The following is a 922,746-nucleotide window of genomic DNA, read 5'->3' as shown; positions in this document are numbered from 1 at the left end:
AAAGACGGCAAACTGACTGTCGTTTGTGGAAGTACCTGGCCAAAAGACGAAATCCAATTGGTTAATTTTATAAACACCAATCCTTTTGGCGTCAAATTTATCATCGCTCCTCATAATGTAAAACCCGAACAGATTAGCGAACTGAAAAACAGCATTTCAAAAAAGACTATACTGTTTTCTGAACTAAAGAATAAAACCCTGGCAGATTATGATGTTTTTATCATAGACACAATTGGCATCCTGACAAAAATCTACAGTTATGCGGACATTGCTTATGTAGGAGGCGGTTTTGGAACCTCCGGTTTACATAATATTTTAGAGCCCGCCACTTTTGGCATACCCATCATTATCGGACCAAATTACGTTAAATTTTCAGAAGCTGTTGCCTTAGTAGGAATGGGCGGCTGCATTTCGGTAAAAAGCAAAAAAGAATTAGAAGAAACCCTTTCCTTCTTAATCCAAAACGAAGACGAACGTTCTGAAAAAGGGCATATTGCCAGCACTTTTGTCCAGATGAATAAAAACGCCACAGAAATAATCCTGAAGAATTTATAAAACTACAATCCAAAAAAACATGACAACTTTCAGACCTATACAAACTTCAGACATTGATATCATCGTACCCATGATGCAGGAATTTTACAGCATCGACAATTACCCCATTGATATTGCTATTTCCAAAGCCTTATTTTTGGAATTCATAGAAAATCCGCACCTGGGAAAAGCCTGGCTGATTTATTCCGATGAAGAAATAGTAGGCTATATAATACTGACATTTGTTTTTAGCTTTGAATACAAAGGAACTATCGCTTTTTTGGATGAATTATACATTTCGGATAAAGCACGTGGCAAAGGGATAGGCAAAAAGGCATTGGACTTCATCCATCAGGAAGCCCTTTCTCTGTCACTTAAAATCATCTACCTCGAAATAGAGAATCACAACGAGATTGCCCAAAAATTATACCTCTCCAAAGATTTTGTAGTCCATAACCGAAGTCTGATGAAACTGACGCTAAAATAGCTTCCTAATAACACTTAAAAATTTCAGAAACCGTTAAATAGTTCGGTTTTGGAGCAAAAAATTGTAAATTGCGACCTCTAAACTTCAATTTTTACCTATGAAATTTTTAAGACTTATTGTCCTTTTACTGGTTCTTCCTGCCTATTCGCAGCAAGGCGGAATGTGGATTCCATCCCTTTTAAAAGGGATGAATGAAACAGAAATGAAAAATCTGGGAATGAAAATGTCGGCTTCAGACATTTATGACGTAAACAAATCGAGCCTTAAAGATGCAGTACCTCAATTTAACGGTGGCTGTACTTCCGAAGTTATCTCTCCAAAAGGATTACTTCTTACCAACCACCACTGTGGTTTTGGCGAAATCCAATCCCACTCCACTGTAGACCATGATTATTTGACAGATGGCTTTTGGGCCATGAGTCTGGAAGAAGAACTTCCAAATCCAGACCTTGAGGTGACCTTTATCGTAAAAATTGAGGACGTAACTGCCAAAATTTTAGATGGAGTTGCAGCTATTTCTTCAGAAGCTGATAAACAGAAAAAAATTCAGGAAAACATCGCCTCCCTGACAAAGTCTTCTCCAAAGGAAGCCTGGCAGGAAAACCGTATCCGTACTTTTTATGAAGGAAACCAATACATCCTTTTTGTAGTTGAAAGCTACAAAGACGTACGTTTGGTTGGTGCTCCGCCATCATCTATCGGAAAATTCGGTTCCGATACAGACAACTGGGTATGGCCAAGACACACAGGAGATTTCTCTTTGTTCAGAATTTATGCAGACAAAAACAATCGTCCGGCGGCCTATTCAAAAGACAATGTGCCTTATACCCCGAAACACTATCTTCCGGTTTCTATAAAAGGTGTAGAAGAAAATGATTTTACACTTGTGTTCGGATATCCGGGCAGAACCACGGAATATCTTCCATCTGTTGCTGTAGAACAGATTGTAAACGAATTAAATCCTGCTAAAATTGAAATCAGAGACAAAGCCTTAAAAGTAGCCGATGGCTTCATGAGAAAAGACAAGGCAATCAAAATCCAATACGCTTCCAAATATGCCAGCATTGCCAACTATTGGAAAAAATGGATTGGCGAAACCCAGGGCTTGAAAAAATCAAATGCCATTGAAGCAAAAAAGAAATTTGAAAAAGACTTTCTTGAAAAAGTAAACAAAGCCGGAAAACAGGCTGAATATGGGAATCTGTTTACAGACTTTGAAAAGAATTATAAAGAAATTGCTCCGTATGCTTTAAGCAGAGACTATTTTACTGAGGTCGTTTTAAGAAATACGGAAATGTTAACTATAGGCTACCGTCTTTACCAATTGGAACAGATATACAATAACAGAGGTGAACAATCCTTTAAAGACAGAAAAGAAGCAACCATCAAAGCTTTGGAAGAAACTTATAAAGATTTCAACGCTACTGTAGACGAAAAAGTTTTTGAACAGTTAATCGAATTGTATGCTACCAAAGTACCAAAGCAGTTTTTGCCGGCCAGCATGAAAAATTCAGATTATAAAAAACTGACCGACAAAATTTACGACCAATCAAAACTGACAACATACAAAGGCCTGAAAGAATTATTGAGCGGCGATACAAAAAGCATTCTGGCTAAGATTAATGCAGACAAAGGTTATCAGTTTGTAAAATCGATGGCAGATGTTTACCTAAAAGAGGTGGCTCCAAAATATGACGAAATCAATCTTAGGATTGCGGCATTACAAAGAACCTACATGAAAGGTATTTTAGAGTTAAGCCCTAAAGAAGCAAGAATTTTCCCGGATGCTAACAGCACCTTAAGAGTAACCTATGGAAAAGTAAAAGGCTATTCCCCAAGCGATGCAGTTACCTATAACCATACTACCTATCTTGATGGTGTAATGGAAAAATATATTCCCGGCGATTATGAATTTGACGTACCTGCCAAACTGATTGACCTTTATAATAAAAAAGATTACGGACAATATGGCAAAAACGGGAAGATGCCGGTTTGTTTTATTGGAACTAACCACACTACTGGAGGAAATTCAGGAAGCCCTGCTATAGATGCTAAAGGAAATCTTATCGGATTAAACTTTGACCGTGTATGGGAAGGAACAATGAGTGATATTTACTATGACCCTGCAATTTGCAGAAACATTATGGTTGATATGAGGTATGTGCTTTTTATTATTGACAAATTTGCCGGCGCAAAACACCTAATCAACGAAATGAAAGTCGTTGGAGGAAAGAAATAATTGATAATTTACGTCCTGTTTTTTTAAAGATTGACAAAAAATAGGACGGCAAATTTGAAAATTTGACGAATCGGAACTTCAATCAGGGTTTTTAACAAGCATTGAATGACAAAGATCCCATTTAAAGCCTTGTAATTCAAGGAATTTATTTTTAAAAAAAATCTTTAAAAAAAAGTTCAATAAATATTTTAAGATATTAAAAAATTTATATCTTTGCTCCGAATTAATAATTAACCTTTATAATTTAGTAAGATGAAAAAAGTTGTATTAAGCTTAGCATTAGTTGCTACTATGGCATTTGTTTCTTGCAAAGAAACTGAAAAACCAGCTGAAGAGGCTGCTGTTGAAGCTACAGAAGTTGAGGCTACTCAAGCTGTTGAAAACGCTGAAGTAAACGCTGAAGCTACTGTTGATAGCACTAAAGTTGCTGAAGAAGCTAAAGTTGAAGAAGCTAAAGCTGAAGCTGCTGCTCCTGCTAAACAATAATTAGCACACAGTAAAAAAAATAACCCTGCTTTTAGCAGGGTTTTTTTTATGCCTTATAGCTAAATAGCCATGAGGAAGTTTATAACAGACAGGCATTATTCTACATCTATATTATCCAGAAACTTTGCGGCTCTGCGCCTTTGCGAGCAATTATTTCACGCAAAGGCGCAGAGCCGCAAACAAGAAAACACAAACTTACTGGTTTCCGTTAATCATTTAAATTAAGGCAAATCTGCAAAAATATCGGCTCCGGTAAAATCCAACACCTCGGCTTTAGGCACATACAAAGCCACTTCGGCTATTCCTTTTGCTAAACGTAATTCTGTATTGAATTTCCGGCTAACCGCATAAATTTTACTGTCTATAATCAATTTATAGAAATACTTGCCACTGGAGGCCTTAAATTTCAAACAGAGCGCTGTTTCTGCTTTTGCCTTGATAATTTCAATGTCGCTCTCGCAATCCATTTTCAATTCATACGTCATACTGGTAAAGACAATCTTACCTTTTCGCGAAGTATAAACAAATTTGTAGTGATCTTCATCTTTTTTACTGATAACGAATGCGCCCATATAAAACCAAAAATAGTTAAAGACAAAAAAGCCTCCCAATTGAGAGGCTTTTTCATTAATTGATTATTCCTTAATGATAGTAGTCCAAATATAAAAATAAATTTCAGTCTTCACAAGAAGACATTAATAACACAAAGGCTAAATATTACAAATTCCTCAGAACACTAACACCCTGTAATATCTCCTGTTTTAAAAATTAATTTGAAGCAATTCTTCGTATTGACTTCGTAAGAGTTCTTATCAGATTTTCGTTATAAGAATTCCCATATTACACATACAACACTAAAATAAAAAAGCCCCTAAAAAGGGGCTTTTGAGTACTCAGAGCGGGACTTGAACCCGCACGAACATTGCTGTTCACTGGATTTTAAGTCCAGCGTGTCTACCAATTTCACCATCCGAGCATGGACTTTAATTTGAGCGAAAAACGGGGCTCGAACCCGCGACCTCGACCTTGGCAAGGTCGCGCTCTACCAACTGAGCTATTTTCGCATTGTGTATTTGATAAGAACTGCAACACTTGAACCATATTGCGGATGCAAATTTAATACATTAATTCAATTATACAAGAACTTTTTTCAAAAAAACATCAAGAAAAACATAACTTTCTGATAACGTAATCTTTAAAATCCCATTACTTCTTTCTTAACATTCGTTTGATTTCATTGAGCTTCATCAGGGCTTCAACCGGAGTCAGCGTATTAATATCCAAATTGAGTATTTCGTCTTTTATTTCTTCTAAAAGCGGGTCATCCAAATTAAAAATACTCAACTGCATTTCGTCATTTGAAGATTTAGTGCCATTCAATGCTTCGCCGGAATGGTCTTTTTCCAGTTTTTTAAGCAGTTTCTGCGCTTTCTGGATGACTGTTTGCGGCATTCCTGCCATCTTTGCCACATGAATTCCAAAACTATGGGCACTTCCACCTTTTATAAGTTTTCGGATAAAAAGAACCGTATCCTTTAATTCTTTTACAGACACATTATAATTTTGGATACGCTCCAGAATTTCGGTCATTTCATTAAGTTCATGGTAGTGCGTCGCAAATAAGGTTTTTGGCCTTCCGGGATGTTCATGCAGATACTCCGCAATTGCCCAGGCGATTGAGATTCCATCATACGTACTCGTTCCTCTTCCTATCTCATCCAAAAGCACCAAACTTCTGTCTGAAAGGTTGTTAAGAATGGAAGCGGTCTCATTCATCTCCACCATAAAAGTAGATTCGCCCATCGAAATATTATCCGACGCTCCTACTCTTGTAAAAATCTTATCGACAATACCCATTCTAACGCTTTCTGCCGGAACAAAGCTTCCCATCTGGGCCAATAGTACAATCAGTGCCGTTTGGCGCAAAATAGCCGACTTACCGGACATGTTAGGACCTGTAATCATGATTATCTGCTGGGTTTCCCTGTCCAAATAAACATCATTGGCAATATAAGGAACTCCCACCGGAAGCTGTTTTTCAATCACCGGATGGCGACCGTTCTTTATTTCAAGTTCAAATGTATCATCCAGAACCGGACATATGTAATTGTTCTCGATTGCCAACTGCGTAAATGAAGACAGGCAGTCCAATTGCGCAATTAAATTTGCATTGAGCTGTACCGGTTTTATATAAGTGGAAATCCAAACCACCAGCTGTTCAAAAAGCTGGCTTTCCAGTTGGTGGATTTTCTCTTCTGCACCCAGAATCTTGGTTTCATATTCTTTTAATTCTTCCGTAATGTAACGCTCGGCATTGACCAAGGTCTGCTTGCGAATCCATTCGACCGGCACCTTATCTTTATGCGTATTTCTTACTTCTATATAATAACCAAAAACATTATTAAAAGATATTTTTAAAGAAGAAATTCCTGTTCTCTCCGATTCACGAGTTTCGATTCCCTCAAGATATTCTTTGCCGGAAGTAGATATACTTCTTAACTCGTCCAATTCAGCATGCACACCTTTGGCAATCGCATTTCCCTTGTTGATCGAAACGGGAGCATCCGGATTTAAGGTCTCTTTAATTTTTTCTCTTAGGAGGTCACAACTATGAAGGCTGTCTCCTATCGTTTTGACAGCCGTATTCTTACTGTCAAGTGCCAATGTTTTTATTGGAATAATGGCATCCAACGATTCCTTCAGGTTTACAACTTCCCTTGGCGACACTTTTCCGGTAGCGATTTTTGAAATCAACCGTTCCAAATCCGAAATCTGCTTGATTTGGTATTGGATGCTTTTCAGCACCTCATTATTTTCCTTCAGATAAGAAACCACTTCATGACGTCCTTTAACCTTATCTGCATCTTTTAACGGCAAGGCCAGCCAACGCTTTAAGAGGCGACCACCCATAGGGGAAAGCGTCCTGTCAATAACATCCAACAGTGTTACCGCATTCGGGTTATAACTATGGTATAATTCTAAATTCCGGATAGTGAATCGGTCCATCCAAACATAAGCATCTTCCGCAATTCGCTGTATTGAAGTAATATGCTGTACTTTGTTATGCTGTGTTTCGGACAGATAATACAATATCGCTCCTGACGCAATAATTCCCTCCGGCAATTCTTCAATTCCAAATCCTTTTAAGGAATTGGTCTGAAAATGTCCCGTTAGCGTTTCAAAAGCATAATCTTCTTTATACACCCAGTCTTCAAGATAAAAGTTATGGAAGTCTTCACCAAAAACCTCTTTAAAGTTGGCCTTGTTCTGTTTTGGAACCAGCACTTCGCTTGGGCTAAAGTTCTGGAGCAGCTTGTCTATATATTCTTCATTACCCTGTGCTGCTAAAAATTCTCCCGTAGAAACATCCAAAAATGAAATACCTATAATCCTTTTCCCAAAATAAATCGAAGCCAGGAAGTTATTCGATTTAGACTGCAACACCTCATCATTCATAGAAACGCCGGGAGTCACCAATTCAGTAACACCACGCTTCACGATAGTTTTTGTCATTTTCGGGTCTTCAAGCTGGTCGCAAATCGCTACGCGAAGTCCGGCTTTAACCAGTTTAGGCAGATAAGTATTCAGGGAATGGTGCGGGAATCCGGCCAAAGCCGTTTCCGTATCGGAACCTGCGCCTCTTTTTGTCAGGACGATTCCCAGTATTTTTGAAGCGCGTATTGCATCTTCTCCAAAAGTTTCATAAAAATCCCCTACTCTGAACAACAAACAGGCGTCCGGATATTTCGCCTTAATCTCATTGTATTGCTTCATTAACGGAGTTTCTTTCGGAGTTTTGTCTTTCGTGGCCAAGAGTATTCAGATTTTTAAATTATTTTTGCTAAAATAGAAAAACTAACAATATTGCATCCGCATTTATGAGAAAACTTGCCAACAGCGAATTAGAAAGAAAAAGCATTGAAGATTTTAAACAGGCAGAAAAAACACCAATTACAATCATCCTGGACGACATCCGAAGCCTGCACAATATCGGTTCTGTTTTCAGAACAGCCGATGCTTTTTTGATTGAAAAAATCTATCTCTGCGGTATCACGGCAACTCCACCCAATAAAGAAATCCATAAAACAGCTTTAGGCGCTACCGAAACCGTTGCCTGGGAATATGCAAAAGACGTTTTGGAAGTTATTGATACGTTACAAAAAGAAAACGTTTCGGTCATGGCAATAGAACAAGTAGAAAACTCTATTTCACTTCAGGAATTCGAACCAAAAAGCGGACAGAAATATGCTCTGGTTTTTGGAAACGAAGTAAAAGGTGTTTCGCAGGAAGCCATCAAAAAGTGTGAGGGAACAATAGAAATTCCACAATTGGGAACCAAACATTCGCTAAACATTTCTGTAAGTGCCGGAATTGTAGTATGGGATTTGTTCCAGAAACTGAATTACTAGCTTATACAGCCAAAGCCTTGCTTTCGATTTCGTTTAAAATCTGAAGATAATCACTTTGGTTTTTGACAAAATCTTTATCCGAAACATCAATGATCAGGACATTCAAATCTTTTTGAGATTTTATATAGTCCAGGTATCCCCTGCTGATTTTATCCAGATATTCTGCCGGGATTTCCTGCTCATAGGAACGTCCTCTTTTTTTGATGTTCTCCAATAGCCGCTCCGTGTTCTGATAAAGATACACATACAAATCGGGCTTTTTCATTTCCTTGTAGATGATATCGAAAAGCGTTTTATACAAACGGTATTCGTCTTCTCCTAAAGTAACTTTGGCAAAAATCAGGGATTTAAAAATATGGTAGTCTGCAACAATAAAATCCTTAAACAGGTCAAATTGTGCCAAATCCTGTGACAACTGCTGGTATCTGTCGGCCAAAAATGACATTTCTAACGGAAAAGCATACCTCGCCTGGTCTTTATAAAATTTTGGCAAAAAAGGATTGTCTGCAAAACCTTCCAAAACTGTCTTGGCATTAAAATCTTCAGCAATTTTGTGAGCCAATGTTGTTTTTCCGGCGCCAATATTTCCTTCAATGGCTATATAATTGAATCGGTCAAAATGATAATCTGTTACCGGAGATTTCAAATTGGAAACCACCTTACAATCCGAATCATCCTGGCACTCTCTCAACAATTCGGTCACATTCTTCTGCAATACAGGATGCACAAAATCCGATTTCAGGTCGTCCATCGGCAGCAACACAAATTTCCTGTCGGCCATGCGTGGATGTGGTACTTTCAGGTTTTCGGTATCGATTATTTCTTCATCAAAACTGATGACATCTATATCAATAGTCCGGGACTGATAACCCATTGCCTTGTTTCTGATTCTTCCTAAACGAAGTTCGGCGTTTAAGATTTCATCCAAAAGCACCGCAGACTCTTTGCAGGTATGAACCAATAGGGCACAATTATAAAATGCATCGCCTTCAAAACCCCAGGCCGGCGTTTCATACAACCTGGAAACTTTCACAACAGTCGCAACCTCGCTGTGAATCAAATCAATAGCTTCCTGAATATTGCGAAGCCTGTCGCCTTGATTGCTTCCGATAGATAATATGGCCTGGTGCTGCATTTTCATAGACTGCAAATTAAGGAAAAGTATTTCACACAAAAGCACATTTTTAAGTTGCAACCTGAAATTATTCCTCCGAAATTTGTAACTTTTCTATTATGTATGTGACCTATAAAGAAATAACAATACTATGAATTTTTTAAAGAATGTATTTTCAACCGTACTCGGCTTATTTGTTTTCCTGTTTATCCTTTTCTTCGGATTTATAATTATTGCCGCTTTGTTTGGCAATAACGAAAAAACCGTCACCGTAAAAGATAACTCCGTAATTGAACTCAATCTCGAAGAAGTAACCAACGACTATGCCGGAAAATTTTTATACGAGGATTTCGAGTTCCTGAATGAAGAAAAAACAAACGGGCTTTCTGACGTTATCAATGCTATTGATGCGGCAAAAACAGACAGCAAAATCAAAGGAATTTCAATACTGAATAACATTTCATTATTAGGAATGGCACAAAGCAAGGCACTTCGTGACAAACTGGAAGACTTTAAGAAGTCCGGAAAATTTGTCGTGGCCTATGCGAATTCTTACAGCCAGAAAGAATATTACTTAAATTCTGTTGCCGACACCATTTATCTTAACCCGGTTGGAGAAATGGATTTCAAGGGACTTTCTTCCGAAGTTATGTTCTACAAAGACTTCCAGGAAAAAACCGGCATTAAAATGGAAGTTATCCGTCATGGAAAATACAAAAGCGCCGTGGAACCTTATTTGGCTAACGAAATGAGTGAGGCCAACCGGGAGCAGATTTCTGTTTTATTAAATTCTGTGTGGAATTCTGTAGTTGCCGACATTTCAAAAAGCCGAAACATTTCTGTTGACCGACTGAATGAAATCGCAAATGGCCTGCTGGCAAGAACTCCTGAAATGGCAAAAGCAGAGAAGCTTATTGATAAGATTGCTTATGAAGACGAATATCATGACGGTATCCGTAAAGCTCTAAAAGTCAAAAAAGATGAAGAATACAATACGGTAAGCATTATTGACTATGCCCATAAAAACTCAACAACAGGAAAAAAACCTGCCACTGACAACACTATTGCTATTATCTACGCACAGGGAACCATACTTAGCGGAGAAGGTGATGTAAATATTATAGGCGAAGGCTCAATGAGACGTTCTTTGCAAAAAGCCAGAAAAGACAAAAATGTTAAAGCCATTGTCTTGAGAATTGACAGTCCGGGTGGTAGCGCCTTGACTTCCGACCTGATTTGGAGAGAAATTGAACTGACCAAAAAAGTAAAACCGGTAGTTGTTTCTATGGGTAATGTTGCTGCTTCCGGAGGTTATTATATAGCTTGCAATGCCAGCAAAATCTTCGCTGAAGAAACAACAATCACTGGCTCAATTGGAGTTTTTGGAACATTGCCAAACATTACAAAACTGACCAACAATATCGGTATTCATACCGAACAGGTAAAAACACATCAGAACGCAGCCGGATACAGCATCTTCCTGCCATTGGATGAAGGAACAAAAGGCACCCTTCAGGAAAGTGTAGAAAATATCTACAAAGTTTTTGTAGGCCGCGTTGCCCAGGGGAGAAATATGAAATTTGAAGCTGTTGATTCTATCGCACAGGGAAGAGTCTGGACCGGTACCGATGCCCTGAAAATTGGATTGGTAGACAAAATTGGCGGCATGGATGATGCCTTGAAGGAAGCTGCAAAACTGGCAAATATTAAGGAATATAAAACAGCTGATTTCCCTTCTTATGAGAAAAAATTTGGAGATTTATTTGGCGGAATGCCTTTTATGAAGTCGAAAGAAAGCTTTATCAAAGAAGAAGTTGGCGAGGAAAACTACCAGATGATTGAGCAAATCAGAAGAATGAGCGCTCAAAAAGGAATGCAGGCACTGCTCCCTTATGAAATCAATATAAAATAGCGACCAAAAATAAATTACAATTAAATCAGGGCTAGTCCCTGATTTTTTTTATTCAGACATTTCCTAATTGTTTTTTATTTAAAAAATTCATTTTTTATACTTTTATTAAGCTATTTGGTTTAATTTTTGTTATAAATTCGCTAAACAAATGATTTTATTATGTTAAAAAAGATTTTAAAAGGTATTGGTATATTCCTTCTGGTAGTGATAATTGCATTAGCTGCGGCTCCATTCTTGTTTAAAGATAAAATTCAGCAGTTGGTGCTGAAATCAATTAATGAGAAGGTAGACGCGAAAGTAGCGTTTGATGATGTGCATTTGAGCCTGTTCAAAAGCTTCCCGCGTGCTAATGTCACTATTGACAAGCTGGCTATTATCAACAAAGCTCCTTTTGAAGGCGACACCCTGCTTTATGCCGGAGAAGTAAACCTGAAAATGTCTGTCAGGGAACTTTTCAAAGGCGATGGTGAACCAATGAATATCGAATCATTTTCTTCTACTAATGGTGTGGTCAATATTCTTTTTGACAAGAATGGTGTTGGCAATTTCGATATTGCCATAAAAGACGATAAAGAAAAAAAGGACGATTCTGAAAGTAAGCCCTTTGCCATGAACATCCAGAACTATGAAATAGAAAATCTGCGTTTTACTTACTTTGACGAACGTTCAAAGGTGAAAATGGTGATTGACAGCCTGAACCATACTGGAAAAGGAAATTTTGCAGCTTCAAAATTAGACCTGACTACAAAAACTACAGCCAAAGTTTCATTGGACATGGACAAGACCAATTATATGAAAAACGTCAAATTGGATTTGGATGCCGTATTGGGTATTGACCTCGAAAACAGCAAATATACTTTCAAAGACAACAAGGCACTAATTAACCAATTACCTTTGGAATTTGATGGTTTTATCCAGATTGTGGATGCCGGACAGGAATACGACCTGACTTTTAAAACACCAACCTCATCATTCAAGAATTTCCTGGGTGTCATTCCTGAGGCTTATGCCGGAAATCTGAATACCGTAAAAACAACAGGTGACTTTAAAGTTTCCGGTTTTGCAAAAGGACTATACAGCGACAAAACCATTCCTAAATTCAATCTGGCCATTGCGTCAAATAATGCTTCATTCAAATATCCTGACCTGCCAAAATCTGTAGAGAACATTGTAATTGATACCAAAATCATCAATGAATCCGGAAACCTGAATGATACTTATATCAATTTGGACAAGCTTTCTTTCAGAATCGACCAGGACGTTTTCAATGTTCAGGCCAATGTAAAAAACATCGTTGAGAATCCTTTGGTTGATGCCAAGCTAAAAGGAACAATCAATTTGGGGAATGTTTCTAAAGCTTATCCGGTAAAGCTGGACACGCCGCTTTCCGGAATATTAAAAGCCGATGTTGAAACGAAGTTTGACATGAAATCTGTGGAAGCCAATCAATACCAGAACATACAGGCTATGGGTAACGCAAGTATTACCGGATTCAAATATGTTGATGCAGACAAAAAAACCTATACAATCAATACGGCCGCTGCCCAATTCTCAAACCAAAAAATCAATCTGCAGCAGTTAGACATGACTACCGGAAAAACCGACCTGAAAGTGAATGGAACTCTGGAAAACTTCCTGGGTTATGCTTTCAAAAACCAGGAATTAAGAGGAAACTTTACCATGAAATCTAACCAGTTTTTAGTTTCGGACTTTATGTCGAAAACAGAAACTACGGTTAACAACAAAACAGTTACTACAGAGGCTGTCAAGATTCCTAAACTTTTAAACGTTACGCTGAATGCTTCTGCAAACACTGTAGTTTATGACAACCTGAATCTTAAAGACGTATCCGGAAAAATTGTAGTAAAGGACGAAGCCGTTTCATTGCAAAACCTGAAAACTTCAATCTTTAACGGATTGATAACCGCTACCGGTGATGTTTCTACCAAAGGTAAAGTACCTACATTTGATATGAATCTTGGGTTAACGACAGTTGACATCAACCAGACATTTACACAATTGGACATGATGAAAAAGATTGCTCCAATTGCCGAGGCGATTAACGGAAAATTAAATTCGACCATCAAATTGTCCGGTAATCTGGATGCCAAAACCATGTCGCCAGATTTGAATACACTTTCAGGTGACCTTTTTGGGCAGCTGTTATCGACTACTGTAAATGCCAAGAATTCTGCTGTATTGAACAAGCTTGATGAAAAGGTAAAGTTTATCGATTTACAAAAATTAAACCTGAACGACTTAAAAGCCAATCTTACTTTTAAAGATGGGAAAGTCAACGTAAAACCTTTTGACATCAAGTATCAGGATATTAAGATTAATGTTGGTGGACAGCACGGCTTTGACCAATCGATGAATTACAACCTGAAATTTGATGTTCCTGCAAAATACTTAGGAAACGATGCCAATAAGCTAATTGCAAAACTGACTCCTGCCGAAGCCAACAAATTGGAGAATATTCCGGTTACGGCAATACTTACCGGTAATTTCAAAAACCCTAAAGTTTCTACTGATATTGAGCAGGCCGTTACTAAACTGGCCAACCAACTGATTAAATCAGAAAAAGATAAATTGGTTACTAAAGGGACCAGTGCACTGGAAAATCTTTTGGGAGGCAACAAAAAAGATACTACAAAAACACAGACGTCAACGCCTAAAGAAGATGTAAAGACAAAAGTCTCTGAAGGAATTAAAGGGCTTTTTAATAAGAAGAAAAAAGAATAGACATTTTCTAAAATAAAAAGAAACACCCTGCCAGCGTTTTGAACCCTGGCAGGGTGTTTCTTTTAAGAAATATTCATTCCAATAACATAACCTTCATAACTGCGGACATTTAAAACGGTTCCGTCTTCAAAAATCAGGTATTGTCCTTTTACACCTATTAATCGGCCTTCATAGTTTGGGATTTTTTCCAGATTTAATCCGGTGACTTTCTTTGGAAATCTTAAAACCGGATATTTGAGTATGAAATGTTCATTCAAATCGGTATTGAAATAAGGCCGGACTTCCTCCGGAAGCCTTTCAAAAATACGCATTCTTTCGGCCATCAAGTCCAACGAAACCACTTCATTCTGCAACATTTTTCGCCAATTGGTTTTATCTACAAAATGATTTTTAAGAGCTACTTCTGTAATTCCTGCCAAATAACGATTGGGAACCTCAACAATTGAAACGGCCTCATCAGCACCCTGATCGATCCAACGGGTAGGCACTTGTGTTTTTCTCGTCACTCCTACTTTTATTTCACTCGACAAAGCCAGATATACAATATGCGGTTGCAGCTGAACCCTGGTTTCATAGTCCAGATCCCTGTCTGCAATACCCAGATGCGCCGTACTGAGTTCGGGTCTCATAATCCAGTCTCCCACAGCCGGACTGCTATAAAAACAGTCATAGCAGAAACCCTGACGAAATATTTTTTTCTTTTTTGAACAGTTCAGGCATTGGTAGCCCAAAAAACTTATTTCTATATTCTTATCGAGAGCCTGATTTACGTTCAGGAAGCTGTTTTCAAAAGTCATATAATATTGAATCGGACTTGCAAATTCCGTTTCCATCTTAGTAAGAACACCTTCGTATTGCATTATAATTTCGGATTTAAGTTGAGGCGATTGCTTTATAGTCAGAAATACTTGACTTTCGACTATTTTTTTTATTTTTGGTAAAGTTAGAATTCATAACTCATAAATCATAACTCAAACCTAAAAAATGGCGTTACCCATAATCAATTCAGTAGCAACATGGATTTTAAAAAAAAGAATCCATCAAATTGAATTATTCCTGAAATACCCCAATGAAGTCCAGGAAGAATTGCTTCTGAACCTGATACGGACTGCCGAACAAACCGTCATTGGCAAACAATATGATTTTTCTTCTGTAAAATCTTATCAGGAATTTACTGAAAGGGTTCCGGTTTCCACTTATGAAGATCTGGAGCCTTTGATTGAAAGAACACGAAAAGGGGAACAAAACGTTTTCTGGAGCACACCTATAAAATGGTTTGCCAAATCAAGCGGAACAACCAATGCCAAAAGCAAATTCATTCCGGTAAGTACCGAAGCTTTAGAAAATTGCCATTATAAGGCCGGAAAAGATTTATTGAGCTTGTACCTCAACAACAATGAAGAATCACAATTGTTTACCGGCAAAAGCCTGCGTTTGGGTGGCAGTAAGCAATTGTATGAAGACAACAATACTTTTTTTGGAGACCTGTCAGCCATCCTGATTGACAATATGCCAATTTGGGCCGAGTTTAGCAGTACGCCAAGTAATAAAGTTTCCTTAATGAGCGAATGGGAAACCAAAATTCCGGCAATTATCAATGAAACCATCCATGAAAATGTGACCAGTTTTGCCGGGGTTCCTTCCTGGATGCTGGTACTGATGAACAAAACCCTGGAAGCTACCGGAAAATCAAATCTGCTCGAAATCTGGCCTAATCTGGAAGTTTATTTTCATGGCGGTGTGAGTTTTGAACCTTACCGTGAGCAATACAAAAAAATACTTCCCAGTTCAGAATTCCAATATTACGAAATCTACAATGCGTCTGAAGGTTTTTTTGCCATTCAGGACCTCAACAATTCAAGCGACCTTTTGTTAATGTTGGATTACGGAATATTCTATGAATTTATTCCGATGGATACTTTTGGAACACCGGAACAAAAAACCATCAGGCTATCTGAAGTAGAATTAGGCAAAAATTATGCTATTGTAATCACTACCAATGCCGGACTATGGCGCTATATGGTAGGCGACACCGTGCGATTTACTTCTTTAAATCCCTACAGAATTCGAGTGAGCGGCAGAACCAAACATCATATTAATGTTTTTGGAGAAGAGCTTATCGTCGAAAATACAGACAAAGCAATTGCCAAAGCCTGTAAGATTACCAATACCGAGGTTATTGACTATACTGTAGCGCCGGTTTTTATGGAAGGAAAGGAAAAAGGCGCACACGAATGGATGATTGAATTTAAAAATGCTCCTGAAAACATTTCCCATTTCAGGCAGGTTTTAGACGATACGCTACAGTCTCTAAATTCAGACTACGAGGCAAAACGCCACAACAACATGACCTTAAACCCGTTAATCATTAACGTAGCCAGAACAAACTTATTCTATGATTGGCTAAAGGAACAGGACAAGTTAGGCGGACAACACAAAATCCCCCGACTTTCTAACCAGAGGAATTATTTGGAGGAATTAAAGTCGATGCAACATTCTGTAAGTACCTAATTAGGGCTTCTTGCTTATTGAAAACCAGAGAAAAGTGTTAAAGTTGTTTTATCTCAAATAAAAACTAAGTTTTTTCTGTAACAAATTTTATTTTGAAAAGTCTGATGGGTATCATCATCAATCAAACTAATCAAAATGAAATCATTATTTGTTATGCTTGTCTTAAGCATAAGTAGTATCGTATCTGCACAACAATCACCCACCTATCTTGAGCTTAACAGCCCTAAAAATGGCACTCCTTGTGAAAACGATTCGTCTGAAAGAGAAATTCTTCTGGAGAAAATCGAAGGAAACAGCAAGACTAAAATCGGCGCTTACAGGGCCAATGGCTGTAAATTCACACTTACCAAAAAAATTGAATTAGGGAATTATATTTTCACTATTTCAGGATTAGACATTCAGGAAACTGTCCTTCCATTTGAAGTGACAGCACAAAATCGGGAAAAAATCGTCCAGAATATTGAGCTGAAAGACAAGACAAATGAATTGAGTGAAGTAACCGTTTATGGAAACCAGCGCCAATACATGAAAGTTGAGTCTGATAAGACCATCATCAGCATTAAAGAAAACGGAATGCTAAATAGCGGCACTACTTTAGAAGCCATTAAAAAGCTTCCCGGCGTAGTAGCATCACCTGTTGGCGGACTGACTTTAAACGGAAAAGGTGTTACCGTTTATATTGATGGCGCTCCAAGCAATCTGACCGGAACCGACCTTCAGAATTACCTGAACAGCCTTCCTGCCAATGCCATAGAAAAAATAGAGCTTATTTATGATCCGGGCGCTTCCTATGATGCTAATGCCAGCGGTTCTATTATCAATATTGTAACGAACAGCAAAAAGATGAAAGGCGTGAATGCCAGCTTTAACATCAACTACAATTTCAACAAATACCAAAAGCCAAGCCCACAGATTCTTCTCAATGGAAAGAAAAACAACCTGAGCTGGCAGACAATGTTTGGCGTAAACTATATTGAACGTGAAAACAGAAACAAAAACGGACAGGAATTTACCTACTTCAATCCACCGGTAAAACTACAGCAGGAAAATTTTGAGACCATGATTTTCAGAAACGTATATTGGAGAACGGGACTCAATTATAAGTTATCCGAGAAATCGAATATTCTTTTCAATTACAACATGAGTCTTTCTAACGACAGTAATGACAACACAAGTACGGCTTTTGGCAATACGATTGATTTCAGCAACCACGGTATTGCTAAAACAAAAGCAAACAATCAGGAACTGAGTTTGCAGTTTAAGACAAAACTCGACACCTTAGGCAGGACATTGGACGTAATAGCTTACACCAATATGTTTGACCGAAATCCGTTGAACCGTTCCACTTCTTTTGAAAACAACAAATACACCTACAACAACTCTGATATTGATTTTGGGTTGACCAATTATTATTTGAAATATGATTTTTCATTTCCTTTTGAGAAATATGCCTTTACCATTAATACGGGAGGTAAATACAATACGACAAAAGTAACGGACTTAGGAAAATATAATTTTGAAGAAGATAGCGATGCTATATTCAATTCAAACATTTACGAATCGGTTATTGATTTTGATTATACAGAACACAATCTCGCCTTTTATGTAGAAGCCCGAAAAAAGTATAAAAAATTCAATTTCACAGCCGGTCTTCGTTTTGAAAATTTCGAAATTGAGCGAGAAGCAAGTACGGTTGCCGATAAGATCAAATTCAACAACAATCGTTTTTTCCCAAATGCCAGTATTTTGTTTGAGGCAACAGAAAACATCAACATGAGTACTTCTTACTCCAAAAAGATTTCCCAACCGGGGTATTTTACGATTGACCCGAATAACGGCTCGAACTTTAACCGATACAATACTTCTACCGGAAATATAGCACTACAGCCTATATTTTTTGACAATTATGGATTTAAGATTACAGCTTTTCAATATGTGAGCCTTAGCACCAATTACGCCGTTGCCAAAAACGACACTCAATTCATTTTCAGTGCAAAAGATGGCGAATTGGTAAGCAACAGGACATTTGCAGCCTTTGATAAAATCAAAACATTTAGTACTTCTTTGTCTTTCCCGATTCCGTTAGACTATTTTTTCAAAAGCAGTGAAGAATTTTCAAAACGACTGAATGAGATTGACAAGATGAACTATATCTATGCTAATATCAACTATATAAAAACAGATATCGAAGGCTATGATTTTACATTCAAGAACAAAGGAATGGTAAACTTTAGTTTAGAAGCTCAAACTCATCTTCCGTGGGGAATTACCAATAATATGTCTTATTTTTTCCTTCCAAAAGGAAACTGGGAAATTTACCGAATCGAAAAGCCTATCCAGCAATTTGACATTTCTTTCAACAAGGAATTTTTGGATAAAAAATTAAAAGTAGGACTTCACTGCTTTGATGTCTTCAATGCGAATGAAGTGAATGCATTGGTAGAAGGGAAAAACCTAAGGACCTTATTTTACGAAAAAAATGACTCCAGGACATTCCGAATTTCATTGACCTACAACTTTGGAAACTTGAAATTACAGACCGAAAACACCAACATTCAGGTAGAGAAAGCCAACGAAGGCAGTAGAGGACTTTAATTGAAATCAGACAAAAAAAATCCCGATGATAGGCTCATCGGGATTTTTATTTTTCAATAATTATATTTTTTTAAGATGCTGCTTTCAAACGCTGCAAAAGGTTTTTGTCCAAGGCATTTTCTGCATACGATTTATCAATCACCAAAGTCTTATCGTCTGAACTTGGCAGGTCATACATCGCATCAGTCAGGATGGCTTCACACAAAGAACGCAGACCACGTGCTCCCAGCTTGTATTCAAGAGCTTTATCAACTACATAATCCAATGCTTCGCCAGAAACCGAAAGTTCTACATCGTCCATAGCAAAGAGCTTTTGGTATTGCTTGATTAATGCATTTTTTGGCTCTGTAAGAATGGCTCTTAAAGTTTCTCTGTCAAGAGGATCCATATGTGTCAAAACCGGAAGACGTCCAATGATTTCAGGAATCAATCCGAAATCTTTTATGTCTTTTGGAATAACATACTGCAACAGATTATCCTTGTCAATATTGTCTGTATTTTTTGAAGAACTGTATCCAACAGCCTGACGGTTCAAACGTTTAGAAATAATTCTTTCTATTCCGTCAAAAGCACCGCCGGCAATAAACAGGATGTTTTGCGTATTTACTTCGACAAATTTTTGGTCCGGGTGTTTTCTTCCTCCTTTTGGCGGCACATTGACTACGGTTCCTTCCAAAAGTTTCAATAACGCCTGTTGAACACCTTCTCCGGAAACATCCCTTGTGATGGATGGGTTATCGCTTTTTCTGGCAATTTTATCAATCTCATCAATAAAAACGATTCCACGTTCAGCTTTTGCCACATCATAGTCAGCAGCCTGAAGCAACCTCGTAAGAATACTTTCAACATCCTCACCCACATAACCCGCTTCGGTCAATACAGTTGCATCTACTATTGCCAAAGGCACATCCAACATCTTGGCAATGGTTTTTGCCACCAATGTTTTTCCTGTACCCGTTTGTCCAACCATAATGATGTTGCTCTTTTCAATTTCAACCTCATCGTCGGATTGCTGTTGCATCAGACGCTTGTAGTGGTTGTAAACAGCAACAGACATAACTTTTTTCGTCTGGTCCTGTCCAATAACATATTTATCCAAAAAAGCTCTAATCTCTTTTGGTTTTTGCAAAATCAGATCCGAAGCCATTGCCCCGTTTCTTTTGTTCTGCTTTAGTTCTTCGATGACGATTCCGTGTGCCTGTTCGATGCACCTGTCGCAAATATGCGCGTCAATTCCTGCAATCAGCAGATTTGTTTCTGGCTTTTTCCTTCCACAAAAAGAACACTCTAATACTTCTTTAGCCATATTTATTAATTGATAGTGTATAGTGTATAGTTGATAGTTGCTTTGTATAAACTATCAACTATACACTAAAAACTAATTTTATTAACTTCTTCTCAAAACCTCATCAATCATTCCGTATTCTTTTGCCTCATCAGCTTTCATCCAGTAATCTCTTTCGCTGTCTTTATGAACTCTGTCAAAAGGTTGTCCTGAATGCTTAGAGATGATTTCATACAATTCATCTTTCAGCTTCAACATTTCGCGAAGATTGATTTCCATATCGGTAGCGACACCTTGTGCTCCTCCTGATGGTTGGTGAATCATAACCCTTGAATGTGGCAAAGCCGAACGTTTTCCTGCTGCTCCCGCACAAAGTAAAACTGCTCCCATAGAAGCGGCCATTCCCGTACAGATAGTAGCCACATCCGGTTTGATGTACTGCATCGTATCATAAATTCCCAACCCGGCATATACACTTCCGCCAGGAGAGTTGATATAGATTTGAACATCTTTTGATGAATCAACACTTTCCAAAAACAGCAATTGTGCCTGAATAATGTTGGCTACATGATCATCAACTCCTGTTCCAAGGAAAATGATTCTGTCCATCATCAAACGCGAAAACACATCCAATTGCGATACGTTTAATTGTCTTTCTTCAATAATATATGGCGTCATGCTATTAACGATTTTATCGTAATACATGCTGTTAACGCCCTGGTGCTTTATAGCAAATTTTTTAAATTCTTTACCGTAATCCATTTTTTTAAATTAAGTTAAAAGTTACGAGTTATAAAAACAGTTCTTGTTATATTCTTTGACTATGCAAAGTTCGTGCTAAGGGCAAATCTCACCTGATTGGCATGAAAAGCATTTACACAATCGGACAATCCGTCAGTATCTGAGTATAAAATCCGAGGAAGCATAAAACAAAGAGCGCCAAAAAATACTTTGGCGCCTTAAAGATAACGATTTTTTCAAGAATTTATTCTCCGTACATTTCTTTGATAAACTGCTCGTAAGAAACCTCTTTTGTCTTTGCTTTTACTTTTTCTTTGAACAGGTTTAGCATTTTTTCATTCATTACCTGTTCCGAAAGTCTTTTTACTTCTTCCTGGTTCGAAAGTACTCTAGCCACAATTCCATCTACATCTTCATCAGTTGGATTCATTTGTCCGAATTGTGCCATTTGCTTTTTGATAACATCAGCAGTATACGCTTTCAAATCATCAAAAGTAATCTGAAGGTTATTTTGAGCCATCACTTTACCTTCAATCAATTGGTAGCGAAGTCCGTTTTCAGATCTTGCATATTCTTCTTCTGCCTGCTCTGCTGTCAAAGGTGTTTCACCAACAGTCTGAATCCATTTTTTAAGGAAAGCAGCCGGCAAATCGAATTTAGTATTTTCCAATAACGAAGTTGTTACATCGTTTATGAATTTCTGGTCAGCCTGAGAAGCGAATTGCTTTTCAGCATCTTCTTTGATTTTTTCTTTTACCTGCTCAACAGAAGTTACATTTCCTTCTCCAAACAATTTATCGAAAAGCTCCTGATTTAATTCAGCCAATTCTGTAGCGTTGATTTCTTCAATTTTGAAATCTACTTCAATATCAAGACCATGAACATTATCGTGGCTTACTTTAAGGTAATCCATTAATTTATGATCGTCATCAAAAAGACCTTTTGTTTTTAAAGTAACAACATCGCCTACTTTCTTTCCGATGAATTTTTTAGCTGTCTTTTTATCTTTAAAAATATCAAGAGAAATTGTAACCGTATTGTTGATTCCGTTTTCTTCGTTAGTAAAAGTACCGGTCACGTCAAAACCTTCTTCTACCGTATCTTTAGAAATCAATTTACCATATTGCTTCTGGATGCGTTTTACCTGATCATCAAGCATTTTGTCATCGGCAGTAATCTTGTAGTAAGTGATTTTATTTTTAGCCTCTAAATCTACCGTAAACTCAGGTGCAAGACCCAATTCGAATTCAAAAGAATAATCATCTGCATCCCAATTGAAGTCTTCATTGATTTTTGGAAGCGGGTTCCCAAGTATATCCAATTTTTCAGAAGCCAGGTAGTTGTTAAGGTTTTCCTGTAACACCTTGTTTACTTCTTCCAGTAAAACTGCCTTTCCGTATTGTTTCTGGATCAGGCTCATTGGAACTGCACCTTTTCTAAAACCAGGAACACTAGCATTTTTTGAGTAGTTTTTTAAAACTTTGTCAACTTGAGGAGCATAATCTGCCTTTGATACTTCAACTGTTACAACCGCATTTAATGCGTCAACATTATTTCTTGTAATATTCATTTTTTTACATACTAAAATTGGGTTGCAAAATTATAACATTTTTACAACCCAACCAAGTTTTACATTCATGTATTAATATAGGATTAACAAATAGTATAACTATCTGCTATCAAATAGACTATATTAGTTATCTCCTCCTGTGAGCGAGAACACCACAGACTGCAAAATAGACAGGATTAAACTAAACAAAAGTGCCGTCCAAAAGCTCGAAACCGCGAAGCCGTCAACCAGATTGGCACAAAGCATAATTATCAGCGCATTAATTACAAGAAGGAATAATCCGAAAGTAATGACGGTTACCGGAAGCGTAAGCAAAACCAAAAGAGGCTTTACAAATAAATTAAGGAGCCCTAAAACCACCGCAACAATTATTGCAGTCACAAAATTTTCTGATGAGATTCCATGAGCTCCTTTCAGGGCAACTCCGGGCATAAAATGTGCTATTATCATTACTAAAACAGCCGTGATAAGAATTCTGATAATTAAATTCATAATATATCGATTTATGTTTAATCAAATATAATGATTTTTTACAATATGTTAATTTTATCATCTCTTGAATTCAAAATTTATATCTTTGATTACCAATTAAAAAATTTAACAATGAGACAAAAACTACTTTTAACGGCACTATTAGCTGCTAGTTGGACAATGCACTCACAATGGGCCGTCCAAAACACAGGATTTACTGCAAACAGTCGTGGATTAGACGAAATTCATATTGTTGATGCCAATACCGTTTGGGCAAAAGCCTATGACGGAAGCGCTTCTAATGCCAATGTGCAAGCTTTCACAAAAACAACAAATGGGGGTGCAATATGGACTCCGGGAACAATTAACGTAGGAAGCAGCTTGCTGGAAATAACCAATCTTATGCCTATCAGCGCTACAACCGCATGGGCAGGCGCTGTTCACCCAACCAATGGACTTGGCGGCGTTTGGAAAACAACTGACGGTGGTGCTACCTGGACCAAGCAAAACACGACCGCTTACTCCACACCCGGAGCATCTTTCTTCAATGTAGTTCACTTTTTCGATGCTAACAATGGCGTTACACAAGGCGATCCTGTAGCAGGGGAGTTCGAGGTTTACACAACTTCAAATGGAGGCACCACATGGACAGCTGTTCCGGCTGCTTCGCTACCAGACCCGGCAAGCGACGAATATGGCTACAACGGAGGAAATGTGGCAGCAGGCAATTCTTTTTGGTTTGTCACCAATAAGGGAAAACTATACAGAACTACTGACATGGGCGCAACCTGGACAAAATTGAACACTCCAATCTCAGACTTTTCAGCAACAGCAGTTGGAGGTCAGATTTTCTTCAGTGATAACAATAATGGAATCTTATTAGCAAGAAGCACCACGGGAAGCGGTTCTTCTGCCATCAACACCTATACTCTTTACAAAACTTCTAACGGAGGAACGTCCTGGGATTCTGGCGCAAGCTATACAGCTCCTTACACTAATCTGGCTTATATTAAAGGGACCAATATTCTTGTTGGTAATGGTAAAGATGAAAACGATAATTTCTTTACAGGATATAGCAACAACAACGGAACAACCTGGACACAAATTGACACAGGGGTTCAAAGAATCTCTATTGCATTCTTAAACGGAACTACAGGTTGGGCAAGTGGATTCACAACTGTAACAGGCGGAGTATCAACCGGAGGAATTTATAAATACACCGGTTCAACTTTAGGAATGGAAGATTTCGCTTCCGGCAAGACTTTCAAAGCTTATCCAAATCCGGCAAATGACCAATTAAACCTGAGCGGAACTTCTATCAATGAAGTTGCTATCTACGATCTGTTAGGAAAGCAGGTTTTAAATCAGAAATTCTCTGCACAAGACCAAGTAAACCTAAATGTTTCAGGTCTTGGAACAGGAATGTATATTTTGACAGCGACTAACGATAGCGGAGCTCTAGAAACTATCAAATTCGCAAAACAATAATTTTTCATCCTTACAAAAATCCCTTTCTGATATCAGAAAGGGATTTTTTTATTGTAAAAGATACTGAATCGATTCGCTATAAAAATCTTTGGGATTTTCTGCATGCAGCCAATGTCCGGCATTAGGTATGGTCTTGATTTCAGAATTTGGAAAATGGTGCCTTATCATTTCAAAATCCTCATCTTTGATGTAATTGGAATTTCCTCCTCTTAGAAACAGTGTCGGTTTTTCGAATACCGCATTATCCGGAAGCGCTTTCCCTATATTATCAATGTACTCATTGAAAACAGGCAGATTAAAACGGAAAGCAAGTTGTCCCGGCTCAATCCAATAAAGGCTTTTCATTAAAAATTGACGTGTACCAAAATCCGAAACATATCCTTTCAGGATTTCTTCAACCTGAGCGCGATCCGGCTTTTGTGATAAATCTACCGCATTTAATCCCGCCAATATATCCTGGTGATGTGGCCTGTAATATTTCGGACCAATATCAGCCACAATTAATTTCTCCACTTTTTCCGGATAGGTAGTTGCAAAAAACATCGCCACCTTGCCTCCCATTGAATGCCCCAAAATTGAAACCTTATCCAAACCGTGTCCTTCGCAATATTCAAGCACATCCTGAACCATTGCTTCATAAGTAAAAACGTCCGAATGGAAACTTCTTCCATGATTGCGGAGGTCCAAAATATGCAGTTGAAATCCTTCGGTAGCTATCTGCCCTGCAAAGGTCTTCCAATTGTCTGACATCCCTAAAAAACCGTGAAGAATAAGCAATGGCCTTCCTTCACCTTCTATTCTTGAATATAACATAATTCTGTTTTTATTTAGGGTTATTTCAATTTTTGAAGATACATATTCACAACATTCTCAAGCCCTAAGTAAATAGATTCTGAAATCAGAGCATGTCCTATAGAAACCTCAAGAAGATTAGGGATATTTTGCCTAAAAAACTGTATGTTATCCAAACTAAGGTCATGACCTGCATTGATTCCCAAATCCAATTCGTTTGCCAATTTTGCAGCCTCAACATAAGGCAATATACCTTCTTTATTTCCCAGACCATATTGATGGGCAAAAGCTTCCGTATACAGTTCGATTCTTTCAGTTCCTGTTTTTTTGGCACCTTCAATCATTTCAAGCACCGGATCCACAAAAATAGAAGTCCTGATACCGTTACGTTGAAATTCCTGTATAATCTCTTTCAGGTAATCCTGATGTATAACCGTATCCCAACCTGCATTAGAAGTAATGGCATCAACAGCATCCGGCACCAGAGTTACCTGCGTAGGCTTCACTTCAAGCACCAGGTCAATAAACTTCTGTTCCGGGTTCCCTTCAATATTGTATTCCGTATAAACTATCGGTTTCAGGTCGCGTGCATCCTGATAACGAATATGGCGCTCATCCGGTCTTGGATGAATCGTGATTCCTTGCCCGCCAAAACGCTGTATGTCTTTAGCAACCTGCAATAAATCAGGAACATTGCCTCCCCGGGCGTTTCTTAAAGTAGCTATTTTATTTATGTTTACGCTTAATTTTGTCATTGGAATGCTTTTTGTGAAAAATTACTAAATACAAAAATACAAAGTTAAACACGGTGTTTTGTGCTATTTTTTGATTATTTTGCAACGATTATTGACTTTGGGCTATGACTGAAATTACAGACTACATTAATAATGATATTAAGGCGATAACAGTAGACGATACCATTGAGTCCGTTCAGGATTTTTTTGCAGACCTGTCTTTTTCCCATTTTCCGGTTTTGGAAAATGGCATATACATTGGCAGTATTTCAGGAGATGATGTAGAAACTTTCGACGCTGAAAAAAAGATACTGGACTACCGCTATACCCTAGAAGGTTTTTATGCCAGAAAAAATATGATCTGGCTGGATTTGTTAGAAATTTTTGCCCGAAACCATACAAGTATAGTCCCGGTTTTGGATGAGAAAAACAACTATATTGGCTACTACGACATTACAGATATTATCAAATTTTTCCACGAAACTCCTTTCCTTAAAGAAATGGGAGGAATTATAATAGTTGAAAAAAACATCAACGATTATTCCATGAGCCAGATTTCGCAGATTGTAGAAAGCAATAACGGAAAATTACTCGGCATGTTTGTCTCAAGTGCGGAAGCCGGCAAAATACAGATTACCGTAAAAATCGCTTTAGGCTCCCTGAATGACATTATTCAGACCTTCAGACGCTACAATTATGAAATTATCTCCGAGCACCAGGAAGACAATTACCTGAATGCCTTAAAGGAACGCTCAGATTACCTGGACAAATATTTGAACATATAAACCAAATTCAGATTTATCAGAAATGAAAGTAGCCATTTACGGTCAATATTACCAAAATAGCACGGAACCAATCATACGGGATATCTTTGTTTTCTTCAACAAGAACAATGTAGATCTGGTCATCCAGGACGATTTTCTGGCAATCTTACACCAAAAAGAAATTATCAAGAAGGAATACAATACTTTTCATGACTACAACGATCTCGACAGAAATATCGACATTCTGGTAAGTATTGGCGGAGACGGAACGATTTTGCGCGCTGCCACACTCGTAAGAGATTCCGGAATTCCGATATTGGGAATTAATGCAGGAAGACTTGGCTTTTTAGCAACGGTGCAAAAAGAAAATATTGATGAACTGATGCAGTATATCATTGATAAAAACTATTCCCTTTCGCCAAGAACCCTACTCAGCCTTGAAAGCACAGAGAGTATCCCGGAAATTGAGAGGCTGAACTTTGCCATGAATGAGATTTCCATCAACAGAAAAGACACCACTTCGATGATTACTGTCGAAACCTACCTGAATGGAGAATACCTGAATGCCTATTGGGCCGACGGTTTAATTATTTCAACACCAACAGGATCAACCGGATATTCCTTAAGCTGCGGCGGACCAATACTGATGCCTGCGGTTGAAAGCTTTGTAATTACCCCTATTGCTCCCCATAATTTGAATGCAAGACCTTTTGTGATTCCTGACAATGTTGAAATCAAGCTAAAAGTTTCAGGCAGGGAAGAACATTATCTGGTTTCACTGGATTCCAGAGTTGCCTCTATGAGTAATAACACCATCCTGACCATCAAAAAAACACCTTTCCAAATCAATATGGTCGAACTTCCTGAAAAAAGTTTCTTAAAAACATTGCGTACAAAATTGCTTTGGGGTGAGGACAAGAGAAACTAAAATTCCCTTTCTTCTTATACTATCGGCACATAAGTTTCGTTTACTTTAAATCGAAAAGCCTGTCATTTGTCTAAAATTAAGGATATTTAATTATTAGACAGTTGATAAGTGCTCATAATTATTATATTTGCACCCTTATTTTTTACTAAATGAATCGGATAATAATCACTTTGTTCTGCATTTTTAGTTATGCTGCCTCCAATGCCCAAATCCATGAAATTGGAATTTTTGCCGGCGGGAATAACTACATAGGAGATGTGGGTCCGACAAACTATGTCAAACCCAATGAATTTGCCTTCGGACTACTTTATAAATGGAATAAAAGCCCGAGACATTCATGGAGAATTTCCTATATGCAGGGAAAAGTTACTTCCAACGATCACGATTCCGACATGCCTGCCAGAAAACAAAGAGGATTAAACTTTGAAAATAGCGTAAAAGAATTATCTTTAGGGCTTGAATTCAATTTTTTTGATTTTAATTTGCATGAATCAGGCTTTTTGCTGACACCATACGTATATTCCGGTATCAGTTATTTCAGATATACAGAACTATATCACGTAAATAACCAATATGAGGAAGATGAGGATAAAAACACCTTTGCTATCCCTATGACAGTCGGCATAAAAACCAGGATTGCAGAAAAACTGATCTTAGGATTTGAAGTCGGAGCCAGATATACCTTTACGGATAATCTGGACGGCAGCAATCCAAAAAATGACAGTTTTAAAACATTGCGATTTGGAAATTTAAACAGCAACGACTGGTATGTTTTCACAGGCTTTACACTAACATATACCTTTGGAAACAAACCTTGCTACTGTGCAGAATAACGAATGGACTTACTTAACACTATAAACAAAGACAACCTCCCAAAGCATCTGGCCATCATTATGGATGGCAATGGCCGTTGGGCTAAACAAAAAGGTATGCTCAGAGCCTTTGGCCATGAAAACGGAACCAAGGCTGTAAGGACTACAGTAGAGACCTGCGCTAAGTTAGGCATTGAAAACCTGACGCTCTATGCTTTTTCTACCGAAAACTGGAACCGTCCAAAACTGGAAGTTGACACTTTAATGAAACTTCTTATAAACTCATTAAAAAATGAGCTTAAAACGCTTACCGAAAACAATATAAAACTCAACACTATAGGTAATTTTGAAAAATTGCCGGCTTCTGCTCAAAAAGAATTATCGCAGGTCATTTCCAAAACAAAAGACAACACCAGAATGACGCTGACTCTTGCGCTAAGCTACGGTTCCCGTGAGGAAATCGTCTCAGCGGTAAAGAGCATAAGCAGTATAGTTAAAAATAATATAATTTCAATAGACGCTATTGACGAATCAATTATTAATCAGCATCTTTACACGCAAAATTTACCAGACGTTGATTTATTAATAAGAACCAGTGGCGAACATAGAATCAGCAATTTCTTACTTTGGCAGATAGCTTATGCAGAATTGTACTTTACAGACGTATTGTGGCCTGACTTTAGGGAAAAAGATTTGTATGAAGCTATAATTAGCTATCAAAAAAGAGAACGTAGATTTGGAAAAACAAGTGAACAAATTAAATAAATTTTTAATGTTAAATAAAAGCATTAAACTATTCTTAACCGTATTAGTTTTAGGAAATATTTTCCAAGCAAAAGCCCAAGAGAGAGTCCCATTTGATCAAGGAAGAGAATATATTCTAGCCGGTGTAAGCGTCATCGGAAAAATCAGCTATAACGAACAAACAGTTGTTACATTTGCCGGTCTTGAAAAAGGCCAAAGAATCACAGTTCCCGGAGAAGAAATCAGTAGTGCCATTAAAAAATTATGGAAACTTGGATTATTCAACGAAATAGACACCTATATCAATAGAATTGACGGCGACAGTATCTTTATTGACATGCACATCAGCGAGTTACCAAAACTTAGCGAAGTAAAAATCAATGGTGTCAAAAAATCCAAGGTAGACGGACTTATCAAAGACAATTCACTCACAAAAGGTAAAATTGTCAATGAAAACCTTATCACTACTACCAAAAACTACATCGAAAACAAATACAAAAAAGACGGTTTCTATAACACCAAAGTCGTCATCAATACCTATCCGGACACTACATCCGGCAATGAGGTTAAAATGCTAATAAACATTGACAAAGGCAAAAAAGTAAAAGTAAGCTCTATAGTTGTTGACGGTAATGACAAACTTTCTGACGGAAGAATCAGAAAGGCGATGAAAAACACCAAAACAAGATTTCCATTGCGTTTTTGGAAAGGATCTAAATATATTAAGGAAAAATACAATGAGGATTTAGAGAACATCGTATCCGTTTATAAAGAAAAAGGATACCGCGATGCCCGTGTCGTATCTGATTCCATATCTTATAACAAAGATAAAAATACGGTTGACATAAAATTAAAAGTTGAAGAAGGTAACAAATACTATTTCGGAAACATCAAATTCTTAGGAAACTCTGTATACTCTGATCAAGGTTTGACAAAAATGCTGGGGATCAAAAAAGGAGATGTTTACAATGGTGTATTGCTTCAAAAAAGAATTGAAGACAAGACAAAACCTGACGCTAACGACATCAAAAACCTGTACCAAAACAGTGGTTATTTATTTTCAACCGTAAATGCGGTAGAAGTAAAAACAGCCAATGACACCATTGATTTCGAAATCCGAATCATGGAAGGACCGATGGCATATTTCAATAAAATTACTGTAGTTGGAAACGACAAAACCAACGACAAGGTAATCTATCGTGAATTAAGAACACTTCCGGGACAAAAATACAGCAAGGAGCTTTTGATGAGAACGCTTCGTGAACTTGGGCAGTTAGGGTTTTTCGATCCTCAGGCATTGGAGCCAAAATTCAAAAACGTTGACCCGGCGGCAGGTACAGTTGATATTGAATATAATGTTGTTGAAAAAGGTTCCAGCCAAATCGAACTTCAGGGAGGTTATGGCGGCGGTGGCTTCATCGGAACCCTGGGTCTTTCTTTCAATAACTTCTCCATACGAAATATTTTCAAAAAAGACGCCTATACTCCACTTCCAATGGGTGACGGACAGAAATTGGCATTGAGGCTTCAGGGGAGTTCTTACTTCCAAACCTACAGCCTTTCCTTTACTGAACCATGGCTTGGAGGGAAAAAACCGGTACAGTTCTCCGGATCTATTTCGCACAGTAAGCAGTTCTTATACACAGGAAGAACCAGTGATGTTGACAGAGACAAGAGTTTTAACATCACATCGATATCGTTGGGTATTGCCAAGAAGCTTAATGTTCCTGATGATTACTTCATCCTTTCGCAAGGAATCAGTTTCCAGTATTATGACCTGAACAATTATAACACCGGATTATTTACATTCGGAAATGGTAACTCACGAAACCTGGCTTACACTATAGGATTAAGAAGAGACAGCCGAGGTATAGACCCAATCTTCCCTACTTTTGGATCGGAGTTTAGTATTAGTGCAAAATTCACTTTGCCGTACTCTCTTTTCAATGGGGTTGACTATGCGAACTTAAAAAATGACCCTAATTATCAAACTACCGACAGCCAAGGAAATGTTGTTGCTGACCAATCAAAAATCGACCAAAAGAAATTTAATTGGCTGGAATATTACAAAATTAAATTCAAAGCAGATTGGTATACAAAAATTTATGGTAAATTCGTACTTCGTTCATTGGGTGAATTTGGTTTCTTAGGCGCTTATAATAACGACAGAGGTTTGGTTCCATTTGAAAGATTCTTCCTTGGTGGAGATGGTTTGGCGAACTATTCGTTAGACGGCCGTGAGGTGATACAGTTGAGAGGTTATCCTAACCAGTCCCTGACACCACTGGACAACAAAGGAAACCAAAACGGAGCAACAATTTATAATAAGTTCTCGTTAGAATTGAGATATCCGATTACATTGAAAGGAGCAGCATCGATTTATGCCTTAACTTTCCTTGAAGCCGGAGCAGCTTACGACAATTTTAGAGATTATAATCCGTTTGTATTACAACGTTCAGCAGGATTTGGTTTAAGAGTATTCATGCCGGCATTCGGATTATTGGGTATTGACTTTGGTCACGGATTCGATCCGGTTCCTGGCAGTACGCAGAAAAATGGATGGGAAACCCATTTCATTATTGGACAACAGTTTTAAAAACTTAAATTTGGCACGATATTTTCTAATATAACATTAAGAATATGAGAAAACATTTTTTTATACTATTGCTAGCAGCTACATTTTCAACTGCCATCAATGCGCAGACAAGAGGTATTCGTATTGGATACATCGACATGGAATATATTCTGGAAAAAGTTCCTGACTATGCCGAGGCAAAAAACCAACTCGAACTGAAAGCCCAGAAATGGAAGCAGGAAGCAGAAGTAAAAAGAAATGAAATCAACAAGCTTAAAGAAAATCTAAAAACGGAAAGAGTTTTATTGACCAAAGAGCTTATTGAGGAAAGAGAAGAAGAAATCTCATTTCTTGAAAATGAATTATTAGAATTTCAGCAAAAAAGATTCGGTTCAACCGGTGATTTGATTACACAGAAAGCTGTTTTGGTAAAACCAATCCAGGATCAGGTTTTTACAATTGTACAGGATATTGCTGAAGCAAAAAAATATGACTTTATTTTTGACAAGTCCTCTGATTTGACCATGTTATTTGGTGCCCAAAGACACAATATCAGCGACCAGGTTGTACGTCAACTTACGAGAGCAGAAAAAAGAGAACAGTTGAGCAAAAAACAACTGAAAGATGAAGCAGAAAAAGAGCGCAAGCAAGATATGATTGATGCTAATCCTGAATTGGCTGAAAGACAGAAAGTGCTGGAAGACAAAAAAGCTGCCAGAGAAAAAATGATTGAAGACAGAAAACTTGCTGCCGAAGAAAAAAGAAAGGCTTTTGAAGAAAAAAGAGCGCAACTGTTAGCGGAAAGAGAAGAAAAAAGAAATGCGGCTAAAACAAAAACAGAAGACACTAAAAAAGAAGAAAAGCCAGCTGCAGAGAAAAAGACCACTTCTACTGAAAATGTAACCGAAGAAGGCAAAGGCAAAACAGAAGAAAAAGCCGGACAAACTGCTGAAGAAAGGAAAGCAGCAATGGAACAGGCTAAAAAAGAAGCTGCCGAAGAAAGACAGAGAAAATTAGACGAACGTAAAAAAGCACTCGAAGAAAAAAGAAAGAAATTAATAGAAGAAAGAGAAGCTGCTAAAAAAGAAAAAGAAGAAAAGAAAAATTCTGAAGAAAACAATAAAGGGAACTAAAACTAAATTAATATTTAATACTTGAAAATGATGAAACAACTGAAAACTTTACTAATCGCCGCAGCGCTTTTCATTGGTGCAAGCCAGACTATGAATGCTCAAGCAAAGACAGCACATGTTGACGTTAGTGAAATTATGGCTAAGATGCCTGCAATGATAGAAGGGCAAAAGCAACTTGAAAAATTGAACCAGACTTATAACGCTGATTACAAAACGATGGTTGACGAGTATCAGGCCAAACTAAAAAAATATGATGCGGAATCAAGTACAGTTGCTGAAAAAGTAAATCAGGACAGAGCTGTTGAAATTCAGGACATGCAAAAAAGAATCAGAGATTACGGCGAAAATGCTCAAAAAGAATTACAACAAAAAGAGCAGGATTTATTTAAGCCTATCCAGGAAAAAATCAAAGCTGCTATCCAAAAAGTAGGAAAAGCTAAAGGATATCAGTATGTTTTGGATTCAGCTATGGTTTTACTTGCTGACGGACCAAACATTACAGCTGATGTAAAAAAAGAACTTGGGTTCTAATCCAAAACCCGAATATTTTAGAAACTGCTCAAATTTATTGAGCAGTTTTTTTTTACTTTTGTTTTTATGATAAACTCAAACCCAATAGGACTTTTTGACTCCGGAATAGGTGGAACATCCATCTGGAAGGAAATTCACCAATTAATGCCCAACGAAAACACTATCTATCTTGCCGATAGTAAAAATGCGCCTTATGGCCAAAAAACAAAAGATGAGATTATTGCTTTGAGCATTAAAAATACCGAATACCTTTTAAATCAGAATGCCAAGATTATTGTAGTAGCATGCAATACGGCCACTACAAATGCAATTAAGGAATTAAGGGCCAAATACGACGTTCCATTTATTGGAATAGAACCGGCCATAAAACCGGCTGCCAATAATTCCCGAACACAAACCATAGGAATTCTAGCTACCAAAGGAACGCTTAACAGCGAGCTTTTCAATAAAACCGCAGAACAGTTCCAGGACACCAATATCATCGAACAGGTGGGCTATAATTTAGTCAAGCTGATTGAAGACGGTGAAATGCATTCTGACGAAATGACTTCGCTATTAAAAACCTATCTAACGCCAATGATTGAAGCCAACATTGATTATCTGGTTTTAGGCTGCAGCCACTATCCTTACCTTATTCCTCAAATCAAGGAAATCCTGCCGCAACATATCAAAATTATTGATTCGGGTGAAGCGGTAGCCCGCCAAACCTATAAAGTGCTTGAGGAAAAAATTGGGCTAAATACGGCTGTGGGAGAACACAGCACATTGTTTTACACCAACTCAGACCCAAAAGTTTTGAAAAGTATTTTGGAAAACAAATATCCTGTTATCCAGAAAGACTTTTAAACCTGAAAAGGCTACTCGTCCTTCAGCCAACCTGAATACATCACGTAATTATTGGAAATACGCTCAATTTCACCAGCGAAGTCAGACTTATTAATGTCTTTTACTTTCTTAGCAGGCACTCCGGCATAGATGGTTCCGGATTCAACTACTGTATTTTGTGTTACTACTGCTCCGGCTGCAATAATAGAATTGCTTTCAATAATGCAATTATCCATTACAATGGCGCCCATTCCAATCAAAACGTTGTCATGCACTTTGCAGCCATGCACGATGGCATTATGTCCAATTGACACATTATTACCTATTTCCGTCGGATGCTTTTGATAGGTACAATGTATGACTGCCCCGTCCTGGATATTTACTTTATTTCCAATTTTGATATAATGCACATCGCCTCTCACCACAGCATTAAACCAAACACTGCAGGAAGCTCCAAAAGTCACGTCTCCAATAATTGTTGCATTTTCAGCCACATAACAGTCCTCAGGAATGGAAGGGCTTTTACCATTTACAGTTTTTATCAGCATAGCATATAAAAAAGAGTCCCGATAAAGCATCGCAATTATCGGGACAGAATTAATATCAACTTTAAAATAATTAATTAACAGCAGGACAGTTACAATCCCATTTCTCTCTCTTACAGAATAAATTCAGACCTAAAGTGATTTGGTGAAAACCTCCGTTATCAAACTTCACATCACCTGTTAAATGAGAATAGGTGTAAGCAACCATAAAGTTTTTATAATTTAAGCCCACGATTGGGGTAATGTATTGTAGTTTTTGATCTGAAACACTGTTACCATCAAGATATTGTGCTCCGTCAAAGCTTCTTCTATAGGATAAACCTCCCCAAAGCTTTCCAAAATCTAAATCTTTGTATACTTTTAAGTTTACATCGATTGATTTCTCTTTCGTTTCATCAACATATTGGAACAGGAAAGATGGTTCCCATTGAAGTCTGTCCGGATCTCCAAAAACATATCCGGCACTGAATAAATATTTTCTTAAGTTATCCGATTCGTAATCTGTATAGATTTCTCTTCTGATATTTGCAACCGCATTTTTAACGGTGAAGTGCGCATAAAAATCCAAATAGTTATAGGAAACTCCGAAATCAACATTGAAATAAGAATCTTTTTGGTAAACCCCTCCTACAACAATAGGATCGAATCCTTCAAATTCTGATTCATCCAATTTACTCTGCACTAATCCGGCACTCATACCAAAAGACAACTGGTTCAAATCATAATCACCTCTTGAAAACATGATATGGTGTGCGTAAGTAATCTTTCCTCCTACCTGTGAGTGGTAACCGTTTTTATCATTAAAAAGTATGATTCCCACACCCGATTGTTCTCCTAGCCTTCCGTTAAAACTCAAAGTCTGCAAAGCCGGAGCATCATCCTGGCCAAACCATTGCTGACGAGCTGTTAAACGTAATTTAGCACAATTTGCAGCACCCGCCATAGAAGGGTGAATCAAGTAATAGTTATCGGATAAATAATCTGAATAAACGGCAATTCCTTCTTGTGAAAACGATATTTGTGACAATAACAATAATAATGCTAAATACCTCTTTTTAAAATTCATGGGGTCTATCTTTATTAATGAAAAACGCTCTTAATTATTATTCAAAAAAAACTGCTAATCCTAGATTACCTTATTAAACAGGCGTGCTGATTTGATTGAGTAATTTTTCGTAGCGGTCAAATATATAAATTTTTGTGTTAGGTTCGTATACTAATTCGTTAATATTATAATCACTTTTTATAAAAACTTTAAGAAAAAAATCAAGAAGCTCTTAAAAAAACTATTGGTCTCAATAATGTCTGGGTGTTAAACAAAAACGAAAGAACTGTTAATTTATTCTATAAAAAATCAAATATAACATTTCGCCGAAAATTTCTTTGTTAAATTTGCTCAAAATAAGATTCCCATGATAAATGTTACTATAAAAGAGACCCAAAATCCGACAATTCTAAAGTTTGAATTGCCTGATTTTATTACACAAAATGAAAATTTTGAATTCAAAAATATAGATGAGGCAAAAGACTCTCCCCTTGCCCAACAATTATTTTACCTTCCTTTTGTAAAGGCTGTATATATTTCCGGAAATTTCATCGCCATTCAACGCTATAATATAGTAGAATGGGATGACGTAAAAGAAGCCGTAGCAGAGCAAATCGAAAATTTTGTCAACAAAGGCGGACAAATCTTAAACGTTACTGAGAAAAAAGTAACCAAACAGCCCCTGACCGTTTATGCAGAAAGCACACCAAACCCCTCTGTACAAAAATTTGTTGGCAGCCGAATGATGACCAAAACCGCAATGGAATTCAAAAACATTGACGAGGCGGCTGCTTCTCCTTTAGCGTTAGAACTGTTCAAGTTTCCTTATATTAAGGAAGTTTTCATTGATGAAAATTATATTTCAGTAACTAAATATGCCGTAAAAGAATGGCAGGATATTACTTATGAATTAAGAAGCTTCATCAAGGAATTTATTGAAAACGGAGGTACTGTTATCGATGAAAGCATTGCCGCTCTAAACCCGAAAGTGGAAAAACAGAAGATTGAGAATTTTGACAATCTGGATACTACCTCACAGCAAATCATAAACATTCTTGAAGAATATGTAAAACCGGCTGTCGCTGCCGACGGCGGTAATATTCTTTTCGATTCTTACGATGAAAATGACAAGCGTGTAAAAGTGGTATTGCAAGGTGCCTGCAGCGGATGTCCGTCCTCAACCTTCACGCTTAAAAGCGGCATTGAAAACATGTTGAAGGACATGCTAAACGATCAGGATATAAAAGTAGAGGCGTTAAACGGCTAGAAATGACAATTATTTGCTATCTTTATTGGATAAACAATTTAAAACTAGCAAATTATGTCTGTATTAAAAGTAATCGAGATTCTTTCAAGCTCGGATACAAGCTGGGAAGATGCGACTAGGAAGGCCGTTTCAAAAGCATCAAAAACTTTAAAAAACATAAAATCGGTTTATGTCCAGGACCAAAGTGCTACCGTGGAAAACGGATCGGTTAAAGAATTTAGGGTAACTTTAAAACTTACCTTCGAGTTAGAATAAACACTCAAATCATTGTACATTTAAGCGTTTCGAAATCGGAACGCTTTTTTTATAATTTAGAATCTTACCATGAATGAACTGCAATTTGAAACCAGCCCTTACCTGCTGCAACATGCCAACAATCCCGTACATTGGAAAGCCTGGAACCCAAAATCTTTAGAACTGGCCAAAGAAACCAACAAACTGATAATTGTTAGCGTAGGCTATTCGGCCTGCCATTGGTGCCATGTCATGGAACACGAAACTTTTGAAGATACGGCGGCGGCGGCGGTAATGAACAGAAGTTTCATCAATATCAAAGTCGACAGAGAAGAAAGACCGGATATTGATGCGGTTTATATGAAAGCCGTCCAGATTATGACCGGTCGCGGAGGCTGGCCCATGAACGTAGTGTGTCTGCCTGATGGCAGACCTGTATGGGGAGGAACCTATTTCAGAAAAGAAGAATGGATGGACACACTCGAACAACTGCAGCAGCTTTATTTGTCTGCCCCTGAAAAAATGCTGGACTATGCAGAAAAATTGCATCAGGGAATCAATGCCATCAGCCTGGTGCAGCAACCCGACAATAATGCCAACTTTGACGCTGATAATCTTAAAGCACTTGTTGAAAAATGGAAAAAAAGCTTTGATTGGGAATTTGGCGGATACAGTAGAGCTCCAAAATTCATGATGCCATGCAATTATTCTTTCCTGTTGCGTTATGCCTATCAGGAAAAAGATTCCGAATTATCTGAATTTGTGAACCTGACACTTACAAGAATGGCTTACGGAGGATTATTCGACACAGTGGGCGGTGGTTTTTCACGCTATTCTGTCGATATGAAATGGCATGTACCGCACTTTGAAAAAATGCTTTATGATAACGGACAGCTGGTTTCTTTATATTCAGAAGCTTACAGACTTACCCATAATCCTTTATATAAGAAAACCATCGAAAAAACATTATCCTTTATTTCAAAAGAGCTCACTGCTCCAAACGGTGGTTTTTATTCGGCATTGGATGCAGATAGCCTTACCACACAAGGACATTTGGAAGAAGGTGCTTACTATGTCTGGAATAAAGAAGAACTGAGAACTATAGTAGGAGAAGATTTTGAACTGTTTGCTATTGTTTTCAATATAAATGATTTTGGCTATTGGGAAAACGGCAACTATGTTTTGATTCAATCCGAGTCATTGGAAACAATCGCTCAACGCTTCAATTTAGAGGTTATTGAATTACAAAACAAAAAAGAAAACTGGGAAAAATTGCTCTACGCTTCAAGGAAAAAAAGAAAAAAACCCCGATTGGACGACAAATGCCTTACTTCATGGAACGCATTAATGCTAAAAGGATTCGTTGATGCCTATAAAGCGATAGGAAACGAAAGCTATTTAAACATTGCCCTGAAAAATGCTGATTTTATCATTGAGAATCTTTGGACGTCCGAAGGAAATCTGCTTCACAACCATAAAAATGAGAAAAACACCATTAATGGCTATCTTGAAGATTATTGCTTCGTAATTGAAGCCTTTATCAGCCTCTATGAAACTACCCTTGATGGAAAATGGCTCCAAAATTCCAGGCAGCTGACAGATTATTGCTTTGACCATTTTTATGAACCGGCCAGTGGCTTTTTCACCTTTACTTCTGATATAGATACTGCACTGATTACAAAACATTACGAACTGGAAGACAATGTGATTGTAGCCTCCAATTCTGCCATGGCTAATAACCTTTACAAACTGGGCATTTATTTTGAAAATTCATACTATGAAGCCGTAGCTCAAAAAATGCTGAACCATATTCTTCCAAACATAGACTATCCATCTGCTTTCTCAAATTGGCTGCATGCTTTCTTAAACTTTTCAGACAGCAACAAGGAACTAGCTGTCTGTGGAGAAAACGCCTTGGAAAATATTCTTTTACTACAAAAAGAATACCTCCCCAATGTTGTGTTGGCAGGAACTCACAAACCGTCAGAACTTCCTTTCTTAAAAGCTCGATTTGAAAAAGGAAAAGATTTATTCTACTTATGCCAAAATAAAACCTGTGAACAGCCGTTAGAAGACATAATTTCCATACTAAATGCCATAAAATGTTAATACGTATCATAAAATTGTATAGCAAAAACTATTAATTGTTTAAAATTTAACAAAAATTTATTTTTTAAATTATTAGATTTGACTCTTTAAAAAAATTGTGTCTGAGGATGTTGATTGACGCCCAAAAAATAGAAACTTTTACAGATCGCATTATTACAATTTTGGTGGACTATTCCCCTAAACTGGTATCCGCTTTCTTACTACTTTTTGCAGGTTTGTGGGGAATACGGCTTTTAAACCGCCTAGCCACAAAAATAATGATCAGTCGAAATCTTGAACCGACACTGACTACGTTCTTAGCAAATATCTTGATTTGGGTATTGAGAGTATTGCTATTTGTGGCATTTATCTCACAGCTTGGAGTCGAAACATCGTCATTTGTTGCTATTCTGGGAGCGGCCGGTCTTGCCATTGGATTATCCTTACAAGGTTCTCTTTCTAATTTCGCAGGAGGCGTGCTTATCATATTATTCAAGCCTTTTAGGGTTGGGGATACGATTGAGGCGCAGGGAGAAACAGCGAAAGTTTTGGAAATTCAGATTTTTACGACCAAGCTGCTGACGGCATCCAATCAGATAGTCTATATACCAAACGGGATACTTTCAAATAATAAAATCAAGAATTTTTCCCAAAACAATAACAGAAGGGCTGATTTAATTGTCAAGATAAACTATGAAGCCGATATAAAACAGGTAAAAGACACGATAATGGATATTATGAAAAAACATCCGCAAGTGTTAAAAAATCCGGCTCCTGCTATAGTTGTCAGTGATTTAACAGACAATGGCATAAATTTGGTAGCAAGACCATGGGCCAAGAATGAAAATTTTGGAAATATGAGTTCTGATGTATTGGAGCAAATATTGACCGAGTTAGAAAAGACAGAAAAAAATCCGTTTATTAAAGCAACTACATAATAAAAACTAAAAACTAGAATTAATAATTTAAAAACATGAAAAAAATACTTTTTTTAAGCATTTCTCTCACAGCATTATTTTCAAATTTTGCTGAAGCGCAAGTTCTTTCGGCGCAACAGACTGTTAATGACATCGCCACAAATGAAAGAAGATTTAACAATAAAAATGCGGTTGATAAAACAGCCGGTTCAAAGTACTTTAACGAAACTTTCTTACCTGCCAAAATTGTAGGTTCTAATGAAATCATTCTGGTAAGACACAATGCCTATACAGATGATATGGAAGTGAGCGTTAATGATGATATTAAAATTGTACCTGCTGAAACAAACATGGTAATCAATATGGTAAATGGCGGTATTTCTTATGAGTATGTGCCTTACACCAATGAAAAAGGAGTAAAGAAAGAAGGTTATTTAAAATTAGTGAGCAACAATCCGAAAGTAAAGATTTACAAATCTGAAACGGTATATCTTAAACCAGAAGTACACCCTGCTTCCGGATATGACACTTACAAGCCAGCAGCCTATACAAAAATGAAAGACGAATATTTCATCAAAATAGGTGACTCAGAAATAAAAACTTTGCCTTTAAAGAAGAAAGCAATCGTTTCTATAGTACCGGAAAAAGAAAAAGAAATTGCTTCTTTCATCAAGGAAAATAAAATTTCATTTTCTGAAGATGCTGACCTTAATCAGCTAGGGAGATTCATAAATTCACTTATGTAATATAAAATCTTTCAGATAGAAAGGTTCAAAGTAAGCGACATCTACGATGTCGCTTTTTTTATGCTTATCAAAGGAAAGGCTGCTCATTTCTTTAGCAGAAGGATAGATGGCCTCCGGATGATACAAAAATCTGCTGTCGTTTAATATTTCTGCACATTTCATTGCACCATCACCCAAAAGATGGATGGTTCCTTCAAAATCTGTAAAGACATCTTCAGTAATGATTTCTGCTTTGGTTTCGCGTATTTTAGTATGCTGGCTGTCAAAAATGGCATCATAAACCTCCATTCTTCTCGCATCAATCATAGGGATAATTAATCCCTCAGAAACCGTAAGCTGTCTGGTTAGTATTTCTAAAGTATCAATTGCTATTAGTGGAATATTCAGGGCATAGCATAAGCCTTTTGCCGCAGAAACACCTATTCTTAGTCCCGTATAGGAACCCGGTCCCTGACTTACAGCTATGGCAGCCAAATCTGAAAAATCAATCTTTAATGCCTCCAGAGAGTCCGCAATAAAAACATGTAGTTTCTCTGCATGTGAAAAACCCTGTTCTGACATTTCTTTGCAAAAAAGCGTTTTCCCTTCTTTGGCAATACTTACCGAACAGTTTTTTGTAGCTGTTTCAATATTGAGTATATAGGACATTATTTTTTAGGCTTATCTTTTTTAGCTTTATCATCTTTCTTCACATATACCAAATCTCCGGAATTCAAATCTTTGGTTACTGTAGCATAAGGACCTACAATAACAACATCCCCTTTTTTCAAACCTGATGAAACCTCAATATTAGTATCATCCTGAATTCCCGTTTTTATAACCCTAAGCTTGGCCTTATCTCCTTCTTTTACAAAAACGCATTCAAACTTCTTGTCTGATTTTGGAGCCTTTTGGTTATTGTTCTGGCCATCTTTTGATTTTACGACCACTGGCTTTGCAGTAGCGGAAGTATCTGATTTTACTACGACAGAACTAATAGGGACCGATAAGACATTCTCTTTTCTTTTTGTGATAATATCTACCGTTGCTGTCATTCCTGGTCTGAAAGGAGAAAAATTAGCCGGTTTACCTTCCAGCAAATCTGCATATGATTCTTTCAGGATTCTTACTTTTACTTTGAAATTGGTTACCTGATCAGCAGTCAGAGCCGTACTGGCAGAATTTGAAATACTGGTCACAATTCCCCTGAATTCTTTTTTAAGATAGGCATCAACTTCTACTTTTGCAGAATCGCCCACATTAATCTTAACAATATCATTTTCGTTTACATCTACTTCCACTTCCATATTGTTAAGGTTTGCCACCCTTAAAAGTTCTGTACCGGTCATTTGTTGTGTTCCCAATACTCTTTCTCCCAATTCTACACCTAATGAAGAAATAGTACCGTCGGCTGGCGAATAAATTGTTGTTCTTCCTAAATTATCTCTGGCTTCATTTACCGTTGCCGAAGCACTCTGAACATTGTAATAGGCCGATTGTTTTGTAGCCTGGGCTACTTCATAAGAAGAAACGGCCTTGTCCCAATCCGATTTTGAGATTATTCCTTTTTCAAAAAGCGTCTTATTTCTTTCGTAATTTGCCTTTGCTTCTTTGAACTGCGCATCGGCCTGGCTTAATCCGGCTTTAGTTCCGGAAAGGCTCGCTACAGAACGGTTAAGTCCCGAAGTGTACAAATCCGGATTGATTCGAACCAAGAGGTCACCTTTTTTCACTACCTGACCTTCTTTTACAGGCAGGTCAATAATTTCTCCTGATACTTCAGAAGATATCTTTACTTCAATTTCGGGCTGGATTTTTCCTGTTGCAGAAACTGTTTCAATAATCGTCATGGCATCTACCTGGGCAACCTCTATCTCTTTCCCTTTTTCTTTATTTCCCAGAATGCCTGCTTTTGAAAGCACTAACAAAACAATTATCAGAAGAATAGCTCCTCCTAACATATAATAAACAGTCTTCTTTTTCATAATAACTTATTGTTTTTGGATAGGTATGCCGAAATAAAATTCTAAAACTTTCACTCTGAAGATATAATCGAATTTTGTCCTCAGGACTTCCGATTGCGCATTCACATACAGTGTCTGGGCCTGGTTCAGCTCAAAAGCATTCATTAATCCGACTTCAAACTTTTCTTTTGCGTAATTAAACGCTTCTGTTCTTGCTTCTAATGCCACCAATGCTGATTCATATGATTTCAAGGCACCTTTGGCATCTGTAAAAGCAGTATAAACATTTCGTTCCAAATCCAGTTCCTGCTGGCTGTATAATGTTCTTGAGCGTTCCAAAGCCACCTTTGAACGTTCTACATTGTTTCTTGCAGATAATCCGTTTAATATTGGGATATTCAATTGGAAACCGAAAGAATGTCCTTTATTATCGCTAAACTGGTCAAAAATAGGCGCCGGTTTTCCTAAAATGGGAGAAAGATTTTGTGTAACCACATTCTGGTTCGTACCTTCAACAACCCCTATCACCCTTGTAGGGTTTTGTGCATTAAGATTATAATCAACAATCCTGTCTGAATAGGAAGCCCTGGTACTAAAGCTATAAAAACCTTGCAGACTTGGCTGATAGGCACCTCTTGCAATCTGTACATCTTTTTCTGCTATATCCAGATTTGCTTTGGCGATTTTAAGTTCGGCTCTTTCTTCCTTTGCCTTTTCAAAGATGGCAGAAGGCGATTGCAGCATTACTTCACTTTCTCTTACTTCATAGTCGTTGTCCTGAATATCAAAATTCTGGAAATCTTCAATCTGCAGCAACTGCGCCAGACTCAATTTAGAGATAAGCAGTGTGTTTTCAGCCACGATTACAGCCTGCTGACTGCTGGCTACTGTAGCATCTATATCCAACAAATCACCTCTTGGAACAGAACCTGCATCAACCAATGCTTTGGTTCTTTCTTTTTGCTTTTCGTTGTTTTGTAGTTGTTCTTTCTGAACTTTCAGGTTTTCCTTATTGAAAAGAATCTGTAAAAAGGCATTGGCTACATTCAGGGAAACATCGTCTTTCATCTTAGACAGCTTGTATTGCGCTGCAATGATAGAAAGCCTGGCTTTCTTCATCCTGTTTATGTTTTGAAGGCCTCTGTAAATATCAATGTTGGCATTTAGTCCGGCAGAAGTAAACTGCACCGTCTGGTTTTCAAGCAAACCGGTTGTAATGTTCTGGTTCAGACCAATGTTCCAGGAATGGACAGCACTACCGTTAATGCTTGGCAAAAAATTCCCAAAGGCATCTTTCTTGTCAATTTCAGCAACCTGACTGTCTAAATCGGCTTGTTTGATAGAAATATTATTATCTAATGCATATTGCACGCACTCCTGCAAAGTCCATTTTTTTGCCTGAGCATTTGATGCGAGCCCTGAGAACAAGGCAAAAATCAAAATAATTTTACTGACGAATGTTTTTTTCATAAATAATTACGTACAATATGGGCAAGTTATTGCAATACAAATTTAGCCTTTTTACTCACTTAATAAAATTATTAGACTTTTAAATAGGGAAACTGTTACAGATTTTTTTAGAAAAGATATTAAAAAATAAATTTACATTTACTTCGAAATTAAATCGTTAAAGACATGGGTAAATATTTTAGCCTATCAATCTCATTACTAACCTTACTACTGGTGAGCAGCTGTGCCACCACAAAGAAAATAGAGGCTTTAAAACCGGAACCTGACGATGCTTCGCCTCTGGTTTATGAAAACTCGACATCATTTATCAACCTTCCAGTAAAAATAAAGCTGAAGGACATCGAAAGTCAGACGAATAAGCTGCTGAATGATGTTATCTATGAAGATAAAAACATTGAAGACGACGACATACAGATGAAAGTCTGGAAACTTGCCGACATAAAAATTTCCGAAGAGAAAGGAAAAATAAAGACCGTACTTCCTTTAAAAATCAACATCCATTACCGATACGGTATTGACAGGTTAGGAATTAAACTATACGACACGCGCGAAATCAACATGAATGGTGTTATTACACTGATAAGCGACGTTGGGCTTACCAACTGGAAGATGAACACCGATACTTCTATAAAGTCATTGGAATGGAACGAAAGCCCTACTATTGTAATTGCAGGTAAAAACGTAGCCATTACCTACCTGATAAATCCCGCCATTCGCCTTTTCAAATCCAAAATAGAGAATAATCTGGACGAAGCGATTAAAAAGTCAATGGATTTTAAGCCTAACGTGTTAGACGCTTTGGAAAAAATATGTACGCCATTTCAAATGAGCGAAACCTATGATTCCTGGCTACGTATTGTGCCGATAGAACTATACGCGACCAATTCCAAGCTCCAGAAAGACATGGTTTCTTTTGAGATGGGATTGAAGTGCAACATGGAAACCATCGTAGGACAGCAACCAAAAAACAAACTCGACAGGGATAAAATCGTATTAAAACCGGTAACCAAAATGCCGGATTATATCTCTGCCAATATTGCTGCCATCTCAACCTATCAGGATGCTTCAAAATTGATGACAAAAAATTTCCAGGGACAGGAGTTTGGTTCCGGAAAAAGAAAAGTGACCGTAAAAAAGGTAGATATCTGGCAAAAAAACAACAAAATGATTATTGCCCTGGATTTATTAGGTTCGGTTACGGGAACCATTTATCTTTCCGGCTATCCGCAATATAACGACGCGACCAAAGAAATCTATTTTGACCAGCTGGATTATGTACTGGACACTAAAGACAAGCTTATCAGAACAGCGAACTGGCTGGCTTCCGGAATGGTGTTGAGAAAGATGCAGGAAAGCTGCCGCTACTCTATCAAACCTAATCTTGAAGAAGGCAAAAAGAATATGATGAATTATCTGAAGAATTATTCTCCTATGCCGGGTGTTTTTGTGAACGGGAATATTGAAGGAATCGAATTCAAAAAGATTCAGCTCACAAACAAGGCCATCATTGCATTTATTACCGTGAATGGAAAAGTGGATGTCAGTATAGACGGATTGAAATAAAAAAAAGCCTGATTATTCAGGCTTTTTTTTTGTTTTCATTCTATAAATGGCAAATCCCAAAATACCAACCAGAATATAAGGAATCACCATCAAATATACTATTCCGTCATTGACCGCTTCGGCCTTGATTCCTCCTTCTTCCGTTTCCAAAACGGCACGACACATGGCACATTGCGCATTAGCATCTAAAGAAAGCAGAAACAGTGCTAAAAACGGAAACACCCATTTCATCGAAAGAGTTTTATTCAGGCAGTTTTTAATGCGCATAATAAGGAGAAATCATTAGATAGACTATAACTCCGGTGACAGCCACATAGAGCCACATAGGATAGGTTATTCTTGCCAGTTTTCTGTGTTTATCAAATCGTTCTGCCAAAGCTCTTACATAGGTTATAAGAACAAAAGGAATAATGATTATCGACAAAAGAATATGTGTGAGCAATATAAAAAAGTAAATGTATCTGGATATTCCTTCTCCGCCGTAAGGAGTACTTTCTGCAGTCATATGATAGGCTACATACATCCCTAAAAACGCTACCGAACACGCAATAGCCGTTTTCATTAAATTTTCATGCAATTTTCTTTTTCCGTTCTTAACTGCCATAACAGCCGAAACCAAAAGGATTGCGGTAATTCCGTTGATAGCAGCATAAATTGGCGGCAGGAATGATAATGGTTTGACGTCATATCCGAAATCCTTTAGCTTTACACCAAAAAGGATAGCTACAACAAGAGGGATGGCTATTGACAAAACAATAATCCACTTTCTATATTTCAGTTCAACAGCATTCAGATTGTTATCCATAATTATTCTTCTAATAAAATTGCAATATCTTCTTTGATGGCATGAATGCCCGGTTTGTATTTCCCTTGCAGGTCATCCTGAAAACCTTCCTTGTCTTTATAGTTGAGTCCCGTATAGAATATGATAGGATTTCCTGATTTATCTTTTCTGCTTCGGATGTTTCCTTTTTTATCAACCAAGGCAAAGTAACCCGAATGTTCAAATCCGGCATCGCCCTCTTTTTTACTTTCGCCGGCATAAATATTGAATCCTTTATTGGCAATTTTATAAATATACTCCTGGTCGCCGGTTAGGAAATGCCAGTTAGGAGAAGTTACTCCTAATTGTTTTGCATGCTCCTTTAAAACTTCCGGCGTATCGTTTACAGGGTTTATAGTAAAGGAAGCAATTCCGAAATTTTCATTCTTTCCAAACTCATCTTCTATCATGCGCATGTTCTGATTCATCACCGGACAGATAGTCGGACAGGTAGAGAAGAAAAATTCTACCACATAAACCTTTCCTTCATAATCTTTGTTGGATATGGTTTTTCCGTTTTGGTCTGTGAGGCTAAATTGCGGAGCGTTTCCAATCTTAACCAGATTTTTAGCTTCTTCCGATTTTTTTTCCTTTGCCGGAACGTTTAATCTGTCCTGTACAGAAACATCATTATTTTTTACCCTGTCAATGATTTTCGGAATGGCATAGATTCCAAAAACCAGAATAATAAACGAAATTCCGATGTATGATTTATTTTTCATCGTATTAAATTTTTCTTTTCATTTCCGTTTTAGGGTTGTTCTTTTTCAAGGCAGCCCTGTATTCGTACAGGATGATTTTCACATCATCACTCATTTCGTTATGTAAATCGGCCGCAGAAATAGTATTGTAGCCTTCTTTATATTCTTCTTTACCTTCCAGGTTCTTTCCTTTTCTGCCTCTCAGGTTCCTTGCCTTATCAACGATATAGACATTTGCTGTTCCGGCATTATCATCAAGCTGTCCTACCAGATTCAATTTCGAATAATATTCCCTGATTTCTTCCGGAGCAGCAAATACGAAAATCCATTTTGAAATATCTTTATCTTCAGCAATCGGCTTGAGTTTCTCCATCAGTTCCTTCACTTCGCCTTCGCTCCCTTTTGGGGCGATCATGACAAACTGAAAATCCTTGAAGTTTTTATTCTTATTGTAAATTTTTTGGTTCAGGTTAAAAAAATTCCCTTCGTTGTAAAGCACCTTACTTCCTGTAAAACCTAAAATGGTAATTTTATTATCAAGAGTGATGCTTTGACCGTCGGCAGTTTTCCATTTCAAGTCCGGAATTTTTTCAGTTATAGTCGGAAGTTTTGCGAAACTGTTAATACCGGAAGCAAAGAAAAGATAAGCTACGATTGGAAGTATAAACAGCACGAAAAGGACTATATTTTTTTTCATTGTAATGTAGAAGTTATTGCAGTGCAAAAATAAAAAAAGACGGTGTAATACCGTCTTTTTTTGTGATTTAATATGCTGTTAAAAATTCCATTTTATCTGAGAACTCTTGAACACATCAAAAACATAATTACCTTCAACTAGTAAGATGAACACTAAATAGATAATTAAGAATACTAAAGGTGCCACAATACTCCACCTAAGATTACTTTTCTCGCCTTCAAGGTGCATGAATGCCCAAACGATATAATATGCCTTATATATTGTCAATCCAATGAACAACCAATTAAGCAGATTCATCTGAAGAAACAAAGTATCGTGCAAAATAGCCGGTTTGTATATACCAAATGCAACTTCTATAATAGTTACAACAGATAGTAATATAAAAACCTTCCAAATTCTTTTCGTATTAGAAACGTGCTCGTGTGCGTGTGCCATAATAATAATCTCTAAAAAATTAAACTAAGTAGAAGAATGTAAATACAAATACCCAAACTAAATCGACAAAGTGCCAGTAAAGTCCAACTTTCTCAACCATTTCGTAGCTTCTTCTTTTTTCATAAGTTCCTAATACCACATTAAGGAAAATCAACACGTTGATTAAAACTCCTGTAAATACGTGGAAACCGTGGAAACCTGTGATAAAGAAAAAGAAGTTCGCAAATAATTTTTGACCGTATTCGTTTCTAATCAGGTTAGCTCCTTCAACAACATAGTGAACATCAGCTAATCTTTTCAGAGACTCTTCTCTTGTTAAGATTGTTTTGTGTTTGTGAGTTGATTTGTTCAATTCAGGGTGAACTCCAACATTTTTCGCCATAGACGGGTGGTAAATCGCTTCAGTTCTAACCAATATATTAGGGTTAGCCTTGAATCCTTCTACTACTTCGTTTACAGAATAAGTTGGCAATGTGCTTTCTTTTGAAAACCAGAATCCTTTATTTCTTGACAACTGCTCTCTTTCTTCGTGAAGCGGAATTGCCACATCAGAAAGCTTTACTCTTTTTCCGGTAGTTGCATCTACAAATTGCAGGATGCTTCCTCCTTTAGTTTCAACAGCTCCATATTCTCCTTTGATGAAGTTTTTCCATTCCCAAGCCTGAGAACCCAAGAAGATTCCACCACCAATAATGGTAAGGAACATATAGATTGCAACTTTTTGTTTTTTCATCTGGTGGCCTGCATCAACTGCCAATACCATCGTTACGGATGAGAAAATAAGAATAAAAGTCATTAATGCCACATAGTACATCGGAGCATCCACACCGTGCATAAATGGAAAGTGATTGAAAACTTCATCCGCCAAAGGCCAAGTTTCAATGAATTTATATCTTGAAAAACCGTATGCAGCAAGAAATCCAGAGAATGTTAAGGCATCAGACACGATGAAAAACCACATCATCATTTTGCCATAATTAATTCCCATAGGCTCGTTGCCGCCTCCCCAAATTTTACCTTCACTATTTGCAGTAGTAACAGTAGATCCCATAAAGTTATTTAGTTAAAAAGTTCCCAAATTTACGTTTTTTTCTTATTTAAAGAAATATAAAAATAAAAACAAATACAACCACAGAAAGTCCAGAAAGTGCCAAAACATCGCACCTAGCTCTATTCCAAGGGTTTGACCTGAATTGTATTTTTGTTTAAAATGATTATAAATTATGATTAAAAGCGATATCAGACCCCCAAAAAGGTGGGCAAAGTGAACCAATACGACTACATAGATAAAAGAAGTAGTTACTGTACTTGTTGGTCCTGTAGGATTAAGCCCCATAGCAATCATTTGGTTAAAACCTTCAAACTGCAGAAAAACGAAAAGTAATCCCAGCGCCAAAGTCACCAGTAAAAGCGAAGTCGTCAGGCTTCTGTTATCTTTTTGAATTGCTTTTTTTGCAAAATGAAATGTCAGACTGCTGATTACAATTACAACCGTACTGGCATAAAATGCACTTGGCAGGTCAAAATCTTTTAACCAGTCCGGTCTTGAAGCACTCACAACATAAGCACTGGTTAATCCGGCAAACATCATTGTCATGCTAATCATTGCAAACCACAAAATCAGTTTGTATGATCTTGCTTTTCTTTCCTTATGCTCGTTAGCTGTCATTCCTTTTATCGTCATTTCCATTATCGTAAAAATTTATCTGCTATATATACAATCTGCAGCAGGGTAATGTAAGACACGCTCACCAACATTAGTGTTCGTGCCGCTTTTGCTTCACGGGACTTATACAATTTCACTGCATAAACCAACATCCAAATCCCTAACAGCAATACAACAACCGCTGCAATTGGACTTAGTTGCAATTTACTTCCAACAAGACCTATCACCGGGAAGAATGCCGGAAGCAATGAGGCCACAATCACCCAGACTGTATACAATATAATTTGGGTTGCTGTGGTTTTATCTTTTTTCCCTGTTGGCAGCATAAAGAATCCTGCTTTTTTGTAGTCATCAAACAAAAACCATCCAATAGCCCAAAAATGAGGGAATTGCCAGAAAAACTGAATCAGGAAAAGTGTTCCTGCTTCGATTCCGAAATCATCTGTAGCCGCAACCCATCCTAACATAAAAGGGATGGCTCCGGGAAAAGCTCCCACAAAAACAGATAATGGGGTTTTGGTTTTTAACGGCGTGTAGACGCTCGTATAAAGAAAAATAGAAATTGCGCCAAACATGGCGGTTTTAGGATTGATATTGTAAAGGATTACCAAACCGATTATTGTCAGGACACAAGCAATAATAAAGGCCGTGTTTACTGACATTCTTCCGGACGGCACAGGACGATTTTTGGTCCTATCCATCAAAACATCCAGATCTTTTTCTATAATTTGATTGAAAGCATTTGACGCCCCCACCATGCAGTAGCCTCCAACGGCAAGCATAAACAAAGTGAGCCATTTGAATGGATGCGCATCATCAAAGCCCAGCAGGTAGCCGGCTATAGAAGAAAAAACTACGCTAACCGCCAATCTTGCCTTGGTGATTTCTCTGAAATCAATATACAGGGATTTTAAAGAGAAGTTATTTGCTGTAGTGCTCAATGCTGCTTTCATTTGGATTTTGAAATCTTGCGCAAAGATACTGGTTCGGAAAGAAAATCACAAAAAACAAATCACAAAAAACGCAGGTTTTGCGAAAACCGAATTAATAATCAAAATACCAGTTAAAAAGATCGGCTCTTAAACCTATTGAAAACCATGTCGTATCTTCTTTAAAAGCTGTTGGGGTATCTACATTCGGATTAAAGTTTCTGTAAATCAGTCCCGCAAAAAATTTCAGGTTTGTGGCCGGATTAACCAGGTAGCCTCCCTGTAAATCGGCAATAAGAATTGTGGTTTCATTTCCCTGACCCGTTTTAACACCGGTATCAAAAGGTCTTCCTTCCCCATAATTTTTATAGATATTGCCTCCGTAATTAAACCTATTTTCTTCCGTATCGAAATCAAGCCCTCTTTTTCCGTAGGTAAGTTTCGCATCGGCAAACCATCTTCCTTTAAAATATCTGGCTACGGCTATAAATTCTTTAAAGTTACCACCCCATTGGTGCCCCATACTCTGGTTGCTATGAGCATAATTGGTTAAAGGATTGCTATGAGCATAAACGTATGGATGCACATGATTGTACTCCAATTGCAACAACAGGTTATCAATATTAAAAGCATCAAAATATTTTGCTCCAAGCTGGTATCCGAATTTATTTTTCCAGCTTTGATCCCCGGCTTTCATATCGGCAATGGAAAATTCATCCAATAAGAATTGCCCATACAACTGGATCTGGTTGCTGAATTTATACTTTGAAGTAAGACCCAAAAGAGCATTACCACTTTTTGAAGATGATGAAAATTCTACAGCTCTGTAAAATATAATCGGATTAATGAAACTGGCATCAAAACCGCGATTGTTCTGGTTAGCCCATACTACAGATTCGAAAAAACCGAGATTCCATCTTTTTGTGACATTCCAGCTCAGGTAGTGGTTTGCCATGAATTTTGTAGCGTAGGTATTGTCTTCTGTAACTTCCGGCCTTACGTCTTTCAGCCACATATAAGTATTTGTGTATTTAATTTTCCAGAAATTGGTATTGATTTTAAAGAAGGGATACGGACTTGTTCCATCGCCTTGCAATAAAGAGCGGTATCCATCACCTAAAAAATTCCTTCCATAGCCCAATTGCAGGTTAATGAATTGACTCGGAGTATAGGATATATTAGCCTCTGCCATTGGAAAATCATAAGCATCTTCCTTAAATCGCTTCGCAATTCCTATCCCGGGAATAACTGCCGGATTACCGCCTGACGGCTTGATGGATTCGGCATATCTGTTGTAGTAATCTGCAAAACGCCCCTGACTTTCATATATGGATGCAGTAAAGCTTAGCTCTTTACCAATTTCTCCCTGAACCTGAACACCCCGGGTATTCTGATAAGTATAATCTGCCTTGCCCGGATCACTTTTCCCCATTCGCAAATCCAAAATCGGGTTCATCGTGAACCAATAGCCATCTCCCTGAATTGCCACAAGATTTTCGTTCCAGAGTTTTCGTCCCCACCAACCCTGTTTGTTTTTCTGAATCATTTTGTTGGCTTGTTCCAAATCATAATATCTGGACACTTCCGCATAAGTATAAGGTTTGGAAGCTGTATGATTATTGCTTCCCACCTGATTCAAAGCTCTGTCAAACTGAGCATAAAGGCTGTGTGAAAATGGAATATTCAGATGGCTTTTAAGCTGGGGATTATCAAACTTTTTGTAAACAATGCTATCAAATTCCGTCAGTTCCCTGCTTCTGTCTTTTATAACAGCATTTGTTTTTTCCTTTTTAGCTTCTGCCACAACAGCCGCCTGTTTTTCCAAAGGAATATTAATGCTGATTGTGTATTTCGCATAGGTTGGATTACCATTATAAGTGGCTGGTTTTATCTTTGGCAAGAAACCAAAAACCCGTTTACTTTCTTCAGCCAGTGAAGCATCAACAGCATCCACATACTGTACTTTAAAAACTCCGGCCGTATCGACTTCAAAAAGTACGATTACCCTGCCTTTGTAATTTTTATCTGTTGTTTCCTGCGGCACTTTGAAATTAGCAAACACGAAATCCTGAAGCTCGTTATAAAAACAGGCTTCCAGATTTTCAGACTGTTGTCTTTCGCATTTAGGAAAAACAGGAAATTGCTCTCTTTCCCGGTTACTCTGCGCCCATGAATGTACAGACAAAAGCAAGATGGCAATTTTTAGGAGTTTTTTCATGTATTGACCTGCTGATTTTAGTAATCGTTATTTGCCGCTTCTCCGTTTGCAATTGCTTTAGCGGAAGAAGTTCCGATTCTTCTAACTCCTAAGCGAATCATTTCCTTTGCTTCCTCAAAAGTCCTGACACCGCCTGCCGCCTTTACCGGAAGTGGCGATGCATTTTCCAACATCATGATTATTGATGGAACTGTAGCGCCGTTTGGAAGCCCATCCTCCGTTTTATAAAACCCGGTAGACGATTTAACAAAAACCGACGCGTAATTGTCTTCAGCAAAATTAGAGATGACCACATTTTTCACAAGACAGGACAGGTGCATGATCTGCTGGCTATTCAGGGCCGCAACCTCTATGATCCATTTTACCACTTTATGATTGGACAATCCCAATTGGGTTCCTTTCATGATTTCTTTTTTTACCAAATCCAGATCGCCGCTTTTAAACGCTTCATAATCGCAAACAAAATCCAGTTCATCAGCACCGTCTTTGATTGCTTTCTCGGCCTCTTCTAATTTATGCTCCAAAGAATAATTCCCTTCCGGAAATCCGATAACGGTTCCTACCAAAACTTTTGAGCCTGCTTTCAGAATCATTTGTTTTGCCATATGCACCATATCCGGACGGATCATAATCAGTTTAAAACCTTCATCAATGGCTTCCTGAACAAAGCTTCTGACGATTTTTTCGTTTTCTGCCTCACTGATTCCTGCCTGTTGCGGCGTCTTTAAATAGGTCGAATCTAAATATTGCTTGATATCCATATGATAAAAATAAAAAAATCCCACCGAAGCGGGATATTTTCAGATTAATTTTTAAATCTTTTATTGTAAACTGCCATTAGTGCCAATCCCAGGAGTGCGCCAATCGTATTAGCAATAACATCTTTCAAGTCTGCCTGCCGGCTTTCCGTAAAAAGCGACTGGCATATTTCAATCAGGATTCCAAACAGAACCGAAAGAAAAAACACAACCAGAAAGAGTTTTTTTGTATTTCTGATTTTCGTCCTTAGGTACAAAAACCAAAGAATTGAAAAAACAGCATAAAAACACAAATGCACAATCTTATCGACCTGGTCTACATTAACGACAGGAACTTCTGACATGCTTACCAAACAGGCAATCGTAATGGAAATCGTCCAAAAAACCGCCAGGGCAAGAAACAGTATTCTTTTTTTGTTAGGCTCCAATTAGGTTTTTATAAGCTTCGCTATCCAATAATCCTTCTACTTCAGAAGCATCAGCTATTTTTACTTTCACCATCCATCCTTCACCATACGGATCTGTATTTACTTTTTCCGGAGATGATTCGAGAGTATCATTGAATTCAATAATTTCACCTGAAAGCGGCAAGAATAAATCTGATACTGTTTTTACGGCTTCTACTGTACCAAACACTTCATCTTTATCAAGAGTCTGGTCTAAAGTTTCAACTTCTACATAAACGATATCTCCTAATTCTTTTTGTGCAAAATCTGTAATTCCTACAGTTGCAACATCGCCATCTATGCTAACCCATTCGTGGTCTTTCGTATACTTTAAATTTGCTGGTATATTCATTGTTTGTTGTTTTGGGCAAATGTATTATTAACTTATATATTTTTAAAATGTTTTCCGAATTAATTTCCAAAGTTATAGCGCAGCGTGAAACCGGTACGGATATTCGTCAATGGGAATGATGTGGAGATCACTGCTTTAGAGAAAGAATGATCGTAATAGAATATTGCTGTCAGGTTTTTGCTGAATGCATAATCTGCCGTCAACTTTACAGACCAGATGTTCTGACCACCTGCCAACTGATTGTTATCATAATCCAGATATCTCACAATTGTGTTTGCCTTTCTCAAAGAAAAATCTGCTTTAAGGTTGATATCGCTTCGGATAGTGTTTGTTGGGTTGTCTGCCAATCTGGATGTGATTACAACATCTTTGAATCGGTAGCCCAAACCTACGATATACTCCATTCCTCTTACTTCTGTAAGAAGGTTGTTGTCAAAACTCATCGATAGCGTTCTGTCTTTCTTAACCTCAGCCAATACCTTGAATGAATTTTTCATCTCAAAGTCTACTCTAACCAAAGGATTGAATTGCTCTACAAGGTTAACGTTTGAGATAATTGTCTTACTTAACAGGTTACCGCTTGCATCAACCGCATCACGGTTTTGGTCGTATTCAAAATTAGAACGGAATGAGTTGATCGTATAGGACGCTCTATATCCGTGCTGTAATGAGAAACGTTTGAATCGGTCTTTAAAGAACTTATAGCGCATCAAACCGTTATATTTTACATTCCAGTTTGGAATTGGCACATCTCTAAAAGGCCCTAATTTAACTCCTCCTGCATCTGCTCCCGTATAGGCTGCAAGGAACGATGGCAATAATACTGACTGGCTGTTTTTTCCGAATCCAACAGGGAAACCGTCAGAAGTTCTAGGGAATTCTGTAGTTCCGTAATAGCTGGTCGCCAAACGATCTGCTACGGTCAATCTGTTACTTCTGAAATCATCAAAAGCTGCCGATGAGTTTTCATCACTTTTGCCAAATGCCGTTTTAATCATTACCGTCGAAATCGAGAAGTTTCCATAGTTGTATGGCGAACGCGAATGGTAAATTCCATCAGCCGCATCAAATTGTTCTGAGAAGTTTTCGGTATAAGAACGGTCTGCCGTCAAATCAATCTTAAAGTCAGGAAACAAATCCACGTTAGCAGTCATGTTCAACACTTTTGAAGAAGTCTGTGTAAAGTTCTGGTTGAAATCCTCATAGTTTGTCAACCAACCTCTTTTTGCCGCTTCATAACGTATGTCTGCCTGGCTTCCCAAAACGAATCCTAAAGATGGTTTTGTAGTTCCAAAGAAACCTACACCCGGTATGAATCCCGGCAAGACCGTACCTTCATTTTGGGTATAATTAATCTGAACGTTTTTAACGCTGGTAAGAACTCCTACCAATCCATCCAGGAATACATTACTTCCTGAAGTTTGCGGTTTGTTGGCATTCGTAATTTTTTCTCCTGGCTTTGGTGGCGCCTGAGTCGTTGGTCTTGTCGCTACTTTTGGTTTTTTGCCCAATCCTATATACTTATAAAGAACATCCATGTTCAATGATGTATTTAATCGGTGCGAACCATTGTTTTGAATTGTATTTCCAAGACTGAATGTACCATCTTCTGTAGTTACAGATGCTAATGCATCTGTTGCACGCTGCCAGCTGTAGTCGCCCGTATAGGAATAGGTCGACTTAATAAATCCTAACGCCGGAATCTTGTTCAATGGCAGGTCGTAGTTAACAACAAGCTGCTGCATGTGCTGGTTTGCTTCTCCAATATTCCAGAAATCATCCCAAATCGTAAAGTCTTCCATTGGAACACCAAATTCATCCAGATAGTTTCTTACAATGTTATTGGTAGATGCCGTATAATTTATTTTTAATGCTCTTGTCAGATTATAGTTGAAACCGTATTGGTAGTTGAACATATAATTTCTTCTGTATAATGGTGACAATCCAATTCCCTGAATATCCACGTCACGATATTCCTGTCTGTTGTATTGCCTCATAATATTGGAACTGAAAGAAATCGAAGATGGCAGGTAGTTGAAGTTGAAATCACTCAACAGTTTCCAATACTGGCTTTTCTTCATAAACTTCGTGTTTTTGAATGGTTCTACCGCTTTAGGCTGGAACGCAAAAGTATAATCCACGGAAGCTTTTACCTGCTGGTCAAGCAAGCTTTCAATTTCATAATTATGGTGTTCTGTTTCATTAAACGAATAGGACAAAGTAAGGTTTTCCGGGTCATAGAAATGCGGTTTCTGTTCTGCACCTCTTTCTTTTTTGACTCCTATAAAGTTGATACTTTTTCTCTTCGTATAGTCTACTGCCCTGCTTTCAATATTATTTCTTGCAGCGGCATCGGCCGTATTGTCTAACAATTGGTCCAAACGGATATCCTGGTTGAACGGATCGTATTCAGGAGTAATTTTTTCTTCGCCAATAGCATAATTGAACGGAAGGTTAACTCCCCATTTTTTAGGCAATAATTTTCCTAAGTTGACATTGGTTACGATGTCATATTGCTTGATATCTTCGCGGCTTCTTTCATTAGGTCCCTGCTCTAAAGAACCAAAGCCCTGCGTACTCATTCTTCCGGTTGCAGAAACCGTTGCAAAATCAGCCAGGTTACTATCCAAGCTGGCAATGGCTGCCATTCCGCCTTTATTATCCATATCGGCAAGACGAAGTTCGTTGAACCAAACCTCACCACGAATATCATCTGTATGGCGGTTTTTCAAACCTACCATCAGGGTTCTTACCAAACCAAAGTTCGGATTACCTTTGATACCCAATCTTAACGGATTGATTCTTCCTGCCAATGACGGATCTAAAACGAAATCATCTACATATTTTACACCCAAAGCATCTTCCACCAGCAATGCATTGTTAGGATCCATAGCTAAAATCTTCAGCTTGGTCAGCAATGACAATGCCAGGTCTATCTGGTTTGCTTCCGGCCACACCTGCTCTGCTGTCACAGCTGCGCTTTGTTGTGTTACCTTTAACGGAATCTCTACCTGATAGAAGTTTTGCGTAAAGTCATTACCAAACCGGATGAATGCAACCATCTGGTCGTCTGCCAAAGGCTGTATGTCTGTAGGTACCGGCAATGCTTCTGCGTGCAGGAACATTTTCAGTTTCTTGAACTGACGCATATCCACACTTACATTCTTAAATACCGCTCTTGAATCACCAGGCTCCAGACCTCCAAGTCCCGGAAGTGACGGATTCGCTTTTGTAACTCTCAAAGAAAGTGACTGCTCGTTTTGGTTTATAATCGTATTACTGTTGTACAATTGCTCTCTAACAACTCCCGGAGGTGTTACGTACTTAATCGGTGAACGGTCTCCGTTTTCCTGAACGTTAACTGCCAATACATCCAAAGCCGTATCATCTGCATTGTTAATATCGTCATCCTGTTCGTTCGGATCAAGACTTTTCACATATCTTCTCCATTCGCCACGCACTAATTCCAATGCTCCGAAACGAAGTGTAATCTGATCGTTGAAACCAGTTACGAACATTCTCATAAAACGAATCGATCTGAAATCGGAAATACTTCCAACTGTATTCTGCGGTTGTGAAACCGGAATCTTGAATTGAATCCAACGAGCCCCTGTAGTCTCCTGTCCAGGTATGCTTGCTATTGTTTCTCTGATATCAGTAATATACGGGTTTGACCCAACTACCATGTTTGGTCTTATGTCAATGCCATATTCATAATAAGCATTGATTTCGTTCATTGTATTATCTCTGTTGATATCTTCTGTATCCGGCAAAGTTGTTGCTCCTCTGTTAGTATCACCTACATCAACAGGAGAGTTTCCTTGCAAACCGTTATAATTTTTATAACGCTGAATAACATCTCCGGATGCGCTAAGGAAATACTGGTAGTTATCTGCAGCAGGGTCAGGTTGTGAAGCAAAGCCAGGGAACTGTGCGGCTTCTTCAGCATCATTCAGACCATCAAGACCCACATCCTGAAACTGCCTGTTACCTCCATTGGTATCAAATGCATAAATCAAAGATTGCGAGATTGGAATTTTACCCCAGATAGTTGTAAATGTAGGCTGTGTTGAACCTGCGCCCGGAAGTCCGTTTTCGTATTGTTTTCTTCCGTCTTTCAGGACATCTTCTGAAATTTCCCCAAGGTTAAAATATAGTTTTCCTGTATTTGCTGCATTGGCAGAACCTCTTTGGTCATTGTAATACGGGTCCAACATCCAGAACTGAATGTATTCTACGTTTGACTGTTCGAAGTTGGTGGAGTTGATAGCTCTCATGATACCACCAAAGTTGTCAACCGCCTGTTCCGGTGTAAAGCTGTTTGTAGCCTGTGCCAACGGGTTGAAGTTATACGGACCTCTTTCACGAGGGAAATAAGTCAAATCTAAAGTATTGATAACCGTTTGCTGACCTACGGCAATATCTGTAACAGGAAATAATTCTCTGCTATAGATTCTTCTCGTGCTGTAAAGCTTCAGGTCGTCTTCAGAAACACCGCCCGGCCTTTGCACATAGAAAGTAGGATCAATAGAATACCAGGCTAGTTTTGCTCGCTTGTAACCATAGTTCAATGTAGTCAAAGAACCTCCAAAGTCATTATAATCACTTACCGTTGGTTTTTCCGGTACGCTGGAAAGGCTCCAGGCAAACGGAGAACGCATATCGATAGTGGTCTGTGAACCTTCAAAGTCGTCTACATAAACCGTAGATTCACCCTGGAATCTATCCGCTTTTGGGGTATCCGGCTTTAAGTAAGCCACTTCTCCCCTGAAAGAAATATTAGAAGGAACGTCAGTATCAATATTAGGAAGTTTGTTTACCAACCTTGTTAAGAAAGGAACTTCTGTTGAGAAGTTGGTATTCAAACCTATGATGGTATTATTTACCGATTCCTGTCCGTAATTTGATTTTTGGGTAAATGGCCTTTCGCTCATTTTTAACAATGTAGCCCCAACGATAAACTTATCATTAAATTTGTGTTCAACGTTAACCCCGAAAAATCTTCGCGTTTGTTGTCCGAAAACCGAGTTATTTTCCAACGAGATTTCGATTGGTGTTCCGGAAGCCTGTAAGGAAGCATCCATAATATTAACTCTTCCTAGCTGATAATTGACGGTATAATCAACACCTTCTACCAAAACTCGTCCACCGGCAGTTACCGTAACCGAACCTTGAGGAACGTTAAATGCACCAATAGCAATTCCGTCTCCGCTTGTTGATTTGAATTTTCCTTTTAACTGGAACTTGTTTTTATCACTATCCTGAAGTGCCGCCGCTTGTGTGCTGCGATACATCGTTCTGTAAACGTATTTATTCTGGTTTCCGTTATAGTTACCTGCAGCCGGGGCATCATAGTCCTGAGTCGGGCTTGTTCTTAATTTGTTGAAAAGGTGTTCTCCGAAAGGTTCTACGGTTGTAAAGATGATTCTTCCGTTTTGTTTATCTACCGTTAATCCCGGTATAAAATCGAAGAAACCGTCACCGTTAGGCTGCGGGTCATTGGTATAATTCAGCCTGTCCATATTGAAAACACGCAATAAAGGTGTTTGTTCCACATCAGGCGGTAATGGGTTGGCAGCAGAAGGTGCAGCCGGTGTAATATAATTTAATGGCGACGGATCCGTGTACATGATGTTCAGCTTGAAATCTTCCTGCTCCAATTGATAGGCTCCAGGCAAAGCATAAACGTTTTTCATCATCAGGTTCCAAACCGGCTTATTGACATTGGTCAGGTTACTTTTCAGCATTTTCAGGATTAAGCTTTGGGTAGTTGGAATACCGTTGCTTACTTGTGTTGCATCGACTCCATCAGTTCCAAATTCCCCCACCTGATACACCTGGTCACCTATAGTATACTGGTAGGCAACTGCCAATACCTCGTCATTGGTAAGACGCTGTGTCAGGGAAATATATCCTAACTGCGGATGGTAGGAATAGTCGCTTGGCCATGATAATTTTCTGGCATTTTCCAATTTAGAGTAGTCCGTTCCTTCACTTACCGTAATGCCTGTAAACCCGGAGCTTGCCGTTGCAATTTCACGAATTGACGGATTCAGTACACCGGTTGTTCCTATTTTGGCAGGATCATATCGGTTGTTTGAGTTTTTTGAAGGCGTATTGGCCGGAGCTGTAAAGAAGCCTCCCGGAATAGGGTTCGCCGATACTACTTCATTATCATCCTGACCCGTGAGTTGTGCTTCTCCCAAATCCTGAATTGCAATAATATTTCTTAGGTTATTGTCTGTTGTGCTGACCCTGTTCTGGCGATTGGTTACCCAAACCTCTATTCTGGTAATCTGAACACGGCTATCAATCAACGGATAGTTTCGAAGCGACCTGTCGTATTGGTTTCTGAAGTACTGTGAAAGGAAGAAATGCCTGTCTGCATCATAATCCAATGCAAACAATTCAAATTCCTGCACCGTTCCTCCGCCCTGGGCCGTAACTGTTTTGGTTTGGGATTTCTGCTCTGAGAAGATTCCCGTAATGGTTGTTTTTCCAAACTGGAATTGCGCCTTAACCCCAAAAAGGCTTTGCGCACCACGAATCAGCGTACTGTTTAACGGCAAGCTTACGTTTCCGACTTCAATCTTCTGAATGATATCATCTTCCGTAGGCGTATATTCCAACTTTATCAGGTTTTGGAAAGCAAAGGTAGACTCGGTGTCATAGTTAGCATTGACATTCAGCCTCGTTCCAACTTTCCCCATAAGGCTCATACTGATTCTCTGGTCAAAATCAAAAGTGGTTGTACTTCTGTTTCTTGGCGATAACGCAGGGTTGTCTTGTTTTGTATGTCGGATTCCCAAATCCATTTCGACAGAACCTGTTGGTTTGATGTCGATGGTATTACTACCAAAAATGGTTTCAAAGAAACTGGAATTGACATAATATCGCGGCAAAAGGTCTTTTTTCTTGGCATCACTACCATCTTTTTTACCTTCTATCGCATCTGATTTTTCCTTAAAATACTTTCGCATTGATTCCCTAAGCACCAATTCCTCATATTCTTGCGGTGTAAGAACTACAGGATAATTTATATTAAAACCATTTACGGTATTCGTATAAATATAACGGTCTGTTATGGGGTCATAGGTATATGCCTCTATAATACTAGGGGGATTTTTCAATTCTACTCTTCCAACGGAATATCCTGTTTTGGTAGTATCCTGAACTTCCTCGTCTTCTTGTGCTTGTATCGTTACACTAAAAAAAATCGAAATCAGCCAAAAGCTAATTTTCAAGTTACAGGCAATGCCTTTAGTATAGTTAGTTTTCAAGTATTATAAGGTTTTTAAGGCTAGTTTAATAATGTTTTCAATGCTTGCATTTGGATTTTCCTTAACAATTTTTTCTACAGTTTTTTCCGCCAATTTTCTGTTAAATCCAAGAACTTCCAAAGCAGATAACGCTTCGTCTTTGTTTGTATTGTCCTGCGAAATAGAAACTTCGTCTAAATCATACACTTTTAACACTTTATCTTTCAAATCCAATATAGCCCTTTGCGCTGTTTTACTGCCAATTCCTTTAATGGATTGGATGGTTGCCACATCGCCCGAAGCTATAGACTGGATGATTTGCTTTGGTTCCAGCGAAGACAGCATAGTCCGCGCAATACCTGCTCCGATACCGGAAACAGACAAAAGCAATTTGAAGATTTCTCTTTCAGATTTTTCGGCAAATCCAAACAGTACATGTGCATCTTCCTTAATCTGGAGATAAGTAAAAAGTTTAATGTTTTCGGAGTCAGGAATCAAAGAATAAGTATGAAGTGAAATATTAATATGATACCCTACTCCGTTGCAGTCAATCACAACTTCTGTAGGGTTTTTTTCCACTAATTTTCCTTGTAAATGCGCTATCATGAATTGTTAAATAAATCCCAAATGTAACGAAAAACTTTTATTGAGCCTCATCTAATTGTTCATCAACAAAAAAATACGTTAAAAATTGACTTTTATGGATTTTTGCTTTTTTTCTTTTTCTTGTGCATCAACAACTGCAACAGCGGCCATATTTACCATTTCTTCTACACTTGCGCCCAATTGGAAGATGTGAACAGGCTTGTCCATTCCCATCATGATTGGTCCGATTGAAACCGACTTATCCAATTCTTTCAGCATCTTATAATTGATATTAGCCGATTCCAGATTAGGGAATATAAGCGTATTTACTTTTTTGCCTGCCAGTTTAGAGAATGGGAATTTTTGCTGCAACATTTCAGAATTCAAAGCAAAATCGGCCTGGATTTCTCCATCAACAACCAAATCCGGATAGTATTTGTGAAGATAGGCAACGGCTTCGGCAACTTTTCTTGCTCCTTCATCATTAGAGGAACCAAAGTTTGAGAAAGACACCATGGCAATGACCGGTTCCATTCCAAACATACGTACAGTTTTGGCTGTCATCAATGCGATTTTTGCCAGCTCATCAGCCGTTGGATTTGGATTTATAGCGGTATCCGACAGAAAAATCGGGCCTCTCTTTGTCATCATCATATTGGTTGTCGCAATCTTAGAAACACCCGGTGCTTTGTCAATAAGTTGCATCATTGGTTTTACGACAGACGGATAACTTCTGGAATAGCCCGAAACCAAAGCATCTGCTTCACCTTCATTCACCATCATTGCAGCAAAATAATTTCTTTCGCGCATCCATTTCTGAGCATCCAGCAAACTGGTTCCTTTTCTTCTTCTGGCTTCCCAGAATGAATTGGCATAACGCAATCTTCTTTCGTCCTCTTCAGGCGTTTTCGGGTCGATGATAAGAACATCAGCATCAAAGCCTAATTCTTCTTTCAGTTCCTGGATGATTTCACGATTTCCAAGAAGAATCGGAGTTCCGATTTTTTCTTCCAGAACAATCTGCGCTGCTTTTAATACGTCTAAATGGTCTGCTTCTGCGAAAACCACACGTTTCGGGTCAGTTTTGGCGCGGTTGGCCAACAAACGAACCATTTTATTATCGGAACCAAGACGTTCCATCAATTCTTCTCTGTATTTATCCCAATCCTGAATTGGATTTGCCGCAACTCCGGAATCCATCGCTGCCTTGGCAACTGCAGGAGCCACTACGGAAATCAATCTCGGGTCAAATGGTTTCGGGATGATATAATCTCTTCCAAATACCAGTTTGGTTTCTCCATACGCAATATTTACCTGCTCCGGAACGGTTTCTTTTGCCAATAAAGCCAGTGCTTTTACGGCAGCCATCTTCATTTCTTCATTAATTTTTGAAGCCCTGACGTCAATTGCTCCTCTAAAAATATACGGGAAGCCCAATACGTTGTTTACCTGATTAGGAAAATCCGAACGGCCGGTAGCCATAATAATGTCCTTACGGGTTGCAATGGCAAGGTGATAGTCAATTTCCGGGATTGGATTCGCCATCGCAAAAACTATCGGGTTTTCTGCCATTTGCATCAGCATTTCTGCCGACATTACATTTCCGGAAGAAAGCCCAAGGAAAATATCGGCACCAACCAATGCTTCTTCCAGCGTTATGCTTTTTTCTCCATTGGCATATTTTCTTTGCATTTCTGATATGTCGGTCCTGTTTTTAGAAAGAGAACCTTTTCTATCAAACATGATAACATTTTCAGGATTAATTCCAAGCAATACGTATAGATTAGCGCAAGCCAAAGCCGCAGAACCGGCACCGGAAACCACCACTTTTACGTCTTCAATTTTCTTTCCGGCCAATTCCAAAGCATTAAGCAAGGCGGCTGATGAAATAATTGCAGTTCCGTGCTGGTCATCATGCATTACAGGAATATTCAACTCTTCAACCAATCTTCTTTCTATCTCGAATGATTCCGGAGCTTTGATATCCTCCAGGTTGATTCCTCCAAAAGTTGGAGCTATATTTTTTACCGTCTCAATAAACTTTTCGACGTCTTTAGTATCTACTTCAATATCAAAAACATCAATATCGGCAAAGATTTTAAACAATAAAGCTTTCCCTTCCATTACCGGTTTTGATGCTTCCGGACCAATATCTCCCAATCCTAAAACGGCAGTTCCGTTTGAGATTACGGCTACCAGGTTTCCTTTTGCTGTATATTTATAAACATTATTTACATCCTTCGCAATTTCAAGACAAGGCTCGGCTACACCCGGCGAATAGGCTAACGACAGATCTCTCTGTGTTGCGTATGCTTTGGTTGGAACGACTTCAATTTTCCCAGGCGATGGTTTCGCATGATATAACAGCGCTTCTCTTCTTTTACTGTACTTGTTCATTTTTGTATATTTTATTCGGACTTACAAAGGTAAAAGTCTGATTGGAACTGAGAAACTTTTAATGCTATTCTTTTCTTTATATTATGTTTAAGAGTATTTTGCCAAATAAACAATCATTTTAACGAATGTATTTTATGTTCTATTATTTTTTGTACATTTCGTTATCATCAACAATACTTCATAAATTTTACAAATTCATTGCAACTATGAAAAAACTGCTTTTAATGCTATGCATTATTACCGCCGGCCTTCAATCTTGCCAAAAAGAAAAAGGCGAAGTTTCTAAAAAAGAAGATGGAAAGCTAAAAACCATATTGGAAAACTATTATCAGGAAAGGCTGAAACTTTTCCCTCTGGAAGCGACCAGTGCAGGCGACAATCGCTATAACAACCTGCTTCCGAATGACCTTAGTGATGACTATATCGCTAAAATAAAAGCGTTTTTTACAAAATATAAAGAGGAACTCGCAAAATTTGACGATTCTACTTTATCTGAAAATGACAAGCTAAGTAAAGCAATACTGGCTTGGGAATGCGATGCAAATCTGGAAGCTCTCACATTCAGAAAAGACCTGATGCCTATCAACCAGTTTGAAGGAATGCCTTTGATGATAGGTCAATATGCCAGCGGTTCAAGCGCACAGCCATTCAAAACTGTAGAAGACTATAACAACTGGCTGGAAAGACTAAATGGTTTTAACGATTGGGTTATTACTGCTGAAGCCAAGATGAAAGAAGGCGTTTCAAAAGGATATGTGCTGCCAAAAGCACTGACCTTAAAAGTAATTCCTCAATTAAAAGATTTGGCCAAAGAAGACAAGACCCATATATTTTATGCTCCGCTAAATGCTTTTCCAAAAACATTTACAGAGGATGAAAAGAAAACGATTACAGACAACTACACAAAGCTGATTACTGAAAAATTAGTACCGTCTCTTAAAAACTTATACAATTATGTGAGCACAGACTATCTGGCAAAAAGCAGGACTACAAGTGGCATTAATGCTATTCCGCAAGGTGACGCTTATTACAAGCACCTTATTAAACGTTATACGACTACCGACCTTACGGCAGATGAAATCCATAAGTTAGGTCTGAATGAAGTGGCGCGTATTTCTGCCGAAATGGAAAAAGTCAAAAACCAGGTGGGATTCAAAGGAAACCTGAAGGATTTCTTTAATTATGTTCGTGACAAAAAAGAGCTGATGCCATTTACTGAACCACAACAGGTCATCGACAACTTCAATGCGATTCATGAAAAGATGAAGCCAAATCTGGATAAGCTTTTTGATTTAAAACCTAAAACGCCTTTTGTTGTGAAACGAACCGAAGCTTTTAGGGAAAAATCAGCCAGTGCGGAATACAATCCGGGTTCGGTTGACGGAACGAGACCGGGTATTTTCTACGTTCCAATTCCAGACGTTAAGAAATACAACTTCTATGCTGATGAAGATTTGTTCCTACATGAAGCAATACCGGGACATCATTATCAAATTTCATTGCAGCAGGAAAACACCAGCCTTCCGGAATTTAGAAAAACGATATGGTTTAATGCTTATGGTGAAGGCTGGGCACTGTATACCGAATCCTTAGGAAAAGAATTAGGACTTTATCAGGACCCGTATCAATATTTTGGAATGTTGAGTGCTGAAATGCACCGCGCCATCCGTCTTGTAGTAGATACCGGATTGCATACCAAAGGCTGGACCCGTGAACAGGCTATTCAATATTCTATGGAAAATGAAGCAGAACCTGCCGAAAGTATCGTTGCCGAAATCGAACGTTATATGGCGATTCCGGGACAGGCTTTGTCTTATAAAATAGGGCAATTGAAAATACGCGAGCTTCGCACTAAAGCTGAAAAGGAATTGGGAGCCAAATTCTCTATAAAGGAATTCCACAATCAGGTTCTGGAATCGGGTTGTTTGCCTTTAAAAATACTGGAAGACAAGATTAATAATTGGATTCAAAGCAAGAAATAACAATAATAAAAGCCTCATTAGTGAGGCTTTTTTATTTAAAGTTTTGTCTATTGGAAAGTTTAGACCATATAAAGGAATCTGTTTTGAAAGGCTTGTTTTTTTTATTTTTAGACGCGGATTATCACGGATTAATTACGCGGATTTGGGAAATCTATACCACATAATGAATGTGACTCTAATGATTTCCTTCATAAACTTTGCGGCTCAGCGTCTTTGCGAGCAGCTTTTTTCAACCTAGAGTCGCAAATAAAAAATCTGATTTTAAAAGGTTTCCATTCAATTCTTTTTTTATTTTAAGCTCGGATTATCACGGATTAATTACGCGGATTTGGAAAGTCTATACCACATAATGAATGCAACTCTAATAAATTCCCTTCATAAACCTTGCGGCTCAGCGTCTTTGCGAGCAGCCTATTTTCACGCAGAGTCGCAAAATAAAAATATAAACCCAGAATACTTTTTCTAATTTTTCATCTATTTTAAAAAATCAAGATTCCGTTTCAAGCCATAATATTTGGCACGTTTAACAGCGGAGTTTTTAAAAACGGCCCGAAATGTTTCTTCTGTGATTTCTTCCCAGTCTTTTTTGGTCATGGAAAGTAATTCCGGATTCGGGTTGAATAGGGGTTCATTATGAGGTTTGGAGAACCGGTTCCACGGACACACATCCTGACAGACGTCACACCCAAAAGCCCAATCATCAAATTTGCCTTTCATTTCCTGAGGAATGTTGTCTTTTAATTCTATAGTGAAATAGGATATGCATTTACTTCCGTCAACTACATAGGGAGCAATAATCGCACCTGTAGGACAGGCATCGATGCATTTTGTACAGGAGCCACAATGGTCTGTTACAGCGGTATCATATTCCAGTTCCAAATCGACAATCAGTTCCGCAATAAAGAAAAAAGAGCCTACCTGTTTGCTCAGCAGGTTACTGTTTTTCCCTATCCAGCCTAAGCCGCTTTTCGCCGCCCAGGCTTTATCCAAAACCGGAGCCGAGTCTACAAACGCCCGTCCCGAAACTTCACCGATATTTTCCTGAATCGAAAAAAGCAACTCTTTTAGTTTTTCCTTTATGACAAAATGATAGTCCTGTCCGTAGGCATATTTTGAAATCTTATAGCTGTCTGCTATCTGGGTTTGTTCCGGATAATAATTCAACAATAACGAAATGACGCTTTTTGAATCGTCAACCAAAAGCGTGGGGTTTAATCTTTTGTCAAAATGATTTTCCATATAACCCATCTGTCCGTGGGCATTATTCTTTAGCCATGCCTCCAATCTTGGAGCTTCTTCTTCCAAAAATCCTGCTTTAGATATGCCACAAGAAATAAATCCGAGGCGCTGGGCTTCGGATTTTATAAATTGCGTGTATTTGGATTTTTGATTTATGATTTGGGATTTATGATTTTAGACTTGTGACTTTATACTTTAGACTTGTGACTTTACACTTTTAGACTTAAGATTTGTTTAGGCGTGATTTCATTGATTTGACTGTGCTGACAAAGATTGCTGTTAGTTCGTTTCCTTCTTTCCAGATTTGGTTTAGTTGTGTGTAATCAATCCATTTTTTCTCTTGAAGAATTTCTATCCAAAAAACGTTTCATCAGCTTCTTCAATGACAATTGACATTTTGGAAATAAATTCCCTGTCACTTCTTGCCCTACAAACAGCCCTGTAATTTGCTCCTACCGAACTACCACTTCTAACTATCTGATTGGCAATTGCCCTTCCTGAAATTGTATTTGGCAGTTTTTCTACCACATCAATTACCATTAACGAGAACTTTTTTGTTCTTGCTTTTAATTCTTCCGAGGTCATGCATAATTATTTTAAATGGCTTATATCTTATTCTCTTCAACCCCACAACACAAATCAAAAATCTTAAATCCTAAATTTCAGAAGTCAGAAATCTTAAATTTTAAATTTAAAAAAGCCCTCCCTGGATATTTGTCCTGATTTTCCCTAAATGCTTATAGGCTTTTTCAGTAACTTCTCTTCCTCTAGGGGTTCTTATAATAAAACCTTCCTGAATCAAAAACGGTTCGTAGACTTCTTCAATCGTTTCGCCGCTTTCTGAAACTGCTGTTGCCAAGGTCGATAATCCTACCGGCCCTCCTTTAAACTTATCGATAATTGTTGTCAGGATTTTGTTGTCCATTTCGTCCAATCCATGGGCATCGACATGCAAGGCTTTCAATGAAAACTTTGCAATTTCTATGTCAATCTTCCCATTTCCTTTGATTTGGGCAAAATCACGTACTCTTCGTAATAATGCGTTGGCAATTCTAGGAGTTCCACGGCTTCTTCCAGCAATTTCGATCGCTGCTTCCATTGTAATTGGCATTTTTAAGATTGCCGAGCTGCGTTCAACTATTGAAGTCAGAAGTTCTGTCGTGTAATATTGCAAGCGACTCTGGATTCCGAAACGGGCACGCATAGGTGCTGTCAGTAATCCGGATCGTGTGGTAGCCCCAACAAGTGTAAACGGATTCAGATTTAATTGGACAGTTCTGGCGTTTGGACCTGATTCTATCATGATGTCAATTTTGAAATCTTCCATTGCAGAATATAAATATTCTTCCACAATAGGACTCAAACGGTGGATTTCATCAATAAAAAGCACATCGCGTTCTTCAAGATTGGTGAGCAGTCCCGCCAAATCTCCGGGTTTATCCAAAACAGGACCAGATGTAATCTTGATACCGGCACCCAATTCGTTTGCCAAAATATTGGCAAGCGTCGTCTTTCCCAGACCCGGAGGTCCGTGAAACAACGTATGGTCTAATGCTTCGTTCCTAAGATTAGCTGCCTGGACAAATACTTTCAGATTCTCCAATACCTGATCTTGCCCTGTGAAATCATCAAAGGACAAAGGCCTTAATCTTTTTTCAAAATCAAGTTCTTCTGAATTGTAATTGTTGCTTGTTGGATCTAGATTTGCATTCATCTGGCAAAGATAGAGAAAATGTTGATTTCCTGTCCGGGCTAATTACCCTACATTATAGCCTTTGGCCAAAATAGATTGCCATTCCGGATGCCTTTTCAGATAGGCCGCAACAAACGGGCAAAGTGGCGCTAAAGTATATCCGTTATCCTTAATGAAATTCAGGGCTTTCTCAACCATGCTTCCTCCTACGCCTTTACCTTCCAAAGCTTTTGGCACTTCGGTATGTGTAAGATACATGATATTGTCTTTGTTGATGATGTATTCAATAAAGGCTATATGATTTTCAACTTCCATTTCGAATCTTCTCTTGTCCTGATTTTGAACCAATGGAATGTCAGCATATTTATCGCTCATAGCAAAAAAAATTAAAAGTTAGGGAATGAGGAAAGGTACAGAAAAAATCGACACAAGTCAAAATAAGGTTTTTTTAATATCTTTAACACAAATTAACAAACAACCTTAAAAAATTATATGAAAGACCAACAAGAAGACAATCATTTAAAGCGTGAATTAGGATTATTGGATGGAACGATGCTCGTTGTGGGTTCCATGATTGGTTCCGGAATTTTTATTGTGAGTGCCGATATTGCCAGACAGGTCGGTTCTGCCGGATGGCTGACGCTAATCTGGATCATTTCCGGATTGATAACCGTTATTGCCGCAGTGAGTTACGGAGAGTTGAGCTCCATGTTCCCAAAAGCGGGCGGACAATATGTTTATCTTAAAGAAGCTTACAACAAACTGATTGCTTTTTTATATGGTTGGAGCTTTTTTGCCGTTATACAAACCGGCACGATTGCAGCGGTTGGTGTTGCCTTTTCAAAATTCGCGGCTTATTTGTATGAGCCTTTGAGCGATGAAAATATTTTATTTACGATTGGTTCTTTTAAATTAAATGCGGCACAGATTGTTTCTATCATTACGATTATACTGCTGACCTATATCAACAGCCGCGGTGTTAAAAACAGCAAAACGCTTCAGACTGTTTTGACTATTATTAAAATTCTTTCGCTTCTTGGCCTTGTTGTTTTTGGATTGTTTATGGCTGCAAAAGCAGATATCTGGAATGCCAATTGGGCAGATGCCTGGAATACAAAATCCTATAATGCCGATACCAAATCATGGTTGCCTATTAGCGGTACGGCATTGATAACCGGAATTTCAGCCGCTATGGTGGGTTCGTTATTTTCCAGTGATGCCTGGAATGGCGTGACTTTTATTGCCGGAGAAATGAAGAATCCAAAACGTAATGTGGGATTGAGTTTATTTTTGGGAACTTTTATTGTGACTGTTCTTTATATCCTTGCCAACCTGATGTATCTGGCTGTTGTGCCGTTTGAAGAAATTGCTCTTGCCAAATCAGACCGGGTGGCTGTAGTTGCCTCCAACTATATTTTCGGTAATATTGGTACTTTGATTATTGCCATTATGATTATGATTTCCACTTTTGCCTGCAACAATGGGCTGATTATGGCCGGAGCAAGAGTGTATTACACAATGGCAAAAGACGGATTGTTTTTCAAAAAAGCTGCCGCACTCAATACCGCCAGCGTTCCGGCCTGGGCTTTATGGGCACAATGCATCTGGACTTCGGTTTTATGCCTTACCGGAAAATACGGAGCCCTGCTGGATTATGTGATGATTATTGTTATTATCTTTTACATTTTGACCATTTACGGCATATTTATACTTCGAAAAAAAATGCCTGATGCTGAACGCCCTTATAAAGCTTTTGGCTATCCTGTACTACCAATACTTTATATCATTACTGCTTCTGCCTTGTGTATTTCGCTTTTGATTACAAGACTTGAAACGTGTGGCTGGGGAGTTGCCATTATGCTGGCAGGAATTCCTGTTTATTATTTTACAAAGCCCAAATCTGAGGAGAATCAATCCTAATAAACAAGTTTTTTAATATTTTCTGTAATGGTTTTTCTGTCTGTTTCCAATTTTGCCAATTTGAAAGCAGTATTAAAATGTGCCAACGCTGTTTGGTTGTCAAAATCAGTATACAGATGTCCTAACAGTGAAAAGTAAAAATGGTTATCTTTTAAATTTAGCTTTTCTGCTTCCTGAATTGCCTTTTCTTTACCATGAACTTTGGCTAATGCAAAAGTACGGTTGAGTGCTGCAATTGGTGAATATTCTAATATGAGCAGACTGTTGTAAAGTTGGAGAATATTGTCCCACTTTTCATCGGTGTCTTCTTTCTGCGTATGCCAATAGGCAATTCCGGCTTCAAGATGATACCTCGTTATTCTGTCTCCGGTTGACGCCTGGTTTAAGAAATAGGTTCCCTGGATAATTAATTCCTGGTTCCATTTTGTTTCGTCCTGGTCGTCATATAAGACGATTTCGCCCTTTTCATTGGTTCTGGCATCAAATCGTGACGAATGGAAGCTCATTAGGGAAAATAGCGCATTTACGGATGGCTTATTGGTCGCTTTGTTCTCCATTAGCAGATGCACCAGCCGCATGGCTTCGGCACAAAGATCTTTTCGCAAGATGGTATTTTGTGAAGAAGAATAATATCCTTCCGAAAACAACAGGTATAAGGTTGTGAGAACCGGTTCCAGCCTGTCATTGATCTCCAGTATAGTAGGCTGTTGTATTTTTATGTTTTCTGCTTTCAGCTTTTCCTTGGCTCGGTTGATTCTTTTGTAAATGACTTCTTTGTTCGTCAAAAAAGCATCAGCAATTTCCTGAATTCCGAAACCACAAAGCAGATTCAAAGCCAAAGCCACCTGCGATTCTGTCGAAATACATGGGTCACAGACCGTGAAAATCATGGCTAACTGGCTATCTGCAATATTTCTGGCAGATAAGTCTATTACTATTTCTTCCGATTTCTGGGCAGCATATTTAAACTCGGGGGATAATTTCTGCTCAAAGAAGACATTACGTTTAAGATGGTTTTTGGTTTTATTTTTGGCGACGGTATACAACCATGCCGTTGGATTATCCGGTATGCCTTTTAAACTCCATGTTTCTGTAGCAGCAAGAAATGTATCGCTAACAATATCTTCTGCAATTTCTATGTGTTTAATGCCAAACAGGTAACAGAGTACCGAAACCAATTTCCGATACTCTGTCCTGAATAAATTGTGCAACAGTTGGCTGTCTTCCATCTTTTAAACTACTCAGTTGGAACAGCCATTCTCACTTCAACACTGGCACCCCATTTTAAAATAGGACATCCTTTGGCAATTTCAACGGCTTCCTCATAATTCTCTGCCCTGATTAAGAACAAACCTCCTACCGATTCTTTTATCTCGACATAAGGTCCGTTTGTCACGACATTATCTTCTTTTACAACCCTACCGTCTGAATCCCATCTTTTGGGTGGCGCAACTAATTTGTTTTGGGCCGCTATACCGCCAATCCAATCCTGGAATGGTTTGATTGCTGCCTGCATTTGTTCCGGTGATGGTGTTGCATCCTTACTGATCATATCTCTGCGGATTATTAATGCGAACTCGTTCATGTTATACTGTTTTTGAAATTATTAAATGTAGTGAAAGTTTCCAATTTAAAAATCAGCCAAACTGGCCAACTTTATAGGTTCCGATTGCATGAGGAAAAGCAATGTTGATTCGGTTCCAAGTATTGATGGTCGTAATTGCCAAAGTCAGATCAATTAATTCCTGTTCCGAAAATTGCGATGCTGCTTCTGCATAGACGGCATCACTAACTTCACATTTAGTCAGTGCTTCTGCCCAGGCAAATGCGGCTCTTTCTCTTTCGGTGTAGTAAGGTGCTTCTCTCCAGGCACTCAAACCATATAAACGCTGTTCTGTTTCGCCTTTGGCACGGGCATCTTTTGAATGCATATCCAAACAATAGGCACAACCGTTAATTTGAGATACACGAAAATAAACCAATTCTAAAAGTGCCAATTCTACTGGTGATTTTTTCAGGTAGGCCCCAATCCCGAAAAGTGTTTTCATGGCTTCCTGTCCTTTTACATGAATGTTGATTCTTTGTTCCATTTTATTTGAAGTTTTAATTGTTATATACTATAATGACAATCGGGATTTTGAAATTGGACAAAAACCTAATTTTTTTTTCAAAAAAAAAAAAATCCGTTTCAATTTCTTGAAACGGATTTTTTTATTCTTTTTATAATTTATGAATGGTGAAGTTCTTCTTCGCCTTCTTTCATTGGCACTGTTTGCGGAACGAAATCATCATCAAAGCCAGGCTTGCTGTAATCGTATGGCCATCTGTGAACTTCAGGAAGTTCTCCAGGCCAGTTTCCGTGAATGTGTTCTACCGGAGCTGTCCATTCCAAAGTATTGGATCTCCATGGGTTTTGAACTGCTTTCTTTCCGTAGAAGATACTTACGAAGAAGTTCCAAAGGAATACCAACTGGAAAGCTCCTCCAACTAAAGCAAATACAGTAATCAATACGTTTACGTTTTGCAAGTCATCAAATAACGGGAAAGCTGTGTTTGTATAGTAACGTCTTGGAAGACCTGCCATACCAATAAAGTGCATTGGGAAGAATACTCCGTAAGCACAGATAGCAGTTACCCAGAAGTGAATATAACCTAAGTTTTTGTTTAGCATTCTACCGAACATTCTTGGGAACCAGTGGTAGATTCCGGCAAACATTCCGTAAAGTGCAGAGATACCCATTACCAGGTGGAAGTGCGCTACCACGAAATACGTATCGTGAACGTTGATATCCAAAGTACTATCTCCAAGGATGATACCTGTCAAACCACCAGTAATGAACGTAGAAACCAATCCGATTGAGAAAAGCATCGCAGGGTTCATCTGCAGATTTCCTTTCCACAAGGTCGTGATGTAGTTAAATGCTTTTACAGCAGAAGGAATTGCAATCAACAATGTTGTGAAGGTAAACACCGATCCAAGGAATGGATTCATACCCGAGATGAACATGTGGTGACCCCAAACGATAGTTGAAAGGAATGCAATCGCTAATATAGAAGCAATCATCGCTCTGTAACCAAAGATTGGCTTACGAGAGTTTGTTGCAATAATTTCAGATGTAATACCAAGAGCCGGTAATAATACGATATATACTTCAGGGTGTCCTAAGAACCAGAACAAGTGCTCGAACAATACCGGAGAACCTCCCTGGTAGTGTAATACTTCTCCAGCGATATAGATATCGGAAAGGAAGAATGAAGTACCAAAGCTTCTATCGAAAATCAATAATAATGCAGCTGATAAAAGAACCGGGAAAGATACGATACCAATGATAGCAGTAATAAAGAAAGCCCAGATTGTAAGTGGCAATCTTGTCATTGACATCCCTTTAGTTCTTAAGTTGATAACAGTTACTACGTAGTTCAACGATCCCATCAAAGAAGAAGCGATGAAAATAGCCATAGATACTAACCATAATGTCATACCTGTACCTGAACCTGGAATTGCCTGAGGTAATGCAGAAAGAGGAGGATAAATTGTCCAACCTGCAGATGCTGGTCCTGACTCTACGAAAAGAGAAATAACCATAATCAAACTTGAAAGGAAGAACAACCAGTATGAAATCATGTTCATAAATCCGGAAGCCATATCACGTGCACCAATCTGCAATGGAATCAAGAGGTTACTGAAGGTACCGCTCAATCCGGCAGTCAAAACGAAGAATACCATGATTGTTCCGTGAATTGTAACCAAAGCAAGGTAAGCATCGTTTCGCATTACTCCTCCCGGAGCGAATTTCTCTCCAAGGAAAAATTTGAACACGCCAAAAGATTCTTCTGGCCAGGCCAATTGCATTCTGAAAAGCATTGACATTCCCACACCAATAATACCCATGATGATACCTGTAATCAAATACTGCTTGGCAATCATCTTGTGATCGATACTAAAGATATACTTCGTGATGAAGGTATCTTTATGGTGGTGTTCGTGTTCGTGATCGTGTCCGTGATCGATATCGTGACCTACTGCTGACATATATTATAATTTAAATTTTATTTAAAAGATATACTAATTATTAATTGGCTGCTACAACTTTAGTTGTATCTGCTACTGGAGCTTTTGTCGTATCTGCCGGTGCTGCTGCACCTTCTTCTGCTTTAGGCTCTTTTTCAGCTTTAACTGCAGAAACCAATGTTGGCTTGTCGCTTAACCATTTTTTGAAATCAGCTTCACTTTCTACAACAATCTTCATTTGCATGTTGTAGTGAGAAGGTCCGCAAATTTTGTTGCATAGCAATAGGAAATCAAAATTGTAAGGATCTAATCCCTGCTCCCCTTTTTTCACTAATTCAACGCTCTTCTTAGCTCTTAGCTCGTTGATGTGTGCTACTTTTTCAACAATATCCGGATGCTGACGCATTTCAGCCGTAGTCTTAGTAGGAACAAATGCAAACTGAGTAACCATACCAGGAACACAGTTCATCTGAGCTCTAAAGTGTGGCATGTAAGCAGAGTGCAACACGTCCTGAGAACGCATCTTGAACAATACTTTTTTACCTTTTGGCAAGTGTAACTCTGTTACTACTTTGTCATCCTGAGCATTAGGGTCAGACACATCAACACCTAAAGTGTTAACTCCTTCAATATATCTTACGTTTGCTTTTCCAAGCACGTTATCTTCACCTGCATATCTGGCTTCCCATGAGAATTGTTTTGCATATAGTTCAACTACGATAACATCTTCATCTTCGTCAACAAACATAATGTTTGTCCATGCATACAATCCGTATAAGATTAAACCAGCCAATACGATTACCGGAATAATAGTCCATATGAACTCTAATTTATCATTATCTGCAAAGTATAATGCCTTTTTTCCCTGCTTACCTCTGTATTTGAATGCGAAGTAGTGCAAAAGAGCCTGAGTAATGAATTGAACAGTGAAGATCAAAATCATCGAAATCCACATCAGGTTATCTACATCCTGCCCGTGTTCAGAAGCAGAGTTGCTCATTAATGGGAAGTGACCAAATTTAATTATGCAATAAATTGTCGTAACATATATGAAACCCAGAAAGGCAAACATCATATATCCATTAATATTATTGTCTCTGTCATTGGCAACTTGTGAGTTATCACTTAGACCGCCAATTTGAGTCAAATCGAAAATTTTAGTTAATTGCCAAATCGCAACAGCTAATAAAACTAAAACTATAATTACCAACAAACTTGTCATCTGTTTTTTTCTTTAAATATTAATAATGAAAATGTTTACTTTCCTCAATAAATGGATTTCTCTTAGCCAATAGAGGAGATTTAGATAGCGCTGTAAAGACTACGAAGATAAATAACCCAAGGAAGAAGAATATCGCTCCAATTTCACCTGCACCAATGAACCAACGGTCACCTACAGTAGCCGGCATAATCATATTATAAAAATCAATGTAGTGACCTGCCAGGATAACAACACCAGCCATAACAACAATCCAGGTCAAACGTTTGAAGTCTGTATTAATCAAAATCAATACCGGGAAAAGGAAGTTCATGGCAACCATTCCAAAGAAAGGCAGGTTGTATTGCTCGATTCTTGTAATGAAGTAAGTTACTTCTTCAGGAATATTCGCATACCAGATCAACATGAATTGTGAGAACCATAAGTAAGTCCAGAATACACTGATACCAAACATGAATTTAGCTAAATCGTGGATATGGCTTGTGTTTACATATTCCAAGTATCCTCTTGATTTCAGGTACAATGTAACCATAGCGATTACTGTAATACCGCTTACGAAGAAACTTGCGAAAACGTACCATCCGAACAATGTACTGAACCAGTGAGGGTCAACAGACATAATCCAGTCCCAGGACATGATAGATTCTGTTACGATAAAGAATACCAGGAATCCTGCTGATATTTTGAAGTTCTTTTTGTAGAAAGCGTTGTCGCTTGCCTGATCCTGAGCCAAACAGTTCTTTCTTGAGAAATATCTGTAAAGGTTCCATCCGATGATGAAAACAGCTGCTCTGATTAACCAGAAATATTCGTTTAGGTAGCCTGATTTGTTTGCAATCAATTTGTCAAAATCTGGACTTGTAGGGTCCACTAATTTTGGATCCATCCATACGAACAAGTGGTGTACGTGGAAAGCTCCAAGTGCCAAAAGAACAAATACAATAATAGAACCCCAAGGCAAATAAGCCGTGATTCCCTGCATTACTCTAAATAAAACCGGAGACCATCCTGCCTGAGCAACTTGTTGGATTGCGTAGAATGCTAATGCACCTAATGAAATCAACATGAAAAACAATGCTGCTACATAAACGGCTGCCCAAGGCTTGTTTTTTAATTGGTGGAAAACGTGCTCTACGTGTTTTGCGTGTTCTGCTGCATGAGCATCATCATGACCGCCTTCTGCTTTGTCATGACCGTGAGCCGCAACAGCAGCATGATCATCATGGTGTTCTTCTGTTGCTGCAACTGCGTGAGCTGTATCTTTAGTAACTGAAATTGTATCTACATGAACTGAATCTGCCATTGAAGCTTCAGGTTTAGCTTCTGCGGCTGCTACTGTCTCATGAGCTTCTGTAGCAGTTCCATGAGCTTCGTGCTTGTCATGGCCAGCCACTGCTTCATGATGTCCGCCATGTCCGCCGTGCTCTTCTGCTTCTTTCTTAAGGATTTCCTCTACTTCAGCTGTATTTTTTGGTGCAGTTAAAAAACTATATCCTACCCCAAGGATACCTACAACCATAAGGATAATAGAAAAGGTTTTTAATTTGCTTGAAAATGTGTACATATCTATTAAGATCAGTTTGTTCTACAATTATAATTCACTTTTTAGTTTCATCACATAAGCTGCAACCATCCAACGCTCTTCAACAGATAATTGATTCGCATGAGAACCCATTGCATTCAATCCGTAAGTCTCTACGTGAAAAACACTTCCTTCAGTGATAACTCTATCAGCATAGCTAGGAACACCTAAGAATTTCTCTCTTTTAACCAGGTTACCTTTTCCGTCTCCTTTTTCTCCGTGGCAGATTGCACAATAGATTCCGAATAGCTTCGCTCCCTTGTCAGAATTTCTTGCAATTGAATCTAATGGAGATTTCAAATTAGCTTTTGCCAATTCATAACCGGCTGTTGAATTTTCATATTCATAAGGCTGGAAACCTCTTGGAATTGAACCTTTTGCAGGTAATTGCCCTTCTTTTCCATCTTTAAAAGCACCAGACTCAGAATAGGTTTCATAACCTACTGATTCATACATATTAGGAAAGTATTGATAATTTGGCTTTCTCTTGTTGTGACAAGAAACTGCTGTTATCGCGATTCCTACTAAAAGTGTTATTTTATATAAACTTTTCATATCTACTCTTAATGCTTTTCTATTACTTTAACTTCTACTGCTCCAGTATTTTGAAAGAATGCAACTAATTCATTCTCGTCTCCATGAACTGCAACTTCCATCAAAAAGTGATCGTCTGTAGTTCTTACATCCGGGTTTTCTGCTTTTTTGAATGGCCACAATCTACTTCTCATGTAGAATGTGATTACCATTAAGTGGGCAGCAAAGAAAACAGTCATCTCGAACATAACCGGGACGAAAGCCGGCATGTTTTCGATATAGCTGAAACTTGGCTTTCCACCGATATCCTGAGGCCAGTCAGAAATCATGATGTAGTTCATCATTGTTGTTGCCACAGAAAGACCTACTAATCCGTATAAGAAAGCACAGATTGCTAATCGGGTTGGAGATATTCCCATTGCTTTGTCCAATCCGTGAACTGGAAAAGGCGTGAAAACTTCTTCAATATGGTGATGAGCTGCACGTGTTTTCTTAACGGCATCCATAAGCACGTCATCATCATTATAAATAGCGTATATAACTTTATTACTCATGGTGTGAATGTTTATTTTCTTCTCTTTGTTTTTTATAGTTTTCTCCAGAAGATTTCAAGATTGTCTTAACCTCTGCTTGAGCAATCACAGGGAAAGATCTAGCATATAACAAGAATAATACAAAGAAGAAACCGATTGTTCCGACAAATATTCCAATATCAACGAATGTTGGTGAGAACATTGTCCAAGAAGATGGAAGGTAATCTCTGTGCAATGAAGTTACGATAATTACGAAACGCTCAAACCACATACCGATGTTTACCACAATCGAGATAACGAAAGAGAACATGATACTTGTTCTTAATTTTTTGAACCACATGAACTGAGGAGAGAATACGTTACATGTCATCATCGCCCAGTAAGCCCAAGCGTAAGGACCTGTAGCTCTGTTCAGGAATGCATATTGTTCGTATTCAACACCTGAATACCATGCAACGAACAACTCAGTGATATAAGCCACACCTACGATAGAACCTGTAATCATGATTACAATGTTCATCAATTCGATATGTTGTAGTGTGATATAAGCTTCAAGGTTAGAAACTTTTCTCATGATGATAAGCAGGGTGTTTACCATTGCGAATCCTGAGAATACCGCTCCTGCAACGAAGTACGGAGGGAAGATTGTAGTATGCCATCCTGGAATTACGGATGTTGCGAAGTCAAAAGATACGATTGTGTGTACAGAAAGTACAAGTGGCGTTGCCAAACCTGCAAGAACCAAAGAAACTTCTTCGAAACGTTGCCAGTCTTTTGCTCTACCGCTCCAACCGAAGCTCAGGATAGAATAAATTCTTTTTGTGAAAGGAGTGATTGCTCTGTCTCTAAGCATTGCGAAATCCGGAAGTAAACCTGTCCACCAGAAAACCAATGATACAGAAAGATACGTAGAAATCGCGAATACGTCCCAAAGCAACGGTGAGTTAAAGTTAACCCAAAGTGACCCGAACTGGTTTGGAATTGGCAATACCCAGTATCCTAACCATGGACGACCCATGTGGATGATTGGGAAAAGACCCGCCTGAACAACCGAGAAGATGGTCATTGCTTCTGCAGAACGGTTAATCGCCATTCTCCATTTTTGACGGAATAATAAAAGTACTGCGGAAATCAGCGTTCCAGCGTGACCGATACCAACCCACCAAACGAAGTTAGTGATATCCCAAGCCCATCCAATTGTTTTATTTAATCCCCATGAACCGATACCAGTAGAGATAGTATATATGATACAGCCTAATCCCCAAAGGAATGCGACTAGGGAGATTGAAAATACAATCCACCATTGTTTGTTGGCTTTCCCTTCAACAGGTGCAGCTACATCTACTGTTACATCGTGATAAGATTTATCACCTATAACTAAAGGTTTTCTAATGGGTGCTTCGTAATGAGACGACATAATCCTTTATCTTGTTTCTTAATTAATTATTTATGACTAGGTATTTCTAACTTTTACGTGATAGAATACATTAGGTTTTGTTCCAACATGTTCTAGCAAATGATACATTCTTGGGTCTTGCTCTAATTTAGCAACAGGACTTTCTTTCTCATTTACATCTCCAAACACCATCGAACCTGAAGTACATGCTGCAGAACAAGCACAAGCATCATTGAATTCACCTTCTTTAACCGGTCTTCCTTCTCTCTTCGCTTTCAAGATGACAGCTTGAGTTGACTGGATACAGAATGAACATTTTTCCATAACCCCTCTTGAACGAACAACTACATCCGGGTTCAATACCATACGACCTAAATCGTCATTCATGTGGAAATCAAATTCAGAGTTTTTGTTGTACAGGAACCAGTTGAAACGACGTACTTTGTACGGACAGTTGTTAGCACAGTAACGGGTTCCAACACATCTGTTGTAAGCCATGTGGTTTTGTCCCTGACGACCGTGTGATGTTGCAGCAACCGGACAAACAGTCTCACAAGGAGCGTGGTTACAGTGCTGACACATTACCGGCTGGAATGCTACCTGAGGGTTATCTGAAGGGTGTTCCATTTCTCCAAATCCTCCAAGAGAACCTTTATCTCCGAACAATCCTTCGAATCCTTCTTTTTTCTCGTTGTCTTTTGCGAAAGTCTCTTCAGAAGAATAGTATCTGTCAATACGCAACCAGTGCATATCACGGCTTCTTCTAACTTCAGCTTTTCCTACAACAGGAACGTTATTTTCAGCATGACAAGCAATGACGCAAGCACCACAACCTGTACATGAATTTAAGTCAATAGATAATTTAAAGTGGTGTCCGATTGTTCTGTCAAACGAATCCCATAAGTCAACTGTATTTGCCTTAACAGGATTGTGGTCTAACGAAACCATTGGAGCCGGGTTCCATACGCTGGCATCCACTTTAGGGTCATTGAATACGCTAAGAGTCGTTTCTTTAAGAATATCTCCTCTTCCCATCAATGTTCTTTGCAACTGAACGCAGGCAAATTCGTGATCACCGCTAACTTTAGCAACTTTCGCGCCTTGATTTGCATTTGAGCCTGCATATAATGTGTAGGCATTAACACCTACCTGCATTTCTTCTTTTAATGATTCTTTACGGCCATAACCTAAAGCAACACCAATTGTTCCTACTGCCTGACCTGGCTGGATGATAACAGGAACTTTTTCCAGTTTCGCTCCACCAACTTCGATAGAAACATAACTTCCGTTCAAACCTCCGTTTGCCACGTTGTAGTTTTCTACCCCTAATTTTTCAGCATCAGCTCTTGAAACAGTTACATAGTTATCCCATGAAACACGCGTAATCGGATCCGGGAATTCCTGTAACCATGGGTTGTTAGCCTGCTGGCCGTCTCCCATTCCTGTTTTAGTATAAAGAACCAATTCAAATTCACCTAGTTTTTTAGCCTGAGCCAAATCAGAAGCTGCTTTAGCATAATCTGCATTACCACCAGAAACGGCAGTTACAGGCGTAGCATAAACACCATCGTGAACCAGTTTGTTCCAGGTTGTTCCTGAAGCAATTGAAGAACCGACAGCTTTTAGGTAATCGTAGTAAGAAGTTGAATTATCAGACCAAAGCAAAATAGCTTCCTGGAATTGTCTTGAATCGAATAATGGACGAATCGTTGGTTGCATGATGCTGTAATTCCCTTTAGAAATTGTAACATCTCCCCAAGATTCCAGGTAGTGAGGAGCCGGAGCGGCAATTGTTGAAAGAACAGCAGTTTCGTCTTCTTTCAAAGAGAAGGCTACTGATAATTTTACTTTCTTCAAGCCTTCAGCAAAATCTTTTGAAGCCGCAAGTGTGTAAACCGGGTTTACACCATTCATAATCAATGTATGAACATTACCTGCTTTCATATCAGCTACTAATTGAGCAACTGCTTTAGCATCACCTTTTCTGGTCAATCTTGCACCGGAAGGATTGAATGCTTCCGATTTTAATGCATTGTTGATAGCAAACACAAGCAATTGTGCATTCAAATCATCCAAACCAGAAACCAAAACTCCTTTTGATCCTGCCGATTTAAGCTGCTGCGCCGCTTTTACCACTTCTTCTTCTCTTGCAATTTTTTGAGTTCCAACAGAAGCACCTGTGATGATATTATAAATTTTAACCAAAGCATGTTTTTGGTCTGTAATTGTCAATGGTATACGCTTATCAGCATTTGCTCCTGATAAAGACATATTTGACTCCAACTGGATGTGCTTAGACATTTTTCCGTTTTTCGGAACACGTCCTTTTGCATATCCTGAGTCGAATCCTCCACCTTGCCAGTCTCCCAGAAAATCAGCACCAACAGAAACGATTACTTCTGATTTAGAGAAATCATAATCTGCCAAAGCTCTTTCTCCATATGCCATTTGGAAAGCATCCAAAGCATTGGATTCAGAAACCGCATCATAAACTACATGTTTTGCAGAAGGATTCTTTGCAATGAATTCAGCAATCAGCTTATCAGTAGATGGACTCGCCATTGTTCCTGTAAGCAATACTACCTGACCTCCATTTGCTTTTGCATCGTTTAAGCTAGCTTTAACTTTTGCATCAACATCAGACCATGAAGCGGCCTTTTTTGCAATTTTAGGCTGTTTTAGACGAGTACTGTCGTATAAAGAAAGAACGGAAGCATGAACCCTTGCATTAGCACTAAGTTTTACTCCGTCAACAATATTGTTTTCAACTTTAATTGGACGACCTTCACGGGTTTTGATCAAGATGTTAGCAAAATCAAATCCGTCAGCCATAGTTGTCGCATAATAATCTGCAACACCAGGAATAATTTCTTCCGGCTGTACTACGTAAGGAATCGACTTAATTACCGGACCTTCGCAAGCCGCTAAAGATGCTGCTGCTGTACTAAATCCTACATATTTTAAGAAATCACGACGTGATGTTGATGTTGCTGATAATGATTCTTTGTCTCCTAAAAACTCTTCCACAGGAATTGGTTCTGCGAATTCGTTATTTCTGAGCGTCTCAACAATAGAACTATTATCGTTTAGTTCTTCAACACTTTTCCAGTATTTTTTGTTTGATGACATCGTATATATATATTAGCTTCTTAATAATTGATTAATAGTGACACTTACCGCATTCCAATCCGCCCATTTCAGCGGCAGTAAGTTTGTCTTTACCATACTTCTTAGCAAGCTCAGCATGGATTTTTTCGTAGTATGCATTACCTTCCATCTTAACATCTGTCTTGCGGTGGCAATCTACACACCAACCCATTGTAAGCGGTGAGTGTTGTTCCATAAGTTCAAATGTTTCAACCGGACCGTGGCAAGTCTGACATTCAACACCAGCAACAGAAACGTGCTGAGAGTGGTTGAAGTAAACAAAGTCAGGAAGATTATGAATTCTAACCCATTTTACAGGCTGTGTTTTTCCAGTATATTTTTGAGTTGTCTTATCCCAACCCACCGCATCGTATAGCTTTTGGATTTCTCCATCATAGAAAGCTTTACTGTGTTCCGGAGTTGCAGTAGTCTCAGCAACTTCTGAGATATTCTTGTGACAGTTCATACAAACATTCAAAGAAGGAATACCTGCCGTTTTACTAACTCTTGCAGAAGAGTGGCAATATTTACAGTCGATACCGTTATCACCGGCGTGGATTTTGTGAGAATAGTGGATTGGCTGGATTGGCTGATAACCCTGATCAACACCAACCTGCATTAAATAACCATATACGAAGTATCCGCTGGCTAGCATCAGGAAGATTACAGTAACCAAAACCAGGAATTGGTTTCTGGCAAAAGCAATCCAGATTGGAATAGTAGGCTCTTTCTTAATTGGCTCAACACCGTTTGCTTTAGCAATCTTGCCAAGAACATTGTTCACTAAGAACAACATCACAACCAACATTGCCATAACAAGAGCTAACGCACCAAGGATTACATTGTTGGAAACACCAACACCGCCTTGCTCCATTCCACCATCAGTAGAAAGACCACCAGCAGCAGCTTTAGGCTCAGCTTTTGGCTCAGATGTATATGCCAGGATATTATCAATATCAGCATCAGACAACTGAGGGAATGCAGTCATTACCGACTTGTTGTTTTCGTTAAAAACTTTTACCGCAGCAGCATCACCAGCCTTAATCATCGCCTGGCTATCTTTAATCCAGGCATGAAGCCATTTTTTGTCATGTCTTTCAGTCACGCCTCTCAAAGCCGGACCTGTCATCTTCGCGTCTAATTTGTGACACGCAGCACAGTTGGCATTAAAAAGCGCTTTACCGGCAGCAACATCGCCAGCACCTGCAGCAGGAGCCGCGGCTTCGGCAGCTGGAGCAGCTGGATCTTGAGCAAAAGATGAAACGGAAAATGTTAGCATTAGCGCTAAACTGAACAGTAATATTCTTGAAATCGAATTATGGTTACCCACCTTTTTCATATTTAAAAATGATTATCGACTAATTTTGGTATGATTTTTTCTCATAAGAAAATAACGAGAAAATTCAATACGTTCTTTAAAACTTGCACAAAAATACGACTTATGAACTATTCTCAAAACCTTAAATAAGTCTTAAATACCAATTTATATTAATTCTAAATAATTTTTTTAGATTTGGTTAAAAACAGAAATATTACATTTGTACAAAATTAACTTCATTATGAGAATTTTAAGTCCGAAATCCCTATTCTTAAACGCTTCTTTCATAGCATTTTTAACAGTTTCAGCCCATTCACAAGAAAAAAACATTAAGGTCACACAAGACCCAAAATTTGAACAATTGCTAAACGAAAAGCGTAAAATCAACTCTTCTTTAACCGTAAATGAAAGGTATAAAATTCAGATTTTTAATGGCGATAGTGAGAACGCCAAGAAAATGCTGCAGGATTTCAAGAAAGAGTTCAAAACCCTGGATGGCACCATTGTTTTCAATACGCCAACCTACAAGGTATGGATTGGAAATTTTAAGACCAAAATTGAAGCCGAACGCAATCTGGCCGATTTAAAGAAAAAGTATCCGAACGCACTGCTTATAAAGCCCGGCAAATAGATTAAACGATAAAAACAAAAAACCCGATGCTTTCGCATCGGGTTTTTTTATCTAATTATTTCAGTTTCTTCTTAACTGCAACTTCCTGGAAGGCTTCGATAATATCCATCTGTTCGATGTCATTATAACCTTTAATCTGGATACCGCAATCATAACCTTTCGACACTTCTTTAACGTCGTCTTTGAAACGTTTCAAGGTTGCCAGTTCGCCGGTGTAGATAACTACTCCGTCACGGATTAAGCGGATTTTAGAACTTCTGAAGATTTTCCCGTCTGTAACCATACATCCGGCAATTGTACCCACTTTAGAAATCTTGAACGTTTCACGAATTTCAGCAGTTCCGGTGATTTCTTCCTTCATTTCAGGAGAAAGCATTCCTTCCATCGCATCTTTCAGGTCATCAATTGCATCATAGATGATAGAGTAGTTACGGATATCGATTTCTTCTTTCTCTGCCAATTGTTTTGCATTTCCGGAAGGTCTGACGTTAAATCCGATAATAATCGCATCTGACGCAGAAGCCAGGTTGACATCGGTCTCAGTAATCGCACCAACACCTTTATGAATGATCTTGATTTCGATTTCTTCCGTAGACAGTTTAGAGAACGAATCTGCCAATGCTTCAACAGAACCGTCAACGTCTCCTTTAATAATAATATTCAATTCTTTAAACTGACCTAAAGCAATTCTTCTTCCAAGTTCTGCCAGGGTAGTATGTTTCTTGGTTCTTGCAGACTGCTCACGGATTAACTGTGTTCTCTTAGCCGCGATTTGCTTCGCTTCTCTTTCGTCTTCAAAAACATTGAACTTGTCACCCGCTGTTGGCGCTCCGTCCAAACCAAGAATAGAGATTGGTGTTGAAGGTCCCGCTTCTTTAACGGCATTTCCTCTTTCATCATACATAGCCTTAACCTTACCGTGGTTTTTACCGGCCAATACATAATCACCTACTCTTAATGTTCCGGCCTGAACCAGAATTGTAGTCACATAACCTCTACCTTTATCCAACTGTGCTTCAACAACAGTTCCGACTGCGGCTTTAGAAGGATTGGCTTTCAAGTCAAGAATTTCTGCTTCAAGCAATACTTTTTCCAAAAGCTCCTTAACTCCGGTACCAATTTTAGCCGAAATATCATGCGATTGGTATTTTCCACCCCAATCTTCCACCAATAAGTTCATTCCTGCCAATTGTTCCTTAATTTTTTCAGGATTAGCAGCCGGCTTATCAATCTTGTTAATCGCAAAAATCATTGGAACACCAGCTGCCTGAGCATGGCTGATTGCTTCTTTGGTTTGCGGCATAATATCGTCATCGGCAGCAGCCACAATAATGGCGATATCGGTTACCTGAGCTCCTCTGGCACGCATCGCCGTAAACGCCTCGTGACCCGGAGTATCAAGGAATGTAATTTTTTGTCCGTTATCCAGAGTTACCGCATAGGCTCCAATGTGCTGTGTAATTCCTCCCGATTCACCCGCAATTACGTTTTCTTTACGGATATAATCCAAAAGGGAAGTTTTACCGTGGTCAACGTGACCCATCACCGTTACTATCGGAGCTCTTGTTACCAAGTCCTCTTCTTTATCTTCGATAATTTCCTGAGCTTCTTCGATGTCAGTTGTAATAAATTCAACATCATAGCCAAATTCATCAGCCACGATTGACAATGTTTCTGCATCCAGACGCTGGTTCATGGTCACCATGATACCCAAAGCCATACAAGTACCGATAACTTTAGTAATTGGCACATCCATCATCGTAGCAACTTCACCAACAGTAACGAATTCAGTTACCTTGATTGTTTTGCTTCCTTCTTCCAGTGCTCTTTGCTCATCATCAGATTTCTGACGGTGCGTATCTCTTTTATCTCTTCTGTATTTGGCAGCCTTAGATTTATTTCCTTTACCCTGAAGTTTTTCCAGGGTTTCTCTGATTTGGTTTTTAACCTCTTCTTCTGTTGGCTCAACTTTTGCCACAACAGCAGGTCTGTTACCTTTATTGAAACCAGGTCTGGCATTTCTATTGGCGTTGTTACCGCCTGCATTATTGCCTCCCGGACGCGGACCATTTCCGGTCTGCTGACCTTGACCACCTCCTTGCGGAGTTCCAGGCTTACCAGGAATTCTCTTCCTTTTATTCTTGTTATTGTTGTTGGCATTAGCACCCGCAGCACCAGGAGTACCCGGCTTATTTGGAGCCGCCTTCGGATCTTCCTTCTTCTTTTTAGGCTTGTTAAATTGAGACAAGTCAATTGTCTGGCCCGTGAAAGTAGTTCCTGATAATTTTTGATATTGTGTTGCTATCGCTTCTTCAGCAACAGGCTGGTCATTTTCAGCCTTTGGCGCAACTGTTTCTTTTTTAACTTCCTTCACAACCTCAGGCTTCACCTCTTCTTTTGAAACTTCAACAGGCTTTGGCGTTTCAACCGGAGCCGCTTGTTTTTCAACAACTTCCTGTACAGGCTCAGCAGGTTTTTCTGGAGCAAGAGTTGGCTCAGTGGCTTTTGGAGCTGGTTCTGTCGCCGGAGCTTTTTGCTCCAAATCGATTTTCCCCACTTGCTTAGGACCGCTCAATACAGCCTTAGCTTTGATGACTTCCTGACGTTGGCGTTCTTCTTCCTGTTTGCGTTTTTCCTCTATCTCACGCTCTCTTTCAATACGCAATGCCTCTTTCTCTTTTCTTTTTTCTTCCCCAACTTCTTTAGAAGCCTCTTTTCTCCCCTTATCGCCAGCAAATTGACTTTGCAGAATGTCATACTCCTTATCAGATATTTTTGCGTTTGGGTTAGCATCAATAGCAATACCCCTATCCTTAAGATAGTCAACGGCTCTATCTAACGAAATATTCAATTCCCTTAAAACCTTGTTTATTCTTATTACTCTTTCTTCAGACATAAAATCTTTTTATTATTACCTTTTTTGTTGTGTTGTTGCTGAGTTTAGTCTTCGAACTCTTCTTTTAGAATCCTTATTACATCAAGAATTGTTTCTTCTTCCAAATCTGTTCTTCTAACTAAATCATTAACATCTTGTTTCAAGATACTTCTTGCAGTATCAAGGCCAATTTTTGCAAATTCCTCGATTACCCAAGCATCGATTTCATCAGAGAATTCTGTTAATTCAACATCATCTTCTTCTTCAGCGATATTACCCTCACGGATAACATCCAATTCATATCCGGTCAAAAGACCAGCCAGCTTGATATTGTGTCCGCCTCTACCAATTGCTTTTGATACTTCTTCCAATTTCAGGAACACATCAGCTCTTTTAGTTTCTTCGTTTATTTTAATTGAAGAAACTTTTGCCGGGCTTAATGCTCTTGTAATAAACAATTGCGTATTGGTTGTATAATTAATAACATCAATATTCTCATTTCCTAATTCACGAACAATACCGTGAATTCTTGAACCTTTCATACCAACGCAAGCTCCAACAGGGTCAATTCTATCATCATAAGAATCTACAGCTACTTTTGCTTTTTCGCCCGGAATCCTAACCACTCCTTTAATAGTAATTAGCCCGTCAAATACTTCCGGGATTTCCTGCTCAAACAATTTTTCCAGGAACTTTTCAGATGTTCTGGACATAACAATCTGAGGCTTATTTCCTTTTAGCTCCACATTCTCGATTATACCTCGAACGTTATCTCCTTTTCTGAAAAAGTCTGACGGAATCTGTTTTTCTTTAGGAAGCACAATTTCATTTCCTTCATCATCCACCAAAATTACGGCTCTTGGACGAACATGGTGCACTTCTGCAGTATAAATATCGCCAATTAAATCTTTAAATTGCTTATACAGGTTCGTATTATCGTGTTCGTGTATTTTTGAAATCAGATTTTGGCGCAAAGCAAGAATAGCTCTTCTTCCCAGATCAATTAACTTTACTTCTTCAGAAACTTCTTCGCCAATTTCGAAATCCGGCTCGATCTTTCTTGCTTCCGTCAATGTAATTTCTTCATTTTCGAAATCCAGATCTTCATCGGCAACAATAACTCTTCTTCTCCAAATTTCCATATCGCCTTTATCAGGATTGATAATGATATCGAAATTATCGTCAGAACCATACTTCTTCTTCAATGCATTTCTAAACACATCTTCCAAAATCGCCATAAGCGTTACACGATCAATCAGCTTGTCGTCTTTAAACTCTGAAAATGACTCGATTAATGCAATATTCTCCATGCCTATTCTTTAAATTAAAATGTTATTGTAACAATTGCTTCTTTTATGTCAGTATACGGAATCTCCTGTCTTTTTTCAACAGTTTCTTTTCCTTTACCTATTTTTTTAGGTTCTCTTGCAGTCCATACCAATGTGATGAATTCCTCATTTGCATCAGCAAGTTCTGCAGTTATAATATCGGTCGCAGTCTTTACCTGTAGTGTCCTACCTATGTTTTTCTTATACTGCCTTACCAGTTTCAGCGGAGCCGAAACACCTCCCGATGCCACTTCCAAAGAAAAATCCTGTTCTTCCCGGTCGAGATTATGCTCTATAGCACGACTGATGTCGATACAGTCTTGCAAAGTTACACCATTATCACCATCTAAAGTAACAATAATTTTGAAAGCATCGGTTATCGTAAGATCGATAAGAAAAATGGATGGTTTTTCTTCCAGGCCCGCTTTTAATAACTCACTAACTTTTTCCTTAAATGTCATATTTTTATAAAAAGAGGGGACTATTTGTCCCCTCATTATTTAAGTTTTAATAAATAACGCTGCAAATATAGTGTTTTTTTTTCTATATTGAAAATCATTGTAGTATATTGTGCCATATTAAATTAAATTCTTACCTTTATGTAAGAAAAAACAAACTGTATAATCACATACTTATACTTAAAATTATGAAAAAAATTTTAGTTCCAACCGATTTTTCTGACCACGCAGAATATGCCCTGAAAGTTGCCGCCCAGATTGCTAAAAAAAATAACGGAGAAATCGTGCTTCTCCATATGCTGGAACTTCCGGGACAAGGAAGTGATGCGATAGGCTCCGGAAGCGACATTCCTGAAATCATGTTTTTCAAAAACAAGGCCATCGAAAAACTGGAAAGCCTGATGGACATCAGCTATCTTGAAGGGATTCCGGTATCAGAAATTATACAGTTCGAAAAAACATTCGAAGGAATTATCAACATCAGCAAAAAAAACAATATAGACCTTATTGTTATGGGTTCTCATGGAGCCAGCGGTTTCCAGGAAATGTTTATCGGGTCTAACACAGAAAAAGTGGTTCGTTCTTCAGATATTCCTGTACTGGTCATCAAAAAAGAAGAAGGAGAATTTAGCGTAGAAAAATTTGTTTTCGCATCTGATTTTACAGACGAAATAAAAGGTTCTTTTGCCAAAGTCGTAGAATTTGCAAAAAAATTCAACGCACATCTCAATCTGGTAATGATAAATACTCCGAACAGCTTCAAGTCTACTGAAGTTTCCAATAAAATCATGCAGGATTTCGTTTCCAATTTTGACATTAGCGACTATACTTTCCATATCTACAATGATACGAATGTGGAAAAAGGCGTTCTGAACTTTGCAAAAAGCATTAATGCCGATTTAATTGGAATGAGCACTCACGGAAGAAAAGGACTTTCCCACTTCTTCAACGGAAGCATCAGCGAAGACTTAGTCAACCATGCACAAAGACCGGTCGTTACTTTCAAAATTTAATAAAAACCGATTATAAACAAAAAAACCTCTCAAAATTTGAGAGGTTTTTTGTTGGCCTACTAGGACTCGAACCTAGAACGACTGAACCAAAATCAGCTGTGTTACCATTACACCATAGGCCAGCAGTGCTTGATTGCGGGTGCAAATTTAGCACAAAAAACATATTGCGCAAATTTTTATTCAATTTTTATTGAATATTTTTTTTTTAGCTTTTCGTTACATAAAAAAGCATTTTCTTTGCAAGTATAAATTTTATTAGTTCTGTATGGTATCTTTCAACTTTAAAAAATGGAATACAATTTTGGGATGGACAGCTTTTGCTATTGCATTGGTGACTTACTCCCTGACTGTTGAACCCACATTAAGTTTCTGGGATTGCGGCGAATACATCTCTACAGCCGCCAAGCTCGAAGTAGGCCACCCACCGGGAGCCCCGCTTTATCAGATGATGGGCGCATTCTTCGCCATGTTTGCGACAGATGCCTCAAAAGTGGCTTTAATGGTTAACATGATGTCTGTTTTTTCAAGTGCATTTACCATTCTTTTTATGTTTTGGTCGCTGACCTTATTATTAAAAAAGCTGGTTTCAAGATTCTCCGAAATCGACAAAAATACCTCAATCGCAATTTTAGGCAGTGCATTTGTAGGTTCAATGGCTTATACTTTCTCAGACAGTTTCTGGTTTAATGCCGTAGAAGCAGAAGTTTACGCTATGGCCAGTTTGCTTATAGCCGTATTGTTCTGGTTGGGATTACGATGGGAACAGGATATGGACACGCCTCGCGGAAACAGATGGCTGCTGCTTATTTCATTGATTGTGGGACTTTCTTTCGGGGTTCACTTCATGGCATTGCTTACTATTCCTTCTATCGGATTCTTATACTATTTCAAGCATTACAAAACCGTTACCGTCAAGAATTTCATTATTGCCAACATAGTAGTCGTTTCAATATTACTTTTCATCTTCAAACTGCTTTTGCCTTTAACAATGGGATTCTTTGGAAAAACCGAAGTTTTCATGGTCAACAGCTTAGGAATGCCTTTTGATTCAGGAACTATTTTTGTTGCATTGCTGTTTGTAGTTTTATTCTACTTCGGATTAAAATACACCAAACAAAAAGGCTATATACAGTACAACACTATGATTTTGTGTGTCCTTTTCATCCTGATTGGATTCTCTACCTGGATGATGCTTCCAATACGCGCCAATGCCAATACGGTTATCAACGAAAACAAGCCATCAGACGCGAGAGAAGTTCTTGCTTACTACAACAGGGAGCAGTATGGTGTAAACCCATTATTCTACGGTCCGCAATTTTCGGACACCTATGCCGGATTAGACAAGGACAACCCTTATCTTGACAAGGCTCCAAACTACGAAAGAGACTATAAAACCGGAAAATATGTAATCGTAAACAATTACAAAAACGCCGAACAAAATACAGACGACAATCACAAGGCTTTCCTGCCAAGAATGTGGAGCCCTGAACATGCTGAAAACTACATGACATTTACCCATGTATTGAATTTCAGAATGAATCCTAATTACGAATACGAAGAAGAACTTCCAAGATACGGCATTAATCCAAACGATTTGTCTGAAGAGGAATTGGCACACTACACCTCACAATTGCGTGCCGAAATGGAGAAAAATGTGGATGAGTTCCGCAAAGCCTATGCTTCGGGACAGATTGACACTGAAGGATACCATAAATTCCTTAAATCCTATGGTGATTACCTAATCATTGACAAACCTACAACAGCAGACAACTTTAAGTTCATGTTCGAATACCAGTTCGGATATATGTACTGGAGATATCTGATGTGGAATTTCACAGGAAGACAGAACGATAACCAGGGGAAATATGACAACCTGGACGGAAACTGGATGAGCGGAATCAATTTTATTGACGAAGCGCGTCTGGGCTCTCAGCAAAACCTTCCATCGGACGTTTTGAATAACAAAGGACGTAACCTGTATTATTTCCTTCCTTTCATTCTGGGAATCATAGGATTAATCTATCATGCAAATAAAGACCTGAAAAGTTTTTACGTATTGCTTGCCTTATTCTTATTTACCGGGCTGGCATTAAAAATCTACCTGAATGAAAGGCCGTTTGAGCCACGCGAAAGAGATTATGCTTTGGTAGGTTCTTTCTATGTATTTGCCATCTGGATTGGATTTGGTGTCTATGCGATATTTGATTTTATCAAAAAATGGCTCAACCCTAAAATTGCTGGGCCGGTTGTTATTGCAACTACCTTATTGGCTGCTCCGGTTTTAATGGCTTCTCAAAACTGGGACGACCATGACCGTTCCGGCAAATATACAGCAATTGCAATGGCAAAAGCGTATCTGAATTCCTGCGAACCAAACGCCATTCTATTTACTATTGGAGACAATGACACCTTCCCGCTTTGGTATGCTCAGGAAATCGAAAACATCAGAACCGATGTTCGTATTGTAAACACCAGCTTATTTATGACGGATTGGTACATCGACCAGATGAAGGCAAAAGCCTACAGCTCTGAGCCATTACCAATAACCTTTAAGCACGAGCAATATGTGGGAGATAAACTGGATTACTCAATACACAGGCCACAAACAGACAAGAGATGGAACATTAACGATTTTATGAATTTCCTTTCTCTGAATGACCCAAGAGCGCTGTATGAGCTTCCAAACGGACAAAAAATCCACTATTTCCCGACTAACAAAATCAGGATTCCTATCAATAAGGAGGAAATTATTGCCAACAAGGTAGTTTCTCCTAAATATTATGACTCGATTGTTCCTTATATTGATATTGACATCAAGGACAGGGCACTTTACAAAAACCGCTTGATGATGTTAAATGTCGTGGCCAACAATAACTGGAAACGTCCTATTTATTTCACCGGAGGAAGCTTTGGAGATGATGACTACTTATGGATGAAAGATTATTTACAGCTGGACGGAATGGTTTACAAACTGGTTCCTGTAAAAACAGCGCTTTCAAAAGCTCCTAGCCCAATGGATATGGGTCAGATTGATTCTGATAAGATGTATGATATTGTCATGAAATGGGATTGGGGCAATGGCGGAAGTACCAAGATTTACCATGACCCTGAAACGCGCAAAAACAGCATCAGCTACAGAACAAATCTTGCCCGACTGATGGAACAGCTAATCAATGAAGGCAAGCCTAAAAAGGCAAAAGACATTATTGATTTGGCGATGAAACAAATGCCAATAGACCAATACGGATACTATGCTTTTGTTGAGCCATTTGCCGGAGGTTATTATGAAGTGGGTGAAAAAGAAAAAGCAAGGGAAATTCTGAAGAAACTAATGAAAAAGTACCAGGAAAGCCTGACTTACTTCAAAACCTTCTCCGCTACAGAACAGAACGATTATTATGTTGACATTGTTACCGACATTGAGCGTTACAGAGGACTACTTGAAGTCATGAAAGACCGCGGTGATAAGGAATTCTATGAAGCAAACAAAAAAGACTTCAATTCTTACAACGCAATGTTTAAACGTTTTGAACGAGATAACGAATAAATAAAATTCCCTGCATGGGATTCCCGATGTGCCAATTTGAATTTCAAATTGGCACATCTACTTTAAAAAGACTTGAGATGGGTTTATGGGTAAAAACAAATCGGTTAATTAAATGGGCTTTTCCAAAATACACCTGGGACATTCCTAATAACGCCAATACAATTTATCTTACGTTTGATGACGGCCCAATTCCCGAAATCACAGAATGGGTGCTTGATGTATTAAAAGAACACGGCATAAAAGCCACTTTCTTTTGCATTGGCGACAATATTGAAAAGCATCCTGACATCTTCCATAGAGTAATCCGGGAAGACCATGCGATTGGCAACCATACCTTCAACCATCTGAAAGGTTGGTCGACACCTAAAAAAGACTACATTGAAAACAGCATGTTATGCGAAAAAGCCATCCAACAACACGTTAAAGGCGACGGACAGGGAACAAAACTTTTTCGCCCTCCGTACGGAAAAATAAGTCCCTCCCAATCCAGATTATTGAGAAGGCTTGGCTATAAAATTGTTATGTGGGATGTTATAAGTATGGATTTTGATAAAAACACCACGCCGGAGAAATGCCTTGAAAATGTAATGAAGAATACGGCAAGCGGAAGCGTAATTGTTTTCCACGACAGCATAAAGGCTTTCGGAAACCTTCAATTTGTATTGCCTGAAGCGATACGCCGTCTAAAAGAGAAAGGATTTGTTTTTGGCAAGATTAGCTAAAGCTGCTCCTGCACCAAACCAATTATAGTATTAGCATCCAGCTCTCCGGATTGTCTCCAAACCATCTGACCTTCCTTATATATCATAAGCGTCGGGAGCCCTTTAATACGCAAAGCATCAGCCAATTCCTGGTTTTTGTCTACATCAATCTTAATCACTTTTGCCTTGTCTCCCAAAGCAGCGGCCACATCTCTAATCACGGGATGCATTGATACAGACTGTTCATTCCAATCTGTATAAAAATCAATTAAGACTGGTACAGAGGCGTTGATAAGTTCTCCAAATTTTGACATAATTGAAAATTTACTTTGACTTTATTTCTAAATTACAACAATTTTTTATACAAATGTAGCATATTTGCTGAATTATGCTACATTTTCACCTTTTTTTAGTGTAATGACTGTAATTTCCGGCCAAATACCCACCCTGCCCGGATAGGCATGGAATCCAAAGCCCCTGTTTACGTAAATATAACGCCCCACATTTTCATATAATCCGGCCCATTGTTTGTAAATATATTGCACCGGGCTCCACTTGAAAAAACCGGGAATTTCAATTCCAAACTGCAAACCGTGCGTATGCCCGCTTAATGTAAGGTGGTATTTTGTCTGGTGATTTTTTATCTCATATTCCCAATGCGAAGGGTCATGGCTCATCAATATCTTAAAATCGGAATCTGTCAAACCTTCCGACGCTTTTGTTAAGTCGCCTGCTTTTTTAAAATTATGCCCCCAGTTTTCAACTCCAATCAAAGCAATTTCATCGGTCCCGTTACTGATTTTCACATTCTGGTTGAGCAATAACTTAAAATCAATCTGCCTGTGCAAATCTTTAATAGCTTCAAAATTTTCTGATTTCGCCTTGTCGGATGGCCATTCCACATACTCGCCATAATCATGGTTTCCTAAAACAGAATATTTTCCAAGTTTCGGGTTGTGTATTTTTTTAAATGTATCAATCCAGGGATGCATTTCTGTAGCATGTGTATTCACTATATCGCCCGTAAACAGAACCAAATCCGACTGCTGTTCATTAATCAAATCAACTGCATATTGGATTTTCTCGGGGTTATCAAAACTGCCACTATGCACATCAGATATCTGGGTGATTGTCGTTCCGTCAAAACTATCTGGCAGGTCCAGAAAAAACAAAGTCTGCCTTATAACCTTAAAATTGTACTTCCCTACCGTCATACCATACAAAAGAGAAACAAAAGGAACCGCGGCAATTCCAAGTGCCACCTGGCTTATAAACTTTCTTCTGTCCGGAAGAAAATGTCCCCTGTCATTATTACCCAAAAAATGAGTAATGATTCCTGAAAAAACACGATAAATATCTTCTCCAAACAAAATAAAAGTCAGAACCAATTTTGGCAAAAAGGTCAACAAAACAAGTCCGATAGTTATTAATGATTGCCGGTTCTGCCCCACAGTCCTGTCAAACTGGGTAAACGAATAAATGACAAAAATAATGATGGCAAGTGAAATAAGTTGGTACGGAATCAGAATCCATTTTGCTCTTGTAATTGTCTTGAATGCCTGAAATGCATATAGTTCTACCAAAACAACAAAAGCAATAAAAAATATCCAGCGAAGCATTAGTTTGATTTAGAATTTAAGCAAAGTAAATAAATAATGCTACTGCTCCGGATTTAATTGGATAAATTTTAACTATAACAGGATTTAACTACCCGAATTGGCTTCCTATTTTATAACCGAATTATCACATAATAAAATTTGTATGTTAAAATATTTAGAAATCGTAAATACGGAAAGCCGTAAAAAGAATATTTGACAAAACTAAATTTCATCTTATTTTTATTTAATCTAAATAAATAACTTTGTGGTGTTTAGAAATTCACAAATTATGAAAAAAATATACTTAGTAGTAACAACAATCTTTACCTGCAGTCTTTTACAGGGTCAAATATTTCAGGAAGTCACCAACCAGACGTTTCAAGGCGTGTTTTATGGCGATGCTGCTATAGGCGATTTTGACAGCAACGGAAGAACCGATTTTATCATTTCGGGTGCCAGGCCGGGCTATACAGGATATTCCGGACTCTATAAAAACAATAATGGTGCTTTTACTGAAAACCTAAATGCTGCCATTAGCCAGATAATGTATTCCTCAATAGCTGTTGGTGACCTCAACGGCGATAACAAACCGGATTTCATCATTACGGGAACCAAAACAGGAGAAAATGCTTCTGTCGTTTTCGAAATTTATTATAACAATGGCGACGGTACATTTACTAAAAACACAACTTCCGGAATTCCGGGTGTGAACTTTGGTTCGGTAGCAATTGCAGACCTGACAAATGATGGTGTGGCAGACATTGTTGTGAACGGAAACTTAGGCACCGAATACATTACAAAAGTTTTCCAACAAAATTCTGACGGTACTTTTTCTGACCTGAATGCCGGACTGATGGGCACTTACTTTAGTGCTATAAAAGTTTTTGATGCCAATGCAGACGGATATCCGGATATTCTGGTAACCGGATTCAGCACCAATTATATCCCTGAAACCAAATTATATACCAATTCAGGAAGCGGTTCTTTTACAGAAAAGCCGATAACCATACCAGGCATTTATTTTTCATCTATTGATGCTTTAGACATCAACAATGATGGACATTTGGATTTGTTGATTTCCGGAACCGACTATACGCCAACTCCAAGCCTTACTATATACACGAATGACGGTTTCGGAAATTTCATTCTCCAGGAAAACAACTTTACAGGAACCTATAACGGGAACTCAAAATTTGTAGACTATAACAATGATGGACTAATTGACATTTTTTCAATTGGGAGTAATGCAGCTGGTACAAACACAGTAGTATTATACAAGCAGAACCTTGACGGCAGTTATACGTTAGACACAGAAAATAGCGCTCCCATTGTTGGTGTGAATATGTCAAAAGGTCTATGGCTGGATTTTGACAACGATGGCGATTTGGATTTGCTTACCATTGGTTTTGAAGGTGGCAATGTGGCGCAAACAAGGTTATACAAAAACAAAACAATCAATCAGGAAACTTGCGGTGAGCCGGGTAACAATACCGGAGATTTAGGTTGCGTGACTTTCACCTATGAAGGAACAAGCGTAACTTATACTACCGTTCGTGGTAGCGACGGCAATATCTGGCTGCAACAAAATCTTGGAAGTGTCAGCGTTGCCACTGCTCAAAACGATGAAGCTTCTTACGGCGATTTGTTCCAATGGGGAAGATGGGACGACGGACACCAAAAAAGAAATTCAGTTACAGGAACAGTTCCAACACCAAACAATCCGTCCGGGCTAGCTGCAGGAAGCGAAACCTATTATACAGGTTGGTGGACACCAAACGCTTTAAGCGACAAATGGGAAGCTGCCACTCCTTCAGCTGCAACAGAAGTAAACGGTTGCGACCCATGTAAGGCATTAGGAAACGGATGGAAACTTCCAACAGAAGCAGAATGGACCGCAATCAAGGAATCGCAAAACATACAAAACCCTGCGACAGCTTTCCAAAGCGTTTTAAAACTTCCTGCATCAGGATACAGGGCTGCATCGGGGTCATTTAGTTTCGTTGGAACAAGAGGTTATTTCTGGAGCTCTACAACAAGTTCATCAGGAGCTAAATATATGTATGTAGGCAGTACAATAGCCAACCCATCTGCAGGTGGTCCGAGAGCTCAGGCTGCAGCCATCAGATGTATGAAATATCCGCAAACCACATCAACCTATTGCACTGTTTCGGTAGATTATGATGTAGAACCCATCACAATGGTTAATTTCTCTGACATCAACAACCTGACTTCAGAAGTTGTAAATACGACTCCGGCTTATGAAGATTTCACTTCAATTGTAGGAAACGTAGTCAGAGGCAATACCTATCAATTAACTGTAAAAGGAAACACAGTTGGCCAATTCGAACATGACATAAGAGCATTCTTTGACTGGAACAAAGACGGGGTTTTCGATATGCAGACAGAATACTATCATGCCGTACTGATGCCTTCAACCGGAGTTGATGCCATAGAAGCAACCGTAAGTATTACTATTCCGGCTACAGCAGTTATAGGTGATACAAGAATGAGAATCATCAAAGACCAATGGAATATTTATGAAGAGGGAGAATTTGATGCCTGTCTGAATGCCTATTACGGTCAGGTAGAAGATTACACTATAAACATTCAGGAAAGCCTGGGTACAATTGATTTCAGCAAAAATGATTTCATAGTATATCCAAACCCAACCAATGGCATAGTGAATATCCAGACAAAAGAAGCTATTAAGAATATTAGCCTATACAATCATTTGGGGCAGCTTATTGTTACACAAAAACAGGAACAGCTAAACCTGACAAATCTTGCCAGCGGCATCTATATGGTTCGCGTCGATTTTGAAAACGGACAAACCGCCAACAAAAAGATTATCAAAAAATAAAACCCAATAAATAGCGCTGGTCCCATTTTTTGAGGCTGGCGCTATAATTACAATACGGAAAGCAGTAAGGAATAATATCTGCAAAACTAAACTTCCGGTTATTATATTATTGAGAAAATTATAAACCATATACAAATACTATACACCATGAAAAAAACATTCTTTCTATTCATCACAATTTTAAATGGCGGTTTTATGTACAGCCAAATTTTTCAAGCAGTTACTAACCAGACATTCCAGGGCGTATTTTATGGTGATAGCGCCGTGGCAGATTTTGACAACGACGGAAAAACCGATTTTATCATTTCAGGAGCCAAACCGGGATATACAGGATACACTGGAATATTTAAAAACAACAACGGAATATTTACAGAAAACACCAATACTGCCCTCAGCCAGATAATGTATTCTGCCATTGCTGTGGGTGACCTTAATGGCGATAATAAACAGGATTTCATTGTCACAGGAACAAAAACCGGGGAAAATTCACCGATAGTTTTTGAAATCTATTACAATAACGGCGACGGTAGTTTTACCAAAAACACAACATCAGGCATTCCGGGTGTAAAATACGGTTCGGTTGCTATTGCCGATTTGACAAATGATGGTTTACCAGACATTGTTGTCAACGGAAATCTGGGTTCACAATACATCACAAAAGTTTTCAAACAAAACCAGGACGGTACTTTTTCAGACCTGAATGCAGGACTGTTGGGGACCTATTTTAGTGCGATAAAGGTTTTTGATGCCAATGCAGACGGATATCCCGACATTCTGGTAACGGGATTAAGCACAAACTATATCCCTGAAACCAAGCTTTACATCAACTCTGGAAGAGAAACTTTTACAGAGAAACCTACAACCCTACCGGGTATCTATATTTCTTCAATTGACAATATGGATATCAATGGCGACGGTTATCCTGACCTACTGATTTCAGGAACTAACTACTCTCGCATTCCAACATTAACAATATACACAAATGATGGTTCCGGAAACTTTACGATTCAGGAAAATGGCTTTACAGGTATCTATAATGGAAATTCAAAATTTATAGATTACAACAACGATGGTCTCATTGATATTTTCTCAATTGGACGTAATGCTAACAACGAAAATACAATACTGTTATATAAGAAAAACAGTAATGGAACCTATACTTTAGACACTGAAAACAGTGCTCCCATTATAGCCGTATATATGTCTAAAGGTCAATGGCTTGATTATGATAATGATGGGGATATGGATTTACTAACCATTGGCTTTGAAAGCGATGGTGTAGCACAAACAAGGCTTTACGAAAACAAGATAATCAATGAGGGGAATTTAAACACCCTTAGTTTCAACAAAAACGATTTCAAATTATATCCAAACCCAACAGAAGGCTTAATCAATATCCTGACCAGAGAAGCCATCAGAAACATTAGTCTTTACAACCATTTAGGACAGCTTATCGCCACACAAAAACAATCTCAGTTCAATTTGGAAAATCTTGCCAACGGGATCTACATGGTTCGTGTCGATTTTGAAAACGGACAAACTGCCAACAAAAAAATTATTAAAAAATAGTACAATAACCTGGTCCTGATTTAGGGCTAGCGCAATAATTAATCATTTATACTTTTACATGCAAACAAATTACACAAAAACATTTACCCTGATGCTTCTGATGCTTATTTATGGAACAGCATCAGCACAGATTGTCAATTATGGATTCTCACAAAGTGCCGGAACCTTTACAGATTTGACTAACCCAACCTTAATTGCGGAGCCTACCTCATTAACAGGAACAGGTGCAATTGACGACAATAAATACAATGCCGTTGCGATTCCGTTCAGTTTTCCATTTAACGGAACCACTTTTACAGCATTAAACATCCATGCTGATGGTTTTGTAAGTTTTGGAGCAACATCCCCAAGCGGCAATACTCCTATTTCGAATAGTGCAACTACATTTGACGGCGCGATTGCAGCCGTTGCCACAGATATGCATGCCTTATACAATATCGACGGAAGAACGGGAAGCATCAGTACTCAGGAAGTAGGAACGGCACCTAACAGGGAATTTGTCATTCAATGGATGCATTTCAGGCCCTATTTAAGTTCTACCTCAATCACCAGTTATTTTGACTGGAGTTTTCAAATTCGCCTGAAAGAAAACGGAGAAATCAATATTGTTTATGACCTGAAAGTAACCGGAACACCAACTTCGGCAACGGCACAGGTTGGACTTCGCGGAGCTACAAATTCCGATTTCAACAACAGATATTCCAGCGGAGTTGCCACAAGCAACTGGATACTTTCCGCTGCCGGTTCGTCAAACACTTCATCCATGACCTGTAATTCCACTTCCTTGCCAGGTTCAGGTTACACCTTCACATGGGTGCCGCCTTCACCATGCGTGGTTCCGGCATCGCAACCTACTACCCTGACATTTGATATACAGGGTATTATCATAAACGGAAGCTTTACGGCAGCAAGTCCGAGAGCAGACAAATATCTGGTATTAAGAACTCCGCAAGGAACTGTTCCAAACCCTCCGCAAAACGGAACAAACTATGCCACAGGCAACAATACCGCACTTAACGCTTACGTTAGTTATAGTGGCAGCAATACAAACTTCACAGACAATAGCTCTAGCGGCATTCAGGGAAATACTGCCTACACCTATACAGTTTATGCAATAAATACTGCCTGCACAGGAGGACCTGTTTATAACACAACAGCTCCATTGACTTCAGATGCGGTAAATTGTCCGGCTCCTGTTAATCAGATAACTTCAACGAACGCTACAATGAACAGCTTTGTCCTTAACTGGGCTGCTCCGGCAAGCGGAAATGCAGCTACTTTCAATTATGTTATTGAAGTGGCTACCAACAGCGACTTTTCAAGCCCTGTTGCCGGTTCTCCATTTACACAAACTTCTTCACAGACAACATTCCTGGTAACCGGATTATCAAGCAACACCAAATATTTTTATAAGATAAAAGCGGTAAGCAATTGCAGTGGCGTTTACTCTTCAACCGGAAATATTTCTACTTTATGCGAATCTGTTACGGCTCTTCCTTATACAGAAAGCTTTAATGCGACCGACCTTTCCTGCTGGGCAACAACTATGATTACCGGAACTGCGAATTGGGCTGTATCAACAGGGACTTCCGAAGTTCCGACAAGAATAAGCGGTGAAAGACAAATGATTAAAGCTTACAACAATTCAAGTGCCTTGCTTATCAGCCCTCTATTCGACTTCTCTGCACAAACACATGAGTTGATTCGCATGAAAGTCTGGATTTACAGAAACACAAACGGACATGCTACAGATGTCGTAAAATTCCATGTGAACACAACAAATTCATTAAGCGGTGCTACAGAACTACTTTCTGTATCGCTTAAAACAACTCTTGAACCTGCAGTTACAGCAGCCGGTTGGTACAATTATACTGTTGCCATTCCACAATCGTATTATGCAGCACCTTTCTTTGTAATTGCACAAGGAATAACCAATGGAGGTACCTCATCTTATGGATTAGGAATTGATGAATTTTCTTTAGAAGCCATTGCCAACGCAACTCCGCCAACTTCTATTACAGTTACGACACAAAACAGTACTCCGGCAGAAATCACAACTTCAGGAGGAACATTGCAATTAGCCGCAAACATCCTGCCTTTAGAAGCAAACCAAAGTGTAACCTGGTCAATCACAGAAGGCAATACCCTGGCAACAATCAGCTCAACCGGATTACTGACAGCAATTATGAATGGTCAGGTAAAAGTGCGCGCTACTTCAGTTATAGACAATACTATTTTTGGAGAAATCCAGATACAACTTAGCAATCAGCCTCTGGTCTATTGTACGCCAAATTTCTCACAAGGAACAGAACCTATCACACTGGTTGAATTTGCCGGTATCAGCAATACTTCGCCAGCTTCAACATCAGGTCCGGCTTATGAAAATTTCACTTCAATAGTTGGAAATGTTAGAGTTGGAAACACCTATCCAATCCGATTAAAAGGAAATACAAACGGTTCCTATTCCGGTTATTTCAAAGTCTATATCGACTGGAACAACAACGGAACTTTTGAAGATAGCGAAGGCCAATCGTTAGGCTACCTTTCCAATTCATCTGGCGAAGACGCTGTAGAATTAAACGCCGAAATTACAGTTCCAGCAACAGCAACTATCGGAAGTGTTCGAATGAGAGTATTGAAAAAATACCAATCATCAACTATTCCTGCATGCAATACGGACAGTTACGGACAGGCAGAAGATTACACCCTGAATATTGAAGAAAACCTTAGCGTTGGCGGTTTTGACAAAACCAATTTCAAACTATATCCAAACCCAACAAACGGTATTGTCAACTTATTAACCGATTTAGAAATCAAGGAGGTAAAAATCTACAATCAGCTTGGTCAGTTAGTTTCCATCCAAAAAACATCACAGATAAGCCTGTCTGATGTGGCCAACGGAATTTATATTTTCCATATTGATTTTATAAACGGACAGACAGCCAAACAGAAAGTCATTAAAAAATAAATTACATGTTAGTTCCATATCCTTATTAGTTAGTTTTTTGTTTTTTTATGAAGAACCGGTGCTGATTATTTAGCATCGGTTTTTCTATTTTTACACCTTAAGTTTTGTATTTTTGAAAGCTATAGAAACCATTTTTTATGTCACAGCAAAAACGCCTATTTCTTCTTGATGCCTACGCTTTAATCTTCCGAGGCTATTACGCATTTATTAAAAACCCAAGAATCAACTCTAAAGGAATGGATACCTCAGCCATTATGGGGTTTATGAATTCCCTTTTAGATTTGATTAAAAGGGAAAAGCCAGACCATCTGGCAGTAGCATTCGATAAGGAAGGGAGCCATGTAAGAAGTGAAATGTTTGCCGATTATAAAGCCAATCGTGATGCTACACCTGAAGCCATCCAGATTGCGATTCCTTATATTCATGAATTGCTAAAAGCAATGCATATTCCTATTATTGAATATGCCGGATGCGAAGCCGACGACTTAATAGGAACTATTGCAAAACAGGCCGAAAAACAAAACTACAAAGTGTTTATGGTGACGCCTGATAAGGATTTTGCACAATTGGTTTCTGAAAACATCTTCATGTACCGTCCGGCCCGAATGGGGAACGGTATTGAAATCTGGGGTGTTCCGGAAGTCTTGGCAAAATTTGAAATTGAAAGACCGGAGCAGGTAATTGATTTTCTGGGAATGATGGGTGATGCCGTTGATAATATTCCCGGACTTCCCGGCGTAGGAGAAGTAACCGCCAAAAAACTGTTGAAGGAATTTGGCACAATGGAAAACCTTCTCGAAAATACGCATTTGCTGAAAGGCAAAATGAAAGAAAATATAGAAGCCAATAAGGAAAAGGGAATCCTGTCCAAAAAACTGGCAACTATTATTACAGATTGTGATGTGACATTTAATGAAACGGATTACGAGCTTACACGCCCGGACATTGAAAAAACCGAAGCGATTTTCCAGGAACTTGAATTCAGGAGAATGGCAGAGCAATTTGATGCGATTTTCAGACCCGGTAGCTCTTTACCGGCGGCAAACAATCAGCCGGATGCCAAGCTATATAAAAAACCGCAGGCAAAAAATGAAGAGCAGTTTGACCTTTTTGCTACCACAACAGACGAAACAACGGGAGAAGTTAAAACCAGTTTTTATAAGACACTAAAAGACACCGAGCACTTCTATCAATTGGTTGAAGGCGACATGGCGGTAAAATTCCTCATGCAAAACCTGCTCAAACAAACAAGCGTTTGTTTCGACACAGAAACAACCGGAATCGACCCGTTGACTGCTGAATTGGTCGGAATGTCATTTTCATGGGAAAAAGGCAAGGGTTTCTATGTTCCTTTCCCTGAAAACCAAACCGAGGCTCAAACTCTTGTCAACAAATTTATCCCGTTTTTTGAAGCAGAAGGAATCGAAAAAATAGGCCAAAACCTAAAGTATGACCTGAAAGTCCTGGCCAACTATAATATTGAAGTCAAAGGAAAAATATTTGACACCATGATTGCCCATTATCTGATTAACCCGGATATGCGCCACAATATGGATATTTTATCCGAGACCTATCTTCAATATTCTCCGCAGTCTATCGAAGAACTGATTGGAAAAAAAGGGAAAAACCAAAAAAACATGCGGGAAGTGCCTGTTGAAGATGTCAAGGAATATGCGGTAGAAGACGCAGATGTGACCCTCCAGCTAAAAGACATTTTCAGCAAAGAGCTGGACAGCACTAATACAAAAAAATTATTTGAGGAAATAGAAGTACCTCTGGTTCCTGTTCTTGCAGATATGGAAAGAGAAGGTGTCAATCTGGATGTCGAATTCCTGCACAACCTGTCTAAAGAACTAAAGGACGATATACAAAAACTGGAAAATCAGATTTATGAAAATGCCGGAGAAAAGTTCAATCTGGCCTCTCCAAAACAATTGGGAGAGATTTTATTTGACAAGTTAAAGATTGGCGGAACCAAACAAAAAAAGACCAAAACCGGACAATATGCTACCGGTGAGGAAGTTCTTTCTTATTTAGCATTATCAAGTCCGTTTGTTCAGGACATTCTGGATTGGCGACAATTGGTAAAACTGCTTAACACGTATGTGGATGCCTTGCCTTTACAGGTATGCTCAAAAACCGGAAGAGTTCACACGGATTATATGCAGACTGTAGCCGCAACAGGGCGTCTTAGCTCCAACAATCCGAACCTGCAGAATATCCCAATCCGTACGGAAAGAGGCCGTCTAATCCGAAAAGCATTTATTGCAAGAGACGAAAACTACACTTTGGTTTCTGCCGATTATTCTCAAATTGAATTGCGAATTATTGCAGCACTGAGTGGCGATCCGGAAATGGTAAAATCTTTCCAAAACGGTGAAGACATTCACGCTTCTACCGCTGCGAAAGTTTTTAATGTTTCTCTGGAAGAAGTCACCCGTGAGCAACGAAGCCACGCCAAAACCGTAAACTTCGGGATTGTCTACGGAGTCTCTGCTTTTGGATTAAGCAACCAGACATCGCTTTCGCGTTCCGAATCTAAAGACCTGATTGATGCCTATTACCTGACCTATCCAAGATTGAAAGCCTACATTCAGGAACAGATTGAATATGCCAGACAGCACGGTTATGTTCAGACCATTCTGGGAAGAAGACGTTATTTAAAAGATATTAATTCACAAAATGCTGTTGTTCGCGGTGCTGCTGAACGAAACGCTGTCAATGCCCCAATACAGGGAAGCGCGGCAGACATTATCAAAATAGCCATGATTAATATCCACAAACGCTTAAATGAAGAAAACTGGAAGAGTAAAATGTTGCTCCAGGTACACGATGAACTTGTTTTTGACGTTCATAATAGTGAACTTGAAAAAATACAGCCAATGATTAAGCAGGAAATGGAAAATGCATTTAAACTGGATGTACCCTTAATTGTAGATTTGGGCAAAGGACATAATTGGCTGGAAGCACATTAAAATAGCAAGGTGTAACAGAAACAGACAAATTGCGTCATATAAATAACCACTCAAAACCCTACAATGAAAAAAACTGCTTTATTTCTATGCCTGCTTTTATGCCTGAATTCTTTTGGACAGGAACAAATCAATAAAACAATCTCCATTCCCTTTACGCTGCTTGGAAGTGGTCATATTTTAGTAAAAGCAAAAATAAATAATGTAGAAGGAAATTTTATTTTTGACACCGGTGCCGGACTTAATTTATTGACAAAGAAATTTGCGGACAACGTGAAAGACCTGAAAAAAACGGATGGATTTTATACCGGTCACAGGGCTACAGGCGAAGAGATTGTAGCGGATCTTTGGGATACGAAAAGTTTAGAAATTGGCAACCAAAAGTTAAACGCTGAAAAATTTACTGTTATTGATTTGGATTTCCCTGTTGATGGCCTGATATCGTTATTGCCTTTCAGAAACATTCCCATCACCATCGATTACAAGAATAAAGTATTGGTTTTAGAAACAGAAAAATCAGTCAAAGAACTCGCAAAAAAAGGTATTTCTATCCCTATCCAGATTTCAGATGATTTAGGAAAAACCTTAGGGATAGCCACCTATGTTCAACTCAACGACAAACTTGTTGTACAAATGAATTTAGACAGTGGCGCCGGCTTCAATGTATTCAGATTCAATTCGAGATACATGCAATCGTTAGGAATCGACCCTTCAAAAACAGAAATGAAACATCAGAAAAGCGATTTCAAGCCGACTGAAGGAAACAATTATTATTACACCAACCTTTCCAAAATAAATACTGAATCGAGCAACAAAATTTCAGCCACTAATTTTAAGGCTACTTTTATTGACGGGTTGATTTATGAAGCGATTGGAAGTATAAACTGGCTTGGCGATAAGATTACAATTGATATCCGAAATAAAAATATGATTATTAATAATTAGGACACTGTTTTTATCATGAAAAAAATATTCTTATTCCTATCCATCTCCTTATCCTTAAACGCATTTGGACAAAGTGAGACCCGATTTGACAAAATCGACAGCCTGTTGAATTATCTTAGTTCGAATAATAAATTCATGGGAAGCGTTGCCATTCGAAATAACGACGAGATTATTTTTGAAAACACCTATGGTTATGCCGATGTGAAAAACAAAATCAAGGCAGACAACCAAACCCGATATAAAATTGGTTCTATTACAAAAACATTCACGTCGGTTGTCATTTTACAGCTTATTGAAGAAAAAAAACTGACACTCGACACCAAACTGTCCAGATTCTTCCCGACAATACAAAATTCAGAACACATCACTATCGACAATCTTCTCAGCCATTCCAGCGGTATTTACAGCTTTACAAATGATTTGGATTATCCAACCTATGCAAAACTGCCAAAAACACGTAGCGAACTGATGAAGAAAATCAAAGCAGGCAAGCCTGTTTTTGAACCGGGAGAAAAGGCAGAATACAGTAATTCCAACTACGTCATTCTGGGCTGGATTATTGAAGACCTGACGAAAAAAAGTTATGCGGACAATATTAGCACCCGAATCATCCAAAAATTAGGGCTAAAAAACACAGGGTTTGCCACCGGAGCAAAAAATGAAGCCCTTTCTTATGAATGGGATGGAAAAAACTGGAAAGACGCTTCAAAAGAAGATATGTCTATTCCGGGTGGTGCCGGTGCTATCTTATCATCTGCTTCCGACCTGACTGCCTTTATCAACGCATTATTTTCCGGAAAATTATTAAAGCAGCCTTCCCTGGACACTATGATTACTATCGAAAAAGGATATGGAAAAGGAATATTCGCCATGCCTTTTGCAGAAAGGAGATTTTACGGCCATTCAGGCGGAATCGAAAGTTTTACGTCTTCTTTGATTCATTATCCAAAAGAAAAACTCAGCATTGCATTGCTTGACAACGGGCAAGGTTATGACACAGACGGAATAATGATTGGAATTTTGAGTATTTATTATAAAATGCCTTACCGATTCCCTAATCTGAAAACGGCTACCGTTGATGTTGCCATTCTTAAAAAATATGTGGGCATCTACTCCGACCCTAATTTTCCTTTAAAAATTTCAATCAAGGAAGAAAACGGCGTGTTAATTTGTCAGGCAACCGGTCAGGAATCTTTTCCGCTTAATCCTTTAAGCGACACCAAATTCAATTTTGACCCTGCCGGTTTAGAATTGGTCTTTTCGCCAAATGCAATGACGATACTGCAAGGTGGGCATGAATTCAAGCTCACTAAAGAAAAATAAACCTATAAAAAACAAAACCCGCTAATCGCGGGTTTTGTTTTATGGTAACTTTCGGGTAGAATCTCTTTGGCGCAGTTCGGTTTTGATAACCGTTGTACGGTAAGCATATTCTTCCTCCTTACTTTCCAGTTTTTCAATAAGCATCTTGGCCGCTTCTTCTCCTATTTCAATTCCGTGCTGGCTGATAGTAGAAAGACTTGGTGTTAATCTTCGGGACCAAACACCGTCTGCAAAACCAATTACACAGAGTTCATCAGGGATTTTAATTCCTTTTTTGATAGCCATTTTCATTGCCATAGTCGAAGCATGCTCGTCTAACGCAAAAATACCGTCAATTTTTTGAGTATTGATAAGCTCATTCAATCGGAAATCAAACTCATCCGGATTATCAGTACGGATAATCAAATTTTTATTGATTGCAATATCATTATCAGTTAAAGCCTTTGCATAGCCTTGCGCCCTTAACTTCGCTACGCTCAGGTTGTCAATCGCTGTTAGCAGCGCTATATCTTTACAACCCAGTTGTATCATATGATTCACAGCATTTACCGAAGAATCGAAATCATCAACAATCACCTTATCGCAATTTACTTCATCAGAAATCCTATCGAACATAACAATAGGAATACCATCTGAAATTGCATCCTTGAAATGCTTAAATTCCTGCTGTTTCTGCGTCTCTTCCGCAATTGACAAGATAAACCCATCAATTGTTCCGTTGCTAAGCATATCCATCGTATGGATTTCTTTTTTTAGAGATTCATTAGTAATACAGGTAATCACATTATAGCCTTTTTCATTTGCCTTCTTTTCAATTCCGCTAAACACTTTGGCAAAAAACGGATTCAGGATATTCGGAATAATAACCCCGATGGTCTTTGTGCTTCGGTTTTTCAGGTTGATGGCAATATTATTCGGCTTGTAATTTTTAAGCTTCGCAAATTCCTGAATTTTAATTTTTGTAGGCTCGCTGATTTCCGGGCTGTTGCTCAATGCTTTAGAAACAGTAGAGACAGACACATTCAATTCTTTGGCTATTTGCTTTAAGGTTGCTTTTGGTTTCATCGCTGTTCATATAATTAAGGAAATGTAAAGTAAGTGAAAAAATAGAAATTACACTTAAAATTCGTATTAAACCTTACAATAAGTAAACTAGCAACTATATCCTATTCTTCCGGTTTTTTAAAAAAGTAATATGCTTCCTGATGAATAGCACACTTTTGACGCAGGTTAAATAAAAAAAACAAACATTTCCACTCCTGACAAATAAAAACACAAAATAATACCGGTATAAATGGTAATTATATAACGTTTTATGAAAACCACTAACACAATTACTACGTAAATGACTCAATCAGGCTCTTGTTGAAGCCTAAAATCAACCAATGAATTATTAACCTTTAAATGTCTAACTTTATGAAAAACGTAGTAACTGTAAAAGAACAGCTAACTTCGGGAACCAATCGAAGAAGTTTCTTAAAGATTAGCGGACTCACTATGGCAGCCACAGGATTGCTCTTAACCGGCTGTAATAATGACGATGATTCCATGAACAATGGCCCTTATGCTCCCGGAGTACGAAACGGCAAATTTGATCTTGGAAGCGGCGACCTGGGTGTTTTGACTTATGCCTATGCACTGGAACAACTTGAAGCCGATTTTTATACGCGTGTTGTCAACCTGAATAATTTTGGGGCACTTTTTAACAGCGAAGAACAACAGATACTCTCTGATTTATACGCCCACGAAGTAATCCACAGAGAATTCTTCAAGGCTGCTTTAACCGGAGCCTTGCCTAATCCTTCTACTCAACTGCTTCCTGCATTGCAATTTGATTTCAGCACCGTAAACTTTAGCAGCAGGAGTTCTATTCTGGGGACAGCAAAAGCATTAGAAGATACAGGTGTTGCAGCTTATAACGGAGCAGGAAAATTAATTACAAGTACTGATTATTTATTGCTGGCTGGTAAAATTGTTTCTGTTGAAGCAAGGCACGCCTCCGCTATAAGGAGTTTGATTAATCCTAATTCGAATGATTTTGCAGGCGATGATGTTGTCAACGCCTCAAATGGTCTGGATGCCGCCAAAAATCCATCGCAGATACTTCCCATAGCCGGCAGTTTTATCACAACGGAGTTCACGGCTACCTATTTACCTTAAACACTAACCAAAAAAATTAGAAATTATGAATCTATTAAAATTTATAGAGTCCTTTACTGATGACCATTTAATGAACAGTAAAGGTTCCCGAAGAGATAGTTTCGGGCAATTTGGACAACTAGGTAAAAATTTAGCACTGGCTTCAATACCATTAGGATTGGCAGCATTTACCAACAAAGCTTTTGCATCAGATATAGGGCCTACGCCAAGCACACCTATTGGAGCCTTACAGCTTGCGTTAACATTAGAATATCTTGAAGACGAATTCTATCGATTAGGATTGGAATCTGGAGTTATTCCAACCGGCGGAAGAGACGAAAAAGTATTCATGCAGATTGCAAAGCACGAAGCCAGCCATGTGGAGTTCCTGATTGCAGGGCTCGGAGCCAGTGCGGTTGCAAAACCAACGTTTGACTTTACAGTCGGAGGCGCTTTTGATCCTTTCAATACTACAGGAATAGGCGCCACCGCCGCATACCAGCAATTTTTAGTATTGGCACAGGCTTTTGAAGATACGGGAGTAAGAGCCTATAAAGGACAAGCCGGCAATTTGATATCGACACCCGATTTACTGACAGCCGCCTTGCAGATTCATTCTGTAGAAGCCCGCCATGCCTCGGAAGTACGAAGATTGCGAGGACTTAAAGGATGGATTACGGGAAACCAAAGAGGCGCCGGAATGCCATCTGCAACACAAGCGGTTTATGACGGAGAAGAAAATGTAACCCAGGCAGGATTTAATACCAGCACCGTAAACAACGGATCGTTAGGACCTGCAATTCCCGGATTGGCCGGATCAGAATCCTATGACGAACCGCTAACCACACAACAATCTGTGAACATAGCCAATTTGTTTATTGTATAAAATCACTTATTCATACATCCAGTAAACCATCTAAGCCTTTTAGATGGTTTTTTATTTTTTAAAACCAACCACCCTTCCTTATTGAATCAGTAAATTAAAAATAATGCTTACATTTGCCCTTCTTCATTTACAGATTTTCAATCTGATAATCAGCCTCTAAAATAATCTTTTATAGGTGTTTGCATTTAAAAATAATTATTGTACTTTTGCAACCCCTTTATTGGGGATGGAATGTTTAATTAAAATAAATTATTGTGAACACATTAAGCTACAAGACAATTTCAGCAAACAAAGCCACTGTAAAGAAAGAGTGGATTGTTGTTGATGCTGAAGGTCATAACTTGGGCCGTCTTGCTTCAAAGGTCGCTATGATCCTTAGAGGTAAATACAAGCCGAGTTATACACCGCACGTGGACTGTGGAGATAACGTAATTGTTATTAACGCAGAAAAAATCAACCTTACAGGTAACAAATTGGATGACAAAATCTATATGCGTCATACAGGTTACCCAGGAGGACAAAGAACTTTGACTGCTAAAGTATTACAGACAAAAAACCCTGCATCTTTAGTGGAAAAAGCAGTAAAAGGAATGCTACCTAAAAACAAATTAGGCGCACAACTTTTCAGAAATTTAAATGTTGTTGTAGGTCCTGAGCACTCTCACGAAGCTCAAAAACCTAAAACTGTTAACCTTAACGATCTTAAGTAATGGCTACAATTCACAAAATCGGTAGAAGAAAAACCGCTGTTGCCCGTGTTTATGTTACAGAAGGAACTGGAAACATCACGGTAAACAAAAAAGAATTTACAACTTACTTCCCGACTGCAACTTTACAGTACAAAGTTTTGCAACCTCTTTCAATGACTGAGAATGCTTCAAGCTTTGACGTAAAAGTAAACGTTTATGGTGGTGGTTCAACTGGTCAGGCAGAAGCTGTAAGAATGGCAATCGCTCGCGCAATGTGCGAAGTAAATGCTGAAAACAGAGCTATCCTGAAACCAGAAGGTTTATTAACAAGAGACCCTAGAATGGTTGAACGTAAGAAATTCGGTCAGAAGAAAGCTCGTAAGAGATTCCAGTTCTCTAAACGTTAATATTACCGTCTTTTCGGTAACAGAAAAGACACCGTTCATTTATTATTCAAAACAATGTTGTTATTCCCTGTCGAGGCAGGAAATTAGTTTAGCATCTAAATGTATTCAGCCGGTAATCCGCCATTTATACATTGCTAATCAACAGAACGTAAACTATTTATTAAAATGGCAAACAAAGTAGAAGTTAAAGAATTACTAGAAGCAGGTGTTCACTTCGGACACATGACTAGAAAGTGGGATCCAAACATGGCTCCTTACATCTATATGGAGCGTAATGGAATCCACATTATCAATCTATATAAAACTGCAGCTAAAATCGAAGAAGCTAATGAAGCTTTGAAAAAAATCGCTGCATCAGGTAGAAAAATATTATTCGTTGCTACCAAAAAACAAGCAAAAGATATCGTAGCTGAAAAAGCAGCTGCAGCAAACATGCCTTACATCACTGAAAGATGGCCAGGTGGTATGTTGACTAACTTCGTAACTATCAGAAAAGCGGTTAAGAAAATGGCTTCTATTGATAGAATGAAGAAAGACGGTACTTTCATGACATTATCTAAAAAAGAACGTTTACAGGTTGATCGTCTTCGTGCAAAATTAGAGAAGAACTTAGGTTCTATTGCTGATATGTCAAGACTTCCTGCTGCATTGTTCGTTGTAGACATTAAAGCTGAACACATCGCGATTAAAGAAGCTCAAAAATTAAACATTCCAGTTTTCGCAATGGTAGATACAAACTCTGACCCAAGAGAGGTAGATTATGTAATACCTGCAAATGACGATGCTTCTAAATCAATTGAGAAAATTTTATCTTTAGTAACTGCTGCTGTTATCGAAGGTCTTTCTGACAGAAACACTACTTCTGACAAAGAAGTTGAACAGCCAGTTGACGAAGCTACTGACGCTCCAAACGAGACTGTAGAAGCTTCTACTGAAGAATAAATTAAATTAGATTCCAAATATTTAAATTCCAATTTCCAGATAAATTACAATACGTTGATAATTTAATAAACTTGGGATTTGGAATTTAGACTTTGGAATTTTTTATTTTTAACCCTTAAAAAAACACACTAAAATGGCAACTATAACTGCTGCAGATGTAAATAAATTAAGAACCCTGACTGGTGCCGGGATGATGGACTGCAAAAAAGCGCTTGTTGAGGCTGACGGAAATTTCGAACTAGCTATCGAAAACCTACGTAAAAAAGGCCAAAAAGTAGCTGCTAACAGATCTGATAGAGAATCTACTGAAGGTGCTGCTATCGCTGTTGTAAATGCAGACAAAACTTCTGGTGTTGTAATCTCATTGAACTGTGAGACTGACTTCGTTGGAAAAAATGAAGGTTTCGTAAAGTTGGCTACAGATTTGGCTAACCTTGCTTTAAACTTCCAGACTAAAGAAGAATTTTTAGCAGCTGATTTCAACGGAATCACTGTTGCTGATAAATTAATCGAGCAAACCGGAGTTATCGGAGAGAAAATCGAAATCGGTTCTTTCGAAAGATTAGAAGGTGCTTTCGTTGGATCTTACATCCACGCAGGTAACAAAATCGCTACTCTAGTTTCTCTTTCTGCTAATGTTCCTGGTGCTGAAGAAGCTGCCAGAAACGTTGCTATGCAGGCTGCTGCTATGAACCCAATCGCGTTAGACGAGGCTGGTGTTGATGCATCTATCATTGAAAAAGAAGTAGAAATCGCTAAAGATCAATTGCGTCAGGAAGGAAAACCAGAAGCTATGCTAGATAACATCGCTAAAGGTAAAATCCAACGTTTCTACAAAGACAATACATTGGTAAACCAGGATTACATTAAAGACGGTGCTGTTAGCGTTTCCGGATATGTAAAATCTGTTGACCCAAGCTTGACTGTTACTGGTTTCAAAAGAGCTGCTTTAGGATAATCTCCTGAACACTATCTTATATACTGATCCCGCTTCTTCCGAAGCGGGATTTTTATTTATATTTGGAGTAAAATCGAAGCAATGGAAAAAATCAGATGCAGATGGTGTGTTGGCGACAGCCTATATGAAAAATACCATGACGAAGAATGGGGCGTTCCTGTTTATGAGGACCAAAAACTATTCGAATTCCTTACCTTAGAAACTTTTCAGGCCGGTTTGAGCTGGATTACCATACTTCGAAAGAGAGAAAACTTCAAAAAAGCCTTCGATAATTTTGATTATAAAAAGGTAGCTCAATATACCGAAGAAAAAATTCAGGAACTTTTACAGGACACAGGAATTATCAGGAATCAGCTAAAAATACGTGCTGCCGTGACCAACGCCCAAGCTTTTATGGAAACACAAAAAGAATTCGGAAGTTTCTCAGATTATATCTGGAAATTTACCGGAGGCAAGCCCATTATAAACAATCCAAAAACATTGGCTGATGTTCCCGCTACAACTCCACTTTCTGACGAAATCAGCAAAGATTTAAAAAAAAGAGGATTTAAATTCGTTGGTTCTACCGTTATTTATGCACACATGCAGGCTACAGGAATGGTAAACGACCATGTTGGTGAATGCTGGACCAAAAAGTAAGGCCACAGCATTCTCATCATTTTTTTACGACATCTCCGGGTTTTAAACTTCCACTTTTGTAATTCTCTGCAAAGTCAATCTCTATAGGTTCAGATTTCCAATCTGTATTTCTGAAATAGGCAACAAAATGCAAATGAGGAGTTGTAGTCCAACCTGTCATTCCGCATAAGGCAATAGGCTGTCCTGCTTTCACAAAATCACCTACTGCTACCTTTGCACCATTCTCTTTTAAATGTACATATTCTGTAAACAGACCCGTTTCCGGATGGTAAAGCGTGATAAAATTGGCATAATCTTTCCATGAGCTGTTTTTGCCATAATATTTATACTTATCGACAAGACCCACAACATAACCGTTGGCAGCCGCACATACAGTATCACCAACTTTTAAATCAAAATCCAGGGCTAGTTTTGACAATCCTTCATTATGGGAAAAGTTCCCGTTATGTCCCTGTACTATCTTATATTGTTTACCTTTCCGAAACGGTAAGGACAGCTTATTATCTTTTGGATAGCTGATGGCGTTACCCAGCATATAATTTGCCCCGGCAGTATATTCTTTACGCTCTAAAAAAACACCAGTCCTTCTCTTTTCTTTGGGTTCCAGCACTACAATTCCTTTGTTTTCAAAACGCTTATTTAAAGAAGAATCATTTAAGACTACCCGCACCGGACATTCCAACCTGTTGTCCAGCGTAATAATCAGGCTGTCACCTTCTATTTTCTGAGAATAGCCTAATGGATATGCATTAACCTTTACATCTGGCAGTTTAACCGAATTACAAGCGTATAAAACAGATAGCAGCAACCCAATAATTATAGTGTTTTTTCTCATCAATATTCTTTTTTAAGAATCGCCATAAAATCTTCTCTCGAAATTTCCCTGGCTCCCAAACTTTCCAAATGGCTATTATGAACCTGGCAATCCAAAAGTTTATAATTTTCCTCCTTTAATTTCCTGACCAACGAAACAAAAGCTACTTTAGAGGCATTGGAAACCTTGGAAAACATACTTTCACCACAGAAAACATGTCCCAAATCAATACCATAAAGCCCTCCAACCAGTACTTCATCCTGCCAGACTTCTACAGACTTTGCAATTCCCATTTCATGGAGTTTCACATAGGCTTCAATCATCTGTTCAGAAATCCACGTTCCCTGCTGACCGTCTCTGCTGATTGTGCTGCAGTTGGAAATAACATCCCTGAAATTTTGGTTGAATGTTACTCTGAAAATACCACGGTTCAATATATTCCTCATGCTTTTAGAAACTTTAAACTCATCAGGAAACAAAACCATTCTTTCCGGCGGCGACCACCAAAGAATAGGCTCATCATCATCAAACCATGGAAAAATCCCGCTCCTGTAAGCCAATACAAGCCTTTCTGGCGACAAATCACCGCCAATTGCCAATGTACCATCCGGATTAGCTTCTTCCACCGGAGGAAAAAACAATTCTTTGCTAAGGAAATACAATCTCATTTTTTCTTAAAGTCACAAAAAAACCGCAATAGTTGCGGTTTTTACAATTTTCTATTTTTTAATTAGAAAGGCAGGTCGTCGTGCTCTTCTTCTTTATAGTCATTTGCCGGCTCAAAAGCCTCTCTGGCTGGCATTGGCGGTGCTTGTTGAGCAGAAGGTGCTTCAGGCTGCAATTTTTCAATTCTCCAGCCTTGGATGCTGTTAAAATATTTGGTTTCACCTTGTGGATTTACCCACTCTCTTCCTCTTAGGTTGATTGAAACCTTTACAGGTTCACCTGGCGTATAATTATTCAACAAATCGCATTTATCCTGCGTAAACTCAATCATGATATGTTGCGGATACTGTTCGTCTGTTGTAACGACCAATTCTCTCTTTTTAAATGACGCACTAATTTGCTGTTCGGCATTTATTACCTTAACTCTTCCTGTAACTTCCATAATCTTCTATTGTTTTTGTTATTTATATGGCTTGTAAATTCAGCCGTCTCATTATATTTTTTCAGACAACAGCACTTTCCATGCCGCCATCACTTCATTATTGTCAAGATATTCCTTTGCCTTTAAATGCACTTTTTCCTGATCGTCAGAACTTAACACTCCTTTTACGGCAAAATTCTGGTCTACAAATATAGCAACTTCTTCGCTTGTAGGCAATGCTTCAACATTCCCCAATTTGCCTAGATCATTACCATCAAAAACCGGGCTTTCTTTTATAAAATCCGGAATCTGGTCTACTCCAATACCCAAGGTTGTCAATGGTTTTTCAACTTCAAACAATCCCATATTCGAACGTGAATACCAATTTCCTCCCAAACGCGAAACCAAATCGATTTTATGCTGGTCCACACTTCCGTTTTCATCTAAAATCTTCTCATCAATATGCATCTTAACGATTTCACAGATAATCAGATTTCCGGCTCCGCCTTCTGTTCCAAGGCTGATAATTTCCTGTATCTTGCATTCAAACTGTACGGGAGATTCCTTTACGCGATAAGGCTTTACCAAATCCGAAGGAATAGCCGTAAATCCGGCTTTTAAGAACTCATTTACTCCATCTCCATATTCTGTACTTGCCAAAGATGCTTGTTGTACCATATCATAAGTAACAACATTGATGACTACTTCACGGGTAGCTTCGGCATTAATCAGCGTATGTTTTATAGTATTGTCCCGGACTCTCCTTGAGGGCGAAAAAATCAAAATTGGCGGATTCGCACTGAAAAGATTAAAAAAACTAAACGGTGACAAATTCGGTTTTCCGTTATGGTCCATCGTGCTGGCAAAGGCTATTGGCCTTGGTCCTACTGACCCCTGAAGATATCCCTGCAATTTTGCTGTCGGGATTTCCTTCGGTATTATACTAATCATAAAATTCTGCGTTTAAACAAAAGTAATAAATTGCATCAAGAAGAATAAGCGAAGTGTTTATGATTTATAAACAGTTTCAAAATTTGACTTTATATCTTTTGCTTATATTTATACCTCAAAATAAAATTTATGCAGTTTTCTGAAAAACGAAATGTCACTCGCTGGATTATTATCATAATCTCTTTTATTATCATTTCCCTGATTCTTTGGAACACTTACACTTTCTTCCAGATTTTTAAAAACGAGGAACATGTCAAAATGCAAATTTGGGCTACTTCCTTAAAAACCATCAATAACGCTGATTTGGAAAATGATGATATTGAACTTCCAAGACAGATTGTTGATAAAAACACAACTATCCCGATTGTATGGACAGACCAGAATGGAAATATCAGAGGGATGAGAAATATTGATGACGAAATTGCCAATGATTCTATTAAGGCCAAGGCTTTCTTTGAAAATTTCAAAAATGAAAACGAGCCAATAGCTCTTGAATTACCCGGAGAAACCCAATATGTCTATTATGGAAATTCATCACTTTTAAACAACCTGAAATATTATCCTATAGCCCTGTTTCTGATTCTGGTTTTATTCGGGCTTTTAATTTTTAATTTCTACCGCGCCAGCAGAATGGCTACCCAAAACAAGCTGTGGGCGGGTATGGCAAAAGAAACGGCCCATCAAATTGGAACGCCACTTTCCTCATTGCTTGGATGGATTGAAATCATGAAAGCAGACAATGTTGACGAAACTACCGTTACGGAAGTGGAAAAAGATATTGTAAGGTTACAGACCATAGCAGACCGGTTTTCAAAAATAGGGTCAGAACCGGTTTTGGAGGAAAAAGATATTATTGCAGAAACAGAACAGTCGTATGACTACTTGAAATCAAGATTTTCTAACCAGATTAATTTTTCGTTTAAGGCGCCAAACCATCCTATCATGACTTCAATCAACCCGATATTGCATAGCTGGACGATTGAAAATCTGGTCAAGAATGCCATTGATGCCATGAAAGGTCGCGGCGATTTATCGATTGTTATTGAAGAAGACAGCCGTTTTGTAAAGATAAAAGTGAGTGATTCCGGAAAAGGAATTCCTAAAAAAGAATTCAAACAAATTTTCGAACCCGGATTTACGACCAAAAAACGCGGTTGGGGACTGGGACTTTCCTTGACAAAGAGAATTGTTGAAGAATACCACGATGGAAGAATCAAAGTATTTTCATCAGAATTAGGAAAGGGAACCTGTATGCTGGTTAGCTTAAGAAAGCTATAAAAAAAGCCGCAAATTCAAATTGAATTTGCGGCTTTTATACTTTTTAAAAAGAATTTACAAATTGGCCTGGATTTCCTTAGCCAATGCTTCAAATTCTTCTTTAGTCAGTTTTACTTTGTTTTGGAAACGCATTTCATCCATTTCGTTAAGCGGAATCAAATGCACGTGCGTATGAGGCACTTCAAGTCCTATTACGGCCATACCTATTCTTTTGCATACCACAGTTTTTTCCAATGCTTTTGCTACTTTTCTGGAAAATTTCATCAATCCCAAATAATGGTCTTCATCCATATCAAAGATTTTGTCGATTTCCTTTTTCGGAATGCACAAAGTATGACCTTTGGCATTTGGATTCACATCCAAAAACGCAAGATAGTCTGCATCTTCGGTAATTTTATAGGCAGGAATTTCTCCGTTGACTATTTTAGTGAAAATCGAGCTCATTCTTTTTAGATTTAGGATTAAACTTTAAATGATTAGTATTAGTCTCTGGTGATTTCTAAAATCTCAAATTTCAGGATACCGTTTGGCACCGTAATTTCTGCAATTTCGCCTACCGATTTACCAAGCAGTCCTTTTCCGATTGGTGATGTCACGGAAATTTTTCCCGATTTCAGGTCGGCTTCGCTTTCTGCAACAAGCGTATATTTCATTTCCATACCATTGGACTGGTTCTTGATTTTCACATTGGACAATACCAAAACTTTAGACACGTCAAGCTGCGACTCGTCAATCAAACGTGCATTAGCATAGACTTCTTCCAGTTTTGAAATTCTCATTTCGAGCAAACCCTGAGCTTCTTTAGCCGCATCATATTCTGCATTTTCAGACAAGTCTCCCTTATCTCTAGCTTCAGCAATAGCCTGTGACGCTTTTGGGCGTTCAATACTTTTTAGCTGTTCCAGTTCCTCTTTCAATTTTTTTAAGCCTTCCGCTGTATAATAAGATACGTTACTCATAATTTCGTCGTTTATATAAAATAGAAAAAATCCCATCACGACGGGATTTCTTTTCACAAAGATAGTATTTTTAATTCAATTTAATATTTAATACTGCTAGTATATAAAACCAAAGTTAATTAAATTAAATTTGTTTCAACAAATTTATAGAACAGAAATTTTTGCTATGAAAAAGATTATTGTCCTTTTGCTTATCGGCATTGCGATTTCAGCATGCTCCGACAGCAAAATCAACAACCGGAATCCTTATATCCCCAACTATTCTTTTAGCGTCGATATCAATTTAAATCTTCCGCTTTACAGCGACCTGCAATATACAGGAAACGGCAAGCTGATTACGCTTAATGGCGCCGGTGCCAACGGTATTATTGTTTTTAATGCCGGAGCCGGAAATTTCAAAGCTTATGATGCCAGCTGCCCCAATCAATACGCCAGTAGCTGTTCGAGACTTGTAGTTGAAGGAATCAATGCTGTTTGCCCATGTGATGATGTGATGTACAGTCTGTTCACCGGACTTCCGAATGCCGATGTTGAATATCCGCTAAAGCCTTACCGAATCCAGGTTACGGGAAACGTTATCCGGGTGTATAATTAAAATGCCCAGAATCTGTTTAAAAACTGCAATTACAGCTCCGCTGCATATCGTTTTTGACCTATCCAGGAGTATAGACCTGCATACCATTTCGACAGAACAAACTCAGGAGAAAGCCGTGTCTGGCAAAACTTCAGGGTTAATCGGATTAAACGATACTGTGACATGGCGTGCAAAACATTTAGGATTCACGCAACATCTGACTTCCAAAATAACCGACTATAATCGTCCTTCTTTTTTTGCCGATGAAATGATTAAAGGTGCTTTCAAAAAATTCCGGCACGAACATCATTTTGAAACTGATGGCAATCAAACCCTGATGACCGATATTTTTGAATATGAATCGCCTTGGGGTATTTTGGGAAAATTAGCCGATTTTATTTTTTTGGAAAACTATTTGCGTTCCTTTTTAGCTCAAAGAAATAAGGTTATAAAAGAATTTGCCGAATCGGGCGAATGGAAAAATATCCTGAAATAAAAAAACCTGACAGGTTATAGATCCTGCCAGGCTTCGGGAAATAATTAAAAAACTAATTTTTAAAACTTCAATGTCATTCCTGCCAGGAAATTAATCCCTGCCTGTGGAAAATATCCGGCTCCTTCGATTGTTTTTATAGTACCCGGATTGGAATAATCGTCATCATAAGTATAGAAATAACCATTTGATTCATATTCATAATCAAAAATATTATTCACCAGCCCTGAAAAGATAATCGATTTAAAAACCGTATTGGTTTTAATTTCATAAGAAATATTCAAATCGTTCACAGCATAGCTTTTCAATTTTGAGGCTTTTGAATCAATATTACCCATATATTGGTCTCCTACAAATTTTGTCAGAAGTGAAACCTGCATGTTTTTTACAGGCAAAAACGTAATGGCATTACCAAAGATTACATTTGGTGAAAAGGCGATGTCCGTATTCCCCAATTTTTCCAGGATTCCATCACGCTGAAAAACAAAATCTTCATTTTTGTTAGTACTTATGGTAAGATTTGGACGGAAAATCCATTTCTCTGCTATAAAAAGAGTAGCATCGATTTCCAATCCAAGCCTGTAACTTTCTCCGCTATTTTGGCGTATTGGCGCTCCAACATCGTTTAAAGCACCTGTCAGGACAAGCTGGTCCTTATATCTCATGTAATATCCGTTGACATTGATTTTTGTCTTAGGCGAGCTGTATCTCCAGCCCAATTCAAAATCATTCAGCTTTTCAGGTTTTGGATTTCCGGATTCGTAGTCGCTTCGGTTTGGTTCGCGGTTCGCACGGGCATAGGAGAAATAAATATTGTTTTCGTCATTGACAAGATAAGTAATACCTGCTTTAGGGTTAAAGAAATTAAAGTTGTCATCCACAAGACCGGTGTCTGCCCCATTGGCTTTATATCCTACATTTCTGTATTGCAGGTCTCCAAAAAGACTCCAGTTTTCATTCAGCCTGTAATTGATTTTTGCAAAAACATTAAAATCGGTTTTGGTCGAAAAATCGTCATAGTATTTAAAATCATATTCCGGAAGGATAACACTTCGCGTCCACAAAACATTCCCAAAATGGCTTCCTTCATACTTATTCCAGCCACCACCTAAGATAAAATCTATTTTTTCCTTTTTATAGTTTGCAGAAAATGTAGTTCCGTAAAAATCATTATCCAGCCATTTTCTTCGAATCAGGTCGCTTTTCTTTATTTCTACACCATCAATTATCTGTGGTTCAATTCCATATTCTGATAAATCCTGCTTCTTTTTGTAGTTTTCATAATACCCTTTTCCTTTTGTATAGTGAAAGGCAAGGTTTGTGCTCCAATTGTCTGAAAAACGCTCGTTCCAGTGCAACTGATAATGGTCCTGGTCGTAGTTATCCGTCTCATTATCGTAGAAACGCGTTACACCGTTATCATCAACATATTCTCCTGCCGTATTGTAAGTCCTGTCATTTTTAAGCTTTTCCGGATCTTCGAGTCCGTTCCAGGCCTGATATGTTTTTTCTTTTCCTCCAAACACCAATGCTTTTATTAATGTCGAGTTGCCTACATATGTTCCCTGAAAGAAATAGGATTTCAAATCTGATGATGCCCTGTCAATATAGCCATCAGATTTAATATTAGAAACGCGTCCGGCCAGCTCAAAATGGTCTTTAATCAATCCGCTGCTGAATTTCAGTGTATGCTTTCTGGAATTAAAACTTCCAAAAGAGTTGGAAATTTCGCCATTGGCTTCGGTTGCATACGAATCGGTAAGCAGGTTCAAACTGGCACCAAAAGCTCCGGCTCCATTGGTAGAGGTTCCTACCCCGCGCTGCAATTGTATGTTTTGAACGGATGATGTGAAATCGGGCATATTGACCCAGAAAGTACCTTGCGATTCAGAATCATTGTAAGGAATTCCGTTGAGTGTTACGTTAACTCTTCTGGAATCAGAACCTCTGACACTGATTGCTGAATATCCAATTCCGTTACCGGCATCGGAAGTCACTACCACAGATGGCAGATAATTCAACAAGGCCGGAATATCCTGCCCTAAATTTCTGGATTCCAATTCTTTTTTGCTAATGTTACTGAAAGTAACGGGAGTCTGCGCCGTAACTCGTACGGCAGAAACCAGAACCTCATCCAGATTCCTGGTTTTTGTAGTGTCGGAAACCGTTTTTTCCTGTGCAAAAAGAGAGGCTGAAGCAAAAATTGCAATTCCGGCCATTGTTTTGGCATCAAGAAATGATTCCGGCAAGCTTAGGCTCTTTTTCTTTTTTGGCCCAAACTCATTTTTTTTGAATAAAGTTTTCATTCGTAAATTTTCTTACGAATAAAAGGGGTAATTATTCTTTGTTTAAATTAATTGATTGTACTTAACGACAAGTTTTAAGCGTGCACTCTAAAAAGTTGTCATTCTCCCTTGGCAGCATTACCCGCCCAGGTTCGTTGGGTATAATCTCAGCTCGTTATTTAGAGCACCCCTTTGAGACAGGGCAAAGATAGAAAAGTATTAAGATAAAGCAGGCTTGAATCGGGATTTTTTAATCAAAAGTCAGGTTTTCTTCTGGACTCCTTTTTTTCAGACAGTTTTCTTTTGTTCTGGATTCGTTTTTTAATAACAGCTTTGGGCACTTTTGTGGCCTTTCTTTCCTTTGGGACAATAAGATTCTGCTGTAGTAAATGGAGCAGTCTTTTTATAGCAATCTCCTTATTTTTTAACTGGCTTCTGTCTTCGTCGCTATTCAGGATAAGTATTTTATCATTGGTAAGCCGTGGTGCCAGTTTTTCTTCCAAAATCGCAATTTCTTCTACCGAAAGTGCTTTTGAGTTTCCCAAATCAAAAGACAGGACAATTTTGGAGGAAACCTTATTGACATTCTGTCCTCCTGCCCCGCTGCTTCTGACAGCCTTAAACTTAAGCTCTGATATTATTTTTTCCGTATCCAAAATTATTGCGGCTGATGTGCCGGTTTTAGTAAATCGTTTACTGTTTTTACCGGATTAAAAGTAATGAGGGGCACTTCTACAAAAATGGTAATCCATTTTGCCATAGCTCCGTTCCAAAGCCCCGGCAATTCATAGGCCTTGATTGGTTTTCCGTTTTTATTTTTTTCTACAATAAAACCGCTTTCATTATCAATAAACTCTTTCAAATCAAATTTTTCACCTCTGTAATCTTTTGTACCACAAATGAGGTCGACAGGATTAAAATGTGTTGCGCTTGACAATATTTTAGCCTGCGCAGGATTTTGCATATCGACTTGTGAGGATTCTACTATCTGCAAAGAAGCATTTCCTTTTGCATCTCTCACCCAAAACGGACCGCCGCCAGGTTCTCCTTCATTTTTGACCATTCCGCAAACACGAATTGGCCTGTTCAGGATTTCCTGAAGATGACTCACTTTATTTTCACGTGTATATTTCTGGAAATCGGCATTGATAACAATCTGAAGTTTTGACTTTACAAATTCTACGATTTCGTCAATTGTTTCTTTTTGGATATTTTCCGTTGACAGCACCTTGAGAAAAGCAAAAATCCTGTCCTGAAATTCCAGCAGGATACCCGCCAATGCTTTTTTATACAAACTGATAATATGGATGTGGTTCTGGATTACATTGTCAATATTTTTTATAAAAATAACATCCGCAAACAGTTGATTAAGATTTTCTATCAGGGCACCATGTCCACCCGGCCTAAAAAACAAACTGCCATCATCCAGACGGAACGGATTGTTTTGAAGGTCGACTGCTAGAGTATCTGTTGTTTTATGCTGATAAGAATAATCCACATGAATCTGCACATTTGTATTGGCTTCTACCTTTGGCTTGACGTCATTTATAATTTTATCAAAGGAGTCCTGATGTTCTTCAGAAATTGTAAAATGCAAACCGGAAATGCCTGACGAAAACGCATACGAACCGCTTTCATTCAAATGTTCTTCTATTGGCGTGGCAATATAATCGCCATATTGATGAAAAGGCAATACTGCTTTAGGTTTGGAGGCAAAATCAAAATGATTGGATGAGAGCAATGATTTTACAAAATAGAAAAAACGCATGTCTTTGTCCCATTGTTTATACTCGGGATATTTCACCTGCGTATATTCCAAAACCGTTTTATGGAACGGAAATTTTTCTATACCAATCAGGAAAACCGGCATAGCCCCACAACGTTTTCTGTTGATATAGGCATTTATGGTTTCACCGCCCAATTTGTATTCATTGACAAATTCATTCAGGAATTTAAACATTCTGCTGGCCGCCCCTGAGGCAGGTACAAACTTCTGAATTTTCAGCCTTCCTTTTTTAGATTCAAATAGATTGGCATAATAAACCGCTTCTTCTTCAGAAAGTGGCATAATTCCATCTGTTAATGAAGCCGGCCTTTCTAAAACTGCTTTTGGAATGCCCGTATTAAATACTTTAAGATAATTCGCTACGGTATCAATTTTTATTCCCTGATTGTATATCTGCACAAAATCGTAAGAATCAAATCCCAATGCTTTTGATTTTTCCAAATCTTCCAGAATAGCAATTGCCTTTTGCAATCTTTCTTCTTTATTCCCGGAAAGCAGTATATAGGGTTTTTTATTTTCAATCAGGGCTTCTTCAAATTTCCGGATAAGCATTTCTCTTTCATCAGGCTTATCCCGCAAATCGTCCTTTTCAAAAGGAACGTCAATGTCTGTTAAGAAAAAAAGGTCGTATTTGTGCTTTCGGGCAGCCTTATCCAAAGCAGAATCACAGAAACTGTAATAGATTTCCGAAAAGACTTTGGTACACATCAGATTCGTATCGGCAAAAAGATATTTACCGGTTTCAGACAGGGCTTTATTTTCGAGTTGCATTTGCCCGATTGCAATAGGAAGCAAATCTTCCGGTTGGCAAATTTCTTTGGAACGATTCCATTTTTCCTGTAAATAGGCACGGGCAAATTCGGGAATCCATACCGACTCAAAATGTTCTGCCAATTGTTTTGCTAATGTAGTTTTTCCGGTAGATTCCGGTCCATACAATGCTATTCTGATTTTATCTGTGGGCTGCTGTTTAAGATTTTCCTCCATTCTATGTAAGCTAAAATAGCCAAAATTGTAAAAATTACATATTGCAATGACAACATCCCCAATCCTCTATAGGCATACAACGGAACCGCTATGAAATCTGCAATAATCCATAGTGTCCAATTTTCAATCTTTTTCATTGCCATATACCACATTCCCGTAAAAAACAATCCTGACGTAAATATGTCGATATAATTCTCTGGTTTGATTTCCTTACCGAACAGGTGATATACCAAATATGTTACAACAATAGTAAGAAAAAATAACAACATCCCAATAATTTTCTGCTTTGTATTTGTCCTTGAAATCTTGACAACATAGTCATCTTCTTTCTTCCTTGACCAGTTAATCCAACCATATATACTCATAACGGAGAAATAAATATTAAGCGTCATATCGGCAAAATAGCCTGCTTTATAAAGCAGATATACCGTGATTACTGTCGCAATAATACCCGTAGGATAGACCCATATATTTTCTTTTTTGGCAAAATAAACACTTAGGATTCCGGTAATAAAAACTATAGCTTCCAGGATAATATCAATAACCGGCGTATTTTTATAGGCATTGAGGAAAAAATCAATCATGAAGCATCAGGTTAGAATTTATAAAAAAATTGGAGTCATTTTCAAAAGCAGTCCCTATCACTACCAAATCTGCTCCGGCGGCATAGGCATCTTCAATTCCCTGGATGTCTTTTATGCCTCCACCTACAATTAATGGTATTTCTATGTTTTTTGAAACCAGAGAAATTGTTTCTAAAGGAACTGAAAGTTTTGCGCCGCTTCCTGCTTCCAGATAAACCAACTTGTTTCCTAAAAATTCGCCCGCCAATGCTGTAGCTACTGCAATATCTGAATTGTGCCTAGGCAATGGTATTGTCTTACTCACTGAAGCTACCGCAGTCTGGTTGCCACCATCAATCAATATATAACCTGTAGAAATAATTTCCAGATTGGTTTTTTTTAAAATTGGTGCTGCCTTGACCTGATGTTCAATTAAAAAATCCGGATTTCTGCCCGACAGCAAAGTAAGGAATAAAATGCCATGGGCTTCAATGGAGATTTGCGACGGGTTGCCCGGAAAAAGCAAAACAGGAAGTGCCGTTTTCTGTTTTAATTCCCGGATGATTCCATCAATAGTATTGGTAAGCACCAGGCTTCCACCAATAAAAATATGCGTAGCCGGGGACTGATTTATCTTAGGAATGATGTTTTGTAATGAATCCTTAGAAATCTTATCGGGATCGAGAAGAATGGCCAGAAGCTTTTTTTTCTCTTTTTTGGACTTTAGTATTTCGTTATAGATGTTTTGCATTGGGCTTACTGATTTCCTTTTTGAAAGGCATATACAAGCGTATAATTTTCGATTTCTTCAAAACAGATATCAAATTCTATATTTAGGTTTCCAAAAGTCAGAAGTGCTTTTGCTTTTTTTTCTGTCATTTCAAAAGGTGCCACAAAAATATGGTCTTTGAAGCTGATTCCTTTTTCATTACGGATTTTAAAAATGGCTTCCTTTACGCCCCAGATTACGGTTAATCTGGAAACATAATCGTCTTTTTTTTCTTTATCCAGAAATCTGAATTCGCTTTCGTCAACAAATTTTTCTGCGATAAGCATTACTTTTTCGCGGCGAAGCTCAATATCTATCCCCACATTTTCATCACTTAGGATAATTGCAGAAAAATCAAACGAATGGGTAATAGAAATATGGGTTTCATTTTCGAGATGTGGCTTGCCAAATTCGTCATAATGAAGTTGTAAGTCATTATGTCCTGCCTCCTGAAGCAATTTCCTGACGCTCAGGAAAGCCCTTTGGTGTACTTCTGATTTCATGGATTGCAGTCTGCCAAGCGTTTTTTCTTTCAATAGGACTTGAGAAAAAAGCTCGTCAAAAGGTTCCGTGATTTTCCAAATCAGGACTTTTATGGACGGACTAAAATGTATGACTTTATATAAGGGCATTTCTAATTATAAAATAAATCAACCTTGCGGTTTTATATGAGAACCTCAGAAGCAAAATTCGTGGCAGGCTTTAATAATCAAACAATTACCTCTTATTAAACAAACCTTAAATAATTTTTTCCGATTATTTTAATAAAAAGTAATTCCGTAAATTTGCAAAAAATTTGATAATACAAATATATACAAATAGATGAGTACAACGACATTACCTTTTGTGGCTTACAAAGTGAAAGATATTTCTCTTGCAGCTTGGGGAAGAAAAGAAATTGAATTAGCAGAAGCTGAAATGCCAGGATTGATGGCGCTTCGCAGAGAATATAAGGACGAACAGCCTTTAAAAGGTGCCAGAATTGCAGGTTGTCTTCACATGACAATCCAGACTGCGGTGTTGATTGAAACATTGGTTGCTCTTGGAGCTGAAGTAACCTGGTCATCATGTAACATCTTCTCTACGCAAGACCAGGCCGCTGCTGCAATTGCTGCTGCAGGAATTCAGGTTTATGCCTGGAAAGGACTAAACGAAGAAGAGTTTGACTGGTGTATTGAGCAAACTTTATTCTTTGGTGAAGACAGAAAACCATTGAACATGATTTTGGATGATGGTGGTGACCTGACTAATATGGTTATTGACCGTTACCCTGAATTGGTTGCCGGAATCAAAGGTCTTTCTGAAGAAACTACAACAGGAGTTCACAGACTTTACGAAAGAATGAAAAACGGTACATTGCCAATGCCTGCAATTAACGTAAACGATTCTGTTACTAAATCTAAATTTGATAACAAATACGGTTGTAAAGAATCTGCTGTTGACGCAATTCGTCGTGCAACTGATTTGATGTTGGCCGGAAAAAGAGTTGTAGTTTGTGGTTATGGTGACGTTGGTAAAGGAACTGCTGCTTCTTTCAGAGGTGCAGGTTCTATTGTAACTGTTACTGAAATTGACCCAATCTGTGCTTTACAGGCTGCTATGGACGGATATGAAGTTAAAAAACTGGATACTGTTATTGCTAATGCTGATATTATCATCACTACAACAGGAAACAAAGATATCGTGGTAGGTAAGCATTTCGAAAAAATGAAAGACAAGACTGTTGTTTGTAACATTGGTCACTTTGATAACGAAATCGATATGGCCTGGTTAAACAAAAACCACGGTGCTTCAAAAATCGAAATTAAGCCACAGGTAGATAAATATACTATCAACGGAAAAGATATTATCATCCTGGCTGAAGGACGTCTTGTAAACTTAGGATGTGCTACAGGTCACCCAAGTTTTGTAATGAGTAACTCTTTCACAAACCAGACTTTGGCTCAAATTGAGTTATGGAAAAACAGTGCTGCCTACAAAAATGAAGTATACATGCTTCCTAAGCACCTGGATGAAAAAGTAGCTGCCCTTCACCTGGCAAAACTAGGTGTTGAGTTGGAAACTTTAAACGAAGAACAAGCTGCTTACATTGGAGTAGAAGTTCAAGGTCCGTTTAAGCCTGAATATTACAGATATTAATCTATTTTAGATTTCTGATTTAAGATTTTGGAATAACGAAATCATCTTTTATCTATCGTCTATTATCTTTTATCTTACTTAATATTCTGAATTTAGATTTAACATAAAAAAACCTCGCCTAAAGCGGGGTTTTTTAGTTATTATAGTTTGGCAAATTTGCCGTCAGGCGTGATTTTATATTTGAGGTATTCGGCAAAAGTAACACCTTCTTCATCCGACTTAAAATCTTTGAGATGGATTATCCTGTCAGAATCAATATAAAAATATCTTGCTGACTGCCCTAAATCGCTTCCGTTAAGGTAGGACACAGGTAATTTGTCAATCACTTTTCCGTCTTTAATGCTCAATAATACATTCTGGGTTTGACTTTCGGGATATTCGCAGGTCTTACAGTCTATTTTACCTTCATAGAGTACGGAAACTATTTTGAAGTTTTTGCCATCAAAAACCTGAGCGCTTTTGATTTCTATTTTTGACTTCCCGTTTTTTATTTCATTTGAGGGAATGAAGTCTTTAGCTATAAAAGTTTTTGCTTCAGTATAATTTATTGCAATTGTGCTTCTGGCGGGATTGTCCTTATCCTGAAATAAAAAAAAGCTCATCTTATTATATAAAGAATCCTGTAAGGCATCACCTCTTGACCAATCGGCAGGGAATTCATGAAGTACATCTTTGTCTCCATAAGGCAGATTTACTTTAGCAGATTCACTTATTTTTTTGACAGTACTGACCTGACTGATACTTTTACTACAGGAAAGAGTGGCTATAAAAACGAGTATGGGAACTATTTTTCTCATTGGTAGATGTTATGAATCGAGTTACTGTCAAAATCTCCGGAATGCAAATGGTCATTGTGGTCTCCCGCATATCTGTGCGCATTTCGTAGCCAGGCCTGCTGTGTTGTTCCGGCAATTACCTGGGCAAAATTCCAGTCTACGAAAGCATTTAATAAATCCTGTTCGTTTTGTCGGTTGGCCAGATAGCTCGTGTCTACGCTATCTCCATTGGGGTGTGCCAAACTAGGATAGCTGGTTGCATCGCCAAAACACATCCCTGTTGAATTTACACCTGCTAATCCGTATTGCGATAAAACACCTACAAAAGCTGCGAAACAATCCGGATTACAGAATCGTCTTTGCGTATTGGAAAATCCATAGGCAATAACCCTACCGTTTACAGTAACATTAAGCGTATCCGGCATTCTGACCAAAGGCACATTGGTTCCGGAAGCCGTATAGCGGACAATCCTGAGTGCGCCCGGAAAGGCTCTGGCATTTCTGTCGTTTCTGTGCGTTCCGGTTGTGACGATAGCATTTGCAAAAATATGGTTGGTTTGGGCCGCACCTCCGGCAGGAGCATTTTCTGTACGAAGCGCCCCAGGCGGCACTGCTCCAAGTTGCTGTCCGTTATTCCTGCCCATGACTGATGTTTTGTCACAGGTAGCAATAAATACTTCATTGCCATAAATATCGTAATGGTAATAGGTAACCTGTGTCGAACTTGGATTTTCAAGCTTGCTGATTTTCCTCCTGACCGTGCCGTTCATAGGAAGGAAATTATAGGTGCCATCTGTGTAGGTATTTCTGTTGTTGGTTCTTCCAGATAAAACTCTGGCGTAGATTTCATAAAAATTCCTGTTGCCAACCCGAAATCTTCCCTGAGCATCACTATTGAGGAAAATACCCGCTTCTTTAACTTCTTCTGTACTGTCAGGACCGTAAGCGCAAGCCTCATTGTCTGTTCTTTCCACGACTACTTCCAGATTAGCCGTATGTGTAGCAGCAGCCGCTATATTGGCTGCCCAGGTGTTGAAATCGGTTCGTAAGGATGGCCTTAGCTGCAGTTTTATAATGGCTTTGTTTTCATGGTCTGCCAGATTGGTATAATGGTCGTGTGAACCGGATGGATTTTCGGTTGTTCCCTTATTGTTCAGGGCATCAAAATTGCCAACAACAGCAGTCATTTTCCTTCTTACCTCAAAATTCTGGGTTGCCGGATTGAACCACATCAGATTCAGTGTTTCTGTATTTCCTGTCAATGTATTGTCTGCCGGACGAATCACAGCATCTATAGACAAGGTTGCCATATTTTCGGTTTCGATAACCAGATAAACAGTCTTACCCAAAACAGAATCATATGGCAGGTTTTGTCCGCCTTCCTGCTGTGCATGGAGGGAATCTATTCGCGTAAATGCCACATTTGCTCCTTCTCTCGTAACAGTCTTTTTTGCAAAATAAACACGGGTTATCTTTTGCAGGCTATCGTCTGGCGTAACTGGCGAATACGGCGGATTCAGCGTTACTGTTTGTCCTGTATCATCAATTGTTATCGGCATCGTTTAATTCATTTAATTGATAGCTTATTGTTTTCCTATAATTGTTACCGAGTGAAAACTCAATCTCGATACTCGCTTTTTTAACCGTTCCGGTATTCATATTAAAAATAAAACTGCCTTCATATTTGTCAAGGCTGGGTTTGTCTTTTTCAGAATCAAATGAAATTTCTTTCTTTTTTATTGACTTAAAAATCATGTCGTTGTAGAATGGCGCAATCATTTTTCCCTTTACTCCAACTTCGAGTTCCCGTTCTTTTAATTTTATTTTTTTTACCCGGGCTTCTTCCCCAATATTAACGACCGCATTTTCAACAAAATTCAAATACCTTACACTTCTTTTTTTCACCGATAAAGGCGTATATCTGTCATAAAACGGATTCAGAAGCAGACCATGCTGTCTGTAGTTTTTTATATCTAAAAGAATCCTTCTATCGTTGCTGTAAAACTCCCTGAGATATTGAAACATTTCTTCTACTTTAGGCCCAACATTACTTTTGGCTAATCTTTCTATTTTTTCTTCCAGCCTTTTTTGAATCTGATGCTGGTTTACTAATTTATTGATATTTAAATGCTCGTCTGTTTCTAGAATTATATCATCATTTACCTCAGCAATACGTCCTAAAAAATCTTTCTCAGTCAGTGAAACGGTTCTGTTTTTATACTCGATATCAAAGACTTCCAATTGGATTAGATAGGTTTCAAAATCTTTTTTTAATATTGTTGAGTGTATTGTTTTATTAACTTCACTTTTTAAAACATTGCCGTTTTCTGTGGTTATTTCCATCATTGAAAATTTATAAAACTGCAAATGCTCTTCAAGATACAAGCTGATATCTAATTCTTTTATGCCTTCAACTGTATCGGTAATATTTCGCATAGTAAGACTTTTGCTTTTGAATTATGAAATTTAAAAACGATTACTCCCAATTCATTTTAACACCTTTTTTTCTGTTGGCTATGCATTCTTCAATTGTATATTTTACCGGGCAATCAAAACAATCTTTAGTTGCAAAAACATAGCCGTCATTTAGTGTAATTGTATCTTTAATTTTAATCTTCTTTTCGCTTTGGCATATTGAGTTGGCCTGAAATGATTCATAGTCATTTTCTCCAATTTTTATATCCTTTGAACCATAACTGTAAGTCAGCATTCTAACAATATAATCTTTGTTCACCTCTAGTTCATAAGCTTTGGAAGAGGATGTGCTTGAATATTTAATGACCGTATTATTACCATTTTTGACGACTTTGTCAATGGCAAAATCCTGTTCTAACACGGATTGATTATTGATAACCTTATTTGAAACCGGAACTTTAATTTTTATGTCTCCAATTTTGTTTATTGTATAACATGCTTTGCAATTATAGGTTGTTGGTTGGGAAATTTTACCAATGACCTTGTTGTTTTCATATATCAAAGTTGAATCTGCAACAAGAGTGTTTTTCTCTGTTATATTGTGATTTTGGGCCTTGCATGAAAGCAAAATCATACAAGTAATCAATAAACTGATTGTTATCTTCTTACGCATTCGGTATCGTATTTAAAAAATTCTCTAGTCCATTTCGTATAATTCTTTCTTTCAGCCAAATTATTTTCACCACCATTAATAGCCACAGTAACTAACCTTATATTTTCATCTTCTAGTCCTTTATCCATTTCGGTCAGGGTAGTTGGCTTATAAACCGTAGAAAACCATCCCGCAGAATTAAATGCATGGAATAATTCCTGAGATATTTTTTTTGCAAACGTTTTTAAACCATCATAAAAAGCGGTATCTAATCCTGCAGTAGTAGCGGCCGGCCTCTTTGCAACACAATCGCCAACACTTTCATAACCGCTCCTTGTGGCTATATAGGTATCATAAAAGGTGGTTGTATTGATATAATCATAGTAAGCCAGGTAATTGTAATCATGCGTTATTTGCTTCATACCTCTACCCTGGAAATCCACTCCTCCTTTATAATTGTCAGGTACAGAAGTTCTGCTTTCATAAGTGTATGTAAAACTTATCGTTTCTAAATACATCTGCCCTATAAAATGAATTTTTCTTTTGCATGTATTAATGTTGAATTTTTTAAACATAGCATTCATTTCATTGACGAATAATTGAATTTTATCTCTATTGTCTGAAATTTTACCGGTAGAAATAGAAATCTCGGTTATTTTTTCACTTCCGTTATTAAAGAAATGGTCTCGTTTGCTTACATAATTTTGTTTGTCTCTGAGATGATAAATCAGATTTATCATTTCATCCACGGTGATATCCCTATTACAATAACATGGCGTTCCTAAAACTTCAAATCGTTCCTGTTCTTTATTTAAGAACTCATGTGTTTCATCAGGAAATTTTATTTCGTCTGAGGTTTCTGTCACTTCCCCTTTTAAATATACAAAAGCATTTTTACCGGTTCTCTTATCAAATTTTTCTACCAGCTTTTTTAAATCTGCATCCGTTTTGGGCCGTAACGTAATTTCCTGCTCGTATTCACTTTTATCTTTTGTAATTGAAAATTCAACCTTGTCTTTTTCCTGATCTCCAATCAAAAATTTAACCGGGGCATCATAAACAGCTTCCGGATTGGCCAATTTGTTTTCATTGATTTGAACCGTCAGTTTTGCCTTATCACCATGACAATTTGCTACGATGTAAACCTTTTTCCCAATCGTTGCTTTTGGAATTTTTACCATTTCAAATCCATCTTCCTCTTGTTCTTCCCAGGTTACTTTTATCTGATCATTTGGTTTTAAAGCCGCTGTATGATCAGGATCTGTCGCCAGATTCCGAATGGTCTTTTTTTCGGCTTTAAAGGTATCTGTATATTTTTTTTTGACATCGGCAATTTTTCCACCTTTATTTACCGTATAGGTTTCTTCTTTGGGTGTCCATTTAAATTTCTTCTTTTTTTCGGCAAAATAAATGGCAATAACATCCACTAAATGATCAACAACATGTGGCGTATCATATACTTTTTGATTCGGATTTGCTGAATACGATTCGTTATTTTGTTCTTCACTTTGTGCCATTGCAATTTGGTTTTTTAGTTGAAGTCACTTCCTTTTTTATAGTGGGATTTAATTTTCTTTATGAGTTCCGTCCTTATTTTAGGATTCAAATCACTCATGGATTTATTTAAATCTGCATTCAGAACACAATCGTCTTCTTCTGTGCATTTAAAAGGAATGTGATACAAATATTTTTTGTCGTTATATAAAATAATATAAGAGAGCTTTTTCTCCGAATCAGAATTACTGCAATAGGAGAACGGAATAAAAACTACCCTGGCTTTTTTTAAGTTATAAAACCAAATGTTTTTCTCACTAAAAGCAATCATTTCCATTTGATAATCCGGATCATCGAATTGCACATTTAAGGAATGCTTTTTGTTTTTGAGGCTTACATCAATCATTGTTTTATGACCATCAAAAGGAGGCTCATCAGGATTACATAAAGCATTTACGTTTACTGTCAACCTGTTCATTCCGTTGCAATCTTTCCATTCTTTAGAAATTGAAATCGAATCAACTTTTACGACTTGTGATACAACTTCATTTGGAAGAAAAGCAACCAGTAATAAAAGCCTAAGTAACACTTTCGCCTTTAAGTTCTCTATAATAGATTGGTAATTCATAATCTTCTTCGTTAATTGTATACTCTATTGGATAAACACTTGAATTTCTTACACTGTAAGCACTAACTTTAACGGCATCTCCCTGATTCCCGCCTAATCCAAAAAAATGGGTTCCTTCCTTATTTTTAGCTACGGCAAAAGTGACATGTTTTTTATTGTTTACGACACATATGGAGCCCAAAGCTAATTTGCCGCCATTAGTAGTTTTAGCCCAAACCGGATCATCAAAATGGTCTGGCAATGTGACCGTTTTTCCGTCTTTTACCACTTTCTTATTTCGGTATCTCGTATTTGTGTGTCCATAACTGTAAGCTCCGGGATCACATTGGGCAGAAAAACTGTTTTGGGTCAAGCACCAGCCCACAAATGAAGCGCACCATGCATTGGTAATCGTTGCACAGCCGGAAGGTTTGTGTTCCCTGTTTACCTGATGGTAATCATTAATGATAGTATTGCAATGAGTGGCTTCTGTTACTCCTTTTTCCATCTCTTTTCTGGCTGTTGTAAGCCATGCCTGTTCTTTGTTTTTTATTTTGAAATACTTGCCCTCTTCTTTTAAGAAGGCATTTTTGGTACCTGAACCACTGTCAACTCCCATGTATTCCACATTAGGTTCTGAGCAATTTATTTCTACATAAACCAACGCTTCTTTACTGGCATCGGCTGCAATGAGTTTTGCCAAATCAAATGACAAATCATCCGGTTTTTGGTTGAGCATTAATTTTAAAATGCCTTTATCTTTAAAAGTATCTTTATTTGATAATGTAGCATCAGACGCTAATTTTCCTATTTCCACTTCAAATTCATCTTTTGCTTTTACATTTTTATAGTTTTCAGGTTTTGTAATGGCATCAATATCTTTTAAATCAATAAAGCTTATTGCGGTATCCACATCTGAAAGTACTTTTCTGACACCGCTTTTTATTTTTACTTTCAATTTTTTTCCAGCTAACCCAACGGTTTCTATAACTAAGGCAACACCATAACTTAATCCGCGTTCATCTACTTTTGTTAAATTGAAAGTGGTGACATTCTTTTCCGTTTTTAGCTCAAATTTTGCGAAATAGGCATTTATGATTAGTGGAGATGGCTTAATCGCAATACTTTCAACATTGGGTATTGGGCTTGCTACTGCCGTATTAAATTCAGGATTGCAGGTTATCGTTGATTCTTTGACCAGCACTTTCTGGTTCTGTACCTCAGTAGTTCCCAGATTTTCCCATGGACTTAATTTTATCACGCTCATACAGGGTGGCGGCTGCATGTTTCTTGCAGGCCATTTGGGATGTCCACAGGTTCCTTTAAATTGAAGGTTGATCATATTGTTGCCATCGCCTTGTGTAGCCCATAATTGATCCTGAAGCCTCAATTCGTTCGAAGTTACTTTTAATTCGCCCAACTGTTGTGCATATTCACATTTTAGCTTGGCGCCATGCATGACTACTTCTCGCTTTTCTGAAGGAGAATCTCCGGAATCCTTTTCTTTTCGTTCCGCTCTTTTCTTTTCGAGTTGAGCCTTGTGTTGTTCTGTAGCCATAACTTATACTATAAATAAGATTATCCTTTACTAACTTTCACATCTTTACCGCCCTGGATTACCGTTAGCGTAGTTCCTCTCAATTTTAAATCACCTTTAGAAGTCTGGATATCCGAATTTCCTGTAATCTGCCTGTAACTTTCTCCAACATTGTCGGTTTTATTATTTTTAACCGTAACATTTTTATTTTCAGAAGATTGAACATAGTTTTTCCCAATAGTTTCTGTTTTATTGCTACCAACAGAGATATTTTCGTTGGCACCTATTGTGGTGGCCATGTTTTCTCCAACATTGATATCCAGATTTTTGCCCACCGTTATTTTCATGTTATTGGGCGCATTGACATCAATATTGCCTTGCCCGTCCATAAGCCAGGTATTTCCGCTCGGGTCTTCAATAAATACACTTCCGGCCGCATCGTCCATGATAATTTTTGTTCCTGAACGGGTCTGGATTACTTTTTTGTCGTTTCCTGACGTGCTGTATCCGCTGGAAGCGCTTCCGTTATACATTGCTCCCAATACAAAAGGTTTTTCTGCATTGCCGCCTTCAAAAGCCACCAATACTTCTTCGCCAACTTCAGGCACAAAATAAAATCCTTTGCCACCACCGGAATGTGAGTTTACCATTCGTATCCAAGGCGTACTTTTACCAGCATCTTTCTGCCAGGCGAAGGCTACTTTAACGCGTCCGAGTCCGGCAGGATCAGCATTAGAAATCACGGTTGCCGGTTGTGATTCAGCTGTTGGAAAACTATGTACATTTCCATAAGGCGGAGCAACAACACTTTCCGGAACAGCATCAAAAGTATTATGATAGGTGCCCGACTCATCACAAACATGCATGATATCGGTAATGATATAATTTCCAAAATTCTGCTCCTGCAGACCATCCAGAATATTTCCAGTCAGGGAAAAAGCAGGTTCCTTAATCGATACTACATCACCAATACGCAAACCGGTCTCATCGGATTCACCTTTGGCCGTAACCATATCTGCGGTTCGCGATTGCAACTGCGTGGTAACACGGTCGATCAGATGCGTTCTGGAATTCCCTTCTTCTAAAGAATGGGAATACAGCATGGTAGAAGTGTTTGTAAAAAGTTTTTTGGAGGACTCAAAAATCGCTTTTGAATAGCCATCCTGAGGTTGGTAATCTACTTCGGCCGAGCTGGCTTTCTGAGTATCTCCATTGGATGGGTCATAACCAAGGTATTCAAATCCGAGTGATTTTGCCCTCATCTCAATATTGAAAGAATGCAGGCTTCTTCCGTAGTCCAATGTGAAGTTTTTAGATTTCGGTTTGCCAAACTGTAGCTCTTCACCATTAAAAAAGAACCATTGTCCTTTTTTTTGCGCTATCCTGCAAAGGAATGAGAAATCACTTTCCGCATATTGAACGGTATAAGGCAGTGCTGTGTCTTTTGAAATTTCTACAGTCGGTTTCAGACTGTCTCCTGAATAATCTTTCAATATTTCCTTAACTATTCCTGATAAGGTTTCGTCATTGAAGGAACGGGTGTTTGGCGGACCTTCCAGTAAAATTGTAGGGCTATAACCATTAATAATGATACCGCCTGAAGCTCCGGACGTCCTGATCATTTGGGCTTCTGTGATGATTCCGTTAAAAATCAACGGAGAATTTGTCATCATGTTAGAGGGCTTGATATTGATAGTGACTGACTGCCCTACATATTTTTGAGCCTTGTCTATAGCCTGACTTACAAATTCTTTTGGAAGTGGCTGCAAAATAGAAAAATGATGGTGCGAATGCACCTTCTGATTGATGACAAGTTTAGAAAAGCGGGTCAGGTTTTCTCCCCCAATCTGAATCTGAATCTGAGTGCTGATCGACATAGCATTAGATTTTAATGGTTAATAGATTTCGAGGGGGAAGTTTGTCGAATTATGTGTAGTGAATTTACTGTTTTTATGGCTTAAAATTGATTTCTTTAACTTTTTATTAAGAAAAAATACTATCGTAACATTCTGGATATAAATTCTTAACGCTATTTAAAACAAAAAAACTTTTTTTAAAAAAACTTCGTAAAATCGCTATCTGGTTTTGGCTTTTGGCTTATTATTTTTTTTTGCAATTTGGATTGGTATTTTATAAAACTGTATTCTTTGGCTGTTGAAAATTGTTCCCATCTGACAGACACAGAATCTGAAAGTGTCTTTTTATTTTGGTACAATTCAATCTCAGAAGACGATCTTTCATTGGTTTCTGAAATGTCATATTTAAGATATTTCTGATTGGCTTTGGCCTTTGTCTTCTTATAATTTTCCCCTTCTGCTTTTAAGAAATCACCTTGCTTGCCATAAGAAAAAGTGACTTTTTGCTGAAAAAACTGAGAATCGGTCTGGTTGTTTTTGTTTTTGGTGGCAATTTCCAAAAGTTTAAATCCTTTTTCTGATTTAGTTTGTCCCCAGTTTTTACTTAACGGCTCAAATAGTGGCTGATAATCGCCTAGACCATCTTTTGTCAAGGCTGCTAATTCAAGAACCGAATTTTCCTGTAATACTTTTTGCATCAGGAATTTATAGTAGGATTCATTTACGGTATAGCTATCATCATTAACAAACACCTTATTTTTTTCAAACCGAACCCTTAAGGTTTCTTCAGGCTGGGTATCTTCTTTGTAATAAAAATCAATTGCGTTTGTATTTTTTGGTGTTTTTTTAAAAGTATACCGGTATTGCTTTTCGATTCGTTTTGGGTCATCTTCAGCAGCTTTGTAAATAAAGATTGTGTCATTATTTTTAGGGAAAATACCATAAAAATTATCGGTTGTTTTCTCTCCATTTTCAACCGTAATCTGCTGTACCCATGCTATAGTATAGTTTTCTGAGGTCATTTTTGAGACACAGAAAGACAACAGCAGTGTACTGAAAGAAAGGATTACCGTTGTAATAATTTTATTTTTTAACTTCAGTTGCATTGGTTAATCTTGTTGGGGTTAGTTTCCAAAAAACACTTTTTCCGGCAGCAATAGTTCCGGATATTCCATTTGTGGTTTTGACACCTGTATCATAATAAAAATTACCACTTGTCCAATTGTTCGTATCTGTAAAGTCAGAAGCCGGGATGGCGTATTTTATTCTATCGGCAACTTCTACTTCCTGGAATAGTGGTTTGCCGTCTTTTCCTTTTTCCTGTTTGCCATCTTTTCCTATAACAGGTTTTTTGACTTTCTTTTTAGTGTGTTCGTGGGTTCCTTTATCTGTTTTGGCATCGTGATTTTCTTTATCCTTGTATCGGGCAGAAGTTCCGTTAGCTTTCAAAAACTCATCGTAAACATCTTTTGGAATCTCAACAAACTTATATTCATCGAATTTATTCTGTCCTAATTTGTTATACGGATTGGTTTCAGAATTTCCCCAGGCTAAAAAGTCGGTTCCATCCCAAAACTCAGCTCCTTTTGTCAGGTCATCTTTACCTTGTAAAACATAAAAAAGTGCCTGTCTGGTTAATTTTGATTTGTTGTCTTTTTTGGTCTGTGACAATTCTGTTTTATTTGGAACAGATGAATATCCTGTGGAAAGCAATTTTTTCCATGTTGTTTTTGTATTTTTTGCCCGATTAAAGCTGGCATAAGCAATACATTTCAATTCTTTCAGATCTTCTTCACCTGCTTCATGGCTGACAATGTATGCTACATAACAAAAATCAGAATGTGTAATATTTGTCCCGTTTTCTTTCAGAAGCTCAGCATTTTTGAATACCTCAACCGGTTTTCCCTTGGAATCATTTTTAGTTTCTTTTCCGGAGCATACATATACGTCGTTTACACTTCCTTTATATTCTTTCTTATCGGCCTTTCCTTCAAAAGTGCCATCTGTATTGTAGAAATGTCCGTTTACCAAAACTTCTTCCTCCTGAGGAACAGGTGCTGCGACAGCGGCAACTTCAGCCGGGGCGCTCCTTTGTCCGCTATCAGTAATTTCTATGGTGCTTCCACCATAATTGCACGGAATCGTACTTTTTTTCAACAGCGGAAATTGATCCTGAACTTTAAGTGTTCCCACATCTTTCCAGTCTCCGAGTTGCATTACTGAGGCACATGGAGCGGCACTGTTGGGGCTTTTGATACAGGTTCCCATAAAAATAAGGCTTCGCATGTCTTTTTCAACAACCGTAGCAGTCAATTTATCCTGGGTTGTAGGCGTGTCAAAATTGACCTTCAGGATTCCCTGCGGATTTGTACAAAGCGTACATTGTATTTTTGCCATATCAATGACAAGCTTCAGATCTTCAGAGACTTTATCCTCTTTTTCGCGCTCTTCCCGCTTTTCGGCTATTTCTTTTTTATTATTTTCTTTGACATCTTCCATGGCAACATATTTTGTGCTTTTCTAACCTAAAAAAAGCGTGGCATATTTTACAGATTGCGTATCATCTTCAATTTCGATCAAAGCTTCCTGCAATTGATAATCTTTGTATAGCAGTTCTCCTTCGTATTTATTTATGTTTTCCGACCTGCCTTCTATTTGATATCTGACCCATTCTTTCTTTTCCGGATGGATCTTTTCTTCCGCTTCACAATTTTTAAAATCATCAACTATTTTTTTTCTGACTATCGGCATTTCCCATAAAAGATAATTGCCAAACAAACCATGAAAATAAAGTCCGAACATTTTATAGGTCGACAAAAATTCGATTAGTCTGGTTTCATCATTCAGAATTTTGGAAATCTGACTAAAATAGTTTTGTACAAATTTCCCTTCATATTCAACTTCAAGCCTTTCCTTTGTTTTATCCCATCTGGAACTCAATTCTTCCTTATTAAAGATACGTACAATTTTTCCTGTATAATCTACTCCGGCTTCAATTTCATCAAAGGCATAGCCAATTTGTTTTATCAAATATTCATCAGCTACTGCTACATTACTTTTGATAGAAATTCTGGCCGTAAAAATCTGATAAACGTCCAAATACCCTTCTTTACCAATTGGCATAATCTGTACTTCCCTAATATACGATTTGTGAACCGGACTTCTCTTATTCGAAAAATCGTCAACTATTGTTTCAAACCGATAGCTATATCGTGCTCCAACCTTAGGCTCGAGATGGTATTCTCTTAATCCGTGAACTATTGAAATCATTCTTTATAATCTTAATATTCACCTCTAATTCTATTCTTTGCAGGTTCCATACCAAACCAGTCTCTTGATGCCGACCAATGGAAATATTGGTTGCGCAATTTTCTCAGGAGCGTCTGCGGATGATAGGCTGTCACCACAACTTCTTCTATGTTTATAACATTTGGATCGGGATCCGGTTCCGGTTCCTGCCCCAATCCAGGAGGCATGGTTGGCCAGTATTGCTTTTGCCCGTCAAATCCCGTTGTATTTTGTTCTTCGTAAACTTTGCTTTTTTCCAGTTCTTCCAACAGTTTTTCCAGATTTTCTCTGTTGATTCTTTCCTGTTTCCTTCTTGCCAATTCTTCGTCACTGACAAAATCCCATTCCGGAATTTCATCTTTCATATAGCCTTCCAGATATGTTTTTGCCTGTTTTAATATCTGATTACCTTCAACGCTGTATTGGATTGTAAGGTCATCAATCAGTGCATTACTTTTTGCCTGGGTTTTCATGATGTCCTTGCCAAATTCTTCCATGAAATGTAATGGCAAATAGCTGTATTCTTTTCTGACATATCGTGTTCCGCTCAGCTTTCTGTATACAATTCCACTCGTTAAAAAATTCCAGAACTTGTTGTTTATTTCTATCTGGTCATCATGATACCAACCTCCGGCTATTAATTCCTGCCTGTATTTTTCGAGCTGCCACAATGGTTTGTGGTTTGATGTTTCTATTTCGTCTTTATACTCCGTTTCATTTTCATAGGCGCCGCCAATGTCACAATGCACACCCGGGAGGTTTTTTTCAATCGCCCTGTCCTTGATTTGTCGGATTCGGGTCAGCGAGAAATTTTTCCGGTGCTCGTCTTTTGCTGTGAAATGCACCATCTTTTGGAAATAGCCCAAATTATTCAGTTGCAATTCTTCCACGTCATTATCAAAATGAGTGGAGAATACTTCTTTTGCCGCTTTCTTAAAAAAGCTGTCATCTTTCAATTCACCATTAACATCATATTCTCCCAATCTTCCTCCTCCTTCACCATAGGAAGAAACCGTATCATAAATCCCGATGAATCGTACTACAAGCGTTATATCTTCCAGTTCTTCAGCGGTTATATCTGTATTTTTCAGGATGCTATACCCCAAATGTCCCATTCTTGGCAGTTTTCCTTCCACCAAAACTTCAGAATTTACTTCCAATCCATCTGCATCGCCAATGGTTCTCCTGTATTTTCTAACCGGCATTCCTTCAGAATACGGGTCTATAGGATAATAACCGTCAGGCATATTGAATGGCTTGGGTTCATATGCTTTTTTGACATTTACTTCATGTACAAAATTTCGTGCTGAAGCAGCACCACGGCTAAAACCAAAAGCATCGACCGTTATTTTGGTCAGTACCTTGTTTCTGTTATTACCTTTTCTTTTTTCTTCATTAATCTTATTGGCCATGATTTCGCAAGCCTTTCTTACTTTGGCCCTGACTCCGGTTAATCCTGCTCCAAAAGCAAAACCATCCTGGCTGTCTTTTTGCTTGTCATCTGTTCCCATACCTTCAACATAGATACGGTATTCCTTGTCACAATACTTCCACATCCGGGCTACGTTTGTGTAGTCGTTACTGTAGCTGTTGTCGGTTCCCATTTTGTCCATATAGGTTCTGTGGGAACCGATTAAGTATTGTTCATATTCTGTAGGATTTGCAGGAACGCCTTTTTTCATCAGCCTTTTATAAGCTGCTTCATCTCTTTTTACCGATTCCGCTATCTGCTCATCGGTCAAATTTTCGACACCGCCGTTCCTGTATTTCCTTCTAAGTTCCGTGTTTGTTTTATTGTTTAAAGTTCCATCAATAAAGACGCCAAAAGTCATTTCCAGCTCTTCTTCAGGACCTTTTGATTCACCGGTGTTATATACAAAACTCTTACCCATGGCTATTCTATTAATCTGTCAAAAATTTCAAATCTATTTCTTACGCGATTTGAAAATATTGATGTTGTTTTCTTTTAATGCTATTGTTTTATCATCTGTTTTCAGCGTAACCGTCAGATATGTGTTTGTTTTATTTACCGTAAGTACCAGCGTTGCTTTGGCATTCGGGTCTTTTTCATAGATAGCAGCAAATGCATTAAAGATTTCTTTTTCATTAAAATCGAGAGAACCTCCATAAAGCTGTCCTTGCTGGTCGTGCCATCCCAAACTCAACTGCTTTGGTATAGCTCTTTTGGTATATGTTTTTTCCGGAAGATTTTCAGGAAAGATTTCATCTCGTTCTCCATTAAATAAAGTATAGCTGAAATCGGCTACTTTTCCGCCGTTATCTACAACAAAGTCAATTTTCCAATCGTACTGTTTTCTATAGGTATCCCATAACCCGAACGGAATCGGTTTGTTTTGATTTGCTTTCTGAACTTCCAGCGGCACAAAACTTTCTTTCGACATGATTCTCTTGACATTGGCTTCATCAAAAAGAAGTTTGTCATGGCTATCCAGTTTGTCAATTTCTTCTTGCGGAATCGTAATTTTCTCTGCCTGATATCTGCCTATTTCTACTTGCTTCCCGGCTCCGGCCAACCAGATTACGGCTACTCCGCCCGGTGCAAAACCTACAATTATGGTTCTATAATTTTCTTTTCTTCTGCCCCATTTTTTATTGTTCTCTTCGTAACCTTCCTTAAAAAGCTTTACCATTTTATCATGGTCAATTTCGGTATCGATGTCGTAGAAAATATTTTCTGCATATGAAATCCAGGTTACATTAAGCCGGTTTGGAACAGGTTTCTCGCCTGAGCTCATTCCGCTTCCTAATTCTCCCCAGTTACCTGCATCAGGACCAAGACTCAAACTCACATAGCTCCCGTCTTTGGCTTCTAGTCCACCTCTGTAGACCTCAACGGGATACCCTAACGGGCTATTGATGTTTTCTTCCCAGTAAAATTTTTCTACATTCATTGTTTTTGTACTATTGTCTTTAAGTGCTTTGTCTTTATCGTTTTTACTTGTGTTGTTTTCTTTGCAGGAACTACTGAAGGCCAGCAAGAGCAACAAGAAGAAAAAATAAGATTTCGCGATTTTCATTTGTATGATTTTGGCCTCAATGTTTTATCCTTTATTCACTTTAGCATCTATAGCTCCCAACACTTTGGCAACACCGGCACTTTGGAAGAATATATCTCCCTGTTCTGCCTTGTGTGTCGTCGTTCCGGTACTTTCTTTCAGGTCACCACTTACTTTGACAGTTTTATTCTGATCAATCGTTTCAAATGCTTCCTGAGCCTGCAGCTTATCTTTTAATGTGACATTGGTAGTCCTGTTTTCGCCAATGTTTGTAATCATGTCCTTACCTACAGAAATATTAAAGTTTTCGCCAATGGTAAACGTCATGTTTTTTGGAGCATTTACATTGATATTTCCTTTTCCATCCATAAGCCATGTATTGCCACTTGGGTCTTCAATAAAGATACTTCCTTCGGCATCATTCATGATTACTTTCGTACCAGAACGGGTTTGGATTACTTTTTTATCATTCCCAGAAGTGTGATATTCGCTCAAGGCAGAACCATTATACATAGCGCCCAATACAAAAGGTTTTTCAGCATTTCCTCCTTCAAAACCAACCAGGACTTCCTCACCTACTTCCGGAATAAAATAAAATCCTTTTCCTCCTCCGGAATGCGGATTGGTCATACGAATCCATGGTGTATTGGCACCCGAATCTTTTTGCCAGGCAAAAGCAACCTGAATTCTTCCCAGTCCGGCCGGATCATCATTTGAAATTACAGTAGCCGGCTGTGATTCTGCAACCGGAAAACTGTGTACGTTGCCATAGGGTGGTGAAACGACCGTATCAGGCACAGCATCAAAAGTGTTGTGATAATTTCCCGACTCATCGCAGATATGCATAATATCAGTAATGATATAACTGCCAAAATTTTGTTCCTGCAATCCGTCCAAAAGATTTCCCGTCAGCGAAAAAGCCGGCTCCTTGATGTTTATTACGTCGCCTATTCTTAATCCTGTTTCATCAGAATCGCCTTTTGCAGTTACGAGATCCGCAGCACGAGACTGCAATTGGGTCGTTACACGGTCTGTCAAATGGGTTTTTGAATTTCCTTCTTCCAAAGAATGGAAATACAGCATTGTTGACGAATTTGGAAATAGTTTTTTTGACGATTCGAATACGGATTTTGAGTAACCTTCGGGCTGATAATTCGCTTCTGAAGAGCTTGCTCTTTGGGTTTCACCATTGGATGGATCGTAACCCACATATTCAAATCCAAGAGATTTGGCCCTCATTTCAATATTAAAGGAATGAAGTGACCTGCCATATTCTAAAGTAAAGTTTTTAGATTTCGGTTTACCAAATACCAGTTCTTCTCCATTGAAATAAAACCACTGTCCTTTTTTCTGTGCAATCCTGCATAAAAAAGAAAAATCACTTTCCGAATATTGTACCGTATAGGGTAAAGAGGCATCTTTTTGTACGGAAACGGCCGGTTTAAGACTATCAGCGGAATAATTACCTGTCACTTCCTGAACGATATCCGCAAGCGACTTATCAGTATATGATTTCGTATTAGGTGTACCTTCCAATAAAATAGTCGGACTAAAACCATTAATAATTATACCTCCGGAAGCTCCATCTGTACGAACCATCTGAGCTTCGGTAATAATACCATTGAAAGTTAATGGAGAGGCCGTCATCATATTGGACGGATTGATTGTTATTTTTATGGCTTGCCCAATATAACCTTGAGCCTTATCAATGGCCTGGCTTACAAATTCTTTAGGTAATGGCTGCAGTAGTGAAAATCTATGGTGCGTATGCACTTTTTGATCGATCACTAATTTTGAAAAACGGGTAAGTGTTTCTCCTGCTATTTCTATTTTTATCTGAGTACTGATTGGCATGACTCTACTTTTTTTAATAAACTGTTTTTATTTCTTATCGGAAACCGTCTTTGGAATTGATTTTAGTTTTTCCTTCGCTCTAGCATAATCCGGCTGGATTTCCAATGCTTTTTTATAATCTGCAATTGCCTGTTCTTCTCTGCTTAATTCCAAGTAAAAGTCCCCCCTGTTTGTCAGTATCTGAGCGCTTGGAGGTGCTGCATTTAGAGCCTGTTCATAAGCTTTCAGAGCTTCATTCTGCTGATTCAGTTCTCTGAATAAGGACGCTTTAAAATTATAGCCGATACTCCAATTTGGATAGGCCGAATTGAGCTTTTCTATTGTTTTTAGCGCTTCCTCAATTTTGTTATTTTCCGCCAAAGCTGTTGCTTTGTTTATGTAAAACCATTTGTTACCCGGATTGATAGCCAAAGCTTCATCAAAAAGCAGTACGGCTTCATCATATTTTGCTTCTTTGGTTTTCAGCTTCCCGATAAAATTCTTGATGTCGGCATTTTTCGGATATTTTTTATCCATTTCAACAGCCAGTTCCAATGCTTTTGAAGCATTATTTTCACGAATAGCCTGACTGACTTTCTTGTTGATGTCTTGTATTTCCTGAGGAAAGGTTTTAATCCTTGCAGAAAGTTCCGCATTTTCAGCTTTCATTTCCTGAAGATAGGCATTATCAAGATCAGAAACGGCATATTTTTTTTCTTGACCATGTAACTGCATAGCCAAGAAAAAAAACAGGAGTATGTATTTTTTCCCAATCTTCATCTTATTCTGATTACCATCCGGGCTTCAGATTACTGAGCCCTGATTTTTCCAAAGGCACAAAAACATAGGTTGCCTTATAATTATCTGTGAAATGCTTGTCGCTAAACTTTCCTTTTCCTTCAATAGTTTCTGTAACAATTACCAGCTTTCCGCTCTCTACATATCCATAGCTGTAAACTGCCACATCACGAGGTATGGTAATACGTTCTATCACTATTTTATTGCCCTGAAGACGATAATATCCTTCTAAATGGGTTTTAAATCCAGCTTTATTGGTTGAAGCAATATGTTCTTTAATGCTTTCGAGATAGTCCTCTTCCGTTTTTATTTTGCTATCCAAATCAACAGTAAGATTTGCTTGCCCGGTATTGTAAAATTTATAGAAAATATGCTCATCAGCCTTACGTTCTCCCGTATCCTTATTCCAGATAGATTCTAAAACATAAACTCCGTCTGTTCTCAAAAGCGCATCCGGAGCAAGGGTGAAATTTTCCTCAAACAAATGATAGTCATTCTTGACGTATACCTTTTTGGAACAGGAAAAAAAAAGAGCCGCCAGAAGCATCATAATCCATAAATTATTTTTCATTAAAATCCTGTATTAATATTAGGTCCTGTCTGTACTTCCCAATAGTTTGGCCTTTCAGACGGGATCAGGTGAAAATTTATAAATCGGTGTATCATATCCTGCGAATACATATGGCCCTGGCCAATTCCATTAATTCCTATACTACCTTGTGGCGTTCTTGCATGAAAAGAAGTTCTTCCCTGGTTTAGGTCAAATGAATGTGCATTAGGATTCCACGCAACTCCATCTCTTTTAAAATTTAAAAAATCCTGACCAACTTCAGTAGCTGTAGTAGGTGTATAGTTGAATGCCTTATCCTTGAATTTTTCAAATCCGCTGCTTCCAGTATGTCGCTGTTCAAAATCAGCAAGACTTCGTTTAGCAGCTTCAGAATCAGTAACACTTTCAGAATCAGTGTCGGCTGTGAAAACATCACTGGCAATAATCATCTGATAGTTGCTTCTGTTGTTTCCCAGGATCACCTTTCCACCTCCGGTCCACCAACGATCGTGTCCATCGGCAATACCAATTTTCTTAAAACCTCCAAAGTCATTGTAGAACTGGAAACCGAAATTACCGGCTCTTAGCTGTACAAAACCTACCTGCTGATTCCTGTCGTTATTGTTCAGGACCATGCTGGTTCCGAGTGTTCCTGAATATTTATAGGTGTCTTCCATTCCGGTTCCGCTATCCATATGTAAAGGATAGACAGACATTGGATTGGTACGACCCCCACCAACTGTCAGTTTACCGGTCATGACAACATCAAAATTCATGGCATTACTGCCTGAAAGCGCTCCCATACCTCCATTATAGGCATTGATGGCGATGTTAACACCCGGATCAACCGGACCAAATCTTCTGCTGACACCCACGCCGGCTGTACCGCTAAAATATGATTTTGGACCTCCGCCGAAATGCCAACTCAACCCTATAAAAAATTTAGTATTAAGTTCGTCCATAAAATTTATTTTAGAATTTCAACGGCCAGTTTCTTACAAATTGAGAACCGTTCATATTAATTTCTTTTGCTGAAATCACGATTTCAATTCTCATGGACATAGTATTATAGGCAACAAAAGCCTCATCATATCGGATACAATAGGCTTCTTTAAATTGAAGCTCCCTCATTTTCGATATGGCATCACGCCTGTAAAAAGTCAGTTTACCGTTTTTAGTCTGGGAATTGCTTACCATCCAATCAAACAGCATGGTACTTTTTGTAGATTCTACAACGATTCGGATTTTTCCGCCAGCCGGATCAGCAGACGGCTTTCCGCTTTTATCTGTATCTTGACCAAGAGTGCATTGAAATTCCAAAACATTCAATACCTCTCCATCAATTTCAAGCTTTGCTAAAAATGACATAAGTAGATAGATTTAAATAATTAAAAAAACTGCAAATAGTACGATATAATGATAAAGGGAATGTAACAGCACAAACCCTTTATCATTAAAAACTTGAAAGTAATTCTAATTGAATTAAACCCATTCGTTAATGTGCTCACCGCCACCCATAGAAATTTCTTTTGCAGAAATTGTGAAGGTTTCAGTTAAAGGATTTCCATCCTGAGCATCGAAAGACTCTCTGTATTTTACAAGATATCCTTCTTTGAAGTTCATTTCTTTAAGTTTAGCGTCGGTATCGCGCTTAACATACTGGATTGATCCGTCTTTTCTCTCGAAGTTGTTAGTCATCCATTCAAAGAAGAATGAATCTCCGGTTGATTCGACAGTTAAATTGATTGTTCCTCCGCGTGTAACAGAAGATGGGCGACCACTAGCATCTACTTCTTGATGCAAATCATACGAAGCGTTCAAAATGTTTAATTCCTTTCCGCCAACTTTTAGTTTTGATTTGAATGACATAATAAAAAAATTTAAAGATTAAAATTTATTAATTGTGATAGAAGTTGGGGGGATTTTCTATTCTACTATTCTGATTTTCAGTTACTCTAAGATATTAATTTTTTAAATTCCCTGCAATTAATTTGAGGTTAAATTATCAAGAAATTAATGCTAATACATTGTTTTTTAACATTATAAGGATGTTTCAGCCCAATCTTATTTTGATTCAGCATATTCAGTATCCCAATCATTACCGTCATCTCCTTTTTGGCCATCCATTTTGATAAGGAAATTCTTAGCCGGGAAATACGGTTTCAATCGGATGTCCAAAAATATTCTGTCTTTCTGATTCGGATCCTGTTCAAATCTCTTGATTTCAAAATCTTCGATAAGCTTGTCTGGTCCGGCAACATTGTCTAAGAATTTGACAATCTGGTTCAGGATTTCCTTTCTTGTTTTGGCATTGAAGTTTTCAAAAGCTCTTCTGTTTAGGAAATCCATCAGCACTTTGGTCACATAGTCAAAAACCCTTACAACAGAATATGTCTGAAGTCCAAGGTTGTCACCGTTGAAAAGCGTTTTGCCCGAAAAAGCCATAACTTTTCCATACTCGTTTACCATCGGAATCAATCCTAAATTTTCAAGGTTGGCAATTTCGCTCTTCTTTAAGTCGAATTTTACTCCGTCAACCTCGTTGATTCCTCCGTATTTCTTACCGGCAGTTACCTGAGACATCAAAGTGTTGTATACTTTTCCTGCCAGCGCAGTCGATGGCGGAATAAATAAATGATCGTCTTCTTCGATTTCATCGTGTTTTCCACGACCTACCAGCCAGTTACATGCCATCATTACATTAGAACGATAGGTATCACCTCCTGTCAGGTTAGCGGATTCAAACATTTCCATAACATCATCCGGTTCATCCAAATGCTGGAAATCTGTAATCAGCATTACTTTATTATCATAAGCAATCTTTGCCCATTTTTCAATAACCTTGTTCGAGCCCAAATAGCCCGGGATTACTAAAAGCGAGTAATTTTGGCGTAAATCCAAACGGTCAAATCCGTTTACTAATTCTTCCTGAATGTTATCGATAAAACGAGAATTGTCAAGATCTTTCAACTGGTCCAATTCTGCATTCATGATGGACACATTCTTAACCTTACTTTCTTCAGTATTTTTATAGAAAAGCGAAAGTGTTCTGTAGTTTTCTTCCAGTTCTTTTGACTCTGCAACAGCAATAGCAAGGTTTTTCTTTAGCGTCTGTTCAGCTATATCTGATTTTTTAGCACTTTCAGAAACCAAATCCAACAGATTGTCTGTGGTCTTTAATGATTCTGCCCAAAGCTTAAGCACTGTTTTTAATGCCTGGCGCTCTGCTTTTTTGCTGCTTTCGCTTAAGAAAATATTTTTACGTGCTTTACGCTCAGGGTTTAGGTTCTGGACACCTTCAATAGCGCCTTCCAATAAATCAAAGCCTCCGTACTGTATAAAAGATTCAACATTTTGTTCCAGTGTTCTGGTTGAACGTTCCTGATTCGCCAATGTTGTATTTGTTGCTTTAGTGTTTTCTTGATTTGCCATGGCTTAATTATTTATCAGATTGTTCAATTTCTTTTATTAATGCTTCAATAGTATCAATGATCGACTGTCTGGCATCAGGGTCCTGAAGCGCCAATTTTAAAACCTTATTGGTTTTTAATTGTTTGATCATTTTTTGATATTGTTCGTTTTTAGTTTTTAAATCTGTCAGAAACGGACTTTGGGCAATAAGACCATTGATAGAAAAGTCTCCAATATTTTTAAATCCTAATTCTTCACGGGTAACTTTACCGTCTTCATCTTCGAAAGCCACATTGATTTTTGGATCAAAATGTTCGAAAACCTCATCCATATTTTTTAAACCTGTAACGATTTCCGGACGCACAGGCGTATTAGGCGTTAATTTTTGGGCGATTAAAGTTTTATTTTGTGGGATTTCGAGAATGCTTTCCTGACCTTCCTGTCTGACTTCGTTACCCCCGATTCCATAACTGTTTGAAAATGAATTTGCCATGCTGTCTAGTATTAAATATTAATTTTATAGTATAGAGAAAGAGCTTAAAAAATTGTTTTGTATCTGTAGTTCAGATTGATAACTGTCACGCAACCATCCTGGTCTCTTTGCAGTTCGATCTTTTTGATGTTGATATTTCTATCACGAATTGCATCATCAAGCTCTTTCAGTGAAATTGTTTTCCCATTGCGAAGCTTAACCAGTGGCAGATCGTCCTCGCAGAAATAACGTTTTACATTATCAAAAGAAAGTTTGTCTTCACAGATACCCATCAATATGGCCTTGAATTTCTCTTCATTAATTCCGGCAATTTCGGCACTTCGTTTTGGCGCTTCCGGTAATTGCTTGAAATATTCATCAACGATATCGGCTCTTGAACTGCTTCTTCTTGCCAATCTTTCAGAAACAACATCTTTAGTTTCTTTTTTGGCAGGAAGTACTGTTATTTTTTTCTGCTTTACATATTTAATATCGCCATTTACAACCAGCGATACTATTTTTTCTCCCGGAATCCTGTATACATAGGTAGGATTCTGATCAATCGCATCAATCTTGATTCCGTCTCCAAATCTCCACTCCCATGATTTGGCATGTGCTGTTGAGTCTCTGAAACGTACCTGTTCGCCTTCATATACTACTGTAGGAGCGAAAAATTTAGGCAATAGACTTTCATCAATCACATCATTCTTTGGAAGAATGGTAATCGTTTTTTCAATTGTACAGCTATTGTTTACCAAAAGCTTTATGGTGTATTTGCCTGGCTTAGAAAATGAGTGTGCTACTTTTGAACGGTACGAAATTTTACTTCCGTCACCAAAATACCATCTCCACTCATAGGAATTAGGGGTAATATCCGAAAAAGTGATTAACTCTCCTGCTTTAAATGTAGGAGCATCGATTTTGAATTCCTTAACGGTGCAAATCGCTTTATTATTTATTTTAAAGGCCAGCAGCCCACATGACATGACAAAAATTATAAAGAAGAACAATATAATTTTTCCATCAAAATGGGTTTTTATTTGATTACTCTTATTCATTTTATAATTATTAATTATAAATTGCTGGGGGCGATAAATAAGCGAAATTTGTCTTATTCCAAATTTATAAAAATTTCCTTTGGTTTTTCAAGTTAAAATAGTTTATCAAAAAAATTATTGTTAAAGTCACAAGGAATTAACATACGCTTAAAGCGTCAGCGCTTGATTTTCCTGCCTTCCTAATTAATGATAATATTTTGTTAAATTCACTTTGTCTAAGTGTTAATTGTGAATTTAATGGGTAAAAAGTATTAATTTAACATCATGGAAATGGATATTAAATCCTAAATGTATAAATTAGTTCCCAAAATTTTTATATTTAGATAATCAGCTTCCCCCTTCAAAAGCTCAACGAATATTTATCTATCTAGTTAAGAGTTGCAGAACTAAAACGCCATTTAATATGTTTAAAAAGTTTATTTTTTTAAGCCTTATGAGTGTATGTTTTGTCTCTTGCCTGCCTAAAAAAGACTTTGTCATTACCGATGATTTTGTTAAATCGCAAGCTGGAAACAATAAGAAAAACTCAAATGCAAAATATTCCTACAGTACTACTTTGAGCGACGATGACCGAAAGTATTTTGCAAAAAAATTGGAAGTAAGTGAAACAGAAATAATAAACGAAAAACTGTACATTTTTATAAAAAGCTGGGAAGGCACGAAATATATTTACGGGGGAGAAACACGAGCTGGTATTGATTGCTCTGCTTTGATGCAGGAGCTTTATTCACATGTATATAAAAAAGAACTCCCGAGGACTGCTTCAGAAATGAGCATGGACAACAGGATTGAATTGTTTAAGTCAGACGAAAAATTACGGGAGGGAGATTTAGTTTTCTTCAGGATTACCGATGAAAAAATTATCTCTCATGTTGGAATTTATCTCAAGAACAATAAGTTTTTTTCAGCAAACCTGGTCGGAGGTGTCGAAATCTCAAGCTTAAAAAAAGCATATTGGAAAAAAAATTTCGTAGCCGCTGGCAGATTTAAGCAATAATTAGCTATGACAAAAAATCGATTTTTTATAGAAAATCATAGAAACCTGACACCTTTCGACCTGAAGGCCGAACTGTTATTTGATGCGCTTCTGAAAAACAAAACAGACGACCTGGATATTGTCCTGAAGGCAAATGGCGTTTTTTACAGAAAATTCAGTAAGGATACGATGAGCATCACAACAGATGTGAACGATTCGGACATCCTGCACATCAATACCAGCCGCGATGGTTTTTATGATATATTGCCGGAAAGCATCACGCATAATTACAGAAACCGTGATCAAAGGCACGACCCTTCGCAGGAATTTAAAATTCGCAAAAAAGAAGAAAAAGAAGCCCGTCATTTCTATAATCCTTTAGAAAACGAGCTTTTCCGGTTTCGCCATCAGATAGAAAGGCATGAATCTGATTTTTTCTCCAAATTAAGCACTAACGGAATTGCCGACATCATCCGAATGATTTTAGGCATCGAAAAGAACATTCCGGATGTATTGACCGTAAAAATGTTTTATGCGCTGATGAAACTCAAAGGAAATTCAGGTCAAAACATTTCCGATATCAGCAAAATGCTGGAAAAAATATTGGGTGAAGAAGTGAGTTATACGTCTAAAAATATCCAATTGGAAAACGGCCATGATATTGAGGAAAATTCAGGCGAAATGATTATGGGCATCACCACAACATTGCAAAGCAACCAGGAAATCTTTTTGAAAAAATATAATTTCATCGTTGGACCGTTAAAAAATCCTGACAATCTTCCCGATTATTTTGACGACCACGTATTAGAGAATTTTTTGACTACGTTCTTCAACCTTTTTCTTCCTTTCCAAATGCAGTACTCTTTTGAAATCCAATTGAATTCAGAAGACGAACTTTTTGCAATGGACGATACGATTTATAAATCAAGACTCGGAATATCAACAGTAATATGAGAAAATATCTAAACCACATCGGAGGAACCGAAACCTTAGTCTATATCTTTTTAGCCATTGCGGTAGCGATGATTATCAGTATGTTTATTGGGATGAAAACGCCCAAATTCAGGCAAGAGAAAAAAAGCTATTTTATCTATATACTCTGTCAGGGGCTAATGCTTCTTGTTTTTGGGGCCATATTATTTAATTTAAAAGACACAACGGTAAACATCCGTTTTATTTCGTTTCAGGTCTATTTATTAATTGCCGGTGCCATTCACCTGACATTTTTCCATCTCTATTTCAAGCAGTTTGATGCAAAGGAAATCTACAAGGAAATTTTTATTGCTATTGTGTCCGGAATTTTCATGGAAGCCTTTGTAATTATGCTGGTAGGACATTTCCAGGAACTGCCGTATATGTATTATTATTTGGGAGCCATGCTCTTTTTCCTGATTCCGACACTTTGTTTTTGTCTTTTCAGAACGGCTATTTCAATCCCGGCCAAACTTCATAAAAGATGGTTCTATCCGGTAAATTCAAAATATCCGGCACCGCATATTTCTGAAATGAGAAATATAATTATCGTAAATTTAGTGTTTACGAAAAAGGCAAACGATTCAACGATTATCAATTTTAAGGTGAAAGCACCTCGTGCCTTTGACTTTGGCAAACTGTTTTATTATTTCATAAACGATTACAATGAGAAGAACCCTAATAGCCAGGTCCGCTATCTGGATGATAAAAACCAGCCTTATGGATGGTATTTTTACACGAAGCCGAAATGGTTCAGCTCATCCAATTACATAGACCCCGAACTAGCAATAGACACTAACAATATTAAAGACGGAGCAACGATAATTTGTCAACGAATATAATTTCATTTAGTTATGGCTGAAAATATAAAACACTTTCCGGTAAACTGGATCGATGGAATGAAGATCAACAAAAACCATTTCATCACTTTACAGGACAACATTGAGGATCTGGTTCGGGATGCACGCAATCTGGGCGTGAATGAGCTGAATTACGGCTTATTGTCGACTCATTTGTCAAGACCATTCCAGTATTCAATTTCTATCGATGCTCACAACGAACTAAGCGTTAGCATTAAACTTCTCAAGGCAGTAACTCCGGGTGGAGGAAGAATTGAGATTACCGACTATACCGGAGAATTTAACGAGAAAATTGAGTTAAAGGATTTCGACCTTAAAGAAAACAATTACTTTCTTTTACTGAATGTCGATCCTTTCCAAAGAATACCAACTGGCGAGCAAAACATGGAGGAAGTGCCACCACGTTTTCCAAATGCCATGTCGCGTTATTTCCTGACCAGCGTTATTGAAAGCGAAGTCAACCAAAATAATATTGGCGCTTTACAATTTCCTTTGGCTAAATTCAAGACTTCGGCTAACAACTATGAAATCCTGACCGATTTTATTCCGCCAAGTCTTACAATCAACAGCCACCCTACCCTGATTACCTTATTTGAAAACTACGAATCTTTCTTCAAGCAGCTGGAGTTCAATTCGGTTCAGATTTCCCAAAAAATCAGGTTCAGGAACAGTACAGAAGATGAAAACCTGATTGCCAATATGGTTTTTGAAGCCTGCGAAAAGATTTTGAGTTATGTGGCCCAAAACATCACAAGAAGCAAATGGGTGAATTTCTCCATGAAACCGATGGAAGTATTGGAAAACACGGTCAGTCTGGCGCGAATCATCAAAAACAGCTTTGATTCTTTTTCGGGAGACGGAAAAGAAATGCTTTTCAACTATTTCTCGGAATGGACAGAAATCTCCAGTGGCGACTATGAAAGGCTGTTTTCTGAAACTATAAACACCAAATACAAAGCTTATGATATTGAGCCAACCGTAAACCAGGTCAATACTTTTATTTCAAAAATCGACTATCTGTTTACTATTTTAAACCAGCTCGATTATATCGGCAAAAAACGCGATACTGGAATCTTTGTCAACGAAAACATTGTCAGAAACGAAAAGCCAAGTTTCTTTGGCAATAGCGACAAAGACAATAATTCTCCTAATTCATCGCCAACCTTTTTAGCAGAATAAACCAACCCAAAATCGACACCAAACATGGATATTTTAAATAGAAAAGAACGAACTTCCGCTTTCCTCCTGTTCCTATTGATGTTTATCATCACGACAGGAGTATTGTTTTTTGCGATATTTTTCAATTACAAGCTGCCTTTGAAAGAAAATGAGGTCCTCAAAAGCGAAAATGACAAAATCATGACCGAGTTTAACTTTCAGAAACAATTCTCTGACAGGTTGGAACACATTGGCGTTTTGATTGACTCATTAGACAAGGCTCCTGAAAGCTTCCAGTTCATTGAACAGAACATCAGCTTTGAATTGGTAGACTTGAAAGAAAAAATCCCTGCCGATTCTGACCAGGGGCTAAAACTATATGACAATGTCATTCTGACGATTAACGATTTGGTTAAAACAAAGAAACTGTTGTTGCAAGTCAATGATTCTAAAAAGGAAATTGACCTGCTCAACAAGCAATTAAAAGAATACGAAGAAGAGAATAAGGAATTGCTCCGCGACCTGAGATTAACGCAGCAATTGAACAGAAGGACGAACTAAATCAGAAAATCATGGTCACAGAAGATATTTTGCAGGCAATTCATATTGCAAAACAATATGCGAAGGATAATTTCAACCAAAAGTATGCTCCTGCTCATTTGCTAAAGGCGCTTTTGAATCCGCAATTCAATTTCATGCGTGAGTTGGATGCCAAAGGAATAGACGTGTTTTATTTGGATGAATGGGCCGATATCCGAATCAGCGAGTATCCAAAATCTTCTAAACCAAGCGATGACCCGGCTCCGGACAGCGGTATGAATGCCGTGCTGACAGAAGCCGAAGATATTGCAAAGAAGACGGGTGACGAAACCAGCTTTGTTCCCATCCTAAAAGCACTGGTAACTCCCGGCGTGGGATTTTCACACGACCAGCTAAAGTCATTGCCTTTGACCCCTGCTGATTTATCATCAATGTTTGATTCAGGAACTGCAACACCACAAAACAATTCTGAAAAAACAAAAATCGCCCCAACAGGAAGCTCTACCTTAGACAAATACTGTACGGACAAAATAAAACATCTGAAGTCAAAGCAATCTATCCCGATGATTGGACGTGATGAAGAACTAAAGACCATTACAGAAATATTAAACCGAAAACTGAAACCACACGTTATCGTTATCGGAGAATCCGGTGTCGGGAAATCGACACTAATTGAAGGCTTTTGCCATAAAATTGGAGACAAGTCTATTTTGGCAGCCTTTAATAATGCTTCGGTTTTTGAAATCAATATCGGGCCTTTATTCGCCGGTGCTTCCTACAAAGGCGAAGTAGAAGACCGTTTACAGAAAATCTTCAATGAAGTAAAGGGCTATGAAAAGCCGATACTTTTTATAGACGATATCCACGAACTGTTTGATTCCAATCAGGGCAATGGTATTGGCAGCATTATAAAATCTGAACTTTCTAAAGGCTACATTACTTTTATTGGAGCCACAACTACAGAAAAATTCAGAAAATCGCTTGGTAAGGATGATGCCCTTTCCAGACGTTTTGAAACTTTGGAAATCCACGAGCCTAATCAGGAATTGGCCTTACGAATGATTAAAAATGTGATTTCGCATTACCAGACACATCATGATTTTAGCATTGATGAAGAAGGACTTAAAGAATCTATCCGACTTTCAAAACGCTATCTGAAGGAAAAATCGCTTCCGGATTCTGCCCTGGATTTGATTGACAGAACCATGTCATCTTTAAAAGTGGCCAAAGAAACTATCAAAAAAGAACTGCCGGAATTGAAAAAACAGCTTTCGGCCATCAATGATAGTATTGAGGAAATTGAAAAAGAAGAAAAGATGCTTTGGCTTCATTCTGATATCCAAAATAAAACCGGTAAGCTTTTCAGCGAAGACGAGGACAATTTCTCTTCTGTTGCCAGCGATAAGAAAATAGCGCATCTGGAAAGTCTTTTAGAAAGCCTGGAGCGCTTGAATGAAGAAGAAAACATTGTTTCCCCATCACACCTGTCGCACGTGGTTTCGGGTATTACCGGAATCCCGGCAGGAAAAGTAAAATCTGATGAACGCGAACGATTACTCGATATAGAAAATACCCTAAAAAAGAGAGTTATTGGTCAGGACCATGCCGTGAAAGTAGTTTCTGATGCCATACTGGAATCCCGTTCCGGACTCACAAAACCAGGACAGCCAATAGGTTCCTTTTTCTTTTTGGGACCAACAGGAACCGGAAAAACAGAATTGGCAAAATCATTGGCTGACTTCCTTTTTGGTGACGAGAATGCCATTATCCGGTTGGACATGTCAGAGTTTAAAGAAGAACATTCTGCAGCACTTTTATACGGGGCACCTCCGGGATATGTAGGCTATGAAGAAGGCGGACTTCTTGTTAACAAAATCAGGCAAAAACCATATTCCATTGTATTATTCGACGAAATTGAAAAGGCCCATAAATCAGTTTTTGACGTATTTCTACAAATACTGGATGAAGGAAAACTCCATGACCGTTTAGGCAAGGAAGGTGATTTTTCAAACTCGGTGATTCTTTTTACCTCAAATATTGGTTCTGATTTTATTGTAAAATCATTTGAAAAAGACATCATCCCAAAATCAAACGACCTTATTCAATTGATGACAGGCTATTTCAGGCCCGAGTTTTTAGGACGTCTTACGGAAATCATCCCATTTGCACCAATCAGCAGAAAAAGTGTTTCGAGAATTTTTGATATCCATTTAAAGAAAGAACTTTTGCAGCTTCTGGAAAAGCTGGACATCACGCTGCATATAGACGAAAAAGACAAAGAACAGATTGCCCTGATGGGTTTCACGCCGGAATATGGCGCACGACCAATCAAAGGAACTATCCGCAATCAGTTAAAAAGGCCATTGTCACGCATGATTATTTCCAACGAAATCAAAAAAGGCGATTCGTTGAAAGTCACATTAAATGAAGAAGGAGCCATTAAATTTACGATAGAACATGAAAGACCTATACTACAAGATTCCAATTGATTTTAAGCGGCTGTCAAGCGGTGAAGATATAAGGAAAGTCACTATCGAAGAATCTTTAGCACAGTATATTTCCCTGATAATCACTACGATTTTCGGAGAATATAAATATGATGACGATTTTGGCACCATTATCTGGGAAACCGATTTTAACCTGTTGTCTAATGCCAACCAGCTCAAAGACATGATTAAAGAATCTGTACATGAAAAGGTGAAAAAATATGAAAAGCGACTGACAGTTACCGATGTAACGCTTGGCGTAAGTGAAGATACGGTAAGCTACGAAACCAATATTCGCGTCAAAAAACGTCTTGACATTGTGGTTTACGGAGTAATCAAAAAAACAAACCAGCCTTATTATTACAAGAGTTCTTATTTTCTAGCGCCATTTTCATTTAAATAAAAGCATCATCAATGAATTCATTATCAAAAGATCAGATTAAAGACCGACTACTCAAACGTGCCGCCAAACAATGGGGCTATTCTGACGTGGAACTGGAAAATGTCTTTGACCCTATTGTCAATTTGCTTTTTGATGTATGCGCCAAAGAATTGGAAAAAATTTCCAACGAAATCTATTCCAGCCGAAGAAGGATTACAGAACGGCTGGTCGATATCCTTACACCAACAGCATCGGCTAAAGCAACACCGGCAAGAGCCATTGTGAGGGCCTATCCTGTAGAAAATGAAGTGATACTAAATGACCATCATCAGTTTTACTTCCAGAAAAAAGAGGCAAATCCGTACAATCCGACAGAAAACATAATCAAAAACTATTTTTTCGGGCCAACAAAGCCTGTAAAATTGAACCGCAATAAACTCAACTATGTAATCCTTCCAAGCGGAGTACAGCAGATTGTGAAAGAACAGTTCCGGGAAACGGTCAGCAGTAATAATTACATTAAGCCGGCACCTCACGGAACCATCTGGCTTGGACTAAAACACCAGGGCGACGGAATCATCAAAGACCTGATGTTTTATTTTTATCTGAAAAATATCCACAACAGGAATACCTTTTTCCATTTCCTGCCACGTGCCAAATGGTATTTGAACGACCATTTGTTGCAGACTGTGCAGGGATACAACAACGATGAAAATTATTCCAACAATTACGGTGAACTCATTCAGGAAGAATTCTATCATATTGAACGGACACAGGAACACGCAAACGACTATTTCCGCAAGAATTTTATCACTATAAAAGACATTATCAATATTGATAATAACTATTCCTTGCCTTCAGAATTGAGTAGTTTTATTCCTGCTGAAGAATTAAAAGTTCTGGCTGACGAAAAACTGATTTGGATTCGTATTGAGTTTCCTAATGTTATCGGGAAAGATATTCTTTCTGAAATCTTTTGCGCCAACAATTGTTTTCCTGTCATCAATAAAAAACTGAATGAGGTACAGGGAAATATCAAAAACCTCCTGAATATTTATCCGCTGAACCTGAACAACGAGTTTTTTCTTGAGCTTTTCTCGGTTACTGATGACAAGAACAACGAGTTTGACGTTATCAAAAACGATGATGAAAAGGGCGACAACGACTATGCCTACCTGCGTTTTGGAGGCATTGCCCGTTTTGACGAAAGAAATGCGACGGAAGAAATAAACTATCTCATTGACCTGATTCGGGATGAAGCCGCGGCATTTTCCAGACTCGGACATGATTTTACAGACAATAACCTGAAAGAAATCAACCAGATTATTTCACGTTTCAGAAATAAGATGTCACAGGTAGGTATGCAAAATATCAATAACCCGTATTTAATACTCAATACTACCAGCAATTCCAACAAAGGAACCTTATTCGCCAAATATTGGACAACCAATGGCGAAAGCGCCAACAAGATTAATACCTTTTCAAGATTGGTCGCCCATAAAGGTTCCGATTTTGAAAGAGACAACATTATGTTTCTGTCTACAACCCAGGGCGGAAAAGACGAACTTTCCAATTCGGAGAAAATCTATGCCTATCGTGAAAACCTGGTTTCTAACCAGAGAGTGGTAACACGTCAGGACATTATCATTCTCTGCAAAAATCATTTTGGTGATGCTATTACAAAAGTGGAAGTAAAAAATGGTATTCAGACCAGCCTGGACAGCAATGTGGGCTATACTCCCACTATTGACATCTATCTCGAAAGAAAGGACAAAGAATATTATAATGAGGAAGAATGGTATTTCCTAAGTGAAGATTTAAAATTGATGATTGAAAACCGGGCCATCAACATTGTTCCTTTCCGAATTATCTATTCTTAAATTCCAATCCGGAAGTTTATATCAAATGAAAGAAGACGCAAAACAGGAGTTCTCTCCCTTTACAATCTCTGCGACTCTGCGCCTTTGCGAGCAACTATTTTCACGCAAAGGCGCAGAGACGTAAAGTATTAAGTGCCTATCGGAATAGATTTTAATATAGATTCTCGATAATCAACCCTACTTAATGTTGTATATTCTTCTTTTTTGTTATTTTTATAAGAACTAAATAACAACCTCATGAAAAAAGTAATTTTTACGATGGCGATAGGCGGTATGTTTCTCGCTACATCCTGCAAGAAAGAAGAAACAGTTACAACAACAACTGAAGACGGAAAAACGACCGTGACCACCACGACAACGAAAAGCGGCCTGAACCTAGAATTAAGTGAAAAGGCGAAAGCCAATCTGGACGAGGCTGAAAAAAAATTAGCAGAAGCTAAGGCAAAAGGCGACAAGGAAGCCGAAAGATTAGCCCAGATTGCGGTTGACAAAGCAAAAAGTGCCTGGGAAGCAACCAAAGATGGCATAAAAGAAACTTCTGAAGATATCAAAGAAGGAGCACAAAAAGCCAAAGAAGACATGAAGGAAGGTTATAATGAAACCTTAGAAAAAGCAAAAATCAAATAAAACAAAAAAGCCCATTCTTTCGAATGGGCTTTTTGTATCTAAAAATCTTGGTTTTCTTATGCTTCAAACGGAACAACAGAAACGAAAGATTTGTTATCAGATTTTTTCTGGAACTTAACAACTCCGTCAACTTTTGCATGTAAAGTATGATCTTTACCCATGTAAACGTTTTCTCCCGGGTTGTGCTTAGAACCTCTTTGTCTAACGATGATGTTTCCAGCAATAGCAGCTTGACCACCATAAATCTTAACACCTAAACGTTTCGATTCTGATTCTCTACCATTCTTGGAACTACCGACACCTTTCTTATGAGCCATGACGTACTGGTTTTAAATGTTAATTATTCTTGAGTATCTTCTTTTTTAGCCTTAGCTACTTTTTTCTTTGGAGCTTCTACCGCTTCTTCAGTTGCAGGAGCAGCTTCTTTCTTAGCAGCAGCTTTTTTAGCACCTGAAACAGTAATTCCGGAAATTTGGATTTGAGTCAAATATTGACGGTGTCCGTTTTTCTTTTTGTAACCTTTTCTTCTTTTCTTTTTGAAAACGATTACTTTGTCTCCTTTTAAGTGTTGTAACACTTTGGCTTCTACTGAAGCACCTTCTACAGCCGGGGCGCCTAAAGTGATTGTTCCGTTATCATCCAACAAAAGAACTTTTGCAAAAGAAACTGCATCTCCTTCTTTGTTAGCTAAACGGTGAACATAAACCTTTAAGTCTTTGCTTACTTTGAATTGTTGCCCTGCTATCTCTACGATTGCGTACATAACAATAATGTTTAGTTAAATTTTAAGGTTGCAAATATACGATTAAATATTAATCCTGCAATTGTTCTTATAAAAAAATTCAACCTTCAAAGAGACAGCATTTTAACCCCGGGAAAGAACATTCCGAAAAGTAAAAACATTCAGCCGTTAAAAAGTTATATTTACATGAATAAATCTTAAAAAAAAACTACATTTGGCGTAACAAAACACATATTTGGCATACTAATGTCAAAATCAATAACAAATTTATTAATCGTTATGAAAAAATCATTAATGGCTTTGGGTTCAGTTCTCATGCTCGGGAGTGTTGCTTCAGCTCAAAAAGTAGCTTTTGAAGAATATACACTAGAAAATGGTCTTCATGTGATCTTGCATCAAGACAAATCAGCTCCAGTTGTAATTACTTCGGTAATGTATCACGTTGGAGCCAAAGACGAAAATCCGGAAAGAACTGGTTTTGCTCACTTTTTTGAACACCTTTTATTTGAAGGAACAAAAAATATAGGTCGTGGAGAATGGTTCAAAATTGTTTCCGGAAACGGAGGAACCAATAACGCAAATACTTCAGATGACAGGACTTACTACTATGAAATCTTCCCTTCTAACAGCCTTGAATTAGGTTTATGGATGGAATCTGAAAGATTAATGCACCCTGTAATCAACCAGATTGGAGTTGATACGCAAAACGAAGTTGTTAAGGAAGAAAAAAGATTACGTGTAGACAACCAGCCTTACGGAAATCTTATTACTGCCGTAAAACAAAACATGTTCAAAAAACACCCTTACCGTTGGGCTCCAATTGGTTCTATGGAACATTTAGATGCTGCAACTCTGGAAGAATTCCAGGCATTCAACAAAAAGTTCTACGTTCCTAACAACGCAGTTCTTGTTGTAGCAGGTGATATTGAGTACGACAAAACCATCAAATGGGTAAAACAATATTTCGGGTCAATTCCAAAAGGAAAAACAGACCTTACAAAACAGACTTTTACTGAAGACCCAATCACTCAAACCATTAAGGCTACTTATGAAGACCCAAACATCCAGATTCCGATGTTGGTAACGGCATACAGAACGCCTTCAATGAAAACCCGTGATGCAAAAGTTTTGGATATGATTTCTTCTATCCTTAGCGATGGAAAGAGTTCAAGACTTTACAAAAAAATCGTTGACCAGAAGAAAATGGCTTTAGAAATTGGCGCTTTTAACTACAGCCAGGAAGACTACGGCGTTTACTTCATCTATGGTTTGCCAATGGGAGATACTTCTCTTGATGCACTTACAAAAGAAATCGACGAAGAAGTTACTAAGCTTCAAACAGAATTAATTTCTGAGAAAGATTTCCAGAAATTACAGAATAAATTTGAGAACCAATATGTAAACAGCAATGCTTCAGTAGAAGGAATTGCAGAAAACCTGGCTACATATTACATGCTGTACGGCGATATCAACCTTATCAACACCGAAATTGAAATCTATCGCTCTATCACTCGTGAGGAAATCAGAGATATTGCAAAAAAATACCTGAACCCGAACCAAAGATTGATTTTGGATTACGTACCAGCAAAAGACAAAGCTCAAAACTAAGATATACATCATGAAAAAGACAATATTCATTTTATCAAGCTTGTTCTTAACAGTAATTATGCAAGCACAAGACAGACCACAGCCAAAACCAGGTCCTGCTCCGGTTATCAATATCGGGAAGCCTGAAACCTTTGAATTAAAAAACGGACTGAAAGTAATGGTTGTTGAAAACCATAAACTTCCAAGAGTTTCCTACAATCTGACATTAGACAATGCTCCTTACGCAGAAGGCGATAAAAAAGGTGTTGCTGAAATTACCAGCGCATTAATTGGAAGCGGTACTAAAAAGATGTCAAAAGATGCTTTCAACGAAGAAATTGATTTCCTTGGGGCTAACATCGGATTTAGCGCTAACGGAGCTTATGCTTCAGGTCTTTCAAAATATTCTGACAGAATTCTTGAATTGATGGCTGACGGAGCTTTAAACTCTGTTTTCACTCAGGAAGAACTTGACAAAGAAAAAACAAAACTGATTGAAGGCTTAAAAACTCAGGAGAAAAGCGTTCAGGCTGTAGCTTCACGTGTTGAAGATGTATTGGTTTTCGGAAAAAATCATCCAAACGGAGAATATCTTACTGAAGAAAGCATCAACAAAGTTACTTTGAATGATGCCATCATGAACTATACTACTTACTTTGTTCCTGCTAACGCTTACCTTGTTATTACAGGTGATGTAAAATTCAAAGACGTTAAAAAGGCTGTTGAGAAATATTTTGGTTCATGGAAAAAAGCTACCGCTCCGGTAATCACTTATGCTGACCCAAAAGATGTTCAATACACACAGATTAACTTTGTGGACATGCCAAACGCTGTTCAGTCTGAAATTTCTTTGGTTAACGTTTCTAACCTAAAGATGACTGATAAAGATTATTTCGCTGTTCTTTTGGCTAATCAAATTATTGGTGGTGACTTCAACAGCTACCTAAACATGAACCTGAGAGAAGCTCACGGATGGACATATGGTGCCCGTTCAAACATTAGAGGTGACAAATATGTTGGAAAATTCAAGTCTAACACTCAGGTTAGAAATGCCGTGACTGATAGTGCTGTAGTTGAATTCTTCAAAGAATTGAAAAGAATCAGAACTGAAAAAGTAGCTCCGGACATGTTGAAAAACGTAAAGGCTGGATACATTGGAAACTTCGTAATGCAAATCCAAAAACCGGGAACTGTTGCCCGTTATGCTTTATTGACCAAAACACAGAACCTTCCTGCTGATTTCTACGAAAACTACATCAAGAACATCAACGCAGTAACTGCTGATGATATCATGAGAGTAGCAAACAAGTATTTCCTAGCTGACAATACAAGAGTTATCATTACAGGTAAAGGAAGTGACGTATTGCCGGGTCTTGAAAAACTTGGAATCCCGATGTTCTATTTCGACAAATTCGGAAACCAGGTGGATAAGCCTGTTGCTAAAAAAGCGGTTCCTGCCGGTGTAACAGCAAAAACTGTATTTGACAACTACATCAAAGCAATTGGTGGAGACAAAAATGCGAAGTCAGTAAAAACTGTATTTTCTACATTAAACGGAAAAGTTCAGGGAATTGATGTTACCATGACAAGAAAATCTTCTGCAGCCGGAAAAAAAGTTGACGAAGTTAAAGGTATGGGCCAAACATTAAGCAAAGAAGTTTTTGACGGAACTAAAGGATATGAGTCGGCTCAAGGTCAAAAAGAAGACTACAGCGCAGATAAAATTGCTAACGCAAAATTCTATTCTCTTCCTTTCCCGGAATTGACTTTGGCTACAAAACCTGGAATCACTTTATCCGGAATCGAGTCTATTGACGGAAAAGAGGCATATGCTATCAAAGACGGTAAAAAGACGCTTTACTATGATGTAACTACTGGATTGAAACTGGCAGAAGCAAACACTGAGGAAATGCAGGGACAGCAAATGACTCAGGTAGTTTCTTTCTCTGACTACAAAGATGTAAAAGGCGTAAAAGTTCCTTTCAAAACTACATTAAACGTGGGTATCGAAATCGAATTAACAGCTTCTGATGTAAAAATCAACGAAGGTGTTTCTGATGCAGATTTCAAATAATCCGAATCAAACATAAAATTAAAAAGACTGTCAACAATGGCAGTCTTTTTTTATGCGGTAAATTTCATCCAAAAGAGAAACACGAAATATTTTCATGCAGAAGTATTATAAACTTGGCGGCTCTGCGGCTTTGCGAGCAACTGTTTCACGCAAAGTCGCAAAGACGCAAAGCTTAAAATAAAATAGAGTTGCGAGTTTATTTTTTAGCAGACAGATAAATCCCAATCAGCACAATGAAAGCACCTAAAGCCTGAACCAGAGTAAGGCTTTCGCCATCCAGAATACCCCAAAAGCAAGCCACAATTGGCAACATATAGGTTACGGATGAAGCAAAAATCGGGGAAGAAATCTGTATCAGTTTAAAATACAACACATTCGCCACACAGGTTCCAAATACGGCCAGGACACTTATAAACAGCATCGACGTTTTTACATTTGGCAAATGGGCCACTTCATGAAAATTTGTAGTAAACAGAATAATAAGAGCCGGAACCAATAAAACGGCGAAATTGCCTACCGTTATACTCAAAGGGTTTACATCCGAAAGATATTTTTTAATCAGGTTGACATTCACAGCATAACAAATAGCACCACAGACAGCCAGGGTCGCAAACCAGTAATTCTGTCCGGGATGGTTTACAGCTCCGCTCAAAATCAACAAAACACTCCCAAACAAGCCAATCGTCACACCAAAAATCTGTCTTCTCTGAAAGTTCAGTCCAAAAACCAACGCCCCTAAAACCAATGCCGCCAAAGGCGTGAGTGAATTTAAAACAGCACTGATAGAACTGTCAATTTGTGTTTGGGCAATCGAAAAAAGAAATGCCGGAAAAAAAGTCCCCATCATTGCCGTCAGTGCAATATATTTCCATTGGTGTTGCTTGATATTTTTAAGGCTTTTAAAGCCTATTGCCAAAAGAAAAACAGCCGCAAAAATCATCCGCAACGAGCCCAGCTGAAATGGCGTAAGCCCCACCAAACCTTTTTTTATCAGAATAAAGGAACTCCCCCAAATCAAGGAAAGGAAGAATAAGAAAATCCATTTGGACTGCACTGCTTTCATAACTCATTTTTTACAGTCCAAAATTCTGTCATTTTAACGAATTTCCCGTTTCTTTTTTTATTAATTTTGTAAACCTTTAAAATTCAAAGGGATTGTTAATTCAAATTTAAATACAACATTATGAATTTTTCAAAATCATTACTTATCCTTGCGCTTTCAGGAATGTTATTCGTAAGCTGCAAAAACGAGCCAAAAGCAACAGAAACCGGAGAACCGACAGAAACTGCTACAGACACGACTGCAACGAAACCAACTGCTGAAAACTTTCAAACCGCAAGTTTCCAAATCGACGGAATGTCATGTGCTGTTGGATGCGCAAAAACCATTGAGAAAAAATTAGCCAGCCTGGACGGCGTACAGGAAGCCAAAGTTGATTTCGAAAAGAAAACAGCTACCGTAGCTTATGATGCTGCAAAACAAACTCCTGAAACATTAGTTGAAACAGTAGAAGCTGTTGCAGGCGGAACCACTTACAAAGTTTCTAATGTAAAATCATCTGCTGACAAAGCAATGCTTTACAAAGAGAAAGAAAAGGAAAAAGAGAAAAAGAAAAAAGACGACAAGAAAGCTTCTTGCCACGATGATAAAGCTAAAGATGCAAAAGCAGGCGGATGCTGTTCAGGTAAGAAATCTTGTGGTACAGATGAGAAAAAAGCAAAAAGCGCTTAATGCTTCTTCAAAACAAGATAAAACAAAAAAGAGAACCAAATTGGTTCTCTTTTTTTATTTCCATTTTAATGTTTCCATCAATACCTGCATATCATTTTTGACATAGCTTGAAGCCGGCATAATTGAGTCAAAATTGGGTTTCGCATAAAAATATACAGAACCGGTAACAAAATGCCTCAGGCTGTCTGTAGCATAAAACTGGGCATTGGTTGCCGCATTACCGCCAACCCTGTAGAACATACCGTAAACCTTGCTCTTTTCATTCACGAAAGGCTGTTCCACAATATCATCTGCCTTAATAGTATGCTTGTAAGTCAGATTTTGGGCATCTCTTAAATGTGCCTCAATATCATTCTTAACAGGTTTATAAGTCAGATAAATTGTGGCTTTCATTTTTGGATAGCTGATTGTAAAATCGCAATCTCCTTTTTGCGAAATAATTGCGTCTTCGTTTATATCAAACGTATAAGGGCAATTATTTTCAAAGTGTACATATTGGGCTTTTGGATATTCCAGTCTTAATTGTCCTGCCGGTTTTGGAACTGTGTCGTTCTGGCAACCCCATACAGAAGCAAGAATACATCCGGAAATAAAAAGGCCTATACTTTTTCTAAACATTATTAGTACAAATCTTCTTCAGGTGAGTTAGAATCAAAATTGGCAGATTTTACATCAACCGATGACCCTTGCTTACCAGCTTCAATATCTTTTTTCGTTGTCAGGAAAGTAAATTCTGTCACCTGGATTTCGGTAGTATATTTTGTAACACCTTCTTCTGTTTGCCATTGACGGGATTTTATCCTTCCTTCAACATATATCTTGTCGCCTTTTGACAGATATTTTTCACAGATTTCGGCTGCTTTATTCCGGACAACAAGATTGTGCCATTCCGTAGAAGCAATCTTTTCGTTTGTCTGCTTGTTAATATAAATTTCATTCGTAGCCAGTGGAAATCTGCCAATGCAGTTACCACCTTCAAAATAGTGCATCTTGACATCATCGCCTAGGTGCCCAATTAAAATCACTTTATTTAGCGTACCATTCATTTTTCGTGGGGAGTTAGTAAACCTTCAAATATAATAATTTCTGATAAACCTTATAAATTATGGCAAATCTTTTTCTATAAAATTATAAATTACAATTGGAAACGGCAATGAAATCATTGATTCATAAGACATTGCATTTTCCACCTCGCCTTGAACAGACACCCGAAAAAAGCGAATATGCAAATGCTGATGTGATAATTTATGCAAAATAACGTCATTTTTTAACGGCTTTATTGAAAAAATTTCAAACTTTGAACCATATTCTTCAAAAATTAATTTTGAAATCGTATCAAAATCGACTTCAGCTGCCGTCTCGATTAATGGGAATTCATACAGGTTATGCCAGATTCCTTTTTCGGTTCGTTTTCTTACAATATGATTCTGGTTGTCATCTGAAAAAACAAGATAGTTAAAATAGCGATTGCGCACTTTTGTCTTCTTCAACTTGACGGGAAGTTCGTTTACTTTATTCTTTTGCAGTGCCAGACAGCCCGAATTCAGCACACATGTTCCACAATCCGGATTTTTAGGTACGCATTGCAGCGCCCCAAACTCCATAATGGCCTGATTGAACAAAGCAGGATTGTCGTGTGGAATGAGTTCGCTTGCCAACTCTGTAAATTCCTTTTTGGCTCCACTGGAAGCAATATCCGTTTCAATGTCAAAATATCGCGACAGTACGCGAAAAACATTTCCATCAACCACCGGAACCACTTCATTATAGGAAAAAGAAGCAATGGCCGCAGCAGTATATTCACCTACTCCTTTTAGCTGTAACAGTTCTTTATAATTATCCGGAAAAACACCGCCCCTTTCAAATGCTACCAATTTCGCCGTATTGTGAAGGTTTCTGGCTCTTGAATAATAGCCCAAACCCTGCCAAAGCTTCAACACCTGCTCCTCGTCAGCATTTGCCAAATCTAAAACGGTTGGAAATGAACTGGTAAATGACAAAAAATAAGGCAAACCCTGCGCCACACGCGTCTGCTGGAGCATAATTTCTGACAGCCAAATATGGTACGGATTGACCGTATTTCGCCAGGGTAAATCGCGTTTATTTTGTAAATACCATTGGATTAATAAGTTAGAAAATTCCATCAGATAAAATTGGTTAGCAAAAGTAAAAGTTTATGTTATTAAATTTTAATCGTTTATGGTTGAAATATTGTTTTTTTAATTCATATATTTGCAACCTCAAAATTTTACACAATAAATTTAAAATAGAAAGAAAATGACGAAAGCAGATATCGTTGCGAAAATTTCAGAAAAATTAGGTCTTGAAAAAGGAGATGTTCAAGCAACAGTTGAATCTTTTATGGACGAAGTAAAAAACTCTTTGGAAACGGGTGATAATGTTTACTTAAGAGGTTTTGGTAGTTTCATCATCAAAACAAGAGCTGAAAAAACAGGTAGAAATATCTCTAAAAACACTACAATTAAAATTCCTGCACACAATATTCCTGCATTCAAACCGGCAAAAGTTTTTGTTGAAGGAGTTAAAACGAATACCGAAGCTAAAGTAAACTAATTTATTAATCACTAAATTTTCAAAATATGCCAAGTGGTAAAAAAAGAAAAAGACATAAGGTAGCGACTCACAAACGTAAAAAGAGAGCGAGAGCTAACCGTCATAAGAAGAAAAAGTAGTCTGACTACTTTTTTCTTTTTTAAGAATATTTATAGTTCATTGAAATTTGAAAATAGAATTATTGAAGAAAGAATAAAAAATGAGGCGCTGTTATGCCTTTGATTTTTTCTTTTGTGACTCTATTTTCTCCGGGTACAATACCTGTTAAATTATTGTTTAATCCATCTGTAGATAAGATTTTAGGCTTTAGACTTTAGATTTTAGATTTTAAATCTACACTCTTTTCTCTATCTTCTATTTTCTGAAAAAACAGATAAAAATTTACAGTGTGAATAAAGAACTGATCATCAGATCTGGTTCGGATGCCGTAGATTTTGCCTTATTAAAAGATGGAAAACTAATTGAATTACACAAAGAAGAAGAAAAAAGCAACTTTCAGGTAGGCGATATTTTTATTGCCAAAATCAGAAAACCCGTTGCGGGACTAAATGCTGCTTTTGTAAATGTAGGCTTTGAAAAAGATGCCTTTTTACATTATCACGATTTGGGTCCTAATCTGACTTCTCAGTTGAAATTCATAAAACTTGTAAGCGCAGGTAAATTAAAAGATTTCTCCCTAAAAAGCTTTCCTTTTGAAAAAGAGATTGATAAGGACGGAGTTATTACTGATGTAATCAGTGCCAACCAGTCCATTTTAGTACAAGTTGTCAAAGAACCTATATCGACCAAAGGTCCGAGAATTAGCTCAGAGCTTTCTCTTGCCGGCCGATTTATTGTTCTCGTTCCTTTTTCTGACAGAGTTTCTATATCGCAAAAAATAGAATCCAAAGAAGAAAAAGATCGTCTTAAACGACTCGTACAGTCAATCCGTCCAAAAGGATTTGGTGTTATTGTGAGAACAGTAGCAGAAGGCAAAAAAGTAGCCGAACTAGACAAAGATTTGCAGAATCTGCTCAGCAGATGGACTGCAATGTGCAAAAAATTACCAACTGCTCATCATCCGTCTAAAGTATTAGGAGAGCTCAACAGGGCTTCCTCGATCTTACGGGACGTATTCAATGATACCTTCACGGGAATTCATATAGATGACGAAGAGTTGTACAATGAAACGAAGGATTATCTGCAAGAAATTGCCCCTTCAAAACAATCAATAGTAAAGTTTTATCAATCCAAAGACACGCCTATCTTCGAAAAATATAACATAGAGAGACAAATCAAAACTTCCTTCGGAAAAACAGTATCCATGAGCAAAGGAGCTTACCTGATTATTGAACACACTGAAGCTTTGCACGTTATAGACGTCAACAGCGGAAACCGTTCAAACAAAGCTTCCAATCAAGAAGATACAGCCTTAGAAGTAAACCTCATCGCCGCTGCTGAAGTGGCACGACAGCTCCGCCTGCGAGATATGGGCGGCATCATTGTTGTCGATTTTATTGATATGTCTAATCCGGAAAATCGTAAAGTCCTTTTCGATTTCCTGAGAGAAGAAATGAGCGATGATAAAGCCAAACACAAAATCTTGCCGCCTAGTAAATTTGGTTTGATCCAGATTACACGGCAAAGAGTACGACCTGAAGTGAATATTAAGACCAGAGAAGAAGACCCTAACAATGAACATGGGGAAATTGATGCTCCGATCTCGATTGTAGATAAAATTACTTCAGATGTCGAACGACTATTGAAAGCCCACAAAAAAATCGTGCTGAATGCACACCCTTTTGTGGCAGCATACCTTACTAAAGGTTTTCCATCATTACGTTCAAAATGGTTTTTTGAACATAAAAAATGGGTGAAAATAATACCTCGTGACGCTTACACGTTTTTAGAATATCATTTCTATGATAAAAATGGAAATGAAATTAAAGATTAGATAAAAGAACCGCCTCTCGCGAGATTGGCGGTTTTTTTTTGTTTTTAACATTGACAAAATACTGATTACACATTGACCCGGACACTTACTAAACACACACCTTTCCTATTAACCATCATCCTTCTGGTTATTCACAATAACCGGCCTTTTCGAAAACCTAACTTTTTATTAATAATGAGTATTACAATAAAAATATAATATCTACAAATATATTTATAACAAAAAGTTAAATTGTTAATAACTTGCTAAACTGCAAGTAAAAAGCAATTAAAAGTTTTATAATTTCACTGTCCATATTAACCTGACGGAATACCAGAGATTGAATTAATTTTTTTTACTATGCAAAAAACAAAACTTTGCTTAGCATTGCCCTGTGCAATGCTATTTGGAGGTGTTTTGCAAGCGCAAGACATCCTCTGGGAGAAATCTTATGGCGGGAAACATTCTGACTACCTGTTCGACGCCCAGCCTACCCCCGACTACGGCTTCATCCTCGCGGGAAGCTCACTTTCAAAAAAAACGGGAAACAAGACTGATGATGGTAACGGCGACCTCGACTACTTCCTCTGGAAGATGGACGAAAAAGGCGAGTTGGATTGGCAGAAATCTTTCGGCGGTTCAGGAGCAGACCTGCTTCAGTCCGTAAGGCTCACACGCGACGGCGGTTTCATTCTTGCGGGTACCTCCGACTCGCCAAAGGGAGACTACAAAAAAGACGAAGGCTTTGGAAAGGAAGACTTCTGGATTATCAAGCTCAACGCCAGGGGAGGCGAACAGTGGCAACGCACCATAGGCGGCTCCGGGCAGGAACTGCTGCAGAGCGTTGTGCCAACTTCAGACGGCGGCTACCTAATTGCGGGGACTTCCAGCTCTGCCAAAAGCGCAAAACTCACCGCAGGCCAGCCTGACCCGTTCGGAAAATCGGAAGCGGGATTTGGGAATCTTGATTATTGGGCAGTAAAGCTCGATTCGGAAGGAAAAATTGAGTGGCAAAAGACCTATGGCGGCATTTATGCCGACCAGCTCCGAAGCGCAGTGCAGATGCGCGATGGAGGTTATTTATTAGGCGGTTCATCTAACTCGCCGGAATCCGGAAACAAGTCCGAGAAGTGCTACGGCATGTCAGATTATTGGGTCATTAAACTTGACCAAAAAGGAGAACTGAAATGGCAGAAAGCCTATGGTGGCGATGGTGATGACCAGCTACAGGCTCTACTGCAAACAAAGGACAACAATTTTCTTTTGGCAGGAAGTTCTTCTTCCGCAACTACAGGCAACAAAAATGCATCCAACGGAAAGGGAACCGACTTCTGGTTACTGAAAATAGACCCGTCTGGTGAAATTCTATGGCAGAAGACCTACGACATCGGGCAGACCGACCTGCTCACCTCCATAGAAGAAAACAGGGACGGCTCGCTGCTTCTGGGCGGACACGCACAGAGCGAGAAGCACGTAACCAATAAAAAAGACCGGGAAGGAATCAACGATTATATTGCCATCAAAATAGATGAAAAAGGCGAGGAACAGTGGACGCAGACCGTTGGCAGCAATGGTGAGGACATTCTACGAAAAGTAATAGAAACCCGTGACGGCGGCTATATACTTGCCGGTACTTCAATGGGCGCACCTTCGCGCGACCGTTATTCGGGACAGGGCCGCAACGATTTCTGGGTCGTAAAGCTAAAGGACAAGCGCAAGAAGGAAGAAAAGAAAAACCCGATTGAAGCCTATCCAAACCCTACCCTGCACTATACCAACGTTCTTGTGGGCTACGAATTCCAAAAGGGAACGGCTACCGTTTATGACCTATCGGGAAGGCAGTTACAGCATTTTGAAATTACCGACCGTACCGTTCCCGTTGACCTTGGGGGAATGCCTGAAGGAATCTACATCATTGAGATACGTACCAATATACAGAACGACTCCGTAAAAGTTGTGAAGGCAAGCAACAAACAATAAAGATTTCATTATGAGAAAATTATTAACAATCATATTTCTAGCCACAAATTTGCTAGTGGATGCACAAGTACAGCCAATGACCACGGAATATGGTCAAGGCTCAATCGCAAACACAGCCGCTAGCGTTTTCAGATTCGATAACGTTCCTGTTAATCTTTCTACTGGCGTGCCTGATATTAGCATACCCTTGCTATCCTTACCTACTCGTAGTAAGGATATTGGTGTAAATATGGAAATATCCTATCATCCAACAAGTATAGCTGCAGACGGTGCAGTGCATGACGACATCAGACAGCCTGGCTGGTCAATTAACAGGGGTGGCAGCATCGTAAGGACTATTGAAAATGCCTGGTACAGTTACGTAAGTGAAGAGACTGCCACCGAGACTAGATATTACAGTGACCGCTACCAGTTCAATTTTATGGGACATTCAGGAATCTTCTATCTTATTACGGATGCCAACAACAATCTCGTCCCTTCCCTTTATTCGGGAAAGGGAGAAACACTTAAGGTAACACTTGATTACGAACCTTCGACTTTCAGGGTAAATTCCTTTACTATTTATGATTCTAATAATTATAAATATGTCTTCGATGTGGTTGACAGAACTCTCGGATATATTAACCCAGGCTCCATTACCAAAAACGTACCAAAGAGTTTCAACCTTTCGGCCGTCTATGACAGCAATGGTAAGAAACTGCTCACCTTTGCCTACAATGAATTGAGTACCTTGGAACGGCAAACCGTAGCAATGCGCGAATACTCAACCATTAACAAGCTGACCTCCATCCAATCCGAAGGTTTAGGAAAAATAAACTTTTCCCATACTTTTGGAGCTAGCTCGGCAAATTCTGTGTCGGCAACCCTGGACGAAATTACGTTAACAGACCTCAACTCGAATATTCTAAAACGAATCGACCTCAGACAATGGGACAAGCTGACCTTTCGCGATGCGGCACAAACAAAAGGAGATGAGTACCATTTCAGCTACAGCGACGGAACCTACGGGGATTACAGTACAGACTATGGTATTTTTGGAATCGACCCCTACGGATACCCGACATTTATCCGTTCAGAACAGCACGAGGACCTTCAAGTACTCGTAGACTACGCGGTGAATCCAAAGTTCTGCACCAAGGGAGTGCTTGAGAAAATCCTGCTCCCTACGGGAGGAACCGTCTTGTATGAATACGAATCAAACACTTACTCGTACTTCAAAGGAAGCTCAATTTCTGAAAATTCCGTTCCAGGTGGGGGCCACGTTGAAGACCCTGAAAGCTATTATACCTACTACGGGGGAGAAACTACCTATCCGTACAACCATATTGTGGAAGAACTTTACAACGGCAGGATATCGAACCATTCCTTCTTCACTATCAGCGGCGCTCCAAAGGAGGTGTGCATCTTCATACGTGAGGACCCATATTTCAGCGAACTGAGCAATACTTGGGTAACTCCTTCAATCACAATAGCAGGACAACAACTGCCTCAAACAGAAAAACAGTTTCCCTTTTACAGGACGTACAATCCCGAAAACTTCGGCTACGGTAGAAGCTATACCCTTAATCCTGGAACCTACACCATTCAGCTTGGCCATATTTCTCAAAGCAATATTCCAATGACTGCAACCAGAGTTATACATTCTATACGAAGGAACCCAGACCTGAAAAAATGGAAATACGGCGGGGGGATACGTATCAAGAGGATTGCCCACTTTGATGCCGACGTACCTGCCGATTATTTTAGGAAGAAAGATTATTACGGATATCCTGAATATACGCCAGTAAAGGAAACGCGGTATGATTACAATCTGTTTGATGAACCGAATCGTAGCAGTGGCAACCTGGTTTCCAGTGACAGGCACAACTTTAGGGAATCATACGGGCATCTTGAGTTCGTAAGTTACCGAAACGTAACGGTAACCGATAGCGGAAACAACGGGAAATCGCAATATACCTTTACCACATCGGCCGATTACCCTGGAATGGACCTCGATTACGATGGCCATATCAGCCTATCTCAGGATTTCAGGAGAGGCCTGCTCAAAAACAGGAAAGACTATGACAGAAACAACGTCCTTGTCAAGAACACAGACTATACCTACCGTTTTTATGACGGTACACGTTGGCAGAATTATTACATGGACAGGACTGTCGTTGACCGTACTGCCAAGGTAAGGACCGAAAGTGAGACCGTAACCGTATATTCCACAGGTTCCGCCCCTATTACCCAGACAACGCAATACAAGTACCACCGCGATGCCAACCGTAGCCTTGAATCGGAAGAGACTACCAACTCCGCAGGAGAGGCAATCAAGAGCGTCTACTATTACAATACGATGGGCCTACCTCTGAACGAGTACAAATTTGCACTGCTCGAAAAGAGTGAGGATTACTACAACGGCAGCCTTGTGGCCACAAAATGGACAAAGCACTCAAACAACTGGTCGGGAAATACTGCATGGCTCCCATCCGAGCTTTCTTATTCAAAAGCAGGCGAGCAGGAAATTGTAGAAATGAGGTACAATCTCTATGACGAATATGGCAACCTGCTGCAGAGCGAACAGCCTAACGGAAAAAAGACGAGCTATATCTGGGGCTATAATAAAACGGTCTTGGTAGCACAGATAGAGAATATGCCCTATACAGCTATAACTGCTAGTCTAATCACCGATATACAAACGGCTACAGACAGCGGAAATGAAACTACAGTATTGCAGAAACTCGATCTGCTACGAAATAGTACGATACTTGCCAATGCGATGCCTACCACCTATACCTACAAACCACTTATTGGCATCTCAACCGTGACTGACCCAAAAGGCGACAGGATTTCGTACGAATATGATTCCTTCGGAAGAACCAAGGCGATAAGGGACAGAAACGGGAAGCTGATTTCAGAAACCAGCTATAAACTGACAAACCAAAACTAGGCCAAAATGAAAAAAATAGCAATAATCATAATACTCCTGCTGTCTACCATAGGACAGGCACAGGAACAGAGCCATATAAAGACCATCATTTACAAGACGGAAACTGCTACCTCAGTAGCGGACCCTTCCGTTTCGCAGGCTATCCAGAATTTCTCCTACTTTGACAAGTTAGGAAGACCCATACAGCACCGGGCATACATGCAATCAAACACCGGTAAGGATATAGTGACCCATATCGAATACGACGCTTCGGGACGCCAGTCAAAAGGATTCTTGCCCTATGTAAGTACTTCGGCCACGAAACAGTATGATGCCAATGCAGCTACCGAAAGCCTTTCCTTTTATGCTTCGCCAACAATGGCAAGAACTGGAAATCCTGATTTTGAAGCTACAGGAAACCCATATTCTGAAAAGCAATTTGAGACCTCCCCTTTTGGAAGAGTAGCGAAACAGGCTTCACCCGGAAGCAAATGGATTCTTCCCTCAACTCCTGCCGATAGCGATCATACGGTAAGGATGGAATACCTCACAAATAGCACGGCTGATCAAATAAAGGTATACAAAGCTGTTGCAGGAACCCCTAGCGGAGGATATTATCCTGCCACTCTGACACAAGACGGCTTCTACACCGAAGGCACGCTTTACAAGTACCTGATGAAAGACGAGAACTGGACTTCCGGAAATGACAATACGGTACAAGAATACAAGAATAAGAAAGGACAGGTAATCCTGAAACGCAAGTACGGCACATCAACTGTAAACGGGATACATACGGAAAGCTGGCATGACACCTATTATGTTTATGACCAATTCGGAAATCTAACCTTCGTATTGCCCCCAATGTCAGACGGCAGCGGTTCAACAGCCGATTTGGAGGGGCTCTGCTACCAATATCGCTATGACGGCCGTAACAGGCTAGTTGAGAAGAAAGAACCTGGTAAGACATGGGAGTTTATCATCTATGACAACTTAGATAGGCCGATTGCCACCGGACCTGCCTTTTCCCCATTTAGCAACAGTGTCGAGCCCAATAATATAGGTTGGCTGTTTTCCAAATATGATGTGTATGGTCGAGTAGCCTACACCGGATGGATGCAGGCCCGCGTCACTTCAGGTAACAGGAACACTCTACAGATGGCGCGCGATACCCAAATCGCAAACCTCAATGAGAATAAAACGGCTACAGACAGCAACGTAAATGGCGTGACATTCCGCTACTCCAACCAGACATGGCCGACTGGTCCGGCATGCCATATCCTTTCTGTCAATTACTACGATGATTACGATTTCCCTGGAGCACCAACCAGCTTCCCTAACATTGAAGGTCAGCCCGTATTCTACAACCTGTCGGTCAAGCCAAAGGGGCTTCCAACCGGTTCGTGGATAAGGGTGATTGAAACTACCACTGCAACCGCGGGCGAACTAGCTTATATATTGTACGATTATAAAGCAAGGGCTATCCGCACATGGTCGTCCAACTACCTGGGAGGATACACCCAACAAGATGCCAAATTCGACTTTTCGGGCAAAACATTGTACACCGTTCTGGAGCATAAGCGGACTGCTTCAAGCAGTGCCATAAGCATAAGGGAAGACTTTACCTATAGCGACCAGGACCGCCTACTCACCCATACACATAAAATTGGCAGCAGGGCAACTGAATTATTAACCATGAACAGCTATGACGAACTGGGTCAGCTTATTTCAAAAAGGACTGGCGGAACCGACCTGACGGGAGGTTCTCCGTTGCAGAAAATTGACTATTCCTATACCGTAAGAGGCTGGCTCAAGGAAATCAACAAAGTCGCTTCCCTGACACAACCGGGCGAGCCTGCGGACCTTTTTGCCTTCAAAATCGTGTATGATAACCCACAGGCAACTCAGGCACAGTTCAACGGTAACATATCAGAAACCTATTGGAGAACGGCAAACGACAACATCCTGCGCAGGCATGCCTATCAGTTCGACAGTATGGGCCGCCTTACGTCTACTTCCTATCATAAACCAGAAAGCGTATCGGCACCAAATTCCTATAAGGAAAGCCAGGAGTATGACAAAAACGGCAATATCAGGAAACTGGAACGTTATGGCGAATTTGATGATGTGGTTACGGCAATGATGATTGATGACCTGGAATATGCTTACGAACCCAATTCAAACCGTATTTCCAAGGTAACAGATTATACCGGAAAGCCCGCAGGCTTCATGGATGACGGCGATGGGTTCAATGACAATGCAGATGATTACAGCTATGACATCAACGGTAATATAAAATCCGACCAGAACAAACTTATAGAGAAAATTATCTACAATCATCTCAACCAGCCCCTAAAGATTTATTTCAATTGGGGGGCTGCAACGGGAGCTACCATCGAATATACGTATAATGCTTTAGGGGAAAAGCTCAAAAAGACGGTTACAGAAGTTCCCCGTCCAGTCAAGGTGATAGAATATCTTGACGGTTTTGATTACGTAAATGGCATATTGGAAGCCATAGCCACTACTGAAGGATATGTAAAATACTCCGCTGCCGGTGGTTCAAGGCCTGCCACGTTCAACTATGTGTACAATTACACAGACCACCTGGGCAACATCAGGCTAAGCTATACTATGAACCCGGCTACACAGCAGGTAGCCATCATGGAGGAAAATAACTACTACTCTTTAGGCCTATCACACAAGAACTATAACATGACCAAAAGGATGTATGACAGGGAAATTGGTGGCCTGATAGAATTTTGCCCAGCCTGTCCCATCCCTTACGTATACAATTACAAATTCAACGGGCAGGAGTTTCAGGAAGAATTTAATCTAAACCTTTTCGATATGCCTTCAAGGGACTACGACCCTGCCATAGGACGCTGGACTGGAATTGACCCTGTGGTGCACTATGAAAGGTCGCCCTACAACGGTCATGACAATAATCCTGCCTACTGGTCTGACCCTAGCGGAGCAGACGTTTACAATTATGGTTGGGGCTTTGAAGCCAACGGTGATGAAGCGAAAGATATCTACAAATTCATTAACGCATTGCTTAGTGGAAATTCTGCCCAATTAAAGATAAAAAAAGCCAAGATACATGACTTTACGATCTCCATAAACCTTCCTGAAGTAGAAGTTTACGGAAACAGTGCCGGTCTTTCATGGGGCACATTCGGTGCGCAATACATCATGCAGGACTGGGTGTACAGAAAAAGCGGCTTATATGAATATCATTTCAAGGAACTGCGTGAAAAACGATGGGATGACTTTCAAACCAGTATGGACCTTATAGGTGTCTTAGACCCTACAGGTATTGTCGACGGGCTTAATGCCATTGGTTACTTAGCACGAGGACAAAACACTAATGCAATGATTGCAGCAGTGGGAATAGTTCCTTATATTGGTGACCTCGGAAAACTCACCAAATATACCAAGTCTTCCCTTAAGATGGGACAGGAAATGCACAAGGCTTATAAGGTTGCGGAAGAAGCTGCGGGTCTTGGAATCAAAGAGTTTAGAGAAATTCCAGGAATCCGACCTGATTTTGTTGACATGGTAAACAGAACCATTTACGAGCTCAAACCTTTTAATCCAAGGGCCATGAAAGCAGGTGAAAAACAATTAGCCAAATACAAGGCCGCCTTTGAAGCAGCGTATCCTGGCACAATATGGAAAACAGTATTAGATACATATTAATTTATAATAATGGAAAAGAAAGATCTTGAGAGAATTCTTAGCGAAATCTTGAAACCAGCTGATTTTAAAAAAAAGGGCAGCTATTGGACTTTAAATAATAATGAAATTACTAAAATAATTGATTTGCAAAAGTCTCAATATAGCAATAGATTCTACATCAATTATGGATATATTATTAATGCTATTCCATTAGGAAATCTTAAAAGACATATTTATAATAGACTCGGAGCATCAAATAAAAGCACTAATGAGGAAATTATAAATATGCTAGACTTGGAATATCAAATAATTGATAGTGAGCGAGAAATTAGATTAAAAGATTTATTGTATGAAAATTTAATGCTTAATATCATAAGTATTAATAATGAGTCGGATATTTTGGAAGAATTAAAAAGGAGACCACATTTAAATGATATTACATTGTCGGTGAAAAAACATTTCAATTTACCGATAGATTAGGTTTCATTACAGAAGCCATTTAAAAGTGGCTTCTGTAATATTCAAAAATCCAAAACTGAAGCCTTTTAATGCTCGTGCAATGAAAGCAGACGAAAAGCAATTATCAAAATATATGGCTACGTTCGAGGCAGAATATCCCGGCACAATATGGAAAACAGTATTAGATACATATTAAAATGGAAAAAAACTGAATTATTAAACCTATTAAACAATATATTCCTTCCATTGGGTTTTAAAAGGAAAGGAAATAGTTGGGTTTTGAACGGTAATGAGATTAATAAGATTATTAATCTTCAGAAGTCACAATATGGAAATGTTTACTATTTACATTATAATTATGTAATAAATAGTCTACCTCTTAATAATAGAAAAGTTCATATCGATAATCAGTTAGGGTCAATCGACAAAGAAGAGCAAGCTATGATACAAGGTTTGCTTGATCTCGAAAGTGATATTGATACAGCAGATCGACTCATCAAATTATTTGAAGTAATTAATAAAAAGATAGTACCTGAATTAAATCAATACAGACGGAAAATGATTTGTTACAAGTCCTTAAAAGACGTGAGTTCATACATACAATACCTCCACACGTATTGAAACATTTTAATCTGAGTACAGATTGGTAACTATTTTTATTCAAGTTAAACACAGAAGTTCAAAATCTTGACTTCTGTGTTTTCTACACTCTTAATACCTATTTTAAACGATTTTAATTTATGAAATACTACCAAGTTGATTTAGATGTTGATGTTACCGGCGTAAAGAATGGACTATATCAGATAGATATTGGCTTGCCACTATTGGAAAAAGATAGCAGATATGACGAATTACTTAAATTCTTTAAGAGCAGTAATACAGATTTTTGGCAGCAACAAAATGAAATAAAAAACATTATGTCACCTGCAATAAATGCAAAATTGCTAAAGAACGCAAATGTTACTGACGTCATGGGATACACACAGAATATTTCCTTTCTTAATTTAGTGTACAGCAGGAAATTTATAGACATTATAAAATCATTTAATATTGGCAACTATAATACATTTGAAGTTGATATTGAAAATGTAGAAGAAAAATATTTCATGCTGTTTTTTGAAACTATTTTATCAAGAGATATAAATTTCGAACATTCTTCAATTTATACTGGACACAAAGCACTTAATAACGTAGAATATTTTAATTTTTTTAGTTATGATGAATATTGGGAGTTTAAACAACAAAATCCTCTTGCTAAATTCGAAAAAATATGTATTTCAAAAAAACATGCAGAGTTGAATATTATTTCAATACAACCAACATCATTATTATTTTATTCCGAAAAGCTTATCGATTTTTTGTTTGATTGTAAAATTACTGGATTAGAAGTGAATTATAACAATTCAATCCAGTTGGAATTTGTATAATTTAATGTAAGGCATTCCTAATAGGGATGCTTTATTTCTTTACCTATGAAATATTATGAAGTTAATAGGTCTTTTGAACCTAAAGTCATCGGGGTAAAACATGGTGTATACCAGTTGGAAATAGATGAAAAAGCAATCGGCCATAGTCCTTCTTATGAAGAATTTAAATCATTTTTCTCAAGTAAAAACAGTGATTTTTGGAAATCCCAGGATAAACTGTATACCTTAAATCCACCAACAATTTATGGGAAAATGCTAAAAAATGCTAAAATAACTGATGTCATGGGTTATGCACCTAGTTTTCGTTTTTTAGATAATGTTTACAGTCAAAAATTTATAGATATTATAAAAACTTTTGATATCGGAGTCCATCAAACATTTGATTTTAAAATGAATGATGTCCCGTCAAAGTATTTTTTGTTATTTATTGAGACAATTTCGAATGAAAAAATTGATTTTGAAAAATCATCTGTTATTACAGGTCATAAGGCTTTAAATAATGTTAAGCATCATAGTATATCTGATAGTAAAGAATATGTTCAATTCTTAAATTCCAACCCTTTAGCCACATTTGAAAAAATAGCTATTGACAAAGAACATTTTGGAAAAGATATTATATCTGTTCAAGCTATTTCCAACAATTTTTATTCTGAAAAGCTAGTTGATTTCTTGTTAGATTGCGGGATTACGGGCTTACAGGTTGGTTATAACAATTCTGTTCAGTTAGAATTTGTATAATTTAATTCAAGGCATTCCTAATGGGATGCCTTATTTCTTTACCTATGAAATATTATGAAATAATTTTGTCTTGTGAGCCGAGAGTTATTGGAGTGAAAAATGGTATATATCAAATAAATATTAATGAAAACCATATGGAAACCGATAATGGTAACTACTTAGCTTTCAAAAATTTCTTCAATTATAACAATAAGGATTTTTGGAAAAATCAAGATGAAATAAAATTGTTGAACCCTCCTCTTATTAAAGGAAATTTGCTAAAGAATGCCAAAGTAACGGATATTATGGGGTATGCGCCAGAATATACTTTTCTTACTTATGTTTTTAGTGAAAAATATTTTGAAATAATAAAAGGCTTTAAAACAATTGATTTTAAAGAATTTGAATTTGAAATCATTAATTTGAACACGAAATTTTACCTTGTTTATTTCAAGAAAGTAACTTTACAGGAGATTAATTTTAATAAATCGATAATTTTTACTGGTCGTAAGGTTTTGAAAAATGAAAAATATCATTCAATTGAAAATTTTGATGAATATTCTCAGTTTATCAAAACAAATCCAATTAATAGTTTTGAAAAAATAGCCATCCCAAAAAAGTATTATGGCAAAGATATAATCCCAATACAAGCCGCCGGAGGCGATTTCTATTCTGAACGATTAATAGACTTTCTGTTTGACTGTAAAATCACTGGATTAGAAGTGAATTATAACAATTCAATCCAGTTGGAATTTGTATAATTTAATGTAAGGCATCCCTATTCGGAATGCCTTATTTTTCTCTAAAGAATACTACCAAAATTTTATTAACCAAAAGGGAACTGCATCCTTAGCAGAAATAATTATGAACAAAATGATTTATAGTTTTATATTTTTATTTTCAATTGCGGCTTTTTCGCAAGATTACAAATTCGCTTTTTCAAGTCGTTTTCCTGTAACAGTTGACAGCAAAGGAGATTACATCAGAGGTACTGAGGAAAAGGCTGAAGGACTATTTTTCTTTGGTTTGACTACGGTAGACTTTGAACTCAAAGGAACTCCAGCAGAAAAATTTACTATTTACAAAACAGGTTATGATGACAAACACACTGACCTGTATGATCTGGCTACTATTTATTCATTTCAAAATGCTAATGGCAATTTCGAAATCATATTGTACCAGTTTCTTGACCGAAAAATACAGGTTTTCTGTTCTTATGGAGGCAAAAAATATCTTTATATTATTGATAAAGCTATTGCCGAAGATGGTACTGTATATGCAGTGAAGACAAAATAACAGTAAGCCATACTATGAGTAAAAAAGCCAATCATAATGATTGGCTTCTTATTTTCCGTAATTTCCTTATTCTTTTACAATTTCAATCCTCCTGCTGATTTCATTTCCGGCTTCATCTGTTACCGTAATGTAATATTTTCCGGTTTTTGCTTCTACAGACATCTCATGAAAAGTTTGTGTTGTACCTAAAAACTTATCATTCAGATACCAGAATAGTTTTGCCTTTTGGTCGGAATGGGCCACTTTTATGATAAAGGGCTGGATTTCTCCGTTAAAATTTTTGGTAAGATAGACTTTGCCATTCTCTTTTGGGTAAATAAAATCCATTGAATAAGAAGAAGCTCCGAGACAATCTGGCCTAAACGGAGGCAGTGGAACATAATTGATGTGCTTGGTCTTATAATACAATTCCATAACCGGAGGCAATACAAACCAGGGTTTTGCTACCATCCGGTCTACTTCTTCACAATTGCTGTTTACCTGATATTCTCCCGAAGCATCGAGATGTATCAGTTTATGATAAGGACAAACCGTGGTCTGTTTGCTTTTTAGCGGAATCCACTGTTTGATTTTAGGGCAATATTCGCCTGCAATATGGCCGCTCAACTGGCAAACTTCGGCTTCTTCCAAATCATCATACGGAGTCGTAAACCATTTTTTTCTGGGCAAAAGATTGAACACATCAAACAAAACAGGCGCCGCACTTCCTACTCCGGTCAAAGAAGGACGTCCTTCACCGGAAGCATTTCCAACCCACACTCCTACTACATATCTTGAATTTGTCCCGATGGCCCATCCGTCGCGGTTGCCAAAACTGGTTCCTGTTTTCCAGGCCACTTCCAGTGATGAGTCATAGAATTTCCAGGCTTCATCACCTTCCGGACGGTTGACTTCTTTCATGGCGTTATACGTCAGCCAGATAGACGCCGCCCCTAAGTTTTTCTTATCATAAGATTCCTTTCCGAAATCCAATTTTGCTCCGTGCAACCAGTTCAGTTCCTTGAATTCATCCGTACGGTATTTTGCCGAATGCGTCGTAAAGTAATTTAAAGTAGATGTAAGTCCGGCATAGGTTTTCGTCAAATCCCAAAGATTGCTTTCTGCTCCACCAAGAATGAGTGAAAGTCCGTAATGGTTTGGATGCTTGTTGATGTCCCGCAACTTTAACTGCTGTAATTGGTCGTAAAAACGATAAACGCCATGGTCTTTAAGCATCAGTACTGAAGGAATATTCAACGAACGCGACAGGGCTCGATGTGCCGGAACAGCTCCGTCATAAGTCAAATCGAAGTTTTTAGGGCTATAACCCGCAATTTGTGTTGGAATATCCGGAACCAGAGTATTAGGAAGTATTTCTCCTGCATCAAGCATCGAAGCATAGAGCAAGGGTTTTAATATACTACCTGTACTTCTTGGAGCCGTAATAATGTCAACATCTTTTTGATGGTCTTTGTCTGTTGGAGAATTACCTACATAACTCAGGATATTTCTTGTTTCGACATCTACAACAATGATGGCCAGGTTATAAATTTCCGACTGTCTGTATTGATTATAATATTGCGTGGCGATTTGGTTCACGCGATTTTGAAGTGCAAATTTGACCGTTGTCTTTACTCTTGTGCCTTCTTGTCTTCTGGCAACATTTTGAAGCAAATGCGGCGCTATTTGGGGCAAGTCATAAGGCTTTTGAGGCAACTCTTCCAATACGGAAAGCTCATAGGTAGTTTTATCGATTATTTTTTCCTGATATAATTTTTTTAGCAAACCATTACGCTTATTCAGAAGTTTTTGTTGGTTTTTACCCGGATAAATCAGACTGGGCGCGTTGGGAAGTACCGCCAATGTTGCCGTTTCGGCCCAGGATAATTGATGCGGCTGTACTCCAAAATAACGCCAGGAAGCCATTTCCAGACCTACAACATTTCCTCCATAGGGAGCGTGGGCGGCATACAATTCTAATATTTTTTCTTTGGAATAGCGAAATTCCAAACGGGTTGCCAATACCAACTCGACCAGCTTTTCGAAATAGTTTCTTTTCTTTTCACCTCTTGAAAGTCGGATAACCTGTTGTGTCAACGTACTTCCGCCACGAACTACCCTACCCGCATCGTGATTTTGTTTTGCGGCTTTGACCATCGCAATCGGGTTGAATCCGGGATGTTGGTAAAAATGTTCATCTTCAAAATAGACGATACATTTTTTGAATTTTTCAGGTATGGAATCCTGTGCCGGAAACCGCCATTGTCCGTCACGGGCAATTTTAGCACCTAAAAGCTCGCCTTCTTCACTTTCAATTACGGTAGAATAAGGCTGCTCAAAAAGTGTTCTCGGCAGGCAAAAATAGTAGACAATAAAAAGCAACCCGAAGAAAACAGATTTCTTCGGATTGCGTTTTATCCTATCCAATATGCGTTTAAAAAACGCTTTTATCTTACTTTTCAATTCCTACTCCAATTAGGCTTCTTCACAGAAGACTTTCCTTTCAAGGTGTTATTTCACGACATTAACCCACTGTCCCTGCGTTCTGGCATAATAGGAATTGTCATACATTGCTTCACATTGTACTCCCGGCAAATAATATTTCCCGAGGTAGGATGCATTCAGCAGAATCCTGAAGGTTTTGGTTTCATTTGACTTGAGCGTAAAATAAAAATTCGTACGGTCGTCACGAATATCCGTATAATCTACCTTGTTGTCCGCAAAACTTCCATAATCCGTGAAACGCGTATTTACAATTTCCCAACCCGATGGAATAATCTGCGTCAGGGCAACATTTTCAACCGTTTCGCCTTTAGTATTGGAAACCGTAACTTCTGCTACAAATTCCGTTCCTTGTGCCAGTGAAGCAACATTGATGGCATTTCCTTTTCGGTCACGGAAAGTAATATCTGTAGACAAGCCTCTCTGTTCTGTCTGTTCCTGTCCGATAGGCAGGATGCCGCTCGTAATCACTTTTATGTAAAGTGTCGTATTTTTATTATTTTTAACCGTAACCGAATTGCCACTTCCGGTTACCTGCAGGCTTCTGTCAGCAAATGCTTTTGCCGTTTTAATCGTTTCCGATTTGCCTCTGCTGGTAAAGCTTACATCAATTCCCTTCGTTCCGTTCTGCTGTGCGAATTTCGACATCGCATATAAGCAATAAGCAGTAGTTTGTGTTGACATCCATCGGTTGGAAGACATTTCTTTTGCCAATTTCGTTGCCATAGTAAAGGCTTCTGTTTTTCTTCCTAACAACAGTAAAGTCTCCAAAGCCATGGCTCGGTTTCTTTCGCTGGAACCATAATAATAGTAGTAACCATACATTGAATCTTCGTCTACTTTGCTCTGTCCAAGCAATGTCATTCCTACATTTTTCTGTCCGGCCAATGCATACGTAGCCGCAAGCCTTAGTTTGGTATCGTTCGTAATTCCTGAAGTTTCTCTAAGCCTGTTCATCGACGACAAATCCGGATTACCCGCCAAAGCCAATACATACAATCTATAGGATTGTGCAAAATCATTACGGTAGCCTTCGTTGTAGCGCCATTGTTTTGCCGTTTTTGACTGATAGGCAAGCCATTGCTTTTTCAGGTTGGCAGGAAGCGCATAGCCTTTTCTCTCTGCTTCAATCAGGAAATGCCCAACATAGGTCGTACTCCAATCGTCCGGAGTCTGATTGCCTTGCCAATAAGCAAATCCTCCATTCGCTAACTGGAATTGCGCCAGTTTTTGGATTCCGGCCGTAATATTCTTTTGGATTTTGGATTTTCTGGCCGTATCCAAATCAGCAATATCGCCCAAATACAATTGTGGGAATACGCTTGATGTGGTCTGCTCCAGACATCCGTGCGGATATTGGATTAAGTAATCCAATCGCTTGTTAAAATCCATTGAAGGGAATGCCGAAACTTCCAGTTTAGCCGTATTTGTTCCGGCTACTCCAAAGGCATCCCAGTTGATGGTTCCGGAACTGTTTGGTTCCAATATCAGTTCTTTATAATCCTGCGTTACCGGATTCGGATTCAGGATATCCAGTTCTACATCAAAGCTGGCTTTTTCTTTTCCGGAAGTCGCTACTACCGTAACTTTTCCGATTCCTGTCAAATCGCCAACATTTAAATCAAAATAGGCTATTTTTTCGTCTGGCTGTGCAAACGACAAGGTCTGTTTTGAGTTTCCAATGACACGGAAGCCATTATTGGTTTTCAATTGTAGGGTAACATTTTTAACATGCTTTTCCATTGCAAAAACCGTAACCGGCAAGGTTACCTTCTCTCCCGGAGAAACTTTTCTTGGCAATGATGCCAATATCATCAGCGGATTTCTGACCGGAGTTGTTTTCTCCACACTTCCATAAGCACTGGTTTGGGTATCACCTGCCACCACCATTGTCCTTACCGAACCTACATATTTTGGAAGTGTAATTTCATGAGATTTTGTTTGCCCTTTTGACAACGAATAAGGCCCGAGATAGATTACAACCGGTTTAAATCGGTTGGCTTTTTTAGCCTGTCCACCACCTAAATCCTCATCACCTCCAATACTGAAAATCTGATTTACCTTACCACCATAGGCTCCTATAACTTCATCATAAATATCCCACGTTTTCACACCAAGGGCTTCTCTTGAATAGAAACTGTTCCATGCATTTGGAGTCTTGAATCGGGTAAGGTCCAGCAATCCTTCATCAACAATTGCTATAGTGTACGTCATTGCCTTTCCATTCTTCTCACTTACTTTTATTGTCGTTTTCTGCTCCGGTTTTAAAACTTCCGGCATGGCTATCTGTGGTTCCAGAACCGTATTTTTATCGACCACTTCAATCGGGATAATTCCGTACAGACGAATTGGCGAGTCATTTTTTGTAGAAGCATGGGGTTGCAGTAATGTGATATGGATATACACATTAGGCGCCATCTTCGAGGTAATCGGTATTTCAACCTGTGTTTCCCCTTTTTTGCTTTCTGCCCATAATGTCTGGACTACCTGCGCACCACTTTCAAGTGAAATCAGGGCACGTCCACCTTCACTTGACGGGAAAGAAACGATAGCTTTTTCTCCAACATTGTATTTTTCCTTGTCTGCCGAGAATACCAGCATTTTTGCTTCTGCACCGTTGGTATTTCTTGTTTTTCCGGACCAGATTGGCCAATCAATCATTACAGTTTCACCAGAAGAATGTCCTCCGTTAGGGTCTGTTACCCGCACAAGATAGCGCCCCCATTCATCGTCGGTTGTCTTAAACTGGAATCGGGCCTTACCGGAACCGTCTGTATTCAATACCTGAGAATAGAACGGAGTATTTGTTGTGGAACTGCTGTAATTTGACAAATCATCTGAAGCGTCCCACCACCAGCGCCAATCTACTTTGTAGACTCTTACTTCCAGATTTCTAACCGCTTTTGGTCTTCCGTTTTCATCAACCGTTACTACATCAAATGCATTGCTTTTTCCGGTTTCAAGCATTCCGTATTTGTTTGGTTCCGGAGTTTTTACACCCACATAAGTTTGGAAAGGCGAATAAGTTGCCGAGATAACATCTGTACTAAAGTCACCTCCGTTTTCATACACTTTAGTAATAAACGATGCTTTTAGCATTCCCGGTGCCTGCGACTGTAATCTTGGCTGGATGCTGACATTGGCTTTTCCGGTTTCGTCAATTTTTCCTGAATAAATATTTACTTCTTCCGTAGAAAATTTACGTGCCGGGTCGTCAAAAACATATTTACTATAATTCTTGAATGTAGTTTTTTGCTGCGTAAATTTCGCCTGCATTTCGAGTTTCAAATCTTTTGCAACGGCTCCATGCAACCAGGCTACATCAACCCTGGCATCATTTTTATGGAAAGCCGACAGCATTTTTCCATCAAACCCATTTTTGATTTTCAATCGGTTTGGCTTAATGGTTTCAATTTTTACGGCTTTATAGAAACGGGCTCCACCCACAGAAACAACCGCTTCGTAGTTTCCTGTTGGCGCATTTGGCTGTGTTTTGAAAGCGAATTTGTAATGATTCTTATCTGTATATTTCTGAACTTTCTGATAAACTACCTTTCCATTCGGGTCAGATAGTTTTAATTTAATTGGATGCGTATTAGGCAATCTGCTTGATTTATCATTGAGAATGAACGACAAATAGATTGTATCGCCAGGACGCCACACGCCCCGCTCTCCATAAATAAATCCTTTCAGTCCTTTTTGGAGTGCTTCTCCGTCTACATTAAAATTACTCACTGATTGTGAGTTTCCATCATCCAGTTTGACGTAGGTAGTGTTTTTGTCTTTTTTGATTATGGCAAAAAATGCTTTTTTATCGGTACTAAAATTCACTATACCATCACCATCAGTAGTTTCTGATACCAGTTTTTGTTTTTGGTAATTATACAATTCTACTGTTGCACCTGAAACCGGTTCTGTAGTTACGATATTATTGACAGCGAAGAAATAGGAGCCGTTTTCGCCTCGTTTTGCAATAACACCCAAATCTGTAGCCAATATATTTGTAGCTACCTTATTGTTGGAATAATACGATTTATGGCAAGGGTTATCCCTTTCATTCCAATTATAATCATAATCATAGTAGTCGTAATCAAAAGAATCGTAGCTGGAAAAATCTTCCGGTTCCTCATCTTCTTCAGCAACCGGCTCTTCTTCCGCAGGAGTATCGCAGGTATACAGAGAATAAGACCTTTTGATGGTAAATTCTACACGGTAAATAGCTCCTTGCTCCGGTTTGATTAAGGTCGACAAATCCAGAGAATAGCTGTTCCACTTTTTATAATTGGCAAGCTTGTTTGTGGTTAGTTCTAAAGTTTTTTTGGCAATTGGAAGTGCTACTTTTCTCAAATCATAGTTGCCATTCAGTTCATTATCCTGTAAAAACTGGAGTACGTTGTTTTCAAAAATACGGTATACTTTTACATCCACTTTTTTCAGATTGGCAGCTTCGAAATTTACTTTCAGGTTGTGAGAACTTGGCAAAATTGTACCGCTTTTCACAAATCTTACTTCCGGTTTGATTTGTTCAAAAGTAATTTTTGCGGCATAGCCTTTTTTCATTTTATAGCCGTCTGTATTTTCAATTCCCTGAAAAACCTCCAGCAGCAATTTACCATCAAGGGCCACATCTGAAAAGGCTTTCAATACATTTCCATCTACCGCATAACGAAGATTACCTACTGTTTCAAGAGCTACCAAACCACTAAAATTCTGGTCTTTTTTTAGCGGGTCTGAAAAATTGATTCGGACAGACTGGTTGTTTTCATCTCCAATTCTTACATCTACAATGGTAAAATTATTTTTGCCCGGAATCGTAAATTCCTTTTCTCCCTTTTGGTTGATATCCGCCGGGTCGCCATCCCATTTGATTAGGACTTTACTATCATCTTCACCTCTTTGTATCTGGTCAATAACAAAAGAAAACTCTGTTGGAGAACTGCCTTTTTCATTAAATTTTATTGGCAATTCTTTACCGTTCTGCGTAGCAGACACCAGTTTTTTTGCTGTTGCCAAATCCATATTATCTGCAGATTTCAGTATCATGTTCAGGAATTGGGTGTCTTTTGTATACGACTGTAAATCCTGGACTTCAACTTTGAAATCCTGTTCGATTGTTTTAACCGTAAAATTAAAATCGGACAATTCTTTCGGAACTTCAATCAACTTATCCAAATGGAGCGTAACCTGGTATTGTTCACCCTGTTTTAGTTTTTTCTTTGGTTGGAATGCCAGGATGTTATTTGGCAATACGACCACTTTACCGTCAACACTTGGAGAAATATCAAAAATATCTTCATCCAATTCCTGGTTGGGTTTCCATTCTGCCTTTGAAAATGCCAGACCCACCTGAATATCAGAATTGGCGGAAATCGTTCCCGACGAGAAGCTGGTAACATAATCGCGAAAAAGCGAAAAATCCGAATCAAAATCTTCAGGCGAAGATTTTCTACATGCATTTAATAAAAAAAACACCGAAACCAATAGTATTAGTTCTCCAGTTCTCATAGAATGATTGATTTGAAGTTGAACGTAGGTTTTGTCCTTTGTGACATTTTCAGCATAACTGAATAAGCCATGTCTTTATTGTAATAAATATAGGATTAATTTTTAAATTTTTAACAAGAAAAAATCATGCCTAACTTTTTCTTTGGGGGAAAGAAATTTTAATTGATTATTTAAAACCTTATATCAAACCAATTTCAATAAGTTTATATTTTCCTTGTTTTGCGACTTAGCGCCTTTGCGAGCTACTATTTCACACAAAGCCGCAGAGCCGCAAAGTTCATGTTGAGCATTATCTGATGTAAACTTCCCGATAGCCATTACATTTTATTTGCGTTTTTCCAGAAAAAAACGCTTCATCAAACTGGAAGCTTCTTCTTCTAAAACACCGTATTCTACAACAGTTTTTGGATGCAGCTTTGTCCCTAAAGCCATGTATCCTCTCTGTTCATCTCTCGCTCCAAAAACAATTCTGGAAATCTGGCTCCAATACAAAGCTCCGGCACACATCTGGCATGGTTCTAAGGTAACATATAATGTGCAGTTTTTAAGATATTTCCCTCCCAAGAAATTGGCTGCCGCCGTAATCGACTGCATTTCGGCATGTGCCGTTACATCGTTCAGCATTTCCGTAAGGTTATGGCTTCTGGCAATGATGCGATTTTCAACAACAATAACAGCCCCAACAGGGATTTCTCCTTTTTCAAAAGCGACTTCTGCTTCCTGCAGGGCCTTTTTCATGAAATATTCGTCGGTGTTGCTGTTTTCCATAACCCAAAAATAGAAAACAATATCGTAAATTTGATTTTTAATCCGGAAATGAGCTATACTATCCTTCGAAATATAAATTCTCCTGAAGACCTGAGGAAACTAACTGAAGCTGAATTGCCAGTTTTGGCGGGCGAACTTCGCGATTTCATTATTGATATTGTTTCTGTCAAAGAAGGCCATTTGGGTGCCAGTTTGGGCGTAATTGAATTGACAATTGCCCTTCATTATGTTTTCAACACGCCCGATGATTTATTGGTATGGGATGTGGGTCATCAGGCATACGGACATAAAATCCTTACCGGCAGAAAAGATAATTTTGACACTAACAGACAATGGGGCGGTATTTCCGGATTTCCAAAAAGGAGCGAAAGTCCGTATGATACTTTTGGCACAGGACATTCTTCTACCGCAATTTCTGCTGCATTGGGAATGGCAATTGCCTCGAATCTTAACGGTGATTTTGAAAAACACCATATTGCCGTTGTAGGAGACGCTTCTATTGCTTCAGGAATGGCTTTTGAAGGATTAAATCATGCCGGTATGACAGATGCCAACCTATTGGTCATACTCAATGACAATGCTATAGGAATTGACCCTAGCGTAGGTGCTTTAAAAAACTATCTAACCGCTGTAAAAGACGGAAAAAACCCGAGACAGAATAACATGATAAAATCACTGAATTTTGATTATTCGGGTCCGATTGACGGTCATGACATTGCTGCTGTTATCAAAGAATTAAAACGGCTAAAAAGTATAAAAGGCCCAAAATTTCTCCATATCATCACCACAAAAGGAAAAGGACTGGAACAGGCCGAAAAAGACCAGGTAAAATATCATGCACCCGGTAAATTTGACAAGCTCACCGGAGAAATTATTTCAAAATCAGAAGAAAATCTGCCTCCAAAATTTCAGGATGTTTTTGGACTGACGCTATTGGAACTGGCCGAAAAAAATGAAAAGATTGTAGGAATTACACCTGCAATGCCAACCGGAAGTTCCTTAAAATTTATGATGGATGCCTTTCCAAAACGTGCCTTTGACGTAGGAATTGCAGAACAGCATGCAGTGACTCTGGCCGCCGGAATGGCAACACAGGGCATGATTGTATATTGCACTATTTATTCTACATTTTTGCAACGGGCCTATGACCAGGTGATTCATGATGTAGCCTTACAGAATCTTCCGGTGATTTTTTGTCTTGACCGCGCGGGATTGGTTGGCGAAGACGGCGCTACCCATCATGGCGTTTTTGACTTAGCCTATTTGAGATGTATTCCAAATATGATTATTTATGCGCCTATGAATGAAACCGCTTTTCGGAACATGTTATATACCGCACAACTTGGACTGGAACATCCTATTGCTATCCGGTATCCAAGAGGCCGAGGAGTGATTGTCGACTGGAAAAAACCTTTCGAAAAGATTGAGATAGGGAAAGCCCGGCTTTTAAAAGAAGGCAATAGAATTGCTATTCTTTCTACCGGATTCATTGGCAACAACGTTATTCCCGCTTTAGCCAATATTGACGGTCCAAAAGACTTTTCGCATTATGATTTTCCGTTTGTAAAACCGTTAGATGAAACCATGCTTCATACAATTTTTAAGAAATATGACGTTATTATTACTTTAGAGGACGGAGCGGCAAAAGGAGGTTTCGGTAGCGCTATAACAGAATTTGCAGCTCAAAACAATTATACCAAAAGGATAAAGACTTTAGGAATTCCGGATGAATTCATCGAGCACGGAAGTATTGGCGAACTACAACGTTATAGCAAAATAGATGCAAAAAACTTGCAAATAATTTTTGAAACCTGTCGAAATTATTGACTTTTGCACTGTCCTAAAATTTAATATGCCTGTTATGAGATTATCTCCTTTAGCCTTAGGGTTATTCTTATTTTTTTCTGTATCGTCTTTTGCCCAATCTGTAGATACTATTCAATCCAAAAAACTAGATTCGGCTATTGTTAAAAAAGTTGTTACCCATTGGGAAAAGAAAAATGTGGTTGGATTTGACTTAAACGAAATTGCATTTGTCAATTGGAGTGCCGGGGGAAACAGTGCTATTTCCGGACTATTAAAAGGTACATTTACACGAAAATACGAGAATGGTAACCTAAAATGGCTTAACGAATTAATCGTACGTTACGGGGTAAGCAAGCAGGATGGTGTGGAATTGAGAAAAACAGACGATGCTTTCCAGTTCAACTCTACTTTTGGTTATAGAAAAGATACTACTTCCAACTGGTTTCATAGTGCGAAGTTTAATTTTAACACGCAGTTTACCAGCGGTTATGCCTATCCGAATACTGAGAAGGCAATTTCCAAGCCATTTGCAACAGCCTACACCTTTTTAGGGGTCGGAGCTGAATACAACAATAAGAAATATAACCTGCAGCTTTACATTTCTCCTCTTACTTTAAAGAACACTTTGGTTTTAGACCAACGACTGGCAGACCAGGGAGCCTTTGGGGTTCAGAAGGCGGTTTATGATGCCGTTACCGGAGAAAAGATTGAAGATGGTAAGAATTCTCGAACGGAACTCGGTTTCCTTTTTACCAGCGGCTATAAGAAGGAACTGTTCAAAAACATCAACTTAGAAAACAAGCTGAATCTCTACACGGATTATATCAACAATTTTGGGAACATAGACGTTGACTGGCAGGTCCAACTGGATTTTATTGTCAACAAATATGTGCGTGCCAATATCAACACCCACCTGATTTACGACCACGACATCAAGGCTAAAGAAGAAATCAATGGCCAGCAGGTTACCGTAGGACCAAAAGTACAGTTCAAGCAGATGCTTGGTGTGGGCTTGATTTACAGCTTCTAGGCTTATTACAGTTTCTTACGCCCGTTTATCGTATTAAATAATTCCAATGCATTCCCATCAGTCAGAAGTGATACGTAATGGCAAATGTGCAATAACCTTTTGTAAAGGTCATTTTTCTCATCATGGAATTTTTCCGGAAGCATTTTCAGCAATAGTCGGTCATAATTCGACGCTTCTCCATGAAACTGGTTGTTAAATGCCGTAATAAATTTGTCCAGTAAAGTCTGGATAATCTGATAGCCTACCAATTCCTTTTCGATGACTTCGCGGCTTTGGTAGATGTTTTTTATGCTCAATTTGATGATGTCATTCATCTGGGCTACATATTTGCTCTTTTCCGTCAAGGCATGATGAAATTTACCCTGAAGTATCAGTTCTTCATTTTCAATGAATACTTTTACGACATCACTAATCAAACTGCCAATGGCCAATGCTCTCAGGTAGCTTATCCTGTCTTCTTTAGTAATTAAGGAATTGAATTTTTTGGTATCGATGCTGTCTTTTACCAGATTGATAAGGTATTCCAGTGCAAAATCTTCCGAAACCAGGCCCAAATTGATTCCGTCTTCGAAGTCGATAATCGTATAGCAGATATCGTCAGCCGCTTCGACTAAAAAGGCTAACGGATGTCTTTCATAACCAATGTCATTTCCTGATTTGTTAGGTATCATACCCAACTCTTCCGCAACTTCTTTGAAAAACTCCTTATCGGTTTGGAAAAAGCCGTATTTCTTATCCGAAATATGGCTTGTCGGTTTCTTAGGAAGTGATTCTTTTGGGTATTTCATAAAAGCACCCAAAGTAGCATATGAAATCCTGAGACCGCCGTCAATACCCGGTCGCGAAGCCGTCAATAATGAAAAACCGTTGGCATTACCTTCAAAATCGATTAAATCCTGCCATTCTTTTTCAGAAAGCTGGCCTTGGAACTGTTTTCCGTTTCCGGTCTTAAAATACTCGCCTATGGCTTTTTCTCCCGAATGCCCAAACGGCGGATTTCCTATATCATGAGCCAGAGAAGCTGCCGCAACAATTGCCCCGAAATCGTTTGGCTGATAGCCGTGAACTTCTCTCAAATGCGGGTATTTTTCAATAATCTGTTTCCCAACCAATCTTCCGATGGAACGGCCAACAACAGAAACTTCAAGACTATGTGTGAGCCTTGTGTGAACAAAATCTGTTTTGGAAAGTGGGATTACCTGTGTCTTATCCTGAAGACTTCTAAAAGCGGAAGAAAATATAATCCTGTCATAATCGACTTCAAAGCCAAGACGTGTATCGTCCTGTTCTTTTCGCAATCTTTTCCCTTTATCGCCTTGCTTTTTTAAAGACAAAAGCTGTTCCCAGTTCATCATAATTCGTTGGTATTATTTCCTATTTCATCAACAGAATAAAACAGTTCTTTTTTCTTTTCTAATAGTTCTTTATTAACAACATAGGTTTTGGAAATACTGTCATGCCAGCCTTTGTTTGGCGCACCCAAAAAAGAAAAAGTTTCAAAAGGGATAAGCCTGCAAAGTGAGCGCACTAATATTTCCTGAGTATCGGGTTTTTCACCATTTATATTGACAACTACTGTTTTGGTAATAAATTTCCCGATGGTTCTTGAAAAAAAGATTTCGAATATATTGTAATAAAGCAGTATGGACACAATTGCCACACCATATTCTTCTATCTTATTCATATTCCCGATACGGTCAAGAAGTTCCTGACTTCCAATAATAGCCGCAAATATCATCAACCCTATCAGGATAGCAAACATGAGCACTATTACACACACATAGTCTATCAAATAATTTGCAAGTCGGGTACCCAGACTTACGTTCAAATCTTTATCCAGCTTAAACTGCCTTGAAGTTCTATAATCCATTTGTTTTTTAAAATTATTCTTTCAGGTTTGCCAAAAAGAAATTCTTGGATTTCTTTGGGTATTGGTTATGGGTCTTATCGCTCGGATTTTCAATTACCGATTTGATATTTACTTCATCCCCAATCTTAAAATTGGCTTCAGTATATTGGTAATCCAGAAGGTAAGGACCGCAGAAATAATTTCCGTTTTCATCTTTTTCTATGATTCCGGTATAAACTCCTTTTTTTTGTTTTGACATTGGTTTATGATTAAAGTAAATAATTAGTTTGTTTTATGACAGTTTTGCCATTTCGTCAAGGATAATATTGTTTTTCACCTGCCTGAAAACAAAATCTTTTGCTTCAGAAAAAGAGATACCGTATTTCCTTTCCACATGTTGATATTTCACAGGATAGCGCGCCAGCAATTTATCATAATAGCCATCCAAAACCTGTTCTGATGGTGATATAAATTCCAGTTTAAGTTCAAAACGTCGCAACAGCGCCTCATCAATCATTTGAATCTGATTGGTTGCGGCAATCAATATCGCGTTTCTTGGAAAATTATCTATAAGTTGCAACAGGGCATTTACGACGCGTTTCATTTCGCTGCTGTCTTTATTATCATAATCCCTGACTTGTCCCAAAGAATCAAACTCATCAAAAAACAATACGGAATTCTCGTAATTGGCTTCCTTAAAAATGTTATTGATGTTCTTTGCCGTTTCTCCTAATTTGGAAGACACTATTGTTGACAGGTTTACGATAAAAATCTTTTTGTCCAGTTCTTTTGCAATCGCTTTGGCTGTCATGGTCTTGCCACAACCGGTCTTGCCATAAAGAAAAATTTTATTGGCGACAGGAAGTTCATACTGATGAAGGATTTCTGAAAAACGGTGTTCTTTCAAAAACTGCTCCACCTGTCCGGCAACAGAAGCTTCAAAGACAACATCTTCTAAATTTACATTTTCCCTATCTCTGAAATATAGTGTGCTCAAGCTATTCTGATTTTGTAAGCAAATATACTAAGACTAAAACTATTGGTATAAAAAAACAGCCATCATTTGACGGCTGTTTTTTATAGATATTACGTTTATTATTAAGAACCGCACATTTCGCAATCGTCTGGTTCTGCATTTTTGGAACGCTCCAGCATAGCACGGAATTCGTCAACAGCAATTGCCGGTTCTGCCACAGTTTCTACCGCTACAGGTTCTGCTTTTTTATCATTGTTAAGTGTAAACTTAATTGCGTCTACTGCCGACTTGGTTCTCAGATAGTACATTCCTGTTTTTAATCCGGACTGCCATGCATAGAAGTGCATTGAAGTCAGTTTGGCAAAATTCGCATCCTGCATGAACAGGTTTAACGACTGTGACTGGTCAATAAAATAACCTCTTTGGCGTGACATATCGATGATGTCTTTCATTGACATTTCCCAAACAGTCTTATATAGTTCTTTCAAATCCTGCGGAATGATATCAATGTTTTGGATTGACCCGTTATGACGCATGATTTCCTGTTTCAGGTCTTCATTCCAAAGACCCAATTCTACTAAATCTTCTAACAGGTGCTTGTTTACCACGATAAATTCTCCTGAAAGCACTCGTCTTGTATAAATATTTGAAGTATAAGGCTCAAAAGCTTCGTTGTTTCCAAGAATCTGAGATGTAGAAGCTGTTGGCATAGGAGCTACAAGCAATGAGTTTCTCACCCCATTTTCCATTACTTCTTTTCTTAAAGATGCCCAATCCCAACGACCAGACAAGTCTTCGTCTTTTAATCCCCAAAGATTGTATTGGAATTCTCCCTGTGAAATAGGCGAACCTTCAAAAGTAGAATAAGCTCCTTCTTCTTTTGCCATTTCCATCGAAGCCGTAACGGCAGCAAAGTATAGCGTTTCGAAAATTTCCTGGTTTAATTTTTTAGCTTCATCCGAAGTAAAAGGCATTCTCAAAAGAATGAAGGCATCTGCCAGACCCTGAACCCCTAATCCAACCGGACGGTGACGCATATTTGAATTTTCTGCTTCCGGAACCGGATAATAGTTTCTGTCAATGACCTTGTTCAGGTTTCTTGTCACACGTTTTGTTACGTTGAAAAGTAACTCATGGTTGAACTGTCCGTTTTCCACAAACATTGGCAATGAGATAGAAGCCAGGTTACATACCGCAATTTCATCTTTAGAAGTGTACTCCATGATTTCTGTACACAGGTTAGAAGAGCGGATTGTTCCCAGGTTTTTCTGGTTTGATTTGCGGTTTGCCGCATCTTTATACAGCATGTATGGCGTTCCGGTTTCGATTTGAGATTCCAGAATTTTTTCCCATAGTTCTCTTGCCTTAATGGTTTTTCTTCCTCTGCCCTGTTCTTCGTAAGAAGTATACAGCGCTTCAAATTCTTCACCATATACGTCGTAAAGTCCCGGACATTCGTTTGGACACATCAACGTCCATGTAGAATCTTCCTGAACACGTTTCATGAACAAGTCCGAAGTCCACATGGCAAAGAATAAATCACGCGCACGCATTTCTTCTTTTCCATGGTTTTTCTTCAGGTCAAGGAAATCAAAAATATCAGCGTGCCATGTTTCGATATAGATAGCAAAACTTCCTTTGCGTTTTCCTCCTCCCTGGTCTACATAACGGGCGGTATCATTGAAAACACGCAACATCGGAACAATTCCGTTTGACGTTCCGTTTGTTCCGCGGATATAGGAACCCGTGGCACGAACATTATGGATTGAAAGCCCGATTCCTCCAGCCGATTGTGAAATTTTGGCTGTTTGTTTTAGCGTATCGTAAATTCCGTCGATACTATCGTCCTGCATTGCCAAAAGGAAGCAGGAAGACATTTGCGGTTTTGGAGTTCCTGCATTGAATAACGTTGGCGTTGCATGCGTAAAGAACTTCTTGGACATCAGGTCATAAGTTTCCAATACTGCATCCAGGTCATTCAAATGGATTCCAACTGCAACACGCATCAACATGTGTTGTGGCCTTTCCACAATTTTTCCGTTTATTTTTAGCAGATACGAACGCTCCAACGTCTTAAATCCGAAATAATCGTAGTTGAAATCTCTATTGTAAATTACATGGGAATCCAAAAAAGCCGCATTTTCCTGAATCACATTGTATACTTCTTCTGAAAGAAGCGGAGATTCCTGATTGGTTCTTGGATTCACATAGAAATACATTTCTTTCATCGTTTCTGAGAACGATTTTTTGGTATTCTTGTGAAGGTTTGAAATTGCTATCCTTGCTGCCAACTGGGCATAATCCGGATGGGCAATTGTCATTGCTGCTGCGGTTTCTGCTGCAAGATTGTCCAACTCTGAAGTTGTAACACCATCATACAACCCCTCAATAACGCGCATTGCTACTTTTACCGGATCTACAAGATCGTTCAAGCCGTAGCATAATTTTTTAATTCTATCCGTAATCTTATCAAACATTACCGGCTCTCTGTGACCGTCTCTTTTAACTACATACATAAGTTTACAAATTTGGTTAGGGAATGGAAGACCATTCGGGATTATTAAAAAGATTAAAACAATCCGCAAAAGCGGGAATAGTACTGATACCAAAGAAATCCTTTTCTTTCCATCTATAGAAAGAAAAACAATTCTGTATTATCAGGAAATGGTTTAAAAGACAAAAGGGGTGTCTGGCTTCTAAAAAAATCTAGAAATCGGCGTCGAAACTAATTTTTTGCGATTCGCTGTCGTTTCCTGTTCCGCTGTTTAAAACTCCAGCTTTCTGATATTCTGAAACTCTTTTTTCGAAGAAATTTGTTTTACCCTGCAAAGAGATCATATCCATAAAATCAAACGGATTCGCAGAGTTATACACTCTTGCACATCCTAATTCTACTAATAATCTGTCGGTTACAAATTCTAAGTATTGTGTCATTAAGTTTGCGTTCATTCCAATTAAGCTCACCGGAAGAGATTCTGTTATAAATTCTCTTTCAATATCAAGAGCCTGTACCAGGATTTCTGTAATTCTGGTTTTTGAAACTTTGTTAACGAGGTGGTGGTTGTGCAAATGCACTGCAAAATCACAATGTACGCCTTCATCACGTGAAATCAATTCATTTGAAAAAGTAAGACCCGGCATCAATCCACGTTTTTTCAACCAATAGATAGAACAGAATGCTCCTGAGAAAAAGATTCCTTCTACGGCTGCAAAAGCAATCAGTCTTTCAGCAAATGAATCCGATTCAATCCATTTTAAAGCCCAGTCTGCTTTTTTCTTAATTGCCGGAAATACTTCCAAAGCGTGGAAAAGCTGATCTTTTTCTGCTTCATCTTTTACATACGTATCAATCAAAAGAGAATAGGTTTCGCTGTGGATATTCTCCATCATGATTTGGAATCCGTAGAAAAATTTAGCTTCCGGATACTGAACTTCGTTTACAAAATTCTCTGCCAGATTTTCATTCACAATACCGTCTGATGCAGCAAAAAAAGCTAAAATATGTTTGATAAAATATTTCTCATCATTATTCAGCTTATTGTTCCAGTCTGATAAATCCTGGTGCAAATCAATTTCTTCGGCAGTCCAAAAACTTGCTTCCATTTTCTTATACCACTCCCAAATATCATGGTGTTTTATAGGGAAAATCACGAAACGGTCTTTGTTCTCTTGTAAAATTGGTTCTATCGCTGCCATACTATCTTGACTTTTATTGTGTTATCGGAATTTATTCTTTGATTTCTTGACACTACAAAGATTGTCATTTGTATTCGTAAATGAAAGCCAAACTTATCCACAATTGGACATAGTTTTTAACAAGAGGTAAATTAATTCTTACTTTTTTAGATTTATTTAAAAAACTGTAAATCAGTTATTTACAAATTAAAAAACAACGCTAACTCCCATAAAACAAAGGAATTTAGAGTCGAAGAAAATTAAAATTTTGAAATAAAAAGTTTATTGATTTTTAAGTTCCTGAGCCACCTTTTCAAGTTCGGCATACCAGTCTTCTCCAAAACGACGAATGAGCGCTTCTTTTACAAATTTATACACCGGCACTTCAAGTTCTTTACCTAAGGAACAGGCGTCGTCACAAATCTCCCATCTGTCATAGTTTACTGCTGCAAATTCCGTAAAATCTTTAATACGTATTGGATACAAATGACAAGATACCGGTTTTTTCCAATCTACAATACCTTGATTATAGGCTTGTTCGATACCGCAAAGTGCAGTTTTCCCGTCAAAAATTACATAAGCGCAATCCTTATTGTCAATCAGTGGCGTTTCCAAATCGCCATCTGTTCCTTTTATCCAGGTGCCCTGCGCTTCAATGGCATCAATCCCTTCTTTACGAAGGAACGGCTTTACTTTTGGATAGATTGCTTCCAGGATTTTTGTCTCTTCTTCATTTAAAGGAGCACCCGCATCACCATCTACACAACAAGCCCCCTTGCAAGCTGAAAGGTTGCAAACAAATTCTTTTTCTAAAATGTCTTCTGAGACAATTGTTTTTCCTAGTTGAAACATGCTGCAAAGATAGTTTTCAAATGTGAAATAGCGTGTTAATTTTTGAATTTCCGGCTTTACAGAAACAATTAGCTTATTTTCAATAACTTAATTAAAAAAAAATCATTAAAAAATTAACGAATCATTAATGATTTTTCATTTTTAATGAAATAATTTTGCAGCTTCAAAAAAGCATCGTTATGGGATTCGATTGGAGAGAAATTTTTACGGCCAGTATGGTTTTGTTTGCCGTTATCGACATCGTTGGTAGCATACCTATTATTGTCGATTTACGCTCAAAGGTAGGACACATCCAGTCTGAAAAAGCTTCTATTGTTGCCTGTGTCATTATGATTGCTTTTCTTTTTGTGGGCGAAGAAATCCTAAAGTTAATCGGCATTAACGCCAGTTCGTTTGCCGTTGCCGGTTCTTTTGTCTTGTTTTTCCTTGCTCTGGAAATGATTTTAGGAATCCGTCTTTATAAAGAAGACAACCCAAGTACAGCTTCTATTGTTCCAATTGCTTTTCCATTGATTGCAGGTGCCGGAACCATGACCACGATCCTGTCTTTGAGAGCAGAGTACGAAAAAATCAACATCATATTCGCCATAATCATTAATATCATTGTAGTTTTTGCCGTCCTGAAGTCGTCTTCCAAGATAGAAAAGCTGCTTGGAGATAACGGGCTAAGTGTCATCCGAAAGATATTTGGCGTTATTCTGCTGGCCATTGCTGTTAAATTATTTGGCGCCAATGTTAAAGGGCTTTTTATCTAACATAGATTTTATTAATTTCACCATTCATAATCAGAGAACCCCTTCTTATAATGAAAATTTTCACTTACATATTAATCTTCCTTGCGTTAGCATTAATCATTTTCAACATTACTATTTTAGACTTCGACCACTTATTCGAAGGAGACAGTGTTGTTGGATTGATAGGAATTGCCGCTTCATTCTGCGCCATTTTCATTCTTCTGATTTTCAGAATGTCAAAAATGATCGAAGAAAAAACAAAAGACAAATAAGACCATGTTTGACGTTTTAATTATTGGCGGAGGCGTTTCAGGAATGTCCTGTGCCCTTGTTTTAGGGTCTGCTCAAAACAAAGCTTTTGCTGCCGACAAGAAAATTGGAATTTTTACACACCAGAAAGCTTCTAATCTTCAGGATGCCGTTTTCAATAATGCCTATGGAATTCCTGCAGGAAAATTAGGCTCGGAACTGTTGGAGGAAAGCAAAGAACAGCTTGCTTCTCTTTACCCACATGTCCAGCAAATTGAAAACGAAAAGGTCATGAAAATTGAAGGAGCCTACCCTAACTTTACGGTTGTAACCAATAAAGGTTCTTATCAAACCAAAATCATTGTAGTGGCGATCAACGCTACTAACACTTTCGCCATCGAAGGATTGATGGAATATGTAATTCCTCACAAAAAAGCGATTGCAGAAAAAAACAGAATCCAGCTAAAAAATGAAGACCATTTCGTTGCTGACGGAATTTACGTGGCCGGAACATTGGCAGGCTTGAGAAGCCAATTGTCAATCGCAGCAGGAAGCGGCGCTTCAGTTGCTACGGACATTTTGACTTTATGGAATAATGGTACGCATTCGCAAGTACACGATAGCATCAGAAAATAATTCTTGAAATAGTCGCTAAGTTACTGAGGTGCTGAGGCGCTAAGGTTTTGCCTTTTTGTACGAAAAGAAGTTTTACATAAAATAAAAAAAGCATCCCGAAAAGGATGCTTTTTTTATTTTATTTCTTGTTTGTTTTCCAGAACGGCCTTAATCATGGCATCTTCTTTTAATACAATTTCATAGTATTTGTCGTCTCCGTATAATTGTCTGGCAAATTCAGCAGCCAAGTAGCGCTTAACCAGATTTTTGGTGTGCTTCAGGTCGAGAAGCACTCCGTTTTTGATTAAATATTTTTGGAAAGTATTGAAATAGCTGTCTGTCTGTTGCATTTTTGTCAAAAATTGCTGAAAGGTCAGATTTTTAAAATCATTACGGTTTTTATCCAACTCTTCAAAAGCAAAATAGCCTACGAGTCCGGATTGCATCATGTAGGCAATGCTTTCTTCGCCGTGTTCTACTTCCAGAGGCACAAAAATATCCGGAACGATTCCTCCTCCGCCATATACAATGCGTCCTTTTGGCGTCCTGAATTTTAGCGTATCGGCTACTTTTATACTGTCCGACTTGTATAATTCGCCAGACTCAAAACGTTTTTCAAATTCCTTAAAGTATTCTTCACTCCCTTTTTCATAAGATTTCTGGATGGAACGTCCTGTTGGCGTATAATAACGCGCTACGGTTAATCTTACAGCCGATCCGTCACCCAAAGGCATTTCACGTTGTACCAGTCCTTTTCCGAAAGAGCGCCTTCCTACTATGAGTCCGCGGTCATTATCCTGAATAGCTCCAGCTAAAATTTCACTGGCCGAAGCACTGTTTTCGTTAATCAGTATATATACTTTGCCGGTTTCAAAACTTCCATCGTTGGTAGCATAGGTTTTGTCTACTCTGCCTTTTTTGTTTTTGGTAAAGACAATAAGTGCGTTATCTTTGAGAAAATCGTCAGCTATTTCAATTGCCTTGTCCAGATAACCTCCGCCATTGTCACGCACATCAATTATAAGCGTTTTTGCTCCTTGTTTTTTAAGACTAAGAAGTCCGCTTTCAAATTCGTCATAGGTAGTTTCTGCGAAACGGTTTATTTTTATATATCCCACGCTTGGATTGACCATCACGGCAATGTCTACACTTTTGATAGGAATCACATCACGTCTTACCTTGACTTTTAGCTTTTTATTTTCATTTTTTCTGTAGATGGTAAGCTCCACATCAGAACCTACACTTCCTTTTAGTTTGGAAAAAAGCGTGTCATTGGTAATCTTACGACCAAAAAGCTTGTAATTGTCTGCGAAAAGAATTCGGTCACCTGATTTGATACCTGCTTTTTCTGAAGGTCCGCCTTCAACCGGTTTTATGACCGCTACCGTATCATTATACATATAAAAATTAACGCCAATACCCACAAAATCACCTTTCATGCTTTGTGAAACCTGCTCAAATTCATTCTTGGCAATATAGACGGAGTGTGGATCCAATTTATCCAATATTCCGGTAACAGTCAGGTCGACAATAGAGTCCGTATTGACATTGTCTACATATTCCCTGTCAATAAAATCGAGAAGTTTGTTGAGCTTGTTTTTGGGGCTGGTTTTGGAGAAAGCAACACCCTGGGTTGGAAAATTAAGCATTCCTCCCAAGACTACTCCTATTGCCAGGGCAGCAAAAATAACAAGTGGTAGATATATTTTATTGTTTTTCATTCATTTCGGTTTCAGAAATATGAACTACCTCAACGCCGGCATCTTTTAAAAATTGTATACCGGAATCATCCTTATAGCCTTCCTGATATACAACCCGTTTTATTCCCGACTGATGAATCAGCTTGCTGCATTCTTTACAGGGCGACAATGTAATATACAAAGTGGCTCCTTCACAAGATTGCGTCGAACCGGCAACTTTTAGTATGGCATTGGCCTCTGCATGAAGCACATACCACAACGTTAACCCATCAGCTCCTTCGCAGGAATTTTCAAATCCGGATGGCGTTCCGTTATAACCGTCAGAGATAATCATCCTGTCTTTCACAATAATTGCGCCAACCTGTTTTCTTTTGCAATATGACAACCGGCTCCATTCTTTTGCTATGCGAAGGTAGGCCTTATCATATTTGTTTAGTTTATTCAAATTCATACGTTTACGAAGAAATTTTTACGGCGATTGCCCCAAAGCCTAGTTGTCGCTTTGAAACCATTCTGCATAGGATGTTTCTGTTTCCTGTAGTCTCAAAGAATGCAGGGCTATGTTCTCCGGCAATCTGCTTTTGATTTTTTCAGCGAAATCAATCACCATGTTTTCGCTTGTTGGCTGATAACCGACTAAAATCACATGATGCCCCCTATTTCTTAATTGCTCTGCCAATTCAACATGGGGCGTATTTTTATTAAAAACGGTTGCATGGTCAAAAACATCTACAACTTCTTCGCGGACTATTTTTTTCAGGTCCGAAAAATCAATCACCATTCCAAATTTCACGTTGGCAGTATCTGAAATCGGGGTCCCTATTACTGTTACCGACAATTTATAGCTATGCCCGTGCACATTTTTACATTTTCCGTCATAGCCATACAATGCATGTCCTGTTTCGAAACTAAATTGCTTGGTAATTCTGATTTTGCTCATTCTTTTTTATTTCTGCAAATTTAGTTACTTTTTGAATTGGTTCAGGGCATTTCTGCTAAAATCTGACAAAACCAACTTCCCTGAAATTGAAGCTCTTTCATACAAAAGCGTATCCCAATTTTCGGTTCCTTCCCACAGTACTTTTTTCATTTCAGACAAGGCTTCCGGATTATAGGATGCTAGTTTTGAAGTAAAAATTTCCAACTCTTTATCCAAATCTTCTTTTGTTTCAAAAACTTTGGCGTACAGCCCTTTTTCCTGAGCCCAATAGGCATTTTTCCATTCGTGTGCTGCCAAAGTCATTTCGCCTAAAGCGCCCTTACCTATTTTTCTTGAAACGGCCGGTTCAATCACAAAAGGCCCGATTCCGATAGCCAGTTCTGATAGTTTAATAGCGCTGTCTACTGTTGCAAAAGCATAATCGCATGCCGCAGCCAGTCCTACACCACCCCCAACGGCTTTGCCATGAATGCGTCCAACAATCAGTTTGGAGCATTTGCGCATAGCATTGATTACGTTTGCAAAACCCGAAAAGAAGCTGGTTCCTTCCATAAGGTTCGACACGGCCAAAAGCTCATCAAAAGAAGCTCCGGCACAAAATGCCCCATCGCCTTCGCTTTTTAGAATAATCAGATTTACGTCCGGATTGCTGCTCAAATTGTTTAATTCGTCTGTCAGTCTTTGTAATAATTCACTTGGGAAGGAATTACTTGCGGGATGTCCGAATTCAACGGTTGCTATTTTGTTTTCGATAACGGTATATAGTGACCCGTTTAATCTTTGTGTGGTCATAAAAAAATATTTGCAGGTAAAGTTACGCTTTTGCAAAATAAATTCATCGGAAGGTATTTGCTTTTTGAAAATTAATTCCCTTAATTTGCCACATGCTTTGGGGATGTAGCTCACTTGGCTAGAGCGCTTGGCTGGCAGCCAAGAGGTAGTGGGTTCGAATCCCATCTTCTCCACCTGATAGGACAAATCGATATTTTTATTGGTTTGTCCTTTTTTATTTTCATAAAAATTAATCTTCAACAATAAAATGATAATTAAAAAACACGAATTAATCAGGATTATTGAAAGACTTTCGAAAGAGATAGAATTAAATTGTAATGATGATATGTTAATTGACAGTGAAGATTATTACTGGGATATTCAGTCCAAACAACTATACAATCCTAATGAGAAACCTGAGTTAATGCTCGGACAATTGTCAGACGATTGGAATGACCTTAGAAGATTATTGGATAAAGAAAATGTCTCTCTTTCTTATGATTTGAAAAGACTATCATCAATTTTACATTTACTCGAATTTAAACTGGGCAGTGATTGGATTTTACAAGATAATGACAAAATATAATGGATAAGGACACCCAAAACTTAGTACCAAAAAACAAAGAAGACTTAAATTTCATCAATAATTTAAAGCTGAAATCTATTTCTGAAATAAGAGATTTTATTCCACAATTATTAGAGTGGATGCAGGATATGAATTGGCCTCAAGCTCCGTTAATAGCCGATTATTTCTCTCCTTATATTAATGAAATTCAAGAGGAATTGATATCGATTTTGAAAAGTAATGATGAAATATGGAAATATTGGATTCTTCATGGCCTCATATTACATTCTGAGATTACACCTAGTCGGAAAATATTACTCGAAGTAAAAAATATTTACTTAAATGCAACCCCACACGACAAAGAAGCCGAGGTTGATATAATCGCAAGTGAAATATTAGAAAAATACAAGTTGTCTTTTTAATTTTCAATCGATTTAGCCTTAAAAGCTTATTTTACAGCTTATTTCGTAGCTTTGTATAATCCACTCCAAAAAGACAAAAATGGCAATTTTAGTAATAGAAGACGACCAAAGGGTAGCCGAACTCATACAGAGAGGACTTGAAGAACAGGGTTTTACTGTTACTTTAGCCTATGACGGCCTTTCAGGAAAGAAGCTAGGGTTACAAAATAACTACAAGCTGATTATTACAGATATTATTTTGCCAAAAATGGATGGAATTGACGTATGCAGGCAAATACGGGAAACCAAACCCGATATTCCCATTATCATGTTGACAGCACTTGGCACGACAGACGATAAGGTAGAAGGATTTGATGCCGGAGCAGACGATTACCTGGTCAAGCCTTTTGAAATGCGTGAACTGTTGGTGCGTGTCCGGGCTTTGCTAAAACGCAATACCAAAACCGCAAACAGTGTTGGTTTTATTATACGTTTTGCTGACCTTGAAATGAACCTACACACCAAAATTGTGAAACGGGACGGACAGGAAATTAGCCTTACACCAAAAGAATTTAAACTTTTGGAATATCTGATGCACAATCCGGAACGGGTGTTATCTCGTATTGAAATTGCAGAAAAAGTATGGGATACCCATTTTGATACCGGCACCAATTTTATTGATGTCTACATCAATTATCTGAGAAAAAAAATCGACCGGGATTTTGAAAAGAAACTCATACACACCAAATCAGGAATGGGATTTATTTTGAAGGCAGAATAATGAAAATCAGAACGCGTCTCACTTTACTATTCACCCTAATTACAGCAACAATTCTACTGGTCTTTGCTGCGGTTATTTATTTTACTGCCAAGGAAAACAGGGAAAAGGAGTTTTATTCCTTATTAAAAAAAGAAGCCATTACCAAAGCCAATCTTTTTTTAAATGCCCGAGTTGACAAACAAACCTTGCAGGAAATCTACCATAGCAACCGAAAGATATTAAATGAAGTAGAAGTTGCTATTTATGACCCTTCCTTTGATTTGCTTTATCATGATGCTGTTGACATTGATTATGTGAAAGAAACCAGGCAGATGATAAATGAAATTAATCAAAAAGGAGAAATCAGCTTTTACCAGCAGGATTGGCAGGTTATCGGGCTTCGGTATGAATTTCAGAATAGCTATTATATAGTTACCGCCACAGCTTATGACCAAAATGGTTATGTCAAACTTAATAATCTGTTTAAGACTATCGTTGTTGTTTTTATCATTTCTGTCCTGTTTATCTACATTGCCGGGCGTTTCTTTTCAAAAAAAGCATTTGGCCCTGTAAAGGAAATGACCGAAAAGGCAGCAAACATTTCTGCCACCAATCTTGACTTGCGCCTAATGAGCAACGGAAGCAAAGACGAACTTTCAGAACTGGCCAACACATTCAACGAAATGCTTGACAGATTAGAAAATTCTTTTGAAGCACAAAAACACTTTGTTTCCAATATTTCCCATGAATTAAGAACGCCACTTGCGGCCATTATTGCCGAACTGGAACTGTCAACCCATAAAGACCGCACTATCAATGAATATAAAAATGCCATAACCAATGCGCTGTCTGACGCCCAAAAATTGGTACGCCTTTCCAACAGCCTGTTGGATTTGGCAAAAGCGAGTTACGACCCATCCGAAATTACTTTTAAGCCTGTCCGTATAGATGAAATATTATTGGATGCCCGATTACAGGTACAGCAGGCAAATCCTGATTACAGAATTGATATCCACTTTGAAAGTGATTTTGAGAATGATGACCAGATATCTGTAAACGGCAATGAATATCTTTTAAAAGTGGCTTTTGCCAACCTGTTTGAAAACGGCTGCAAATTTTCAAATGACAAACAGAGTACCGTTTCTTTTTCTTATGGCGATGGAAAAATCCTGTTACGATTCGCAGACAAAGGCATTGGTATTTCGAAAAAAGACATTGAGAATATCTTTACTCCGTTTTATAGAGGCGAAAATAAAAAATATGCCGACGGAAACGGCATTGGCCTTTCGCTTACACAAAAAATCATAACACTTCATAAAGGCACTATCAGCGTAAAGTCTGAAAATCCCGGAACTGCCTTTACGATTGAACTGGCCCACATTTAGCCTTTCTAATAAAATTCTAATTTTTTTCTATTGATTCTCTAACGGCTCTTTCCATTGAGAATGAAGATTTTTGTGTCAGCAAAAAGCACAATGATTTTTCATCTTAAACCGGAATAGCCGCGGCACCTCTTTTTGTACCCGACTTCGTTTGAGGGATTGATTTTTTGCTTGCAGATAAGTAAATATACGCCAATGACCCTTTTAAGTTTTTCTATACGCCTGTTATTTGCGCTTGTATTTGGCGCCTCCATCGGCATTGAACGACAGTGGCGTCAAAAAAGCGCAGGACTTCGCACCAATACTTTGGTGTCATTAGGTTCTGCTGCCTTTATCCTGCTTTCGGTTTCGCTGACAGATGTGGCGGGTGACCCAAGCCGTATTGCGGCGCAAATTGTAACCGGTATTGGTTTTCTGGGCGCAGGTGTAATAATGAAAGACGGTCTGAGCGTACAAGGTTTAAACACAGCCGCCACTATTTGGTGTTCTGCAGCTGTAGGTTCACTTTGTGGTTTGGGATTATTTGCACAGGCAGGTATTGTTACGGCTGCGATTATGCTTACGCATATGCTTCTCCGCCCGCTTGGACAAAAGTTGAGCTTGCTCACATTCATAAAATCAAACAATATACAAACGGACTATCTGTTCACTATTAAATGCAAAACTGAAGTAGAAAATCAGATTCGCGTATTGCTGATGCAGATGCTCGGAAACGAGGACAAACTATTATTAAAATCATTAACCAGTAATGACACAGAGGATATAAACCAGGTAACAATAACCGCAGAGATTAAATCTGCCACACCCCAGGACAACCTGATAGAAAAAACGGCAAGCCGTCTCACTATCGAGGAAAAAGTAATTAAAGTAAGTTGGGAGATTACGGGAACACAATCAGACCTATAGCAATAGTTTCAGCCATGCAGAGATATCCTTCTCCCAACTTTTTTACTTCAATATTTAGCAATACCACAATACTTATTCATCAAACAAATAAAAAGCCCAATGATGACAAGTTTAAAAAAGAAGATAAAAAACCCGCTTCATTCCGTAATCAATTCAAACGGAATGAATATGGGAACCGTCACTAAACTGCAAAATGCATCCAGCCAGGACGACAAGTTTGTTTATGCCATGCTGGAAACCAGTGAAAAAGGAATAACAGATACTACTGCGGAGGAACGTAGACTGAAATTCGGAATCAATGAATTACAGCACCAGAAAGCACCAAAGCGGCTTATGCAGCTATTGAAAGCATTTGCCAATCCTTTTATTTACATACTACTGGTCATTGCTGTTGTTTCCTTTGTTATTGATGTTTGGTTGCCGTCTGTAGAAGACCGCGATTTCAAAACTGTCATCGTAGTTTCCGTTATGATTCTGGTAAGTGCTCTTTTACGTTTCGTACAGGAATACCGAAGCAATTCAGCAGCCGAAAAACTAAAGAGTATGGTAAAGACCACTGCTACCGTATTCAGAAAGTTTACAGGTAAAAAAGAAATCCCTATCAGTGAATTGGTTCCCGGAGATATTGTATACCTGTCTGCCGGTGATATGATTCCTGCCGACTGCCGCATCATACAGAGCAAAGACCTTTTTGTAAGCGAAAGTATGCTTACAGGCGAGGCACTGCCTGTTGAAAAAAGTCATTTCCCTATACGGAATGCAGAAAAAAAGCAGCCTACAGAGCTCAATAATGTCTGTTTTATGGGTACAAATGTAGTAAGCGGTTCTGCTACAGCAATTGTTGTTGCCACCGGCAGCTATACTTTTTTTGGAAGCATTAGCAGGTCTATTGTGGGAGAACGTCCCGAAACCAGCTTTGACAAAGGGATTAACAAGGTCAGTTTCTTACTTATCCGCTTTATGCTCGTGATGGTTCCGCTTATTTTTTTAATCAACGGATTACTGAAAAATGATTGGGCAGAAGCTTTGCTTTTTGCTATTGCCATAGCGGTAGGTCTCACACCTGAAATGCTGCCTATGATAGTGACAGCCAACCTTGCAAAAGGCGCTGTAACCATGAGCAGACATAAGGTAATTGTAAAACGTCTGAACTCCATCCAAAACATTGGAGCTATGGATATTCTTTGTACAGACAAAACCGGAACCCTGACATTGGATAAAATCGTACTGGAAAAACACCTGAATGTTTACGGAATAGAAGACGATGAAGTCCTGAAATGGGCCTATCTCAACAGCTATCATCAAACAGGCCTTAAAAACCTGATGGATGAAGCCGTATTGGAACACGCCGATTTGCATGACTATCTGAAGGTAGAAGAACAATATATTAAAGTTGACGAAATTCCTTTCGATTTTCAACGCAGACGAATGTCTGTCGTATTGAAAACGCACAATGGCAAACACCTTCTTATTACCAAAGGAGCCGTTGAAGAAATGCTGGAGCTATGCACGAATGCTTTTGACCCCGGAGATGACCGCAGCCTTCACATAGAAAACGACTCTGTCGTGCCTATGGACGATATGATGCGAAAAACCGTATTGAACACTTCTAAAAAAATGAATGAAGAAGGATTGCGGGTTTTGCTGGTTGCTATTCGTGAATTTGACAGTTCTCATCCTCTCACCTATTCCGTTCAGGATGAGAACCAGCTTACCTTAACAGGTTTTATTGGCTTCCTTGACCCCGCAAAACCATCTGCAAAACCTGCAATTGAAGCCCTGCAGAAATTAGGTGTAGGCATAAAAGTACTTACGGGCGACAATGAAATCGTGGCAAAAAAGATTTGCAATGATGTGGGCATTCCTGTCCAACACGTCGTCAACGGTATTGATTTGGAAAAAATGACTGATGATGAACTATTACAGCAAATTGATACGGTTTCTGTATTCGCCAAACTAAATCCTTTGCAAAAAGTAAGAGTCGTAAAAGCCTTGCGGGGCAAAGGACATACAGTTGGTTTTATGGGTGATGGTATTAATGATGCCGCAGCGTTAAAAGAATCAGATGTGGGTATCAGTGTAGATACAGCCGTGGACATTACGAAAGAAAGTGCCGATATTATTTTGCTCGAAAAAGATTTGATGGTATTGCGCAAAGGTGTAATCTATGGAAGGCGGACCTTTGGAAATATCATTAAATACATCAAGATGACGGCCAGTAGTAATTTTGGTAATATGTTCAGTATGTTGGGAGCAAGTATGTTCTTACCATTCCTGCCTATGTTACCCGTACACCTGCTGGTTCAAAACCTGCTTTATGATATTTCACAAATTTCGATTCCGTGGGACAAAATGGATGAAGAATTTATCCGGAAACCCAAAAAATGGGATGCCGGTAGCGTATCCAGATTTATGCTTTTTATTGGCCCGATAAGCTCCATCTTCGATTTTGCCACGTTTGCCGTTATGTTTTTCGTTTTTAAGGCCAATATTCCGGAACATCAGACGCTTTTCCAAAGCGGCTGGTTTGTAGAAGGCCTGCTTTCACAAACACTTATCATACACATGATACGTACAAGAAAGGTTCCTTTTATACAAAGCTGGGCGGCAACTCCGGTAGTAGCCTTAACTTCTCTGATTATGGTTATAGGCATCCTTATTCCTTTTTCACCTTTTGCAGCAGCATTAAAAATGCAGCCTCTGCCATTAAGCTATTTTCCATGGCTTATAGGCATCCTGACGTGCTATTGCCTGCTTACGCAATTAGTAAAAAACTGGTTCATTAAAAAATTCAATTCCTGGCTTTAATACAGGTATTTATAGCAAAAACACCAAAAGTCATCGAAATGGCTTTTGGTGTTTTGCATTTTATTTTACCGGTTCCCTTAAAATAGTTTTGAGTTTGCTCTGTTCGGTCTTATTGAAATCTGACAGGTATATTTCGTGGTGCAGTCCATTTTTTTGAAAGCCATTTTCTTCTATAACTTTTCTCATTTCCTGTAGTGTTTCAATTTCTTTCGAAAATGGCCCAACATGCAACATCTGGACAGATTTTCCCTCATTCATCCGAAAAAACTCGATTTCTTTTACAAGTTCCATTTTCTTTTTCGCGAAAGCCGCCTGAATTGCCTGGTCAATATCATTTTCTGACACATATTCCGGCATCCGTATTAGCAAGCGATATTCCCATTCGCTCCTGGCAATTGCTTTTGGTGCTTCATCCATAGTAATCCCTACAAATTTTCTTTCGTCATACCACCACAGTCCTTCCAGTTTTGAAACCGTAAAATCCTTGCCCTGCTGTTTGAACATAAATTTGATGGTATAGGCAGTTGTATAAAGCGCCTGTATCTTTTCTGAAAAACTTTTTTCGGAAGGGTCGCCCTTGCCGGTTAATGAAATAAATTGAGCCGGTTCTATCTCAACAATTTCAGGTTTGGTTTTAGAAGCAAAATAGGTTTTATACTTCTTTGTTAAATCTAACTTTTCCATTTTGGCTGTCGTTTTTTGATTAGTATTCCACAAAATAAAACTACACCAGTGACAACCCTATGGCAACAGGTTTTCAGTTTAACAATTAATTGCAATAATCCTAAAAACTAAAAGTCCCTAATCTTTCGAAAAGGGACTTTTTTAAACTAATTGTAAATCATTTATTTCTTCACAAACTTTGCAGTTGCTCCGGATTCGGAACGAATAAAATACATTCCTGAAGCCAGTGAGCTTACGTCAATACTATTGTTTCCAGACTTTAAAGTCTCCTTTTGTATTGTTTTTCCTGTCATATCAGCAATTGTAACATCTGTTGCTTCATTCAATTGGATAAACAGACGGTCTGTTACCGGATTCGGATAAATTTTCAATCCGTCTTTTATGAATGTGTCCACACCTAAATTCGTTATCTGAACACAATTTGAAGTTGCGGAGCATCCGTTTTGAGTCACGATTACCGCATACGAACCATTTCCACTTGCCGTGTAAGAAGCATTGGTTGCTCCGTTTATAGGTTGATTGTTCACACAATTAATCCACTGATAGGTAGCTCCCGTTGCAGATGCGGTTATCGTACTTCCCTGTAATGTTGTTGCAGTATTTACCAAATTAACAACAACTGTCATCGTCGCTGTCGTAACACATTGACCCGTTGTAGGTGTAAAAGTATACGTTGTGGTTGCTGTATTGTTTATTGCCGGACTCCACACACCTCCAATTCCGTTATTGGAAACTGTTGGCAGTGTGAATGTATTACCGGAACAAACCGGTGCAATCTGCGTAAATGCAGGAACAGTTGGAGCAGTAACATTCATGGTAATTGTATTGCTCGTAACGTTAGTTGGGGAAGCACAGGCCGCATTACTTACCATTACACAAGAAACAGTACTTCCGTTTGCAAGTGTAGTAGTTGTATAAGTTGGGCTATTTGTACCAACGTTATTGCCATTGACTTTCCATTGGTAAGAAGGCGTTGTTCCTCCATTAACAGGTGTTGCCGTAAAAGTAACGCTTGTTCCCTGGCAAATGGAAGTCTGTGATGCATCAATTGTTACTGCTGGAGTACAAGCTACCGGAGGCGGTCCTACCAAACAGATAGTAAAAGGAAGCGTAGTTATAGCTGTATTAGGATTTAATACGCGAACATAATAGGTTCTGCCTATAACAAGATTGTTATTCGTAAAAGTTGTAAAATTCGTGCCTGATGGAAGACACTGAAGCCTATTTCCGGTACAGCTTTCCTCATAAATTTCCATGGCGAAATACATCGTTGAATTTGTTGTTGCTCTTGACACCGTAACAGTCATCGTCTGACCTGTAGCAGTAAATTTATACCATACGTCCTGGCTACTGGTGTTAGCACAGGAAGGAACTGCTCCATCCAATAAGGCTCCCCTGAATGTACCGGAAACGTTTACGCAGGTATTATTTGGTGTAAGTTCTATGGCTGTGGCACAACTGTCATTTGCAGGTTTTGGGAAAGACTGGACACAGATATTGAAAGCCAAAGTAGTCAGTTGAGTACCCGGATTCAGTACGCGCACATAATACGTCCTGCCAACCACGAAGTCCGTATTGAAATAGCCTACACCATTCGTACTCGATTCGATACACTTGAAACGGTTGCCCGTGCAGCCGTCCTCATAGATTTCCATCGCAAAATACATCGTAGCGTTTGCCGTTGCCCTATTAACGGAAACGGACATGGTCTGTTCCGTTGCCGTAAAACGGTACCAAACGTCCTGGCTGCTGTTGGCCGCACAGGAAGAAACCGGTCCGTCAAACATAGACCCGCTAAAAGTGCCAACGGTATCTACACAATTAGCATTAGGCGTAAGCTGTGTGGCCGTAGCGCAACTGTCGTTCGCAGGTTTTGGGAAAGAACGGACACAGATATTGAAGGCCAACGTAGTCAGCTGAACACCCGGATTCAGTACGCGCACATAATACGTCCGGCCAACCACAAAGTCATTATTGAAATAGCCGACACCGTTGGTACTCGGTTCGATACACTTGAAACGGTTGCCCGTGCAGCCGTCCTCATAGATTTCCATCGCAAAATACATCGTAGCGTTTACCGTTGCCCTATTAACGGAAACGGACATGGTCTGTTCCGTTGCCGTAAAACGGTACCAAACGTCCTGGCTGCTGGTGTTAGCGCAGGAAGAAACCGGTCCGTCAAACATAGACCCGCTAAAAGTGCCAACGGTGTCTACACAATTAGCATTAGGCGTAAGCTGCGTGGCCGCAGCGCAACTGTCATTTGCAGGTTTTGGGAAAGAACGGACACAGATATTAAAGCCGAGCGTACTAAGGTCAGAACTCGCGTTAAGGACACGCACGTAATAGGTCCTGCCTATAACAAAGTCATTATTGAAATAGGTAGACACATTCGTGGTCCATGCCACACACTTGAATAAGTTTCCAGTGCAACCGTCCTCGTAGATTTCCATCGCAAGATACATCGTAGCGTTTGCCGTTGCCCTATTAACGGAAACGGACATGGTCTGTTCCGTTGCCGTAAAACGGTACCAAACGTCCTGGCTGCTGGTGTTAGCGCATGCAGGAGCTGCTCCGTTCAAAAGCGATCCGCTAAAAGTGCCAACGGTATCCACGCAGGAAGTACCCGGCGTGAGCTGTACTGCCGCAGCACAACTGTCGTTTGCAGGTTTTGGGAAAGAACGGACGCAGATATTGAAACCTTGCGTACTAAGGTCGGAGCTCGCGTTAAGGACACGCACGTAATAGGTCCTGCCTATAACAAAGTCATTATTGAAATAGGTAGACACATTCGTGGTCCATGCCACACACTTGAATAAGTTTCCAGTGCAACCGTCCTCGTAGAGTTCCATTGCAAGATACATTGTCGAGTTCGTTGACGCCCTGGACAGGTTAACGGACATGGTCTGTTCCGTTGCCGTAAAACGGTACCAAACGTCCTGGCTGCTGGTGTTAGCGCATGCAGGAGCTGCACCACTAAGAGTTGCACCGTTAAATGTGCCACTTACATTGACACAATTAGCGTTTGGAGTTAATTGTATTGCATTCACACATTCATCATTGGCTTTGGAGGAAACGTGCCAAAAAAGAATAAAAAACAGTAAAAGGTGTTTCATAAAAGTATATTGATTTTGATTGTTGATTCACGTCGGTAAATTTAGATTTCCAGTCTTAATCGGCTATGCAACCATGTTGCTATATTGTGTACTATTGTTGCATCTGCAAAAAAATTATTGATTTTTAAGCACTTGGCTCGGACTTTTCCCAAAGTACTCCGTAAAGGATTTTGTAAAATAGGACTGGCTGTTGAAACCGCATTTGTAGGCAATTTCAGTAATGTTTCCCTCGTTATTAAGCAACAGATCTTTGGCTTTTTCAAGTCGGATCATGCTGATAAAATTAGTTGTGGAGAACCCTGTCAGCGCAACTAATTTTCGGTGGAGCTGGCTTCTGCTGACAGACATATTATCAGAAAGCTCATTAACGGAATAGTTTTGATTATCTATATTATCCAAAATATGACCAATGACTTTATTGACATAGGAATTTGGACTTTTAACTCTTTCTTCAAATACTTTTTCCGAATGTATGGCTTCTTTATAGGCTTCTTTATTCCTTTGTACGGTATTGAAAAGGTTTTTTATCGTCAGCTTCAGCTCATCTGGCGAAAACGGTTTTGAAATATACGCATCGGCTCCATGCTGCAATCCTTCCAAACGGCTTTCCAATGATGCTTTTGCAGAAAATAATACAAACGGCAAATGATTTGTCAATTCTTCAGACCTGATTGTCGAAAGCAATTCGATACCGTCTTTTTCCGGCATCATAACATCCGAAAGAACAATATCGGGCAAATTCTTGCGAATTAAATCAAGAGCCTCTTGTCCGTTTTTAGCATGGATTATTTGAAAGTTTTCTTTTAAGACAGCTATGCTGAAAGCTGCCGTATCCGCGTCATCTTCAGCGAGAAGAAGGATTGGCATGCTCTCATTCGCAATTCCGGCATCTGTATGATTTACAGCTTCCTGTATTGGAAGGGAAACAAGGAATGTAGTTCCCGAAGAATCGCTTTGAAGATGAATAGTTCCTTGAGCCAATTCTACCAATTCTTTAACAAGAGAAAGGCCTATTCCCGTTCCATTGGTGTCTGAAGTCTGATTTCCTCTGAAAAAACGACGAAATACTTTTTTCTGTTCTCCTTTCGGAATTCCAGGACCCGTATCGCTTACACGAATGTTTAATCTGCCTCCTTCTATCTGTGATGCCACTTGAATTTTTGCTTTTGGAGGGCAGTATTTCACAGCATTCCCGATAAGATTGGAAAGGATTTTTTCCAAAGCATTAGATGGAAGCGAATAATGTTTTTCTACATTATTCTTAGCATGCGTAATTTGTATGTCTTTAGATTTTGCTTCATTAGCAAAAGTGTCAATCGTATTTTCGATAAAATCATCAACCGCACCGTTGGTATAATGTAGTTGGAAACTGCCTCTGCCCAATTTTGACGCATCAAGCAATTCGGTAACCAGACTCATTAATTTTTTAGAATTTCGTTCCATCAGACTAAGCTGTTCTTCATTCGAACTATCAGAACGCTGTTTCATAACCTGGATAGGGCCATCAATAAGCGTAAGAGGTGTCTTGATTTCATGCAGGATATTTTCAAACATCCTAAGTTTTTCCTTTTCAAATTTTTGGGTAATCTTTCTTCTTTGGAAAATCAAATAGGTAATAAATCCGCCAATCAAAAACAGCAAAGCAGAACCATATAACAAAGCGGTTTGTTGATTCTTTGCTTTTTCCGCCTCATGTTTGTGCAGTTGGATTGCCTTTTCTTTTTTCTCGCTTTGGTACTTGATTTCGAGTTCTTCAATCTCTTTTTGTTTTGCTACCGAAAAAAGGCGTTGGCGGGTTTCATTTTCCAGTTTTTTATAGTGGTAGGCATTTTTAAAATCTCCCATCGATTCATACAAAATGCCAATTCTTTCATATAATGCAGGTTTATATTGGTCTTCCGGCCGCAGATCATTTACCGCAATTGCACGCTTCATGTACTCAACAGCTTTAGCATTATTTTTCTTATCCATATAATAATCTCCCAAATTCTGGTAGGTAGTCATCATATTGAGATAGTCTTTGTTTTTTTGAGAAATTTCGAGACCTTTTTCAAAATAATAAACGCATGAGTCTGATTTTGTCCCTTGATAAGCTGCCCCAAGAGAATTATAAACAGTGCTCAAATACTTTTCCTGCTTATTTTTGAGTAGTATTTTTTCTGCGTCCTTAAGCGTGTGTATCGCTTCGCCAAACGATTGGTTTATAATCTGCAAAGCGGCAAGATTAGCCGCTATAAAGGAATAATAATGATAATCATTTGCCTCTTTTTTAGCCTGGGCAGCCTGCTGAAGATAGTATTCTGCTTTTTTGAGGTCATTCATCGCAAAATAACAGGTTCCAATACCGTTGTAGATATTTCCAGCTAATGATTTTTCGTTATGTTTTTCTGCCAGTTTAAGCCCCTCCTGATAGGTAGCAATCGCTTCCTTCATTTTGTTTTGCTTTTGGTAGGATTCCGCGATAAGGGCAAAAGAACGGATTACAATCGCATGATTATTTATCTTTTTGCCTATTTTTTGGGCAACCTGACTGTAATAAAGACAAGAATCCTGATTGGTTGGTAAAAAATATTTTGCAAGTTCAAGATTCAGTTCACTTTTGCGCAGCCCATCTGCTTTTTTAATTAATGTGTGTAAAGAATCTGCAGTATTCTGGCTTTTCATCTGTTGGGGGAAAACAATAGAAAAGACAATGATAAAGTAAAAAGCAAACTTTGCCATAGGGTTGGGGGCTTGATTAAGTTTTTGAATTGTCTACAAATGTATAGAAATTCATCATATTTCCTATTTTTCAAGCGTTAAAGCAGCAGTATCGTTAGAAATTTTAATAAAAAATGACCTTAGAAGAAATGAATCACAAAATATTTACGCCTCTCTTTCGATTCTAATTATATCTATTATTTCTTAGCCCTTAATGACAGGTAATAATGCCATAACAGCATAGTTGCAACCGTGCGGAAAGGTTGCCAATTGGCCGCCTTTTCTATTAGAATCTCCCGGGAAGTTTCTTTGGGCATGTTTTTCAATTGCTTAAGGGCGTTTACTGCCGCCAGGTCTCCTATTGGAAAAATATCGGAACGTTTCAGTACAAAAATCAGGTAAATATCAATCGTCCAGTTGCCAATACCTTTTAACTGGCTCAATATAGTCCGAATGGTTTCGTCAGACTGTGTTTCCAACAGCTGCAAATCAATTTGTTTATCCAGAAGTGCCTGAGCCAAATGTTTGACATAAGCTGTTTTTTGTCGGCTAAAATAACAAGCCCTGAGTTCTTCATCAGACAAAGACAGGATGCGTTCGGGTGTAATTTCACCCACATACGCTCTCAACTTGTTAAGGGCTGCCAATGCCGAAGTGATTGAAACCTGCTGTTCCAGTATGATGTGCACCAACGTTTCAAAAGTATTGGGCCGCGACCAAAATGGCGGATAATCGTATTGGTCGAGAATATTTTTGATATCCTGATCTTTTGCGGCAAGACTGTCGCATAGGCTCCGGAATTCGGAGGGTGTAAACTGGCTGAACTCCATAACAACTACTACTGTAATAAAGTATAAAGCTAATCACTTTTAGAATAGCTTGCCACATAAATACCGGAAACAGAGTCAATGCCTGGATATCAGGCAACACCACTGGCAACCAACGGCACCCCTTTAATGGCTGTCCCGGCCTTGGCATTGATGTTTAATTCGATGATTTCGGAAGTATAAAAGTCAAAAAGGAATATTTTTTCAAAACCGGATGAAAAGGCAGCTGTTTTTATAGTTTCATCAATCAGAAACGACCTGCAGTTGTTATCAACAGCACTCAATACTATTACCAGCCATTGCCTTTGGTCTGATTGCAACAAATAGTTCTGGTCTATGGCCCTCTGTATGTCTTCATAACTGCATTCTAAAATCCTGAAATCCCGATTTACAATTCGGAATTCGGACGAAGGTAGTTTTCGGATGCGTTCGACATATTTGTACAATATGACATCTCCTTTGATTCCTGAAATAATCTCGCTTTTGAGTTTCAGGATTTCTGCAGCATCAAAATTGGCTTCCGGATTGCGGAACTCCACATTATAGAGCGCTCTGTAACGGTCTCCAAGTTCCGAAAATTCTGTTTCGATTTCTGAAAGAATTTTTGAGATGGCGTTTTCTTTTGGTGTAAGAAATAAATCCGACGTCGCCACACTGATTTTATCAATCCTGCCATCAGAATCTTCCAATTGGAGTTCCCCTTTTTGTGTAATGGTAGTTCCCTGGTCATACAGGTCTGCAAATTTCCACAAATCGACAATTGCTTTGATTTGTTGTTCTTTGGCGCAGGCTTCCTGTTTTGAACTCTCGATGGCTGTAATCCAGCGCTCTATTGCTTGGACCGATTTCATAACTTTTTTATTTCAAAAGTAGAAGGAACATAAAAGCTCCCCGGTTTTTTTATACCAACACAAACTTATTTTATACAAAAACCGTTATTTAATAGATTTATGGCTAAAACAGGCAAAAAACCTTTTCGTATAATTAAAATGGGGGTTGGTATAAATTAATTGGGTAGTGTCCTTTTTTAGTCTTATTTCGTACCGTTAAAATATAGAACCTTGAAAGACAATTGTTTTCAAAATAATTTCATCAAATTCCTGATTGACCCCAAGTATAGGGTATGGAGGCATCTGTCTATTATTATATACATTATTGCATTTTCATACGATTCGGGAGAAATCAAAGAGTATAGTGGCGATTTTCACTATTATGTAAAATGGTTGTGGATTGCCTACTTCTTGGCAATGGTCTACATCAATATGTATGTACTGATTCCGAAGCTTTTATTTAAAGGGGAATATGTTACTTATCTGGTCTGTCTGGTACTGCTGATAGTATGCAGTTTTATACTCGTAAAAAACGGCCTGAATTATTTTGAGCAATACCGCATTACGCCCCGAAAGGTTTTTACCAGTTTCTTCCGGGAAATCCTGGCCACCTCCAACCTGCTTACTATTTTGGTTTTTTCATCCACTTCCATCAAACTGTTTCAGCAATGGGCCCGTGATACGGAACGTATTATTGAACTGGAAACCAATTCCCTTCAACTGGAACTCAAGGAATTAAAAAACCAAATCAATCCGCACTTTCTTTTCAATATGCTGAACAATGTCAACGTACTCGTTAAAAAAAATCCGGAAAAGGCTTCAACCGTTATTATGAAACTGTCCGATTTTCTTCGTTATCAACTGTATGACAACAACCAGCCTTCGGTTTTGCTTTTATCGGAAATACAATTCCTGAACGATTTTATGGAACTTGAAAAAATTCGTCGTGACGACTTTAATTTCAGGCTCACAATTGAAAACGAAGACAGTAACAGCAACATGATTTCACAGTTGGTACTTCCTCCCAACCTCTTCACGACATTTATAGAGAATGCCATTAAACATAGTGCCGATTTGGACCATCCTTCCAAAATAGACATTACTTTCAAAATTTATAAAAAAGAACTTGTTTTTACGTGTTCCAACACTAAACCTGCAGAGCCCATCGACGAACAGCATAAAGGAGGATTGGGGCTTGCAAATATCAAACGCAGGTTAGATTTGCTCTATGCGAAGGATTATAAACTGGATATTAATGACGACGATAAACAATATACCGTAACCTTAACACTGCCAATATGAACTGTATAATCGTTGATGACGAACCTCTTGCCAGAGAGGGCATGCTCCTGCTTCTGCAGGATATTCCTGAATTGAATGTGATTGGGTGTTTCAATGGCCCTAAAAAAGCGCGGGAATTCATGCTGGAAAATACAGTTGACCTGATTTTTCTCGACATACAGATGCCGGGAATCAACGGATTGGAGTTTGCAGAATCGATTCCGGAACAAACCCTCATTATATTTACTACAGCCTATTCGCAATATGCTTTGAAAAGTTATGAGGTTGACGCCATTGATTATCTGGTAAAGCCAATCATTAAAACCCGTTTGGAGAAATCGATTAAAAAAGCATTTGCTTATCGCGAATTGCTGTCCGGAAAGGAGGAAAAAAGCACGCTGGAAAGTCTCGAAACCGACTTTATGCTCATAAAATCAGAACGCAAATTCCACAAATTACTTTTTAGGGATATACTTTATATCGAAGGACTAAAGGATTATGTCGTGATTTATGTCAACGACAGCAAGATTATCACTGCCATGAACCTTAAAACCATCTCACAGCACCTTCCGGAAGTGCAGTTCATCCGCGTCAGCAAATCGTATATGGTCAATGTACAGCATATTGATTCTTTTGACAACCATACTATTTATATCAAAACTTCTGAAATTCCGATTGGCGAAGTATTCCGAAAAAAATTCCTGGAACAGTATCTCGGAAAGAACATTTCGGACAGATTATAACAACAACCGTTAAAAACATGCTATGAAATCAAAAATTTTGCCTTTTGCAATACTGCTATGCGTATTTGCCAAAGCACAAGAAAAAGAACAATTAAAAGAAAACGTCAAAGCGGCCGTAACCGAGAGGTTTCCGTCTACCCGCTTTCTGGACTTCCAGTACCAGCAATACCTGCCAACCGATTTTGATTCCGAATTATTCGACAGTGCTTTCGAGGAAGGAGAAATCAAAAACCATTATCGATTCAACGCCAATTCCAATTTTGTCGTGTTTTCAAAACCCAGATGGAGTATTACTACTTCGCTCAATTACAAATACGAAGCCTTTGAATTGAATGATGTGGAAAACGTAGCCGGTGATGCTATTGCTCCTTATGACAAAAAAATAGATTTTCACTACCTGTCTGCAACACTAAGTTTTACTTATTTCGCCCGATTATTTAATAAACCTTTTATTTATAATGCCAGCCTTACTGCAGATGGTAGCGAAAAAGATATTGAGCGGTTAAAAGGTTTTATTGGTGCAACAATTATTCTGAAAAAAACAGAAAGAACCACGATTGGAGTTGGAGCACTTGTTTTTATAGACCCGGCTTCTCCGGTTCCGGTTGCTCCTACTTTTATGATGGAGCACCGATTCCAAAACTCACCCTGGATATTGGACCTGATTTTACCGCAAAGGCTGTTATTCCACAGGCCGGTATCTGAAAACGGAAAATTTTCTATAGGAACAGAACTCAACGGTGATGGTTTTTATGTCTACAACAATAATGTGCCGAGCTTTGCAGACGTGTACGATTACCGTATTTTAGAACTTCGTTCCGGCCTGACCTATGAGCATCATATCAACAAGACAATCATCGCAACATTCAAGACCGGATTGTCTACCGTTTTTAATTCAAGACTATCCGAAAGAGGAGAAAACACAAACGATTATATTTTTTCGACCAAACAAGACGGCACGGGTTATTTCAACATAGGAATTTCTTTTATGCCTGACTTCAAAAAGAAGAAAAACTAGGTTTATTTCATCACTTTCATAAATATTTCTTTGATTAGGGCAATCTCGTCTGCGTAGATTGTCTTTTTTCTTGTAGCAAAATGAAGCGTGTTTTTGAGAGGTACTTTTCCCTCCCATATCATCTTGATTTGGCCGCTATCAATATCTTTCTTACACAAAAAATCCGGTATTACTGCCAATCCCTGACCACTGCTAAGACAACGCACGATAGAATTTAAGTTGGGCACGATATAGTTCGGGCGAAAGTCAGGATATTTATTGAAGTTCAATTGCCAGAACCTTCTCAAATGTTCCATATCTCCGGTTGTACCATACCACTTTTGCTGCTTCAGCCATAATTCAACGGCTTCAAAATCACCTGCTTCTTCCAAGGCCTGAAATGTCTGTACGTCTGTTTCATTGCCACCCACCAGCACTATGGTTTCAGATGAAAAAGGCTGGTAATCGATTCCGCTTTTTGGAACCATTTGCGGCGTGATGATAATGTCCAAGATTCCTTTTTCAAGATTTTCTACCATTTCGGGGTATTCTCCAAATTGAATGATTACATTAAATGGTAAGGTCGCAATATATTGCTCCAACGTAATCTGGAACGTTTCGAAACACATCCCCACACTAATAGTAGGTGTGTGCTTTTCCGTGCTGCGTTGGAAATTCTTTTCGGCCTCTTCCAGTTTTGTCAACGCTTCTATAATAAAATTATAAAGCACTTTCCCTCTTTCCGTTGGAACCATTTTACGTCCCGTACGGTCAAACAGCTTATATCCGACATAGTTTTCCAGCGAACTCAAATGCAGACTCACTCCGGGCTGTGAAATAAACAGTACTTCGGCAGCTCCGGTTAGTGTTCCTGATTTATATACGGCTTTAAATGTCCTGTACCATTCCAGATTTACCATGATTTAACTATTATAATTATGATACAAAGGTATGAATTATGTTATTTTAATAATAGATAATATCACCCTAAATTTGCATCATCAAATGAATTACTACAATCATGAAAAAGATATTTATAATCAATGGCGGTCAAAAATTTGGCCATTCCGGTGGTAGATTCAACGAAACTATTGCACAGGAAACCTTTAATTTTTTTAAAAACAATCCCCATTTTGAAGTGCGTATGACCAATATCAACGACAACTATAACCCAGCCGAAGAAGTAGAGAAATTTGTCTGGGCCGATGTTGTCATCTACCACACTCCTATCTGGTGGTTCCAGCTTCCACACACTTTTAAGCAATACATCGATGTTGTATTTACAGAAGGCCATGCTACCGGAATTTACCATAGCGACGGCCGTTCTTCAACAAATCCAACTGTCAATTATGGAACTGGCGGAATGCTTCATGGCAGAAAGTACATGCTCACCACTTCCTGGAACGCTCCAAAAGAAGCCTTTACACTTCCTGACGAATTTTTCCAGCAGAAAAATGTAGATGAAGGTGTTATGTTTGGTTTCCACCGCATGAATGCTTTTACAGGAATGGTTCCTTTGGAAGGCATACATTTTCACGACATCGAAAAAAATGCCGACGTAGAAAGGGACATCGCATTGTATAATGAACACCTGAACAACATCTTTTTAAACTAATCCTCATGATATATCTGACAGCAATAGTAAAAAGCAAACCGGAACATAATGATGCCGTAAAATCATTACTGATGAACATGGCGGTTCATTCCAAAAAGGAAACAGCCTGTCTTCAATATGACCTGCACCAAAACAGCACAGAGCCTAATATTTTTGTTTTCCATGAAATCTGGAACGATGAAAAAGGACTCGAAGCACACAACAGCCAGCCCTATATTCAGGAGTTTGTCAAAGCATCTGAAACTCTTTTGGAAGACAATGTCATTATATATAAAACACAAAAAATAGGATAAAAATGGAATATAGAAAACTGGGAAATTCTGATTTGGAGCTTTCAGCCATCACGTATGGTGCCTTTGCAATTGGCGGCACCATGTGGGGAGGCAATGAAAAACAGGATTCCATCAAAGCCGTGCATGCTTCATTAGACCATGGAGTTACTTCATTAGATACCGCTCCATTTTACGGAATGGGACTAAGTGAAGAATTAATAGGCGAAGCTATCAAAGGAAAGAGCCGTGATAAAATACAGCTTCTTACCAAATTCGGATTGGTTTGGGACGGAAGTAACAACGGAAAAGGAGATTATTTTTTTGATGCTGAAAGCAACGGAAAAACCTTTCCGGTATATAAATATGCTTCAAAGGCAAATATTGTTAAAGAGTTGGAAGAAAGCTTAAAACGTTTGGGCACAGATTATATCGACCTGCTCCAAATTCACTGGCCGGATTCAACAACTCCTATTGATGAAACGATGGAAACACTGAATCTTCTTATCGAACAGGGAAAAATTCGTGCCGCCGGTGTCTGCAATTATGACCTCACCCAACTAAAAGAAGCCCAAAAAACAATCCGATTAGCATCAAATCAGGTTCCTTTTAGCATGCTGAATCGCGCTATCGAAAATGAAATCGTTCCATATGTGCTCGAAAACAATATTGGTATTATTGCTTACAGTCCAATGGAAAGAGGTCTGTTGACAGGGAAGTATTTCAAGGAGGCCAAGCTGAAAGCTGACGACCACAGAAATGGCTATTTTGGACAATTTTCTGCCGGTAATGTCAAAGCATTTCTCGACAAAATCGAACCGATTGCTCAAAGCAAAAATGTTTCCTTATCGCAGCTTGTTTTACGCTGGACGACATTGCAACAAGGAATCAGCGTGGTTTTGGCCGGAGCCAGAAACGCAACCCAGGCCATCGAAAATGCAAAATCTGTTGATGTATCCATTCATCCAACAGAGATGCAATTCATTAACGATGCCATCAGTCAGATTTAATATTCTAAACCTGAAACATTCCATTGTAATACTATAATGGAAATGCCTCTTCAGAGTTGTAAATTTACCTGTCTTACTCTATTGTAAGATGGGTAATTTTATTTTTATAAAACATGATTTTTATCATAAAAGGCTGATACAATGTATACTTACCTTTACAGTATAAATTTTAAAGCATCTTATCATGAAAACATACAATGATTATCTGACAGGTTATAAAAGAGGTTTTATTGGCTTTACCACATTGAGTGTTCTTGCTCAAAGTTGTCTTGGTGCTATTGCTGCCATGTTTATTCTTATGGGCGGTACATCAATCTGGCACATGATACAGTTATTCTTCGTAACCATATTCTGTATGGGATTTAACGCAGCAGTATTGTCACAGCAAAAACCAAAATTTGTATTCGCATTTCTTATTGTCAGCGTTTCTTTTAGTATTTTCTTTTCTCTTCTGAATATACATTACCTATTTGCATAAACTAAGAATAGCGAAGTTAATTACATTTCGTATATTTGTCCTCTCAAATCAATAGAAGATAACGTGTAAAAAATAATTTCTTTCCGATAATTAAAAATGACGAGCCTCATCGGGGTCTGTCTTTTCATTAATCTTTAAAGAAAGAAATTATGCTGATTTTACAGAATATTTCCTATACACACTCCAACAAAGAGGTACTGTTCAGCAATATCAATCTGACAGTAAACAATCACAATAAAATAGCAGTAACAGGCAGTAACGGAACCGGAAAATCTACGTTGCTCAAAATTATTGCCGGCGAATTGCAGCCCGTAAGCGGACAACGAATTATTGATGCCCAACCTTATTATATTCCGCAAATATTCGGACAATACAATCATCTGACCATTGCACAGGCGCTGCAAATTGAAACCAAACTCAGTGCCCTGCAGGAAATCCTGAGTGGAAATGTTACGGAAGAAAATTACACCTTGCTGGATGATGACTGGACAATTGAAGACCGTTGTAACGAAGCTTTACAACATTGGCAGCTCACCAACCTGGACTTGTCGCAAAAAATGGAAACATTGAGTGGCGGACAAAAAACAAAAGTTTTTTTGGCAGGAATTTCAATCCATCAGCCAGAATTGGTTTTGCTGGACGAACCCAGTAACCATCTTGATATTTTGGGAAGACAGCTCTTATACGACTTTATCCAGTCTGCAAAAAGCACCTTGATTGTAGTGAGCCATGACCGGAAATTGCTAAATCTTTTAGACACGATTTGCGAACTGAGCAAACACGGAATTAAAGTATATGGCGGTAATTACGAATTTTTCACAGCCCAAAAGGAAATAGAAAACAATGCTTTGAATCAGGATATACAAAGCAAGGAAAAAGCATTGCGGAAAGCCAGAGAGAAGGAACGCGAAACAGTAGAACGACAGCAAAAATTAGACAGTCGCGGAAAGGGAAAACAGGAAAAAGCCGGCGTTGCCAAAATTATGATGAATACGCTACGAAACAATGCCGAAAACAGCACTTCAAAACTCAAAAATGTGCATGCAGAAAAGATTGGCGGCATTTCAAAAGACCTGCAGGAACTCCGTTCTTCCTTGCCCGACATGGATAAGATGCGATTTGGTTTCGACAATTCTTCTTTACATCAGGGAAAAATTTTGTTCACGGCCACAAATATCAATTTTACTTACAGCACACAACCGCTTTGGAACGAAAACCTGAGTTTTCAAATTATCAGCGGAGAACGTATTGCCTTAAAAGGAACAAACGGTTCCGGGAAAACGACTTTAATAAAATTGATTTTAGGGAGCTTTGAACCTCAAACGGGAACCGTTTACAGGGCAGACAACAAATCCGTTTATATTGACCAGGATTATTCTTTGCTTGACAACAAGCTCAAAGTTTATGAACAGGCCCAGCAATTTAATTCTTCTTCCTTGCAGGAACACGAAATAAAAATCAGGCTGAACCGCTTTTTGTTTACAAGAGAAGATTGGGATAAACCGTGCAGTACTTTAAGTGGTGGCGAAAGGATGCGCCTGTTGCTTTGCTGCCTGACCATTAGCAGTCAATCTCCGGATATTATCCTGCTGGACGAACCAACCAATAATTTAGACATCAAAAACGTGGAAATATTAACTGCCGCCATTAACGAATATCAGGGCACTCTGATAGTTGTTTCGCACGATGAATATTTTTTAGAGGAAGTTAAAGTGAATCGGGTTATTGAGGTTATTAGGGGCTGAAGCGCTAAGGTTCTCAGGCACTAAGGAAATATATTGGGGTATGAACTGGTTATCCTTTATAGTTGGGAATTTTCTATTCTGATACTAATTATAATGCAACACAGCGCCTTTGCGAGAAAAATTGCACGCAAAGACGCTGTGTCTTATTGGTTTAATATTGAAGTTAATTCTCCCTTATGCTTTTGGCAAAGGCTGTCCAACGGCAATATCACAACGGTGTCCCGGCTGTCCGTGTGGCGGATTCATCCCCGGTGCGGTAACAACATCAGCATTATTAACCGGAGTTATTTTATTAGGAGTCACTGTAGGCTGGGCTACCGGTTGCGGTTGTGCTACCGCAGTTGGTGCCGGTTTTTGGCCCGGAGGCGAATTTAACGGAGCACCTACCTGAATATCACAACGGTGTCCTGGCTGTCCGTGTGGCGGATTCATTCCCGGAGCTGTTGCCACCGGCTGTGGTTGTACTTGTGGCCGTACCTGTGGTTGAGCCTGCATTTGTTGTGGCTGCACGCTCACCGGTTGTCCTTCAGCAGGAGTTGCTGCTCCATCTGCCGCAACCGCTTCCGTTGGTTCCGCACTTTCCTGTGGCTGTAACTCTTTTTTGCATGAGGTCATGAATAATGAAACTGCCAAAAGTGAGCCTGCTATTATTTTTGTTTTCATGGGTCATTTTTTAGATTAAGATTCCAAATATAAACGTTTCAGCGGATTATCCATGTTAAAAATAAGCCCTAAGCTGTACGCTTCCGGTATGGATAGCTTTGCTTTCTTCACTTTTTCTTCCTTCATAATTCACATTAACATCCAAAAACTGTGTCAGGTTTTTTTGCAGCAGCAAACGCCAGGTCAAATTTTGCCCCGGTTGTAATCCTTCCAGCATCTGATAAGCTACCGGTGACAGCGCATCGCCGCTGAAATCATTCTTGTACAATGAGAATTCGCCATTCATTGTAAATTTTTTCTCTGATGAATAGGTAAATGATGTCCCTACCCGATGTTGTTGTAAGGCTTCCTTATCATTAATTTTATTGTCCTTATCCTGATATTCATAAAATAAATCCCAGCTTGCATTTCTTGAAAACAGATAAGAAATTTTTGGTGCCAGTTGGTAGCCCTTTAATTCAAAATTTTTACTCACATAATTTTCCGAATACAATTCTGATTCGATTGTTTTGCCCATAAATCCTAAAAGCCAGCTTTTTTTGACCAGATGGGCATATTGAATCTGATGTGAACGGTTATTGCTTTCCTGCGAACCTACAGAAAGTAATGTCTTTGCCCTATTTCTCAAATAAGTATAGGTCAGGGAATGGTCTTGTTTCCCCCGGTTATAAAATAAGCTGTTTCTGAAACTGGAATTTAAGCCCAATAAATTTTTCTCGCCCGAAGAAAACGGATTCAGGTCAAAATTATCGCTATCGCGGACAATCTTTCGGTCCACAAGAAAAGAAGTCTGGTTATAGAAATAGGATAAAAATTTTCTGAATCCTTTTTCGTTTTGCCATTGGTTGGCATTCAGTATCACAGACTGTGAAAATTTGTTCTGGTGCGTTTTGATAAAAATCTGGTTGGGAAGAAAAATCCTTACGTATTCTGCCTGGTCTGCAAACTTGGCAACTTCAAACTCTTCCAATTCCTGAATTCCGTTATTGTTATAATCAATCCAGGTGTAAACGCCCCGTCCCGGTTCTACTTTCAGATAGGTAAATTCCTGTTGCGGAATGGTTCCTGAGGTGGTTTCATAGGTTGTGGTAACCTGAATTAACTGGTCAAAATAACGGTCATTATAGAGTAATCTCGAATTTAAGGATGGTTCATTTTTTCTCGTGGGGTCTTCAAATTTCAAATTCCTGTAGTTGACAAACAATGAAAGGTCGCTTTTTTCGGTTTTCATCAATCTTGACTTCAGATAATACGAATTGGACGTATTGACCTTTTTTACAAATCCGTTAACCAAACTGTCATTGGAACGTTGCAGATAGCCCAATTCCACATATACTTTTGTACTATCGCCGCGTCCGGTAAAAAATCCAAACTCATTAAACTTTTGGCTCAAGGCAGAAAACTGTCCGGTTTCCTTAATCTTTTCTTCATTGTCTTCCAGCCTGAAAGTGCCTCCTACCCAGTTCTTACCAAAATGGTAACGCGCCTGTGTCTGGTTTCTGATAAATTTTGATTCGGAGTAATTGCTATCACTTTTTAATATACTCCCGTTGTTCTGAAAAGTAAAATTTTTAAATCGGAAAGAACCGTCAACAACATGTCTGGTACCCGAAAAACTTTCCGAAAAATCAAGTTTTTCCAATTGGTATCTTGCATTTCCTTTATTGGGAAGGATAAAATTCAAACCGGAAATAAGCAGGCTCTGGTTTCCAATCGGATTGGTCAGGTTCCAGTCGCGGTCAAACTCAATCGTAAATAAACGCTCAATGGTTCGGAACTGCTTTTGCACAAATTGATAGTTGGCAAAAGCATCCAGTTGCCATTTTTTTGAAAACAGTCTTTGCTTGGCATAAATTTTTCCGGCCAATCCCTGGTTATCGTTATCGTCTTTTGAAGAAAACAGGTTCAAATCGTTGTTGCTTACGCCTAATTCAAAATCGACCAGTGTTTTTTCGCTTGGCTTGTATTTCCCCAAAATGGTAGCAATCTGGATTTTGGTTGGTGCAACCAATCGGATTATAGGCTCATAATTTCCTTGAGGAATACCGTTTACGGGCGGAACATATTCATATACTCTTCCTATTGTGGCCGTATTCGAAAGCCTGTAATTTCCCTGATTAGCACCTACGAGAGAAAACCGCACATTGTACAACTCATCAGTGGGGTTGTTTGAGAATTCAAAGACCTCAACACCACCAATGGTTGTTTTTCTGTACAATATCTTATTTTCGGAATAGCTGTCTACATAAGCCGATGGTGCTGTCATTGCAGCAGAATTGTCGCCTGCTTCTTTCAACACTTCCACCTGTTCTGCAGAAAGGTTTTGTTGCAGTGGCTGGTTTTTCACGTCATTCTCTGAATATAAATATCCACCCAAGCTCCACTTTTCCTGCTCGTGCATGGCTCCCGCATAGGTCACGAAACGCGTATAGTTTCTATCCGAATATTGATATTCGACATTAATCCTCATTTCGGAAGTAATTGGAAACAGCGAAGTAAAGATAATTTCACCTGCATTGTAATCTATCGTATAATCGTTGTTTTCACCTCGTGTCAACAGGATTCCGTTGACAAAAACACGTTCTGAACCGGAAATAACCAGAATATACAATTCGCCATTAGGTCCTTGCAGCTTGTAGGGTCCCTGGTTTCCTTCTTGTCCTGTAAACGAACTTCGGGCGTATTGTCCCCGAACCAGAGCAGCCGATGCAAAAACATTGGTTTTATTTTCGGGTGTTCCAAAAGTGAAATTAGCCGAAAGCCCTTGTACTTTTTTGTTGAAATTCAGAAATCGGGATTGCCTGTTTTCCAAAAACAAATCACCGGCCCGAATATTCCATTTATCGCTGAAAAGCTCAATAAAAATCTGGTCGAATTCATCCAGTTTTTGCGAATAGCCGCCTTCCTGCAAAGGAATATTACTGTCCTGAATGGAGGCTCTCAAACTCACCTTGTCCGAAATCTTTCCGGTAATCTGCAAATCCAGATTGGAATTGACTACAGAATTCTGGTTATTACCAATCGTAATGCCTCTCGTAATGCTTCCTGATGTGTTTAATCCGTCAAAAGGTTTAAAAGTGCTTATCGGGTCCCGGGAAACTTTATAAAGATTCCCTTTTCCGGCTTCATTACTGACGACACGGCTGTCGTCATAAATGCTGTATTTCCGGGTAAGATATTCAGGATAGCTGAAATAGCGTAGTGTCAGCGTGTCTTCAGATTTGAAATCATTCTTAAAAACAAGTATACTTTTCTGGAAATCAACCTTATAATAAGTTGTATCGATATCATTTCCTTCCCTGTCCTGTAGCTTGAAAAACGAACTGCTAATGCTTACGCTGTCAATACGTACCGTATCTTTTGAAGCCGTAATCTTCCGGTTTTTATACGGCGATTTGACTTCCTGGGCAGAAAGTCCGGAAACAAAGCCTGTTAAAACCAGAAAAAGCAATTTTTTCAACATAAATACTATAACTCCGAAAGCTCAAAAGTAGTATTTATAAACCAATAATTTCAAGAGCCGGGTTCTTCAGAGGCAAGCAAATAAAAATCGGGAGTATCGTAATCCGTTACTCCCGATGACGCGTGGTTTATAAAAAAATTAGTTGGTGGTTTCTTTGGTAACAATCTGCATAGTTTCCCTGCTCACCTGCTTAAGCAATACCTGTTTTCCTTTTTCAACCATTTCTGAAGCTTTTTCATTGAAATGGCGAATGGTATAAAGCGAAACATTTTCATTATAGGAAACTTTGAATTTCTTTGAAAGCACATTTTTCAGGTCGTTGAAATTACCGAATTTGTCTTCAATACAAACCGAGAAACTGATTGCCGAGTTCTGAATCAGGCTCACTTTCATTTTGTATTGGTGCAAAAGCCCGAAAATTTCGCTGATATTTTCTTCCATGATAAATGAGAAATCTATAGAAGAAAGCGAAATAAGCAGCTGTTCTTTTTTTACGATAAAACAAGGCAGGTGCGGTTCCAAATCAGCCCCTTTGCTTACGCTGGTTCCCGGCAATGACGGATTCAGGAATGATTTTACAAACAACGGGATTTCTTTTCGCTGTAGCGGCTGCAATGTTTTAGGGTGGATGACGGTAGCTCCGTAAAAGGCAAGTTCTATAGCTTCGCGATATGAAATCTGGTTTAGGAGTGTCGCATTTTCAAAATATCTCGGGTCGGCATTCATAACACCTGGCACATCTTTCCAGATGGTAACGCTTTCCGCATTCAGGCAATAGGCAAAAATCGCTGCCGTATAATCTGAACCTTCACGTCCTAAAGTCGTTGTAAAGTTATTTTCATCAGAGCCTAAAAATCCCTGGGTAATATTGAGTACTTTTTTCTTTACGTTTTTAGAAATCAGTTTTTGCGTTTGCTCCCAATCTACAATGGCATCACGATAGGTCGTGTCTGTTTTTATAAAATTACGCACATCAAGCCATTGGTTTTTCAATCCCCTGTAATTGAAATAGTGGCTGATGATAGTCGTCGAAATTATCTCCCCAAAGCTGACAATCTGGTCGTAAACAAAATTATAGTTTGGCGATTTGTTGCTTTTCAGGAAGCCTTCCAAATCCGAAAAAAGCTGATTGATGGCTGTGAATACGGCATTTTTATCATCTTCAAACAAATCAAGCAAAATCTGGTTGTGGTATTTCTTGACATCCTGTAGGGACGATTGCAGCTCGGCCGACCTTTCAAAGTAGTTCTTTATGACGACTTCCAAAGCATTTGTTGTTTTTCCCATAGCCGAAACAACAAGCAAGACATCATCATAGCCAACCTGTTGCAAGACATCGTATACATTTTTAATGCCATTGGCATCTTTTACTGAAGCACCTCCAAATTTAAATACTCTCATTGATTTTTGATTTCAGATTTTTGACCTTTGATTTATGATTTTAGATTTCTGATTTTAGATTTTTGACTTACTGCTTATGGCCTATCGCTTTCAGCTTCGCATTCGACTTTTAACTTTCGACCTTAAACTTTTGACGTTCGACTTTCAACCTTAGACTTTTGACCTTTTAAAAAATCATCAATTCCTTGTTCATCCATATGGACAACGCGCCAGTCTGATAAGACTTTTGCTCCGGATTTCTCATAAAATTCGATAGCGGGCGTATTCCAGTTCAGGACATTCCATTCGATGCGGCGTACATTTTCTCTTTCTCCTTCTTTTATAATTTCAGAATACAGTGCCATTCCGGCTCCTGTACCTCTGCTTTTTTCAGTAACAATCAAATCTTCGAGATGGATAGTCTTTCCTTTCCATGTAGAAAATCGGTAATAGTACAACGCCATGCCTATAATTTCACCGTCCAGTTCTGCTACAAAAGTATGGAACAGCGGATTGCTCCCAAAACCATCCCGGATTAAATCTTCTTTTGTCACTACCACAGCTTCCGGCTCTTTTTCAAAAACTGCGAGTTCCTGAATCAGGGCTAAAACGGCTTTCATATCGTTTTCAGTTCCTCTTCTGATTATCATTTCTTTATTCTTTTCTCTGTTTCGATTTTTACAGCGAATATATTAAAAGCTTGTCCAACTGCACAATTCAGGACATTTCTTTTCTCAAAATTCTTTAAATAATCCAATCTTACCGCCTCTTTTAAAGTTGTGCAAAAATAACATTTATTTATATTTATAACATTTGTTTATAATATTTTTTTACTGCCTACTCTAAAATTATAGAATTTATGAACGATATTTGCACCACAACTACAACGATATAGTAATGGAGGAACGCAATAAAACATTAGGGGAATTTATTATTGAAAAACAGGAAGATTTCCAATATTCTTCCGGAGAATTATCCAGATTAATCAACTCCATCCGATTGGCCGCTAAGGTCGTTAACTACAAAGTGAACAAGGCCGGATTGGTAGATATTGTGGGCGCTGCCGGCGAACAGAATATACAGGGAGAGGACCAGCAAAAATTGGACGTTTTTGCCAACGAAACTTTCATACAGACGCTTATCAACCGTGAAATCGTATGTGGTATTGCTTCAGAAGAAAGTGATGATTTCATTACGATTAAAGGTAAGGACGAATGCCACAATAACAAATATGTCGTATTGATGGACCCACTTGATGGTTCATCCAATATTGATGTGAATGTTTCTGTTGGAACCATTTTTTCGGTTTACAGAAGAATAACACCAATAGGGACGCCTGTAACTATAGAAGATTTTCTTCAGCCGGGTGTTAATCAGGTAGCTGCCGGATATGTAATTTATGGCACATCAACCATGCTGGTGTACACTACCGGACGTGGTGTCAACGGATTTACACTGAATCCTGCCATTGGTACTTTCTATCTTTCACACCCAAACATGAAATTTCCAAAAGACGGTAAGATTTATTCTATCAACGAAGGAAATTATGTGCACTTTCCACAAGGCGTAAAAGATTACATCAAATACTGCCAGTTAGAAGAAGGTGACAGACCGTATACTTCCCGTTATATAGGAAGTCTGGTTTCTGACATCCACAGGAATATGATTAAGGGAGGAATTTACATTTATCCGACAAGCTCTAAAGCTCCTAGCGGAAAATTACGTCTTCTGTATGAATGCAACCCGATGGCGTTCCTGGCAGAACAGGCAGGCGGTAAGGCTTCTGACGGTTTTGGAAGGATTATGGAAATCCAGCCAACAGAATTGCACCAGCGTGTTCCATTCTTTTGTGGCAGCTACAACATGGTAGAAAAGGCAGAAGAATTTATGAGAATAGCAAGCGAAAAATAAAAAGCACAGGCATAAAAAAAAGCTCCGATTGGAGCTTTTTTTTATTTATTCATGTGAGTCATTTCGAAAAGGAAAGTGTCCAAATCTACACCCAGGACAAGCAATGAAAGTGCTTTGTCAACAATGTAATGTACGTTTCCTGGAGTAAATCCTAATGCCAGAGCAAATCGGGTAAGGATTTCTTTTTGTTTTGGACCTAAAACGTGGTCGGCATATACCATCCTTGAAAGGTCATACAAACGCTCCAGTCTTTGCGTGTGCAAGTAAGGAGGATTGATTGGGTATTTCATCGGATTGGCAAGAATTTCAGCATACTCTTCAGAAGAAATCTCCAATTGCATGGCCAGTTTGTCCAAGAAGTGTCTTTCTTCCTCGCTTAAGTGCCCGTTTTCCATTGCAACTCTCACGATAGAAGCGAAATGTCCTTTATTTCTATTTTTAAATCCGCTATCAAATAAATCTGAAATTGACATAATTATATATTTTTTGCAAATATAATTCTATTTCTATTTTAACGGCATAAATTGCTGACTTTTCTTAACAGAAATAAACTCTTTCCAAAATATATCGTATGTTTGAAATCCCAATCAAAAATATCTATATATGTCTGAGTTTTGGATTTACTTCAACACAGGATTACGTCATGTTTTAGACATCAACGCCTACGACCATGTCTTGTTTTTAATCGCATTGACAATTCCTTATGCTTTTAAGGACTGGAAAAGAGTATTGCTTCTGGTCACTCTTTTTACTGTGGGGCATACCATGTCATTATTGCTTTCTGTATATGGCTTTGTACAAATCAAGGTCAATCTTGTTGAGTTTCTAATTCCAATCACCATATTAATCACGGCCGTTTTCCATCTTTTTACTGCCGGAAAAAATTCAAAAAAGGAAAGTATCAGCTTTATCGCTATCGTAACGCTTTTCTTCGGAATCATTCACGGATTGGGATTCTCAAATTATTTCAACACCATCCTTCCGGGAAATTCTTCTGACAAATTGCTTCCGTTACTGGAATTTGCATTAGGTATTGAAGCCGCACAGATTATTGTGGTTCTTATCGTGCTGATTCTGTCCTACATTGTACAGACTGTTTTCCGTTTTTCCAAACGCGACTGGACGCTCGTCATGTCTTCTTTTGTTATAGGTGTCGTTATCCCGATGGTTATTGAAAGTGAAATCTGGGGAAGGTAAAAGAAGAAAGCGCCATATCCTGTTAAGTGCGCAATCTTTCTTATCTTTGGATTTTAATTGAATAAACGTGGCAGACACTAAAATATATTTTGCTTCCGACCAGCATTTTGGAGCGCCAACGCCTGAATTAAGTTTTCCAAGAGAGCAGAAATTTGTAGCCTGGCTTGATGAAATCAAAAAAGATGCAACTGCATTATTCCTATTAGGTGACTTGTTTGATTTTTGGTTTGAATACAAAACCGTAGTTCCGAAAGGATTTGTTCGCGTTTTGGGCAAATTAGCTGAAATTCGCGACAGCGGCATTCCGGTTTATTTTTTTGTAGGCAATCACGATTTATGGATGAGTGACTATTTTGAGAAAGAACTTAATATTCCTGTTTACCATACTACAAAAGAATTCACATTCAACGACAAACATTTTTTGATTGGCCACGGTGACGGATTAGGCCCCGGCGACAAGGGCTATAAAAGAATGAAAAAAGTGTTTACCAATCCTTTTTCAAAATGGCTTTTCAGATGGCTTCATCCCGATTTGGGTGTGAAACTGGCACAACATCTTTCTGTAAAAAACAAATTGATTTCCGGAGCAGAAGACGTTCGTTTTTTAGGCGAGGATAATGAATGGCTGGTACAATACTCCAAACGAAAACTGGAAACCAAACATTACGATTATTTTGTATTTGGACACCGGCATCTTCCTATGACTATAAAAGTTGGCGAAAATGCTACCTATATAAATCTGGGGGATTGGATTGGCTATTTTACCTACGGCGTATTTGACGGAACTACTTTCGAACTAAAAGAATACAAATCTTAATTCTGGCAGATTTCATCCAGATAATCTTTTAATTGGATTTGGAACAGGGTGCCTTCTACCAGGTCTTTAATCTGCATCAATTCATTGACGGAAACGGCCAAATCAATCTGTTGCACGGGTGTTTTCAGTAAAAATTTGTGGCATTTTCTTTTGAACTCGCAGGTGTCACAATTAGCATTGACCTCATAGCAAGTCGCATCAATCGTTTCCGCAAAATAATTCAGTTCTTCTTTTGAAAGATAGAAGCCTGTTTCCTTAAAAACCAGTTGTATTTTGTTTTTCAACACCTTCTGCTCTTTTTTCCAATGGAAAGCGACACCAAAGTCATTAAAATAGATTTGCTCGATTTCTTTCATAACTGAATTGTTTCGAACAAATATAAGAATTATTTAAAATCGTTCTAAATTAAATTTTCATAAAATTTTTTCTTGGCGTCTTTGTCTCTTTGCGAGAAAATAATGGCACGCAAAGGCGCAGAGGCGCAAAGTTTCTAATATGCTTACCGTATAGTCTATTCTTTGCCTTTGATATCCCGAAGCCTTAGCTGCAGGCTGACGTTTCCATTAAATTCGTTTTCTTCAAGTGAGTAGACTGCATCGAATGGTTGCTGATTTTGAGTAAGTTCAAACTTATTCCCCATTCCAAATCCTATGGCACCATAACCTTCTGAATCGTCTTGCTTTACAAAAAGCCTCAAGTGGCTTTCATCACTGCCAATTCTTTTTCCGTAACCGGTATCTCTCAAATTTTCCGTCATAAAAACCGGCATCATGTTCATAGGCCCGAAAGGCTCAAATTGATTTAAAATGCGGACAAATTTTTCGGTAATATCGTTCAGGTTGATTATGGCATCAATCAGAATTTCAGGAGTCCTTAACTCTTCCGAAATAGTTTCCGAAATCACTTTTTCAAACTGTGCCTTAAAATTCTCGAATTGTGCTTCTTCCAAAGTCAATCCGGCGGCATACATGTGCCCGCCAAACTGCAACAAATATTCAGAACAGGCTTCCAATGCATTGTAAACATCAAAATCTTTGACAGAACGGGCAGATGCGGCCAGCTTATTGCCACTTTTGGTAAATACTAAAGTCGGACGGTAATAGGTTTCAATCAGGCGTGAAGCCACAATCCCAATAACTCCTTTGTGCCAGTCTTCCTTGTATACCACTGTGGAATATCTGTGTTCTTCCTGATTTTCTATAATCTGGAGTAAGGCTTCTGAAGTAATCTGTTTGTCTAATTCTTTTCTATCAGCGTTAAAAACTTCCAGTTCTTTTGCAAAGGCTTCTGCTTCTTCAATTCCGAATTCTGTGAGTAATTTAACGGCATAATTGCCATGTTTTATTCTGCCTGCTGCATTGATTCGTGGCGCCAATATAAAAACGACATCCGTAATGGTAAGGTTTTTTTTCTTGAGGTTTTGGGTGATTGCCTTAAAACCCGGTCGTGGATTTGAATTAATAACTTCCAACCCGAATTTGGCCAAAACTCTGTTTTCACCCGTTATCGGAACAATATCAGCGCCAATAGCCGTTGCCACCAAATCCAGATACGGACGCAAATCATCTATAGTCTGGTTTCTGTTTTTGGCCAATGCCTGCAATAGCTTAAAACCGATACCGCAACCGCACAATTCGTCATACGGATAATGGCAATCTTCGCGTTTCGGGTCTAAAACAGCAACCGCGTCCGGCAATGTATCTCCCGGCCTGTGGTGGTCGCATATGATAAAATCGATGTTTTTTTCTTTGGCATACGCTACATGGTCTATAGACTTGATGCCACAATCCAGTGCAATAATCAGCGTAATCCCATTATCATCCGCATAATCGATACCTTTAAAAGAAACGCCATAACCTTCGTCATAACGGTCCGGAATATAAGTATCGACATTAGGATAAAAACTTTTCAAATAGGAAGAGACCAATGATACTGCCGTAGTACCATCAACATCATAATCTCCAAAAACCAGAATATTTTCCTGTTTTTCAATGGCCTTTTCAATACGAGCCACTGCCTTATCCATATCTTTCATGAGATACGGGTCGTGCAGGTCTTCTAACTTTGGCCGGAAAAACTGCCGGGCCTGTTCAAAGGTTTCAATACCTCGTTGCAGGAGCAACGTTGCAATAAGTTCATCAATGTTTAAGGAATCCTGCAGGCTTTTAATTTTTTCTGAATCGGGTGTAGGTTTAAGGTTCCAGCGCATGTTTTAAGGTGCTAAGGTGCTAAGGCGCTAAGGTGCTAAGGTCTTAGAACCTTAGCAGCTTAGCAACTCTATTAATGATACAATATTCTAACTTCTACCTTTGCAAAATGACGGAACATTTCCATCACGCCACAATATTTTTCAACGGATAGGTCTACAATTTTCTGAAGTTTGGTTTGGTCGAGATTCAATCCGTAAAAATGGTAATCGACACGAACCGTATGGTAAAATTTCGGATGTTCTTCCGTCAGGTCGCCTTCCACTTCAATCGTGAAGGTATCAATATCCACCTTCATCTTTTTTACCAGAGAAGCAATATCAATTCCGGTACAGCCTGCCAAAGAAGCCAGCATCATGGCTTTTGGGCGAAGTCCGTCGTCATGTCCGCCATATTCCGGATCTGAATCCATTTTTATTGTTCCTCCGGGATTGGTGGCTTCAAAAGCCATGTCGCCCAGCCATTTTGTAGTTACGTGGTGTGTTGCCATAGTTTTATCCAAAATTATTGCTTGTCTGATTTAAAAGAAAATAAATCAACAGATTATCTATATAAATAAAATTTTCATCTTTCAACTGTAGAGAAAATTGCCGGATAGTCATAAATCTCTTTAAATTGACTCTCGCTATTTCTTTCTCTTCATAATATATTTTAGCAAAAGGGTTTAACAAAATAATCCAAGTTTGAGAAAGTTTAAATTTGATATTCCCCGAAAACATAATTTCGTTACGTGATAGAAACAATATAGTTGCTAAAAGATCTTTATTCTGATAACGTATCAGATACTTATCATCCCACATTCCACTTTCAGATACTTCAATCAACAGATTATCGTCTTTATCAAAAACAGAAATCAAATCTCCCCTAAACCATCGATGATTAAATTTTGAATACAGGAGCAGCTCATTATTTTTATAGACATTTAACCCGCTGTAAAATTCACCTTTTATTGTAAACTCCATATTTTAAAGGCTAAAATACTTTCTTAAGAAATATTTTTGACGAGTATTATTTATTGCTTTTTCCTCCAACAATAACAACAATTTCGCCTTTTGGAGGTTTGGCTTCAAAATGTTTCAAAACTTCTGTAGCTGTGCCGCGAACCGTTTCTTCATGCAATTTGGTCAATTCGCGTGAAACCGAAACCGGCCGGTCAGCGCCAAAATATTGGATAAATTCTGCCAAAGTCTTAACCAATTTATGAGGTGAAACGTATAAAATCATGGTTCGGGTTTCTTCTGCCAAAGCCAGAAAACGTGTCTGCCTTCCTTTCTTGTCCGGCAAAAAACCTTCAAAAACAAATTTGTCATTTGGCAGGCCGCTGTTGACCAAAGCCGGAACAAAAGCAGTTGCTCCGGGTAGACATTCTACTTCAATATTATTTTCTACACAAGCCCGTGTCAGCAGAAAGCCCGGATCAGAAATAGCAGGCGTACCAGCATCCGAAATCAGGGCAATCGTTTCACCTGACTTTAGTCTTGCAATCAGATTTTCCACCGTTTTATGCTCGTTGTGCATATGATGGCTCTGCATGTGCGTTCCAATCTCGAAATGTTTTAGCAGCTTGCCGCTGTTGCGGGTATCTTCTGCCAGAATCAGGTCGACTTCCTTCAGGACTTTTATAGCCCTGAATGTCATATCTTCAAGATTCCCGATAGGTGTTGGAACTAAATATAATTTTGACATCCGGATTATTTAAACTTGTTCTCTACCACTTCAAGGAAACGCTCGGCATAATCTTCCTTGCCTTTCCATTCGTTATAGTCCGGCTTTACTAAATCTTCGATAAAATTCTTAGCATCCTGGAAAGTATCAAAGGTGTTCAACTGTGACAGTACCCTGTTGAAATCTTCATTACTACCGCCAAAAAGATGGTTTACAAAACCAACCCTGTCGTTTAGCCCAATCGTAATTCCTTTGGTTACTTTTTCAACAGCCGGTTTTGGAGTTTCCGCAACAGGCTCTTCTATCTTTTGAGGCTCTTCTGCTTTGACTTCTTCTACAATTTCTTCTTTTACTTCTTCCTTGGTTTCTTCTGCGACAGGCTCTTCATCGTGGTCATGCCTGTGCTTTTCTTCGATTTCCGCCTTTACAAATTCAAGGTCTTTATAATCCGAACCTAAGAAATCCTCAAAAATTATCTGGTGTCCTGACTCTTTTGCTACTTCTTCAACATCCTCCTTTTTATCAAAAGCCAATTCAAAAGCCGGTTCTGCCAATTCTTCTTTTGCTTCTTCTTTTATTTCTTCAGAAGCTTTTTCTTCCTCCTCTTCTTCAGGTTCTTCTATTGCGGGTTCTTCTTCCTCTTCTTTCTCAACAGGTTCCTCCTCTTCCATTTCTTCATCAGAAAGTTCAATTTCGCCCACTACCACTTTTTCCTGTTCAGATTCCGGTTCATTAGCCACTTCCTCTTCTGCCTCTTTTATTTTTTCAGCAGTTGTTTTTTCTTCTTCAGGCGCTTTTTCTTCCTGTATTTCTTCTTTTGGTGCTTCTTCTATTGTTTTTTCAGCTTCCAAAGCAATTTCTTCCTGTACATCCATTTCAATTTTTCCAGGAACCTCATCATTATCAAAAGCGGTTTCCAAAACTTCATAAGCCTCAGACCTGCCAATTGTTGGCTGCGACCCTGTAAAATTCTCTTCTACAAACAGCAATACAGATAGTTTTTCATACAATTTTTGGCTTTCCTGATGGAGCTGAATCAATTCAGATTTATTTTTCAGCTTCAAAATCCTGTGTGCTATGCTGATTAACTCGGCCTCTAATTTTTTCTTCATAACTTTTGATATTATATTGAGTAAAGCAAGGGTTTTTTAATAAATTTGTTTTCAGCACAAAGTAAAAAAAACTAATCCTTTTTAAGGCTGAAAAATACAAAATGTTTCTCGAAAATACAGTAAATCATAAAGAACAATTTGGCTGGATTGAAGTAATCTGCGGTTCAATGTTTTCGGGAAAGACCGAAGAGCTTATCCGCCGTCTGAAAAGAGCACAATTTGCCAAGCAGAAAGTAGAAATTTTCAAGCCTGCAATCGATACGCGCTACCATGACGAAATGGTCGTTTCGCACGATTCTAACGAAATACGCTCAACTCCGGTTCCTGCTGCCGCCAACATCCGCATATTGGCTCAGGGCTGTGAAGTGATTGGCATTGACGAAGCACAGTTTTTTGACGATGAAATTGTTTCGGTCTGCAATGACCTCGCCAATTCCGGAATACGCGTGATTGTGGCCGGACTGGACATGGATTTCAAAGGCAATCCTTTTGGCCCGATGCCCGCTCTTATGGCTACGGCAGAATATGTCACAAAAGTCCATGCCGTATGCACCCGCACCGGAAACCTTGCCAATTACAGCTTCCGAAAAGCCAATAACGACAATTTGGTGATGCTTGGCGAAACAGAAGAATATGAACCTTTAAGCCGTGCAGCCTATTTTAATGCGATGAAAGAATTACAGGAAAAAGAAGAAGGCTTTTTTGCCAAAAAGAAAGAAAACAAATAATTGTTTCAGACATAAAATAACCCGTTTTCCTTTTTGTTTCTATTATCATTCTTCCTGTGAATCGTCTAAAATCGCTACCTTTAACCTAGCTTTAAAAAGAAACCAAATTGAGCCTGAAAATTCAACATATTGTTCCTGAAATACAAGCCCGTCTTTCAGGAAATCCAGACATTGAAATCACCAATGTTTCCATAGACAGCCGCTCGCTGCAAAACAATTCCGGAACTTTATTTTTTGCCCTTTCCGGACAAAATAATGATGCACACAGCTATATCCCGGACCTTATCGGTAAAGGTGTACGCAATTTTGTTGTCAACCATATTCCAAAAGGACTGGAAAACAAGGCTAATTTTCTGGAAGTAAACAATACGCTGCAGGCATTACAGGACTTTGCTTCCTATTACAGAAAAAGCTTCCATTTTCCAATCATCGGGATTACGGGAAGCAACGGAAAAACCATCGTAAAGGAATGGCTTAATTTTCTGTTGAGTCCGGATTACAACATCATCCGAAGCCCAAAAAGCTACAATTCGCAAGTTGGCGTACCGCTTTCGGTAATTTCTATAAATGAAAAACACAATCTTGGGATTTTTGAAGCCGGTATTTCCACCGTACATGAAATGGAAAAACTGGAAAAAATCATCCAGCCTACCATTGGAATCCTAACCAATATAGGTTCTGCCCATGATGAAGGCTTTCAAAATCAGGAAGAAAAAATCAAGGAGAAACTGTATCTTTTCGAACATTCAGAAGTCCTGATTTATCAAAAAAACACTCTTGTCGATTCGCTTATCAAGCCAGACATCAAGACTTTTTCGTGGAGTCTTGACAATAAAGAAGCATCAGTACACATTTCGCAAAAATCGGTTGCAGGGAAAACCCAATTGACCATCACTTATGATAAAATTTCTTTTGATGCCGTGATTCCTTTTCAGGACAAAGCGTCTATCGAGAATGCCATAAACTGCCTGATGGCTATGCTTTATTTGGGCTACCTGCCGGAAATTATACAGGAAAGAATCCAGCTTCTGTATTCTGTTGAAATGCGGCTCAAAGTGAAAAACGGAATCAACAATACCGAAATCATTGACGACAGCTATAGTTCCGATTACCAATCGCTCAGAATTGCCCTGGATTTTCTGGAACAGCAAAAACAATACAAGAAAAAGACAATTATCCTTTCGGATATTTTCCAAAGCGGATTGCCCACAGACGATTTATACAAAAGAGTTTCAGAACTCATTGCTTCCAACAAAATAGACCGTGTTATTGGCGTAGGAGAAGAAATAGGCACTTATTCCGGCAGTTTCAAAAATATCATTACCTATAAAAATACGGATGAACTGATTGCCGACTTCAAAAACCTGAATTTCGCCAACGAAACCATATTGATAAAAGGAGCCCGTATTTTCCAATTTGAGAAAATCGCTTCCTTGCTCGAAGAAAAGACCCATGAAACGGTTTTGGAAATCAACCTGAACGCCATCAGTCATAATCTGAATTTTTTCAGGTCAAAGCTAAAACCCGAAACCAAACTTATGGTTATGGTTAAAGCTTTTGGTTATGGCAGTGGCGGTTTTGAAATCGCAAAACTTCTGGAATATCATAAAGTAGACTATCTGGGGGTTGCCTTTGCAGATGAAGGTATTGCCTTGAAAAGCGCAGGAATAACATTGCCAATTATGGTGCTTAATCCTGAAAACACGAGCTTTGGTGCCATAATCGAGCACAATTTAGAGCCTGAAATTTATTCCATAAAAGGATTAAGGGCCTTTTTGAAAATAGCCGAACAGAGAAACCTGCAACAGTTCCCAATCCATATCAAACTGGACACCGGAATGCACCGTCTTGGCTTTCAGGAAAATGACCTTCCGGAATTGATAGATACGCTCAGAGGAACTTCCTACATACAGGTAAAAAGTATTCTTTCACATATGGCAACCAGTGACGACCTGGAGCACCACGATTTTGCGAAATCACAGATTGCCCTTTTTGAAAAATTATCATCCCGATTGATGCAGGAACTTTCTATAGAGCCAATCCGTCATATCCTAAATACCTCCGGTATCAGCAATTATCCGGAAGCCCAATACGGAATGGTACGATTAGGAATAGGACTTTATGGAATTTCCAACGACCCGTCGGAAACAAAATATTTAGAAAACGTAGGAACCTTAAAATCCATAATCTCACAAATAAGAACCATACAGTCTGGTGAAAGTGTTGGTTATGGCAGACGGTTTATGGCTCAAAAAGAAACCCGAATCGCTACAATCCCGATTGGTTATGCCGACGGAATTCCAAGAAGTTGGGGGAATCAGCTGGGTTATGTGCTAATAAAAAATGAGAAAGCCCCAATTGTAGGCAGTATCTGTATGGACATGCTGATGGTGGATGTTTCTGCAATTGATTGTCAGGAAGGCGACCCGGTTGTAATTTTTGGAGAAAATCCGAATGTTACCTACATTGCTGAAAAACTGGGAACCATTCCATATGAAATATTAACCGGCATTTCGCATCGCGTCAAGCGTGTTTTTTACAGAGAATAGCACATTTTTTAAAAAGCCGGCGTTGAAATGTTAAAATATTTAACTACTTTAGCTAGTAACAAAAACCAATTTATTTAATAATCCTAAAATCAAATAATTATGGGAATGGTATCTGAATTTAAGGCCTTTGCACTGAAAGGCAATGTTGTAGACCTGGCTATTGGTGTCATCATTGGTGCCGCTTTTGGAAAAATTGTCAGTTCTTTTATTGAAGACGTGATAACGCCGTTATTGCTAAAACCGGCTCTTGAAGCTGCTAACCTTTCCAGAATTGAGGACCTTGTTATTTTCGGGTCTGTCAAATACGGTATGTTCCTTTCTGCCGTAATTAACTTCCTTATCGTAGCGTTCGTTCTTTTCCTGGTTGTGAAAGGTATTAATGCTGCCAGAAAAAAAGAAGCCGAGGCACCTGCTGCACCACCTGCTCCAACCAATGAAGAAAAGCTGTTGATGGAAATCCGCGATGCGTTGAAAAACAGACCGTAATTAGCCAATACCGCTATACTATATATTCTAATTAAACCGCCTGAAAAACAGGCGGTATTTTTATAAAATATAATTTTATATAACAATTTGTTATATTTTTATAATTCGTTTTTTCAATAACTTTATTAGCTACTTTTGCATTCATAAAATCAGTTTTAACCACTTTAAAAAATAAAATATGAGAGTTGCTGTTGTTGGCGCAACCGGAATGGTTGGCGAAGTAATGCTTCAAGTTTTGGCAGAAAGAAATTTCCCTGTAACCGAATTAATTCCTGTAGCTTCTGAAAAATCAGTAGGCAAGGAAATTGAATTTAAGGGTAAAAAGTATGCCGTTGTCGGATTGGAAACAGCCGTATCAATGAAGCCGGACATTGCCTTATTTTCTGCCGGTGGTGAAACCTCATTGGCATGGGCTCCAAAATTCGCAGAAGCCGGGACTACCGTAATCGACAACTCATCTGCGTGGAGAATGCACGCCGACAAAAAACTGATTGTTCCTGAAATCAACGCTTCAGAACTTACAAAAGAAGATAAAATTATTGCCAACCCAAACTGTTCAACCATACAAATGGTTCTGGCTTTGGCACCTTTGCATAAAAAATACAACATCAAAAGAATTATAGTTTCAACCTACCAGTCTATTACCGGAACGGGAGTAAAAGCTGTACAGCAACTTGAAAATGAATATGCCGGCACTAAAGGTGAGATGGCCTACAAATACCAAATCCATAGAAATGCCATTCCGCAATGTGATATTTTTGAAGACAACGGATACACCAAAGAAGAAATGAAACTGGTTCGCGAAACTCAAAAAATATTAAGCGACAAAACGATTGCAGTAACCGCTACAGCTGTTAGAGTGCCTATCGTAGGGGGACATAGTGAAGCTGTGAATGTTGAATTTTCTAATGATTTCGATGTAAATGAGGTAAGACGAATTCTACATGAAACTCCGGGAGTTGTTGTTCAGGATAATACCGATACGTTTACTTACCCGATGCCTCTGTATGCACAAGGAAAAGACGATGTTTTTGTGGGAAGAATCCGCCGGGACGAATCACAACCGAACACGCTAAACATGTGGATTGTTGCTGACAACCTTCGCAAAGGTGCTGCAACCAACACTATCCAGATTGCAGAATATCTGGTTGCTAACGGCTTGGTATAAATCATTTTTGAAATAAAAATTAAGGTACCGCCTGTTTTGACAAACCATAAAATTTGTTAAAACGGGCGGTATTTTTTTTCACTTTCATACATTTGCATTGGAATGAAGAAGAAGTTTGCCATAATAAATCTCTCTTTGATGATTGCAGTATTGTTTTCAATACTGTTTCAATCCGTTCACTCCTATGAGCATTTCTTAAGTGGAAAAGCAGCAACAGTAAGCCAGTCAGACGACAATGGCCATACTAAAATCCAAACTTTAGACCACGACCACGAAAAATGTTTTGTCTGCGAATTTACGCTAAGCAGTTTTATCGCGACAGAAACCTACACTTTTGATTTATTTGTCCCTTTTAAGGCAGTTGCCTATAACTTTGCTTCTGTAGAATCATCTGAATTCTTTGCCGGAAGCCTGTATTCACATCGCGGACCACCATCTAACTGCTAATTAACGAAAAGAGCAATGCTCTTCTTTCGGACGGCTTCATTCCCGAAGCACGTCTTAATTATCATTTTAGATTTTTTCAAAATGCGCTATATCTTATTTTTTGTTTTCCTCCTGGCAGGAAACCAAACTCGTGTATATTCCCAACAGGTGTTGAGCGGAACGATTACCAACGAGAAAAAACAACCTTTGGCAGGAAGCCACATCCATGCCGGAACTTTTTTTGCAACTACTGCTGTTGACGGCCGTTACGTAATAAACGGAATCCCGCAGGGAAACATTCCGGTCACTATCGAATATCTGGGTTACAAGATCCTGGATACTATAATCGCCATACAAAATGACCAAGTACTGGATGTTTCCCTCCAACCGGACGTATCGCAACTGTCTGAAGTAGTGCTAAAAAAGACCGTTTCCGAAAAGAACGCCTCAACACAGGAACTCAAAGCTAATGTGCTCGAGAACTACAGCAGCGAGAGTCTGGGCGATGCGCTTAAGGAAATTAGCGGTATTTCTTCACTAAAAACCGGGAGTACTATTGTCAAACCAATTATTAACGGATTGCACAGCAGCCGTGTATTGATTATCAACAACAATGTGCGTCTTGAAGACCAGCAATGGGGAACCGAGCACGCTCCGAATATGGATGTCAACACGGCCGGGAAGATTTCCGTAATCAAAGGTGCTTCCGGGCTGCAATATGGTGGCGATGCCATTGGCGGAACCGTAATTGTAGAACCTGCCCATATCCCGGTAAAAGACACCATTTTTGGAAAAACCATTATTAACGGTGCTACCAACGGACGAGGCGGCAGTATTTCTTCTTCGCTTTCCAAAGGCTATGAAAATGGCTGGAACTGGAACCTTCAGGGCACTTTCAAATATTTTGGAGATTTTGAAGCACCGGATTATGTACTTTCCAATACCGGAAACCGGGAGAAAAATTTTTCCGGAAATGTGGGCTATAAGGGAGAAAACCAGGGTTATAGTTTTTTCTACAGTTATTTCAATGCTGATATCGGTATTTTGAGGTCATCACATATCAGCGGTATGTCTGACCTGATTCGGGCTATCAATAGCGGACAGCCCCAAATTATCAGGGATTTCACTTATGATATTAACGCACCCAGACAGGAATTACAGCATCATTTAGGAAAAATAAATTACTATACTTTCTTTTCTGACGCCTCAAAACTGTCTTTGCAATATTCTTTCCAGTTCAACAACCGTAAGGAATTTGACCTGAGAAGAGGTGATGACCGCGACAAAGCAGCTGTTGACCTCGACCTGATGACACATTCTTTTAATGCCGATTTTGAAACCAATTCTTCAGAAAAGGTAAAATACAAAGCCGGAATTAGTGCTGCTTATCAAAACAATGCGGCGAATACAGGAGACACACAGGTTCGTGCCCTGATACCGAATTACAACAAATTTGATGTGGGAGCTTATGCTGTTGCCAGCTACCAAACCAATGAAAATCTGGTTTTGGAAGCAGGCTTACGCTACGACTTTAGCCATATTGATGCCAAGAAATATTATTTGAAATCGCGATGGACGGAACGGGGTTACGACCGTGACTTCAGCGACATCATTATTGGTGAAGAAGGACAGCAATGGTATACGAATCCTGTCTTTACCTATCATAATTTTTCAGGAAGTCTGGGTGCCAAATACCAACTCAACGACAAGCTGACGTGGTTTTCCAACATTGGAATAGCCAGCAGAAATCCAAATCCTGCCGAATTGTTCAGTGACGGACTGCATCATGCTACCGGACAGATTGAACTTGGCGACCTGAGACTGAAACGCGAAGTGGCGCTTAAAATGTCAACGGCACTTCATTATGCCGGTGACGGTTTTGCTTTTGAAATCAATCCCTATTTCAACACTATTTCCGATTTCAAAATCCTGATTCCTACAACCATCATCCTGTCCAACCGCGGACCATTTCCGGTTTGGGAATACAGACAGGTTGATGCCAGAATGTTAGGAATTGACCTCACTGCAGATTATGATTTCGCCAAAAACCTCAACTGGCATTCAACTGCCGCTTTTGTATATGGCGAAGATGTGACAAATGACAGACCTTTGATTGATATGCCGCCGTTGAATCTCAATAACACTATAAGTTTTAAGAAGGAAAATTGGAATCATCTGGTGCTGGGAATTAAAAACGAAACTGTGTTTACACAGCACCGCTACCCTAACAATGACTTTTATGTGGATGTAACCGATTCCGGCGAACCTGTCAGTACGCTGGTAAAAATAAGCAGACCGCCAAAGGGATACAGCCTGTTGCATTTTAACTCCGAAATGAGTTTTGATGTTTTGAAAAAATCTAAAATGACCATCGGATTCAATATCCAAAATCTTTTGAACACGAATTACAGAGATTACCTCAACAGAACGCGCTACTATGCAGACGAGTTGGGCAGGAATTTCAGGATTCAGGTGAAATTAAATTATTAATCTTTTAAACCATTATCTTATGAACGTATTTAAATTTTTATCAATGGGCTTAGCTGCCATAACACTTTGTGCTTCCTGCAGCAACGACGACAGCAATCCTGTAAATGAAGAAGAAGTAATCACAACGCTTACCGCTACTCTAACAGGCGGTGGCCAAACTATTACCCTGACCTCCCGCGACCTTGACGGTGCGGAAGGACCAAATGCTCCGGTAGTGACGGTATCCGGCAATCTGGCAACAAACACAACCTATAATGGTTCTCTGACTTTGCTGAATGAAGCTGCAACGCCAACCGAAAGTATCACCGAAGAAATCCTGGAAGAAGGCCATGAGCACCAATTCTTCTTTACAGTTTCAAATGCCCTGGCGACTACTGCCTATGCTGTTCCAAATGATGTTAATGGCAAACCGATTGGCCTGAACTTTACGTTTACGACAAACGCTACAACAGGAAACGGCCTGTTTACCATAACTCTTAGACACGAACCAAATAAAAATGCGGAAGGTGTGTCTTCCGGAAACATCACCAATGCCGGAGGAGAAACAGACATACAGGTAAGTTTCCCTATAACGGTAGTTGCTCCATAATTTGTTATACTTATAAAAACCGCCACTCAGGCGGTTTTTTTATTCATATCCAATACTTTTGAATTCTCCAAAAAAATGAAGATTTTACCTGTCCTCAAATTGCATTTTTGTTAATTAACTTTTTATTTTTTTAACATCCTTAATTTTAATTAACATTTTTTTAGTAATTTAGGATTTTCAATAAATAGTTAGTAACCAAAAAATTGTAGATAGTATGAATTCGAAATTTACCTCCCTGGTCCGAATATTACTCGGACTCGTTCTTTTAGTTTTTGGATTGAACAAGTTTTACACGCTACCTTTTATTCCAACGCCTAAACTTCCTGAACAGGCCGCAGACTTTATGGGTTCGTTAGCGGCAACAGGCTATGTACTGCCTATCATTGGTATCCTTGAAATTTTCATCGCATTGCTTCTTTTTACAAAAAACTGGATTGCATTTGCGTTGATTTTACTGGTTCCAATTTCTCTGAATATTCTTCTATTCCATTTATTTCTGGATATTCCGAGCATAGGCGGCGCTATTTTAGTAGCCGTTCTCAATGGTATCTTAATCTACAAACATTGGCCGCAATACCGACCACTTTTTAACTAATTACTAACTAATGATTCCCTATTTTTGTAAGAATCAAAAAACATTTTAATGAAAAAAGTATTATTAACCATGATTGCAGCATCAGCACTTCTATCTTGTAAAGAAGAAACTAAAGAAGAAGCCATAGTGCTGAAATATCCTGAAACAAAAAAGGTTGACACCACTAACACTTACTTCGGAACTGAAGTAAAAGACCCTTATCGCTGGCTGGAAGATGACAAATCTGCCGAAACTGCCGCCTGGGTAAAAGCCGAAAACGAAGTAACTTTTGGCTATCTTGAAAAAATTCCTTTCCGCAAAGAGATGAAAGACCGTCTTGAAAAGCTTTGGAATTATGAAAAGATTTCTGCCCCAACACAAGAAGGAGATTATACGTATTACTTTAAGAACAATGGACTGCAAAACCAATCCGTAATGTATCGAAAAGACAAGAGCGGTAAGGAAGAATTATTCCTTGACCCGAATACCTTCTCCTCAGACGGAACAACGTCTTTATCGTCTGTTGAATTTTCAAAAGACGGTTCTTTGGTAGCCTATTCGATTTCAGAAGCAGGTAGTGACTGGAATAAGATTATCATCATGGATGCTGTGAGCAAGAAAAAACTCGAAGCTGAATTGGTTGACGTAAAATTCAGCGGTATTGCCTGGATTGGCAACGAAGGTTTCTACTATTCAAGCTATGACAAGCCAAAAGGAAGTCAGCTTTCTGCTAAAACCGACCAGCACAAATTGTATTTCCACAAGTTAGGAACGTCGCAAAAAGAAGATAAGGTTATTTTTGGACAAAATGAAAAAAGAAGATATGTAGGCGCCAGCGTAACAGAAGACGACAAATACCTTGTAATTTCTGCTTCAAATTCTACTTCCGGAAATGAGTTATACTTTAAAGACCTTAGCACTCCTAACAGCAAAATAGTCAACATTATTGATAATTTTGACAGTGACAGCTATATTATGGATAACGTTGGAACGAAATTATATATCGTAACCAACCTGAATGCACCGAACCAAAAAGTAGTTACGGTTGACGCTTCAAATCCAAAACCTGCCAACTGGAAAGACTTTATTGCAGAAACAGAAAATGTGCTATCGGTTTCTACCGGTTCGGGCTTTATTTTCGCCAACTACATGAAAGATGCCGTTTCACAGGTAAAACAATATGATTATGACGGAAAAATGGTTCGTGAAATCAAATTGCCGGGAATAGGTTCTGCAGGTGGTTTTGGAGGTAAAAAAGAAGATAAGGAACTGTATTATTCATTCACGAACTACACAACTCCGGGAACAATCTATTCTTTTGAACCTAAAGGTGGCGTATCTGCTGTATATGAAAAACCAAAAGTAGATTTCAATTCTGCCGATTATGAAAGCAAGCAGGTATTCTACAACTCAAAAGACGGCACCAAAGTACCGATGATTATTACCTATAAAAAAGGCATAAAACTCGACGGTAAAAACCCGACTATTCTTTACGGATATGGTGGTTTTAACGTAAGTCTTACACCTGCTTTCAGCATTACCAATGCGGTTTGGTTAGAGCAAGGCGGCGTATATGCCGTTCCAAACCTTCGCGGTGGTGGTGAATATGGAAAGAAATGGCACGATGGTGGAACGCAGATGAAAAAACAAAACGTATTTGACGATTTCATCGCGGCAGCAGAATACCTGATTGCACAGAAATACACCTCATCTGACTTCCTGGCTATACGAGGCGGTTCTAATGGAGGGCTTTTAGTAGGAGCTACTATGACCCAAAGACCGGACCTGATGAAAGTGGCACTTCCGGCTGTTGGTGTATTGGATATGCTTCGTTATCATACATTTACTGCCGGAGCAGGATGGGCTTATGATTACGGAACAGCAGAAGATTCAAAAGAGATGTTTGAATATCTGAAAAAATATTCTCCGGTGCACAATGTAAAAGAAGGTACCAGCTATCCGGCAACCCTAATTACTACCGGTGACCATGATGACAGGGTAGTTCCTGCGCACAGCTTTAAGTTTGCAGCAGAGCTACAAGCCAAGCAGAAAGGAAACAATCCGGTATTAATCCGTATTGAAACCAATGCCGGACATGGCGCCGGAAAACCGGTTTCCAAGACTATCGAAGAAGCGGCAGACATCCTTTCGTTTACCTTATACAATATGGGAATTCGCGAATTGAAAAAATAAACCGATTTACTCAAATAAAAAAAGCATCCTTAGCGGGATGCTTTTTGTTTTTAATAAAATCTCAGACGTTATTTCAATTTGACTTTAACAACTTCACCGTCTTCTTTAATCTCTACAAATTCTTCAAGTCGTTCATTGTGATCCACAGTGTAGTATTTCTTTTCATAATGATTGGCTTGCGTACCGTAACTTCCATAACTGGTTCCCGTAAGTTGGTCATACGAACCTGTAGAACTCCAGGTCATAAAACCCTGCAGAAAATATTTTCCAGGTTTCATATCCGGAAAAGTAAACTTTCCTGCACTGTTCGTTATGGCTTCAAGCCTATACTTGTATGCCGCATCAGACATATAAACATACCTGCGCTTTTTTAAGTTTTCCTTACTTTTTCGAAGTTTGTACCATGCTTCAAAATAAGGCGTGACCGGAAACAACACAATCTTGATATTACCGGCATAAATTCTAGGTTGTGAAAATATTGGTCTGGTAAAGGCAACACCCGTAATTTTCCCTTTGCCTAATGCCAGGGCTTTTTTTGCCTGTATGGAATCAAAAACGACTTCAGGATAAAGGGTTGTGATTTTTTCTTCTTCTTCTTTTTCAACATACTGTGCCTGGATGTTCTGGTTAAGGCAGAACATAAAAAAAACGGAACATAAGAACTTTAAATTCATAGCAATTTTTATTTTGGGTTATATATTGGTTTTAAAAAAAACCGGTCGTTTTTGGATTGAATGATAAAATTAATAACCTCATTGCAGAATATGTTCAAAACAGCAATCAAAATATATAAAAATACCTGATATCAGGTAGATTTAGAGGATTTTACAAAATCAATTTGTACTATTTTGATACGTTTAAAAACAAAAAAACTGCCGGAAAAAGCAGTTTTTTTTTAAGGATATAGTATTGCTACAAAGTTTTATTTGAGAGAAAGCTTTTGCAATAACTCTTCAGAAATATCATCAATATACATTCCGTAAGAAGTTACCAGAATACCTTTTACTCCATCTTTTGATTCAATACCATAAACGGTCGATTCTTCATCCGGATTGGTATCACCTTCATAACGGTAAACTTCAACAATCTCGAAATCGTCGATATGGTAATTACTGGAATTTGCAGTCAAAAAATTTCCTTCTATATTAAAATCGACCATAAATCCGGCATCTCTTAATTGTTTTATGGCTTCCAGCACTGTGGCATATTTATATTGAGCACTCATGTAAAAAGGTTTTGGTTATGTTCCTAAAGTTAGGAAAAATATCAATGCCTGAGACCTAATACAGCAAATATGTCGCGCCAATAGAGCCGTAAAAATAGTTTTCCATTCTGTCATTCCGCAATTCCTTACTCCTGAAAACGAAAAGGTAATGAAGGTTCCAATGGTCTTTTCTGTAACGGAAACCCGCTTCTCCGTTAAAACGTAATGGCACAAGATTATAAGTTACAGGACTGTTGTCGTTAAAAAGCCGACCCTGTATCGTGGCATCATAAACCTGAACATTCAGATTCGGATTGATGTAGAAATAAAACTCCGACTGTTCTTTATATTTTGCCTTATCCGCATTTAATGACGCGCCATACAGTCCCGAATCATAAACAGGCAACAATGTTTTTTTAAGACTGATTCGTGCCAGCGGACCTACTGTAATTCCGGTAAACACCGTCCCTAAATTTGCTTCACCCTGAATATGGTAGTCGATTTTATCCGTGTGTTTTGGACCAATCTTTTTAGAATAGAACAAACTTCCCTGTACGGCTATTCCGTTATGAATCTGATAATTCCATCCTTCCACATCTTTATAACCAAAAGCTTTATGAAATAATTTCTGAAAGCCCTCAGCCTGTGAATTGGGACCAATAACACCGAGCTGTGTTCCTAACTTCAAAACCGATTCGTTTTGGTAAAATTTTGCAAATCCCGCTTCTCCGAAAAGATAGCCTGCAAAAGGACGGTCGTGCTTTGAAATGGAAGCCGCTTCAACAGTGTGTGGATTATAAATGTATTGTCCAACCCTGAATTCGGTTGTTTTTTTATTGACTTTTGGGTTCTCGTTGTGATTCAGGTACCGGTAGAAAATCTCGATACCATTCGTATAATACTGGTCATTGACCGTAGAGGTAAACAGGTCGTTATCTATTATTATTCCTATTTCTCCATTTCTTTGCTGAGCCATGAGCGGCAATGCAAAAATCAGTAGCAAAAACAAAGAAATTTTCCGGCACATACATCAATAGTCTAGCTTGACATAATTCATGTGTTTCATGATTCTGCCTTTTCTTCTTTCAATATAGGCCGACGAATTGGTCGCCTTGAATTTTCGGGGATTAGGAAGTATGGCAGCAATTCCGGCAGCTTCTCTTTTTGAAACCTGAGAAGCATCTTTACTGTACCAATATTGCGATGCTGCCTGTACGCCATACACGCCATCTCCCATTTCGATACTGTTGAGATATACCTCCATAATACGTTCTTTGCCCCAAAACATTTCAATCAGGACTGTAAAATAAGCTTCAAGCCCTTTTCGCAGATAGCTCCTTCCCTGCCAAAGAAATACATTTTTTGCTGTTTGTTGTGAAATGGTGCTTCCTCCTTTCAGCTTTCTTCCCCGTGAATTATTTTTGTAGGCTTTTTGCAAGGCTTTAAAATCAAAACCATTATGGCTTAAAAAGGTCCCATCTTCACTGGCAATAACAGCCTTTTGAAAGTTAACGGAAATATCTTCAAGTGGCACCCAGTCATGGCTGCAAGTCATTTCTTTTCCTGCTTGCTTTTGTTCCAGAGCACGAATACCCATCAGAGGTGTAAACGGAACAGGAACAAATTTGAAAAGGATGACAAAAAAAACTGAGATTCCGAAGAACCAAAGCGCACACTTCCATAAAAACCTGAATATTTTTCTCAACATATGAATATAAAAACTTAACTATTTTTTTAGCCTGTTACCAAATCTGCCAATTCCTGACCTACAAGGCTGCCAATTGCAACTCCCATGCCTCCCAGTCTTACGCCGCAATAGACATGTTCGGAAAGTTTTTCAACAATAGGCTTTTTGCTTGAACCCATTCCCATAATACCACTCCATCGGTGTTCGATTTTGAAATTGTGCCCCGGCAAAATTACTTCTTTTAAAATTTCCTCAAGTTTATTTTGGATTAAATCTGTCTGTCCGAATGTTGATGTCGTTTCGCCCTCAAAATCAAGATTCCTTCCTCCTCCAAAAAGAATACGGTCACCAAAATTTCTAAAATAATAATAACCTCTGTCAATATGGAAAGTTCCTTTTATGTCCAGATTGGGAATTGGTTCTGTGATTAGCACTTGTGCCCTGGCCGGCTTTACGGCTCCGTTAGTCAGTTTTTCTGCAAATCCGTTGGTAGAAAACAACAGTTTTTTTGCGCTGAAATCAAAATCATCGGTGCTGATTTGAACGCCTTCCGAAGTTTCATGATAGGCAACCACGTTCTGTCTGTTAAGAATAAGAATATTCGCGGCAATTGCCTGCTTCAACAAAGCTTCCATCATGTTTCCGGTATCAATCTGACCTTCAAAAGGATTAAAAACAAGATATTCATGGATGCCTCTAAAATCAAAACGGTCAATTTGCTTAGCAAAAACATCCGCCTTGAATAAGGGCTTCAACACCTCATTAATAAATGGTATTTTTTGAAGACATTCGTTATAATGACTTTCCGAGTCTTTAAGAAAAAGCTCATAACCGCCATATAATTTATAATCAATAGCGGCATCACCCAATCGGTTCCTAAGCAGTTGCAATCCCTGCCAACGTTTTCGGATTAGCTGTATGACTTCTTCCTCAGAATGGTTCCTGAGGTCGTCTATAATTTCAGAAATACTACCAAAGCAGGCAAATCCGGCATTTTTAGTACTCGCTCCTTGCGGCAGAAATCCTCTTTCCAAAACAAGAATTTTGCTTTCCGGAAATTTTTCACGGAGTCTTAAAGCCGCATGAAGCCCAACAATTCCGCTTCCAACTACAGCAAAATCTATATTTGAAAACCAGTTTTTGAGTTCCCAGTAGCTTAGATTTGCTTTCATCATTGATTTATTTTGGTTCTGAAATAGACAATTTCCAATTGCCGCCTACAAGATTATGCTCCTTCCTGACCGTCTTTTGGTGCAGTTCTTTTCTTCAGGTAATTGACAACCAGCGGAACAGTAGTAATGGCAACAATACCTAAAACAATAAATTCGATATGTGCTTTCAGGTCGATTTCAAATTTTGTCAGGAACAGGTCATAAAGATAATGTCCTGCAAAAATAAGCGTGAAGGCCCATAAAAACGAGCTGACAATATTATAGAACATGAATTTCTTTTTCTCCATAGAAACAATGCCTGCCACAATTGGCGCAAAGGTTCTGATGATTGGGACAAAACGGGCAAAAATGATAGCTCTCCCGCCATGTTTTTCAAAAAACACCCTTGATTCTATCAGGTATTTTTTCTTGAACCAGAACGTATCTTTTTTGTTATAGAGATAGTAGCCGCTTTTTGCTCCAAACCAATATCCGAAAGTATTTCCAAGTATTCCGGCTGTCGCTATCATGGTTGACAAAACGACCAGATTTACAAAATCACTGTTGATGGTAAAAAGTGTCGATGTCAGTTCTGTACTATAAATTCCCGACAAGAACAACAGACTATCGCCCGGCAGAAAAAACCCGGCAAAAAGCCCTGTTTCTGCAAATACGATAAATAAGACAACATAAATTCCTATTGGAACACCGCTGATTTTTAAATTAATATAGAATTCCGGATTCAATAATTGAGTCCACTCAAAGCTTTCCATCGTTATGCTGTTTCTTGTGTTACTGTTTCAGGTTCTGATTCCCATTTATCAACTGCCGTTGTTGCCAAAGCATTTCCTAATACGTTGGTCATACTTCTTGCCATATCGCAAAAGTGGTCGATTGGCAAGATGAGTGCAATTCCTTCCGGCGGAATTCCAAACATGGCACAGGTGGCTACAACTACAATCAGCGAAGCACGGGGCACACCCGCAACTCCTTTACTGGTTAGCATCAGTACTAAAAGCATCGTAAGCTGTTCTCCCAATGACATATGTACGCCATAAACCTGCGCAATAAAAATACTGGCAAAAGTCATATACATCATGCTTCCGTCCAGGTTAAAAGAATAACCTAACGGCAATGTAAATGAAACTATTTTGCTCTTACAGCCAAAACGTTCTAATTCTTCAACAAGTTTTGGAAATACGGCCTCGCTTGAAGTTGTGGAAAAAGCGATAAGCAACGGACTTTTTATCCTTTTCAGCAAAGTCCACAATCGGTTGCCTAAAATCATATATCCAACTAAAAGCAATAGTATCCACAGCACCACAATTCCGAGAGCAAAATCAACTAAATATCGGGCATACAGGCTAAAGATTTCAAAACCATAATTAGCAACTGCTGCTGCAACCGCCCCAAAAACACCCAAAGGAGCCGTCCACATAATGTAGGTCACCATTTTCAGGATTACGTGCGAAACAATATCAAGGGATTTAATAATCGGATTGCCAATCTTGCCCATTGATGACAAGGCAATTCCAAAAAGTATGGCAAAAATTACAATCTGAAGAATTTCATTGGTTGCCATAGCTTCGATTACACTTTTAGGCACCACATGGGTTACGAACTGCTCTAAAGAAAATGAATTGGTATTTTTCAGCAAATCATCAGCAGATGACAAATCATCCATTTTTATAGAAGTTCCCTTGCCCGGCTTCAACCAGTTTACCAGTACCAATCCAACCGACAAGGACACTAATGATGCCGTAATAAACCAGGCCATGGCCTTGGCACCAACTCTTCCTACCATTTTCATATCGCCCATTTTGGCTATTCCAACTACCAAAGTCGAAAACACTAACGGAGCAATAATCATTTGCACCAAACGGATAAAAATCGTTCCAAAGAGTTTTATATTTTTGGCAAACTCTGCTTTTCCATCCGGATATTGGTAATGCACAAAAGCTCCTAAGCCTACCCCAAGAACCAAAGCAATGATAATCGCTATAAATAGTTTATTGTTGTTCTTCAAACCGTAATTATTTTAGTTCGTGAAAATAGTTATATTTTTTGACACCCTCATTTGAATGGCCTTAAATTCTTAATTTTTTACCTAAAAAAGCTTTTTCAGCAAAAAAATCACCTCATTTCATAATTACAAATAATCCAACAATAACAATACTTACAAGTTATATTTATAATTTTTTAATATTTTATTTGATTATTTATAACAATATAAAGAAAATTGATATACATTTGATATAACCAAATTTAACCAACCTACTAATTTATGAAGCAGATTCTACTATCAGTGGCCTTATTGGCTTTCACTGGATTTTCGTTTGCGCAAAATGGAAAATCGCCCTGGAAAAAAACAGACCTAAAAAGCAGCGTCACAATTTTTGAAAATCGGACGCCTCTTCCCACAAAGAACCTATTCGAACTGGACATTACTTCATTAAAAAATGAATTGTCAAAGGCACCGCTTCGAAACAAATCAAAATCAGATGTCATCGTTTCCATTCCCAATGCAGAAGGAATTTCCGAACAGTACCGCATCTTTGATGTCCAAACCATGGAGGCTGAACTTGCTGCCCGATATCCGGAAATCAAATCCTATATTGGGATTGGAATCACAGACCCGACCGCAACAATTTATTTCAGCGTTTCGCCACTTGGGTTTCAGGGAATGAAACTGGCAGCAGACAAGCCTGCCGAATTCATCGAGCCTTTTTCAAAAGATTTAAAAACCTATGCTGTCTTTAAAAGAGCAGACAAAAGAATGGGTTTCACAAAATTTGAATGTCAGGTAATCGACCATGCAAAAAACGAGATGGACTCTAATCTGGCACAACGCCCGAATGCAGACGACAGCACGTTGAGAACCTATCGATTGGCCATGTCGGTTACGGGAGAATATACCACCTATCATGGAGGAACCAAAGCCCTTGCCTTAGCGGCCATCAATAATACGATGACACGGGTTAACGGTGTGTTTGAAAAAGATTTCGGCGTTAGGATGGTTCTTATTTCCAATACAGATGCCGTAATTTACACCAATGCATCAACCGACCCGTATGGCAGTACGGATGCGAATTACAATTCACAATTGCAATCTACCCTGACCAGCGTAATTGGAAATGCCAACTATGACATTGGGCATTTGATGTCGGCTATTGGAAACAATGGAAATGCAGGATGTATAGGATGCGTATGTGCTTCCGGAAAAGGCAGCGGATTTACGACCAGTACCGTTCCTGTAGGCGACAATTTTGACATTGATTTCGTAGCCCATGAAATGGGACACCAATTCGGGGCCAACCACACCTTTACCTTCAGCAATGAAGGAACCGGTGTACAAAATGAGCCGGGAAGCGGCACAACAATTATGGGATATGCCGGAATCACGGGAGCTACAGACGTACAACCGCATAGCGACCCTTTCTTTCATGCCGTAAGCATCCAGCAGGTTACAAATTATGTAAAAACAACCACCTGTCAAACCAATACAGCAACAGGCAATGCCGTTCCAACAGCTAATGCAGGTGCCGATTATACGATTCCAAAAGGAACTCCTTTCCTACTGACAGGTTCCGGCACCGATGCAAATGGCGATACATTGACCTATTGCTGGGAACAGATGAATTCAGGAACTTCAAGCACTACCTATCCGAGCGCTACCGCCACGTCAGGTCCTGCTTTCCGCTCCTTCGTGCCTTCAACTTCAGGTATTCGTTATTTTCCAAGACTGGAAACCATCAAAACAGGTGCAACAACCTGGAAATGGGAAGCCGTCCCAAATGTAGCAAGAACGTTAAATTTTAGATTGACAGTGAGGGATAACAAAGCAGGCGGACCGGCAAATAATAGTGATGATACGGTCATTACTGTAAACGGAACCGCAGGGCCTTTTGTAGTAACAGCACCAAACACGGCTGTTTCATGGACAGCAGGAACTTCCCAAACTGTAACCTGGAATGTAGCAGGAACAACAACTAATGGAGTAAATGCCGCAAACGTAGACATCTTGTTATCTACTGATGGTGGTGATACCTACCCAATTACGCTACTGGCCGGAACTCCAAATGACGGAAGTCAGGCCATTACCGTTCCGAATAATCCCGGCACACAAAACAGGATTATGGTCAAAGGGTCAAACCATATTTTCTTTGATATCTCCAATACCAATTTCACCATCACAGCCGGTTCAGGCGATACGACAGCTCCAACAGCACCGACAAGTCTGGCAGCTTCGGGCACTACACAAACAGCTACAAATTTATCATGGACGGCTTCTACAGACAATATTGCCGTGACCGGATATGAAGTATATCAAAACGGCGTACTGAAAACCACCGTAACCACTACAACCTATCCCGTAACAGGATTGACACCATCTACCGCCTATTCTTTTTATGTAAAAGCCAAAGATGCGGCAGGTAACTTATCAGCATCAAGCAACACAGTCAACATCACAACATTGGCAGGAGCTGCATCCTATTGCACTTCTAAAGGAAACAGCGTGGCAGATGAATATATTGGAAGAGTTCAATTGGGAACCATCAATAACACATCGACAGGAGGAACCGGATATACTGATTTCACCTCTATTTCAACCAACCTGAACAAAGGAACAGCCTATACAATTACTGTAACGCCAACATGGACAGGAACTTCTTATTCCGAAGGTATCGCTGTTTGGATTGACTACAATGGTGATGGCGATTTTGATGATGCAGGAGAATTGGTTTGGAGCAGAGCCGCATCAACAGCAACACCGGCAAGCGGTTCATTTACAGTTCCGGCTACGGCTGCAACGGGCGCAACCCGAATGAGAGTGTCGTTGAAATACAACGCTATTCCAACAGCCTGTGAAACTTTTTCTTATGGAGAAGTAGAAGACTATACCGTAAACATTCAGGCCGGAACTACTGACACCACACCTCCAACTGCCCCAACAGGCCTGACTGCCACAGCAACTACACAGACAACCACAAACCTGTCCTGGACAGCATCTACAGACAATGTTGCCGTTACCGGATATGAGGTATATCAAGACGGCGTTTTAAAAACAACCGTAACCACAACTTCCTATGCAGTAACCGGATTGACAGCAGCTACCGCCTATACTTTTTCTGTAAAAGCAAAAGATGCCGCCGGAAATTTGTCGGCTTCAAGCAACAATACCAATGTAACCACCTTGTCAAACTCCGTTTCCTACTGCGCTTCGCAAGGAAATAGTGTAGCCGACGAGAAAATAGGACGCGTGCAGTTTGGCACTATTGACAACACCTCAACCGGAGGTACCGGATACACCAACTTTACTTCCATCTCGACCAATGCCACAAGAGGAGCAACATACACCATAACCATAACGCCTTCCTGGACAAGCACCGTTTATAGCGAAGGCTATGCAGTTTGGATTGACTATAATGGCGATGGCGATTTCACCGATTCCGGAGAACAGGTTTGGACAAAAGCGGCTTCAACTACAACCCCTGTAAGCGGCAGCTTTACGATTGCTGCCGGAGCTACTTTAGGAGCTACCCGTATGAGAGTCTCTATGAAATATGACGGAATTCCTACCGCCTGCGAAGCCTTTTCTTATGGACAAGTGGAGGATTATACCGTAAATATTGTAGCTACAGCAAGAGGAGAAAATAACATACAAAATGAAATCAAGCTATATCCGAACCCGGCTTCTTCGGTTATCAACCTGACATCGGTTTCAGAAAAAGCCAGTTTCAGAATACTAAACATGCTTGGACAGGAAGTCTTGAAAGGAAAAATTCAGGACGGCACCATTTCCGTTGCTTCTTTGAATGACGGAAACTATATCGTTGAAATTAATGACAATGAAATTGTATCTGTTAAACGTTTCATCAAAAAATAATTCTTTCTCATTTTTGCAGAAGGCTGTCTTTTCGGACAGCCTTTTTTTATTGCTCTTATTATGGTATTTGAATAAATGTTTACCTTTAAGCCTTTATTTAACAGCATTTGAAATGAAAAAAATTCTTTTTTTAACCATTAGCATGATTGGATTAACGGCTACCGCACAAAACTTAATGACTCCCGAACTGCTTTGGCAGCTAGGACGGGTCAGCCCTCTCGGCATCTCAAAAGACGGGAAAAACATAATCTACAAAGTTTCGATTCCTTCTGTAGAAGAGAACAAGTCAAACTCTAAATTTTACAGCATTCCAATTTCAGGAGGAAATCCGACCGAAGTTGCAGACTACACCACTCTTGTTCAGGACAAAAACATTTCTCCAGACGGAAAGCTTTTACTGGCAAGTAAAGAAGTAAAAGTCGGGAAGGTTTTAGGGAAAGACTACTATCCTAATTTAGAGAAATCGAATGCTCAGGTTTATGACGGGCTGAATTACCGCCACTGGGATACATGGAATGACGGAACGCACAATCACGTGGTTTTTTCAAATGTAAACGACAAGGAAAACTTTACGGACATCATGAAGGACGAGCCGTATGATTCACCTCAAAAACCTTTTGGAGGAGACGAGGACTATATCTGGTCACGTGATGGCAAAAGCATCGTTTATGTTTCTAAAAAATTAGAAGGTACGGCCTATGCACTTTCTACCAATACCGACCTTTACGAATATGACCTCGCCACAAAAACCACAAAAAACCTTACGGAGAAAAATCCGGGCTATGACACGGCTCCGCAGTTTTCTCCAAATGGCGACCTTACCTGGTTACAGATGAAACGTGACGGATATGAGGCCGACAAAAATGACATTATTGTCCGTTTTAAAGGAATGGACATCAATCTTACATCCGGTTGGGACGGAACAGTGGAAAGCTTTACCTGGAGCGCCGACGGAAAAAAAGTATATTTCCTGGCACCAATTAACGGAACAAAACAATTGTTTGAAGTTAATTTCCCGGGATTGACAAGAATTGCCATTACAGTAAGACAGCTTACGGACGGTGATTTTGACGTAACTGACATTGTTGGTTTTTCAGGAGATAAGGCTATTGTTGCCAGAACAGATTTTAACCATGCGGCAGAAATCTATTCGTATGACCTGAAGAAAAAAACATGGGCACAAATCACAAAAGTAAATGATGCTGCTTACTCAAAAATTGCACTTAGCAAATTTGAAAGACGTTATGTAACCACTACAGACGGAAAGAAAATGCTGGTTTGGGTGATTCTTCCCCCTAATTTTGACAAGAACAAAAAATACCCGACACTTTTATATTGCCAGGGAGGTCCGCAGTCTGCCTTAACACAATTCTATTCTTTCCGATGGAATTTCCAGGTTATGGCAGCACAAGGTTATATTGTAGTAGCGCCAAACCGAAGAGGAATGCAGGGTCATGGAGTAGAATGGAACGAACAAATCAGTAAAGATTGGGGAGGCCAGGTAATGGACGACTACCTTTCTGCCATTGATGATGTTGCAAAAGAAAACTATGTTGACAAAACAAGACTGGGGGCCATTGGCGCAAGCTATGGGGGCTATTCTGTGTTTTACCTGGCAGGAATCCACCAAAAAAGATTCAAGACATTTATAGCACATTGCGGTGTTTTCAACCTTCAAAGTATGTATGGCACAACCGAAGAAGTATTCTTCACGAATTGGGATTCCGGAGGACCATACTGGGAAGCCGGTAATGCAGCGGCACAAAAAACCTATTCGCAATTCAACCCAATCAACAACGTGAGCAAATGGGATACTCCTATTCTAATCTTCCAGGGAGGAAAAGACTACCGTGTTCCAATCGGACAAGGACAGGAAGCTTTCCAGGCCGCACAATTGCAAGGTATCAAAAGCAGATTTGTTCTTTTCCCGGATGAAAACCACTGGGTACTCAAACCTCAAAACGCCCAGGTTTGGCAGAAAGAATTCTTCAGATGGCTGAAAGAAACATTATAAAAACAAAAAATCCCCTGAGAATTTTTCTCAGGGGATTTTTTGTTGCGTTATATATTTTTTTTATTTCTTGACAATTTTGAAAATCTCTTTGCCTTTTTCTGTGTTGGCATGAATTACATAATTGCCGCTGGTAAGAGACGAAATATCCAACTGTCCCTGATTTGAATTAATTGTAGATTCTAATACTTTTTGCCCTAACAGATTAAACACTGTCACATCAGAAATTGTCTCGCCGCTTGAAAGATTCAACAATCCTCCTGTTGGGTTTGGATAGTATTTTACTAATGATTTTGAAAATTCATGAAGTCCAAGAGCATTGCCTTTTACTTCCAAGGCATCAACCGTTGTAGAATATCCGTAATCGGTTTCAACTTCCACCGCAATCTGGTAGGTTGCAGAAGGTGACGGAAGTGCAATATCGCCTGATGAAGTCCAGGTTCTGACATCAGAATGGAACTCCGCAATTTGTACCCATGCCGCAGATTCGGATGTACGATAAAAAATCCTTAGCCAATTCTGGTCCGGATTCCAAAAAGGATTTCTGAAATAAAAACTAACCGATGGATTACTTACAGCCGACAAATCCAGCACGGGACTCACCAGTTTGGTTTTGTCAAAATCGTGTGAAGTTCCGGGATAATTGGCAAATTTAACGCCTTCATAGGCCGTTACTCCGCCTCCACCTGTAGACGGCGAAGTAGCAAATGTCCACGACATATTATTTACTTCATAAATTTGGGTCCAGGCACCTCGGGATGGCGAATTGTCCTCAAAAGTTTCCATCCACGGAAACGTTGAAATCTGTGCATTAGCTCCAAAAGCCAATACAAATAATACCACAGTCAAAAAAGACTGTCTTTTGATTGGGGCAAAAAACAATTTTTGATGGTAATTTTGTTTCATAATGATTAAATTTTGATTATCGCAACATTTCAAATATATCAAAATTTAATTCAAAACATACAAAATATTCTCATTTTTAATTAATTACATAAATTATAATCAATAAAAATAGCTAAAACACCATTAAAAATTAAAAAGAAATAAAAAAACCGGCTTTCTCAGCCGGTTTTTCCTCACTCTAATTGTTGTAGTAATTTCTGGGCGTTCTCATAATCTTCCGCGTCTTCAGGAATTTGCCGAAGCAATTCTTTACATTGCTCATAATCAAGTTGTTTCAATTCAGACAATGCCAGATACCAGGTTGCTTTATTTTTATAAACTGAATTTCCGTTCCTGATGGATTCCAAAAGCATTTCCGCCTTTTTAAAATGGTTTGTTTCTATCAAGGCTATAGCATAAAAATATTGGTATTCCGGATTATCTGCATTTCTTATTTCTTCAAACGATGCCACTGCCTCAGCATATTTTTTTTGGTTGAAAAAATCCTGAGCATTTTTTAAATTCTCGTCATTCGTACTTCTTTCCACAAAAGCCGCATTCTCATGCTGGCTGTAATCGCTATATTCCGGCATGGAGTCTTTATTAAAAATCCAGGTTCCCAGAAGCAACAGCACTGATGCCGCAGCAGCATAATGCCAGGGCTTAATTGAAATGACTTTAGCCTTCTTTTTACCTTCAGCAAAATAGCCCTCAGAAATGGACTCTAAATTTTTCTTGAAAGCCATGGTTTCCGGCGAAAATTTCTGCTTTACAAAAGCCGTTGTCTCTTTATACAATTCAAAGCTTTCCTTAAACTGTGAATTATCCCGGAGTTCCGATTCAAAATCCAGACGTTCTTCCTCTGACATTTCATTATTGAGGTAGTTTTCAAAACGGATGTATGCCTCTTCATTCATAATAACCTTATTTTTTTAGCGATTTATATCGGTTCGACTGCTGAATCATTTCTGTTAACTGCCCTGTGCAAAGTGATTTCTTCTTTCGCACATAACCGTATGTCACATTAAGCTGACGGGCCACCTCTTCCATCGTTTTCAAGACAAAACTGAGCTTGAGAACTTCCTGACACTTTTCGCCAAGTTTCCGGAACATTTCATCAAACAGTGATTGTCTTTCATCAAAAGATTCTGATTGCAGGACCAGTTCATAGGCTGATTCGTCTGTAGATACAATGTTGTCATTAATTGTTACCCCTTTATTAGAAGGTTTTTTTAATTCATTGAGCCATTTCCTTTTGCAGAGCAGAAAAAAATAGGCTTCAAACGGACAGGTGAGCTGCAATCCTTTTGTTTTTGCCTGATGGTAAATAGTCACAAGAACTTCCTGAACGACATCGGCCGCATTATCATCATCGCCGCTATTGGTACGGATATAGTTTTTGACTTTAGGGACAAAATTTTTATAAATGGATTTGATAACTGCCGAATCATTTTGCAGCAATCCTTCAATATAAAATTGGTCAGAATGAATACTCTTTTCTGTCATAACTGCCTTGTTTACTGCTAATGTAGAAAAAATAAAAACACAAGGGTAACAAATTTGGCACAACAGGTATGTAGGTATACAAAGCACATCAATTTCCGGTAGGGTAACAATTCAGAAAGACGATTGATGTACTGACAGAAACAAAGACAATAACACTAAAAAATTTAGAAATCATGAAAAAGTCCATTTTAACATTAGTAATGATAGCATTGTCGATAAGCGCAAATGCTACAGAAAAAAGAACTGCCGTAAATAATGAAAACACTACAGAAATCACAGCAGACAAAATCATAATCGTATATGACTGGAGCGTAAAAACTGACCAGGGAAGCTATTCCGGTACCGCACGGTCATTAGAAAAAGCAGAAAGCAGGATTGCCATGGCAGCTGCCGGCGAAATTATTCTTGATAAAAAAATAGAAAGCTATTACCAATTAGCAGACGAAGCCTCTAATCCTATGCTACGCTTGTATTTCTGGGAAGTAGAAACCGTAAACGGTACTGCCAAAGGATTTTCAGGTTCTGAAAACCATGCCTTGAAAATGATTCAGTTAATCAGCACAAACGATATCCTTACTTATAAAATCATACGAAGTGCAGAATTTGAGAGGTAAGCCCGTCAAAAAAACTAGCGAACAATTAATCCAATTAAAAACAGTAGAAATTATGAAATCATTCTTTAAAAAAATAGGAATCCTGTCTATCGCCTCTTTTTCACTATTGAGCTGTGACACGAACGACGACAACAACCAAAACCTGAATCCATTCCCTACAAGCAACGAATTGAATGCTTTATTCTCTGAGGCTATTAATTCAAGAAAACAGGTTTTTACAATCGATGCGTCAACTACCAATTATCTTACTACAACACAAGGAGCCATAATCCAGTTTAACGCAGGAGCTATCACGCTTAATTCTACTCCGGTTGCAGGCCCTGTTACGGTAGAGGTCATAGAAATTTACCAACGGGGTGACATGCTGGTAACCAACAAACCCACTGTAGCCAAACTTCCGGGCAATAATTTCGAAATATTGACTTCTGGCGGGGAAATTTATGTCAATGCAAAACAAAACGGCCAGCAATTGGCAACATCGGGTTATGTGATACAAATTCCCGCAGCATTGACCGGAGGACTTGACACCGATATGGATGTTTTTACCGGAGAGTTTTTACCTGATGGAAATCTGGTCTGGGTACAGCAAAACCAATGGGATTTAGGATTTGGAAATAGTGCTGCGCCAGCCTACACTACTTTTTCTGCCAATTTTGGATGGACCAATGTAGATAAATTTTACACCCATCCGAATCCAAAAACTACTATTAACGTCATTCCTCCTGCCGGTTACACCAATGCAAACAGCGAAGTTTTTCTTTCGCTTGACGGAGACGACAACTCCCTGGTTAATTTATTTGGAGACCCTTTAACGCAAACATTTACATTCAACAGCTATCCGGCTTTCCCAATCGGACTGGAATGTCATATCATATTTATTTCTGAAGAAAACGGAATGTGGAAATACGGAATAAAACCGGTTACTATACAGGAAAATGGCACTTATACTTTTTCTGCCGGCGAACTCAATACGGCCAGTGAAGCCAATCTTGTACAGATTATCAATAACCTTCCATAAGATGGGTAACAATTTCAAGACACAATTGATATAAGAACAGTTAACACAAAAAATAGAAATCATGAAAACAAGTTTTACAAAAATCGGATTAGTATTCTTAGGCCTCTTTGCAACCATAAGCTGCAATAATGATGATAATCAAAATCAGCCAGTGCCTGCCGGTTGCAACACGGCCAATTCCGAATTCAGTCAGCTATATACCACAACCCTGGCAAGCGACCCTTCTTTTACTGATGTCACGACAATGGATTTGCAGACTCACGAATATACTTTCGTGTTGAGCGCGAATAAAACAGTATGCTCCATAGGCTATCAGGGAAATGCGAATCTTTATACTGCCAATATTCCCTATCTGATTGAAATTGTAGACAATAGTACCAATACCGTTGTCTATAGCGGAAACCACGTTTTTGATTCTGCTCTTACAGACTATGTTTCAATAACACCTACTGCCTTAACAGCCGGAACTTCTTACACGCTAAAGAGAACAGTCACAAATTATTTAGGAAACATTGGAAACACCGTTGGAAGATTACTGCGATTTAACGGACCTAGCCCGTATCCTGTATCAAATACACTGATGACAATTACCGCTTCTGACTTTTATGGAACAGGAGGCCCGGTACCGGATTTCGGAATTCCTTACATCGACATTGTTTTTCAATAACCAGGGGTAACATTTTACAGACCCAATTGATATATGTATATATAATTAATCACAAAAAACCAGAAATCATGAAAACAAGTTTTAAAAAAATCGGACAATTCCTGCTATTAGGAATCCTGGTAGCCGGCTGTAGTAAAAATGACGATGGCGATTCGCCAGATTATGTACCATCAGCCTCTGCATTTGCAGCTTTAAGACAAGACGCTTTAGGTGTACAAACCTTTACTTTTAACGCAGAAGACGGAGTAACGACTTTCACGAGCGCAAAAGGTGTCCAATTCACAATAAACGGAAACTGCCTGACACAAAACGGGAATCCGGTAAGTGGAGAAGTAGTAGTTAAGTATTCTGAAGTATTTGACCCCGGCACTATGCTTGCCACTGACAAGACAACCATGGGAAGAATGTCAAACGGCGATATGGCATTGTTAATTTCAGGGGGAGAATTTTTTATCAATGCCACAAAAAATGGTCAGCAACTTCAGATTTCCTGTCCAATGCAGGTAATCATTCCTACCAACCTTACCGGAGGTCCTGATTCAGGAATGTCTTTATGGGACGGTACATTTGATGAAGACGGCAATCTTGAATGGGATCAACAAGACCGTGGTGCCAACGGACAAAACGGCGTTTTTGTAGAAGGCGCAAACTACTACGCTTATTTTAGCAGCTTCGGCTGGACAAACGTTGACCGTTTCTATAATGACCCAAGACCAAAAACTACCATATTGGCTGAAGCACCTGAAGGATATAATTTCGAAAACAGCGCTATTTATCTTCACTATGACGGCGAAGGAAGTTCTTTGGCAAAACTTGACACTTATAATCCCGTAACAAATCAATTTTCAGAGCATTACGGACAGATTCCTATCGGATTACAGTGCCATATCATTTTTGTCACAGAAGATAACGGACAATGGCGTTATGCAATCAAACCGGCAACAATTGCCGCCAACGATGTACACGTTTTTACCCTGGCACAGACAACTCTGGGAACAGAAGCGCAATTAATAGCAGCCATCAACGCGCTGCCTTAAGAAACGATTAATATAATTTTAACAAAAGTGATGTCAACTCATCACTTTTTTTTACATTTATAGTAACAAAACACCTTTGATTATGAAGAAATTAATCCTCATAGCCGCTTTATTCTTGGGAATTTCTTTTTGCTTTTCGCAAACCAAACCAAAGGACACTATAACCCGAAAAGCCATAATTGGTTTTGATCAAAAGGGAAACAAGGTATCTTTCAAACCTGAAACTCCACCTTTAATACAGATTGCAGGAGCACCGCCTGCCAATTACACTTATTTTTGGGAATTGGGCGACGGACATTACAGCAGGGAAAAAGAACCAAAACATACCTACAAAAAGAAAGGTGACAAAACCGTACGGCTTGCCGTGACCAACAATTACGACAACGGAAAGCCACCTGCCACACGCCCCAAAACAGTAGCTGTAACAGAACTATCGGAAACAGACTATCAGGACATTGCTTCTATTGAGCAACATGACGGCTTCCTGTTGCAAAAAAACCGGGAACCCGTACCCGACGAAGAAATTATTGTGGTGATGAGCTACCAAAACCTAAAAGATTATTCTACTAACGGGAAACTCTATCTTTTTTATAACGACAAACAGTTCAAAGACGATAATTTTGGAATACCGGAAGCCCGGGCATACGAAAATGAAAAAGAAAAGCTGGAAGAAAATTATGCTTTTGTTGACGACTATGACAAACACGAAACCTATCTGGCGAGTAATGCAAATGCCTTTATCAGGAATCCAAAAAACATAGAAGATTTGGAAAATCTGGAAGAAACGCTGGAACAGTCAAAAGCACTCTATCGCAATTCAAAGGTTTTTGAATTTGACAGCCTTGCTCCAAAACAAACCCGAAATCTGTTCTTCACTTTCAGGACTACACCCGAAATGATTAAGGACACCAGTGCAACCCTCACAATCCGCGGCGTTTTTGTACCGGACAGGAATTATAAAAACCACAAGGTAAAAAATCTTGAAATGGAAATTGTGACTTCTCACGACCCCAACAAGATGTCATCCAATGGTTTTTTCATGAATTACAGGCTTGTCCGTTTTAAAACCCTGAATTTCAAAACCCGCTTTCAGAATGATGGTGAAGGTCCGGCACGAAAGATAAAGCTGGAAACGGATGTTCCGGATATTTTTGACAAATCGACCTTAAAGATTGTAGACATGTATCCGAAATGCGAAATCTGTCCCAAAAATGAAGAAGTAAATTACAGCTGTCTTGACACGATTGTCTTAAAAAACCAAATCCATTTTACATTTAAGAATATCTATCTGCCCGGAAGCAACCAAAAAAATGTAATGGAAAAGGACAGTACCAAAGGATTCGTAAAATACAGTTTAAAATTTGGCAAAGATTTCCATAAAGTTAAGACCAAAAGCCGTACTGCTATTATTTTCGATAAGAACGAACCTATTATTACCAATTATGCGGTGACACGTTTCAGTCCGGGAATTTCTATTGGCGTTCGCACAGGATATAATTATTTCCCGGACCAGGAAAATCCGAAAAGCTATTTTCTGGGCGCTACTATTTCCCCATATAAATCCTATCGTTGGTATTTGCAGGCCGAATTGTATTACAATTATATGGAAAGCAGTTCCTCTTCTGCGAGTGACCCGGTGTTGACACAAATTTCACCGCCTCTGGTCTTATCTAACGGAACGGTTCTCGACGTTGCCTATGTACAAAAAGAAAACAGCCAGAAAACAGTCCGGAATTTAGCCGAAGTCGTTCCTGTTTCCTTACGCTATAATCTTAATAACTATATAGGGTTTGGATTGGGTCCTCAGTTCTCGGTCGCATTGGATGAAACTATGGAAAACAACAGTATAACCCGATATTTTCAGCCACTATTCAATAATCCTGATGGTCCAAGACGCGGAGAGGAAGTGGCCAGAGACACCAAAACAGAAAAGACCAAAACAAAGGCATTTGAAAAAATGCAAAGCAATGTTTTTGCAGATGTCACATTTGGATTTTCCCGTATAGGCCCAAGCCTTGGAGCGCGTTATTTGTGGAGTTTTGAAAACGATTTCAGCCATTGGCAATTTTATGCAATCTGGAAATTCTGATGAAACAATTCTTAGTCTTCTTATTGTTTACCCAATGGGCCTTTGCGCAAAAAAATGCAACAAGGGAAGAAAAGTTGTATGCAGCTTTAGACCAATTCATAGCCAATCCTACAGTAACCGGAATAAAAAATCTTGAAATTACCGAAAGGCAATTTTGGGACAACCCAGAACCCAAAACAAAAAACGAAATATTGGCTATCGTAATTCTGGACTGCAATAAGGCTTTTTATGAGAAACAATTTGGTTTGTATTTTGATGCCATACGTTCTTACGAAAAAGCATTATCCTTATTTCAAAGCCATCAGCTCACCAACTATGATATTGTTGAGTATTGTCTCAAACCATTAGGGAACCTCTATACCTTAACAGGCGATTATACCAGTGCAGAAAACACTATCAAACAGTATCTTTTTCTTGCTATAAAAAAAAACAGCACAGAACAAAAAACCAGCGCTGTTATTAATCTGGCTGCCGTATACAAAAGCATAGGAAAAAGCGAGGAAGCAATTGATTTACTGGAAAGCCAGCCTGTTGACAAGCTATCTCCCGAAAAGAAATCCTTACTACTTTCGCTTTTAGGTGAAAACTATCTTTTATTGGGAGAATACGAAAATTCAAAAAAAGCATTAGAAAAAGCCGAAAGCATACTGCCTGATTTTGTCGTATATAAAAATCTGGCCCTGGTTTACAGAAAGCAAAGGAATTACCCAAAGGCAGAAGAATATATCAAAAAAGCAAAATCCAGCCTGATTGGCACTTCAAGGCGTGATATTTCGCAGGTTTATCTCGAAGAAGCAAAATTATTTCTGGACCAAAAGAAAATAATGGCAAGCCAGAATGCAGTCCGTGCCATTTTTAAAGAACTCATTCCCGGCTATAACTCTAAAAATATACTTCCAAAAGAGAAAAACCTCTACCCTGAAACTCTTTTGATTGACGCATTGGAAGTATTGGCGCAGACCTATACCGAACAAAAAAACTATTTCAAAGCCATTGACTGCTACCAACTTACTTTTGCCATTGATTCACGATTTTCCACCGTGTTTTTTTATGAAGAAACATCATTACTCCATACTTCGAATATCAGGAATCGTGTCGAAAAAGCAATCGGAATCTACGAACAGCTTTTCCATAAAACGAACGACAGGCAATATTTAGAGCAGGCCTTTAAACTACAGGAAACAACCAAATCAAAGGCCTTAAAAAACTATATTGCGCTAACAAAAAAATCAGGCAGTAAAAAACAAAAGGAAATTTTATATAAAATTCACGAACTGTCTGCCATTATCACCAAAGAGCAGGAAAAGGGTGAAAATGCCAACTTGGAAGTCATAAACAATACATTGTCACTCCAAAATGAAAAGATAGCCGAACTGAAAAAAACTTTTGGGAAAAACGGAATGGAACTGACTTCAGAATTTGATATGGACAGGCTGTATGTCAAGCTTAAAAACGATGATATCACGCTTACCTCCTACTTTTACGGAAAAGACACTATTTATATTTTTGACATTGCATCCAACGGAATACGGCTGAAGTCTTTCCCGAATTCCCCAAAAAACAAAAAAACGATTACAGATTATCTGGATTATTTCACTGAAGCCTCTGCCATTTCAGACCATGTTTCCGGCTACCAAAAACAAAGTTTTGCTCTATATAAACTTCTTGCTCTCGAAAAAATAAAAACCGGGAAACACCTCATAATTCCGGATGGCCTCCTGTGTTTTGTGTCTTTTGAATCTCTGCTGACAAAAGCTTCGCAAAGCACAGACTTTTCAAAGCTCCCATATCTTATGAAAGACGAAATCATAAGTTACGAAACTTCCGCCGATTTTTATTTAAATCATGAAAACCACCATATAAAAGAAGCCTCTGTTTTAGGAGTTTTCCCGGTTTTTGAAAACAGTAGCAGAAGCCTGGTTTTTTCTTTAGAGGAAATGAAAGCAATTAAAGAACTGTTTCCCGGAGCTTATCTTGAAAAATCGGAGGCAACCTACGCCCATTTTATAAAAGAAAGCAAAAAACATCCTATACTGCATCTTTCTACACATGCTTCGTCCGGTACTGTCGACGTTCCTGCTACTATTTCTTTTTACAATCAGGACATAGTATACAGCGATTTGTATTCGTTAGATATCCATCCGGATTTGGTAGTATTAAGCGCATGCGAAACCGGAATAGGAAAATTACACAGAGGAGAAGGCGCAATAAGCATTGCCAGAGGATTCCAGAATGCAGGTGCTGAAAATCTGTTGTTTTCTTTATGGAAAGTAAATGATTTTACGACTTCCCTGCTTATGAAAAACTTTTATACCCATTATAAAAAAGGCAATAGTTACCCAATTGCAAACCATAAGGCAAAAATGAAATTCCTGAATGACAAGGCTATCCCTAATGGCAAAAAATCGCCTTATTATTGGAGTGCTTTTGTTTTTTACGGGGAAGTTTCAGAAGATACTTCCTGCAACTATTGGTATTTGTTTGGCGGAGCGCTCATTATTCTTTCCTGTTTGATTGTACTCCAAAGGCAGAAAAAGAGCTAAAAAAAATCCCAGCTAAAGCTGGGATTTTTTTTATTTAGGCTCTTCCATTTTGAAAGTTTCCATGAATTTTGTTGTATAATTTCCTTCTACATAAGCCGGATCATCCATTAGCTGTCTGTGGAAAGGAATTGTCGTCTTAATTCCTTCGATTACGAATTCGTCAAGTGCACGTTTCATTTTACTGATTGCCTCTTCTCTTGTCTGAGCAGTAGTAATCAATTTTGCAATCATAGAATCGTAGTTTGGCGGAATTGTATATCCGGAATAAACGTGAGTATCCAAACGAACTCCATGACCTCCTGGCGTATGCAATGTCGTAATTTTTCCTGGTGACGGTCTGAAATCGTTATATGGATCTTCTGCATTGATTCGGCATTCGATAGCATGCAACTGTGGCAGGTAGTTTTTCCCTGAAATTGGCACACCGGCAGCAACCAAAATCTGCTCGCGAATCAAGTCATAATCAATAACCTGTTCTGTAATTGGGTGCTCTACCTGAATACGGGTATTCATTTCCATAAAGTAGAAATTTCTGTGTTTGTCAACCAGGAATTCTACTGTTCCGGCACCTTCATACTTAATATATTCTGCAGCTTTTACAGCAGCTTCTCCCATTTTTTGACGAAGTTCATCTGTCATGAACGGAGAAGGCGTTTCTTCTGTTAATTTTTGGTGGCGTCTTTGAACGGAACAATCTCTTTCAGAAAGGTGGCACGCTTTACCGTAAGCATCACCCACAACCTGAATTTCGATATGGCGAGGCTCTTCAATCAGTTTCTCCATATACATTCCGTCATTTCCAAATGACGCAGCAGCTTCCTGACGGGCACCTTCCCAGGCTTTTAGAAGGTCTTCTTCTTTCCAAACCGCTCTCATTCCTTTTCCTCCACCTCCGGCAGTAGCCTTAAGCATTACAGGATAGCCAAATTCTTTAGCCAGTTTTTTAGTCTGCTCATAAGATTCAAGCAAACCATCAGAGCCAGGAATAGTTGGAACTCCTGCAGCTTTCATCGTTGCTTTGGCAGTAGCCTTATCTCCCATCTTTTCAATCATTTCAGGAGAAGCACCAATAAACTTGATTCCGTGCTCCTGACAGATTTTTGAAAATTTTGCATTTTCAGAAAGGAAACCATATCCCGGGTGGATAGCATCTGCATTTGTAATTTCTGCAGCCGCTATAATATTAGACATTTTCAAGTAAGACAGGTTACTTGGTGGTGGGCCTATACAAACAGCTTCATCAGCAAAACGAACGTGAAGGCTTTCTGCATCTGCTGTGGAATAAACGGCTACCGTTTTGATACCCATTTCTCTACAGGTTCTAATAACACGAAGTGCTATTTCTCCCCTGTTTGCGATTAATATTTTTTTAAACATCTTATTTTGGTTAGATAATTAGACAATTTGGATGGTTTAGATTTTTAGATTGTAATTCTGGTCAAATCTGCAATCTAAAAATCTGCAATCTAAAATCTAAATTTAGGATGGATCAACTAAGAATAATGGCTGGTCAAATTCTACCGGAGATGCATCATCTACCAATACTTTTACAATTTTTCCAGAAACTTCTGATTCGATTTCGTTGAAAAGCTTCATCGCTTCGATAACGCAAACTACATCACCTTTTGAAATAGTGCTTCCAACTTCTACGAAAGGAGCTTTGTCTGGCGAAGGTTTTCTATATAATGTTCCAATAATTGGAGACTTAACAGTAACATATTTTGAAGTGTCTTCATCTGATGAAGGAGCGGCTGGCGCTGAAGGAGCAGCCGGAGCAACAGGTTGTGGCATTGCTGCTTGCGGTAGTGCATGGCTGATAGGTGCCTGCTGGATGTAAGTTGTAGTTTCAGAGGATCCTCCTTCTGTAGTTTTGATTGTGATCTTAAAATCATCCATCTCCAATTTTACTTCAGTAGCTCCCGATTTTGCTACAAACTTAATCAAGTTTTGAATTTCTCTAATATCCATGATATTCGATTTTAGGTTTTAGTTTTATTGTTTGTCGTATGCCCATTTCATATAGATAGATCCCCATGTGAATCCACCACCAAATGCAGCAAATATTAAATTATCTCCTTTTTTGAATTGCTTCTCGAAGTCGTTCAGAAGCAATGGCAGTGTACCTGAAGTGGTGTTGCCATATTTTTGAATATTAACGAGTACTTTGGATTCATCCAGACCCATTCTGTGTGCCGTAGCGTCAATAATACGCTTGTTTGCCTGATGGGCCACCAGCCAATCGACATCATCCTTGGTAAGGTTGTTGCGCTCCATTATTTTTTCGCTGACGTCTGCCATTCCTGAAACGGCATATTTGAAAACGGTTTTCCCGTCCTGAAAAACATAGTGTTGTCTGTTTTCAACTGTTTCTTTTGATGCCGGAAGTAAAGATCCCCCTGCTTCAATTTTCAAGAATTCGCGGCCTATACCGTCACTTCTTAAATACTGATCCTGAAAACCAAGTCCTTCATAATTTGGTTCGAACAATACGGCTCCTGCCCCATCACCAAAAATGATGCATGTTGCGCGGTCTGTATAGTCTATTATAGAAGACATCTTGTCTGCACCAATCAATAAAACTTTTTTGTATCTTCCTGATTCGATATATGCTGCTGCGGTTGACATTCCGTATAAGAAACTGGAACAGGCAGCCTGCAGATCATAAGCAAAAGCATTGACTGCACCAATTTGCGAAGCAACATAAACGGCTGTTGCAGCCACAGGCATATCAGGGGTTGTAGTTCCCAGCAATACTAAGTCAATTTCTGCCGGGTTAATATTGTTTTTAGCAATTAAATCTTCTGCAGCTTTAATGGCCAGGTAAGATGTTCCTTTCGTATCATCTTTTAAAATGCGTCTTTCTTTAATTCCTGTACGAGAGGTAATCCATTCGTCATTCGTATCGACCAACGTCTCAAGTACTTTATTTGAAAGCACAAAATCAGGCACATAGGCACCAACAGCGGTAATTGCGGCTGTGATTGTATTCATATTATTTTTTAATAATTTCTTCCCGAAAATTAGTGTTTCGAAAAGAGGTGGAAATTACAAAAAAAATCTAAAACATACCTTCTTGCAATCTGTTATTTATCAATAAATTATAAATAACAAAAAAACTCCCACAACGTGAGAGTTCGATTTTTTACTGCAAAATTGTATTAAGCAACAGCTTCTTGCTTATCAATTACTACTTGACCTCTGTAGTACATCTTACCTTCATGCCAGTAAGCTCTGTGGTATAAATGCGCCTCTCCAGTCACTGGGCATGTAGCGATTTGAGGAACAGATGCTTTATAGTGTGTTCTTCTTTTATCTCTTCTTGTTTTCGAGGTCTTTCTCTTTGGATGTGCCATTTTACTATATTATTTATCCGTTAATAGTTTTTTTAATTGATCCCATCTGGGATCTGTCTCTTCTTGTTTTGCATCAGCTTTTTGTTCTTTCGCATTGACTTTCAATTCATCCAGCTTGTCAAGGATATCGGTTTTTAACGTACCGTCCTTCACACCCGGATGGATTCTTTTTAGAGGAATGGAAAGCGCAATCATTTCGTAGATATATTGCGAAATATCTACCTGATGCTCGCCATGAGGCAAAATGAGCAATTCTTCATTGTCATTATTAAAAGCTTCTCCAAACTGGACAATAAGATTGATTTTTCCTTTAACCGGCAAATCAAACATCTCATTAGTCAAATCACAAGGAACATGAATAGTACCTTTGTGTTTGAAATGAAGCTCAAGCATAGTGCTTTTTTTCTCTAAAACTACATTGACTTTGATATCACAACTCTCAAACTCGTCATAACCAAAGTCTTCAAAGAACTTTTTATTTATTTGATATTCAAACTGATGTTTTCCTAACTTTAATCCTATAAAAGGAATTAAAAACTCATTACTTACTCTCATCTTAACAACAATTTGCCCTAAACTTCGGGAGTGCAAAGATATAAAATAATTACAATTCCAAAAGCGTTATAAACATTTTTTTGTTTATAAGTGTTTTTCTTTTATTTTTAAGGGTTTCTCCGTCATGGCCGCATATTCATTTCTGGAATGGAATATATCAATAGCCAGATAAACGGCTTCTTTAAATGAATTATAATCTGCAATTCCTTTACCTGCAATATCATAAGCCGTTCCGTGATCCGGAGAGGTTCTGATTTTATTTAATCCCGCCGTATAATTCACTCCTTTTCCAAAAGAAAGGGTTTTGAAAGGAATCAGACCCTGGTCATGATATGTTGCTATTACCGCATCAAACTTTTCATATTGTCCGCTTCCAAAAAAACCATCAGCCGCATAAGGACCGAAAGCAAGGGTCCCGCTTTCAAACAGCTTTTTGATTGCCGGCCTTAAAATTTCATCATCTTCTTTCCCAATTACTCCTCCGTCTCCGGCATGGGGATTTAATCCCAAAACTGCTATTTTGGGTTTGCTTATGCTGAAATCCTGTATAAGTGATTTTTTTATTGTCTCAATTTTACTTTTAATCAGCGCTTCTGTAAGATGGGAAGCCACTTCATTTACCGGAACATGGTCTGTAATCAGTCCAACACGCAAATCGTCCTGAACCATCAGCATAAGGGCATCACCTTCCAATTCCTGATTGAGATAATCTGTATGACCCGGAAACTTAAATTCCTCAGACTGTATGTTGTATTTATTAATAGGTGCTGTAACCAAAACATCAATCTGTCCGTCCTTTAAAGCTTTTGTAGCTGCCACGAATGATTTTATAGCATACTTCCCTACATTTTCATCGTTGACTCCATATTCAATAGTAACGCTTTCTTTCCAGACATTCAGCACATTAATTTTTCCGGGTAGCAACTGCTCTATTTTGTCGATACCATGAAGCGCTATTGTAGCATCAAGGTTTTTCTTAGCAAAGGACATTATTTTCACGTTGGCAAAAATAACCGGAGTACAAAGCTCAAGCATTCGGGTATCTTCGAAAGTTTTTAGGATAATCTCGCTTCCAATACCGTTCAAATCCCCTACTGAAATTCCAACGATTATATTTTCTGCTTTTTTCATAATGCTTGCTCCTTATTTATTGCTAATTTTGAAGTGCAAATTTAGTAAAATAAAACCAGAATGTTTACAGGAATAATAGAAACCCTCGGCACAATCAAAGACCTGCGTAAAGAGGGAGAAAACATACACATTACGCTTTCCTCATCAGTTACCCACGAACTTAAAATAGACCAAAGCGTCTCGCATAACGGCGTGTGTCTGACTGTTGTAGGAATTTCAAACGACCAATATACGGTTACCGCTATCAAAGAATCTATCGACAAGACAAATATAGGCGAGTGGAAAATTGGCGACCAGGTTAATTTAGAACGTGCCATGAGGCTTGGCGACAGATTGGACGGACATATCGTACAAGGACATGTTGACCAGACCGGAACCTGCATCTCCATTGAAGAAGCAAACGGAAGCTGGTATTACACATTTGAATATGACCCGAAGCTAAGCAACATTACAATAGAAAAAGGTTCCATTACCGTAAACGGAGTAAGCCTGACTGTTGTAAATTCCCAAAAAAATGCATTTAGCGTTGCCATTATCCCCTATACGTATGAACACACCAATTTCAAAAATTTTGAAGTAGGCACAAAAATCAACCTTGAATTCGATGTTATAGGAAAATACGTCTCACGACTACACCAATTAGCATAAAAACAAAAAACTCCGATTTACATCGGAGTTTTTTTATTTGTGTTTGATATTTTAAATCTAAAAAAAGCAAATGCGAGACCTATCACCAATAAAATAAGAATCCCATTGTCGATGGGCATACCTATTGGCGTTGGGCCTGTGGGCGGCGGTGGCGGAGTTTCGTTATCAGCAAGACAATTTGTCACAGAAAACAAAACAACCGCAAGATTTACAATTGTATTTGGGACAATCCTCATAGGCTGTAAAAGTAAATAAAAAATCTTTTTATCAAAATATTTTACCAAAGAAAAATATCCTTTTAGATATCTGCAAAAATCACGCTACCAAATTCTTAAATACCCTATATTTTTCATCAAAATCTGGGAAATAAGCAAAAAATTCCATTTTATTTTTTAAGAATTCCTCACTCTTCTACAGGCTCATCTAATTTCAGAAGACCCGGTATTCACAAAAAATTCCCGCCAGAATGGTTCCGGCTATAAGAGCAAGCTAAAATACATCAAGCCACTTTTCCATAAAAAAGGAGTCAATGCTCACACAATATGAAGGACTGTGCTTACTTATAAATTCATCATCCAGACATTAATATCTTCTTCTGAAGGAATGGAAAGCTTTTTGCGCAACCTGTATTTCTTAGCTTCCACCGCCCTGATGGAAGAATTGGTGAATTGCGCAATTTCTTTGGTAGAAAGATCCAGTTTGAGGAAAGCACATAATTTTTGTTCTCCGGCAATGAGTCCGGGATTAATCTTGTTCAGTTTTTTATAAAAATCCGGATAGGTTTCTTTAAACAACATTAAAAAGGACGGATCATTGGAACTGGCAAGATGGCGTATCTTTTTTAAGTGTGCCTCATCTTTTTGCAGCAAAGTAAACATCGTGATCGAATCCTCAACTTCCGCCTGCAATCGCGCGTTATTTGCCTTTTCTTTTTGGAACTTCCTATAAATATGAATTAATATCATGATCAGCAACAGGACAAATATTGCTGAAAAAATAAGTGTCCGTTTCGAGTTTCCATCAACATCGGCAATAATGTTACCATCTTCCATTGAAGCAGTCTGCATCTGTACGTCTTCTTTTTGATTCTTTTTGACGCTGTCATTTAACTCATTATAGAGAAGAAGATAGTTTTCTGCCTTTTTAGTATCACGAACTGCCTCATAGGATTTTGAAATTCCCAGATAAAGCGATTTAAGCGCATAAACATCATTTATGGATTTGGCAACACCAATACCTTTTTCGAAATAATCAATTGACTGTTTGTATTTTTTTCTGGAGTAATTAAGACTGCCTAAATCACACAAAGTATTGGCCTTAACAGCTTCATGATTGACAGAATTTGCCAATTGCAGTGCCCTGTCGAGATAAAATTCTGCCGAATCCAATTGTTTTGCTCTTAAAAAACTGGAACCTACATTGGAGCAAGCCAAGGAAAGTGTCTTATTTCTCAACGGATTGTTGAGCACCATTTTCTGAAATTCCTGATAACCTTTTCTATAATAAAAGGCTACGGAATCTGTTTCTCCACCATTTTCATCCAAATTAAAAGCGATATCATTATAAAGCACACCAAGTCTTGAGCTTTTGACTTCTTTATCTGTAAGATTTTGGGCAAAACGGAGTGCTTTCCTGAATTGCGCCAATCCTTTTCCATAATCGCCGGTTCCGGTAAAGCCTATCCCTTTTAGCCGAAGCGCATCGGAAATTAATTTGGCATCGGAAATTTCGACCGCTAGTTTTTCTGCTGCTGTAGCATTTTTAAGCACATCCTCATATTTAGCCAATTCATGCTGTTTCCGGCTGGCAATCAGCAATCCTTGCGCCATGCCTTTTTTGTAGCCAATTTTTTTGGAATCATCATAAGCTTTAAGACTTAATGTTACCCCATAAGCAGCATCTTTAATTTCAAGCTGTTCCGCAACCAGCAGCAAGCTGTCAATCTGGGGCTGATTAAAACTCTGACCAAAGCTTTTGCCTAACGACAGAAAAAAAATGAAAAGTGGGAGGTATTTGTTCTTTTTCATAAATATAGAAAGGCACTTATGCTGGGCTTTAGTTTTTAATCAATCCATATTTGAGGGCAGGCAAAATAAGTAAATATTTATTATATCATAAAAAACGCATTTTCACAACAAAACAATATAAAAACTAATAAATATTTGACCTTTAAATAGTTTTAAGAGAAAAATCACAACTATACAACCATTAAAGTTATAATATATTTAAAAAAGAAACCTTTTTGAAACAAAAAATAATTTTATTAACCGAATACTCTATTACAAGCAACTATTTTTACAAAGAGCCACAAGCAATAGAAAAATCTTTAAGTAAGGAAATTGGGAAAAGATAAAAATTGCAGAAATAAAAAATAAGGAGGGCGACATAAACCAAGAACATATTTTCCCCTAAAATAACACTTATGGGTCACCCTCCTCTCAAAAATTACCGCATTGACCTACCACCAATCAATGTTAAAGCTATGTCACTTTATTTGGTAATTTATTTTCATCTTGACAAACAAGATATTTCTTTATTCATAACAATTTTACGGCTTCTATGGTGAACCATAGAAAGGAATTTTCTATCAGTAAAAATTTATAGAATTTGTAGATTGTTCTTCAGCAGATTTGGGAACTTGAAGAATTGTAATTATTAAGAACCCTGAGGTTCTCTTGTAAAGCGATAGGACAAATAAAAGACGGAAAATCAAATTATGAAAAAAAACGCCTACTCACATCTACTCAAGTCGAAAAAAAACACGCAAAATTCTGTAAGTCAAAACATTAAAATTTATAATTTATTTAAAATGAGTAGTAAAAAAGTAGCAATAATAAGACTACGAGTAACAAATAAGTACTTTTTTGACGCCACCTGTTTGTTAATTACACCCCATTTTTGTCGAAATACAGCCTCCTTTACCTAAAAAGTATTTTTTAGGTGGCTAATGCAAGAGCCTGTATCCTATTGAAAATAATGAATAGGCCGCTTTTAGACGCTTAAAATTATTTTTTACCATGCACCTTTAAGATGTGCTTTTCCACCATATGTTTAGTAATTGGCTTTAGTGGTTTCCGGGTAATGGGATGTGCACCACCATAGGAAAAAAATTCGTATTTGCCATTTTGTTTGATATACCATACCATAGGCCTGTCATTAATAAAAAAAGTCGTCGTATCGCAAATTTCTATTCTCCTAAAATTCTCCAGAATATCTTTATTTAAAGCTATTACATTATCATAACTTTTTTCACCAAAAGCGCGGCTATCATCACAATCTATTCTTTCATAATGATCTCCTTTCCAAATCATGCATTTGTCATCAAAAACATCCTTCACGAAAATTGTTAAAAAAAAAATTGCAGCAAAAGAAACCAAGGCAAACAGCATCCTTTTTGACAAAGGTGACCTAACTGTCAATTGATAATCATTCTCAACAGGTTTGGAGATTGCCATCCTTTCAGCAAAATATTCTCTGTTTGGAACCTCTTTATTGGCATTAGTGTTTTTGGAGTTTGCAATATCCAAAGCGCAATGCGTGTCAAGAAACTTAGTGTATGGCCTCTGTTTAAAATCAACCAAAACTGCAATGAGGTTGGCACTTCTGTAATCTTTTAGATTGGTTCCCAGTTTCAGGAAAGTGCTTAAAGGTTTAAATTTTTCTGTATCAAAATTCTTAATCCATTTTGCAATGTCTTCATCAGACTTAAAAGAGAAGAAATGACGGAAGATTGTCAAATCTGAAAATCTCATTTCATCTTCACTAATTAGCAGACATAGCCTTTTTAGATTTGCGGGAGTGGGATCTAAAAGCAAATCAGCAAATTTCCCCATTTTTTCTTCTTCATATCGGGTTATGATGGCCTTTTTATATTCTTCAAAATTATTTTTCATAGTTATTAAATCAGAATTAATTGGAATCAATCGGAATTATCGGAATCATCGGAATTCCCTTGCTATCACCAGCAAAAACCACATTTACTTTGCCTCAGAAATCAGTTCTGTCCTAACATGCATTTAGGACAAATGTACAAAACTGATTTTACCTCAGTGTTGCTAAATCAGGATGGGACGACCATTCGGGAAGTATGATCCACTCTTCTGTTTTGGCACGCTGAACTTCCCAAAAAACAGGGCTACCACCCCATTAAAAAAAGACGGATTAGGATTTCAGAACCCACCTGAAAGCAATCCCCTATGTCAAACTTTTTAATTCGAAAGAGATGAAAAAATTAATCCTGGCTTTGGCTATTTTAGCCTCAAGCACCCTGTTTATCTCCTGTACAGCAGATGACACAACAGATGAAGCCAATAAAATGACCTTGCAAGCTGACGAAAGTGGCGGTAATAATACGACAACAACTACAAAACCACCTCCACCACCCTTGAATCCAAGGCCATAGACTAAAAAACAGTAATAAAAAAAAGTTTTTGTAAAACACTTTTAGTATTTTCGGGGAAATATTCTTCTATGAAGCATTACTCCCCGATTTTGCTTTTTTTCATGACATTGATTTTCATTTCATGTGGAAAAAATATGCCTGTAAAAAAAGGGAGTACTGCAACTGACAGCCTTGAGCATTACATAAAACTTTCTTATGACAGTAAATTTTCACAAGAAAGGCAAAGAGTTTTTAGCAACAAAGCTTATAAAATTGGAATGGAATCCGGTAACGACTCTTTGCTCTACAAAGGATTGTATACCAAAATCGAACACGATCTTGCCTATAACTCAGACAGTTCCAGATATTACCTCAGCAAGCTAAAAAAACTGGCACTGAATACTAAAAAGCAAGCAGCTCTTGGAGGATATTATTATCTCTACGCTTCCTATTTTTCACCCATAAACATTGACAGCAGTTTTTCGTATTACGACCGTTCGAAAACAGAATATTTGAAAGCAAACGACAGCATGCGGGCAGGATACAGCTTATTGATGATGACCGACCTGCAGCGAATCTCTTCTGATTATTATGGGGCCGAAACGACTGCTACAGCAGCTCTTGCCTGCTTAAAAAACTCAGGAGAAGAGTCTTATCTTGTGGCTGTCTATAATTATCTGGGCATGTCATACAAACAGCTCTTTAATTATGAAAATGCTTTAAAATATTACAGCAAGGCCTATGAAATCACAAAGGATTCTCTTTCTAAAGATGCTGTGATGAATAACATAGCCCTTATCTACATGGACCAGAAGGAATATGCCAAGGCTATAAAAATACTCAGGAGGCTGGTTTTCAAAAAAAGGCCAGATACAAACATCGAATTCAAAGCCAAAGCTATGGACAATCTGGGGTATTCTTATTTTCTCTCAGGAGACAAAAGAGGCCATGAATATATGCTACAGTCATTGCGGCTAAAAGATTCCATTAAGGATGAATTTGGATTATTGGCTAGCTGTCTGCACCTTTCGGAGTATTATCTCAACCAGAACCCGAAAATGGCAAGGAACTATGCAGAAAGAGCCTATAGTTTAGCCAATAAACTAAAGAATACTGATGACAAACTGGATGCTATTAAATTCCTTTCAAAAACTGCCGACTCCAAGCAAGAATCTGACAGGTTGTTTTCAGAATATACCAAACTGAATGACAGCATCAGGGTTGTCCGCCAAAAGGCTAAAAATCAGTTTGCAAAGATTCGTTACGATTCAAAGCAGGCAGAAGAAGATTTGCTTAAATACCAGGCAGAAAATGCAGAAAACAAATTAAAAGCAGAAAAAGCAAAACGAAGAAACGAACTTTTATTATTGACGATATCATTTCTTGTACTTGTAGGAGTACTTTTCTACAGGCTTTTAAAGTCAAGACACGAAAAAGAAAAGTTTCAGGAAGCCTACAATACAGAAACCCGGATTGCAAAAAAAGTACACGACGAACTGGCCAATGACGTATATAACGCCATGACATTTGCCTCTACTCAGAATTTAGAAAGACCGGAAAAAAAAGAAGCCCTTATCCATTCGCTGGACAGCGTCTATTTAAGAACCCGGGATATCTCAAGAGAAAACAGCCCTATTGAATTGGGTGAGAATTTCCCAAATCAGTTAAAAATAATGCTTTCAGAATATCAAAACCAATCACTTAACGTATTAATAAAAGATATTGACTCCATTGATTGGATGAAGATTGACGAAAACAAAAAACTAGTGACCTACAGGGTGCTCCAGGAGTTAATGGTCAACATGAAAAAGCATAGCCAGGCCACATTAGCCGTGATTGATTTTTCAAGTACCGACAAAAAAATCCAGATCCAATATTCGGATAACGGAATAGGAATGCCTTTCGGAAAAACTATTTTAAAAAACGGTCTGCAAAATGTGGAAAACCGTATAAAAAGCATTCGGGGAACGCTTATTTTTGACATACAGACAAATAGAGGAGTAAAGCTTTCTTTTGGCTATCCTGTTTAAAATTTAACACACCTACCATGTTTAGAAAAATTTTAGTTGCAGAAGACATTGACAGCATCCACGCTGCTGTAATTTCACAGCTTGACCAGCTAACACACGCAGAAATTCATCAGGCAAAATATTGCGATGAAGCCTATCTAAAGGTAAAAAAGGCGCTATTAGATGGCGAACCTTATGATTTACTCATAACAGACCTTTCCTTTAAGCAGGACCATCGTGATACTGTACTGGAGTCCGGCGAAGACCTCATCAAGAGTGTCAAAGAAACCCAACCTGAAATAAAGGTCATAGCCTATTCCATAGAAGACCGTTCTTATAAAATAAAAGCCCTGTTCGAAGAATGCGGTATTAACGGTTATGTCTCGAAAGGACGTGAAGGTTCAAAAGAGCTCGAAAAAGCGGTAATTGCCCTGGCTGGAACTACAGAAAACTATGTGCCGGCTCCGCTGTCCAACATATTCCAGGCTAATAACATTATTGAAATCGAAGAATACGACCTGAAGCTTATTAAATACCTGTCAATTGGCCTGACGCAGGATGAAATAGGTGCCAAATTCAAAAAACAAGGCAACGTTCCTTCCAGCAACAGCAGTATTGAGAAAAGGATAAACAAGCTGAAGCTTTACTTCAAGGCAAAAAACACCATACATCTTATCAGTAATGCCAAAGATTTAGGACTCATATAGCCCTTATTGTCCCAAACCTACCATTTTCTAACCGACACAGCCCTGTCGGTTTTTTTATTTCCAACCCTAAAAAAAAGCCTAAAAAAATGCCTTTACGGAAAACCGTAAGGAAATGGCCCTTACCGGCAGTAAATTTGAGTATCTAAACTACCACAATAGTAAGCTATGGGATACAAAGCTTTAGTCATTTTGGAATTACCTAATGCCAGCGAGGAACAGAAAAATATTTTTCATACTGTTCTATTAAAGGAGCTTTGGTTTAAAATTCAGAATCTGAATACAGCCTGGGAAATAGCATTCAACCAAAACTGGTCGCGGGGTAGCGCTATAGAAGCTATAGAAAGCGATTTAAAAAAAGCACAGGAAATCAGTGGCGTACAACAGATACAATACGCTTTACAGCTGGACATCCAACTGGTAGTCAAAAGTTGCCAAACACAACCCTAATTAGCTTTTCCCTAAATTTAACTCAAACCATCTGCAATTTTTAGTACAAAGTCCAGACTAGTGCTTTCTGTTCCCTGTAAAATACCGGATGCCTTAATAAAATAGGCAAATAATAACACTGTACAAACTGCTGATATTGCAATCAAAAACAGTTTTAAGAAGCGAAAAGAAATCCTTGATTCCTCCTCGACAATTATGGATGCGGAAGTAAAAAAATCTTTCAATATAACGGGGGTTTTTAATGAATGATCTATTATAAAAAATGGAAATTACAAAATTCCAATCAGTTAGAAAAGAAAATTTTTAAAGAAAGAGTAAAATCTTTCAAAATATTAGAAGATGAATCTCATTTGGTTTCAGAAAGAAAAATAATTTTTAAAAATTCATGAATTAATCACAAAAAAAAGCCGCAGACAGCAATTGCTATCGGCGGCTTTTTATGTGGTCCCACCTGGGCTCGAACCAGGGACCACCTGATTATGAGTCAGGTGCTCTAACCAACTGAGCTATAGGACCAGTTAAGAGGTTGCAATATTACTACTAAATTTAATATGTTGCAAATTATTTCACAGGAAACCGATTGTAAACTCCTAAAAAAATAATAGTACATCTATTTATTTTCTGCCAACTCTTTCGATTTGAAACTTTTATTTTATTTCCTGGCACAGTTCAACTAAAACTCCGTTGGTGCCTTTTGGGTGTAAAAACGCCACCAGTTTATTATCGGCTCCTTTTTTAGGAACTTCATTCAAAACCGTAAATCCGGAAGACTGTAACCTTTTGATTTCTGCAACAATGTCTTCCACATCAAAAGCAATATGATGGATACCTTCTCCTTTTTTTTCTAAAAATTTGGCAATCGGACTATCCGGATTGGTTGCTTCCAGCAATTCTATTTTATTGGGACCATTCATAAAAAAAGAGGTCTTGACACCTTCGCTCTCCACTTCTTCCATTTTATAGGCCGGTGCTCCAAAAAGCTTTTCAAAAAGAAGGTTCGATGCTTCTAAATTTTTTACGGCAATGCCAATATGTTCTATTTTTCTCATCTTTCTATTTATTATCTTATAGTAATGTACCGACAAATATAAAAACTTATCCCGTTTGCTCTGATATTCTTTATCGTTGTCATTCAGAACCTTTTTGCTACTCTAAAATTAATCGTACTTTTGCAGTATGGAAACGAACAGACAGAAAAAAATAGGAAGTGTGCTACAAAAAGACCTGGTAGACATCCTTCAAGGCGAAGTGAGAAAAAATGGAATCCCAAATTTGGTGATTTCTGTTTCTAAAGTTAGCGTAACTACAGATTTATCTATTGCAACCGTATATCTTAGCATTTTCCCACCGGAAAAAGGCCCGGAATTATTGGCTGCCATAAAAACGAATACACCGTTAATCAAACACGACCTTTCTCAAAGAGTACGCCTTCAATTGCGAAAAGTGCCTAATCTGGTATTTTTTATTGACGACTCACTGGATTATATTGAGAAAATAGACAAGGCATTGACCGGCCAGGAAAACCCGATTGAAAATCCGGATTTGTTAGAAAAAAGAAAGAAATCATAAATTGAATTTTCCTTTTTACATAGCTCGACGTTACACTGTAAGTTTCAGCAAAAGCAGCGCCATCAATATCATTACGGGCATTGCTTCTCTGGGAATTATTGTAGGCGCGGCAGCTTTGTTTGTAGTGCTTTCTGTTTTTAGCGGATTAAAGGATTTCAGCCTTTCTTTCTCCAATGATTTTGACCCCGACCTTAAAATCACAAGCACATTAGGAAAATCTTTCCTTATCTCGCCCGAACAGGCACAAAAAATCCAAAAAATTGATGGAATTGCCGCCAAAAGTAACATCATTGAAGAACGTGTACTTTTTTTGTATGAAGGCAAAGAAGTCGTGACCTACCTTAAAGGTGTAGACAGCAGTTATACGGATGTAAATAAAGTACAGAAAAAACTTTATATGGGCGAATGGATGGAACCAAAAACACCGCAAGTGGTTGTGGGTTATGGAATCCACCAAAAACTTTCGCTGGGGTTACTGAGCTATAGCAATCCGTTGGAAGTTTATGTGCCAAAACCCGGTAAAGGAGCCATAAATAATGCCGAACAGGCTTTTAATAAAACTGCCCTGCTTCCTGTTGGTGTATATGCCGTAAGTGAAGAACTGGATGAAAAATATGTTTTTGCCGACCTGAATCTGGCACAGGAATTATTGGAATTCAAGCCTAATCAGGTGACGGGAATTGAGTTCAAATTTAAACCCGGAGCTGACGAATCGGCGATATCTGCAGAACTCCAGAATATCTTTAACCATAAGCTGACTATCAAAAACCGGGCACAATTGAACGATTCTTTATATAAGATGTTGAATACGGAACAGACGGCACTTTATCTTATTTTCACTCTGGTAATTGTACTTACACTTTTCACATTGGCCGGAGCCATAATCATGCTGATAATTGACAAGAAAAGTAATCTTACCACTTTATACAATTTAGGTGTAGAAGTCAAAAACCTGCGAAAAATCTTCTTGTTTCAAGGCTCCATACTAACGGTAACGGGAGGACTTATCGGCCTGATATTGGGAATTATCATTGTACTGTTACAGCAAAACTATCAGCTAGTCATGGTTACACCTTCCATGCCTTATCCTGTGATTTTCAATATTGAGAATCTAATTATTGTTTTGGCCACTATTTTCTCTCTTGGGTTTATCTCTTCACTGATTGCATCGAGCAGAGTCACAAAAAAACTGCTTGATTAAAAAAAATTCTCCCTTCTTGAAAAAATAATTATACATTTGTTGTCTAAATTATTAGAACCATGTTTGTTTTTGTTTTGGCCTAAACCTTTTTAGGCCCGCCTTGATTAGTTATTTTTTTTCGTCACGTTTTTGTGACGCTCACCTACTTATTAAATAATCATGACACAAACAGAACAAAAACAAAGTTTTTTATCCCGTTTATTTATTACAATAAAACAATCGCTTAAAGGCGAAGCTGATTTCGATTATACTTCCGGAAGCATCCGTAAGGCAGTTATTCTTTTAGCCATTCCAATGGTATTGGAAATGATGATGGAATCTGTTTTCGCACTGGTCGACTTATATTTCGTCGGACATCTCGAAAACAGCAGCTTTGCCATACAAACTGTAGGACTTACAGAATCTGTACTCACAGTCATTTATTCCCTGGCTATCGGTTTAAGTATGGCGGCTACGGCCGTTGTTGCCCGAAGGATTGGTGAAAAAGACCCTGTTGCTGCTTCAAAAGCAGGAATGCAGGCCGTTATAATAGCTGTTGCCGTGAATACGGTCATCAGTATTCTTGGCTTATTATATGCAACGGAAATCCTAATGTTGATGGGAGCTTCACCGGAAGCGGCTCTTCACGGCACTAATTTCATGAGGATTATGATGGGTGGAAGCATCAGCATCGTTTTGCTTTTCCTTATCAATGGTATTTTCCGCGGAGCCGGTAATGCTGCAATAGCCATGAAAAGTCTTTGGCTTGCCAATATCTGCAATATTATTTTTTGTCCTATACTAATCAACGGTTTAGGGCCTATACCTGCATTTGGACTTACGGGAGCAGCTATTGCAACTACGGCCGGAAGAACTATAGGCGTATTGTACCAGTTATACCATTTGTTTAATGGCAAGGGCATTTTAAAAATTGCCGCTTCCTATTTCCTTCCCGATTGGAAACTGATACAAAACACTATCAAAGTAGCAGCACCGGGAGTTTTGCAATTTGTGATTGCTTCCTGCAGCTGGATATTTTTAGCCAATCTTGTCGCTGTAACAGGTGGCGACCACGGGTCGGCCGGATATCAGACCGCATTGAGAATCATGATGTTCTTTATCTTACCTGCCTGGGGATTAAGTAATGCCGCAGCAACATTAGTGGGACAGAATTTAGGTGCAAAACAAATTGAAAGAGCGGAGAAATCTGTTATGCAGACCGCCAAATACAATGTGATATTCATGGCAACCATCATGGCTATTACGCTTTTGGGAGCTGAATATATTGCCGGCTTCTTCACGAATGATTTAGTTGTTAAAGAAATTGCAGTAGAAGCTATCAGAATCATGAGCCTTGGCTATATTTTCTATGGTATTGGTATGGTATTGATAAACACTTTTAACGGTGCAGGCGACACCTGGACTCCAACCTGGATTAATTTCTTCGGCTTCTGGCTGTTCCAGATTCCTTTGGCTTATGTTCTGGCTAAGAAATTAGGCATGGGGCCTACGGGTGTTTTTATGGCTATACCTATTGCTGAAACGGCCATAACAATTGCAGGCTATGTACTTTTCAAGAGAGGAAAATGGAAACGTATTGAAGTATAAGAATTCAAACATAGATATAAAAAACAAATGGCCTTACATCAGAAGGCCATTTGTTTTTAAACACTATTTACAGATTGTTACTCCTCAAGTCTTTTTCCAAGTATCTGCTTAATTCCTTCAATATAGCTGGTAAACTCCATCATTTGCTGTAGTACCTGAGCCATTTCATTTTTGTTACCAAAACCTTTAAGCTTGTTATTCTTTTGGAATATCTCCTTTATCGATGCCCAACGTTCTTTTTCGGTATCGTTTAAAGTACTTGTCAGTTCTTTATACTTCAACAAGTTTGCTTCTGCTGCATTGGTTAACGTTTGTGTTTCATTTTGATAATGCGACAGCAATAACGCAGCTACCTCAGCATCATTCATAACCGGTTCTATTTTTGCAACCAATTTGTTCATGTCGCGGTAAGAGCCCTGCAATTTGAATGGCGGTTCAGTTCTATAGGCATCTTCCATAGCGGCAGAAGCAATATAGGCCGCATTGACCTGAAGTACTACATCACGTATCTTAAGCACTTTATCTAACACGGAAACATACACTTCGATGTCCTGTTTAGTATGGTTTCCTTTAAGTTCTAACCCATCCCGTTGTCCTGTTTGCGCCATTTTTATAAACGGATACAAGTCGTCCATATTTCTGGAAGCAAGCTGCGCCAGCATCGGATTGGAGGTCATGGCATTTTCAATAAGACTTAGCTCAAATAATTCAGCCGAATTACCTATAACATCACCCAGATTATAAATATCGGCACGGTTGGCGAGCATATCCGGTATTCTAAATTTCTCTCCGGTTTCTGTATAAGGATTACCCGCCATTACTACACAAAACTTTTTGGATTTCATGTCATAAGTTTTAGGCTGTCCGTTATAAACCCCTTCTATTTTTCTGGTTCCGTCTGCCAATGAGATAAATTTTTGCAGGAACTCCGGGCTGCAATGCTGGATATCATCCAAATACAGCATGACATTGTTCCCCATCTCCAAAGCAAGGTTCAATTTTTTAAGTTCTTCCCTTGCAGCCGAATTACTTGCTGAAGTCGGGTCTACAGAAGTGATTTCATGACCAATGGCTGGTCCGTTAATCTTCATAAAGATAAGTCCCAATCTATTAGCCAGATATTCCATAAGTGTTGTCTTACCATAACCCGGCGGTGATACCAGGAGCAGCATGCCGGAACGGTCTGTTCTTTTATTTTCTCCTGCACTACCAAGCTGTTTTGCAAGATTATCACCAAATAACGACAAATATACCTGGTCTATAAGCTTATTACGCACAAACGAAGTAAGCACCTTTGGCGTAAATTCATGGAGCCTTAAATCGACTTTGAGTTGCTGTGTAAGTTTATGCCTTTCTTCTCTGAATTGCTCAAAAGCAGGCACATCCTTATCAAAATATTCTTTGAGAAGTTTTATAAACTTATGGTAATGAAACTGAAAAACACCATCTGTAATTGAAGGATGTGCTCCAACCAATCCGATAATTGTTTCTTCCGGTGTTATGCCAGAAACCTTTTCATCAGACTTTTGGCTGTACAATAACAAGGCTACTACTTCATAAAGATATTCTGCATTTTGCTTTTCTTCATTTTGCGCCAAATATGACGACACCCATTGGACTGCAAGCAACAATGAAGTTTCGTTATCAGCAGCGGCTTCAACAGCATGCCTGAAACTCATCAATGCACTTTTGGCCTCCAGAGTTTTTATAAAATTTTCAGCAATTTGCGTGGCGCGATGGCTCACAGAGAAAACATCGCCATCTTTTAATTCATCAAAAAGGTAGCTTGCAATTTCAGCAATTTCAGCACCACTATTTTTTGATACTGCAGTAGTCTCTAAAAAGCCTTCTGCTTTTTGTCTAAGCTCATTTATGATGTAATCAAACTCCGTAGATTCCGGAAAAATAGCCAGTACATTGCCCGAAGCTTTTATTTTTACATTCATTGCATTACGGTCTTCTTCAGGAAGACTATTCCATACAAATTGTGCAAAGGCACGTACTGTTGGCGAATATCGCAGCAGTTTTAAATCGTTGTGCTTTGTTATAAGCACTTTTACTATTTTAAAAGCATCGGCATCATGCACTCCTTTTATATAACCTTCTGTATAATTCTTTAGGGTTTCGTCTTTGACAATTGTTTCCAATTCCTCATCAGTCAGGCTATACAATCTGGCCGCACCATAGGTTTTAAAAATTTTATAGGCCAGATAAGCTCCTCTGTAAATAGTATCATTTTCAGAAATCAGGTCTTGTGACCAGTATTTTTGAAGCGATTCCAAAGCACTGCCAGAAAGTTCCTGGTAAAAATCGGTTCCGGTTAAATGATAATTCAACTTCCCTTCTTTATAAACGATAGTCAGGTCTAACGGCTGTTTATTGACTGCAAACCGGTGCTTGCCTAAACGCAATATATTCTCACCGTTTTCATATAAATCTTGCTTGTCTTTAAGCTTTCGCAAGGCATCTTCGCGAGAAGCTTTTAACTGTGTTTCTATGGTTTCGGCTTTGCCCGTATCATCCATTTCAATCAGCTGAGCAGCCAAATCGCGCAGTTTCGCAACCATAAGGTCAGATGCGAAATAGCCGTTTATTTCTTCAACCGAACTGAGGGCAAGCGCCTTTATGTCTATATTTTTAAGAATTCGCTCAGCTGCTTTTTGTATCGCTACTGCTTTTTTATTTCTTGCTTCAACCAGACTGTTTTTTTTAGCTTCAAAAGCAGCATAAATTTCTTCCCTCTTTTCGAGAATGGCGCCTGTAAATTCATCATAATCTGCAAAACGGGCTTCGACATCTTCCAGCTGTACTGATATTTTATTTAGAAGTTCATCCGCTTTGTCAGGATTTACAGCTCTATCGAGCGAGTTTACCATGCTTTGGTCAATCAGCTTCATTTGAGCAGCAAAATCAGCCCTGGCTTCTTTACTTCCAAGCGCCGCGACTTTATTCTTAATGTCTGCTTTTAATCTGTTAAGTGTGGAGAAAATCAGCGATATGGTATTGATAATATGGGTTGATTTTGAAGTGTCGTCAATTTTAAGATTCGAAACAATTTCAATAAGCATTTCCAAATCGGCAGTAATTGCATTGACTTCATCTTCCAACTTTTTACCTTCGGCTACGGTTGTGATTTTGTCTAGTCCTTTCTGCTTTTCTTCTACCCGGTTATGATACGGCACCAGCGCCTTATCTTCCATAAGGAATTGCAGGCAGTTTTGCGAAATATGCTCTGTTTGGGCGATAATTTCTGTTTCCAGTGCATTGATAAAATCGTCTTCTACATATCGAATTTCACGAAGGCTTATTACTTCTCCTCTTAAAGTCCGGAGTCCTGCAAGGTCGGCTACAAAAACATCAATATCATTAAGCGGAGAACTTTTTATTTTTATAAAAAGAGATTCTGCCTTATCCTTTATTTCCTGAGTAATTTTTGCTGCATTAAGCCTTAGCTGCACTACTTTTTCAAACTCGTCAATTGCCGTATTGGCCGTATTCTTAATTTCGGTAAGCGGTATGTGCAGCTCAAAAGTTTCTTTACTGTTTATCCAGTAATAGGTGTCCAGAATATTTTGCGACTGTCTTGTAAGGTCTGCATACAAACCTTCATAATCATCATTTTTATTAAGGAGTGTTATAATAGAATGGCAATCTGCCATAGCTTTTACAATGTCCTTATTACCTATTTTATACAAAAAACTGTCTTTATACTGTGTAGGCATTACATCTCCTTTTACAAAAGGAGTCTGCCATATTTGCACCAAATGGTTTTTAGTATGTTCTTCTTCTGCCCTGAAATAGCATAATTCACCATTTTCAAGTATGGTAAACCCATTGCAGATAATTGGTGTCATTACCTCGTGGGTAATAATATTATAGGACATAAGCACATATTGCCCTGTCAGTTCTTCATAAAACACATACATAAAATCTTCACCGTTTGGCGAAGCTATCTTTTCCTGGAACAACAGGTTTCGAAGGCTGTTTTCAAATATCTTATATTCACCTGTTTGCAGGTAATATCCGTTTGAAAATATAAGTCCATGCTGGTCAGGAAGAAGTATTGCTGAAGTGGAAAGGCTGTCTATTTTTTTTACTTCCTGCAATTTGTGGTTGTAGATAAAAAAACGGGCTTCTTCCTGAAACGGTTTTATCTGTAAGGCTATAAGATTGCCCAAATCGGCATATTGGTAATTACCATCGTCCAGTGTCTGGTCCGGATACAAGACATCTTCTTCATAAACACCTTTGCCTGAACTGGTATTATCTTCTACTTTAATGGTCAGGGTTCCTCCCACAGTCTCTACAAAAACCTTGTCAAGTATAGACACATGCGGATGTTTTCCATAACGTTGCATATCGCGTGAAGTTTGCTGCCAGATAAAATCATGCTGGCGCGGCAAACGATATTCGCTGTCGCTGCGGTTGTCCTGATAGATAAGCGTATCGTCTTTTATGAGCCATTTAAATGTTTTTATATCTGAAATCCTGTCACTCAACTGAAATATCATGTGCAGGTAATTTCCGGTAATAAAAAACTTCTTAAATTCTGTATCACGATAGTATTTATACAGATTTAAAAAATCATCTAAGAAAACACTATCGGAAATGATATCCATTCCTTGCTGCTTAAACTCTCCGTCTTCATACTTATAGATACTAAAAACATCTTCGGTCTTTATGTCTGTACGCAATCCAAAGTGAACATTATAACCAAAAATACAGGTATCATGAATGGATACAATATCATTAGGTATGCAATTATTTTCTGTAATGATACGGTTATTGGCAAGAAGTTTAGTTTCGGTACTGCCAAAAATCTCTTTCCTTGCTTCGTTAAGTTTATTAAGCCGAGCGGAAAGGTCGTCCTTTTGCGTTTCCAGCCTGCCTCGTATGATTTCATATGTACCGCCTTCCAGTGTACTCATGATTTTTAAATTTTAGGGTTGGATTACAAAATGTAATCGTAATAGAAAAGTATCCCGCACGGTATTATCGTACGGGAAACTATATCAGAAAGGAATGGTTATCCTAATTTTTTACCGGATAGGCCCAGATTTTTTGCCATGTCCATCAGGTTAGAGAAAAGTCCTTTCTCTCCTTCGTCATTGCTTCGTTTTTGCAGTTCGACCAGCAATCCGGCTACCGTAAGATTCTTGATGTCTTCGGACGTTATGCCATATTTATCCGCAAAACCTTTTATTCTTTCCAACAGATTTTCTCCACCTTCACTATCATTACCTAATATGGCTTCTTTAATTTCAGTAATGTTTTCACTTCCATTTACAAGTCTGTCGAAACCTTTAGCTTTGGTAATCTGACCCACAATCTGGTCAAAGAACATGGTTTCACCACCCACAATATCAATCTTAGCCGACCTAAGCGCTTCTGCCAATACATTTGCCTGAGCATCTGCAATATCTTTCTGTATATGGATATGGGCAAGGTCAACCTGCAGTTCCTTATTAAGGCGAAGTTTGAACTCTTCGTGGTCCTTACCAACACCGTCAAGTTTTTTCATAGCCTCGGCTTTTTCCTCGATACCGCTAGCTTCAGCAAGTGCTTTTTCTTTGATAACCTCAGCCTCAGACACACCCAATTGTTTTTCGGCTTCGGCTTTAGCTTTAATACCTGCAGCTTCAGCCAATGCCTTCTTCTCAATAACCACAGCATCTACAATACCCTGTCTTTCGTTTGCATCTGCTTTAGCATGCATTACCTGAGCTTCAGACAATCCTAATGTAGCATCTTCTTTAGCTTTTGCTTCTGCTAAGATTTTTCTGGCCTCCGCTTCTTTTTCGCTGGCAGCCATTCTTGCAGCCGCTTCAATGTTTATTTCTTCTGCTTTTTGTTTTGCAGCTTCTTTTTCAGCCTCAGCAGCTTTCAGTCTTTTGATGTAAAGTTCTTCACTCTCTTTTTCAGCAAGAGTAACTGCTACTTTTTTCTGTCTGTCAGCTTCTTTGAAAGCTTCAATATCTTTCATATTTTCCTGTTCCTGAACTACTCCTTTTTCAAGTACTACTCTGTCGCGAATAACGTTCTGAATGTTTTTACGTTCCACTTCGACCGCCTTTTCTTTTTCAATTTGAGCCAGTGTAACGATACGTTCTCTTTCCGTTTGCTCAAGAGCACGGTCTTTCTCTACTCTTTCAGTTTCGACAGCTTCTGTACGCTGTTTGTTTTTAGCCGCAACAATAATAAGCCTGTCCTTATTTTCTTCAGCAACCATTACTTTTTCTGTAGTGTTTATACGGGCTGTTTCTGCCTTAAGCCTTTCTTCTTCAGACACTTTTACAATCTCGGCTTCTTCACGAGCCTTGATATTGGCAATTTCTCTTTTTTGCTGTTCTTCCTTTTCAGCTAACTGACGGTCTAACGCCAATATGGCTTCTTTGGCTTCAACATCCTGCTTGCGGATGGTTTTTTCCTCATCCCTGCGTATCAGGTTCGCTTTAATGTTTTGTGCAGCAGTAAGTTCCGTAATTTTTTTAATACCTTCAGAATCAAGAATATTATCGGCCTTCAGTTGCGAAAGCGGCGTTTGCTCCAAATCGTCGATGGCGCAATCATCCAGTACATAACCGTTTAGGTCTGTACCAATAATCGCAATGATTTCTTCCCTGAATTCACTTCTGGCTTCGTACAGTTCTACAAAATCGAATTTTTTACCAACCGTTTTTAAGGCTTCTGAAAATTTGGCATCAAAAAGATTTCTCAATACGTCAATTTCCGAAGCACGCTCACAACCAATCGTTTGAGCGACGTTAATAATATCTGCTGTAGATTTATTGATTTTTATGAAAAAGGTTACCTTAATGTCTGCCCTTATATTGTCTTTACAGATAAGTCCGTTAACACCTGTTCTTTCTACGTCAAGTTTTTTAACCGAGATATCCATTATCTCCATTTTATGCAACACAGGCACTACAAGTCCTGCATTATAGAAAACTTTTGTACCACCTGCACCGGTGCGTACAATTACTTTTCCCTGGATAATTTTTTTGTACATTGAAATGACCCATACCAGCAGCCCTATAACTACTATTATTATGGCAATCATTGTGATGAGTAACGAGTTTCCTAGCATTGTATTAGTGTTTTATAATTTTGGTGTTTATTTTTATATTAAAAAGTCAATAAAGTTAATTACGAGATAAACCAGGCTGGCAATAAGACGTATTATTAAAACAATCATGGTTAGTATAGTATTGGTTAATAGTCAAATTTTTCAATGAGATAATATTTTTTATCGTTGCTTTCACCCACAATAACAGCCTGGTCGCCAGCTACTAATTTCTCATCAGTATTACTTCTGGCATAAAGCTTCATTGGGTCACCATTTACTATGAGTTCTATCTGCCCTGTTTTTTGTTCTGTAACTGCAGAAGTCACACTACATCTTCTTCCCAAAAAATCTATTTCGGGTTCTCCTTTGTGATTCAATTGCTTGTAGACATAGCCAAGTGGCTTGCTAAAAATCTTTACTACAAAAAGACTCAGAATGAAGTTGGGTATAAGCAATAAGAAACCAATCAGCGTACTTTCTATACCCAGATAATAAGTTACATTCACTCCTACCAGCCACATACTAAAGAAAATAATAGTAAGGATAAACATGAGAGGAAGCTCATCGAAGTTAAAATACTCCAGTACCTTCATAAAACCGTTTCCTTCATGAGCGTGTTCACTACCTGAAACATCATGGTCAAAATTGCTCTCTATGTCTGCGGAGTCAAAATCAATACTGAACAAATCAGGATCAATACCGGCTATGATAACAAGCAGCCAATACACGACCATGATAATAGACATGATACTAAAAAAAGCATTGACCGGCGAAAAAGAAATTTCTATAAGCTCCTTCATTTATTTATTTTTTAGTCTTTAGGATCACTTATACCAAGTTGTTCCTTCAGTTTTTCCAACTCATTATGGGCTTTTGACTTTTTAACATCCACCACCCTGTTGATTTCTTCATCAATAGATTTTGAAGAATTGGCAATTTCACCATAAGCTTCTGCCAATGCCTCCTCCTGATGCACTTTTTCTTTCATCCTTTCCAACAACGCTATCGTTCCGTTGCTGTCTATTTTTGCCATTTGCTTGTTAAGGCTCTTGGTTGCATCAGCCACCTTCACGCGGGAACGCAATATTTTAAGTTCATTCTCCCATTTACTGATGTTTTGCTTGATGGTCTGAACGTTTGCCTCCATTTGCAATACATTCTGGTCAAATTTTTCCTTATCGGCAATAGCCTGATTTTTCAAACCAACGGCTTCCTCTTTTTTCACGAGTGCTTCTGTCGCCAACCTATCAGCTTCGCCTGGTTCAATCCCTCCGGTCTGTGCCTTTTTTAAGATAAGCATCGCTTTTTCATTGTAGTCTTCTGCTTTATCTTCATACTCATCCACTTCTTTTTTGGCACGGATACTCATCGCCTTTACCTGAGCCAGGGCTTCAAGTGCCTTGTCAAGATCCTCTTTCATATCTCTTATTCCCTGCTCTGTCATTTTTATAGGGTCTTCCATATTGTCAATAGCATGGTGCACTTCAGCCTGCCCTATTTTTAAAAGTCGTCTAAGAAATTTCATGTCTCTATCTTTTTGAAAAGTTAATAATCTGCTCCGAATATTCGCTAAGCAACAGGCTCAACGAATTTAAAGTAGCACCAAATTCATTTAAATCTAAATTTTCCAATTGCAGCGAATCTCTGAAAATAACTTTCTGACCTGTATGATCCAAAACAAATGCACCGTGAATAATATCCCTGTTTTTCTGTAACAGGGCCTTATAAACTAAAGGCGAATCTGTTTTGATTTCGAACAGAAACTGCTCAAATATCACTATAGGATAGGCTACACAAATAATAAGATTTACAACACCTTCCTGCTCGCTACTTACAATGAAAATACTATCTGCGCTATTCTCATATTTTATTTCAAGCTCGAGTTCAGTCAAGTACCCTTTTATTACATTAAAATAATCTTTCATTTTACAGGTTTAATTTTATAAAACTCGTTTTTTTTTATTTGATTGCCAAGCAAAAAAACTATTTTGTTCAGAAAATCTTTATTGTTAAATGCAATTATTATGCTCATTTAATTTGCTAAATATACTATATTTGCTAAAAGTATTAGCGCAAATATAAAACAACAATTTTAATTTGCAAATAATTTTAGCAATTTTTAGCAGATATGTTTGGGAAAAATATAAAAAAGATAAGAAGCGTGCATGGCCTCAGTCAATTACAGTTTGCTGAAATGTTTGATTTAAAGAGGGCCACGCTTGGTGCTTATGAAGAAGGCAGAAGTAACCCTAAAATGGATACTGTGATAAAAATTGCTAATCATTTTAGCATTGATATTGAAGATTTGCTCACAAAAGAACTTACAGTAAACCGTCTGCTAAAATTCAACGAAACTATTACCACAAGTCCGGCCGTACCTAAAAAAGTAAAAACAGAAGGGATACCTTGCGTGATGGAAGGAATGAAATCAGATTATTTATTAGCTCTGACGAATAGGAAAGAAATCAACCTCCCTCAACTAACAATTCCAACAGTAAGCCCTGAAAACAAAACCGCTTTTGTATTAACGGATAATTCCATGGCCGGCATATCGGGCCTGTTTCTTCCAAAAGATATTATTGTTGGCGAGAAGATAACCATCCAGCAGCCTTTAGCTGACGGCAGCCTTGTTGTTGTGGCCACAAAAGAATACATCCTTTTTAGAAAAATCTATTTCAGTAACGGCAGGATAATTTTAAAAGCCAATAATTCAGAATTTAAGGATATTGAAGTAAGCACAGAAGATGTTCTCTTAACCTGGAAGGTTTTACACATTTTTCAGCATACCCTGCCGCAAGAAAATACTTTGGAACAGCGCGTTGCAATTTTAGAAAGCGCTCTGGCATTATTAAACAAAAACAATTAAGCCTTCAAAATTCAAATGGCTATCGGGAAGCCTCAAACCTGATAGTAACGCTCAATATTCTATTAGCAGGGATTTAGCGGCTCTGCGTCTTTGTGTGAAATAGTTCGCAAAGCCACAAAGCAAAAAAAGACATAAACTTATTCGGGTTTGTTTTTGGGTATAAGGTATCAGATAATCAATAAAATTTATTCAAAAAAAATCCGAAGAATTCTCTTCGGATTAGTTTATTATACAAATTGATAGCCTCCAAAAACTTCCTGGATTTCATCCAATGTTTTGAAAAGACCATCAGCATCATCTGTTGTTACTAGCCTTTGCTTATATTCTTTAAATCCGGCTATGCCTTTGAAATAATTAGTATAGTGTCTTCTCATTTCAACAATACCGACACGCTCGCCTTTCCAGTCCATGGACCAGGTCAGGTGATTTCTTGCCGCTTCAACCCTATCTTCCATTGTAGGCTGTGGTAATTTTTCACCCGTTTTAAAGTAATGTTTGATTTCGTTAAAAATCCAAGGGTATCCAATCGCAGCCCGGCCTATCATCATACCATCCAATCCAAACCTATTCTTATATTCCAAAGCTTTTTCCGGAGAATCGATATCTCCATTCCCAAAAATGGGCATCGTAATTCTTGGATTGTTTTTGATTCGCTCAATATGTGTCCAGTCGGAATGCCCTTTATACATCTGGGCTCTTGTTCGGGCATGAACTGTCAGGGCCTGTACTCCAACATCCTGTAATCTTTCTGCAACCTCGTCAATATTGATTGAATTTTCATCCCAACCTAACCTTGTTTTTACCGTTACGGGAAGACTGGTGCTTTTAATCACGGCCTTTGTCAGGCGCACCATCAAATCTACATCTTTCAACACTCCGGCACCGGCTCCTTTACATACCACTTTTTTGACAGGACATCCAAAATTAATATCAACCAAATCCGGACGGACAGTTTCTACTATTTTTGCAGAAAGTGCCATTGCTTCCTCATCACCTCCAAAAATCTGAATGCCTACCGGTCTTTCGTAATCAAAAATATCCAGTTTTTGACGGCTTTTGATAGCATCACGAATCAAACCTTCTGACGAAATAAATTCACTGTACATCAGGTCTGCTCCATGCAGCTTACACAAACGGCGAAACGGAGGGTCGCTCACGTCTTCCATAGGTGCCAACAACAGAGGAAAATCAGGTAATTCTATTTTGCCAATCTTGACCATCTTCTTCATTTTGCGGCAAAATTACAAAATTTTGATTAATAAAACTTTAAAGCCTTATTCTTCAACAGCAGAACAGTCCTAAACAGAGAGAAAAAAATTCTGGAAATTGAATGCTCCGGAGCGTTCTTTCCAATTGATTTTCAGGACTTCCATAAAGATTTTTTTCATATCCGAAAACTCAATCGGTTTGTTGACATAGAGATTGGCTCCATTCCGATAGGTCACTTCTTTATCTTTTTCTGAAGAAGAGGTAGAATAGATAACAATGGGAAGGTTTTTATACTCTTCTTTTTTTCGGATTTCAATAAGGCAATCCAGTCCTGAGAGTATGGGCATGTTAAGGTCTAAAAACAGGATGTCGGGAATGACATTTTTATCTTTACCACCGAGATAATCCAGCATTTCTTTTCCTTTGGCAAAAGAAAGCACTGACTTTATTTCACTGAAATCATCGGCTACTTCTTTAAAAAGCAGGTGCTCTTCCTGGTCATCGTCCAAAAGGGCAATGGCTAAATTTTGTTTTTTCATAGTAGGTATTATGTTGGGACATAATGTTTGGGTCTTGTAAAATTAGGAAAAAACTTGATTCCCATCCTATTTAAAACAAAAAAAGACCGCACTTTACAGTACGGCCCCTGTTTTTATTGTTTTCATGACTTATAAAGCAATGAAGCCAGCCTCGCGTCTCTGTTGTAAACATCATCAAAAAAACCAATCATGCCATTTTCATCTGCGAATGCGGTAAAATAAGCAATATAAACCGGAATTTTTTTCTTGAGCGTATAACTGTTTTCTTTTCCGGCATGCATTGCCTTATCTATTTTTTGGGGTGTCCAGTTTTTATCATCTTCCAAAATGGCCACCGCCAAATCTCTCGCTTTTTGCACGCGAACACATCCATGGCTAAATGCCCTGTTTTCTTTATTAAAAAGGCTTTTGGCCGGACTGTCATGGAGGTAGATGTTATTGGAATTAGGAAACATGAATTTCACGAGTCCGAGTGAGTTTTTATTACCCGGTTTCTGGCGAACTCTTCCATTGTTCCATTCCATATTATGGTTTGCCAAATAATTTTTGTCTTTTGCCATTCCAGGCTTTATCTCTTTTTCGATAATGCTTTTCGGGATATTCCAGTAGGGGCTAAAAACGAGATAGCTCATCTGCCCGCTAAAGACAATAGTCTTATTCATTTCTTTTCCTACTACCACATTAGATTCCAATCTCATTTTATTGTCTTTAAAATACCTCATCCTATACGAAGGAATATTAACCGCAATATATTCACCTCCTTTCGTTAGGTCTGTAGAAATCCAGCGGCAACGCTCCATATTCACTACAATTGCCTTAATTCTTTCCTGTACGGGAACATTCAGGTGCTTTATCAAATCCGGCGTAATCAGGTTGTCCATTTCACGGGAATTTCTTTTTTTGTAGCTCATCAAAGCCTGCAATAGTTCATCGTCGTATTGGCTATTTCCGGAATCCTTACTCAAATCGCCCGAAATAAAAAGTCTTTTTCTGACTTCCGCAATTGTTTTGGAGCTGTCTCCGGGTTTAAGCGACTTGACACCCGCTTCCATTTCAATTGTACCCCAACCGCCTTTTTCTTCTATTTCAGTATATTTTTGCAATCCTTTTTTCAAATCATAATACAATGGCAGCAACTCGGAATCGTGTTTTTTCAGAAGATTCGGGTCTTTCATTAATGTATCCAGATAGGTAACATAAGAAACTTTTTCACGAGGCAAATACCAGCCGGTTTCTTTACTCTCTTTAGGATCTAATCCCTCCAGCACATTCTTGGCATAGAAAAAATACATTGATGAAATAAGCAGTTCCGAAGTCAAATCCGGCCCGCCTTTTTCTTTTGCCTCATAAAATATGTCATTGATTTGTTGCTTATAAGGCAGTTGACTCTGAACTCCTTCTGACTTAATCTGATTGACCTTGTCATACAGCGCTTCTGCAAATTCAATCAGTCCGCCACGGTCATACCAAATGTAATGGTAATCATGTTTCTTATACAGTTCCTTAATTTCCGGCTGAAAAGCTTTAAAATCAGGATATTTCGTAAAGAAACCTGCAATTTGGGTACTATCAAAAGGAATTACGTTTTCTTCTTCATGCACATCAACTCCTGAAAGGTCTTTATCTTTCTTCTTGCAGGATGCAACCAAAATAATAGATATGCAACAGAGTAACAGTATTGGAATTATCTTTTTCATAGGGCTATTCTTTTTACTAAATATAGAAAATTTATTTTTCGGATTAAAATTTTTCCATAAGAATTTTCCTTTTAACGCAGATTTAAGAGTCTTGATTTTCTTCTAAAACAGCACCCAATTTTTCCCTAAAAATCCGCTTTTAACTTAAAAACTAAAAAACTATATTTGCCGATTAATTCCTTATCTTTAAGGAAATAAAAGCGGAGAACGAAGGAAAATCCTGCCTTAAAGCCGGGATGGAGGTTATTACCTCAATAAAATTGATATAAAAAGAAGATGAAACATATTAGGAATTTTTGCATTATTGCACATATTGACCACGGGAAAAGCACACTTGCCGACCGTTTGCTAAGCGCAACAAGAACGGTATCTGCCCGCGAGGAGAAAGCCCAGTTGCTTGACAATATGGATCTTGAACGCGAACGAGGCATTACGATAAAAAGCCACGCTATCCAGATGGAATACCACTATAAAGGTGAGGATTATATCCTGAACCTTATTGATACTCCGGGACACGTGGACTTTTCATATGAAGTTTCCCGTTCGATTGCGGCTTGTGAAGGTGCGCTTTTGATTGTTGACGCAGCACAAAGCATACAGGCACAGACCATTTCAAATCTTTACCTGGCTTTAGAAAACGATTTGGAAATTATTCCTGTATTGAACAAAGTTGACCTTCCAAGTGCCAATCCTGAAGAAGTAAGCGATGATATTGTGGACCTGTTAGGATGCAAACTGGAAGAAATCATACATGCTTCAGGAAAAACCGGATTTGGTGTGGAAAATATTCTGGCTGCAATTATTGAAAGAGTTCCCCCTCCTAAAGGAGACCCAGAAGAGCCATTGCAGGCATTGATTTTTGATTCTGTCTACAATCCTTTCCGAGGTATTGAGGTAATCTTTAGAATTATTAACGGACAAATTAAAAAAGGCCAGAAAATTAAATTCATGGCTACCGGAAATGAATATTTTGCTGACGAAATTGGTACGTTGAAATTAAATCAGGTTCCAAAACCTATGATTTCCGCAGGTGATGTTGGTTATCTGATTTCCGGAATCAAAGAAGCAAAAGAAGTAAAAGTAGGTGATACATTGACCGATGCAAAAACACCTACCACCAATATGATTACAGGATTTGAAGACGTGAAACCGATGGTTTTCGCCGGAATTTATCCTGTTGACACGGAAGATTATGAAGATTTGAGGGCTTCAATGGAAAAATTGCAGCTGAATGATGCTTCCCTAGTCTTTACTCCTGAAAGTTCTGCCGCATTAGGATTTGGTTTCCGTTGCGGATTCCTGGGAATGTTGCACATGGAAATCATACAGGAGCGATTGGAACGCGAATTCAACATGACCGTAATCACCACCGTTCCTAACGTTTCTTATCTGGCTTATACCAAAAAGGAACCGGAAAAAGGCATTGTGGTTAACAACCCTTCAGACCTTCCGGAACCATCCAAACTGGACCGTGTTGAAGAACCATATATCAAAGCAACCATCATTACCAAATCAGACTTTGTTGGAAACGTAATGTCGCTGTGTATCGAAAAGCGTGGTGTGATTACGAACCAGACTTACCTGACTACAGACCGTGTTGAACTTTCATTCGACATGCCTCTGGCTGAAATTGTATTTGATTTTTATGACCGTTTGAAAACAATCTCAAAAGGATATGCATCCTTTGATTATTCGCCAATAGGAATGAGAACTTCGAAACTGGTCAAGCTGGACGTTTTATTGAATGCACAAGGCGTAGATGCCCTTTCTGCCTTAATCCACGAGGACAACGCCTACAATATTGGTAAAAAAATGACCGAAAAGTTACGTGAGTTGATTCCAAGACAACAATTTGACATTCCAATCCAGGCAGCAATTGGGGCTAAAATTATTGCACGTGAAACTATCAAAGCGTTAAGAAAAGACGTTACTGCAAAATGTTATGGTGGAGATATTTCCCGTAAGCGAAAACTGTTGGAAAAACAGAAAAAAGGTAAAAAACGTATGAGACAGGTAGGAAACGTTGAAATTCCGCAGGAAGCTTTTATGGCGGTTTTGAAACTGAACGACTAGTTTTAAAAATAAAGAAAAACCTCGATAACGAAAGTTGTCGGGGTTTTTTGTTTTAATGTATCTTTGGTTAATAGTTTTTCAATTATGATGGATGAGTCTCCAAAAAGATTTGACAGGATTGTAGCAATCCTAATCCAATTACAGTCCAAAAAAATTATCCGGGCTCAGGAACTTGCAGACCGTTTTGAAGTGAGCCTGCGCACCATCTATAGAGACATCCGTACTCTTGAGGCTTCCGGCGTGCCTATTTATAGCGAAGCCGGTGTTGGCTATTCCTTACTCGACGGCTATCGCCTGCCTCCCGTTATGTTTACCCGCGAAGAAGCCAGCAGCTTTATTGCGGCTGAAAAACTGATGGAAAAATTTACAGACAAGGAACTCCACAACCATTATACATCGGCAGCTTTTAAACTGAAAGCCGTATTGAAAAGTTCGGATAAGGATTGGATTTCAACAATTGAATCCAGTGTATTAATGCAGCCTGCCCGAAAGTTGTTTAATGAAAAAGCACCCAATGCGCTGGCATTGCTTTTTAAAAGTATTGCTGAAAAAACGCAGGTTGTTTTGACCTATCTGGCCATAGAAGCGGAAGTCCCTACCGAAAGGCTTATTGAGCCCGTTGGGGTTTTTCACGAAAATGAAAACTGGTACACCTTAGGATTTTGCCATTTGCGGAATGATTACAGGCAGTTCAGGGCTGACCGGATTCATCAAATCAAACCAACAGACAAACCTTTCTCTCTGGAACATCCGGATTTGGAAACTTATTTGCAGGATGACATGCAAAAATACAGCACCACTAAAGTCCGTATTGTAGTGCCGAAAAAAATCTCGAAGTATATCGCTATGCAGAAAAAACATTACGGATTTGTTTCTCAAAAAGAAATAAATGACGGCAATGTTGAGATGACTTTTATGTCGCGTGATATTGAAGAAGGATTTTCCCGCTGGTATATGTCGTATGGAGATTATGCCACTATTTTGGAACCTGAAAGATTAAAAGAACGGGTTTCGGAATTGCTTTCCAAAACCCGTTCAAGGCTTTAAATTAGTTGATTATCAGAAGCCAACTTCAATAAGTTTATATTTTTCCTTGTTTTGCTACTTAGCGCCTTTGCGAGCCACTATTTCACGCAAGGCCTCAGAGTCGCAAAGTTCATGTTGAACATTCCCTATCTGGTGTAAACTTCCCGACAACCATTTAAATTATCTTTCCCAGAAGAATGGCGGTTCAATGTTCAAGGCTCTCAGGTAAACATAACCTTGGCCTCTGTGGTGGATTTCGTTATCAATAAAATAAAGAATATTGTCAATAATCGGGAATTCATACTGCCCGAAAAGATTGAATTTCTGGTTAAAGTCTGCCACATCCAATAAATTCCAGTTTTTATTGATTTCTTCTGTAGCTTCATCCCATTTGCGAAGATAATCTGCCTTGGTGGTTCCATTATCCATGTTTTCTACATAAGGCTTTTCGTCGCGTTCAACTATTCCTTTCAAAGCAGGCGATGCGATTGCCAGAAGTTCAGACGTCAGTTGGGCAAAGGTTCTCATCCCTCCAATTGAAAATTCGAAAAATTCTTTTTCAGGAAAAGCTTCGATGACACGACGGGTCAATGCGCGGTGTCCTTGCCAGTGTCTTAATAAATTGTCTTTGCTGATAATCTGTGGTGCTTGAGCTGTTGCATTCATAATTTTTTTGTTTTTTATTGTTCTACATGTCAAAGGTAAATGGGGTTGGTGACAACAGTTTGTCAGCAGTATTTTTTAATTTTTTATTTTTTTTCCGGGCATAAAAAAACCTGCAGTCAAAATGAGCTGCAGGTCTTATTTTATCAGGAAATATACTCTTTAGTTCTTTCTCCTGTTGTCGTTTGAATTGGTATCGATAAGCTTGTTGTATGGGTCAATTCCAACCTCAACAGGTTTTTCATCAACTATTATTACAAACTTATTGTCAATTTGGGTAATCTTATGTTTTTTGAGATAGAGTTCTTTTTCTTTGACTTTACCTTTTACGGTTTGTTCACCAAATACACCCACCTCTACATAATCATTTAAAGAATACGATTCTATTGCATGTTTATCGCCTTTACCTTTATACGTAAGTGTTTTGCCACTTTCATCTTTAAAAGAACGTTTTCCTTTTTCATCCGAACGGTATTTGCTTACCAGCGCGTCAATCGTTACTTCATATTTGCCATTTGGCAGTTTTTTAGAAGAGAAATTCTTGATGCGGTTATCATAGAGCGTAATCGTTTCGAACATATCCTTAATCATGTATTTCAAGGAATCCGGAGTTGCCTCATTCAGATAGGAAACAAATTCTATCGAATTGGTATATGGCGCTTCCTGATAAGCCACTTTATCACGGTATTTTTTCAAGGCATTGTTCATGTTCTTTTCACCTATGTAGTCGCTTAGGGCATATAAAACCAAAGAACCTTTGTTGTAGTGGATATATTGCTGATTTTCATTGTACATCAACGGCTGTTCTTTTTTGCTCTCAAAAGTTCTTCCCATCAAATAACTGTCCAATGCATCCTTAAGGAACATCCTCATCTGTGATTTCCCATATTCATGCTCCAATACTTTCAGGGAACTGTATTCTGATAAACTTTCAGACATTAGTGTTGCGCCCTGTACATTTGCCCCAATAACCTGGTGTGCCCACCATTGGTGCGCCATTTCATGCGAAGTAATTGAAAACGGATAATCAACCGCATTTTCATCTTCATCTTTAACATGGGCTATAAAACCAACTGCTTCAGAATACGGGATTGTATTGGCAAAAGACTGCGCAAAACCACCACCTGTTCTTGGAAACTCAATAATTCGTGCCTGTTTATGCTGATACGGACCAAAGTTTTCAGTATAATATTCCAATGATTTTTTAATTCCTTTTATCATTCGGTCTATATTATATTCGTGACCTTTTTGATAATAGATTTCAATGTTGACATCTTTCCACTTGTCTTTTTTCACTTCATACCGCGCTGATTGGTAGGCATAGAAATTCAACATTTTTTGGTCCATCTTATAATGGAAATAGTTCCTGCCGTTTTCTTTCCATTGTTTTTCCAAATAACCTGGCGCAATGGCAATCTGGTCATCTGAAGTACTAACAGTAGTTTCAAAATTAACCCAGTCAGCATCATTAGAAATGTAAGTGTTCTGCCTTGCTATACTGTCTGTTGGCTTAGCCATTCTTTCTTTGGGTTTCAGACCATATTTTGCTCTTGTTTCATCATCCCAAAGCTCTCCACTTTCCGAATATCCGATAGACGGGAAATAGCTGTTATTGATGAACGTACCATTTTCTAAAACCGGAGAATGGCTCGTAATAAAAGTATTAGGCTTGTTGTACACCTCAAATTCCAATTTTATGGAATCACCAGGTGCCAAAGGTGTTTTCAACCTGTAGATGTTAAAATGAAAAAGCGTATCTTTTGAAACCAATTCTGTTTCCCTATTGAACTTGAACTTGCTTTCAAATCCGTTATAATTCAGGAATATTGAGTCAATGGTTTCTTTTGATTTGTTCTTCATGAAATAGTAGCCTTTTGCCTTAAAATCCCTGCTTTTTGGATAAATATCCATATTCACATTGATATCCGTAATTCTTGGCTGTGCATAATGCTCGTATTTCTTATATTTCTTTTCCCATTCTACTGCCTGTTTTTCATTTTCTTTTTGAGAATAATATGGATTTCTGACATTGTCTTCATAATAAATAGCACTTCCTATAGTCAGGAAACCTACCAATGCTACTATCATTGGGATTGCCAATTTTGGAGAAAAGCGTTTTCTGGCATTGGCAAATCTTTCTTTGATTGACATCGGGATGCCACGCTTCCAAAACAACAGTGCAATACAAAACAAGACTATCCCCAATAGGTTCCAATACAACTTATACAGATAATAGCTGTTTAGTGAATGCCCGTATCCGTTCATATCAGAATAAGCATATCCTGTATCAGAATTAAATCTGAAAATATCCTGTTCAATTCCTATTTGTGATAAAAACTGTATTCCTATAGAAAGCAGCATCAGGATAAAAAAGCCTAACAGATAGTTTTTGAAAATCGTCTGTATGAATACGGCCATAAAAGCCCAGGCCATAAAATGGAATATTTTTATGCCATATAATTCAAACAGATAATGCCCGATTTCAAAATTATAATAACCATGATACGACTGGATCAGCACACCGGCAACCAAAATCAGGATTAGAAGTGCAACCTGCATTTTTACTATGGCTAAGAATTTCGAGAACAACAATACCCAGTTCGGGATTGGCGTTACATCTATCAAATGGCTCATTCTTGTTGTATCTGCCCTATGAATCAGTATTCCTGCAAACAAGAATGTCAGTACGTTAATAAAAAGCGAAAAAGAGCCTCCTGAAATCTCCAACATTTGCCAGGTCACCGGATATGTGTCGGTTCCAAAAATGCTACCCGTAGAAATAGAAACCAGCAATAGGAAAAGAAGTCCTACAATAGAAATAACAATAAAGGCCCAGTTTTTCAGAATAAATTTAAAGTCTACATTTGAAAGGCTCCATGCTGTTTTTAAATTCTGCCAGTTCGAAAAATCAAATTTCACGACCGGAAGTTCGATTCTTGTTATTCCTCCGAAATTATTCTTGACAGCTCTTTCGCCCTTCTTGCTTTTTCCAATGGTCAGCGCTGTTTGGCTAAAGGAGAAATAATAATAAAGCAGTCCTAAAATAACGAGAGAAATTCCCATCCAGATAAGCCTGTTATAGATAATCACGCCTTCAAACGGCAACAGGTTTTCATTTTGCTCGGCAATCGTCCAGTATTTAGTATAATAGCTTGCCGCTTCCATTCCGAAAGGCTCCCATAAAGCCACCACATATCTATTATCGATATCCTGCGTAAAGCTAGAAAGCACTACCTGCAATAACAACACCAGAATAACCCCGATAAATCCAACAGAAATGTTTCTTGAAATCGTAACTAATGCAAAAATAAGAACACCGAAAAAGAACAGGTTCGGGATGACATAAATCAGATAAATCTGTGCATAGGCCACCGGATTAAAAGGAAGCAACAAGTCATGATTTACCCACGGCAGTACTGATGCCGCAACAATACCCAGAATAATAGTCAGGGTGATGAGGATAACAACAAACAGGGAACTTAAAAATTTTCCGGCAATATAATCCAGTTTCGTAAACGGATAGGAAAACAATATCGTATGCATATTGAATCTGAAATCTCTATATACAGACGACCCAACGATGATAGGCAACAGGAAATAAATAAGGACATTCATTCCGTTGATAAAACCATTTAACGCTGTAGGCGAATTGGCATAAGCATTAGAGCTTCTTGCCGCAGTCAAATCATCAAAAACACCAAAGTTCGCAGCTGCAAAAAGGAAAGACATTCCAAAAAACAGCGCCGCGAATATATAAAACGAAGGGTTCCTGAACCATCGTTTTAGTTCAAAGTTAAATATCGTTGAAAACATATTATTGGTCTGATTTAAGTGCTACAAAATATACGTCTTCCAATTGCGGAGCGGCTTCGACAAATGTTTCGTCCGGCTTTTCGTTGCTATACACTTTAATGTTCAGGGTATTATCCTGGTTGTATTTTGAAGAAATTACGTTAAAATCACGTTCATAAACATCCAGGTCTTCACGAACAATTACTTTTGTCCAGATTTGACCTTTCAATCTTTCTTCGGCCTGCTCCGGAGTGCCCTGTGCAAGGATTTTCCCTCCGTTCAAAATAGCCATTTCGTGGCATAATTCTTTTACGTCGTCTACAATGTGTGTAGAAAAAATAACCGTATGGTTGGTTCCTATTTCTCTCAAAACATTCAGGAATCGGTGGCGTTCTGCCGGGTCCAAACCGGCCGTTGGCTCATCAACAATAATCAATTTAGGATTATTCAATAATAATTGCGCAATCCCGAAACGCTGTTTCATACCGCCGGAATAGCCACTTACTGATTTATTTCTTTGTTCATAAAGATTGGTTACTTCCAAAACCTTTTTCACCAATTCTTTTCTTTCTGATTTTGAAGAAATTCCTTTTAGTCTCGCAAAATAATCCAAAAGTTTTTCTGCGGACATATTTGGATAAACGCCAAATTCCTGAGGCAGATAGCCTAAAATTTTCCTTAAAGCAATATTATCTTCCAGCACATTAATGCCATCAAATTCGATAGTACCTGAATCTGGTTTTTGTAAAGTAGCAATGGTTCTCATTAAAGAAGATTTTCCTGCACCGTTTGGCCCTAAAAGACCAAACATTCCGGAACCTATCTCCAGATTTAAGCTATCTAAAGCCTTAACGCCATTTTTATACGTTTTACTTAAGTTGTTAATTTTAAGCTTCATAATTTGTAAATATTTTGGTTGATTATAATGGATTAGTGGAAAAACCCTCTTTTTTGTTACACATTTTTATAGTCTATTTTTAAAAATAAGCGTTTTTAACAAATAAACTTTACGATTTACTGACAATTCCAAAGTTCGTACCTTTGCATTTCATATTACAGAACGAAAATGATTGAAGATAAAAACCAGCAACGCACAAACCTGTCCGAATTAGGAGAATTCGGGCTTATAAAACACCTGACAAAAAATTTTGAAATCAACCAACCTTCCACTTTCAAAGGAATTGGAGATGATGCGGCAGTTTTGGATTTCAAAGATAAAAAGGCGGTCATTTCAACCGATTTGCTTATTGAAGGCGTACATTTTGATTTGGCATATATGCCCTTAAAACATTTGGGATATAAATCTGTCGTGGTAAATTTATCTGACATTTATGCCATGAATGCCAAACCTACTCAAATTACGGTTTCGGTAGCTGTTTCAAACCGTTTTCCCTTAGAAGCCTTAGAGGAATTGTTTGACGGAATAACCCTGGCGGCAAAAGAGTATACTATTGATGTGATTGGCGGAGATACGACTTCGTCTCAAAAAGGTCTGATCATCAGCATTACTGCAATAGGTGAAGCTGAGGAATCTGAATTGGTGTACCGAAATGGGGCCAAATCCAATGACCTTCTTGTCGTTACAGGCGATATTGGTTCCGCTTATATGGGATTACAGGTTTTGGAAAGAGAAAAACAGGTTTTTCAGGTAAACCCGAACAACCAACCCGACCTGGACGCCTATACTTATATTATAGAACGACAGCTAAAACCGGAAGCTAGAAAAGACATCCGGACTTTGTTGCATGCTTTAGAAGTAAAACCAACTTCAATGATTGATATTTCTGACGGATTGTCTTCGGAAATTATCCATATCTGCAAGCAATCTGAAGTTGGATGCAACTTATATGAAGATAAACTGCCACTTGACCCGCAGTTAATCAATGTTTGTGAAGAGTTCAACATTGACAGTACTACAGTTGCCATCAATGGTGGCGAGGACTACGAACTTCTGTTTACGATTTCTATGGACGATTATGATAAAATTAAAGGAAATCCAAATTTTACCGTTATAGGGCATATGACTCCGGAAAGTGAAGGCATACATCTGGTGACGAGAGCCAATACAAAAATTCCATTAAAAGCTCGTGGTTGGAATGCCCTGAACGGCTAATCCTAAAAAAAGGCATAAAAAAAAGCGATGGTTGGGGATCATCGCTTTTTTTATTTTTCCAATTGGATAAGCAGTAGTGTTTTGTAGGTTTAAGCCAATTTGGGGGCTAACAAAAGGGTGGTATTACTTGGTTTTACTGCTTAAACGTTCTTGGGTTTTACTTTTAATCTCTTCAATGAAAAAACTTATACTTTATTACGTTGTAAAACTACATTAGTAATTCATTAGTTGTTTACGGTTTTCCCGCATTTGTTTTACGGTTTTCCCGTAAAACTAAAAAACTATAATTCAACGCGTTAATCTATTTTTCTATCATTCAGCAAAAAATATTCATTGTTTTTCACTACTGTTATTTTTGGCTGTTTTGACGAATCTTTACTTTCACGCTTGGCTACATTCTGCCTGGAATTCTTTTTAACATTTGTTTCGCTTTTGCAGCAAAGCAAAGCTGTTAAGGTGGCTATTATGATTATGCTCTTTATTTTCATTTAATTCTATCTGATTTATCAATGCTAAGTTATTCAACAGACACTTAGAGTGTTTGCGGTTTTCCCGCATTTGTTTTGCGGTTTAGCCGTATTCAAAAAATCTAAGAGCATAAAAAAAGCGGCACTTTGGGGAGTTACCGCATTTTTATTTTTTTGGAATCGCAAGCAGCCGATTGATTTTTGTAGGTTAAGTCAATTTTGGGGGCTGACAAAAGGGTAATATCATTAAATTTTTTTGCTACTTACTTGCTTCCTGCTCTTTAAAAAAGACGTTTTTGATTACAGTGTAAAACTAGCCATTACAGCATCTAGTTGTTTGCGGTTTTCCCGCATTTGTTTTACGGTTTTCCCGTAATCCTTTTGTTAGCCCAATAAAAAAGCTGCCTTGCGGGCAGCTTTTTTTGAAGAAACGAAATAAAAAAGGTACCCCCTAATTTATTCTAACTCAAAATTACATTGCTAAATTACAGCTATTTACTACAGGCTGTTTGCGGTTTTCCCGCATTTATTTTACGGTTTAACCGCATCTGTTTAGATGAATCCTCTGAGTCTGGCTTCATTGATAAGGTCTTCATCATTTCCGCCTTTAATTTTGAACAAATCTTTCAGGTTTAATTTTCTTTTTTCTACAGCACTCAAAGACAGCGGTGTATGTAAAGGAATATTCTTAGTCTTTACTCCTCTTGATAAATGATAAAGTATCTGGCGATCGTACTCGTCAATCAGATTACTGTCGCTGGATTGCTGGCTTACAAACTTAACGACCGTCTGGCTGTAATAGTTTTCATTTTTCAGTATCTTATCAAAAGCTATGAGCAACTCATCAAAAGTCAGGTCATTTTTGATGATAAGACCATTAGGGTTGATGGTCTTTATGATGTTGTTTATCTTTAACGACTCGGTGTGCATTGTCAGCAATATTACACGACAGGACGGCAAAACTGTTTTCATCAACTTGGCAAGGTCCTCACCCGAAAGTATATTCTTTTCCTGATAGGGAGGCATACTGATATCGAAAAACGCCACATCATACGGAACTATTGCCGGGTTGGTCAGGATTTCATATGCCGACTTACAGTCGTTTGCCTGTGTGATATTGAACTCAAATTCTGCCGGGTGGTAGCCGGCAATGGTATTCTTATACGCCTCAATAATAAACGGGTGATCGTCAACAATCAGAATGTTTAGTTTTTTTGCCATGGTGTTATGTGTGTTATTTTTGATTGGTTTCCAATGGAAATGCAACCGTTATAGTGGTTCCTTTACCTATTTTTGACTTGATATCAAAAGTAGCTTCACAGGCTTTTGCCCTTGAGAGCATGTTCTGAAGGCCAATACCTTTACTTTTTTTGCTTACTGAGAATCCTACTCCATCATCTGTCACAGTTAGCCTTAATGTTTTTTCCTGTTTTATGATTTCAATCCTGATATTTTCTGCCTGGGCATATTTATTGATATTTAGCAAGGCTTCCTGAAGGATTCGATATAAATTAATCTTAATGTAGTTTTCAATTTTTTCCCATTCAATTTCCATATCCACCACAAAAGAAACTTTCGCCTGTGAAACCGTTTCCTGCTGTTCAATCAGATTATTTACGATTCCTATAAAATTATTGTTTAGGGCGTGCTTTTCCCGGTTAAGATCGTGTGAGATTTCACGAATGTCCTGCTCTATATTTTTAAGCTCAACCAGATAATTATTTCTACTAACAATAGCCTCCTCATCCTGTCTTTTATTCAAACTGTCCAGATTTAATCGAGCTCCAAATAATCTTCCTAAGATTCCGTCATGAAGTTCCTGTGCAATTCTAATCTTTTCATTAGTTCTTCCTTCTTCTATTTTATTTTGCTGATAAAGCATCAGGTTGTAAATATCTTCATTGGCCTTTTGCTGCGCCTGTTTTAACATCAGCTCCTTGGTTTTGGATCGTTGGTTTTTGATTACAAAAAGAAGAATCCCAATCATTACAACCAGTCCAAAGAAGAAAAGTATATTTCTGTTTTGTTCGGCTAATTTATCTTTTTGCTGAATGATTTCATCAGTTTCAAATTGAATTCGAGCAAATTTATCTCTAGCTTTTCGTTCTGCATTTTGGAGGCTGTCATTGATTTTTATATATTCTTCAGAATAAACAGAAGCTTTTTTAGGATCTACAGCCCCAAGTTGTTTTAGTGAGGCCAAAACAGCTCTTTGATCTTTTCTTTTTCTTGAAAGCAAAAGAGCCTCCTTAACAAACCTTTGCGCTTGGATAGTGTCTTTTGTCTCTGCATAAAATTCCGACAAATGAATTTTTGAATAAATTATACCAATATATGAATTTAAGCTATCTTTAATTTTCAACGATTTGTAAAAAAGGCCTGGTAACTCCGAATAATCGCTAAGTTTGAATTTTGAATAAGCTAAATTGTCTAGTAAAACGGCATACAAATTCGGCTTTTCTTTGATCATATTTTTGTCTCTTAGCGCAGCTTTGAATTTATCAATTGCTAAACTATATTTATTTTGTCTTTGATAAACATTCCCTATATTATTTAATGAGCTTGCTCTCTGATAGGGAGTTTGTAAATTGTATTCATCTATCAGATTTAAAGCTTTTGTATGATATTCATGTGCTTTTTCATAATCTTTTAATTCATTTGAAATTATTCCAAGAAGATTGTACACCTCATAAGTTTTATTTTTATCTTGTGTATCCCTCAAAACGTTCAAGGCTTTTATAGCTGACAGCTCGCTTCCTAAAAAATCATTCTCATATCCCTGAACGGTGGCTATATTAATGTATACAGTGGCGAGATTATCTTTATCATTTAGCTTTAAATAAATTTTTTCTGCTTTCGTTAAATAGGAGTACGCACTATCTTTTCTACTTGTATTTGTATAATAATCTCCTAAATAATAATATGCCTTACCTATACTTAAAGTATCATTTTGACTTTTTGATTTTTCCAGTAGAATAGTCGATACTTTTCGATATTCTTCCATGTTATTCATGTTATAATATCTATTTGCAACCTTAAAAAGATTTACTCTATTTAAAGAATCATTCTCGCCATTAATTAAAATCGCAAAAGCTTTTTTGTTATATGACAATCTATCTTCATAAGGAATAGTGTCTTCATTTGCAAGAGTTAAATAAGTAGCAAGAGTGTCGGAAATGCTTTTTTCAGAAAATTTTTCTTTTTTCTTTGAGCACCCAAGAAGTAACAGACCAATGACGAAAAAGAGGAGGTAGTATTTTTTCAATAGTCTAAAAGTTTGTTCCCAAAAATAGTAAATCTATTGACACAAAAATAAAGCCTTTGATAAATTAGCAATACATGAAGTTTCAAACTCTAGTAAATGGCTTTTTAATACTGACTAACAAAGCTAGGAATATTCAAGAATTATAAGCTTTCTTCAAAATAATATTGAAAAAACAATCCATTATGGGCATAAAAAAAGGCCGACAATTAATTGTCGGCCTTTTAAGTTTTGTATTTCTAAATTTATTAGATATCTGATTTCTTTCTAGCTTCGCTATTAAAAGACAAATTATTTGAATAATCTGATGTTGAATCTGTAATTTTTGTCTTGTTTGTCTTAACATCTCCAAAGTCAAGTCTTTTATTTCCACTTCCTATAGTAGTGTTACCATTCCCCATCTGTCCTTGCCCTCCAGTGTCTCCAGTTTCAGCAATCATACTTTGAGTCTTAGTTTCAGTTGTAGTAAAAGAAGTCAATACAACTAAAGAGAATAATCCGAATGTTAAAATAGCTTTTTTCATGATGTTTTTCATTTGTGGTTTAATGAATTATGTGTAAGATTTGTTCTTGAAATTAGGGTTTGTGATGTTTGATTTTCACGATGTAAAAGTACTGTGCAACTGAGAGTTATCATAGTATTTACGGGTCTGTATTGCGGAATGGTGCTGTTTGTTAGTGAATGATACTATTTTGATAGTAGATGGATGGTTTTTGGAAGTTTTTTGATCTTTGTAGCAAAAAGACAAGAAAAACAGACCTAATTCCCTGAAGATATTGGGAATGAGGAATTAAAAAAATAGTAGAAACAGAAAAACTTTAGGGTAGCTTATTAAATTTCTAAATAGCCCGAACTGGAGATTACGGCTATAATTTGGTCGATATTGCCTTTATAGGATTTAGAGAATGGCAGTTTTGTGGTAGTATTTTTAATATAGCAGACTGCATTTCCGGTGTGGATTCTTGAAATGTAATTGATATTGACAATATAACTATTATGAATCCTGTAAAACTGCGACGGAAGTACATTTTCAAAATGCTTTAAGGTCTTAAAGGCAGTTATCATCTCACCATTATTAAGATGGATATCTGTAGAATTGTTATCGGCCTGGAAATACTGAATGTCTTTCGCATCTATAAAGCGATAATCACCATATGACTTTATGCAGATTGTGAGCTTTTCCGGGTCTTTTTTAACCGGATAGTCATTATCTACAAAAAAAGGCTTCTGTTCTGGCTCCCGAGGAGAACTGACAGTAGTCGAAGGAGTTGATTTTTCAAACTTTAGTATTGTTTTCCGAAAATCGTTCAACTCAAATGGAGCTACCAGATAATCAAAAACCTCATGTTTGATGGCTTCCAAAGCCAGATTACCATTTTTTGCCGTAACAACTATTTTTGGTATTTCCTTAAGATAGCGATACAGCTCATTAATAAGCGAAAGTGAAAGCTTACTGCTTTTGTCTTTTGGGTCTATTTCCAAAAAAACCAATTCGGGCTGATGTTCTAAAATACAGTTTAAGCCATCGTCATAGTTATTCGCAGATGCAGCCAAACGAAAGTTTTGAAATCCATCAGCAAGGCTCTGGATATTCAAAACATTCTCTTGATTATCGTTAATGATAATGTACGAATAACTCATCAATAGCTTGTAACAAAATTTGTTTTTGGTAGAGCAGCATATAACTGCTTATTTTGTCAGAGCATCGTGATTAAGTCCGTAAATAAATTTTAGACTTGCGGGAATAGTAGTTTTTGGGGCTATTTTAACTATTTTAATCGGCATTCCTCCCCTTAAGGGAATCATTTTCATCATTTTATGACACAAAACATCCAACTAATTTAATTTATTTGGTGCAAAAATAGGATTGTTGTTAATACATTCTTAATTTTTGTTGATATAAAAAGTAAAAGACATCAAAAAAACCAAAAATTGGTCGGATTTAAGTTCTTTTCAACGAAAACAAAAATATTATGTAAAATAAGAATTGAGGAAAATAAAAAGGCTTTTTCATTTCTAAAAAAGCCTTTTTATTATTTTTAAAAGAATTTTATTGCTTATACGTATAAGCAACGGCTACTATCGACACTCCTTCTTCTGAAGTTTCTGTAATAGTTGCCGATGTTGGATATTTATCTGAAGTATAAACGTAATCTGTTTGAGTTGTACTTACAACAGCTCCTGATGCATTTTTAATAACCACTTTTATAGGATTGTTGACCGGCAACAATAATTTTGCTTTAACGATTTCCGGCGGTAAACTCTGCATGTTTAGATTCAGTTCCACATTATCCAAAACATCTATAATACCAGCAGCTTTTAGTGTATAAAAGAAAGTATTTGGCGCTGTATCATAGGTTACTTTTGCTGTAAATTCTTCGATTTCACCATCATACTCGTTTTCTTGAAAAAGTCTTAAATCCGTTGGGTTTCCTTTTGAATCATAATTAAGGACTTCTCCTATTTCATAAGCCTGGTAAGGAGCCTGATACAATTCGCTAATTCTGAAAGGCTCTCCTTCTCCGGTAATATTTGCCAGATTATTATTCTGATAAACGAAAAAATTTGATTGAATCCCATCCGTAATACTTGACACTCTTCCGGATGAATCATAATTTACCACAAAATTGCTAGGACTATCAGAACCATCTGTTGGAGTTACAGTAAGTGTTTTGAGGTATTTTTGCGCAGCACCAGCATTTCCATTATTAAATTCATCCGATGAAGAATCAGAACAGCTAGACGCAAAAACAGCAAATAATAAAGAAGCTAAAATTAATTTCTTTTTCATAAATCCTTAAATAGTTTGAGTTAGTTAAAAACAAATATACTTTTTTTTACATTTCTATAACAGGAAAAATCATTTTAAAATAAAAATTTACACAAAGTAAAAAGGCACTCTAAAGAGTGCCTTTTTACTTTGGTATTACTAACTGCTTTATATTTTCTGAAGCCAGGTTCTCATCGAAACTTCTTTATTGATAATATCTTTCAATTCAGAAATTTTTACACGGTCCTGCTTCATAGAGTCTCTATGACGAATAGTTACGGTCTTGTCTTCAAGTGATTGGTGGTCTATCGTAATACAGAATGGTGTTCCTAAGGCATCTTGCCTTCTGTAGCGTCTTCCAACAGCATCTTTCTCATCATAGGCTACATTGAAATCCCACTTCAGGTCTTCAATAATTTCCTGTGCCAATTCAGGAAGTCCGTCTTTTTTAACTAAAGGCAATACTGCTGCTTTGGTTGGTGCTAAAACAGCCGGTAATCTCAATACAGTTCTTACTGATCCGTCTTCCAACGTTTCTTCTTTTAACGAATTAGAGAATACCGCCAAAAACATCCTGTCAAGTCCTACAGAAGTTTCAACCACATAAGGAACATAATTTTGGTTGGTTTCGGGGTCAAAATATTGCAGTTTCCTTCCGGAATGTTCTTCGTGTGCCTTTAAATCAAAGTCTGTCCTGGAGTGGATACCTTCCAGTTCTTTAAAGCCAAACGGGAAATTAAATTCGATATCAGCTGCAGCATTGGCATAATGTGCTAATTTTTCATGGTCATGGAATCTATAATTTTCTTTGCCAAGACCCAGAGACAGGTGCCAGTTCAAACGTGTCGTTTTCCAGTATTCGTACCATTTCATTTCTTCACCCGGCTTCACAAAAAACTGCATTTCCATCTGTTCAAATTCTCTCATTCTGAAAATGAACTGTCTGGCAACAATTTCGTTTCGGAAAGCTTTTCCTGTTTGCGCAATTCCGAAAGGCACTTTCATCCTTCCCGATTTCTGCACATTTAAGAAGTTCACGAAAATTCCCTGGGCTGTTTCCGGACGTAGGTATAAATCCATTGCATTTTCTGCAGATGCACCCAACTTTGTCCCAAACATCAGGTTGAACTGCTTAACATCTGTCCAGTTTTTAGAACCGGTTTCAGGATCAGCAATTTCCAGTTCTTCTATCAGCGCTTTTACGTCTGCCAGATTTTCTGTTTCAAGTGAACGGGCCATACGTTCAAGAATTTCTTTCTTCTTTGCCAAATATTCTACAACTCTGGCATTGGTAGTGATAAATTCCTGCTCGTTAAAAGCTTCACCAAAGCGGGCTCTGGCTTTTTCTATTTCTTTTTGTGCCTTCTGATTGATTTTTTCCGCATAATCTTCAATCAAAGTATCAGCACGGTATCTTTTTTTGGAATCTTTATTATCGATCAACGGATCATTAAACGCATCTACGTGTCCTGATGCTTTCCATGTGGTTGGATGCATTAAAATAGCCGCATCGATCCCTACAATGTTATCGTGCATCTGCACCATTGCTTTCCACCAATATTCGCGGATATTTTTCTTCAGTTCAACACCGTTTTGTGCATAATCATAAACTGCACTTAATCCATCGTAAATTTCGCTTGACGGAAAAATATATCCGTATTCTTTTGCATGCGAAACTATATTTTTAAATAAATCGTCTTGTTTTGCCATAGTGCAAAAATATAAAAAGAGAATGAAAATCGCGGGAAATGCTGTTTTTTTAAACCAGAAAGTTTAAAGAAGATTGAGACTGGTATTTCCTATAAGATGGGCTCCGGAAAATATATTGACAATGTAATTCCCTTTTATGAGATTTTGTTTGTTTGCGTCAACAAAAACGCAAACGTCAACGTCACCTTTATCATAATTGACGCTGGTTTTGGCACTGTAAAAAAGTGTCTGGTTTTTAATCTCTATTGAGGCTTTGTTTTTACTTACTATATTGGCTTTGGGATTAATAATCTGGATGAAAATCTCTTTGATTCCTTTTTCAATTCCCATGCTGTCTTCAAGAGTGAAACATACTTTTATCTGCTCTGTGTTTTTTGTCTTTTTGGTTTCCAACACTTTTTCGGACACCGTCCTGGCACCAACAGCGCTCACATTCAAAGCCCTGAGCTTTCGTTTTTCTGCCTTCGTTTCTGAACTTGCCAAAATTTCAGATTCCAGTTGACTGATTTTGTTATGAAGCTTTTCGATTTCTTTTTTATTGCTTTCGAAATCCAGCTGTTTTAGCCTGAGGATATTATTGAGTGTTTCCAGCTGCGTGCTTTTGGTGTATTTCTCTTTTGTTAGTACCGAAATATTCTCTTTCAGCAGGCTAAAATTAGATTTGACCGAATCATCTGTCTGGACTGTTTTATTTTTCAGTTCTTCCAATTCTTTTGTCAATTGCTCATTTTGCTGTAGTGCCGCATCATAACGAATCAATATTTCACTAATCTCATTGTTATGCAGTTTCCTGTCAAGTTCTATTGTGTGGGCCAGATTATCTTTTTCGGTTTTTATGCTATATAATTTTACCGCAAGAGCGGTCACCGTCAAAATAGAAACAATGGCGGTTATATTTATTAAAGAAAATACTGGCTTAAAAGACATAGTTTTTTGAAAAATTTTGGTGAAATTAACCGAACGGCTGTTGTCCACAAAAAATAATCGACCAAAAGTGAATCCATCAGGTTGAACGAACGTTTTTTGAATTATCATTTTCTCCCAATTCTTAAATAAAACTTAAAACACAACGTATCAGAAACTTATAATTAATTCTGTTTTTAAATTTAAAAAACCACAAATGAATTTGTCAAAAAATTCCTTATTTTTAAGCTGTCCATTTACAAACCAAACAGCATGTTTAAAAGCCTATTCAATCTCTTTTTCCCACAAGTATGTCTTGGCTGCGGAACATTTATGCAGCTAAACGAAACTGTAATCTGTACTTCCTGTCGTCATGAACTGCCATTGACAAACCACCATTCTGAAACGGAAAACGAAATCATCAAAAAATTTTACGGCAGAATTCCCATTGAATTTGGAGCTGCAATGTTTTATTTTCACAAAAAAGGAATTGTTCAACAGCTCATCCATAATCTCAAATACCAGAACCATCAGGAAATTGGTACTATGCTGGGCAAATGGTATGGTGAAGAATTGAAATTTTTAGAAATCGTTAAAAACACAGATTTTATAATTCCGGTTCCTCTCCACAAGAAGCGGCTCAAGAAACGGGGTTATAATCAGGTTGAGAAATTTGGACTGGCATTATCATCCCTGCTCAAAGTTCCGTACAACGACTCAATATTATACCGGAACATCTACTCAGACACGCAAACCCAAAAAAGTTTTTTTGGCCGGACTACAATTAAAAAGGACCTGTTTGATGTTGTGTTTTCAGAAATCCATCAGGGCAAACACTTCTTACTGATTGATGATGTCATCACGAGCGGAACTACTATTGAAGCCTGTGCCAAAGCTTTACTCAAAATTCCGGATGCGAAAATCAGTATTGTGGCTATGGCCTATACGCATTCCTAAGAAATAATTTTGCAAAGATTTCGTCAGCTCTAAATATAATTGTTATTTTGTAGATAAATTATTTCCTGATGTTTAGAATCCGATTTGCGTTTTTATATATTATTTTGGCCTTGTCAGTAATAAGTTGTGCAAAAAGAGGCAGCATTACCGGCGGTTTAAAGGACACTCTTCCTCCTGTTATGCGTTCCAGCGTACCAAAAAATTTCAGCACCAATTTCAACGTACAGGAAATCAGGATTACTTTTGACGAATATGTTAAAATCAAGGATGTTAACAAGCAGCTGATTATTTCACCGCCAATGAAATATCCGCCAATAGTTTCACCAACCAATGCCAGCAAATACATTTCCATAAAAATCAAGGATACGCTCCAGCCCAATACTACTTACAGCTTTAACTTTGGAAGCAGTATTCAGGATAATAATGAGGGAAATCCCTACCAGCAATTTAAGTATGTATTTTCTACGGGAGATGCTATTGATTCGCTTTCCATATCAGGCTTTATAAAAGACGCTTATAGCAAAAACGTAGATAATTTTGTGTCCGTAATGCTATATGAGGTAAACGAGACTTTTACAGATTCGATTATTTATAAGGAAAATCCAAGATATGTGACAAACACTCTGGACAGCCTTAAAACATTTAAGCTCGAAAATCTAAAAGAAGGTAAATATTTGTTGGTTGCCCTGAAAGACCAGAACAACAATTTCAAATTCAACCCAAATACGGATAAGATTGCTTTCCATAAAGAATTTGTGACTATTCCAAACGACACTTTGTATGAAATGGAATTGTTTAAAGAAATCCTTCCTTTTAAGGCCACTAAACCTTATCAGGCTTCCGGCAATAAAATTGTCATTCCTTATGTAGGAGATGGTAAAAACGCCACTGTTACCTTAAAAAACAACACTGAAAATCTTCCGGTAAAAGTTACTAAATTTCCTAAAAAAGACTCGCTGCAAGTGTGGTTTAATCCTGTAAAAACAGATTCACTGCTTCTTAAAATTGACAAGGAAAAATTCAGCAAAGAGTTTACTGTAAAAATAAAAAATCAGAAGAAGGACACGCTTAGCTTCCAGGCTTCGCAGACCAGCACACTGCATTTCCGCGACCGTTTTACCATTACTTCCAGTATGCCATTGGCTACTATTGACAAATCTAAGATTACCTTAGTAAATAAAGACACGATAGCCGTTCCATTTACTACCGAATATGATGATTTTAACCAGGAGGTAAAGATTGACTTCGAAAAACAACCCTTGGAAACCTATAGGATTACTGCTCTTCCGGGTGCCTTTATTGATTATATGCAAAAAGCGAATGATACTTTATCTTACCGCCTGAAGACCCAGAATATTTCCGAATATGGAAATCTCCGTATACGACTGCAAAATGTCAAACACTATCCTGTTATTGTTGAAATCACCAATTCCAAAGGCGACCTCATTGCTTCAGAGTATTCCGAAGGTAATGATATTATTGATTTCATGGCCCTACAGCCGAATCTTTTTACGCTTCGGGTAATCTATGATGAAAACAAAAACAAGATTTGGGACACTGGTAATTATCTGGAAAAACGACAGGCAGAAGAAGTCGTTTATTATCCAACAGCAATAGATGTCAGGGCCAATTGGGATGTAGACCAAACGGTCAATCTTGGCAATTGACGTTACAGTATTTCAAACGAATCTCTGTCATTCAAAAAGGCTAATTTCTGCCTGACTTCGAGCATTTGATTTTTATCGAAATCAACGATAAAAACACCTTCTGATTCCTGAGGTTCAAGTACCGGATTTCCTAAAAAATCCAGCGCTTGTGAATGGCCAATATATTCATGGTTGCTATCGTCCCATCCTACTCTGTTAACTCCAACGGTATAGCACATATTTTCAACTGAACGGGCTTTGAGTAAAATATCCCAGGCATTTACGCGAGGTTTTGGCCAGTTTGCAACATAGATAAGCAAATCATAGTTTTCTGTGTTTCTTGAAAAAACCGGAAATCGCAGGTCATAACAAATCAGCGGACATATTTTCCAGCCTTTATATTCCACTATTAATTTTTGCTGACCGGAAGTGTAGATTTTTTGCTCTCCGGCCAAAGAAAAGAGATGTCTTTTATCGTAGTATTGCACTTCTCCTGACGGAAAGACAAAAACGAGCCTGTTGTAATAATTGCCGTTTTCTACAATGATAAGGCTTCCTGTTATGGCTGTATTTTTACTTTTTGCCAAATGTTTCAGCCATAAAAGGGTTTCGCCCTGTATTGTTTCGGCAACGTCCTGGGGATTCATTGTAAAACCTGTCGTAAACATTTCAGGAAGAACAATCAAATCTGCTTCCTTGATGGAGTTGATTTTTTCTTCGAGATAGTTCCGATTGGCTTTTGGGTTTTCCCAAATTAACGGTATTTGAATTAGGGCTGTTTTCATCTTTTTTTATCAGCCATCCTGACCCTGCCAGGGTTTGAAACCCTGGCAGGGTCAGGATGGTAGGAGTTGGTTTATTTGATTGTTATTTCATCTATAAAAATAAAAGCATCGCCTCCAAAACCCTGGTGCCATTCGGGAAGCTTTCCGTACTTGTAAGCTTTAATCTTTACGTATCTGGCCTTAGTTTCAGGAATACTGCTTTCAAAAGCGGCAATCTGAACTTCGGTGTTTTTGGCGTCAATTTTGTTTTCGATAGTCTTAACCAGTTTGAAATTCTGGTTGTCTTCAGAAGTATAAAATTCAACTTTGGTTGGCATCAATATCCAGGCTCTGGAGTCCTGCAGGAATCGCGCAGAAAGCGAAGTCACTTTTTTGCTGTTTTTTAAGTCGATTATGGCTTCAAAATCCTGTCCCTGATAGCCTTGCCAATCTCCTTTTCGCCAGTTTTCGTTTCCAAAGATGCCATCAATCAAACCGCTGTCTCCTCCGGCATGATATTGCGGATTGTATTGCGATTGGATTGTGATTGTGTAATCATTTGGTTTTTTGATAAAGTTAGCGGTAACTATACTGCTGTTTTTTCCATTTCTTTCAGCATATGACTTAATTGCAGTTGTTTCAGTAACCTCTAATGGCTTTGTATACTTAATCCATATTGGTTTGCCGGAATTCGGTTTAGAAGGCTCTTCTATCATCCAATAAAGGACATCGTTTGGGTTTTGTGAAACGATTTCTATTTTCATTTTATCCTTGAATGACTTACTGTCTGCTTCGATTACGGGAACCGGAGTAATTTCAGGAAAAACTTCTTTTTGAGCTTTTGCCATTACTTCCTTCAAATAACCTTTGTGTGCTTTTTTTGTGATGGTCAATACCTCATTATTTTCAAAATGAATTTTAACAGTGTCAAAATAAGGCTCTGTAAATGTCCATTCGGCATTTCCCGGTGTTACGGCATACATTCCCATTGAACTCAACACATACCAGGCACTCATTTGCCCGCAGTCTTCATTTCCTATCAATCCGTCTGGTGTATTCTTATAAAACTCATCAAGAATATAACGAACCTTTTCTTTCGTTTTTTCCGGCTTTCCAATAAAATTATACAAATAGGCCATGTGATGGCTCGGTTCATTTCCGTGTGCATATTGACCAATTAATCCGGTAACGTCAACCTGCTCACGTCCTGTCGTCTTGCTTTCGCTGTTGAACATTTCATCCAGTTTGGCTTCAAATTTTTCTTTCCCGCCGTAAGCCTCAATCATTCCCGGAATATCCTGCAAAACAAAAAAAGAATACTGCCAGGAATTACCTTCAGTAAAATTATTATTTACCTCTCTCGGGTCAAAAGGTTTATCCCAACCTCCATTTTTCTTTGGACGCATAAATCCTGTTTTCCAGTCAAAAATGTTTTTCCAGTTTTGTGAGCGTTTTATAAAATACTGATAGTCTTCCTGCCTGTTGAGCATTTTGGCCATTTGTGCAATACACCAGTCATCATAAGCATATTCCACAGTTTTGGAAACACTTTCATGTTCATCATCAATACTGATAAAACCGTTTTTTTTATAGGCATCCAGTCCTAAATGGTCCAACATAGCAGAATGTTTTGCCGCCTCAAATGCTTTTTCATAATCGAAGCCCTTTATTCCTTTTGCCATGGCATCTGCCATTACTGAAACGGAATGATAGCCAATCATACAGTCTGTTTCGTTAGAAGCCAGTTCCCAAACCGGTAATCTGCCCCCCTGTTCGTATTGTTTCAAAAACGTATTGATAAAATCAGCCGTTCGTTTTTTATCGATCAGAGTATATAAAGGATGTGCAGCACGAAACGTATCCCAAAGCGAAAAAACGGAATAGTAATCAAATCCTTTTGCAGTGTGTATCTGATTGTCACGACCTCTGTATTTTCTATCTAAATCCTGTGCTATATTGGGCTGCATCATCGTATGGTATAATGCCGTATAGAATATTGCCATTTTGTTTTTATCTGATGAGGACACTTCAATTTTAGACAGTTCCTTATTCCACAATTTTTCGGCTTCTGTTCTTACTTTTTTGAAATCCCAGTGGTTTATTTCAGACATATTAAGTTTCGCTCCTTCATAAGAAGTTGGTGAAAGTGATACTTTTACAAGTAATTTTTCTCCCTTTTTAACTTGTTTGGAGAAACTTATCGCCAGAAGGCTGCCTGCAAAAAACCGGTCTGTTACTTTTGCCGGTGCGAAAGCATTATTGTTGACCTTCGTAATGACCATTGGCTGATTGAATTCTATTCTCGAAAACACATATTGGTCACGGGCCCAGGCTTCACTCCTTCTTAAAACTTCAATAGTTTTATTGTCAATAATTCTTACCTCTCCCATAATTAAATGGTCGCGGTGGTTCAGGTCCAGAATAATATTTGCCTGACCGGAATTATTAAACGTATATTCATGAAATCCGACTCTTGTAGAAGCTGTCAGCGCTACATCAATATCATCATCATCAAGTTTTACGGCATAGAAACCAGCTGCTGCCTTTTCATTGGAATGCGAAAATTTTGAAGAATAAATTTTATTGTCTAAAGATGGCTCTCCCATTGTAGGCATTAGCATAATATCACCAAAATCCGAAACTCCGGTACCATTCAGGTGTGTATGTGAGAAACCGTAAATTACATTATCAGAATAATGATAACCTGAACATCCGTCCCAACTCCCATCTATTCTGGTATCAGGAGAGAGCTGTACCATCCCGAAAGGCACAGTAGCTCCCGGAAAAGTGTGTCCGTGCCCTCCGGTTCCAATCATAGGATTGACGTATTGCTGGTAATTTTGGGCGAATGATAGTGTAGAAATTAATAACAGGAAAGAGAAATATTTCATTGTGTTTGTTTTGTCTTCCAAATATAAGAATATTTCGACAAAGGAATTCTTAACCGGATTTATCTCCCGATTAAAAAGCCATAAAAAAAGGCGCATTTTTAAATGCGCCTTTACTATTTATACTTACAGATTCTTATTTCAAGCTTGCTGCCAAATATTCCCTGTTCATTCTTGCGATGTTCTCCAAAGAAATTCCTTTTGGACATTCTACTTCACAAGCACCTGTATTGGTACAGTTTCCAAATCCTTCCTCATCCATTTGGCGAACCATGTTCAAAACACGCTGCGTAGCTTCTACCTTACCTTGCGGTAACAAAGCATACTGTGATACTTTTGCACCAACGAAAAGCATAGCAGAACCGTTTTTACAGGTAGCTACACAGGCACCACATCCAATACAAGCAGCTGCTTCAAAAGCACGGTCTGCATCATGTTTAGGTACTGGCGTTGAATTGGCATCAATAGTGTTTCCTGAAGTATTTACAGAAACGAAACCTCCTGCCTGTTGGATTCTGTCAAATGCACTTCGGTCAACAACCAAATCTTTGATAACCGGAAAAGCCTTACTTCTCCATGGTTCCACATAAATTGTATCGTTGTTCTTGAACATACGCATGTGCAACTGGCAAGTCGTAATTCCTGTATCCGGACCGTGAGCCCTACCATTGATAAACAGTGAGCACATACCACAGATTCCTTCACGGCAATCATGGTCAAAAGCTACAGGTTCCTGTCTTTCCGAAACCAATTGTTCATTCAATTGGTCAAGCATCTCAAGAAAGGAGCTGTCCGTTGAAACATTATCTAATTTATAGGTCTCGATTTTCCCTTTTTCTTTGGCATTTTTCTGACGCCAAATTTTAAGGTTTATGTTTATAAATTTTGAATTGCTCATAATTTTTGTTTTAATACTTAATTTGGTTTATCAGCGTTTTCAAAAGCCTTTGCCGGATCAAGTTTAATTATTTTTGAAGATTCCTTTGCTTTTAGTTCTTTATACTTAGCCAAACCTTTTTCAATATTTTCAGATTTGTCTTCTGTTATTCTTGATTCGTCATATACTATCGCCCAAGAATTTCTAATTTTTCTGGCAAAAAGCTTTTTGTCTGACTTTTTATTAGGATCCAGTTGCTTAAGCGATACAGATGCTATAAATGCTCCCATTTGACCCTGAATATTCAAAACATACACTTTGTTTGCTTCTAAATTTGCTTCTACATAGTCCCTATTCTCTGAAACTGCCCAAAACAAATGTTCTCCTGGCTCACATTCAATAATCAAGTAATCGTCGTTAACCAATGCTCCTAAAAACTTATCGTCTTTGTAAGCCCTGAAATTGACTAAGGCTCCTGCTCCTGACCTAATCAAATACACCAAAGCTTTACCTTCTTTTGGCTTTTGAAAGGGCTGCTTTCCGTTAAGATAGCCTGACTGTCCAAAAACTACTCCCGTAAATAGAATCGAAATTAAAATCAAGAAGTTTTTCACGCCGATTCTTATTTGTAATTACGAGCCGCAATTTTAATAAACTCATAATTCAGTTCTTCTTTGTGAAGTACTTCCTTATTAATGTCGCTTCCCTGGTATTCCCATGCTCCAACAAACTTAAAGTTTTCGTCATCACGTAGGGTTTCTCCTTCGGCATCCTGATACTCCTCACGGAAATGTCCTCCACATGATTCTTTTCTTTGCAAGGCGTCCATTGCCATTAATTGTCCTAATTCCATGAAATCAGCTACTCTAAGTGCTTTTTCCAATTCAGGGTTCAATTCATCTGCACTTCCGGGAACGTATACTTCTTTGTAAAATTCTTTACGCAAAGCATCAATTTCTGCTACTGCTTCTGACAGACCTTTTTCGTTTCGTCCCATTCCTACTTTATTCCACATGATGTTTCCTAAAGCTTTGTGGAAATGGTCTACTGATTTTGTACCATTATTGTTGAGGAAGAAGTTAATCGAGTCTTTCACTCTTTTTTCTGCCTCGTCAAATTCCGGTGAATTGGTAGGAATTTTTCCGGTACGGATTTCATCAGCTAGGTAGTTAGAAACCGTATATGGCAATACGAAATATCCGTCAGCCAATCCCTGCATCAAAGCAGATGCTCCTAATCGGTTTGCACCATGGTCAGAGAAGTTTGCTTCTCCAGCTACGAAACAACCCGGAATTGTAGACTGCAGGTTATAATCTACCCAAACACCACCCATTGTGTAGTGAACGGCAGGATAAATTTTCATTGGAGTTTCATATGGGTTTTCGTCGGTAATTTTTTCATACATCTGGAAAAGGTTACCGTATTTTTCTTCTACCCACTGTTTTCCTAATTTGATTATTTCTTCATCTGTAGGATGGTGATTTCCTTGTGCATAAGCTGCCTGACGGCCTTTGCTCTTAATTTCAGAAGCAAAGTCAAGGTAAACACCTTCGTTAGTGTCGTTGGCTTCAATTCCGAAACCGGCATCGCAACGCTCTTTTGCAGCTCTTGAAGCCACGTCACGAGGCACTAAGTTACCAAATGCAGGATATCTTCTTTCTAAGTAGTAATCTCTATCTTCTTCGGCAATTTGTGTCGGTTTCAATTTTCCGGCACGAATTGCTTCTGCATCTTCTTTCTTTTTAGGCACCCAGATTCTTCCTGAGTTACGCAATGATTCTGACATCAGAGTCAGTTTCGATTGGTTGGTTCCATGAACCGGAATACAGGTTGGGTGAATTTGTACATAACAAGGGTTAGCAAAATAAGCTCCCTGTTTGTGGATTTTCCATGCTGCAGTCACGTTACTTCCCATTGCATTTGTAGAAAGGAAATATACGTTTCCATATCCACCGGAAGCAATGATAACGGCATGTGCAGAATGTCTTTCGATTTCACCGGTAATCAGGTTACGGGCAATGATTCCTCTTGCTTTTCCATCAACTTTTACCAGGTCAAGCATTTCATGACGGTTGTACATTTCAACACGTCCTAAACCAATTTGTCTTGACAGGGCTGAATAAGCTCCCAAAAGCAACTGCTGTCCGGTTTGTCCGGCAGCATAAAAAGTACGCTGTACCTGTGTTCCTCCAAAAGAACGGTTGTCCAGCAATCCACCATAATCGCGGGCAAAAGGCACGCCTTGTGCTACACACTGGTCGATGATATTTCCGGAAACTTCAGCAAGACGGTGAACGTTTGCTTCTCTTGCACGGTAATCTCCTCCTTTTATCGTATCATAGAATAAGCGATAAATACTATCGCCATCGTTTTGGTAATTTTTAGCGGCATTGATACCTCCCTGAGCTGCAATGGAGTGGGCTCTACGTGGAGAATCCTGGAAACAAAATGCTTTCACATTGTATCCCATCTCCCCTAAAGAAGCAGCAGCAGAAGCTCCAGCCAAACCTGTACCAACAACAATCACATCAATTTTAGGCCTGTTATTAGGCGCTACCAATTTAAGATGATTTTTATGGTTGGTCCATTTTTCTGATATATGTCCTTCTGGAATTTTAGAATCTAAACTCATATCTTGTTCGTGTGTTATTTAGCAAAAAAGTGAATGTAAACCGGAATAATTGCGAAAAGAAGCGGTACGATAACCGAAAAGGCTTTACCGAAACCTTTAATGAATCCGTTATATTTTGGGTTATTTGCTCCTAATGATTGGAATGCGCTGGCAAAACCATGCCATAAGTGGAAAGACAATACGAACATTGCAATTACATATAGTATTGTTGCGATTAGGCCGTATTCAGAATCTTTAAAGAATTCAAAAGTAATTTTATGCAAATCTTTATAGCCCTCGCCTATTTTAAGTCCGCTTTTAGAGTCAAAAAACTCTGTTCTGTGTTCAATTTTCACATCACCGCTAGTCACAAATTCCTGAGGAATGTAACTACCATCAACCATCACATACACCTGTGAATCACCATTTGCAACAGACTGCAATGGCATATTCTTATCAAAATGCATTACCGCCCAGAAGTTAACCATGTGCGTTACGATAAAAACCAAAATCAAGGTTCCTAAAACTGCCATGTTTCTTGAAGCCCATGTTGAATTTGCTGAAGGATTTTCCATTGCATACCGGATAGGCCTTGCTTTTCTGTTTTGAACAGTCAGGAGAATACCGTCTACTGCGTGAAAAAGAATTGAAATGTACGTCAGGTAAGAAAGCAGCTTTACCACGGGGTTTGTGGTCATAAACAATGCATATTGATTGAAGTGCAGTGCATCACTAAAAATCAATTGCAGGTTTCCAGCTAAATGTCCTACTAAAAACAAGCATAAAAATAAACCTGTTAGAGCCATCCAGTACTTTTTTGCCAGTGATGACTTTAAGATTGCAGATTTTGCCATAAGAGTTGTTTGTGTGTTTTAAAAAATCACACAAAAATAACGCATATTCAAATTAACTACAACCTTTTCGGATTATTTATAATCAGTATAAAGTGAATATCTTTTGCAGTAAAAGAGGCTTAAAATTTCATTACCAATAATTTTAAGCACCAATAATTACTAAAACAAAAATAAATCGCAAAAAACACGACTTTCAGTTACGTTAAAACCAGTCGAAATTCCAGTATTTTTAGAAAGTTTTGGTCACATCTTCGTCGGTTACGATTATAAAATCGGCCAACTTTAGATTTTCTTTTTCAATTTTCGAGATATCTTTTTGAGAAACCGTAGCAATGGTCATTATTTTCAAACTCGGATTTTGACGTTTCAAATACCAATTAATCCCTTCGAAATTATCGCTGTGATAGGTTCCGTTATAGTGCACAAAAACCGTATTTGGCTTTAAATTTTTTGAAATGAAATACGCCATTGTAGCATCTTTTACCGCCTGTGCTTTTGGCATATTTTCATGGGCATGGTCGCCCATCATACTAAGCATTTTTACATATCCGGGAAGATTCTTATCATAGGCTATTGGCAAAGGTGCTATCCATGTTTTTTCCTCTGCAGACAGTTTGTCTAATGCTTCAAAACCTTGTTTGTACACCAAACTGGCATATCTTCTCGGGATATTAGCCGCCACAAAGGTCAGGTTTTTAGATTTTGCAAAATCCACCAGCGGCTTATAGTCGGTTTTGTGGTTGTTCCAAAGCCTTGCCAAAGTGTCGAATGCTTTTTGATTGATTTCTCCTTTCAAATATTGGTTGAGTTGCTTCTGGTTATCTGCTTCTATCATTTCTGCACCCAGAACCAATGACTTTTTTTCCGCCAGGTCTTTCGTAAATTCCAGCTGTAGCCAGTGTACAACAGAATTATCATGGTGTTCTCCAAACAAAACAACTTCAGCATCTCCTGCTTCTTTCAACATTTTTTTATAAGTCGTTTTCTTCCCGTTTTTATCATACAATTGGTACGGAAGCTTGTCCTGAGCTACTAAATTGAACGAAACGGCCAGAGCAAGTATGTGGAAAAAATATTTCATTTTGTGCGTTTTAAAATCTTGCGCTAAAATAGCCATAAATAGGGCGACAGCAAAATGAAAAAACCGAATTGCCAATTTCTCTAAAGCCTGGTTTTAAATCTGTAAAAATCCTATTATCTGCTGTTTGCCATTATTGAAATTGCCTTTTTTTATTATAAAATGCAGAATACCGGTTTACCAGACTTCACTATTTTTAGGTAATTTTGCTTTTATGAAAACAGCTCCTTCTATTTTTTTAGACTATCTCACGGTATTTTCCAATACTGATGATGATTCATTTCCGGAGTTGCTTGAAAAATCAAAAAACGCCTTTACTTATCTGCCTTTAAAGAAAAACGACTTTTTTGTAAAAGAAGGTGAGATTTGCCAACATTTCTGCTATATCGAAAGCGGCATTCTGCAACATGCTATTATGGTCGATGGTGAAGAAAAAACAACCTATCTGGCATTACGTAATTCTGTCACCAGCTCCTTAAACAGCTTTTTATTTGGGAAACCATCCCGAAAAAGCATCAAGGCAATTTCGGATTGCGGTTTGTGGATTGTAGACCTGCCTACTTTTAAAAACCTGATTGAAAACAACGAGGCTTTTCACCAGTTTTATTACAATCTGATTGAAAAACAGCTCTGCCTTATCGATGATTACCGTATTGACCTCCTAACCTTATCTCCGGAAGAACGTTACAGAAAACTACTTTCAACAGAACCCAAACTGCTTCAGGAGGTTCCTTTGCATTACCTGGCTTCTTTTCTCGGGATTTCTTCCCGACACATGAGCCGTATTCGAAAAAACATAAAATAACGCCATTTGGCTACTTGCCAAAAAATATCTTTCGCTACTTTTGGGAATACAATCTTCAAAAGTTTTTATTTATGAAATACCATCAGATAGACCGTCAGCTTTTTATCAAAAACCGACAAAAGTTCACGGCTCATATGAAACCAAACAGTGTTGCCGTTTTTAATTCCAATGACATTTATCCTGTTTCTGCAGACAGCACGCTGCCTTTTGCCCAACATAGAGATATTTTTTATTTAAGCGGCATTGACCAGGAAGAAAGCATACTGCTTCTTTTTCCGGATGCACCATACGAACACTTAAAGGAAATTCTTTTCCTGAAAGAAACAAATGAACATATTGCTATTTGGGAAGGCGAAAAACTAACCAAAGAAAGAGCTTTTGAGGTTTCCGGAATCAAAACCGTAATCTGGCTGCAGGATTTCCATAAGACCCTAAAAGAAATTATGGCTTATGCCGACACGATATATATCAACACCAATGAACACTATCGTGCAACGATTGAAACCGAAACCCGTGAAGCCCGTTTTGTAAAATGGTGGAAAGAAAATTATCCTGCCCATAAGGTAGAAAAATCAAATCCGATCCTGCAACGCCTGCGTTCTGTTAAAGAAAGTGAAGAAATTGACCTGATTCAGCAAGCCTGCAACATCACGGAAAAAGGATTCAGAAGATTATTGTCTTTTGTAAAACCTAACGTAACGGAATATGAAATTGAAGCAGAACTGATTCATGAGTTTATCCGAAACCGTTCCAAAGGATTTGCCTATACGCCAATTATTGCTTCCGGAAATAACGCAAACGTATTGCATTATATCGAAAATAACCAGCAGTGTAAGGCAGGCGATTTAATCTTGCTGGATGTGGCTGCTGAATATGCCAATTATTCCAGCGACCTGTCCAGAACGATTCCTGTTTCAGGCCGTTATACTGAAAGACAGAAAGCTGTTTATAATGCCGTGTTGAGAGTGAAAAATGAGGCTACGAAAATGCTTGTTCCGGGAACGCTTTGGAAACAATATCATGTAGAGGTTGGTAAATTGATGACTTCCGAATTATTAGGATTAGGACTAATTGATAAAGCCGATGTGCAAAATGAAAATCCGGATTGGCCGGCCTATAAAAAATATTTCATGCACGGAACTTCTCACCACATGGGATTGGACACGCACGATTACGGTTTACTTCACGAACCGATGCAGGCCAATATGGTATTTACCGTAGAACCCGGAATTTATATTCCTGCCGAAGGATTCGGTATCAGACTGGAAGATAACGTTGTTGTACAGCAAAGCGGGGAACCGTTTAACCTGATGCGAAATATTCCTATTGAAATTGAGGAAATTGAAAGTTTGATGAATCAGTAGATTTTAGATTTTAGATTGCAGATTTGTGATTTATGATTTATGATTGTAGATTTATGATTTAAGACTTTGGACTTGAGACTTGATACTTTGGGCTTGAGACTTTAGACTTAAAATTTTGAAGGCGGCTTGCTGATTAATTGCGGGCCGCTTTTTTGTTTCTTATTAATCAGAAATCATTAAAATCCTTTAATCTGTGGCAAAAAACTACAATCTAATAAAAAAGGAATTTACCTTTGCAAAACAAACTAAGCGCTTTGAAACAGATAATCTACAAAAACACGACTATTTCTTATACTGATTCCGGGAAGGGAACTGCTATTGTATTGCTTCATGGTTTTCTGGAAAACAGTACGATGTGGGCGTATTTTGTTCCGGAGTTTTCTAAGAAATACAGGATTATCTGTATTGATTTATTAGGTCATGGAGCAACAGAACCTATGGGTTATGTGCATTCTATGGAAGATAATGCCGATGCCGTACATGCCGTATTGTCTGAATTAAAAATCCGAAAAGCTGCTTTTGTAGGACATTCCATGGGTGGTTATGTTGCCCTCGCTTTTGCCGAATTGTATCCACACGCCGTCAAAGGAATTGTTTTACTCAATTCAACATCCAGAGCTGACAGTGACGAGCGCAAAGCAAATCGTGACCGCGCTATCAAAGCCGTAAAACAGAATTATACTAATTTTGTCCGCCTTTCTATAGCCAATCTGTTCAGCGAAAATAACCGCGAAAGACTGGCAGATGAAATTGAAAACGTAAAAGAAGAGGCCCTAAAAACACCTTTGCAAGGAATAGTAGCATCTCTTGAAGGCATGAAAATCAGAAAGGACCGTGAAGTTATATTGCATTTTGCTCCTTATCCAATTTTATTGGTTCTTGGCAAAAGTGACCCAGTCTTGAATTATGATGAGAATATTGACCAGATAGAAAATACTTCGGCAAAATTGCTTTCTTTCCCTGACGGACACATGAGCCCTATTGAAAACCGCGAACAACTCAAAAAAGAATTGCCGGAATTCTTTAAAAGCATTTAAAGTTTCTCCCTAAAAGGAATATTCTTATCCAGAATTTCATTTAAAAGCAGGACCAGCTGTTCAATATAGTTACCGGATATTTCTTCATTGACGATTGAAATTTCGGTCTTGTCTATTTTAAACTGAAAGGGCAGGAAGCCCGATTTCAGGTTTTTAAACGAAATAATCCCGACTTCTATTTCTTGCCCTTCCAAATGAGGCTCATACATAAAGGCATACGCCAACACCTGGATAATCTTGTCATTTTTTATTTCCTCTGTCAGCTTGTCCCATTGTTTTAGCGCAACTTCTTTACCATCGACTTTACCCGTCTTGTAATCGATAATTCTGATTTTTCCGTTTCGTTGTTCTATCCTGTCTACATTTCCTTTAATCAATACCGGATAAGGCAGATCTGGATGCTCCAAAAGCCTTTCATAAGTATGTTCCAAGGCGACTATCTTTACAGCATTATCATCACTTTTTTCAATTTCCTGCAATTCCAGTTTTAGGAAATTAAGAACGTTCCTTTTCGCTACTTCAAAAGCAAGCAGGTTTCGTCCTTTTTTGATTTCTCCTTCTTTGTAAACAATCTTAAATTGCTTCAGCACTTCCTCATCAATCAGTTTTATGCAATTTTTGATATCATCGGCTGATAAAAATTTACCGATGTAAGGTTCATACAAAACACGCAATGTTTCGTGTATGATGGTTCCCAATGTATTTAAGGCGATATTCTCTTCAACTTCTTCTACTTCACTAATACGAAGAATCTTTTGCGTATAGAACTGTATCGGGTTTCGGATATAGCTTGTCAAAGCGGATGGTGAAAAGCCTTTTTCCGCAATTTCTTTAAGGCGCTGCATTACGCTTTCCGATTTCGGTATTACTATGGGGCGATAGGCAATGTCGGGCAAAGCAGCGTTGTAAATTTCATGCGTTATGTTATGGTTTTTCTGTTTTTCGACCTCCAACTGAGTAATGAACCGGCTCTTTTCTCCACCATCCAATCCTTCACTTTCTGTATTGTAAAGCAGATAGATGTTTTTTGCCCTTTGCAGCAAATGATAAAAGTGATAGGTATAGATAGCGTCTTTTTCTTTAAACGTTGGCAATCCCAATTCCCGTTTGACATCATAAGGTATAAATGAATTTTGGGACTTTCCCGCAGGAAATTTTCCTTCGTTCATTGAAGTGACGATAACCGTTTCAAAATCCAGAACACGGCTTTCGAGCACACCCATAACCTGTAATCCGTTAAGCGGCTCACCTTCAAAAGAAACTTCGGCCAGGTCAATAATTTGCTTATAAACCGCAAAAAGGGTTTCTATGGTGTCAATATGCCTGTGTTTTGAATAATAATTCATTAGCTTATTGATTACCTTAAAAATGGAATATACGAATGCCTTTGTTATTTTTTCTCCTTCATCATCATTACTCAAATTGGATTTTATCTGAAGTAAGAGACCGGAAATCGTTTCCAAAACCGGCATTGAACCCTTGTCCCATTTTCGGAATAGCAATAAAAACAAATCGCTTTGGCTCTGATTCAGCTCAAAAAGCTTGTTATAGGTAATAAAGGTATAATTATTCTGATTGATGGTATTGACCAGGTCGGATGTTTTTGAATAAGGTTCAATTAACGGGTGCGTGAGTACATCCAAAACATCTTTATAATAAAAAACATAACTGTTCGGATTTCTGGAAAGTGCATTGGAATGCAGCTTAAAAAGTTTTGCTATTAAGATTTGAGCAGGATTATTCTTTCCGGAATATCCCATTGTTATGTTCATCGCAGTTACAGAAGACGGTAAGGAATAGAGTAACGGCACCAGCAGATTTTCTTCTCCCAGAACAACTGCTGTTTTATTTAGTGTGGTTTCTTTTCCGGCATGTTCTTCCACGATTTTCCCTGCAATTTTTGCCTGGCCAATAGTTTTGGGCGTGCCTATTATCTGTATGTTTTTATGCTGCTTAAAATCGTCTGCAATCCATTCAAAGGGATGGCTTTTGTAATGTTTCCAGTTTTCTTTGAAACGTCTTAAAAATAGTCCGGCATCATGGAATGGGTCGTTCAGGAAGGTTTCGTCGGCATCCCAAAAAATTCTGGCTTTTTCGGTTGCCAATAAATGCTGTACGATTTTTTCTTCGGAAGCATTCAGGGCATTGAATCCGGCAAAAAGAAATTCTTTCCTGCCAATGGCATTTGTGAAATGATTGAGGTTCTTGACAGATTCTCTGTAAATCAACCCCTGATAGCCAATTCCTTTATTTAAGAGATGGCTGTATAATTCTTCATAATATTTGGGAAGCAGACTCCAAAACTGAAGGTAATTATCAATCATTGGAGTTCTTTTCTCGGCATCTACAGACCAATGTTTGATGTCTTCAATGTCCTTGAGATAGGAAAGCACATGGTTGGGTTCTAAAAGATACCTGTCTATTTCATTAAAATCCTGTAACAGGGTTTTGGCCCAGTTGGCAAACAATTCAAAAGGCTGCTGTTTTTCTTTACTGGTAATACTCAGATACACCTCATAGAATTCAAATATGAGTTCAATACTGTCAATGGAACGGATACCGGCTATATCCTGAATAAAGTCTTCAATACTGATAATTTTAGGAGCAAAAATGGTGTTTTCGGTCTTATTTCTTAATGCTTCAATAAGAAAAACCTTCGCTCTTTTGTTTGGCAATACGACCACCAGATCCGACAAGGTGTTAGTACTCCCATCCACTATTATAGAAGCGATTTTATCTAAAAACGTAGTTTCTGCCATAGGATAAAAATAAAAAAACGCCCCGATAAATCGAGGCGTTTTTAAAACTATTTAGGTTAAAATTAATCTTTGATCAATTTTACTTCAACTCTTCTGTTGTTAGCTTTACCTTTAGCAGTTTTATTAGTATCGATTGGTTTAGTTTCACCGAAACCTGTAGATCTCAATCTAGAAGATTCGATTCCGTTTTCAATCAAGTAGTTTTTAACTGCTGCAGCTCTGTTTTCAGAAAGCGTTTGGTTTAACGCGTTAGAACCGTCGCTGTCAGTGTGTCCTTCAATAGAGAATCTTGAAGTTGGGTATTCTTTAAGGATAGCGTTGATAGCTTCCAATACTGGCATAGTTTCTGGTTTGAATGTAGACTTACCGCTGTTGAACAAGATAGTTTTAGCGTAAGCATTCAATTTGTTAACCTGCTCTTCAGTGATTTCTGGACAACCGTGGTTAGCAACTGTACCTTTCACATCTGGACATCTGTCATCTTTATCGAATACACCGTCACCATCTCTATCTGGCCATGGGCATCCACCATTTTCTTTTGGTCCTTTAACATCTGGACATTTGTCAACATTGTCAGCAACACCGTCACCGTCTCTGTCTGGACATCCGTTCATAGCTTTAGTACCAGCTTCGTTTGGACAAGCATCATCTTTATCAGGAATACCGTCACCATCTGTATCAGGACATCCTTGGAAAGCTGCTAAACCAGCAACTTCTGGACAAGCGTCATCTTTATCAGGAATACCGTCACCGTCAGTATCAGGACATCCCTGGAATTGTTTTAGACCAGCCTGGTCTGGACAAGCATCATCTTTGTCATAGATTCCGTCACCGTCAGTATCTTTACCTCCGAATTTGAAAGTAAGACCTGCAAAGTGCTGGATGTGAGTTGGAACGTCTCCGTTTGGACGTCTCAAGTTCTCATCAAATGAGTGCTTGTAAGTAGATTGAAGTGTCAAACCTACAGTTTCTGTAAACCATAAAGTCAAACCTAAACCTCCGTTTACTGTTCCGTAGCTAGCATCACCAAAGAAAGTGTAACCACCTCCAACGTGAGCGAAAGGATCAATAACTTTAGAGTTGATCAAGTCCATGAAGCTGTACTTAATAACACCATCAACTGCGTAATACATCAAATCACCAGGATTAGTAGTTTCAAAAGTAGTGTAAGTTCCAGGAACTTTATTCACAAATTTATCAATTCTGTTCACAGATCCTGTTACTCCGAAAGAGAATCCAGAACCTATGTATCTAGATACATTCAAATAAGAAACTGAAGGCAAAATGTTCCAGTTGTCTTTTGCATTGAAAAAATTCGAAAACTGATCTTCAAATTTCTGAGCTGCACTAAATCTTGTATCTACAGCATTAGCTCCAAAGGAAATAGCCCATGGATTGTCGCTATCCTGTGCATTGGCATTTAAGCCTACAGCTAACAACATAGCAGCAAAAATTTTGTTTAGATGTTTCATACTTAATTTTATTAGATTACAATACGTTAATTAAGACAAAAGTAATATGTTAAAAGGTAATTACAAAGATTTATGTTAAAAAATTAACTCAAATTTAGTTAAAACTCATTTTATATTACATTTAACCTTTTTCCTACAGTCGTAAATGCCTGAATAGCAGCATCTAAGTGTTCTTTTGTATGTGCTGCGGAAAGTTGTACACGAATCCTCGCTTTGTCTCTTGGCACAACCGGAAAGAAAAATCCTATTACATAAATTCCTTCTTTTAACAATTCATTGGCCATATTTTGTGATAATTTGGCATCATAAAGCATTACAGGAACAATGGCAGAATCTCCATCTATGATATCAAAACCGGCTTCTTTCATTCCTTTTTTAAAGTAATTGGTATTCCATTCCAGCTTATCTCTCAAAGTAGTATCTTTTTCTAAAAGTTCAAAAACCTTGATTGACGCACCTACGATTGAAGGCGCCAAAGAATTTGAAAACAAATAAGGTCTTGAACGTTGGCGCAACAGTTCAATGATTTCTTTTTTGGCTGTTGTGTAACCGCCCATAGCACCACCCAAAGCTTTTCCGAGTGTTCCCGTAACGATGTCCACTCTTCCCATCACACCTTTGGCCTCCAGGGTTCCTTTTCCTGTGGCTCCTATAAATCCTGCAGCATGGCATTCGTCTACCATTACCAAAGCATCATATTTATCTGCCAGGTCACAAATCTTGTCTAATGGCGCCACTAATCCGTCCATAGAGAAAACACCGTCAGTAACGATAATCTTAAAACGATGGCCGGCTTCATTTGCTTTGATTAGCTGCTGCTCCAGGTCTTCCATGTTACTGTTTTCATAACGGTAACGTGCGGCCTTGCACAAACGGACACCGTCTATAATGGAGGCATGGTTTAAAGAATCGGATATAATCGCATCATTTTCACCGAATAAAGGTTCGAAAACACCTCCGTTAGCGTCAAACGCTGCGGCATATAAGATAGTATCTTCGGTTCCGTAGAAATCGGCTATCTTTTTTTCCAAAGTTTTGTGGATGTCCTGTGTTCCGCAGATAAAGCGAACGGACGACATTCCGAAACCGTGTGTATCCAAAGCATCTTTGGCTGCCTGAACCACTTCCGGATGCGACGATAGTCCGAGATAGTTATTGGCGCAGAAGTTCAATACTTTTTCTCCTGTCGAAATTGTGATTTCTGCTCCTTGAGGCGAAGTAATTATTCTTTCTTTTTTGAAAATCCCATTGTCTTCTATGGTTTGCAATTCTTCTTGCAGATATTGCTGGATTTTTCCGTACATATTTTCTGTATTTGGTTTTTATTGTTCGATGCCAGGTATTGCCCGATATTTGGCTGTTCCTGATTTTACAAATTTACTACATTTACTTCTTCTCCAATATACACTAATGCTTTTTTGGCTACCTGATATCCCATTTTTTCTATTGCCTGTTCGTAGGCTTCCAACTGCTGCAGGTATTTCTGGTTGTGAGAACCCGTTTTATAGTCGAGCAGGTATACTTTATTATCTTGCGCCATAACCATTCTGTCCGGCTTGATAGGCGTTCCTTCTTTCCGGATAATAGTTTGCTCATTCATGACATTATTGCCTTCTGCAAAATAATCCATAAGTTCCGGATGGCCCAGTATCAGGGAAATGGTTTTGGCCACCTCTTCTTGCTGGCTTTCAACTATCAGTCCGTTTTCTATTGCTTTGGTGAGTGCCAGCCCGACATCGGAAGCGTTTCCGATATAGGAAAGTATTTCATGGACAATATTCCCATATTCAATAGCTTTTTGCTGATGTGTTCCCCACATTAAGGATTCACGCTGGGCAATCTTTATGTTTTTGGGGTCCAGCACTTCCCTGACAAAAGGAATTTTTCGGGCCTCTTCCCCGATTGGACTTTTACGGGATATTCTTTCCGGGCTTCCAATTTCATATTCGTGTTTTTGGATGTCGAAACCAACGAATTTTTCGAGATAATTTATAAAAAAAAGCGCCATGTTATTTTTAGGCAATTCTCCTTTTGCAGAAAGGTTCATGCTTGAAATAATATAAAGCTGTTCTTCGGCACGGGTCAGCGCCACATAGAGCACGTTGACATTGTCAAGCAAATCTTCCTGTTTTTTTTGCTGATAGACTAAAGACGCTTCTTCTCCAAAACCTTCAACGGCGCTACTGTTATCAATCAACACCCTTGGCAATTCAGAAATATTATCTTCACTGTCCAGCCATAATTTGTCTTTAGGACGTCTGGAATAATCTTCTTCCGCAAACGGAAAAATTACTACCGGAAACTCCAATCCTTTGGATTTGTGGATGGTCAGGATACGAACTGCATTTTTTCCTTCAGGAGACGGAATACTGAATTTATGGCCATTTTTCTCCCAATAGGAAAGAAAATCTGTAATACCTGCCTGGTTTTTGATATCTCTTTCCAAAACCAAATCAAGAAAATACTGAATGTAGGCATTGTTCTGTTTCAGATTTATAAACTTTGATATGATGCTTTCTACGGCTTCATACAACGACTTTCTTCTAAGCTCCTGAAACGATAGCGAAATATCAAACGACATCAGCCAATTTTCGAACTCTTTTTCATTTCTGTTTTCCATACCCTGGAAAATAAAGTCATGAACCGGCAATTGTTTCTGTACATATTCTCCTATATATTGTAGCAAATAGGCTTTTGCTTCAAGATTGCTGCTGTTGTTCAGATATCGGAGCACATTCAGTATGAAGATGACTTCGGTAGCGTTTTCAATCATCAGGGTTTCAGAAGAAAGAATAGGTATTCCCTGCTCTGTCAGATATCCGGCCACGGCTATTCCCTGATCGCGCCTTCTTGTCAGTATAGCTATGTCTTTGTACTCAAATCCTTGTGCAAGCGATTTTTTGATGGCAACCAGTGTCGCCTGTACATACTGTCTGGTTTTGTCTGGGGTTTCTTCGTCGTCACCTTCCGTTTTTTCAATTTTAGGTAGAAAGGAAATATTGATATAACCGCCAATTTTGGAGTTATGTTCCTGATGGCTATGGTTTTCATAAAGATTTTTATAATCCGGATTGGTAAACTGTTCCGATATCATCTTGAAAAATCCGTTATTGAACTGAATGATTTCTGAATAGCTTCTGAAATTCCTGTCCAGATGTTCAATTTTCTTATCCGGATTGTTAAACGGATTATGTTCTTTGCTCAATTCGATAAACTGTTCTGCCTTACCGCCACGCCAACGGTAAATAGATTGTTTTGGATCGCCTACAATCATTAGCGAGCCTCTTTCTCCCTGCAAATCTTCACTGGAAAGCGCATTGTCAATTAGCGGAATAAGATTCTGCCATTGCATTTCGGAAGTATCCTGAAATTCATCAATAAAAAAGTGCTTGTATTTTTCACCCAGCCTTTCGTAGATAAAAGGCGCCGGCTGATTCTGTATTTCTTTGTAGATAATGGCATTAAACTCCGAAATCGACAGGATGTTCTGCTCTTTCTGAATTTTTGACAATTCCTGGCTTACCGTATTGAGCAATGACAGCGGTGTGATATTTTTCAGGAAAGCCATATAAAAGGCCATTTTTTCCTGATTTTTATAAACCCGTTCTAAAAGGGAAAGCAGTTCGGGAATGATACCTTCAATAATTTCCTTGTCTTTTGCCGTCTTATTTATTTTAATGTCTTCGGCTTCGTGATAGGTTTTATTTTTCGCATTGAACCTGCCTTCTTTGATGCTTTGCAGGTGTTTGGGAAAATAACCTCCTGAAAAGGATTTTTCATCTACTCCCGCTGCCGTTATTACAGCAATGGCTTCTTGTGCCAAAACGGCACATTCTGCATCAAGGTCTGTAACTACCTGTTGGATTTTCTTTTTTATTTCTACGAATTCTGAAATTGTCTTGTCCTGAAAATGGACAATTTCATTCCTGTTATTCTCATTGAGCAGCAGCTTTCCGGTGTCAAGAATTTCTCTTGTCACGTCCCAGCTTTTGTCATCATCGGTTTTTTCCATCGTAAAATCGACCAGAAGCCTGGTGAGCGTCTCGTCTTCTCCGGCTTGTGCGATGATAGCATCTACGGCTTCCGTCAAAAGATTATCGGTTTCTAAAGAAACGTCAAAAGTGATAGGCAGACCCAGGTCATGTGCAAAGGCGCGAATAACCTTATGGGTAAACTTGTCTATTGTGGAAATATCAAACGAGGCATAATTATGGATGATATTTTTGATAATCTGCCTGGCTTTTATTTTAATATCAATGGCATTCAACGCGGTTTCCTGCTGTATGACCTCCATGAGCTCCACCGCTTTTGGACCGGGTTCGTCTTTGGCAAATTCTGAAAGGCTGGAAACAATCCTGCTTTTCATCTCGCCTACGGCTTTATTGGTAAAGGTAATGGCAAGGATATTCCTGTAAGCATCATTTTTGGGTGATGTCAGGAGTATTTTCAGGTATTCTTTTACCAGCGTAAAAGTTTTTCCGGACCCGGCTGAGGCGTCATATAATGTGAATGCGGTTTTTTGCATTTATAGAATAAACAAATCTGTTTGTTTTGATATTTGGTTTTCCACTGTTTTGTATCTTTTTGTTATTAAATTACATAATTTCCTTTTGAAAAATACAGTTTTTTACTTGATTCCCTGTGTTTTCTAGGATATTATCATTTTCCCTAATATAATTATAACAAAATAGTATTTCTTATTCCAAAGTTAAATGTTTAAATTTGAATAAAATATTTATTAATCTGAATAAAAATATATATTATGGCTTTTGAATTACCAAAATTACCGTATGCTTATGATGCACTGGAACCGCATATCGATGCTAGAACAATGGAAATCCACCATACAAAGCACCATAATGCTTACACAACTAACCTGAACGCGGCTATTCAAGGCACTGACCTAGATGGTTTGACTATTGAAAACATCCTTATCAATCTTGACAAAAAGAATGCGGCTGTTAGAAATAATGGCGGCGGCTACTACAACCACAATTTATTCTGGAAGGTAATGTCTCCAAACGGTGGCGGACTTCCAAAGGGTGACCTTTTGGATGCCATTGAAAAAGATTTTGGAACTTTTGAAGAGTTTAAGGCTAAATTCTCAAAAGCAGGAGCTACGCAATTTGGTTCAGGATGGGCCTGGCTTTGTGTTCACAAAGGCGGTAAATTGGAGGTTTGCGGTACTCCTAACCAGGACAACCCTTTAATGCCGGACGTAGGTTGCGGAGGTACTCCAATTTTAGGAATGGATGTTTGGGAACATGCTTATTACCTGAATTATCAAAACAGAAGACCTGATTATATCGAGGCTTTTTTCAATGTAATTAATTGGGAAGAGGTTGCGAGAAGATATGCTATGGAGAAATAATATTTTCCCCCTTATTTTAACGAGAAAACGTCCTGACTGTTCAGGGCGTTTTTATTTTTTACAGAGGTTTGTAAAAATAAAAAAGGCGGAATTGCTTCCACCCTTTTTGCCCCAAATCTACCATAAACTTAACCTACTAATGCTATGGTCCTACGAAAGTAAGGGCATTTGTTTTGCCCTGCAATTATTTCTGTTAAAGCGTACAAATAATCGATAAAGTGCGGAAATTTGTTAAAAAAGGGCTTTCGACAACATAAAAACCTATATATTGGGGCAATAAGAAGTATATAAAATAAAAAAGGCGGAATTGCTTCCACCCTTTTTGCCCCAAATCTACCATAAACTTAACCTACTAATGCTATGGTCCTCCAAATATATGATAATTTGCGCCAACAGACAAAATTAAATAGATTAACTATTTCATAAAGTCGACCAACTGCATTATTTTGTCTGATTTTAGTATGCTCTCGAATCTTTTCCTTCATAAAAATTCATGAAGGCTCTGTTGACTACCCTGTTTCCTCCCGGTGTTGGATAATTTCCTGTAAAATACCAATCGCCCAGATTTTTAGGACAGGCAACATGAAGGTTTTCGACCGATTGGAAAATAATCTTTACTTCTGCCTTTATGCCTTCCGAACTCAACATTTGTGCAATCTTGTCTGAGATTTCCTCCGGCTGAAACGGAGCATATATTTCATTGACATAATTGATCACATCTATATCCTTAAAGTTTTCCTGTGCCTTACATTTGGCATAGACTTCATCTACTATATGATACAGGTTTCTTTCTTTCAAGAGCTCTAAAGCCGCCTGAAAAGCCACCAGACCTTCCAGCTTGGCCATATCGATACCATAACAGTCCGGATAGCGGATTTGTGGCGCTGAAGACACAATGACAATCTTTTTAGGATTCAGCCTGTCCATCATTTTTAGGATACTTTTCTTTAGCGTGGTTCCCCTTACAATACTGTCGTCGATAATAACAAGGTTATCCTCCGGCTTAATTACGCCATAGGTAACATCATAAACATGGGCAACCAAATCGTCACGGCTGCTGTCTTCCGTAATAAACGTTCGCAGTTTGGCATCTTTGATAGCTACTTTTTCTGTACGTATTTTAACGGCAAGCAACTGTTGCAGCGTTTCCTTAGTTAGCGTATTCCTATTTTCGAGTATGTAATTGTTTTTTCTCTGGTTAAGAAAATCCTGTGCAGCTTCCACCATTCCGTAGAAAGAGGTTTCTGCCGTATTTGGAATATAGGAGAAAACCGTGTTGTCAGTGTCCTGATCAATTGCTTCCAGCACGGCAGGAAGAATCAGTTTTCCTAAATCTTTTCTTTCCTGATAGATTTCCGCATCGCTGCCTCTGGAGAAATAAATCCTTTCAAAGGAGCAGGCTTTCTTTTCTACCGGAGCAATAATTTCTTCTTTGGATACTTTACCGTTTTTCTTGATAATTAAAGCATGACCCGGATCAAGTTCCTGTACTTTGTCAAACGACACGTTAAAAACCGTCTGGATTACCGGTCTTTCTGAAGCTACTACTGTAATTTCATCGTCTTCATAAAAATAGGCCGGACGAATTCCTGCCGGATCTCTGAAAACAAAAGCATCTCCATGTCCAAAAAGACCTGCCATTGCATAACCGCCATCCCAGCCTTTTGAAGCTCTGCGGAGTATTTTGGCAACATCAAGCCTTTCAGCTATAACCGGAGAAGCATCTCTTTTGGAAAACCCTTCATTTTTACAATCCTGATAAAGACCTGTCACTTCATCATCCAGAAAGTGACCTATTTTTTCCATTACAGTAACAGTATCTGCCATTTCTTTTGGATGCTGCCCCAATTCTACAAGACTGTCGAAAAGTTCCTTTACATTGGTCATGTTGAAGTTTCCGGCTACAATAAGATTTCTATGCATCCAGTTGTTCTGGCGCAGGAACGGGTGTACGCTTTCTATACTGTTTTTTCCGAAAGTTCCGTAACGCACATGGCCCAAAAAAAGCTCTCCTATATAAGGTATATTTTTTTTCTGAAGCGCTACGCTTTCGGCATATTCCGGATGATTGGATAATTCGTCATTAATGCGGGCATTGATTTGGGCAAAAACATCCTGAATCGGTTGTGGGTCATTGGATCTGACACGGCTGATATATCTTTCGCCCGGCTCAACATCAAATTTGATACTGGCAAAACCTGCTCCATCCTGTCCTCTGTTGTGTTGCTTTTCCATCAGGAGATACATTTTCTGTACTCCATAAAAAGCCGAACCGTATTTTTCTTTATAAAACTCTAACGGTTTTTTCAATCTTAAAAGGGCTATACCACACTCGTGTTTTAAAGCGTCGCTCATTGTGTTGTTGTGTTGTTGTAGTTGTCGTGTTATTAAAGCAATTCTTGTACCAATTTGTTTTTCAAGTCTTTGTGGCAGTTATAAAGTTTATATGGCATAAAAACTTTATTATATAAATAAAAAAAAGCCCCATCATGAGGCTTCGGTCTTATCCGCTATTCTTCCAATACAATATCGAACTGGGTGAGGGCCTTAAACTGTTGCAGTCTTTCCTGCACTTCAGTTTTGCTCAGTTTTTCCATTCTTTGCGTCCCGAATTTTTCGACACAGAAAGAAGCCAGGTTCGAACCGTAGATAATTGCATTTTTCATGTTTTTGAAAGATATGTTTTCACTCTGCGTAATATATCCTGCAAATCCACCTGCAAACGTATCTCCCGCTCCGGTCGGGTCAAAAACTTCTTCCAATGGCAATGCCGGTGCAAAGAAAATTTCTTTACCATGGAAAAGTAATGCTCCATGTTCGCCTTTTTTAATTACGACATATTCCGGACCCATTGTGTGAATTTTTGCTGCCGCTTTTACCAAAGAATATTCCCCTGTAAGCTGTCTTGCTTCTTCGTCGTTGATTGTAATCACATCAACACGCTTCATTATTTCCAGTAATTCCGGCAGTGCGCAATCCATCCAAAAATTCATCGTATCCAACACAACCAATTTTGGTTTCTTCTCCATCTGATCCAAAACACTTGCCTGAACCAACGGGTGCAGGTTGCCCAACATTACAACATCAGCATCTTTGAAATCCTGAGGAACTTTTGGCTGAAAATCGGCCAATGTGTTTAATTGTGTATCTAATGTATCTCTGGAATTAAGATCGTTATGGTAGCGTCCGCTCCAAAAGAAAGTCTTGCCTCCTTTTACGATTTCCAATCCTGAAATGTCAATATTTCTTGCTGTCAGCAAATCCAAATACTCTTGAGGAAAATCATCACCCACAACAGAAACTATGGCAGATTTAAGGTTAAAAAACGAAGCGGACAATCCGATATAAGTTCCTGCTCCCCCTAAAATTTTATCTGTCTTCCCGAAAGGAGTTTCTATAGCGTCGAAAGCAACTGTTCCAACAATCAGTAATTTATTCATATTTAGATTTTCGAATTAAGGCGCAAAGATACTTTATAACTTGCAAACATGCAATGTTGTTGTTTTATAAACTTTTTTACTCCAACCTATTTCAGAACAAGCCTATACAGTTATCGCAAAAACAACTTATTATCGCCAAAATTTCCACCAAGCCTTTTTAGAAGTTAAGGCTAATTTGTTGTCTTTAGTTTTCTGAAGCATCATTTTAATCCTGCTCTCAGCTTCTTTTTTACTAATTCCATTATAGTAATCTTTTACAAATGGATGGTCAAAACTCTCATGAGGAAAAATTTCAGGCCTTTGATTTCCTTTTTTTGTGACAACTGTTGTCGGAATACTTTCAGGAAACTTATATTCAGGTATATCATTACAAAGCCAACCAAAATATTGCACCTCATGATTATCATTATCAAAATTCTCCATATAATCTTGAAAACTTTTCTCGCTTAAAGAAACCCAAAGACCATATTCTAAACCTTCGCAATGATCATTAACATGCTGCGTCAATGTACAACGAATAAACCTATCTGTTTGATTTGGGTGAATGATTATACATGTGTCACTTTTTAATTCTGCGATATTTTTCTTATCGTCAGCGGAAAGAAAATCATAATTATCAGGTGAAATAAATGTCAGCGCTGGCCAATTTTCATGTATGTCTCCACAACATTCACAAGTATACTTAATTGGGCCATTCATTTTATCCATCTATAATATATTTGAAATCAACTATTCTAAACAATTGTGAGAAGTCGGACAAATAGCCCTAAACTCACAGCAATCCCTTCTCTTCCCTCTCATAAAAAGTATCCACAGATAAATTCGGCAATCCCGATGCCATAACCGCCAACTGATCACAACGTTCGTTTTGCGGATGATTGTTATGCCCTTTTATCCATTTAAAATCAACCTGATGTTTTCTGTAAATAATCAGGAAGCGTCTCCATAAATCCGGGTTTTTTTTGTCTTTATAGCCTTTCTTTTCCCAGCCAAAAACCCAGCCTTTGGTAACGGAATCGACTACATATTTAGAATCGGAAATGACCAATACTTTGGTATTTGGCAATTTGAGTTTTTCCAAACCTACAATAACCGCCAGAAGTTCCATCCTGTTGTTAGTGGTCAGGCGAAAACCTTCATAAAATTCTTTTCTGTAGGGCCTGCCCACCCATTCCATCACCACGCCATAGCCTCCGGGACCGGGATTTCCTTTGGCAGCGCCATCAGTATAAATATGTACTTGGTGCGACATTATTAATTTCCCGAGATTATACTTCCTATTAAAGTTTTGAATAATTCTGAATTATCTTCTTTGCCCAATTGCTCTATAAAATTTATTGAAATGTAATATCCTTTTCTTAGAATATAATAGCTGTCACTATTGATCTTATATTCGTTACTTCCTTTTTTCAATTTGAAATTGACCGCAAATGAAACAGCATTATCTTTTGAAACTTTAACAACAGAAGGTTTTTTAGTAAAAGTAAAATTACCAAATACTTTTTCAGCTTCAGTATTTGACATTTCTATAGATTTCAAAAAGCCCCCAATGTTTTTAGCGTTTGTCTTTACCATCCTAATTTTTATAGTAGGGATTATTCCGGTATATGTTTTAGGATTGTTTTTGTGTAAGTCACTAAATTCACTCCATCGCTATCGCTTGAAATGAGCTCTTTCAATTGTTTCGTATTGAAATCGAATTTTTTGACATTTTCCAATATTTCCTTTCCTTCTAATATTGTCCAACTTTCAGGAACCTGAACGGAAAAGTTTATATTTTTTACTTCAAACCGCTCCTGTCCGAAAACAGAAAAAAAGGGAAACAGGAAAAGAAACAATAATGACTTCATAATTAGTTTAAAATTTTATCAATGACTTCAGGAAAATGTGCATGTTCCAATTCCTGCACCTTAAGTGCTATTTCTTCTGGAGTCGTGCAATTATCAACTGCAACCTCTGCCTGAAAAATCATAGCACCCTCATCATAATTTTCATTCACATAATGAATACTGATTCCGGAATGCGATTCCTTATTTTCTAAAATGGCCCTGTGGACATTCATTCCATACATGCCTTTTCCGCCATATTTTGGCAACAGTGCCGGATGGATATTGATAATTTTATTCGGGTATTGGGTTACAATGTCGGTTGGAAATTTCCATAAAAACCCGGCTAGCACAATCAAATCCGGATTAAGCATCATCACCTGCTCCAACACTTTGCCCGTATTGAGTTCTTCTTTTGTAAAAACATAACACGGCACTCCTAGTTTTTCAGCTTTTTCTAAAACTTTAGCATTCGGATTATTTGAAAAAACCGCTACCGTTTCGGCTGTTTTCTTATCCTGAAAATAGCGGATAATGTTTTCGGCATTGGAACCCGAACCCGAAGCAAACAGGATGATTTTTTTCATGGAAACGTCATTAATTATAGCACAAAAAAAAGAATAATAAATGATATTAAATAGATTTTGAAAGCCTTTGTGAAATATTTTTTTTAAATTAGTACTCACATTTATCAACTAAAACGTTGTTTTAAAATAAAGTTTTTTATTTTTGCCAACAATTAAATTCAAAAATTAAAAGATTATGTCAGACATTGCATCAAGAGTTAAGGCGATTATCGTAGACAAATTAGGCGTTGACGAAAACGAAGTTGTAACAGAAGCTAGCTTCACAAATGATTTAGGAGCTGATTCATTAGACACTGTTGAGCTTATTATGGAATTCGAAAAAGAATTTGACATTCAGATTCCAGACGACCAGGCTGAAAACATTGCTACTGTAGGTCAAGCAATTTCTTACATAGAAGAAGCAAAAAAATAATAACAATTGACATCCCGTGTTTTCTTTGAGAATTCACGGGAGTTATTATTTTTACAAAAGATTCAATTTGATTGCTTTCAATCATTAAGATATTATGCAATACCCCTGTCTCTTTTTTACGACTAAGAAGAAAGCATGGGTATTTTTTATATAAATTTATAACTATAAAATTTTAAGTATGAAATTAAGAAGAGTTGTAGTAACCGGTTTAGGTGCCTTGACGCCCATTGGAAATAACGTCCAGGAATATTGGAATGGACTTATCAATGGTGTTAGCGGCGCTGCTCCTATAACTTATTTTGATACCACTCATTTCAAAACTAAATTTGCATGCGAGCTGAAAAACTTTAATGCAGAAGATTTTATAGACCGCAAGGAAGCCCGCAAAATGGACCGTTATGCGCAGTATGCCATAGTATCGTCTGATGAGGCTGTAAAAGATGCCAATTTCGACTTTGACAAATTAGACAAAGACAGAGTTGGCGTAATTTGGGGTTCCGGAATCGGAGGTCTTGAAACATTCCAACAGGAAGTAATGGACTTTACGAAAGGGAATGGTACTCCAAAATTCAATCCTTTCTTTATACCAAAAATGATTGCCGATATAGCCGGTGGACATATTTCTATTAAATATGGCTTCAGAGGACCTAACTTCACGACAGTTTCTGCGTGTGCTTCCTCTACCAATGCGCTTATTGATGCTTTCAACTACATCCGCCTGAATCATGCTGATGTAATGGTTACCGGAGGTTCTGAAGCTGCTGTAACTATTGCCGGAATGGGTGGATTTAACGCTATGCACGCGCTTTCAACCCGCAACGACGATCCAAAAACAGCGTCAAGGCCAATGGACAAGGACCGTGAAGGATTTGTTTTGGGAGAAGGAGCCGGAGCTTTAGTTCTTGAAGAATACGAGCACGCTATTGCCCGTGGCGCTACTATCTATTGCGAAATAGGCGGTGGCGGAATGTCGGCTGATGCGCACCATATTACAGCTCCGCATCCGGAAGGATTAGGCGCTAAAAACGTAATGTTGAACTGTCTTAGAGATGCCGGTCTAAAGCCGGAAGATGTAGACGGAGTTAACATGCACGGAACTTCAACTCCGCTTGGAGACATTGCAGAATCGAAAGCGATCCAGCACGTATTTGGCGAGCATGCCTATACATTAAATCTGAATGCTACCAAATCGATGACAGGACACTTATTGGGAGCTGCCGGTGCTATTGAAGCAATTGCAGCCATTTTGTCTATCAAACACGGTATCGTACCTCCAACCATCAACCACTTTACGGATGATGAAAATATTGACCCAAAATTGAATTTCACATTCAATAAGGCTCAAAAAAGAGACATGAAAGTAGTAATGAGTAATACTTTCGGTTTTGGAGGACACAATGCCTGCGTTTTGGTTAAAAAACTAGAACTATAATATTCGGATGAACATCATCAGAAAAATATTTCCAAATTCCCGTTCTCATGAAGACGGGATTTTTTTTAGCGACATCTATAAAATACTAGGTTTCAAACCCATCAACCTTGAATGTTACCGCAGGGCTTTTACGCATCGCTCTTCCAACAAACTGGATGCTGACGGAAATCAGATTAACTACGAACGCCTGGAATTTCTTGGGGATGCCATGTTGAGCTCTGTAATTGCCGCTCACCTATTCAATCAGGTTCCTTCAGGAGATGAAGGCTATCTTACTAAAATGCGTTCTAAAATAGTAAGCCGCGAACATCTGAATGAGCTGGGGCGCGACCTCAACCTCATCCGTTTTATCGAAAGCAAAGTTCCTGCCCAACATTTTGGAGAGAACATTCACGGAAATATCTTCGAGGCGCTTATCGGTGCCATATATCTCGACAAAGGTTATACCTACTGCGAAAAATTCATCAAAAAAAGGGTTATCACTCCTTATGTGGATATTGCCAAACTGGAAGGTAAAGTTATCAGTTACAAGAGTCTTCTGATTGAATGGTGCCAGAAAGAAAAAAGAGCTTTCCATTATGACGTCTATGAAGATAATGGCATTGACGGACAGCGTTTCTTTGGAGTCAAGTTAAGTATAGACCATAAAGTAGTTGCAAAAGCCAGGGCTACTTCAAAAAAGAAGGCTGAAGAAAAAGCTTCCCAAAGAGCATACTTCGCGTTTCAGGAAAAAATCAAAAACAAATAGTTAGAAATATCTTAAAACTATATCGTTTTCGTTGATAAATTAACGTTAACCTAATTGTATTTTGTATAATTCCTCAGTAAATATAGCTATATTTACGACTTATTTAATTTCAATATGGGCATCCATAAGTTACATCTTGACGAATTTGATGAAGTTGATTATGAGCTTATTGCTATCCACACTTCATTAGAAGATTTCAGATTGGCTTACTTCATCAATCAGCAATTACCTATTCTCTTAAGCCGAAGCAATGACGAGATTGGCATTACGACCAAAGATGGAGAAGCTGCGTTTACAAAATTCAGCTATGATGATGTGGCAAAAGACATACTTTGGAGTCTCGTCCAAAACAAAAACGAAATTATTACCTATAAAAAAAATAACACACAGGATCTTTTCCTGGATGAGAATGTAGAGATTGCCACAAAAGTATACCTGCTTCCTGAACTTAAAAAAGTGGATTACTTTTTGAAAATAGAAAACAACTGCAACACATTTGAAATCGAAGAGATACTGCAAAAACTGAATAAAATAGAATGGATCACAACCGTTTATGAAGTGTTTCCAGACAATATAAAATCTAAAAACAACTTAATTTTCTAATAATGTCGACAAGAAAAAAAACAAAGATCGTAGCTACATTAGGCCCCGCTTGCAGCACCAAAGATGTCCTTAAGGACATGATCGATGCTGGAGTAAATGTGTTTAGGATTAACTTTTCCCATGCAGATTATACCGACGTGAAAGCCCGAATAGATATGATCCGCGAACTGAATGAAGAATTTGGATACAACACCGCGATTTTAGCTGACCTTCAGGGCCCTAAACTTCGTGTTGGTGTAATGAAAGAAGACGTCATTGTAAGCAAAGGAGATATCATTACGTTCCAGACCGCCGAGGATGTTCCGGGGACAGCCGAAAGAGTCTATATGAATTATAAGCAATTCCCGGCTGACGTAAAACCGGGAGAAAGAATCCTTCTTGATGACGGAAAATTAATATTTGAAGCACTTGAATCCAATGGTGTTTCCGAAGTAATCTGCCGTGTCGTTCAGGGCGGCCCTCTAAAATCTAAAAAAGGAGTAAACCTTCCAAATACTAAGGTTTCATTGCCAGCCTTGACACAGAAAGATATTAAGGATGCCCTTTTTGCTATTGAAAACCAGGTAGACTGGATTGCTCTTTCTTTTGTTAGGACATCTGAAGACCTTCAGGAACTACAGGACCTGATTTCTAAAAATTCTGCACATAAAATTCCAATTATTGCCAAAATTGAAAAGCCGGAAGGCGTTGAAAATATAGATAAGATTGTTGCATTTTGTGACGGATTAATGGTAGCCAGAGGTGACCTTGGTGTTGAGATTCCTGCACAGGAAGTACCGCTGATTCAGAAAAAATTAGTCCACAGGGCAAAAACTGCCCGTATACCTGTAATTATTGCTACCCAAATGATGGAAACAATGATTACAAGCCTTACACCTACCCGTGCTGAAGTAAACGACGTGGCCAACTCTGTAATGGATGGTGCTGATGCCGTTATGCTTTCGGGAGAAACTTCCGTAGGAAACTATCCTGTACAGGTAATCGAAAAAATGACACAGATTATTGAAGCTGTGGAGGATTCTCCACTGATTCAGGTACCTCAAAACACGCCACAAATCAGGACTAAACGTTTTATTACAAAATCCATCTGCCATCACGCCGCTTTGATGGCTAACGTAATCAAGGCGAAAGCAATCTGTACGCTAACCAACAGTGGCTATACTGCTTTCCAGATTTCGGCCTGGAGACCACAATCGCATATTTTGGTTTTTACATCCAACAAAAAAATCCTGACGCAATTAAACCTTTTATGGGGTGTCAATTCTTTCTATTACGATAAGTTTGTCAGCACAGACGACACCGTTACTGACGTCAATGAAATAGCAAGAGAAAAAGGATATGTTGACAAAGGCGATTTCCTTATCAATCTTGCCGCAATGCCGGTAGTTGATAAAGGAATGGTCAATACTCTGAGAGTTTCCGAAATGGAATAACACCAACTGACAAATAATCAAATCCGTTAGCTCCTCTAACGGATTTTTTATTGCTGCCGCAAGGAAAATAGAAAAGAAAAAATTATATTTGGGCTGATATTAAAATAAACGATTATGAATTTCAAGTCAAATAATCCATTTTTGGGCAATAAGAATTTTAGCAAACCAACGGTTCATTCTTACAGCCCGGACGAAAACTCAACCCTGATTGATTACGGCCAGGAAATGACTGTTTCCGGAACCATCAACAAGAGTTTCTTTATGCTTTTGTTATTAACTGCCACTGCTTCTTTAACATGGTGGCTGGCTTTTAACGGTTTTAATCCGCTTCCTTTGGCAATAGGAGGAGCAATTGTTGGATTTATATTAGTCTTGATTTCATCATTCAGACCTCAATACTCTTCCTACCTGGCTCCGGCTTATGCATTGGTTGAAGGATTATTTATCGGAGGTATTTCTGCCGTATTTGAAGCCATGTATCCTGGAATCGTAATACAGGCTGTTGGCGCTACCTTCGTCACGTTTTTAGTGTGTTTTGGCCTATATAAATATCAGATTGTAAAAGTAAACGAGCAATTCAAATCCGTAGTTATTGCTGCCACATTAGCTGTTGCTACGTATTACTTAATTTCATGGCTGCTTTCAATGTTTACCAGCTTTGTGCCGGTTCACCATGGCAATTCGCTAATGAGTATCGGAATCAGTGTTGTCGTAATTATTATTGCCGCCCTGAACCTGTTCTTAGATTTCGACCTGATTGAAAAAGGAGCAAAAAACCGACAGCCAAAATATATGGAATGGTTTGGAGCTATGGGATTAATGATTACTCTTGTGTGGCTTTATATCGAGTTCCTAAGATTGCTTTCCAAGCTTTCCAGCAGAAACTAAACAATAAACATATAAAATCAAAAAAGGTTTGACTTGAGTCAAACCTTTTTTTTTCCAGATGACTTTTGCAAAAACAGCCACTAACCCTGTTATGCTTGAGTCATACACCCCCATTATAATTCAACGACACATTGTTTGGGAAAGTTTGAGTTTGTGCAATTCATGTAAATTCCCAATGCCTGTGATTATGTTACAAAGCTATGCCGATGGTAAAAACGAAACAAGGGGAAATTTCCCCTTTTTTTCAGGGGAGAAAAACTTTAAAGAATAATATGGTATTTAACTAAACGAAAAATATGCATCCGGAAAAAAGACGGCATCTCTGCGCCTTTGCTTGAAAATTTGCTCACAAAGATGCAGAGACCTAAAGGTGAAACAGGTTTGGATAAAATATTAGAAAAGATGTGTTATGGTTAAAGATTTAGGCTGCTTTTTCAAACGCGATAAAATTCACCACCTTCTTCTTACGGTTAAATATTGGAAAAGCCTTGATATGGCAGGAATAGGTTTCCCCGTTTTTTTTGTAGTTTATGATTGTTTTTTCAAAAGGAATCCTGGCATCAATTGCTTCACGAATCTGTTGCAGTTCTTTTTTAGAAGTTTCGTCACCCTGAAACATTTTAGGGCTTTTCCCGAGTACTTCTTCTGAAGCATAGCCTGTCATTCCTATAATATTTTCTGAAGCAAATACTATATTCAAAGAAGTGTCCGTCACAACTATAACGTGGTCTTTTTGTAATTCTTCTTTAAAATCCCAATTTAACTTCCAGTGATTGGATTTTGAAAGCACCTTCAATTTGGATAAGTCAGAAAGGGAGTTCTTGAGCTGTTCGAGATATTCTCCAAAAAAATCCCACGAATATAAAGGCACGGGAATAGCATTCTGCGTAGCAGAATACCCCTTTTGTGCGTTTTCATATTCATTTAGGTCAAACATGGTAATATTTTTAGCAAATATAAATCTTTGATAGAAAGTAGTTCAGAAACTTTGCCCTTTCTTATTTGTGATTTTTGATTTCTGATTTTAGGTTTAGACACCATAAGCCAAAATCTTAAATCTTAAATTAAAAATCAAACTTCAACTGTACAACTACCGTCTTTTTTACTTCCGTATTCAAATTCCCAAGTGATATTCCCAGCAGACGCACCGAGTCTTTCATTTTTTCCTGATAGAGCAATTCTTTGGCTACATCCAAAATCAGACTTTTGTCAGAAATAAAATAGGGCATGGTCTTGCTTCGGGTTTGTAATGTAAAATCGCTGTATTTAATCTTTAACGTGACCGTTTTCCCTGAAATATCATATTTCTTCAGCCTTCGTTCCAAAGTCGCGGCAATCGATTCCAGGCGTTCCATCATAAAAATTTCCGAAGTCAGGTTTTCATGAAAAGTATGCTCGGCTCCTACAGATTTCGCTATGCGTTCCGGCTTTACCGCGCTGTTGTGAATGCCCCGGACTACCGAATAATAAAAGGCTCCTGATTTCCCAAAATGTTTTATTAAAAAGTCTATTGTTTTTTCTTTCAGGTCTTTACCCGTAAAAATTCCCAACTGATACATTTTTTCTGTAGTCACCTTCCCTACTCCATAAAACTTCCTGATGGGGAGTTCTTCCAAAAAGGCAAGCACTTCATCGGGATTGACCGTTTTTTGTCCGTTAGGCTTATTAAAATCCGATGCAACCTTAGCAATAAATTTATTTATGGAAATTCCGGCAGAGGCTGTCAATCCTACTTCATCCCATATCCTTTTGCGAATTTCGCGGGCAATTAGTGTGGCACTGGGATTTCCTTTTTTATTGACAGTAACATCCAGATAGGCCTCGTCAAGAGAAAGCGGTTCGACCAAATCAGTATAATCATAAAAAATCTGACGTATCTGCTCGGAGATTTCCCTGTAACGTTCAAACCTGGGTCTTACAAATATTAATTCGGGACAATTTCTCTTGGCCTGATAGCCGCTTATGGCACTGCGTACTCCAAATTTTCGGGCTTCATAGCTTGCTGCTGCAACAACACCCCTGTTACCTCCACCACCAACGGCAATAGGTTTTCCTCTCAATTCAGGATTGTCCATCTGCTCAACAGAAGCATAAAAGGCATCCATATCGACATGGATGATTTTGCGATTTTGAATTTGTTCCTGCTCCTCCATAACCCAACTGCCAATTTATCAAACCGACTCTATATCACAGTCCAATTGATATAAATCAAACCCTTCGTCCCAGAAATCTTTCACAACTTCCCTGAGCCTGAGCCCAAATTTTTCATAAAACGGATAAACAAGCTGCGATGTTCTCACAGATAAAGTCTTAACCTGTTTGTTTTCTTTTATCTTCTCGATCCTGAATCGGGTCAAAGCACTGCCAAGTCCTTTTCCTTGATAGCCCGGATCAAAGATATCCCAGGATATTTTTGCCGTTTTGCCATCTTCTGTCAGATTAAAGCCTCCACATCCAACAATCTTACTTTCCATGACAAGAACAAAATAATTATCCGCCTCATTATCCAAATAATACGACAAGTCCTTCTCTTCATTTGGAGAAAAGAATTTCGGTGTATTCAGTCTTAAAAGTTCCAATATTCTGTTTTTGTCAGAACCGGCATACTCTCTTATTATCATTTTTTATTTTTTGTATCTAAAGCCAAATACTCTTCCTCTGTTTGTGTTTTTATCTTTCTTTCTGATGGAAAAAAGAAACTCATAGGTTTGCTTTTGAAATGTTTCCAGATGGACAAGATAACAAAACGTATTTCACGCAACGGAATATTTCTGGAACGGAAAGCCAACCCCAAAGACAACGCAAAGCTTACGAGGAAATTGACCAACCCGATTACGCCAATTCCAATAATGCACCAGATTACCAATGACAAAGTTACCATAAAATCGGCTCCATAAAGCCCTAAAGCCATATTTCCACTTGCAAAAGTAATGTGCCGGATATCAAGATTTAATCCAAAAAACAATCCGATGGATGCGGTCGAACCCATGAACACCCCAAACCAAAAATTGGAGATAATACCTGCCCATTTCTTTTCATACATATCAGCAATTTTTTTTGTTTTCTCCCTGCCAAAAGTCATCTTCAGTACGGGATGTTCCTGTATTCTGTAATACACCTGATGATGCTTGTCCCTATTGGCAATACTTCCTGAAATAATACCGGAAAGAAAAAGAAACACACCGGCGATTGCTGCGTGAAAAATAGCCGGCGAATGAACCGGACTTATATCTGTCAGCAGTTTTGTCCATTTCGAAGCGGCAATATTATATTCAAAGGCATAATCAATCAGCCAGATTCCCAACAGCGAAACCGGAAATGCCATAACAACGTTCCCTACAAAAGCAATAAACTGTGACCTGAAAACCCGCGCAAAAAATACCGCAAATGCCTGATGTTTTTCAGATGAATTTCCTTGTTTTTTCATACCCTGCTCTAACGCCCTGACCAATGCTGATGCTGTCATGGCCGGCTGTTTTGTAGCCAAAGTAAACCCGCAGAGATAAATGGCAATGAATCCAATCGAATAGTTCATACTATATAAAAAAGCATGCCCGAAACCGCTGGTTTCTACCTTGCCCAACATCACTTTGATGATACACAAAAGACCCACTATGAGTCCGCCTCCTAAAGCTGCCCTGAACATCCTGAAATATTCCTGCCGTGTTTCTGTAATGTACTTTTCGCCTGTTTTTGCAGTATGCTGTGTAACTTCATAGGACAAAAGCTGCGTACTTTCGCTTACCAGACCTCTGATATCGTTTTTATAACAGTTGTATTTTATGAGTTTTAACGCAAGCTGTATCCCATTATTTTTTTTGTTTTCTTCTCTATCCACAACCAAAAGCGGAATCAGTACTTTTAATCGGTATAGCTGTTGGCGTATGCGGAGCAGATTTTGGTTAACGCGAAGCGAAATACCGTATTTTGAAGAATTGGCAAAGGCTTTTTCTACAAAATCATTGCATTGCTTGTGCAATATCAAAAGTTGTTTGTAGTATAGGTCTGTGGATGAAATAAAATGATTATTTTCCGCATTCCTCACCGTATCATCAATCTGATGGAGCTCTTTTTCCAAGGCAGCAAAAGGACTCTCCAGATTATCATATTCCGGAACCATTTTTATAACGTCCGTTTCCATGGCACGACCACTAATACGTTGCGTAATAATATTCATAGAAAGCAACATTTCGGACAATACGGAATCTTCTTCTACCGTGTCATAAATCGAATTGAACAGTAAAAGGTCATAAAGTTCTTCGATTTGGGAAACCGGAATTTTGTTTACCCAAATCGTGTCGGTTGCCAGATAAAAAACCTGATTTAAAATATACTCCAATGAATCTTTGCTAGGCTGATAGGGAAGCAATTTGGAAAAAATCCTTTTTCGGACCTCAAAAATAAAATCAACATCACGGAGGATTCCCGCATCTGAAAGAAACTTATTGAATTTTTTATTGTGCAGCAGTTTTTTGACATAGTAAGAAAACTGTAATCGTATGAAATCATTTTGTTGAAGAAACTCCAACAATTCCTGAATATCGACAACTAAGACCGCTTTTGGTTTTTTTGGTCTTATAATACTGACCAGCTGCACCAATAATTCAATTTCGTCATTTGCCTTCGTCCATAGCTGGCTTTCATCAAAATAATGCTTCATAAAAGAAGCAATGGAGATTTTTGGCTTCGATTTTCTAATTTTCATGGGGTTTTAACTTAAGCTTTATCGTAAAAATACAAATAGAAGAGCATTTATCAGTAACTTCGTTAATAAAAAGATACCCATGCTTGAGATTGAAAGAAAATTCCTTGTCAACTCTGACCAGTTTAAGACATTTGCTTTTGCTAAAAATCATATTGCCCAGGGCTACCTCAACAGCCATCCGGAGAGAACTGTCCGTATCCGGATTAAAGGAGAAAGCGGTTTTCTGACCATCAAAGGAAAAGGAAACGAATCCGGGGTTTCCCGCTTTGAGTGGGAAACTGAAATTCCGCTTATGGAAGCCAGACACCTGATTCAGCTTTGTGAAAAGGGTGTTATTGACAAAATACGCTATGAAGTGCGGTCCGGAAACCATGTTTTTGAGGTTGACGAATTTTTTGGAGATAATGAAGGACTCGTTATAGCCGAAGTTGAATTGAAATCTGAAGATGAAACCTTTGAAAAGCCTGATTGGTTGGGAAGTGAGGTTACAAACGATGAGCGTTACTATAATGCTTTTTTAAGCCAGCATCCTTATAAAACCTGGAAATAATTTGTTTTATTATACGTCAATAAACTATAATTGATTACCCCAATTACAATGAAAAAAATCCTGATTGCCTTTTTGTTTCTGTTGTCTTTTCATGTAGGAAATGCCCAAAAAATGACAACATTGACTTATTTCCAAAACGATACAATTAAGTTAGACCTTGATTTATTTCTTCCGGCAAAAACGTCCGGCAATAAACTACCATTGCTTTTGTATGTGCACGGCGGCGGATTTTCAGGAGGAGAAAGACAATCCGGTCACAGTCTTTGTCATTATCTTGCCCAAAATGGTTATGCAAGCGCTACGATAACCTATACACTGTATGCCAAAGGTAAGAAATTCAGTTGCGACGGTATTCTTTCTGAAAAGATTAAGGCATTTCAATATGCAGTAAACGATTTATGGCTGGCCACTTCCTTTTTTATAAAAAACAGTGAAAAATATGCTATCGATACTTCAAAAATATTTATTGCCGGTTCCAGTGCCGGAGCCGAAACTGTGCTTCATGCTGCATTTTGGGATTTTAAAACGATGAATTTATATGATAATTCACTTCCTGCCGGATTTAAATATGCCGGACTCGTTTCGGGTGCAGGAGCTATTATGGACTTAAATCTGATTACTGAAAAAAACATAATTCCTATGTTTTTCTTTCATGGAAATGGTGATACAACCGTTCCTTATGCTACTGCTCCACATCATTATTGCAAGACAAATGCTTCAGGATGGCTAATGCTCTTTGGTTCCTATTCTATCTATAATCATATCGTGAGCTTAGACGGTTCCGGAGCGCTCTATACGTTTTGTGGTGGCGGACATGAGTACAGCGGTTATCTTTTTGAAAAAGAGCACCACATTGTTTTAAATTTTCTGAATGATGTTTCGTCCGGAAAGAAATTCCAAAAGCATGACATTGTGCCAACCGGAAAAAAGAATGAGCTGTCTGCTACCTATAAATTTTGTGACTAAGGTTATTATTCACCGTTAAAACCATACAACAGGCTTCGGGTTTCGTTATGACTGTCATAGCTATGGTGGTAAACGAAAAACAAGGAGAACGAAGTCAATAACACCGCTAAAAAAACATAAAAAAGAGACTTGCTTATAACTTCCGTTGCTTTTAGGAGGGCTCCAATTAAAAAAGCCACAAAATAAAAGCCGAAGAGTGCCAGCACAAAAATCCCTAGAGAATGTTTATGTCCTGACAACCTTATAGTCACCAATACTAAAACGATTGTGATTATTGCTATGGTTATTTTTCCTATTTTATTTTCTTTCATCATCTTCTATCTTAATTTTACAATATGCCAAAAACTAATCTTTCGTCTTGTTATAAAATCCAGCTTTTCATATAATTTTATAGCACCTTCATTGCTTTCAACCACATGAAGGTAAGGCATCTTTCCCTGTTCTATTATAGCATTAGCCGTATGGGCAACCAACTGTTTTGCCAGGCCTTTTCCGGTATGTTCAGGATGTGTGACTACAGCGCTGATTTCTACAAAATCATCCATTTTCATCCGCTCTCCGGTTACGGCTATCAATTCTCCTTTTTCAAAGATTCCGTAATAGTTTCCCAGTAAAGCTGTTTTCTCTTTAAAATAACCCGGCTGTACCAGATTAACCAGGTCAAATAAAGCTTTGGTATTGTTTGAGGTCAATGACACAATAGTATTTTTATACTCCATATCTATTTTATTCTCAACAATCATTTGTGCGCAAATCAGCTCATTTTTTAGCAGCAGTTTATCAGACAACAACGGTTTTTCACCAACAACAAAAAAACTATCTGTCAGGTGCGAATAAGAATCAATACTTTCAGAAATATCATCTGGACTTTGAAAACCTCCAAACGGGCAATAATCCGGACGGTAAAACTTTATATTGTTATAATTAATTGCAAAATCCCGATGGCTTTCTGATAAAGAATACCAAACAGGATTGTCTAATTTTTTATACTTTTCAGGTTTCATAAATAATGTACTGTTTTAAGATTATTCCCAATCGCGCCAAAGTCAATGCCTATAGAACCCTTAAAACAAAAAACCACCGAACATCGAAATGTCCGATGGTTTTGAACAAAAACAAAATCAATCATAATCCCGCAAGCGGAACTATATTATTGCCATCCGCCACCTAAGGCCCTGTATAATTGGATAATGGCATTGTACTGTCTGTATTTATTGTCAATCAGATTCAGTTCCGTATTCAAAGCATTGTCTTTAGCTGTCAATACTTCCAAATAGTTCACCAAACCATATGTTAATAGTTCGTCTGAATAATCAGCCGCTTTTTTAAGTGCGTCAACTTGCTTTTCGCGGATTGTTATTTTAGCCGTTTCGTTGTTGTATTGCGCCAAAGCATCCGAAACTTCTTTTCCTGCAGTTAACAGAGATTGTTCAAATTGCAGATAGGCTTTTTCCTGGTTGGCTTTTGCCACTTCAAAACGCGTTCTGATTTGTCTCTGGTTAAAGATTGGCTGTGTTAATCCGGTAACCACATTTGAAAAGAACGAATTGGCACTGAACCATTGTTGCAAATCGATACTTTGGAAACCGCCTGTAGCCGTTACTTTTAGCGTAGGATAGAAATTACTTCTTGCAACATTAGTCTGCTCAAAAGTAGAAATCAGGTTGTATTCTGCCGCAATAACATCCGGTCTGTTTCTCAACAGGGTTGCCGGAACGCCAAGTGTAATTTCCGGCTGCATTACCTGAGACTCGAAAGTACCTCTGGCAATTTTCTTAGAACCTTCACCCAAAAGATTATTCAGGGCATTTTCTAAGATGATTACATTGTTTTTTAAATCTGCAATAATGATTTCTGTCGCATATTTCTGTGCTTCGGTCTGTTTTACACCCACTTCATTTACATTTCCTGCATCTTTAAGCGCAATAATCGTTTCGATACTTTCATTTCTGTTAATCAACGATTCTTCAGCTACCTTAATCTGGGCATCCAGAGAAAGCAATTGATAATAGGTAGAAGCAATGCTGGCAATCAACTGTGTCTTAACCGCCTGATTGGCTGCTATTGACTGCAGATAAGCCGCATTTGCCGCACGCTTGTTACTTCTGATTTTGCCCCAGATATCCGCTTCCCAGGAAAGTGTTCCTGTCAACTGATACTGGTCTGTGCTTCGGTCCTGCAGGAAAGCTCCCAACTGGCTGTTTTTGGAAAGCTGCTGGTGTGTCCAGTCAGCATTTCCTGAAAGTGTTGGAAAGTAACCTGCTTTGCCTTGTTTCATTGTCGCTTCTGCGGCTGCAATATTCTGCATCGCAATACGGATATCCAGATTGTTCTGCAATCCTTTTTTGATATAGTCCTGCAAGATAGGGTCAGTAAATATCTTATCCCATGAAACATTCGCAAGCGAGGTAGAATCCGCAGAAACAACCTCTGTTCTGTAAAGGTCTTCTGTTTTTAGTTCCGGCCTTTCGTATTTTTTTGCGACGAAACAAGATTGCATTACGGCTGCAGCGAAAACGAGCAAACCTATTTTATATATCTTATTCTTCATATTCTTCGTTTAAAAGTATAACATCAGACTCTTTTTCTTCAAATGGCTTGCCTGAGATTCTTTCCTGCAATGATTGGAAGATTACGAACAATACCGGAATTACGAATACTCCAAATACGGTTCCGATTAGCATTCCTCCAACAGCTCCCATACCAATAGAACGGTTACCTACTGCTCCAACTCCGGAAGCAAGAGCTAATGGCAACAGACCAAAAATAAAGGCCAATGAAGTCATTAAGATTGGTCGAAGACGCGCTTTTGCACCTTCGATAGCCGCCTGCATCAGGTCCATTCCGTGGCGTCGTCTCTGTATGGCGAATTCCACAATCAGGATGGCATTCTTCGCGAGGAGACCAATAAGCATGATTAGTGCTACCTGGAAGTAGATGTTGTTTTCTAATCCGGCAAGCTTCACAAATCCGATAGCTCCGGCAATACCAACAGGCAATGATAACAATACCGATAATGGCACCAGATAACTTTCATATTGCGCACTCAAAAGGAAGTAAACAAATATCAAACTCAAAAGGAATACGCCTGCTGCCTGTGATCCTGCCAAAATCTCTTCACGGGTCATACCTGAAAATTCATAAGTATAACTTTTTGGCAAGTGCTGTGCTGCAACTTCCTGAATTGCCTTAATCGCATCACCTGAACTGTAACCCGGTTTCGCTTTTCCGTTAACGTTTACAGCTTTTAGCATGTTAAATCTCGCTACAGCTTCCGGTCCGTAAATTCTCTTGAAGTCAATGAACTGGCTGATTGCTACCTGCTGGTTATTGGCATTTCTGACATAAATATTGTTAATCGATTCTTCAGTAGCCCTGTCAGACGGTTTTGCCTGAATCATGACACGGTACTGCTTCCCGAATTTATTGAAATCTGTTGTATACAATCCTCCGTAATATCCCTGCATGGTGTTGAAGATATCCGAAATAGATACTCCGGCATCTTTTGCCCTTTCCACATTAATATCCATTTGGTATTGTGGGAAGTTCGGGTTAAAGTTGGTCATCGCATACTGGATTTCCGGCCTTTTCATTAATTCACCCAGGAACTCGTTGCTGACTTTACTAACTGTTGCCCAGTCATCATCACCTTTATCCTGTATTTTGAATTCAAAACCATCGGCAGTACCAAAACCTTGTACACTCGGAGGTGTAAAGAATAAGGCTCTTGCATCTTTAAAGTGGGCTGTTCTTCCAAAAAGTTCTCCCACTACTGCATCAACCTGCTGGTTAGCCTCTTTACGATAGGCCCAGTCTTTCAGTTTGATTACCGTAAAGGCATAAGAACCACCGTTTACGTTGTTCAACAAACTGAATCCTACAACGCTCATTCTGGCTTCAACGATATCCATCGAGGCTAAAATAGAATCTAATTCATTTACTGCTTTTTGTGTTTTTTCTAATGTTGTTCCAGGAGGCAGTGTCAAATCCGCCATGATGATTCCCCTGTCTTCGTTAGGAATAAATCCCGACGGAGTAGACTGGAACAGGAAATAAGTAATACCACAGAAAACCAAAAGAGCTACTCCTGTTACCCATCTTTTTCTTACCAGGAATCGCAACGAGCCTGTATATTTCTCGTTCATCTTATTAAAGCCTGTGTTGAAGGCAAGGAAGAATCTGTCTTTCAGGTTCTTTTTATGATGGTCTGAATCTTTATGCGGTTTCAGGAACAGGGCACACAAAGCCGGACTCAACGTTAACGCGTTTACTGCCGAAATCAAAATCGATATCGCCAACGTAATTGCAAACTGTTGGTAGAATACTCCCGAAGGTCCGCTTAGGAACGATACCGGAATAAATACCGCCGACATTACCAATGTAATCGAAACAATCGCACCAGAGATTTCGCTCATCGCAGACAGCGTAGCTTCTTTCCCGGACTTGGCTCCTTCGTCGAGTTTGGCGTGTACCGCCTCCACGACGACAATGGCATCATCGACCACAATACCAATCGCGAGAATCATAGCAAACAGGGTCAACATGTTAATTGAGAATCCGAATAATTGCAGGAAGAAGAACGTTCCGATAATGGCTACCGGTACAGCGATAGCAGGAATCAGAGTAGAACGGAAATCCTGTAAGAATAGGAATACTACAATAAATACAAGAATGAAAGCTTCTACCAAAGTAGAGATTACTTTGCTAATGGAAGCATCAAGGAATGTTTTGGTGTTGTATGGAATTACATAATCTACTCCCTGAGGGAAATCAGGTTTTGTTTCTTCCAAAATCGACATTACTTCTGTGATGATATCCTGTGCATTGGAACCCGATGTCTGGAACACCCCTACGGCAACACCTTCCTGCCCCATAGCAATGTTTTTGGTACCATAGTTGAAGCCTCCCAATTCTACGGTGGCCACATCTTTCAGGTGAAGGAAGTTTCCGTTTCCTGTAGACTTGATTACGATGTTTTCATAATCTTCAATTACAGAAAGTCTTCCTTTGTATTTGATTACATATTCATAAACTCCATCTGCATTTTCACCAAATTTACCCGGTGCTGCTTCTACGTTTTGCTCTTGTAGCGCTGCCTGAATATCTTTTGGCAATACGCCATAAGTTGCCATTTTCTCCGGATCAATCCAGATTCTCATTGAGTAATCTTTTGCTCCGAAAACGTTAACCTGTCCAACACCTTTTACACGTTGCAGTTTTGGAACCAGGTTGATTTTAGCATAGTTCTGGATATACGTTTCGTCGAATTGCTTATTTTTAGAATAAAGCGCAAAGAACATCAAGGCACTGGTTTGGCTTTTTAGCGTGGTAACCCCTGTCTGAACAACAGCCTGAGGCAATTTGCTGGTAGCACGGGAAACCCTATTCTGAACGTTTACGGCAGCAATGTCCGGGTCAACCCCAAGTTCAAAGTAAACTGAAATTTTTGCTGAACCGTCATTCGCAGCAGAAGACGTCATATAGGTCATTCCTTCTACTCCGTTGATTTCTTCTTCTAGTGGCGTCACAACACTGTTCAATACCGTTTCGGCATTCGCTCCAGTATAGGTCGCATTAACCTGAACCGTCGGTGGGGCGATTTCAGGATATTGTTCTATCGGCAGGGACATCAATCCCAGGATTCCTAAAATGGTAATCAGGATCGATATTACGGTCGAAAGAACCGGTCTTTCTATAAATGTCTTTAACATTGAGAATTATTTTTTAGCTGATGGTGTAGTTGTTTTTGCAGCATCTTTTGCCGCAGTATTTTCTGCCGGAGCCGCAGCTTCCGGTTTTCCTTGCTGTGGCACGATTTCCATATCGTCTTTTAATTTAGAAGCCCCTTCGACTACGATTAACTCGCCTTCTTCAAGTCCTCCGCTCACGATGAAATTCAATCCTGATGTTCCTTTTGTCTCAATGATTCTTGATTTTACCTTGTTGTCTTTTCCAACTACATAAACCATCTGTTTTCCCTGTACTTCAAATACGGCATTCTGTGGCACAAGCATTACGTTTTTCTCATCAATTGGCAAACGAATGATACCACTGCTACCGCTTCTAAGGATTCCTTCCGGATTTTTGAATTCGGCTCTGAACTGCGTTGTTCCTGTTTGTGGATTAACCAATCCATTCATTGTTGCCAATCTTCCTTTTTGGTCGTATTCTGTATTGTCAACCAAAAGCAGGGAAACTTCCGGAGCTGATTTCAGCTTTTCTGCCGTTGTCGCTCCTTTAAAGGTTTTGTTGAAAAACAAAAGTTGTTTCTCATTCATTGAGAAATAGGCACGGATAACTCTCGTATCAGAAACGGTTGTCAAAGGCATTTCACTGGTTGAGCTAACTAAACTACCTTCTCTGAATGGAAGGCCGCCAATTACCCCATCAACGGGCGATGTGATTGTTGCAAAACCTATGTTGGCAGCAATAGCTCCATAAGAAGCTTTAGCCTGCGCTAACTTAGCTTTGGCCGTTTCCAACTGTACGTTGCTGATGATTTTTCTGTCAACAAGCGGCTTCAATCGGTCTACTTCAACCTGAGCTGCCTGTACGGCTGCCTTTGCTGCTGAAGCATCCTCGTTTTGAGTTTGGGTTTCTAATTTGAATAACAATTGTCCTTTTCTGACAACCTGTCCTTCGTCAACAAATATTTTTTGGATAAATCCGTTAACTTTTGGACGGATTTCGACATTCTGTTGTCCCTCAAGATTGGCTGTATATTCCTGATAAACAACCGCATCCTGTTTCGCAACAGCCTGTACCGGAAACGGCATTGGTCCCTGAGGAGGCATCTGCTGTTCTTTTTTACCGCAAGAGTAAAGTGTAATTATTGCGATTACAATACTGAATAGTGATTTATTCTTCATCTGCATTTTTATAAAGGTTGATTGATTTATTTGTTCTCTACTTTTTCTAACTTCTGAATCGTTTTATTTAAAAATTTTTCAAATTCCAGGATGTGTTCCTGATAAATCTTAATTAGTTCCAAATTGGCACAGTCGCCGTCACTCACTGTCTTTTTTCGGTAATCTATCATTCTTTCCACCATTTTCTTTTCGTCCAGAACCATCTGCAGGTGGTTTTGCATCCTGTCGCCAAAAGAAGACGGTCTGTAATATTTCTTTCTGTCACCAGGAAAAGTATAATATTCTATTTTTCCTATCTTCAGTAACAGATTTAAATTGGTAGAAACCGAACTTTTGCTGGCTCCAAGTGTGGAAACTAAATCGTCAAACGTCAATCCTTTGGCGTCATTCCAAACAATAAGGCAACCTAATATTCGTCCTGACAAAGGTGAAAAGTTCCAATACTTTTCAAAATGAACACCAAACATCTCCACCAATCCTTCTCTTTCTTTCGCTATGTCTGTCATTTGATATGTTAATTTTGGCGCAAAGTTAAATCAGGTTCGGTAATTACCGAACTAAACGAACTTAAATTTATGTTAATTTTTAATTGTCCGTTTTAAGCAATAAAAAAGCCAGCATAATGCCGGCTTGGTTAGTTTATAATTTCAATGTTCACTCTTAATGAACCGTGATTTTTATTGTCTGCAATTTCCATAAAGGCTTTTTTAGTGAGGTCGATTTCCCTGCCCGGTACAAATGGCCCCCTATCGTTTATTTCAACCAAAACCGATTTTTCATTGGCTATATTGGTTACTTTGACTTTTGTTCCGAATGGCAGTTTTTTATGGGCGGCTGTATAATTGCTATTGTGGAATTTTTCCCCACTTGCTGTTTTTCTCCCGTTGAATTTGTCGGCATAATAGGAAGCATGGACATTCTTCTTATATACTTTTCCGGATACCGATTTGGCTGACGAGCAGCTTGCCAGCAGGCTTCCAAGTACTCCGATAAATAAAAATATCCGGGCTTTCATGATTACTGTACAATTTCAATAGTTACTTTCAAATGACCTCCGTATCGGGAAGAAGCAATGTCCATAAAGGCTTTTTTGGTAAGGTCAATTTCTTTTCCTTTGGTAAACGGGCCCCGGTCTGTCACTTCTACAATAACCGATTTTCCATTGGCTTCATTTGTTATACGGAGCTTGGTTCCAAAAGGAAATTTTCTATGGGCTGCGGTATATTTCTTATTGTCAAAAATTTTTCCGCTTGCTGTGCGCCGTCCTGTAAATTTGTCCGCATAATAAGATGCATGGGCATTTTTCTTATGGAGTTTATATTTTTTTGATTCTGCTAATTTTAAGCTATCTTCTATTGCAACTTTCTTTACCGAATCCTGAAATGCCTGGGTTTTTTCCGGGGGTGTTTTTTGAAAATTTCTATCCTGTATGGAAAAACCGCTCGAAAAGACCAAAGCAATAAAGGCCAGCAACAGAATGGTAGTCTTATACTTCATGATAAATTTTTTTATGTTTGGCCAATTCATCTTACAATTACTATACCTAAAATGAAAAAAGCTCAAAAAATTGAGCTTTATTTTTTATGAGAACCACACATTCCAAGGAATTCTTGACAACAGCAACAGGAATCCCAAAGCATAGAATACGGCTATTTTCTTGAATTTTTTATTGGAATCATCCACTCTTTTGTGTGTGCTCCAACCTATGGTTATCAGCACTATTGCCAAAATATTTACGAAAGGATGCTCGACTGCCATCATGCGCAGCTCGCTATTTCCCATAATTTCTTTCATGCCAGCCTGTCCAAACAGGGCAATTCCTTTTGGAGAAACGAAATACAGTATCAATCCAAAAACAAATTGGATATGTGCTGAAATAAGACCAAAAAGGGCAATCCTTCTGTCTTTTGGTTTGAATTCGTTTTTAGCAGATAGCCCTATCAGGGAATTAATTGTTGCAACGCCAATTGTAAAAAGGGCTACATAGGCAATACCGGAGTGGGCTTCAAGAATAATTTTGTAAGTATCCATGGTCAAAAATTGTTTTTTACAAATATATCAAAAAATGAAATGCTCCAAAATTATGGGAACACGGCAGACCAATAAATAATGAATCCAAATTACGAAATAAAATCTTAATAATTAACATTTCTTTAATTGAATTGGTCACTGTTTTAAAATCCAATATCATAAATTTGCGGAAATGATGAAAAAAGCCGTACATATTACTTTTTTGTGCTTATTCTTTCTGCTTGGTATGCGTTGCGATGCCGGCAATAAGAAAAACTTGTCATTGACTTTTCCCGAAACCAATTGCACACCGCAATTAAAAACATGCCAATACGGTCTTTCAAAAAAAGAATTTTCGGTTGTGCATGACACATTGGATAAACTCCATAAAAAGAAGAAATTTTCTAACCCCTATCGTTATAGTATGGCCAGGCTTTCAAAATGCCATGGTTTGACTTTACTTTTTGGAGCCGTTTCTTCTTCAAAATTTGTTTTCCATACTTATTTTGCTTTGGCAAACCCTTTTGAAAAACATTCCCTGTTTGGTTCTTTCTGCCATAAAGGAAAACTACTATCCATCTTCTATCCCTTTCAGGCTTTTTGGTAATAAATAATTGATTTTCTTTTTTAAGATTCTCTCCCTGAATCTTCCTAAACATTGTCCAATTAAATTATTACAGATATGAATGAATTAGAAAATACGGCAGCAGCCTCACATCACCTTTATCCACTTATAAGTGATTTGGGACTAATTCTTATGACTGCCGGTGTTGCCATTTTACTTTTTAAGAAAATCAGACAACCTTTAGTTCTTGGATATTTAATTGCGGGATTTCTTGCGGGCCCTTATTTTACGTTATTCCCTTCTGTAAAAGACGTACAAAACGTTGAAGTCTGGGCAGAAATCGGGGTTATTATATTGCTTTTCAGCCTGGGTCTCGAATTTAGCTTTAAGAAATTGATGAAAGTGGGCGGAACAGCCTCCATTACTGCTCTGGTACAAATTTTCTCTATGGTATTTTTGGGATATTGGTGCGGTCAGCTCATGGGCTGGTCTTCTATGGACAGTATCTTTTTGGGTGTTATTCTCTCCATTTCGTCAACTACTATCATACTTCGGGCTTTTGATGAATTGGGTGTAAAAGGCCAGAAATTTGCCGGCATTGTTTTTGGCGCGCTGATTGTTGAAGATATTGTAGCTATCCTGATGATGGTTCTGCTTTCAACCATTGCCGTGAGTCAGCAATTTTCAGGAATGGAACTTTTTGAATCAGTATTAAAACTTTTGTTTTTCCTTATACTATGGTTTGTAGGCGGTATCTTTTTCATTCCTACCTTACTAAAAAAGGCTAAGAATCTTTTAAGCGATGAAACCCTGTTGATTGTTTCATTAGCTTTATGCCTTATGATGGTAATTCTGGCTACTATGGCCGGTTTTTCACCTGCTTTGGGTGCTTTTATTATGGGTTCTATTATTGCTGAAACCACCAAAGCGGAACGCATTGAACACCTCGTTAAACCTGTAAAAGACCTTTTTGGAGCCGTTTTCTTCGTATCTGTAGGAATGCTTATCAATCCTAGTACATTGGCAGAATATGCCGTTCCGGTAATTATTATCACCTTGCTGACCGTTTTTGGAAAAACTTTAAGTTCCACTATCGGAACCCTTATTTCCGGACAGCCCTTAAAACAGTCTGTACAAACCGGGATGAGTTTAGCTCAAATTGGTGAGTTTTCGTTTATCATTGCTACTTTAGGGATGACATTAGGCGTAACCAGCAATTTCCTTTATCCTATTGTAGTTGCCGTTTCTGCCATATCGACATTTACGACTCCTTTTATGATTAAGCTTTCTATTCCGGTTTCCAATATGCTGGAAAGAAAACTCCCTAAAAAATGGATTAAGGCAATCGACAGCTACAGTTCCAGTTCGCAAACTATAAAAGCCACAAGCAACTGGGTTTTATTTTTAAGATCCAGCATCATTCAGATTATCATCTATTCTGTAATTATAATTGCCATTATTCTGCTTTCTTCAAGAGTAGTACTTCCTCTTGTAAACGGTTCGCAATGGGCTAATGTCGCGATAGCAGTATTAACGCTTTTGTGCATTTCGCCTTTCTTATGGGCCTTGTCGTTCAGAAAAGTTGCGCCTACCGCTTATGAGGAATTAAAGCGGGAAAGGAAATTTTTAGGACCAATAAAAATTGTCAATATTATCCGAATACTGTTTACCCTGTTTTTTATTGGATTATTGCTCAACAGTTTCTTTTCTAATTTCATTGCCTTTACTGCTTTGGTTATTTTTGCCGTGGCTTATATGGTTTTCCCTAAAAAGCTGCAAACATTATATGACCGAATCGAAAACCGATTTATGCAGAATCTTAACGACCGGGAAAATACGGAAGCTTCAAAAAGCAAGCGGGAGCTTTCTCCCTGGGATGCGCACATGACTACTTTTGAAATCAGTGCCGAATCCAATATTGTTGGGAAACCGCTACACCAGCTGGAACTCCGTGAAAAGATAGGAATCAATATTGCGGCAATCAAACGCGGAAATATTACAATTAATGTTCCTAACCGAAATGAGCAGATTTATCCAAATGATATTCTCTATGTCATAGGAACAGACCGACAGATAGAGAAATTCAAGACCTATCTGCAGCAGAGTTTTGTGGCAGTTCCTGAAAACAATTCTGAAACTGTCCTGAAAAATTTCGAATTGAAAAACGAAGATTTTATTGGCAAAACCATCCGCGAATCACAGCTTAGAGAAAAAACAGATGGCCTGGTCGTGGGAATTGAACGGGAAGGCCGCCGAATGATGAATCCGGAATCCCACGTCGTACTTGAAAGAAACGACATTATCTGGATTGTAGGCGATAAGAAAAAAATGAATTCTATTACACTAAATGCTTCTTAATAATTATTTACTTAACTAAATTCTAAAATGGATAATTTTGATTGGAAACAGCTCATTAACCCTGAATTCTACATTGCAATGGAACTTGGGGGCGTTAGCGTTGGACTGTATGTTGTGCTTTTTATTGTTTTTGCAGAAACGGGATTGTTTGCCGGGTTTTTCCTTCCGGGTGACAGCCTTCTTTTTCTTGCCGGAATCTACAGCCGTGAACTTGTAGAAAATCTTGTTATCATTGAAAGTGACTTTGGCAACGTGGCTTTACTGGCTACATTGGTTGCTATTTCCGGAATTATCGGAAACACGGTGGGTTATTGGTTTGGTGCAAAAAGCGGATGGTATCTTTATAAAAAAGAGGACAGTTTCTGGTTCAAGAAAAAGTATCTGGAGCAGTCGCGCGTATTTTTTGAAAAATACGGTGGGAAAGCGATTATCATTGCACGTTTCATGCCTATCCTGAGAACCTTTGCCCCGATTATTGCCGGAATCGTGCAAATGGACAAAAAACGTTTCATATTCTACAATATACTAAGTTCTTTCTTATGGGCTTTCAGCTTAATTATGGCTGGGCATTACCTTTACGGTTTGTTTTTAAGCAAATTTGACATTGATTTAAAGAGTCATATTGAAATCATTATCCTTATCATTGTAGCGGCTACTACCATTCCGCTAGTGGTGAAATTTTTGAAAGGAAACAAAGAAACTCCGGAAAACAATACAGAAGAATAATAAAAAGCCTCTCGATTGAGAGGCTTTTTTGTTTTAGACTAAACTCATTAGTTCTTATTTCTTATCTAAAAAATAACGCAACAAAAGAGCCGTTGAACTGTCATGTTGTTTTACAACACCTGAATTGATTTCATCAAGAATTGAATTCGCTAATTGTTTGCCAAGTTCAACACCCCATTGGTCATAACTGAAAATATTCCAGATTACGCCCTGTACAAAAATCTTATGTTCATATAATGAAATCAGTGAACCTAAAGCTTCTGGCGTTAGCTGTTGGATTAGCAATGTATTGGTTGGCTTGTTCCCCTGAAAAATCTTAAATGGTGTCAGGAACTCTGCTGCTCCTGAGGAGAAGTTTGTTTTTGTAAATTCTGCCCTTACCTGGTCTTCCGTCTTTCCATTCAGCAAAGCTTCTGTCTGGGCAAAGAAATTAGACATTAGTTTATTGTGATGGTCTTCATCTCCATATAGAGGTTTTACAAAACCAATAAAATCAGTAGGAATCAATTTGGTTCCCTGGTGGATTAGCTGGAAAAACGCGTGCTGTGAATTGGTTCCCGGTTCGCCCCAAATGATTGTTCCTGTCTGGTAGTTTACCGGATTACCATCTCTGCCAACGCTTTTTCCGTTACTTTCCATGATTCCCTGTTGAAGGTAGGGTGCCAGTTTCTGGAGGTATTGTGTATAGGGAATCAGCGCTTCACTTTCTGCTCCGAAAAAGTTATTGTACCAAATGCTCAAAAGTGCCAGAACTACCGGAATATTCTGGTTGAATTCTGCCGATTTGAAATGTTCATCCATTTCATTCGCACCTTTCAGCAGTTTATTGAAATTGTCGAATCCTACAGCCAAACTGATGGACAGGCCTACAGCACTCCACAAAGAGAATCTTCCTCCAACCCAGTCCCACATAGGAAAAACATTATCCGGATTGATTCCGAATTCTGTTACTTTCTGGATATTTGTAGAAACAGCCACAAAATGCTTGGCAACATCTTCCTGTTTAGCCGATTTTAAAAACCATTTGCGTACCGTTTCAGAGTTTGAAAGCGTTTCCTGGGTGGTAAATGTTTTTGAAACCACTACAAAAAGTGTCGTTTCGGGATTTAGGTTTTTGATTTTTTCCTGTACGTGGTCACCATCAACGTTAGAGATAAAATGAACATTCAGATGATTTTTATAAAACTGAAGCGCTTCTACAACCATTGCCGGTCCTAAATCTGAACCCCCAATTCCAATGTTTACTACATCTGTAAAAGCTTTTCCGGTGAAACCTTTTCTTTGTCCGTTAATAACCTCATCACAAAAGGCCTTAATCTTGTTTTTTACGCGATATACCTCCGGTATTACATTTTGTCCGTCTGCAGTGATTACAGCAGATTCAGGAGCACGTAAAGCAGTATGAAGTACCGCCCGGTTTTCGGTTTCGTTGATACTGTCGCCATTAAAATATTTGGCAATGGCATCTTTCAGATTTACTTCCTCAGCCAAAGACAAAAGCAAACTTATTGTTTCTTCTGTGATAATATTTTTAGAATAATCTACAAGAAAGTTATTCCATTGAAGATTAAATTTTTCTGCTCTGGAGCTATCGTTTGCAAACATTTCCTGCATTGAAGCATATTGCATTTCAGCGAAATGTTCACGCAGTTTTTGCCAAGCAACTGTTCCTGACGGATTGGTTCTGCCTAAAGCCATGGTAATAAAAAATTAGATTTGTAGTCTTTTGAAGGCTCAAATTTAGGCAATAATGAATTACTTTTTGAATTTAATTGCAGCGATGCTGTCTAATTCTTTTTTGAGAGGTGCCATTTCAGCCATGAATCTAGGCTTGTATTTCGCATCCATCGGGATTGAATTCGGGAGTTTCTGTTTAAGGGCATCAACCTGTACGCCGTTTTTCCAGAAACGGTAACAAACGTGCGGTCCGGTTGCCAGACCTGTACTTCCTACTTTTCCAATAACATCGCCCTGAGAAACCCGTTGTCCTTTTCGAACCAATATTTTAGACATATGGAGGTATTGCGTCGAATAGGTCGAATTGTGTTTGACTTTTACAAAGTTTCCGTTTCCGGCGGTATATCCAGTTTTTTCAACCACACCGGTTGCCGTCGTTATAATTGGCGTTCCCGCCGGCGCTGCATAATCAGTACCGTTATGGGCTTTGAATCGCTGTTGTACGGGATGGAATCTTCTTGTTGAAAATTTTGAGGAAATCCTGAATCCGAATTTTAAAGGTGCTTTCAGGAACATCGTCTTGAGCACTTTTCCTTCCTCGTCATAGTAGTTTACTTTTTTTGCCGTAGTATCCTGCTTGAACGGAAAGGCATAGATTTTTTTTCCTTTGTATTCAAAAAAGGAAGCTTCCAGGCTTTCTACACCTGCATAAATTGTGTCGCTGATGTATTTCTCATTAAAAGTAACAGCAAACTTATCGCCTTTCTGAATTTTGAAGAAGTCGACAGAATAAGCATAAATATCAGCAAGATTTTGAGCGAGTGAAGCGTCAACGCCTGCCTTGCTCAGGGTTTCAGACAATGAACTTTCGATTTCCGTAGCTATTGTTCTTCTTTTAATTGTTATTGGTTTTTTATTTCTATAGGCCACAATAGAATCTCTTAAATCAATAACGTTGTAATGAATATTATCCGGTTGGTAAATAAAAACCTGAACCGTATTGGGTGCTGTTTTTGTTTTTAGGATGGTATAAGGTCTACCGGCACGGATATCTCTGAAGTTAAAAGAATCTCTGGCTTTTTCTGTTATTTCGTGTACTTTGTATTTGCCCAGATTATGTTTGTCCATCAATGTTCCAAACGTATCGCCACTTTTGACTGTATCATTCACAACCAAAAAATCATTTAGTGTAAAACCAAATTCAACAACGATTGGCTCTTTTACAGGAACTTCTTTAATATTATTTTCTTTTTCGGACTTTTCTTCCTTGTTACAGGAAACCAGGGTAAATAGCAATAGTAAGGTTAAAACAGCGTATTTCAAATCGTATTCTTTAATCTAATTAGACGTTTTTTTCTTCTCCCCAAGAGGCCAGCTCTTCCGGAGACCATAATTCTGGAAAAAATATCCTTCTTTGGTATTTTGGATGCATGTATTTTTTCCAATCGCTTCCACCGGTGGCTTCTCCGTCACCTTTGCCGCTTCCGTCAATATATTTTTTTGCGGTATTCAAATGCTGCATGACCCATGTAATGTTGACCGTATGGTCATAATGGCGCATGGCTTTGATTAATTCTTCATTTTTCTGGTCCTGTTCCGGCAATTCTTTGAATTTACGCCATACGTTTATCGTATTGTATTCTTCCATATAGCTTAAGAACTGCGGTTTGTATTTTCTTTCAAATTCTTTAAGCAGGTATGATTTTTCACCGGTATGATAATCTTTTCCTGCGGCCTGCCAATAAAGGTGTTCTAAGGCATGCTCATAAGGCGTATTTCTGTCAATTGTTTTTCTGAAACGATAATCAATCAGGTTAATCAGGTCTGTAGAACAAAACTCAATCAATCTGTATTGTGCACTTTGGAAACCACTGGCCGGAGTCAGCGTATTTCTGAATTTCATATATTGTTCGATTTCCATTCCATCACCCATAATGTCGAATGAAGTGGTCAGCATATCGAAATAACGGCTGATTCGCATCAGCTTTTCTGTAAAATATGATGTTTCCGGTTTTGGGGTATGGCAGAGCTGTTCCATTTCCCATAAAATCATCTTGAACAATAACTCGTTTACCTGATGGTACATGATAAAAACCATTTCATCTGGTAATGTTGTTCTTTGAATCTGTAAATTTAATAAGGCATCCGTTTGAATATAGTCCCAATAGGTTATTGGTTTGGACCAAAGCAACCCTTCGAGGTGGGTTTCGGTTTTTTGATTTATTGCCTGAAATTTTTCTTCCAGTTGATCTAACTGATCTTTAATATTGGGAGTAATATCCATTTTTATTTATCTGCTATAATTTTGAAAGGATGTATCAATCCTTTGTATCCGTCCAAATCGGCTTTAAGAGAACCTACGGCCAGACTGGCCTTGATTCGTAACGGAATTCTATTCTCATCGTCTGAAATCCAGACTGTTAAACTTTCTTCTTCTTTAAAAACGCGACCTGCCTGAACATAAGGCCTGAAGATCATCGTATTTACTTTTCCAAATTTAGTTTTTAAAACTTCTCGACCCATAAATTTTAACTTAAACTTTGTGGTTTCGTCGTCAAAAAACATATCAATAACAATTGACTCGCCTACTTTTAATTTGTCGATTGTCGGGTGGTTTCTTAAAAAATAGAATGAGGAAACTATGTCCTGAACGTTCTCAGGAACAGAAATGGTTTTTTCCGAATTTTTCTTGTAGTCTTTAACCAGTACGTTATTTGCTGACTGGTTAAAAAAACCTTCCTGATTTTTGGTATAGCCGCCTTCATTAATCTTTCTGACAAATTGGTAAGGCTGTCCGGTTTTCTTATCGAAATAACTCTGGTAATCGTCATTTACCTTAAAGAAAAATTTTGTCATGCCGGTCGTATAACCGTTTCCTACAGCATGGAAAACTTTTTTCCCGTTTTTGGTAGCTTCTTTGACTTCAAGCGTGGCGTAACCCGCATTGACCAGGCCGTAATGTATTCTGAATTTGAACCATTCACCAACATCAAAAGCTTTATTGTCCTGGGCCTGAAGGTTCGCAGTTGCAAACAATAATAATATTATAATCTTTTTCATAATTCAATTTTATATGTCTTCCAACTGTTAATACAATTTCTATTCCAAAAGTATTAAAACAAAAAAACCCAGTCAAAGATTATGACTGAGTTTTTATGCTATTAACCAACCAAAAAACTATAAATTATGAAAAATTTACATAAAAATCGAAGGAAACCACTCCCTCTCTTTTTGCGGGTGCAAAGGTATGCAATAATTACATTATTACAATTAAAAAATCAACTTTAACACAATATTAGCAAAAAATAGTTTTTTGAAAGGTTTGATTTTGCATTATTCTCAGAAAATTATACCATTCTATAAAGTTCCTCTTTTTTCTTGCTCTCTTTCGATAGATTCGAATAAAGCCTTGAAGTTTCCTGCTCCGAATCCGCGGGCTCCCATTCTCTGAATGATTTCAAAAAACAGTGTTGGACGGTCCTGAACCGGTTTTGTGAAAATCTGAAGAAGATACCCTTCCTCATCAGCATCAACCATGATTGCCAGTTTTTCAATTTCATTCAGGTCTTCCTTCATCATTTTCATGTGCTCGCCCAATCTTTCCGGAACTGCTTCATAATAGGCTTTTGGCGGAGCCGATAAGAACTCTACTCCACGAGCTTTCAATTGAGAAACCGTTTTGATGATATCGTCTGTTGCTATAGCGATGTGCTGTATACCAGGGCCGCCATAGAATTCCAAATATTCTTCAATCTGTGATTTTTTCTTTCCTTCAGCAGGCTCGTTGATAGGGAATTTGATTCTTCCGTTTCCGTTTGACATTACTTTACTCATCAAAGCAGAATACTCTGTGTTGATTTGCTTGTCATCGAACGAAAGGAAGTTTACAAACCCCATTACATCTTCATACCATTTCACCCACGTATTCATTTCGCCCCAACCTACGTTTCCAACCATGTGGTCAATGTATTTGAAACCTGTTGGCTCCGGGTTGTAATCTGATTTCCATTCTTTATATCCCGGCAGGAATACGCCTGTATAGTTTTTTCTTTCTACGAACATATGGACTGTTTCGCCATAGGTATAGATTCCGGCACGAACCACTTCTCCGAATTCATCTTTTTCAACAGTTGGCTCCATGAAAGGTTTTGCGCCTCTTTTTGTAGTTTCTTCAAATGCACTTCTTGCATCTTCTACCCAAAGCGCAGCCACTTTCACACCATCTCCATGTTTTCTGAGGTGGTCATTCAATACTGAATCTCCGTTTAAAGGTGTAGTCAACACCAAACGGATTTTATCCTGTTTTAAAACATAGGAAGCCCTGTCGCGAACTCCTGTTTCCAAACCGGCATAGGCCAATGACTGGAAACCGAAAGCTGTTTTATAATAATGTGCAGCCTGTTTTGCATTGCCTACATACAATTCAACATAATCTGTTCCTAACAGCGGAAGGAAATCCTGTGCCCCTTCAAATATTTTTTCTAATCCGTATTCTACTGATTTTACTTCTTTACTCATTTTAGTATGTTTTTCTAACCCTGGCAGGGTTTAGAATCCTGCCAGGATTGTTAGTTGTTTTTTGTTTTATTTGTTTTTTATTCTACCCAGGACTTATAGTATTGCCCGTCGTCCAATCCCATTGCTTCTTCGGTTACCATCAGCGGACGGAATGTATCTACCATAACTGCAAGTTCTTCGGTTTCTGTTTTTCCAATACTTCTTTCCATCGCACCCGGTGCCGGACCGTGAGGAATTCCTTTCGGATGCAACGTAATGTGCCCCTGCTCAATGTTGTTTCTACTCATAAAATCGCCGTCAACGTAATACAGTACCTCATCACTGTCAATGTTACTGTGGTTATAAGGAGCCGGAATCGATTTTGGGTGATAATCATACAGTCTTGGACAGAAAGAACAAACAACAAAAGTTGATGTTTCAAAAGTCTGGTGTATTGGCGGTGGCAAATGCACGCGTCCTGTTATTGGTTCAAAGTTATGAATACTGAACCCGTAAGGAAAGTTATATCCGTCCCAGCCTACTACGTCAAAAGGGTGAGTAGCATATACTACTTCATGAATCATTCCTTCTTTTTTAATTTTAATGAGGAAGTTTCCTTTTTCATCGTAGGTTTCCAGTTCGGATGGCAATTTGAAATCTCTTTCACAGAATGGCGAATGTTCCAAATGCTGTCCGGATTGGTTCTTATATCGTTTTGGCGTATAAAAAGGCGCAAACGATTCTACATAAAACAAGCGGTTATCCGAAGTTTCAAAGTCGATTTGGTAGATAATCCCTCTTGGAATGATAAGATAGTCTCCATATTCAAAAGGTATATTTCCCATCATCGTACGCAGGGTTCCTTTTCCTCTGTGGATGAAAATCATTTCATCAGCATCGGCATTTTTATAGAAATAGTCGCGTAATGATTTTTGTGGAGCCGCCAAACCTATGGTGCAATCCTTATTGACAAGCATTGCTTTTCTGCTATCCAAAAAATCTTCCTGAGGCTTCAATTCGAAACCTTTAAACAGTAATGACTTGATGTTTTTACCAATGGCAATTTTAGGTTCAACCGAATACGAAGCTTTGATTTCCTTCACTTGTGTTGGTCTGTGAACATGATATAACAGAGAAGAATGCCCATGAAAACCTTCTGTACCAAAAAGCTGCTCGTAGTAGAGTCCGCCATCCGGTTTTTCAAATTGCGTATGTCTCTTTTGGGGGAAATTCCCCAATTTATGATATAGTGGCATAATTATTAGATTTATGAATTATGAATTTAGTTTTTGGATATAGAATCCAAAAACTCATTCCGGGTTTCTCTTAATAAGAAACTTTAAATGTGCCAATAAACCTTCCCAACTCGTATTCATAGTCACAAATATCGGAAAAATTAATTTTTTCACCTTATTTCTTGTGAAATATTTATAAAAAGGAAAAAGGCATTACTGATTGTAAAATTTTTCAGTAATGCCTTTATTTATTTTAGAAAAAAACTATCTGCTTTTTTTATAGCTGTAAGCATAAATCAGGGCATGAATTGCCGCGAAAATCAATGAGAAATAATACAAGAAAGTATCATCTATGTTCGGGTCTCTATGGTGGATGATTGCCACTATCACTAAGGCTACAACCATTCCTAATCCGGAACCGGCTACTACTTTAAAGCTGTCTAAGCTGAAGTTCCCTTTATTCAGGATACTATGTTTCATTCCGTAAAACAGGTAAAGGTCAAAGCCAATCATCATCCAAACGATTAATCGAATCCAGGTATCCAATGGTAAAAATACCATCATAAACAAGCAAACCAGTACACCGGCAATAGGCACAAAAGGAACCAAAGGTGTTCTGAACGCTCTTGGTGCATCCGGCATTTTTTTACGCATTATCAATACGCCAATACAAACTAATATGAAAGCGAATAATGTTCCGATACTTGTCATTTCCCCTACAACCCTGGCAGGCACAAAGGCCGCGAAAAGGCTCACGATTACCATGAAAAGGAAGTTGTTTTTTGCAGGAGTTCTGAATTTTGAATGTACTTCAGAAAACACTTTTGGCATCAGACCGTCTTTACTCATCGAGAAGAATACACGGCTCTGCCCCATAAGCATCACTAAAATTACAGAAGCATAACCTCCTAAAATCGCCAAAAGAATCGCATTGTTAAGCCATGGATAGGCTGGCGTAATCATTCCGTCTGCTCCGGCAGAACCCATCGCTTCTACTGCAATTGCCACAGGTGCGATACCGTCTTTTCCGGCAAATGCCTGATAATTTACCACCCCTGTCATAACGTGGGCAAAAAGAACATATAAAACTGTACAGATTGCCAAAGACAATAATATTCCTATAGGCATGTCTCTTTTTGGGTTTTTAGCCTCCTGGGCTGCCGTAGAAACAGCATCAAAACCAATATAAGCAAAGAATACAATAGCTGCTGCCCTGATAATTCCGGAAAAACCAAATTCGCCAAAGGTTCCTGTATTTTCAGGAATATAAGGTGTATAGTTTTCAGGTCTGATATATTGCCATCCAACAGCAATAAAAATCAATACAACGCTGACTTTTAAAAGCACGATGATTCCGTTTACGAAAGCCGATTCTTTGGTTCCTCTAATCAATACCAGCGACATCACCATAACAATCAATACGGCAGGAAGATTGATTATTCCGCCTTCAAACGGCGAAAGCATATAGGATTCATCCAGATGGATGCCGTAACTGCTTAGAAATTTTCCGAGATATCTGGACCAGCTAATCGAAACCGTAGCGGCACCAACCGCATATTCCAGCACCAAATCCCAACCAATAATCCAGGCAACAAATTCTCCCATTGTCGCGAAGGAATAGGTATAGGCACTTCCGGCTACCGGAATCATTGAAGAAAATTCCGCATAGCATAAACCGGCAAAAACACAGCCAAATGCGGCTACTAAAAAAGAAATCGTAATTGCAGGACCTGCATTCATCGATGCGGCAAGACCTGTTATCGAAAATAATCCGGCTCCTATTATCGCTCCTATTCCTAAGGCTACTAATCCTGGTGCGGTTAATGTTTTCTTTAAGCCTTTTTCATCTTCCGATGCTTCTGCCAGTAATTGTGGTAATGATTTTCTTTTCCAAATAGACATAAATTTGATTAGTTTAGTGTTTATTGGTTCCAAATATAGTTTTTTTTATGGAATAATTAACACATAAACAAGAGATATAATTTTTTGGAACCGATTCTTTAAAACCAGAATCCTATGCTAAACCATGTCTGATGGTCTTTGGTTTCCGGCGACCAGGAGTGCTTGATTTCTACAGGCCCAATAATTGTTTCCAGACCATATCCAAAAGCATATCCTGAAAAATTCGGCCTGTCAATCCAATTGCTTGTATCAAAAATCTTATTGCCTATGTTGGCATAGTTTGCCGTGAAGTTTAGGTGGTTTTTTCGGAATATCTCGTAATCAACACCAACAGCCCCTTTGATATAGCTATTTCCGGAAAGGCTTACGAAATCATATCCATAGAAATGCCTGAAATTATTAATCATATTGTAGCCATAGCCTCCCAATACGAAATCAAAAAACGGAACGGTTTGTTCGCCTACTGTAAAGCCGGCTTCTGACTGCAGGTTTAACGTAAATCGGTTAAAGAAAGTTTTGGAGAAAGCCATTTCTCCTTTCAGTATGCTGAAATTCTGGTATTCTTTCGTATAATCCGACGAATACACAAAAGACTGGAAATCACCACAAAAAAGGAATCCGTTTTTCGGAAAATATTTCTTGTCAAAAGAATCGTATTTCAGATAGGCAATAATGCTTACATAATCACTGTTTTCCAAAATAGGGTCTGTTGCTTCAAATGTTTTTGTCTTGATCTTCAGATGTTTAAATTCAGCCCCGGCACCAATAAGAAACTTCTGTGCAAAAATAGTCTGGAAATAGGCCTGATTGGTAAAATCAGAGTAATCGATATTGATAGAACTCAAGCCAAAAAGATTCAGGAGTTCCCCATTATTAAAATCGGTAAGTATGTTACGGTTAAAGGTATTGTATCGGGATTTAAGACCAAAACTCCAGTAAAACCCATTATCAATATAATAGTCCAGATAATATCTGAAATTATCACCCAACCCTATATCTAGAGAAACAATATCGTTCTTAAAAAGAAGCTTTTTTTGGGTAACGTTCAACAAAACGGCACTTTTGTACAAGCCATCATAATGAAGCCCGAACTTCAGATAAGTCTTTATAGGATTTTCTACCAAAGTCATGCTCAATACATCATTTCCAGATGCCGATTTGGAAAACGAATAGCCAATACCGCTAAAGTTTTGGGTAGCGCTCAATGTATTGATTCCCTTATCGAGGTCCTCGTAGCTAATTTTAGTTCCTGCCTTAAACCCAAGTTTCCCGATTACATAGGTGCGGTTATAATTTTCAAGCTGATTCGTTTTAATTTCACTTACAAACAGGCTGTCCCTTTGCAACGGAACCATTCTTTTTACAGGTTTTTCGGCATTTCCTACTTTTTGAATCTGGTCGATTACTTTTCGCGCTGCATCTTCTCCTGTTTTAATAATCTCATTGCCTTGAGAGAAAGAAATAACAGAATAGGCCGTAATATCGGGTTTTATGTAAATATCCGTCGCTTTCCTTTTGCGGTCCATTTTCTGAATCATCTGCATGTTCGATATCTGGACCAGTATTTTTGTAGCATCTGTCAAGGCATCCCTGTCTTTCAAATCGTCCTGAACATCAACACCAATAATGACATCTGCCCCAAGATTTTTTACTTCCAGAATCGGATAATTATTGGTTACACCTCCATCAACCAGCAATTTACCGTCAATTTCAACAGGCATATATAAGGATGGCAGTGCCGCACTAGCTATCATTGCCTGTGGCAGTGAACCTTTGTTCAGCAGTACTTGCTGTCCGGTTTCAATATCTGTGGCAATACACAAAAAAGGAATGGGCAATTGGTTAAAATCCCGTATATGCCTCACATTGTGCGTCAGCTTGTTGAGCATATTGAAGTTATACAGTCCTTTTGACAAGGCTCTCGGAATACCAATCTTCATTTTTTTGAATGGTAATGTGAGCGCATACAGCTCATCATTCCTTTTTTCGTAGAAGTTTTTAGTCGACCTTGGAATATAATCCTGAATCAGGGCATCGTAATCTGTCGTCTTGAAAATGGAGTCAATTTGGGTGGCGCTGTATCCCGAAGCATAGAGCCCGCCAATAATCGCTCCCATGCTGGTTCCACCAATATAAGAAATCTCCACTCCCGATTCTTCCAACACCTTTAAGACACCTATGTGGGCCAGTCCTTTTGCTCCTCCTCCACTTAAAACCAATCCTACTTTTGGTTTTTTCTGCTCTTGTGAAAATACAACCGAGACAGAAAACATCAGCAGAAGTATAAGAGCTATTTTTTTCATAGGATAAGTTACTTGGTGGAATTGTAAAAGTCGGTAATTTTTTTGGCTTTTGAAACACCTACAACGTCAGAAATTTCTTTTTCTGTTGCCTGAGACAATCTTTTAACAGATTTGAAGTGTTTTATAAGTGTAATCATAGTTTTTTCACCTATTCCGGGTATAGTTTCTATTGATGTTTTTAAGGCACCTTTGCTTCTTTTATCGCGATGGTGGGTGATTCCGAAACGGTGTGCCTCATTTCGCAATTGCTGTATTACTTTCAGGGTTTCGGATTTCTTGTCCAGATACAACGGAACTGAATCACCCGGATAGAATAATTCTTCCAGACGTTTGGCTATACCAATAATGGCTATTTTGCCTCTTAAATCTAATTCTTCCAGACTTTTTAATGCGGAAGACAGCTGGCCTTTTCCTCCGTCAATAATGATGAGTTGTGGCAATGGCTGATTCTCATCCAACAGCCGTTTGTATCTTCTGTATACGACTTCTTCCATAGAAGCAAAGTCATTGGGCCCTTCAACGGTTTTGATATTAAAATGGCGGTAATCCTTTTTGCTTGGCTTCCCATCCTTGAAAACCACACAGGCAGCAACAGGATTGGTTCCCTGAATATTGGAGTTATCAAAACATTCGATATGTCTTGGTTCGACAGAAAGACGGAGGTCCTTTTTCATCTGCGCCATGATTCTGTTGGTATGGCGATCCGGGTCGACAATCTGTAATTGTTTCAACTGGTCCATACGATAGAATTTCGCATTTCGGATGGAAAGTTCCAGAACCTGCTTTTTATCACCCAATTGCGGAACCGTCACTTTTATATTTTCTCCCAAATCAACTTCAAAAGGCACAATCACTTCTTTTGACAGCAGTCTGAAACGTTCTCTCAATTCCACTATAGCCAATTCCAACAGTTCTTCGTCTGATTCGTCCAGCTTTTTTTTCAGTTCCATTGTATGGGAGCGAATAATGGCGCCATGGGAAATCTGCAAAAAATTGATATAGGCCATGCTTTCGTCTGAAACGATAGAAAAGACATCCACATTCGAAATCCTCGGATTGACAATTGTAGACCTTGACTGGTAGTTCTCCAGAGTTTCAATCTTGTCTTTTATTTTTTGCGCCTCCTCAAATTTCATTTCTGCTGCGAGATTTTTCATCAGCGTCTTGAAATCTTTCAGGCTTTCTTTAAAATTTCCTTTTAATATTTCACGGACAGCCTCAACATTGCCTTGATATTCTTCCAAAGACTGATATCCTTCGCAAGGTCCTTTGCAATTTCCTATATGATATTCGAGACAGACTTTGTATTTGCCTGAATTGATATTTTCACGCGAAAGGTCATAATTGCAGGTCCGTAACGGATAGAGCTCCTTAATCAAATCCAAAAGCGTATGGACTGTTTTAAAGCTTGTATACGGACCGAAATACTCCGAACCGTCCTTTATCATATTTCTTGTGGTGAATATCCTTGAAAACGGCTCTTTCTTGATACAAATCCACGGATAGGTTTTATCATCTTTGAGCAAGACATTATATCGTGGCTGGAGTTTTTTTATCAGGTTGTTTTCCAGCAGCAGCGCATCTGTTTCTGTAGGCACCACTATATGCCTGATAGAAACAATTTTACGAACCAACACATTGGTTTTTCCGTTGTCGTGCAGCTTATTAAAATAGGATGAGACACGTTTGCGAAGATTTTTTGCTTTTCCTACATACAGAATCTTATCATCCTTGTCATAATACTGGTACACGCCCGGTCCGTCGGGCAAAGTCTGAATCTGAAGTTCAAGAGGAGTTCGCATCTTACAAAGTTAGTTTCAAAAATCTCGAATTGCAAGCGCCCCATTTCAATTTTTATGTGGTTTTGGGAAATATTTAGCGTTCTGAATCCCAATTTTTATACATTTATATTTTTAAACACAACATGGCGCAACCTACTTATAAAAGCCTTACTATTTTGGGCGAAACCATACTTCCTGGCGAGAGCCGGACCCTGAATATGGAAATTGCAAAACTCCATACGATGACGAAGCTGAAAATTCCCGTAATTATAGAACGCTCCGAAATCGAAGGTCCGACTGTTTTATTTTCGGCAGGACTCCATGGCGACGAAATTAACGGAATCGAAATTGTCCGGCAGCTTATCGTTCAGAAAATCAACAGACCAAAAACAGGCACAATTATCTGTATTCCAGTCATCAATGTTTTTGGCTTTTTGAACCGAAGTCGGGAATTTCCGGATGGGCGAGATATGAACCGGGTTTTTCCCGGCAGTAAAAATGGCTCGCTGGCCAGTCGTTTTGCTTACTATCTCCTAAAGGAAATCATTCCGAATGTTGATTATTGTATCGATTTTCATGCGGGAGGTGCCAGCCGTTTTAATGCGCCGCAAATACGCATTGTCCCCAACAACCATGAACTAAAGGCATTAGCCGATGTATTCCATGCGCCTTTTGCCCTGTACTCCAAAAATATTTCCGGCTCCTTCCGAAATTCCTGTGACCGACTGGGTGTAAAAATGCTGTTGTTTGAAGGCGGGAAATCACTTGACATCAATGAATCAATCACACAGCAGGGTGTTGAAGGAACCAAACGTTTTCTCGATTATTTCGGAATGCTGAATCCCAAACGAAAGGCAACTAATGCTGAGCAAAAAATTATTTATATTGAAAAGTCAGCCTGGGTACGCGCCAAAGCATCGGGTTTGTTTCATGGTCTGACAACCATAGGATCTTATGTAGAAAAAAGTCAGATACTGGCTACCATTTCTGATCCTTACGGAAAAGTAGAATATAAAGTAAAAGCACCAAACTCAGGATATATTATCAATGTTAATGATGCTCCTATTGTATATCAGGGCGATGCCATTTTTCATATTACAACGGCATTGGAAAATCAGGGCTGAAAAACAAAACAAATGCACAAGAAAGAATTACGATCAAAATACAAGGCTTTACGCGCTGAACTTTCACATGAAGATATAGAGGAACGAAGTCTGGCCATTGCCAATCAGGTTGTCCGGATGGATATCTGGGATAAATTATACTATCATACCTTTCTGCCTATTAGCGAACACAAGGAAGTAGACACCGAATTCCTATTACAGGTACTGGCCGGAAGGGACAAAGAAATTGTGGTTTCAAAATCAGATTTCGAGACCCGAAAAATGACCCATTTTTTATTGACTGACAATACCCGATTCCAAAAAAACGAATACAATATTCCGGAGCCAGTGGATGGAATCGAAGTACCTGCTGATAAAATAGATGTAGTTTTTGTGCCGCTACTTGCTTTTGATAAAAAAGGACATCGTGTGGGTTACGGAAAAGGATTTTACGATCTTTTCTTATCCGGATGCAAAAAAGACGTGCTGAAAATCGGATTATCATTTTTTGAAGCGGAAGAAGAAATTACCGGTGTCTTTGAAAATGATGTTAGGCTTGATTTTTGCGTAACACCTGATACCATTTATAAATTCTAAAATCGTAACTTTAAAACAAAAAAGATGAAAACTACTTTAAAACTATCTATCGGATTGCTTTTGCTTTGTTTTGCCTTTTCAATTTCAGGATGTAGTGCAAGTATCAGCACCGGAACATCGAGCAGATCCAGTAAGTCAAAACCGTTACCTCCTGGACAGGCAAAAAAAGTGACTGGCGAAAAAAGTGCTAAAAAATATGCCCCGGGACAGAACTAAGCCAGTTCTGAACGTTTGTTAGAGCCTGAAAATGCTTTTTTATTAAAAACAATCAATATACCTACTCCGGTAGATATGGCCATGTCTGCTATATTAAAAATAGCATTAAAAAAGGTAAAATGTTTGCCTCCCCAGATTGGAAGCCATGTAGGAAGATTGCCTTCCCAGATTGGAAAATAGAACATATCGACTACTTTTCCGTGAAACCAGGTACCATATGGCTGATCGGAGAAAAGTGTCGCAACCTGCCCATGGCTATCGTTAAAAATTACACCATAAAAAACAGAATCGATAATATTTCCGAAAGCTCCTGCCAGAATAAGTGAAACAGCTACAATCAGGTATCGGGAACTGTTTTTTCTGACTGAATCCCAAAGCCACCAGCCAATTCCTGTCACGGCTACAAGCCTAAAAAGCGTCAAGAACAGTTTTCCATAATCTCCGGGTATTTTTGTTCCCCAAGCCATTCCTTCATTTTCTACAAAACAAATCTGAAACCAATTTCCTACAACATTAATCTTTTCTTCAAGAGCAAAATTTGTTTTGATATAAATCTTAGATATCTGATCTACGATAAGAATTAGGATAACTAATAAATATGCTTTTTTTAATGACATTTTCTTTATTTTATTGCGCAAAAATAGGAATATTATTTATAAAATCACTTGACATGATGAGTTCGTTTTGGCTCTGCTTTTAAATATTAAAAAAACGCTCCTTATATGGGAGCGTTTTTGTTATCTGTTATTTTAAAAGCAACTATCGCTGCAGGTTTTTGGCTTCGATACTCATTGTAGCATGAGGAACGATTTTAAGCCTTTCTTTGCTGATCAGTTTTCCTGTCACTTTGCAAACACCGTAGGTTTTGTTTTCTACTCTGAAAAGTGCATTTTTTAAATCACGGATAAACTTTTCCTGACGGATTGCCAATTGAGAGTTCGCTTCTTTCGACATCGTTTCGCTTCCTTCTTCGAATGCCTTAAATGTAGGAGACGTATCGTCTGTTCCATTGTTAAGGTCATTCATATAGGCGCTTTTGATCAAATCTAAGTCTGCTTGTGCTTTTTGTATTTTTTTTAAAATAATTTCTTTGAACTCTGCTAGATCAGCGTCTGAGTATCTTGCAACTTCATCTACCATATTATATTATTTTGAAATTAATATACTTGTTTTTATATCGTCAAACTCAATTTCTATACCGTTTTCTACTTTATCCAGAATTATCAGCTCTTCTGTCAGCGTTTCAGCTTTGATATAATCCTGATTTGCCTGTAACGCTTCTTCGATAATTCCGTCTTTCTGGACCTGTACCTTAATCTTGTCCGTTACCTCAAATCCAGAGTCTTTCCTGATATTTTGAATACGATTGACTAATTCCCTTGCAACTCCTTCTTTTCTCAATTCATCCGAAATGGTAATATCCAAAGCTACAGTAATTCCGTTTGCATTGGCTACCAGCCATCCCTCGATATCCTGAGAGGAAATCTCTACGTCTTCAGAGGTTAAATTAATACTTTTCCCTGATATAACAATATCCAGCGATCCGTTTTTATCCAATTCATTGATCTGTTCCTGAGAGAAATTTTGTATTTCTTTGGAAATCAGACCCATATCTTTACCAAAACGTGGTCCTAATGCTTTAAAATTAGGCTTAATCTGCTTCACTAATACACCGGAAGCATCATCAAGCAACTCAATTTCTTTTACATTTACCTCTGCTTTTATCAGGTCAGACACGGCTTCAATCTCTGCTTTCTGTTTGGCGTCAAGCACCGGAATCATTACCTTTTGCAGGGGTTGACGCACTTTTATCATCTCCTTTTTACGTAGTGACAACACCAATGATGAAATCGTTTGTGCTTTCTCCATTCTGCTTTCTAACGATTTATCAACAAAGTTATCAGCATACTCCGGAAAATCGGCCAAATGTACGCTATCGAATGTTTCCTTATGTGTTGCCTGTGTTAAATCTCTGTAAAGCCTGTCCATAAAGAACGGCGCGATAGGAGCGCTTAGTTTGGCAACCGTTAAAAGACAGGTATACAGTGTCTGATAGGCCGCAATCTTGTCTTGTGCGTATTCACCTTTCCAGAATCTTCTTCTGCACAAACGAACGTACCAGTTGCTCAGATTTTCCTGAACAAAGTCCGAAACAGCTCTTGCTGCTTTGGTAGGCTCATAATCCGCATAATAACTGTCTACATTTTTAACCAGAGTATTCAATTCAGACAATATCCAACGGTCAATTTCCGGCCTTTCCTGTAATGGCACTTCGGCTTCCGAATAAGAGAAACCGTCAATGTTTGCATATAAGGCGAAGAACGAATACGTATTATATAAGGTTCCAAAGAATTTACGACGTACTTCGGCAACTCCTTCAATATCAAATTTTAAGTTATCCCAAGGATTGGCATTTGAAATCATGTACCAACGCGTAGCATCGGGACCATATTCTGCCAATGTCGTAAACGGATCTACGGCATTGCCCAAACGCTTAGACATTTTTTGTCCGTTTTTATCCAATACCAAACCGTTTGAAACCACATTCTTATAAGCTACCTTATCAAAAACCAAAGCAGCTATCGCATGAAGCGTATAGAACCATCCACGGGTCTGGTCTACTCCTTCTGCAATAAAATCAGCCGGAAAGTCTTTGTTTCCGTCAATTTTGTCTTTATTCTCAAAAGGATAATGCCACTGTGCATAAGGCATCGCTCCCGAATCAAACCATACATCAATCAGGTCGGTTTCACGTTTCATCGGTTTTCCGGAAGGCGAAACCAAAATAATTTCATCCACCACATTTTTATGCAGGTCTACCAAATCATAATTCGCTTCCGACATGTTTCCGATTTCAAATCCCTTAAATGGATTTTCTTTCTGGAAGCCTGCTTCGATTGATTTTTCAATAGCGTTATACAGTTCTTCAACAGAGCCAATGATTACTTCTTCTCTTTTGTCTTCGGTTCTCCATATTGGCAACGGAATTCCCCAGTATCTCGAACGTGAAAGGTTCCAGTCGTTGGCATTTTTCAACCAGTTTCCAAAACGACCTTCTCCGGTAGATTTCGGTTTCCAGTTGATCGTTTCGTTCAGGTCGAACATCCTGTCTTTTATATCCGTAACCTTGATAAACCAGGAATCTAACGGATAATACAACAATGGTTCGTCTGTTCTCCAGCTATGCGGATAGCTGTGTACGTATTTTTCAACCTTAAAGGCTTTGTTTTCTTCTTTTAAACGGATCGCAATTTCAACATCTACCGATTTCTCCGGAGCCTCACCTGTATTATAATATTCATTCTTTACATATTTGCCGGCAAACTCACCCATATGCGAAGTGAATTTTCCTTGCAGGTCTACCAACGGAACCGGCGTACCATTTTCATCCAAAACCAACATTGGTGGAACTTCCGGCGTTGCTTCTTTCGCCGCTTTGGCATCGTCTGCACCAAATGTAGGAGCCGTATGAACGATTCCGGTACCATCTTCTGTAGTAACAAAATCACCTGAAATTACTCTAAATGCATTTTCAGGGTTCTGGTATGGTAATGCAAACGGCAATAGCTGCTCATAACGGATACCTACCAGGTCAGCTCCCAAAGCCTCGGCTACTATTTTATACGGCAATTGCTTGTCTCCACTTTTTACTTTATCAAAATCAGCTTCTTCCGTACTTTCAAAATAACCTTTACCAAATTGTTTTCCAACCAGGTTCTTTGCCAAAATAACGTTTACCGGTTCAAATGTATATTGGTTAAATGTCTTTACAAGAACATAGTCAATTTTTGGCCCTACAGTAAGTGCCGTGTTCGATGGCAATGTCCAGGGCGTAGTCGTCCATGCCAGAAAGTGGATATCGCCAAAACCTTGTAAAAAGGACGGTAATGTTTCCGGAAGAGCTTTGAACTGTGCTACTATGGTAGTATCAGTCACATCACGGTAAGCTCCCGGCTGGTTGACTTCGTGAGAGCTCAATCCGGTTCCGGCTTTTGGAGAGTATGGCTGGATGGTATAACCCTTATAAAGCAAACCTTTATCATAAATCTGTTTCAATAACCACCAAACAGTTTCCATGTATTTTGACTTATAGGTCACATACGGATCCTGCATGTCCACCCAATAACCCATTTTTTCGGTCAGGTCATTCCATACATCGGTATAACGCATCACCGTTTTTTTACAGGCTTCGTTGTATTCTTCAATAGAAATTGTCTTTCCTATATCTTCTTTGGTAATTCCCAATTCTTTTTCGGTTCCCAATTCTACCGGCAGTCCGTGCGTATCCCAGCCTGCTTTTCTTTTTACCTGAAAACCTTTTTGAGTTTTATAGCGACAGAAAATATCCTTAATAGCACGCGCCATTACGTGGTGAATACCCGGCAATCCGTTTGCTGAAGGCGGTCCTTCAAAAAACACATACGGGCTATTCCCTTCACGTGTGGTTACGCTCTTTTCAAATATTTCTCGTTTTTTCCAGAAATCAAGTACTTCAGATGCCACTGTTGGCAGGTCAAGTCCTTTGTATTCAGTAAATTTTGTACTCATTTTTATCGCTTTGTAAAATCAATTTGCGAAAGTAATGAATTTTTTAATTAGTTATACCGTATCAGATGTTCGTTTTTCAGAAGATTCCGCTGACTATCAGGACTACTTTTCATGTTATCATGATTTAGAAATCAAAATAGGCTCCCATCATAAACTTTAACAATTTTTACAGATTTTCTGTAATATGAGTTTTCCGCATGGACCTAGATTTGCCAGAAATTATATTTTTATTCGTAAAATGTTACATTTCTATAATAAAAATTTATTTCTTTGCGTTTTAAGACAAATTAACAGGACTTAACTTAAACAAATACAGGCACATGAAACCCAACAGACCCTTCCCGGCCAGCCTGGCTGCCGGACTGTGCTTCCTGCTTTCTGCGGGAACCCTCAACGCCCAGGACATCCTCTGGGAGAAATCCTACGGGGGAAAGCACTCCGAATACCTCTTCGACGCACAGCCCACGCCCGACTACGGGTTCATACTCGCGGGAAGCTCCCTCTCCAAAAAGACCGGAAACAAGACAGAGGCCGCCGCGGGAGACCTCGACTACTGGGTATGGAAGATGGACGAGAAGGGGGAACTCGACTGGCAGAAATCCTTCGGCGGCTCAGGTGCCGACCTGCTGCAGTCCGTAAGGCTCACCCGTGACGGCGGTTTCATCCTCGCCGGCACCTCAGACTCTCCAAAAGGGGAACAGAAGAAGGAGGACGGCTTCGGGAAGGAAGACTTCTGGATAATAAAACTCAACGCCAAGGGAGGCGAACAGTGGCAGCGCACCATAGGCGGCTCCGGACAGGAACTGCTGCAGAGCGTCGTGCCCACCTCAGACGGCGGATACCTGCTGGCAGGCTCCTCAAGCTCTGCCAAAAGCGAGAAGCTTGCCGCAGGACAGCCCGACCCGTTCGGGAAATCCGAAGCGGGGTTCGGCAGCCTGGACTACTGGGCCGTAAAGCTCGATCCCGAAGGGAAGATTGAATGGCAGAGGGTTTTCGGGGGGCAGTATGCCGACCAGCTCCGGAGCGCCGTGCAGACACGCGACGGCGGGTATCTGCTGGGAGGCTCCTCCAACTCGCCGGAATCCGGAAACAAGTCCGAGAAGTGCTACGGCATGTCAGACTACTGGATCATAAAGCTCGACGCGAAAGGCGGGGTCGAGTGGCAGAAAGCCTACGGGGGCGAGGGCGACGACCAGTTGCAGGCGGTACTGCAGGCCAGGGACGGGAATTTCCTGCTGGCGGGAAGCTCCGCTTCCGCAACCACCGGAAACAAGAACGCCTCCAACGGCAAGGGAACCGACTTCTGGCTGCTGAAGATAGACACATCAGGCGAAACTCTATGGCAGAAGACCTACGACATCGGCAAGGCGGACCTGCTCACCTCCCTTGAGGAAAGCCGTGACGGCTCGCTGCTGCTGGGAGGCCATGCCCAGAGCGAGGCCTATGCCACAAAGAAAAAGGACCGCGAGGGAATCAACGACTATATCGCCATCAAGACCGACGCCAATGGTGAGGAACAGTGGACGCAGACCGTAGGAAGCGGAGGCGAGGACATACTGCGCAAGGCCATAGAAACCCGCGACGGGGGCTACATCCTGGCAGGGACCTCCATGGGCTCGCCTTCGCGCGACCGCTACTCCGGACAGGGGCGCAACGACTTCTGGGTCGTGAAACTCAGGGACAAAAAGAAGAAGGAGGAAAAGAAAAACCCTATCGAGGCCTACCCCAACCCTACCCTGCACTACACCAACGTACTGGTAGGCTACGAGTTCCAGAAAGGGACGGCCACCGTCTACGACCTTTCCGGAAGGCAGCTCCAGCACTTCGACATTAACGACCGAACCGTGCCCGTAGACCTCGGCGGAGTTCCGGAAGGAATCTACATCATAGAGATACGGACCAACGTGCAGGAAGACGCCGTGAAGGTCGTAAAGGCAATCAACAGACAATAACAAGACATTACAGACATCATGAAAACCATATACATATCAATTATAGCCGCACTGGCGCTTCCCTTTTTGGGATTCGGACAGGGCAATATCGGAGGCACCAATAATCTACTGCCATCCATCACACGCCCTTCGCCAACCGTGGCACAACTAATGAAGGTCGAAGAATCCAGCCTGGACCATTATACGGGACAGCCGCAGATTGCCGTACCTCTTTTCACCACCAAGGCGGGAAATCTTGACGTGGGCCTTACGCTTTCCTATAACAGCTCCGGAATACGTGTCAACGAAACTTCCGGATGGGTAGGAAAAGGCTGGAGCCTGGAAACGGGAGGGGTCATATCAAGAAGTGTGGTAGACCTGCCGGACGAAATCGAAACGGACAACCATAAGGGGGCAATCGTAAGCGGACTCTATGATTTTTTTGAAGCGCCTGATGTGAGTGAAACAAGAAGGCAGTTTGCCTACGATGCACAATGGGGCACGCAGGTGGATCTGGACAGCAAGACAGACATCTACCAGTTCAGCTTCTTTGGCAGGACCGGAAGGTTTGTATTCATAAAATCCGGAAACACACTGCAACCTTCCATCATAGGAAACGACGGCGACTACAAGATAGAACCGGTATACACTAATAATCCCCTGCCTAATATGTATCCTAAAGAGATAACCTCTTTTATCATTACCGATGATACGGGTAACAGGTACTATTTTGACCAGATTGAAAGGACGGAGAAAAAAGACGTCACATTTGTTTATACACAGGAAGGCTGCGACAACCCTGTCGCACCAAGCGACCCACTTAATATAGGAAAGTTCATAAGCGCCTGGCACCTCTCCAGGGTTGAGGACGCCAACGGTATCAGGTTGCTGGATATTTCCTATGTGGACAGGCTGGAAAAGCCAAAAGCTCCCATATCAAGTACCGAATATATTGGACGCGACCTACAGTATGTCTTTTCAGCAAACTTCCCATCCTGTACCCCAACGATGAAATGCGCCCTGAAACCCAGAAAAATAACCAGCCAGCCATTCCGGGACATCCAGACCAAAAAAATAAGCCGTATCAGTTTCCCGGACGGAAGCAGCATACGCTTCCACCTGTCCGCCTCCCATCCCGAATACATTGACGGGAAGGGAACCTATCTTACAAAGATAGAAGTGTACAACGCACAGGATGCGGCAGCCGTCCGCACCTTCGACTTTGGCTATGCAGGTGACGGTATCGGTGCCTCTGCCAACGCACTGTTTCTGGACAAAGTGAAAATCAACGGTTCCGATACGGACAGGTATGCCTTCGACTACTACAAAAGGGAAATCTATCCCGGATTTGGCACAGACAACAGGGACAGTTTTGGCTATGCCAGCTTCGAGCCTTCCTATGATGCGGCAAGGACTGGCGTACTCTCAAAAATATCGTACCCGACCAAAGGCGTACGTGAATTCGATTGGGAGCCCAACACCTACAGCTACAGGGGCGACAGGCTGCTCACCTTTGTTGAAATCTTCAACAATCCCGATAATTATACGACAGATCCTGCAAACATCAATGATTCCTTTATCAATTCGGCAACAACACGCCCCTACACCATCATCCAGGTCAATTTCGAGCAGGATGCCTTTGTCTATTCCTCCACATCCTATTCAGGAACAGAGGCATTCGACATGGCCAATTCCATCCATATCGTCCCGATAGTATCGGTTACGGACCAGACCGTGGACACGACCCGTCCCGATGCGGGCTATCCAATCGGAACAAATGAGACCATCCATAGGTTCATTCACCTCAAACAGGGTGCCTACAAGGTGTATTTCGGATCCCTAAACCAGACCGTTTCCAATACCGAAAAAATCAGCGGCAGTATCGACATCATGATAAAAAAGCCGACACGCCACCTTAACTGGTTCCTTTACGGAGGAGGGCTAAGGATAAAGGACATCCGGGACAAGGACAGGAACATAAACCAGATGGCGAAGGGCTTTGCCTACAACTTCGAGAATCCGGGCATCACACCTACAGACCTTCCGTTCTATCCTTATCCGGGAGGAGGGAGTTTTACCCTTGCCTTTTCAAGCGGTTCGCTGGACGGGTCTGAAAATCTGGTACGCGAATATGTGGTAAACATAGCCCCTATATACAACATCCCGGGACAGTTGGATAATCCTATAGAATACCTGGTACGCGAACAGCAGAGCGAACTCGACGCCCAGCTCCAGAAAGGCAGTTTCATAGGCTACAAGAACGTATTCGAATATGCCTATCCCAACGTGTTTGCACCGGGCGCACCAATATTCAAGTCAAAAATAAGATATGTCTTCGACTCGCCTATAGATTTTCCGTCGGATGTCAACACCTATTATCCTCCGATGCCAATCCGCGGTGACGAGTACAAACAGTCCAATGTAAGGAAAATCGAATACTTCGGCTCTGGAGGCGTTGGTCTTGTAGCAACAGAAGACTTCAGGTACAACTATGATGATGGCAGTATCAAGATACCGGTAAAAAAGAACCTGCACTTCCTTACCAACGATAATAACATGTCAGGGTTCTGCCAGCAGGTCAGGACCCTATATACCAGCTACCAGCGCCTGAAAAACAACACGATATCGGCCTTCCAATATGCCATTTCCTGCACCGGCGCGCCTTCTGCCCTGGCACAGGCCTTCCATGATGAGGACAAGTCGATATGCACAAGTCAGCTCACCCTGGGCTTTATGTTTATTGAAGACTACCGCTACAAGAGCCAGGTCACAGAGCGCATAAAAAAGGAATATTTCCCATCGGGCATAGTGGAAACCAGGGAAAACTTTGCCTACAAAAACGGTTACAAGAGGCTGCATACACAGACTTCCCTTTCCTCGTCAGGACAGGCGCTGGAAACCCTATACCTTTATCCTGACGACTCCCAAATGACCCCCGCTGAAACTCCTTATAAGGCCGAACTCATTGCAAGGCACATGATTGGCGTGCAGCTGAGGACGGTAAACTACAGAAACGGGCTGCCGGTTTCTGCGCAAGAGACGCACTATGGGATGTTCTCTCTCCCTGCCGACCCTTCAAATCCAAACCCGCCCGCCGTAGGCGGCAACACGCTCCTCCCGCGGTATGTCTTTGCCAAAAAAGGTGACAATGCTTTTGAAAGAAAAGTTAGCTTTGACAGCTATGATAGTAGGGCCAACATAACCCAGTACACTCCAGATGCAGGCGCACCAGTAAGCATCATCTGGGGTTACAGGAACAGCTTGCCAGTTGCCAAGATAGAAAATATGGCCTTTTCTGCACTCCCTGCGGCACTTGTCACACAAATACAGTTAGCAACCCATGCCCAACTGCCCCAAAAGCTGGAGGAATTGCGTACCCATACGGCCCTTGCCGGGGCAATGCTTTCTGCCTACACCTATAGACCCCTTGTAGGTAATGATACCGAAATTGATCCGAAAGGCTCCAAGATATCCTACAGGTACGACACGTTTGGCAGGCTGGAGGAAGTAAGGGACACCCAGGGCAACCTGATATCCCACAACAGATACCAATACAGGACACAAAACTAAACAGACCATGAAAAAGATATTTTCAACAATAGCATTCCTGTTGGCCATAACGATGTATGGACAGGACCAAAACTATGTAAAGACAACGGTCTACAAACATCCAGCATCAACACCATTAGAAAATCCAACGGCGCAGCAGGCCGCGGTAGAAATCAACTATTTGGACGGGCTGGGAAGACCCCTGCAGCGTCGCTCCTACAGACAGTCGGGTACCGGAACAGACCTCGTCACACATTTTGCCTACGACGCCTTTGGCATGCAGACAAAAGAATACCTGCCCTATCCCTCGCAGTCTGCCTCCCTCGCTTATGATTCTAACGCACTTGCAGAAGTACAGGGCTATTATGGTACGCCTCCACCCTCATCGGGCGTAGAAGCCACGGGAAATCCATATAGGGAAACTCTATATGAAAACTCACACCTCAACCGCGTACTTAAGCAGGCCGCTCCCGGCAATCCCTGGGCAATGGGTTCGGGTCATGAGATAAAGATGGGCTACGATACCAATACGGCAGCCGATGGGGTAAAGAACTATACCGCTACCGCCGTCTGGAACGGAAGCACCAAAATCTACGATGTTTCCCTCAGCTCTGCCAATTATGCCGCAGGGCAGCTCTACAAGAACATTACGAAAAACGAGAACTGGACCTCAGGAACGGACAATACCACCGAAGAGTTTTCCGACAAAGAAGGCCAACTCGTATTGAAAAGGACCTATGATGCTGGGCAACGCCATGATACGTATTACGTGTATGACCAGTTTGGCAACCTTTCCTATGTCTTCCCTCCGCTTGCTGACAATCCCCTGGCACAGCTCGAGGACCTTTGCTACCAATACAAGTACGACCACCGTAACAGGCTGGTTGAAAAAAAGCTGCCCGGCAGGCAATGGCAGTTCATGGCTTACGACAAGATGGACCGTCTGGTGGCAACGGGACCTACGACCTCTCCCTTTGACGGAAGCGGAACTGGTGCAATGTTTACCAAATATGACGTATTCGGTAGGGTAGCATATACGGGGTGGCTCCAGAATGCGGGTACGCGATCCAGTATCCAGACTACCGTGGACAGCTACGCCAGCCAGTGGGAAATAAGGTCGCCGCAAATGGTAGACAACATCTCTATAGGTTATTCAAATAAGGCATATCCTACGGCGACAAACGGCCTAAGCGTACTTACTATCAATTGGTATGACGACTACTCCTATCCTGAAGCGCCAGATACGTTCGGAACGGTGGAGGGTCAGACGGTATTCTATAACAATGGTACTGAGAAACCGAAGGGATTGCCTACAGGCACATGGACAAGAGCACTTCAAGAGCCATCGTATGCCAAAAGGGAACTCACGGCAACCCTGTACGATATCAAGGCAAGGCCTATCAGCGTTATCACAACCAATTATCTTGGCGGATATACCATAACGGACAGCAAGCTTGATTTTTCGGGCCGGCCAGAATATACCGTAACAAGGCACCGTATGGGAGATGACGGCGCAGAAGTCAGCATAAGGGAAGATTTTACGTATGACCTACAGGACAGGCCGCTTTCCCATACCCATAAGATCGGGGATCTGCCAACAGAACTACTATCCCTGAACAGTTACGACAAGCTCGGTAAGCTCGTATCCAGAAAGACTGGTGGAAACGACCTCACAGGAGGCACGTTCTACCAAAAGGTCGACTACAGCTACAATATCCGAGGATGGCTTAAGGGAATCAACTCGATAGAAAACTTCGCGACCGACGATGCCGGCTCGGACCTATTTGCCTTTGCCATCCGCTACAACGACCTGAATGGAAGCTATGACCCTACACTAAAGGCGCTGTACAACGGAAATATCTGCGAAACACGGTGGATTTCCAAAAGCGATAGCAGGGAACGGAGCTACTCTTACAGCTATGATGCGCTCGACAGACTCAGGAAGGCCTCCTACTTTAAGGAACATGCCTATACGAAGTCCTATGACGAGACGATGGACTATGACAAGAACGGGAACATCCAGAACATGGTACGTTTCGGTGATCTGGACTACGCGGGCTTTGCCATACAGATAGACGAACTAAAATACGAGTACATCCATAACAGGTTAAACAAGGTAACCGACCACTCCCTGCATCCCGCCGGTTTTAAGGACGGGGCCAATATGGGCTCTGAATATGACTATGATGCCAACGGCAACATGATTTCCGACGGCAACAAACGTATAGGTTCGGTAACCTACAACCACATGGACCTTCCCATCGAAATTAGTTTTACGACCGGAGAAAAAATTAATTATCTTTACGATGCTTTAGGTACAAAGCTGAAAAAGACGGTTGTTAGGACAACAGGAAATACTGTTACGGACTATCTTTCAGGCTTCCAGTATATCGATGAAAAGCTCGATTTTTTCCCTACCGCGGAGGGCTACGTAAAATGCTTCCCGGCGACAGAATCAAGGCCGGCCCGCTATAGTTACGCGTTCAACCTTAAGGACCATCTGGGAAATATCCGTCTGAGCTATGGCATGGATTGGGAAAAAGGCGGATTGGTTATTCTTGAGGAAAACCATTACTATCCGTTCGGACTGAAACATGAAAAGTATAACTCAGATAAGTATGAGTACGTTGCAGACCACAAGGACGACACGCCCTATCCCGTGGGGATAGAACCGATTGGGCCACAGCAGAGACGTTCATACCAGTACAAGTACCAAGGCCAGGAACGTCAGGATGAACTCGGACTCAACTGGGATAGTTTTAAGTGGAGGAATTATGACTTTGCGTTAGGCAGATTCATGAGTGTTGACCCGTTGGCGGAAAGTTACAGCTACCAGTCACCATACAACTTTGCCGAAAACAGGGTTGTTGACGGTAATGAGCTGGAAGGGCTGGAATGGGCACCTACGGGTGACAAGCAGGAAAGTTTCGAAGACCGACTCAACAGGGGAATGTTGACAGGAGCTGCAAACAGGCTCGCAGACTATGCCGACTTTGCGGTTACCGTTGTTACCGACCCGGGAACTGCATTAAAGCAGACAGGTGCGGCAATCGGCAATTCCGTGGGGGCAACCATCGGGCTGATCCAGGATCCTGTTGGCGCCTTTAATGGCACGAAACAGGCTATGGAGACAAAGATGAATTCGACTCCAGACCCGGTAGACGGCATGGGGCAGTTTATGGGCTCACTCCTTACCGATATGGTAACTGCAGAAGCCATTGGAGCCGGTTTCGCGAGGCTGTTTAGTGTAGGGAGTAAAACTAGTGTTGCAGAAAGTACAGTTACAAACAATTCCGTTGCTGTTTCAAAGCCTGTAAATGGAAATTCTAAAGCAAGTACAAAAGCGCAACACTTATATGAAATTTACGAGACGTCAAATAGTAATGTAGTGAAGACCGGGGTTAGTGGAGGAAAAGTATCCAAAGCAGGAAAATCCTACAGAGCCACTTCTCAAGTAAATAAACTTAATAAAGCTGCCGGCACTAAGAAGTACGATTCTAGAATCGTGAAAAAAGTTCCGGAAGGTGAAGGTGCTAGAAAAAAAATATTAGACGCAGAAAAGAAAAATGCTGATAAAAACAGGGAAACTTTAGATCCTGCAATACATAAAACACCATAGAGATATGAATTTAAGATATATAAATCTTTGGATTAGTCCAGAATCAGGTTTTAATGAAAAATATCGTTATGAGTTTAAATTACGTACTCGCTTCATTAATCATTATTTGTCTATTCAAATCCGAAAGTTAAAGTTTCAGACAGATGGTACTTTTAATATGATTTCCATTACTCCAATCCCAAAGGAAACGACTAATTGTTCTATTGTCCCATTAGATTGTTTAAGGGTTGAACTACCATTTAATCAAGAAAAATATGAAAAGGTAAAGCAAACAAATGATTTTAGCTATTATTTTGATCTTTTAGAAAAAGGTTTCAAAGAGGCAGCAAATTATAAGGATATACCACTCGAAGATTTACTTAGAATTACGGAAGAATTTAAAAATAGTGGGGCTAAAAATGAATGGGTCTTTAAGAAGAAAACATTTAAACAACATGGTCTTGAAATCAGCTTAAACTGTTATTTTACCACTATAGATTTTAAATTAGTTATGACAATAAGAAGCATCTCTTCCAAGGAAGTTCTATGTAGTGGTACAATCATCCGTACTTTACCTGACGAAATATATTTTGATAAGACATTTAAAGACATTTTAATAAATAATGATAAAATAATAGTAACCGATTCTAGTGGATTCGAAAGAGTAATTGTTGACTTAGATGCAGCGTTGAATAGACATTTCAAGTTTAAGCTGGCAGACTATCCCTTTAACGATAATGATAAAGAAGCGATAGAGAATCACGAAGAAGTAAATAAAATGCTTTCCTACAACGGTAAAGGATTTTAAGAATATCTAGCAGAAAGCCATCTCAATAGAGATGGCTTTTTACTAATTATGTAGCTTTAACTGAGAAACCTTTCCAACGTTTTCCAGTATTTATCCTTAATAATGTCGTAACTAACATTAAAAAGATGTGTGTACTTTGGCGTAAACTGTTCCATAACTTTTGATGGATAACGGAAACATTTACAAGCAAAATAGATAACTCTTCTATTTCCTAAAGTTTCCCTTCCGATATTTAGATATCCCTCAGAATCTTTAAGCGTTTTCATCAATTCCTCCTCAAATTCTTCCATTTTCGTTTCGTAATCAGTATTTTCATTACCTTGATTCAATTCAATTCCTATGTTTAGCAGCCAGGGATGCGAAGCTTTAGCATTCCATTCCATTAATGTAGCATTTACAACAGCCGTCATATGCTTTCCATCAATTGCACCTTCTAATAATGCATAGCTGTCACTGTCAGTATCGTAGCGTAAACCTTCATATTTTTCAATAAATTCTTTTTCTCGCCATAAAATAAAATCTTTCAGTTTCCAAATCGGGATCAGTTCGTTTTCCTCGCTTGGAACTTCAATAAGTTCTAAATTATCAAGGCTAGTTATGACATTTAGTTCACCAAGATAATTATCGATAAAGGCATAAATACCAGTTTCAATAGTCACTCTGTCATTTACATTGTAATTTTCATACACCACACCAATATTTATTTCATCAGGGTATTTCTTATTAGAAACTTCAACAAAAAACAGGTTTTCTTTTGTAAATGTGTAATTTTTAATACGCAAGCCTAATTTCTCAATGTCCATTGGTGGTTTCATAGCCTTAAATTTCCAACCAGAAATATTAGGCGCACTATTGACTAACTCTTCAACATAAATAATATTTTTTATGACACCATCGGGCGTGATTACTAGCTCAATTTGATTATCTTCGGTTACACCCGTAATATAAAAAAAACCTTCTCTCAATTCCTCTAGTTTTTGTGAAAGGGGAGCAAAAAATATTTCATCAATTCTCTCGCCTTTTCTAACAGCTCTAGAAAAGTTTTTTTCATTTTGCATGAACCATCTCCAAAAGTCTTCTTTGCTAGATATTTTAGTTTCTTTTCTATTATTGAATATTTTATTTAGAAAATCCATAAGTGTATAATTAAAATTTAGTTTTCAAAGCTATAGTATTACAAATGAAAGACATTATTAGAAATAATCCCCATAATATAATAGATAAATTAGCCCCTAAATAATGTTAAAATCCTTTTTTTTAATATTTTTACAGTTTACTCTATCTATTAGAAAGCATTTCAATAAACGCACAGTTTAGCTTCTATATAACTGACTAATCGTATGGAAAATCTTAAAGGAAAAATCAATATTTTTTGGAACTGGTTTTCTGAAAACGAAAAGGCATTAATGCCAGAAGTTATCACCGACAATCTCATCGACACATTAGATAGGAAAATCTTGTCACTTGGAGATTTTAGTTGGGAAATAAGGGAAGGTGAAGAAAAGGACAATATGCTTGTCATTTCACCTGGTGGAGACTTGGGACTTTTAGGTCAAACTAAGGAAATCATTAGTTCTGCACCTAATTCTGTCTATTGGGAGTTCCAGTATTATAAACCAGCAAAAAATTGGGAATTTCGTTTCACACTAGATAATTATGATGTAAAACGAATGCTTGACGCCAGTGAATGGGAATATGTGCTTTTAAAATTTCCTGACGCCACTTATGATATAATTCTAAAGGCGCCATCACTAGTTTCACTTCCAAAAGATTACCAAAATGATGCAATTGAGATAGTTTTAGAAAGTTCTATTGGCGAAAAGCTACGATTGGAACTTATTAAAGATATTGACATCGTTGACGAAATCCCTAAAGAATATTTCGGGAAACAGACTTCTATAAAATTTCTTAAAGATCAGATATACGAACTAGAAGGAATTAGTTAAAGATTAAATTATGGGGTTATTCTTTATGAATAGCCCTATTTAATATCATAGATATATGTTAGAAGTATTTAAGGGAAAAGTTATAAAGTTTGCGGATCCCTATTACATTACTGAAGGACTAAGCAATGATATGGATTCCGAAATCAGGGTCAAAAAGGGAAATTTTAAGGAGGAGCATTACATTTATGTATTAAAGTACATCATTGAGTATATAATGCAAGAAAATGCCAAAATCCTTCCTGATCAAAATATTGGATTCAATTCATGGATTTTAAATTTTATACTCAAACAAAACGAATATCTCGAAATTTATGAGACGCATCCAGTAACCCAAGAACTTGTGCAAGGCTGCGATTATTCATTAGAAGTAATGAATAATCAGATTAAAGTCTGTGACAAACACTCTTCGAAATACCTGTTCACACGGGTTAATCAAAACATAGCTATTTCCGATGGTGTTTTGGAAGGAGTCGCAGTTGAAGGGGTAAGATATGAGGCTCCTGAACATATGTCAGGCTGGTATCTTACGACTGATCTTTATAACGATGATATCAATTCACTTAAACAAATTAGACTTCCTGATTTGGCCCGTAGAAGACCTGAATTAATAAAATACCTAGCATTGGATAATGGTTTCAGATTTTTTGTGGACTCAAAAAATGATGAAGTCTGGTTTGATGAAGAAGTATTGGATTAATCTTATAATCTAACAATTCTAAATGATGGGACTATTCGTATTGAATAGTCCCTATTTTTAATATTATGGGAAATAATTTAGAAAACTTACAAAGAGAAATTTGCTCAAATTATGGGTTAGAATTTCAGAGATCAGATTTGAGTCTTAAAGTTGGTGTTTCTTTAAGCGTTAAAGACAATCAACAACCTATACATGCTTTAAGGCACCCAAAAGATGAGCATACAACAGGCTGGTACATATGGGCTGGCGAATATTCCGAAGAGGAAGACTTCTTTAAACCATTACATACAGTCCATCTTGATGAATGGTGCCCTATAATTATGCCTTATTTAGGTTTTCCAGCTGGAACAAGAGTTTTAATTGCTGAAGATGGTAAATATGTGGATGTATGGACAGACCCTACATTATTAGAAGTTTAATTAGATAGAAATTTATCAGGGGCTATTGCATTGAATAGTCCCATTTTTTTAATGTCATGGAAAATTTAGCTGTTATCAAAAAGAAGTTCATTACTGAGAATAATTCCCCTATTCTATCTCTATTTAGAGACGATAAGGGACCTGCCAATTGATATTTCCTACAAGACGGGAGAAAAAATTAGCTACCTTTACGATGCTGGCGGCAGCAAGCTGAAAAAGACAATAGTCACGGGAACGGCAACCACCGCTACCGACTATCTTTCAGGGTTTCAGTACATAAATAGCGTACTCGACTTTTTCCCTACTGCCGAAGGTTATGTCAAATGCTATCCGGCTGGAGGAGCCAGACCTGAATGCTACAATTATGCCTATAACCTTAAGGACCATCTAGGCAACATCAGGCTGACCTACGGGATGGATTGGGGAAAGGGAGGATTGATTATCCTTGAGGAAAACCATTACTATCCTTTTGGCCTAAAGCACGAAAAATACAATGTAGATGTATACCGCCATGTACCAATACAAGGAACCGATGGATACTACACGGGAGGAACAGGATTAGAGCCTATACCTAACTTTTTGTCTCCTTTAGACAGAGAAAGAGCTTATGCATACAAATATAAGTACAACGGGAAAGAATGGCAAGACGAGCTTGGGCTTAACTTTTACGACTACGGGGCTAGGAATTATGACCCTGCATTGGGACGATGGATGAATATTGATCCTCTGGCGGAGAAATCAAGGAGATTTAGTCCGTATGTTTATGCTCTTAATAATCCTGTTTACTTTATAGATCCGGATGGAATGGAAGGAGTGGGTTTTTTGAGCGAGTTAGGAGCTGATATAGCTGGGGTTAAGATTACAGACTTCGACTATGACGACATTACAATTCGAGGAAAAAATGCCAAAACAGGGGAAATGCAACCGACTGTTGTAATTAAAACAGAATTGGTTGATGAGACTGTTGACTTACCTAGTCTTCCTGTTGTACCAAAGCATGACCCCGTCACCAATAAAGACCAAAATAAACCTTTAGTGGTATATGGAATGGATGAATTAGTGAAATCTCAAGTTAAAAAATTTGGTAATCCTAACGCCCTATTCCTGACATTATCTGGAGGAATTGTAGCAGGTGGAGGGATAGGTGGTTCTGTTCAAATTGTACATTTTCTAACAGGAGAAGATACTGGCGGAACCTTTTTATATACACCTGATAATTTTACTTACTCTATTGGATTATCAGCTGGTATAAGCCTTGAAATAGGAGCTGCATACGCCTCTAATTCAACAAAAAAAACATTTAATAGAGACACCATGGCTGGAACAAATATAGACTTAGCCGGAGGACTTGGCACTATAAGCGGAACATTAAGTATGGGCTTAACTAGTAAATGGAACTGGACACCTACAAGTTATAGTGTTTCAACATCTATATTAGGTGAATCCGCTTTCAAAGCAGGAGCATCTCTATCTGTAAGCGAAATGAAACTTCAAACTACATTAAAAAAACCTAAAAAATAATCCTATGAAAAATCTAATCACTATAATATCAATTCTTTTGATAATTTCCTGCAATGAAAACAAGAGCAATCAAAGCATTAAAATAACCCCATCAAGTATAAAAAAGATAAGTATTACTAATAAAGTAAACTGCAGTTTACACAACTTAAAACCTATTACTTTAGAAATTATTGATAAATCAGAAATAAGCAAAATTATTGATGCGTTTTCTTTATCTAAAAAGATACAGGGAAGTGTTAATAATAGAGCTAATAATGGTTCGTTTGAAATAAGTTTCAATGACGAGAAAACCGATTATTATTTTTCGTTAAGCTATACCATTTATGATGGCGTTATTTTAAGAAACAACAACAATGGTGAAAGATTTAAAAATGATAAGCTTGAAGGTTTAATATACCCTCTCTTTGTTGATGATAAAATAGAGTAATAAATTCATTAATCCAACATTATGAAATGATATAAATGAATTGGAGTTATTAAATTTGATCAATTAAGAAAAGACATTTTAGCGGCCAAAATTATTACTATGACTACGTACAAAAAAGGCAAGCATAATGCTTGTCTTTTTTAAAATAGCTACTTTAAAACAAGAATACACTAGCTTCGAAAAGTCTCCTGACTTTGAGTAATACTAAAGCTATGACAGAAATGTTGTAGCTTTTTTCGTTGAAAAGAGTAGTGTTTATTATCTTTGATAAAACTATTTTACACGCCATGAAAGAAGGACAGATTATAAGAGAACAAGAAAAAGCTCATTTTATTACAGCCACAGTAGTAGATTGGATTGATGTTTTTACTAGAAAAAACTATCGGGATTGTATCATTGGTTGTTTGGATTTCTGCATTAAAAATAAGGGCATGACTGTATACGGTTATGTCATTTTGAGCAATCATATCCATTTAATTATACACTCTAAAGAAGGAAAATTGTCCGATTTAATAAGGGATTTTAAGAAGTTTACTGCTAAAACAATTTTAGAAAAAATCCAAGCAGAACCTGAAAGTCGAAGGGACTGGATGCTGGAACGATTCAAAATAGCCACAGAATCTCATAGTCGTAACAAAAATTATCAGTTCTGGCAATATGGAAATCATTCTGAAGAAATTTATTCAGAAAAATTTATGTGGTCAAAATTGGATTATATCCATATGAACCCTGTTCGTGCTGGTCTTGTTGTAAAAGCTTCAGATTATATTTATTCGAGTGCGAGTAATTATGCAAACGGTGAAGGTATTTTGACTATCGAAAAAGCTGATAATCCTGTTGTTGATGTGTTAAGAAACAGTTCTTTTGATAATTATAATAGTTATTAATTGCTCAAAGTCAGGATACTTTGCGCAGCGGGACAACTACCTCTTATTCAACAATTCTATACCAATATAACTAATTTATTATGAGACATTTATCAATTTTAATTGTTGGCTTATTTCTTATGGGCTGTATAGGAGACTGTGATGATGCCGCCGATATTTACAGGAGTTTTGAATGTATCATAATTATTGAAAATATTCCTAATCCTAAATCAACCCACCTCTTCAATATTGAAGGGACAGATCCCTATACAGGCAAAAAGATTCAATTTGACAGAGAAAACAGATGGTTCTGTACATTTTACCCCTTATTGGCTATCGGAGATACAATAATCAAAAGAAAAAATGAATTAGTTTTCAATATCCGTAAAAAAGATACGATATTCCGGTTTAACTATGAATGTAATGGAAAAACATATGAATAAAATCAAAACCTTAGGAACCTTACTCTTTTCTTTATCCGTATTATCTTGCAACTTTAATGCGAATGTTAATTTTGAAAATGAAGAGAAAGAAAAAGAAAATGCAGAATCAACTGCTGCACTAATGTACTTGGAGCTTTCGAAAAAAAATTATGACAAAGTAACAAGTTTATTTAGCGATTCATTTTTTAAAACTGATAGTAGGGAAAACTTTATTAAGGTCCTGTCAAACAAAACTGAAAAACTAGGTGATTTTCAAGATTATAAATTAATTGAATGGAAAACTTCAAGAACCCAAGGTACTAATACGAACACACAATATCTACTTGTTTATGAAGTAAAGTACAGCAAATTTAAAGCTACAGAATCCTTATCAATGCTTAAAGAAGGTGAAGCGATAAAAATTGTTGGATATCATGTGAATTCAGGTGGTTATTAAAATTACAAAACTAAAATTTGAATTATATCAATCAGAATTATTTAAAGCTGGGACATTTTTCGATGTTCCAGCTTTTTTTTGAATTTTTCAATCAAATGGCAGTATACCACATATAGCTAAAGACATTAAAGAATAAGACAAAACAAAACCAGATTTTCTCACAAAACACTTTACAGTATATTAAAACCTCAAACATACCAATACAGATGGCCTCTTAATATAAAAATACATCCGCAACAAATCCTAAAATCCCATCAAAACCATAAAAACACCCATCATATTACGCCAAACCCCATATATTGCTTATTTTTATAGCCCTAAAAACGAAAAACAGCTATGAAAAAAATTCAAACCTTATTACTTGCATTAGCCTCAACAACACTATGGGCACAACAAACCATTTCCTTTGAAACTTCGGAAGGTTATCAACTTGGCACGCTTCACCAACAAAACGGCTGGGAAGTTACAGAAGGTTCTGCCGGCTTTGTTACCAACCAAACTGTAAGCAACGAAGCGGCTTCAACGGGTAGTTATTCTTTTAAGAATGCTTATGAGCCTAGCTTTGACTGGCAATATTTTCCAATATTTGGTGCTTCCAAAATATTTGACGCTCCTAAAAGCTATAACAATTTTACTATTTCTTATGATGTAATGGCGACAGCGAAATTGGGTTCTGATTTTGAATTTACACTATTTGCCATTGACAGCAATGAGGAATATGTACCTGTTGCAGGTGTAGGAATTGAAAATCAGGGATATATTTACCTAATCAAGGACATAAATTATAGTTCTGATCGTGCTGTTCCTGAGTGGGCTCCCAACCAATGGGTCAACATTAAGATTGAAGTTACTGCTACCGAAATCAAATATTATATCAATAATACTTTAGAAAAAACACTTGCCAATTTTACAGAACTTAATATCGTGGGATTTAATATGCTCCACAACAATTATGGCAACAATGCTTTTTATGACAATTTTGTCATTACAAGTGAAAACCTGGGCACTAAACCTTTTGAAGCTATTTCTTATTCTGTATACCCTAATCCGGCTCAAGACATTGTTTCTATAGAATTACCAGCAAATACTACATTATCTGAAACTGCTATCTATAGCATCACCGGACAAAAAGTAATACATACAGAAGGCAGTCAGACAATCAATGTAAGTTCGCTTTCTGCCGGAACTTATTTCCTTAAAGGTCTTACGACAGATGGGACATCTTTCACAAAAAAACTTATAAAAAAATAAATCATTAAAACGCCGGACAATGATCCGGCGTTTTTGTTCTTACAAAAATAAAGACATTTATATAAAAGAGAATCCGTATCAATCTTGCGGATTCCATAAACCACTTGCCGCAATCTCTTTCACATATTCTGAAAAATCTTTTGGTTTTCGCCCTAAGGCTTCCTCTACTCCATGGCTTGTGGAAGCATTTCTGCCATCCAGTACTTCTGTAAAAAGATAGGTAGACAAATCGATATACTCTTTCGGAATTTGATAGGCTGTCATCTGTGTTACATATTCTTCCGTTGAAGGCTGTTCATAAACAATTGGCCTACCAACAGCCTCAGCAATTTCAGCAATTGCTTCCTTAAAACTCAGCAATCTGGAACCTGTGACTTCATAAAGCTTTCCATCATGGCTTTCTTCCGTAAGCGAAGCGACAACTACATCAGCAATATCATCAGCATCAATAAATGGTTCTTTGACATCTCCAACAGGCAACGAAACATAACCTTGCAGAATAGGTTCCAGAAAAAAGCTTTCGCTAAAATTCTGGTTGAACCAGCTTGCTCTTACAATAGTCCATTTTAAACCGCTCTCCATGATGATTTTCTCGCATACTTCGGCTTCTTTTTCACCACGTCCAGAAAGAAGTACCAGCTTTTCAACACCCGCTTCTTTTGCCAGTGCTGAAAGCAACCGTATCGCATCATCTGAACCTTCAACAGCCAAATCCGGCTGAAAAGTAATATATATGCTGCTGATGTCTTTCAATACTTCTTTCCAATTTTCTGAATGCTCCCAATCAAATTTAGGAACCATTGAACGGGAACCTTTCCTGACAGGCAAGTTCTTTTTTTCCAATCGCTCTACTACCCGGCTTCCTGTTTTTCCGTTAGCACCCAATACTAAAATCTGTTTTGTTTCCATTATGTTTCTGTTTTTTTTTAGACAAAACTAGCTGCCAGAAAAACCTTAAAATAGAACAGAACCGACAGCCATACTTTTTTTGTAAATTAGCTAGGCCTAAAAAACAAATCCATGACCCAACGCGATATCGCAAAATTTCGGATGCTTGCACAGCAGATTACCAAACCGGAACTAAAATCGGCTCCTGAAATGGTAGCCTATTTTGGAGCCATTCAAGGACAGGAATATGCCCAGACAAAATGGTCGCTTGGCTTACGGATGCCACATTTGACGGATGCCGATATTGAAAAAGACCTCAACGAAGGCCGAATTTTAAGAACGCACCTTTTGCGGCCTACCTGGCATTTTGTAGCTCCGGAAGATATCCGGTGGATGTTGATGCTAACAGGCCCAAGAGTAGAAGCCATAAATGCTTATATGTACCGAAAGATGGAACTGGACAATGCGACTTTCAATCAATGCAACACCATCATGCAGCGTGCTCTTGAAGGTGGAAAACATCTGACTCGCGAAGCATTGAGCCAGGAATTTCTCAAAAACAACATTCAGGCTGACGGTACGCGTTTAGTTTGCATCATGATGAAGGCAGAACTTGAAGGGCTTATCTGTAGTGGCGCCAGACAAGGCAATCAGTTTACGTATGCGTTGCTGGAAGAAAGGGTTTCGCCTGTCAGCAAAAAAGAACGGGATGAAGCTCTGGCTGAACTTTCCCAACGCTATTTCATCAGCCACGGACCCGCAACCGCCAAAGATTTTTCGACCTGGTCCGGATTGAGCCTGACCGACTGTAAAAAGGGGATCGAAATGGTCAAAACCCATCTGGCAGAAGAAAAAATAGAATCTGAAACCTATTATTTTTCTCCCAAACTAAATCTTGACACCGCAACTTTCGGGCAACTGCAACTGCTTCCTATTTATGACGAAATGATTATGGGCTATAAAAACAGGGAAGCTTTAATGCAATACCGAAATGCTGTACAACCCGGAAAAAGACTCCGATATGACAACACGCTTTTATTTGACGGACAGGTTATTGGTTCCTGGAGAAGAAAAATAAAACCAAAAGTAATCGATCTGGAATATGAATTTCTGGAACAGCCGGACAAAAAGCAAGAATCCGAATTTGAAAAGGCTTTACTTCGGTTTGAAAAATTTTATGAACTACCCGTTAATACAATTAATAACTCCCAATAAACTTATGAAATCCTTTTTAACCCTTTTATTTTCCTTTACCATTACCTTTTCTTTTGCACAAAAAACAAGTCCGAAAACCGAACCTTTTGTTTTGGGCAGAATTGAAAAAATCAATTCAAAGGTTTTGAATGAAACCCGAACCCTGAACATCTATATTCCGGACAGTTACAATAAAAATCCGAAAACGGCTTACCCGGTTATTTACCTTCTGGACGGTTCTGCCAACGAAGATTTTATACATGTCACCGGACTTGTGCAGTTCCTGACCATGATTCAGAAAATGCCCGAATCGATTATTGTTGGAATCGCCAACGTCGACAGGAAAAGAGATTTTACATTTCCGACAACGAACGTTCAGGACAAAAAAGACTTCCCTACTACCGGCCATTCTGAAAAGTTTCTGAGTTTTGTTGAAAAAGAACTGCTTCCTTACGTCAAAAAACACTACCGCACCAGCACCGCTACAATTGCCGGACAATCACTAGGCGGGCTTTTTGTAACAGAAACGCTTCTTAAAAAACCGGAACTTTTTGATAATTATATTATTATAAGCCCAAGCCTTTGGTGGGACGATGAATCCTTACTACGTAAAGCTCCGGAATTATTAGAAAAAAAGCGGAACAAAAAAATTCAGGTGTTTGTAGCCGTTGGTTCTGAAGGACAACAAATGGAGGACGATGCGTTCCAACTTTCGGAAATTCTGGCAAAATCAAAAGACAATCTGGTTTCTTCCTTCGCAAAAATGACAGAAGAAAATCATCTTACAATACTGCACAATTCACTTTACAAGGCATTGGAAGCAATAAATAAAACGCAATAAACAATTATATTTACCACTATGTACACTCCACCGCACTACAAAAATGAAAATATTGACGAAGTCCGGGAATTTATCAAAGCTAACAGCTTTGGCATACTGGTCAGTCAGACAAAAGGCAGATTGTGGGGAACGCATATTCCAATGGAACTGGACTTTAATGAACACGGCAATACTTTTTTATACAGCCATATTTCCAAAGCCAATCCACAATGGAAAAGTTTTGTGGATGGCGAAGAAGTATTGGCAATCTTCCACGGACCACATAGTTATGTCTCTTCTTCATGGTATCAAAAAGAAGATGTGCCTACCTGGAATTACATTGCAGTACATGTCTACGGAAAAGTCGAGATTATTGAAGGCAAGGAATTGATAGATTCGCTGAAAAAGCTCGTAGATACTTACGAACACGGTTCAGAACATCCGGTTTCTGTAGAGAATCTCTCCGAAAAAACGATGCGGCAGGTTAACGGAATTGTAGGCTTCAAAATTGCCGTTTCTGAAATTCAGGCAACCTATAAATTATCCCAAACCCGAAAAGAAACTGACTTCCATACGATTGTCAACCAATTGGAAAACAGTTCTGATTTTATGTCAAATGCCACGGCCAAAGCCATGAAGCAATCCAGAGAAAAAGAATAATCCCGCAAGTTTCGGGTTTTAATACGCCAAAGCCTCCGATAACTTTGTATCATAAATTTCAAAGAAATGAATGAGCAAGAACACATCAATTATATCCGGATTGCAGAAGCCATCGAATATATCCGGAAAAATTTCAAGAACCAGCCCAATCTCGATGACGTAGCGGCAAAGGTACACCTGAGTCCTTTTCATTTTCAACGCCTTTTTACGGAATGGGCGGGCGTTAGCCCAAAAAAATTCCTGCAATACATTAGCGTTGAACATGCCAAACATATCCTCAAAGAAAAAGAAGCGACGCTGTTTGACGCTGCCTACGAAACCGGACTGTCAGGAACCGGAAGACTGCACGACCTTTTTATCAAAATTGAAGGAATGACGCCCGGAGAATTTAAAAACGGTGGCGAAAACCTTTCCATCAATTATAGCTATGCCGAAAGTCCGTTTGGCAATATTATAGTAGCTTCAACACCAAAAGGAATCTGCTATATGGCTTTTTCCGAAAATGAAAACCATTCGTTTTCAGACCTGAAAAGTCATTTTCCTAATGCCCAACTAAAACAAAAACTGGACCTCATACAGCAAAATGCCCTGTATATTTTCACACACGACTGGGACAAACTCCATCAGGTAAAATTGCACCTGAAAGGAACCGATTTCCAGTTGAAAGTTTGGGAAACCTTGCTGAAAATTCCAATGGGCGATTTATCGACCTATGGTAAGATTGCCGAAAAAATTCAGAAACCAAGAGCATCACGGGCTGTCGGAACGGCCATTGGCAGCAACCCGGTAGCCTTTCTGATTCCTTGCCATCGTGTTATCCAGTCCAGTGGAAATTTTGGAGGCTATATGTGGGGCAATACCCGAAAAACAGCCATCATTGGATGGGAAGCGGCACAATCACTTTCTCCAAAACTATAAGCCATGGAAAACATACAGGAAAAATTTACAGCGCTTGATTTGGCTGCATTTAACGATGAAATGAACGAAAAAGGATATGCCATCATTCCTAAGCTGATTACAGAACGGCAATGCGATGAACTCATAAAAAATTACGACAATCCTTCCGGCTATCGGAAAACTGTGGTTATGGAACGCTACCGTTTTGGATTGGGAGAATATAAATATTTTAATTATCCGCTTCCGGACCTGATTCAGGGCATCCGAGAAAACCTGTATCCAAAACTAGCACCAATTGCCAATTTGTGGATGAAGGTACTGAACATAAATTCCCGTTTCCCTACCGATTTTCATGAATTGCAGGCACTTTGCCATGCCAACAACCAGTTAAAACCAACGGTGCTGATTCTGAAATATGGTAAGGGCGGATACAACACACTGCATCAGGATTTATATGGAGATATCTTTTTCCCGATGCAGACCGTACTTTTCTTAGACAATCCGGATGAAGATTATACCGGTGGCGAATTCGTACTGACACAACAAACGCCAAGAGCACAATCCAAAGCAATTGTACTCAAACCAAAAAAAGGTGACGCATTAGTATTCACAACCAATTTCCGACCTGTAAAAGGTTCCAAAGGTTATTACCGCGTTAATATGAAACATGGCGTAAGCGAATTGCATTCGGGTAAACGGCATACGCTAGGTATTATTTTTCACGATGCCATAAGCTGATTATGATAGCACACGAACACATTACAGATGCCTTGCTTCGCAGAAAAATCATCAGGAAGGAAATCCTGTTGGGAGGAAATAAGAAGTTGAAAATTTACGGTAACTTGCGTTGTCAATCCGGGAAAAGAATGCTGCGGAAAAACAGGGTTTTCTTCATCTCTGAAGAAGAAGCCTTACAAAACGGCTACAGGCCTTGCGGACACTGCCTCTCGGAAAAATATAAAATCTGGAAAACCAATAACAGTAATGGATTTATTTAATGATGACATAACAGCCAATCTGCTGCCTTATGACGGAACCGTAATCTACTACGGAAAGGTGATGAGTCATGCCCGGGCACAATTTTATCTGGAAAAATTGCTTAAAGACATCGAATGGAAAAATGACGAGGCCGTTATTTTCGGAAAACTCATCATAACCAAAAGAAAAGTGGCCTGGTATGGGGACAGCGATTATCTGTATACCTATTCCAATACGACCAAACAAGCGTTGCCGTGGACCAAAGAACTCCTGGAATTAAAAAAACTGGCCGAAGAGATTTCAGGAACTTCCTTTAATTCCTGCCTGCTGAACCTCTATCATGACGGAAACGAAGGCATGGCCTATCATAGCGACGATGAAAAATCTTTGGGCAAAAATACGACCATCGCTTCCCTGAGTTTTGGCGCCGAACGAAAATTCTCATTCAAACACAAACAAACAAAAGATAGTGTTTCCGTACTATTAGAGCATGGCAGCCTGCTCGTTATGAAAGACGAAACGCAGAGCCATTGGCTGCATCGCCTGCCACCCTCAAAAAAAGTAACACGGCCAAGAGTCAACCTGACCTTCCGGACCATTGTTTTATAGCAGAAAAGGATATTTAATTATGAAAAAACTTCTTTAAGCACCTCCAATGATTTTGGCTTCTTAAAGCCATCCAGATGGAAACTGTAATAGTCAAGGATAATCTTGAGTAGTTGTTGCCTCTCCTTTCCGTTAAAAACCTGCTGGTTACTGTCAAAACGCAAGGCAAGCAATTTTCTGAAAAGCATGGTCTCCTGTACAGAAAGGCAGGACAAAGATTGGAAAGGTGTAAAAATGCCTTCCGTCATTTCAAAAAAGGCATAGTCATTGGTTGAAGCATCCGGATAAAAACCCAGGAATTTGGTAATTTCCAAAAGCAATATCAAGTGGAAATTGGCAATCTCATCATGACTGTCAAGCCATAAAAGAGCCGTTTCCAGAAAATGAAAAAGGTCTTCATTGTTCTCCTCTTCCCGTATGCTATGATGCAACATTTCTGAAAGGAAAATAATGATTGTGCTTTTTACAATATCAACATGTATGGTGTGGTAGGCTGCAAAAAGTTTAATTTCTCTAAAACTTTCCAGCGTTCCTTTATTTTTATGCACCGCTTCAATCTCAAGGATATTTAACGGTTGGAAATAGGCTATTTTCTGTTTGTTGTTTTTGCCTGAAAAGGCATTGTGAACGAAATAAGATTTTAATCCGTCTGTTTCCGTAAAACATTTCACAATCAGGCTTTTTTCCTGATACTTGAGGGCACTGATGACAATGGCTTTCGTCTTGACAAGCATTTTGCAATTACAAATTTATCTTATTATCATGACTTTTTTGACCTTGGTTTCAGACCCGTCTTTGGAAGAAATAAATACCATATACACTCCGGAAGCTACTCTATATTTTCCAAAAGCTTTGGTATCCCATTCAATAGTTCCTCCTTCAGAAGTAGTTTCATAAACGAGATTGCCTTCAATATCGGTGATTTTAATATTGGCATCGTTAATCAGGCCGCTTATCTTTACTGTTCCCGTAAATTCCGGGCGCACCGGGTTCGGATAGATATATACCTGAGAAAGGTCGTCATTGCCTTTGGTTGAAGTACCCTGAAAAGAAACAAGACCTGCCGTAGTGGCAAAAAACACTTCGCCGGTCACAGCATTAATATCGATATCATTAATGGAATTGCTTGGCAGTGGTGAATTTTCTCTTGTAAATCTGTGAATGGTCTGCTGTCCGTTAGAAGATACCAGGAATACACCGGAATCTGCGGTTCCTATCCATTTGTTATTGGCTCCGTCAACTACTATATCCGTAATAAACTGCTCATAAAGCAATTCCTGCGGAAGTCCGTCTTCAATGATGATAATCGGGTTGGTTTCCAAATCGCTTTCTCCCATAAAACGGTCAACGCTTGGCAGAACTCTCAAACCTTGCATCGTACCAATCCAAAGCTGGTTTCTGTTATCAACCGCTACCGCAATCGCGTTTTTTATAAGCGGATTTCCGGCATCTTCCTGCGAAGCTGCCAACCTGAATTTGGTTGCGGCATTTTCATTAAAACCGATAACTCCGTTTAGGGAAGACACAAACCATTTTGTTCCGTTTTTATCAATTGCCATGCGTCCATAATCCTGCTCTAAATAACCAGTTGCGAAACCATCTATAGAATAGGACTGCCACGAACCATTGGTTTTCAAAACTTTTATGGCATTTTCAACCCTTGAATTATTAAACCACAAATTGCCTGACCTGTCAAATCCGGCACCATTAATACGCACTGATTTATAATTGGGGTCTGGTCCAAAGAAAAGCGATTCCGGCCCGTTTTGGGTGGTGTGGTCATATTTTGCCACGACTACATCATTTTCTACTTTTAGTAATCCGGAATGGAAAGAGCTGATATACAGCTGGTTTTCATTAGACGGATTTATGGTTATCCTTGAAAGCGAATGGGCCTGCAGAACATCCTCATATGGAATATTTAACCAACCATTTTCTGAAAACTTACTAATGCCGTTACTGCTCACATCCGGAACATAAAACACATTATATCCTCCATACACCGCCCAAAGTTTTCCGGTAGGCGTGGTCTGAATTGCAAAAATATTGTTCTTTGCAGGACCGTCAGGTTTGATTACCAGAAACGTAGCCGTATTGGTAACCTCTGTTGAGATAATACCGTTTTCTTTCGTACCAATATAAATAGTTCCGTCAATGACAGTCGCGCAGTTGAACGCTGCAGTCATTTCAGGAATACTGCTACTGACTATATGCGCAGTCTGTGAAAAGTTTTCATTGTAGGTATAAACATGATTAAGCGTGGTAGCAATCAGGTTATTTTGGTAAGACCTTAAATCTATTCCGGGTTGCATCAGATTGGTCACAGTCGCAAAAGCAGTTCCGGTGTGTCTTGCAACTCTATTGGCACTTATCCCGACAATCTGGTTATTATGTGTCACGATTCCTGTCCATATTCCGCTATCAAAAGTCTGCCATTGGTTAAAATCATTAAGATTCGGATTGGACAGATCGGCTCTCCTGATACCGCTTTCTGCGGTTGCCACATAAATAAAATTGTTTAAAACCGTTGACTGATAAGCCTTTACTTCTTCACCTGCCGGGCCGAGCAGATAGGTATCGCCAAATCCAAGTGTGTCCAGATTGTACTGCACCACTCCAAAATCACAGGAAATGTATAATTTTCCTTCGTGCTCATAAAAATGGTTGATGCGTTTTCGGTTTGGCGTTAGTCCGGCCTGGTCACGGATTCCGGGCACAATTAAAATATGTCCGGTACTTTCTGTAAGTATAAGCATCAATCCGTTGGCGTGCCCAATAATCGTTTTATTAAAAGCCTGGCTGTAATAAACGGCAGTAATATCCTGACCGGAAAGACCATTAATTGTGGTTACTGTCTTTAGCTCATTGGTTGCCAGATTTTTGGAAAACAAGCTTTTTTGTGTAGCACCTGTTATTCTTGTAGCTGATTCTGTAAGGTCGTTTACTTCATTATAGGAGAAATAGCCCTTCCATAACTGATTGTTCTGGGCAAAAGCGATTTGTATAAAAAAAGAAAAAAGAAAAATTAGGAATTGCTTTTTCATTATCGATTAGGAATTGCATACAAATATAATACAAACGGATATATTTCTCTTTTCATATATTTTATGCCTGAAACAGTTAAAAAAAATGCCCTCTAAACAGAAGGCATTTTTATAATGTTATGGATTTTTCGATTATACGACTCCTTGTGCCAGCATGGCATCGGCTACTTTCACAAAGCCTGCAATGTTTGCCCCTTTTACGTAATCTACATATCCGGTTCCGTCAGAACCATATTTTACGCATGATGTGTGGATGTCAAGCATAATTCTTTTTAATCTTTCGTCTACTTCTTCAGAAGTCCAGCTCAAACGCAATGAGTTTTGAGACATTTCAAGACCGGAAGTGGCTACTCCACCTGCATTGGATGCTTTACCCGGAGCAAAAAGAATTTTAGCTTTCTGGAAAACCTCAACAGCTTCAGGCGTTGAAGGCATGTTAGCACCTTCAGCTACACAAATACATCCGTTTGCCACTAATAATTTTGCTTCTTCTCCGTCCAATTCATTCTGGGTAGCACAAGGCAAAGCGATATCGCATTTTACTTCCCACGGACGTTTTCCGGCTACATATTTTGCGCTTGGATATTTTTTCGTGTACTCGCTGATTCTGGCATAGTCCACATTTTTAAGCTGCATCACATAAGCCAGTTTTTCAGCATCGATTCCATCCGCATCATAAATATAACCGGCAGAATCAGACAGGGTAACTACCTTACCTCCCAATTGCGTTGCTTTTTCTGCAGCATATTGTGCTACGTTTCCGGAACCGGAAACTACAACTGTTTTGCCTTCAAAGCTCTGTCCTTTGGTCTGAAGCATGCTTTGTGCAAAATACACATCGCCATAACCCGTAGCCTCAGGACGGATAAGAGAACCCCCGAAAGAAATTCCTTTACCGGTCAAAACACCCGTAAATTCATTTCTAAGTCTTTTGTACTGACCAAACATGTAACCCACTTCTCTTCCTCCAACACCAATATCACCCGCAGGAACATCGGTATTGTCACCAATATGCTTAGACAATTCCGTCATAAACGCCTGGCAGAATTTCATAATTTCGTTATCTGATTTTCCTTTTGGGTCAAAATCAGCGCCTCCTTTTCCACCACCCATTGGCAGTGTAGTCAGGCTGTTTTTAAATGTCTGCTCAAAAGCAAGGAATTTTAAGATGCTCAGGTTTACAGAAGGATGGAAACGGATACCTCCTTTGTAAGGTCCGATTGCTGAATTCATCTGGATTCTGTAGCCGCGGTTTACCTGAGTATTTCCGGCGTCATCCATCCAGACAACTCTGAACATGACAACACGCTCAGCTTCGACCATTCTTTCCAAAAGCATCTTGTTTTGGTATTTTTTATTTTCTTCGATAAAAGGAATTACAGTCTCTGCAACTTCTTTTACAGCCTGTAGAAATTCAGGCTCATTAGGATTTCTTGTAGCAACTGCTTCAACAAAAGAGTTAATACTTTCTGACATGATTATTAAGTAGTTATTAACGTTTTCAATGAAAACGTTTTCGTTTGATAGCACAAAGATACATCTTCTCCAAATACGTGAAGTTTTTTTTTTGATTATCAATAGATTTATTTTTTTATGAGAAAATCTCAAACAAATCTATTTTTAGCAGGGCGATTTTAGAGTTTTTATGATATTTTTTGAAGTAACAAACTATTTTTCTTTTTTTTTTATAAGTGCCTGATGTTTTTATATATTTGTCTCGAATTCTTTAAAAATTTGATTAGATGCCCAGAATCTATTTTTTAATTCTAGCATTAGCTTTTGGAGGGCTAAATGCTGCTTTTGCCCAATTTGGCTTTTCGCATGAAATTGGGGTAATCGTGGGTCCTGTAGCACTTCAATCAGACTATGGAGAGCGCCACGACTTAAGCACAAATGCTGGAAATACAGGAATTGGAGTTGGAATTATTCACTACCTTAATTTTTCTTATAAAGCAGAGTGTAACTGTTATGCTCGTGAGACGTTTTTTAACGACCACTTTAAAGTTAGAACCGAATTGTCCTATAGCAAGACCAACTTGCAGCACTTTGGAAAATGGGTTGATGACAGCAAAACCAGCGTTACCGCCCAACAGCTAAGAAATATGAGAGGAAGCACTGCGATTACCAATATCGGAATGCAGCTTGAATATTATCCGCTAAGTATCCGTGATTTTACGGCTTCTGACGGAAGCTGGGCACCTTTTATCAGCTTAGGAGCTCAATTCAGCCATTACAATCCGGAAGCAAAGTCTACAACCGGACCATTGACAATCATCAACACGCCTGTAAAATATCGTGATGCTTTCAAAAACGAATCCGGAACCGTATGGTCTGTCGTTTCCAGCGTTGGAACGCGATACAAACTGAATGAATTATCAGATTTGATGGTGGATTTGAGATTCCAGTATTATTTTTCTGACTGGGTTGACGGATTGCGACCAGACCCGGCTCGCTACTCAGAAAACAAAGCCAACGACTGGCTGGTTTGGCTAAACGTAGGTTATATCTACTATTTGAATTAAAATTATATCCTGAAATAAAAAAGTCCCGATTTTCATCGGGACTTTTATTTTTATTGCAACGCCTGTTTCAGGTCTTCAATGAGGTCATCGATATCTTCGATACCTACACTCAACCGAACCAGGTCATCTGAAATTCCTATTTCTTTTCTCTTATCTTCAGGAATTGAAGCATGTGTCATCAAAGCCGGATGATTTGCCAGCGATTCCACACCTCCCAAAGACTCTGCCAGGGTAAATACCCGCAACTTCTCCAGGAAACGGACTGCATCTTCTTTCTTACCTGATTCAAACGTAAAAGAAACCATACCTCCAAAACCATTCTTCATTTGCTTTTTGGCAATTTCGTGGAATGGATGTGACTCCAATCCCGGATAAAAAACGGTCTTTACTTTTGGATGGCTGCTCAAAAACTCCGTAACCTTTGCTCCGTTCTCACAATGCCTTTGTACTCTTAGATGCAAAGTTTTAATTCCTCTCAACACTAAAAAAGAATCCTGCGGACCCAATGTAGCACCTGTAGCAAATTGCTGGAAATGCAATTGTTCTGCCAAAGCCTCATCTTTTACGACCAAAGCACCGGCAATAACATCAGAATGTCCGCCAAGGTATTTTGTGGCTGAGTGCATTACGATATCTGCTCCCAAGTCCAATGGCTTTTGCAAATAGGGAGTAGCAAAAGTATTATCGACAGCAAAAAGCAATTTGTGTTCTTTGGTTATTTTGGCAATGGCTTCGATATCGGCCAGTTTCATCAAAGGATTGGTTGGTGTTTCCACCCATACCAACTTTGTATTTTCGTTGATTAACGATTTGAATTTCTCCAAATCGTTCATATCTACAAAATGAAACTTGATTCCGGAATTTTTATAAATTCTCGTAAACATTCTGTAGGTTCCACCATATAAATCGTCCATGGCAATCACCTCATCTCCTGCCTGGAAAGACCTCAAAACGCAATCTGTAGCCGCTAATCCTGAAGAAAAGGCAAGACCTTTTGTTCCGTTTTCAATACTGGCCAACGCATTCTCCAAAGCCGTACGCGTTGGATTGGCTGCCCTGCTGTATTCATAATCTCCAACAGGCTGTCCCGGGCTTGACTGCACAAAGGTAGAAGTCTGGTAAACCGGCGGCATTACGGCTCCCGTACTTGGGTCATGATGCTGTCCGCCGTGTATCACTTTAGTGTTAAATTTCATATAAATGATTATTTATGTATCAATATTTTGGACAAATTTACCTTTTAATTTTATTCTAAAAACGCTATATTTATAAATAATTAACACAGCTGCCATGAAACGTCTCTTACTATTTATCGCAATACCGCTCGCTTTTGCAAGCTGTCAAAAAGACAAAAAAGAAAGTTCTGAACTGAAAACAGTTGATTTCCAATCCAAAACTTTTGAAAAGAAGACAACGCTGCCATGCAAGGGAGACCTTTGTGCCGAAGTAAAGATAACGGTTCCGGAAGCTTCAGCCGTTCCGGTAGTAGCAGACAGTATCAACAAGAAAATCTTCAATACGGTTCGCGGCATCGTCTATTTTGGCGAGAAACCCTACAACGGAAAGACTTATGAAGACATCATGACTTCCTTTATCAATTCTTATGAAGAGCTGAAAAAAGAATTTCCTGATGAAACTTTAGGCTGGGAAGCCAAAATAGATGCCAAAGTAGATTATACTTCAGATAAGGTCTTAAACATCAAATTGCACCATTACACCTACACAGGTGGCGCCCATGGTTATGAAGGAAACCGTTCCCTGCTTTTCAATCCTGAAACCGGAAAAGAATTGACACGAAAAGACTTCCTGAAAGACGAAGCAGGCTTTAAGGCTCTTGCCGAAAAGGAGTTCCGAAAAAAATATAAGATTCCTGCTGGCGCCATAAATTCAACAGGACTGATGTTTGAAAACGAAGTATTTGAACTTCCTCAAAGTATTTTCTTTACACCAAAAGGACTGTTGTTATATTACAACACCTACGAAATTGCTTCTTATGCTGATGGCCCAAAAGAGTTATTACTGCCTTACGACCAGCTAAAAGACCATCTTCTTATCAAATAGCCTACACAAATTTGCGAATGCTCATCATCATCCCCAAATGCATGGCTTCGTGATAATAATTGTAAGCGATTGCGCCTTCCGCACTTCGGATTGTAAATCCCAGGTTGTTGGTGAATTCGTGGTACGTTTTAAAAATCTGGTTGTCAAAATCAGTTTGGGTCTGCTCAACGGTTACATAAAGCAATCGCTTTATTTCATTGATTTCTTCCTGCGTAGCGTCAGTTTCCGGACGGGTTCCTTTTTGGTATCTGGAAATCATTTCGTCTGAAACCATCGTTGGAAGTCCGGACAATTTATAAACCAACAATTGCTGTACGACAATAATATGGCCAATATTCCAAATCAGGTTATTATTAAAACCTTGAGGAACTTTGTTTAATTGTTCAAGAGAATAGTTTTGCAGATAGCCCTCTAAGACTTTTCTGTTCTGCATAGTGATATTGTATGCTTCGTGCATGGTATTTATTAAATTAAAAAGTTGTTTTTGAAATGTATTTTTAGCTTTTCTAATCAGGAACAGAGCGGAATTTAAAAAACACCTTTCTCTTGTCTTCTAAACTCATGGAGAAATCTCCCGTAATCATTTTGCATGTTTTTCTATCCAAAACATACTGTCCTTTTGCCTCATTATCAACAAAACCTTTCATTCCTTTTATTTTTGAAGCTATTGAGACAACTATTTGCTTGTCGTTAATTTCTGTTATTTTATAGGTTGATACGGTTTTTATTTTGGTCAGGGATTCTTCCCTTTCTGCTTCCCATTCAGAACCCACTCCAACCGGTTCTTCAGGAAAGGGAATATAGATGTTTGAAATATCTATAATCTGTTCCGTAAGTCTTCGCCTGTCTCCGTTTTTACTCCTGAAAGGCTCCACAACTTTTCCTTTGTTATTTACAGCAACCAAAAAAGACTGATTTAATACTTGCTGAAACTCCTGATGTGTACTCCTTTCTTCCTGGGTCATTTCATTGACATCTTTATTGGAATCATAACTTTCCTTTTCTCCAAAAGCATCGGAAGACGAACTCATCCTGACAACTTTTACATCAATTACGTTCCTGTCAGGCTTTATGGCCTCAGTTGTAAATCTCATTTCTACAATGCTTTGAAATTCCATAGAACCTCCTTTGACTACGGTAGCCGCATAAACTCTTTCGACTTCACCGGCCTTTAATTTAAGTTTCAGGTCAATGGTATCCTTTTTAGCACAACCAAATAAAATTGCCATTATTCCTCCAAAAAGGAGCCCGCAGATAATCCTAAATTTCATATTTATAATTTGCTGATAATTTTGATAAAAATACATCTTTTAAACTTTAAATGATTTTTCTTTGTACTATTAAATTTTATCCAAATGAACAATAAAATATACTATTTAAGCTCTTGCGATACCTGCCGAAAAATCATAAAATCACTTCCAAATACGGACAGGCTTGAATTTCATGACATCCGCCAGAATCCAATCACGGAAGCAGAACTGGAAGAAATGCACAAATTGTCCGGAAGCTATGAAGCACTATTCAGCAAAAAGGCTCAACTATACAAATCACTGGACCTGAAAAATAAAAACCTGCAGGAAGCCGATTTTAAAAAATACCTTCTGGAACATTATACCTTTTTGAGCCGTCCGGTTTTTATCATCGACGGAAAAATCTATATCGGCAACAGTCAGAAGAACATCCTTGAAGTGACCAAAGCGCTTTCTTAGCATGTCTACAAGAAATTGGGCCTTGCTGGGAGCCCTGATGGTTTCGATTATTTATGGCGTGACCTTTACCATTGCCAAAGACGTAATGCCGGAGTTTGTCAAACCTTTCGGATTTATCGTCTTGCGCGTTGGCGGTTCCGCATTGCTGTTCTGGCTCGTTGCGCTTTTTTTAAAGACCGAAAAAATTGCCTTGAATGATTTTCCCAGAATTATTGCTTCCGCCTTTTTTGGAGTAGCTTTTAATATGCTTACCTTTTTTGAAGGATTAAGCCTTACCTCTCCTATTATGGCTTCCGTAATTATGGTTACAACACCCATGATTGTACTGGTACTTTCGGCAATAATCATGAAAGAAAAAATTCTGAAATGGAAAGCTTTCGGGATTATATTGGGATTGGCCGGAACCTTACTGCTCATTTTATATGGAAAAAGCGTAGGCAATGCTCCCAATGCCATGTGGGGCAACTTTTTGGTTTTTGTCAATGCTGTTTCTTATGGATTTTACCTGATTATCGTCAAAAAGCTGATGGAAAAATACAGTGCTTTTTCTTTTGTGAAGTGGATTTATCTTTTCGGATTTATTATGGTGTTGCCTTTTGGATGGAAGCAGGTTCAGGAAATCGAATGGGCTATTATTCCAACACCTGTATATGCTAAAATCCTTTTTGTGGTTGTGATTTCTACATTCCTGACCTATCTGCTGAATCTCTTGTCCATGAAAGAACTCAAGCCTACTATTGTAGCCGTTTTTATCTACCTGCAGCCCTTTTTTGCAACATTATTCGCTATTGGTTTGGGAAAAGACCAATTGAGTCTGATAAAGGTAATTTCTGCCGCGATGTTTTTCCTGGGAATCTATCTCGTAACACAGAAGAAAAAAACCGTACCGGACAACTGATTCAAATCCTTATTTATAAGAATCTAATTTCAAGTGCCTGAAAACGGACTCAATACTTTTTATTACATTTGTAGCTATTTAAATTGGAATATGATACAATCAATGACTGGTTTCGGCAAAGCAACTTTGCAATTGCCTAACAAAAAAATTACCGTTGAAATCAAATCCTTAAACAGCAAAAGTTTGGATTTGAATGTGAGGACGCCTTATGTTTATCGCGAAATGGAATTGGCACTCCGAAATCAGATTGCTCAGAAATTAGAAAGAGGAAAAGTAGATTTTTCTTTATTTATAGAAATTACCGGAGAAGAGACTTCATCCAAAATCAACGTGCCTATTGTAAAAGCCTATATCAATCAGCTTAGACAAGTGGTTGACGGTGACGATACGGAACTATTAAAAATGGCTGTCAGAATGCCGGATGCCCTCAAAACCGAACGCGAGGAATTAGACGAAAATGAATGGAAAACCATACAGGGTGTTATTGACCAGGGTTTGGAAAACATTCAGGAATTCAGAACCTCGGAAGGTATTGCGCTGGAAAAAGAATTTCTTATCCGGATTGGCAACATTCTTGCGTTAATGAGAGAGACTGTAGCTTTAGATGGCGAAAGGATTGAAACGGTTAAAAACCGACTAAAAACGGCTATCGAAGAACTGAATGTCAATGTTGACGAAAATCGCTTTGAGCAGGAGCTGATTTTCTATCTTGAAAAATACGATATTACGGAGGAAAAAGTACGTTTGGAAAACCACCTGAATTATTTCATGGAAACATTGGCCGGAAAAGAAGCCAACGGTCGAAAACTAGGTTTTATTACCCAGGAAATAGGTAGAGAAATCAATACGATGGGTTCCAAATCCAACCATGCACAAATGCAGAAGCTTGTCGTCCAGATGAAAGACGAACTGGAAAAAATCAAAGAACAAGTCTTGAACGTTTTGTAAAAACAAACAACAACGCAACAATGAATAATGGCAAATTAATAGTATTTTCGGCTCCTTCCGGTTCTGGAAAGACTACGATAGTACGATACCTTTTAGCTCAAAAAGAACTGCACCTGGACTTCTCTATTTCTGCGACTTCACGCGAAAAAAGAGGAGAAGAAATCGACGGCAGGGATTATTATTTTCTATCTGCTGAAGAATTCCAGAAAAAAATAGAGGAAAATGCTTTTGTCGAATACGAAGAGGTCTACAAAGACAATTATTATGGTACTTTAAAAAGCGAACTGGAGCGAATCTGGGCAGCCGGAAAGCATGTCATATTCGATATTGATGTAATTGGCGGACTGAACATAAAAAAGCAATATCCAAAACAAACCCTGGCCGTATTTGTAAGTCCTCCTTCTGTAGAAGAATTGGAAAGAAGACTTCGTTTCCGTCAGACTGAAACCGACGAAAAGATACAGATGCGCCTTGCCAAAGCCGAGAAAGAAATTGCCAAAGCGGAGGAATTTGACGTAATCCTGAAAAATTACGACCTGGAAATAGCAAAAAACGACGCTTATAAATTGGTTTATGATTATTTGAAAATGATTTAATAAGTGGCTAAGTTGCTAAGACTCTAAGTTTCTAAGGGCCTTAGCAACTCAGAACCTTAATAGCTTAGAGCCTTAAAAGATGAAAATCGGATTATACTTCGGAACATTTAACCCAATCCATGTAGGCCACATGATTATTGCCAACCATATGGCTGAATTTTCAGATTTGAATCAGGTATGGATGGTTGTGACGCCTCATAATCCGCATAAGAAAAAAAGTACTTTGCTGGAAGACCACCACAGGCTTCAGATGGTTTTCCTGGCAACAGAAGACTATCCAAAACTTAAACCTTCTGATATTGAATTTAAACTGCCGCAACCAAACTATACAGTAAATACGCTGGCTTACCTTCAGGAAAAATTTCCAAAATATGAATTTTCCCTTATCATGGGTGAAGACAATCTGAACTCTTTCCATAAGTGGAAAAACTATGATGTTATCCTCCAGAATCACGATATTTATGTTTATCCCAGAATTTCTGACGCGGCTATCAGTCCGGAATTCACAGGACATCCGAAAATACATGTAATTGATGCTCCCATAGTAGAAATTTCATCGACTAAAATCCGGGAAAGCATCAAAAACGGTAAGAATGCAAGACCTATGCTTCCTGAAAAAGTATGGGATTATATTGACCACAATCTGTTTTATAAGAAATAGCTTTAGCCATAGGTTAAGAAATTAGAATAATTTTTATCACTGTTTAAAATCAGCGGCAATCATTCCAATCAGCGGCTAAAAAATAAAAAAGCTGATTTCAGCCACAGATTAAGAGATTAGAATGATTTTTATCGGTGTTTAAAAATCAGTGGCAATCATTCCAATCAGTGGCAAAAAATAAAGAAGTAGATTTCAGACACAGATTATAAAGGTTAAAAAATGAGTCAACTATTACGACAGCAAATCGAGAAAATCACGCCACTAACTGATGGCGAATTCGATTATATACTGTCGCATTTTACTCCTAAAAAATATAAAAAACACCAGTTTTTAGTTCAGGAAGGTGAAGATGTCCCTAATGATTTTTTTGTTTTGGAAGGCTGCCTGAAAGCCTATCACGTAAGCCAGGACGGGAAAGAACATATTCTCCAGTTTGCACTTCCGGATTGGTGGATTTGTGATTTCAATGCCTATTTCAACCAAACAAAAGCCACTCTCAACATTGACTGCATTGAAGACACGGAAGTACTCTGCCTTTCGTTATACAACCGTGAAAAACTCTGCTCAGAAATGCATAAGATTGAACATTTTTTTCGCAGAAAATCCAATGCCGGATATATTGCCCTGCAACAGAGAATCCTGTCGATGCTAAACAACAATCCGCAGGAACGTTATGAAAAATTACTGCAGCTTTATCCCAGCCTATTTCAAAAAGTCCCTAAAAAACTGATTGCTTCCTATCTTGGTGTTTCCCGGGAAACATTGAGCCGTTTTAGTTCGTGAGTGTGACAATTGTCACTTCAAATTCGTGACTTTTTACCTTTTCATCCCCTAAATTTCTTCTGAATTTTGTAACTTAATTCTAAAGAACATTAGTTATGAAAAAAATAATCGCTCCGGTTTTGATGGCAGTTACAGTTTTTGCCCTTTTCTTAAATCCGGATTTGGCCAACGCACAAACTAAAAAATCAAAAAAGATGGAAAAAAAGAAAATTTTATTCGTGGTATCGAGCCATGACAAAAAAGGAAACACAGGCGAACCAACCGGTTATTATCTGGGAGAAGTTACCCATGCCTGGGAAGTATTAAAAGACCATTATACAATTGATTTTGTAAGCCCAAAAGGCGGAACACCGCCTGTTGATGGCTTTGATCTGAACGACCCTATTAATAAGCAATTTTGGGAAGATGCGGTTTATCACAAGAAAATCAGCAATTCAATGAAACCGTCTGAAGTAAATCCGAAAGATTATGTCGCTATTTACTATGCCGGAGGCCATGGTGCCATGTGGGATTTTCCTGAAAATGCAGAAATTGCCAAAATCGCTACGGCTATTTATGAAAACAATGGCGTGGTTGGAGCAGTCTGCCACGGACCAGCCGGATTGGTAAACATTAAATTAAGCAATGGCAAATATTTGGTTGACGGCAAAAAAGTAAACGCCTTTACGAATGAAGAAGAAATTGCAGTAAAATTAGAAAAAGTCGTTCCGTTTGCTTTAGAAACAAAACTGATAGAACGTGGTGCTAAGTTCGAAAAATCCGGATTATGGCAACCACATGTTACGGTTGACGGAAGGCTCGTAACCGGACAAAATCCTCAATCCGCAAAAGGTGTTGGAGAAGCAGTTTTAAAAGAGTTGAAATCGCTTGGGAAATAATTGTTAACAGACTTTTACGACAGCAAAAATTACATGTTTTGTAATTTTACATAAAATTTAAAATTATGCTGAACTTCGAATTATATAATCCTACCCAATTGGTTTTTGGGAAAGGACAAATTGCAAAAATTTCCGACCTCATCCCAAAAGAGGCAAAAGTATTGATTACTTATGGTGGCGGTAGTATCTTCAAAAATGGTGTTTATGACCAGGTACGAAAAGCACTGCACGGGTATGACATCACTGAATTTGGAGGAATTGAGCCCAATCCACGTTATGAAACCTTGATGAAAGCCGTAGAAATCATCCGTGAAAAACAACTGGATTTTATACTGGCTGTAGGCGGCGGTTCTGTAATTGATGGAACCAAGTTTATTTCGGCTGCCGTAAAATTTGACGGAAAGCCAATGGATATTCTAAAAAAAGGAATTCGGATTCTTGACAATGCCGTTCCGTTTGGGACAGTTCTCACGCTTCCGGCTACTGCAAGCGAAATGAATTCGGGAGCGGTAATCACCATCAACGAAACTCAGGAAAAACTTTCGTTTGGTGGTCCTGCCCTATTCCCAAAATTTTCAATCTGCGACCCTGAAGTAGTTGCTTCATTGCCAAAAAGACAAATCCAAAACGGGATTATTGATGCCTACACGCACGTTCTTGAGCAATATCTTACCTATCCGCATGATGCACTATTGCAGGACAGAATTTCAGAAGGAATTCTGCAAACCCTAATTGAAATCGGACCGGAGGTTGTAGAAAATCCAACCGACTATAAACTGGCGTCTAATTATATGTGGAGCTGTACGATGGCATTGAACGGACTAATCCAGAAAGGGGTTCCTACGGATTGGGCTACGCATATGATTGGCCATGAACTGACTGCCCTTTTTGAAATAGACCATGCCAGAACACTTGCTATTATTGGCCCAAATCTGTACCGCGTCATGTTTGAAACTAAAAAAGATAAGCTGGCACAATATGGCAAAAGAGTCTGGAATGTTGCCGATGCTACTATAGATGAAATGGCTGTTGAAGCTATTGAGAAAACTGTTGAATTTTTTCATAGAATGGGAATGCAGACCAAATTGTCTGAATACACACAGGACTACGAAAAAACAGCCGATTTCATAGCCCGACGTTTTGAAGAAAGAGGCTGGAAAGGCCTGGGAGAAAAGAAAAACATTACTCCTGAAAAAGTAAAAAATATTGTGGAACTCAGCTATTAAGAGTTCACCCGTTTTAAAGTCAAAAGGCACTCCTGAAAGTAATTTTCAAGAGTGCCTTTTTCAAAACACCAAAAACAAATCTTAACTAACTTAATAATACGAAGGCGTATTATTTTGCAACGTATATTGTAATCTAACCAACTCAATATCAATAACGGCAACAATGATCCCGCATTGCATTGATAATCATAATTTTAAGTTAAAATTATCGCTGTGTCCGTTTTATGGAGTAGGTTTCTGACAAAAAAGAGAATAGAGGGGCGAAATTAATTTCCGATTACCACTTATTTGAGTATTTTTGGCAAACAAACGAACCGAAATGAATGAACATCCAAAATTTGCCGTAATTGGCGGCGGAAGCTGGGCGACAGCAATTGCAAAAATGCTTTGCGTTAATCTCGAAGAGATTGCGTGGTATATGAGGAATGAAAGTGCGATTGAACATATCAAAAAGTTCAAACACAATCCGAATTACCTCAGTTCTGTTGAATTTGACACCAAAAAACTAAAACTTACCAGTAATATAAACGAAGCAGTAAAATATGCCGATTATATTATTTTCGCTATTCCTTCAGCTTTTTTAAGTGGCGAATTGGAGCATCTTACAGAAAGCCTGGATGGAAAAATTATTTTTTCTGCCATTAAAGGTATTGTTCCGGAAACCAGCCTTATTGTTGGAGAGCATTTCCATGAAAAATACAATATTCCTTATGACAATATCGGGGTTATAACCGGTCCTTGTCACGCTGAAGAAGTTGCCATGGAACGCCTTTCCTATCTGACCATTGCTTGTGGCGATTCGCAAAAGGCCAAAATTATGGCAAATAACCTCAGCGGCAATTATATCAAAGCCAAAATTTCTGACGACATTATTGGTACAGAATATGCCGCCATGCTAAAAAACATTTATGCTATTGCAGCCGGAATGGCCCACGGTTTGGGTTATGGCGATAATTTTCAGGCGCTATTGATGAGTAACGCAATACGCGAAATGAAAAAATTCATCCGAAAGGTTCATAAAATGAAACGAAACATCAATGATTCTGCCTATCTGGGCGATTTATTGGTTACGGGATATTCTATATTTTCGAGAAACAGAATGTTTGGAAACATGATTGGAAAAGGCTATACCGTAAAATCTGCCATGATGGAAATGAGTATGGTTGCCGAAGGCTATTACGCCACAAACAGTGCCTACAAGCTAAATGAAGGCTTGCGCGCCAAAACTCCAATCATTGATGCAGTTTATGGCATCTTATATGAAGGAAAAGAACCTAAAAAAGTATTTAGAAAACTAACTGAAAAACTTAACTAATTCCTGACATGCAAAACAACGGCGTCGACCATCTAGTCAATCATCCCGGAATCCTGACCGCATTTTCTGTTGTTATCATCATTATGCTGCTTCTTGATTTAGGAGTGTTCAACAAAAAAAGCCATGTCGTTTCGAACAAGGAAGCGGCTATCTGGTCAATTGTATGGATTTCGTTAGCTATGGGCTTTAGCGGCGTGATTTATTATTTGATGGGAATAGAGCAGTTCACGCAGTTCCAATCGGCTTACTGGATTGAAAAAGCGCTTTCTGTCGATAACCTTTTTGTTTTCATTCTGGTTTTTGGTTTTTTTAATGTTCCGAAACATTTGCACCATAAAGTCCTGTTTTGGGGAATTATCGGGGCTTTGATTTTCAGGGCGATTTTTATTTTCTCCGGCGTAGAGCTTATCAATATGACCTATCTTCCTGAAATGAATATTTTTGGAAAGCTCGTCAGCATTAATGTTGTCTTATCGGTCTTTGGGTTTTTCCTTGTTTTCGCAGGATTCAAATCGTGGTTTTCAAAAGAAGACAATGACGAAAACAAAGATTTTACAAAAAGCCCGGGAGCCAAATTGGTACACCGATTCTTCAAAGTTTCTGAAAATTATGATGGCGATAAGTTTTTTACGGTAGAAAACGGAGTCAAAATGGCAACACCGTTGTTAGTTGTTGTGGCTGTTATCGAATTTACTGACTTGATTTTTGCAGTCGATTCTATTCCGGCTATTTTTGCGATAGCACCAAACGATCCGTTTATCCTTTATACTTCAAACATTTTTGCCATCTTAGGACTTAGGGCTTTATATTTCCTGTTGGCCAACTTTATGTATATGTTCAGCCGACTAAAGTACGGACTGGCAATTATCCTGGCTTTTATAGGTGTAAAAATGCTTGTACAGCCTTTTTACCATATCTCATCACCAACTTCACTGACTGTAGTAGGAAGCGTACTGATTTTGTCTGTAATGGCTTCTTTGGCTTTTCCTGTAAAAGAAGAAAAATAGTCTATTTGTGAAAATAAAGTGAAAGTTCTCGGCTTGTGTTATTATTTTTCGTAATTATGATAAATAATAACCATACAACCTTATGTTAGAACAACTTTTAAACTCGGGAAAATTCTCCGAAGTTTTAGACCATGTTGCCAATGGCGAAAAACTTCCAAAAACACTAAACGAATACAGTAAGTCAGGCATTTTTGACAGACTATTTCAGCAAAAACAATTTGAAATTATCCGCCTCTTTTTAGAAAATGGTGTTATTGAAACTGACGTCTATGAATTTGACAGTTTTGATAAAAGCATTTTCCAAAGCGTCGTGAGGGGCCTGCAGACAGATGATGAATCTTTTGATTTTTTCAGGGAATTTATTTCAAAATTTGACAATATAAACGATGAAGTGGGTGCCAAAACTCTCATTGGCTACTTTTTCGAGAAAGGCGCCAGTCTCGAAAGTATTAAAATACTGGCAGAAACGGGATGTAATGTAAACTTCAAGAACAATGCCGAAGAAAATTTCCTGCATCAGGTTATAAAAACCAATCTGATGAAACCCGAACTTTCCCTTTCGTATCTTGAATTTCTGATACAGGAAGGTTTGGATGTCAATGCTCAGAACATTGTGCAGAAAACACCTTTGATTACAGCCATAGAATTCAACAGAAACGAATATCTTGAGCTTCTTCTGCAAAATGGAGCCAATCCTAATCATGCCGATAAAAATGGAAATACGGCCTTTTTCTATGCCGTAGCCCATAAACTAGATGTCAGGTTGTACGATTTACTTCGAAATTACGACATACCTCAATTTGACCTGCTCAACAGCGACCAGGTAACGCTTTTGTTTGAATACATGCGAATGATGTATGATACTTCAGAAAAAAGTCTGGAATTATTACGAAAGCTCATTGATGATGGAGCAGATATATACCAAACCAGCATTTATTATGGCCGGGACACAATGCCAGCCGACCTCATCGCTGAAAAAAAACCGGAAGTACTTCAAACTATTATAGAAACCGGAGCCATCGACATTAATCGTCAGGACAATAACGGAAATACATTATTGCATAAAGTTTGTGCCTACAATGTGAATTATGATGCTGAAAAAGCAAAGGAAATGTACCGAAAAGTAAAGCTTTTGCTTGAAAACGGTGCCGATGTCACAATCACAAACGACAAAGACCAGACGGCCCTGAATCTCGCGTCTGATGATAACCTGAAAATAAAAACCGTTGAACTGCTGATAAAGCAATCCTAATCCGAAACGAACCATGTCAATGTCATTTATAATCGCTTGCGAAAGCGGAAAAAGAAAAATAGCAGAACTTTTATTAGCCAACAAAGAAGTTGATGTAACCTATACTGATGAAAAAGGCAGAACTGCATTGCATTATGCAGCCCATCATGGTTATCTTGACCTTGTACAGATACTCATTAGCGAAGGAGCCGCTATTGATTATGAAGACCACGCCGGTGAAACGCCTTTCTATTTTGCCTGTTTGCAAAAACAAAAGCAGACGGCATTATTCTTATTGGAAAAAGGCGCCAAAACAGACGTCAAAGATTTCAAAGGAAACAGTCTTTTGCATCTTACAGCCCAAACCGGACAAATTGAGGTTTTAGAAAAACTGCTTGAACAGGGCGTAAATGCTGATATAGAAAATAATGAAGCCGAAACCCCGCTTCTTATAGCAGCCAGTTGGAGAAATGCAGCGATTGTCAAAAAATTATTAGAAAACGGAGCCGATGTCAATACGACCAACAAACAGGGCAATTCACCTTTGCTGTTTGCCGTCAAATCAAAAAACCAGCCCATGGTCGAACTGCTTTTGGAAAATGGAGCTGCTATTAACCATATCAATCATGCCGGCGAAAGCGCTTTGCTTTTGGCCTGCTATGACAGCAACCGCATGCTGACGAAACTCTTAACGGAAAAAGGAGCCGACATTTTTGTTTCTTCCCAAAACGGATTGTCACCAATATGGTATGCCTGTTCCAACAACCAAAAAGAAATTGTCGAGCTTTTTATAAATAATGGTGTCGATGTTAATTATTCCAAACCCGTGACCGGAAACGAAACGTCCATGTATTCTTATCTGGATTGGGTGGAAACGGCCGACAGTCTTAGTATTTCGAGTAGTTTTTCATTAGACACATCTTATGGTTATGGTGGCGAAAGCTTGCTGCATGTTGCCGCAAAAAGCGGCCATGTGAGTATGGTCAAATTGCTTTTGGATAAGGATGCCAATATCAACATACAGGATGAAAGTGGCAATACGGCTTTGCATTATGCAGCAGCTAACGGCAAAAAAGATATGGTAAAACTGCTTTTGGAAAAAGAAGCAGATGCTTCTGTAGTAAACGCAAAAGAACAGAAAGCGATTGATTATTCCAACATCAAGGGATTTAATGAAATTACGGAACTGTTGCTAAAATACAGTCCGTCAAACACTGCTAATCCAAATAGTACGAAAACAGAACCCGCACCAGCTTCCGCTCCTGTTGATATGGCTTCAAAAAAGCAAGCCTTATTAGACCTGAAAGAGCTTTTGGATGCCGGAATTTTATCGCAGGAAGAATTTGATGTTGAAAAGGCTAAGATTTTGAAAGGCTGATTTATCTGACGATAACTCCGTTTACAAATAAAATCGGCACTTCTTCTGTAGCGCGCTCGTTGATAGTATTTGTACGGAAAATGAATTTCTTATCATACAGGGTGTTTCCTATAAAATAAGTAACCATGAATTCGTTGTTAAGAGCCAAAACGCTCTTTTCAACCATTTCTACTTTTACTACAGAAACTGCAGGAACCTGCGTAAAGGCATGGCGTAAAAGTGATGTTTTTTTCATTTCGCCATCAATGGTTCCGAAGGCCTTTGATACGACCATGACACTATCCAAATCAAAATCACTGTCATTGACCAAATAAACATACCATACTTTTTCCATAAAGTCGTCGTTCCATTCCTGAACGGCGGCTAGGAAAACGTTTTCTACTTTTGGGATAACGATATCTTTTTTCATAGTGGATAGTTGATAGTGGAAAGTGGAAAGTGAATAGTGGAAAGTAATTAGTCTTTTTTTAGACAATTACTTTCCAACTTTCGACTTTATGACTTTATGACTTTATGACTTTATGAACTTTACGACTTAAATAGAAGATTTAAATTGTTCCAGGAATCGTACGTCGTTTTCATAGAACATCCTGATGTCGCCAATTTGGTGCAGCAGCATTGCTATTCTTTCAACACCCATTCCAAAGGCGAAACCTGTAAATTCATCTGCATTGATACCACAGTTTTTCAGCACATTAGGGTCAACCATTCCGCAACCACCAATTTCAAGCCAACCGGTTCCTTTGGTAATTCTGTAGTCGGTTTCGGTTTTTAATCCCCAGTAGATATCAATCTCCGCACTTGGTTCCGTAAACGGGAAATAAGACGGACGCAAACGGATTTTTGATTTCCCGAACATTTCTTTTGTAAAATATAAAAGCGTCTGTTTCAGGTCGGCAAACGAAACATCTTTATCGATGTACAAACCTTCCACCTGGTGGAAAATACAGTGCGAACGCGAAGAAACGGCTTCATTTCTGAAAACACGTCCCGGAGAAATCGTTCGGATTGGCGGTTTGTTTTCTTCCATATAACGCACCTGAACTGATGATGTATGTGTTCTCAACAGGATATCCGGGTTAGTCTGGATAAAAAAAGTATCCTGCATGTCTCTTGCCGGATGATATTCCGGAAGATTCAATGCTGTGAAGTTATGCCAGTCGTCTTCAATTTCCGGACCTTCAGAAACGTTGAAACCAATGTTAGAAAAAATATCTACAATCTGATTTTTAACCAAAGAAATAGGATGGCGCGAACCTATCTTTACAGGTTCTGCCGGACGCGTCAAATCGCCATAGATGCCTATGGTTTCTTCCTTGCTTTCAAACAATTCCTGAATGGATTTTAGCTTATCTTCAGCCGTAGTTTTCAACTGATTGATTACCTGCCCGAATTCTTTTTTCTGTTCGTTAGGAACATTTTTGAACTCGGCGAAAAAATCTTTTATAAGGCCTTTGCTCCCAAGAAATTTTATTCTGAAAGCTTCCAGTTCCTCTTTATTTTGGGTTTGAAACGCTTCTACTTCGCCAATATATTCTTTAATCTTGTCTATCATCTTCTTTTAGTAAAGGTGCAAATTTAATATTTTTTCCCTGAAAAAAGCCCGTTCTGAAAGAACGTTTCGCAATCTCTAATCGATAAATTCTCTTTCCAGAAAATAATTCACAATGGCTTCTTTCATTAGTACGGATTGCTCACCTGCTTTCAATGGTGGCAGTTCTTCTTTTATCTTATAATGTGGCCATCCTTCATTGTCAAAATAATCAAATTCATAGAATCCGTAAGGCTCCAGCAGGCGGCATATGGCAATATGCATCAGGTTTACCTTTTCATCTTTTTTGAATTTATTATGAACCTTTCCCAGTTCCTGTACTCCGATAAGGTAAATGATGGAGTCCAAATCGAGCTCATCATCGCCTTCGGCAAATTGGTGGGATAAAAGACTGACGACTTTTTCCCAGCGTTGTTTTAATTGTATATCTCTAGACATTTGAATCTTAGTTTTTTAAGTTACGAACAGAAATCTTCCATTCAAATTGTGAATTTAATCTGCAAAGATACATTGTTGATTTTTGTTTTTCTATGCAAAGTCATCTATCTTGGCTGCTTATTATTTTTTGATGGGATTTTTAGATATTATTTTAGGCATTTTCTTAGCCTATGGTTTAATCAGAGGGCTTTGGAATGGGCTTTTTGTAGAGTTTGCTTCTTTGGTTTCGCTACTTTTAGGAATTTATATTGCGATAAAGTTTTCTTTCATTACAGCTGAATTTTTAGCAGATGTATTTTCCTGGAATCCAAAAACCATTGCCATCTGGGCATTTGTACTGACTTTTATTGGTGTAGTTATCGGTATTTCGTTACTGGCAAAATTCTTTACTTCCATTGCCAATTTTGCAAGTTTGGGACTGCTAAATAAAATTGCCGGAGGAGTTTTTGGCGTCCTGAAAATGTGCCTGATTCTGAGTTTTGTGCTGGCACTGTTCCAAAAAATCAATTCCAACAATACGTTTGCCGAAAAGAAAACCCTTGATGACTCGCTGTTTTATAACCCGATTCTGAAAATTTCAGAGTTTGTTTACCCTGTTTTTGAGGAATGGTTTGAGGAGTTGAAGAAGTAGTATTTAGATGGCAGATGCCAGATTTTAGGCGGCAGACTCAAATCATAAATCTTAAACTCTCCAAATCCTGTATACTGACTAAATAAGATGGTAGATTCTAAACTGCAGACTGAAACCTGCTACCTGCCTCCTGATATCTACTACCTATAAACTACTTTATCTCTTTCAAAACATCCTTATTCACCCAACCTTCTTTTTCATCAGCCAATTGAATTTTCCTCCAATTATCCAACGTTTCAATAATCTGGACTTTTGTGCCTTCATGAAGTACAAAGGCATTATCTGCATTTTCTTTCGGTTCATTTTTAACACCCACCGTATCTGCAAAAATTATGGCTGGTTTATCGTTTTCATAGCTTGTCTTTTCTGCTATGGCAGAAGCAACACTCACAATTAATGCAATTAATGCAACGAATAATCCCACAAAGAAAACGCGTTTGAGCCAGGTTGCCGCCGAAAAATAATATCCTATGAAAAACAACAGGAACAGGATTGAAAAGCCAATAGCAATTTTGGCCCAGCCGTCATAGGTATAGGAAGACGTAAAATCATGAATGATTTTTCCAAAACCAACCTGCTGCACAGGCTTGATATCGTCAATTGTCATGTTTTGGGCAAATTGCAGGTTGTTTCTGGCATCACTATAGCCAGGATTAAGCAACAGTGCCTTTTCGTAATAATAAATCGCAGGAGCGGTTTTATTGAGCTTGTAATAAGCATTTCCGAGATTAAAATACAATTCCGCTGAGTGCTGTTTTGTTTTCAGTACATTTTCATAGGCTTTGACAGCTTCTTCAAATTTGTCCTGACGGTAGAACTTATTTCCGGCCTCAAAATTGTCCTGTGCCCAGAAAACCTGGGTAAAAAGCAACAGTATGTAGACTATGTTTTTCATTTTTGTTCAATTTTCAATTCTGTAATGAATTATCAATTGTTAGATTTGTTTTTCCAGTTCGGAAATTACGGTTACGGCCTTATCAAAATCCTGTTGGATGGCTACGCTGGAATAAGGCGCATATCTGGCAAACTCACAGTTCTCCGTAAGGTTTATAAAATCATCTATCGTTTCCGGCCTTGCATTTCTGTCCAAAAGAATTTCACGAATCTTGTCTTTGCTCATTTCAGAGGTTTCGATATGCAATTTGGCTTTCAGGAAGTTGTGCAATGCTTTTTCAAGGGCAATATAAAACGGCTCTTTATTATTGATTTGTTTTTTAGCTTCCGAAAGGTATTTTTTAGCCAGCCTGTTAGACATCTTTCTCTTATTTCCAACAACATCACTATCAATTGCTTCTTTTTTCTTCTTAGCCAAAATAATTATAGGGATAAAGAGGAAAGGCAGGAATAGCAACGTATAAAACAACCCTGAACCGAAGAAATCTTCTTTATGGGTAGAATGCAATTGCGTTTTCAGCGCAATAAACCGGAACTGATTCGTACTTTTTACTGCCTGTTTGTTTGTTGTAGCTCCCGGAGTGGCTGCTACAGAAGAATCCGATGAAGTCGGTCCATCCAAAACCTTAATAACAATATCATTTGAAGTTATTGTTTTGTATGTTTTTGTAGACAGGTCAAAATATGAGAATGTTAATCCCTTAATGGTATAATTGCCCTGATATTGCGGAATAATGGTGTATTTATCCGCAATTTTCCCCTGCATTCCGGAAAGTGGTGTTGTAACCTGCTCACTATGTACCGGGTCATACATTTCCAAAGCACTTGGCACAATTGGTTTTGGCAAGGTAAACAGTTTCAGGTTTCCGTTACCGGAAACACTGATATCCAAATCCAATGATTCACCATGTCTTAACTCAGTTTTCGAAGGCTTGACAACAAAATTGAATTTTCCTACGGCACCGGTAAAGTCCTGCGGTTTTCCTGCTTCAGGTAAAGCTTTTACATTGATAACCTTACTTCCGGCAGAAACCGTTTTATTGCCCGTAACAAACTGGACTCTTCCAAAAATATCTCTTCTGTTGGTAGGCTGGTCAACCACAATGTCCAAAGAAAGCGGTTCTATGGTTAGTTTACCCGATTTTTGAGGATATAGCACCGTTTTTCTAAGCACCACATAACGGTAGTCTTCACCATTATATTTTCCGTTTTCGACTACAAGATTTTTGATATCGATATTCTGGCTCCAGAAATCGTTGAATTTTGGACTATCGATTTCTTTCCAGTTCCTAACGCTGACATTATTGCTCACATACAGCTTGTAGACCACTGTAATTGGCTGGTTTAGATACGGGTTCGTATTGGATATTTCAGCAATAAGATGGATTCCTCCGCTTGGCACATAGTCCGGACTGCTAGGGTCCTTAGACTCATCAATAGGCGCCGTTACGTTTATTTTAATGGGTGCCGTTTTGTAGGTCTGCCCTTTAATTTCTATTGTTGCCTGCTTGATGGTTAGGGTTCCTCTTTGTTGCGGAAGCAGTATATAAATATAGGATTTATTAAAAGTTGCCCTACCATTAATCCAGGTCTGGCTCACTTGCTGGCTTGGACCACCAACCACACGGAAACCTTCAAAAGAAGGCGGCGTAAAGTTATCGCCGTCTTCATTCATGATGAAATCAATACGGAGCCTTTCGTTAAGTCCGAGTGTCTGTTTACTGACTTTTGCCTCAAATTGTACCTGGGCAGAAAGACCCTGGAAACAGATTAAAATTAGTGCTGCTATATATTTTCTCATCGCAATCAACATCTTACCAGTCTTTTTCTGTTTGAACCGGCTTGCCTTTTACTTTTTTGGCATTGACCTTTTCCTGAATTTTCTTTTCTTCATTGTTTACTGCATCGAGCAGGTTTTCGATTCGCTGCTTTGACGGACTGTTACCCGGTTGCGGTTTAGGCTGGCCTTTCTGGTCAGAATCCTTATCATTCTTTCCTTCACCATTTTTGCCGTCCTGCTTGTCTTTTTTATCCTCTCCTTTGTCTTTATTCTCTTTCTTATCGTCGCCCTTGTCTCCTTCTTTTTTGTCGTCTTTCTCGTTTTTCTTATCCTTATCCTTTTCTTTCTTGTCTTTGTCTTTCTTCTTATCGTCTTTAGGCGGCTCCGGATTGTTTTTCAGATATTCTTTAGCCAAGGCATAATTGTAACGGGTCTGTTCATCAGCCGGATTGTTTCTCAGTGCATTTTTATAGGCTTCAACAGCATCAGAATATTTTTTTTCTGTCATAAAAATGTTTCCCAAATTATGAAAAGCTTTGTGCTTTTCGGCTTTGGTCTTGGCATTTTCTATAGTATTGACATAAGCCAGTTTTGCTTCACTTGGCTGTTTTTGCTTATAAATCGTATTTCCTAAATTATAAGATGCTATTGCCTTGGTTGGCGATTTAGATAATGAAATTCTGTATTCGGCTTCAGCATCGACATAGTTTTTTTCTTTAAACTCTTTATTTCCTCTTGGCAGATTCTTGTCTTTATCTTTTTCCTGTGCGATTGCTGCAAAGGAAAAAAGTAGAAGCGTATATATCAATAGCTGTCTCATATTATTCCTTTTCATTAAATAAGTTCATCTTTTTCACCCAGTTTGTCTTTTTCTCTAAAAAGAAGATATCAATAAAAAACAAAAAGAATGCTATTCCTAAAAGCCACTGAAACTGCGATTGGTAATTGGCAAACTGCTTGGTTTCGAATTCGCTTTTTTCAATATTTTCCAAGGCGTGTTTCACATAATCGACCACTTCTTTTGTATTGTTTCCGTTCACATAACCTCCTTTGGTAATTTTGGCAATTTCTTTCAAAGTAGCTTCATTCAGTTTGGTGACTACAACTTCTCCATTTTGGTCGCGTTGGAAGCTTTCTACCACACCATTTCTTTTTAACGGTATTGGCCCGCCTTTTTCGGTACCTACTCCAATAGTTATGATTTTCAATCCGTTTTTATTGGCTTCTTCTGTTGCTTCTTCAATTCCTTCGGAATGGTCTTCCCCATCAGAAATCATGATAACCAGCTTACTCACCTTACTATCCTGGCTGAAAAAACTAGACGACAGGTGTATGGCTTCATCAAGCGAGGTACCTTGTGATGACACCATTCCCGGATTCATGCTTTGCAGGAACATTTTGGCCACACTGTAATCTGTCGTAATTGGCAATACCGGAAAAGCACTGCCCGCATAGGCTACAATTCCGATTCTGTCACTCCCCAACTGATTGATAATCTGCGAAACAATCTGCTTGGTTTTTTCCAGACGGTTTGGTGCTACATCTTCTGCCAGCATTGATTTTGAAACGTCAATAGCAAAAACAATATCAATACCTTCTCTTTTTACGGTTTCGACCTTGGTTCCCAATTTAGGATTAACCAGACCTAAAATGAGGCAGGCCAACGCCAAAAGAAAGACCGTAATTTTCAGGGTTGATTTGAAAACCGATTTTTCCGGAGTTAGTTTTTTCACCAATTTCAGGTCACCAAATTCTTTCTGTTTTTTTCTTTTCCAATAAAGATTGAAAAGGAAAATCAGTACCAGAATTGGTATGACTATCAGGAGATATAAATATTTTTTTTCGTCTAATTCGTCGTACATAATTTCTTAAATAAAGCTTCTAAAAACCGTATTTTTCAATAAAACTTCTAACAATAAAAGTATGCCTGCTGCTATAGCAAAAGGCCTGAACCTTTCATCGTAATTATAGAATTTCTGTTCTTCAATTTCTGTGGTTTCCAGCTTATTGATTTCATCATATATAGCTTTCAGGCTCTGGTTGTTTTTTGCCCTGAAATATTTCCCATCGGTATTTCTTGCAATTTCTTTCATCAACTGTTCATCAATTTCCACCTGCATCATTCGGTAAACAAAATCTCCATTTGGAGCTATGGCATAAGGAGATTCTGCCATTCCGGTTGTTCCTATACCAATCGTATATACTTTTATGCCGTATTCTTTTGCTATTTCGGAAGCCATTCTCGGATCGATAAACCCGGAATTGTTGACTCCGTCGGTAAGCAATATGATTACTTTACTTTTTGCCTTGCTGTCTTTCAATCGGTTTACGGCTGTTGCCAATCCCATACCAATTCCTGTTCCGTCCTGCAAAAGGTTATCATACTTTACACTGTTCAAAGCATCCAATACGACTGCCTTGTCACTGGTTACCGGTGTTTTGGTATAGCTTTCTGCTGCATAAACAACCAGACCTATTCTGTCGTTTGGACGGGCTTCTACGAATTCCGAAGCCACCCTTTTCAAAGCTTCCAAACGGTTTGGCTTCAAATCGCGCGTTAACATACTTCCCGAAACGTCGATTGACATTACAATATCAATTCCGTTGGTTATGTTGGTCTTATTACTAATATCTACGGTTTGCGGTCTTGCCATGGCAACTATAAGAAAACCTAAGGCAAGAATCCTGAAAACAAATAATAGCGGTTTTAATTTTGACCAAATTGATGGTTTCGCCTTGAATCCTTTTAGCGAGCTTACTTTTAGTGATGCCTGTTTCTTTCCTTTCCATATTTGCCATGCTATAGCAATCGGAATGAGGACAAACAGCCAGAAAAACTCAGGATTTAAAAAGGTAACATTTTTCATCTTAGTTTACTTTTTTAAGTTCGACCGAGTTTACTATCCTATCTGAAATTTTGGAACCGTATTCGTCATTATCACGATAGGTAATAATAATTTCCTGAAGGCCTCCTTCTTGTCCGAATACCATAATTTCATATCCAATTTTGATTCCTTTATCACTGTCTTCTTTAAAAACAACCATAGTTCCGTAGGCTTTTATTCCGGAAATACCTTCTTTGGTATCGAACTGGTCCTGCTTTACAAAAACATCTTTTGCTTTGTATTGTTTTTCAAACGACTTGATTTCCTTTTCAACTACTTTTTCCAGCGGTCGGCTCAAAGTATCCTTAAATGATGTAGTAGAAATATTCACCATCACCTCATCAAAAACAGTCCCATAAGAAAATGCTTGGCTTTCTTTTATACCCATGTCTTTATTGCCGCCCGGAAGTTTTGTTCTTTTCAATACTTTCGGTGTTTCAATGGTCACAGCCGGATTTCCGTAATCACTCTTAATCCATTCGCCTTCATATAGTTCTTTTGTAGGATTGCCTAAAATAGCATCCAATCCTCTGGTCGTAATGAAATAGGTTAACGCTCCTACTACCAAAAATGCTCCTATAAATGTGGCAATTGCAATTTTGCGTTTGCGTTTTTTCTTTAGCAGCAGTTCTTTTTTCTGCGCGTCGAGTAATAACAGTTCTTCGTCTTCTTCCTCAACTTCTGGTATAGCCTTGTGCAGGGTGAAAATTGTCTTTTCTATTTTTGCACGGTCTTCCGCTATTTCGAAATCAAGCGGTTTTGATTTGGCAAATTTCACCAAATCTGCCTGACGCAGAACACGCTCCAGATTGTCAACGGTTTCCTGTGAAATTTTCATCTTTTTACGGACAGCGGCATTTCTCAAACCTATAATAACTTCGGAAGTGGTGCTTTCCATTGCCGGAACCTGAATTTCTTCTTCAATATAGGTTCTGGTAATATCTGTCAATTCTGAATAATAGTTCTTAACTTCTCCTTTTTGCCAAAGTCCTTTCTGTTCCAGATTTTTAAGAAGTGTTACCGCTTTTTCTATTGGTGTTGCATATACAACCTCTTCCGGCTTTTCTTTCTTTTTATATTTTTTGGAAAAGTAATAAATCAGGTATCCGATTCCGCCCAAAAGCAAGAGTCCCAGAAGGTATTTCCACCAATTACCCATAGATTCCTTAACTTCTGCTATTCCTTTAATGTCGTACATTTTTTGTTTCAATGTATCGACCTTGACTCCGGCAACGTTAACAAAAATTGAATCTGTTGAGTAGGGTTTGTCGTTGATGAGCACTTTAAGGCTCGGTATCATGTATTTTCCGGAATCAAACTGGGTAAGTCCATATCTTTTTGTAAGCAGATAGCGGTCTTTTTGTTTCACGGTATCTGTTGGATAGGATTCCAGAACTTCTAACTGTCCGAAATTAGTGCTTTCCGGAAATACCACATTTGACAATGTGTCTACTGAAGTTTTTAACGTAAGATTGATTTGTGCCCCTATTTTTATTTTGGTCGAATCAACGGCTGTAGTTACCCGTTTCTGCTGCCCAAAGGCAAAGGTTCCGATGAATAAAAAAAATAGTATGTAAAGCGTGTTGTTCTTCATTTTAGTTCCTAATCTTAATCATGAAAGGGGGAAAAAAGATTATCCTCTCGATTTAAAATAGCCCAATAGTTTCGTCACGTAGCTTTCATCTACTCTGGTATTTACCGTTCCCGAACCACATCTGCTAAACGTTTCCTTAAAAAATTTCATTTTTTCCTGATAGTATTTTTCATATTCCAGACGTACCGCTTTTGAGCCCGTGTTGACCAACATAGTTTCGCCTGTTTCGGCATCCAGCATATTGACCATTCCTATGTTTGGCATTTTTTCTTCCCTTGCATCATAGACACGAATACCGGTAAGGTCGTGTTTTTTTCCTGCAATTTTTAGCGTATGCTCATAATTATCGTCTGTCATAAAATCAGAAATCACAAAAACGATGGCTTTCTTTTTCATGACTCCGGACAAAAACCGCAATGCCTGAGAAAGATTCGTCTTATGGCTTTTAGGCCTGAACTCTATCAGTTCCCGGATAATTCTCAATACGTGTGACCTTCCTTTTTTAGGCGGAATATACAGTTCTATTTCATCCGAAAATAAAATCAAACCAATTTTGTCATTATTCTGTGTTGCTGAAAAGGCCATTGTTGCCGCAATTTCAGTAACGATATCTTTCTTGAAGCCATTTTGTGTTCCAAAGCTTTCCGAACCGCTGACGTCAACCATAAGCATCATGGTCAGCTCACGTTCTTCTTCAAAAACTTTAATGTAAGGTTCATTGTATCTTGCCGTAACGTTCCAGTCAATCGCACGCACATCATCACCAAACTGATACTGGCGGACTTCACTAAAAGTCATCCCGCGTCCTTTGAACGATGTGTGATATTCACCCGAAAAAATATGATCGCTCAATCTTCGGGTCTTGATTTCTATCTTCCGTACTTTCTTGAGTAATTCCTTTGTATCCATTTTTTTTAGTTGATAGTGGACAATTTTTAGTGGATAGTCTTTTTAGTGGATAGTGGATAGTCTTTAGTGGATAGTTAGTTTGAACTATCGATAAACTATCAACTATTCACTGTCAACTATCAACTTACTAAGGTACTTCAACTTCGTTTACGATTTTGTTTATGATGTCTACAGAAGTTACGTTTTCTGCTTCTGCTTCATACGTAATTCCAATTCTATGGCGAAGTACATCGTGAACAACAGCACGCACGTCTTCAGGAATTACATAACCTCTGCGTTTGATAAAGGCATAACATTTAGCCGCATTCGCCAAATTGATACTTCCACGAGGTGACGCACCAAAACTGATTAATGGTTTCAGGTTTTCCAGTTTGTATTTTTCCGGATAACGGGTTGCGAAAATGATATCCAGAATGTATTTTTCAATTTTTTCATCCATATATACTTCACGAACTGCTTCCTGAGCGCGAAGAATCTGGTCTGTAGAAACCACAGGATTTACTTTTTCATAAGAGCCTTTCAGGTTCTGGCGGATGACCATTCTTTCTTCATCGATTTTTGGATAGTCGATAACTGTTTTCAACATAAAACGGTCAACCTGAGCTTCTGGCAACGGATAGGTTCCTTCCTGTTCTACCGGGTTTTGTGTAGCCAATACTAAAAATGGCTTATCTAATTTGAAAGTAGTATCTCCAATAGTTACCTGCTTTTCCTGCATGGCTTCAAGCAATGCCGACTGTACTTTTGCAGGGGCACGGTTAATCTCATCTGCCAAAACGAAATTAGCAAAGATTGGCCCTTTCTTGATTGAAAAAGCATTGTCTTTAATATTATAGATCATGGTTCCTACCACATCGGCAGGAAGTAAATCCGGAGTAAACTGTATACGGCTGAAAGAACCTTGAACTGCCTGCGACAGTGTATTAATTGCTAATGTTTTTGCCAATCCGGGAACACCTTCCAGCAAAATATGCCCTTGTCCCAAAAGTCCAATCAATAATCGCTCCACCATGTGTTTCTGACCTACAATGACTTTATTCATTTCCATCATCAGCAAGTCGATAAAAGCACTTTCTCTTTCTATTTTTTCATTAATTGCCCTAATGTCTAATGCAGTAGCATTTTCTTCCATAATCTAATATTTAAAAAGCCGTGAAATTAGTATTTAATTTTAACAGTGCAAATTGAAAATTTATTTAAATGCAAGTTGTTAACGTTACGTTAAAATATGTTTGAATGCCTTGGTTTTAAGGATGATTTATGATTTTGTTTTCATAAATTTAAAATCTCAAAACTTATCATCGTGAAAACAACATTATCTCGTATTTGGGAACCGCCTGTACAATGATAGTTGAGTATATTTATATTCTGAAAAAACATAAAGTTTTTAGCTCCTCAATCCTATTTTTTCAGATTTCTGAAATCAAGTATATAAAACAAAAACCTTTGCTGAGTGGCAAAGGTTTTTGTTTTTATTTTAAAGCACTATTTATTTTTTTTTCTATAAATGAACTGAACGATTCATGTATTTTTTTATAAAAAACCTCATCCCCGTTATCATCTACAATAACCTTATCTGCAACAAAATTATAGACAGGAGGATTTTCACCTTCATCCAGAAAGAAAAACAAACTGGAATCCGCATCATTATATTCTGCAAAACACCAAAAGGGCTTCATATTTAGTCCTACTCCCTGAAATGCCTCTCTTGCATATTCCTGGGTAGAATCCAAATCATTGAAATCTCTGTTCCAATCTCCAAGTATACCATCTCTTTTCCCTGCTATATGCAAAAATTCTTTATAGGCTTTTGGAAGTTTCACATTTAATGAACTTTCAAGTGTAGAAATATCTATCACTGAAACTCCAATCCTACTTAGTTTTTTATTGCTGAGATATAAATTCTCCAAATTATTTAAATATTCTAATTCCATGTACTTTTTATTTTAAAGGTTTTTTGACTTCTAATTTTGGATATAATTCCAATAATTTTTCTCCATTTTTTGCCCCACTTGAATATATTTTAATTTTGGCATTATATAGATTTTGAAATTTGCTTATCCATATTTCACAAATGTTAAATAGATGAAATTTTGAAAACTAAAAACCTTTGCTGATGGCAAAGGTTTTGAAAAATTTATTTTAGAGCGCTGGTTATACTTTTTTCTATAAATGCACTGAACGATTGATAGGTCTTTTTGTAAAAAACCTCATGCCCATTATCATCTACAATAACCTTATCTGCAACAAAATTATAAACAGGTGGATCTTCTCCTTCATCCAAAAAGAAAAACAAACTGGAATTTGCATTATTGTATTCTGCAAAACACCAAAAAGGCTTCATATTTAATCCAACTCCCTGAAATGCCTCTCTTGCATATTCCTGGGCAGAATCCAAATCATAGAAATTCCTGTTCCAATTTGATAATAAATTCTCATAATTTCCGCCCAAGAATAAAAACTCTCTATATGCTTTGGGGAATTTAACATTCATACTTTGTTCCATATTATTTATCTCAGTTTCTGAAACTCCTTCATTTTTATAACTTCCAATTTTCGGAAAGTCTTCCATTTTTTTTAAATATAATATTTCCATTTTTATTTTTTTAAAGGTTTATCAACATGAAGTTTTGGATACATTTTTTTAAAAATATAACCATCTTTTGCTCCACTTGAAAATATTTTAATCTTAGCATTATATAATTTTTGAAATTTGCTCATCTGTCCCTGACAAACGTTACATGGATCAAGAATTGTCTGTAAAGATACTTTTATTCGCAACTGATCAGTGCTTTTCGCTCCTAATTCTTTCATAATCCCCTTTAGATGAGCATCTTCAAATTCGCGAAAAATTTTACTTTCAGTATCTAAAAATCTACCAGTAATGTTCCCATTTATAACTTCACTGAAGTTTGACTTTAACTCGTTTGATCTTAAATTCGGAGATTTGGAGAATCCAAATCCATCTAATTCACCAATATTACTCCCAGAATATGCTTTCAGTTCTTTTACAATTGTTTTTCCATTATAGTAGACTTTAAATTCCGCTTGGGCAATATTTGCATTATACAGTTTCTTCTGAACTGCTACAAAACTTTCCTTAGGCAAGCCTTTTATCCCCTTTCCTTTTTTAACATTTACTAATTTTTCGAGTTTCCATTCCGACAAAAGCTTAAATACAATATTAGGATTTTTTGCTGCAACTTCCATAATATTGCCTATTCGATTGGCAATTTTTTCTTTACTACCAGAAGAAAGCAAGATGTCATAAAAATACAATCTCCATTCATTACTGGTTTTCTCAACACGCAATCCAAAGCGATAGGCAGTCAATACTATCTCACTTTCGACAAAAGTTCTGCCAGCTTGGGTAAAAAACCTAAATGCTTCAGAAGTTTTTCCTGACTGGGCTAGCTTAGGAACCGGTAAAAATAATGACATGATAATTGTCAATCCATAAGTCTGAAAATACTCATAGCGATATACTGAATAACTGCTGTTTTTAAGTTCCCATTCTTCTATTTTTCCCATCAATTCAGTAATATGCTCAAATAATTCCTTAATCAAATTCAGGAATACTTTGAGCCTAGCTCTGTCTGTAAAAATCTCATACAGTTCTGGAATTAACAAGATAAAACCATCTACAGTGTCAATGATTCCATTCCATAGTCCGCAGAAAAAAGCATTGAAACCATAAACCCAATTGACCTCTTTTTCAACCAGTTTGAATTTTTCAATATCTTCTTTTTCAAATTCAAAAAAATAATCTTCGATTTTAACCATTGGATTTATTCCAAATGCCTTTAATAGTGAATCATTAAAAACAGGGTCGAAATTTGGATGAAAAGGTAAGTATCTGCTTTCTTCAAACCTATAAGATTCGATATTTTTAGAATCATCCTTAAGATCATTTACAAAATCTTTCAGTGTAGTTGTAATTTCCATTTTTTCAAAAATCCAATCTACAGTTCTCTGATAATCACCTTCAGCTTTAAACTCCTGATCTAATGCTTCGATTACTTTTTCTGTCCGAATAGGAAGCTTAACATTTAAAAAGACCTCTTCATTGTAATAGAATTTTTTTAACCTATCTACAATATCATTTTTAAATTTATCCAATGCAGGATTAACAACATATTCATCTTCATCATTTTTTACGGTAAAGCCACCGGAAGCATTTATATTGCTCTTACTTTTTAAGCAATCAAAAATATCGCTCCCCATTGTGCAGATAATTTCTTTAATGTGATTATTAGAAACAAAAAAATGAAAACATATTACATTTGAGTTGTTCCCTTCTTCAAACCATATAAAGTTATCAAAATAGGTTTCTAACTTTTTAGTTTTAATATCTATAAAATTTTCAAAATATTTTTCAAAAGAATCGCCTATTGTATGTTGCACTACACGAATTCTATTCCGTTTTTTACAGAAATAAGGCAAATCGTCAATTTCATCGGAGTCGGCAACATTTATTAGAATATTTTCTAAATCAATATCATTGAATTTATTTTTAGCTTGCTGGTATAAACTTCTATCTTCTAAAAATAGCCTAAGAGAGCCTTCTTTTGCTTTATAGAAGATACTGTCCTTACCAAAAGGATTATTTAAATTAGGGGTTCTTGATTTATTTATTTGTTCAGGAGTTCCCCTAAAATTATTGCTAATTCTGTTTTGAAAATCAGACGATAAATTTAAAAACTGTATATTTTCCATCATATTTTTACTTTCCTCGTCAAAATCATCAAACCAATCATTATTGTTTGATAAATTTATTATTTCTCTCATGTAAATAAAATTTTAAAATTAAACTCAGATTACTTTTGCAAAAGTTCTATATTACAAATATAAGAATATTTTACATTAAATAATCGTATTGATGTATTTTTTTCTTTTATAATGGATTTATTTCCGCACGCACATTAACAACATATCTGTTCTTCTTTTGATTTTGTTTTCATAAATTTAAAATCTCAAAACTTATCATCGTGAAAACAACATTATCTCCCATTATAGCGGGAACTATGAGCTGGGGAGTCTGGGATAAAAATCTCACAACTTCCGAAATGGCGAACCTGATACACGTTTGCTCTGAAAATAAAATCACCACTTTTGATCATGCCGATATTTATGGAGGCTACACGACCGAAGCCGAATTTGGAAAAGCTTTGTCCGAAAGCAAGATCGACCGAAGAAAAATACAGCTGATTTCAAAATGCGGCATACAGCATGTTCTTGGAAACAGGAATAACAAAATCAAACATTATGACTATTCGAAAGACTACATTATCTGGTCTGTAGAAAACTCGCTGAAAAACCTCCATACTGATTATCTGGATGTTTTCCTGCTGCATCGTCCGAGTCCGCTTATGAATGCCAATGAAATTGCAGAAGCCGTAGAAAAATTAAAATCGGAAGGAAAAATTCTTGATTTCGGGCTGTCTAATTTTACGCCTTCACAAACCGACCTGATACTTTCAAAAACAGAAGTGAGTTACAACCAGGTGCAGTTTTCTGCAACCGACTTTAAGGCTATGACCGACGGAAGCTTTGACCATATGCAGGTGCATAACATACGCCCTATGGCGTGGAATCCGCTTGGAACGGTTTTCAGAGAAAAAACCGACCAGACGCGACGTTTAAAAACACTTTTGGCAGAATTGGTTGGAAAATACCATGTAGGTTCAGACACCATTTTATTGTCATGGGTATTGCAGCATCCGGCAAAAGTTATCCCAATTGCAGGAACCGTGAATGTTTCCAGAATCCAGCAACTTTATAAGGCAACCGAATTCAAATTGGAAAACGAAGAATGGTTTGCCATCTGGACAGAAAGTATGGGAAACAAAGTGCCTTAAAAAGACTAAACTATTTAGGATGAATTATAAATTCTGACAGGAAATTAATGAAAACAGTATTAATAACAGGCGCTACCAGCGGTATAGGAAGAGCTACAGCGATTGAATTAGCAAAACATAATTTTAAGTTGATTCTTTGCGGAAGACGCGAGGACCGTTTGGCTGAATTACAGCTCGAACTCGAACACCGCACCAAAGTACATACGCTTAATTTTGACGTAAGAAAGAAAAAAGCCGTACAGGAATCTATCGATTCACTGCCAAAAGAATTTGCCGAAATCGATATCCTTATTAACAATGCCGGAAATGCACACGGTTTGGACCCTATTCAAAATGGCGATCTGGAAGATTGGGATGCTATGGTAGACATCAATATCAAAGGTCTTTTATATGTTTCACATGCCGTTATTCCTAAAATGGTTGAGAGGAGAAACGGCCACATTATCAACATTGGCTCCACAGCCGCAAAAGAAGTTTACCCGAATGGAAATGTCTATTGCGCTACAAAACATGCTGTTGATGCTATTAATCAAGGCATGCGTATGGATCTGAACCAATACGGCATACGGGTTGGAGGCATTCACCCGGGCATGGTTGAGACGGAATTTTCACAGGTACGTTTCAAAGGCGATGCTGAAAGGGCTTCCAATGTTTACAAAGGTTTTGAACCTCTAAAACCGGAAGACATAGCCGATATTATACGATTTGTAATTACGAGACCCTACCATGTCAACATTGCCGACCTGATGGTAATGTCGACGGCGCAGGCTTCCTCTACAATAGTAAACCGCATACTCTAAATTGATGATGGCCGGGTTTTTGGTTCGAAGAACTAAAAACCCGGCCTTTTAACATTCACTCCATGATCAATAAGCGCCTGCTCATAAAAAATCTCCTTGCTCATAATGACGAAAGCAGTTTTTATGACAAAAAGCGCCAACTCAACCTCCACACCCGGGAAGGGAAGGCTAAATTCTTAAAACATATTTGCGCCTTGTCAAATTCCAATCCTGCCAACAATTCCTATATTGTTGTGGGCATTGAAGACCACGATAATGAAATTATAGGTGATGATTTTTTTGACGACAGTCGCATCCAGAATCTCGTCAATGCCTTTCTGGAGAATCCCCCTAAAATCCAGTATGAAAATGTGCCTTTTCCAAATCTTCCAAAAGACAAGGTCATTGGATTGGTAACAATCAAACCGAGTAAAAAAGTTTCCTTTTTTAAAAAAGGAATCCATACTATTCCTGCAAAATCGATATTCATACGCATTGGAAGCAATTCTGTTCCTGTTGATGAAATTCCAAATGATAGTGGCCGAAACTACCAAAATGTGGAAACCGTTATCAGTATTGAAAACAACTCCCGCAACAGCATTGAACATACTCTGGAAGGCGTTATTGATTTCATGAACAACCGGCATAAGGACATGTCTCCAAAATATAAAGTATTCAAAGAATTATTTGTGGTTTGCTGGGCCGGACATAAAAAAAAGGTCAAGGACATGACCTATCTTTCCCGTGTTGACATCGAACTGGTGAACGAACAGGTAAAGCTCTTTTATTCGGCATTGGATGAAGTTTCCATTGAATACGACAACCATACTTTTTCAATAACAGAATACCTGCCACTGGGACTAAACGATAAGACCAGTTATTATCCGTTAGAAAAACAGACCATTTCCTTTTATGACAACGGTTACTATAAAATCGAAACGCAATTTTTGTTTGAACCGCCACAATACAATAGAAAAATGCTTTTCCATATCTATAATTCCAACCAATCGCTGCTTGCCAAACTCGACAAAGGACTTACACTTTCTGAAAGAGAAAAAAAAGACCTGGAAAATCTTCCTTCAACATTCATGATTTGCTACCTCAACGGTTTTGAAGAGGCAAAACAAAAACTGATAGATGCAAAACCTTTGCTGAAAAGTTTCGAGAATCCGACTGTTTATGTCAACTTTAAGGAAGCAATGCGCATTTTGCGTAAGATGAAATATGATACATCACTTGATTGACATGGCCATCGAAAATTTAAAAGTCAGGTTGTCATTAAACTCAGGATGTGAATAGGCCCCATATCTATAATACACACCAAATCCAAGACCCAGATTGGCAATATTCATATAGTTGATTTTTAAAATATTATCTATCTGTAAACCTGTTTCTGTAAAAATCTTATCTTTTGTCTTGAAAGCAATTACCTGATGTGCGCTTTTATCTGACAGATTTCCCCAACCAAAATTATTATGCCAGGTCACACCCGGTTGAAACTTTCCTGATTTGAACAGCAACCCGCCAAAATTGTGTGAAAGAAATAAGTTCACATAGCTGTCTGATAAAAACTCATACGGACGTAGCGTTTGAAAGGTGTTTTTCATAATAATAGCCGATTTGCTATCATAACTTCCTTCACCTGTAAATAAAAGTCCATATGGCAACGGCTTGTCAATAAAACCGGCTTCTAAGCGATAGTCTGTCTGTCCGAAATTCTTTGTAAAAAAGGACTGCTGGACACTGGCTTCTATCCTGTTATAATCAAAATCACTATCGATTAAGTTTTTGATTCCTTTAGTGTAGGCCAGATTAAAGACAGGATATTTTGTTCCCATAGAATATCGCTGGTTCATGCTATTTACAAATTTTTCCTTGTAAGCAAATCTTAGGTGGAATGTGAGGTCAGTTGTTGTATAATTACGAAAATCCCGATTTCCATCGTTGAAAAGATATTCATACCTTGGTGTAGTTTTGGTATGATTGAAATCGACTTTGAATTTTAAATAGCGCAGCGTCCTGAAGCTAAAATTCAGATTATTCTGCCGGATCATGTCATATTGGTAGCCAATATAATTTCTGAAATTATAAAGGCTAGGCTCATACGTATTCAAACCATAATTTCCGGTTTCCATCAGGTTTTGCTGGTATTTTGCTCCAACAACCATCTCGTTTTCTTTAGAAATCCTATATAGTATTTCCCCTCCATATTTCCAGTCATGGTCCTCCATTCCATAACCCAAAAAGCCACCCAAAGTCAAATCCTTGAAAAGCTTTTCATTAGTATAAAAACCGGTTCCCAGCCTTAATTTTTCGTATTTGTTATAGCTAAACGTTTTTGACAAATCAATATCGATTGGACCGGCAGGAATTCGTCCTTGTGCAAATTTCTCCATAAATGTCAAAAAGCCGTCAAAATTCGCTTTCTTTCCAATACTGTCAATGACTTTGTAGGTAGTCATTTCGGCATTGTTTAGTTTTTCGGCACGGGAATTATCCCAAAAAAGGCTGTCTTTTTTTGCAGCTTCAGAATCCATACGGACGGCTTCTAATGAAAATTCTTTTTTATTCAGCGGTATATCGACTTCTACCTGGTCTATATAACTCTTACCATCCAGAATCATTCCGATAGTTTTGGTTGGAAATTCATTAAAAATTAACGCATAGTTGAGCTGTTGCGGAAACCAGTATTTATTATCTATAAAAGCATACTGCTGTTGTATTCTGATATCAATTTTTCCTTTTTCGAAAGGTGATGCGATAACATTTTGTACTGCATATTTGTTGGTATTGATGTAAAGGAAACCTTTTAGTCCGTCAAAATTTTTATTGGCTTGAGGTCGGAATGACAGGATGTATACCGTGTCTTTTTGTTGGTAGATTGTATCTTCAATGCGAAACTTATATTTCTTTAAACTACCCTTACTAATTGGATTCAGGTAATTAATATTGAACAGTCTGATGTTGTCTTTATAAAAAGAAAATGGCTGAAAATCGGTTGCCAGTGAAGCAAAGGTCGGATTTTCAAATCCCGAGACTTTGGTACCAATTACGACTTCTTCACTAATATCGGGTTTTATGAATTTTCGGTTTGTTACAGATTCCATCATAAAAAGCCGGCTTCCCTTTAGTTTTTGCCGGATGAGCAAACTGTCTTTTTTATCGGGCGAATCCGATCTGTAATCATAAATTAACTTGTTATAACACCGGTATTTAAAAGAATTGATGTTTTCAGGATTATTAAGTTCTTTATTGGCAATTACTTTCCTAATTATGGCATTGGCAGGATTCTCTCCTGATTCTATAACCACTTCGTTTAAATCAAATTTGGAACGGACCATAGCAATTACTATTTCGCTGTCCTTTTTTAAAACGGGAGTGGAAAAATTTTCATATCCCATATAACTGCAACTGACGCTGGAAATAGGCGAAGTGCTTTTATAGACAAAGGTACCTTCAATATCAGAAGACACACCTTGTCTATTATCTCCATTAATGACAACCGTAGCAAAAGCAAGAGGTTCTTTGGTTTCTGAATCAATAATTTTTCCTTTAATTGTGTTCTGTGCATACAAAACCGGCCCAATAAAGAATAAAAAGGCCAGTTGGGGGTAAATTTTTTGCATAGTAGTTTTTAAAAGTCAGAATTTTAAATCAAATATTTTCTTTTTCAATCCTAACTAAACGCTAAATGTGAATTATTCTTTTATATAATCAATAGTTTTTTATGATATTTGAAAACAATACTTTATAGAATGAACAGAACTTTAATCATTGGAGATATCCATGGCGGATTAAAAGCCCTGCACCAGATTTTTAAAAGAGCCAACGTAACCACTAATGATACCTTGATTTTTCTTGGGGATTATGTTGACGGCTGGAGCGAATCTCCGGAAGTAATTGATTTTTTAATTGCTCTGAAAACCACACATAATTGCATTTTTTTAAGAGGAAACCATGACGACCTGCTGTTGCAATGGTTGGAAGTAAAAAAGGACAACCCGCAATGGTTCAATCATGGCGGTCGCCTGACTATGGAAAAATATAGCATACTGTCTCAGGAAAAAAAACAGGCTCATATTGATTTTCTTAAAACTTTAGAAAATTACCATCTGGACGAACATAATCGTTTGTTTGTCCATGCCGGGTTTACCAACCTCAACGGAGTTACCTATGAATATTTCCCAAAAATGTTTTATTGGGAACGCACCTTGTGGGAAAATGCACTTTCGCTTGACAGTTCTATTGAAAAAGACAGTCCTTTTTATCCAAAAAGATTCAATCTTTACACTGAAATTTTTATTGGCCATACACCGGTAACCCGAATTGGAGAAACCGTTCCTGTGAATAAGGCAAACATCTGGAATGTTGATACAGGAGCTGCTTTTAAAGGCCCTTTGACTATTCTGGATATTCAAACAAAAGAATATTGGCAAAGCGATCCGGTTTACTTGTTATATCCTGAAGAAAGTGGCCGAAATTAATTTGTTTAAAAAATTATAAAATTCGAGTATATTTGCATAAAATTTTTAATCATGAAGAAAATTATAACAATTGGTTTGCTTTTAAGTGCTTTTCTTGGAAACGCACAGGCTTTTAGCGGAAAAGGCGACAAGAAGTTTCAGGTAGGTGCCAACTTTCAGGATCATGCAACAGGAATCATGGCTACTTATGACTATGGAATCGGAGAAAACATGTCTATTGGTGGATACACCACATATCTGTTGGGCGTTGATGGCGACGGCTCTAAATTTGAAGACCGTTTCGATTTGAAAGCGCGTTTTAATGCAAACATCGGAAATGTGATGGGCTTGCCGGAAAATGTAGATATCTATCCGGGTCTGGATTTAGGCTTAAGAAATTTTGGTGCCCATTTAGGCGGACGCTATTTCTTCTCGCAAGGTTTCGGTTTGTTTACGGAATTTAGCGTTCCAATTGCAAAATATAAAAGTGATGTATTTGGATATGACCGCCTGAACAATCAGTTTGTTTTCCATATTGGCGCTTCGTTCAATCTATAATTATAAAATAAACAGCATATTCAAAATCCGGTTCCTAAAAAGAATCGGATTTTTTGTTTTCCTATTTCCGCAAAAGAAAAAGTCCCGGTAATATTGGGACTTTTTTTATTCCGGTTGTAACGCGACAGTCACACTTTCGGAATAACGTGACATGCAGCTGCAGTAATCATAACCAAACCTGAAGCAAAAGATTGATAGTTTTCGCAGTTGCTGTCAAATATAGTTTCCGGGTTTCTATGCCGTTACAATGGAATCTTTTTCATAGCAATTTCTATATAGATGCAAAACTTTTAAAAAGGTTGCCTGGATTATTTATTTTTTTTAGCAATGTTATAAATAGGTTAAAATCAGCCGGTTTGAAAGAAGCTGTAAAACATTATTTGTAAATTAGGTATACAAACTCACCCAAAAAATGACACTTTCAGACCGATACAATTCTATTAGAAAACACACTGAACACCTCTGTAATGCACTGACTACAGAAGATTTTGTACCGCAGCCTGCTGATTTTGTAAGTCCTCCAAAATGGCATCTGGCACATACTACATGGTTTTTTGAACAGTTCGTCTTAAACGATCATCTTCCGGATTATAAACTGTTCGATGACGATTTTAGCTTCTTATTCAACAGCTACTACAATTTTGTAGGCAAACGTGTTTTTAGAGCGGATAGGGGAAACATTACCCGTCCGGGCGTTCATGAAGTATTTGAATACCGTTCTTATGTAGACATGCATATGCAAATACTGTTACAGCTTAAATCGGAAGAGTTAAAAGACTTAATCGAATTGGGATTGAATCATGAACAGCAACATCAGGAACTGCTTATTACCGACATTAAATATATTCTTGGAAACAATCCTATTTTCCCCGTATATGACGAAAATATTGATTGGGAAAAACAGGAAAATGAAGAAACCGGTTTTGTAAAGCTCGAAGAAGGTATTTATGAAATAGGATTTGAAGGGGAAGGATTTTCATTTGACAATGAACATGGAAGACATAAAGTATACCTGCATGATTTTGAAATTTCAAAATCGCTGGTGACCAATGCGGAATATCTGGAGTTCATTTCTAATGGCGGCTATACGAATTTTGATTATTGGTTGGATGAAGGCTGGTCCTGGGTTACCGAAAACAAAATTGAGGCACCCTTATACTGGCATAAGATTGATGGAGAATGGCACAATTACACTTTAGGCGGATTGGAAAAATTAAATCCAGAAGCTATCCTGACACACATCAGCTTTTATGAAGCTGCTGCTTTTGCAGCCTGGAAAAAAATGCGACTGCCAACCGAATTCGAATGGGAAGCTGCTGCCGACAAATTCAATTGGGGAAAGCGTTGGGAATGGACAAACAGCGCTTACCTGCCCTATCCGAATTTTAAAAAACCCGAAGGCGCTATCGGAGAATATAACGGAAAATTCATGGTCAATCAGATGGTACTCCGTGGCGCTTCCTGTGCCACGCCACCACAGCATGACCGAAAAACATACAGAAACTTTTTTCATGCCCATGAACGCTGGCAGTTCAACGGCATTCGTCTCGCAAAATAATTGCTTATGAATACTGCACAACCCATCCATTATACCGCTTTTGCGGAAGATGTCCTTGAAGGATTGACTTCAAAAAAGAAACACTTGTCCTCTAAATATTTTTATGATGATAACGGAAGTCAGATATTCCGGCAAATCATGAAAATGCCCGAGTACTACCCTACCAATTGCGAGTTGGAAATCCTGTCCTGGCAATCTGATACCATTTTGGATAAAATGGCTTTTAAAGGAAAATTCAATATTGTGGAGTTTGGTTCTGGTGACGGCACAAAAACAAAGCAGTTATTAAAGACTTTCCTGAATAAAGATGCAGATTTCACCTATATGCCTATTGACATATCTGAAGAAGCCATATTAATTCTGGAAGAAGACCTGCTCTCTGCCTTGCCAAAACTCAAAATGGAATCGAAAATTGGCGATTATTTTGATGTGCTTGAAGATATAGCAAAAGATGACACTCCAAACCTGTTTCTTTTTCTGGGCGGCAATATTGGCAATTATAAAAAGGAAGATGTATTTGGTTTACTTCAAAAATTTTCGTCCGGAATGAAAAAGGGTGATAAATTATTGCTAGGCATTGATTTACAAAAAGACCCCAGAGTTATACAGGCTGCTTATGACGACCCGCATGGAATTACCAAAGCATTCAATATGAACCTGCTACATAGGATTAACAAGGAACTGGATGCAGATATTGCCATAGATCAATTTGATTTTTACTGCCACTATAATCCTGAAAATGGCGAAGTCAATAGCTATCTGTACAGCTTAATCCAACAGCAATTTTACAGTCGGGTACTAAACACATCGTTTAGTTTTGAAAAAAACGAAACCATTTGGACAGAACTTTCTAAAAAATACAGTTTTGCAGAAATTGAGGATTTGGCAAATCAGTTGAATTTTAAGGTTGTTGAAAACTTTTTAGATGGCAAACAATATTTTACGGATAGTTTGTGGGAGAAGTAAAACCGGATGTTTTTTTACTGCCACATCTGCTTTTAGTCAATCTGTAGATACAGTTGGTCAAATATTTTTCAAAAAAAGCAATAATCTTTCCTTCTTTGTATATTCGAAAATTTAACGAAGCAAGATTATCTTTGCCTTTTCTCATGAAAAAAAATTCTCAATACAAGCATTGGCTATTTATAAGTGTATTTTGGTGTGCCTTAGGTTTTGCCATCTGGTCACAGATGATCCAGGATTTTAATTTCTTACATGCTGTCTACCAGGCACTGCTTTTCTTAGTATTTTCCATTACTATTGCTCATACGCTAAGCGATGTTTTGCTACCTAAAGCTTTGAACAAAAACAGGATGGGCTTTTTTGGAGCTCAGTTTGTTTTTATGGTATTCCTTCTGGCCGGATGCCTCGCACTGATATCTGTCGTGTTTTCAAGTTATGAAATACGAGGTATTTATCCTCAATCCAAATTACCTGTTTTAGAACATTTCTGGTTCCGTTTTTACACCGCGATTCCGGCGGCTTTATTAGTAAATGGTACAGCCTGCGGCCTGCGTTTTTATCAGGAGCATGGCATAATGGAAAAAAAGCACGCCCTGTTAAAGCAAAATCACCTGGAAGCCCAAATCAAGATATTGCAGGATCAGATCAATCCGCACCTGATGTTTAATGTGCTCAATCACATTCATATTCTCATGCAACGCAATGTGCCTCTTGCTTCTGAGTTGCTTGTCAAATTTTCGGATATTCTGCGTTACCAATTGTATCAGTCCAATCGTGAATATGTAATGCTGGATGCGGAAATCAAATATCTGAAAAATCTTGTCGGTATTGAGCAAGTACGTTGGGGAAATGAATTGGATGTGGATTGCCGATGGGAAATCCAAAACGGTAGCCTACAAATCACACCATTACTGTTGATGCCATTAGTAGAAAATGCTTTTAAACACGTTTCAAGGCTTCCTCATGAAAATGGTTACGTAAATCTGTTGTGCAGACAGGAAGGAAATGATCTCATGCTAAAAATAAAAAATTCATATACTGAACAGTATAAACCATCATCTAATGATCATGGACTTGGATTGGAAAATGTGCGCAAGAGGCTTGATATCCAATATCCATGTCGTTATGATTTATCTATTGAGAAAACGAAAGATACGTATACAATTATTCTTAATTTAGCACTCAATTGATATGAATATGAATGCGGACCAGTCTTCTAAAGTGATGATTCATTGTCTCGTTATTGATGATGAGCCATTGGCGCGGCATAGCATTATCGATTTTATTGAAAAAATAGATTTTTTGGAAGTTATCGGTTCCTGTGCTTCGGCTCTCGAAGCTTCAGAATACGTCCAAAAAGGGCTGGTCGATTTACTGTTTCTGGATATTAACATGCCTTATCTCTCGGGTCTGGAATTTTTAGATTCTCTGGAACGCCCACCAATGGTAATTTTTACGACAGCCTATTCTGAACATGCTTTGGAAGGATATCGTCTTCAAATAGTAGACTATCTGCTGAAACCTATCACATTTCAACGATTTTATCAGGCATCTTTAAAAGCTCAGCAACTGTTTTCATTAACCGCTTCTGCAAAACAGCAGGTTCAGGCTGACCCTTTTCTATATATCCGCCAGGGTGAAGGTTTCCAAAAAATATCCTGGATGGATATTCTTTATATCGAAGGAATGCAGAACTATGCCAAGTTGCATTTCAAAAATCAAGTCCTGATTATCCATCAGACTATGATTTCGCTGGAAGAAACGCTTCCTAAAGAAAAGTTTTTCAGGATTCATAAATCCTTTTTGGTAAATATTGATCATATCGATTCTATAGCAGGCGGCCGTCTTTCTATTAACGGGCAGCAACTACCTATTTCAAGAACACGCAGAGAGGCACTCCTGAAAGAGGTAGTTTATAAAAACCTGTTAAGCCGATAATCTAAAACTTCCATTTTAAAGCTGCCGCACCATAAAACGTAGTCGAAAATTTTGGATTGGCCATATCCTTTTCTTTAAAAATATCGCTAAGCTTTCTGTCATTTGTCTGAAAAGAGCGTGTAAGCGTAGAGCCAGCCGTAAAATCAATTGTCCAATGTTCGCCTAATTTAAATTGGGGGCGTATTCCTGCAATGATTTGCTGATAGCCTAACAGTTTTGATTTTCCATCCCGAGAAACTTCGGCTGTCATACCATCCAATTCTACCACTGCTTTTAAGTCAAAATTCGGTGTGAATCTATAGCCTATTTCGGCACCTTCAGGAAATGCTATCTTAAAATGCAATGCTGTTTGAGTTTCCCAATTGAAATAAATTCCGGGCAAAACCATAGGAATACCAAATGCATTGGTCAATACCGGGCCAAATCCGAATGCCAAATTAGGCTTGAAATTTTTGATAAAAAGCACTCCTCCCTGAAGCAAAACATCGTCAATAGTAATCTGTTCCAAATCGGTATAGATACCCACAGACAAGGTTGCCATCATGGACCACTTGCCTCCAATAGGCCGGATATGTTTCAATCCTATCTGGGCATTCAACAATTCCGCAGGAAACAATTTCTCGTCATAATATTTGTTTTCCATAGCAGCATAGCTTCCCTGAAGATACAGCGACCACAATTTTGGCTTATTCTCATCAACCATTTTAAGAGAGAGCGGTATTTCCAGAGCGGCTTGTACTCTCTTAAAATCACTCTTGGAATCTGTCTTTACACTATCAATAGGGCGTATATAATTAGAAAAAGGCACATAATCTGCCTTGACTTGTCCTGAAATGCCTGTTTGCGCTTTGCCTGCAATTGAAGCAAAAAATAGTACCCAATAAAAAACCAGTTTCTTCATGTCAAAATTTATTTTTTGCACGAAGTACGCAGTTCAGCAATACACCGGAAAATTCATTTGACCAATGGCTTGGCTCTTTTGACGAAAGGTTTTTATTCCGGGAAATGTAAAATGATTATCGGGGAGTTTACACCAAATTTCCATTATCTAGGAACTTTGCGGCTCTGCGCCTTTACGTGAAATAGTTGCTCGCAAAGGCGCAGAGCCGCAAAGCAAAAAGTCCCGCTTTTCAGCAGGACTTTATTATTAAGAATAGCTAAATCTTACAAATCAAACTTGATTCCTTGTGCCAAAGGCAACTTGGTAGTATAGTTGATTGTATTCGTTTGTCTTCTCATATATACTTTCCATGCGTCAGAACCTGATTCACGGCCGCCTCCGGTTTCTTTTTCACCACCAAAAGCACCACCGATTTCAGCACCAGAAGTTCCGATGTTTACGTTTGCAATTCCACAGTCAGAACCTGCAACAGAAAGGAATCTTTCCGCTTCACGCAAATTGTTTGTCATGATTGCTGAAGATAATCCTTGTGCCACACCATTTTGAAGGTCGATTGCATTTTCAACTTCTCCAGAATATTTCAACAGGTATAAAACTGGTGCAAATGTTTCGTGCTGTACGATTTCAAAAGAGTTGTCTGCTTCAGCAATTGCCGGTTTCACATAACATCCACTTTCATAACCTTCGCCAGAAAGAACGCCACCTTCAACGATAATTTTACCGCCTTCAGCTACTACCTTTTCCAAAGCTTTGTTGTACATTTCAACTGCATGTGTGTCGATAAGCGGCCCAACGTGATTGTTTTGGTCTAATGGGTTTCCTATTTTCAATTGCCCGTAAGCAGCCACAATAGCATCTTTTACCTTATCGTAAATGCTTTCGTGAATAATCAGACGACGTGTTGAAGTACATCTTTGTCCTGCAGTTCCTACAGCGCCAAAAACAGCTCCGATAACTGTCATTTTAATATCTGCATCCGGAGTTACGATGATAGCATTGTTTCCTCCTAACTCCAATAATGATTTCCCTAAACGTCCGGCTACAGCCTGAGCTACTATTTTTCCCATTCTTGTTGAACCTGTTGCAGAAACCAAAGGAACGCGAACATCTGCAGTCATCCACTCACCTACTTTGTAGTCGCCGTTAATCAGGCAGGAAATACCTTCCGGAAGGTTGTTTTCTTTTAGGACTTCTGCGATGATATTTTGACAAGCGATACCACATAACGGTGTTTTTTCAGATGGTTTCCAAACACAAACATCACCGGCGATCCATGCCAAAGCGGTATTCCATGACCAAACGGCTACCGGGAAGTTGAAAGCAGAAATGATTCCAACAACTCCTAATGAATGGTACTGCTCATACATTCTGTGTCCAGGACGCTCTGAATGCATTGTTAATCCGTGCAACTGACGGGACAGTCCAACGGCAAAATCGCAGATATCAATCATTTCCTGAACTTCTCCAAGACCTTCCTGGAATGATTTACCCATTTCATAGGAAACCAATTTACCCAGAGCTTCTTTTTTCTCGCGCAATTTCTGACCAAACTGACGAACAATTTCTCCACGCTGAGGCGCCGGCATTAATCGGAAAGTTTTGAAAGCTTCGGTAGCGCTTTTCATTACTTTTTCATAATCCTCTTTTGTAGTAGTTTTTACTTTTCCGATTAGCTGACCGTCAACCGGAGAGTAGCTTTCAATGATTTCACCATTTGAAAACCAGCTGTTTCCTGTTGAAGTTCCTTCGTTAATTGCCGCCAAGCCCAATTGTTGCAAGGCTTCAGTCATTCCAAATTGATTTGCTATTGTTGCCATTTATAACTTTTTGATTGTAAATTGTATTATTTTTTGCGAAGTTATGATTTATAGGTGGATTTTGCGAATCAAAATGTTTTTTTAGCAATTGTCTTTCCTTTTCTTAAAGAATTAAAACAGATTTCGCTTCTTAAATATAAATACGCCCAGAATGGAAATGAATAGTGACATGAGCAGGATAATCCAAAATCCAAGCGGACTTGCCTGAAGGTTATTAGGCACGTTCATTCCGTACAGGCTCGCTACCAATGTAGGAATCATCAAAATGATTGAAATGGAAGTCAGCCGTTTCATGATAACGTTCAGGTTATTTGAAATTACAGAAGCATAAGCGTCCATCATTCCGGTTAAAATGTTGCTGTACACATTTGTCGTCTCTTCTGCCTGCCGCAATTCAATTTCTACGTCTTCAACCAAATCGGGGTTAAGTGTTGTTTTCTGATTTTTTAAATTTTTGATTCTATGGAAAAGGATATCATTCCCTTTTAAAGATGTTATAAAAAATACCAGACACTTTTCAATTTGCAGCAAGGCCTGGAGTTCTTCATTTTTTATTGATTTTTCCAGATTGCTTTCAGCCAATTTGATACGCTGGTTAATGTGTTTCAGGTATTTCTGATACCAGACACTGGATGACAGCAATAATTTGAGTACTAAATCATAATGCGAAGCGATTGCTATTTTTTTACGCTGCGTATACAACACAAAATCTTCCAGCATGTCGTTGGGTTGAAAACATAAGGAAACAAAAACATCGTCGTTAAAAATCAGTCCCAAAGGAGCCGTATTAAATGGTAGCTTTTCGTCATTGCTCTTAAAAGGGATTCTCAGGATAATGAGATTCCAGCCGTTTTCGGTTTCCAGACGCGGACGTTCGTCAATATCTTCAATGTCATTATAAAAGGCTTCAGGGATTTTAAATCTTCAAGAAGGTATCTGATTTCTTCTCTAGTTGGAGAAACCGCATTAATCCAGCAGCTTTCGTTTGGGTTTTGGGCAGGAATAAGCCCACTGTCATTTTTGTAGAATGTAATCATAATGCAATGCTATTTCTAAGAACAGCTTGCGATATGACGCGCTGTCCTTACATTAATAAAATGTTCTTCTGATAATAATCGTCCATTTTTTAAGGATAATTTTAAATGCGGCGCGAAGGTATGACATTAAATATGAAACTGTTACCTCCATTATGTTTTTTTTAGCACAATAAAAAAACCTTGCTTGTTGAGCAAGGTTTTCAGTTTTTGAAGAGCACCACAATATTATCTCTTTAATGTGTATTTTTTATCGGCTTCCATAATGGTTCCGCATTTTGTACAGGTACGTAACGTTTTGGAATTATAAAAATGCTGAAAATGCGGCAGGAAATCTTTTTCAATATCGTTGAGCTCAAAGTAGACATCGTAAAGTTTGTGGTTACAGTTTTCACAGAACCAAAGCAGTCCGTCCGTATAGCCTTTTCCTGCTCTTTTTCTTTCAATAACCAGACCTATGGAACCTGCTGAACGAACCGGAGAGTGTGGCGTTTTGGCCGGATGAAGATACATATCTCCGGCATGGAGTTCCATTTCTTTGCGTTTGCCGTCTTCCTGAATGATTACTTTTATAGAGCCTTCAAGCTGATAGAACAATTCTTCAGTTTCATTATAATGGTAGTCTTTTCGGGCATTTGGCCCGGCTACTATCATTACGATATAGTCTTCAGAATCAACATAAATGTTTTTATTTCCAACAGGCGGTTTTAGCAGATGCCTGTTCTCTTCAATCCATTGATTGAGATTGAACGGTTTTAAAATTGCCATAGCTTTAATATTTCTACTAAATTACTAAAAATAAAAAAGGCCAGTAAAAAACTAGCCTTTAAAATTATTTTACCTCTTTTATCAGGTACAGATACACGGGAAAGTGGTCACTGAATCCTACCTGACCGTTGGAGTTTCTTAGCGGATAACCTTTATATTGTCCTGTTGTTTGTGTAAGGAAAGGCTTGTTGTAAACACCGGCTTTCCAGAAACGATAGGAAGAATAATCTTTTCTGATTAATGGCTCGGAAAGAATCATCTGGTCAAATAAATCCCAGGCGTCTCTATAAGCCAAAGTTCCGATTCCTTTATTAGACATTTCTTCCATAGGGTTGTACATGCCTCTTTCTTTGGTTTCTTCTTTTTTGGCTTTGGCTCCTAATTCAACCTTAACACTCTTATTATAAGGACCATCATTTAAGTCACCCATAGTAATGATTTTTGCGTTTGGATTGATATTATACAACGAGTCAATAATTTTTCTATTTAATCTTCCGGCAGCCTCACGGTTTGGACTTGATTTTTGTTCACCTCCTGAACGTGATGGCCAGTGGTTTACGATAAAGTGCATTTCTTCACCATCCAGCAATCCGGTAACCAACAACTGGTCACGGGTATAAATTCTCTTTGTCTTATCTGTCTGGTCATAAATGATTAGCGGAATATTGATAGAACTCGTTGGTTTGAAATGCTTTTTTTGGTATAGCAATGCCACGTCAATTCCTCTTTTGTCCGGAGAGTCATAATGAACAATACCATAATCCTTGTTAATCAAAAGCGGTTGTTTTACCAAATCTTCAAGAACACCTCTGTTTTCAATTTCTGCACCACCAATAATCACAGGAGATTCCTTCTGCTGATCGCTGGTTCCAATTTCATTCAAAACCCTGCTAAGATTTGCCAGTTTCTTTTTGTATTTCTCCGCTGTCCAATTTTGTGTACCTGTTGGGGTATACTCTTCATCATTCACATTTGCATTGTTAATCGTGTCAAACAAGTTCTCAAAGTTGTAGAATGCAATGGTTTGCACTCTAAACTTCTTATCCTGAGCTTGCGCAACATTTATTGAAGATAATACAATGAAAAGGGCAATAAATTTTTTAATTCTCATAAATCCAATATTAATTAAATATGAAGTTTAACATAAACTTGGGAGCAAAAGTAAATAATATTAATTAATAATGTAACTTTGCCGCCGTTAAGAAATTGTATTTCTAACAAAAAGGGATTAATCATTAAATTTATTTATGAAAAAACTTGTAATTAGTATTTTATTTGTAATGCAAGTCGTTTTTGCTTTTGCTCAGCAGGGGTCCTTAGTTAAGGGTAAAGTTGTTGACTCAAAAACTCAAAAACCATTGCAAAATGTAGTAGCTACAATTCGAAACACAACATTGACCGCTTTGACAAATTCTGACGGTGTATTTGTTTTCGAAAATGCGCCACACGGCAGCCATCTTCTTGAAGTTTCAAGTACTGGCTATTCTCGTCAAATCCTGTCTATCGATGTTGAAGGTCAACCTTTAGACTTGGGAGTTGTTGTTTTGGCAGAAGACATTACTTCTGAGCAGCAATTAAGCTTGATTACCATTACTGAAAATGATTTGGGTGATGACAACAGTGGTTCTGAAAGTACTTCAGGATTATTACAGGCAACAAGAGATGCTTTCCAACAATCTGCAGCGTTCAACTGGGGCCAGGCTCGTTTTAGAATCAGAGGTCTGGACAACGAATACGGAACCACGATGATTAACGGTATCGTTATGAACAAAGTATATGATGGCCGACCACAATGGAGTAACTGGGGAGGTTTGAACGACGCTACTAGAAACCAAGAATTTACTATGGGTTCTGCTCCTTCTGATTATACTTTCGGAAGTATCTTAGGAACTCAGGAAATCAATACAAGAGCTTCATTTTACAGACCAGGTACCAGAATTTCTTTCTCCGGAACCAATACAAACTACAGCTGGAGAATGATGGGAACTCATGCTTCAGGAATGAATAAAGATGGAATTGCTTATGTGATTTCTGCTTCAAGAAGATGGGCTCAGGAAGGTTATTTTGACGGAACTGATTACAGCGCAAACTCTTTCTTTGCAAGTATTGAAAAAAGATTTAATGATAAACACAGCTTAAACTTTACATCAATCTATGCTCAAAACAGCAGAGGTAAAAACTCTCCAAACACGGCTGAAGTTAACAGAATTGCAGGAGAAAAATACAACTCATACTGGGGATGGCAAGATGGTGAGAAAAGAAACTCAAGAGACAAAGATGTTGAAGAGCCAATCTTTATGTTAAGCCACTATTGGAAAATTACTGACAAGACAAACTTAAACACCAATGTTTCTTACCAATTTGGTAAAATCGGAAACAGCCGTCTTGATTTCCAAAACGTAAACAACCCTGATCCTACTTACTACAGAAACCTTCCTAGCTACTATACTTCAATGTATGATGGAAATACCTTTGTAGGAAATTCAGAAGCTAATATTTTAGAAGCTTCAAGAGCCCGTTTCTTAACTAACAGACAAATTGACTGGAATGCAATGTATGCTGCCAACAGCAGAACAGCTGCAGGAAACAGTGTTTATGCATTGTATGAAGACAGAACAGATGACAAAACCTGGACTGCAAACTCTATCTTAAATACTCAACTTTCTGACAACATCATTCTTAATGCTGGTGCAACTTACAGAAAGCTAAAATCGCATAACTTCCAAAACATGCTTGACCTTCTTGGAGGACAGTATTTTAATGATATCGACAATTTCTACACTGGAAATTTTGCTCAGTCTGACTTGAACAATCCAAACAGACAAGTAGGTGTGGGAGATACTTATGGTTATAACTATAATTTGCTTGCTGATGTAGCTGATGCTTTCACGCAGTTTAAATTCAACTACAGCACATTCGATTTCTACCTTGCTCAATCATTCTCCCGTTCTCAATACCAAAGAGAAGGTTTGTACAGAAACGGACTTTACGCAAACAACTCTTTTGGAAAAAGCGACAAGATTGTTTTTGAAAACTTCGGATTCAAAGGAGGTATGACATACAAAATGACCGGAAGACAAATGTTCGATGTTAATGCAATCTACATGACAAAAGCGCCTTCATTGAGAAATACTTTCCCTAATGCGCGTTTGAACAACATCATCGTTCCGGATATCAACAGCGAAAATATCATGAGTGTTGACGCAAGTTATATCATCAGAGCACCTAAATTGAAAGCAAGATTGACAGGTTTCTACTCAACAATCAAAAATGCTACTGAAACTTCATTCTTCTTTGCTGAAGGAGTATTTGAAGGAGATGGTTCTGATGCCAACGCTTTCGTTGCTGAAACAGTAACCAATATCAACAAGAAAAACATGGGTGTTGAATTGGGTATCGAATACCAAATTATCCCAACATTGAAATTTACTGCTACGGGAACTTACGGACAGTATACTTATGACAACAATCCTAATGTAAGTATCAATAACGACGCTCTTGCAGCTCTTGTACAAGAAGGTTCTCTGGCAAGTGTAGGCGCTCCAAATACACAAGTAAATTTTGGACAGGCTAACTTGAAAAACTACCGTCTTCCAGGTATGCCACAACAGGCTTACTCTGTGGGTCTTGAATATAGAGATCCTCACTTCTGGTGGATTGGTGCTAACGCAAACTACCTTGCAAGCAACTATTTAGATGTATCTGCATTATTGAGAACACACAATTTCTTTGAAAACTCTGCAGATCCTTACGGAATGGATTTCCCATTCTCTGATATTGATCGTGAGAATGCAAGAAAATTGTTGAAACAAGAGAAATTTGATGATTTTTATTTAGTAAATTTAACTGGAGGAAAATCATGGAGAATCGGTGGTAAAACTGTAGGATTCTTTGCAAGTATCAACAACGTATTGGATCAGACATACAAAACAGGTGGATTTGAACAGGCAAGAAATGCTAACTATCAAGAGTTAAACAGAGACGTTTCAAGCGGAACTCCTTCTTTTGGTCCAAAGTATTTCTACGGATATGGAAGAACTTATTTTGTAAACCTTTACATCAACTTCTAAAATTGCGTATTATGAAAATGAATAAGATAACAACATTATTATTCGCATCTCTTACGATGGGAATGATGTCAAGCTGTGTAAATGATGATGACACTAGCCTTCCGGAATATACTCCGCTAATTTTTGGTGAAGATTTTTCAGAAGGAGCAGACAACACATTGTTTGAAAAAGAAGGATGGTTAAACTTTGCTGAAACCGGTACTGTTCGTTGGACAAACCAGGTTTATAGTGGTAATGGTTATGCAGAATTCACGTCATACCAATCTGGCCAGTCCTCAAACATTGGATGGTTAATCACTCCGAGTATTGACCTTGATGCTCAGGAGGGCGAGAAATTAGTTTTCCAGACAGCCCAGGCTTTTGTTGACAACGCGGCAAATACGATTGAAGTATTAATTTCTACTGACTTTGACGGAACCAATGTTACTGCAGCTACATGGCAGTCATTGAGCGCGACTTTCCCGACAACTTCTGCTACTTATTACCAATTTATTAAGTCCGGAGTAATTGATTTGTCAAGATTTACCGGAACTGCTCATATCGCATTCAGAGTAAAAGGAAACGGTACGACATTAGACGGTACTTATCAAATTGATAATATTAGAGTTTATAACTAATTCTATTAAAAGTAAAAAAATGAAATCTATTATATTTAAATCTATATTTGTCTCTATGATTGCTGCCGGATTAATTTCTGGTTGTGCTAATGACGACAATTATAATACGCCAAACCTTGGATGTGTTGATCCGGGATTGACGGCTACAAAAACGGTTCAGCAGATTATTGCTACGGCTACCGGAACTCCAAAATTGTATGAAGACGACGATATCATTGAAGGATATGTAACTTCAAGCGATGAAAAAGGAACTTTCTTTAAGACTATTTCTATGCAGACACTTCCTGAAACAGGAGCTCCTGTAGGATTTAGCATTGCTTTGAACGTTTCTTCAACTTTTGCTGAAGGATTTACTCCAGGGACTAAAGTTTACATCAAGCTAAAAGGCTTGTACTATGCTAATGTTTTCAACTCTTTACAGATTGGCGCCCTATATCAAGGAAATCAAATTGGAAGAATCTCTGAAAATGTTTGGAGACAGTTTATCTTCCCTTCTTGCACAAGAGTAAATGAGAATGACATGGTAAGAACGGTAACACTTGCTCAGGCTTATAACAATGCTAACCTGAACACACTTATCGAAATCAACGATGTACGTTTTGCTGATGCTTCCGTAGGAAGAAAATATTATGATATTGATTCAGGTGGTGGGGCAACAAACCACTTTATCACATCTGCATCTACAGGCGGTGCTTCAAATATTATCCGTTTCAGCAGCTTTGCTCCTTTTTCAGGAAACAGAGTTCCTTCTGGAAGTGGAAAAATCAGAGGTGTAATGACTAAATACAACTCCGATTTCCAATTCATCGTAAGATACGAAAGCGACATCCAATTAAGCGGAGACAGAAGCTTCAACTATTTGGGAAGCTTTACAGAAAACTTTGAAAGCTATGTTGCTAACCAAAGTAACTTCCCGAACTATTTCAACAAACCTTTTGTTGGAACTAAAGTTTGGAACATTAAAACTACAGCTTCTAAATATCTGGAAATGTCATCTTTTGGAACACCGAATGAAGATAACAAAACGATGTTCTTCGTGCCGGTTGATATGACAGCTGCCAATACAATGACTTTCAAATATAAAGTTTCATTCCCTGTAACAGGTCATGCTCCCTTAAAAGTATATTACACGACAAACTACACTCCTGGCCAAGATATCAGAAATGCAGCTATCGTTGATATTACATCTAGCTTTAACATTGGAACAAGCCAGACTTTTGTAAATGCCGGAACATTCACTATTCCTGCAAACGTTACAGGAAACGGATTCTTCATTTTTGAATATACCGGTTCCGGACTTACCAACCCAAGACTTACAACAAACTTTGGTATCGATGATATCGTAGTTAACTAAGATAAAGGTTAAATAATAAAAAAATCCCCGTTGAGTTTCAACGGGGATTTTTTATTTAGAAAAGCCGTTAGAATAAAGCTTTATCTTGTCATTTCCAAATGCAATTGTATTAGTTTAATTATATGGTCTTTCAATAGCAAACCTCAGCCACTTTTACAAGTCTTGTTCTCTTTCAGTAAGCAACTTTCAATTTGTAGCTTTTTATACCGCTAAAAAGAACCATCATTGTAAGTTATTAGGGATTGGGGCAAAAGCTTCTAAAAAGGCTTAAAAACAGCCTTATTCCGCGGCATATTAGTTAATAATGTAATCGCTATATGAACTTCTATAGAAAAGAGTTGTTAAATTCCAAACTGAGAGGTTTTTCACAAGTCTATCTAATTGATTTTAGCCACAGATTAAAATAATTATACAGATTTAAGAAGTGATCATAATTATTTCAGGATATAAAAAGATTTCATTTTAGCTACTTTGTAAACATAAAGTCTTAATAAAGTTCCTATAATTAATTAACCTCTTCAGCCGTTTTGATTTGTTTTCCAAAATCTTTAAAAAACTTGCGTTAATCAGCATCAAAAAACATCTGCTGTCAAAGATATTCAATTCAGAAGAAGCCTCTAAAAAGCCAAAAAACAGCTTTTTTGACACAACTTATCTATAAAAAAGCACTGGCAAAAAATAAAGACCAAAAACAAAACCACTTTTGCCTGTAAAAAACTAAGGTCTTAAAAGCTATAAAAATTCTAACCAAACAACAGCAAGCATAAAATTGTTTATCTTCAACGATTTTCTTCCACTTTCCACTTTCAACTTTCAACTTTCAACTTTCAACTATAAACTATAAACTATAAACTTTCAACTTTCAACTATAAACTATAAACTATAAACTATAAAAAAAGGGTTGCCTTTCAGCAACCCTTTTTTCTATTGACTTTAGAAATTATCTCTTGATAATCAAGAATTCACTTCTTCTGTTTTTAGCATGATCTTCTTCTGTACAGTTTTCTTTGCAATCCACTTTAGGCTCGCTTTCGCCATAACCTTTTCCAGAAATTCTGGATTTGTCGATTCCTTTAGAAATAACATACTGAACAGTTGATTTTGCTCTTCTGTCAGAAAGGTTCATGTTGTAAGCATCGCTACCTCTGTTATCGGTGTGACTCTTAACCATAATAACCATCTGGTCGTTGTTTTTCATAACCTGAACAAGCTTGTCTAGCTCAAATGCACCTTCCTGTGTGATGTTGCTCTTGTTAAACTCGAAGAAAATCTCTTTCAAGACAATTTCTGTTGGAGTAACAATCACATCGATTGGCTGCAGGTCAGCATTCACGTTTACGATTCCTCCGTTAGTTTTGGCAACCGGAAATACATTGCTTTCGTAACCGTCTTTTGCCACCTGAAGTGTATAAGCTCTGTTACAATCTACACTGTAAACCACTTGTCCGTCTGCAGCTGTAGTTCTTGTTTCGATAACATTTTTCTTATCGTCAAGAATAGCAACTCTAGCATCAGACAAAATAGCTCCTGTTTTAGCATCTCTAACAATAGTAACAACTTCTACGCCGCAAACCGGAGTTGCCTGATAGATATTGTCATTACCTGTTCTGTTACTTGAGAAGAAACCGATATTTTTAGCGGTGTTAAATGTAAACGCAAAATCATCTTTTGATGTATTTACCGGAGCTCCAACGTTTATTGCATCAGTCTTTTTGTTGAAATCGATTAGGAAAACATCCAAGCCTCCAAAACCTTTTCTTCCGTCTGAAGCAAAGAACAATTTGTTGTCATCTGTAATGAAAGGGAAACTTTCATTACCTTCTGTGTTTACTTTAGTTCCCAAATTCTCAGGAGTTCCAAAGCTTCCATCAGCGTTAACAGCTACTTTCCAGATATCATTTCCACCAAGAGACCCTGGCATGTTAGAAGAGAAGTAAAGTGTTTTACCGTCTTTGCTGATACTTGGATTGCTTACAGAATATTCCTTGCTGTTAAATGGAAGTGCTTTTACATTACCCCATTTATCGCCTTCTTTAGTTGCTTTGAACAAATAAACCTGTCCGAATTTAAGCTTTTTCGATTTGTCTTTTTCGAAGTCACCTTCTTTAAAACTTTCGCTGGCAAAATACATTGTATTTCCATCAGCAGTAATTGAAGCCGGGCCATCGTGGAATTTTGTATTGATTTCAGAAACCGTTACAGGCTCGCTGAATGTTCCATTAGCATTGTATGTTGCTTTGTAAAGATCCAGGAACGGCTCTTCATTCCAGCCATAAGTTTTTCTTGACTTATTTCTGGCACTCGCAAAATACAATGTATTGTCATTTGTCAATACAGCACCAAAATCAGACTGGTCACTGTTAATATCTAATGACTTTTCATCATACAATTTGGTTTGGCTTTTCAGTTTTGGAAGATAATTAGGATCTTGCTTAAATGCTACAGCTCTCTGGTCATTTGGAGCCATGCCTGCAAATTTCTGCATTTGCACATTGGACTCTTCATACTTCCCTTCTGCTTTTAGCATTTGTGCATATCTGTAATAGGTTTCAGCATCTTGCTTTTCCTGAGTTGCTTTAGCATACCACTTGATAGCTTCCTTTGTATTAAAAACATTATAATAGCTATCGGCTAGCTGCTTATAAACATAATTATCAGCCTTACCTTTGTCTACTAGCTTCAGGTATTCGTTAGAAGCATCAACATATTCAAATCTGTTGAATAGTTTGTCGGCCTTTTCGGTATCTTTATTTTGTGCTGATAGTGTCATACTAGCGATCACAAAACTTAATGTAATATATAAATTTTTCATTGTCTAGGTCGCTTTTAGGTTAGAAATATCTTGGTGAACGTGATACCTTTTTCGGGAAATTCAAATCAAATAACAGGATAACCTCGTGAGAAGCCGGAGTTGTAACTTTCAGGTCAGAAATAATTCTGTCATAAGCATAACCTACTCTTAGGTTTGGAGTAATTGCATAATTAACCATTCCTCCAAAAGAGTCATCCAGTCTGTAAGTTGCACCAATCTCAAACTTTTCATTGAATAAAAAGTTAGTCGAAACGTCAAATGATGTTGGTGCATCAAAAGCTGACTTCACCATTGCAAACGGTTTGAATTTGATGTTATCTGTCAATTGGAACACATAACCTCCCGTTAAGAAGTAGTGTTGTGTTTCCTCACCATAATATCTTTCCTGACCATCTCTCCTAACATTCAAATGCTTTGATTTGAGCATGTTTGGAACCGATAAAGCGATATAATAATTATTAGTGTAATAGAAAAAACCTGTTCCGATATTGAAATATGTATTGTTACTATCTTCTGAGAATGCCTCATCAGTCGGATCTGGTAACGACCCATTAATATCTGAAAACAAGCCTATTTTTTGGAAAGTGGCACCTGCTTTAATACCCAAGGCTAAGCGGTGCTCTCCACCAAGATTTAATGTATAGGAGAAATCCCCATAAACGTTTTGTTCTTTAACAGGACCAATTTCGTCAGAAATCACAGACAAACCTAAACCTACGTTTTTTCCGGCAGGAGAGTGTCCTGAAAAAGTAAACGTTCTTGGAGCGTCTTCGATTCCTTCCCATTGCTGTCTATACAATAATCCAAAAGATAAGTTTTCTTTTGAACCCGCATAGGCTGGATTGATCACGTTCATATTATACATGTACTGCGTATAATGCGGATCTTGCTGCGCTTCAACATCAACAAAAACCGACAGTGTTATCAGTGCGGTGAAAAGTATTTTCTTCATTGGTTTGATTTTTTTATAGTATCAAAACACTGCCTACCATAGCAGGCAGTGTTTTTGACATATCTATTTTGTTTGTCTATTGATTTGAATCCATCCTGTTTTAGAAGGTACACCGCTACGCTCTATCACATAATAGTAGGTTCCGTCAGGCAATTCTTTGTCTTTGCTAGATTGGCCTCTCCATTCGTTCGTGTAGTTGGTACGACTGTATACTTCTGTCCCATAGCGGTTAAAGATAGTCAATTTCTTCACATTGAAACCGGCAAGGTCAAAATAATCATTTTTACCATCGTTGTTTGGCGAAATACCTTTTTGAATGTCACAGAAAGTACTTTCTACAACAACAGGTTTTACGTTCAAACATCCAGTAGCTGTACTGATTGTCACCGTAAAGTTCAATGGATACTGAACTTCTCCCGAAAGATTGGCGACATATTGCGAAACATTAAAGATGTTGCTGTTTGTTCCAACCGGAGCTCCTAAAGCATCTTTCCATACGAAGGTATAGCTTGGATCAGAAGGCTCAGCAATAAGAACATACTCATTGTTTCTACATTCGTCAGTAACAGTAATTTCGAATGTGCTCTCAATAGTCACAGTATATGAAGATTCAGATCTGCTTCTGCAAATTGCAGGGTCAGCCGGAATTATATACTTAATCACATAAGTACCTGGTGTACTTGTACCTGCCATAAATTCACCCGTTGTAGGATTCACATTCAATCCCGTGCTAGGTTCAACCGTAAACTGTCCGCCCGGTTCAAAAGCACCTGTTGGTAATTGTCCTGGAAGCGTAGCGCCTGAACAGAAACTATCATCCGCATAACTGAAATCTGTTACCGGTGTAATAGAGTTGGTAATTACGATAGTTGCATCAAATGTTCCTCCTGCTTTACATTCTGCAGGAATAGCATCCAATAAATAATTAATCGTGTAAGTACCTGGTTGTGTATTGGCAAGGTTGATTTCTCCTGTTGCCGGATTTACAGAAACGTTAGCATCTGTTGACGAGAATACTCCACCTGTTGCAAAACCTGCTCCTAAATTAGGTGTTGGGTTTGTCGTTGCACTCTTACAAACTGGTGTTGTATAGTTGAATGTAACTACCGGTACAATAGTAGTACCTGCAATAGTTATTGTAAACTGACCTGTCTTATCATCCGTACAGTTTGTAATTGCAGGAGTTACTGTATACGTAACGGTATAGTCACCAGCAGTAGCTCCGTCAAGAGTAATTGTTCCTGTAGCAGGATCAATTGGCAATGCCGGAGAAATTGTATAGCTTCCGCCTGCAGTAAATGTTGCAGCGGTTACCGCTGTCGGACTAATTGTACCTGAAGGACAAACCGGTGTTGGGTATGTGAAATCCGTATCGATTTGATTCACCTGTACAGTAAACTCTAGCGTCTCATCACAGCCTGCTGTCACTTTTACACTATAAGTTCCACCATCAGCAGCTGTCGCTGCAGCAATATTGAATGTAGATCCTGTCTGGCTGGAAACAGTTCCATCAGGCAATGTCCATTCAAAAACAGCATCAGCCACATTAAAGTTAGTTGCCTCAACTGTAAGAGTAGTAGAATCTCCTTCACAAAGTATTGTGTCTCCTGTTACTGTAAATGCCGGTAGTGGAGCAGTTGGATCAACATTAAATTCTCTTGTAACGAAACATCCTGTTGAAATTTTCTCGATTCTTACATAAATAGGAGCAACAACTGTAGAAATAACAGAAGTAACTCCCGGTGTAGATCCGTCTTCAGCTTCTGGCTGAGTCAGGTAGTAAGAAATTTCATAATCATCAGAATTATCAACACCATCAAGAATTACGGCTGTATTTTCCGTTACGTTAAATGAAGTTGTAGTTCCTGTACAAGCCAGTAAATCATTTGGCTCATTGATTGGGAATTGATCCACTTTCAGGGTTACTTCAGCTTTTCTTTCAGTAGTAGTTCCATCACACTTGTCGTATAGAGCTACAGCCTGCATTAATTCAACATCATCAGCACAAACATTAATGCTCAAGTCATTACTATAGAATTCACCATTTTTAAGCCATTTGAAAACTACGTTAGACAAATCTCCGTCCGGAATAAACCTCCAGGCTTCATTACTGGCTGTCCAAGCACCTACGTTTCTTCCTGGTGGAACAGCAAATTCTGTATTTGTATCTCCCTGGATACCAATAACACCAAGCCCCTGGTTATGACTGTTACAAGGAGTTCTGCTTTCAACGTAAACGTCAATCATGTTACTTCCTTCATACAATACAATCTGGCTGGTCTGCAATTGACTATTACAGTTATAAGAAGCCATTTTATAAATATTCAAAACGAAAGCCCTACATGGAGCCGTACCAAGAACCGTATAGTTGATAGAAGCATCTGCCGGTGAATTTCCTGGTCTTGGATCCAAATCCTGTAGTACTCCTGAAATAGAATTTCGGTATGGCAATTGTGTTGGCGCATTCATGGCAGGAATACTTGGTATTTGTCTGTTTGGAGCCATTGTCCATCCTGCATTATCATATCCTGGTTCCGGTGCAGGCGCATACATACCTCCGTTTCCTTGTGGTCCAGAAATACTGAATGTAATAGCACCGTTATCCGTAACTAACAGTTTGCTGTATGAATCTCCAAAGAAACAGAAATTAAACGGTCTGCTGTTTCCTGTAGAATCACTAAGTAATGTCAGGTCAATAAGTGGTGACCAGTCATCATCCACGTTTACCGGAACTGTAATACTTCCAGGTCCCGCAGTGTAAGGGAATGGCGGAGCATAGTCGATACGCTCAACACGATATCTGTTAGTAGCCTGTGTCTGGAAATAACTTGCAGTCAGGTCAATACAGTTGTCATTTGGACAAAGAAGTTTTTCTTCACCTACAGACATTGTAATACCTTCGATATCTACACCAATACAACCTGGTGAGTTATAAATTGTAAATTCATATGGTCCGGCCCAGTAGCTTACGTTATCCGGTCCGCAAATTGCTCTTACATAATATTCATATGCTGTAGCTTGCGACAATCCGGTAATGTTAGCATGAGGCACGCTTACACGCTGTCCAGGCAAGTTTCCAGGATAGTTACCTCCAGCCGGCTGGAATACATACTCCCATGCCTGCTCCGTTCCTCCCGGTGACCAGGTAAGGTTTGCGGAAACCGGTGAAGTTTGCTCAACGGATAAGTTGGTTGGATAAGGACATGTAATTGTGGAACAGAAAGGCATCCCTCTGTACAATCTACTGTTTGGTCTTCCGGTTCCGGCAGGTTTAGTAAATACTACTTCATTATAGAAGTTTGTAATTGTCAAACCAACCTGAGCCAGGTTTGCCGTACTGGCTGTACTTGGATTCCAGAATACTTCAAATTGTACTCCAGGACAGAAGTTAACCACTTGTGTAGCTGAAGCCTGTCCGTTAGCAGGACCCGTTAAAGTAGCGATAACCAATCCGTTTTGGATAATGTTCATCGAAACTCCTGTACCCCATCCGTTAGATGCAGTATCTGTCATTGTGAAAGTATAAGCACATAAATCTGCTGTTTCGCAAAGAAGTGTTCTGAACACGATTGGTCCAACCCACTGGCTTACATTTGGATCAGCACAGATTGCTCTTACATATACTTCATATTGGTTTCCTGGCTGTAACGGAGTACCGTTAACAGTATTTGTGTTTGCCAGGAAGTTTACGTTGTTTGTAGTAACAGCCCCATTAAAGTTAGCTGCCGGAACTCCTGTTCCGATTGGCTGAACTGCTACCTGCCATTGTGTCTCCTGATATCCTGGTGTCCAGAATATTTGTGCAGAAGTTGAAGTGATACTGTTCGTCACTATCCCTAAATCCATAGGATCCGGACATGCAGGAATTGGCTCAAACACTACATCATCAATAAAGATTTTGTTTGCGTTGTTTACTGTTGGTGGAACACGGAAAGCAATGTTTACCAAATCCCCATTAGTGGTAAGATCACCGCGACCAACAAGATTAATGATACGCTCCTGATAAGTCGTATTTGTCAGTGTACCTGTCCATAATGGAGTTGCTGTGTTAAATTCTGACGGAGCAATACCAACATTATTTTCATTTGTAATTACAACTTGAAGTGTATTTGCCGCAGTAGCACTGGCTACTTTATATTTATAACGCAATCTGTAGTTTGGTCTTAAATCTAATGTTGGCGAAATCAACCAGTCGTCATTATTGGTGCCGTTATTAGGCGTAAAAGTAGCTACTTCGTTTCCTTCAGAAGGAGTTGCCGTATCGTTCATGTTCCAGGTATTGGTACCCAAAACACTCAATACAGACCAGCAAAGTTCTCTTGTTGAAGTACTGTTGAATCCTTCAGAATAAGGAACCGGTAACGGATCGCAAGCAGTGTTGAACAGGAATGGTCCTACCCAACGGCTAACATCTAGAGGAGAAGTTGAACAAACCGCTCTTACATAATATTCATATTGGGTAGCCGGAGTTAAGGCAGAGCCTGCTCCACCCGTTCCATATGTTCCGCCGTTTGCTAAATTCACAGCTCTGGCATCATCATAGGTTGGAGCTCCTGATCCCGGTGCCTGAACTACTACCTGCCATGCTGAAGCGCCTCCTAATGCAGGCTGCGTCCAGAATAAATCAGCACTTGTTGTCTGAGGGTTTCTTACGCCGAGGGCAGTAGGAATACCACAAGATACGGCCGTTCTGAAAGTAAACGGACCTACCCATGTACTTGCCCTGTTTGTTCCACATACCGTTCTGATATAGAATACATACTGAGTATCTGAAATCAATCCGGTTCTTGGATTAGGACGAACTGTTGTAGTGTTCGCTAAATTGATTGGATCATCGTTTCCAGGTGCCACAGCAGTTGCCTGTGGTGCCAGATAAATTTCCCATTCCGTAGTTGGTCCTGAAGGAAGTGAAGCCGGTGTCCATGTTAGAGTAGCACCACTTGCTGTAATTCCTGTCGCTCCAAGGTTGATTGGAGGAGGACATTTCGGGAATTCACAATCTACCATTTCTGTATGTAATGGCGTAGTGCCCGGTGCTCCGGTTCCAGCTGTTTTTTGATATAATAATTGTCCGAAAGAGTTTTGGACAACGATTCCTACACTAGCCTGTGCTGTACCACCAGATACCCAAACCAGTTCAAAAGGAATACCGTTACACAAAGGTACCGGAACTACTAAGGAAGTACCTGAAGTGAATTGAGGCCCTAATACTTTTACAGTAATACCGTTTTGTCTGACATGCATAATAGCGCCCTGCCATCCGTTAGTACCGGTTAGCCTGAAATTATGAACGCACTGTGCGTTTGGTAAAGTAGCATCACATATAGGTGTGAAGAATTCGAACGGACCTGCCCATGGGCTATAAGTCGTACCACCTTCCACACACAATGCTCTTACCCAATATTGGTAAGCAGTAGAACCCACAATTGGGGTTCCGTCAACTGTGGTAGTAAAATCTCTATTTGTCGTTACCTGAGTTCCTGAAACACCAGGCCCAGGAATAGAAGCTCCTGCCGGTTGAATAGCCACTTCCCATGTTGCATAAGCAGGGTTAGGATTATCCCATGCTAAAGTAACCCCTGTCTGATTAACAACCGGCGCGCTCAAGTTGGTTGGCTCCGGACAAGTTACATATTGTAACTCTAAGTAGTAGCCTACTGTCTGTGTAGCGCTGGTTGAAGAAATAACAATAATATATGTCTGTCCTTGTGTTACTGCCAAAGCAGGAATTATTCTTGTACCACTTCCGGTGTTTGCCACACCCGTAATACAGCTCACTCCTACGTTAGCACAACTGTTGTATACAAATAATGCTGAGTTTGGTCCGGTTGGTGTCATTTCAATTCGAACATCTCCGGTTTCAGGAGCCACGAAAGTATAAAACACTTCGTTACCTGTCATATAGTTTGTAGTTGTTGGCACTGCACCACAACCGGTTCCTTGCGCAACATCAGTTCTGTCATTTGAGTTGGTCGTATGATTATTGGTAGAATACGGTATGCCCGGAATCACAATAGGATCCGTACAGGTTTCTCCCAAAGCAGCCGTCGCAAAGAAATACGGTGCTGTCCAGTCACTCTTATTACTTGGAGAACAAACCGCTCTTACATAATATTTATAATTAGTGTCAGGATTTAATGTATAGTTTGTTGCGGTATTATAAGACGGCATAGGACCACTGTAAGTAAACAAAAGACCTGCAGCAATACCTTGATCTAAAGTCATCGTTTCAGGAACGACAACAATTTCCCATGTAGTTGCACCACCTGCCGGAGTCACCCAAGTAAGCAATGCATTCGTCATATTAATGGTAGGTGCCTGCATGTTACCAGGCATGTCACATTTTTTAGAAACACGCACATCATCAACATACCAACGGTCACCTCCCAAAGAAGCTGTTGGCTGTGTAAAGACGCGGACAAAAGCAATATAAACCTGTTCGCCGGCATTGTAGCCCAATGCTTTCAGGTTAACTGTTTTTTCATCCCAACGTGGTGTTGTACCATTGTCTTCATAAATCCCGTTAGGATTTAATTCAGGTTCTGTCCAGTCTTCTGCTAAAGTGTAAGCCGATGCAGTTGCCGGATTAGCATCCCTTGAAACCCTGATCTCATAGACAGTTCCTTGATTGTCATTCAGGAAACCCCTGGTTAAAAATTGAAGTTGGGCATTTTCAGGCAGGGTAACCCGAGTGGTGATTAACCAGTCTCTCGACGTGTTCCCCATTCCAATCTGGTAATTCTGTATAAAAGCAGAATTGCTAGGAGACACGGAAAAAGTTGGATTCGTGTTGATTGTCCAAACCCTTTGCTGTGTACCTTGCCCGTTATTGAACTGGGACCAGCCAGCAGGGAGTGTCGTACCTCCATCAAAATTCTCTGTCAAGCCTTGCCCATAGGCGACAAGAGAGATGAAAAAGGTAAGAAGTAATAACGTAATTTTTTTCATAAAATGAAAAGTTTAGGTTGTTTAATATATTTTGATAAAAATTTAAGAACTCCAAATTTAACTATTTTTAAGAATATCGTAACAAAAAAATGACATTTAACTAAATTGTTTTGTGAATATCAGCAGTTTTTGGGTCTATAGTGAGTTTTACCTAGATTTTTTTTCTCCTTTTTAAAGTATTATTTGCTGATTTTTTTAAAGTTTCTGCTAAAAAACATTCATTTTTATATATAATTTTTCTATTTAACATTTTTTATGAAATGTTGCTCAATAAATCGTATTTTGCATTAAAATTCATGCAAAAGAGACCTACGTATATATTAAAACGTCATTTATAAGCTTAAGAAGATTCTATATAACAAAAAAAAGCCTCCTTAATATAGAGACAAACAAATAATTTACATAAAAAAATAATCTTTTGGCACTCCTGTTATTAGCCAAACTGTTTTTATCTTTGCACTTATGCTAGAAAAGGAAACCATAAAGTTTGAAAAAACGGTAGTTGTCGGGATAGTCACACAACACCAGAATGAAGAAAAGCTCAACGAATATCTTGATGAGCTCGAATTCCTGACCTTTACGGCCGGCGGAGAAGTTGTAAAGCGCTTCTCCCAGAAAATGGAACGCCCTAATCCGAAAACCTTTTTAGGTACCGGAAAAATGGACGAAATCCACCATTATGTAAAGGAACACAACATCAATACGGTTATTTTTGACGATGAGCTTTCACCTTCGCAACAAAAGAATATTACCAAAATACTAAACTGTAAAGTACTGGACAGGACGAACCTCATCCTGGATATTTTTGCGCAACGTGCCGAAACATCCTATGCCAGGACACAGGTAGAATTGGCACAATGCCAATACCTGCTGCCAAGATTGTCCGGAATGTGGACCCACCTGGAACGCCAAAAAGGAGGTATCGGGATGCGCGGTCCCGGTGAAACTGAAATCGAAACGGACAGGCGTATTGTACGTGACCGTATTGCCTTGCTGAAAGACAAAATCAAGGTCATCGATAAACAGATGTCTGTACAACGAAGCAACCGTGGCGCTATGGTTCGTGTGGCTTTGGTAGGTTATACCAACGTGGGTAAATCAACGTTGATGAATGTCATCAGCAAAAGTGAAGTTTTTGTTGAAAACAAACTGTTTGCCACATTAGACACTACCGTACGCAAGGTGGTTATCAAAAACCTGCCGTTCCTGTTATCAGATACCGTTGGATTCATCCGTAAATTGCCGACACAGCTTGTAGAATCATTTAAAAGTACGCTGGATGAAGTGCGCGAAGCCGACCTGCTATTGCATGTTGTCGATATTTCGCATCCGGATTTTGAAGACCATATCGATTCTGTAAACCAGATTCTGGCCGACATCAAGAGTGCCGACAAGCCCACAATTATGGTGTTTAACAAAATTGATTCGTACAAGCACCTGACTATTGATGCTGACGATCTGATTACAGAAAAGACAACGAAACACTATACGCTCGAAGAGTGGAAAGACACCTGGATGTCACGTATAGGAAAAGACAGGGCGCTTTTTATTTCTGCACTCAACAAGGAAAACTTCGAGGAGTTCCGCGAAAAAGTATATGAAGCCGTAAGAGAAATCCATATTACACGTTTTCCTTACAATAAATTTTTATATCCGGATTATAAAGAAGCTCCTGAAGATAAAAACGATTAAAAAACAGTAAAAAGAAAGCCTTCCGATGGAAGGCTTTCTTTTGATATGTAGTGGTGTTTTTTAAAAACCGTAATTGGCTCCCACCCCAAATACTTGTCTGATTTGGAATCCCTGAAAGGCATTGTCATCATAAATAGTCTGGAACGACAGGTTGGTAGAAAGATATTTGTTGATTTTCATCACGATATTTAACTGGTAGTCCAAATCCACATTCTGAGGATCTTCAAGATAATTGGAATACAGACTCAGGATGTTTTCAAAAGTCACATTGGCCATAATATCCAGCTTGTAATAGGCCGAAGCATAGGCTCCCAATTCATAACGCAGCGACTTACCTTCTTTTACACCAAAATAGGCCTCATTAGGTAATGTAAAATTCTTGTCTACAAAAGTGATTTTTGAAGTAGCCGGCGCAAAGTTGAATTTCAAATTGTCATCTCTTTTCCAAAGAACACCCGGACCAAAAGTAAGATAGGCCGGAGAGAGGAAGTTGGTAATTTCGCTCCTTATTTCCACTCCATTGGCGTCTTTCCCATACTCATAACCTTTGGTAAACTGGGTCTTAAAGTTTAAGAACGCAGAATAATACCAACGACTGTCCGGCTTAAACTTTTTACCAAGTAAAGAGTTCAGTTCCAAACGGTCATCTGTTTTCTTGGCAAATGAACTGGTTCTCGTTTTAACGATACCATACGATGCAATGACTTTGTTGTCCCAAGTGAGATCGTCCTTCTTGTAATTGAAATCATAATTGACACCGAGGGTTCCGGAGATGTTATTCTCACCACCCGCTAACCAGTTATCAAAGGTAGATTGGTTAAAAAGAAGAGACGCATTTCCTTTGGTCTGCCATGTTTTAGTAGTATCTGCTGGCGCAGCTGGCTCTTGAGCTTTTGCCTTTGTCATTCCGAAAAAGCAAAGCATTAGTAAGGTGAACTTTTTTATCATCTTTCCTGTTTTTTAACAAAGGTATTAAATACAGCTTTTTAAAGCAGGAAAAGTACTAAAAAAGTTACTTTTTCTTATACAAAGGCACCGCTGAGCAGGCCTCACCATACATAATACTTCTGGCAAAAGGTTGGAGTTTTTGCGCTGCCAACAGATAGGCTCCCGTTGGCACGGGCTTTCGGGAACATCCTTTGATTATGACCGGTTTTCCTTCGTATTTGGTGTAATCCAATGTGGGCAGAATTTCTTCATACAGAGAATTTTCCAAATCTTCCAACCTGCCATTAGCTACTTTTTTCGCAAAAGGAGTCAGGTAGACAGTTACAAGAATAAAAGCCCATCCCGGAATAATGGCATCTGTACTGCAATAAACAGCAACATACTTATCTGCATATTGCGACCAGTCATATTGTTTCAACTGTTCACGAAAATCTTTTTCACGCAAGAGAAAACCTTCCAAAAGCCATTGTGAAATATCCAACTCCACACGCTCTCCTTTTGGATAATAATCTTCCAGATCAAATACTTCTAATGCGCTGTTTGCTACTTTATTTACAATCTCACCCATAATTTAGTTGATAGTTGATAATTTTTAGTGGATAGTGAGTAATGGATAGTGGATAATTTTTAGTGGATAGTGCATTTATATAATGACAAGCCCAACTATAAACTATCCACTATCAACTCTCAACTAATCTACAGCATTCCTAGTTCTAATTTAGCTTCTTCGCTCATCAAATCTTTACTCCAGGGCGGATCAAACGTTATTTCGACTTCGGTTGCTTTTACGTTATCAATCTTGTTGATTTTTTCTTCTACTTCTTTCGGAAGACTTTCTGCCACAGGGCAATTTGGAGAAGTCAGGGTCATTAATATTTTGACCTCATAATCTGTATTGACCATTACATCATAAATAAGCCCTAGCTCATAAATGTCAACCGGTATTTCCGGATCATAAATGGTCTTTAATATTTTGACGATATCCTCGCCAAGTTGATTGGTATCTATTTCCTGTTCCATGATTATTTAATTTTTTGTTATTCGAATGTGACTGACTTTAATCGGATCGTTTGGTATATCGTAGCTATTTTTTCCACTCCAAATTCATTATTGGAGAAAATTACGTCAGGCACTATTTTATTATCTAATCCTTCTTTTAGCAATACAAAATTATCAAGCAGCAGGGTTTTTCTGTTTTCCCTATAATATCCCCAAAGCCTGGTATCAGAACCAAATTTGATAGTTTTTAATTCCGTATCAAATTTTTTGGTATAGGATATGCTCGGAAACTTTAACCAGATTTTTTGCTTGTTGTAGTCAATAGTTTCCTTGTGTTTGAATTTATGATATCGTTCACCAAGGTGTTTCTTTATGACTTCTCTCGCATTTGCGTCATCCCTGCGGATTTTGAGCCGTGTTATGTTCTTTTTAAAATCATAGACTCCTTCAATGAGTTCTGTTGTATGATATATGGAACTCGCCAGTTCATCTTTATCCTTCTTTGAAAGTTTATCCAATGGAACATGCCCGACAATTCTTATAGAATCTATAGGATGCTTAACCCTGGAGTACTTGAGATCGGGAAATTCTGCTTTCAGCAATAAAGTATCGGCATAAACTCCCTTTTCATCTATATGATAATTCGATTTCCTTTCATAAACAAAATACGCTTTCGAATATTGCGGAGTCTTCTCTTGTGCAAAAGTTATATTTGCCAATAAGACTATATAAAACAGGAAGGTAAATCGTGTCATCATACTTATCAGATTTTGGACTGGAAAGCCAGCGCATACATTTTAATTTGCTTGATCATTGACACCAATCCGTTGGCCCGTGTTGGCGACAAATGCTCTTTTAGTCCTATTTCGTCAATAAACTTAGTATCGGCATCCAGAATATCGGAAGCTTTCTGGCCTGAAAAAGTACGAATTAGTATGGCAATAATTCCTTTGGTCAGAATAGCATCGCTGTCTGCCGTAAAAACAATTTGACCATCGCGTTGTTCTGCATGCAACCAGACTTTTGACTGGCAACCTTTGATGATATTATCGTCGGTTCTGTACTGCTCATCAATCAATGGCAGCGTTTTGCCCATATCGATTACATATTGGTATCTTTCATCCCAATTCTCCTCATCAAACATAGAGAATTCGTCCTTAATTTCTTCTTGTATTTCTTGAATTGTCATTGTCTTATTCTTTGTTCAGGTCTGAAGCCGAAATGATTTTTTCAACCAGTTTTTTTATTTCTTTGGGTGGGTTTCCGTGATCAAACGAAGCGCTCCTGTAAGTGTCCTGCTTATAAATTACGGTTAATCCTGCAATCATAGCCCCGTCATAAAATCGCTTTTCTGAAGGCGCTTTCAGGTTTTGAATATTCGCCCTGTCCACTTTAGCAAGCAGGTCCAGCATGCTGTTCCAATCGCTTCGTGAAAGTTTTTTTTCAACAGCTTCCCCGTTTCTGCTTTTTATGGTAAAGATAGTATCCTGCCTGGCTATTATTTTACGATAGTTGCCACGGGTTGTAGCCTCATATTCAAAAGAAATGTTTTCACTCTCTTTTCGCAGTTCTGAACTGTTACAGCCTTTTGCCAGAACCAATACCATTACAAATGCAGATAAGATTTTCATACGCTATTATTTTTTAAGACAACATGGTTTTAGCCTTTTTGACAGCCTCAACCAAAGCATCGATTTCTTCCTTCGTATTATAGAATGCAAAAGAAGCCCTTACGGTTCCCGGAATATTGAAAAAACTCATGATAGGCTGAGCGCAGTGATGTCCAGTTCTAACTGCAATCCCCAGTTTGTCGACAATAGCTCCGATATCATATGGATGGATATCTTCAATGTTAAATGAAATTACAGAAGTCTTGTTTTTGGAAGTCCCGTAAATTTTCAATCCTTCTATTTCGAGCAAACGTTGAGTACCATATTCCAAAAGTTCGTGTTCATATGCCGCTATGTTATCAAATCCTATTGAATTCAGATAATCAATTGCTGTTCCGAGAACAATTCCGCCCTCAATATTAGGCGTTCCGGCTTCAAACTTATGTGGCAACTCTGCATAAGTCGTTTTTTCAAATGTTACTTCCTTAATCATTTCGCCACCTCCCTGATAAGGAGGCAGTTTGTTAAGCCAGGCTTCTTTTCCGTATAAAATACCGCTGCCTGTTGGCCCACAAATTTTATGTCCGGAAAAAACATAAAAATCACAATCCAGCTCCTGCACATCCGGCTTGATATGGGGTGCCGCCTGGGCTCCATCAATCAATACAGCAGCTCCTGCTTTATGCGCTTTTTCGATGATTTCTTTTATCGGATTAATTGTTCCCAAAGCATTTGAAATATGGTTAACCGCCACAATCTTTGTTTTTTCCGAAAGCAATTTCTCAAATTCTTCCAAAACCAATTCTCCCTGATTGTTCATAGGAATCACCGTCAGCTTTGCTCCGGTACGTTCGCACAGCATCTGCCATGGCACTATATTCGAATGATGTTCAAGGTTAGATACCATCACCTCATCATCTGCTTTCAAAATAGCAGCAAATCCATTAGAAACCAAATTAATACCGTGCGTAGTTCCGGAAGTAAAAATCACTTCATGGTTGTGCCTGGCATTAATATGGTGCTGTATTTTGCTACGGGAAATCTCATAAGCATCGGTTGCCAACTGGCTTAGCTTATGCACCCCGCGATGAATATTGGCATTGATTTCTTCATAATAAGCAGTAATGGCATCAATAACCACTTTGGGTTTTTGCGATGTCGCCGCATTATCAAAATAAACCAACGGCTTGCCGTTCACTTTCTGGGAAAGTATCGGAAATTCGGCTCGAATGGATTGTATATCTAACATTTTATATCTGGAAATAGATGCAAATTTACGGTATGTTTATTTAATACGGTAAGAATTAAGATAGAATTAAAATTTCGTCACAGATTCATATAAAAACTATTGTCAATAAGCCGTAAAACAGGAACATAAGTCCATTTTCTGCCTGATAAATTCCCCTGAGGGACTCACAAAATATAGCTTTACAGTAATTTAAGGAAACTTTTAAGATTTTTTACTTTCAAGGCTTCAAAAATAGTTATAGTTTTGCCGTTAATTTAGATTTATTTAAAATAACAAACTCAACTACAATGAAAAAAATAAGCGTCCTTGTCCTTGCAATTGTTTCATTAGCAGTCGCTTCATGTAAAAAAGAAGAAGAAACTAAGAAAGAAGAAACTCCGGTTGAAAAAACCGAAGCCCTAAAAATTGTCTCATTAAACGGAGCCGTAACTGAAATTATTGCTGCTTTGGGTCATGAGAAAGAAATAGTGGGTGTTGATGTAACCTCAACTTATCCTGAAACAGTTAAAACAACTGCCAAAGACCTGGGCCACGTTCGCTCCATTACGATTGAATCAATTGTTGCTTTGAAACCAACAGTAATCATAGGAACTGATAAAGACATGAGTCCTGAACTGGCAGAAAAAATCAAAGCGGCAGGAATTCAAGCTCATATCCTGACACAGGATTTTTCTCCGGAAGGAACAAAAAAATTAATCGCGGATGTTGCCGGGATTATCAAAAACACAGACTTCAAAGCCCTGACAGACAAAATCGATGCTGATTTGGCAAAAACACAACCTATCGCTAAAGCTCCAAAAGTATTGTTTATCTACGCCAGAGGTGCAGGGACTTTAATGGTTGCCGGAAAAAACACTCCTGTTGAGAAGACTATTGCTTTGGCTGGCGGACAAAATGCCGTTACTGAATTTGATGACTTCAAACCTTTAACTCCGGAATCTTTAATCAAAGGAAATCCGGATGTAATCTTATTGTTTACGACAGGTTTACAAAGCCTTGGCGGTGTTGACGGATTGCTTAAAATTCAAGGTGTTGAAAAAACAAATGCCGGGAAAAACAAAAAGATTATTGCTTTAGATGGCGCCCTGATTTCCGGTTTCGGACCTCGTGTTGGCGAAGGAGCCGCAGCATTGAATGCGGAATTGATTAAAGCAACAAAATAAACTAAAAGCCTTTAAACCTGTCGCCAAAACGGACAGGAAATAAAATGCCGCCAATCCCATAGGGGAAGAATTAATTATAATGCAAAATAAATTACCGTTATATATAGTTTTAAGTCTGCTGTTGTTATTGATTTTGGCAACGGCAGCCTTATATATGGGAGTTTACGAATTTGAAAAGCATTCGTTCTTTGAGATTTTTAAGGCCCTTATCAACAATGACAATTCCATTCCGGAAAGTGACAAATTTGTCCTGATGGATTTGAGATTGCCGCGAATAGTAATGGCAATCCTGATTGGAAGTGCATTGTCAGTTTCAGGAACCTGCCTTCAGGGAATGTTCAAAAACCCTTTGGCATCACCGGACCTTATTGGAATTACATCCGGTGCGATACTTTTCGGTGCGATTTCAATTGTTCTCGGAAGCCATATCAAACCTTATATTCCTGAAGTATTTCACTTCTCGATGCTGAGTATAGCCGCATTTTTAGGTGCCTTGTTGACCATGACCATCGTTTACAGGATTTCAACCTCCAATGGAAAAACCAATGTAGTTGTTATGCTTCTTTCAGGAGTAGCAATAACCGCAATGGCATTTGCCACCACAGGTTTCCTGATTTATCTTTCGAAAGAAGAAGAACTCAGGGACCTGACATTCTGGAATTTGGGAAGTCTGGGCGGTGCTACCTGGACCAAAAATGCCATCCTGGCGGTCGTAATTATTATCGCTTTTTCTCTCCTGATTACCAAAGGAAAAGCGCTAAACGCTATGATGCTTGGCGAAAGAGACGCACAACATTTGGGAATTCCGGTTGAAAAAATCAAAAAGAGAATCATTATCCTGACTGCTTTGCTGGTTGGGACCTGTGTTGCCTTTTCAGGAAACATCGGCTTTGTAGGCCTGATTGTTCCTTATATTTTGAGATTAATTTTTAAGTCGAATTATCATATCATCCTGCCAATGTCGGCCATTTTTGGAAGTATTTTATTGCTTACAGCAGACACGATAAGCAGAACCATTGCCGCACCTTCAGAAATCCCAATTGGAATACTGACCGCGTTTATGGGAGCGCCAATCTTTATCGCTATTTTAATTCGCAGTAAAAAATCGATGTAATATGTTAGAAGCCTGTAAGATATCATATGCACATAAAAAGTTTTCCATCCTGGAAAACATCGACGTTTCTGTAAATTATGGCGAATTGCTTGTCATAGTAGGACCAAATGGTGCCGGAAAATCAACACTCCTGAGCATGTTGGCTAATGAAATGAAACATGGCGATGAGCCAATCATGTTCAAGAAAAAAACCTTTGAGGAATGGGACCAAAAAGAGCTTCCGTTGCATAAGGCAAAATTTTCACAGCAGAACAGCAATGACATTCCTTTGACCGTAACCGATGTAGTGGTGATGGGGCGCTATCCGTATTTCAACTCCGTACCTCACCAAACCGATTTGGATGCCGTAACGAAATCAATGGAAGAAACCGACGTTCTCTCAATGAAAGACAGAGATTACAATACACTTTCCGGAGGTGAAAGACAGCGCGTTCACCTGGCCAGAGTACTTGCCCAACTGGAAAACAATATTGCCCATAAGCTCGTGTTTCTGGATGAGCCTCTCAATAATCTTGATGTGCTACACCAACACAGAATATTACATACAATCAAAAACTTTACAGAACTGGGCAATACGGCCGTAGTCGTATTACACGATTTGAACCTGGCAGCACAATTTGCAGATCAGGTACTTCTTTTGAAAAAAGGAAAAATCGTAAGCCATGACAAACCTGAAAAAGTCTTTACAAAAGAAATCATAAGCAAGGTGTATAATTTTCCTTGCACGATTTGCCTTAATCCGGTAAATCAAAACCCTTTAATAATTTTTGGAACATAATAGTTACACAGATGGATACATTAACAAACAACCTGAAGTCACAATGGGATAAGCTAAAAGCTGAAAACCCAAATTTAAGAATCCGCAATGCTGCTGAAAAACTAGGCGTAAGTGAGGCAGAATTGCTAGCTACACAAGTAGGAGAAACCGTAACAAGGCTTCGTCCGGAATTTGCTGCAATACTGACTGACGTTGAAAAACTAGGAAAAGTAATGGCTTTGACACGCAACGAAGAGTGCGTTCACGAAAGAAAAGGAATTTATCTTAACCCTGATTTCAGCTCTCCGCATGCAGGACTGTTTGTAGGTGAAGATATCGATTTGCGTATCTTTTTAGGACATTGGGCTAAAGCTTTTGCTGTAGAAGAGAAATCAGAACACGGAGACAGAAAAAGCCTTCAGTTCTTTGGAAAGGATGGCCTGGCTATACACAAAATTTATCTGACAAAAGACAGCAACGAAGCTGCTTTTGATGAATTAGTTGCTAAATATAAGTCTGACGACCAGGCAGCGGAAGAATCTGCAATTGAAGTGCCTCTAAACATTGATGAAAAAGCAGATGCTGATATTGATGTTGCCGGTTTCCAAACGGCTTGGGAAAACCTGAAAGACACACACGAGTTCTTTGGTATGCTTCGCAAATTTGGAGTAACAAGAACACAGGCATTGCGTTTGGCTCCAAACGAAAACTTTGCTAAAAAGGTAGAAAAGGATGTAATTGTAAAAATGCTTGAAGGCGCTGCTGAAAGCAAACTGCCAATCATGGTGTTTACAGGAAACAGAGGAAACATTCAAATCCACACAGGTTTGGTAAGAAAAACAATGTGGCATGGTGACTGGTTCAACGTAATGGACCCAGATTTCAATTTGCACCTGGATATGTCTAAAATTGCACAGACATGGATTGTAAGAAAACCAACAGAAGACGGAGAAGTTACTGCTATTGAAGTATTCAACGAAATGGGTGATATCATCGTTCAGTTTTTCGGAAAAAGAAAACCAGGTATTCCTGAATTAAAAGAATGGAAAGACCTGGTAGCTGCTTTGTAGGTTACTTAGTTTTAATATATTTTATCCGGCCTGCCATCTGTTTCAGATGGCAGGTTTTTTTATGGACAAAAACCCTGTTTTTGTTTGTTTTAATGAACGAAAACCTCCCAAACAAGTTCGTCATTTATTAGGCTCATAACAGCTTAAAAACAAAAAAACCGAGCCATTGGGCTCGGTTTAAAATATAACTTGAAATTACTAGTATTTTTCCTCTATTGATTTCTTCCTGACCTTTGTTTCCATAAAAAAACCGGACAATGTCCGGTTTTTATAAATTATTGTAACAATTTATATTCAAATGTTGGGAAGCCTCTTACTCCAGCATCATTTGTCATTGCAAGGAATTTAATTTTATAGTAGTTTCCGGCAACATCTTTTATTACATAAAAACGATCTGTTCTTATGCTTGGCAATGAAGAAGGACCTCCACCACTTCGCCAGTTTGAACCAATAATTCTTTGATCTGTTGCTGAAACTGTAAAGTTAGTTTCTACTACATTAGCCAAAGTGAAGTTTTCATAAGTTACTCCATCAGCATTTAAAACCTGGTATGCTTTTGTTCCACCTTTCATGTTAGTAACAATAAAGTCTGAATAACCGTATGTTACTTCTCCGCCACCACCCATATTCAGGTAGTTAGTGAAAGTTGTGAAGTTCAAATCCCATTTTGTTTTAACAGGCTCAACAGCTACAGTATTTCCTGATGTTAAGCTGAAAAATGTGAAGTTGTAATCTGCATTCTTAGTAATAGTTTTTTCCTGGAAAGTTTGAGAAGCTAAGTCAGCATACTGAATTTTATATCCGTTACCGTTTCTTAAAATTCTAACTTTTTTCCATCCTCTTGCATCACCATCTGTACTTACTGAACCAACGCTTGGTACTACTGTTGAAACAGCGAAGCCAAGATTTACAAGATATACTTTGTTTTGGGAATCAGTTGCAGAAACCTCTGCAATCGCAGTACCAATTCCTGAACCGTTTCCGGCCAAAACTCCGGTCGGATTATCAACATAACCGTTAGACGCCAATGTCGTTCCACCACCAACTGCAACGTCTGTATCAGGTGTTTGTGGCAATGTGATATCTGTTGTTTCTAATTTTTTTACAGCCATTTTTAGAGATCCGTTGATGGCTACTCTAAAATCAGAACCTGAAGAAAAACCCAGATCCCAAGAAGCTCTGTTTACTGATTCCGAAGAACCTGTACTCAAATCTACAAATACTTGATTTGGTTGGTTAGGACCGCCTACCGTTGGCTGTAGAACATCTCCTACTGATGGAACTTCCGTTTTAGGAGAATCATCATCGCTTGAGCATGAAGCCATGACTAAAGCTGCAATTGAAAGAAATAAAAATGTTTTTTTCATTGTATTATGATTTATAATTAAAAATTAAGATTATACGTTAGTTTAGCAAAATAAGATCTTCCATAAGCCAACATTACACTTGATGTTACCGCGTGTCCTGCACCTTCGTTGGTTCTGCTTTGGTTAACATTGGTTACATCCAGTATGTTTCTGGCACCAATTGTCAAATCAAATTTATTTTTGAAAAAAGATTTTCTTATAGAAGCATCCAGCCAGTTGCTTGCCTCAATATCAGAAATTACATATTGAGAGGTGCTCTCAACAAACTGTTGTGTTTTTCCGTTATATTTATAATAGGCAGAAAACGTTGTTGCCCATTTTGGAACGGTATAGGAGGCACTAGCATTTAGGTTAAAAGAATAGAGATATTTATCATCAGAGGTAAAAATTTGGTTTTTGATTACCTGTGAAATTCCAACAATTGAAGCCCCAAAATTCAAAACTAAATTTTCACCTTTCAACTGATGGTTTGTAGAAGCATTCCACATCTTGTACTTGCTGATATTGATATATTCATATTCAGGAATGCCGCTTCCTTCATTGAATCTCACAAAAGCCATATCTATTCTGTCATCAACATCTAAAAAACTTGCCGTTAACATATTGGAAAGTCGGAAATTTGAATCCAGATAAGATATTTTCTTAAAACTTACTTCATATGATGTACTTGTTTCCGGCTTAAGATTTTCATTTCCGGTAAAATGGTGTCCGTCAAAAATTTGTTTAGAATATAACTCTTCAAAAGTTGGAGTTCTGAACGATTTTCCAAGCGAACCGCGAACTTCTATTCCTTTCTCAAATAGATATCGTAATCCCAAAGAAGAAGCATATTGGTTTTCAAATCGGGATTGTGAAGAAAATCGTAATCCCGGACGGACTGAAAACCTATCAGTGGCCTTAATTTCTGAGGACACGAAAAAGTCATAATTTTCAAGTCTCTTTCTGACTGGAGAAACATTATTGTTTTCTTCTTGCACGAGTGAAAAGCCCTGATTATTTACCAATTCATAACCTATTTGCAAGTCGACTTTGTCATTGGTAAAAAAATTGCTCAAAGTTCCGGTCGAATAGAGCACTTCCATTGACTGATCCTTTACTTCTACATTATTTAACTCGTTTTTTGAAACAATGAGCGTTCTAAAATCCTCAACGTTTCTGGCTTGTTTTTGATGAGAAACGGAAACATTATAGTGCAACTTCGAAAACAATTTCCCAACACCATTTAAGTGATGGTAATATCTATCTGTAAAGTAACGCTTATCATCGGAGTAACGATATGAACCGAGTTGCGTATTAAAACCTGATTGGACTACACTATTAAAAAACTCTACCTTTTCATCTAAGTATTCAAACTTGTAAAAAATTCTGAAATCATCTTTTGAATAGCTTATCAATGCGTTGGAATTTATCTGTTCTTTAGGCAACCAATTATATCCTCTTAGTCCGTCGTTTTCAACATGGTTAGGCCCTTCCTTTTCTCCTAAATATCCCTGAAAATCATTTCTGTTTCCTCCTAAAGAAACAAACCAGTTTTCAGAAAGCTTGTGAGAAACTTTTAAGGATTGGATATGTCTTCCTTTATCAAATAATGCAAACTCATTATTTACCGTTTCTTCTTGTGCAGTGGCAAAAATTGACCACTTATGAGTAGAATTCTTTTTTGTTATAATATTCAAAATTCCGCTTACTGCATTGGCTCCGTGAGTAACTCCCATCGAACCTTCAATAATTTCTATCTGTTCAATATCGTTAAGATTTATTTGAGACAAGTCAATATTATTCCCTAAACCGGCCTCATTCACCAATGGAACGTTGTCTACCAGAATTTTGAAATATTGTGCATCTAAACCAAAAAGAGAAACTGTTGAGCGCCCGTCACTTCCGCTAGGTCTTACTGTTATATTCAGATATTGGTTGAGAACGTCACCTAAATTATTGGCAGCCAGATTTTGAATATCCTGACTTGTAATTACTTTGACATTAAAAACCGACTTGTTTATGGATTGCGGCTCAAATTGACCGGTAACAACTACTTCTTCAAGTTGACTGGTACTTGTGGTATCTTGAAACTTTTCTTGTGAAAAAGCACTAAAAGAAAGAAAAAGAGATAAGGAAATATAAGCCTTAGTATAAATCTGCATTACAATTCATCTTTAGATTAATTCTAAATTGCAAATCTAGGGAGGCTTTCCGGTTTATGCAAATTATTTTTACTAATTCTAAATAAAAATATCGCGCTGTTAATTTCAGAGCATTCTGATAATGATTTTCTTCTTAAATTTACCAAAATCAAGAACTTTCATGAAGAAAAAACTTAAAATAGCAGGCATTCTTTTAGCGATAATGATTGTGTATTTGGGATTCACGAATTATCCAAAGCTGGACCTGATATCCGGTTTTTCAGCAAAAAGCATTGCTTCCGGCTACTTTATTGGCCATCGAACCCAGCAAATGATTGAATCGGGCGACAATGATATCAAACTTATCAACCTGGCAAGCAACACGATTAACGAAAAAGAACACTATGCCACGACTTCAGTTTATGGTTTAAAAGAGCGTAAGGCAATTTATCGGGAAGGTCTTGGTGTTACATTAATTAATAATGATTTTGACCTTTCAAAGCCTTATCTGGTTCCGAAAAGGATTAGGTTGAATAGTAATCTTCCCTATCCTTTTGGAAATAACCAACCGAAAGATACTGTTTTCGCTACTATTGATTATTCTAAATTAGAAAAAGCTGTAGAAGGTGCTTTTGATAAAAAAGGCGAAAAAAACAAAAGAACCCGCTCACTCCTTATTTTATATAAAGACAAACTTATTGCAGAAAAATATGATTCCGGTTTTGATAAGAATTCTATGATTTTGGGCTGGTCGATGACCAAGAGCCTAACGGCGACCTACTTTGGTATATTGCAAAAACAGGGCAAAATAGACATCAATAGTCCGGCACCAATTGCAGAATGGAAAAACGACAAACGTTCTAAAATCACCATAAACGACCTGCTTCATATGAATTCAGGTTTGGAATGGGAAGAGAAATATGACAAGATTTGTGATGCAACCCTTATGTTGTTTGAGGCCGAAGACATGTCAAAAGTACAAAGAAAAAAGCCTTTGGTGGGTCAACCAAATGAAAGCTGGAATTATTCTTCCGGAACGACAAATTTATTATCCGGAATCCTCAGAAATCAGTTCAAAACACAACAGGAATACCTGGATTTCTGGTATTCTTCATTAATCGATAAAATTGGCATGGATTCTATGCTGGTAGAAACCGATATGGCTGGAAATTATGTCGGCTCCTCCTATGCCTGGGCAACCACCAGAGATTGGGGCAAATTCGGACTGCTTTATCTCCACAAGGGGAATTGGAATGGTGAACAGCTTTTTGATGAAAGCTGGGCTAAATATGTTGCGACTCCAACCAAAACTTCTAATGGGCGTTATGGCGGACATTTTTGGCTCAATGCCGGCGGCAAATATCCCGACGCTCCCAAAGACCTGTATTATGCCAGTGGCTTTCAGGGACAGAAAATCTTTATCATTCCGTCAAAAGATTTGGTTATCGTACGTTTTGGCCTGACAGAAGATGAAGTTTTTGATTTTAATAAATTGCTGAAGGATATTCTGGGCAGTATCAGCAAATAAATGTTTGCCTTAAATTTTTCCTTAAAAATTATATCTTCGTAAAAACATAACAGATGAAAAAACTTGTTCTAGCATTAGCATTCGTTTCAGCGTTGTTCACTTCTTCATGCAGCAGTGATGACAGCAACAGTAGTCCGTCTTTAGGTGAAACAACGGGAAATTACTGGCCTATGGAAGTAAATAATACATGGACTTTTAGTTCCAATAGCGGAAGTTCAGAACTCAGAATGATTGGGGTCACTACAATTAACGGTACACCCTATTATGAGCTGTCAGATGATGCCGACAATGTTTTTGGCGTCCAAAATTGGGTAGCCAAAAAAGGGGCAACTTATTTCCAGAAAATTGCCGATACCAATATTAATCAGGATGGCGTGAGCATCAATATGCAGGGATACGAAATCCCAATTTTTAAAGACCATCTGGAAGCGAATTCCTCCTGGAATGGAACCGTGACCTCCAGGGTTAACTATTCTGTTAACGGGCAAAATTCTTCAACCACTGCCACTATCAAATACACCAGTACTATAACAGAGAAAAACTCAACTGTTGTGTTAAACGGTGCCACTTATCCGAATGTTATTAAAGTAAAAACCAAAGTAGAAATCAAGATTTTAAACCAAACCACACCAATTGATTTAGAATACTGGCTTGCTAAAGATGTCGGGCCAATTCGCGAATACACTTCTTCCAATGGATCAATACAGGAAAGAACATTGACAAATTATATGCTATACTAAACAAAAAGGCTTCAAAATAATTTGAAGCCTTTTTTTGTTTTTAGATATGTTCAGATTACAAATCAAATCCCATATTAACACCCAATTTCGTAGCAATAATCTTAGTGACCCTGGCTTTCATTGCCGGAATCTTGATACTTTCGATTACTTCATTCGAAAAGGCATACATCAATAAAGCCTTTGCCTCTTTTTGAGGAATTCCTCTGGATTGCATATAAAACATTGCCTTTTCATCAAGCTGGCCAATCGTACAGCCGTGGGAACATTTTACATCATCTGCAAAAATTTCCAATTGTGGCTTTGCATTGATAGAAGCCTTATCGCTTAATAGGATATTATTGTTTTGCTGGAAAGCATCCGTTTTCTGGGCTTCTTTCTCCACATAAATCTTTCCGTTGAACACTCCGGTAGCCTTATCGTCAAAAATTCCTTTGTAATTCTGGTGGCTTTCACAATTTGGAGCGGCGTGATGCACCAAAGTATAATGGTCAACGTGCTGTTTTCCTTCAATAATGGTAATTCCTTTCAGCGTGGAATCAATATGCTCGCCCTGATGGAAGAAATTCAGGTTGTTCCTTGTCAAGTTACCTCCAAAAGAAAAAGTATGTACAGAGGCGTTACTTTGCGTTTTCTGCGCAATATAGGTATTGTCAATCAACGATGCCTCAAGATTGTCGTTTTGAATCTTATAATAATCCACAATCGCTCTTTTCTGGGCAAAGATTTCGGTAACCGAATTAGTCAGTACCGGATTTTCATTCAAACTCTGGTGTCTTTCAATAATCTGGACATGCGCATTTTCACCAACGATAATAAGATTTCTGGGCTGAACAAGTAATGCAGCTTCCGTACCGGTAGAAAAATTGATAATCTCAATAGGCTTTTCTACTACCTTACTTCGTGGAATATTGATGTAGGCTCCTTCATAGGCAAAAGCAGTATTTAATGAAGTTAAGCTTTCATCCTTGCTGGCAATTTTGTTGAAGTATTCATCAATTACCATCTTGTATTTTGGCTTGGTCAATGCCGATGACATCAGGCAGACATCCAAACCATCATGTGTTGTAGAAGAAAGAAATGAGCTGAAAACACCATCTACAAAAACAACTTTGTAAGTATCGATTTCATGAAGGAAAAATTTCTTTACTTCCGAAAATTCTACCGCATTTTCCTTTTTTGGAAAAACGCTGAAATCATTTTTTAAAATCGAGCTTAGCGAAGTATATTTCCAGGCTTCCTCTTTTTTGGTTGGAAAGCCCTTGTTTTCAAAATTTTTAAACGCTTCCGTACGAACATCATGTAGAGCAGAATCAACATCTACACGTTCTTCAAAAGCCATAAAAGATGATATTAGTTTTTCTTTTAATTCCATTGTTTTAGTCTTAAAGTTGAAAGACTTTTGCAGTCAACTATTTTTTTGTCCTAAAATCTAAAATCCGAAATCAAAAACGATTCCGGCTTTACAACTTTCGACAAATTAATTCTCCGCCTTAATCCAGTCGTAACCTTTTTCCTCCAGTTCGTAAGCCAATTCTTTTCCTCCGGATTTTACAATCTTTCCATTGTACAAAACATGTACAAAATCCGGAACGATATAATCCAAAAGTCTTTGGTAGTGTGTAATGACAATAATTGCATTGTTCTCACTTTTCAGCTTATTAACACCGTTTGCAACAATTCTTAAAGCATCGATATCCAAACCGGAATCCGTTTCGTCAAGAATAGCCAGTTTCGGCTCTAGCATTGCCATTTGGAATATTTCATTTCTTTTTTTCTCACCTCCTGAAAATCCTTCATTAAGCGAACGTGACAAAAACTTTCTGTCAATTTCCAAAAGCTCTGATTTTTCACGAATCAATTTCAGCATTTCATTAGCAGGCATTTCCTCCTGCCCTTTTGCTTTTCGGGATTCATTAATGGCTGTTTTCATGAAGTTCGTTACAGAAACTCCCGGAATTTCTACCGGATACTGAAAAGAAAGAAATACCCCTTTATGTGCCCTTTCTTCCGGTGCCAAATCAGACAAATCTTCTCCGTCCAATTCTACTGAGCCTTCAGTAACTTCATAATTTTCGTTTCCTGCAATTACGGCAGAAAGCGTACTTTTTCCAGAACCGTTAGGTCCCATAATCGCATGAACTTCGCCGGCTTTCACTTCAAGATTAATACCTTTCAGGATGTCTTTGTCCTCAATTCCAGCGTGTAAATTTTTTATACTTAACATTGTTGTTTTTGTGTTTTATAGAGTCTTGAAAGATTATCCAACCGAACCTTCAAGTGATATTTCTAATAATTTTTGTGCCTCAACCGCAAATTCCATCGGAAGTTTATTCAATACTTCTTTACTGAAACCATTTACAATCAAAGCAATCGCTTTTTCTGTAGGGATTCCTCTCTGGTTGCAATAGAAAACCTGGTCTTCACCAATTTTACTGGTCGTTGCCTCATGCTCTATTTTAGCCGACGGATTTTTAGATTCGATATAAGGAAAAGTATGTGCTCCGCAGTTATTTCCCATCAATAGCGAATCGCATTGCGAAAAGTTTCTAGCGTTATCTGCCCTTGAACTGATTTGAACCAGTCCGCGGTAGCTGTTTTGAGATTTTCCGGCAGAAATTCCTTTGGAAATAATCGTTGATTTGGTGTTCTTTCCTAAATGAATCATTTTGGTTCCGGTATCAGCCTGCTGGAAATTATTGGTTACGGCAATAGAATAGAATTCTCCAACCGAATTGTCACCTTTCAGCACACATGACGGATATTTCCAGGTTACGGCAGAACCCGTTTCAACCTGTGTCCAGGAAATTTTTGCATTTTTCTCGCACAAACCTCTTTTGGTCACGAAGTTGTATACTCCACCTTTACCTTCTTTATTACCCGGAAACCAGTTTTGGACAGTAGAATATTTGATTTCGGCATCATCCAAAGCAATCAGTTCCACAACCGCAGCATGCAATTGGTTTTCATCGCGCGATGGAGCTGTACATCCCTCTAAATAAGAAACATAACTTCCCTCATCGGCAATAACCAAAGTTCTTTCGAATTGCCCGGTTCCGGCCTGATTGATACGGAAATAGGTTGAAAGTTCCATCGGACAGCGAACACCTTTTGGAATATAACAGAACGACCCGTCTGAAAAAACAGCCGAATTCAGTGCCGCATAGAAATTATCCTTTTGCGGAACTACAGAACCGATATATTTTTGAACCAATTCAGGATGTTCCTTAATCGCTTCAGAAATAGAACAGAAAATAATTCCCTTTTCTGCCAGCGTTTTCTTGAATGTCGTAGCCACAGAAACGGAGTCCATGACAATATCCACAGCAACCCCGGCAAGTACTTTTTGCTCGTCGATAGAAATTCCGAGTTTTTTGAATGTTTCCAAAAGTTCCGGGTCTACCTCATCAAGGCTTTCGTATTTTGCTTTTTTTAAGGGTGCTGAATAATAAGAGATTTCCTGAAATTTAGGCTTTTCATAATGAACATTTGCCCATTCAGGTTCAATCATCTGCTCCCAGGCTCTGAATGCTTCTACTCTCCAGTTGGTCATCCATTCCGGCTCTTCTTTTTTCTTCGAAATAGCACGGACAATGTCTTCATTTAAGCCAACAGGAAAAGTATCGGATTCTATATCAGTATAAAACCCGTATTCGTATTCTTTATTTTCAAGCTCGATTTTTAAATCGTCTTCTGTGTATTTGCTCATATTTTTTTAAATTCAACCCTTTCAGGGTTTGAAACCCTGAAAGGGTTAGTTTTAATTTTTATAGAGAAAAACTCTCGCCGCAACCGCAAGTTCGGGTAGCGTTCGGGTTATTGAAAACAAATCCTTTTCCGTTCAGTCCTCCTGAAAACTCAAGAGTGGTTCCTGCCAGGTATAAAAATGATTTTTTTTCAACGGCAATTCTTACATTATTATCTTCAAAAACCTTGTCGTTTTCTCCCAGTTCTTTATCAAACTTCAGCTCATATGACAAGCCGGAACATCCACCGCTTTTTACGCCCACACGAACGTAATCTTTGGTAGCATCAAAGCCGTCATCATTCATCATATCGATGATTCTTTTACTTGCTGTATCAGATACCTTTATCATAGTGATTTAAATTTAGTCTAATTAATTTGCAAAGATACGTCATATTTAGCTTTTTCCATAATCAGTAACATTTTTCTAACTATGTTTCTATAGAAAAAGTTTATTTCCGCCCATTAAAGCCAATCGATTTTAGTAATTTGCGAACAAAAAGCAGTTTTAACCCTTTATATCCTCATAAAATGAAATTATATCCAATTGAAGCAGGAAATTTTAAATTAGACGGCGGGGCCATGTTTGGCGTAGTTCCAAAAACGATATGGAACAAAACCAATCCGGCCGATGAAAATAACCTGATTGACATTGCCGCAAGATGCCTTTTAATTGAAGATGGAAATCGCCTGATTTTGATTGATACCGGAATGGGCGACAAACAATCGGAAAAATTCTTCGGATATTATTCACTGTGGGGCAGCCATTCTATCGACAAATCATTGTCTCATTATGGTTTTCATCGTGATGATATTACCGATGTTTTTATGACACACCTGCATTTTGACCATTGCGGCGGAAGCGTTCAATGGAATAAAGACAAGACCGGCTATGAAGTCGCTTTTAAAAATGCAAGGTTCTGGACAAATGACAATCATTGGGAATGGGCCACAAAACCAAATCCCAGAGAAAAAGCTTCTTTTCTTACTGAAAATATTATCCCGATGCAGGAAAGCGGACAATTGGAATTTATCAAAAGGCCGGATGGCGATTTACTGAAAAAATCGGAACTCGGATTTGATATTTTCTTTGCCGACGGACATACGGAGAAAATGATGATTCCAAAAATTCAATATCAGGACAAGACCATCTGTTTTATGGCAGATTTATTACCAACCGCAGGACATCTTCCTTTGCCTTACGTTATGGGATATGACACACGTCCACTCCTGACACTACCTGAAAAAGCAAAGTTTCTGACCGAAGCAGCCGAAAACAACTACTATCTGTTTTTAGAGCACGATGCTCACAACCAAATCATAACCGTTGAAAACACAGAAAAAGGTGTCCGTTTGAAAGACGTTTTCACTTGCGAAGAAATTTTATAAAGATTTAAAAAATCTTCTTATTAACCTTATTATGACTTAGCATCTTTGTGAGAAATTATTTTCACACATAGACGCTATGTCGCAAAAACCATAAACTTCTAGCATTGGCTCAACCAATAGATAAATTAATTTTGAATCCTTTCAAAGCCAATTCATTGAATTTAAATCATCAACCTTTCTAAAATAAAGTTAATTATTTATAAGTTTGTGGTAAAGTCAGTGTACTTTTGGCAAACTAATTGAAATCAAATTTTTTTTGAAAATGAAAATACTAAAACTGTCCTCCCTTTCACTGCTTTCAGTGTTGGTTTTATCAGGATGTAATGCTTCCAAAAGCATGATACCAATTACAAGTATCGAAAACCTTCCTTTAAAAACTTCAAAAATTAAAGAAAATGATTTGAAAAGATGGAGCCATCTTGACATCATAAAAGATACGATTCCAGGAATGAGCGTTGATAAAGCATATGCGGAATTGATTAAAAACAAAAAAGGCACGAAAGTAATAGTGGGCGTGGTAGATTCTGGTGTTGACATTGAACATCCGGATTTAAAATCAGTTATTTGGACGAATCCGAAAGAAATCCCAGGAAACGGAATTGATGATGACAAAAACGGTTATATCGATGACATTCACGGATGGAATTTTCTTGGCGATGTGACCAATGAAACTTTGGAAATGACAAGAATTGTCCGTAAAGGTGATGATGGTTCTGAAAATTTCAAGAAAGCAAAAGCAGCTTACGAAAAAGAATATCAGGAAGCTTTGGCATCAAAGCAACAATTTGATTTCATTAATAATGCCGATAAAACAATACAAAAAGAATTAAAAAAGGAAAACTATACATTAGAAGACCTTAAAGCGTTAGAATCAAAAGACCCGACTGTTAGTCAATACAAGAGAGTAATGCTTTCTGTTATTGCCCAGGCCGGACCAGAATTCAAGTCAGAATTGAAAGAATATCAGGAACACATTTACAATCAGCTGAATTACAACCTGAATCTTGAACACGACGGAAGAAAAATTTTAGGCGACAATATTGATGACCTAAACGATTCTAAACACGGAAACAACAATGTAACAGGGCCTAAAAAAGAAGGCGCTTCACACGGAACACACGTTTCAGGAATCATTGCTCAGGTAAGAAACAATGGTCTTGGTGGAGATGGAATTGCCAACAATGTTGCTATTATGGCGGTGAGAGCCGTTCCGGATGGTGATGAATACGACAAAGATATTGCTTTGGGAATTCGTTATGCTGTTGACAATGGTGCTAAAGTCATCAACGGAAGTTTTGGAAAAGGATTCTCTCCGCATAAAGAATGGGTTTATGACGCCATCAAATATGCCGCAAGCAAAGATGTATTGATTGTTTTGGCAGCCGGAAATGAAGGTGCCGATCTTGATGTAGAAGAGCGTTTTCCAAATGACCGTATTGCATCTGGCGAAATTGCAGATAACGTAATAAAAGTAGGTGCTTTGGACACTACCTATGGAACAAACCTGGTAGCAGACTTCTCCAACTATGGCAGCAAAGACGTAGATGTTTTCGCCCCTGGAGTTAAAATTTATGCAACCTATCCAAATAACGAATACAAATACGAACAGGGAACCTCAATGGCTGCTCCAAATGTTGCCGGAGTTGCGGCTTTGATTCGTTCATATTATCCGTCACTGACTGCTTCGCAGGTGAAGCACATCTTAATGGATTCCGGAATTCCAACCAATATAGATGTAGTCCTTAATGGCGAAAAAGCAAACAAGCGTTCATTTTCAAAAATCTCAACATCCGGAAAAATGATTAATGCCTATAACGCCCTGATTATGGCAGAAAAAATGGCTAAAACGAAAAAATAAAATCTAGGAAACTTTCAAAATGGAAGGGAAATCCCTTCCATTTTTATTTTGCATGCTTATGAAACAACTATTTCTACTTTCAGTATTTACAGTTTTCTGCGGTAGTGCGGTAGCACAAAACGGTTACTGGCAACAGCACGTCGATTACAAAATGGACGTGAACATGGATGTAAAAACATACCAATACAAAGGAAAACAAGAACTGGTCTATACCAACAATTCACCAGACACGCTCAAAAGAGTCTTTTTCCACCTTTACAACAACGCCTTCCAACCCGGAAGCGAAATGGATATCCGACTACAGACTATTGTAGACCCGGACAAAAGAATGGTCAAGACCACAAAATCTGGTGGTGTTGAAAAAACAGAAAGTAGAATCAGCCTCTTAAAACCTAATCAGATTGGCTACCTGAATGTAACCAATTTCATGCAGGATGGAGTTCCGGCTACCACCACAGTTGTTGGTACTATCCTGGAAGTAGACCTGGCAAAACCAATTGCGCCAAAAGGCAAAACCAAATTCACCTTGGATTTTGACGGACAGGTTCCGGAACAAATTCGCCGTTCTGGTCGAAACAGTTCAGAAGGTGTAGCGCTTTCTATGACGCAATGGTATCCTAAAATGGCGGAATATGATTTTGAAGGCTGGCATGCCGACCCTTATATCGGAAGAGAATTTCACGGTGTATGGGGGAATTTTGATGTCAAAATTACCATCGACAAAAAATACATTTTAGGAGGCTCCGGATATCTTCAGAATAAAAATGAAATTGGATACGGATACCAGGATCAAGGTGTTGAAGTAAAAATACCTCGAAAAGTTAAAACCCTGACCTGGCATTTTAATGCGCCAATGGTTCATGATTTCAGTTGGGCGGCAGATAAGGATTATATCCATGATGTTTATCCTGGTCCAAATAATGTGGAATTGCATTTCTTATACAAAGACAAAGCAAAACTTAAAGAAAACTGGAAAAAAATGCAGCCAAAAACGGCAGAATTAATGGATTTCTTTAATAAAAATGTTGGTCCATATCCATACAAACAATATTCCGTTATTCAAGGTGGTGATGGCGGAATGGAATATGCCATGTGTACGTTAATTACAGGCGAAAGGTCCTACGGTAGCCTTGTAGGCGTTACTGCTCACGAGATGGCCCACTCCTGGTTCCAGCACGTTTTGGCAACAAACGAGTCCAAACACGGATGGATGGATGAAGGTTTTACGTCTTACATTTCTGATTTGGCTATGGCTAAAGTATTGCCAAGTAAAGATGAAAAAAATCCATTCGATTCAGCCTATTCCAACTATTTCTATATGGTTAAAACCGGAAGAGAGCAACCACAGACCACTCATGGAGACCGATTTGAAGAAAATATGGTGTATGGAATATCTTCTTATAGCAAAGGAGAATTATTCCTGACGCAGCTTGGATATATTATCGGGCAGGAAAACCTGGCAAAAACGCTTAAAAAATTCTATGAAGACTTCAAATTCAAACACCCAACGCCAAATGATTTCAAAAGAACCGCAGAAAAAATTTCAGGAATGAACCTGGATTGGTACCTGGTAGACTGGACGCAAACGACAAACACCATCGACTACGGAATTAAGGAAGTAAGAGATGCTGGCGGAAAAACAGAAGTCGTATTGCAAAGAATTGGAAGAATGCCAATGCCTTTGGATATTATGGTGACTTATGTAGATGGAAGCAAAGAATCGTTCTATGCTCCGTTACAAATGATGAGAGGCATCAAAGAAAACCCATATCCGGGTGTAAAAAGAATATTCTTAAAAGGATGGGATTGGGCATATCCTTCATTAAAATTCACTATTGACAAGGGAATGGGAATGATTAGCAAGATTGAAATCGACCCTGAAAACCTGATGGCCGATGTGAAAAAAGACAATAACGTATATCCGGCACCAATTCCGGACAACAGCAAAGTTTTGAAAAACTAAATAAAAAGGCGGACAAAATTGTCCGCCTTTTTTTAATTCATTGCATTAATCCTGATACTGGCTTTTACAAGTGCCAGCGCTTTTATTTTTGAAAGTTCTACATCTTTATCCTGATGGTGCTTATTTTGGCTTACGAGCCTCACACAGCCCGGATTTTCAGATTTCTGTATATATTTCACAGTTACATACTCTTCGCCGCTCATATCGATTCCCAGAAGGTACATTTCGCCCCAGAAAATCTCATTGGCTACGTCATGTATTTCCTTATACAGTACTATATCGCCACTTTTCAAAAGCGGATACATACTATCTCCCGTTACATATACCGCACCATCGCATTTTGGTAGATGTGGAATCGAAATATGATCAATCGGATCCTGCGATTTACTATCCTGAAAAAGAGGCACCAACCCCGCTACAGCTTCAATATCATACAGCGGTATCTGCTGATTTTCAACAAAACTATCCGTCTTTAGCCTATACATTTCAATCTGCTTGTTGTTCAGGATTTCTTCGTTATCTACAAAAATATTTCCTTGCCCAGTGAGAAGCCATGTTGGATTTAAATCCGTATAAACAGAAATAATTTTTTCCAATACCTGCGACCCGATACTTTTTCCTTCTTTAACAGCTTTAGAAATACTTCCTCTGCTGGCGCCGATGCTATTTTCAAAAGCATAATAACTTATGCCTTTTTTAGCCATATATTCTCCTACTCTTTCTGAAACCATATGATTATAATATTGTTTTATTGAGCAAAATTACGAAAAAAATCTATAATAAAATTAAAAATAAGAAAATAGTACTCATTTTAAACAAAGACAATCATTTGGTTTTACTTGTTTTATAGGGCTTGTTTATAAGCAGTGCACAATGTAATTGACAATATAAAGGTAATTATAAGCGAATTATAAAATATTTGAAAATAATCTTATTTTAATTTGTTTTGTAGATTATTTTCTTCTATATTTGCAATGTAAAAATCTTTATAAGCCAAACAAAATTAAATCATTGCTGTCCGGAAAGCGGTTTTTGTAATTTTTGAAAGGTTATTACTAAGATTTATTTCCACTAAATTTTAAATTAATAACAAAATGAGTACACAAATTAAAAACACGCTTTTCAGGTTTATGACCATGAGAGCACCAGAGTTGATCGATGACTCTGAAACAAAAAACCATTTCGTACAAATCGACGAAACAACAGAATATGCTGCAAGTCATTTTCTTAACGGAATTCTAAACGAACCTGACGGCGAAAGAAAAAAACAGTTACAAAGCTTAGCTGTTAGCTTTGAAAGCCAAAATTTAAAACTAAAAAAAGAAATTGGTTCTGTTGTGGGCAATTCATTTCTAAAATTCTCTGAATGGCTTACCGCCAACAGGAATTCTTTGACTGAATTAGAATTGGCAAGAAACACACCTTCAAACATTAGCCCTTTAGATTTCAACACAAAAATCCAGATGTGGGATAACCTGTTTTATCAAATCATTTCTCAAAAATCGCCTTATTTGCGCGAAACCTTTTTATCGCTATTAGTTGCCGATCAATTTGTAGCAAATAAAAGCTTGACATTTGAACAACAAAAAGAAATAGCCAAAGCCAGGGTTATTATTCCTAAAATCTTTATTGAAAACGGAGCCGATTACGATACCCCAATAAAAGGAACTCCGCGTTCAATTCCTGTAAACTCAAAGGCTCTTGACAAAAAACTAGATTCGTTTTTAGCCAATCAAAAAATTTTAAGATATGAGGAAACAATAAAAGAACTGAATGCCATCCAGAAATCATACAATAAGTCGACACAGTTGGCTCGGGAAAATGCATATAAGCAATATGAACAAGATGTGAAAGACATTTATGCTTCTGCTCAAACTGTTGAGAAGAAATATACTGATAAGGATCTGGGTATTGAAAAAACACTGGTCGAATATGTTGGAATCACTGTACCTCCTTTTGAATTTACTCCAAATTCAGAAATTGATTTTGCATTAAGTTCGTCTAATATTTCCGCTTTTACGGAAAGTGTCATTTTGAATCTCTCAAACGACTTTGACGGACTTACTGGAATTATTGGAGCTATGGAGAGCGGAATAATTGATGAGACAAATACGCTTGTTCAACAAAACCCGGGCAATCAGGAAATTGTCAACAATGGAGGTATTTTAACGCCTATAAACACAAATACTATAGGCTTAGGGAATGTCTTTTCATTTGTAGGACAAAACCATCTGGGAAAATCTACTTTAACATTTTTATTTAACAATGCCCCACAAGGAGCTGATGTTATCGGCGCTAGCTATAACGTAAAATTTCCAAATGGAACGATAATTTCAGGCACTTCCTTTGATGACACTTGGGTTGATGACAAATTAAAGGTAACTCTTTTCAGAGAAAAATTAGACTATTCAGTGGCAACAAATTTTACAGTTGACGGAGAATTACTGTTGAGCAATAACACTGCCATACAAATCACAGGAAGAGGTACAGTTGGAGGCGGTGGAATAATTTCTGGAATGATACAAGAACTAAAAGCCTCTGGAAATGGAAGTTATAAAATAGTTGACATTTATGATGAAAATACTCCCGGAGAGCCAGATACAACTCCTGCCCTTGAACCGGTTCGAACCTTTGGTTTTAGAAGATTAGGTATTACCGATTACAGAAAAGTAGAACAGGAAATTTGTTGCTATGTTCCCGGAGAGGTTTCCCATATTGAAAATATCATGGCGAGAGAGTTTAAGGAAAAAACAACAAGGCGTTCCAGAAAAACAGAAGATACGAATACGACAAGCAGCGAACAGGAAATCGAAAAATTAACCGATACCTCCACTACAGAACGCCATGAAATGAATCAGGAAGTTGCTTCTGTAATGGCCAAGGACACCAGTATTGGTGTTCAAGCCGGAGTTCATTGGGGATCAGGCCAAGGATTTGGAGGAGAAGTAAATGCTTCCTATGCCAACAACACCTCATCCGAAACATCAAACAGTCAGGCCGTTATGTATGCCAAGGAAATTACAGAACGGGCCCTTGATCGTGTCGTACAAAAAATAAAAGAAGAACGTACGACCAAAATTATTGAGGAGTTTTCTGAAGAAGACACACATGGTTTTGATAACCGTAAGGGAGATAATCACATCTCAGGAGTATATCGTTGGGTTGACAAAATTTATAAAAACAAAGTTGTCAATTACGGAAAGCGTTTGATGTATGAGTTTATGATTCCGGAGCCGTCTTCTTTCCATAACGAAGTAACTTCCGGTAAAAAAGATAGGTTTACAGAAGTTTTGGTAAAGCCAATTGACCCAAGAACTGCTACCTTGTTGCCATTAAAAGACAGCAACGTACTGATTCCAAATACCTATAAGCATTGGGCTGCTATTTACAATGCAGAAATAGAAGCTTATCCTGATGAGGAAATTACTGTGGGAGAATCCTTTGCAATCTTGGGCTATCCAAATGGGGCAAAAATAGCCGACACCGAGTCCAACTCTGGAAATGGCAAAATAAAAGTTCCTGAAGGATATAAAGCTGTTCATGCATATGGAATCTTTAATGCTAGTAGTACAAATGGTTATCAAGGAAATATTCTGTCTTTATCTATTGGTAACACAACAGCTTCAAATCCTTTTAAATTCTTTCAGGCTACCATGCCTCTAGATTTTCCTATAGACAATTTCGAAATAGAAGTACCGGTTTCCTTTACACTTGGAAATCACGTTGCTGGAGATATTGTCGCGTCAGTAAGATGCAAATTGACTGAAAAAGCAAAACAGCAATGGAGATTAAAAGCATTTAATGCAATCATTGAGGCTTATGAAGCAAAATTGGCTGAATATCAGGAAAAACTGGCTGTAGCAAAAGCAACAGGAGAAGCAAAAGCAAAAACAAATCCTGGATTCTATCGCCAGGTTGAGAATACCATTTTGCGAAAAAACTGTATTGCTTACATGTTAGGACATGAAAATATGGGCAAAAACATGCTTTTGGGTAGTAACGCTAAAGATCTAAGAGTTAAAAATGATGCCGAATTAGACATCTACACATCACAGGTTAAATTCTTAGAACAAGCCTTTGAATGGGATTTGATGAGCTACCATTTCTATCCATTTTACTGGGCTAACAAAGAAAAATGGGCAGAAATATACAACCCGAACGAGGCGAACGATCCAATATTCAGAGCTTTCCTTCAAAGCGGTATGGCAAGAGTAATCCTAACCGTACGTCCAGGATTTGAAGAAGCCGTTAACTGGTTCATGGCTACAGGACAAGTTTGGAATGGCGGACAAGTACCGGCTGTTGACGATCCGTTATTTGTTTCTATCATCAAAGAATTGCAAACACAGGAAGGCGAAGTAGAAGAAACATGGGAAAGCCGCGTACCAACTTCACTAACCATTATCCAGGCAGGAAGTATGGGCTTAAATGTTGTCAACGCTTTGCCTTGCAATTCCGACTGTGACGACAACACTCTGTTTGACAGTGATGGACAACCCATATTGGATGCTGAAGGCAATCCCGTAAAATCATTTGTGAAAACAGATGCCCTGATTGGAGATAATTCCCAAACCGCATAATATAAGCCAAAATTAATCCTTAGGCCCTGCTACATGTAGCAGGGCTTTTTAACCACACAAAATATGAGAGCGACAGAATATGGACTACTCCATTATGGGAATTATTCCTTTACCGACATAAAAAGCAATATTTATGCTTTCAATAACGAAATCAGTGTTGTAAATGACGAAACAAATGAAAATGAAAGCAGTGCTTATACGGAAATCATCTATGTAGAAATAGAGCCGAACGATGGAAATCCCAATGAATTTAAACTTGCCGAAGACGGTGAAATCCTTGATTACAGGGAAGGAAATTACATTCTCAACTCCAATGTTATTCCAGCTATGGAAGTATCAGATTCCGCAACGGTTTTTCTTCAAACTTTAAGCATACAGGCACGAATCTATAAGTTTGGTGAAAAATATTTCGCTTTGGTTACCAAAAACATGGCAGGAGCTGTTGCTTGGGAAACATTCTTAGGAGGTTTAGAAATAGTAGCGACACAAATGAAGAAGAAAAAGAGGGAAAAGATAACCTTGCTGAACGACATTTTAAGAGAAAAACAGCTTTCAGTAGTGCTTTTTATCTCAAAAGACGGGGCACTGCTGGAAACCGCCTACCAATCCATTGACAATTTATACGGGAACGAAATTGTACTTTTTATCGAAACCAATGACAGCATGAACCTTTTTGGCTCAGTTATCAGGATAAAAACCGGTGCTAACGTAACCTCATCGTCGGGTGTTCCTTATAAAAAACTAAGTAAGGTTGTAGATTATTTCAACACCAATGTCTCAAGTTCCGCTTTGCAGGAAATCATCAAGGAGCACATAGCCGACAAATCAAGCGGTTTTTTCATTGTCAAAAGAGCATTCTTGGGAGCCTTGAATAGGGTTGTACGGTTTTCATCAGATCTTACGTTGGAAGGAATCGGGAAAATTTCAGACGGAATTGGAGAACTTGTTGGTGCACTAAAACTGAACGACAGCCAATGGCAGTATTATGATGATAACGGCCTACCTCTAAAAAATGCAAACCTGTTTTTACCCGGATTGGGAGGCATCAAATACCTGCAGGAAGCAAACAAAAAGAGCAGGCCTGAAGAAACCAATACCAAAGCAATAAACAAAATTACTGAGTTAGAAAACATTCTAAAGGAGAGCAAAAAAACCATTGGCAAAGCTGATTTTTTTAAAAAAATCATCAATCAGCTGCTTTATATGCTACGAAAAGTAAAGGATTTTCTGGGCGATCCGTTGGGTAAGGCTCTTGATTTTGCAGAAACTGTTTTCGTATTGTACAATGCCTATATCGTTGGAATCATAAACAGCATTGTAGACGCGATAAAAGGAATTTTCGACATTCTATCGATAATCTGTAAGGCCTTGGCAGCATTGCAGAAAAAAGGGAAAAATATAGCGGAGAACTTGCCAAGCTATCTCAGTCTGTTCTTTGAGATAATTGAAAACATGGTTGAAACACTCGAGAATCTTTTTAGCAAAGAAAATCTGAAAGCCTTAATCGAATTCTTTACAAAAAGTGCAGCGTTTATCCTTACTCTCCCAACGAGGGCGTTTGCCTGGTTAACCGAAAATGCAGCAATGCCCAATCTCGACAAGGTTGCCTATTACTATGGCTATATCATTGGGTTTATCATTCAACTTATTTTGGAAATATTGTTTACAGGTGGCGCCAAAACAGCAGCAGATGCATTTAAAAAACTGGCAGACTCTTTGATAAATATTTTTAAGACCATGGAAAAATTTGTCTTTAAATTTTCTGATAAAGTGGTTATTGGCTTTGAAAATCTTTTAGCTATTTTTGCTTACATTAGGGAAAAATCTAAAAATTTAGGTCTTCTTTTAGAGTATCTTTTTAAATGGTTAAATGAATTATTTGCGGGAGTAAAAAGCAAGGTAGTTTTATCAAATGGCTTGACTTATAGTTTAATTGACCCTATTACTGTTTTTGCACAATTTTTCTATAATCTAGTTCGTAAAAAATGGTGGGCTCAACTACATGAAGTTGGTGTTGCGATTGCAAAAAATGAAGAAGGATTATATACGTTCATATATAAAAATGAAGAAATAGCCAATGGCCTAAGCAAATCCGAAGTAGAAAGCTATTTAAAAGAACTGTTTTCAAAAACTAAAAAATCTGTTGATGAAACAACTAAATATTTAAATGAATCCGTTGAAAAAATAAAGGGTCGAAAAGCTGCTTTTATAAAATTAGCGAATAAATTTGAAAGGGGATTTTTTTATCATTTAGATGGAGAATTCAACAGCTCAATATATGAAAGGATCTTGCCCTCTGGTTTTAGGTATTTAGATGAAGTATTAGTTGCGCAAGGAGGACACCGAGGTTCTGCTATTTTAGAAGGGTTAATTAAATTAGATGAAATTATTATTCCTAATAATTATAGATCAATTTCTAGCATACCAAATGATATACCATTTCAAGCTAAAATAAAAATAAAATATAGAGATGGTTATCTCCTTAAAGAATTGGGTTCATCGATGTTTCCAAAAAATTGGGATTTGATTAGAATTCAACAAGAAATTGCTTATGTTTATGAAAAAACTGTTCCAAAAGGAATTGAGAAAATTATAAAAAAACCAAACCAGCAATTTAATAGGTTTCGAGGAGTTTCAACCCAAGGATTTGATATAATAATCGAGGTTGATGATTTAGGAAATATAATGAATGCATATCCAAAAATTTAAATATTATGAAATATAAATTTTCAATTCAAAAAGTATCTCAAGCGAAATATTTTGATGTCGAGATAGAAACAGCTGAACACTATGTTCTAAACAATTTTACAGATTCTGACTGGACACCTCAAATAGTACAAAGTATAATAGACGGTGTAGATAAAAGTAAAAACAATGACCCAGAAAAATCGTTTGTTTGGGGAAATGAAGATGTTTACATGCGTAGTAACAAATATGGAGTATTTTTTATTGATTTAATGGCTCAACGTGCTGGGAGAAAATTAGACAAGCAAGATCTCGTTTTAGACCATCCTGAATTTATTGACTTTATGAAAGACTTTAAGAAGTTCGTTGAACAAAACAGTTAAGTTATTTCTACTAGTATAAAAGTATTTTAGAAACATCAAAACTAGAGCTTTTTAGATGTAGTATTTAATTGTGAAACATAAATTTAAAGATATATTTTGCCATAGTATTAAATTCAAAAGCTACTTTCGAGTAGCTTTTTTATTACTTTTTACTTCATATTTTAAACTAACAATCTAAAAAAATTAGGCGTTCTTTTAGATGAAGTTTTGGAAATTGTTCAAAACTTGTTTAGAAAAGGGGAATAATAAGTATCAAACATACTTTTCCTTTAACATGATTAGACAATATTTTTTAAAATAATTGCTTCAAAATAAACTATAGCGAACTATTATTTATTTAAGAAAAGGTATGATGATAGAATATTTAAAACGACTTGAAAAAACTCCTAAAATTGGCTCTGACAAAATAAAAGGAGTATCAGAATCAGAAATAGAAAAGGTTGAAAAGAAATTTAACATCGTTTTCCCTAAGAGCTATAGAGAGTTTTTAATTTTAGCAGGAGAGAACAGGGGTGCTCTACCGATGATGGATACTGCTGATTTAGAAACAATATCTTCTGACTGGCATCAGGAAATAATGTGGGAAGAGTTACAGGATACCGGCACCAAAATTGACCGCCCTTTTTGGCTTTTTGCTGAAAGCAACGGCTGCGAGATATTTTATTTCTTTTATCTAGATGAAGAAAAAGCCGATCCAGTAGTGCATATGGTAAATTATGCGCAAGAAGACAGAAAAAGAAATGTTAGGTCGCTTGAAATATCATTCAGTGAATTTATCAGTGAAATGATTGATTTGGCTTATAGATATGAAAAAGAAGGTTATTAAAATTCTTTGGAAGAAATCAAAAACACAATCAAAATTAAGCTACTTTCGAGTAGCTTTTTTATTACCTTTTACTTTATATTTTAAACCAACAATCTAAAATTTAGGTGTTTTTTAGAGTATCTTTTTAGATGGTTAAATGAGCTATTTTCCGGATTAAAGAGCAAAGTGGTTTTGTCAAGTGGCCTAACTTATAGTTTTATTGACCCTATTACTATTTTTGCACAATTTTTCTATAATCTAGTTCGTAAAAAATGGTGGGCTCAACTACATGAAGTTGGTGTTGCGATTGCAAAAAATGAAGAAATAGCCAATGGCCTAAGCAAATCCGAAGTAGAAAGCTATTTAAAAGAACTGTTTTCAAAAACTAAAAAATCTGTTGATGAAACAACCAAATATTTAAATGAATCCGTTGAAAAAATAAAGGGTCGAAAAGCTGCTTTTATAAAATTAGCGAATAAATTTGAAAGGGGATTTTTTTATCATTTAGATGGGGAGTTCAACACCTCAATATATGAAGAACTTTGCCTTCAGGCTTTAGATATTTAGATGAAATATTAGTTTCACAGGGAGGACACAGAGGCTCTGCTATTTTAGAAGGGTTAATTAAATTAGATGAAATTATTATTCCGGAAAATTATAGATCAATTTCAGGAATACCAAATGATATACCATTTCAAGCCAAAATAAGGATAAAGTATAGAGACGGTTATCTTCTTAAAAGAATGCAATCATCAATGTTTCCAAAAAATTGGGATTTGATTAGAATTCAACAAGAAATTGCTTATGTTTATGAAAAAACCGTTTCAAAGGGCGTGGGAAAACTCACAAGAAATCCTAATGATTTGTTTAATGGGTTTCTAGGAACTTCAACCTCAGGATTTGATATAAAAATTGAGGTCGATGATTTGGGAAATATAATGAATGCTTATTCAAAAATTTAAAATTAACAATCATGAAATATAATTTTTTAATCGAAAAAGTCTCTCTATCAAAATATTTTAGTATTGAGATAATTACTCCTGAACACTATGTTCTAAACAATTTTAGAGATACTGGCTGGACACCTCAAAAAGTACAAAGCATAATAGATGGTGTGCATAAAAGTAAAAACAATGATCCTGAAAAATCATTTGATTGGGGAAATGAAGATGTTTACATGCGTAGTAACAAATATGGAGTGTTTTTTATTGATTTAATGGCTCAACGTGCTGGGAGAAAATTAGACAAGCAAGATCTCGTTTTAGACCATCCTGAATTTATTGACTTTATGAAAGACTTTAAGAAGTTCGTTGAACAAAACAGTTAAGTTATTTCTACTAGTATAAAAGTATTTTAGAAACATCAAAACTAGAGCTTTCTAGATGTAGTATTTAATTGTGAAACATAAATTTAAAGATATATTTTGCCATAGTATTAAATTCAAAAGCTACTTTCGAGTAGCTTTTTTTATTACCTTTTATTTCATATTTTAAACTAATAATCTAAAAATTTAGGTGTTTTTCTAGAAAATATTCTCAAATGGCTGAATAGGATTTTTAGAAATGACGAATTAAGAGTCTTTTTTCAAAAATTTGATGTAGAACTGAAGAAAGTAGCCACTAGTTCTCCTTTATTTTCGGGTATTCCGGTTAAATTAGAAGAGGTATTTATGCCCTTCTTAAAGATGGAATAGAAATTTTCAGAGGTAGTAAAAAAGAAATTAATGCATTAGCCAAAAAACTAGAGAACCTTTCTGATAATCTTGCAGAAGAATATTTGGAAATACTAAGAAAAAAAAATAGGTTGATCAGAGAAAAGCAAATTGTCTTTGATGGGCAAACCTGGAGTTGGACAAATCCTAAGAATACAACATTAAAATGGTCTGGTCTTTCGAAAGAAGTTATAATTAAAAACATTGACAATATTTTAATTAAGGGAGATCCGACTGCTGTATTTCAAGCATCTGTAGCTAAAAAAATTCTAGAATTAGTTGAAAATACGGCAGATGAAATTACTGATTTTTCTAACAAAGTCTTAAATAAAATAACCAGAAGGCTCAATGGAGATATTGATTGTGCTACTAAAAAATATATTATAGAAGCCAAAAGCTCGCTTCATAATGAAAAATCGATTATAGAATTAGGAGAACAAATTCAAAAATATTTACCAGAAAATATCAAAACTGTAAAAGAATTCATGAATCCATTAAACAAAAAAGTTGTTATTGTATATGAAGATTTAGGGACTTATACTTTAAACCATCCCATTCTAAAAGAATTACAGCAAAAAGGAGTAATATTTATAAAAGGAATTGAAAATTTAAAAAAAACTATATTAAAATGAGAAGTACAATAATCATTTCACTAGAACACAGAAACAAAGAACAGGTTTTAAAAAAAATCATAGAATTTGGAAAGAGAAATAAATTTGAAATTGTTCCTAAAGAAGAGGTTTTATCATTAGGTGATATAGGTTTAAGCAAAGAAATAGGTGAGGATGACATTAGTTATATAGAATTCTCAATAACAGAAAAAGATGAATTTAAAACTCAAAATATATCAAATAGTACCATAATAAATGGTAAAAGACATTATTTTTATATCTGGATAAATCATACTACAGGCGACCAAACTCTCCACTCCTTAAATGAACTTTTAAATGAAATACTTTCAGACAACCCGGATATGCTGGTTACTGACGAAACCTTCGATGGGTTTTATTCACTTGAACAAATCAAAAACAAGCAAGTCCCAAAATGGTTATTGATTTAACTAGAAAACATTTCATTAAACTCAATCAAAATTAAGCTACTTTCGAGTAGCTTTTTTTATTACCTTTTACCTCACATTTAAACCAACAATCTAAAAATCTGTTTATTATAGCTTTTAATTATTTGAAAATAATCTTATTTTCTTTTTATTTAATTGATTTTTTTCATACATTTGTATTGTAATTAAATTTTAAAAACTCAATGGATAAATATACTAAACAACGAATCGAAAAACTTCATCCTAGTGTTAGAGAAGAAGTTACAAAAGTCATTGAAGAATGCGACAATGCTTTGACTGGTAGGGCAAAAATCCGGGTGACGCAAGGGCTTCGGACTTTTGAAGAACAGGATGCCTTATATGCACAAGGAAGAACAAAACCCGGAAAAAAAGTCACGAATGCCAAAGCAGGTCAATCCATACACAATTATGGTTTTGCTGTAGATATTTGCCTAATAATCGACGGAAAGGATGCTTCCTGGGACACCAAAAAAGACTGGGACAATGACAAGGTTGCTGACTGGTATGAATGTGTGAAAATTTTCGCCAAACACGGCTGGGAATGGGGTGGCAATTGGAAAACATTTAAAGATATGCCCCACTTTGAAAAAAGGAACCTTAGCTGGAGATCATTATCAAAGCTTAAAAAAGACAAAAACGGATATGTAATTTTAAAATAAAAACAGCTATGAAAACAATCAGAAAAAACATGATGCTCTTCTTTTTCCTGTCGTTTGCTGCAGTCTCGTGCGAATCGACAAGAACGGCGGTTTTTGATCAGTATTCCTATCAGAAAACAACCGAACTGAAAGTGGAAGCCTCAAAATTAATGGACAAAGCCACAGAGCCCTATGCAAAACACCAGCAGGAAACCGAAGCCTTTTTCCTTCAGGCCGAAAAATTGATCGAATACGAAAAAAATAAGCCCGACAATGAAATCACGTTTGCCATGTGGAAACTCCTGACAGACGAAGAAAAAAACCTGTTATCTGGTTTCTTTAAACGCTGGAAAGAAAAGGAATCGTTATCGCCTGTTTTTCTTCAGGAATCCAAAAAACAGGTCATGGAAGCTATGGATATGTTGATACAGTATGAAATCAAAAAAGATAAGACCTCAAAAGATGGGCTTTTGAGCCTGATAAACAGCAATAAATAGAAATCATGGATATCGAAAAATTATTAAAACAGCTGAAACAGGAACTTGTCACGCTTTTAGGCGACAAATACAAAGAATTTAAACCTGAAATACAGAAAGACATCACTGCTTTCCTGGATAGTTCAAAGGAAAAACTGGAACGTTGGACCTTACTTTTGGCATCGTCATCAATTACCGAAGAAGAATTTTCATGGCTTTTGAAAAGCCAGCAGGACCTTATCGCACTAAAAGCACTGCAAGGTGCCGGATTATCGAAAATAAAATTGAATAATATCAAAAATGCAATCATACAGACTGTTTTTAAAACAGTCCTACTAAGCATCTAAAAACATAAATGAAATGTGTACCCAAATCTTAAATCATAAAAGCCATGTCAAAAAAAATCAAAATTTTAAGCCTGGATGGAGGCGGAATCCGAGGGATCATAACCTGCGTCATTTTAAAGTATATTGAAGAACAGCTCCAGAAATTAGACAATCCGAATGCAAAAATTGGTGATTATTTCGATCTCATTGCCGGAACCAGTACGGGAGGAATACTTGCTTCTATCCTACTCTATCCCGACAGCAATAAAAAAGCAAAATATTCAGTAGAAACTGCCCTGGACCTTTATGCCAAACACGGAGAAAGTATTTTCAACGTTTCGTTTTGGCAGCAACTCATCAATCCGTTCGGGCTTTTTAACGAACGGATTTCACAAAAAGCACTGGAAAGACAACTTGAAAATGTATTTGGCAATCTTGAAATCAAGGATTTTATAAAACCCTGCCTCATTACATCCTATGACATCTTTCACAGAAAAGCTAAATTTTTTACAAGCCATGAAGCGGGTTCCGATTTAGAGAATTTTTACGCCAAAGACATCTGCAGAGCCACCTCAGCAGCACCTACTTATTTTGAGCCCGCCAACATAAAGTCACTTTATGGACAGGAATTTACACTCATTGACGGTGGTGTATATGCCAACAATCCCGCTTTATGTGCTTATGCTGAAGCCCGGAAAATAGAATTTTCAAAAGTGCTGAACCAGCCCGGAAAAAAAGATTTTCCAAAAATCAGCGACATGATTATTGTCTCCATTGGAACAGGTCAGGTTTTAAAACCTTATACCTACCGTCAGTTTGAAAATGCGGGAAAAGTAAAATGGATTCAACCGCTTATTGATATTCTGCTTTCTTCAAACGTAGAAACGACAGATTATCATTTAAAAAAAATGTATGAAACCTTAGGCTCAAGAAACAGGCAAAACTACCATCGGTTAATGCCTTCTCTAAAAAATGCTTCGCCAGAAATGGATGATGTTTCATCAAAAAACATCTATGAACTCATACAGGCCGGCTTGAGCTATATCGACCAAAACCGGAAGGAGTTGAACGAAATAGCTAAAAAGCTGATTAAAAACAGTTGAAACAAAAAAACCTTTGGATAACTCCAAAGGTTTTTAGTTAGATAGTTGGTCGGTTAGGATTTATACTATTCTTGTTTTTTTGCAGTTTTTACTGCAGGAGCTGCTGGTTGGACAGCTTCGGTTGTTTTAGTTGTGGTTGTTTCGGCTTTTTTCGCAACTTCTGCCTCTTGTTTCACTTCTGTTACTTTAGGAGCTTCAGCTTTCTTTTCGGCTTCGACGGAAGATGCTGCATTTTTTACAACTTCTTTTGTGGCTTTCTTTGGCGTTTCCTGTGCAAATGCTACAACTCCTGTAAGCATAATTGCGCTTAAAATTAATTTTTTCATAGCAGTTTTTTTGTGGTTATAGTGGTTGTATGTTTTTCGATTAAGTTAAAACAATTTCAATGCCATTTCGAGCCAACATTCAGAATGTTACCTGTAAAATTTAATCATAAATCACTGCAATCCAATGGATTGAAATTTATTTAAACTTCATAAATCAACAAAAAACATATTTTTAAAAAGTGATACTATTCCAAAAAAAGATGTGGATTTTTGGGGATTATGTAGAAATTTTATGTTAAAATCTTGTGGAAAGAGCACACATTTCAATTTTATTATCTCCCATAATGAGGGAACGGACCTACTGAAAGAATTCAATTCAAATATATTTGTAACTTTACCGCCCATATAAATTTCAAGATGAAAGCATTAAAAATGTTGGCCGTGCTGTTTTTTCTACTCATTGGAACACAGCAAACTTTTGCCCAGAAATACCGGTTCAAGACTTCCAGCTATAGCGTAATGGAACAAAATGCCAAAGGCCAATGGGGAAAATGGTCAGATTTTAAAGACACCAACCTGATTATCGTTCTTGATGGAGATAAAAACCGCATTGTTATAAATTCAGCACAAACACAGCTTTATTATATCGATGCTTATGGCAAAACTATTGAAAACGAAACAGACAAGACCGTGACTTTTAACTGTATAGACAATAGTGGCAACCGTTGTGTTATTGAAATCATTACCAGAAAAAAGCAAGGCAACCGCATTCAGTTTTACATCAATTATCCTGATTTAAAAATCGTTTATAATATTTATCCGTAAGACTTGAGGAAAATGAACACCTATCCCAAAACGGAAAAACTAAAAAGCAGGACTACGATTGATAGCATGTTCCGCGAAGGCAAGTCGGTTTCAAAATTCCCACTAAGACTGGTCTACAAAAAACAGGCTTTTGATGAGGGTCAAAAATTGAAAATAGGTGTGTCAGTTTCGAAAAAATACTTCAAAAAAGCCGTTGACCGGAATTATTTCAAAAGAGTACTTCGGGAAACCTACCGCCTCAACAAAAATTTATTGTTGGACTCTCTTGAAGAATCCTATGCTTTTATGCTTCTTTACCAAACAAAAGAAAGACTGTCCTACGAAGACATAAATCATAAAACCATACAACTGTTCGAAAAATTTCGTCTTCAGGTAAAACCGGAAATAGAAAAAGATACGGATTAAGCCATTTCAATACTAAAAAAGCAGCGGTTCCCGTTAGTAGCCTATAGCAGTTTATTTTCATGTGGATGAAATGTTTACTCATTTATTCTTACTTTAGTGGTCTTGTTTTCCCTAATCTGAAAGAAACGAAGAAGAAAAAGAAAAACTTAAAGTTATGTATGCATTTTTAAAGAAGAGATATATCATTCCAGTCGTAGCTGGAGGCCTTTTATATGTTGGAGCGAGTTTCAGAAATGATTTCTTTGAAATTGCAAAACAGATTGAAATATTCACAACCATGTTCAAAACCGTGAATATGAATTATGTTGACGAAACGAATCCGGGTGAATTGATGGATAAGGCTATCAAGAATATGCTTATGGAACTGGATCCGTATACGGTCTATTTCAACGAGCAGGACGTCGTAAAATTCAAAATCAACAACACGGGCGAATATACCGGAATTGGCGCGATGATTACCAGAAAAGAAGGAAAGCTTATTATCAAAGAGCCTTATAAAAACTATCCGGCCGATAAGGCAGGCTTAAAAGCGGGTGATGAAATCGTCCAGATTGGCGATGTAAATCTTTCCGACTTTAAAGATGATGCTTCGCAGCTTTTGAAAGGAAGCAAAAATGCCAAGATTGACATCAAATACCTTCGTCAAGGCAAAACAAATAATACAACTTTAGTTTTAGAGGAAGTTGACCTGAAAGCGGTTCCGTTTTTCTCAAAAATAGATGACAAAACAGGCTATATAGTCCTGTCACAGTTTAACGCCAAGGCATCACAGGAAACCAAACAGGCGCTTGAAAAACTAAAGGCTGAAGGTGCTGAGAAAATAATACTGGACCTGAGAGGAAATCCGGGTGGTTTGTTGGGCGAAGCAGTTAATATCTGTAACTTGTTTGTTCCGAGTGGCGAAACAATCGTAACCACAAAATCACATATTGAAAAACACAACAATACTTACAGAACATCAAGGGCTCCGGTTGATACTGAAATTCCTTTGGTCATTCTTGTTGACGGAAGAAGCGCCTCCGCTTCCGAAATTGTTGCCGGAGCTTTACAGGATTTGGACAGAGCGGTAGTTGTTGGTGCAAGAAGCTTTGGAAAAGGCCTTGTGCAAAGACCTATCGATTTAACCTATGGTACACAGGTAAAGGTAACCATTTCGCGTTACTACACTCCATCCGGAAGATGCATTCAGGCATTGGATTATGCGCATAAAGATAAGGACGGAAAAGCAATTCGCACCGATGAAAAAAATTACAATGCATTCAAAACCCGTAAAGGAAGAACCGTTTATGACGGCGGGGGAATTCAGCCCGATGTAGAATTATCTGAAACAAAATTAAGTGCCATTACGGAAGCATTAGTCAAAAACGATGGTATATTTAATTATGTAACGCGATACTACTATAAAAATCCGAGCCTGGGCGATAAAATTCCAACTATTACCGATGCGGATTATGCCGATTTCAAAAAATTCCTGAAAGACCAGAAGTTTGCTTTTGACACAGAAACAGAACAGGCCATGAAAAAAACGCTTGAGGCAGCCAAAAAAGAAAAAATAGACGAAGACATCAAGAACGAAGTCCAACAGCTGCTAACAGCCCTGCAAAAAAGCGATGAGACCCAATTGAACAAGCATCAGGCAGAAATAAAAGAACTTATTCTCGATGAAATCATTAAAAGATACCAATACAAAGAAGGCTTGTATCAATATTACACCAAAAATAATTCTGAAATCAAAAAAGCTACTGCCTTGCTAAATAATCCGGCAGAATACAACAAAATATTACTGAGATAAAATGCTTCGCGTCCTTAAAATTTTCCCCCTGCTTATTTTTGGATTCGTCTCTGCACAAGAAGAGGTCGTACATTCTGTTTATTTTGATACGAACAAATACAACCTGACCGAAAATCAGGTGGAAGATGTTACAAAATTCATTCAGTCAACTGATTCCGTAAGGATAGAATCCATAAGCATTTATGGCTATTGTGATGACCGGGGCAAGGACGAATACAATTTCAAACTTTCCAGTAATCGCGCCAATGCCATAAAGGAAAAATTGGTTGAAAATGGAATCAGGAGTAAGATTATAGTTACTATTGAAGGAAGAGGAAGGGTATTGATTGAAGACGATATCGATAATATCTCTGAAGTACGTTCTAAAAATCGACGTGTGGATGTGGTGATGAATTTCAAAGAGATTCCAATCGAAAAGCTTGAAATTCCAGGCGTTTACAGTGAGATACATAAAAATCATGTTGTTGGCGACCGTATTTATCTTGAAAAATTATTGTTTGAAAAAGGAAGCAGCAAGCTTACAATGAAATCAAAAAACGAGCTGGACAGAATGGCACGGCAGCTCCTGAAGTACAAGAATCTGGAATTTGAAATCCAGGGACATGTTTGCTGTACGCCTCCTTACCACAAAGAAGCTATTGATAAAGACACCAAAAAACGAAAACTTTCTGTAAACAGGGCTGAAGCCGTTTACAAATACCTGGTTTTCAAAAAAGTGCCAAAAACCAGAATGACATTTAAAGGATATGGAAATACCCAACCCCTGGGCAAAGGATCTGATTTGGACCGCCGGGTAGAATTGGTGATTACAAAAGTTTAGGATCTTTTCATTTCGATATGGGGAATCCCATCTTCGAGATATTCTTCACTAGTCTGGGAAAATTCATGGCTTTCATAAAACTTTTTGAGGTAAAGCTGTGCCGAAATCGTAATCTTCTCTTCATCAAAATTATCCTTGATTGCTTTAATTGCTTCGCGGATAAGGTCATGCCCCCATTTTCTGTCGCGATACTTTTCCTTAACGATAACCCTCCCAATTGACGATTCATCAAAATAATCGCCTGCTTTAAAAAGCCTGCAATAAGCTACCGTTTCGCCATCAAATTCGCCAATTAAATGAATTGCTTTTCTGTCTTTGTTGTCGATATCCTGATATACGCAATTTTGCTCCACTATAAAGACCTCAGTTCGCAGTTCCAGCAAATCATACAACTCATCAAGAGATAGTGCCTTAAAGGGCTTTATTTTCCAAATTAGGGACATGGGTCTTTTTATAAGAATGAAATACTTTTAATTATTGACTCCAATTCGTGCATCAAATCGCGTTGTGGTGTTGACGGAGCATAGCAAAATCCTTCAATGACAAGAATTCTGTTATTTTTAGCATCAATAATGCTGTAGTTAATAAATGGCCCGGACATCGTATCATTTCGCAGTTCCCAGTTTCCTTTGGTCTGGTAGGCTTTCAGGCCACCTATGGTTGTATTTATGAGATAAGGCGAGTACGAATCTTCCGTAATCATTTGTGAATTTTGCGTAGTGCCATGAATATAAAGCCCTCCTATAGAATCGCGCGCCCGGACAATGTTGTTGATTGCATCGTCATTCTTTTTGATGGAATGCAACGGAACCTGATAAATCAGGATACTGGAGTTTCCAGTTTGGATTTCCTGCTTCAGCCATAAAAACTTATCTTTTTCAAGGACAATCTTAAATGTTTTCGGAACCAGAAGCGAAATATTGAATTTGTTCCTGAACTTCTTATCATCCATTAATGAGGCCTTGATTTGATTCTGGGTCACCTCTATTTCTGTCTGTTGCATCCTTGCTATTATTTCTGCAGCATTTTTTTCAAGGTGGCCAATAATCGATGCGGTTGAGTTACCCGATATTCGGATGAGGTTTTGAGGTACACCAAACTGGTTCTCAGAAAAATTAAAATCATTTCTGGCCTCTTTTTTTATGTAAAGTATATTCCTGTTTTTGGCCAATGAACCTTCAAAAGCGTGAAGCGGATACTGATTAATCGTAAAAAGTGGTTCTTCCTGAGGAAGTCCATCAACTGGAGCGGCAAATTTTTTCCGGATTGTATCCCCTATTTCGCCTATCCAGAGTTTATCGTCAATAAAAACAGCAAGCGAATTCGTATTCCCGACGGATTGTTTGTCGGAATTTTTTACTTCTTTTTGATTGCAGGAAAAGGAAAAGGCCGCTAAAGATAGGAGCAGCAGTAGCTTTTTCATTGTGTTGCTTTTTGCAATGGAAAAGCTAAAATCCAAAGATGATTATCCTTGGATTTTAAGCTTCATTCCAGGTTTGATGTTTTCGTTGCGAATATCATTCCATTTTTTGATATTTTCAACCGTAACTCCCGGATATTTTTTTGCGATGCTGAAAAGCGAGTCTCCTTTTTGGACAAGGTATTGGTGTACTTTGGCAGAAGAAGCAATCTGTTGTTGTGCTTTTTCTGCTTTGGTTTCGATTACCGGAGCATTTTCGTTAGGAATTAATTTTAACTTGCTTCCAGACAATACATTTGTGTCTTCAAGATTATTCCATTCTTTAATTTCTGCAACGGTTACACCATATTTTCTGGCAATAGAATTAAGATTGTCACCTTTTTGAACTACATAAAATTCAGATTTGTCGTCTTCCTTGTTGTCTGTATCATCAGTAGCAACCTCTTTTGTTTTTGCTTCCTGCTTTTCAACAGCAGCTATAGCGGTTTCTGTAGTTTCTTTTGTTTTGGCAGCCGGTTTTGGAGTTTTCTTTACTACTGTGGTAGCCACTCTTTCGCTAGTTTGAATTTTTAACTTAGCGCCCAGCATAACATTATTGTTTTTTAAACGGTTCCATTTCTTGATTTCAGCAATAGATACACCATATTTCTGGGAAATCTCGCCAATGTTGTCACCTTTTTTAACCGTATGGTATTTTGTTTTGGTTACAATTTTACTGCCTTTTACAATTTCCGGTTCTTCAGAATAATCTATATAAGGACTTTTCGAATCTGTAGAAGCGATAGCGGTTTCTGTTGTATTGCCACCTGCTGGCAAAGTTGACTTTCTTGAAAAATAAGGCTTTTCTCTTTTATCTTCTTCGATTTGTGCATAGGCATAAATCTTGTCTTCATTAGATGTGAATACTGCAATCTTTGGAAGTGGAAGCCTCAGGTAATGATTTTTCCCTTTAACGAAAGGAATTACATCTAATTTATAACCCGGGTTCAAAAGCTTGATTTGAGATTCCGGTATATCCAACAGGTCAGAGATTTGCTTGAAAGTCATTTCGCGCTTTACCATAACCGTATCGGTAGCAAAATAGCTTATAGCCGCTCTTTTTGGTTCAATTCCATGCTCTTTGTGGTATTCGTAAATGTACATTGTAGCGAGGAAAGCCGGAACATAACCCTGTGTTTCTTTTGGAAGATTTTTTCGGATATTCCAGTAGTTTTGCTGTCCGCCGGAACGTCTGATTGCTTTTGACACATTTCCGGGACCGGCATTATATGAAGCCAAAACCAAATCCCAGTCTCCAAATATTTTGAACATATTTGAAAGATATTGGCAGGCAGCTTCAGTAGCTTTCAAAGGATCGCTTCTTTCATCAATATAGGAAGAAACATCCAGATTGTATTGTTTTCCGGTAGCAAACATAAACTGCCAAAGACCTGTCGCTCCTACTCTTGACCTTGCGTGCGGGTTCAAAGCAGATTCAACAACGGCTAAATATTTGATTTCTAAAGGCACGTCGTATTTGGCAAGGGCGGCTTCAAACATTGGAAAATAATATTCAGAAATCGCCATCAATCGTTCGTAGGATTTTTTCCTGTTTTTCAGGAATGATTTGATGATATTTTCAAGACCCTGATTGTACTCTATGTTGAACGGTGATTTAGCGTCCATTTCTTTCAAACGGGCTTTTAACAAATCAGTAGATAAATCGTAATCTACTTTTTCGTCAGGATTCATATGAGCAATATCGAATTCCATTTCTTTAAAAAGATCCTGATTGGTCAATTCATCCATCCATTCCTTATCAACACAAGAAGCAACTTCATGGTCAACAAATGTGTTTTTTATAGAGTCTAAAATAGATAATTTTGGAGCTGTAATTTGCGGAGCTGCTTCTTGTGAAACGGCATCCTGGGCAAAAATATTTAAGGAGAAAAAGGGTACTAAAAAAAGTGCTATTTTGGTTTTATTCATAACTGAAAATTATAACTTATTATATTTCAAATAATTATACATAATTGCAAACTTAACTTTTTATAACTAACTTTTAAAAGGTTTAGTATAAAAATTTTGTTTTTTAACTTATTATGGCATCAATTCCAGGTAGTGATTTTCCTTCCAGCATTTCCAGCATTGCCCCGCCCCCAGTAGAAACATAGCTCATTTTTGGCTCCAAACCAAACTGTTTTACCGCAGCAACAGAATCACCACCGCCAACAAGAGAAAAAGCACCTTTTTGAGTGGCTTCTGCAATAAATTCTCCCAAAGCTATCGTTCCATGTGAAAATTTTTCCATTTCAAAAACGCCCAACGGACCGTTCCATAAAATGGTTTTGGAATTTAAAATGACCTTTTTGAAATCTTCCAGCGATTTCGGACCTGCATCAAGTCCTTGCCAACCGTCAGGAATATTTTTAACGTCTGTTATTTTTGTTTCAGCATCATTCGAAAATGCGTTAGCCGCAACTACATCAACAGGAAGATGGATTTCGACATTTTTCTCTTTTGCTTTCTTTAAAATCTCCAGTGCCAGGTCCATTTTGTCATCTTCACAAATTGAATCGCCAATTTTGCCTCCCAGGGCTTTGATAAAAGTAAAGGTCATTCCTCCACCAATAATCATATGGTCAATTTTATCGAGTATGTTTTCAATAACCGTAATTTTTGAAGAAACTTTTGAGCCACCTAATACAGCTGTTACCGGCTTTTCAGAATGTTTAAGCACCTTATTGAGACTTTCAATTTCTTTAGCTAAAAGGGTTCCGAAACATTTGTCGTTTGGAAAGAACTGCGCAATAATTGTTGTTGAGGCATGCGCTCTGTGAGCCGTTCCGAAAGCATCATTCACATAGATGTCTCCTAATGAAGCCAATTTCTTTGAAAATTCAATATCTCCGGCTTCTTCTTCAGGATAGTAACGAAGATTTTCCAAAAGCAGGATTTCGCCCGGTTTAAGATTTTTTGCTGCTTCCTCTGCTACCGGACCTATGCAGTCATTCGCAAATTTTACTTCTTTGCCCAGAACTTCTGCTGTTTTTTCAAGAATGTGTTCCAGAGAATATTTTGGTTCTTTGGCTTTTGGCCTTCCTAAATGTGACATCAGGATTACGCTTCCGCCATCAGCAAGAATTTTATCAATTGTTGGCTTTGCCGCTTCAATTCGGGTGGCATCAACTACTTTAAAATTCTCGTCTAAAGGAACATTGAAATCTACCCTGATTAGTGCTTTTCTGTTTTTGAAATTGAAGTCGTTCAAAGTTTTCATTAGTGGTATATTTTATTTGTTTTTTATTGGATTCACAAATATATGATTTTTAACCAACTAAAAAATATGAAAACATTTAAAATAAGCTTAAATCGTTAGCGAAAACGTTATAATTGATGATTGGGCTACTTTAGAAAATCCGATTGAAAAAATTTGTACATTTATTTCTTGTTAAAAACATCCCCGCCATTTTTAAATCACAGGAAAACCTTTGTTACTCATTATCAAAAAAATAATCAATCCTTAGGAAACCTATGAAACATTCTTTCTTATTTGATTTAGATGCAAGGTATATCGTTGTCTTCTTATTTTTTGCTATGCTATTGGCCATTAATATCGGGTACAGGTTTGGGGTAAAAAAAACAAAGACTGATTCAGACAATTCCGGCATTTTGTCTTCACTATTAGGATTACTGGCCTTAATCCTCGCTTTTACTTTTGGAATGTCCGGTTCCAGATTCGAAACCCGAAAAGCAAGCCTTATTGATGAAGCCAATTGCATTGGAACAGCTATTTTAAGGGCAGACACTTATCCGGATAGCCTGAAAAACGCTTTTAAAAAAGATTTTGCCGTATATCTTAGCTCCAGGATTGCTTATTTTGAATCGGATAGAAATGAGGAGAAAATCAATAACTCCCTTAGAGAGTCGGCAGAAATAAGCAAAATCTTATGGGACAGGGCTACTCAATATTCCAGAGATAAAGATTTATTTTTACCTTCCAACATGATGATTCCGGCTTTAAACAGTATGTTTGATGCTGCTACAACAGCAAATGAAGCCTATAATGCTAACGTTCCTGAACCCATCGTTTATTTACTTCTTTTTTTTTCTATAATTATTTCCTTTTACATTGGTTACAGCTCCGGCTTTAAGAAAAAAATAGACCGGTTTTATATTTTGGGATTTTGTCTTCTGACTTCTGTTGTTATCTATATAACCTTAGATTTAGACAGGCCAAGGCGCGGTTCTATAAACATGCAAAATGAAATGTTTTTGTTTAACGATTTGAAAGGCAACCTGTAAGTTTTCAAAGTTATTCATTTTTTTGCCGCGTGATAGCTGTTCATCCTTTTTCCCCTATATTTGTTCCATGCTATTTTCAGAAATCCTAGGACAAGAACATATCAAAAGCCACCTTACGAAAAGTGCTGATGCCGGAAGAATTCCGCATGCACAATTGTTTGTTGGTCCTGAAGGTTGTGGAACATTACCTATGGCTCTGGCCTATGCGCAATATGTGTTATGCCGGAATTCAGGTGGTGAAAATCAGGGCGAAAACGAGGCCTGTAATTTGAAATTCAATAACATTTCACATCCTGACCTGCATTTTATCTATCCTACGGTTTCGACAGATGATGTAAAGTCCAAGCCAAAAAGTCTTGACTTTATTGCTGATTGGCGCTCCTTTTTAATGGAAAGGCCTTATGGCGGATTGTTTGACTGGTATAAATATCTGGGCGTTCAAAACAAACAGGGACTGATTCGCGTAGAAGATGCCCAGGAAGTTTTAAAATCGCTTTCACTAAAATCCTATGAAGGTGGTTATAAAATCATGATTGTCTGGATGGCAGACAAGATGAATATTGAAGCTTCCAACAAGCTTTTGAAAATCCTTGAGGAACCACCTGAAAAAACACTTTTTATTCTGATTTCTGAAGATGAGGAATCTATCATACAGACAATACGTTCGCGCTGCCAGGTACTTCATTTCAACGGAATCCATGAAAATATTATTGCTGACGCATTAGTTTCACGTGAAAAGATAGACCCTCGTGAAGCTAAAAAAATTGCACATCAGGCACAAGGAAATTTTAGCAAAGCATTACACCTGCTGCATGAAGACAGCGAAGAACAGCCTTTTGAGCAATGGTTTGTTTTATGGGTACGTGCGGCTTTTCGTGCCAAAGGAAACGCATCAGCCATCAACGACCTGATTGCCTGGAGTGAACAAATTGCCGGCCTGGGACGTGAAGCGCAGAAGAAATTTTTGCATTTTTGTATCGAAATGTTCCGTCAGGCATTGCTGCTGAACTATCAGGCATCAAGCCTGGTTTATATGGAACCTAAAGTTGAAAAATTCAAGCTGGAAAACTTTGCTCCATTTGTTAATGGCAACAATATCAATGATATTTACAAAGAGCTTTCTGATGCCGTTTATCATATTGAACGAAACGGAAATGCGAAGATTATTTTAACCGACCTATCTATCAAACTAACCCGATTAATCCACAAAAAATAGTAATCATGAACAACACTGCTTCTATTTTGATTTTAGTATTTTTGGCCGTAACCTTTTTACAATCAGGCTATGACAAGGTAATTGACTGGCAAGGTAATGTAGGCTGGCTCAAAGGTCATTTTGAGAAAACATTCATCAAAAACAGTGTACCACAATCCCTGATGCTAATTCTTGTTTTGGAAATAGCAGCAGGAATTCTTTGCGTTGCCGGTATTATACAGATGCTTATGAATAAAGGAACTACTTTTGGTTTTTACGGTTCTGTTGTTTCTGCTGTTACGCTGATTTTTCTATTATTCGGACAGCGTATTGCCAAAGATTATGATGGTGCCAGAACTATTGCCATCTATTTTGTTCCGGCTATTTTAGGTGTTTTTTTCATGCAATAATTTACTGCTGTGAAGCTCTGAATAACTTCAGTTCATCCCAGGTAAATTTATTCCCGTATTTTTCTTTCAATCCGTTGAGAGATTCTTCGTTGTAGCCTTCAAAAGCTTCAGCCAAATCTTGTATTACGCCTTCCGGAAGAATGTCTGACAATGCCACTTGTCCGGACTGGATTAATTTGACAAAATGAGTCACTATGGTCTGTTGCGTTAGTTTGCGAAGACCAGCGATTTCGGGTATAGAATTGTTTTGCTGCCAAAGTTCATAGGTTTCCTCCACCGTTGATTTTTTAGGTAGCTTTTTCGCTTTTTTCTTTGGCATATAGCGCTCTTCATCATAATCATCATCTACCAGTGTAGCGTGAGTATTCTTGAATTCCTCGCGAATGGCATCCAGTTTTTTCGATTTATAGGATTTAATTTCCTGTGAATCCAGATTCTCTTTACAGATTTCCTGACCTGATGCCACAATTTCTATGAGTCTTTTGGCTTTCATCAAACGTAACACGGCCTTTGTCTGCAATTCTTCCAAAGCATAGAGTTCCTGAAAAAAGGTTTTTGCTTTCTTTACGCGTTTTACTTCTTCCAATTTCCACAGGATTTCATAAACCAGCTGGTCCAGTGGTTTTAAGAAATAATCGTGGGCAGCCTGAATTCGTTCCAAAACAAACTGAATATCATGCGCTTCATCAAAAAATAGCTTATCCAGCTGGCGCATGAATTTTGTAGCCGGTTCCGTAAGTGCACCAATGGATTCTGCCTGCCTTTTCGCCCATTGCATATGCTTTGATTTTTCAGATTTTTCAGCATCTTCATTGTAGCTGTATTGATGGTTGCGCCATTCCTGTGCCAGTTCTTTCCAATCAAAACTGTTTTTCAGATAGTTATGAATAAAATTTAGTGTCTCTTTTTCCAGGGAAGACTGCAATAGTTCTTCAGAAGCCTTGTTATTGGAATATTGCATGACATCATAGTCATTCGAAATGCCATTCATTTGCAACGGAGAAAGCAAAATAAGCCCTTCTAACGAACGAAGTCGCGACAGAGCAACATAGGCCTGCCCGGGAAGAAAAACCTGCGATACGTCGAGCAAAGCTTTGTCAAAAGTTAATCCCTGGCTTTTATGAACGGTTATCGCCCACGCTAATTTAATCGGATAATGGGTAAAAGTACCTAAAACATCCTCTACGATTTCCTTTGTATTGGGGTCAACAGAATATCTAATGTTTTGCCATTCATATCTTTCTACTTCAATGGTCTTGTTTTCATCCGGAAAATGAACCAGTATTTCCTGCTCAGACAACGATTTTACGATGCCCATTTTTCCGTTGAAATAATTCTTTTCCAATGAAAGGTCATTTTTCACAAACATAATCTGGGCTCCAACTTTTAGGTTCAGCCTTTCATCAACAGGATATATCTTTTCAGGGAAATCGCCAATAATTTCAGGTAAAAATGTCAGTTGTTTTTCCTGTAAATCAACTAATGACTGTTCGTTTATAGCATCGGCTTTCGCATTATGCGTTGTCAGGGTAATATATCCCTTATTCTGTTTGAGGTCAAAATCCGGCCTTACATACTGGTTCAGATTTTTGATATCTTCTGCATCTACCTGATTGTTACGGAGATTGTTCAATATCGATATAAATTTATCATCGGTCTGACGAAAAATTTTTGAAAGTTCAATGTATAATGGCGGATATTGCTGCATTACATGTGAATGGAAAAAGAATTTTCCCCGGTAGTAGTTTTTCAGGACTTCCCATTCTTCATTTTTAACAACGGGCGGAAGCTGCAATAAATCACCTATGAATAAAACCTGAGCACCACCAAACGGAAGTTCTTTTCTTCGTATACTCCTCATTGTAAAGTCAATAGCATCCAATAAATCGGCCCGAAGCATACTCACTTCATCAATTATCAGCAATTCCATATTCAAAATCACTGATTTTTTGGTACCATTCATCTTGAAATGGCGCTTTAAGGTGTCTTTGGTTTCGAACTTTATGGTATCTGAAAAGTGGGGTGTTTTATTATATTCCGGGATAAAACCCGCAAACGGAAGCTGAAACATGGAATGAATCGTAACACCTCCCGCGTTCAAAGCGGCGATGCCTGTTGGGGCCACAACTACCGTATTCTTATGCGTTGATTGGATTATTTCTCTTAAAAGAGTGGTTTTTCCGGTTCCGGCTTTACCGGTTAAGAATAGAGAACGCTGGGTTTGGTTGATGAATTTGAGCGTATAGGATGCTGCTTCAGATATTGGTTGCATTGGCTTGTAGTTTTCGAATAGGGAAAAATAGTCAATTTTTTGAAATATTTCCAAAAAAAATGCCTTCCCTGAGGAAGGCATCTTATAAAATTTATTTTTTCTCTTCAGTTTTTGCAGTATCCTTTGTTTCTGTTTTTTCTGGAGCTTTATAATTGTCATTCAATTCTTTAACTATTTTATCCGTGATGTCATATCCTTCTTTTGCATATAGAACCGTAGCAGCATCACCTGTTCCGTAGATATAAGAATAACCATTCTTTTTACCGTAATCTTTTATGTATTTTCTTACTTTACTAACTACAGAATCCCTTTCAACAGCTGCTTCTTTTTGCAACTGTTGGCTCATAGCTTGCTGGGCATAAGTTAGTTGCTGTTCTTTTTTCTGCAACTCAGAGCCTTTTCTCTGTGCCCATTCCGGTCCATTAGCCTGTGCATTTCTACGGAAATTATCGGCTTCTTCCTGGAATTTTTTAATTTCAAGTTCCAATTCTCTGCCCATAACTTTCGATTTTTCTTCAAACTTGGCCTGAAGGTCTTTCGATTCTGTATATTCTTCCATCAATTTTACAGTATCGATATACGCTGTTTTTTCTGATGTGCTTTTTTCTTCGGCTTTGTTGCAAGAAAATAATGAGATTGCTATTGCAATGGCTACTATTGATTTTTTCATTCTGTGTTCTTTATTTTTTAATTGGGTCAAAAATAGAAAAAAAATGTTACAAATGGCTTAAGTGTAAATTTTCGGGTTTTTTCTTTATATAAAATTATTTTATGGTTTAAAAAACGAGCATAAATTCTGACTATCAAAAATGGATTAAAATAAAGCGATTTAAGACACTTTCAAAAAAAAGACGATATCTTTTATATTGCCCTTAAAAATCTTCCAACTCCCGCTTTTATTTTAATTTTTAGCGTTTTTTAGCACATAAATGTGCGAAGAATATTCAAATTTCTCCTTTGCTTTCCAATTTGACTTCAAACCGATAAAAAATGCTTTAATAAAATTCATTTTTCCGGTTTTGTATTTTTCAGATAGAAGACTTACATAAAATGAATCAAATTTCATCGGCAGGATTTTTACAAGCTCAATATTTTCGTTTTGAAATAATTTTTTGATTGCCGTTTTTGAAAAATGCCACAAATGTCTTGGCGTATCATATGCTGCCCAAAATTCACCATAGTATTTTGCATCGTATGATTTAAAATTGGGTACGGCAATAATAATCGCGCCATTTGGCTTTAGCAATCTTTTTAGTTCTTTTATTTGATTCTGTAAATCCGGAACGTGTTCTAAAACGTGCCACATGGTTATAATATCAAAAGAATGGTCATTAAAATCAGCTACCGGTTTTAATTCTATTCCTTTTTTAGCTGCGATTGACCTTGCTTTTTCACTTGGCTCTACACCTATTACATTCCAGCCGTCATTTTTAGCTGTTAAAAGAAAATCTCCGGTTCCCGCACCAATATCCAAAAGCTTTCCTTTTTTTTGCAGGCTATTAACCAGGCTTAGTTTATTTTTTAGGGCAATATTTTTTATGAAGTGATAGGCTTTTTCAAAAATAGAACGTTTACCATCTGTATGCGATATATAATCGTCACTTTCGTAATATTTGGAAAGTTCTGTGCCTTTTGGTTGAGGTGAAGTAATCAGCATGTCCAAATCTTCGTCATGTAACAACTCGAAAACTTCTTTCGAAACAGAATTGTCTTTTACAGTTTGGTAATGCTTATGATTTGTTGAGGTCATTGTTTAAATTGGATGTATTCGTCTTTAAGATTTTTAAGATAAGCCGTTACTTTGTTTTGAAACATGGATTTATTGGAAAGACAATCTTCATTAAATTCATTAATCATTGAGATAGCAATAAATTTTGGCTGGCCTCCTACAATGTTAGCTATATTTTCTTGGTTTTGTACCGCAAAGTTTGAAAAACCGAAATATTTATCAAACTCTGAATTTTCATAGACAATAAGCTTATACTTGTCGCCATCAATCGTAATCCAAAACTCTCTTGTGAGATAATTATCCAATTTGTATTTAATAGCGAGAAATTGCTCAAACGGAAGATTTTTTAAATTGTTTTCAAAAATAAACGCATTAAGTGGTTTCGTGCCCAGAACTTCTTTTCCGTTTTCAGAGATATAATAGTCGTCTATCATAAAAGCCTGTTTGGTTCCAATGCAGCTTTGTAAAACAAAAATTATCAAAAGAATTGAAACAATTCCTTTGATAATGCGGTTTTGAGTACTTCGTTCCACGTGAAACATATTATCTTCCCATATGAATTAGTAATACGGAAATATCGCTTGGAGAAACTCCGCTAATACGTGAAGCTTGTGATAATGTTACCGGGCGTATTTTTTTGAACTTTTCACGGGCTTCATGCGACAATGATTTAATCTTATCATAATCGAAGGATTCCGGAATTTTCACATCTTCCAAACGCGTCAGCTTATCAGCATTATTTTTTTCTTTTTCAATATAGCCTGAATATTTCACCTGGATTTCGGCTTGCTCTAATACTTCCTTATCAAGATTGTTGTCCTGAACATATTGAGCTACCTTTTCAAATTTCAGGATGTCTTCTAAATCAATCTGCGGGCGTGAGAAAACTTTAAACATTTTGTCGGGTTGCGAAATCAGGGCAGAACCTTTTTCTTCCAGTATCGGATTCGTTTCTGCAACTGTTACGCTCGTATCTTTAAAGAAATTAACCATTGCTTCTGATTCGTTTAATTTCTTCTCCATTCTGCGCATACGGGATTCAGAAGCTAAGCCAATCTCAAAAGATTTTGGTGTTAATCTGAAATCTGCATTATCCTGACGTAATAAGGTTCTATATTCTGCCCTCGAAGTAAACATACGATAGGGTTCTTCCGTTCCTTTCGTAATCAGGTCATCAATAAGCACCCCAATATAAGCTTCATCTCTTCTTAAAATTAGCGGGTCTTTTTCATGCACTTTTAAATGCGCATTGATACCGGCCATTAATCCTTGCGATGCAGCTTCTTCATAACCTGTAGTTCCATTAATCTGTCCGGCGAAATACAAACCTTCAACCAGTTTCGTTTCCAATGTATGTTTTAACTGCGTAGGCGGGAAATAATCATATTCGATGGCATAACCCGGTCTGAAGAATTTCACATTCTCAAAACCAACCACAGAACGAAGTGCCTTGAACTGTACTTCTTCCGGTAGTGATGTGGAAAATCCATTTACATAGACTTCAACCGTATTCCATCCTTCTGGTTCTACAAACAATTGGTGTCTTTCCTTATCTGCAAAACGATTAATCTTATCTTCAATCGATGGGCAATATCTTGGTCCAAGGCTTTTGATTCTTCCATTAAACATTGGAGAACGGTCAAATCCTTCTCGTAGTAAATCATGAACCTGTAACGACGTATAGGTCATATAACATGATTTTTGATGCGTTAAAGGTTTAGTTTCGTCAGAATAAGAAAACTTATCCGGGTTTACATCACCCGGCTGTTCTTCCATTTTAGAATAATCTAAAGAACGTCCATCTACACGTGGTGGCGTTCCTGTTTTCATTCTTCCTGAGGTAAATCCGGCACGAACCAAATCTTCAGTGATACCATAAGCGGCTCCTTCACCTGCCCTACCACCACCAAATTGTTTTTCTCCGATATGAATCAATCCGTTCAGGAAAGTTCCATTGGTGAGAACTACAGACTTTGCTTTTATTTCGATTCCGAGCGATGTCTTGATTCCTTTTATCTTACCATCTTCAATAATCAACCCTTTTACCATTTCCTGATAGAAATCAAGATTTGGTGTTCTTTCCAGTATCAATCTCCATTCTTCTGCAAAACGCATCCTGTCGCTTTGAACTCTTGGCGACCACATTGCCGGACCTTTTGATTTATTGAGCATCTTGAACTGTATGGCCGTTTTGTCTGAAACAATTCCGGAATATCCGCCGAGGGCGTCAATTTCTCTCACGATTTGTCCCTTTGCTATTCCTCCCATTGCCGGATTACACGACATCTGGGCTATGTTCTGCAAGCTCATTGTAACCAATAAGGTTTTCGAACCCAAATTGGCCGCTGCCGCGGCCGCTTCAGAACCAGCGTGTCCGGCTCCAACCACAATCACATCGTAGGTTTCTTGAAACATTTTTTATCCTCTCTTTACGATTTTGGAAACCAAAATCTTATTGTGTTCCACGTGGAACGTTTATTAAATTTTATCTTTTGAAAAGATGTTTAGGCTATTGTTTCACGTGGAACATTGCAATCTTTTCATCTTCTTTTGAACGCATCAATAACTCATCTTCTTCAGATTTGTCTTTGTATCCAGCAAAGTGTAATATACCATGAGCTAACACCCTTTTCAATTCTTCGTCAAAACTCACGTTAAAGTCTTTTGCATTGTCTGCTACTCTTTCTACTGAAACGAAAATATCTCCATGTAATTCATTACCTATGGAATAATCAAAACTAATAATATCCGTTAAGGTGTCATGATCAAGATATTTGACATTGATTTCATGCAGGTATTCGTCATCACAGAAGATATAATTAATATCCCCTTCTTTTTTAGATTCTGAAACAATAACCTCTGAAAGCCACTTCTCAATTTCATTCTCATTTGGCAATTCAAACTCGGTTTCGTAATTAAAGCTAATCATCTTTTCTAAAGTATTCTTGAACCTTCTGGTTAAAATTTGGCCGCAAAGGTAGTGTTTGTCTGTTTAATATTTCAATACTATTTAAATATTGCTTTAAAGCAGGAGAAATTGCATTGGTTTGGTTATTGTATTCCTTTTTGTTGGTTTGGGACTGGCGTTTCTTTTCCTCACCCTGTTGCTGGATCGCATTATCCAATTTCAACAATTCGTGTTTCAGATTTAGCATCTTTTGAAGTGTTTCATTCTTAAAACCTTTGTTCAGCAAATCCTTTTCAATTTGCTTCATTTGGTTGAGAGCATTTTGTCCACTACCACCCATTCCTTCTTTTTCTAAAGCCTTTTGCAATGCTTCACGCAAACGTTGCTGTTCTTTGTAAATCTCTAATATTTCACCCGCGTTGCCTTCACCATCTTCTCCTCCTTCACCTTCTTTATTTCCGCTTTTTGAATTCTTACCTTTTCCTTCCTTACCAGGTTTTCCATCCTTCCCTTCATTACCTTCTCCTGGTTTTTCACCTTTCTTCATACCCTCTTTCATCTTTTCACCCAATCCTTTCTGCTTCTCAATAATGTCAGGAAGTTGCATTCCCTGACCTTGACCTTGCTTAGGCTTCCCAGCACCGGAACCGGACATTTGCATCTGCATTTGCATGCTGTTTAAAATCTCACTTAAGAAATCGGCCAACTTATTGGATGAAGCGACGGCATATTGCTGGTGTGATACACCTTTTTGAATCTGGGCATCAGATAAGGTTTCCAAAGCCTTGTCAACGTTGTAATGCACGTTACCAATTTCCGTAGTGATGTTCTCACCCAGTTTTGGATTCCTCAACGACATGGCAAACAAACTATCATCAACATGTTTGAATTGTTGTTTTAAATCCTGCTGTATTTTCAGGTTTTTATTAAATGAAAGCGAACCTTTTTTAAGTCCCTTAAAGTTCTTCATCAGGTCTTCCTGTGAGAAGGAATAGGCTAATAAATTATCCAGAATCTGACGCAGCATTTTCACGTCTTCTTCCAACTGTTCCATTTCTCCACCGGCCATACTTTCCATCATGGCCCCACTCATCTGTTTCATCTTTTGAGCTGCACTTTTTTGTTTGGGTTTGGCTTTTGCTTTCTGGTCTTTTTTTAATTCATCTGATGCTTTCTTTAAATCCTCACCTATACTCTTTTCAGTTTGTTCGTCTTTGGGTAAGTCAATCGGTTTTTTTAATTGCTCGTTATCTTTTTCAAGTTGGTCCAATTCCTTTTGAATCTTCTCAAATTCCTTGTTTATATCCTCCTGATTTTCGACAGAATTTTCTTTATCTTTATTAGACAAGGCTTCCTGTTTCTCAGAAAGCTTATCTAATTTTTCAGCCAACTGTTCAGCCTTTTTTTCTACATAATATTTCTTCGTAAGCTCAACTAGCTGCTCTAAATTTTTAGTCTGATTTTTTGAACTCTGTTTGAATTTATCAATCTTTTCAAACAGTTCTTCTTCTCTTAATTTTTCAGATAACTTCTGTAATTCATCCAATAACTTTTCATTCTTTTCGATTTCCTTTTCAGCCTTCTCAAGACGCTCTTTTAATTCTTCTTTGAACTCGTCTTTCTTATCGGTTTTAAACTTATCGAGGTTGTCTTCCATCTTTTTGGAAAACTCTTTCATCATTTGTTCCTGTTGTTTTTGGCGTTGGATAAAATCATTAACCTTTTGTTGGTCTTTAAATTCCAGGTTTGTTTTTTCTTTACCTAACTTTTGTAGTTTGTTAATTTCTGACAATTGTTTATCCTGATTTTTAATTGACTTTTCTAAACTGTTGATGTTGTCATTTTGCTGCTGCAAATTCTGTTCTTCCTTTTCTTCGACAGTAGCTAACCTATCTGAGAAAACAGAAGATTTTGTAGATTTGAAACCATGCAGAGCATCATTGTCAAAAACTTCAAAATAGTACTCATAGGAAACGCCTTCTTCTACGGGAAGCTGTCCGGGGAAAGAGAAAATGAACTGGTCAAAAACATCTTTTTTAACCGGCAAAGCCATCTTTTTGGCTTCATTGGTTTTGTTCCTCGGATAGAAAACAATCTGTAATTTTGATAATCCGTTATCATCAGAAACCTGTCCAACAATAACATTCTGGTTTAGTTTAAGGCTATCCGGTGCATTGTTCACCGCTATAGTCGGGAACTGGTCTTTGATAACAGAAATCTGATAATTCAGCTTTTCATAGTGTTTCACTTTAGCATTTGAAGTCAAAATTTGATAATCCGTATTCTGAAAAATGCTTTTTGTAATCTGGAATGTATTCTCGTTAGAAGAAAATGGCGTAATTGTTTTTAAATCAGACCATTCGACAGATTTTGTTGCCAAAGTAGCCACTTTCCAGGTCACTTTAGTTCCTTCAGGTACAATTGCGTTTCCGGAGCCTTGTATGGTTTCTGATTTCTTATTCAAATAGGACGGAAAATTCAAAACCATTTCAAAATTGGCAATGGTTGGAACAGCTACAACAGCCAATTCAAAATCTTTGGTAGTAACCTGATTGGCTTCAATATGAAAACGTATGTTTTTTGAGGGTCTTGTAAATTTATATTCAAAAAAACCCGGTTTTGCACTTTCCATAAAATAGCTTTCACCATCTATAAAAATCATGGCATTTTCCGGAACTACTTTTCCTTGTGATTTTACCTGGAGTACAAAATCATTTCCTTGTTCAGTTTGCAAAGAAGGATTTATAATTTCGAAAGCAAACGGAGCAGGTGGTGAAAAGCGTTCGTTATAGCGCACTACCCTATTGAAGCTTTGGGTTATCATATCACTATTACCCGATATCATAAAAAAAACAAAAAACAGGATTGGTATAAATGCCCACGGAAGAAATTTGATATTGCCTTTAAAGTTAATGGCATTACCAAAAGGAATCGGATTTAAGGTCTGTGCTTTCTGGTCAATTGAAGCGAGTAATAATTCTGACTGATTGCTGTCATTTGACAATTGCAGGAAGTTTTTCAGTTTGTCATTAACTTCAGAAAAATGACTTCCTATGATTGCCGATGCCTCTTCATAATCAATTCCTTTCTGAAGTTTGAACAACTTGAAAATCGGGAACATTATAAACCGGAACAAAAGAAAAACTTCTACAACTATGAATGCCCAAAACAAGATAGTCCTTCCTGTTGGTTTGAGCCAAAGAAAGTATTCGACAAAAAGTGTAAACAGCAAATACAGTAATCCTAACCCAATAAAGAAAATCAATCCTTTGAGTAGTTCATTTGCATAATACTTCTCGATAAATGCTTCTAATTTGTCGTAAATCAGTGTTTTATTTTCCAAAATTGTCAATAGTTTCTTTATAACCGATAAAAATAGTAATTTATATTTATATGAAAGGTTAAAATTAAGACGACAGACGACAGACGACAGACGACAGACGACAGACGACAGACGACAGACGACAGATGACAGATTGCAGACGGCGGATTTAAGATTTAAGATTGCAGATTTATACTGAGTTATTGTCTGAAAACTGCCTTTTGCAAACTCATAACTTTTAACTAAAATCGTATCTTTGCACCAAAATTTACTCAAAATGTCTAGACCTATTCGCGTTCGTTTTGCGCCAAGTCCAACAGGACCTTTACACATTGGTGGTGTTAGAACAGCCCTTTTCAATTATCTGTTTGCTAAAAAACATGGTGGTGTTTTTTACCTTCGTGTAGAAGATACTGACCAAAACCGTTTTGTGCCGGGAGCCGAAGCTTATATTTTGGAAGCTTTGGAATGGCTTGGAATTGCTCCGGATGAAACTGTTGGAAAAAATGAAAAATTTGGACCATATCGCCAAAGCGAAAGAAAACATTTGTATAAAGAATATGCTGACCAATTGGTACAATCCGGTTGGGCCTATTATGCGTTTGATACTGCTGAAGATTTGGACCAATTGCGCAAGAATGAAGAAGAACAGGGAAAAACATTCATTTACAATCACGGAAACCGTGAGCAATTGGATAATTCATTGACCAATTCTGCTGAAAAGACGGCGCAAAGAATTGCAAATGGTGAGGAATATGTTATCCGTTTCAAAACTCCGGTTAATGAGATTTTGCACTTGAACGATATGATTCGTGGTGAAGTAAAATTTGACACCAATCTATTAGATGATAAGGTTTTGTTCAAGGGTGACGGAATGCCGACCTATCACTTAGCAAATATAGTAGACGACCATTTGATGGAAACTTCACATGTAATTCGTGGGGAGGAATGGCTTCCATCACTACCATTACACGTTTTATTGTACAGAGCTTTTAATTGGGAAGCTCCGGAATTTGCCCACCTTCCCCTGATTCTAAAACCGGTTGGAAATGGCAAGCTTTCAAAAAGAGACGGTGATAAGCTTGGTTTTCCGGTATTTCCTTTAGAATGGAAAGACCCTAGTTCTGGAGAAATTTCTTCAGGCTACAGAGAAAAAGGATTTCTTCCGGAAGCCGTAATCAATTTCCTGGCTCTATTAGGCTGGAGTTCCGGAACCGATCAGGAATTATTTACCCTTGATGAACTGATAACAGCTTTTGATTTGGAAAGAGTCCATAAAGCAGGCGCTAAGTTTGACCCTGATAAAAACAAATGGTTCAACCACCAGTATATCCAAAGAGCCGATAATAATGATTTAGCACAACAGCTTTCACATGTATTGCTGGAAAAAGGCATCAATAAGCCTATTGAATTTTTAACAGAAGTTGTTCGTTTGGTAAAAGAGCGTGCTACTTTTGCTTCAGAACTTTGGGAAGTGTCTGAATTCTTTTTTCTGGCTCCTGCTTCTTATGATGAAAAAGCAGCTAAAAACTGGAAACCGGAAACAGCTGAGTTGATGGAGAAGCTTATTAGTGTTTTAGAAAACACTTTGGATTTTTCGACTGAAAATGTTGAAAATACAGTCAAAGCATGGATGGCAGAAAATGAAATCGGAATGGGTAAAATTATGCAGCCTTTACGATTGAGCCTCGTTGGTTCTTTAAAAGGGCCTCACCTATTTGACATTATGAGCATGATTGGAAAAGAAGAAACGATTGCAAGAATTCGAAAAGCAGTTGACAGCTTGAAATAAATTAAAAGAGCCTTTCAGAAATGAGAGGCTTTTTTTGTACCTTAACCCAATTAACTTTAAACTTTGTATCATGGATCTAAACATTCCTTTGTATGTATTTTTATTCTTCGCCTTATTTATCTTCTTTTCGTCGTTCTTTACAGTAAAGCAACAGACTGCTGCCATAATAGAACGTTTTGGAAAATACCAAAGCATCCGTCATTCCGGATTACAATTAAAAATTCCGATAGTAGATAAAATTGCAGGTAAGATTAATTTGAAAATCCAGCAACTTGACGTTATCATTGAAACTAAAACGAAAGAAAACGTATTTGTAAAAATGAAAGTTTCTGTACAGTTTAAAGTAATTCAGGATAAAGTGTACGAAGCTTTTTATAAATTGGAATATCCACATGACCAGATTACATCCTATGTATTTGACGTAGTTCGAGCGGAGGTTCCTAAGTTAAAATTGGATGATGTTTTCGAAAGAAAAGACGATATCGCTATTGCCGTAAAACGCGAATTGAATGAGGCTATGACCACTTATGGTTATGATATTATCAATACGCTTATTACGGATATTGATCCGGATATTCAGGTAAAAAATGCCATGAACCGAATTAACGCAGCCGATAGAGAGAAATCTGCAGCAGAATATGAAGCAGAAGCAGGAAGAATCAGAATCGTTGCAAAAGCCAAAGCCGAAGCAGAAAGTAAAAGATTACAAGGACAGGGTATTGCTGACCAGAGACGTGAAATTGCCCGTGGTTTGGTAGAAAGTGTGGATGTATTGAACAAAGTAGGAATCAATTCACAGGAGGCTTCTGCCCTAATTGTTGTAACACAACATTATGATACTTTGCAGGCCATTGGTGCTGATGCCAATTCTAATCTTATATTACTTCCTAATTCTCCTCAAGCCGGTAGTGACATGTTGAATAATATGGTAGCATCCTTTACAGCTTCTAATCAGGTTGGTGAAGCTATGAAACGTGCCAAAGCATTTGACAAGACAGAAAAGAAATCAACTCCTAAACCACCTACACCACCTCATTTACCAGAAAGTGGTGATGTTGAAGGTTATGATTCAACCAAATAAAAAAAGAGGCTCATAGAGCCTCTTTTTTGTTTATAGACGAAAAATCTTTTTCGTCAGGTAAGCTATCCCGACATTCTTGAGTGGTCCGGATAAACTTCCTATAATGCTTAATGCTATTCCCGGAACTGTTCCCAGGATATTCTTTGCAGTAAAACTGTCTTTGGTCTCATGAAAACTTTTGTTCATTTTTTCATAGGCCAAATCCTTCTCTACTTTCAAAATCTGAAGTTCCCTGTTTATTTCTTCATAAGAAGAATAGCTCTTTACTTGCATAAGCTTTAATTTTAATATTTTTTGAAAAATAATCTTGAAAATGTTCTCAGAATCGGACCTTCCACAATTTTATCCTGGATATAATATACCAATATGGCAAGAACAAGATAAATTGCTCCGACAATTAAGAATCCATAAGCAAAATTATCCAGTCCATATCCAATTGCTAATGCTAATGCAATTGAAAAAAACAGGGTTACAATCACCAACATAACGCTCAAAAGAAATAATTTAAGCATTAAGGTGGTAGATTTCATTGCAATTTTGAAACCCCAAAGTTTATAGTAGGCAATATTAGCATCTAAAAATTCTTTGGCTCGGTCTTGCAGTTCGTCGGTGTTTTCTTTTATTTTTTCAAATGCCATAAAGCAGTTTTTTTATTTTTTACTAGCAGCTGTTGCTTGTGCTTTTAAATCAGCCAGTTTTTTTTCTAAAGCTGCAATTACATCTTCTTTGGTGTCTTGAGCATTGGCAACCAATTCATCAAAACCGGATTCCAAATCTACTTTTGCTCTTGAAAACTTACTTTTTACCTGATCTGATAATTGGTTGAATTTGTTTTGTAATTCATCTTTTTGGTGGTCAAATCCGTCTTTGATTTTTTTTCTGGTCTTCTGACCTTTGTCTGGCGCAAATAAAATTCCTACTGCTGCTCCAATTGCAGCTCCAGCTAATATTCCGATTACTGTGTTCGTTCTTGACATAACTTTTCTTTTTTTAGGTTAATAAACTAAAGTTACAGTAAATTTTAACATTTTGGTGTTAACAACCAGTTAAAGTATGCCAAAGTTTGTCAAAACCCTCATATACCTCATTAAATCGATTTTCAAAGAGCTATCTATATATTTACATTACTATTTTTAAAAAATGTCCTAAAATCAATTTATGGAAGTCAATTTTAATTACTTAAAATTATACTATTACTGTTTTTTATAGAAAATCCAAATAATAGAAAAAGCTCCTGAATTCAGGAGCTTTTCATATATAAAATTTATAGTTTTAATTTTCCGAAAGCAAATTCAGAACTTCTTCATTTTTTTCTGAAATTTTTAATTCATCAAGCTGCGAAGAAAATTCCAAACGATTTGCTTCATCATTTTTTAAATTTTTGATGACTTCCAATCGAACATAAGGCGATTCGCTTTTCAGTGACATCGAATACAATTTATGCAATACTTCCGTTTCAACATCAGAAGCTTTTAGCGCCGAATATTTGAGAAGATAATTGGAAAACAATAAAGAGCTTTTGTTATTATTGATATTCTTCTTTAAAGTATTCTGTAATAAACTGAAATTGGCAACATTTGTCAACTCATTGCCTATGGCTTTTTCTACAGCATTTCGTTCTTCCTGAGTGGCAACTTTAAAATATTTATTAATTTCTTTAAGGGAATTATTAATAATATTTTCTTCTTTTTTACCTTTTTCTTCCCAGGTGTCTTTCAAAGAAACTGTTCTGTTGAAAACTAATTTTTTATCTGTAGAATCCTTATCTACAGTAAAATAACCCAATCTTTGGAACTGGAACTTATCTTCATTTTTAGCGTCTTTCAGACTTGGCTCCAAATAACCGGTAACGACCTGAAGCGAATTTGGGTTTACAAATTCCAGGAAATCCTTTCCTTTATGGGTATCCGGAGATTCATCTGTAAAAAGTCGGTCATACAGGCGCACTTCCGCTTCAATCGCATGGGCAATAGAAACCCAATGCAATGTACCTGATACTTTTCTTTGGCTTGCTTCTGTACCGCTACCACTTAAACTATCCGTATCATAGGTCACATGGATTTCTGTAATATTTCCATTGGCGTCTTTTACAACACTTTCACCTTTAATGATATAGGCATTTTTTAAACGTACTTCTTTTCCAAGAGTCAATCTAAAAAACTTACCTGTAGCTTCTTCTAAAAAGTCTTCTCTTTCAATATATAATTCTCTTGAAAAAGGTACTTTTCTAAATCCTGCATTTTCATCTTCCTGATTGTTTTCTGCATCCAGCCACTCTTCTTTTCCTTCCGGATAATTGGTAATAACCAACTTTACTGGATCCAAAACTGCCATAACACGAGGTGCCGTTTTGTTTAAATCTTCACGTATGCAGAATTCCAAAACAGAAACATCAATCAAATTATCACGTTTGGCAATACCAATAGTGTGGGCAAAATTGCGGATAGAAGCCGGAGTATATCCTCTTCTTCTCAATCCGGAAACAGTTGACATTCTTGGGTCATCCCATCCGTTAACATGTTTATCTTCAACTAATTTTAATAGTTTTCTTTTACTTACAACCGTATGCGAAAGATTCCTTCTTGCAAATTCTCTTTGTTTTGGGCGAATGCTTTTGTTATCATAAATCTGATCCAGGAACCAGTCATATAATTCTCTGTGAGGCAAAAATTCAAGCGTACAGAAAGAATGCGAAATTTGTTCTAAATAATCGCTTTCACCATGTGCCCAGTCATACATTGGATAAATTTTCCAGGCATCACCTGTCCTGTGATGGTGTTTGTGTAATATGCGATACATAATAGGATCACGCATCAGCATATTTGTTGATTTCATATCTATTTTTGCTCTCAAAATATGTGTTCCTTCCGGAAATTCACCATTTTTCATTCTTTCGAATAAATCAAGGTTTTCTTCTACAGAGCGATTACGGTAAGGACTATCCACTCCCGGAGTAGAAGGCGTCCCTTTTTGCTGTGCCATTTCTTCAGAAGTCTGGCTGTCTACATAGGCTTTTCCTTTCTTAATAAATTCAACAGCCCAATCGTATAATTGCTGGAAATAATCAGAAGCATAACATTCATGTTCCCATTGGTATCCCAACCATTGTACATCACGTTTGATTGCATCAACAAATTCCTGCTCTTCTTTGGCAGGGTTGGTATCGTCAAAACGAAGATTAACAGGTGCTTGATAATCAATGCCTAATCCAAAATTTAAAGCAATCGAGCTTGCATGTCCGATATGCAAATAACCGTTGGGTTCAGGCGGGAAACGAAAACGTAATTTCTGTTGAGACAAGCCATTTTTAATATCTTCTTCAATGATTTGCTCAATAAAATTCAGTGATTTTTCTTCTGATGCCATATTCATAAATTAAGACCGCAAAGTTATTCATTTTGCCAAGAAAATGCTTAATTTTTATTCTTTAATACCTAATTTTGAACAACGAAATTATATAACGGAAATCTCCAATCAAAAAATACATCTTACCATGGGAATTATCAAGCTAAAAAACATCAGAACCTATTCATTTCATGGTTGTTTAGTCGAAGAAAGCAAAATCGGTTCTGATTATTCCGTAGACCTGGAAATCAAAACCGATATGCGTAAATCTATGGAAACAGATGAACTGGAAGATACTGTGGATTATGTTCACCTCAATAAGATAGTAAGGGAAGAAATGGCTATTCGTTCCAAACTTTTAGAGCATGTAGCTCATAGAATTGTACAGCGTGTATTTAGAGAAATAGCTTCTGTTTCCAGAATAATTGTTGCCGTTTCAAAAATAAATCCTCCAATTGGTGGTGATGTTGAAGCAGTTACCATTCAACTGGAGGAATATAGAAGCTAACTATTTTTTCATTTTATATTTTTTCTCTTTATACAGGTTTGAAGCTGCAGTAACGTGAGCCAATGCGTCTTTAGCCAATTCTTCATCTAATTTCACAGGCGTCAAAACGGTATCATTTTCAATTTTAAACTGCAATGCTTTTTTATTAGGTTGCATAATCACTACCTGATCCTCAACTCGGAAAGCATTGATATCGTGAAACTGCATGATGGATCTTCCTTTGGTTTCCGGCTTTAGGTCATGAATATTTCTTCCCGGCATTGGCGTCTGTACTTTCATTCCAAGCATACTTAATAACGTTGGCGGAATATCAATCTGACTGCTCAATTTATCATATTTCTCACCTTTTGGAACCTGAGGCCCTATAATCAAGGCAGGAATTCGGAACTTTTTAATAGGCACTAAATGCTTTCCGTAGGTTCTTGTATTATGGTCTGCAATTACAATAAAAACCGTATTCTTGAAATAGTCTTCTTTTTTGGCCAATTCAAAGAATTTACCAATAGAAAAATCAGCATATTTCATAGCGTTGTTGACGGTATTTTTATTCTTGTCAAACAATTGGATTCTTCCGTCAGGAAATTCAAAAGGTTCGTGGTTAGATGTTGAAAACATCAGGGAAAAGAAGGGTTTATCTTTTTGCGATTTGAAATATTCATTTGCTTTAGTAACCAAATCTTCATCAGAATAGCCCCAGGTACCTTTAAAAGCATATTTCTTTTTGTCTTTGTCAAAATCAGCCTCATCAATGATATTGTGAAAGCCATTTCCGTTAAAGAATGAGCCCATATTATCAAAATTGGCACTTCCACCATAGATAAAGCTCGTATCATAACCTTTGCTTTTTAATAGTTCTGCCAACGTAAAAAAGCCAGATTGTGAATTGCTTAATTTGACAACGCTTTCTGACGGAGAAGGTAAAAATCCGGTTACTACTGCTTCAATACCTCTCACACTTCGTGTACCGGTACAATACAAATTTGTAAATAATAAACCTTCTTTTGACAATTTATCTAAATTAGGCGTTAGTGGCTTCCCTCCTAAACATCCTACATATTCTGCTCCCAGACTTTCCTGAAGAAAAATAACCAGGTTATAAGGCTTTTCTCTTAATGAATCCGGATTTTGGTTGTGCAATAAAGGCAATTGAGGATCTGTAAAATCTTCCGGCAAGGCAGTCATGTATTTTTTAACCCTGGTATATGCTTCGCTGCTTTCCATTTTGCCATACATTTTTGCGGCATTGTTTTCATTTTTTAAGGAATATGCTGCAAAAGCTACTGTATAAAAAGAATTCAATCCAATGCAATTCGTCAACTGATCTGTTGAAAAAATAGCATTACTTGCGTTTATAGGACGTTTTGAAGTTAAACTGGAACGAGCTCCAAAAAACAATAAAAAGGCCACCAAAGGGAATAAAATCAGCTTTGTTTTGTAATTCTGGAATGACGGATAAAACAATTTTTTTCCTTTTTTGAAGCCAAAATAAACTGCCACACTCAAAAACACCACCGCAAACAGCATTGAAGGAAGGTAACTTTTTAATAGAGTTCCCATTACTTCCTTAGGATAAATCAAATAATCAAGGAAAAGTCTGTTTGGTCTGGTATCGTATTGGGCTATGAAATCAGGAGTAGAAAGTTCCATTAAAAGGAACAGAAATAAGAATAACAGGAAATAGATATGGAAAAACTTCTTGATTTTTTGCAGAAAACGGTCTGGCAAAAGACAGATTAAAACCGCAGGAAGGAAAGAAATATAACATAAAATGATCAGGTCAAAACGCAATCCGATTGGAAAAATATACCAATAATTTTCCGTTTCGCTTATCCTATCTTTGTATAAGAAAAAAAGCAATATCCTGCTTAATGTCATAATTATCAATCCGATAGAAATAAAATTAAATAATGGCTTTAGAAAATGGAGCTTTTTTAACATGGCTTTTTTGATTTTGTTTCAGCCAAAAGTAAAATTTATTATTATCAAATAGTTAAAATTAAAAATTAATATTTGCTAAAGATTTTCTTGCGTTACAGCAAATAATATGTAAATTTGCCATCCAAACAGTTATGGCGTCGTGGCCGAGTGGCTAGGCTGGGCTCTGCAAAAGCTCCTACAGCGGTTCGAATCCGCTCGATGCCTCCAAAAGAAAAAGAGATACTTTTCAGTATCTCTTTTTTATTTTCCAGATGTTACAATACCCTTATTTTTTTCTGTTTTCTATTTTTTCTAAAGCCGATTTGACAAGTTTCTGGTCACTCGGAAACCACCCTTGCAACATAATTGAGAATCCAAAAATTATTAAAAGTATGCTTGTGATTTTTTTGATTTTTAGAATATTGGAAGAAGTCATTTTGCTTTTTAATCTTTTGGCCAGAAACATTTTGGCCAGGTCAACCATTAGATAAGTTCCGATAACCGAAGCGAAAAAAACTATCAGTCGGGAAGTTTTTAAATCGAGTTGAGGTCCAAAGGTAATGATAATCAATAACCAGAATCCAAGTACTCCAACATTGATAAAATTGAGAAGAAATCCTTTTATGAAAAGACTTCCGTAATTTTTTTTAATAAGTTCAACTTCTGCTTCTTCCGAAATATTTTTACTTGCTTTGTTGAGTTTTAGGTATGAAATTATACCATAAGTAAGCATAATCAGCCCTCCAAAAATAAAAAGTGCCGGTTCATCTTTTAAACTGTTGATAAGTCGGTAACTGCTGAAATAGGCTATACAGATGAAAAGAACATCTGCTACAATAACTCCAAAATCGAAAACCAATGCAGCACGAATGCCTTTGACTGCCGCGGTTTCAAGCAATATAAAAAAAACAGGCCCAATCATAAAGCATAGGAATAAACCTAGAGGAATGCCTGTTAAGATGTCTTGAATCATTAAAAAAGGATTGTAATTTTTGAAAGTTCTTCGGATATTTTCAATCAGCAATTTATGCAAATTAAAAATAGTAACACAAAGATAATTTAAAAATTACAATCCTTGGCAGTCTTTATCGTTGGGATTCTGTAATATTTCCTCCTGCAAAAGTCTTTTTGTTTATTTTTTTAGGGCTTCCATAAATGGTTATATCCCCTCCTGCCCTGGTTTTGGCATCAACCAATTCAGAAGCTCTTACATCTGCTTCTCCACCTGCGTATACAACTACCGTGGTTTGTGAAGTTTCTAAATCTTTAGCATCAACGATACCCCCTGAATTGATGACAATATCCTGACTGTTTGCATTTCCTTTCAGTTTTACGATACCGCCGGATGTCGCTTTTACATCTAATTTTTGAGCATCAAGGCTGATTTTTATTTCAGCACCTTCTTTTGCATTGACATGAAAATCTATGGCTTTAAAAGTTTTTTCGCTTGAAACATAAGAACCTTCACTGGCTTCAATAGTTTCAATTTCATTTTTGTAATAAAGAATTGCAGTGATGTCTTCTCCTTTCAAAAGCTTTTTCAACTTCATTCTTACTTTAAGCTCTCCGTTTTTGTTGACAATTTCTACATCTTCCCTACGGTCACCAGTAATTTCAATTTTGTTTTCATTTGCCGGAACCAGCTGTAATGAAATCCTGTCAAAAACTTTTACCTGATCAAAATCGCCTAAATTTTTAGTGATTTTTTCCTGTGCAAAATTTAGCTGCGATAGCATTAGGAATGCTACAAAAATTATCTTTTTCATGTTTTTATAATTTGGTTAGTATCTACTTATTCATTCTTTCTCAAAAATGTAAAATCCAATTGTTTTTTAACCAGATCGGCACTTTTTACTTTCACGTAGACTTCATCTCCCAATTGCAATATATTCTTTGAAATTTCTCCAACCAAAGCATATTGCTTTTCATCAAAGGTGTAATAATCATCGCGTATTTCACGAATTCTACACATACCTTCACATTTATTGGAAACAATTTCTACATAAATTCCCCATTCAGTCACTCCAGAAATTACGCCTAAAAACTCTTCATCCTGGTGATCCTGCATATACTTGACCTGCATGTATTTGATACTGTCTCGTTCAGCATTGGTAGCCAAAACTTCCATGTTTGACGAGTGCTGGCATTTCTCTTCATAGGATTCTTCATCAACAGATTTTCCACCGTCAAGATAATGCTGTAACAAACGATGTGCCATTACGTCCGGATAACGTCTGATTGGTGAAGTAAAATGTGAATAATAATCAAATGCCAAACCATAATGCCCTATATTCTCTGTTGAATATTTTGCTTTGCTCATGGATCGGATTGTCAACGTATCGACCATATTCTGCTCTTTTTTTCCGTTAACATCTTCAAGCAATTGATTAAGCGATTTGGAAATATCTTTTTTAGATTTAAAGTTGATACTGTATCCAAATTTTGAAATTACGGTTTGTAAACTAATCAGTTTATTTTCATCCGGCTCATCGTGAATTCGATAAACAAATGTTTTCTTAGGTCTTTGTTTTCCAATAAATTCGGCTACTTTCCTATTGGCTAAAAGCATAAATTCCTCAATAAGATGATTGGCGTCTTTTGATACTTTGAAATACACTCCAACCGGTTCTGCCGCTTCGTTAAGATTGAATTTTACTTCTACTTTATCAAATGAAATGGCTCCATCACGCATTCTCTTTTTGCGTAATATTTTGGCCAGTTCGTCCATTTTAAGAGTAGCTTTTTGAATGGCTTCAGGAACAATATATTCACTTCCGGTTAAAGAAATCTCTGCAGGAATAGTATTTCCTTTGGTTTCAATAATATGCTGCGCTTCCTCATAAGCAAAACGCTGGTCTGAATAAATAACGGTTCTTCCAAACCATTGGTTCACAATCTCAGCATTTTCTTTTAATTCAAATATGGCAGAAAAAGTATATTTTTCTTCATGTGGTCGTAGTGAACAGGCAAAATTTGACAATACTTCAGGAAGCATAGGCACTACCCTATCTACTAGATATACCGAAGTTGCCCTTTGATAGGCTTCATTATCTAAAATTGTTCCTTCTTCCAAATAATAGGAAACATCCGCAATGTGAACACCTATTTCATAATTACCATTCTCTAATACCTGGAACGACAAGGCATCATCAAAATCTTTCGCATCCTTAGGGTCAATAGTAAATGTCAGTACGTCCCTCATATCACGTCGTCTGGCAATTTCACTTTCCTGAATGGAAGTATCCAGTTTCTGGGCATAGGCTTCCACATCAACAGGAAAATCATAAGGCAAGCCGTATTCTGCTAAAATAGCATGGATTTCTGTATTGTGTTCACCTGGTTTTCCAAGAACCTTGATAACGGCACCAAAAGGGCTGTCTGCTTTTTTTGGCCAGTCTTCAATATGAACCAGAACAACATCACCATTCTGCGCCTCTCCTATCTTTTCTTTAGGAATAAAAATATCAGTATACATTTTTGGATTGGCAGTAGAAACAAAGGCAAAGTTTTTTTGGATATCAATTACTCCAACAAAATCCGTTTTTTTCCTTTCAATAATTTCAATAACCTCTCCTTCAGGCTTTTTGCCTTTTCTTCTGTTGTAGAGATAAATCTTTACACGGTCTCCATCTAACGCTTTGTTCAGGTTATTGGTAGGAATAAAAATATCATCTTCAAATTCTTCCGAAACAAAATAGGCTGTTTTTCTGCTTGTCATGTCGATTATACCTTCGTAATAATCCTGGCTGGTAGCTACCACCAGGTATTTACCCGGTTCAATCTCAACAATTTTTTTCTGTGAAGCTAAAAGCTTCAGGTCCTTGATAATTTCATTGCGGCTTTTCGTATCGTCTACTCCAAGCTTTGCTCCTATTTGTTTATAATTGAATGTTTTATTGGCATCTTGAGATAAAATCTTTAAAATTTTTGCTGTAAAATCTTTAGTTTTCTTTACAGGCTTTCGTGGTTTCTTACTCATATTTCTTTTCTAATAATGCTGAAAATTACGAAATTGTAGACAGTTTCTTCTCAAATGTTAATTTTTTTAAACAAAATATAACTTTTGCCTATCAGCGAACCAAATACATTTCTTGTTATCTTTATGAAAACCAAATTCAAATGGAAAATTTCATCACGCTCGCTATCTTCAATTACCCTCATGAAATCACTATTTTAAAACACAGGCTCGATTTAGAGGACATCCGATATTTTTTCGAAAATGAGACAATGATGAACATCGTACCTATGTATTCACAAGCATTGGGAGGAATCAAACTTAAGGTTCACCCGGATGACGCAGAAGAAGCAAAAGAAATTCTCGACGAATTTAACCGTAATCAAAATTTGAAAATCGTTTAAATATTCCGAAGTTGTCAACATTCATTAAAAACAAAAAAAGAAAAAGGAAATTTTAAATTTATTTTTTGATGGTTATTATAGCTTGTTGATAGTTGGAATAATTTAATTTTTTAAGTGTAGGATTTTAAGTTAGCATTTGTTATACCGACTTATTAACAACCCTATTTACTTTTAAAGAGTTCATTTTTAAGGTTTTTTAAGACATTGTTAACATCCGTTGATAATCATTTTTTACTTAAAAATGTAAATAACTTTACTTGTTAATTACTGTTAACAAACTAATTTTTGATGCTGATAACTTTTCTAAAAATTAGCCAAACTAAATTTGCATTTTTAAAAGCGATTTTGGATTAGTGATTTTAATTGAACAAACAAGAAATAGTTCTAAAATTCTATCCGAAGTTATAAACAATCCATGTTAATTTATAATTAACTAAAAGTCAGTACATTGTAAATTCCTGTTAACATCGCAATAATTTAACATTTACATTACAATTTATATAATGATTATCAGGCTTTTACAAAACTATAAAACCGTAACTTTTTGATAATCAAGTAAAGCAATTTCAACAGCATTTAGTTTGGTAAATGGAAACCGTTACGGTAAATTTGCAGTACACAACTAATTAATAGAACTTATGAAAATTTCAATAGGGAATGATCACGCCGGACCAGAATATAAAAAGGCAATTGTTGATATGCTAAAAGCTAAAGGATATGAAGTCACCAATTATGGAACAGATACTACAGATAGTGTAGATTATCCTGATTTTGGACATCCGGTAGCTTTGGATGTTGAAAACGGCAAGGCAGATTTCGGAATTGTAATTTGTGGCAGCGGAAACGGAATTAATATGACTGTTAATAAGCATCAGGGAATTCGTAGTGCCTTATGCTGGACCAAAGAAATCGCCGCATTGGCAAGACAGCACAATAATGCCAATATTATCAGTATCCCGGCGAGATTTACAGCGATTCATCAAGCCGTAGAAATGGTAGAAACATTTTTAAATACCGATTTTGAAGGCGGAAGGCACCAAAATCGTGTGAATAAGATAGCCTGTAGCTAAAATATATTTTCAAAACAGAATTTAAAAGCATCTTTGAACCACCAGTTTTAAGATGCTTTTTTTAAATTGCTTCCTCTTAAATTATTATCAAGACTTTATATGACCAATTTAGAATTCATTTCAAAACAAGTTACTGCGCCGGTAAAAAATATAGAAAACACATTACAGCTTTTAAGCGAAGATTGCACCATACCGTTTATTTCAAGATACAGAAAAGACAAGACAGGCAATCTTGATGAGGTTATAATAGAACAGATTGCCAAATTGAACAAGGAATTTGAAACCATTGTTAAAAGAAAAGAAGCCATTCTTAAATCTATAGAAGAGCAAAATTCATTAACTCCGGAATTGGAAAAAAAAATCAGGCAAAGTTTTGATTTAAACGATCTGGAGGATTTATACCTGCCTTTTAAGAAAAAGAAAAAAACAAGAGCCGATGTAGCCCGTGAAAAAGGATTGGAACCTTTGGCCAAGATTATTATGGCACAAAATAATGATGATATTGATTTTGTAGCTTCGAAATATATCAATGATAAGGTTGAAAATGAAGATGAGGCACTCCAGGGGGCAAGAGATATTATAGCAGAATGGATTAATGAAAATATTTACATCAGGAAAAATCTTAGACGCATTTATCAGCGAAAATCAGCAATAGTAACCAAAGCCGTCAAGCTGAAATTTGAAAACGAATCGAGTCAGGAAGCAGAACAGATTAAACAAAAAGCTAAAAAATTCGAACAGTATTTTGATTGGTCAGAAAATTTGATGAAAGCACCTTCTCACCGTCTTTTGGCAATGTTACGTGCCGAAAATGAAGGATTTATAAAACTAAAAATTGAAATTGAAAACGAAGAAGCCATCGAAATGATGGAAGAGTCTATTATCAAAAATAAGAAAGAAACAGCTGTACATCTCAAGAAGGCTATTGAAGATAGTTACAAGCGTTTATTATCTCCGGCAATTTCAAATGAAACACTGCAGGAAGCAAAAGCAAAAGCAGATATTACGGCAATTCAGGTTTTTGCCGGTAATTTAGGACAGTTGCTTTTGGCACCGCCTTTGGGAGAAAAAAGAATTTTGGCTATTGATCCGGGCTTTAGAAGTGGATGTAAAGTGGTTTGCCTTGATGAAAAAGGCGATTTGCTATATAACGAAACGATTTTTCCTCATGCGCCTCAAAATGAAACAGCTATCGCTATGAAAAAAATCCGTTCCATGGTAAATGCATATAAAATTGATGCCATTTCAATTGGAAACGGAACCGCTTCACGCGAAACCGAATTTTTCATTAAAAAGATAGCCTTTGACAAGCCTATACAGGTATTTGTTGTTAGCGAAGCAGGAGCTTCTGTATATTCTGCCTCAAAAATTGCACGAGACGAATTTCCAAATTATGATGTGACGGTTCGTGGTGCAGTTTCAATTGGAAGAAGATTGTCTGATCCTTTGGCTGAGTTGGTAAAAATTGAACCAAAATCAATAGGAGTAGGGCAGTACCAGCACGATGTTGACCAATCTCAATTGAAAGAGGAATTGGATACGGTGGTCATGCGTTGCGTGAATTCTGTAGGTATCAATATTAACACGGCAAGTAAATCTTTATTGAGCTATGTTTCCGGAATAGGAGAAAAGATGGCTGAAAATATTGTAGCCTATCGTTCAGAAAATGGTGCATTTGAAGAAAGAAAACAATTAAAAAAAGTGCCAAGGCTGGGAGAAAAGGCCTACCAGCAAGCAGCAGCCTTCATTAGGATTTCAAACGCTAAAAACCCGTTAGACAATTCTGCCGTACATCCGGAAGCCTATGGTATAGTTGAAAAAATGGCAAAAGATTTGAAAATATCGCTAAATGAGCTGATTGCCAATAAGGAAAAGATAGGACAGATACCGTTAGAAAAATACGTTACTGAAGATGTGGGATTATTAGGTTTGAAAGATATAGTCAAAGAATTGGAAAAACCGGGTCTGGATCCAAGAAAAGCAGCCAAGGTTTTTGAATTCGACCCGAATGTAAAAACAATTGATAATCTGAGAACCGGAATGGTATTGCCGGGAATCGTAAATAACATTACTAATTTTGGATGTTTTGTTGATATCGGAATCAAGGAAAGTGGCCTTGTTCATATTTCACAATTAAAAGAAGGTTATGTTTCTGACGTAAATGAAGTGGTTAAATTACACCAGCAAGTACAGGTGAAAGTAGTGGAAGTAGATGAAAGCCGTAAAAGGATTCAGCTCACCATGATTTTATAAAATTAGAACGTTTTTGCTATTTTGTTTATATTTGAAGGAATATACTTTGAAATTTAAAATAGTAACCAATATATAAGCCAAGATGATAAAATTAAATTTACAGCCTATTTTTAAGATGAAAGGAATTACCAAACCAGTAAAATATCTTATCGAAAGAGGCCATTCCGGAAGTTATGCCAATGCAGTAGTGAATGACAAACCGTTGTCAATTCCTTTTAAAAAATTAGAAAAATTCTGTATTGATTTTAATTGTACACCTAACGATCTATTTGATTTTGTTCCTGAAAAGAACCAAAAACTTCCTGGTAATCATGCACTTTATACGATTTCGAAAGGTGATGCCATAGGAGAAATCCATAAAATATTAAACGAATTGCCAGTTTCTAAAATTCAGGAGCTGTATGGTATACTCAAAAACACAGAATAATAAAAAAGCCCCAGGTCAATCCCGGGGCTTTTTTATTATTCAGTAAATAGGGGTTTGTATTTGTGCCAATTATCTGCAATCATCCAGAGATTGATCAGAAAAAGTACTCCGGAAATACTAAGACCAGTGGTTGTAGGCATCAATACTGCATTATGCAATATGATTCCAACAGTTATTGGAAGAATAACGATTGCGCCTAAGGCTCTTGTTTTTGGAAAGATAAATAATAATCCACCCAGCAATTCAATACAAGCAATTAAAGGCATAAGCCAAACAATAGCTCCAAAAGCTTCATAAATTTTCATTTCTTCGGGTTTTATTTCAGGCATTGGCATATAATGAAAAAATTTATCCAGGCCGGCATTGATAAACATCAGCCCAAAAAGAACACAAAGAATGGTTTTGATTATTTTCATTTTTTTAATTTTAAGGTTATTTTTATAATTCAAAATTAAAAAATTAAGCTTTTAAATTACATAATAATAAAAAATTAAGAAAATAAAATTAGTATATCTGAGATATAAATCATAAAAAATAAAAGCCTCAAGGATTTCATAATCCTTGAGGCTTCAATAAAACAGCTTTTAAAAAGCGGTCTTAAATTTTTGTATCTTCTTCTTTTTTAGATGCAGCCGGTTGATCATCTTTAGCAGCATTCTTGAATTCTTTTATACCCGAACCCAATCCTTTCATCAATTCTGGAATTTTTTTACCTCCAAAAAGTAATAAGATAATCGCAACGATTACAAGTATTTCGGTTAAACCTAATTTTCCCATGATTAAAAAAGTTTATGCTTTCGCAAGCATTTGTAAATATTTGCAAATGTAAAAAGAAAAATCATACCACTTTCCTTATATAACAAATAATTATAAGTTAAAAAAGCCTTTTTTATTTGGAAGAGCTTCGGAATCAATACACTCACTAATTATTTTGAAAAGTGTAAAACCTATTTAACACCTTAGTAATAGCATAAAAACATTGGCAAGACATCCAAATTATTATATTTGTAAAATACAAAAATGAAATGTCAGGTAAGCGACTCAAAAGACAGATTTTAAAGAAAAAACTCTTCACAAAAAACCGGTTGGTTATTTTGAATGAAGAAACTTTTGAAGAAATTTTTTCCCTGAAACTCAATCTGATGAATGTATTTGTAGTGCTGACAGGTGGAGCTATTTTCCTGATTGCGATTACAACCTACATTATTGCATTTACACCACTTCGTGAATACATTCCGGGCTATGCATCTACCAAATTAAAAAGGGAAGCCACAGAACTGGCCTTAAAATCGGATTCGCTGGAGAAGGCTATCAAAATGAATAATGCCTATATTGAATCGATTAAAAAAGTACTTGCAGGCGATGTGGAAGTGGCCAAACTAAGCAAAGATTCTATTATGGCAGCGGAGCAGACAGCTGCTTCAGAAGTAAATTTCAAGCCGTCAAAACAGGATTCCATTTTAAGGGAAAAAGTAGCCCAGGAAGACAAATACAATCTTTTTGACAAGGCGCAGACCAAAGTAAACCTGGTATTATTTCCACCGGTTACCGGTCATATAACCGATAAATATGATCCAAAAAACAAACATTTTGCTGTTGATGTTGCTGTTCCGAAAAATACACCTATAAAATCAGTAGCAAACGGAACCGTAATTTTTGCCGATTGGACCCCGAGTACAGGTTATGTAATTATCATAAGGCATGGAGAAGGAATCATGTCGGTTTATAAACATGCAGCATCACTAACAAAAACACAAGGAGATGTTGTCAGAACAGGTGAAGTAATAGCCATGGCAGGTTCCACAGGTCAGGAATCTACAGGAGTTCATCTGCATTTTGAATTATGGAAAGATGGATTTGCCATTGATCCGACCAACTTTATAGAATTTGAATAAAGGGGAAGTATATTCCTCACAATTCCTAAAAAATAGAAAACTTTAAAATGTCAATAAAAGCTTTTTTTGCTAAAAAATTCGCCAAAAAAATTTATGACAAGACTCAAAAATGGGCCAGGAATCCTGTTGAAACTCAGGAACGGGTTTTTAAAAACCTCATTCAGCAGGCAAAAGACACCCAATTTGGTAAAGATCATAATTTTAGTGGCATACTTTCATATTCAGATTTTGCAAAAAATGTCCCGATACGTGATTATGAAGGTCTGAAAACTTATATCGAAAAGGTTAAAAAAGGAGAAGAGAATGTTTTGTGGAAAGGGAAGCCTATATACTTTGCGAAAACTTCCGGAACAACTTCCGGAGCCAAATATATCCCATTGACAAAAGAGTCTATGCCGTTTCATATCCAGGCGGCACGAAATGCAATCCTTCACTACATTCATGAAACCGGAAATGCTTCTTTTGTTTCCGGAAAGATGATTTTTTTACAGGGAAGTCCTGTTTTGGAAGAAAAAAACGGAATCAAGTTAGGACGTCTGTCAGGAATTGTAGCCCATTTTGTTCCTAAATACCTTCAAAAAAACCGAATGCCGAGTTGGGAAACCAATTGTATAGAAGATTGGGAAACCAAAGTAGATGCCATAGTTGAAGAAACGTTTGACAAGAATATGACGGTGATTTCCGGAATTCCGTCATGGGTACAGATGTACTTTGAAAAGTTGAAGAAGAAAGGAGAGAAGCCGGTTGGTGAAATTTTCAGGAATTTCAGTCTTTTTATCTATGGAGGCGTTAATTATGAGCCCTATCGTGCCAAGTTTGAAAACCTGATTGGAAGAAAAGTGGATAGCATTGAACTTTTTCCAGCCTCGGAAGGTTTTTTTGCCTATCAGGATTCCCAAAAGGAAAAAGGAATGTTACTGCTTTTAGATGCAGGGATTTTTTATGAGTTTGTAAAAGCAGACGAATTTTTTGCAGAAAATCCGAAAAGATATACCATTGGCGAAGTAGAAATGGGAATCAATTATGTGCTGATTATTTCTACAAATGCCGGACTTTGGGGCTATAACATAGGCGATACGGTACAATTCACTTCATTAAAACCTTATCGTGTTGTCGTTTCCGGTAGGATTAAGCATTATATATCCGCTTTTGGAGAGCATGTTATAGGAAAAGAAGTGGAAGAAGCACTCAGGGAAGCGATGCAAAATACGGCTGTACGCGTGAACGAATTTACCGTAGCACCACAGATTACGCCAAAAGACGGATTGCCTTATCATGAATGGTTTATTGAGTTTGAAAATGAGCCGGAAGATATTGCCGCCTTTTCACTTCGGATAGATGATGCCATGAGAAAACAAAATGTGTATTATGATGATCTGATTGCAGGCAACGTATTGCAAAAGCTGGTCGTAACTAAGGTTTCAAAAAATGGTTTTCAGGAATACATGAAATCCATAGGAAAACTGGGCGGACAGAATAAAATTCCGAGGTTGAGCAATGATAGAACTATTGCTGACAAGTTAAAATAGAAGGATGAGACTTACTACGATATTATTTTTATTTTTTACAGTAAATGTTGCCGCCCAAACCAAAGGTGTTGTTAAGGACAGCCTGACTGGAAATCCTATTGCTTATGTAAGTATTTGGGTTGAGAATGAAAATATAGGTACTACTTCCGAAGAAAATGGTGAATACCAGATTGGCACCAATGACAAGAATAAAAACCTTATTTTTTCGGCATTGGGATACCAGAAAAAAACCGTTAAGGTTTCGGAATCACAGATAGTCCTGCTTTCACCTTCGACTTTTGAATTGGATGAGGTAACAATTAACAATAAAAAAGAAAAGAAACAGTTGGAAATAGGCAAGACCAAAAACACCATTGCCGAAGCTTTTGACAACGGACCAAGGATGGATGCCAAATTTTTCCCATATTATCAGGAATACAAAAAAACACGCTGGATTCAAAAGGCAATTATTTTAACTGACAGCAGGATTGATGATGCAACCATCAAGCTACATCTTTATGATGTTGATGAAAATGGATTTCCAGGTAACGAGTTGTTGTCTAAAGACTATATCATTACAATCAAAAAAGGCGTGACTAAAAATGAAATTGACCTATCGGATTTTAATTTAGAAATGCCCAAAACCGGAATTTTTGTGGTTTTTGAAAAATTGCTGATTAAGAAAAACAGGGTAGAAAAAACGATTAAAAATTTCAATACCAATACAACAAAAATCCAGACTACTTATGCTCCGTTAGTGCTTTATAATGCAGTAGAAAGAGATTTTTTATATAGTTTTTCCGGTGGGAGATGGTTGAAAAGAACGAGAGAAGAAATGAACCCGTTTTCGGTTTCTAAAACAATATATGAGCCTTCCGTAACATTAATACTTACTAATTGATGAAAATTAAAGCGGCATTATTTTTCTTCTTATTCAGTTTTTCTCTCTTTTCACAGGTCAAAGGTGTTGTTAAGGACGAAAGAGGAAATCCTATCCCTTTTGTAAGCATTATGGTCCAAAACGAGGAAGGCGGAACTTCGTCTGAGGAGGATGGAAGTTTTTCTATTACGGTTGATGCTGCCAAAAACCTGATTTTTTCTGCAGTAGGATTCGAAACCAAAATTATTAAGGCAGCAGAAGCAAAAAATGTGGAGTTGGATAAAAAGGAAATCGAATTGAATGAAGTAGTTATTAGTTCTGCAAAAAAGCAAAAAGAAAAAGAAATTGGCAGTTTTGGCCGGGGAGGTATACGTTATTACAGCCAGCAAACAACGGCTAAGTATTTTCCTTATTCTGAAGAAGCAAAAAATTATCCCTTTTTAAAAGAAATTACCATATACACAAGCAGTAAGATTGACAACGCTAAAGTCAATCTGCGCCTTTTAAATGTAAAATCGGATGGGTCACCTGGAGAAGATATGTTAGAAGACAATCATATTGTTGAGGTTAAAAAAGGCGGCAAGAATACGACAGTCAATATGGAGAAAAATAATATTGAAATCCCAAATAATGGGTTCTTTGTAGTTATTGAGCATTTAAGAATCAACGAAAATAAATTCAAAAAGAAAGGTCCGCAGTATAAGGACATAACCGGAAACAAAAAAAGGATGAATGTTGAAACCTATGAGCCGTTTTTTGGATTTTTGCCTTCAGAAGAAAATACCTGTTGGTATTTCAATGGAAAATGGACACAGAACGGATTACACAAAATGCAAAATCCTAAAAGCTATAGCAATTTGTTGATGAGAAAATACCATGACAAGTATTTAGAGATAGCAATGAGCATTACGCTTACCAACTAAAAAATAAAAAACCTACATTTGCAGGTTAGAAAATAAATAGAAATGAAAGAAACTAAAAATATATCACGATCAAGAGCCCAGGAGTCTTCTGCGGCTATTGAAAAGCTATACATCACTATGCGCCATTTGTTTAATAGAGGATTCTATAAGCCAATGGGTGTTTCGGGTGATACATTGAGGGAGGCATTATTGCAATTAAGACCGGAAATCTACGGAACGATTGCAGAAGAAAAAGTAGAATTAAGCGGACTTTTGTACGTAATTGAAAGGCTTCCTGTTGGAATAGAAGAATGCCGTTTTATCAATCTTACATCAGATGAAGGCTATTCAAAATCACATTTCAAGGCAATTGTTCCTCCAAAAAGAAAGAGAAACTGCTACAGGATTGATAGCGAACAAATGAATGTTGAAATTACAAGAGGACGTTCTGATATTTATGATATCCTGACGCACCTTACCTTTATTTTTATTGAATCGCATAAAATCAAGGATAGAGTTCTTTTGGATGAAAACACTAAGGAAATGACCCGAGATTGGGAAAAGCTGGAGCAGATTGTGGTTCAGAATAAAAAGCTTACCCTGATTGAAAAAGAAATAGCGATTTCGCATGCTTCTATTATTCTGGGACGTTCTTTTGAAGAGATACTGGACATTTATGAAGCTTTTGGAACGGAAGAAAAACCGGATCGTTTCCTTCATGTGATTTACTGGTTAGGAAAATTAGCTATTGAAGAGGTAATATTCAATAACAAGAGAACCATAACCTTCAGTCCTATACTCAGAGAGCGTTTAGGACACCATATCCACGGAGAAATTTGGGCGAATAATATCAAAGAAGTATTAAAGCAAAACGAATTGCTTGACAGACCGATTCATATTATCAGTGCGAATATGCATAGTGTTATGAATTCTATTTTTGCCACGCATACGCTTAAGACTAAATTTAAGGACAAAACTGACTTCTTTGTTTATGAAGAACTAAGTAAGCCGGGTGCTAATGACCTACGAAATAAAGTAGAAGAATTTGCCTTGAAATATGGCATGATTTCGTTACCGGATACTTCAGGTACCAACATCGATGTACAGATTTTTGATACGGCCAAAATAGATTGGGCAAAATCAGCATTCCCGAAAGCGAAAATAGGGGCGCACGCTCCGGTTATTATCGTAATGGATTATGCCTTTGGTGAACAGGCCTATGAAACTATTGATGAGCTTTTAAAGCCATATAAAGATGGTAAGAACAAATATTTTCTGAATGTAGAATCGGTTTCCATCATGGGGAAAGCCGGAATCCTGGAAGGAGGAAAAGGAGATATCATGATTCCGTCTGCCCATATCAACGAAGGAACTGGCGATAATTATCCTTTTGAAAACCAGCTGACAGCCGAAATGTTTGAAGGAAACGGAATTCCGGTATATGCCGGACCTATGGTTTCTGTATTGGGAACATCGCTTCAAAACAAAGATTTGCTGAAGTTTTTCCACGAATCAACATGGGGTGTCATTGGTCTTGAAATGGAAGGAGCTTACTATCAGAAAGCAATACAATCGGCTTCAAAAATCAGAAAAAGTATCAACCCTGACGTTCAGGTGAGATATGCTTACTATGCGTCAGATAACCCATTAGAAACAGGAAGCACGCTGGCTTCAGGAGGTTTAGGAACAACAGGAGTAAAACCAACATACTTAATTACGATTAAAATATTAGAACAAATTTTTAACATAAAAACAAACTAACCATGAGTTCAAACTCACCAACCAATCCGGACAATCAAGAAATTGACTTGGCACAAGTTTCGAAAAAAATAAGGAACATGTATCAAGACTTCCTTTTTTTGATATTTAAGGGACTTCTATTTGTAAAAAGAAATATAATTATCTTGGCTGTTCTCCTTATTGTAGGGGTTGGATTAGGATTTTATTTAGACAGAAATACAACTGTCTATAATCATGAAGTAATAATTAAGCCAAACTTTGGTAGTACTGATTATACATATGCCAAAGTAAATTTAATTAACTCAAAAATAAAAGAAGGAGATTTTGAATTTCTCAACCAAATTGGTATTAAAAAGTCGGCAATGGTATCAAAAATTGAAATAGAACCTATACCAGATATTTATGAATTTGTTAATTCGAAAGAACAAAACCTCGAATTAGTTAGGCTTATGGCTGAAAGTAGTGATTTGAGCAAGATTATTAATGATGAAACAACAAGTAAAAACTATGCTAATCATAAAATCATATTAACAACCAATAAGGAAATTAGCCGTAGTGAGATTATAGAACCGGTGCTTGATTATTTGAATAAGAGTGAATTATACTCAAAAATTCAAAGTACTATCATAGAGAATCTTCGGTCTAAGATAGAATCAAATAAAATTACAATAAATCAAATTGATAATTTACTAGCAGATTTTTCGACAGCTTCAAAAGGAAAGTCAAAAAGCGGTAATTTGGTTTACTATAATGAAAACACTCAATTAAACGATGTTTTAAAGACTAAAAATGAGCTTGTTCTTGATCAAGGAAGCAGAATGCTGGAGTTAGTTTTTTCTGATAAAATTGTAAAAGAAAGCAGCGAGGTTCTGAACATCAAAAACAATCAATCTCTTAATGGGAAAATGAAATTCATCATTCCGATTTTATTTTTATGTGTTTTCTTTGGGATTATATTAGTAAGAGGGTTCTATAAATCACAAATGGCAAAAATGGAAGCTACTCTTTAACTGATTCAGTATGATATATTTTTGGAGATAACATAAAGGGAATGCGAAATCTTACATTATTAAAATACGAATATACAGATAGACTGTATTAGCGATATGTCATAAAAGTATTTTTAATATGTTTGATTAAATAATGACAAAAACATCTGAAAATAATTTATTTAAACTCTTTAAATTAATAAATATATATATATTTTTGCGCTTTAAAAAATATACAAATGAAAACAAAAATCATTATCGCTAGTTTATTTTTAGCATTATTTGCTTCATGTAAAAATGAAGAAAAGAAACCTGTTGTAGCTGAAGAACCAAAAGTAGAGACATTTGATGTTGCTATTGATTTAATTATTAAAGCAGATGATGAAATGATTTTGCTTTATAAGGATGGTACTAATCAATGGTTCGATGAAGATCATGCAGTTTGGTTAGGTGTAAAGGGAAGTGATTCTGTACAAACCGCTACATTCAATTTACCTGAGGGAGTTATTGGTACAGATTTAAGATTTGATATCGGGCGTAATGATTTTAAAGGTTTAGCACCGATAGAAATAAAGAAAATAACTATTTCATACAAAGGGAAAAAGTTTGTAATTGACCAGGATAAGGTAAATGATTATTTCGCAACTAACGAATTTATCGTTTATGATCCGGCTACAAAACAATATTCATTTAAGAAAAATGATAAGGGAGAATATGATCCTTACTTCCAATCGAAGGAGCCTTTGTTAGCTGAATTAATAAAGGTGGCTCAATAGCACATTATTTTTATTGTAAACATAAAAAAGGTTATTCGAGTGGATAGCCTTTTTATATTTATGGGGATAAGGTTTTGAAAACGTTAAATTAAATCAAATGATGTTTAAATCCCAAAAAGTAAAAACTCTTTTTTCAAATTTTATATCATTATCTGTTTTACAGGGATTGAATTTAATTTTACCGTTATTAACTATTCCTTATTTATTAAAAGTTATTGGAGTAGAAAAATATGGAATTTTAGCTTTTATCAATGCAGTCGTATTATACTTTCAAATTGTAACGGAGTATGGCTTTAATTCGACTGCAACCCGAGATATTTCTGTATCTTCCTCCGACAAAAAAAAGGTAGGTCAGCTCTTTAATGAGGTATTGTCAGCAAAGTTATTCCTTCTCGGAATAGGAATTATTGTTTTGAGTATACTTGTTTTTTCCTTTCCATTCTTACGAAAATATTTTGATTTATATTTTTATAGTTATGGTGTAGTTGTTGGCATGGCTATTTCTCCAATTTGGTTATTCCAGGGTTTACAACAAATGAAATACATAACTTATATTAATGTAGTATTTAAAACCCTTTTTACTTTAGCAATTTTTGTTTTTGTAAAAAATGAAAATCAATATTGGTTGGTGCCTGTATTTACTTCTTGTGGGTTTATTTTTTCAGGTATTTTGTCTTTAATAATTGTAGCAAAAAAATTCCAGATACGATTTATATTTCAAAGCTTCGACAAGATTGTCAATCAATTAAAAAACGGGAAGCATATTTTTCTGTCGGAACTGCAAATGACATTGCTGTCTAATACAAACCTTTTAATTATTGGGTTTATTGCAGGAAATAGTTCTGTTGGTTATTATTCGTCAATTGAAAAGGTTATCAGAGCTATTAGCAATCTAAATGCACCCGTTATCAATGCACTATATCCTTTTATCTCTAAGGAAATGGTCAATGATAAAATAAATGCAGTGAAAATAATTAATAAAGTAGTTAATATAGGTGGTAGCGTTATTTTCTTTTTTATTTTCTTGTGTTTTATTTTTTCAGATTATATTATTAATCTGATTTATGCAGATAACTTTAATGAAGATGCTGTTTTAATTTTTAGAATAATGATTTTATTTCCTTTATTATCCTTTTTTGATCAGGTTTTTGGAAAACTGGTTTTGTTAAATAATGGAAAAGATAAAGAATTTCTTAAAGTATTTTTTTATTCTGGTTGTATTAGCTTATTATTGACTTGTATTTTGACGTTTTATTTTGACTTTATAGGTACAGCTATAGCTTCAACATTTGCACAAATTTTAGTTGCTTCCGGAATGTTTTATTATTCTATGAAGATTATTAGGGCAAAATAATTATGGAATTAAAATTAAGTATTATAATCCCTGTATACAATGGGGAAAAACATATTGAAGAATGTATAGAATCACTTACCAAGCAAACTCTCTCTGATTGTGAGTTTATTTTTGTAAATGACGGTTCTAATGATAAAAGCGTTGAATTAATTCAAAAACATCTGATAGAAGATTCAAGAATTATTCTCATAAATCAAAAAAACAGTGGTGTTAGCGTTGCCAGAAATACAGGGATAGAGTCAGCAAAAGGAGAATATATCGGTTTTATTGATTCGGATGATTTCGTTACTAATGATATGTTTGAAGTTTTATATAAAGAAGCAGTAAAGAAAAATGCAGATGTTGTTGTTTCGGATTATTATTTAGGCAGAGACGGTAAATATGTAAAGAAAAAAACAGTATTTGAGTATGGTTTCTTGTATGATAATGCATCAATCAATAAAAAGATTATTCCAAGTCTGATTAAAAATGAGGATATAGTATTGCCTGCGGTTTGGAATAAGATTTATCGAAGAAAATTTCTACAAGACAACAATTTCTTTTTTTTGAAGAAATTTTCCCTTGAGGAAGACATTTTATTTAATATTCAGGTAATTAGTCATGCAAAGACACTTTTTTTTATAGATTATTGTGGTTATTTTTACAGAGAAACTATTGGTAGTGCCTCAAGAAAAATAGCTGAAAACTCTTTTTTTGATAGAATAATAGAAAACTATAATATTGATATTAAGAGTCTTACAAATATTACAATTCCGTATGAAGAAGTAAAGAAATTTCAAGCCGTAAAACTTGTAAATCTCTCTTTATATTATTTGTTTAAAGGTGCAATTGACGATCAAATTACCCAAAAGGAGAGAAATCTGCTGTATAAAAGAATTATTTTAAATAACGATGTGGTTCTTTCGTCAAAAAAATATAAACAGGAACTTTTAAAAAATAAGGGTTTATTAGAAATCGTAATGATGTTTATAATAAGAAATAAATTAATTACCACAGCTCATATTTTAGGTTTCCTGTTAAATAAAATATACACCCCTAAACTTTCTGAAATATTCAGATCTTTAAATCAAAAAGTAAATGTTTTCATTAAATAAACCTTACCATCTTCTTTTTTTTCTCGGCCTATTTTTTTTCCCATTTAACTCTTTTGAAGGGATTAAAGCACTAGGAGAATTTAAAAATGAATCCGGAGCTTATTTTTTTCTGTTAGGTTTTATTTTACTTTTTTTTCAAAAAAAAATATCATTACCCTTATATAATTCTGTTTTTAAAATAATTCTGGTGTTTTTAGGCTGGTGCTTTCTTTCAACATTATTAAATTTTACAAATGTTGAAAGCAGTTATTTTAAGCACACAACAGGAATTAATAGATTTATACGCCAATATATCTCCTTACTGTTATCTGGTATCGTTTTTTTCCTTTTTTACTATAATGTGTTAATAAAAATGGAAATAAAAGAAATACTTTATAAAATAAGAACGGTTTTTTTATACTCCTTATTTACCGCTTCAATAGTTGGTTTTTTTGAAGTACTAGCGGGCTATTATGGGATTTCATTAGCACGTTATGCTTTTTATGTTTTGGATTATTTTCCTTTTTTTGAAAAAAGACTTATTGGAGACAGAATTTCCTCAATTGCTGATGAGCCTCCTTTTTTTGCAGTTTATTTAATAACCATATCAGGTTGGATGTTTAGTTATATGTTAACCAATAAAGGTATTTTGAAATATCTTCCTACAATACTTATACTCGTTCTTACTTTCTATTCCGGTTCAAGGACAGCATTGATTGTAATATTTATACAGGTTATTATTTTCTTTCTGACAACTGTATCAAAAGAAAAAATAATTAAGAATACAATCAGAGCTACAGTTGTTTTTTCGTTTTTAACAGTATGTATTTTTATCTTTAATGGAGATAAGATAATTAATGCTTTTGAAGAAAAGATAGACTCACTTGATTTTAGAAGTAACCTGACAAAAAATATCTCAAATCAATCCCGTTTTGGGATGCAATATGCAGCGCTCCAGGTTTTCTTAGAACATCCTATTATTGGAGTAGGTTATGGACAGCAGACATATTACAGTCGCTTTCACTATCCGGCCTGGGCAGTAAAGAACAATTATGAATTTAAAGAAGCTTATAAAAACCCTGCTGTCAAAGCTTTTCCACCCAGCTACAATATGTATACCAGAATTTTGTCGGAATTAGGATTGGTTGGCATTTCAATTTTTATATTCTTGATTTATTTCAGTATCAAAAAAATCAAATTTCTTATAAAAAATAAGAGCGGTGAAAAACAAGTACTGGCAATAATTCTATTGGTCGGATTATCGGGTCTGTTTATAAATTTACTTCAAATAGATACTTTCAGATTGTATGGACTTTGGTTATATTTGGCAATCTTAACAGTCTTGACAAATAAGCAGGAAAATGCATATGAATAAAGTTGCACTATTAATTCCTCATTATAATAATTTTAGGGGTTTAGTGACTTCCATAAACTCAATTGATTCTTCGGAATTTATAGATATTGTAATTGTAGATGATGGAAGTACTAGAGAAAAAATAGATGAAGATGTTTTAATCAAAGCATTTAAAGCAAACGGAACAATAAAATTTCTCTATTTGCAAGAGAATAAAGGCATTGAACACGCATTAAATCACGGTTTGGATTATATTCTGAACAATAATTATCAATTTACTGCCAGGTTGGATGTTGGTGATGTTTGTGTGGGGAAAAGATTTCAGATACAACATAAATTCTTAGAAGATAACAAGAACATAAAATTTATAGGAGCAAATGCAAATGCTTTTGATATGGAAGGGAATTTTTTATTCAGATATAATTTTCCATTAAAACATTCCGAGATAAAAAAACGCATATATTTGAATGCGGTATTTGTTCATCCAACATTTATGTTTGATAATGAAATTATAAAAACGGTAGGATATTATCCCACAAATTATAAATCGGCTGAAGATTTTGCATTTGCAATGAAAGTAGTCAAACACTTTATTACAGAAAATCTGGAAGAATGTTTGGTAAATGTCGAAATTAATCCGAATGGTATTTCATTATCTAAGAGAAATCAACAAATTCGAAGCAGATTAAAAGTAATAAAAGATAATTTTTATTTTGGTTACTATCCAATATACGGGCTTTTTAGGAATATCATTATTTGTATTACCCCCAACAAATGGATTGCAGCATTAAAAAAAATAAAAAAACGAAATGATAGACTTCATTAAAAAAAGTATACAAAAGGAAAAATTTGAACCTAAATTTTTAGGCTTTTGTATAAACAATAACTATTTAATAAGAAAGGAATTAAATAGTCAGATAAAAAAAAATGCTCTGAATGCAAAAGGAATATTATTAGATTTTGGATGCGGAACTAAACCATATAAAAAATATTTTACTAATGTTTCAAGATACATAGGAATTGATTTAAAAATTGACGGTTGGGAGCATCGCCAGAATACGGTCGACTTTTTTTATGATGGAAAAACAATACCTTTCGAAGACAATTATTTCGACACCATGCTTTGTACGGAGGTTTTAGAGCATGTTTTTAATATAGAAGAATTACTGTCAGAGTTTCAAAGAGTTCTAAAACCTAATGGAACAGCTTTAATTACAACACCTTTTATGTGGGAAGAGCATGAAATGCCACATGATTTTGGTCGTTATACAACACCGGCACTGGTATATTTATATGAAAAATATGGGTTTGAAATAGTTTCCCATCATAAAACAGGAAATAACCTAAAAGTTATAGCACAGTTTAGTATTAACTATGTAAAAACATTATTACCAGCAAATAAAATTTTAAAACAAATATTGCTAATTCCTTTCATAATTTACTTCAATATTGTAGGTTCAGTTTTTGGATTCTTACTTCCCGGAGACAAAAGTGTTTATTTTAATAATGTTTTTGTTATCAAGAAGAAGTGATTTTTGGGAAATGAATAAAATTTATAACTAGAGATGAAGAAGATTATTGAAAATAGCTATGATTATTTGTTTATAGGCATGCTGCTTCTTTTGCCTTTTTCATTAGCTTTTCCAAGTATTGTTCTAGGATTACTTGTTTTTTCTTTTATCCTCGATATAAAAAAAGTTAAATTGGATAGAATAAAAACAGTTCCTTTTTATATTCTATATTCTTTATTCCTTTTTATTTTTATTAAGGCCCTTATAAATAATAGTTTAATAATAGATCAGAAGCTACTTAGCAGGTATCTGTTTGTTTTGGTAATTCCCATACTTTTTTTAAAAATTAAGGATATAGAGAAAATAAAAACTGCTCTTATAGTTAGCATACAGTTGATGATAGCAGTATCAATTTTCAAAATAACGAAGCACTATATAATTTTTAATAATTTCCCTCTCGGAGATGGGCTACTTGTAAATGAACTCCTAGTTCTGGAAAGGCCTTATGCTGGTTTTATGTCCTTAATGGGATTAATACTTTCATTAGAAAAAATAAGAGATAACGATAAGAATAAAGGTCTGTTTATATTTTTTAGTATAATGTCGATTTTTTTTATAGTTCTAATAGCAGCAAGAAACTCTTTTATAACTCTGTTGTTTTTATTCTTTCTGTATATATTTTTCTATTTAAAAATTTCAAAACGTTATAAGTTCACATTTATAGGTTTTTGGATTTTAATAATAGTAACAATTATATCTCTAAACAAAAACATTTTAGAGCGATTTCATATAAATAAAGATATAGAAGGAACACTTTCAAAAATTGCTATCTTCGAACCTAGATATGTAATTTGGCCATGTGCCTATGATTTAACTAAAAAGGAAGAATTTAATTATATAGTGGGATATAAAAGTGAAACTGAAATTAGTGCCGGATTGATTAATTGCTATTCTCAAAAAATAAGTAATGAATCAAGAAGGGGTTGGTTTTTAGAAAGAAGATTTAATACGCACAATCAATTTTTAGCTTTTTTCCTTAGTTCAGGAATAATTGGTTTTTTAGCTTTAGTGTCATTTTATTTTTTTTCTTTATACTTATACAGATATAACTTTTTTGCTGTAGCGATATTAATAAGTTTCTTATTTTTCTTTCTCTTTGAAAATGTTCTTTCCAGACAATTTGGATGCTACATCTTTGCTATCTTTACCTCTCTTTTTTTATTAAAAAACAAAATAAATGAAAAGGAATAAAATAGTTCATATATTACATTCAGTTGGAGGAGTTGATGTTTCTTTACGTCTTATTCTGTCTAATATTAATAATATAGAATTTGAAAATGTAATTATCCATGGACAAAAAGATACTGAAGATGTATTTCTTGATAAAAACAATCAAAAATTAAAGAGTTATAGAATACCTATCAATAGAGACATATCTTTTAAAAACGATTTAAAATCAATTATTCAAGCCTATAAGATAATAAAAAAGGAAAAGCCAGATCTCATACATTCCCATAGCGCAAAAGGAGGTATAGTTGGTCGAATGGTAGGTCGAATGCTCGGTATTAAAGTATTACATACACCTCAGGCTTATTCTTATTTAAGTACAGAAAACTTCTTAAAAAGAAAAGTTTACATCACTATCGAAAAATTATTTGCAAATGGCAATTCTATATTATTGGCATCTTCGAATTCTGAAAAAAACAGAGCTATCAAAGAGGTTGGATATGTAGAAAAAAAAACAATTTTATTTAATAATTCTATTCTACCAATAGATCAGTTATCAGAACTTACAATTGAAAAAAATTGGCCAGATGATTATATATGTACAGTTGGAAGACCTTCATTTCAAAAAAATATAGAGCTGATGATTCAGGTTCTTTTTGAGATTAAGAAACACCAAAAACACATCCATTTGGTTTTGATGGGAGTAGGGTACCATTCACCACAATTAGATTCTATAAATGATTTAATAAGTAAGCTAGATTTAAAATCTAACATTACTTTGTTAAACTGGACAAACCGACAAGATATTTTTAGAATAATAAATGATTCTAAATTATATATTTCTACAGCACGTTATGAAGGCTTGCCTTATTCTATAATTGAAAGTTTAGCACTATGCAAACCCTGTGTAGTTAGTGATTGTGATGGAAACAGAGATTTAATCATAAACGATTTTAATGGTTTTGTAATTAAAGACAGTCATCCGGAAAGTTTTTCCAGAAAAATCATTGAAATTTTAAATAATGAGGAACTTTATTTAAAATTTTCTCAAAATGCTAAAAAATATTTTGCTGAAAATTTCAATATTATTGATAATATAAAAAAATTAGAAAATATCTATAAATCAAATATATAATTGTTTTTTAGGTGAAAAATCGTCAAAATAAACTTACTTTTCATGTCTTTGTTTTTTATTGTATAAATTATTTTTTTTTAAATATTAACGATTATAGTTTTTTGTTGTAAATGATAATCCTATTTTTGGGAACATTTATTTTTGTGGCTAAATCAAATAGTTTTTCCATGAAAATTTCACAATTAAAAGATTAATCTGGCATGAAAAGAATATTAATAACCGGAGCGGCAGGGTTCTTAGGATCCCATTTGTGTGATCGTTTCTTAAAAGAAGGTTATTTTGTAATTGGAATGGACAATCTTATTACGGGTGATTTAAAGAATATTGAACATTTATTCAAACTTGAAAATTTCGAATTTTACCACCACGATATAACCAAGTTTGTTCATATACCGGGCAGATTAGATTATATATTACATTTTGCATCGCCAGCCAGCCCAATAGACTATCTCAAAATCCCTATACAGACACTAAAAGTTGGATCTCTGGGAACTCACAATCTTCTGGGATTGGCGAGAGTAAAAAAATCAAGAATATTAATAGCATCTACATCTGAGGTGTATGGAGATCCATTAATTCATCCGCAAACCGAAGAATATTATGGAAACGTAAATACTATAGGACCAAGAGGAGTTTATGATGAAGCCAAACGTTTTCAGGAATCCATAACCATGGCCTACCATACTTTTCATGGCGTTGAAACCAGAATTGTCAGGATTTTCAATACCTATGGGCCAAGAATGCGATTAAATGACGGAAGGGTAATTCCCGCTTTTATAGGTCAGGCGCTTAGAGGCGAGGATTTGACTATATTTGGTGACGGAATGCAGACGAGATCTTTTTGTTATGTTGACGACCAGGTAGAAGGAATTTTCAGATTATTGCATTCAGATTATATATATCCTGTAAATATTGGTAATCCGGATGAAATAACAATTAAGGATTTTGCGGAAGAAATTATCAATTTAACAGGAACAAATCAAAAGGTAGTATATCGTCCTTTACCGATAAATGATCCGCTTCAAAGACAGCCGGATATTACAAAAGCAAAAGAACTTTTGGGTTGGGAGCCTAAAGTATCGAGATCAGAAGGAATGAGAATAACCTATGAATATTTTAAATCTTTATCATCGGAAGAATTGTTGAAGGAAGAGCATAAAGATTTCTCAAAATATATTTTTTAAGTGCGCAAAAAAACTGGAAGATATTCTGGCTATATAAGGCCATTTTCATATGTGCTGGATTTGATTATCATCAATATCCTAGCCAATTTTCTATTGCCGGAAACACTAAACCTGTTAGGATATCATTTTTTCATTTCTATTTCCTGGCTAATCATTGCCTGGAATATTGGTTTCTATGAAGTCTACCGTTATACCAAAGTTATTGAGATTTTCAGCAATATCTTAAAGCAATATTTATTCTTCCTGCTCATCAATTTTGCATTTATCGGATTTTACCTCAAATTTTCCGAACCTTCGAAAATGATCGAATTCGTTTCGTTTTCACTTATCCTAGTCAGTCTTGCCAAGTTTTTCATCTATTTTTCATTACGAAGATTCAGAGTTGTTTTTGGAGGGAATTTTAGAAGAGTAGTTATTGTTGGAAATGGAAAAAGCACCATCCAATTAGGAGATTTTTTTAATGAAAATCCGGATTATGGATATAAATTGGAAAAGGTATTTACATTGACTCCAAATAAAAAAGAACAGATAGACGAATGTTTTAAGTTTGTTCTGGAGAACAAAATTGATGAAATCTATTGTTCTCTGTCGGATTTATCAAATGCCGATTTAAACAGGTTTATTGATTTTACGGATAATAACCTAAAAATATTGAAGTTTCTTCCGGATAATAAAGAGATTCTGGCCAGAAACCTAATCTTTGATTATTATGACTATATTCCAATTATTTCATTAAGAAATATACCTTTGGATGAAGTAGCCAATAAAATAATAAAACGAATATTTGATATCGTTTTTTCTTTATTAATTATTGTGGGGATTCTTTCCTGGTTAATTCCAATACTGGCGCTCCTTATAAGGCTTGAATCAAAAGGAAGCGTTTTCTTCAAACAAAAGAGAAACGGATTGAACTATAAAGAATTCTACTGTTATAAATTCCGTTCAATGAGACTGAATGAAATAGCAGATTTATATCAGGTTTCTAAAAACGATCCTAGAATTACAAAAGTTGGTAAATTCATAAGAAAAACCAGTATTGACGAATTACCTCAATTCTTCAATGTTTTATTAGGCGATATGTCTGTTGTAGGACCAAGACCTCATATGGTGAGCCATACAGAAATGTATGCCAGAAGGATTGACAAGTTTATGGTGCGCCACTTTATCAAGCCGGGCATTACAGGTTTGGCACAAACTAAGGGCTTCAGGGGTGAAGTCGAAAGCGATAAGGATATTATTTATCGTGTAAAATTTGATATTTTCTATCTTGAAAACTGGTCGTTGTTATTGGATATCAAAATCATTTTCCTCACAGTAATCAATGCTATCAAAGGAGAAGAAAAAGCCTATTAACAATGAAAGGGCATCTGGTTTCCATTATTACACCCTCTTTCAATTCCGAAAAATTTATTTCTGATACGATACAATCGATTAAAAACCAAACCTATCAGGATTGGGAAATGATTATTGTCGACGACGGATCAACAGACGACACGGTTTCCATAATAAAAGAATTCCTTACCGATAGCAGGATTCAATTATATCAATTGGATCAAAACTCAGGAACCGGAGTTGCCAGAAATAAGGCAATTACTTTAGCAAAGGGCAGGTATATTTCTTTTTTGGATTCTGACGACCTGTGGAAACCGGAAAAGCTTCAAAAGCAGGTTGAATTTATGACCTCAAAAAACCAGCCTTTTACCTTTTCGTATTACGAATGTATTGATGAAAGTGGAAAAGCATTGGGAAAAATTATCCAGGCACCACAAAAACTAACCTATCGTCAATTGTTCTGGAGCAATTGGGTGGGAAATCTGACAGGAATTTATGATGTGAATTTTTTTGGAAAAATAGCCATTTCTTCAGCGCGGAAACGTCAGGACTGGATGATGTGGCTCAACATACTCAAAAAAATAAAAACCGCGGAACCCGTCCCGGAAAGCCTGGCGATTTACAGAATTCGTGAAAATTCCATTTCTGCATCCAAAACAGTGCTTTTAAGGCACAATTACAAAGTTTACAGGGATTTTCATCACAAAAGTATTATTGGGTCAGTAATCTGCATGATTGGATTTTTATTTACCCATTTTTTCATCAAACCAAAGTATGTGAAAAAATCAAGACCTGAGTAATGATTGGAATTGTTTAAGCTTACCGCGATTAGTTCGGGCTAAAGAAGATTTTCGGAGGAATGTGAATTTTAAGTTCGGTTCTAGGTACAAGGAAATGGCATCTTCAATTTTGGCAATCTGTTCTAATGTCAGTTCTGTTTCGCTTACATAGTCAACTTCAAAAGAATCGATAGAAGTCTGTTTTATGATAAACTCTTTGACGTTTCCATCGTCCTCGATTATGCTTTTTGTAATATAATAAAAAGTCAATCCCGGTGCTTTTTTACCACTTGGCAGCACGGCTACATCATTTGTCCGTCCGGTCAATTGTTTTAGAATCGGTTTTTTGAACGTACTTTTCTCATCAAGTATACCAATATCACCAATATCATAACGGATAAAAGGATGTGCCTTGTTATATAATGAAGTAATTACTACCCGGCCTTGCGTACCATGCGGAACCGGTTGTCCGTCATCATCCAAAATCTCAACAAATAAGGTTTCCGCATTGACCTGCCATTCTCCTTTTTGATTTTCAAAAGCAATCAGGTCCAATTCTGAAGCACCGTATTCATTAACAACACGCACTCCAAACTGTTTTTCCATTAGTTTTTTATCCTTTTCAAATAACATTTCTGAAGTAACAATACATACTTTTAGAGTAGGACAAATGTTTTTGAGAATAAGATTTTTACGCTCCAGATATTTTGCAAATAGTACAATAGAACTTGTATATCCGTTGATATAGTCAAACTTTTTGCGTTTAAAATGACCTAAAAATTTTTCCAGAACCGGATCAGACAAATCAAAAATCGGGAAACGGAATCTATGTCCTAAAAAATCCTTGAGACGCTCCTTTTTATTTCCTATAAAATCTAACGGGATACCATAGAATCGTGCCTGATACGAGCTGTTAAAATCAATTCCATACCACCCAAATCGGTACATATTTGATGCCCAGGTCATAGCATGCGAATAATTATCTTTCGCAAAAATAAATGGGTCGCCACTGGAACCGGAAGTCTTGTTTACAAATACATTTTTAGCAGTTAAACCTTGGGAAAGTCTCAAATCTAAAGGCTGTTGCAGTTCCTTTTTGGTAAGAACAGGCAAAGCGTTCCAATCTTCAGAAGTCTTTCCTAAGGCCAATTGGCGATAAAAAGAATTGTTTTTCAGGTGGTAATCAACAATCTGCTTTCTTTTCCCAAGAATATAACTCTCATAACTCGCTTCCGGAATTTCAAGAATATTGTCAAATTCCAATCGGGCTTCATCTATGGGAAAGCCGCTAATTTTTAAGGAAAAGTCAAAAAGTTTAAACACAGCCTGAAAGTTGATAGTTTTTAGTAAATTAATTATTTTTTATCTTCAAAAGCAATTAATTTTGGCACTTAATTAAACAAACAACACAACAATGACAATTTTATTATTAGGTTCTGGCGGAAGAGAACATGCTTTGGCCTGGAAAATATTGCAGAGCACAAAATGCTCAAAATTATTTGTAGCACCAGGAAATGCTGGTACAGAAACAATTGCAAAAAACATCAATATCAGTCCAACCGATTTTGCAGCCATAAAAAACTTCGCCAACCAGGAAAAAATTGACATGGTTGTTGTAGGACCGGAAGACCCTTTGGTTGCCGGAATTTATGATTTCTTTAAAAATGACGAAAGCCTGAAACACATTCCCGTTATTGGTCCGTCAAAAGTTGGAGCGCAATTGGAAGGAAGTAAGGAGTTTGCAAAAGAATTTCTGGTAAAGAATAGTATTCCAACCGCTGCTTATGGAAGTTTTACTAAAGAAACCTTAGAAAAAGGACAGCAATTTCTGGAAACACTTGAGCCTCCTTATGTTTTGAAAGCAGATGGATTGGCAGCTGGTAAAGGCGTTCTGATTATTCAGGATTTGGAAGAAGCCAAAACAGAATTAGCCAATATGCTTGTTGGTGAAAAATTTGGTCAGGCAAGCTCCAAAGTTGTAATCGAAGAATTTTTAGACGGTATTGAATTGAGCTGTTTTGTTTTAACGGACGGCAAAAACTACAAGATACTTCCAACTGCTAAAGATTATAAAAGAATTGGAGAAGGCGATACGGGTTTGAATACCGGAGGAATGGGAGCCGTTTCACCTGTTCCTTTTGCCGATTCCGTATTATTGGAAAAAATTGAAAGCCGAATCGTAAAGCCAACTATTGCCGGATTGCAAAAGGATGGAATAGAGTACAAAGGATTTATATTCATAGGGCTGATTAATGTGAAGAATGAGCCAATGGTTATTGAGTACAACGTTAGGATGGGCGACCCGGAAACTGAAGTTGTCATACCAAGATTAAAGTCAGATTTGGTTGAACTGTTTTTAGCTGTTGCCAATGAAAAATTAGACCAGGCTACTTTAGAAATAGATCCCCGAAGCGCGACGACCATAATGGTCGTTTCAGGCGGCTATCCGGAAGATTATGAAAAAGGGAAAGTTATTTCCGGAATCGAATTCGTTTCAGATTCTATTGTTTTCCATGCCGGAACCAAAATGGCGGATGGGCAGATAGTGACTAATGGAGGAAGAGTGCTGGCAGTGACATCTTATGGTGATAATTTTAAAGAAGCTATCCAAAAATCATATCATAATATTGGAAAACTGAATTTTGATAATATGTATTTCAGAAAAGATATCGGGTTTGACCTATAATCAACAAAAAAAACCGGGAAGTATATATTCCCGGTTTTTTGTTTTATTTAGAATAGCCTACTCTAAGAAAGAATGAGCTGTAGTATCCTGGAACTCGTCGTTGTTGGCTTTGTGCAATTTTAATTGCTTGATCCAATAAACAATTGCCACAGCACAGATAATCATAAAAATCCAGTTCAGTGTGTTGGCAGCCCACCAGTTTTTCAATTCTAATTCTCTGAAAAAATCAAGCGGTTTGAATAAAATGTCTACGAATAAATATTGTATTCCTTCGAAAAATGATTTCATATCGTTTGTTATGTTTTATTTTATGAACTTCTAAAATTTCTGTAGAGATCAACTTTATCATAGTTCATTTTAGAACAAGTAGTATCTTTACACTGCAAAAGTATAAAATATCCTCATGATTACAAGCATTTTTAGCAAATCTAGGCCGTTAAATTATATAATTATTTCAACGCTGTTAGTTGTATGCTATTTTTTATACCTTCAAAAATTTCCTGAACGGGTAGATTCTGCCGAAGGAGTTCTGTCCTGCATAGGTCTGCTGCTACTTTTAGTAGGGTCTCTTTTTATTGTAAATTTCGTGACCAAAAAGAACGGATTAAGCAAGGACAATAGCTATACGTTTCTTTTTTTCTTCTCTTTTCTGATTTTATTTCCAACAACATTAATCAACGTAAACCTGATTATTTCCAACTTCTTTATACTTTTGGCACTACGCAGGCTGATTTCATTGCAATCGCTACTCACACCAAAAGAAAAAATATTTGATGCTTCGCTTTGGATTTTTATCGCGGCCATTTTTCACTTCTGGAGTATTCTGTTTATCCTGATTGTTTTCGTATCGATTCTTTTCCACGTTTCCAGAGATTACAGAAACTGGATATTGCCATTTATTTCCTTTTTTGCAGTTGGAATCATCACTCTGATGTATGCGCTGATTTTTGACAGAAGCCTAATTGAGACAGTAGTTGATAGCGCCTTAATTGATTTTAATTTTAATTACTTTACCAACAACTATCAAAATTTTGCGCTTTCACTTTATGTGGTTTCGGCAGCTTTCTTTTTTATAACACAGGCATTGACACTGCCAAACAAACCGTTAAACATGCAATCCTCTTACAAAAAGATAATTGTTGCGTTTTGTCTTGGTGCTGTTGTTTTTCTGATTTCTTCCAATAAAAATAATAGCTTGCTTGTATATACTTTTGCTCCGGTAGCTATCATGGCAACCAATTATATTGAGTCGATGCAAATCAACTGGCTAAAAGAAACCTTTGTTTATGTGATTGTGGGCTGTAGTCTGTTGACGTTTTTTTCGCAATTATAGCTTATTGCCATAGGCCAGATCGCCGGCATCTCCTAAACCGGGAACAATATAATTTTTCTCATTCAGCCTTTCATCAAGAGTGGCTACCCAAAGATGGCAATAATCGGGAAGATGTTCCTGCAAATAGGAAATCCCTTCCGGTACGGCAATTACTACAGCAATATGGACCTCTTTTGGGGTTCCTTTTTCCATCAATTTATTAAAGACAGCCACCATAGATTGGCCTGTAGCTAACATTGGGTCTATGAGTAAAAGGTTCTTGTTTTCAATGCTAGGAACGGCCTGATATTCTACCTTGATTTCAAAAGAATCATCATTATTATAATGATGGCGGTAGGCAGATACAAATCCGTTTTCAGCACTATCAAAATAATTCAGGAAACCCAAATGCAGGGGTAATCCGGCACGCAATATGGAACATAAAACCAAATCATCCTGAATTTCAGTGGTTTTTTTAATACCAAGAGGCGTTTGGATTTCGACATCCTTATAATGAAGATTTTTGCTGAGCTCATACGACATTATTTCACCAATACGTTCAATATTCCTGCGAAAACGCATACTGTCTTTCTGTACGTTTACATTGCGGATTTGTCCTAAGAAATGGTTTAAAACGCTGTTGGCTTCTGATAAGTAATGTATTTGCATGTTTTTTAAGTTTCTAAGTTTTTGAGGTACTAAGTTCCTAAGCTATGAGTTCTGCAATCTAAAGTCTAAAGTCTAAAGTCTGCTTTCTAAAATTTTTCCCTGCCATAAAGGTATAAAAAGTATATTTGTATTTTAATTGTAAAAATATGTTTTCAAAACTAGCCTATTCCGTATTCGAACAGAGCATTAAGGATTATCATAAATATGATAATGTAGACCAGCCAATTAACAATCCGTATTCAAATGACACATTTGAACATTTGTTGTACTTGAAAAACTGGATAGATACAGTGCAATGGCATTTAGAAGATATAATCCGTGACCCCAACATCGACCCTGTTGCAGCTTTGAAACTGAAAAGAAGAATTGATGCTTCAAACCAGGAAAGAACAGATATGGTAGAATATATCGACAGTTATTTCCTGAAAAAATACAGCGGTGTTAAAGTAAAAGACAATGCGAAGATAAACTCTGAAAGTCCGGCATGGGCATTTGACAGATTGTCAATCCTGGCATTGAAGATTTATCACATGAACGAAGAAGCTACGCGTGAAGATGCTACACAAGAGCATAGAAATGCTTGCCAGACCAAATTGAATGTACTTTTGGAGCAGCGTTCAGATTTGTCTACGGCTATTGACGATTTGCTTACAGACATTGAAAAAGGAGATAAGTTCATGAAGGTCTATAAGCAGATGAAGATGTATAATGACGATGAGTTGAACCCTGTTTTGTACCAAAACAAAAAATAAGACCAAATGGCGGACAAGAATTTTATCAGTTCGGAACCGTTATTTTTCAAGATTGTTTATGGACTGACTTTTTTAGCATTTCTCTATGTTTTGTATGAAATGCTTTTTCTGGAAACCGAACAGCAATCCCAACCATTAAAATTGATTGTTCTTGCTTTGTTTGGAGTCTTCTTTATTCGAAAAGGCCTGAGCGGAATGAGACAAAAATAATAACGAAAGACTTTTTTGAGAAAAATTCATAAAAGTCTTTTTTATTTTATAACCAATGTCAAAAATCAAACACATTTTAGTCTTTAGGCTTTCTGCGATGGGCGATGTTGCCATGACCGTTCCTGTATTGAGAGCCTTTGCTGAACAATATCCGGATGTAAGGCTAACGGTAGTATCCCGTCCTTTTTTCAAGCCTTTTTTTGACGGAATTCCCAGCCTTGACTTTTTCGCTATCGACCTGAAAGAAAGACATAAAGGCTTTTTAGGGCTGGTGCGTCTGTATAAAGATTTGAAGAAATTGGGTATTGATGCAGTAGCCGACCTGCATAATGTGCTGCGTTCCAAAATAGTGCGTACGCTTTTTGCATTGGCCGGAAAAAAAACAGCCTTTGTAGACAAGGACAGGGCTGGAAAAAAAGCTTTGACCCGGGCGGAAAATAAGGTTTTTAAACCGTTAAAGCCAATGACTGAAAGACATAAGGAAGTTTTTAGAAAACTGGGTTTTGAAATCAATCTTGAAAATCCTGTGTTTCCTGAAAAAGCAAATCTTTCCCAGGAGATTTTAAATGTTACCGGAATAAAAAATAAAAAATGGATTGGAGTAGCACCTTTTGCGCAATATGAATCCAAAGTTTATCCTCAGGATATGATTCAGGAAGTTATTGATAAGCTTTCTGAAAATCAGGAATATGTAGTGTTTTTATTTGGAGGAGGAAATAAGGAAACAGAAATACTGAACGAGTTGGCTAAAGGAAAAGAAAACGTAATTACGGTTGCAGGCAGGTTAAAATTCGAAGAAGAAATAAAGCTAATTTCCAATCTCGACCTAATGCTTTCAATGGATTCAGGCAATTCGCATATAGCCGCAATGTTAGGTATAAAAGTAATTACGCTTTGGGGAGCCACACATCCTTATGCCGGATTTTCACCTTTTAATCAGGAACTAAGCTCTGCGCTCACTTCCGATAGAGAAAAATATCCGTTATTGCCTACTTCTGTTTACGGCAATAAAAAAGTAGAAGGCTATGAAGATGCCATGCGAAGCATTCCGGTAGAAAAAGTTATTACTACCATTAGTGACAAATTGAGAGGATAAGATTTCGTAATTAAGGATTTGTCTTTTTCTTCCTTCTTCGTATTAAAATCCAGATAATAATTCCGAGAACGATAATGGTCCAGATATTGACGAAGAAAATAATAATTTCTTCCAAAATATGCCACCCTGTTTTCAGGCCATCCATAATCCTGACACCAATGCTGGTTCTGTATTCTTCACTATCCGGATTCGCAATGACTTCTTTTTTGAATTCCTCTCTTTGATAAAGAGACAGGCTTAACGTACTGAAATTTACCTGGTCTTTTAGCGAAAGATTAGACAGTTTGGCCTCGTCAGATTGTGTTTGACTTTCATGTAACCTATCTTCGGCATCTAGTGTTTCACCTAATTTTTTGCCGCGATTTGCTATGGCATCTTCAACACGTTTTTGATTGTCCTGATTTCTTTTTTGGGAAAGGTCGTTTGACAATAATTTTAAAGAAACATCATCAGCTTTTATAATCCGGTAGTCCAGATAGTCGATTTGACGTGCGATTGTTTTTAAAGTAGTATCCAAAAGTGTATTAGGAACGCGAATAATCATATTGTTTTCCACAACAAAACGGGTAGTTTCAACTAAGGAGTCGTTACTTTTCTTTGCTGTTGAGGTATTGATAATATTGCTTCTCAGTTCAGTAGAGCTTACAAAACCACCAAATTTAGCAACCGTATTTTCAATGGCATAAGTTGATTTTGCGACATTTTTGACCTTGAATCTCAAATCAGCCGTGCGGATGAATTTCCGGGTTGAATTTTTATCTACAACGGCAGCGGAAGACGAAACCATTGATGCATCTTGGGATGAAACAGTTTCTGCGGCAGCCTCTTCTGAATAAGCTTCCCGTCCTTTGTTTTGTTTACAAGAAAAAAAACTAGCAGATAAAAGAAGAAGATAAATGACTTTTTTCATTTTCAAGGGTTTGATTTTTAATCAAATGTAATTAAAAAAGGATTTTGATAATCAGATGACAACATGTATTTTATGAAAAAATTAGTAGTTTTTTCTTTCATATAGAAAATATTGCTATTTTGGCTTTTTGTAACAATCTATTTGTTTTTATGGCTATTCAGGCAAATCCTCTCGGATTACATCAATTACTTACGCTTCATGTCGAAGACCATAAAAAACTTGTTCAAATAGAACAATTTATAGATTTTACAGAAGGATTACTTGAAAAATATAATCTGGAAAAAGTCGGAATAGCTTCACATGTTTTTGATAATAAAAGTTATACGGTTGCTTTTTGCCTCATGGAATCTCATATCTGTATCCACACCTGGCCAGAAAATAAGAATTTGGCATTGGATATCTATCTGTGTAATTATTCACAAGACAATACGGAAAAGGTTAGGCAATTAGCACAGGAATACATTTCCTTTTTTGGAGCTGAAGTTTTAAAACAAGTTGAAATAGATAGGTAATGCATATAGCTTGTAAAAAATGCGGTACGACTACATCAATCGAAAGCAATTTCGAAGCCAGATACTTTGGCTGTCCTTATTGCAGAAGCTTGTTTGAAATCAAAGAGGAATTAAGTCTTTTTAAAGAATTTGAACACAAGCCGTTGAATCCAATACTGGATATAGGAATAAAAGGCATTATTAATGGAAAAGAATATGAAATCGTCAGTATGTTCGTCAAAAAATTCCATGCCATTCATTATTGGAGGGAATACACGCTAAAATCAAAAGACGACCATTATTTATATCTGTCAGAATCAGAAGGACACTGGATCTTGCTTGAAGAAATTCCCGATAAATTCAATGTTTCCAGAAAATATAAAAGGCTTACCTATAATGAGGTTTCCTACGATTTATATGAAAATACGCATTGTAGAGTTGAGACGGCATACGGATTCTTTGATGAAGAAATACCCCAAACGGAAATACAAATCATAGAATATATAAAGCCACCCTATATCGTTTCGATTGAAAAATTAGAAAAAGAACAAAAGGCTTATTTTGGAAGGCATTTTAGTAAAAGAGAAATAAAAAAAACATTTGGTAATCCGGAGCTACCCGGTAAATTTGGTGTAGGTTCTGTACAGCCTTTCCTTTTTAATTTTTATAATGTGGCGATTATTTTTTGCTGTACGGCCATTCTTATTTTACTAACACAGCTGTTCATGAACAATAGTAGGGGCGAAACCGCAGTGTTTTCAAAAACTTTTTCATTTACAGAATATAATAATAAGGACTTTGTTTCGGAGTCATTTATTTTAGAAGGGGCTTCCGCTCCGCTGACTGTGTTAATACATTCAGAGGTAGACAACTCCTGGGCTAATGCACAAGTCACATTAGTTAATGAAAATACAAATGAGGAAGAATCTGCCAGTCAGGATATTGAGTATTATCATGGATATACTGATGGCGAAAATTGGAGCGAAGGAGACAGAAGTGAAGAATTTAATATTTGTGGTGTAGGACAAGGAAAATACCATTTGGTTATTACACCTCAAAAGCAACCAGACGATACATTAAATGACCGTATAACAGTCAAGGCAGTTTGGAAAAGTCCGTCCATGTGGAATTTCTTCATTTCGATATTGGTTATGGGAATTGCTTTGGGTATTATTTATTTTGCAAATAAAAGCTTTGAAACCACCCGATGGAGTAGTAGTGATTTCTCACCATTTAATTAGGAGAATATGGATATTAATACAATAAAAGTTTTTATTAAAGATAATAAATGGCCTGTCCTGATGGGGCTTTTCGTTTATGGACTTTTTTTATTTTTTACTTTTTCCGGAAACCGGATTTGCGATTGTGTATCAACAGAAAAATACAGTTCAAATAATAACAGCAGACACGTTGGAGTCTCCCGTTTTTACCATAAATAAAACAAAAAATATGGAACATATATTAGTAAAAGGAATTATCAATTCGCTCATTTTTTCAGGAGTAGGAATATTTGTTTTGATTATTGGCTATCTGATACTTGAAAAGATGACCCCTGAAAACACATGGAAAGAAATTGTCAATAACAAAAATGTAGCTTTAGCTATTGTATTCGGGGCTTTCATTATTGGAATCTCAATCATTATTAGCGCTGCAATTCATGGCTAAAAACTTTTTAAAGTTTGAATACCTGCTACTTTTCGCCGTTTTTATTATTGCGACATGCGGATTAATTTATGAATTGGTTGCCGGAACTCTGGCAAGCTATCTTCTTGGTGATTCCGTAAAGCAGTTTTCATTTATAATTGGAGTCTACCTGTTTTCTATGGGAGTGGGCTCTTATTTTGCAAAATTTGTCAAAAAAAACCAACTCAATACCTTTGTAGAAATAGAGATTCTGGTTGGTGTTATTGGCGGATTGAGCTCTGTTATTTTGTTTATCCTTTTTGAAAAAGTAGATTATTTCCAGTTCATACTCTATCTGCTGGTTTTTGTTACCGGATGTCTCGTAGGTTTGGAAATTCCGCTTTTGATGAACATCCTCAAAGAAAAAGTAAAATTCAGTGATCTGGTTTCAAATGTTTTTACATTCGATTATATCGGAGCATTGTTGGCCTCTGTTTTATTTCCATTGGTTCTGGTGCCAAAATTAGGAGTCATGAAAACCTCGCTTTTCTTTGGGATGATTAATGTTTCGGTAGCAATAATCTTGTGTTTTCTTTTATCAAAAGACTTGAAGCATTCTTTATTGCTAAAGCTTAAAGCCATTTCTGCATTTATAATTCTGCTTTTGACTTTCTTTTTTTCAGACCAGATTTTGTCATATTCCGAACAAAAGCTCTATGGTGAAAATATTATTTTTACGAAAGCAACCCCATATCAGAGAATTGTACTGACCCATACCAAAAACGATTATAAATTATACCTGAACAACAATTTGCAGTTTAGTTCAGCAGATGAATACCGGTATCATGAAGCCCTTGTTCATCCTGTCATGGCCAATGCAAAAAATATTGAAAATGTTTTGGTCTTAGGCGGCGGCGACGGGCTTGCTGTCAGAGAAATTCTAAAATATAAGGAAGTCAAAAAGATTACGTTGGTCGATTTAGATGAAGGAATGACGAAGCTTTTTGCTTCCAACACGATCTTAACAAAATTCAATCACAATTCATTGACTAATCCCAAAGTAGAGGTGGTCAATAAAGATGCTTTTCTATGGGTCAAAGAAGAAAATAATAAATTTGATGTAATTATTATTGATTTTCCGGACCCGTCAAATTATAGCTTAGGAAAGCTGTATTCTTTGAATTTTTATAAATCATTAAAGAAGATTGTAGCTCCTGAAGCTGCAATTGTAATCCAAACCACATCACCATATTTTGCTCCCAAGTCCTTTTGGTGTATTAATAATACCGTAAATGAAGTTTTTCCGAATGCAGACGCCTATCACGTTTATGTGCCTTCTTTTGGAGAATGGGGCTATACCATTGCTTCGAATAACAATACGGCAGACTTTAGCAAAGTAAACCGAAAAGTCAGCGGGCTTAAATATTATGATTACCAATATAAAAAACTGAATTTTTTTCCGAAAGACATGAAGGCAAAAAATTTAGAGATTAATAGACTAGACAATCAAATTTTAGTGAGATATTTTGATGAAGAATGGGGAAAACTATAATCCAAAATCCAGGCGGTCATTTCTGAAATCCGTTTCGGCAGGAATCATTCTGGTATCTGTTCCTTCTTTTTTGATAGCCTGCAAAGAAAAAGCAATCAATTTTGCCATCCGGCTTTCTGGAACAAATCATATTTTAGGACATAGGCTTCGAACCAAAAACTTTCCGAAAATTTCTAAGACAATCGAAATTCCGTATTTAATTATTGGTGGTGGAATTGCAGGACTTTCTGCAGGCAGACAACTGAAGAAAAAAGGAATTGAAGATTTTCTGATTTTGGAATTAGAAACTGAAGCCGGTGGAAATTCACGAAACAGGGAAAATAAATATTCTAAATATCCTTTAGGAGCCCATTATTTACCCTTGCCCAATATTCATGACAAAGAATTGGTGCGATTTTTAGAAGAATCAAAAATTATCGTTGGTCACGAAGATGGTTTCCCGGTTTTTGATGAAGAACAACTTACGTTCATGCCGCAGGAAAGATTGTTTATTAAAAATACCTGGCAGGAAAGTCTGGTCCCAAAATTTGGGATTTCAAAAACATCGGAAGAAGAGTTTAACAGGTTTTTTGAAATCATGTCGGATTTTCGAAATAAGAAAGGAGAAGACGGAAGATTTATTTTTGATATTCCTCTCGCCAATATATCAAAAGATGGACATCATGATTTTTTGGATAAAATCTCTATGAAAGAATGGCTGGTACAAAATAAATTTCTTTCGGAAGAACTGTATCAATATGTAAATTATTGCTGTCGTGATGATTTTGGCTTGGGTATCGAATTTGTCTCGGCTTGGGCCGGAATACACTATTTTGCTGCCCGAAAACACAATGCGACAAAAGAAAAAACGGAAAACGTTCTGACATGGCCTGAAGGAAATGCCAGATTAATGAATCATCTCAAAGAATATTCGAAAGATAAGATTATTACAAACCATCTGGTGTATGAGGCAGGGATTAAAGGAGAAAATGTAATTGTCAATGCCTATGATGACCTGAAAAAAGAAACTGTTGCAATTGTTGCCTCAAAAGTAATTTTTGCAACGCCACAATTTATCAATGGCTATCTGCTAGCTAGCAGGCAAACCGTTACAAAAGAATTCCATTATGCTCCGTGGTTACTGGCTACCCTAACAGTTAAAGACCTTGATGATAATAACAGCTATCCTTTATGCTGGGACAATGTTATTTATGGAGCCAAAGGGTTGGGGTATATTTTCAATCAGCATGAATCACTAGGACAGATTCAGGAAAAAAAGGTAATTACTTATTATTATAGTTTTTCAACAGCCGATTTAAAGAAATCAAGAAAGGAACTGCTGACAAAACCAGAAAGTTACTGGAAGGAATTGATTATAAGTGATTTGAAAATACCACATCTAGACATAGAAAATAGTATAGAAGAAATTGATATCCAACGAATAGGGCATGGAATGATTAGTCCGGTTCCAGGTTTTTTATTTGGAAATTTCAGGGCCGAAGCTTCACGCACAATCGAAGATAAAATCTTTTTTGCTCATAGTGATTTATCCGGAATCTCAATTTTTGAAGAAGCTTTCCATCAAGGGATTGATGCCGTAAATAAGATGCTCAATGAAACAGCCTTGGATAAATAAGCCCAAAACCGACATTCCTTTTATTCTTTTTCCGCAATTTTTTGTGTTGGGGATTGTATTTTTCTGTCAGGACTTTTTAAAGGAAGCCGAGGAAAAATATTCTTTTTTTACATGGTTGCTTCTAATCGTATTTATTGATGTAGCCCATGTTTATGCCACCTTATTTAAAACGTATTTTGTAAAAGAAGAATTTGTAAAACGGAAAAAGCTTTTGCTTGTTCTTCCTTTATTCTGTTTTTTGGTTGGATTTCTGTTATTCCTTTTTGGAGCAAAAACTTTTTGGTCGGTTTTGGCTTATGTAGCCGTATTTCATTTTATCCGACAGCAATACGGATTCATGCGACTTTATTCACGCAATGAAATCAAGACGAAATGGACGGTGTTTTTAGACAACCTGTTCATCTATACGGCAACAGGCTATCCTATGATTTTTTGGTTTATGAATCCTTCCAGAAAGTTTACCTGGTTTGTTGAAGATGAATTTTTCTCTTACCAAAATCCGTTGTTGCTCCAGTTTTTCACATGGTGCTATTTCCTCATCGTGGGTTTTTATGCTGTAAGGACAGTGTACTTTTTTATAAAAACAAAATATTTCAATATACCTAAAAATGCTATTATTATAGGAACAATCTTGTCCTGGTACTTTGGGATTGTATATTTCAACAACGATTTGGTATTCACATTGCTCAATGTAGTTTCTCACGGGATTCCTTATATGGCATTGATTTATTTCAACCAAAGAAACAACCACCACTCTTTTCAGATACCAAAACTTTCCAGTTTTTTAGGGATTTTGTTTTATATCGGCATGCTTCTTTTGTTTGCTTTTACTGAAGAATATCTCTGGGAAATTCTGGTGTGGAATGAGCATTTTAGTTTTAATCAAAGTGTAGATTCACTTGTAAAGTGGCAGATTCTTTTAGTTCCGTTGCTAACCGTTCCACAGTTCACGCATTATATTTTGGACGGTTATATTTGGAAATCCAGGAAATAGCGGAAATAAAAAAGAGGCCGGAGCCTCTTGGTTATTTTATATGTGATGATCAAACATCGTCAAAATCAATATAAATTTCTGCAGAAGTTGGATGTGCCTGGCAGGTTAATGTTAATCCTTCCGCAATTTCTCTGTCGGTCAGGATTGAATTCTTTTTCATTTCTGCACTTCCGGAAACAATTCTTGCAATACAGCTGCTGCAAATACCTCCCTGACAGGAATACGGAGCGTCGATTCCTTGTTTTAGTGCAGCATCAAGCAGTGTTATCTTTTGTGACATATCAAAAGTAGTCTCTTCATCATCAACTAAAACTGTAACCTTGGTATGGCCTTCTAATGATTCAGAAATTTTATTTTCTTTAGTAGAAGCTGAAAACAATTCAAATCTGATGTCCTTTTCTTTGATATTGTTTTCTTTCAGGACATTGTTTACAGTATTAATCATCTCTTCTGGACCACACAAATAAAATTTGTCGAACTCAACGGAAGCATGTTTGTTTTTCAGTATAAAATTTACGGCAGATTTCTCAATCCTGCCAAACAATGCATTTTCTGCTTTGGCCTGACTGAATACATAGTACACAAAGAATCTTCCGGTGTATTGAAGCTGAAGGTTATGCAACTCTTCGTGAAAAATGGTTTCTTCAGGAGATTTATTTCCATAAACCAATACAAAAGTGCTTTGTGGTTCTTTTTCTAAAACACTTTTTAAAATAGACATTACTGGAGTTATACCACTTCCGGCAACAAAGGCAGCATAATTTTTAATCCTGTTGGCATCCGGTTCAAAAATAAATTTTCCCTCCGGAGAACCTACTTCAATCGTATCTCCTGCTTTTAGCTGTTTGTTTGAAAACTGGGAAAATGCACCATTGGAAACGGCCTTAATTGCAATGCGTAGTTCGCCACTGTCTGGAGATGAACAGATAGAATAGGCGCGGCGGATTTCATTTCCATCTAATGTCAGCTTCAGGTTTATATATTGGCCAGCTATGAAATTATAGTTGGGCTTCAGTTCTGAAGGAACATTGAAAAGTACAGAAACAGCATCTTTTGTTTCTCTTCTGACTTCTTTTATCGTTAGTTTATAAAATGTAGACATTCTGTATATTTTATGCAAAAATAAGCATTCCCTAAGCTTTTTTAAATAAGAAAAGCTTAAAAAATAATACCTAACTATTTTATGCATAAGAAATTTATGTATATTTGAGAACTAATTTTGAAAAATGAAAAACTCCCAATTGTATAAAGGAAGTCTTACTACCATAATAATGAAGTTATTAGGTGAAAACGGACGTATGTATGGTTATGAAATCACACAGAAAGTGAAAGAAATAACCAAAGGCGAACTGAACATCACAGAAGGCGCGCTTTATCCGGCATTGCATAAACTCGAAGCTGAAGGCCTGTTGGATGTTGAAATTGAAAAGGTTGACAATCGTCTCCGGAAATATTATAAGCTGACAGAAAACGGACAGACCGAAACCGTAAACCGTCTGGCCGAATTGGAAGAATTTATAAAAAACATGCAAAGCATTGTCAATCCTAAACTGAGTTATTAAAATGAAACTGGATAAAAATCAGATACATATAATTGAAACGGTTTTAGAAAAACTAGGTGTGGTTTATGTTGATTATAAATATGAAATCCTGGATCATATTGCTACGGAAGTAGAAGAAAAAATGATAATCCATACTATAACTTTTGAAGAAGCTTTCCCGGAAGTATTAAAAAAATGGCAGTCCAAATTCAAGAAATCATCCAGTGTGTTGTTTGGTTATTTTTGGGAAATGCCAGAGATTTTGCTCAATAAATGCATCAAGATATATAGAAAGAAATTGCTTTTGGTATTTACGGGGGCTATGGTCTTAACTTCCGGATTCCTGTTATTTTCTTCTTTTTTGAGAAATCACCTGGCCAATTTCTTTAGCATTGCGACAATTTTGTATAGTGTTGCTTTTTTACTGTCGGCTATAGGATATGTCAAAATCCGATTATCAAAAAGAAAAACATCGTATGGCTTTTTATATAAGCAGCAATTTATGGCCAGCGTATTAGTGACTTTCCAGCAACTCTATTTTATGAACAGTGGTTTTGAAAGAAATAATTTTTCACCATTTTTCAGCTATTTCATGATTTTTATCTTGTCACTATATTTTCTTTTGTCTGTTTATAGCTTTATCTTCTACAAAGCACATTTTCAGGAATTAAAAAGAATGAAGTATTCTTAATCGCCTCCCAAACGAAGCATATTACAATAAGAAAGAAGTATAAATCCCTGTTTCTATGAAATTAAACGAACAGCAAATAAATCAACTCTATCTATTCACCCGCCGGCATTTTGTAGAATGGTATGACCTGCAATCTGAACTGGTAGACCATTTGGCAAACTCCATTGAGGACAGGTGGAAAGAAAATCCAAAACTAACCTTTGAAGAAGCTCTGGAACTGGAATTCAAAAAATTCGGAATTTTTGGATTTATGGATGTTGTGGATGAACGCCGCCGGTTTTTATCAAAAAAATACAGCAGGATAATCTGGAAACACTATAAAGAATTTTTCAGGCTGCCTAAAATCATCCTGACCGTTTCATCGATGTATTTTTTATATTTCCTTTCAGAAAAACTACAGGACTCCCAATACCTTTACCTCAGTATTTTAGCCGTTATCGGTATCGTATTCACCGTAGAAAGCCGTAAAATTCACAAGGCTCAAAAGCTGAAAGAAAAGGAAACAGGAAAAAAATGGTTTTTTGAGCAAATGGTTGATGCTTTTGATGTCTATCCGATTACGCTTTTGCCTATGCAACTGATTAATTTATCAGTAACAATTGGTGAAGATGGATGGCATAGGGGAATAGCCATTTTTGGTGCTATACTACTGGTATTGTTTGCCTTATTACAATATGTACACTGGAAAATCGTGTACCCAAAAATCGTACAGGAAATGGGAAGTGTCTATCCGGAGTATGAAATGTCAAAATAAGCTGTAACGTTTGTATTGATTGTACTACTAATTCTCAAAACCCAACCATAAACTATGTTTAAAAAATTTCTCATGCTGGAATGGAAGGCTTTTTTCCGTTCCGCTTCATTCAGAACCAATCTCGCCTTAAAAATATTAATGATTTTTGGGGCTATTTATTTCACGCTGATTTTCCTTTTTATGGGAATTGGCGCGTTTTATCTTATCAAAGAAGAGTTGCACCTTGACCCTTTGGTGACCGTCAATCAATTTTTGATTTATTATTTTCTTTTTGATTTAATAATGAGACTTTTTCTGCAGAAAATTCCAGTCATGAATATTCGGCCGTTGCTCACTCTGCCTATTAAGAAATCAACCATCGTAAATTTTGCTTTAGGCAAAACGGTACTGTCGTTTTTTAATTTCGTACACTGCTTTTTCTTCGTGCCTTTTTCAATCGTACTGATTATGGAAGGATATGACATTGTGAGCGTTATTCTTTGGCACATTGGATTGATGGCTTTGGTATATGTCAACAACTTCCTTAATATATTGCTCAACAATAAAGATTATCTTTTTTTAATCTTTATCGGACTTGTACTGGTTTTAGGAACCATGCAGTACTATGACTTGTTTGATGTAACTAATTATACTTCTGTTTTCTATCAGGGATTATTTGATACCAGGTATATTTTCCTGATACCGGTATTTTTGCTGATTGCTTTGTATGCAATTACCTTTAATTTCTTTAAAAAGAATCTGCATTTGGATACGGGACTTTCATCAAAGCATAGCGTAGCCAAAACAGAACAGTATACCTGGCTTAACCAGTTCGGAACTATTGGTACGTTTCTTAAAAATGACATACGCCTGATAAAGCGTAACAAGCGTTCCAAGACTACAATCTTTATGAGTCTCCTGTTTCTTTTTTACGGACTGCTTTTCTTTGCAAGCGGAATAGAATCCTATGACAATCCGATGATGCACATGTTTGCCGGAATTTTTGTAACAGGTGGTTTTTTATTCACTTTTGGTCAATTCGTACCAAGTTGGGATAGTGCTTATTATCCGTTGATGATGACGCAAAATATTCCTTATAAAGGATACCTTAGTTCAAAATGGTGGCTGATTGTTATTGCAACGGCGGTTTCAACGGTTGCTGCTTCTTTCTATCTTTATTTTGGACTCGAAGTATACCTGGTTATTGTTGTTGGAGCTATTTATAATATTGGTGTCAACTCTCATTTGGTATTGTTGGGCGGTGCCTATACAAAAACACCGGTTGATTTGGGTTCCAGCAAAGGTGCCTTTGGTGACAAGAAAGCATTTAATGTAAAAACCATGCTTATCTCTTTGCCAAAACTGTTATTACCTATGATTATCTATGCATTGGGTTATTACCTGATTAACCCAACAACAGGACTGGCTCTCGTTGCCCTGACAGGTATTCTTGGCTTTGCTCTAAAAAACAAAGTTTTTAACCTGATTGAGAGAGTCTACAAGACAGAAAAATACAAAACGCTGGAAGCCTACAAGCAAAAAGCATAATCAAAAGAACAAAGTCTAACGATATAAAAATCGAAAAATGATACAAGCAAAAAATCTTTCAAAAACATATAACGGAACAACCGTATTAAAAATAGACCACCTTGAAATACAACAAGGAGAAAGTTTTGGATTAGTAGGGAATAATGGAGCAGGAAAAACAACCTTTTTCAGTTTGCTTCTTGACTTGATACAGCCTACAACCGGAGAAATAGTCAATAACGGTTTTAGGGTAGACCACAGCGAAAGCTGGAAATCACTAACGGCTTCTTTTTTAGATGAAAGCTTCCTGATTGGCTACCTGACTCCGGAAGAATATTTCTATTTTATTGGTGATTTGCGCGGACAAAATAAAGCTGATGTTGACGCCTTATTGCAGAAATATGAAGAATTTTTTAATGGGGAAATCCTGAACAGCAAAAAATACATTCGTGACTTCTCAAAAGGAAACCAGAAAAAAGTAGGGATTATTGCTACTTTAATCGGTAATCCAAAAGTTATCATACTGGATGAACCTTTTGCAAATCTTGACCCGACAACTCAGTTCAGGCTTAAAAAGATAATCAAGGAATTAGCAGACAATCCTGAAATTACGGTTCTGGTTTCAAGCCATGACCTGCTTCATACGGTTGAGGTCTCCAATAGGATTGTTGCCCTGCAAAAAGGAGAAATAGTAAAAGACATACAAACATCATCTGAAACATTAGAAGAACTAGAACGATTTTTCGCTGTCTAGTTTTAGTATAGAGGCTCCGTTTTACGGAGCCTTTTTTTTACCCATATAAGTCAGGTCGTTTTAGGAGCCACAGCTATCCGGATTAGCAAAAAATCACCTATTTTTTTCCCTATATCAAAAAGAAACGTATTTTTACCAGTCATTATACTAAAATCGATTTTTAAAAGTTAAGGAATAAAACGCTTTTACATTGAAAACCAACATACTTAAATACGTCATTCTGTTTTGCCTTTTTGCCTTTTTGGTAGCTTGTTCTACCAAGAAAAATAACTTTGTGAACAGAAATATGCACGCCCTCAGCACAGAATACAATATTTTGTATAATGGCGATATAGCGCTTCAGGCCGGAATAAATGAACTGAAAGCACAATATAAGGACAATTTTTGGGAAATTCTTCCGGTAGAAAGGATGCAGCCAACCCAGGAAACGATGCTTCCGGGTGATAAAAAGAATCCAAATTTTGAACGCGCAGAAACCAAAGCCAATAAAGCCATCCAGAAACACTCCATGTATATTGAAGGTGGAGAAAAAAATCCGCAAATTGACGAAGCTCACCTTTTGCTTGGAAAGGCACGTTATTATGACCAGCGATTTGTACCGGCTTTAGAAGCTTTCAACTATATCCTATATAAATATCCGAACAGTGATAAGATTTACGAAGCAAAAATCTGGAGAGAAAAAACCAATATGCGTATGGAAAATGATGCATTGGCGGTAAAAAACCTTCGTAAGCTTTTGCAGGAAATAAAATTCAAAGACCAGATTTTTGCTGATGCGAATGCAACTCTGGCTCAGGCTTACCTTAATATTGAAGAAAAAGACAGTGCTATATCAAGACTAAAACTGGCTATCGAATATACCAGAGAAAACGAGGAAAAAGCAAGATACCATTTCATACTGGGGCAGCTTTACGATAGTGAGAAGAAGACAGACAGTGCCATGGCTGCCTACCAATCGGTAATTGATATGAGAAGAAAAGCACCTCGCCGTTATGTCATTCAGGCTCATGCCAAGCAGGCACAACATTTTGATTTCAAATCCGGTGATACGTTGGCTTTTGTAAAAAAATACAAGGATTTACTGGAAGACCGAGAAAACAGACCTTATCTGGATATAGTCAACCACCAGATGGGACTATTCTATGATAATCTCGAAAAAGACAATATCGCTAAAAAATATTACAATAAATCATTAAAGGCCAATTCTCAGGACAATTACCAAATTGCTTCCAATTACAGAAATCTGGCAGAAATTTATTTCAATGATGCCAAATATTCTGTTGCAGGTCAATACTATGACAGTACTATGGTTCGTATGGACAACAGAACCAGAGAATATAAAGCAATCAAAAAGAAAAGAGAAAATCTGGTTGACGTTATCAAATACGAAGCCATTGCTAAAACAAATGACAGCATACTTCATGTTGTCTCTTTATCAGACGATGGTAAAAAAAGCTTTTTTGAAGACGTAATCGCTCGATTGAAAAAAGAAGATGAAGAAAAGGCCAAAAAAGCTTTAGTGGTAAATAATGGACAACCGGGAACAGCTGTTTTAATGAAAGACTCGGAAGGAAATGATGAAGAAGCCATGAAGCGTTCAGCAAAATTTGGCAGTAAAAGCAGAGAGGCAGCAGTCCTGGCAGATGAAATGAACATGGCACCTCCGGGAGTAGGAAGTTCAATTGCGTCGTCTAACTTCTATTACTATAATCCAAGTACCGTTGCTTATGGAAAAAATGAATTCCGTAAAACATGGGGCAATAGAGCATTAAAAGACAACTGGAGACTATCTCAAGGAAAAACCAAGATTGGATTTGGCGATGATGTTACTGATGACAGCGTAGCCTCAAATGAAGAAGGCGACACTAAAAAGGAAGACAAAATTGATGTGAGATATACGGTAGATTATTATCTGAAGCAATTGCCTACAGACCAGAAAGTAATCGACAGTCTTGCTAAAGAAAGAAACTTTGCATACTATCAATTGGGTCTTATTTATAAGGACAAATTCAAGAGATACGAGCTAGCGACAGGCAGACTCGAAAAATTATTGCAAAATGACCCGGAAGAAAGATTGATTTTACCATCAATGTACAATCTCTTCAAAATTTATGAAGTAACAGACAAGCAGAAGGCAGAAGCAATGAGACAGAGAATCCTGTCACAATATCCGGAATCCCGCTATGCCACTATTTTAGAAACATCTGCTTCAGATTTGACAAAAGCCAATGACACGCCCGATGCTGCTTATAACAAATTGTTCAAACTTTACGAAGCAGGCCAATATCAGGCAGTCATGAAAGAAAGTGAAGCGCTTATTGAGATGTATGCAGGAGAAGATATCATACCAAAAATAGAATTGCTTAAAGCCAACACAACCGGAAAGCTGAAAGGGCTTGAAGAATACAAAGGTGCATTAAACTATGTAGCTTTAAATTACCCAAACAGTAAAGAAGGAAAAGAAGCAGAAAGTCTTTTGGCAACTAATATTCCGCAAATGGAAGCCATAGCTTTTGACAAAGAAATTCCGATAAGCTGGAAAATACTATATAAGGTAGGACCAAATCCGGATGAGAAAAACACAAAAGTACTTCAGTATAAAATAAAGAAATTTGTTTCGGAAAGGACAGTAGACAAACTGTCCATGTCTTTTGACGTCTATACCGCAAATGAAAGTTTTGTTACAATTCACGGAATCAAGACAGAAGAGAATGCAAAAGACATTGCCTCAATCCTAAAAGATTACAAAGACTATAAGATTCCTGACAACCCAATAATCATATCAAATGAAAATTATAAAGTTGTTCAGATAAAGAAAAATCTTGCCGATTACCTAACAATCAAAAAACCGTAAAAGATGTTTGATAAGAATCCCAAATCCTACACAGACCTTTTAGGAAAAACCAACAGGATTGTTGAAGGAACCATAATAAAAGGAGACATCATTTCCCAGGCCGATTTCCGTCTTGACGGTGAGCTCATAGGAAATTTCCAGTCAAAAGGAAAAATTGTCATTGGCCCGGCAGGAAAAGTAATTGGCGATATTATTTGCAGAAATGCCGACATAGAAGGAAAATTTGACGGCAAGATTGAAGTCATGGAAATCCTGAACGTAAAAGCCAAAGCAAAAATCTACGGAGAAGTTATCGTAGGAAAGCTGTCCGTTGAACCAGGAGCAGAATTTAGTGCTTCCTGTACGATGAAGGCCAATGTGAAAAACTTAAATCCGGGTGATGGAAAACAACGACCAGAAGAAAAAATCGCTTAGCAAATGGGCTGCATTGATGAATATTCCCTTCCAGATGGGAATTATCATTTTTGCTTTTACCTATCTGGGCATGTGGCTTGACGAAAAATATTCAAATAACTCTTCAACCTGGACAATTGTTCTGTCGCTTTTGTCTGTTTTTATAGCACTATATAATGTAATCCGGCAGGTAAAAAATCTAAACAAAAAATAATGCACAGGCTCTTCGCTTTTTTAAAGTATTTTATTCCTTTTTCAGTAATCCTTTTTATTGCGCAATATTTTATCACGGAAAAACTATTTCCGGATATGGCATTTTTTTATCAGGTATGGAGCATCTACACTTTCCATATCGCAGCAACCCTGCTAATCTATCTTTTTCTTCTTTTTGTAAACAAAAATTTTTTTGATAAGACCGGTTTTGCATTCCTTGCGGGGAGTGTTATCAAGATGATGGCGGCTGTAGTTTTTCTTATCCCATTAATAAAGGCTGACGTAAATGACCCGATAATCGATGTCACTGCCTTTTTTATCCCATATTTCCTATTCCTTTTTTTTGAAACTTTTTTTGCAATTCGTTTAATAAACAATCGCTAATTCCTTTGAATATTAAAGAATTATTATTCAAAAGCCAAATAACTAAAAATTATATTGATATATTTTCAAGTATGAATTAAATATGTACCTTTGCAAAAATTTTTGAAACGTAAAATTAGATACACAATTTAATAATGGTAATTTCAAATAAACCACTCCAATTCATTCTGGCTGCTTTTTTAGCGTGTATTCCCTTAGCAAGCTTCGGCAGTACAACGGTTGACAGTATTTATGTTAAAACGGAAGCGGCAAATCCGGTACACGGAAGCCACAAAGAATTAAATGCCCATGAGGAGAAAGAGTTTAATGCAAGTGAGTTGATTAATTCACACATTGGAGATTCGCACGATTTCCACATTGCAGATTGGAATGGCCATCCAATTTCGTTCAGCCTTCCTGTTATTTTATGGACAAACAACGGACTGACGATTTTTTCTTCAAAAGAATTTCACCACGATAATACAGGACATCACGTAGTGTCTGCAAACGGACAGGAATTCGTTCGTTATAATGAAGTGATTTTTTACGCAGATAAATTTGAAAAACTGACAGAAGAAGACAAAGGTGCTTTTAACTTTGAAGCAAGACCTTTGGATTTCTCAATCACTAAAAACGTTTTCTCGATGCTAATGTCGGCTATCGTACTTTTCTTGTTGTTCTCTGCTGTAGCGCGTTCTTACAAGAAAAACAAGATGGCGCCTAAAGGACTGGCAGGTTTCCTGGAGCCACTGGTTACTTTCGTGAGAGACGACATTGCTATTCCAAATATCGGTCACAAAAAATATGCGAAATACATGCCATATCTTTTAACGATATTCTTCTTTATCTGGATTAACAACCTTATCGGTTTGATTCCATTCTTCCCATTCAGCTCTAACTTGACAGGAAACATATATTTTACTTTCGTAATGGCATTGATTACTTTTATAGTAACTACACTAAGCGGAAACAAATATTACTGGAAACACATTTTGCTTCCTCCGGTTCCAAAAGCATTATACCCAATTATGGTTCCTATTGAAATCATTGGTATGCTAACAAAACCTTTCGCCTTAATGATTCGTTTATTTGCTAACATTACAGCAGGTCACATCATCATCTTGAGCTTGGTTTCTTTGATATTCATCTTTAAGACAGCTGCGATGTCTCCGGTTTCTGGTGCTTTCGTATTGTTCATGAGTGTTTTGGAATTATTGGTTGCTGCATTGCAGGCATATGTTTTCACATTGTTGTCAGCATTGTTTATCGGTCAGGCTGTTGAAGAGCACGACCATCATTAATTTGAGTTTTATTAATTATTAACTATATAAATTTATTACTATGGTATTAGCTGGAATCGGTGCTGGATTAGCTGCAATTGGTGCAGGTATTGGTATTGGAAAAATTGGTGGATCTGCAATGGATGCTATTGCTCGTCAGCCAGAAGCTACTTCAAAAATTCAAACTGCTATGATTATCGCAGCTGCACTTATCGAAGGTGTTGCTCTTTTCGCAGTAGTTGTTGCATTAATTGCAAAGTAATTTAAAGTAAACAAAGCTTCCTGGGACGGTTGGTTTCAGGAGGTTTTTTTAAAAAAGACAAACAAATTAAATATATAAGTTTATGAATCCTACTGCACCAGAGAGTTTAGTTTTTTGGACAACGATTATCTTCATAGTTTTCTTTATTCTTTTAAGAAAATTCGCTTGGAAGCCTATTTTAGGAGCTGTAAAAGGACGTGAGGAATCAATCAACAACGCATTGGCATCTGCTGAAGCAGCGCGTAAGGAAATGCAAAACCTTACTGCAGACAATGAGCGTATCTTACACGAAGCTCGTATGGAGCGTGATGCTTTATTGAAAGAAGCTCGTGAAATGAGAGACAAAATGATTGCAGATTCTAAACACGAAGCACAAATTCAGGGAGAAAGAATGATTGAGCAGGCAAAAACTGCTATCGAAGCGGAGAAGAATGCAGCTATGGCTGAATTGAAATCTCAGGTTTCATCATTGTCTCTTGAAATTGCTGAAAAATTATTGAAAGACGAATTGTCTAACAAAGAAGCTCAAACCAAATTGGTTGAGAAAATGTTAGGTGACGTAAAATTGAACTAATATGTCAGGAACTAGAGCAGCAATCCGATACGCAAAAGCAATTTTAGATTCGGCGCTAACCAATGGAGCAGCGCAGGATGTCTATAATGATATGGCTTCAATTGCATCAACAATAGAAGGTAATGAAGAACTTAATACCTTCATCCTTAATCCTACTATTGGAGTTGGTGTTAAAGAAGCTGCCCTGACAGAAGTTTTCGCAAATGTAAACGGAGTGACTAAAAGTCTTTTCCACTTGCTATTCGAAAACAAAAGATTTGAAATTCTTGCTGATGTTGCGTCACAGTACAAAATTCAGTTTGATGAAATGAACGGACTTGAAGTGGCTAAAGTAACTACAGCCATTCCAATGGATTCAGCTTTGGAAGCAAAAGTTTCTGAGAAAATCAAAGAATTTTCAGACAAGAAAATTACAATTCAAAATATAGTAGATCCATCTATCATTGGAGGATTTATTTTAAGAATAGGCGATAAGCAATACAATGCTTCAATTGCCAACAGATTACAAGTTTTAAAAAGAGAGTTTAGTAATTAGTTTTACCACACGAAAAGTGTATAAATTATAAAACAAAATGGCGGAAATCAAACCTGCTGAAATTTCAGCAATATTAAAAAAGCAATTATCAGGTTTTGAATCTGGTGCTACGCTGGAAGAAGTTGGAACAGTACTTCAAGTTGGAGATGGTATTGCTCGTGTGTACGGGCTTTCAAATGTTCAATACGGTGAGCTTGTAGAATTTGATAACGGTATGGAAGGTATCGTTTTGAACTTGGAAGAAGATAATGTGGGTGTCGTTCTTTTAGGACCATCAACAGGAATCAAAGAAGGTTCTACAGCAAAAAGAACACAACGTATTGCTTCGCTTAAAGTAGGTGAAGAAATGGTAGGACGTGTAGTAAACACTCTAGGTCAGCCAATCGATGGTAAAGGACCTATTGGCGGAACACTATATGAAATGCCATTGGAAAGAAAAGCTCCTGGAGTTATCTTCCGTCAGCCTGTAACTGAACCATTACAGACAGGTGTAAAAGCTATCGATGCGATGATTCCGGTTGGACGTGGACAAAGAGAGCTTGTAATTGGTGACCGTCAGACTGGTAAATCTACCGTTTGTATCGATACCATCCTGAACCAAAAAGAATTTTATGATGCAGGTCAGCCTGTATTCTGTATATATGTTGCAATCGGACAAAAAGCTTCGACTGTAGCAGGAATTGCAAAAACATTAGAAGAAAAAGGCGCAATGGCTTATACAATCATTGTTGCTGCTAACGCTTCTGATCCTGCTCCGATGCAGGTTTATGCTCCTTTCGCAGGTGCAGCTATTGGTGAGTACTTCAGAGATTCTGGACGTCCGGCATTGATTGTTTATGATGATTTGTCTAAGCAGGCAGTAGCTTACCGTGAGGTTTCTCTTCTTTTGAGAAGACCACCAGGGCGTGAGGCTTACCCTGGAGACGTTTTCTACCTTCACTCAAGATTGTTAGAAAGAGCTTGTAAGGTTATCAATAATGATGACATCGCTAAAAACATGAACGATTTGCCAGATTCATTGAAGCCAATCGTAAAAGGTGGTGGTTCATTGACAGCTTTGCCAATCATTGAAACACAAGCGGGTGACGTTTCTGCCTATATCCCAACAAACGTAATTTCGATTACAGACGGGCAAATTTTCTTGGAGTCTGATTTGTTCAACTCTGGAGTTCGTCCTGCGATTAACGTAGGTATCTCTGTATCTCGTGTTGGAGGTAACGCACAAATCAAATCGATGAAAAAAGTTGCTGGTACCTTGAAACTTGATCAGGCACAATTCCGTGAATTGGAAGCGTTCGCTAAATTCGGTTCAGATTTGGATGCCGTTACATTAAACGTAATTGAGAAAGGTAAGAGAAACGTTGAAATCCTAAAACAAGGTTTGAACGATCCTTACACTGTTGAAGATCAGGTTGCTATTATCTATGCGGGTTCTAAAAACTTATTGAGAAACGTTCCTGTTGATAAAGTAAAAGAATTCGAGAAAGACTTCCTGGAATTCATGAACAACAAACATAGAGATACTCTTGATGCTTTGAAAGCTGGAAAACTTGATGACAAGATTACTGACGTTATTGAGAACGTAGCTAAAGAAGTATCAGCGAAATATAACTAAAATTAGTCAAATGTCTTAAAGACAAAAGTCGAAAGCCAAATGGGTTTTTACTAAACTTTTGTCTTTATGACTTGGGACTTTTAGACTAATAAAAAATGGCAAACTTAAAGGAAATCCGTAATAGAATTACTTCCGTTTCATCAACGATGCAGATTACATCGGCGATGAAAATGGTTTCTGCTGCAAAGCTTAAGAAAGCGCAAGACGCCATTACGGCAATGCGTCCTTATGCTGAAAAATTAACTGAATTGCTACAAAATGTTAGCGCTTCACTTGATGGGGAAAGCGGTGGAAAATATTCTGACCAAAGACCTGTAAATAAAGTTCTTATTGTTGTGATTACATCAAACAGAGGTTTGTGTGGTGCATTCAATTCTAACGTTGTAAAAGAAACTAAAAACCTTTTGCAAAACTATGCAGGAAAGCAGGTTGATTTTGTTACTATCGGTAAAAAAGGTAACGACATTGTCAGAAAGACAAATAACGTAATTATGAATAATAATGGCGTTTTCGACAATTTGACTTTCCATAATGTTGCTGAAATTGCGGAAGAATTGATGAAGCTATATGCTGAGGGAAGTTATGATAAGATTGAACTGGTTTATAACCAATTCAAAAATGCTGCAACTCAGGTTATCATTACGGAGCAGTTTTTACCAATCGTTCCGGTAAAGGCAGAAAGTAAAAATCAGGTAGATTACCTTTTTGAACCATCAAAAGAACAAATCGTTGAAGAATTGATTCCACGTTCATTGAAGACACAATTGTATAAAGCAGTCAGAGATTCTTTTGCTTCAGAGCACGGAGCCCGTATGACAGCAATGCACAAAGCGACTGATAATGCGACGGAATTGAGAAACCAATTGAAGTTGACATACAACAAAGCACGTCAGGCTGCTATTACCAACGAAATCTTAGAAATTGTTGGTGGAGCCGAAGCTTTGAATGCATAAAAAGATGAATTTTTAGATAAAAAGCCAGCATTTGCTGGCTTTTTCTTTATATTCTTGGTTGATCAAAAAATTATATCATAAAAAAATTACTTTTTTTACTCGTCCTTTTGGCTCAGGAACGTATGCTCAAAATTTTCCAAATTCAATTGTAACATTACTGTTGTTGAAGCTGTGGAAGAAATAACGGCTGTGTGAAATTATTTGCTCCAGAAGGAAAACACAATTTTAAATTGGTTAAAGAATAATCACAATATCTCATTTTCTAAAAGGTCGGCAACTTATTGTTGCCGACCTTTTTGTTTGATATTTTATGTGAAACTGCTACATAAAATTGATACTGAAATCAAAGAATTAGCTATTTTTGTTAAATAAATTTGACCAAACCTATTTTGAGCTTATACAAAAATCTTTTCAAGCAGACAGCGATTTACGGACTTGCTACAGTTGTACCAAGAATGTTTAGCTTTTTTTTGGTGCCGCTTTATACGGAACTGTTACCAAAAGCAGAATATGGTCAGGTCAATATTATCTTCGCATACCTTATTTTTTTTAATGTCATTCTGGCCTACGGAATGGAAACAGCCTTTTTCAGGTTTTATAATACCGAAGCCGATAAAAAAACAGTGGTAGAAACATCAACCGTTTCTATTTTTTGGACCAGCATTCTTTTTCTGGTTCTTGCCCTTCTTTTCAGAACTTCAGTAGCAGAATTTATTGATATTGAGGTGCAGTATGTAACCTATGTCATTTGGATATTAGTGCTCGATGCCCTGGTAATTATTCCTTTTTCGAAGCTGCGGGCCAGACAGAAGCCAATGTTTTATGCCGCGGTAAAGATTGGGAATGTGGCTGTAAATTTAGGATTGAACCTGTTCTTCCTGATTTATCTTCCCAAAATTGCCCAACAAAACCCTGAAAGCTTTGTAAGCTCCTTGTATTTTGAGGATTTTCAGGTTGGCTATATTTTTGTGTCCAATATTGTCGCAAGCTTACTGACCTTGTTGGTGTTTTTGCCCAACTATATGCATGTTCGCTGGCATTTTGATTTCCAACTATGGAAAAAAATGCTGCGTTACGGATTTCCAATCATGATTGCAGGTATAGCCTTTGCTATTAATGACCAATTCGATAAGATATTATTAAAATACCTGCTTCGGCCAGATATTGCCGAAGCAGAAGTAGGTATTTATTCCGCTTGTTATAAGTTAGGGCTCTTTATGGTACTGTTTCGTACGGCATATACTTTAGGCATTGAACCGTTCTTTTTTAGCCATGCCTCCAATGAAAATGCAAAACAGACGTATGCAACAATTACAAAATACTTTGTAATATTTGGGTCTTTAATGACATTGGCAGTAATTGTTTTTGCTGATGTACTAAAGTTAGTCATGATTCGTGATTCATCATTTTGGGATGCTATGGGAGTCGTGCCGCTGATTATTTTGGCTAATTTCTTTCTTGGCATCTATACTAATCTTTCTGTATGGTACAAACTTACCAACCAAACGCATATAGGAGCCTATATTTCCATTATTGGTGCGGTCATAACCCTGGTGTTGAATTACCTGCTCATTCCGCCACTTAGCTACTACGGTTCGGCAATTGCAACCATTGCAGCTTATGGTAGTATGATGTTTATATCGTATGTATGGGGTAATAAATACTATCCGATTCCGTATGATAAAAAAGCAATAGGCGGTTATCTGTTAATCTCTATTCTTTTCTCATTCATTTATTTTTACGGATATCGTGAAAATTATTGGGTGGGAATCCCAATGTTGATTGCATTCATGTATTTCATATATTACAACGAAAAAGAAACTATTCTTCGCATTATTAAAAGAAAAGCCTAAGACATAATAATTTTACCTTTTTATCTGATGACAATTAAAATCATAAACAAATCACAGCATCCGTTACCAAACTATGAAACTCTGGCTTCAGCCGGAATGGACCTGAGAGCTAATCTTTCTGAACCCGTTACGCTGGGCCCGTTAGAAAGAGCTATTGTAAAAACCGGGCTTTTTATAGAATTGCCGGTAGGCTATGAAGCACAGGTACGTCCACGTAGCGGATTAGCTGCAAAAAAAGGAATAACCGTACTCAATTCTCCGGGAACAGTCGATGCCGATTATCGTGGTGAGATTGGAGTGATTTTAGTAAATTTATCAAATGAAGCTTTTGTAATCGAAAACGGCGAAAGAATTGCCCAACTCATTATAGCCAAACATGAAAGAGCAGTCTGGCTGGAAGCAGATGAACTGTCTGAAACATCAAGAGGGGAAGGCGGATTTGGAAGCACAGGAGTAAAATAAATAAAACAAACACGGTTGGATTTCCAACTTTAAAATAAAATACGAAAACTATATGAAGATAATAGTTCCTATGGCCGGACGAGGCTCTCGCTTAAGACCACATACATTAACAGTTCCAAAACCACTAATCCCGATAGCCGGAAAGCCAATAGTGCATAGGCTTGTTGAAGATATTGCCGGTGTAATCAATCAGGATATAGAAGAAATAGCCTTTATCATCCACAGAGATTTTGGAAAGCAGGTAGAAGTTGAGTTGGTCGAAATAGCAGAAAAATTGGGGGCCAAAGGCACAATTTATTATCAGGAACAGCCATTAGGAACAGCTCATGCCATTATGAGTGCAAAAGAATCAATGACCGGTCCTATAGTGGTGGCATATGCCGATACGCTTTTTCGTGCTGATTTTACCCTGGACACAGAGGCAGATAGTGTTATTTGGGTAAAACAAGTTGACGATCCGAGTGCTTTTGGTGTTGTGCAGTTAAACGGGCAGAATCAAATTGTTGATTTTGTAGAAAAACCAAAAGAGTTTGTCTCTGACCTGGCAATTATAGGTATCTATTATTTCAAATCCGGAGAAACTTTAAGAAATGAATTGCAATATTTATTGGATAATAATGTTGTAAAAGGAGGAGAATACCAACTGACGGATGGTTTGGAGAACATGAAAGAAAAAGGATTGAAGTTTGTTCCGGGAAAAGTTGACGAATGGATGGATTGCGGTAACAAAAATGTTACTGTGGAGACCAATACAAGAATGTTAGGCTTCCTGCATAATGATGGCGAACATTTGGTAGACTATGATGTTAAGACAGAAAATTCGACAATCATTCCACCATGCTATATTGGTAAAGACGTAATCCTGATTAATGCAACAGTTGGTCCAAATGTATCTTTAGGCAAAGGATGTCACGTCATCAACAGTACCATAAAAAACAGTTTAATTCAAACGCATTCTCATATAAAAAATGCAAGTTTGGATAATGCAATGATTGGAAACCACGCCAGCTTTGACGGAAATTTCACAAGCATAAGCATAGGCGATTATTCGGTTTTGGAATAAAATTTGATAAAAAACCAATATGAAAATTAAAAGTTATCTCTTACCACTTCTTTTCTTCGGAATGTTATGCGTTCCGGCTAAAACTTTTGCCCAGGCTGAGCCGGACGATATAGCGTTGGCAGAAGATGGTTTTCAGGATAGTTTTTATGAATCACTAAAGCAGAAAGGCATTGAAAATTATGACAAAGCTATAGCCGCTTTGGAAAAATGCCTTAAGCTACAGCCTCAAAATGCGGTCGTCTATTATGAATTGGGTAAAAATTACCTGAGCCTGAAAGATTATAAAAAAGCATACGAGTCGTTTTCACAGGCTTCCCTCATAGACCCTAAAAATAAATGGTTCTATGTTGGAATGTATGATGTGTGCTACCAGACAAAAGATTATACACAGGCTATAGTTGTTGTCAATAAATTAATTGGGCTTGATATAAAATATAAAGAAGACCTGACTTCGCTTTATATGTATACAGACCAATATGACAAGGCTTTGGCGCTTATAAAAGATTTGGATGATACGGTTGGTGAAACCCCTCAGAGGAATGCCTATAAGCAGCAAATCCTGAAAGATTCGAAATACCGCATTGGAGAAAAAGACCAGCTTTTGGAAGCCATTAAAAAAAATCCAAAAGACGAGTCAAAATACATTGCCCTGATTTATCTTTATTCGGAAAGCAATCAGGAAGAAAAGGCATATGAAATCGCCAAAAAATTAGAAAAAGAAATCCCCGATTCAGAATTTGCCCAGGTAGGACTTTTCAAATTTCATCTTAATAATAACGATGGAGATAAGGCAGTTACAGCCATGAATAAGGTGTTGGAAAGCAAGAAGATTGACACGGAAGTAAAACGTAAAATCCTGAAAGAGTTTTTGGTTTTTGTCAAAAACAATCCGCAGTTTAATACTGATTTGGATAAGGCCGTTGGCTATTTTAGTAGTGAAGACCAGGCTCTGCTGACTAAAGAAGTAGGCAAGGTTTTTTATGCAAGAAAAAACTGGGAACGCGCCATCCACTATCTGGAAATCTATTCCAAAAATAATCCACAGGAAGTAGAGTCTAATATCTTCCTATTGCAGGCCTATACAGAAAACAAGCAGTTTGATGTGTTGGCAAAAAAAGCATCAGACCTGATTGATTTTTTCCCTATGCAACCGGATTTTTATTATTACTCGGGACTGGCGAACAACCAGATAAAAAATTATAAAAAAGCCAAAGACTTTTTGGAAATGGGTATGGACTATCTCGTTGACAACAGAGATTTGGAAATTAACTTTAATATCCAATTAGGTGAGGCTTTTAACGGACTTGGAGATGCGAAGAAGAAGGAATTTTATTTCCAGAAAGCAGACCAGTTACTAAAACAGAAAAAATAATGAAAAGATATATCTTCATAACTTTTGGAGCCCTTTTGCTACTTTCATGCAATGCCAGGAAAGCAGTAATTGCAGAAGGAACAGCCAATGAAATGGTCGCCTCTTCAAAAGTAATTGAAAACCATTATAAGCTCAAGAGGAATTTTTCGACAGCCTATATCAAGGCCAGTGCAAAGTATAAAGACGACCACATGTCACAGGGTGTTTCTGCCGAAATCCGAATCAAGAAAGACGAACAGATTTTAATCAGTGTCCGTTTTTTAGGATTTACCATGGCCAAGGCACTCATTACGCCTCAGGAAGTAAAATATTATGAAAAGATAGGAAACAAGTTTTTTGAGGGCGATTATTCTACACTGAGCAAGTGGCTCGGGACCGAATTGGATTTTCAAAAAGTGCAGAACATGCTTATTGGTGAAGCCATGGATGACCTGACAAAAGGGAAATACACGACCACAATTGACGAAAGCTTGTACAAACTGCAAGATGCCTCAAATAAGAATACAGAAAAGGCTTTTTATTTTGAAGCGGCAAATTACCTGATAAAAAAACAGGAAGTTACCCAATCAAAAGAAGACAGGAGATTGCAGATTCTCTATCCACGTCATAAAGAATATCCGGAAATGGTATTGCCATCACAAATTATAATTGATGCAGTCCAAAACGGTAAGAAAGTCAATATTAATATCGATTATAATTCAGTTTCATTCAACGAAAACCTTACTTTCCCGTACAGTGTTCCTGATGGCTATGAAAGAATATATATTGATTAGATTTGCACAAACATATCCAATTATGTCAAAAAACATATTTACTCTTTTTCTGCTGCTGGCCACTTCAATAGTTTGGGGCCAAACGGATATGCAGAGAAAATTGGAAGAACGCAAAGCACAGCTTCAGAAAGAAATCAGGGAAGCAGAAAATGCTTTGCAATCAGAAAAGAAAAAAGAAAAATCGGTCGTTACACAAATTAGCCAGCAGACTGCAAAAATCAAGCTGCAGGAAAAACTTATTGCTACAACCGAAAAGCAAGCCAAGTTATTGAGTGATGACATTTATACAAACCAGTTAAAAATCAACGGACTGAAAAAAGACCTTGATGAGCTTAAAAAGGATTATGCCAAAATGATTGTCAAGTCCTATAAGAGCCGTTCCGAGCAGAGCAGGGCCATGTTTTTGCTTTCTTCGAAAAACTTCCTTCAGGCTTATAAAAGAGCCCAATACATGAAGCAATATTCTAATTATAGAAAAAATCAGGGAGAAGAAATTAAGGTAAAATCAGATGAGCTGGCAGCCTATAACGAAAAGTTAAGCATACAGAAAAAAGAAAAACAGAAGCTGATTGTCGAAAATGAAAAAGAAAAGCAGAATCTGGAAAAAGATAAGGAAGAGCAGGAAAAAATAATGAAGTCTATTAAAAAAGACGTTAAAAAATATACTGCCGAAATCAAGAAAAAACAACAGGAAACACGTGAAATTGACCGTAAGATTGACAAGTTAATTAGGGAGGCAATTGCCGAAGCCAACAGAAAAACAGCTGCAGCAAATAAAAAAGCGAATCCAAGAGCAACTGTTGCAGAAACGAAAGCCATCGAAAACTCTTCAAAAATTGTATTGACTCCGGAAGGAAAAATCATTTCGGATAATTTCAAGGCAAACAAAGGAAAATTATCATGGCCCGTTGCAAAAGGCTTCGTATCTCTTAGGTATGGGGACCAGCCGCACCCGCTGCAAAAATCACTTATCGTTCACAGTAGCGGTGTTGAAATTACGACAGATTCCGGTGCTTCCGTACGCTCTGTTTTTGCAGGTGAAGTAACAAGAGTACAGCTGATTTCTCCAAACAACATGGTAGTGTTCGTCCAGCATGGAGATTTCTACACCGTATACCAGAATCTGAGTTCTGTGAGTGTTTCCAAAGGAACTAAAGTAACGGCTATGCAGAATATAGGAAAAGTAACAACCAATGCAGCAGGCAAGACAGCCTTGAAATTTGTAATCATGCAAAACTCAACAACGTTAAATCCACAAGCCTGGTTAGCAAATATGTAAGTAAATAAAAAAGGAACCGTTTAGGTTTCTTTTTTTTATTCTATAAATAATGCTTTTAGTTCAGTAGCTTCATTTGGTTTCATTTTTCCGGCAAGAACAAGGCTAAGCTGCTTTCGTCTCAATGCGGCATCATAACGCTGTTTTTCCAGTTCGGTTTCAGGAAGTATGGCAGGAACTTCTACCGGACGACCGGTTTCATCGACAGCAACAAAAGTATATATAGCTTCGTTTGCCTTGTTTTTGATTCCTGACTCGCGGTCTTCAATCCATACATCAATATAAATCTCCATTGATGTTTTAAAAGTCCTCGAAACCTTGGCCTCAATAGTCACAACGCTGCCCAAAGGAATAGCACGGTTAAACGCCACGTGATTCACAGAAGCTGTAACAGTAATACGTCTCGAATGTCTCCTTGCCGCGATGCTTGCCGCTCTGTCCATTCGTGCCAGTAATTCACCGCCAAAAAGATTGTTTAAAGGATTGGTTTCGCCCGGCAAAACCAAATCAGTTAGAATTGCTACAGATTCAGAAGGAGTTTTCGCTTGCATCGTTTTTTTTTTTGCAAAGGTAACAGATAGCAATTAAATCCGATAGTCAGTAATAAATTTTTTAGGGGAAAAATAAAAAATCCCGAACGAATCGGGATTGGACTTATAATTCCTGAATCAGAAGCCAGGCTTCCGGATTTTCTGTTTTCTGGATTTTTGACATTGCTTTTTGGGCTTCGGCATAATTAGAGAAACTTCCGTAAAGAACAGGATGCAATCCATGTTTGTTCTTTGCTATTTTTCTTGCCTTATATCCTTTTGCACTAAGCTTTTCGAATATTTTTTGTGCATTTTCTTCATTTCTAAAAGCACCCGCAACAATATGATAAGCTAACTTTTCCTCTTTGATATTCAGCTTTACGGCAGGTAGCGGACTTTCAATAAAAAAAGTAGCTTCCTGTATTTTATCCTGTACTTTTTTCTGAACCGTTTTTTGTACAATCAGGTTTTCAGAATCGATTTGTTTCTGATAATAGTCATTTCCAAAGAAACCTGCTGCTCCAAGTCCAAGTACAAAAATAGCGGCATATTTAAGATAAGGTCTGCTATTTCTTCGTTCCGGAGTAAAAATTATTGGTGCTTTTTCTTCAAGCGCCCCAACTTCTTCCTTATAAACTTCCCTTTGTATTTTTGGAGCAACAAAAGTGCTCAATCCAAAAGAACTCGTAAGGTAATTCAGGCTATCTGACGGTTCAAAAACAATATTGTTTTCCGAATTTAAAGACAATTGGCCAATGTTTTTCAACTCAAGCAATTTGTGCAATTGCAAAGCCAGCTTCCATCCTGAAACAGTAGTTTCGATTTGGGCTACGGCATCTTCGTAGGAGATTTTTTCGGCCTGCGAAATATGGTTTGCCAATAAGCCATCATTATTCTTTAAATGAAAATTAAAAGAAACCACTTTTCTGGGCGGATAAAACGCCATAGTACTTTCATTGAGTCTTGCAGGTTGTATCTCCGTAAGGAATGCTCCAAAACCGGGAACCGCAACACATTGGTATCTATATAAAAGTTGGGATATGTAAAATTCAATCTTCATAGAAACAAAGTTACTTATTCATTGGTCAGGTCAAAATTTTATCAACAAATTTTATTAACAATCTAAGTAAAATGTCTTTATATTTGAGATTCAATTATTTGCCATGAACCAGGAAGAATTATTTTATTTATTAGCCTTACAAAAAGTAGAATCGGTAGGCGATATCCTTGCCAAAAAACTTCTCGCGCATTTTGGAAATGCCAAAGAAATCTTTCAATCCAAACCTTCAAAACTCCAAAGTATAGAAGGAATAGGAAGTGTTTTGATTAGAAATCTCAAAGACCAGACGGTTTTTAAAAAGGCTGAGAAAGAGCTTGCGTTTATCACGTCAAATGCTATCAATGTGTTTTTTTATCAAAGTAAAAATTATCCGGAAAAGCTCAAACATTGTTTCGATGCCCCCATATTATTATTTGCTTCCGGAAACTTCGATTTCAATAACCGAAAAATTATAAGCATTGTCGGGACAAGACAGGCAACTCCGTATGGAGCAGAATGTTGCAGAAAGCTGATTTCTGACCTTGCACCGCTAAATCCGGTTATTGTTAGTGGTTTTGCCTATGGAATTGACATTATTGCACATCAGGCAGCAATGGAACACAATCTGCAAACGATTGGTATTATCGCCCATGGACTAAACCAGATTTATCCGAAGGTTCATAAAAAATATGTTTCCAGGATGCAGGAAAATGGTGGTTTTATGACCGACTTTTGGAGTTCTTCCAATCCTGACAGGGAAAATTTTATTCGTAGAAATCGTATTGTGGCCGGTATTTCCGAAGCAACTATAGTTATTGAATCGGCAGAAAAAGGAGGTTCCCTCATTACAGCTAACATGGCTAATGACTACAACAGGGATGTTTTTGCATTTCCGGGAAAAGCATCGGACAAATACAGTCAGGGATGCAACAACCTGATTAAATCTCAAAAAGCACAACTGCTGACTTCAGCGGCAGATTTGATTTATATGCTTAACTGGGATTTGGAAACACAGAAAACCAGTGTGCAGAAACGCTTATTCGTAGAATTGGATAAGGATGAGCAAGCGGTTTATAATTATTTGCAGGCAAAAGACAAAGAATTGATGGACGTTATCGCTTTAGAATGCAATTTCCCTGTTCACAAAATATCTTCCCTGTTGTTGAATATGGAACTCAAAGGAGTGGTAAGGCCGTTGCCGGGCAAATTATTTGAAGTTATTTAAAAATAAAGCCCCGAACAGTCGGGGCTTTGATTAATATCCTAATTTTTTTCTGACTCTTTCCAGAACTTTGTCTGCAACCGCTCTTGCTTTTTCAGCACCTTGTTGCAGGGCCTTGTCCACCTCTTCCAGATTGTTCATATAGTAGTTATATTTTTCTCTTTCTACTTTGAATCTTTCCAATATAAGCTCAAACAGGGCTTGTTTTGCATGGCCCCAGCCAAAATCACGATTTACGTTTTTATATTTTTCGGTCATGGCTGCCAGTTGTTCTTCATTGGCAATCAGTTTATAAATAGCAAAAATTTTACAGTTTTCGGTGTCTTTCGGAGCTTCCAAAGGAGTGCTGTCGGTTTCGATAGACATGACCTGTTTACGCAACGATTTATCATCTAAAAAAATATTGATGATATTGTTGGCCGATTTGCTCATCTTTCCACCATTTGTTCCCGGAACATACTTTGTCTCTTCCTGAAGATACGAATCCGGAATTACGAAAGTTTCTCCCATCTGACGGTTAAAACGGGAAGCAACATCACGTGTGATTTCAATATGCTGCAATTGGTCTTTTCCAACAGGAACGAATTCAGCATCATACAAAAGAATGTCTGCTGCCATAAGCATCGGATAGGTAAACAATCCGGCATTAACGTCATCCAATCGGTCAGCCTTATCTTTGAAAGAATGGGCCAACGTTAGTCGCTGGTAGGGGAAAAAACAGCTCAGATACCATGAAAGTTCTGTTGTTTGAGGAACATCAGACTGGCGATAAAAAGTAACTCTGTTAACATCAACTCCACAGGCAAGCCACGTTGCAGCAGTACTGTACGTGTTATGACGTAATGTTTCTCCATTTTTAATCTGCGTAATTGAGTGCAAATCGGCAATGAAAAGAAAAGTTTCGTTTTCCGGCTTGTTTGATAATTCGATGGCCGGAAGAAGCGCACCAAGTAAATTTCCTAAATGCGGCGTTCCGGTACTTTGAATACCTGTGAGTATTTTTGACATAATAACTTAATTTTTGCAAAGGTAAATGTTTTGGCAAAATGTAAGGTTTGAATTCTTACATTTGGGAGACAAAATTTGAAAACCAGGTTTTGCCCTCATAAATAATTCTGATACACCACCTGCATGCGTATTTTTAAAATAGTTTTTTGGATTCTTTGGAGGATATGGTTCTATATTCTGATGGGTCTTCCTATCATTATTATGTTGCCTTTTTTGCTTATATCTATCTCAAAAGAGAAATGGTATCCCTACTTTTTTGTTATGGCCAGAATTTGGGCTAAAATAATCCTTTTCGGAATGGGTTTCCATTATAAGGTTGAACGTGAACAGGAACTCGAAGAAGGAAAAAGTTATATGCTGGTGGCCAATCATACTTCCATGACGGATATTATGTTAATGCTTGCCCTGGTACGCAATCCGTTTGTTTTTGTCGGAAAGAAAGAACTGGTCAAGATTCCGTTATTTGGTTTCTTTTACAAAAGAACCTGTATTTTGGTTGACAGAAGCAGTTCCAAAAGCAGGATGGAGGTTTTCAACCGTGCCCAAAAACGATTAGCACAAGGACTTAGTATTTGTATTTTCCCGGAAGGAGGCGTTCCGGATGATGAGTCGGTTCTTTTGGATGAATTCAAAGACGGGGCTTTTCGTTTGGCGCTGGAACACCAGATACCAATTGTTCCTATGACTTTTGCAGATAATAAAAAACGATTCTCCTATACTTTTTTGAGTGGGAGCCCAGGCCTCATGCGAGCCAAAATTCATCGTTTTGTGGAAACAAAAGGCCACAATGCAGATAAGAAGGAAATCAAGCAGATAAAAGAATTAGTAAGGGAAATCATTTACAAACAACTCTTGAAATTCAGTAACAAAAAAAGCGCCTAACCACGACGCTTTTTTTTGTCATTAACGTATTTAATGACGAACCTAACTAAACTATAAAACCAACTATCTAAAAGTTAAAGCTGATTCCGGAATATAAGCCTATGAAATAAGGCTTAAATCCACCAGCATTTTCACTGAATGTATTAATCTGATACTTTAATTTTGGCTCAACATTCGCTTCGAATGATTTCCAAAACTTGTATTTGAATCCGATTCCGATATTGGAAGTAAAAGAAACGTCATTTAAATTTGATGCTTTTCCAATTGAGGTAGACATACCCGGAGATACTACGGATAGGCTGTTTTCATTTAAGAATAACGTGCTCATACCACCAATTAAAGAGATACCAAATTTATCATCCAGAATCTTATACGAAAGCTCAACCGGAACTTCCACATAACCCATAGTCTGATTTAACGAGCCAGCCTTTTTGCCCGGAACATTATCAAACGATACCGTATTGGCAGCTGTATTATCTTCAACAATTACCGTGACATTTCTGCTTTCCTGAATGTTGCTTGGCGAAAACACTTCGCCATTGGCATTGGCATCCGATAAACCGGCATAATAAACAATATTGTTTGTGTTATAACCTAAAGTCAGTTTGTTCACACCTCCGCGGATAGACCATTTTTTGTTTATTGCATAATTAACACCAACACCATAGCTCAGATTTTTCTCATAGCTTTTGCTGTTGTCTGCAAACTGCTGGTTAATTGGCGAACCTTTGGAAGCAGAACTAAAATAAATAGGGGCTACGTTTGACGTAATCTGCCACCTATTTACCTTAGTTTCTGTGACCGCTTGTTGTTTTTTTTCTTTTTCTTTTAGCAATTCTTCCAGCGGATTAGGCTCGGCAGTAGCAACAGCTGCCGAATCTTTTTTTTGTTTCTCGAATGCTTTGGTGTCAAAAGCGATTCGGGAATTATTATTTTTCTCTTTGTCAGACTGTTTGTTGCGTTCTGAAACCTTGTCGTTTTTTTGCAAAAGGTCATTTGATTTTTTATCGGAAACGGCCAATTGTTTTTCTCCTTCGTTTCGATTTTCCGGAATTGAAATTTTATTTGAATTCTGGTTTACAATTGATTTTGCCTGATTTTTTTCTTTATTTCCGTAATCTGCAATGCCAGCTTTGTTAAAAACATCTTCCTGGTTTTTACCGTTGAATTTGTTTTGGGTGGTATTTTCCTGACGGTTATGTTGTTGAGCAGGCCCTTGGCTGGCAAGTCCGGATTCTGTTTTCGTTTTTTGATTTGTAATAACAGGAAGATTTTTGTCGACTGTATTTTTTACGCGTTCCCGGTCATTATTATCCTGACTGGCGATAGCCGTGTTTTTGGCCTTATTCTTTCCTGAAATAATTGACTTGTTCAGTTGGTCCTGCTCTGGATTTTCAGAATTTTTATGTTGTTGTGTTGGGTTGTTTTTTTCTAAATCAGTATTCTTAGTTTCAGTAACGGCATTTTCATTTTCAGTAACGACCTCCTTGCGTTTGATTGGACTTTGCATTGGTGTCAAATCTTTTGAACGGTCAACGTCCGTAGCATTTTGGTCAACGACTCCGTTATCAGTATCTGTTTTTATTGGGCTGTTTATGATTCCGTCGCCTATCATGAATCCGATAAGCAATATAGCCGCAACTCCCGAAAGCTTAAACCATAATGGAATAACCCTTCTTTTTTTCTTCTCTTTGAGCTTTGCTTCGATATTGTCCCAGACTTCGGGTGAAGGTATTGCTTCAAAGTCTTTGAACTTCTCTTGGAAAAGCCGTTCTATATTTTTTTTCTCACTCATTTTGCTGCTGTATAATTTCCGTTTCCGGCCTGAGCTTCTATTTTTTCTTTTAAAATCATCTTTGCGCGTGCAAGATTAGATTTTGTTGTTCCGGTTGTGATATCAAGCATTTCGGCAATTTCTTTGTGTGAATAGCCGTCCATAACATAAAGGTTAAAAACCAATCGGTATCTGTCAGGCAGTTCCTGTATAATTTTCATCAAAAATTCAAGAGAAACATTTTCATCATCAATCTCGACTTCTGCTTCGTCAGGAATAGTGTCATTGACGATTTCAAAAACGGAGTTCCCTCTGTATTTTTGGAGGATATTGTTAACCATTACTCTTTTTGCCCAACCTTCAAAAGACCCTTTGAAATTGAATTGGTTTATCTTGTTGAAAATAATAAGGAATCCGTCCTGAAGATTATCTTCGGCTTCTACATAATTCCGCGAATACTTCAAGCAAACACTGAACAATTTGGGTGATAATAGCTTATATAATTGTTCTTGAGCTTTGGTATCATAATCGCGGCAACCGTATATGAGTTGTTCTAAACTCAAAGTTTTTCTTTATAAATTAAAAATTAAAATTATTGTAAAACTACCGGTACTTCATACTCTATGAAAAGATTTTGTCCATATTGGTCTTTTCCCTTAAAAAACTTAAAAATATAAGACCCTTCGTTTGTGGGCATAAAATCAAACGTAGCTTCTACCGGCTCTTCATTCAGGGTTGTACAACTATTATCATGGATAACACTTGTCTGTATTGCTATTGTCCTGACATTTAAATTCTTTTCGTAATAAAATCCGTCAAAGAAATGACAACTTGTCGGTCTTTTATAGTACACTTTTATGGTGTACGTTCTTCCCACTACAAAACTTTCGGGAAATACCGCACTTTCTGTAGGAATCAGTTCAAAATGGTAATTAATCTTATTATCATCATTTAGTTCACATGAACTGAATGTGGTAATGGCTATAATTGCTAAAAATAAAATTGGAATTAATTTTTTCATTCTCTGTATTCTGTTTATGCTTTATTGTTTAGATGTGTATATGGGCCAAAGGTTGCGTTGGGATATAAAAAAACCCGAAATTTTTCGGGTTTTTTTAATTAATCATTATTTTCTTTAATCAGCGATTTGATTTTTTGTTCTAATTCTTCCGCTAATTCAGGATTGTCCTTAATCAGGGATTTTACGGCATCTCTACCTTGTCCCAGTTTGGTGTCGCCATAACTAAACCACGAACCGGACTTTTTCACAACTTCAAATTCTACTGCCAAATCAAGGATTTCTCCTGTTTTTGAAACGCCTTCGCCATACATGATGTCAAATTCTGCTGTTTTGAATGGAGGAGCAACCTTATTCTTTACTACTTTGACTTTCGTTCTGTTACCAATGACATTTTCACCTTCTTTAATTTGAGAAGACCTTCTGATGTCAAGACGAACAGATGCGTAGAATTTAAGTGCGTTACCACCCGTTGTTGTTTCAGGGTTTCCAAACATCACCCCAATTTTTTCACGAAGCTGGTTAATAAAGAAAACGGTACAATTTGTTTTGCTGATAGTTCCGGTCAATTTTCTCAATGCCTGTGACATTAATCGGGCGTGAAGACCCATTTTTGAATCACCCATTTCGCCTTCAATCTCACTTTTTGGAGTCAATGCGGCAACAGAGTCAATTACTACAATGTCAATAGCACCGGAGCGGATCAGGTTTTCTGCAATTTCCAGGGCCTGTTCACCATTGTCAGGCTGTGAAATAATCAGGTTTTCGATATCAACACCCAATTTTTCTGCATAATTTCTGTCAAAAGCGTGTTCTGCATCAATAAAAGCAGCAATACCGCCTGCTTTTTGAGCTTCGGCAATAGCATGCAATGTCAGGGTTGTTTTACCGGAAGATTCAGGACCATAAATCTCAATGATTCTTCCTTTAGGATATCCGTTAACTCCAAGAGCCAAATCCAATCCTAAAGACCCGGAAGGAATCGTTTCTACCTCTTCAACTGCCTGGTCACCAAGCTTCATTACGGTTCCTTTTCCGTAAGTTTTATCTAATTTGTCAAGCGTTAACTGTAACGCTTTTAATTTGGCTTCTTTCTCTGAACTCATTTTTCTTCCATTTATAATTGGCACTTATTTTTCGTAAAAATAGTTCTTTTTTTCTACGTGGCAAGAGTTATTTTTTGTTAGAAATTTGCTGTTTTTCGATTAAAATAAACAAAAATATAATTAGTACTTTTGCGGGGAATTATAACAATTATGGAAAAACTAATTTCATATCCGATTTCTGTTGTATACTATCTGATTTTCGGGCTTATTTTGGTGATTTTTCATCCCATCCAATGGCTGTGCTTTAACCTTTTTGGATACCAGGCACATAAAAAAAGTGTCGATTATCTGAATTTATGTTTGCTTAGGGCAACCCATCTTTTGGGAACAACCTATAAAGTGGAAGGAAGGGAATTGGTACCTAAAGGAGTTCCGGTAATTTTTGTTGCCAACCACCAAAGCATGTATGATATTGTTGCCATAATCTGGTTTTTCAGAAAATCCCACCCGAAATTTGTAAGCAAAAAAGAATTAGGAAAGGGAATTCCAAGTGTTTCTTATAATTTAAGACATGGCGGCTCTGTATTAATCGACAGAAAAGACCCAAAGCAGGCATTGCCTGTAATCAAAGGATTGGGAGAGTATATTGAAAAGCACAATCGGGCTGCTGTAATTTTTCCGGAAGGAACAAGAAGCAAAACCGGAAAACCGAAAGAATTTGCACAGACAGGATTGAAAATTCTATGCAAAAATGCACCTTCGGCAGTAGTAGTCCCAATAACCATAAACAACTCTTGGAAAATTGTTAAATATGGCTTTTTTCCTGTAGGTTTAGGAAATCGCCTTACCTTTACTGCTCATAAGCCAATTGCTGTGGCAGAAGTACCTTTTGATGAGTTGATGAAAGAAACAGAAAAGGCAGTAGTTGACGGAATAAAAAATTAAAATATGTCTGTAAAAAACATTCGTCTAGAAGTAATGCAGTTTCTAGAGAAAAATATTGATGCATTTGTTGACCAGTATTTGATTCCTGTGGAGGATATATGGCAGCCTTCTGACCTTTTGCCTGATTCCCGAAGCGAAACTTTTTTTGAAGACGTAAAAGAATTAAGAGAAATAGCAAAAGAACTACCGTATGATTTTTGGGTGGTTTTAGTTGGCGATACTATTACAGAAGAAGCACTTCCAACTTATGAATCCTGGTTGATGGATGTGGAAGGCGTAAATCAGGTTGATGAAGGCGGCAATGGCTGGTCAAAATGGGTAAGAAGCTGGACAGGTGAAGAAAACCGTCATGGCGATTTGCTAAATAAATACCTTTACCTTTCCGGACGTGTCAATATGCGTGAAATTGAAATGACGACACAGCATTTGATTAATGACGGATTTGATATCGGTACCGGAAGAGACCCTTATAAAAATTTTGTTTATACCAGTTTCCAGGAATTGGCAACCTATGTTTCGCACAACAGGGTTTCACAAATAGCGAAGAAGTTTGGAGATAAAAAACTTTCCAAATTATGCAAGCTGATAGCAGGTGATGAAATGCGCCACCACCATGCCTATTCGGAATTTGTACACAGAATTTTTCAGGTAGACCCAAGCGAAATGATGTTGGCTTTCCAATACATGATGAAACAAAAGATTGTCATGCCGGCTCATTTTTTAAGAGAATCAGGTGAAAAGATAAGCACCGCTTTTGAACTTTTTTCAGATTCGGCACAAAGAATTGGCGTATATACGGCAACCGATTATATTGACATTATGCAAAAACTGATTGACAAATGGGATATCAGCAAAATTACAGGATTGACAGACGAGGCAGAAAAAGCCAGAGATTTCCTGATGAAGCTTCCGGCAAGAATGGCAAAGATTTCAGAACGATTGGTCATTCCTGCAGAATCGCATATTTTTAAATGGGTTGAACCTGCAACATTAAGATAATAAACCAAATCCTTTCTGTAAAGAAAGGATTTTTTTTCTCACACAACCATGGATAAAATACTAATAGAAAAGACAATTGCTTTTGTAAAAGAAAAACTTAAAGATGCCGAAGGCGGCCATGATTGGTTCCACATTGAAAGAGTGTACAACAATGCCATGAACATTGCCAAAGATGAAAATTGTAATATCACAATCGTGGCTTTGGGAGCTTTGCTACACGACATAGCCGATAGCAAATTTCACGGCGGAGATGAAACTATCGGGCCTAAATTGGCCTGGGAGTTTTTAGAATCTCAGAATGTTCCGGAAGAAACAATAATTCATGTAGTAAACATCATTGAAAATATTTCTTTTAAAGGTGGTAATTTCGAACGTAAATTTTCCTCAATAGAATTAGATGTGGTACAGGATGCAGACCGATTGGATGCCATTGGAGCTATAGGAATTGCAAGAGCGTTTAATTACGGAGGATTTAAAAACAGAGCACTGTATGACCCAACAATAGCGCCTAATATGAACATGAGTAAGGAGGAGTATAAAAGTGCCGTTTCACCTACAATCAATCATTTTTATGAAAAGCTATTGTTGCTGAAAGACAGGATGAATACGCAGGCAGGAAAACAAATAGCTGAAGAAAGACATACCTATATGGAAAAGTTCTTAGAACAGTTTTTTGCGGAATGTGAAGGGAAGAGATAATAAAAAAGCCAGAATTTAATTCTGGCTTTTTTATTCATTATAAACTGATTTTCAACAATTGCTTATCCTTTCCTTTTTTTCCTAAAAAGAATATGGATTCCTTGTTTACGATTCCTTGTGAGACCATAAAAGGAACCTCGTTACTTTCATTATTTAAGACCTCCTGAAAGTCGAAATCACCATTTTTATTGATTCGGATAATATTCAAATTCGACTTGTTTTTTCTAACATGTTTAAATAAGATTCGATCATTACTTAATTTTTTGATTTTTTCACTGGCATTGATGAAAAAATAAGTATCGTCATTTTTGATTGTTGAAGTGTATGAAATATAAGCATCAGTATCTGTAGTAAATTGAGCTTTGTTAATGTTTCTTGCCCAAACTAATTCTCCGTCAGTATTAATTTTTGCGCTGACGATATCGTCATAATTAAAAAAAGTTTGATTGTTATTTGAAGAAACATAAAATTCTTCTGCATTGAAAATAATATCATTATTCTTTGTGATATGGATTTTCTTGAAAATGAGATTTTTTAACTCTTTATCTTTTTCTTCACCATATTTGTCAATCATAAATTGTTGGCTAAATGGATTAAACTTAGATTTTCGGATGGCCAATGAAACAGGATCCAGTTCAAAATAACTAATCCCTTTAAAATGGTTGTCATTTTGGTCAGAATAGAATCCTATACACGTAATTTTATCTGGAGAGGCTATTGTTGTCATGCTTCCTGAAAAATGTTCTTCGGTGTCAAAAACCTGAGTTTTTTGTCCTTCAAAAGAAAATCGTGTCAATTCATATTGGTACTTGCCTCCTGTTTTTTTGTTTTTCTTTTCATCGGCATAAACTTTTCCTAATAGATAAAGCGCATTTCCATCTTTTGAAACATCTACATTTTCATAGCGGAACTTTTTGTCCTTAATTTCTCTTACGAAAATGTGTTCAAATTTTTTGTTTAAGTTTTTATCAAAAAGGTACAGTTTTAAAGCTTCTGACTTTTCAGTTTTCATATCGATTGTGATTGCAAAAGCCGTTCGATCTTCATTTACAATCATTGAAACACCTGATTCATTCCCTGGCTCTTCATAAATTTTGGTGTCTTGCGAATAGAAGGTCTGATTCATAAAGAAATTTCCATATTGCTTTATTTCTTCACGAGACAACCTAAAGAGTTCTTTTTTGGATGTTTTTGAATTGTTAAAATCAACAATATAGGCTGAACAGATATAGGCTTTTTCATTAATATTGTAAAACATGTCAACAAACTGAATGTCTTTATCGCCTTTTATAATTCCTAAAACGGTTCCGTATTTTTCAAAATGGGCATATTTTAAAGGTTGTTCGTATTCCTTTACCAGTTTTAAGTTTGAGTCGTATTCTTCAATATAATAACCTCTTCCGGATGATAATCCACCGCTTACATAGGAACGGATAATTAAAATACTGCCATTTTCTGCCTCTTCAGCAAAAACGATATTGGACTCCTTGAATTCGTCTTTGAAAATTTCACTTTTTAAAACCTTAAAAGGAATATCCTGTGCTTTAGCGGAAATTGCAAAAGCAGAAATAAAAAGAAATTGTAAAAATAGTTTCATGAGTGGGGATTTTGCACCGAATATAAATAAAAAACCCCATCATTTCGATGGGGTCTTATTGAATTTATTTTCCTGTAAAAGAAGGTTTCCTTTTTTCTAAAAAAGCACCTGTGCCCTCTTTAAAATCTTCTGTTCCAAAAGCATCGCCAAAGTTTTTGATTTCTACAGCATAACCGTCCACACCGTCTTTAAAGTTGGCATTGATAGCTTCAATGGCTTTCCCGATAGCTACCGGAGAATTTTTCATGATTTTTTGTGCAATGTTGTTTGCCAGTTCCAGTAATTCAGATTGCGGCACGACATGGTTTACCAAGCCGGCTGTTTTGGCTTCTTCTGCGGTTAACATTCCGGCAGTCATGATAAGTTCCATCGCCTTTCCTTTTCCAACCAGTTGAGGTAGTCTTTGTGTTCCGCCATAACCCGGAATTACACCTAGAGAAACTTCCGGGAGTCCCATTTTTGCATTGTCTGAAGCGATTCTGAAGTGGCATGACATGGCCAGTTCCAATCCGCCACCAAGTGCAAATCCGTTTACTGCTGCAATAACAGGTGTTTTTAAATTTTCTACAAAATCAAATAAGGTAGCTTGTCCTTTTGCAGCCAGTTCAGCACCTTCTGAAACCGAAAAATTGGCAAATTCAGAAATATCAGCACCGGCAACAAAAGCCTTGTCACCACTTCCGGTCAATAGGATTACGCGAATAGAATGGTCTTTGTCGAATGCATCAAAAGCTGAATGAAGTTCTTCAATCGTAGCTTTATTTAAAGCATTTAATTTTGTTGGTCTGTTAATGGTTATCGTAGCAATGCCATTTTCAGAAGCTGCCAGAATATTTTCGTAATTCATGATTTATAAATTTATGGTTGTTATGTCTTTGTCGAAATTACATTTTAATTATAGGAAGGTAGACACTAAAAATGGTTCCTTTTCCGGATGCAGTTTCAAAAGTAATAGTTCCGTTATAATTTTCAATAATATTTTTGATGATTCCCAATCCCAATCCCATGCCGCTGTTTTTTGTGGTAAACTTGGGCTCGAAAATTCGGTTGAGGTTGTCTGTTTCTATTCCGGTTCCGTTATCCTGTACGCTGATTAAAACCTGTTCTCCTTCTTTTTTGACAGAAACAATTACTGATTTTTTGGTCTGATGTTCCGGAATAGCCTGAATGGCATTTTTGACCAGGTTTGTTACGATACGGATAAGTTGCGTACGGTCCATAATCGTAATGATTTCCTTCTCATCGCTTTGGAATTCGATATAGTCTTCATTGAAAATATCCAGTGTAAGCTGTACCACATCTACCACATTCAGGGTTTCGTTTTGCTGTGCAGGCATCGAGGCAAAATTTGAGAATGCCGAAGCTACAGAACTCATGGTGTCAATTTGCTGGATAAGCGTATTGGAATAATCCGACATTTTTTGTTTTACTTCCGGGTCATTCGGGTCAAATTTTCTTTGGAAACTCTGTACGGTCAAACGCATAGGAGTCAAAGGATTTTTGATTTCATGAGCTACCTGTTTTGCCATTTCACGCCAAGCCTGTTCTCTTTCACTTTGCGCTAATTTCGAGGCGCTTTCTTCCAGTTCTTCTACCATGGAGTTGTAGGCATGGACCAGCAAGGCAATTTCCTTGCTGCTTTCTTCGAGTTCAATCTTCTCGTTTTTCTGATTGAATCGGGTTTCTGTGATTTTATCGGTAATCGATTTTAAAAACTTTGTAATATAACTCGAAAGGAAATAAGCCAGCACAAATGCTATAATCAACATGATCGAATAGACCTGCCCCAGACTGATTAGGAAATTCCGAAGCTCTCTTTCATAAAAACCATCATCGGGAATATACGGAAGGTTCAAAATTCCCAAAGGCTTGAATTTGGTGTCCTTGATTTGCGTATAGGAAGAACGGAATTTTTTTCCTTCAATACTTTGAACATCTACATATCGTTTGTCCATAGAAGACTGTACCAATTTCAAAATATAATTTGGAATAGGCGGCAAAATGGTATCCACCGTAAAGGAAGCCTTGGAAGATTTGAGCAATTTTCCGTCCAGACTATAGATATTAATGGCCAAACTATGGATGTCCGCCAGTTTATAAATCTCGTCTTTAAAAATAAGTGGCAGATTTTCCGTAGTCAACGGATAGGTAGTCGTGTTCAGTATATAATTAATGTGCTCTTTAACAGCTGTTTCTCTGCGCTCCAGACGTTCTTCGTGATATTCTTTTGCTGCGGTCTTGAATTGGTAAACGGAAAGTGAAGCCATCAAAATGGACGAAATCAGGGTCAGGAAAATCATCGAAAGGAAGATTCTGACTCGAAGTGATAAGCGTTTTATTTTGATAGGTTTCAGCATTAAGACTGGTTTCTTTCCCGTATTCTTTTATAAAATTTGAAGCCGAGCATAATCAGTATAGAAAACAGGAAAATCCCCACGACTCCATAAATCCAATTGACGGCATTCTTCAAAATTACCAAAAAAACTACTGCAAAAAGTATGATTGTAGCACCTTCATTCCAAAGACGCATAAAATTAGAAGTATGTTTTACCTCGTCATTTTGCAACTGTTTAAATATCTGATGGCATTTCAAATGGTACAGATACAAAGCAAAAACAAAGCCAAGTTTGACATGCATCCAGGATTGTTGCAGCCAAAAATTTCCCTGTGGTGTAAAAAACAGCATCCAGAATGCAAAAAGACTGGCTAATACTGCCGATGGCCATGTGATGATATACCACAGGCGGTAGGTCATTATTTTATACTGTTTTTGCAGGATTTCCTTTTCAGGAGATTCTTTTTGCGAAGCTTCAATTTGGTACACAAACAAGCGGACGATATAAAACAATCCCGCAAACCAGGTGATTACAAAAATCAGGTGCAGGGATTTTAAGTATTCATAATAGTTTTCCATCGATCAGAATGTAAAAAAATTATCAGATTGTTGCTTTTTCTGAAGCCCAATCTTCAATCCAATTGTTTACGGTTTCTACCCAATTGTCATCATCATTCAGACATGGGATAGCCAAAAATTCTTCTCCACCGTTTTCTACAAAATCTTCGTTGGCACGCATTGCGATTTCTTCCAAAGTCTCCAAACAGTCGGTTACAAAGGCAGGTGTTACCACAGCAATCTTTTTGATTCCTTTGGCCGGCATATTGTTGATTTCAATATCAGTATAAGGCTCAAGCCATTTGTCTCCGGCAAGTCGGGATTGGAAGGTCAGGCAATACTTTTCTTTAGGAATATTGAGCTGTTCCACGACAAGTTTTGTGGTTTCGTAGCATTGATGGCGGTAGCAAAAAGCATGTGCTGCAGATGGGGTAGCACAACATGAGCCATCTATTTTACAGTGTGATTTTGTGACGTCAGTTTTTCGGATGTGGCGTTCCGGAATTCCATGATATGAAAATACGAGCATGTCATAATCAAACCCTTCCAGATGCTTCTTCATTAAATCTGCAAGATTTTTGATATAGTCCGGTTTATTATAGAAAGCAGGAACATCGGTAAAATTCATATGCGGGAATTTCTTCTTTCTGATTTCTTCTGCCAATACCAAAATAGTCAGTGTTGAAGCCATTGCATATTGCGGATATAATGGGAAAAGCAATACCTCGGTAACGCCTTGTTCATGCAGTTCCTGAAGTCCTTTTTCAATTGTCATTTCGCCATAACGCATAGCCAGGGCAACCGGAATCGTTGCTTTAGCCTGTACTTTTTTATGCATTCTTTCGGAAAGTACCATTAATGGAGAGCCTTCCTCCCACCAGATTTTTTTGTAGGCATGAGCTGATTCTTCCGGACGTTTTCTTAAGATAATGCCACGCACTAATAAAGCTCTTAATAAATAAGGTACGTCGATAACGTATTTGTCCATTAAAAATTCATCAAGATAGGGTTTTACGTCTTTGGGTTCTGGACTTTTTGGAGAGCCAAGGTTTACTAATAATACGCCTTTCATTTGTTTGTTTTTATTCCTTTAATTAGGGGTTACAGATTGCAGTTAGTTAGTTACGGCAATCGACATTAAATATTTTTTTGGAGTGGTGCCGAATTTTTTCTTGAATGCGGCAATAAAGTGGCTGGCTGTGCTGTAGCCTATTTTTAATCCGACTTCATTTACATTATACGAACCGCTGTCTAATAATTTTCGGGCAAATTCCATTTTATAATCAAAAAGAAAACTGTAAACACTGTCGCCATAAATCTGTTTGAAGCCCATTTTTAGCTTTTTCAAGTTGATTCCTACCTGGTCAGCAAGTTCCTGCAGTCCCGGTGGTTCAGCCATATTCGCTATGACAATATCTTTTGCTTTTCTGATTTTGAGAACGTTTTCTTCATCAACCAAAAACGGACATTGTTCTGCATTCGGGTCTTCGTTTCTGTTGAAATAAAGACTTAATAACTCATAAGCCTTACCTTTAAAGTAGAGATTTTTTATGGACGGATGTAGGTTGAAATTGAATAGCTGGTTCAGTACGATTGACATGGACGGACTGATAGGTTCGTCTTTATAGTATTTCTTGTCTTTGTTTTCTTCACTTAAAAAAGGGATGTAGTCCGCTTCCGAAGAAAACAGGCCATGGAATTTTTTGATGGAAATCAATACGGAAATCGCCCAGGAATGAGGAGCAATTTCCAAATGTACGGGAAGCTCTTTTTGGGGGTTGTAAAGAAAAAGAGAAAGGTCTTCTCTGAGGTCTAAAGCATAACGCCCCTGATTAAAAATAAACTTTGCCCGCCCTTTGATACCAAAATGGAACTGTATAAGATCAACATTTACCTCGCGTTCAAAGTGCGAAGTTTCGTCGCTGTCATTTTGAATCCGGATGATGATAAAATCATCTTCGATTTTGATTTCTTCGGCTGAACTCATAGCGGTATTTTTTATCGTAATAATTTTAAAACCGGAAAGATTTTTATTTAGAATCGTTCTAAACAAAAAAGCTGTCAAATGCTGATTTCACTGCAAATTTATAGTTTTTCTAATTTATAATGGCCAAAATTATCAAAATATCTCACAGCGACACAAATAGCACTTTTAGCGTTATTTTTATAAAACGTATACCTATAATTTTGTGGTGTTCGAAATAGAATCCGTTTAAGGTTCAGTTTCGTTATACTTTAAAGTGGCACTATGAATAAAAATAACTTGTCAAAGCATCATTACTTCTATGCAGTTGGATTGAGTTACAAGAAAGCTGATGCAGAGATTAGAGGGAAATTCAGTTTAGGAAATCAGGCTAAATCCGATGTTTTGCAACAGGCAAAAGAAAACGGTATTGGCAGTTTGATTGTTACTTCTACTTGCAACAGAACCGAAATTTACGGTTTTGCCGAGCACCCGTTTCAATTAATTAAATTACTTTGCGACAACAGTCAGGGAACTGTTGACGAGTTTCAAAAAGTAGGTTTCGTATATAAAAACCAGGAGGCTATACACCACATTTTCAGAGTTGGAACCGGTTTGGATAGTCAGATTTTGGGAGACTTTGAAATCATCAGTCAGATAAAATCCAGCTTTTCGGAAGCAAAATCACAAGGATTGGCCAATGCTTTTATGGAACGACTGGTAAACTCGGTTATACAGGCCAGCAAAAAAATTAAAAATGAAACCGAATTAAGTTCAGGAGCTACTTCTGTTTCTTTTGCTTCGGTACAATATATCATGAATAATGTTCCGGATATCAGGAATAAAAACATATTGCTTTTCGGAACAGGAAAAATAGGAAGAAATACGTGTGAAAACCTGGTAAAACATACCAAAAACGACCATATCACACTAATTAACCGTACCAAAGACAAGGCCGAAAAAATAGCCGGAAAATTCAACCTAATTGTAAAAGATTATGATTTGCTGCCGTTGGAAATTCCAAAAGCAGATGTATTGGTTGTAGCTACGGGAGCAAGCAATCCTACTGTTGACCAGGAGTTGTTAAAGCTAAATAAGCCGCTTTTAATTCTCGATTTGTCAATACCGAAAAATGTCCATGACAATGTTAAAAGTATTTCCGGTGTAACGGTTGTCCATCTGGATGATTTGTCAAAAATAACGGATGACACTTTAGAAAACAGAAAAAAACATATCCCTCAGGCGGAATCGATTATCGAAACAATGATGGAGGAATTCACAGAGTGGGTTAACGCTAGAAAATTCGCTCCAACGATTCATGCCTTAAAAGAAAAGCTAAACTCAATTAAGGATACAGAGCTAAGTTTTCAGCGAAAAAAAATCAGTAATTTTGATGAAGAGCAGGCTGAAATTATCAGTAAGAGAATAATCCAGAAAATAACGACTCATTTTGCCAATCATCTGAAAGATAGTGATACTATGGTAGATGAAAGTATCGAATGGATAGAGAAAGTTTTTCAGATTGAACCTTCCAGAAAATGAATAAAATAATCCGAATAGGAACCCGCGACAGTCAATTAGCGCTCTGGCAGGCTCACACGGTAGAAAAAAAACTCAACGATTTAGGGTACCAAACAGAAATTGTTGCCGTGAAATCTACAGGCGATGTCATTTTGGACATTCCGCTTTACGAATTCGGAATTACCGGAATCTTCACAAAAACATTAGACATAGCCATGATTAAGGGCGAAGTTGATATTGCGGTACATTCAATGAAAGACGTTCCGACAGCACTTCCTAAAGGCATTGTCCAGACCGCAGTTTTAAAAAGAGCCAATCACGAAGATATTTTAGTACATAAAGGCAATCTTGAATTTCTGCATTCCAGCGGAACGGTAGCCACCGGAAGCTTACGTCGCCAGGCACAATGGCTGCATAGATATCCAAATCATCAGGTGGTTGACCTGCGCGGCAACGTCAATACAAGATTGCAGAAATTAAAAGATAATGATTGGAACGGTGCCGTTTTTGCCAAAGCAGGATTGGAGCGAATTGAAATTTTACCGGAAAATCATACCGTTTTGGATTGGATGATTCCGGCTCCTGCACAAGGTGCAATGGTAATCGTTGCCATGGAAAGCGATGATTTTTGCAAAGAGGCCACAGCAAAACTAAACCATTTTGAAAGCGAAATCTGTACGCATATTGAACGCCAGTTTCTAAGAACTCTGGAAGGTGGCTGTACAGCGCCAATTGGTGCTTTTGCGGAAGTATTGGATGGTAAAATCCGTTTTGAAGGCGTACTTTTTTCAATTGACGGAAAAGAAAAAATCGAGATAGAAAAGACAGTTGAAGTGACTCATTATAAAAATTTCGGACAGGAAGCAGCATCAGAGATTCTTGCCAATGGCGGACAGGAATTAATGGAAGTTATCAGGAGAGATTTAAAAAAATAAATTTCAATAAGATGCCCGAACCAATTCGAATTTTATCTACAAAAAAATTGTTGCCCAACCAGAGGCAGTTTTTGCTGAACGCAGGTTTTTCTGTAATAGAAGCCAATTTTATTCAGGCAGTAGGAAAGAAATTTGAGTTAGGAGATGAAGATGGAAACCTGATTTTTACCAGCCAGAATGCCGTGAAGAGTTTTTTAGAAAATGAGAAAGCTCAAAACCTGAAAAATAAAAAAATCTTTTGTGTGGGTACAAAAACAAAAGCCTTATTAGAACAAAATGGCTATAAGGTTCTGGCTTCAAAAGAATATGCATCGGAACTGGCAGAAATTATTGTAAACGATTTTAAGGATGAAAGCTTTTTGTTTTTTTCGGGAAGCCTGCGACGCGATACGCTGCCGGAAGCCTTACAAAAAGCCAATATTAGCCTGAAAGAAATTGAAGTATATGAAACCATCCTGACGCCGCAAAAGATAAATGGTCCGGTAGACGGAATACTTTTTTTCAGCCCGTCAGGAGTGCAAAGCTACCTGAAGGAAAATAGGATAGTAAACCAGAATTGCTTCTGCATTGGCACCACCACAGCAGAGCCTTTGGAACAACTAACAGATAAAATAATAATCGCAAAACAGCAAACGGTTGAAAATGTGATTATCCAGATAATAAATTATTACAGCAAAAAGCTTTAGGCAATAGGCCTAAGCAAATTTAACATAAATGAAAGCTTACAGCCTTACAGCTTACAGCCTAAAGCCAAATAAAAATGATAAAAAACGACCTTTTTTTAAGAGCACTCAATAAGGAAACAGTAGAACGTCCGCCAGTTTGGATGATGCGTCAGGCCGGAAGATATTTGCCGGAATTCATCGCCCTTCGCGACAAATACGACTTTTTCACACGTTGCCAGACTCCTGAATTGGCGGCTGAAATTACAGTACAGCCAATCAGAAGAATTGCCCCGGATGCGGCTATTTTATTTTCAGACATTCTGGTTGTGCCTCAGGCAATGGGAATTGAAGTTCTTATGAAAGAAAGTGTCGGGCCATTTTTGCCAAATCCAATCAGGACGATTCAGGATGTAGAAAAAGTGGTGGTTCCGGATATTCAGGAAACATTAGGTTATGTGATGGACGCTATCAAACTGACCAAAGAAATGCTGAACGATGAGGTTCCGTTAATTGGGTTTGCGGGTTCTCCATGGACTATTTTTTGCTATGCAGTAGAAGGTAAGGGTTCAAAAAGTTTTGACACAGCCAAAGGATTCTGCTTTACGCATCCGGAAGCAGCACACGTATTATTGCAAAAAATTACCGATACAACAATTGCTTACCTGAAAGAAAAAGTAAAGGCCGGTGTAAATGCAGTACAGGTTTTTGACAGTTGGGGCGGAATGCTTTCTCCAACCGACTATCAGGAATTTTCATGGAAATATATCAACCAGATTGTTGAAGCATTGGCTCCGGAAACACACGTTATTGTTTTTGGAAAAGGCTGTTGGTTTGCCTTGAATGAAATGGGTAGAAGTAAAGCTTCTGCTTTGGGAGTAGACTGGACCTGTTCGCCAAGAAATGCCAGATATTTGTCTGGAGGAGAAATTACATTGCAGGGAAATTTTGACCCGTCAAGATTACTTTCGCCAATACCAACCATCAAAAAAATGGTTACGGAAATGATTAACGAATTTGGTAAAGATAAATTCATTGCCAATCTCGGACATGGAATTTTACCTAACATTCCGGTTGACCATGCCAAAGCATTTGTTGACGCTGTAAAAGAATATAAATAGATCGCTGATTTATGATTTAGGATTTCAGACCCAAATCAAAAATCAAAAATCCTAAATCAAAAATAAATAAAGATGTTAACCAAAGGATTACGTGACGAAGAAAATGAAAGGATTAACAACATCCTCAAACAGCTGATTTCGCTGGTTTATGTTCCGGAAAACTGGAATCTGGATGAATTGGAAAAGCATCTGAATTATTTAGCATTGACAATGGAAAAACTATTGGGCTTTTCGTCAGATGATTTGATTGCCCATCTGGAAAAACTCCACTTTGATTGGACCAATGCAGAACAGTTCGCAGATTTTATAGTATTGCTTTCTGACCGAAAAGAAGAAGAAAGAACACAATTAAGAAAAAAAGCAGTGGTGATTTACGAATACATACAGAGAGAAAGTAAAGTATTTTCTTTTGATATTTTCAACAAAATTGCCAAAGCCAAAGCATAGCCAGAATGAAAAATAAATTTTACGCATACATACAAACCCTTCAGGATAAAATTACTGCCGAACTGGAAAGAGTGGACGGACAGGCAACCTTCAGACAAGACCTTTGGGAACGTCCGGAAGGTGGCGGCGGAAGAACCCGTGTAATTGAAAACGGAGCTGTTTTTGAAAAAGGCGGGGTTAATATCTCTGCCGTTCACGGTTCGTTGCCGCAAGCCATGCAGACCTATTTTAAGGTGGGAGATGTTGATTTTTTTGCTTGTGGTTTGAGTCTGGTTATCCATCCTAAAAACCCAATGGTTCCAACGGTTCATGCCAACTGGAGGTATTTCGAAATGTATGACAAGGAAGGAAATACGGTAGATCAGTGGTTTGGCGGCGGACAGGATTTGACACCTTATTACTTGTTTGAAGAAGATGCCAGACATTTTCACCAAACCTGCAAGTCTGCCTGCGATAAGCATCATCCGGATTTTTATTCAAAATTTAAAAAGCAATGTGATGCTTATTTCTGGAATGCACACAGGAATGAAGCCAGAGGTTTAGGCGGATTATTTTTTGACTATTGCAAGGCTTCGGAAGATTTTACACTGGACAATTGGTATGATTTTGTAACAGAAGTTGGAAACAGCTTTTTGGAAGCCTATGTTCCGATTGTAGAAAAAAGAAAAAATTTAGAATACACACCAGAAAACAGAAACTGGCAGGAAATCCGTCGTGGACGTTATGTAGAGTTTAATCTGGTTCATGATAAAGGCACACTTTTCGGACTAAAAACCAACGGAAGGATAGAAAGTATCCTGATGAGTCTGCCGCCACATGTGCAATGGGTTTATGACCATCATCCGGAAGCCGGAAGCGAAGAAGAGAAATTAATCAATATATTAGAAAATCCGATTGACTGGATTTAATTCAATATCAATTTTAGACGGCGGCACTCGCTAAAATCTAAAATCTAAAATCTGAAAATTATGTTTCCACTACAAAGAAACCGCCGTTTAAGAACCAATGATTCCATTCGAAGCCTGGTTCGGGAAACGCATCTGTCTCCTAACGATTTTATGTTCCCGATGTTTGTGGCAGAAGGAAAAGACTATAAGGTTGAAATTCCGTCAATGCCGGGCATTTACCGTCGTTCGTTGGATTTGACGGTTAAGGAAGTAAAAGAACTTTGGGATTTGGGAATCAAGGCGGTCAATATTTATGTGAAAGTAGACGACAAGCTGAAAGACAATACCGGAAAAGAAGCCTGGAATAAAAACGGACTGATGCAGCAGACTATTCGCGCTATCAAAGATGCTGTTCCGGGAATGATAGTAATGCCGGATGTGGCGCTTGACCCATATTCCGTTTATGGGCATGATGGAATTATCGAAAAAGGACAGGTAATCAATGATGCAACGGTTGATGCCCTTACTTTAATGAGTTTGAGCCATGCCGAAGCCGGAGCTGATTTTGTAGCACCAAGTGATATGATGGACGGACGTGTTTTGGCAATACGCAAAGCTTTGGAAGAAAACGGGCATCACAATGTTGGAATCATGAGCTATAGTGCCAAATATGCCTCCTCATTTTACGGGCCGTTTCGTGAAGCCTTGGACAGTGCTCCGGTAGATAATATGGATGTTCCTAAGGATAAGAAAACGTATCAGATGGATTATGCAAACCGAATTGAAGCAATTAAGGAAGCATTGCATGATGTCGAAGAAGGAGCCGATATTGTAATGGTCAAGCCGGGAATTGCCTATCTTGATATTGTAAGAGAAGTAAAAAATGCCGTAAACGTTCCGGTTTCAGTATATCAGGTTTCAGGTGAATATGCTATGGTAAAAGCTGCTGCTGAAAGAGGATGGCTGGATCATGATAAAATTATGATTGAACAATTGCATTGCATCAAAAGGGCAGGAGCCGATATTATTTCGACTTACTTTGCAAAAGAAGCAGCAATCATTTTGAATAAATAATTAAAATCAAACCTAACCCCGCCAGGGTTTCAAACCCTGGCGGGGTTTAAGAGGTATTACAACATGAAAAATCTATTTTTTATCCTTCCGGTTTTATTTCTTATTTCCTGTCAAAAGGAACAAAAAAAAGAATCACTTTATCCAGAGAAAACACTTTCTGCTGAAGAAAAACAGTTGGAATTGGGACGTGAAATTTTTGACGGAAAAGGAATGTGCTATTCCTGCCATAAGCCAGACCAGAAAGTTATAGGTCCTAGTATTACTGAAATAGCGAAAATCTACAAGGAAAAGAATGCGGATATCAAATTATTCCTCAAAGAAAAAAGCGAGCCTATTGTTGACCCAAGTCAGTATTCTGTCATGAAGACCAACTTTGCCATTACCAAGACATTTTCTGATGAAGAACTAAAAGCTGTTGAAGCCTATTTTTACAGCCATCTGAAAAACGAAAAATAAAAAAAGCCATCTCTTGAGATGGCTTTCTTATTTTTAGAACGGGTCACAATTATGATTGTGGCTCGATAACTTTTCCTTTGATAGTCAAAATCTTTGGAGTTTCAGTATCGTTAGTTGTTACTGTAACAGATTTTGAGAATGGGCCAGGTGAAGCGGCATTATAAGTAGCAGTGATGCTGGCAGTTTCTCCTGGTTTGATAGGAGTTTTTGTATAATTTGTTGCTGTACAACCGCAAGAAGCTTTTACATTCGTAATCAATACAGTTTGTTTTGTAGTGTTTTTGAAAGTAAAATCAAAAGAAGCCGGTTTTCCTTTTTGGATATCTCCAAAATCATGAACATCAGATGTCCAGGTTACTCCAGATGCTTTTGCAGCTTGTTTTGCAGGAGCAGGTTGCGCTTTTGCAGGAGCAGCCGTTTGAGCAAAAGAAGAAGCGCTTAGCAATAAAGCACCAGCTAGAGCAAAAAATGATAATTTTAATGTTTTCATAAATCAGATAAATTTTAAATTAATTTAGATTTCGTGATTGGTGTTTCAAATGAACAATACAAATGTATTTAGTTTTTTTAAGAAAGATGTTAAGCATTTCGCAACTCTTGTTAATGACTTGTTAACGGGTTGTTTCGCAGTCTAATTTATAGTAATATCGTGCTCTATTAACACTTCATGTATTGAAATTCAACAGATTAAATATTATTATCTTCATCGGGCTATTGGCAATCGTAGGCGTTTTGTTTATGCAGTTGCTAACCTTGTCACAGGCCTATGCGTTTGAGAAAAAAGAATTTAGCGAAAAGATTCATTTCGCTTTGCAGGATGTGGTAGCCAAAATTCATAAAGACAATAAGACCGAAGTTCCTGTAACCAGCCAGATAAAAAAGATTACCGACGATTATTATATCGTAAATGTCGATGATGTTTTTGAGGCTTCGGTGTTGGAATATTATCTGAAGACCGAATTCCAGAAAGTAAAGCTGAATATTGATTATGAATATGCTATTTATGATTGCAGCTCGGACGAAATGATGTACGGAAAATACGTTTCCTCATCTGATAAAAAAGCACCGCGATGTGAAAAATGCTTTACCAAAAAAGAAGGTCTCGTTTATTATTTTGCAATCCGTTTTCCACAACTGAAATACAATTATATTACTTCGCTCCAGCAATATTGGATTTATACCGGTGTTCTCGTGCTGGTTCTGGTAATTTATGTTTATTCCGTGTTGCTTCTGATTAAACAGAAAAAATATACAGAACTCCAGACGGATTTTATCAATAATATGACACACGAATTCAAGACTCCAATATCTTCAATTCTTATAGCATCGAATTATGCCAAAAGTCAGGAAGAAATTACCAAAAACCCGAAACTTTCCAAATACGTACAGATTATAATTGAACAGAGTAATAAGCTAAATCAGCATATTGAAAAAATCCTGCATATTGCCAAAAGCGATTCGCATATGCTGGAACTGGAAAAAACCAGATTCAATATGTTTGACGTCATAAGCCTGGCAAAAGAAACCATATTGCTTAAATATGGCAAGGAAATTTCGATTGAAATCCAAAGTGACAGGACAGAATATCCAATCGTTGCAGATGAATTTCACTTTTCGAATGTGGTCTATAATATTTTGGATAACGCCATAAAATACAATGACTCGACTCCAAAAATACTAATAGTAATTACCGAAAATCAAAAAGAAGCCAAACTCGAATTTATAGACAACGGAATTGGTATTGAAACTCCCGAATTAAATGCTATTTTTGATAAATTCTATCGCATTTCAAGTGCAAAAAGAAATGAAGTTGGCGGCTTTGGATTAGGACTTTTCTACGTAAAGAAAATCTGCACCTTACATCGATGGAAAATAAATGTTAAAAATAATCCGGATAACGGCATAACAGTAACAATCAGTATTCCGAAATAGATATATGGCAAAAAGCAAAATTTTTTATGTAGAAGACGATGCTACCCTGGCGTTTTTGACTGTAGATTATTTGGAACAGTTTTATGACATCACTCACTTTTCGGATGGTGCAGAAGCTGTAAAAAATTTTCATAAAGACAATTATGACCTGTGTATTCTGGACGTCATGCTTCCTAAAAAAGACGGTTTTGAAATTGCACAGGAGATACGGAATGCCAATGCTGAAATACCCATACTGTTCCTTTCTGCCAAATCTTTAAAAGAAGACCGTATTAAAGGCTTAAAACTGGGAGCAGATGATTTTTTAGTTAAGCCTTTCAGTCTCGAGGAATTGAGCCTGAAAATAGAAGTCTTTCTGAAAAGAAGTTCCAAAGCTCCAATAGTAATCCAGAAAAGTTATGAGATTGGAAGTTTTCTCTTTTTTCCCAATGATTATTGCCTGACAAGGAATGCCGAAAAAGTAAACCTGACAGAACGGGAATCTGCTTTGTTGAAGCTGTTTTTAGACAATAAGAATGAGATACTGAAGCGCGAAAGAATCCTTACAGCCCTGTGGGGAGACGATGACTATTTTATGGGCAGAAGCCTCGACGTATTTATCTCACGTCTTCGAAAAATTTTCAAAGAAGAAAATAGTGTAAGAATTGAAAACATCCCAAGAATAGGCTTCAAGCTGGTAATGGAATAGCAAACCTACTTTACAGCCTGCTTTAAATCCGAAAGTTTTTTTTCATAACTTTAGATTTTAAATAATCCTCCATGTTACAAGCCTACATCAATACGCCATTGGGCATTGCTGAAATTAGCGGCGATGAAAACGGAATATCCAGTATTTTGGCATTAGACAAAGGAAGCCCTGTTTCTAAGGCTATTCCTCCAGAACTTCAGGAAGCCGTACACCAATTGCAAGATTATTTTGATGGCAAAAGAAAAGATTTTACTTTTAAAATGAACCCGTCGGGCACAGAATTCCAGAAAAAAGTATGGAAAGGTCTGCTCGAAATTCCTTTTGGAAAAACTTTGTCTTATCAGGAATTTTCTATCCGGTTGGGTGATGTCAAGGCTATTCGTGCCGTAGCTTCTGCAAACGGAAGAAATCCGCTTTGGATAGCAGTTCCCTGCCATCGTGTTATTGGCTCTGATGGTTCGCTCACAGGATATGCAGGAGGATTATGGAGGAAAAAATGGCTTCTGGAACATGAAAATCCGGTAAAGCAGCAAAGTTTATTCTAAAACTAATAAGTAAAGCGGTATGAGATTTCTGAAAAAATTCCTTTTGTGGTTTGCAATTGTATTGACAACCCTTATTCTGTTGCTGTATATTTTTAATCTCGACTATCTTATACGTGCTGTCAGGATTACGTATCTGAAGGGAGAGAAAACGGCTTTCCTTGAAGATTATACCGAATTTCCAAATCGCGAAATCAAGAAAGGAACAGGTCAGTCCTGGGCAATCAGCAAAGAGTATAACAAGCAAAAACCAACCGATATACTGGAAGAAACCCATAAGAAATTTGAAACAGTCGCTTTTCTAATCATCAAGAATGATAGTATTTGGTATGAAAGCTATTACGATGGATATGACAAAGACAGCAAATCGAATTCCTTTTCTATGGCAAAAAGTATTGTTACTGCTGCTTTAGGTAAGGCAATCATGCAAGGAAAAATTAAAAGCCTGGACCAGAAAGTAACCGATTTTTTCCCTGAATATGCCGGAAAATATGGCGATAAGATGACGGTTGGCGATTTGTCATCAATGGCATCAGGTCTGGATTGGGACGAGTCCTATTACAGTCCTTTTTCAATTACAACCAGAGCCTATTTTGACGACAACCTTACAGATTTGATGCTGGGCTTGAAAGTTGTGGGAGAACCGGGAAAAGAATTCAAATATTTGAGTGGAAACACACAACTCCTGTCTATGGTAATTGAAAAAGCAACGGGCGAACATCTTGCCGATTATGTTTCGGAACAATTCTGGAAACCTTTGGGAGCAGAACACGAAGCGCTTTGGCAAATTGACCGTCCGGATGGAGTTGAAAAGGCATATTGCTGTATTGCAAGCAATGCGAGAGATTTTGCCCGTTTCGGGAAATTATACAAGCAGCATGGAAAATGGAATGGCAAACAGATTCTGGATTCCGCTTTTGTGGAAAAATGCGTTACGCCAAGATTTGCAGATGCGCCAATGTACGGTTACGGTTGGTGGATAAGCGATTATAGGGACAAGCAGATTTATTATATGCAGGGACATTTGGGACAATATGTTATCGTAATTCCAAAAGACGACCTGATAATTGTACGGTTAGGTCGCAACAGGGACGAAAGAGCCGATGGGAATTTCCACAGGAATGATTTTTATGTATATATTGATGAGACCTACGAAATGATAAGCCATGATAGAAAAAATTAATCTGGAAAACATTCTTTTTTTGGATATTGAAACCGTTCCGGAAGAAGAAACCTTTACTGCGTTAGACGAAGAAAAAAAGGAACTATTTGATTTAAAAACACAATACCAGAGGAAAGAGCAATTTACGGCAGAAGAGTTTTATGACCGTGCCGGAATCTGGGCCGAATTTGGAAAAATAGTATGCATATCCGTCGGATATTTTACATTTAAGGGAGATATACGCCATTTCAGGGTTACTTCCTTTTTTGGTGATGAGAAGAAAATACTGGGAGATTTTACCAATCTTCTGGAGAACTATTTTGCACAGCCACAGCATATTTTATGTGGTCATAATGCCAAAGAATTTGATTTTCCTTTTATTGCAAGGAGGATGATTATCAATCAGGTAAAAATTCCGGGTAAGCTGAACCTTTTCGGTAAGAAACCTTGGGAAATCCCGCATTTAGACACAATGGAATTATGGAAGTTTGGCGATTTCAAACATTATACTTCCTTAAAATTGATGGCAAAAATCTTAGGCATCCCATCGCCAAAAGACGATATTAGCGGAAGCGATGTGGGTCATGTGTATTATGTTGAAAAAGACATTGACAGAATCATTACCTATTGTGAAAAGGACGTGATTACTGTTGCACAAATCCTGTTACGCTTCAGGCGTGAGGACTTATTGATAGAAGAAGAAATAATTCACATATAAATAAAAAAGCCTTGGAATTCCAAGGCTTTTTCTTTTTCAGAGCATTTTATTTTTCTTTTTCAGGCGTTTTTTCTGTTCTGTAATAATAGTTATTATTGTTGTTATTCCCATATTGGTAACCGCTTCCGCTTCCGTAATAATAGTTTCCATTATTTTCGGCATAATCATTAGCCTTAACACTTCCCACCATATCAATAATTTCACCGCGACGGTTGTAAATAAGCTGCAGTCCGCCAATTTGAGATAGGGCATAACGGTTATAGCTCATATAAACCGTACCTATTCTTTTGATTCTGTTATAAGCATCGTAGTTTACGAATACGTTCCCAACTCTTCTGATTCTGCCCTGGCTGTCATGTTCAATTTTTACACCTTGCCCGTTTCGTACTCCCGGAGCACCATACGTTGTATTTACATTGGCACTAGAACTTCTTCTGCTGCTTTTATAATAGAACACGTCATTAGCAACGGTTGGCTCTGTATTAAAATCGAATTGCCCGTCAGGAAATACGTAAAAGGTAATTCCTCTTTCGACGAAAGCAATTGGTTCGTCCATATCAAGGTTTGCACTAAAATTTTTTTCACCCAAATAATGAGTTGTTTCTGCATTCGCTATGTTTCCAACGAATAAAATGCTAGCCACTAAGAGAGTAATTTTTTTCATGATTCAAAAGAATTAAAATTTTGCCTACTCTTTCGATTTTCAGCTTTTTCGAACCTTAAAAAATCAAGGTTATTGATAGCTATCCAATTTATATGCCAAAACTTTTTGTAACTAACATCTTTAAAAAGAAAAATCCCGATATTTTTTTCTATCGGGATTATTATCAGGTATTTATGTTTTTAAAATAAATTCGATTATCGGTTCAAAATAATCTTTTTCGTTGTTTTTAAGTTTCCGTTTTGGATAGTAAGGATATAAACTCCATCCGAAAAATTATCAATATTGAGCACCTCATTTGTGTTTGAGGTTTCTTTCGTGAGTATTCTTCTTCCCTGGATATCGTTCAGATATAAGGTAGTGTTACCGGAGTTGGCAGGCAGGTTTACATTTAAGATTCCTTTTGAAGGATTCGGATAAACAGAAATGTTGGCTAATTGGCTGTCTGCTACAGTAAGGCTGGAAGGAGTAACATTACAGAAATTAAGACTGAAACTATTAATAACACCTCCATCGCCATTATATTTATCGATGGCATATAATGTCCAGATACCGTCAGCAGGAAGATTATTAAAATTGCTCAAAGGCTCCAAAGGTTTGACAGTTCCGGAAATTGAAGGAGCTGTTGCGCCACATGAAAAAGCAATGCCTGCATCGCTTAGAGTAGCTACAATATTATCATTATCACCGCAAGGTTCTTCAAATAATTTGATATAAGGTGAGCCTATTGCTTCCGGCCCTTCCAAATAAATAGTCATATCTTCAATATAGGTATGAGAAATGTCTATTGTTGCCGTTAGTCGTCCAACTGTCATGCCGCCGGTAACAAGAACAGGAACAGAAGCCACAGCATTGGCTGTAGCAGCAATTGTTGCTTCTGAGAAATCTGTCGCAGAAAAAACCTGACCACAATTTAAAGCTCCGGTTTGGAAATTATATACCGTACTTGTGGTAGCGGTTGCACATCTGTTTTTTGGAAGAACTCGCCAATAATAGTTGTATTGCGGTGTAAGATTGTTTAAAAAATAAGAGGTTTCTGTTACTTCCTGATTGACAACCAGGGTTCCAAAACCAGAATCGGTTGCAACCTGAACAATATAAGATTCTGCATTTACAGAAGGTGCCCAATCCAATTGTACAGTTGGCGCCACACCGTTTGTGTTATTTGCCGGACTCAAAAGTGTACTATTTTGGAAAGTGTCGTTATAGACTTTTAGATTTACATATTTTGTTTCTACATCTGTTCCCCGGGTACCTCTGATACCAATAGTATAATTGCCGGCAGGAAGAGTATTCAGGTTGGAAATTGTCATTGTCAGGGCTTCATTTATTGATGAAGAAGAGGCGCTTAAATTTCCGGTAGCTCCTGCAGGAAGGCCTAGTATTGTAAAGTTTGTGTTTTCTGATGTGGTAGTAGTATGTTGGAAATTATATACAGCATTACTATTACTACATACGGTTTGGTCTTCAGAAAGAGGTGTCAACGAAAAAGTTGAATTTACGCCAGTAACAATAAGAGAAAAATTTTGAGGACCTTGTACCAAAGTTCCTTTGTGTGTTACCGTTATTGTGTAAGTACCTGCAGTAGCAGGAATGCTTATTTTTTCAATATTATCAACTTTATTATCACCATCATTTGCCGCATCCGAGTTAGGGTCACTTGTCAATCTCCAAGGGAAATAAGTAGAAGTTCCTTTTGTGATTCGAATATCCAAATCGTTGACTAAAACGGGTGTTGTGCTATTTAGAATGCCGTTGTTTACATTTCCGGGAACATCGGTCCATGCAATAGTTGCTTCTAGTGGTTCTGTGCCATTTGAATTTACAGTCATTGTAAATGTTTGCCCCTGTTGTAGTGTTTCTTCAGAAATGATAGTTCCCAATCCATTGGCTGTGATGGTTTCTGCCGCTTTTTTAGCATTTAGCAATCCCCATCCAAAAAAAGCGTCCGGTCCTGTACTTCCAACATCATCGGCAGTATGGCAGGCAAGAGCCTTTAGGGTTGCCGCTTTCATAAAGTGTTTGTTTTTTATCTTATAATATTGCTGCAAAAGCAATAATGTCCCCATTACGTTTGGGGAAGCCATAGAAGTTCCGGTAAGTGTTCCATAAGCAGAATCTGATGTTTCAAAAGTAGAATATAAGCTTGTTCCATTTCCGGTAATATCTGGTTTTACTCTAAAATCATCAGTTGGTCCCTGGCTGCTGCCGGAATTAATCGTGACATTGGTAAGGGTACCATTAGATGCAATTATTGCATCTTCAGCATTGGCAACTACAAGATTGTTTTTTGCTGTTTTATTTCCGGTCAATTTATCATAACCTGCTGCCATAGGCTGAGGATTTTCATCTTCTCCGTTATTCCCTGCTGATGCCACCATCAGGTAATAAGGCGCATTATGAGCGATTTCATCCCAAGATCTGGCATCGGTAGTATAGGCTCCGATGTACCATGCTGGAACAAATTGTCCGTTATTGACAATTGGCACCCCATAAGAGTGATTGGAAAGTAGCATTCCGGATTGGATTTCAGCCAAAGCTTCACTTTCATCATCCGTCCAGTTAAAAGTCCTGACCTGTGCCAATGGCGCCATACCTTTTGCACTAGCAGTAATACCTGTCGCAGCAATAGTTCCTGTAACGTGTGTTGCATGGAAGTTATTTCCTGATGAGCTTGCAACAGCATCATTCACGGTAATTCTGCCGCCAAATTCTCTATGCGAAGCTCTTACCTTACCGCCATCCCAAACACGGGCAACCATACCTTGGCCATCAAGATTTAATCCTAAAGCGCCTCCGGTATTTAAAAAGTTAGTTCTTGTTGAGCGGGCCGCACTTCTATTGTCTACGGAATAATATAAAGGGAATCCGTCTGGAGTAAGCTTTATCAATTCGTCAACCGTACCGTTTTCATTTTTAATAAATTCAGGCCAGTTATTCAATTTAGCGGCCTTGAGGGCTTGCCGTTTTTGAGAAGCAGCCTTTTTCCGATAAATTTCTTCTAATTCTTTTAGTTTTTTTAAATCGTAGTCTTTGGTAATTTGCTGGATATCATTTTTATCCTGACTAAAACCGACTGTGGGAATTGAAAACAGGAATAGTAATGAAAGTACCTTAAAAGCGGAAGTAGAGTTTTTCGTCACTTGATGTAATTAGGGGTTTTTGAAAATTTCCCAAAGATAGGGAATTGTCTCATATTCAATAATGTTTTAAAATTTTTATTTCAAATTGGTCAAAAGGCGGGTTTGTGTAGATAAAAACGTAAGAATTTCTAGTGTTTTATAGAATAATCATAAAGTATATACGGCCAAAAAGAAGTTGGGGTTTTTATTTTTAGGAAAATCTTTTTGCTATTTTTATGACATGAAAAAACAGCCTTTGTTAGAAGTCAATGCTCTGGAAATTTCTTTTAAGAAAGATGATGGCTTTAAGCCCATTATCAACTCTATAAGCTATGCCCTGCAAAGCAATGAGATTTTAGGAATTGTAGGAGAATCAGGTTCCGGGAAATCGGTTTCCTCTCTTGCTGTTATGGGATTGCTTCCTAAAAATATTTCTAAAATTACCAAAGGAGAAATTCTTTTTCAGGGCAAAGATGTGTCCCGGTTTTCAAAAGAGGAATTGCAGAATCTAAGAGGAAGGAACATTTCAATGATTTTTCAGGAACCGATGAGTTCTTTAAATCCTTCTTTGAAATGCGGTTTTCAGGTAGAAGAAATGCTTTTGCAGCACACCAAACTTTCCAAAAAAGAAATACGAAAAGAAACCCTTGATTTATTTGACAGGGTAAAACTGCCCAATCCGGAAAAAATTTATGAAAGTTATCCGCATCAGATTTCCGGCGGACAGAAACAACGTGTCATGATTGCGATGGCAATAGCCTGTAAGCCAAAAATACTGATTGCCGATGAGCCAACTACCGCTCTGGACGTGACCGTACAGAAGGAAATCATCCAACTGCTGAAAGATATTCAGCAGGAGACAGGAATGAGCATTATGTTTATTTCACATGATTTGGCTTTGGTATCTGAAATTGCAAATCGTGTATTGGTCATGTATAAAGGTGAAATTGTAGAACAAGGCAATGCTTCTGATGTTTTCCACAATCCGCAACATATCTATACCAAAGCACTGGTTAGTTCAAGACCTTCACTTGATGTGCGTTTGAAAAGACTTCCTACCATACAGGATTATCTGCAGAATTCTGTCAGTGATGAAATTATCACCACTGATGAAAGGAAAAAAGCACATGAAAAATTATACAGCCAAACACCAATTCTGGAAGTCAGAAACGTAGAAAAGGAATATTTTTCTTCTGCCGGACTTTTTGGAAAAAGAATAGGCTTCAAAGCGGTCAATGATGTAAGTTTTAGGATATATGAAGGAGAGACATTAGGACTGGTAGGAGAATCCGGATGTGGGAAATCAACTTTAGGGAATGCCATCCTGCAATTGGATAGGGCAACTGCAGGCCAGATTTTTTATAGAGGCGTTGATATTATGAAATTGCCAAAAGAAGATATCCGGGCATTACGAAAAGAAATACAGATTATTTTCCAGGACCCATATTCGTCTTTGAATCCGAGGATTCCGGTTGGCAAAGCCATTATGGAACCGATGAAAGTTCATAAGCTGTATAAAAATGATGCCGAACGGAAAGCAAAGACAATAGAAATTTTGGAAAGGGTTGGCCTGGGTGCGGAATATTTCAATCGTTATCCACATGAATTTTCTGGAGGGCAAAGACAGCGAATAGGAATAGCCAGAACTATTGCCTTGCAGCCCAAATTGATTGTCTGTGACGAATCTGTTTCTGCCCTTGATATTTCTGTTCAGGCACAGGTTCTGAATCTTTTGAATGAGCTGAAAGAAAATTTTGGTTTTACCTACATTTTTATTTCTCATGACCTGGCTGTTGTAAAATATATGTCAGACCAGATTTTGGTAATGAACAAGGGCAAAATTGAAGAAATGGCCGACGCTGATGCATTATATGATAACCCTCAAAAAGAATATACTAAAAAATTAATCGCAGCAATTCCAAAAGGGAATTAATTAGACTTATGAAATATATACTTATTGTACTTTTTTTACTATGTGTTTCCTGTACGGACAAAAAAGAAGAAACCGTTGATGTTGCAACATCCTCAGAAGTAGAAGTAGTTCCGACAACCGAATCTAATTTTATACAGAAAGATTCATTGTTGCTGGATTCCAAAGGAATTTGTGCAGATAAAGTTGTAATTACCGAAATAAAAAGAAGCTATGACAAAGACAGTATTGGTACTTCTTATTTTGAAATAGGTTTTTTTAAGAATAATAAGGTAATCTATACCTATCCGACCAAGATTGTTTTTGGAATGGAAGGAGGTGCCGAATGGAATATCAATCAGGAATTCATGGCAGATTCAGAAAATGAAAATATCGATACGAGATTTATCCATTGCAACTATGGTATTGCCGCCTGCGGTTATACACATAACCACTTCCTGTTCTTTTTGGATGAAAAAGGCGTACAGTTGGTAACACAATGGGATTCTATGTGGGATGGCGGTTATGGTGTTGACCAACGCTTTGAGCCTGATTTTAAAACCAAGCCAATGAAATCATTTTTTGCCAGGACAATTGATGTGTCTTCTGATGAAACCGTAAATGATTCGATAGAACGGGTAGAAGTTTCTTATACTGATTCTGTTCGGTATAATTTTGAAAACGGAAAATGGAAAAAGATTCCGCTTACACAAAAAGGCAAAATATACCGTAAAGAGAATTTTACTTTTGAGGAATATTACAAACAATAAAACAAGAGCCACAAATTAATTTGTGGCTCTTGTTTTCTGTATCTTAATCGATAATCATTTCCGGAATCGTTCCTTCGATTATCAGATTGCCTTCGGTGGCTTTTTTAATATCTTCTACAGAAACACCCGGAGCTCTTTCCAAAAGTTTGAATCCTTCAGGAACAATTTCCAAAACGGCCAATTCTGTTACTACTTTTTTCACACACCCAACACCTGTCAGGGGAAGCGAACATCTTTTTAAAAGTTTTGATTCTCCTGCTTTGTTCACGTGCATCATCGCTACGATAATGTTTTCAGCAGAAGCCACCAAATCCATTGCGCCACCCATTCCCTTTACCATTTTTCCTGGGATTTTCCAGTTGGCAATATCTCCGTTTTCAGCTACTTCCATAGCTCCAAGAATGGTCAGGTCTACCTTCTGGCTGCGAATCATTCCGAAACTGAATGCAGAATCAAAAAAACTGGCTCCCGGAAGCGTAGTGATGGTCTGTTTTCCAGCATTGATAACATCGGCATCTTCTTCACCTTCAAAAGGGAAAGGTCCCATGCCTAATACGCCATTTTCACTTTGGAATTCTACTGAAATATCTTCACGCACATAATTGGCAACCAAAGTTGGGATACCAATTCCCAGGTTAACGAAATATTTATCTTTTACTTCTTTGGCGATTCGTTTTGCAATATCTTCTTTAGTAAGTGCCATAATTAGTTTTTTTGTCTGACAGTTCGTTGTTCAATTCTCTTCTCAAATTTTTCGCCCTGGAAAATACGCTGTACCATGATTCCCGGAATGTGAATCTGGTTCGGGTCCAATACTCCGGCCGGAACCAATTCTTCCACTTCCGCAATGGTGATTTTAGCGGCACCAGCCATACAGGCATTAAAATTTCTGGCAGTTCCTTTAAAGATGAGATTACCGGCTTCGTCGCCTTTCCATGCTTTTACAATAGAGAAATCAGCTTTGAAAGCTTCTTCCATGATGTGCATTTTACCGTTGAATTCGCGCGCTTCTTTCCCTTCAGCAACTTCTGTTCCATAACCGGCTGGTGTGAAAAAAGCAGGAATTCCGGCTTGAGCTGCACGGCATTTTTCAGCCAACGTTCCTTGTGGAGTCAGTTCAACTTCCAGTTCGCCTGAAAGCATCTGGCGCTCAAACTCGGCATTTTCTCCTACATAAGAAGAAATCATTTTTTTGATTTGGCGTTTTTGGAGCAATAATCCCAATCCGAAATCATCAACTCCGGCATTGTTTGAAATACAGGTCAAATCTGTAACCCCAAGTTTTACTAATTCTGCAATACTGTTTTCCGGAATTCCGCACAGGCCAAAACCGCCAAGCATAATGGTCTGCCCATTTTGAATATCTTTCAGTGCATCAGAAACAGATGCTACTTTTTTATTAATCATATAAAGAATGTTTGTTTTGGAGGATAAATATATAAAAAAACGCCTTAAAAAAGGCGTTTCTATTAAAAATCAAATTCGGATGTGTTTTGCTCTTCCATATCGACATTTGTCGTGTCTTTTACGGCTGGTTTCCAGCAATCTACTTTTATGGATAGGTTGGCCGGTCTTTCAAACGGTTCTTTGGAAACATTCAGTTCTTTATCCGCATAACACTTCTTCATGAATAATCCCCAGATTGGTAAGGCCATAACGGCTCCCTGTCCGTAAGTGATGCTCTTGAAGTGTGCAGAACGGTCTTCGTTTCCAACCCATACGCCGGTTGCCAGATTTGGAACCATACCCACAAACCAACCGTCGGATTGGTTTTGAGTTGTTCCTGTTTTTCCTGCAATAGGATTTCTAAGCACATACGGATAACCGGTCATCATTTCGTAACCAAAGCCGCCACCGTCTGTTCTTAAACGTCCGCCCGAACCGGATTCAGTAACACCTTCGAGAAGCTTAATAACAGCATAAGCAATATCTTTGTTTAATACGTCATGAGATTCCGGTACCGCTTCGTATAAAACGACTCCGTTTTTATCCTCGATTCTTGTAATTACCTGAGGCTTTATATAGACACCCTGGTTGGCAAAAGTACTGTAAGCGGCAACCATGTCCTCAACAGTAATTTCAACGGCTCCTAAGGCAATAGAAGGCTGTGATGGTATGTTTGATTTGACACCCAGTTTTTTAACAAGGTCGATAACCGCATCAGGGCCTACTTTGTCAATTAATTTAGCTGAAACAGTATTGATAGACTGTGCCAATGCATATTTGAGCGTTACCATTCCTTTATAGGTTCCGTTAGAATTTCGCGGTGTCCAAGTTTCGGTTACATTATGTCTTCCTTTTGGAATGGTATATGGCGCATCAATAATAGAATCACATGGTGAGTAACCCTGTTGTTCGATTGCTGCTGCATAAACAAAAGGTTTAAAAGTAGAACCTACCTGTCTTGCTCCCTGTCCTACGTGGTCGTATTGGAAATGCTTGTAGTTGATACCGCCAACCCAGGCTTTTACAAAACCTGTTTTTGGCTCCATAGCCATAACTCCGGTTTGAAGGAAGTGCTTGTAATATCGGATGGAATCATTAGGCGTCATAACAGTATCACGCTCGCCTTTCCATGAAAATACGGTCATGTCTGTTTTGATACTGAATGATTTTATGATTTCGCTTTCGCTTTTCCCTTGATTGCTCATTTGTCTCCAACGCTCTGAAGCTCGTCGGGCACGGTCCATTAATTTTTCAGTTTCTGCTTCTGATAATTTAATAAAAGGAGCATTTTTGTTGGTTTTGGCCTGTTTGAAGAACTCTTGTTGCAGGTTCGCCAAATGTGCGTCAACGGCTTCTTCGGCATATTTCTGCATCCTTGAGTCGATGGTCGTATAGATTTTCAGACCATCTCGATAAATATCGTATTCTGTTCCGTCTTTTTTAGGATTGTTTTTCACCCATGTTTTCATGAAATCACGCAGGTATTCTCTGAAATACGTAGCAATTCCTTCGTTATGGCTTTCTGGATGGTAGTCTAAAACGAGTGGTTTTTTGGATAAAGATTCTTTTGCGGCTTCTTCCAAAAAGTTATTTTTTACCATTTGTCCTAAAACTGTATTTCTTCTTTTAAAGACCAGTTCTTTTCTTTTTTCCTTAATAGGATTGTAAAGTGAAGGGTTTTTAAGCATTCCTACTAATACTGCAGCTTCTTCAATTTTTAAATCGCGAGGCTCTTTCCCGAAATATACTTTAGCCGCAGAACGGATTCCGACAGCGTTATTAACAAAGTCGGCTTTGTTAAAGTACATAGCGATAATTTCCTGTTTAGTATACTGTCTTTCCAGGCGGGTAGCAATAATCCATTCTTTAACTTTTTGAATCATCCTGAATGGCAGGAATCGGGAACCTTCTTTGTGGAAAAGCATTTTTGCCAATTGCTGTGTAATCGTACTTGCTCCACCGCTTGTTCCTAAACTTGTTACGGCTCTTAAAGTTCCTCTTGCATCAATACCCGAATGCTCATAAAAACGTTCATCTTCGGTAGCTACCAACGCATCAACCAAATGTTTTGGAAGGTCAGAGTATTTTATAGCAGTTCTGTTTTCGTTATAAAACTTTCCTATAGTCTCCCCATCAGAAGAAATGACTTCTGTTGCCAGATTGGATTCGGGATTTTCAAGTTCTTCAAATGAAGGCATTGAACCAAAGAGTCCCCATGAGGCTAATAGGAAAATGAGGACTACTCCTCCCATAGTATATAGGAATATTCTCCAGAATTTCTTGTTGTAGTAAGCTACATCCTTAACCTGTTGTGTATTGTTCTTTTTTTTAGTTGCCATAACTGCTAATCTAATTTTTCTACTCTAAAGCCGACTTCTGTTATTCCTGCCAGTGATTCTACTCCATTTACTTTTCCTGTCTGGCGGAGTGCCTGCATTATACCAATCTTGTAATCTCCTAAGGATTTGAATTTGTATTTTTCTTTAAAATAAAGCTTACTTTCTTTTACATCAGAAAAGCCTTCGCCCAATAAGGTTCCGTCCGGATTCGCCATTTGGTATTCGAGCGTATCGACTTTTGTTAATCCGCCCGGCGCTTCCATAGCAACAATAAGGAAAATATTGTTGAAAGGATAGTCATTATTGGAACGCAGGTTTATAAACAAATTATACGCCTTTGCGGTGTCCTGGTTGTTATAAGTAAAGGTTGCAATACTGTCTTTATGCCATTCTTTTCCAACCGACTTATATTGGTCAAAAACCCTTTTCTTATCGCAGGAAACCAAAAGTATTGCTGCAAAAACAAATAGTAAGCTATTTTTTAGGCTCATTTTTTGGACGGTTGTTATTGTTGTTTTTGTTATCCGGTTTCTTTTCGTTTGCAGGTTTTTGTGGCCTGTTTTTATTGTGATTTCGGTTGTTATTTTTGTTTTGATTTCCGTTCGGATTCTTGTTTTCGTTTACCGGTTTTTCAGTAACAGGACTGTCTGCCGTTGCAGTCTGCTTACGCTTTTTCGGCCTTTTCTTTTTCTTCGGCTGGTCAAAACGGGTTAAGCTTTCCTGTCCAACAGCATTGTTGAAATCTTTTTCCGGTTCCTGAGTTACTTCAAGCACATAATCTTCTAACGAAGAAACTTTCCTTTTCTGTTTATTTTCTGCAATAATTTCATTGACCTGTTCTACTTTAAGAACATGCCAGTTTGCAAAATTATTGGTATATGCGAACCACATCAGGCCTTTAAAAATGTCCTGTTTCTGGCAAACGGCATCACCTTTTTCTGTTATTAATTTGGTGTCAAAATCCGGAAAATGCTGCAATGCGTCCATATAAGTGTCCAGCTCATAATTAAGACAGCATTTTAATTTTCCGCATTGTCCCGCCAATTTTTGTGGGTTTAATGACAGTTGCTGGTATCTTGCTGCTGAGGTGTTGACACTTCTGAAATCGGTCAGCCAGGTGGAACAGCAGAGTTCTCTTCCACAGGAACCAATTCCTCCCAAACGGGCAGCTTCCTGACGGAAACCAACCTGTTTCATTTCAATTCTGGTGTTGAATTCTCTGGCAAAGTCTTTAATTAACTGTCTGAAATCGACGCGGTCGTTAGCGGTATAGTAAAAAGTTGCTTTCGAACCGTCGCCCTGAAACTCAATATCAGAAATTTTCATTTCCAGTTTTAGTGCAATGGCAATTTCGCGCGCCCTTACTTTCATTGGTTCTTCCTTGGCACGTGCTTCAGACCAGATATCGATATCTTTTTGGGTAGCCTTGCGGTAAATCTTAAGAATCTCATTACTCGCAGGGTTAACCGACTTTTTCTTCATTTGTATCTTTACCAGTTCTCCGGTCAGGGTTACAATTCCAACATCATGTCCGGGAGAAGATTCTGTAGCCACAATATCTCCCATGCTAAGCGAAAGTTTTTCAGGATTTCTGTAAAATTCCTTCCTTCCGTTTTTAAAACGTACTTCTACGCAGTCAAACGGAGCCTCGCCGTTAGGAAGGCTCATATTTGACAGCCAGTCAAATACGGTTAATTTGTTGCAGCTATCGGTGCCGCAAGTCCCTTTATTTTGACAGCCTTTTGGCGCACTGCCATCAGACGTTGAACAACTGGTACAAGCCATAATTTTATATAGATGTCACGATTAACGTAACTTAAAATTCGTAAAATGATTTTGTGCGTAAAGATAGCATTTTTAGTTTTAATGATACAAAGCCTTTAATTTGTTGCCGTTCAGTAAAAAACAAAACCTATTCCGGAATCCCGGAATAGGTTTAACGTAAATAGAGTAGAAATATTTTTAGTCCAGAACCTTGTATAATTTATCTGAAAGTCGAATTCGAAAAGGAAGAGCTAAGGTTACTTTATCTCCAGGCTTTGCAACTGCTGCTTCTGTGCCGTTTACAAACATTTGAGAGATTTGTAATTCCTGATTTCCTGTTGACGGACCTGAAATAATAATTTTGTCATTGATTTTTAATTCGTCTTTTTCAATCAGAAATTGCCCGATTCCGGCTTTTACAAAATAATGCTCCGCTTTTCCAAGTAAAGTTTTCTTTATCTTGATTTTTTGTCGGATGTCTTTTGGTTTAACAGCTTCAGGAATATCATTGCCGGCTTTTGCCAAAGGCATATCAGACAATTCTCCGGAATGTTTGAATTTTAATTTTTCAGATTTTCCTTTTCTGAAAATCATGTTTCCGTTTTTCACACCGCGACGTAGTTTTACCTGTTCTACCAACGGCATATGGATGATTTCCTGGCATTCTGTAGAACAACAGTTTTCCATGATGGCCTTACATTCATCACATTGGATGAATAATAAGTGGCAGCCTTCATTTTCGCAATTGGTGTGATTGTCACACGGTTTTCCGCATTGGTGGCATTGTGAAATGATATCATCGGTAATGCGTTCGCCCAACCTGTGGTCAAAAACAAAATTCTTTCCAATGAATTTGCTTTCCAGGTTTTCTTCCTTGATTTGTTTGGCATAATTGATAATACCGCCTTCCAACTGGAATACGTTCTTAAATCCCTGGTGTTTGAAATAAGCAGAAGCTTTTTCACAACGGATTCCTCCGGTACAGTACATCACCAGATTTTTATCTTCTTTATAATCTTTTAATTGCTCGTTGATTATGGGTAATGACTCGCGGAATGTTTCTACATCGGGCGTTATGGCACCTTTGAAATGGCCGATTTCGCTTTCGTAGTGATTTCTGAAATCAACAACAATGGTATTTGGGTCTTCCAAAATCTGATTGAATTCTTTAGCTTTTAGGTGCACGCCAATATCGGTTACGTCAAAAGTATCATCATCTAATCCGTCAGCAACAATCTTATCACGTACTTTAACCGTCAGTTTCAGGAAAGAGTGGTCGTCCTGCTCCACAGCTACATTCAGGCGTATGTCTTTCATGAAATCATATCTTTCTAATGTTTCACGAAAAGCTTCCAAATTTTCCGCAGGAACAGACATTTGGGCGTTGATTCCTTCTTTGGCAACATAAGTTCGGCCAAGTGCATCAAGCTCGTTCCAGGCTATAAATAAATCGTCGCGAAATTTTTTCGGGTCTTCAATTTTGGCATACGCATAGAATGACAGCGTGAGTCGCTGTTTGCCGGCCTCGTCAATAAGTGCCGCTCTTTCTTCTGCGCTTAAAGTGTTGTACAGTTGCATGCTATAAACGTTTTAAGTTGAGAGAATTATATCGATTTTTTAAATCTGGTGCAAAAGTAGGACTTTTATCCAAGAATCGGAAATGACATTTGTCATGTTTCGGGAATCCTTTTTAAAAACAGAACCCTTTCAGAGTTTTTAAAAACTGAAAGGGTTTGTATAAAAATTTTAAAAATTGTTTAGCAGAATTCTGCGTAAGCATCTTTTAGGTTCTCAGCAATCATTTCTGCCGGACGACCTTCAATATGGTGACGCTCCAACATGTGAACCAATTCGCCATCTTTGAAAAGTGCCATACTAGGAGAAGAAGGAGGGAAAGGGAACATGAATCCACGTGCCGCATCTACAGCTTCCTTATCAACTCCTGCAAAAACAGTTACTAAATGGTCTGGTTTTTTGCTGCCATTCAAACTCATTTTTGCTCCCGGACGTGCGTTTCTTGCAGCGCATCCGCAAACTGAATTTACAACAACCAAAGTGGTGCCCGGTTTTGCTATTGCGTTTTCAACTGCACCGGCACTATATAATTCTTCAAAACCTGCGTCAGCCAATTCAGCACGCATTGGTTTTACCATTTCTTCTGGATACATAACTTTTGTTAGTTTAAAGTTTAAAAGCACAAAGTTACGAAGTTTTGGAGTGTTGTAAAAAAATAGAGTATAAAGATTTGTTATAGTTTCATAGTCGGGTTTATATGCCAATTCTTTTGCCTAATGCCTGAAGAAAAGGTGTTTTTGGGCATCTGGAAATTACGCGTATGTCTTCAACGAATGAAGTTTCTTCATCCAGAAATTTAAAAATAATGGCAGGATTTCCTTTTTGAAACATGGCAGAAAATATTTGGCTTCCGAGGTAGTTTTTCCTATCCAATATGTCTAATAACAACAAATCATAAAACCAAAACCTTGTTTTTTTATGGAATTTTCTAAAATCGTTTCCAGTTGCCAAAAAAGCAACCAATTCTTTTGATTTTTTTGTGGCATTTTTAAAAGTATAGCCGGTACTGGCTTTTGTCCAGCCTCCGGCACTTCCAATGTGTACAATGTTTTTAGTGTTTTTTTTCCAAAAAGGATAACAAGTCATTGGAATTGCGCCCTGTTCTTTTTCAATCAATTCGTAATTTGTAATTCCTAATTTTTTGAAATAGTCCTGAATTTCGTTTTCATATTCATTTTCAGGAAGCAGTTCTTTCGAAAATAAAGTGTATTCTATCAAAGCTTCGGTTTTTGAAAAAGGCAATACATACATAAATCGCGTATTTCCTTTTTGGGCTATTGAGAAATCCATGAAAGTGGCTTTTTCCGGATTGAAAACGGGTTCTTTAGCCTTGATTTTCCATCCAATAAAGTGCTGTTGCAAGTAGGGATATTTTTTTTGAGCAACAATTTCCTGTGGATTTAAAATACTATTGAAAAGTTTATCGCAGTAGAATTTTTCTGTTTCCGTTTCTGCCAAAATCCCGTTATTTTCTTCTGTGAAACGAATTATCTTTTGCTGTAAGAATTCAATATTGTGTTCTTTTGAAATTGCTTCAAAGACATGTTGGTAAAAATCCATTCCCTGTATCATCTTGTACTGATAAGGGCTTAGATTTAAATCACGCGTGAAATTTGCATCCGAAAAAATGGCCGTATTCCATTTTCTATGGACAAGGTGTTCGTAATCTCCATCTGGTTTTTCCCAAAAGCACCAGGTGCGGTCATTGTTATTTTTGGAATCGGCATCCAAAAGAAGGATTTTCTTTTCTTTGAATTTTCCGGAAAGTATCATCTGGTAGACGGTCATCAATGCGGACAGTCCCGCCCCGGCAAAAATGTAGTCGTACTTTTTCATATTCCAAAAATAGCGAATATTTTAACGGATTTTACGCAGCATCTGCAGCAGGTCTTTTGCATTTATGTAAGATTGGAGCTGTGCGGCTATAGAATAATCGGAATTTAGGATAACAATTGACGGATAGGCCGTGTTTCCGTTTTTTTCTGCCAATGCCGTAGCCAATTCATGAACGCCGGAATTATTTCCTTTTGGCTTGAATTTAAAAACGGTCCCGTTAAAAAAGATTTCCTTTTTATCTTCCGCATCAAAAGAAATAAAATAAAAGTTTTGGTTCAGGGCTGTTATAAGTTCTTTGTTTTTAAAAGTCGTGTTTTCCATCATCTTGCAGAATTTGCACCAATCCGTATGTATAAAAATGACATAAGGTTTGGAAGTGGCAGCGGCTAATTTTTCTGCTTCTTCAAAAGTGTGCGTTTTGAGTTGGGCAAAAGTTGGAACTGCCGTTACCAATGCTAGTATAAGAAGCCACTTTTTCATAATTATTTCAAAGTATATCGCACTCCAAAAAAGCTTCGGATGCCTTGATTCGGACCATAAACATAACTTGGGTCAAAAGTCAACGCATATGGATTGTCTGGTGTTGGCAGGACATTTCCCTGCGGGTCATATTGTACATTCTTATCAAAAGGGTCGTTAGCTCTTGCAATAATAAAAGGATTTCCTTTGTTTGGCGTCCAGTTTAATAGGTTCTTGATGCCCATATAAATTTCGACATCTTTTATTTTATTGTAAGTGAACTGGATGTTTTGTATGCTCCACGTTGGCGAGTATTCTTTTCTCGGGTCGAGTTCTCCAAGCAACGGCAAACGCATTGGACCGTAGACATTTCCCGTATAGTCAATGTCGAGAAACAATTTTGGAATGCGATATGAAATAGCCCAGGTTCCCGAAAACTTTTCAGTCAGAATCTGTCTTGTCTTGGTGTCGTTTTCGGTTTTGGAAACATCCATATACGTAGCTCCCAAAATAAATTTCAGCCCGTTTTGGAAAACAATGTCTAAGTTAGCACTAACTCCTGTTGTCACGGCATGACCATCCAGATTTTTGTATATGATTTTATTCGGGTCTGTATCATAATCAGGCAGGATGGAATTTGTGAAATACGTATACCAGGCTGCCGTTTCCAGGCCAATATAGGTTCCGTTTTCTGTATAGATTTTCTTCAGGTAATTGATATTGGCATTATACGATTTTTCCGGTTTTAGCTCTTCTGCAATAACAACTTCCCTGGAACCGGTTAAGGCGGCATGTTCTTCGGTGAACAGGTTTACTACGCGGAATCCGGTTCCGGCATTCAGGCGGATAATATCGTTATCAGTCGCTTTGAATTTATAAGCAAAACGGGGTGTGAAAATAGAACCGTGGTCACTGTTATAGTCATATCGTGCACCAAGAAGTATGCTGTGTTTATCGTTGAACCTGATTTCATCTTGTGCAAAAATGCTCTGAATCCAGGTTTTGTCGGCAGTGGAAGTAGCCGGAGTATTATCGTTGTAAAACTGATAGCGGATAGCTGTTCCAAAAAGCAGGTCATGGTTGGAAATTTTCTTGTCCCAGGTTAGCTGTCCGAAACCAATACGTTGTTGGGCCAAATAGGGCGTATTTCCATATACAGAATTCTGGTCATGGTCTGTATACGAAAACGAAAACAGCATTTTCTCTTCAACAGGCAGTTCATAGGCTCCTAATAGTTCATATCTTTTAGTATAAATGCTTTCCCCATAGACTTCGTCTCCGCCACGGTATTTTTTCTCCCATTGCATTTCGCCACCCCATCGGTCTTCATAAAAATAACGACCGGCCAGCGAAAACAATTTGTTGCTTTTCCTTCCTAAATTCCATTTTTGAAAGACTGAAATACGATGCTGTAGTGTAACGTCTGTGAAATTATCATGATTGTTGTCTATCGGATTACTGTAATTGAAATAATTGACTCCTAATAAAACGGAAGAGTTTTTGCCGATGTTTCCTTTGAATCCGGCATCCAGGTTGACTTCGCCCCATGAATTGCTGAAACCGTCTATTGAAAACCGTGGAGCATTGGACGGATTTTTGGTAATAATATTGATTAAGCCGCCAACCGCCTCGCTTCCGTATAAGGAAGATGCCGGGCCTTTTACGATTTCAATCCGTTCTAGCAGCGAATTTGGGATTCCGGACAATCCGTAAACGGTAGACAGTCCGCTAACGATTGGCATTCCGTCAATTAACACCAATGTATAAGGCCCTTCCAATCCGTTAATGTGGATATCGCCCGTGTTGCAGATATTGCAGTTGAGTTGTGGACGGACTCCGTTCACGTTCTGCATTGCTTCAAAAATATTGGCAGTTGGATTTTTCTTGAAATAAGAGGGTTTGTATACTTCAACGGGAACGGGACTTTCCAAACGGCTGACAGGTTTTAAAGTGCCGCTTACAACGACTTCTTCCAAAGAATTTTTATCGTTTTCCAATTCTGCATCCCATTCCAGGGTTTCATTTTTTTTAATGGTTATGGCTTTTCTCTGTGTTTTGCTACCTACATAAGCTACCTGAATCTTATAATTTCCGGCAGGAATATTATCGATTTTATAATTACCTAAGCTGTCTGAGGATGTGCCAAAATTTGTTCCTAAGATTTTGATATCAGCATCGGTAACTGCAATCCCTTCGGAAGTTATTTTTCCGGAAATAGCACCTTTTTCTTGTGCATAAAAGTTGTGAAAAGAAAAGATTAGAAACAGTAGGGCTATGTTTTTCATTAAGCAATAATTAATTTTTAGACAAAACTAAAAATTATATTTTACTAAGCAAATAAAATAATTATATTTGTATCAATAATTGTTTTGTATGAGTAAATCATTGGAAGAAGTACACGGGTCAGTGGCTACCCAAAATAAAAAATCGGCATTTAGAAAAGTGCTGGCTTTTTTGGGACCGGCCTATCTGATTAGCGTTGGATATATGGATCCGGGGAACTGGGCAACTGATATAGCAGGAGGAAGCCAGTTTGGCTATACGCTTTTATGGGTGCTTCTGATGAGTAATATTATGGCATTGCTTTTGCAAAGTTTGAGCGCCCGACTTGGAATTGTGACACAGCGTGATCTGGCACAGGCATCGCGGGAAACCTATTCGCCTTTCATTAACTATATCCTTTATTTTTTAGCAGAGATTGCCATTGCGGCCTGTGACCTTGCAGAAGTATTGGGTATGGCAATCGGGATTAACCTTTTGTTTGATATTCCTTTGATTGAAGGTGTATTGATTACGGTTCTCGATACTTTTCTTTTGCTGTTTCTTATTAATAAAGGTATCCGGAAAATGGAAGCGTTTATCATTGCCTTGGTAGCTATAATAGGTTTTTCTTTTGTGTTTGAAATGGTATTTGCAGAACCGGAACTTGATAAGGTTGTATTGGGACTGATTCCATCCATACCTAATGAAGCAGCATTGTATATAGCCATTGGTATTATTGGTGCAACTGTAATGCCACATAATTTATACCTACATTCTTCTCTGGTGCAGACAAGAAAGTTTGACAGGACTGATAAGGGCATCAAACAGGCCTTAAAATACAATCTGATTGATTCTACCATAGCACTGAATCTGGCTTTTCTGGTAAATGCGGCTATTTTGATTCTGGCTGCGGCAACCTTCTATCGCAACGGGATGTTTCATGTGGCAGAGATTCAGGATGCACACCAGTTTCTGCAACCACTTTTAGGAACAAAATGGGCACCGATACTTTTTGCAGTTGCCTTAATCGCTGCCGGACAAAGCTCAACAATTACAGGAACATTGGCCGGTCAGATAGTTATGGAAGGTTATCTGAACTTAAGAATACAGCCGTGGGTTCGCCGAATAATTACGCGATTGATTGCCATTGTGCCTGCTGTTATTGTCATCATGATTTATGGTGAGCAGGTTACGGGAAAACTGCTGATTTTTAGTCAGGTGATTTTGAGCCTCCAATTAGGATTTGCCATTATTCCGTTAATCCATTTTGTAAGCGACAAACGAAAGATGAAAGGTTTCCATATTGGCAGGATTACCCAAATAGCTGCCTGGATTATCGCATCAACCATTGTGTCGCTCAATGCAAAACTGGTTTATGATGAAATTACCGGATGGATTGAAAATGCAGAGAATCCTTTAGTGCTTTGGTTGACAGTTGTTCCTTTGGCAATAGCATTTTTGGTACTGCTTTTATATATTGTTTTCAAACCGTTTATCGTCAGGTCAAAAGCGAAAAATTACAACCATTCACCACACAACCTCACGCTTAAGTTTTCAGAAAAGGCAACGTATACGAAAAAGAATATTGCTATTTCTGTTGATTTTTCGGAAGCAGATGAGGTTGCCATAAACAGTGCTTTTGAATTGGGAGGAATAGAAGCAAATTATACATTGATTCACGTAGTAGAAACTGTTGGTGCCATGATGTATGGCGAAAACATACAGGACCATGAAACCACAATCGATGAAAAATTGCTGAACGAATATAAGGAAATGCTTGTTCAAAAAGGGTTCAGGGTTGAAATCCAATTAGGGTTTGGAAAACCAGGTAAAGTGATTCCGGCTATAGTAAATACTGGAAGTTTTGATATTTTGGTGATGGGAACCCATGGGCATACCGGTTTCAAGGATTTGCTTTTTGGAACTACGGTTAATAAATTGCGCCATCAAATATCGATACCGTTATTTATTGTCAAGAAGTAGGTTTACCTTTACACTCAAAATATTTTGCAATGACTTTTTCAGAAGAGAATTACCTAAAAACAATCTATCACCTAACAACAGCTTCAGATGCTGAAGTCAGTACGAATGCCATTGCTGAAAAAATGGAAACGAAAGCATCTTCTGTTACGGATATGTTGAAAAAGCTTGCGGAAAAAGGCCTGATTAATTATAAAAAATATCAGGGAGTTTCATTAACACAAGATGGAAAGCTGGCTGCAAAAATGATTGTGAGAAAACACCGCCTTTGGGAAGTTTTTCTAGTAGAAAAGCTTGGTTTTTCATGGGATGAGGTGCATGATATTGCCGAACAGTTAGAACATATCAAATCAGAAAAACTCATCAATAAGCTCGACGATTTTTTAGACAATCCTACAGAAGATCCACATGGTGACCCTATACCGGACAGGGAAGGAAGAATTATAAAAATCGAAAAGCAATTGCTTTCGGAATTGTCAGAAAACCAGTCCGGGATTTGTGTTGGTGTAAAGGACACTTCTTCAGAATTTTTGAAATACCTCGACAAGCAGGAAATTGCTTTGGGTTCAAAAATCGAGTTTCTGTCCAGAGAAAGTTTTGATTTGTCCTTGAGAATAAAAGTGAATGGAAAAGAGCTTACGATTTCCAATAAAATTGCAAGCAATCTTTTTGTCAAACTGCTTTAGTGGCATCCGCAATCGTCATTGCCGCAATTTCCTGCCTTTTTCTTTTTCCAAAAGAATTTCTTGACAAGAAAAGCAAAAGCTCCTGCTACAAGTAGGTATGCTATGATTTCCTGAATATTCATATCTCAAAGTTAAAAATTAAATTCTTCGGCTTATGCCAAGAAAATGATAAACCTTATTTCAAAATCTGATAGACAATTAACGAAACGGCATAGGCAAATGAGCTCATAAAAACCAGCTGAATGACAGGCCATTTCCAGGAGTTGGTTTCCTTCTTCGTAATTGCCAGCGTACTGATACACTGCATCGCAAAAGCATAAAAAAGTAACAGCGATATTCCCGTAGCAAAATTGAAAATCTTATCGCCTGTAACCGGATTGATTTCAGCTTCCATTCGGCTTTTTATGGTTGCTTCTTCTTCACTGTCTACGCTGTAAATAGAAGCCAGCGTACCAATAAATACTTCTCTTGCCGCAAAGGAAGTAATAACCGCGATGCCAATTTTCCAGTCATAACCTAATGGTTTGATGACAGGTTCTATACCTTTTCCTAAAACTCCTATAAATGATTTTTCGAGCTTAAAACTGGAAATTTCCTGATTTTCTACTTTTTCAAAAAGTTCTGTTTTTTTGGCAGCTATAGAATCAGCGATGTCCTGACTGTTAATCTTGTAAATGTTTTTGGCAACGCTGTCCTGCAATGCTGTATAATGCTCTGAAAGTGTATTGTCGATGTAATTTTGGTTGAATCGCGTTAAACCTTGCTTTTGTATTCTTTCTTTGACAATAGTTTCCGCATTAGCATATTCGTGAGACATACCGTGTGAACCCAGGAACCAAAGGATTATTGAAATGGCAAGGATGATTTTCCCTGCTCCAACCACAAAAGATTTTGTTTTTTCGATTACGTTAATGGCCACATTTTTAAACAAAGGCAGTCTGTAATTGGGCATCTCAATAACGAAATACGACTTGGATTTTATTTTTAATATTTTGTTTAGGATATAGGCGGCAAAAATAGCCATGGAAAAACCTAAAAGATACAATGCCATTAGAGTCAACCCCTGTAGGTTTAAAAAACCAAGGATTCTTTTGTCGGGAATAATCAGGGCAATCAGAATGGCATAAACAGGCAGTCTTGCTGAACAGGTTGTGAAAGGAGTAATCAGTATGGTTATCAATCGCTCTTTCCAGTTTTCGATATTTCTCGATGCCATGATAGCCGGAATAGCACAAGCCGTTCCCGAAATCAATGGAACAACACTTTTTCCGCTAAGTCCAAATCTTCTCATGATTTTATCCATAAGGAAAACCACACGGCTCATATAACCGCTTTCTTCCAATACAGAAATAAAAAGAAACAGAAAGGCAATTTGTGGTATAAAAATTACTACTCCGCCAATTCCCGGTATGATTCCCTCAGAAATAAGGTCGGTTAGTAAACCAGGAGGAAGGTGTTCTTTTGAAAAGCTAGCCAGTTTAGCAAAAGTTTCATCGATAAAATCCATCGGAATACTTGACCATGAAAATACCGATTGGAAAATCAGCATCAGAATGGCAAAAAAGATGACATATCCAAAAACTTTGTGCATCAGGATTCTATCCAGTTTTGCTCTCACTCCTTTTGCTTTGGATGAATCAACCTTATATCCGACTTTAAGAACATCATTGATAAACTGATACCTTTTGATGGTTTCTTTTTGCTGCATTTTTTTCAGCTCAGAATTGGATTTTGCAAAAGATTTTTCAGCAATCTCATTCCGTTCCAGTTCTCCAAAGTTTACGTCCTGTGTAATGACGAGCCATAATTTATAAAGCAATTCTTTCGGAAAAGCATGGCGGAGCCTGTTAAAATAATCAACATCAATGCTTGATGCATTCAGGCAAGGCTCTGTTGATAGTGTTTTATAATCGGCTATAAGCTGTTTCAGATTGTCAATGCCAATGTTTTTGCGAGAGCTTATAAGAGCTATTTTGGTTTTTAACTGCTCTTCAAGATAAGGAATATCCAGGCTGATGCCTTTATAATCCATTCTGTCCGACATGTTGATAGCCAGGATTGTCGGGATTTCCAAATCCTTAATCTGTGTAAAAAGAAGCAGGTTTCGTTTAAGATTTTCAACTTCGGTAACTACAACCGCAACATCCGGATAATTAGGGTCGTTTTTGTTGAGCAATAGTTCAATTACCACATTCTCATCAATAGAACTGGCGTTTAAACTATAGGTTCCCGGCAAGTCAAGAATGGTGGCTTTCAGATTTTCGGCCAGCTTGCTGTAACCGATTTTCTTTTCAACGGTTATTCCCGGATAATTACCAACCTGTTGCTTCAATCCTGTAAGCTGATTAAAGACAGAAGTTTTCCCGGTATTAGGATTGCCTATAAGGGCTACTTTAAGATTTTTATGACTCATAGAGCTTCATTCACGACTTCAACAGTTATAGCAAGGGCAGTTTCTTTGCGAATGGCAACATGACTGTCATTGACATCAATATATAACGGGTCGCCAAGAGGTGCAATCTGCAATAGCTCTACAAAATTGCCGGGAAGACATCCCATTTCAAGCAATTTTAAAGGAATCGTATCGATATTAACGTCGAGTATCTGTGCCTTCTGACCGATTTTGAGCTGTGCTAAAGTTTTCAAGCCTTATTTAGATTCAATTTAGATTGCAAAAATAGGAATTATTATTGAAGTAAGGTGTTTAAATAAAAAATAGAGGTTAAATCCTAGTGTTTTCAATTGTTTTTTATGTTTGATGATTCTCTATAAAGAAAATACCGCATTTAAGTTTTATAAAATTATAGTGCAATCCTATAAAATTACTCAGTTTTATAAGCTTACTTTTATACCATAATCAAAAATAAAAGTCATGAAAAAGCTAATTTATGCCGCATTTATAGTGATTGTTTTCTCTGCATGTAAAGACACGGCCAGTGAAAATGCAATGCTGGAGCAACAGCGTGAGATAGATTCTATGAAAGTGGTGATGAAAGAACAGGAAGAAGCATTGGCCAAACAAAGAACTATTGATTCCATGAATGCCGTTGTAGCTGCAGCCGAAGCAAAAGCTGCTCGGGCTTCAGCAAATAAAGCTGCTCCGGTAACTGCTGAGCAGAAGAAAAAAGGATGGAGCAATACGGCAAAAGGTGCTGTGATTGGAGCCGGAGCCGGAGCCATTACAGGAGCTGCCGTTTCAAAGAAAAAAGGTGAAGGTGCTATTATTGGTGGTTTGGCCGGAGCAGCCGTAGGTGCCGGAACCGGAGCCATTATTGACGATAGCAAAAAGAAGAAAGAAAAACAATAAACCCGAAACAAATAAAAAAGAGAGGCATTAGGCCTCTCTTTTTTATTCTGATTTTTCATTACTCAAATAATTAATATCTTCCAGTAGTCTTTTGACTTCTTCAAGTTTGGTACCGTCATAAAATCCGCGGATTCTTCTTTTTGCATCTACAAGTACAAAGTTTTCGGTATGTACCATATCATATAATTCGCTTGAATCTGTAGTTTTTACGGCGAGATATGATTTTCTGGCAATATAATAAATGTCTTTTTTATCGCCCGTAACCAGATTCCATTTGCTGTCAATTACTCCCTTTTTAACGGCATAAGCTTTTAAAACTTCCGGCGTGTCAATATCTGGCATTACGGTATGGGAAAGCAGCATCACTTTAGGATTGTCCTTAATCTGTTCCTGAAGCCATGCCATATTTTCACCCATTGGTACGCAGATTGACGGGCAGGTCGTAAAAAAAAAGTCGGCTACATAGATTTTTCCTTCGTAATCTTTCTGGGTTATTGTTTTTCCGTTTTGGTTGGTAAACGAAAAATCATCAATAGTATGGTATTTTTTTACATACTGTACCGTGGTGTCTACCATTTCAGGATTGACATCGGCAGGATTGTATATCTTAAGCGTCTTTTTGGGCTTTAGTGCAAAATAGAAGAGTGTGATGATAGTCGCGGATAGCAGGAAAAGGACTAGAAAGAAAATTCTATATTTTTTAAAAAAGGTAAGCATGTGGAAGAAATTTTTGCGAAATTACAAAAGAAAGCGTCATGCAGATTTTATTTTAACAGTTATATAAGTTGATGCAACTGGTTTACTTTTTAAATTTGTGACAACACAAACAGAGTTTTATATGAAAATAATTTCGAATAAGGGTATGCTGTCCGTAACGGCCATGATTTTGACCGCAATTTCGGCGAATGCCCAGGAAAAATCACCACATCCTGGTATTGAAATCCAATATATGGATTTGTCAGTAAGACCCAATGACGACTTCTTTAAATTTGTTAACGGAAAATGGGTTAAGGAAACCGAGATTCCTGCCGACAGGACTCGTTGGGGAAGTTTTGACGAACTTCGCCAGAGAACAGATGAAGATGCGTTAGCTATCCTCAAGAAAGCGGTCTCGGATAAAAAGCTGGATCCTAAATCAGACCAGTCCAAGGCTGTAAATCTTTACAGGTCTATTATGGATACGGTAACAAGAAACAAACAGGGAATTACTCCCCTGAAACCGTATCTGGCAAAAATCAATGCGGTTAAAAATGTAAAAGACCTTCAAGCTCTGATGATTGAAATGGAGCCGGTTGGCGGAGTTGGATTTACAGGAGCCGGAGTAGGTACTGATGCTAAAAACAGTAACAGAAATGTGGTAACCGTTGGCTTGGGAAGTTTAGGTCTTCCGGACAGGGATTATTATGTTTCTGATGAAGCCGATTCTAAAGAAAAAAGAGAAAAATACGAACAGCACGTTGCCAGAATGTTGCAATATCTTGGTGAAAAACCAGATGAAGCGAAGAAAAATGCGGCGAAAATTGTAGCATTGGAAATTGCTATGGCCAAGCCGAGATTGGATAGAGTGGAACGAAGAGACAGAAGGAAAACCTACAACCCGATGGCTATTGCCGATTTGCAGAAACTGACTCCTTCTATTAACTGGAATACCTATTTGACTGGAATCGGACTTCCAAAATTGGATTCAGTTATCGTATCTCAGCCAAAATACATGACCGCATTGGAAGAAATCTTCAAGCAAAATAAAGTTGATGATTGGAAAGAGTATATGAAATGGACGTTGCTGAACAAATCTGCCGGAACGCTTTCAACAGAAATTGAAACGGCAAACTGGGAATTCTATGGCAAAACCCTGACAGGAGCTGTGAAGCAAAGACCTCGCGACGAGAGAGCATTGCAGACAGTAAACGGAATGATTGGTGAAGCTTTAGGAAAACTATATGTTGCTGAAAAGTTCCCGCCAGAAGCGAAAGCGAAAGCGGAAAAAATGATTAAAAACATCTTCCTGGCTTTTGAAAACAGAATCAACAGATTGCCTTGGATGACAAAAGCGACAAAAGCTAGTGCCATTGAAAAACTGCACAAGTCAAGAATCAAAATTGGTTATCCGGACAAATGGAAAGATTATTCTGCATTGACAATCGTTGCTCCTGAAAAGGGAGGAACTTATTTTGAAAACATTAAAAATGCAGCGCGTTGGAACTACAAGGAAGACATCGAAAAATTAAACAAGCCGGTTGATAAAGATGAATGGTTTATGTCGCCACAGACTGTAAACGCCTATTACAACCCTTCGTATAATGAGATCGTTTTCCCGGCCGCTATCCTGCAGCCGCCATTCTATGATTACAAAGCGGATGAAGCTGTTAATTATGGAGGAATCGGAGCGGTTATAGGACATGAGATTTCACACGGATTTGATGATTCAGGGTCCCGATATAATGCCGATGGAAATTTGGTAAACTGGTGGTCTGACGACGATTTGAAGCAGTTTACAGGATTGGGTGGTGCTTTGGCAGATCAATACAGTGCTTTGCAGCCTCTACCTGGAATTTATGTTGACGGTAAATTTACTTTAGGTGAAAACATTGGAGATTTAGGTGGTGTGAATGCAGCTTATGATGGTTTGCAATTGTATTTAAAAGAGAACGGACGTCCGGGATTGATTGACGGATATACTCCTGAACAGCGTTTCTTTATTTCATGGGCGACCATCTGGAGAACCAAAGCCCGTGATGAGGCTATTAAGAATCAGGTAAAAACAGACCCGCATTCACCGGGAATGTACAGGGCTTATGTGCCACTTCAAAATGTGGACGCATTCTATGAAGCATTCAAAATCAAAAAAGGAGACGGAATGTATGTAGAACCGGAAAAGAGAGTTAAAATCTGGTAATAAATAAAAAATCCCAAGTGTGAGCTTGGGATTTTTTATTTCAAAAAACTACTTCTTTCTCGAGACTTCTTGCTAAAAGTTAAGCTATACTTTTTAATGCTATGCGACTTTTTTGAATTAGCACACTACACAAAATAATGGATTTTATGTTGAGAATTAAATTCTACCAATTTGTGTAGTCGACGCTACATTTTTAACTGTTAGTTTTATCTAAAATTCAAATCGTAAATAAATTTCTTTTAGCCACTTATTTTGTGATGTAAAATTACTTTACGAGATTGAAGCGAAGGTGTTAGGAACTCACGATAAAGACCCATGCACAAGAAATAAAAATGGTACTATTTATTTGGATGCCTGTACTTTTTGGCAAAAAGTAAGTTTCTTTATAAGTTTTTCATGTTCAGGGCTCCCGGTAGACACAAAGTCCCAACAAGAATCATATATGAATTGCTTACAGTCTACAGTTTGTAAAAAATGTAAATAAAATAAGCGCCATGATAACAAAAAAAAGGATAGGGTATATAGTTTTGGTCTTGCTGATAGTTTACTTAGCCTTTGCAATACCTAATGCAATTAAAAAGTATGATGCTACTCGTTTGCCCCCTGACGAGTTTTTTAAAAAATACAAATAGTGTCAGGTCATTTACATTAACTTGTAAGTATATAGAAAAGGGATTTAAACTTATTTTAAATTAAAAATCCCTGTCCATTACTTCAAAATTATACTTCAAAATGGCTTCTAGCTTATTGCTAATTATAATCTTCCCAACTGATTTTTTTTCAACATTGAATCTCGGTACTTCCAAACCAAGGCTTTCCGCTTTTTGAGTATAATATTCTTTTCGCCCTGGATGGATGGGTGTTGCAGCATTAAATGTTTTGTTCCAAATATCTTTTTCAATAATCTTTTCAATAATCCCGATGCAATCTTGTTGATGAATAAGATTGACAGGTCCGTCAGGATTTTCAATGTTTTCTCTGCCTGAGAGAAATTTTACAGGATGGCGGTCTTCGCCTATTAATCCTCCAAAACGCAAAATGGTAGTACTGAATTTAGGATTATTCAGTAAGAGGTTTTCAGATTCAAAAAGCTGCCTGCCACTTTCGGTATCCGGATTTGGAGTGTTTTCTTCTGTGATAACGGGAGTATTTTCAGTATCAGCATATACCGATGTTGAACTTATAAACAGTACTTTTTTGATGGAAGATTTCTCAATTTCTAAAACCAGATTTTTAATTTTTGCTACAAAATTTTCATTTGTATCGCCTTTTAGTTTTGGCGGTATATCAATAATCAGAATTTCAGAACCATTCAAAAAATCATTTAGGTTTCCCTGAATTCCTTCAGAACTTACAGCAATTAAAAAAGGCTTTATTCCGGAATTTTCCAGAATACTAAGCTTGTTTTCGGAAGTTGTAGAGCCGTTTACTGAAAATCCTTTCTCTAGCAAAGCTTTAGCCAAAGGCAATCCAAGCCATCCGCAACCTAAGATACTAATTTGCTGCATTGGCATTGATTTCCAGAGTTGTTGGTTGTTGCTGTAAACTGTCTAATAGCTGTTCAGGAATGATTTCCTTTCTGAAATTAGGTTTTATCTTTTGCTTTATGACTACGGCGTCATTTAGTACGAAAGGTGTTGGCATCATCCAGTTCTCACGCTTTGCAATGCTGAACATTTTGTTGCTCATCAGGTCGAAAGAAGATTCCATCAAATCCATGTCAAGCACCGCTTTTGAAGCAATACTGAACTGCAATTCCAAAGGCTCATTATCTGTTACATAATAGCTCAAAAGCTTTCTTCCTTTTCTCTTAAAAGCAGAACCTTTCTGGTTGATGTGTTTTACCCCATTGGCTCTCAGGTTATGGAAAGTAAGGTTTTCATGCGCAAAAATATCATAACGGTTTACCTTCCGGTTAGGACTGATTTTTATTTTAAGATGCCTTTGGGTTCCAATTACAGTATCACGCAGGAATTGGATAGTAGGTTCTTCCAGTTCTTTTGCAGGAGCAGAATTCGAATAGGTAAATTTGGAATTGTATTTACTAAACAGGTTATAAGGTTCCAATTGTTTGGCATCAGAAGGTTTTTCACCTAAGTATCCTTTAGTCCAGCTGTCAAGGTTTTGGTCATAGGTCACCCATAATGCTTTTCCGGTATCACCGTCATAAACATACAGGAGGCTGTTTGGTTTTGCTTTTCCGGATTCATAGCCAGACTCAAGGTGTGCTTTTATAAAAAAGCCAATTGCAATCAAAAGCATAGCCATGGCCCAGATACCTTTTTTTGAATAATAGCCAAAAACAGGAAGCAGAAGCGTAAATACCAAAACGGTTAATACTGCACTTCCGGCCAATAGTTTTAGTCCTAATCCGATTGGAAATGTAGTAATGAACGGAATGAAAATTATAAAAGCCGGAATACTGAGGATAAGGTTCAGTATCCAGCTTTTTTTCTGTGTAATTACAAAATACGCCAACATGATTAAAGCACAAAAAACAGGAATTATAAAGAATCCTGCCCCGGGAAGATAAATCGCCAGTGCAATATTTATCAGGAGCCACAGGAACAAAGGTGCAATGGCAAAGTTCATTGCCTGGTTTTCGAAATAGTATTTTTTATAGAAAGCAAAACTGATGGCCAAACTGATAAAGACAAAAAAGCCTATGTAATAGTGGCCGTTATAGGTGAATCCGTGTAAAATGTCTTTGTATTGAGGATAAAATTCATTCAGGATTTTCCATCCCAGGAAAGCAGCAGCACCCGAAACCAGAAGAGAAGCAAAGAACGGGGCAAAACCACGTCCGATTTCTTTAATGGATAAGGCTCTTTTGCCTATGCCGATAAAAACAATGAAAATGAAAAGCACTCCCGCAATAGTAACAAGTATATAGTTCCATGAAAATGGATAGCTTACAAAGTAAAAAGGAGTGTTGAAATAAACATAATCTTCGCCATCGTTCAGGGTACTCAGATTGGTATTGGAGAAATAATTAAGTAAAGGAACGATGTAGGTGCCCTGATGGGCTAAAGTAGTAGGACTCAGATGTTGTATATCATCCTGTTGGGTATGATAATTGAAATGGTCGTCAATAAAAGCAAAATTAAATCCCTGTATTTTTCCTTCTTCCCTGAAAACTGTCAGGTCTGTGTCGTTGGGAAGCATTTTGTAAATGCTGTACATCAGAGAGTTCGAAACAGGAAAACCCGGATTGGCTTTTGTGAATTCTTTCACCATGGCCGCATTTCCTTTGTTGGTTTCCATCAGCATATAAGACGGTCCGGCACTTCCTCTTGCTTCGAGATTCAGGACAAGCCCGACATCTTTGGCCCAGGGATGCTCCGTAACAAAAAGAGCAGCTCCATTCAGTCCCAGTTCCTCCGCATCAGAAAACAAAATGATAATGTCGTTTTTGTTGGCCGTTTTGTTTGCAAGAAATGCCCTTACACTTTCCAGTATGGTAGCAATTCCGGAAGCATCGTCAGCAGCACCCAGAGAAGAAGAGTGTGGAGCGCTGTCGTAATGCGACAAAAGCATCAGTGCTTTGGAATTGTTAGAACCCTTTATCCGGGCAAGAATGTTTTTTGATTTTGCCAGATTTCCCCATTCTGTCAACGTATATCCTTCTTGGGTTGCCGTTTCTAATCCGAGTTTTTGAAGTTCTTTTTCGAGAAGGGAAGCAACGGTTTTATGATTTTCTGAACCAACATAATGTGGAGATTTTGCTATAGAGGCGACTTGTTCAAGAGCTCTTTTGGTAGAAAATTCCGTCAGTGGGACTTCTTCTTCGGCAATGTTTTGGGGCATCATTGCAAAGAAAATCCCATAGATAATTCCTGCGACAAGTAAAGCAGAAATAAGGGAACTATATCTTTTTTTCATTCCGTTGAGATTATTTAGGTGGTGTTAAATATTCTTTCTTTACTACTATAAAGGAATCATCCTCTATAGGCAAATAGGCCTGGTCATACAGGAAATAGTAGGTATTTCCGTTTTCTGTTGGCAGCGTACTGGTATAAAATTCAAAGTCAAAACCTTTAGTGAGCAATCTTGACCTGGAAACCTGTATTTTGCCATCAGAATTTATCCCCGATAAAATTCTGTAATTTTTGCGTAACTTGTTGTTAATGTTCCGCATTAAATTATTTGAATCTTTATTTATTTTGTTATTATAAGCGTTCCTGCATCCATCACCGCAGAATTTTTTGTCTTCCCGACCCGTAATCCTCTCCTTACATTCTAAACATGATTTTGGCATATATTGTTCTTTTTTGGTGTAAATATTAATTAAATGGCATATAAGCTTATAACTTTTATGGTTAAAACTTTTTACGGAAGCTAACTACATCTTTTTCTTACACAAACATCAGAAATTTTTTTCTATTTCAGCTTTTTAATTTTATATAAATCATCGCGCCTGTCTTTTAATATTCTGACACTTCCCTGTTCATGGAGTTTTTTCAGCAAGTCAAGGTCGACATCGGCAATGAGTGTCATTTCTGTATTGGGAGTAGCTTCAGCCTTGATTCCGTTAGAAGGAAAGGCAAAATCAGAAGGAGTGAAGACGGCTGCCTGTGCATATTGGATGTCCATGTTGTTTACCTTCGGAAGATTGCCTACACATCCGGCTATGGCCACATAACATTCATTTTCGATAGCTCTGGCCTGGGCGCAAAATTTTACGCGGGTATAAGCGTTTTGCGTGTCGGTAAGAAAAGGAACAAAAAGAATTTCCATTCCTTCATCTGCCATTAATCGTGATAACTCAGGAAATTCTACATCATAACAAATCATGATGCCGATTTTACCACAGTCTGTATCAAAAGTCCTGATTTCAGACCCACCTTTCATTCCCCAATATTGAACTTCGTTAGGAGTGATATGTATTTTGGTATACATTTCATAAGTTCCGTCCCTTTTGCATAAGAATCCTACATTATAAAGATTTCCATCTTCAGTGTAAGGCATGCTGCCGGTAATGATATTGATGTTGTATGAAATGGCAAATTCCTGGAATTTCTTGCGAATCGGTTCGCAGAAATGGGAAATTTCCCTGATGGCATCGGCTTCAGAAAGATGGTTATAATCAGCCATCAAAGGAGCAATGAACAATTCTGGAAACAACACAAAATCACTACTGTAACCCGAAACAACATCGATGAAAAATTCCGACTGTTCAAAAAGGGCTTCCAGATTAGCAAGAGGGCGCATCTGCCATTGTACGAGTCCGAGCCTGATGACGCTTTTTTTGACATTAATAAGCTTAGGACTTTTTTCGTAATATATATTGTTCCATTCCAGCAGTACGGCATACTCCTGAGAACTGATATCGCCTTCAAGATAGTTTTTCATGATTTTCAATACATGGAAATCATTGCTTAACTGAAACGAAAGTACCGGGTCATACAATTCACTTAGCCTTACCTTGTCAATATATTCTTTCGGGGTCATTTCTTCCGAATATTGAGAATATTTTGGAATCCTTCCGGCAAATATTATCGATTTCAGGTTTAAGGTTTCGCACAATTCTTTTCGGGCATCATAGAGTCTCCTTCCTAACCGTAGGCCACGGTATTCAGGGTCGATAAAGACATCAATACCATACAATACTTCTCCATCCGGGTCATGTGTGGAGAAAGAAAAATTTCCTGTGATTTTTTGGTATGTATGGTTGGAACTGGCTTTTTTGTAATTCACGAGAATGGAAAGAGCAGAGCCAACCACCTTGTCATCAACGAGAATGACGAGTTGTCCTTCCGGAAAAACCGAAAGCAATTTTTCTATTTCTTTTTCCTCCCAGTAGGGTTCGTCAAATTCATCATAAGCATGCAACATGGAAGTCTTGAGCTGCTTATAATCTTCTATCTGTAAGTTTCGTAATTCGACTTTATTAATTTCTGCCTGCATAAAAAAAAATCATTTTCCGAAAGTTACGGCATTTTTTTCGGTTTACAAGCGGTTACAAACGTTTACAATCGAAAGTAAACGAATACTTACCGAATAAATTAAACAAAACGTTACATATTTGTGATATTAGTTAAACGTACGATTTGATTTAATTTTGAAATAATTTAAACTTTAAAACGAAACGCCATGAACACATTAAGAAACAGAGTACAGCTTATAGGGCATACCGGAAAGGACCCGGACATTAAGAATTTTGACGGTGGGAAAAAACTGGCTTCCGTTACTATTGCTACCAATGAAGTTTATACTAATGACAAAGGTGAAAAAGTTACAGATACGCAATGGCATTCTATAGCAGCCTGGGGAAAAACAGCGGAGATTATAGAAAAGTATGTCACAAAGGGTGACCAGATAGCCATTGAGGGAAAGTTAGTCCATAGAAGTTATGATGACAAAAACGGCGAAAAAAAATACATCTCGGAAATTGTGGTTAATGAGATTATATTGTTGGGTAAATAATTCTTTTGAAATTTTTTAAGATGTCGCAAATGTCCAGTTAGATTGTACCATAAAGCAGAAACATTTAAGCGCCATCCAGATTAATTCCCCTCCAAACCATCTCAATGTTGAGATGGTTTTTTTATGAAAAGATATTCTTAGCTGTTCGATAGGTATTTGTATGCGCTTCAATAATAGTTTTTATTTCCGGTGAATAGCCTCCGCCCATACTGCATTGGACAGGAATTTCAAACTTGCGGCAAAGAGACAATACGATTTCATCTCTTTTTTTACATCCGTTTATTGAACAGCCCAATTTTCCGAGTTTATCAGAATCCAGTATGTCTACTCCGCTAAGATAAAAGATAAAATCAGGTTTTTCATGCTCGATTAATTTGGGAACCGTATCATTTATAATCTTAAGATATTCCTCATCTCCGGTTTTATCCGGCAGTGCAATATCAAGATCAGAGGTTTCCTTTTTGAACGGATAATTCGATTTTCCATGGACAGAAAAAGTAAAAACATTAGAATTGTTCTGAAATATCTCCGCTGTTCCGTTGCCCTGGTGGACATCCAAATCAATAATAAGAATTTTTGATGCTAGTTTTTTGTCAAGAAGGTATTGTGCGCCAATGGCCTGGTCGTTCAGCAGGCAAAAGGCCTCGCCACGATTCGAGTAGGCATGGTGAGTGCCTCCTGCTATGTTAAAGGCTATGCCATATTGCAATGCCTTTTCACAGCCCAGTATTGTGCCTTGCGCAATGCGGAGTTCGCGTTCAACCAATTCAGCAGAAAGCGGAAACCCTATTTTACGCGCGGCTCTTGCGTCTAAAGTCAGATTAACCAGCTCGTCAACATATGCTTTATCATGAACTGCCAGGATGTGTTGCAGGTCTGGGATTCCCGGTTTGAAAAAATCGCTTTCGGAAACAATTCCCTCATGGAGCAATTGTTGCGGAAGCAGTTCGTACTTCAACATCGGAAAACGATGTCCTTCCGGCAGAGGATGTTTGTATATGGGATGAAAAGCAATGGGAAGCATCAAACGGGATTACTCATTAAAATCTTCAAATTTCCGCATTGCATATTCTTTCTTTTTAGAATCATAATACCCCATGATAAAATAATCCTTATATGGGAAAACGGAAACAAGAGAAGCATTGTTTTCGTGCAGGAATTGTGATATGTAATCTACAGCCAATCCTTGCTGCGGGCCTTTTTTATGTTCAAATTTATCATCAAAAAGACTTTCAAAATAAATAGTTTGCATATTTTGGCTGTCAAATATATCCTCTGGAACATAATAGCTTCCGGAAATAGCCATCGCTACACCTGCTGTTATTCCCAGTAAGATTCCGCCACCTGAACTTACGTCTCTTATACCGCCAGCTGTCACCATCAAGGAAGCAGGAGTTTTATATACGGTAATTCCTAAAGAGGAATTGCTTAATTTATTGAAGAATTTTTTGGTGTTTTTTAATTCCTGTCCTCTTTCATTTCCGGTTTGGGAATAGAGAGGAGAATTTCTAAACGAAATAGAATCTTTGGAACCGGCAGTATATCTTTTTAATTCTTCTCCGGTTGCTATATCAACTGCAGCTATTGCCAATTCTTCTCCATTGGCCCTGATTTGGTATAATTTATTGTCGTGGAAATAAGAGTTGGACTGGCCGCCACTTCCCTTTAATGTGAGTGATGGAATTGTTTTTTCATTTACAGCAAAAGTAGTAAGGTCGATGTTAAAAAGCTGTGTCCTACTTGATGAATCAATAGTAAGCATCATTTGTTTCCCGGTAATATAAAATTTTATTTTGGGAACACTCTGGAAAAGTGGATTTGAAGAACGGGTGTCGATTTTCTCAATCCCATTCTCTTTGATTAGACTGGAAAAAGTCGACGATTTTCCTTTTTCGTCCATGAATTTGTAAGAAGAAAAATCAATGATTTTTTCATCTAACTGCCCTTTATTAAAGCAGTAAAATTTCAGCTTATCTTCTTTTTGGGGCAACGACAGGATGTAGAATGAATTGTTTTCGCTAAAGACGGAAATGATACTTTCATTTTTGAGAGAAAGCTGGTGGGAAGCTGTTACTGATGTCCTGTTGTTGAAATCAAAATAGTGTGACTGGATTTTCGTATAATCATCAGAAGACCAATACAGGTAAGGATTTCCGTTATCTTCAAAACTAAATCCTGCCATAGCGGTATAGTTTTTATCAGGACGATTTACAGATAGACTGTCTTTGAAAAACAAGGCATTGTTGTATTTCAATACTTTTAATTTTTCTTTATCTGAGGCAAATACAAAAACCTGATTTTGGTCATTGACGGTATTAACTATCTGATGATAGCTTGTTGCCTTTTTTAGTTCCAAAGGATGTGAGGCAAGCAATGTCTGGCCGAAAGAAAGATTGACGCAGCAAAGAGTAAAAAGCGAAAGGAATATTTTTTTCATAAGCTGTTGTTTTTTAGTTTCTTTCTGCTCAAAAATAATACCAGTTTAAGAATCCATTACTTCCTGGAATTTATTGAAAAATTCCCCGACATGCAACCCGTCCATTAATCCGTGGTGAACGTGGACGGAAACGGCCATGGTTCTTTTCCCATTGTCTTGTACAACCATCTTTCCGATAGAAATTTTAGGACAGCTATCCGGAAATGAAAAACTACGGGCATGTGACAGGGAAGTGAAATCTACCCAGGGAATAGCAGAAAAATGAATCAGGTTGTCTACTTCGAAGCTTCTTGTAAACAGACCCGGCGTATTCCTGACTCTTTCGATTTCTTCTTTGGCTTTAGCTTCAAAAAGTTCATAATCAGGAAAAAATTCGACTAATGAAAAACCGAAGGTATTGTCATCTCTAGTTAAAGTAGGCGAAGCATCAATTTTGTCATAGCGGTATACTTCTCCTTCCGAAATTCTGTAATGGAAATTCTCAACGGCATTGACCGCTGCCAATGTTTTGTGCAGGTAGTATAAAAAGAAAGAAGTGCCTTTTTTCTTGGCGGTTTCGTATGCTTTAGTACAGTCTATAGTGGCAGTTATACCAAAAAAAGGTTCTTCAAATTTGCTAAAGAATTCAAAGTGTTCTTTTCTTGGCCAGTTGTTTAGGTCTAATTTGGTTTTCATTATGTTTTCAGCACAGGTGCTGTTGTATTTTAATTATAGCAAAATAGGCAGAACCTCGGTAATCTTGTCCAAAGCCTTGAAATTTTTGTGTTCTACTTTGTGGTCTATTTTTTCATGTGCCCAGGTCGTATGGAAAGGGATATGTACGGCATGTCCTCCTATTCCCAATACAGGTAATACGTCTGATTTTAAGGAATTCCCAATCATGAAAAATTCCTGGGGTTTTATTTCCAATCGGTTCAGCAGGTCGTGATAATCTTTTTCCTGTTTGTCTGACATAACTTCAATATGGTGGAAATAATGTCCCAGTCCTGAATTATGCAATTTACGACGTTGGTCAAGCAAATCACCTTTTGTGGCAACAACCAGTTTGTATTTTCCGTGCAGGGCTTGTAATGTTTCTTCAACTCCATCAAGCAGTTCTATAGGTTTTTGAAGCAATTCTTTGCCGTATTCAATGATTTTTTCAATGACATCAACGCTGATGGTCTTGTTTGAAATTTTCATGGCAGCTTCAATCATGGAAAGGATATATCCTTTGATTCCATAACCATATAAGGAAAGATTCTGGATTTCTACCCGAAACAATTCCTGGGATAATCCCTGATGGGATAGATAGTCCTGCATCAAGGCGCAGAACTTTTCTTCTGTTTCCTGAAAATAAGGCTCGTTTACAAATAGGGTGTCGTCTGCGTCGAAAGCAATTACTTTTATATTCATTTTTTAGTAATCCTTTTCTACGACCCTGGCAGGGTTTAAAACCCTGCCAGGGTCGTAGAAAAAAAGTTGAAGTTTATTAATTTATAGTTTCCCCGTTACCGGCTTCAGCATCCGGATTTACAAAAACGAGTTTTCCTTCTGGATTTGTCGTCATCAGAATCATTCCTTGGCTTTCAACGCCACGAAGATTTCTTGGAGCCAGATTGGCCAAAACGGTAACTTTTTTTCCAATAATCTCTTCTGGTGTAAAGCTTTCTGCTATACCCGAAACAATAGTTCTGATATCGATTCCCGTGTCTATTTTGAGGACAAGAAGTTTATTTGCCTTAGGCATTTTTTCTGCTTCAAGAATGGTTCCGACACGCAGGTCCATTTTTGCAAAATCCTCATATTGAATCAGGTCTTTTTGAGGTTCTGCTTTTTTGTTTTCTGCCTTGTTGGCTGTTTTTGTAGCTTCCAATTTATCTACCTGTTTTTGTATTTCTTCGTCTTCGATTTTTGCAAAAAGCAATTCGGCTTCACCAATTTTATGTCCTGCAGAAATCAGGTCTGAATTTTCAGAAATGTCATTCCATGAGAGCTTGTTTTCTGTCTTTAAAATTCGGGCCAGTTTTTGGGCTGTGAAAGGTAGGAAAGGTTCTGCTAATACACTCAGTGCGCCTGCAATCTGCAAGGCAACATACATTTGGGTCTTTACTCTTTCCGGATTGTCTTTGATGACTTTCCATGGCTCTTCGTCAGCCAGATATTTGTTTCCAAGACGGGCAACATTCATCAGTTCTCCTAATGCTTCTCTGAAACGGTAACGTTCCACAGAACTTGCAATTACTGCCGGATAGGCTTTTAGTTCTGTCAAGGTAGCCTCATCTATTTCTGAAAACTCATTTGGCTGAGGTACGATTCCATCATAATATTTGTTGGTTAGTACTACAACACGATTGATGAAGTTTCCAAAAATGGCAACTAATTCATTATTGTTTCTTGCCTGAAAATCTTTCCAGGTAAAGTCGTTATCTTTTGTTTCAGGAGCATTAGATGTCAGTGCATAACGCAATACATCCTGTTTTTCAGGAAAATCTTCCAGGTATTCATGTAACCAGACAGCCCAGTTTTTCGATGTCGAAAGTTTGTTTCCTTCCAGATTCAGGAATTCGTTTGCCGGAACATTATCCGGAAGTATATAGCTTCCTTCGGCTTTTAGCATGGCAGGGAAAATCACGCAATGGAATACGATATTGTCTTTTCCAATAAAATGTACCAGTTTCGTGTCATCAGATTTCCAATACGGTTCCCAGTCTTTTCCTTCACGCTGTGCCCATTCTTTTGTAGAAGAGATATAGCCAATAGGAGCATCAAACCATACATACAAAACCTTACCTTCTGCACCTTCAACCGGAACCGGGATCCCCCAGTCTAAGTCTCTGGTAACAGCACGGGGTTTTAATCCATCTTCCAGCCACGATTTAACCTGGCCATAAACGTTAGGTTTCCAGTCGTTTTTATGGCCTACTAAAATCCATTCTCTCAAGAAAGAATCATATCGGTCTAAAGGCAGGAACCAGTGTTTTGTCGATTTTAATATTGGTGTTTCTCCTGTGATTGTCGACTTGGGATTGATGAGGTCTGTAGCGTTTAGTGACGAACCACATCTTTCGCATTGGTCGCCATAAGCTTCTTCGTTGCCACATTTTGGACAGGTTCCTATAACAAAACGGTCTGCCAAAAACTGATTGGCTTTGGCATCATACAGTTGTTCTGTTACTTCTTCAATAAAATCGCCTTTGTCATATAAAGTCCTGAAAAACTGAGAAGCTGTATCATGATGGATTTTCGCCGATGTTCTGGAATAGTTGTCAAAAGAAATCCCGAAATCTTCAAAAGATTTCTTGATCAGCGTATGATATTTGTCGATTACTTCCTGTGGTGTAATTCCTTCTTTTTTTGCTTTCATTGAAATAGCAACTCCGTGTTCATCGCTTCCGCAAATAAAAGCAACATCGCGACCTTGCAGACGCAGGAAACGGGCATAGATGTCCGAAGGAACATATACTCCTGCCAGGTGGCCAATGTGTATAGGTCCGTTGGTATAGGGCAAAGCAGCCGTAATCGTATATCTTTTTGGTTCTTGTATCATGGATTTTCTTTAATAAGTATGCAAAAATAATCTATTGGCGTTGAAATACCTAAAATGGCGTTACAAATCTAAGGGATAGGGCGGTAGGTTTCAAGGTGTCTTACTTGCAGATTATCCTGTTTATTTGTTTATTTGTTTAACAGAAACAAGACATTATGCAAAGGCCAAATCGATTTAAGTTACTTTTTACTCTTCTAACATTATTACATTTCTTAACCTTTCATGCACAAAACAAACTTATCATGCCAGAATATTTAAAAAAAGGAGATACGGTGGGGATTTTAGCTACTGCCAGAAAAATTGATTTAGCCACTATTGAACCGGGTATTAAATTGCTGGAAAGCTGGGGACTCAAAGTGGTAATAGGAAAGACGATTGGCAAGGAACAGAATCAATTGGCGGGAGCAGACTGGCAGCGTGCAACCGATTTTCAGGAAATGCTGGATAATCCAACAATCAAAGCCATCTGGGCAGCAAAAGGGGGCTACGGAACCGTGAGAATTGTCGACAGGATTAATTTTACGGAATTCAAGAAAAAACCAAAATGGATTATAGGATTCAGCGATATCACGGTACTGCATAGCCATATCAACAATATGGATATTGGTACGCTGCATGCGATTATGGCCATAAGTGCCAAAACGGCGACTCCTGAAGCCATAGAATCTTTTCGAAAAGCATTGTTTGGTGAAAAGTTGGAATATCATATTCCGGCCCATCCGTTTAATAAAAAAGGAAAAGCGCAGGGCGAACTGGTAGGAGGAAATCTTTCAGTTTTATATAGTATTCAGGGTTCTAAATCTGCGGTTGATATGAAAGGCAAAATCCTTTTTCTGGAAGATTTGGATGAATACCTTTACCATATTGACAGGATGATGATGAACCTGAAAAGAAATGGTTCGCTTGACGGGCTAAAGGGTATCATCATTGGTGGAATGACTTCAATGAATGATAATGATATTCCCTGGGGAAAAGACGCCCTTGAAATTATAGAAGATGTTGTAAAAGACCTTAAAATACCTATTGCTTATAATTTTCCGGCAGGCCATATCAAAGATAATCGTGCTTTGATTTTAGGAAAAACCGTAACATTAGACGTTAATGATAAGGAAACGGTTTTGAAATTTGAATAGGTAGGTCATGGCGGTCCATAATGAACTTGGGAAACAGGGAGAAGCGCTTGCTGTAGAATATCTGCGGAAAGAAGGTTATGAAATTTTAGAAACCAATTGGGTTTTCCAAAAAGCAGAAGTCGATATTATAGCCTTAAAAGGGGATGTGCTTGCCATTGTTGAAGTCAAGACTCGGTCCAGTTTAGAATACGGTTTGCCACAGGAATTTGTAAAGCCTAAAAAAATACAGCTTTTAGTAAAAGCGGTTAATGAGTACGTTATTGTTAAAAATTTAGATGTCAACGTTCGCTTTGATATCATTTCAATTCATAAAAATGCGGAAAATGTCACAATTAAACATCTGATTGATGCTTTTTTACATTTTTAACGGTTATGGTTTTAACAAATTGTTTTTAAATTGTATGTTTGTAAAACTATTACCACCAATTTACCCATTATGAAAACAATATCGTCTGTTGTAGAGCACTACATCAAGACAAAGCCTTTCCTCTTGAGCGCTTTGTCTCAAGGAATCATAAATCTGACATCATTGTCCAGAAATATGCTTCCTGATTTAAAACAAGAATTAGGAAAAGAGGTAAAACAAGGAGCCGTTGTTATGGCTCTGAAACGTCTTTCAGAAGATTTGGATTTTAGATTAAACCATAAAATCTTAAAAGTTTTGAAAGGCATCGGCGAAATAACGGTACGTTCATCACTTACTGATTTTACTTTTGCTGTTTCTGATAAGATTTTGGACAAACAGGCCAGCCTGATTTCTGAAATCAACACTTATTCGGATATTTTTTACACGTCTTCAAGAGGTGTAAGCGAAACCAATATTGTGGTCAGTGAAAGTGTAAGCCATTTGGTTGACAAACATTTTGTTGGCGAAAAAATGCTTCACAAATGGGAAAATCTGGCATCTATTACTGTCAAACTTCCTAAAGATAACGTTTCAACACCGGGCGTTTATTATTTCATTTTCCAGCGTCTTGCCTGGGAAGGAATCATTGTTAATGAAGTAATTTCAACATCTTATGAATTTACGATTCTTGTGAGCGAAGATGAAGTAGATGTTGCCTTCAAAGTTATCAAGGACCTGAAAAGTCTATAAACAAAAAGCCGTTTAATTAATAAACGGCTTTTTGTTTTTTAAATCATTTCCATTAACTCCAGAGCTTTCCGGACTGACTTGACATTCTCAAAAGTCAGCAGAAGGCGCAGACCGTTTTTGGTTTCTTTTTCTTTCATCTTGCAGAGGTTTCCATTGCGCTGTACAAACTGCAGTACTTTATGGAACTGGTTGGATGTGTAATATTCCGACTGCTGGTCTGAAACAAAATAAGCTACCATTTTGCCCTGTTTCAGAACCAGTTTTTCTATTCCTAAACGGGTGGCAATCCATTTGATTCGGATGCTGTTCAGCAAGGCAACGGCCTGTTTTGGCAAAGTTCCGAATCTGTCGATTAATTTTCTTTCATAAGCTAAAAGTTCTTCCTCATTCTTTACATTGCTTAGTTCGTTGTACAGGTTGAGCCTTTCGGAAACGTTATTGATGTATTCGTCAGGGAATAAGAGTTCGAAATCGGAATCAATCTGGATTTCTTTTACATATTCTTTTTCAGTGCCTTTGTCCTCTTCATATAAATCCTTGAACTCGTTTTCTTTCAGTTCTTCAATGGCCTCGTTCATGATTTTTTGGTAGGTTTCAAAACCAATCTCATTAATGAAACCGCTTTGTTCTCCGCCTAATAAATCTCCCGCTCCTCTGATTTCCAAATCTTTCATGGCAATGTTGAATCCGCTTCCCAATTCGCTGAATTGTTCCAGCGCCTGAATTCTCTTTCGGGCATCGTCTGTCATTGAAGAATAAGGCGGTGTGATAAAATAACAGAATGCTTTTTTATTGCTTCGTCCTACGCGGCCACGCATCTGGTGCAGGTCTGATAATCCGAAATTGTTGGCATTGTTAATGAATATCGTATTGGCATTTGGAACATCAAGTCCGCTTTCAATAATGGTCGTGGCAACCAAAACGTCGAATTCTCCGTTCATAAAAGCAAGCATCAGTTCTTCCAGTTTTTTGCCGTCCATCTGTCCGTGACCTACGCCAACTCTTGCGCCCGGAACCAGACGCTGAATCATTCCGGCAATTTCTTTGATATTTTCAATACGGTTATTGATAAAGAAAACCTGTCCGTTTCTTTGTATTTCATAAGAAATAGCGTCACGGATTAGTTCTTCTCCAAATCGTACTACCTGAGTTTCTATAGGATAACGGTTTGGCGGTGGCGTTGTGATGACTGATAAATCACGGGCGGCCATTAACGAAAACTGTAAGGTTCTTGGAATTGGTGTTGCTGTTAGCGTGAGTGTATCGATATTGGTGCCTATTGTTTTGAGTTTGTCTTTTACGTTAACGCCAAATTTTTGTTCTTCGTCTACGATTAGCAGTCCCAAATCTTTGAATACGACATTTTTATTGACAAGCTGGTGCGTTCCTATGATAATATCCAGTTTGCCCTCAGCCAATTGTTTTAAGGTTTCGGTTTTCTGTTTTGCTGTACGGAAACGGTTCAGGTATCCTACAGAAACAGGCATGTCTTTTAAACGTTCCGAAAAAGTCTTGTAATGTTGGAAAGCCAGAATCGTAGTCGGAACTAAAACGGCAACCTGTTTTCCATTGTCTACAGCCTTGAATGCCGCACGGATAGCAACTTCGGTTTTTCCAAAGCCTACGTCACCGCAAACCAGTCGGTCCATTGGGCGCTCGTTTTCCATATCGGCCTTGACTTCCTGGGTGGCTTTAACCTGGTCCGGAGTGTCTTCATATATAAATGACGACTCCAATTCTGCCTGCAGATAGCTGTCGGGTGCAAATTGAAATCCTTTTTCGAGTCTTCTCTTTGCATATAACTGAATAAGATTGAATGCAATGTGCTTGACTCTGGCCTTGGTTTTCTGCTTTAGAACTTTCCATGCATTGGAACCCAGTTTGTATATTTTTGGCGGTGTCCCGTCCTTTCCGTTAAATTTTGAAATCTTGTGTAAGGAGTGGATACTTACATATACGATGTCGTTATCTGCATAGACCAGTTTGATGGCTTCCTGCGTTTTTCCCTCGACCTGGATTTTCTGCAAACCTCCAAATTTTCCAATTCCATGGTCAATGTGTGTTACATAATCGCCTACAGAAAGTGTATTCAGTTCCTTGAGAGTAATTGTTTGCTTTTTGGAATAGCCGTTTTTGATACTGAATTTATGATAACGTTCAAAAATCTGGTGGTCTGTATAGCAGGCAATCTGATTTTCTTCATCGATGAATCCCTGGTATAATGGAAAAACGATGGTGTGGTATTGTTTCCTTATATTTTCACTATTGGCTTCGTCTAATGATTCGAAAATATCATGGAAGCGTTTTGTTTGCTGCTCATTGGAACAGAAAATAAAGTTTTTATAGCCGTTGAAGTGGTTGTCGTTGAGGTTATTCAGCAATAAATCAAACTGTTTGTTGAAAGACGGCTGCGGAAGTATGTGAAATTCGAAAGTTTTCTGGGTTTTAAAAATAGCCCGCGGACTTATTTCTGCAATGGTAAAATCCAATGCTTTTTTGATAAATGCTTCCTGATTGAGGAATAATTCTTCGGGAGCGATGTGGTTTACTGTTGACTGCATTGAGCCAAAGATTTCCTTTGCTTTCCCATAGAGCTGGTCCAGTTTTGAAAAAAGAAGTTCTGTGTTTTGAATAAAAAGAACGGTCTTTTCGTTGATGTAATTTAAAAAGCTCTCGCGATTTTCCTGAAAAAATTTATTTTCCACATTGGGGATAATCGTGATTTTTTTCTGCTTTTCAATAGATAATTGGGTTTCAACATCAAAGGTTCTTATGCTGTCCACTTCATTGCCAAAAAATTCGATACGAAAAGGGTTTTCATTCGAAAATGAAAATACGTCGAGAATACCTCCACGGACAGAGAATTCACCCGGTTCTGTTATAAAGTCGACGCGCTTAAATTCATATTCAAAGAGTACTTCGTTTATAAAGTCTATAGAAATCTGGTCGCCAACGGCAACTTTGAGGGTGTTTTTGTCTAATTCTTTTCGTGTCACGACCTTTTCAAAAAGGGCTTCTGGATAGGTCACGATAACAGCCGGTTTTTTTCTGGAGTTAATCCTGTTCAGCACTTCAGCACGAAGAAGTACGCTGGCGTTATCTGTTTCTTCAATCTGATAAGGACGACGATAGGAACCCGGATAAAAAAGTACATCTTCTTCACCAACGAGCTGTTCCAGGTCATTAAGGTAATAGGCGGCTTCTTCTTTGTCCTGAAGTATAAGAAGGTAAGGAAGTTCACTTTTTTCGAACAATGAGGCCACAACAAAAGAAAGCGAGGACCCAATAAGGCCCTTAAGCTGAATTTTGTTTTCCCTGACGGCAAGACTTTCAGAAATCTGCCTGACTTTCGGATTACCGGCGTATGTTTTTAGAATATGTGGTTTCAAATTATACTATTGACTTTTTTGTTTTGGGTTTAAGGTTGGAACAATACCTCCTTGTTGTGTAGAATTGCTTGGTTTTGGAAGGTTTCCTGGCTCAGATTGTGGTTTTTGTAATGAATCTTTGGCCAATGAACGAAGCATTTCTGCTTCACCTTCTTCCAGACGGATTTGACTTTTTCTGACAATTTCATCCATTTGGGATTGTAGCGAAGCCAATTCTTCATTGATTTCCGGGATTAGTTTTATGACTTTCTGCTCCTGTATCTGGTTTAGATTTATAAACAAATCAAGTGAGCGCACTTTGGTAATTAGTGTCATTATACGGCTCTTGATTTCAGGTTTGTCAAAAGCGGCCGGAATGTTATTGTTCAGATTCATTGCTTTTTGTGACAAGGTTCTTGCTTTTTGCTGGAAAGCACCAATGGAACTTTTCGGTTTTTGCTGTAGTTCTGTCATAAACAATCGCCATTCGCTCCAGTTTTGAATCATAGTTACAACAGTAGGATTCATTGGTTGCGGATTAAAATTCCATGCTTTGTCAATAGAGGCAAAAATTTGCTCATTTTTCTTGGCGTCTTTTGCATTGGCTTGCAGTCTGGCTGCTTCGTCATCTTTGCAGGAAACTAAAAAGCAAAATAAAACCAACAGGATATAGGAATAGATTTTCATCAGAATAATTTTGAAATGCAAAGTTAGCAAACAATTGTATAAGAAAAAGAGCGCCTATCAGGTCATATTCATAAAACTTCACTAAAATTTCAGTTTTACACAAATGAATAATTGGTAGTGAATGAGGTAATTAGGCGTGCTAAATTATGAAATCCTGATTTTTGCTGAACAATAATCACAAATCTTTTAGATTTGACTCTGAAATCAAACCAATCTAAGCAAAATTTGTTTTTCGAAATCGTTATATTTGTGCGACAAAAAAACAAGTGAGATGCATGCAAAAATCTTAATTATTGGGGCTTGTGGCCAAATTGGAACTGAATTGACAAAAAAGCTTCGAAGCCAGTATGGCAAGGACGCTGTAATCGCATCGGATGTGCGAAAAGGGAGTCCGGAGTTTGTAAATTCCGGTCCGTTTGAAGTGGTCAATGCTTTGGACTTTAACCAGGTTGAAACCGTAATTGAGAAATACCAGATTGAAGATGTTTATCTGATGGCTGCATTACTTTCTGCCACCGCAGAAAAAAATCCCGCTTTTGCCTGGGACCTTAATATGAATTCTCTTTTTCACGTTTTGAATTTGGCGAAAGCCGGAAAAATTAAAAAGATATTCTGGCCGTCGAGTATTGCCGTTTTTGGACCTACAACTCCAAAAGACAATACGCCTCAATATACGGTCATGGAACCTTCTACCGTTTATGGCATCAGTAAGCAGTCTGGTGAAAGATGGTGCGAATATTATCATAACATTTTTGGAGTAGATGTTCGAAGCATCCGTTATCCGGGATTAATCAGCTGGTCAACACCTCCGGGTGGTGGTACCACAGATTATGCCGTTGATATTTATTACAAGGCGTTAAGTGATGGAAAATACGAATGTTTTTTATCTGAAAATACAGAATTGCCAATGATGTATATGGACGATGCGATTCGTGCTACCATGAGTATCATGGATGCGCCGAAAGAAAATATTAAGATTCGTTCTTCCTATAATCTGGCAGGAATCAGTTTTACACCTAAAGAAATTGCGGCCGAAATTAAAAAGCATATTCCTGATTTTTCGATTTCATACGTGCCGGATTTCAGACAAAAAATTGCCGACAGCTGGCCTTCGAGTATTGATGATTCTTATGCAAGAAAGGATTGGGGCTGGAAACATGAATTTGATTTGGAAAGCATGACAAAAGATATGTTGGAACATTTATCAGAAAATGTTTAATCAATAAAAAACCCGTTGAACTCAACGGGTTTTTATTTGTCGTTATTTCTTTTTTAGCGTTTCAATCAGTTTGTCTTCAATTGGTGTTTTAACCTTGATGACTTCATCTATGACATCGTTGGGCACAGTTGTAGACAAGACATAGTGCCGAATCATCCATTTGCCGTTTATTTTTTCCAAAACGCCGGAACCTCTGCATATTTTCATTTGGGTATCGAGAAGTTCGTCAAACCAGGCCAGTTTTCCATCATCACTCAAAAAGATATTCCTTTCCAGGGCTTTGAAATTCCATGCTTTTCCTTTGTCAAAATAGGGTTTGGAGAAAGCTTCAAATTGTTTTTTGTTCCAGTTTTCGGTTGCATCGGTTCCTATAAAAATAGAGTTTTCGGTGAGTTTTCCGAAATACTCATTAAAATCGGCCCGGGCAGCAGCGGCATGCCATTCATCTAAAAGTTTTGTGATTTTTTCTTTCTCTACGGCATCTGCTTTTTTCTTTTGTCCGTATACGGTTACGGTTGCCATCAGGAAGAGGAGAAGTACTGTTTTTTTCATGTGTATTTTTGTTTAAAGATAGGAAAATTGCCCGAAGTCTTTATTGGTGTGGAGTGTCCTGAAAATATATTTTTTTATGGACGTTTTCGATTTCTTTTTCGATAGTCCTCACGGTGGTGTATAGTTTTCGTTTTACGTCTTTACTCCAGAATCGAAGTACCAGCCATCCTTTTGAAGTGAGATATTCATTGACGATTTTGTCACGATTCCTGTTTCTTTCAATTTTGGAAAGCCAGAATTCTTTATTGGTGTCGAGTCGTTGCTGTATACTTTCCCAATCTTTGCCATGGAAAAATTCGCCGTCTACAAAAATGGCAATTCTATATTTTTTAAAAGAAAGGTCAGGGGTTCCAAAAACAGTGCGGTCATGTTTTCTGTATCGGTGTCCGCGACGCCATAGCGCTTTTGCCAAAAGTCGTTCTTCTTTGGTATCCTTGCTTTTGATAGCGCGCATGATTTTGCTTCGCTTCTCTTTTGTGAATATATCCATTCTAAAACTATATGTGGCGCTAGTTTTGAAGGCGTGTACAAGAAATAAATAAGGTAGGTAAGCGCGGTAGGAGAACAGCTAAATTAGTCAAAAAAGAAACGCGGGTCAATTGACCCGCGTCTTTCAGTGTGTTATATATTCCTTAAAAAGTACAAGGACAATTGCTGACTCCCTGGAAAATATCAAGACCAAGCGTAATCATATGCGTTCCGCTGTTATATGCCATCAGCTCGTTGGTAGTGAGCTGGTAGGAATAGGCAAAATAAAAGTTAGATTTTTTTAGTCCGGCCATTGGTCCAATGTTTATGGGTTCCATCATCTGGTCGTTCAGGAAGCGGTAGCTTAATCCTGCCCAATAATAGTCGTCATTATTATCTTTCCAGCGTAACTTTACATTCAGGTCTGTTGAGGAACGTCCGTCACTTTCAAAATATTGTACATAAGCAGACGGCTCTACTTCGAAAGCACTATTTCGGTTTTCTCTAAAAATATAACCGGTATAAAACTGATAATTTCGGAGTTTTCCAGGTTCGTTGATGTTGAACTTGTCCAGGTTTTTATTTAGAATATTGCTGGCGTTGAAGCTGAAATAAAAATCCTGAATACGATACAATACGGATACGTCAAAGTTATGGTTGATGAGAGCCCGGTCGTCTTTTACACCCATATCCGGGACATTGAAATTTTCGATTTCAAGCCGGAACTGGTTCAGGTTGTATGAAATCCCGAAAGACAGGAACTGGTCGTAATATTTATCCAGGATAAGGTGATGGGCAAAAGAAAACTTGCCTCCATACTGCCGTGTATTTCCGTTTTTGTCATTGTAAAGAAACAGCCCGATTCCGGAGTTGTCTGAAATCCTCATATCAGCGGCTAACGATTGCATATCCGGGGCATCTTTGATTCCGACCCATTGTGTGAGGCCATTCATTCGGATTTTCACATTGTCACCTATCCCTGCATAAGATGGCGAAATAACAAATGGGTTATCTGCCAGGTATTGGGTGAAGGTTGGTATCGACAGTTCTTGAGAATGTACTGTATGTATTGTCAAGAAAATCAACAGAAAGTGGTATATTTTTTTCATTTTATATCTTGTTTTTGGGGCACTTTAATTAAAACCGTTCCTACCCATTTCCGATAGGAACGGCTCTTCTCATTTATCTGTAAATAGTGAAGTTTCCGACAAATTCCCGGTTATCATTTGGATTTCCAAGTTTGATGATGTACCAGTAATCTCCTGAAGGCATTTCGGTACCATTGTATTTTCCGTCCCATGATTGTCCTTGTCTCAATGTTGCAAGTTTCCTTCCATACCTGTCAAAAATGTCTGTGGTAATGTTAGGATAGTTTTGCGTATTGCCAGGCGACCAGGTGTCATTGTCACCGTCCTCATTAGGGGTCGTTACGTTTGGAATCGTGATGTCGACAAAGACTACGTTGATTGTAGCCCGTGCTTCACATCCGTTACTGTCGGTTACTATAACTTCATAAGTGCCGGATTGATAGAAAACATATACGTTGTTTCTTCCGTTATCATAGCCGTTGAAAGTGTAAGTATAATTTCCTGTTCCTCCGAAAGCGGTTGCGGTAATTTTGTTAAGTCCGGTTTCTGCAAGAGTAACAGTCACAGGTACGGCATTGCTGATGAAGAATGAAACCGTATCTGTACAAGCAGAAGTATGAAGGACTTCAACCGTATGGCGTCCGTTGGTAAGGTCTGTAAATATATTTCCTGTTTGGGGTGTACCGCCATCTAAGGAATAGGTTACGTTATTGGCTACACCCGGACTTACTGATATAGTAACTGTATTTCCGTTACAGTTGTAAACTATATTTTCTCTTGCATCAATATCAACAGGAGCGTCCAGGGTTACCTGTACAGAAGTAGTACAGCCTCTTGAATCTTTTACATAAATGGTATAGGTCTGTCCGCCGTTCAGATTCTCGTATAAGAATTCATTTCGAACATAAGTACCATTTTCTGAAAGACTTGTTGAATAAGGAGCTGTTCCTCCGGTGACCGCAATTTCAATAGCCCCATTATCATCGTCTACGCAAATTTCCTGAAGTACATCTACTACGGTTGCCTGTAATGCATTAGGTTCTGTTACGGCAATAGTTACCTCTTTGTAACATCCTTTAGAATCGACAGCCCTAACAATATAGTTTCCTGCTGCAAGATTCTGGAATACATTGCTTGAAGTAAGGTTGAAATCAGGAGAAATTCCATATTGCAATGGTCCTGTTCCTCCGGAAGCCGTTACAGTGATTCGTCCGTTTGACAAGCCGTTACATGTTGCATTGACAGCTGTTGCGCTAGCCGTAATTGGTGTCACAGGATTTATCCTAACTGTTGTCGTTTTAGTACAGCCGTTTGTATGTCTGACATAAATAGTATGCGGACCAACCGGCAGGTTGTTGAATACATTTGAGCTTACATAATTAACTCCATCCAAGGAATACTGTACGTCATTTACAACCGCCGGATTTACAGAAACTGTTACCGTATTTCCCGGTGTATTACCGTTGCAATTCGTAGCTACGACCGCAGTAGGTTGCAGATTTAAGCCATCGTTTACACGGAAAACTGCCGGAGTAATCTGACATCCATTGGCATCTTTTACAAATACGGTATATTGCCTTCCTCCAATTAAGCCGGTGTAAGTCAGTGTAGTCGTAAAGTTGGCAGGATTGTTTGAGTTAAGGCTTGTATAATAAGGTGCTGTTCCTCCAGAAGGTATAATTGTTATAGTACCATCATCTAATCCGTCACAAGTTTCAGGAGTTCCGTTTACGACTGCTGTAAGCGCTGCCGCAGGTTGAGTTACCGTAATATTTGTAAGCGTGATTTCACAGCCATTCTGGTCTTTTACCTTAACGGTATAGGTTCCGGCAGCAAGATTGGTGAATGTATTGGAAGAAGAATAGCTATAAGCAGGTGAAATCGCATATTGATATACACCCGTTCCTCCTGTGGCCGTTACCTGTATGCTTCCTGTTGACTGGCCAAAGCACAATACGTTGGCCGTTACGTTGGCGTTAGCCGTAACCGGTATTAGCGTATTGATGGTGAAAGGAACCGTTTTGGTACAGCCATTCGTGTGCTGTACGTAGGCGGTATGGCTTCCCGGAGCCACATTCGTAAATACATTGGAAGCAGCATACGTTACTCCGTCCAGTGAGTACTGGACCTGTGAGGCTAGTGCAGGGTTTACGTTAATGGTAACCGTGTTTCCTGGTACGTTGTTGGTACAGTTTGGGACTACCGTTACCGTTGGTCGGATATCTACACCCCTGTTTATCGTGAATGTTTGAGGTGTGATTTCACATCCGTTGGCATCTTTTACGTAAACTGTGTAGGTCTGTCCACCGTTCAGGTTGTTGTAGGTCAGTGCCGATGTAAAGTCGGCCGGGTTGTTGGAATCCAGGCTTGTGGTATAAGGCGCCGTTCCACCCGCAGGCGTTATGGTTATCGTACCGTTATTGTCGCCAAGGCAGATTTCGTGGGTTCCGTTAACAGTAGCCGTAAGCGCAGCCGCAGGCTGGGTTACCGTGATGTTTGTCAATTCTACTTCGCAACCGATATTGTCCCTTACCTTAACGGTATAGGTTCCCGACGCCAGGTTGTTGAACGTGTTTGCAGTTCCGTAGGCGAAGGCAGGCGATATGGCATATTCAATCGTTCCTGTTCCACCTGTGGCCGTTACCTGAATGCTTCCGGTTGACTGTCCGAAGCACAATACGTTTGCCGTTACGTTAGCTGAAGCTGTAACAGGCGACAGCGTATTGATAGTAAAAGGAACCGTTTTGGTACAGCCATTGGTGTGCTGTACGTAAGCCGTGTGGGTTCCCGGTGCTACATTCGTAAATGTGTTGGATGTTACATAGGTTACTCCATCCAATGAATACTGCACTTGAGAAGCAATAGCAGGATTCACACCTATGGTTACCGTGTTTCCAGGTACGTTGCCGGTACAGTTTGCTACCACCGTTGCCGTAGGCTGTATGTCAACCCCGTTGTTTATCGTGAATGTCTGAGGGGTGATTTCGCAACCGTTGGCATCTTTCACGTAAACGGTGTAGGTCTGTCCACCGTTCAGGTTGTTGTAGGTCAGTGTCGAAGTAAAGTCGGCCGGGTTGTTGGAATCGAGGCTTGTGGAATAAGGCGCCGTTCCACCCGCAGGCGTTATGGTTATCGTACCGTTATTGTCGCCAAGGCAGATTTCGTGGGTTCCGTTAACAGTAGCCGTAAGCGCAGCCGCAGGCTCTGTTACCGTAATGTTTGTCAGTTCGACCTCACAGCCGATGTTGTCCCTAACCTTAACGGTATAGGTTCCCGCCGCCAGGTTGTTGAATGTGTTGGCAGTTCCGTAGGCGAAGGCAGGTGATATGGCATATTCAATGGTTCCCGTTCCACCTGTGGCCGTTACCTGAATGCTTCCGGTTGACTGTCCGAAGCACAATACGTTTGCAGTTACGTTTGCGTTAGCCGTAACCGGTATTAGCGTATTGATGGTGAAAGGAACCGTTTTGGTACAGCCATTCGTGTGCTGTACGTAGGCGGTATGGCTTCCCGGTGCTACATTCGTAAATACATTGGAAGCAGCATAGGTTACTCCGTCCAGTGAGTACTGAACCTGTGAGGCTACTGCAGAATTTACGCCAATTGTTACCGTGTTTCCAGGTACGTTGCTGGTACAGTTTGCTACCACCGTTGCCGTAGGCTGTATGTCTACCCCGTTGTTTATCGTGAATGTCTGAGGCGCAATCTCGCATCCGTTGGCATCTTTCACGTAAACGGTGTAGGTCTGCCCACCGTTCAGGTTGGAGTAGGCCAGTGCCGATGTAAAGTCGCTCGGGTTGTTGGAATCCAGGCTTGTGGTGTAAGGTGCCGTTCCTCCGGCAGGCGTTATGGTTATCGTACCGTTATTGTCCCCCAGACAGATTTCGTGCGTTCCGTTAACCGTGGCCGAAAGTGCTGCCGCAGGCTGGGTTACCGTGATGTTTGTCAGTTCTACTTCGCAACCGATGTTGTCCCTTACCTTAACGGTATAGGTTCCCGCCGCCAGATTGTTGAACGTGTTTGATGTTCCATAGGCGAATGCAGGCGATATGGCATATTCAATCGTTCCCGTTCCACCTGTGGCCGTTACCTGAATGCTTCCGGTTGACTGTCCGAAGCACAATACGTTTGCCGTTACGTTAGCTGAAGCTGTAACAGGCGACAGCGTGTTGATTGTGAAAGGAACCGTTTTGGTACAGCCATTGGTGTGCTGTACGTAGGCGGTATGGGTTCCCGGAGCAACGTTGTTGAACGTGTTTGATGTTACATACGTTACTCCGTCCAGTGAGTACTGAACCTGTGAGGCTACTGCAGGGTTTACGTTAATGGTTACCGTGTTTCCAGGTACGTTGCCGGTACAGTTAGGTACTACCGTTGCTGTCGGCTGTATGTCAACCCCGTTGTTTATCGTGAACGTCTGGGGCGCAATCTCGCATCCGTTGGCATCTTTCACGTATACGGTGTAGGTCTGTCCACCGTTCAGGTTGTTGTAGGTCAGTGCCGAGGTAAAGTCGGCCGGATTGTTGGAATCCAGGCTTGTGGTGTAAGGCGCCGTTCCACCCGCAGGCGTTATGGTTATCGTACCGTTATTGTCGCCAAGGCAGATTTCGTGCGTTCCGTTAACCGTAGCCGAAAGTGCTGCCGCAGGCTCTGTTACCGTAATGTTTGTCAGTTCGACCTCACAGCCGATGTTGTCCCTTACCTTAACGGTATAGGTTCCTGCCGCCAGGTTGTTGAACGTGTTTGATGTCCCATAGGCGAATGCAGGCGATATGGCATATTCAATCGTTCCCGTTCCACCTGTGGCCGTTACCTGAATGCTTCCGGTTGACTGGCCAAAGCACAATACGTTGGCCGTTACATTAGCCGAAGCCGTGATAGGTAATAGCGTATTGATTGTGAAAGGAACAGTTTTGGTACAGCCATTGGTGTGCTGTACGTAAGCCGTGTGGGTTCCCGGAGCAACGTTGTTGAACGTGTTTGATGTTACATAGGTTACTCCGTCCAGTGAGTACTGAACCTGTGAGGCTACTGCAGAATTTACGCCAATGGTTACCGTGTTTCCTGGTACGTTGCCGGTACAGTTTGCTACCACCGTTGCCGTAGGCTGTATGTCTACCCCGTTGTTTATCGTGAATGTCTGAGGGGTGATCTCGCAACCGTTGGCATCTTTCACATAAATGGTGTAGGTCTGCCCACCGTTCAGGTTGTTGTAGGTCAGTGTCGAAGTAAAGTCGGCCGGGTTGTTGGAATCCAGGCTTGTGGTATAAGGCGCCGTTCCACCCGCAGGCGTTATGGTTATGGTACCGTTATTGTCGCCCAGGCAGATTTCATGCGTTCCGTTAACCGTGGCCGAAAGTGCTGCCGCAGGCTCTGTTACCGTAATGTTTGCCAGTTCGACCTCACAGCCGATGTTGTCCCTAACCTTAACGGTATAGGTTCCCGCAGCCAGGTTGTTGAACGTGTTGGCCGTTCCGTAGGCGAATGCAGGCGATATGGCATATTCAATTGTTCCCGTTCCTCCGGTAGCGGTTACTTCAATACTTCCTGTAGTATCTCCAAAGCACAACACATTTGCTGTTACATTTGGAGTTGCAGTAATTGGCAATAAATTGTCAATTGTGAAAGGAACCTGTTTTGTACAGCCATTTGTATGTTGTACATAGGCAGTATAATTTCCGGGAGCAAGATTCGTAAACGTGTTGGAAGGCACATAGTTGATTCCATCTAAAGAGTATTGGACATCACTTACAACTTCAACATTTACGGTTACCGTTACGATGTTTCCTGGTACGTTGTTCGTACAATTTGGCTGTACTGATACGGCTGGAATTACCTCTACTGCAGGGTTCATATATTGTTCTACAGGTGGATTTACATTACATCCGTTAGAATCTCTTACATAAATCAGGTATAGGGTATCACCAACCAAATTCGTGAAGGTGTGCTGGTTACCCACAACAGGTACAAATGTAACGTTGTCAAGACTTACCAGATAATTTCCTGTTCCACCTGTAATGCTGATTGCTATCGAACCATTGGCATCATTAAGACAAAGTTCCTGATTTACGGCATCTACTGTTGCCACAAGCGGAGCAGGTTCTAAAATGTCAATATTCAACAATTCAAAACAGCCTTTCTGGTCTTGAACGATGACTTCATAACTTCCTGGAGGAAGTGCATCAAACACGTTGTCGGTAACAAATTGGTTGAGGTTAGGAGATATTGCATATTGAATAATTCCTGTTCCTCCTGTTGTATGAATTTCAATGTTTCCGTTTGCATCTCCGAAGCAAAGAACATCTTGTTTGATATAGCTTACGGTTAATTGGGCAGGGTCAGTAATGTTGATGACAGATGATGTTTCTCTACAGTCAAGACTTACCACGCGAACATAATAATTTCCTGCAGGAAGTCCGGTAAAACTATTTGCTGCTTGTGGTCCTGCCAGAACATTGGATGCTCCGTCTAATAATTCATACATATAATTGCCTAATCCTCCGGTTGCATTGGCTGTAATGGCTGCTGTCGATTCTCCTGAACAGTTTATTGAAGCGCTGCTCAGGTCCAGATTTAACTGTAAAGCTGGAACCGGCAATATGGTTACCTGATTTGTCAATACAGCCTGGCATCCGTTAGCATCTTTCACATAATATTGGTACGTGCCTGGACCTACAGTATACACAGAAGTATTTGAATAGGATATTCCGTCAGCACTGAATTGGTACGGCGGTGTTCCACCCAAGCCGGATACGATGATTTCTGCCTGTGTTAAACAGGTCATATTGCTGTTTGTAGATAAAAATCCTTGTACCGGAGTTGGTTCAGTGATTGTTAATGTTGGTGTTGTCAGGTTACAATTCCAGCCATCAGTAATCGTGATGCTGTAGATTCCTGCTCCAAGTCCAGGGAATTGCGGACTTGTTTGAGGTCCGGAACTCAAAACAATTGTAGTTCCTGTTGCATCATAACGATTAAGAATAAATTGATAGCTTCCTTGTCCTCCTGCTACGCTTAAGGCTTCAATCATGGCGGTAGTATCACCATGGCAAAGTACCTGGGTAACAGAGGCATTTATTGTAGCCGATATAAGTGCCGGTTGTACTAATACAGCCGTTTGGCTTACGATACAACCTCCGGAATCTCTTACCGAAACAGTATAATTTCCTGCAGCCAAACCTGTAAAGGAGCTATTGGCGGCATACGCCTGAATAGTTGTTGAGGTTGTATTGTTTACTAATTCATATAGATAGGTTCCCCATCCGCCAGTGGCAGAGGCTGTGATTTCTCCCTGATTGTTGTCACAGGTTACATTGGCAGTCTGATTAGCGGTCAACTGTAATGGACTATCAGGAGAAGTAACGGTTACGGTGTTTGAGTCTTCCGTACAGAAAGGTGTATCAGTTGCCGTAACTACGACATGAAGATTTCCTGCTGTCAGGCCGTTTATTGTAAACGGATTTACTGCTGTACTTCCGTTTCCTGTTGCTACGGTTGTTCCTGCTGTATTGATAACATTGTATGAATAAGCACCGGTATATCCTGTTACGTTAATGGTAAGGGTTCCGTCCGAATCTCCAAAACAAGTTACCGGGGTAGGATTGGATGCTATTACTTCAATCGTGTCAAACGGCAGAATTTCGTAAGGAACGGTAAGCATATAACATCCGGTTACGTTGTCTTTGACCTGGAAAGTGTAGCTTCCGGGCTGAGTCAGTAGTAATGTAGCGGAGTTATTCCCCGGACCCGGAGTGACAGATGCCTGTGACCCTAATGGCAAGACATCAAAAGTGAAATCTCCGGAACCGCCCGTTACATTTATCTGTACAGATTCGTCATTGGTACAGGTAATTGCTGTTCCGCGAACTGCAGCAACTGCTGTTATTTCCGGTAAAGGATTGATAATTACCGTTGTGGTTTGTGTACAGTTATTACTGTCTTTTACCGTTACGGTTATATTCTGTGTGCTTCCATTGTCAATAATATTAAATGTGTTGGTATTTTGGAAATTAGTTCCATCAATACTATAGAAATAGGGAGCTGTTCCGGAAGGATTTCCTGTTGTGTCATTTTCAACAGTTACTGTAATAGTTGAAGTATTCACCACATTGGAAGTATTACAAGCAAAGGCCGTTGCTGAAGCACTGATATCTAAAAGTGACGGTTCAGTAATGGTTACAGTTTGAACATCTGAACAATTTTTTCCAGACGTTACAGTAACGGTATAAGTTCCTGCTGCCAATCCGGTAAACACAGGAGAGTTCTGCGTTATAGCCGGATTGGTTCCGTCATTAACCGTATAGGTATAAGGTGGATTGTCGTTTGAAGCCGGCAATGTTATTGTAATTACTCCATTAGAGCCACCATTACAGCTTACATTTTCAGAGCTTGTGGTGAAGGTTACAGGAGTAGGAACTTCTAATGATATTGCTGCCTGTTCATTACAGTTTGAAGTCGTATCGTGAATTACTACAATATAGTTTCCTGCAGCCAATCCGGTAAAGTTTGCTGTTGGCTGAGCAGCAACAATAGTATTGCCTGACCCGTCCTGAAGTTCGTATTCATAATTGCCTGAACCTCCAAAAGGGGTAACTGTAATTTCTCCATCGTTATTGGCACAGCTAGGTTGCAATGTGGCTGCCGGAGTAAGGTTTAACGGAACGAAAATTTGTAAGGTTACTGTATTTCCACAACCGTTGGCATCTTTTATCTGGATGGTATAACTTCCTGAAGAAAGATTGTTATAAGTAAATGAAGCAGCCGCCTGATTTTGGAATGTTCCTCCGTTTATGCTGTAAGAGTAAGGAGCCACGCCGTTAACCGTTCTATCTACCTGTATAGAAAAACTTCCTTCTGAAGTACCGCATTGGTTGGTAACAACAGCAGTAATTACAGGAGTTGTATCAGTTGGTAATGTGATTGGAGCCGACTGAATACAATTGTTTGCATCTTTGATATATACTGTATAGTTGCCTCCTTCGGTATTGAAAACATTGGCCGATGTTCCTGTCCATGTCGTCGCAGTTGGTGCCGGACCTCCTGCAGCTACCAGTTGGTATTGGTAAGGAGCTGTTCCGTATTGTCCTGTTGCCGTAATCTGTCCGGCATTGGCATTACAGTTGTCATTTTTAGTCACCACAGCTGTTACCTGCAATAAATTGGTAGACTGGCTTATGGCAAATGTTGGTGAAGCATTGGTACATCCTGAGAATGCACCTCCCACTTCTGTAAATAAAATATAATAGTTTCCTGGAGGCAATGTGCCAAAATTATTTACCGTAACAGGTCCTCCCGGTAGTGCTGTAGAGCTGCCTGTTATTCCTGTACTTGTATTGGACTGCGCATTAAAAATTTCATAATTTACCTGAGTTGCTCCGGTATCATAATTGCTGAACGTGAATGAAACATTTCCGTTAGCGCTTCCTGTACATGAAACATTGCTTACAACGTCAAGTGTTGCCGTCAGGTTAGAAGGTGAATCGATAGGAAGGTTGGCCGATTTGAAATAGTAACATTGTGTTACCACATCATACACCACAAACGTATACGTTACTCCGGGAGTTAATCCTGTGAAAGTTGTTGTTTCAGGAGTTCCCGGGTCAGCAGGCTGATAATTGTTAGAGTAAGGAATGGTGTTGTATTCTAAAATTGCAAACTGGAAGTTACCGCTACTCACGGCAGAGGTTACTGTAATTTTAGCTGTTCCACCATTTAAACAGTCTGCTGTCACGGCTGACACATCTATTAATAAGTCATCTGGCGGTGAAGCAATAATAATATTGTTTGTGACAACCGAACAGCCATTGGCGTCGATTACATCAACCTGATAGATACCGAAAGCCAGAATTTGGAAAGAATGGTCTTCTCCTGCTGTAGCATTATAGGTATCTGAATAGCCAAAGTTATTGCTTACATGATAGGTGAAAGGTCCGGTTCCTCCGGCTAAATTTCGAACGATAATCTCCCCATAGGATGTTCCTCCCGGATTATTACAAGTAATGTCAACAGTTGAAACGTTGTATGTAATAGGATTTGGTTGTGTTAAAGTAATCGTTTCGGTATCGGTACATGAATTACTGTCGGTAATGGTAATCGTATAATTTCCTGCAGGCAAACCTGAAGTTTGTGAGCCAAAGTTTGTACCTGTAGTCGTATTTACTACAGAAATAGCTATTGGTGCTACTCCGGCGGTATTGTCTATGGCTACAGCAATCGCTCCACTATTATCGCCATTACACAGAATGTTTTGTGTTTGGGTTACTGAAAGTATGGAAGGATTTGACAGCGGTGCTATTGTTGCCATGTTTGTACGTACGACACAGCCAATGTTGTCTGTAATCTGGAACTGATATGTTCCCGGTGTAGCTGTAGTATAATTTATTACCGACCCAACAACCGGAGTAATGGCTCCGTATGCTCCTCCGTTAACAGATGTCTGATAAGAATAAGGAGCTTGTCCGCCGTTGATAGTGATATCTATTTCTGCATCTGGGCTGCTTGTACAATCCAGACCTTTATCCAATATTGAAACGGTTGTAAGTTGCTGGTTTATCGTTTGCGTAACAGTATCGGTACAACCGTTTGCATCTGTTACTTTAATGGTATAGGTTCCCGGCGTCAGATTGGCAAATGTACCCGATGACTGATTGCCTCCCCCGTTTATCGTATACGAAAAAGGGGCTGTCCCTCCTGTTACAGCTACGCTTATGGTAGCTCTGTTTGTCGTGTCATAACACAAATCAGAAGAAGCATTTATAGAAATTACAGGAGGTGTTGCCACGGTCATAGTGAATGGTACTATCTTCTGACAGACCATTGAGTCCAATATATAAACCAAGCCATTACCAGGCGATGTCACGTTATTGAAAACCGGACTCGATTGATAGCCCATTTGGGTTCCGTCAGATGCGATCAATAAGTACTGGTAGTTGTTGCCCCAACCGCCTGTTGCTGTAACGATTACACTTCCGCCACCTGTGCAGGTAATCGGATTTACGGTAAGTGTGACGTTAAGTTCAGATGGTGGACTGTTGATTATCTGAGTTACCGTAGCAGTACAGTTAGTGGTATTGTCGGTTACAGTAATTGTATAAGTTTCAGCAGAAAGGATAGCTCCGGTTGAAATGTTACTCGTTGAAACATTGGTTCCGGAGGAAATGATTGTGCCTGAACTGTTCCTGATGATATAGTTATATGTTGTTGTGAATCCGCTTACAATATAATTCACATAACCAGTTGCTGTTGCAGGGTCAAAGCAGGCTGAATCTCCTTTTTCCAAAATATTTACGGCAATTGGTGTTACCTGATTGATTGTGTAATTTCTGGTAAAAGAACATCCGTTGGCATCCGTTACCTTAAAAGTATAAGTTCCCGGAGCCAGCCCGGAAAATACAGCATTATTTCCATTGTTTGCTATTGCAGCCGCCGGTGCAGTGATTTCATAAACAAATGGTCCTGTTCCGCCAGTTACTGTAAGAGTTACGTTGGAGGTCAAAGCAGGGCACGTTGGTGCTGTTGCCGCAAATTGGATATTTGTAGGAGGCGACAACGGACTGATTGTAATTGCGTTTGTTCTGAATGTACAGCCATTAGCATCTCTGACAGTAACAGTATAGGTTCCTGCTGTTAATCCGGTAAACGATGTTGCAGTACCAAAATTAATTCCGTCAATGCTGTATTCATAAGGAAGTGTTCCGCCGGTTACGCTTCCGGCAGTAATGCTTATGGTTGCGCTATTGGTGATACAGTTGTAAGGTTGTGTTTGGGTTATAGCTCCGGTAAGGGCTGCCGGTTCTGTCAATGTAAAATTGGCAGGGAATTCACATATTGTGGGACCGTACTGGATAAAATAAACCGTATAATTTCCAGGGGCAAGTCCGTTAAAAATACCAGATGTATTCGTACGGATTAGATTTCCGGAAGCATTCATTAATTCAAAAGAATATGAAAAACCATTCGTGTTTGTTATGTTATATCGTATACTTCCATCGTTGGCCCCGTTACATTTTATATTTTCAAAACTGGTAGTAAATACAACATCGGGAAGATTTTGAATGGTTACCGGATTTGATAATGCCGTACAGTTGTTGTTGTCTACCATAATGAAAACATAGGTTCCTTCCTGGCCAATAGGAATTTCAAAAGTGTCAATATCGGTATAATCACCTGCTGTAGGATTCTGCAATATTCCGTTGATGCTGTAAATGGCATATACATAAGGTGCTTCACCACCGGAAGGGGTCAATTTGATTTTGCCCGGTGTACATGAAACGTTCTGGAGAATAGTCGCATTCAGGTTAAGGTTACTATTGTCCTGAATAGTAGTTGTACTGGTAAACGTACAGCCGTCATCAGTTCTTACTGTAACGGTATAGGTTCCCGGATTCAGATTCTGGAAAACATAATCATTGTCTGTCAAAGGCCCTACATTCAGCGTGCTTGGACCCGAGATGGAATAATAATATTGTGGTCTTACATTTAGAGCCTGCAGTCTGATGCTTCCAAATCCGTTACAGGAAGTATTTTTGGTGATCACATTTACCTGGAAGTTTAGGTCTGATACGCCTATTTCAGTAATAACAAAGACGCAACCGTCTGTAACGCCCTGTTGCCTGATTTGCACCAAATAAGAGCCGGCCTGAGTAATCGGGAAAATCGGACTGCTTTGGTAAGGCACCAAAACAGCTCCCGTATTTTGGTTAACCAGTTGGAATTCATAGGTTGAAGGGACATTAGTTACCGTAATCTTTCCGGTAGTGTTACAGGTAATATTTTGGACGATGTATTGCGGATCCAAAAGGTTGGTATAAACGTTGAAATAATACCTGTTGAAACAACCGTTTTGGTAATTGATGACTACGCGATATTGCCCGGCAAGAGTCACATTAAAATTGGTTCCGGTTCCTTGCTGAGTCCAAACGCAGGAAGGATTTTTATTAGCACAATTATCGATACCCACGGCCGGACAACTGGCCTCATTGAGTTTCTCCCAAATAATGCTGACGGCATTGGTAATGTTAGTCTGGATGAATCGGCTGTCGTTTAATCCACATAAAAATATGTTTGGAAGTTGTTCTCCGTCATTTGGACAGGTTACAATTTCATCTGCAAAAGGCAGTACCGGATTGGTTTGGTTTGTACCAAAACGGGTTACAGTAATGTATTCTGTAATTCCAATACAAGGTGGAGTAGGAGTGTTGACTACATAGTACTGCCCCGGAGTGGTCACCGTAATACTCTGGGTGTTTCCGATAACTGTACCACTGGCGTTATGCCATTGATAGGAAGCATAACCGGAACCTGCCGTTAGTACTACCGAAGCGCCACAAAGAATTTCGGTTCTTCTGAAAGCACATTCATCAATATCAACAAGGAAGTTGGCAGGACCAGGTATTCCCAATCCGCAGGAATCCAATCCGGCCACACTTGGGTCATCAGAAATAATATTGCTGTTTAAGGCACCGCGGTAGGTGGTATAGGCCTGATTCTGTATAATGTTCGAACAGGCATTGGTCAGCTCGCTACAAGTATTTACTACCTGAACACGAATCTTGATAGTATAGGTGGGGTCGCCAATTTCGACAAGATTATTGGGCACCGTAAACGTCACTTGCCCTGTTGTTGGGTTATAAACATAGGTTACCCCGGGAGCTCCGCTTAAATCGATAGAATTAAAAAAGGTATTCTCTGGAAGAATGTCTCTAATCGTAAGATTTCGAGCGTCGTCGTTTCCAATATTCTGGAAAGTTAATACATAGTCTAAAACCTGACCAAGATTGACATCGGCTCCGCCAATATTGTTACCACTAATATCTCTTACGGTTTTGACTAGTTTTATTTCCGGTTCAATGACCTCTACTGCAAAGGAAGTCAGGAATGCACCATATCCGTCTCCCGATGTTAGTAGTCTTAAGGTTGCCCCGGTTTCGTTGTTAGGGATTATTCCATTTAATGGATTGGAAAGATTGAGCATATCCAAATCCAGACCCAGAGTATTGGTTCCATAAGGATTCCTGTTTGTGACCTGGGCATTATTATTAGTAATGGTAGAATTAAAGAAGTTGTTGGCCGGATTCAGCGTGTTGGAAACGTCTGTAAAAGTAGCGACCGTATTTGCTTTGATTCGCAACCTGTCATTTGTAATTCCGACATCACCTTCTAAAGCACCTACACCAAGTTTAGCACGAACAGGAAATGGAGCCGGAAGTGTAACGAAGCCATTTATATTAATATCGGCAGTTACATTTCCCTGAACCCCTGCATATCCGTCAAACGTAGAAATAAACTTTCCGGGCATGGTTGGATTTTCATAAATAACAACCATTACCCAACCGGCAGAACTTGCTCCTGACCGGCGTCCTTTTGCAGCACGTAGGTTGGCAAGTGTATAGGTTCCGTTCGGGTTCGCAAGTCCTCTTACCAAATTGGTTACGTTTTTATAACAGATGATAGGCGAATCTTTAAAAGAAGCAGTAATGTTTGAAGGATTATATCCGTCAAAAATTATCGCATCTTCATCTCCGGCCGGGTCAGGATTGTTATCTGCCGTAAGGTTGATATAGGCGCCGCCAGGCAATTTAAATTTGACCTGATTCCAGTCGTTGAAACGTGGTGTTCCCTGCCATTCGGAATTTTGATTCGTGCTTCGCTCATAAGGATAGGTCGATGCCCAATACAATCCGGCATAGACTACTTTTGAACAGCTATTTCCTAAAGCCAAATCGGCAGAACTGGAACTGAAAGTAGATGGGTCGCCGTCAATATCGATGTATTCCATATTGAAGGAGTTGTTATCACTTGTTCCGTTATAAGGAATGTTAGCTTCAGAAACATTGTTGGCTGCGGCTCTGTTAAGAATGTTATTTCCAACGAAAATGATGTCTCCTTTTACTTTCATACTTCCATTCTGGAGTCTGGGTGTAAAAGGAACAGGTACTTGTGCCTGAGCGCTAAAACAGGCTAGAATAAGACATCCGAGCAGAACGATTGTCTTATGAACATTGTTTGGGAGCTGGTGCATTGTTTTTGTTTTTAGTGGTATTTGTTGTTTTTGTTTAATTGGTGTTAATGCTCATTATCCAAATAGGGTCAAAGTAGGAGTTATCCACATTTGAATAATAAGAAATTAAGGCTTCTCTCCAGGAGGAATGCTTTTTCAGGTAGACATATCTGAAATTGTTTTTAGGGTTTATAAAATAGCTCGTTTCAATACCTCTGTTTCTCATTTTCTCCATGAACTTTTCAGTATTTTCCTGCGCGGCAAAAACATTAGCGATAATGTAGTAGCCCGTTTCCAGTCCTGCTACTGATAGTTTGTTGCCTTTCTTAGGAGCTTCCCGAGGCTTTGTTGTCTTCTTGGAATAGAATTCTTTGATTTCTTCTTCTGTCTTGGCGCTTAACTCTCTTTGCGTTTTTTCATCTTTGAGGAACTGTTCTACGGAACTGTCCTGGCTGTCTTGTGTCTCATCATTTTTGTTTTTGGAATTATTATCAACGTTCTTGTGGTTCTCACTTAGTCCGAGCTCTTCGGGATTGTCTACATGGATGATGTAGAGGTCTTTTTCCTTTCCTGATTTTTTCTTTTCGTATGATTTTAAGGCTTCCGGAAGCGATTCATAGCGTTCTATGACATCTTTGCCGTCAGCAGATTTTGATACGACATAATATCCGTTTTCGGCATCCTTCAAATCCTCCATGGTTTTTGGGACGATCTTTTTACCGGTTTTTGATTTGCGGAGTGTAATTGGTTTGGCAGTGGCTTCTTTGGCTGCGTTTTCTCTTTTGACATAGTCCATCAGATTTTTTACCTTCTGCTCAAATTCTGCCTTGCGGATATTCTCCAGCGAATCTTCCTGCATCAGCATATCCAGAAGATGCATGTTGCTGTCGTCCATTTGCAAGCGTAGTTTTTCCAGTTCCAGTTCTTTGTCAAATTCAGGTTTTCCGTTTTTTGGTTTTTTTGAGGCTATCTTTTTGTCAATTGATTCAATTTGGGACAAAGTATCTTTTGCAGTAAGTGTTTTTTTATGGGCCAGAATTCTGTCCTGAAAAGAAAAAATCATGGTGATTTCATGGGTAGAGCCCAAATTAACAAGTCCTTCCTTGATAGTCCTTTCATAGGTATAGCCTAAAGAAAGTCTTTTGGTGAAATGGAATCCCAATCCAACACCAACGCCATAAAAATCATCAATCCCGGTTTGGAACCAACCAAATCTTGGGAAATCAATAACCATGGAGCCGCTCAACCCCAAATCACTTTCCTGGTTTACTTTTCCACGAGCCATCAGTCTGAAACTGCTTCCTTCAAACAGGTCTGTCAGTGAACTCATCTGGTGCGAATACATGAGGTGAGCTGAAAAAGTCTTGTCGGAATAATCTTTTGCCAGTTTGTTGGATTTAAAATCGTAATCGATAAAGTTTTCGGCATAGACGCCAAAGTTAAAATTGCGATAGCGGAGGTTGAAACCAGGCTTGACGCTAAACAGGGAATTGTTACGCATGGCCAACAATACAGGGTCCGGTTCTTCGGTTACTGTCCTGTTACGGTCTACCCCACTGTTGTAATATGCAAAATTAAACCCAAGGGTCAGGTCCATATTTTCATTCAGCTTCACATTGTAGGCATAGTTTGCAATTCCGCCAAAGCTTACAATTACGCCAAGATTTTGCTGATAGAGCCCAAAACCAAATCCGGCTCTGTCCGAAAATTTTCCGGTATAGGCAAGCATATATACTTTTGGCGAATCTTTAAACTGTATCCATTGGTTTCTGTGGTATAATGAAACATACGTATTGTCTTCTCCGACAAAAGAGAATGTAGGGTTCAATAGGAAGCGGTTGTATTTTAAATTGTTCTGTGACGGTATATTAAATGTAAGCACAGGGGCATCCTGCGCTTTTACAGAAGTAAAGGCGATGCAGAAAATAATAAAAGATAAAGCGAGGTAATTTTTAATCATTTAATTATTTTACAATTGTTATTGAGCCTCGTTCTGTAATCTTGTTGCCTTCCATGATAGTATAATAGTACACGGGGTTTTTAAGGGAATAGGTAAAGGAGCTTTCCGGCCAGTTATTTAAATATCGTGTAGACCTGAAAACAATAGCACCGTCAGGTCCGTAAATGACCACTTCAACATTTTCATTATTGACATATTTGGTAGGCAGGTTCCAGGTGTCGTTGATTCCATCGGCATTTGGAGTTACAACATTCGGGATGGCCATCATGTTGTTTTCCATTCCGGTAACTACAAATTCTTTGGTCACCTGACATTCACCCACTTTGGCAATAAGTTTGTAGGTTCCGGGTTCTTCTATTGTTACAGAAGGCCCGTTGGAAACTATTTCATCGTTAAAATACCATTCATAAGTATGAGCACCGCTTGCTGTCAATGTAATTGATGTGCCCAGTATAAGCGTGATGTCTCTTGGGGAATCGACGGTTATCTGTGACATGTCAAACGGAACGACTTCAAGGGTGTTTGATGTAATTGTGCAATCCAGATAGCTTACAACCAGAAAGTAATTTCCGGCACTATTTACGGTGAGTGAGTTTTCAGTTCCAATAACAGTTCCATTTCCTTGTTTGTACCATTTATAGGTATATTCAGGACTGTTGATATTACTTCTTATCGTAACGGTAGTTTCTGATGAACAAAGGATGTCGTTTGTAGAGATAACCACTTCATTGGCAAAGCTCAAATTGACAGTAATGGCATTTGATACAATGACAGCATAATCAGGAATCGTAACCTGTAAGGTATAACTGCCCGTATCGTTATGATTGTTTAATGTCAGGGTCAGGCCAGTGGCACCTGCTACCGGTTCACCATTTCTGAACCATTGATACTGGTAATTGTAGGTATTGTTTAAAATGCTGATTGGACCGTCTGGAATTACAGCATTAAACGAAGTAATCTTTAATGTTGCCGTAGTACTGCCGCATTGCTGGAACTCACTATTAGTAGCTATGGCGATATTCATTTCATTAGGATAGCGCAGATTAAAAACGGTTTCTTTGGTAATCTCGCATCCTTGTGTCTGTTTTACCACGGCTTTATAATCGCCGTCCCTGTTTACGGCGAAAGAGCTGCTGCTCGAATTGCTGATTTGTATGTCATACCGGAACCAGTCGATTGCAGGTTGAAGGGCATCTGTAGTGATTGAAAGGGTTTTGACCTGACCCGGAATAATCGTATCATCCAACGGACTGTATGGTGTAAGATTAAAATCGCTTTCCCGTATTTCGAGAGTATTGGATTCGAATGTACAGCTTCCCGTATTTACAGAGAGTTTATAGTTGCCTGTTTCTGTAGCGGTAAAGCTAGGGTTGTTTCCTGTTCCGATTTCATCACCGTTTTTGAACCAGGTGTAAGTATAGGAGCTATTTGAAAAATTACTCTGAATTATTACTTGTGGATTTTCAGGACACAATTGTCCGACAGCTGTAATAGCCAAAGGTTGTCCTGAGAAAAGATTTACGGTTATATCATTGGAAAATACAGGTGCAAAATCAGGCAAAGTGATTTGCAGTTTATAGATGCCATTTTCAGATGGACTGCTAAGCGTTAGCGATGAAGCGATGGCACCAATTACAGGGTCACTATTTTTGAACCACTGGAAAGTATATCCGGAAGTGTTATCCACAGGAATAGTTCCTGATGGAGTAGTAGCAATAAGGCTGGTCAGACTTAATGTGATTGAGGTACTGGAACATTGCTGGTAATCAGAATTAGCACTGATGGTGCTTTGAAATCCGGTTGGGTATTCCAATACAAATACTTTTTCGGCAGTAGCATTACAGCCTTGCGTCTGTGTAACCACGACCTTGTAAGTGCCGTTTTGTGTAGCCGTATAACTGCTCTGGTTGGCTCCCGGAATCGGGTCGTTGTTGCGGAACCACGCAAACTGCGGAGCCGCCGCATCTGTCGTTACGGTAAATGTTTTGGTTTCTCCCGGAAGCAGGATGTCCGTAGCAGGCGATGTGCTGGCAATGCTAATCTGTCCTATGGTTAGTGAAATGGTGTTTGACTGTCTGGTACATCCGCTCTGGCTCATAATCAGGTAATAGTTTCCTTCCGAATCTGCTGTATGGCTGTCCGTAGTAGCCCCCGGAATTGGAAGGTCGTTTTTAAACCATTGGTAGGTATAGGCAGAATTAGTAATGCTTGACGAAAGGGTAACACTGCTTCCCTCGCACAGCGCTCCGGAACTGCTGATTGTTGTGTTTTCCGGGGATAGTTTTATGTCAACGGCATTAGAAACCACAGGTGCAAAATCAGGCAGGGTTATGCTTACGGTATAGCTGCCGTTTTCTGTCGCGCTGTTTATGGTATGGCTTGTGCCAGTAGCTCCTGTAATGGTAGAAGTATTTTTAAACCATTGATAGGTATAAGCACTGTTGTTTCTGTTGGTCAGGTCGATTGTACCTTGTGACGTATTGGCAATAAAACGGGTAACGGATAAGGTAACAGGTCCGTTATCACAAGCCGTGTAGTTGGTGGTAGGGGCAATGGTTACTTCAAACCCGGTTGGGTATTCCAATACAAATACTTTTTCGGCAGTAGCATTACAGCCTTGCGTCTGTGTAACCATGACCTTGTAAGTGCCGTTTTGTGTAGCCGTATAACTGCTCTGGTTGGCTCCCGGAATCGGGTCGTTGTTGCGAAACCACGCAAACTGCGGAGCCGCCGCATCTGTCGTTACGGTAAATGTTTTGGTTTCTCCCGGAAGCAGGATGTCCGTAGCAGGCGATGTGCTGGCAATGCTAATCTGTCCTATGGTTAGTGAAATGGTGTTTGACTGTCTGGTACATCCGCTCTGGCTCATAATCAGGTAATAGTTTCCTTCCGAATCTGCTGTATGGCTGTCCGTAGTAGCCCCCGGAATTGGAAGGTCGTTTTTAAACCATTGGTAGGTATAGGCGGAATTGGCAACACTTGACGAAAGGATAACACTGCTTCCCTCACACAGCGCTCCGGAACTGCTGATTGTAGTGTTTTCCGGCGATAGTTTTATGTCAATGGCATTAGAAACCACAGGTGCAAAATCAGGCAGGGTTATGCTTACGGTATAGCTGCCGTTTTCTGTCGCCCTGTTTATGGTATGGCTTGTGCCGGTTGCTCCTGTAATGGTAGAAGTATTTTTAAACCATTGATAGGTATAAGCACTGTTGTTTCTGTTGGTCAGGTCGATTGTACCTTGTGACGTATTGGCAATAAAACGGGTGACGGATAAGGTAACAGGTCCGTTATCACAAGCCGTGTAGCTGGTGGTAGGGGCAATGGTTACTTCAAATCCGGTTGGGTATTCCAATACAAATACTTTTTCTTTTTGAATAAGGCAGCCCTGATTTTGCGTAACCACAACTTTATAGGTTCCGTTTTGTGTGGCAACATAGCTGCTTTGGTTGGCTCCCGGAATCGGGTCGTTATTGCGGAACCACGCAAATTGAGGAGTAGTGGCATCGGTAGATACGGATAGTGTTTTTTGTTCGCCCGGTATCAGTATGTCAAAAGCAGGTGAAGTTGTTGTGATTGTGAAAGTAGGAATCTGCAATGCAACAGTATTTGACTGTTTCGTGCAGGTGCCACTTGTGGCTATAAGATAGTAATTGCCTTCTTCAGATGCCGTATGCGTGCTGGAAACGGCTCCTGCTATTGCAATATCGTTTTTAAACCATTGATAAGTATAGGCGGTATTGGTGATATTGGATGAAAGCAGAACAGTTCCGTTTTCGCATAGTGGACCATTGTTGGTTATAGTATTGTTTTCGAGGGCAAGATTTACGGCTACAGTATTTGACGTAACAACGCCAAAATCAGGAATGGTAATTTTTAATAGATAGTTTCCGTTTTCAGACGGACTGTTTACCGGAAGCGAAATGTTTGTCGCACCAGGAATTGCAATATCGTTTTTATACCATTGGTAGCTGTAATTGTAAGTGTTGCCAAGAAGGTTTATGTTGTTGTTTTCTGTAATAGCATCAAATCGTGAAATTGACAGTGTTGTAGCTGTGCTTGTGCAGGAAGTATAGCCTGTTCCGGTTTGGACTTGCACATCAAAACCTGATGGATAGACTACAGATACGGTGCTTTCTTTCGTTATGTTGCAAGGTTGTGCTTCAGTAACTGAAACAGTATAATCTCCGGCCTGTGTTATATTCAGTGCAGCTTGTGTTGCTCCGGGTAATGGAGAGGTGTTTTTATGCCACTGGAATTGCGGATTTTGTGCATCGGTTATAGTGTTGACCGTAATAGTTTCGCCTGGAATTAATACTATTTGTGAAGGTGTGCTGAGTGACAGGTTAAAGTCAATGACTTCTAGTGCTATAGGGTCGGACTCAAAAGTACAGCCTGAAACGGTAATTTCCAGATGGTAAATGCCTTCTTCGGAAGCTTGATACGTTGGACCGGTTGCACCGGGTATGCTGTTGTTATTTTTATACCAGGCATAGGTATAGCCGGCATTTTGTAATACACTGGTGAGTGTCCGGGTATCATTAGGGCAAATTGCTGTTGAGTTATTTTCAGCTTGTATGACGGGGCTGATGGGGCTCTGAACCTGAACCTGAACAATATTGGAATAAGAATTCATTACACAGGTTCCATAGTCAACAATGACATAATAGGAACCGGGTTGTGTCACCGTCAGTGATGCACCGCGCTCACCCGGGATTTCGATAAAGTTTTTATACCATTTGTAATTCAATGACGGATAATAGAGTGGTGAAGCAGGGGTTCCGTCATTGTCTATCTGCAAAAGAAAACTTTCATTTCCGCAGAGTGTTACGGTACTGTTGTTTCCGTTTATTGAAAAAGCCTGATTGTGTGCGGCATAATAGGCGGCAAAAGCATTGCTGTTTGGACTCACTTTTACAGGATTGGTACTCCTGACCCTAATTCTGTAGCCTTCTCCGTAGGTGTCTGTTGGCAGGTTAAAATTACTGGTAACTGGAGAAGTTGTATTGGTGAGGGTTTTAACGATAACCGGATTTGTAAAACTTCCGTTTCTGTCGGATAATTCTACAATAAACTGGTTGGAAGCACCAAGATTTTGTACCGGAAAAAATGAAAATGAAAAGTTGTAAGTATTGAAGTTTGCCGATGCACAGGCCTGCGTAAATGCTATTGAAGGTGTTGAGATAGTAATCTGCGCATACCCGAAGCCCGCAAAACACAACCCAAACAGGAAGCAGTAAAGCAAACAAAGTTTTTTTCGCTGATTATATATTTTCATGGCAAACCTTAAAGTTATCAATACTTTGGCAATGCTATTGAGTTATACAGTTCCCCCAAATTGTATATCAATAACTATTAAATGTTTCCCTTTTGTCTTATAATCACTTCCTCATTAAAATTTAACACTGCTTAAATTTTACCAAAACTTGATTCCTACAATTCTTCCTTAACCTAAGGATTGGTTTCAAAAATAGTAAAAAAATTGCATTTAAACGATAAAAAAATACACTTTATCGACTAAATTTTTTTAATTGAAATTTTAATAGTATTGAATGGCATTGACTTATTGATAATTTGATATTTTTTTTCAGTATATTTTTTTGTTGCTGGAATTAAGTCTTGAATTCCAAGAATGATTTCTGTTAAAGAAGAAAGCGCACCTATGATTTATCTTTCATATTAATTACTATTACCAATCAAAATAACCAATGAACTACGATAAGGTGCGCTTTCTTAATTGTTTTTTCAGAACTATATTTTTATATAAATAAAAAGTGTCTCTCATTTTTTACATCCTATTAATACTAATCCCTAATCACATGAAGAATGATGCGAGAGACACTTTTTTGAACGGTGTCATTCAGATGCTGTCAGTGATAATTCCTTAGACAGCCATACATTTTTATAATAGCAAAGATGAGTATTTACTAAGGTGATGGCAATCATAAAGTAATAACTGGCTGGATATCGGGAATAAGTGGTAATATAGAAGTATAACTGGTATTTGTGATGGAAAAACTTAGGGGATTTAATATGCCGAAAAATAGATTATAGTGTTTGGAAATTGCGAAGTTCTTAGTAAACAAAGGTCTGATACCTACAAAATAGAGCGGTTCACATATAAAAGAAATACCTTTTCTTCTTAACACGAGAAGTAATTCCTGTTTGCACTTTTTTTAAAAACAAAACCCTAATCTGTTGTCAGAACAAATCAGGGTTATTCAGTAGCCTCGGCGGGGATCGAACCTGCATCAAAAGTTTAGGAAACTCCCATTCTATCCATTGAACTACGAGGCCGTCAGTGCAAAAATAAAAAACAAATCACGATTATTGAAACTTCAGGTGTTTTTATAGCATTTTGTTTCTGTAATTCAACAAAATGGTGAACCATTACTAATTGATTGCTAAAATTCTGTTCAATGGATTAATTATTTGCTATATTTATGATAAAGATAACTGCTTTTAATTATGAAAAAGACTTACGTCAGATATGATATCAATAGAGCCTGCCAGACAATATTGCAAGAACAATTGGAAGAATTGGGTATTGGTTATGAGGTGGAGGATCTGGGTGAGATAATAATTCAGAAAAATGTGCCTGCCCCTCTTTTTCTTACGCTTAGAAATAATCTGCAACGTTATGGTATTGATTTATTGAATGACCAAAAAGGACAGCTTATCCAAAGGATTAAAAATACAATTATTGAAATGGTGGGACGGGACAAACTCCCAATGTCGAAAATTTCCTGTTATCTGGCGGAGCGTCTGCAGATGAATTACAATTATATTTCTGCGGTGTTTTCTGAATATACACATACTTCAATTGAAAACTATATCATACTGCAAAAAATAGAGCGTGCCAAAAAGCTTTTATTGCAGGAATTATCACTAACAGAAATTTCTTATTTGTTAAGCTATAGTAGTGTTGCCCACCTTTCGGGACAATTTAAAAAAGTGACAGGCTTGTCGCCTTCGGCTTTCAAAAAGATTATCAGTGAACGTAAAAAGATTGCCTATACCAATTAGAAATACATTTTTTTATGGAAAAAGAAGAGAAAATGCATATCGCACTAGCGGATGACGACCTGGAAGACCGTGAATTATTTCGTGATGCAATTGAAGAACTTGGATTGGATGTTGAACTGACCCTTTTTAGTAAAGGAGATGAGTTGTTGGATTACCTTCACGATTCGCACGAAAAAAAATTGCCACATATCTTGTTTTTAGATTTGAATATGTTGTGTACCAAATACGACGATTGTCTTTCGGAAATACGCCGGCATTCTAAATTTAAGGACTTATCTATTGCTATTTACTCTACTTCCGGAGCAGAAAAGGACATCCACAAAACTTTTGTAGGAGGAGCCAACATCTATATCAAAAAACCTAATGATTTTGAAGTGCTGAAACAGTCTTTGCATGAGGTCTTAAAAATCAACTGGCAGTTTCATACTTCGGGATTGGATAAGGGAACTTTTCTTTTTAGGATATAAAGAATCTTGTTAAAGATGATAATTTTTGATTAGAAGAGAAAAAGTAATTTTGATAAAATTGTGTTATGAACCGACTAATTTCGATACATGTGAGTAAACTATACCAAAACCTCTAAAACTCAATCCAAACTGTAACCTTGTCATTTTCAGTTTGACATGAAATGTTTGCCTTAGAATTTTTTGCTAATATAATCAAACCTGCTAAATGACAAATAGCTAAAATTGGTGTTTCTTTACATGCGGTTTTAAGGATTTTTTCTGCCCCATTTACTATATAAATAGGACCATTTGACATTACAATTCCAAAAGAAATAAGTAATTGTTTTAAGTTGTTGTTTCCCGAATCCCACCAACAATTAACTTCAATAGAAGTGTTAGCAACTATGTCATTGTAAGCATCTTGGATAAATATATTTAGTTCGGAGAAAGAGTATGGATTTGAAGATATTTCGAGAGAATATTTATTCATAAGTATAGATATAAAATGAGTTCTGATTTATAAATGTATTTCAGGATAGGTTATTAGAAATATAAAAATAAGAAAAATATCACAAAAATAGTAAGGTCTTAAAAATCAACTGGCAGTTCCATACTTCCGGGCTGGATAAAGGAACTTTTCTTTTTCGTATTTAAATACTATTATCCTTCTCCTGTTTCCTGATTTGGAGCATCAACCGGTTTGGATTGAGAGGAGCCTTTTTGTCGTAAAAAAATAGAAAGTACTATAATTGCCATAACCGACAAAAATTCGCTCTGCCAGTTTTGAAAAGATTCGAACCAGAACCGGGTATCGCCAAGGTATTCCAGTGGCTTTTCCAATGGCAGGCCTTTCAATAAAAGCTGTTCGTTTTCGTCTTTAAGGCTTCCGTAAAAATGCAATACAAATGAAGCGAGAAAAAGCAGAAATAGGACAATAGTCAATGAATGTTTGTAGAGTTCCATAATCCATCCTCCCATTTTGACCGGCCAGGGAGCATCCTTTCTGTTTTTGGAGGGTTCACGGTCTACAGCTTCTGCCTTATCAAAATCTTTTGACTCTGAAGAGCCTTTCTGTTGCAAAAAGATGGTCAACACTACAAACAAAGCCATTTGCAGGAATTCGCTTTCCCAGTTTTCAAATGTCGATTGGATGAAATGTCCTGAATGTAAATAAGTCCAAAGTCTTATGGGAATAGCTCCGTCTTGTAGTAGTTCTTTATTGTGTTCCTGGTACCCGCAAAAGACCTGCCCAACCAACGAACCCATAAAAAGTAAAAGGAAAACTAAAGTAAGACTGTTATTGCGTAGAAACTTTTTCATAAGTATTTAGTATACCTATAAATTTCTGCTATTTTTTTTAAAAGTATTTTATACTTTTTTAGAGAAATCTTACAATAACAAACTAAACAAACCGGATGTGCTGCCTTAAAAATATTCTTATTAATTGGTTACATTTGGAATTCAATTAATGACTAATCTATTCCAGCCCTATGTATAGAATTACAAAATCAGCTTTATTCCTACTGCTTTTATTTACTTTTTCTGTCTCCTATTCACAAGACAGGGTCATCGATTCGATAAAAACCCTGATAAGCAATCCGAAGCTTCATGATACGACAAAATTGAGAGCTATTAGCGAGGCTATGGATTATCATTATATGGAACAGGACAAGAATTATTATGTCCTGAATAATATGTTGGGAAAAATTGCTTTGGAGAATTATAAAAAAAGCAATACTCCAGAATTGAAAAAGAAGTACACGCTCTGGCTGGCCAGCTATTATTCTACTGTAGGAACGGAATATTCTTTTACAAAAGAACGCGAAAAAGGATTGGTGTATCACGATAAAAGTATAGCCCTGTTTAAGTCGGTAAAAGCGTATGATGAGATGTACGCCAATATGCTGACGAAAGCAGCACTATATGTCCGAATGAATCAGGACGACAAGGCCATTCCGCTGATATTTGACGCCATCAAATATTTTGAAAAAGACAAAGAATATTATGTAGATGATCTGGCTTATGCCTATTCCGGACTCGGACAGATTTATATCGGTCAGAAGCAACATCAAAAAGCGATAAGTTACAATCAAAAGGCAATTCGTTTTTATGATGATTCCTATGCGCAGGAGCCCAATGACCATACCAGCTATCTTAAATCTTTGGCCTATGCCAATATAGCCTATTCTTATGCATCTCTTAAAAAGTATGAAGAATCGGTAGAATATTGCAATAAGGCCTTACAGATATCCAGAAAAATAAAAAACTATACCATCACAGGTCTTGTTTTATCCCGATTAGGAAATGCAAAAGTGCAGCTCGGTAAGTTGGACGAAGCAGAAAAAATATTTAATGAAATCTTCACTATAAAAGAACTGACAGCCGCTACAAACGATGCGGCTTTGACCGCCGCTTATCATGGCCTGGCTAATTTGTATATTAAAAAAGGTGATCTGAACAAAGCAGCGTTGTATGCAGAGAAAGGCTTTACGTTAAGCAAAAAAACGGGAAGCATTGACCTTCAGGATCAAGGTGCAAAGCTTATTTATGATATTAGCAAAGCGACCAAAAATTTTGAAAGAGCCCTTGAAATGTATCAGTTTCATGAAAAGATAGTAGATTCCAGCCAAATCCAGGCGTCAAAGAATGCGCTGGAGCAACAGCTGCTCAAATACGATTTCGAGAAAAAAGAATTAAATTACAAACTGGCAGCGCAAAAGAAAGCGGAGGTTAAAAACAATTGGCTAATAGGGCTTTCCGGAGCGCTTCTCGTATTGCTGATTGGCGGTTATTTTTATTACAGAAATACAAAGCAAAAGCAGGAGATTGCAAAACTTGAGAAAAACCAGATAAAGCAAAAACTGCTCATTACCCAAATGAACCCGCATTTTATTTTTAATTCAATTAGTAATATCCAGGGACTGATTCGCGAAAAGAAAGAGGAAGAATCCATAAGGTACCTCAGTAAGTTTTCGATACTGACCCGACAGATTCTGGAGAATTCAAACGAAAATTATATTTCGTTAGAAGAAGAAGTAGCCATGATGGAAAACTATCTGTCCATCCAACAGCTTTTATACAATAACAAATTCAGTTTTACGCTTGTTGTTGATGAAGCCATTGATAAAGAGTCCTTGTTTTTGCCGCCCATGCTCACACAGCCTTTTATTGAGAATGCCATAAAACACGGTCTGGCCGATAAAGACCAAAACGGTAAAATTGATATTCGCTTTTACCTCAAAGAAGGGAAACTGTTTTTTGAAATTTTCGATAACGGAAAAGGATTTGATGCCCCGAAAACCATAAGCAACCACAAGTCGTTGGCAATGACAATTACCAAAGAACGGTTGATTAGTTACACCAAAAATCAGGACTTTGTCGTACAAACCGATACCATAAAAGATAAAGATGAGAAGGTTTTAGGTGCTAAGGTCGTTTTTGAAATACCTTATATTTATGAAGCTTAAGGTTATGGATTTGATTGAAAACTGCTGATTGAGAATATTATAAAAAAATCCTGATAGAAATATCAGGATTTTTTTGATTTAAGGTATTTCTAAAGCAGTTCTTGTATAAGAAGCTTATTTTTTAATAATCACTTCAGATTTGTTGCTTACAGTTATGATTTTTACAATATAACTTCCATGAGGAAGAGAAGATATATCAACAGCATTATTGTTTATTTTCTTGGTTAAATCGTCTATGAATTTACCTGTCTCATCATATATCTCAACATTTGTCAAAGAATCGGTTTTTTTAATTTCAAAATTAAGAATGTCTTTAACCGGATTTGGATAGACTTTTATCTCGCTATCAATATTGATTTTGTACAGTTCTTCAGTTTTGGTTATGTCTTTGACGGTATTGTTTTCTGCACTTTTAGGAGCGAAGTCATTATTTAGTATTGTTCCAATTGCAGTATCGCTAATGTCTCCTGTAAAATTTGTCGCAGAGGCAATGCTCAATTTAAAAGTTTCGTCTGATTCAACAGCTGTATCATTAGTAGTTTGTATTTTAATAACTTCTGATGTTGTTCCGGCAGTTATTGTTTTGCTGGCCACAAAGGTATAATCGTTTGCGGCAGCAGAAATGTTAGTATAAGCAAATGTAAGTGTCACATCATTTGGTAACGGATTGCTAAGTGTGATAGGAAAAGCCAATAATCCACCCTCAGCAACTGAAGCATCTTGGATTTGAATTACATCTACTAGAGGTTCAATAATGATTGATTTTACTTCAGAATCATATTTGGCATCTATTGACATAAAATAATCTGAATTCGAATCGAATGAAATAGTAGGGGTTATTTCATAAATATTGAAATTATTATAATTAGGGTCTGATGTATTGGAGCTCAAATACCGGCCTCTTCCTTCCCATTCAGTTGAGGTTGGGCGTAAAGCTTTGGAAATTGTAAAATAAAAGTCTTCAACATCGGAGGCACGTCCATTGCGTACAACTATTTTGATTTTTAATTTTTTTGGCAATACATTGGTGTCATTGGATTCCTCAGTTATTTTTTGACTTATCTGTATTCTGCTAAAATTAGCTGTATCTCCTTTTAATTTGATGACTTTCGGATTAAATCGAGTTGTTTGACTAAAGGTCATCCCTAGATCAGAAATATTCGAGGGATTTATAATCATAGAACCATCAAATGAATTTTCAATTATATTGGAAGTTTTGAACGATTGCCATTCCCTAAAAGAAGTTGCATTACTAAAATTGATGATTTTTGGTAATTCACCAAATGTTATAGGGATGTTGCGGGTTGGAGTAAATATATTGGAATTGACCGCAAAACTCGATTTTGCAATTCTATTCGATGGTAAAGAAAGCGGTGCTTCAATTAAGTTTAAACTTTTAAAATCTTCATTTATTAGATACGAATATTGTGCTCCTTCACTTATACGATTGCCCGTAATATCTACTACAAGTGGTACATTCAGATTGGTCAAATCTGCATTTGTACAGTCAATAAATGCTCTTACGAGGTCAGGACCGTAAAAAGGATTGTTTTCAAGAAAATTATCCCTGATAATAATGTGATGTGAATTACTTTTTATAAAGGCACCTTTTTCTGCGGGTCCTCTGTAGTCTAAAATGTCGTTATGGAAAATTAAATTTTGAGAACCAATCTGAAAGTTCAAGCCTTGTGGATCGTGTATTCTACTTAAATCCAGGATTGCATATTTCCAAAAACCTATAAATCGGTTATTGCTAATAGTGTTTAGGTCTGACCCCTCTAATTTGATTCCAATATTAAAATTTTCTATCTTATTATTTGCAATTTCACAATCATAAGCTTTCTTAAACGAGAGTGCAATTCCGGTATCATTATTGCCAGCGGCTGTTGTCTTACCGATAAAGTTGCAGTTTATTATCTTGACTTTTGTTATTGCATAATATTCGTCTCCAAAGTTGTCAACAGCATTATAGGGCGGGGTGTTATTAATTGAACCTCCAACGAATTCAAGACCATTTGTGCAGTAGAAAATAAGATTTTCAAATATTATTGCTTTATCGAATCCGTATTGGGGAATATTAATGCATTTGAATACAAAGCCTGTAAATTCCGGGCTGCTACCTGCAGTTTCAAGATGAATACCACCTGAGCTGTAAAGATGGTAACTGGTTCTGTCATGATTTAGATTTCTTTTATTTAAATCAAGATAAACGGTTTTAAAAACGGGATATCCAACACTATAAGAAGTGCTATTCTGAACCCTAGCAGGAAAATAAACCTTAGGGTAAAAATTTACAGCTCTCTGGATTGAATCAGACCAATCTGCTTGCGGATTTTCATCATAGGTTTGCCACCATTGAGGATAGGTTTGGTCAATTTGAGGAAATCCATCTGTTTTACCTGTTCCCAAACAGTTGAATATTTGATAAATTCCAGCATCAATTGAGCTGTTAATAGTAAGGGTTTTTGAATTGGGTACGGTTATTATGTTTCCTTTCAGGAATTTAAGCGCTTTCTTTTCGCTAACTGTTTTGTCGCTAACCACGGTTACACTCTTGTCTATAACCAATGTATGGAAGGTAGTAGAGCTGTTTAAAAAATCAATAGCACTTTCTAATGTGGCATAATCACTTAGATAGATTATGGTCAATTCTGTAGAATTAGAAGGAGTAGCATAGGTAGCGTCGGATTTTATACCTCCAATTAGGCTGGTTGCTGGTAATGGGCTTCGGGCAAAACCTAAAAATGAAGCTAGAAATACAGTACAAAAGAGAATGTTTTTTTTCATAATGTAGTTTTTGAGGTTAAGTTTGTTATAAAGGTAGCAAAAAAGAGAACTAAAAATTATGAAGAAAAAATTGGTTAAAAAATGAAAAGGTTAAATTTTGATTACAAAGATGTAAACCTGAATCTATGAAAAGGTTTTTAGAAGAGATAAATATTTAAGTTGGGAAGGGAAGTTTAAGAAAAGTATAAAAACAAAAAATCCTGATATTTCTATCAGGATTTTTTTCTGCTCCCCCTCTTGGGCTCGAACCAAGGACCCTCTGATTAACAGTCAGATGCTCTAACCAACTGAGCTAAGGAGGAAGGCGTATTGCCTTTTAAAGCGGTGCAAATATAAGGCGAAATTTATTTCTTGCAAATAAAATTGAAGAAATTTTTCAATTTTTTTTCTATTTCACGATGGCTTTATAAATGTCATTGCCGTTAGCAAAGAGTACCAGTGCTATAAGTATAAAGAAACCAACAACTTGCGCTCTTTCCAAGAATTTTTCGCTCGGTTTCTTTCTTGTGATGATTTCAAACAATAAAAACATCACATGGCCACCGTCCAATGCCGGAATCGGTAAAAGGTTCATTACACCTAGCATAATCGATAGGAAAGCTGTAATCGTCCAAAAGTATTCCCAACTCCAAACGCTAGGAAAAACATTAAAAATGGCATAGAAGCCTCCTACGCCTTTGTAAGCTCCCGTATCAGGGTTAACAATAGCTTTTAGCTGAGTGAAATAACGGCCCAACTCGTCTTTGCTTCTTTGAATACCTGCCGGAAATGATTCTGCAAGAGAAAAAGTTTCACGGCTTATTTTATAGTAACCTAATTTTTCAAGGTTCTCAGGTTTAAGTCCGCCTTGCATTACGCCCAATTTTCCATCCTTACCAACCGTTACTTTTACAGGCTGTTCTTTTTCATCTCTAAAAACGACCGCATCAAATGTTTTGCCCGCATTAGCTTCATTAAAAGCTAAAATCTCATCGGCATATTTCATTTTCTTACTGTCAATACTTAGGATAATATCTCCTTTTTTAAGGGTGTTTGTATTTGGAGAATCTTCCGAAATATTGGCTACCGTAAACGGAACACGCAATTTCAGGTAGCTTCTCTCTTCTTTCATAATTTTGGACAGTAAGTCTACCGGAAGTTTGATTTCCTGTACAGCGCCATTTCTTTCAATAGTAGCCGTTTTGGCAAAATTGACATTGTATTGTACGTCGTCAAATTTTTCTACCTTCTTGCCATCAACAGCAATAATCTTGTCGCCGGTTTTGAATCCGATTTTCTCTCCTATTGGACTCGCTACCCAAATTCCGTCTTTTAGTTCAGAATTCGAAATATACGTATTGCCATAAACATAAGCCATACCTATGTAAATGATAATTGCCAGAATAAAGTTGACTGTAACCCCGCCCAACATAATGATAAGTCGTTGCCAGGCCGGCTTGGAACGGAATTCCCAAGGCTGTGGCGGAAGTGCCATTTGTTCCTTGTCCATGCTCTCGTCAATCATCCCTGCAATTTTCACATAGCCGCCTAGTGGCAACCATCCGATTCCGTAAACTGTTTCACCAATTTTTTTCTTGACCAGTGAGAATTTTACATCAAAGAAAAGGTAGAATTTTTCAACCCGGGTCTTAAATAATTTGGCCGGGATAAAGTGTCCCAATTCGTGTAATACAATCAGCAAGGATAAACTCAACAAAAACTGAGAGAGCTTAATAACTATTTCCATTTTTTAATTTTAGATTCAATAATTGCGAACAAAAATAGTGTTTTCTATTTACTTACGGTGGGATTATTCATTTTTCAATATTTTAAATGTTTGTTAATCTTTGAAATCGGAATTTTTAGTTTAGGCGCTGTGAAGTAATTTTACTTTTTGAAACGGAATCAGCGTGCATTCCACTCTATTTCTGCCTTATGCCATTGCCGGCATCTTGCTAACTATACTAAACTTATACAATCATGGAAAAAAGACAATTGGGTAATACAGACCTGCATATTTATCCTGTGGCATTTGGAGGAAACGTTTTTGGATGGACTCTTGACGAAAAGAAATCCTTTGAAATTTTAAACGGCTTTACAGAAGCAGGTTTTAATTTTGTTGATACAGCTGATGTTTACTCACGTTGGGCACCAGGAAATACAGGAGGCGAATCAGAACGAATCATTGGCAAATGGCTGAAAGAAAAGAAAAACCGCCACAATATTGTCCTGACCACCAAAGTGGGTTCTGATATGGGCGATGGCAGAAAAGGACTGAAAAAACAATACATACTCAAAGCTGTTGAAGACTCGCTGCAACGACTCGGAACCGATTACCTCGATTTATACCAAACCCATTTTGATGATGTAGAAACTCCGGTAGAAGAAACATTGGAAGCCTATGCCCAATTACAAAAAGACGGTAAAATTCGTTGGATTGGAACATCAAACATGTCACCCGAAAGAATTCTCGCTTCTTTAGAAGCCAGTGTTGCTAAAGGGCTACCGCGTTATGAAACCCTGCAGCCTCACTATAATTTATATGCCAGAGAAAAATATGAAACGCAATACGAATCGCTGGCGTTAGAAAATGGACTGGGCGTAATTACTTATTTTTCTCTCGAAAGCGGATTCCTGACCGGAAAATACAGAACAAAAGACGATTTGGGTAAAAGTCCGAGAGGCGGAGATATGGACAAATACTTCGATGAAAGAGGTTTGAAAATCCTGGCGGCACTTGATGAAATTTCAAACCAATACAAAGCCACGCCCGCAGCCGTATCGCTGGCATGGCTCATACAAAGACCATCGGTTACGGCTCCAATCGTGAGTGCCACCAGCAAAAGCCAGTTAGAAAGCATCATCCTGGCACCGGAGCTAAATCTGGATGCAGATGCCATCCGCTTGTTAGACAAAGCCAGTGCCTGGCAACAATAAAAAATATCAGAACAAACAAATTTGTTAATTATTGATGGAATTCAGATTTATCAACGCCTTCAACACCCGTCCCAAACTTAAAGGCTATAAACATGCCAAAGAGTCTTATTTAAAGCGGATACGTTGGGCGGTTTCCCTTTTTTATTTTGGAATGGGATTGTGTTTTGCCACCTGGGCAAGCCGTATTCCGGACATTAAGGCTTCACTTCATCTAAGCGAAAGCGATTTGGGTTCCATTCTCTTTGCCCTTCCTTTCGGACAGCTTATGATTATGCCCTTTTCAGGAAAACTGGTTACAAAATACGGAAGCCATAAAATTTTACTCATCGCATTGGCATTATATGCAATTGCCCTAACCAATCTTGGCCTGGCAGAAAAACCCTGGCAACTTTCTCTGGGTCTGTTTTTGTTTGGAATTTTCGGAAACCTGAGTAATATTGCCGTCAATACGCAGGGAGTTTATACGGAAGGACTTTTTAAAAGAACCATCATGTCGTCGTTTCACGGAGCCTGGAGTACGGCCGGTTTTTCAGGAGCCTTAATCGGTATTGCAATGCTGGCATTAAAACTGTCGCCTTTTCAACATTTTGTAATAGCCGCCCTTATTGTTTTTGTACTGATGGCAGCCAATTACAAATACCTAATCAGGGCAAAAGAGAAAAAATCTTCTGAGAAGAAGAAATTTTTTGCCAAACCGGATGGTGTCTTGCTCTGGTTGGGCATTATTGGTTTTTGCTGTATGGCGAGTGAAGGAGTCATGTTTGACTGGAGCGGGGTTTATTTTAAGGAAATTGTTAAGGCGCCCGGCCCGTTAGTGATTTTAGGGTATACCTCATTTATGATTATGATGGCGAGCGGACGATTTTTAGGTGACCGTCTAATTTATAAATATGGACGGAAAAGAGTGCTGCAAATTAGCGGACTGCTCATTTCAACCGGATTGTTTACCTCGGTCTTTTTGCCTTATCTCATTCCGTCTACTTTGGCCTTTATGCTGGTAGGTCTTGGTGTTTCGACGATCGTGCCAACAGTATACAGTATTGCCGGAAAGAATGCAACAGTTGCTCCGGGCGAAGCATTAACCATTGTTTCCAGTGTGAGTTTCCTGGGCTTCCTGATGGGGCCTCCGGTTATCGGTTTTATTGCCGAAGCTGCCGGACTGCAATTTTCCTTTGCCTTTATCGGAATCTTTGGAGTGCTGATTGCTTTTATGGCAAGCCGAATCAAGGCAATACAATAAATGTTTTTAACGAAAAAGGGCTTCCATTCGGAAGCCCTTTTTTATAGGTTCAATTATGCCTTGATAAACTTCATTTGTTTTGTTCCGGCATCCGTAATTATTTTTACAAAATTGACTCCAACCGGCAAGGCTGAAACATCCCATGAAGTCTGAGAAGCCGTTTCCTTTATGATTTGTCCCAAGGCATTGTAGAAAATCGCTTTTTCAAGCACTACATTGTCAGGAAGTTCTAACTGTAAGGAATGAGAGGCAGGATTAGGATAAAGTTTTACGTTTTCATCCAATACGAAAGCCTCATTTCCTAATGTAGCGGTACTGTTTCTTGCAATAATGTCGCTTTTTGGATTAAAGGTAATGCCTGTAATCGCAAATGGAACATTTTTGTCGATGGTCTGGTTGTTGGTGGTATTGTCCAAAATCAAATCCAAAGACTGGCCTCCTGTGCCTGTTACACGAACCGGAACCGGCATTTCAAAAAAGGAAACCGATGAATGGGATTGTGTCTGGCTTACAGTAAAACGGGCTACACCCGGAGAAAAATTTCTCACCGTTATGGTATATCTCGGATAGCCCTGACCATACACCCAATCATTAAAAAATTCATCCAAATCCATTCCGGAAGCAACCTCCAGATGTGTTTTTAGGTTTTCCGTTACGGCATAGCCATACGCCAGACTAGGGTCGGCCAGATAGTTTTTAATACCCTGAAAAAAGTTAGTATCGCCCAGTTTAAAGCGTAGCATATGCACAACCATAGCACCCTTGTCATAAGACAGCCTGCTGCTAAAAATCCTTCCCGCATCTAAAGCTTCGCTGTCTGTGAGATAAACGGCACCGCCGGGTTGCGAAGTGATATTATTAATTAAGCCGCTTTTCCAGGAATTAAAATTAGTAGCGCCATCCATATCCTCGATAACAAGACCGGCCAGATAGCTTGCAAAACCTTCATTAAGCCAAATATCTTTCCAGCTGCCACAAGTAATTTTATCTCCAAACCATTGGTGGGCTAATTCATGGGCAATCAAATCCCTGCCAAAACTACCCATAAAAGAAACGGTAGTGTGTTCCATTCCACCCGGTAGAGAACATTGCGCATGGCCATATTTTTCGTTAGCAAAAGGATAGGTCTCAAACAGCTGCTCAAACAAATCCATAATAGGCACGGTAACAGCCAAATCATTTTGGACAACGGTCTGGCTTTCGGGATAGATGTAATTCACAATCGGGAAGGTGTGTGGTGCTGTTCCTGCCTGTTGTGTGAAGATGGTGTAATTGGTCACGGCAATAGCCACAAGATAGGCCGGAATAGGATAACCATGACGGAAATGTGTGGTTTTTGTACCATCTCCATTATTTACAGAACTGATTTGAACTCCGTTGGCAACGCTTACATATTGGGAACCGGTTTTTATAAATACGTCTAGGTTTTCAATTTTGTCGTTCAGGTCCTGTTTGCATGGCCACCAGTCTCTGGCTCCAAAAGGCTCAGAAAGGGTGTAAAGCCCCGGATTTCCGGCATGCGTATAAGTGTTGAATCCGTCGCTTTGTGCCGGAGGAGCTCCTTCATATACAATTGTCAATGAATCCAGTACGTTTGTGTTTTGAACGGCAGGCAGGTTAATAACCAATTCATTGGTGCCGTTTTGCGTAAAACTAAGCGAGGTGTTTCTTTGTTTTACAGAACTGACAGTCAATTCATCTGCAAGGTCAAAAGTAACAGTACTCATATTTGTTTTTGCCCTGTAATAGGTAGTCACATTCCCCTTAACATAGTAATTGCTTGGATTTACCTCAAACCGGAGCCTGTGATAAGTAACATCGTAATTTTCAGTATTGGGGTTATTTCTGAAGTTAATCTTTTTTACTGCTGATTTTCGTTCTGCCTCAGCTATTTGATGGTTTTGCGAAGAGGAACTTTGCGCAAAGCCAATGCCTGACAGAGATAAAGCAAGCAGCAGGTATATTTTTTTCATAATCGGGAAAAATTTCCCAAATGTAATTAATAAATCACACACAAGGTGTTAATTTATCAGGATAGGAACCGCATTTAAAACTTTACACTATGTTGGTCGCTAACTTTGCAACTGTCAACCTTTTTTCCTTAAATTTGCTACCTTTATAAAACCAGAACAATGTTACAGATAGCATTTATTAGAGAAAACCAGGAGAAAGTCCTCAAAGCTTTGGCAAAACGAAACATGGATGCCAAAAGTATTGTTGAACTAGCCGTGCAGCTTGATGAAAAAAGAAGAGCGACACAGGCTGAAATGGACAATATTTTGTCGGAATCGAATAAGCTATCCAAAGACATAGGCGAGTTGATGAAAAGCGGCGAGAAGGCAAAAGCAGAATTGCTGAAAACCAAAACAACTTCGCTAAAAGAAAAAAGCAAGGAATTGGCTGAAAAACTTGACGTATATACAAACGAGTTGACAGAGCAATTGTACCTGCTTCCAAATCTTCCGGCAGATATTGTTCCGGAAGGAAAAACTCCGGAAGACAACGTAACCGTTTTGCAGGAAGGTGCTATTCCGGACCTGCATGGCGAAGCTTTGCCACACTGGGAACTGGTAAAAAAATACGACATTATTGATTTTGAATTAGGAAATAAAATCACGGGTGCGGGATTTCCTGTCTACAAAGGAAAAGGAGCCAAATTGCAACGTGCGCTGATTACCTATTTCTTAGATAAAAATACGGAAGCCGGTTACCAGGAATTTCAGGTACCGCATTTTGTAAATGAAGCATCGGCTTACGGAACAGGACAGCTTCCGGACAAAGAAGGACAAATGTATCATGACGCTACAGACGACCTTTATTTGATTCCAACAGCAGAAGTTCCGGTAACCAATTTATTCCGCGATGTTCTTCTGCAGGAAAACGAACTTCCAATTCTGGCTACGGCCTACACGCCATGCTTTAGAAGAGAAGCAGGTTCTTATGGGGCACACGTTCGCGGTTTGAACCGCTTGCACCAATTTGACAAGGTTGAAATTGTAAGGGTGGAACATCCGGAAAAATCATACGAGGCTTTGGAAGGTATGGTAGAGCACGTAAGAACCATCCTGAACGAACTGAAACTTCCTTACAGGATTCTTCGTCTTTGCGGAGGAGATATGGGGTTTGCATCAGCCATGACCTATGATTTTGAAGTGTTTTCAACAGCGCAAGACCGTTGGCTGGAAATCAGTTCGGTATCAAACTTCGAAACATTCCAGTCTAACCGATTGAAGTTGCGTTACAAAGATAAAGACGGTAAAAACCATTTGGCACACACCCTGAACGGTAGCTCTTTGGCATTGCCTAGGGTATTGGCAGGTATTCTGGAAAATTATCAGACACCGGAAGGTATCGTGATTCCGGAAGTGCTGCGTCCCTATACCGGATTTGATATTATAAATTAAGGAACAATTAACCAATAGTTTAATGTAGCAATGTACTAATTCAGCCTTAAAATTGTTATATTAGTACATTGTTATATACCTTTTTGCATTAAACTACAATGAAAAAGATTTTCCTATTCTTAAGTTTGTTTACGTCACTGTTTGTTTTTGCACAAAACGAACAGTTGGCTATCAATTATTTTGATAAAGGAGAATTTGAAAAAGCCATCATTAGTTTTGACGAACTGCTGAAAAATCAGCAAGGCAATAGTTTTTATTTCCAGAAAATAATAGAATCCTATCAGCAACTGCAACAATATGACCAGGCAGACAAGCGCCTTCAGGAACGTTATGCAAAATACAAGCAACCGTCACTTCTGGTTGAGATAGGATACAACTATCAATTGCAGAAAGATGCCGGAAAAGCTAAAAAGTTTTATGAACAGGCAATAAGCAAGATTAATGAAAATCCATCCAACGTCTATGCCGTGGCCAACACTTTCGAGAAAAAAGTATTGCTGGAATATGCTCTGGAGTCCTATAATCTGGCAATAAAGCTGGAACCTAAATTCAAATTCAATTACCAAATGGCTGTCATTTACGGACAGTTGGGCAAGATGGACCTCATGATTGACACCTTTCTGGAAGAAGCCTATTCCAACCAGAACAATACTATCATGATTCAAAACCAGCTTTCGCGTTTCATGACAGAAGAAGCTGAAGAAACATTCAATACGGCATTGCGCAAGGCACTTCTGGTTCGTGCCCAGAAAAATCAGGATATATTCTGGAATCAGTTCCTAAGCTGGTTTTTTGTACAGCAAAAAGATTATGCCAAAGCATTTATCCAGGAAAAGGCCATCTACAGACGTGACCCGGAATCTTTTTCGAATATCGTAAACCTGGCCGAACTGGCAATGGAAGAGAATGAAGAAGAAACAGCAAAGGAAATTTTTGCCTTTGTGTTGGAAAACACTCAGGATTTGGATTTGCAAATCAGGGCGCATTATTTTTTAATGGAATCGAAAATTCAAAAAGCACCCGAAAAAGAATATCCAGCCATAAAAAGTGAACTGGATTTATTGGTTAAAAAATACGGAATAAGTCCTTACACCTTATCGTTACAGATATTACAAGCTCATTTTGCAACTTTTAATCTTAAAAATCCGGAAGAAGGAAAAACCATTTTAAAACGCGCATTGGAATTGCCTCTGAATAAATACCAGACCGCAGATGTAAAAATGGAATTGGCCGATATTCTGCTTTATGAAGAAAAATTCAATCAGGCATTGATTTATTATTCCCAGATAGAAGAAGATTTGAAGAACGATGCCGTTGGACATGAAGCAAGCCTGAAAGCGGCTAAAACCAGCTATTTCAAAACCGATTTTGAATGGGCGCTTAAACAATTTAAGGAACTAAAGTCAGCCTCAACACAGCTTATAGCAAATGATGCTTTGGAATTGTTTCTTTTAATTAATGACAATACGGTAGCAGATTCGACACAGGTCGGGTTAAAGAAATTTGCCAGAGGCGATTATTTGCTGTATCAAAATAAAAACAAGGAAGCTCTGGAACAATTCCAATCGATATTGAAGGAATACAAAGGCCAGGAAATCGAAGACGAAACGCTGTTGCGAATTGGCGAAACTTATGAAAAACTGGGTGACTATAATGCCGCATTGGCACAATATCAGGGAATAATCGATAACCACAAAGATGGGATCTATATTGATGAAGCGCTTTATTTTTCGGCAGAGATTTACAATAAAAAACTGAAAGATACTGATAAGGCAAAAGCATTATACGAACAAATCTTATTCAACCACGAAGACAGTATCTATTTTGTAGAGGCAAGGAAAAAATTCAGGCAGTTGCGGGGTGATACGAATTTATAATTATAGAATTACGAATTACGAATTACGAATTACGAATTACGAATTTTTCAAAATAAACCGCTTCATTAGCGGAATCTAAAATCTAATATTCTAAGAAATGATAATATACAACGTAACCATAAATATTCACGAATCGGTACATGATGAATGGCTTCATTGGATGCAGCACAAGCACATTCCGGAAATTCTGGGAACTGGAAAGTTCTCTTCGGCACGTCTTGTAAAAGTTCTGGTAGAAGAAGAAATGGGTGGAGTAACCTATTCAGTGCAATATTGGGCAGATTCCAGAGAAAATCTGGACAGCTACTATAAGGAACACGCACCCGGATTCAGAGAAGAAGGACAAAGACTGTTTGGCGACAAAATGCTTGCCTTCCGGACAGAACTGGAATTCATTAGTGACCATAAATCGGTTTAGGTGAAATTAGAAATCAGATAATAGATGGCAGATGAAAGATAATAGATGACCGGTGTTTAGGTAATGTAAAATCACAAATCTAAAATCGCAAATCATAAATAAGACAGCAGATAATAGATGACAGATGACAGACAGTTAGGTAATCCGAAATCATAAATCTAAAATCACAAATCATAAATAAGACAGCAGATAATAGATGATAGATGAGAGACAGTTAGGTAATCCGAAATCATAAATCTAAAATCACAAATCAAAATGGATAAAGTAAAAGCCAAGAAACATCTTGGACAGCATTTCCTTACGGACGAAAACATAGCAAAGAAAATCGCAGATACGCTCCATTTTGAAGGCTATGATAATGTTTTGGAAATAGGCCCAGGAATGGGAGTATTGACAAAATACCTGCTTGAAAAACCGGTAAACACTTATGTGATTGAAATCGATACAGAATCGGTGGATTATCTGAATGCAAATTATCCAAAATTGCAGGGTCATATCCTATCACAGGATTTCCTGAAATACGACATTAATAAAACCTTTGAAGGGAAACAGTTCGCCATCATTGGTAACTTTCCCTATAACATATCTTCACAGATTGTTTTCCGGGCTTTGGAATTGCGAAATCAGGTGGCAGAATTTTCAGGAATGTTCCAGAAAGAAGTAGCCGAAAGAATCTGTGAGAAAAAAGGAACTAAAACCTACGGCATATTATCAGTACTGGCACAGGCGTTTTACGATGCGGAATACCTTTTTACTGTGCATGAAAATGTATTCAATCCGCCGCCTAAAGTAAAATCAGGTGTGTTGAGACTTAAAAGAAAAGAAAACTTTACGCTGCCCTGCAATGAAAAGCTCTTTTTTACAGTGGTAAAAACCGCTTTCCAACAACGAAGAAAAACATTGCGAAACAGCTTAAAATCCCTAAATCTTTCGGAAAATTTAAGAGAAGATACTATCTTTGACCTCCGTCCGGAACAGCTGGATGTACAGCAATTCATAGCAATAACCCAAAAAATAGAAGCCGATGCAATTTAAAATCAGTAAGGAGCTTATTCTTCAGATTGAAGAATTAATCTTAAGCAAAAAAGACCAGCAGCTGGAAGCCTTGCTTAACGATATGCACCACGCTGATATTGCCGAAATCCTTGACGAACTGGATTTTGATGAGGCCACCTATATTTTCAAAATCCTTGATAGCGAAAAAACAGCCGAAATTCTTCTTGAATTAGAAGACGACCTTCGTGAAAACATCCTAAGCAGGCTTTCTCCAAAAGAAATTGCAGAAGAGCTTGATGAGTTGGATACGGATGATGCGGCCGACATTATCGCTGAGCTTTCTACCGACATTAAAAATGAGGTAATCTCTGAACTTATTGACGTTGAGCACGCGAAAGACATTGTTGACCTTTTGCGCTATGACGAAGATACTGCCGGAGGTCTTATGGGAAAAGAGCTCGTGAAGGTAAACGAAAACTGGAACGTATTAACCTGCGTGAAAGAAATGAGAATACAGGCGGAAAATGTTTCCAGAGTACACTCTATTTATGTGGTTGATGATGAAAACAGGCTCAAAGGAAGGCTTTCGCTTAAAGACCTTTTGACGACTTCTACCAAAACACCAATCAGTGAAGTATATATCCCGAAAGTTGATTACGTGCGTGTCGATACGGAAGATGTTGAAGTAGCGCGTATCATGCAGAAATATGACCTGGAAGCTATTCCTGTCGTAGATGAATTGGGACGACTTGTGGGAAGAATTACGATTGACGATATCGTTGACGTTATCAAGGACGAAGCCGACAAAGATTACCAGTTAGCAGCGGGTATCTCACAGGACGTTGAGGCAGATGACAGTATTTTGGAGCTCACAAAAGCACGCTTGCCATGGCTTGTTCTCGCGCTTTTGGGAGGCTTTATATCTGTTCGTGTACTTGGACTTTTTGAAGGAGCAATGACAGAGCATGGAAACCTGTTTTTCTTTACGCCACTAATTGCGGCGATGGCAGGAAACGTTGGAGTGCAATCTTCTGCGATTATTGTACAGGGTCTTGCCAACAATACGTTGAGTGGCTCGCTTTTTAGCCGATTGATAAAAGAGATTTCCCTGAGCCTTTTAAATGGGGTTATTCTCGCTTCCATATTGTTTATTGGTAGCCATTTCCTTCTGAATGTAGAATTCATAATCGGGGTTATTGTGACCAGTGCCTTGATTTCCGTTATCATTATAGCATCGCTTATCGGAACGTTTGTTCCTCTTTTATTGAATAAGTTTGGAATAGACCCGGCCCTGGCAACAGGCCCGTTTATTACGACCAGTAACGACATTTGCGGAATATTAATCTATTTTTCTATCGCAAAACTTATCCTCGGTTTTTAAAAGCAAATCGCTTCGGTATAGGATTGCATAGTATGTAACCATAAAAATTCTATCGAAGAATGGTGCCTGAAGAAATAAAAATACTACACATTGACAGCAATCATCCTCTGTTGCTAAGTCAGTTGCAAGAAGCCGGTTTCACAAACCACGAAGATTTCAAATCTTCAAAAGAAGAAATAGAAGCCAAAATCCACGACTATAACGGAATTGTAATTCGCAGCCGTTTTAAAATTGACAAAACCTTTTTGGATAAGGCAACCAAACTGCAATTTATTTCCAGAGTAGGAGCAGGTCTTGAAAGTATTGATTGCGATTATGCGCTTTCGAAAAAAATAAGCCTGATTGCGGCTCCGGAAGGAAACCGAAATGCGGTTGGAGAACACGCCTTGGGAATGCTGCTGTCACTTTTCAATAAACTAAACCAGGCCGACAGAGAAATCCGTTCCGGACATTGGAACCGTGAGAAAAACCGCGGACACGAACTGGACGGTAAAACGGTAGGTATCATCGGATATGGCAATATGGGAAAATCCTTTGCCAAAAAACTACGCGGATTTGATGTTGAGGTGCTTTGCTATGATATTCTGGAAAATGTTGGCGATGCCAATGCAAAACAGGTGTCATTAGAAGAACTTCAGCAAAAATCAGATGTGTTGAGCCTGCACATTCCGTGGACTCCGGAAACGGACAAACTGGTCAATGCAGACTATATCAATGCTTTTGCAAAACCATTCTGGCTCATCAATACATCAAGAGGCAAAAATGTAGTAACCGCCGATTTGGTACAGGCTTTAGAAACAGGCAAGATTTTAGGGGCCGGATTGGATGTGTTGGAATATGAAAAACTGTCTTTTGAAACGCTGTTTGAAGAAGATAAAATTCCGGAAGCTTTCCAATATCTTCTGGAATCAGACAAAGTCCTGATGTCGCCGCATATTGCCGGTTGGACTTTTGAAAGCCATGAAAAATTAGCGCAGACCATCGCAGATAAAATCAAGGAATTGTATTTTGGTAAAAAGGCAGAGGTAAAAACACCAAACCGCGTTACGGGAATTGGAGGCTTCTTCTTTAAATCCGAAGACCCGAAAGCATTGAGAGATTGGTATAAAAAACATTTAGGATTGAATACAGACGACTATGGCTGTACATTCTGGTTGAAAGATAAAGAAGGATATGACTGTGCTACACAATGGTCACCTTTTAAAAGTGGCACCAATTATTTCAGTCCGTCCGAAAAACAATTCATGCAGAACTTCAGGGTAGAAAATCTGGAAGAACTGTTGGCCACGCTAAAGCAGGAAGGCGTTCAGATTATTGGGGAAATGGAAAGCTATGATTATGGAAAATTCGGATGGATTCTTGATATAGAAGGGAATAAGATTGAATTATGGGAGCCTGTAGATAAAGTCTTTCTTTAATAATGACATAAAATTCATACAAAGAGATTGTCCATCCAATATTTTTGTTAATTTTAGCAATTATAAACATCAAAAACAAAAATAAAATGGAATTAGAAAGACCAGAAAACTATGGTGTTATCCCTGAATTTAGGGTGGACCCAATCGTAGTTTTGCTTTTAGGATTTATCACCTGCGGATTATATTTGATTTATTGGAATATTAAGGTAGCACAAGTATTAAATGCTGTAGCAGGCAAAGAAGTTATTTCTCAGCCAATTGCTATTTTCTCAGGATGCTGTATGCCGGTAAATCTGTATTTCTACTATTTGGCAGGAAAAGAAGGTTTGCCTAAAGTTTATGAAAGAACTGGTGAAAGGGAAAAAGACCAGTCAACACTATTGTTAATTCTTGGTTTCTTGTTCCCAATGGTAGCCGCAATGATTGTTCAAGGTGATATCAACAAGTTATACAAGTAATAGAAAGATTCAACTGAAAATATTTGGAATTATCGGGGCATTATTGACCCTGATAATTCCATTTTTTTTAATGCTGCACAATCACGATCATCATTTGGAAACAGACCAGTCTTTGTGTCCGTTTAAGATGTTGACAGGTTTTCCGTGTCCGGGATGTGGCATCACCAAATCATTGGTCTATTTGTATGAAGGCGATTTGCAAAAAAGCTTATCTTATCATCTCTTTGGACCTTTTGCTTTTGTTTTCTGCATAGTCGTTATCATAGTATTGACGCTGGAGCTAAAAACACAAAAAGAATATTTCAATTCTGTTTTTTACAGTAAAAAGATAGCCTACTTCTTAGGCGCAGTTCTAATTGTATATCATATAGTCAGATTGGTGTATTTCGTACGTGAAAATACCTTTGATGACATTTTAAGACAGTCTATCTGGAAGTAGATACCAATAAAAAAGCCTGAGAATTTCTCAGGCTTTTCTTTTATATTGAATTTTTTTGTCCATGCTTTGCGACTCTGTGACTTTGCGTGAAATACAGCCCGCAAAGGCGCTAAGCCGCAAAGTTTTTATGCTTGTTTAAGTTTCAGAACTATAATTTTTCTCCTTTTTCGGCCAGTTTTCGTTCCAACTCTGCCTGAAATTCTTCCATCACCGGTTTCATCGTACTCTCCGGAATGTCCGCAATTCGAATATACATCAATCCATCAACAGCATTGTTAAACAGCGGGTCTACATTAAATGCCACAACCTTGGCGTTCTGCTTGATGTATTTTTTAATCAATACCGGAAGACGCAGGTTGCCCGGTTCCAGCTCATCGATAAGTTTGTCAAATTTGACAAGGTCGGCTTCGGCTTCATCAAAAATAAAATCCTTATCCGCATCTTTCAGCTTTACCTTAAATTCCTTTTTAGGGTGCACATATTGTGCAATATAAGGGTCGTAATAATGCGATTTCATAAACTCAATCATCAGCGACTTCGTAAAATCAGAAAACTGGTTACTGATACTTACACCGCCAATCAGGAATTTATGTTCCGGATAGCGCAGTGTCGTATGCACGATTCCTTTCCAAAGCAGGAACAACGGCATTGGTTTTTGTTGGTATTCTTTGGTGATAAAAGCCCGGCCCATTTCTATGGACTTGCTCATCATATCATACAATTCCGGCTCAAATCGGAAAAGCTCCTGAAGGTAAAATCCGTCGATTCCATATTTAGGGAAAATCTCCGCACCAAGTCCCATACGGTAGGCACCTGCAATTTCTTTGGTATCATCGTCCCATAAAAACATATGGTGGTAGTATTGGTCGAATTGGTCCAAATCCAGTGACTGGTTGGTTCCTTCGCCCACTTCCCTGAAGGTAATCTCCCTCAAACGTCCCAATTCATGCAGGATGTTTGGAATGTGATTCGCTTCCGTGAAAAACACTTCGTAGTTTTTGCTTTGCAGCAATCGGCAGTCAGTCTGTCTCAAAGCATTCACCTCGTTAACAATCTGCTCATGATTGGCTGGCATGGCAATCTGTTTCGGACTTCTCGGGATTTTTAAGTTGGATGTGTCCAGTAGCTTGGTTTCCTTCTCAAAAGGATTAGCCAGCATATAGGTCTTTTTTCTAAGAAATTCAGAGTATTCTTCGATTTTGTCGTATTCGTTCTGTTCGTTTACAGAAATCGGTTTTCCAATTCGTACTTTGATAACACGGTCTTTCTGTGTCAGCAATTCCGAAGGTAGTTTTGCAGTTCTTAACGTATCGTCAAGTTTGGAAAGGAAATAAAAAAGCTTGCTGTTTTTGGCGTGGAAATAAATGGGTATTACAGGAACTTTAGCTTTTTTAATCAGCTTAATAGCACCTTCTTCCCAAGGCTTGTCTACCACCAGTTTTCCATCTTTATAGGTAGAAACTTCACCGGCAGGAAACATTCCCAAAGGCTTTCCGTCGCTTAAATGGCGCAGTGTTTCTTTAATTCCGATTACGCTCGATTTGGCATCCTTATGATTCTCAAAAGGATTTACGGGCATGATATACGGTTTCATAGGGTCAATCCTATGTAAAAGAAAATTGGCAATAATCTTGAAGTTAGGCTCCCTTTCCAGCATAAGCTTTAAAAGCAGGATACCGTCAATTCCGCCTAGCGGATGGTTTGAAATGGTAATATAGGCGCCGTCTTTTGGGAGGCGTTTTAAATCTTCTTCCGGGATTTCAAATTTAATCTGGAATTCGTCCAATATAGCATTGAGGAATTCGACATTTTGTAGATGTTTGTTCCGGTCGTAGATTTTATTCAGTGTGGAAATTTTAAGTATTTTCATTAGCAGCCAGCCTGAAAAAGTTCCCAAAACTCCGTATTTATCTGTGTTTATTGCTTTTGCAACTTCTTTAGCGGTAACTAACCCCATCTATCATCTGTTTTGTGCGAAAAAAACAAAGATAGCAAAATTGAGTTAACACATCCATTTTTTTCATCCTATCAGACCAGAGATTTTGCCTGTAGAAATAATCTTTTTTTACTTACTTTTGAAAAAGTCAAAATCTACAGCAACTATGAGAATTATCTCCTACAATGTCAATGGAATAAGAGCCGCCATTACGAAAGGCTTCCTGGAATGGCTTCAACATGCCAATCCGGACATTATCTGTCTTCAGGAAATTAAAGCAACGCCAGACCAGATTCCGCTGGATGAATTTGAAAAAGCAGGCTATCCTTATAATTATTGGTTTCCGGCGCAAAAAAAAGGCTACAGCGGAGTGGCTGTTTTGTGCAAGACAAAACCCAATAATGTGGTTTTTGGTACCGGAATAGAACACATGGATGCGGAAGGAAGAAACCTTAGGGTTGATTATGACGACTTTTCGGTGATGAGCCTGTATTTGCCTTCAGGAACCAATATCCTCAGATTGGACCATAAGTTTATGTATATGGACGATTTCCAGAACTACATCAACGAACTTAAAAAAGAGATTCCTAACCTTTTGATTTGTGGCGATTATAATATCTGTCACGAAGCTATCGATATCCACGACCCGATTCGAAATGCCAAAGTATCCGGATTCCTTCCGGAAGAAAGAAGCTGGCTGGACCTTTTTATGAAAAGTGGCTTTATTGATTCTTTCAGGCATTTTAACAAAGACCCGCACCATTATACGTGGTGGAGCTACAGAGCCAATGCCCGAAACAATAATAAAGGCTGGAGAATCGATTACATCCTGGCAAGCCGTCCTATCGAAAACAGATTGAAAAGAGCTGTAATATTGCCGGATGCCAAACATTCTGACCACTGCCCGGTTCTGGTAGAAATCGATTAAATAAGCTAAAAACGAGTAAGAAATAAATAAAACCAATTCAAAATCATGATTAAAAAAGTATCGCTTGGAGTATTAGCCCTGGCATTGACTACTTCCTGTGTTTCGTCAAAAGTTTATAAAGAACTCGAAGACAAATACGCTAACCTCAAAAAGGAAAACAGAAACCTTTCTGATGAAAACCAAAACCTGACAAAAGCGAAAAACCAGCTCGACCTTGAAAGTAAGGATTTGAAATCGCAATTGGAAAAACTAAAAGCAGAAAGAGATAAGCTTGCAGCAGATTATGCAGCAGCAAGTACCAACCTGAATACGTTAAAATCATCATATGCCGCACTTGAGAAAAACAGTAGTGATGCTTTAGATACCAATATGAAGAAAAACCGTGAACTATTGGCGCAGCTTGAAGCAAAAGAAAAAGCTTTGGCGGCAGAACAGGAACGATTGAACAAATTGCAGGCAGAATTAAAAGAACGTTCTTCAAGAGTAGATGAATTGGAAGGAATGATTGCTGCAAAAGAAGAAAGCATGAGAAAACTGAAAGAAACGCTTTCCAAAGCCTTAAACAGTTTTGAAGGAAAAGGTTTGACAGTAGAGCAGAAAAACGGAAAAGTATATGTTTCTATGGAAAACAAACTGCTTTTTGGTTCAGGAAGCTGGTCTGTTGGAGCAGAAGGAAGAAGAGCCGTTGTAGAAGTAGGGAAAGTATTGGGTGTAAATCCGGATATTTCTGTACTGATTGAAGGACATACAGACAATGTGCCGTATGGCGGAACCGGACAAATTACAGACAACTGGGATTTATCTACAAAACGTGCTACGGCTATCGTAAATATCCTTGCAGAAAACAAAGCCATTGACAAAAAGAACCTTACTGCTGCAGGACGCGGAGAATATGCTCCTTTGGCTTCTAACGAAACAGCAGAAGGGAAAGCCAAAAACAGAAGAATTGAGATTATCCTAACTCCTAAATTGGATGAAATCTCTAAGATGCTGAATGAATTGTAGTAAAAGAGGCTAAGTTGCAGAGGTACTGAGGCGCTAAGGTTTTATGTGTCTGGGCGATAAAGCTTTTTGTTTATAATATAAAGACTCAGGACATTTGTCCTGGGTCTTTTTTATTTAAAAAAACTGCCAAACCTTAGCACCTCAATTTTCCAATCCCTTAAAAACTTAGTACCTTAGCACCTTAAAAGAACCTTAGCAACTTAGCGACTCAGTCACTTAGTACCTTAAAAAAATGAACTACAATACACTTCCAAACACCAACCTGAAAGTTAGTGAACTATGTCTCGGAACCATGACTTTCGGACAGCAAAATACCGAAGCAGAAGGACATGCTCAGATTGATTTTGCGTTGGATAAAGGAATCAATTTTATCGATACGGCAGAAATGTATCCTGTTCCGGCACGCGAAAAAACAACAGGGGAAACTGAAAGAATTATAGGGAGCTGGCTCCGTAAATCGGGAAAAAGAAACGACATTATCCTGGCTTCCAAAATTGCAGGACCAAACCGCGGGATGCAATATATAAGAGAAGATTTAACATTCAACAAAGAAACCATAAAAGCCTCTGTTGAAAAAAGCCTGAAGCGACTTCAGACAGATTATATCGACCTGTACCAACTGCATTGGCCGGAACGAAAATCGAATATGTTTGGGCAACGAGGTTTTAAAATTCAGGAAGATGCCTGGGAAGATAACATGAAAGCTATTCTGGAAGTATTTCAGGAACTCATCCAGGAAGGGAAAATCCGTGCCATAGGCGTTTCCAATGAAACACCCTGGGGTGTGATGCGTTTTTTGGAAGAAAGCAAAAAGCACAATCTGCCCAGAATAGCAACCATCCAAAATCCTTACTCTTTGCTCAACCGTACTTTTGAAGTAGGACTTTCAGAAACAGCCTATCGTGAAAATGTAGGTTTATTGGCCTATTCGCCATTGGCATTTGGCGTATTGTCAGGTAAATTCCTGACCGGAGAAAAACATCCCGATGCAAGATTAAACCTGTTCCCAAACTTTACAAGATACAATTCGCAACAGACCAAAGAAGCGACGGCTTTATATCAGGAAACAGCAACCAGATTCGGACTCACGCTAACAGAAATGTCTTTGGCGTTTATCCGTCAGCAGCAGTTTGTGACGGCAACTATAATAGGAGCGACAAACCTGAAGCAGTTGGAAGAGAATATCAATTCAAGACATACGGTTCTTTCAGAAGAAGTGCTAAAAGCCATTGATGAGATTCAGTCCATACGTCCTAATCCTGCTCCATAAAAAAAAGCCTGTTTTTAAAACAGGCTTTCTTTTTTATATAATCCGGTGTTTTATTTTTTTCCCAGTTTTGATGTAAACGTATTTCCGGATGTGTCTTCTATTGTAACAACATAAATTCCTGTTTGCAGCGAACTGATGTTGATGGTATTGACAGGTGTATTTTCCAGTCTTTGTTCTATCAGGAGCTTACCGGATAAATCAACAATAGAAACTTTTTGAAGTACAATTCCGGTAGTACTTGATAAGAAAAGTTCAGAATCTGCCGGATTAGGATACATAGAGAATCCGTTTTTTGTAAAATCGTCATTGCTCAATGCCGTATCAATAACCCTGTAGACAATGTCCTGAGAAGTTCCGGTAACGAACAGTTCGCCGCTGGAGTTTTCTCCAAACGAAGTAAAGGAGTTAGAACCGGAGAAATTGGCAGAATAGGTAATGTTGCCAGACGTATCAACCATTCCTATACGATTGACGCAATAGTCAGCAAAGAAATATTTGTTCTGCATGGCCGGGTAAGTGCTGCCTGTATAAACATAGCCCCCGGTAATAGAACAGCCTCCTGTTGAAGCATGTGTATATTGTGCAACAGGAAAAGTCATGGTTGACATAGCAGCGCAGCCAGTTGTATTGTATGCGGCATTACCTTCATAACATCTCCAGCCATAGTTTAGTCCGGCAGCAGTTGAACTGACCTTGTTGATTTCTTCAATCTGGTCCTGACCTACATCTGCAATCCATAAATCGCCATTAAGTCGGTTAAAAGAAAACTTCCATGGATTTCGTAATCCAATAGCCCAGATTTCATCGGCTCCCGGCGTAGCTCCGGCATAAGGATTGGTTGGCGGAATTCCGTAAGGAGTGCCCGAATCAACATCAATACGCAGCATTTTACCCAAAAGCTCATTGATATTTTGAGCCCTGTTTCCCGGGTCACCACCGCTTCCGCCATCACCCATTCCGATATACAGATAACCGTCAGGACCAAATTTTATGGTTCCGCCATTATGGTTGGAAAAAGGCTGATTAATTGTCATTAGGATAGTACCGGTTGTATTGGCAACATCAGGATTACTACTTACAGAATAGCGCGCTATTACAGTATTCCCGGCCGTATTGGTGTAATTAACATAAAAGAAACCATTGGAGGCATAATTAGGATGGAATGCCAGCCCCAAAAGTCCTCTTTCGCCACAGCAGCTTACAAGGCTTGTGATGTTAAGAAAAGGTGTGGCATTTGTAGTACCATTCGAATTCAAAACTTTGATGACTCCGCTTTGTTCCACAATAAACAATCTCGTGTCACCTGCGTTGGCAATTTCAATAGGATTGTTGAATCCTGTAGCAAAAGGCACTATTCCGATTGTCTGCGAAAACGCAAAGGTTGAGAATAGTAATACTAATAATCGTAGTGTTGTTTTCATTTTATAGCAATTAGGGTTAGGAAGTAAATTTATAAAATAAAATTTGAAATTATTCATAATGAAACGTTTACATTTTTAAGATATAAGTATTTTTTTAATAAAAAAAGCCCCGTTATTGTAACGGGGCTCTCTTGTTTTAAAGATTGTCAATAATCTTATTTTTTGGATATTTGACCGTATAACTAATACGTATTTTCCTGGTTTCATTTGGTTTCAGATTCAAATCCCAGGTCAGGATTCCTGTTTCGGCATTGACTTTTGCATTGTCGCTTTGCTTCAGTTCGATTTCAATTTCTTTATCGGTACTCAACGGATATTGGTCTTTGAGTGTTAGCTGTATAGCCTCTTTTTTGTTGTTTCGTACAGTGGTTTCAAAAGTAAATGTCTGCACTTTGTTGGCTGACAGGAACTTTGTGCCCGATTTGTCCACTACCTTTTCTCGTTTGATTGAAATTTTCTTATCTCTTCCCATGCTCAGGTTCAGGGTGTCCGAAGTCTGGTTCGGGTCTACAAACGTTTTGCCTACATACATTCCTTCAAAAATAATATTGGCTTCGCCTTTTAGCAGGTTGTATTTAGAATAGTCACTGATTTCCGCCAGAAGAAATGCTTCCTTGTCGGCTGTTGGTGCGGCATAATATTTATAAGTAGCAGGCAGTTTTATTTCTTTTAAAGCAACACTGTGTTTTTTGCCGTTAGACAAAATATCATACGGAATATCAATATCAAAGGAAATGTTCAATTGGTTTTCTGTGATAGCGGTAAAGTTGGAAACGGAACCTCTAATCATCACTTTGTCTTTTTTGGTAGTGATGCCCTGAACCACCACCTCCTGCAATTCATTGATTGGAGCAGCATTTTGTCTATAATCCTGTACATATCCGTATCTTAAAAACCAGGCCTGTAGCAATGGAGCCTGATTATTTTGGTTAGGAAGACCGGAGGACAAAGTCAGTTTCACATTTTTCCAGTCAATTCCGGTGCTTTGTGTGACTTGTGCCTTATACATCATGTCTATTGGCGAGGCTATGCTGTTGGCTCTCAAATCATAGAACGGAGCCCAGGTTGCACTGTTGGTCAGATACGAAATTTCTAATGGCACATTTCCGGCCACTTCATTCATAACCTGAAGGATTAATTTTCCGGACGAGATTTTTTCTTCGTTTTTGTTGTTGACTTCCAATCTGTCATTTAATTTTTTAAGCACCTCGGCGAGTTTCTGTTCTTTTTCAGTCAAGGCATTTATATTGTTGCTTAATTCTGCCCTTTTTGTCTTGTAGTACTCTACCATTTTCATCAATTCAGTCACATTCAATCCAGAGTTTTGTCCGGAAACCTGTTGGTTTTTATCCAACAGTTCGATGGTTTTTCCTTCAGAAATTCTGGAATTGGCAAGTTTAGCAATTTCTTTCTGGACAATAAGAATACTGTCTTTCACTTTTTTTACCGAAGGAGAATTGGTGTCAACCTCATATTCAGAAATATAATTGTCTGTGAATTGTACAGACAGTACAGTTAATGTAGGTGATGTCCCAATTTGTATTGAATTTTCGTTGACCCAGTTGGCTACATTTTTGACTACAATTTCGTGAGTTCCTGCCGGAAGGTTTACACTGGCCGTTTGTGAAATTTCTGCCGCATTGAAATAAACAGTTGCCGCTTTAACTTTTGCTGTCGTAAAAACAGGTTTTTGGGCATATAGGGTTGCCTGAAAGAACAAGAATAGTATAAGAAACTTTTTCATAATTGAATTTTAAGGATTAGTCTTTTCTAAATAAGAGAGCAAAAAGACGGAAAAGGTTGGGACGAAAGGAAAATAAATTTCTTTTTCTGCTTTGCGGCTATGCTTGAGATAGTTGCTCGCAAAGGCGCAGAGCCGCAAAAATTCCTAATAATGGAAATAGTGAAGGTTACCTGTCAGGAATAACTTTCCGATATTATTAAAAAATATGCCCCATGAAACGTATGAGGCATATTTCGAGTTAAAGCCTACTTTTCAGCCGTATAGCCTTTAATTTTTGCAAAGCCTAAAATGGACGACGCAATAGCATTTCCTAAATCATCCTGTTTTTTGCCTTTTTTATTTTCGGTATCAATATAGTCCTGACGCTGTTTTGCCAACTGTGCCATTTCTTTTTGTATCGCTTCTCTTTCCTGTGTTTTTTGGTCTACAATCGCTTTGATTTCCTGTGGAGATTTATTCTGCAGTTCTTTAGGAAGTTCTTCTTTTTTGATTTTTTGCAAAGCCGATTTGTCTTCTTTTACACGGTCAACCAAATCCCAGGATTCGTTTTTATACACGGCTTTTGATTTGCTCACGGCACGTTCTGCATAGTTGGAAGAAGAAACAGATTCTGCATTCTTGTCCTGTGCTGCCTGCATGGCTTTCTTCTCATAACCTTGCGCTCCGTAACCCATATAAGTGGAATTCAGTCTTTCATTGCATTTGCTGATTCTTTCATCATAAGGTGTCACGATATAGCGTACTTTTTCATCCGAGTTGATGTTGAAGTATTTTCCCTGACCTTTGTCCGCGCCATCTTTCCAGAAAGTATCAATACCTTCGATAGCACTGCCACAAAAAATCGTATTGACATAAATGTCGTTTTTCAAAGCATCGCTTATAGCTTCTTTATAGTTGATGCTTCCCTGGTTGAAAGGTTCGTTTCCTGCAATATATAGCAATTTCATATTCGTTTTGTCTTTTCCCCAGGAAAGTTGTTTTGTAGCGTCCTGGATTACGGCACCACAATATTCCGAGCCTCCGTTGGTTCGAAGTGAAAATAACTTTTCAGAAATGAGGTCCAAATCAGTTGTGAGCGGTGCTACCTGGCGGATATAATTTGAGGTGGCGGACAAGCCGTCGTTTCCATATTCATAGAGTGCAATTTCTATTTTCGGATTTTTTCCTTCATATTTTAAGGTTGTCAAGGTGTTTACAATATTCCAAAGCCTTGATTTTGCCTGGTCAATCAGTCCGTCCATGCTGTTGGAGGTGTCTAATAACAAGGCTACCTGGATTTTTGTATTATCATCAGCAGTAGTTGTATTCAGAGCCAGTTCAGGACCCGGATTGTTTTCCGGATTGGGATTTTCTTTCGGTTCTTTTTTGAAGAAATCGCAACTGCCAAAGCAGAAGGTTGTGCCTAATAATAAGGAAGCAAAAATGATTTTCGTTTTCATGATTTGTGTTTTTAAGATTATTGCAGTTTTTTAATGTCGTTTTCAACCGTTAAAATCATCAGGCAGGTTGCAGTGCAAAACACCGGACTTGTAATGCAATGGTGTCCGTTCCAGCTTCCGTCATTGTTCTGGATGCTCATGATTCTGCCGCTCATATCGTCATACCATTTTTTCCATTCCTCATCCTGGTTGACAATCATGGATTCTCCGGTTTGCAGGAAGCTTAAAAATTCTTCACCGCCGTTATTGCCGAAACCGCTGATTACTTCTTTATTCATAGCTTTTACTTTTGCAGAATTATACACCTTATCGGCAACATCATAAACTTCGGCCTGTTCTTCTGAAACGCCTGCTTTTTTTAGGTTTTCTTTGTTCAGGACGGCATTCTTGTCTAGTTTGCCCTCGCGTTTTGCCTGATTGATAATGGCTTTCGCTTCCTGAGATTCTTTGGCGCTACCGCGTACGGAACTGCTCACGGCATACAATACGATTCCGGCTCCGTCTTCCGCTTTTACACTTTCGCTTTCAGCATTGTAATTGCTTTTCTGATATTCGCGGGATTTTTGAAGTTTTTCTTTATTGACTTTAATATCCTTGTTTTTTGCAGCAGTTTCCAAACTTGAACTGGCAAAAGACGATTGCAGTACTCCGGCCCATCCGGCACCTTTTACCTTTCCGGTTTCATCATATGACTTCTCAATTTTATTGACGCAAATTTGTATAGCTTCCTTCACTTTTGTTTTTAAGGAGGCATCTTTCAACATTGGGTAGACCTGATTCAGAAATTGAAGTGTGAGGACGGCGTCAATGTTTTCACCTAATTTGCTTTGTATTTGTGTACCGCGGACTTCAGTAATGAAATTCGGATTGTTTTTTGTATTTTCGATTTCTGCCAAAAGATAATTCAGGCTTTTTTTCAGGACATCACTGTATTTTCCGGATTCCAGATTGTAGCCGCAACGGTATAACGCCATGGCTGTCATTGCGGTAGTGGCCGGGTCAGAACTAACCGCATGTGGGTCCATAACATTTTGTCGTGCATGCGAACCGGCTCCCCATCCGCCATCTTTATTTTGGGCTTTAATAAGCCAAAGCTCACCCTGCATAATTTTGTCGTCAATTTTGGCATCTCTTTTGGCGGCTGCAAAGCCTTCAGAAGGCTGTTCGCCCATGACTGTCATAAAAACGCAAGGTTTTTCTTCTTCTTCTTCTTCATCTTCAATTTTTTCTTTAGGCAAAGAAGCCAAATCTTTTCCTTTTGAAACCTCGTTGTCCTGCAGTATAGAACGATTGTTTATGATTCCTACAGATATGTAACATGCTGCCAGGAAGACTGCTGCGGAAATAATTCTTGTTTTCATAATTATAAGGTTTTAATTGATTTCTAGGGTAAAATTATGGTTCATCAGGATTGGAATTTTCTACACATGGTGAAACCGCTTTTTCAATTGGTGAAAGGAATAGGATAAGAAGCCAGAATTATTTTACTTTACATTGCAGAAAATTCGCAGAAGCGGCAAGTGATTCTGTAATAGGATAGTTATATGATGAAAACAAAATGGACCTTCTTCTTTTTTCTTTTGCTGTTCGGTATGAAAACCGTTATGGCACAGGACACTATTAAGAAAAAAAGTAAGCAGAGTCAGAAAGAGTATAATTTGAATCAGGCAGCGGCCGAATTAAAAAAATCATTGTCAGAAGATGAAAATGATTTACAGACTGCCCAAAAATATGAAGCACTGGCGAAACAGCTTTCGGCAAAAGGACAGTATGCGAAAGCAGAAGAATACTTGAAGAAAGCCCGTGACATCTATGCAAAGCGGAACAAGAAAAAAGAGGCTGCCATTACGAATCGTGGGATTGCTAAAGTACAGGAGTCACAAAATAAAACACAGGATGCCATTGTGAGTTATGAAATGGCGAGCCAGACTGCAACGGATAAGGTTGCGGAAAAAATTAATTATAATGATGCGGAGCGTTTGAAAAACAGCGCACCGGAACAAAAGAAGGATTATATTTCTTCTAATATTCAAATTCTGGAAAAAGAAGGCGAAAAAGAAGAAGTGGCAGATGCCTATCAGCAAATGGCAAAGGCAAATATTGATAGGAATGATGCTAAAGCGGCGGTTGAAAATTATAAAAAGGCATTGGAAAATGTAAAGCACAAACCGGAAGAAGCCATTAAGATTAAAAACGAAATAGCAAAAGTTTATGCTTCAGAAAATGAGTTTGACAAGGCTATCGAGATTAATAAAAAGCTGATTAACGAAGCCAAAGAAAAAAATGATTCCGAAACCCAGATTGTGCAAATGCAGGAATTGGCTGCAATTTATTTTAAGCAACAGGAGGCAGAAAAAGGAATCTCTGTTTTGAAAAAGGCCTATGAACTTGCCATACAAAACGGAAAGACGATTTTGGCAAAAAATAGCTTAGACCAGCTTATCAGCGAATATAATGCGAAAGGCAACGGCGAAAAAAGCATTGAACTGTATGAAAATTTCTTTGAGAATTTTGAAAGTCTTATCAAGTCTGATAATTCTCTGGTTGACTCAAAAGTCTTTCAGGTAACGGAAGACCGAATCAAACATTTGGAAAAAGAGCGTGCCTTAAAAGACGAACTGATTAGCAAAAAAAACACGTTTAATTATTTTCTTTTAGGTTCTGTCGTATTGATGGTACTGCTTTTTGTTTTTATTGTCAAAGCATTGTATTCGATTAAAACCAAGAACAAAAAAATTGCCCTACAGTCGTTGAGAAGAGAAATGAATCCACATTTCATCTTTAACAGCCTGAATTCTGTGAACCAGTTCATTTCAGAAAATAAAGAACTGGAGGCTAATAAATACCTAACTTCCTATTCGAACCTGATGCGAAACATGATGGAAAATTCCAACAAAGATTTTGTTACGTTGAATAATGAAGTAGAGCAGCTCAAAAAATACCTGGATTTGGAACATCTGCGTTTTAATGAAAAATTTGACTACGAAATAACCATAGATGACGCTTTGGATGGTGATGCCGTTTTAGTTCCAAATATGCTTTTGCAACCGCATCTTGAAAATGCAATCTGGCATGGGCTCCGTTACAAAGAAGGCAAAGGATTTTTGAAATTGGATTTCAAGCTTAAAAACAATATGGTAAAGGTAATTGTTGACGATAACGGAATAGGGCTCACCAAAAGCAGGGAATTGAAAACTACCAATCAAAAAGTACATGAATCACGTGGAATGACCAATACGCGCGAAAGGATTAGCCTTTTGAACGAGCTTTATAAAAAGAATATTTCTCTGAAGATTTCAGAAAAAAAAAACCCCGAAACGGGCACGCGAATTGAAATTAGTTTTCCATTAATTGACCGGATTTGATAATGTTGCAAAAAATACGAAGTGTTATAGTAGAAGATGAAACGGCAGCCCGTGAGGTCTTAAAAAATTATGTGCAGAAATATTGTCCGCAGATAGAAATTATAGGCGAAGCACAGAATTTTAAGGAAGCGGTTCCATTGCTTCATGAGCTGAAGCCGCAACTGGTTTTTCTGGATGTGGAAATGCCTTTTGGAAATGCTTTTGATGTTTTGGAAGCCTGTAAGGACCTGCAATTTGAAACAATTTTTGTAACGGCTTTTTCAGAATACTCGCTTAAAGCATTAAATCAGAGTGCAGCGTATTATTTGCTAAAACCAATCAGCATTGAAGAACTCATTACGGCGGTAAACAAAGTACAGCAGCATCTACTGAACCACGAGATTTTTAACAGGAACAGAATTATTGTGGAAAATTTCAGAGAAACGAAGCCGGAAAAACAACAAGTCATTCTTCCTACTTTAGAAGGTTTTGAAGTCGTAAAGATGGAAGAAATCGTCAGGCTTAGGGGAAATGGAAATTTTACAGACCTTTATCTGGCCGACGGGCAGAAAAAAATGGTCTGCCGGTTTTTAAAGCATTTTACTGAAATTCTTCCTTTTCCGTTTGTACGCGTCCATAAGTCGCATATTATCAATGTCAACTCCGTAAAGTCTTACCATAAAGGAGCAGGTGGTTATGTAACGCTGACAGATGGTTCAGAAATAGAAATTTCTCCGAGTTATAAAGAAGAATTTTTGAAAGTATTTAAATAATTTCTTTATCACCCTGCCAGGGTTCCAAACCCTGGCAGGGTAATAAAACTAAAAATCAAACTCCTCATCAATCGCAATTGTATCTACCGCAGTAGAATCCGGAGCTTTTATTCGTAAGAAGGAACGGGCAGGGCCTGTAATTTCTACAGGAAAATGTTTCTGTAATGTATCGTCCTGAGTAAGCAAACCACGTCGAATCATCAGGTTGGTCATGTATTCGTTTCGCTTTTCGGCAAAAGATTTTAATTTCCCCTGATTGTCAAACTGCCACATAAAACCCCGTGGTCTTGGAACGATACTGGCCAAAAACAAAGATTCGTTCAGGTTTAGCTGTGACGGATGTTTTCCAAAATAGAAATAGGCTGCTTCTCCAATTCCGTAAACATTAGGTCCCCATTCTATAATATTGAAATAAACTTCCAGCATTCTTTCCTTACTGGCGATTCTGTTATTTTCCAGGATATAAACCAGAAGAATTTCTTCAAGCTTGCGCGAAAGTGTTTTTTCTCTTGTAAGGAAAACATTCTTGATTAATTGCATGCTGATAGTACTGGCCCCGCGCGAAAAACGTTTGGTTTTGATATTTTTGATGATAGACTGCTTGAAAGCCTCATTGATAAAACCGCGATGTGAGAAGAAAGACGGGTCTTCAGAAGTCAGTACCGCTTTGCGGATGTATGGTGAAATCTGGTCTAAAGGTGTATAATTCGGATTTGACATCCCAACTTCTATCTGTCTTTGGCGAACGCCATTTATGATGGCCCTGTAGGCAAAGTTACCGTTGAGTTTGCTGAGGTTGGCCTCGCCATATTTGGTGATTTTTAGGTTTTCCTTATTCAGTTTGCTGTCAAAAACCAATTCACCAGGCTTGTTTTTATTGTAAAGGAAGTCCAGGTCATAGCTAAAGTTTCCTTCTGCTTCCATGCCTTCAAAATTGGTAAAGAGTCCTTCCGGAAGCGAAACAATAAAGTCCTGTGCTTTCATTTTCGGAATCTTGACCTTTAGCGCATAAATCTGATTTTTATCTTCTTTGGTTTTCTGATAGAATACATAAGGAGAAAACTTCATCTTGTTTAAAGTAACTGATGAAGTGCTGTCTACTGCTACAAAATCTTCACCAAAGAGCAGGTTATAATCGAATTTTGCCTGTTTTATGACCACATCTTTGTTGGCGATTTTCGGATGGTTCACGGTGAAGTTTACAATAGAAGTAAAACCGTCTATATGCAGCTCGCCACCATCCATTTCAATGTTTGAAACATTCAGTCGGATGGAATCAAACCCGGCTTTCATGTTAAACCGCTCATCAATATAGGGAATGCGGATTTTTCCGGTATCAAGATTAAAGAAGCGAAGGTCTGTTTTTTTACGCCTTGGGTCGGCAAAACCTTTTATTTTCCAATGCTGCTGAAAGTTATCTGCCGTAACGCCAATGGAAGTTTCAAGTTGTTTGTCTTTCAGTCGGAGCTTTTTCAAGTCCAGATTTACTTTTCTTCCCATATCGTCCATCCGGAGCGAAACGTTTTCCAGATTCATGTCGGTTGGAACCAGATTTAAAGCCTGGTTCAGAAGGCGGTAAGCTCTTTTGGCGTAATTGGTTTCAATATTGGTAGTGTCTTCGTTGGATTTTCTTTTTAAAAACGCATCGAAGTTGCGTCCGTTTTCGTCTTTTACCAGTTTTACAAATCCGTTTTTGACATGAAGTGTTCCTAATTGTACATCACCAGTAAGCAATTTCCAGAAATTGATATTGGTCTGTATACTTTCCACATTAAGAAGTGTGTCGGCATGTTTTGGAACCAGCAGGACATTTTCTAAGGAAATTCCCGAAAAACCCTGAAATGAGGCTTTTTTTATAGAAAAATTACTGTCGTAATCGTGTTCCATCTTATCAGAAACCTTAGCAATTGCCTTTTGCAATATGGAATTTCTGAAAATAAAAAATGTGCCTATGGAAAGCACAAAAAGCACGCCGACTATTTTTGCGGCCAGGATTGCTTTTTGTTTTCTGGATTTCATTTAAGATTTCTTGGTTTATTTAAAAAACAAATATAGCGGATTAATAGAAAACCAAAAGTCAGTTAAAGACTAATTAACAGTTATCAATACAATTGTGCTGTTGTTACCATTGATTTATGGCTTGGCGAAGACAGGGCTTTGAAAAACGCCAGCCCAGATATAGCTCAAATGTTGAGAAGTACAAATGTTCAATTACTTCTATTTGCCCTTCTTTTACAAAACCGATGTTGGTTGTAGTACGGTTGGTTCGGTAAAATACTTACAACTCTTTTCAGAGTGGTAAAGTGGAAAAAACCAAAGTGTAAAAATTAGTCTAAAACAATTTTTGTGTTTTGATACAGTTTATTAAATTCTATAAGTGTTTGAAAAACAAAATAATATTAGAATTTAATCAACTTAATTATTAACAAATTTAATGTCACAGCATAGAGGCGAAGGAAATTTGTCCTCTTTTTTGTAGGAAGTTCATCCTTAATTGTCATAAATATTTTCTATAATTTAGTTTGTGTTTAAAATTTCACTTTTTTATTCACTATCATTTAACCATTCTTCCGTGCTTCTATTTTCTCCAAGCCCAACTGTGTCAAACTCGTCTTTTCCATCTTTTCTAATTACGCCAAAGTCTTTTAAAACTTTGTTGATTTCCCAATCTCCCCATTCAGACAAATAAATCCTTTTTTGTTCTTCCCAAATTAAAGCTATTTGTCCTCCTTCACCACCAAAATAATCTGCTTCAATATAGGCAATTTTAATGTCACCAACCTGCTTTAATAATTCTACTTCAATATTTTCAGTCAGGTAGTCAAATTTTCCAATCGGCTTTGATTTTGTCAGTTTGTTTATTTCATCAAATAATTCTTTTGTAAAAGGAATTAAGCACAATTCCTGACCAATATCCACTATAGTTGCATTTGTGTAAAAATCTATCAAATTTTTATGATTAGATTTTTTTGTTATAAATGCTTGTAAAGTATATCCCATAAGTAAAGATGTTAGTTATAGTTATTCTTTTGTGAGTTCAAAACTCCATTTTAATTCATCTTTTGGGTTATCAAATTCGTCCATAAAACACCAATTGTCGCCCAGTTCGCTTATATCTGTTATACAGTCAAAAGTATATCCTTTCTTTAAATCGGGTGTGTCTTCTATGCCTGATTTAATAAAATTGCATTTAAAAAAAATGGAAAATCGCCCTATATTAATTGCAAAAATTTCTGCTGTATTAGTGTTTAACATAAGGCTATAACCACTTAATGTAAACTTATTTTCCTCAGGAATAAAGGTTCCATAATCTTCAAATAAAATACAGCCACCTTCGTTATAAACTGAATAGGAATCTGCCCATGTTTTAAAAGATTGAATTAAATTATCTTCAATCTTAAGTTTTAAAAATTTTATTAAAGTGTAGTTTTTGGGATTTTTTAAAACCTTATCTAATAGTTCTTTCATACAAGTATTTGTGTCTAAATCTTCTTTTTTGATGAAAATTTTTGTGTTAAAGAAAGTTTTCTTTTGTCAATCAAGTTTAAGGTTGCCAAGCAATATTGGAATTTAAAACACTCATGAAGGGTTTAAAAATTCGTGTCATTTATGTTGCAACAGTTGTTTAATGTTATTGGTTGTCTTGTGTTTACGGTTGGTTCGGTAAAATTGCCACTAACATAATTATTCCCGGAGCATTTTAAGAGAATAAAACGCCAGGGCCACAATAATAATTCCCATCAAGACCCAAAGCCAGATTTTATTTTCAAATAAGGGAGATTTTGTTTCGGTTTTAAATTCCGGATTTCGTTCTTCTTTTGAAACTGTAATTACAGATGGATTTTTTGGAATGTTTTCTTCAAAATTTTCAATATCATATTGCGGCTTTTCCGCTTTTTTATTCCCGTAAAACAAGCTGTAATTTCCTTTTTCCGTAAAACGGGCAATCAGGAAATAAATAGCGTTTTTAACTTCGACTCCTTGAATATCTAAGGGTTGGTTGTTATTATTTTCTATCGTGATTCTTAGTTTTTTTGCAAGTGTGTTGTCTGTAGAAAATCCTTTTTTCTCTAATGAACTCAATGTTCCTTGCGTAAGGATGCCGTAATTGTAATGCCATTTATCCTCGATTTTTACACTGTCGCGTAAAATTTCAATTGTGACCGGTCTGTAATAGTCAAAAGTGGTTCCTATGTTGATTTTTATTGACGAAACAGGAACTTTATGGGCTAATTCTACTTCAATTACAGACGTTTTTTTCTTTACATCTATGGTTTTTTTCAGGGTTTTGATAGTAGCAGTTTTAAAGCTGCCTTCTTCTTTTTGTTGTTCCCAGATTTTTGCTTCGGTTAGTTTTGGCTGTTCCGAAGCTTTTATTTTTATTCGGTAGAATTTATATTTTGAATTCGGAAAATCAACTTGGGTGAATTTATAATCGGTCTGGCTGTTTTTTATGGATAGAATACGGTAATCTTTTTGGATTAAAAACCATTCCGTTTGGTTGTTGCTTGCTTCCAAATCTAATTTCCAGTCAAAATTTTCCTGTTCAAAACCCAGTTTAATCTGGTTGATTTCTTTGGCCTGTAATAGTTCAAATGTATAGAAATAGTCAGCGTTTTTATTGGAAACATTGATTGTTTTAAATTGAATTGCAGTTTCAGAAATTCTGTCTGATGCTGTTTTTAAAATATAAGGTGTTTCCGTTTTATTATTTCCGAAGATTCTCACGTCAGAAAAATCAGGATTGAATTTATCAAAAGAATCTTCCGGCAGTATGATTTTATGCCAGGTTTCCGAAACATTTTCAAGTGTTCTCCTGTACTGAAAATCTTCTGTTTGCGAGAAAGATTTCAGGCATAAAAAAAGCATCAGGACCAATCCTATTTTATTTTTTGTCATCATCGAGAATCAGATGTTTGTATTTGTTATATAAAAACGAAATAATCAGAAGCAGAATACCAAGCGATACAAAAACAATTGTTTTTCGGATAGTATTTAGATGTACGATGTCATAGAAGAACAATTTTAATAATGTAATTCCAAAAAGGACGATGGCCAGAATCCGAAGGTGCTTTTTACTTTTCCAGATTCCGTAGCTGATAAGAATCAGTGAATAGCTTCCCCACAAAATGCTCAATCCAAGTTTGTTGTTTTCGTATATATTGAAAGCATTTAGCCAGATTAGCATTTCGGCACTTAAAATCCAGATTACTAAAATAGAAAAGAAGATGTCGAAAAGCATCCTGTTTTTTTCCTGCCTGTTTATAAAATAGATGTAGATTCGGTAGACAAAAATTGCCAGAACCAATAACGAAATATAATGGGCGATTACGCCAAAAAATCCTGTGGAGGCGTAGTCTGCCGGATTCATATAACTATGTATCAGACTCGCCTGAGCGAATAGTCCTGTGGAAATAAAAAGGAATAATGTAAGGCCCGAAATCACCAATGCTGTGATTTCTAAAGCTGTATTTTTGATTTTCTTTTCAATTGCAAAGAAAATAGCTGAAAGGTATAAAAGCGTGAAATTTAAGACCCAGACAGTTTTATAATCCATGAATTTCTCATTATAGAGCGTATATCTCTCCGCATAGCCATTTCCACTTGTGTCTGCTTTTGAAGTCAGGTATTGCAACTCCCAGTAGTTGCTGATTTCCATTTGAATTGCCTTATACAGCACAAACAGGAAGACTCCAGGCACAAAATAATTCATGAGCAATACATCAAACTTTAGTTTGGTATTTTCTTCTTCTCTGAATTTTCTTTGGAAGTAGAAGATAAATCCAAATGCTACAACAAATAAAAGGGAGTTCAGGAAGTCCGCATTGAACACAGGCGTTGCATTCCTGTAATTCCACCAATCTTCTATGAGGCTGAAAAAAGCCAGAACCATTACCACATAAGAGAGTTTTTCGTAAAGTGGTACTTTTTTACTTCTCCCGAGCCAGAAGAGTAAGGTTGCCTGAAATGCCCAGGCCAGGGTGACCCACTGTCCGTTTAACTGGATTGGAACTGCAATGGTAATGAATGTCAAGACCAGACCCAATATCAAATAAAAGAGGCTTTTGTCGCCTAATTTTTTCTTATAGATAAGCGTACTCACGCCAAAATGGATGATGGCATTCAGAAGTGTAAATACTCCCAAATAATTTGTGGCAACCGGATGTTCATTTAAGATTGCAATACCGATACCGTAGAATATAAAAGAGTTTGAAAGAACAGAAAAGATGTCTTTTGCTTCGTAGATTTCTTTTTTTATCAGTTTGTAAGATAAAAATGCGGTATAGAAAATAGCAAAGAAAATGAACAGGAAAGTCATCCCGATATTGAAGTGCAAACTGACATAGAAGCTCGAAAAATACCAGCTTGCAAAAATCAGCCAGGTGGCAAAAAAGGAAGTCAGGTTAAGCAATCGCCAATATTTTTTGAAAGCTATAATCAGTATTCCGATGTTGATTAGCGTCATGTACGAAAACAGAACCAATACCTTTCCGGAACCGTCACTTAATAAAAATGGTACGGAATAGGCACCCACTAGTCCAATAATTGCAATGACCTGCTGGTCGTATTTCAGGGCCGCAAAGACAGTGAAAATGGTAAAGATTACCATGACTATGAAAGCCAGCGATTGGGGCATTAAGCCATATAAACTATAAGCAAGAAACGTAATAAAATACATGATTGCCATAGAGCCGCTTAGCAAGACAGCGCTAAAGTTTTCAAATTTCTTTTTTAATTTCAGGGCAAAGCCCAATAATCCAAGTCCCATGAGGTAACCCAAAATGATTCGGGTCAGTGGACTTATCAATTCGTTGTCGATGGCATATTTGGCACCAATTCCAACTCCAATTATTAGCACAAGAACCCCGATTTTATTAATCAGATTCTCGCCAATAAATTTTTCCCAGTTGGATGGTTTTTTGATTTTTGGCTCCGGTCTTGCGGCAATAGGTTTTGGAGCAACACGGATATCCTGCTGTACTTTTGGCTTTTCAGGAATTGGTTTTTCCTCTGTATAGGAAACTCTTTCGACTTTAGGAGCAGAAAAAGTTTCCGGCTGTAGTAATTCTATTTCTTTTTTCAGATCTGAAATTTCCTTTTGAAAGCTGTCCTGTCTTTTGATTAGAAAATCCAGTTTCTGATGAAGCAGGTTGATTCTGTCTTGATTGTCGCTCATAAGTTTCGGATTATATCTTTTAAAGATATATAAAAAATGATAACATTTTGTTGTTATCCAAACAATTCGCTTACGACATCTTCAATTTTTGAAACGAGACGGATTTTTATAAAAGTATTTTTAAGGGTGATTTTATTGTATTTTGAAACAAATATGGTTGAAAATCCTAGTTTTTCAGCCTCCTGAATTCTTTGGTCTACGCGATTGACGGGACGTATTTCACCAGAAAGGCCCACTTCGCCTGCAAAACAAAAATCTTTTCCAACAGGAATGTCTTCGTTAGAGGAAAGTATGGAAGCTACAACGGCCAGGTCAATAGCCGGGTCGTCTACGGAAATGCCACCGGTGACATTCAAAAAAACATCTTTGGCACCGAGTCGGAATCCGGCCCTTTTTTCAAGTACGGCCAAAATCATGTTGAGTCGTTTGGCATTATATCCTGTAGTACTGCGCTGCGGTGTTCCATAAACTGCAGTGCTTACCAATGCCTGAATTTCTATCATTAAAGGACGCATTCCCTCCAGCGTGGTTGCAATTGCGGTTCCGGAAAGTTCTTCTTCTTTGTGAGAAATTAAAATTTCGGACGGATTCGAGACTTCTCTCAATCCGGTGCCTTGCATTTCATAGATTCCCAATTCGGCGGTTGAGCCAAAACGGTTTTTGAGTGAACGCAATATTCTGTAAATATGATTCCTGTCGCCTTCAAACTGCAGGACGGTATCCACCATGTGCTCCAGGATTTTTGGACCGGCAATATTTCCGTCTTTTGTAATGTGTCCAATCAGAATAACCGGAACATTTGATTCTTTGGCAAACTTTATCAGTTCTGCCGTAGTCTCGCGAATTTGTGAAATGCTTCCTGCAGAAGATTCGATATAATCTGTATGAAGCGTTTGTATGGAATCGATGATTACGATTTCCGGTTCAATGGCTTCAATCTGTTTGAAAATATTCTGCGTTTTTGTTTCGGTAAGGATATAGCAGTTGTCATTTAAAGGATTAATCCTTTCTGCCCGCATTTTTATCTGCTTCTGGCTTTCTTCTCCGGAAACGTATAAGGTTTTGTAAGGCAGTTTTAGAGAAATTTGCAACAACAGCGTACTTTTCCCTATTCCGGGTTCGCCACCTAAAAGAATCAGCGACCCTGGAACAATTCCACCGCCCAGAACGCGGTTTAGTTCGCCGTCTCTGGTGTCAAGTCGTATTTCTTCGGCACTGTCAATTTCATGGATTAGCAGAGGTTTTGAAACTCTTTTTGAATCCGGTGAAACGGCACTTCTCCAATCCTTTTTGTCTTCTTTCTGTATTATTTCTTCGGCAATAGTATTCCATTCCTTACAGGAATTGCATTGGCCCTGCCATTTAGAATATTGGGCACCGCAGTTTTGGCAGAAAAAAGTCGTTTTTATTTTTGACATAGAATTATTTGCTCTTCATTTCGTCTACTTTTTCAAGCATCATATCTTTGGTTAGGTCGCCAATTTCATTTTTAGTATAGGCATTTTGATACGATTTGAATGCCTTTTTGAAATCTCCCGTATGTTCATACATCATTCCCAGTTCATAATCTGCCAGCATGGATTTTGGATAGCTCTTTTTGGCAAGTCCGGATAATTTTTCAAATTCGGCATAAGCCTTGTTTTTTAAGATGGCAGCTTCAATCGCTTTAAAATCATTGACGCGGATAGGCATTTTTATTCCTAATGATTTTTCAATAATTTCATATTTGTTTGCCAGATAATCTACATAGCCGCCAGGAAGTGTTGCAATTTTTTCCTGAAATTCTGTAGTAGAAATAGGCTGGTATGCCGAGAAAATCTGGTACAGGGCATTCGGAATAGCATAAGGCACCAGCGAATAGTGTGTTGCGTTCTTGAACTCGTCAAAACGGTAGTTAAGATTAGGATTGCCTACTTTTTTTATGTTTTCGTCCAGGTCTTTGATTCTTTTTTGCATTTTTTTCAAATCACCATCGGCAGTAGCCAGATAATAAAAAATAGGCTGTTTGAAAAAGGCCAGTCTTTCTGCAATTCTGGTTTCCATTTCAGGAGCAAATTCCGGGCTAAGGGAAATATAGGCGTTAAACAGCGGTTGGTCTTTATAAAGGTAAAAGTTTAAAAAACCGGCAGTAGTATCATGTCCTGCAATAACTCTAAACGGGGCGATTCGGTATTTTTTCTCCAGAGCAGGAATCAGTTCAGAACCTATGAACTCATAGAAACGGGAACCGCCTTCTTCCGGAAGTCCGCTTTCTTTGTCGAACTGGCTGTCAACAAACCGTTCTCCTTTTTTATTCTGGCTGATACCAACCATTATGACAGGCGGCAGGTCGTCCCAATAATTAGAGTAGGATAAAGTACCGTTAAAAGCGTCAAAAAGATATTCGCCATCCAAAAGAATCACAAGTGGAAATTTTCTATCCGGTTCTTTTTCATAGGCTGGAGGAAGTGAAATAGTAATCTGACGTGTACCGTTGAGTTTTTCTGATTTTACTTCTTCAATGCTTTTTTGGGCAAACAGGCTAAAAGAAAAAATACAAAAAGCAGTGGTAATGAAATTCTTCATTCGTAAGAGTTTTAGGGTTTCGTTAGTTGAGACGGAAGAGCCTCTAATAGGAAAGCAAGATAGTAATTTATTTTTTCCTATTCAGAATAGGCAAAAGCAAAAAAGAAAGCCCTCCTAAAATAATTATCTGAACGGTTTGTGAAGTCCATATAATCCAGCCAAAAGCAGTTCCGGCCTCTTTTGGTACGCCATATAAGGCTAAAATACCGGCAATTAGTACCGGAAAAACACCAAACCCGCCGTTTGAAAATGAAATAGCCAGACTTCCTATTACGAAAGCTGTTACGACCACACCAAAGCTAATACCACTTGTTTCTTCCAAAGCAAAAATGGCCGTGTAAAAAGTCAAAACGTAGGCCAGCCATATAATGGCAGTATAGAACAAGAAAGGCCATTTTTTTTCCATTTTCCATACGCTGAAAAGCCCTTCTGTTAATCCGGAAATTTTTCCTTTAATCATCAGAATCCATTTTGATTTTGAATAGATAAAAAGAAGGATGGCTGAAAGGAAAACTACAAAGGCGACAATTCCGTAAACTAATAATTTTTCTACCGGAATGGTGTTCAGAAGGAAAGTCTTTAATATGTCAAACTGCAACAGGACGGCTGTTGCAATAAACAGCAAAAGAATTATAAAATCGATAACCCTTTCGGCAATAATACTGCCAAATGCCTTGTCAAAAGGAATATCTTCATATTTTTTCAAAACAAGAGCCCTTGAAACTTCTCCGGACCTCGGGATTGTCATATTCATAAAATAAGCAACCCAGACAGCCATGAAGTTATTTTTAAACGGAGAATGGTATCCCATGTGTTCCAGCATGAATTTCCATCTGTAGGCTCTTGCTGCGTGGCTGATGAATCCGAAAATTAAGGCAATAAAAATATAAGTGTAATCAGCATTCCTGAAATAGCTTTTCATTTCTTCCAGTTGTTCAGGAGTAAACGAATTATAGGTATATATAGTCAAAAAAACTCCCAATAAAATTGGGAGAAGTATGGATAATGTTTTGCTGATTTTTTTTCTCAAAAGTTTTCTAAGTTAAGGAGTTGTCCTTTTCGTTAGGAAAAACCAGTGTCGGTTTAAAGGTTTTTGCTTCCTCAAAATCTAAAATTCCGTAAGAAATAATGATGATGATGTCGCCTTTTTGTACCATTCTTGCCGCAGGGCCATTTAGGGTGATTTCGCCGCTGTTTCTGTTTCCTTTAATGGCATAAGTTTCTAATCGGGCGCCATTATTGATATTGACGATAGAAACCTTTTCTCCTTCAATAATATTAGAAGCTTCCATCAACGCTTCGTCGATTGTAATGCTTCCTATGTAGTTTAAATCTGCTCCAGTCACCATAACACGGTGAATCTTGGACTTAACAACTTGAATTTGCATGATGCAAAGGTAATTATTTTTTAATTCAATGAAATATTATCTATCAGACGGATACTGTTAATGAACACAGCAATGAAAGCGCGGTATTTTTTAGCATTGTCTTTTTTGCCTATTGGCAATAATTGCTCCTCGTCAGCAATCTGGAAATATTCCAGTCGGAATTCCGGATTTTTTTCAAAAACACTTTCTACCCAGTCGGTAATTTCTTTTGCACTTTCCGTGCCAAACTTTTCTTTGGCAGTTTTTAATGTCTTGTATATCAGGGAAGAATCTTCTTTTTGTTGGGAGGTAAGCCTTTCATTTCTGGAGCTCATGGCAAGTCCGTTAGACTCTCTGTATATAGGGCATCCAATAACATTTACCGGCATTTGGTGTTTTTCGACCATTTTTTTTACAATCTGAAGCTGTTGGAAATCTTTTTCTCCAAAATAGGCATTGGTCGGATTTACGATTTCGAAAAGTCGTTTCACAATTGTGCCGACACCGTCAAAATGTCCGGGCCTGTGCTTGCCTTCCATCTGGTTTTCGAGTCCATCGAAATCAAAAGCCTTTGCTTTGGTATTGCCTTCGTAGATGTCCTCTACGCTTGGGGCAAAAATGATGACATCCTTACTGACAGTTTCAATTTTTTGGGTGTCCTTTTCCAGAGTTCTTGGATATTTTTCAAGGTCTTCAGGGTTGTTAAATTGTGTCGGATTTACAAAAATACTGACAACCGTTACCTGATTTTCTGTAAGTGATTTTTCAATCAGTGACAAATGTCCTTGGTGTAGCGCACCCATTGTCGGGACAAATCCAATAGTCGTATTTTCTTTAGTAACCGACCCTAAATGTTTTTTGAGATCTTCCTGTCTGTTGAAAATGAGCATCAGCTTAAGATTAAATTGAATGCAAACTTACCATTTTTGTTAATAACTGCATAAATTTTTGTAATTTTGCATGTTTTTATATGCTATAAATAAAAGTTCAAAACAATATGGAGGATAAGAGGATATTGTATGTATCATCTGAGGTAGTGCCTTATTTGGCTGAAAATGAAGTGTCTATAATGTCGTATGACGTTCCGAAAATGATTAATGATCAGGGAGGACAGATTAGGATTTTTATGCCACGTTATGGAAACATAAACGAAAGAAGGCACCAACTGCATGAAGTTATAAGACTTTCAGGAATGAATCTGGTAGTGAATGATTTAGACATGCCATTGATTATTAAGGTAGCCTCTATACCAAAAGAAAGAATCCAGGTTTATTTCATCGATAATGATGAATATTTCAAACGCAAGGCAACTTTTACAGACGAAGAAGGTGTTTTATATCCTGACAATGATGAAAGGGCTATCTTTTTTGCAAAAGGAGTCGTGGAAACAGTAAAAAAACTGAACTGGGTGCCGGATATTATCCATGTGCATGGCTGGTTGGCCGGAATGCTTCCAATCTACATGAAGCATTATTATAAAGATGAGGCCCTGTTTTCTGAAACAAAAATAGTAACCTCTGTTTATAGCCAGGGTTTTGAAGGGAATCTGGATATGGAGATGATGAAAAAAGTGGCCTTTGATGGAATTCCTAATGAATCTATAGAGTATCTGGCAGAGCCTAATTATGAAAATGTAATCAAAGCCTCTATAATGCACTCAGATGCAGTGATAATAGCCTCCGAAGACCTTTCTTCAAGTTTAACAAAATTTATAGAATCATCGGGAAAACCTTTTTTACCTTTCGCCACGAAAGATAAGTTTGCAGAAGCTTATACTAATTTCTATAGAAATCAAGTTTTATAAAAAACATTCAAAAAAAATATGCTTAATAATTCGACTTTTAAGAAGCTTCTTTTTCTTATCGTGGGTACCGGTTTTCTGATTTCGTGTGATAGCGAATACAATTCTATAGGTGCTGATATTGTAGACGACAACGATCATTTTGGATTTATAAAAAATGATGGAGCGTCAATTGTGGCTTTTAACCAAAAAACAAATGCCGTACAATCCAATAACCTTCCTGTGAATCCTTTAGGGGTTTTTAACAATGGTATTTTTGGAAAAACCACCGCCAATTTTGTGACACAGGTAGAATTAAAAAGCGAAAACCCTACTTTTAGAGAAGTGCCTAGTGTAGAAAAGATAAAATCTGTCGTTTTGAATGTTCCGTATTTCGCGACTTATCTTGAAACCGGAACCGATGGAAGTAATAAGTATGAGTTGGATTCGATATATGGAAATATTGAGAATAAATTAAAGCTCAAAGTTTATGAAAACGGATACTATTTAAGGGATTTTGACCCGAATGGAGGTTTCGTTGAAAATCAGAAATTCTATTCTGATCAAAATGCGGTTTTTAATAGTGTAAAGGGACAGCAGTTGAACGATTCGGGAATTGTTGAGCAAAATGATCTTTTTGTTTTCAGCCCGGCTGAGCATGTGACCCAGCAGGAAGGTGGAAAGGTTTTGAGAGAAGCTCCTAGTATGAGGCTTGACCTAAATAAACAGTTTTTTTATAATAAGCTTATTGCGGGAAGTAGTAATCTGGTTAATAACAACGTCTTTAAAAATTATTTCAGAGGGCTGTATTTCCAGGTAGAAGAGATTAATGGAAGCGCCATGTCAATGTTGGATTTTTCCAAGGGAACAATAACCATGACTTATGAGGATAAGAAGATAAAAATCGTAAATGGTGAAGAAGTAGATGATGGTGTTCAGGAAAAGACAATTGTTCTTAATTTAAAAGGGAATACGGTAAGTTTGTTGGATTATACTCCGACAACCGCTAGTCAGACTTATGATAACATAGTGGCGAATCCTGTTTCAGGCGACCAAAAGCTTTATTTAAAAGGAGGTAACGGTTCTGTAGCGATGATTGATTTGTTTGGAGGAGGAAACTCGGCCGAATTGGAAGCATTGCGAGCGCAGGCAATTTCAGGCAATTGGTTAATTAATGAAGCGAATCTGGTGTTTTATGTTGACCAACCTGTCATGCTGAATAATTTTGAGCCGAATAGGATTTACGTCTATAACGCAAAGGATAACCGCCCATTAACAGATTATCTTTTTGATGTTACAGTCAACGGAGCGAAACCAAAATATGCAAAAAGGGTTTTTGGTGGAACGGCAAAACTAACGGGCAAAATCGGAGATAATGATAGAAGAGCAATCCAATATAAAGTAAGAATTACGGAACATATTAAAAATGTCCTGTTTAAAGACTCAACAAACGTGCGTCTGGGTGTTGCCGTTACGGAAGATATTTCAAAATCGACGAGCATGTCATTAAGAACGCCTCAGACAGCTTTTACCAAAGTGCCTCTTTCTTCAGTAATGAATCCATTGGGAACGGTGCTGTATGGAACAGCTCCGGTACCATCAAACGAAGACAAGCGACTAAAGCTTGAAATTTATTATACCAAGCCTAACTAATAATAAGATAGAACTATGTGTGGAATTGTTGGATATATAGGTCATAGGGATGCCTATCCTATAATTATTAAAGGATTAAAGAGATTAGAATACAGGGGTTACGATAGTGCGGGGATTATGCTTTATGATGGCGAATCCATGAAAGTAGCTAAAACCAAAGGTAAAGTTTCTGATTTGGAAGAAAAAGCCAAAGAAATTACCATAAACGGAAATATAGGAATAGGACACACACGATGGGCAACTCACGGTGTTCCAAATGATGTAAACTCTCACCCGCATCTTTCTAATTCAGGAGATTTGGTAATCATCCATAACGGAATCATAGAAAATTATGAGCCGTTAAAAAAGGAGTTGATGAACAGAGGGTACACTTTTAAATCGGATACAGACACAGAAGTACTGGTAAATCTTATTGAAGATGTACAGAAAAAAGACAATCTTAAATTAGGAAAAGCAGTTCAGATTGCCTTAAATCAGGTAGTAGGAGCTTATGCTATTGCTGTTTTTGATATTAAAAAACCGGATGAAATTGTGGTTGCCCGTTTGGGAAGTCCTTTAGCGGTTGGTATTGGAGAGGATGAATATTTTATCGCTTCAGATGCTTCTCCGTTCATTGAATATACATCCAACGCGATTTATCTTGAAGATGAAGAAATGGCCATCGTCAGAAAAAATAAATCAATTAAGGTAAGAAAGATTAAAGACGATTCATTGGTAGATCCTTATATTCAGGAATTACAGATGAACCTTGAGCAAATAGAAAAAGGAGGCTATGAGCATTTTATGCTTAAAGAAATCTATGAGCAGCCAAGTGTAATTAAGGATACCTACAGAGGAAGGCTTTTGGCAAACAAGGGAATCGTTCAGATGGCCGGTGTCGAAGACAATATTGAAAAATTCCTCAATGCAGAAAGAATCATTATTGTGGCTTGCGGAACTTCATGGCATGCAGGATTGGTTGCTGAATATATTTTTGAGGAATTTGCAAGAATTCCGGTTGAAGTGGAATATGCTTCTGAATTCAGATATAGAAATCCAATCATCAACCCTAAAGATGTGGTCATTGCTATTTCCCAATCTGGTGAGACGGCAGATACGCTAGCGGCAATCAAGCTGGCAAAAGAAAAAGGAGCATTTGTCTTTGGAGTATGCAACGTAGTAGGTTCGTCTATTTCGCGTGAAACGCATGCAGGTGCTTATACCCATGCCGGACCGGAAATTGGGGTAGCTTCTACAAAAGCATTTACAACCCAGATAACAATCCTTACATTAATATCACTTCGTCTTGCTAAGGCAAAAGGAACGATGTCTAATTCAGATTTCCACAGATATCTTCAGGAATTGGAAGCAATTCCTGAAAAGGTAGCGGAAGCATTGGCAACAAATGATATTGCTAAAACTATTGCGTCAATTTATAAAGATGCTCCAAACTGCCTTTACCTGGGAAGAGGTTATAATTTCCCGGTGGCATTAGAAGGTGCCTTAAAGCTAAAAGAGATATCTTATATTCATGCAGAAGGCTATCCGGCTGCAGAAATGAAACACGGCCCAATTGCTTTGATTGATGAAAAAATGCCGGTTATTATTGTAGCTCCAAAACAAGGGCATTATGATAAAGTGGTGAGCAATATTCAGGAAATCAAATCACGAAGCGGAAAGATTATAGCGGTAGTTACAAAAGGAGACACTCAGGTGAAGGAATTGGCGGATCACGTTATCGAAATACCGGATACTGCAGAGGCTTTAACTCCTTTGTTGACAACAATTCCTTTGCAGCTTTTATCTTACCATATTGCCGTAATGAGAGGCTGTAATGTAGACCAACCACGAAACTTAGCGAAATCAGTAACTGTGGAATAGTCAATTTTTTATATAAAAAATTATCAAAAGCGAGAAAATTTCTCGCTTTTTTTATTGATACCATGCATGCATATTAAATTTATTTGTAATTTGGCGATATAAACTAACAAATTCAAACCATGAGAGTGTATCTTATTATTTTGTCATTGCTTTTCTGCGGAGTAGCCTTTGCCCAGAATTCAATTTCAGGAGTTGTTACTGATGAGACCAATCAGCCACTTCCCGGAGTAAGCGTTAAGGTAGTTGGAGAGTCAACAGCCTCAATTACGGATGTTGAGGGGAAGTTCCTGCTCAAGCCAACAAAACAGCCCCCGTATGTGGTTGAGATTTCGAGTGTTGGCTATGCCACACAAACTATCGAAGTCAAGACATCAGGACAAAAATTAGAAGTGCAGCTTTTGAGTCAGGATATCAATCTTGATGAAATAGTAGTGTCGGCTTCCAGAACACCGGAAAGAATCTTGGAATCGCCTGTAACCATTGAAAGAATGGGTATCAAGGATGTCAAGAATACTTCTTCGGCAACTTTCTATGATGGTTTGGAAAACCTGAAAGAGGTTCATTTTAACACCAGTAGTTTGTCATTCAAATCAATCAACACCAGAGGATTTGCCACAGTTGCCAACACCCGTTTCATGCAGTTGGTTGATGGAATGGATAACTCTTCACCGGCTTTGAACTTTGTTTTAGGAAACCTGATTGGTCTTTCTGAGCTTGATGTGCAAAGCGTTGAATTACTTCCAGGAGCTTCTTCAGCTTTGTATGGAGCAAATGCTTTTAACGGAATCTTGTTTATGAATAGCAAAAGTCCATTTGATTACGAGGGAATAAGCGTTTATGCGAGATATGGTAAAACCAACCAAAAACTGGCAGGAACAAACGATTACTATGACTTTGGTATTCGTGCTGCCCATAAGTTTTCAGATTATTTTGCAGCCAAAGCCAATTTCACTTACCTAAAAGCTACCGAGTGGATTGCAGGTGATGAAAGAAGTATGACAAATGGTGGTCTTGGTCATGGAATCAACCAAAACTATGACGGTTTGAATATTTATGGTGATGAGGTAACTACATTTATTCCAAACGTAGGGCAAGTAAGCAGAACAGGTTATTATGAAGAAGATATTAATGATAACTCTATTGAAAGCGTAAAAGCGGATTTCTCATTGCATGTAAAACCAATGAAAGATGACTTCGAGATAATCCTGCAACATAAAGTGGGTATCGGAAGTACTATTTATCAGGGAGCTAACAGATACAGGCTGGAAGATTTTATCATGCAGCAGAGTAAACTGGAAGTTAAAAACAGAAATTTCTTTGTTAGAGCTTATATGACTACAGAAGATGCCGGTAACTCATATGATATGCGTTTTGCGGCATGGAACGTAAACAGGGCATGGAAAACAGATCAGGAGTGGTTCACTAATTATGCAACGGCATATCAATTGTCAAGTGCTGTTATGGGTGCAAGTACAACCCAGGCTGCCGGAATCGCAAGACAATATGCAGATTATAACCAATTGCCAGCAGCGTTAGTTGGCTTGCCTCAGTTTGCCACACAGCCAACGGGAGGTCCAAGATATATGCCGGGATCGCCTGAGTTTAATAATGCATTGGCAACGGTAATACAAAATCCGGATCTTACGAAAGGAGCGAAATTTATTGACCAGTCGCAATTATACCATGTTGATGGTAACTATAACTTCAAAGAATTGGTGCAGTTTGCGGAAATTCAAGTAGGGGGGTCGTTTAGAAGCTACAAATTGGATTCTCAAGGAACAATCTTTACCGATTTTGACGGACCAATCAGATATGATGAATATGGTATTTATACTCAGGTTCAGAAGAAGTTTATGGATGATCGTTTGAAGTTTACAGGGTCGATCCGTTATGATAAATCACAGAATTTTGACGGACAGTATTCTCCAAGAATCTCTTTCGTATATTCTGCAGGAGAAAGAAAAAATCACAATTTCAGAGTGTCTTTCCAGACAGGTTTCAGAAACCCGACAACTCAGGATCAATACATCGGATTGGATTTAGGGCCATTTGCATTGGTAGGTTCTGCTGAGGATAACTTAGACCGTTATGTGGAAACTATGAATGTAAGTGCTGCGGGTCAGGCTTTAGGAGCTCCGGCTACCGTTACTTTGTCTGGTAGAGATGCCTATAATTCAAATGTATATTCAGTGCCTTCAGTTCAGGCATTTGCATTATCGCAAAATCCTGCAGATTTGGAGATTGTAAATATTAAGTTAGTAAAACCTGAGCAGGTAAAAGCATTTGAAGTAGGATATAAGTCGGTTACAGATAATGGTATTGCTGTTGATTTAAATGCTTACTATAATATTTATAATGATTTCATGAGTACTTCCCGTGTTATCCGTCCTTATTACGGAACAGTTGGTTCTGATTTGTCAGACCAGAATGTTCTTCTAGGTTTGCAGGCATTGTCTAATGGTGACCGTAGAGTATACCAGGTCTATACAAATACTACAGAAAATGTAACTTCTTTTGGTTTTGGTGTAGGGTTATCTAAGAAAATCTACAAAGATTTTGAATTTGGAATCAACTACAACCATGCTCAGTTTGATTTCGACCAGGCAAAAGACCCTTCTTTTATAGCAGGTTTCAACACGCCTAGACATAGAGTAAAGGCTTCTCTTGGAAATCAGAACCTGTTCAAGAATTTCGGATTCAATCTGAATGCAAGATGGAGTGACGAATATCTTTGGCAATCTTCTTTTGCTGACGGTATGATTCCGGCGGTAACGGTATTTGATGCTCAGATGAACTATGCGGTTCCGTCTATGAAATCAGTATTTAAAATAAGTGCGTCGAACCTTTTCGGAAATGATTACCTACAGGTAATTGGAGCCGGAAGAATCGGGCAGCAGTATTTAGTTTCTTGGATTATCAATCCATAAAAATCAAGGCTAACGTTATAAAAATACAATTATGATAAAAAATTTCAAATGGCTGCTCTTGGCTTCGTTGAGCTTGGGTATTGCCTGTTCAGATGACGATTCTGATTCTACGGGAAATGTTCCTGTTTCGCCGGGATCAGCTGATTTTTCAAAATATGTTGCGTTAGGAGATTCTTTCGCTGCGGGTTATAGTGATAATGCTCTTTTTAAGAGAGGTCAGGAAAACTCGTATCCTAGCTTTTTGGCGCAGCAATTTGCGTTAGTGGGTGGAGGAAATTTTTCCGTGCCTTTTATGGTTGATAATGTTGGGGGATTTTCAATGGGAGGAAATCAAGTGCCTCAATTTCCTACAAGATTATATTTTAATGGAGTTGGGCCTGTAAACGTTTCCGGTGTTTCGGGGACTTCAATTACGGACCAGCTCTCAGGAACGTTTAATAACCTGGGCGTTCCGGGGGCTAAAAGTTTCCACTTAACGGCAGCAGGATATGGGGCTGCAAATCCTTATTTCGGAAGATTTGATTCTTCGGCCTCTGCTTCTGTTATTGGCGATGCCGTGGTTCAAAATCCGACTTTCTTTTCATTATGGATTGGAGGGAATGATGTGTTGAGCTATGCTACTTCCGGCGGTGTTGGAGTTAATAGAACAGGTAATCTGAATCCTTCAACATATGGGCCTAATGATATTACAGATCCAACAGTTTTTGACAATGTATACAACGGATTGGTAAATGCCTTGACGGCAAATGGAGCTAAAGGAGTTGTAGCAAACCTTCCATACATTAATACACTTCCATATTTCACCACTGTTCCTTATAACCCTGTTCCATTAGATGCGGCAACGGCCAATCAGCTGAATACTCAATTGCTTGGGCCTGTTAAGCAGATATTGGCGGCATATGGGCAGGGAGATCGTATTGCGACTTTGGCGGCAGGAACTTCAAATCCGCTGCTAATCAAAGACGAGTCGCTGGTTGACTATTCGGTTCAGATTACTACAGCTCTGGTAGGTGCCGGTGTACCTGCTCCACAAGCAGGATTAATGGGTAGCTTGTACGGACAGGCACGACATGCAAAAAAACTGGCCAATGGAAGTTTCGTAGATTATATTTTATTGCCAACCCGTACAATCATTGGGACCCCGCAGGCAGGAGTGCCTGCTCCGTTTAATACGGTAGGAGTTACATATCCGCTGCAGGATGGGAATGTATTGACCAATGCTGAGGTTGGAGAGGTAAAAGTAGCTACTGATGCCTACAATGCTACAATTAAAAATGTAGCAGAAGCCAAAGGTTTGGCAATGGTTGACACAAAAGCAATAATGGCGCAGTTGTTGAATGGAGGAATTCGTTTTGGGAACTATCATTTGACTGCGACTTATGTAACTGGAGGAGCTTTCTCTTTAGACGGGGTTCACCCTTCGGCAAGAGGTTATGCATTTATAGCAAATGAGTTTCTTAAAGCTATAGAAGCTACCTATGGAGCCTCTATACCTGAAATTAATATAGGGAATTATCCAATTCAGTATCCACAGACTCTGAATTAAAATAAATTTCCAGATATAAAAGCCATTATGTGAAAGCATAATGGCTTTTTTTCGTTTTTGGAATTCTGCATACTTGTTGTCGTAATATTCGTTAAACAGACAATCCTGTATTTTTTTCGTATTTTTTTATAAAAACATTATTAATTTTTCATTTTTAAAACTATCTTTGCGCTCTGAAAAAAGAGGTGTTTTTCATAAACCTAAATAGCTATTTAATAAATACATAAGTAATGTCAAAAGTAATAGGAAAAGTTGCTCAAATCATTGGTCCGGTAGTTGACGTAGTTTTCAACGGAAAGGATGTTGAACTTCCAAAAATTTATGATTCGTTAGAAATCACTAAAAAAGACGGTACACTACTAGTACTTGAAGTGCAGTCTCACATTGGAGAAAACACTGTTCGTACAATCTCAATGGACTCTACAGATGGTTTAAGCAGAGGCTATGAAGTTGTTGGTACAGGAAACCCAATCAAAATGCCGGTAGGGCCAGACGTTTACGGTCGTTTATTCAACGTAATCGGTGACGCTATTGATGGTTTGGGAGATTTGCCAAAAGATGGCGATAACGGATTGTCAATCCACCGTCAGGCACCAAAATTTGAAGATTTATCTACATCTTCTGAAGTTTTATTCACAGGTATTAAAGTAATCGATTTGATTGAGCCTTATGCAAAAGGAGGGAAAATTGGATTGTTTGGTGGTGCCGGTGTTGGTAAAACAGTATTGATTCAGGAGTTGATTAACAATATTGCAAAAGGTCACGGTGGACTTTCAGTATTCGCTGGAGTAGGTGAAAGAACACGTGAAGGAAATGACTTACTTCGTGAGATGTTGGAGTCAGGAATTATCAAGTATGGTGAGGAGTTCATGCACTCTATGGAAAATGGAGGATGGGACTTGTCTAAAGTTGATAAAGTAGGGATGAGAGAATCGAAAGCAACTTTCGTTTTCGGTCAGATGAATGAGCCACCAGGAGCTCGTGCACGTGTGGCACTTTCTGGTCTTTCTATCGCTGAGTATTTCCGTGACGGTGCTGGTTCAGATCAAGGAAAAGACGTTCTTTTCTTCGTGGACAACATCTTCCGTTTTACACAAGCAGGTTCTGAGGTATCAGCTCTTTTAGGACGTATGCCATCTGCGGTAGGTTACCAACCAACATTAGCAACAGAAATGGGTGCGATGCAAGAGCGTATCACCTCTACAAATAAAGGATCTATTACATCTGTACAGGCGGTTTACGTTCCTGCGGATGACTTAACTGACCCGGCTCCGGCAACAACATTTGCCCACTTGGATGCAACAACAGTATTGTCTCGTAAGATTGCCGAGTTAGGTATTTACCCAGCTGTGGATCCGTTGGATTCTACTTCAAGAATCTTAACACCACACATCTTGGGTGATGAGCACTACAACTGTGCACAAAGAGTAAAAGAGATTCTTCAAAAATACAAGCAGTTGCAGGATATTATCGCGATTCTTGGTATGGAAGAACTTTCTGAAGAAGATAAACTTGCAGTATCAAGAGCTCGTCGTGTTCAACGTTTCTTGTCTCAGCCTTTCCACGTAGCGGAACAGTTTACAGGTATTCCTGGAGTTTTGGTTGATATTAAAGATACTATCAAAGGATTCAACATGATCATTGATGGAGAATTGGATCACCTTCCGGAAGCAGCTTTCAACTTGAAAGGAACTATCGAAGATGTTATCGAAGCTGGACAAAAAATGTTAGCTGAAGCTTAATTTTAATTGCTTCAAGCCTAAAGCTTAAAGCCTAAAGCAAAGAAAAATGTATTTAGAAATTATATCGCCAGAAGCAAAATTATTTTCAGGAACAGTAACTTCTGTTACGGTTCCGGGAGTTGATGGAGAATTCCAAATGCTAAACCATCACGCTGCAATTATTTCTATCCTGACAAAAGGAGATATCAAGATTGCTGCTGACAGCTTTGAATTTTCAAAAGAAGCAGAAGGCAAGTTCTTTTTAGGAGACGATAAAAAATATCATTTATCGATCGAATCCGGAACATTAGAAATGAATGACAATAAAATCAATATTCTTGTAGAGTAGTCTGATTTTATTCCAAGATAAAAGCCTGGCAATTGCCGGGCTTTTTTGTTTTAAATGGTTATGGAGTTTATATTAAAATAAAGCCTATTTTCACTTTGCGTCTCTGCGTCTTTTCGTGAAATAGTTGCTCGCAAAGGCGCAGAGACGCAAAGAGATTTTTAGTGAAAGGATTTATTTTTTTTATTGTTTGGTATAAAACTTATATACGCTATGTATTAAAATGTACAACTTTCAAACAGCATAAAAGTTGCTTACATTTGCTGCTATGAAACGTTTTCCAAAATCCTTGCAGCAAAAAATCGAACAAAGAAAACAGGGCAACTCGTTCAGGGTTTTGCCCGAACCCAATAACCTGATTGATTTTGCTTCCAATGATTATCTGGGATTTTCAAAGTCTGAAGCTATCTTCCAACAGACACATCAGTATCTTTCACACCAAGGCATAATTCAAAATGGGGCAACCGGCTCAAGGCTTTTGTCAGGAAACCATGCTCTATATAAGGAATTGGAAGAACATATAGCCCGTTTCCATGATACAGAAATGGCTTTGGTGTTTAATTCCGGTTATGATGCCAATTTGGGGTTTTTCAGTTCCGTTCCGCAACGCAATGATTTCATACTGTATGATGAATACAGCCATGCATCAATACGGGATGGTATCCGGCTTTCTAATGCCAGGTCGTTTAAATTTGAGCATAACAATCTTGGCGAACTGGAAGCCTTGATTTTAAAATATAAATCCGAAAATTTAGCTATTTATATTGTTACGGAATCTGTTTTTTCAATGGATGGTGATTCGCCTGATTTAGAAAGGCTCACTATTATTTCAGAACAACACGGTTGCTTTTTGGTTATTGATGAAGCCCATGCCTTAGGCGTTTTTGGAGAATCAGGTCAGGGATTAGTACAGGATTTGGGTGTGCAGGACAAGATTTTTGCAAGGATAGTCACTTTTGGAAAAGGTTTGGGAGCACATGGTGCGGCCATTTTAGGCTCGAAACAACTCAAGGATTTTCTGGTGAATTTTGCCCGTAGCTTTATCTATACTACGGCATTACCGCCTCACTCTGTAGCCGGAATTTTAATTGCCTATAAAAATCTGGAAATCCAAAAGCCGGCAATTGAAAAATTGCGGAACAATATCCTGCATTTTAATCAGGAGAAACAGCGATTAGGATTAAAGCCGGTTTTTGTCCGAAATAAATCAGCCATACAGTCGGCCATAATACCCGGCAATGACAAAGTAAAAGCGATAGCCGGCAAATTACAGCAACACGGATTTGATGTAAAGGCAATCCTTTCGCCTACAGTTCCTGAAAATCAGGAAAGGCTCCGGTTTTGCCTCCATAGTTTTAATTCCGGAGAAGAAATCACCAAAGTTTTGGAAACACTTGCTAACTATCTGTTTTAGGCTTTCGGCGTTTAAACCATTGCGCATCTTCCTCGCCAAACAGGTAGGCATAAGGTTCTGTGTCCGGACTTAGCTCAAACAGCTTTTTTAATATGGCAATTGTGGGTATAATCAAAATCATTCCCACTACTCCCCAAATAGCTCCTCCTATCAACAGTCCTAAAAAAGTAATAAATGCATTCAGGTTTACATTCGCACCAGTAATTTTAGGTGTCAGGAAACTGCCTTCCATAAACTGAATCAGTGTAAAAGAGACAATAACGGCAAAAGGATAAAATAAGCTGTCTTTGGTTATCAAAGCGTAGGCAAACGGCATTAAGGCACCCATAAAAGGCCCTACATAGGGTATAATGTTCAACAACCCGGCAATCATCCCAAAAAAGATGGCATGTTTGATTCCCAAAGCAAATAAAACAGCCGTATTTACGATTCCCAAAATAATCATCACTTTTCCCGCGCCTACAATATAGGCATGGACAATTTTTCGCATAGAAACCATATGTTCCATGAGTACTTTGTTGCGCTGTTTGTCAAATACTTTTGTAACAAAAACGGCAAGATGGTCTCTGTAAATCAATAAGAAAAAGATAAAAACCGGTAAAAGGATGATGTTGGATAAGGTTCCTATTGTTGTAAAAAGCAGTTCGGTAATATTGGTGTTACCGGATTGGATAAGCTCCATGATTTTTTTAATCTTGAAACCATCGCCCATACCAATATCATAGCCAATAAAATTCTCAATACTTGTATTGATTTTTATAGCAAAATTATTCAGGCTTTCTTCCATATTCATTTCCACGTCATTTGTAAAACTTTGCAATTGGGAAACAATAAAGAAAATTAATCCCAAAGCCAGCAGAATGATGAGAAGCAGTGCAATAAATGCACTTAGTGACCTGGGTATTTTCCATCCTTCAAGACGATTGCAGAATGAAGTCATGAGCATGGCTATATAGCCGGAAACAAGCAAAGGAACTAATATTGCTTTCGCCATTATCATAAAAAAAATAATTATGATGATAAGCAAGGAAATATAAACGGCTTTCATGTAAGACGGTACTTTTGCTATGGGCATACTATTGCAGATTATGAGGTTATTTCTTTCAAATTTAGCAATTAAAAAAGCGGTTGTTTTCAAAAACTATAATAAAATCTTACGGGATTCACATGTTTTGAGGTTAAAATAGCATAGAAAAACTATAAATTGTCTGTTTGTCGCGGAAATTAATCTCAAGTCGTACCTTTGAAATATTCAATCTGCATTAGACATAGAACCATCAAATATGAAAATTTTTGTCACAGGAATAGGAACCGATGTAGGCAAGACCATTGCTTCAGCAATTATTACAGAAAGTCTGGAGGCCGATTATTGGAAACCGATTCAGGCCGGCGATGCCGATAATTCCGATAGCCATAAATTAGAAAGGCTGTTAACCAATTCAAAAACAAAAATCCATCCCAACAGCTATTTGTTGCAGACGCCTGCCAGTCCGCATTTTGCAGCGGAAAAGGAAGGTATAACTATCGAACTGGAAAAGATAAAACAACCAAAAACAAAGAACAGTCTTGTAATTGAAGGTGCCGGGGGCGTATTTGTGCCTTTAAATGAAAAAGATACTGTTATAGATTTGATTCAGAAAGATTACAAAGTTGTTGTTGTTTCGAGGCATTATCTGGGAAGTATTAACCATACGCTATTGACTATTGCTGCATTGAGAGATAAAAAACTTGATATTGCCGGAATTGTATTCAATGGAAACGAAAACAAAGCCACAGAAGAAATAATACTAAGTAAAACCGGATTGAAATGTATTGGCAGAATTGAGGACGAGCCTTATTTTGATAAAAATGTAATTCGGGAATATGCCGATTTATTTGCCAATAATTTGAAAGCCTTATAATAAGATGAGCGTATGACCCTTTCAGAAAGAGACCAGCAGCATAACTGGCATCCTTATACACAGCATAAGCTGGCAAAGCCTGCTATTGCAATTATAAGAGGCGAAGGCGCCTTATTATGGGATGAAAACGGAAAAGAATATATTGATGCGATTGCTTCATGGTGGGTGAACCCTTATGGACATAGCAACCGGTTTATAGCCGATGCTATCCACAAACAGCTTACATCCCTGGAACATGTTTTGTTTGGCGGATTTACGCATGAGCCGGCAGTTCTGCTTTCGGAAAAACTTATGGAAATTTTGCCGGACAACCAGAAGAAAATATTTTATTCTGATAATGGCTCGACTGCCGTTGAAGTGGCATTAAAAGTAGCGTTGCAATATTTTTACAATAAGGGAGAGAAACGAACAAAAATTATTGCTTTTGAGAATGCCTTCCATGGTGACACATTTGCGGCAATGGCGGCTAGTGGAATATCTTTTTTTACGGAAGCTTTCCGTGGTTCGCTTATTGAAGTAGTCCGTATTCCCGTTCCCGTAAAAGGAAAGGAGCAGGAATCGTTTAAGGCTTTGGAAAAGCTGGTTAAAACAAATGAATATGCCGCGTTTATTTTTGAGCCACTGGTTCAGGGTGCGGCAGGAATGGTAATGTATGAAACTTTTGCTTTGGATAAATTAATGGCTATCTGTAGGGAGAATTCGGTTTTTACCATTGCAGATGAAGTCATGACCGGATTTGGGAAAACCGGACAAAATTTTGCCTGTAATTATCTTGAAAATGCTCCGGATATGATGTGTCTTTCTAAAGCTTTGACCGGAGGCACAATTCCAATGGCCATAACAACTTTTACTCAAGAATTGTTCGATGGGTTTTATAATGACGATGTTAACAAGGCATTGTTTCACGGACATACTTTTACTGCGAATCCTACAGGCTGTGCTGCCGCTTTGGCAAGTCTTGAATTGTTGAAGAGTAAGGAAATGCAGGACAATATCCGGCGGGTACATCAGAAACATACAGAATTTCAGAAAAAAATCAGCAGTCATCCAAGAGTAAAGGAAACAAGAACTCTGGGAGTGATTTTTGCATTGGAAATTAAAACGGAAACATCAGAAAGCTATTATGGCGACTTCCGGAACAAACTATATGATTTTTTTATAAATCAGGGTATCGTTTTGCGTCCTGTTGGCAATATTGTCTATATACTGCCGCCCTATATAATTTCGGATAAGCAATTGGAAAAAGTATATGCTGTTGTGGAAGAAGCCTTAGAAATAGTTTAAATTTGTTCCGAAAACATTCCGGCAAGATTTGCTTTGCCTTAAAATAATGATTCTGTTTTGTCTCAAAAAATAGCCATTACGTCCCTGTCTTCGATTTCGCCTTTAGGGAATTCTCCGGAACAAATCTGGCAGAATTATCTAAACGGAGCAACTTCAATTTCAGAATACCCGATAGGGAATACAAAGGCTTTGGCTGCCATGCTTCCCGGATATCTCAAGAATGAAATCGCAAAGTTGAGAGATTCTGAAAGTAAGTATAAAAATTTGGACGAATCTGTTTTATATGCAATAATGGCTTCCCGAAAAGCTATAGAAAATGCAGGATGGAAACAGGGGGACGATTTTGGTATCAATATTGGATCATCGCGTGGCGCCACCCAACTATTTGAAAAACATTTTCAGGAATTTCTGGAAACCGGAAAAACCCATACTCTGGCATCGCCAACTACTACTCTGGGAAACATTTCTTCCTGGGTAGCCCATGACCTTAATAGTAAAGGTCCGGAAATATCTCATTCCATAACCTGTTCAACAGCCCTACATGCCGTGCTTAACGGTATAGCATGGTTGCGTTCAGGTATGGCAGACAAGTTTTTGGTAGGCGGTAGCGAGGCTCCCCTTACGCCATTTACTATCGCCCAGATGAATGCCCTGAAAATCTATTCTAAAAGCCAGGATGAATTTCCATGCCGTGCTTTTGATAGGGAAAAAAACCAAAATTCTATGGTGTTGGGAGAAGGAGCATCGGTAGCCTGTCTGGAAACAGGAGAAAGGCAAAATGCACTTGCTTATATTGAAGGTGTTGGCTATGCGACAGAAATTTTAGAACATAGCATTTCTATTTCTGCCGAAGCCCAATGCTTCCAGAAATCGATGGCCATGGCTTTAGGAACGACAGCTATCAAAGATGTAGATGCGATAGTCATGCATGCCCCCGGAACAATCAAGGGTGATTCTTCTGAGCTAAAAGCAATTGAACTTTTGTTTGGAGACCATCTGCCAATGCTAACCACTAACAAATGGAAGATTGGGCATACTTTTGGCGCTTCAGGAATGTTGAGTATTGAAATGGCCTTATTGATGATGCAGCACCAAAAATTTATTGCCGTGCCCTTTGCAGAAAACCAAAAAGAAAAAAAAGCAATACGTAAAGTTTTAGTCAATGCTGTTGGCTTTGGCGGTAACGCGGTCAGCATCTTGTTGGCAAAGCCTTAAACAAAAAAATCCCATAAACAAGACGATTGCTTATGGGATTCTGAAGTGAATTATCTAGTCTTAATTCATGATGACTTTTTTGGAAACTGTTTGGTTGTCATCCAAAGTTATTTTTGCTACAACTACCTGTGTTCCTACGTTTATTCCTGTAGTCGTGAACTCATTATTGTTAACTCCTTTTTTGAAGAAGATTTCTTTACCTGTCAAATCAAGAACCTGAACGGTATCGATTGTGAAATTATCTGCTTTGATAGCAATCTGGTCTCCTTTTTTGTAAACGATGATATCATTCGCATTTACTTTAGGAGTATCAATCCCAAGAGCTTCATTTACATAACGGATTTCAAATCTTGAATTGAAAGTACCGGCTGTAGTTGAGAAATAGTATCTGTCATTCTTAATGTTGTGTACTGTTCCAGTCAATCTGTCTACAAGGAAAACTTTCTGATTTTCAAACAAACCGTCAACGCTTTCAATCCCGATGCTGTAATCACCGGCAGTAGCAGCCATATATCCTAAAGGAACAACATCTGCAGTACTGAAAGGCAATGATCTTCCCTGAATAACCAATTTGTTGGCATCAAGCAATGAGTAAAGAGCAGTTCCGGAAGCATATGTTATTCCGTCGTAATCATCATCCATACTGTTTGTAGCTCCTGTAACATAACCTACAAGAATTTCATTGTAAGCCCCGGCAGCATTAGTGATATTCAACCACAATCTGTTCTTTTCAATAACAGTTTCTTCTTCTCCGTTTCCGTTTTCGCTGCTTTGAATAGCGTTAGGGTTGCTTCTGTAGAATTGCCCGTTACCTGTTGCTTCTGTAACTCTCATAGCGTTATTGAAAACGATATCACCGCTGTTTTTTGCCTCTACAAAGAATCCCTGACCTGAAGCAATATTTCCTTTGAACTTGTTTGAAGGATTATTTCCGCAAGTTGTACAGTTGCTTGTATCACCATTACCTGTTGCTCCTGTTGCATTGTAAGAAATGTAGCTGGCAGGATTGTAGTTGTACACTCCGTTAGCATCCGGAGTTGAGCTTACCGCGATATTGTGTGTCCAGAAATAGAATGTACCTTTAATTGTTCCTTTGTTTGCCTCATAGAACTTATCTGCACTGATAGCGGAAGGATATGGATTTCCGATCAGGTTTGATTTTAATGTAGTTCCAACCTTAGCCTCGATTTTTTTAACTCCGTTATTTGGAGCTCCAATGAATTTTGTTTCAAAGATAACCGGCGCTGTAAGTGAATACTGTTGAGGAGCTCTTACTATATATCCTTTTCCTGTTTGCATAGCTGCGGCTCCGTTCATTTCTGTAACCCATCCGTTTCCGGCAGCATTGTAGCTTAGGTATTTGTCTGCTAATGTGTTTGGAGACAAATCACGCAATGTCCAGTCAGCAGCTGCTACAGGTGAAGACCAGTAAGTAAAGTCATAACGGGTAACAGGAGTTGTATTTCTTCTTACAGTTACTTTTCCGCTGTTTGATGCATTATCATTAACTTGAATAAGGCTTGCATTGTTTTCTACTATAAAGTTTGCAGTTGGAGCAACAACTACTTCATTTTGTACAAGCAGGTTTACACCAGGATTTACTTTTAGCGTTTTATTTGGGTTTACTTTACAAGAACAAACATTCAAATTGCTGTTTAGTTGCAAATCACCGTCTATGACGATTGAAGCTCCTTCAGGAGAAGTACTCCATGAAGTTCCGTTATAAGTAGCATTAATTGCTGTCAAAGATAATTTCACGTTAGCATATCCACCTATTTCTCTGGTAACTACTTCAATAGTTGAATTGCTGTCAAGAGCATAAGTTCCCACTACAGTTGGCGTTGGATTGCTTCCGCTCCATCCGCTATTGTAAAATACAACTGTTCCGTTAACATAAACTCTTGTTTCATCATCCCAGTTGTCCATAGAAAGCTGGTATTTTCCACATGGGAATCCTTTTCTTTTGTGAACCATTGTAAAATCGTCAACACGAACAGGGCATCCAGTCCATCCGGCAGAGTAAGATGGAGAAGTTTCATTGTTCCATCCGTTGTTTGCCATATCCTGAGTGTTTAATCCTAAAGTGTTTTGTGTATAATATCCGGCATAATTTGCAAGAGCAGGAGTCATACTTCCAACATTATAACCGTATACATTCCATGCATTGTTACCAAAAGCGGTTGGGTCTCCGGAAGGTGTTGTTACATTTACAGCTACTGTCACACCGCTTGTTGCTGTAGAACATGGTGTAGAGTTGATTCTTCTAACCCAATAGGTTGTTGTAGCAGCAGGAGAAACAGTGATTGAAGCTCCTGAACCAGAAATAATGTTAGAACCTATCGCAGTTCCTGTTCCCCATTCGTATGTTGAACCTGAACCTCCGTTAGCAGTCAACGTAGTTGAACCTCCGGCACACAATGTAGTAACTCCTGTGATTGATGTTGGTGCAGTTGCAGTTGGCGCAGCCACTGTAATTTGCAATGTCAATCCTGTAGTTGTAAAATTACACGGAGCAGCACCTTTTCTTCTAACCCAGTATGTAGTTGTAGTTGAAGGAGAAACAGTGATTGAAGCTCCAGTACCGGAAATAACATTTGAACCTACAGTTGTTCCAGTTCCCCACTCATAAGTACTTGTATTTACACTTCCACCACCAGCAGTCAAAATAACTGAGTTACCGGCACAAATCGTGTTGTTTGTAGCGTTTGAAGTCAATGTTGTTGGAGCTGTTGGTGAGTTACCACAAGTATAGCTGAAAGATACCTGAGAATCACCATTTTTTTCATAATACTCCAAAACAAAATTTACAGTTGTTGAAGTTGCAAATGTTTTTGTAGTTGAACCTGATGTATATCCGTGGTCAGTCCAGTCACTAATAGAATATCCTGACTCTCCGTTGATTTTTAATCTGTATCCGTCATCTCCGCCCACTGTAAAAGTATAAGTTCCGGCAGGGAAGGTTTTGGTCATTTTGTATACGGTATAGAAATTATCCGTTGGCTGTTGGCAAAGAACTGTTGTCTGTCCTGCTACTGCTCCTGAACCTACGTTTCTATCGAAAGTTTCGTTTTCTGTAACATATCCTAAATATGTTGTAGCTGCCGGAGTCCCTGAGTAAGAGTAAACATAACCATTCCATGAACCGTTAGGAGAAACAGAAGGATTTCCTTGTGGTGTACAAGCTGTTGTTACAGTTCCCGTAATTGTTGGTCCTGAAGCATTGTGAGAAGAAGGAGCACTGTCATTATAACCATGTCTTATTCTGATTCTTGGACCAGACCATCCGTTAGTTCTTCCGTAAAATGTTATTCTGATGTAAACTGTTTCACCAGACTGTACAGTGATACCAGTTAATGGAACAGATACTGCATTAAAGTTTGTATTTGTAGTAACTAAGCTGTTGTTGGTAGTTAATACGGTTCCGTTTGATGGAAAACTTGCATCTTTTGAATAGTATACCTGCATTCTGCTAGGACCATTACTATCATAGTTTTGGTATTCAAAATTGAATTGGTTCAAATCGATTTTGTTTCCGCTGTTAGCAGAAATAGATACTTGAATGTATTTTGAATAATCTGGAGTTGTTCCAGAAGGCCATTGAGCCGTATTGAATGCATTTCCATTGTTGCCCCAGTTGTCAACCATAAAATCTACATTCGATCCTGTGATGTTTCCAGCAGAAATATTTGAAGCTATTATGTATGGTGAAGCAGTTTTATTAGCTCCATCCCAACGTACTAAAGTTGTCTGTGAAAAACCAAAAAGTGGTAGTAAAAAAACGAATAACAAAAACAATTTTTTCATAGGTCAAGGGGTATTTGTTCTGATAGGGTAGGGCAAATGTATGTCCGGGATATCTATCAAAAGAAGCTTTCAAAGGCCTATTTTTCAGGTTTTCGATGACGTGTATTTTTTCATCGTCGAAATGCAGAAATCAACGAAAACGTTTTCGTAAAAATTGTGAGAAAAAACCTAGTTTTTTAAAAAATGAGTATAAAAATGAAGGAATAAAGGTTTAATTCAGTTTTTCCAATTCGATGGCTTTTTCATAAATCAGATTGCTTTCAAATCCTTTTCGGAGGAAAAAGTCGCAGAATTTTTTCCGCTTTTTCAAGCTGTTTTTTTCCAGAATTGTATCCCAGAATTTTTCTGTGGAAGAATGAAAAGTATCCAGATACTCGTCTGCTATTTCTTTTAGGGCAGTTTCAATGTTGTATTTGGATATGTTTCTTGCTTTCAGCTCATTAATGATTCGCAATCTTCCCCAATGTTTGATTCGGTGTTTACCGCGGGCAAAACTGCACGCAAAGCGTTCCTCGTTTAGGTAATTATTCTCAATCAGATGCACGATTACCGTATCGATAATGGATTGGGAAGAAGTAAGTGTTCGTAGTTTTTGCAGGATTTCCTCATGACAGCGCTCCTGATAAGCACAATAGATTTCTGCCTTTTTGGTGATTTCTTCAGGAGTATAGTTTTTCTGTTCGGGTTTTTGGCGCATGAGAAATTGTTTAACGGTTATAAAAGTATAAAAGATATTGTTCTGACGTAAATTTTTAAGAGCATAAACTAATTCAGATTATATGAAAAATGGATGGCATGGGGGTTATACTCATTCCGTAAGACGCAAAATAAATATTTGTTTATATTTAGCAATTGTTTTATCATAAAGTTTTGATAAACAATGGTAAGCTACACCTTTATCCCTTTAAACACTATGCGTATGAAACATTTCTACTTTTTATTCTTCCCTTTTTTGTGCATGGCACAAGCACCTGTTATTGAGTGGCAAAAATCATTGGGCGGTACCGGTAATGATTATGCCAACTCGGTTCATCAAACGGCTGACGGAGGTTATATTGTGGCCGGATATACTTCTTCCAATGATGGTGATGTTTCAGGCAACCACGGAGGAGACGATATCTGGGTGGTAAAACTGACGGCAACAGGAGCAGTGGCCTGGAGTAGAACATTAGGTGGTTCCGGAAACGATGTGGCCAGTTATGTCCAGCAAACGGCTGATTTAGGATATGTCATTGCAGGAACGACCTATTCCAATGACGGAGATGTTACAAGAAACCAGGGCAATAGTGATGCCTGGGTAATAAAGCTGGATAATGCAGGAACTATACAATGGCAGAAAACATTTGGCGGAAATCATGTCGATGTTGCTACCTCTATCCGGCAAATAGCAGATGGAGGTTATATTGTAGGATGCTATACCTTATCTGAAAATAATAATAGCGATGTTATTGGTAGTCGAGGAGGATCCGATTTCTGGATAGTGAAGCTGACTTCAACTGGCGATATAGAATGGAGCCGTTGTTTGGGAGGGCAAAGCTACGACTATGCCCGCGCTGTACAACAAACGGAGGATGGCGGCTATGTCATAGGTGGCTACACCTTGTCTGTTGACGGACATGTTTCCGGAAATCACGGCAATGTTGATTATTGGGTGGTAAAGCTAGATAATATGGAAGAAATTGAATGGCAAAAAACATACGGTGGAACGAGCTCGGATATACTTACTTCTCTTGTTCAAACCACAGATGGAGGATATATCGTTGCCGGATATGTGTATTCACAAGATGGAGATATTGTAGGCTCCGGTTTCCACGGCCCTCTTTATGATGATTATTGGGTAGTGAAGTTGAGTAGTACAGGCGCAATACAATGGAAAAAAGCATTAGGGGGTTATGGCAACGATCTTGCCCAGTCTGTCCAACAAACAGCAGATGGAGGATACATCGTATTTGGATATGTCACAAGTAACGACGGTGATGTTTCCGGAAATAACGGCTATATGAATTATTGGATTGTAAAACTTAGCAGTCAGGGAGTTATCCAGTGGCAAAAAGCTTTGGGAGGAAGCAATCAGGAAGGATTTAACCCTATTCCCTATGCGACAGATGGTGCACATTCTATACAGCAAACCACAGATTTGGGATATATATTGGCAGGATATTCAAAATCGAATGATGGTGATGTTTCCGGAAATCACGGCGGTTTTGACTATTGGGTGGTAAAACTTGCCAATCCTTTGGGAACAGACGATTTTTTATCAGAAAGCATCAGTGTCTATCCCAATCCCGCTTCAGAACGTGTCTTTGTACATACAGGCGCGAGTTCTCAATTAAGTCAACTATCGCTTTACGATTTGCTTGGACAACATTTACGTACCACAAAAGAAAATTCAATTTCGGTTTCCGGACTTTCTCAAGGTGTTTATTTACTTCAGATAAAAACAGATAAGGGAGAAGTTACTAAAAAGATGGTGGTGGAATAAAATAGAGTTTAAATACGCTTTTCTATTTGCAGGCAATCACAATTATTTGTAATCTTAAACGTTCATGCATTAATTTAGATTAGCTATGAAGTTAACTGCTATACTACTTTTTTTCTTATTTTTCTTTTTGGGTTGTAACACCAAAGAAAACATGAAAGGCAATTCACTTTCAACAAACATAAAAGATGTCCAGATAGTAAAAGATACAATTACTATTACTGATAGTATAATCTCCAAAGAATGTCTTTACCAAAATTTATCAAAAACTAATGATTTTAAGCTTGTATACTATGAGAAGTATTCAGGTTCCGAAATTAGTAATCGTTATTGGGATGTTATTGTCTATGACAAGGGAAAAAGGAAGATTGATTCAATTCGTCAAAATTTAAATATTTTCAGTTCTTCATTTGTTAATTTTGATGATGCAAAATCATACTTAACAGGAGTCAATACCAAGAGGAAAGTAGTTGATAATTATAATGGTGGTTTTGTGGTAGCCGATTTTAATTTTGATTCAAAAAATGATTTTGCCATAATAAACGATATCGGAGGAACGGGTGGTCCTTTTTATAGCTTTTATATACAGAAAGACAACTCAAAATTTGAATTAAATAAATTTTTGCAGGATTCAGTAATCTATTTTCCAAGTAAGATTGATAAAACCAAAAGGATGCTTATTACCAATGTACATGAAGGTGCCTGTTTTATAGGAGAATATAAATACAAATTTGAAAAGGGCGAATGGAAAGAAATTTCTAAAAAATTAATAGATATCTGTAAAGAGCAATAGCAGCACTTGCCAAACATTTATTTAGTGATATTAGATGGTGAAAACTTGAAGAAAGCAATAGAGATACTCAGTATGAATCTTATTGGATAAATTCTGATACTTGAAACTATCCAAGCAATTTTACAAAGATTTTAAAAAGATAACTCTAAACAATTTTCAGCCAAGAAATTAAAATATGAAAAGAAATTTTGTCTTACTATTAATAGCAATTGCCTTGATTTCTTGTTCTGTAAACAAGCAACATGTTATTCATTATCGATCAGAAAGATTGTGTGGAGGTATTAAAAATATGTATGAATATATCAAAAACTCAAATGAAATAAAAGATTACTTTTTTGAAAACCCATTAAGTCCAATACAACTGAATTGTGAAATTGATACCTTAGTAACCGAGGGAATTCCTTTTCCTTTTCTGCAATCTGAAGTTGCGAAAATCATAGAGAAAGAAGAGAAAGTTTCTTTTGCTGAAGCATATAGAAGACTTGAGTTTAAATTTTTGTCAAAACCAACTATAATTCAATGCACAAACAATGAAGTTGCTTGCTCAAAAAAAAGGATGATAAGAGTTGTCTGGCACTATTGCCAACCTAGTTTGAAATCTTCAAATTTTTATGTGTTCTGACGATTGCCTGTTCATTTTTATAATCAATCCAGGCCTGACCTTTCCATTTTCGCATCAGGTTGTCAAAGTTCCTCATGATAAAGATATTGTATACTGCTTTCCCTAAATTGCTTATTTTTCTTGGGAAGGCACGAAGACTCATTGAGAATCCCGGCGTTACATATTTCATATAATGCCAATAACCTTCAGGCATATAAAGCATTTCACCATGTTCCAGATTACATATTAATCCTTTGGCTTTTTTTAATGCCGGCCATTTTTCCAGATCCGGATTGTCAAAATCGATGTCTTCTCTGGAGATTAAAGCGTGGGGTACTTTATACAGATAGGGCGTTTGGTCCGGAGCAAAAAGGATACATTGCTTTTTTCCGTGAAAGTGGAAGTGAAGGATATTTGAATAGTCGATATCGTAATGGATGAATACTTTTGAGTTTTCTCCTCCAAAGAAAAGCATTGGAAGCTGCTTGACGAGTTTCAGCCCGATGTCCGGCCATTTAAAGTCTGATTTAAGGGAAGGCACTTCCTTCATCAGGTTATAAAGAAAAATTCTGTAATTGGTAGGCTTGGTTTGCAGCAGGTCAATATAGTCTGCCATTTTCATTTTGGCATGGGCCTCATTAAAACCATCTTTGTGTGTTACCGGACGGTCGTCATACAAAGGAACGGTTTTATCGCCTGCAATTTCTTTAATATAATTAAGCTTCCATTTTTCGTATGCCGGCCAGTCTTCTGTCAGCTTTTCGATGACCAATGGCTTTTGTTTTTTTACATAATTAGTATAAAAATCTTCTTTTGAGATAGTTTTTACGCGCTCAATTTCAGTCAAATGCAACGGCATACAATACATAGTTTGATAAAAACAAAGTTAATAAAGGATTATCAAAATGTAAAATGCAAGGACTTAAATTTTTCCCATAAAAATACCGCATATCTGATTTTGACATGCGGTACTTTCAAATTTAAAAAACTGAAAAACTAATTTTTAATCAGCTTTTGGGAAAACTGTTTGTCGTTTTGTGTCGTACTATTTACGATATAAATCCCACTGCTTAGTTTTGAAATATTAATTGTATTGCTGGTACTTTCCATCACTTTTTGCCCCGTAATGGAATAGATAGCCGTATTTTTTATTTCGAACTGATTGCCTGAAACACCAACGTTCAGAATGTCATTGGCCGGATTCGGATAGATAAAAACAGGATTAGATGCCGTTTCCGGATTATGGATTCCCAATTGCAGATTCAGAATTTGATATTTCATCACGCCTAAATCTGTTGTTGCTATATAGGCATTGATTGTCGTGCCGTCAAAATCATAGTCCATGGCGCCTGATTGAATGTAGTTGAGCTGTTGCGGACTAACATAAGTCCAGTTGGCACCACCGTCTGTAGTGTAATAAATTGCAGCGTCGATATTAAGTGCACTGTGAACAGAAGCCACCATAACCCCGTTGTTTACAGGAGAATATTTGATTCTTTTTGCATTGACACCGTCTAAAATTGCTGTCCAGTTTTCACCGGCATCAGAAGTGGAATAAATACCGGAACTGGTTATGGCAGTGAAATGATTTGCATCCAATGGATTTCTTGCCATATCCCAGATCAGGTCTGCCTCATGGTCTATTGTAAGTCCGTTTATTTTTTCAACCCAGGTAAGACCGCCGTCTGTAGATTTGAAAACCTTGGATGATTTTGCAATAAAAATTTCATTTGGATTGGTCGCAGAAACAGAAATTCCTGTCACAACTCCATAACCAAATTCGCTTGTTTCCGGAGTTGTAATTTCGTCCGTAATGATTTCTTCCGGATTAGTAAAATTGATTTTGTAAAGATTACCGCCTTCTCCGGTTCTTAATGAAACATAAATAATGTTGGAGTTGTTTGGGTCTACAATCAATTCCTGCATGTCATCAGCAAAAGCATCCATTAAAACAGTTGTTGATGCTCCATAATCAGTGCTCATGTACAGGGTGCTTCCAAAGAAACCCATTGACGCATATGTGAAAACACGCCCGGCAACTACAGGATCAGCTACCATATAGTTTCTTTTCGGATTGAAAGAAGTTGGCGGTTCAATATCGTGAATGGAAGTTACTCCTGTAGTAAGGTTTTTACGCAGACGGCCTCCCTGACTACCATAATATAAATGTTTTTCCGATTGATATTTCGCATGAGAAATACTTACAACATTATAAAAAGGAGCCTTGATTTGTGTTAGTGTAGTGCCGCCATCGTTGGAAAATTGCGGGAATAAATCGGTTGCAATGGCTATTTGATTTGGGTTGGACGGGTTATATGAAGCATTCAATCCGTAATAATAGGATGTAGAACCTTCAGGATAAGGTATGTTAGTCCAGGTCAATCCACCGTCATTGGTTTTTGCAATTTCATTTTCTTCAAGTGCAATGATGTGGTTTGGATTTGTTGGATGGAAAACAATTTTGGTAATATTGTTCAGGGTCTGGTCTGTCCAGGTAATTGGAATAATGCTCCATGTTTCTCCCGCATCGGTTGAGCGATAGATGCGTTCCGGATGAATTCCAAATCCGATGCTGGTTCCAATCAACATATCATTACTGTTTAGAGGATTAAAAGCTATGGCACTGAATGTAAATCCGGGTAGTTTTTCAGTCCATGTAGTCCCGTTATCTTCAGAAATTAATAGTCCGCCATTAATTCCATTAGGGCCCAATGACCTTCCCATGTAAATTTTAGAACTGTTCACCGGACTAAAAGCAACATTGTCAATATGAACGTCGTCGTGGTCAGGGCTAAAATAAATCAGGTTCCAGAGCGCTCCCGAACTTTTGGTATGAAAAACTTTGGTTCTGGCTATTAATCCTTCCAGATAAGAAGTATGAATGATGAGGTCGGTTCCGGCAGTATCATAAAACGAATAGGAAACCACCTGTGCATTGTCCTGCGGGTTAGGAATGGCGTAGAAATGAGTAATGGCATTCGTGGCCAGGTCAAAAAGGTAAACACCGTCTTGTGTACCACTGTTAATAATTGAAAAACTCAGTCCGGTTTGGCCGTACGGTTTAATGTCTCTGAGTTGTGCTGTCGGGTTTGGAAAGGAATATTTTACGCTCCATGTGGCACCATTATCAACAGAAACAATAATATGGTTTCCCTGTGTGCGTCCATAGATTTTGTTTGGAACAGTTGCATCATACGTAAGATCTTCCAGTTTTCCAAAATTGGTTGAGGCTTCGTAACTGATTTGAGCCTGGCTGGCATAGCTCAATAACAGTAGTAAAGCAATGGTAATTTTTTTCATAATAGACATTTTTTGTTTTTCTAAATTTTCAAAAAAACAACAGCTATTTCAAAAAAAACAGGCGGACATAGTGTGACATCCTTTAGGACAAAATGTGATTTGTTGTGTTAAAGCGTTGAAAGATAATCGTATAGATTAATGTCGTGTGGAAGTTCCATTCGGGCGGCAATACGTTCCTTTCTTTTCCTGCAGGCATCTGCAGTAATGTTCAGCATGGAAGAAATTTCCTTGGTGCTGAGGTTCATATAAATGTAGGTTATGAAACGGATATCGTTTGAATTCAGTTTTGGATGCTTTTCTTTCAGGCTGTTAAGGAAAGTCTGGTTCACTTCTTCGAAATGGGTAATAAAGCTGTCCCATTCATCGTCGGTCTTCAGGTGTCCTTTTAGGTTTTGGATATGGTTTACCAATGCCGGGTCTTTAGAAATTTCCGGCAGTTTTGATAACGATTGGAGTGTTTCTTCAATTAATTCGTTTCGTCCGGACAGGTAAAGAGCCTTTGCAGAGAGTTTCCTGTTTTTAAGCTCAATTTCATTTTTCAGCTTTTCCTGTTCCAGCAGTGCGCTGGTTTCTTTTTCCTTGAACATTTTTTCGAGCAGGAGATTATCGCTTTTTTCCTTTTCGAGTTCGAGTAGCACGATTTGTTCGTTTCGCTCGGCAATCAGCTTTTTCTGTTTGTGTTTGATGGAAATGTTTCGCAATGTCCAGACCAGAAAGACTACAACAATAAATATAACGGCAATGATAGAATAAAAAAGTTTTCGTTCTTCTGCTATCTTTGATTCGTTGTTGGCGATTTCTTTCTTGTAATTCTCAATTTCAAATTTAACCCGGCTGTTTTCAAAGACCTTTCCGTTTTTAATCTCATTCAGTTCGCTTTCGGTTTTTATAATGGAATCCCTGTAATTTAAAGCCAGGGCATATTTTTCCTTCTTAAAATTAATATCCGATAAAAGCCTGAAGATGTTGATTTTGGTTTCCAGATTGGGCTTCCTTTCGAAAACCTTATTGGCATAATCGCTAGCCAAATCAAGGTTGTTGTCATTTAGATGGCTCTTTGATATGATGGTCAGTAGCGAAATTCCGATGTCGTTATATTCCAGGTCTTTGGTTGTCCTGTATAGTTCTTCGGCTATGGTACGCGCCTGTTTTGAATTTCCCTGCAGGTTTTCATTTTCGGCTATTGCCATTTTGGCTAAAATCTGCAATTGGGGTTGCGACCCCAGTAAGGGCAGGGATTCATTAAAATAGGCCCGTGCTTTTTTTAACTCATTGGTTTCATTAGCAACATTTCCCAGATTCATGGCATAAAGCCCCACTTTAAGCGTATCCTTGTTTTCCTGGGCGATATCATAGGCTTTCTTGAAATATTCGTTCGCCTTTTCGTAGTTCTTTTCTTTTGAATAAAGTATGGCGATGTTGTTCAGGACAACCATTTCTGATTTTGGGTCCAGATGTTTTACCGCAATGGTGTAGCTTTCGAGGTAATGATTGAGCGCTTCGCCATAATCGAGCATAGTGTAATAATTGGCGCCTATGTTGTTGGTTGCCAGAAAAAGCTGCCTGTACCATCTGTTTTTTTCTGCCTGGTTTTTGGCCTGAGTTAGGAGTTCCAGAGACTTGACATGGTCTTTTTTCCACATGTAGTCAATTCCGGAAACAATGAGCGAATCGCAGTGCGCGGTGGCCTGAGCCTGAAGTTTGGACGTAAAAAGCAGGCATAACAAGAACGACAAACAGACGGACTTGACGTAGCGGGCTTTTTTATGCATTGGGAGTTATTTTTTATTCAAATATAAGAATAAGTATTGCATAAATGGTTGCGTCGTGATGTGCTGAAAATTCATAAAAAAAGCTTTTCTGTTAGGAAAAGCTTTGATTTGTATTGTGAATTCTGATTATGCCTTTTTGCCGGAAGCTACAAGGTTTCTTTCGATTTTGTGTTCCGGACGGCTCCATCTCGGTTTCTCTCCTAAGGATTCGAATTGCGAATCTTCAGCTTCTACTGTTTTAGGCTGTGAAACTTTTGTAAATGGTTTCTGCGGATTTAAGCCCAGCATTTCGAACATCTTCATATCTTCGTTTACATCCGGATTAGGCGTTGTCAATAGCTTATCGCCTGCAAAAATAGAATTCGCTCCTGCAAAAAAGCATAGTGCCTGGCCTTCACGGCTCATGTTCGTTCTTCCAGCAGAAAGTCGTACCTGAGTGTGTGGCATAACTATTCTTGTAGTGGCTACCATACGAATCATTTCCCAGATTTCAACCGGTTTTTCTTCTTCAAGCGGTGTTCCTTCCACAGCAACAAGGGCGTTGATAGGCACAGATTCCGGTTGCGGACTTAAAGATGCCAGGGCTACAAGCATTCCGGCTCTGTCTTCAATACTTTCGCCCATTCCTATAATACCGCCACTGCATACGGTTACGTTGGTCTTACGTACATTTTCGATGGTTTGCAAACGGTCTTCATAACCACGTGTGGAAATAACTTCCTTATAGTATTCCTCAGAGGTATCCAAGTTATGGTTGTAAGCATAAAGTCCGGCTTCGGCCAAACGTTGCGCCTGATTTTCTGTAAGCATTCCCAAAGTACAGCATACTTCCATGTCCAGTTTGTTGATGGTTCTCACCATTTCCAAAACCTGGTCGAATTCCGGCCCGTCTTTCACATTTCTCCATGCGGCACCCATACATACTCTTGACGAACCGCTTGATTTGGCTCTCAGGGCCTGTGCTTTTACCTGCTGAACAGACATCAGGTCATTGCCCTCAACTCCGGTATGGTAGCGTGCAGCCTGCGGGCAATAGCCGCAATCTTCCGGACAGCCACCGGTTTTTATAGATAGGAGAGTAGAAACCTGAACCACATTTGGATCATGATTCATCCTGTGAATAGAGGCAGCTTCATATAGTAAATCCATCATCGGTTTGTTGTATACCGCTATGATTTCTTCTTTGGTCCAATTGTGTCGTATTATACTCATAATGGTTAGTCTTTTGTTTGTTCCAAAAGTAGGTAATTCCATAATAAGTATAAAAATCTTTTCCCGAAAGTTAGAAACATTGGATTGTTGATTAAATAAAGCAGGGGATTGTCAAATCTGACAATCCCCTGCTTCAAAACAGGCATCGTTATAATTTAGTCTACCTTATTGATTTTCTCTACTTTATCTTTCCAGTACTGCATCATGGCAAAGGAAACAATCATGGATGCGGCAGAACCTTCAATGAACAGTCCAAAACAGAACTGATATAAAGACGGGTCACCTCCACCAAAAATATAGCTGTCTGCAAAAGACTCCAGATAGGTATTGCCGCCTCGGTATTCTACATAAATCATGAAAGCAATGAGTCCTAAAATCAGCCCGACCATTGCGGTTATGAAACCGGAAAGGAGATTGGTCAGATAGCCGTTTATGCCATCATGATAGTTTGATTTTATGGTCTTGTTTACACCATAGATTACAAAAATAAAATTAACGAGTCTGAGATAGATGTGGTCTTTTAGGTCCAGTGCTTCAATAAGCAGGAAGTATAATCCTAAACCTATAAAAATAATCACACCGTTGGTTACTAATCTGGATACTTTCATAATATTCTGTTTTTAGTTATACTATTTAAGTTATAAATGATTTGGTTTTAGGGGTACCGCTCAATTTATGTATTAAAATTACGAATATTATTTTATTTTTCGCATCCTATTTAGTGTTGCTTTGAATTTTTAGTAAAATTTTAATAAATTAAGTTTTTTCTGATTAATTCAAGGGAGCTGATTTTACAGGTATATTATTTTCGTCATACAGTAGAATCCAATCGTTATGTCCAAAATAATCCCATTTTGCAGCAGCCAGGTCTACAGTCGGATCGATGAGTTGTTTGTAAGGTTTGCCATTAATTGAAACATGACAATCCACAAAAACACTAACATCTTTGCCCTGTTTTGCAAATACCTTTTTTATTCTCTGAGCCATTTGCCAGATGGCATCGGGCTTGTCAGCAACCATGGCTATTTGCTTGTCCGTAAGGCTGGAATACAAGCTGTAAGGCAGTCGCTCTCCGGTCTTTTTGTCAATGACTTTATATGTGGAATAACCGGTTCTTGAACGGAGCATCATTCTCCAGCTTAAACGGTGTCCTTCTTCCGTCCATAGCACGTCGCCTTTGATGAACCAATGTCGAACCGGCAGTGCAATCTGGATTAAAAAATAAGGAATAAAAAAGTAGAACAAAATTGATTTGTTCTGATAAATGGGTTCGTTTCCTTCCGGTTTGGGTTTCTTTTTGAAAAATAATGCCCTTATTTTTTCAGGAGGATAAAAGAATACGGCAAAACTCAAAGCAAAAAACGGAAAGATACCTATTTGCAATGTGATGGCGTTAAAGAGGTGGAATAGTAAAGAAGCGATAAAGGCAAGGGTTCTGGTTTTTTTCCAAAGTAGCATCGGCACGATAAGCATGTCGAACAAAATACCGGAATAGGCAATGAAAAGATAGAACCATTTTTGGTTGAAGATGTTCCGGATAAAAGGATAGGATGATTTGTTTGCTAAAAGATTTTTAGTAAAAGTGCCATCGAGCCAGTCCGGATAGAATTTAGATACTGTTGCAAAAAAATAGACAATGGCCACCTGAAGTATCATTACCAATGAACACCATTGAGGCATTGTCAGGCTTTTTATTTCAGGGTTTTGCTTGGCATCAAGAGAAGCATATCGGTTTGCGGGAAGGAAAATCATGATCAGGCAAACCAAAACCAGCATATAATAATGATTGTTATAGGATGTTTTCTGCATCCAATAGGTTAGGGTCCATAAAACAGTAAAAGCAGAAAGACTCCATTTGTATTTCCAGCCAAGCATTACCAAAATGCCAAGGACTCCCATCGTAGCAAAATAAAAATACATTCCGTAACCGGGAAGCGGTTGCAGCCATTCCATTCCAATATGGCTGAATGTAAATTGTGGCTTTATGAAATTTTCTTTGACCCAACCAGTCAAAATGGCTCCAAAAGTTTCTGCTGCCAGTAGAAAACCGAAAAAAATCCGAAAAATAATTAGCGGTGAATTGTCTATGGGCAGAAAGAGCTTTTTCATTTTAAACTTTTTATAAAACTTTGGGTTATGATTTTATCATTTTCAATCGCTGCTTTAAGGGTGTCAATAGAATCGAATTTCTCTTCAGAACGAATCCGTTGCAGAAAATAAATGCGCATTTCCTTTCCGTATAAATCTTCTTCCAAATCTAAGAAATTTGTTTCTATTGTTCTTTCCTTTCCGTCAACGGTAGGATTGGTGCCAATGTTCATCATACCAAAAACTTCTTTTCCGTTCCAGTGGCTTTTGACGATGTAAACGCCATTTAAAGGAATCAGCTTGTATTCTTCTTCAATTTTTAAATTGGCTGTTGGGAAGCCAATTGTCCTCCCGAGCTGTCTTCCTTTTACAACTGTTCCCGTAATGAAATAGTTGTATCCAAGATATTCATTTGCTAATTGGATATCGCCACTCATAAGGGCTTTCCTTATTTTTGTGGAGCTTATCGAAACTTCATCAATTTCTTGAGCAGAAATTTGTTCTACTTCAAAATCGTATATTTTTCCATAGGCAATCAAATCGTTGATATCTGCAGAACGGTTTTTTCCAAAACGGTGGTCGTGTCCTATGATTATCTTTTTGATTTGAAATTGGTCAACAAGTATGGTCTTGACAAATTCTTCGGCACTTAACTGCGAAAAACTTTCGTCGAACGGATGTATGATTAGGTTTTGCAGCCCAATGTTTTCTAATAATTCTGCTTTTTCCCGGATCGTATTCAGGAGTTGTATTACAGAATTACCCTGTAGCACCATTCTTGGATGTGGGAAAAAGGTAAGTACCAGACTTTCAGTATTGCTTTTTTCAGCCTCTTGTGTGAGCCGTTCGATTATTTTTTTATGCCCCAAATGAACGCCGTCGAATGTTCCAAGCGTGGCAACGGTATTTTTGTTGGGTTTAAAATCTTGTATGTTGTGGAAAATATTCAAAATGGTGGGATTATCTTTTTGGCAAAATTAAGCTATATGCCCAATAAAAAAAACTTCTGGGTTCATATCTTACTGATGCCTTGAATAGTAGGTAACCGTTATAAAAAAAGCAGGATATAGCGGATGTTGTTAAATATCTCTTTCATTTTTATTGTTAAATAATTAGAATATGCATATAAATCATTAATTTTGAATTTGTAAACTATAAAAATTATGAAAAAACTATTACCGTTAATTGTTTTTGTCCTTATGTTTTCTGCGGGTTATTCGCAGTCTCTACCAATTTGGACAAAAACCACTGCAGAAAAGCTAAGTGTTTTGGAAAAAGCAGACCGTAGCTCTATGCCACAAAAATTCCAGATTTTTCATTTGGATTTTTCAGGATTGAAATCGCAACTGCAAATGGCTCCTTCAAGGGAGGCAGGTGAGGTTTCAAATGTAATAATTGCTTTTCCAAACGCTGAAGGAAAGCTTGAAAATTACAGAATTTATGAATCGTCAGTAATGGCGCCTGAATTAGCAAAAGCACATCCTGAAATCCAGTCCTATATTGGTCAGGGAATTGATGATCCTACTGCTAGAATTCACCTTACAACTACAATTTTTGGGCTTCACACAATGACATTGTCTGGAAGAGGAACATTTTACATTGATCCTTATACCAAAGACGTAAAGAACTATATTGTTTATGATAAGTCTGACTTGACAACATCTCGTAATTTTGAGTGTAAGGTTCAGGAGAATACGGTAGAATCTATGGATGTTCCGTTACCGCCGCCTGCAAGTGATGGTAGATTCAGAACTTACCGTTTGGCTATGGCTTGTACTGTAGAGTATGCAACATTTCACGTAAATGCAGCGGTTACTGCAGGAACTTTGAGTCCAACAGCTACCCTGGCACAAAAAAAAGCGGCTGTTTTGGCAGCAATGAACGTAACAGTTGCACGCGTAAATAGTGTGTATGAAAGAGATATGTCATTAAGGATGCAATTGGTTGCTAATAATGAAAGCGTAATTTTTGTTGATGCAGATAACTTTACAAATGATGATGCTGAAGCTTTGATTGACGAAAGCCAGGTAGTAATTGATAATGCGATTGGTAATACAAACTATGATATAGGACATACCGTAAGTACAGGTGGTGGCGGATTAGCACAATCTCCGGCAGTATGTATATCATCTGGAAAAGCTAAAGGTATTACAGGATCTGATGCTCCGGTTGGAGATCCATATGATATTGATTATGTAGCTCACGAAATGGGACACCAATTTGGAGCTGCACATACATTTAATAATTCTTGCGGGAATAACAGACAGACTGGTTCTGCTGTAGAACCAGGTAGTGGGTCTACCATTATGGGTTATGCAGGAATCTGTTCTCCTAACGTGCAAAATGGTTCGGATGCTTATTTTCATGCTGTAAGTATCGCACAGATGGTTTCTCATATAACAGGAAATTTTGGTAACTGTGTTCCAGGAGTAGCTAATGGAAACACACCTCCAACGGTTCCTGCTTTGACAAGTTATACAATTCCTGCCGGAACGCCTTTTGTTTTGAGAGGAAGTGCAACAGATGTGAATGGTGATGCACTGACATATTGCTGGGAACAGACTAACTCAGGAGTTAATACAAACTTGCCTAGTGCCACTTCAACGACTTCTAACCCTAACTTTAGATCTGTAGCCCCTTCAAGCTCTCCAAATAGATATTTCCCTTCTTTGGCAAATATTGTAAGTGGAGGTACTTCTCCCTGGGAAGTGATTCCTACTGTAGCAAGAACATTGAATTTTGCTCTTACGGTTAGGGATAACAGATCTCCTAACGGAGGACAGACCACCAGACAAAACATGACGGTTACAACTAGCACGGCAGCAGGCCCATTTACTGTAACGTCCCAAAATACAGATGGAATAACTTGGACACAAGGGCAGACGCAGACCGTTACATGGAACGTTGCGAATACAACAGCTGCGCCTTTCAATACAGCTAATGTCAATATTTTACTTTCAACTGATGGAGGATTGACTTATCCAACAGTTTTAGTTGCTAATACGCCAAATGATGGTTCGCAAACGATAACGGTTCCAAATACTGCAGCTCCATTTTGTAGAATTATGGTAGAATCGGTAGGGAATATCTTTTATGCCATTAACTCAAAAACCTTTGCAATTGGATATACTGTAACAAATACTTGTAATACCTATACTACCAATACGGCTTTTGCTATACCTGATAACAATCAGAACTTTACTGTTAGAGCTACCAGCATACCAACAACTGCTAACATATCTGATGTAAATGTGGCTGTTAATATATCTCACACCTATCTTGCAGATTTACAAGTCGTACTTGTTAATCCGGCACAAACTCTTGTTCCTCTTTTCCTTAATGCATGTGACGGTGTGACAACGAGTTTAAATGCAACCTTTGATGATCAGGGTACTAATGTTACCTGTGGTGCTGTGATTACGGGTAATATTCTGCCAGCAGAGCCGTTATCTATTTATAATGGAACAAATCCACAAGGAAACTGGTTGTTTGCGGTTAGAGATTTAGCAGCACAGGATACAGGAACTGTAAATTCATTTTCAATAACAATTTGTTCTCAAACTGCCGTTTTGAGTACTGAAAATTTTGGGCTAGCAGACTTTAAGATTTATCCTAACCCAAATAATGGTACTTTCAATATTCAGTTTAATTCTGATTCAAGTAATGAAATTAAAGTCGGTGTACATGATATTAGAGGAAGAGAGATTTTTAATCAGTCCTACCAAAATACCGGATTGTTCTCTCAGAGCCTTCAATTAAGTAATGCACAGTCGGGAATTTATCTTGTTACTGTTCAGGATGGGGATAAGAAAGAAGTTAAGAAGATAGTGATTCAATAATCACTCAATCTAAATCATAAAAAAGGAACTCGAAAGAGTTCCTTTTTTTATAGGTTTATTTTTATATGGGTGATTATTTGATTGTCAACAATTGGTGGTAGGTCGATTTGAAGCTCAGGGCCTTTTTTGACGAGGTTGCCTTTAGTGACCCTATAATTTCCGGCTTTTCCTTTGCAATAACAAAAAACGCCAAAAAGCATTTTGGTGCTTTGGATTCCTTTATCTGAAAAAGAAAAATCAGTATAATTCTTATCCATTTCGAAAACGATTTCTTCTGAATAACCCGCATCTTGCAATGTTTTGTCAGCTATTTTCTTTTGGTATTTATAAAGGAAAACAACCTTATCCGGATTTTCTTCAAGTTCATAATAAACCTTGTCGATACCGTCTGTTTTTACATTCATGCTTTTGTTTTGGAGAATTTCAAAACTGCAAATTCCTTCTTCTGGACAAGGGCTTTCAATTTTGGTTTTTTTGCTATTGTTTGCCATGGTTTTGGAAGTTTTGGTGCTACAGCAGGCTATGACCAATCCGATTAGTGGTAAAAGGATATATTTTTTCATAAATTTTGTTTTTCTTATATTAAAGATAGCAAAAAGAAAGCCAATTATTTTCCGTTGAAAGTGTTCATGGTAATGTCAAGTCCTGACAATGCGAACGATCGGATAATTTCTGCGGCAACGTCTAGCCTTTCCGGAAGTTTTGCTGTTTCTTCTTCATTCCATTCTCCCAATACATAATCAACCTGCCTGCCTTTTTTGAAATCGTCGCTGATTCCAAATCGGAATCTGGGATAATCGGAAGAGTTTAGGGTTTGCTGTATACTTTTTAATCCGTTATGTCCGCCATCGCTTCCTTTCGGTTTGATTCGTATGGTTCCGAAAGAAAGGTTCAAGTCATCTGTTATTACCAGAATATTGGAAGCCGGTATGTTTTCCTTATCCATCCAATATTTTACGGCTTTGCCGCTAAGGTTCATATAAGTGTTGGGCTTTAAAAGAAAAAGCGTTCGGCCTTTTAGTTTGTATTCTGCCATAGCGCCAAGCTTTACGGTTTGGAAATCAAGGCTTTCTTTCCGGGCCAGATGATCCACTACTTTAAAACCTATATTATGTCGGGTATTTACGTATTCTGCGCCAATATTTCCAAGGCCAACGATTAAAAATTTTTTCATCGGGTCTGAATCTGTTGTTTTTTGTTTTTTGCTAAAAATGTTGAAAATCCAATTTTTCATTTCGTAAAAATAGTTTTTCTCTGCGGATTAGCTTTGCTGTTTTGTAATCTTTTATAAGTATGTAAAATAAAAAAAGCATCAGTTTTAGGCTGATGCTTTTGGTATAATTCAAGGTGAAAATTATTTTTTCTTTCCTTTTGCTGGTGCTTTTGCAGCTTTTGCAGCTTCTTGAGCAGCTTTCATTGCAGCACGTGAAATTCTTACCTGAGCAACAACAGTGTTGTCTGGGTGAAGCAATTTGTAGTTGTCAGCAACTAATTTAGTAACGTATAATTTGTTACCCATTTCAAGACCTGAGATATCAGCATCTACGAAGTCAGGAAGGTTTTTAGGAAGTGCTTTTACTTTCAATCTACGTTGGTTCAAACGTAAAACTCCCCCTAACAATACACCTGGAGAAACACCAGTAACTCTTACCGGAACTTCCATAGTGATTTCTTTGTCATCGTGTAATTGGAAGAAGTCTAAGTGCAAAATTTTGTCTGAAACAGGGTGCACTTGAGTATCTTGCAATACTGCGTTGAAAGTTTTACCACCTTCAAGTTCGATCACAACTGTGTGAGCGTTTGGAGTGTAAATCAAGTTTTTGAATGCTTTTTCTTCTGCTGAGAAATGCACCGGCTGATCTCCTCCGTATAAAACGCAAGGAACCATTCCAGCATTACGTAAGGCTTTAGTCGCTGACTTGCCCACGCTTTCTCTTTCTGATCCTTTAATTGTAATCGATTTCATTTGTAAATATATATAATTAATAAAAAATTCTACATTAAGAATTTACCGCTGATAGAGTTGTTGTGCTGTACCATTTGCATTACTTCTGCAAAAAGCGGTGCACAGCTCACCACGCGGATTTTTTTCGATTCCTTCTTCAACGGAATAGAATCGGTAACGATTAACTCACTTAATTGTGAATTCTCAATTTTTTCATAAGCATTGCCAGATAAAATGGCATGCGTACAAATAGCTCTTACGCTCAAGGCTCCTTTTTCAATCATCAGGTCTGCCGCTTTGGCAAGAGTTCCTCCGGTATCAATCATGTCATCAACAAGAATGATATTTCTTCCTTTTACCTCGCCAATCAGTTCCATACTTTCAATCACATTGGCTGCTTTTCTTTGCTTGTAGCAGATAACCACGTCCGATTCTAAGAACTTAGAATAGGCATAGGCTCTTTTTGAACCTCCCATATCCGGAGACGCGATTGTCAGGTTCTCCAGGTTCAGGCTCTTTACATACGGCAAGAAAATAGTCGATGCAAACAAGTGATCCACTGGTTTTTCAAAAAAGCCCTGAATCTGGTCAGCATGCAAATCCATAGTCATGATTCGGGTAGCTCCTGCAGCTTCAAGCAATTTGGCAACCAATTTTGCTCCTATAGGCACACGCGGCTTGTCTTTCCTGTCCTGACGAGCCCAGCCAAAATACGGTATTACAGCCGTAATGTGGCGAGCCGAAGCTCTTTTGGCAGCATCAATCATTAGCAAAAGTTCCATAAGGTTGTCTGCACTTGGAAAAGTGGAGCAAACCAAAAAGACTCTTAATCCTCTGATTGATTCTTCGAAAGACGGTTGGAATTCACCATCACTATATTTTGAGAACGTTACTTTACCTAGCTCCACGCCATAGCTTTTAGCTATCTGCTCGGCTAAATATACACTTTGAGAACATGCAAATATTTTTGCTTCCGGTTCTTGGTGCGACATTTTAATTTGTTGTTTAGTAGTTAGTTAGTGTTGTGTGTTGTAAACGAGGTGCAAATTTAGGAATAAAATCCAACTCTGAAAGAATATTTTTCACTATTTTTTCTTTTAAATGAAATTATTTTTTTTACATTTGCACCCACAATTGAAACACATCAATTGCCTGGATGGCGGAATTGGTAGACGCGCACGACTCAAACTCGTGTACTTAGGTGTGTGGGTTCGATTCCCACTCCAGGTACTAAAAAGTAAAACCTCTGAGAAATCAGAGGTTTTTTTATTGGTGTTTGTTTAAATCTTCTTGATTACATAAGTCACAATGCCCCAAATCATAAAGTTATTTTCTTCCGAAATTTTGATGGGTTTATAAGCCTGGTTTTCGGGCATAAGATACAATCCGTCTTTTTCGAGTTTTAATCTTTTTACCGTGAACTCGCCGTCAATAAAACAGATGGCTATTTTTTTATCTGCCGGTTCCAGACTGCGGTCAACAACAAGAATGTCCTTGTCATTTATTCCCGCATCTATCATGGAATGGCCTTCTGCCTTTATATAGAAAGTGGTTTCCGGATCTTCAATTAAGGCTTTGTTCAAATCAATTGTAGTTTCCAAAAAATCCAGGGCAGGCGAGGGAAAACCTGCCGAAACGCCTTGTGATACATATGGGATTTTAAGCTCGCTTTGCAAATCGGGCTTGAAAAAGGTCAGTTTTTGGGCTTTATGTTTGCGGTCTAATGGCATTTGGCTACAAGTATTTGGTCCCAACGGGTAGTGTATTTTGGCGAAAGCATATTTTGTTTCATGTTCCATGTTTTGGAATCCTGAGAACCCAATTTTACTTTCCGGTCTCCGATTTTAGTATTGATTTTATCAATAGCTTTCATCAATAGATGGTGTTTCGGATTTTCTTCCTCAAACAAATGGAGCTGTTTTTCATTGGTATTGATTAGCTGGGTAACGATTACGCCCGCTTTTTGAAACCGCTCTCCCTTATGTTCCTCATATAATTTTTCCAGAATCCGTATAGCAGCCTGATTTATGGTTAGCGTAGAATCTGTACCAAATGGTAGGGTAACGGAATTATGGTAATATTGTTTGGTTGCCGATGTTTTGTGTTCCATGGTAGCCAACATTACAACCACAGTATGGCAGCAGGAATCTTGCGCCCGGAGTTTTTCTGCACAGACAGAAGCAAAAGTGGAAATACGTTCTCTCAGGGCATCAAATTCGGTTAACTGTTTTGGGAAACTTCTTGTGATGGCAATACTTTTTTTATTACCGGGTTCCTCAATGCCTAAAACCGATTCTCCTAATAATTCTTTCCTGAGCCGAAGACCGATAACTCCCATTTCCTTTTTTATCCAGCTTTCATGAAAGGGTTCTGTGAAATCATAAGCCGTTAGTATGTTTTTGGCCTTCATCTTTTTCTTCATGCGGTATCCAATACCCCAAACGTCTTCGATTTTGGTCCATCGCAATGCCTTGATGCGTTTTTCTTCAGTGTCGATAACATAGACACCATTGGTACGTTCCGGATATTTACGGGCAATTTTATTGGCTACTTTGGATAGTGCTTTTGTTGGCGCAAAGCCAATACAAACAGGAAGGCTTAATCCTTTAAGGAGCGTATCTTTAATTTGTTTGCCATAATTATCATAATCAGAAATACTCATTCCTTCGAAATTAAGGAAAGCTTCATCGATGCTGTATATTTCTACATAAGGGGTAAACCTGTTGAGGATATTCATGGCACGCCGGCTCATGTCGCCATATAAGGCATAGTTGGAAGAGAATACTTTGACATTATGTTGCCTGAGCATTTCCCTGACTTTAAATTCAGGAGCTCCCATAGGAACGCCCAATGCTTTAGCCTCATCGCTTCGGGAAATAATACATCCGTCATTATTGGACAATACCACAACAGGCTTTCCATTATATTGTGGTTGGAAAACCCTTTCGCAGGACGCATAAAAGTTATTGCAATCGACTAAAGCATACATACTACAAAATTAAGGCAAACCCTTAAAAATTAGTCTTTGACAAAAGTTAATGTTGAAAACATTATCGTAAGAAAATTATACAAAAAAAGCCATCAATAGTATGACGGCTTTTCTATATAGGGTGTTTTTTATTTATACTAACAAATCCAACAGAAAAGAAGGATAAAGTCCTATTGCAATATTTAGCAGGATAGCGGCTGTTGCGACCGCACTGTATACAAAAGGAACAGGTTTTGCTGCTTCTGTGGCATCTTTAGTATACATGGCCAGAATCAATTTGAAATAGTAGCCAACACTGATGATAGAGTTTACTACGGCAACAATTACCAGAATAACATGTCCTGCATTCAGCATTTGCCCGAATAAGAAAACTTTAGCGAAGAATCCTGAAAATATAGGAATTCCGGCCATAGAAAGTAAAGCTCCGGTAAGCACAGCGGCTAACAGGGGATTTGTTTTTCCCAGTCCGTTGAAATTAAAAATATCTTCATTGTCTTTGTCTTTAGTAACATACAGGAGTACAGAAAAAGCTGCAATTCCTGCCAAAGCATAGGCAGAAGCATAATAAAGAAGAATCCCGGCAGAAGTTGAAACGGCCAAAAGTGTCATCAGCATAAATCCGGCATGCGAAATACCAGAGTAAGCCAGCATTCTTTTTACATTGTTTTGTCTTAGTGCCATGATGTTTCCAATTGTCATGGAAAGGATAGAAATCAACATCAAGGCTGTTTGTGACGAATCAGGAAGGTTTACATTCATTGCACTTACCAATTTGAAGAAAGCAGCCATGGCCACAACTTTAGCCAAAGTACTCATCAGGGCAGTTGTCAGGGCAGGAGAGCCTTCATAAACATCCGGTGCCCAGAAATGAAACGGAACCGCCGCTATTTTGAAAAGCATACCAATACTAAGAAGGATAGCACCTATGTAAAACCAGTCTTCTACATCTGCAGAAGTTCCGGCTTCCTGAATTACGGCCATGTCAAAAGAACCAATAGCCCCATAAATCAATGCAATTCCAAATAAAATAAATCCGGAAGCAAAAGCTCCCATCAGGAAATATTTCATACCTGCTTCATTACTTTTCAGGCTCAGACGATTGCTGGCTGCCAAAACATATAATGAAATGGAAAGAATTTCAATTCCAAGGAAAAACATGGCTAGATTTCCAAAAGCTACCATAGCAACGGCACCTGTCAATAGAAATAGTTTGATAGAAACAAAATCGGATATTTTGTGTATTTGCTTTTCGTGAAAGCTAGGTGTCAGGGCAATTAAGAACACTGTCAATACTATAAACAGGCAAGAAAACGGTGTTGAAAAATTATCGCTGACAATCATATTATTGTAGGTGTCGGCAGAATCATTTAATCCAGTCACTGTCAATCCCAGGATTGCAAGCAAGCCAATAATTGTTACAGGGACAATTGCTTTCCTTACGTTGAAAATTTCAGCCAAAAGGCATAAAACCCCTAATACGGCAATAGCTATTAATGTATACATTTTATATCTGACTAAATTAAATTCTGTTTATAATTTTTACTACTTCTTCAAGGCTTGGTGTAATCAAATCAATGATTGGTTTTGGATATAGTCCGAAAAATACCAATACGCCAATAATTATTACCATTACAACACCTTCATTGAAGTTGATGTCTGCAAAAAATTTCTCGTTTTTGTCTCCCAGCATTACTTTCTGGAACATTCTTAGCATGTAAAAAGCGCCCAAAATAATTGTTGTTCCACCAATAATACAAACGGTAACGCTTTTTTGTGCTAAGCTGTAAAGCAATTCGAATTCTCCCACGAAGTTGAATGTTCCCGGTAAGGCTACAGAAGCCAAAACCAGAATCATGAACATGGAAGTGAATTTAGGTGCTTGTATTCTGATGCCTCCCATTTGTGAAATTTTTCCGGTTGCATATCTTCTGGAAATAATTTCGGCTGCGAAGAACAGACCTACTACGCCAAAGCCATGGGCAATCATCTGCAATGTAGCTCCTCTCAAACCATCTAAGGTCATAGTATAACAACCTGCCGCAATTAATCCGACGTGAGCCAGCGAAGAATAGGCCAATAATTTTTTAATGTCTTTCTGCTTCAAGGCTACGATAGAGCCGTAAATCACTCCGGCAACACTTAAACCTACAAGATAGAACAAATATTCTTTTGCCGCTTGCGGAGCAATAGGCAGTTGCCATCTGATAATACTGTAAAGCGCCATTTTCAACATAATACCTGATAATAGCATTGTTCCAACAGCCGGAGCTTTTTGGTATACTTTTGCCTGCCAGGTATGGAAAGGAATAAGTGGAATCTTGATGGCATAAGCCAGGAAGAAGCCCAGGAATATCCAGAATTGTTCTTGCGTAGACAATTGAGCTTTAATAAGGTCGCTCAAAAGGAAACTTCCTGCTTTTTGGTATAGGTAGATAAAGGAAACCAACATGAATAAAGATCCGGCGAAAGTATAGATAAAGAACTTTACGACAGCTTTCTTTCTGCTTTGCGGATTACCGTTACCCCAGATTAATGCAATGAAATAAATAGGAATTAATGAAAGTTCCCAGAAAATATAATATAAGAAACCGTCTGCGCTTAAAAACGTTCCCACCATAGCAAAAACCATGAACAAGATTAAAGCATAGAAGTTTTTGGATTTAGCATAAGTATTTCCAAAAGACGAGAATATAATCAGCGGAGTCAGGGCAGTAGTAAGGACAATTAAAGCCATACTCAAACCGTCTGCTCCAAGAGCAATATAGATTTTAGGAATTGTTATCCACGGCTTGATGAAGTTGATATCCTGTCCGGCATTATATAAGTTCAAAAGATAAATCGATGCACCAAACGCAGCAAGACTAAATAGCAATGCTATTTTTGAAGCCCATTTGTCTCCGGATAGAAAAGTAGCAATTGCTCCGACTAATAAAATAATTAATAATAAAGATACGTCCATTAGTGATGAATTATTGAGCTAAAAATAAATAAGCGATAATTGAAGCAGTTCCGATAACAAAAACAAAAAGATAGAATCCCACGCTTCCGTTTTGAAGTACTCTTCCTTGCGTTCCAACCATATTTGTGACTTTGCCCAATCCGAAAATAAATCCTGATAAGGCTGTTTCGATAAAGTTTTTCGAGAAGCTTGCTATTGCATAGATTGGCTTCACGATTACCGCCATATAAATTTCATCTACATAAAACTTATTATATAAAACTTTTGAGAATCCTGTAATTTCATTGTCTTCTGCAGGCACCTGAGATTTTTTGATATAATTGGAATAGGCAATTCCAATACCAATTAAGGCACCCACAACTGCCACTCCCATCAATATAAAAGTAGTGCTGTCTAAGTGGTGTTCTTCTCTTGCTCCAATAAAAATTGGCTTCAGGTATTCGTTCAACCAGCTATGTCCGGGGAAGCTGATAAAACCTCCAATGGTAGATAGTATAGCCAATACAATCAATGGGAAAGTAATCAGGCCTGGTGATTCGTGCAAATGATGTTTCTGTTCCTCGGTTCCTCTGAATTCTTTGAAGAAAGTAAGGTATAATAAACGGAACATGTAGAAGGCAGTCATGATTGAAGCTAATGAAGCGATAACCCACAATGCCTTGTTTTCATGGAAAGCTACCATCAGAATTTCGTCCTTAGAGAAGAAACCGGCAAAAATAGGAATACCTGAAATGGCTAAAGTTGCAATCAGGAAAGTAATGTAAGTAACCTTCATGTATTTTCTTAAACCACCCATTTTTCTCATGTCCTGTTCGCCGTGCATAGCATGAATAACAGAACCCGAACCTAAGAACAGACAAGCTTTGAAGAAAGCGTGTGTGATTACGTGGAAAACAGCAATTTCATAAGCGCCTAATCCTAAGGCCAAAAACATTAAGCCAAGCTGTGACACTGTAGAATAAGCCAAAACCTTTTTAATATCGTTCTGAACCAAAGCAATAAATGCAGCAACTAAAGATGTTATGGCGCCTATTATGGCTATAACCATCTGGATAGTTGGTGTCAAATCGAATATGAAGTTCAATCTTGTAATCATAAAAATTCCGGCAGTAACCATCGTTGCTGCGTGGATTAAAGCAGAAACCGGCGTTGGTCCAGCCATCGCGTCAGGAAGCCATGTGTATAATGGAATCTGAGCTGATTTTCCCGAAGCACCAATAAAAAGACATAGTGTTCCAAAAGCAAGCCATCCTAAATCAACCGTACGCCCTGAAGCTACTATGGCTTTAATTGTTGTGAAATCAACAGAGCTGAACAGGTAACCGAGGGTGAAAATTCCGATTAAGAATCCAAGGTCTCCGATTCTGTTCATGATAAATGCTTTTTTAGCCGCATCGTTGTAATCCTGGTTTTTATACCAGAACCCGATAAGCAGGTAGGAGCATAATCCAACACCTTCCCAGCCTATGAACATGATTAACAGGTTTGAACCTGTAACCAGTGTTATCATGAAGAAAATAAACAGGTTGAGGTAAGCAAAAAACTTATGCAGATTTTCATCATCGTGCATATAGCTTATGGAATAGATATGAATTAAAGTACCGATTCCTGTTACGAAAAGTAACCAAAGAACAGACAGCTGGTCTAACAGAAAGCTGAAGCTAACGTCAAAGTTTCCAAGTGTCATCCAGTGAAACAGGTCAATGAGTATAGGCTGTTTTGTACTGTTTATCTGAAAGAAAAAGTTTAATGCGATTCCAAAGGAAACAGCAACTGCAATAGTCCCGATGGTTCCGGAAACATTGCGGCTGACTTTTTTTCCAAAGAATACGTTGAATAAAAAGCCTGCAAATGGCGCCAATAATAAAAATAATAGTAAGCTTGTCTCCATTAGGGATTATCCTTTTAAATTTTTTAATTTATCAATATCAATCGAATGAATGTTTCTGTAAATTCCCACCAGAATAGCCAAACCAACTGCAACTTCTGCTGCAGCAACGGCCATAGAGAAAAATACGAATACTTGTCCTGCTGCATCCTGATGGTAGGTTGAAAAGACAACCAGCAAAAGATTTACCGCATTTAGCATAATCTCAATTGACATAAACATTACGATGGCATTTCTTCTGAACAGAACTCCAAATATCCCGATACAAAACAGTATCGTAGAAAGATAGATGTAGTTGTTAATGCCTATTTCCTGTAAAACATTCTGCATAACTATAAGCTTATTTTTTCTTCTTTTTTAGACAATAGAACTGCTCCAATCATAGATACTAATAACAATACTGACGCAAATTCAAATGGAATCATGAAGCCGTTTTTCTCATCAAGCAATACCTGTCCCAAAACTTTGATGGACTGGTAATCTTCACCAGAAACATAATATTCCTCAATAATTGGCATTGATTTTATGAAAGCAGCCAAAAGTACAAAAGCCACCAGACAGAAAGAAGCCACTGCTGCGAGTATCGTAAGCCCGCTTTTGTGTTTTTCGTCTTCTTTGTTGAGGTTCATTAACATTATCGTAAAGAGCAAGAGAATCATAATTGCTCCGGAATATACTATGATGTGTACAACAGCCAGGAATTGTGCATTGAACAGCAAATAGTGTCCGGCTATTGAAAAGAAACAGATTACCAGATAGATTGCGCTATGAATCGGATTTCTGGAAAAAATCGTCAGGAACGCAGTAGCTAAAGTAATTGCGGATAAAATATAAAATACAGTTGTCAACATATTAATTAGCCGTTTTCAATTTAGTATTATTCAAAGCCTGTTCTAAAGGCATAACCAACTTATCTTTTCCATAAATAAATTCGTCTCTCTCATAATTTGCCTTTACAATCTTTTTAGATGTAGTCAGATAGATGGCCTGTTTAGGGCAAGCTTCTTCACACAAGCCACAGAAAATGCAACGTAACATATTAATTTCGTAGATAGAAGCATATTTCTCTTCTCTGTACAGGTGTTTTTCATCCGGCTTTCTTTCTTCTGCTTTCATCGTAATGGCTTCCGCAGGGCAGGATAGTGCGCACAAACCACAGGCAGTACAGCGCTCGCGACCTTCTTCATCACGCATGAGCATATGCTGTCCGCGGTAAACAGGGCTCATTGGACGAACCTGTTCCGGATATTTAATCGTTACTTTTCTGGTGAATAAGTGCTTAATAGTGATTAACAATCCTTTTACGATTGCCACAAGATAAAGGCTTTCCCAAAAATTCATCTTTTTGTTGGAAACCTCCTTCTTTCTTCCCGATAATGATATAGTTTCTATACTCATTTTGATATATGATTTAAGATTTTTGATTGGAAATATCCCTTCTAAATCTTTTTATTAATCCTGATTTATTGAACCAACAGCATTACTACTGCGGTTACTATAATGTTTGCTATTGCCAGTGGAATCAAGGCTTTCCATCCCAATCGCATCAGCTGGTCGTAACGGAATCTCGGTATCGTCCATCTTACCCACATAAAGAAGAAGATGAAGAAACATATTTTTATAAACAATACGACTATTCCAATGATGTTTGCCGGATTGACACCCCAGTTTTCAACAGCCCATTCCATTCCCGGATAGTTGTAGCCTCCAAAATAAAGAACGGCCAAAATGGTTGATGATATGAACATACTCGCGTACTCGGCAAAAAGATAGAATCCCATTCTCATGGAAGAGTATTCCGTATGGTAACCCCCAATTAATTCGGCTTCACATTCTGCAAGGTCAAAAGGAGTTCTGTTTGTTTCGGCAAAAGAACATACCAGAAAAATAATAAAGCCCAAAGGCTGATAGAAAACATTCCAGTGCATGCCGCTTTGGTTGGCTGAGATTTCGCGCAAGCTCAGGGTTCCCTCCATCATCAGCAAAGCAATGATTGAAAGTCCCATAGCAATTTCATAAGAAATCATTTGGGAAGCTGCACGCATAGCAGACATCAATGAGAATTTGTTGTTGGATGCCCAACCTCCAATCATGATTCCGTATACTCCAACAGACAATACTCCGAATACGTATAAAATGGCAACGTCAATATCTGTAGCCTGCAAAACAATATCTCTTCCAAACAGGTGCAGTTTGTCTCCCCACGGAATAACGGCACTGGTCATTAAAGCAACGCTCATAGAGATGGCAGGACCTACTACGAATAAGAATTTGTTAGGTGTGTTAGGAAGGAATTCTTCTTTTGAAAATAATTTAAGTCCGTCAGCAAGCGGTTGTAAAACCCCACCTTTTCCAGCTCTGTTTGGTCCGATACGGTCTTGAAGCCAGGCAGCGATTTTTCTTTCGGCAAGCGTAGAATACATCGCCATCAACATAGTGATAGCAAAGATTATGACAATAAAAACTCCTTTTTCTATGATTATCGTACTGTCCATCTTATCTAAATATTACCTTCCTTAAATTCCTGTTCCTCTTCTTTTCTCAAAGGAACGGCTGCCATACTGATTTTTCTTCTGTCCTGTTCACGGCCTTTCAGGATTCCTTTTTCTGTTTCGATAACAACCGTATCTAATTTTCTGGTGTAATTGTTTTGGTTGATAACCGAATCTTTTTCGAATTTTCTTGGACCTTCAATAACCCAGTCTTCTACATTTTTATGGTCAAAACGGCATTCGTTACAAATGAATTCTTCCACTTCATGGAATTCGTCTTTTCTTCCGGTAACTCTTTGAATTTCGTTTCCAAACATCCATACGGTTGTTTTACCGCAGCATTTGTCACAGTTTCTGTGGGCGTTGAATGGTTTGTTGAACCATACTCTCGATTTGAAACGGAAAGTTTTGTCTGTCAATGCTCCAACAGGACAAACATCAATCATGTTTCCTGAAAATTCATTGTCGATTGCTTTTGAAATACAGGTTGAAATGTTGGAATGGTCACCTCTGTCAACAACACCGTGAACACGGTTGTCTGTTAGCTGGTCTGCAACCATAACACATCTGTAGCACAAAATACAACGGTTCATGTGCAATTGGATATTCGGGCCTATGTCTTCCGGCTCGAAAGTCCTTTTTTCTTCAATATAACGGGTCTGTGATTTTCCGTGTTTGAAACTCAAGTTCTGAAGATCACATTCTCCGGCCTGGTCGCAAACCGGACAATCCAATGGGTGGTTAATCAGCAAGAATTCAGTAACTGCTTTTCTGGCGTCTGTAACCCGCTCTGATTTGATGCTGTTTACTTCCATACCATCCATTACGCCTGTAACGCATGAAGCTACCAATTTTGGCATTGGTGTTGGATTCGCATCGCTTCCTTTGGAAACTTCAACCAGGCAGGCACGGCATTTTCCGCCAGAACCTTTCAGTTTTGAATAATAGCACATCGTTGGCGGAACCGATTCGCCACCGATCATTCGAGCAGCCTGCAGGATAGTGGTTCCTGGTTCTACTTCTATGGTTTGACCGTCTATTGTTACTTTCATTTTTTTATTCTTGATAAGATAAAGTCTTAAAGTTGTAAAGTCTTAAAGTGTAAAGTCTTGAAGTTATAAAGTTTTAAGGCGTTAAAATCATCTGGCTCTATACCTTCCGACTTTTGACTTTAGGGTTTCCGACTTTATACCTTTTGACCTTATGACATTCGACTTTAATACTTTCGCCTTTCTGACTTCTGACTAAATTTAAACTGTTTGTTTTCCAACCAAATGTCTCACCTTTTCAAAAGGCTCGTTTACGAAATGGTCTCTGTTTTTTATTTTTTCCGGGAAACGGACATGATATTCGAATTCATCTCTAAAGTGACGGATTGCAGCGGCAACCGGCCAGGCAGCAGCATCACCTAAAGGACAAATTGTGTTTCCTTCAATCTTGCTCTGGATGCTCCAAAGCAGGTCAATATCTTCTTCGCGGCCATGGCCGTTTTCAATTCTGTGCAATACTTTTTCAAGCCAGCCTGTTCCTTCACGGCAAGGCGAACACTGTCCGCAGCTTTCGTGGTGGTAGAATCTGGAGAAATTCCAGGTGTTTCTAACAATACAAGCGGTATCGTTGTATACTATAAATCCGCCGGAACCTAACATGGAACCGGTAGCAAATCCGCCATCGCTTAATGATTCGTAAGACATCAGACGGTCTTCACCATTTGCAGTCTTATAAATCAAATTGGCTGGCAGAACAGGAACAGACGAACCTCCCGGAACAAACGCTTTTAAAGGCCTGTCGTCAATCATTCCGCCCAAATATTCATCAGAGTTCATGAATTCATCAACACTAAGTCCCAATTCGATTTCATAAACACCAGGGTTTTTGATGTGTCCTGAAGCAGAAATCAATTTGGTTCCGGTTGATCTTCCAATTCCGATTTTAGCATATTCTGCACCGGTATTGTTAACAATCCATGGCACTGCCGCAATCGACTCTACGTTGTTTACTACGGTAGGATTTGACCAAAGTCCGGAAACCGCCGGGAATGGCGGCTTGATACGGGGATTTCCTCTTTTTCCTTCCAGTGATTCAATCAAAGCGGTTTCTTCACCGCAGATATAGGCACCACCACCACAATGAACATACAGGTCAAGGTTGTAGCCGGTTCCTAAAATGTTTTTTCCAAGCCATCCTGCAGCATAGGCTTCTTTGATGGCTCTTTCAAGAATTTTATACACCCACATATATTCACCGCGGATGTATATATAAGATAGGTTTGCTTCTAAGGCATAGCTGGAAGTAATCATTCCTTCAATAAGAAGGTGAGGAATGTACTCCATCAGGAAACGGTCTTTAAAAGTTCCCGGTTCTGATTCATCGGCATTACAAACCAAATGTCTTGGCTTTCCTGATTTTTTATCGATGAAGCTCCATTTCATTCCGGTAGGGAAACCAGCACCACCACGACCTCTCAATCCGGAAGCTTTTACTTCTTCCACAACTTCATCAGGGGTCATCGATTTCAGGGCTTTTTCTACAGAAGCATACCCGCCGTTTTGGCGATAAACTTCATAGGTTTTAATCCCCGGAATACTTGTTTTCTCTAATAATATTTTCTTTGACATATTATTTATCGTGTAATATAACCTTGTTATCTCTGCAATCAGCAATAAGTTGGTCGATTTTGTCTTTTGTCAGATTTTCCTGGAAAAAGTCACCAAGCTGCATCATAGGTGCATAACCGCAAGCTCCGAGACATTCAACTCCACGTACCTCAAACATTCCGTCTGCTGTTGGCTCGCCAACTTTAACGCCCAGTTTGTCACAGGTATAATCCATCAGATTTTCAACACCTCTCAAACAGCAAGGCGAAGTCTGACAGAACTCAAACATATATTTTCCAACCGGTCTTTGATTGAACATCGTATAAAAAGATACAACTTCATAAACCTCGATTGGCTTTATTTCAAGTATTTCGGCAACCTTATCCATCAGTTCAACGCTCAGCCAATTGTCATGGGCATCCTGAACATCATGCAGGACTGGCAAAAGGGCCGACTTTTTCTTGTCTGCCGGATAATGGCTCAAAAGCTCGTTGATGCGTTCCATCAATGCTTCTGTGATATTTATTTCTTGTTTGATATTTAAACGTTCCATTTTCTATTTCAGATTTTTGATTTCAGATTCGGATCTGACATTCAAAATTTATACTCCTAAATATATTTTTTGATTTTAGATTTATGATTTTTGATTTTCGCGGCTTCAAACCTTAAATCTAAAATCCCCAAATCTAAAATCGTTATGCGTCTAATTCTCCTGCAATTACGTTCAAACTTGACAGCGTAGCAATCGCATCTGAAAGCATTTGGCCTTTTACCATTTCATTGAATGCCTGATAGTAAATAAAGCATGGTCTTCTGAAATGCAGTCTGTAAGGTGTTCTGCTTCCATCAGTTATCAGATAGAATCCTAATTCACCATTACCGCCTTCAACAGGATGGTATACTTCTGTCACCGGAACAGGAATTTCTCCCATTACAATTTTAAAGTGGTAAATCAAGGCTTCCATTGTAGTATAGACATCTTCTTTTGGCGGAAGATAATAATCCGGAACATCTGCATGGTAAGGACCTTCAGGCATTTTTGCCAGAGCTTGCTTGATGATGCTGATACTTTCCCAAACTTCTGCATTTCTAACACAGAATCGGTCATAAGTGTCGCCGGATTTTCCAACCGGTACATTAAATTCGAAATCTTCATAAGAACTGTACGGTTGCATAACGCGAATGTCATAATCAACACCGGTAGCTCTTAAATTCGGGCCTGTGAATCCGTAGCTCATGGCGCGTTCTGCAGAAATAGGACCTACGTTAATAGTCCTGTCCATGAAAATTCGGTTACGGGTCAGCAATTTTTCGAATTGTTCCCAAACAGGAGGGAACTCTTCAAGAAATTCATTAATTTTTCGGAATGCAGCAGGACTCCATTCTCTTTCAAAACCTCCAATTCTACCCATGTTGGTCGTTAGCCTGGCACCACAGATTTCTTCGTAGATTTCGTAAATTTTTTCCCTAAACTGGAATACATATAAAAAGCCTGTCAGGGCTCCGGTATCCACACCCAAAACCGAGTTGCAAATGATATGGTCAGCAATACGCGCTAACTCCATTATGATTACCCGTAGGTATTGTACTCTTTTAGGAACTTCTATATTTAGAGCCTTTTCCAAAGTCATCCACCATCCCATATTGTTTATAGGAGACGAACAGTAATTCATCCTGTCGGTCAAAGGTGTGATTTGATAGAAAGGTCTGTTTTCAGCAATTTTTTCAAATGCGCGATGGATATAACCAACGGTACCTTCTCCTTCTACGATTCGTTCCCCATCCATTAAAAGAATGTTCTGGAAAATACCGTGAGTAGCCGGGTGTGTCGGTCCTAAGTTCAGAATGGATAGCTCGCTTCCGTCTTCATTCTGTCTTTGTTTGATGATATCGGCATATCGTAATTCTGGTGGTAATAATAAGTCTGACATTATAGGTATTATTTCAGTACTATTAGCAATTATCTGTTGTTCTTCCGAAGAAACGGTCGTCTTTATCAGTTCTTCCGCCATCTTCCAATGGGAATTCTTTTCGCATAGGGAAAGAAACCATTTCGTCCATGTTCAGGATTCTTTTCAATTGCGGATGGCCTTTGAAAATAATCCCAAAAAAGTCATAGGTTTCTCTTTCCTGCCAGTTAGCTCCCAGAAACAGGCTGGTTACGGAATCAATTTCCGGATTTTCACCATTCAGGAAGCATTTGATTCGGATTCGTACATTGTCTACCCAGTTGTGCATGTGATAAACTACGGCAAATTGCCTGTCTGTTTCAGCATCCGGATAATGAATGCCGCACACGTCTGTAAGAAAGTTAAAACGAAGCGTTTTGTCATCTCTCAGAAACTGCATTACTTCGAGTATTGATGTGGAATCTACTTCAAAAGAAAAAATATCGTGTTGCTGTGAAAAATCGCGTACAATTAATTCGAAATTATCAACCAGCTTATTTTGTATGTCGGAAGTTTCTAAAGCCATTTTTAAGAAATGTTATAAGAAGCTAGTAATTCTTGATATTCTGGAGAACTTCTTCTCCTTACGGATTCAGATTTTACTAAATCCTGAAGGCGCATAACGCCGTCAAGAATCTGTTCCGGTCTAGGCGGGCATCCTGGCACATAAACGTCTACAGGAATTACTTTGTCAATGCCTTGCAATACGGAATACGTGTCGAAAATCCCTCCTGATGAAGCACAGGCACCAACAGCGATAACCCATTTTGGTTCTGCCATTTGTTCATAAACCTGACGTAAGATTGGTGCCATTTTTTTAGCAATTGTTCCCATCACCAAAAGCATATCTGCCTGGCGAGGTGAAAAACTCATACGCTCTGACCCAAAGCGTGCAACATCATAATGTGAACCCATGGTTGCCATAAATTCAATACCGCAACAAGAAGTAGCGAATGGTAAAGGCCAAAGAGAATTGGCTCTGGCAAGTCCAACTACAGTATCCAGCTTTGTAGCGAAAAACCCGGTTCCTTCATATCCTTCGGGAGTTTCTACCATATTTATTTTTGAATCACTCATTTTTTTTAGATTTTAGATTGCTGATTTCAGATTTCTGTGAAGTCCGAAACAAGAATCTGTTTCTTTGTTTTTATAAATTGGGAAAGTCTTAAATCATAATTCCCAAGTCAAAAATCAATTATTCCCACTCTAATCCTTTTTTCTTCATTACATAGTAAAAACCTACTACCAGAAGAAACATAAAGATTGCCATTTTGGCCAATCCTGCCCAACCCATTTCTTTAAAATTCACTGCCCATGGATACATGAAAATAACCTCGACGTCGAACAACACGAATAAGATGGCAACCAAAAAATATTTTACAGAAAAAGGGATACGGGCGTTCCCTACAGATTCAATCCCGCATTCAAAGTTTTTGTCTTTGTTGACCGACTTTCTTCTTGGGCCTAAAAAACTTGATCCAATAATTGTCATAACCACAAACCCGGTAGCAAGCAAAAATTGCATTAATATAGGGAAATAACTAGTCTGATCCGTACTCATAAAGAATTTATTTTATAAAATAGTTACAAATATACGAGCCAATATTGAATTCACAGCCTACGGATTTCAATACTATATAGTATTGTCCTTAATTTTAATTTAGAATGAATAAAAATAATAAATTAGTAATGCCCGGGGTAGTTATTCGTTTTTTAAATGTTTAAATCAAAAAAAATGAAAAATTCATTTTTACTATTAAAAAAATGAAAATAATTTAATTTTATGTTAAATCCAGAGTATAAAAAAACCGCTCCATTTATGGAGCGGTTTAACTTTTAGGAAACTAAAAATAGTATGCTATATATTAGTTTTGAAGTACTGCAACCTGTGCAGCAACTTTACCTTTTCTTCCTTCTTCTTCTTCGTAAGATACTCTATCTCCCTCGCGAAGTTCTTCCGCTTTGATTCCTGAAGCATGAACGAAAATGTCTTTTCCTGTTTCTTCGTCTACAATGAATCCATATCCTTTGGATTCATTAAAAAATTTAACTGTACCTGTACGCATTGTAATAATAAAAATAATTAATAATGAACAAATGTAGTATTTAATATGATACGAAGTATAATTTTATGTTAATAAATTGAAAAAAAATTATTGATTAAAAAATCTTTTTGTGATTTTTCCTAAAATTCAACCATTTGATTTTCAATTTTTAAGCGAAATACCTCATTTTTTTGATTATTTATGATAAAGATAATCTAAAATTTTAAGAATTATTCAAACTCATTAATTCCATAAAGAATCTCTTTCATTTTTGATCCGTTTACCTCTACAGGGCGATAAGCCATGTTGAATTTGCTTATGGCAACATCAATATCGTCTTTTAATTTTTTGTACTCCAGGGGAAGCTTTGTTTCGCATTGTTTTTCATTCTCATAACTGTTAAGAATGATCTTGAACTTTTCATAAAATTTGCCTCCCTGATCAATAAAACTGTTGTATTGCGTTATGAATTGCAGGAGTCTGTCAATTGGAAAGATGATGTTAACCTGCGATGAATACAATTGGGGTCCCTGTTGTGTTTTCAGATTGGCAAGATAATCGTTTGTTTTCTGCTTTACGCTTTCCCAATCATCTGATGTCCTGCAGTTTTCCAGCGTATTGGCATATCCGATAGGCTTTGTGTATTCTTTGAACAGGGTCTCAATGTCGGTTCGAATCTTTTCATTGCTTTTCTGAAGAAAAGCTGTTTCAAAATAAATCGTATTGAGCTCATTTTGCATTCTGAGCGTAAAATCCAGAATGCACTCGATATTTGCAATTTCCTTGTCCTTTTCATCTTTTGAAAGTGAAGAAACCATCAGATTTGAGAAAGTCTGTACTACAGATACGATGGTGTTGGTTCCGAGTATTGAAGTGAGGTCAAAACCGGCCTTTCTATCTTTTCTGCTTTTTACAATTTCTTTTAGTTTTTCATATTCCGGATATTGATTCGGGTTCGAAATCTTGTTGATTTCAGAGAATGTTCGCACCGATGCAAAGTGATGGTCAAGGCTTAAAACTTTTTCATATAAAAGACGGATAATCTGCAGTCCTTTCAAATATCTGATTTTGGACAGATCCTGCATTTCTTCTTTTTTAAGAGATAAGATTTCCTCTTTCAGCAAATCCTTCTGGATTAAAAAATCGATTTTCGATGCAGTTTCTTTTGTGTCATAAATTTTAGCCGAAATGTCCTGAATACGCAGCTCTTTTTCGCGAATTTTAGGCGCATAATAGGCATTTATTTTTTTTAATTCTTTTTGCATTTCCTTGAAGATAGCATTAAACTCGGGATCGGATCCATTAACGGATGCGGAAGAAACCGTAGCGAAAAAAAGGAAGGCAACCCATAAGACTGATCGTATCATGATAGTAATTTTTTAGTTTCCTGAAAGTGTCAATTTGATGAGGACATACTCGGAGTTGATTTCTACAGGATAACTTCCTGCAGCAACAATATCTTTTGCTGTACTGAGGTTGATCGCCTTTAAGAAATCATGTTCAACAGTATAGGAGGCAGGAATCCTGAAAGTAATCGCATCGCCAGGATTGACATTTTTTAAAGCTTTGCCTAAAAGGGCAATCTGTTTCTCTTCTGTCATAGCAGTTTTTTTAATCCCTATGCAGAATGAACTTTCACCGGTTTTATAAGCATTGGCATTTGAACTTTTCGGGTCCTGGTTGGTTGGAAACAATTTGCATATAGAGCCACTTAAAAGGCAGTCCGGAAATTGTTTTCCCAAACCATTGTCATCAATTGAAATACCAGGTGAAGATCCGCTTTGGGCCAGCGATATTCCGGAAAAAAGCAGGGCCGGGAGGTATAGAATTTTTTTCATCTTATTGTTGTTTTTAATTAGGCTATGAACAATAAATTCATGGCCTTGGGTTAATCATCTCGGTTTTGTTTTGTGTGAAAAGATCAGGCTCCTCATAAAAACGATACATACAAAAAGCAGGTTAATCAGGGCGGTAAAAAGGAGGACTATTACCGTTTTTCTCGGACTGGTAATTTTTTCTCCTTCATTCTTTACATAGCTTATCATTTCGTCATAGTTCGATAATTCAATGATAAAAAAGAGATTGATCAGGTTGATGACGATGATAAAAATTAATGGTATTTTGGTAGTTAACTTCATAATTGATTGATGATGTAGTGAAGTTGGGGCTATTACTTGAAATCTTTAATCATTTGTACTATTATTTTATCTGCAGCATCTTTTGAAAATTCTGCACTGTTTAACAATAATATATAGCTCTGTTTTGAATCAGTATCCACATAGGCGGCACTTGAATAGCTGATTGTTCTTCCTGCATATCCAAATAGGTTATACTGGTCATTTTTAAATTTTAGTGTCCCGATTCCGAAATATTTATTTTTTGTTGTTCCTTGTGGCTGTACAATTGTTGTCAGTATTTTGGCACTTTGAGAGTTTATAAGGCGATTTGAAAAAAACAAGGCGCGAATGAAAATATTCAATTCTTTGGCTGTTGTAACAAAATTTCCGACACCATCTGAGAAATTATTAATTCCAAGTTTGGGGAAATCATCAAGGTTCATTCCGCTGGCATAAGAAGAAGCCAAACCGGGAATGTTTTTTGAATAATATGTTTTTGTATGCTCAAGTTTCAAAGGTTTGATAATGCGTTCTTCCACTACATAATGCAAAGCCTTGTCTTCGATTTCTTCTATGATTTCCTTCAGGATAAAATAATTGCTGTTGGAATATTCATTCTTTTCATTGGGAGCAAATGACTTAGAATTGATTAACTTGTAAAAAGCGGTTCTGCTGAAGTCCTCATAAGGTTGTAAAAAAGAGGAATTAAACGTAGTGGCTGTGAGATAATCCTGAATGCCACTGCTATGTGACAAAAGGTTCTTTATAGTAATGTTTGCGGATATATTTTCGTTTTTCCTGATGATGTTGAATTTTGATAGAGGGTCATCAAGTGAAAGCTTTTTTTCTTCGATTAGCTGTAAGATCAAACATGAAATGTATAATTTGCTGGTACTTCCAATACAAAAAAGCTGATCGTTGGGACTGGGGACATTTTTTTCAAAACCGATATTCTCTATATATAACTTGTCTTTGCTTTCAACTAAGGCAACAATTCCAAAATCTTTAATAGAGTCTTTATAAGGTCCAATTATTTTAAGGAGCTTGCTTTGAGAAAAACCTGCACAGGTAAAAAGGACAAACAGTATTAGAATTTTATTTTTCATAAGCCAGTTGGTTTTCTAAATCTTTTTCATATTCAGAACTTGCATTACTATTGTCTTTTTTAAGGTAAGGAATATAATATGCCGCAACATTCAGTATAATCATCAAGGTTCCGAAAAAGTATAGACCCATAAAAAGGATAATGGATACGTGCATTGAAATAGTAAGTGTCAGCCAAAGTTTTCGGGTTTTGGAATAGTTGATGAAAACCGGATAAAATGTTTCCGTTATCAAAGTCAATATTCCAATACTGATATAGATAAAATTAGGTAGGTCGTAGTCTGCAAGACTGATTAGCCCGTTATAATTATGACCGGAAACAGCTCTCCAGACAGATTCTCCATTATACCAGTTTATTCCCAGCCCTTTGTCCAAGCCGGAAAAGAAATAAATGACACATAAATGGGCCTGAAGCAATAACAATGACCATTTTAAAGACGATTGATTTATTTTGAATTCCTTAATCATATAATCCAGCGAGAATTTCCCTTTTGGAAAAATTATGCAATAAAAAAGAGCCATAGAAGCGAAATAATCTGCACCATACAGATAATAGTTCATTGATTTTAGAATGATTATCTGTAGAATGAAGGACGCAATAGCGGCAACTCTGGTAAAAGCACCCAAAAGCAATAAGCCAAGCATGAAAATATAGACATATATTACGAGATATACGAAATCGTCAAATGCCAATGTAATGCCTAAGTTTGTAAGATAGTGATGGAGATCAACAAGAGTAGGGCTGTAGCCATCAAAGACAAGATCAATAACTTCAGGCTTGATAAAAGCATTTTCCAATAAAATATTGGGAATATCTGCCCAAAAGGAAAAAAGATTCAAAAGGCAGTAGAGCGCGATGGAAATTCTAAAAAAAGAATTCCATTCTATTTCTGAAACAGAGTTATTGAAGAATTTCATAATTCCAATTTTTAACATTGATTAATATTGGTCCGTATTTTTTAGCCAGATCTTTGCTTTTTGTTGCCAATGACGGATATTCAACTAAAAAATATTTTAAGGTTACTTCGTCACAGCCCGGATTATGGACCCGTATCTTGGACTGGTATTTAGCAGCAACATTTTTAATCAATAATTCGCCATATTGATCAAGTAGCAAATCTCGTTTGGTCATCTTATTTGCTTTTTTCTTTTTGGCAGTATTATCTAAATGGTCTGTCATATTCGAAATTAAAGTAGTGTATCTCGAATTTCCTTCATTGGTAAGGAATTTTATATCAATACCCTTGTCACAATAATCAAACATGAATAATCCCATACTTTTGACATTAGGAGCAAAAAAGCCAAAACCTGTTTCTGTAGCCGTATATCGGTAGTAATATTGGCAATAGCTGTTTTGTTGGAATTTCTGAATTTTCGAAATAAAATTATCTGATTCCTTTTGGTGGTAGACATAGTAGATATGGTTGGTTGAAACCACACCTGTAATTACCAAAGTGAAAAGATGGAAAAAGAAAAATATTTTCATCCGGTTGTTTAATAGCTTCTTGATCATAATAATAAAGTTTAAAATGCACTATCCGGAGAAACCAGATAGTGCATTAATTAATACAGGAATACTAGTTTCCGGCATAAGCCGCGATTCTTCTGGATAGAGAAGTGAATTCTGCCATTTCTGCGTCACTCAATCTTGCGTTATCCCAAACCACAAAGTTTTTGTGAACTAAAGCAATGTTTAACCACGTTTCGTTCAAGATTGCTTTACCAGCTTGTGCCTGAAGCGCCATGCCTCCGTTGGCCATAGCTCTTTTCAATTCAACATCAGAAATGTTATATTTTGTTTGCAAAGTTCTGTTGATTACAGTTTGATCTTCACTGCTGAAGCGTGTATCACGAGTTACGTCATATAGGTCACGTCCAATTCTTTGAACTCCGGCTTCAGTAGATTTTGTGAAAGAGAATAATGTTAATGATAAACATGTAAGCGATGTTAAAACTAATTTTTTCATGATATTTAAAATTTAGAGGGCATTTCCGCTATAGTTGATTAGGAAAGCGGTTTGCCATGGTTGATTAATTTTTTTTGTTTGATTTTTTTAGGACCCAAACATGTCCTTCGATTTTTCCAAATTAGGAAATGCTGGGATGGTCTCTGATATTTTTCATGGTCATTTTGGTTGGTTTTGGTTGAACTTTATTTACTTAAACAACTTAACTTTCAGGTTATTCATTGATGGTATTCGCAATAGCATTTACACTGGCTGCTGTTGTGATGGCTTTTGCCATATTTTCATTACTGCCGTAAATTGAACCGGTTATTCCATGGTGGATGTCCCATCTCCTTCCTTTTCTACGCAGGTAATTGGCATGTCTGGCGATTGAGCTGGAAGTAAGGATTGCCTTTTTATCATTAGCTGTTAAAACAGTGTTGGACGATATGAGAACTTCAAAACCGACAATGTAATCGTGGATGCTTTTTGCTGTCGCTTCACTATCTATCATTTGTGTTAGGGCAGCAGCAAAATTCTCCAATTGATTTTTAGCGGTAACAGATAGATTGTTGTTATTGCTGATTGCCGTGTGATAACTTTCGTCAGTGCTTAAAATCCAATTAATATTATTGTAAGCAATTGGAGAATAGTTATTGTTTTTCATTGGGTCGAACTCTGAAAAATTATTGGCAATAGATTCAATGTCAAATATGATTTGTGAAGGAGTAGTATTAGTAGGGGTATTGGTGTAATACTCTTCAAGGATCTGACGGTATAAAATCCCGGCGTTGTCATAAGAATTCGCAGTATTTTGTGGACTCCAGCTGTGCGGATTTTCCTTTTTATGATTGATAGCAGATGTACTGGATTCTGTTCCATTCATTTCGATATCCTCATCTGTAGAGCATGACAAAAATGTAAGTGATAAAAACAGGGATAATGATAATAGCTTTTTCATGTGATTGGGAGTGTTAGGTTTGTTGTTATTATTTTGCTCTCGGGTTCATTTTTATTCGGACATAGAACCCTCGATTTTTTTTAATCCGTTTTCAAAAATTGCCTCAGGATTACGTTGACAAAGCTATCTTGTGAATTTTCCGTTTGCAAGCGTATATGATACGAATTCGCGAAAAACGCGCTACGAATTCGCGAATTCGTAGCGCGTTTTATTTTATTTAATATATTGATTATCAGATAATTATTCTAATTTCTTTGAAAAAACAAATCATCGTTTCCATGAAGCCATTGCAGAAATTAAAAACCGGATATTTTTACCGTTTTATATATTTTTTTATGCTACATTTATAACTCTTTACTTATTTGAATATATTATGCACATCAAAAAACCGCAGAAATTTCTTATGGAAAATAAGTTTGGTATCTTCCTGATACTTTTTTTGATGCTATCAATTCCTGTTTTTTCACAACAAAAAGGATTTTCTCTGCCAGATTCCTTGAAAAATAAATCCTATGACTACCTTAATAATAGAATCGACCTTTATGAAGAGGATACTATAAAGGCGCTGTTTTATTTGGATTCCTATTTGTCAAAAGCAAAAAAGGAAAATAACCTGAACGAAATAGTCAATGCCTATTCCAATACTATCTTTTTTGTGTCAGACAGTCTGAAACCAATATATGCAGATAGTATAGTTGCTTCTGCAAAAATGACCAATAATGCTCCTGTTATCGGATCGGCTTATATTTCGAAAGGGAATTTTTATTATTCTATCAAGGATTATGTTCAGGCTTTGAATTTCTACCTGAAAGCCAGTGATTATATTTCCCGTTCCAACGATGATTATCTCAAATATGAACTCAAGTATCATATAGCGGGAATTAAGATTCATTTAGGATTTAATGATGAGGCTCTTGCTTTGCTGAAGGAATGCGTTGATTTTTTCAAAAAGAGTAACGAATATGATTACCAACGAGGCTATCTGAATTCTCTCCATTCTTTAGGATTGGTTTACAACCGGCTCGGAAAATATGATTTAAGTACAGAAACCAATGAATTTGCCTTAAAGGAAGCCAAACGCCTGAATGTGGAACTGACACAGAATTATATCATCCATTCTGAAGGAATCAACCAATACTTTAAAAAAAACTATCCAAAAGCAATCCATGATATACAACAGGTATTGCCGGCAATTATAAAAAATAATGATTTTGCCAATGAAGCTGTCGGTTATTTTTACATAGGAAAATGCTATTGGGACCAGGGACAACAGCAAAAAGCACTGCCTTATTTTAAAAAAGTAGATCGTGCCTTTGCCGAAAAAAATTACATACGTCCTGATTTGAGGGAAAATTATGAACTGTTGGTTGGCTATTATAAAGAAAAGGGAGATGTGAAAAATCAGCTTTATTATATCAACAGGCTGATGAAGGCAGACAGCGTGCTCAATGCGAATTTTAAATATATGTCCGGGAAAATTCATAAGGAATATGACACCAAAGCACTCCGTCAGGCCAAACAGGAAATTGAAAAACAATTGGCTGGAAAGGAGAAGACTACTTTACTATTGTATTTTTCACTGGCTGTTTTTTTCTTTTTGACACTGTATTTTTTCTATCGTTATTATAGTAACCAAAAACTTTACCGCCAGAAGTTTGAAGAGCTGATGGGGGCAGAAAAAGAAGAGTCCCAGGCTATAGCTGTTGAAAAAGAAGAAGTAGAAAAGAAAGGACTCGATATCAATCCTGATGTTGTAGCCGGTATAGTAAAAGAATTGGAGAAATTTGAAAGCCGTAAAAAGTTTTTAGAAAAAGACCTGACTCTTGTGAATCTGGCATCAGCATTCAATACAAACGCTAACTATCTTTCCAAGGTTATCAATCATTACCGGAACAAAAACTATAATACCTATCTGAATGATTTGCGTATTGAATATATAGTTGAACTTTTGAAAAGCCAGTCCAGATACCGAAACTATACTATTAAGGCCCTGGCAGATGAAGCCGGATTTAGCACACCGCAACACTTTTCAAAGGCCTTTTTTGCTTCTACCGGTATTTATCCGTCATACTTTTTAAATGAGCTCAATAAAGATTTAAATAATTAGCAGCATAAAAAAGCCCCGATTTCGGGGCTTTTATTATTTAAGTCGGATATGAAGTTCTTCCAATTGCTTGTCGTCAATGGCAGAAGGAGCATCAATCATCACGTCACGTCCCGAATTGTTTTTAGGGAAAGCGATAAAGTCGCGTATGGTTTCCTGTCCTCCTAAAATGGCAACCAATCGGTCTAATCCAAAAGCTAGTCCTCCGTGTGGCGGTGCTCCAAACTGGAAAGCATCCATCAAAAAGCCAAATTGGTTTCGGGCTTCTTCTTCAGTAAAGCCAAGGTATTTGAACATTAGCTGCTGTGTTGCCTTATCATGGATTCTGATAGAACCACCTCCAATTTCATTTCCGTTCAAGACCATATCATAAGCATTGGCTCTTACGTTGCCCGGTTCGGTTTCAAGTAAGGCAATATCCTCCGGTTTTGGAGACGTAAACGGGTGGTGCATCGCGTGGTATCTGCCGCTTTCTTCGTCAAACTCCAACAAAGGGAAATCTACTACCCAAAGTGGAGCAAAAACTTCAGGATTTCTCAATCCCAAACGGGTTGCCAACTCCATTCTTAGGGCACTCAATTGAGTTCTTGTCTTGTTTGCAGGGCCGGAAAGAACCAGAATCAAATCGCCCGGTTTTGCTCCGGTGGCTTTTGCCCAGTTTTGCAAATCATCCTGATCGTAGAATTTATCAACAGACGACTTGATACTTCCATCCAATTCATATTTGGCATATACCATTCCGGTAGCGCCTATTTGTGGTCGTTTAACCCAATCAATCAGGTTGTCGATTTCTTTTCTGGTATATGAAGCACAGCCAGGAGCCGCAATTCCTACTACAAGCTCGGCATTGTTAAAAACGGCAAACTCTTTATGTTGTGCCACTTCGTTCAATTCGCCAAATTCCATACCGAAACGAATATCCGGTTTGTCATTACCATAGGTTTTCATGGCATAATCATAAGTAATCCTTGGGAATTTATCCACTTCAATTCCTTTGATTTCTTTCAACAGATGGCGTGTCAGTCCTTCAAAAACATTCAGAATATCTTCCTGCTCTACAAAAGCCATTTCACAGTCAATCTGTGTAAATTCAGGCTGTCTGTCGGCTCTTAAATCCTCATCACGGAAACATTTCACGATTTGGAAATATTTATCCATACCTCCAACCATCAACAATTGTTTGAAAGTCTGAGGGGATTGAGGCAAGGCATAAAACTGTCCTTCGTTCATTCTTGACGGTACGACAAAATCTCTGGCTCCTTCCGGAGTCGATTTGATAAGGTAAGGCGTCTCAACTTCACAAAAATCCAGGTCTGAAAGATATTTTCTGACTTCCATCGTCACTTTGTGACGGAAAAGAAGGCTGTTTTTTACCGGATTTCTTCTGATATCCAGGTAACGGTATTTCATTCTAATGTCTTCACCACCGTCAGTTTCATCTTCAATTGTAAATGGAGGAGTCAATGCCGCATTCAGCAGGCTTAATTCTGAAACTAAAATTTCAATATCGCCGGTTGACATGTTTTTGTTTTTTGACTCTCTTTCAATAACAGTTCCTTTTACCTGAATGACAAATTCCCTGCCCAATGTTTTGGCCATTTCAAAAACGGCAGCATCGGTTCTTTCTGAATCAAAAATCAATTGCGTAATTCCATAGCGGTCGCGCAGGTCAACCCAAATCATAAAACCTTTATCACGTGTTTTTTGAACCCAACCCGCAAGCGTAACTTCTGTATTAATGTGTGAAGCATTTAACTCCCCACAATTATGACTTCTATACATTATCAAAATTTTAGATGGCAAATTTAGTGATAATTGTCAATTATGAATTATGATTTTTCAAATTATAAAGAGTGGAAAAAATAAAATTTATATAGATAATAATCAATGTTCTTTGAGGTTTTTGCTTCTTTATTCTGTTTTGAGAAATAGATGTGTTTTTTGGGTGATTTTGTGAATGCCAGTGTTTGTAGGACTTACGAAGATTCCAATGTTAAGTTTTCATTCAATGTTACCAAATTGTTAAGTTAAAGTTTTTTAATTGTAAAGGAATAATTATATTTGTTAGAGAATTGTAAATAACTAAAAAAGACAGAATTATGAAAAAGTGTTTGATTATGGCAGTGATGCTGGTTTCTGGAGTTGTTTTTGCGCAAAAAGCGGATCATAAATATGAAGTTGTAGATAATATGGTAAAGGCTACCTATTTTTATGATAATGGAAAAGTGATGCAGGAAGGATTCTATAAAGATGGGAAAGTCCACGGAAAATGGATTTCTTATGATGAGGCAGGAAACAAAAAATCTTTAGGAGAATATAATAACGGTGCCAAGACCGGGAAATGGTTTTTTTGGACAGATAATAATTTAAGTGAAGTTGATTATTCTGACAGCAGAGTTGCAGCAGTTAAAAACTGGAAGCAGGATGCTCTTGCAAACAGAAATTAAATCTGATTATCTCCAAAAGAAAAATCCATTAGCATTTCTAATGGATTTTTTTTGTTCTTATTTTAGACTTCTGTTACTGCTTTTTCCGGAACCAATTTCCTTGAAAGAAGCAATAATTTTGTCCATAGGTTCTTTGAATTTTTCCTTGCTGCTTTCTATCGTCCAGATTACAATCTGGTAAAACCTGTCATTTCCCTCGACATAAGCGATATCATAAAAAACAGGAATTTCATCAACTTTTCCAGTCAGCGTAAATGTTTTGGCTTTCAGTCCGTTGATTTGAGTGTCTTTTGTGTCTGTAAAAACACCATTTTTGATAGACGCTTCCAGGCTTCCTCTTAAAATTTGATAATAACCGTTGAAATCGGGAGTAAATTCAGTTGTAACTTTTGCCGCATTGGCGAATTCCTCTTTAGGCTCATCTATGATTACGATGTAAAACTCTTTGAAAGCATTTTGATATTGTAATGAAGCCATGTCATGCAGGCCTTTTGCTTCCGAAACAAAGGAAGGCAGTTCTACGGAATATTTGTTTTTTACGGTTACAGTTTCGGTTTTGTCTGAAGTGCAGGAAAGCATCAAAACAAAAAGGCTAAGTGCCATTATCTTTTTCATAGGATGGAATTTTACTGCAATATAAAAAATGTGTCCGAGATTTATTCCGGTCGGACAAGAAAATAGGCTTTTGCAGTAGCAAAAAAATCCCGACTGATGGTTTTCAGCCGGGAAATTTCAAGGTTAATTCGTTTTTGGAACGATTATTTAAGAGTGTTTTGCGGTAAATCCGTCGTCACTCAATTCTTTGTGCTCGTAATCGGCTACCATCAATTCCTCATATTTTACAGGTTCTTTGCCTTTGTTGAATCTTGCAATCAGGCTATCGAAAATAGCATATACCACAGGAACAATAATCAAGGTAAGGAATAATGAACTAATCAAACCTCCAATAATTACCCAGGCCAAACCGTTGTTCATTTCGGCAGCAGCTCCTGAAGCCAATGCAATAGGCACCATACCGAAAACCATCGCGATTGTTGTCATCAGGATAGGACGAAGTCGGGCATGGTTCGCCTGAATCAGTGCCATGTATGTCGTTTCGCCTTCTGCTTTTCTGTGGTTTGCGAAATCGACAAGAAGAATCGCGTTTTTACAAACCAGACCAATAAGCATGATTACCCCTAAAATCGTAAAGATATTCAGCGAGTTGTTGGTCAGTGCCAACGCCATCAATGCTCCAATAAACGATAATGGTATCGAGAACAAGACCACAAACGGATAAACGAAACTGTTATACAAGGCTACCATTACCAGATACACCAAAATAATAGCGGCCAATAAAGCAATTCCTAACGTACCGAAACCTTCTGCTTGGTTTTCCATATCACCACCCCAAACATAGCTTACACCTGTTGGTTTTTCCAGTTTTGAAAACTGCGCTTCCCATTCTGCAGCAACGTCTCCGGAAGGTCTACCTATGGTTTGTGCTTTAATCGATACGGCGGTTGCCTTGTCGCGACGCTCCAGTAAGCTTGGTCCTGAACTTTCTTTAACGCTTGCAAATTGAGATAGTTTGATTTGCTGTCCCATATCGTTAATGAATACCAGGTCACTTACGTTATTAATATTCGAACGGTCGTATTCATTAAAACGGATATTGATGTCGTATTCATATTCTCCGGCACGGAACTTAGCATCTGTGTTTCCGTTAAATGCAGTCTGCATGGTTGTTCCGACAGTTTGTAGTGTAAGACCTAAAGCAGCCATTTTATCTCTGTCAACCTGAACAGCAATTTCCGGGCTACCTTCTTCAACAGAAAGTTTGATTTCTGTTGCTCCTTTGATTTTCATCAGCTGTGCTTCTGCTTTTTTGGCAAAGGCGGTTGCACTTTCTAAATCAGGTCCGGTAACGGTCAGGAAGATAGGAGCTTCATCAGCACCACCCATGATACTAACAGGTACGGTCTTGATCTTGGCACCTACGAGAATTTTTTCCAATTCACGTTTCATTTTAGCCGCATAAATATAGGTTCCGTCTTCACGAAGCGATTTATCAATCAGCTTCACGTCAATCTCTGCTTTGTAAACGGTAGCCTGTGTCGCACCAAAACCTTCGCTGGTTTGTCCTACAGTGGTTACGATTTCTTCAATTTCTTTTTTATGTCTTAGATAATCTTCTGCTTTTTGGGCGATAAAGTTAGATTGCTCGATAGAGGCATCTTTTGGTAGTTCGATTTGTACAAGGAACTGCCCACGGTCAATTTTAGGGAAGAATTCTCCTCCAATAAATCCGGCACCAACCAATGCAAGTGAACTGAAGAATAATACAACAACAATAGCTAAAGTTGATTTCTTATATTTCAAAGACCATTTCAAAATGTCAGTTACTTTGTGCGTAAACTTATCAAGTCCTCTTTCAAATGCAAGAATAATTCTTCCAAAGAAAGTTCTGTCTGTAATATGCTCCAGTTTTCCATATCGTGAGGAAAGCCACGGCACAATAGTAAATGATGACAGTAAGGATAGCAACGTAGCAATAATAACGGTAACACAGAATTGTGTAATAATGTTGGCAACCAGACCTGTACTCATAGCGATAGGCAAGAATACAACCACGATAACCAATGTAATTGCAGTTACGGTAAATCCGATTTCTGCAGTTCCGTCAAAGGCGGCACGTACTTTGTTTTTACCCATTTCCATGTGGCGGTAAATATTTTCCAATACCACAATCGCGTCATCCACAAGAATACCAACCACCAATGAAAGTCCGAGTAAGCTCATTAAGTTCAGGGTATAACCCATCATATAAATCCCGATAAACGTAGCAATCAGGGAAGCCGGAATGGAGACCATTACAATAAATGCGTTTCTGATACTGTGCAGGAAGAAAAGCATTACGAATGCTACCAGGAATACGGCCAGGAACAAGTCATGGATTACCGAATCAGCCGCAGCCAGTGTAAATTCTGAAGTATCGTTGGCTACTTTAAGTTTTAATTCTTGCTTTTCATAATCTTTTTCAATTTTAGCAATAGCAGCATAAATCTCCTCACTCACCGTTACGGCATTAGCATCGGTCTGTTTGATAACCTGTAATACGATTGCATTGTTGGAATTGACACGGGCAATTTTCTCAACTTCTTTCTGTGAATCCTGAACATCGGCTACATCGCCAAGACGTATTTGGATTCCATTTTTAGAGGAAATTACTAAATTCCTCATTTCTTCTACATTCTTGTATTTTCCGGCAAGACGAACCAACATTGTCGTTTCTCTTGTCTGGATGTTTCCGGTTGGGAAGTCAAGGTTGGAAGACAATATCATTTGCTGTACCTGCGGAACAGAGATTCCGTAACCTTTTAATTTGTTTTGGTCAAGACTTACCTGAATTTCTCTTTCTTCACCACCAACAAGGTTAACCTGAGCCACACCTTTTACACGCGAAAGTATAGGCTGGATTTTCTTGTCTAACAAATCATAAAATGCCACTTCGTCCATTTTTGCGGTTGCCCCGATAGTAATTACCGGCAAGTCGCTCAAAGAGAATTTGGTCAGGGAAGGCGGGTCAACATCTTCCGGTAAATCCTTTTCGATGGCATTGATTTTTCTTTGGGCATCGTTAAGAGAATAATCTGCATCGGCTTCCGGTTCCAGAGTTACCATAACGATGGATAAACTCTCAATAGATTTCGATTCTACCTTCTTTACGTTTTCCAGAGAGGAAACAGCGTCTTCGATTTTTTTGGTTACCGTATTTTCTACTTCCCCAGGAGAGGCTCCCGGATATACAGTAGAAATCGTAACCACGTTAATTTCAAACTTCGGGATCAATTCATAGCTCAACTGGCTGTAGCTAAACAGACCGCCGAGCGTTAGAATGATAAACAACACAATCACAAGGGTTGGTCGTTTGATTGATATTTCTGCTATTTTCATTTTATAAGTTTAAAGTCTTGAGGTTTAGAGTCAAAGGTCATAAAGTCAAAAGAGAGGAAGTTAAAAGTTATAAAGTCGAAAGTTGTAAAGTCAAAAGTCACTTTTTTGTCAACTATTCACTATTAACTATCCACTATCAATTATCGACTATGAACTAAACTGTCAACTATTTTATTGGATTTACTTTTGTTCCGTCAGTCAGGTTGATTTGTCCGCTTATGACAACAATTTCCCCATCGTTTAAGCCGTCAAGAACCTCTACTTTTTCTCCGAAAACTCTTCCGGCAACTATCTTTTTCAGTTTTGCAACATTGTTCTCTACAACAAATACCTGATTACTGCTAACACTTCCTACAAAAGCATTTCTAGGAATTACTTTAAGCGGTTTTTGCTGTGTCGCTTTTGATGTAAATTCCGCTGTTCCGTACATTCCTGCCTTGATTTCATTGTCAGGATTGTTTGCAATTTCAATTTCTACAGGGAAGTTTAATGATTCGTCTGCTTTTGGAGCAATGAAAGTAATTTTTCCGGAGAATTCCTTATCAGGAAATACACTTGCCTTTACTTTAACGACAGAACCTACTTTTAGTTCAGGAATTTGGTTTTCGCTCACGGCTACTTTCAATTTTAGCTTTGAAACGTTGACCAATTCAAACAATTCTGTTCCTGGTGCTACTACAGAACCCGGTTCGATGCTTTTCTTGTTTACGATTCCGTTAATGGAAGATTTGATTGTTGCATCACCATAAGTAATTTTAGCCTGGTCTAATTTTGCTTTAGCATTGACAAGCGCCAGTTTTGCCTGGTCTAATTGCTGCTGTGTAACACCACCTGTTTTAAAAGCATTTTCATAACGCTTGCTGTCTGTTAAAGCATTTTGGTAGGCAGCATTGGCATTCTGTACATCAATAGAAAGCTGGTCGCCTTTTATGATAGCCAATGTTTGTCCAATTCGAACCTGGCTTCCTTCTTCTACTAAAACTTTGATAACTCTTCCGGAATTTTCAGCAGAGAATTTTAATTCCTGTGATGGAATAAAATTACCATTTGCCACGAAGTCCGAGTTGATAGCTTCAGTTTTTACAGTTGCAGTTCGTACAGCAACTGTGGTATTTTTCTCTGAAACGATTGCCGTTTCGGCTTCGTTTTTCTTTTTATTATTCATTAAAATGAAACCAAACAGTCCAAGGACGCCTATTCCAATACCTATATATATTAATTTTTTCATCTTTTGTATGATTGATTTTTAATTGATTAAAGTTTTTAGTTCTCCTTTAGCTTTGATAAGCTGAACTTCGGCCAGCTTATAATCCAATAAAGCAGAGTTGTAATTGTTCTGTGCTTCTACCAAAGAGTTCTCAGCATCAAGTAGATCTGTCAATGAAGCCAATCCATTATAATAATTGTTTTTGGTGTCACTTAGGACTTCTTCAGCCAGTCTCACATTTTCTTTCTGGTTGTTTATCGTGATAATACTGTTGTTAATTTGTGTTTTTGAATTCTCATAGGCCAAATCAAGAGAAAGTTTTGTTTCCTGCATATCTTCTTTAACCTGTTTCAACTCAATATCAGCCTGGCGGACTCTCGCTCTTGTTCCAAATCCGGTAAAGATTGGAATTTTCAGGTCTAAGCCAATGATGGAATAGTCTGACCAGTAAACACCTTCTGAAGACTTTGCTCCTAAAGGCAATTTAGGTCCCTGTCCGATATAGTTATAACTTCCGGAAATAGCTAAAGTGGGATAATACTCAGCAACAATAGATTTTTTTTGGTAGTCCAAAAGTTGCTCCTGTTTTTTCAATAAGGCATATTCCGTTCTTTGGGTCGAATCAGGCTGTTCTGAAAGTGCATGAGGCGTAACCTCAAATTCTGTCTGCGGAATCTCGATTTGTGTTTCAATTGGCATACCCATATAAAACTTCAAAGAGTTTTCCTGTAATTGCACCTCATTGATTAACTGCTGTCGTTGCGTATTGATATTGTGCAATTTTACGGTAATACGGTCCAAATCTATTTTCTTTGCAAGCCCGTTGTCATACTGGCCTTTGATAATTTCTTTGACTTTTGAGGTATTCACATAATTGCTGTCAATTACGGTAAGCTTCTGTCTTTGTACAAAAACCTGATAATAATTGTTGGCAACTCTTTCAATTACCTGTTCTTCTGTAAGCTGCTGATTGATTTGATAAAACTCACGGGTCGTTCTGGCTGCTTTCAAACCGGTAAATACGGCCTGGTCAAAAATGTTTTGCGTTAATGAAACACCTCCTACAGAACTCCACTTTTGTCCTAAAGGAGCTAAGATGGTAGTGCCCGGCTGTCCGAAAAAGTCACCCGGCAAGGCATTTAATTGTAAAATTGGATTGTAGGTCACATTTCCGTGAGCACTAATCTGTGGTAAAGCTCTGGAACGCACTTCCTGGATTTGGTATTCGCTGTTCTCTACTTTAAGCTTGGCCTTTTTAGCATCTGCTTTATTTTCCAAGGCATATTGGATGGCATCTTTTAGCGTCAGCTTTCGGGTCTGGGCCTGAATGCCTTGCGAAAAAATGAATCCGATCAGCAGGATAGCGAGTCTGTTCATACTCTTCATTTGATTTAAATTATTTATTATTGATTGATTTTGATTGTTCCTTAAATAAGGTATTCATTATAATTTCTTTTCTGTCGTCCAGAATTTTTTCATATTCTTCATCGGTCAGGCGCATGGTTTTTTGGAAAAGCGGACGCATAGAAATAGGAAAGGAGATCAGGGAAACCATATTAATTATAAACTGTATAGGTTCCATTTTTTCGATGGTTCCCTTTTCCATTTCTACAACCAATTCTTCGTAGAATTTTTTAAGCATGCGTTCCATTCCTTCTTCATCCTTAAAATAGCATCCCTGGTTAAATTGTGTTACCAGATAAATTTCCATGTAGGGATATTCTTTCGCCATTACAAAAGAATCATCAATAAATTCTTCAATTTTGGCTTTAAATGGCAATTCTGAAAAAACAATAGATTCGGTTCTTTGTTGCTCTTTTTCTTGCGCATCTGCAAAAACAATTTCAAACAATTTATCTCTGGAACGGAAATAATAATTTATCAAGGTTCTGTTAACTCCTGCGGCATCAGCTATTTCCTGGGTGGTTGCATTAAATTTTCCTTCACCAAAAAATAATTTCTTGGCAGTTTTTTTAATCAATTCCTCAGTAGCTTCATCTTTATTTTTAATGTACATAGTGTTTAACATTTTTGTTAAACAAAATTATTAAATAATTTATTTTGACAAATTTGTCAAATTGTATTTAACTTTTCTTTAACAAAAAACGTTTTCGCGCTCGGTGAATTTTAGAACTTCGAAAGTTTGTTGAGGTATAAAGAATACCTTACTTTAGCCAAAATTTTTTTTATGCATTCCATTAGTGATTATCAGGATAACTTTTTAAAGTATCTCGACAACCAAAAAATTGTCAAAGAACCAAAATCGTTATATGAGCCTATACAATATATTTTGTCATTAGGAGGCAAAAGGATTCGTCCTATACTGACATTAATGGTGGCAGAAATTTTTGATCAGGACTACAAGAGAGCGCTTCCGGCAGCTTTGGCGGTTGAAGTTTTTCATAATTTCTCACTTGTCCATGATGATATAATGGACGATGCACCACTCCGCAGAGGCAAAGAGACGGTTCATGAAAAATGGAATACTAATACTGGTATTCTTTCTGGTGATGCGATGCTGATTTTAGCCTACCAGTATTTTGAACAGTATGAGCCGGTAATTTTTCAGGCATTAGCGAAGATTTTTAGCAAAACAGCGCTTGAAGTATGTGAAGGGCAGCAATGGGATGTGGATTTTGAAAATCGTGACGATGTTACTATCCCGGAATATCTGAAAATGATTGAATACAAGACAGCCGTACTGGTTGGAGCTGCCATGAAAATGGGAGCGATCATCGCTGAAACTTCTATTGAAAACTGCGAAGCGATTTATGATTTCGGATTAAATCTTGGTATCGCTTTCCAATTGCAAGATGATTATCTTGACGCTTTTGGAGATCCGGAAACATTTGGAAAACAGGTTGGAGGTGATATAATTGAAAATAAAAAAACGTATCTTTATTTGAAGACGCTCCAATTTGCAACACCAGAAGTAAAAGAACAGCTGCTGCACCTATATTCGATACAGCCAACAGACAATTCTGAAAAGATAAATTCTGTAAAAGAAATTTTTAATCATACCGGTGCCTCACAAGCCACTCAGGAAGCTATTAAGGAATATACGTTTAAGGCTTTTGAAACCTTGGAGGAATTAAATATTGCTCAGGATAAGAAAGCAGTATTGAAAGCTTTTGGGGAAAATTTGATGAGCCGAAAAGTTTAATATCTCACCCTTTCAGGGTTCCAAACCCTGAAAGGGTTATAAAAAATAGTATGAATTTTATTGCACCCATAAATACAGATGATTTACTTTCTGAAGCAGAGAAAGAAAACCTGTATTTGAAATTACTGGAACAAGTCAACAAGGACTTTAATTTTGCAAACGAACCGATTGATTTTCCATTGAGTACAAAGCCCCTTGAGTTGAAAATCCAACTGCATGAAAAAGTGTACAGGCTAATCCAACACAAATTTGCAGAATACCTGAACCTGCTTTATATTATTGATGTTCCTGAAGTTGAGGTCAAAAAATTAGACGGCTCTGATTTGGTAGAGCTTTCTGAACAGATTACTTTTCTTATTCTCAAAAGGGAATGGCAGAAAGTTTGGTTTCGAAATAGACTTTAGAAAGTTTCTGAGTTGCTGAGGTACTAAGATTCTAAGGTCTTTAGTTCTCTTATAGCCAGATGATTTTGGATTAATTTGATTTCGAATTTTAGCTACAGAATTTTTAGAAGCTAATTCACAAAAAGGAAATACATAGCCTACCTTTAATAACGTTTTCTTTTAAACATAAGATGCACAACCTTAGCACCTCAGAACCTTATCCCTTAGTAACTTAAAAAACATACAAACTTAGCATCTCAGTATCTTAGTGTCTTAGCACCTTAAAAATACACCCTCACAAAAGGCATCAAAGCATCATTGTAAACATTTTTGTCACTGTCATGTAAAACATTATATCGGGCACCAACCGTAATATTGTCCATTCTGTAACCGGCTCCCAGAAAAAGTGCCGTACTCCAAAAATTGTCAGAACCGCCCCCGACTTTATCGTCATAGTCCAGATTGACTCTTAATTGTTCCAATTCTGCAGAAAGTTGAATTTCGGGAATCGGATTTGTCAGTAGGATAAGGCTGGGACCGTAGATATAGGATTCATAAAAGTCTTTATCTCTTACATAACTTACCTGCAATGCCAAACCGGCAGAAAAATAGGGATTGAAGTCGTATATTGCGCTTGGAGCCACGGAAAGATTTGTGTATCCTGACCCGAAACCAAGGCCTAATCCGCCTCCAAAACGTACCCTGCTTTGGAAATCATTGTTCGTATTTTGCTGTGCAGTAGCATTTGATGAAACAGCCAGGAAAATAACTGCCATCAAGGTTTTTGTTATATGGTTAAGATTAAGTATTTTCATGGCCAAATTTTAAGTTAAGTTTAAGACATAAAAGTATGAAATATTTATTAGATTGTTCTAATTGTCGTACTTTTGCAAAAATATTTTTAACAAATTAGGACATTCAATTAAATTATGGATAGGTTTTCCTTTTTAAACGCGGCACATACTGAATTTTTTGCTCAATTATATGATGAATATCTTGAAAATCCGGATAGCGTAGAGCCAAGCTGGAGAAGTTTCTTCCAGGGCTTTGATTTCGGAATGCAGACATATAATGAAGAATATGAGGCTCCGGCACAACAACTTGCCAATTATGCGACATCAGGTAATATTGATGTAAGCCAGATTTCAGAAAAACTACAAAAAGAATTTAATGTGCTGAAGTTGATCGATGCCTACAGAACGCGCGGTCACTTATTTACGAAAACCAATCCGGTAAGAGAAAGAAGAATTTTCAGCCCGAATCTGGATCTTGAAAACTTCGGACTTTCGCAGTCTGATTTGAATACTGTTTTTGATGCGGCAAAAGCCATCAAAATTGCTCCTTGTTCTTTACAGGAAATCATCGGTCACTTAGATAAAATTTACTGCCAGCACATTGGTGTAGAATACATGTATATCCGTAAGCCGGAAGTAATCCAATGGATTCAGGACAGAATTGGATACAATGACAACCATCCAAGATTTTCAGATGACCAGAAGAAAAATATTCTTAATAAATTAAATGAGGCAGTTTCTTTCGAGAACTTCCTTCATACCAAATATGTAGGTCAGAAACGTTTCTCACTTGAAGGTGGTGAAACATTAATCCCGGCTCTTGATGCTTTAATTGAAGCGGCGGCAGAAAAAGGAGTAGAGCAGTTTGTTATGGGAATGGCACACAGAGGCCGTTTGAATGTTTTGGCAAACGTTTTCGGAAAAAACACACAGGATATCTTCTCTGAATTTGACGGGAAAGACTATGATGATGATGCACTTTTTGATGGTGACGTAAAATACCACTTAGGATTGACTGCTGATAAAAAGACAAAATCAGGAAAAAGTATCAACATCAATTTAGCTCCAAACCCATCGCACCTGGAAACGGTTGGAGCTGTAATTGAAGGAATCACAAGAGCAAAACAAGATCGCTATTTCCCGGATGATTTCTCAAAAGTATTACCAATTGCACTTCATGGAGACGCGGCTGTTGCAGGACAGGGAATTGTTTATGAAATCGTTCAGATGGCGCAATTGGACGGATATAAGACAGGAGGAACAATTCACCTGGTAATCAACAACCAGGTTGGATTTACAACTAATTATCTGGATGCCCGTTCGTCAACTTACTGTACCGATATTGCAAAAGTGACGCTTTCGCCAGTTCTTCACGTAAATGCAGATGATGCGGAAGCGGTGGTTCATGCCATGCTTTTCGCTCTGGATTACAGAATGCAGTTTGGAAGCGATGTTTTTATCGACTTGCTAGGATATAGAAAATACGGGCACAATGAAGGTGACGAGCCTCGTTTTACCCAGCCAAAATTATATAAGATTATTGCCAAGCATCAGAACCCAAGAGACATCTATGCTGAAAGATTAATGGCAGAAGGTGTTATTGATGACAAATATGTAGGCAAATTAGAAAAAGAATACAAGGCGATGTTGGATGAAAATCTGGAAGCATCGCGTAAAAAAGACCTGACTATTATTACTCCGTTCATGCAAAACGAATGGAATGGTTTTGTTCAGGCAGATGAAAAAGAAATGCTTCAGAAAGTTGACACGACTTTCTCAAAGGAAAAATTGGGAGAAATTGCACAGACAATTACAACATTGCCAAGTGATAAGAAATTTATCAGCAAAATCCAGAAGCTAATCAATGACAGAAAAGTCATGTTTGAAACGGATAAGCTGGATTGGGCAATGGCTGAATTATTGGCTTACGGTTCTTTGATGACAGAAGGTTATGATGTTCGTATTTCAGGACAGGATGTAGAAAGAGGAACATTCTCTCACCGTCATGCTGTTGTGAAAGTAGAAGATTCTGAAGAAGAAGTAATCTTATTGCAGCATTTGAAAGACCAAAAGGGAAAATTCCATATCTACAATTCGCTTTTGTCTGAATATGGTGTAGTTGGTTTTGATTACGGATATGCTTTGGCAAGTCCAAAAACATTAACGATTTGGGAAGCCCAGTTTGGAGATTTCTCTAACGGTGCTCAAATCATGATTGACCAGTATATTTCTGCTGCAGAAGATAAATGGAACAACCAAAACGGACTTGTAATGCTACTGCCTCATGGTTATGAAGGTCAGGGAGCAGAACACTCTTCAGCAAGAATGGAAAGATACCTACAGCTTTGTGCAAACCACAATATGTTTGTGGCGGACTGTACAACTCCGGCAAATTTCTTCCACTTGTTAAGAAGACAGATGAAAACGTCATACAGAAAGCCATTGATTGTATTTACTCCAAAAAGTTTATTGCGTCATCCGGCAGTAGTTTCTTCTGTAGATGAATTTGCAAATGGAAGCTTCCAGGAAGTTTTGGATGATCCGAATGCAAATGCTAAAGACATCAAAACTTTAGTATTCTGTACCGGAAAATTCTATTATGATTTGGTTGCAGAAAGAGAAGCAAACGGAAGAAAAGATGTAGCCTTCGTAAGAATCGAGCAGCTTTTCCCATTACCTGTTGAACAGTTGAAAGCAATTATTGAAAAATATCCAAATGTTGACGACTATGTTTGGGCACAGGAAGAGCCTAAAAATATGGGAGCTTACGGATATATGCTGATGAATTTTGATTTAGTGAAATTCAGAGTGGCTTCTTTGAAAGCGTATAGCGCGCCTGCTGCAGGAAGCTATGCTCGTTCTAAAAAGCGTCATGCGGCTGCAATAGCAATGGTTTTTGATAAAAATCTTTTCAGCTAATTAAGATTTTGATGCCTGTCAAGGCTAAAAAACGTAATTTTGAAATAATAAGTAGTATACAAATAACAACACCATAAAATTATATACAGATGATTTTAGAAATGAAAGTTCCTTCACCGGGGGAATCAATCACCGAAGTTGAAATCGCAACTTGGTTAGTAAAAGACGGAGATTACGTAGAAAAAGATCAAGCGATTGCTGAAGTAGATTCAGATAAAGCAACTTTGGAATTGCCGGCTGAAGCTAGCGGAATTATCACGCTAAAAGCAGAAGAAGGTGATGCTGTAGCTGTGGGCCAGGTAGTTTGCCTGATTGATACAAGCGCTGCTAAGCCTGAAGGAAGTGCTCCGGCAAAAGAAGAGAAAAAAGAGGAAGCTCCAAAAGCAGAAGTTAAAAAAGAAGAGCCTAAAGCAGAAGTAAAACCAGCACCTGCTGCAGAAAAAACGTATGCTACAGGAACTCCTTCACCGGCTGCGAGAAAAATCCTGGATGAGAAAAATATTGAAGCATCATCTGTTACAGGAACTGGAAAAGGTGGTAGAATCACTAAAGACGATGCGGTAAACGCAAAAGCTTCTATGGGGACTCCAACAGGAGGAAACCGCGGTTCTGAAAGAACAAAATTATCAATGCTTCGCAGAAAAGTAGCAGAGCGTTTGGTTGCAGCCAAAAACGAAACGGCAATGCTTACGACTTTCAACGAAGTAAACATGACGCCAATCAACTTGGTTCGTAATGAATACAAAGATGCCTTTAAGGCAAAACACGGCGGATTAAGCTTAGGTTATATGTCTTTCTTTACTAAAGCAGTGACAAGAGCATTACAGCTTTATCCGGATGTAAACTCAATGATTGACGGACAAGAAAAGATTTCATACGATTTCTGTGATATTTCAGTAGCGGTTTCTGGACCAAAAGGATTGATGGTTCCTGTGGTTAGAAATGCTGAAAATTTGTCTTTCCGCGGAATTGAGTCTGAAATCAAGAGATTGGCTATAAGAGCTCGCGACGGACAAATTACTGTAGACGATATGACCGGAGGAACTTTTACAATTTCTAACGGAGGTGTTTTTGGAAGTATGCTTTCAACACCAATCATCAACCCTCCACAATCCGGTATCTTAGGAATGCACAACATTATCGAGCGTCCGATTGCAGTGAATGGAAAAGTGGAAATCCACCCAATGATGTATGTAGCGCTTTCTTATGACCACAGAATTATTGACGGACGTGAGTCAGTTGGTTTCCTTGTTGCAGTAAAAGAAGGTTTGGAAAATCCGGTAGAATTATTGATGGATAACAATCCTAAAAAAGCTTTGGAACTATAATTTCAGGCTTTGGAATAAATAAAAAATCCCGTTCGAAAGAATGGGATTTTTTTATGTCTTTGTTTATTGTTTCAAATAAAAATACTCTCCGTTATAGTCAATAATACCCTTGCCTTTCATTAAAATATCTGCTCCAATAATGCCATGGACAGGTTTTGCCTTGTATTGCTCCAACGCCAGATTAACGTGCGACATATTAAAAATAACCAATGAAAAATCATCGGTTTTCCAACGTCCCAATTGGAGCGTGTTGTTTGTCGACATCTGGGTTTCCATTCCCACAGCTCCGGCTCCTGCCGCTTTTGTGGAAGATTCTTCTGCGAACAGGTTGAAATGTTCAATATCTCCAAAGCCAACACAACTGTTGGATGCGCCGGTGTCTAATATAAAACTACCACTAACACCATTAATTTTAGCCTTAATGACGAGATGGTTCGTTTTTGATATTTTTAATTTGATTTTTTTGTAACCTTTCTTTTTTAAGGCATCGAAAATAGTATCCATTGGTAAGCTATGAGTAAAATCAAAAATAGCGATTTACAAACAAACCCATCCCATCCAAAACATAATATTTTGCTAAGATTTTCCTGCTTTTGGGATTTGCGTACATTGTTCCTATTTTTGCAGTATGATTTTAGTAGATACCCATTCGCATATTTACAGCGAAGAATTTCAACAGGACAGAGAAGAAATGATGCAACGTGCTTTTGATGCCGGCGTTCAGAAAATTTTTGTTCCGTCAATCGATTCCGGCTATACCCAAAAAATGTATGATTTGGAAAAACAATATCCGGAAAACGTATTCCTTATGATGGGATTACATCCTACCTATGTGAAGGAAAACTATGAAGAAGAATTGGCCTTTGTGGAATCTCAACTCTCCAAAAGAAAATTCTATGCTGTTGGTGAAATCGGGATCGACCTTTTTTGGGATAAGACCCGATTGGAAGAACAGAAAATTGCGTTTAAAAGACAAATCCAGTTGGCTAAACAATACAGTCTTCCAATAAATATCCATTGCAGAGATGCATTCGATGAGGTTTTTGAAGTTCTTGAATCAGAAAAAGATGATAAGCTATTCGGGATTTTCCATTGCTTTACCGGCGATTATAATCAGGCACAACAGGCCATTTCTTATAATATGAAATTAGGAATTGGCGGTGTCGCAACATTTAAGAATGGAAAAATAGACCAGTTTCTGAATGAGATAGATTTGAAACACATCGTTTTAGAGACCGATTCGCCTTATCTGGCTCCGGTACCTTTTAGGGGCAAAAGAAATGAAAGCAGCTATACAAAGCTTGTGGCAGAAAAATTAGCCCTGATATATGGCGTTTCTGTTGACGAGATTGCTAAAATCACGACCGAAAATGCCAAAGAGGTTTTCGGTATTTAACAAAGAAAACACATCAAATTCATAAAATTTTTGTTCATTTGTAGATTGTTAAAAAAACGTAAGTAATGTCAAAATTCGATAAGATTCGACCGTTTTATGATAGCGAAGTAAACGAAGCCTTATGCAAAGTTGCCGATCATCCGATGATGAAAGCCATGATGAGCTTTACGTATCCGGACGTCGAAGAAAAAGATTGGATAGAACAGCTAAAAAGGACCCATTCCATTAGAGATTTCCAGTGCAATTTTATTTATCATGCCGTCATGAAGGTGCTTGAAAAAAGTTCGGACGGATTGACTACTTCTGGTTTTGAAAAATTAGAAAAACATACGCCTTATCTTTTTATTTCCAATCACAGGGATATTATTTTAGACACGTCGCTGTTGAATACTTGCCTGTTCGATCACGGTTTGGTCATGACAGCTTCGGCAATTGGCGATAATTTAGTCCGCAAATCCTTCCTGCATACCTTATCTAAACTGAACCGAAATTTTCTGGTTCAAAGGAGTTTGTCACCAAGAGAATTGCTTCAAAGTTCAAAATTGATGTCGGAATATATCTGCCAGCTTATTTTGAGAGAAAACCGTTCCGTTTGGATTGCCCAACGTGAAGGAAGAACAAAAGATGGTAATGATGCCACACATCCGGGAGTGCTAAAAATGCTTTCGATGGGTTCTGACGAGGAAAATCTGATGGACTATTTTAAGAAATTAAAAATTGTTCCGGTATCCATTTCCTATGAATACGACCCGACAGATGCGCTAAAAATGCCTCAGCTAATGGCAGAAGCAAATGATGAGGTGTATATCAAAGAGAAAAACGAAGACTTTATGACGCTTCTGAGCGGAATTATGGGTCAGAAAAAAAGAATCCATATTCACGTAGGAGATGTTTTAGAATCTGAATTGGATGAAATTGCTTCTAAATTTGACAATTCTAACCGTCAGATACAGGCTTTGGCACAGGCAATAGATGATTCTGTGCTGGCGAACTACAAGTTATGGCCAACCAATTATATTGCTTATGATTTGTTGAACAATACGGATAAATATTCGCATCTGTATACCGAAAAGGAAAAGTCGCTTTTCGAAAGAAGATTAGAAATAAGAATTGACGAAAATAATCCGTTAGAACTGCAAGGCTTCCTGGCAATGTATGCCAATCCGGTAGTCAATAAATCAAAATATGAAAATGCTGTCTAAAGCAAAAATACTTTTGATCTATACCGGTGGTACTATCGGTATGGTAAAAGATTTTGAGACCGGTGCCTTAAAGGCTTTCAATTTTAGCAAACTGCTCCAAAGAATACCCGAATTGAAACAGTTGGACTGTGAGATTGAAACGGTTTCTTTTGATACTCCTATAGATTCTTCGAATATGAATCCTGATAAATGGGTCAGGATTGCAACGATTATTGAAGAAAACTACATTGCTTTTGATGGTTTTGTAGTGCTTCATGGTTCAGATACGATGTCGTATTCTGCCTCTGCACTGAGTTTTATGCTGGAAAATCTTTCCAAGCCGGTCGTGTTTACGGGTTCTCAATTGCCAATAGGCGATTTAAGGACAGACGCCAAAGAAAATCTGATTACGGCAATTCAAATTGCTTCATTGCAACATAAGAATAAGCCGGTTATTAATGAAGTATGTCTTTATTTTGAATACAAGCTTTACAGAGGAAATCGGACTACAAAAATAAACGCAGAGCATTTCAATGCTTTTATGTCGCCCAATTATCCGCCATTGGCTGAATCAGGTGTCCATCTAAAAGTAAACAATGACTTGTTGTTGCCAAAATCCGGGAATAAAAAATTCCAGGTACATAAAGAACTGGACAATAATGTGGCTGTCGTAAAAATGTTTCCCGGAATTAGCGAAAATGTACTGGATGCTATTTTCTCTATTCCCAACCTGAAAGGCGTTGTCTTGGAAACCTATGGCGCCGGAAATGCACCAACAGACGAATGGTTTATTGCATTGCTAAAGAAAGCCATTAAAAACGGATTGCATGTTATCAATGTGACGCAATGTACAGCCGGAAGCGTAAGTATGGGACATTATGAAACGAGTACATCGTTGAAAAAAATAGGAGTCATATCCGGAAAAGACATCACTACAGAATCGGCAATAACAAAGCTGATGTATCTGATTGGACAAAAAGTTTCCCCAAATGTATTCAAGACCATTTATGAAACCGCTTTACGGGGCGAATTGTCATAATTTTTTAGCGATAAATTTTCTTTAGTCATAATTTTTGCAGTTCTTTGCAACCGCAAATTAATAGAGAGGTGTCCGAGTGGTTGAAGGAGCAAGCCTGGAAAGTTTGTATATGGGTAACTGTATCGTGGGTTCGAATCCCATCCTCTCTGCTGAAAAATATAAAGCCGGTACTAAGTCAAGTATCGGCTTTTTGTTTGCCTAAATATTCTGCTAATACTTTTTTCACTTGAAGGATAGGGTTCGTCTATTTTGACTTTAAAATTAAATTAATTACCTTATGCTAAAAATAAGGGAATATGAGGAAAATTACAACCCTGTTTAATCTAAGTGAAGGAGAAGATAACCGGGAAAAGACACTCGAAAGCATAAAGAAAAACATTTCTTTTAAAGGAGCCAATCTTTGGATTTTGGCTTGTGCTATAATCATAGCTTCGGTAGGATTAAATGTGAATTCGACCGCCGTTATAATAGGAGCGATGCTTATATCACCTCTTATGGGGCCAATTGTTGGAGCTGGTTTTGCATTGGGAATTTATGATTTCGGACTTCTGAAAAGATCACTCAAAAACCTGTTGATAGCCACTGTGGTCAGCCTTACGGTTTCTACACTTTATTTCTTTTTAAGTCCGTTCAAAGATGTTCAGTCAGAACTTTTGGCAAGAACGGCGCCTAATATCTATGACATACTCATCGCATTTTTTGGTGGACTCGTTGGCGTTATTGCAGTAACCCGGGTTGAGAAAGGGAATCCAATACCCGGCGTTGCAATTGCAACAGCCTTGATGCCGCCACTTTGTACGGCAGGTTATGGCATTGCAACCGGACAATGGTCTTTCTTTTTAGGTGCTTTTTATCTGTACTGCATCAATTGCGTCTTTATAGGACTTGCTACTTTTTTAATTATAAAATATCTTAATTATCCTGCTGTAAAACAGGTAAATGAAAAGCAACAGCGTCAGGTCAAATACATTATTTCTTTTCTGATCGCAATTATGATTATTCCGAGTAGCTACCTGGCCTATACACTATACAGAGAACAACAATTCAAGAAAAATGCAGATCTGTTTATTGAAAATAAATTTACAAGCAATGGTTATACGGTTATCTATAAAAAAACTGAATATAGTTCCAGAAGAAAGCAACTGGAACTGGCTTTTTTATCTAAAAGATTTGATAAGGCGGAACTTAAAGAACTTCAACGGGAATTTGTAAAGAATAAATATCTGCAAGGAGGCAGACTTGTTATCCGCCAGGATAGCACAGACAGGCTCTCGGCACTGAAAGGGGATATACTTAACCAAATAAGAAGCAGTGAAAATGAAGTGGATGGCAAGGATGCTAAAATTATGAAACTTGAAAAAGAACTTGCAGATATGCGTTTTGATAATGTGCAAATCCTAAAAGAAACCAAAGCGCTTTTTCCTTCTGTTACTTCAATAGGTGTATATAAAAATAACATTGCTATTCAAAAAGACAGCATCATTCCGATAACAGCAGTTGTTTATGAAACTTCTGTAAAATTGGACAAGAAAGATAAAGAAAGATTTAGGCAATGGCTCAAAGAAAGGCTTTCGGTAAATAATATGACTTTGTATAATAAAGACGACGATTAATTGGTTGATATTTTAAAAATTGGAATCTAATAAAGGAAACTTCAGCTTAGATTGTCTTTTTTTATTACTTTTATTTGCTCAACTGCCTACCTATGAAAAAGTACTTTAGCATCTTTATATTCTTTATTTTTTTAAGCGCTTTTGCCCAGGATCCGGTGAAGGAAAAGCAGATTAAGCAGGCACAGGAACGAGAAGAGCAGGAGCGTATCAAGGAAGTTTTAAGCAATGATAAAACAACCGATATCCGTAAAGTGGAAGAGGATAAAAAGAAAAAAGATTCGATAAGCGCTACGGTAACAGTAATCGACTCTTTATACAGGGAAGACCAGTTTTACATTGGACTGACTTATGATTTGTTACAGAACAGGCCGGATGGTGTTAGCCAAAATTCATTTTCATCCGGAGTTCATATCGGTTTTTTAAGAGATTTTCCGCTCAACAAGAGAAGAAATGTTGCTATTGCCGTTGGTCTGGGCTATTCCATGAATGATTACAGGCAGAACATAAAGATTACCGAAGTTGATGGAAAACCGTTTTATGAAGTAGTCAACGAAAATGACGTGAATTTCGATAAGAATAAATTTGCGCTCCATTATTTAGACCTGCCAATCGAATTCCGATGGAGAACTTCAACAATCCAAAGCCACCGTTTTTGGAGAATATATACCGGATTTAAGCTTAGCTATCTGGTGCTTAATAAATCAAAATATGTCCAGGGAAATGAGAAAGTCAGGATTTTTGGCAATGACGATTTTAATAAGCTGCAATATGGCGCTTATATTTCCTTCGGTTATAATACATGGAACTTCCATGCCTATTATGGCTTGAATTCATTATTCAAATCGGAAGCAAAAATTGACGGGAAGTCAATTGATATGAATACTTTGAATATAGGACTGATGTTCTATATACTATAACCAAAAATAAAGAAGTCCTATTTGGGGTATCACTCCGGATAAAAATCCCACTATCAATTCTTTGGTGTCATGGGCTTTCATCGACAATCTTGAAGTGGCCACAATTCCGTTTAGTAACAGGAGAAAAGCAACCAGATAAATATGATTGGTTTGTGTATGCAGACTAAATCCGATTGCAAAAACGGTTATCGAACTAATTGCAATCATGTGTATGCTTGCCTTCAGGTTGATAAAAACGAAAAGTAAGGCTAAAACCGTGCTGACCAAAGCTCCAAAGAAAAAATAATAAAGCTCAGGGATAAGTTCAATGCGAATGCTTTCCCGAATCAGTATATAAAGCAATAGGATATTTACAGCCAATGGGATTTTTCGTTGCGAAATTTCCGAAAGCATAAAAGAATTGGCCCTGCCCAGAGTCATAAGGAAATAAAATATGGAAATCGGAATCAGGATTGTTAATATGATAACCTGAATCGTGACCAAAAAAACTTCCTGATAGGGATGGTATCGTTCTGTGAGGAAAAAAAAATAGAGCAGGACTGCATATACCGAAATAAACATCGGATGGAAAACATAGGAAATTATAGAAAGCAGTCTTTTCACTATCTATATTTTCTTCCTCATTCGTGCGACAGGAATATCTAATTGCTCTCGGTATTTTGCAATTGTCCTTCTGGCAATCGGATAGCCTTTTTCCTTTAATATTTCGGCTAATTGGTCATCAGGCAACGGTTTCTGCTTGTCTTCTTCCTCAATGACATTCTGCAATATTTTCTTGATTTCCAAAGTAGAAACATCTTCACCCTGGTCATTTTTCATGGCTTCAGAAAAGAATTCCTTAATCAGTTTTGTGCCATAAGGAGTTTCTACATATTTGCTGTTTGCCACGCGGGAAACTGTAGAGATATCAAGACCAATCATATCGGCAATATCTTTTAGAATCATCGGTTTCAACTTGGTTTCATCACCGTCAAGGAAATATTCCTGCTGGTAGTGCATGATGGCATTCATCGTCACAAATAAGGTTTCCTGACGCTGACGAATAGCATCGATAAACCATTTGGCTGAATCCAGTTTTTGCTTAATGAATTGTACGGCCTCTTTCTGCTGGCTTGACTTGTCACGGGAGGCCTTATAAGTCTGCATCATTTCCTGATAGTCTTTGGAAACGTGTAGTTCGGGAGCATTTCGCCCGTTTAAGGTCAATTCCAGTTCGCCATCAACAATCCGGATAGTGAAATCAGGAACAATATGTTCAATCATCTTATTGTTTCCGGTAAAAGCACCGCCCGGTTTTGGGTTCAGCTTTTCAATCTCATCAATGGCTTTCTTCAACTGGTCTTGTGAAACACCATATTTTTGAAGTAATTTGTCGTAATGTTTTTTGGTAAAAGATTCGAATTGATTCTCCAAAATATCAATAGCCAATTCAACAGATTCGGTTGGCGTTTTGTGTTTTAGCTGTAACAAAAGACACTCTTGTAGGTCGCGCGCGCCTACTCCGGAAGGTTCTAATTCATGAATGATATGGAGTATTCGTTCCACATTTTTCTCATCGGTGTAAATTCCCTGAGTAAATGCCATATCGTCAACAATATCGGGAACGCTTCTGCGGATGTAGCCCATATCGTCAATACTGCCCACTAAAAACTCTGCGATTTCGCGTTCTTCGTCATTCAGTATAAAAGTATTCAACTGATTGATAAGGTCCTGATGGAAACTCACAGGCGCTGCAAAAGGCATGCTGCGGTCTTCATCGTCATCGCTGTAATTGTTTGCCTGAAGTTTATAATCAGGCGTTTCGTCATTGCTTAAATATTCATCAATGTTGATGTCTTCGGCATCAATTCTGTCATTGTCGAATTCATCATATTCGTCATAATCATCGTTTTCGAATTCGTCTCTTTCGTATTCATCCTCTTCCTTCCCGGCTTCCAATGCCGGATTTTCCACCATTTCTTCTTTTAATCGTTGTTCAAAAGCTTGCGTAGGCAATTGGATTAGCTTCATCAGCTGAATTTGCTGTGGAGATAATTTCTGGGACAATTTAAGTTGTAAAAACTGCTTAAGCATCTATTGAGTTATTTGGTATTTATAGTTCAAATTTAAACATTTTCAACTAAAAATGGCACACGTTAAGATAAACTTGTGCCATTTTTGGTAGGGTTGTGATAATGTATTGATTTTTAAAAAACTCAGCTTTTTAAATGCTGCTTTTAATCTATAATATATGGGTCTACTTCAGAAGGATTAACGCAATAAGGAGTTAAAGCATATTTTCGTCCCGGATTTTTAGGATAGGAAGGATTAGGATCTAGGGTTCCAATATTGGTAAAGTAAGGTGAAATAAATATGTTTTTCCATACTCCGGAATTATTTCCATAGTTGGTTATATTGTACCTGACCTTGCCATCAATATGCAAATCTGCCAACCCAGGATTATATGTTTTTGTAAAAGTAGGCGAAATAAAAGTGTTGTTAGCACAATTTTGATTTACGACTAGATCGTCATATCGGCCAACTGTTTTCAAGCTGTTGTTCGTAAAACGCTCTCCATGAAAATTACATTGAAACATATTATATAACTCTAGTCCCGTACTCATGCTCAATTCGTATCGGTTTCCGGATAAATAATTAAAACCGCCGTCCATAAAAAATGCGGCAAGATCTCCATTTTCAAAAATATTGCCACTTACAACTGAGGCCTCCAAACCTTTGATAAAAACAGCTACACCTTTTCTGTTAGGATCTTTAAAGTCAAGATAGGTGCTTGTAGCTCCAATTTCATTATTTATAATCCACCCATCAACAAAGCTTTGTAAATGTAAGGAGCCTAAAAAGCCTCTGTCAGTTGAGGAATCATTCCCATAACCAGTTGCTGCTTTTAGGCCATGAAGATTATTGTTTTCAATTCTGGAAACCCCGGGAGATCCAAACACGGCATGTTTGGCACAATTGACAATATTATTATTTATTAAAGAACAAAATTTTCCATTAAAAATTACCGCTGCCTTTAGTCCAGCACCCTGCGGATTTTGAGAGTCGCCATCTATATATAGATTTTCAAGGCTGGCATTTTCCGTAGCGTTTTTTTCGAATTCAAAAATACAATCTTCTGTGCCGGAAGAACCCATTGCAGGGCGTATTATTAAGGGAGCATTTGGAGTCCAATTGTGTCTCGCAGTTTGCTCGCCAACCAAAGTAAAACCAGAGGGGATTTTTATGTTTCTGAATCGATAATAGCCTCGTGGAAACATGATTCGAACACCACCAATCCATTCAGCTGGTTTTTGTTTATAGGTGTTTATTAGGTTATTTAATTGATCGGAATAATCTGCGTCTGATTCTCTTCCAAGAATTCCAAACCATCTGACATTAATTGCGGTTCCCTCAATATTTCGTACCCATCTTCCGTTTGTTGGATTAGCACCACCTGGAACTATAATTGTGCCGCCATTATCTGTTGCGGTTGTAAAACCGGCTATTCTCCAGACAAAATGACCTCCACCACCATCGTTATTTCCAATATAGTCTGTTACATAACAAACATCACCATCGTTAGTTCCAATGACTCCTCTTAATGCTTGGATATTGTTGATTACTTGCATATTTTAATTGTTTATATGTTATTGTTTAATTTAAGATACTGTAGGGATATTCTTAAATACTAAGATATAAAATATAGTGAATCAATAAGTTAAAATGAAGTTGTTTAATGGTGCTAGATTTGTTAATTGTTCTGGAGTGGCAAAAAAAATCCCGCTTCTTTCGAAAGCGGGATATAATATATAATATTTTAAGTTTTAAAACTCAGCATTTCCAGGAGTCCTAGGAAAAGGAATTACATCTCTGATATTTGTCATTCCGGTTACAAACAGTACCAGTCTTTCAAATCCAAGACCAAAACCGCTATGAACAGCCGTTCCGAAACGACGGGTATCTAAATACCACCAAAGTTCTTCTTCGTCTATCCCTAATGTTTTCATTTTTTCAACCAAAACATCATAGCGCTCTTCTCTTTGAGAACCACCTACGATTTCTCCAATACCCGGGAAAAGGATATCCATAGCGCGAACTGTTTTTCCGTCTTCGTTCAAACGCATGTAAAAAGCTTTGATGTTTGCCGGGTAATCGTAAAGGATTACCGGACATTTGAAATGCTTTTCAACAAGGAAACGTTCGTGTTCAGATTGTAAGTCAGCGCCCCATTCCTCAATGATATACTGGAACTTTTTCTTTTTATTAGGAGTTGAATTCTTTAAAATGTCGATAGCTTCGGTATAAGAAACGCGCTTGAAATTGTTTTCCAAAACAAAGTTCAATTTTTCAAGCAAAGTCATTTCACTTCTTTCCGCTTGAGGCTTTGATTTTTCTTCTTCTAATAAACGGCCTTCTAAAAATTTCAGGTCGTCAGCACATTTATCCATTGTGTATTTAATTACATACTGGATAAAATCTTCCGCCAAATCCATGTTGTCATCCAGATCATTGAATGCTACTTCCGGCTCAATCATCCAAAATTCCGCCAGGTGACGGGAAGTATTGGAGTTTTCAGCTCTGAATGTAGGTCCAAATGTATAAATCTGCCCTAAAGCCATTGCAAAAGTTTCGCCTTCCAACTGTCCGGAAACGGTTAGGTTGGTGTGCTTTCCAAAGAAATCTTTTTTATAGTCGATATGTCCTTCTTCTGTTCTTGGCAGATTGTCTAAAGGCAACGATGTCACCTGGAACATTTCACCGGCACCTTCTGCATCAGCTCCTGTAATTACCGGAGTGTTTACATATACGAAACCTTTTTCCTGAAAATATTGATGTACGGCAAAAGACAATACCGAACGCACTCTCATAATAGCACCAAAAGCATTGGTTCTAACGCGCAAGTGAGCGTTGGCACGCAAAAATTCAAGCGTATGCTTTTTAGGCTGCATCGGGAATTTTTCAGGATCGGAATCACCCAAAATTTCCAGGCTTGTTACCTGAATTTCATATTTCTGGCCGGCACCTTTGCTTTCTGTCAAAGAACCTTTTAAAGCCACTGCCGCTCCGGTAGTGATACGTTTTAGCGTTTCAGCCGGAGTATTTTCAAAATCAACCACACATTGGATATTATTTATAGTCGAGCCATCATTCAAAGCAATAAATTGATTATTTCTGAATGTTCTTACCCAGCCTTTTACATAAACTTCCTGCAATGTTTGAGCACTATTCAATAGCTCCTTAACTTTTGTGTGTTTCATTTTTAATGTTATAAAATAGTTTTGATTTATTCCTGCGAGCCAAAAGACAGGCTTTTCGCTCTGAAAAACAGAACGCAAAGATAATAAAAAAATCAGTCAGGAGATGCCTGTTGTGTTGTCAAGTCTGTATTCCGTTTTTTTCTCTAATTTTACAAAAAAATAAAAATGAAAACCAATATTTTGGTCTCAGATACGCTGTATGTCATCGGGATTGTGTTTATCATAATTCTCGTGATTCTTGTATTTTTTCTTATTTACAAATTAAAAAAGGCAAAAGCCCAAAGAAGAGAATTTGAGGAAAAGTATAATACGCTTGAAGTGAAAGTCAATGGACTGAAATTAGAAACTCTGGAATCAAAACTAAATCCGCATCTTTTTAAGAACATACTGAATTCGATACAATCGCATGCCTATCAGACCTATCATGCGCTTGACAAGTTGGCAAATGTTCTGGATTATATCTTGTATGAAAGCCAGAAAAAATTTGTTTCTCCTAGAGAAGAAATAGAGTTTGCGTTAAACCTGATTGAAATCAATAAAATTAAGGTCAGTCCGCTTTTTGAATTAAAAGTAAAAACGAAAATCAAAGAGGCGGAATTGCTTTATGAACAGCCGATTTTAGCGCCCATGATTTCGATTGATTTGATTGAAAATGCATTCAAGCACGCTGATTTGAAAAGTCCTGATGCTTTTATCTCCATCGTATTTGAATTTCGGGACAGCTGTTTTTACCTTACCGTTTCCAATAAAATATCCGACCACCGGACTTTGAAAAAAGAATATAGCGGATTGGGTTCAAATACGCTTGACCAGCGACTTAAAATAATTTATAACAATAATTACAAGCTCGATAAATTTATCGAGGACGATGTTTATATTGCTCACCTAAAAATAGACTTACTTGAATACAAAGCTCAAATGCTTGCTGCTGGACGATGAATTGCCGGGATTGACTTATCTCAAAATGCTTTGCGAACAGATTCCGGAACTGGAAGTCGTGAAAGCTTTTGACAATCCTGAAAAATTGCTTGCCGAAATGGCCAACCTGGATTTTGACCTCTGCATAACAGATATCGAAATGCCGGGTATTGACGGTCTTAGCGTTGCCAATCTGTTGAAAGATAAAATGGTCATCTTTACGACGGCCTACAAAGAGTATGCTGCCGATGCTTTTGATATAGAGGCTATCGATTACATTACCAAACCGGTAAAGAAAGAACGGTTACAGAAAGCCGTGGTCAAGGCGTTGGAAAAAAACAACAAGAAAGCAACCAACAAGAAGTTTGTTCAGTTGAATACGGATAAAGGAAAAGCGCTGCTGTTTTTTGACCAGATTTTATACATACAGCCATCAGAAACGGACAGTCGCGACAAGGAAGTTTTAATGAAGGATGGAAATATAATCCTGCTCAAAAATATCACTTTTGCCAAATTGCTTTCTCATTTACCCAAAGCTGATTTTTGCCGAATCAATAAGAAGGAGATTATCGCCATGAAGACGGTTAAATTCTTTGCACATGATGAAATTACGGCTACAATTATGGATAAAAACGGAAAGAATCTGGTACTTTTTTTAAGCGATATTTACCGTTCCGATTTCTTGTGTAAAGTCAATATTTGAGTTTTATTACAAAATTTTTCCTTCTTGTTACAATAGCCCCAAAGTATTTTACAAAATCAATTTGTAAGAGATTTTCAATACAGATATTTGCAACAACAAATTACTTACCTCATGCAAAAGCACAAAAATTCTATTTTTTATGTTCTTCTGATAGCTGTTTTTTCTGCAATAATGTATTGGTTCCTCGATAAGGGAAAACACCTGGAGCATGGAAGGACAATTATTGAAAAAACTTCAGATAAAACCCAATGGGAAGAGTTTATCCTTTCGATGCAGCATAGTTTGCAACATCCATTGGCGATTTTGTTGGCTCAGATACTTACCATTATTTTAGTGGCCCGTTTTTTTGGGTGGATTTGCAGAAAAATTGGTCAGCCATCGGTAGTTGGTGAAATCATTGCAGGAATTGTTCTCGGGCCATCATTGTTGGGATTGTACTTTCCGGAATTTAAAGAAACCATTTTTCCGGTAGCATCGCTTGGAAATTTGCAGTTCCTAAGCCAGATTGGACTGATTTTTTTCATGTTTGTTATAGGTATGGAACTGGATTTGAAAGTCCTGAGAAATAAAGCGCACGACGCAGTAGTAATCAGTCACGCCAGTATTATTTTCCCTTTTACACTGGGAATCGGGCTTGCCTATTTTATGTATGAATCTTTTGCCCCTGAAGGTGTTGAGTTTTTGTCGTTTGCACTTTTTTGCGGTATAGCGATGAGTATCACAGCCTTTCCGGTTTTGGCTAGAATCGTTCAGGAAAGAGGCATTCACAAGACAAAATTGGGAAGCATCGTAATCACTTGTGCAGCGGCAGATGATATTACAGCATGGTGTATTCTGGCGGCAGTTATAGCTATTGTTAAAGCCGGTTCTTTTGTAAGTTCCCTGTATATTATTGCTCTTGCTGTGGCTTATGTATTCCTGATGATTATGGTGGTAAAGCCGTTCCTGAAAAGAGTAGGCGACCTGTATTCGTCCAGAAAAACATTGAGCAAACCAGTTGTCGCTATTTTCTTTCTGACACTTATTATTTCGGCTTATGTGACAGAAGTTATCGGAATTCATGCGCTGTTTGGAGCTTTTATGGCGGGTGTAATTATGCCGGAAAGTGCCAAATTCAGAAGTATTTTTATTGAAAAAGTAGAAGATGTTGCCTTGATTGTATTGCTTCCGCTATTTTTTGTGTTTACCGGATTGAGAACAGAAATCGGTCTTTTGGATGATCCGTATTTATGGAAGGTAACCGGATTAATTATTGCCGTGGCAGTAGCAGGTAAATTTTTGGGAAGTACATTGGCTGCAAAATTTGTGGGACAAAACTGGAGAGACAGTTTGTACATAGGTGCGCTGATGAATACCCGTGGATTGATGGAGTTAATCGTCCTTAATATCGGTTATGAACTGGGCGTACTTTCACCAATGATTTTTACGATGATGGTAATCATGGCTTTAGTAACGACTTTTATGACAGGCCCGGCATTAGACTTGATTAATTTTATTTTCAAGACCAAAAACTCAATCATTCCGGAAACAATAAGCAACAAGATAAAGTATAAGATATTGCTTTCTTTTGCGATTCCGGATAGGGGAATCTCCTTGTTGAAAGTAGCGAACAGTCTGGTAAGAAAACAAAATGGCAATGCCATCGTTACGGCAATGCACTTGTCTTCCAGTAACGAACTGCACGGATTTGACGCCAGCCATTATGAACAGGAAGTGTTCAAGCCTATTGTTAATGAAGCCGAAAATCTGGAGCAAAAAATCATTACACTTTTTAAAGCATCAGTAGATATTGATTCGGATATAACCGAAATTGCCAACCAGGGCGAATTTGATTTGCTGTTGATAGGATTAGGGCAGTCTATTTTTGAAGGGACATTATTGGGAAGAGTTTTAGGCTATACTACAAGAATCATAAATCCTGACAGGCTTATCGATAAATTTACAGGAAAAGAAGGATTGTTTGAAAACTCTCCTTTTGATGAGAGAACACGCCATATTATTGCCTACAGCAAAATGCCGGTTGGTATTCTGGTTGATAAAAATTTAGACGAAATCGATCAGGTGTTCATGCCGCTTTTCTCTGCTGAAGACCGATTCCTGATTGAATACGCACAGAAGCTGATTCACAATAATGGCTCACAGGTAACGGTATTGGATCCTACAGGAGAAATAAAAAACAACTCTGAAATTAAGGAAAGCATACGTGCTATAGAGCAAATTGCTCCAAACCATATAGCCATGTCAGGTGAAAAAACCATGAAAAAAGAATTTCTGGAGAAACAAGACCTGATGATTATCAGTCTTGATAGCTGGAAAAAATTGGTTGACTCGGAAAGCGTTTGGTTAAATAATACGCCTTCGGTGTTAATTATTAAGCCGTAAAAGTTTTAAATTTTTATTTTTGTATTGAATTATACTTATAAAGATTACGTTATTATTAATTCTAAAAACCTGCTATGGATAACATAGCAGGTTTTATATTTTAAAACGGTTTTAAAGTCCCAGATTCAATATTACGGTTAGTTTGATAGAAAGGTTATCTTCAAATCGGGCCAGTTGGTTAGGTCCATATCTGTAAAATCCGGATAAACCAAAAGCTTTGTAGATTTGGTTCAGTTCGATACCCGATTCAAAATACCCGTCTCTAAGTGTTTTGTAGTTAAGTCCGATGTGTTGTTCCGGTTTGTCCATATCACCCCAGGCCATTCTGGAAACCAAAACTAATGAAGGTTTTATTCCTTTAAAAACAGTTACTCTTTTAAAGCCGTGTTTTAATTGAAACATCACATATTTACTGGAGAAAAACTCATTAAAATACATGGTCTCGAAACTGTTCTTGCCGGCAATCGTAATTCTTTCTATCAGTTTTTCTTTGGTAAGGCTGTTAGGAGAAGTGTTGTAAAGATGTGAAATAGGAACGTCGCCTAATGCATAGCCTGCTTCCATTAACAAGGCTGTTCTTTGTCCGTTCAGGTAGCGCTTTTCATACTCTGCTCTTACATCTATTTTTGAGAAGGCAAAATCGTTTTCAAAAACTTTTGGCAAGGATTGGGTAAACTGGAATGTGAATTTCGGATAGCGTTTTTCAATCTCTAGTTTTCCGGTAGGAGTCTGCATATAATCGCTAAAAGGATTCCATTGCAAGGAAACCATTGCCGTTGTCATATCGTAATTTGTATAGGATTTGCCGTCAACCATGTAGATATAATTGAATTTTGGCTCAATCCGGCTGTGGGTAAGCTGCCAGATACTTTCTGTTTTAGGGAGGATTTTTGTTTCGATATACCCTCGCCATGTCTTATGGTTATAGAAGGTACTCAGGTTGATAGGTCGCGGATCATAAATTTTAAAAACCCTTTTGTCAATAGCAAAAGAAGTACTCGCAATCTCTCGCACATCATCTGTGTAACCTCCGCCAATCCATGAATTTGAAAAAATACCTACCCGAACAGCACCGCCAATGCTGTATTTGAAATCGCCATCTTTGGTTCCGTAAGCCGTATAGCCATCTAAGCGATATTTGTTGGAAAACTTCTCATTAGTAATCCCTCCCAAACCTACTCGGAAACCCTCATAGTTATTATAACTTAAGAGATATCGGAGATCCATATCTATCGGTCCGATAGGCACATAACCGTTGAGTATTTTTCTTCCCAGGCGTAACTTTTTTTCAAGCCGTTCTTTTTGGGCAATGCTATCTAAGGCAAAATAGGTTCTTTCACTGCGGCTATCCAGGCTGTCTTTCCGGAAACTATTCCAGAAGGCTTCGTCTTTTTTAACGGCATCATCCTTAATTTCAATAGCAATGGCATCATGTCTTATTTTTACGGGAGTATTGAGCTCTTTGCCAAAATTATATGATTTTGAAAGCAGATAGGTGAAATCCGAAGCGTCTTTTTTTCGATGTGTATTATTATTGTCTAAATCACCCTCAAATTTGATTGTACCGCCCAGTATCCGAATGTCATCATCGTTTTTTCCTTTGACAATTTTGAACTCTTTTTGAGTAGGGAACCAGATATCCATCCCTTTAAGATATTCAAACTCATGTGTAGCAGAAATATCCAAAACACCGCGGATTCGCATGATGGCTTTTGCAATGGCATAATTCTCCTTGTCGATATAAACAATGCCTTCCAGCCCGGAAGATTTCCTTTTTTTCTTTGGCTTGAAGTAGATCATATACGTGTCCCGGTTATCAAGCTTTACCGTATCTAATATTTTGAATCGGTAATCTTTAAAAGCATCGGGAGCAATAGGACTATTGTATTTTGTTTCAAACAACTCGTATTTTGAGTCATAAACGGAAAAAGACTGTAGGTTAAAAGCAATAATCTCATAGATAGGATTCCTGAATCCGGCCATTTTCGTGCCCAGAATCGTCTCTTTCAGTTTTTTGCCATTGAATTGGAACTGCGATACTTTTTCTGTCTGGAATAAATGCTGGCGGTCAATAATTTTTTTGAATTTGTAATTCGTAGAATCGACATTCTTAAATTCCCTTCCCGTATAGCGTTCCACAAACACAGAATCAATGCTTCCGTCAATAGAGTCCGGATTTGCGGAAACAATCAGTTTGTTATAAGATTTGAATTGAAAACTCAACAGTTTTTGTTGCGGGTCGTTCTTCTTTTTGTTTTTAATGGCTTTGCTTATGATGCCATTCGCAGGATTTTCATTTGAAGTGAGCTGTATTTCATCCAAATGCTCTGCTTTTGGTACAAGCAGCAGGTCATAATATTTTTTATTTCCCGTAACAGCTATTGTTTTAGGAGCATAGCCAATATAAGATATCGTAAAACTATTTATCTGGTTTTCGTTTTGCAACAGAAACTTTCCGTCTACGTCCGTTACTGTGGAAAAACTAGTGCCGGTTATTGTTGCAAAAGGAAGTGGTTTTTTTGTGTTTTCATCCCGCACGATTCCAGAAACCTGAAATTGTGCCTGTACCGAAACCGAAAGAAGAAAAAATAAAAAGGTCAGGTGCTTCATAAAGTTATGTAACAGACGAATAGATGGTAGTTTTGTTACACACTGCAAAAGTAATCGACTTCAATAAAAAAATCCACTATTTAAGTGGATTTTAATATTTAGTAATACAAATAGGATATAAATGCATTAAACTTTCATGATTTCAGCTTCCTTAGCAGCCAAAAGTTCATCTATTTTTTTGATAAAAGAGTTAGTCAGGTTTTGAACTTCTTCTTCAGCACTTTTGCAGATATCTTCAGAAGTTCCTTCTTTTTCTAATTTCTTGATATCAGTATTCGCATCTTTGCGGACATTTCTGATTCCGATTTTTGCATCTTCCGCTTCTGATTTAGCCTGTTTAACCAAGTCACGACGACGCTCTTCTGTCAAAGGCGGTACACTGATAATGATTACATCACCATTGTTCATCGGGTTAAATCCGATATTCGCTATCTGGATAGCTTTTTCAATCGGTTGCAACATACTTTTTTCGTAAGGCTGGATTGTAATAGTCCTGGCGTCCGGCACGTTGATGTTTGATACCTGACTAAGAGGTGTCGCAGCACCATAATAATCAACAAATACACTACCTAACATGGCAGGACTTGCTTTACCGGCACGGATATTTAAAAATTCTTTTTCAAGGTGCGCAATAGAACCTGACATCGATTCTTCAGCACTATCTAATATAAAATCAATTTCTTCAGTCATTTTATCTAGAATTTCAGATTTCAGATTCAGATTTCAGCCTTCCGGCTATTATGCTGAGTCTGTTTTCTAATTATACATTAACTACAGTTCCTACGTTTTCTCCTTCGCAGATTTTCAAAAGATTTCCTTTTTTATTCATGTCGAAAACAACAATCGGCAAGGCATTTTCCTGACTTAGTGTGAATGCTGTCGTATCCATTACATTGAGGCCTTTTTTCAAAACATCGTCAAATGAAATGGCGTCAAATTTTATAGCATCCGGATTTTTTTCCGGGTCAGCCGTATAAACACCATCTACCCGGGTTCCTTTAAGGATAACATCTGCATTAACTTCAACACCTCGTAGTACAGCGGCTGTATCGGTTGTGAAATAAGGATTTCCGGTTCCTGCTCCAAAAATTACAATCCTTCCCTTTTCAAGGTGGCGGACTGCTCTTCTTTTGATATATGGTTCTGCTATCGCCTCAATTTTTAAAGCTGTCTGCAAGCGTGTCAACATTCCTTTGTCTTCAAGAGCTCCCTGAAGTGCCATTCCGTTAATTACGGTTGCTAACATTCCCATATAATCGCCTTGCACCCTGTCCATTCCATTACTGGCTCCGGCAACGCCACGAAAAATATTTCCTCCTCCAATTACGATTGCAATTTCAACGCCTTTGTCATGAATTTCCTTGATTTCATCTGCATATTCCGCTAATCTTTTCGGATCGATGCCGTACTGTCTGTCGCCCATCAAGGCTTCTCCGCTCAATTTCAGGAGTATTCTTTTGTATTTCATCCGTTGACTTTGTTTTCGCTTAAGTTGTGCAAATATAGTCATAATCTGTTTTTTTGGAATAAGTTGGCGAAAAAAAAGTAATTCGTAATTTTAAGCTTATTTTCGCGCCATTAAATTGAGATTATGGAAGAAATTATTAAGAACAGTTTAGAAAAAAGCAGCACTTATTTAGAATACAGAAAAATAGTTGCTGATAAACTTTTGGAAGGGAAATCAACCGGTAGCGTCCAATCTGATGATTTATTGCATTACAGCAAATTGAATGAGACGAGAATGAATCGTTTGGAAAAAACGATTGTCGTTTCTGCTGAAATTGAAGAAAGGCTGAAGCTGTTAAAAAAGCAATATATCTGGTTGGTTATTTCTGAAGGTTGGTGTGGCGATGCTGCGCAACTGCTTCCTGTTATGCATAAAATGGAAGTTCTAACGGACCATATTGATTTTAAGATAGTATTTCGCGATGAAAATGAAGCCTTGATGAATAAGTTTTTGACTAATGGCGGAAAATCAATTCCTAAATTGATAGTTCTTGATAAAGAAACTTTGGATGTTTTGGCAGATTGGGGACCAAGACCAAAAGAGGCATTTGATTTAGTGAAGAACTATAAAGAAAAGCATGGTGTTATAGACGAAACAATCAAAACAGAATTGCAGATGTGGTATCTTCACGATAAAGGAATTAGTACTCAAAATGAGCTTTTAGAAATGATGCGGCTAATCGAAATTCAGGAATAATGGCAGGCTACGAAGAACAGGGCTATTTATATCTTAAAAACTTCTTTTCTGAAGCTGAAATCATTGCAATTGAAAACATTCTGAATAAATTTCATATAAAATGGTTGGAAGACAATGCCGTCTATTATGAAAAAGGATTGTTAAACAGCCATAGTCTTACTTCGGGCAATTATCTTAATGAGGAAGAGAAAACGTTACTTTTTAAGTTTATTACTCAAAATAAGCTGCAAACAATTTTGAAAACAGTTTTTTCAGAAACTCCAATCTTCCTGAATACACAGCTTTTCTTTGATCCTAAAAACAGCGAACAGAAGAACTATTGGCATCGGGACATCCAATACACCGGGATGTCGGTTGAAGAACAAAAGAAAGCCATTCACAATCAAAATGTGGTTCATTTCAGAATTCCGATGAAAAAGGAATCCGGAATTGAGCTTATCCCTAAAACGCATCGCGAATGGGATTTGCCGGAAGAATTCGATGTCAGGAATTCTTTGAATGGTGCCTTTCCTAGTGATGATTTGCAACGAGGAAAAGTTGTCGGATTGAATAGGGGCGATTTGTTGGTTTTTTCTGCCAACATGATTCACAGAGGACTTTACGGACACAATAGATTTTCACTGGATATACTTTTTTGTGACAATATTCCTGAAATGAGAAATTTTATTGACCGGAATAATTATCCCTCCAAAGAGATTTTAGAAAATCTGGGCAATAAAGAAATGTTTGATTTTTAGAACTACTTCAACGTTCCAAGAATAGAAATCTTATTGGATGTTGACATTCCACCAGGATTGCATCCCGGTTTGCCTTCCGGAATTTCACTACCTATCTGTTTGTAATATTCAACCCAGGCAGGGAAAAACTCATTAGTTCCCGGTTCTTTATAAGTCATTGGGAACAATTGGAAAAAAGGCTTGTCTTTATTGGCTTTTTTAAAAGCATCATAAATCAATTCCGAACAATAATACTTTCCGTTATCATACACATAGTCGTCATCGTAAGGAACGCCTATTTGTTCTAAAGAAAAAGAAATCGCTTCGGGAATCAATTGGGTGTATTTCTTTTTTACACGACCAATATACATAGGCTTAGAAGTGTTTTTTGAAAATTTTTCCAAAGTATTCAATCGCACTTTTGTTCCGGCCGCTTCAATGATATAAATCGTATCATTTTTTTTGTAAACCAATCCCATGTGGCTAAAATCATTGCCTTTGTAGCCTTCGGTTACGGCTTCAATAGCATCACACAAAGGACCGCAATCCATATCCTGGAAAATAAAATCGCCGGTTTTTAAATCGGATGGATTTATTTGGGCATATGAAAAACAGGAGAAAAATAAAAGCAGTAATAAGATGGTTTTTTTCATGGCTATTCTGTTTTTTCTGAAAGGGAATCTACAAAAGCTTCCAGCCCATAACCGTCTTTTACATCATAATTACCAATTTTAGTCCTGCGTAAAGCAGTAAGGTGACCTCCGGAATACAAGGCTTTTCCAAAATCAAAAGCCAGTGAGCGGATATAAGTTCCTTTGCTGCAAACTACCCTGAAATCAATTTCGGGAAGTGCAATTCGGGTAATTTCGAATTCGTGTATAACGGTTTTTCGTGTTGGGATTTCAACTTCTTCACCATTTCGGGCATGTTCATATAAACGAACACCATCTTTTTTCAGTGCCGAAAAGATAGGAGGACGTTGGTCAATTTCGCCAAGAAACTGTTTTACGGTTTTATGGATAAGTTCTTCAGTAATGTGTTCTGTTGGAAATGTTTCATTGATTTCCGTTTCCAGATCGTAAGAGGGCGTTGTTGCGCCAACGGTAATCGTTCCGGTATATTCTTTTTCCTGTCCTTGCAGTTCGGCAATCCTTTTAGTGAATTTTCCGGTACAGACCAAAAGTAGTCCGGTAGCCAACGGGTCCAATGTGCCTGCATGGCCAATCTTAATTTTTTTTAATCCCAGCTTGCTTTTCAAGGCCCACTTTAACTTGTTAACCGCTTGAAAAGAGGTCCAGTTCAAAGGCTTGTCAATCTGTAAAACCTGTCCGTCTTGAAAATCTTGTGCCGTCACCGCAAATTATTTTATGTAAATGAAATAGATAAGGAGCAAAGTTCCTGCTACGATTCTATAATAACCCCATGGTTTGAAACCATATTTTTTGATAACACCTATAAAGAATTTGATGGCAATAATTGCAACAATAAAGGCGATAATATTTCCAATAACAAATAGTTTCATGTTATCGCCGGATTGTGTCAGCAATTCATAACCTTTTAATCCCGATACTTTGTAGGTTTTTAAAAATACAGAATAGCAGGTAACAGCAAGCATGGTTGGAACGGCCAAAAAGAATGAAAATTCTGCGGCAACCTGTCGGGTGAGTCCTTGCTGCATACCACCAATAATTGAGGCAGCAGAACGGCTTGTTCCCGGCATCATGGCCAGGCATTGCCAAAAACCAATAGTTACAGCTTTTTTTATCGAAATATCTTCTTCTTCTGCAACGACAGGATTTTTGAAATAGTTGTCAATAAAAAGTAGTATAAAGCCTCCAACAATCAATACGATTGCAATCGGAATAGGGTTGCCTAATACTTCATCAATATAATCGTCAAAAAGATAGCCCAAAATTAATGCTGGAACTACCGCTAAGGCCAATTTGATATAAAAATTCAGCTTGCTGAAATTGAAAAATTTTCTCCAGTATAAAACTACAACAGCCAGGATGGCGCCAAATTGTATGGAAACCTGAAATAGTTTGGTGAAGTCGTCTTCCTGTATTCCAAAATAGGAACTTGTGAAAATCATGTGTCCGGTAGAAGAAACGGGCAGGTATTCTGTTAAGCCTTCAACGATGGCGATTAAAATTGCTTCGATTAAATCCATTCTGTTAGGTAAGATTGTCAATTATCAGACGCTATTTCGCCAAACGAAATAGAGACCTGATTTTATTTTTTAGGATTTTTTAAAATGGCATAAATTGTAATTCCGAAACCAATCAGCACAGTAGTTGGAGCCAAACGGATTCTTCTGAAATCAAAAATCTTATCGCTAAAAACAGCCGGATCGTCTGAACCACCTCCAGACATCAGGATAAATCCGAGTGCAATAACACCAATTCCTATCAGTAAAAATTTATAGTTTACCTTATCAAAAAGGAACTCGTTTTTTTGTGTATTTGTTTCTTTAGTACTCATAATTTTAAGTCAAAAGTTAATAGCAAAGATTTTTATATATACCAAAAATCTTAAATCAAAAATCCAATATTAATACAAATCATCCGTACGCAAATTCAAAAATCGCTGGGTTGCAAAGAAAGTGCTGAACCAGGTAATCAGAATCCCGACAATTAGCACGCCAACCAATACCAGGCCAACCATCAACTGGTCTTCCATGATTTTCAGATTTGGGAAATTAGTTTCTACATAATACAATACGCCAATCAAAGCGAAGATGGCCAAAAGCGATCCGATGATTCCCAATTTGATGCTTCGCCAGATAAAAGGCTTGCGGATGAATGATTTTGTTGCGCCAACCATTTGCATGGTCTTAATGATAAAACGGTTCGAATAAATGGATAAACGCATGGAGCTGTTAATCAGTAAAACGGCTACCAGCGCCAAAAATCCGCTGGCAATTAAAATCCAGAAACTGATTCTCTGGATATTGTCATTTACCAGATTGACTAAAACCTTATCATAAACAATATCAGAAACCATAGGATTTGTAACAATTGTTGATTCAAATTTCTTGATGCTGTCCGCGACTATATAATCTGCTTTTAAGTGGATGTCGAATGAATTTTCCAATGGGTTTTCGCCCAAAAATGCCATAAAATCCTCTCCAATAATGTCCGTATGCTGCTTGGCAGCTTTTTCTTTGGTTACAAATTCGTAAGACTTTACAAATTTTGAGGTTTTTAATTGGGTGTCGAAAGCATTAATAATACTGTCGTTAGCCTCATTTTTAAAATAAACCGACATGGCGATTTCTTCCTTAAAGTCATCTGACAATTTCTTTGAATTGATTACAAATAACCCCAAAATTCCTAACAAAAAGAGCACTAGGAAAACGCTCAATACCACGGAAAAATAAGAAGAAATAAGTCGTCGTTTTTGAAATTTTTCAAATGATGAAGCCATAGTTTTGATTTAATGCTGTAAAAATAATAAAGATTTCTTTAAACACAGTTTATAACGCTCAAAGTTTTGACTTTCGTACAATAAACGTAAATTTGCCTCCTTGAATTGATTTTTTTTGTATATAGCAAAATAACTCTCAGAACATTAACCTTAAACCTAAAGATCTTAGCGACTTAGAATCTGATACGATGAAATACAATCCTAACGAAATTGAAGCCAGATGGCAAAAATACTGGGCAGAAAACGGAACTTTCCACGCAGAGAATAATTCTGAAAAGCCAAAATACTATGTTTTGGACATGTTTCCTTATCCTTCGGGGGCGGGCCTCCACGTAGGACATCCGCTTGGGTATATTGCTTCAGATATTTATGCAAGATTTAAAAGACACCAGGGATTTAATGTTTTGCATCCGCAAGGTTATGACAGCTTTGGTCTTCCGGCAGAGCAGTATGCTATTCAGACCGGGCAGCATCCGGATAAAACAACCAAAGAGAATATTGCCCGATACAGAGAGCAGTTGGATAAGATTGGTTTTTCCTTTGACTGGAGCAGGGAAGTAAGAACATCCAGTCCTGAATATTACAAATGGACACAATGGATTTTTATCCAATTGTTCAATTCCTGGTATGATAAAGATGCTGATGAGGCACGCGATATAAGAACCCTTGTCCTTGAATTTGAAGAAAACGGAAACGAAAAAGTAAACGCTGTTGCTGATGATGCGATTCCAACGTTTTCTGCCAAAGAATGGAAATCCTATTCCAAAGAAGAACAGGAAAGAATTTTATTGAAATACCGTCTTACGTTTTTGGCAGAAACAGAAGTAAACTGGTGCCCGGCATTGGGAACTGTTTTGGCAAATGACGAAATTGTAAATGGCGTTTCTGAAAGAGGAGGACATCCGGTAATCCGTAAAAAAATGACGCAATGGAGCATGAGAATCTCAGCTTATGCAGAGCGTCTGCTTTCAGGATTGGAAACAATTGATTGGACAGAATCTTTGAAAGAAAGCCAAAGAAACTGGATAGGAAAATCAGTTGGTGCTTCAGTTACGTTTAAAGTAAAGGACTCTCAATTTGAAAGAAATGCGGTAGATTATATTTTGAGCGGAGATGAAACAAACAATCATGTGATTGAAGTTTTTACAACCCGTCCTGATACCATTTTTGGTGTAACCTTTATGACTTTGGCTCCGGAACATGATTTGGTAGCAAAGATTACTACACCAGAACAAAAGAAAGCTGTAGAAGCCTATGTTGAAGCTACTTCTAAAAGAAGCGAGCGTGATAGAATGGCCGATGTAAAAACTATTTCAGGTGTTTTCACGGGAGCTTATGCAGAACATCCGTTTACGAAAGAAGCCATTCCGGTTTGGATTGGAGACTACGTATTGGCGGGTTATGGAACCGGAGCAGTTATGGCGGTTCCTTGTGGAGATGAACGCGATTATGCCTTTGCCAAGCATTTTAATATTCCGATTAAAAATATTTTCGGAGGAGTGGATATTTCTGAAGAGGCCTATGCCTCAAAAGATAATGTGGTCATTGATAATTCCGATTTTCTAAACGGACTGGATTACAAACAGGCTACTAAAAAGGCAATTGAAGCATTGGAAGAATTAGGACAAGGAAAAGGAAAAGTCAACTATCGTTTGCGCGATGCTGTTTTTTCACGCCAAAGATATTGGGGTGAGCCTTTCCCGGTTTATTATGTGAACGGATTGCCACAGATGATTGAAACGCAACATTTACCGGTTCGTCTTCCGGAAGTAGAAAAATATTTGCCAACAGAAGACGGGCAACCGCCTTTAGGGAATGCATCAGAATGGGCATGGGATACTAAGAATGCTAAGGTTGTTAGCAATGAGCTGATAGACGATGTGACTGTTTTTCCTTTAGAACTCAATACGATGCCGGGTTGGGCAGGAAGTTCCTGGTACTGGCTTCGTTATATGGATGCACATAATGAAGAGGAGTTTGTTTCTGAAGAGGCCCAGAATTATTGGCAGAATGTCGATTTGTATATAGGAGGTAGTGAACATGCTACAGGCCACTTGCTATACTCGCGTTTCTGGAACAAATTCTTGAAAGACAGAGGTTTTGTGAATCAGGAAGAGCCGTTTAAAAAGCTAATCAATCAAGGAATGATTTTAGGAATGAGTGCTCTGGTTTACAGGATTTCCGGAACCAATACTTATGTTTCTAAAAACATCAAAAACAATTACGAAACAGAAGGACTTCACATTGATATTAGCCTTGTGAATGCTTCAGATGAGATTGACATTGAACAATTGAAAAAATGGCAGCCACAATTTCAGGATGCTGAATTTGTGACTGAAAACGGAAAGTTTTTTGTAGGCAGGGAAGTAGAGAAGATGTCGAAGTCAAAATACAATGTTGTCAATCCGGATCATATATGTGAAGAATACGGAGCAGACACATTACGCCTATACGAAATGTTCCTTGGGCCACTGGAGCAAGCCAAGCCATGGAATACTGCCGGAATTACAGGTGTCTTTGGATTCCTGAAAAAACTTTGGAAGTTGTATTTTGACGATAGTGGTTTGATAGTAAATTCAAATCCTGCTTCACCGGAAGCGTTAAAGACTTTGCACAAGACAATCAAAAAAGTACAGGAAGACATCGAGAACTTCTCATTCAACACTTCCGTAAGTTCTTTTATGATTGCGGTAAATGAATTGACAGCAATGAACTGCCACGAACGTTCTATTTTGGAACCTTTAGCAGTTTTAATTTCACCTTATGCACCTCATATAGCGGAAGAGTTATGGGAAAGATTAGGCCATAAGGAAAGTATTTCAGCGGTACCGTTTCCACGATTTAATCCGGAATATCTGATAGAAAACAATAAAGAATATCCGGTATCTTTCAACGGCAAAATGCGTTTTACAATCAATCTTCCACTGGATTTGACCGTTAAGGAAATTGAAAATATTGTAATGGCTGATGAAAGGACAATCAAACAGTTGGATGGAAAAACACCAAACAAAATTATTATTGTTCCTGGCAAAATAATCAATTTGGTAGGCTGATTTTAAGAGAATATTAGCACTGACAAACTTTCAGTATTGACAAAACCTCGCTATATTGGCGAGGTTTTTGTTTGTAAATAAGTAATCAAAAAACTTAAAAAATGATAGGATATTATATCTTAATAGGTGTTATCGCGTTGGTTAGCTGGGCTGTTAGTGCCAGGCTTCAAAGCAAATTTGAATTTTATTCGAAAGTACATTTGCGCAACGGAATGAGTGGTGCTGAAATAGCCGAAAAAATGTTGCAGGATCATGGCATTACAGGAGTACGTGTAATTTCGACTCCGGGCCGATTGACAGACCATTATAATCCGTCAGACAAAACAGTAAACCTGAGTGAAGCAGTATACAATCAAAGAAATGCCGCAGCTGCTGCTGTTGCAGCCCACGAAGTTGGACATGCCGTACAGCATGCTAAAGCTTATGAATGGTTAAAAATGCGTTCCAGGCTAGTTCCGGTTGTAAGTGTGGCTTCGGGAATGTCGCAATGGTTAGTAATTGGTGGATTAATTCTTGGTGCAGCTACTGGTTTTGTAGGAGGCTTCTATATTGCAGTAGCTGGTTTGGTTATGATGGCATTAGCTACTCTATTTAGTTTTATTACACTTCCTGTGGAATATGATGCCAGCAACAGAGCTTTGGCGTGGTTTAAAAATAAAAATATGCTGACTCAACAAGAATATGCCGGGGCAGAGGATTCTTTAAAATGGGCCGCAAGAACCTATCTTGTAGCTGCAATTGGTGCATTGGCTTCGCTATTGTATTGGGCGCTACAGGTTTTTGGAGGAAGAAGAGATTAAAGGGAATTTATGATTTAAGAGTTAAGATTTTAGATCTTGTAGAATAATTGAAATGATCCGTGTTTGACAAAGCACGGATTTTTTTTGACAATAGCTTATGCATGGCAATTTAAGTTTGTATACATATCATCTGTTTTACATCACCACCAAAAATCTGAAATCTAAAATCTGCAATCTAAAATCCCAAATCTACAACTGTATCTGCCTTTCTATCTGCTGGTCTAAAGAAATAAAAGTTTCGGTTCTGGAAACACCTTCTATGACCTGTATTTTGGTATTAAGTAATTGCATTAAATGTTCGTTATCACGACAAATCATTTTGATAAGGATGGACCAGTTTCCTGTCGTATAATGACATTCCAGAACTTCAGGAATTTTCCGTAACTCACGAACAGCTTCCGGATTTCGGGCTGCCTTGTCCAAATAGATTCCTACAAAAGCCATGGTGCTGTAGCCTAAAACTTTTGTGTTTACAACGAATTTTGAGCCGGAAATAACGCCGGCTTGTTCCAGTTTGCGCAGGCGCTGATGAATAGCAGCTCCGGAAATGCCTATTTTATTGGCAATTTGAAGTATGGGTTTTCGGGCATCTTCCATTAAGCTACGAAGAATTTCTTTGTCGATGCCATCGATTTCTATCTGTAAGGAATTAATCTTCATAGCTTTTGATTTGTAACCGAATTGAAGATTTCCGGTTTTAGTTTAATCAAAAATATGAATTTTTTGTTTGATTTTGAGGAATTAATGCCGCAAATTACGCAGATTCTCTCGGATTTTATTAATCAGCGGAAATCAGCGTAATCAGTGGCAAAAAATATCTTATCCCGCTACATGCATTGGATTATAACCCATATAAGGCACTTCTTTTTCATTAAAGGTTACGCCGTAATTTTCCAGTTCTTTTAAAATTGGGAGATAAACTTCTTTGTGTATTGGTAATTGAACACCAGGAGTTTTGATGTTTCCGTTCAGGATTTGTAAAGTAGCTATGGCTACAGGAAGTCCCACAGTTTTTGCCATAGCAGTATAAGTCTGGTCATCGCCTATGCAAACCATGGTGGAATCAATCTGTTTTTCTTCTCCATTAAGTACATAACCAAATTTGTGATACATTACAATCATGTCTTTGTCATGTTCTTCCAACGACCAGCTTTCGCTTAATATTTTTTCAAGAATCTGTGCGGGCGTAGCATTTTTCAGGCCAACAATTTTCTTGTTATTGAATAGGTCCAGTTCCAATAATTTATCCCATTTGATATCGTCCTGGTCAATTTTCAGGATTAATCGTAATTTGATTTCTACAGAATCGGTTGGGTGGTAAGGCAAAAAGGAATTTGTGAATTCGCGATAAGTCATCGTTTCGGAATTTTCCATAACATAGCTGTCATCTGTCATTCCAAGCTGAACAAACATATTCCAGGCTTTGGAAAAACCTACACGTCGGATAGTTCCTCTGTATAAAGTCAGTGCGTCATCCAATCCGTAAACGCTTCTGTATTTCAGGGAATCGCGATTGGCATAACCTTCAAACCGGCCATAACCTTCAACTTCCATAAATTCAGTTCTTCTGAATAATTTATGATAAGGAATATACTTATAAGTACCTTCCTGAATAAATTTAGCAGCACCGCCTTGTCCGGCCAATACTACATTTCTGGGATTCCAGGTAAATTTATAGTTCCAAAGATTATTGTCTGATTCCGGAGCAACAAGTCCGCCACAAAAAGATTCGAAAAGAATAATTTTACCGCCTTTGTCACGAATCTCGTCTATTACTTTCATGGCGCTCATATGGTCTATTCCCGGGTCGAGCCCGATTTCGTTCATAAAAACCAAATTATTTTCTTTGGCTTGAGCATCCAGGTTTTGCATGGCTTCGCTGATGTAAGAGGCAGTAACCATATGCTTTTTATACGTAATGCAGTCTTTTGCAACTTCAATATGCATATGGGCCGGCAGCATGGAAATTACAATATCTGCCTTTTGTATCTCTTCTTTTCTCTGGCTTTCATTAAAGATATCGAAAGCAATAGCAGTGGCATTTTTGTGATTTTTTGTTTTTCTCTGAGCCAGTTCTAATGACAGGTCGCCAATAGTGAGGTGGAGATTTTCTTCTTCCGATTTGTTTAGAAGATATTGAATTAGTGAAGAAGCAGACCTTCCGGCCCCGATTATTAGAATATGTCTCATGAAAAACCGTAAATTTTTAATAATAACACAAAAGTAAGTATTTGTTATATTTTATAAAACTTAATGTGGGTTTGATTATCATAAAGTTTTTAAGATGCTTAACTTTGCAGTAAATTAAAAACAATGGATAGGAAGATTATAGCTGCAGCGGCAATTTTAGGTTTTGTCGCTATTATATTAGGTGCATTTGGCGCACATGCCTTGAAAAAGGTCCTGGATGTTGAGCAATTGGTTTCTTTTGAAACAGGAGTACGATATCAAATGTACCATGCCTTATTTCTGCTATTTCTTGGAACTACAAAATTGGTGTCTGATAAAACTAAAAGCACAATCTATTATTTAGTTATATCAGGCGTTTTGTTTTTTTCCGGCTCTATTTATCTTTTGGCAACCAGAAATATAACAAATGTAGATTTCAGCGTTATAGGATTTATAACGCCAATTGGAGGTTTGCTGATGATTATAGCCTGGGCTTTGCTTTTTTTGAATATCCTTAAGCAAAAAGCATAAAGTTTTATCAAATATATTCAAACTGAAATTTAATTTTTACTTTTGCCAAATAATTTTAAACACAACTCAATAAGAATTCTATGGATAATTACACCCAATTTACGAAAACGATTTCGTTAGAGAAATATGGAATCAAGAATGTTGAAGAAGTGATTTACAATCCTTCTTATGAAATGCTGTATGCGGAAGAGTTAAATCCAAATCTCAAAGGGTTTGAAAAAGGGCAGTTGACAGAGCTGGGAGCAGTAAATGTAATGACGGGTGATTTTACAGGACGTTCTCCAAAAGATAAATATATTGTTCAGGATGATGTCACTAAAGACACAATCTGGTGGACATCAGATAAAGCGGTTAATGATAACAAACCAATCAGTCCACAAACCTGGGAAGCTTTAAAAAAGACAACAGTAGATCAGCTTTCTGGTAAGAAATTATATGTAGTGGATGCATTTTGCGGTGCCAATGAAAATACAAGACTAAAAGTAAGATTTATTGTTGAGGTAGCATGGCAGGCGCATTTCGTAAAAAACATGTTTATCCGCCCAACAGAAGAAGAGCTTGAAAATTATGGAGAACCAGATTTTGTGGTAATGAATGCTTCAAAAACGGAATTTTCTGATTATAAGGCACATGGTTTGAACTCAGAAGTATATATTGCTTTCAATCTTACTGAAAAAGTTCAGATTATTGGAGGTACATGGTATGGTGGTGAAATGAAAAAAGGACTTTTTGCCATGATGAACTATTACCTTCCATTACAGGGAATTGCTTCAATGCACTGTTCTGCTAACAAAGGAAAAGATGGTGATGTAGCTGTTTTCTTCGGATTGTCAGGAACAGGAAAAACAACGCTTTCTACAGACCCAAAACGCGAATTGATTGGAGATGATGAGCACGGTTGGGACAATGACGGTGTTTTCAATTTTGAAGGAGGATGTTATGCGAAAACAATCGACCTGAGCAAAGAAAACGAGCCGGACATCTATAATGCTATCAAAAAAGACGCATTGCTTGAAAACGTAACAGTTGATGCAAACGGTAAAATTGATTTCAAAGACGGTTCTGTAACTCAAAATACAAGAGTTTCATATCCAATTTATCATATCGATAATATTGTAAAACCGGTTTCTAAGGCCGGGCACGCTTCAAAAGTAATTTTCCTTACGGCAGATGCATTTGGTGTTATGCCTCCGGTAGCGAAGCTGTCGCCGGAACAGACTAAATATCACTTTCTTTCCGGATTTACGGCAAAATTAGCCGGTACTGAAAGAGGAGTGACTAAGCCGGAACCTACTTTCTCTGCTTGTTTTGGAAAAGCGTTCCTTTCGCTGCATCCAACACAATACGGTCAGGAGCTTGTAAAAAAGATGGAAGAGCATAAAGCTACTGCCTATCTTGTGAATACAGGTTGGAACGGTACCGGGAAAAGAATTTCTATCAAAAATACCAGAGCCATTATCGACAGAATTTTAGATGGTTCACTTGAAAAAGCAGAAACAACAACGTTGCCGATTTTTAATTTTGAAATTCCAACGGCCCTGGAAGGTGTAGACTCTGACATCCTTGATCCGAGAAAAACGTATGCTGATGCGTCAGAATGGGAAACTAAGGCTACAGATTTAGGAAAATTGTTCGTAAAGAACTTTGCGCAATATGCTACTAATGAAGAAGGTCAAAATCTGGTGAAAGCTGGTCCTCAGGTTGACTAATCCTGAATTATAAGATAATAAAAAACCCTGCATTTGCAGGGTTTTTTTATGATTAAAAGAAAAGGAAATTACTTTCCTTTGTCTTCTTTGTTTGCTTTTGCAATATATTTTTCCAATGCCATAGTCATGGATGGGGCTTCAGGAGAAGGAGCCATGATGTCAACTCTCAATCCATGATCCAAAGCTTCTTTTTGCGTAGTACTTCCAAATACGGCAATTCTGGTGTTATTTTGCTCAAAATCCGGGAAGTTCATGAATAAAGACTTGATTCCTGTCGGGCTGAAAAAAGCCAAAACATCATAATAAACATCGGCTAAGTCAGACAGGTCGCTCATTACCGTTTTGTAAAAAGTAGCCTGTGTCCAGTTCACTTTTAAATTATTCAGTGTTTGTGGCGCATCAGCATTTAATTGATCTGAAGCAGGCAATAGAAATTTCTCGTCTTTATATTTCTTGATTAGAGGAGATAAATCAGCGAAGTCTTTTTGTCCTACATAAATCTTGCGTTTTCTGTAGATTACATATTTTTGAAGATAAAAGGCAATCGCCTCAGACTGGCAAAAATATTTCAAATCTTCGGGAATCTTATATCTCATCTCTTCTGCTACCCTGAAAAAATGATCGATGGAATTTTTGCTGGTTAAGATGATGGCTGTAAAATTGTTCAAGTCAATTTTTTGCTGTCTCACGTCTTTTGCGCTAACGCCCTCAACGTGGATAAAAGGCCTGAAATCAATTTTGACTTTGTGCTTTTGTTGCAACTCAAAATATGGAGAGTTTTCTACTTTAGGCTCTGGCTGCGAAACCAAAATTGTTTTCACTTTCATAGTTGACGTTTTCTTGTGTACTACCTTTTTGTAAACCAATAATACATGAAATAATAAGGTGCTATTTCAAGAGCGCAAAGATACAAAATAAAATAAAACAACTTGCCGATAATCAAATTTTGATAAATTTTTAAAGAAAGAAGATAAGTAAGTATGTTTATTAACAAAATGATAGCAATAAGGAAATATATTAATAAATCTATTGGCGTATCATTATAGAACAGGATTACATTTAAAGGGAGGATGCAAAGTCCTATATAAGTTCTATAGCTGACTTTTTGTAAATTAAACTGTTCGCTAAATTCTTCAATATTAAAAGAAGTAGCTATAATCTTCTCTATGAGATATTTAGAAAGTATGAAGATGCTCAGCAGTGTGACGATTTGAATGTAAGTAACCCAGTCTGTTTTTGAAGTATAGCCAAAATAACTCAAAATGATTTGGATAAAAAAAGCAAAAGAAATGACTTGTACGATAAACAGTGAAATCGTAAACCAGTTCATCAGATTGCCACTGTCTCTGTAAATCTTGATGTATTTGTCGCTGTATGCCAATCTTGAAAAATCAGAAAAGCGACCTTCGAAAACGCCTCTTGTAGCCGCAATAAGTATAAAGCACAGCACAAACAGTACGGTTGCCCAATCTTTGCTTTCTAAAATTCTCGGCTGTAAAACGATTTCTAACATGGCGTAAAATTAATGATTTTTATTACTTTCTCTTTTTATTTTTTTTCGCTGATAGCCTATTGATGATAGCCAGGAAATTAGATGAATTTTAGTTAAAAAAAGCAAGGACCGAAAATCAGATAAACCCAATGAAAATTAAGAAAGGCGGAGATTATTATAATTTTATTATGAATCAACTACTATAAAAAGTTTACTTTTGTGATGAAATTATGCAAATATGAACGACGGCATTGTTATAATTCCCACTTATAACGAAATTGAAAATATCGAAAGTATCATCAGGACTGTATTTTCTTTGCAGAAGCCGTTTCATGTTTTGATTATTGATGACAATTCCCCGGATCATACCGCACAAAAAGTAATGGCGCTTCAGGAAGAATATCCCGGACGACTTTTTTTAGAACAACGAAGCAAAAAATCAGGCCTGGGTACTGCTTATGTACATGGTTTTAAATGGGCTCTTGAGCGGGAATACGAATACATTTTTGAAATGGATGCCGACTTTTCACACAATCCGCACGATTTGGAAAAGTTGTATGATTCCTGCCGTTTTGGTATTTATGATGTAGCCATTGGTTCCCGATATGTTACAGGAGTGAATGTTGTGAACTGGCCTTTAAGTCGTGTTTTACTTTCCTATTTTGCTTCTGTTTACGTCAGAATGATTACCGGAATGGAAATTCGCGACACTACTGCCGGATTTGTATGTTACAAAAAGAATGTTTTAAAAAGCATTAACCTGAACAAGATAAAATTCATAGGTTATGCTTTTCAGATTGAAATGAAATATAGGGCTTATGCCAAAAAATTCAAAATTGTTGAAGTGCCGATTATTTTCACGGACAGAACAAAAGGACAATCAAAAATGAGTAATTCTATTATTAAGGAGGCCATTTTTGGGGTTATTGTTTTAAGAGTAAAGAAAATGTTCAACAATCTGTAAGGCGATTTCCTCACAGTTTTAATGTGCAAAAAAATAAAGAAGAGATGAAAAGTGTTTTGATTAAGAATGCCAAAATAGTAAATGAAGGAACTATTTTTGAAGGAGACGTTTTAATTGAAAACGAATTTATTGTTGAAATTGCGGAAACCATCAGCGCAAAATCATCATCAACAAAAATCATCAATGCAGAGGGTAATTATTTAATTCCCGGAGCAATTGATGATCAGGTGCATTTTAGGGAACCGGGCCTTACGCATAAAGGAGATATCGCGTCAGAATCGCGCGCTGCCGTTGCCGGAGGTATTACATCTTTTATAGAAATGCCCAATACAAATCCTCAGGCTACAACTATAGAACTGCTTGAAGATAAATTTAAGATTGCTTCAGAAAAATCGATAGCCAACTATTCCTTTATGTTTGGTGGAACCAATGATAATTTGGAAGAAATCCTGAAAGTAAATCCCAAGACGGTTGCCGGTCTCAAATTGTTTTTAGGATCTTCCACAGGAAATATGCTTGTGGATAATGATGAAGTTTTGGAAAAAATCTTTGCCAGCACTCCGTTACTGATTGCCGTACATTGCGAAGACGAAACTACAATCAAAAACAATCTTGCAAAATATAAAGAAGAATACGGTGATGATATTCCAATGAAATTCCATCATCTGATCCGAAGTGAGGAAGCCTGCTATTTATCTTCTTCAAAAGCAATTGAATTGGCAAAGAAGACAGGTGCCAGATTGCATGTTTTCCATCTTTCCACGGCGAAAGAAATGAAATTGTTTACCAATAAAATTCCTTTGGAGGAAAAGAAAATTACTGCGGAGGCCTGCATACACCATCTATGGTTTACGAACGAAGATTATGATAAGAAAGGCAGCCTTATAAAATGGAATCCTGCAGTTAAAACCCAGGCAGACAAGGATGCGCTTTGGGAAGCTTTGCTTGACGACAGAATTGACGTTATTGCTACAGACCATGCGCCACATACGTTGGAAGAAAAGAAGAATCCTTACACTTCTGCACCTTCCGGAGGACCTTTAGTACAGCATGCCGTTGTAGCCATGTTTGAGGCTTTCCATCAGGGAAAAATTTCGGTAGAGAAAATCGTGGAAAAAATGGCCCATAATCCTGCAAAAATTTTCAAGATTAATAAAAGGGGCTTTATTAAAGAAGGCTATTATGCAGACTTGGCAATTGTCAACGCCGGATTGCCATGGAGCGTTAAAAAAGAAAATATTTTATACAAATGTGGTTGGTCGCCATTTGAAGGATATACCTTTAAGTCAAGAATAACACATACATTTGTAAATGGTGAACTGGTCTATAATAATTTTAAAGTAAAAGACGTGCATCCGGGAATGCGATTGGAATTTGACCGTTAATAGAAAAGTATGAAGAAATATTTTTTATTGTTCGTTTTGCTAAGTGTTGTAGCCTGCCAGGAAAAAGCAGTTGAAAAACCTGCCAATCTTATACCAAAAGATAAGATGAAGAATATCATCTATGATCTTGCAATACTTCAGGCTATGAAAGGAGTCAATCAGGCTGCTTTGGATTCGAATGGAATTGATCCGGCAACCTATGTCTATAAAAAATATAAAGTCGATAGCCTTCAGTTTGCGAAAAGCGATCAGTACTATGCTATAGAAAATGTCAAGGAGTACGAAAAAATGTATAATGAGATCAGTGAATTGGCAGGAAAAGAAAAAATGCGTATAGACAGCGAGTTAAAAAAGGAAACAGATACGACAAAAATTCTTGAAAGGAAATTTGAAGTAAAACAAAAAAAAGACAACGTTAAACAGTAGCGGAAACTTTAGAGATATAATTGGCAATGTCCTCAAATTCAAAATTGAGGGCATTTTTTATTTTAGAATTGTCAAATTCGGACTGGGTGTGCAATGAGGCTGCAGTTGCTTTGGATAACTGTCTTTTTTTAAAGAAAAATGTAGAAATCAGCCAGTCAATCCTCCATGCCAATCCGGTTACCCAAGGCTTTAGATATACGGATGGTTTTGGTTTGCCTAATGATGTCGCAATAAGGTCGGCGAGTCGATGATAGGTAATGCTTTCCGTAACCAAAATAAAACGTTCTTTCTGGATGTTGCTTTTCATAAGCTGATACATAGAACGCGTCACATCTTCTACGGTTATAAACCCGGTAGCACCTTCTGTATAGTATTTTAATCCTTTTTTAACCCGTTGGAATATTTCGCTGCTTCCGCTGTTCCAAAATCCCGGACCAAGTATGATACCCGGATTTACGATTACCACAGGAAGGCCTTCTTCCTGACCGCGCCACACTTCCATTTCAGCTCCGAATTTGGATATGGCATAATCACTTCGGGATATTTCAGGATTCCATTCGGTTTCTTCCGTAATAATGGTTTCATGTTCCTGAAGATCACCAAGAGCAGCAATAGAACTTACATGGCAAAGTTTTTTGACGTTATAAGACAGACACATATTGACGATATTGGCAGTGCCTTCAATGTTTGTCTTACGCATCTGTTCTTCATCGCCCGGGTCAAAAGAAATAAAAGCGGCACAATGGTACACATAATCAATATTTTCAAATGCTTTTTCAAGAGAAGGAATATCTGTGAGACAGCCCTGTATCCAATTGATTTTTTCAAAAATATCCAACCGGCCTTTCCATTCGAAAAGAGCCTTTGTCTGCTGTATGTTTTTCTCGTTTCTATAGAGTGCCCGAACCTCTTCTCCATTCTCAAGAAGAAGGAGTAAAAGATGTGAACCTACTAATCCGGTAGCGCCTGTTACTAAAACCATAGTTGCAAATATAAGGAGATTGTTGGATTTTGAGCCAGAATGATAAAGCTACAATTTCTTTTGGATTGTATGCAAATAAATTAGAAATGAGAGGCATTCGGATTTTCTAATTACTCCAATACCCTTATCTTTGCGCAAATTAATAGAAAAATGAAAAATTTAGTTGAAGAATTAAAATGGAGAGGGCTGTATCATGATAGCATGCCCGGAACAGAAGAACAATTGCTTAAAGAAGCGACGACTGCCTATATCGGATTTGATCCTACAGCAGACTCGTTGCATATTGGAAGCATGGTTCAGATCATTCTCCTTGTTCATCTAAAGAATTTCGGGCACCAGCCAATTGCTTTGGTAGGCGGTGCTACAGGAATGATTGGAGATCCGTCTGGAAAATCTGATGAAAGAAACCTGTTAAATGAAGAAACATTGGCCAAAAACGTAGCAGGAATCAAAAGCGTATTGTCACGTTTTCTGGATTTTGGTACTGAAGGCAAAAATGCTCCTTTCATGGTTAATAACTATGACTGGATGAAAGAGTTTTCATTTATTGATTTTGCCCGTGAAGTAGGAAAACGTATCACCGTAAACTACATGATGGCGAAAGATTCTGTAAAAAAGAGATTCAGCGGAGAAGGAGAAGGTATGTCGTTTACAGAATTTACCTATCAATTAATCCAGGGATACGATTTCTATCATTTATATAAAAATTACAACTGCCTTCTGCAAATGGGCGGTTCTGACCAATGGGGTAATATTACTACCGGAACAGAATTAGTGCGAAGAATGGGCGGTGAAAATGCGAAAGCCTATGCCTTGACTACTCCGTTGATTACAAAAGCCGACGGTTCGAAGTTTGGTAAATCCGAAGGCGGTAACATTTGGCTGGATGCCGACAAGACTTCGGTATACAAATTTTACCAGTTCTGGGTGAATACGACTGATGTAGATGCTGAAAAATACATTAAGATTTTTACATTCCTCGATAAAGATACTATTGAGGCTCTGATTGAAGAACACAGACAAGCACCTCATTTGCGTATCCTTCAGAAAAAATTAGCTGAAGAAATTACGGTTTTTGTGCATAGCAGAGAAGAATTGGAAAAGGCAATTCAGGCATCAAACATTTTATTTGGAAATGCAACTTCAGAAGATTTAAAGCAATTGGATGGAGCTACTTTCTTAGAAATTTTTGATGGTGTTCCACAGGCAGAAGTTGCAAAAGGAGACATTGAAAACGGAATTGATATTGTTTCGTTGCTGAATGAAAAGACAGGATTTCTAAAGTCGAATGGTGAAGCAAGAAGAGCCTTGTCTGAAAACTCGATTTCTGTAAATAGAGAAAAAGTAACCGAAGAATCTCAGGTTTCGTCAAAAGACCTGATTAACGGTCAATTTATTCTTTTACAACGAGGAAAGAAAAATTATTTTGTGGTAAGGGCTGTTTAAGCTTTTCGTATAAATCAATTAAAGGAGACTTAACGGTCTCCTTTTTTTTATTGATAAATGTTAAATATATCAAAATATTTCTTAAATTTGAGAAAAGGATTACAACAATGCTTGTAATGCAATAGTCAATAGTTGGATTTCAAAGAGGTCCCCAAAATTATCTTGTTTCAGCTAATTCAAAAGACTATGGATATATTTAGACATTTTCAAAACAGCATTTTGAAAATCAGTTTTCTTATTTGTCTGCTATCATCGGACGGTGTTTTCTCGCAAACTTCTCAGGCAGACGAAAACGAAAAAAAAGAAGCCACAACCTATCCTAAATTTTCAGTAAAAGGACTTTTTCAGGGACAGTATGTTGCCAGCCTGAATACAGATGTAGATATTAATGGGCTGCATCACTCCGATGGTGAAGAAGTCAGCAATACGTTTCTCGTCAAACGGGGGCGCCTTCAGGTAAAGGCAATTATCAGCGACCGTACTGATGTAACGATGTCAGTCAATTTAGCCGATTTTAAATCGGACCCAAAGAATAAGGTATTGGAAAATGCCTATATTTCCTATAAACTGACTGATAAGATAAGTTTAACAGCAGGACAGTTCAGGCCCTTTTTTGGATTGGAAAATACCTATCCGATTGATATTGTCAAATCCATAGATTTTTCAAACCAATATTATGAATTTGGGAACAATGGCTGGGAGAGTTTCCAGATTGGAGCGTCTGTCTCAGTAAGAGATTCCATTGGAAGGATGCCTGTCCAATATGGTCTTACCGTATTTAACGGAAATGGCAGAAACCAAAACAACGATAAAGACAATGGCAAACAATATGCAGGTAGGGTTCTTTTTCGATTGTCAGAAAAGAACAATGTTAATTTGGGGCTAAACGGTGGATTGGGACAGGTTTTTCATAAAGATGTCTATGCTGCTGGTTTTGATATTACTTCCAATTTCAGCCTTTCCGAGAAATTTTTGCTGGAATTACAGTTGGAAGCCAAACAAGGTACAAACCATAATTTGTTTTTTAACCTGCAACCGGAAGAAAGAACGTATAATCTGAATAGGTACCAAACCAGAGGCTTTTATTTTCTTCCCAATTTGAGATATGATATCCAATACAGGAGATTGAGTTCTATAGAATTTTCGTGTCGGTATGAGTATCTTGATTCCAGCTATCGGGTCAATTCCAACCTAAGACAAACATGGTTGCCTATGCTAAGCCTGGAATTTTTAAAATCCTACAATGCCCGAATTCAACTGGCCATGCAGATAGATGATTATAAAAGGAATGTTCCTGATACTCCTAAGTATGACAACAAGTTGTTTATTCTTCAGGTTCAAAGTCGTTTTTAGCTAAAACCTATAGATTATGAAAGAAATAAAACTCTCCCGTTTGGCCATTACTGTGCTGTTTGGTGCGGCAATTTGGCTTTCTCCTGTTCCGGAAGGAGTAAAACCGGAAGCATGGCATTTGTTGGCCATTTTTCTTGCAACAATTTTGGGGATAATTCTCAAAGCAGCAAGTATGGGAACCATGTGTATGATGGCTATAGCTGCGGTGGCACTGAGTGGCGTTCTGGCTCCCGGTAATCCTTCTAAATCAATTTCTCTGGCACTTCGGAGTTTTGGAGATAAGGTAATCTGGTTAATCGGAATTTCTTTCTTTATTGCCAGAGGATTTATCAAAACAGGTCTCGGCAATAGAATTGCCTACCTTTTCGTAAGGATTTTTGGAAAAAGTTCATTGGGACTTGCCTACGGATTGGGTTTGGCGGATTTGGCTTTGGCGCCTGCAATTCCAAGTAATACGGCACGTGGAGGCGGAATTATTTATCCGATTATGAAATCCATGTCCATAAGTTTTGATTCGGTTCCGGACAAGCCGGAAACACATAGGAAACTGGGCTCCTTTCTTACGCTGAACAGTTATAACATGAACCTGATAGCTTCATCTATGTTCCTGACCGGAACAGCAAGCAATCCCATGTGCCAAAAGTTTGCAGCTGATTTGGGTATTCATATTACTTGGATGTCATGGGCAATTGCCGGAATTGTACCGGGTCTTGTTGCCTTTTTTGTGATTCCTATGGTTTTATATAAAGTATATCCCCCGGAACTAAAAAAGACAGGTGATGCACCGGCACTTGCCAAACAAAAACTGGCGGAGATGGGACCGGTTACAAAAAATGAATGGCTCATGCTTTTGGCTTTCGCCGTATTGTTGTTTTTATGGATTACAGGAGATTTATTCGGTATTGATGCTACAACTACAGCTTTTCTTGGGCTTGTGCTATTACTATTGACTTCTGTACTTACGTGGGAAGATGTTAAAGCAGAAAAAGGCGCTTGGGATACTATCGTTTGGTTTGCCGTTTTGGTCATGATGGCCAGTTCTCTCAACGAACTGGGTTTTATAGGCTGGTTTAGTGAATTGATAAAAACCAAGATTGGAGATTTAAGCTGGCAGATTGCTTTTCCTGTTATTATGATTGTTTATTTCCTGAGCCATTACCTTTTTGCAAGTGCTACGGCGCATGTGGCGGCGATGTATGCCGCATTACTGGGCGTTGGGGTTTCTATAGGAATTCCGGGACTGCTATTGGCATTTATGTTAGGATTCTGTGGTTCATTTTATGGTACGCTAACCCATTACGGACATGGTCCGGCTCCGGTTTTCTTTGGAAGCGGATTTGTGGATATCAAAAACTGGTGGACAAAAGGTCTGATTACGGGTGTAATTATGCTCGTGATTTATATGGTTGTTGGTGGTCTGTGGATGAAAGTTATTGGTTATTATTAGACCGTTACAGCACCATCAGATTGCATCCGCGAATATCAGAATTATCAAAACGGCCCAATACTTCAAATGAATTGTTGGGTTGTTTTTTTCCCAAATCCTGTGTGGCAATAAAAGAGCACGAATTGATATTGGCGAGGTCAATAACATTTATACCGCCGGTTTTTCCATTTTCAACATAGGACAGCGCGTCTTCAGTATCGCGGATAAGTACCTGCATCCAGTTTGGGCATTCAAAGATTCCGTTGCCAAGAGAATAGGCCTGTGACAGCAGTTCTGTCATTCCGTATTCTGAATGAATAGCGTTAACGCCAAATCCTTTGCAGAGCAATTCATGAAGTTCCTCCCGAATCATTTCCTTGCGTTTTCCTTTCATGCCTCCGGTTTCCATGATGATAGTGTTTTTCAGATGGAATTGTTGCTTTTCAATAAGGTCAAGCAGTGCATAGGTTACGCCAATTAAAATTATATTTTCGCCAGCTTTATCAAGCTGAAGTAATTTTTGAATCAGGTCGTCATAATTGTTGAGGTAGAAACCGCTTTCCGGATGGTTTGACAGCTTAATCAGGTCGTCAACCATATAGATAAGCGAAGAACCTTCCCTTTCCAGATAAGAAGGCAGAAGGGCGAGCACGGCATAATTTTCAATATTTCCGTAAAATTGCGCGAATCCTTTTTGATAGCTTTCTTCGTATAAAGTAATATCGGTAATAAAGTGCCTGCTGGTTGACATTCCTGTCGTTCCGGAACTCGTAAACGTTTCCTGAATTTTTTCGGTTGAAGACAAAACCTCATGACTCTTGAAAAACTGTATTGGCAGAAACGGAATCTGCTGCAGTGTTTTCACCTGTTGTTTTTCGACATTCAAAAACTGGCAGAATTCACGATATACGCTATTGTTGTCGTATTGGAACCGGAATACTTTCAGGGCTATTTTTTCAAACTGCTTATTGTTGGAAATACTGAATATGTCTGATGCTGCAATCAAAGGGAATTGTTTTTGGCAAAGGTAATTATTTTAAAAACAAACCCCGACAGGATTTTATATCTGTTCGGGGTTGATAAATTAATGTTGACCTGAAAACTATTTTTTAAACAGTTTGGAAGTAATTGTCCTTCCATCTCCGGTTTGTACTGTCACGATATACATTCCGTTTTTATAGTTAGCAAGGTCAATCTCATAAGAGTTAGCGTCAAGCTCTTTCGAAAGCATTGTTTTTCCATCAATAGAGGTAACCCGAATGTTTCGGATAGGCTGCTGGTATTCTATGGTGGCTTTTTGTGTCGCCGGATTTGGATACAAAAGCAGCTTTTCCGTAACAGGAGTATCGGTTATCAGCTTTTTCAGATCTGTCGTTTCGGCAGCAGGAGATTCTCTTCCTACAAATGTACCTGTACATCCCTGTATATAACCTCTGAATCTGGAGCCGTTTGCTGAATAGAACCCTTTTTTAAGCGTAATGGTTCTTTTGGCATGATATACTCCAACAGCACCTGAATTGATGGTGTTGTGGGCTGTAATCGTGTTTGAGGTTTCCCGGTTATCCTGATTTCCTGATGCCACATTGTCTGTTGGTGATGTTAATGTTATGTCGGGAATACAGCAGTTTTGCTGCCCGGGAGGCAATACGGTGACATCAATTGCTATCGGACATTGAATCGTCTGTCCGCCATTTGGTGTAAAGACATATTGGGTTGTTCCGGCCACACTCGTGTCGATAGTAGCGGGACTCCAGCTACCCTGAATATTATTACCTAAAGTTGTAGGCAGAGTAGGAGGTATACTGTTATAACATAACGTTCCTATTGACGGTAGCCTTAGGATTTCCATCGTATAAAACAGATACGCATGTGTTGTCCCGTTGGTATTGGCGTAATTTATCGTAAAGCTGTCTATGGCATTAGAACAGGTCCAATGAACATCTGTATTTGGTGGAGTTCCGGCTGATACTGTAACCCCGCTGGTTGTAGCGCAGCATCCGGCCGATGCAGTCACTCCGCCGAATGTAATGTTTGAAAAGCTAAAGGAATCGTTCCAGGTGCCGTAATTGATGTCATACACCCGAAACCGGGTTATTATTACTTTCTCCGGAAAGGTAAAGGTCAAATCTTTGGAAGGAGCATTATTCCATGCGCCGGTAGTTTGAAACACTGTTGGATTGGCAGGTATGCTGTAGAATACCATATTCAATCCTGTGCCGGTAGCCATCACGTTAAGGGTTCCGCCGGAATATGTTGCGGTAATCCCCGTCGTATTTACAGGCACATTATCCCATATAATCTGTTCTTGAGAATAAAGCTCTGAATGGAAAGAGCCAGCCAAAAAACAAAAGAGGATAAGCAGCCCTGTTTTTGGTTTTCTGTATAGATTTTTCACATTTATTGCTTTAAGTTTTTCACCATTTCTTTTAACTCCTGGATTTCCTTATTCTGCTGAATCAGATAAAGTGTCAGTTCCTCAATCTTTTCCTGTTGGATTTTTGTGATTTCACCCAATTCAATTCCTTCTTCTTTTACTTGTTTGGCTGAAGGAACATTTGGCAGGTGGCCGTTATCTTCAATATATTTCTCTACTTCTTCCAAAGATTTTAGCTTATAACTATCAGAGAAAACATAATCAGCCCAATCAGCCTGCAGGTTGATTCTTACTTCTTCTGTAAGGATGCCGCCTTTTACAATCAGCCTGTAATGCGAAATATCCAAGCCTCCTGCAAAAATTGGGAATGCACCAAAATCGTTACCAATACCCACTTTTCCGTTTAATTTGATAAGGTATTCCGAGAAATCACCCCAAATCAAAGGCGTTACATTATAGGCATTGTTAATGTGAAGTTTGTTGCTGTCCGTTTCTCCATAACCTGCATAGCTTCCAATCAGGACATTGCCTTCTCCTGTAGCTTTTGCACCGGAATAGGCTCCAATGAAAGTGTTTGTATTTCCTTGATTTGATGCGCCGCTGGCATAACCCACATAAACGTTATGTCTTCCGTCATAATTATATGATCCGGCACTTGCACCAATAAAAGTATTTGAACTGCCTTCTCCATTATTGATTCCGGCCTGATGTCCAAAAAAAGAGTTGCTGTCTCCTGAGACATTTTTAGCGCCTGCCAAATGCCCAAAAAAGGAATTATAAGCATTTTCGGTAAAACGTCCGGCCTGGTAGCCATAAAACGCATTTTCTTTTTCAACGGTTCCGGCATCAAGTCCGCCGCTGGTTAGTAAGTTAGTCGAAGCGACATTTTGCGAATTTGCAGAAAAAATTCCGCCAAGCAGTAATCCTGCGCATAGGGTTTTTGTTAAGTTCATAATAATGTTGATTTAAGGTTTAACCTAAAATTAACACTATTTGTAGTATAAAAAAATAATTAAAATACTGTAAATGAGGCAATTTGTTATTTTAATATAAAAAATGGGTTTTAAATATTTATACGAAGTTTCGGGAAAGAAATTTTAACGCGTGGTTGTATTTGTTCAAAATGACATTAATTTTAAAAGCAATCATTTCGTTTTGCGATTTTTAATAATAGTAAAGGCTCCAGTACGCTGGAGCCTTTGGGTTTTTAATTACTCTTTTATAAGTTTAGAAGTAAAAATATTTCTGTTACTAGTCTGAATCGTTACTATATATATTCCGTTTTTATAATTGGATAAATCAATTTCATAAGAATTTGTTTTAAGTATTTTGGAAAAGATTGTTCTTCCATCAATAGAACTAATCAGGAGATTATGAATTGGTTCGTCATATTCTATTGTTGCTTTTTGTGTAGCCGGGTTTGGATATAAGAGTGGTTTTTGAACAATTTGAGTGCCTTTCATTTCCTTTTGAAATTCTTTTCTGTTAGTAATGTCAGATTCTCTTCCAACAAACTTATCTGAACATCCCTCAACATATGCTCTAAATCGGGAGCCGTTTTTTGAATGAAAACCAGATTTAAAAACCAGAGTGCTTCCCGCATGGTATATTCCAACTGCTTCCTTATTAATTTGGTTGGAAGCTGTTATTGAAATTGAAGCCTGACGATTGTCTTGAATTGGAGCGTTAACATCGTCAAGCGGAGATGTAAGAATTAAATGTTGTGGACAGGGAGCTTGAACAACAGAGCATAATTGATCGCTTATAGCGCCGATTTCTACAGGGGTCAATGTGAAGTTTGGCTTGTATAAAAAGAAGCGGGGTAATGAGCCAGGACCATTTGGATCTAAAGGATAAGACTCTATTTCATTAAGGATATAAGTTCCTCCATTTCCTCCGCTAGAAATTGCGGCTCCTGCTTTTTTTGCTTTTAAGTCAGATCCCGGCATGTAACCTTCTGCACCACTAGGAACCATTGTTACAATAAATGTAGCATTTCGTGAAACCTTGAAATTTGTATAGTTTTGAAAAGCACCATTTGATCCGATTAAGATAGTGTTTTTGTTTACAAGACATGACCCTGTCAGGTCATCTCGCAAAGCATCCGTAAAGAAATAGATGGCTAATGTATTTCCGGAAGTTCTGTTTAAAAATGAAGTTCCAAGTATGTTTGAATCTGTAATATGGTCTAATGCCTTTCCAATCAATCCTAGTGATTCATGTGCAAAATCATAATTTCCTACATCAGCCACAGGAACACGGGAAAAACTTATAGCCGAGTTTGTAAAGTCAGTTTCAATTTTGATTTTAGGAATAAAGTTTGTTCCAACTTTCGTGGCAGCATATTGTATAACGGTTATTTTATTATCGGGATTGCATTCAAGGACATTTGCCATAATATTGCTCACGGATGCTTTCATAGCAGCGTATTCGATGTCGTCAATTGAACCACTATTGTCAATCCAGAAGATGACATCTGTTCCTTGTGCAAAGCTTTTAAGGCCACATGTAAGGAACAAAATAAGGATATATAGTTTTTTCATATTATTTTTCTATCAATTGTTTTACCAGTTCTTTTAGCTCTTTTATTTCTTCACTCTGTTTTTCGATTGTTTTATTTTGCTCGATCATATGAAGTGTCAGTTCCTCAATTTTTTCCTGCTGCATTTTTGCAATCTGCCCTAATTCGATTCCTTCTTCTTTTACCTGTTTTGCAGAAGGCATATTAGGCAAATGGCCATTTTCTTTGATGAATATTTCTATCTTTTGAAGAGGCATTAATTCATAATCTTTACTGAATACATAATCTGCCCAATCGCTCTGAAGATTGACCCGTACTTCTTCTGTCAATATACCGCCATTTACAAAAAGATTATAATTGGAAACGTTTACAGAACCTGCTGTTGTAGGAAAGTTTCCGAAACCGTTTCCAATGCCTACTTTTCCGTTAAATTTTAATTGATCTTGGGCAAAATCACCCCAGATTAGAGGACTGGCCGTGTCTGTATTATCAATAAATAATTTGTCATTTCCAGACATTGAATAGCCGGCATTACTTCCTATTAATACATTGTTTGAGCCTTGTGAGTCTCCTCCTGCCAGCATTCCTAAAAAAGTATTATAGTTGCCATTGTTTTCTCCACCTGTAAACTGACCTACATAGACATTGTTAGAACCGCTATAGCTAGTTTGTCCAGAATGTGAACCGACAAAAGTATTATTTGCTCCTATTGTGTTATTTGCTCCTGCTTGATAGCCAATAAAAGCATTGTTTTTTCCTGTTGTGTTTTCCCGACCTGATTCATGTCCTATGAACGTATTGTTTATGCCAGTACCGGTATATCTACCTGTTTGGTATCCATAAAATGTATTAGCCGTTCCATTAGTGCCGGCATTTAAGCCTCCGCTTGTCAAAGTAGCGGTTGAAGCTACATTTTGTGAAAAAGCAGTAATAGTGCAGAATAAAATTCCTAGATTTAAAAATTTTGATAGTTTCATAATTGTAAAAGTTAAGCAGTTAATTTTTGGTATTTGAATTGTTTATTTTTTCTTCTAATTCAAGCAGTTTTTTCTGCAGCACCTTATTCTCTTTGTTTAATTCGATAAGATAGAGCGTGAGTTCCTCGATTTTTTCTTGTTGGATTTTTGCAATTTCACCCAATTCGATACCGTTTTCCTTTACCTGTTTTGCAGAAGGAACATTTTCTAAATGGCCATTTTCTTTGATAAAAGTTTCTACCTCTTCAAGAGGCTTTAAATTATAATTTTTATCAAAAACATAGTCAGCCCAATCACCTTGAAGATTGACACGTACTTCTTCTGTCAATATACCGCCTTTTACAAACAGGTTGTAATTTGAAACGTTTACTGAGCCTGCTGTTGAAGGAAAGCTTCCGAAACCGTTTCCAATGCCCACTTTTCCGTTAAATTTTAGCTGATCGAGATTAAAGTCGCCCCAAATTAAAGGTGTGGTTCCGAAAGAGTTATTTATTCGGAGTTGATTGTCAAGATTTTCATAATAACCCGCATAGGCCCCAATATAAACATTGTTGGAACCATGTGCTTCGCCTCCAGCATTTGCCCCTATAAATGTATTGTTATTGCCAGATTCTATTTCTCCTCCAGCATAATGTCCTAAATATATGTTCCCCGTGCCAGTTTTATTTTGAAACCCACTTTGTGATCCGATAAATATATTCTGTGATCCAGAGGTATTGCTTTTTCCGGCAATATTGCCTAAAAATGTATTATTTGTTCCTGACGAATTATTTTCTCCGGTATTGCTACCGTAATAAGTGTTATAATTTCCTGCAGTTCCTGCTTGATAGCCGCCACTCGTTAAATTTGCTGTTGAGGCTACATTTTGTGAATGTCCAGCTAACCCAAATAAAAGCAATACGGGAATTGCTATTTGTTTTAATTTCATATTGTTAGGTTTTGTTGTTAAAAGATTGTGATTATTTTTTGAGAAGCAGATTTACTTTTTGTATGTATAATTTGTTACTTGCCAGTTCATTCATTCCTGCTTTATTGCCTAGAAATATGTTGTTAGACCCTTGAGAATTGAGACCGGAATAATATCCAAGATAGGTATTATTACTGCCGTTTTCACTTTCATAACCAGATGAATCTCCAATGAAAACATTGTTATTGCTATTGTAATTTATTCCTCCCGAATTAGAGCCTATATATGTATTGTGGCTTCCATTTATTATATGGTCACCGGCTTCAACTCCATAAATAGTATTCCCGATTTGCGCTTTTACCGTATAAGAAGTTATTACTAATAGCGTAGTCAAATAAAGTTGTTTTGTTTTCATAAAATTTGATTTATATGTTTTCTCATAAATATATAAAAAACATAAGAATTTACATTATAAATATTTTTTATTTGATTGATAATAAGTGTAATAAAAAAAGCCTCAATATTATTGAGGCTTTTTTTAAAGTATGTTTTTAGATTATTTAATAACTAATTTTCTAGTAGCAGTTTTTCCTTCCTCAGTAATTTTAACGATATAAACACCATCTTTTAAGTTAGAAACATTTACGTAATCTTTAGCTATTGTGTTTGCCACTTGCTTTCCTAAAACATCATATATAGCAATAGTTTTTTCAACGTTAGCCACAGTAGTGATAAATAATTTTCCATTGGTAACCGGATTTGGATAAACTTTAAGGCCGGGAATTGTATTTTCAGAAATCCCCAAAGTATTTCCGGTTAGCTTAACATCATCAATTCTAAATCCGACATTTGAGATTGGGTTTTCGAATTTTATTCTTAGGTTGGATGTAGATGGGATTGTGCCGGAAGGAGTAATCAATATCCAGGAAGAGGTTCCTGTTCCGGTTGGTCTTGTGTAAGTTAAAGGAGTCCATGCTGTTCCGTCAGTACTTACTTGCACTGTTAATTCATTGCTTCCAGCATTGGTTCCTTTATAGTGTCCAAATGACAAAGTCAGGTCAGAATAATTAAGTGTATTTATCCCTTCAATAATAAAAGTTTTAGCAGGAGTTGTTCCTCCCAGAAAAACGCATCCATTTCCAGAGACACCTTCATAGTTTTCAGATGGAGTTGTATTTCGTACATCAGCGGTACCTGAAAAGAGTATTGGGCTGCTGTTTTGAAAGGTATGGGAAGCTATAGCAGTTGTTGCAGTTGTATTTCCCATATTTTCTGTGAATATGGTTGTTTGGGAGTAGCTATTTCCAAAAGAAACTACTAGTAATAAAATGTAAAATTTCCTCATGTTTTTGTTATATTTTTTGATTAGAAAACAATAATACAAAAAAAAGCATCCCTATTGGGATGCTTTATATTATTTTGAAAGAAACTAATTACTTGATAACTAATTTTCTAGTAGCTGTTTTTCCTTCTTCAGTGATTTTAACGATGTAAACACCACCTTTTAAGTTAGAAACGTTTACAGACTCTGTAGCAGTTGTATTTACTACTTGTTTTCCTAATACATCATAGATAGCAACTGTTTTTTCAACATTAGCATTTGAAGTAATGAATAGCTTTCCGTTTGTTACAGGGTTTGGGTAAACTTTAAGTCCAGCGATTTCGTTGTCTTTAATGCCTAAGCTACAAGTGTTAGCTGCAGTTGCAGAGTTTCTAGGAGTTGGAGCAGCAACTGTGAAATCAGCAGCATTATCATTTGTATCTGCACAACCATTATTGTTTCTGATTGCAGCTGTAGAATTTGTTAATGCAGCAGTAGCAGCAGATCCTTCAAAACCATTTGCAGTTCCGTATCCTACTTTGTCAATTATTTGAGAGCCAGTTGGGTTAGCAGTAGTTTCAGCAACAGTTGTGTTTACTAAAATAACTTTACCATTAGTACCAGCCATTGAAAAGCCAGGTATTGGAGCTGGACTTGCGCCACCAGAAACTGTACAGCCACATGTAACACCATCTAAATCTGGCGTCGGCAATGCTGCAACCGGAGTTGTTCCAGCTGCTTGCTGAATTAAATAATATTTTCCAGGTTGTATTGTAACGTTTGGAAGGGTTTGAACAGCCCATGATGTACCTGCAGCCGAAGCATACTGAACAGACCAACCATTTAAACTTTGAGGAGCTGTTCCTCTATTGTATAATTCAATAAAGTCGTTCGTGTATACTGCTCCATTATTTCCACCTCCACCATAAACTTGGCTAATAACTACTTGTGCAGAAGCCGAAACTGATACAAATGCAACAGATAATAAAATGTAAAGTTTTTTCATGTTAACTTGTTTTTTGTTATAAAAATGTACTGCAAAGATAGAAACAATTTGTCAGAGACAAAAATATCTGTGTAAATTTATAGTTAAATGTATTTAGATGATTTAATTACAACTATTTGACTATTAGCTTTCTAGTAGCAGTTGCTTCGCCTTCCTTAATTTTTATAATATAAACGCCCGGCGAAAGTGAAGAAACATTAAGTTCTTTTGAAGTCACGACAGACTGTAAAACCTTTTTGCCAAGCACGTCATAAATGGCAATTTCTTTGTCTAAAGTCGATTTTGATGTAATATAAATCTTACCATTACTAACGGGATTTGGATAGAAACTCAAACCTTCGATGGTAGTTTCCTGTGTTTTTCCGTTAGCCGCCGGCCTTGACTCTTGAGCCAAAACTCTTGCAGAGAAAAGGAACAGGAAGAAGAATATAATGTAAAAGTATTTTTTAGCCATAGCGTGGATTTGGTATTGTAAATATATAAAACATATTTCAATTATTATACCAAAAAAAATGCCTTTCATTTCGAAAGGCATTTTGTCATATTAATTTAGGTTATTATAGACCAACAGTCCAACCTTGAGCCCATGATGGAGTCGCAGTTCCGTTTCCGGCACCTGTAGCAGTAGTAGATTCTGTATAGATTGCAGCTACGTTTACTGTTTCGCCGGCTGTATTTTTACCTGTAGATTTTGTAGTAATGTTATCAAATCTAACGTTAGTAGCTTTTAATGTACCGTCAGCTACATATCCAACGCTTTCGTTGTGTTGAACGTCAAACCCTGTAACGAAGTTGCTCAATACCAGGTTGTCAAATTTACCTTTAGTACCTACTCTTAATTTCAATGCCTGAGATTCGCTTCCTTGAGCACCAAGTCCAATAAGTGTAAGGTTTTTGATGTTTGGATTAGCAATTGGAGTTGCAAGGTGATTGTTAGAGTTGTTATCAGCTTCGATACCTCTGTTTCCTCTTCCAAGACCTAATTTTCCATACCAGTTTTCGTTAGTTCCGTTCCAACCTTCAGTCCAGTCGAAAGAATCGTCTTCATTTGAAGTAGAAATCAAATACTTAGTGTTTACTGTACCTCCGAAAAACTCAATACCGTCGTCAGAACCTTCGTGTACTTGTACATACTCGATAGTTGTTCCACTACCAACACCAAATAATGAAAGTCCATTGAATTCTTTTTCACTGTTATAAGCATATCCTGAATACTCAATTCTTAAGTATCTGATTGATCCTGAATTGTCGTTAGCCAATGTACCACCGTATGTCAAATCTGAAACCTCTGCAGATGCTGTAGCACCTTTGTTGATTGGAGCTTTACCACAGATTACCAAACCTCCCCATTTTCCTGGAGATTTTACAGAACTTGTCATCACTACAGGATTAGTAGCAGTACCGTTTACGAAAATCTGGCCTCCTTGTGCAACAGCAATATATCTGATGTCTTCTGTTGAGTTGTCAGGTCTTGCTGTAGCTTCAATAATAGCTCCAGGCTCGATTGTTAATTTAGCTCCGTTTGCAACAACTAATTTACCGCTCAATTTATAAGTAACTCCTGTTTTTAGTACTACTTCTCCATCATTAATTGTTCCTTTGAAATTGTTAGCATCAAGAACGAAAGTTGAAGAAGGTCCGTTGTTGTTTCCATCATCACTTGAACATGATGTTAATACAGCTGCAGATGCAAGAAGTGCCATGCTGAAAGCTTTAAAAAGAGATTTTTTCATTTGTGTTGTTTTTTATTAATTTTCTAATGCAAAAGTGGAGATTAGGCTTTAGTTTGCGGTTAAAAGAATGTGATGATATCGTTATATTAGTTTTTATTATTTGTAAATAAAACGTTATCAACTCAAAGCAAATGTTAACTGAAAAACAGTGGCTGCAAACAAAGAAAAATGGCTGCTAACGCGGCCATTTTTAGATTCTTAAATATTGTTTTTTTAGAACTGATAGGTCAACCCAAGGTTTAAACCAACACCTTTTTTATAGGAAAGAACCGTAATGTCTTCTGTTCTGTTTTCCTGAACTCTTTTAACTTTTGGGTCTAAGATGTTTCTGGCCGTAAAGTTGATTCCTAGATTTTTGTTCAGTTTGGTTTTTAATATAAAATCAAGAGAACCAATTGCTTTGTCAACCAGATTTCCTTTAGTTTCTACTCCCAAGGCATAAAGACGGTCAGAAGAATAGGCATATGCTAATGTTGCCATAATACTGGAATCACTCTTGTCCCATTCTTTGATATAGGTAAGATCTGCGTTCATCAATAAATCTGCAGCACCAGTGAAGCTGTCTTTAGAGCTTGTAAGGTTGATGTTATAGCTTGTTTCTTTTCTTACTTTTTCTGAATCAAGATCCTGGCTTGTTTTCATATAAGAAGCATTAAAGCCGGCAGAAAGTTTGCTTCTGTTTGCCGAATCAACTTCAAAAACATTCTTTCTGATTTCAAATTCTGCTCCAACCACATATCCGGTGTCTCCTGTGTTAAGGAAAGAAATATCGTTAGTTGAAGAAGCCAGGGTGATTTCGTTGATTGGGTCAAGAATGTATTTACCAAAAGCACCTACAGAAATGATTTCTTCATTTTTTGGGAAAAATTCCCATTTTAAATCCACATTATAGTTTTGAGAAGGATAAAGGTCCGGGTTACCTACTTTAATTTCTGTTACATCTTCATAAACAAAAAGAGCTCTTTCCTTAAATTGAGGCAATGTGTAAGTCTTGCTTGCTCCAAAACGCAGGTTTTGCTTGTCATTTAGCTCATATTTCAATACGATGCTTGGCAAGATTTCGTTTTTGTCAAAAGTGTTGCTTCTTCCGGAATTGTCCAACTGAGTTCTCCAGAAAACTTTTTGATATACTTTTTCAGCTCTCACTCCAATTAAGGATGTCAGTTTTTCTGAAAGCTTATATTCTAAGTTGAAATAACCGGCATGGATTTTTTGGTCACCTGTGTAGATTTGTGGTGTTAGTCCGCTGAACGCCTCAATTTGAAAAGCACCATTGTTGTAGGCTGTCTGATTAAAGAAAGCATCAAGATTGTAAGGATCTACAACAGTATTCATTTGGTCTGTTGCTATTCTGAAGTTAAACTGTATCGCGTCAAAGTCTCTCTTTTTGAATCTTCCGCTATACCCTACAGTCAATTTACCTTTTTGGCTTCCATCTTCTGTTTTTCCAAATTTATAATCAGCAGAAACATTGGCTGCCAATTCATCTTCTGTCAGGTTTTGGAAATATCTGTGGTTGTCTGTTGTTGTGTTTACGCCTAATACATAACCGTTGAAATCATTAATATACTTTAAAGTGTTTTGCGTTCTGTCTGGCATTTCACTCTTAATTCTGTTGAATGAAGTTCCCCAGTTTAAGTCAATATTGTCAGTGATTTTATGGGTTCCCAATAATTGATTAATCATCAATTTGTTCTGAGTATAGGTTCCTCTGCGGATAAAACCATTGTCGTCTTCTGCAAGGTCACGAATAAAACCTCTGTATTCATCATTTACTTGTGAAGAAGAGTTAACAAACAGGAAGTTATAATTGATTTTGTGGTCAGGATTTATACGGTAAGCCGCATTAAACATTCCTGTTGTATTGGTGTTGTATGAATAGGTTTTCTGGTCGAAAGATTTTAGCTTTGCTCCTTGGGCACTCACACTTTGGTTAATTCCTTCTCTATAACTAAAACCATTAGCAAATCCGGCAGTTGCAAACAGACTTAGACGGCCTTCGTTTCCAATGTCGAATGATTTACCGGCCTTGAAGTTGGCATTTCCTCCATAGGGTGCTTCTTTTTCAGGAATCAGGCTGTTTTTAAAACTGTATGAGCCCAATGGGTTGTTTGGAAGGTCAGCATTCGAATATCCGAGCTTATTTGGTCCCTGCTGTAATATGAAATTATCCTGTTTGATGGCATTGGTGTTTACAACAGAACCTAATTCTATTTCAAAAAGACCATTACCTTTGAAATCTTTAGAAATAATATCTACGTTACCACCTGCAAAATCTCCAAAAATTCTAGGATTGTATACTTTGTCAATTGAAATATATTCTACAATATCAGTAGAAAAAAGATTCAAAGCGATGTTCTTTTTTTCCGGATCATTTGATGGAATAGGCAAACCATTCATTGATGTAGAATTGTAACGGTCACCTAAACCTCTGACAAAAATATTACCTGTACCTTCTTGTTTTGAAATTCCGGTAACTTTAGTAACTGCACCGGCCGCATCACTTACTCCTTTTCTTGAAAGTTCCTGTGCGCCAATGTTTTGCTTGATTTCAACTGCTTTTTGCTGTTCCATTAAAAGAGCGGTTTCTTTTTGTCTGCTCTGTACGGATTCAATCACTACGTCTTCCAGAGTAACGCTTCCGGAACTTAATGCTTTGTTTATTGTTTTTGTTTCTCCGGCCTTGATCGTTACGGTTTCTTCTTGTGACTCATAACCCAAAAAGGCAAAAACCAGCACATGAGTTCCCGGCTTTACAGTTAAAGTATATTTCCCATCCATATCTGTTTGGGCTGCTGTGGTCGTTCCTTTAACTGTGACTGTTGCAAATGGCAACGTTTCGTTATTCAAATCCTTATCAGTAATTACTCCTGAAATCGTACTTTTGCTTTGTGCAAAACCAAGAGTGCTAAGCAATAAAGTAATGAATAATAGTTTAATTTTCATTTGTGTGTTGTTTAAATTTGCGCAAAGGAACGGTCGTTTTGTAAAGCTGATGTTAGCAACCTGTTACTTTTAAGTTTCAGGAACTTTACTAAATTGTTACGATATTAAATTACAGTTAACACATATAATCCTTTTGTTTTATATTTACATTTACAACCGCTAAACGCAAATTTTTTCCTAAAGATGAAAAAGAAAGACATTAAGATTTTATTGGTTGATGATGAGCAGGATATCCTGGAAATTGTAGGGTATAATCTTTCACAGGAAGGCTATCAGATTGTAACGGCCAGCAACGGGAAAGAGGCTATACTGAAAGCCAAAAAGGAGTTGCCGCACCTGATTATTATGGATGTGATGATGCCGGAGATGGATGGAATGGAAGCCTGTGAAAATATCAGAAAGCTGCCTGAACTGAGCAACGTAATCATTACTTTCCTGACAGCAAGAAGTGAAGACTATTCACAGGTTGCCGGGTTAGATGCCGGAGCAGATGACTATATTGCAAAACCTATCAAGCCAAAATTACTGGTGAGCAAAGTAAAATCATTGTTAAGAAGGCTAAAAGAGGAAGAGCAGAATTCGGAAACCTTAAATGTAGGCGGTATCGAAATCAACAGAGAAGAATATAAGATTATCCAGGACGGAAAAGAAATCATATTGCCAAGAAAAGAATTTGAACTTTTCTATTTGTTAGCGTCAAAACCGGGAAAAGTATTCAAGAGAGAGGAAATTCTGGACAAGGTTTGGGGCAACGAAGTTATCGTTGGCGGAAGAACAATTGATGTCCATATCCGTAAGTTAAGAGAGAAAATCGGAGAAGAACTGTTCAAAACCATTAAAGGAGTTGGCTATAAATTAGAAGTTTAATGTCCGTAAGTTTCAAGAGAACATACCGTTTTGCGGTAAAATCATCGCTGTATATTACTTTTTTCGCAACCGGAATGGTGGGAATACTGACCAGCGTGTTTTTTACTTTCTCTTGGAAATTCTGTCTCATTTTTGCCTTGGGCATTGCCATTTTTTCTTTCTTCGTTTTACAATACCGCGTAGAAAGATTTATTTACAGAAGAGTGAAAAAAATCTATGATGATGTTTCGCTTCTTGAATCTACTAATTTCAGGTCACAGCCAATAACTACCGATATGGCTACGCTGACCAAACAGGTGAAAAAATTTGCCACCGACAAAAAACTCGAAATCGAAACCCTGAAAGTCCGTGAAGAATACCGAAGAGAATTTATCGGGAATGTTTCACATGAATTAAAAACGCCTTTGTTTACCGTTCAGGGATATCTTTCGACGCTTTTGGATGGCGGAATGAAAGACAAAACCATTCGTAAAAAATACCTTCAGCGTGCCGAGAAAGGAGTCGAAAGACTAATCTACATCGTGCAGGATTTGGATATGATTACGAAACTGGAAGCCGGTGAATTGAATTTAGTGAACACGCGATTTGATATTTTGGAAGTCATCCAGAATGTTTTCGATTTGCTGGAAATGAAAGCATCGGAGAAAAACATATTACTTATGTTCGATTTGAAATATGTGAAACCTATTTATGTATATGGCGACAAGGAAAAAATACAACAGGTAGTTACCAACCTTGTCGTCAATTCCATAAAATACGGTAAGGAAGACGGTACTACAGAAGTCAGTGTGGAAGACCTTGTCAACAATAAAGTCATTGTGCGTATTATGGATAATGGCGACGGTATTGAAAAACAGCACATCCCAAGACTTTTTGAGCGTTTTTACAGAATTGACAAAAGTGGTGCGAGAAGCGAAGGTGGATCAGGTTTGGGGCTTTCTATCGTAAAGCATATTATTGAGGCCCACGACGAAAAAATCTATGTCGAGAGCCAGGTAGGCAAAGGTTCAGAATTCTCATTTACCCTCGAAAAGACAAAATAATTTATTCCAGGTTATTGCAGTCCCGAAATTTTTTAATCCTTTAAACAGGTCAATTTCCAGAAGATTTTCAATCTTGAAATCTTCTTGTCTGGCAAAAGGAACCAATCCTTCCTTCTTTAGTTTTTTGGCTAGATATTCCTGTTCGTATTGTCCGGGAGTTGGGATAAAAAAAGCTTTTTTGCCAAGCTGTGCGAGGTCCATAATTGTAGTATAACCGGAACGGCACAGTACAATTTCACTTTCGTTGAAGGTATTCTCTAACTCTTCCGTATTCATAAAGTTGTAATAAGTCACATTACCTGCTTGTTCAATTTTTTGCTCAGGCTCAATTTTTCCTTTAATAAAAACTACTTTCCCTTTGAATTGTCCCATTTCCTGTGTTAGTTGAGCTTCCAGCATGCCGCGTTGCGGTTCAGGTCCGGATAGTATAACCATCAGATCGTATTTCTTATCAGTAGGCTTTCTGTGGAGCCGGCTTAAAGGGCCAATGTATTTTATATTCTCTTCCGGATTCTCAAGATGTCCTAATTTTCCGGAAAGATTGGGTTTGGTTTCAACATCCGGAATCCAGCACTGGTTGAATTTTTTAATGATATGCTGATGTACCTTGCTGGAAATCCATGTCGTATTTCCCGTCAATACATTAAGCTGGTGTGTAATAAAAACAGAAGGTATTTTTTTGGAATACACCCCAAGCCTGTTGTCTGAAATGATTCCGGCAATATCATATTCATCAATCCACTGGCGGATGGTCTTTTTCTCATGGAGAATGGCCTCAATCATTTTTGGGGAATTCTTAATCATTTTCCATTTAAAAAAAGCACCGTTCTTAGCATATTCAATGTGGTAAGATGGCAGTTCGAGGCTTTGCAGATGCGGAAACTCTTTTTGGAGCATTTGCAGCGCTACTCCATCCGAAGCTATAATCGGAGTATAACCGTTATTTTCAAGAGCTTCTATAATAGGAATGCATCTTGTGGCATGGCCGAGGCCCCAATTCAATGGAGCCACTAATATTTTTTTTGAAGACATGGCTTTTCGGTCCTGCTGTTAAAAGTTTAAAAATGGTCAATATTGTCTGGCTTCTGTTTGGTAATTTTTTACCTTCTCAATTTCCTTAATCGGCAAAAAAGAACGAATTGTGATTGATAATAAAAGCCCGAATACTAGCTTCAAATCCCGAATTAAATTTCAGGCAAGATAAAAGTAATTCAGTTCATATATATTTCCTTAATTTTACCAAAATTTTAAATTAAGCCGTGGGAAGTAAAAATAAGCTAAAACGATTTAAAGAGAACGCCACTTTTGGTAATGTTTTTCAGCCAACCAGAGAAGAAGTAGTGGGTGGCGAATTTCCTTTGAAAGGAAAATGGAATATCTCTTTTTTTAAAAATGATAATCCGCTTGTTCTGGAATTAGGTTGTGGAAAGGGAGAATATTCCGTTGGATTGGCCGAAAAATATCCGAATAAAAACTTTATTGGAATCGATATCAAAGGAGCCCGTTTTTGGAGAGGTGCTAAGACTGCTGTGGAAGACGGAATGCAAAATGTGGCTTTTGTAAGGACACAGATTGAATTAATTGACCATATTTTTGGAGAAAATGAAGTAGATGAAATCTGGATTACATTCCCGGATCCGCAAATCAAATACAAGAGAACAAAGCACAGGATGACCAATTCGCAATTCCTGCAGCTTTATAAAAAAATATTAAAGCCGGATGGAGTCGTAAATCTGAAAACGGATAGTGAGTTCATGCACGGTTATACGCTTGGATTATTACATGGAGAAGGACATGAGGTTTTGTATTCGAATCATAACGTCTATAAAAACGAAGGCAGTCCGGAAGTGGTGACAAGCATCCAGACATTTTATGAGAAACAATATTTGGAAATTAATAAGGCAATTACCTATATTAGATTTAAAATAAAATAATATGGCAATTGCAATGGCGCTGTTGTGGGGGATTTTGCTATCCGCTGTTGGAATTGCTCTTCCGGGGCTGATAAACATGACGGCTGCTAAAATAAGCGTTCGTGATGGACGTACACGTGCAGTTTATTTTGCGGTAGGAGCCACGGTTGTGGTGTTTTTTCAAACTTATATAGCAGTCGCATTTGCAAAATTCATCAACAGCAGACCGGATATTATTTACCTGCTTCAGGAAATAGGTCTGGTTTTGTTCGCATTGCTTACTATTTATTTTTTCTTTATTGCAAAAAAGCCAAAACTTAAAGAAGAAGATAGCAAAATAAGAACAAAAACAGGAAGGTTTTTCCTGGGAATGCTGTTGTCCGCCTTAAATTTTTTCCCAATACCGTATTATGTCTTTGTCAGTATTACTCTGGCGAATAACGGGTACTTGCAATTCACACCTACACTGATTTGGATGTTTGTACTTGGAGTTGTTGTAGGTTCCTTCTCAATTTTTTATATCTACATCGTTTTTTTTAAAAAAATAGAGCACAAGACCAATTGGATGATGGAAAATATGAATTACTTTTTAGGCTCGGTTACGGGGCTGGTTGCCATTATCAATCTGATCAAGATTTTTAGGAATTAAATTTTTCAGAAATGAAAGAAGAAAATTTTTTCCAAAGAGTGTATGAAGTCGCAAAACAAATCCCTTACGGAAGGGTTACTTCCTATGGCGCAATTG

The 922,746-nt window shown here is 38.0% G+C and carries 788 protein-coding genes, 10 tRNA genes and 1 pseudogene (2 of these 799 running past the window's edge); 373 read left to right on the top strand and 426 right to left on the bottom strand.

Annotation, left to right across the window (positions count from 1 at the left end; translation table 11 throughout):
- From B0G92_RS05065 to B0G92_RS05050, 4 genes are all read left to right on the top strand, one after another.
- Positions 1-555, top strand: the 3' end of a protein-coding gene (locus B0G92_RS05065) for a 3-deoxy-D-manno-octulosonic acid transferase (RefSeq protein ID WP_101471302.1). It extends 672 nt beyond the left edge of the window; 555 of the gene's 1,227 nt are visible here — the last part of the coding sequence; its start codon lies off the left edge, out of view; the stop codon is at positions 553-555.
- A gap of 19 nt (positions 556-574) precedes the next feature.
- Positions 575-1,021 carry a GNAT family N-acetyltransferase gene (locus B0G92_RS05060; protein ID WP_245867704.1) on the top strand — a complete coding sequence of 149 codons (447 nt, stop codon included), beginning with the start codon at positions 575-577 and terminating at the stop codon, positions 1,019-1,021.
- A gap of 97 nt (positions 1,022-1,118) precedes the next feature.
- Complete coding sequence (locus B0G92_RS05055; RefSeq protein WP_101471301.1) at positions 1,119-3,260, top strand: S46 family peptidase; 2,142 nt, start codon at positions 1,119-1,121, stop codon at positions 3,258-3,260.
- 252 nt (positions 3,261-3,512) lie between these two features.
- Complete coding sequence (locus tag B0G92_RS05050; RefSeq protein ID WP_101471300.1) at positions 3,513-3,746, top strand: hypothetical protein; 234 nt, start codon at positions 3,513-3,515, stop codon at positions 3,744-3,746.
- A gap of 221 nt (positions 3,747-3,967) precedes the next feature.
- Here B0G92_RS05050 and B0G92_RS05045 read toward each other — a convergent pair whose 3' ends face one another.
- From B0G92_RS05045 to mutS, 4 genes are all read right to left on the bottom strand, one after another.
- Positions 3,968-4,318 (bottom strand): hypothetical protein, encoded by a 351-nt coding sequence (locus tag B0G92_RS05045; protein ID WP_056068195.1) that lies wholly within the window; start codon positions 4,316-4,318, stop codon positions 3,968-3,970.
- A 318-nt stretch (positions 4,319-4,636) separates the two neighbouring features.
- Positions 4,637-4,722, bottom strand: a tRNA-Leu gene (locus B0G92_RS05040).
- Between the two features lie 15 nt (positions 4,723-4,737).
- Positions 4,738-4,810 (bottom strand) — tRNA-Gly (locus tag B0G92_RS05035).
- Between the two features lie 142 nt (positions 4,811-4,952).
- Positions 4,953-7,559: a DNA mismatch repair protein MutS gene (mutS, locus tag B0G92_RS05030; RefSeq protein WP_101471299.1), complete on the bottom strand. Its 2,607-nt coding sequence runs from the start codon at positions 7,557-7,559 to the stop codon at positions 4,953-4,955.
- A gap of 65 nt (positions 7,560-7,624) precedes the next feature.
- Between mutS and B0G92_RS05025 the strand changes: the two genes are divergently transcribed.
- Positions 7,625-8,155 (top strand): RNA methyltransferase, encoded by a 531-nt coding sequence (locus tag B0G92_RS05025; protein ID WP_056068187.1) that lies wholly within the window; start codon positions 7,625-7,627, stop codon positions 8,153-8,155.
- Between the two features lies 1 nt (position 8,156).
- On the opposite strand, the gene folK is transcribed toward B0G92_RS05025, so the two are convergent.
- Positions 8,157-9,296, bottom strand: a complete 1,140-nt coding sequence (gene folK, locus B0G92_RS05020; protein ID WP_101471298.1) for a 2-amino-4-hydroxy-6-hydroxymethyldihydropteridine diphosphokinase — start codon at positions 9,294-9,296, stop codon at positions 8,157-8,159.
- Positions 9,297-9,420: 124 nt separating this feature from the next.
- On the opposite strand from folK, the gene sppA reads away from it, so the two are divergent.
- Together sppA and B0G92_RS05010 are read left to right on the top strand one after the other, a co-directional pair.
- A complete protein-coding gene (gene sppA / locus B0G92_RS05015) occupies positions 9,421-11,181 on the top strand; it encodes a signal peptide peptidase SppA (protein WP_101471297.1) in 1,761 nt (586 codons plus the stop codon).
- A 159-nt stretch (positions 11,182-11,340) separates the two neighbouring features.
- The gene (locus B0G92_RS05010; RefSeq protein WP_101471296.1) at positions 11,341-13,923 is read left to right on the top strand and encodes an AsmA-like C-terminal region-containing protein; all 2,583 of its coding nucleotides are present in this window, start codon (positions 11,341-11,343) and stop codon (positions 13,921-13,923) included.
- A 62-nt stretch (positions 13,924-13,985) separates the two neighbouring features.
- Here the strand turns inward: B0G92_RS05010 and B0G92_RS05005 are convergent, their stop codons facing one another.
- Positions 13,986-14,783 (bottom strand): DUF2797 domain-containing protein, encoded by a 798-nt coding sequence (locus B0G92_RS05005; protein WP_101471295.1) that lies wholly within the window; start codon positions 14,781-14,783, stop codon positions 13,986-13,988.
- A gap of 124 nt (positions 14,784-14,907) precedes the next feature.
- Here B0G92_RS05005 and B0G92_RS05000 point away from each other — a divergent pair, with 124 nt between their 5' ends.
- Together B0G92_RS05000 and B0G92_RS04995 are read left to right on the top strand one after the other, a co-directional pair.
- A complete protein-coding gene (locus tag B0G92_RS05000; RefSeq protein WP_101471294.1) occupies positions 14,908-16,434 on the top strand; it encodes a GH3 auxin-responsive promoter family protein in 1,527 nt (508 codons plus the stop codon).
- 135 nt (positions 16,435-16,569) lie between these two features.
- Complete coding sequence (locus B0G92_RS04995) at positions 16,570-19,029, top strand: outer membrane beta-barrel family protein (protein WP_101471293.1); 2,460 nt, start codon at positions 16,570-16,572, stop codon at positions 19,027-19,029.
- A gap of 70 nt (positions 19,030-19,099) precedes the next feature.
- On the opposite strand, the gene clpX is transcribed toward B0G92_RS04995, so the two are convergent.
- From clpX to B0G92_RS04975, 4 genes are all read right to left on the bottom strand, one after another.
- Positions 19,100-20,335 (bottom strand): ATP-dependent Clp protease ATP-binding subunit ClpX, encoded by a 1,236-nt coding sequence (gene clpX / locus B0G92_RS04990; protein WP_056068176.1) that lies wholly within the window; start codon positions 20,333-20,335, stop codon positions 19,100-19,102.
- A gap of 81 nt (positions 20,336-20,416) precedes the next feature.
- Positions 20,417-21,076, bottom strand: a complete 660-nt coding sequence (gene clpP / locus B0G92_RS04985; RefSeq protein WP_056068174.1) for an ATP-dependent Clp endopeptidase proteolytic subunit ClpP — start codon at positions 21,074-21,076, stop codon at positions 20,417-20,419.
- A 223-nt stretch (positions 21,077-21,299) separates the two neighbouring features.
- Positions 21,300-22,625 carry a trigger factor gene (gene tig / locus B0G92_RS04980; protein ID WP_056068172.1) on the bottom strand — a complete coding sequence of 442 codons (1,326 nt, stop codon included), beginning with the start codon at positions 22,623-22,625 and terminating at the stop codon, positions 21,300-21,302.
- Between the two features lie 123 nt (positions 22,626-22,748).
- Positions 22,749-23,117, bottom strand: coding sequence for a phage holin family protein (locus B0G92_RS04975; protein ID WP_101471292.1), 369 nt, complete (start codon positions 23,115-23,117; stop codon positions 22,749-22,751).
- Between the two features lie 111 nt (positions 23,118-23,228).
- Between B0G92_RS04975 and B0G92_RS04970 the strand changes: the two genes are divergently transcribed.
- Positions 23,229-24,584, top strand: a complete 1,356-nt coding sequence (locus tag B0G92_RS04970) for a T9SS type A sorting domain-containing protein (RefSeq protein WP_180326399.1) — start codon at positions 23,229-23,231, stop codon at positions 24,582-24,584.
- A 48-nt stretch (positions 24,585-24,632) separates the two neighbouring features.
- Here the strand turns inward: B0G92_RS04970 and B0G92_RS04965 are convergent, their stop codons facing one another.
- The gene (locus tag B0G92_RS04965) at positions 24,633-25,397 is read right to left on the bottom strand and encodes an alpha/beta fold hydrolase (RefSeq protein ID WP_101471290.1); all 765 of its coding nucleotides are present in this window, start codon (positions 25,395-25,397) and stop codon (positions 24,633-24,635) included.
- Between the two features lie 20 nt (positions 25,398-25,417).
- Entirely contained in the window at positions 25,418-26,131 is a 714-nt protein-coding gene (locus B0G92_RS04960) for a pyridoxine 5'-phosphate synthase (RefSeq protein ID WP_101471289.1), read from the bottom strand.
- 104 nt (positions 26,132-26,235) lie between these two features.
- Between B0G92_RS04960 and B0G92_RS04955 the strand changes: the two genes are divergently transcribed.
- From B0G92_RS04955 to murI, 8 genes are all read left to right on the top strand, one after another.
- Positions 26,236-26,895: a CBS domain-containing protein gene (locus B0G92_RS04955; protein ID WP_101471288.1), complete on the top strand. Its 660-nt coding sequence runs from the start codon at positions 26,236-26,238 to the stop codon at positions 26,893-26,895.
- 22 nt (positions 26,896-26,917) lie between these two features.
- Complete coding sequence (locus B0G92_RS04950; RefSeq protein ID WP_101471287.1) at positions 26,918-27,802, top strand: NAD kinase; 885 nt, start codon at positions 26,918-26,920, stop codon at positions 27,800-27,802.
- A 149-nt stretch (positions 27,803-27,951) separates the two neighbouring features.
- Entirely contained in the window at positions 27,952-28,635 is a 684-nt protein-coding gene (gene porG, locus B0G92_RS04945; protein WP_056068157.1) for a type IX secretion system protein PorG, read from the top strand.
- 3 nt (positions 28,636-28,638) lie between these two features.
- A complete protein-coding gene (locus B0G92_RS04940) occupies positions 28,639-29,379 on the top strand; it encodes an undecaprenyl pyrophosphate synthase (RefSeq protein ID WP_101471286.1) in 741 nt (246 codons plus the stop codon).
- A 7-nt stretch (positions 29,380-29,386) separates the two neighbouring features.
- Complete coding sequence (gene bamA, locus B0G92_RS04935; RefSeq protein ID WP_101471285.1) at positions 29,387-31,954, top strand: outer membrane protein assembly factor BamA; 2,568 nt, start codon at positions 29,387-29,389, stop codon at positions 31,952-31,954.
- Between the two features lie 44 nt (positions 31,955-31,998).
- Complete coding sequence (locus tag B0G92_RS04930) at positions 31,999-33,066, top strand: OmpH/Skp family outer membrane protein (protein ID WP_101471284.1); 1,068 nt, start codon at positions 31,999-32,001, stop codon at positions 33,064-33,066.
- 30 nt (positions 33,067-33,096) lie between these two features.
- The gene (locus B0G92_RS04925; protein WP_101471283.1) at positions 33,097-33,597 is read left to right on the top strand and encodes an OmpH/Skp family outer membrane protein; all 501 of its coding nucleotides are present in this window, start codon (positions 33,097-33,099) and stop codon (positions 33,595-33,597) included.
- Between the two features lie 66 nt (positions 33,598-33,663).
- A complete protein-coding gene (gene murI, locus B0G92_RS04920; RefSeq protein ID WP_101471282.1) occupies positions 33,664-34,443 on the top strand; it encodes a glutamate racemase in 780 nt (259 codons plus the stop codon).
- Positions 34,444-34,454: 11 nt separating this feature from the next.
- Here murI and B0G92_RS04915 read toward each other — a convergent pair whose 3' ends face one another.
- Both B0G92_RS04915 and B0G92_RS04910 read right to left on the bottom strand, forming a co-directional pair.
- Entirely contained in the window at positions 34,455-34,970 is a 516-nt protein-coding gene (locus tag B0G92_RS04915; RefSeq protein WP_056068137.1) for a gamma carbonic anhydrase family protein, read from the bottom strand.
- A gap of 70 nt (positions 34,971-35,040) precedes the next feature.
- Complete coding sequence (locus B0G92_RS04910; RefSeq protein ID WP_101471281.1) at positions 35,041-36,033, bottom strand: PorP/SprF family type IX secretion system membrane protein; 993 nt, start codon at positions 36,031-36,033, stop codon at positions 35,041-35,043.
- A 346-nt stretch (positions 36,034-36,379) separates the two neighbouring features.
- On the opposite strand from B0G92_RS04910, the gene B0G92_RS04905 reads away from it, so the two are divergent.
- The 5 genes from B0G92_RS04905 to B0G92_RS04885 all read left to right on the top strand — a co-directional run bounded on the left by B0G92_RS04905 (position 36,380) and on the right by B0G92_RS04885 (position 41,264).
- Positions 36,380-37,279, top strand: a complete 900-nt coding sequence (locus B0G92_RS04905) for a NifU family protein (RefSeq protein WP_101471280.1) — start codon at positions 36,380-36,382, stop codon at positions 37,277-37,279.
- A 54-nt stretch (positions 37,280-37,333) separates the two neighbouring features.
- A complete protein-coding gene (locus tag B0G92_RS04900) occupies positions 37,334-37,534 on the top strand; it encodes a dodecin family protein (RefSeq protein WP_056068130.1) in 201 nt (66 codons plus the stop codon).
- Between the two features lie 69 nt (positions 37,535-37,603).
- The gene (locus B0G92_RS04895) at positions 37,604-39,622 is read left to right on the top strand and encodes a thioredoxin domain-containing protein (protein ID WP_101471279.1); all 2,019 of its coding nucleotides are present in this window, start codon (positions 37,604-37,606) and stop codon (positions 39,620-39,622) included.
- A gap of 107 nt (positions 39,623-39,729) precedes the next feature.
- Complete coding sequence (locus tag B0G92_RS04890; protein ID WP_101471278.1) at positions 39,730-40,539, top strand: mechanosensitive ion channel family protein; 810 nt, start codon at positions 39,730-39,732, stop codon at positions 40,537-40,539.
- A 35-nt stretch (positions 40,540-40,574) separates the two neighbouring features.
- Positions 40,575-41,264 carry a hypothetical protein gene (locus B0G92_RS04885; RefSeq protein WP_101471277.1) on the top strand — a complete coding sequence of 230 codons (690 nt, stop codon included), beginning with the start codon at positions 40,575-40,577 and terminating at the stop codon, positions 41,262-41,264.
- Here the strand turns inward: B0G92_RS04885 and tsaB are convergent.
- Genes tsaB through B0G92_RS04870 form a run of 3 tightly spaced genes read right to left on the bottom strand, consistent with a single transcriptional unit; the run spans position 41,253 to position 44,677 of the window.
- A complete protein-coding gene (gene tsaB / locus B0G92_RS04880; RefSeq protein WP_101471276.1) occupies positions 41,253-41,912 on the bottom strand; it encodes a tRNA (adenosine(37)-N6)-threonylcarbamoyltransferase complex dimerization subunit type 1 TsaB in 660 nt (219 codons plus the stop codon). The genes B0G92_RS04885 and tsaB overlap by 12 nt on opposite strands.
- A complete protein-coding gene (locus tag B0G92_RS04875; protein ID WP_101471275.1) occupies positions 41,912-43,228 on the bottom strand; it encodes an efflux RND transporter periplasmic adaptor subunit in 1,317 nt (438 codons plus the stop codon). The genes tsaB and B0G92_RS04875 overlap by 1 nt, the downstream gene beginning before the upstream one ends.
- Before the next feature lie 6 nt (positions 43,229-43,234).
- On the bottom strand, positions 43,235-44,677 hold the full coding sequence (locus B0G92_RS04870; RefSeq protein WP_056068114.1) for a TolC family protein: 1,443 nt from the start codon (positions 44,675-44,677) through the stop codon (positions 43,235-43,237).
- A 165-nt stretch (positions 44,678-44,842) separates the two neighbouring features.
- Between B0G92_RS04870 and B0G92_RS04865 the strand changes: the two genes are divergently transcribed.
- Entirely contained in the window at positions 44,843-46,240 is a 1,398-nt protein-coding gene (locus B0G92_RS04865; RefSeq protein WP_101471274.1) for a DUF4403 family protein, read from the top strand.
- A 12-nt stretch (positions 46,241-46,252) separates the two neighbouring features.
- Here the strand turns inward: B0G92_RS04865 and B0G92_RS04860 are convergent, their stop codons facing one another.
- The 15 genes from B0G92_RS04860 to B0G92_RS04790 all read right to left on the bottom strand — a co-directional run bounded on the left by B0G92_RS04860 (position 46,253) and on the right by B0G92_RS04790 (position 65,506).
- Positions 46,253-46,471, bottom strand: coding sequence for a thioredoxin domain-containing protein (locus B0G92_RS04860; RefSeq protein ID WP_056068466.1), 219 nt, complete (start codon positions 46,469-46,471; stop codon positions 46,253-46,255).
- Positions 46,472-46,496: 25 nt separating this feature from the next.
- Complete coding sequence (locus B0G92_RS04855; protein ID WP_101471273.1) at positions 46,497-47,045, bottom strand: DUF420 domain-containing protein; 549 nt, start codon at positions 47,043-47,045, stop codon at positions 46,497-46,499.
- A 2-nt stretch (positions 47,046-47,047) separates the two neighbouring features.
- Positions 47,048-47,785, bottom strand: coding sequence for an SCO family protein (locus tag B0G92_RS04850; protein ID WP_101471272.1), 738 nt, complete (start codon positions 47,783-47,785; stop codon positions 47,048-47,050).
- A 4-nt stretch (positions 47,786-47,789) separates the two neighbouring features.
- Positions 47,790-48,461, bottom strand: coding sequence for a hypothetical protein (locus tag B0G92_RS04845; RefSeq protein WP_101471271.1), 672 nt, complete (start codon positions 48,459-48,461; stop codon positions 47,790-47,792).
- Positions 48,462-48,539: 78 nt separating this feature from the next.
- Positions 48,540-48,896, bottom strand: a complete 357-nt coding sequence (locus tag B0G92_RS04840; RefSeq protein ID WP_101471270.1) for a cytochrome C oxidase subunit IV family protein — start codon at positions 48,894-48,896, stop codon at positions 48,540-48,542.
- A 19-nt stretch (positions 48,897-48,915) separates the two neighbouring features.
- The gene (locus B0G92_RS04835) at positions 48,916-49,947 is read right to left on the bottom strand and encodes a cytochrome c oxidase subunit 3 (protein ID WP_101471269.1); all 1,032 of its coding nucleotides are present in this window, start codon (positions 49,945-49,947) and stop codon (positions 48,916-48,918) included.
- A 42-nt stretch (positions 49,948-49,989) separates the two neighbouring features.
- The gene (locus B0G92_RS04830) at positions 49,990-50,586 is read right to left on the bottom strand and encodes a cytochrome c oxidase subunit 3 (RefSeq protein ID WP_101471268.1); all 597 of its coding nucleotides are present in this window, start codon (positions 50,584-50,586) and stop codon (positions 49,990-49,992) included.
- On the bottom strand, positions 50,586-51,503 hold the full coding sequence (gene cyoE, locus B0G92_RS04825; RefSeq protein WP_371417442.1) for a heme o synthase: 918 nt from the start codon (positions 51,501-51,503) through the stop codon (positions 50,586-50,588). Before cyoE ends, B0G92_RS04830 begins: the two co-directional genes overlap by 1 nt.
- Positions 51,504-51,606: 103 nt before the next feature.
- Positions 51,607-53,709 (bottom strand): gliding motility protein RemB, encoded by a 2,103-nt coding sequence (locus B0G92_RS04820; RefSeq protein ID WP_101471266.1) that lies wholly within the window; start codon positions 53,707-53,709, stop codon positions 51,607-51,609.
- A 17-nt stretch (positions 53,710-53,726) separates the two neighbouring features.
- Complete coding sequence (deoC, locus tag B0G92_RS04815) at positions 53,727-54,470, bottom strand: deoxyribose-phosphate aldolase (RefSeq protein WP_101471265.1); 744 nt, start codon at positions 54,468-54,470, stop codon at positions 53,727-53,729.
- Positions 54,471-54,514: 44 nt separating this feature from the next.
- Positions 54,515-54,895 carry a VanZ family protein gene (locus B0G92_RS04810; RefSeq protein WP_245867702.1) on the bottom strand — a complete coding sequence of 127 codons (381 nt, stop codon included), beginning with the start codon at positions 54,893-54,895 and terminating at the stop codon, positions 54,515-54,517.
- Positions 54,885-55,265: a glycine cleavage system protein GcvH gene (gene gcvH / locus B0G92_RS04805; protein WP_056068085.1), complete on the bottom strand. Its 381-nt coding sequence runs from the start codon at positions 55,263-55,265 to the stop codon at positions 54,885-54,887. Before gcvH ends, B0G92_RS04810 begins: the two co-directional genes overlap by 11 nt.
- Positions 55,266-55,324: 59 nt before the next feature.
- Positions 55,325-62,545 (bottom strand): T9SS outer membrane translocon Sov/SprA, encoded by a 7,221-nt coding sequence (sov, locus tag B0G92_RS04800; RefSeq protein WP_375153600.1) that lies wholly within the window; start codon positions 62,543-62,545, stop codon positions 55,325-55,327.
- 3 nt (positions 62,546-62,548) lie between these two features.
- A complete protein-coding gene (ruvA, locus tag B0G92_RS04795; protein ID WP_101471264.1) occupies positions 62,549-63,130 on the bottom strand; it encodes a Holliday junction branch migration protein RuvA in 582 nt (193 codons plus the stop codon).
- A 78-nt stretch (positions 63,131-63,208) separates the two neighbouring features.
- Positions 63,209-65,506 (bottom strand): NADP-dependent malic enzyme, encoded by a 2,298-nt coding sequence (locus tag B0G92_RS04790; protein WP_101471263.1) that lies wholly within the window; start codon positions 65,504-65,506, stop codon positions 63,209-63,211.
- A gap of 206 nt (positions 65,507-65,712) precedes the next feature.
- Between B0G92_RS04790 and B0G92_RS04785 the strand changes: the two genes are divergently transcribed.
- Positions 65,713-67,488, top strand: a complete 1,776-nt coding sequence (locus tag B0G92_RS04785) for a DUF885 domain-containing protein (protein WP_101472027.1) — start codon at positions 65,713-65,715, stop codon at positions 67,486-67,488.
- Between the two features lie 474 nt (positions 67,489-67,962).
- Here B0G92_RS04785 and queG read toward each other — a convergent pair whose 3' ends face one another.
- The 4 genes from queG to B0G92_RS04765 all read right to left on the bottom strand — a co-directional run bounded on the left by queG (position 67,963) and on the right by B0G92_RS04765 (position 70,795).
- Positions 67,963-68,886: a tRNA epoxyqueuosine(34) reductase QueG gene (gene queG, locus B0G92_RS04780; RefSeq protein ID WP_101471262.1), complete on the bottom strand. Its 924-nt coding sequence runs from the start codon at positions 68,884-68,886 to the stop codon at positions 67,963-67,965.
- 192 nt (positions 68,887-69,078) lie between these two features.
- Positions 69,079-69,312 (bottom strand): four helix bundle protein, encoded by a 234-nt coding sequence (locus B0G92_RS16755; RefSeq protein WP_245867700.1) that lies wholly within the window; start codon positions 69,310-69,312, stop codon positions 69,079-69,081.
- Between the two features lie 106 nt (positions 69,313-69,418).
- Positions 69,419-70,441: a Holliday junction branch migration DNA helicase RuvB gene (ruvB, locus tag B0G92_RS04770; protein ID WP_056068071.1), complete on the bottom strand. Its 1,023-nt coding sequence runs from the start codon at positions 70,439-70,441 to the stop codon at positions 69,419-69,421.
- A gap of 42 nt (positions 70,442-70,483) precedes the next feature.
- Positions 70,484-70,795, bottom strand: a complete 312-nt coding sequence (locus B0G92_RS04765) for a GNAT family N-acetyltransferase (RefSeq protein ID WP_180326397.1) — start codon at positions 70,793-70,795, stop codon at positions 70,484-70,486.
- Between the two features lie 117 nt (positions 70,796-70,912).
- On the opposite strand from B0G92_RS04765, the gene B0G92_RS04760 reads away from it, so the two are divergent.
- Positions 70,913-72,340 (top strand): APC family permease, encoded by a 1,428-nt coding sequence (locus tag B0G92_RS04760; protein WP_101471260.1) that lies wholly within the window; start codon positions 70,913-70,915, stop codon positions 72,338-72,340.
- On the opposite strand, the gene B0G92_RS04755 is transcribed toward B0G92_RS04760, so the two are convergent.
- From B0G92_RS04755 to B0G92_RS04705, 11 genes are all read right to left on the bottom strand, one after another.
- Positions 72,337-73,569, bottom strand: coding sequence for an RNA polymerase sigma factor (locus B0G92_RS04755; RefSeq protein ID WP_101471259.1), 1,233 nt, complete (start codon positions 73,567-73,569; stop codon positions 72,337-72,339). The two genes, B0G92_RS04760 and B0G92_RS04755, sit on opposite strands and share 4 nt — an antisense overlap.
- Before the next feature lie 8 nt (positions 73,570-73,577).
- The gene (locus B0G92_RS04750; protein WP_101471258.1) at positions 73,578-73,925 is read right to left on the bottom strand and encodes a YciI family protein; all 348 of its coding nucleotides are present in this window, start codon (positions 73,923-73,925) and stop codon (positions 73,578-73,580) included.
- A gap of 52 nt (positions 73,926-73,977) precedes the next feature.
- Complete coding sequence (locus B0G92_RS04745; RefSeq protein WP_101471257.1) at positions 73,978-74,430, bottom strand: carboxymuconolactone decarboxylase family protein; 453 nt, start codon at positions 74,428-74,430, stop codon at positions 73,978-73,980.
- 137 nt (positions 74,431-74,567) lie between these two features.
- Positions 74,568-76,373, bottom strand: a complete 1,806-nt coding sequence (locus tag B0G92_RS04740) for a cytochrome c oxidase subunit I (RefSeq protein WP_056068063.1) — start codon at positions 76,371-76,373, stop codon at positions 74,568-74,570.
- A 40-nt stretch (positions 76,374-76,413) separates the two neighbouring features.
- Positions 76,414-77,574, bottom strand: coding sequence for a cytochrome c oxidase subunit II (locus tag B0G92_RS04735; RefSeq protein ID WP_056068062.1), 1,161 nt, complete (start codon positions 77,572-77,574; stop codon positions 76,414-76,416).
- A gap of 19 nt (positions 77,575-77,593) precedes the next feature.
- The gene (locus B0G92_RS04730) at positions 77,594-79,135 is read right to left on the bottom strand and encodes a quinol:cytochrome C oxidoreductase (protein WP_101471256.1); all 1,542 of its coding nucleotides are present in this window, start codon (positions 79,133-79,135) and stop codon (positions 77,594-77,596) included.
- A 27-nt stretch (positions 79,136-79,162) separates the two neighbouring features.
- Positions 79,163-79,708: a c-type cytochrome gene (locus B0G92_RS04725; RefSeq protein WP_056068057.1), complete on the bottom strand. Its 546-nt coding sequence runs from the start codon at positions 79,706-79,708 to the stop codon at positions 79,163-79,165.
- A gap of 8 nt (positions 79,709-79,716) precedes the next feature.
- A complete protein-coding gene (locus B0G92_RS04720) occupies positions 79,717-80,241 on the bottom strand; it encodes a DUF3341 domain-containing protein (protein ID WP_056068054.1) in 525 nt (174 codons plus the stop codon).
- Complete coding sequence (nrfD, locus tag B0G92_RS04715; protein WP_056068052.1) at positions 80,234-81,637, bottom strand: NrfD/PsrC family molybdoenzyme membrane anchor subunit; 1,404 nt, start codon at positions 81,635-81,637, stop codon at positions 80,234-80,236. Before nrfD ends, B0G92_RS04720 begins: the two co-directional genes overlap by 8 nt.
- Before the next feature lie 36 nt (positions 81,638-81,673).
- Complete coding sequence (locus B0G92_RS04710; RefSeq protein WP_101471255.1) at positions 81,674-84,745, bottom strand: TAT-variant-translocated molybdopterin oxidoreductase; 3,072 nt, start codon at positions 84,743-84,745, stop codon at positions 81,674-81,676.
- 31 nt (positions 84,746-84,776) lie between these two features.
- Complete coding sequence (locus B0G92_RS04705) at positions 84,777-86,102, bottom strand: c-type cytochrome (RefSeq protein ID WP_101471254.1); 1,326 nt, start codon at positions 86,100-86,102, stop codon at positions 84,777-84,779.
- 220 nt (positions 86,103-86,322) lie between these two features.
- On the opposite strand from B0G92_RS04705, the gene B0G92_RS04700 reads away from it, so the two are divergent.
- Positions 86,323-86,712, top strand: coding sequence for an SPOR domain-containing protein (locus B0G92_RS04700; RefSeq protein WP_056068045.1), 390 nt, complete (start codon positions 86,323-86,325; stop codon positions 86,710-86,712).
- A 55-nt stretch (positions 86,713-86,767) separates the two neighbouring features.
- Here B0G92_RS04700 and infB read toward each other — a convergent pair whose 3' ends face one another.
- From infB to rimP, 3 genes are read right to left on the bottom strand one after another with little or no spacing between them, the layout of a single operon-like run.
- Entirely contained in the window at positions 86,768-89,608 is a 2,841-nt protein-coding gene (gene infB, locus B0G92_RS04695; protein ID WP_056068043.1) for a translation initiation factor IF-2, read from the bottom strand.
- A gap of 44 nt (positions 89,609-89,652) precedes the next feature.
- Positions 89,653-90,897 (bottom strand): transcription termination factor NusA, encoded by a 1,245-nt coding sequence (gene nusA / locus B0G92_RS04690; RefSeq protein WP_056068041.1) that lies wholly within the window; start codon positions 90,895-90,897, stop codon positions 89,653-89,655.
- 14 nt (positions 90,898-90,911) lie between these two features.
- Positions 90,912-91,376 carry a ribosome assembly cofactor RimP gene (gene rimP / locus B0G92_RS04685; RefSeq protein WP_082482170.1) on the bottom strand — a complete coding sequence of 155 codons (465 nt, stop codon included), beginning with the start codon at positions 91,374-91,376 and terminating at the stop codon, positions 90,912-90,914.
- Positions 91,377-91,561: 185 nt separating this feature from the next.
- On the opposite strand from rimP, the gene B0G92_RS04680 reads away from it, so the two are divergent.
- Positions 91,562-92,386, top strand: coding sequence for a universal stress protein (locus B0G92_RS04680; RefSeq protein ID WP_101472026.1), 825 nt, complete (start codon positions 91,562-91,564; stop codon positions 92,384-92,386).
- 51 nt (positions 92,387-92,437) lie between these two features.
- Here the strand turns inward: B0G92_RS04680 and B0G92_RS04675 are convergent.
- Positions 92,438-92,508: transfer RNA gene (locus B0G92_RS04675), tRNA-Gln, on the bottom strand.
- Between the two features lie 143 nt (positions 92,509-92,651).
- Between B0G92_RS04675 and B0G92_RS04670 the strand changes: the two genes are divergently transcribed.
- Complete coding sequence (locus tag B0G92_RS04670) at positions 92,652-95,933, top strand: glycosyltransferase family 117 protein (protein ID WP_101471253.1); 3,282 nt, start codon at positions 92,652-92,654, stop codon at positions 95,931-95,933.
- 77 nt (positions 95,934-96,010) lie between these two features.
- Positions 96,011-96,655: a polysaccharide deacetylase family protein gene (locus B0G92_RS04665; RefSeq protein WP_101472025.1), complete on the top strand. Its 645-nt coding sequence runs from the start codon at positions 96,011-96,013 to the stop codon at positions 96,653-96,655.
- Here B0G92_RS04665 and B0G92_RS04660 read toward each other — a convergent pair.
- Both B0G92_RS04660 and B0G92_RS04655 read right to left on the bottom strand, forming a co-directional pair.
- Positions 96,652-96,948, bottom strand: a complete 297-nt coding sequence (locus tag B0G92_RS04660) for a thioredoxin family protein (protein WP_056068034.1) — start codon at positions 96,946-96,948, stop codon at positions 96,652-96,654. The genes B0G92_RS04665 and B0G92_RS04660 overlap by 4 nt on opposite strands.
- 72 nt (positions 96,949-97,020) lie before the next feature.
- On the bottom strand, positions 97,021-98,253 hold the full coding sequence (locus tag B0G92_RS04655; RefSeq protein ID WP_101471252.1) for a metallophosphoesterase: 1,233 nt from the start codon (positions 98,251-98,253) through the stop codon (positions 97,021-97,023).
- Between the two features lie 268 nt (positions 98,254-98,521).
- Here B0G92_RS04655 and B0G92_RS04650 point away from each other — a divergent pair, with 268 nt between their 5' ends.
- From B0G92_RS04650 to B0G92_RS04625, 6 genes are all read left to right on the top strand, one after another.
- Complete coding sequence (locus tag B0G92_RS04650; protein ID WP_101471251.1) at positions 98,522-101,092, top strand: FG-GAP-like repeat-containing protein; 2,571 nt, start codon at positions 98,522-98,524, stop codon at positions 101,090-101,092.
- 147 nt (positions 101,093-101,239) lie between these two features.
- Positions 101,240-102,661, top strand: coding sequence for an FG-GAP-like repeat-containing protein (locus B0G92_RS04645; RefSeq protein ID WP_101471250.1), 1,422 nt, complete (start codon positions 101,240-101,242; stop codon positions 102,659-102,661).
- A 58-nt stretch (positions 102,662-102,719) separates the two neighbouring features.
- Complete coding sequence (locus tag B0G92_RS04640) at positions 102,720-105,629, top strand: GEVED domain-containing protein (protein ID WP_101471249.1); 2,910 nt, start codon at positions 102,720-102,722, stop codon at positions 105,627-105,629.
- Positions 105,630-105,766: 137 nt separating this feature from the next.
- Entirely contained in the window at positions 105,767-108,604 is a 2,838-nt protein-coding gene (polA, locus tag B0G92_RS04635; RefSeq protein ID WP_056068024.1) for a DNA polymerase I, read from the top strand.
- A 63-nt stretch (positions 108,605-108,667) separates the two neighbouring features.
- Entirely contained in the window at positions 108,668-109,546 is an 879-nt protein-coding gene (locus B0G92_RS04630) for a retropepsin-like aspartic protease (RefSeq protein ID WP_056068021.1), read from the top strand.
- A 15-nt stretch (positions 109,547-109,561) separates the two neighbouring features.
- Positions 109,562-110,869, top strand: coding sequence for a serine hydrolase domain-containing protein (locus B0G92_RS04625; RefSeq protein WP_101471248.1), 1,308 nt, complete (start codon positions 109,562-109,564; stop codon positions 110,867-110,869).
- 39 nt (positions 110,870-110,908) lie between these two features.
- Here B0G92_RS04625 and B0G92_RS04620 read toward each other — a convergent pair whose 3' ends face one another.
- A complete protein-coding gene (locus B0G92_RS04620) occupies positions 110,909-111,934 on the bottom strand; it encodes a LacI family DNA-binding transcriptional regulator (RefSeq protein ID WP_056068018.1) in 1,026 nt (341 codons plus the stop codon).
- A gap of 351 nt (positions 111,935-112,285) precedes the next feature.
- Between B0G92_RS04620 and B0G92_RS04615 the strand changes: the two genes are divergently transcribed.
- The 7 genes from B0G92_RS04615 (at position 112,286) to B0G92_RS04585 (ending at position 117,529) form a co-directional block, all read left to right on the top strand.
- Positions 112,286-113,029 (top strand): ferritin-like domain-containing protein, encoded by a 744-nt coding sequence (locus tag B0G92_RS04615; protein ID WP_101471247.1) that lies wholly within the window; start codon positions 112,286-112,288, stop codon positions 113,027-113,029.
- A 25-nt stretch (positions 113,030-113,054) separates the two neighbouring features.
- Positions 113,055-113,894, top strand: a complete 840-nt coding sequence (locus B0G92_RS04610; RefSeq protein WP_056068014.1) for a ferritin-like domain-containing protein — start codon at positions 113,055-113,057, stop codon at positions 113,892-113,894.
- Between the two features lie 254 nt (positions 113,895-114,148).
- Positions 114,149-114,604: a 50S ribosomal protein L13 gene (gene rplM, locus B0G92_RS04605; protein ID WP_101471246.1), complete on the top strand. Its 456-nt coding sequence runs from the start codon at positions 114,149-114,151 to the stop codon at positions 114,602-114,604.
- Positions 114,604-114,990: a 30S ribosomal protein S9 gene (gene rpsI, locus B0G92_RS04600; RefSeq protein WP_056068009.1), complete on the top strand. Its 387-nt coding sequence runs from the start codon at positions 114,604-114,606 to the stop codon at positions 114,988-114,990. The genes rplM and rpsI overlap by 1 nt, the downstream gene beginning before the upstream one ends.
- A 165-nt stretch (positions 114,991-115,155) precedes the next feature.
- A complete protein-coding gene (gene rpsB / locus B0G92_RS04595; RefSeq protein WP_056068008.1) occupies positions 115,156-115,932 on the top strand; it encodes a 30S ribosomal protein S2 in 777 nt (258 codons plus the stop codon).
- Positions 115,933-116,065: 133 nt separating this feature from the next.
- Entirely contained in the window at positions 116,066-116,890 is an 825-nt protein-coding gene (gene tsf / locus B0G92_RS04590; RefSeq protein ID WP_056068006.1) for a translation elongation factor Ts, read from the top strand.
- Positions 116,891-116,971: 81 nt separating this feature from the next.
- Entirely contained in the window at positions 116,972-117,529 is a 558-nt protein-coding gene (locus B0G92_RS04585; RefSeq protein ID WP_101471245.1) for a DNA-3-methyladenine glycosylase I, read from the top strand.
- Between the two features lie 16 nt (positions 117,530-117,545).
- Here the strand turns inward: B0G92_RS04585 and B0G92_RS04580 are convergent, their stop codons facing one another.
- From B0G92_RS04580 to B0G92_RS04565, 4 genes are all read right to left on the bottom strand, one after another.
- On the bottom strand, positions 117,546-118,364 hold the full coding sequence (locus tag B0G92_RS04580; protein ID WP_101471244.1) for a M23 family metallopeptidase: 819 nt from the start codon (positions 118,362-118,364) through the stop codon (positions 117,546-117,548).
- Positions 118,364-119,005, bottom strand: coding sequence for a leucyl/phenylalanyl-tRNA--protein transferase (gene aat / locus B0G92_RS04575; RefSeq protein WP_101472024.1), 642 nt, complete (start codon positions 119,003-119,005; stop codon positions 118,364-118,366). Before aat ends, B0G92_RS04580 begins: the two co-directional genes overlap by 1 nt.
- 68 nt (positions 119,006-119,073) lie before the next feature.
- Positions 119,074-119,451 carry a DUF3127 domain-containing protein gene (locus B0G92_RS04570; protein WP_056068001.1) on the bottom strand — a complete coding sequence of 126 codons (378 nt, stop codon included), beginning with the start codon at positions 119,449-119,451 and terminating at the stop codon, positions 119,074-119,076.
- A gap of 51 nt (positions 119,452-119,502) precedes the next feature.
- A complete protein-coding gene (locus B0G92_RS04565) occupies positions 119,503-120,381 on the bottom strand; it encodes a flavin reductase family protein (RefSeq protein WP_101471243.1) in 879 nt (292 codons plus the stop codon).
- Between the two features lie 129 nt (positions 120,382-120,510).
- Here B0G92_RS04565 and B0G92_RS04560 point away from each other — a divergent pair, with 129 nt between their 5' ends.
- Positions 120,511-121,659, top strand: coding sequence for a sensor histidine kinase (locus B0G92_RS04560; RefSeq protein ID WP_056067997.1), 1,149 nt, complete (start codon positions 120,511-120,513; stop codon positions 121,657-121,659).
- Positions 121,660-121,713: 54 nt separating this feature from the next.
- Here B0G92_RS04560 and B0G92_RS04555 read toward each other — a convergent pair whose 3' ends face one another.
- On the bottom strand, positions 121,714-122,103 hold the full coding sequence (locus B0G92_RS04555; RefSeq protein ID WP_056067995.1) for an HIT family protein: 390 nt from the start codon (positions 122,101-122,103) through the stop codon (positions 121,714-121,716).
- A gap of 38 nt (positions 122,104-122,141) precedes the next feature.
- Positions 122,142-122,618 carry a transcription elongation factor GreA gene (gene greA, locus B0G92_RS04550; protein WP_056068452.1) on the bottom strand — a complete coding sequence of 159 codons (477 nt, stop codon included), beginning with the start codon at positions 122,616-122,618 and terminating at the stop codon, positions 122,142-122,144.
- Positions 122,619-122,784: 166 nt separating this feature from the next.
- Between greA and B0G92_RS04545 the strand changes: the two genes are divergently transcribed.
- Together B0G92_RS04545 and B0G92_RS04540 are read left to right on the top strand one after the other, a co-directional pair.
- Positions 122,785-123,213 carry a Rieske (2Fe-2S) protein gene (locus tag B0G92_RS04545; protein ID WP_056067993.1) on the top strand — a complete coding sequence of 143 codons (429 nt, stop codon included), beginning with the start codon at positions 122,785-122,787 and terminating at the stop codon, positions 123,211-123,213.
- Between the two features lies 1 nt (position 123,214).
- Complete coding sequence (locus B0G92_RS04540; protein WP_101471242.1) at positions 123,215-123,688, top strand: SRPBCC family protein; 474 nt, start codon at positions 123,215-123,217, stop codon at positions 123,686-123,688.
- A 59-nt stretch (positions 123,689-123,747) separates the two neighbouring features.
- On the opposite strand, the gene B0G92_RS04535 is transcribed toward B0G92_RS04540, so the two are convergent.
- The 6 genes from B0G92_RS04535 to B0G92_RS04510 form a co-directional block, all read right to left on the bottom strand.
- Positions 123,748-125,991: a TonB-dependent receptor gene (locus tag B0G92_RS04535; protein WP_101471241.1), complete on the bottom strand. Its 2,244-nt coding sequence runs from the start codon at positions 125,989-125,991 to the stop codon at positions 123,748-123,750.
- A gap of 233 nt (positions 125,992-126,224) precedes the next feature.
- Positions 126,225-126,626 carry an alternative ribosome rescue aminoacyl-tRNA hydrolase ArfB gene (gene arfB, locus B0G92_RS04530; RefSeq protein ID WP_101471240.1) on the bottom strand — a complete coding sequence of 134 codons (402 nt, stop codon included), beginning with the start codon at positions 126,624-126,626 and terminating at the stop codon, positions 126,225-126,227.
- Between the two features lie 2 nt (positions 126,627-126,628).
- Entirely contained in the window at positions 126,629-128,743 is a 2,115-nt protein-coding gene (locus B0G92_RS04525; protein WP_101471239.1) for a DUF4301 family protein, read from the bottom strand.
- A complete protein-coding gene (pnuC, locus tag B0G92_RS04520; RefSeq protein ID WP_101471238.1) occupies positions 128,698-129,327 on the bottom strand; it encodes a nicotinamide riboside transporter PnuC in 630 nt (209 codons plus the stop codon). Before pnuC ends, B0G92_RS04525 begins: the two co-directional genes overlap by 46 nt.
- The gene (locus tag B0G92_RS04515) at positions 129,320-130,057 is read right to left on the bottom strand and encodes a phosphoglycerol geranylgeranyltransferase (RefSeq protein ID WP_101471237.1); all 738 of its coding nucleotides are present in this window, start codon (positions 130,055-130,057) and stop codon (positions 129,320-129,322) included. Before B0G92_RS04515 ends, pnuC begins: the two co-directional genes overlap by 8 nt.
- Before the next feature lie 5 nt (positions 130,058-130,062).
- Positions 130,063-130,707, bottom strand: coding sequence for a 4'-phosphopantetheinyl transferase family protein (locus B0G92_RS04510; RefSeq protein ID WP_056067979.1), 645 nt, complete (start codon positions 130,705-130,707; stop codon positions 130,063-130,065).
- Positions 130,708-130,897: 190 nt separating this feature from the next.
- Here B0G92_RS04510 and ahcY point away from each other — a divergent pair, with 190 nt between their 5' ends.
- Positions 130,898-132,214, top strand: a complete 1,317-nt coding sequence (ahcY, locus tag B0G92_RS04505) for an adenosylhomocysteinase (protein WP_056067976.1) — start codon at positions 130,898-130,900, stop codon at positions 132,212-132,214.
- Between the two features lie 140 nt (positions 132,215-132,354).
- Here the strand turns inward: ahcY and B0G92_RS04500 are convergent, their stop codons facing one another.
- The 22 genes from B0G92_RS04500 to B0G92_RS04395 all read right to left on the bottom strand — a co-directional run bounded on the left by B0G92_RS04500 (position 132,355) and on the right by B0G92_RS04395 (position 155,978).
- Complete coding sequence (locus B0G92_RS04500) at positions 132,355-133,011, bottom strand: hypothetical protein (RefSeq protein WP_101471236.1); 657 nt, start codon at positions 133,009-133,011, stop codon at positions 132,355-132,357.
- Positions 133,008-134,549, bottom strand: coding sequence for a hypothetical protein (locus B0G92_RS04495; RefSeq protein ID WP_101471235.1), 1,542 nt, complete (start codon positions 134,547-134,549; stop codon positions 133,008-133,010). The genes B0G92_RS04500 and B0G92_RS04495 overlap by 4 nt, the downstream gene beginning before the upstream one ends.
- On the bottom strand, positions 134,533-135,426 hold the full coding sequence (locus tag B0G92_RS04490) for a hypothetical protein (RefSeq protein WP_101471234.1): 894 nt from the start codon (positions 135,424-135,426) through the stop codon (positions 134,533-134,535). Before B0G92_RS04490 ends, B0G92_RS04495 begins: the two co-directional genes overlap by 17 nt.
- Before the next feature lie 40 nt (positions 135,427-135,466).
- Entirely contained in the window at positions 135,467-136,078 is a 612-nt protein-coding gene (locus B0G92_RS04485; RefSeq protein WP_121366399.1) for a hypothetical protein, read from the bottom strand.
- Positions 136,063-137,574 carry a hypothetical protein gene (locus B0G92_RS04480; RefSeq protein ID WP_101471232.1) on the bottom strand — a complete coding sequence of 504 codons (1,512 nt, stop codon included), beginning with the start codon at positions 137,572-137,574 and terminating at the stop codon, positions 136,063-136,065. Before B0G92_RS04480 ends, B0G92_RS04485 begins: the two co-directional genes overlap by 16 nt.
- 14 nt (positions 137,575-137,588) lie before the next feature.
- A complete protein-coding gene (locus B0G92_RS04475) occupies positions 137,589-138,179 on the bottom strand; it encodes a hypothetical protein (RefSeq protein ID WP_056067965.1) in 591 nt (196 codons plus the stop codon).
- Positions 138,130-139,716 carry a PAAR-like protein gene (locus tag B0G92_RS04470; protein WP_101471231.1) on the bottom strand — a complete coding sequence of 529 codons (1,587 nt, stop codon included), beginning with the start codon at positions 139,714-139,716 and terminating at the stop codon, positions 138,130-138,132. The genes B0G92_RS04475 and B0G92_RS04470 overlap by 50 nt, the downstream gene beginning before the upstream one ends.
- 20 nt (positions 139,717-139,736) lie before the next feature.
- Positions 139,737-141,572: a type VI secretion system Vgr family protein gene (locus B0G92_RS04465; protein WP_101471230.1), complete on the bottom strand. Its 1,836-nt coding sequence runs from the start codon at positions 141,570-141,572 to the stop codon at positions 139,737-139,739.
- 176 nt (positions 141,573-141,748) lie between these two features.
- A complete protein-coding gene (locus tag B0G92_RS04460) occupies positions 141,749-142,657 on the bottom strand; it encodes a hypothetical protein (protein ID WP_101471229.1) in 909 nt (302 codons plus the stop codon).
- Positions 142,635-144,050 carry a DUF4280 domain-containing protein gene (locus B0G92_RS04455; RefSeq protein WP_101471228.1) on the bottom strand — a complete coding sequence of 472 codons (1,416 nt, stop codon included), beginning with the start codon at positions 144,048-144,050 and terminating at the stop codon, positions 142,635-142,637. The genes B0G92_RS04460 and B0G92_RS04455 overlap by 23 nt, the downstream gene beginning before the upstream one ends.
- A 21-nt stretch (positions 144,051-144,071) precedes the next feature.
- Complete coding sequence (locus tag B0G92_RS04450; RefSeq protein WP_143394994.1) at positions 144,072-144,821, bottom strand: hypothetical protein; 750 nt, start codon at positions 144,819-144,821, stop codon at positions 144,072-144,074.
- A gap of 11 nt (positions 144,822-144,832) precedes the next feature.
- Complete coding sequence (locus B0G92_RS04445) at positions 144,833-146,731, bottom strand: phospholipase effector Tle1 domain-containing protein (RefSeq protein ID WP_101471226.1); 1,899 nt, start codon at positions 146,729-146,731, stop codon at positions 144,833-144,835.
- Positions 146,732-146,764: 33 nt separating this feature from the next.
- Positions 146,765-147,877, bottom strand: coding sequence for a DUF2931 family protein (locus B0G92_RS04440; protein WP_101471225.1), 1,113 nt, complete (start codon positions 147,875-147,877; stop codon positions 146,765-146,767).
- A 24-nt stretch (positions 147,878-147,901) separates the two neighbouring features.
- A complete protein-coding gene (locus B0G92_RS04435; protein ID WP_101471224.1) occupies positions 147,902-149,710 on the bottom strand; it encodes a type VI secretion system Vgr family protein in 1,809 nt (602 codons plus the stop codon).
- A gap of 27 nt (positions 149,711-149,737) precedes the next feature.
- Positions 149,738-150,469 carry a tetratricopeptide repeat protein gene (locus B0G92_RS04430; protein ID WP_101471223.1) on the bottom strand — a complete coding sequence of 244 codons (732 nt, stop codon included), beginning with the start codon at positions 150,467-150,469 and terminating at the stop codon, positions 149,738-149,740.
- A gap of 10 nt (positions 150,470-150,479) precedes the next feature.
- The gene (locus B0G92_RS04425; protein ID WP_101471222.1) at positions 150,480-151,058 is read right to left on the bottom strand and encodes a hypothetical protein; all 579 of its coding nucleotides are present in this window, start codon (positions 151,056-151,058) and stop codon (positions 150,480-150,482) included.
- The gene (locus B0G92_RS04420) at positions 151,058-151,999 is read right to left on the bottom strand and encodes a polymorphic toxin type 23 domain-containing protein (protein ID WP_101471221.1); all 942 of its coding nucleotides are present in this window, start codon (positions 151,997-151,999) and stop codon (positions 151,058-151,060) included. Before B0G92_RS04420 ends, B0G92_RS04425 begins: the two co-directional genes overlap by 1 nt.
- 10 nt (positions 152,000-152,009) lie before the next feature.
- A complete protein-coding gene (gene tssD / locus B0G92_RS04415; RefSeq protein WP_056067942.1) occupies positions 152,010-152,405 on the bottom strand; it encodes a type VI secretion system tube protein TssD in 396 nt (131 codons plus the stop codon).
- A 114-nt stretch (positions 152,406-152,519) separates the two neighbouring features.
- Positions 152,520-152,906 carry a type VI secretion system tube protein TssD gene (tssD, locus tag B0G92_RS04410; protein WP_056067940.1) on the bottom strand — a complete coding sequence of 129 codons (387 nt, stop codon included), beginning with the start codon at positions 152,904-152,906 and terminating at the stop codon, positions 152,520-152,522.
- A gap of 195 nt (positions 152,907-153,101) precedes the next feature.
- Positions 153,102-154,469, bottom strand: a complete 1,368-nt coding sequence (locus B0G92_RS04405; protein WP_056067939.1) for a DUF5458 family protein — start codon at positions 154,467-154,469, stop codon at positions 153,102-153,104.
- A gap of 7 nt (positions 154,470-154,476) precedes the next feature.
- Positions 154,477-154,941, bottom strand: coding sequence for a hypothetical protein (locus B0G92_RS04400; protein ID WP_056067937.1), 465 nt, complete (start codon positions 154,939-154,941; stop codon positions 154,477-154,479).
- A 44-nt stretch (positions 154,942-154,985) separates the two neighbouring features.
- Complete coding sequence (locus tag B0G92_RS04395; protein WP_056067936.1) at positions 154,986-155,978, bottom strand: PKD domain-containing protein; 993 nt, start codon at positions 155,976-155,978, stop codon at positions 154,986-154,988.
- 403 nt (positions 155,979-156,381) lie between these two features.
- On the opposite strand from B0G92_RS04395, the gene B0G92_RS04390 reads away from it, so the two are divergent.
- The 9 genes from B0G92_RS04390 to B0G92_RS04350 all read left to right on the top strand — a co-directional run bounded on the left by B0G92_RS04390 (position 156,382) and on the right by B0G92_RS04350 (position 165,859).
- Positions 156,382-156,975, top strand: a complete 594-nt coding sequence (locus B0G92_RS04390) for a C40 family peptidase (protein ID WP_082482163.1) — start codon at positions 156,382-156,384, stop codon at positions 156,973-156,975.
- Between the two features lie 6 nt (positions 156,976-156,981).
- Positions 156,982-157,908, top strand: a complete 927-nt coding sequence (locus B0G92_RS04385) for a hypothetical protein (protein ID WP_056067931.1) — start codon at positions 156,982-156,984, stop codon at positions 157,906-157,908.
- The gene (locus tag B0G92_RS04380) at positions 157,905-158,768 is read left to right on the top strand and encodes a TssN family type VI secretion system protein (protein ID WP_101471220.1); all 864 of its coding nucleotides are present in this window, start codon (positions 157,905-157,907) and stop codon (positions 158,766-158,768) included. The genes B0G92_RS04385 and B0G92_RS04380 overlap by 4 nt, the downstream gene beginning before the upstream one ends.
- A 57-nt stretch (positions 158,769-158,825) precedes the next feature.
- A complete protein-coding gene (locus B0G92_RS04375; protein ID WP_147433807.1) occupies positions 158,826-159,965 on the top strand; it encodes a hypothetical protein in 1,140 nt (379 codons plus the stop codon).
- A 24-nt stretch (positions 159,966-159,989) separates the two neighbouring features.
- Positions 159,990-160,505, top strand: coding sequence for a type VI secretion system transmembrane protein TssO (locus B0G92_RS04370; RefSeq protein WP_056067925.1), 516 nt, complete (start codon positions 159,990-159,992; stop codon positions 160,503-160,505).
- Between the two features lie 11 nt (positions 160,506-160,516).
- The gene (locus B0G92_RS04365; RefSeq protein WP_101471219.1) at positions 160,517-162,973 is read left to right on the top strand and encodes an AAA family ATPase; all 2,457 of its coding nucleotides are present in this window, start codon (positions 160,517-160,519) and stop codon (positions 162,971-162,973) included.
- The gene (locus tag B0G92_RS04360) at positions 162,942-163,373 is read left to right on the top strand and encodes a GPW/gp25 family protein (protein WP_056067921.1); all 432 of its coding nucleotides are present in this window, start codon (positions 162,942-162,944) and stop codon (positions 163,371-163,373) included. Before B0G92_RS04365 ends, B0G92_RS04360 begins: the two co-directional genes overlap by 32 nt.
- A gap of 11 nt (positions 163,374-163,384) precedes the next feature.
- Complete coding sequence (locus B0G92_RS04355; RefSeq protein ID WP_101471218.1) at positions 163,385-165,232, top strand: type VI secretion system baseplate subunit TssF; 1,848 nt, start codon at positions 163,385-163,387, stop codon at positions 165,230-165,232.
- Positions 165,233-165,469: 237 nt separating this feature from the next.
- On the top strand, positions 165,470-165,859 hold the full coding sequence (locus B0G92_RS04350; RefSeq protein ID WP_101471217.1) for a hypothetical protein: 390 nt from the start codon (positions 165,470-165,472) through the stop codon (positions 165,857-165,859).
- A gap of 56 nt (positions 165,860-165,915) precedes the next feature.
- Here the strand turns inward: B0G92_RS04350 and rpmA are convergent, their stop codons facing one another.
- Complete coding sequence (gene rpmA, locus B0G92_RS04345; protein ID WP_056067915.1) at positions 165,916-166,176, bottom strand: 50S ribosomal protein L27; 261 nt, start codon at positions 166,174-166,176, stop codon at positions 165,916-165,918.
- Between the two features lie 23 nt (positions 166,177-166,199).
- Positions 166,200-166,622: a 50S ribosomal protein L21 gene (gene rplU / locus B0G92_RS04340; RefSeq protein ID WP_056067913.1), complete on the bottom strand. Its 423-nt coding sequence runs from the start codon at positions 166,620-166,622 to the stop codon at positions 166,200-166,202.
- Positions 166,623-166,880: 258 nt separating this feature from the next.
- Between rplU and B0G92_RS04335 the strand changes: the two genes are divergently transcribed.
- Together B0G92_RS04335 and B0G92_RS04330 are read left to right on the top strand one after the other, a co-directional pair.
- The gene (locus B0G92_RS04335; RefSeq protein WP_101472023.1) at positions 166,881-168,209 is read left to right on the top strand and encodes a M16 family metallopeptidase; all 1,329 of its coding nucleotides are present in this window, start codon (positions 166,881-166,883) and stop codon (positions 168,207-168,209) included.
- 10 nt (positions 168,210-168,219) lie between these two features.
- Positions 168,220-170,262: a M16 family metallopeptidase gene (locus B0G92_RS04330; protein WP_056067911.1), complete on the top strand. Its 2,043-nt coding sequence runs from the start codon at positions 168,220-168,222 to the stop codon at positions 170,260-170,262.
- Positions 170,263-170,458: 196 nt separating this feature from the next.
- Here the strand turns inward: B0G92_RS04330 and B0G92_RS04325 are convergent, their stop codons facing one another.
- The gene (locus B0G92_RS04325; RefSeq protein ID WP_101471216.1) at positions 170,459-171,325 is read right to left on the bottom strand and encodes a DMT family transporter; all 867 of its coding nucleotides are present in this window, start codon (positions 171,323-171,325) and stop codon (positions 170,459-170,461) included.
- Between the two features lie 120 nt (positions 171,326-171,445).
- On the opposite strand from B0G92_RS04325, the gene B0G92_RS04320 reads away from it, so the two are divergent.
- The gene (locus tag B0G92_RS04320; RefSeq protein WP_101471215.1) at positions 171,446-171,994 is read left to right on the top strand and encodes a heavy-metal-associated domain-containing protein; all 549 of its coding nucleotides are present in this window, start codon (positions 171,446-171,448) and stop codon (positions 171,992-171,994) included.
- A 54-nt stretch (positions 171,995-172,048) separates the two neighbouring features.
- On the opposite strand, the gene gldD is transcribed toward B0G92_RS04320, so the two are convergent.
- The 3 genes from gldD to mutY are packed head-to-tail and all read right to left on the bottom strand — an operon-like array spanning position 172,049 to position 174,138.
- Positions 172,049-172,612, bottom strand: coding sequence for a gliding motility lipoprotein GldD (gldD, locus tag B0G92_RS04315; protein WP_101471214.1), 564 nt, complete (start codon positions 172,610-172,612; stop codon positions 172,049-172,051).
- A 2-nt stretch (positions 172,613-172,614) separates the two neighbouring features.
- Positions 172,615-173,040, bottom strand: coding sequence for a single-stranded DNA-binding protein (locus B0G92_RS04310; RefSeq protein ID WP_056067905.1), 426 nt, complete (start codon positions 173,038-173,040; stop codon positions 172,615-172,617).
- 57 nt (positions 173,041-173,097) lie between these two features.
- The gene (gene mutY, locus B0G92_RS04305) at positions 173,098-174,138 is read right to left on the bottom strand and encodes an A/G-specific adenine glycosylase (protein WP_101471213.1); all 1,041 of its coding nucleotides are present in this window, start codon (positions 174,136-174,138) and stop codon (positions 173,098-173,100) included.
- A 133-nt stretch (positions 174,139-174,271) separates the two neighbouring features.
- Here mutY and B0G92_RS04300 point away from each other — a divergent pair, with 133 nt between their 5' ends.
- The 12 genes from B0G92_RS04300 (at position 174,272) to B0G92_RS04250 (ending at position 188,948) form a co-directional block, all read left to right on the top strand.
- Positions 174,272-174,568, top strand: coding sequence for an HU family DNA-binding protein (locus B0G92_RS04300; protein ID WP_056067901.1), 297 nt, complete (start codon positions 174,272-174,274; stop codon positions 174,566-174,568).
- Positions 174,569-174,956: 388 nt separating this feature from the next.
- Positions 174,957-176,501, top strand: coding sequence for an Rne/Rng family ribonuclease (locus B0G92_RS04295; RefSeq protein WP_101471212.1), 1,545 nt, complete (start codon positions 174,957-174,959; stop codon positions 176,499-176,501).
- A gap of 573 nt (positions 176,502-177,074) precedes the next feature.
- On the top strand, positions 177,075-178,460 hold the full coding sequence (locus B0G92_RS04290; protein WP_245867696.1) for a T9SS type A sorting domain-containing protein: 1,386 nt from the start codon (positions 177,075-177,077) through the stop codon (positions 178,458-178,460).
- A 10-nt stretch (positions 178,461-178,470) separates the two neighbouring features.
- Positions 178,471-181,392 (top strand): RHS repeat domain-containing protein, encoded by a 2,922-nt coding sequence (locus B0G92_RS04285; RefSeq protein WP_121366400.1) that lies wholly within the window; start codon positions 178,471-178,473, stop codon positions 181,390-181,392.
- Between the two features lie 6 nt (positions 181,393-181,398).
- A complete protein-coding gene (locus B0G92_RS04280; RefSeq protein WP_101471209.1) occupies positions 181,399-185,070 on the top strand; it encodes a DUF6443 domain-containing protein in 3,672 nt (1,223 codons plus the stop codon).
- Between the two features lie 9 nt (positions 185,071-185,079).
- Positions 185,080-185,529 carry a DUF4304 domain-containing protein gene (locus B0G92_RS04275; protein ID WP_101471208.1) on the top strand — a complete coding sequence of 150 codons (450 nt, stop codon included), beginning with the start codon at positions 185,080-185,082 and terminating at the stop codon, positions 185,527-185,529.
- A gap of 25 nt (positions 185,530-185,554) precedes the next feature.
- Positions 185,555-185,704: a hypothetical protein gene (locus tag B0G92_RS16855; RefSeq protein ID WP_121366401.1), complete on the top strand. Its 150-nt coding sequence runs from the start codon at positions 185,555-185,557 to the stop codon at positions 185,702-185,704.
- A complete protein-coding gene (locus B0G92_RS16850) occupies positions 185,677-186,129 on the top strand; it encodes a DUF4304 domain-containing protein (RefSeq protein WP_101471207.1) in 453 nt (150 codons plus the stop codon). Before B0G92_RS16855 ends, B0G92_RS16850 begins: the two co-directional genes overlap by 28 nt.
- Positions 186,130-186,248: 119 nt before the next feature.
- The gene (locus B0G92_RS04265) at positions 186,249-186,935 is read left to right on the top strand and encodes a hypothetical protein (RefSeq protein ID WP_101471206.1); all 687 of its coding nucleotides are present in this window, start codon (positions 186,249-186,251) and stop codon (positions 186,933-186,935) included.
- A gap of 45 nt (positions 186,936-186,980) precedes the next feature.
- A complete protein-coding gene (locus B0G92_RS04260; RefSeq protein WP_101471205.1) occupies positions 186,981-187,673 on the top strand; it encodes a S1 domain-containing protein in 693 nt (230 codons plus the stop codon).
- Between the two features lie 44 nt (positions 187,674-187,717).
- The gene (locus B0G92_RS04255; RefSeq protein WP_143394993.1) at positions 187,718-188,413 is read left to right on the top strand and encodes a hypothetical protein; all 696 of its coding nucleotides are present in this window, start codon (positions 187,718-187,720) and stop codon (positions 188,411-188,413) included.
- Positions 188,414-188,516: 103 nt separating this feature from the next.
- The gene (locus B0G92_RS04250) at positions 188,517-188,948 is read left to right on the top strand and encodes a hypothetical protein (protein ID WP_101471203.1); all 432 of its coding nucleotides are present in this window, start codon (positions 188,517-188,519) and stop codon (positions 188,946-188,948) included.
- Positions 188,949-189,014: 66 nt separating this feature from the next.
- Here the strand turns inward: B0G92_RS04250 and pbpC are convergent, their stop codons facing one another.
- From pbpC to B0G92_RS04235, 3 genes are all read right to left on the bottom strand, one after another.
- A complete protein-coding gene (pbpC, locus tag B0G92_RS04245) occupies positions 189,015-191,390 on the bottom strand; it encodes a penicillin-binding protein 1C (RefSeq protein ID WP_101471202.1) in 2,376 nt (791 codons plus the stop codon).
- A gap of 48 nt (positions 191,391-191,438) precedes the next feature.
- Positions 191,439-196,934, bottom strand: a complete 5,496-nt coding sequence (locus B0G92_RS04240) for an alpha-2-macroglobulin family protein (RefSeq protein WP_101471201.1) — start codon at positions 196,932-196,934, stop codon at positions 191,439-191,441.
- A 324-nt stretch (positions 196,935-197,258) separates the two neighbouring features.
- A complete protein-coding gene (locus B0G92_RS04235; protein WP_101471200.1) occupies positions 197,259-197,702 on the bottom strand; it encodes a nucleoside deaminase in 444 nt (147 codons plus the stop codon).
- 48 nt (positions 197,703-197,750) lie between these two features.
- On the opposite strand from B0G92_RS04235, the gene B0G92_RS04230 reads away from it, so the two are divergent.
- Complete coding sequence (locus tag B0G92_RS04230) at positions 197,751-199,529, top strand: 1-deoxy-D-xylulose-5-phosphate synthase (RefSeq protein ID WP_101472022.1); 1,779 nt, start codon at positions 197,751-197,753, stop codon at positions 199,527-199,529.
- Positions 199,530-199,563: 34 nt separating this feature from the next.
- Positions 199,564-200,538 carry a DUF3078 domain-containing protein gene (locus B0G92_RS04225; protein ID WP_310793698.1) on the top strand — a complete coding sequence of 325 codons (975 nt, stop codon included), beginning with the start codon at positions 199,564-199,566 and terminating at the stop codon, positions 200,536-200,538.
- A gap of 5 nt (positions 200,539-200,543) precedes the next feature.
- On the opposite strand, the gene B0G92_RS04220 is transcribed toward B0G92_RS04225, so the two are convergent.
- From B0G92_RS04220 to B0G92_RS04190, 7 genes are all read right to left on the bottom strand, one after another.
- Complete coding sequence (locus B0G92_RS04220) at positions 200,544-201,890, bottom strand: deoxyguanosinetriphosphate triphosphohydrolase (RefSeq protein ID WP_101472021.1); 1,347 nt, start codon at positions 201,888-201,890, stop codon at positions 200,544-200,546.
- Positions 201,890-202,408, bottom strand: a complete 519-nt coding sequence (locus B0G92_RS04215) for an RDD family protein (RefSeq protein WP_101471198.1) — start codon at positions 202,406-202,408, stop codon at positions 201,890-201,892. The genes B0G92_RS04220 and B0G92_RS04215 overlap by 1 nt, the downstream gene beginning before the upstream one ends.
- Before the next feature lie 13 nt (positions 202,409-202,421).
- Entirely contained in the window at positions 202,422-202,646 is a 225-nt protein-coding gene (locus tag B0G92_RS04210) for a hypothetical protein (protein ID WP_056067886.1), read from the bottom strand.
- A 33-nt stretch (positions 202,647-202,679) separates the two neighbouring features.
- A complete protein-coding gene (locus B0G92_RS04205) occupies positions 202,680-203,384 on the bottom strand; it encodes an AAA family ATPase (protein WP_101471197.1) in 705 nt (234 codons plus the stop codon).
- Positions 203,385-203,485: 101 nt separating this feature from the next.
- Positions 203,486-205,879, bottom strand: a complete 2,394-nt coding sequence (locus B0G92_RS04200; RefSeq protein WP_101471196.1) for a ribonucleoside-diphosphate reductase subunit alpha — start codon at positions 205,877-205,879, stop codon at positions 203,486-203,488.
- 190 nt (positions 205,880-206,069) lie between these two features.
- On the bottom strand, positions 206,070-207,059 hold the full coding sequence (locus tag B0G92_RS04195) for a ribonucleotide-diphosphate reductase subunit beta (RefSeq protein WP_101471195.1): 990 nt from the start codon (positions 207,057-207,059) through the stop codon (positions 206,070-206,072).
- A 261-nt stretch (positions 207,060-207,320) separates the two neighbouring features.
- Positions 207,321-207,890, bottom strand: a complete 570-nt coding sequence (locus tag B0G92_RS04190; RefSeq protein WP_056067878.1) for a DUF3109 family protein — start codon at positions 207,888-207,890, stop codon at positions 207,321-207,323.
- A 179-nt stretch (positions 207,891-208,069) separates the two neighbouring features.
- Between B0G92_RS04190 and B0G92_RS04185 the strand changes: the two genes are divergently transcribed.
- From B0G92_RS04185 to B0G92_RS04175, 3 genes are read left to right on the top strand one after another with little or no spacing between them, the layout of a single operon-like run.
- Positions 208,070-208,645 (top strand): MarC family protein, encoded by a 576-nt coding sequence (locus B0G92_RS04185; RefSeq protein WP_056067876.1) that lies wholly within the window; start codon positions 208,070-208,072, stop codon positions 208,643-208,645.
- Between the two features lie 50 nt (positions 208,646-208,695).
- The gene (locus tag B0G92_RS04180) at positions 208,696-208,896 is read left to right on the top strand and encodes a hypothetical protein (protein ID WP_056067874.1); all 201 of its coding nucleotides are present in this window, start codon (positions 208,696-208,698) and stop codon (positions 208,894-208,896) included.
- 4 nt (positions 208,897-208,900) lie between these two features.
- Positions 208,901-209,509: an FAD-dependent oxidoreductase gene (locus B0G92_RS04175; protein ID WP_101471194.1), complete on the top strand. Its 609-nt coding sequence runs from the start codon at positions 208,901-208,903 to the stop codon at positions 209,507-209,509.
- A gap of 113 nt (positions 209,510-209,622) precedes the next feature.
- Here B0G92_RS04175 and B0G92_RS04170 read toward each other — a convergent pair whose 3' ends face one another.
- Genes B0G92_RS04170 through B0G92_RS04155 form a run of 4 tightly spaced genes read right to left on the bottom strand, consistent with a single transcriptional unit; the run spans position 209,623 to position 212,920 of the window.
- A complete protein-coding gene (locus B0G92_RS04170; protein WP_101471193.1) occupies positions 209,623-211,209 on the bottom strand; it encodes a S41 family peptidase in 1,587 nt (528 codons plus the stop codon).
- Positions 211,196-211,639: a deoxycytidylate deaminase gene (locus tag B0G92_RS04165; RefSeq protein WP_056067869.1), complete on the bottom strand. Its 444-nt coding sequence runs from the start codon at positions 211,637-211,639 to the stop codon at positions 211,196-211,198. Before B0G92_RS04165 ends, B0G92_RS04170 begins: the two co-directional genes overlap by 14 nt.
- Before the next feature lie 39 nt (positions 211,640-211,678).
- Positions 211,679-212,128, bottom strand: coding sequence for a 6-pyruvoyl trahydropterin synthase family protein (locus B0G92_RS04160; RefSeq protein ID WP_101471192.1), 450 nt, complete (start codon positions 212,126-212,128; stop codon positions 211,679-211,681).
- A gap of 24 nt (positions 212,129-212,152) precedes the next feature.
- Positions 212,153-212,920: an enoyl-CoA hydratase/isomerase family protein gene (locus B0G92_RS04155; RefSeq protein ID WP_101471191.1), complete on the bottom strand. Its 768-nt coding sequence runs from the start codon at positions 212,918-212,920 to the stop codon at positions 212,153-212,155.
- A gap of 99 nt (positions 212,921-213,019) precedes the next feature.
- Here B0G92_RS04155 and B0G92_RS04150 point away from each other — a divergent pair.
- From B0G92_RS04150 to mgtA, 7 genes are all read left to right on the top strand, one after another.
- Positions 213,020-213,093, top strand: a tRNA-Ala gene (locus tag B0G92_RS04150).
- A gap of 74 nt (positions 213,094-213,167) precedes the next feature.
- The gene (locus B0G92_RS04145; protein WP_101471190.1) at positions 213,168-213,485 is read left to right on the top strand and encodes a hypothetical protein; all 318 of its coding nucleotides are present in this window, start codon (positions 213,168-213,170) and stop codon (positions 213,483-213,485) included.
- Positions 213,485-213,886, top strand: coding sequence for a DUF5071 domain-containing protein (locus B0G92_RS04140; protein WP_101471189.1), 402 nt, complete (start codon positions 213,485-213,487; stop codon positions 213,884-213,886). Before B0G92_RS04145 ends, B0G92_RS04140 begins: the two co-directional genes overlap by 1 nt.
- Before the next feature lie 79 nt (positions 213,887-213,965).
- Positions 213,966-214,646 (top strand): response regulator transcription factor, encoded by a 681-nt coding sequence (locus tag B0G92_RS04135; RefSeq protein WP_056067840.1) that lies wholly within the window; start codon positions 213,966-213,968, stop codon positions 214,644-214,646.
- Entirely contained in the window at positions 214,646-216,010 is a 1,365-nt protein-coding gene (locus B0G92_RS04130; protein ID WP_101471188.1) for a sensor histidine kinase, read from the top strand. Before B0G92_RS04135 ends, B0G92_RS04130 begins: the two co-directional genes overlap by 1 nt.
- A 192-nt stretch (positions 216,011-216,202) precedes the next feature.
- The gene (locus tag B0G92_RS04125; RefSeq protein WP_101471187.1) at positions 216,203-216,913 is read left to right on the top strand and encodes an MgtC/SapB family protein; all 711 of its coding nucleotides are present in this window, start codon (positions 216,203-216,205) and stop codon (positions 216,911-216,913) included.
- Positions 216,914-217,012: 99 nt separating this feature from the next.
- Entirely contained in the window at positions 217,013-219,721 is a 2,709-nt protein-coding gene (gene mgtA / locus B0G92_RS04120) for a magnesium-translocating P-type ATPase (protein WP_101471186.1), read from the top strand.
- Between the two features lie 60 nt (positions 219,722-219,781).
- Here the strand turns inward: mgtA and B0G92_RS04115 are convergent, their stop codons facing one another.
- The 5 genes from B0G92_RS04115 to B0G92_RS04095 form a co-directional block, all read right to left on the bottom strand.
- On the bottom strand, positions 219,782-220,405 hold the full coding sequence (locus B0G92_RS04115) for a GyrI-like domain-containing protein (RefSeq protein ID WP_101471185.1): 624 nt from the start codon (positions 220,403-220,405) through the stop codon (positions 219,782-219,784).
- Between the two features lie 161 nt (positions 220,406-220,566).
- Entirely contained in the window at positions 220,567-223,521 is a 2,955-nt protein-coding gene (locus B0G92_RS04110) for a T9SS type A sorting domain-containing protein (protein WP_101471184.1), read from the bottom strand.
- Between the two features lie 114 nt (positions 223,522-223,635).
- Entirely contained in the window at positions 223,636-226,242 is a 2,607-nt protein-coding gene (locus tag B0G92_RS04105; RefSeq protein WP_101471183.1) for a hybrid sensor histidine kinase/response regulator transcription factor, read from the bottom strand.
- A 176-nt stretch (positions 226,243-226,418) separates the two neighbouring features.
- Positions 226,419-227,051, bottom strand: coding sequence for a DNA-3-methyladenine glycosylase family protein (locus B0G92_RS04100; RefSeq protein WP_101471182.1), 633 nt, complete (start codon positions 227,049-227,051; stop codon positions 226,419-226,421).
- 89 nt (positions 227,052-227,140) lie between these two features.
- The gene (locus tag B0G92_RS04095) at positions 227,141-227,899 is read right to left on the bottom strand and encodes a hypothetical protein (protein WP_101471181.1); all 759 of its coding nucleotides are present in this window, start codon (positions 227,897-227,899) and stop codon (positions 227,141-227,143) included.
- A 210-nt stretch (positions 227,900-228,109) separates the two neighbouring features.
- Between B0G92_RS04095 and B0G92_RS04090 the strand changes: the two genes are divergently transcribed.
- From B0G92_RS04090 to B0G92_RS04080, 3 genes are read left to right on the top strand one after another with little or no spacing between them, the layout of a single operon-like run.
- Positions 228,110-229,180: a sensor histidine kinase gene (locus B0G92_RS04090; protein WP_101471180.1), complete on the top strand. Its 1,071-nt coding sequence runs from the start codon at positions 228,110-228,112 to the stop codon at positions 229,178-229,180.
- Complete coding sequence (locus tag B0G92_RS04085) at positions 229,177-229,902, top strand: LytR/AlgR family response regulator transcription factor (protein WP_056067814.1); 726 nt, start codon at positions 229,177-229,179, stop codon at positions 229,900-229,902. The genes B0G92_RS04090 and B0G92_RS04085 overlap by 4 nt, the downstream gene beginning before the upstream one ends.
- 22 nt (positions 229,903-229,924) lie before the next feature.
- Positions 229,925-230,920 (top strand): hypothetical protein, encoded by a 996-nt coding sequence (locus tag B0G92_RS04080; RefSeq protein WP_101471179.1) that lies wholly within the window; start codon positions 229,925-229,927, stop codon positions 230,918-230,920.
- A 2-nt stretch (positions 230,921-230,922) separates the two neighbouring features.
- Here B0G92_RS04080 and B0G92_RS04075 read toward each other — a convergent pair whose 3' ends face one another.
- Entirely contained in the window at positions 230,923-231,819 is an 897-nt protein-coding gene (locus tag B0G92_RS04075; RefSeq protein ID WP_056067809.1) for a LysR family transcriptional regulator, read from the bottom strand.
- Positions 231,820-231,920: 101 nt separating this feature from the next.
- Here B0G92_RS04075 and B0G92_RS04070 point away from each other — a divergent pair, with 101 nt between their 5' ends.
- From B0G92_RS04070 to abc-f, 5 genes are all read left to right on the top strand, one after another.
- On the top strand, positions 231,921-232,514 hold the full coding sequence (locus B0G92_RS04070; protein ID WP_101471178.1) for an NAD(P)H-dependent oxidoreductase: 594 nt from the start codon (positions 231,921-231,923) through the stop codon (positions 232,512-232,514).
- 5 nt (positions 232,515-232,519) lie between these two features.
- Complete coding sequence (locus tag B0G92_RS04065; RefSeq protein WP_101471177.1) at positions 232,520-232,807, top strand: putative quinol monooxygenase; 288 nt, start codon at positions 232,520-232,522, stop codon at positions 232,805-232,807.
- A 2-nt stretch (positions 232,808-232,809) separates the two neighbouring features.
- On the top strand, positions 232,810-233,793 hold the full coding sequence (locus tag B0G92_RS04060) for an aldo/keto reductase (protein WP_101471176.1): 984 nt from the start codon (positions 232,810-232,812) through the stop codon (positions 233,791-233,793).
- 184 nt (positions 233,794-233,977) lie between these two features.
- Positions 233,978-234,271 (top strand): hypothetical protein, encoded by a 294-nt coding sequence (locus B0G92_RS04055; protein WP_101471175.1) that lies wholly within the window; start codon positions 233,978-233,980, stop codon positions 234,269-234,271.
- 149 nt (positions 234,272-234,420) lie between these two features.
- The gene (gene abc-f / locus B0G92_RS04050) at positions 234,421-236,016 is read left to right on the top strand and encodes a ribosomal protection-like ABC-F family protein (RefSeq protein WP_101471174.1); all 1,596 of its coding nucleotides are present in this window, start codon (positions 234,421-234,423) and stop codon (positions 236,014-236,016) included.
- A 174-nt stretch (positions 236,017-236,190) separates the two neighbouring features.
- Here abc-f and B0G92_RS04045 read toward each other — a convergent pair whose 3' ends face one another.
- The 4 genes from B0G92_RS04045 to B0G92_RS04030 all read right to left on the bottom strand — a co-directional run bounded on the left by B0G92_RS04045 (position 236,191) and on the right by B0G92_RS04030 (position 242,172).
- Positions 236,191-236,679, bottom strand: coding sequence for a hypothetical protein (locus B0G92_RS04045; RefSeq protein ID WP_101471173.1), 489 nt, complete (start codon positions 236,677-236,679; stop codon positions 236,191-236,193).
- Between the two features lie 55 nt (positions 236,680-236,734).
- Positions 236,735-240,142, bottom strand: coding sequence for a hypothetical protein (locus B0G92_RS04040; RefSeq protein WP_101471172.1), 3,408 nt, complete (start codon positions 240,140-240,142; stop codon positions 236,735-236,737).
- A gap of 138 nt (positions 240,143-240,280) precedes the next feature.
- Positions 240,281-241,543, bottom strand: a complete 1,263-nt coding sequence (locus tag B0G92_RS04035; protein WP_056067797.1) for an aspartate kinase — start codon at positions 241,541-241,543, stop codon at positions 240,281-240,283.
- 122 nt (positions 241,544-241,665) lie between these two features.
- On the bottom strand, positions 241,666-242,172 hold the full coding sequence (locus tag B0G92_RS04030; RefSeq protein WP_101471171.1) for a GNAT family N-acetyltransferase: 507 nt from the start codon (positions 242,170-242,172) through the stop codon (positions 241,666-241,668).
- 247 nt (positions 242,173-242,419) lie between these two features.
- Here B0G92_RS04030 and fbp point away from each other — a divergent pair, with 247 nt between their 5' ends.
- Positions 242,420-243,433, top strand: a complete 1,014-nt coding sequence (gene fbp, locus B0G92_RS04025; RefSeq protein ID WP_056067792.1) for a class 1 fructose-bisphosphatase — start codon at positions 242,420-242,422, stop codon at positions 243,431-243,433.
- A 41-nt stretch (positions 243,434-243,474) separates the two neighbouring features.
- Here fbp and B0G92_RS04020 read toward each other — a convergent pair whose 3' ends face one another.
- Entirely contained in the window at positions 243,475-243,906 is a 432-nt protein-coding gene (locus B0G92_RS04020) for a tellurite resistance TerB family protein (protein WP_056067790.1), read from the bottom strand.
- 130 nt (positions 243,907-244,036) lie between these two features.
- On the opposite strand from B0G92_RS04020, the gene B0G92_RS04015 reads away from it, so the two are divergent.
- Entirely contained in the window at positions 244,037-244,630 is a 594-nt protein-coding gene (locus B0G92_RS04015) for a HupE/UreJ family protein (RefSeq protein WP_056067789.1), read from the top strand.
- A gap of 67 nt (positions 244,631-244,697) precedes the next feature.
- Positions 244,698-245,447, top strand: a complete 750-nt coding sequence (locus B0G92_RS04010) for a UDP-2,3-diacylglucosamine diphosphatase (RefSeq protein WP_371417538.1) — start codon at positions 244,698-244,700, stop codon at positions 245,445-245,447.
- On the opposite strand, the gene B0G92_RS04005 is transcribed toward B0G92_RS04010, so the two are convergent.
- The 6 genes from B0G92_RS04005 to B0G92_RS16585 form a co-directional block, all read right to left on the bottom strand.
- Positions 245,444-245,803: a hypothetical protein gene (locus B0G92_RS04005; protein ID WP_056067785.1), complete on the bottom strand. Its 360-nt coding sequence runs from the start codon at positions 245,801-245,803 to the stop codon at positions 245,444-245,446. The two genes, B0G92_RS04010 and B0G92_RS04005, sit on opposite strands and share 4 nt — an antisense overlap.
- 155 nt (positions 245,804-245,958) lie before the next feature.
- The gene (gene recJ / locus B0G92_RS04000; RefSeq protein ID WP_101471169.1) at positions 245,959-247,656 is read right to left on the bottom strand and encodes a single-stranded-DNA-specific exonuclease RecJ; all 1,698 of its coding nucleotides are present in this window, start codon (positions 247,654-247,656) and stop codon (positions 245,959-245,961) included.
- Between the two features lie 71 nt (positions 247,657-247,727).
- Positions 247,728-248,144, bottom strand: coding sequence for an OsmC family protein (locus tag B0G92_RS03995; RefSeq protein WP_101472020.1), 417 nt, complete (start codon positions 248,142-248,144; stop codon positions 247,728-247,730).
- Positions 248,145-248,148: 4 nt separating this feature from the next.
- Complete coding sequence (locus tag B0G92_RS03990) at positions 248,149-248,616, bottom strand: hypothetical protein (RefSeq protein WP_101471168.1); 468 nt, start codon at positions 248,614-248,616, stop codon at positions 248,149-248,151.
- A 46-nt stretch (positions 248,617-248,662) separates the two neighbouring features.
- Entirely contained in the window at positions 248,663-249,340 is a 678-nt protein-coding gene (gene rsmI, locus B0G92_RS03985; RefSeq protein ID WP_101471167.1) for a 16S rRNA (cytidine(1402)-2'-O)-methyltransferase, read from the bottom strand.
- 5 nt (positions 249,341-249,345) lie between these two features.
- Positions 249,346-250,431 (bottom strand): hypothetical protein, encoded by a 1,086-nt coding sequence (locus tag B0G92_RS16585; RefSeq protein ID WP_121366402.1) that lies wholly within the window; start codon positions 250,429-250,431, stop codon positions 249,346-249,348.
- 101 nt (positions 250,432-250,532) lie between these two features.
- On the opposite strand from B0G92_RS16585, the gene B0G92_RS03975 reads away from it, so the two are divergent.
- The 9 genes from B0G92_RS03975 (at position 250,533) to B0G92_RS03935 (ending at position 261,634) form a co-directional block, all read left to right on the top strand.
- Positions 250,533-251,159, top strand: a complete 627-nt coding sequence (locus tag B0G92_RS03975) for a thymidine kinase (protein ID WP_056067776.1) — start codon at positions 250,533-250,535, stop codon at positions 251,157-251,159.
- 107 nt (positions 251,160-251,266) lie between these two features.
- The gene (locus B0G92_RS03970; RefSeq protein ID WP_101471166.1) at positions 251,267-253,708 is read left to right on the top strand and encodes a bifunctional UDP-N-acetylmuramoyl-tripeptide:D-alanyl-D-alanine ligase/alanine racemase; all 2,442 of its coding nucleotides are present in this window, start codon (positions 251,267-251,269) and stop codon (positions 253,706-253,708) included.
- Between the two features lie 99 nt (positions 253,709-253,807).
- Entirely contained in the window at positions 253,808-254,194 is a 387-nt protein-coding gene (gene mscL / locus B0G92_RS03965; RefSeq protein ID WP_101471165.1) for a large conductance mechanosensitive channel protein MscL, read from the top strand.
- Positions 254,195-254,372: 178 nt separating this feature from the next.
- A complete protein-coding gene (locus B0G92_RS03960; protein WP_101471164.1) occupies positions 254,373-255,362 on the top strand; it encodes an aspartate-semialdehyde dehydrogenase in 990 nt (329 codons plus the stop codon).
- A gap of 102 nt (positions 255,363-255,464) precedes the next feature.
- Positions 255,465-255,809 carry a hypothetical protein gene (locus B0G92_RS03955; RefSeq protein WP_101471163.1) on the top strand — a complete coding sequence of 115 codons (345 nt, stop codon included), beginning with the start codon at positions 255,465-255,467 and terminating at the stop codon, positions 255,807-255,809.
- An 81-nt stretch (positions 255,810-255,890) separates the two neighbouring features.
- Positions 255,891-258,278: a TonB-dependent receptor gene (locus tag B0G92_RS03950; protein ID WP_101471162.1), complete on the top strand. Its 2,388-nt coding sequence runs from the start codon at positions 255,891-255,893 to the stop codon at positions 258,276-258,278.
- 19 nt (positions 258,279-258,297) lie between these two features.
- Complete coding sequence (locus B0G92_RS03945; protein WP_056067755.1) at positions 258,298-258,867, top strand: hypothetical protein; 570 nt, start codon at positions 258,298-258,300, stop codon at positions 258,865-258,867.
- Between the two features lie 214 nt (positions 258,868-259,081).
- The gene (locus tag B0G92_RS03940; protein WP_056067752.1) at positions 259,082-259,462 is read left to right on the top strand and encodes a hypothetical protein; all 381 of its coding nucleotides are present in this window, start codon (positions 259,082-259,084) and stop codon (positions 259,460-259,462) included.
- 48 nt (positions 259,463-259,510) lie between these two features.
- On the top strand, positions 259,511-261,634 hold the full coding sequence (locus B0G92_RS03935; RefSeq protein WP_056067751.1) for a prolyl oligopeptidase family serine peptidase: 2,124 nt from the start codon (positions 259,511-259,513) through the stop codon (positions 261,632-261,634).
- Positions 261,635-261,702: 68 nt separating this feature from the next.
- Here the strand turns inward: B0G92_RS03935 and B0G92_RS03930 are convergent, their stop codons facing one another.
- The 7 genes from B0G92_RS03930 to B0G92_RS03900 form a co-directional block, all read right to left on the bottom strand.
- A complete protein-coding gene (locus B0G92_RS03930; protein WP_143394992.1) occupies positions 261,703-262,308 on the bottom strand; it encodes a carboxypeptidase-like regulatory domain-containing protein in 606 nt (201 codons plus the stop codon).
- Between the two features lie 248 nt (positions 262,309-262,556).
- Positions 262,557-262,859, bottom strand: a complete 303-nt coding sequence (locus B0G92_RS03925; protein ID WP_101471160.1) for a hypothetical protein — start codon at positions 262,857-262,859, stop codon at positions 262,557-262,559.
- A gap of 55 nt (positions 262,860-262,914) precedes the next feature.
- Positions 262,915-263,841, bottom strand: a complete 927-nt coding sequence (locus tag B0G92_RS03920) for a lipid A deacylase LpxR family protein (RefSeq protein ID WP_245867693.1) — start codon at positions 263,839-263,841, stop codon at positions 262,915-262,917.
- Between the two features lie 27 nt (positions 263,842-263,868).
- Complete coding sequence (gene mtgA, locus B0G92_RS03915; RefSeq protein WP_101471158.1) at positions 263,869-264,546, bottom strand: monofunctional biosynthetic peptidoglycan transglycosylase; 678 nt, start codon at positions 264,544-264,546, stop codon at positions 263,869-263,871.
- Between the two features lie 26 nt (positions 264,547-264,572).
- Positions 264,573-265,700 carry an NAD(P)/FAD-dependent oxidoreductase gene (locus tag B0G92_RS03910; RefSeq protein ID WP_245867691.1) on the bottom strand — a complete coding sequence of 376 codons (1,128 nt, stop codon included), beginning with the start codon at positions 265,698-265,700 and terminating at the stop codon, positions 264,573-264,575.
- A gap of 50 nt (positions 265,701-265,750) precedes the next feature.
- Positions 265,751-266,449: a DedA family protein gene (locus B0G92_RS03905; protein ID WP_056067741.1), complete on the bottom strand. Its 699-nt coding sequence runs from the start codon at positions 266,447-266,449 to the stop codon at positions 265,751-265,753.
- A gap of 2 nt (positions 266,450-266,451) precedes the next feature.
- Positions 266,452-267,702, bottom strand: a complete 1,251-nt coding sequence (locus B0G92_RS03900) for a dicarboxylate/amino acid:cation symporter (RefSeq protein ID WP_101471157.1) — start codon at positions 267,700-267,702, stop codon at positions 266,452-266,454.
- Between the two features lie 258 nt (positions 267,703-267,960).
- Between B0G92_RS03900 and B0G92_RS03895 the strand changes: the two genes are divergently transcribed.
- Together B0G92_RS03895 and B0G92_RS03890 are read left to right on the top strand one after the other, a co-directional pair.
- Positions 267,961-271,563: a reprolysin-like metallopeptidase gene (locus B0G92_RS03895; RefSeq protein ID WP_101471156.1), complete on the top strand. Its 3,603-nt coding sequence runs from the start codon at positions 267,961-267,963 to the stop codon at positions 271,561-271,563.
- 112 nt (positions 271,564-271,675) lie between these two features.
- Positions 271,676-273,577 carry a S9 family peptidase gene (locus B0G92_RS03890; RefSeq protein ID WP_101472018.1) on the top strand — a complete coding sequence of 634 codons (1,902 nt, stop codon included), beginning with the start codon at positions 271,676-271,678 and terminating at the stop codon, positions 273,575-273,577.
- A 60-nt stretch (positions 273,578-273,637) separates the two neighbouring features.
- On the opposite strand, the gene B0G92_RS03885 is transcribed toward B0G92_RS03890, so the two are convergent.
- The 3 genes from B0G92_RS03885 to B0G92_RS03875 form a co-directional block, all read right to left on the bottom strand.
- The gene (locus B0G92_RS03885) at positions 273,638-274,480 is read right to left on the bottom strand and encodes a T9SS type A sorting domain-containing protein (protein ID WP_101471155.1); all 843 of its coding nucleotides are present in this window, start codon (positions 274,478-274,480) and stop codon (positions 273,638-273,640) included.
- A 173-nt stretch (positions 274,481-274,653) separates the two neighbouring features.
- The gene (locus B0G92_RS03880) at positions 274,654-275,376 is read right to left on the bottom strand and encodes a tetratricopeptide repeat protein (protein WP_101471154.1); all 723 of its coding nucleotides are present in this window, start codon (positions 275,374-275,376) and stop codon (positions 274,654-274,656) included.
- Positions 275,377-275,383: 7 nt separating this feature from the next.
- Positions 275,384-275,965, bottom strand: a complete 582-nt coding sequence (locus tag B0G92_RS03875) for an RNA polymerase sigma factor (RefSeq protein WP_056067730.1) — start codon at positions 275,963-275,965, stop codon at positions 275,384-275,386.
- Between the two features lie 173 nt (positions 275,966-276,138).
- Between B0G92_RS03875 and B0G92_RS03870 the strand changes: the two genes are divergently transcribed.
- The 6 genes from B0G92_RS03870 to B0G92_RS03845 all read left to right on the top strand — a co-directional run bounded on the left by B0G92_RS03870 (position 276,139) and on the right by B0G92_RS03845 (position 283,933).
- Positions 276,139-276,579, top strand: a complete 441-nt coding sequence (locus B0G92_RS03870) for a hypothetical protein (protein ID WP_121366403.1) — start codon at positions 276,139-276,141, stop codon at positions 276,577-276,579.
- A 52-nt stretch (positions 276,580-276,631) separates the two neighbouring features.
- On the top strand, positions 276,632-277,597 hold the full coding sequence (locus tag B0G92_RS03865) for a hypothetical protein (protein WP_143394991.1): 966 nt from the start codon (positions 276,632-276,634) through the stop codon (positions 277,595-277,597).
- A gap of 61 nt (positions 277,598-277,658) precedes the next feature.
- Complete coding sequence (locus B0G92_RS03860; RefSeq protein ID WP_101471151.1) at positions 277,659-278,264, top strand: hypothetical protein; 606 nt, start codon at positions 277,659-277,661, stop codon at positions 278,262-278,264.
- A 68-nt stretch (positions 278,265-278,332) separates the two neighbouring features.
- Complete coding sequence (locus B0G92_RS03855; protein ID WP_056067721.1) at positions 278,333-279,301, top strand: hypothetical protein; 969 nt, start codon at positions 278,333-278,335, stop codon at positions 279,299-279,301.
- A gap of 82 nt (positions 279,302-279,383) precedes the next feature.
- The gene (locus tag B0G92_RS03850) at positions 279,384-281,390 is read left to right on the top strand and encodes a PKD domain-containing protein (RefSeq protein ID WP_101471150.1); all 2,007 of its coding nucleotides are present in this window, start codon (positions 279,384-279,386) and stop codon (positions 281,388-281,390) included.
- Positions 281,390-283,933 carry a CHAT domain-containing protein gene (locus B0G92_RS03845; protein ID WP_143394990.1) on the top strand — a complete coding sequence of 848 codons (2,544 nt, stop codon included), beginning with the start codon at positions 281,390-281,392 and terminating at the stop codon, positions 283,931-283,933. Before B0G92_RS03850 ends, B0G92_RS03845 begins: the two co-directional genes overlap by 1 nt.
- Before the next feature lie 30 nt (positions 283,934-283,963).
- On the opposite strand, the gene accC is transcribed toward B0G92_RS03845, so the two are convergent.
- From accC to pdxA, 6 genes are all read right to left on the bottom strand, one after another.
- Positions 283,964-285,310 (bottom strand): acetyl-CoA carboxylase biotin carboxylase subunit, encoded by a 1,347-nt coding sequence (gene accC, locus B0G92_RS03840; protein WP_056067716.1) that lies wholly within the window; start codon positions 285,308-285,310, stop codon positions 283,964-283,966.
- A 102-nt stretch (positions 285,311-285,412) separates the two neighbouring features.
- Positions 285,413-285,901, bottom strand: a complete 489-nt coding sequence (accB, locus tag B0G92_RS03835; RefSeq protein WP_056067715.1) for an acetyl-CoA carboxylase biotin carboxyl carrier protein — start codon at positions 285,899-285,901, stop codon at positions 285,413-285,415.
- A 24-nt stretch (positions 285,902-285,925) separates the two neighbouring features.
- Positions 285,926-286,924: a beta-ketoacyl-ACP synthase III gene (locus tag B0G92_RS03830; RefSeq protein ID WP_056067713.1), complete on the bottom strand. Its 999-nt coding sequence runs from the start codon at positions 286,922-286,924 to the stop codon at positions 285,926-285,928.
- A gap of 167 nt (positions 286,925-287,091) precedes the next feature.
- Positions 287,092-287,286 carry a 50S ribosomal protein L32 gene (gene rpmF, locus B0G92_RS03825; protein ID WP_082482157.1) on the bottom strand — a complete coding sequence of 65 codons (195 nt, stop codon included), beginning with the start codon at positions 287,284-287,286 and terminating at the stop codon, positions 287,092-287,094.
- 9 nt (positions 287,287-287,295) lie between these two features.
- A complete protein-coding gene (locus B0G92_RS03820; RefSeq protein WP_056067711.1) occupies positions 287,296-287,841 on the bottom strand; it encodes a YceD family protein in 546 nt (181 codons plus the stop codon).
- A gap of 84 nt (positions 287,842-287,925) precedes the next feature.
- Complete coding sequence (pdxA, locus tag B0G92_RS03815; RefSeq protein WP_056067710.1) at positions 287,926-288,975, bottom strand: 4-hydroxythreonine-4-phosphate dehydrogenase PdxA; 1,050 nt, start codon at positions 288,973-288,975, stop codon at positions 287,926-287,928.
- Positions 288,976-289,032: 57 nt separating this feature from the next.
- Between pdxA and B0G92_RS03810 the strand changes: the two genes are divergently transcribed.
- Complete coding sequence (locus B0G92_RS03810; protein WP_101471148.1) at positions 289,033-289,620, top strand: riboflavin synthase; 588 nt, start codon at positions 289,033-289,035, stop codon at positions 289,618-289,620.
- Between the two features lie 560 nt (positions 289,621-290,180).
- Here B0G92_RS03810 and B0G92_RS03800 read toward each other — a convergent pair.
- Positions 290,181-291,647 (bottom strand): tetratricopeptide repeat protein, encoded by a 1,467-nt coding sequence (locus tag B0G92_RS03800; protein WP_101471147.1) that lies wholly within the window; start codon positions 291,645-291,647, stop codon positions 290,181-290,183.
- A 978-nt stretch (positions 291,648-292,625) separates the two neighbouring features.
- Entirely contained in the window at positions 292,626-293,513 is an 888-nt protein-coding gene (locus B0G92_RS03795) for a hypothetical protein (protein WP_101471146.1), read from the bottom strand.
- A gap of 329 nt (positions 293,514-293,842) precedes the next feature.
- Here B0G92_RS03795 and B0G92_RS03790 point away from each other — a divergent pair, with 329 nt between their 5' ends.
- The 4 genes from B0G92_RS03790 to B0G92_RS03775 all read left to right on the top strand — a co-directional run bounded on the left by B0G92_RS03790 (position 293,843) and on the right by B0G92_RS03775 (position 297,164).
- Complete coding sequence (locus tag B0G92_RS03790; RefSeq protein ID WP_101471145.1) at positions 293,843-294,022, top strand: hypothetical protein; 180 nt, start codon at positions 293,843-293,845, stop codon at positions 294,020-294,022.
- A gap of 68 nt (positions 294,023-294,090) precedes the next feature.
- Positions 294,091-296,031 carry a tetratricopeptide repeat-containing sensor histidine kinase gene (locus tag B0G92_RS03785; protein WP_101471144.1) on the top strand — a complete coding sequence of 647 codons (1,941 nt, stop codon included), beginning with the start codon at positions 294,091-294,093 and terminating at the stop codon, positions 296,029-296,031.
- Positions 296,032-296,048: 17 nt separating this feature from the next.
- Positions 296,049-296,717 carry a response regulator gene (locus tag B0G92_RS03780; protein ID WP_056067695.1) on the top strand — a complete coding sequence of 223 codons (669 nt, stop codon included), beginning with the start codon at positions 296,049-296,051 and terminating at the stop codon, positions 296,715-296,717.
- A gap of 165 nt (positions 296,718-296,882) precedes the next feature.
- A complete protein-coding gene (locus tag B0G92_RS03775) occupies positions 296,883-297,164 on the top strand; it encodes a hypothetical protein (protein ID WP_056067694.1) in 282 nt (93 codons plus the stop codon).
- Positions 297,165-297,606: 442 nt separating this feature from the next.
- Here the strand turns inward: B0G92_RS03775 and B0G92_RS03770 are convergent.
- Both B0G92_RS03770 and mce read right to left on the bottom strand, forming a co-directional pair.
- Positions 297,607-297,680, bottom strand: a tRNA-Ile gene (locus B0G92_RS03770).
- A gap of 131 nt (positions 297,681-297,811) precedes the next feature.
- A complete protein-coding gene (gene mce / locus B0G92_RS03765) occupies positions 297,812-298,213 on the bottom strand; it encodes a methylmalonyl-CoA epimerase (RefSeq protein ID WP_056067690.1) in 402 nt (133 codons plus the stop codon).
- Between the two features lie 127 nt (positions 298,214-298,340).
- Here mce and rbfA point away from each other — a divergent pair, with 127 nt between their 5' ends.
- The 3 genes from rbfA to B0G92_RS03750 all read left to right on the top strand — a co-directional run bounded on the left by rbfA (position 298,341) and on the right by B0G92_RS03750 (position 301,521).
- Positions 298,341-298,733, top strand: a complete 393-nt coding sequence (gene rbfA, locus B0G92_RS03760; RefSeq protein WP_056067688.1) for a 30S ribosome-binding factor RbfA — start codon at positions 298,341-298,343, stop codon at positions 298,731-298,733.
- Between the two features lies 1 nt (position 298,734).
- Positions 298,735-299,934 (top strand): ABC transporter permease, encoded by a 1,200-nt coding sequence (locus B0G92_RS03755; protein ID WP_101471143.1) that lies wholly within the window; start codon positions 298,735-298,737, stop codon positions 299,932-299,934.
- 159 nt (positions 299,935-300,093) lie between these two features.
- Positions 300,094-301,521, top strand: a complete 1,428-nt coding sequence (locus B0G92_RS03750; RefSeq protein ID WP_056067684.1) for an MATE family efflux transporter — start codon at positions 300,094-300,096, stop codon at positions 301,519-301,521.
- A 77-nt stretch (positions 301,522-301,598) separates the two neighbouring features.
- Here B0G92_RS03750 and B0G92_RS03745 read toward each other — a convergent pair whose 3' ends face one another.
- From B0G92_RS03745 to B0G92_RS03725, 5 genes are all read right to left on the bottom strand, one after another.
- The gene (locus tag B0G92_RS03745) at positions 301,599-306,449 is read right to left on the bottom strand and encodes a DNA repair ATPase (protein ID WP_101471142.1); all 4,851 of its coding nucleotides are present in this window, start codon (positions 306,447-306,449) and stop codon (positions 301,599-301,601) included.
- Between the two features lie 98 nt (positions 306,450-306,547).
- Complete coding sequence (locus B0G92_RS03740) at positions 306,548-308,581, bottom strand: flotillin family protein (protein ID WP_369814299.1); 2,034 nt, start codon at positions 308,579-308,581, stop codon at positions 306,548-306,550.
- Positions 308,582-308,733: 152 nt separating this feature from the next.
- Positions 308,734-309,387, bottom strand: a complete 654-nt coding sequence (locus tag B0G92_RS03735; protein WP_101471141.1) for an OB-fold-containig protein — start codon at positions 309,385-309,387, stop codon at positions 308,734-308,736.
- 11 nt (positions 309,388-309,398) lie between these two features.
- A complete protein-coding gene (locus tag B0G92_RS03730; protein ID WP_101471140.1) occupies positions 309,399-310,112 on the bottom strand; it encodes a PspA/IM30 family protein in 714 nt (237 codons plus the stop codon).
- A 4-nt stretch (positions 310,113-310,116) separates the two neighbouring features.
- A complete protein-coding gene (locus B0G92_RS03725; RefSeq protein ID WP_056067676.1) occupies positions 310,117-310,512 on the bottom strand; it encodes a YbjN domain-containing protein in 396 nt (131 codons plus the stop codon).
- 269 nt (positions 310,513-310,781) lie between these two features.
- Here B0G92_RS03725 and B0G92_RS03720 point away from each other — a divergent pair, with 269 nt between their 5' ends.
- Positions 310,782-311,453, top strand: a complete 672-nt coding sequence (locus B0G92_RS03720; protein ID WP_245867686.1) for a S24 family peptidase — start codon at positions 310,782-310,784, stop codon at positions 311,451-311,453.
- 227 nt (positions 311,454-311,680) lie between these two features.
- Here B0G92_RS03720 and dusB read toward each other — a convergent pair whose 3' ends face one another.
- The 3 genes from dusB to B0G92_RS03705 form a co-directional block, all read right to left on the bottom strand.
- Positions 311,681-312,673: a tRNA dihydrouridine synthase DusB gene (gene dusB / locus B0G92_RS03715; RefSeq protein ID WP_056067673.1), complete on the bottom strand. Its 993-nt coding sequence runs from the start codon at positions 312,671-312,673 to the stop codon at positions 311,681-311,683.
- A gap of 78 nt (positions 312,674-312,751) precedes the next feature.
- The gene (locus tag B0G92_RS03710; RefSeq protein ID WP_056067671.1) at positions 312,752-313,201 is read right to left on the bottom strand and encodes a response regulator; all 450 of its coding nucleotides are present in this window, start codon (positions 313,199-313,201) and stop codon (positions 312,752-312,754) included.
- 122 nt (positions 313,202-313,323) lie between these two features.
- Positions 313,324-314,898: a L,D-transpeptidase family protein gene (locus B0G92_RS03705; RefSeq protein WP_101471138.1), complete on the bottom strand. Its 1,575-nt coding sequence runs from the start codon at positions 314,896-314,898 to the stop codon at positions 313,324-313,326.
- 276 nt (positions 314,899-315,174) lie between these two features.
- Here B0G92_RS03705 and lepA point away from each other — a divergent pair, with 276 nt between their 5' ends.
- Positions 315,175-316,971 carry a translation elongation factor 4 gene (gene lepA / locus B0G92_RS03700; protein WP_056067666.1) on the top strand — a complete coding sequence of 599 codons (1,797 nt, stop codon included), beginning with the start codon at positions 315,175-315,177 and terminating at the stop codon, positions 316,969-316,971.
- A gap of 84 nt (positions 316,972-317,055) precedes the next feature.
- The gene (locus tag B0G92_RS03695; protein ID WP_056067664.1) at positions 317,056-318,018 is read left to right on the top strand and encodes a helix-turn-helix transcriptional regulator; all 963 of its coding nucleotides are present in this window, start codon (positions 317,056-317,058) and stop codon (positions 318,016-318,018) included.
- A 159-nt stretch (positions 318,019-318,177) separates the two neighbouring features.
- Here B0G92_RS03695 and B0G92_RS03690 read toward each other — a convergent pair whose 3' ends face one another.
- From B0G92_RS03690 to B0G92_RS03680, 3 genes are all read right to left on the bottom strand, one after another.
- The gene (locus tag B0G92_RS03690) at positions 318,178-318,663 is read right to left on the bottom strand and encodes a DinB family protein (protein WP_056067662.1); all 486 of its coding nucleotides are present in this window, start codon (positions 318,661-318,663) and stop codon (positions 318,178-318,180) included.
- Between the two features lie 159 nt (positions 318,664-318,822).
- Entirely contained in the window at positions 318,823-322,473 is a 3,651-nt protein-coding gene (locus B0G92_RS03685) for an ABC transporter permease/M1 family aminopeptidase (protein ID WP_101471137.1), read from the bottom strand.
- Between the two features lies 1 nt (position 322,474).
- Positions 322,475-323,350: an ABC transporter ATP-binding protein gene (locus B0G92_RS03680; RefSeq protein WP_056067658.1), complete on the bottom strand. Its 876-nt coding sequence runs from the start codon at positions 323,348-323,350 to the stop codon at positions 322,475-322,477.
- 168 nt (positions 323,351-323,518) lie between these two features.
- On the opposite strand from B0G92_RS03680, the gene thiL reads away from it, so the two are divergent.
- Positions 323,519-324,565, top strand: a complete 1,047-nt coding sequence (gene thiL, locus B0G92_RS03675; RefSeq protein ID WP_101471136.1) for a thiamine-phosphate kinase — start codon at positions 323,519-323,521, stop codon at positions 324,563-324,565.
- A 296-nt stretch (positions 324,566-324,861) separates the two neighbouring features.
- Here thiL and B0G92_RS03670 read toward each other — a convergent pair whose 3' ends face one another.
- The 8 genes from B0G92_RS03670 to B0G92_RS03635 all read right to left on the bottom strand — a co-directional run bounded on the left by B0G92_RS03670 (position 324,862) and on the right by B0G92_RS03635 (position 333,702).
- Positions 324,862-325,053: a hypothetical protein gene (locus B0G92_RS03670; RefSeq protein ID WP_101471135.1), complete on the bottom strand. Its 192-nt coding sequence runs from the start codon at positions 325,051-325,053 to the stop codon at positions 324,862-324,864.
- Between the two features lie 531 nt (positions 325,054-325,584).
- A complete protein-coding gene (locus B0G92_RS03665) occupies positions 325,585-326,253 on the bottom strand; it encodes a response regulator (RefSeq protein WP_056067651.1) in 669 nt (222 codons plus the stop codon).
- A 13-nt stretch (positions 326,254-326,266) separates the two neighbouring features.
- Complete coding sequence (locus B0G92_RS03660; RefSeq protein ID WP_245867684.1) at positions 326,267-328,297, bottom strand: tetratricopeptide repeat-containing sensor histidine kinase; 2,031 nt, start codon at positions 328,295-328,297, stop codon at positions 326,267-326,269.
- 245 nt (positions 328,298-328,542) lie between these two features.
- Positions 328,543-328,818, bottom strand: a complete 276-nt coding sequence (locus B0G92_RS03655) for a hypothetical protein (protein WP_143394989.1) — start codon at positions 328,816-328,818, stop codon at positions 328,543-328,545.
- 308 nt (positions 328,819-329,126) lie between these two features.
- On the bottom strand, positions 329,127-329,936 hold the full coding sequence (locus B0G92_RS03650) for a LytR/AlgR family response regulator transcription factor (RefSeq protein WP_101471133.1): 810 nt from the start codon (positions 329,934-329,936) through the stop codon (positions 329,127-329,129).
- Between the two features lie 409 nt (positions 329,937-330,345).
- Complete coding sequence (locus B0G92_RS03645) at positions 330,346-331,086, bottom strand: hypothetical protein (protein WP_101471132.1); 741 nt, start codon at positions 331,084-331,086, stop codon at positions 330,346-330,348.
- Between the two features lie 147 nt (positions 331,087-331,233).
- Positions 331,234-332,775: a glycine--tRNA ligase gene (locus tag B0G92_RS03640; protein WP_101471131.1), complete on the bottom strand. Its 1,542-nt coding sequence runs from the start codon at positions 332,773-332,775 to the stop codon at positions 331,234-331,236.
- 63 nt (positions 332,776-332,838) lie between these two features.
- Complete coding sequence (locus B0G92_RS03635; RefSeq protein ID WP_143394988.1) at positions 332,839-333,702, bottom strand: coiled-coil domain-containing protein; 864 nt, start codon at positions 333,700-333,702, stop codon at positions 332,839-332,841.
- A gap of 249 nt (positions 333,703-333,951) precedes the next feature.
- Here B0G92_RS03635 and B0G92_RS03630 point away from each other — a divergent pair, with 249 nt between their 5' ends.
- Positions 333,952-334,635, top strand: a complete 684-nt coding sequence (locus B0G92_RS03630) for a ComF family protein (RefSeq protein WP_101471129.1) — start codon at positions 333,952-333,954, stop codon at positions 334,633-334,635.
- A 68-nt stretch (positions 334,636-334,703) separates the two neighbouring features.
- Positions 334,704-336,302 carry an Ig-like domain-containing domain gene (locus tag B0G92_RS03625; RefSeq protein WP_101471128.1) on the top strand — a complete coding sequence of 533 codons (1,599 nt, stop codon included), beginning with the start codon at positions 334,704-334,706 and terminating at the stop codon, positions 336,300-336,302.
- Positions 336,303-336,304: 2 nt separating this feature from the next.
- On the opposite strand, the gene B0G92_RS03620 is transcribed toward B0G92_RS03625, so the two are convergent.
- The 7 genes from B0G92_RS03620 to B0G92_RS03590 form a co-directional block, all read right to left on the bottom strand.
- Positions 336,305-337,066, bottom strand: coding sequence for an amidohydrolase (locus tag B0G92_RS03620; RefSeq protein WP_101471127.1), 762 nt, complete (start codon positions 337,064-337,066; stop codon positions 336,305-336,307).
- 71 nt (positions 337,067-337,137) lie between these two features.
- The gene (locus B0G92_RS03615; protein WP_101472015.1) at positions 337,138-339,936 is read right to left on the bottom strand and encodes a GH92 family glycosyl hydrolase; all 2,799 of its coding nucleotides are present in this window, start codon (positions 339,934-339,936) and stop codon (positions 337,138-337,140) included.
- Between the two features lie 133 nt (positions 339,937-340,069).
- Positions 340,070-340,831 (bottom strand): succinate dehydrogenase/fumarate reductase iron-sulfur subunit, encoded by a 762-nt coding sequence (locus tag B0G92_RS03610; RefSeq protein WP_056067622.1) that lies wholly within the window; start codon positions 340,829-340,831, stop codon positions 340,070-340,072.
- A 17-nt stretch (positions 340,832-340,848) separates the two neighbouring features.
- Positions 340,849-341,424 (bottom strand): hypothetical protein, encoded by a 576-nt coding sequence (locus B0G92_RS03605; RefSeq protein WP_056067619.1) that lies wholly within the window; start codon positions 341,422-341,424, stop codon positions 340,849-340,851.
- A gap of 8 nt (positions 341,425-341,432) precedes the next feature.
- Positions 341,433-343,442, bottom strand: coding sequence for a fumarate reductase/succinate dehydrogenase flavoprotein subunit (locus B0G92_RS03600; protein ID WP_056067617.1), 2,010 nt, complete (start codon positions 343,440-343,442; stop codon positions 341,433-341,435).
- Positions 343,443-343,456: 14 nt separating this feature from the next.
- On the bottom strand, positions 343,457-344,275 hold the full coding sequence (locus B0G92_RS03595) for a succinate dehydrogenase cytochrome b subunit (RefSeq protein WP_101471126.1): 819 nt from the start codon (positions 344,273-344,275) through the stop codon (positions 343,457-343,459).
- A 229-nt stretch (positions 344,276-344,504) separates the two neighbouring features.
- Positions 344,505-345,356, bottom strand: a complete 852-nt coding sequence (locus tag B0G92_RS03590; protein WP_056068441.1) for a ChaN family lipoprotein — start codon at positions 345,354-345,356, stop codon at positions 344,505-344,507.
- Between the two features lie 211 nt (positions 345,357-345,567).
- Between B0G92_RS03590 and B0G92_RS03585 the strand changes: the two genes are divergently transcribed.
- The 3 genes from B0G92_RS03585 to B0G92_RS03575 all read left to right on the top strand — a co-directional run bounded on the left by B0G92_RS03585 (position 345,568) and on the right by B0G92_RS03575 (position 348,559).
- Positions 345,568-346,158 (top strand): Crp/Fnr family transcriptional regulator, encoded by a 591-nt coding sequence (locus tag B0G92_RS03585; RefSeq protein ID WP_056068439.1) that lies wholly within the window; start codon positions 345,568-345,570, stop codon positions 346,156-346,158.
- A gap of 71 nt (positions 346,159-346,229) precedes the next feature.
- Entirely contained in the window at positions 346,230-347,522 is a 1,293-nt protein-coding gene (locus B0G92_RS03580; RefSeq protein WP_056067612.1) for an aminopeptidase P family protein, read from the top strand.
- Between the two features lie 254 nt (positions 347,523-347,776).
- Positions 347,777-348,559 carry an alpha/beta fold hydrolase gene (locus B0G92_RS03575; RefSeq protein ID WP_101471125.1) on the top strand — a complete coding sequence of 261 codons (783 nt, stop codon included), beginning with the start codon at positions 347,777-347,779 and terminating at the stop codon, positions 348,557-348,559.
- On the opposite strand, the gene B0G92_RS03570 is transcribed toward B0G92_RS03575, so the two are convergent.
- The 4 genes from B0G92_RS03570 to B0G92_RS03555 form a co-directional block, all read right to left on the bottom strand.
- The gene (locus tag B0G92_RS03570) at positions 348,556-351,318 is read right to left on the bottom strand and encodes a PD-(D/E)XK nuclease family protein (protein ID WP_101471124.1); all 2,763 of its coding nucleotides are present in this window, start codon (positions 351,316-351,318) and stop codon (positions 348,556-348,558) included. The two genes, B0G92_RS03575 and B0G92_RS03570, sit on opposite strands and share 4 nt — an antisense overlap.
- A gap of 62 nt (positions 351,319-351,380) precedes the next feature.
- Positions 351,381-352,790, bottom strand: a complete 1,410-nt coding sequence (locus B0G92_RS03565; RefSeq protein ID WP_056067606.1) for an OmpA family protein — start codon at positions 352,788-352,790, stop codon at positions 351,381-351,383.
- Between the two features lie 110 nt (positions 352,791-352,900).
- Positions 352,901-354,094: a glycine C-acetyltransferase gene (gene kbl / locus B0G92_RS03560; RefSeq protein WP_056067603.1), complete on the bottom strand. Its 1,194-nt coding sequence runs from the start codon at positions 354,092-354,094 to the stop codon at positions 352,901-352,903.
- Positions 354,095-354,159: 65 nt separating this feature from the next.
- Complete coding sequence (locus B0G92_RS03555; protein WP_101471123.1) at positions 354,160-357,315, bottom strand: UvrD-helicase domain-containing protein; 3,156 nt, start codon at positions 357,313-357,315, stop codon at positions 354,160-354,162.
- A gap of 237 nt (positions 357,316-357,552) precedes the next feature.
- Between B0G92_RS03555 and B0G92_RS03550 the strand changes: the two genes are divergently transcribed.
- On the top strand, positions 357,553-358,161 hold the full coding sequence (locus B0G92_RS03550) for a superoxide dismutase (RefSeq protein WP_056067599.1): 609 nt from the start codon (positions 357,553-357,555) through the stop codon (positions 358,159-358,161).
- Positions 358,162-358,617: 456 nt separating this feature from the next.
- Here B0G92_RS03550 and B0G92_RS03545 read toward each other — a convergent pair whose 3' ends face one another.
- From B0G92_RS03545 to purN, 7 genes are all read right to left on the bottom strand, one after another.
- Positions 358,618-360,516, bottom strand: coding sequence for an amidophosphoribosyltransferase (locus tag B0G92_RS03545; protein ID WP_101471122.1), 1,899 nt, complete (start codon positions 360,514-360,516; stop codon positions 358,618-358,620).
- 155 nt (positions 360,517-360,671) lie between these two features.
- Positions 360,672-361,601, bottom strand: coding sequence for a PfkB family carbohydrate kinase (locus B0G92_RS03540; RefSeq protein ID WP_101471121.1), 930 nt, complete (start codon positions 361,599-361,601; stop codon positions 360,672-360,674).
- A 129-nt stretch (positions 361,602-361,730) separates the two neighbouring features.
- Entirely contained in the window at positions 361,731-362,309 is a 579-nt protein-coding gene (locus B0G92_RS03535; protein WP_245867680.1) for a DUF2199 domain-containing protein, read from the bottom strand.
- A 64-nt stretch (positions 362,310-362,373) separates the two neighbouring features.
- On the bottom strand, positions 362,374-362,853 hold the full coding sequence (gene rnhA / locus B0G92_RS03530; RefSeq protein WP_101471120.1) for a ribonuclease HI: 480 nt from the start codon (positions 362,851-362,853) through the stop codon (positions 362,374-362,376).
- Between the two features lie 2 nt (positions 362,854-362,855).
- Positions 362,856-363,125, bottom strand: coding sequence for a hypothetical protein (locus tag B0G92_RS03525; RefSeq protein WP_101471119.1), 270 nt, complete (start codon positions 363,123-363,125; stop codon positions 362,856-362,858).
- 71 nt (positions 363,126-363,196) lie between these two features.
- Positions 363,197-363,451, bottom strand: coding sequence for a hypothetical protein (locus tag B0G92_RS03520; RefSeq protein ID WP_101471118.1), 255 nt, complete (start codon positions 363,449-363,451; stop codon positions 363,197-363,199).
- Between the two features lie 2 nt (positions 363,452-363,453).
- The gene (gene purN / locus B0G92_RS03515) at positions 363,454-364,014 is read right to left on the bottom strand and encodes a phosphoribosylglycinamide formyltransferase (protein WP_101471117.1); all 561 of its coding nucleotides are present in this window, start codon (positions 364,012-364,014) and stop codon (positions 363,454-363,456) included.
- A gap of 175 nt (positions 364,015-364,189) precedes the next feature.
- Here purN and B0G92_RS03510 point away from each other — a divergent pair, with 175 nt between their 5' ends.
- From B0G92_RS03510 to B0G92_RS03485, 6 genes are all read left to right on the top strand, one after another.
- Positions 364,190-364,426, top strand: a complete 237-nt coding sequence (locus B0G92_RS03510; RefSeq protein WP_007137004.1) for an acyl carrier protein — start codon at positions 364,190-364,192, stop codon at positions 364,424-364,426.
- Positions 364,427-364,604: 178 nt separating this feature from the next.
- Complete coding sequence (gene fabF / locus B0G92_RS03505; RefSeq protein WP_056067585.1) at positions 364,605-365,858, top strand: beta-ketoacyl-ACP synthase II; 1,254 nt, start codon at positions 364,605-364,607, stop codon at positions 365,856-365,858.
- A 7-nt stretch (positions 365,859-365,865) separates the two neighbouring features.
- Positions 365,866-366,606, top strand: coding sequence for a ribonuclease III (gene rnc / locus B0G92_RS03500; protein WP_101471116.1), 741 nt, complete (start codon positions 365,866-365,868; stop codon positions 366,604-366,606).
- A gap of 114 nt (positions 366,607-366,720) precedes the next feature.
- Positions 366,721-367,209 carry an IPExxxVDY family protein gene (locus B0G92_RS03495; protein ID WP_101471115.1) on the top strand — a complete coding sequence of 163 codons (489 nt, stop codon included), beginning with the start codon at positions 366,721-366,723 and terminating at the stop codon, positions 367,207-367,209.
- A gap of 2 nt (positions 367,210-367,211) precedes the next feature.
- The gene (gene pyk, locus B0G92_RS03490; RefSeq protein WP_056067573.1) at positions 367,212-368,642 is read left to right on the top strand and encodes a pyruvate kinase; all 1,431 of its coding nucleotides are present in this window, start codon (positions 367,212-367,214) and stop codon (positions 368,640-368,642) included.
- A gap of 114 nt (positions 368,643-368,756) precedes the next feature.
- Positions 368,757-369,530, top strand: a complete 774-nt coding sequence (locus tag B0G92_RS03485) for a Bax inhibitor-1/YccA family protein (protein ID WP_056067571.1) — start codon at positions 368,757-368,759, stop codon at positions 369,528-369,530.
- 421 nt (positions 369,531-369,951) lie between these two features.
- Here B0G92_RS03485 and B0G92_RS03475 read toward each other — a convergent pair whose 3' ends face one another.
- The 4 genes from B0G92_RS03475 to B0G92_RS03460 form a co-directional block, all read right to left on the bottom strand.
- The gene (locus B0G92_RS03475; protein ID WP_101471113.1) at positions 369,952-370,467 is read right to left on the bottom strand and encodes a PAS domain-containing protein; all 516 of its coding nucleotides are present in this window, start codon (positions 370,465-370,467) and stop codon (positions 369,952-369,954) included.
- Between the two features lie 127 nt (positions 370,468-370,594).
- Positions 370,595-371,683 carry a DNA polymerase IV gene (gene dinB / locus B0G92_RS03470; protein WP_056067568.1) on the bottom strand — a complete coding sequence of 363 codons (1,089 nt, stop codon included), beginning with the start codon at positions 371,681-371,683 and terminating at the stop codon, positions 370,595-370,597.
- A gap of 18 nt (positions 371,684-371,701) precedes the next feature.
- On the bottom strand, positions 371,702-372,151 hold the full coding sequence (locus B0G92_RS03465) for a GNAT family N-acetyltransferase (protein ID WP_101471112.1): 450 nt from the start codon (positions 372,149-372,151) through the stop codon (positions 371,702-371,704).
- Positions 372,148-374,235, bottom strand: a complete 2,088-nt coding sequence (locus tag B0G92_RS03460) for a recombinase (RefSeq protein ID WP_101471111.1) — start codon at positions 374,233-374,235, stop codon at positions 372,148-372,150. The genes B0G92_RS03465 and B0G92_RS03460 overlap by 4 nt, the downstream gene beginning before the upstream one ends.
- 79 nt (positions 374,236-374,314) lie before the next feature.
- On the opposite strand from B0G92_RS03460, the gene B0G92_RS03455 reads away from it, so the two are divergent.
- Together B0G92_RS03455 and B0G92_RS03450 are read left to right on the top strand one after the other, a co-directional pair.
- Positions 374,315-374,785, top strand: a complete 471-nt coding sequence (locus tag B0G92_RS03455) for a CYTH domain-containing protein (protein WP_101471110.1) — start codon at positions 374,315-374,317, stop codon at positions 374,783-374,785.
- 48 nt (positions 374,786-374,833) lie between these two features.
- Entirely contained in the window at positions 374,834-375,751 is a 918-nt protein-coding gene (locus B0G92_RS03450) for an alpha/beta hydrolase (protein ID WP_101472013.1), read from the top strand.
- Positions 375,752-375,756: 5 nt separating this feature from the next.
- Here the strand turns inward: B0G92_RS03450 and B0G92_RS03445 are convergent, their stop codons facing one another.
- The 9 genes from B0G92_RS03445 to B0G92_RS03405 all read right to left on the bottom strand — a co-directional run bounded on the left by B0G92_RS03445 (position 375,757) and on the right by B0G92_RS03405 (position 384,651).
- Positions 375,757-376,065, bottom strand: coding sequence for a hypothetical protein (locus B0G92_RS03445; protein ID WP_056067557.1), 309 nt, complete (start codon positions 376,063-376,065; stop codon positions 375,757-375,759).
- Between the two features lie 3 nt (positions 376,066-376,068).
- Positions 376,069-376,755, bottom strand: coding sequence for a GNAT family N-acetyltransferase (locus tag B0G92_RS03440; RefSeq protein WP_101471109.1), 687 nt, complete (start codon positions 376,753-376,755; stop codon positions 376,069-376,071).
- 146 nt (positions 376,756-376,901) lie between these two features.
- Positions 376,902-378,302 carry an efflux transporter outer membrane subunit gene (locus tag B0G92_RS03435; RefSeq protein WP_101471108.1) on the bottom strand — a complete coding sequence of 467 codons (1,401 nt, stop codon included), beginning with the start codon at positions 378,300-378,302 and terminating at the stop codon, positions 376,902-376,904.
- Positions 378,292-381,462 (bottom strand): efflux RND transporter permease subunit, encoded by a 3,171-nt coding sequence (locus tag B0G92_RS03430; RefSeq protein WP_056067551.1) that lies wholly within the window; start codon positions 381,460-381,462, stop codon positions 378,292-378,294. The genes B0G92_RS03435 and B0G92_RS03430 overlap by 11 nt, the downstream gene beginning before the upstream one ends.
- Positions 381,463-381,468: 6 nt before the next feature.
- Positions 381,469-382,620, bottom strand: a complete 1,152-nt coding sequence (locus tag B0G92_RS03425) for an efflux RND transporter periplasmic adaptor subunit (RefSeq protein WP_101472012.1) — start codon at positions 382,618-382,620, stop codon at positions 381,469-381,471.
- A gap of 26 nt (positions 382,621-382,646) precedes the next feature.
- Positions 382,647-383,126 carry a GbsR/MarR family transcriptional regulator gene (locus B0G92_RS03420; RefSeq protein WP_056067549.1) on the bottom strand — a complete coding sequence of 160 codons (480 nt, stop codon included), beginning with the start codon at positions 383,124-383,126 and terminating at the stop codon, positions 382,647-382,649.
- A gap of 128 nt (positions 383,127-383,254) precedes the next feature.
- Positions 383,255-383,635 carry a septal ring lytic transglycosylase RlpA family protein gene (locus B0G92_RS03415; protein ID WP_101471107.1) on the bottom strand — a complete coding sequence of 127 codons (381 nt, stop codon included), beginning with the start codon at positions 383,633-383,635 and terminating at the stop codon, positions 383,255-383,257.
- 2 nt (positions 383,636-383,637) lie between these two features.
- A complete protein-coding gene (locus tag B0G92_RS03410) occupies positions 383,638-384,117 on the bottom strand; it encodes a septal ring lytic transglycosylase RlpA family protein (protein ID WP_101472011.1) in 480 nt (159 codons plus the stop codon).
- An 84-nt stretch (positions 384,118-384,201) separates the two neighbouring features.
- On the bottom strand, positions 384,202-384,651 hold the full coding sequence (locus B0G92_RS03405) for a hypothetical protein (RefSeq protein ID WP_101471106.1): 450 nt from the start codon (positions 384,649-384,651) through the stop codon (positions 384,202-384,204).
- A gap of 172 nt (positions 384,652-384,823) precedes the next feature.
- On the opposite strand from B0G92_RS03405, the gene B0G92_RS03400 reads away from it, so the two are divergent.
- From B0G92_RS03400 to B0G92_RS03390, 3 genes are all read left to right on the top strand, one after another.
- Positions 384,824-385,237, top strand: a complete 414-nt coding sequence (locus B0G92_RS03400) for a hypothetical protein (RefSeq protein WP_101471105.1) — start codon at positions 384,824-384,826, stop codon at positions 385,235-385,237.
- 75 nt (positions 385,238-385,312) lie between these two features.
- Positions 385,313-387,553 carry a monovalent cation:proton antiporter family protein gene (locus B0G92_RS03395; protein WP_056067542.1) on the top strand — a complete coding sequence of 747 codons (2,241 nt, stop codon included), beginning with the start codon at positions 385,313-385,315 and terminating at the stop codon, positions 387,551-387,553.
- A gap of 27 nt (positions 387,554-387,580) precedes the next feature.
- The gene (locus tag B0G92_RS03390; protein ID WP_101471104.1) at positions 387,581-388,279 is read left to right on the top strand and encodes a DedA family protein; all 699 of its coding nucleotides are present in this window, start codon (positions 387,581-387,583) and stop codon (positions 388,277-388,279) included.
- 54 nt (positions 388,280-388,333) lie between these two features.
- On the opposite strand, the gene pgi is transcribed toward B0G92_RS03390, so the two are convergent.
- The 9 genes from pgi to uvrC all read right to left on the bottom strand — a co-directional run bounded on the left by pgi (position 388,334) and on the right by uvrC (position 401,695).
- The gene (gene pgi, locus B0G92_RS03385; protein WP_101471103.1) at positions 388,334-389,977 is read right to left on the bottom strand and encodes a glucose-6-phosphate isomerase; all 1,644 of its coding nucleotides are present in this window, start codon (positions 389,975-389,977) and stop codon (positions 388,334-388,336) included.
- Positions 389,978-390,034: 57 nt separating this feature from the next.
- Positions 390,035-391,279, bottom strand: coding sequence for a M23 family metallopeptidase (locus B0G92_RS03380; protein WP_056067531.1), 1,245 nt, complete (start codon positions 391,277-391,279; stop codon positions 390,035-390,037).
- A 19-nt stretch (positions 391,280-391,298) separates the two neighbouring features.
- Entirely contained in the window at positions 391,299-392,240 is a 942-nt protein-coding gene (locus B0G92_RS03375) for a tryptophan 2,3-dioxygenase family protein (protein ID WP_180326396.1), read from the bottom strand.
- 2 nt (positions 392,241-392,242) lie between these two features.
- Positions 392,243-393,016 carry a DUF3108 domain-containing protein gene (locus B0G92_RS03370; protein WP_101471102.1) on the bottom strand — a complete coding sequence of 258 codons (774 nt, stop codon included), beginning with the start codon at positions 393,014-393,016 and terminating at the stop codon, positions 392,243-392,245.
- Between the two features lie 297 nt (positions 393,017-393,313).
- Positions 393,314-394,474, bottom strand: a complete 1,161-nt coding sequence (hppD, locus tag B0G92_RS03365) for a 4-hydroxyphenylpyruvate dioxygenase (protein WP_056067524.1) — start codon at positions 394,472-394,474, stop codon at positions 393,314-393,316.
- Positions 394,475-394,551: 77 nt separating this feature from the next.
- On the bottom strand, positions 394,552-395,709 hold the full coding sequence (locus B0G92_RS03360; protein WP_101471101.1) for a homogentisate 1,2-dioxygenase: 1,158 nt from the start codon (positions 395,707-395,709) through the stop codon (positions 394,552-394,554).
- Positions 395,710-395,952: 243 nt separating this feature from the next.
- Positions 395,953-397,590, bottom strand: a complete 1,638-nt coding sequence (locus B0G92_RS03355; protein WP_101471100.1) for an amino acid permease — start codon at positions 397,588-397,590, stop codon at positions 395,953-395,955.
- 98 nt (positions 397,591-397,688) lie between these two features.
- Positions 397,689-399,893, bottom strand: coding sequence for a patatin-like phospholipase family protein (locus B0G92_RS03350; RefSeq protein WP_101471099.1), 2,205 nt, complete (start codon positions 399,891-399,893; stop codon positions 397,689-397,691).
- Between the two features lie 8 nt (positions 399,894-399,901).
- Positions 399,902-401,695, bottom strand: coding sequence for an excinuclease ABC subunit UvrC (uvrC, locus tag B0G92_RS03345; RefSeq protein WP_056067516.1), 1,794 nt, complete (start codon positions 401,693-401,695; stop codon positions 399,902-399,904).
- A 122-nt stretch (positions 401,696-401,817) separates the two neighbouring features.
- Here uvrC and B0G92_RS03340 point away from each other — a divergent pair, with 122 nt between their 5' ends.
- The 3 genes from B0G92_RS03340 to B0G92_RS03330 are packed head-to-tail and all read left to right on the top strand — an operon-like array spanning position 401,818 to position 403,590.
- On the top strand, positions 401,818-402,798 hold the full coding sequence (locus B0G92_RS03340; RefSeq protein WP_245867678.1) for a succinylglutamate desuccinylase/aspartoacylase family protein: 981 nt from the start codon (positions 401,818-401,820) through the stop codon (positions 402,796-402,798).
- 12 nt (positions 402,799-402,810) lie between these two features.
- Positions 402,811-403,374, top strand: coding sequence for a 5-formyltetrahydrofolate cyclo-ligase (locus tag B0G92_RS03335; protein WP_101471098.1), 564 nt, complete (start codon positions 402,811-402,813; stop codon positions 403,372-403,374).
- Between the two features lie 24 nt (positions 403,375-403,398).
- A complete protein-coding gene (locus B0G92_RS03330) occupies positions 403,399-403,590 on the top strand; it encodes a hypothetical protein (protein WP_056067512.1) in 192 nt (63 codons plus the stop codon).
- On the opposite strand, the gene B0G92_RS03325 is transcribed toward B0G92_RS03330, so the two are convergent.
- The 3 genes from B0G92_RS03325 to ileS all read right to left on the bottom strand — a co-directional run bounded on the left by B0G92_RS03325 (position 403,587) and on the right by ileS (position 408,138).
- Positions 403,587-404,207, bottom strand: a complete 621-nt coding sequence (locus B0G92_RS03325; protein WP_101471097.1) for a lipoprotein signal peptidase — start codon at positions 404,205-404,207, stop codon at positions 403,587-403,589. The two genes, B0G92_RS03330 and B0G92_RS03325, sit on opposite strands and share 4 nt — an antisense overlap.
- A gap of 142 nt (positions 404,208-404,349) precedes the next feature.
- Positions 404,350-404,730, bottom strand: a complete 381-nt coding sequence (locus tag B0G92_RS03320) for a TraR/DksA family transcriptional regulator (RefSeq protein ID WP_056067507.1) — start codon at positions 404,728-404,730, stop codon at positions 404,350-404,352.
- A 6-nt stretch (positions 404,731-404,736) separates the two neighbouring features.
- Complete coding sequence (gene ileS, locus B0G92_RS03315; RefSeq protein WP_101471096.1) at positions 404,737-408,138, bottom strand: isoleucine--tRNA ligase; 3,402 nt, start codon at positions 408,136-408,138, stop codon at positions 404,737-404,739.
- Between the two features lie 34 nt (positions 408,139-408,172).
- On the opposite strand from ileS, the gene B0G92_RS16835 reads away from it, so the two are divergent.
- From B0G92_RS16835 to B0G92_RS03295, 5 genes are all read left to right on the top strand, one after another.
- A complete protein-coding gene (locus tag B0G92_RS16835) occupies positions 408,173-408,298 on the top strand; it encodes a hypothetical protein (RefSeq protein WP_259462845.1) in 126 nt (41 codons plus the stop codon).
- Between the two features lie 160 nt (positions 408,299-408,458).
- The gene (locus tag B0G92_RS03310) at positions 408,459-410,090 is read left to right on the top strand and encodes a T9SS type A sorting domain-containing protein (protein ID WP_101471095.1); all 1,632 of its coding nucleotides are present in this window, start codon (positions 408,459-408,461) and stop codon (positions 410,088-410,090) included.
- Between the two features lie 18 nt (positions 410,091-410,108).
- Positions 410,109-413,639, top strand: a complete 3,531-nt coding sequence (locus tag B0G92_RS03305) for an RHS repeat protein (RefSeq protein ID WP_101471094.1) — start codon at positions 410,109-410,111, stop codon at positions 413,637-413,639.
- Positions 413,640-413,646: 7 nt separating this feature from the next.
- Entirely contained in the window at positions 413,647-417,237 is a 3,591-nt protein-coding gene (locus B0G92_RS03300; RefSeq protein ID WP_101471093.1) for a DUF6443 domain-containing protein, read from the top strand.
- Between the two features lie 4 nt (positions 417,238-417,241).
- Complete coding sequence (locus B0G92_RS03295; protein WP_101471092.1) at positions 417,242-418,024, top strand: hypothetical protein; 783 nt, start codon at positions 417,242-417,244, stop codon at positions 418,022-418,024.
- Positions 418,025-418,080: 56 nt separating this feature from the next.
- On the opposite strand, the gene B0G92_RS03290 is transcribed toward B0G92_RS03295, so the two are convergent.
- Positions 418,081-419,160, bottom strand: coding sequence for a DUF695 domain-containing protein (locus B0G92_RS03290; protein ID WP_101471091.1), 1,080 nt, complete (start codon positions 419,158-419,160; stop codon positions 418,081-418,083).
- Positions 419,161-419,364: 204 nt separating this feature from the next.
- Here B0G92_RS03290 and B0G92_RS03285 point away from each other — a divergent pair, with 204 nt between their 5' ends.
- The 9 genes from B0G92_RS03285 (at position 419,365) to B0G92_RS03245 (ending at position 426,030) form a co-directional block, all read left to right on the top strand.
- Complete coding sequence (locus tag B0G92_RS03285) at positions 419,365-419,970, top strand: hypothetical protein (protein ID WP_101471090.1); 606 nt, start codon at positions 419,365-419,367, stop codon at positions 419,968-419,970.
- A gap of 55 nt (positions 419,971-420,025) precedes the next feature.
- On the top strand, positions 420,026-420,667 hold the full coding sequence (locus B0G92_RS03280; protein ID WP_101471089.1) for an immunity protein Imm33 domain-containing protein: 642 nt from the start codon (positions 420,026-420,028) through the stop codon (positions 420,665-420,667).
- A gap of 65 nt (positions 420,668-420,732) precedes the next feature.
- Positions 420,733-421,086, top strand: a complete 354-nt coding sequence (locus B0G92_RS03275; RefSeq protein ID WP_101471088.1) for an immunity protein Imm33 domain-containing protein — start codon at positions 420,733-420,735, stop codon at positions 421,084-421,086.
- Between the two features lie 414 nt (positions 421,087-421,500).
- Positions 421,501-422,607, top strand: a complete 1,107-nt coding sequence (locus B0G92_RS16845) for an RHS repeat-associated core domain-containing protein (RefSeq protein WP_310793699.1) — start codon at positions 421,501-421,503, stop codon at positions 422,605-422,607.
- A gap of 4 nt (positions 422,608-422,611) precedes the next feature.
- On the top strand, positions 422,612-423,034 hold the full coding sequence (locus B0G92_RS03265; protein WP_101471087.1) for a hypothetical protein: 423 nt from the start codon (positions 422,612-422,614) through the stop codon (positions 423,032-423,034).
- A 287-nt stretch (positions 423,035-423,321) separates the two neighbouring features.
- Positions 423,322-423,921: an REP-associated tyrosine transposase gene (locus B0G92_RS03260; RefSeq protein WP_101471086.1), complete on the top strand. Its 600-nt coding sequence runs from the start codon at positions 423,322-423,324 to the stop codon at positions 423,919-423,921.
- 80 nt (positions 423,922-424,001) lie between these two features.
- Positions 424,002-424,343 carry a hypothetical protein gene (locus B0G92_RS03255; protein WP_143394986.1) on the top strand — a complete coding sequence of 114 codons (342 nt, stop codon included), beginning with the start codon at positions 424,002-424,004 and terminating at the stop codon, positions 424,341-424,343.
- On the top strand, positions 424,336-424,779 hold the full coding sequence (locus B0G92_RS03250) for a hypothetical protein (protein WP_143394985.1): 444 nt from the start codon (positions 424,336-424,338) through the stop codon (positions 424,777-424,779). The genes B0G92_RS03255 and B0G92_RS03250 overlap by 8 nt, the downstream gene beginning before the upstream one ends.
- A gap of 336 nt (positions 424,780-425,115) precedes the next feature.
- On the top strand, positions 425,116-426,030 hold the full coding sequence (locus B0G92_RS03245; RefSeq protein ID WP_101471083.1) for a T9SS type A sorting domain-containing protein: 915 nt from the start codon (positions 425,116-425,118) through the stop codon (positions 426,028-426,030).
- A gap of 78 nt (positions 426,031-426,108) precedes the next feature.
- Here B0G92_RS03245 and B0G92_RS03240 read toward each other — a convergent pair whose 3' ends face one another.
- Positions 426,109-426,939, bottom strand: coding sequence for an NmrA family NAD(P)-binding protein (locus tag B0G92_RS03240; protein WP_101471082.1), 831 nt, complete (start codon positions 426,937-426,939; stop codon positions 426,109-426,111).
- Positions 426,940-427,050: 111 nt separating this feature from the next.
- Between B0G92_RS03240 and B0G92_RS03235 the strand changes: the two genes are divergently transcribed.
- The 7 genes from B0G92_RS03235 to B0G92_RS03205 all read left to right on the top strand — a co-directional run bounded on the left by B0G92_RS03235 (position 427,051) and on the right by B0G92_RS03205 (position 432,076).
- Complete coding sequence (locus B0G92_RS03235) at positions 427,051-428,133, top strand: winged helix DNA-binding domain-containing protein (protein WP_101471081.1); 1,083 nt, start codon at positions 427,051-427,053, stop codon at positions 428,131-428,133.
- A 4-nt stretch (positions 428,134-428,137) separates the two neighbouring features.
- Positions 428,138-428,953, top strand: coding sequence for an alpha/beta hydrolase (locus B0G92_RS03230; RefSeq protein WP_101472008.1), 816 nt, complete (start codon positions 428,138-428,140; stop codon positions 428,951-428,953).
- A gap of 18 nt (positions 428,954-428,971) precedes the next feature.
- Positions 428,972-429,592, top strand: coding sequence for an FMN-binding negative transcriptional regulator (locus B0G92_RS03225; protein ID WP_101471080.1), 621 nt, complete (start codon positions 428,972-428,974; stop codon positions 429,590-429,592).
- A 66-nt stretch (positions 429,593-429,658) separates the two neighbouring features.
- Positions 429,659-430,510, top strand: coding sequence for a bifunctional helix-turn-helix domain-containing protein/methylated-DNA--[protein]-cysteine S-methyltransferase (locus tag B0G92_RS03220; protein WP_101471079.1), 852 nt, complete (start codon positions 429,659-429,661; stop codon positions 430,508-430,510).
- Between the two features lie 3 nt (positions 430,511-430,513).
- On the top strand, positions 430,514-431,227 hold the full coding sequence (locus B0G92_RS03215) for a 2OG-Fe(II) oxygenase (RefSeq protein ID WP_101471078.1): 714 nt from the start codon (positions 430,514-430,516) through the stop codon (positions 431,225-431,227).
- 2 nt (positions 431,228-431,229) lie between these two features.
- Complete coding sequence (locus B0G92_RS03210; protein ID WP_101471077.1) at positions 431,230-431,487, top strand: Ada metal-binding domain-containing protein; 258 nt, start codon at positions 431,230-431,232, stop codon at positions 431,485-431,487.
- Complete coding sequence (locus B0G92_RS03205) at positions 431,474-432,076, top strand: alpha-ketoglutarate-dependent dioxygenase AlkB family protein (RefSeq protein ID WP_101471076.1); 603 nt, start codon at positions 431,474-431,476, stop codon at positions 432,074-432,076. The genes B0G92_RS03210 and B0G92_RS03205 overlap by 14 nt, the downstream gene beginning before the upstream one ends.
- Positions 432,077-432,093: 17 nt before the next feature.
- Here B0G92_RS03205 and recO read toward each other — a convergent pair whose 3' ends face one another.
- The 3 genes from recO to gdhA form a co-directional block, all read right to left on the bottom strand.
- Positions 432,094-432,807, bottom strand: coding sequence for a DNA repair protein RecO (gene recO / locus B0G92_RS03200; protein WP_101471075.1), 714 nt, complete (start codon positions 432,805-432,807; stop codon positions 432,094-432,096).
- Positions 432,808-432,822: 15 nt separating this feature from the next.
- A complete protein-coding gene (gene porZ / locus B0G92_RS03195) occupies positions 432,823-435,117 on the bottom strand; it encodes a type IX secretion system anionic LPS delivery protein PorZ (protein WP_101471074.1) in 2,295 nt (764 codons plus the stop codon).
- A 132-nt stretch (positions 435,118-435,249) separates the two neighbouring features.
- Complete coding sequence (gene gdhA / locus B0G92_RS03190) at positions 435,250-436,593, bottom strand: NADP-specific glutamate dehydrogenase (protein ID WP_056066801.1); 1,344 nt, start codon at positions 436,591-436,593, stop codon at positions 435,250-435,252.
- A 266-nt stretch (positions 436,594-436,859) separates the two neighbouring features.
- Here gdhA and B0G92_RS03185 point away from each other — a divergent pair, with 266 nt between their 5' ends.
- Complete coding sequence (locus tag B0G92_RS03185; protein ID WP_056066803.1) at positions 436,860-437,639, top strand: THC0290_0291 family protein; 780 nt, start codon at positions 436,860-436,862, stop codon at positions 437,637-437,639.
- A gap of 50 nt (positions 437,640-437,689) precedes the next feature.
- On the opposite strand, the gene B0G92_RS03180 is transcribed toward B0G92_RS03185, so the two are convergent.
- On the bottom strand, positions 437,690-438,835 hold the full coding sequence (locus tag B0G92_RS03180; RefSeq protein WP_101471073.1) for a cystathionine gamma-synthase: 1,146 nt from the start codon (positions 438,833-438,835) through the stop codon (positions 437,690-437,692).
- A 94-nt stretch (positions 438,836-438,929) separates the two neighbouring features.
- On the opposite strand from B0G92_RS03180, the gene B0G92_RS03175 reads away from it, so the two are divergent.
- Positions 438,930-439,700 (top strand): DUF3298 and DUF4163 domain-containing protein, encoded by a 771-nt coding sequence (locus tag B0G92_RS03175; RefSeq protein WP_101471072.1) that lies wholly within the window; start codon positions 438,930-438,932, stop codon positions 439,698-439,700.
- A gap of 1 nt (position 439,701) precedes the next feature.
- Here B0G92_RS03175 and B0G92_RS03170 read toward each other — a convergent pair whose 3' ends face one another.
- Both B0G92_RS03170 and B0G92_RS03165 read right to left on the bottom strand, forming a co-directional pair.
- On the bottom strand, positions 439,702-440,157 hold the full coding sequence (locus B0G92_RS03170; RefSeq protein WP_101471071.1) for a DinB family protein: 456 nt from the start codon (positions 440,155-440,157) through the stop codon (positions 439,702-439,704).
- A gap of 49 nt (positions 440,158-440,206) precedes the next feature.
- Positions 440,207-440,971, bottom strand: a complete 765-nt coding sequence (locus tag B0G92_RS03165) for a DUF6263 family protein (protein WP_101471070.1) — start codon at positions 440,969-440,971, stop codon at positions 440,207-440,209.
- A gap of 84 nt (positions 440,972-441,055) precedes the next feature.
- Between B0G92_RS03165 and B0G92_RS03160 the strand changes: the two genes are divergently transcribed.
- The 12 genes from B0G92_RS03160 to B0G92_RS03105 all read left to right on the top strand — a co-directional run bounded on the left by B0G92_RS03160 (position 441,056) and on the right by B0G92_RS03105 (position 452,330).
- Positions 441,056-441,409 carry an arsenate reductase family protein gene (locus B0G92_RS03160; RefSeq protein WP_056066819.1) on the top strand — a complete coding sequence of 118 codons (354 nt, stop codon included), beginning with the start codon at positions 441,056-441,058 and terminating at the stop codon, positions 441,407-441,409.
- Position 441,410: 1 nt separating this feature from the next.
- Positions 441,411-442,307: a DMT family transporter gene (locus B0G92_RS03155; RefSeq protein ID WP_101471069.1), complete on the top strand. Its 897-nt coding sequence runs from the start codon at positions 441,411-441,413 to the stop codon at positions 442,305-442,307.
- Between the two features lie 90 nt (positions 442,308-442,397).
- A complete protein-coding gene (locus B0G92_RS03150; RefSeq protein WP_056066826.1) occupies positions 442,398-443,255 on the top strand; it encodes a YicC/YloC family endoribonuclease in 858 nt (285 codons plus the stop codon).
- Positions 443,256-443,275: 20 nt separating this feature from the next.
- The gene (gmk, locus tag B0G92_RS03145) at positions 443,276-443,851 is read left to right on the top strand and encodes a guanylate kinase (protein WP_056066828.1); all 576 of its coding nucleotides are present in this window, start codon (positions 443,276-443,278) and stop codon (positions 443,849-443,851) included.
- A gap of 79 nt (positions 443,852-443,930) precedes the next feature.
- On the top strand, positions 443,931-444,512 hold the full coding sequence (nadD, locus tag B0G92_RS03140) for a nicotinate (nicotinamide) nucleotide adenylyltransferase (RefSeq protein WP_101471068.1): 582 nt from the start codon (positions 443,931-443,933) through the stop codon (positions 444,510-444,512).
- A gap of 219 nt (positions 444,513-444,731) precedes the next feature.
- The gene (locus B0G92_RS03135; RefSeq protein ID WP_056066834.1) at positions 444,732-445,295 is read left to right on the top strand and encodes a Crp/Fnr family transcriptional regulator; all 564 of its coding nucleotides are present in this window, start codon (positions 444,732-444,734) and stop codon (positions 445,293-445,295) included.
- A 95-nt stretch (positions 445,296-445,390) separates the two neighbouring features.
- Positions 445,391-446,173 carry a type 1 glutamine amidotransferase domain-containing protein gene (locus B0G92_RS03130; RefSeq protein ID WP_101471067.1) on the top strand — a complete coding sequence of 261 codons (783 nt, stop codon included), beginning with the start codon at positions 445,391-445,393 and terminating at the stop codon, positions 446,171-446,173.
- 65 nt (positions 446,174-446,238) lie between these two features.
- Entirely contained in the window at positions 446,239-447,399 is a 1,161-nt protein-coding gene (locus tag B0G92_RS03125; protein ID WP_101471066.1) for an iron-containing alcohol dehydrogenase, read from the top strand.
- Positions 447,400-447,718: 319 nt separating this feature from the next.
- Complete coding sequence (locus B0G92_RS03120; RefSeq protein WP_101471065.1) at positions 447,719-448,714, top strand: NAD(P)H-dependent glycerol-3-phosphate dehydrogenase; 996 nt, start codon at positions 447,719-447,721, stop codon at positions 448,712-448,714.
- A gap of 8 nt (positions 448,715-448,722) precedes the next feature.
- Positions 448,723-449,721: a TerC/Alx family metal homeostasis membrane protein gene (locus B0G92_RS03115; protein WP_101471064.1), complete on the top strand. Its 999-nt coding sequence runs from the start codon at positions 448,723-448,725 to the stop codon at positions 449,719-449,721.
- A gap of 82 nt (positions 449,722-449,803) precedes the next feature.
- Positions 449,804-450,973: an ankyrin repeat domain-containing protein gene (locus tag B0G92_RS03110; protein ID WP_101471063.1), complete on the top strand. Its 1,170-nt coding sequence runs from the start codon at positions 449,804-449,806 to the stop codon at positions 450,971-450,973.
- 19 nt (positions 450,974-450,992) lie between these two features.
- Positions 450,993-452,330 carry an ankyrin repeat domain-containing protein gene (locus B0G92_RS03105; protein WP_245867674.1) on the top strand — a complete coding sequence of 446 codons (1,338 nt, stop codon included), beginning with the start codon at positions 450,993-450,995 and terminating at the stop codon, positions 452,328-452,330.
- Position 452,331: 1 nt separating this feature from the next.
- Here the strand turns inward: B0G92_RS03105 and B0G92_RS03100 are convergent, their stop codons facing one another.
- The 3 genes from B0G92_RS03100 to B0G92_RS03090 all read right to left on the bottom strand — a co-directional run bounded on the left by B0G92_RS03100 (position 452,332) and on the right by B0G92_RS03090 (position 454,320).
- Positions 452,332-452,739 carry a hypothetical protein gene (locus B0G92_RS03100; protein WP_056066866.1) on the bottom strand — a complete coding sequence of 136 codons (408 nt, stop codon included), beginning with the start codon at positions 452,737-452,739 and terminating at the stop codon, positions 452,332-452,334.
- Between the two features lie 126 nt (positions 452,740-452,865).
- On the bottom strand, positions 452,866-453,885 hold the full coding sequence (gene pheS / locus B0G92_RS03095; protein WP_101471061.1) for a phenylalanine--tRNA ligase subunit alpha: 1,020 nt from the start codon (positions 453,883-453,885) through the stop codon (positions 452,866-452,868).
- A 75-nt stretch (positions 453,886-453,960) separates the two neighbouring features.
- A complete protein-coding gene (locus tag B0G92_RS03090; protein WP_101471060.1) occupies positions 453,961-454,320 on the bottom strand; it encodes a hypothetical protein in 360 nt (119 codons plus the stop codon).
- Between the two features lie 130 nt (positions 454,321-454,450).
- On the opposite strand from B0G92_RS03090, the gene B0G92_RS03085 reads away from it, so the two are divergent.
- Complete coding sequence (locus B0G92_RS03085) at positions 454,451-454,951, top strand: CvpA family protein (protein WP_101472007.1); 501 nt, start codon at positions 454,451-454,453, stop codon at positions 454,949-454,951.
- Between the two features lie 151 nt (positions 454,952-455,102).
- On the opposite strand, the gene B0G92_RS03080 is transcribed toward B0G92_RS03085, so the two are convergent.
- The 11 genes from B0G92_RS03080 to B0G92_RS03030 form a co-directional block, all read right to left on the bottom strand.
- Positions 455,103-455,846, bottom strand: coding sequence for an SH3 domain-containing protein (locus B0G92_RS03080; protein ID WP_056066875.1), 744 nt, complete (start codon positions 455,844-455,846; stop codon positions 455,103-455,105).
- Positions 455,847-455,885: 39 nt separating this feature from the next.
- The gene (locus tag B0G92_RS03075) at positions 455,886-457,646 is read right to left on the bottom strand and encodes a BatD family protein (RefSeq protein ID WP_101471059.1); all 1,761 of its coding nucleotides are present in this window, start codon (positions 457,644-457,646) and stop codon (positions 455,886-455,888) included.
- 13 nt (positions 457,647-457,659) lie between these two features.
- Positions 457,660-458,445 (bottom strand): tetratricopeptide repeat protein, encoded by a 786-nt coding sequence (locus B0G92_RS03070; protein ID WP_101471058.1) that lies wholly within the window; start codon positions 458,443-458,445, stop codon positions 457,660-457,662.
- Position 458,446: 1 nt separating this feature from the next.
- Positions 458,447-459,487 (bottom strand): vWA domain-containing protein, encoded by a 1,041-nt coding sequence (locus B0G92_RS03065; RefSeq protein ID WP_101471057.1) that lies wholly within the window; start codon positions 459,485-459,487, stop codon positions 458,447-458,449.
- A gap of 6 nt (positions 459,488-459,493) precedes the next feature.
- The gene (locus tag B0G92_RS03060) at positions 459,494-460,492 is read right to left on the bottom strand and encodes a vWA domain-containing protein (protein WP_056066883.1); all 999 of its coding nucleotides are present in this window, start codon (positions 460,490-460,492) and stop codon (positions 459,494-459,496) included.
- A gap of 1 nt (position 460,493) precedes the next feature.
- A complete protein-coding gene (locus B0G92_RS03055; protein ID WP_101471056.1) occupies positions 460,494-462,104 on the bottom strand; it encodes a BatD family protein in 1,611 nt (536 codons plus the stop codon).
- A 39-nt stretch (positions 462,105-462,143) separates the two neighbouring features.
- Entirely contained in the window at positions 462,144-463,013 is an 870-nt protein-coding gene (locus B0G92_RS03050) for a DUF58 domain-containing protein (protein WP_101471055.1), read from the bottom strand.
- Positions 463,014-463,140: 127 nt separating this feature from the next.
- The gene (locus tag B0G92_RS03045) at positions 463,141-464,145 is read right to left on the bottom strand and encodes an AAA family ATPase (protein WP_056066891.1); all 1,005 of its coding nucleotides are present in this window, start codon (positions 464,143-464,145) and stop codon (positions 463,141-463,143) included.
- A 340-nt stretch (positions 464,146-464,485) separates the two neighbouring features.
- Positions 464,486-464,947, bottom strand: a complete 462-nt coding sequence (locus tag B0G92_RS03040) for an SMI1/KNR4 family protein (protein WP_101471054.1) — start codon at positions 464,945-464,947, stop codon at positions 464,486-464,488.
- A 203-nt stretch (positions 464,948-465,150) separates the two neighbouring features.
- Positions 465,151-465,609: an SMI1/KNR4 family protein gene (locus B0G92_RS03035; RefSeq protein WP_101471053.1), complete on the bottom strand. Its 459-nt coding sequence runs from the start codon at positions 465,607-465,609 to the stop codon at positions 465,151-465,153.
- A 2-nt stretch (positions 465,610-465,611) separates the two neighbouring features.
- Positions 465,612-467,801 (bottom strand): hypothetical protein, encoded by a 2,190-nt coding sequence (locus tag B0G92_RS03030; RefSeq protein ID WP_101471052.1) that lies wholly within the window; start codon positions 467,799-467,801, stop codon positions 465,612-465,614.
- Positions 467,802-467,998: 197 nt separating this feature from the next.
- Between B0G92_RS03030 and B0G92_RS03025 the strand changes: the two genes are divergently transcribed.
- From B0G92_RS03025 to B0G92_RS03015, 3 genes are all read left to right on the top strand, one after another.
- Positions 467,999-468,871 (top strand): aldo/keto reductase, encoded by an 873-nt coding sequence (locus tag B0G92_RS03025; protein WP_056066894.1) that lies wholly within the window; start codon positions 467,999-468,001, stop codon positions 468,869-468,871.
- A gap of 47 nt (positions 468,872-468,918) precedes the next feature.
- The gene (locus B0G92_RS03020; protein WP_056066897.1) at positions 468,919-469,671 is read left to right on the top strand and encodes an SDR family NAD(P)-dependent oxidoreductase; all 753 of its coding nucleotides are present in this window, start codon (positions 468,919-468,921) and stop codon (positions 469,669-469,671) included.
- 62 nt (positions 469,672-469,733) lie between these two features.
- On the top strand, positions 469,734-470,894 hold the full coding sequence (locus B0G92_RS03015) for an ATP-binding protein (protein ID WP_056066900.1): 1,161 nt from the start codon (positions 469,734-469,736) through the stop codon (positions 470,892-470,894).
- On the opposite strand, the gene B0G92_RS03010 is transcribed toward B0G92_RS03015, so the two are convergent.
- The gene (locus tag B0G92_RS03010; RefSeq protein WP_101471051.1) at positions 470,883-473,276 is read right to left on the bottom strand and encodes a DUF5686 family protein; all 2,394 of its coding nucleotides are present in this window, start codon (positions 473,274-473,276) and stop codon (positions 470,883-470,885) included. The genes B0G92_RS03015 and B0G92_RS03010 overlap by 12 nt on opposite strands.
- Before the next feature lie 129 nt (positions 473,277-473,405).
- Here B0G92_RS03010 and B0G92_RS03005 point away from each other — a divergent pair, with 129 nt between their 5' ends.
- The 6 genes from B0G92_RS03005 to B0G92_RS02980 all read left to right on the top strand — a co-directional run bounded on the left by B0G92_RS03005 (position 473,406) and on the right by B0G92_RS02980 (position 479,130).
- On the top strand, positions 473,406-474,134 hold the full coding sequence (locus B0G92_RS03005) for a metallophosphoesterase family protein (protein WP_101471050.1): 729 nt from the start codon (positions 473,406-473,408) through the stop codon (positions 474,132-474,134).
- Between the two features lie 51 nt (positions 474,135-474,185).
- On the top strand, positions 474,186-474,671 hold the full coding sequence (locus B0G92_RS03000; RefSeq protein WP_056066910.1) for a DUF6646 family protein: 486 nt from the start codon (positions 474,186-474,188) through the stop codon (positions 474,669-474,671).
- A 412-nt stretch (positions 474,672-475,083) separates the two neighbouring features.
- Positions 475,084-476,229: an ergothioneine biosynthesis protein EgtB gene (egtB, locus tag B0G92_RS02995; protein WP_101471049.1), complete on the top strand. Its 1,146-nt coding sequence runs from the start codon at positions 475,084-475,086 to the stop codon at positions 476,227-476,229.
- Positions 476,230-476,235: 6 nt separating this feature from the next.
- Entirely contained in the window at positions 476,236-477,195 is a 960-nt protein-coding gene (locus tag B0G92_RS02990; RefSeq protein ID WP_101471048.1) for an L-histidine N(alpha)-methyltransferase, read from the top strand.
- Positions 477,196-477,338: 143 nt separating this feature from the next.
- Positions 477,339-478,382: a sensor histidine kinase gene (locus B0G92_RS02985; protein WP_101471047.1), complete on the top strand. Its 1,044-nt coding sequence runs from the start codon at positions 477,339-477,341 to the stop codon at positions 478,380-478,382.
- A gap of 7 nt (positions 478,383-478,389) precedes the next feature.
- Positions 478,390-479,130 carry a LytR/AlgR family response regulator transcription factor gene (locus B0G92_RS02980; protein ID WP_101472006.1) on the top strand — a complete coding sequence of 247 codons (741 nt, stop codon included), beginning with the start codon at positions 478,390-478,392 and terminating at the stop codon, positions 479,128-479,130.
- A gap of 1 nt (position 479,131) precedes the next feature.
- Here B0G92_RS02980 and B0G92_RS02975 read toward each other — a convergent pair whose 3' ends face one another.
- From B0G92_RS02975 to B0G92_RS02955, 6 genes are all read right to left on the bottom strand, one after another.
- A complete protein-coding gene (locus B0G92_RS02975; RefSeq protein ID WP_101471046.1) occupies positions 479,132-480,031 on the bottom strand; it encodes a DUF6268 family outer membrane beta-barrel protein in 900 nt (299 codons plus the stop codon).
- Between the two features lie 263 nt (positions 480,032-480,294).
- A complete protein-coding gene (amaB, locus tag B0G92_RS02970) occupies positions 480,295-481,848 on the bottom strand; it encodes an L-piperidine-6-carboxylate dehydrogenase (RefSeq protein ID WP_101471045.1) in 1,554 nt (517 codons plus the stop codon).
- A gap of 111 nt (positions 481,849-481,959) precedes the next feature.
- Positions 481,960-482,712: a magnesium transporter CorA family protein gene (locus B0G92_RS02965; protein ID WP_245867753.1), complete on the bottom strand. Its 753-nt coding sequence runs from the start codon at positions 482,710-482,712 to the stop codon at positions 481,960-481,962.
- Complete coding sequence (locus tag B0G92_RS16745) at positions 482,676-482,885, bottom strand: hypothetical protein (RefSeq protein WP_245867673.1); 210 nt, start codon at positions 482,883-482,885, stop codon at positions 482,676-482,678. Before B0G92_RS16745 ends, B0G92_RS02965 begins: the two co-directional genes overlap by 37 nt.
- 225 nt (positions 482,886-483,110) lie before the next feature.
- On the bottom strand, positions 483,111-483,650 hold the full coding sequence (locus tag B0G92_RS02960; RefSeq protein WP_101471044.1) for a 3-hydroxyanthranilate 3,4-dioxygenase: 540 nt from the start codon (positions 483,648-483,650) through the stop codon (positions 483,111-483,113).
- A gap of 64 nt (positions 483,651-483,714) precedes the next feature.
- Positions 483,715-484,761, bottom strand: coding sequence for an endonuclease/exonuclease/phosphatase family protein (locus B0G92_RS02955; protein WP_056066929.1), 1,047 nt, complete (start codon positions 484,759-484,761; stop codon positions 483,715-483,717).
- A 136-nt stretch (positions 484,762-484,897) separates the two neighbouring features.
- Here B0G92_RS02955 and B0G92_RS02950 point away from each other — a divergent pair, with 136 nt between their 5' ends.
- From B0G92_RS02950 to B0G92_RS02940, 3 genes are read left to right on the top strand one after another with little or no spacing between them, the layout of a single operon-like run.
- Positions 484,898-487,720 carry a carboxypeptidase-like regulatory domain-containing protein gene (locus B0G92_RS02950; protein WP_101471043.1) on the top strand — a complete coding sequence of 941 codons (2,823 nt, stop codon included), beginning with the start codon at positions 484,898-484,900 and terminating at the stop codon, positions 487,718-487,720.
- A 17-nt stretch (positions 487,721-487,737) separates the two neighbouring features.
- Positions 487,738-488,337 carry a choice-of-anchor J domain-containing protein gene (locus tag B0G92_RS02945; protein WP_180326395.1) on the top strand — a complete coding sequence of 200 codons (600 nt, stop codon included), beginning with the start codon at positions 487,738-487,740 and terminating at the stop codon, positions 488,335-488,337.
- Between the two features lie 19 nt (positions 488,338-488,356).
- Positions 488,357-489,691 (top strand): DUF5689 domain-containing protein, encoded by a 1,335-nt coding sequence (locus B0G92_RS02940; RefSeq protein ID WP_143394984.1) that lies wholly within the window; start codon positions 488,357-488,359, stop codon positions 489,689-489,691.
- Positions 489,692-490,631: 940 nt separating this feature from the next.
- On the opposite strand, the gene B0G92_RS02935 is transcribed toward B0G92_RS02940, so the two are convergent.
- From B0G92_RS02935 to B0G92_RS02925, 3 genes are all read right to left on the bottom strand, one after another.
- Positions 490,632-492,503, bottom strand: coding sequence for an OmpA family protein (locus B0G92_RS02935; protein WP_101471040.1), 1,872 nt, complete (start codon positions 492,501-492,503; stop codon positions 490,632-490,634).
- Positions 492,504-492,522: 19 nt separating this feature from the next.
- Positions 492,523-493,455, bottom strand: coding sequence for a PorP/SprF family type IX secretion system membrane protein (locus tag B0G92_RS02930; RefSeq protein ID WP_056066942.1), 933 nt, complete (start codon positions 493,453-493,455; stop codon positions 492,523-492,525).
- Positions 493,456-493,518: 63 nt separating this feature from the next.
- Complete coding sequence (locus B0G92_RS02925; protein ID WP_101471039.1) at positions 493,519-500,403, bottom strand: choice-of-anchor J domain-containing protein; 6,885 nt, start codon at positions 500,401-500,403, stop codon at positions 493,519-493,521.
- A 462-nt stretch (positions 500,404-500,865) separates the two neighbouring features.
- Here B0G92_RS02925 and hflX point away from each other — a divergent pair, with 462 nt between their 5' ends.
- Entirely contained in the window at positions 500,866-502,095 is a 1,230-nt protein-coding gene (hflX, locus tag B0G92_RS02920; protein ID WP_101471038.1) for a GTPase HflX, read from the top strand.
- Positions 502,096-502,155: 60 nt separating this feature from the next.
- On the opposite strand, the gene B0G92_RS02915 is transcribed toward hflX, so the two are convergent.
- The 7 genes from B0G92_RS02915 to B0G92_RS02885 form a co-directional block, all read right to left on the bottom strand.
- The gene (locus B0G92_RS02915; RefSeq protein ID WP_374117954.1) at positions 502,156-503,040 is read right to left on the bottom strand and encodes a DUF3078 domain-containing protein; all 885 of its coding nucleotides are present in this window, start codon (positions 503,038-503,040) and stop codon (positions 502,156-502,158) included.
- A gap of 67 nt (positions 503,041-503,107) precedes the next feature.
- Positions 503,108-503,611, bottom strand: a complete 504-nt coding sequence (locus tag B0G92_RS02910; protein ID WP_056066952.1) for a DUF2480 family protein — start codon at positions 503,609-503,611, stop codon at positions 503,108-503,110.
- Positions 503,612-503,739: 128 nt separating this feature from the next.
- The gene (locus tag B0G92_RS02905; RefSeq protein ID WP_056066957.1) at positions 503,740-504,063 is read right to left on the bottom strand and encodes an SUF system Fe-S cluster assembly protein; all 324 of its coding nucleotides are present in this window, start codon (positions 504,061-504,063) and stop codon (positions 503,740-503,742) included.
- Between the two features lie 17 nt (positions 504,064-504,080).
- Positions 504,081-504,800: a hypothetical protein gene (locus B0G92_RS02900; protein ID WP_143394983.1), complete on the bottom strand. Its 720-nt coding sequence runs from the start codon at positions 504,798-504,800 to the stop codon at positions 504,081-504,083.
- Between the two features lie 5 nt (positions 504,801-504,805).
- Positions 504,806-505,231: a SufE family protein gene (locus tag B0G92_RS02895; protein ID WP_101471035.1), complete on the bottom strand. Its 426-nt coding sequence runs from the start codon at positions 505,229-505,231 to the stop codon at positions 504,806-504,808.
- Between the two features lie 4 nt (positions 505,232-505,235).
- A complete protein-coding gene (locus B0G92_RS02890) occupies positions 505,236-505,673 on the bottom strand; it encodes a hypothetical protein (RefSeq protein WP_143394982.1) in 438 nt (145 codons plus the stop codon).
- Between the two features lie 13 nt (positions 505,674-505,686).
- Positions 505,687-506,901, bottom strand: coding sequence for an aminotransferase class V-fold PLP-dependent enzyme (locus B0G92_RS02885; protein ID WP_101471033.1), 1,215 nt, complete (start codon positions 506,899-506,901; stop codon positions 505,687-505,689).
- A 287-nt stretch (positions 506,902-507,188) separates the two neighbouring features.
- On the opposite strand from B0G92_RS02885, the gene B0G92_RS02880 reads away from it, so the two are divergent.
- The 4 genes from B0G92_RS02880 to B0G92_RS02865 all read left to right on the top strand — a co-directional run bounded on the left by B0G92_RS02880 (position 507,189) and on the right by B0G92_RS02865 (position 511,005).
- Positions 507,189-508,064: a heme/hemin ABC transporter substrate-binding protein gene (locus B0G92_RS02880; RefSeq protein WP_101471032.1), complete on the top strand. Its 876-nt coding sequence runs from the start codon at positions 507,189-507,191 to the stop codon at positions 508,062-508,064.
- Between the two features lie 79 nt (positions 508,065-508,143).
- A complete protein-coding gene (locus B0G92_RS02875; protein WP_056066971.1) occupies positions 508,144-509,178 on the top strand; it encodes a FecCD family ABC transporter permease in 1,035 nt (344 codons plus the stop codon).
- A 1-nt stretch (position 509,179) separates the two neighbouring features.
- Positions 509,180-509,956 (top strand): heme ABC transporter ATP-binding protein, encoded by a 777-nt coding sequence (locus tag B0G92_RS02870; RefSeq protein ID WP_101471031.1) that lies wholly within the window; start codon positions 509,180-509,182, stop codon positions 509,954-509,956.
- Between the two features lie 11 nt (positions 509,957-509,967).
- Entirely contained in the window at positions 509,968-511,005 is a 1,038-nt protein-coding gene (locus tag B0G92_RS02865) for a hemin-degrading factor (RefSeq protein WP_056066978.1), read from the top strand.
- Between the two features lie 275 nt (positions 511,006-511,280).
- Here the strand turns inward: B0G92_RS02865 and B0G92_RS02860 are convergent, their stop codons facing one another.
- Both B0G92_RS02860 and B0G92_RS02855 read right to left on the bottom strand, forming a co-directional pair.
- Complete coding sequence (locus B0G92_RS02860) at positions 511,281-512,372, bottom strand: HmuY family protein (RefSeq protein ID WP_101471030.1); 1,092 nt, start codon at positions 512,370-512,372, stop codon at positions 511,281-511,283.
- A 17-nt stretch (positions 512,373-512,389) separates the two neighbouring features.
- Positions 512,390-514,513, bottom strand: a complete 2,124-nt coding sequence (locus B0G92_RS02855) for a TonB-dependent receptor plug domain-containing protein (RefSeq protein WP_101471029.1) — start codon at positions 514,511-514,513, stop codon at positions 512,390-512,392.
- 160 nt (positions 514,514-514,673) lie between these two features.
- Between B0G92_RS02855 and B0G92_RS02850 the strand changes: the two genes are divergently transcribed.
- Both B0G92_RS02850 and B0G92_RS02845 read left to right on the top strand, forming a co-directional pair.
- Positions 514,674-516,020 carry a serine hydrolase domain-containing protein gene (locus B0G92_RS02850; RefSeq protein WP_101471028.1) on the top strand — a complete coding sequence of 449 codons (1,347 nt, stop codon included), beginning with the start codon at positions 514,674-514,676 and terminating at the stop codon, positions 516,018-516,020.
- 53 nt (positions 516,021-516,073) lie between these two features.
- Positions 516,074-516,760, top strand: a complete 687-nt coding sequence (locus tag B0G92_RS02845) for a hypothetical protein (protein ID WP_101471027.1) — start codon at positions 516,074-516,076, stop codon at positions 516,758-516,760.
- Between the two features lie 55 nt (positions 516,761-516,815).
- Here the strand turns inward: B0G92_RS02845 and sufD are convergent, their stop codons facing one another.
- From sufD to B0G92_RS02825, 4 genes are all read right to left on the bottom strand, one after another.
- Positions 516,816-518,132: a Fe-S cluster assembly protein SufD gene (gene sufD / locus B0G92_RS02840; RefSeq protein ID WP_056066997.1), complete on the bottom strand. Its 1,317-nt coding sequence runs from the start codon at positions 518,130-518,132 to the stop codon at positions 516,816-516,818.
- 105 nt (positions 518,133-518,237) lie between these two features.
- Positions 518,238-518,984: a Fe-S cluster assembly ATPase SufC gene (gene sufC, locus B0G92_RS02835; protein ID WP_056067005.1), complete on the bottom strand. Its 747-nt coding sequence runs from the start codon at positions 518,982-518,984 to the stop codon at positions 518,238-518,240.
- Positions 518,985-519,017: 33 nt separating this feature from the next.
- Entirely contained in the window at positions 519,018-520,466 is a 1,449-nt protein-coding gene (gene sufB, locus B0G92_RS02830) for a Fe-S cluster assembly protein SufB (RefSeq protein WP_101471026.1), read from the bottom strand.
- Between the two features lie 58 nt (positions 520,467-520,524).
- A complete protein-coding gene (locus B0G92_RS02825) occupies positions 520,525-520,854 on the bottom strand; it encodes a HesB/IscA family protein (protein ID WP_056067012.1) in 330 nt (109 codons plus the stop codon).
- A gap of 179 nt (positions 520,855-521,033) precedes the next feature.
- Between B0G92_RS02825 and B0G92_RS02820 the strand changes: the two genes are divergently transcribed.
- The 3 genes from B0G92_RS02820 (at position 521,034) to B0G92_RS02810 (ending at position 525,712) form a co-directional block, all read left to right on the top strand.
- Complete coding sequence (locus tag B0G92_RS02820) at positions 521,034-521,891, top strand: MBL fold metallo-hydrolase (RefSeq protein ID WP_101471025.1); 858 nt, start codon at positions 521,034-521,036, stop codon at positions 521,889-521,891.
- A gap of 262 nt (positions 521,892-522,153) precedes the next feature.
- On the top strand, positions 522,154-523,749 hold the full coding sequence (locus tag B0G92_RS02815) for a S8 family peptidase (RefSeq protein ID WP_101471024.1): 1,596 nt from the start codon (positions 522,154-522,156) through the stop codon (positions 523,747-523,749).
- A gap of 58 nt (positions 523,750-523,807) precedes the next feature.
- Positions 523,808-525,712 (top strand): M1 family metallopeptidase, encoded by a 1,905-nt coding sequence (locus tag B0G92_RS02810; protein WP_101471023.1) that lies wholly within the window; start codon positions 523,808-523,810, stop codon positions 525,710-525,712.
- A 32-nt stretch (positions 525,713-525,744) separates the two neighbouring features.
- On the opposite strand, the gene B0G92_RS02805 is transcribed toward B0G92_RS02810, so the two are convergent.
- Positions 525,745-526,443 carry a S24 family peptidase gene (locus B0G92_RS02805; RefSeq protein ID WP_056067023.1) on the bottom strand — a complete coding sequence of 233 codons (699 nt, stop codon included), beginning with the start codon at positions 526,441-526,443 and terminating at the stop codon, positions 525,745-525,747.
- 363 nt (positions 526,444-526,806) lie between these two features.
- On the opposite strand from B0G92_RS02805, the gene B0G92_RS02800 reads away from it, so the two are divergent.
- The 13 genes from B0G92_RS02800 (at position 526,807) to B0G92_RS02740 (ending at position 539,497) form a co-directional block, all read left to right on the top strand.
- On the top strand, positions 526,807-530,292 hold the full coding sequence (locus B0G92_RS02800) for a hypothetical protein (protein ID WP_143394981.1): 3,486 nt from the start codon (positions 526,807-526,809) through the stop codon (positions 530,290-530,292).
- 63 nt (positions 530,293-530,355) lie between these two features.
- Positions 530,356-533,001: an EndoU domain-containing protein gene (locus B0G92_RS16740; RefSeq protein ID WP_245867670.1), complete on the top strand. Its 2,646-nt coding sequence runs from the start codon at positions 530,356-530,358 to the stop codon at positions 532,999-533,001.
- 5 nt (positions 533,002-533,006) lie between these two features.
- A complete protein-coding gene (locus tag B0G92_RS02790; protein ID WP_101471021.1) occupies positions 533,007-533,360 on the top strand; it encodes a hypothetical protein in 354 nt (117 codons plus the stop codon).
- A gap of 349 nt (positions 533,361-533,709) precedes the next feature.
- Positions 533,710-534,186 (top strand): SMI1/KNR4 family protein, encoded by a 477-nt coding sequence (locus B0G92_RS02785; protein WP_101471020.1) that lies wholly within the window; start codon positions 533,710-533,712, stop codon positions 534,184-534,186.
- A gap of 171 nt (positions 534,187-534,357) precedes the next feature.
- Complete coding sequence (locus B0G92_RS02780) at positions 534,358-534,732, top strand: hypothetical protein (protein ID WP_101471019.1); 375 nt, start codon at positions 534,358-534,360, stop codon at positions 534,730-534,732.
- Positions 534,708-535,127, top strand: coding sequence for an EndoU domain-containing protein (locus B0G92_RS16735; protein WP_245867667.1), 420 nt, complete (start codon positions 534,708-534,710; stop codon positions 535,125-535,127). Before B0G92_RS02780 ends, B0G92_RS16735 begins: the two co-directional genes overlap by 25 nt.
- 11 nt (positions 535,128-535,138) lie before the next feature.
- Positions 535,139-535,492: a hypothetical protein gene (locus B0G92_RS02770; RefSeq protein WP_056067032.1), complete on the top strand. Its 354-nt coding sequence runs from the start codon at positions 535,139-535,141 to the stop codon at positions 535,490-535,492.
- Between the two features lie 449 nt (positions 535,493-535,941).
- Positions 535,942-536,508, top strand: a complete 567-nt coding sequence (locus B0G92_RS02765) for a hypothetical protein (protein ID WP_143394980.1) — start codon at positions 535,942-535,944, stop codon at positions 536,506-536,508.
- Positions 536,505-536,936, top strand: a complete 432-nt coding sequence (locus tag B0G92_RS02760; protein WP_101471017.1) for a hypothetical protein — start codon at positions 536,505-536,507, stop codon at positions 536,934-536,936. Before B0G92_RS02765 ends, B0G92_RS02760 begins: the two co-directional genes overlap by 4 nt.
- 200 nt (positions 536,937-537,136) lie before the next feature.
- Complete coding sequence (locus B0G92_RS02755; protein ID WP_101471016.1) at positions 537,137-537,613, top strand: M15 family metallopeptidase; 477 nt, start codon at positions 537,137-537,139, stop codon at positions 537,611-537,613.
- Positions 537,614-537,621: 8 nt separating this feature from the next.
- Positions 537,622-538,089, top strand: coding sequence for a hypothetical protein (locus B0G92_RS02750; protein ID WP_101471015.1), 468 nt, complete (start codon positions 537,622-537,624; stop codon positions 538,087-538,089).
- A 5-nt stretch (positions 538,090-538,094) separates the two neighbouring features.
- Entirely contained in the window at positions 538,095-538,415 is a 321-nt protein-coding gene (locus tag B0G92_RS02745) for a hypothetical protein (protein ID WP_056067048.1), read from the top strand.
- A 44-nt stretch (positions 538,416-538,459) separates the two neighbouring features.
- Complete coding sequence (locus B0G92_RS02740; RefSeq protein ID WP_056067051.1) at positions 538,460-539,497, top strand: patatin-like phospholipase family protein; 1,038 nt, start codon at positions 538,460-538,462, stop codon at positions 539,495-539,497.
- Positions 539,498-539,562: 65 nt separating this feature from the next.
- Here B0G92_RS02740 and B0G92_RS02735 read toward each other — a convergent pair whose 3' ends face one another.
- Complete coding sequence (locus tag B0G92_RS02735; protein WP_121366406.1) at positions 539,563-539,823, bottom strand: hypothetical protein; 261 nt, start codon at positions 539,821-539,823, stop codon at positions 539,563-539,565.
- Positions 539,824-540,180: 357 nt separating this feature from the next.
- On the opposite strand from B0G92_RS02735, the gene B0G92_RS02725 reads away from it, so the two are divergent.
- The 4 genes from B0G92_RS02725 (at position 540,181) to B0G92_RS02710 (ending at position 543,605) form a co-directional block, all read left to right on the top strand.
- A complete protein-coding gene (locus B0G92_RS02725; RefSeq protein ID WP_056067056.1) occupies positions 540,181-540,588 on the top strand; it encodes a hypothetical protein in 408 nt (135 codons plus the stop codon).
- Positions 540,589-540,600: 12 nt separating this feature from the next.
- Positions 540,601-540,993, top strand: a complete 393-nt coding sequence (rnpA, locus tag B0G92_RS02720; protein WP_101471012.1) for a ribonuclease P protein component — start codon at positions 540,601-540,603, stop codon at positions 540,991-540,993.
- A gap of 154 nt (positions 540,994-541,147) precedes the next feature.
- Positions 541,148-542,785, top strand: a complete 1,638-nt coding sequence (locus B0G92_RS02715) for a S41 family peptidase (RefSeq protein WP_101471011.1) — start codon at positions 541,148-541,150, stop codon at positions 542,783-542,785.
- A 1-nt stretch (position 542,786) separates the two neighbouring features.
- Entirely contained in the window at positions 542,787-543,605 is an 819-nt protein-coding gene (locus tag B0G92_RS02710; RefSeq protein WP_101471010.1) for an OmpA family protein, read from the top strand.
- On the opposite strand, the gene B0G92_RS02705 is transcribed toward B0G92_RS02710, so the two are convergent.
- The 4 genes from B0G92_RS02705 to B0G92_RS02690 form a co-directional block, all read right to left on the bottom strand.
- Positions 543,602-544,048 carry a GNAT family N-acetyltransferase gene (locus B0G92_RS02705; protein WP_101471009.1) on the bottom strand — a complete coding sequence of 149 codons (447 nt, stop codon included), beginning with the start codon at positions 544,046-544,048 and terminating at the stop codon, positions 543,602-543,604. The two genes, B0G92_RS02710 and B0G92_RS02705, sit on opposite strands and share 4 nt — an antisense overlap.
- An 8-nt stretch (positions 544,049-544,056) precedes the next feature.
- On the bottom strand, positions 544,057-545,028 hold the full coding sequence (locus B0G92_RS02700) for a DUF4837 family protein (protein ID WP_101471008.1): 972 nt from the start codon (positions 545,026-545,028) through the stop codon (positions 544,057-544,059).
- Positions 545,029-545,070: 42 nt separating this feature from the next.
- A complete protein-coding gene (locus B0G92_RS02695; RefSeq protein WP_101471007.1) occupies positions 545,071-546,993 on the bottom strand; it encodes a LysM peptidoglycan-binding domain-containing protein in 1,923 nt (640 codons plus the stop codon).
- A 103-nt stretch (positions 546,994-547,096) separates the two neighbouring features.
- Positions 547,097-548,284: a phosphoglycerate kinase gene (locus B0G92_RS02690; RefSeq protein ID WP_101471006.1), complete on the bottom strand. Its 1,188-nt coding sequence runs from the start codon at positions 548,282-548,284 to the stop codon at positions 547,097-547,099.
- A gap of 254 nt (positions 548,285-548,538) precedes the next feature.
- On the opposite strand from B0G92_RS02690, the gene B0G92_RS02685 reads away from it, so the two are divergent.
- The 3 genes from B0G92_RS02685 (at position 548,539) to B0G92_RS02675 (ending at position 550,914) form a co-directional block, all read left to right on the top strand.
- A complete protein-coding gene (locus tag B0G92_RS02685; protein ID WP_143394979.1) occupies positions 548,539-549,309 on the top strand; it encodes a hypothetical protein in 771 nt (256 codons plus the stop codon).
- Between the two features lie 67 nt (positions 549,310-549,376).
- Complete coding sequence (locus tag B0G92_RS02680; RefSeq protein WP_101471004.1) at positions 549,377-550,525, top strand: DNA polymerase III subunit; 1,149 nt, start codon at positions 549,377-549,379, stop codon at positions 550,523-550,525.
- A gap of 5 nt (positions 550,526-550,530) precedes the next feature.
- Entirely contained in the window at positions 550,531-550,914 is a 384-nt protein-coding gene (locus B0G92_RS02675) for a DoxX family membrane protein (protein WP_056067076.1), read from the top strand.
- Position 550,915: 1 nt separating this feature from the next.
- Here B0G92_RS02675 and B0G92_RS02670 read toward each other — a convergent pair whose 3' ends face one another.
- The 7 genes from B0G92_RS02670 to B0G92_RS02640 form a co-directional block, all read right to left on the bottom strand.
- On the bottom strand, positions 550,916-553,186 hold the full coding sequence (locus tag B0G92_RS02670; RefSeq protein WP_101472003.1) for a helix-turn-helix domain-containing protein: 2,271 nt from the start codon (positions 553,184-553,186) through the stop codon (positions 550,916-550,918).
- A 91-nt stretch (positions 553,187-553,277) separates the two neighbouring features.
- Positions 553,278-553,856 (bottom strand): OmpH/Skp family outer membrane protein, encoded by a 579-nt coding sequence (locus B0G92_RS02665; RefSeq protein ID WP_056067390.1) that lies wholly within the window; start codon positions 553,854-553,856, stop codon positions 553,278-553,280.
- Between the two features lie 231 nt (positions 553,857-554,087).
- Complete coding sequence (locus tag B0G92_RS02660; RefSeq protein WP_101471003.1) at positions 554,088-554,936, bottom strand: class I SAM-dependent methyltransferase; 849 nt, start codon at positions 554,934-554,936, stop codon at positions 554,088-554,090.
- Entirely contained in the window at positions 554,933-555,349 is a 417-nt protein-coding gene (locus B0G92_RS02655) for a hypothetical protein (RefSeq protein WP_143394978.1), read from the bottom strand. Before B0G92_RS02655 ends, B0G92_RS02660 begins: the two co-directional genes overlap by 4 nt.
- Positions 555,350-555,458: 109 nt before the next feature.
- Entirely contained in the window at positions 555,459-557,330 is a 1,872-nt protein-coding gene (gene mnmG, locus B0G92_RS02650; protein WP_101471001.1) for a tRNA uridine-5-carboxymethylaminomethyl(34) synthesis enzyme MnmG, read from the bottom strand.
- 94 nt (positions 557,331-557,424) lie between these two features.
- On the bottom strand, positions 557,425-557,844 hold the full coding sequence (gene ybeY, locus B0G92_RS02645) for an rRNA maturation RNase YbeY (protein ID WP_056067087.1): 420 nt from the start codon (positions 557,842-557,844) through the stop codon (positions 557,425-557,427).
- A complete protein-coding gene (locus B0G92_RS02640; RefSeq protein ID WP_101472002.1) occupies positions 557,837-561,166 on the bottom strand; it encodes a coiled-coil domain-containing protein in 3,330 nt (1,109 codons plus the stop codon). Before B0G92_RS02640 ends, ybeY begins: the two co-directional genes overlap by 8 nt.
- 256 nt (positions 561,167-561,422) lie before the next feature.
- On the opposite strand from B0G92_RS02640, the gene gltX reads away from it, so the two are divergent.
- Together gltX and B0G92_RS02630 are read left to right on the top strand one after the other, a co-directional pair.
- Entirely contained in the window at positions 561,423-562,937 is a 1,515-nt protein-coding gene (gene gltX / locus B0G92_RS02635) for a glutamate--tRNA ligase (protein ID WP_101471000.1), read from the top strand.
- Between the two features lie 70 nt (positions 562,938-563,007).
- The gene (locus tag B0G92_RS02630; protein ID WP_056067091.1) at positions 563,008-564,018 is read left to right on the top strand and encodes an SPFH domain-containing protein; all 1,011 of its coding nucleotides are present in this window, start codon (positions 563,008-563,010) and stop codon (positions 564,016-564,018) included.
- Between the two features lie 30 nt (positions 564,019-564,048).
- Here the strand turns inward: B0G92_RS02630 and B0G92_RS02625 are convergent, their stop codons facing one another.
- The 4 genes from B0G92_RS02625 to B0G92_RS02610 all read right to left on the bottom strand — a co-directional run bounded on the left by B0G92_RS02625 (position 564,049) and on the right by B0G92_RS02610 (position 567,384).
- Complete coding sequence (locus tag B0G92_RS02625; RefSeq protein ID WP_056067094.1) at positions 564,049-564,291, bottom strand: DUF6327 family protein; 243 nt, start codon at positions 564,289-564,291, stop codon at positions 564,049-564,051.
- 11 nt (positions 564,292-564,302) lie between these two features.
- Entirely contained in the window at positions 564,303-564,656 is a 354-nt protein-coding gene (locus B0G92_RS02620; protein ID WP_056067095.1) for a hypothetical protein, read from the bottom strand.
- 12 nt (positions 564,657-564,668) lie between these two features.
- Entirely contained in the window at positions 564,669-564,995 is a 327-nt protein-coding gene (locus B0G92_RS02615; RefSeq protein ID WP_101470999.1) for a YtxH domain-containing protein, read from the bottom strand.
- Positions 564,996-565,290: 295 nt separating this feature from the next.
- The gene (locus tag B0G92_RS02610) at positions 565,291-567,384 is read right to left on the bottom strand and encodes a glutamine--tRNA ligase/YqeY domain fusion protein (protein WP_101470998.1); all 2,094 of its coding nucleotides are present in this window, start codon (positions 567,382-567,384) and stop codon (positions 565,291-565,293) included.
- Positions 567,385-567,511: 127 nt separating this feature from the next.
- Between B0G92_RS02610 and folB the strand changes: the two genes are divergently transcribed.
- Positions 567,512-567,871 carry a dihydroneopterin aldolase gene (gene folB, locus B0G92_RS02605; protein WP_101472001.1) on the top strand — a complete coding sequence of 120 codons (360 nt, stop codon included), beginning with the start codon at positions 567,512-567,514 and terminating at the stop codon, positions 567,869-567,871.
- On the opposite strand, the gene B0G92_RS02600 is transcribed toward folB, so the two are convergent.
- The gene (locus B0G92_RS02600; RefSeq protein ID WP_101470997.1) at positions 567,872-569,809 is read right to left on the bottom strand and encodes an LTA synthase family protein; all 1,938 of its coding nucleotides are present in this window, start codon (positions 569,807-569,809) and stop codon (positions 567,872-567,874) included. It abuts the gene before it with no gap.
- 133 nt (positions 569,810-569,942) lie between these two features.
- Between B0G92_RS02600 and B0G92_RS02595 the strand changes: the two genes are divergently transcribed.
- Positions 569,943-570,016: transfer RNA gene (locus B0G92_RS02595), tRNA-Cys, on the top strand.
- A gap of 58 nt (positions 570,017-570,074) precedes the next feature.
- On the opposite strand, the gene B0G92_RS02590 is transcribed toward B0G92_RS02595, so the two are convergent.
- From B0G92_RS02590 to rnr, 3 genes are all read right to left on the bottom strand, one after another.
- On the bottom strand, positions 570,075-570,761 hold the full coding sequence (locus B0G92_RS02590) for a LysE family translocator (protein ID WP_056067396.1): 687 nt from the start codon (positions 570,759-570,761) through the stop codon (positions 570,075-570,077).
- Between the two features lie 112 nt (positions 570,762-570,873).
- The gene (locus B0G92_RS02585) at positions 570,874-571,554 is read right to left on the bottom strand and encodes a head GIN domain-containing protein (RefSeq protein ID WP_101470996.1); all 681 of its coding nucleotides are present in this window, start codon (positions 571,552-571,554) and stop codon (positions 570,874-570,876) included.
- Positions 571,555-571,580: 26 nt separating this feature from the next.
- Positions 571,581-573,767, bottom strand: coding sequence for a ribonuclease R (gene rnr / locus B0G92_RS02580; protein WP_101470995.1), 2,187 nt, complete (start codon positions 573,765-573,767; stop codon positions 571,581-571,583).
- A 140-nt stretch (positions 573,768-573,907) separates the two neighbouring features.
- Here rnr and B0G92_RS02575 point away from each other — a divergent pair, with 140 nt between their 5' ends.
- From B0G92_RS02575 to B0G92_RS02560, 4 genes are all read left to right on the top strand, one after another.
- Complete coding sequence (locus B0G92_RS02575; protein ID WP_101472000.1) at positions 573,908-574,147, top strand: putative signal transducing protein; 240 nt, start codon at positions 573,908-573,910, stop codon at positions 574,145-574,147.
- A gap of 638 nt (positions 574,148-574,785) precedes the next feature.
- The gene (rpiB, locus tag B0G92_RS02570; RefSeq protein WP_101470994.1) at positions 574,786-575,217 is read left to right on the top strand and encodes a ribose 5-phosphate isomerase B; all 432 of its coding nucleotides are present in this window, start codon (positions 574,786-574,788) and stop codon (positions 575,215-575,217) included.
- Between the two features lie 99 nt (positions 575,218-575,316).
- Positions 575,317-577,470, top strand: coding sequence for a Tex family protein (locus B0G92_RS02565; RefSeq protein ID WP_101470993.1), 2,154 nt, complete (start codon positions 575,317-575,319; stop codon positions 577,468-577,470).
- Between the two features lie 82 nt (positions 577,471-577,552).
- A complete protein-coding gene (locus tag B0G92_RS02560; RefSeq protein WP_056067110.1) occupies positions 577,553-577,897 on the top strand; it encodes a helix-turn-helix domain-containing protein in 345 nt (114 codons plus the stop codon).
- Positions 577,898-577,932: 35 nt separating this feature from the next.
- On the opposite strand, the gene B0G92_RS02555 is transcribed toward B0G92_RS02560, so the two are convergent.
- Both B0G92_RS02555 and B0G92_RS02550 read right to left on the bottom strand, forming a co-directional pair.
- The gene (locus B0G92_RS02555) at positions 577,933-578,313 is read right to left on the bottom strand and encodes a DoxX family membrane protein (protein WP_101471999.1); all 381 of its coding nucleotides are present in this window, start codon (positions 578,311-578,313) and stop codon (positions 577,933-577,935) included.
- 181 nt (positions 578,314-578,494) lie between these two features.
- Positions 578,495-578,674 (bottom strand): Sec-independent protein translocase subunit TatA/TatB, encoded by a 180-nt coding sequence (locus tag B0G92_RS02550; RefSeq protein ID WP_056067112.1) that lies wholly within the window; start codon positions 578,672-578,674, stop codon positions 578,495-578,497.
- A gap of 248 nt (positions 578,675-578,922) precedes the next feature.
- Here B0G92_RS02550 and B0G92_RS02545 point away from each other — a divergent pair, with 248 nt between their 5' ends.
- From B0G92_RS02545 to B0G92_RS02465, 17 genes are all read left to right on the top strand, one after another.
- The gene (locus B0G92_RS02545) at positions 578,923-579,792 is read left to right on the top strand and encodes a M23 family metallopeptidase (RefSeq protein ID WP_056067113.1); all 870 of its coding nucleotides are present in this window, start codon (positions 578,923-578,925) and stop codon (positions 579,790-579,792) included.
- A 47-nt stretch (positions 579,793-579,839) separates the two neighbouring features.
- A complete protein-coding gene (locus B0G92_RS02540) occupies positions 579,840-581,321 on the top strand; it encodes a GH3 auxin-responsive promoter family protein (protein ID WP_101470992.1) in 1,482 nt (493 codons plus the stop codon).
- Between the two features lie 4 nt (positions 581,322-581,325).
- Positions 581,326-582,201 carry a carboxypeptidase-like regulatory domain-containing protein gene (locus B0G92_RS02535; protein ID WP_101470991.1) on the top strand — a complete coding sequence of 292 codons (876 nt, stop codon included), beginning with the start codon at positions 581,326-581,328 and terminating at the stop codon, positions 582,199-582,201.
- Entirely contained in the window at positions 582,201-583,103 is a 903-nt protein-coding gene (locus B0G92_RS02530) for a carboxypeptidase-like regulatory domain-containing protein (RefSeq protein WP_101470990.1), read from the top strand. Before B0G92_RS02535 ends, B0G92_RS02530 begins: the two co-directional genes overlap by 1 nt.
- Before the next feature lie 42 nt (positions 583,104-583,145).
- A complete protein-coding gene (locus B0G92_RS02525; RefSeq protein ID WP_056067121.1) occupies positions 583,146-584,843 on the top strand; it encodes a DUF6909 family protein in 1,698 nt (565 codons plus the stop codon).
- A gap of 2 nt (positions 584,844-584,845) precedes the next feature.
- The gene (locus B0G92_RS02520; protein WP_101470989.1) at positions 584,846-585,832 is read left to right on the top strand and encodes a hypothetical protein; all 987 of its coding nucleotides are present in this window, start codon (positions 584,846-584,848) and stop codon (positions 585,830-585,832) included.
- Positions 585,833-586,050: 218 nt separating this feature from the next.
- Complete coding sequence (locus tag B0G92_RS02515) at positions 586,051-586,587, top strand: hypothetical protein (RefSeq protein WP_101470988.1); 537 nt, start codon at positions 586,051-586,053, stop codon at positions 586,585-586,587.
- A gap of 97 nt (positions 586,588-586,684) precedes the next feature.
- The gene (locus tag B0G92_RS02510; RefSeq protein ID WP_101470987.1) at positions 586,685-587,941 is read left to right on the top strand and encodes a flippase; all 1,257 of its coding nucleotides are present in this window, start codon (positions 586,685-586,687) and stop codon (positions 587,939-587,941) included.
- A 2-nt stretch (positions 587,942-587,943) separates the two neighbouring features.
- Complete coding sequence (locus B0G92_RS02505) at positions 587,944-589,035, top strand: glycosyltransferase family 2 protein (protein ID WP_101470986.1); 1,092 nt, start codon at positions 587,944-587,946, stop codon at positions 589,033-589,035.
- 352 nt (positions 589,036-589,387) lie between these two features.
- Positions 589,388-590,389, top strand: coding sequence for an O-antigen ligase family protein (locus B0G92_RS02500; RefSeq protein WP_180326394.1), 1,002 nt, complete (start codon positions 589,388-589,390; stop codon positions 590,387-590,389).
- Positions 590,382-591,194, top strand: a complete 813-nt coding sequence (locus tag B0G92_RS02495; protein WP_180326393.1) for a glycosyltransferase — start codon at positions 590,382-590,384, stop codon at positions 591,192-591,194. The genes B0G92_RS02500 and B0G92_RS02495 overlap by 8 nt, the downstream gene beginning before the upstream one ends.
- Positions 591,178-591,900, top strand: coding sequence for a class I SAM-dependent methyltransferase (locus B0G92_RS02490; protein WP_101470983.1), 723 nt, complete (start codon positions 591,178-591,180; stop codon positions 591,898-591,900). Before B0G92_RS02495 ends, B0G92_RS02490 begins: the two co-directional genes overlap by 17 nt.
- Before the next feature lie 33 nt (positions 591,901-591,933).
- Positions 591,934-593,130 carry an O-antigen ligase family protein gene (locus B0G92_RS02485; protein ID WP_101470982.1) on the top strand — a complete coding sequence of 399 codons (1,197 nt, stop codon included), beginning with the start codon at positions 591,934-591,936 and terminating at the stop codon, positions 593,128-593,130.
- Positions 593,117-594,241 carry a glycosyltransferase gene (locus tag B0G92_RS02480; RefSeq protein WP_101470981.1) on the top strand — a complete coding sequence of 375 codons (1,125 nt, stop codon included), beginning with the start codon at positions 593,117-593,119 and terminating at the stop codon, positions 594,239-594,241. Before B0G92_RS02485 ends, B0G92_RS02480 begins: the two co-directional genes overlap by 14 nt.
- Positions 594,242-594,441: 200 nt before the next feature.
- Positions 594,442-595,425, top strand: coding sequence for a UDP-glucuronic acid decarboxylase family protein (locus B0G92_RS02475; RefSeq protein WP_101470980.1), 984 nt, complete (start codon positions 594,442-594,444; stop codon positions 595,423-595,425).
- Entirely contained in the window at positions 595,426-596,778 is a 1,353-nt protein-coding gene (locus tag B0G92_RS02470; RefSeq protein WP_101470979.1) for an exopolysaccharide biosynthesis polyprenyl glycosylphosphotransferase, read from the top strand.
- A 2-nt stretch (positions 596,779-596,780) separates the two neighbouring features.
- A complete protein-coding gene (locus tag B0G92_RS02465; RefSeq protein WP_101470978.1) occupies positions 596,781-597,557 on the top strand; it encodes a glycosyltransferase family 2 protein in 777 nt (258 codons plus the stop codon).
- Here B0G92_RS02465 and B0G92_RS02460 read toward each other — a convergent pair.
- Positions 597,543-598,859 carry a phenylacetate--CoA ligase family protein gene (locus tag B0G92_RS02460; protein WP_101470977.1) on the bottom strand — a complete coding sequence of 439 codons (1,317 nt, stop codon included), beginning with the start codon at positions 598,857-598,859 and terminating at the stop codon, positions 597,543-597,545. The genes B0G92_RS02465 and B0G92_RS02460 overlap by 15 nt on opposite strands.
- A gap of 91 nt (positions 598,860-598,950) precedes the next feature.
- Between B0G92_RS02460 and purD the strand changes: the two genes are divergently transcribed.
- Positions 598,951-600,222, top strand: a complete 1,272-nt coding sequence (gene purD / locus B0G92_RS02455) for a phosphoribosylamine--glycine ligase (RefSeq protein WP_101470976.1) — start codon at positions 598,951-598,953, stop codon at positions 600,220-600,222.
- Positions 600,223-600,279: 57 nt separating this feature from the next.
- Here the strand turns inward: purD and B0G92_RS02450 are convergent, their stop codons facing one another.
- On the bottom strand, positions 600,280-600,510 hold the full coding sequence (locus B0G92_RS02450; protein ID WP_056067159.1) for a DUF6341 family protein: 231 nt from the start codon (positions 600,508-600,510) through the stop codon (positions 600,280-600,282).
- Between the two features lie 115 nt (positions 600,511-600,625).
- Here B0G92_RS02450 and B0G92_RS02445 point away from each other — a divergent pair, with 115 nt between their 5' ends.
- Positions 600,626-601,555, top strand: coding sequence for a DUF6427 family protein (locus tag B0G92_RS02445; RefSeq protein ID WP_101470975.1), 930 nt, complete (start codon positions 600,626-600,628; stop codon positions 601,553-601,555).
- Here the strand turns inward: B0G92_RS02445 and upp are convergent.
- Positions 601,550-602,203: a uracil phosphoribosyltransferase gene (gene upp / locus B0G92_RS02440; protein WP_056067163.1), complete on the bottom strand. Its 654-nt coding sequence runs from the start codon at positions 602,201-602,203 to the stop codon at positions 601,550-601,552. The two genes, B0G92_RS02445 and upp, sit on opposite strands and share 6 nt — an antisense overlap.
- Positions 602,204-602,349: 146 nt before the next feature.
- Between upp and B0G92_RS02435 the strand changes: the two genes are divergently transcribed.
- From B0G92_RS02435 to B0G92_RS02425, 3 genes are read left to right on the top strand one after another with little or no spacing between them, the layout of a single operon-like run.
- Complete coding sequence (locus B0G92_RS02435) at positions 602,350-602,955, top strand: DUF4254 domain-containing protein (protein WP_101470974.1); 606 nt, start codon at positions 602,350-602,352, stop codon at positions 602,953-602,955.
- 6 nt (positions 602,956-602,961) lie between these two features.
- Positions 602,962-603,165, top strand: a complete 204-nt coding sequence (locus tag B0G92_RS02430) for a hypothetical protein (protein ID WP_056067167.1) — start codon at positions 602,962-602,964, stop codon at positions 603,163-603,165.
- Positions 603,166-603,220: 55 nt separating this feature from the next.
- Complete coding sequence (locus tag B0G92_RS02425) at positions 603,221-604,261, top strand: glycosyltransferase family 9 protein (protein WP_101470973.1); 1,041 nt, start codon at positions 603,221-603,223, stop codon at positions 604,259-604,261.
- A gap of 10 nt (positions 604,262-604,271) precedes the next feature.
- On the opposite strand, the gene B0G92_RS02420 is transcribed toward B0G92_RS02425, so the two are convergent.
- Positions 604,272-605,171, bottom strand: a complete 900-nt coding sequence (locus B0G92_RS02420) for a DUF4349 domain-containing protein (RefSeq protein ID WP_101470972.1) — start codon at positions 605,169-605,171, stop codon at positions 604,272-604,274.
- A gap of 149 nt (positions 605,172-605,320) precedes the next feature.
- On the opposite strand from B0G92_RS02420, the gene B0G92_RS02415 reads away from it, so the two are divergent.
- The 6 genes from B0G92_RS02415 to B0G92_RS02385 all read left to right on the top strand — a co-directional run bounded on the left by B0G92_RS02415 (position 605,321) and on the right by B0G92_RS02385 (position 611,446).
- A complete protein-coding gene (locus B0G92_RS02415) occupies positions 605,321-605,683 on the top strand; it encodes an S-adenosylmethionine decarboxylase family protein (RefSeq protein WP_101470971.1) in 363 nt (120 codons plus the stop codon).
- Positions 605,683-606,903 carry a DUF4178 domain-containing protein gene (locus B0G92_RS02410; RefSeq protein ID WP_101470970.1) on the top strand — a complete coding sequence of 407 codons (1,221 nt, stop codon included), beginning with the start codon at positions 605,683-605,685 and terminating at the stop codon, positions 606,901-606,903. The genes B0G92_RS02415 and B0G92_RS02410 overlap by 1 nt, the downstream gene beginning before the upstream one ends.
- A 208-nt stretch (positions 606,904-607,111) precedes the next feature.
- Positions 607,112-607,327, top strand: a complete 216-nt coding sequence (locus B0G92_RS02400) for a DUF350 domain-containing protein (RefSeq protein WP_056067403.1) — start codon at positions 607,112-607,114, stop codon at positions 607,325-607,327.
- The gene (locus tag B0G92_RS02395; RefSeq protein ID WP_101470969.1) at positions 607,320-608,837 is read left to right on the top strand and encodes a polyamine aminopropyltransferase; all 1,518 of its coding nucleotides are present in this window, start codon (positions 607,320-607,322) and stop codon (positions 608,835-608,837) included. The genes B0G92_RS02400 and B0G92_RS02395 overlap by 8 nt, the downstream gene beginning before the upstream one ends.
- Positions 608,815-610,452, top strand: coding sequence for a flavin monoamine oxidase family protein (locus tag B0G92_RS02390; protein WP_101470968.1), 1,638 nt, complete (start codon positions 608,815-608,817; stop codon positions 610,450-610,452). The genes B0G92_RS02395 and B0G92_RS02390 overlap by 23 nt, the downstream gene beginning before the upstream one ends.
- Complete coding sequence (locus tag B0G92_RS02385; protein WP_101470967.1) at positions 610,430-611,446, top strand: hypothetical protein; 1,017 nt, start codon at positions 610,430-610,432, stop codon at positions 611,444-611,446. The genes B0G92_RS02390 and B0G92_RS02385 overlap by 23 nt, the downstream gene beginning before the upstream one ends.
- A 49-nt stretch (positions 611,447-611,495) precedes the next feature.
- On the opposite strand, the gene B0G92_RS02380 is transcribed toward B0G92_RS02385, so the two are convergent.
- On the bottom strand, positions 611,496-612,548 hold the full coding sequence (locus B0G92_RS02380; RefSeq protein ID WP_101470966.1) for a ferredoxin--NADP reductase: 1,053 nt from the start codon (positions 612,546-612,548) through the stop codon (positions 611,496-611,498).
- Positions 612,549-612,672: 124 nt separating this feature from the next.
- Here B0G92_RS02380 and B0G92_RS02375 point away from each other — a divergent pair, with 124 nt between their 5' ends.
- From B0G92_RS02375 to B0G92_RS02275, 21 genes are all read left to right on the top strand, one after another.
- The gene (locus tag B0G92_RS02375) at positions 612,673-613,008 is read left to right on the top strand and encodes a PadR family transcriptional regulator (RefSeq protein ID WP_056067185.1); all 336 of its coding nucleotides are present in this window, start codon (positions 612,673-612,675) and stop codon (positions 613,006-613,008) included.
- Position 613,009: 1 nt separating this feature from the next.
- Complete coding sequence (locus B0G92_RS02370) at positions 613,010-613,678, top strand: hypothetical protein (RefSeq protein ID WP_101470965.1); 669 nt, start codon at positions 613,010-613,012, stop codon at positions 613,676-613,678.
- A 55-nt stretch (positions 613,679-613,733) separates the two neighbouring features.
- The gene (locus B0G92_RS02365; protein ID WP_101470964.1) at positions 613,734-614,432 is read left to right on the top strand and encodes a hypothetical protein; all 699 of its coding nucleotides are present in this window, start codon (positions 613,734-613,736) and stop codon (positions 614,430-614,432) included.
- Between the two features lie 54 nt (positions 614,433-614,486).
- Positions 614,487-615,959: a DUF5687 family protein gene (locus tag B0G92_RS02360; protein WP_056067191.1), complete on the top strand. Its 1,473-nt coding sequence runs from the start codon at positions 614,487-614,489 to the stop codon at positions 615,957-615,959.
- Positions 615,960-615,996: 37 nt separating this feature from the next.
- Positions 615,997-616,692, top strand: a complete 696-nt coding sequence (locus B0G92_RS02355; protein ID WP_101470963.1) for an ABC transporter ATP-binding protein — start codon at positions 615,997-615,999, stop codon at positions 616,690-616,692.
- Between the two features lie 190 nt (positions 616,693-616,882).
- Positions 616,883-619,546, top strand: coding sequence for a type IX secretion system periplasmic lipoprotein PorW/SprE (gene porW, locus B0G92_RS02350; RefSeq protein ID WP_101470962.1), 2,664 nt, complete (start codon positions 616,883-616,885; stop codon positions 619,544-619,546).
- Positions 619,547-619,549: 3 nt separating this feature from the next.
- Positions 619,550-619,960 (top strand): bactofilin family protein, encoded by a 411-nt coding sequence (locus B0G92_RS02345; protein ID WP_056067197.1) that lies wholly within the window; start codon positions 619,550-619,552, stop codon positions 619,958-619,960.
- The gene (locus B0G92_RS02340) at positions 619,926-620,153 is read left to right on the top strand and encodes an AtpZ/AtpI family protein (RefSeq protein ID WP_056067199.1); all 228 of its coding nucleotides are present in this window, start codon (positions 619,926-619,928) and stop codon (positions 620,151-620,153) included. The genes B0G92_RS02345 and B0G92_RS02340 overlap by 35 nt, the downstream gene beginning before the upstream one ends.
- Positions 620,153-620,536 (top strand): hypothetical protein, encoded by a 384-nt coding sequence (locus B0G92_RS02335; RefSeq protein WP_056067202.1) that lies wholly within the window; start codon positions 620,153-620,155, stop codon positions 620,534-620,536. The genes B0G92_RS02340 and B0G92_RS02335 overlap by 1 nt, the downstream gene beginning before the upstream one ends.
- A 131-nt stretch (positions 620,537-620,667) precedes the next feature.
- Positions 620,668-621,816 (top strand): F0F1 ATP synthase subunit A, encoded by a 1,149-nt coding sequence (gene atpB / locus B0G92_RS02330; RefSeq protein WP_483866632.1) that lies wholly within the window; start codon positions 620,668-620,670, stop codon positions 621,814-621,816.
- Positions 621,817-621,856: 40 nt separating this feature from the next.
- Positions 621,857-622,057, top strand: coding sequence for an ATP synthase F0 subunit C (gene atpE / locus B0G92_RS02325; RefSeq protein ID WP_044401428.1), 201 nt, complete (start codon positions 621,857-621,859; stop codon positions 622,055-622,057).
- An 82-nt stretch (positions 622,058-622,139) separates the two neighbouring features.
- Positions 622,140-622,631: a F0F1 ATP synthase subunit B gene (locus B0G92_RS02320; protein ID WP_101470959.1), complete on the top strand. Its 492-nt coding sequence runs from the start codon at positions 622,140-622,142 to the stop codon at positions 622,629-622,631.
- Position 622,632: 1 nt separating this feature from the next.
- Positions 622,633-623,166 carry an ATP synthase F1 subunit delta gene (atpH, locus tag B0G92_RS02315; protein WP_056067205.1) on the top strand — a complete coding sequence of 178 codons (534 nt, stop codon included), beginning with the start codon at positions 622,633-622,635 and terminating at the stop codon, positions 623,164-623,166.
- A 37-nt stretch (positions 623,167-623,203) separates the two neighbouring features.
- On the top strand, positions 623,204-624,781 hold the full coding sequence (gene atpA / locus B0G92_RS02310; RefSeq protein WP_056067208.1) for a F0F1 ATP synthase subunit alpha: 1,578 nt from the start codon (positions 623,204-623,206) through the stop codon (positions 624,779-624,781).
- Positions 624,782-624,876: 95 nt separating this feature from the next.
- Positions 624,877-625,734, top strand: coding sequence for an ATP synthase F1 subunit gamma (atpG, locus tag B0G92_RS02305; protein ID WP_056067210.1), 858 nt, complete (start codon positions 624,877-624,879; stop codon positions 625,732-625,734).
- 389 nt (positions 625,735-626,123) lie between these two features.
- Entirely contained in the window at positions 626,124-627,587 is a 1,464-nt protein-coding gene (locus B0G92_RS02300) for a lipopolysaccharide biosynthesis protein (RefSeq protein ID WP_101471998.1), read from the top strand.
- Between the two features lie 27 nt (positions 627,588-627,614).
- On the top strand, positions 627,615-628,049 hold the full coding sequence (gene dut / locus B0G92_RS02295) for a dUTP diphosphatase (protein ID WP_056067214.1): 435 nt from the start codon (positions 627,615-627,617) through the stop codon (positions 628,047-628,049).
- 52 nt (positions 628,050-628,101) lie between these two features.
- The gene (locus tag B0G92_RS02290) at positions 628,102-629,112 is read left to right on the top strand and encodes a sugar phosphate nucleotidyltransferase (RefSeq protein WP_101470958.1); all 1,011 of its coding nucleotides are present in this window, start codon (positions 628,102-628,104) and stop codon (positions 629,110-629,112) included.
- Between the two features lie 19 nt (positions 629,113-629,131).
- Positions 629,132-630,484 carry a tetratricopeptide repeat protein gene (locus tag B0G92_RS02285; protein WP_101470957.1) on the top strand — a complete coding sequence of 451 codons (1,353 nt, stop codon included), beginning with the start codon at positions 629,132-629,134 and terminating at the stop codon, positions 630,482-630,484.
- Positions 630,484-631,257: a lipoprotein insertase outer membrane protein LolB1 gene (gene lolB1 / locus B0G92_RS02280; RefSeq protein WP_101470956.1), complete on the top strand. Its 774-nt coding sequence runs from the start codon at positions 630,484-630,486 to the stop codon at positions 631,255-631,257. Before B0G92_RS02285 ends, lolB1 begins: the two co-directional genes overlap by 1 nt.
- A gap of 22 nt (positions 631,258-631,279) precedes the next feature.
- A complete protein-coding gene (locus B0G92_RS02275; RefSeq protein WP_101471997.1) occupies positions 631,280-632,536 on the top strand; it encodes a murein hydrolase activator EnvC family protein in 1,257 nt (418 codons plus the stop codon).
- 35 nt (positions 632,537-632,571) lie between these two features.
- On the opposite strand, the gene B0G92_RS02270 is transcribed toward B0G92_RS02275, so the two are convergent.
- Together B0G92_RS02270 and B0G92_RS02265 are read right to left on the bottom strand one after the other, a co-directional pair.
- Positions 632,572-633,084, bottom strand: a complete 513-nt coding sequence (locus B0G92_RS02270) for an acyl-CoA thioesterase (RefSeq protein WP_056067221.1) — start codon at positions 633,082-633,084, stop codon at positions 632,572-632,574.
- A gap of 103 nt (positions 633,085-633,187) precedes the next feature.
- Positions 633,188-634,123 carry an HU domain-containing protein gene (locus tag B0G92_RS02265; RefSeq protein ID WP_101470955.1) on the bottom strand — a complete coding sequence of 312 codons (936 nt, stop codon included), beginning with the start codon at positions 634,121-634,123 and terminating at the stop codon, positions 633,188-633,190.
- Positions 634,124-634,226: 103 nt separating this feature from the next.
- Between B0G92_RS02265 and dprA the strand changes: the two genes are divergently transcribed.
- Positions 634,227-635,327 carry a DNA-processing protein DprA gene (gene dprA / locus B0G92_RS02260; protein ID WP_101470954.1) on the top strand — a complete coding sequence of 367 codons (1,101 nt, stop codon included), beginning with the start codon at positions 634,227-634,229 and terminating at the stop codon, positions 635,325-635,327.
- 30 nt (positions 635,328-635,357) lie between these two features.
- On the opposite strand, the gene trpS is transcribed toward dprA, so the two are convergent.
- Positions 635,358-636,332, bottom strand: coding sequence for a tryptophan--tRNA ligase (gene trpS / locus B0G92_RS02255; protein WP_101470953.1), 975 nt, complete (start codon positions 636,330-636,332; stop codon positions 635,358-635,360).
- Between the two features lie 123 nt (positions 636,333-636,455).
- Here trpS and B0G92_RS02250 point away from each other — a divergent pair, with 123 nt between their 5' ends.
- On the top strand, positions 636,456-637,214 hold the full coding sequence (locus B0G92_RS02250) for a lysophospholipid acyltransferase family protein (protein ID WP_056067232.1): 759 nt from the start codon (positions 636,456-636,458) through the stop codon (positions 637,212-637,214).
- Between the two features lie 67 nt (positions 637,215-637,281).
- Here B0G92_RS02250 and B0G92_RS02245 read toward each other — a convergent pair whose 3' ends face one another.
- From B0G92_RS02245 to recA, 4 genes are all read right to left on the bottom strand, one after another.
- On the bottom strand, positions 637,282-639,009 hold the full coding sequence (locus B0G92_RS02245; protein ID WP_101470952.1) for an outer membrane beta-barrel protein: 1,728 nt from the start codon (positions 639,007-639,009) through the stop codon (positions 637,282-637,284).
- Positions 639,006-639,551 (bottom strand): RNA polymerase sigma factor, encoded by a 546-nt coding sequence (locus tag B0G92_RS02240; protein ID WP_101470951.1) that lies wholly within the window; start codon positions 639,549-639,551, stop codon positions 639,006-639,008. The genes B0G92_RS02245 and B0G92_RS02240 overlap by 4 nt, the downstream gene beginning before the upstream one ends.
- A gap of 29 nt (positions 639,552-639,580) precedes the next feature.
- Positions 639,581-640,009 (bottom strand): hypothetical protein, encoded by a 429-nt coding sequence (locus B0G92_RS02235; protein ID WP_101470950.1) that lies wholly within the window; start codon positions 640,007-640,009, stop codon positions 639,581-639,583.
- A 98-nt stretch (positions 640,010-640,107) separates the two neighbouring features.
- Positions 640,108-641,112: a recombinase RecA gene (recA, locus tag B0G92_RS02230; RefSeq protein WP_056067240.1), complete on the bottom strand. Its 1,005-nt coding sequence runs from the start codon at positions 641,110-641,112 to the stop codon at positions 640,108-640,110.
- A gap of 150 nt (positions 641,113-641,262) precedes the next feature.
- On the opposite strand from recA, the gene B0G92_RS02225 reads away from it, so the two are divergent.
- The 3 genes from B0G92_RS02225 to B0G92_RS02215 are packed head-to-tail and all read left to right on the top strand — an operon-like array spanning position 641,263 to position 643,695.
- On the top strand, positions 641,263-641,997 hold the full coding sequence (locus B0G92_RS02225; RefSeq protein ID WP_056067242.1) for a lysophospholipid acyltransferase family protein: 735 nt from the start codon (positions 641,263-641,265) through the stop codon (positions 641,995-641,997).
- A gap of 3 nt (positions 641,998-642,000) precedes the next feature.
- A complete protein-coding gene (locus tag B0G92_RS02220; protein WP_056067244.1) occupies positions 642,001-642,996 on the top strand; it encodes an acyl-ACP desaturase in 996 nt (331 codons plus the stop codon).
- A 48-nt stretch (positions 642,997-643,044) separates the two neighbouring features.
- The gene (locus B0G92_RS02215) at positions 643,045-643,695 is read left to right on the top strand and encodes an HD domain-containing protein (RefSeq protein ID WP_101470949.1); all 651 of its coding nucleotides are present in this window, start codon (positions 643,045-643,047) and stop codon (positions 643,693-643,695) included.
- A 37-nt stretch (positions 643,696-643,732) separates the two neighbouring features.
- Here the strand turns inward: B0G92_RS02215 and B0G92_RS02210 are convergent, their stop codons facing one another.
- The 6 genes from B0G92_RS02210 to B0G92_RS02185 all read right to left on the bottom strand — a co-directional run bounded on the left by B0G92_RS02210 (position 643,733) and on the right by B0G92_RS02185 (position 650,172).
- On the bottom strand, positions 643,733-645,292 hold the full coding sequence (locus tag B0G92_RS02210; protein ID WP_101470948.1) for a hypothetical protein: 1,560 nt from the start codon (positions 645,290-645,292) through the stop codon (positions 643,733-643,735).
- Positions 645,293-645,356: 64 nt separating this feature from the next.
- The gene (locus tag B0G92_RS02205) at positions 645,357-646,139 is read right to left on the bottom strand and encodes an enoyl-CoA hydratase/isomerase family protein (RefSeq protein WP_056067254.1); all 783 of its coding nucleotides are present in this window, start codon (positions 646,137-646,139) and stop codon (positions 645,357-645,359) included.
- A 37-nt stretch (positions 646,140-646,176) separates the two neighbouring features.
- Positions 646,177-647,592: a sensor histidine kinase gene (locus tag B0G92_RS02200; RefSeq protein ID WP_101471996.1), complete on the bottom strand. Its 1,416-nt coding sequence runs from the start codon at positions 647,590-647,592 to the stop codon at positions 646,177-646,179.
- A gap of 56 nt (positions 647,593-647,648) precedes the next feature.
- Positions 647,649-648,206, bottom strand: a complete 558-nt coding sequence (locus B0G92_RS02195; RefSeq protein WP_101470947.1) for a CopD family protein — start codon at positions 648,204-648,206, stop codon at positions 647,649-647,651.
- A 22-nt stretch (positions 648,207-648,228) separates the two neighbouring features.
- Positions 648,229-649,257 (bottom strand): ferrochelatase, encoded by a 1,029-nt coding sequence (hemH, locus tag B0G92_RS02190; RefSeq protein ID WP_101470946.1) that lies wholly within the window; start codon positions 649,255-649,257, stop codon positions 648,229-648,231.
- Positions 649,258-649,299: 42 nt separating this feature from the next.
- Positions 649,300-650,172, bottom strand: coding sequence for an AraC family transcriptional regulator (locus tag B0G92_RS02185; RefSeq protein WP_056067411.1), 873 nt, complete (start codon positions 650,170-650,172; stop codon positions 649,300-649,302).
- A gap of 261 nt (positions 650,173-650,433) precedes the next feature.
- On the opposite strand from B0G92_RS02185, the gene hemA reads away from it, so the two are divergent.
- From hemA to B0G92_RS02145, 8 genes are all read left to right on the top strand, one after another.
- A complete protein-coding gene (gene hemA, locus B0G92_RS02180) occupies positions 650,434-651,690 on the top strand; it encodes a glutamyl-tRNA reductase (protein ID WP_101470945.1) in 1,257 nt (418 codons plus the stop codon).
- Positions 651,687-652,604, top strand: a complete 918-nt coding sequence (gene hemC, locus B0G92_RS02175) for a hydroxymethylbilane synthase (RefSeq protein ID WP_056067263.1) — start codon at positions 651,687-651,689, stop codon at positions 652,602-652,604. Before hemA ends, hemC begins: the two co-directional genes overlap by 4 nt.
- Positions 652,605-652,615: 11 nt before the next feature.
- Entirely contained in the window at positions 652,616-653,290 is a 675-nt protein-coding gene (locus B0G92_RS02170) for a uroporphyrinogen-III synthase (protein WP_101470944.1), read from the top strand.
- A gap of 74 nt (positions 653,291-653,364) precedes the next feature.
- Entirely contained in the window at positions 653,365-654,387 is a 1,023-nt protein-coding gene (gene hemE, locus B0G92_RS02165) for a uroporphyrinogen decarboxylase (protein ID WP_056067266.1), read from the top strand.
- A 72-nt stretch (positions 654,388-654,459) separates the two neighbouring features.
- On the top strand, positions 654,460-654,834 hold the full coding sequence (locus B0G92_RS02160) for a hypothetical protein (RefSeq protein WP_101470943.1): 375 nt from the start codon (positions 654,460-654,462) through the stop codon (positions 654,832-654,834).
- A 5-nt stretch (positions 654,835-654,839) separates the two neighbouring features.
- The gene (gene hemF / locus B0G92_RS02155) at positions 654,840-655,742 is read left to right on the top strand and encodes an oxygen-dependent coproporphyrinogen oxidase (protein ID WP_101470942.1); all 903 of its coding nucleotides are present in this window, start codon (positions 654,840-654,842) and stop codon (positions 655,740-655,742) included.
- Between the two features lie 60 nt (positions 655,743-655,802).
- Positions 655,803-656,795: a porphobilinogen synthase gene (gene hemB, locus B0G92_RS02150; protein ID WP_101470941.1), complete on the top strand. Its 993-nt coding sequence runs from the start codon at positions 655,803-655,805 to the stop codon at positions 656,793-656,795.
- A gap of 63 nt (positions 656,796-656,858) precedes the next feature.
- The gene (locus B0G92_RS02145) at positions 656,859-657,251 is read left to right on the top strand and encodes a c-type cytochrome (protein WP_101470940.1); all 393 of its coding nucleotides are present in this window, start codon (positions 656,859-656,861) and stop codon (positions 657,249-657,251) included.
- Between the two features lie 49 nt (positions 657,252-657,300).
- On the opposite strand, the gene B0G92_RS02140 is transcribed toward B0G92_RS02145, so the two are convergent.
- Complete coding sequence (locus B0G92_RS02140; protein WP_101470939.1) at positions 657,301-657,741, bottom strand: DUF1573 domain-containing protein; 441 nt, start codon at positions 657,739-657,741, stop codon at positions 657,301-657,303.
- A 182-nt stretch (positions 657,742-657,923) separates the two neighbouring features.
- Here B0G92_RS02140 and B0G92_RS02135 point away from each other — a divergent pair, with 182 nt between their 5' ends.
- The 5 genes from B0G92_RS02135 to B0G92_RS02115 all read left to right on the top strand — a co-directional run bounded on the left by B0G92_RS02135 (position 657,924) and on the right by B0G92_RS02115 (position 662,293).
- Entirely contained in the window at positions 657,924-659,183 is a 1,260-nt protein-coding gene (locus tag B0G92_RS02135) for a sensor histidine kinase (protein WP_101470938.1), read from the top strand.
- A 4-nt stretch (positions 659,184-659,187) separates the two neighbouring features.
- A complete protein-coding gene (locus tag B0G92_RS02130; protein WP_101470937.1) occupies positions 659,188-659,871 on the top strand; it encodes a response regulator transcription factor in 684 nt (227 codons plus the stop codon).
- 71 nt (positions 659,872-659,942) lie between these two features.
- On the top strand, positions 659,943-660,416 hold the full coding sequence (locus B0G92_RS02125; RefSeq protein ID WP_101470936.1) for a methylated-DNA--[protein]-cysteine S-methyltransferase: 474 nt from the start codon (positions 659,943-659,945) through the stop codon (positions 660,414-660,416).
- A gap of 19 nt (positions 660,417-660,435) precedes the next feature.
- Positions 660,436-661,596, top strand: a complete 1,161-nt coding sequence (locus B0G92_RS02120; RefSeq protein WP_101470935.1) for a serine hydrolase domain-containing protein — start codon at positions 660,436-660,438, stop codon at positions 661,594-661,596.
- Positions 661,580-662,293 carry a 3'-5' exonuclease gene (locus B0G92_RS02115; protein ID WP_101470934.1) on the top strand — a complete coding sequence of 238 codons (714 nt, stop codon included), beginning with the start codon at positions 661,580-661,582 and terminating at the stop codon, positions 662,291-662,293. Before B0G92_RS02120 ends, B0G92_RS02115 begins: the two co-directional genes overlap by 17 nt.
- A 46-nt stretch (positions 662,294-662,339) precedes the next feature.
- On the opposite strand, the gene B0G92_RS02110 is transcribed toward B0G92_RS02115, so the two are convergent.
- On the bottom strand, positions 662,340-662,957 hold the full coding sequence (locus B0G92_RS02110; RefSeq protein ID WP_101470933.1) for a hypothetical protein: 618 nt from the start codon (positions 662,955-662,957) through the stop codon (positions 662,340-662,342).
- Between the two features lie 194 nt (positions 662,958-663,151).
- Positions 663,152-666,097 (bottom strand): S8 family serine peptidase, encoded by a 2,946-nt coding sequence (locus B0G92_RS02105; protein WP_101470932.1) that lies wholly within the window; start codon positions 666,095-666,097, stop codon positions 663,152-663,154.
- Positions 666,098-666,317: 220 nt separating this feature from the next.
- Here B0G92_RS02105 and B0G92_RS02100 point away from each other — a divergent pair, with 220 nt between their 5' ends.
- Together B0G92_RS02100 and B0G92_RS02095 are read left to right on the top strand one after the other, a co-directional pair.
- Positions 666,318-668,009, top strand: coding sequence for an ABC transporter ATP-binding protein (locus B0G92_RS02100; RefSeq protein WP_101470931.1), 1,692 nt, complete (start codon positions 666,318-666,320; stop codon positions 668,007-668,009).
- 8 nt (positions 668,010-668,017) lie between these two features.
- Entirely contained in the window at positions 668,018-668,755 is a 738-nt protein-coding gene (locus B0G92_RS02095) for a hypothetical protein (protein WP_101470930.1), read from the top strand.
- 43 nt (positions 668,756-668,798) lie between these two features.
- On the opposite strand, the gene B0G92_RS02090 is transcribed toward B0G92_RS02095, so the two are convergent.
- From B0G92_RS02090 to B0G92_RS02045, 10 genes are all read right to left on the bottom strand, one after another.
- Positions 668,799-669,458, bottom strand: a complete 660-nt coding sequence (locus tag B0G92_RS02090) for a 3-oxoacid CoA-transferase subunit B (protein WP_101470929.1) — start codon at positions 669,456-669,458, stop codon at positions 668,799-668,801.
- 2 nt (positions 669,459-669,460) lie between these two features.
- On the bottom strand, positions 669,461-670,162 hold the full coding sequence (locus B0G92_RS02085; RefSeq protein ID WP_056067297.1) for a CoA transferase subunit A: 702 nt from the start codon (positions 670,160-670,162) through the stop codon (positions 669,461-669,463).
- A 62-nt stretch (positions 670,163-670,224) separates the two neighbouring features.
- Entirely contained in the window at positions 670,225-672,540 is a 2,316-nt protein-coding gene (locus B0G92_RS02080) for a penicillin-binding protein 1A (RefSeq protein WP_101470928.1), read from the bottom strand.
- A 5-nt stretch (positions 672,541-672,545) separates the two neighbouring features.
- Positions 672,546-673,031 (bottom strand): gliding motility lipoprotein GldH, encoded by a 486-nt coding sequence (locus B0G92_RS02075; RefSeq protein WP_056067302.1) that lies wholly within the window; start codon positions 673,029-673,031, stop codon positions 672,546-672,548.
- Complete coding sequence (locus tag B0G92_RS02070) at positions 673,015-674,325, bottom strand: PSP1 domain-containing protein (RefSeq protein ID WP_101470927.1); 1,311 nt, start codon at positions 674,323-674,325, stop codon at positions 673,015-673,017. The genes B0G92_RS02075 and B0G92_RS02070 overlap by 17 nt, the downstream gene beginning before the upstream one ends.
- 177 nt (positions 674,326-674,502) lie before the next feature.
- A complete protein-coding gene (gene trhO, locus B0G92_RS02065; RefSeq protein WP_101470926.1) occupies positions 674,503-675,882 on the bottom strand; it encodes an oxygen-dependent tRNA uridine(34) hydroxylase TrhO in 1,380 nt (459 codons plus the stop codon).
- A gap of 179 nt (positions 675,883-676,061) precedes the next feature.
- The gene (locus tag B0G92_RS02060) at positions 676,062-676,472 is read right to left on the bottom strand and encodes a BrxA/BrxB family bacilliredoxin (RefSeq protein WP_101470925.1); all 411 of its coding nucleotides are present in this window, start codon (positions 676,470-676,472) and stop codon (positions 676,062-676,064) included.
- Positions 676,473-676,572: 100 nt separating this feature from the next.
- On the bottom strand, positions 676,573-677,715 hold the full coding sequence (locus tag B0G92_RS02055) for a lycopene cyclase family protein (RefSeq protein WP_101470924.1): 1,143 nt from the start codon (positions 677,713-677,715) through the stop codon (positions 676,573-676,575).
- Positions 677,716-677,736: 21 nt separating this feature from the next.
- Positions 677,737-678,195: a thioredoxin family protein gene (locus tag B0G92_RS02050; protein WP_101470923.1), complete on the bottom strand. Its 459-nt coding sequence runs from the start codon at positions 678,193-678,195 to the stop codon at positions 677,737-677,739.
- A gap of 2 nt (positions 678,196-678,197) precedes the next feature.
- Positions 678,198-680,459, bottom strand: a complete 2,262-nt coding sequence (locus tag B0G92_RS02045) for a TonB-dependent receptor (RefSeq protein WP_101470922.1) — start codon at positions 680,457-680,459, stop codon at positions 678,198-678,200.
- An 88-nt stretch (positions 680,460-680,547) separates the two neighbouring features.
- Between B0G92_RS02045 and B0G92_RS02040 the strand changes: the two genes are divergently transcribed.
- Both B0G92_RS02040 and B0G92_RS02035 read left to right on the top strand, forming a co-directional pair.
- On the top strand, positions 680,548-682,419 hold the full coding sequence (locus B0G92_RS02040; protein WP_101470921.1) for an Nramp family divalent metal transporter: 1,872 nt from the start codon (positions 680,548-680,550) through the stop codon (positions 682,417-682,419).
- Positions 682,420-682,448: 29 nt separating this feature from the next.
- Positions 682,449-683,102 carry a metal-dependent transcriptional regulator gene (locus B0G92_RS02035; RefSeq protein ID WP_056067318.1) on the top strand — a complete coding sequence of 218 codons (654 nt, stop codon included), beginning with the start codon at positions 682,449-682,451 and terminating at the stop codon, positions 683,100-683,102.
- Here B0G92_RS02035 and B0G92_RS02030 read toward each other — a convergent pair.
- The 3 genes from B0G92_RS02030 to B0G92_RS02020 are packed head-to-tail and all read right to left on the bottom strand — an operon-like array spanning position 683,099 to position 685,748.
- Positions 683,099-683,224 (bottom strand): FeoB-associated Cys-rich membrane protein, encoded by a 126-nt coding sequence (locus B0G92_RS02030; protein ID WP_082482145.1) that lies wholly within the window; start codon positions 683,222-683,224, stop codon positions 683,099-683,101. The two genes, B0G92_RS02035 and B0G92_RS02030, sit on opposite strands and share 4 nt — an antisense overlap.
- 53 nt (positions 683,225-683,277) lie before the next feature.
- Entirely contained in the window at positions 683,278-685,515 is a 2,238-nt protein-coding gene (gene feoB, locus B0G92_RS02025) for a ferrous iron transport protein B (RefSeq protein WP_101470920.1), read from the bottom strand.
- The gene (locus B0G92_RS02020) at positions 685,512-685,748 is read right to left on the bottom strand and encodes a FeoA family protein (protein ID WP_056067322.1); all 237 of its coding nucleotides are present in this window, start codon (positions 685,746-685,748) and stop codon (positions 685,512-685,514) included. Before B0G92_RS02020 ends, feoB begins: the two co-directional genes overlap by 4 nt.
- Before the next feature lie 226 nt (positions 685,749-685,974).
- Here B0G92_RS02020 and B0G92_RS02015 point away from each other — a divergent pair, with 226 nt between their 5' ends.
- Positions 685,975-686,409, top strand: coding sequence for a YMGG-like glycine zipper-containing protein (locus B0G92_RS02015; protein WP_056067324.1), 435 nt, complete (start codon positions 685,975-685,977; stop codon positions 686,407-686,409).
- 42 nt (positions 686,410-686,451) lie between these two features.
- Here the strand turns inward: B0G92_RS02015 and B0G92_RS02010 are convergent, their stop codons facing one another.
- On the bottom strand, positions 686,452-687,126 hold the full coding sequence (locus B0G92_RS02010; protein ID WP_101470919.1) for an SCO family protein: 675 nt from the start codon (positions 687,124-687,126) through the stop codon (positions 686,452-686,454).
- A 121-nt stretch (positions 687,127-687,247) separates the two neighbouring features.
- Between B0G92_RS02010 and B0G92_RS02005 the strand changes: the two genes are divergently transcribed.
- Positions 687,248-689,305 carry a M13 family metallopeptidase gene (locus tag B0G92_RS02005; RefSeq protein ID WP_101470918.1) on the top strand — a complete coding sequence of 686 codons (2,058 nt, stop codon included), beginning with the start codon at positions 687,248-687,250 and terminating at the stop codon, positions 689,303-689,305.
- Positions 689,306-689,997: 692 nt separating this feature from the next.
- Here the strand turns inward: B0G92_RS02005 and B0G92_RS02000 are convergent.
- From B0G92_RS02000 to B0G92_RS01985, 4 genes are all read right to left on the bottom strand, one after another.
- Positions 689,998-690,813 (bottom strand): Rossmann-fold NAD(P)-binding domain-containing protein, encoded by an 816-nt coding sequence (locus B0G92_RS02000; RefSeq protein WP_101470917.1) that lies wholly within the window; start codon positions 690,811-690,813, stop codon positions 689,998-690,000.
- Positions 690,800-693,187: a M28 family peptidase gene (locus B0G92_RS01995; RefSeq protein ID WP_245867662.1), complete on the bottom strand. Its 2,388-nt coding sequence runs from the start codon at positions 693,185-693,187 to the stop codon at positions 690,800-690,802. The genes B0G92_RS02000 and B0G92_RS01995 overlap by 14 nt, the downstream gene beginning before the upstream one ends.
- A 10-nt stretch (positions 693,188-693,197) precedes the next feature.
- Positions 693,198-693,563 (bottom strand): hypothetical protein, encoded by a 366-nt coding sequence (locus B0G92_RS01990; protein ID WP_101470916.1) that lies wholly within the window; start codon positions 693,561-693,563, stop codon positions 693,198-693,200.
- Between the two features lie 122 nt (positions 693,564-693,685).
- Entirely contained in the window at positions 693,686-695,212 is a 1,527-nt protein-coding gene (locus tag B0G92_RS01985) for a bifunctional GNAT family N-acetyltransferase/carbon-nitrogen hydrolase family protein (RefSeq protein WP_056067340.1), read from the bottom strand.
- 186 nt (positions 695,213-695,398) lie between these two features.
- On the opposite strand from B0G92_RS01985, the gene B0G92_RS01980 reads away from it, so the two are divergent.
- Entirely contained in the window at positions 695,399-695,731 is a 333-nt protein-coding gene (locus B0G92_RS01980) for a single-stranded DNA-binding protein (protein ID WP_101470915.1), read from the top strand.
- A gap of 121 nt (positions 695,732-695,852) precedes the next feature.
- Here the strand turns inward: B0G92_RS01980 and B0G92_RS01975 are convergent, their stop codons facing one another.
- The 5 genes from B0G92_RS01975 to metG form a co-directional block, all read right to left on the bottom strand.
- On the bottom strand, positions 695,853-696,755 hold the full coding sequence (locus B0G92_RS01975; RefSeq protein WP_101470914.1) for a histone deacetylase family protein: 903 nt from the start codon (positions 696,753-696,755) through the stop codon (positions 695,853-695,855).
- A 9-nt stretch (positions 696,756-696,764) separates the two neighbouring features.
- Positions 696,765-698,168, bottom strand: a complete 1,404-nt coding sequence (locus B0G92_RS01970) for a hypothetical protein (protein ID WP_101470913.1) — start codon at positions 698,166-698,168, stop codon at positions 696,765-696,767.
- A 45-nt stretch (positions 698,169-698,213) separates the two neighbouring features.
- Complete coding sequence (locus B0G92_RS01965) at positions 698,214-698,843, bottom strand: chloramphenicol acetyltransferase (RefSeq protein ID WP_101470912.1); 630 nt, start codon at positions 698,841-698,843, stop codon at positions 698,214-698,216.
- Positions 698,844-698,876: 33 nt separating this feature from the next.
- Positions 698,877-699,563, bottom strand: coding sequence for an HAD family hydrolase (locus B0G92_RS01960; protein WP_101470911.1), 687 nt, complete (start codon positions 699,561-699,563; stop codon positions 698,877-698,879).
- A gap of 76 nt (positions 699,564-699,639) precedes the next feature.
- Entirely contained in the window at positions 699,640-701,697 is a 2,058-nt protein-coding gene (gene metG / locus B0G92_RS01955; RefSeq protein ID WP_101470910.1) for a methionine--tRNA ligase, read from the bottom strand.
- Between the two features lie 242 nt (positions 701,698-701,939).
- Here metG and B0G92_RS01950 point away from each other — a divergent pair, with 242 nt between their 5' ends.
- From B0G92_RS01950 to B0G92_RS01940, 3 genes are all read left to right on the top strand, one after another.
- Positions 701,940-702,830: a S66 peptidase family protein gene (locus B0G92_RS01950; RefSeq protein ID WP_235498560.1), complete on the top strand. Its 891-nt coding sequence runs from the start codon at positions 701,940-701,942 to the stop codon at positions 702,828-702,830.
- A 7-nt stretch (positions 702,831-702,837) separates the two neighbouring features.
- Positions 702,838-703,197: a YraN family protein gene (locus B0G92_RS01945; RefSeq protein WP_056067353.1), complete on the top strand. Its 360-nt coding sequence runs from the start codon at positions 702,838-702,840 to the stop codon at positions 703,195-703,197.
- A 69-nt stretch (positions 703,198-703,266) separates the two neighbouring features.
- Positions 703,267-703,926, top strand: a complete 660-nt coding sequence (locus B0G92_RS01940; RefSeq protein WP_056067355.1) for an aspartate kinase — start codon at positions 703,267-703,269, stop codon at positions 703,924-703,926.
- Between the two features lie 38 nt (positions 703,927-703,964).
- Here B0G92_RS01940 and mfd read toward each other — a convergent pair whose 3' ends face one another.
- On the bottom strand, positions 703,965-707,264 hold the full coding sequence (gene mfd / locus B0G92_RS01935) for a transcription-repair coupling factor (RefSeq protein WP_369814294.1): 3,300 nt from the start codon (positions 707,262-707,264) through the stop codon (positions 703,965-703,967).
- Between the two features lie 57 nt (positions 707,265-707,321).
- The gene (locus tag B0G92_RS01930; protein ID WP_180326392.1) at positions 707,322-707,981 is read right to left on the bottom strand and encodes a hypothetical protein; all 660 of its coding nucleotides are present in this window, start codon (positions 707,979-707,981) and stop codon (positions 707,322-707,324) included.
- 271 nt (positions 707,982-708,252) lie between these two features.
- On the opposite strand from B0G92_RS01930, the gene B0G92_RS01925 reads away from it, so the two are divergent.
- Positions 708,253-709,200 (top strand): L-threonine 3-dehydrogenase, encoded by a 948-nt coding sequence (locus B0G92_RS01925; protein ID WP_101470909.1) that lies wholly within the window; start codon positions 708,253-708,255, stop codon positions 709,198-709,200.
- 42 nt (positions 709,201-709,242) lie between these two features.
- On the opposite strand, the gene B0G92_RS01920 is transcribed toward B0G92_RS01925, so the two are convergent.
- From B0G92_RS01920 to B0G92_RS01890, 7 genes are all read right to left on the bottom strand, one after another.
- Positions 709,243-709,752 (bottom strand): nuclear transport factor 2 family protein, encoded by a 510-nt coding sequence (locus tag B0G92_RS01920; RefSeq protein WP_056067364.1) that lies wholly within the window; start codon positions 709,750-709,752, stop codon positions 709,243-709,245.
- Positions 709,753-709,792: 40 nt separating this feature from the next.
- Positions 709,793-710,242 carry a very short patch repair endonuclease gene (locus B0G92_RS01915; RefSeq protein WP_056067366.1) on the bottom strand — a complete coding sequence of 150 codons (450 nt, stop codon included), beginning with the start codon at positions 710,240-710,242 and terminating at the stop codon, positions 709,793-709,795.
- A 142-nt stretch (positions 710,243-710,384) separates the two neighbouring features.
- Positions 710,385-711,329, bottom strand: a complete 945-nt coding sequence (locus tag B0G92_RS01910; protein ID WP_056067368.1) for a PorP/SprF family type IX secretion system membrane protein — start codon at positions 711,327-711,329, stop codon at positions 710,385-710,387.
- Positions 711,330-711,402: 73 nt separating this feature from the next.
- Positions 711,403-726,327 (bottom strand): T9SS type B sorting domain-containing protein, encoded by a 14,925-nt coding sequence (locus B0G92_RS01905; protein ID WP_101470908.1) that lies wholly within the window; start codon positions 726,325-726,327, stop codon positions 711,403-711,405.
- A 34-nt stretch (positions 726,328-726,361) separates the two neighbouring features.
- On the bottom strand, positions 726,362-728,266 hold the full coding sequence (locus B0G92_RS01900; RefSeq protein ID WP_101470907.1) for a PorP/SprF family type IX secretion system membrane protein: 1,905 nt from the start codon (positions 728,264-728,266) through the stop codon (positions 726,362-726,364).
- 4 nt (positions 728,267-728,270) lie between these two features.
- Positions 728,271-733,544 (bottom strand): T9SS type B sorting domain-containing protein, encoded by a 5,274-nt coding sequence (locus B0G92_RS01895; RefSeq protein WP_101470906.1) that lies wholly within the window; start codon positions 733,542-733,544, stop codon positions 728,271-728,273.
- 947 nt (positions 733,545-734,491) lie between these two features.
- Positions 734,492-734,563: transfer RNA gene (locus B0G92_RS01890), tRNA-Arg, on the bottom strand.
- 171 nt (positions 734,564-734,734) lie between these two features.
- On the opposite strand from B0G92_RS01890, the gene B0G92_RS01885 reads away from it, so the two are divergent.
- Together B0G92_RS01885 and B0G92_RS01880 are read left to right on the top strand one after the other, a co-directional pair.
- Positions 734,735-735,292: a helix-turn-helix domain-containing protein gene (locus B0G92_RS01885; protein ID WP_101470905.1), complete on the top strand. Its 558-nt coding sequence runs from the start codon at positions 734,735-734,737 to the stop codon at positions 735,290-735,292.
- Positions 735,293-735,306: 14 nt separating this feature from the next.
- Complete coding sequence (locus B0G92_RS01880; RefSeq protein WP_245867660.1) at positions 735,307-735,759, top strand: response regulator; 453 nt, start codon at positions 735,307-735,309, stop codon at positions 735,757-735,759.
- 112 nt (positions 735,760-735,871) lie between these two features.
- Here B0G92_RS01880 and B0G92_RS01875 read toward each other — a convergent pair whose 3' ends face one another.
- Both B0G92_RS01875 and B0G92_RS01870 read right to left on the bottom strand, forming a co-directional pair.
- Positions 735,872-736,228 (bottom strand): hypothetical protein, encoded by a 357-nt coding sequence (locus tag B0G92_RS01875; protein ID WP_101470904.1) that lies wholly within the window; start codon positions 736,226-736,228, stop codon positions 735,872-735,874.
- 170 nt (positions 736,229-736,398) lie between these two features.
- Entirely contained in the window at positions 736,399-737,058 is a 660-nt protein-coding gene (locus tag B0G92_RS01870) for a DUF6766 family protein (RefSeq protein WP_101470903.1), read from the bottom strand.
- Positions 737,059-737,228: 170 nt separating this feature from the next.
- On the opposite strand from B0G92_RS01870, the gene B0G92_RS01865 reads away from it, so the two are divergent.
- Positions 737,229-739,205 carry a tetratricopeptide repeat-containing sensor histidine kinase gene (locus B0G92_RS01865; RefSeq protein WP_101470902.1) on the top strand — a complete coding sequence of 659 codons (1,977 nt, stop codon included), beginning with the start codon at positions 737,229-737,231 and terminating at the stop codon, positions 739,203-739,205.
- A 114-nt stretch (positions 739,206-739,319) separates the two neighbouring features.
- Here the strand turns inward: B0G92_RS01865 and B0G92_RS01860 are convergent, their stop codons facing one another.
- The 3 genes from B0G92_RS01860 to rseP form a co-directional block, all read right to left on the bottom strand.
- The gene (locus B0G92_RS01860) at positions 739,320-741,992 is read right to left on the bottom strand and encodes a T9SS type A sorting domain-containing protein (protein ID WP_101470901.1); all 2,673 of its coding nucleotides are present in this window, start codon (positions 741,990-741,992) and stop codon (positions 739,320-739,322) included.
- Between the two features lie 228 nt (positions 741,993-742,220).
- Positions 742,221-742,294: transfer RNA gene (locus B0G92_RS01855), tRNA-Asn, on the bottom strand.
- An 86-nt stretch (positions 742,295-742,380) separates the two neighbouring features.
- Positions 742,381-743,718 carry an RIP metalloprotease RseP gene (gene rseP, locus B0G92_RS01850; protein WP_101470900.1) on the bottom strand — a complete coding sequence of 446 codons (1,338 nt, stop codon included), beginning with the start codon at positions 743,716-743,718 and terminating at the stop codon, positions 742,381-742,383.
- A 233-nt stretch (positions 743,719-743,951) separates the two neighbouring features.
- Between rseP and B0G92_RS01845 the strand changes: the two genes are divergently transcribed.
- Positions 743,952-744,908 carry an aldo/keto reductase gene (locus B0G92_RS01845; protein WP_101470899.1) on the top strand — a complete coding sequence of 319 codons (957 nt, stop codon included), beginning with the start codon at positions 743,952-743,954 and terminating at the stop codon, positions 744,906-744,908.
- Between the two features lie 34 nt (positions 744,909-744,942).
- The gene (locus tag B0G92_RS01840; RefSeq protein ID WP_101470898.1) at positions 744,943-746,148 is read left to right on the top strand and encodes an MFS transporter; all 1,206 of its coding nucleotides are present in this window, start codon (positions 744,943-744,945) and stop codon (positions 746,146-746,148) included.
- A gap of 53 nt (positions 746,149-746,201) precedes the next feature.
- Here the strand turns inward: B0G92_RS01840 and B0G92_RS01835 are convergent, their stop codons facing one another.
- On the bottom strand, positions 746,202-748,121 hold the full coding sequence (locus B0G92_RS01835) for a M1 family metallopeptidase (protein WP_101470897.1): 1,920 nt from the start codon (positions 748,119-748,121) through the stop codon (positions 746,202-746,204).
- Positions 748,122-748,280: 159 nt separating this feature from the next.
- Between B0G92_RS01835 and serS the strand changes: the two genes are divergently transcribed.
- The 8 genes and pseudogenes from serS (at position 748,281) to B0G92_RS01795 (ending at position 756,539) form a co-directional block, all read left to right on the top strand.
- Positions 748,281-749,552, top strand: a complete 1,272-nt coding sequence (gene serS / locus B0G92_RS01830) for a serine--tRNA ligase (protein ID WP_101470896.1) — start codon at positions 748,281-748,283, stop codon at positions 749,550-749,552.
- Positions 749,553-749,650: 98 nt separating this feature from the next.
- The gene (locus tag B0G92_RS01825) at positions 749,651-751,429 is read left to right on the top strand and encodes a tetratricopeptide repeat protein (protein ID WP_101470895.1); all 1,779 of its coding nucleotides are present in this window, start codon (positions 749,651-749,653) and stop codon (positions 751,427-751,429) included.
- A 97-nt stretch (positions 751,430-751,526) separates the two neighbouring features.
- On the top strand, positions 751,527-751,847 hold the full coding sequence (locus B0G92_RS01820) for a DUF4286 family protein (protein ID WP_056071530.1): 321 nt from the start codon (positions 751,527-751,529) through the stop codon (positions 751,845-751,847).
- Positions 751,848-752,102: 255 nt separating this feature from the next.
- Positions 752,103-752,882 carry a 16S rRNA (adenine(1518)-N(6)/adenine(1519)-N(6))-dimethyltransferase RsmA gene (rsmA, locus tag B0G92_RS01815; RefSeq protein ID WP_101470894.1) on the top strand — a complete coding sequence of 260 codons (780 nt, stop codon included), beginning with the start codon at positions 752,103-752,105 and terminating at the stop codon, positions 752,880-752,882.
- Positions 752,872-754,224 (top strand): magnesium transporter, encoded by a 1,353-nt coding sequence (gene mgtE, locus B0G92_RS01810; RefSeq protein WP_056071536.1) that lies wholly within the window; start codon positions 752,872-752,874, stop codon positions 754,222-754,224. The genes rsmA and mgtE overlap by 11 nt, the downstream gene beginning before the upstream one ends.
- Positions 754,225-754,283: 59 nt before the next feature.
- A pseudogene (locus tag B0G92_RS01805) lies at positions 754,284-755,231 on the top strand (2-hydroxyacid dehydrogenase); the annotation flags it as partial.
- A gap of 497 nt (positions 755,232-755,728) precedes the next feature.
- Entirely contained in the window at positions 755,729-756,100 is a 372-nt protein-coding gene (locus tag B0G92_RS01800; RefSeq protein ID WP_056072496.1) for a DUF4234 domain-containing protein, read from the top strand.
- 70 nt (positions 756,101-756,170) lie between these two features.
- Complete coding sequence (locus tag B0G92_RS01795; protein WP_235498592.1) at positions 756,171-756,539, top strand: DUF2752 domain-containing protein; 369 nt, start codon at positions 756,171-756,173, stop codon at positions 756,537-756,539.
- A gap of 148 nt (positions 756,540-756,687) precedes the next feature.
- Here the strand turns inward: B0G92_RS01795 and B0G92_RS01790 are convergent, their stop codons facing one another.
- A complete protein-coding gene (locus tag B0G92_RS01790) occupies positions 756,688-758,496 on the bottom strand; it encodes a GNAT family N-acyltransferase (RefSeq protein WP_056071542.1) in 1,809 nt (602 codons plus the stop codon).
- Positions 758,497-758,641: 145 nt separating this feature from the next.
- Here B0G92_RS01790 and B0G92_RS01785 point away from each other — a divergent pair, with 145 nt between their 5' ends.
- The 3 genes from B0G92_RS01785 (at position 758,642) to B0G92_RS01775 (ending at position 761,678) form a co-directional block, all read left to right on the top strand.
- Positions 758,642-759,403, top strand: a complete 762-nt coding sequence (locus B0G92_RS01785; RefSeq protein ID WP_056071545.1) for an exodeoxyribonuclease III — start codon at positions 758,642-758,644, stop codon at positions 759,401-759,403.
- A gap of 45 nt (positions 759,404-759,448) precedes the next feature.
- Entirely contained in the window at positions 759,449-760,408 is a 960-nt protein-coding gene (locus B0G92_RS01780; protein ID WP_101470893.1) for an OmpA family protein, read from the top strand.
- A gap of 232 nt (positions 760,409-760,640) precedes the next feature.
- The gene (locus tag B0G92_RS01775) at positions 760,641-761,678 is read left to right on the top strand and encodes an NADP(H)-dependent aldo-keto reductase (protein ID WP_101470892.1); all 1,038 of its coding nucleotides are present in this window, start codon (positions 760,641-760,643) and stop codon (positions 761,676-761,678) included.
- Positions 761,679-761,728: 50 nt separating this feature from the next.
- Here B0G92_RS01775 and B0G92_RS01770 read toward each other — a convergent pair whose 3' ends face one another.
- The 4 genes from B0G92_RS01770 to B0G92_RS01755 form a co-directional block, all read right to left on the bottom strand.
- Positions 761,729-763,099, bottom strand: coding sequence for a PQQ-dependent sugar dehydrogenase (locus tag B0G92_RS01770; RefSeq protein ID WP_101470891.1), 1,371 nt, complete (start codon positions 763,097-763,099; stop codon positions 761,729-761,731).
- A 136-nt stretch (positions 763,100-763,235) separates the two neighbouring features.
- Positions 763,236-764,843 carry a DUF4139 domain-containing protein gene (locus B0G92_RS01765; RefSeq protein WP_101470890.1) on the bottom strand — a complete coding sequence of 536 codons (1,608 nt, stop codon included), beginning with the start codon at positions 764,841-764,843 and terminating at the stop codon, positions 763,236-763,238.
- A gap of 245 nt (positions 764,844-765,088) precedes the next feature.
- Positions 765,089-766,282: a VWA domain-containing protein gene (locus B0G92_RS01760; protein WP_101470889.1), complete on the bottom strand. Its 1,194-nt coding sequence runs from the start codon at positions 766,280-766,282 to the stop codon at positions 765,089-765,091.
- A gap of 17 nt (positions 766,283-766,299) precedes the next feature.
- Complete coding sequence (locus B0G92_RS01755) at positions 766,300-767,643, bottom strand: prenyltransferase/squalene oxidase repeat-containing protein (protein ID WP_101470888.1); 1,344 nt, start codon at positions 767,641-767,643, stop codon at positions 766,300-766,302.
- A gap of 183 nt (positions 767,644-767,826) precedes the next feature.
- Between B0G92_RS01755 and B0G92_RS01750 the strand changes: the two genes are divergently transcribed.
- Together B0G92_RS01750 and B0G92_RS01745 are read left to right on the top strand one after the other, a co-directional pair.
- Positions 767,827-769,647 (top strand): tetratricopeptide repeat-containing sensor histidine kinase, encoded by a 1,821-nt coding sequence (locus B0G92_RS01750; RefSeq protein WP_101470887.1) that lies wholly within the window; start codon positions 767,827-767,829, stop codon positions 769,645-769,647.
- Positions 769,648-769,649: 2 nt separating this feature from the next.
- Positions 769,650-770,399, top strand: a complete 750-nt coding sequence (locus B0G92_RS01745; RefSeq protein ID WP_180326391.1) for a LytR/AlgR family response regulator transcription factor — start codon at positions 769,650-769,652, stop codon at positions 770,397-770,399.
- Between the two features lie 48 nt (positions 770,400-770,447).
- On the opposite strand, the gene B0G92_RS01740 is transcribed toward B0G92_RS01745, so the two are convergent.
- The 10 genes from B0G92_RS01740 to panC all read right to left on the bottom strand — a co-directional run bounded on the left by B0G92_RS01740 (position 770,448) and on the right by panC (position 782,398).
- Entirely contained in the window at positions 770,448-772,418 is a 1,971-nt protein-coding gene (locus tag B0G92_RS01740; RefSeq protein ID WP_101470885.1) for a transglycosylase domain-containing protein, read from the bottom strand.
- Between the two features lie 525 nt (positions 772,419-772,943).
- The gene (locus B0G92_RS01735; protein WP_101470884.1) at positions 772,944-773,399 is read right to left on the bottom strand and encodes a hypothetical protein; all 456 of its coding nucleotides are present in this window, start codon (positions 773,397-773,399) and stop codon (positions 772,944-772,946) included.
- A gap of 21 nt (positions 773,400-773,420) precedes the next feature.
- Positions 773,421-773,867 carry a hypothetical protein gene (locus tag B0G92_RS01730; RefSeq protein WP_101470883.1) on the bottom strand — a complete coding sequence of 149 codons (447 nt, stop codon included), beginning with the start codon at positions 773,865-773,867 and terminating at the stop codon, positions 773,421-773,423.
- A gap of 216 nt (positions 773,868-774,083) precedes the next feature.
- On the bottom strand, positions 774,084-775,301 hold the full coding sequence (locus tag B0G92_RS01725) for a DUF3999 family protein (RefSeq protein ID WP_101470882.1): 1,218 nt from the start codon (positions 775,299-775,301) through the stop codon (positions 774,084-774,086).
- Positions 775,285-777,576: a DUF2339 domain-containing protein gene (locus tag B0G92_RS01720; protein WP_101470881.1), complete on the bottom strand. Its 2,292-nt coding sequence runs from the start codon at positions 777,574-777,576 to the stop codon at positions 775,285-775,287. Before B0G92_RS01720 ends, B0G92_RS01725 begins: the two co-directional genes overlap by 17 nt.
- Before the next feature lie 53 nt (positions 777,577-777,629).
- Positions 777,630-778,994, bottom strand: a complete 1,365-nt coding sequence (gene radA / locus B0G92_RS01715) for a DNA repair protein RadA (RefSeq protein WP_101470880.1) — start codon at positions 778,992-778,994, stop codon at positions 777,630-777,632.
- Between the two features lie 4 nt (positions 778,995-778,998).
- Positions 778,999-780,141: an alpha/beta hydrolase gene (locus B0G92_RS01710; RefSeq protein WP_101470879.1), complete on the bottom strand. Its 1,143-nt coding sequence runs from the start codon at positions 780,139-780,141 to the stop codon at positions 778,999-779,001.
- Positions 780,142-780,208: 67 nt separating this feature from the next.
- Entirely contained in the window at positions 780,209-781,171 is a 963-nt protein-coding gene (locus tag B0G92_RS01705; RefSeq protein ID WP_056071585.1) for a lysylphosphatidylglycerol synthase transmembrane domain-containing protein, read from the bottom strand.
- Positions 781,172-781,178: 7 nt separating this feature from the next.
- A complete protein-coding gene (gene panD / locus B0G92_RS01700; RefSeq protein ID WP_056071592.1) occupies positions 781,179-781,529 on the bottom strand; it encodes an aspartate 1-decarboxylase in 351 nt (116 codons plus the stop codon).
- A 20-nt stretch (positions 781,530-781,549) separates the two neighbouring features.
- Entirely contained in the window at positions 781,550-782,398 is an 849-nt protein-coding gene (panC, locus tag B0G92_RS01695; RefSeq protein WP_101470878.1) for a pantoate--beta-alanine ligase, read from the bottom strand.
- Positions 782,399-782,505: 107 nt separating this feature from the next.
- Here panC and B0G92_RS01690 point away from each other — a divergent pair, with 107 nt between their 5' ends.
- From B0G92_RS01690 to B0G92_RS01655, 8 genes are all read left to right on the top strand, one after another.
- The gene (locus B0G92_RS01690) at positions 782,506-783,312 is read left to right on the top strand and encodes a glycogen/starch synthase (protein ID WP_101470877.1); all 807 of its coding nucleotides are present in this window, start codon (positions 782,506-782,508) and stop codon (positions 783,310-783,312) included.
- Between the two features lie 18 nt (positions 783,313-783,330).
- The gene (bamH, locus tag B0G92_RS01685) at positions 783,331-784,941 is read left to right on the top strand and encodes a BamH family beta-barrel-assembly machinery protein (protein WP_101470876.1); all 1,611 of its coding nucleotides are present in this window, start codon (positions 783,331-783,333) and stop codon (positions 784,939-784,941) included.
- A 15-nt stretch (positions 784,942-784,956) separates the two neighbouring features.
- Positions 784,957-786,801, top strand: coding sequence for a glutamine--fructose-6-phosphate transaminase (isomerizing) (gene glmS / locus B0G92_RS01680; RefSeq protein WP_101470875.1), 1,845 nt, complete (start codon positions 784,957-784,959; stop codon positions 786,799-786,801).
- A 119-nt stretch (positions 786,802-786,920) separates the two neighbouring features.
- Entirely contained in the window at positions 786,921-789,728 is a 2,808-nt protein-coding gene (locus tag B0G92_RS01675) for a carboxypeptidase-like regulatory domain-containing protein (protein WP_101470874.1), read from the top strand.
- 31 nt (positions 789,729-789,759) lie between these two features.
- The gene (locus tag B0G92_RS01670) at positions 789,760-791,274 is read left to right on the top strand and encodes an SGNH/GDSL hydrolase family protein (protein ID WP_101470873.1); all 1,515 of its coding nucleotides are present in this window, start codon (positions 789,760-789,762) and stop codon (positions 791,272-791,274) included.
- A 230-nt stretch (positions 791,275-791,504) separates the two neighbouring features.
- Positions 791,505-793,016, top strand: a complete 1,512-nt coding sequence (gene atpD / locus B0G92_RS01665; RefSeq protein ID WP_056071618.1) for a F0F1 ATP synthase subunit beta — start codon at positions 791,505-791,507, stop codon at positions 793,014-793,016.
- Between the two features lie 46 nt (positions 793,017-793,062).
- On the top strand, positions 793,063-793,344 hold the full coding sequence (locus B0G92_RS01660; RefSeq protein WP_056071620.1) for a FoF1 ATP synthase subunit delta/epsilon: 282 nt from the start codon (positions 793,063-793,065) through the stop codon (positions 793,342-793,344).
- A gap of 265 nt (positions 793,345-793,609) precedes the next feature.
- Positions 793,610-794,755, top strand: a complete 1,146-nt coding sequence (locus B0G92_RS01655; RefSeq protein ID WP_101470872.1) for an aminotransferase class I/II-fold pyridoxal phosphate-dependent enzyme — start codon at positions 793,610-793,612, stop codon at positions 794,753-794,755.
- Here B0G92_RS01655 and B0G92_RS01650 read toward each other — a convergent pair.
- Complete coding sequence (locus tag B0G92_RS01650; protein WP_101470871.1) at positions 794,739-795,830, bottom strand: AI-2E family transporter; 1,092 nt, start codon at positions 795,828-795,830, stop codon at positions 794,739-794,741. The genes B0G92_RS01655 and B0G92_RS01650 overlap by 17 nt on opposite strands.
- 208 nt (positions 795,831-796,038) lie before the next feature.
- Between B0G92_RS01650 and bioD the strand changes: the two genes are divergently transcribed.
- Genes bioD through B0G92_RS01635 form a run of 3 tightly spaced genes read left to right on the top strand, consistent with a single transcriptional unit; the run spans position 796,039 to position 799,155 of the window.
- On the top strand, positions 796,039-796,656 hold the full coding sequence (gene bioD / locus B0G92_RS01645; RefSeq protein ID WP_101470870.1) for a dethiobiotin synthase: 618 nt from the start codon (positions 796,039-796,041) through the stop codon (positions 796,654-796,656).
- A gap of 12 nt (positions 796,657-796,668) precedes the next feature.
- Complete coding sequence (gene bioA, locus B0G92_RS01640; RefSeq protein ID WP_101470869.1) at positions 796,669-797,940, top strand: adenosylmethionine--8-amino-7-oxononanoate transaminase; 1,272 nt, start codon at positions 796,669-796,671, stop codon at positions 797,938-797,940.
- A 57-nt stretch (positions 797,941-797,997) separates the two neighbouring features.
- Positions 797,998-799,155, top strand: coding sequence for a beta-ketoacyl synthase N-terminal-like domain-containing protein (locus tag B0G92_RS01635; RefSeq protein ID WP_101470868.1), 1,158 nt, complete (start codon positions 797,998-798,000; stop codon positions 799,153-799,155).
- 60 nt (positions 799,156-799,215) lie between these two features.
- Here the strand turns inward: B0G92_RS01635 and B0G92_RS01630 are convergent, their stop codons facing one another.
- Both B0G92_RS01630 and B0G92_RS01625 read right to left on the bottom strand, forming a co-directional pair.
- Complete coding sequence (locus B0G92_RS01630; protein WP_101470867.1) at positions 799,216-802,959, bottom strand: Ig-like domain-containing protein; 3,744 nt, start codon at positions 802,957-802,959, stop codon at positions 799,216-799,218.
- A 211-nt stretch (positions 802,960-803,170) separates the two neighbouring features.
- On the bottom strand, positions 803,171-803,656 hold the full coding sequence (locus tag B0G92_RS01625; RefSeq protein ID WP_101470866.1) for a regulatory protein RecX: 486 nt from the start codon (positions 803,654-803,656) through the stop codon (positions 803,171-803,173).
- 222 nt (positions 803,657-803,878) lie between these two features.
- Here B0G92_RS01625 and B0G92_RS01620 point away from each other — a divergent pair, with 222 nt between their 5' ends.
- From B0G92_RS01620 to B0G92_RS01610, 3 genes are all read left to right on the top strand, one after another.
- A complete protein-coding gene (locus B0G92_RS01620; protein ID WP_180326390.1) occupies positions 803,879-805,441 on the top strand; it encodes a T9SS type A sorting domain-containing protein in 1,563 nt (520 codons plus the stop codon).
- 85 nt (positions 805,442-805,526) lie between these two features.
- The gene (locus tag B0G92_RS01615; RefSeq protein WP_101470864.1) at positions 805,527-806,231 is read left to right on the top strand and encodes an XAC2610-related protein; all 705 of its coding nucleotides are present in this window, start codon (positions 805,527-805,529) and stop codon (positions 806,229-806,231) included.
- Between the two features lie 175 nt (positions 806,232-806,406).
- Positions 806,407-806,853: a hypothetical protein gene (locus tag B0G92_RS01610; RefSeq protein WP_101470863.1), complete on the top strand. Its 447-nt coding sequence runs from the start codon at positions 806,407-806,409 to the stop codon at positions 806,851-806,853.
- Here B0G92_RS01610 and B0G92_RS01605 read toward each other — a convergent pair.
- The 7 genes from B0G92_RS01605 to B0G92_RS01575 form a co-directional block, all read right to left on the bottom strand.
- Positions 806,819-807,691 (bottom strand): cupin-like domain-containing protein, encoded by an 873-nt coding sequence (locus tag B0G92_RS01605; RefSeq protein WP_056071655.1) that lies wholly within the window; start codon positions 807,689-807,691, stop codon positions 806,819-806,821. The genes B0G92_RS01610 and B0G92_RS01605 overlap by 35 nt on opposite strands.
- A gap of 137 nt (positions 807,692-807,828) precedes the next feature.
- Positions 807,829-810,132 carry a T9SS type A sorting domain-containing protein gene (locus B0G92_RS01600; RefSeq protein WP_180326389.1) on the bottom strand — a complete coding sequence of 768 codons (2,304 nt, stop codon included), beginning with the start codon at positions 810,130-810,132 and terminating at the stop codon, positions 807,829-807,831.
- Between the two features lie 107 nt (positions 810,133-810,239).
- On the bottom strand, positions 810,240-811,904 hold the full coding sequence (locus B0G92_RS01595; RefSeq protein WP_101470861.1) for a tetratricopeptide repeat protein: 1,665 nt from the start codon (positions 811,902-811,904) through the stop codon (positions 810,240-810,242).
- A gap of 126 nt (positions 811,905-812,030) precedes the next feature.
- Entirely contained in the window at positions 812,031-813,116 is a 1,086-nt protein-coding gene (gene bioB, locus B0G92_RS01590; protein ID WP_056072501.1) for a biotin synthase BioB, read from the bottom strand.
- Between the two features lie 155 nt (positions 813,117-813,271).
- A complete protein-coding gene (locus B0G92_RS01585; protein WP_101470860.1) occupies positions 813,272-813,724 on the bottom strand; it encodes a hypothetical protein in 453 nt (150 codons plus the stop codon).
- Between the two features lie 163 nt (positions 813,725-813,887).
- Entirely contained in the window at positions 813,888-815,225 is a 1,338-nt protein-coding gene (locus tag B0G92_RS01580) for an HTTM domain-containing protein (protein ID WP_101470859.1), read from the bottom strand.
- On the bottom strand, positions 815,222-816,154 hold the full coding sequence (locus B0G92_RS01575; RefSeq protein WP_101470858.1) for a bifunctional riboflavin kinase/FAD synthetase: 933 nt from the start codon (positions 816,152-816,154) through the stop codon (positions 815,222-815,224). The genes B0G92_RS01580 and B0G92_RS01575 overlap by 4 nt, the downstream gene beginning before the upstream one ends.
- A 213-nt stretch (positions 816,155-816,367) precedes the next feature.
- On the opposite strand from B0G92_RS01575, the gene B0G92_RS01570 reads away from it, so the two are divergent.
- Positions 816,368-819,043 carry a zinc-dependent metalloprotease gene (locus B0G92_RS01570; RefSeq protein WP_101470857.1) on the top strand — a complete coding sequence of 892 codons (2,676 nt, stop codon included), beginning with the start codon at positions 816,368-816,370 and terminating at the stop codon, positions 819,041-819,043.
- Between the two features lie 47 nt (positions 819,044-819,090).
- Here the strand turns inward: B0G92_RS01570 and B0G92_RS01565 are convergent, their stop codons facing one another.
- The 4 genes from B0G92_RS01565 to B0G92_RS01550 all read right to left on the bottom strand — a co-directional run bounded on the left by B0G92_RS01565 (position 819,091) and on the right by B0G92_RS01550 (position 821,980).
- Complete coding sequence (locus tag B0G92_RS01565) at positions 819,091-819,606, bottom strand: hypothetical protein (RefSeq protein WP_101470856.1); 516 nt, start codon at positions 819,604-819,606, stop codon at positions 819,091-819,093.
- 44 nt (positions 819,607-819,650) lie between these two features.
- On the bottom strand, positions 819,651-820,277 hold the full coding sequence (pth, locus tag B0G92_RS01560) for an aminoacyl-tRNA hydrolase (RefSeq protein WP_101470855.1): 627 nt from the start codon (positions 820,275-820,277) through the stop codon (positions 819,651-819,653).
- A 120-nt stretch (positions 820,278-820,397) separates the two neighbouring features.
- Entirely contained in the window at positions 820,398-821,009 is a 612-nt protein-coding gene (locus B0G92_RS01555) for a 50S ribosomal protein L25/general stress protein Ctc (RefSeq protein WP_056071685.1), read from the bottom strand.
- Between the two features lie 29 nt (positions 821,010-821,038).
- A complete protein-coding gene (locus B0G92_RS01550; RefSeq protein ID WP_101470854.1) occupies positions 821,039-821,980 on the bottom strand; it encodes a ribose-phosphate pyrophosphokinase in 942 nt (313 codons plus the stop codon).
- Between the two features lie 158 nt (positions 821,981-822,138).
- Between B0G92_RS01550 and B0G92_RS01545 the strand changes: the two genes are divergently transcribed.
- Positions 822,139-822,218: transfer RNA gene (locus B0G92_RS01545), tRNA-Leu, on the top strand.
- Positions 822,219-822,268: 50 nt separating this feature from the next.
- On the opposite strand, the gene B0G92_RS01540 is transcribed toward B0G92_RS01545, so the two are convergent.
- The 25 genes from B0G92_RS01540 to B0G92_RS01420 all read right to left on the bottom strand — a co-directional run bounded on the left by B0G92_RS01540 (position 822,269) and on the right by B0G92_RS01420 (position 844,035).
- Positions 822,269-822,718 (bottom strand): LexA family protein, encoded by a 450-nt coding sequence (locus B0G92_RS01540; protein ID WP_101470853.1) that lies wholly within the window; start codon positions 822,716-822,718, stop codon positions 822,269-822,271.
- The gene (locus B0G92_RS01535; RefSeq protein WP_101470852.1) at positions 822,709-823,977 is read right to left on the bottom strand and encodes a Y-family DNA polymerase; all 1,269 of its coding nucleotides are present in this window, start codon (positions 823,975-823,977) and stop codon (positions 822,709-822,711) included. Before B0G92_RS01535 ends, B0G92_RS01540 begins: the two co-directional genes overlap by 10 nt.
- A gap of 132 nt (positions 823,978-824,109) precedes the next feature.
- On the bottom strand, positions 824,110-825,480 hold the full coding sequence (locus B0G92_RS01530; RefSeq protein WP_101470851.1) for an NADH-quinone oxidoreductase subunit N: 1,371 nt from the start codon (positions 825,478-825,480) through the stop codon (positions 824,110-824,112).
- Positions 825,481-825,496: 16 nt separating this feature from the next.
- Positions 825,497-826,936: a complex I subunit 4 family protein gene (locus B0G92_RS01525; protein ID WP_101470850.1), complete on the bottom strand. Its 1,440-nt coding sequence runs from the start codon at positions 826,934-826,936 to the stop codon at positions 825,497-825,499.
- A gap of 10 nt (positions 826,937-826,946) precedes the next feature.
- A complete protein-coding gene (gene nuoL / locus B0G92_RS01520; protein ID WP_101470849.1) occupies positions 826,947-828,827 on the bottom strand; it encodes an NADH-quinone oxidoreductase subunit L in 1,881 nt (626 codons plus the stop codon).
- A gap of 6 nt (positions 828,828-828,833) precedes the next feature.
- Entirely contained in the window at positions 828,834-829,154 is a 321-nt protein-coding gene (gene nuoK, locus B0G92_RS01515) for an NADH-quinone oxidoreductase subunit NuoK (protein ID WP_056071706.1), read from the bottom strand.
- Positions 829,155-829,156: 2 nt separating this feature from the next.
- Positions 829,157-829,675, bottom strand: a complete 519-nt coding sequence (locus B0G92_RS01510; RefSeq protein ID WP_056071709.1) for an NADH-quinone oxidoreductase subunit J family protein — start codon at positions 829,673-829,675, stop codon at positions 829,157-829,159.
- Position 829,676: 1 nt separating this feature from the next.
- Complete coding sequence (gene nuoI / locus B0G92_RS01505; protein ID WP_056071712.1) at positions 829,677-830,222, bottom strand: NADH-quinone oxidoreductase subunit NuoI; 546 nt, start codon at positions 830,220-830,222, stop codon at positions 829,677-829,679.
- A 65-nt stretch (positions 830,223-830,287) separates the two neighbouring features.
- Positions 830,288-831,319 carry an NADH-quinone oxidoreductase subunit NuoH gene (gene nuoH / locus B0G92_RS01500; protein ID WP_101470846.1) on the bottom strand — a complete coding sequence of 344 codons (1,032 nt, stop codon included), beginning with the start codon at positions 831,317-831,319 and terminating at the stop codon, positions 830,288-830,290.
- 5 nt (positions 831,320-831,324) lie between these two features.
- A complete protein-coding gene (locus B0G92_RS01495; protein ID WP_056071717.1) occupies positions 831,325-832,368 on the bottom strand; it encodes an NADH-quinone oxidoreductase subunit G in 1,044 nt (347 codons plus the stop codon).
- Positions 832,369-832,566: 198 nt separating this feature from the next.
- Complete coding sequence (gene nuoF / locus B0G92_RS01490) at positions 832,567-833,934, bottom strand: NADH-quinone oxidoreductase subunit NuoF (protein WP_101470845.1); 1,368 nt, start codon at positions 833,932-833,934, stop codon at positions 832,567-832,569.
- Position 833,935: 1 nt separating this feature from the next.
- On the bottom strand, positions 833,936-834,466 hold the full coding sequence (locus tag B0G92_RS01485; protein ID WP_101470844.1) for a complex I 24 kDa subunit family protein: 531 nt from the start codon (positions 834,464-834,466) through the stop codon (positions 833,936-833,938).
- A 142-nt stretch (positions 834,467-834,608) separates the two neighbouring features.
- Entirely contained in the window at positions 834,609-835,844 is a 1,236-nt protein-coding gene (locus B0G92_RS01480) for an NADH-quinone oxidoreductase subunit D (protein ID WP_101470843.1), read from the bottom strand.
- A 22-nt stretch (positions 835,845-835,866) separates the two neighbouring features.
- Entirely contained in the window at positions 835,867-836,388 is a 522-nt protein-coding gene (locus tag B0G92_RS01475) for an NADH-quinone oxidoreductase subunit C (protein WP_056071730.1), read from the bottom strand.
- A 2-nt stretch (positions 836,389-836,390) separates the two neighbouring features.
- The gene (locus B0G92_RS01470) at positions 836,391-836,939 is read right to left on the bottom strand and encodes an NADH-quinone oxidoreductase subunit B (RefSeq protein WP_056071732.1); all 549 of its coding nucleotides are present in this window, start codon (positions 836,937-836,939) and stop codon (positions 836,391-836,393) included.
- Positions 836,940-837,057: 118 nt separating this feature from the next.
- The gene (locus B0G92_RS01465) at positions 837,058-837,423 is read right to left on the bottom strand and encodes an NADH-quinone oxidoreductase subunit A (RefSeq protein ID WP_056071736.1); all 366 of its coding nucleotides are present in this window, start codon (positions 837,421-837,423) and stop codon (positions 837,058-837,060) included.
- Between the two features lie 304 nt (positions 837,424-837,727).
- Positions 837,728-837,928 (bottom strand): cold-shock protein, encoded by a 201-nt coding sequence (locus tag B0G92_RS01460; RefSeq protein WP_056071739.1) that lies wholly within the window; start codon positions 837,926-837,928, stop codon positions 837,728-837,730.
- 209 nt (positions 837,929-838,137) lie between these two features.
- Positions 838,138-839,274 (bottom strand): hypothetical protein, encoded by a 1,137-nt coding sequence (locus B0G92_RS01455; protein WP_101470842.1) that lies wholly within the window; start codon positions 839,272-839,274, stop codon positions 838,138-838,140.
- A gap of 12 nt (positions 839,275-839,286) precedes the next feature.
- Complete coding sequence (locus tag B0G92_RS01450; RefSeq protein WP_101470841.1) at positions 839,287-839,745, bottom strand: hypothetical protein; 459 nt, start codon at positions 839,743-839,745, stop codon at positions 839,287-839,289.
- Positions 839,746-839,799: 54 nt separating this feature from the next.
- The gene (locus tag B0G92_RS01445) at positions 839,800-840,045 is read right to left on the bottom strand and encodes a hypothetical protein (protein WP_101470840.1); all 246 of its coding nucleotides are present in this window, start codon (positions 840,043-840,045) and stop codon (positions 839,800-839,802) included.
- Between the two features lie 32 nt (positions 840,046-840,077).
- The gene (locus B0G92_RS01440; protein WP_101470839.1) at positions 840,078-841,130 is read right to left on the bottom strand and encodes a serine hydrolase domain-containing protein; all 1,053 of its coding nucleotides are present in this window, start codon (positions 841,128-841,130) and stop codon (positions 840,078-840,080) included.
- Positions 841,120-842,046 (bottom strand): HTTM domain-containing protein, encoded by a 927-nt coding sequence (locus B0G92_RS01435; RefSeq protein WP_180326388.1) that lies wholly within the window; start codon positions 842,044-842,046, stop codon positions 841,120-841,122. The genes B0G92_RS01440 and B0G92_RS01435 overlap by 11 nt, the downstream gene beginning before the upstream one ends.
- Positions 842,030-842,641, bottom strand: a complete 612-nt coding sequence (locus B0G92_RS01430) for a hypothetical protein (protein WP_056071758.1) — start codon at positions 842,639-842,641, stop codon at positions 842,030-842,032. Before B0G92_RS01430 ends, B0G92_RS01435 begins: the two co-directional genes overlap by 17 nt.
- A 64-nt stretch (positions 842,642-842,705) precedes the next feature.
- Positions 842,706-843,095: a hypothetical protein gene (locus B0G92_RS01425; protein WP_101470837.1), complete on the bottom strand. Its 390-nt coding sequence runs from the start codon at positions 843,093-843,095 to the stop codon at positions 842,706-842,708.
- A gap of 214 nt (positions 843,096-843,309) precedes the next feature.
- Complete coding sequence (locus tag B0G92_RS01420; protein WP_143394976.1) at positions 843,310-844,035, bottom strand: hypothetical protein; 726 nt, start codon at positions 844,033-844,035, stop codon at positions 843,310-843,312.
- A 403-nt stretch (positions 844,036-844,438) separates the two neighbouring features.
- Between B0G92_RS01420 and B0G92_RS01415 the strand changes: the two genes are divergently transcribed.
- Positions 844,439-846,142, top strand: a complete 1,704-nt coding sequence (locus B0G92_RS01415) for an AraC family transcriptional regulator (RefSeq protein WP_180326387.1) — start codon at positions 844,439-844,441, stop codon at positions 846,140-846,142.
- A 33-nt stretch (positions 846,143-846,175) separates the two neighbouring features.
- Here B0G92_RS01415 and aspS read toward each other — a convergent pair whose 3' ends face one another.
- Positions 846,176-847,921: an aspartate--tRNA ligase gene (gene aspS / locus B0G92_RS01410; RefSeq protein ID WP_101470834.1), complete on the bottom strand. Its 1,746-nt coding sequence runs from the start codon at positions 847,919-847,921 to the stop codon at positions 846,176-846,178.
- Positions 847,922-848,238: 317 nt separating this feature from the next.
- Between aspS and B0G92_RS01405 the strand changes: the two genes are divergently transcribed.
- Positions 848,239-848,586: a toxin-antitoxin system YwqK family antitoxin gene (locus tag B0G92_RS01405; protein ID WP_101470833.1), complete on the top strand. Its 348-nt coding sequence runs from the start codon at positions 848,239-848,241 to the stop codon at positions 848,584-848,586.
- Between the two features lie 57 nt (positions 848,587-848,643).
- On the opposite strand, the gene B0G92_RS01400 is transcribed toward B0G92_RS01405, so the two are convergent.
- The 5 genes from B0G92_RS01400 to B0G92_RS01380 all read right to left on the bottom strand — a co-directional run bounded on the left by B0G92_RS01400 (position 848,644) and on the right by B0G92_RS01380 (position 855,746).
- Positions 848,644-849,201, bottom strand: a complete 558-nt coding sequence (locus B0G92_RS01400) for a hypothetical protein (protein ID WP_101470832.1) — start codon at positions 849,199-849,201, stop codon at positions 848,644-848,646.
- A 147-nt stretch (positions 849,202-849,348) separates the two neighbouring features.
- Positions 849,349-852,522 (bottom strand): efflux RND transporter permease subunit, encoded by a 3,174-nt coding sequence (locus B0G92_RS01395; RefSeq protein ID WP_101470831.1) that lies wholly within the window; start codon positions 852,520-852,522, stop codon positions 849,349-849,351.
- A gap of 166 nt (positions 852,523-852,688) precedes the next feature.
- Positions 852,689-853,750, bottom strand: coding sequence for an efflux RND transporter periplasmic adaptor subunit (locus B0G92_RS01390; protein WP_101470830.1), 1,062 nt, complete (start codon positions 853,748-853,750; stop codon positions 852,689-852,691).
- 18 nt (positions 853,751-853,768) lie between these two features.
- A complete protein-coding gene (locus tag B0G92_RS01385; RefSeq protein ID WP_475690451.1) occupies positions 853,769-855,106 on the bottom strand; it encodes a TolC family protein in 1,338 nt (445 codons plus the stop codon).
- A 19-nt stretch (positions 855,107-855,125) separates the two neighbouring features.
- On the bottom strand, positions 855,126-855,746 hold the full coding sequence (locus B0G92_RS01380; protein ID WP_056071786.1) for a TetR/AcrR family transcriptional regulator: 621 nt from the start codon (positions 855,744-855,746) through the stop codon (positions 855,126-855,128).
- A gap of 171 nt (positions 855,747-855,917) precedes the next feature.
- On the opposite strand from B0G92_RS01380, the gene B0G92_RS01375 reads away from it, so the two are divergent.
- Both B0G92_RS01375 and B0G92_RS01370 read left to right on the top strand, forming a co-directional pair.
- Positions 855,918-856,892, top strand: coding sequence for a polyprenyl synthetase family protein (locus B0G92_RS01375; protein ID WP_101471993.1), 975 nt, complete (start codon positions 855,918-855,920; stop codon positions 856,890-856,892).
- Between the two features lie 50 nt (positions 856,893-856,942).
- Positions 856,943-857,296, top strand: a complete 354-nt coding sequence (locus tag B0G92_RS01370) for a hypothetical protein (RefSeq protein ID WP_101470828.1) — start codon at positions 856,943-856,945, stop codon at positions 857,294-857,296.
- Positions 857,297-857,556: 260 nt separating this feature from the next.
- On the opposite strand, the gene B0G92_RS01365 is transcribed toward B0G92_RS01370, so the two are convergent.
- Positions 857,557-858,090 carry a hypothetical protein gene (locus B0G92_RS01365; protein WP_101470827.1) on the bottom strand — a complete coding sequence of 178 codons (534 nt, stop codon included), beginning with the start codon at positions 858,088-858,090 and terminating at the stop codon, positions 857,557-857,559.
- 114 nt (positions 858,091-858,204) lie between these two features.
- On the opposite strand from B0G92_RS01365, the gene B0G92_RS01360 reads away from it, so the two are divergent.
- Together B0G92_RS01360 and odhB are read left to right on the top strand one after the other, a co-directional pair.
- Positions 858,205-860,988: a 2-oxoglutarate dehydrogenase E1 component gene (locus B0G92_RS01360; RefSeq protein ID WP_101470826.1), complete on the top strand. Its 2,784-nt coding sequence runs from the start codon at positions 858,205-858,207 to the stop codon at positions 860,986-860,988.
- 89 nt (positions 860,989-861,077) lie between these two features.
- Positions 861,078-862,316: a 2-oxoglutarate dehydrogenase complex dihydrolipoyllysine-residue succinyltransferase gene (gene odhB / locus B0G92_RS01355; protein ID WP_056071796.1), complete on the top strand. Its 1,239-nt coding sequence runs from the start codon at positions 861,078-861,080 to the stop codon at positions 862,314-862,316.
- Between the two features lie 63 nt (positions 862,317-862,379).
- Here odhB and B0G92_RS01350 read toward each other — a convergent pair whose 3' ends face one another.
- The gene (locus B0G92_RS01350; protein WP_101470825.1) at positions 862,380-862,820 is read right to left on the bottom strand and encodes a retropepsin-like aspartic protease; all 441 of its coding nucleotides are present in this window, start codon (positions 862,818-862,820) and stop codon (positions 862,380-862,382) included.
- A gap of 124 nt (positions 862,821-862,944) precedes the next feature.
- Here B0G92_RS01350 and B0G92_RS01345 point away from each other — a divergent pair, with 124 nt between their 5' ends.
- From B0G92_RS01345 to B0G92_RS01320, 6 genes are all read left to right on the top strand, one after another.
- Positions 862,945-863,712, top strand: coding sequence for a TatD family hydrolase (locus B0G92_RS01345; protein WP_101470824.1), 768 nt, complete (start codon positions 862,945-862,947; stop codon positions 863,710-863,712).
- A gap of 65 nt (positions 863,713-863,777) precedes the next feature.
- Complete coding sequence (locus B0G92_RS01340; RefSeq protein ID WP_101470823.1) at positions 863,778-864,914, top strand: 1-acyl-sn-glycerol-3-phosphate acyltransferase; 1,137 nt, start codon at positions 863,778-863,780, stop codon at positions 864,912-864,914.
- Positions 864,904-865,932, top strand: coding sequence for an asparaginase (locus tag B0G92_RS01335; protein WP_056072505.1), 1,029 nt, complete (start codon positions 864,904-864,906; stop codon positions 865,930-865,932). Before B0G92_RS01340 ends, B0G92_RS01335 begins: the two co-directional genes overlap by 11 nt.
- A gap of 62 nt (positions 865,933-865,994) precedes the next feature.
- A tRNA-Ser gene (locus tag B0G92_RS01330) sits at positions 865,995-866,081 on the top strand.
- Between the two features lie 147 nt (positions 866,082-866,228).
- Positions 866,229-867,545 (top strand): DUF389 domain-containing protein, encoded by a 1,317-nt coding sequence (locus B0G92_RS01325; protein ID WP_180326386.1) that lies wholly within the window; start codon positions 866,229-866,231, stop codon positions 867,543-867,545.
- Between the two features lie 92 nt (positions 867,546-867,637).
- Positions 867,638-868,462 (top strand): porin family protein, encoded by an 825-nt coding sequence (locus B0G92_RS01320; protein WP_101470822.1) that lies wholly within the window; start codon positions 867,638-867,640, stop codon positions 868,460-868,462.
- Here the strand turns inward: B0G92_RS01320 and B0G92_RS01315 are convergent.
- The 4 genes from B0G92_RS01315 to asnS form a co-directional block, all read right to left on the bottom strand.
- Entirely contained in the window at positions 868,457-869,065 is a 609-nt protein-coding gene (locus B0G92_RS01315; RefSeq protein WP_143394975.1) for a hypothetical protein, read from the bottom strand. The two genes, B0G92_RS01320 and B0G92_RS01315, sit on opposite strands and share 6 nt — an antisense overlap.
- 3 nt (positions 869,066-869,068) lie before the next feature.
- Positions 869,069-870,535 (bottom strand): RNA polymerase factor sigma-54, encoded by a 1,467-nt coding sequence (gene rpoN / locus B0G92_RS01310; protein ID WP_056071818.1) that lies wholly within the window; start codon positions 870,533-870,535, stop codon positions 869,069-869,071.
- A gap of 143 nt (positions 870,536-870,678) precedes the next feature.
- Positions 870,679-872,070 carry a hypothetical protein gene (locus tag B0G92_RS01305; protein ID WP_101470820.1) on the bottom strand — a complete coding sequence of 464 codons (1,392 nt, stop codon included), beginning with the start codon at positions 872,068-872,070 and terminating at the stop codon, positions 870,679-870,681.
- 195 nt (positions 872,071-872,265) lie between these two features.
- Positions 872,266-873,699, bottom strand: a complete 1,434-nt coding sequence (gene asnS / locus B0G92_RS01300) for an asparagine--tRNA ligase (protein WP_056072512.1) — start codon at positions 873,697-873,699, stop codon at positions 872,266-872,268.
- A gap of 165 nt (positions 873,700-873,864) precedes the next feature.
- Between asnS and B0G92_RS01295 the strand changes: the two genes are divergently transcribed.
- The 3 genes from B0G92_RS01295 (at position 873,865) to B0G92_RS01285 (ending at position 877,702) form a co-directional block, all read left to right on the top strand.
- Complete coding sequence (locus B0G92_RS01295; RefSeq protein ID WP_056071837.1) at positions 873,865-874,638, top strand: sensor histidine kinase; 774 nt, start codon at positions 873,865-873,867, stop codon at positions 874,636-874,638.
- Positions 874,601-875,320: a LytR/AlgR family response regulator transcription factor gene (locus B0G92_RS01290; RefSeq protein WP_056071840.1), complete on the top strand. Its 720-nt coding sequence runs from the start codon at positions 874,601-874,603 to the stop codon at positions 875,318-875,320. The genes B0G92_RS01295 and B0G92_RS01290 overlap by 38 nt, the downstream gene beginning before the upstream one ends.
- Before the next feature lie 111 nt (positions 875,321-875,431).
- Complete coding sequence (locus B0G92_RS01285; protein WP_101470819.1) at positions 875,432-877,702, top strand: cation:proton antiporter; 2,271 nt, start codon at positions 875,432-875,434, stop codon at positions 877,700-877,702.
- Positions 877,703-877,813: 111 nt separating this feature from the next.
- Here the strand turns inward: B0G92_RS01285 and B0G92_RS01280 are convergent, their stop codons facing one another.
- The 3 genes from B0G92_RS01280 to pyrH all read right to left on the bottom strand — a co-directional run bounded on the left by B0G92_RS01280 (position 877,814) and on the right by pyrH (position 881,780).
- On the bottom strand, positions 877,814-880,312 hold the full coding sequence (locus B0G92_RS01280; protein ID WP_101470818.1) for a DUF5686 and carboxypeptidase-like regulatory domain-containing protein: 2,499 nt from the start codon (positions 880,310-880,312) through the stop codon (positions 877,814-877,816).
- 126 nt (positions 880,313-880,438) lie between these two features.
- Positions 880,439-881,002, bottom strand: a complete 564-nt coding sequence (gene frr / locus B0G92_RS01275; RefSeq protein WP_056071850.1) for a ribosome recycling factor — start codon at positions 881,000-881,002, stop codon at positions 880,439-880,441.
- Between the two features lie 70 nt (positions 881,003-881,072).
- Positions 881,073-881,780 carry a UMP kinase gene (gene pyrH / locus B0G92_RS01270; protein ID WP_056071852.1) on the bottom strand — a complete coding sequence of 236 codons (708 nt, stop codon included), beginning with the start codon at positions 881,778-881,780 and terminating at the stop codon, positions 881,073-881,075.
- Between the two features lie 123 nt (positions 881,781-881,903).
- Between pyrH and B0G92_RS01265 the strand changes: the two genes are divergently transcribed.
- Together B0G92_RS01265 and B0G92_RS01260 are read left to right on the top strand one after the other, a co-directional pair.
- Positions 881,904-882,515 (top strand): thioredoxin family protein, encoded by a 612-nt coding sequence (locus tag B0G92_RS01265; RefSeq protein WP_056071855.1) that lies wholly within the window; start codon positions 881,904-881,906, stop codon positions 882,513-882,515.
- On the top strand, positions 882,515-883,252 hold the full coding sequence (locus tag B0G92_RS01260) for a phytanoyl-CoA dioxygenase family protein (RefSeq protein WP_101470817.1): 738 nt from the start codon (positions 882,515-882,517) through the stop codon (positions 883,250-883,252). Before B0G92_RS01265 ends, B0G92_RS01260 begins: the two co-directional genes overlap by 1 nt.
- 2 nt (positions 883,253-883,254) lie before the next feature.
- Here the strand turns inward: B0G92_RS01260 and B0G92_RS01255 are convergent, their stop codons facing one another.
- The 5 genes from B0G92_RS01255 to B0G92_RS01235 all read right to left on the bottom strand — a co-directional run bounded on the left by B0G92_RS01255 (position 883,255) and on the right by B0G92_RS01235 (position 886,657).
- A complete protein-coding gene (locus B0G92_RS01255) occupies positions 883,255-883,884 on the bottom strand; it encodes a YiiX/YebB-like N1pC/P60 family cysteine hydrolase (protein ID WP_101470816.1) in 630 nt (209 codons plus the stop codon).
- Positions 883,885-883,886: 2 nt separating this feature from the next.
- Positions 883,887-884,585 carry a tRNA pseudouridine(55) synthase TruB gene (gene truB, locus B0G92_RS01250; RefSeq protein WP_101470815.1) on the bottom strand — a complete coding sequence of 233 codons (699 nt, stop codon included), beginning with the start codon at positions 884,583-884,585 and terminating at the stop codon, positions 883,887-883,889.
- A 6-nt stretch (positions 884,586-884,591) separates the two neighbouring features.
- On the bottom strand, positions 884,592-885,401 hold the full coding sequence (locus tag B0G92_RS01245) for an undecaprenyl-diphosphate phosphatase (RefSeq protein ID WP_101470814.1): 810 nt from the start codon (positions 885,399-885,401) through the stop codon (positions 884,592-884,594).
- A 62-nt stretch (positions 885,402-885,463) separates the two neighbouring features.
- Positions 885,464-885,712 carry a DUF3098 domain-containing protein gene (locus tag B0G92_RS01240; protein WP_056071869.1) on the bottom strand — a complete coding sequence of 83 codons (249 nt, stop codon included), beginning with the start codon at positions 885,710-885,712 and terminating at the stop codon, positions 885,464-885,466.
- A gap of 69 nt (positions 885,713-885,781) precedes the next feature.
- The gene (locus tag B0G92_RS01235; protein ID WP_101470813.1) at positions 885,782-886,657 is read right to left on the bottom strand and encodes a cell division protein FtsX; all 876 of its coding nucleotides are present in this window, start codon (positions 886,655-886,657) and stop codon (positions 885,782-885,784) included.
- A gap of 188 nt (positions 886,658-886,845) precedes the next feature.
- Here B0G92_RS01235 and leuS point away from each other — a divergent pair, with 188 nt between their 5' ends.
- Together leuS and B0G92_RS01225 are read left to right on the top strand one after the other, a co-directional pair.
- On the top strand, positions 886,846-889,710 hold the full coding sequence (gene leuS / locus B0G92_RS01230; RefSeq protein ID WP_101470812.1) for a leucine--tRNA ligase: 2,865 nt from the start codon (positions 886,846-886,848) through the stop codon (positions 889,708-889,710).
- A gap of 101 nt (positions 889,711-889,811) precedes the next feature.
- Complete coding sequence (locus B0G92_RS01225) at positions 889,812-890,510, top strand: zinc metallopeptidase (RefSeq protein ID WP_101470811.1); 699 nt, start codon at positions 889,812-889,814, stop codon at positions 890,508-890,510.
- Positions 890,511-890,699: 189 nt separating this feature from the next.
- On the opposite strand, the gene B0G92_RS01220 is transcribed toward B0G92_RS01225, so the two are convergent.
- Positions 890,700-891,170 (bottom strand): Lrp/AsnC ligand binding domain-containing protein, encoded by a 471-nt coding sequence (locus B0G92_RS01220; RefSeq protein ID WP_101470810.1) that lies wholly within the window; start codon positions 891,168-891,170, stop codon positions 890,700-890,702.
- Between the two features lie 159 nt (positions 891,171-891,329).
- Positions 891,330-892,700 carry a saccharopine dehydrogenase family protein gene (locus B0G92_RS01215; RefSeq protein ID WP_101470809.1) on the bottom strand — a complete coding sequence of 457 codons (1,371 nt, stop codon included), beginning with the start codon at positions 892,698-892,700 and terminating at the stop codon, positions 891,330-891,332.
- A 123-nt stretch (positions 892,701-892,823) separates the two neighbouring features.
- Here B0G92_RS01215 and B0G92_RS01210 point away from each other — a divergent pair, with 123 nt between their 5' ends.
- Both B0G92_RS01210 and pckA read left to right on the top strand, forming a co-directional pair.
- A complete protein-coding gene (locus B0G92_RS01210; RefSeq protein WP_101470808.1) occupies positions 892,824-893,210 on the top strand; it encodes a DUF423 domain-containing protein in 387 nt (128 codons plus the stop codon).
- Between the two features lie 80 nt (positions 893,211-893,290).
- The gene (gene pckA, locus B0G92_RS01205; RefSeq protein WP_101470807.1) at positions 893,291-894,919 is read left to right on the top strand and encodes a phosphoenolpyruvate carboxykinase (ATP); all 1,629 of its coding nucleotides are present in this window, start codon (positions 893,291-893,293) and stop codon (positions 894,917-894,919) included.
- Positions 894,920-894,987: 68 nt separating this feature from the next.
- On the opposite strand, the gene B0G92_RS01200 is transcribed toward pckA, so the two are convergent.
- The gene (locus B0G92_RS01200; RefSeq protein WP_101470806.1) at positions 894,988-895,746 is read right to left on the bottom strand and encodes a uroporphyrinogen-III synthase; all 759 of its coding nucleotides are present in this window, start codon (positions 895,744-895,746) and stop codon (positions 894,988-894,990) included.
- A gap of 20 nt (positions 895,747-895,766) precedes the next feature.
- Positions 895,767-896,432 carry a DUF4271 domain-containing protein gene (locus B0G92_RS01195; RefSeq protein WP_056071889.1) on the bottom strand — a complete coding sequence of 222 codons (666 nt, stop codon included), beginning with the start codon at positions 896,430-896,432 and terminating at the stop codon, positions 895,767-895,769.
- 217 nt (positions 896,433-896,649) lie between these two features.
- On the opposite strand from B0G92_RS01195, the gene B0G92_RS01190 reads away from it, so the two are divergent.
- The 3 genes from B0G92_RS01190 to B0G92_RS01180 are packed head-to-tail and all read left to right on the top strand — an operon-like array spanning position 896,650 to position 899,186.
- Complete coding sequence (locus B0G92_RS01190; RefSeq protein WP_101470805.1) at positions 896,650-897,375, top strand: polyprenol monophosphomannose synthase; 726 nt, start codon at positions 896,650-896,652, stop codon at positions 897,373-897,375.
- A 44-nt stretch (positions 897,376-897,419) separates the two neighbouring features.
- Entirely contained in the window at positions 897,420-898,760 is a 1,341-nt protein-coding gene (locus B0G92_RS01185; protein ID WP_101470804.1) for a dihydroorotase, read from the top strand.
- A 9-nt stretch (positions 898,761-898,769) separates the two neighbouring features.
- Positions 898,770-899,186: a DUF4296 domain-containing protein gene (locus tag B0G92_RS01180; protein WP_101470803.1), complete on the top strand. Its 417-nt coding sequence runs from the start codon at positions 898,770-898,772 to the stop codon at positions 899,184-899,186.
- Here B0G92_RS01180 and B0G92_RS01175 read toward each other — a convergent pair.
- Positions 899,176-900,168 carry an NAD-dependent epimerase/dehydratase family protein gene (locus tag B0G92_RS01175; RefSeq protein WP_101470802.1) on the bottom strand — a complete coding sequence of 331 codons (993 nt, stop codon included), beginning with the start codon at positions 900,166-900,168 and terminating at the stop codon, positions 899,176-899,178. The genes B0G92_RS01180 and B0G92_RS01175 overlap by 11 nt on opposite strands.
- Positions 900,169-900,318: 150 nt before the next feature.
- Here B0G92_RS01175 and tyrS point away from each other — a divergent pair, with 150 nt between their 5' ends.
- The 3 genes from tyrS to B0G92_RS01160 all read left to right on the top strand — a co-directional run bounded on the left by tyrS (position 900,319) and on the right by B0G92_RS01160 (position 904,414).
- Positions 900,319-901,614, top strand: coding sequence for a tyrosine--tRNA ligase (gene tyrS, locus B0G92_RS01170; protein ID WP_101470801.1), 1,296 nt, complete (start codon positions 900,319-900,321; stop codon positions 901,612-901,614).
- 186 nt (positions 901,615-901,800) lie between these two features.
- Positions 901,801-902,967 (top strand): porin, encoded by a 1,167-nt coding sequence (locus B0G92_RS01165; RefSeq protein ID WP_101470800.1) that lies wholly within the window; start codon positions 901,801-901,803, stop codon positions 902,965-902,967.
- Positions 902,968-902,983: 16 nt separating this feature from the next.
- Entirely contained in the window at positions 902,984-904,414 is a 1,431-nt protein-coding gene (locus tag B0G92_RS01160; protein WP_101470799.1) for an anion permease, read from the top strand.
- A 4-nt stretch (positions 904,415-904,418) separates the two neighbouring features.
- Here B0G92_RS01160 and B0G92_RS01155 read toward each other — a convergent pair whose 3' ends face one another.
- The 12 genes from B0G92_RS01155 to B0G92_RS01100 form a co-directional block, all read right to left on the bottom strand.
- Positions 904,419-905,399 (bottom strand): LuxE/PaaK family acyltransferase, encoded by a 981-nt coding sequence (locus tag B0G92_RS01155; protein WP_101470798.1) that lies wholly within the window; start codon positions 905,397-905,399, stop codon positions 904,419-904,421.
- Positions 905,400-905,495: 96 nt separating this feature from the next.
- Positions 905,496-906,788 carry a 3-coathanger stack domain-containing protein gene (locus B0G92_RS01150; RefSeq protein WP_143394974.1) on the bottom strand — a complete coding sequence of 431 codons (1,293 nt, stop codon included), beginning with the start codon at positions 906,786-906,788 and terminating at the stop codon, positions 905,496-905,498.
- Between the two features lie 2 nt (positions 906,789-906,790).
- Complete coding sequence (locus B0G92_RS01145; protein WP_101470796.1) at positions 906,791-907,720, bottom strand: hypothetical protein; 930 nt, start codon at positions 907,718-907,720, stop codon at positions 906,791-906,793.
- 258 nt (positions 907,721-907,978) lie between these two features.
- Positions 907,979-909,310, bottom strand: coding sequence for a 3-coathanger stack domain-containing protein (locus tag B0G92_RS01140; RefSeq protein WP_101470795.1), 1,332 nt, complete (start codon positions 909,308-909,310; stop codon positions 907,979-907,981).
- Between the two features lies 1 nt (position 909,311).
- The gene (locus B0G92_RS01135) at positions 909,312-910,265 is read right to left on the bottom strand and encodes a hypothetical protein (RefSeq protein WP_056071925.1); all 954 of its coding nucleotides are present in this window, start codon (positions 910,263-910,265) and stop codon (positions 909,312-909,314) included.
- Between the two features lie 19 nt (positions 910,266-910,284).
- Entirely contained in the window at positions 910,285-911,193 is a 909-nt protein-coding gene (locus tag B0G92_RS01130; RefSeq protein ID WP_101470794.1) for an ATP synthase subunit B family protein, read from the bottom strand.
- A 31-nt stretch (positions 911,194-911,224) separates the two neighbouring features.
- Positions 911,225-911,587 (bottom strand): hypothetical protein, encoded by a 363-nt coding sequence (locus B0G92_RS01125; RefSeq protein WP_101470793.1) that lies wholly within the window; start codon positions 911,585-911,587, stop codon positions 911,225-911,227.
- A 141-nt stretch (positions 911,588-911,728) separates the two neighbouring features.
- The gene (locus B0G92_RS01120; protein WP_245867658.1) at positions 911,729-912,517 is read right to left on the bottom strand and encodes a T9SS type A sorting domain-containing protein; all 789 of its coding nucleotides are present in this window, start codon (positions 912,515-912,517) and stop codon (positions 911,729-911,731) included.
- Positions 912,518-912,605: 88 nt separating this feature from the next.
- Positions 912,606-913,499, bottom strand: coding sequence for a lamin tail domain-containing protein (locus B0G92_RS01115; protein WP_101470792.1), 894 nt, complete (start codon positions 913,497-913,499; stop codon positions 912,606-912,608).
- Positions 913,500-913,611: 112 nt separating this feature from the next.
- Positions 913,612-913,953, bottom strand: a complete 342-nt coding sequence (locus B0G92_RS01110) for a T9SS type A sorting domain-containing protein (RefSeq protein ID WP_101470791.1) — start codon at positions 913,951-913,953, stop codon at positions 913,612-913,614.
- A 103-nt stretch (positions 913,954-914,056) separates the two neighbouring features.
- On the bottom strand, positions 914,057-915,232 hold the full coding sequence (locus B0G92_RS01105) for a hypothetical protein (RefSeq protein WP_101470790.1): 1,176 nt from the start codon (positions 915,230-915,232) through the stop codon (positions 914,057-914,059).
- A gap of 213 nt (positions 915,233-915,445) precedes the next feature.
- Positions 915,446-918,178: a TonB-dependent receptor gene (locus B0G92_RS01100; RefSeq protein WP_101470789.1), complete on the bottom strand. Its 2,733-nt coding sequence runs from the start codon at positions 918,176-918,178 to the stop codon at positions 915,446-915,448.
- A 183-nt stretch (positions 918,179-918,361) separates the two neighbouring features.
- Here B0G92_RS01100 and B0G92_RS01095 point away from each other — a divergent pair, with 183 nt between their 5' ends.
- Entirely contained in the window at positions 918,362-919,045 is a 684-nt protein-coding gene (locus B0G92_RS01095; RefSeq protein ID WP_056071942.1) for a response regulator transcription factor, read from the top strand.
- Positions 919,045-920,088, top strand: coding sequence for a sensor histidine kinase (locus tag B0G92_RS01090; RefSeq protein WP_056071946.1), 1,044 nt, complete (start codon positions 919,045-919,047; stop codon positions 920,086-920,088). The genes B0G92_RS01095 and B0G92_RS01090 overlap by 1 nt, the downstream gene beginning before the upstream one ends.
- On the opposite strand, the gene B0G92_RS01085 is transcribed toward B0G92_RS01090, so the two are convergent.
- Positions 920,062-921,120 (bottom strand): glycosyltransferase, encoded by a 1,059-nt coding sequence (locus tag B0G92_RS01085; protein ID WP_101470788.1) that lies wholly within the window; start codon positions 921,118-921,120, stop codon positions 920,062-920,064. The two genes, B0G92_RS01090 and B0G92_RS01085, sit on opposite strands and share 27 nt — an antisense overlap.
- A 227-nt stretch (positions 921,121-921,347) precedes the next feature.
- Between B0G92_RS01085 and trmB the strand changes: the two genes are divergently transcribed.
- The 3 genes in view from trmB to B0G92_RS01070 are tightly spaced (at most 11 nt apart) and all read left to right on the top strand, a layout consistent with a single transcriptional unit that may run on beyond the window.
- Positions 921,348-922,022 carry a tRNA (guanosine(46)-N7)-methyltransferase TrmB gene (gene trmB / locus B0G92_RS01080; protein ID WP_101470787.1) on the top strand — a complete coding sequence of 225 codons (675 nt, stop codon included), beginning with the start codon at positions 921,348-921,350 and terminating at the stop codon, positions 922,020-922,022.
- A 1-nt stretch (position 922,023) separates the two neighbouring features.
- Entirely contained in the window at positions 922,024-922,650 is a 627-nt protein-coding gene (locus B0G92_RS01075) for a LysE family transporter (RefSeq protein ID WP_056071955.1), read from the top strand.
- Positions 922,651-922,661: 11 nt separating this feature from the next.
- Positions 922,662-922,746 carry the start of an MGMT family protein gene (locus B0G92_RS01070; protein ID WP_101470786.1) on the top strand. The gene runs 245 nt beyond the window's last position, so 85 of the gene's 330 nt are visible here — the first part of the coding sequence; its start codon is at positions 922,662-922,664; the stop codon falls past the right edge of the window.

This window comes from Flavobacterium lindanitolerans, from assembly GCF_002846575.1.
GTDB classification, from domain to species: Bacteria; Bacteroidota; Bacteroidia; order Flavobacteriales; family Flavobacteriaceae; genus Flavobacterium; species Flavobacterium lindanitolerans.
This window is presented reverse-complemented; position numbering and strand designations above follow the sequence as displayed.

Coding starts and splice junctions, on each gene's coding strand:
- B0G92_RS03170 (WP_101471071.1), bottom strand. CDS start 440,157: ATGCACGAAGCATACAATATCACTATGCAGAACAGAAAAGTCTTAGAG.
- B0G92_RS03585 (WP_056068439.1), top strand. CDS start 345,568: ATGAAAACAGCTCCTTCTATTTTTTTAGACTATCTCACGGTATTTTCC.
- clpX (WP_056068176.1), bottom strand. CDS start 20,335: ATGGCTAAAGAAGTATTAGAGTGTTCTTTTTGTGGAAGGAAAAAGCCA.
- B0G92_RS02660 (WP_101471003.1), bottom strand. CDS start 554,936: ATGACCTCAACAAATCATAAGCATTACCAAACTGTAAAAGACAATTCT.
- B0G92_RS04570 (WP_056068001.1), bottom strand. CDS start 119,451: ATGGAAGTTACAGGAAGAGTTAAGGTAATAAATGCCGAACAGCAAATT.
- B0G92_RS04230 (WP_101472022.1), top strand. CDS start 197,751: ATGAGCTATACTATCCTTCGAAATATAAATTCTCCTGAAGACCTGAGG.
- B0G92_RS04135 (WP_056067840.1), top strand. CDS start 213,966: ATGGCAATTTTAGTAATAGAAGACGACCAAAGGGTAGCCGAACTCATA.
- B0G92_RS02090 (WP_101470929.1), bottom strand. CDS start 669,458: ATGGCACTTACTAAAGAAGATATTGCAAAACGAATCGCCAAAGAAGTA.
- bioD (WP_101470870.1), top strand. CDS start 796,039: ATGAAAATTTTTGTCACAGGAATAGGAACCGATGTAGGCAAGACCATT.
- atpD (WP_056071618.1), top strand. CDS start 791,505: ATGTCAAAAGTAATAGGAAAAGTTGCTCAAATCATTGGTCCGGTAGTT.
- B0G92_RS04705 (WP_101471254.1), bottom strand. CDS start 86,102: ATGAAAAAGGTGGGTAACCATAATTCGATTTCAAGAATATTACTGTTC.
- accB (WP_056067715.1), bottom strand. CDS start 285,901: ATGGATATTAGAGAAATTCAAAACTTGATTAAGTTTGTAGCAAAATCG.
- B0G92_RS01670 (WP_101470873.1), top strand. CDS start 789,760: ATGATAAAAAATTTCAAATGGCTGCTCTTGGCTTCGTTGAGCTTGGGT.
- tyrS (WP_101470801.1), top strand. CDS start 900,319: ATGAAAAATTTAGTTGAAGAATTAAAATGGAGAGGGCTGTATCATGAT.
- B0G92_RS02430 (WP_056067167.1), top strand. CDS start 602,962: ATGGCGGACAAGAATTTTATCAGTTCGGAACCGTTATTTTTCAAGATT.
- leuS (WP_101470812.1), top strand. CDS start 886,846: ATGAAATACAATCCTAACGAAATTGAAGCCAGATGGCAAAAATACTGG.
- B0G92_RS16745 (WP_245867673.1), bottom strand. CDS start 482,885: ATGATTACATTCTACAAAAATGACAGTGGGCTTATTCCTGCCCAAAAC.
- B0G92_RS05005 (WP_101471295.1), bottom strand. CDS start 14,783: ATGCAATACGAAGGTGTTCTTACTAAGATGGAAACGGAATTTGCAAGT.
- recO (WP_101471075.1), bottom strand. CDS start 432,807: ATGCTTGTCAAGACGAAAGCCATTGTCATCAGTGCCCTCAAGTATCAG.
- B0G92_RS02015 (WP_056067324.1), top strand. CDS start 685,975: ATGAAAAAGCTAATTTATGCCGCATTTATAGTGATTGTTTTCTCTGCA.
- B0G92_RS03540 (WP_101471121.1), bottom strand. CDS start 361,601: ATGAATAAATTACTGATTGTTGGAACAGTTGCTTTCGACGCTATAGAA.
- B0G92_RS03535 (WP_245867680.1), bottom strand. CDS start 362,309: ATGGATAAAATGAATGGCCCAATTAAGTATACTTGTGAATGTTGTGGA.
- B0G92_RS01795 (WP_235498592.1), top strand. CDS start 756,171: ATGCTGCACAATCACGATCATCATTTGGAAACAGACCAGTCTTTGTGT.
- B0G92_RS02885 (WP_101471033.1), bottom strand. CDS start 506,901: ATGTTAGATATACAATCCATTCGAGCCGAATTTCCGATACTTTCCCAG.
- B0G92_RS04700 (WP_056068045.1), top strand. CDS start 86,323: ATGAGAATTTTAAGTCCGAAATCCCTATTCTTAAACGCTTCTTTCATA.
- B0G92_RS04370 (WP_056067925.1), top strand. CDS start 159,990: ATGGATATTTTAAATAGAAAAGAACGAACTTCCGCTTTCCTCCTGTTC.
- B0G92_RS03210 (WP_101471077.1), top strand. CDS start 431,230: ATGATAGCACACGAACACATTACAGATGCCTTGCTTCGCAGAAAAATC.
- rsmA (WP_101470894.1), top strand. CDS start 752,103: ATGGATAAAGTAAAAGCCAAGAAACATCTTGGACAGCATTTCCTTACG.
- rseP (WP_101470900.1), bottom strand. CDS start 743,718: ATGGAAATAGTTATTAAGCTCTCTCAGTTTTTGTTGAGTTTATCCTTG.
- B0G92_RS02755 (WP_101471016.1), top strand. CDS start 537,137: ATGGATAAATATACTAAACAACGAATCGAAAAACTTCATCCTAGTGTT.
- B0G92_RS04710 (WP_101471255.1), bottom strand. CDS start 84,745: ATGTCATCAAACAAAAAATACTGGAAAAGTGTTGAAGAACTAAACGAT.
- thiL (WP_101471136.1), top strand. CDS start 323,519: ATGATTGAAGATAAAAACCAGCAACGCACAAACCTGTCCGAATTAGGA.
- B0G92_RS03255 (WP_143394986.1), top strand. CDS start 424,002: ATGAGACATTTATCAATTTTAATTGTTGGCTTATTTCTTATGGGCTGT.
- B0G92_RS03290 (WP_101471091.1), bottom strand. CDS start 419,160: ATGGATTTTCTAAATAAAATATTCAATAATAGAAAAGAAACTAAAATA.
- B0G92_RS04210 (WP_056067886.1), bottom strand. CDS start 202,646: ATGTCAAAACAAAAAAAAGGAGTTTATACCGGAATCATAGAAAAAGAT.
- B0G92_RS02035 (WP_056067318.1), top strand. CDS start 682,449: ATGACTTTTTCAGAAGAGAATTACCTAAAAACAATCTATCACCTAACA.
- B0G92_RS01655 (WP_101470872.1), top strand. CDS start 793,610: ATGAAACGTTTTCCAAAATCCTTGCAGCAAAAAATCGAACAAAGAAAA.
- B0G92_RS03185 (WP_056066803.1), top strand. CDS start 436,860: ATGCCCAGAATCTATTTTTTAATTCTAGCATTAGCTTTTGGAGGGCTA.
- kbl (WP_056067603.1), bottom strand. CDS start 354,094: ATGTACGGAAAAATCCAGCAATATCTGCAAGAAGAATTGCAAACCATA.
- B0G92_RS02610 (WP_101470998.1), bottom strand. CDS start 567,384: ATGGCATCAGAAGAAAAATCACTGAATTTTATTGAGCAAATCATTGAA.
- B0G92_RS03430 (WP_056067551.1), bottom strand. CDS start 381,462: ATGTTAAAGACATTTATAGAAAGACCGGTTCTTTCGACCGTAATATCG.
- B0G92_RS04830 (WP_101471268.1), bottom strand. CDS start 50,586: ATGGAAATGACGATAAAAGGAATGACAGCTAACGAGCATAAGGAAAGA.
- uvrC (WP_056067516.1), bottom strand. CDS start 401,695: ATGCGAACTCCTCTTGAACTTCAGATTCAGACTTTGCCCGACGGACCG.
- B0G92_RS01630 (WP_101470867.1), bottom strand. CDS start 802,959: ATGAAAAAATTGTTTTTGTTATTCGTTTTTTTACTACCACTTTTTGGT.
- B0G92_RS03335 (WP_101471098.1), top strand. CDS start 402,811: ATGCACAAGAAAGAATTACGATCAAAATACAAGGCTTTACGCGCTGAA.
- B0G92_RS02360 (WP_056067191.1), top strand. CDS start 614,487: ATGTTTAAAAAATTTCTCATGCTGGAATGGAAGGCTTTTTTCCGTTCC.
- B0G92_RS02790 (WP_101471021.1), top strand. CDS start 533,007: ATGAAATATAAATTTTCAATTCAAAAAGTATCTCAAGCGAAATATTTT.
- B0G92_RS01350 (WP_101470825.1), bottom strand. CDS start 862,820: ATGGATACTATTTTCGATGCCTTAAAAAAGAAAGGTTACAAAAAAATC.
- B0G92_RS01775 (WP_101470892.1), top strand. CDS start 760,641: ATGAACTACAATACACTTCCAAACACCAACCTGAAAGTTAGTGAACTA.
- B0G92_RS03205 (WP_101471076.1), top strand. CDS start 431,474: ATGGATTTATTTAATGATGACATAACAGCCAATCTGCTGCCTTATGAC.
- B0G92_RS04310 (WP_056067905.1), bottom strand. CDS start 173,040: ATGAATGGTACGCTAAATAAAGTGATTTTAATTGGGCACCTAGGCGAT.
- B0G92_RS03800 (WP_101471147.1), bottom strand. CDS start 291,647: ATGAAAAAGAACAAATACCTCCCACTTTTCATTTTTTTTCTGTCGTTA.
- B0G92_RS04280 (WP_101471209.1), top strand. CDS start 181,399: ATGAAAAAAATAGCAATAATCATAATACTCCTGCTGTCTACCATAGGA.
- B0G92_RS04995 (WP_101471293.1), top strand. CDS start 16,570: ATGAAATCATTATTTGTTATGCTTGTCTTAAGCATAAGTAGTATCGTA.
- B0G92_RS02690 (WP_101471006.1), bottom strand. CDS start 548,284: ATGAAAACTTTGAACGACTTCAATTTCAAAAACAGAAAAGCACTAATC.
- B0G92_RS03880 (WP_101471154.1), bottom strand. CDS start 275,376: ATGAATGAAGAGGCATACATCCGTTTTGAAAACTACCTCAATAATGAA.
- B0G92_RS04720 (WP_056068054.1), bottom strand. CDS start 80,241: ATGAGTAATAAAGTTATATACGCTATTTATAATGATGATGACGTGCTT.
- B0G92_RS02630 (WP_056067091.1), top strand. CDS start 563,008: ATGGATCTAAACATTCCTTTGTATGTATTTTTATTCTTCGCCTTATTT.
- B0G92_RS01770 (WP_101470891.1), bottom strand. CDS start 763,099: ATGAAAACAACACTACGATTATTAGTATTACTATTCTCAACCTTTGCG.
- sufC (WP_056067005.1), bottom strand. CDS start 518,984: ATGTTAAGTATAAAAAATTTACACGCTGGAATTGAGGACAAAGACATC.
- nuoL (WP_101470849.1), bottom strand. CDS start 828,827: ATGGAGACAAGCTTACTATTATTTTTATTATTGGCGCCATTTGCAGGC.
- B0G92_RS04255 (WP_143394993.1), top strand. CDS start 187,718: ATGAAATATTATGAAATAATTTTGTCTTGTGAGCCGAGAGTTATTGGA.
- B0G92_RS02080 (WP_101470928.1), bottom strand. CDS start 672,540: ATGGCAACTAAAAAAAAGAACAATACACAACAGGTTAAGGATGTAGCT.
- B0G92_RS01740 (WP_101470885.1), bottom strand. CDS start 772,418: ATGAAATCCAGAAAACAAAAAGCAATCCTGGCCGCAAAAATAGTCGGC.
- B0G92_RS01885 (WP_101470905.1), top strand. CDS start 734,735: ATGAAAAAGACTTACGTCAGATATGATATCAATAGAGCCTGCCAGACA.
- B0G92_RS03630 (WP_101471129.1), top strand. CDS start 333,952: ATGTTTAAAAGCCTATTCAATCTCTTTTTCCCACAAGTATGTCTTGGC.
- B0G92_RS01115 (WP_101470792.1), bottom strand. CDS start 913,499: ATGAAAAAACTTTACATTTTATTATCTGTTGCATTTGTATCAGTTTCG.
- B0G92_RS04735 (WP_056068062.1), bottom strand. CDS start 77,574: ATGACAAGTTTGTTGGTAATTATAGTTTTAGTTTTATTAGCTGTTGCG.
- B0G92_RS01375 (WP_101471993.1), top strand. CDS start 855,918: ATGCATTCCATTAGTGATTATCAGGATAACTTTTTAAAGTATCTCGAC.
- B0G92_RS01755 (WP_101470888.1), bottom strand. CDS start 767,643: ATGAAAACAAGAATTATTTCCGCAGCAGTCTTCCTGGCAGCATGTTAC.
- B0G92_RS03485 (WP_056067571.1), top strand. CDS start 368,757: ATGAATTTCAAGTCAAATAATCCATTTTTGGGCAATAAGAATTTTAGC.
- B0G92_RS02895 (WP_101471035.1), bottom strand. CDS start 505,231: ATGACAATTCAAGAAATACAAGAAGAAATTAAGGACGAATTCTCTATG.
- B0G92_RS02845 (WP_101471027.1), top strand. CDS start 516,074: ATGAAAAAACTTGTTCTAGCATTAGCATTCGTTTCAGCGTTGTTCACT.
- panC (WP_101470878.1), bottom strand. CDS start 782,398: ATGCTCATTTTCAACAGACAGGAAGATCTCAAAAAACATTTAGGGTCG.
- B0G92_RS04655 (WP_101471252.1), bottom strand. CDS start 98,253: ATGCTTCGCTGGATATTTTTTATTGCTTTTGTTGTTTTGGTAGAACTA.
- B0G92_RS03685 (WP_101471137.1), bottom strand. CDS start 322,473: ATGTTTTCAACGATATTTAACTTTGAACTAAAACGATGGTTCAGGAAC.
- purN (WP_101471117.1), bottom strand. CDS start 364,014: ATGAAAAAAATCATCCTGTTTGCTTCGGGTTCGGGTTCCAATGCCGAA.
- B0G92_RS03695 (WP_056067664.1), top strand. CDS start 317,056: ATGATGGATGAGTCTCCAAAAAGATTTGACAGGATTGTAGCAATCCTA.
- nuoK (WP_056071706.1), bottom strand. CDS start 829,154: ATGCAGAATGTTTTACAGGAAATAGGCATTAACAACTACATCTATCTT.
- B0G92_RS03460 (WP_101471111.1), bottom strand. CDS start 374,235: ATGAAAATTAGAAAATCGAAGCCAAAAATCTCCATTGCTTCTTTTATG.
- B0G92_RS03135 (WP_056066834.1), top strand. CDS start 444,732: ATGAGTCAACTATTACGACAGCAAATCGAGAAAATCACGCCACTAACT.
- B0G92_RS02110 (WP_101470933.1), bottom strand. CDS start 662,957: ATGAAAAAAATTACTCTCTTAGTGGCTAGCATTTTATTCGTTGGAAAC.
- nuoI (WP_056071712.1), bottom strand. CDS start 830,222: ATGAGTATAGAAACTATATCATTATCGGGAAGAAAGAAGGAGGTTTCC.
- B0G92_RS02100 (WP_101470931.1), top strand. CDS start 666,318: ATGAAAAAACAGCCTTTGTTAGAAGTCAATGCTCTGGAAATTTCTTTT.
- B0G92_RS04790 (WP_101471263.1), bottom strand. CDS start 65,506: ATGAACAAGTACAGTAAAAGAAGAGAAGCGCTGTTATATCATGCGAAA.
- B0G92_RS02615 (WP_101470999.1), bottom strand. CDS start 564,995: ATGTCAAGAACGAACACAGTAATCGGAATATTAGCTGGAGCTGCAATT.
- atpG (WP_056067210.1), top strand. CDS start 624,877: ATGGCAAACTTAAAGGAAATCCGTAATAGAATTACTTCCGTTTCATCA.
- B0G92_RS01215 (WP_101470809.1), bottom strand. CDS start 892,700: ATGAGACATATTCTAATAATCGGGGCCGGAAGGTCTGCTTCTTCACTA.
- B0G92_RS03150 (WP_056066826.1), top strand. CDS start 442,398: ATGATACAATCAATGACTGGTTTCGGCAAAGCAACTTTGCAATTGCCT.
- B0G92_RS03995 (WP_101472020.1), bottom strand. CDS start 248,144: ATGGCAACACACCACGTAACTACAAAATGGCTGGGCGACATGGCTTTT.
- B0G92_RS04950 (WP_101471287.1), top strand. CDS start 26,918: ATGAAAGTAGCCATTTACGGTCAATATTACCAAAATAGCACGGAACCA.
- frr (WP_056071850.1), bottom strand. CDS start 881,002: ATGACTGAAGAAATTGATTTTATATTAGATAGTGCTGAAGAATCGATG.
- B0G92_RS02375 (WP_056067185.1), top strand. CDS start 612,673: ATGAAAAACTCCCAATTGTATAAAGGAAGTCTTACTACCATAATAATG.
- B0G92_RS03230 (WP_101472008.1), top strand. CDS start 428,138: ATGAAATCCTTTTTAACCCTTTTATTTTCCTTTACCATTACCTTTTCT.
- B0G92_RS04925 (WP_101471283.1), top strand. CDS start 33,097: ATGAAACAACTGAAAACTTTACTAATCGCCGCAGCGCTTTTCATTGGT.
- feoB (WP_101470920.1), bottom strand. CDS start 685,515: ATGAGTCATAAAAATCTTAAAGTAGCCCTTATAGGCAATCCTAATACC.
- B0G92_RS02540 (WP_101470992.1), top strand. CDS start 579,840: ATGTCAATAAAAGCTTTTTTTGCTAAAAAATTCGCCAAAAAAATTTAT.
- B0G92_RS04755 (WP_101471259.1), bottom strand. CDS start 73,569: ATGGAAGACAGCCAACTGTTGCACAATTTATTCAGGACAGAGTATCGG.
- B0G92_RS03175 (WP_101471072.1), top strand. CDS start 438,930: ATGAAACGTCTCTTACTATTTATCGCAATACCGCTCGCTTTTGCAAGC.
- hemH (WP_101470946.1), bottom strand. CDS start 649,257: ATGAAAGGCGTATTATTAGTAAACCTTGGCTCTCCAAAAAGTCCAGAA.
- B0G92_RS02520 (WP_101470989.1), top strand. CDS start 584,846: ATGAGTTCAAACTCACCAACCAATCCGGACAATCAAGAAATTGACTTG.
- B0G92_RS03680 (WP_056067658.1), bottom strand. CDS start 323,350: ATGAAGCTTAAAATTAACAACTTAAGTAAAACGTATAAAAATGGCGTT.
- B0G92_RS03075 (WP_101471059.1), bottom strand. CDS start 457,646: ATGAGAAAATATATAGCAGCACTAATTTTAATCTGTTTCCAGGGTCTT.
- B0G92_RS03305 (WP_101471094.1), top strand. CDS start 410,109: ATGAAAACCATATACATATCAATTATAGCCGCACTGGCGCTTCCCTTT.
- B0G92_RS01455 (WP_101470842.1), bottom strand. CDS start 839,274: ATGATACGATCAGTCTTATGGGTTGCCTTCCTTTTTTTCGCTACGGTT.
- rimP (WP_082482170.1), bottom strand. CDS start 91,376: ATGACATTTAAGGAAAAAGTTAGTGAGTTATTAAAAGCGGGCCTGGAA.
- pyrH (WP_056071852.1), bottom strand. CDS start 881,780: ATGAAATACAAAAGAATACTCCTGAAATTGAGCGGAGAAGCCTTGATG.
- B0G92_RS01245 (WP_101470814.1), bottom strand. CDS start 885,401: ATGGATTTAATCGAAGCAATTTTAATCGCCATCGTTGAAGGCTTAACA.
- sufB (WP_101471026.1), bottom strand. CDS start 520,466: ATGAGCAAATACACAGAAGACGATTTAAAAATCGAGCTTGAAAATAAA.
- B0G92_RS02185 (WP_056067411.1), bottom strand. CDS start 650,172: ATGAGTTCAGCCGAAGAAATCAAAATCGAAGATGATTTTATCATCATC.
- B0G92_RS04225 (WP_310793698.1), top strand. CDS start 199,564: ATGAGATTATCTCCTTTAGCCTTAGGGTTATTCTTATTTTTTTCTGTA.
- B0G92_RS03080 (WP_056066875.1), bottom strand. CDS start 455,846: ATGAAAAACATAGTCTACATACTGTTGCTTTTTACCCAGGTTTTCTGG.
- B0G92_RS03000 (WP_056066910.1), top strand. CDS start 474,186: ATGAAGAAAATTATAACAATTGGTTTGCTTTTAAGTGCTTTTCTTGGA.
- B0G92_RS01985 (WP_056067340.1), bottom strand. CDS start 695,212: ATGCAGGCAGAAATTAATAAAGTCGAATTACGAAACTTACAGATAGAA.
- B0G92_RS02890 (WP_143394982.1), bottom strand. CDS start 505,673: ATGAAAATCTTATCTGCATTTGTAATGGTATTGGTTCTGGCAAAAGGC.
- sufD (WP_056066997.1), bottom strand. CDS start 518,132: ATGGAATTAAAAGAAAAACTAATATCATCTTTTATGGCTTTTGAAGAA.
- B0G92_RS04055 (WP_101471175.1), top strand. CDS start 233,978: ATGAAAACATACAATGATTATCTGACAGGTTATAAAAGAGGTTTTATT.
- B0G92_RS02050 (WP_101470923.1), bottom strand. CDS start 678,195: ATGAAAAAGTGGCTTCTTATACTAGCATTGGTAACGGCAGTTCCAACT.
- B0G92_RS02855 (WP_101471029.1), bottom strand. CDS start 514,513: ATGCAGATTTATACTAAGGCTTATATTTCCTTATCTCTTTTTCTTTCT.
- B0G92_RS01565 (WP_101470856.1), bottom strand. CDS start 819,606: ATGAAAAAATATATCCTTTTACCACTAATCGGATTGGTCATAGCCTGC.
- B0G92_RS04905 (WP_101471280.1), top strand. CDS start 36,380: ATGATAAATGTTACTATAAAAGAGACCCAAAATCCGACAATTCTAAAG.
- B0G92_RS03375 (WP_180326396.1), bottom strand. CDS start 392,240: ATGGATATTACTCCCAATATTAAAGATCAGTTAGATCAACTGGAAGAA.
- B0G92_RS03855 (WP_056067721.1), top strand. CDS start 278,333: ATGAAAACAAGTTTTAAAAAAATCGGACAATTCCTGCTATTAGGAATC.
- B0G92_RS03115 (WP_101471064.1), top strand. CDS start 448,723: ATGCAAAACAACGGCGTCGACCATCTAGTCAATCATCCCGGAATCCTG.
- B0G92_RS03320 (WP_056067507.1), bottom strand. CDS start 404,730: ATGGTAGATGAAGTTGCAAGATACTCAGACGCTGATCTAGCAGAGTTC.
- greA (WP_056068452.1), bottom strand. CDS start 122,618: ATGAGTAACGTATCTTATTATACAGCGGAAGGCTTAAAAAAATTGAAA.
- mtgA (WP_101471158.1), bottom strand. CDS start 264,546: ATGTTGAGAAAAATATTCAGGTTTTTATGGAAGTGTGCGCTTTGGTTC.
- B0G92_RS01690 (WP_101470877.1), top strand. CDS start 782,506: ATGGAGGATAAGAGGATATTGTATGTATCATCTGAGGTAGTGCCTTAT.
- B0G92_RS02585 (WP_101470996.1), bottom strand. CDS start 571,554: ATGAAAAAGATAATTTTTGTAGCATTCCTAATGCTATCGCAGCTAAAT.
- folB (WP_101472001.1), top strand. CDS start 567,512: ATGGGAATTATCAAGCTAAAAAACATCAGAACCTATTCATTTCATGGT.
- B0G92_RS02620 (WP_056067095.1), bottom strand. CDS start 564,656: ATGGCATTTGAAAAAATAAAAGAAAACACCGACGAACTGCAAGACCGA.
- ybeY (WP_056067087.1), bottom strand. CDS start 557,844: ATGATTAGCTTTAATTACGAAACCGAGTTTGAATTGCCAAATGAGAAT.
- B0G92_RS03870 (WP_121366403.1), top strand. CDS start 276,139: ATGAAAAAGTCCATTTTAACATTAGTAATGATAGCATTGTCGATAAGC.
- mce (WP_056067690.1), bottom strand. CDS start 298,213: ATGAGAAAAATAGAACATATTGGCATTGCCGTAAAAAATTTAGAAGCA.
- B0G92_RS01225 (WP_101470811.1), top strand. CDS start 889,812: ATGATAGGATATTATATCTTAATAGGTGTTATCGCGTTGGTTAGCTGG.
- B0G92_RS01900 (WP_101470907.1), bottom strand. CDS start 728,266: ATGATTAAAAATTACCTCGCTTTATCTTTTATTATTTTCTGCATCGCC.
- pnuC (WP_101471238.1), bottom strand. CDS start 129,327: ATGATTGATTTTTTCCTCAATGCCTATAAAAATACGCCGGTTATTGAT.
- B0G92_RS01085 (WP_101470788.1), bottom strand. CDS start 921,120: ATGTCTTCAAAAAAAATATTAGTGGCTCCATTGAATTGGGGCCTCGGC.
- B0G92_RS04060 (WP_101471176.1), top strand. CDS start 232,810: ATGGAATATAGAAAACTGGGAAATTCTGATTTGGAGCTTTCAGCCATC.
- B0G92_RS02005 (WP_101470918.1), top strand. CDS start 687,248: ATGAAAATAATTTCGAATAAGGGTATGCTGTCCGTAACGGCCATGATT.
- B0G92_RS03085 (WP_101472007.1), top strand. CDS start 454,451: ATGGGATTTTTAGATATTATTTTAGGCATTTTCTTAGCCTATGGTTTA.
- B0G92_RS01710 (WP_101470879.1), bottom strand. CDS start 780,141: ATGAAGAATTTCATTACCACTGCTTTTTGTATTTTTTCTTTTAGCCTG.
- B0G92_RS01960 (WP_101470911.1), bottom strand. CDS start 699,563: ATGAATATAAAAGTAATTGCTTTCGACGCAGACGACACCCTATTTGTA.
- B0G92_RS01975 (WP_101470914.1), bottom strand. CDS start 696,755: ATGCTTCCCATTGCTTTTCATCCCATATACAAACATCCTCTGCCGGAA.
- B0G92_RS03670 (WP_101471135.1), bottom strand. CDS start 325,053: ATGAAAATAAAGAGCATAATCATAATAGCCACCTTAACAGCTTTGCTT.
- B0G92_RS03215 (WP_101471078.1), top strand. CDS start 430,514: ATGGAAAACATACAGGAAAAATTTACAGCGCTTGATTTGGCTGCATTT.
- B0G92_RS02985 (WP_101471047.1), top strand. CDS start 477,339: ATGAAAAAAAATTCTCAATACAAGCATTGGCTATTTATAAGTGTATTT.
- B0G92_RS02750 (WP_101471015.1), top strand. CDS start 537,622: ATGAAAACAATCAGAAAAAACATGATGCTCTTCTTTTTCCTGTCGTTT.
- rpsI (WP_056068009.1), top strand. CDS start 114,604: ATGGCTACAATTCACAAAATCGGTAGAAGAAAAACCGCTGTTGCCCGT.
- B0G92_RS03665 (WP_056067651.1), bottom strand. CDS start 326,253: ATGGCAAAAAAACTAAACATTCTGATTGTTGACGATCACCCGTTTATT.
- B0G92_RS03445 (WP_056067557.1), bottom strand. CDS start 376,065: ATGATGAAAGAAAATAAAATAGGAAAAATAACCATAGCAATAATCACA.
- B0G92_RS04760 (WP_101471260.1), top strand. CDS start 70,913: ATGAAAGACCAACAAGAAGACAATCATTTAAAGCGTGAATTAGGATTA.
- B0G92_RS02980 (WP_101472006.1), top strand. CDS start 478,390: ATGAATGCGGACCAGTCTTCTAAAGTGATGATTCATTGTCTCGTTATT.
- B0G92_RS03265 (WP_101471087.1), top strand. CDS start 422,612: ATGAAAAATCTAATCACTATAATATCAATTCTTTTGATAATTTCCTGC.
- B0G92_RS02095 (WP_101470930.1), top strand. CDS start 668,018: ATGAAATATATACTTATTGTACTTTTTTTACTATGTGTTTCCTGTACG.
- B0G92_RS04235 (WP_101471200.1), bottom strand. CDS start 197,702: ATGGAAAACAGCAACACCGACGAATATTTCATGAAAAAGGCCCTGCAG.
- B0G92_RS01905 (WP_101470908.1), bottom strand. CDS start 726,327: ATGCACCAGCTCCCAAACAATGTTCATAAGACAATCGTTCTGCTCGGA.
- ruvA (WP_101471264.1), bottom strand. CDS start 63,130: ATGATAGCGCATTTACAAGGAAAATTAGTGGAAAAAAACCCTACAGAA.
- B0G92_RS03060 (WP_056066883.1), bottom strand. CDS start 460,492: ATGAAAAATGTTACCTTTTTAAATCCTGAGTTTTTCTGGCTGTTTGTC.
- B0G92_RS04965 (WP_101471290.1), bottom strand. CDS start 25,397: ATGTTATATTCAAGAATAGAAGGTGAAGGAAGGCCATTGCTTATTCTT.
- B0G92_RS04660 (WP_056068034.1), bottom strand. CDS start 96,948: ATGTCAAAATTTGGAGAACTTATCAACGCCTCTGTACCAGTCTTAATT.
- B0G92_RS02290 (WP_101470958.1), top strand. CDS start 628,102: ATGAAGATAATAGTTCCTATGGCCGGACGAGGCTCTCGCTTAAGACCA.
- B0G92_RS03690 (WP_056067662.1), bottom strand. CDS start 318,663: ATGAATGCAACAGCTCAAGCACCACAGATTATCAGCAAAGACAATTTA.
- B0G92_RS04380 (WP_101471220.1), top strand. CDS start 157,905: ATGAGAAAATATCTAAACCACATCGGAGGAACCGAAACCTTAGTCTAT.
- B0G92_RS03820 (WP_056067711.1), bottom strand. CDS start 287,841: ATGAGAGTAAGTAATGAGTTTTTAATTCCTTTTATAGGATTAAAGTTA.
- B0G92_RS01495 (WP_056071717.1), bottom strand. CDS start 832,368: ATGAAAGTAACAATAGACGGTCAAACCATAGAAGTAGAACCAGGAACC.
- fbp (WP_056067792.1), top strand. CDS start 242,420: ATGGAGGAACGCAATAAAACATTAGGGGAATTTATTATTGAAAAACAG.
- B0G92_RS16845 (WP_310793699.1), top strand. CDS start 421,501: ATGGATTGGGGAAAGGGAGGATTGATTATCCTTGAGGAAAACCATTAC.
- B0G92_RS02490 (WP_101470983.1), top strand. CDS start 591,178: ATGATAGACTTCATTAAAAAAAGTATACAAAAGGAAAAATTTGAACCT.
- B0G92_RS03425 (WP_101472012.1), bottom strand. CDS start 382,620: ATGAAGAATAAATCACTATTCAGTATTGTAATCGCAATAATTACACTT.
- B0G92_RS01540 (WP_101470853.1), bottom strand. CDS start 822,718: ATGCCATTAGACCGCAAACATAAAGCCCAAAAACTGACCTTTTTCAAG.
- B0G92_RS04435 (WP_101471224.1), bottom strand. CDS start 149,710: ATGCCAATCAGTACTCAGATAAAAATAGAAATAGCAGGAGAAACACTT.
- B0G92_RS02160 (WP_101470943.1), top strand. CDS start 654,460: ATGTTAACCAAAGGATTACGTGACGAAGAAAATGAAAGGATTAACAAC.
- B0G92_RS01735 (WP_101470884.1), bottom strand. CDS start 773,399: ATGGGATATACTTTACAAGCATTTATAACAAAAAAATCTAATCATAAA.
- pyk (WP_056067573.1), top strand. CDS start 367,212: ATGTCGACAAGAAAAAAAACAAAGATCGTAGCTACATTAGGCCCCGCT.
- B0G92_RS01980 (WP_101470915.1), top strand. CDS start 695,399: ATGAACACATTAAGAAACAGAGTACAGCTTATAGGGCATACCGGAAAG.
- B0G92_RS04085 (WP_056067814.1), top strand. CDS start 229,177: ATGAACTGTATAATCGTTGATGACGAACCTCTTGCCAGAGAGGGCATG.
- B0G92_RS01420 (WP_143394976.1), bottom strand. CDS start 844,035: ATGAAAAAGCTATTATCATTATCCCTGTTTTTATCACTTACATTTTTG.
- B0G92_RS01090 (WP_056071946.1), top strand. CDS start 919,045: ATGTCCGTAAGTTTCAAGAGAACATACCGTTTTGCGGTAAAATCATCG.
- B0G92_RS01165 (WP_101470800.1), top strand. CDS start 901,801: ATGGATATATTTAGACATTTTCAAAACAGCATTTTGAAAATCAGTTTT.
- B0G92_RS04670 (WP_101471253.1), top strand. CDS start 92,652: ATGGTATCTTTCAACTTTAAAAAATGGAATACAATTTTGGGATGGACA.
- B0G92_RS04565 (WP_101471243.1), bottom strand. CDS start 120,381: ATGATTAGTATAATACCGAAGGAAATCCCGACAGCAAAATTGCAGGGA.
- B0G92_RS02115 (WP_101470934.1), top strand. CDS start 661,580: ATGATAGAAAAAATTAATCTGGAAAACATTCTTTTTTTGGATATTGAA.
- B0G92_RS03235 (WP_101471081.1), top strand. CDS start 427,051: ATGACCCAACGCGATATCGCAAAATTTCGGATGCTTGCACAGCAGATT.
- rpsB (WP_056068008.1), top strand. CDS start 115,156: ATGGCAAACAAAGTAGAAGTTAAAGAATTACTAGAAGCAGGTGTTCAC.
- B0G92_RS03040 (WP_101471054.1), bottom strand. CDS start 464,947: ATGGAATTAGAATATTTAAATAATTTGGAGAATTTATATCTCAGCAAT.
- B0G92_RS04325 (WP_101471216.1), bottom strand. CDS start 171,325: ATGAAAGCAGTGCAGTCCAAATGGATTTTCTTATTCTTCCTTTCCTTG.
- aspS (WP_101470834.1), bottom strand. CDS start 847,921: ATGTATAGAAGTCATAATTGTGGGGAGTTAAATGCTTCACACATTAAT.
- B0G92_RS03275 (WP_101471088.1), top strand. CDS start 420,733: ATGGGAAATAATTTAGAAAACTTACAAAGAGAAATTTGCTCAAATTAT.
- B0G92_RS03950 (WP_101471162.1), top strand. CDS start 255,891: ATGCGCTATATCTTATTTTTTGTTTTCCTCCTGGCAGGAAACCAAACT.
- B0G92_RS03395 (WP_056067542.1), top strand. CDS start 385,313: ATGAATGAATTAGAAAATACGGCAGCAGCCTCACATCACCTTTATCCA.
- B0G92_RS02850 (WP_101471028.1), top strand. CDS start 514,674: ATGAAGAAAAAACTTAAAATAGCAGGCATTCTTTTAGCGATAATGATT.
- tig (WP_056068172.1), bottom strand. CDS start 22,625: ATGAATATTACAAGAAATAATGTTGACGCATTAAATGCGGTTGTAACA.
- B0G92_RS02800 (WP_143394981.1), top strand. CDS start 526,807: ATGAGTACACAAATTAAAAACACGCTTTTCAGGTTTATGACCATGAGA.
- gcvH (WP_056068085.1), bottom strand. CDS start 55,265: ATGAATATACCAGCAAATTTAAAGTATACGAAAGACCACGAATGGGTT.
- tssD (WP_056067942.1), bottom strand. CDS start 152,405: ATGTCATTTTTAGCAAAGCTTGAAATTGATGGAGAGGTATTGAATGTT.
- B0G92_RS03940 (WP_056067752.1), top strand. CDS start 259,082: ATGAATTCGAAATTTACCTCCCTGGTCCGAATATTACTCGGACTCGTT.
- B0G92_RS03070 (WP_101471058.1), bottom strand. CDS start 458,445: ATGAGACAGCTATTGATATATACGCTTCTACTTTTTTCCTTTGCAGCA.
- lolB1 (WP_101470956.1), top strand. CDS start 630,484: ATGAAAAGATATATCTTCATAACTTTTGGAGCCCTTTTGCTACTTTCA.
- glmS (WP_101470875.1), top strand. CDS start 784,957: ATGTGTGGAATTGTTGGATATATAGGTCATAGGGATGCCTATCCTATA.
- B0G92_RS03245 (WP_101471083.1), top strand. CDS start 425,116: ATGAAAAAAATTCAAACCTTATTACTTGCATTAGCCTCAACAACACTA.
- B0G92_RS04585 (WP_101471245.1), top strand. CDS start 116,972: ATGGAAAAAATCAGATGCAGATGGTGTGTTGGCGACAGCCTATATGAA.
- B0G92_RS01915 (WP_056067366.1), bottom strand. CDS start 710,242: ATGGATATATTCACAAAAGAGAAGCGAAGCAAAATCATGCGCGCTATC.
- B0G92_RS01305 (WP_101470820.1), bottom strand. CDS start 872,070: ATGCAAGTAATCAACAATATCCAAGCATTAAGAGGAGTCATTGGAACT.
- B0G92_RS01185 (WP_101470804.1), top strand. CDS start 897,420: ATGAAAAGTGTTTTGATTAAGAATGCCAAAATAGTAAATGAAGGAACT.
- B0G92_RS03640 (WP_101471131.1), bottom strand. CDS start 332,775: ATGGCAAAACAAGACGATTTATTTAAAAATATAGTTTCGCATGCAAAA.
- B0G92_RS03830 (WP_056067713.1), bottom strand. CDS start 286,924: ATGAATACAATCACAGCCGCAATTACCGCTGTTGGTGCCTATGTGCCT.
- B0G92_RS04330 (WP_056067911.1), top strand. CDS start 168,220: ATGAAAAAGACAATATTCATTTTATCAAGCTTGTTCTTAACAGTAATT.
- tsf (WP_056068006.1), top strand. CDS start 116,066: ATGGCAACTATAACTGCTGCAGATGTAAATAAATTAAGAACCCTGACT.
- B0G92_RS04385 (WP_056067931.1), top strand. CDS start 156,982: ATGACAAAAAATCGATTTTTTATAGAAAATCATAGAAACCTGACACCT.
- B0G92_RS04475 (WP_056067965.1), bottom strand. CDS start 138,179: ATGAATTACCAATCTATTATAGAGAACTTAAAGGCGAAAGTGTTACTT.
- B0G92_RS03885 (WP_101471155.1), bottom strand. CDS start 274,480: ATGAAACAAAATTACCATCAAAAATTGTTTTTTGCCCCAATCAAAAGA.
- B0G92_RS03580 (WP_056067612.1), top strand. CDS start 346,230: ATGAAATACCATCAGATAGACCGTCAGCTTTTTATCAAAAACCGACAA.
- amaB (WP_101471045.1), bottom strand. CDS start 481,848: ATGGCAACAATAGCAAATCAATTTGGAATGACTGAAGCCTTGCAACAA.
- B0G92_RS04115 (WP_101471185.1), bottom strand. CDS start 220,405: ATGGAAAAGTTAGATTTAACAAAGAAGTATAAAACCTATTTTGCTTCT.
- B0G92_RS03725 (WP_056067676.1), bottom strand. CDS start 310,512: ATGAAAGATTATTTTAATGTAATAAAAGGGTACTTGACTGAACTCGAG.
- B0G92_RS02725 (WP_056067056.1), top strand. CDS start 540,181: ATGAAAGCATTAAAAATGTTGGCCGTGCTGTTTTTTCTACTCATTGGA.
- B0G92_RS01110 (WP_101470791.1), bottom strand. CDS start 913,953: ATGGCTAAAAAATACTTTTACATTATATTCTTCTTCCTGTTCCTTTTC.
- B0G92_RS01130 (WP_101470794.1), bottom strand. CDS start 911,193: ATGAAATTAAAACAAATAGCAATTCCCGTATTGCTTTTATTTGGGTTA.
- B0G92_RS03960 (WP_101471164.1), top strand. CDS start 254,373: ATGAGAGTTGCTGTTGTTGGCGCAACCGGAATGGTTGGCGAAGTAATG.
- B0G92_RS01930 (WP_180326392.1), bottom strand. CDS start 707,981: ATGAAAATCTATTCCTATATCCTGTTGGTTTTATTTTGCTTTTTAGTT.
- B0G92_RS02425 (WP_101470973.1), top strand. CDS start 603,221: ATGTCAAAAATCAAACACATTTTAGTCTTTAGGCTTTCTGCGATGGGC.
- pheS (WP_101471061.1), bottom strand. CDS start 453,885: ATGATAGACAAGATTAAAGAATATATTGGCGAAGTAGAAGCGTTTCAA.
- B0G92_RS01465 (WP_056071736.1), bottom strand. CDS start 837,423: ATGAGTACGGATCAGACTAGTTATTTCCCTATATTAATGCAATTTTTG.
- B0G92_RS02320 (WP_101470959.1), top strand. CDS start 622,140: ATGAATCCTACTGCACCAGAGAGTTTAGTTTTTTGGACAACGATTATC.
- B0G92_RS04955 (WP_101471288.1), top strand. CDS start 26,236: ATGACTGAAATTACAGACTACATTAATAATGATATTAAGGCGATAACA.
- B0G92_RS02060 (WP_101470925.1), bottom strand. CDS start 676,472: ATGTATCCAGAAGAAATGGTAAAACCAATGCGTGCTGAATTGGCTGAC.
- dinB (WP_056067568.1), bottom strand. CDS start 371,683: ATGGAGGAGCAGGAACAAATTCAAAATCGCAAAATCATCCATGTCGAT.
- B0G92_RS04650 (WP_101471251.1), top strand. CDS start 98,522: ATGAAAAAAATATACTTAGTAGTAACAACAATCTTTACCTGCAGTCTT.
- fabF (WP_056067585.1), top strand. CDS start 364,605: ATGAAATTAAGAAGAGTTGTAGTAACCGGTTTAGGTGCCTTGACGCCC.
- B0G92_RS02205 (WP_056067254.1), bottom strand. CDS start 646,139: ATGAATTACGAAAATATTCTGGCAGCTTCTGAAAATGGCATTGCTACG.
- B0G92_RS04240 (WP_101471201.1), bottom strand. CDS start 196,934: ATGAGAACTGGAGAACTAATACTATTGGTTTCGGTGTTTTTTTTATTA.
- B0G92_RS01525 (WP_101470850.1), bottom strand. CDS start 826,936: ATGGACGTATCTTTATTATTAATTATTTTATTAGTCGGAGCAATTGCT.
- B0G92_RS01385 (WP_475690451.1), bottom strand. CDS start 855,106: ATGAACAGACTCGCTATCCTGCTGATCGGATTCATTTTTTCGCAAGGC.
- B0G92_RS03705 (WP_101471138.1), bottom strand. CDS start 314,898: ATGAAAAAGATAATTCCAATACTGTTACTCTGTTGCATATCTATTATT.
- B0G92_RS02740 (WP_056067051.1), top strand. CDS start 538,460: ATGTCAAAAAAAATCAAAATTTTAAGCCTGGATGGAGGCGGAATCCGA.
- B0G92_RS04155 (WP_101471191.1), bottom strand. CDS start 212,920: ATGACCACACAAAGATTAAACGGGTCACTATATACCGTTATCGAAAAC.
- B0G92_RS04500 (WP_101471236.1), bottom strand. CDS start 133,011: ATGAGAAAAATAGTTCCCATACTCGTTTTTATAGCCACTCTTTCCTGT.
- porZ (WP_101471074.1), bottom strand. CDS start 435,117: ATGAAAAAGCAATTCCTAATTTTTCTTTTTTCTTTTTTTATACAAATC.
- B0G92_RS03280 (WP_101471089.1), top strand. CDS start 420,026: ATGTTAGAAGTATTTAAGGGAAAAGTTATAAAGTTTGCGGATCCCTAT.
- B0G92_RS03935 (WP_056067751.1), top strand. CDS start 259,511: ATGAAAAAAGTATTATTAACCATGATTGCAGCATCAGCACTTCTATCT.
- B0G92_RS04640 (WP_101471249.1), top strand. CDS start 102,720: ATGCAAACAAATTACACAAAAACATTTACCCTGATGCTTCTGATGCTT.
- B0G92_RS03570 (WP_101471124.1), bottom strand. CDS start 351,318: ATGGCAGAAACTACGTTTTTAGATAAAATCGCTTCTATAATAGTGGAT.
- B0G92_RS04960 (WP_101471289.1), bottom strand. CDS start 26,131: ATGACAAAATTAAGCGTAAACATAAATAAAATAGCTACTTTAAGAAAC.
- B0G92_RS01760 (WP_101470889.1), bottom strand. CDS start 766,282: ATGAAAACGAAAATCATTTTTGCTTCCTTATTATTAGGCACAACCTTC.
- B0G92_RS04450 (WP_143394994.1), bottom strand. CDS start 144,821: ATGATTTCAATAGTTCACGGATTAAGAGAATACCATCTCGAGCCTAAG.
- B0G92_RS01485 (WP_101470844.1), bottom strand. CDS start 834,466: ATGGAACGTTTAAATATCAAACAAGAAATAAATATCACAGAAGCATTG.
- B0G92_RS04870 (WP_056068114.1), bottom strand. CDS start 44,677: ATGAAAAAAACATTCGTCAGTAAAATTATTTTGATTTTTGCCTTGTTC.
- B0G92_RS03045 (WP_056066891.1), bottom strand. CDS start 464,145: ATGGAAGAAAATGCTACTGCATTAGACATTAGGGCAATTAATGAAAAA.
- B0G92_RS04215 (WP_101471198.1), bottom strand. CDS start 202,408: ATGGATTATAGAACTTCAAGGCAGTTTAAGCTGGATAAAGATTTGAAC.
- B0G92_RS02030 (WP_082482145.1), bottom strand. CDS start 683,224: ATGAATATTCAGGAAATCATAGCATACCTACTTGTAGCAGGAGCTTTT.
- B0G92_RS01360 (WP_101470826.1), top strand. CDS start 858,205: ATGGATAGGTTTTCCTTTTTAAACGCGGCACATACTGAATTTTTTGCT.
- recJ (WP_101471169.1), bottom strand. CDS start 247,656: ATGCGCTGGAACCTTAAACCTACACCCGATTCAGAAAAAATTAAAAGC.
- B0G92_RS03400 (WP_101471105.1), top strand. CDS start 384,824: ATGATGAAAAAAGCCGTACATATTACTTTTTTGTGCTTATTCTTTCTG.
- B0G92_RS02170 (WP_101470944.1), top strand. CDS start 652,616: ATGCCCGAACCAATTCGAATTTTATCTACAAAAAAATTGTTGCCCAAC.
- B0G92_RS04260 (WP_101471205.1), top strand. CDS start 186,981: ATGAAATATTATGAAGTTAATAGGTCTTTTGAACCTAAAGTCATCGGG.
- B0G92_RS02040 (WP_101470921.1), top strand. CDS start 680,548: ATGAGTAAATCATTGGAAGAAGTACACGGGTCAGTGGCTACCCAAAAT.
- B0G92_RS04615 (WP_101471247.1), top strand. CDS start 112,286: ATGAAAAACGTAGTAACTGTAAAAGAACAGCTAACTTCGGGAACCAAT.
- B0G92_RS04375 (WP_147433807.1), top strand. CDS start 158,826: ATGAAGATCAACAAAAACCATTTCATCACTTTACAGGACAACATTGAG.
- B0G92_RS02785 (WP_101471020.1), top strand. CDS start 533,710: ATGATGATAGAATATTTAAAACGACTTGAAAAAACTCCTAAAATTGGC.
- B0G92_RS01210 (WP_101470808.1), top strand. CDS start 892,824: ATGGATAGGAAGATTATAGCTGCAGCGGCAATTTTAGGTTTTGTCGCT.
- B0G92_RS02420 (WP_101470972.1), bottom strand. CDS start 605,171: ATGAAAAAAGTCATTTATCTTCTTCTTTTATCTGCTAGTTTTTTTTCT.
- B0G92_RS03360 (WP_101471101.1), bottom strand. CDS start 395,709: ATGCCACTATATCATAAATTGGGGAATTTCCCCCAAAAGAGACATACG.
- B0G92_RS02905 (WP_056066957.1), bottom strand. CDS start 504,063: ATGGAACAGGAAATAGATACCAATCAACTTGGCGAGGATATCGTCAAA.
- B0G92_RS02685 (WP_143394979.1), top strand. CDS start 548,539: ATGAAACATTCTTTCTTATTTGATTTAGATGCAAGGTATATCGTTGTC.
- B0G92_RS01790 (WP_056071542.1), bottom strand. CDS start 758,496: ATGGGGTTAGTTACCGCTAAAGAAGTTGCAAAAGCAATAAACACAGAT.
- radA (WP_101470880.1), bottom strand. CDS start 778,994: ATGTCAAAAATAAAAACGACTTTTTTCTGCCAAAACTGCGGTGCCCAA.
- B0G92_RS04725 (WP_056068057.1), bottom strand. CDS start 79,708: ATGAAAAGTTTATATAAAATAACACTTTTAGTAGGAATCGCGATAACA.
- B0G92_RS04420 (WP_101471221.1), bottom strand. CDS start 151,999: ATGGACGAACTTAATACTAAATTTTTTATAGGGTTGAGTTGGCATTTC.
- B0G92_RS03600 (WP_056067617.1), bottom strand. CDS start 343,442: ATGAGTTTAGATTCTAAAATTCCAGAAGGACATATATCAGAAAAATGG.
- B0G92_RS02515 (WP_101470988.1), top strand. CDS start 586,051: ATGAAAACAAAAATCATTATCGCTAGTTTATTTTTAGCATTATTTGCT.
- B0G92_RS01480 (WP_101470843.1), bottom strand. CDS start 835,844: ATGTCAGACTTATTATTACCACCAGAATTACGATATGCCGATATCATC.
- B0G92_RS03850 (WP_101471150.1), top strand. CDS start 279,384: ATGAAGAAATTAATCCTCATAGCCGCTTTATTCTTGGGAATTTCTTTT.
- B0G92_RS02745 (WP_056067048.1), top strand. CDS start 538,095: ATGGATATCGAAAAATTATTAAAACAGCTGAAACAGGAACTTGTCACG.
- B0G92_RS01835 (WP_101470897.1), bottom strand. CDS start 748,121: ATGAAAAAAATATACCTGCTGCTTGCTTTATCTCTGTCAGGCATTGGC.
- B0G92_RS03035 (WP_101471053.1), bottom strand. CDS start 465,609: ATGGAAATATTATATTTAAAAAAAATGGAAGACTTTCCGAAAATTGGA.
- B0G92_RS02410 (WP_101470970.1), top strand. CDS start 605,683: ATGCATATAGCTTGTAAAAAATGCGGTACGACTACATCAATCGAAAGC.
- B0G92_RS03310 (WP_101471095.1), top strand. CDS start 408,459: ATGAAACCCAACAGACCCTTCCCGGCCAGCCTGGCTGCCGGACTGTGC.
- B0G92_RS01390 (WP_101470830.1), bottom strand. CDS start 853,750: ATGAAAAAATTAATATATATAGGTATTGGAATAGGCGTCCTTGGACTG.
- B0G92_RS04075 (WP_056067809.1), bottom strand. CDS start 231,819: ATGGTAAATCTGGAATGGTACAGGACATTTAAAGCCGTATATAAATCA.
- B0G92_RS04485 (WP_121366399.1), bottom strand. CDS start 136,078: ATGCGTAAGAAGATAACAATCAGTTTATTGATTACTTGTATGATTTTG.
- B0G92_RS01075 (WP_056071955.1), top strand. CDS start 922,024: ATGGCAATTGCAATGGCGCTGTTGTGGGGGATTTTGCTATCCGCTGTT.
- B0G92_RS03990 (WP_101471168.1), bottom strand. CDS start 248,616: ATGGAGTTTACAATAAAAGGTGAATTTTACAGCGGGTTAAATGTCTAT.
- B0G92_RS02200 (WP_101471996.1), bottom strand. CDS start 647,592: ATGATTTTCCTGACCCTGATTTCGTCCATTTTGATGGCTTCACTTTCC.
- atpE (WP_044401428.1), top strand. CDS start 621,857: ATGGTATTAGCTGGAATCGGTGCTGGATTAGCTGCAATTGGTGCAGGT.
- B0G92_RS03010 (WP_101471051.1), bottom strand. CDS start 473,276: ATGCAAAAAATTTACCCCCAACTGGCCTTTTTATTCTTTATTGGGCCG.
- B0G92_RS05050 (WP_101471300.1), top strand. CDS start 3,513: ATGAAAAAAGTTGTATTAAGCTTAGCATTAGTTGCTACTATGGCATTT.
- B0G92_RS02705 (WP_101471009.1), bottom strand. CDS start 544,048: ATGTCCCTAATTTGGAAAATAAAGCCCTTTAAGGCACTATCTCTTGAT.
- rplU (WP_056067913.1), bottom strand. CDS start 166,622: ATGTACGCAATCGTAGAGATAGCAGGGCAACAATTCAAAGTAAGCAAA.
- B0G92_RS04040 (WP_101471172.1), bottom strand. CDS start 240,142: ATGTTGAAAAAATTGCTTTTTCTGGTTTTAACAGGCTTTGTTTCCGGA.
- B0G92_RS04665 (WP_101472025.1), top strand. CDS start 96,011: ATGGGTTTATGGGTAAAAACAAATCGGTTAATTAAATGGGCTTTTCCA.
- B0G92_RS04265 (WP_101471206.1), top strand. CDS start 186,249: ATGAAATACTACCAAGTTGATTTAGATGTTGATGTTACCGGCGTAAAG.
- B0G92_RS03925 (WP_101471160.1), bottom strand. CDS start 262,859: ATGAGTGCTCAATATAAATATGCCACAGTGCTGGAAGCCATAAAACAA.
- B0G92_RS03860 (WP_101471151.1), top strand. CDS start 277,659: ATGAAAACAAGTTTTACAAAAATCGGATTAGTATTCTTAGGCCTCTTT.
- B0G92_RS02475 (WP_101470980.1), top strand. CDS start 594,442: ATGAAAAGAATATTAATAACCGGAGCGGCAGGGTTCTTAGGATCCCAT.
- B0G92_RS02695 (WP_101471007.1), bottom strand. CDS start 546,993: ATGAATAAAACCAAAATAGCACTTTTTTTAGTACCCTTTTTCTCCTTA.
- pckA (WP_101470807.1), top strand. CDS start 893,291: ATGGATAATTACACCCAATTTACGAAAACGATTTCGTTAGAGAAATAT.
- B0G92_RS02560 (WP_056067110.1), top strand. CDS start 577,553: ATGATAAAATTAAATTTACAGCCTATTTTTAAGATGAAAGGAATTACC.
- B0G92_RS03495 (WP_101471115.1), top strand. CDS start 366,721: ATGGGCATCCATAAGTTACATCTTGACGAATTTGATGAAGTTGATTAT.
- B0G92_RS03905 (WP_056067741.1), bottom strand. CDS start 266,449: ATGGAAAGCTTTGAGTGGACTCAATTATTGAATCCGGAATTCTATATT.
- B0G92_RS04480 (WP_101471232.1), bottom strand. CDS start 137,574: ATGGCACAAAGTGAAGAACAAAATAACGAATCGTATTCAGCAAATCCG.
- B0G92_RS01475 (WP_056071730.1), bottom strand. CDS start 836,388: ATGGCTTTAGAAACTTCCGACATACAAAATAAGCTGGTTGATAATTTC.
- B0G92_RS01675 (WP_101470874.1), top strand. CDS start 786,921: ATGAGAGTGTATCTTATTATTTTGTCATTGCTTTTCTGCGGAGTAGCC.
- B0G92_RS01910 (WP_056067368.1), bottom strand. CDS start 711,329: ATGAAAAAAATATACCACTTTCTGTTGATTTTCTTGACAATACATACA.
- B0G92_RS01530 (WP_101470851.1), bottom strand. CDS start 825,480: ATGTATACATTAATAGCTATTGCCGTATTAGGGGTTTTATGCCTTTTG.
- B0G92_RS04080 (WP_101471179.1), top strand. CDS start 229,925: ATGAAATCAAAAATTTTGCCTTTTGCAATACTGCTATGCGTATTTGCC.
- B0G92_RS03370 (WP_101471102.1), bottom strand. CDS start 393,016: ATGAAAAAGATTATAATATTATTATTGTTTGCAACTGCGAACCTTCAG.
- B0G92_RS04190 (WP_056067878.1), bottom strand. CDS start 207,890: ATGTTTCAACTAGGAAAAACAATTGTCTCAGAAGACATTTTAGAAAAA.
- B0G92_RS04020 (WP_056067790.1), bottom strand. CDS start 243,906: ATGTCAATTTCAGATTTATTTGATAGCGGATTTAAAAATAGAAATAAA.
- B0G92_RS01190 (WP_101470805.1), top strand. CDS start 896,650: ATGAACGACGGCATTGTTATAATTCCCACTTATAACGAAATTGAAAAT.
- abc-f (WP_101471174.1), top strand. CDS start 234,421: ATGCTGATTTTACAGAATATTTCCTATACACACTCCAACAAAGAGGTA.
- B0G92_RS16740 (WP_245867670.1), top strand. CDS start 530,356: ATGAGAGCGACAGAATATGGACTACTCCATTATGGGAATTATTCCTTT.
- B0G92_RS04300 (WP_056067901.1), top strand. CDS start 174,272: ATGACGAAAGCAGATATCGTTGCGAAAATTTCAGAAAAATTAGGTCTT.
- B0G92_RS03225 (WP_101471080.1), top strand. CDS start 428,972: ATGTACACTCCACCGCACTACAAAAATGAAAATATTGACGAAGTCCGG.
- B0G92_RS02880 (WP_101471032.1), top strand. CDS start 507,189: ATGAAAAAAATAAGCGTCCTTGTCCTTGCAATTGTTTCATTAGCAGTC.
- B0G92_RS02195 (WP_101470947.1), bottom strand. CDS start 648,206: ATGGAAAACTATTATGAATACTTAAAATCCCTGCACCTGATTTTTGTA.
- B0G92_RS01145 (WP_101470796.1), bottom strand. CDS start 907,720: ATGAACTTAACAAAAACCCTATGCGCAGGATTACTGCTTGGCGGAATT.
- B0G92_RS04015 (WP_056067789.1), top strand. CDS start 244,037: ATGTCTGAGTTTTGGATTTACTTCAACACAGGATTACGTCATGTTTTA.
- B0G92_RS02435 (WP_101470974.1), top strand. CDS start 602,350: ATGTTTTCAAAACTAGCCTATTCCGTATTCGAACAGAGCATTAAGGAT.
- B0G92_RS04515 (WP_101471237.1), bottom strand. CDS start 130,057: ATGCAAAACATCTATAACGAAATACTAAAGTCCAAAAAAGAGAAAAAA.
- B0G92_RS02860 (WP_101471030.1), bottom strand. CDS start 512,372: ATGAAAAAAACATTTTTATTTCTTTCAATTGCAGCTTTAGTCATGGCT.
- B0G92_RS01325 (WP_180326386.1), top strand. CDS start 866,229: ATGAGGAAAATTACAACCCTGTTTAATCTAAGTGAAGGAGAAGATAAC.
- B0G92_RS04890 (WP_101471278.1), top strand. CDS start 39,730: ATGTTGATTGACGCCCAAAAAATAGAAACTTTTACAGATCGCATTATT.
- B0G92_RS02715 (WP_101471011.1), top strand. CDS start 541,148: ATGTATGCATTTTTAAAGAAGAGATATATCATTCCAGTCGTAGCTGGA.
- purD (WP_101470976.1), top strand. CDS start 598,951: ATGACAATTTTATTATTAGGTTCTGGCGGAAGAGAACATGCTTTGGCC.
- B0G92_RS02990 (WP_101471048.1), top strand. CDS start 476,236: ATGAATACTGCACAACCCATCCATTATACCGCTTTTGCGGAAGATGTC.
- B0G92_RS02670 (WP_101472003.1), bottom strand. CDS start 553,186: ATGCAACCAATATCTGAAGCAGCATCCTATACGCTCAAATTCATCAAC.
- B0G92_RS02010 (WP_101470919.1), bottom strand. CDS start 687,126: ATGCTTACCTTTTTTAAAAAATATAGAATTTTCTTTCTAGTCCTTTTC.
- B0G92_RS04030 (WP_101471171.1), bottom strand. CDS start 242,172: ATGATAATCAGAAGAGGAACTGAAAACGATATGAAAGCCGTTTTAGCC.
- B0G92_RS04930 (WP_101471284.1), top strand. CDS start 31,999: ATGAGAAAACATTTTTTTATACTATTGCTAGCAGCTACATTTTCAACT.
- B0G92_RS03350 (WP_101471099.1), bottom strand. CDS start 399,893: ATGAAAAAAATAGCTCTTATACTTCTGCTGATGTTTTCTGTCTCGGTT.
- B0G92_RS03625 (WP_101471128.1), top strand. CDS start 334,704: ATGTTTAGAATCCGATTTGCGTTTTTATATATTATTTTGGCCTTGTCA.
- B0G92_RS04065 (WP_101471177.1), top strand. CDS start 232,520: ATGATATATCTGACAGCAATAGTAAAAAGCAAACCGGAACATAATGAT.
- B0G92_RS03635 (WP_143394988.1), bottom strand. CDS start 333,702: ATGTCTTTTAAGCCAGTATTTTCTTTAATAAATATAACCGCCATTGTT.
- B0G92_RS02805 (WP_056067023.1), bottom strand. CDS start 526,443: ATGGTTTCAGAAAGAGTAGGAGAATATATGGCTAAAAAAGGCATAAGT.
- nusA (WP_056068041.1), bottom strand. CDS start 90,897: ATGGAGAATATTGCATTAATCGAGTCATTTTCAGAGTTTAAAGACGAC.
- B0G92_RS01470 (WP_056071732.1), bottom strand. CDS start 836,939: ATGAGTGATTCAAAAATAAATATGGTAGAAACTCCCGAAGGATATGAA.
- B0G92_RS03240 (WP_101471082.1), bottom strand. CDS start 426,939: ATGGAAACAAAACAGATTTTAGTATTGGGTGCTAACGGAAAAACAGGA.
- B0G92_RS03220 (WP_101471079.1), top strand. CDS start 429,659: ATGAATGAGCAAGAACACATCAATTATATCCGGATTGCAGAAGCCATC.
- upp (WP_056067163.1), bottom strand. CDS start 602,203: ATGCAAATACATTACTTATCAGAAGCCAACAGCGTTTTAAACCATTTC.
- B0G92_RS03785 (WP_101471144.1), top strand. CDS start 294,091: ATGAAGCATTACTCCCCGATTTTGCTTTTTTTCATGACATTGATTTTC.
- B0G92_RS02210 (WP_101470948.1), bottom strand. CDS start 645,292: ATGAAACTATTTTTACAATTTCTTTTTATTTCTGCTTTTGCAATTTCC.
- B0G92_RS04540 (WP_101471242.1), top strand. CDS start 123,215: ATGCCCAGAATCTGTTTAAAAACTGCAATTACAGCTCCGCTGCATATC.
- B0G92_RS04630 (WP_056068021.1), top strand. CDS start 108,668: ATGAAAAAAACTGCTTTATTTCTATGCCTGCTTTTATGCCTGAATTCT.
- B0G92_RS02505 (WP_101470986.1), top strand. CDS start 587,944: ATGGAATTAAAATTAAGTATTATAATCCCTGTATACAATGGGGAAAAA.
- B0G92_RS01745 (WP_180326391.1), top strand. CDS start 769,650: ATGTTGCAAAAAATACGAAGTGTTATAGTAGAAGATGAAACGGCAGCC.
- B0G92_RS02220 (WP_056067244.1), top strand. CDS start 642,001: ATGTCTGTAAAAAACATTCGTCTAGAAGTAATGCAGTTTCTAGAGAAA.
- B0G92_RS03465 (WP_101471112.1), bottom strand. CDS start 372,151: ATGATAATAAGAGAGTATGCCGGTTCTGACAAAAACAGAATATTGGAA.
- rpmF (WP_082482157.1), bottom strand. CDS start 287,286: ATGGCACATCCAAAGAGAAAGACCTCGAAAACAAGAAGAGATAAAAGA.
- B0G92_RS04465 (WP_101471230.1), bottom strand. CDS start 141,572: ATGTCGATCAGCACTCAGATTCAGATTCAGATTGGGGGAGAAAACCTG.
- B0G92_RS03130 (WP_101471067.1), top strand. CDS start 445,391: ATGAAAAAAATAATCGCTCCGGTTTTGATGGCAGTTACAGTTTTTGCC.
- B0G92_RS01825 (WP_101470895.1), top strand. CDS start 749,651: ATGAAAAAGATTTTCCTATTCTTAAGTTTGTTTACGTCACTGTTTGTT.
- B0G92_RS16755 (WP_245867700.1), bottom strand. CDS start 69,312: ATGACCTCGGAAGAATTAAAAGCAAGAACAAAAAAGTTCTCGTTAATG.
- B0G92_RS02700 (WP_101471008.1), bottom strand. CDS start 545,028: ATGAAAAAGCTACTGCTGCTCCTATCTTTAGCGGCCTTTTCCTTTTCC.
- B0G92_RS04355 (WP_101471218.1), top strand. CDS start 163,385: ATGAATTCATTATCAAAAGATCAGATTAAAGACCGACTACTCAAACGT.
- B0G92_RS04145 (WP_101471190.1), top strand. CDS start 213,168: ATGATAATTAAAAAACACGAATTAATCAGGATTATTGAAAGACTTTCG.
- B0G92_RS03790 (WP_101471145.1), top strand. CDS start 293,843: ATGAAAAAATTAATCCTGGCTTTGGCTATTTTAGCCTCAAGCACCCTG.
- B0G92_RS01840 (WP_101470898.1), top strand. CDS start 744,943: ATGGAATTCAGATTTATCAACGCCTTCAACACCCGTCCCAAACTTAAA.
- B0G92_RS04495 (WP_101471235.1), bottom strand. CDS start 134,549: ATGCCGATAACAATTGATGATACAGGACAAACAGTAACGCTGAATCCG.
- B0G92_RS02340 (WP_056067199.1), top strand. CDS start 619,926: ATGGAAAACAACGACCAGAAGAAAAAATCGCTTAGCAAATGGGCTGCA.
- B0G92_RS04645 (WP_101471250.1), top strand. CDS start 101,240: ATGAAAAAAACATTCTTTCTATTCATCACAATTTTAAATGGCGGTTTT.
- B0G92_RS03740 (WP_369814299.1), bottom strand. CDS start 308,581: ATGATTGCCATAATAATAGTAGTTATAGGGCTGCTGGTATGGGTCATT.
- B0G92_RS04970 (WP_180326399.1), top strand. CDS start 23,229: ATGAGACAAAAACTACTTTTAACGGCACTATTAGCTGCTAGTTGGACA.
- B0G92_RS01295 (WP_056071837.1), top strand. CDS start 873,865: ATGAAAACCAATATTTTGGTCTCAGATACGCTGTATGTCATCGGGATT.
- B0G92_RS02055 (WP_101470924.1), bottom strand. CDS start 677,715: ATGAAAAAGTACGACTACATTTTTGCCGGGGCGGGACTGTCCGCATTG.
- B0G92_RS01400 (WP_101470832.1), bottom strand. CDS start 849,201: ATGAAAAAGATAATGGCACTTAGCCTTTTTGTTTTGATGCTTTCCTGC.
- B0G92_RS02120 (WP_101470935.1), top strand. CDS start 660,436: ATGAGATTTCTGAAAAAATTCCTTTTGTGGTTTGCAATTGTATTGACA.
- B0G92_RS02710 (WP_101471010.1), top strand. CDS start 542,787: ATGCTTCGCGTCCTTAAAATTTTCCCCCTGCTTATTTTTGGATTCGTC.
- B0G92_RS04490 (WP_101471234.1), bottom strand. CDS start 135,426: ATGCGAAATATTACCGATACAGTTGAAGGCATAAAAGAATTAGATATC.
- B0G92_RS04195 (WP_101471195.1), bottom strand. CDS start 207,059: ATGGCAGCGATAGAACCAATTTTACAAGAGAACAAAGACCGTTTCGTG.
- B0G92_RS01175 (WP_101470802.1), bottom strand. CDS start 900,168: ATGGTTTTAGTAACAGGCGCTACCGGATTAGTAGGTTCACATCTTTTA.
- deoC (WP_101471265.1), bottom strand. CDS start 54,470: ATGGATATCAAGCAATATTTAGATTCGACCTATTTAAAGACGCCGCAA.
- B0G92_RS04350 (WP_101471217.1), top strand. CDS start 165,470: ATGAAAAAAGTAATTTTTACGATGGCGATAGGCGGTATGTTTCTCGCT.
- B0G92_RS04390 (WP_082482163.1), top strand. CDS start 156,382: ATGTTTAAAAAGTTTATTTTTTTAAGCCTTATGAGTGTATGTTTTGTC.
- B0G92_RS01260 (WP_101470817.1), top strand. CDS start 882,515: ATGGCAGGCTACGAAGAACAGGGCTATTTATATCTTAAAAACTTCTTT.
- B0G92_RS01660 (WP_056071620.1), top strand. CDS start 793,063: ATGTATTTAGAAATTATATCGCCAGAAGCAAAATTATTTTCAGGAACA.
- B0G92_RS04140 (WP_101471189.1), top strand. CDS start 213,485: ATGGATAAGGACACCCAAAACTTAGTACCAAAAAACAAAGAAGACTTA.
- metG (WP_101470910.1), bottom strand. CDS start 701,697: ATGATACAAGAACCAAAAAGATATACGATTACGGCTGCTTTGCCCTAT.
- B0G92_RS01125 (WP_101470793.1), bottom strand. CDS start 911,587: ATGAAAACAAAACAACTTTATTTGACTACGCTATTAGTAATAACTTCT.
- B0G92_RS04470 (WP_101471231.1), bottom strand. CDS start 139,716: ATGGCTACAGAACAACACAAGGCTCAACTCGAAAAGAAAAGAGCGGAA.
- B0G92_RS02395 (WP_101470969.1), top strand. CDS start 607,320: ATGGCTAAAAACTTTTTAAAGTTTGAATACCTGCTACTTTTCGCCGTT.
- B0G92_RS01970 (WP_101470913.1), bottom strand. CDS start 698,168: ATGAAAAAAATATTCCTTTCGCTTTTTACTCTTTGCTGCGTCAATCTT.
- B0G92_RS03155 (WP_101471069.1), top strand. CDS start 441,411: ATGTCTACAAGAAATTGGGCCTTGCTGGGAGCCCTGATGGTTTCGATT.
- B0G92_RS03775 (WP_056067694.1), top strand. CDS start 296,883: ATGGGATACAAAGCTTTAGTCATTTTGGAATTACCTAATGCCAGCGAG.
- B0G92_RS03410 (WP_101472011.1), bottom strand. CDS start 384,117: ATGAAGTATAAGACTACCATTCTGTTGCTGGCCTTTATTGCTTTGGTC.
- B0G92_RS05010 (WP_101471296.1), top strand. CDS start 11,341: ATGTTAAAAAAGATTTTAAAAGGTATTGGTATATTCCTTCTGGTAGTG.
- B0G92_RS04900 (WP_056068130.1), top strand. CDS start 37,334: ATGTCTGTATTAAAAGTAATCGAGATTCTTTCAAGCTCGGATACAAGC.
- B0G92_RS02590 (WP_056067396.1), bottom strand. CDS start 570,761: ATGATTCAAGACATCTTAACAGGCATTCCTCTAGGTTTATTCCTATGC.
- B0G92_RS02875 (WP_056066971.1), top strand. CDS start 508,144: ATGCAAAATAAATTACCGTTATATATAGTTTTAAGTCTGCTGTTGTTA.
- B0G92_RS04425 (WP_101471222.1), bottom strand. CDS start 151,058: ATGAAAAATAATTTATGGATTATGATGCTTCTGGCGGCTCTTTTTTTT.
- B0G92_RS03710 (WP_056067671.1), bottom strand. CDS start 313,201: ATGAAAAAACAAAATTTAGCCATTGCCCTTTTGGACGATGACCAGGAA.
- B0G92_RS03100 (WP_056066866.1), bottom strand. CDS start 452,739: ATGAAAAAAGATATCGTTATCCCAAAAGTAGAAAACGTTTTCCTAGCC.
- B0G92_RS03125 (WP_101471066.1), top strand. CDS start 446,239: ATGCTGAACTTCGAATTATATAATCCTACCCAATTGGTTTTTGGGAAA.
- clpP (WP_056068174.1), bottom strand. CDS start 21,076: ATGGATTACGGTAAAGAATTTAAAAAATTTGCTATAAAGCACCAGGGC.
- B0G92_RS03180 (WP_101471073.1), bottom strand. CDS start 438,835: ATGAAATTTAACACTAAAGTGATACACGGCGGACAGCATCATGACCCA.
- B0G92_RS02140 (WP_101470939.1), bottom strand. CDS start 657,741: ATGAAAACATTAAAATTATCATTTTTTGCTCTAGCTGGTGCTTTATTG.
- B0G92_RS02950 (WP_101471043.1), top strand. CDS start 484,898: ATGAAAAAACTTGTAATTAGTATTTTATTTGTAATGCAAGTCGTTTTT.
- B0G92_RS04395 (WP_056067936.1), bottom strand. CDS start 155,978: ATGAATAAGAGTAATCAAATAAAAACCCATTTTGATGGAAAAATTATA.
- B0G92_RS04275 (WP_101471208.1), top strand. CDS start 185,080: ATGGAAAAGAAAGATCTTGAGAGAATTCTTAGCGAAATCTTGAAACCA.
- B0G92_RS04105 (WP_101471183.1), bottom strand. CDS start 226,242: ATGGCAAAGTTTGCTTTTTACTTTATCATTGTCTTTTCTATTGTTTTC.
- B0G92_RS01425 (WP_101470837.1), bottom strand. CDS start 843,095: ATGAAAAAATTAGTTTTAACATCGCTTACATGTTTATCATTAACATTA.
- B0G92_RS02825 (WP_056067012.1), bottom strand. CDS start 520,854: ATGATAAAGGTATCTGATACAGCAAGTAAAAGAATCATCGATATGATG.
- B0G92_RS01430 (WP_056071758.1), bottom strand. CDS start 842,641: ATGATCAAGAAGCTATTAAACAACCGGATGAAAATATTTTTCTTTTTC.
- rnc (WP_101471116.1), top strand. CDS start 365,866: ATGAACATCATCAGAAAAATATTTCCAAATTCCCGTTCTCATGAAGAC.
- B0G92_RS01800 (WP_056072496.1), top strand. CDS start 755,729: ATGGAATTAGAAAGACCAGAAAACTATGGTGTTATCCCTGAATTTAGG.
- B0G92_RS03845 (WP_143394990.1), top strand. CDS start 281,390: ATGAAACAATTCTTAGTCTTCTTATTGTTTACCCAATGGGCCTTTGCG.
- rpiB (WP_101470994.1), top strand. CDS start 574,786: ATGAAAATTTCAATAGGGAATGATCACGCCGGACCAGAATATAAAAAG.
- B0G92_RS01765 (WP_101470890.1), bottom strand. CDS start 764,843: ATGAAAAAGTTTCTTATACTATTCTTGTTCTTTCAGGCAACCCTATAT.
- B0G92_RS02225 (WP_056067242.1), top strand. CDS start 641,263: ATGGAAAAACTAATTTCATATCCGATTTCTGTTGTATACTATCTGATT.
- B0G92_RS04940 (WP_101471286.1), top strand. CDS start 28,639: ATGGACTTACTTAACACTATAAACAAAGACAACCTCCCAAAGCATCTG.
- rnr (WP_101470995.1), bottom strand. CDS start 573,767: ATGAGTAAGAAACCACGAAAGCCTGTAAAGAAAACTAAAGATTTTACA.
- B0G92_RS01235 (WP_101470813.1), bottom strand. CDS start 886,657: ATGGCTTCATCATTTGAAAAATTTCAAAAACGACGACTTATTTCTTCT.
- B0G92_RS01950 (WP_235498560.1), top strand. CDS start 701,940: ATGCCAGAATATTTAAAAAAAGGAGATACGGTGGGGATTTTAGCTACT.
- B0G92_RS02480 (WP_101470981.1), top strand. CDS start 593,117: ATGAAAAGGAATAAAATAGTTCATATATTACATTCAGTTGGAGGAGTT.
- B0G92_RS04165 (WP_056067869.1), bottom strand. CDS start 211,639: ATGAATTTGAATAAACTAAACAAATATGATAAGGCCTACCTTCGCATA.
- nuoH (WP_101470846.1), bottom strand. CDS start 831,319: ATGGACAGTACGATAATCATAGAAAAAGGAGTTTTTATTGTCATAATC.
- B0G92_RS04430 (WP_101471223.1), bottom strand. CDS start 150,469: ATGAAGATTGGGAAAAAATACATACTCCTGTTTTTTTTCTTGGCTATG.
- B0G92_RS01335 (WP_056072505.1), top strand. CDS start 864,904: ATGCTGTCTAAAGCAAAAATACTTTTGATCTATACCGGTGGTACTATC.
- ruvB (WP_056068071.1), bottom strand. CDS start 70,441: ATGAATGCAAATCTAGATCCAACAAGCAACAATTACAATTCAGAAGAA.
- B0G92_RS01280 (WP_101470818.1), bottom strand. CDS start 880,312: ATGAAGCACCTGACCTTTTTATTTTTTCTTCTTTCGGTTTCGGTACAG.
- B0G92_RS01650 (WP_101470871.1), bottom strand. CDS start 795,830: ATGCCCATAGCAAAAGTACCGTCTTACATGAAAGCCGTTTATATTTCC.
- pth (WP_101470855.1), bottom strand. CDS start 820,277: ATGAAAAATTGGATTTTCAACATTTTTAGCAAAAAACAAAAAACAACA.
- B0G92_RS03975 (WP_056067776.1), top strand. CDS start 250,533: ATGTTTCTCGAAAATACAGTAAATCATAAAGAACAATTTGGCTGGATT.
- B0G92_RS03065 (WP_101471057.1), bottom strand. CDS start 459,487: ATGTACGACGAATTAGACGAAAAAAAATATTTATATCTCCTGATAGTC.
- B0G92_RS01720 (WP_101470881.1), bottom strand. CDS start 777,576: ATGAGCGACAATCAAGACAGAATCAACCTGCTTCATCAGAAACTGGAT.
- B0G92_RS03110 (WP_101471063.1), top strand. CDS start 449,804: ATGTTAGAACAACTTTTAAACTCGGGAAAATTCTCCGAAGTTTTAGAC.
- B0G92_RS04160 (WP_101471192.1), bottom strand. CDS start 212,128: ATGAGCAAAATCAGAATTACCAAGCAATTTAGTTTCGAAACAGGACAT.
- B0G92_RS03020 (WP_056066897.1), top strand. CDS start 468,919: ATGAAAACAGTATTAATAACAGGCGCTACCAGCGGTATAGGAAGAGCT.
- B0G92_RS01285 (WP_101470819.1), top strand. CDS start 875,432: ATGCAAAAGCACAAAAATTCTATTTTTTATGTTCTTCTGATAGCTGTT.
- B0G92_RS04555 (WP_056067995.1), bottom strand. CDS start 122,103: ATGAGCTCGATTTTCACTAAAATAGTCAACGGAGAAATTCCTGCCTAT.
- ahcY (WP_056067976.1), top strand. CDS start 130,898: ATGAGTACAACGACATTACCTTTTGTGGCTTACAAAGTGAAAGATATT.
- B0G92_RS02450 (WP_056067159.1), bottom strand. CDS start 600,510: ATGAAATCATTTTTCGAAGGAATACAATATTTATTCGTAGACATTTTA.
- B0G92_RS04360 (WP_056067921.1), top strand. CDS start 162,942: ATGAAAGACCTATACTACAAGATTCCAATTGATTTTAAGCGGCTGTCA.
- B0G92_RS01625 (WP_101470866.1), bottom strand. CDS start 803,656: ATGCGCCAAAAACCCGAACAGAAAAACTATACTCCTGAAGAAATCACC.
- B0G92_RS02130 (WP_101470937.1), top strand. CDS start 659,188: ATGGCAAAAAGCAAAATTTTTTATGTAGAAGACGATGCTACCCTGGCG.
- B0G92_RS02530 (WP_101470990.1), top strand. CDS start 582,201: ATGAAAATTAAAGCGGCATTATTTTTCTTCTTATTCAGTTTTTCTCTC.
- hemE (WP_056067266.1), top strand. CDS start 653,365: ATGATAAAAAACGACCTTTTTTTAAGAGCACTCAATAAGGAAACAGTA.
- B0G92_RS02550 (WP_056067112.1), bottom strand. CDS start 578,674: ATGGGAAAATTAGGTTTAACCGAAATACTTGTAATCGTTGCGATTATC.
- B0G92_RS03450 (WP_101472013.1), top strand. CDS start 374,834: ATGAAAAAAATCCTGATTGCCTTTTTGTTTCTGTTGTCTTTTCATGTA.
- B0G92_RS04525 (WP_101471239.1), bottom strand. CDS start 128,743: ATGGAGGAAAATCTTAAACAGCAGCCCACAGATAAAATCAGAATAGCA.
- B0G92_RS16585 (WP_121366402.1), bottom strand. CDS start 250,431: ATGAAGAAAAAATTAGAGGCCGAGTTAATCAGCATAGCACACAGGATT.
- B0G92_RS02070 (WP_101470927.1), bottom strand. CDS start 674,325: ATGGCTTGTACCAGTTGTTCAACGTCTGATGGCAGTGCGCCAAAAGGC.
- B0G92_RS01435 (WP_180326388.1), bottom strand. CDS start 842,046: ATGAAATTCTTCAATAACTCTGTTTCAGAAATAGAATGGAATTCTTTT.
- B0G92_RS03750 (WP_056067684.1), top strand. CDS start 300,094: ATGACACAAACAGAACAAAAACAAAGTTTTTTATCCCGTTTATTTATT.
- B0G92_RS01395 (WP_101470831.1), bottom strand. CDS start 852,522: ATGAAAATAGCAGAAATATCAATCAAACGACCAACCCTTGTGATTGTG.
- mgtE (WP_056071536.1), top strand. CDS start 752,872: ATGCAATTTAAAATCAGTAAGGAGCTTATTCTTCAGATTGAAGAATTA.
- B0G92_RS04290 (WP_245867696.1), top strand. CDS start 177,075: ATGGACGAAAAAGGCGAGTTGGATTGGCAGAAATCTTTCGGCGGTTCA.
- accC (WP_056067716.1), bottom strand. CDS start 285,310: ATGTTTAAAAAAATATTAATCGCAAACAGGGGAGAAATAGCACTTCGT.
- B0G92_RS03050 (WP_101471055.1), bottom strand. CDS start 463,013: ATGGATACAAAGGAATTACTCAAGAAAGTACGGAAGATAGAAATCAAG.
- B0G92_RS01605 (WP_056071655.1), bottom strand. CDS start 807,691: ATGCCGTTGCATTTGACTGAAATTGAGCGCGTAAAAACTATCTCAAAA.
- B0G92_RS04170 (WP_101471193.1), bottom strand. CDS start 211,209: ATGAAAAACAATAAAATATATCTACCACTTGTTATTTTTGCTGCCCTG.
- B0G92_RS03440 (WP_101471109.1), bottom strand. CDS start 376,755: ATGAAACCTGAAAAGTATAAAAAATTAGACAATCCTGTTTGGTATTCT.
- B0G92_RS02085 (WP_056067297.1), bottom strand. CDS start 670,162: ATGATTAATAAAAAAGTAGCATCTGTTTCTGATGCACTGAAAGATATT.
- recA (WP_056067240.1), bottom strand. CDS start 641,112: ATGAGTTCAGAGAAAGAAGCCAAATTAAAAGCGTTACAGTTAACGCTT.
- rsmI (WP_101471167.1), bottom strand. CDS start 249,340: ATGTCAAAATTATATTTAGTTCCAACACCTATCGGGAATCTTGAAGAT.
- B0G92_RS04185 (WP_056067876.1), top strand. CDS start 208,070: ATGGGATTCGATTGGAGAGAAATTTTTACGGCCAGTATGGTTTTGTTT.
- B0G92_RS03545 (WP_101471122.1), bottom strand. CDS start 360,516: ATGAGCGACGCTTTAAAACACGAGTGTGGTATAGCCCTTTTAAGATTG.
- B0G92_RS04440 (WP_101471225.1), bottom strand. CDS start 147,877: ATGAAAATCGCGAAATCTTATTTTTTCTTCTTGTTGCTCTTGCTGGCC.
- B0G92_RS01460 (WP_056071739.1), bottom strand. CDS start 837,928: ATGCGTACAGGTACAGTTAAATTTTTTAATGAATCCAAAGGATATGGA.
- B0G92_RS01405 (WP_101470833.1), top strand. CDS start 848,239: ATGAAAAAGTGTTTGATTATGGCAGTGATGCTGGTTTCTGGAGTTGTT.
- B0G92_RS04365 (WP_101471219.1), top strand. CDS start 160,517: ATGGTCACAGAAGATATTTTGCAGGCAATTCATATTGCAAAACAATAT.
- B0G92_RS03405 (WP_101471106.1), bottom strand. CDS start 384,651: ATGGATACTTACAAAATTATTCTTGAAGCCCACTCCGGTATTGCCTAT.
- B0G92_RS04765 (WP_180326397.1), bottom strand. CDS start 70,795: ATGAGCGATAAATATGCTGACATTCCATTGGTTCAAAATCAGGACAAG.
- murI (WP_101471282.1), top strand. CDS start 33,664: ATGATAAACTCAAACCCAATAGGACTTTTTGACTCCGGAATAGGTGGA.
- B0G92_RS04070 (WP_101471178.1), top strand. CDS start 231,921: ATGAAAAAGATATTTATAATCAATGGCGGTCAAAAATTTGGCCATTCC.
- B0G92_RS01895 (WP_101470906.1), bottom strand. CDS start 733,544: ATGAAAATATATAATCAGCGAAAAAAACTTTGTTTGCTTTACTGCTTC.
- B0G92_RS02555 (WP_101471999.1), bottom strand. CDS start 578,313: ATGAAAATAATCAAAACCATTCTTTGTGTTCTTTTTGGGCTGATGTTT.
- B0G92_RS02215 (WP_101470949.1), top strand. CDS start 643,045: ATGGATAAAATACTAATAGAAAAGACAATTGCTTTTGTAAAAGAAAAA.
- B0G92_RS03390 (WP_101471104.1), top strand. CDS start 387,581: ATGGATAATTTTGATTGGAAACAGCTCATTAACCCTGAATTCTACATT.
- B0G92_RS02270 (WP_056067221.1), bottom strand. CDS start 633,084: ATGCAAGCGAAAACTCCTTCTGAATCTGTAGCAATTCTAACTGATTTG.
- mnmG (WP_101471001.1), bottom strand. CDS start 557,330: ATGTTTCAAGAAACCTACGATGTGATTGTGGTTGGAGCCGGACACGCT.
- B0G92_RS16835 (WP_259462845.1), top strand. CDS start 408,173: ATGAATTTTTTAATTAGTTATACCGTATCAGATGTTCGTTTTTCAGAA.
- porG (WP_056068157.1), top strand. CDS start 27,952: ATGAATCGGATAATAATCACTTTGTTCTGCATTTTTAGTTATGCTGCC.
- polA (WP_056068024.1), top strand. CDS start 105,767: ATGTCACAGCAAAAACGCCTATTTCTTCTTGATGCCTACGCTTTAATC.
- B0G92_RS02600 (WP_101470997.1), bottom strand. CDS start 569,809: ATGTTAAAAAAGCTCCATTTTCTAAAGCCATTATTTAATTTTATTTCT.
- B0G92_RS01200 (WP_101470806.1), bottom strand. CDS start 895,746: ATGAAAGTGAAAACAATTTTGGTTTCGCAGCCAGAGCCTAAAGTAGAA.
- B0G92_RS03720 (WP_245867686.1), top strand. CDS start 310,782: ATGTTTGATTTAAAGAGGGCCACGCTTGGTGCTTATGAAGAAGGCAGA.
- B0G92_RS02675 (WP_056067076.1), top strand. CDS start 550,531: ATGAACAACACTGCTTCTATTTTGATTTTAGTATTTTTGGCCGTAACC.
- B0G92_RS04560 (WP_056067997.1), top strand. CDS start 120,511: ATGCAGTTTTCTGAAAAACGAAATGTCACTCGCTGGATTATTATCATA.
- B0G92_RS04745 (WP_101471257.1), bottom strand. CDS start 74,430: ATGGAACAAAGAATCAACATTCATGTAAAAGGACAGGAAGCCATGAAA.
- B0G92_RS02510 (WP_101470987.1), top strand. CDS start 586,685: ATGATGTTTAAATCCCAAAAAGTAAAAACTCTTTTTTCAAATTTTATA.
- B0G92_RS02900 (WP_143394983.1), bottom strand. CDS start 504,800: ATGATGACACGATTTACCTTCCTGTTTTATATAGTCTTATTGGCAAAT.
- B0G92_RS02385 (WP_101470967.1), top strand. CDS start 610,430: ATGAAACAGCCTTGGATAAATAAGCCCAAAACCGACATTCCTTTTATT.
- B0G92_RS01580 (WP_101470859.1), bottom strand. CDS start 815,225: ATGAAAAAGCTCTTTCTGCCCATAGACAATTCACCGCTAATTATTTTT.
- B0G92_RS04910 (WP_101471281.1), bottom strand. CDS start 36,033: ATGAATTTTAAAAAGAGGTATTTAGCATTATTATTGTTATTGTCACAA.
- B0G92_RS01725 (WP_101470882.1), bottom strand. CDS start 775,301: ATGATGACAAAAAATAAAATAGGATTGGTCCTGATGCTTTTTTTATGC.
- B0G92_RS03555 (WP_101471123.1), bottom strand. CDS start 357,315: ATGCAAAAAACCGCATTCACATTATATGACGCCTCAGCCGGGTCCGGA.
- odhB (WP_056071796.1), top strand. CDS start 861,078: ATGATTTTAGAAATGAAAGTTCCTTCACCGGGGGAATCAATCACCGAA.
- B0G92_RS02865 (WP_056066978.1), top strand. CDS start 509,968: ATGGATACATTAACAAACAACCTGAAGTCACAATGGGATAAGCTAAAA.
- B0G92_RS01820 (WP_056071530.1), top strand. CDS start 751,527: ATGATAATATACAACGTAACCATAAATATTCACGAATCGGTACATGAT.
- gldD (WP_101471214.1), bottom strand. CDS start 172,612: ATGTTTAGAAAAAGTATAGGCCTTTTTATTTCCGGATGTATTCTTGCT.
- B0G92_RS02665 (WP_056067390.1), bottom strand. CDS start 553,856: ATGAAAAAATCAATAGTAGCCATTGCAATAGCAATCTCATTATTTTCT.
- B0G92_RS03300 (WP_101471093.1), top strand. CDS start 413,647: ATGAAAAAGATATTTTCAACAATAGCATTCCTGTTGGCCATAACGATG.
- B0G92_RS02935 (WP_101471040.1), bottom strand. CDS start 492,503: ATGAAAAATTTATATATTACATTAAGTTTTGTGATCGCTAGTATGACA.
- folK (WP_101471298.1), bottom strand. CDS start 9,296: ATGAAAATGCAGCACCAGGCCATATTATCTATCGGAAGCAATCAAGGC.
- B0G92_RS01105 (WP_101470790.1), bottom strand. CDS start 915,232: ATGAAAAAATCTCTTTTTAAAGCTTTCAGCATGGCACTTCTTGCATCT.
- B0G92_RS02575 (WP_101472000.1), top strand. CDS start 573,908: ATGGAAAATTTCATCACGCTCGCTATCTTCAATTACCCTCATGAAATC.
- B0G92_RS03590 (WP_056068441.1), bottom strand. CDS start 345,356: ATGAAATATTTTTTCCACATACTTGCTCTGGCCGTTTCGTTCAATTTA.
- B0G92_RS01870 (WP_101470903.1), bottom strand. CDS start 737,058: ATGAAAAAGTTTCTACGCAATAACAGTCTTACTTTAGTTTTCCTTTTA.
- B0G92_RS01610 (WP_101470863.1), top strand. CDS start 806,407: ATGAAAAGAAATTTTGTCTTACTATTAATAGCAATTGCCTTGATTTCT.
- B0G92_RS03090 (WP_101471060.1), bottom strand. CDS start 454,320: ATGTCTAGAGATATACAATTAAAACAACGCTGGGAAAAAGTCGTCAGT.
- B0G92_RS04095 (WP_101471181.1), bottom strand. CDS start 227,899: ATGAAATCGGTCCAAGCAATAGAGCGCTGGATTACAGCCATCGAGAGT.
- infB (WP_056068043.1), bottom strand. CDS start 89,608: ATGTCTGAAGAAAGAGTAATAAGAATAAACAAGGTTTTAAGGGAATTG.
- B0G92_RS03650 (WP_101471133.1), bottom strand. CDS start 329,936: ATGAGTTATTCGTACATTATCATTAACGATAATCAAGAGAATGTTTTG.
- B0G92_RS03655 (WP_143394989.1), bottom strand. CDS start 328,818: ATGAAAAAAGCTATTTTAACATTCGGATTATTCTCTTTAGTTGTATTG.
- B0G92_RS04820 (WP_101471266.1), bottom strand. CDS start 53,709: ATGAAAAAACTCCTAAAAATTGCCATCTTGCTTTTGTCTGTACATTCA.
- B0G92_RS04750 (WP_101471258.1), bottom strand. CDS start 73,925: ATGAACGAGTTCGCATTAATAATCCGCAGAGATATGATCAGTAAGGAT.
- B0G92_RS01380 (WP_056071786.1), bottom strand. CDS start 855,746: ATGTACATTAAAAATAAAGATGAAGCTACTGAGGAATTGATTAAAAAA.
- B0G92_RS02535 (WP_101470991.1), top strand. CDS start 581,326: ATGAGACTTACTACGATATTATTTTTATTTTTTACAGTAAATGTTGCC.
- B0G92_RS02680 (WP_101471004.1), top strand. CDS start 549,377: ATGCTATTTTCAGAAATCCTAGGACAAGAACATATCAAAAGCCACCTT.
- B0G92_RS01180 (WP_101470803.1), top strand. CDS start 898,770: ATGAAGAAATATTTTTTATTGTTCGTTTTGCTAAGTGTTGTAGCCTGC.
- B0G92_RS05000 (WP_101471294.1), top strand. CDS start 14,908: ATGGCGTTACCCATAATCAATTCAGTAGCAACATGGATTTTAAAAAAA.
- rpmA (WP_056067915.1), bottom strand. CDS start 166,176: ATGGCTCATAAGAAAGGTGTCGGTAGTTCCAAGAATGGTAGAGAATCA.
- B0G92_RS02400 (WP_056067403.1), top strand. CDS start 607,112: ATGGAACATATATTAGTAAAAGGAATTATCAATTCGCTCATTTTTTCA.
- bioB (WP_056072501.1), bottom strand. CDS start 813,116: ATGAGTATAATACGACACAATTGGACCAAAGAAGAAATCATAGCGGTA.
- hemC (WP_056067263.1), top strand. CDS start 651,687: ATGAATAAAATAATCCGAATAGGAACCCGCGACAGTCAATTAGCGCTC.
- B0G92_RS04005 (WP_056067785.1), bottom strand. CDS start 245,803: ATGAAAGAAATCGAGCAAATCTATTTTAATGACTTTGGTGTCGCTTTC.
- serS (WP_101470896.1), top strand. CDS start 748,281: ATGTTACAGATAGCATTTATTAGAGAAAACCAGGAGAAAGTCCTCAAA.
- bamH (WP_101470876.1), top strand. CDS start 783,331: ATGCTTAATAATTCGACTTTTAAGAAGCTTCTTTTTCTTATCGTGGGT.
- B0G92_RS03340 (WP_245867678.1), top strand. CDS start 401,818: ATGGCGCAACCTACTTATAAAAGCCTTACTATTTTGGGCGAAACCATA.
- B0G92_RS02380 (WP_101470966.1), bottom strand. CDS start 612,548: ATGTCTACATTTTATAAACTAACGATAAAAGAAGTCAGAAGAGAAACA.
- B0G92_RS04865 (WP_101471274.1), top strand. CDS start 44,843: ATGGGTAAATATTTTAGCCTATCAATCTCATTACTAACCTTACTACTG.
- B0G92_RS01510 (WP_056071709.1), bottom strand. CDS start 829,675: ATGTTGACAACTGTATTTTATATTTTATCCGCAATTACTTTAGCTACT.
- B0G92_RS03330 (WP_056067512.1), top strand. CDS start 403,399: ATGAAAACTACTTTAAAACTATCTATCGGATTGCTTTTGCTTTGTTTT.
- B0G92_RS01255 (WP_101470816.1), bottom strand. CDS start 883,884: ATGAAAAAAACCATCTTATTACTGCTTTTATTTTTCTCCTGTTTTTCA.
- B0G92_RS01440 (WP_101470839.1), bottom strand. CDS start 841,130: ATGAAAAATAAAATTCTAATACTGTTTGTCCTTTTTACCTGTGCAGGT.
- B0G92_RS02625 (WP_056067094.1), bottom strand. CDS start 564,291: ATGCAAGTAAAGAGCTATTCTTCTTATGAAGAAATAAACAGGGAACTT.
- B0G92_RS05060 (WP_245867704.1), top strand. CDS start 575: ATGACAACTTTCAGACCTATACAAACTTCAGACATTGATATCATCGTA.
- B0G92_RS04730 (WP_101471256.1), bottom strand. CDS start 79,135: ATGTACACATTTTCAAGCAAATTAAAAACCTTTTCTATTATCCTTATG.
- B0G92_RS04895 (WP_101471279.1), top strand. CDS start 37,604: ATGAATGAACTGCAATTTGAAACCAGCCCTTACCTGCTGCAACATGCC.
- gltX (WP_101471000.1), top strand. CDS start 561,423: ATGTCTAGACCTATTCGCGTTCGTTTTGCGCCAAGTCCAACAGGACCT.
- B0G92_RS04975 (WP_101471292.1), bottom strand. CDS start 23,117: ATGAATTTAATTATCAGAATTCTTATCACGGCTGTTTTAGTAATGATA.
- B0G92_RS03120 (WP_101471065.1), top strand. CDS start 447,719: ATGAATGAACATCCAAAATTTGCCGTAATTGGCGGCGGAAGCTGGGCG.
- B0G92_RS04130 (WP_101471188.1), top strand. CDS start 214,646: ATGAAAATCAGAACGCGTCTCACTTTACTATTCACCCTAATTACAGCA.
- B0G92_RS02955 (WP_056066929.1), bottom strand. CDS start 484,761: ATGAGAATTAAAAAATTTATTGCCCTTTTCATTGTATTATCTTCAATA.
- egtB (WP_101471049.1), top strand. CDS start 475,084: ATGACACTTTCAGACCGATACAATTCTATTAGAAAACACACTGAACAC.
- B0G92_RS02960 (WP_101471044.1), bottom strand. CDS start 483,650: ATGGCAATTTTAAAACCGTTCAATCTCAATCAATGGATTGAAGAGAAC.
- B0G92_RS03615 (WP_101472015.1), bottom strand. CDS start 339,936: ATGAAATATTTCTCTTTCCTGTTATTAATTTCTACACTATCATTCGCC.
- atpH (WP_056067205.1), top strand. CDS start 622,633: ATGTCAGGAACTAGAGCAGCAATCCGATACGCAAAAGCAATTTTAGAT.
- bioA (WP_101470869.1), top strand. CDS start 796,669: ATGACCCTTTCAGAAAGAGACCAGCAGCATAACTGGCATCCTTATACA.
- B0G92_RS03295 (WP_101471092.1), top strand. CDS start 417,242: ATGAATTTAAGATATATAAATCTTTGGATTAGTCCAGAATCAGGTTTT.
- B0G92_RS01585 (WP_101470860.1), bottom strand. CDS start 813,724: ATGAAAGTATCCAGATTAGTAACCAACGGTGTGATTATTTTTATAGGT.
- B0G92_RS04785 (WP_101472027.1), top strand. CDS start 65,713: ATGAAAAAACTGCTTTTAATGCTATGCATTATTACCGCCGGCCTTCAA.
- B0G92_RS03285 (WP_101471090.1), top strand. CDS start 419,365: ATGGAAAATCTTAAAGGAAAAATCAATATTTTTTGGAACTGGTTTTCT.
- rnhA (WP_101471120.1), bottom strand. CDS start 362,853: ATGTCGCACCAAGTACATATTTATACTGATGGCGCTGCCAAAGGAAAT.
- hemA (WP_101470945.1), top strand. CDS start 650,434: ATGAATAAAAATAACTTGTCAAAGCATCATTACTTCTATGCAGTTGGA.
- B0G92_RS03455 (WP_101471110.1), top strand. CDS start 374,315: ATGCTTGAGATTGAAAGAAAATTCCTTGTCAACTCTGACCAGTTTAAG.
- B0G92_RS01925 (WP_101470909.1), top strand. CDS start 708,253: ATGCATGCAAAAATCTTAATTATTGGGGCTTGTGGCCAAATTGGAACT.
- B0G92_RS02925 (WP_101471039.1), bottom strand. CDS start 500,403: ATGAAAAAAATTACGTTATTACTTCTTACCTTTTTCATCTCTCTTGTC.
- B0G92_RS02975 (WP_101471046.1), bottom strand. CDS start 480,031: ATGAAGAAACTGGTTTTTTATTGGGTACTATTTTTTGCTTCAATTGCA.
- B0G92_RS02465 (WP_101470978.1), top strand. CDS start 596,781: ATGAAAGGGCATCTGGTTTCCATTATTACACCCTCTTTCAATTCCGAA.
- dusB (WP_056067673.1), bottom strand. CDS start 312,673: ATGGTCAAGATTGGCAAAATAGAATTACCTGATTTTCCTCTGTTGTTG.
- B0G92_RS02910 (WP_056066952.1), bottom strand. CDS start 503,611: ATGGGTGAGATTGTAAATAAAGTAGCAAACAGCGCATTAGAAGTATTT.
- B0G92_RS01600 (WP_180326389.1), bottom strand. CDS start 810,132: ATGAAAAAAATTACCATTGCTTTACTACTGTTATTGAGCTATGCCAGC.
- B0G92_RS03795 (WP_101471146.1), bottom strand. CDS start 293,513: ATGAAAAATAATTTTGAAGAATATAAAAAGGCCATCATAACCCGATAT.
- B0G92_RS01595 (WP_101470861.1), bottom strand. CDS start 811,904: ATGCATAAAAAAGCCCGCTACGTCAAGTCCGTCTGTTTGTCGTTCTTG.
- B0G92_RS02370 (WP_101470965.1), top strand. CDS start 613,010: ATGAAACTGGATAAAAATCAGATACATATAATTGAAACGGTTTTAGAA.
- B0G92_RS04620 (WP_056068018.1), bottom strand. CDS start 111,934: ATGAAACCAAAAGCAACCTTAAAGCAAATAGCCAAAGAATTGAATGTG.
- B0G92_RS03510 (WP_007137004.1), top strand. CDS start 364,190: ATGTCAGACATTGCATCAAGAGTTAAGGCGATTATCGTAGACAAATTA.
- B0G92_RS03475 (WP_101471113.1), bottom strand. CDS start 370,467: ATGTTTGACCTAAATGAATATGAAAACGCACAAAAGGGGTATTCTGCT.
- B0G92_RS03810 (WP_101471148.1), top strand. CDS start 289,033: ATGTTTACAGGAATAATAGAAACCCTCGGCACAATCAAAGACCTGCGT.
- B0G92_RS01990 (WP_101470916.1), bottom strand. CDS start 693,563: ATGCCAAAATCATGTTTAGAATGTAAGGAGAGGATTACGGGTCGGGAA.
- B0G92_RS03730 (WP_101471140.1), bottom strand. CDS start 310,112: ATGAAATTTCTTAGACGACTTTTAAAAATAGGGCAGGCTGAAGTGCAC.
- B0G92_RS02355 (WP_101470963.1), top strand. CDS start 615,997: ATGATACAAGCAAAAAATCTTTCAAAAACATATAACGGAACAACCGTA.
- B0G92_RS01875 (WP_101470904.1), bottom strand. CDS start 736,228: ATGAATAAATATTCTCTCGAAATATCTTCAAATCCATACTCTTTCTCC.
- B0G92_RS04840 (WP_101471270.1), bottom strand. CDS start 48,896: ATGGCACACGCACACGAGCACGTTTCTAATACGAAAAGAATTTGGAAG.
- B0G92_RS04045 (WP_101471173.1), bottom strand. CDS start 236,679: ATGAAAACAAAAATAATAGCAGGCTCACTTTTGGCAGTTTCATTATTC.
- atpA (WP_056067208.1), top strand. CDS start 623,204: ATGGCGGAAATCAAACCTGCTGAAATTTCAGCAATATTAAAAAAGCAA.
- B0G92_RS02145 (WP_101470940.1), top strand. CDS start 656,859: ATGAAAAATCTATTTTTTATCCTTCCGGTTTTATTTCTTATTTCCTGT.
- B0G92_RS01860 (WP_101470901.1), bottom strand. CDS start 741,992: ATGAAAAAAAACATTCTCTTTTGTACTGTATTTCTAGCTTCATTTTTA.
- B0G92_RS01135 (WP_056071925.1), bottom strand. CDS start 910,265: ATGAAACTATCAAAATTTTTAAATCTAGGAATTTTATTCTGCACTATT.
- B0G92_RS02870 (WP_101471031.1), top strand. CDS start 509,180: ATGTTAGAAGCCTGTAAGATATCATATGCACATAAAAAGTTTTCCATC.
- B0G92_RS02495 (WP_180326393.1), top strand. CDS start 590,382: ATGAATAAAGTTGCACTATTAATTCCTCATTATAATAATTTTAGGGGT.
- B0G92_RS02000 (WP_101470917.1), bottom strand. CDS start 690,813: ATGCAGCAAATTAGTATCTTAGGTTGCGGATGGCTTGGATTGCCTTTG.
- B0G92_RS04405 (WP_056067939.1), bottom strand. CDS start 154,469: ATGGCAAATCAAGAAAACACTAAAGCAACAAATACAACATTGGCGAAT.
- B0G92_RS02565 (WP_101470993.1), top strand. CDS start 575,317: ATGACCAATTTAGAATTCATTTCAAAACAAGTTACTGCGCCGGTAAAA.
- B0G92_RS03160 (WP_056066819.1), top strand. CDS start 441,056: ATGAACAATAAAATATACTATTTAAGCTCTTGCGATACCTGCCGAAAA.
- B0G92_RS04100 (WP_101471182.1), bottom strand. CDS start 227,051: ATGGAGTTCAGCCAGTTTACACCCTCCGAATTCCGGAGCCTATGCGAC.
- dut (WP_056067214.1), top strand. CDS start 627,615: ATGACAATTAAAATCATAAACAAATCACAGCATCCGTTACCAAACTAT.
- B0G92_RS01340 (WP_101470823.1), top strand. CDS start 863,778: ATGTCAAAATTCGATAAGATTCGACCGTTTTATGATAGCGAAGTAAAC.
- B0G92_RS03260 (WP_101471086.1), top strand. CDS start 423,322: ATGAAAGAAGGACAGATTATAAGAGAACAAGAAAAAGCTCATTTTATT.
- B0G92_RS03645 (WP_101471132.1), bottom strand. CDS start 331,086: ATGAAAAAGAAATTAATTTTAGCTTCTTTATTATTTGCTGTTTTTGCG.
- B0G92_RS01535 (WP_101470852.1), bottom strand. CDS start 823,977: ATGTATGCTTTAGTCGATTGCAATAACTTTTATGCGTCCTGCGAAAGG.
- B0G92_RS02810 (WP_101471023.1), top strand. CDS start 523,808: ATGAAACAACTATTTCTACTTTCAGTATTTACAGTTTTCTGCGGTAGT.
- B0G92_RS02245 (WP_101470952.1), bottom strand. CDS start 639,009: ATGAGTGAGAAAAAAAATATAGAACGGCTTTTCCAAGAGAAGTTCAAA.
- B0G92_RS01880 (WP_245867660.1), top strand. CDS start 735,307: ATGGAAAAAGAAGAGAAAATGCATATCGCACTAGCGGATGACGACCTG.
- B0G92_RS04875 (WP_101471275.1), bottom strand. CDS start 43,228: ATGAAAAAGAAGACTGTTTATTATATGTTAGGAGGAGCTATTCTTCTG.
- B0G92_RS02415 (WP_101470971.1), top strand. CDS start 605,321: ATGGCTATTCAGGCAAATCCTCTCGGATTACATCAATTACTTACGCTT.
- B0G92_RS04320 (WP_101471215.1), top strand. CDS start 171,446: ATGAATTTTTCAAAATCATTACTTATCCTTGCGCTTTCAGGAATGTTA.
- B0G92_RS04510 (WP_056067979.1), bottom strand. CDS start 130,707: ATGCCCTTATATAAAGTCATACATTTTAGTCCGTCCATAAAAGTCCTG.
- trhO (WP_101470926.1), bottom strand. CDS start 675,882: ATGCAACTGTACAACACTTTAAGCGCAGAAGAAAGAGCGGCACTTATT.
- B0G92_RS01120 (WP_245867658.1), bottom strand. CDS start 912,517: ATGAGGAAATTTTACATTTTATTACTAGTAGTTTCTTTTGGAAATAGC.
- panD (WP_056071592.1), bottom strand. CDS start 781,529: ATGCAAATTCAAGTTGTTAAGTCCAAGATTCACCGTGTTATGGTGACT.
- B0G92_RS01785 (WP_056071545.1), top strand. CDS start 758,642: ATGAGAATTATCTCCTACAATGTCAATGGAATAAGAGCCGCCATTACG.
- hppD (WP_056067524.1), bottom strand. CDS start 394,474: ATGAGTAAAGAAGTAAAATCAGTAGAATACGGATTAGAAAAAATATTT.
- B0G92_RS01265 (WP_056071855.1), top strand. CDS start 881,904: ATGGAAGAAATTATTAAGAACAGTTTAGAAAAAAGCAGCACTTATTTA.
- trpS (WP_101470953.1), bottom strand. CDS start 636,332: ATGTCAAAAATACTCACAGGTATTCAAAGTACCGGAACGCCGCATTTA.
- B0G92_RS01865 (WP_101470902.1), top strand. CDS start 737,229: ATGTATAGAATTACAAAATCAGCTTTATTCCTACTGCTTTTATTTACT.
- B0G92_RS04250 (WP_101471203.1), top strand. CDS start 188,517: ATGAACAAAATGATTTATAGTTTTATATTTTTATTTTCAATTGCGGCT.
- B0G92_RS02390 (WP_101470968.1), top strand. CDS start 608,815: ATGAAGAATGGGGAAAACTATAATCCAAAATCCAGGCGGTCATTTCTG.
- B0G92_RS01345 (WP_101470824.1), top strand. CDS start 862,945: ATGATTTTAGTAGATACCCATTCGCATATTTACAGCGAAGAATTTCAA.
- B0G92_RS01370 (WP_101470828.1), top strand. CDS start 856,943: ATGAATTTTATTGCACCCATAAATACAGATGATTTACTTTCTGAAGCA.
- B0G92_RS02735 (WP_121366406.1), bottom strand. CDS start 539,823: ATGAAAAAATTAATTTTAAGCGCAATTATGCTTACAGGAGTTGTAGCA.
- B0G92_RS02445 (WP_101470975.1), top strand. CDS start 600,626: ATGATTACAAGCATTTTTAGCAAATCTAGGCCGTTAAATTATATAATT.
- B0G92_RS01940 (WP_056067355.1), top strand. CDS start 703,267: ATGAAAACAATATCGTCTGTTGTAGAGCACTACATCAAGACAAAGCCT.
- B0G92_RS04335 (WP_101472023.1), top strand. CDS start 166,881: ATGAAAAAATCATTAATGGCTTTGGGTTCAGTTCTCATGCTCGGGAGT.
- B0G92_RS04445 (WP_101471226.1), bottom strand. CDS start 146,731: ATGGGTAAGAGTTTTGTATATAACACCGGTGAATCAAAAGGTCCTGAA.
- B0G92_RS03565 (WP_056067606.1), bottom strand. CDS start 352,790: ATGAAACATCTAAACAAAATTTTTGCTGCTATGTTGTTAGCTGTAGGC.
- nuoF (WP_101470845.1), bottom strand. CDS start 833,934: ATGTCAAAGAAAATATTATTAGAGAAAACAAGTATTCCGGGGATTAAA.
- B0G92_RS03910 (WP_245867691.1), bottom strand. CDS start 265,700: ATGATGAAAGCAAATCTAAGCTACTGGGAACTCAAAAACTGGTTTTCA.
- B0G92_RS02655 (WP_143394978.1), bottom strand. CDS start 555,349: ATGATAGACGACTATTATATCTCTGAAAACGGAAAAGAAGTTCTGGGC.
- B0G92_RS01555 (WP_056071685.1), bottom strand. CDS start 821,009: ATGAAATCGATTACAATTAAAGGATCAGAAAGAGAAAGCGTGGGCAAG.
- hflX (WP_101471038.1), top strand. CDS start 500,866: ATGCTAGAAAAGGAAACCATAAAGTTTGAAAAAACGGTAGTTGTCGGG.
- sppA (WP_101471297.1), top strand. CDS start 9,421: ATGAATTTTTTAAAGAATGTATTTTCAACCGTACTCGGCTTATTTGTT.
- bamA (WP_101471285.1), top strand. CDS start 29,387: ATGTTAAATAAAAGCATTAAACTATTCTTAACCGTATTAGTTTTAGGA.
- B0G92_RS04545 (WP_056067993.1), top strand. CDS start 122,785: ATGAAAAAGATTATTGTCCTTTTGCTTATCGGCATTGCGATTTCAGCA.
- B0G92_RS02940 (WP_143394984.1), top strand. CDS start 488,357: ATGAAATCTATTATATTTAAATCTATATTTGTCTCTATGATTGCTGCC.
- B0G92_RS04035 (WP_056067797.1), bottom strand. CDS start 241,543: ATGAGAGTATTTAAATTTGGAGGTGCTTCAGTAAAAGATGCCAATGGC.
- B0G92_RS03945 (WP_056067755.1), top strand. CDS start 258,298: ATGAACGTATTTAAATTTTTATCAATGGGCTTAGCTGCCATAACACTT.
- B0G92_RS03550 (WP_056067599.1), top strand. CDS start 357,553: ATGGCTTTTGAATTACCAAAATTACCGTATGCTTATGATGCACTGGAA.
- B0G92_RS03875 (WP_056067730.1), bottom strand. CDS start 275,965: ATGACAGAAAAGAGTATTCATTCTGACCAATTTTATATTGAAGGATTG.
- B0G92_RS02820 (WP_101471025.1), top strand. CDS start 521,034: ATGAAATTATATCCAATTGAAGCAGGAAATTTTAAATTAGACGGCGGG.
- B0G92_RS03610 (WP_056067622.1), bottom strand. CDS start 340,831: ATGAGCAATTCAAAATTTATAAACATAAACCTTAAAATTTGGCGTCAG.
- B0G92_RS01320 (WP_101470822.1), top strand. CDS start 867,638: ATGAAAAAGTACTTTAGCATCTTTATATTCTTTATTTTTTTAAGCGCT.
- B0G92_RS03525 (WP_101471119.1), bottom strand. CDS start 363,125: ATGTCAAATACTGAAGCTGAAAAAGTATTTGGTAATTTTACTTTTACT.
- B0G92_RS02500 (WP_180326394.1), top strand. CDS start 589,388: ATGGAAATAAAAGAAATACTTTATAAAATAAGAACGGTTTTTTTATAC.
- B0G92_RS04175 (WP_101471194.1), top strand. CDS start 208,901: ATGTTTGACGTTTTAATTATTGGCGGAGGCGTTTCAGGAATGTCCTGT.
- asnS (WP_056072512.1), bottom strand. CDS start 873,699: ATGAAACACACAAAAGTTAAGGAGCTATTGAATAGTGCTCAAACATTG.
- B0G92_RS03055 (WP_101471056.1), bottom strand. CDS start 462,104: ATGAAGAACAACACGCTTTACATACTATTTTTTTTATTCATCGGAACC.
- B0G92_RS02345 (WP_056067197.1), top strand. CDS start 619,550: ATGTTTGATAAGAATCCCAAATCCTACACAGACCTTTTAGGAAAAACC.
- B0G92_RS01945 (WP_056067353.1), top strand. CDS start 702,838: ATGGCGGTCCATAATGAACTTGGGAAACAGGGAGAAGCGCTTGCTGTA.
- B0G92_RS01570 (WP_101470857.1), top strand. CDS start 816,368: ATGAAAAAACTATTACCGTTAATTGTTTTTGTCCTTATGTTTTCTGCG.
- B0G92_RS16850 (WP_101471207.1), top strand. CDS start 185,677: ATGGAAAACAGTATTAGATACATATTAAAATGGAAAAAAACTGAATTA.
- B0G92_RS03745 (WP_101471142.1), bottom strand. CDS start 306,449: ATGAGTACACTGGAAGGCGGTACATATGAAATCATACGAGGCAGGCTG.
- B0G92_RS05025 (WP_056068187.1), top strand. CDS start 7,625: ATGAGAAAACTTGCCAACAGCGAATTAGAAAGAAAAAGCATTGAAGAT.
- B0G92_RS02525 (WP_056067121.1), top strand. CDS start 583,146: ATGAAAGAAACTAAAAATATATCACGATCAAGAGCCCAGGAGTCTTCT.
- lepA (WP_056067666.1), top strand. CDS start 315,175: ATGAAACATATTAGGAATTTTTGCATTATTGCACATATTGACCACGGG.
- B0G92_RS01995 (WP_245867662.1), bottom strand. CDS start 693,187: ATGAAAAAAAGATATAGTTCCCTTATTTCTGCTTTACTTGTCGCAGGA.
- B0G92_RS03435 (WP_101471108.1), bottom strand. CDS start 378,302: ATGAAGAATAAGATATATAAAATAGGTTTGCTCGTTTTCGCTGCAGCC.
- B0G92_RS03015 (WP_056066900.1), top strand. CDS start 469,734: ATGATCAATAAGCGCCTGCTCATAAAAAATCTCCTTGCTCATAATGAC.
- B0G92_RS01845 (WP_101470899.1), top strand. CDS start 743,952: ATGGAAAAAAGACAATTGGGTAATACAGACCTGCATATTTATCCTGTG.
- B0G92_RS01965 (WP_101470912.1), bottom strand. CDS start 698,843: ATGAAAACCAAATTAGACCTAAACAACTGGCCAAGAAAAGAACACTTT.
- B0G92_RS03105 (WP_245867674.1), top strand. CDS start 450,993: ATGTCATTTATAATCGCTTGCGAAAGCGGAAAAAGAAAAATAGCAGAA.
- B0G92_RS01365 (WP_101470827.1), bottom strand. CDS start 858,090: ATGAAAATACTTAATCTTAACCATATAACAAAAACCTTGATGGCAGTT.
- B0G92_RS02545 (WP_056067113.1), top strand. CDS start 578,923: ATGTCAGGTAAGCGACTCAAAAGACAGATTTTAAAGAAAAAACTCTTC.
- B0G92_RS03355 (WP_101471100.1), bottom strand. CDS start 397,590: ATGTCTATTTGGAAAAGAAAATCATTACCACAATTACTGGCAGAAGCA.
- B0G92_RS04180 (WP_056067874.1), top strand. CDS start 208,696: ATGAAAATTTTCACTTACATATTAATCTTCCTTGCGTTAGCATTAATC.
- B0G92_RS04855 (WP_101471273.1), bottom strand. CDS start 47,045: ATGGATAACAATCTGAATGCTGTTGAACTGAAATATAGAAAGTGGATT.
- B0G92_RS03420 (WP_056067549.1), bottom strand. CDS start 383,126: ATGACAGACATAGCGAAAGAAAGAGAAGGATTGGTGGAGATGTTTGGT.
- tssD (WP_056067940.1), bottom strand. CDS start 152,906: ATGTCATTCAAATCAAAACTAAAAGTTGGCGGAAAGGAATTAAACATT.
- B0G92_RS02275 (WP_101471997.1), top strand. CDS start 631,280: ATGTCAAAAAACATATTTACTCTTTTTCTGCTGCTGGCCACTTCAATA.
- mgtA (WP_101471186.1), top strand. CDS start 217,013: ATGATGACAAGTTTAAAAAAGAAGATAAAAAACCCGCTTCATTCCGTA.
- B0G92_RS01195 (WP_056071889.1), bottom strand. CDS start 896,432: ATGTTAGAAATCGTTTTACAGCCGAGAATTTTAGAAAGCAAAGATTGG.
- B0G92_RS04610 (WP_056068014.1), top strand. CDS start 113,055: ATGAATCTATTAAAATTTATAGAGTCCTTTACTGATGACCATTTAATG.
- B0G92_RS03250 (WP_143394985.1), top strand. CDS start 424,336: ATGAATAAAATCAAAACCTTAGGAACCTTACTCTTTTCTTTATCCGTA.
- B0G92_RS01730 (WP_101470883.1), bottom strand. CDS start 773,867: ATGAAAGAACTATTAGATAAGGTTTTAAAAAATCCCAAAAACTACACT.
- B0G92_RS01780 (WP_101470893.1), top strand. CDS start 759,449: ATGATTAAAAAAGTATCGCTTGGAGTATTAGCCCTGGCATTGACTACT.
- B0G92_RS02770 (WP_056067032.1), top strand. CDS start 535,139: ATGAAATATAATTTTTTAATCGAAAAAGTCTCTCTATCAAAATATTTT.
- B0G92_RS01100 (WP_101470789.1), bottom strand. CDS start 918,178: ATGAAAATTAAACTATTATTCATTACTTTATTGCTTAGCACTCTTGGT.
- B0G92_RS01550 (WP_101470854.1), bottom strand. CDS start 821,980: ATGTCGCACCAAGAACCGGAAGCAAAAATATTTGCATGTTCTCAAAGT.
- B0G92_RS02235 (WP_101470950.1), bottom strand. CDS start 640,009: ATGAAAAAATTAATTCCAATTTTATTTTTAGCAATTATAGCCATTACC.
- B0G92_RS02265 (WP_101470955.1), bottom strand. CDS start 634,123: ATGAAGATTGAATTTTACATATCCCAACTTTTATATAGATACCAATGT.
- B0G92_RS04400 (WP_056067937.1), bottom strand. CDS start 154,941: ATGGCAAATTCATTTTCAAACAGTTATGGAATCGGGGGTAACGAAGTC.
- B0G92_RS04625 (WP_101471248.1), top strand. CDS start 109,562: ATGAAAAAAATATTCTTATTCCTATCCATCTCCTTATCCTTAAACGCA.
- B0G92_RS04220 (WP_101472021.1), bottom strand. CDS start 201,890: ATGAACTGGGAACAGCTTTTGTCTTTAAAAAAGCAAGGCGATAAAGGG.
- B0G92_RS02045 (WP_101470922.1), bottom strand. CDS start 680,459: ATGAAAAACATAGCCCTACTGTTTCTAATCTTTTCTTTTCACAACTTT.
- B0G92_RS02125 (WP_101470936.1), top strand. CDS start 659,943: ATGTTACAAGCCTACATCAATACGCCATTGGGCATTGCTGAAATTAGC.
- B0G92_RS04885 (WP_101471277.1), top strand. CDS start 40,575: ATGAAAAAAATACTTTTTTTAAGCATTTCTCTCACAGCATTATTTTCA.
- hemF (WP_101470942.1), top strand. CDS start 654,840: ATGAAAAATAAATTTTACGCATACATACAAACCCTTCAGGATAAAATT.
- B0G92_RS01750 (WP_101470887.1), top strand. CDS start 767,827: ATGATGAAAACAAAATGGACCTTCTTCTTTTTTCTTTTGCTGTTCGGT.
- B0G92_RS02335 (WP_056067202.1), top strand. CDS start 620,153: ATGCACAGGCTCTTCGCTTTTTTAAAGTATTTTATTCCTTTTTCAGTA.
- B0G92_RS03520 (WP_101471118.1), bottom strand. CDS start 363,451: ATGAAGTCATTATTGTTTCTTTTCCTGTTTCCCTTTTTTTCTGTTTTC.
- rpoN (WP_056071818.1), bottom strand. CDS start 870,535: ATGCTTAAGCAGTTTTTACAACTTAAATTGTCCCAGAAATTATCTCCA.
- gdhA (WP_056066801.1), bottom strand. CDS start 436,593: ATGTCAGAAAGTATTAACTCTTTTGTTGAAGCAGTTGCTACAAGAAAT.
- B0G92_RS03890 (WP_101472018.1), top strand. CDS start 271,676: ATGAAAAAAATTCTTTTTTTAACCATTAGCATGATTGGATTAACGGCT.
- B0G92_RS01160 (WP_101470799.1), top strand. CDS start 902,984: ATGAAAGAAATAAAACTCTCCCGTTTGGCCATTACTGTGCTGTTTGGT.
- B0G92_RS01620 (WP_180326390.1), top strand. CDS start 803,879: ATGAAACATTTCTACTTTTTATTCTTCCCTTTTTTGTGCATGGCACAA.
- B0G92_RS02945 (WP_180326395.1), top strand. CDS start 487,738: ATGAATAAGATAACAACATTATTATTCGCATCTCTTACGATGGGAATG.
- B0G92_RS04845 (WP_101471271.1), bottom strand. CDS start 48,461: ATGAAAAAAAATATAGTCCTTTTCGTGCTGTTTATACTTCCAATCGTA.
- tsaB (WP_101471276.1), bottom strand. CDS start 41,912: ATGTCCTATATACTCAATATTGAAACAGCTACAAAAAACTGTTCGGTA.
- B0G92_RS03325 (WP_101471097.1), bottom strand. CDS start 404,207: ATGTCATTAAAAAAAGCATATTTATTAGTTATCCTAATTCTTATCGTA.
- nrfD (WP_056068052.1), bottom strand. CDS start 81,637: ATGTCGTCTCATTACGAAGCACCCATTAGAAAACCTTTAGTTATAGGT.
- B0G92_RS03595 (WP_101471126.1), bottom strand. CDS start 344,275: ATGGCAAAATCTGCAATCTTAAAGTCATCACTGGCAAAAAAGTACTGG.
- mscL (WP_101471165.1), top strand. CDS start 253,808: ATGGGAATGGTATCTGAATTTAAGGCCTTTGCACTGAAAGGCAATGTT.
- B0G92_RS01095 (WP_056071942.1), top strand. CDS start 918,362: ATGAAAAAGAAAGACATTAAGATTTTATTGGTTGATGATGAGCAGGAT.
- B0G92_RS03415 (WP_101471107.1), bottom strand. CDS start 383,635: ATGAAAGCCCGGATATTTTTATTTATCGGAGTACTTGGAAGCCTGCTG.
- B0G92_RS01920 (WP_056067364.1), bottom strand. CDS start 709,752: ATGAAAAAAACAGTACTTCTCCTCTTCCTGATGGCAACCGTAACCGTA.
- rnpA (WP_101471012.1), top strand. CDS start 540,601: ATGAACACCTATCCCAAAACGGAAAAACTAAAAAGCAGGACTACGATT.
- B0G92_RS04535 (WP_101471241.1), bottom strand. CDS start 125,991: ATGAAAACTTTATTCAAAAAAAATGAGTTTGGGCCAAAAAAGAAAAAG.
- B0G92_RS04110 (WP_101471184.1), bottom strand. CDS start 223,521: ATGAAACACCTTTTACTGTTTTTTATTCTTTTTTGGCACGTTTCCTCC.
- B0G92_RS03165 (WP_101471070.1), bottom strand. CDS start 440,971: ATGAAATTTAGGATTATCTGCGGGCTCCTTTTTGGAGGAATAATGGCA.
- B0G92_RS04850 (WP_101471272.1), bottom strand. CDS start 47,785: ATGAAAAATAAATCATACATCGGAATTTCGTTTATTATTCTGGTTTTT.
- B0G92_RS04915 (WP_056068137.1), bottom strand. CDS start 34,970: ATGCTGATAAAAACTGTAAATGGTAAAAGCCCTTCCATTCCTGAGGAC.
- B0G92_RS03865 (WP_143394991.1), top strand. CDS start 276,632: ATGAAATCATTCTTTAAAAAAATAGGAATCCTGTCTATCGCCTCTTTT.
- B0G92_RS04460 (WP_101471229.1), bottom strand. CDS start 142,657: ATGCAACTGAAGTTAAAAAATAAAATTATTACAACGGTAATCCTTTCT.
- B0G92_RS04455 (WP_101471228.1), bottom strand. CDS start 144,050: ATGGAAGATGTCAAAGAAAATAATAAAAAAGAAATAGCCGAAAAGCGG.
- B0G92_RS01615 (WP_101470864.1), top strand. CDS start 805,527: ATGAAGTTAACTGCTATACTACTTTTTTTCTTATTTTTCTTTTTGGGT.
- B0G92_RS05055 (WP_101471301.1), top strand. CDS start 1,119: ATGAAATTTTTAAGACTTATTGTCCTTTTACTGGTTCTTCCTGCCTAT.
- dprA (WP_101470954.1), top strand. CDS start 634,227: ATGAACCAGGAAGAATTATTTTATTTATTAGCCTTACAAAAAGTAGAA.
- gmk (WP_056066828.1), top strand. CDS start 443,276: ATGAATAATGGCAAATTAATAGTATTTTCGGCTCCTTCCGGTTCTGGA.
- B0G92_RS01445 (WP_101470840.1), bottom strand. CDS start 840,045: ATGAAGTTAACTACCAAAATACCATTAATTTTTATCATCGTCATCAAC.
- B0G92_RS02485 (WP_101470982.1), top strand. CDS start 591,934: ATGAAGAAGATTATTGAAAATAGCTATGATTATTTGTTTATAGGCATG.
- B0G92_RS04125 (WP_101471187.1), top strand. CDS start 216,203: ATGACCCTTTTAAGTTTTTCTATACGCCTGTTATTTGCGCTTGTATTT.
- B0G92_RS03955 (WP_101471163.1), top strand. CDS start 255,465: ATGAAGAAGAAGTTTGCCATAATAAATCTCTCTTTGATGATTGCAGTA.
- B0G92_RS01415 (WP_180326387.1), top strand. CDS start 844,439: ATGGAAAATAAGTTTGGTATCTTCCTGATACTTTTTTTGATGCTATCA.
- B0G92_RS04580 (WP_101471244.1), bottom strand. CDS start 118,364: ATGAGAAAAAACACTATAATTATTGGGTTGCTGCTATCTGTTTTATAC.
- B0G92_RS03620 (WP_101471127.1), bottom strand. CDS start 337,066: ATGAAAACAGCCCTAATTCAAATACCGTTAATTTGGGAAAACCCAAAA.
- B0G92_RS04860 (WP_056068466.1), bottom strand. CDS start 46,471: ATGAAATGGGTGTTTCCGTTTTTAGCACTGTTTCTGCTTTCTTTAGAT.
- mutY (WP_101471213.1), bottom strand. CDS start 174,138: ATGGAATTTTCTAACTTATTAATCCAATGGTATTTACAAAATAAACGC.
- B0G92_RS03930 (WP_143394992.1), bottom strand. CDS start 262,308: ATGAATTTAAAGTTCTTATGTTCCGTTTTTTTTATGTTCTGCCTTAAC.
- B0G92_RS03735 (WP_101471141.1), bottom strand. CDS start 309,387: ATGAAGGAGCTTATAGAAATTTCTTTTTCGCCGGTCAATGCTTTTTTT.
- B0G92_RS02250 (WP_056067232.1), top strand. CDS start 636,456: ATGCGTATTTTTAAAATAGTTTTTTGGATTCTTTGGAGGATATGGTTC.
- B0G92_RS02365 (WP_101470964.1), top strand. CDS start 613,734: ATGAAATTAAACGAACAGCAAATAAATCAACTCTATCTATTCACCCGC.
- B0G92_RS04200 (WP_101471196.1), bottom strand. CDS start 205,879: ATGTATGTAGTTAAAAGAGACGGTCACAGAGAGCCGGTAATGTTTGAT.
- B0G92_RS02285 (WP_101470957.1), top strand. CDS start 629,132: ATGAAAATTAAAAGTTATCTCTTACCACTTCTTTTCTTCGGAATGTTA.
- B0G92_RS03780 (WP_056067695.1), top strand. CDS start 296,049: ATGTTTAGAAAAATTTTAGTTGCAGAAGACATTGACAGCATCCACGCT.
- B0G92_RS02760 (WP_101471017.1), top strand. CDS start 536,505: ATGAGAAGTACAATAATCATTTCACTAGAACACAGAAACAAAGAACAG.
- B0G92_RS01240 (WP_056071869.1), bottom strand. CDS start 885,712: ATGAGTACTAAAGAAACAAATACACAAAAAAACGAGTTCCTTTTTGAT.
- B0G92_RS01220 (WP_101470810.1), bottom strand. CDS start 891,170: ATGAAGATTAATTCCTTACAGATAGAAATCGATGGCATCGACAAAGAA.
- ileS (WP_101471096.1), bottom strand. CDS start 408,138: ATGAGTACAAAATTTACTGAATACAAAGGACTTGACCTGCCAACAGTG.
- B0G92_RS03005 (WP_101471050.1), top strand. CDS start 473,406: ATGAACAGAACTTTAATCATTGGAGATATCCATGGCGGATTAAAAGCC.
- hemB (WP_101470941.1), top strand. CDS start 655,803: ATGTTTCCACTACAAAGAAACCGCCGTTTAAGAACCAATGATTCCATT.
- B0G92_RS02075 (WP_056067302.1), bottom strand. CDS start 673,031: ATGAGCCTAAAAAATAGCTTACTATTTGTTTTTGCAGCAATACTTTTG.
- B0G92_RS03895 (WP_101471156.1), top strand. CDS start 267,961: ATGAAGCAGATTCTACTATCAGTGGCCTTATTGGCTTTCACTGGATTT.
- B0G92_RS01450 (WP_101470841.1), bottom strand. CDS start 839,745: ATGAAAAAAATTCTATACCTCCCGGCCCTGCTTTTTTCCGGAATATCG.
- B0G92_RS05045 (WP_056068195.1), bottom strand. CDS start 4,318: ATGGGCGCATTCGTTATCAGTAAAAAAGATGAAGATCACTACAAATTT.
- B0G92_RS02930 (WP_056066942.1), bottom strand. CDS start 493,455: ATGAAGAAAATACTTTTCACCGCACTGATAACACTGTCGGTTTTTGTT.
- B0G92_RS04680 (WP_101472026.1), top strand. CDS start 91,562: ATGAAAAAAATTTTAGTTCCAACCGATTTTTCTGACCACGCAGAATAT.
- B0G92_RS01140 (WP_101470795.1), bottom strand. CDS start 909,310: ATGAAAAAACTATATATCCTTATTTTGTTCCTTACATGTGGCCTTAAA.
- B0G92_RS02815 (WP_101471024.1), top strand. CDS start 522,154: ATGAAAATACTAAAACTGTCCTCCCTTTCACTGCTTTCAGTGTTGGTT.
- rbfA (WP_056067688.1), top strand. CDS start 298,341: ATGGAAACGAACAGACAGAAAAAAATAGGAAGTGTGCTACAAAAAGAC.
- B0G92_RS04740 (WP_056068063.1), bottom strand. CDS start 76,373: ATGTCAGCAGTAGGTCACGATATCGATCACGGACACGATCACGAACAC.
- B0G92_RS04835 (WP_101471269.1), bottom strand. CDS start 49,947: ATGGGATCTACTGTTACTACTGCAAATAGTGAAGGTAAAATTTGGGGA.
- nadD (WP_101471068.1), top strand. CDS start 443,931: ATGAAAATCGGATTATACTTCGGAACATTTAACCCAATCCATGTAGGC.
- pgi (WP_101471103.1), bottom strand. CDS start 389,977: ATGGCTTTAGGCAGAACCAATCCGTCAGGAACAGTTGCTTGGCAAAAA.
- B0G92_RS04285 (WP_121366400.1), top strand. CDS start 178,471: ATGAGAAAATTATTAACAATCATATTTCTAGCCACAAATTTGCTAGTG.
- B0G92_RS03030 (WP_101471052.1), bottom strand. CDS start 467,801: ATGAGAGAAATAATAAATTTATCAAACAATAATGATTGGTTTGATGAT.